Origin of the sequence: Leptolyngbya sp. KIOST-1 (genome assembly GCF_000763385.1) — a bacterium.
Taxonomy (GTDB): Bacteria; Cyanobacteriota; Cyanobacteriia; order Phormidesmidales; family Phormidesmidaceae; genus Nodosilinea.
The window spans coordinates 623,961-1,546,706 of the sequence record NZ_JQFA01000002.1 but is presented as its reverse complement, the minus strand read 5'-3'; the positions used below and the strand labels follow the sequence as shown (position 1 = coordinate 1,546,706).

At 60.0% G+C, this 922,746-nt stretch carries 793 protein-coding genes, 4 tRNA genes, 17 pseudogenes and 6 riboswitches (2 of these 820 running past the window's edge); of the genes and pseudogenes, 426 read left to right on the top strand and 388 right to left on the bottom strand.

Features of this window, described 5'->3' with window-relative positions:
• Window positions 1-174, top strand: the 3' portion of a protein-coding gene (locus tag NF78_RS06805; RefSeq protein WP_035985451.1) for a divergent PAP2 family protein. 282 nt of this gene lie to the left of the window's left edge; the window shows 174 of its 456 coding nt (coding positions 283-456); its start codon lies off the left edge, out of view; its stop codon occupies window positions 172-174.
• A gap of 7 nt (window positions 175-181) precedes the next feature.
• Here the strand turns inward: NF78_RS06805 and NF78_RS06800 are convergent, their stop codons facing one another.
• From NF78_RS06800 to NF78_RS06780, 5 genes are all read right to left on the bottom strand, one after another.
• Complete coding sequence (locus tag NF78_RS06800) at window positions 182-979, bottom strand: hypothetical protein (protein WP_156119679.1); 798 nt, start codon at window positions 977-979, stop codon at window positions 182-184.
• A gap of 390 nt (window positions 980-1,369) precedes the next feature.
• On the bottom strand, window positions 1,370-1,702 hold the full coding sequence (locus NF78_RS06795; protein ID WP_035985450.1) for an MgPME-cyclase complex family protein: 333 nt from the start codon (window positions 1,700-1,702) through the stop codon (window positions 1,370-1,372).
• A 44-nt stretch (window positions 1,703-1,746) separates the two neighbouring features.
• The gene (locus NF78_RS06790; RefSeq protein WP_035985448.1) at window positions 1,747-2,463 is read right to left on the bottom strand and encodes a pyridoxine 5'-phosphate synthase; all 717 of its coding nucleotides are present in this window, start codon (window positions 2,461-2,463) and stop codon (window positions 1,747-1,749) included.
• A gap of 106 nt (window positions 2,464-2,569) precedes the next feature.
• Window positions 2,570-3,232, bottom strand: coding sequence for a hypothetical protein (locus NF78_RS06785; RefSeq protein ID WP_156119678.1), 663 nt, complete (start codon window positions 3,230-3,232; stop codon window positions 2,570-2,572).
• A 420-nt stretch (window positions 3,233-3,652) separates the two neighbouring features.
• Complete coding sequence (locus NF78_RS06780; protein ID WP_052049914.1) at window positions 3,653-4,471, bottom strand: DUF6816 family protein; 819 nt, start codon at window positions 4,469-4,471, stop codon at window positions 3,653-3,655.
• 728 nt (window positions 4,472-5,199) lie between these two features.
• Between NF78_RS06780 and NF78_RS06775 the strand changes: the two genes are divergently transcribed.
• Window positions 5,200-6,096, top strand: coding sequence for a pentapeptide repeat-containing protein (locus NF78_RS06775; protein WP_081972534.1), 897 nt, complete (start codon window positions 5,200-5,202; stop codon window positions 6,094-6,096).
• Window positions 6,097-6,265: 169 nt separating this feature from the next.
• Here the strand turns inward: NF78_RS06775 and NF78_RS06770 are convergent, their stop codons facing one another.
• The gene (locus NF78_RS06770; protein WP_156119677.1) at window positions 6,266-8,146 is read right to left on the bottom strand and encodes an alpha/beta hydrolase; all 1,881 of its coding nucleotides are present in this window, start codon (window positions 8,144-8,146) and stop codon (window positions 6,266-6,268) included.
• 213 nt (window positions 8,147-8,359) lie between these two features.
• Between NF78_RS06770 and NF78_RS06765 the strand changes: the two genes are divergently transcribed.
• The gene (locus NF78_RS06765) at window positions 8,360-8,851 is read left to right on the top strand and encodes a TIGR00725 family protein (protein ID WP_035988943.1); all 492 of its coding nucleotides are present in this window, start codon (window positions 8,360-8,362) and stop codon (window positions 8,849-8,851) included.
• A 130-nt stretch (window positions 8,852-8,981) separates the two neighbouring features.
• Complete coding sequence (locus NF78_RS06760; protein WP_035985446.1) at window positions 8,982-9,257, top strand: hypothetical protein; 276 nt, start codon at window positions 8,982-8,984, stop codon at window positions 9,255-9,257.
• A 66-nt stretch (window positions 9,258-9,323) separates the two neighbouring features.
• On the opposite strand, the gene NF78_RS06755 is transcribed toward NF78_RS06760, so the two are convergent.
• Window positions 9,324-10,598 carry a cyclic nucleotide-binding domain-containing protein gene (locus NF78_RS06755; RefSeq protein ID WP_035985444.1) on the bottom strand — a complete coding sequence of 425 codons (1,275 nt, stop codon included), beginning with the start codon at window positions 10,596-10,598 and terminating at the stop codon, window positions 9,324-9,326.
• Window positions 10,599-10,696: 98 nt separating this feature from the next.
• Between NF78_RS06755 and NF78_RS06750 the strand changes: the two genes are divergently transcribed.
• Entirely contained in the window at window positions 10,697-11,248 is a 552-nt protein-coding gene (locus tag NF78_RS06750) for a hypothetical protein (protein WP_035985442.1), read from the top strand.
• A gap of 186 nt (window positions 11,249-11,434) precedes the next feature.
• Here NF78_RS06750 and NF78_RS06745 read toward each other — a convergent pair whose 3' ends face one another.
• The 7 genes from NF78_RS06745 to pdhA form a co-directional block, all read right to left on the bottom strand.
• Complete coding sequence (locus NF78_RS06745) at window positions 11,435-13,783, bottom strand: caspase family protein (RefSeq protein WP_081972532.1); 2,349 nt, start codon at window positions 13,781-13,783, stop codon at window positions 11,435-11,437.
• Window positions 13,784-13,816: 33 nt separating this feature from the next.
• Window positions 13,817-14,998 (bottom strand): sulfate adenylyltransferase, encoded by a 1,182-nt coding sequence (gene sat / locus NF78_RS06740; RefSeq protein WP_035985439.1) that lies wholly within the window; start codon window positions 14,996-14,998, stop codon window positions 13,817-13,819.
• A 204-nt stretch (window positions 14,999-15,202) separates the two neighbouring features.
• Entirely contained in the window at window positions 15,203-15,574 is a 372-nt protein-coding gene (locus NF78_RS06735) for a hypothetical protein (RefSeq protein WP_035985438.1), read from the bottom strand.
• Between the two features lie 11 nt (window positions 15,575-15,585).
• Window positions 15,586-16,557, bottom strand: coding sequence for a protein translocase subunit SecF (gene secF, locus NF78_RS06730; protein ID WP_035985437.1), 972 nt, complete (start codon window positions 16,555-16,557; stop codon window positions 15,586-15,588).
• 8 nt (window positions 16,558-16,565) lie between these two features.
• On the bottom strand, window positions 16,566-17,966 hold the full coding sequence (gene secD / locus NF78_RS06725; RefSeq protein ID WP_318655450.1) for a protein translocase subunit SecD: 1,401 nt from the start codon (window positions 17,964-17,966) through the stop codon (window positions 16,566-16,568).
• Window positions 17,967-18,119: 153 nt separating this feature from the next.
• A complete protein-coding gene (locus NF78_RS06720) occupies window positions 18,120-19,103 on the bottom strand; it encodes an alpha-ketoacid dehydrogenase subunit beta (protein ID WP_035985436.1) in 984 nt (327 codons plus the stop codon).
• 206 nt (window positions 19,104-19,309) lie between these two features.
• Window positions 19,310-20,338: a pyruvate dehydrogenase (acetyl-transferring) E1 component subunit alpha gene (gene pdhA, locus NF78_RS06715; RefSeq protein ID WP_035985435.1), complete on the bottom strand. Its 1,029-nt coding sequence runs from the start codon at window positions 20,336-20,338 to the stop codon at window positions 19,310-19,312.
• A gap of 617 nt (window positions 20,339-20,955) precedes the next feature.
• Here pdhA and NF78_RS06710 point away from each other — a divergent pair.
• The 6 genes from NF78_RS06710 (at window position 20,956) to NF78_RS06685 (ending at window position 28,686) form a co-directional block, all read left to right on the top strand.
• On the top strand, window positions 20,956-23,448 hold the full coding sequence (locus tag NF78_RS06710) for an IMS domain-containing protein (RefSeq protein WP_035985434.1): 2,493 nt from the start codon (window positions 20,956-20,958) through the stop codon (window positions 23,446-23,448).
• A 203-nt stretch (window positions 23,449-23,651) separates the two neighbouring features.
• A complete protein-coding gene (locus NF78_RS06705; RefSeq protein WP_035985433.1) occupies window positions 23,652-24,257 on the top strand; it encodes a DUF3038 domain-containing protein in 606 nt (201 codons plus the stop codon).
• Window positions 24,254-25,660 carry a DUF4335 domain-containing protein gene (locus tag NF78_RS06700; protein WP_035985432.1) on the top strand — a complete coding sequence of 469 codons (1,407 nt, stop codon included), beginning with the start codon at window positions 24,254-24,256 and terminating at the stop codon, window positions 25,658-25,660. The genes NF78_RS06705 and NF78_RS06700 overlap by 4 nt, the downstream gene beginning before the upstream one ends.
• A 79-nt stretch (window positions 25,661-25,739) precedes the next feature.
• Window positions 25,740-26,792, top strand: a complete 1,053-nt coding sequence (locus NF78_RS06695) for an OmpA family protein (protein ID WP_156119676.1) — start codon at window positions 25,740-25,742, stop codon at window positions 26,790-26,792.
• 3 nt (window positions 26,793-26,795) lie between these two features.
• Complete coding sequence (gene fmt / locus NF78_RS06690) at window positions 26,796-27,797, top strand: methionyl-tRNA formyltransferase (protein ID WP_035985430.1); 1,002 nt, start codon at window positions 26,796-26,798, stop codon at window positions 27,795-27,797.
• A gap of 73 nt (window positions 27,798-27,870) precedes the next feature.
• A complete protein-coding gene (locus NF78_RS06685; RefSeq protein ID WP_035985429.1) occupies window positions 27,871-28,686 on the top strand; it encodes a queuosine precursor transporter in 816 nt (271 codons plus the stop codon).
• Window positions 28,687-28,836: 150 nt separating this feature from the next.
• On the opposite strand, the gene NF78_RS06680 is transcribed toward NF78_RS06685, so the two are convergent.
• The 4 genes from NF78_RS06680 to NF78_RS06665 form a co-directional block, all read right to left on the bottom strand.
• Entirely contained in the window at window positions 28,837-30,789 is a 1,953-nt protein-coding gene (locus tag NF78_RS06680; protein WP_052049910.1) for a CHASE2 domain-containing protein, read from the bottom strand.
• Window positions 30,790-30,964: 175 nt separating this feature from the next.
• A complete protein-coding gene (locus NF78_RS28085) occupies window positions 30,965-32,068 on the bottom strand; it encodes a hypothetical protein (protein WP_225885241.1) in 1,104 nt (367 codons plus the stop codon).
• A gap of 166 nt (window positions 32,069-32,234) precedes the next feature.
• Complete coding sequence (locus tag NF78_RS06670; protein WP_035985428.1) at window positions 32,235-32,540, bottom strand: hypothetical protein; 306 nt, start codon at window positions 32,538-32,540, stop codon at window positions 32,235-32,237.
• Entirely contained in the window at window positions 32,537-33,940 is a 1,404-nt protein-coding gene (locus NF78_RS06665) for an NAD(P)/FAD-dependent oxidoreductase (protein WP_156119675.1), read from the bottom strand. The genes NF78_RS06670 and NF78_RS06665 overlap by 4 nt, the downstream gene beginning before the upstream one ends.
• A gap of 365 nt (window positions 33,941-34,305) precedes the next feature.
• Here NF78_RS06665 and NF78_RS06660 point away from each other — a divergent pair, with 365 nt between their 5' ends.
• Window positions 34,306-36,117: an aspartate kinase gene (locus NF78_RS06660; protein ID WP_035985427.1), complete on the top strand. Its 1,812-nt coding sequence runs from the start codon at window positions 34,306-34,308 to the stop codon at window positions 36,115-36,117.
• Window positions 36,118-36,707: 590 nt separating this feature from the next.
• Here the strand turns inward: NF78_RS06660 and NF78_RS06655 are convergent.
• On the bottom strand, window positions 36,708-37,049 hold the full coding sequence (locus NF78_RS06655) for a DUF1815 family protein (RefSeq protein ID WP_035985426.1): 342 nt from the start codon (window positions 37,047-37,049) through the stop codon (window positions 36,708-36,710).
• A gap of 616 nt (window positions 37,050-37,665) precedes the next feature.
• Window positions 37,666-39,498: an ABC transporter ATP-binding protein/permease gene (locus NF78_RS06650; RefSeq protein ID WP_035988928.1), complete on the bottom strand. Its 1,833-nt coding sequence runs from the start codon at window positions 39,496-39,498 to the stop codon at window positions 37,666-37,668.
• Between the two features lie 232 nt (window positions 39,499-39,730).
• On the opposite strand from NF78_RS06650, the gene NF78_RS06645 reads away from it, so the two are divergent.
• Window positions 39,731-40,630 carry a transglutaminase family protein gene (locus tag NF78_RS06645; RefSeq protein WP_035985425.1) on the top strand — a complete coding sequence of 300 codons (900 nt, stop codon included), beginning with the start codon at window positions 39,731-39,733 and terminating at the stop codon, window positions 40,628-40,630.
• Here NF78_RS06645 and NF78_RS06640 read toward each other — a convergent pair.
• Window positions 40,627-41,940, bottom strand: coding sequence for a pentapeptide repeat-containing protein (locus NF78_RS06640; protein ID WP_035985424.1), 1,314 nt, complete (start codon window positions 41,938-41,940; stop codon window positions 40,627-40,629). The genes NF78_RS06645 and NF78_RS06640 overlap by 4 nt on opposite strands.
• A gap of 288 nt (window positions 41,941-42,228) precedes the next feature.
• Between NF78_RS06640 and NF78_RS06635 the strand changes: the two genes are divergently transcribed.
• Entirely contained in the window at window positions 42,229-43,710 is a 1,482-nt protein-coding gene (locus NF78_RS06635) for a site-2 protease family protein (RefSeq protein WP_035985423.1), read from the top strand.
• Window positions 43,711-43,713: 3 nt separating this feature from the next.
• Here NF78_RS06635 and NF78_RS06630 read toward each other — a convergent pair whose 3' ends face one another.
• Window positions 43,714-44,637, bottom strand: a complete 924-nt coding sequence (locus NF78_RS06630; protein ID WP_035985421.1) for an isopenicillin N synthase family dioxygenase — start codon at window positions 44,635-44,637, stop codon at window positions 43,714-43,716.
• Between the two features lie 177 nt (window positions 44,638-44,814).
• Here NF78_RS06630 and NF78_RS06625 point away from each other — a divergent pair, with 177 nt between their 5' ends.
• Window positions 44,815-45,588 (top strand): peptidylprolyl isomerase, encoded by a 774-nt coding sequence (locus NF78_RS06625; RefSeq protein ID WP_035985419.1) that lies wholly within the window; start codon window positions 44,815-44,817, stop codon window positions 45,586-45,588.
• Between the two features lie 172 nt (window positions 45,589-45,760).
• Here NF78_RS06625 and NF78_RS06620 read toward each other — a convergent pair whose 3' ends face one another.
• Window positions 45,761-46,114 carry a resolvase gene (locus NF78_RS06620; protein WP_225885240.1) on the bottom strand — a complete coding sequence of 118 codons (354 nt, stop codon included), beginning with the start codon at window positions 46,112-46,114 and terminating at the stop codon, window positions 45,761-45,763.
• Between the two features lie 382 nt (window positions 46,115-46,496).
• Between NF78_RS06620 and smc the strand changes: the two genes are divergently transcribed.
• The 5 genes from smc to NF78_RS06595 all read left to right on the top strand — a co-directional run bounded on the left by smc (window position 46,497) and on the right by NF78_RS06595 (window position 55,014).
• Window positions 46,497-50,225 (top strand): chromosome segregation protein SMC, encoded by a 3,729-nt coding sequence (gene smc, locus NF78_RS06615; protein WP_035985417.1) that lies wholly within the window; start codon window positions 46,497-46,499, stop codon window positions 50,223-50,225.
• Between the two features lie 149 nt (window positions 50,226-50,374).
• Window positions 50,375-51,010 carry an OB-fold-containig protein gene (locus tag NF78_RS06610; RefSeq protein ID WP_035985416.1) on the top strand — a complete coding sequence of 212 codons (636 nt, stop codon included), beginning with the start codon at window positions 50,375-50,377 and terminating at the stop codon, window positions 51,008-51,010.
• Window positions 51,011-51,143: 133 nt separating this feature from the next.
• The gene (locus NF78_RS06605) at window positions 51,144-52,517 is read left to right on the top strand and encodes a flotillin family protein (protein WP_081972530.1); all 1,374 of its coding nucleotides are present in this window, start codon (window positions 51,144-51,146) and stop codon (window positions 52,515-52,517) included.
• 99 nt (window positions 52,518-52,616) lie between these two features.
• Window positions 52,617-53,906 (top strand): flotillin family protein, encoded by a 1,290-nt coding sequence (locus NF78_RS06600; RefSeq protein WP_052049904.1) that lies wholly within the window; start codon window positions 52,617-52,619, stop codon window positions 53,904-53,906.
• Between the two features lie 184 nt (window positions 53,907-54,090).
• Window positions 54,091-55,014 carry a PRC-barrel domain-containing protein gene (locus NF78_RS06595; protein ID WP_035985415.1) on the top strand — a complete coding sequence of 308 codons (924 nt, stop codon included), beginning with the start codon at window positions 54,091-54,093 and terminating at the stop codon, window positions 55,012-55,014.
• A gap of 27 nt (window positions 55,015-55,041) precedes the next feature.
• Here NF78_RS06595 and NF78_RS06590 read toward each other — a convergent pair whose 3' ends face one another.
• The 4 genes from NF78_RS06590 to bchD (NF78_RS06575) all read right to left on the bottom strand — a co-directional run bounded on the left by NF78_RS06590 (window position 55,042) and on the right by bchD (NF78_RS06575) (window position 61,352).
• Window positions 55,042-56,061 (bottom strand): TIGR00341 family protein, encoded by a 1,020-nt coding sequence (locus NF78_RS06590; RefSeq protein WP_263970557.1) that lies wholly within the window; start codon window positions 56,059-56,061, stop codon window positions 55,042-55,044.
• A 220-nt stretch (window positions 56,062-56,281) separates the two neighbouring features.
• Window positions 56,282-57,274, bottom strand: a complete 993-nt coding sequence (locus tag NF78_RS06585) for a pentapeptide repeat-containing protein (RefSeq protein ID WP_035985413.1) — start codon at window positions 57,272-57,274, stop codon at window positions 56,282-56,284.
• 13 nt (window positions 57,275-57,287) lie between these two features.
• Window positions 57,288-59,126, bottom strand: a complete 1,839-nt coding sequence (locus tag NF78_RS06580; RefSeq protein ID WP_035985412.1) for an adenylate/guanylate cyclase domain-containing protein — start codon at window positions 59,124-59,126, stop codon at window positions 57,288-57,290.
• A 183-nt stretch (window positions 59,127-59,309) separates the two neighbouring features.
• Window positions 59,310-61,352: a magnesium chelatase ATPase subunit D gene (gene bchD, locus NF78_RS06575; RefSeq protein WP_035985411.1), complete on the bottom strand. Its 2,043-nt coding sequence runs from the start codon at window positions 61,350-61,352 to the stop codon at window positions 59,310-59,312.
• Between the two features lie 330 nt (window positions 61,353-61,682).
• Between bchD (NF78_RS06575) and NF78_RS28080 the strand changes: the two genes are divergently transcribed.
• The 4 genes from NF78_RS28080 to NF78_RS06555 all read left to right on the top strand — a co-directional run bounded on the left by NF78_RS28080 (window position 61,683) and on the right by NF78_RS06555 (window position 68,198).
• Window positions 61,683-62,291: a hypothetical protein gene (locus tag NF78_RS28080; RefSeq protein ID WP_052049902.1), complete on the top strand. Its 609-nt coding sequence runs from the start codon at window positions 61,683-61,685 to the stop codon at window positions 62,289-62,291.
• 245 nt (window positions 62,292-62,536) lie between these two features.
• Window positions 62,537-62,935 carry a gamma-glutamylcyclotransferase gene (locus NF78_RS06565; RefSeq protein WP_035985410.1) on the top strand — a complete coding sequence of 133 codons (399 nt, stop codon included), beginning with the start codon at window positions 62,537-62,539 and terminating at the stop codon, window positions 62,933-62,935.
• Between the two features lie 373 nt (window positions 62,936-63,308).
• Window positions 63,309-66,047, top strand: coding sequence for a PAS domain S-box protein (locus NF78_RS28075; protein ID WP_052049900.1), 2,739 nt, complete (start codon window positions 63,309-63,311; stop codon window positions 66,045-66,047).
• A gap of 21 nt (window positions 66,048-66,068) precedes the next feature.
• Complete coding sequence (locus NF78_RS06555) at window positions 66,069-68,198, top strand: putative bifunctional diguanylate cyclase/phosphodiesterase (RefSeq protein WP_035985409.1); 2,130 nt, start codon at window positions 66,069-66,071, stop codon at window positions 68,196-68,198.
• A 4-nt stretch (window positions 68,199-68,202) separates the two neighbouring features.
• On the opposite strand, the gene selD is transcribed toward NF78_RS06555, so the two are convergent.
• Window positions 68,203-69,174: a selenide, water dikinase SelD gene (gene selD, locus NF78_RS32300; protein WP_263970556.1), complete on the bottom strand. Its 972-nt coding sequence runs from the start codon at window positions 69,172-69,174 to the stop codon at window positions 68,203-68,205.
• Entirely contained in the window at window positions 69,132-70,478 is a 1,347-nt protein-coding gene (locus tag NF78_RS32295; protein WP_225885239.1) for an FAD-dependent oxidoreductase, read from the bottom strand. The genes selD and NF78_RS32295 overlap by 43 nt, the downstream gene beginning before the upstream one ends.
• Before the next feature lie 144 nt (window positions 70,479-70,622).
• On the opposite strand from NF78_RS32295, the gene NF78_RS28065 reads away from it, so the two are divergent.
• Window positions 70,623-71,339 (top strand): PRC-barrel domain-containing protein, encoded by a 717-nt coding sequence (locus NF78_RS28065; protein ID WP_052049898.1) that lies wholly within the window; start codon window positions 70,623-70,625, stop codon window positions 71,337-71,339.
• 41 nt (window positions 71,340-71,380) lie between these two features.
• Here the strand turns inward: NF78_RS28065 and NF78_RS06535 are convergent, their stop codons facing one another.
• Entirely contained in the window at window positions 71,381-72,511 is a 1,131-nt protein-coding gene (locus NF78_RS06535) for a cob(I)yrinic acid a,c-diamide adenosyltransferase (protein WP_035985407.1), read from the bottom strand.
• Between the two features lie 142 nt (window positions 72,512-72,653).
• Between NF78_RS06535 and fraC the strand changes: the two genes are divergently transcribed.
• Genes fraC through NF78_RS06520 form a run of 3 tightly spaced genes read left to right on the top strand, consistent with a single transcriptional unit; the run spans window position 72,654 to window position 75,072 of the window.
• Window positions 72,654-73,244: a filament integrity protein FraC gene (fraC, locus tag NF78_RS28060; RefSeq protein WP_052049896.1), complete on the top strand. Its 591-nt coding sequence runs from the start codon at window positions 72,654-72,656 to the stop codon at window positions 73,242-73,244.
• Window positions 73,238-74,260: a DUF5357 family protein gene (locus NF78_RS06525; protein ID WP_035985405.1), complete on the top strand. Its 1,023-nt coding sequence runs from the start codon at window positions 73,238-73,240 to the stop codon at window positions 74,258-74,260. The genes fraC and NF78_RS06525 overlap by 7 nt, the downstream gene beginning before the upstream one ends.
• A 32-nt stretch (window positions 74,261-74,292) precedes the next feature.
• Complete coding sequence (locus NF78_RS06520; RefSeq protein ID WP_035988906.1) at window positions 74,293-75,072, top strand: ABC transporter permease; 780 nt, start codon at window positions 74,293-74,295, stop codon at window positions 75,070-75,072.
• A gap of 88 nt (window positions 75,073-75,160) precedes the next feature.
• Here NF78_RS06520 and NF78_RS06515 read toward each other — a convergent pair whose 3' ends face one another.
• The 5 genes from NF78_RS06515 to NF78_RS06495 all read right to left on the bottom strand — a co-directional run bounded on the left by NF78_RS06515 (window position 75,161) and on the right by NF78_RS06495 (window position 79,397).
• Window positions 75,161-75,751: an HdeD family acid-resistance protein gene (locus tag NF78_RS06515; RefSeq protein WP_052050618.1), complete on the bottom strand. Its 591-nt coding sequence runs from the start codon at window positions 75,749-75,751 to the stop codon at window positions 75,161-75,163.
• A 234-nt stretch (window positions 75,752-75,985) separates the two neighbouring features.
• Window positions 75,986-77,053, bottom strand: a complete 1,068-nt coding sequence (locus NF78_RS06510) for a succinylglutamate desuccinylase/aspartoacylase family protein (RefSeq protein WP_035985404.1) — start codon at window positions 77,051-77,053, stop codon at window positions 75,986-75,988.
• Window positions 77,054-77,159: 106 nt separating this feature from the next.
• Window positions 77,160-77,963, bottom strand: a complete 804-nt coding sequence (locus NF78_RS06505; RefSeq protein WP_035985403.1) for a cyanophycinase — start codon at window positions 77,961-77,963, stop codon at window positions 77,160-77,162.
• A 394-nt stretch (window positions 77,964-78,357) separates the two neighbouring features.
• The gene (locus NF78_RS06500; protein ID WP_035985402.1) at window positions 78,358-78,852 is read right to left on the bottom strand and encodes a DUF1269 domain-containing protein; all 495 of its coding nucleotides are present in this window, start codon (window positions 78,850-78,852) and stop codon (window positions 78,358-78,360) included.
• A gap of 161 nt (window positions 78,853-79,013) precedes the next feature.
• Window positions 79,014-79,397, bottom strand: coding sequence for a response regulator (locus NF78_RS06495; protein ID WP_035988900.1), 384 nt, complete (start codon window positions 79,395-79,397; stop codon window positions 79,014-79,016).
• A 265-nt stretch (window positions 79,398-79,662) separates the two neighbouring features.
• On the opposite strand from NF78_RS06495, the gene NF78_RS06490 reads away from it, so the two are divergent.
• Window positions 79,663-80,028, top strand: coding sequence for a Lin0512 family protein (locus NF78_RS06490; RefSeq protein ID WP_035985401.1), 366 nt, complete (start codon window positions 79,663-79,665; stop codon window positions 80,026-80,028).
• 71 nt (window positions 80,029-80,099) lie between these two features.
• Here NF78_RS06490 and NF78_RS06485 read toward each other — a convergent pair whose 3' ends face one another.
• Complete coding sequence (locus NF78_RS06485; RefSeq protein ID WP_197064778.1) at window positions 80,100-81,161, bottom strand: potassium channel family protein; 1,062 nt, start codon at window positions 81,159-81,161, stop codon at window positions 80,100-80,102.
• 281 nt (window positions 81,162-81,442) lie between these two features.
• Here NF78_RS06485 and NF78_RS06480 point away from each other — a divergent pair, with 281 nt between their 5' ends.
• The 3 genes from NF78_RS06480 (at window position 81,443) to NF78_RS28055 (ending at window position 85,833) form a co-directional block, all read left to right on the top strand.
• Entirely contained in the window at window positions 81,443-83,527 is a 2,085-nt protein-coding gene (locus NF78_RS06480) for a M3 family metallopeptidase (RefSeq protein ID WP_035988895.1), read from the top strand.
• Window positions 83,528-83,872: 345 nt separating this feature from the next.
• Window positions 83,873-84,820 (top strand): DUF2382 domain-containing protein, encoded by a 948-nt coding sequence (locus NF78_RS06475; RefSeq protein WP_035985400.1) that lies wholly within the window; start codon window positions 83,873-83,875, stop codon window positions 84,818-84,820.
• A gap of 161 nt (window positions 84,821-84,981) precedes the next feature.
• Window positions 84,982-85,833 carry a DUF2382 domain-containing protein gene (locus tag NF78_RS28055; RefSeq protein WP_197064777.1) on the top strand — a complete coding sequence of 284 codons (852 nt, stop codon included), beginning with the start codon at window positions 84,982-84,984 and terminating at the stop codon, window positions 85,831-85,833.
• Window positions 85,834-85,854: 21 nt separating this feature from the next.
• Here the strand turns inward: NF78_RS28055 and pth are convergent, their stop codons facing one another.
• From pth to psbH, 3 genes are all read right to left on the bottom strand, one after another.
• Window positions 85,855-86,481 (bottom strand): aminoacyl-tRNA hydrolase, encoded by a 627-nt coding sequence (gene pth / locus NF78_RS06465; protein WP_035985399.1) that lies wholly within the window; start codon window positions 86,479-86,481, stop codon window positions 85,855-85,857.
• A gap of 23 nt (window positions 86,482-86,504) precedes the next feature.
• Window positions 86,505-86,906, bottom strand: a complete 402-nt coding sequence (locus tag NF78_RS32895; RefSeq protein ID WP_081972528.1) for a TatA/E family twin arginine-targeting protein translocase — start codon at window positions 86,904-86,906, stop codon at window positions 86,505-86,507.
• Window positions 86,907-87,090: 184 nt separating this feature from the next.
• Window positions 87,091-87,294 (bottom strand): photosystem II reaction center phosphoprotein PsbH, encoded by a 204-nt coding sequence (gene psbH / locus NF78_RS06455; RefSeq protein ID WP_035988885.1) that lies wholly within the window; start codon window positions 87,292-87,294, stop codon window positions 87,091-87,093.
• A 74-nt stretch (window positions 87,295-87,368) separates the two neighbouring features.
• On the opposite strand from psbH, the gene psbN reads away from it, so the two are divergent.
• The 5 genes from psbN to NF78_RS06430 all read left to right on the top strand — a co-directional run bounded on the left by psbN (window position 87,369) and on the right by NF78_RS06430 (window position 92,472).
• Window positions 87,369-87,500 carry a photosystem II reaction center protein PsbN gene (gene psbN / locus NF78_RS06450; protein WP_035988882.1) on the top strand — a complete coding sequence of 44 codons (132 nt, stop codon included), beginning with the start codon at window positions 87,369-87,371 and terminating at the stop codon, window positions 87,498-87,500.
• Between the two features lie 454 nt (window positions 87,501-87,954).
• The gene (gene rpsP / locus NF78_RS06445) at window positions 87,955-88,233 is read left to right on the top strand and encodes a 30S ribosomal protein S16 (RefSeq protein WP_035985398.1); all 279 of its coding nucleotides are present in this window, start codon (window positions 87,955-87,957) and stop codon (window positions 88,231-88,233) included.
• A gap of 33 nt (window positions 88,234-88,266) precedes the next feature.
• Window positions 88,267-88,611, top strand: coding sequence for a KH domain-containing protein (locus tag NF78_RS06440; protein WP_035985397.1), 345 nt, complete (start codon window positions 88,267-88,269; stop codon window positions 88,609-88,611).
• 42 nt (window positions 88,612-88,653) lie between these two features.
• Window positions 88,654-89,631 carry a PhoH family protein gene (locus tag NF78_RS06435; RefSeq protein WP_035985396.1) on the top strand — a complete coding sequence of 326 codons (978 nt, stop codon included), beginning with the start codon at window positions 88,654-88,656 and terminating at the stop codon, window positions 89,629-89,631.
• Between the two features lie 129 nt (window positions 89,632-89,760).
• Complete coding sequence (locus NF78_RS06430; RefSeq protein WP_035985395.1) at window positions 89,761-92,472, top strand: MGH1-like glycoside hydrolase domain-containing protein; 2,712 nt, start codon at window positions 89,761-89,763, stop codon at window positions 92,470-92,472.
• A gap of 244 nt (window positions 92,473-92,716) precedes the next feature.
• On the opposite strand, the gene NF78_RS06425 is transcribed toward NF78_RS06430, so the two are convergent.
• The gene (locus tag NF78_RS06425) at window positions 92,717-93,583 is read right to left on the bottom strand and encodes a 6-carboxytetrahydropterin synthase (protein ID WP_035985394.1); all 867 of its coding nucleotides are present in this window, start codon (window positions 93,581-93,583) and stop codon (window positions 92,717-92,719) included.
• 266 nt (window positions 93,584-93,849) lie between these two features.
• Window positions 93,850-93,930, top strand: a riboswitch (Glutamine riboswitch).
• Window positions 93,931-93,975: 45 nt separating this feature from the next.
• Here NF78_RS06425 and NF78_RS06415 point away from each other — a divergent pair.
• A complete protein-coding gene (locus NF78_RS06415) occupies window positions 93,976-94,392 on the top strand; it encodes a DUF4278 domain-containing protein (RefSeq protein ID WP_072015992.1) in 417 nt (138 codons plus the stop codon).
• A gap of 254 nt (window positions 94,393-94,646) precedes the next feature.
• Here the strand turns inward: NF78_RS06415 and ybaK are convergent, their stop codons facing one another.
• Window positions 94,647-95,135 (bottom strand): Cys-tRNA(Pro) deacylase, encoded by a 489-nt coding sequence (gene ybaK, locus NF78_RS06410; protein ID WP_035985390.1) that lies wholly within the window; start codon window positions 95,133-95,135, stop codon window positions 94,647-94,649.
• A 113-nt stretch (window positions 95,136-95,248) separates the two neighbouring features.
• Window positions 95,249-97,420 (bottom strand): glutamine synthetase III, encoded by a 2,172-nt coding sequence (locus tag NF78_RS06405; RefSeq protein ID WP_035985389.1) that lies wholly within the window; start codon window positions 97,418-97,420, stop codon window positions 95,249-95,251.
• A gap of 795 nt (window positions 97,421-98,215) precedes the next feature.
• Here NF78_RS06405 and asnS point away from each other — a divergent pair.
• Genes asnS through NF78_RS28050 form a run of 4 tightly spaced genes read left to right on the top strand, consistent with a single transcriptional unit; the run spans window position 98,216 to window position 101,263 of the window.
• Window positions 98,216-99,601: an asparagine--tRNA ligase gene (gene asnS / locus NF78_RS06400; protein ID WP_035985388.1), complete on the top strand. Its 1,386-nt coding sequence runs from the start codon at window positions 98,216-98,218 to the stop codon at window positions 99,599-99,601.
• A gap of 9 nt (window positions 99,602-99,610) precedes the next feature.
• Window positions 99,611-99,889 carry a hypothetical protein gene (locus NF78_RS06395; protein WP_035985387.1) on the top strand — a complete coding sequence of 93 codons (279 nt, stop codon included), beginning with the start codon at window positions 99,611-99,613 and terminating at the stop codon, window positions 99,887-99,889.
• Window positions 99,886-100,071, top strand: coding sequence for a putative toxin-antitoxin system toxin component, PIN family (locus NF78_RS33420; RefSeq protein WP_072015991.1), 186 nt, complete (start codon window positions 99,886-99,888; stop codon window positions 100,069-100,071). The genes NF78_RS06395 and NF78_RS33420 overlap by 4 nt, the downstream gene beginning before the upstream one ends.
• Before the next feature lie 52 nt (window positions 100,072-100,123).
• Window positions 100,124-101,263 (top strand): iron uptake porin, encoded by a 1,140-nt coding sequence (locus tag NF78_RS28050; protein WP_081972527.1) that lies wholly within the window; start codon window positions 100,124-100,126, stop codon window positions 101,261-101,263.
• Here NF78_RS28050 and NF78_RS32890 read toward each other — a convergent pair.
• Window positions 101,252-101,392, bottom strand: coding sequence for a hypothetical protein (locus tag NF78_RS32890; protein ID WP_156119961.1), 141 nt, complete (start codon window positions 101,390-101,392; stop codon window positions 101,252-101,254). The genes NF78_RS28050 and NF78_RS32890 overlap by 12 nt on opposite strands.
• 86 nt (window positions 101,393-101,478) lie before the next feature.
• Here NF78_RS32890 and NF78_RS33415 point away from each other — a divergent pair.
• Window positions 101,479-101,760: pseudogene (locus NF78_RS33415) on the top strand (putative toxin-antitoxin system toxin component, PIN family); the annotation flags it as partial.
• Between the two features lie 143 nt (window positions 101,761-101,903).
• Here NF78_RS33415 and NF78_RS06385 read toward each other — a convergent pair.
• Entirely contained in the window at window positions 101,904-103,208 is a 1,305-nt protein-coding gene (locus NF78_RS06385) for a recombinase family protein (RefSeq protein WP_035985385.1), read from the bottom strand.
• Between the two features lie 383 nt (window positions 103,209-103,591).
• Between NF78_RS06385 and rnz the strand changes: the two genes are divergently transcribed.
• A complete protein-coding gene (rnz, locus tag NF78_RS06380; protein ID WP_035985383.1) occupies window positions 103,592-104,554 on the top strand; it encodes a ribonuclease Z in 963 nt (320 codons plus the stop codon).
• Window positions 104,555-104,560: 6 nt separating this feature from the next.
• Here the strand turns inward: rnz and NF78_RS06375 are convergent, their stop codons facing one another.
• Window positions 104,561-105,019 carry a hypothetical protein gene (locus NF78_RS06375; protein ID WP_035985382.1) on the bottom strand — a complete coding sequence of 153 codons (459 nt, stop codon included), beginning with the start codon at window positions 105,017-105,019 and terminating at the stop codon, window positions 104,561-104,563.
• A 446-nt stretch (window positions 105,020-105,465) separates the two neighbouring features.
• On the opposite strand from NF78_RS06375, the gene NF78_RS06370 reads away from it, so the two are divergent.
• On the top strand, window positions 105,466-106,221 hold the full coding sequence (locus NF78_RS06370; protein ID WP_035985380.1) for a HEAT repeat domain-containing protein: 756 nt from the start codon (window positions 105,466-105,468) through the stop codon (window positions 106,219-106,221).
• A 235-nt stretch (window positions 106,222-106,456) separates the two neighbouring features.
• On the opposite strand, the gene NF78_RS06365 is transcribed toward NF78_RS06370, so the two are convergent.
• The 4 genes from NF78_RS06365 to NF78_RS06350 form a co-directional block, all read right to left on the bottom strand.
• Window positions 106,457-107,623 carry an LptF/LptG family permease gene (locus tag NF78_RS06365; RefSeq protein ID WP_318655449.1) on the bottom strand — a complete coding sequence of 389 codons (1,167 nt, stop codon included), beginning with the start codon at window positions 107,621-107,623 and terminating at the stop codon, window positions 106,457-106,459.
• Window positions 107,624-107,660: 37 nt separating this feature from the next.
• Window positions 107,661-108,389 (bottom strand): LPS export ABC transporter ATP-binding protein, encoded by a 729-nt coding sequence (gene lptB / locus NF78_RS06360; RefSeq protein WP_035985378.1) that lies wholly within the window; start codon window positions 108,387-108,389, stop codon window positions 107,661-107,663.
• Window positions 108,390-108,578: 189 nt separating this feature from the next.
• The gene (locus NF78_RS06355) at window positions 108,579-109,826 is read right to left on the bottom strand and encodes a glycosyltransferase family 4 protein (RefSeq protein ID WP_052049891.1); all 1,248 of its coding nucleotides are present in this window, start codon (window positions 109,824-109,826) and stop codon (window positions 108,579-108,581) included.
• Between the two features lie 337 nt (window positions 109,827-110,163).
• Window positions 110,164-110,667 carry an LptA/OstA family protein gene (locus NF78_RS06350; protein WP_052049889.1) on the bottom strand — a complete coding sequence of 168 codons (504 nt, stop codon included), beginning with the start codon at window positions 110,665-110,667 and terminating at the stop codon, window positions 110,164-110,166.
• Between the two features lie 165 nt (window positions 110,668-110,832).
• Between NF78_RS06350 and NF78_RS06345 the strand changes: the two genes are divergently transcribed.
• Together NF78_RS06345 and NF78_RS06340 are read left to right on the top strand one after the other, a co-directional pair.
• On the top strand, window positions 110,833-111,882 hold the full coding sequence (locus tag NF78_RS06345; RefSeq protein WP_035985377.1) for a threonine aldolase family protein: 1,050 nt from the start codon (window positions 110,833-110,835) through the stop codon (window positions 111,880-111,882).
• Between the two features lie 236 nt (window positions 111,883-112,118).
• Window positions 112,119-113,123 carry an NAD(P)-dependent alcohol dehydrogenase gene (locus tag NF78_RS06340; protein WP_035985375.1) on the top strand — a complete coding sequence of 335 codons (1,005 nt, stop codon included), beginning with the start codon at window positions 112,119-112,121 and terminating at the stop codon, window positions 113,121-113,123.
• Window positions 113,124-113,135: 12 nt separating this feature from the next.
• Here the strand turns inward: NF78_RS06340 and NF78_RS06335 are convergent, their stop codons facing one another.
• Window positions 113,136-113,657 carry a plasmid pRiA4b ORF-3 family protein gene (locus NF78_RS06335; protein WP_035985373.1) on the bottom strand — a complete coding sequence of 174 codons (522 nt, stop codon included), beginning with the start codon at window positions 113,655-113,657 and terminating at the stop codon, window positions 113,136-113,138.
• A gap of 148 nt (window positions 113,658-113,805) precedes the next feature.
• Window positions 113,806-114,147 (bottom strand): hypothetical protein, encoded by a 342-nt coding sequence (locus tag NF78_RS06330; RefSeq protein WP_035988867.1) that lies wholly within the window; start codon window positions 114,145-114,147, stop codon window positions 113,806-113,808.
• A gap of 73 nt (window positions 114,148-114,220) precedes the next feature.
• Here NF78_RS06330 and NF78_RS06325 point away from each other — a divergent pair, with 73 nt between their 5' ends.
• Window positions 114,221-114,811, top strand: a complete 591-nt coding sequence (locus NF78_RS06325; protein WP_035985371.1) for a chromophore lyase CpcT/CpeT — start codon at window positions 114,221-114,223, stop codon at window positions 114,809-114,811.
• A gap of 41 nt (window positions 114,812-114,852) precedes the next feature.
• On the opposite strand, the gene NF78_RS06320 is transcribed toward NF78_RS06325, so the two are convergent.
• A complete protein-coding gene (locus NF78_RS06320; RefSeq protein ID WP_035985369.1) occupies window positions 114,853-115,353 on the bottom strand; it encodes a toxin PIN in 501 nt (166 codons plus the stop codon).
• Window positions 115,346-115,600 (bottom strand): UPF0175 family protein, encoded by a 255-nt coding sequence (locus NF78_RS06315; protein WP_035985367.1) that lies wholly within the window; start codon window positions 115,598-115,600, stop codon window positions 115,346-115,348. The genes NF78_RS06320 and NF78_RS06315 overlap by 8 nt, the downstream gene beginning before the upstream one ends.
• Window positions 115,601-115,911: 311 nt before the next feature.
• Between NF78_RS06315 and leuS the strand changes: the two genes are divergently transcribed.
• From leuS to NF78_RS06225, 19 genes are all read left to right on the top strand, one after another.
• Window positions 115,912-118,560 (top strand): leucine--tRNA ligase, encoded by a 2,649-nt coding sequence (gene leuS / locus NF78_RS06310; protein WP_035985365.1) that lies wholly within the window; start codon window positions 115,912-115,914, stop codon window positions 118,558-118,560.
• 153 nt (window positions 118,561-118,713) lie between these two features.
• Window positions 118,714-119,577: an ABC transporter permease gene (locus NF78_RS06305; RefSeq protein ID WP_052049888.1), complete on the top strand. Its 864-nt coding sequence runs from the start codon at window positions 118,714-118,716 to the stop codon at window positions 119,575-119,577.
• Window positions 119,578-119,616: 39 nt separating this feature from the next.
• On the top strand, window positions 119,617-120,117 hold the full coding sequence (locus NF78_RS06300) for a DUF4351 domain-containing protein (RefSeq protein ID WP_081972526.1): 501 nt from the start codon (window positions 119,617-119,619) through the stop codon (window positions 120,115-120,117).
• Window positions 120,118-120,302: 185 nt separating this feature from the next.
• Window positions 120,303-121,580, top strand: coding sequence for an ABC transporter ATP-binding protein (locus NF78_RS06295; protein WP_035985364.1), 1,278 nt, complete (start codon window positions 120,303-120,305; stop codon window positions 121,578-121,580).
• 21 nt (window positions 121,581-121,601) lie between these two features.
• Complete coding sequence (locus NF78_RS29125; protein WP_072015990.1) at window positions 121,602-122,468, top strand: class I SAM-dependent methyltransferase; 867 nt, start codon at window positions 121,602-121,604, stop codon at window positions 122,466-122,468.
• A complete protein-coding gene (locus tag NF78_RS29120) occupies window positions 122,458-123,186 on the top strand; it encodes a class I SAM-dependent methyltransferase (protein WP_072015989.1) in 729 nt (242 codons plus the stop codon). The genes NF78_RS29125 and NF78_RS29120 overlap by 11 nt, the downstream gene beginning before the upstream one ends.
• A complete protein-coding gene (locus NF78_RS06285; protein ID WP_072015988.1) occupies window positions 123,183-124,196 on the top strand; it encodes a glycosyltransferase in 1,014 nt (337 codons plus the stop codon). The genes NF78_RS29120 and NF78_RS06285 overlap by 4 nt, the downstream gene beginning before the upstream one ends.
• Before the next feature lie 17 nt (window positions 124,197-124,213).
• Window positions 124,214-125,113 carry a class I SAM-dependent methyltransferase gene (locus tag NF78_RS06280; RefSeq protein WP_052049886.1) on the top strand — a complete coding sequence of 300 codons (900 nt, stop codon included), beginning with the start codon at window positions 124,214-124,216 and terminating at the stop codon, window positions 125,111-125,113.
• Between the two features lie 112 nt (window positions 125,114-125,225).
• Window positions 125,226-125,693, top strand: a complete 468-nt coding sequence (locus NF78_RS06275; protein WP_035985358.1) for a cupin domain-containing protein — start codon at window positions 125,226-125,228, stop codon at window positions 125,691-125,693.
• 6 nt (window positions 125,694-125,699) lie between these two features.
• Window positions 125,700-126,815, top strand: coding sequence for a DegT/DnrJ/EryC1/StrS family aminotransferase (locus tag NF78_RS06270; RefSeq protein WP_035985356.1), 1,116 nt, complete (start codon window positions 125,700-125,702; stop codon window positions 126,813-126,815).
• On the top strand, window positions 126,812-127,582 hold the full coding sequence (locus NF78_RS06265) for a class I SAM-dependent DNA methyltransferase (RefSeq protein WP_035985355.1): 771 nt from the start codon (window positions 126,812-126,814) through the stop codon (window positions 127,580-127,582). The genes NF78_RS06270 and NF78_RS06265 overlap by 4 nt, the downstream gene beginning before the upstream one ends.
• Window positions 127,579-128,826, top strand: coding sequence for a glycosyltransferase family 4 protein (locus NF78_RS06260; protein ID WP_035985354.1), 1,248 nt, complete (start codon window positions 127,579-127,581; stop codon window positions 128,824-128,826). The genes NF78_RS06265 and NF78_RS06260 overlap by 4 nt, the downstream gene beginning before the upstream one ends.
• Before the next feature lie 7 nt (window positions 128,827-128,833).
• Window positions 128,834-129,739 (top strand): glycosyltransferase family 2 protein, encoded by a 906-nt coding sequence (locus NF78_RS06255; RefSeq protein ID WP_035985353.1) that lies wholly within the window; start codon window positions 128,834-128,836, stop codon window positions 129,737-129,739.
• A gap of 10 nt (window positions 129,740-129,749) precedes the next feature.
• Window positions 129,750-130,670, top strand: a complete 921-nt coding sequence (locus tag NF78_RS06250) for a glycosyltransferase family 2 protein (RefSeq protein WP_035985352.1) — start codon at window positions 129,750-129,752, stop codon at window positions 130,668-130,670.
• A gap of 548 nt (window positions 130,671-131,218) precedes the next feature.
• Entirely contained in the window at window positions 131,219-133,630 is a 2,412-nt protein-coding gene (locus NF78_RS06245; RefSeq protein WP_197064775.1) for a hypothetical protein, read from the top strand.
• Between the two features lie 99 nt (window positions 133,631-133,729).
• Window positions 133,730-134,314 carry a DUF11 domain-containing protein gene (locus NF78_RS06240; protein ID WP_035985350.1) on the top strand — a complete coding sequence of 195 codons (585 nt, stop codon included), beginning with the start codon at window positions 133,730-133,732 and terminating at the stop codon, window positions 134,312-134,314.
• A 253-nt stretch (window positions 134,315-134,567) separates the two neighbouring features.
• Window positions 134,568-137,015 (top strand): DUF11 domain-containing protein, encoded by a 2,448-nt coding sequence (locus NF78_RS32280; RefSeq protein ID WP_225885238.1) that lies wholly within the window; start codon window positions 134,568-134,570, stop codon window positions 137,013-137,015.
• A complete protein-coding gene (locus NF78_RS06230; protein ID WP_052049883.1) occupies window positions 137,012-140,629 on the top strand; it encodes an invasin domain 3-containing protein in 3,618 nt (1,205 codons plus the stop codon). Before NF78_RS32280 ends, NF78_RS06230 begins: the two co-directional genes overlap by 4 nt.
• 96 nt (window positions 140,630-140,725) lie before the next feature.
• Complete coding sequence (locus NF78_RS06225; RefSeq protein WP_081972524.1) at window positions 140,726-142,843, top strand: choice-of-anchor L domain-containing protein; 2,118 nt, start codon at window positions 140,726-140,728, stop codon at window positions 142,841-142,843.
• 10 nt (window positions 142,844-142,853) lie between these two features.
• On the opposite strand, the gene NF78_RS06220 is transcribed toward NF78_RS06225, so the two are convergent.
• From NF78_RS06220 to NF78_RS06205, 4 genes are all read right to left on the bottom strand, one after another.
• The gene (locus NF78_RS06220; protein WP_035985348.1) at window positions 142,854-143,393 is read right to left on the bottom strand and encodes a type 1 glutamine amidotransferase domain-containing protein; all 540 of its coding nucleotides are present in this window, start codon (window positions 143,391-143,393) and stop codon (window positions 142,854-142,856) included.
• 88 nt (window positions 143,394-143,481) lie between these two features.
• Window positions 143,482-143,763, bottom strand: coding sequence for a hypothetical protein (locus NF78_RS06215; protein ID WP_052049882.1), 282 nt, complete (start codon window positions 143,761-143,763; stop codon window positions 143,482-143,484).
• A gap of 50 nt (window positions 143,764-143,813) precedes the next feature.
• Window positions 143,814-146,066: a heavy metal translocating P-type ATPase gene (locus tag NF78_RS06210; RefSeq protein ID WP_035988846.1), complete on the bottom strand. Its 2,253-nt coding sequence runs from the start codon at window positions 146,064-146,066 to the stop codon at window positions 143,814-143,816.
• Between the two features lie 28 nt (window positions 146,067-146,094).
• On the bottom strand, window positions 146,095-146,289 hold the full coding sequence (locus tag NF78_RS06205; protein ID WP_035985347.1) for a heavy-metal-associated domain-containing protein: 195 nt from the start codon (window positions 146,287-146,289) through the stop codon (window positions 146,095-146,097).
• Window positions 146,290-146,623: 334 nt separating this feature from the next.
• Here NF78_RS06205 and NF78_RS06200 point away from each other — a divergent pair, with 334 nt between their 5' ends.
• Entirely contained in the window at window positions 146,624-149,098 is a 2,475-nt protein-coding gene (locus NF78_RS06200; RefSeq protein ID WP_035985346.1) for a phosphoketolase, read from the top strand.
• Window positions 149,099-149,317: 219 nt separating this feature from the next.
• Here NF78_RS06200 and NF78_RS06195 read toward each other — a convergent pair whose 3' ends face one another.
• From NF78_RS06195 to NF78_RS06170, 7 genes are all read right to left on the bottom strand, one after another.
• Window positions 149,318-149,566: a hypothetical protein gene (locus NF78_RS06195; protein WP_035985345.1), complete on the bottom strand. Its 249-nt coding sequence runs from the start codon at window positions 149,564-149,566 to the stop codon at window positions 149,318-149,320.
• Window positions 149,567-149,879: 313 nt separating this feature from the next.
• On the bottom strand, window positions 149,880-150,158 hold the full coding sequence (locus NF78_RS29115; RefSeq protein ID WP_225885237.1) for a DUF5615 family PIN-like protein: 279 nt from the start codon (window positions 150,156-150,158) through the stop codon (window positions 149,880-149,882).
• Entirely contained in the window at window positions 150,124-151,350 is a 1,227-nt protein-coding gene (locus NF78_RS06190; protein WP_052049880.1) for a hypothetical protein, read from the bottom strand. Before NF78_RS06190 ends, NF78_RS29115 begins: the two co-directional genes overlap by 35 nt.
• A 552-nt stretch (window positions 151,351-151,902) precedes the next feature.
• Window positions 151,903-152,169, bottom strand: coding sequence for an HNH endonuclease (locus NF78_RS33410; protein WP_412768520.1), 267 nt, complete (start codon window positions 152,167-152,169; stop codon window positions 151,903-151,905).
• Window positions 152,170-152,379: a hypothetical protein gene (locus NF78_RS06180; RefSeq protein WP_035985344.1), complete on the bottom strand. Its 210-nt coding sequence runs from the start codon at window positions 152,377-152,379 to the stop codon at window positions 152,170-152,172.
• Window positions 152,380-152,519: 140 nt separating this feature from the next.
• Entirely contained in the window at window positions 152,520-152,765 is a 246-nt protein-coding gene (locus NF78_RS06175; protein ID WP_035985343.1) for a UPF0175 family protein, read from the bottom strand.
• 80 nt (window positions 152,766-152,845) lie between these two features.
• Window positions 152,846-155,455 carry a trans-splicing intein-formed DNA polymerase III subunit alpha N-terminal partner DnaE-N gene (locus NF78_RS06170; protein WP_035985342.1) on the bottom strand — a complete coding sequence of 870 codons (2,610 nt, stop codon included), beginning with the start codon at window positions 155,453-155,455 and terminating at the stop codon, window positions 152,846-152,848.
• Between the two features lie 282 nt (window positions 155,456-155,737).
• Here NF78_RS06170 and NF78_RS06165 point away from each other — a divergent pair, with 282 nt between their 5' ends.
• Window positions 155,738-156,775 (top strand): hypothetical protein, encoded by a 1,038-nt coding sequence (locus NF78_RS06165; protein WP_035985341.1) that lies wholly within the window; start codon window positions 155,738-155,740, stop codon window positions 156,773-156,775.
• A 32-nt stretch (window positions 156,776-156,807) separates the two neighbouring features.
• On the opposite strand, the gene NF78_RS06160 is transcribed toward NF78_RS06165, so the two are convergent.
• Window positions 156,808-158,094, bottom strand: a complete 1,287-nt coding sequence (locus NF78_RS06160; RefSeq protein ID WP_035985340.1) for an HD domain-containing protein — start codon at window positions 158,092-158,094, stop codon at window positions 156,808-156,810.
• Window positions 158,095-158,136: 42 nt separating this feature from the next.
• Window positions 158,137-159,381 carry a carboxyl-terminal processing protease CtpA gene (gene ctpA, locus NF78_RS06155; RefSeq protein WP_035985339.1) on the bottom strand — a complete coding sequence of 415 codons (1,245 nt, stop codon included), beginning with the start codon at window positions 159,379-159,381 and terminating at the stop codon, window positions 158,137-158,139.
• A gap of 508 nt (window positions 159,382-159,889) precedes the next feature.
• Between ctpA and petB the strand changes: the two genes are divergently transcribed.
• From petB to NF78_RS06105, 10 genes are all read left to right on the top strand, one after another.
• A complete protein-coding gene (gene petB / locus NF78_RS06150; RefSeq protein WP_035985337.1) occupies window positions 159,890-160,558 on the top strand; it encodes a cytochrome b6 in 669 nt (222 codons plus the stop codon).
• Between the two features lie 139 nt (window positions 160,559-160,697).
• On the top strand, window positions 160,698-161,180 hold the full coding sequence (petD, locus tag NF78_RS06145) for a cytochrome b6-f complex subunit IV (protein ID WP_035985335.1): 483 nt from the start codon (window positions 160,698-160,700) through the stop codon (window positions 161,178-161,180).
• A 146-nt stretch (window positions 161,181-161,326) separates the two neighbouring features.
• Window positions 161,327-161,782 carry an ATP-binding protein gene (locus NF78_RS06140; RefSeq protein ID WP_035985334.1) on the top strand — a complete coding sequence of 152 codons (456 nt, stop codon included), beginning with the start codon at window positions 161,327-161,329 and terminating at the stop codon, window positions 161,780-161,782.
• Window positions 161,783-161,857: 75 nt separating this feature from the next.
• Window positions 161,858-163,099: a glycosyltransferase gene (locus NF78_RS06135; protein WP_081972523.1), complete on the top strand. Its 1,242-nt coding sequence runs from the start codon at window positions 161,858-161,860 to the stop codon at window positions 163,097-163,099.
• An 89-nt stretch (window positions 163,100-163,188) separates the two neighbouring features.
• Entirely contained in the window at window positions 163,189-163,584 is a 396-nt protein-coding gene (locus NF78_RS06130; RefSeq protein ID WP_035985333.1) for a hypothetical protein, read from the top strand.
• A 103-nt stretch (window positions 163,585-163,687) separates the two neighbouring features.
• Window positions 163,688-164,254: a peptide deformylase gene (gene def, locus NF78_RS06125; protein ID WP_035985332.1), complete on the top strand. Its 567-nt coding sequence runs from the start codon at window positions 163,688-163,690 to the stop codon at window positions 164,252-164,254.
• An 88-nt stretch (window positions 164,255-164,342) separates the two neighbouring features.
• On the top strand, window positions 164,343-164,540 hold the full coding sequence (locus NF78_RS06120) for a hypothetical protein (protein ID WP_035985331.1): 198 nt from the start codon (window positions 164,343-164,345) through the stop codon (window positions 164,538-164,540).
• A 129-nt stretch (window positions 164,541-164,669) separates the two neighbouring features.
• Window positions 164,670-165,557, top strand: coding sequence for a M23 family metallopeptidase (locus NF78_RS06115; RefSeq protein WP_035985330.1), 888 nt, complete (start codon window positions 164,670-164,672; stop codon window positions 165,555-165,557).
• A 45-nt stretch (window positions 165,558-165,602) separates the two neighbouring features.
• Window positions 165,603-166,424, top strand: a complete 822-nt coding sequence (locus NF78_RS06110) for a peroxiredoxin-like family protein (RefSeq protein ID WP_052049878.1) — start codon at window positions 165,603-165,605, stop codon at window positions 166,422-166,424.
• Window positions 166,411-166,803: a DUF1622 domain-containing protein gene (locus NF78_RS06105; protein ID WP_035985329.1), complete on the top strand. Its 393-nt coding sequence runs from the start codon at window positions 166,411-166,413 to the stop codon at window positions 166,801-166,803. Before NF78_RS06110 ends, NF78_RS06105 begins: the two co-directional genes overlap by 14 nt.
• 12 nt (window positions 166,804-166,815) lie before the next feature.
• Here NF78_RS06105 and NF78_RS06100 read toward each other — a convergent pair whose 3' ends face one another.
• On the bottom strand, window positions 166,816-168,150 hold the full coding sequence (locus tag NF78_RS06100; protein WP_035985328.1) for a hemolysin family protein: 1,335 nt from the start codon (window positions 168,148-168,150) through the stop codon (window positions 166,816-166,818).
• A gap of 282 nt (window positions 168,151-168,432) precedes the next feature.
• Here NF78_RS06100 and ureE point away from each other — a divergent pair, with 282 nt between their 5' ends.
• The 5 genes from ureE to NF78_RS06075 all read left to right on the top strand — a co-directional run bounded on the left by ureE (window position 168,433) and on the right by NF78_RS06075 (window position 172,406).
• Complete coding sequence (ureE, locus tag NF78_RS06095) at window positions 168,433-168,912, top strand: urease accessory protein UreE (RefSeq protein WP_035985327.1); 480 nt, start codon at window positions 168,433-168,435, stop codon at window positions 168,910-168,912.
• The gene (locus NF78_RS06090; protein WP_035985326.1) at window positions 168,899-169,609 is read left to right on the top strand and encodes an urease accessory protein UreF; all 711 of its coding nucleotides are present in this window, start codon (window positions 168,899-168,901) and stop codon (window positions 169,607-169,609) included. Before ureE ends, NF78_RS06090 begins: the two co-directional genes overlap by 14 nt.
• A 60-nt stretch (window positions 169,610-169,669) precedes the next feature.
• Entirely contained in the window at window positions 169,670-170,236 is a 567-nt protein-coding gene (locus NF78_RS06085) for a DUF3124 domain-containing protein (RefSeq protein WP_035985325.1), read from the top strand.
• Between the two features lie 246 nt (window positions 170,237-170,482).
• Complete coding sequence (gene ltaE / locus NF78_RS06080) at window positions 170,483-171,547, top strand: low-specificity L-threonine aldolase (RefSeq protein ID WP_035985324.1); 1,065 nt, start codon at window positions 170,483-170,485, stop codon at window positions 171,545-171,547.
• A gap of 238 nt (window positions 171,548-171,785) precedes the next feature.
• Window positions 171,786-172,406 (top strand): precorrin-8X methylmutase, encoded by a 621-nt coding sequence (locus NF78_RS06075; protein ID WP_035985323.1) that lies wholly within the window; start codon window positions 171,786-171,788, stop codon window positions 172,404-172,406.
• Between the two features lie 111 nt (window positions 172,407-172,517).
• Here the strand turns inward: NF78_RS06075 and NF78_RS06070 are convergent, their stop codons facing one another.
• Window positions 172,518-173,072 (bottom strand): pentapeptide repeat-containing protein, encoded by a 555-nt coding sequence (locus NF78_RS06070; protein WP_052049876.1) that lies wholly within the window; start codon window positions 173,070-173,072, stop codon window positions 172,518-172,520.
• Window positions 173,073-173,148: 76 nt separating this feature from the next.
• Window positions 173,149-173,814, bottom strand: a complete 666-nt coding sequence (locus NF78_RS06065) for a hypothetical protein (protein WP_052049875.1) — start codon at window positions 173,812-173,814, stop codon at window positions 173,149-173,151.
• Window positions 173,815-174,060: 246 nt separating this feature from the next.
• On the opposite strand from NF78_RS06065, the gene NF78_RS06060 reads away from it, so the two are divergent.
• Together NF78_RS06060 and NF78_RS06055 are read left to right on the top strand one after the other, a co-directional pair.
• Window positions 174,061-175,560, top strand: coding sequence for a cryptochrome/photolyase family protein (locus NF78_RS06060; protein WP_035985322.1), 1,500 nt, complete (start codon window positions 174,061-174,063; stop codon window positions 175,558-175,560).
• A gap of 351 nt (window positions 175,561-175,911) precedes the next feature.
• On the top strand, window positions 175,912-176,367 hold the full coding sequence (locus NF78_RS06055) for a hypothetical protein (protein ID WP_035985321.1): 456 nt from the start codon (window positions 175,912-175,914) through the stop codon (window positions 176,365-176,367).
• A 90-nt stretch (window positions 176,368-176,457) separates the two neighbouring features.
• Here NF78_RS06055 and NF78_RS06050 read toward each other — a convergent pair whose 3' ends face one another.
• From NF78_RS06050 to NF78_RS06035, 4 genes are all read right to left on the bottom strand, one after another.
• Window positions 176,458-176,913, bottom strand: a complete 456-nt coding sequence (locus tag NF78_RS06050) for a Fur family transcriptional regulator (RefSeq protein ID WP_035985320.1) — start codon at window positions 176,911-176,913, stop codon at window positions 176,458-176,460.
• A gap of 115 nt (window positions 176,914-177,028) precedes the next feature.
• Window positions 177,029-177,757 (bottom strand): 16S rRNA (uracil(1498)-N(3))-methyltransferase, encoded by a 729-nt coding sequence (locus NF78_RS06045; protein ID WP_035985319.1) that lies wholly within the window; start codon window positions 177,755-177,757, stop codon window positions 177,029-177,031.
• A gap of 442 nt (window positions 177,758-178,199) precedes the next feature.
• Window positions 178,200-178,931, bottom strand: a complete 732-nt coding sequence (locus NF78_RS06040) for a 2-phosphosulfolactate phosphatase family protein (protein WP_035985318.1) — start codon at window positions 178,929-178,931, stop codon at window positions 178,200-178,202.
• Between the two features lie 187 nt (window positions 178,932-179,118).
• On the bottom strand, window positions 179,119-180,417 hold the full coding sequence (locus NF78_RS06035) for a DUF4912 domain-containing protein (RefSeq protein WP_035985317.1): 1,299 nt from the start codon (window positions 180,415-180,417) through the stop codon (window positions 179,119-179,121).
• Between the two features lie 535 nt (window positions 180,418-180,952).
• Here NF78_RS06035 and NF78_RS06030 point away from each other — a divergent pair.
• On the top strand, window positions 180,953-181,726 hold the full coding sequence (locus NF78_RS06030; RefSeq protein WP_052049873.1) for a DUF2993 domain-containing protein: 774 nt from the start codon (window positions 180,953-180,955) through the stop codon (window positions 181,724-181,726).
• A 212-nt stretch (window positions 181,727-181,938) separates the two neighbouring features.
• On the opposite strand, the gene NF78_RS06025 is transcribed toward NF78_RS06030, so the two are convergent.
• Both NF78_RS06025 and NF78_RS06020 read right to left on the bottom strand, forming a co-directional pair.
• On the bottom strand, window positions 181,939-183,330 hold the full coding sequence (locus tag NF78_RS06025) for a Rieske 2Fe-2S domain-containing protein (RefSeq protein WP_197064772.1): 1,392 nt from the start codon (window positions 183,328-183,330) through the stop codon (window positions 181,939-181,941).
• Between the two features lie 502 nt (window positions 183,331-183,832).
• Entirely contained in the window at window positions 183,833-184,813 is a 981-nt protein-coding gene (locus tag NF78_RS06020; RefSeq protein WP_263970555.1) for an SDR family oxidoreductase, read from the bottom strand.
• A gap of 59 nt (window positions 184,814-184,872) precedes the next feature.
• Between NF78_RS06020 and NF78_RS06015 the strand changes: the two genes are divergently transcribed.
• Window positions 184,873-185,625 (top strand): fatty acid desaturase, encoded by a 753-nt coding sequence (locus NF78_RS06015; RefSeq protein ID WP_081972522.1) that lies wholly within the window; start codon window positions 184,873-184,875, stop codon window positions 185,623-185,625.
• A 97-nt stretch (window positions 185,626-185,722) separates the two neighbouring features.
• Window positions 185,723-186,238 (top strand): DUF1499 domain-containing protein, encoded by a 516-nt coding sequence (locus tag NF78_RS06010; RefSeq protein WP_156119674.1) that lies wholly within the window; start codon window positions 185,723-185,725, stop codon window positions 186,236-186,238.
• Between the two features lie 118 nt (window positions 186,239-186,356).
• On the opposite strand, the gene NF78_RS06005 is transcribed toward NF78_RS06010, so the two are convergent.
• Together NF78_RS06005 and NF78_RS06000 are read right to left on the bottom strand one after the other, a co-directional pair.
• Window positions 186,357-187,799 (bottom strand): cyclic 2,3-diphosphoglycerate synthase, encoded by a 1,443-nt coding sequence (locus NF78_RS06005; RefSeq protein WP_197064771.1) that lies wholly within the window; start codon window positions 187,797-187,799, stop codon window positions 186,357-186,359.
• A 56-nt stretch (window positions 187,800-187,855) separates the two neighbouring features.
• Window positions 187,856-189,496, bottom strand: a complete 1,641-nt coding sequence (locus tag NF78_RS06000; protein ID WP_035985313.1) for a cation:proton antiporter — start codon at window positions 189,494-189,496, stop codon at window positions 187,856-187,858.
• 86 nt (window positions 189,497-189,582) lie between these two features.
• Window positions 189,583-189,654: riboswitch (Fluoride riboswitch) on the bottom strand.
• Between NF78_RS06000 and NF78_RS32885 the strand changes: the two genes are divergently transcribed.
• Together NF78_RS32885 and NF78_RS05990 are read left to right on the top strand one after the other, a co-directional pair.
• Window positions 189,631-189,864: a hypothetical protein gene (locus NF78_RS32885; RefSeq protein ID WP_035985312.1), complete on the top strand. Its 234-nt coding sequence runs from the start codon at window positions 189,631-189,633 to the stop codon at window positions 189,862-189,864. It overlaps the preceding riboswitch by 24 nt.
• A 21-nt stretch (window positions 189,865-189,885) precedes the next feature.
• Complete coding sequence (locus NF78_RS05990) at window positions 189,886-190,665, top strand: TetR family transcriptional regulator (RefSeq protein ID WP_035985311.1); 780 nt, start codon at window positions 189,886-189,888, stop codon at window positions 190,663-190,665.
• A 124-nt stretch (window positions 190,666-190,789) separates the two neighbouring features.
• Here NF78_RS05990 and NF78_RS05985 read toward each other — a convergent pair whose 3' ends face one another.
• Window positions 190,790-192,253, bottom strand: coding sequence for an NYN domain-containing protein (locus NF78_RS05985; RefSeq protein WP_156119673.1), 1,464 nt, complete (start codon window positions 192,251-192,253; stop codon window positions 190,790-190,792).
• A 535-nt stretch (window positions 192,254-192,788) separates the two neighbouring features.
• Between NF78_RS05985 and NF78_RS05975 the strand changes: the two genes are divergently transcribed.
• Window positions 192,789-193,472 (top strand): class I SAM-dependent methyltransferase, encoded by a 684-nt coding sequence (locus tag NF78_RS05975; protein ID WP_052049871.1) that lies wholly within the window; start codon window positions 192,789-192,791, stop codon window positions 193,470-193,472.
• An 11-nt stretch (window positions 193,473-193,483) separates the two neighbouring features.
• Complete coding sequence (locus tag NF78_RS30905; RefSeq protein WP_156119672.1) at window positions 193,484-193,720, top strand: hypothetical protein; 237 nt, start codon at window positions 193,484-193,486, stop codon at window positions 193,718-193,720.
• On the opposite strand, the gene NF78_RS05970 is transcribed toward NF78_RS30905, so the two are convergent.
• From NF78_RS05970 to NF78_RS05950, 5 genes are all read right to left on the bottom strand, one after another.
• Complete coding sequence (locus NF78_RS05970) at window positions 193,717-194,259, bottom strand: GNAT family N-acetyltransferase (RefSeq protein WP_035985308.1); 543 nt, start codon at window positions 194,257-194,259, stop codon at window positions 193,717-193,719. The genes NF78_RS30905 and NF78_RS05970 overlap by 4 nt on opposite strands.
• An 87-nt stretch (window positions 194,260-194,346) precedes the next feature.
• Entirely contained in the window at window positions 194,347-195,087 is a 741-nt protein-coding gene (locus tag NF78_RS05965) for a CPBP family intramembrane glutamic endopeptidase (RefSeq protein WP_035985307.1), read from the bottom strand.
• Between the two features lie 142 nt (window positions 195,088-195,229).
• Window positions 195,230-195,937 carry a cytochrome b/b6 domain-containing protein gene (locus tag NF78_RS05960; protein WP_035985306.1) on the bottom strand — a complete coding sequence of 236 codons (708 nt, stop codon included), beginning with the start codon at window positions 195,935-195,937 and terminating at the stop codon, window positions 195,230-195,232.
• Between the two features lie 158 nt (window positions 195,938-196,095).
• Window positions 196,096-197,058, bottom strand: a complete 963-nt coding sequence (locus NF78_RS05955) for an Acg family FMN-binding oxidoreductase (RefSeq protein WP_035985305.1) — start codon at window positions 197,056-197,058, stop codon at window positions 196,096-196,098.
• 29 nt (window positions 197,059-197,087) lie between these two features.
• A complete protein-coding gene (locus tag NF78_RS05950; RefSeq protein WP_035985304.1) occupies window positions 197,088-197,879 on the bottom strand; it encodes a DUF6920 family protein in 792 nt (263 codons plus the stop codon).
• A 525-nt stretch (window positions 197,880-198,404) separates the two neighbouring features.
• Between NF78_RS05950 and NF78_RS05945 the strand changes: the two genes are divergently transcribed.
• The 7 genes from NF78_RS05945 (at window position 198,405) to NF78_RS05915 (ending at window position 204,830) form a co-directional block, all read left to right on the top strand.
• Window positions 198,405-200,147 carry a diflavin flavoprotein gene (locus NF78_RS05945; protein ID WP_035985302.1) on the top strand — a complete coding sequence of 581 codons (1,743 nt, stop codon included), beginning with the start codon at window positions 198,405-198,407 and terminating at the stop codon, window positions 200,145-200,147.
• Window positions 200,148-200,575: 428 nt separating this feature from the next.
• The gene (locus tag NF78_RS05940) at window positions 200,576-201,097 is read left to right on the top strand and encodes a phosphate-starvation-inducible PsiE family protein (RefSeq protein ID WP_035985300.1); all 522 of its coding nucleotides are present in this window, start codon (window positions 200,576-200,578) and stop codon (window positions 201,095-201,097) included.
• A 45-nt stretch (window positions 201,098-201,142) separates the two neighbouring features.
• Window positions 201,143-202,864, top strand: coding sequence for a flavin reductase (locus NF78_RS05935; protein ID WP_035985298.1), 1,722 nt, complete (start codon window positions 201,143-201,145; stop codon window positions 202,862-202,864).
• A gap of 98 nt (window positions 202,865-202,962) precedes the next feature.
• Complete coding sequence (locus NF78_RS05930; RefSeq protein ID WP_072016130.1) at window positions 202,963-203,181, top strand: hypothetical protein; 219 nt, start codon at window positions 202,963-202,965, stop codon at window positions 203,179-203,181.
• Between the two features lie 203 nt (window positions 203,182-203,384).
• Window positions 203,385-203,786, top strand: a complete 402-nt coding sequence (locus NF78_RS05925) for a GNAT family N-acetyltransferase (RefSeq protein WP_081972521.1) — start codon at window positions 203,385-203,387, stop codon at window positions 203,784-203,786.
• Window positions 203,776-204,177 carry a VOC family protein gene (locus tag NF78_RS05920; protein WP_035985295.1) on the top strand — a complete coding sequence of 134 codons (402 nt, stop codon included), beginning with the start codon at window positions 203,776-203,778 and terminating at the stop codon, window positions 204,175-204,177. The genes NF78_RS05925 and NF78_RS05920 overlap by 11 nt, the downstream gene beginning before the upstream one ends.
• Window positions 204,178-204,323: 146 nt before the next feature.
• Window positions 204,324-204,830 (top strand): DUF1579 domain-containing protein, encoded by a 507-nt coding sequence (locus NF78_RS05915; RefSeq protein WP_052049870.1) that lies wholly within the window; start codon window positions 204,324-204,326, stop codon window positions 204,828-204,830.
• Between the two features lie 71 nt (window positions 204,831-204,901).
• Here the strand turns inward: NF78_RS05915 and hypE are convergent, their stop codons facing one another.
• The 19 genes from hypE to NF78_RS05825 all read right to left on the bottom strand — a co-directional run bounded on the left by hypE (window position 204,902) and on the right by NF78_RS05825 (window position 223,168).
• A complete protein-coding gene (gene hypE / locus NF78_RS05910; protein ID WP_035985294.1) occupies window positions 204,902-205,921 on the bottom strand; it encodes a hydrogenase expression/formation protein HypE in 1,020 nt (339 codons plus the stop codon).
• A gap of 41 nt (window positions 205,922-205,962) precedes the next feature.
• Window positions 205,963-206,739 carry an MBL fold metallo-hydrolase gene (locus tag NF78_RS05905; protein ID WP_318655448.1) on the bottom strand — a complete coding sequence of 259 codons (777 nt, stop codon included), beginning with the start codon at window positions 206,737-206,739 and terminating at the stop codon, window positions 205,963-205,965.
• A 206-nt stretch (window positions 206,740-206,945) separates the two neighbouring features.
• Entirely contained in the window at window positions 206,946-208,079 is a 1,134-nt protein-coding gene (hypD, locus tag NF78_RS05900; RefSeq protein WP_263970554.1) for a hydrogenase formation protein HypD, read from the bottom strand.
• 22 nt (window positions 208,080-208,101) lie between these two features.
• Window positions 208,102-211,830, bottom strand: coding sequence for a pyruvate:ferredoxin (flavodoxin) oxidoreductase (gene nifJ / locus NF78_RS05895; RefSeq protein WP_035985292.1), 3,729 nt, complete (start codon window positions 211,828-211,830; stop codon window positions 208,102-208,104).
• Between the two features lie 272 nt (window positions 211,831-212,102).
• The gene (locus NF78_RS05890; protein ID WP_035985291.1) at window positions 212,103-212,486 is read right to left on the bottom strand and encodes a type II toxin-antitoxin system VapC family toxin; all 384 of its coding nucleotides are present in this window, start codon (window positions 212,484-212,486) and stop codon (window positions 212,103-212,105) included.
• Complete coding sequence (locus NF78_RS30325; RefSeq protein ID WP_035985290.1) at window positions 212,483-212,719, bottom strand: type II toxin-antitoxin system Phd/YefM family antitoxin; 237 nt, start codon at window positions 212,717-212,719, stop codon at window positions 212,483-212,485. Before NF78_RS30325 ends, NF78_RS05890 begins: the two co-directional genes overlap by 4 nt.
• Before the next feature lie 57 nt (window positions 212,720-212,776).
• Window positions 212,777-213,268 carry a hypothetical protein gene (locus tag NF78_RS05880; RefSeq protein WP_035988817.1) on the bottom strand — a complete coding sequence of 164 codons (492 nt, stop codon included), beginning with the start codon at window positions 213,266-213,268 and terminating at the stop codon, window positions 212,777-212,779.
• Window positions 213,269-213,409: 141 nt separating this feature from the next.
• Window positions 213,410-214,126: a hypothetical protein gene (locus tag NF78_RS05875; RefSeq protein ID WP_156119671.1), complete on the bottom strand. Its 717-nt coding sequence runs from the start codon at window positions 214,124-214,126 to the stop codon at window positions 213,410-213,412.
• Window positions 214,127-214,153: 27 nt separating this feature from the next.
• Complete coding sequence (locus NF78_RS29100) at window positions 214,154-214,549, bottom strand: type II toxin-antitoxin system Phd/YefM family antitoxin (protein ID WP_197064770.1); 396 nt, start codon at window positions 214,547-214,549, stop codon at window positions 214,154-214,156.
• Between the two features lie 454 nt (window positions 214,550-215,003).
• On the bottom strand, window positions 215,004-215,249 hold the full coding sequence (locus tag NF78_RS05870) for a HypC/HybG/HupF family hydrogenase formation chaperone (RefSeq protein ID WP_035985288.1): 246 nt from the start codon (window positions 215,247-215,249) through the stop codon (window positions 215,004-215,006).
• 3 nt (window positions 215,250-215,252) lie between these two features.
• On the bottom strand, window positions 215,253-217,559 hold the full coding sequence (hypF, locus tag NF78_RS05865; protein ID WP_035985287.1) for a carbamoyltransferase HypF: 2,307 nt from the start codon (window positions 217,557-217,559) through the stop codon (window positions 215,253-215,255).
• A gap of 12 nt (window positions 217,560-217,571) precedes the next feature.
• Complete coding sequence (gene hypB / locus NF78_RS05860; protein WP_035985286.1) at window positions 217,572-218,333, bottom strand: hydrogenase nickel incorporation protein HypB; 762 nt, start codon at window positions 218,331-218,333, stop codon at window positions 217,572-217,574.
• Window position 218,334: 1 nt separating this feature from the next.
• A complete protein-coding gene (gene hypA / locus NF78_RS05855; protein WP_035985285.1) occupies window positions 218,335-218,676 on the bottom strand; it encodes a hydrogenase maturation nickel metallochaperone HypA in 342 nt (113 codons plus the stop codon).
• The gene (locus NF78_RS05850; RefSeq protein ID WP_035985284.1) at window positions 218,658-219,188 is read right to left on the bottom strand and encodes a hydrogenase maturation protease; all 531 of its coding nucleotides are present in this window, start codon (window positions 219,186-219,188) and stop codon (window positions 218,658-218,660) included. The genes hypA and NF78_RS05850 overlap by 19 nt, the downstream gene beginning before the upstream one ends.
• 111 nt (window positions 219,189-219,299) lie before the next feature.
• A complete protein-coding gene (locus NF78_RS05845; RefSeq protein WP_035985283.1) occupies window positions 219,300-220,754 on the bottom strand; it encodes a Ni/Fe hydrogenase subunit alpha in 1,455 nt (484 codons plus the stop codon).
• Window positions 220,715-221,266 (bottom strand): CBS domain-containing protein, encoded by a 552-nt coding sequence (locus NF78_RS05840; RefSeq protein WP_052050613.1) that lies wholly within the window; start codon window positions 221,264-221,266, stop codon window positions 220,715-220,717. The genes NF78_RS05845 and NF78_RS05840 overlap by 40 nt, the downstream gene beginning before the upstream one ends.
• Window positions 221,267-221,397: 131 nt before the next feature.
• Window positions 221,398-221,937 (bottom strand): oxidoreductase, encoded by a 540-nt coding sequence (locus tag NF78_RS05835; RefSeq protein ID WP_035985282.1) that lies wholly within the window; start codon window positions 221,935-221,937, stop codon window positions 221,398-221,400.
• A gap of 29 nt (window positions 221,938-221,966) precedes the next feature.
• The gene (hoxU, locus tag NF78_RS05830) at window positions 221,967-222,698 is read right to left on the bottom strand and encodes a bidirectional hydrogenase complex protein HoxU (RefSeq protein ID WP_035985281.1); all 732 of its coding nucleotides are present in this window, start codon (window positions 222,696-222,698) and stop codon (window positions 221,967-221,969) included.
• Between the two features lie 2 nt (window positions 222,699-222,700).
• Window positions 222,701-223,168: an Hsp20/alpha crystallin family protein gene (locus NF78_RS05825; protein ID WP_035985280.1), complete on the bottom strand. Its 468-nt coding sequence runs from the start codon at window positions 223,166-223,168 to the stop codon at window positions 222,701-222,703.
• A 264-nt stretch (window positions 223,169-223,432) separates the two neighbouring features.
• On the opposite strand from NF78_RS05825, the gene NF78_RS05820 reads away from it, so the two are divergent.
• The 4 genes from NF78_RS05820 to NF78_RS05805 are packed head-to-tail and all read left to right on the top strand — an operon-like array spanning window position 223,433 to window position 226,659.
• Complete coding sequence (locus NF78_RS05820) at window positions 223,433-223,981, top strand: universal stress protein (RefSeq protein ID WP_035985279.1); 549 nt, start codon at window positions 223,433-223,435, stop codon at window positions 223,979-223,981.
• A gap of 25 nt (window positions 223,982-224,006) precedes the next feature.
• Window positions 224,007-224,531 (top strand): universal stress protein, encoded by a 525-nt coding sequence (locus tag NF78_RS05815; RefSeq protein WP_035985277.1) that lies wholly within the window; start codon window positions 224,007-224,009, stop codon window positions 224,529-224,531.
• Entirely contained in the window at window positions 224,528-225,037 is a 510-nt protein-coding gene (gene hoxE / locus NF78_RS05810; RefSeq protein ID WP_035985275.1) for a bidirectional hydrogenase complex protein HoxE, read from the top strand. The genes NF78_RS05815 and hoxE overlap by 4 nt, the downstream gene beginning before the upstream one ends.
• Entirely contained in the window at window positions 225,034-226,659 is a 1,626-nt protein-coding gene (locus NF78_RS05805) for a NuoF family protein (RefSeq protein WP_035985273.1), read from the top strand. The genes hoxE and NF78_RS05805 overlap by 4 nt, the downstream gene beginning before the upstream one ends.
• A gap of 169 nt (window positions 226,660-226,828) precedes the next feature.
• Here the strand turns inward: NF78_RS05805 and NF78_RS30900 are convergent, their stop codons facing one another.
• From NF78_RS30900 to NF78_RS28045, 4 genes are all read right to left on the bottom strand, one after another.
• On the bottom strand, window positions 226,829-227,020 hold the full coding sequence (locus tag NF78_RS30900; protein WP_035985271.1) for a hypothetical protein: 192 nt from the start codon (window positions 227,018-227,020) through the stop codon (window positions 226,829-226,831).
• Between the two features lie 109 nt (window positions 227,021-227,129).
• Window positions 227,130-227,297 carry a hypothetical protein gene (locus tag NF78_RS31785; RefSeq protein ID WP_197064769.1) on the bottom strand — a complete coding sequence of 56 codons (168 nt, stop codon included), beginning with the start codon at window positions 227,295-227,297 and terminating at the stop codon, window positions 227,130-227,132.
• 275 nt (window positions 227,298-227,572) lie between these two features.
• Complete coding sequence (locus NF78_RS05795; protein WP_035985270.1) at window positions 227,573-227,947, bottom strand: response regulator; 375 nt, start codon at window positions 227,945-227,947, stop codon at window positions 227,573-227,575.
• 13 nt (window positions 227,948-227,960) lie between these two features.
• Entirely contained in the window at window positions 227,961-231,497 is a 3,537-nt protein-coding gene (locus NF78_RS28045) for a PAS domain S-box protein (protein ID WP_052049866.1), read from the bottom strand.
• 108 nt (window positions 231,498-231,605) lie between these two features.
• Between NF78_RS28045 and NF78_RS05785 the strand changes: the two genes are divergently transcribed.
• Complete coding sequence (locus NF78_RS05785) at window positions 231,606-231,995, top strand: hypothetical protein (RefSeq protein WP_035988811.1); 390 nt, start codon at window positions 231,606-231,608, stop codon at window positions 231,993-231,995.
• 43 nt (window positions 231,996-232,038) lie between these two features.
• On the opposite strand, the gene NF78_RS05780 is transcribed toward NF78_RS05785, so the two are convergent.
• From NF78_RS05780 to NF78_RS05755, 6 genes are all read right to left on the bottom strand, one after another.
• Window positions 232,039-233,847 carry a response regulator gene (locus NF78_RS05780; protein ID WP_035985269.1) on the bottom strand — a complete coding sequence of 603 codons (1,809 nt, stop codon included), beginning with the start codon at window positions 233,845-233,847 and terminating at the stop codon, window positions 232,039-232,041.
• 173 nt (window positions 233,848-234,020) lie between these two features.
• The gene (locus NF78_RS28040; RefSeq protein WP_052049860.1) at window positions 234,021-238,661 is read right to left on the bottom strand and encodes a PAS domain S-box protein; all 4,641 of its coding nucleotides are present in this window, start codon (window positions 238,659-238,661) and stop codon (window positions 234,021-234,023) included.
• Window positions 238,662-239,490: 829 nt separating this feature from the next.
• The gene (gene psbU, locus NF78_RS05770) at window positions 239,491-239,913 is read right to left on the bottom strand and encodes a photosystem II complex extrinsic protein PsbU (RefSeq protein ID WP_035985268.1); all 423 of its coding nucleotides are present in this window, start codon (window positions 239,911-239,913) and stop codon (window positions 239,491-239,493) included.
• A 75-nt stretch (window positions 239,914-239,988) separates the two neighbouring features.
• A complete protein-coding gene (gene psbU, locus NF78_RS05765) occupies window positions 239,989-240,375 on the bottom strand; it encodes a photosystem II complex extrinsic protein PsbU (RefSeq protein ID WP_072015985.1) in 387 nt (128 codons plus the stop codon).
• 189 nt (window positions 240,376-240,564) lie between these two features.
• Window positions 240,565-240,777: a hypothetical protein gene (locus NF78_RS05760; RefSeq protein ID WP_035985266.1), complete on the bottom strand. Its 213-nt coding sequence runs from the start codon at window positions 240,775-240,777 to the stop codon at window positions 240,565-240,567.
• 352 nt (window positions 240,778-241,129) lie between these two features.
• Window positions 241,130-241,576 carry a hypothetical protein gene (locus NF78_RS05755; protein ID WP_035985265.1) on the bottom strand — a complete coding sequence of 149 codons (447 nt, stop codon included), beginning with the start codon at window positions 241,574-241,576 and terminating at the stop codon, window positions 241,130-241,132.
• 936 nt (window positions 241,577-242,512) lie between these two features.
• Here NF78_RS05755 and NF78_RS05750 point away from each other — a divergent pair.
• The 5 genes from NF78_RS05750 to NF78_RS05740 all read left to right on the top strand — a co-directional run bounded on the left by NF78_RS05750 (window position 242,513) and on the right by NF78_RS05740 (window position 248,781).
• On the top strand, window positions 242,513-242,764 hold the full coding sequence (locus NF78_RS05750; RefSeq protein WP_035985264.1) for a DUF1816 domain-containing protein: 252 nt from the start codon (window positions 242,513-242,515) through the stop codon (window positions 242,762-242,764).
• A 122-nt stretch (window positions 242,765-242,886) separates the two neighbouring features.
• The gene (locus NF78_RS29095; RefSeq protein ID WP_156119670.1) at window positions 242,887-243,129 is read left to right on the top strand and encodes a HetP family heterocyst commitment protein; all 243 of its coding nucleotides are present in this window, start codon (window positions 242,887-242,889) and stop codon (window positions 243,127-243,129) included.
• A gap of 89 nt (window positions 243,130-243,218) precedes the next feature.
• A complete protein-coding gene (locus tag NF78_RS05745; RefSeq protein WP_156119669.1) occupies window positions 243,219-243,818 on the top strand; it encodes a hypothetical protein in 600 nt (199 codons plus the stop codon).
• A gap of 290 nt (window positions 243,819-244,108) precedes the next feature.
• The gene (locus tag NF78_RS29090) at window positions 244,109-245,686 is read left to right on the top strand and encodes a GMC family oxidoreductase (protein ID WP_072015984.1); all 1,578 of its coding nucleotides are present in this window, start codon (window positions 244,109-244,111) and stop codon (window positions 245,684-245,686) included.
• Between the two features lie 104 nt (window positions 245,687-245,790).
• The gene (locus NF78_RS05740) at window positions 245,791-248,781 is read left to right on the top strand and encodes a cation-translocating P-type ATPase (RefSeq protein WP_052049859.1); all 2,991 of its coding nucleotides are present in this window, start codon (window positions 245,791-245,793) and stop codon (window positions 248,779-248,781) included.
• A 122-nt stretch (window positions 248,782-248,903) separates the two neighbouring features.
• Here NF78_RS05740 and NF78_RS05735 read toward each other — a convergent pair whose 3' ends face one another.
• The 8 genes and pseudogenes from NF78_RS05735 to NF78_RS32880 all read right to left on the bottom strand — a co-directional run bounded on the left by NF78_RS05735 (window position 248,904) and on the right by NF78_RS32880 (window position 259,900).
• Window positions 248,904-250,529, bottom strand: coding sequence for a ShlB/FhaC/HecB family hemolysin secretion/activation protein (locus tag NF78_RS05735; protein WP_052049857.1), 1,626 nt, complete (start codon window positions 250,527-250,529; stop codon window positions 248,904-248,906).
• A 201-nt stretch (window positions 250,530-250,730) separates the two neighbouring features.
• Window positions 250,731-253,100, bottom strand: a complete 2,370-nt coding sequence (locus NF78_RS05730) for a CHAT domain-containing protein (RefSeq protein ID WP_052049855.1) — start codon at window positions 253,098-253,100, stop codon at window positions 250,731-250,733.
• Window positions 253,101-254,076: 976 nt separating this feature from the next.
• Entirely contained in the window at window positions 254,077-254,949 is an 873-nt protein-coding gene (locus NF78_RS30895; RefSeq protein WP_156119668.1) for a hypothetical protein, read from the bottom strand.
• 209 nt (window positions 254,950-255,158) lie between these two features.
• On the bottom strand, window positions 255,159-256,049 hold the full coding sequence (locus tag NF78_RS05725; RefSeq protein WP_081972520.1) for a PAS domain-containing protein: 891 nt from the start codon (window positions 256,047-256,049) through the stop codon (window positions 255,159-255,161).
• 8 nt (window positions 256,050-256,057) lie between these two features.
• A pseudogene (locus tag NF78_RS05720) lies at window positions 256,058-256,537 on the bottom strand (IS66 family transposase); the annotation flags it as partial.
• 37 nt (window positions 256,538-256,574) lie between these two features.
• The gene (locus tag NF78_RS05715) at window positions 256,575-257,663 is read right to left on the bottom strand and encodes an IS481 family transposase (RefSeq protein ID WP_035985262.1); all 1,089 of its coding nucleotides are present in this window, start codon (window positions 257,661-257,663) and stop codon (window positions 256,575-256,577) included.
• 10 nt (window positions 257,664-257,673) lie between these two features.
• Complete coding sequence (gene tnpC / locus NF78_RS29085; RefSeq protein ID WP_197064767.1) at window positions 257,674-259,476, bottom strand: IS66 family transposase; 1,803 nt, start codon at window positions 259,474-259,476, stop codon at window positions 257,674-257,676.
• Between the two features lie 121 nt (window positions 259,477-259,597).
• The gene (locus NF78_RS32880; protein ID WP_318655480.1) at window positions 259,598-259,900 is read right to left on the bottom strand and encodes a DUF6444 domain-containing protein; all 303 of its coding nucleotides are present in this window, start codon (window positions 259,898-259,900) and stop codon (window positions 259,598-259,600) included.
• A 310-nt stretch (window positions 259,901-260,210) separates the two neighbouring features.
• Between NF78_RS32880 and NF78_RS05695 the strand changes: the two are divergent.
• Window positions 260,211-261,277, top strand: a pseudogene (locus NF78_RS05695) (ISKra4 family transposase).
• Here the strand turns inward: NF78_RS05695 and NF78_RS30885 are convergent.
• The 9 genes from NF78_RS30885 to NF78_RS05650 form a co-directional block, all read right to left on the bottom strand.
• Entirely contained in the window at window positions 261,249-261,482 is a 234-nt protein-coding gene (locus NF78_RS30885; RefSeq protein ID WP_156119666.1) for a hypothetical protein, read from the bottom strand. The pseudogene NF78_RS05695 and the gene NF78_RS30885 overlap by 29 nt on opposite strands.
• 172 nt (window positions 261,483-261,654) lie before the next feature.
• Window positions 261,655-262,887, bottom strand: coding sequence for a PAS domain S-box protein (locus NF78_RS32875; RefSeq protein ID WP_263970553.1), 1,233 nt, complete (start codon window positions 262,885-262,887; stop codon window positions 261,655-261,657).
• A 260-nt stretch (window positions 262,888-263,147) separates the two neighbouring features.
• Complete coding sequence (gene glsA / locus NF78_RS05680; protein WP_225885236.1) at window positions 263,148-264,170, bottom strand: glutaminase A; 1,023 nt, start codon at window positions 264,168-264,170, stop codon at window positions 263,148-263,150.
• A 26-nt stretch (window positions 264,171-264,196) separates the two neighbouring features.
• Window positions 264,197-264,955: a MinD/ParA family protein gene (locus NF78_RS05675; protein ID WP_035985258.1), complete on the bottom strand. Its 759-nt coding sequence runs from the start codon at window positions 264,953-264,955 to the stop codon at window positions 264,197-264,199.
• Between the two features lie 512 nt (window positions 264,956-265,467).
• A complete protein-coding gene (locus NF78_RS05670; protein WP_081972517.1) occupies window positions 265,468-268,431 on the bottom strand; it encodes a filamentous hemagglutinin N-terminal domain-containing protein in 2,964 nt (987 codons plus the stop codon).
• A 198-nt stretch (window positions 268,432-268,629) separates the two neighbouring features.
• On the bottom strand, window positions 268,630-269,361 hold the full coding sequence (locus NF78_RS05665) for a DUF928 domain-containing protein (protein ID WP_081972516.1): 732 nt from the start codon (window positions 269,359-269,361) through the stop codon (window positions 268,630-268,632).
• A 94-nt stretch (window positions 269,362-269,455) separates the two neighbouring features.
• Window positions 269,456-271,768: a CHASE2 domain-containing protein gene (locus tag NF78_RS05660; protein ID WP_035985256.1), complete on the bottom strand. Its 2,313-nt coding sequence runs from the start codon at window positions 271,766-271,768 to the stop codon at window positions 269,456-269,458.
• Between the two features lie 4 nt (window positions 271,769-271,772).
• Complete coding sequence (locus tag NF78_RS05655; RefSeq protein WP_052049851.1) at window positions 271,773-272,903, bottom strand: DUF1822 family protein; 1,131 nt, start codon at window positions 272,901-272,903, stop codon at window positions 271,773-271,775.
• A 19-nt stretch (window positions 272,904-272,922) separates the two neighbouring features.
• On the bottom strand, window positions 272,923-274,095 hold the full coding sequence (locus NF78_RS05650) for a sigma-70 family RNA polymerase sigma factor (protein WP_035985255.1): 1,173 nt from the start codon (window positions 274,093-274,095) through the stop codon (window positions 272,923-272,925).
• 681 nt (window positions 274,096-274,776) lie between these two features.
• On the opposite strand from NF78_RS05650, the gene NF78_RS05645 reads away from it, so the two are divergent.
• The 3 genes from NF78_RS05645 (at window position 274,777) to NF78_RS05635 (ending at window position 278,833) form a co-directional block, all read left to right on the top strand.
• Complete coding sequence (locus NF78_RS05645; RefSeq protein ID WP_035988786.1) at window positions 274,777-276,465, top strand: phosphatidic acid phosphatase; 1,689 nt, start codon at window positions 274,777-274,779, stop codon at window positions 276,463-276,465.
• A gap of 169 nt (window positions 276,466-276,634) precedes the next feature.
• Complete coding sequence (locus tag NF78_RS05640; protein ID WP_052049849.1) at window positions 276,635-277,777, top strand: HAMP domain-containing protein; 1,143 nt, start codon at window positions 276,635-276,637, stop codon at window positions 277,775-277,777.
• Between the two features lie 63 nt (window positions 277,778-277,840).
• Complete coding sequence (locus NF78_RS05635) at window positions 277,841-278,833, top strand: alpha/beta hydrolase family protein (protein ID WP_035985254.1); 993 nt, start codon at window positions 277,841-277,843, stop codon at window positions 278,831-278,833.
• A gap of 62 nt (window positions 278,834-278,895) precedes the next feature.
• Here NF78_RS05635 and NF78_RS05630 read toward each other — a convergent pair whose 3' ends face one another.
• From NF78_RS05630 to NF78_RS05610, 4 genes are all read right to left on the bottom strand, one after another.
• Window positions 278,896-279,504 carry a DUF4126 domain-containing protein gene (locus tag NF78_RS05630; protein WP_052049848.1) on the bottom strand — a complete coding sequence of 203 codons (609 nt, stop codon included), beginning with the start codon at window positions 279,502-279,504 and terminating at the stop codon, window positions 278,896-278,898.
• Between the two features lie 109 nt (window positions 279,505-279,613).
• Window positions 279,614-280,381 (bottom strand): SDR family NAD(P)-dependent oxidoreductase, encoded by a 768-nt coding sequence (locus tag NF78_RS05625; protein ID WP_035985253.1) that lies wholly within the window; start codon window positions 280,379-280,381, stop codon window positions 279,614-279,616.
• 90 nt (window positions 280,382-280,471) lie between these two features.
• The gene (locus NF78_RS05620) at window positions 280,472-281,965 is read right to left on the bottom strand and encodes a 1-acyl-sn-glycerol-3-phosphate acyltransferase (protein ID WP_156119665.1); all 1,494 of its coding nucleotides are present in this window, start codon (window positions 281,963-281,965) and stop codon (window positions 280,472-280,474) included.
• Between the two features lie 834 nt (window positions 281,966-282,799).
• Window positions 282,800-283,705 (bottom strand): CPBP family intramembrane glutamic endopeptidase, encoded by a 906-nt coding sequence (locus tag NF78_RS05610; protein ID WP_035988780.1) that lies wholly within the window; start codon window positions 283,703-283,705, stop codon window positions 282,800-282,802.
• Between the two features lie 351 nt (window positions 283,706-284,056).
• On the opposite strand from NF78_RS05610, the gene NF78_RS05605 reads away from it, so the two are divergent.
• From NF78_RS05605 to NF78_RS05590, 4 genes are all read left to right on the top strand, one after another.
• Window positions 284,057-285,322 (top strand): adenylate/guanylate cyclase domain-containing protein, encoded by a 1,266-nt coding sequence (locus tag NF78_RS05605; protein WP_035985251.1) that lies wholly within the window; start codon window positions 284,057-284,059, stop codon window positions 285,320-285,322.
• Between the two features lie 124 nt (window positions 285,323-285,446).
• Entirely contained in the window at window positions 285,447-287,582 is a 2,136-nt protein-coding gene (glyS, locus tag NF78_RS05600) for a glycine--tRNA ligase subunit beta (RefSeq protein WP_035985250.1), read from the top strand.
• 7 nt (window positions 287,583-287,589) lie between these two features.
• The gene (murD, locus tag NF78_RS05595) at window positions 287,590-288,933 is read left to right on the top strand and encodes a UDP-N-acetylmuramoyl-L-alanine--D-glutamate ligase (RefSeq protein ID WP_035985249.1); all 1,344 of its coding nucleotides are present in this window, start codon (window positions 287,590-287,592) and stop codon (window positions 288,931-288,933) included.
• A gap of 676 nt (window positions 288,934-289,609) precedes the next feature.
• On the top strand, window positions 289,610-290,416 hold the full coding sequence (locus NF78_RS05590) for a hypothetical protein (protein ID WP_156119664.1): 807 nt from the start codon (window positions 289,610-289,612) through the stop codon (window positions 290,414-290,416).
• A gap of 70 nt (window positions 290,417-290,486) precedes the next feature.
• On the opposite strand, the gene NF78_RS05585 is transcribed toward NF78_RS05590, so the two are convergent.
• Together NF78_RS05585 and NF78_RS05580 are read right to left on the bottom strand one after the other, a co-directional pair.
• The gene (locus NF78_RS05585; RefSeq protein WP_035985248.1) at window positions 290,487-290,987 is read right to left on the bottom strand and encodes a DUF427 domain-containing protein; all 501 of its coding nucleotides are present in this window, start codon (window positions 290,985-290,987) and stop codon (window positions 290,487-290,489) included.
• Between the two features lie 190 nt (window positions 290,988-291,177).
• Window positions 291,178-293,145 carry a caspase family protein gene (locus tag NF78_RS05580; protein WP_072015980.1) on the bottom strand — a complete coding sequence of 656 codons (1,968 nt, stop codon included), beginning with the start codon at window positions 293,143-293,145 and terminating at the stop codon, window positions 291,178-291,180.
• A gap of 191 nt (window positions 293,146-293,336) precedes the next feature.
• Between NF78_RS05580 and NF78_RS05575 the strand changes: the two genes are divergently transcribed.
• From NF78_RS05575 to NF78_RS05565, 3 genes are all read left to right on the top strand, one after another.
• Complete coding sequence (locus tag NF78_RS05575) at window positions 293,337-293,774, top strand: hypothetical protein (RefSeq protein WP_072016127.1); 438 nt, start codon at window positions 293,337-293,339, stop codon at window positions 293,772-293,774.
• A 209-nt stretch (window positions 293,775-293,983) separates the two neighbouring features.
• Window positions 293,984-294,157 (top strand): 50S ribosomal protein L32, encoded by a 174-nt coding sequence (rpmF, locus tag NF78_RS05570; RefSeq protein ID WP_035985246.1) that lies wholly within the window; start codon window positions 293,984-293,986, stop codon window positions 294,155-294,157.
• A 292-nt stretch (window positions 294,158-294,449) separates the two neighbouring features.
• Window positions 294,450-294,803: a DUF4870 domain-containing protein gene (locus NF78_RS05565; protein ID WP_035985245.1), complete on the top strand. Its 354-nt coding sequence runs from the start codon at window positions 294,450-294,452 to the stop codon at window positions 294,801-294,803.
• Between the two features lie 4 nt (window positions 294,804-294,807).
• Here the strand turns inward: NF78_RS05565 and NF78_RS28035 are convergent, their stop codons facing one another.
• Window positions 294,808-296,691 carry a hypothetical protein gene (locus tag NF78_RS28035; protein ID WP_156119663.1) on the bottom strand — a complete coding sequence of 628 codons (1,884 nt, stop codon included), beginning with the start codon at window positions 296,689-296,691 and terminating at the stop codon, window positions 294,808-294,810.
• A gap of 145 nt (window positions 296,692-296,836) precedes the next feature.
• Between NF78_RS28035 and NF78_RS05555 the strand changes: the two genes are divergently transcribed.
• On the top strand, window positions 296,837-297,544 hold the full coding sequence (locus NF78_RS05555) for a hypothetical protein (protein ID WP_156119662.1): 708 nt from the start codon (window positions 296,837-296,839) through the stop codon (window positions 297,542-297,544).
• Between the two features lie 19 nt (window positions 297,545-297,563).
• Here the strand turns inward: NF78_RS05555 and trxA are convergent, their stop codons facing one another.
• The 4 genes from trxA to NF78_RS05540 all read right to left on the bottom strand — a co-directional run bounded on the left by trxA (window position 297,564) and on the right by NF78_RS05540 (window position 299,058).
• A complete protein-coding gene (gene trxA / locus NF78_RS05550) occupies window positions 297,564-297,920 on the bottom strand; it encodes a thioredoxin (RefSeq protein WP_263970552.1) in 357 nt (118 codons plus the stop codon).
• A gap of 89 nt (window positions 297,921-298,009) precedes the next feature.
• A complete protein-coding gene (locus tag NF78_RS05545) occupies window positions 298,010-298,396 on the bottom strand; it encodes an alr0857 family protein (RefSeq protein ID WP_035985242.1) in 387 nt (128 codons plus the stop codon).
• A 6-nt stretch (window positions 298,397-298,402) separates the two neighbouring features.
• Window positions 298,403-298,627: a hypothetical protein gene (locus tag NF78_RS31780; protein ID WP_197064766.1), complete on the bottom strand. Its 225-nt coding sequence runs from the start codon at window positions 298,625-298,627 to the stop codon at window positions 298,403-298,405.
• A gap of 86 nt (window positions 298,628-298,713) precedes the next feature.
• The gene (locus NF78_RS05540; RefSeq protein WP_035985241.1) at window positions 298,714-299,058 is read right to left on the bottom strand and encodes a hypothetical protein; all 345 of its coding nucleotides are present in this window, start codon (window positions 299,056-299,058) and stop codon (window positions 298,714-298,716) included.
• A gap of 305 nt (window positions 299,059-299,363) precedes the next feature.
• Here NF78_RS05540 and NF78_RS05535 point away from each other — a divergent pair, with 305 nt between their 5' ends.
• The 5 genes from NF78_RS05535 (at window position 299,364) to NF78_RS33405 (ending at window position 301,990) form a co-directional block, all read left to right on the top strand.
• Window positions 299,364-299,687 (top strand): hypothetical protein, encoded by a 324-nt coding sequence (locus NF78_RS05535; protein WP_035985240.1) that lies wholly within the window; start codon window positions 299,364-299,366, stop codon window positions 299,685-299,687.
• Between the two features lie 239 nt (window positions 299,688-299,926).
• Window positions 299,927-300,364 (top strand): secondary thiamine-phosphate synthase enzyme YjbQ, encoded by a 438-nt coding sequence (locus NF78_RS05530; protein WP_035985239.1) that lies wholly within the window; start codon window positions 299,927-299,929, stop codon window positions 300,362-300,364.
• 1 nt (window position 300,365) lies between these two features.
• Window positions 300,366-301,319, top strand: a complete 954-nt coding sequence (gene era / locus NF78_RS05525; RefSeq protein ID WP_035985238.1) for a GTPase Era — start codon at window positions 300,366-300,368, stop codon at window positions 301,317-301,319.
• 52 nt (window positions 301,320-301,371) lie between these two features.
• Complete coding sequence (locus NF78_RS05520) at window positions 301,372-301,782, top strand: hypothetical protein (protein WP_035985237.1); 411 nt, start codon at window positions 301,372-301,374, stop codon at window positions 301,780-301,782.
• Window positions 301,775-301,990, top strand: coding sequence for an HNH endonuclease signature motif containing protein (locus NF78_RS33405; protein ID WP_072015979.1), 216 nt, complete (start codon window positions 301,775-301,777; stop codon window positions 301,988-301,990). Before NF78_RS05520 ends, NF78_RS33405 begins: the two co-directional genes overlap by 8 nt.
• Before the next feature lie 120 nt (window positions 301,991-302,110).
• On the opposite strand, the gene NF78_RS05515 is transcribed toward NF78_RS33405, so the two are convergent.
• The 4 genes from NF78_RS05515 to NF78_RS32870 form a co-directional block, all read right to left on the bottom strand.
• The gene (locus tag NF78_RS05515) at window positions 302,111-303,244 is read right to left on the bottom strand and encodes an ISAs1 family transposase (protein WP_035985235.1); all 1,134 of its coding nucleotides are present in this window, start codon (window positions 303,242-303,244) and stop codon (window positions 302,111-302,113) included.
• 197 nt (window positions 303,245-303,441) lie between these two features.
• Window positions 303,442-303,840 (bottom strand): PPC domain-containing DNA-binding protein, encoded by a 399-nt coding sequence (locus NF78_RS05510; protein ID WP_035985234.1) that lies wholly within the window; start codon window positions 303,838-303,840, stop codon window positions 303,442-303,444.
• 88 nt (window positions 303,841-303,928) lie between these two features.
• Window positions 303,929-305,605 (bottom strand): MBL fold metallo-hydrolase, encoded by a 1,677-nt coding sequence (locus tag NF78_RS05505; RefSeq protein WP_035985233.1) that lies wholly within the window; start codon window positions 305,603-305,605, stop codon window positions 303,929-303,931.
• A 95-nt stretch (window positions 305,606-305,700) separates the two neighbouring features.
• Window positions 305,701-305,823 (bottom strand): hypothetical protein, encoded by a 123-nt coding sequence (locus tag NF78_RS32870; RefSeq protein WP_035988776.1) that lies wholly within the window; start codon window positions 305,821-305,823, stop codon window positions 305,701-305,703.
• 48 nt (window positions 305,824-305,871) lie between these two features.
• On the opposite strand from NF78_RS32870, the gene NF78_RS05495 reads away from it, so the two are divergent.
• The 6 genes from NF78_RS05495 (at window position 305,872) to NF78_RS05470 (ending at window position 314,049) form a co-directional block, all read left to right on the top strand.
• Window positions 305,872-306,525, top strand: coding sequence for a DNA-3-methyladenine glycosylase (locus NF78_RS05495; protein ID WP_081972694.1), 654 nt, complete (start codon window positions 305,872-305,874; stop codon window positions 306,523-306,525).
• 175 nt (window positions 306,526-306,700) lie between these two features.
• Window positions 306,701-308,335: an alpha-D-glucose phosphate-specific phosphoglucomutase gene (locus NF78_RS05490; protein ID WP_035985232.1), complete on the top strand. Its 1,635-nt coding sequence runs from the start codon at window positions 306,701-306,703 to the stop codon at window positions 308,333-308,335.
• 312 nt (window positions 308,336-308,647) lie between these two features.
• Window positions 308,648-309,265: a hypothetical protein gene (locus NF78_RS05485; protein ID WP_156119660.1), complete on the top strand. Its 618-nt coding sequence runs from the start codon at window positions 308,648-308,650 to the stop codon at window positions 309,263-309,265.
• A 209-nt stretch (window positions 309,266-309,474) separates the two neighbouring features.
• Window positions 309,475-312,000 (top strand): glycogen/starch/alpha-glucan phosphorylase, encoded by a 2,526-nt coding sequence (locus NF78_RS05480; RefSeq protein WP_035985230.1) that lies wholly within the window; start codon window positions 309,475-309,477, stop codon window positions 311,998-312,000.
• Window positions 312,001-312,111: 111 nt separating this feature from the next.
• Entirely contained in the window at window positions 312,112-312,750 is a 639-nt protein-coding gene (locus tag NF78_RS05475) for a histidine phosphatase family protein (protein WP_035985229.1), read from the top strand.
• Window positions 312,751-312,846: 96 nt separating this feature from the next.
• Window positions 312,847-314,049 (top strand): acetate/propionate family kinase, encoded by a 1,203-nt coding sequence (locus NF78_RS05470; protein ID WP_035985227.1) that lies wholly within the window; start codon window positions 312,847-312,849, stop codon window positions 314,047-314,049.
• A gap of 422 nt (window positions 314,050-314,471) precedes the next feature.
• Here NF78_RS05470 and queC read toward each other — a convergent pair whose 3' ends face one another.
• Together queC and mgtE are read right to left on the bottom strand one after the other, a co-directional pair.
• Window positions 314,472-315,149 carry a 7-cyano-7-deazaguanine synthase QueC gene (gene queC / locus NF78_RS05465; protein ID WP_035985225.1) on the bottom strand — a complete coding sequence of 226 codons (678 nt, stop codon included), beginning with the start codon at window positions 315,147-315,149 and terminating at the stop codon, window positions 314,472-314,474.
• Between the two features lie 165 nt (window positions 315,150-315,314).
• Complete coding sequence (gene mgtE, locus NF78_RS05460; RefSeq protein WP_035985223.1) at window positions 315,315-316,661, bottom strand: magnesium transporter; 1,347 nt, start codon at window positions 316,659-316,661, stop codon at window positions 315,315-315,317.
• 425 nt (window positions 316,662-317,086) lie between these two features.
• On the opposite strand from mgtE, the gene NF78_RS05455 reads away from it, so the two are divergent.
• Window positions 317,087-319,843, top strand: coding sequence for a cation-translocating P-type ATPase (locus NF78_RS05455; RefSeq protein WP_225885235.1), 2,757 nt, complete (start codon window positions 317,087-317,089; stop codon window positions 319,841-319,843).
• Between the two features lie 13 nt (window positions 319,844-319,856).
• Here NF78_RS05455 and NF78_RS05450 read toward each other — a convergent pair whose 3' ends face one another.
• Window positions 319,857-321,752, bottom strand: a complete 1,896-nt coding sequence (locus NF78_RS05450; RefSeq protein ID WP_035985221.1) for a GTPase family protein — start codon at window positions 321,750-321,752, stop codon at window positions 319,857-319,859.
• Window positions 321,753-321,918: 166 nt separating this feature from the next.
• Complete coding sequence (locus NF78_RS05445) at window positions 321,919-322,788, bottom strand: class I SAM-dependent methyltransferase (protein ID WP_035985220.1); 870 nt, start codon at window positions 322,786-322,788, stop codon at window positions 321,919-321,921.
• Window positions 322,789-322,950: 162 nt separating this feature from the next.
• Between NF78_RS05445 and NF78_RS05440 the strand changes: the two genes are divergently transcribed.
• Complete coding sequence (locus NF78_RS05440) at window positions 322,951-323,451, top strand: GNAT family N-acetyltransferase (RefSeq protein ID WP_035985218.1); 501 nt, start codon at window positions 322,951-322,953, stop codon at window positions 323,449-323,451.
• Window positions 323,452-323,722: 271 nt separating this feature from the next.
• On the opposite strand, the gene ruvC is transcribed toward NF78_RS05440, so the two are convergent.
• The 4 genes from ruvC to NF78_RS05420 form a co-directional block, all read right to left on the bottom strand.
• Window positions 323,723-324,223 carry a crossover junction endodeoxyribonuclease RuvC gene (gene ruvC, locus NF78_RS05435; RefSeq protein ID WP_035985217.1) on the bottom strand — a complete coding sequence of 167 codons (501 nt, stop codon included), beginning with the start codon at window positions 324,221-324,223 and terminating at the stop codon, window positions 323,723-323,725.
• An 8-nt stretch (window positions 324,224-324,231) separates the two neighbouring features.
• Entirely contained in the window at window positions 324,232-325,338 is a 1,107-nt protein-coding gene (gene bchI / locus NF78_RS05430) for a magnesium chelatase ATPase subunit I (protein WP_035985215.1), read from the bottom strand.
• Between the two features lie 125 nt (window positions 325,339-325,463).
• Window positions 325,464-325,784 (bottom strand): hypothetical protein, encoded by a 321-nt coding sequence (locus NF78_RS05425; protein WP_052049839.1) that lies wholly within the window; start codon window positions 325,782-325,784, stop codon window positions 325,464-325,466.
• Entirely contained in the window at window positions 325,766-326,821 is a 1,056-nt protein-coding gene (locus tag NF78_RS05420; RefSeq protein WP_035985213.1) for a ParM/StbA family protein, read from the bottom strand. The genes NF78_RS05425 and NF78_RS05420 overlap by 19 nt, the downstream gene beginning before the upstream one ends.
• A 531-nt stretch (window positions 326,822-327,352) precedes the next feature.
• Here NF78_RS05420 and NF78_RS05415 point away from each other — a divergent pair.
• The 7 genes from NF78_RS05415 (at window position 327,353) to NF78_RS05385 (ending at window position 334,712) form a co-directional block, all read left to right on the top strand.
• On the top strand, window positions 327,353-328,642 hold the full coding sequence (locus NF78_RS05415; protein WP_035985212.1) for a glucose-1-phosphate adenylyltransferase: 1,290 nt from the start codon (window positions 327,353-327,355) through the stop codon (window positions 328,640-328,642).
• A 13-nt stretch (window positions 328,643-328,655) separates the two neighbouring features.
• Window positions 328,656-329,195, top strand: a complete 540-nt coding sequence (locus NF78_RS05410; RefSeq protein WP_225885234.1) for an AAA family ATPase — start codon at window positions 328,656-328,658, stop codon at window positions 329,193-329,195.
• 76 nt (window positions 329,196-329,271) lie between these two features.
• Window positions 329,272-330,996: a peptide ABC transporter substrate-binding protein gene (locus NF78_RS05405; RefSeq protein ID WP_035985210.1), complete on the top strand. Its 1,725-nt coding sequence runs from the start codon at window positions 329,272-329,274 to the stop codon at window positions 330,994-330,996.
• 169 nt (window positions 330,997-331,165) lie between these two features.
• The gene (locus NF78_RS05400) at window positions 331,166-331,453 is read left to right on the top strand and encodes an MSMEG_0570 family nitrogen starvation response protein (RefSeq protein WP_035985209.1); all 288 of its coding nucleotides are present in this window, start codon (window positions 331,166-331,168) and stop codon (window positions 331,451-331,453) included.
• An 87-nt stretch (window positions 331,454-331,540) separates the two neighbouring features.
• Window positions 331,541-331,614: transfer RNA gene (locus NF78_RS05395), tRNA-Asp, on the top strand.
• Window positions 331,615-331,944: 330 nt separating this feature from the next.
• Window positions 331,945-333,843, top strand: a complete 1,899-nt coding sequence (ftsH, locus tag NF78_RS05390; protein ID WP_035985208.1) for an ATP-dependent zinc metalloprotease FtsH — start codon at window positions 331,945-331,947, stop codon at window positions 333,841-333,843.
• Between the two features lie 35 nt (window positions 333,844-333,878).
• Complete coding sequence (locus NF78_RS05385) at window positions 333,879-334,712, top strand: Nif3-like dinuclear metal center hexameric protein (protein WP_263970551.1); 834 nt, start codon at window positions 333,879-333,881, stop codon at window positions 334,710-334,712.
• 23 nt (window positions 334,713-334,735) lie between these two features.
• Here the strand turns inward: NF78_RS05385 and NF78_RS05380 are convergent, their stop codons facing one another.
• A complete protein-coding gene (locus tag NF78_RS05380; RefSeq protein WP_225885233.1) occupies window positions 334,736-336,217 on the bottom strand; it encodes an alpha-amylase in 1,482 nt (493 codons plus the stop codon).
• Window positions 336,218-336,519: 302 nt separating this feature from the next.
• On the opposite strand from NF78_RS05380, the gene NF78_RS31775 reads away from it, so the two are divergent.
• Together NF78_RS31775 and NF78_RS05375 are read left to right on the top strand one after the other, a co-directional pair.
• On the top strand, window positions 336,520-336,687 hold the full coding sequence (locus NF78_RS31775) for a hypothetical protein (RefSeq protein WP_197064765.1): 168 nt from the start codon (window positions 336,520-336,522) through the stop codon (window positions 336,685-336,687).
• Window positions 336,688-336,932: 245 nt separating this feature from the next.
• Complete coding sequence (locus NF78_RS05375) at window positions 336,933-338,600, top strand: transglutaminase-like domain-containing protein (RefSeq protein WP_263970550.1); 1,668 nt, start codon at window positions 336,933-336,935, stop codon at window positions 338,598-338,600.
• Window positions 338,601-338,710: 110 nt separating this feature from the next.
• On the opposite strand, the gene NF78_RS05370 is transcribed toward NF78_RS05375, so the two are convergent.
• From NF78_RS05370 to NF78_RS32865, 9 genes are all read right to left on the bottom strand, one after another.
• Window positions 338,711-339,523 (bottom strand): tetratricopeptide repeat protein, encoded by an 813-nt coding sequence (locus NF78_RS05370; RefSeq protein ID WP_072016126.1) that lies wholly within the window; start codon window positions 339,521-339,523, stop codon window positions 338,711-338,713.
• Window positions 339,524-339,716: 193 nt separating this feature from the next.
• Window positions 339,717-341,219 (bottom strand): glycogen synthase GlgA, encoded by a 1,503-nt coding sequence (glgA, locus tag NF78_RS05365; protein ID WP_318655447.1) that lies wholly within the window; start codon window positions 341,217-341,219, stop codon window positions 339,717-339,719.
• Between the two features lie 243 nt (window positions 341,220-341,462).
• Window positions 341,463-341,939 (bottom strand): hypothetical protein, encoded by a 477-nt coding sequence (locus tag NF78_RS05360; protein WP_035985206.1) that lies wholly within the window; start codon window positions 341,937-341,939, stop codon window positions 341,463-341,465.
• A 144-nt stretch (window positions 341,940-342,083) separates the two neighbouring features.
• Complete coding sequence (locus tag NF78_RS05355; RefSeq protein ID WP_035985205.1) at window positions 342,084-342,326, bottom strand: DUF6761 family protein; 243 nt, start codon at window positions 342,324-342,326, stop codon at window positions 342,084-342,086.
• A 157-nt stretch (window positions 342,327-342,483) separates the two neighbouring features.
• On the bottom strand, window positions 342,484-343,707 hold the full coding sequence (gene hpsP, locus NF78_RS05350; protein ID WP_052049835.1) for a hormogonium polysaccharide biosynthesis glycosyltransferase HpsP: 1,224 nt from the start codon (window positions 343,705-343,707) through the stop codon (window positions 342,484-342,486).
• Between the two features lie 106 nt (window positions 343,708-343,813).
• Window positions 343,814-345,004 (bottom strand): hormogonium polysaccharide biosynthesis glycosyltransferase HpsO, encoded by a 1,191-nt coding sequence (hpsO, locus tag NF78_RS05345; RefSeq protein ID WP_035985204.1) that lies wholly within the window; start codon window positions 345,002-345,004, stop codon window positions 343,814-343,816.
• 322 nt (window positions 345,005-345,326) lie between these two features.
• Complete coding sequence (locus NF78_RS05340) at window positions 345,327-345,584, bottom strand: DUF3253 domain-containing protein (protein ID WP_035985203.1); 258 nt, start codon at window positions 345,582-345,584, stop codon at window positions 345,327-345,329.
• Window positions 345,585-345,586: 2 nt separating this feature from the next.
• Window positions 345,587-346,447, bottom strand: coding sequence for an alpha/beta fold hydrolase (locus NF78_RS05335; protein ID WP_035985202.1), 861 nt, complete (start codon window positions 346,445-346,447; stop codon window positions 345,587-345,589).
• Between the two features lie 248 nt (window positions 346,448-346,695).
• Window positions 346,696-347,379, bottom strand: a complete 684-nt coding sequence (locus NF78_RS32865; RefSeq protein ID WP_035985201.1) for a hypothetical protein — start codon at window positions 347,377-347,379, stop codon at window positions 346,696-346,698.
• Here NF78_RS32865 and NF78_RS05325 point away from each other — a divergent pair.
• Together NF78_RS05325 and NF78_RS05320 are read left to right on the top strand one after the other, a co-directional pair.
• The gene (locus NF78_RS05325) at window positions 347,368-347,970 is read left to right on the top strand and encodes an ISAs1 family transposase (RefSeq protein WP_052049833.1); all 603 of its coding nucleotides are present in this window, start codon (window positions 347,368-347,370) and stop codon (window positions 347,968-347,970) included. The genes NF78_RS32865 and NF78_RS05325 overlap by 12 nt on opposite strands.
• Window positions 347,971-348,353: 383 nt before the next feature.
• On the top strand, window positions 348,354-349,181 hold the full coding sequence (locus NF78_RS05320) for a hypothetical protein (RefSeq protein ID WP_035985200.1): 828 nt from the start codon (window positions 348,354-348,356) through the stop codon (window positions 349,179-349,181).
• Between the two features lie 9 nt (window positions 349,182-349,190).
• Here NF78_RS05320 and NF78_RS05315 read toward each other — a convergent pair whose 3' ends face one another.
• Together NF78_RS05315 and NF78_RS05310 are read right to left on the bottom strand one after the other, a co-directional pair.
• Window positions 349,191-349,685 (bottom strand): SixA phosphatase family protein, encoded by a 495-nt coding sequence (locus NF78_RS05315; RefSeq protein WP_035985199.1) that lies wholly within the window; start codon window positions 349,683-349,685, stop codon window positions 349,191-349,193.
• Between the two features lie 128 nt (window positions 349,686-349,813).
• Window positions 349,814-351,982, bottom strand: a complete 2,169-nt coding sequence (locus NF78_RS05310; RefSeq protein ID WP_035985198.1) for a Tex family protein — start codon at window positions 351,980-351,982, stop codon at window positions 349,814-349,816.
• A 99-nt stretch (window positions 351,983-352,081) separates the two neighbouring features.
• Here NF78_RS05310 and NF78_RS05305 point away from each other — a divergent pair, with 99 nt between their 5' ends.
• Both NF78_RS05305 and NF78_RS05300 read left to right on the top strand, forming a co-directional pair.
• Window positions 352,082-352,648, top strand: a complete 567-nt coding sequence (locus tag NF78_RS05305; RefSeq protein WP_035985197.1) for a 2'-5' RNA ligase family protein — start codon at window positions 352,082-352,084, stop codon at window positions 352,646-352,648.
• Between the two features lie 98 nt (window positions 352,649-352,746).
• Window positions 352,747-352,821, top strand: a riboswitch (Glutamine riboswitch).
• Window positions 352,822-352,864: 43 nt separating this feature from the next.
• Window positions 352,865-353,332 (top strand): DUF4278 domain-containing protein, encoded by a 468-nt coding sequence (locus tag NF78_RS05300; RefSeq protein ID WP_035985196.1) that lies wholly within the window; start codon window positions 352,865-352,867, stop codon window positions 353,330-353,332.
• A gap of 114 nt (window positions 353,333-353,446) precedes the next feature.
• Here NF78_RS05300 and NF78_RS32860 read toward each other — a convergent pair whose 3' ends face one another.
• From NF78_RS32860 to NF78_RS05285, 3 genes are all read right to left on the bottom strand, one after another.
• On the bottom strand, window positions 353,447-355,147 hold the full coding sequence (locus NF78_RS32860) for a hypothetical protein (RefSeq protein ID WP_035985195.1): 1,701 nt from the start codon (window positions 355,145-355,147) through the stop codon (window positions 353,447-353,449).
• 99 nt (window positions 355,148-355,246) lie between these two features.
• Window positions 355,247-355,738, bottom strand: coding sequence for a pentapeptide repeat-containing protein (locus NF78_RS05290; protein WP_035985194.1), 492 nt, complete (start codon window positions 355,736-355,738; stop codon window positions 355,247-355,249).
• A 278-nt stretch (window positions 355,739-356,016) separates the two neighbouring features.
• On the bottom strand, window positions 356,017-356,832 hold the full coding sequence (locus NF78_RS05285; protein ID WP_035985193.1) for an arylamine N-acetyltransferase family protein: 816 nt from the start codon (window positions 356,830-356,832) through the stop codon (window positions 356,017-356,019).
• Window positions 356,833-356,998: 166 nt separating this feature from the next.
• On the opposite strand from NF78_RS05285, the gene cysS reads away from it, so the two are divergent.
• Window positions 356,999-358,474 carry a cysteine--tRNA ligase gene (cysS, locus tag NF78_RS05280; protein ID WP_035985192.1) on the top strand — a complete coding sequence of 492 codons (1,476 nt, stop codon included), beginning with the start codon at window positions 356,999-357,001 and terminating at the stop codon, window positions 358,472-358,474.
• Here the strand turns inward: cysS and NF78_RS28030 are convergent.
• Window positions 358,471-360,000 (bottom strand): hypothetical protein, encoded by a 1,530-nt coding sequence (locus tag NF78_RS28030; protein WP_156119658.1) that lies wholly within the window; start codon window positions 359,998-360,000, stop codon window positions 358,471-358,473. The two genes, cysS and NF78_RS28030, sit on opposite strands and share 4 nt — an antisense overlap.
• Window positions 360,001-360,069: 69 nt before the next feature.
• Window positions 360,070-360,498: a DUF1622 domain-containing protein gene (locus NF78_RS05270; RefSeq protein ID WP_052049828.1), complete on the bottom strand. Its 429-nt coding sequence runs from the start codon at window positions 360,496-360,498 to the stop codon at window positions 360,070-360,072.
• A 113-nt stretch (window positions 360,499-360,611) separates the two neighbouring features.
• Between NF78_RS05270 and NF78_RS05265 the strand changes: the two genes are divergently transcribed.
• Window positions 360,612-362,018, top strand: coding sequence for a cobyrinate a,c-diamide synthase (locus tag NF78_RS05265; RefSeq protein ID WP_035985191.1), 1,407 nt, complete (start codon window positions 360,612-360,614; stop codon window positions 362,016-362,018).
• Between the two features lie 96 nt (window positions 362,019-362,114).
• Here NF78_RS05265 and NF78_RS30875 read toward each other — a convergent pair whose 3' ends face one another.
• Window positions 362,115-362,288 carry a hypothetical protein gene (locus tag NF78_RS30875; protein WP_156119657.1) on the bottom strand — a complete coding sequence of 58 codons (174 nt, stop codon included), beginning with the start codon at window positions 362,286-362,288 and terminating at the stop codon, window positions 362,115-362,117.
• Window positions 362,289-362,452: 164 nt separating this feature from the next.
• Entirely contained in the window at window positions 362,453-363,112 is a 660-nt protein-coding gene (locus tag NF78_RS05260) for a hypothetical protein (protein WP_156119656.1), read from the bottom strand.
• A 475-nt stretch (window positions 363,113-363,587) separates the two neighbouring features.
• Between NF78_RS05260 and petG the strand changes: the two genes are divergently transcribed.
• Window positions 363,588-363,701 carry a cytochrome b6-f complex subunit V gene (gene petG / locus NF78_RS05255; protein ID WP_035985189.1) on the top strand — a complete coding sequence of 38 codons (114 nt, stop codon included), beginning with the start codon at window positions 363,588-363,590 and terminating at the stop codon, window positions 363,699-363,701.
• On the opposite strand, the gene NF78_RS05250 is transcribed toward petG, so the two are convergent.
• Window positions 363,691-364,953, bottom strand: a complete 1,263-nt coding sequence (locus tag NF78_RS05250) for an FGGY-family carbohydrate kinase (protein WP_318655446.1) — start codon at window positions 364,951-364,953, stop codon at window positions 363,691-363,693. The genes petG and NF78_RS05250 overlap by 11 nt on opposite strands.
• 41 nt (window positions 364,954-364,994) lie before the next feature.
• The gene (gene apcB, locus NF78_RS05245) at window positions 364,995-365,504 is read right to left on the bottom strand and encodes an allophycocyanin subunit beta (protein WP_035985188.1); all 510 of its coding nucleotides are present in this window, start codon (window positions 365,502-365,504) and stop codon (window positions 364,995-364,997) included.
• Window positions 365,505-365,981: 477 nt separating this feature from the next.
• On the opposite strand from apcB, the gene glnA reads away from it, so the two are divergent.
• Together glnA and map are read left to right on the top strand one after the other, a co-directional pair.
• Window positions 365,982-367,400 carry a type I glutamate--ammonia ligase gene (gene glnA, locus NF78_RS05240; protein WP_035985187.1) on the top strand — a complete coding sequence of 473 codons (1,419 nt, stop codon included), beginning with the start codon at window positions 365,982-365,984 and terminating at the stop codon, window positions 367,398-367,400.
• A gap of 233 nt (window positions 367,401-367,633) precedes the next feature.
• Complete coding sequence (gene map / locus NF78_RS05235) at window positions 367,634-368,488, top strand: type I methionyl aminopeptidase (RefSeq protein ID WP_035985185.1); 855 nt, start codon at window positions 367,634-367,636, stop codon at window positions 368,486-368,488.
• A 183-nt stretch (window positions 368,489-368,671) separates the two neighbouring features.
• Here map and NF78_RS05230 read toward each other — a convergent pair whose 3' ends face one another.
• The 3 genes from NF78_RS05230 to NF78_RS05220 form a co-directional block, all read right to left on the bottom strand.
• Window positions 368,672-369,673, bottom strand: a complete 1,002-nt coding sequence (locus NF78_RS05230) for an energy transducer TonB (protein WP_156119655.1) — start codon at window positions 369,671-369,673, stop codon at window positions 368,672-368,674.
• A gap of 102 nt (window positions 369,674-369,775) precedes the next feature.
• Window positions 369,776-370,687, bottom strand: a complete 912-nt coding sequence (locus NF78_RS05225) for a hypothetical protein (RefSeq protein ID WP_156119654.1) — start codon at window positions 370,685-370,687, stop codon at window positions 369,776-369,778.
• 132 nt (window positions 370,688-370,819) lie between these two features.
• Entirely contained in the window at window positions 370,820-371,740 is a 921-nt protein-coding gene (locus NF78_RS05220) for a PstS family phosphate ABC transporter substrate-binding protein (protein WP_072015978.1), read from the bottom strand.
• A gap of 480 nt (window positions 371,741-372,220) precedes the next feature.
• On the opposite strand from NF78_RS05220, the gene pstC reads away from it, so the two are divergent.
• Window positions 372,221-373,366, top strand: a complete 1,146-nt coding sequence (pstC, locus tag NF78_RS05215; RefSeq protein WP_035985180.1) for a phosphate ABC transporter permease subunit PstC — start codon at window positions 372,221-372,223, stop codon at window positions 373,364-373,366.
• Entirely contained in the window at window positions 373,366-374,349 is a 984-nt protein-coding gene (gene pstA, locus NF78_RS05210) for a phosphate ABC transporter permease PstA (protein WP_035985178.1), read from the top strand. Before pstC ends, pstA begins: the two co-directional genes overlap by 1 nt.
• Window positions 374,350-374,758: 409 nt before the next feature.
• Here pstA and fba read toward each other — a convergent pair whose 3' ends face one another.
• Entirely contained in the window at window positions 374,759-375,838 is a 1,080-nt protein-coding gene (gene fba / locus NF78_RS05205; RefSeq protein WP_035985176.1) for a class II fructose-bisphosphate aldolase, read from the bottom strand.
• A gap of 242 nt (window positions 375,839-376,080) precedes the next feature.
• Window positions 376,081-376,152, bottom strand: a tRNA-Lys gene (locus NF78_RS05200).
• Between the two features lie 186 nt (window positions 376,153-376,338).
• On the opposite strand from NF78_RS05200, the gene NF78_RS05195 reads away from it, so the two are divergent.
• A complete protein-coding gene (locus tag NF78_RS05195; RefSeq protein WP_035985174.1) occupies window positions 376,339-376,845 on the top strand; it encodes a hypothetical protein in 507 nt (168 codons plus the stop codon).
• 171 nt (window positions 376,846-377,016) lie between these two features.
• Window positions 377,017-377,997 carry a porphobilinogen synthase gene (gene hemB, locus NF78_RS05190; RefSeq protein WP_035985172.1) on the top strand — a complete coding sequence of 327 codons (981 nt, stop codon included), beginning with the start codon at window positions 377,017-377,019 and terminating at the stop codon, window positions 377,995-377,997.
• Window positions 377,998-378,052: 55 nt separating this feature from the next.
• Here the strand turns inward: hemB (NF78_RS05190) and NF78_RS05185 are convergent, their stop codons facing one another.
• Window positions 378,053-378,595: a Uma2 family endonuclease gene (locus tag NF78_RS05185; protein ID WP_035985170.1), complete on the bottom strand. Its 543-nt coding sequence runs from the start codon at window positions 378,593-378,595 to the stop codon at window positions 378,053-378,055.
• A gap of 107 nt (window positions 378,596-378,702) precedes the next feature.
• Here NF78_RS05185 and surE point away from each other — a divergent pair, with 107 nt between their 5' ends.
• Window positions 378,703-379,386 carry a 5'/3'-nucleotidase SurE gene (gene surE, locus NF78_RS05180; RefSeq protein WP_035985168.1) on the top strand — a complete coding sequence of 228 codons (684 nt, stop codon included), beginning with the start codon at window positions 378,703-378,705 and terminating at the stop codon, window positions 379,384-379,386.
• On the opposite strand, the gene NF78_RS05175 is transcribed toward surE, so the two are convergent.
• The 6 genes from NF78_RS05175 to NF78_RS05155 form a co-directional block, all read right to left on the bottom strand.
• Window positions 379,327-380,160: an endonuclease/exonuclease/phosphatase family protein gene (locus tag NF78_RS05175; protein WP_156119653.1), complete on the bottom strand. Its 834-nt coding sequence runs from the start codon at window positions 380,158-380,160 to the stop codon at window positions 379,327-379,329. The two genes, surE and NF78_RS05175, sit on opposite strands and share 60 nt — an antisense overlap.
• 366 nt (window positions 380,161-380,526) lie before the next feature.
• The gene (locus NF78_RS05170) at window positions 380,527-381,273 is read right to left on the bottom strand and encodes a phosphonate ABC transporter ATP-binding protein (protein ID WP_035985166.1); all 747 of its coding nucleotides are present in this window, start codon (window positions 381,271-381,273) and stop codon (window positions 380,527-380,529) included.
• Window positions 381,270-382,220 (bottom strand): putative selenate ABC transporter substrate-binding protein, encoded by a 951-nt coding sequence (locus NF78_RS05165; RefSeq protein ID WP_035985165.1) that lies wholly within the window; start codon window positions 382,218-382,220, stop codon window positions 381,270-381,272. The genes NF78_RS05170 and NF78_RS05165 overlap by 4 nt, the downstream gene beginning before the upstream one ends.
• A 115-nt stretch (window positions 382,221-382,335) precedes the next feature.
• Complete coding sequence (locus tag NF78_RS05160) at window positions 382,336-382,863, bottom strand: tetratricopeptide repeat protein (RefSeq protein ID WP_035985164.1); 528 nt, start codon at window positions 382,861-382,863, stop codon at window positions 382,336-382,338.
• A gap of 28 nt (window positions 382,864-382,891) precedes the next feature.
• Entirely contained in the window at window positions 382,892-383,248 is a 357-nt protein-coding gene (locus NF78_RS29070) for a type II toxin-antitoxin system PemK/MazF family toxin (protein ID WP_072015977.1), read from the bottom strand.
• Window positions 383,226-383,468 (bottom strand): hypothetical protein, encoded by a 243-nt coding sequence (locus NF78_RS05155; protein ID WP_035985163.1) that lies wholly within the window; start codon window positions 383,466-383,468, stop codon window positions 383,226-383,228. Before NF78_RS05155 ends, NF78_RS29070 begins: the two co-directional genes overlap by 23 nt.
• A 249-nt stretch (window positions 383,469-383,717) precedes the next feature.
• On the opposite strand from NF78_RS05155, the gene pruA reads away from it, so the two are divergent.
• The 3 genes from pruA (at window position 383,718) to NF78_RS05140 (ending at window position 387,918) form a co-directional block, all read left to right on the top strand.
• Complete coding sequence (pruA, locus tag NF78_RS05150) at window positions 383,718-386,717, top strand: L-glutamate gamma-semialdehyde dehydrogenase (RefSeq protein WP_052049826.1); 3,000 nt, start codon at window positions 383,718-383,720, stop codon at window positions 386,715-386,717.
• A gap of 131 nt (window positions 386,718-386,848) precedes the next feature.
• Window positions 386,849-387,373 (top strand): peptidylprolyl isomerase, encoded by a 525-nt coding sequence (locus tag NF78_RS05145; RefSeq protein ID WP_035985162.1) that lies wholly within the window; start codon window positions 386,849-386,851, stop codon window positions 387,371-387,373.
• A 74-nt stretch (window positions 387,374-387,447) separates the two neighbouring features.
• Window positions 387,448-387,918 carry a DUF29 domain-containing protein gene (locus NF78_RS05140; RefSeq protein WP_225885232.1) on the top strand — a complete coding sequence of 157 codons (471 nt, stop codon included), beginning with the start codon at window positions 387,448-387,450 and terminating at the stop codon, window positions 387,916-387,918.
• Between the two features lie 10 nt (window positions 387,919-387,928).
• Here NF78_RS05140 and NF78_RS05135 read toward each other — a convergent pair whose 3' ends face one another.
• Entirely contained in the window at window positions 387,929-388,738 is an 810-nt protein-coding gene (locus NF78_RS05135) for a hypothetical protein (RefSeq protein WP_052049825.1), read from the bottom strand.
• Between the two features lie 190 nt (window positions 388,739-388,928).
• Here NF78_RS05135 and NF78_RS05130 point away from each other — a divergent pair, with 190 nt between their 5' ends.
• The 3 genes from NF78_RS05130 to NF78_RS05120 all read left to right on the top strand — a co-directional run bounded on the left by NF78_RS05130 (window position 388,929) and on the right by NF78_RS05120 (window position 393,167).
• Window positions 388,929-391,502 (top strand): O-antigen ligase family protein, encoded by a 2,574-nt coding sequence (locus NF78_RS05130; protein WP_081972514.1) that lies wholly within the window; start codon window positions 388,929-388,931, stop codon window positions 391,500-391,502.
• Window positions 391,503-391,594: 92 nt separating this feature from the next.
• On the top strand, window positions 391,595-392,140 hold the full coding sequence (locus tag NF78_RS05125; protein WP_035985160.1) for a type IV pilin-like G/H family protein: 546 nt from the start codon (window positions 391,595-391,597) through the stop codon (window positions 392,138-392,140).
• A gap of 145 nt (window positions 392,141-392,285) precedes the next feature.
• Window positions 392,286-393,167, top strand: coding sequence for an inositol monophosphatase family protein (locus tag NF78_RS05120; RefSeq protein WP_035985158.1), 882 nt, complete (start codon window positions 392,286-392,288; stop codon window positions 393,165-393,167).
• Here NF78_RS05120 and NF78_RS05115 read toward each other — a convergent pair whose 3' ends face one another.
• The 3 genes from NF78_RS05115 to NF78_RS05105 all read right to left on the bottom strand — a co-directional run bounded on the left by NF78_RS05115 (window position 393,168) and on the right by NF78_RS05105 (window position 399,308).
• Window positions 393,168-397,109, bottom strand: coding sequence for a hypothetical protein (locus NF78_RS05115; RefSeq protein ID WP_035985157.1), 3,942 nt, complete (start codon window positions 397,107-397,109; stop codon window positions 393,168-393,170). It lies immediately after the preceding gene.
• Between the two features lie 126 nt (window positions 397,110-397,235).
• The gene (gene hpsN / locus NF78_RS05110; protein ID WP_035985156.1) at window positions 397,236-398,201 is read right to left on the bottom strand and encodes a hormogonium polysaccharide biosynthesis glycosyltransferase HpsN; all 966 of its coding nucleotides are present in this window, start codon (window positions 398,199-398,201) and stop codon (window positions 397,236-397,238) included.
• A 189-nt stretch (window positions 398,202-398,390) separates the two neighbouring features.
• A complete protein-coding gene (locus NF78_RS05105; RefSeq protein ID WP_035985154.1) occupies window positions 398,391-399,308 on the bottom strand; it encodes an NAD(+) kinase in 918 nt (305 codons plus the stop codon).
• Window positions 399,309-399,610: 302 nt separating this feature from the next.
• On the opposite strand from NF78_RS05105, the gene NF78_RS05100 reads away from it, so the two are divergent.
• The 3 genes from NF78_RS05100 to NF78_RS05090 all read left to right on the top strand — a co-directional run bounded on the left by NF78_RS05100 (window position 399,611) and on the right by NF78_RS05090 (window position 403,483).
• Entirely contained in the window at window positions 399,611-399,871 is a 261-nt protein-coding gene (locus NF78_RS05100; RefSeq protein WP_035985153.1) for a DUF3146 family protein, read from the top strand.
• A 289-nt stretch (window positions 399,872-400,160) separates the two neighbouring features.
• Window positions 400,161-401,288 carry a polysaccharide biosynthesis/export family protein gene (locus NF78_RS05095; RefSeq protein WP_225885231.1) on the top strand — a complete coding sequence of 376 codons (1,128 nt, stop codon included), beginning with the start codon at window positions 400,161-400,163 and terminating at the stop codon, window positions 401,286-401,288.
• An 11-nt stretch (window positions 401,289-401,299) separates the two neighbouring features.
• Window positions 401,300-403,483 (top strand): GumC family protein, encoded by a 2,184-nt coding sequence (locus NF78_RS05090; RefSeq protein ID WP_035985152.1) that lies wholly within the window; start codon window positions 401,300-401,302, stop codon window positions 403,481-403,483.
• Window positions 403,484-403,627: 144 nt separating this feature from the next.
• On the opposite strand, the gene NF78_RS05085 is transcribed toward NF78_RS05090, so the two are convergent.
• On the bottom strand, window positions 403,628-404,494 hold the full coding sequence (locus NF78_RS05085) for a GDSL-type esterase/lipase family protein (RefSeq protein ID WP_052049823.1): 867 nt from the start codon (window positions 404,492-404,494) through the stop codon (window positions 403,628-403,630).
• A gap of 166 nt (window positions 404,495-404,660) precedes the next feature.
• Window positions 404,661-405,752, bottom strand: a complete 1,092-nt coding sequence (gene ychF, locus NF78_RS05080) for a redox-regulated ATPase YchF (protein WP_035985151.1) — start codon at window positions 405,750-405,752, stop codon at window positions 404,661-404,663.
• 142 nt (window positions 405,753-405,894) lie between these two features.
• Between ychF and NF78_RS05075 the strand changes: the two genes are divergently transcribed.
• Window positions 405,895-406,512, top strand: a complete 618-nt coding sequence (locus NF78_RS05075) for a hypothetical protein (protein WP_035985150.1) — start codon at window positions 405,895-405,897, stop codon at window positions 406,510-406,512.
• A gap of 92 nt (window positions 406,513-406,604) precedes the next feature.
• Complete coding sequence (locus NF78_RS05070) at window positions 406,605-407,234, top strand: thylakoid membrane photosystem I accumulation factor (protein WP_197064764.1); 630 nt, start codon at window positions 406,605-406,607, stop codon at window positions 407,232-407,234.
• Window positions 407,235-407,390: 156 nt separating this feature from the next.
• Here NF78_RS05070 and NF78_RS05065 read toward each other — a convergent pair whose 3' ends face one another.
• The 3 genes from NF78_RS05065 to NF78_RS05055 all read right to left on the bottom strand — a co-directional run bounded on the left by NF78_RS05065 (window position 407,391) and on the right by NF78_RS05055 (window position 410,788).
• Window positions 407,391-408,203: a class I SAM-dependent methyltransferase gene (locus tag NF78_RS05065; RefSeq protein WP_035985149.1), complete on the bottom strand. Its 813-nt coding sequence runs from the start codon at window positions 408,201-408,203 to the stop codon at window positions 407,391-407,393.
• 221 nt (window positions 408,204-408,424) lie between these two features.
• Entirely contained in the window at window positions 408,425-409,234 is an 810-nt protein-coding gene (locus NF78_RS05060) for an inositol monophosphatase family protein (RefSeq protein WP_035985148.1), read from the bottom strand.
• 99 nt (window positions 409,235-409,333) lie between these two features.
• Window positions 409,334-410,788, bottom strand: coding sequence for a BCD family MFS transporter (locus tag NF78_RS05055; RefSeq protein ID WP_035985147.1), 1,455 nt, complete (start codon window positions 410,786-410,788; stop codon window positions 409,334-409,336).
• A gap of 326 nt (window positions 410,789-411,114) precedes the next feature.
• On the opposite strand from NF78_RS05055, the gene NF78_RS05050 reads away from it, so the two are divergent.
• Window positions 411,115-411,972: a hypothetical protein gene (locus NF78_RS05050; protein ID WP_035985146.1), complete on the top strand. Its 858-nt coding sequence runs from the start codon at window positions 411,115-411,117 to the stop codon at window positions 411,970-411,972.
• 309 nt (window positions 411,973-412,281) lie between these two features.
• Here NF78_RS05050 and pstB read toward each other — a convergent pair whose 3' ends face one another.
• Window positions 412,282-413,085 carry a phosphate ABC transporter ATP-binding protein PstB gene (gene pstB, locus NF78_RS05045; protein WP_035985145.1) on the bottom strand — a complete coding sequence of 268 codons (804 nt, stop codon included), beginning with the start codon at window positions 413,083-413,085 and terminating at the stop codon, window positions 412,282-412,284.
• Window positions 413,086-413,603: 518 nt separating this feature from the next.
• Between pstB and NF78_RS28025 the strand changes: the two genes are divergently transcribed.
• Entirely contained in the window at window positions 413,604-415,667 is a 2,064-nt protein-coding gene (locus tag NF78_RS28025; protein WP_052049819.1) for a diguanylate cyclase domain-containing protein, read from the top strand.
• Between the two features lie 53 nt (window positions 415,668-415,720).
• On the opposite strand, the gene NF78_RS05035 is transcribed toward NF78_RS28025, so the two are convergent.
• On the bottom strand, window positions 415,721-416,272 hold the full coding sequence (locus NF78_RS05035; protein ID WP_035985144.1) for a peroxiredoxin: 552 nt from the start codon (window positions 416,270-416,272) through the stop codon (window positions 415,721-415,723).
• Between the two features lie 90 nt (window positions 416,273-416,362).
• On the opposite strand from NF78_RS05035, the gene NF78_RS05030 reads away from it, so the two are divergent.
• The 6 genes from NF78_RS05030 (at window position 416,363) to NF78_RS05010 (ending at window position 423,549) form a co-directional block, all read left to right on the top strand.
• Window positions 416,363-417,340: an aldo/keto reductase gene (locus NF78_RS05030; RefSeq protein ID WP_081972512.1), complete on the top strand. Its 978-nt coding sequence runs from the start codon at window positions 416,363-416,365 to the stop codon at window positions 417,338-417,340.
• Between the two features lie 390 nt (window positions 417,341-417,730).
• Window positions 417,731-417,916 (top strand): hypothetical protein, encoded by a 186-nt coding sequence (locus NF78_RS32855; RefSeq protein WP_263970549.1) that lies wholly within the window; start codon window positions 417,731-417,733, stop codon window positions 417,914-417,916.
• Window positions 417,917-418,060: 144 nt separating this feature from the next.
• Window positions 418,061-418,366: a hypothetical protein gene (locus tag NF78_RS32850; RefSeq protein ID WP_263970548.1), complete on the top strand. Its 306-nt coding sequence runs from the start codon at window positions 418,061-418,063 to the stop codon at window positions 418,364-418,366.
• 747 nt (window positions 418,367-419,113) lie between these two features.
• A riboswitch (cyclic di-AMP (ydaO/yuaA leader) is annotated at window positions 419,114-419,261 on the top strand.
• 97 nt (window positions 419,262-419,358) lie between these two features.
• On the top strand, window positions 419,359-419,937 hold the full coding sequence (locus NF78_RS05020; protein ID WP_225885230.1) for a universal stress protein: 579 nt from the start codon (window positions 419,359-419,361) through the stop codon (window positions 419,935-419,937).
• 31 nt (window positions 419,938-419,968) lie between these two features.
• Window positions 419,969-420,493: a universal stress protein gene (locus tag NF78_RS05015; protein ID WP_035985143.1), complete on the top strand. Its 525-nt coding sequence runs from the start codon at window positions 419,969-419,971 to the stop codon at window positions 420,491-420,493.
• Window positions 420,494-420,596: 103 nt separating this feature from the next.
• Window positions 420,597-420,781: riboswitch (cyclic di-AMP (ydaO/yuaA leader) on the top strand.
• Window positions 420,782-421,047: 266 nt separating this feature from the next.
• Complete coding sequence (locus NF78_RS05010; protein ID WP_035985142.1) at window positions 421,048-423,549, top strand: cation:proton antiporter; 2,502 nt, start codon at window positions 421,048-421,050, stop codon at window positions 423,547-423,549.
• 27 nt (window positions 423,550-423,576) lie between these two features.
• Here the strand turns inward: NF78_RS05010 and NF78_RS05005 are convergent, their stop codons facing one another.
• Window positions 423,577-424,179, bottom strand: coding sequence for a hypothetical protein (locus tag NF78_RS05005; RefSeq protein ID WP_156119652.1), 603 nt, complete (start codon window positions 424,177-424,179; stop codon window positions 423,577-423,579).
• On the opposite strand from NF78_RS05005, the gene NF78_RS05000 reads away from it, so the two are divergent.
• Window positions 424,178-425,185, top strand: a complete 1,008-nt coding sequence (locus tag NF78_RS05000; protein ID WP_035985141.1) for an aspartate carbamoyltransferase catalytic subunit — start codon at window positions 424,178-424,180, stop codon at window positions 425,183-425,185. The genes NF78_RS05005 and NF78_RS05000 overlap by 2 nt on opposite strands.
• A gap of 71 nt (window positions 425,186-425,256) precedes the next feature.
• Here the strand turns inward: NF78_RS05000 and NF78_RS04995 are convergent, their stop codons facing one another.
• Window positions 425,257-426,012, bottom strand: coding sequence for a YdcF family protein (locus NF78_RS04995; RefSeq protein ID WP_035985140.1), 756 nt, complete (start codon window positions 426,010-426,012; stop codon window positions 425,257-425,259).
• A 212-nt stretch (window positions 426,013-426,224) separates the two neighbouring features.
• Between NF78_RS04995 and NF78_RS04990 the strand changes: the two genes are divergently transcribed.
• On the top strand, window positions 426,225-426,698 hold the full coding sequence (locus NF78_RS04990) for a molybdenum cofactor biosynthesis protein MoaE (RefSeq protein ID WP_035985139.1): 474 nt from the start codon (window positions 426,225-426,227) through the stop codon (window positions 426,696-426,698).
• A 32-nt stretch (window positions 426,699-426,730) separates the two neighbouring features.
• Here the strand turns inward: NF78_RS04990 and NF78_RS04985 are convergent, their stop codons facing one another.
• Complete coding sequence (locus tag NF78_RS04985; RefSeq protein WP_035985138.1) at window positions 426,731-427,048, bottom strand: type II toxin-antitoxin system RelE/ParE family toxin; 318 nt, start codon at window positions 427,046-427,048, stop codon at window positions 426,731-426,733.
• Entirely contained in the window at window positions 427,041-427,313 is a 273-nt protein-coding gene (locus NF78_RS04980) for a type II toxin-antitoxin system ParD family antitoxin (RefSeq protein WP_035985137.1), read from the bottom strand. Before NF78_RS04980 ends, NF78_RS04985 begins: the two co-directional genes overlap by 8 nt.
• 147 nt (window positions 427,314-427,460) lie before the next feature.
• Between NF78_RS04980 and NF78_RS29065 the strand changes: the two genes are divergently transcribed.
• Window positions 427,461-429,416 (top strand): COR domain-containing protein, encoded by a 1,956-nt coding sequence (locus NF78_RS29065; RefSeq protein ID WP_072015976.1) that lies wholly within the window; start codon window positions 427,461-427,463, stop codon window positions 429,414-429,416.
• Window positions 429,417-429,567: 151 nt separating this feature from the next.
• Here NF78_RS29065 and NF78_RS29060 read toward each other — a convergent pair whose 3' ends face one another.
• Window positions 429,568-429,885, bottom strand: a complete 318-nt coding sequence (locus NF78_RS29060) for a BrnT family toxin (protein WP_072015963.1) — start codon at window positions 429,883-429,885, stop codon at window positions 429,568-429,570.
• A gap of 90 nt (window positions 429,886-429,975) precedes the next feature.
• Between NF78_RS29060 and NF78_RS32240 the strand changes: the two genes are divergently transcribed.
• The 3 genes from NF78_RS32240 to NF78_RS04965 all read left to right on the top strand — a co-directional run bounded on the left by NF78_RS32240 (window position 429,976) and on the right by NF78_RS04965 (window position 432,902).
• Window positions 429,976-431,124 carry a transposase gene (locus tag NF78_RS32240; RefSeq protein WP_225885223.1) on the top strand — a complete coding sequence of 383 codons (1,149 nt, stop codon included), beginning with the start codon at window positions 429,976-429,978 and terminating at the stop codon, window positions 431,122-431,124.
• A gap of 48 nt (window positions 431,125-431,172) precedes the next feature.
• Window positions 431,173-431,448, top strand: a complete 276-nt coding sequence (locus tag NF78_RS30865; protein ID WP_156119651.1) for a hypothetical protein — start codon at window positions 431,173-431,175, stop codon at window positions 431,446-431,448.
• 284 nt (window positions 431,449-431,732) lie between these two features.
• Window positions 431,733-432,902: a hypothetical protein gene (locus NF78_RS04965; protein WP_197064763.1), complete on the top strand. Its 1,170-nt coding sequence runs from the start codon at window positions 431,733-431,735 to the stop codon at window positions 432,900-432,902.
• Window positions 432,903-433,085: 183 nt separating this feature from the next.
• On the opposite strand, the gene NF78_RS29050 is transcribed toward NF78_RS04965, so the two are convergent.
• From NF78_RS29050 to NF78_RS04940, 4 genes are all read right to left on the bottom strand, one after another.
• Entirely contained in the window at window positions 433,086-438,506 is a 5,421-nt protein-coding gene (locus tag NF78_RS29050; protein WP_072015974.1) for a PAS domain S-box protein, read from the bottom strand.
• 519 nt (window positions 438,507-439,025) lie between these two features.
• Complete coding sequence (locus NF78_RS04950) at window positions 439,026-440,645, bottom strand: 2-isopropylmalate synthase (protein WP_035985134.1); 1,620 nt, start codon at window positions 440,643-440,645, stop codon at window positions 439,026-439,028.
• Between the two features lie 200 nt (window positions 440,646-440,845).
• On the bottom strand, window positions 440,846-442,183 hold the full coding sequence (locus NF78_RS04945; RefSeq protein WP_035985133.1) for an SLC13 family permease: 1,338 nt from the start codon (window positions 442,181-442,183) through the stop codon (window positions 440,846-440,848).
• 107 nt (window positions 442,184-442,290) lie between these two features.
• Window positions 442,291-442,442, bottom strand: a riboswitch (cyclic di-AMP (ydaO/yuaA leader).
• Between the two features lie 219 nt (window positions 442,443-442,661).
• Window positions 442,662-444,086, bottom strand: a complete 1,425-nt coding sequence (locus tag NF78_RS04940) for an MFS transporter (RefSeq protein ID WP_035985132.1) — start codon at window positions 444,084-444,086, stop codon at window positions 442,662-442,664.
• 236 nt (window positions 444,087-444,322) lie between these two features.
• On the opposite strand from NF78_RS04940, the gene NF78_RS04935 reads away from it, so the two are divergent.
• Entirely contained in the window at window positions 444,323-444,847 is a 525-nt protein-coding gene (locus tag NF78_RS04935; RefSeq protein WP_035985131.1) for a phosphoribosyltransferase, read from the top strand.
• On the opposite strand, the gene NF78_RS28015 is transcribed toward NF78_RS04935, so the two are convergent.
• The 7 genes from NF78_RS28015 to NF78_RS04900 form a co-directional block, all read right to left on the bottom strand.
• On the bottom strand, window positions 444,819-446,000 hold the full coding sequence (locus tag NF78_RS28015) for a tetratricopeptide repeat protein (protein ID WP_052049812.1): 1,182 nt from the start codon (window positions 445,998-446,000) through the stop codon (window positions 444,819-444,821). The two genes, NF78_RS04935 and NF78_RS28015, sit on opposite strands and share 29 nt — an antisense overlap.
• A gap of 151 nt (window positions 446,001-446,151) precedes the next feature.
• Window positions 446,152-446,814, bottom strand: a complete 663-nt coding sequence (locus NF78_RS28010) for a hypothetical protein (RefSeq protein WP_052049810.1) — start codon at window positions 446,812-446,814, stop codon at window positions 446,152-446,154.
• Window positions 446,815-446,916: 102 nt separating this feature from the next.
• On the bottom strand, window positions 446,917-448,554 hold the full coding sequence (locus NF78_RS04920; protein ID WP_035985129.1) for a CHAT domain-containing protein: 1,638 nt from the start codon (window positions 448,552-448,554) through the stop codon (window positions 446,917-446,919).
• 53 nt (window positions 448,555-448,607) lie between these two features.
• On the bottom strand, window positions 448,608-450,926 hold the full coding sequence (locus NF78_RS04915) for a protein phosphatase 2C domain-containing protein (RefSeq protein WP_035985128.1): 2,319 nt from the start codon (window positions 450,924-450,926) through the stop codon (window positions 448,608-448,610).
• A gap of 341 nt (window positions 450,927-451,267) precedes the next feature.
• Window positions 451,268-451,615 (bottom strand): NAD(P)H-quinone oxidoreductase subunit M, encoded by a 348-nt coding sequence (locus tag NF78_RS04910; RefSeq protein ID WP_035985127.1) that lies wholly within the window; start codon window positions 451,613-451,615, stop codon window positions 451,268-451,270.
• Window positions 451,616-451,731: 116 nt separating this feature from the next.
• The gene (gene gloB / locus NF78_RS04905) at window positions 451,732-452,505 is read right to left on the bottom strand and encodes a hydroxyacylglutathione hydrolase (protein ID WP_035985126.1); all 774 of its coding nucleotides are present in this window, start codon (window positions 452,503-452,505) and stop codon (window positions 451,732-451,734) included.
• 91 nt (window positions 452,506-452,596) lie between these two features.
• Entirely contained in the window at window positions 452,597-452,776 is a 180-nt protein-coding gene (locus tag NF78_RS04900) for a hypothetical protein (protein WP_035985125.1), read from the bottom strand.
• Between NF78_RS04900 and NF78_RS04895 the strand changes: the two genes are divergently transcribed.
• The 6 genes from NF78_RS04895 to NF78_RS04870 all read left to right on the top strand — a co-directional run bounded on the left by NF78_RS04895 (window position 452,775) and on the right by NF78_RS04870 (window position 460,526).
• A complete protein-coding gene (locus NF78_RS04895; RefSeq protein ID WP_035985123.1) occupies window positions 452,775-452,981 on the top strand; it encodes a hypothetical protein in 207 nt (68 codons plus the stop codon). The two genes, NF78_RS04900 and NF78_RS04895, sit on opposite strands and share 2 nt — an antisense overlap.
• A gap of 375 nt (window positions 452,982-453,356) precedes the next feature.
• Window positions 453,357-454,418: a potassium channel family protein gene (locus NF78_RS04890; protein WP_035985122.1), complete on the top strand. Its 1,062-nt coding sequence runs from the start codon at window positions 453,357-453,359 to the stop codon at window positions 454,416-454,418.
• Window positions 454,419-454,787: 369 nt separating this feature from the next.
• The gene (locus NF78_RS04885) at window positions 454,788-455,231 is read left to right on the top strand and encodes a response regulator (RefSeq protein WP_035985120.1); all 444 of its coding nucleotides are present in this window, start codon (window positions 454,788-454,790) and stop codon (window positions 455,229-455,231) included.
• Between the two features lie 606 nt (window positions 455,232-455,837).
• A complete protein-coding gene (locus NF78_RS04880; RefSeq protein WP_035985119.1) occupies window positions 455,838-458,156 on the top strand; it encodes a sensor histidine kinase in 2,319 nt (772 codons plus the stop codon).
• Window positions 458,110-458,556 (top strand): response regulator, encoded by a 447-nt coding sequence (locus NF78_RS04875; RefSeq protein WP_035985118.1) that lies wholly within the window; start codon window positions 458,110-458,112, stop codon window positions 458,554-458,556. The genes NF78_RS04880 and NF78_RS04875 overlap by 47 nt, the downstream gene beginning before the upstream one ends.
• Window positions 458,517-460,526, top strand: coding sequence for a hybrid sensor histidine kinase/response regulator (locus NF78_RS04870; RefSeq protein ID WP_052049808.1), 2,010 nt, complete (start codon window positions 458,517-458,519; stop codon window positions 460,524-460,526). The genes NF78_RS04875 and NF78_RS04870 overlap by 40 nt, the downstream gene beginning before the upstream one ends.
• Window positions 460,527-460,592: 66 nt before the next feature.
• Here NF78_RS04870 and NF78_RS04865 read toward each other — a convergent pair whose 3' ends face one another.
• The 6 genes from NF78_RS04865 to NF78_RS04840 form a co-directional block, all read right to left on the bottom strand.
• Complete coding sequence (locus NF78_RS04865) at window positions 460,593-461,165, bottom strand: Uma2 family endonuclease (RefSeq protein WP_035985117.1); 573 nt, start codon at window positions 461,163-461,165, stop codon at window positions 460,593-460,595.
• 48 nt (window positions 461,166-461,213) lie between these two features.
• Window positions 461,214-464,096 (bottom strand): isoleucine--tRNA ligase, encoded by a 2,883-nt coding sequence (ileS, locus tag NF78_RS04860; RefSeq protein ID WP_035985116.1) that lies wholly within the window; start codon window positions 464,094-464,096, stop codon window positions 461,214-461,216.
• Between the two features lie 138 nt (window positions 464,097-464,234).
• Window positions 464,235-465,269, bottom strand: coding sequence for a Ycf66 family protein (locus NF78_RS28005; RefSeq protein ID WP_052049806.1), 1,035 nt, complete (start codon window positions 465,267-465,269; stop codon window positions 464,235-464,237).
• Between the two features lie 166 nt (window positions 465,270-465,435).
• The gene (locus tag NF78_RS04850; protein ID WP_035985115.1) at window positions 465,436-466,461 is read right to left on the bottom strand and encodes an anti-sigma factor antagonist; all 1,026 of its coding nucleotides are present in this window, start codon (window positions 466,459-466,461) and stop codon (window positions 465,436-465,438) included.
• 223 nt (window positions 466,462-466,684) lie between these two features.
• Window positions 466,685-469,366, bottom strand: a complete 2,682-nt coding sequence (gene acnA, locus NF78_RS04845) for an aconitate hydratase AcnA (RefSeq protein ID WP_035985114.1) — start codon at window positions 469,364-469,366, stop codon at window positions 466,685-466,687.
• A gap of 106 nt (window positions 469,367-469,472) precedes the next feature.
• Window positions 469,473-470,417: a J domain-containing protein gene (locus NF78_RS04840; protein WP_035985113.1), complete on the bottom strand. Its 945-nt coding sequence runs from the start codon at window positions 470,415-470,417 to the stop codon at window positions 469,473-469,475.
• A gap of 412 nt (window positions 470,418-470,829) precedes the next feature.
• Here NF78_RS04840 and NF78_RS32845 point away from each other — a divergent pair, with 412 nt between their 5' ends.
• From NF78_RS32845 to NF78_RS04825, 3 genes are all read left to right on the top strand, one after another.
• Window positions 470,830-470,979 carry an SHOCT domain-containing protein gene (locus NF78_RS32845; RefSeq protein WP_263970547.1) on the top strand — a complete coding sequence of 50 codons (150 nt, stop codon included), beginning with the start codon at window positions 470,830-470,832 and terminating at the stop codon, window positions 470,977-470,979.
• A 42-nt stretch (window positions 470,980-471,021) separates the two neighbouring features.
• Complete coding sequence (locus NF78_RS04830) at window positions 471,022-471,552, top strand: ComEA family DNA-binding protein (RefSeq protein WP_263970546.1); 531 nt, start codon at window positions 471,022-471,024, stop codon at window positions 471,550-471,552.
• 371 nt (window positions 471,553-471,923) lie between these two features.
• On the top strand, window positions 471,924-474,323 hold the full coding sequence (locus NF78_RS04825) for a phosphoketolase (RefSeq protein ID WP_035985112.1): 2,400 nt from the start codon (window positions 471,924-471,926) through the stop codon (window positions 474,321-474,323).
• 243 nt (window positions 474,324-474,566) lie between these two features.
• Here the strand turns inward: NF78_RS04825 and NF78_RS04820 are convergent, their stop codons facing one another.
• The 3 genes from NF78_RS04820 to NF78_RS04810 are packed head-to-tail and all read right to left on the bottom strand — an operon-like array spanning window position 474,567 to window position 479,209.
• Window positions 474,567-475,703, bottom strand: coding sequence for a CO2 hydration protein (locus NF78_RS04820; protein WP_035985111.1), 1,137 nt, complete (start codon window positions 475,701-475,703; stop codon window positions 474,567-474,569).
• Entirely contained in the window at window positions 475,700-477,364 is a 1,665-nt protein-coding gene (locus tag NF78_RS04815) for an NADH-quinone oxidoreductase subunit M (RefSeq protein ID WP_035985110.1), read from the bottom strand. The genes NF78_RS04820 and NF78_RS04815 overlap by 4 nt, the downstream gene beginning before the upstream one ends.
• Window positions 477,365-477,373: 9 nt before the next feature.
• A complete protein-coding gene (locus NF78_RS04810; protein ID WP_035985108.1) occupies window positions 477,374-479,209 on the bottom strand; it encodes an NAD(P)H-quinone oxidoreductase subunit F in 1,836 nt (611 codons plus the stop codon).
• Between the two features lie 847 nt (window positions 479,210-480,056).
• On the opposite strand from NF78_RS04810, the gene NF78_RS04805 reads away from it, so the two are divergent.
• From NF78_RS04805 to NF78_RS04780, 6 genes are all read left to right on the top strand, one after another.
• Window positions 480,057-480,365, top strand: coding sequence for a carbon dioxide-concentrating mechanism protein CcmK (locus NF78_RS04805; RefSeq protein ID WP_035985107.1), 309 nt, complete (start codon window positions 480,057-480,059; stop codon window positions 480,363-480,365).
• Window positions 480,366-480,519: 154 nt separating this feature from the next.
• On the top strand, window positions 480,520-480,858 hold the full coding sequence (locus tag NF78_RS04800; RefSeq protein ID WP_017296879.1) for a carbon dioxide-concentrating mechanism protein CcmK: 339 nt from the start codon (window positions 480,520-480,522) through the stop codon (window positions 480,856-480,858).
• A 6-nt stretch (window positions 480,859-480,864) separates the two neighbouring features.
• Entirely contained in the window at window positions 480,865-481,167 is a 303-nt protein-coding gene (locus NF78_RS04795; protein WP_035985106.1) for a EutN/CcmL family microcompartment protein, read from the top strand.
• 155 nt (window positions 481,168-481,322) lie between these two features.
• Window positions 481,323-483,281 (top strand): ribulose bisphosphate carboxylase small subunit, encoded by a 1,959-nt coding sequence (locus NF78_RS04790; RefSeq protein WP_035985105.1) that lies wholly within the window; start codon window positions 481,323-481,325, stop codon window positions 483,279-483,281.
• Window positions 483,282-483,311: 30 nt separating this feature from the next.
• Window positions 483,312-483,959 (top strand): hypothetical protein, encoded by a 648-nt coding sequence (locus NF78_RS04785; RefSeq protein ID WP_035985104.1) that lies wholly within the window; start codon window positions 483,312-483,314, stop codon window positions 483,957-483,959.
• 36 nt (window positions 483,960-483,995) lie between these two features.
• On the top strand, window positions 483,996-484,865 hold the full coding sequence (locus NF78_RS04780) for a BMC domain-containing protein (RefSeq protein WP_072015973.1): 870 nt from the start codon (window positions 483,996-483,998) through the stop codon (window positions 484,863-484,865).
• Between the two features lie 82 nt (window positions 484,866-484,947).
• Here NF78_RS04780 and miaA read toward each other — a convergent pair whose 3' ends face one another.
• Window positions 484,948-485,940, bottom strand: coding sequence for a tRNA (adenosine(37)-N6)-dimethylallyltransferase MiaA (miaA, locus tag NF78_RS04775; protein WP_081972508.1), 993 nt, complete (start codon window positions 485,938-485,940; stop codon window positions 484,948-484,950).
• Window positions 485,941-486,065: 125 nt separating this feature from the next.
• On the opposite strand from miaA, the gene gyrB reads away from it, so the two are divergent.
• Window positions 486,066-488,006, top strand: a complete 1,941-nt coding sequence (gyrB, locus tag NF78_RS04770) for a DNA topoisomerase (ATP-hydrolyzing) subunit B (protein ID WP_035985103.1) — start codon at window positions 486,066-486,068, stop codon at window positions 488,004-488,006.
• Window positions 488,007-488,012: 6 nt separating this feature from the next.
• Here the strand turns inward: gyrB and NF78_RS29045 are convergent, their stop codons facing one another.
• Entirely contained in the window at window positions 488,013-488,738 is a 726-nt protein-coding gene (locus NF78_RS29045; protein WP_081972507.1) for a GDSL-type esterase/lipase family protein, read from the bottom strand.
• A gap of 107 nt (window positions 488,739-488,845) precedes the next feature.
• The gene (locus tag NF78_RS04760; RefSeq protein WP_035985102.1) at window positions 488,846-489,667 is read right to left on the bottom strand and encodes an acyl-CoA desaturase; all 822 of its coding nucleotides are present in this window, start codon (window positions 489,665-489,667) and stop codon (window positions 488,846-488,848) included.
• A 141-nt stretch (window positions 489,668-489,808) separates the two neighbouring features.
• Here NF78_RS04760 and NF78_RS04755 point away from each other — a divergent pair, with 141 nt between their 5' ends.
• Window positions 489,809-491,017, top strand: a complete 1,209-nt coding sequence (locus tag NF78_RS04755) for an aminotransferase class I/II-fold pyridoxal phosphate-dependent enzyme (protein WP_035985101.1) — start codon at window positions 489,809-489,811, stop codon at window positions 491,015-491,017.
• Between the two features lie 117 nt (window positions 491,018-491,134).
• Here NF78_RS04755 and NF78_RS04750 read toward each other — a convergent pair whose 3' ends face one another.
• From NF78_RS04750 to NF78_RS04740, 3 genes are read right to left on the bottom strand one after another with little or no spacing between them, the layout of a single operon-like run.
• Window positions 491,135-491,617: a photosystem I reaction center subunit XI gene (locus NF78_RS04750; protein ID WP_035985100.1), complete on the bottom strand. Its 483-nt coding sequence runs from the start codon at window positions 491,615-491,617 to the stop codon at window positions 491,135-491,137.
• A gap of 48 nt (window positions 491,618-491,665) precedes the next feature.
• Window positions 491,666-491,791 carry a photosystem I reaction center subunit IX gene (gene psaJ, locus NF78_RS04745; RefSeq protein WP_035985099.1) on the bottom strand — a complete coding sequence of 42 codons (126 nt, stop codon included), beginning with the start codon at window positions 491,789-491,791 and terminating at the stop codon, window positions 491,666-491,668.
• A 50-nt stretch (window positions 491,792-491,841) separates the two neighbouring features.
• Window positions 491,842-492,342, bottom strand: a complete 501-nt coding sequence (locus NF78_RS04740) for a photosystem I reaction center subunit III (protein WP_035985098.1) — start codon at window positions 492,340-492,342, stop codon at window positions 491,842-491,844.
• A 195-nt stretch (window positions 492,343-492,537) separates the two neighbouring features.
• Here NF78_RS04740 and tsaD point away from each other — a divergent pair, with 195 nt between their 5' ends.
• The 3 genes from tsaD (at window position 492,538) to NF78_RS04725 (ending at window position 494,541) form a co-directional block, all read left to right on the top strand.
• On the top strand, window positions 492,538-493,641 hold the full coding sequence (tsaD, locus tag NF78_RS04735) for a tRNA (adenosine(37)-N6)-threonylcarbamoyltransferase complex transferase subunit TsaD (protein ID WP_052049804.1): 1,104 nt from the start codon (window positions 492,538-492,540) through the stop codon (window positions 493,639-493,641).
• 76 nt (window positions 493,642-493,717) lie between these two features.
• Window positions 493,718-494,119 (top strand): hypothetical protein, encoded by a 402-nt coding sequence (locus NF78_RS04730; RefSeq protein ID WP_156119650.1) that lies wholly within the window; start codon window positions 493,718-493,720, stop codon window positions 494,117-494,119.
• Between the two features lie 80 nt (window positions 494,120-494,199).
• Window positions 494,200-494,541 carry a metal-sensing transcriptional repressor gene (locus NF78_RS04725; RefSeq protein ID WP_072015972.1) on the top strand — a complete coding sequence of 114 codons (342 nt, stop codon included), beginning with the start codon at window positions 494,200-494,202 and terminating at the stop codon, window positions 494,539-494,541.
• 31 nt (window positions 494,542-494,572) lie between these two features.
• On the opposite strand, the gene NF78_RS04720 is transcribed toward NF78_RS04725, so the two are convergent.
• The gene (locus NF78_RS04720) at window positions 494,573-494,986 is read right to left on the bottom strand and encodes a hypothetical protein (RefSeq protein WP_225885228.1); all 414 of its coding nucleotides are present in this window, start codon (window positions 494,984-494,986) and stop codon (window positions 494,573-494,575) included.
• A gap of 393 nt (window positions 494,987-495,379) precedes the next feature.
• Between NF78_RS04720 and acs the strand changes: the two genes are divergently transcribed.
• The 3 genes from acs to NF78_RS04700 all read left to right on the top strand — a co-directional run bounded on the left by acs (window position 495,380) and on the right by NF78_RS04700 (window position 499,522).
• Window positions 495,380-497,344 carry an acetate--CoA ligase gene (gene acs, locus NF78_RS04715; protein WP_035985095.1) on the top strand — a complete coding sequence of 655 codons (1,965 nt, stop codon included), beginning with the start codon at window positions 495,380-495,382 and terminating at the stop codon, window positions 497,342-497,344.
• Between the two features lie 919 nt (window positions 497,345-498,263).
• A complete protein-coding gene (locus NF78_RS04705; RefSeq protein ID WP_035985093.1) occupies window positions 498,264-498,644 on the top strand; it encodes an AbrB family transcriptional regulator in 381 nt (126 codons plus the stop codon).
• A gap of 74 nt (window positions 498,645-498,718) precedes the next feature.
• Entirely contained in the window at window positions 498,719-499,522 is an 804-nt protein-coding gene (locus NF78_RS04700) for a CPBP family intramembrane glutamic endopeptidase (RefSeq protein WP_052049800.1), read from the top strand.
• On the opposite strand, the gene NF78_RS04695 is transcribed toward NF78_RS04700, so the two are convergent.
• Together NF78_RS04695 and NF78_RS04690 are read right to left on the bottom strand one after the other, a co-directional pair.
• Window positions 499,450-500,769: a bifunctional cobalt-precorrin-7 (C(5))-methyltransferase/cobalt-precorrin-6B (C(15))-methyltransferase gene (locus tag NF78_RS04695; RefSeq protein ID WP_052049798.1), complete on the bottom strand. Its 1,320-nt coding sequence runs from the start codon at window positions 500,767-500,769 to the stop codon at window positions 499,450-499,452. The two genes, NF78_RS04700 and NF78_RS04695, sit on opposite strands and share 73 nt — an antisense overlap.
• Window positions 500,766-501,383 (bottom strand): precorrin-8X methylmutase, encoded by a 618-nt coding sequence (locus tag NF78_RS04690; protein ID WP_035985092.1) that lies wholly within the window; start codon window positions 501,381-501,383, stop codon window positions 500,766-500,768. Before NF78_RS04690 ends, NF78_RS04695 begins: the two co-directional genes overlap by 4 nt.
• Window positions 501,384-501,537: 154 nt before the next feature.
• Between NF78_RS04690 and holA the strand changes: the two genes are divergently transcribed.
• The 6 genes from holA to NF78_RS04660 all read left to right on the top strand — a co-directional run bounded on the left by holA (window position 501,538) and on the right by NF78_RS04660 (window position 507,625).
• Complete coding sequence (gene holA, locus NF78_RS04685) at window positions 501,538-502,530, top strand: DNA polymerase III subunit delta (protein ID WP_035985091.1); 993 nt, start codon at window positions 501,538-501,540, stop codon at window positions 502,528-502,530.
• A 238-nt stretch (window positions 502,531-502,768) separates the two neighbouring features.
• Window positions 502,769-503,296, top strand: a complete 528-nt coding sequence (locus tag NF78_RS04680; RefSeq protein ID WP_052049796.1) for a DUF4168 domain-containing protein — start codon at window positions 502,769-502,771, stop codon at window positions 503,294-503,296.
• On the top strand, window positions 503,296-504,330 hold the full coding sequence (gene obgE, locus NF78_RS04675) for a GTPase ObgE (RefSeq protein WP_035985090.1): 1,035 nt from the start codon (window positions 503,296-503,298) through the stop codon (window positions 504,328-504,330). Before NF78_RS04680 ends, obgE begins: the two co-directional genes overlap by 1 nt.
• Before the next feature lie 132 nt (window positions 504,331-504,462).
• Window positions 504,463-505,911 (top strand): GAF domain-containing sensor histidine kinase, encoded by a 1,449-nt coding sequence (locus tag NF78_RS04670; RefSeq protein ID WP_052049794.1) that lies wholly within the window; start codon window positions 504,463-504,465, stop codon window positions 505,909-505,911.
• Window positions 505,912-506,246: 335 nt separating this feature from the next.
• The gene (locus NF78_RS04665; protein WP_035985089.1) at window positions 506,247-506,996 is read left to right on the top strand and encodes a response regulator transcription factor; all 750 of its coding nucleotides are present in this window, start codon (window positions 506,247-506,249) and stop codon (window positions 506,994-506,996) included.
• A gap of 59 nt (window positions 506,997-507,055) precedes the next feature.
• Window positions 507,056-507,625, top strand: coding sequence for an FKBP-type peptidyl-prolyl cis-trans isomerase (locus NF78_RS04660; RefSeq protein WP_035985088.1), 570 nt, complete (start codon window positions 507,056-507,058; stop codon window positions 507,623-507,625).
• Window positions 507,626-507,771: 146 nt separating this feature from the next.
• Here the strand turns inward: NF78_RS04660 and NF78_RS04655 are convergent, their stop codons facing one another.
• Together NF78_RS04655 and NF78_RS04650 are read right to left on the bottom strand one after the other, a co-directional pair.
• A complete protein-coding gene (locus NF78_RS04655; RefSeq protein WP_035985087.1) occupies window positions 507,772-509,010 on the bottom strand; it encodes an RNA polymerase sigma factor in 1,239 nt (412 codons plus the stop codon).
• A 212-nt stretch (window positions 509,011-509,222) separates the two neighbouring features.
• A tRNA-Arg gene (locus tag NF78_RS04650) sits at window positions 509,223-509,295 on the bottom strand.
• A 340-nt stretch (window positions 509,296-509,635) separates the two neighbouring features.
• Here NF78_RS04650 and cobO point away from each other — a divergent pair.
• From cobO to NF78_RS04635, 3 genes are all read left to right on the top strand, one after another.
• Window positions 509,636-510,310 carry a cob(I)yrinic acid a,c-diamide adenosyltransferase gene (gene cobO / locus NF78_RS04645; RefSeq protein ID WP_035985086.1) on the top strand — a complete coding sequence of 225 codons (675 nt, stop codon included), beginning with the start codon at window positions 509,636-509,638 and terminating at the stop codon, window positions 510,308-510,310.
• A complete protein-coding gene (locus NF78_RS04640; RefSeq protein WP_263970545.1) occupies window positions 510,300-511,211 on the top strand; it encodes an oxygenase MpaB family protein in 912 nt (303 codons plus the stop codon). Before cobO ends, NF78_RS04640 begins: the two co-directional genes overlap by 11 nt.
• 73 nt (window positions 511,212-511,284) lie before the next feature.
• Window positions 511,285-511,881, top strand: coding sequence for a hypothetical protein (locus NF78_RS04635; RefSeq protein ID WP_035985083.1), 597 nt, complete (start codon window positions 511,285-511,287; stop codon window positions 511,879-511,881).
• 87 nt (window positions 511,882-511,968) lie between these two features.
• On the opposite strand, the gene NF78_RS04630 is transcribed toward NF78_RS04635, so the two are convergent.
• Window positions 511,969-512,541, bottom strand: coding sequence for a Rieske 2Fe-2S domain-containing protein (locus tag NF78_RS04630; RefSeq protein WP_035985082.1), 573 nt, complete (start codon window positions 512,539-512,541; stop codon window positions 511,969-511,971).
• 281 nt (window positions 512,542-512,822) lie between these two features.
• Here NF78_RS04630 and uraH point away from each other — a divergent pair, with 281 nt between their 5' ends.
• Complete coding sequence (gene uraH, locus NF78_RS04625; RefSeq protein ID WP_035985081.1) at window positions 512,823-513,182, top strand: hydroxyisourate hydrolase; 360 nt, start codon at window positions 512,823-512,825, stop codon at window positions 513,180-513,182.
• Here uraH and NF78_RS04620 read toward each other — a convergent pair.
• The 3 genes from NF78_RS04620 to NF78_RS04610 form a co-directional block, all read right to left on the bottom strand.
• Window positions 513,179-514,213, bottom strand: coding sequence for a diguanylate cyclase (locus NF78_RS04620; protein ID WP_052049792.1), 1,035 nt, complete (start codon window positions 514,211-514,213; stop codon window positions 513,179-513,181). The genes uraH and NF78_RS04620 overlap by 4 nt on opposite strands.
• The gene (locus tag NF78_RS04615) at window positions 514,203-515,660 is read right to left on the bottom strand and encodes an ATPase domain-containing protein (RefSeq protein WP_035985079.1); all 1,458 of its coding nucleotides are present in this window, start codon (window positions 515,658-515,660) and stop codon (window positions 514,203-514,205) included. Before NF78_RS04615 ends, NF78_RS04620 begins: the two co-directional genes overlap by 11 nt.
• 156 nt (window positions 515,661-515,816) lie before the next feature.
• A complete protein-coding gene (locus tag NF78_RS04610) occupies window positions 515,817-517,160 on the bottom strand; it encodes a ribulose bisphosphate carboxylase small subunit (RefSeq protein WP_035985077.1) in 1,344 nt (447 codons plus the stop codon).
• On the opposite strand from NF78_RS04610, the gene NF78_RS32840 reads away from it, so the two are divergent.
• Window positions 517,159-517,281 (top strand): hypothetical protein, encoded by a 123-nt coding sequence (locus NF78_RS32840; RefSeq protein ID WP_263970544.1) that lies wholly within the window; start codon window positions 517,159-517,161, stop codon window positions 517,279-517,281. The two genes, NF78_RS04610 and NF78_RS32840, sit on opposite strands and share 2 nt — an antisense overlap.
• Before the next feature lie 19 nt (window positions 517,282-517,300).
• On the opposite strand, the gene NF78_RS04605 is transcribed toward NF78_RS32840, so the two are convergent.
• A complete protein-coding gene (locus NF78_RS04605; protein WP_035988703.1) occupies window positions 517,301-518,053 on the bottom strand; it encodes a dienelactone hydrolase family protein in 753 nt (250 codons plus the stop codon).
• Between the two features lie 289 nt (window positions 518,054-518,342).
• Between NF78_RS04605 and NF78_RS04600 the strand changes: the two genes are divergently transcribed.
• From NF78_RS04600 to NF78_RS04585, 4 genes are all read left to right on the top strand, one after another.
• Complete coding sequence (locus NF78_RS04600; protein ID WP_035988701.1) at window positions 518,343-519,329, top strand: GntR family transcriptional regulator; 987 nt, start codon at window positions 518,343-518,345, stop codon at window positions 519,327-519,329.
• Window positions 519,330-519,388: 59 nt separating this feature from the next.
• Complete coding sequence (locus tag NF78_RS04595) at window positions 519,389-519,922, top strand: HPP family protein (RefSeq protein ID WP_035985076.1); 534 nt, start codon at window positions 519,389-519,391, stop codon at window positions 519,920-519,922.
• A gap of 140 nt (window positions 519,923-520,062) precedes the next feature.
• Window positions 520,063-521,346 carry a DUF389 domain-containing protein gene (locus NF78_RS04590; RefSeq protein WP_035985075.1) on the top strand — a complete coding sequence of 428 codons (1,284 nt, stop codon included), beginning with the start codon at window positions 520,063-520,065 and terminating at the stop codon, window positions 521,344-521,346.
• A 297-nt stretch (window positions 521,347-521,643) separates the two neighbouring features.
• On the top strand, window positions 521,644-522,528 hold the full coding sequence (locus NF78_RS04585) for a hypothetical protein (protein ID WP_052050600.1): 885 nt from the start codon (window positions 521,644-521,646) through the stop codon (window positions 522,526-522,528).
• Window positions 522,529-522,650: 122 nt separating this feature from the next.
• Here the strand turns inward: NF78_RS04585 and NF78_RS04580 are convergent, their stop codons facing one another.
• Both NF78_RS04580 and dnaG read right to left on the bottom strand, forming a co-directional pair.
• Window positions 522,651-523,874: an FAD-dependent monooxygenase gene (locus NF78_RS04580; protein ID WP_035985074.1), complete on the bottom strand. Its 1,224-nt coding sequence runs from the start codon at window positions 523,872-523,874 to the stop codon at window positions 522,651-522,653.
• Window positions 523,875-524,258: 384 nt separating this feature from the next.
• The gene (gene dnaG, locus NF78_RS04575) at window positions 524,259-526,202 is read right to left on the bottom strand and encodes a DNA primase (RefSeq protein WP_035985073.1); all 1,944 of its coding nucleotides are present in this window, start codon (window positions 526,200-526,202) and stop codon (window positions 524,259-524,261) included.
• A 1,074-nt stretch (window positions 526,203-527,276) separates the two neighbouring features.
• On the opposite strand from dnaG, the gene NF78_RS04570 reads away from it, so the two are divergent.
• Window positions 527,277-527,573, top strand: a complete 297-nt coding sequence (locus NF78_RS04570) for a hypothetical protein (protein WP_035985072.1) — start codon at window positions 527,277-527,279, stop codon at window positions 527,571-527,573.
• A 68-nt stretch (window positions 527,574-527,641) separates the two neighbouring features.
• Here the strand turns inward: NF78_RS04570 and NF78_RS04565 are convergent, their stop codons facing one another.
• Complete coding sequence (locus NF78_RS04565) at window positions 527,642-528,478, bottom strand: NAD-dependent epimerase/dehydratase family protein (protein ID WP_081972506.1); 837 nt, start codon at window positions 528,476-528,478, stop codon at window positions 527,642-527,644.
• Window positions 528,479-528,528: 50 nt separating this feature from the next.
• Here NF78_RS04565 and NF78_RS30860 point away from each other — a divergent pair, with 50 nt between their 5' ends.
• The 9 genes from NF78_RS30860 to NF78_RS04535 all read left to right on the top strand — a co-directional run bounded on the left by NF78_RS30860 (window position 528,529) and on the right by NF78_RS04535 (window position 536,098).
• Window positions 528,529-528,858 (top strand): hypothetical protein, encoded by a 330-nt coding sequence (locus tag NF78_RS30860; RefSeq protein ID WP_035985071.1) that lies wholly within the window; start codon window positions 528,529-528,531, stop codon window positions 528,856-528,858.
• A gap of 564 nt (window positions 528,859-529,422) precedes the next feature.
• The gene (locus NF78_RS04555; protein ID WP_072015970.1) at window positions 529,423-529,851 is read left to right on the top strand and encodes a putative toxin-antitoxin system toxin component, PIN family; all 429 of its coding nucleotides are present in this window, start codon (window positions 529,423-529,425) and stop codon (window positions 529,849-529,851) included.
• Window positions 529,848-530,093, top strand: coding sequence for a CopG family transcriptional regulator (locus tag NF78_RS04550; RefSeq protein WP_035985070.1), 246 nt, complete (start codon window positions 529,848-529,850; stop codon window positions 530,091-530,093). Before NF78_RS04555 ends, NF78_RS04550 begins: the two co-directional genes overlap by 4 nt.
• A gap of 447 nt (window positions 530,094-530,540) precedes the next feature.
• The gene (locus NF78_RS29030) at window positions 530,541-531,662 is read left to right on the top strand and encodes a helicase HerA domain-containing protein (RefSeq protein ID WP_197064762.1); all 1,122 of its coding nucleotides are present in this window, start codon (window positions 530,541-530,543) and stop codon (window positions 531,660-531,662) included.
• 27 nt (window positions 531,663-531,689) lie between these two features.
• A complete protein-coding gene (locus NF78_RS29025) occupies window positions 531,690-531,914 on the top strand; it encodes a DUF433 domain-containing protein (protein WP_072016120.1) in 225 nt (74 codons plus the stop codon).
• Entirely contained in the window at window positions 531,911-532,252 is a 342-nt protein-coding gene (locus NF78_RS29020; protein ID WP_072015968.1) for a DUF5615 family PIN-like protein, read from the top strand. Before NF78_RS29025 ends, NF78_RS29020 begins: the two co-directional genes overlap by 4 nt.
• A gap of 287 nt (window positions 532,253-532,539) precedes the next feature.
• Window positions 532,540-534,552: a pentapeptide repeat-containing protein gene (locus NF78_RS29015; protein WP_072015967.1), complete on the top strand. Its 2,013-nt coding sequence runs from the start codon at window positions 532,540-532,542 to the stop codon at window positions 534,550-534,552.
• 184 nt (window positions 534,553-534,736) lie between these two features.
• On the top strand, window positions 534,737-535,606 hold the full coding sequence (locus NF78_RS30855) for a hypothetical protein (protein WP_156119649.1): 870 nt from the start codon (window positions 534,737-534,739) through the stop codon (window positions 535,604-535,606).
• A gap of 240 nt (window positions 535,607-535,846) precedes the next feature.
• Window positions 535,847-536,098 carry a hypothetical protein gene (locus NF78_RS04535; protein ID WP_052049786.1) on the top strand — a complete coding sequence of 84 codons (252 nt, stop codon included), beginning with the start codon at window positions 535,847-535,849 and terminating at the stop codon, window positions 536,096-536,098.
• Between the two features lie 26 nt (window positions 536,099-536,124).
• Here the strand turns inward: NF78_RS04535 and rplI are convergent, their stop codons facing one another.
• Entirely contained in the window at window positions 536,125-536,583 is a 459-nt protein-coding gene (gene rplI / locus NF78_RS04530; RefSeq protein ID WP_035985069.1) for a 50S ribosomal protein L9, read from the bottom strand.
• A 106-nt stretch (window positions 536,584-536,689) separates the two neighbouring features.
• Here rplI and NF78_RS04525 point away from each other — a divergent pair, with 106 nt between their 5' ends.
• Entirely contained in the window at window positions 536,690-536,926 is a 237-nt protein-coding gene (locus NF78_RS04525) for a lipopolysaccharide assembly protein LapA domain-containing protein (protein ID WP_035985068.1), read from the top strand.
• A gap of 51 nt (window positions 536,927-536,977) precedes the next feature.
• On the opposite strand, the gene ctpC is transcribed toward NF78_RS04525, so the two are convergent.
• Window positions 536,978-538,276: a carboxyl-terminal processing protease CtpC gene (gene ctpC, locus NF78_RS04520; protein WP_035985067.1), complete on the bottom strand. Its 1,299-nt coding sequence runs from the start codon at window positions 538,274-538,276 to the stop codon at window positions 536,978-536,980.
• A 343-nt stretch (window positions 538,277-538,619) separates the two neighbouring features.
• Here ctpC and nblR point away from each other — a divergent pair, with 343 nt between their 5' ends.
• Both nblR and NF78_RS04510 read left to right on the top strand, forming a co-directional pair.
• Window positions 538,620-539,315 carry a response regulator transcription factor NblR gene (gene nblR, locus NF78_RS04515; RefSeq protein ID WP_035985066.1) on the top strand — a complete coding sequence of 232 codons (696 nt, stop codon included), beginning with the start codon at window positions 538,620-538,622 and terminating at the stop codon, window positions 539,313-539,315.
• Between the two features lie 158 nt (window positions 539,316-539,473).
• Window positions 539,474-540,061 (top strand): DUF192 domain-containing protein, encoded by a 588-nt coding sequence (locus tag NF78_RS04510; RefSeq protein ID WP_225885227.1) that lies wholly within the window; start codon window positions 539,474-539,476, stop codon window positions 540,059-540,061.
• Window positions 540,062-540,090: 29 nt separating this feature from the next.
• On the opposite strand, the gene NF78_RS04505 is transcribed toward NF78_RS04510, so the two are convergent.
• The 5 genes from NF78_RS04505 to NF78_RS30840 all read right to left on the bottom strand — a co-directional run bounded on the left by NF78_RS04505 (window position 540,091) and on the right by NF78_RS30840 (window position 546,206).
• The gene (locus tag NF78_RS04505) at window positions 540,091-541,401 is read right to left on the bottom strand and encodes an ATP-dependent DNA helicase (protein ID WP_035985065.1); all 1,311 of its coding nucleotides are present in this window, start codon (window positions 541,399-541,401) and stop codon (window positions 540,091-540,093) included.
• Window positions 541,402-541,487: 86 nt separating this feature from the next.
• On the bottom strand, window positions 541,488-542,096 hold the full coding sequence (locus tag NF78_RS04500; protein ID WP_035985064.1) for a hypothetical protein: 609 nt from the start codon (window positions 542,094-542,096) through the stop codon (window positions 541,488-541,490).
• Between the two features lie 201 nt (window positions 542,097-542,297).
• Window positions 542,298-542,444: a hypothetical protein gene (locus NF78_RS30850; RefSeq protein WP_156119648.1), complete on the bottom strand. Its 147-nt coding sequence runs from the start codon at window positions 542,442-542,444 to the stop codon at window positions 542,298-542,300.
• 23 nt (window positions 542,445-542,467) lie between these two features.
• A complete protein-coding gene (locus NF78_RS04495; protein ID WP_035985063.1) occupies window positions 542,468-543,673 on the bottom strand; it encodes a 4-hydroxy-3-methylbut-2-enyl diphosphate reductase in 1,206 nt (401 codons plus the stop codon).
• 667 nt (window positions 543,674-544,340) lie between these two features.
• Window positions 544,341-546,206: a hypothetical protein gene (locus tag NF78_RS30840; RefSeq protein ID WP_156119646.1), complete on the bottom strand. Its 1,866-nt coding sequence runs from the start codon at window positions 546,204-546,206 to the stop codon at window positions 544,341-544,343.
• Between the two features lie 1,869 nt (window positions 546,207-548,075).
• On the opposite strand from NF78_RS30840, the gene NF78_RS32225 reads away from it, so the two are divergent.
• Both NF78_RS32225 and NF78_RS04485 read left to right on the top strand, forming a co-directional pair.
• Window positions 548,076-548,369, top strand: coding sequence for a hypothetical protein (locus tag NF78_RS32225; RefSeq protein ID WP_156119645.1), 294 nt, complete (start codon window positions 548,076-548,078; stop codon window positions 548,367-548,369).
• Between the two features lie 245 nt (window positions 548,370-548,614).
• Complete coding sequence (locus NF78_RS04485; RefSeq protein ID WP_035985058.1) at window positions 548,615-548,962, top strand: hypothetical protein; 348 nt, start codon at window positions 548,615-548,617, stop codon at window positions 548,960-548,962.
• Between the two features lie 491 nt (window positions 548,963-549,453).
• Here NF78_RS04485 and NF78_RS04480 read toward each other — a convergent pair whose 3' ends face one another.
• The gene (locus tag NF78_RS04480) at window positions 549,454-551,364 is read right to left on the bottom strand and encodes an acetate--CoA ligase family protein (protein WP_035985056.1); all 1,911 of its coding nucleotides are present in this window, start codon (window positions 551,362-551,364) and stop codon (window positions 549,454-549,456) included.
• A 258-nt stretch (window positions 551,365-551,622) separates the two neighbouring features.
• On the opposite strand from NF78_RS04480, the gene NF78_RS04475 reads away from it, so the two are divergent.
• Entirely contained in the window at window positions 551,623-552,057 is a 435-nt protein-coding gene (locus NF78_RS04475; protein WP_156119644.1) for a hypothetical protein, read from the top strand.
• A gap of 222 nt (window positions 552,058-552,279) precedes the next feature.
• On the opposite strand, the gene NF78_RS32220 is transcribed toward NF78_RS04475, so the two are convergent.
• Window positions 552,280-552,690: an ISAs1 family transposase gene (locus NF78_RS32220; RefSeq protein ID WP_263970628.1), complete on the bottom strand. Its 411-nt coding sequence runs from the start codon at window positions 552,688-552,690 to the stop codon at window positions 552,280-552,282.
• A gap of 17 nt (window positions 552,691-552,707) precedes the next feature.
• Here NF78_RS32220 and NF78_RS04465 point away from each other — a divergent pair, with 17 nt between their 5' ends.
• On the top strand, window positions 552,708-553,049 hold the full coding sequence (locus NF78_RS04465; protein WP_052049740.1) for a DMT family transporter: 342 nt from the start codon (window positions 552,708-552,710) through the stop codon (window positions 553,047-553,049).
• Here NF78_RS04465 and NF78_RS32835 read toward each other — a convergent pair.
• Window positions 553,046-553,180, bottom strand: a complete 135-nt coding sequence (locus NF78_RS32835; RefSeq protein WP_263970540.1) for a hypothetical protein — start codon at window positions 553,178-553,180, stop codon at window positions 553,046-553,048. The two genes, NF78_RS04465 and NF78_RS32835, sit on opposite strands and share 4 nt — an antisense overlap.
• Window positions 553,181-553,300: 120 nt before the next feature.
• On the opposite strand from NF78_RS32835, the gene NF78_RS04460 reads away from it, so the two are divergent.
• Entirely contained in the window at window positions 553,301-553,861 is a 561-nt protein-coding gene (locus NF78_RS04460; RefSeq protein ID WP_081972505.1) for an arsenic resistance protein, read from the top strand.
• Here the strand turns inward: NF78_RS04460 and NF78_RS04455 are convergent.
• Complete coding sequence (locus NF78_RS04455) at window positions 553,769-554,782, bottom strand: zinc-binding alcohol dehydrogenase family protein (protein ID WP_035985055.1); 1,014 nt, start codon at window positions 554,780-554,782, stop codon at window positions 553,769-553,771. The two genes, NF78_RS04460 and NF78_RS04455, sit on opposite strands and share 93 nt — an antisense overlap.
• 523 nt (window positions 554,783-555,305) lie before the next feature.
• Between NF78_RS04455 and NF78_RS04450 the strand changes: the two genes are divergently transcribed.
• The gene (locus NF78_RS04450; RefSeq protein WP_035985054.1) at window positions 555,306-556,562 is read left to right on the top strand and encodes an S-layer homology domain-containing protein; all 1,257 of its coding nucleotides are present in this window, start codon (window positions 555,306-555,308) and stop codon (window positions 556,560-556,562) included.
• Between the two features lie 212 nt (window positions 556,563-556,774).
• Here the strand turns inward: NF78_RS04450 and NF78_RS04445 are convergent, their stop codons facing one another.
• Together NF78_RS04445 and NF78_RS04440 are read right to left on the bottom strand one after the other, a co-directional pair.
• A complete protein-coding gene (locus tag NF78_RS04445; protein ID WP_035985053.1) occupies window positions 556,775-557,578 on the bottom strand; it encodes an ABC transporter permease in 804 nt (267 codons plus the stop codon).
• On the bottom strand, window positions 557,578-558,240 hold the full coding sequence (locus NF78_RS04440; protein WP_225885226.1) for an ATP-binding cassette domain-containing protein: 663 nt from the start codon (window positions 558,238-558,240) through the stop codon (window positions 557,578-557,580). Before NF78_RS04440 ends, NF78_RS04445 begins: the two co-directional genes overlap by 1 nt.
• A gap of 112 nt (window positions 558,241-558,352) precedes the next feature.
• Here NF78_RS04440 and NF78_RS04435 point away from each other — a divergent pair, with 112 nt between their 5' ends.
• Window positions 558,353-559,252, top strand: coding sequence for a DMT family transporter (locus NF78_RS04435; protein ID WP_035985051.1), 900 nt, complete (start codon window positions 558,353-558,355; stop codon window positions 559,250-559,252).
• Here NF78_RS04435 and lnt read toward each other — a convergent pair.
• The 3 genes from lnt to NF78_RS04420 all read right to left on the bottom strand — a co-directional run bounded on the left by lnt (window position 559,249) and on the right by NF78_RS04420 (window position 563,225).
• Window positions 559,249-560,856, bottom strand: coding sequence for an apolipoprotein N-acyltransferase (lnt, locus tag NF78_RS04430; RefSeq protein WP_052049783.1), 1,608 nt, complete (start codon window positions 560,854-560,856; stop codon window positions 559,249-559,251). The two genes, NF78_RS04435 and lnt, sit on opposite strands and share 4 nt — an antisense overlap.
• Window positions 560,857-561,302: 446 nt before the next feature.
• Window positions 561,303-562,019, bottom strand: coding sequence for a heme oxygenase (biliverdin-producing) (locus NF78_RS04425; protein ID WP_035985050.1), 717 nt, complete (start codon window positions 562,017-562,019; stop codon window positions 561,303-561,305).
• Window positions 562,020-562,370: 351 nt separating this feature from the next.
• The gene (locus NF78_RS04420) at window positions 562,371-563,225 is read right to left on the bottom strand and encodes a universal stress protein (RefSeq protein ID WP_035985049.1); all 855 of its coding nucleotides are present in this window, start codon (window positions 563,223-563,225) and stop codon (window positions 562,371-562,373) included.
• 238 nt (window positions 563,226-563,463) lie between these two features.
• On the opposite strand from NF78_RS04420, the gene NF78_RS04415 reads away from it, so the two are divergent.
• Complete coding sequence (locus NF78_RS04415) at window positions 563,464-563,883, top strand: acyl-CoA thioesterase (RefSeq protein ID WP_052049781.1); 420 nt, start codon at window positions 563,464-563,466, stop codon at window positions 563,881-563,883.
• 165 nt (window positions 563,884-564,048) lie between these two features.
• Window positions 564,049-564,555, top strand: coding sequence for a pentapeptide repeat-containing protein (locus tag NF78_RS04410; protein ID WP_052050599.1), 507 nt, complete (start codon window positions 564,049-564,051; stop codon window positions 564,553-564,555).
• 518 nt (window positions 564,556-565,073) lie between these two features.
• On the opposite strand, the gene NF78_RS04400 is transcribed toward NF78_RS04410, so the two are convergent.
• Window positions 565,074-566,693: a B12-binding domain-containing radical SAM protein gene (locus NF78_RS04400; protein ID WP_035985046.1), complete on the bottom strand. Its 1,620-nt coding sequence runs from the start codon at window positions 566,691-566,693 to the stop codon at window positions 565,074-565,076.
• A 431-nt stretch (window positions 566,694-567,124) separates the two neighbouring features.
• Between NF78_RS04400 and NF78_RS27995 the strand changes: the two genes are divergently transcribed.
• Entirely contained in the window at window positions 567,125-568,084 is a 960-nt protein-coding gene (locus NF78_RS27995; RefSeq protein ID WP_081972504.1) for a tetratricopeptide repeat protein, read from the top strand.
• 267 nt (window positions 568,085-568,351) lie between these two features.
• Here the strand turns inward: NF78_RS27995 and NF78_RS04380 are convergent, their stop codons facing one another.
• The gene (locus NF78_RS04380; RefSeq protein ID WP_035985041.1) at window positions 568,352-569,365 is read right to left on the bottom strand and encodes a type I glyceraldehyde-3-phosphate dehydrogenase; all 1,014 of its coding nucleotides are present in this window, start codon (window positions 569,363-569,365) and stop codon (window positions 568,352-568,354) included.
• 565 nt (window positions 569,366-569,930) lie between these two features.
• Here NF78_RS04380 and murC point away from each other — a divergent pair.
• Together murC and murB are read left to right on the top strand one after the other, a co-directional pair.
• Window positions 569,931-571,475: a UDP-N-acetylmuramate--L-alanine ligase gene (gene murC, locus NF78_RS04375; RefSeq protein ID WP_035985040.1), complete on the top strand. Its 1,545-nt coding sequence runs from the start codon at window positions 569,931-569,933 to the stop codon at window positions 571,473-571,475.
• 59 nt (window positions 571,476-571,534) lie between these two features.
• The gene (gene murB, locus NF78_RS04370) at window positions 571,535-572,446 is read left to right on the top strand and encodes a UDP-N-acetylmuramate dehydrogenase (protein ID WP_035985039.1); all 912 of its coding nucleotides are present in this window, start codon (window positions 571,535-571,537) and stop codon (window positions 572,444-572,446) included.
• 39 nt (window positions 572,447-572,485) lie between these two features.
• Here murB and NF78_RS04365 read toward each other — a convergent pair whose 3' ends face one another.
• The 3 genes from NF78_RS04365 to NF78_RS04355 all read right to left on the bottom strand — a co-directional run bounded on the left by NF78_RS04365 (window position 572,486) and on the right by NF78_RS04355 (window position 574,618).
• Window positions 572,486-573,667 (bottom strand): NAD(P)/FAD-dependent oxidoreductase, encoded by a 1,182-nt coding sequence (locus NF78_RS04365; RefSeq protein WP_035985038.1) that lies wholly within the window; start codon window positions 573,665-573,667, stop codon window positions 572,486-572,488.
• 100 nt (window positions 573,668-573,767) lie between these two features.
• On the bottom strand, window positions 573,768-574,424 hold the full coding sequence (locus NF78_RS04360) for an HAS-barrel domain-containing protein (protein WP_035985037.1): 657 nt from the start codon (window positions 574,422-574,424) through the stop codon (window positions 573,768-573,770).
• A 2-nt stretch (window positions 574,425-574,426) separates the two neighbouring features.
• Window positions 574,427-574,618 carry an NAD(P)H dehydrogenase subunit NdhS gene (locus NF78_RS04355; protein WP_035985036.1) on the bottom strand — a complete coding sequence of 64 codons (192 nt, stop codon included), beginning with the start codon at window positions 574,616-574,618 and terminating at the stop codon, window positions 574,427-574,429.
• Window positions 574,619-574,944: 326 nt separating this feature from the next.
• Here NF78_RS04355 and NF78_RS04350 point away from each other — a divergent pair, with 326 nt between their 5' ends.
• The 3 genes from NF78_RS04350 to NF78_RS04340 all read left to right on the top strand — a co-directional run bounded on the left by NF78_RS04350 (window position 574,945) and on the right by NF78_RS04340 (window position 577,475).
• The gene (locus NF78_RS04350) at window positions 574,945-575,442 is read left to right on the top strand and encodes a DUF4168 domain-containing protein (RefSeq protein WP_081972503.1); all 498 of its coding nucleotides are present in this window, start codon (window positions 574,945-574,947) and stop codon (window positions 575,440-575,442) included.
• A gap of 114 nt (window positions 575,443-575,556) precedes the next feature.
• A complete protein-coding gene (locus NF78_RS04345; RefSeq protein ID WP_081972502.1) occupies window positions 575,557-576,150 on the top strand; it encodes a CAP domain-containing protein in 594 nt (197 codons plus the stop codon).
• Window positions 576,151-576,440: 290 nt separating this feature from the next.
• Window positions 576,441-577,475, top strand: coding sequence for a hypothetical protein (locus NF78_RS04340; protein ID WP_052049777.1), 1,035 nt, complete (start codon window positions 576,441-576,443; stop codon window positions 577,473-577,475).
• Between the two features lie 20 nt (window positions 577,476-577,495).
• Here the strand turns inward: NF78_RS04340 and NF78_RS04335 are convergent, their stop codons facing one another.
• Window positions 577,496-578,185 (bottom strand): DUF4079 domain-containing protein, encoded by a 690-nt coding sequence (locus NF78_RS04335; RefSeq protein ID WP_035985034.1) that lies wholly within the window; start codon window positions 578,183-578,185, stop codon window positions 577,496-577,498.
• 147 nt (window positions 578,186-578,332) lie between these two features.
• The gene (locus NF78_RS04330) at window positions 578,333-579,100 is read right to left on the bottom strand and encodes a hypothetical protein (protein WP_035985033.1); all 768 of its coding nucleotides are present in this window, start codon (window positions 579,098-579,100) and stop codon (window positions 578,333-578,335) included.
• 333 nt (window positions 579,101-579,433) lie between these two features.
• Here NF78_RS04330 and NF78_RS04325 point away from each other — a divergent pair, with 333 nt between their 5' ends.
• Complete coding sequence (locus NF78_RS04325; protein ID WP_035985032.1) at window positions 579,434-580,120, top strand: glutathione binding-like protein; 687 nt, start codon at window positions 579,434-579,436, stop codon at window positions 580,118-580,120.
• Between the two features lie 92 nt (window positions 580,121-580,212).
• On the opposite strand, the gene NF78_RS04320 is transcribed toward NF78_RS04325, so the two are convergent.
• From NF78_RS04320 to NF78_RS04305, 4 genes are all read right to left on the bottom strand, one after another.
• On the bottom strand, window positions 580,213-580,818 hold the full coding sequence (locus NF78_RS04320; protein WP_035985031.1) for a TetR/AcrR family transcriptional regulator: 606 nt from the start codon (window positions 580,816-580,818) through the stop codon (window positions 580,213-580,215).
• Between the two features lie 321 nt (window positions 580,819-581,139).
• Window positions 581,140-581,709 carry a DUF4168 domain-containing protein gene (locus NF78_RS04315; protein WP_081972501.1) on the bottom strand — a complete coding sequence of 190 codons (570 nt, stop codon included), beginning with the start codon at window positions 581,707-581,709 and terminating at the stop codon, window positions 581,140-581,142.
• Between the two features lie 48 nt (window positions 581,710-581,757).
• A complete protein-coding gene (gene fghA, locus NF78_RS04310) occupies window positions 581,758-582,609 on the bottom strand; it encodes an S-formylglutathione hydrolase (protein ID WP_035985027.1) in 852 nt (283 codons plus the stop codon).
• A gap of 175 nt (window positions 582,610-582,784) precedes the next feature.
• Window positions 582,785-583,894, bottom strand: a complete 1,110-nt coding sequence (locus NF78_RS04305) for an S-(hydroxymethyl)glutathione dehydrogenase/class III alcohol dehydrogenase (RefSeq protein WP_035985025.1) — start codon at window positions 583,892-583,894, stop codon at window positions 582,785-582,787.
• Between the two features lie 226 nt (window positions 583,895-584,120).
• On the opposite strand from NF78_RS04305, the gene NF78_RS04300 reads away from it, so the two are divergent.
• Together NF78_RS04300 and NF78_RS04295 are read left to right on the top strand one after the other, a co-directional pair.
• Window positions 584,121-584,693 (top strand): Tfp pilus assembly protein FimT/FimU, encoded by a 573-nt coding sequence (locus tag NF78_RS04300; protein ID WP_156119643.1) that lies wholly within the window; start codon window positions 584,121-584,123, stop codon window positions 584,691-584,693.
• 71 nt (window positions 584,694-584,764) lie between these two features.
• Window positions 584,765-584,956 (top strand): hypothetical protein, encoded by a 192-nt coding sequence (locus NF78_RS04295; protein WP_035985022.1) that lies wholly within the window; start codon window positions 584,765-584,767, stop codon window positions 584,954-584,956.
• Between the two features lie 145 nt (window positions 584,957-585,101).
• Here NF78_RS04295 and fcl read toward each other — a convergent pair whose 3' ends face one another.
• Window positions 585,102-586,055, bottom strand: a complete 954-nt coding sequence (gene fcl, locus NF78_RS04290) for a GDP-L-fucose synthase (protein ID WP_035985021.1) — start codon at window positions 586,053-586,055, stop codon at window positions 585,102-585,104.
• Between the two features lie 168 nt (window positions 586,056-586,223).
• On the opposite strand from fcl, the gene NF78_RS04285 reads away from it, so the two are divergent.
• From NF78_RS04285 to arsJ, 4 genes are all read left to right on the top strand, one after another.
• Window positions 586,224-590,060 carry a hydantoinase B/oxoprolinase family protein gene (locus NF78_RS04285; protein ID WP_035985020.1) on the top strand — a complete coding sequence of 1,279 codons (3,837 nt, stop codon included), beginning with the start codon at window positions 586,224-586,226 and terminating at the stop codon, window positions 590,058-590,060.
• Window positions 590,050-590,562: a DUF4870 domain-containing protein gene (locus NF78_RS04280; protein ID WP_035985019.1), complete on the top strand. Its 513-nt coding sequence runs from the start codon at window positions 590,050-590,052 to the stop codon at window positions 590,560-590,562. The genes NF78_RS04285 and NF78_RS04280 overlap by 11 nt, the downstream gene beginning before the upstream one ends.
• A 143-nt stretch (window positions 590,563-590,705) precedes the next feature.
• Entirely contained in the window at window positions 590,706-591,713 is a 1,008-nt protein-coding gene (locus NF78_RS04275) for an ArsJ-associated glyceraldehyde-3-phosphate dehydrogenase (RefSeq protein WP_035985018.1), read from the top strand.
• Between the two features lie 133 nt (window positions 591,714-591,846).
• On the top strand, window positions 591,847-593,103 hold the full coding sequence (gene arsJ, locus NF78_RS04270; RefSeq protein ID WP_035985017.1) for an organoarsenical effux MFS transporter ArsJ: 1,257 nt from the start codon (window positions 591,847-591,849) through the stop codon (window positions 593,101-593,103).
• Between the two features lie 6 nt (window positions 593,104-593,109).
• Here the strand turns inward: arsJ and NF78_RS33400 are convergent, their stop codons facing one another.
• Window positions 593,110-593,199, bottom strand: a complete 90-nt coding sequence (locus NF78_RS33400) for a type II toxin-antitoxin system YoeB family toxin (RefSeq protein ID WP_072015966.1) — start codon at window positions 593,197-593,199, stop codon at window positions 593,110-593,112.
• Between the two features lie 99 nt (window positions 593,200-593,298).
• Between NF78_RS33400 and NF78_RS32830 the strand changes: the two genes are divergently transcribed.
• Window positions 593,299-593,430 (top strand): hypothetical protein, encoded by a 132-nt coding sequence (locus NF78_RS32830; protein ID WP_255534659.1) that lies wholly within the window; start codon window positions 593,299-593,301, stop codon window positions 593,428-593,430.
• Here the strand turns inward: NF78_RS32830 and NF78_RS04265 are convergent.
• From NF78_RS04265 to NF78_RS04255, 3 genes are all read right to left on the bottom strand, one after another.
• Entirely contained in the window at window positions 593,427-594,299 is an 873-nt protein-coding gene (locus NF78_RS04265) for a phosphatidate cytidylyltransferase (RefSeq protein ID WP_035985016.1), read from the bottom strand. The genes NF78_RS32830 and NF78_RS04265 overlap by 4 nt on opposite strands.
• A 189-nt stretch (window positions 594,300-594,488) precedes the next feature.
• Window positions 594,489-596,177, bottom strand: a complete 1,689-nt coding sequence (locus tag NF78_RS04260; protein WP_035985015.1) for an ATP-dependent DNA ligase — start codon at window positions 596,175-596,177, stop codon at window positions 594,489-594,491.
• A 36-nt stretch (window positions 596,178-596,213) separates the two neighbouring features.
• On the bottom strand, window positions 596,214-597,251 hold the full coding sequence (locus NF78_RS04255) for a succinylglutamate desuccinylase/aspartoacylase family protein (protein WP_263970543.1): 1,038 nt from the start codon (window positions 597,249-597,251) through the stop codon (window positions 596,214-596,216).
• A 216-nt stretch (window positions 597,252-597,467) separates the two neighbouring features.
• Here NF78_RS04255 and NF78_RS30825 point away from each other — a divergent pair, with 216 nt between their 5' ends.
• The gene (locus NF78_RS30825; RefSeq protein WP_156119641.1) at window positions 597,468-597,638 is read left to right on the top strand and encodes a hypothetical protein; all 171 of its coding nucleotides are present in this window, start codon (window positions 597,468-597,470) and stop codon (window positions 597,636-597,638) included.
• Here the strand turns inward: NF78_RS30825 and NF78_RS32210 are convergent.
• Window positions 597,585-598,196 (bottom strand): annotated as a pseudogene (locus NF78_RS32210) (IS1 family transposase); the annotation flags it as partial. The gene NF78_RS30825 and the pseudogene NF78_RS32210 overlap by 54 nt on opposite strands.
• A 371-nt stretch (window positions 598,197-598,567) precedes the next feature.
• Between NF78_RS32210 and NF78_RS33395 the strand changes: the two are divergent.
• The 15 genes and pseudogenes from NF78_RS33395 (at window position 598,568) to NF78_RS04175 (ending at window position 615,815) form a co-directional block, all read left to right on the top strand.
• Entirely contained in the window at window positions 598,568-598,690 is a 123-nt protein-coding gene (locus NF78_RS33395; protein WP_412768519.1) for a sulfite exporter TauE/SafE family protein, read from the top strand.
• Window positions 598,687-599,049, top strand: a pseudogene (locus NF78_RS32205) (sulfite exporter TauE/SafE family protein). Before NF78_RS33395 ends, NF78_RS32205 begins: the two are co-directional and overlap by 4 nt.
• A gap of 221 nt (window positions 599,050-599,270) precedes the next feature.
• Entirely contained in the window at window positions 599,271-600,689 is a 1,419-nt protein-coding gene (locus tag NF78_RS04240) for a sensor histidine kinase (RefSeq protein ID WP_035985013.1), read from the top strand.
• A complete protein-coding gene (locus NF78_RS04235) occupies window positions 600,686-601,354 on the top strand; it encodes a response regulator transcription factor (RefSeq protein ID WP_035985011.1) in 669 nt (222 codons plus the stop codon). The genes NF78_RS04240 and NF78_RS04235 overlap by 4 nt, the downstream gene beginning before the upstream one ends.
• A 560-nt stretch (window positions 601,355-601,914) precedes the next feature.
• Complete coding sequence (locus tag NF78_RS04230; RefSeq protein WP_052049768.1) at window positions 601,915-603,225, top strand: glycosyltransferase family protein; 1,311 nt, start codon at window positions 601,915-601,917, stop codon at window positions 603,223-603,225.
• 19 nt (window positions 603,226-603,244) lie between these two features.
• Window positions 603,245-604,483 carry a glycosyltransferase family 4 protein gene (locus NF78_RS04225; protein WP_035985010.1) on the top strand — a complete coding sequence of 413 codons (1,239 nt, stop codon included), beginning with the start codon at window positions 603,245-603,247 and terminating at the stop codon, window positions 604,481-604,483.
• Entirely contained in the window at window positions 604,480-605,658 is a 1,179-nt protein-coding gene (locus NF78_RS04220) for a glycosyltransferase family 4 protein (RefSeq protein WP_035985009.1), read from the top strand. Before NF78_RS04225 ends, NF78_RS04220 begins: the two co-directional genes overlap by 4 nt.
• Window positions 605,659-605,802: 144 nt before the next feature.
• Window positions 605,803-607,671 carry an ABC transporter ATP-binding protein gene (locus NF78_RS04215; RefSeq protein WP_035985008.1) on the top strand — a complete coding sequence of 623 codons (1,869 nt, stop codon included), beginning with the start codon at window positions 605,803-605,805 and terminating at the stop codon, window positions 607,669-607,671.
• Window positions 607,655-609,001 carry a phosphotransferase gene (locus tag NF78_RS04210; RefSeq protein ID WP_035985007.1) on the top strand — a complete coding sequence of 449 codons (1,347 nt, stop codon included), beginning with the start codon at window positions 607,655-607,657 and terminating at the stop codon, window positions 608,999-609,001. Before NF78_RS04215 ends, NF78_RS04210 begins: the two co-directional genes overlap by 17 nt.
• A gap of 91 nt (window positions 609,002-609,092) precedes the next feature.
• Window positions 609,093-610,070: a phosphotransferase family protein gene (locus NF78_RS04205; protein ID WP_035985006.1), complete on the top strand. Its 978-nt coding sequence runs from the start codon at window positions 609,093-609,095 to the stop codon at window positions 610,068-610,070.
• Between the two features lie 179 nt (window positions 610,071-610,249).
• On the top strand, window positions 610,250-611,695 hold the full coding sequence (locus NF78_RS04200; protein ID WP_156119639.1) for an iron uptake porin: 1,446 nt from the start codon (window positions 610,250-610,252) through the stop codon (window positions 611,693-611,695).
• A 194-nt stretch (window positions 611,696-611,889) separates the two neighbouring features.
• Window positions 611,890-612,450 (top strand): DUF5666 domain-containing protein, encoded by a 561-nt coding sequence (locus tag NF78_RS32825; RefSeq protein ID WP_072015965.1) that lies wholly within the window; start codon window positions 611,890-611,892, stop codon window positions 612,448-612,450.
• Window positions 612,451-612,471: 21 nt separating this feature from the next.
• The gene (gene rppA / locus NF78_RS04185) at window positions 612,472-613,149 is read left to right on the top strand and encodes a two-component system response regulator RppA (RefSeq protein WP_035985004.1); all 678 of its coding nucleotides are present in this window, start codon (window positions 612,472-612,474) and stop codon (window positions 613,147-613,149) included.
• Between the two features lie 3 nt (window positions 613,150-613,152).
• Complete coding sequence (locus NF78_RS04180; RefSeq protein ID WP_052049764.1) at window positions 613,153-614,658, top strand: sensor histidine kinase; 1,506 nt, start codon at window positions 613,153-613,155, stop codon at window positions 614,656-614,658.
• A 50-nt stretch (window positions 614,659-614,708) separates the two neighbouring features.
• Entirely contained in the window at window positions 614,709-615,815 is a 1,107-nt protein-coding gene (locus NF78_RS04175; protein ID WP_263970542.1) for a cation diffusion facilitator family transporter, read from the top strand.
• A gap of 76 nt (window positions 615,816-615,891) precedes the next feature.
• On the opposite strand, the gene NF78_RS04170 is transcribed toward NF78_RS04175, so the two are convergent.
• Entirely contained in the window at window positions 615,892-616,095 is a 204-nt protein-coding gene (locus NF78_RS04170; protein WP_035985002.1) for an inorganic diphosphatase, read from the bottom strand.
• Window positions 616,080-616,424: pseudogene (locus NF78_RS30810) on the bottom strand (IS1 family transposase); the annotation flags it as partial. The gene NF78_RS04170 and the pseudogene NF78_RS30810, both read right to left, overlap by 16 nt.
• Window positions 616,425-616,487: 63 nt before the next feature.
• Here NF78_RS30810 and NF78_RS32190 point away from each other — a divergent pair.
• Together NF78_RS32190 and NF78_RS04165 are read left to right on the top strand one after the other, a co-directional pair.
• Window positions 616,488-616,754: pseudogene (locus tag NF78_RS32190) on the top strand (transposase); the annotation flags it as partial.
• Entirely contained in the window at window positions 616,728-617,270 is a 543-nt protein-coding gene (locus NF78_RS04165; protein ID WP_052050579.1) for an NADPH-dependent FMN reductase, read from the top strand. The pseudogene NF78_RS32190 and the gene NF78_RS04165, both read left to right, overlap by 27 nt.
• Window positions 617,271-617,335: 65 nt before the next feature.
• Here the strand turns inward: NF78_RS04165 and NF78_RS04160 are convergent, their stop codons facing one another.
• From NF78_RS04160 to NF78_RS04150, 3 genes are all read right to left on the bottom strand, one after another.
• Window positions 617,336-617,665, bottom strand: a complete 330-nt coding sequence (locus tag NF78_RS04160) for a hypothetical protein (RefSeq protein ID WP_035985001.1) — start codon at window positions 617,663-617,665, stop codon at window positions 617,336-617,338.
• 62 nt (window positions 617,666-617,727) lie between these two features.
• A complete protein-coding gene (locus NF78_RS04155) occupies window positions 617,728-618,192 on the bottom strand; it encodes an inorganic diphosphatase (protein ID WP_035988662.1) in 465 nt (154 codons plus the stop codon).
• Between the two features lie 79 nt (window positions 618,193-618,271).
• A complete protein-coding gene (locus NF78_RS04150) occupies window positions 618,272-619,072 on the bottom strand; it encodes a hypothetical protein (RefSeq protein ID WP_035985000.1) in 801 nt (266 codons plus the stop codon).
• A gap of 88 nt (window positions 619,073-619,160) precedes the next feature.
• Between NF78_RS04150 and NF78_RS04145 the strand changes: the two genes are divergently transcribed.
• The 3 genes and pseudogenes from NF78_RS04145 to NF78_RS04130 all read left to right on the top strand — a co-directional run bounded on the left by NF78_RS04145 (window position 619,161) and on the right by NF78_RS04130 (window position 622,114).
• A complete protein-coding gene (locus tag NF78_RS04145; protein ID WP_035984999.1) occupies window positions 619,161-620,495 on the top strand; it encodes a hemolysin family protein in 1,335 nt (444 codons plus the stop codon).
• Window positions 620,496-620,604: 109 nt separating this feature from the next.
• Window positions 620,605-620,796: a hypothetical protein gene (locus NF78_RS30805; protein ID WP_156119638.1), complete on the top strand. Its 192-nt coding sequence runs from the start codon at window positions 620,605-620,607 to the stop codon at window positions 620,794-620,796.
• Window positions 620,797-621,056: 260 nt separating this feature from the next.
• A pseudogene (locus NF78_RS04130) lies at window positions 621,057-622,114 on the top strand (ISKra4 family transposase).
• Between the two features lie 113 nt (window positions 622,115-622,227).
• Here NF78_RS04130 and NF78_RS04125 read toward each other — a convergent pair.
• Window positions 622,228-623,202, bottom strand: a complete 975-nt coding sequence (locus NF78_RS04125; RefSeq protein ID WP_052049762.1) for an IS1634 family transposase — start codon at window positions 623,200-623,202, stop codon at window positions 622,228-622,230.
• A gap of 97 nt (window positions 623,203-623,299) precedes the next feature.
• Between NF78_RS04125 and NF78_RS32820 the strand changes: the two genes are divergently transcribed.
• On the top strand, window positions 623,300-623,656 hold the full coding sequence (locus NF78_RS32820) for a hypothetical protein (protein ID WP_035987242.1): 357 nt from the start codon (window positions 623,300-623,302) through the stop codon (window positions 623,654-623,656).
• Here NF78_RS32820 and NF78_RS04120 read toward each other — a convergent pair.
• On the bottom strand, window positions 623,548-624,366 hold the full coding sequence (locus NF78_RS04120) for a DNA gyrase subunit A (protein WP_035984996.1): 819 nt from the start codon (window positions 624,364-624,366) through the stop codon (window positions 623,548-623,550). The two genes, NF78_RS32820 and NF78_RS04120, sit on opposite strands and share 109 nt — an antisense overlap.
• Before the next feature lie 221 nt (window positions 624,367-624,587).
• Window positions 624,588-626,039: an IS1634 family transposase gene (locus tag NF78_RS04115; RefSeq protein WP_072015964.1), complete on the bottom strand. Its 1,452-nt coding sequence runs from the start codon at window positions 626,037-626,039 to the stop codon at window positions 624,588-624,590.
• A 125-nt stretch (window positions 626,040-626,164) separates the two neighbouring features.
• On the opposite strand from NF78_RS04115, the gene NF78_RS04110 reads away from it, so the two are divergent.
• Window positions 626,165-626,728 carry a hypothetical protein gene (locus NF78_RS04110; protein ID WP_225885225.1) on the top strand — a complete coding sequence of 188 codons (564 nt, stop codon included), beginning with the start codon at window positions 626,165-626,167 and terminating at the stop codon, window positions 626,726-626,728.
• 109 nt (window positions 626,729-626,837) lie between these two features.
• Here NF78_RS04110 and NF78_RS04105 read toward each other — a convergent pair whose 3' ends face one another.
• Together NF78_RS04105 and NF78_RS04100 are read right to left on the bottom strand one after the other, a co-directional pair.
• The gene (locus NF78_RS04105) at window positions 626,838-627,737 is read right to left on the bottom strand and encodes a transposase (RefSeq protein WP_225885224.1); all 900 of its coding nucleotides are present in this window, start codon (window positions 627,735-627,737) and stop codon (window positions 626,838-626,840) included.
• 391 nt (window positions 627,738-628,128) lie between these two features.
• Entirely contained in the window at window positions 628,129-628,722 is a 594-nt protein-coding gene (locus NF78_RS04100) for a Uma2 family endonuclease (RefSeq protein ID WP_035984995.1), read from the bottom strand.
• A 14-nt stretch (window positions 628,723-628,736) separates the two neighbouring features.
• Here NF78_RS04100 and NF78_RS04095 point away from each other — a divergent pair, with 14 nt between their 5' ends.
• Both NF78_RS04095 and NF78_RS04090 read left to right on the top strand, forming a co-directional pair.
• Window positions 628,737-629,162, top strand: a complete 426-nt coding sequence (locus tag NF78_RS04095) for a methyltransferase (protein WP_052049757.1) — start codon at window positions 628,737-628,739, stop codon at window positions 629,160-629,162.
• Window positions 629,163-629,290: 128 nt separating this feature from the next.
• On the top strand, window positions 629,291-629,788 hold the full coding sequence (locus tag NF78_RS04090; RefSeq protein ID WP_225885192.1) for an FAD-dependent oxidoreductase: 498 nt from the start codon (window positions 629,291-629,293) through the stop codon (window positions 629,786-629,788).
• 65 nt (window positions 629,789-629,853) lie between these two features.
• On the opposite strand, the pseudogene NF78_RS32185 reads toward NF78_RS04090, so the two are convergent.
• Both NF78_RS32185 and NF78_RS32180 read right to left on the bottom strand, forming a co-directional pair.
• Window positions 629,854-630,345, bottom strand: a pseudogene (locus NF78_RS32185) (NADPH-dependent FMN reductase); the annotation flags it as partial.
• Window positions 630,346-630,369: 24 nt separating this feature from the next.
• A pseudogene (locus tag NF78_RS32180) lies at window positions 630,370-630,636 on the bottom strand (transposase); the annotation flags it as partial.
• A 145-nt stretch (window positions 630,637-630,781) separates the two neighbouring features.
• Between NF78_RS32180 and xth the strand changes: the two are divergent.
• From xth to NF78_RS04055, 6 genes are all read left to right on the top strand, one after another.
• Window positions 630,782-631,570 carry an exodeoxyribonuclease III gene (gene xth / locus NF78_RS04080; protein ID WP_035984994.1) on the top strand — a complete coding sequence of 263 codons (789 nt, stop codon included), beginning with the start codon at window positions 630,782-630,784 and terminating at the stop codon, window positions 631,568-631,570.
• Window positions 631,571-631,785: 215 nt separating this feature from the next.
• Entirely contained in the window at window positions 631,786-635,079 is a 3,294-nt protein-coding gene (locus NF78_RS04075) for a DEAD/DEAH box helicase (protein WP_035984993.1), read from the top strand.
• A 728-nt stretch (window positions 635,080-635,807) separates the two neighbouring features.
• A complete protein-coding gene (locus tag NF78_RS04070) occupies window positions 635,808-636,242 on the top strand; it encodes a ferritin-like domain-containing protein (protein ID WP_035984992.1) in 435 nt (144 codons plus the stop codon).
• On the top strand, window positions 636,242-637,279 hold the full coding sequence (locus tag NF78_RS04065; RefSeq protein ID WP_052049755.1) for a FecCD family ABC transporter permease: 1,038 nt from the start codon (window positions 636,242-636,244) through the stop codon (window positions 637,277-637,279). Before NF78_RS04070 ends, NF78_RS04065 begins: the two co-directional genes overlap by 1 nt.
• 1 nt (window position 637,280) lies before the next feature.
• Window positions 637,281-638,096 (top strand): ABC transporter ATP-binding protein, encoded by an 816-nt coding sequence (locus NF78_RS04060; protein ID WP_035984991.1) that lies wholly within the window; start codon window positions 637,281-637,283, stop codon window positions 638,094-638,096.
• A gap of 559 nt (window positions 638,097-638,655) precedes the next feature.
• A complete protein-coding gene (locus NF78_RS04055; protein ID WP_197064759.1) occupies window positions 638,656-641,010 on the top strand; it encodes a TonB-dependent hemoglobin/transferrin/lactoferrin family receptor in 2,355 nt (784 codons plus the stop codon).
• Between the two features lie 29 nt (window positions 641,011-641,039).
• Here the strand turns inward: NF78_RS04055 and NF78_RS04050 are convergent, their stop codons facing one another.
• Both NF78_RS04050 and NF78_RS28980 read right to left on the bottom strand, forming a co-directional pair.
• Window positions 641,040-641,279 (bottom strand): CopG family antitoxin, encoded by a 240-nt coding sequence (locus NF78_RS04050; RefSeq protein WP_035984990.1) that lies wholly within the window; start codon window positions 641,277-641,279, stop codon window positions 641,040-641,042.
• On the bottom strand, window positions 641,276-641,593 hold the full coding sequence (locus NF78_RS28980) for a BrnT family toxin (RefSeq protein ID WP_072015963.1): 318 nt from the start codon (window positions 641,591-641,593) through the stop codon (window positions 641,276-641,278). The genes NF78_RS04050 and NF78_RS28980 overlap by 4 nt, the downstream gene beginning before the upstream one ends.
• A gap of 90 nt (window positions 641,594-641,683) precedes the next feature.
• Here NF78_RS28980 and NF78_RS32175 point away from each other — a divergent pair, with 90 nt between their 5' ends.
• From NF78_RS32175 to NF78_RS04010, 9 genes are all read left to right on the top strand, one after another.
• Complete coding sequence (locus NF78_RS32175; protein WP_225885223.1) at window positions 641,684-642,832, top strand: transposase; 1,149 nt, start codon at window positions 641,684-641,686, stop codon at window positions 642,830-642,832.
• Between the two features lie 173 nt (window positions 642,833-643,005).
• On the top strand, window positions 643,006-643,848 hold the full coding sequence (locus NF78_RS04040) for an ABC transporter substrate-binding protein (RefSeq protein WP_035984988.1): 843 nt from the start codon (window positions 643,006-643,008) through the stop codon (window positions 643,846-643,848).
• 271 nt (window positions 643,849-644,119) lie between these two features.
• Complete coding sequence (locus tag NF78_RS04035; RefSeq protein ID WP_035984987.1) at window positions 644,120-644,695, top strand: DUF2808 domain-containing protein; 576 nt, start codon at window positions 644,120-644,122, stop codon at window positions 644,693-644,695.
• Between the two features lie 57 nt (window positions 644,696-644,752).
• Entirely contained in the window at window positions 644,753-644,890 is a 138-nt protein-coding gene (gene rpmH / locus NF78_RS28975; RefSeq protein WP_072015962.1) for a 50S ribosomal protein L34, read from the top strand.
• Window positions 644,891-644,990: 100 nt separating this feature from the next.
• Complete coding sequence (gene rnpA, locus NF78_RS04030) at window positions 644,991-645,368, top strand: ribonuclease P protein component (RefSeq protein ID WP_035984986.1); 378 nt, start codon at window positions 644,991-644,993, stop codon at window positions 645,366-645,368.
• Complete coding sequence (locus tag NF78_RS04025) at window positions 645,355-645,750, top strand: PH domain-containing protein (RefSeq protein ID WP_035984985.1); 396 nt, start codon at window positions 645,355-645,357, stop codon at window positions 645,748-645,750. The genes rnpA and NF78_RS04025 overlap by 14 nt, the downstream gene beginning before the upstream one ends.
• A gap of 107 nt (window positions 645,751-645,857) precedes the next feature.
• The gene (gene yidC, locus NF78_RS04020) at window positions 645,858-647,003 is read left to right on the top strand and encodes a membrane protein insertase YidC (RefSeq protein ID WP_035984984.1); all 1,146 of its coding nucleotides are present in this window, start codon (window positions 645,858-645,860) and stop codon (window positions 647,001-647,003) included.
• Between the two features lie 3 nt (window positions 647,004-647,006).
• Complete coding sequence (locus tag NF78_RS04015) at window positions 647,007-647,507, top strand: protein jag (protein WP_035984983.1); 501 nt, start codon at window positions 647,007-647,009, stop codon at window positions 647,505-647,507.
• A gap of 64 nt (window positions 647,508-647,571) precedes the next feature.
• Window positions 647,572-648,081 (top strand): YceD family protein, encoded by a 510-nt coding sequence (locus NF78_RS04010; RefSeq protein WP_035984982.1) that lies wholly within the window; start codon window positions 647,572-647,574, stop codon window positions 648,079-648,081.
• Window positions 648,082-648,220: 139 nt separating this feature from the next.
• Here the strand turns inward: NF78_RS04010 and NF78_RS31760 are convergent, their stop codons facing one another.
• From NF78_RS31760 to NF78_RS03995, 4 genes are all read right to left on the bottom strand, one after another.
• Window positions 648,221-648,409, bottom strand: a complete 189-nt coding sequence (locus NF78_RS31760; RefSeq protein WP_035984981.1) for an ATP-binding protein — start codon at window positions 648,407-648,409, stop codon at window positions 648,221-648,223.
• On the bottom strand, window positions 648,372-648,530 hold the full coding sequence (locus NF78_RS33390) for a PAS domain-containing protein (RefSeq protein WP_197064758.1): 159 nt from the start codon (window positions 648,528-648,530) through the stop codon (window positions 648,372-648,374). The genes NF78_RS31760 and NF78_RS33390 overlap by 38 nt, the downstream gene beginning before the upstream one ends.
• A 226-nt stretch (window positions 648,531-648,756) precedes the next feature.
• The gene (locus NF78_RS04000; RefSeq protein ID WP_035988649.1) at window positions 648,757-648,948 is read right to left on the bottom strand and encodes a hypothetical protein; all 192 of its coding nucleotides are present in this window, start codon (window positions 648,946-648,948) and stop codon (window positions 648,757-648,759) included.
• Window positions 648,949-649,547: 599 nt separating this feature from the next.
• On the bottom strand, window positions 649,548-651,287 hold the full coding sequence (locus tag NF78_RS03995; protein ID WP_035984980.1) for a glycoside hydrolase family 15 protein: 1,740 nt from the start codon (window positions 651,285-651,287) through the stop codon (window positions 649,548-649,550).
• Window positions 651,288-651,583: 296 nt separating this feature from the next.
• Between NF78_RS03995 and NF78_RS03990 the strand changes: the two genes are divergently transcribed.
• From NF78_RS03990 to NF78_RS03980, 3 genes are all read left to right on the top strand, one after another.
• Window positions 651,584-651,778, top strand: a complete 195-nt coding sequence (locus tag NF78_RS03990; protein ID WP_035984979.1) for a DUF2795 domain-containing protein — start codon at window positions 651,584-651,586, stop codon at window positions 651,776-651,778.
• A gap of 309 nt (window positions 651,779-652,087) precedes the next feature.
• Entirely contained in the window at window positions 652,088-653,734 is a 1,647-nt protein-coding gene (locus NF78_RS03985; RefSeq protein WP_035984978.1) for a RecQ family ATP-dependent DNA helicase, read from the top strand.
• A gap of 203 nt (window positions 653,735-653,937) precedes the next feature.
• Window positions 653,938-655,710, top strand: a complete 1,773-nt coding sequence (locus NF78_RS03980) for an ABC transporter ATP-binding protein (RefSeq protein ID WP_035984976.1) — start codon at window positions 653,938-653,940, stop codon at window positions 655,708-655,710.
• A 2-nt stretch (window positions 655,711-655,712) separates the two neighbouring features.
• On the opposite strand, the gene NF78_RS03975 is transcribed toward NF78_RS03980, so the two are convergent.
• Complete coding sequence (locus NF78_RS03975) at window positions 655,713-656,201, bottom strand: orange carotenoid protein N-terminal domain-containing protein (RefSeq protein ID WP_035984975.1); 489 nt, start codon at window positions 656,199-656,201, stop codon at window positions 655,713-655,715.
• Window positions 656,202-656,465: 264 nt separating this feature from the next.
• Between NF78_RS03975 and NF78_RS03970 the strand changes: the two genes are divergently transcribed.
• Window positions 656,466-657,161, top strand: coding sequence for a phosphatase PAP2 family protein (locus tag NF78_RS03970; protein ID WP_035984974.1), 696 nt, complete (start codon window positions 656,466-656,468; stop codon window positions 657,159-657,161).
• Between the two features lie 221 nt (window positions 657,162-657,382).
• Here the strand turns inward: NF78_RS03970 and groL are convergent, their stop codons facing one another.
• The 3 genes from groL to speE all read right to left on the bottom strand — a co-directional run bounded on the left by groL (window position 657,383) and on the right by speE (window position 661,436).
• The gene (groL, locus tag NF78_RS03965) at window positions 657,383-659,065 is read right to left on the bottom strand and encodes a chaperonin GroEL (RefSeq protein ID WP_035984973.1); all 1,683 of its coding nucleotides are present in this window, start codon (window positions 659,063-659,065) and stop codon (window positions 657,383-657,385) included.
• 188 nt (window positions 659,066-659,253) lie between these two features.
• On the bottom strand, window positions 659,254-660,120 hold the full coding sequence (locus tag NF78_RS03960) for a Tab2 family RNA-binding protein (RefSeq protein WP_035988647.1): 867 nt from the start codon (window positions 660,118-660,120) through the stop codon (window positions 659,254-659,256).
• A gap of 32 nt (window positions 660,121-660,152) precedes the next feature.
• Complete coding sequence (gene speE / locus NF78_RS03955; RefSeq protein WP_035984972.1) at window positions 660,153-661,436, bottom strand: polyamine aminopropyltransferase; 1,284 nt, start codon at window positions 661,434-661,436, stop codon at window positions 660,153-660,155.
• Between the two features lie 265 nt (window positions 661,437-661,701).
• On the opposite strand from speE, the gene NF78_RS03950 reads away from it, so the two are divergent.
• On the top strand, window positions 661,702-662,961 hold the full coding sequence (locus tag NF78_RS03950) for a glycosyltransferase family 4 protein (protein ID WP_052049751.1): 1,260 nt from the start codon (window positions 661,702-661,704) through the stop codon (window positions 662,959-662,961).
• Between the two features lie 28 nt (window positions 662,962-662,989).
• Here the strand turns inward: NF78_RS03950 and NF78_RS03945 are convergent, their stop codons facing one another.
• Together NF78_RS03945 and NF78_RS03940 are read right to left on the bottom strand one after the other, a co-directional pair.
• A complete protein-coding gene (locus NF78_RS03945; RefSeq protein WP_035984971.1) occupies window positions 662,990-663,232 on the bottom strand; it encodes a 2Fe-2S iron-sulfur cluster-binding protein in 243 nt (80 codons plus the stop codon).
• Between the two features lie 18 nt (window positions 663,233-663,250).
• A complete protein-coding gene (locus NF78_RS03940) occupies window positions 663,251-663,526 on the bottom strand; it encodes a DUF2470 domain-containing protein (RefSeq protein WP_035984970.1) in 276 nt (91 codons plus the stop codon).
• Between the two features lie 49 nt (window positions 663,527-663,575).
• Between NF78_RS03940 and NF78_RS03935 the strand changes: the two genes are divergently transcribed.
• From NF78_RS03935 to NF78_RS03925, 3 genes are read left to right on the top strand one after another with little or no spacing between them, the layout of a single operon-like run.
• Window positions 663,576-664,004, top strand: a complete 429-nt coding sequence (locus NF78_RS03935; protein WP_035984969.1) for a hypothetical protein — start codon at window positions 663,576-663,578, stop codon at window positions 664,002-664,004.
• A 44-nt stretch (window positions 664,005-664,048) separates the two neighbouring features.
• Window positions 664,049-664,159: a photosystem I reaction center subunit VIII gene (gene psaI / locus NF78_RS03930; RefSeq protein WP_035984968.1), complete on the top strand. Its 111-nt coding sequence runs from the start codon at window positions 664,049-664,051 to the stop codon at window positions 664,157-664,159.
• Window positions 664,160-664,184: 25 nt separating this feature from the next.
• Window positions 664,185-665,657: a glycosyltransferase gene (locus NF78_RS03925; RefSeq protein WP_263970541.1), complete on the top strand. Its 1,473-nt coding sequence runs from the start codon at window positions 664,185-664,187 to the stop codon at window positions 665,655-665,657.
• 115 nt (window positions 665,658-665,772) lie between these two features.
• On the opposite strand, the gene NF78_RS03920 is transcribed toward NF78_RS03925, so the two are convergent.
• Window positions 665,773-666,705 carry a tetratricopeptide repeat protein gene (locus NF78_RS03920; RefSeq protein ID WP_225885222.1) on the bottom strand — a complete coding sequence of 311 codons (933 nt, stop codon included), beginning with the start codon at window positions 666,703-666,705 and terminating at the stop codon, window positions 665,773-665,775.
• A 378-nt stretch (window positions 666,706-667,083) separates the two neighbouring features.
• On the opposite strand from NF78_RS03920, the gene NF78_RS30795 reads away from it, so the two are divergent.
• Together NF78_RS30795 and NF78_RS03910 are read left to right on the top strand one after the other, a co-directional pair.
• Window positions 667,084-667,683 (top strand): helix-turn-helix transcriptional regulator, encoded by a 600-nt coding sequence (locus NF78_RS30795; protein WP_197064757.1) that lies wholly within the window; start codon window positions 667,084-667,086, stop codon window positions 667,681-667,683.
• 115 nt (window positions 667,684-667,798) lie between these two features.
• Entirely contained in the window at window positions 667,799-668,578 is a 780-nt protein-coding gene (locus NF78_RS03910) for a photosystem II S4 domain protein (protein WP_035988639.1), read from the top strand.
• Window positions 668,579-668,630: 52 nt separating this feature from the next.
• On the opposite strand, the gene NF78_RS03905 is transcribed toward NF78_RS03910, so the two are convergent.
• The 10 genes from NF78_RS03905 to mdh all read right to left on the bottom strand — a co-directional run bounded on the left by NF78_RS03905 (window position 668,631) and on the right by mdh (window position 683,647).
• Complete coding sequence (locus tag NF78_RS03905; RefSeq protein ID WP_035984966.1) at window positions 668,631-669,968, bottom strand: UDP-glucose dehydrogenase family protein; 1,338 nt, start codon at window positions 669,966-669,968, stop codon at window positions 668,631-668,633.
• Window positions 669,969-671,108 (bottom strand): NAD-dependent epimerase/dehydratase family protein, encoded by a 1,140-nt coding sequence (locus NF78_RS03900; protein WP_035984965.1) that lies wholly within the window; start codon window positions 671,106-671,108, stop codon window positions 669,969-669,971.
• Window positions 671,109-671,263: 155 nt separating this feature from the next.
• The gene (locus NF78_RS03895) at window positions 671,264-672,574 is read right to left on the bottom strand and encodes an NAD(P)H-dependent oxidoreductase (protein WP_035984964.1); all 1,311 of its coding nucleotides are present in this window, start codon (window positions 672,572-672,574) and stop codon (window positions 671,264-671,266) included.
• 14 nt (window positions 672,575-672,588) lie between these two features.
• A complete protein-coding gene (gene rfbC / locus NF78_RS03890) occupies window positions 672,589-673,131 on the bottom strand; it encodes a dTDP-4-dehydrorhamnose 3,5-epimerase (RefSeq protein WP_035984963.1) in 543 nt (180 codons plus the stop codon).
• A gap of 87 nt (window positions 673,132-673,218) precedes the next feature.
• Window positions 673,219-673,992, bottom strand: coding sequence for a glucose-1-phosphate cytidylyltransferase (rfbF, locus tag NF78_RS03885; RefSeq protein ID WP_035984962.1), 774 nt, complete (start codon window positions 673,990-673,992; stop codon window positions 673,219-673,221).
• Between the two features lie 1,433 nt (window positions 673,993-675,425).
• Window positions 675,426-676,484, bottom strand: a complete 1,059-nt coding sequence (locus NF78_RS03880) for a glycosyltransferase family 61 protein (protein ID WP_035984961.1) — start codon at window positions 676,482-676,484, stop codon at window positions 675,426-675,428.
• Between the two features lie 553 nt (window positions 676,485-677,037).
• On the bottom strand, window positions 677,038-677,349 hold the full coding sequence (locus tag NF78_RS33385; protein WP_072015961.1) for a transposase: 312 nt from the start codon (window positions 677,347-677,349) through the stop codon (window positions 677,038-677,040).
• 251 nt (window positions 677,350-677,600) lie between these two features.
• Complete coding sequence (locus NF78_RS03865) at window positions 677,601-679,001, bottom strand: MATE family efflux transporter (RefSeq protein ID WP_052049747.1); 1,401 nt, start codon at window positions 678,999-679,001, stop codon at window positions 677,601-677,603.
• A 217-nt stretch (window positions 679,002-679,218) separates the two neighbouring features.
• Window positions 679,219-682,434 carry a valine--tRNA ligase gene (locus NF78_RS03860; protein ID WP_035984958.1) on the bottom strand — a complete coding sequence of 1,072 codons (3,216 nt, stop codon included), beginning with the start codon at window positions 682,432-682,434 and terminating at the stop codon, window positions 679,219-679,221.
• A gap of 244 nt (window positions 682,435-682,678) precedes the next feature.
• Window positions 682,679-683,647: a malate dehydrogenase gene (mdh, locus tag NF78_RS03855; RefSeq protein WP_035984957.1), complete on the bottom strand. Its 969-nt coding sequence runs from the start codon at window positions 683,645-683,647 to the stop codon at window positions 682,679-682,681.
• A gap of 386 nt (window positions 683,648-684,033) precedes the next feature.
• Between mdh and NF78_RS03850 the strand changes: the two genes are divergently transcribed.
• Window positions 684,034-685,395: an EAL domain-containing protein gene (locus tag NF78_RS03850; protein ID WP_052049745.1), complete on the top strand. Its 1,362-nt coding sequence runs from the start codon at window positions 684,034-684,036 to the stop codon at window positions 685,393-685,395.
• 13 nt (window positions 685,396-685,408) lie between these two features.
• On the opposite strand, the gene NF78_RS03845 is transcribed toward NF78_RS03850, so the two are convergent.
• Both NF78_RS03845 and NF78_RS03840 read right to left on the bottom strand, forming a co-directional pair.
• Window positions 685,409-685,921, bottom strand: a complete 513-nt coding sequence (locus tag NF78_RS03845) for a host attachment protein (RefSeq protein ID WP_035984956.1) — start codon at window positions 685,919-685,921, stop codon at window positions 685,409-685,411.
• 325 nt (window positions 685,922-686,246) lie between these two features.
• Complete coding sequence (locus tag NF78_RS03840) at window positions 686,247-687,572, bottom strand: PhoH family protein (protein WP_035984955.1); 1,326 nt, start codon at window positions 687,570-687,572, stop codon at window positions 686,247-686,249.
• 355 nt (window positions 687,573-687,927) lie between these two features.
• Between NF78_RS03840 and NF78_RS03835 the strand changes: the two genes are divergently transcribed.
• The 3 genes from NF78_RS03835 (at window position 687,928) to NF78_RS03825 (ending at window position 691,481) form a co-directional block, all read left to right on the top strand.
• Complete coding sequence (locus tag NF78_RS03835) at window positions 687,928-689,742, top strand: proline--tRNA ligase (RefSeq protein ID WP_035984954.1); 1,815 nt, start codon at window positions 687,928-687,930, stop codon at window positions 689,740-689,742.
• Between the two features lie 156 nt (window positions 689,743-689,898).
• Complete coding sequence (locus NF78_RS03830) at window positions 689,899-690,735, top strand: DUF2993 domain-containing protein (RefSeq protein ID WP_052049744.1); 837 nt, start codon at window positions 689,899-689,901, stop codon at window positions 690,733-690,735.
• Window positions 690,736-690,764: 29 nt separating this feature from the next.
• Window positions 690,765-691,481 carry a GerMN domain-containing protein gene (locus NF78_RS03825; RefSeq protein ID WP_052049742.1) on the top strand — a complete coding sequence of 239 codons (717 nt, stop codon included), beginning with the start codon at window positions 690,765-690,767 and terminating at the stop codon, window positions 691,479-691,481.
• A gap of 76 nt (window positions 691,482-691,557) precedes the next feature.
• Here NF78_RS03825 and NF78_RS32170 read toward each other — a convergent pair whose 3' ends face one another.
• Window positions 691,558-691,968 carry an ISAs1 family transposase gene (locus NF78_RS32170; protein ID WP_263970628.1) on the bottom strand — a complete coding sequence of 137 codons (411 nt, stop codon included), beginning with the start codon at window positions 691,966-691,968 and terminating at the stop codon, window positions 691,558-691,560.
• A gap of 17 nt (window positions 691,969-691,985) precedes the next feature.
• Here NF78_RS32170 and NF78_RS03815 point away from each other — a divergent pair, with 17 nt between their 5' ends.
• Window positions 691,986-692,327, top strand: a complete 342-nt coding sequence (locus NF78_RS03815; protein ID WP_052049740.1) for a DMT family transporter — start codon at window positions 691,986-691,988, stop codon at window positions 692,325-692,327.
• Here the strand turns inward: NF78_RS03815 and NF78_RS32810 are convergent.
• On the bottom strand, window positions 692,324-692,458 hold the full coding sequence (locus NF78_RS32810) for a hypothetical protein (RefSeq protein ID WP_263970540.1): 135 nt from the start codon (window positions 692,456-692,458) through the stop codon (window positions 692,324-692,326). The genes NF78_RS03815 and NF78_RS32810 overlap by 4 nt on opposite strands.
• A 120-nt stretch (window positions 692,459-692,578) precedes the next feature.
• On the opposite strand from NF78_RS32810, the gene NF78_RS03810 reads away from it, so the two are divergent.
• The 6 genes from NF78_RS03810 to NF78_RS03790 all read left to right on the top strand — a co-directional run bounded on the left by NF78_RS03810 (window position 692,579) and on the right by NF78_RS03790 (window position 696,932).
• Complete coding sequence (locus NF78_RS03810; protein WP_035984951.1) at window positions 692,579-692,941, top strand: arsenic resistance protein; 363 nt, start codon at window positions 692,579-692,581, stop codon at window positions 692,939-692,941.
• A gap of 135 nt (window positions 692,942-693,076) precedes the next feature.
• Window positions 693,077-693,709 carry a hypothetical protein gene (locus NF78_RS03805; protein ID WP_035984950.1) on the top strand — a complete coding sequence of 211 codons (633 nt, stop codon included), beginning with the start codon at window positions 693,077-693,079 and terminating at the stop codon, window positions 693,707-693,709.
• Window positions 693,710-693,739: 30 nt separating this feature from the next.
• Complete coding sequence (locus NF78_RS03800; protein ID WP_035984949.1) at window positions 693,740-694,234, top strand: 3'-5' exonuclease; 495 nt, start codon at window positions 693,740-693,742, stop codon at window positions 694,232-694,234.
• Between the two features lie 212 nt (window positions 694,235-694,446).
• Window positions 694,447-694,635, top strand: a complete 189-nt coding sequence (gene rpmG, locus NF78_RS28965) for a 50S ribosomal protein L33 (RefSeq protein ID WP_072015960.1) — start codon at window positions 694,447-694,449, stop codon at window positions 694,633-694,635.
• Window positions 694,636-694,644: 9 nt separating this feature from the next.
• Complete coding sequence (rpsR, locus tag NF78_RS03795; protein WP_017298240.1) at window positions 694,645-694,860, top strand: 30S ribosomal protein S18; 216 nt, start codon at window positions 694,645-694,647, stop codon at window positions 694,858-694,860.
• Between the two features lie 35 nt (window positions 694,861-694,895).
• The gene (locus NF78_RS03790) at window positions 694,896-696,932 is read left to right on the top strand and encodes a ribonuclease catalytic domain-containing protein (protein ID WP_035984948.1); all 2,037 of its coding nucleotides are present in this window, start codon (window positions 694,896-694,898) and stop codon (window positions 696,930-696,932) included.
• Here the strand turns inward: NF78_RS03790 and NF78_RS03785 are convergent.
• Window positions 696,919-698,424 carry an MFS transporter gene (locus tag NF78_RS03785; protein WP_072015959.1) on the bottom strand — a complete coding sequence of 502 codons (1,506 nt, stop codon included), beginning with the start codon at window positions 698,422-698,424 and terminating at the stop codon, window positions 696,919-696,921. The two genes, NF78_RS03790 and NF78_RS03785, sit on opposite strands and share 14 nt — an antisense overlap.
• Before the next feature lie 150 nt (window positions 698,425-698,574).
• On the opposite strand from NF78_RS03785, the gene NF78_RS03780 reads away from it, so the two are divergent.
• Window positions 698,575-699,603, top strand: a complete 1,029-nt coding sequence (locus tag NF78_RS03780) for an aromatic ring-hydroxylating oxygenase subunit alpha (RefSeq protein ID WP_035984947.1) — start codon at window positions 698,575-698,577, stop codon at window positions 699,601-699,603.
• Window positions 699,604-699,731: 128 nt separating this feature from the next.
• Here NF78_RS03780 and grxD read toward each other — a convergent pair whose 3' ends face one another.
• The 3 genes from grxD to NF78_RS03765 form a co-directional block, all read right to left on the bottom strand.
• A complete protein-coding gene (grxD, locus tag NF78_RS03775) occupies window positions 699,732-700,055 on the bottom strand; it encodes a Grx4 family monothiol glutaredoxin (RefSeq protein WP_035984946.1) in 324 nt (107 codons plus the stop codon).
• 115 nt (window positions 700,056-700,170) lie between these two features.
• Window positions 700,171-700,437: a BolA family protein gene (locus tag NF78_RS03770; protein ID WP_035984945.1), complete on the bottom strand. Its 267-nt coding sequence runs from the start codon at window positions 700,435-700,437 to the stop codon at window positions 700,171-700,173.
• A gap of 139 nt (window positions 700,438-700,576) precedes the next feature.
• Window positions 700,577-701,161, bottom strand: coding sequence for a hypothetical protein (locus NF78_RS03765; RefSeq protein WP_035984944.1), 585 nt, complete (start codon window positions 701,159-701,161; stop codon window positions 700,577-700,579).
• A gap of 184 nt (window positions 701,162-701,345) precedes the next feature.
• Here NF78_RS03765 and NF78_RS03760 point away from each other — a divergent pair, with 184 nt between their 5' ends.
• Complete coding sequence (locus NF78_RS03760) at window positions 701,346-703,451, top strand: S8 family serine peptidase (RefSeq protein ID WP_035984943.1); 2,106 nt, start codon at window positions 701,346-701,348, stop codon at window positions 703,449-703,451.
• Window positions 703,452-703,650: 199 nt separating this feature from the next.
• On the opposite strand, the gene NF78_RS03755 is transcribed toward NF78_RS03760, so the two are convergent.
• The 3 genes from NF78_RS03755 to gatA form a co-directional block, all read right to left on the bottom strand.
• Window positions 703,651-704,265 carry an exopolysaccharide biosynthesis protein gene (locus NF78_RS03755; RefSeq protein ID WP_035984942.1) on the bottom strand — a complete coding sequence of 205 codons (615 nt, stop codon included), beginning with the start codon at window positions 704,263-704,265 and terminating at the stop codon, window positions 703,651-703,653.
• Between the two features lie 143 nt (window positions 704,266-704,408).
• Window positions 704,409-705,326 (bottom strand): alpha/beta hydrolase, encoded by a 918-nt coding sequence (locus NF78_RS03750; protein ID WP_225885221.1) that lies wholly within the window; start codon window positions 705,324-705,326, stop codon window positions 704,409-704,411.
• Between the two features lie 233 nt (window positions 705,327-705,559).
• On the bottom strand, window positions 705,560-707,005 hold the full coding sequence (gene gatA, locus NF78_RS03745; protein ID WP_035984941.1) for an Asp-tRNA(Asn)/Glu-tRNA(Gln) amidotransferase subunit GatA: 1,446 nt from the start codon (window positions 707,003-707,005) through the stop codon (window positions 705,560-705,562).
• 354 nt (window positions 707,006-707,359) lie between these two features.
• Here gatA and NF78_RS03740 point away from each other — a divergent pair, with 354 nt between their 5' ends.
• On the top strand, window positions 707,360-709,000 hold the full coding sequence (locus NF78_RS03740) for a flavin monoamine oxidase family protein (RefSeq protein ID WP_081972496.1): 1,641 nt from the start codon (window positions 707,360-707,362) through the stop codon (window positions 708,998-709,000).
• Between the two features lie 239 nt (window positions 709,001-709,239).
• Here NF78_RS03740 and NF78_RS03735 read toward each other — a convergent pair whose 3' ends face one another.
• On the bottom strand, window positions 709,240-709,965 hold the full coding sequence (locus NF78_RS03735) for a Bax inhibitor-1 family protein (protein ID WP_035984940.1): 726 nt from the start codon (window positions 709,963-709,965) through the stop codon (window positions 709,240-709,242).
• Between the two features lie 272 nt (window positions 709,966-710,237).
• On the opposite strand from NF78_RS03735, the gene NF78_RS03730 reads away from it, so the two are divergent.
• Window positions 710,238-710,795: a hypothetical protein gene (locus tag NF78_RS03730; RefSeq protein WP_156119633.1), complete on the top strand. Its 558-nt coding sequence runs from the start codon at window positions 710,238-710,240 to the stop codon at window positions 710,793-710,795.
• A 199-nt stretch (window positions 710,796-710,994) separates the two neighbouring features.
• Here NF78_RS03730 and NF78_RS03725 read toward each other — a convergent pair whose 3' ends face one another.
• Together NF78_RS03725 and NF78_RS03720 are read right to left on the bottom strand one after the other, a co-directional pair.
• The gene (locus tag NF78_RS03725; RefSeq protein ID WP_035984938.1) at window positions 710,995-712,584 is read right to left on the bottom strand and encodes a glucose-6-phosphate isomerase; all 1,590 of its coding nucleotides are present in this window, start codon (window positions 712,582-712,584) and stop codon (window positions 710,995-710,997) included.
• Window positions 712,585-712,750: 166 nt separating this feature from the next.
• Window positions 712,751-713,119, bottom strand: coding sequence for a cyclic nucleotide-binding domain-containing protein (locus NF78_RS03720; RefSeq protein WP_035984937.1), 369 nt, complete (start codon window positions 713,117-713,119; stop codon window positions 712,751-712,753).
• 211 nt (window positions 713,120-713,330) lie between these two features.
• On the opposite strand from NF78_RS03720, the gene mscL reads away from it, so the two are divergent.
• Window positions 713,331-713,753 (top strand): large conductance mechanosensitive channel protein MscL, encoded by a 423-nt coding sequence (gene mscL / locus NF78_RS03715; protein ID WP_035984936.1) that lies wholly within the window; start codon window positions 713,331-713,333, stop codon window positions 713,751-713,753.
• Window positions 713,754-713,864: 111 nt separating this feature from the next.
• Window positions 713,865-714,071, top strand: a complete 207-nt coding sequence (locus NF78_RS03710) for a DUF2949 domain-containing protein (RefSeq protein ID WP_035984934.1) — start codon at window positions 713,865-713,867, stop codon at window positions 714,069-714,071.
• Between the two features lie 327 nt (window positions 714,072-714,398).
• Here the strand turns inward: NF78_RS03710 and NF78_RS03705 are convergent, their stop codons facing one another.
• Complete coding sequence (locus NF78_RS03705; RefSeq protein WP_035988622.1) at window positions 714,399-715,142, bottom strand: metal ABC transporter ATP-binding protein; 744 nt, start codon at window positions 715,140-715,142, stop codon at window positions 714,399-714,401.
• A 110-nt stretch (window positions 715,143-715,252) separates the two neighbouring features.
• Between NF78_RS03705 and NF78_RS03700 the strand changes: the two genes are divergently transcribed.
• Together NF78_RS03700 and NF78_RS03695 are read left to right on the top strand one after the other, a co-directional pair.
• Window positions 715,253-716,353, top strand: coding sequence for a metal ABC transporter solute-binding protein, Zn/Mn family (locus NF78_RS03700; RefSeq protein WP_035984933.1), 1,101 nt, complete (start codon window positions 715,253-715,255; stop codon window positions 716,351-716,353).
• A 235-nt stretch (window positions 716,354-716,588) separates the two neighbouring features.
• Window positions 716,589-717,116, top strand: a complete 528-nt coding sequence (locus NF78_RS03695) for a universal stress protein (RefSeq protein ID WP_035984931.1) — start codon at window positions 716,589-716,591, stop codon at window positions 717,114-717,116.
• 5 nt (window positions 717,117-717,121) lie between these two features.
• Here the strand turns inward: NF78_RS03695 and NF78_RS03690 are convergent, their stop codons facing one another.
• The 3 genes from NF78_RS03690 to NF78_RS03680 form a co-directional block, all read right to left on the bottom strand.
• Window positions 717,122-717,418: an HNH endonuclease gene (locus tag NF78_RS03690; RefSeq protein ID WP_225885220.1), complete on the bottom strand. Its 297-nt coding sequence runs from the start codon at window positions 717,416-717,418 to the stop codon at window positions 717,122-717,124.
• Window positions 717,419-717,581: 163 nt separating this feature from the next.
• Complete coding sequence (rpsD, locus tag NF78_RS03685) at window positions 717,582-718,190, bottom strand: 30S ribosomal protein S4 (RefSeq protein ID WP_035984929.1); 609 nt, start codon at window positions 718,188-718,190, stop codon at window positions 717,582-717,584.
• A gap of 160 nt (window positions 718,191-718,350) precedes the next feature.
• Complete coding sequence (locus NF78_RS03680) at window positions 718,351-719,121, bottom strand: amino acid ABC transporter ATP-binding protein (protein ID WP_035984928.1); 771 nt, start codon at window positions 719,119-719,121, stop codon at window positions 718,351-718,353.
• Window positions 719,122-719,414: 293 nt separating this feature from the next.
• Here NF78_RS03680 and NF78_RS03675 point away from each other — a divergent pair, with 293 nt between their 5' ends.
• The gene (locus NF78_RS03675) at window positions 719,415-720,974 is read left to right on the top strand and encodes an ABC transporter permease subunit (protein ID WP_052049737.1); all 1,560 of its coding nucleotides are present in this window, start codon (window positions 719,415-719,417) and stop codon (window positions 720,972-720,974) included.
• A gap of 176 nt (window positions 720,975-721,150) precedes the next feature.
• Here NF78_RS03675 and NF78_RS03670 read toward each other — a convergent pair whose 3' ends face one another.
• Together NF78_RS03670 and NF78_RS03665 are read right to left on the bottom strand one after the other, a co-directional pair.
• Window positions 721,151-721,342 carry a hypothetical protein gene (locus NF78_RS03670; protein WP_035984926.1) on the bottom strand — a complete coding sequence of 64 codons (192 nt, stop codon included), beginning with the start codon at window positions 721,340-721,342 and terminating at the stop codon, window positions 721,151-721,153.
• Window positions 721,343-721,464: 122 nt separating this feature from the next.
• Entirely contained in the window at window positions 721,465-722,691 is a 1,227-nt protein-coding gene (locus NF78_RS03665) for a response regulator transcription factor (protein ID WP_035984925.1), read from the bottom strand.
• A 356-nt stretch (window positions 722,692-723,047) separates the two neighbouring features.
• On the opposite strand from NF78_RS03665, the gene NF78_RS33380 reads away from it, so the two are divergent.
• The 10 genes and pseudogenes from NF78_RS33380 to tnpC (NF78_RS33375) form a co-directional block, all read left to right on the top strand.
• Window positions 723,048-723,446, top strand: a complete 399-nt coding sequence (locus NF78_RS33380) for an alpha/beta hydrolase (RefSeq protein WP_081972495.1) — start codon at window positions 723,048-723,050, stop codon at window positions 723,444-723,446.
• 61 nt (window positions 723,447-723,507) lie between these two features.
• Complete coding sequence (locus NF78_RS03660) at window positions 723,508-723,855, top strand: hypothetical protein (protein WP_035984924.1); 348 nt, start codon at window positions 723,508-723,510, stop codon at window positions 723,853-723,855.
• Window positions 723,849-724,094, top strand: a complete 246-nt coding sequence (locus NF78_RS03655; protein WP_156119632.1) for a hypothetical protein — start codon at window positions 723,849-723,851, stop codon at window positions 724,092-724,094. The genes NF78_RS03660 and NF78_RS03655 overlap by 7 nt, the downstream gene beginning before the upstream one ends.
• Before the next feature lie 9 nt (window positions 724,095-724,103).
• Window positions 724,104-724,385 (top strand): hypothetical protein, encoded by a 282-nt coding sequence (locus NF78_RS03650; RefSeq protein WP_035984922.1) that lies wholly within the window; start codon window positions 724,104-724,106, stop codon window positions 724,383-724,385.
• A 328-nt stretch (window positions 724,386-724,713) separates the two neighbouring features.
• Window positions 724,714-725,976, top strand: coding sequence for an efflux RND transporter periplasmic adaptor subunit (locus NF78_RS03645; RefSeq protein WP_035984921.1), 1,263 nt, complete (start codon window positions 724,714-724,716; stop codon window positions 725,974-725,976).
• Between the two features lie 9 nt (window positions 725,977-725,985).
• Window positions 725,986-729,330, top strand: coding sequence for an efflux RND transporter permease subunit (locus NF78_RS03640; protein WP_081972494.1), 3,345 nt, complete (start codon window positions 725,986-725,988; stop codon window positions 729,328-729,330).
• 82 nt (window positions 729,331-729,412) lie between these two features.
• Window positions 729,413-729,658, top strand: a complete 246-nt coding sequence (locus NF78_RS03635) for a hypothetical protein (RefSeq protein ID WP_035984920.1) — start codon at window positions 729,413-729,415, stop codon at window positions 729,656-729,658.
• Window positions 729,659-729,702: 44 nt separating this feature from the next.
• A complete protein-coding gene (locus NF78_RS03630) occupies window positions 729,703-731,736 on the top strand; it encodes a cation:proton antiporter (protein WP_052049733.1) in 2,034 nt (677 codons plus the stop codon).
• A gap of 95 nt (window positions 731,737-731,831) precedes the next feature.
• On the top strand, window positions 731,832-731,981 hold the full coding sequence (locus NF78_RS30785) for a hypothetical protein (RefSeq protein ID WP_156119631.1): 150 nt from the start codon (window positions 731,832-731,834) through the stop codon (window positions 731,979-731,981).
• Between the two features lie 35 nt (window positions 731,982-732,016).
• Window positions 732,017-733,063: pseudogene (gene tnpC, locus NF78_RS33375) on the top strand (IS66 family transposase); the annotation flags it as partial.
• Here tnpC (NF78_RS33375) and NF78_RS27985 read toward each other — a convergent pair.
• Window positions 733,021-733,467: pseudogene (locus NF78_RS27985) on the bottom strand (adenylyltransferase/cytidyltransferase family protein); the annotation flags it as partial. The pseudogenes tnpC (NF78_RS33375) and NF78_RS27985 sit on opposite strands and share 43 nt — an antisense overlap.
• A gap of 153 nt (window positions 733,468-733,620) precedes the next feature.
• Here NF78_RS27985 and NF78_RS28940 point away from each other — a divergent pair.
• Both NF78_RS28940 and NF78_RS27980 read left to right on the top strand, forming a co-directional pair.
• Entirely contained in the window at window positions 733,621-733,791 is a 171-nt protein-coding gene (locus tag NF78_RS28940; protein WP_081972493.1) for a protein adenylyltransferase SelO family protein, read from the top strand.
• A 168-nt stretch (window positions 733,792-733,959) separates the two neighbouring features.
• The gene (locus NF78_RS27980; RefSeq protein WP_052049730.1) at window positions 733,960-734,655 is read left to right on the top strand and encodes a potassium channel family protein; all 696 of its coding nucleotides are present in this window, start codon (window positions 733,960-733,962) and stop codon (window positions 734,653-734,655) included.
• A 317-nt stretch (window positions 734,656-734,972) separates the two neighbouring features.
• Here NF78_RS27980 and NF78_RS03610 read toward each other — a convergent pair whose 3' ends face one another.
• Window positions 734,973-739,952 (bottom strand): translocation/assembly module TamB domain-containing protein, encoded by a 4,980-nt coding sequence (locus NF78_RS03610; protein ID WP_035984918.1) that lies wholly within the window; start codon window positions 739,950-739,952, stop codon window positions 734,973-734,975.
• Window positions 739,953-740,293: 341 nt separating this feature from the next.
• Between NF78_RS03610 and tsaB the strand changes: the two genes are divergently transcribed.
• The 3 genes from tsaB (at window position 740,294) to NF78_RS03595 (ending at window position 744,194) form a co-directional block, all read left to right on the top strand.
• Window positions 740,294-740,947 carry a tRNA (adenosine(37)-N6)-threonylcarbamoyltransferase complex dimerization subunit type 1 TsaB gene (gene tsaB, locus NF78_RS03605; RefSeq protein ID WP_035984917.1) on the top strand — a complete coding sequence of 218 codons (654 nt, stop codon included), beginning with the start codon at window positions 740,294-740,296 and terminating at the stop codon, window positions 740,945-740,947.
• 152 nt (window positions 740,948-741,099) lie between these two features.
• Window positions 741,100-742,773 carry a response regulator gene (locus tag NF78_RS03600; RefSeq protein ID WP_035984916.1) on the top strand — a complete coding sequence of 558 codons (1,674 nt, stop codon included), beginning with the start codon at window positions 741,100-741,102 and terminating at the stop codon, window positions 742,771-742,773.
• A complete protein-coding gene (locus NF78_RS03595) occupies window positions 742,770-744,194 on the top strand; it encodes an ATP-binding protein (RefSeq protein ID WP_035984915.1) in 1,425 nt (474 codons plus the stop codon). Before NF78_RS03600 ends, NF78_RS03595 begins: the two co-directional genes overlap by 4 nt.
• 98 nt (window positions 744,195-744,292) lie before the next feature.
• Here NF78_RS03595 and NF78_RS03590 read toward each other — a convergent pair whose 3' ends face one another.
• The 5 genes from NF78_RS03590 to NF78_RS03565 all read right to left on the bottom strand — a co-directional run bounded on the left by NF78_RS03590 (window position 744,293) and on the right by NF78_RS03565 (window position 749,676).
• Window positions 744,293-745,363, bottom strand: coding sequence for a 3-deoxy-7-phosphoheptulonate synthase (locus NF78_RS03590; protein WP_035984913.1), 1,071 nt, complete (start codon window positions 745,361-745,363; stop codon window positions 744,293-744,295).
• Window positions 745,364-745,465: 102 nt separating this feature from the next.
• A complete protein-coding gene (locus NF78_RS03585) occupies window positions 745,466-745,951 on the bottom strand; it encodes a GNAT family N-acetyltransferase (protein WP_035984912.1) in 486 nt (161 codons plus the stop codon).
• 365 nt (window positions 745,952-746,316) lie between these two features.
• Window positions 746,317-747,429: a signal peptidase I gene (gene lepB / locus NF78_RS03575; protein ID WP_052049728.1), complete on the bottom strand. Its 1,113-nt coding sequence runs from the start codon at window positions 747,427-747,429 to the stop codon at window positions 746,317-746,319.
• A gap of 12 nt (window positions 747,430-747,441) precedes the next feature.
• A complete protein-coding gene (locus NF78_RS03570) occupies window positions 747,442-748,233 on the bottom strand; it encodes a type 1 glutamine amidotransferase (RefSeq protein WP_035984909.1) in 792 nt (263 codons plus the stop codon).
• Window positions 748,234-748,359: 126 nt separating this feature from the next.
• Window positions 748,360-749,676 carry a Mur ligase family protein gene (locus NF78_RS03565; RefSeq protein WP_035984908.1) on the bottom strand — a complete coding sequence of 439 codons (1,317 nt, stop codon included), beginning with the start codon at window positions 749,674-749,676 and terminating at the stop codon, window positions 748,360-748,362.
• Window positions 749,677-749,770: 94 nt separating this feature from the next.
• On the opposite strand from NF78_RS03565, the gene NF78_RS03560 reads away from it, so the two are divergent.
• The 4 genes from NF78_RS03560 to NF78_RS03545 all read left to right on the top strand — a co-directional run bounded on the left by NF78_RS03560 (window position 749,771) and on the right by NF78_RS03545 (window position 753,983).
• Window positions 749,771-750,559, top strand: coding sequence for a cobalt-precorrin-6A reductase (locus NF78_RS03560; protein WP_035984907.1), 789 nt, complete (start codon window positions 749,771-749,773; stop codon window positions 750,557-750,559).
• A 398-nt stretch (window positions 750,560-750,957) separates the two neighbouring features.
• Complete coding sequence (locus tag NF78_RS03555) at window positions 750,958-752,394, top strand: PP2C family protein-serine/threonine phosphatase (RefSeq protein ID WP_225885219.1); 1,437 nt, start codon at window positions 750,958-750,960, stop codon at window positions 752,392-752,394.
• 190 nt (window positions 752,395-752,584) lie between these two features.
• On the top strand, window positions 752,585-753,175 hold the full coding sequence (locus NF78_RS03550) for a DUF2808 domain-containing protein (protein WP_052049726.1): 591 nt from the start codon (window positions 752,585-752,587) through the stop codon (window positions 753,173-753,175).
• Window positions 753,176-753,653: 478 nt separating this feature from the next.
• Entirely contained in the window at window positions 753,654-753,983 is a 330-nt protein-coding gene (locus tag NF78_RS03545) for a hypothetical protein (RefSeq protein ID WP_035984905.1), read from the top strand.
• 119 nt (window positions 753,984-754,102) lie between these two features.
• Here the strand turns inward: NF78_RS03545 and NF78_RS03540 are convergent, their stop codons facing one another.
• Complete coding sequence (locus NF78_RS03540) at window positions 754,103-757,852, bottom strand: WD40 repeat domain-containing protein (RefSeq protein ID WP_035984904.1); 3,750 nt, start codon at window positions 757,850-757,852, stop codon at window positions 754,103-754,105.
• Between the two features lie 666 nt (window positions 757,853-758,518).
• Between NF78_RS03540 and NF78_RS03535 the strand changes: the two genes are divergently transcribed.
• The 3 genes from NF78_RS03535 (at window position 758,519) to NF78_RS03525 (ending at window position 760,502) form a co-directional block, all read left to right on the top strand.
• A complete protein-coding gene (locus NF78_RS03535) occupies window positions 758,519-759,439 on the top strand; it encodes an ATP-binding cassette domain-containing protein (RefSeq protein WP_035988610.1) in 921 nt (306 codons plus the stop codon).
• The gene (locus tag NF78_RS03530) at window positions 759,436-760,215 is read left to right on the top strand and encodes an ABC transporter permease (protein ID WP_035984903.1); all 780 of its coding nucleotides are present in this window, start codon (window positions 759,436-759,438) and stop codon (window positions 760,213-760,215) included. Before NF78_RS03535 ends, NF78_RS03530 begins: the two co-directional genes overlap by 4 nt.
• Window positions 760,216-760,298: 83 nt before the next feature.
• Window positions 760,299-760,502, top strand: a complete 204-nt coding sequence (locus NF78_RS03525) for a hypothetical protein (protein ID WP_035984902.1) — start codon at window positions 760,299-760,301, stop codon at window positions 760,500-760,502.
• A 94-nt stretch (window positions 760,503-760,596) separates the two neighbouring features.
• On the opposite strand, the gene NF78_RS33370 is transcribed toward NF78_RS03525, so the two are convergent.
• The 8 genes and pseudogenes from NF78_RS33370 to NF78_RS03490 all read right to left on the bottom strand — a co-directional run bounded on the left by NF78_RS33370 (window position 760,597) and on the right by NF78_RS03490 (window position 768,540).
• Window positions 760,597-761,451, bottom strand: a complete 855-nt coding sequence (locus tag NF78_RS33370) for a thiazole synthase (RefSeq protein WP_263970626.1) — start codon at window positions 761,449-761,451, stop codon at window positions 760,597-760,599.
• 111 nt (window positions 761,452-761,562) lie between these two features.
• Window positions 761,563-762,582: pseudogene (gene thiO / locus NF78_RS33365) on the bottom strand (glycine oxidase ThiO); the annotation flags it as partial.
• Window positions 762,583-762,671: 89 nt separating this feature from the next.
• The gene (locus tag NF78_RS03515) at window positions 762,672-763,172 is read right to left on the bottom strand and encodes a hypothetical protein (protein ID WP_035984900.1); all 501 of its coding nucleotides are present in this window, start codon (window positions 763,170-763,172) and stop codon (window positions 762,672-762,674) included.
• Window positions 763,173-763,365: 193 nt separating this feature from the next.
• Window positions 763,366-763,926, bottom strand: coding sequence for a hypothetical protein (locus NF78_RS03510; protein ID WP_035984899.1), 561 nt, complete (start codon window positions 763,924-763,926; stop codon window positions 763,366-763,368).
• A 446-nt stretch (window positions 763,927-764,372) separates the two neighbouring features.
• Entirely contained in the window at window positions 764,373-764,999 is a 627-nt protein-coding gene (locus NF78_RS03505; protein ID WP_035984898.1) for a CatB-related O-acetyltransferase, read from the bottom strand.
• A 21-nt stretch (window positions 765,000-765,020) separates the two neighbouring features.
• The gene (locus tag NF78_RS03500) at window positions 765,021-765,614 is read right to left on the bottom strand and encodes a 5-formyltetrahydrofolate cyclo-ligase (RefSeq protein ID WP_225885218.1); all 594 of its coding nucleotides are present in this window, start codon (window positions 765,612-765,614) and stop codon (window positions 765,021-765,023) included.
• Window positions 765,615-765,654: 40 nt separating this feature from the next.
• Window positions 765,655-767,844 (bottom strand): pentapeptide repeat-containing protein, encoded by a 2,190-nt coding sequence (locus NF78_RS03495; RefSeq protein WP_225885217.1) that lies wholly within the window; start codon window positions 767,842-767,844, stop codon window positions 765,655-765,657.
• A gap of 6 nt (window positions 767,845-767,850) precedes the next feature.
• The gene (locus NF78_RS03490; RefSeq protein ID WP_081972491.1) at window positions 767,851-768,540 is read right to left on the bottom strand and encodes a M23 family metallopeptidase; all 690 of its coding nucleotides are present in this window, start codon (window positions 768,538-768,540) and stop codon (window positions 767,851-767,853) included.
• Window positions 768,541-768,625: 85 nt separating this feature from the next.
• Between NF78_RS03490 and NF78_RS32800 the strand changes: the two genes are divergently transcribed.
• The gene (locus NF78_RS32800) at window positions 768,626-768,754 is read left to right on the top strand and encodes a hypothetical protein (protein WP_263970539.1); all 129 of its coding nucleotides are present in this window, start codon (window positions 768,626-768,628) and stop codon (window positions 768,752-768,754) included.
• A 134-nt stretch (window positions 768,755-768,888) separates the two neighbouring features.
• On the opposite strand, the gene NF78_RS03485 is transcribed toward NF78_RS32800, so the two are convergent.
• On the bottom strand, window positions 768,889-769,236 hold the full coding sequence (locus NF78_RS03485; protein WP_035984897.1) for a hypothetical protein: 348 nt from the start codon (window positions 769,234-769,236) through the stop codon (window positions 768,889-768,891).
• Between the two features lie 91 nt (window positions 769,237-769,327).
• Window positions 769,328-769,849 (bottom strand): Hsp20/alpha crystallin family protein, encoded by a 522-nt coding sequence (locus NF78_RS03480; RefSeq protein WP_156119629.1) that lies wholly within the window; start codon window positions 769,847-769,849, stop codon window positions 769,328-769,330.
• A 138-nt stretch (window positions 769,850-769,987) separates the two neighbouring features.
• Between NF78_RS03480 and dinB the strand changes: the two genes are divergently transcribed.
• The 5 genes from dinB to NF78_RS03455 all read left to right on the top strand — a co-directional run bounded on the left by dinB (window position 769,988) and on the right by NF78_RS03455 (window position 775,218).
• Window positions 769,988-771,082 carry a DNA polymerase IV gene (gene dinB, locus NF78_RS03475; RefSeq protein ID WP_035984895.1) on the top strand — a complete coding sequence of 365 codons (1,095 nt, stop codon included), beginning with the start codon at window positions 769,988-769,990 and terminating at the stop codon, window positions 771,080-771,082.
• A gap of 132 nt (window positions 771,083-771,214) precedes the next feature.
• Window positions 771,215-772,894: an alpha/beta hydrolase gene (locus tag NF78_RS03470; protein ID WP_052049724.1), complete on the top strand. Its 1,680-nt coding sequence runs from the start codon at window positions 771,215-771,217 to the stop codon at window positions 772,892-772,894.
• Window positions 772,895-772,922: 28 nt separating this feature from the next.
• Window positions 772,923-773,918 (top strand): aldo/keto reductase, encoded by a 996-nt coding sequence (locus tag NF78_RS03465; protein WP_052049722.1) that lies wholly within the window; start codon window positions 772,923-772,925, stop codon window positions 773,916-773,918.
• 296 nt (window positions 773,919-774,214) lie between these two features.
• Window positions 774,215-774,379 carry a DUF1328 domain-containing protein gene (locus tag NF78_RS28935; protein WP_035984893.1) on the top strand — a complete coding sequence of 55 codons (165 nt, stop codon included), beginning with the start codon at window positions 774,215-774,217 and terminating at the stop codon, window positions 774,377-774,379.
• Between the two features lie 296 nt (window positions 774,380-774,675).
• Window positions 774,676-775,218 carry a hypothetical protein gene (locus NF78_RS03455; RefSeq protein WP_052049720.1) on the top strand — a complete coding sequence of 181 codons (543 nt, stop codon included), beginning with the start codon at window positions 774,676-774,678 and terminating at the stop codon, window positions 775,216-775,218.
• Here the strand turns inward: NF78_RS03455 and ligA are convergent.
• Together ligA and NF78_RS03445 are read right to left on the bottom strand one after the other, a co-directional pair.
• Complete coding sequence (ligA, locus tag NF78_RS03450; protein ID WP_035984891.1) at window positions 775,215-777,338, bottom strand: NAD-dependent DNA ligase LigA; 2,124 nt, start codon at window positions 777,336-777,338, stop codon at window positions 775,215-775,217. The two genes, NF78_RS03455 and ligA, sit on opposite strands and share 4 nt — an antisense overlap.
• A gap of 493 nt (window positions 777,339-777,831) precedes the next feature.
• Complete coding sequence (locus tag NF78_RS03445) at window positions 777,832-779,070, bottom strand: SidA/IucD/PvdA family monooxygenase (protein ID WP_035984890.1); 1,239 nt, start codon at window positions 779,068-779,070, stop codon at window positions 777,832-777,834.
• Window positions 779,071-779,266: 196 nt separating this feature from the next.
• On the opposite strand from NF78_RS03445, the gene NF78_RS03440 reads away from it, so the two are divergent.
• The 3 genes from NF78_RS03440 to NF78_RS03430 all read left to right on the top strand — a co-directional run bounded on the left by NF78_RS03440 (window position 779,267) and on the right by NF78_RS03430 (window position 782,500).
• On the top strand, window positions 779,267-780,184 hold the full coding sequence (locus tag NF78_RS03440; RefSeq protein ID WP_052049717.1) for an alpha/beta fold hydrolase: 918 nt from the start codon (window positions 779,267-779,269) through the stop codon (window positions 780,182-780,184).
• Window positions 780,185-780,318: 134 nt separating this feature from the next.
• Complete coding sequence (locus NF78_RS03435) at window positions 780,319-781,293, top strand: CobW family GTP-binding protein (protein ID WP_035984888.1); 975 nt, start codon at window positions 780,319-780,321, stop codon at window positions 781,291-781,293.
• Window positions 781,294-781,441: 148 nt separating this feature from the next.
• The gene (locus NF78_RS03430; protein ID WP_035984887.1) at window positions 781,442-782,500 is read left to right on the top strand and encodes a WD40 repeat domain-containing protein; all 1,059 of its coding nucleotides are present in this window, start codon (window positions 781,442-781,444) and stop codon (window positions 782,498-782,500) included.
• A 195-nt stretch (window positions 782,501-782,695) separates the two neighbouring features.
• Here NF78_RS03430 and NF78_RS03425 read toward each other — a convergent pair whose 3' ends face one another.
• The gene (locus tag NF78_RS03425; protein WP_035984885.1) at window positions 782,696-783,322 is read right to left on the bottom strand and encodes a hypothetical protein; all 627 of its coding nucleotides are present in this window, start codon (window positions 783,320-783,322) and stop codon (window positions 782,696-782,698) included.
• 188 nt (window positions 783,323-783,510) lie between these two features.
• Window positions 783,511-783,939 (bottom strand): Fur family transcriptional regulator, encoded by a 429-nt coding sequence (locus tag NF78_RS03420; protein ID WP_081972490.1) that lies wholly within the window; start codon window positions 783,937-783,939, stop codon window positions 783,511-783,513.
• A gap of 54 nt (window positions 783,940-783,993) precedes the next feature.
• Here NF78_RS03420 and hemB (NF78_RS03415) point away from each other — a divergent pair, with 54 nt between their 5' ends.
• The 3 genes from hemB (NF78_RS03415) to NF78_RS03405 all read left to right on the top strand — a co-directional run bounded on the left by hemB (NF78_RS03415) (window position 783,994) and on the right by NF78_RS03405 (window position 787,214).
• Entirely contained in the window at window positions 783,994-785,049 is a 1,056-nt protein-coding gene (hemB, locus tag NF78_RS03415) for a porphobilinogen synthase (RefSeq protein ID WP_035984883.1), read from the top strand.
• 270 nt (window positions 785,050-785,319) lie between these two features.
• Window positions 785,320-786,438: a metal ABC transporter solute-binding protein, Zn/Mn family gene (locus NF78_RS03410; protein WP_263970538.1), complete on the top strand. Its 1,119-nt coding sequence runs from the start codon at window positions 785,320-785,322 to the stop codon at window positions 786,436-786,438.
• A gap of 11 nt (window positions 786,439-786,449) precedes the next feature.
• Window positions 786,450-787,214, top strand: a complete 765-nt coding sequence (locus NF78_RS03405) for a metal ABC transporter ATP-binding protein (RefSeq protein ID WP_035988593.1) — start codon at window positions 786,450-786,452, stop codon at window positions 787,212-787,214.
• Window positions 787,215-787,257: 43 nt separating this feature from the next.
• On the opposite strand, the gene NF78_RS03400 is transcribed toward NF78_RS03405, so the two are convergent.
• Window positions 787,258-787,608 carry a four helix bundle protein gene (locus NF78_RS03400; protein ID WP_263970537.1) on the bottom strand — a complete coding sequence of 117 codons (351 nt, stop codon included), beginning with the start codon at window positions 787,606-787,608 and terminating at the stop codon, window positions 787,258-787,260.
• A gap of 165 nt (window positions 787,609-787,773) precedes the next feature.
• On the opposite strand from NF78_RS03400, the gene NF78_RS03395 reads away from it, so the two are divergent.
• The 8 genes and pseudogenes from NF78_RS03395 to NF78_RS03360 all read left to right on the top strand — a co-directional run bounded on the left by NF78_RS03395 (window position 787,774) and on the right by NF78_RS03360 (window position 795,369).
• Window positions 787,774-788,604 (top strand): metal ABC transporter permease, encoded by an 831-nt coding sequence (locus NF78_RS03395; RefSeq protein ID WP_035984879.1) that lies wholly within the window; start codon window positions 787,774-787,776, stop codon window positions 788,602-788,604.
• A gap of 169 nt (window positions 788,605-788,773) precedes the next feature.
• The gene (gene folE, locus NF78_RS03390) at window positions 788,774-789,424 is read left to right on the top strand and encodes a GTP cyclohydrolase I FolE (protein WP_035984878.1); all 651 of its coding nucleotides are present in this window, start codon (window positions 788,774-788,776) and stop codon (window positions 789,422-789,424) included.
• A gap of 39 nt (window positions 789,425-789,463) precedes the next feature.
• Entirely contained in the window at window positions 789,464-790,378 is a 915-nt protein-coding gene (locus NF78_RS03385) for a GTP-binding protein (RefSeq protein WP_225885216.1), read from the top strand.
• Window positions 790,375-791,187 (top strand): metallophosphoesterase family protein, encoded by an 813-nt coding sequence (locus NF78_RS03380; RefSeq protein ID WP_035984876.1) that lies wholly within the window; start codon window positions 790,375-790,377, stop codon window positions 791,185-791,187. The genes NF78_RS03385 and NF78_RS03380 overlap by 4 nt, the downstream gene beginning before the upstream one ends.
• A gap of 40 nt (window positions 791,188-791,227) precedes the next feature.
• Window positions 791,228-792,172 carry a metallophosphoesterase family protein gene (locus NF78_RS03375; protein WP_263970536.1) on the top strand — a complete coding sequence of 315 codons (945 nt, stop codon included), beginning with the start codon at window positions 791,228-791,230 and terminating at the stop codon, window positions 792,170-792,172.
• Window positions 792,173-792,174: 2 nt separating this feature from the next.
• Window positions 792,175-792,966: a class I SAM-dependent methyltransferase gene (locus NF78_RS03370; RefSeq protein WP_263970535.1), complete on the top strand. Its 792-nt coding sequence runs from the start codon at window positions 792,175-792,177 to the stop codon at window positions 792,964-792,966.
• Window positions 792,967-793,126: 160 nt separating this feature from the next.
• Window positions 793,127-794,143, top strand: coding sequence for a CobW family GTP-binding protein (locus tag NF78_RS03365; RefSeq protein ID WP_035988589.1), 1,017 nt, complete (start codon window positions 793,127-793,129; stop codon window positions 794,141-794,143).
• 147 nt (window positions 794,144-794,290) lie between these two features.
• Window positions 794,291-795,369: pseudogene (locus tag NF78_RS03360) on the top strand (CobW family GTP-binding protein).
• 48 nt (window positions 795,370-795,417) lie between these two features.
• Here the strand turns inward: NF78_RS03360 and NF78_RS30780 are convergent.
• The 4 genes and pseudogenes from NF78_RS30780 to NF78_RS03335 all read right to left on the bottom strand — a co-directional run bounded on the left by NF78_RS30780 (window position 795,418) and on the right by NF78_RS03335 (window position 799,851).
• Window positions 795,418-796,523 (bottom strand): annotated as a pseudogene (locus NF78_RS30780) (ISAzo13-like element transposase-related protein).
• Window positions 796,524-796,857: 334 nt separating this feature from the next.
• A complete protein-coding gene (gene ltrA, locus NF78_RS03345; protein ID WP_052049715.1) occupies window positions 796,858-798,087 on the bottom strand; it encodes a group II intron reverse transcriptase/maturase in 1,230 nt (409 codons plus the stop codon).
• 336 nt (window positions 798,088-798,423) lie between these two features.
• On the bottom strand, window positions 798,424-798,843 hold the full coding sequence (locus NF78_RS33205; protein ID WP_035984872.1) for a PLP-dependent transferase: 420 nt from the start codon (window positions 798,841-798,843) through the stop codon (window positions 798,424-798,426).
• A 507-nt stretch (window positions 798,844-799,350) separates the two neighbouring features.
• Window positions 799,351-799,851, bottom strand: a complete 501-nt coding sequence (locus NF78_RS03335) for a ribulose bisphosphate carboxylase small subunit (protein WP_052049713.1) — start codon at window positions 799,849-799,851, stop codon at window positions 799,351-799,353.
• A gap of 158 nt (window positions 799,852-800,009) precedes the next feature.
• On the opposite strand from NF78_RS03335, the gene NF78_RS03330 reads away from it, so the two are divergent.
• Window positions 800,010-801,497 (top strand): protein adenylyltransferase SelO family protein, encoded by a 1,488-nt coding sequence (locus NF78_RS03330; protein WP_263970534.1) that lies wholly within the window; start codon window positions 800,010-800,012, stop codon window positions 801,495-801,497.
• 183 nt (window positions 801,498-801,680) lie between these two features.
• Window positions 801,681-803,324 carry a DUF3987 domain-containing protein gene (locus NF78_RS03325; protein WP_225885215.1) on the top strand — a complete coding sequence of 548 codons (1,644 nt, stop codon included), beginning with the start codon at window positions 801,681-801,683 and terminating at the stop codon, window positions 803,322-803,324.
• A gap of 474 nt (window positions 803,325-803,798) precedes the next feature.
• Here the strand turns inward: NF78_RS03325 and NF78_RS03320 are convergent, their stop codons facing one another.
• From NF78_RS03320 to NF78_RS03310, 3 genes are all read right to left on the bottom strand, one after another.
• Complete coding sequence (locus NF78_RS03320; RefSeq protein ID WP_035984870.1) at window positions 803,799-807,014, bottom strand: UvrD-helicase domain-containing protein; 3,216 nt, start codon at window positions 807,012-807,014, stop codon at window positions 803,799-803,801.
• Window positions 807,001-809,880, bottom strand: a complete 2,880-nt coding sequence (locus tag NF78_RS03315) for a PD-(D/E)XK nuclease family protein (RefSeq protein ID WP_052049710.1) — start codon at window positions 809,878-809,880, stop codon at window positions 807,001-807,003. Before NF78_RS03315 ends, NF78_RS03320 begins: the two co-directional genes overlap by 14 nt.
• A 342-nt stretch (window positions 809,881-810,222) precedes the next feature.
• Window positions 810,223-811,320, bottom strand: a complete 1,098-nt coding sequence (locus NF78_RS03310) for a precorrin-8X methylmutase (RefSeq protein ID WP_035984869.1) — start codon at window positions 811,318-811,320, stop codon at window positions 810,223-810,225.
• Window positions 811,321-811,758: 438 nt separating this feature from the next.
• Here NF78_RS03310 and NF78_RS03305 point away from each other — a divergent pair, with 438 nt between their 5' ends.
• Both NF78_RS03305 and NF78_RS03300 read left to right on the top strand, forming a co-directional pair.
• Window positions 811,759-813,693: a heavy metal translocating P-type ATPase gene (locus tag NF78_RS03305; protein ID WP_225885214.1), complete on the top strand. Its 1,935-nt coding sequence runs from the start codon at window positions 811,759-811,761 to the stop codon at window positions 813,691-813,693.
• Window positions 813,694-813,864: 171 nt separating this feature from the next.
• Complete coding sequence (locus tag NF78_RS03300) at window positions 813,865-814,077, top strand: hypothetical protein (protein ID WP_035984866.1); 213 nt, start codon at window positions 813,865-813,867, stop codon at window positions 814,075-814,077.
• A gap of 326 nt (window positions 814,078-814,403) precedes the next feature.
• On the opposite strand, the gene NF78_RS03295 is transcribed toward NF78_RS03300, so the two are convergent.
• Window positions 814,404-814,877: a TspO/MBR family protein gene (locus NF78_RS03295; RefSeq protein ID WP_035984865.1), complete on the bottom strand. Its 474-nt coding sequence runs from the start codon at window positions 814,875-814,877 to the stop codon at window positions 814,404-814,406.
• A 65-nt stretch (window positions 814,878-814,942) separates the two neighbouring features.
• Window positions 814,943-815,902 (bottom strand): aldo/keto reductase family protein, encoded by a 960-nt coding sequence (locus NF78_RS03290; RefSeq protein WP_035984864.1) that lies wholly within the window; start codon window positions 815,900-815,902, stop codon window positions 814,943-814,945.
• Between the two features lie 594 nt (window positions 815,903-816,496).
• On the opposite strand from NF78_RS03290, the gene NF78_RS30775 reads away from it, so the two are divergent.
• Window positions 816,497-816,910, top strand: coding sequence for a hypothetical protein (locus NF78_RS30775; RefSeq protein WP_156119628.1), 414 nt, complete (start codon window positions 816,497-816,499; stop codon window positions 816,908-816,910).
• A gap of 98 nt (window positions 816,911-817,008) precedes the next feature.
• Here NF78_RS30775 and NF78_RS03285 read toward each other — a convergent pair whose 3' ends face one another.
• Window positions 817,009-818,808 (bottom strand): ABC transporter ATP-binding protein, encoded by a 1,800-nt coding sequence (locus tag NF78_RS03285; RefSeq protein ID WP_035984863.1) that lies wholly within the window; start codon window positions 818,806-818,808, stop codon window positions 817,009-817,011.
• 581 nt (window positions 818,809-819,389) lie between these two features.
• On the opposite strand from NF78_RS03285, the gene NF78_RS03280 reads away from it, so the two are divergent.
• Complete coding sequence (locus NF78_RS03280) at window positions 819,390-824,669, top strand: PAS domain S-box protein (protein ID WP_035984862.1); 5,280 nt, start codon at window positions 819,390-819,392, stop codon at window positions 824,667-824,669.
• 23 nt (window positions 824,670-824,692) lie between these two features.
• On the opposite strand, the gene NF78_RS03275 is transcribed toward NF78_RS03280, so the two are convergent.
• Window positions 824,693-825,682, bottom strand: a complete 990-nt coding sequence (locus NF78_RS03275) for an SDR family NAD(P)-dependent oxidoreductase (RefSeq protein WP_035984861.1) — start codon at window positions 825,680-825,682, stop codon at window positions 824,693-824,695.
• 83 nt (window positions 825,683-825,765) lie between these two features.
• Between NF78_RS03275 and NF78_RS03270 the strand changes: the two genes are divergently transcribed.
• The 6 genes from NF78_RS03270 (at window position 825,766) to NF78_RS03240 (ending at window position 833,440) form a co-directional block, all read left to right on the top strand.
• Entirely contained in the window at window positions 825,766-826,506 is a 741-nt protein-coding gene (locus NF78_RS03270) for an SOS response-associated peptidase (RefSeq protein ID WP_035984860.1), read from the top strand.
• 446 nt (window positions 826,507-826,952) lie between these two features.
• Window positions 826,953-828,464, top strand: coding sequence for a FecR family protein (locus NF78_RS28920; RefSeq protein WP_225885213.1), 1,512 nt, complete (start codon window positions 826,953-826,955; stop codon window positions 828,462-828,464).
• A gap of 137 nt (window positions 828,465-828,601) precedes the next feature.
• Entirely contained in the window at window positions 828,602-829,786 is a 1,185-nt protein-coding gene (locus tag NF78_RS03255) for a M20 family metallopeptidase (RefSeq protein ID WP_035984857.1), read from the top strand.
• A gap of 85 nt (window positions 829,787-829,871) precedes the next feature.
• Complete coding sequence (locus NF78_RS03250) at window positions 829,872-831,248, top strand: leucyl aminopeptidase family protein (RefSeq protein ID WP_035984856.1); 1,377 nt, start codon at window positions 829,872-829,874, stop codon at window positions 831,246-831,248.
• 433 nt (window positions 831,249-831,681) lie between these two features.
• Window positions 831,682-831,870 carry a hypothetical protein gene (locus tag NF78_RS03245; RefSeq protein ID WP_035984855.1) on the top strand — a complete coding sequence of 63 codons (189 nt, stop codon included), beginning with the start codon at window positions 831,682-831,684 and terminating at the stop codon, window positions 831,868-831,870.
• A 283-nt stretch (window positions 831,871-832,153) separates the two neighbouring features.
• A complete protein-coding gene (locus NF78_RS03240; RefSeq protein ID WP_072015954.1) occupies window positions 832,154-833,440 on the top strand; it encodes a glycosyltransferase family 4 protein in 1,287 nt (428 codons plus the stop codon).
• Window positions 833,441-833,447: 7 nt separating this feature from the next.
• On the opposite strand, the gene NF78_RS03235 is transcribed toward NF78_RS03240, so the two are convergent.
• Window positions 833,448-833,669: a hypothetical protein gene (locus NF78_RS03235; protein WP_035984854.1), complete on the bottom strand. Its 222-nt coding sequence runs from the start codon at window positions 833,667-833,669 to the stop codon at window positions 833,448-833,450.
• Window positions 833,670-834,468: 799 nt separating this feature from the next.
• Between NF78_RS03235 and NF78_RS03230 the strand changes: the two genes are divergently transcribed.
• From NF78_RS03230 to NF78_RS03215, 4 genes are all read left to right on the top strand, one after another.
• Entirely contained in the window at window positions 834,469-835,350 is an 882-nt protein-coding gene (locus tag NF78_RS03230) for a ParA family protein (protein WP_412768528.1), read from the top strand.
• A complete protein-coding gene (locus NF78_RS03225) occupies window positions 835,350-836,030 on the top strand; it encodes a Rho termination factor N-terminal domain-containing protein (RefSeq protein ID WP_035984852.1) in 681 nt (226 codons plus the stop codon). The genes NF78_RS03230 and NF78_RS03225 overlap by 1 nt, the downstream gene beginning before the upstream one ends.
• A 135-nt stretch (window positions 836,031-836,165) precedes the next feature.
• On the top strand, window positions 836,166-837,473 hold the full coding sequence (locus NF78_RS03220) for an AAA family ATPase (protein WP_052049707.1): 1,308 nt from the start codon (window positions 836,166-836,168) through the stop codon (window positions 837,471-837,473).
• Complete coding sequence (locus NF78_RS03215) at window positions 837,470-840,253, top strand: ATP-binding protein (protein WP_035984851.1); 2,784 nt, start codon at window positions 837,470-837,472, stop codon at window positions 840,251-840,253. The genes NF78_RS03220 and NF78_RS03215 overlap by 4 nt, the downstream gene beginning before the upstream one ends.
• Window positions 840,254-840,451: 198 nt before the next feature.
• On the opposite strand, the gene cysC is transcribed toward NF78_RS03215, so the two are convergent.
• The 3 genes from cysC to NF78_RS03200 form a co-directional block, all read right to left on the bottom strand.
• Window positions 840,452-841,003, bottom strand: coding sequence for an adenylyl-sulfate kinase (cysC, locus tag NF78_RS03210; protein ID WP_035984850.1), 552 nt, complete (start codon window positions 841,001-841,003; stop codon window positions 840,452-840,454).
• A gap of 171 nt (window positions 841,004-841,174) precedes the next feature.
• On the bottom strand, window positions 841,175-842,149 hold the full coding sequence (locus tag NF78_RS03205; protein ID WP_081972486.1) for a YihY/virulence factor BrkB family protein: 975 nt from the start codon (window positions 842,147-842,149) through the stop codon (window positions 841,175-841,177).
• A 525-nt stretch (window positions 842,150-842,674) separates the two neighbouring features.
• The gene (locus NF78_RS03200) at window positions 842,675-842,902 is read right to left on the bottom strand and encodes a hypothetical protein (protein WP_035984849.1); all 228 of its coding nucleotides are present in this window, start codon (window positions 842,900-842,902) and stop codon (window positions 842,675-842,677) included.
• 188 nt (window positions 842,903-843,090) lie between these two features.
• On the opposite strand from NF78_RS03200, the gene NF78_RS30770 reads away from it, so the two are divergent.
• Both NF78_RS30770 and NF78_RS03195 read left to right on the top strand, forming a co-directional pair.
• Window positions 843,091-843,387, top strand: a complete 297-nt coding sequence (locus NF78_RS30770; protein WP_156119627.1) for a hypothetical protein — start codon at window positions 843,091-843,093, stop codon at window positions 843,385-843,387.
• 46 nt (window positions 843,388-843,433) lie between these two features.
• Entirely contained in the window at window positions 843,434-844,135 is a 702-nt protein-coding gene (locus NF78_RS03195) for a hypothetical protein (protein WP_197064753.1), read from the top strand.
• 365 nt (window positions 844,136-844,500) lie between these two features.
• Here the strand turns inward: NF78_RS03195 and NF78_RS03190 are convergent, their stop codons facing one another.
• Complete coding sequence (locus NF78_RS03190) at window positions 844,501-846,429, bottom strand: ABC-F family ATP-binding cassette domain-containing protein (RefSeq protein ID WP_035988570.1); 1,929 nt, start codon at window positions 846,427-846,429, stop codon at window positions 844,501-844,503.
• Window positions 846,430-846,471: 42 nt separating this feature from the next.
• Between NF78_RS03190 and NF78_RS33360 the strand changes: the two genes are divergently transcribed.
• Together NF78_RS33360 and NF78_RS27975 are read left to right on the top strand one after the other, a co-directional pair.
• Window positions 846,472-846,783 (top strand): DUF4258 domain-containing protein, encoded by a 312-nt coding sequence (locus NF78_RS33360; RefSeq protein WP_081972485.1) that lies wholly within the window; start codon window positions 846,472-846,474, stop codon window positions 846,781-846,783.
• Entirely contained in the window at window positions 846,780-847,097 is a 318-nt protein-coding gene (locus NF78_RS27975; RefSeq protein WP_052049705.1) for a DUF2283 domain-containing protein, read from the top strand. The genes NF78_RS33360 and NF78_RS27975 overlap by 4 nt, the downstream gene beginning before the upstream one ends.
• 6 nt (window positions 847,098-847,103) lie before the next feature.
• Here NF78_RS27975 and NF78_RS03180 read toward each other — a convergent pair whose 3' ends face one another.
• The 3 genes from NF78_RS03180 to NF78_RS03170 form a co-directional block, all read right to left on the bottom strand.
• Window positions 847,104-847,775: a methyltransferase family protein gene (locus tag NF78_RS03180; protein ID WP_035988567.1), complete on the bottom strand. Its 672-nt coding sequence runs from the start codon at window positions 847,773-847,775 to the stop codon at window positions 847,104-847,106.
• 144 nt (window positions 847,776-847,919) lie between these two features.
• Complete coding sequence (locus NF78_RS03175) at window positions 847,920-849,005, bottom strand: response regulator (RefSeq protein WP_035984847.1); 1,086 nt, start codon at window positions 849,003-849,005, stop codon at window positions 847,920-847,922.
• 388 nt (window positions 849,006-849,393) lie between these two features.
• Window positions 849,394-852,528 carry an ATP-binding protein gene (locus tag NF78_RS03170; RefSeq protein ID WP_052049703.1) on the bottom strand — a complete coding sequence of 1,045 codons (3,135 nt, stop codon included), beginning with the start codon at window positions 852,526-852,528 and terminating at the stop codon, window positions 849,394-849,396.
• Between the two features lie 866 nt (window positions 852,529-853,394).
• On the opposite strand from NF78_RS03170, the pseudogene pflB reads away from it, so the two are divergent.
• The 8 genes and pseudogenes from pflB to NF78_RS03130 form a co-directional block, all read left to right on the top strand.
• Window positions 853,395-855,602 (top strand): annotated as a pseudogene (pflB, locus tag NF78_RS03165) (formate C-acetyltransferase); the annotation flags it as partial.
• Window positions 855,603-855,790: 188 nt separating this feature from the next.
• Window positions 855,791-856,537 (top strand): pyruvate formate-lyase-activating protein, encoded by a 747-nt coding sequence (gene pflA, locus NF78_RS03160; protein ID WP_035984845.1) that lies wholly within the window; start codon window positions 855,791-855,793, stop codon window positions 856,535-856,537.
• Between the two features lie 32 nt (window positions 856,538-856,569).
• Window positions 856,570-856,977 (top strand): OsmC family protein, encoded by a 408-nt coding sequence (locus NF78_RS03155; RefSeq protein ID WP_035984844.1) that lies wholly within the window; start codon window positions 856,570-856,572, stop codon window positions 856,975-856,977.
• 205 nt (window positions 856,978-857,182) lie between these two features.
• Window positions 857,183-859,825, top strand: coding sequence for a bifunctional acetaldehyde-CoA/alcohol dehydrogenase (gene adhE, locus NF78_RS03150; protein WP_035984843.1), 2,643 nt, complete (start codon window positions 857,183-857,185; stop codon window positions 859,823-859,825).
• Window positions 859,826-859,923: 98 nt separating this feature from the next.
• Window positions 859,924-860,148: a hypothetical protein gene (locus NF78_RS03145; RefSeq protein WP_035984842.1), complete on the top strand. Its 225-nt coding sequence runs from the start codon at window positions 859,924-859,926 to the stop codon at window positions 860,146-860,148.
• A 4-nt stretch (window positions 860,149-860,152) separates the two neighbouring features.
• A complete protein-coding gene (locus NF78_RS03140; protein WP_035984841.1) occupies window positions 860,153-860,365 on the top strand; it encodes a type II toxin-antitoxin system VapB family antitoxin in 213 nt (70 codons plus the stop codon).
• Entirely contained in the window at window positions 860,352-860,750 is a 399-nt protein-coding gene (locus NF78_RS03135) for a PIN domain nuclease (protein ID WP_035984840.1), read from the top strand. Before NF78_RS03140 ends, NF78_RS03135 begins: the two co-directional genes overlap by 14 nt.
• 103 nt (window positions 860,751-860,853) lie before the next feature.
• On the top strand, window positions 860,854-863,553 hold the full coding sequence (locus NF78_RS03130) for a bifunctional acetate--CoA ligase family protein/GNAT family N-acetyltransferase (RefSeq protein WP_035988563.1): 2,700 nt from the start codon (window positions 860,854-860,856) through the stop codon (window positions 863,551-863,553).
• Between the two features lie 177 nt (window positions 863,554-863,730).
• Here the strand turns inward: NF78_RS03130 and NF78_RS03125 are convergent, their stop codons facing one another.
• Together NF78_RS03125 and NF78_RS03120 are read right to left on the bottom strand one after the other, a co-directional pair.
• Entirely contained in the window at window positions 863,731-863,952 is a 222-nt protein-coding gene (locus NF78_RS03125) for a hypothetical protein (protein ID WP_035984839.1), read from the bottom strand.
• A 292-nt stretch (window positions 863,953-864,244) separates the two neighbouring features.
• Window positions 864,245-864,550 (bottom strand): hypothetical protein, encoded by a 306-nt coding sequence (locus tag NF78_RS03120; protein ID WP_035984837.1) that lies wholly within the window; start codon window positions 864,548-864,550, stop codon window positions 864,245-864,247.
• A gap of 486 nt (window positions 864,551-865,036) precedes the next feature.
• Between NF78_RS03120 and fusA the strand changes: the two genes are divergently transcribed.
• Entirely contained in the window at window positions 865,037-867,130 is a 2,094-nt protein-coding gene (gene fusA / locus NF78_RS03115) for an elongation factor G (RefSeq protein ID WP_035984836.1), read from the top strand.
• 557 nt (window positions 867,131-867,687) lie between these two features.
• Here the strand turns inward: fusA and NF78_RS03110 are convergent.
• Window positions 867,688-868,689 (bottom strand): protochlorophyllide reductase, encoded by a 1,002-nt coding sequence (locus NF78_RS03110; protein WP_035984835.1) that lies wholly within the window; start codon window positions 868,687-868,689, stop codon window positions 867,688-867,690.
• 196 nt (window positions 868,690-868,885) lie between these two features.
• Window positions 868,886-870,349, bottom strand: a complete 1,464-nt coding sequence (locus tag NF78_RS03105; protein ID WP_052049702.1) for a phosphoglucomutase/phosphomannomutase family protein — start codon at window positions 870,347-870,349, stop codon at window positions 868,886-868,888.
• A 293-nt stretch (window positions 870,350-870,642) separates the two neighbouring features.
• Between NF78_RS03105 and NF78_RS03100 the strand changes: the two genes are divergently transcribed.
• Both NF78_RS03100 and NF78_RS03095 read left to right on the top strand, forming a co-directional pair.
• Window positions 870,643-870,716, top strand: a tRNA-Pro gene (locus NF78_RS03100).
• A gap of 141 nt (window positions 870,717-870,857) precedes the next feature.
• Entirely contained in the window at window positions 870,858-872,012 is a 1,155-nt protein-coding gene (locus tag NF78_RS03095) for a tyrosine-type recombinase/integrase (protein WP_035984834.1), read from the top strand.
• Window positions 872,013-872,022: 10 nt separating this feature from the next.
• On the opposite strand, the gene NF78_RS03090 is transcribed toward NF78_RS03095, so the two are convergent.
• Window positions 872,023-872,658, bottom strand: a complete 636-nt coding sequence (locus NF78_RS03090; protein ID WP_035984833.1) for an XRE family transcriptional regulator — start codon at window positions 872,656-872,658, stop codon at window positions 872,023-872,025.
• A 101-nt stretch (window positions 872,659-872,759) separates the two neighbouring features.
• Between NF78_RS03090 and NF78_RS33355 the strand changes: the two genes are divergently transcribed.
• The 3 genes from NF78_RS33355 to NF78_RS03080 all read left to right on the top strand — a co-directional run bounded on the left by NF78_RS33355 (window position 872,760) and on the right by NF78_RS03080 (window position 875,957).
• Window positions 872,760-873,083 carry a helix-turn-helix domain-containing protein gene (locus NF78_RS33355; protein WP_072015953.1) on the top strand — a complete coding sequence of 108 codons (324 nt, stop codon included), beginning with the start codon at window positions 872,760-872,762 and terminating at the stop codon, window positions 873,081-873,083.
• Window positions 872,965-873,234, top strand: coding sequence for a helix-turn-helix transcriptional regulator (locus tag NF78_RS03085; protein ID WP_035984832.1), 270 nt, complete (start codon window positions 872,965-872,967; stop codon window positions 873,232-873,234). Before NF78_RS33355 ends, NF78_RS03085 begins: the two co-directional genes overlap by 119 nt.
• 329 nt (window positions 873,235-873,563) lie before the next feature.
• On the top strand, window positions 873,564-875,957 hold the full coding sequence (locus NF78_RS03080; RefSeq protein WP_225885212.1) for a DUF3987 domain-containing protein: 2,394 nt from the start codon (window positions 873,564-873,566) through the stop codon (window positions 875,955-875,957).
• A gap of 162 nt (window positions 875,958-876,119) precedes the next feature.
• Here NF78_RS03080 and NF78_RS03075 read toward each other — a convergent pair whose 3' ends face one another.
• The 3 genes from NF78_RS03075 to NF78_RS03065 are packed head-to-tail and all read right to left on the bottom strand — an operon-like array spanning window position 876,120 to window position 877,193.
• Entirely contained in the window at window positions 876,120-876,428 is a 309-nt protein-coding gene (locus NF78_RS03075) for a type II toxin-antitoxin system RelE/ParE family toxin (RefSeq protein WP_035984831.1), read from the bottom strand.
• Window positions 876,428-876,694, bottom strand: coding sequence for a type II toxin-antitoxin system ParD family antitoxin (locus NF78_RS03070; RefSeq protein WP_035984830.1), 267 nt, complete (start codon window positions 876,692-876,694; stop codon window positions 876,428-876,430). Before NF78_RS03070 ends, NF78_RS03075 begins: the two co-directional genes overlap by 1 nt.
• Window positions 876,695-876,710: 16 nt before the next feature.
• Window positions 876,711-877,193: a hypothetical protein gene (locus NF78_RS03065; RefSeq protein WP_035984829.1), complete on the bottom strand. Its 483-nt coding sequence runs from the start codon at window positions 877,191-877,193 to the stop codon at window positions 876,711-876,713.
• Window positions 877,194-877,376: 183 nt separating this feature from the next.
• Between NF78_RS03065 and NF78_RS03060 the strand changes: the two genes are divergently transcribed.
• A complete protein-coding gene (locus NF78_RS03060; protein WP_035984828.1) occupies window positions 877,377-879,158 on the top strand; it encodes an ATP-binding protein in 1,782 nt (593 codons plus the stop codon).
• 57 nt (window positions 879,159-879,215) lie between these two features.
• Window positions 879,216-880,553 carry an IS1634 family transposase gene (locus tag NF78_RS03055; protein ID WP_072015952.1) on the top strand — a complete coding sequence of 446 codons (1,338 nt, stop codon included), beginning with the start codon at window positions 879,216-879,218 and terminating at the stop codon, window positions 880,551-880,553.
• A gap of 36 nt (window positions 880,554-880,589) precedes the next feature.
• Here the strand turns inward: NF78_RS03055 and NF78_RS03050 are convergent, their stop codons facing one another.
• Window positions 880,590-880,952 carry a hypothetical protein gene (locus NF78_RS03050; protein WP_035984827.1) on the bottom strand — a complete coding sequence of 121 codons (363 nt, stop codon included), beginning with the start codon at window positions 880,950-880,952 and terminating at the stop codon, window positions 880,590-880,592.
• 250 nt (window positions 880,953-881,202) lie between these two features.
• Between NF78_RS03050 and NF78_RS03045 the strand changes: the two genes are divergently transcribed.
• Window positions 881,203-883,671 (top strand): hypothetical protein, encoded by a 2,469-nt coding sequence (locus NF78_RS03045; protein WP_156119625.1) that lies wholly within the window; start codon window positions 881,203-881,205, stop codon window positions 883,669-883,671.
• Window positions 883,672-883,699: 28 nt separating this feature from the next.
• Here the strand turns inward: NF78_RS03045 and NF78_RS30760 are convergent, their stop codons facing one another.
• From NF78_RS30760 to NF78_RS32795, 3 genes are all read right to left on the bottom strand, one after another.
• Window positions 883,700-883,972 (bottom strand): hypothetical protein, encoded by a 273-nt coding sequence (locus NF78_RS30760; protein ID WP_156119624.1) that lies wholly within the window; start codon window positions 883,970-883,972, stop codon window positions 883,700-883,702.
• Window positions 883,973-884,135: 163 nt separating this feature from the next.
• Window positions 884,136-884,738 (bottom strand): ParA family protein, encoded by a 603-nt coding sequence (locus NF78_RS03035; RefSeq protein ID WP_081972484.1) that lies wholly within the window; start codon window positions 884,736-884,738, stop codon window positions 884,136-884,138.
• A gap of 88 nt (window positions 884,739-884,826) precedes the next feature.
• A complete protein-coding gene (locus NF78_RS32795; RefSeq protein ID WP_081972483.1) occupies window positions 884,827-885,936 on the bottom strand; it encodes a TPM domain-containing protein in 1,110 nt (369 codons plus the stop codon).
• Between the two features lie 120 nt (window positions 885,937-886,056).
• Between NF78_RS32795 and NF78_RS33350 the strand changes: the two are divergent.
• Window positions 886,057-886,185, top strand: a pseudogene (locus NF78_RS33350) (peptide chain release factor-like protein); the annotation flags it as partial.
• A gap of 485 nt (window positions 886,186-886,670) precedes the next feature.
• Here the strand turns inward: NF78_RS33350 and NF78_RS03020 are convergent.
• Complete coding sequence (locus NF78_RS03020) at window positions 886,671-894,251, bottom strand: SpvB/TcaC N-terminal domain-containing protein (RefSeq protein ID WP_156119623.1); 7,581 nt, start codon at window positions 894,249-894,251, stop codon at window positions 886,671-886,673.
• A 644-nt stretch (window positions 894,252-894,895) separates the two neighbouring features.
• Here NF78_RS03020 and bchH point away from each other — a divergent pair.
• Entirely contained in the window at window positions 894,896-898,711 is a 3,816-nt protein-coding gene (bchH, locus tag NF78_RS03015; protein WP_035988553.1) for a magnesium chelatase subunit H, read from the top strand.
• 2 nt (window positions 898,712-898,713) lie between these two features.
• Window positions 898,714-900,786: a magnesium chelatase ATPase subunit D gene (gene bchD / locus NF78_RS03010; RefSeq protein ID WP_035984823.1), complete on the top strand. Its 2,073-nt coding sequence runs from the start codon at window positions 898,714-898,716 to the stop codon at window positions 900,784-900,786.
• Between the two features lie 37 nt (window positions 900,787-900,823).
• Here bchD (NF78_RS03010) and NF78_RS32135 read toward each other — a convergent pair whose 3' ends face one another.
• A complete protein-coding gene (locus tag NF78_RS32135; RefSeq protein WP_035984822.1) occupies window positions 900,824-901,804 on the bottom strand; it encodes a hypothetical protein in 981 nt (326 codons plus the stop codon).
• A gap of 239 nt (window positions 901,805-902,043) precedes the next feature.
• Between NF78_RS32135 and NF78_RS03000 the strand changes: the two genes are divergently transcribed.
• The 3 genes from NF78_RS03000 (at window position 902,044) to NF78_RS02990 (ending at window position 904,950) form a co-directional block, all read left to right on the top strand.
• A complete protein-coding gene (locus NF78_RS03000; protein WP_035984821.1) occupies window positions 902,044-902,652 on the top strand; it encodes a flavin reductase in 609 nt (202 codons plus the stop codon).
• Window positions 902,649-903,830 carry a M20 family metallopeptidase gene (locus tag NF78_RS02995; RefSeq protein WP_035984820.1) on the top strand — a complete coding sequence of 394 codons (1,182 nt, stop codon included), beginning with the start codon at window positions 902,649-902,651 and terminating at the stop codon, window positions 903,828-903,830. Before NF78_RS03000 ends, NF78_RS02995 begins: the two co-directional genes overlap by 4 nt.
• A 106-nt stretch (window positions 903,831-903,936) precedes the next feature.
• A complete protein-coding gene (locus NF78_RS02990; RefSeq protein ID WP_035984819.1) occupies window positions 903,937-904,950 on the top strand; it encodes a hypothetical protein in 1,014 nt (337 codons plus the stop codon).
• Between the two features lie 225 nt (window positions 904,951-905,175).
• Here the strand turns inward: NF78_RS02990 and NF78_RS02980 are convergent, their stop codons facing one another.
• Entirely contained in the window at window positions 905,176-905,835 is a 660-nt protein-coding gene (locus NF78_RS02980; RefSeq protein ID WP_035984817.1) for a Uma2 family endonuclease, read from the bottom strand.
• 93 nt (window positions 905,836-905,928) lie between these two features.
• A complete protein-coding gene (locus NF78_RS30755) occupies window positions 905,929-906,237 on the bottom strand; it encodes a hypothetical protein (RefSeq protein ID WP_156119622.1) in 309 nt (102 codons plus the stop codon).
• Between the two features lie 312 nt (window positions 906,238-906,549).
• Between NF78_RS30755 and NF78_RS27965 the strand changes: the two genes are divergently transcribed.
• On the top strand, window positions 906,550-906,879 hold the full coding sequence (locus NF78_RS27965) for an Arm DNA-binding domain-containing protein (RefSeq protein ID WP_052049696.1): 330 nt from the start codon (window positions 906,550-906,552) through the stop codon (window positions 906,877-906,879).
• Window positions 906,880-906,907: 28 nt separating this feature from the next.
• Here NF78_RS27965 and NF78_RS28900 read toward each other — a convergent pair whose 3' ends face one another.
• Together NF78_RS28900 and NF78_RS02970 are read right to left on the bottom strand one after the other, a co-directional pair.
• Window positions 906,908-907,084, bottom strand: coding sequence for a transposase (locus tag NF78_RS28900; protein ID WP_081972482.1), 177 nt, complete (start codon window positions 907,082-907,084; stop codon window positions 906,908-906,910).
• A 48-nt stretch (window positions 907,085-907,132) separates the two neighbouring features.
• Window positions 907,133-908,431, bottom strand: coding sequence for a response regulator transcription factor (locus NF78_RS02970; RefSeq protein ID WP_072015951.1), 1,299 nt, complete (start codon window positions 908,429-908,431; stop codon window positions 907,133-907,135).
• 98 nt (window positions 908,432-908,529) lie between these two features.
• Here NF78_RS02970 and NF78_RS02965 point away from each other — a divergent pair, with 98 nt between their 5' ends.
• From NF78_RS02965 to NF78_RS02910, 12 genes are all read left to right on the top strand, one after another.
• The gene (locus NF78_RS02965; RefSeq protein WP_197064750.1) at window positions 908,530-909,048 is read left to right on the top strand and encodes a hypothetical protein; all 519 of its coding nucleotides are present in this window, start codon (window positions 908,530-908,532) and stop codon (window positions 909,046-909,048) included.
• Window positions 909,049-909,093: 45 nt separating this feature from the next.
• Window positions 909,094-909,861 carry a 7-alpha-hydroxysteroid dehydrogenase gene (gene hdhA, locus NF78_RS02960; protein WP_035984816.1) on the top strand — a complete coding sequence of 256 codons (768 nt, stop codon included), beginning with the start codon at window positions 909,094-909,096 and terminating at the stop codon, window positions 909,859-909,861.
• Between the two features lie 178 nt (window positions 909,862-910,039).
• Window positions 910,040-910,831, top strand: coding sequence for an SDR family oxidoreductase (locus tag NF78_RS02955; protein ID WP_035984814.1), 792 nt, complete (start codon window positions 910,040-910,042; stop codon window positions 910,829-910,831).
• Window positions 910,832-910,952: 121 nt separating this feature from the next.
• Complete coding sequence (locus NF78_RS30265; RefSeq protein ID WP_156119620.1) at window positions 910,953-912,932, top strand: alginate export family protein; 1,980 nt, start codon at window positions 910,953-910,955, stop codon at window positions 912,930-912,932.
• A 32-nt stretch (window positions 912,933-912,964) separates the two neighbouring features.
• Window positions 912,965-913,558, top strand: coding sequence for a hypothetical protein (locus NF78_RS02945; protein ID WP_035984812.1), 594 nt, complete (start codon window positions 912,965-912,967; stop codon window positions 913,556-913,558).
• 12 nt (window positions 913,559-913,570) lie between these two features.
• Window positions 913,571-913,852, top strand: a complete 282-nt coding sequence (locus NF78_RS02940; RefSeq protein WP_156119619.1) for a hypothetical protein — start codon at window positions 913,571-913,573, stop codon at window positions 913,850-913,852.
• A gap of 12 nt (window positions 913,853-913,864) precedes the next feature.
• A complete protein-coding gene (locus tag NF78_RS02935) occupies window positions 913,865-914,878 on the top strand; it encodes a phosphoribulokinase (protein WP_052049691.1) in 1,014 nt (337 codons plus the stop codon).
• The gene (locus NF78_RS31745; protein ID WP_035984808.1) at window positions 914,865-915,518 is read left to right on the top strand and encodes a hypothetical protein; all 654 of its coding nucleotides are present in this window, start codon (window positions 914,865-914,867) and stop codon (window positions 915,516-915,518) included. Before NF78_RS02935 ends, NF78_RS31745 begins: the two co-directional genes overlap by 14 nt.
• The gene (locus tag NF78_RS02925) at window positions 915,518-918,475 is read left to right on the top strand and encodes a CAAX amino protease (RefSeq protein ID WP_035984806.1); all 2,958 of its coding nucleotides are present in this window, start codon (window positions 915,518-915,520) and stop codon (window positions 918,473-918,475) included. Before NF78_RS31745 ends, NF78_RS02925 begins: the two co-directional genes overlap by 1 nt.
• A 278-nt stretch (window positions 918,476-918,753) precedes the next feature.
• Entirely contained in the window at window positions 918,754-920,772 is a 2,019-nt protein-coding gene (locus NF78_RS02920) for a S16 family serine protease (RefSeq protein ID WP_197064749.1), read from the top strand.
• A 70-nt stretch (window positions 920,773-920,842) separates the two neighbouring features.
• Window positions 920,843-921,928: an AI-2E family transporter gene (locus NF78_RS02915; RefSeq protein WP_035984802.1), complete on the top strand. Its 1,086-nt coding sequence runs from the start codon at window positions 920,843-920,845 to the stop codon at window positions 921,926-921,928.
• An 86-nt stretch (window positions 921,929-922,014) separates the two neighbouring features.
• A protein-coding gene (locus tag NF78_RS02910; RefSeq protein WP_072015950.1) for an alpha/beta hydrolase crosses the window boundary here: on the top strand, window positions 922,015-922,746 show its beginning. Its footprint extends 1,785 nt past the window's final position; the window shows 732 of its 2,517 coding nt (coding positions 1-732); the start codon lies at window positions 922,015-922,017; its stop codon lies beyond the right edge, outside the window.

Here is a 922,746-nt window from a genome sequence, read left to right as displayed (position 1 = left end):
GCGGCGGGAAAGCAGGCCAAGGTGCTCAACCAGATTATTGACGAGCTGTTTCAGGAAAAGCCCGAGCTGCGCGAAGACCGCCTCAAGGAACTGCTGGGCCACACTCCCTTTCAGGTAATTGCCGGGTCCATTTTGGGCGTCATGATCTCCTACCTGGCGGCTCCGGCCTACTAAAGCATTGCTAGGGAGCGGTGATCGCCACCGCCGGGGTGAGCATCACCACATCCTGGCTGTCGACGATGAAGCCGGGGATATTCAGGCTGGTGAGGACCGTCAGGGTGGAGGCGGCCCCGTCCACATCAGGGCTGTGGGCAATGAGCAGGTAGGAGCGCTGGCGATGAACCGCCAATCCCACTGCCTGGCCGATCTGGCGCTGAATCGCGATCGCAGATTCAGGCTGGTACTGGTAATCAACCAGCACCGCAAAGCCCGCACCCAGGGGCTGGGGGGCATAGGCTCTGGGCGCGGGCTGCGGGGTGGCGGTGCCGCTGGGGGCTGTACCCGTAGCAGGGGTCGTCGTGCCGCTGGCGGGAGGGTCGTTAGCGGCGGGGGTGCCATTAGGGGCGGGGGTGTCGTTGCGGGGGGGAGCGGGCTGAGCTACGGTCGTGGCTGGACGGGCGACAAAGGCCTGAAACCCTTCTACCTCAGTCATGTACTGGGCCCAGGCGTTAGCGTTCTCCAGGTTGGTGAACCCGCCAGCCCGCACCACCGTATCGTTCAGATAGTCGCAAACCAGTACCGTGCTGTTGGAGGGTAGCAGGTCTTGAACCCGCGTGCGTTCGGTTTCGGTATTGCTGCGCACCAGCAGCAGGAACTCGTTGGCCGCCGGGGGCGGACAGGGCGGGAACTGAGCCTGGGCGGATTGCCACAACCCGGCCAGCGGCACCAGCAGCAGGCCCAGCCCAATGGCTCGCGATCGCGACAACACCGCCCGACCCAACGCTACCCGTCCGCTGCTCCGTCCCAAACCTTTGATCATTGCTTTCTTTTATACCTGCCAAAGTCTGCCAGCGATTCTAGCCTAAACCCACCGTCGCAGTGCAGGGATTCCAGGTTTTGATCCCATTTGGGGCTGGGGCCGAGGGCAAGCTATCGCCAACGCTTGCCCCGTAGATGAAGGGCGACGACGGGTCAGTCAGGGTTTGGGCTCACGGTTTCGGGTTCACGGTTGACCTTGAACTGCAGACCTAAAACCATGAACCCTAGGGGCTGTCATCAATTAGCTGCCAAACACCCAAAAATTAAGCGTTACAGCCCCTAGCCTGTCGTTTGGGTCGGGCGTGGCAAAGCTTGATATATCGAGCTTTTGACCACAGTTGATGACACGCCCTAAGGCGACGGCTCCCGTCACTATCAAGTTGACTGAGCCCTAGGAGGCTACGGGCTCCAGAGACGCCAGGGGATCGGGGATGGCGGCGGAGGGAGCCTCAAACTCACCCGTGCCTACGTACTCGAACCGCAGCTTCAGCCAGGTGATGAACTGTTTGCTGGTCGAAACCAGGGCCACGGCGGGCTGGGGGCAGGCGGCCTTGACGCTGGCCAGCTCTGGGGCGTCCAAAAAGGCAGGGGACTTGACCAGCCAGAAATCGACCGACTGCTCCTGCTCCTGGTAGTAGCGGTGGCGTTCTTTGAGGACTTCCTCCAGGGGTTCCTCTTCCAGCAGGAATTTTTGGCTGGCGACGGCGTAGTAGTAGGTGGTCATTACAAAGGTCTCCTTGTGGGATAGATAGGGTGGAAGGGGATGGGTTATCCCTGAATTAGAGCTTTCATCTCGCGGACGGCGCGCTCAAGGCCGACCAAAACGGCGCGGCTGATGATGCTGTGGCCGATGTTGAGCTCTTCCATGCCGGGGATGCGCGCCACCGGCGTGGTGTTCCAGTAGGTGAGGCCGTGGCCAGCGTTGACCCTGAGCCCCAAATTCAGGGCCTGGGCGGTGCCCTGGGCCAGAATGGTGAGTTCCTGGGCGCGATCGCCCTCCCGCTGGGCTTCGGCGTAGGGACCGGTGTGCAGTTCGATGAACTGCGCCCCCGCCACCGCCGAGGCTTCGATCTGATCCGCTGCCGCGTCAATAAACAGACTCACCGGAATGTCGGCCCCCTGGAGGGTGCTGACAACGGCTTTCATGCGATCGAGCTGCCCGGCTACGTCCAGCCCGCCCTCGGTGGTGACCTCCTCGCGCCGCTCGGGCACCAGGGTGACGTAGTCGGGGCGAACGTCGAGGGCGATGGCCACCATCTCGTCGGTGGCAGCCATCTCCAGATTCAAATGGGTGCGCACGGTCTGCCGCAGCAGCCGCACATCCCGGTCTTGCATGTGCCGGCGGTCTTCGCGCAGGTGCACGGTAATGCCGTCGGCCCCCGCGAGTTCGGCCAGCACGGCGGCGGCCACCGGGTCGGGTTCCACCGTGCGGCGGGCCTGGCGAATGGTGGCAACGTGGTCGATGTTGACTCCCAGAGTAGGCAAGCGATCGCTCCCAATTGGCTACAGAAATCTACAGCCTACGATCCTAACCCATTGTGTTGGTCTGGTGGCCGAGGGCAGGGGCCGATGGCTAAAAAGCTTAACGCGGCTACCGTGCCGAGTTCCCAACGGTCACGGCCCTGACTGAGTCGATCTGGGACCGTTCAGGCGATCGCGGCTCTATCGCTGCGGGCTGGGCCGCTGCCCTGGTAGGCTGCGCTGGCAACAGCGGGTCGGAGCCAAGTACCAGCGGACAGGAGCCGGGCACCAGCCGAATGGCGATATCGGCCGCTGCAAAGGTCAGCCTGCGATCGCTCTGGACAATGTTCACCGGCATCGAGGTCATGCCGTGGCACTGGTTGGGCAGCGTATAGGTCGCCGTCAGGGTGTACTGACCAGGGGGCAGATCAAAAAAGCAGTAGTGGCCGTCGCCGCCGCTCCAGGTCTGGTCGGGGCGGACTAGCGCCAGGGCGTGCTCCAGGCGATCGAGCAGCAGCTGGGCCGTGGCCAGGGGCGCCAGGGTCTGGTTCCAGCGCTCGATCAGGTCGCTGTAGTGGGCCTGGAGGGCCGGACGGTGGGCGATCGCGGCGACGAGAAGCGCCATCAAACCTTCGACAAACGCCGCCGGAGCCGCCGTAATTCGCACCACCGCCTGGGGCATAACGTCGCCCGTAGCGGCATTGGTTACGGTGCCTGCGATCGCCACACGGCAGGGTTTGGCCGCACTGGACCGGAACTGATTCGGAGCTTGAGTAAAGAGGGGGCCGGACATGGGGAGATCTCCCGGTGAACAGTAGGGGGGCATAAAGACGACTGAGCAACCCGGAGCCATGCCACCGGGTCCGGGCACCGGCCCAGGGGTCGCCGCCGTTGTAGGGAAGGCTTTGGCTCGACTTAAAACTCAGCGCTGAGAATGCAGCGGCAGGACAACAGACAGCCGCAGCAGGGACAAAAGGAACGGTTCTATGCGGTCACCTGAAGGGGCTGCGCTTCACCAAGCAGAAACGCCCAGGCTGACGCATGGTGTGGCGAAGGCAATTGCCGGATAATTTCGTCAAATACGCTGTGTCAGAGAGGCTGTGCCAGAGGCGCTAGCCTGAATCCACCGGTTTCTAACCGGTGTTCTACCGCCATGCTACTGCGAAATGGGTGTGGGTTAAAGAACCATTAAATTAAGTTTGCTATAGGTTTGCTAACTGAGCGGTTGCCCCTCCGGTGGCCTGGCCGATGTCAGGTCCACAGGGGCTAGCTCTAGCTGGTAACGGTAGAGGGCGACGGGGCGATTTTGGGCCTTGGGAAAGTCGGGATCCTGGGGCGACAGGTAAACGGCGGTCACCTGGTCGGCCACCCGGCGATCGCCCAGCCGCCCATAGGCCGTCGTCGTCTCGACCTCATTGAAGAAGGGGATGGCCCCACCCCGAAACACCTGCTGAAACCGCTCGACGGTAATAAACCGATCGGCGGCAGTTTCCACGGCGCGGGCCGTCACCGTGGATTCGAGCTGCCGGTTGCCGCTCAGCAGGGTGAGCTGCCGGTTGGGATTGTTCGCGTCCACCCTGACAGACTGAACCACCCCATCCCCCAGATAGGCGCGGGCCAGACTCAGTCCGTTAAAGGCGCGATCGGCCACGGTTTGGGGTAGACCCAAGCGGGCGGGAATCAACCGCCGGGGCCTGGATACAGTGGAGACAAACCGTACCGGACAGGTGATCGGTTGCCCCAGCCGATCGCGGTTGCCCTCAAAACCTGGGGTAACCAGCTCAGGGGCCAGGGGGGCGACCAGATCCACCAGGGTGCTGGTCAGCTGCCAGTCGCCCCGTAGCCAGTCGGGGTAGACCAGATCCCCCCGAGCGGCGGCCAGGGTCGGTTTTTGGTTCCAGTCGGGAAAACTGGCCAGACGATCCGCGACTGGCCCCGCCTGGGCCTCTCCACTGCACAGGAGCCACACCGTTAGCAGCAGGGTCAGCCAAAACAGGCGGCGACGGAGGAGCAGAATCAGCGATCGGGGCATAGTCAACGGTGAGGTGGTGAGTTACAAATTACGGCGGGGACTAAGTTTTGGCCCCGGGCCTGAACTGGGAAGCTTAAAGACTGGCATCCATTAGCTGCTAAACGCTCAAGAATCAAGGGTTAGAGCCCCTAGCCTGTCCTTTGGGTTGAGGGTGGCAGGGCTTGGTATGCCGGGCTTTTGATCACAGTTGATGACATGCCCTAAGGCCGGATAAACCCAAGATAAACCCATCTAAGGGTAGACGTGGAGTTCTGCCAGCGCAAGAACTCCAGATCCCGAGCTAAACCTGGAGATAACCCCACTGCCCTGCCCCTGAACCGGCCATTTGGCCTAAAACGCTGGTCACTGGCAGCGGGCCTCAGTTAGGCTTAATGCTGAGCTACTGTCCGAGGGTGGGGACCTACAGCCGCCCGCCTTGGATACAGCCGCCCGGATACCCTCTGCTGGTTTGGATGAGTTCCCCTGCGGCTGGTCGCAGGATTGCTGTAGAAGGTAGGTCCACTGGGGCCTTGGGATCGCAGCTCAAGGCCCCAGTGGACCTGGTACAGTTGATGGACTCAGGGACTGCATCTGTACTTTCCCGCAGCTAGGCTTTTGGTTATCCTAGAGCATTTGGCAGCGTGGCGCCTTGGTCTGGTTAAACTCGGTGTTCTGCCCATTTTGACCTATCAGACCGCCTGGATCACCGCCTATTGACCCTCATTCATCGTCACTGTTGAGGAACCTCTTTGGACACCTCCCCCTCCAATGCCCAGCCCCTGGATCCGCCTGCGGAAATGACTGCAGCGGAACTGTTAGAGCGCTATGCCGCCGGGGAGCGAGACTTTCGCGGTATACAGCTAATCGGAGCCGACCTTAGCCATCAAAACCTCAGCGGCGCTAACTTTCGGCAGTCCAACCTGCAAAACACTAACTTCTCTGGGTCTACCCTGGTGGGGGTCAATTTTCGCGAGGCCAAGCTCACTGACGCCGACTTCCGGCAGGCGACACTGATTCTGGCCAACCTGATTGGGGCCGATCTGGCCGATGCTTGCTTAGTCGACGCCGATCTGAGCGAGGCCGGTATGCGTAGCGCCAATCTGGTGCGCGCCGACTTGAGTCGGGCTACCCTGCGCGAAACCAACCTCAACGAGGCCGTGCTCGACCACGCCACCCTGCGGGGGGCGACCCTGAGCGAAGCCAGCCTCAGTCGAGGTCGACTGTTGGCCGCCGACCTGGAGGGGGCCAATCTGGAGCACGCCAACCTGACCAGCGCCCTGATGAACCGGGCCGTTTTCAAAAACGCCATTTTGGTCGCGGCGGTGTTGACCGGGGCCACCCTGGAGGGGGCCAATTTTCAAGAGGCTGACCTGAGCCGGGCCAAACTGTCCAGCACCAACCTGGTCAACGTCAATCTATCCCAGGCCAATCTGCGCGGGGCGAACCTGAGCTGGAGTTCCCTGCGCGGGGCCAACCTCCGCGGCGCTACCCTGTACCGCACTCGCCTGAGCTGGTCCAACCTGAGCGGTGCCGACCTCACCGATGCGGTCATGATCAACGCCAAGCTTGACTACACCAACCTGCGGCGCACCGATGTGCAGGGAACCATTATGCCCGACGGGTTTACGATGAGCGCTCAAGATTAGGCGCTGTCATCCACTAGTCTTGGTGGACAGAAATATAACAACCCTTGGTGTGGGTGTCGAGTGCAGGGTGTCAGGTGTCAGGAATGGTTGGTCAACTTATGCCGCAGATTACTAGCCTCGGTTAATCTTCAATGGCCTCAGCACCAGCTGACAACATGCCCTAGCGCCGCTACTGCGGAGCCGTTGCGGGTTGGGCTGGTTGCCTAGCCTGCATGGGCGACGTGGTCTCCAGAAAGGGCCAGTAGACCGCCGTGAGCGAGGGGGGGGTGTGGCGCAGGTAGGCCACCATCTGCCGCTGGAGTATCTGAAGCTGGTCCTGAATGGCGATCGCCTCCAGGTGCAGCAGGGAGGGCAGATAGCTGATCAGCCTTTCCTGGCGGGGAAGCCCGGTCTGGCGCAGCCGGGGCCAGGTGGCCAGGGTCTCGGGCACCGTCTGGCTCAGGCGCAGCGGTAGGGCCGCGGTGGAAAAGGTGTGGGCAATGGCCGGATCCAGGGCTGGGGCATAGGTATCGGCATCGGCAGTCTGCTGCATAACAAAGCTGAGGCTGAGGCCCTGCAGAAAAATCCGCAGGGGGGCGGTGGTGACGTCGGGCAGCGACGGCATAAACGGAATGTGGCCCAGGTCGGCATTGAGATTGTTGGGATCGCCCACGCTCAGGTGGGAGCCGCCGACAACGGTGACCAGGTGCTTACTGGCGGGCAGCTGCATAAAGGGGCGCAGCTGCTGGCTGGCCATGGGGGTGACGCTGTCGTGGGTACCGGCGATCACCAGGGTGGGCACTCGCACCCGACTCAGCCCCGCCTCGCCAAAAAGAAGACCCGTCAGGGGGTTGGCCACGATCAGCTGGGTGATGCGATGGTCGCGCAGGTTGGCGTACTTGACGGGGAGATCGAGGGCGGCGCACTGGAGCCAGTCCGCCGGGGAGACATTGACGGGGTTGAGGGTCAGGCAGTAGGACTCCAGCGATCGCAGATCGAGGGCGGCCCCCGCCAGGGCCAAACCCGTGTAGCCCCCCAGGGAATGGCCAATAAATGCCACCTGCTCGGTGTTGAGGCGGTGGCGCAGGCTGTAGGAGTAGAGGTTGATTTTCTCTAGGCGATCGAGCACAAAGCTGATGTCCTGGGGGCGATCGAGAAACTCGGAGGCGGGCAGAATGCGGCTCTGAACAGCGGTGTCAGACAGCCCCTCCGGGGGCAGGGACAGCAGGGCGGCTACGTTGCTGCCGGGGTGCTCCACTGCGACTACGGTCAGACCGTGGGAGGCCAGGTGCTCGGCCAGGTAGGCAAAAAAGCGGCGATCGGCGCCAAAGCCGTGGGAGATCACCACCAGCGGACCGTGACTTTCCTGGCTCCAGTAGATGTCGATGGGAATACTGCGATCGCGGCTGTGGTCGCGCAGCAGCAGCTCCCACCGCTCCACCTGGGCCGACCCGGTAGAGAAAGGATCGGCCCCCAGTAGGGGGGCTGGCTCTGCGGCCTCAGCGGCGGGATCCTTTCGCAGCACTCGGCTGAGCGCCTTGCTCTCCATCTGAGCCAGCCGAAACTGGGAGGCCAGGGTAATCAGGGTGCCGACATTGATCTCCAGGCTGTCCTGGGGCATGGCCCGTAAAATGCTCAGCAGGGTCAACCCCGACTCCGACTTCGACACCTGCTCCAGGGTGACCCGCAGGTCGTCCGTGGCCAGGTTGGGCGCGATCGCCCGCAGGGTATCCAGCAGCTGCGCGCCGCCGGGCGTGTGCAGAATTTCGTCTAAAATCACCTGGCCCACTTCCGGCTCCAGGGTGATTTCGCCCTCCAAAACCTGGCGCAGGCTGGCGTTGAGCAGGGGGCGATACAGCCGCAGGGATTGGGGGACATCCCCGGTGGTGGCAAAGGTCTGCAGGTCATCCAGGCTGACCGTTTGCGACAGCCGACCCAGGCGCACCGTCACTGACTCAGCCGCCAGCCCCGGAGCACTGAGACTTAGGCTCCCGGCTAGCAGACCACCCGCTATCAGTAGCCGCCCGCCCCAGCGCCCCAGCGCAGAACGGCAACGACTTAGGCATAACATGTTGGATTGCACGGCAAAAGACACAAACGCAGGAGCAGCGGGCTGAAGCAGGTAGCGGCCAGGCGTGACGATGGAGTGACGACGAGGTTGGCAAGAATGGGTTTACCGTACCCAAATTTTCGCTGTGGTTAACTTAATCTAAACGACAGCACCCCGCGACGGCAGGAATTGATCGTCAAGTTTTTTTGCGAGGGCAGCACGGGGTGTGACCTCATGGCACGAACTGTAATCGGCATTATGGGGCCAGGGGCTGGGGCCACCCCTCTCCAGCTGGAGATAGCCTACGCCCTGGGCCATGCCATGGCCTCTACCGGATGGGTGGTGCTAACCGGCGGACGTGCCGCAGGCGTGATGGAGGCCGCCTGCCGGGGGGCTCAGGCGGCCGGGGGGCTGACCATCGGTATCCTGCCCTCGGCGGACGGTGCTGACATGTCAGCCGCTGTTGATATTGCTATCGTCACCGGGCTGGGGAATGGGCGCAATGTGGTGAACGTGCTATCGAGCCAGGTGGTGGTGGCCTGCGGCCTGGGACCGGGAACCGCCGCCGAAATTGCCCTGGCCCTCAAGGTCCAGCGTCCGGTCATTCTGATGGCTATGCCGGCTGAGGCCAGCGCCCTGTGGCAAAGTTTGGCGACAGGGCCGATCGCGATCGCGCCTACCGTGCAAGCGGCCATCGCCCAAATCCAGCAGTGGCTCCATTCCTAAATAGCATCGGTTCCTAAATAGCAAACAACTTCCCTGCCCCTGTCAATAGCCGTTCCCCAGCCGTAGGTGAACAATGGCCGAAAACTTTTTTTAGGGTAAGGTAAGAGCAAGGCCCTCACCCACTGACGCCATGACAGATGACAAACCGTCTTCTAAGGAAGACTTCCTCTTTCCCCGCAGCAAGTACTGGGGTGAGTTTACGCCGCAACGACTAGCCTTTAACGCCAACCTGCAGGAGTTCGCCCAGCGCGTTTCGTTTGTGTGCAACCTGGAAACCGGCGGCAAAATGTCAGCCAACGATGCCTACGACGAAATCAAGCGGCTGTGGAAAGACCTGAAAAAGTCGAAGGCCAATTTGATTGACGCCGAGCCACCGGAACTCCCCCCCAACGAGCCCCCAGCCTAGGGCTTGGCAAGGCTTGATACACCGGGCTTTTAGCCACAATGGATCACACCACCTAACCTGCCGCCCCTAAAAGGCCGACGAGGCCAGGTAAAAGCTGACCAGGAAGCCAGCAATGGTTGAGAAGGTGACCGAGCCGCCGCCCATCTCGTAGGCTTCGGGCATCATGGTGCTGGCAATCATGGCCAGGATGGCTCCTCCGGCGATCGCCTGGGCCACCGCCAGCATCCAGTCGGTGGCGACATTGACCATCAGCCCTCCCCCCATGGCGGCCAGCCCGCTCAGCAGCACCGCACCGCCCCACAGGGCCAGAATCCGCTGAGGCGGGGTGCCGGCCTGGCGCATCCCAATCGAGCTAGACATCGCCTCAGGAATATTCGAGATAAACACTGCCATCAAAAACGATGTGCCCGGATGGCCAATGCCGGTGTGAAAGCCAATCACCAACGCCTCTGGAATGTTGTCGATCAGGGTGCCGACCAGAATCGCCAGGGGGGCAGAGCTTTGGGCCAGCTCTTTAAACTGCTGCTCGGAGATGGGAATATCGACTTCGACACTGTCGAGTACCCGCCGCCGCCAGTGATCATCGTCGACGGGGGTAGGCTTGGCGGTGGACTGAGTGGTTTCGCGCAGCCGTCGGGCCAGAATGCGGCTCAGCCCGCTGGAGAGCTGGGGGGCGTAGGTGAGCATGGCGTCAAAGTCGCTTTTGTCCAGCTCGTACAGCTCCATGGCTGTTTTGGCCCGCACAGTGGCCGATCGCTCTTCGCCGGTCAGCAGCGCCATCTCGCCAAATATTTCCCCGGCCCCCAGGGCCGCCAGCCGCTGCGGCCCCTTAAAGATTTCGGCCTCGCCCTCCACGATCAAAAACATGGAGTCGCCGGGGGCACCCTCCAGACAGAGCACGGTGCCCGGCTCTACCTGGAGGGGTTTGAGCAGTGGAATAATCGCCTGCATTTCTGCCGGTGAAAGGCTGTGGAGAATCTCGATATGGCCGATGCGATCGAGCACTTCCGAGGCTTCGTCCTGGCGGTGGTGGTAAAGAAAGCGCCGCGATGACGACGGGTGACGAATGAAGCCCCCCCGGTTGTCGATGTAGGTGACGATGACGCTAAACAGGGTGCCGCCCAGGGCAAACCCCACCACCAGTGGCCAAAAACCGCTGCTCTGAAAGGCGGGCAGGGTGATGTCGTAGGCAACCGCCGAGAGCAGGGTGCCGCTGCCAAAGGCCATAATGGCCGCCGTCAGCGATCGCGCCGGTCGCCAGACAATTCCTAAAATTGCTCCTAGGAGCAGACTGGAGGCACCCAACAACCCTTGAAGTAGCGCAGCAAAGGGAACGCTCATACCGACCATGACAGGGCATTATGACCAGGTTACTGCACAATGTTCCGCTTCCTGGCAAACTAGAGCCTAGGATGTTACAGGTCAATGGTCTGTCTGCTATGAACCCACCGACCCAGCGCCGTCGTCGATCTGCCCCCCAAAAGCGCCTGCGCCCTCCGGGCCAGACGGCTACCCGTCGCCCCTTTTTCGGGCTGTGGCTGGTGTGTGGACTTCTCTATGCCTCTGCGGGCCTGATTTTGACGGCCCTGGCTGGTCCCTGGGTGTGGCTGGTAGCGGCCCTTGGCACTGTAATTCAGGGCATTACCCTCGCCGGGCCCCAGGCGCTGCAGCGGTTTCGCTGGTTGACGGCCAACCTGCTGGTGCTGGGCAGCATTGTCGGTGCCGGTGCTTTGGCCGCGGCGCTGTCTATCGCCCTCAACCATCTGGGTACCGACGACCTCGATGAACTCGCCCTCGGTCGGGCCGTGGCGGAGGTGGTGCTCTACAGCCTGCTGGCGGTGGGGTTGGCGGTGCTGTGCAGCCTGACTACGGCGGCCCTGGGCGATCGCCTGCTGCGCCGCAACCGGGGCAGCAGAACCAGCCTGCTTCTCGTCCTCACTACTCTGCTGGGCATTGGCGTCGGTGGCGGCATTGGGCTACTGCTCGTTTAGACCCGGCGGGAGCAGATTCTAGATTGCAGCCCCACTGTGCCGCAACTCTAGGGGCGGTCATCAAATAGCTGCTAAACGCTTATAAAACAAGGGTTGCAGCCCCTAGCCTGTCGTTTGGGTCGGGCTTGGCAAGGCTTGATGGACCGGGCTTTTGGCCACACTTTTGGCCACAACTGATGAGCCGCCCTAGGCAATGTCGTAGCGGAAGCTCAGGGTAGCCCAGCGATCGTGGCGCAGGGCGTAGTAGTCGGTGGGGGCGGATCGATCGTTGGACTCAGCCTCGCCGTTCAGGTCTTGCAGCAGCGCCTGAGCCAGGGGCAAGGCCTGGGCTACGGGGCGAAACCCGGTGGCCAGAGACGGTGGATTGTTACCCAACACTGCTAGACACCGCTCCAGGGGCCGCGTACTGAGCACGATGTGGGACTCGACCCAGACAGCGGCTCCCGGCATGGCCCAACCGCCCCCGTCGGTGGGAAAGGTGACCATTTCACCAGGGGCCAGGGGGGTGGCGGCGGGGGGCACCTCGGCCCCGTCGTCGTTGGTCCCTTCGGGCAGCGAGATCAGGGCGGTGCAGTCGCCCCGGCTGTCAAAGCTAATCCAGAGCAGGTGCAGGGGACGGGGTGAGGTATTGACCAACCGGTAACCAATTCGGCCATCGCGGGGCAGCATCAGGGGGTCGGTGACCGCTGCCTTTTGGGCCTGGCGAATGATCAGGGGCCAGGTTGCTGTAGGGCTGCGATCGGTGGTCTGCACCAGCAGTGGCCTGGGCTTGGGCTGCACGACTTCCAGCACCGCAGCGGCCCCCACCTGGGATGCGGCGTGGTTTTCGGTCAGCCGCACCAGCTTGAGGGCCAGCAGGGTCTTCAGGTAGGGGGTGAGTCGGTTGACGGCGGTTTTGACCGCTTCCTCGCGGGGCAGCATGGTGCCCGGCAGCAGGGTGCGGTTGGGCGCAAACAGCCCGTAACTGCTCTCGGCGGGGCGTTCTCCCCCCTGGGTGGCTCCCCGAGCATCGCCGCCCGTTCCGGGTAGAGTCTCTGCTCCCCCCGGCAGAGCGGCGGTCAGGGTGGAGGTTGGCCCAATCGGCAGTCGGCCAAACAGGCAGTCGGCGGCCTTGTCCCCCGCGACTACCGACGAAACCAGCGGAATCCCGGCCAGTGCGCTGGTGGCATCAACCCGCTCGACCCGCTTGAGCTGGCTGTCGAGGGCCACGATCAGATCGATGGTCTGGGGTAGCTGTCGCACCTGCTCAAAAATGGGATGACGGGTCAGGGCTGCGGGCAGAGGGGCTTGGCCCTCCACAGGCTTCACCAACGCCTTCAGCCCGCTGCGCGACTCCAGCCCCAGGGTCACCGTTTGCCCTGGGGCCGTCTCGACCCCCAGTCGGGAGCCGGGCTGGAGGTAGCGCAGCACCTGGGGCGGTACGCCCCCCAGCCACACCATCAGGGGGCGGTTTTCGTTGCTGGGCAGCAGAACCCCCGCCGCCGGAGGCAGCTGAGGGGGCAGACCGTAGGTCACCGGGCCCGTGCGGGACGGCAGGCGATCGCTCAGGTAGGGGCGCTGGTCGGCTCCGACCCATCGCTGCATCTGCTGCCCGGCGCGCTGCATCAAAACTTGGCTGCTGGGATCGGGGTCGGTTTCCCACAGGCTCTGGGTCAGGGCGTAGGTAAAGATTCCGGCGCTAAAGCCATCCCACTGGCTCTCCAGGGCCAGCCGCCCCACCTGGGCCGCCCGCAGCACCAGCCCCGGCCAGGGGGCGGTCAGGTCGAGGGAGGGGGCTGCCGCCGCCGGCAGCCGCCCCGCAGGGACGGTGGGGCGCGACCGGACCCGGGAATTTCCCCAGCGCAGGTAGCCCGCGTCCTGACTGCCCGCGTCGATCACCGTGGTCAGGTTGGCGGTGGCCAGGGGGGCCAGCCGAGCGATAATCTCGGCCTCCAGCAGGTCGCCCAGGGCCGGGTTGGCTTCGCTGGGCAGACGACTGTCCACGGTGACCCAGGCGGCCTGTAGCCTCCCAGGGGGCGACTGGTCTAGGGCTGCGATCGTGCCCCGGCTGGCCCCGTCACTGTTGGCCCCGTCACCGTTGGCCACGCCAGGATCCGCCGCCCTATCGGTTTCGAGCCCTGACACCTGCACCAGGCTGCCATAGCCGCTAAAGTGCAGCAGCACCACATCGTCGGCCCGGGCCTGCTGCACCAGATGCTCATCCAGGGCGGTCAAAATGCCGTCCCGGGTGGCGTCCTGATTGGTCAGGGTGAGCACATCACCAGGCTGAAACCCAAAGCGGTGTACCAGCAGCTGGCGCTGAAGCTCGACATCGGTGACACAGCCTCTGAGGGCGATGTCCTGGGCGACACCGGGGTCGAGGGCGCGATCGGGATAGGCGTTAATGCCAATCAGCAGGGCCAGCTTGCGACGGGCGGGCTTGGCCAGGGCCTGCTGGTACTGGCTGGAGCTGGTCAGCAGTGCGGTGCCGCCTAGCCCCAGAGCCCCCAGGGCCAGACCTGCCTGCTGCAAAAACGCCCGTCGTTTCAGTGTCACGAGTTGATCGCATCCTCGTTGGTAGCGTTGACCTTAGCCGATGGCCTCGGGAACCCGCATGGCCTTGGCCAGCTCCGCCGCCACTTCGGGTCGAGAAAACTCCGGCGGGGGTAGCTCGCCTCGACGCAGCATCTCCCGAACTTTGGTGCCCGAGAGGTGAATCCGCTCGTCTTTGGTGCTAGGGCTGGTTTTAGAGGTGGCCATGCCCCCGGTGCGGGTGCAGTAAAAGGCGTGCTCAAACTTCATGGGCACAATGCCCAACTCCGTGGGTTCAAACTCATCGAAGATGTGTTGAGCGTCGTAGGTGCCGTAGTAGTCGCCCACCCCAGCGTGGTCACGGCCCACAATAAAGTGGGTGCAGCCATAGTTCTTGCGGATCAGCGCGTGGAATATCGCTTCCCTAGGCCCAGCGTACCGCATTGCGGAAGGATTGATCGCAAGAATTACCCGGTCCTGCGGGAAGTAGTGCTCGACCATGATCTCGTAGCAGCGCATGCGCACGTCGGCGGGAATGTCGTCGGATTTGGTCGCCCCCACCAGCGGGTGCAAAAACAGGCCGTCTACGGTCTCCAGGGCGCACTTCTGAATGTATTCGTGGGCGCGGTGGATGGGGTTGCGGGTCTGAAAGCCAACCACGGTCTTCCAGTTGCGATCGCGGAACATGGCCCGCGAAGCGGCCGGGTCAATCTGGTAGGTGGGGAACAGGGGATGGGGATCGCGCTGCAGCAGCCACACCGGACCGGCCAGGTTCACTGCGCCCTGGTCGTAGACCACCTTGACGCCGGGGTGCTGTTCGTCGTCGGTGCGGTAGACGTTCAGGGCTTCGCGGGTTTTGTCGTAGGTATACTTTTCCTCCAGCTCCAGGACGCCCACAAAGCGTCCGCTGGGGTCATCCAGACGCACCAGGCTGCCCTCCTTCAGAGGGGCGGCGATCGCCTCACTGACCGACAGCGTCACCGGAATTGCCCAGGGCAGGCCGCTGGCCAAGCGCATGTCGGTCACCACCGGGTCGTAGTCAGCCTTGTGCATAAAGCCGCTCAGGGGGCTGAACCCACCGATGGCAATCATCACCAGGTCAGAAAAGGCGCGCTCGTCCAGGCTCACCCGTGGTAGGGCATCGGCCTGGCTGAGGAACTGAGCGCTTTGGTCGGGTGTGGCCAGGCGATTGACCAGGGTGCCGCCGTGGGGGGCAATTCCGTCTGTTTGTAAAGTCATTGAGATACCGCTGCCTTCTGCTGTTGATGTAACGGGGACGCTGTGGCCCTGGGCCAGTCCCCACCGGGCCAGAACAACTCCGGTTTCCCACCGGGGAATCGGGGTTATTCGCCTTGTTCTATGAAATTACATCTTGGTAACAATGTCACCTGAATCGCGCCCCGCGATCGCATCCAGACCGGCAAACCTGGACCAGATCTGGGCTCAGCCGCGGTGGATCTGTCGCCAGAGGGGGTGCGACGGGCCCTGGGCGGCGATGCGATCGCGCAGTTGCTCCAGCCGCTGACGCTCGGCCAAGGTCATGCCCCACAGCAGGTAGCGACTTTCGGCGATTAGCAGCGCCACGGTCAGTCCCACGCACAGCCCCAGCCCCACCGCTGCCGGACGGTTGTAGGCCAGGCCCAGCCGCACCGTAGCCCAGGTAAAGTGCTGCCGCAGCTGCAGAATCTCGGGGCGCAGGCTCCAGAGGCTCAGGGGGGCCACCGTCAGCCACAGCAGGCCGCTGACGATCCACCAGCGGCGCAGCACGATCGCCCGCAGACGCTCTAGCGGTTCAGGATAGGTGGGGCTACCCATAACGCCGTCTCCTAGGCCTGGGTCTCGGGCTGGGGGGCGGCGTCATCGGGCTCGCCGCTGTAGGCCTGGCCGGTGCGCTCTCGCCACAGGGCCAGCAGCGAACTGGCCACAAAGATACTGGAGTAAGACCCCGCTACAAACCCCAGGATCAGGGCCAGGGCAAAGTATTTCAGGGTCTGACCGCCAAAGATAAAAATGGCCAGCAACGGCAGGATTGTCGTCAGGGAGGTGTTGATGGAGCGAGTCAGGGTCTGGTTGACGGCGCTGTCGACCACGTCGTTGATGTGGCTGCCGGGGTTGAGCTTGAGATTTTCGCGCACGCGATCGTAGATTACCACCGTGTCGTTGACCGAGAAGCCCACAATCGTCAGCAGCGAGACAATAAACAGGCTGTCGACCTCAATCCCCAGCAGCAGGCCCAGCAGGGCAAATACCCCGCAGGTGATAATGACATCGTGGGCCAGGGCCAGAATGGCCAAGATCGCGTAGTCCAGCTTAAACCGCAGGCTGAGGTAGGCCACTATGCCCGCAAAGGACACCAGCAGCGCCAGCAGGCCCGACACCAGCAGCTGTTGACCAATTACCGGCCCTACCGTATCGATCTGGGTCGAGCTGTTGTCAAAGGGGCCAATCGCCTCGTCGAGGGCGGCTTGCAGGGCGGTGCGCTCGTCCACATCCAGGTTGCGGCTGCGGACCGAGAGTACCTGCTGCTCGTCGCCCAGCACCTGCAGACTGCTGGAGTCAAGCCCCTGCTGCCCCAGCACCTGCCGCACCTGGCCCAGATCGATCCCATCGGTGCAGGTGTCGGTGACGGCACAGGCGCGAGTGAGCTGCAGGCGGGTGCCGCCAGCAAAGTCGAGCCCTGGGCGCAGGGGAGCCCCAAACTGCTGCCACGAGATCGCCATGGCCACCAGACTGGCCAGCACCAGAGCCCCCGAAATGGCCCACCAGAGACCGCGCTGCTGAATAATGTTGAGCTTCATAGGCACTCCTAGGGGCGAACGGGGTTGGGGCGAGCGGGGTCTAGACCGGGGCAAAAGAGGCTGGGCCGCCGAAACTGGGGCAGGCTAATGGCTAAAAACATCAGGGTGCGGGTGCAGGTCAGGGCGGTGAACATGCTAATCAGTACCCCGATCCCCAGGGTGAGGGCAAAGCCTCTGACCAGGCCGGCGCCAAAGTAAAACAAAGCCAGGCAGGAGATCAGCGTGGTGACGTTGCCGTCCAAAATACTTGAGAATGCTCGGAAAAAGCCCGATTCGACGGAGCGATAGAGGGTTTTGTCCGACCGTAGCTCCTCCCGGGTGCGCTCAAAGATCAGCACGTTGGCATCCACCGCCATGCCAATGCTGAGAATGAACCCGGCGATGCCCGGCAGGGTCAGGGTGACCCCCAGCAGGTTAAAAGCGGCCCAGGTCAGCAGGGCGTAGACAATCAGCGCGATATTGGCCAGCAGGCCGGGCAGTCGGTAGTAGACCGCCATGAACACCAGCACCAGCACCAGGCCCGCTAGACCGGCGTAGAGGCTGCGCTGAATGCTATCGCGGCCCAGGGTGGGGCCAACGGTGCGGTTTTCCACCACTTCCACCGGCAGGGGCAGAGCCCCGCCCCGCAGCTGAATGGCCAGCTCGTTGGCCGACTGGGCGTTGAAGCTGCCCGAGATCTCGGCCCCGCCCCCGGTGATCCCGGTCTCGGCGTACTGAACGTTGACCTGGGGGGCGCTGAGCAGGCGATTGTCCAGGAAGATGCCGATGCCTCGCCCCGTCCCGGCGATCGCCCGGGTGATCTCGGCAAATTCGTTGCCGCCCTCGTTGTTGAAGCGGATGGAGACCACCCAGCGACCGGCGCTGTCGGTACCCGCGATCGCGTCGGTCAACTGGTCGCCGCCCAGAGTGCTGGGCTCAAACAGATCGGCAATGGCGGCTTCGCTACCGGCAATGTCGGCCTGCAGGCGATCGATGCGGGTTTGGGTCTCAGGCTCAATGGCCAATCCCTGGGGCAGCGCGGCCTGGAGGGCGGCCAGCTCTCCCAGGTGGCCCTGCAGGATCTGATTTTCAATCTGGAGCTGTTGCTCGGTACCCGCTCGCTGGGCGCGAAACTCCAGCTGAGCCGTGCCGCCCAGCACCCGCTCGGCCTGCTGGGGATCGCTGACGCCGGGCAACTGCACCAGTAGCTGGTTGTTGCCCACCACCTGCACCACTGCCTCCGACACCCCCAGGCCGTTGACTCGGCCTTCGACGACGCTTTTCACCGTCTCCAGGTCCCGTTCGGTAATCGTGGGGTGAGCCTCTGTCGGCAGCACCTGAATGGTGAGCTGGGAGCCGCCGCGCAGATCTAGCCCCAGACGGGTGGGGAGTTGGGTGATGATCACCACCGCGGCGATGGTGAGTGCCAAAATAACCCCTAGCCAAGCTCGATATTTTGCCATTGCGGTTGCTGCGGTGTGGGTGCGGGCGGGGATCGGGATCCCTGGAAACATCCCTGGGAAAGTGAATAGGGATGGCTGTCCGTGGACAGCGGGAGCAGGGGGGCAATGCCCACCCTACGGCTAAACCTTGAGGGCGACCATGTTTTCGACGGCGGCCTCGATCTGTTTGGGCTGCACGATGGTCAGTGTCTCTAGCTTACCGTTGTAGGGGGTGGGAATGTCCTGGGAGGACAGGCGCACGACCGGGGCATCGAGCTCGTCAAAGTAGCGATCGTTAATTGAGGCAATGATTTCAGCGCCGATGCCGCCAGTTTTCATGCACTCCTCCACAATAATCACCCGGTGGGTCTTTTGGATGGAGGGGCCGATGGTGTCGAAGTCGAGGGGCTTGAGGGAGATTAAATCGATCACCTCCGGGTCGATGCCTTTTTTCTCCAGTCCCTTCACCGCCTGCATGACGTGGTGGCGCATGCGCGAGTAGGTCAGAATCGTGACATCCTTACCGGGCCGCACGATCTCGGCTTTGTCGAGGGGGACGATGTACTCGTGGTTGGGCAGGTCTTCCTTGAGGTTGTAGAGCAGCACGTGCTCAAAGAACAGCACCGGGTTGTCATCGCGGATGGCGGCCTTGAGCAATCCCTTGGCGTTGTAGGGGGTGGAGCAGGCGACAATTTTGAGCCCCGGCACCGCCTGGAAGTAGGCCTCCAGCCGCTGGGAGTGCTCGGCCCCCAGTTGGCGACCCACTCCACCGGGGCCGCGAATCACCATGGGAATTTTGAAGTTGCCGCCGCTGGTATAGCGCAGCATGCCCGCGTTGTTGGCAATTTGATTGAAGGCCAGCAGCAAAAAGCCCATGTTCATGCCCTCGATGATCGGGCGCAGGCCGGTCATCGCCGCCCCTACGGCCATACCGGTGAAGCTGTTCTCGGCGATCGGGGTGTCGAGCACGCGCAGCTCACCGTACTTGTCGTAGAGGTCCTTGGTGACCTTGTAGGAGCCGCCGTAGACGCCCACGTCTTCGCCCAGCACAAAGACGGTGTTGTCGCGGCCCATCTCTTCGTCGATGGCCTCGCGGAGAGCGTTGAATAGGAGGGTTTCTGCCATGGGTGAATGTTAGGGGGTGAATGGGTGGATGGGTAGGCGGGTGGATGGGTGGGGGTAGGGTGCAATCGCGGCTAGCTACCCTGGGCAACTCTCAGATCAACGTCGTGCCGCAATGCACCGTCCAGGCCACATCGGTAGCTACAGGGTGGGCACTGCCCACCAAGTCAACAGGCTGACTTTCTAGGGATTGCTCTGGTCGGGCTCGATCAATCCTCAGCGAAGATGTACTTGTAGAGATCGTCGGGGCTGGGTTCAGGGCTGTCCTCGGCGAAGGTGAGGGCGTCGTCGATGCGGGTCTGGATGCGATCGCGCACTTCCTTCAAAGCCCCCTCGTCGGCCAGGTTGTGCTCCAGCAGGTAGGCCTCGAACCGCTTGATTGGGTCGCGGGCCAGCCAGGTCTCTTTCTCGGCCTTGGAGCGCAGCTCGTCGGGGTCCGCCAGGGAGTGGCCTCGGAAGCGGTAGGTGAGGCATTCGATCAGGGTGGGGCCTTCGCCGGCCCGGGCCCGGGCGATCGCCTCCTGAGCCACGGCCCGCACGGCCATCACGTCCATGCCGTCTACCTCAACGCCGGGCATGCCAAACACCGAGGCTTTTTTGTAGATCTCCGGCTGGGAGGTGGCCCGCTCGTGGGCCATGCCGATCGCCCACTTGTTGTTTTCCACCACAAATAAAATCGGCAGCTTCCACAGGGCCGCCATATTCAGGCACTCGAAGAACTGGCCGTTGTTGCTGGTGCCATCGCCAAAGAAGCAGGCGGTCACCTGGTCGGCGCTGGCGTCGCCGAGGGCGTCGCGGCGGTAGCGGGACTGGAACGCCGCCCCCAGGGCCACGGGAATGCCTTCGCCGATGAAGGCAAAGCCCCCCAGCAGGTTATGCTCGCTGGAAAACAGGTGCATGGACCCGCCCCGGCCCTTGCTGCAGCCGGTCTCTTTGCCAAACAGCTCGGCCATTACGTTTTTGGCGGGCACCCCGGAGCTGAGGGCGTGAACGTGATCCCGGTAGGTGCTGCACACGTAGTCGTCGGCGCGCAGGGACTTGATCACACCGCTAGAAACCGCTTCCTGACCGTTGTAGAGGTGCACAAACCCGAACATTTTGCCCCGATAGTACATCTCGGCGCACTTGTCTTCGAAGTAGCGCCCCAGGACCATATCTTCGTAGAGCACCAGCCCGTCTTCTGGGGAGATCTGGGCCGGTGGAGCCTGAAATTGGGGTAATGTCCGTTCTTGAACCATGGGTGTGCTGGGTCCTACGCCGCGATGTCCAACATTTGACTATACCGAAAAGTATCCCCCCTGGGCAGAGGCCAGGCCAAGATACGCTCTCCATCATACCGAGTGGGCCAACCCGGCAACGGTGTCTGGCGCTGCAGGAGGCCGCATCGTGCTGGGCTGCAAGGGGCTGAATTGGGCACCATCGAGGCTGGCCCAGTGGGCACGGCTGAATAACCCATCAGAATCTTTCACTTAATCTTTAATTTAGTTAGTTCACTAAATGAGTTCACCAAATGGTTTACCGGCGGGGCCACGGTCCAGGACGACGGCGGCAGACGTGTGTTATAAACTTCACTTTTGCTCTGATTTTGAGGTAAACGCGATAGGGTGTAGCTATTTCGCCAGCCCACCTCGGGTCCCTGGCGAAAGACTGAAGGGTTGGGCCAGCAGAGATGCCTGCTGGGCTAAGCGGTCTGGGGGCCGGGCCGATGGGCAAAACCGGGGGGAACCGTTGGCTAACCGAGGAGGAAAACTGGAATTTGGCTGCTGGGGGCGGTCAAAGATCGGCGGCTTGAGCAGTCCGTAATAAATCTTTTTGGATACTATTTCGAGTGAATTCGCTGTTGGGGACGTGAGCTGTGCAAATTCCGTTAGACTACTACCGAATTCTGGGGTTGCCGATCCAGGCGACTGCCGACCAGCTAGCCCAGGCCCACCGCGATCGCGGCCTGCAGCTACCCCGCCGCGAATTTTCGGCTACCGCTATCGAGGCCCGCAAGCAGCTCATTGACGAGGCCTACGCCGTCTTGTCCGACCGCGATCGCCGCCGCGACTACGACAGCAAGTTTCTCGCCAGCGCCTACACCGTCGATATGGCCCCCGAGCCCCTGCCCCAGGGACGCACAGCCGGGCTGGAGGTGAGCGCTGACGTGGGGGAGGCCGCACTCAGATCGCTGGCCACCGAGCCCGGCGGCAGCGAAGCCCAGAGTTCCAAAATCGAAATTGAATCGGACCAGCTGGTGGGAGCGCTGCTGCTGCTGCTGGAACTGGGGGAATACGAGCAGGTGCTGCAGCTGGGTCAGCCCCAGCTCAGCAACCCCTACGCCAACGGCGGCATGGCTACTCCACCCCCCGCCCAGGACGATGTCGTGCTCTCCCTGGCCCTGGCCTGTCTGGAGCTGGGCCGGGAGCAGTGGCAGCAGCGCCAGTACGAAATTGCGGCGGAATCTTTGCAGACGGGCCACGAGCTGCTGGCCCGGGGCAATCACTTCCCCGCCATTCGGGCCGAAATTCAGACCGAGCTGTACAAGCTGCGCCCTTACCGGATTCTGGAGCTGCTGGCCCGCCCCCTTGACCAGACCCGCGAGCGCCGTCAGGGGCTCAAGCTGCTCAAGGCCATGCTCGAAGACCGGGGCGGCATTGAGGGCAGCGATGACGATCTCTCCGGGCTGGCGATCGACGACTTTCTGCGCTTTATTCAGCAGCTGCGCGACTACCTCACCGCCTCTGAGCAGCAGGAGCTGTTTGAGCACGAAGCCCGCCGCCCGTCCCCGGTGGCCACCTACCTAACTGTCTATGCCCTGCTGGCTCGGGGCTTTGCCCGGCATCAGCCCGCCCTGGTGCGGCGGGCCAAGCAGCTGCTGCTGCGGCTGGGCAGCCAGCAGGATGTCCACCTGGAGCAGGCGGTCTGCGCCCTGCTGCTGGGCCAGACTGAGGAGGCCAACCGCGCCCTGGAACTGAGCCAGGAGTATGAACCCCTGGCCTACATTCGTGAGCACTCCCGCCAGTCGCCCGACCTGCTGCCGGGGCTATGTCTGTACGCGGAGCGCTGGCTCAAGGATGAGCTGTTTCCCCACTTCCGCGACTTCAAGGATCAGGACGCGACGCTCAAGGACTACTTCGCCGACGCCCAGGTGCAGGCCTACCTGGAGACGATGCCCACCGGACCCGGTCCGGCGGAACCGCACCTATCCCAGCCCGGGGCACCGGGGCTGGGGGGGCAGTTTTCGGGGGCGGCACCGGGGCAGGCTAACCCATTCCCAAGCGCCCCTCAGTTCCCCACCATTGAGGGGTCGCTGCCCATCGGTGCGCCCTCTATGCCGGCCCCGCCGGCTCGCCGCAGTGCGCCACCTCCAGACCGCTACGATGGCGGCTACGGCGGCAGCGGTTACAGCAGCCCTGGCAGCCCTAGCAACAATGGCAACGGCACCTACCCACCCGCTGCTCCTGCGGCCCCCAGTCGCCCTCGCCGCGATCGCCCCCCTCGTCCCCAGGCCGGGACCGATCGGGCTGAACCCGCTGACGCCAGGGCGGCTGGATTCGAGCTGCCGGGCGAGGACGACCTGTCGGTGGCCGAGCGGGTCGCCCAGCTCTCTCCCGAGGGCCGCATGACGGCGGCGGACAGTCGCGAGGCTGCCAGTCCTCCCCCCAATCCCCCGCGCCGAACCACGATCGCGGCGGTCGATACAGCCCTGGCTCCTGGTCAGGCCCTGTCGCCAGCGATGGCGGCCGGATCGCGCGATCGCCGCTCTAGCTCTACCCCGCGCTGGGGACGGCTGGCCCTGGTGGGGGCGGCGGGCATTGTTGGCATCGGCATTTTGGGCTTTGGCACCATGCGGGCGCTGGGGTGGGTCACCTCAGCCTTCAGCGGCCCCAGAATCTCGGGGCAGCCCCTGGCCATTCGGGTGGATCAGCCGGCCTTTGAAATCCCCGAAGCGCCACCGGCCCCGGCTGAGATCGGCGTTAACGATATGGCGGCCCGGGTCATCAATGAGTGGCTGGCGACCAAACGAGCCGCGCTGGGCAAAGACTACCAGGGCGATCGCCTCGACGACATTCTGCTGGAGCCGGTGCTCACCCAGTGGGCTCGCCGCGCCGATGCCGCCGCCGCCGAGAACTGGTACTGGGAGTATGAGCATACCGTTGAGGTGGAGTCGGTCAGCCCCGATGACCCCACCGCCGACGAACTCCAGGCGATCGCTCGGGTTTCTGAAAGGGCTCGGTTGTTTGAGTACGGCGTCGAAAATGTCGGTGCGGCCTACGACGACACCCTGCGAATGCAGTACGACCTGGTGCGCCAGGATGGCCGGTGGTTTGTCAGAGGCATGACCAAGCTAGCCGACGCCAATTAGGGAACTTGTCGGGTAGAGACCCATCAAAAAGAGAGCGGGGCAGATGGATAGTCAATGCTGGCTGACCAGCAGAATGAACCACCTGGATGCCCCCGGCCAATGCCATCTGCCCCCAGCGAAGCCCGAGGTTCGGCAATTTCTCCGGACGGACGGGGCCCAACTGTGTTTTGATAGAATGCTGTTTGTATTAATTCCAGAGCTGAATGCCAGTCAACAGTCCGCCCGTTTCCCCGCCGCCCCTGGTGCTCGACACCCTGAGCAACCCGGGGCTGCCCAACGATGAGTGCCCCCGTCGGGCGCGCATTCACCTCGATTTGCTGCTGCTGGCGATCGAGGCCCTCGACCTGGGTGGGGGCGAGGCGATGCTAGCCATCTCTCGGGAGCTGGCTCTGGAGGGCCTGGTGAAGGGCCGGGTACACCTTTGGCTGCTGCGGGGTACCAACCCCATGCGCCGCTACAGCCAGCGCCGTCCCCTCCAGATTGAAGAGGCCAAAGCCCTGGTAATCATTATTTGCACCCTGACGCGGCGGCTGACGGTGCTGGTGAGGCAGCTGTTGGTAGGCTATCAGCAGCTGAACGACAAGCAGCTCTCACCCCAGCACCACTTTCGCCTCGCCGACTACCTGAGCCGCTTTCGCAGCCACTTTCGAGCCCGCATGAACCCCCGTCGGGCTGGGGTAATTGCCTACAGCACCGACGAAAAACTCGATCAGCTGGCGATTCAGCTGTTGCAGCAACTGCTGCTGTGCTCGGGGGTGCTTGGCCCCCAGCGGCTCTGGAGTAGCCTGTTTGACGGAGAAGTATCATGACCGTTCAACGGCAGTACACCCTGCCCCACTGCAACCTGGTTTTAGAGGGGCTGAGCGCCGACGCCAACGACCCGCTCTCGCCTCTGGCGGTGCTGATGAATGCGGAATGTCATCTGCCTGGCGCCAGCGACGCCACCCTGACCGGGGGGCGCGAGTTCCTGGACAGCCTGGTGGCGGCGGTCAGTCGCTACGGTCAGCAGTTGCTCAGCGGCGTGCCCAGTCCTGCCCCGGCCGGGCCGGGGCAGCCCACGGTAGAGGTAAAGCCCGGCGAAGGGGGCTATCACCATCTGCTGGTGCATCAGCAGCCCCTGGGCGAACCGCTCAGCGACATCAACGCTCAGCCGCCCCTGGATGTCAAACTGACCACGGTGCAGTTCTACGACCTGATGGAAGCGGTCGATCAGCTGCTGGCCGATACCCAAACCCTGCCTGACCTCACAGCCCAGTTTCAGGCGGTGTCGCGGCGGTTGGTGCAGCCCACCGAGCCCATCGCCCAGCGGGCCGCGCCAGCTGCCCTGGGTGCAGCGGTGCTGGCCGCCGCCGGGTTGGCCCTGTTCTTTGTACCCCCGCCCGAGTTTGAACCCACTCGGCCCGAGTCCGAGTCATCTGCCCCGGCAGAGTCGGGCACCAACCCCCTGGAAACGGCTCCCGGCGCTGGGGTAGAACCGGTAGTTGACACCACTGAGTCCGCTGCCGCTGGGGTCGACCTGGAGCGTCTGGAGGCGGCTCCGGCCATTACCGATGCCGCTACCCTGGCCCTGCTGCGCTCAGATCTGGCCCGTCGCCTGGAAGAGAACTGGACCGATGCCCCCCGCCCCAGCGGCGATCTGGCCTACCGGGTGATGGTTTCCGAGGATGGCGATATTCTGGGCTACAAGTACGACAGTGACCTGGCCCTGGCCGAGGTTGACAACACCCCCCTGCCGCAGCTCACCTTTGTCCCCGTCGATGGGGCCGAGCCGGTGCGGGAGCGGGTGGCCCAGTTCATCGCCACGTTTACCCCCGCTGGGCAGGTCTTGGTGGAGCCGACCAGTGCCCCAACGGCGGCCCCAGCCGGAACCTCCACCGGGGCTACGGCGGCGACTCTGCCCCCCCTGGAAAACAAAATCGCCGACGGCGATCGCATTCGCGCCCTCAACGGCACCCTCTACGACGACATTCTGGCCGAGCTAGGCCCCCTGTCGGCCAGTGAAGACCTGCGGTTTCGGGTGCGGCTGACCGATGCGGGCGAGGTGGTGGGCTACGAGCCGATCAACGCCGCCGCTGGCCTGCTGGCGCGGGAGACCCCGCTGCCGGGCCTGGTGACAGCTCCCGAGGGCGATCGCAATCAGGCCGACTTTCAGGTAGTGTTCACTCAGGGCGGCGTGTTACAGGTCAGCCCGTGGGATGGCTGGCCCCAGTGAGGCCAGCCCAGTTCCAGGGTCGTCCCAATTCCCGTTTGGACTCAGCGCCGCTAGCCCATGTCTTGAGCCCAGAGATGCTATGGCTGACGCTCCCGATCTGCCACCGCCAACAACCGATTCACCCCCGGCGGGTGGCTCTGGCCCCGTTCCCCCAGCGCCAGTCGCCCCGGCTGCCGTTGTCTCTCCCCCCAAGCCGCGCTCTGGCCTGGGGGCCAGTCTCCACGCTCTGTGGACGCTGGTGGTGCGGCTACTCCTGCTGGGGGTTGGCGTCAGTGCTGGCTGGTTGGCTGGTATGGCAGTGGCCCAGTTTTTCCCGGCCCGCAACCCAGAACCGCCGCTGACGGAGGTGGTCCTGCGCCAGGGCAGCCAGACCCGGCAGAAGCTACAGCGATTGCCCCAGTGGTGGCGAGGGGAGGACGCCGTGGGGTTATCGACCCCGGTGGGGACGGCGGCCCCAGAACCTCTGATCGAAGCTCCTGCGGCCGCCCCTACCGAGCCCGATGCGCCGGGGACGGCTGCGAACGGCCTGGGCCAGGACCTAGCCAGCCTGCGCCAGGATCTGGCCAGCCTCGAAACCCGTCTGGGGGAACTGGAAACCAGCCTGGACCTTCCGTCTACTGGCAGCCTCAGCGAGCGCCTGGAGCGCCTCGACCAGCGCCTTGGGGAGGAGGACGAGACGGCTGAGGCGGAAACCCCTGCGGCCGCTAGCCAGCCCCCGGTGGTGGAGGCGTCGCCCCCGACCGCGGCGGTGCCCTACCAGGAGCCGCAGTTTCCGCTGGTGCGCGATCGCATTGTCCTGCCCAGTGCCCTGCTGTTTGAGCCCGGCAGCAGCATTCTCACCCCCGCCGGACAGCAGCTGCTCGACACCATTGCGCCCGACCTGCGCCGCTACGGCGTCGCTACCCTGCTGGTGGGCAGCCACACCGATAGCACCGCCGCCCCTGAGGCCACCAGCCAGCTCACCCTACAGCAGTCGCTGGCGGTGCAGCAGTATCTGGCCCCTCAGCTGGAGGGCAGCGGCAGCCGCTGGGTGGCGGTGGGCTACGGCAGCACCCGCCCCCTGGTCACCGCCGCAGGCGCTAACCCGTCGCGCAATCAGCGCGTTGAAATTGGCATTGTGCCCGGCAGATAACCTATGCGCCTTGTGTTTTTTGGTACGCCTCAGTTTGCGGTGCCCAGCCTCCAGCGGCTGCTGGCCGAGCCAGGGTTTGAGGTGGCCGCCGTGGTCACCCAGCCCGATCGCCGCCGGGGGCGCGGCAGCCGGGTCGAGCCCTCCCCAGTCAAGCAGGCGGCGGTCGACTGCCCGGTGTTCCAGCCCCTTCGGATCAAAAAAGACGAAGCTACCCTCACCGCCTTGGAGGCGATTCAGGCCGATGCCTTTGTGGTGGTGGCCTACGGCCAGCTGCTCTCGGCCCGCATTCTGAATATGCCCCGACTGGGCTGTATCAACGGCCACGGGTCGCTGCTGCCCGCCTACCGGGGGGCAGCCCCCATTCAGTGGTGCATCGTCAACGGCGATCGCGCCACCGGCATGACCACCATGCAGATGAACCTGGGCATGGATACCGGTGACATGCTGCTCAAGTCGCACCTACCCATCGGTCTGCTGGACACCGCTGCAGAGGTGGCGATCGCGCTGTCTCTGCAGTGCGCCGACCTACTGGTAGAGACCCTGCACGGGCTGCAGGCCGGTACCCTCCGTCCAGAACCCCAGGACGACGCCCTGGCTACCCACGCGCCCCTGATTCAAAAAGAAGATTTTGAGCTGGACTGGGGCAAAGCGGCGATCGCGCTCCACAACCAGGTGCGCGGCTTTTTCCCCAACGGCGTCACGACCTTTCGAGGTCAGCCGCTCAAGGTCATGGCCACAGCGCCCCTGGGAGAATCCTACTGGACAGAGCTGCCTCCTGATCTCGTCGCCCTGCGGCCGGCCGCCGATGCCCTGGCGGCTGACGCCGCCCAGCCAGGTGCTCCTCCCGGCACCCTGGTGGGCTGGCTCAAGGGCCAGGGGCCGGTGGTGCAAACAGGCGATGGGCTGCTGCTGCTGCGTCAGGTCAAGCCCAGCGGTAAACCGGCCCAGTCGGGGGCCGATTTCGTCAACGGCAGCCGTCTGCAGATTGGGGAATTGCTGGGCTAAATCGCGGAGTCGCAAAATCAGTTGGTAAGCTGGGGAAGATTCGTCAATCTTTCTTTAGAGAGAATCTCCAGCGATGAAAGCAGAGCCTTTAACGACGGTGGCCTCTGGCCAGGTGCCAGAGTATTTGCAAAATCGGCGCGAAACAGTGTTTTTGGTGCTTTCTGGACTATTTCTTGGCACCCTGGGCATGCTGAACATTCTCAGCATCAGCCGCTTTGTCAATGTGTTTACCTGGGGCGACTTTGCCGTCACAGTAGCGGTGGGAGTGCTGCCCTACCCGCTCACCTTTCTCTGCACCGACTTGATCTCAGAACTCTACGGCAAGGAACGGGCCAATCAGGTGGTGTGGGTAGGGCTATTGCTCAATGTCTGGGTGCTCTTTATCGTCTGGCTGGGGGGCCTGCTGCCTGGCTTTGAACCCACTGACCCCGCTACGGGCGCACTGGTCCGCGATGCCGCAGGACGCCTGCCGGTATTCTTTGAAATTCGCAACCTCACCTTTGGTGCCGTAGGGGCCTCCATGGCGGCCTACCTGACGGCCCAGTTTGTCGATGTCTACCTGTTTCACTTTTGGAAAGACCTGACGAACGGCAAGCACCTGTGGCTGCGCAACAACGGCTCTACCCTGGTTAGCCAACTCGTCGATACGACAGCTGTGGTGCTCATCACCCATTTTATTGCCGGGGCATTGCCCATTGAAGCGGGGCAGGAACTCTGGCCGCAACTGATTCGGTTTATCGGTTACGGCTATGTGTTTAAGCTGGTGGCGGCCCTGCTCGACACCGGGCCGTTTTACCTCTGCGTGTTTTGGCTGTCGAGCTATCTGGGTCTAGAGTCCCCTGTCCCAAAGCCTAAACGCCCTCGCCTGGGCAGTCGGGGGCAGAGTTGAGCGATGAAGGGGATTGCCGATACCTTTTGCCAATACCTATAGCGGTGACTATTTTGTCTTCGGCCTTGAGCGATTTGGCGGGTTGTTCGGCAAACCTTTGCCGCCAAAATTGCCTGCCCTGGCAAAATCTGGTGGCGGGTGGCGATCGCGCTATCCCGCCGTTTGGGAACGAGTGGGAACGGTGATGGCCTTGGGCTGGCTGAGGTGCTGGACCAGATCCGTTTGCACCTGGTGGTAGAGCTCATTGCTTTCGCCCTTGAGGGCGATCACGCCGTACACCTGCACCGCCTCCTGCTCGCGTCCGGCCAGAACGTGGGTGCCGTGGTCTACGGTGACAATATGGTCTTTGACCAGATCGTAGCAGGGCTGGGTAATCAAAATATCCGTGCCGATTAGCTTGGTCAGCCCCTCGATGCGGCTGGCGACATTGACAGTGTCGCCAATGGCGGTGTACTCCAGCCGCTGCACCGACCCCACGTTCCCCACTACCAGTTCGCCGTAGCTGATGCCGATGCCGTTGAACAGGGGCGGTAGCCCCTGGGCTTCTAGACGGACCCGCAGCGCCGCCAGGGCCCTACGCATGGCCAGGGCAGCGGAAACGGCCCCCAGGGCATCCTGCTCTGGCCCCAGGGATTTGGGTGCGCCAAACTCGGCCATTACCGCGTCGCCAATGAACTTGTCGATGGTGCCCCGGTATTTCAGAATGGCATCCACCATCTCGTTGAGGTAGGTGTTGAGCAGGCTGACGGTCTCTTCGGCCCCGAGCTGGTAGGAAATGCGGCTAAAGCCGCGAATGTCCGAAAATAGCACCGCCGCCTGAAACCGCTGGCCTACGGTGAGGCTGGTGAAGTCTTCGGGCTGGTTGAGAATCTCCTGGGCCACCGACGGGGCGACGTAGCGCTCCAGGGTGCGGCGCAGGCGCTGTTCCTCCAGTCGGTTGCTGACGGCCCCGGTGGCGATGTAGGTGATGCCGCCCATGCCCAGGCAGGCGACGGGAATGGCCACCGGCATCAGGCGATCGCGGTGCACCATCAGCAGGTAAGCCAGGGCGCCCCAGGCGGCGATCGCCGCCAAAAAGCCCGCCAGCCTGGGAACCGGCTGGGTCAGTCGATAGCCCAGCCCCAGCCCGATCGCACCGATGGCGATCGCCGTCAGCAGTCCCTGGGCGACCGGATTGGGCAGGGCCGCACCGAGGGTTCTGTCCTCCATCAGCCCGGCCAGGGCATGGGCATGAATTTCAACCCCCGGCATTCGGTTGTCGATGGGGGTGCGTTTGCGGTCCTGAAACGACTCGGCCATCGGGCCAATCAGTACAATCTTGCCTTCAAACTGGTCGGCAACCAGGGGCCAGTTGATGGGGTCAAGCACCTGCACAAACGACACCACCGGAAACGTTCCCGCCGGGCCGTAGAAAAAGAGGTCCTGACCGGGGCGCACTGGGGGGGGATAGTCAGCGGCGGCCAAGGTCGCCCTGGCCAGGGAGGGCAGGGTATCGCCAAAGCCGTGGGTCTCTCGCAGGGTGGCGATGCCGCGATCGGGAAAGGCGCGGTACTTACCGTCCACATCGGCTTCCAGGTTGATCAACCCCACCTGGGCCGGGCTGCTGTAGATCGGCTCCAGCAGACTGGTAAACAGGCCAAAGTCACTGCTCGACACATCGTAGGCGGCGGCCAGGGCGACGCGATCGCCCCAGCGGGCCAGGGTGGCCTCCAGGGCAGCATCGTCGTCGGGGCCGTAGCCGCTGGGGTCCACCAGCAGCACATCCAGGGAAACCGCCTTCGCCCCAGCGGCCATCAGCTGCTCGATCGCCTGGGCGTAGGCCTGCCGTCGCCAGGGCCAGATCGCCAGCGGGGCCAAGAAGGGGTAGCGCTGGGGATCGGCTCGGTACAGGGCGCCCTGGGTGAGCGAGTATTCGTCAATGCCCAGGATCACGATTTCGTCGGGCGCAGGCACCGGCCCCCGCAGCCGCAGCAAAAACGACTGGGCCTGCCCCTCAATCAGCGCGATCCACGGATGCTGGGAAGCCAGGGCGATCGCCCCAAACACGGCCCAGCTCACCATCAGCCCGTGCCCCAGCTGAAACAGGCGGCGGTAGGATCTCACGGCATCTCTCTCCTGGCGTCATAGCCCATCCTAGGGCCTGTCCTGCATTCTGGCTAAAACCCGGTTACCATCAGGGGTGCCATGCCCGACCCAGATGTCAGGCTAGGGGCTGTAACCGTTAATGCTTGGGCCTGCAAAGGCCAGTTGATGCCAGCCCCTAGAACGATGGCAGCCCCTAGAACGGGAAGGGAAAGCGAATTGGTGGACTGGGAATCTGTGGCATCCAGTAGAGGGGCAAGGGCACCCCAGGGAACAGCTGCTCAAAGGAGCGCCGCAGATTGGCCATCCCCGGTATTTCCAGCGCAAAGCCCCGGATTAACGGACCTTCCAGGAGTTGAATAAAATCCTCTGGCGACAGGGAAAGAATCACGGCCTGGTTGTCCTCAGCCCGGATAATCACCTGCTGGCCCTCGGCGATCGTCAGGGCGTCCGCCTCTGTAAAGGGGACGGTTTCTCCCTCCCCACTGCCCATCGGGAGTTCGGTTGTTGGGTCCATGTCGTTGGGCAGTGACGTATCTTGCTTGAGCCTCAGCTGAGCTGCCACTAGCTGCCCCTGGGGAGGGTTCCCTGTGGCGGGGCCGGTCGGTGGAACAAAGGGATCAGGCGTCGGCTCAAAGCCGGGACCCTCCGGTGCCGGGGAAGTAGGATCGCTGCCCGGACCAGGGGTGGCGGGCGACTCCATGGGGTTGATGAAGGGCACTACCGGGTCGGTGCGAGGCACCACCGGGTCCAGGGATGGATCGAGGGGATTAAAATCGTCGGCCCTTGGGTCAACGGTGACTGGGTTGGGGTTGCGCTCGACCACCACCTCGCCTTCAAACACCTGAATGATGGTTTCCCCAGCCTCTGTCACTTCAAGGGTATAGATCGTGCCGCGCACCCCGGCCACGGTGGAGGTGGAGCAGCCGTTGAGGGTGCCGTTGACCAGCAGCGTGCCCCGGTCGAGTTGGGCACACTGACCCACCACCAAACTGGAGTTATGGGCCAGGCGAGCAACCGCCCCAGTGCTAAATCGCAGCGAGGTGCGGGCAGCCCGAGTTCTCACCTGCTGCCGCTGCTGAGCCACGCTATTGACCTGGGCTGTGCGGTTCTGAATATAGACCTGGTTGCTGTCTAGAATTTCGGTGACGGTGGCGGCAGCGTTGGTCTGCGCCGCGGCCCTAGAGCCCGGCGTAGCCAGCAGCAGGCTGACCGCCAGGGTTGTCCCCATCAGCCCTACAAATCGTCGCCAACGGTTGATAGACCTAAACTGGAACCCCTGTAGCCAAGAAGACGCCATCATAACTCCCACTGACTGGCCTGTTAGGATCTATACACAGGCAGCATCCCCAATTCAGCAGAAATTGCGAAACTTTATCAGTAATTGATGGCCCGAGATCGGCGTGGGGCGACTGAGCAAATTGTCTTTTCCCTTAGGTGGAAACCCACTCGCCCCCAGCGGAGGGCTAGCTAAACACGTCGGGTTGGTCATTGTCGTGCACTCGGCCCAAGTGGGGCAGGGCAGCCGCCACCGCCTCCGGTGAATCAAAAATCCTTTGGAGCAGATCGTAGGCGTCCAGCGGCTGCCCTGTTTGGGTGGAAATCTGGTGGGCGTAGTAGCGCACCTGGGCCATAATCCGGGGCTCAGCCTGACGCAGGTACATGCACAGACAGGCCCGTGCCTGGGCCTCTGGATCGCGCCCTAGGAAGAAGGCCATCGCCGCCAGCAGATGGCTTTCATAGTCGGGCAGCGCTTGGGGGTTGGGGGTCATAACGGATCGCCCGCCGCCGTCACCTCGACTTTCTCAATCACCTTCTCGGTAATCAGTCTGGAGCCCTGCTTGCGGGTCAGGTAGTTGGCCCCCCACTGGGTCATCACCATCAGCTTGTTGTCAAATTCAATCAGGTAAAAGATGTGCACAAACAGCCACACAAACCAGGCCGGAAAGCCGGTGAGCTTGGCCCAGGGCAGATTGACCACAGCGGCGTGGCGACCAATCACCGCCAGGCTGCCGGTGTCTTTGTACTCAAAGGGAGGCAGAGGTTCGTTTTGGAGTCGCTTTTGAATCAGCCGGGCTACGTACTTGCCCTCCTGCATGGCCACGGGGGCAACGCCGGGCAGGGGGCGATCCCCCTGGTGGGCAAAGTGGGCCAGATCGCCCACGACAAAAATGTTGGGGTGGGTGGGCAGGCTGAGGTCGTTGCTAACGATGACGCGGCCCGAGCGATCGCGCTCTGCTCCGGTGCGATCGGCCAGCAGACCCCCCATGCCGGGGTCGCGCACCCCGGCCGCCCACAACACCGTGCCCGCCTGTAGGGTGTGAATCTGATCGCCCTGCCGCAGGGTAATCTCATGGCCCTGAATATCGGTCACCAGGGACTGAGTCAACACCTCAACCCCCAGTTTCTCCAGGTCGGCTTGGGCGCGGGCCGACAACTCCGGCGGAAAGGGTGGCAGCACCCGATCCATCCCTTCGATCAACAGAACGCGGCTGGCGGTGGTGTCAATGTGCCGAAAGTCGTTGCGCAGGGTGTGGTAGGCCAGCTCCGCCAGGGACCCGGCCAGTTCCACTCCGGTGGGGCCACCGCCAACAATCACGAAGGTGAGCAGGCTCTGCTTGAGGGCAGGGTCACTGGTATTTTCTGCCTTTTCAAAGGCCGCAAAAATGCGCCGACGCATTTCTAACGCGTCCTCCACGGTTTTGAGGCCGGGGGCAACATCGGCCCAGTCGTCGCGGCCAAAGTAGAAGTGGCTCATGCCCGTGGCCACAATCAGGCTGTCGTAGGGAATGGTGCGGCCATCCTTGAGGTTCACCCGCTGCTGCTCGGGGTCGATATCGACCACTTCACCCATCAGCACCCGGGTATTCTTTTGGGCGCTCAGTACGCCGCGCAGGGGAGAGGCGATATCCCCAGGGGAGAGTCCGCCCATTGCCACCTGGTACAGCAGCGGCTGAAACAGGTGAAAGTTGCGCTTGTCGATCAGGGTTACTTCTACATCGGCCCGCCCCAGATGCTGAGCTGCATAGAGGCCGCCAAAGCCACCTCCAATAATGACCACCTGGGGCTTGCCAGGGGTAACCGGCGGCACTTCAAGGGTGGAACCCGGGTCTTCAAGAACCACGTTGGAAGCCATAGCGGTGGAGTCGAGGGGACGTTGGACGGTCTGCATGACAATACTGGGGAGGCGGGTTGTTACTTTTCGTTATAAAACACAATACCGCTAAATACTGTGTTCTATGCTATATCCCTTCAACCCGGCTATGGCTTGACCAAGATTGGGTCAAGCTGCTCCTGGGGGTGTTGAAGGCAGGGGCCGGGCTGGTAGAGTGAAAGATTAGGTTTTGGTACCCGCTGTAGCCCTTCCCTGCGATCAAACCGCTGTAGGTGTTGCGCTGGAGCAGTGCTGGAGTGGTGGTATAAGACTAAAATTTGGAGAGCTCTACTCCAAGTCCCGCTTCCTGAAAACCAGGGTGGCCAGGCCACCATACCGTCGGGAAGGACCTGACCCTCGCAGGGAGGCAAACGATAGTAACTATGGCGCTGATTGTACAGAAATATGGGGGCACCTCCGTAGGCACCGTGGAGCGGATTCAGGCGGTCGCCCAGCGGGTGAAGGCGACGGTAGAGGCGGGCAACTCGGTGGTGGTGGTGGTGTCGGCCATGGGCAAGACCACCGACGGCCTGGTCAAGCTGGCCGCCGACATCACCAGCCAGCCCAGCCGCCGCGAGATGGATATGCTGCTATCAACCGGCGAGCAGGTCTCGATTGCGCTGCTGACCATGGCCCTGCACGCCCAGGGGCAGGAGGCGATCTCGCTGACCGGGGCTCAGGTGGGCATTGTCACCGAGGCCGAGCACACCCGCGCCCGGATTCTGAAGATCAAAACCGATCGCCTACAGCGCCACCTCAGCGAAGGCAAAGTGATTGTGGTGGCGGGGTTTCAGGGCATTAGTCAGACCTCTGATCTTGAAATTACTACCCTGGGTCGGGGCGGCTCTGACACGTCGGCGGTGGCCCTGGCAGCGGCCCTGTCGGCAGAAAAGTGCGAAATCTATACTGATGTGCCCGGCATTCTGACTACTGATCCCCGCCTGGTGCCCGAGGCCCAGCTGATGGAGGAGATCACCAGCGACGAAATGCTGGAGCTGGCCAGCCTGGGCGCGAAAGTGCTGCACCCCCGAGCGGTGGAGATTGCCCGCAACTACGGTGTCACTCTGGTGGTGCGATCGAGCTGGACCGATGAACCGGGCACCCGCGTGATTTCGCCCCGACCCCAGCCGCGCCCGCTGGAAGGGCTGGAGCTGGCCCAGCCGGTAGACGCCGTTGAGTTTGACACCGACCAGGCCAAGGTGGCGCTGCTGCGCATTCCCGATCGCCCCGGCATTGCCGCCCGCCTGTTTGGAGAACTGGCTACCCAATCGCTCAACGTTGACTTAATCATTCAATCCATCCACGAGGGCAACACCAACGACATCGCCTTCACCATGGTGAAGGCCAATCTGACCAAGGCCGAGGCGGTGGCCGAGGCGATTGGCCCGGCCCTGCGCAGCAACCCCACCGACACCACCCAGGCTGAGGTGATGGTCGACCAGCGAATGGCCAAAATCAGCATTGCTGGGGCGGGTATGATTGGCCGACCGGGGGTGGCCGCCAAGATGTTTTCGTCCCTGGCGGCGGCGGGCATCAATATTCAGCTGATCTCTACCTCGGAGGTGAAGGTGAGCTGCACCATTGATGTCGATGACTGCGATCGCGCCATTGCCGTCCTGTGCGAGGCCTTTGAGGTCACCTCATCGCCTGTGCCCCAGGGCAACTCGCCCCAGGCCACTGCCCCGGCCCCCGAGGTGCGGGGGGCGGCCCTCGATATCAAGCAGGCCCGCGTGGCCATCCGCCACGTGCCCGATCGCCCCGGGATGGCGGCCAAGATCTTTCAGCTGCTGGCCACCCACGGCGTCAGCGTTGACATGATCATCCAGTCCCAGCGCTGTCGTCTGGTCAATGGCCAGGCCACCCGCGACATTGCCTTTACCGTGGCCCAGGCCGATGCCCAAACCGCCAAGGCTCTAGTCGAGGCGGCCGCCGCCGACCTGGGCTTTGGGGATGTGGCGGTGGATGAGGCGATCGCCAAGGTCAGCGTGGTGGGCACCGGTATGATCTACGCCCCCGGTGTGGCCGCCCGCATGTTCAAGGCGCTGTCGGAACAGGGCATTAACCTGCAGATGATCGCTACGTCCGAGATCAAAATTAGCTGCGTGGTGGCCGAGGCCGAGGGCGTTACGGCCCTGCGGGCGGTGCACAACGCCTTTGGGCTGGCCGGACTAGAGCGCACGGTAGTACCGGCTTAGGCCTGGTACTGGGCTGACCTGGCGATCGTAAACCCCACTGACCTACCTGTTTAGCGTGACCCTCTTTAGCGCAATGGGAGCGTAATGGGTTTTGTCGCTGGGTGGAGCGGAGCGTAACCCAGCAGCAGTCAGCCAGGTTGGATTCTGCTAGAGCGTCGGTACAGTACTTGGTTTGCAGCGAGGCTAGGGGTATGCGAGCCACAACTGCGGCGCTAAGCCCAAGGTGCTACTGGGGCCATGTCGCTGGTCCCAGACCCCCGTCGACCAGGGGCGTTCCGCCGCCCTGGACCCGACGGAAAGGAGCGATCGATCATCGGTTTAAACCTTTGTGCTGCCAAGGAATCGGTAGGGCTCTGTAGACCCTGCGGTGGCAGACTCTGCGGTGGCAAATTGGAGATCGCAGCCATACTGAACCGGTGCTCTAGCGTGCTACCCAACCGACAAATTCAGGCCTGACAGAGGATTAAGGCTATAAACCGAAAAAACACCGACAGTTGCCAGCGGTGCGTGTTTCCCCTCAGGGGGGAAGGTGGTGTTTGTGGTGGTGATTGTGAAACTGTGGGCTCTGGCGGTCTATGGTTGCCGCAGAGCTAGACCTTAGCCGTTGCGGTTTCTTGCCCAAGGGGCTGAATGCGGAACTTGACCAGGTTGGCCAACTCCTGCAGCTGGTGAATGGCTTCAGCCCCCTCCAGCTTCATCAGTTCGCGATCGTCGCGCATTTCGGTCCAGGTGATGCCGTAGTCGGACACCAAAAAGCGAATCAGGTGATCGTCGCCCAGGCTAACCATGAAAGATGCGCTGTTAAGCTGACCACCGCAGGTATAGCAGGATGCCAGATAGCCCATGCCCTCAAGCACTGTGGCCAGTGCCTGAAGGTTCATGACCAGATCCCTAACAAATTGACGGTGCTGCTCGGCTAAGCGGACAAACATAACGACACTCCTCGTTACCCATAGAGATTGTAGCCTAAAAATTAATTAATTCTTAAGATGCAGGCTAAGGTGCTTATTTTCTGCTTTTCTGACCTGTTCATCTTAACGATCCACGTTGAAATGTGCCCTTTTCCCTAAGGTAAATTGTGGGTTAGTTGGACCGCTACTGGTTCGTGTTTACCCCAACTGTATACAGGTCAAGCATTCTGTAAAATGTGAAAAGTTGAGAATTTGTGCGTTCTAACGTGAAGTTGACCTGCAAGGTCTGGTTTTGCGATCGAGCGATGTCGGTGAGGACAGGCAGCCCAACGACCCATTCACCTCGACCCAGGGTAAGCAGTAAGCTGGGGGCAATCCGTAGCTGTCACCACTAAATGCCCAGTTTCAGGGGTGAATGTTACCCAACCTTAAAAAAAGGTTGGCATTGCTTGCCTGTAATCCCGCTGGAAGAAACTGAACCCTCCCAGTGTAACAAGTCAACGTTGACACCCCCTAGGGGCTGTTATCAATCGACTTTTGAAAGCCCTAAAATCAACGGTTGCAGCCCCTAGGGGGTGTTTTTGTGCGGGCGTGGCAAGGCTTGAGGTATGGCGATAGCCAGATTTGATGACACGCCCTAGGCATCGACTGGAGCGGGGGCGAGGGTTTTTAGGTTCCAGGTGTGGTCTTCACCGAGTTCGAGCGTGATCTGGTGGTAGTCGTAGAGCGACTCGCGGTGTCCCACGCTGACAAAGGTGGTGCCGGTATGGCGCAGATGATCGTAGAGTTTGGCCTCGTTGGCCAGATCCAGCGCGCTGGTGGCCTCATCGAGAATGGCAAAGTCGGGTTGATTGATCAGAATGCGGGCAAAGGTGAGGCGCTGCTGTTCCCCCAGCGACAGCACATCCCCCCACTCTTCGATGGCGTCAAAGCCGCCAAAGCGATCGGCTAAATCAGCCAGGTTCACCGTTTCCAGGGCGGTTTGTAGGGCGACATCGTCTACCTCCTGGTGGGGGTGAGGGTAGAGCAGCTGATCCCGCAGGGAGCCGAGAATCATGTAGGGCTTTTGGGGGAGGAACAAAATGTGGTCGAGGTCGGGGCGGTGGATGGTGCCGCTGCCGGAGTGCCACAGGCCCGCGATCGCCCTTAGCAGCGAACTTTTACCGCAGCCGCTCGGCCCCACGATCAGCAGTCCGCTATGGTTGGGCACCTGCATGGAAAGGTTCTCAACCAGGGTGCGCTGGTAGTTCGGGGTTTGCAGCGTAAAGTTCTCCAGCGCCAGGGTGTCGGCGGTGGCAATGGCGATCGTGGGGCGATCGAGCGGCGCTGCGGGAATGGCGGTTTTGGCGGAGGCGGAGGCGGTAGTCCCCGCGTCGGCGAGTTCGGCTGGGTCTAGGGCGGTAGTCTCGCTATCGGCGGGCTCGGCTGGGGCGGAGCTGGCTGGGGGGGCGGACTCGATCTCGCCGTGGTTGAGTGCTTCGGCAAAGCCGTAGAGGCGGTCAATTCCGGCCCCAAAGGAGGTCAGCTCTGAGAACCGGGCCACCACCACGTTGAGCGAAAAGAACACCCGCACAAACGCCCCCTGGGCCTCGGAGACTTTGCCTACCTCCAAATCGCCCGCAAACACGGCGGGGGCGACCACGATCGCGGGCAGCACAAAGGGAATGAACTCGTAGGCGTTGGTCAAAACGCCGAGGTTGAGTTCCCAGAGGATCAGCCGCTTGAAGTTCTCAAAGGCCTCCAGGAACCGGTGGTTGACCTGGCCGGCCTCCTGGGTTTCGCCCCGGTAAAAGGCGATCGCCTCGGCATGTTCGCGAATGCGCACAAGGCTGAAGCGAAAGTTGGCCTCCCGCTTCAGCTGCTCAAAGTTGAGCCGCACCAGGGGCTGACCGAACACCAGCACCGTGACCAGGGTACCTACCACGGCGTAGAGCACCAGAAAGCCCACCAGGGACCGGGAAATGCCCCACAGCACGCTGCTAAAGGCGATCACCTGGAGCACGGAGCTGACCACCACCAGCAGCAACGCCAGGGACTGCTGGGTAAAGTTCTTGACGTCTTCGGCGATACGCTGGTCGGGGTTGTCGATGTCGGGCTGAAACTGCTGGATGTTGTAAAAGGCGCGATCGCGGAAGTAGTCACCCACAAACCGCCCGGTCAGCCAGCGCCGCCACTCCAGCCCCAGGCGCTTTTGCAGGTAGTCGTAGCCCGCCAGCAGCGGCGCGTAGGCCACCAGCACCCCAATGAACACCAGCACCGTCTCCCAGAATCGGGCTTCATCCTTGGCCGAGAGAGCCGAGATCAGCACGCCGCGCTTGTTGTTGAGCACCACACTGAGGCCGGTATAGCCCAGCAAAAACACCGCTGTCAGCAGCAGCAGGCCCCCCGCTTTCCACTTTTCGTCGCCAAACCAGTAGGACTTCGCGATCGCCCAAAACCGCCTGAACCCCGTCAGATTAAATCGTTCCATGTTAAATCGTTCCATGCCGTCCCTGCGTCTCCTGCTGTGCCATGGGTGCTGGGGAGATCTTACAAAAGTTAACCCTTTTGTGGCCGCCGAGACCGGAGCCGGAGGCTCAAACCCAGCCTTTCGGTATAAATCCTGTTCCCCTGACAGCTCTACCCCGCCAAACCCCAGACCTTAAAGCCCAGGTCCAAAAACCGTAGTAAAAAGAAGGCAGCCCCCGTTCTAGGCTCCCCTCATGTCCGTCATCTACGAAGTTGAGCACATCACCCGCTACCGCTACGCCAAGCCGGTCACCTTTGGCCCCCACAAGGCCATGTTTCTGCCCCGGGGCAACTACAGCGGCCGGCTGCTGGGTTACTCCTTAGACATCAACGTGCCCGCCGATGTTCACTGGGTCAGCGATACCTTGTCGAACAACGTGGCGGTGATCGAAGTCAAGGAACCGGCCCAGGAACTGTGCGTGACCTGCCGGTTTCGGGGAGAACACTTCGGCACCCGCAGCATCGAAGACTTTCCCCTCGACCCCAGGGCCGACGAGGTGCCGGTGCAGTACACCCCCGACGAATGGACCGACCTGGCGGTCTACATGCGGCCCCACGCCGAAGACCCCGACGGCTCGGTGGCCGCCTGGGCCAAGCGGTTTGTCAAGGGCGATCAGGACGTCACCAGCGACGTGCTGAGCCGGATCATGAACACCATTCGCGACACCTTTACCTACCGCAGTCGAGAGGAGGAAGGCACCCAGCCCCCCGGCGAAACCCTGCGGCTGCAGTCGGGTACCTGCCGCGACTACGCCTGGCTGATGATCGAAACCCTGCGGCGGCTGGGGTTTGCCTGTCGGTTTGTGTCGGGCTACCTCTACGATTCAGCCCTGGACGGCGGCGATGTGGGCATGACCGGCTCGGGGGCGACCCACGCCTGGCTTCAGGTGTACCTGCCGGGGGCTGGCTGGCTGGTGTACGACCCCACCAACCGCATCACCGAGGGGTTTGATTTGATTGCGGTAGCGATCGCGCGGCACCCCGGCCAGGCCATTCCCCTGGCGGGGTCGTGGTTTGGCGACGCCGATGACTACCTGGGTATGGAGGTTGCCGTGGCGGTCCGCAAACTGGGCACCATTCCCGAGTTTGACTAGCGCCCCAGCAGGTTGGGAATATCCCCACAGCCACCGGGGATCGTAGCCCGCGTGGCCTCGCCGCCCCAGGCGCAGACGTAGCGGCGCTGCTCCTCAGAAAGGCGGTAGACACCGCTCAGGTTGGCCCCCTCGACTACGGCCCCCGTATTTACCCCCGAAGTGTAGTCAGGGGAACCCGTGCGGGTGCGGGGGGTGGCTGTGTCCACACTGCCGTAGAACAGCCGCGCCTCCATCAGGTCGGCCCCAGACAGATTGGCCTGATACAGAATGGCCCTGGCAAAGTTGGTCCGCACCAGATCGGCCCGGCGCAGGTCGGCCCGAATCAGGTTGGTTTCGCTCAGGTCGGCCCAGCGCAGGTCGGTGCCGGATAGGTCGACGGCGGCCAGCATCGCGCCAAGGTCGATCACGCGGGTGCCGTGGAGGCGGTCCTCCTCGTAGCCGCCGCGACCGTCTAGAATGGCGCGGCCGAGGCGATTGTCGCGGCGCAGGGGGGTGAGCAGCTTGGATCGCGACAGAAACCGAATCACCTTGGCTTTGCCGCCCGCATCGACGCTGCTCAGGATGGCGGCGGTACGGGCCTCGGCAATAATTCGCTCCTGGGGCCAGTCTTCCAGCAGCCCTTCTTCATCTAACACCAGCTCGGAAATGCCCTGGAAAAAGGCATCGATGGTCTGCTGTTGGGTGATCAGGTTTTGCTGGCGGGTCAGATCGCGGGAGATCACGTACTGCCGCCAGGCCACGAACAGGGCCAAAAAAGCGATGAAAATCTGCCCGATCGCCCCCATGAAATCCCCCAGGGCCCCGAGGATGTCCCACCGCAGAGTCAGCCCCCAGGCGAGCAGGGCACGGTTGAACCCGGTGATATTCATCAGGCCAAGGCCGCCGATCAACACGCCGGGAATGGCGATCAGCAGCGACTGCTGCCGGGGTGACAGTTCCCCCAGCACCTCCTGAAAAAAGGGCCACATGAGCCGCAGGGAGACCACCGTAGCCACCAGCGATCCGGCCAGGGTGAGCCAAAAACTGCCGGTGACGAGCCCTAGCCCAATGACGGCAATCGCCACCAGGGTAACCGCGCTGGCCGAGGTGACGGCGGCATCGACCACAACAGGACTGACGTTGGTGGGGTCCGAGGGGTCGAGGTCGAGCCGTTGGGAAAAGCCCTCCGATGAGCTGGTGCCGAGGGGTAAATCCGGCAACCGTTGAGAGGCCAGCGCGCCGGTTCCAGGAGCGGCACCGTTGCTCACATCGGGCGATGGAGGTGGAATTGACGGCTGGGGCTGAACGGGGTCCGGAGGCGGGGAAGTCATAGCGGGGGACGGCTAGCGAGAATGGGCGCCAACCCTTGAAGTTGCGGGGGCAAAGCTCTGGCGTTTGGATCTGGCTTTATTTAAGCACCTTAATCCTGTTCCTACCGACCTGGGAAAAGGTTTATTGCCGTCGTCATTTTGAAAATAGCTTTAAAGACAGACCTGAACCTGCCCTTAGCGGCTCCAATCGTTACCCCTGGCTAGTCGCGGCTGGCCCATCGACGGTAGACTGATGGGGATTTTGTCCGCCTTTCGGGGTGGGTTGAGGAGGTTAGCAACGGCGGCACTATGGTGATTACTGGGTTAATTTTGCTGGCCGCGATCGCCATTCTGGTCTGGGGCTACCGTCGCGCCCAGCCCTACGGCCGCGTGGGGATCTTAGCCTGGCTCCAGTCGGTGGTGCTGATGGCCCCCTGGCTGCTGTTTTTTGGGCTGTTTGCCCTGGGCGTCTACGTCAATTTGGCCGGGGTGTTGCTGCTGCTGCTGGGCTCGACCGGGCTGTACATCTACCTGGGGCGGCGGCTGCGCGCCCTGGGCCAGGACATGCTCTCTACCCAGCGCCCGCTGGCCGCCACGGCAGAATCCGCAGCGGCCAATACCGAGGCTCCACCCACCACTGATCAACCCAGCGCCGCCCCCGGCGATACCGACACCGCCATTCCCATCCCCGCCGAGGACCTGGCCCAGATCGAGGGCATTTTTGGCCTCGACACTTACTTTCGCACCGAGACTATTCCCTACGACCAGGGGGCGATTTTTCGCGGCAACCTGCGGGGCGAACCGGCGGCTACCCAGGCCCAACTGGCCCAATCGCTGGCGGACCGACTGGGCGATCGCTACCGTCTGTTCCTGGTCGAAAACCTGGAGCAAAAGCCCACCGTCGTTGTGCTGCCCGCCAGCACCGACCCGGCCCAAACGACCCCGGCTCAGTGGGCACTGGCGGGGGTACTGGCGATCGCCACCCTCTTCACCGGTTTGGAAGCCGGGGCCATTTTGCAGGGCTTCGACCTGATGCAGGACGCCGCTCGCTGGCGGGCGGCCCTGCCCTTTTTGGTGGCGCTGCTGGCGATCCTCCTCACCCATGAAGCCGGGCACTGGGTCAGCGCCCGCCGCTACAACATTCGGCTCAGCCCCCCTTTCCTGATCCCCGCCTGGCAGATCGGGGCCTTTGGCAGCCTTACCCGGTTCGAGTCGCTGCTGCCCAACCGCAGCGTACTGTTCGACATCGCGCTGGCCGGCCCCGCCGCTGGGGGCCTGATCTCCTTAGCCATGCTGATGGGCGGGCTGCTGCTGTCCCACCCCGGCAGCGCCTTTCAAATTCCCTCCGGCTTCTTTCAGGGGTCGGTGCTGATCGGTGCCCTGGCGCGGGTAGTGCTGGGTTCGGCCCTGCAAGCCCCGCTGGTCGATATTCATCCGCTAACTATCATGGGCTGGCTGGGGCTGGTGATTACCGCCCTCAACCTCATGCCTGCAGGACAGCTCGACGGGGGGCGCATGGTGCAGGCCATCTACGGGCGGCGCACCCTGAACCGCACCACCCTCTTTACCCTGGTAGTTCTGGCCCTGGTGGCCCTGGCCAACCCGCTGGCCCTCTACTGGGCCGGGGTGATCCTCATTTTGCAGCGCACCCCAGAGCGCCCCTGCCTCAACGATATTTCTGAGCCCAACGATGCCCGTGCTGCCCTGGGGCTGTTGGCGCTGTTTCTGGCGCTTACGGTGCTGCTACCCCTTACCCCCAGTCTGGCCGGTCGCCTCGGTATCGGCGTGTAGGCTCTACTTCACCTGAATTTCCTCCAGCCGCTGGGCCAGGTAGGCGGCGGCGGTAATTGGCGGAAACTGGGGCACACCGCCCGTGCGCCGAATCAGGCTGTCGATTGGGGTCAAATCGACCTCCGGACGGGGATGGACAAAAAACGGCATGGACAGCCGCGCCTGTTGACTCGACCGTGGGTTGACCACCCGGTGGGTGGTGCTCCTGAACAGGCCATTGGTCAGATTTTGCAGCATGTCGCCCGTATCGACCACAATCTGGCCGGGGTGGGTCTGAACCGGCAACCACTCCCCCTGCTGGGTCAGAATTTCCAGGCCAGGGGCGGTGGCTTCACAGAGCAAGGTGATTAGGTTGATATCTTCGTGGGGCGCGGCCCGCAGGCTGCCGGGCGGAGTCGCCCCCACCGCCGGGTAGTGGGCCAACCGCAGTACGGTATTGCCCCCGGTGGCCATCGACACCAGCCAGTCCTGAGGCTGCCCCAGGTATTCGGCACAGGCCCCCAGCAGTACCTCGGCGCAGGCCATCAGCTGCTGGTAGAGCCGCGTCATGACCGGGCGAAAGGAGGGTACTTCCTGGGGCCAGGGCGTATCAGTGCCGTTCAGGTTGTGGAAATTGATGTGCCAAAACTCTTTCAGGTCGGGAACGGTGTAGCCCTTGGCCTGCTCACTACCCAGGCTCGAAAATCCCCCCTGGCCCTGGCGTTGGGGGAACGTGTACTGGGCTTTGGCGGATTCGGGCAGGGCAAATACCTCCGCCGCCACCTGGTAGGCTCGCCGCACCACCTCGGGCGAGATCGGATGTGGTTCGAGGATGAAAAACCCTACGGCTTCCAGGGCCTCCCCCAGGGTGGCGATCGCCCGCTGCCGCGCTACTGTAGTACTGAGCAAATCGGGATAAGACACCACGGGAATAGTGGGCCGGGTCATGGCGTTGACCTTGGGGAGACTAAATAGAGTTGGATGGATTGTAGCAGCCTCGTCAACCCTCGCCGTCCTCGGTGTATAGCCTTGCGATGGGTCATGGCCTAACTGTGCTGGCGATGGCGATAACCCCGACATAATGCGATAAGGTGGGCTAAATACTGTGTTTTGCCGCCAAGTTTTGTGACGCCGCCTTCAACCCCTGACCTTAGTCTGGCCCTGCACGCGGGTTCCCAGACTGTAGCCGCTGCCGATGTTGTCCCGCTGCTGCGCCGCTATGGTCTCCTTCCTAACCTGCTCAAAGAACTTGTGATTGATCAAGCTGTGGCTGCGGTCACCCTCACCCCCGAGCAAACCAGCCAGGCTGTGGAGCAGTTTTTGCAGGTCAACCAGATCTCCACCCCGGAGCAGTACCAGAGTTTTTTGGCTCAGCGGGGGCTGAGTGAAGCGGATCTGGCCTTTTTGGCAGAGCGCGCCCAAAAACTGCAGCAGCACAAGCTCGATACCTGGGAGCCCAAGGTCGAATCCTACTTTTTGCAGCGCAAGAGCAACCTTGACCGGGTCCTGTATTCCCTGATTCGCACCCACGAGGCTGGCTTGGCCCAGGAAATTTTCTTCCGCATTCAGGACGATGGTCAGCCTTTTGCCGACCTGGCCCGCCAGTACTCCGAAGGGCAGGAAGCCCAAACCGGTGGGTTGATTGGTCCCGTCGAACTGTCGGTGCCGCATCCGGCTCTGGCTCGCCTGCTTTCCATCAGCCAGCCCGGTCAGCTCTGGCCCCCTACCCGGGTGGGGGAATGGTTCGTGGTGGTGCGACTGGAGAAGTTTTTGCCCGCCCGCCTCAACGAGGCCACTCGCCAGCGCCTGATGGATGAACTGTTTAACACCTGGCTGCTGGAGCAGGTGCAGGCGGCTGTTCAGGCTAATTGTGCTCAGCCCGATTCAAGCAGTCTGTAGGGGCGCACCCAAAAGGCGTGACCTCTGGCCTGTGACCCCCAAAAACTGGTGTTCCAGGGTAAGACCAAATCCTGCATGGCAACTCCAGATCGGTTAGGGCGCATGCGATGGGTCCCTGGGATTGGCCTTTTGAAAATTAGGGTTTTGAAACTCAAATGCGGTGTAGAGCAACTCAGTCCCCGGTCAGCCGGTTCAAATAGCGCTCGATCAGCAAAATGGCTACGATGTCGTCAATAGGGCGGGGAATTTTGCGTAGCGACTGGGGTACCAGGCCGGCCAGGCCCGTCGGGGGATACATCTGCCAGTAGCGATCGCGGGCCTCCAGGGTAGTGTACCGCTCGTCCACCAACATGATTCGCGGTGGGTCAGGCAGCTGGCTGAGGGTATCTTTCCAGCCCTTAGAGGCGGTCTGGTCACCCAGCACAATCATAGAGACCGGGAACTGCTGTCGCAGACGGGTAATCTCATCGATTACGGCCTCGACACCGACCACCTGCTGGTAGCAGAGCATACGGTCTAGTCCCATAATAGCCAGACCGCATTTTTGGCGTCCCGGATCAAAGCCCAAAATCACCGGCTGAGAGAGAGGTGGTGGAACAGGCTGGCTCACGGGGGCAGGGGGTGAAGTTCCCCTCTATTGTGCCATCCTGGTCTGACTTGCTCGGCCCCTGCCTGGCGATCGCCCCAGAACTACACCTAAAGAAATGACCCCACCGGCAGAACGGCATCTGGACAGGTAGCGTACAAACGGAGGGAATTGCACTAAACTTATGCGGCAGTAGCCCCAGGCAACCGCGTGGACCCTAAAATACGGCGAGTTCTCAGTCCACAGAGACAGTCTGCAGAGAAAGTGGTCAAACCCTTTTTGTCATAGTACACTTGTTTTAAGCCCAAGGTAACGCTGGCCAGTGCACATTAAGCGCGTCGAGTTATCCCATTTTAAGTCGTTTGGAGGAACGACCCAGGTGCCACTGCTGCCTGGGTTTACGGTCATTTCTGGCCCCAACGGCTCAGGGAAGTCGAACATTCTAGATGCGCTGTTGTTTGGCCTGGGGCTGGCCAGCTCGAAGGGCATGCGGGCCGATCGCCTGCCCGATCTGGTCAACCAGAACCAGATGAGTCGCCGCGCCACCTCAGAGGCCAGCGTCACCGTCACCTTTGACCTCAGCGATGTACCCGCCGAGCTGCTGATGGAGGGTGGAGACGACGAGGCCCCCCGTGCCCTCAACGGCCATGCCGCCAGCGGCGGTTCCACAAATGGCCATTCCACTAATGACCAAAATGGCAACGGCCAAAACGGCCATGGTTATGCCCCCGTCCTGGCTATTTCCGAAGCGGAGGAGCCTGGGGGCAACCTGGTGCCGCTGCCGGTTGGCCGCGAGTGGAGCGTGACCCGCAGGCTGCGGGTGACCAGCCAGGGCACCTACACCTCGAACTACTACATCAACGGCGAGCCCTGCACCCTCAACCAACTCCACGAGCAGCTGCAGCGCTTCCATGTCTACCCCGAGGGCTACAACGTGGTGCTCCAGGGGGATGTCACCAGCATTATTTCGATGAACTCCCGCGAACGCCGGGAGATCATCGATGAGCTGGCCGGGGTGGCCGCCTTCGATCGCAAAATTGACCAGGCCCGGGGCAAGCTCGAGGCCGTGCGCGACCACGAGGAGCGCTTTCGGATTGTGGAGCGCGAGCTGCAGGCCCAGCTGGAGCGCCTGGCCCAGGACCGGCAGAAGGCCGAAAAGTACCAGCGCCTGAAGGAAACCTTTCAGACCAAGAGCCAGTGGGAGTCGGTGCTGCTGTGGCAGAGCCAGCAGCGGGCGATCGCGGCGCTGCACCAGACCCTCGAGCAGGGCGAGGCCCAGTCCACCGCCCTGGCGGCGGCGATCGCCCAGGGGCAGGGGGCGATCGCTGCTCTGGAGACTGAGCTAGCCGCCCTCAACGCCCGCATTCGGGCCATGGGCGAGGACGAGCACCTGGCTCTCCAGGCCCAGGTGGCCACCCACGAGGCCGAGCTGCGCCAGCTCCAGCGCCAGGAGCAGGAAAACCGGACCGCCGCCCACCAGGCTGCTGCCCAGCGCCGCGATACCGAAATTGCCCAGCAGCAGCAGCAGCGTGAACTGGAGCAGGTGGGCCAGGCGATCGAAGCCCTCACCACGGGCGATCTGGTCGCCCTCACCGAGGCCAAAGACCAGGTGCAGCAGGCTCTGGAGGAGCGCCGCCAGGCCACCCTGGCGATCGCCTCTGCCTCCCAGACCAGCATTCAGCAGCAAAGCCAGCTCCGCCAGGCGATCGAAACCCTGCGCAGCGCCATCGACCCCCAGCGCACCGAGCAGATTCGCCTGCAGGAGCGGCTGCGCCAGCTGGAGCAGCAGATCGAAGCGCTCACCGAGCAGCGCCACAGCCTGGCCGGCGACGCCGAAGACGCTGGGGACGCTGACCTGACCGCCCAGCTTGCCGCCGCCGAGGCCACCGTTCAGGACACCGCCGCCAGGATCGCCGCCGCCGAAGCCGAGCTGGCGGTGCAGCGGGACACCCAGACCCGCCTGCAAAAAGAGCAGCGCGACAAACAGCGGGAACTCGACAAGCTGGAGGCCCAAACCCAGGCCATGCAGGAGAGCCAGGGCACCCACGCCACCAAACTGCTGCTGGAGAGCGGCATGGCGGGCATCAGCGGCCTGGTGGCCCAGCTGGGCAAGGTCGACCCCAAGTACCAGCTGGCCCTCGAAATTGCCGCCGGAGCGCGACTGGGCTACCTGGTGGTCGAGGATGACCGGGTGGCGGCCCAGGGTATTCAGCTGCTGAAGCAGCGGCGGGCCGGGCGCGCCACCTTTCTGCCGCTGAACAAAATTCGCGCCCCCCGGTTTACCCCCGTACCCGATTGGAAGCGCCCCGACGGGTTTCTCGACTACGCCGTGAACTTGATCGACTGCGAGCCGCGCTATCGCGACATTTTTGGCTACACCTTTGGCAGCACGGTGGTGTTTGACACGCTGGCCTCGGCCCGGCAGTACCTGGGCGACTACCGCATCGTCACCCTGGAGGGGGAAATTCTCGAAACCAGCGGGGCCATGACCGGGGGCAACGTATCATCGCGCTCGGGCAGTCTGCACTTTGGCACCGTAGAGCCCGCCGAATCGAGTGAGGCCCAGGCCCTGCGCCAGCGGCTGGGTGATATTGAGGTGATGCTGGAGCGCGGCGATCGCGACCTCAGAACCACCTCCGCCACTCTGCAGACCCTCTCCCAATCGCTGATTGCCCAGCGCCAGCAGTACCGCGAGCTACAGCTGGCGGGCGAACAACAACAGAATCAGCAGCAGCAGCAGGCCCAGCGCCGCGCCAGCCTCGAAGCCCAGCTCAGCCAGCATCAGCAGGAGCTGAGCAGCACCCAAGCTCGCCTGCAGGAGCTGGCCGCATCGCTGCCGGTCCAGGAAGCGGAGATTGCCCGCCAGCAGCAGACCCTCAGCGAACTGGAGCAGTCGGCGGCTCACAGCGAGTGGCAGCAGGCCCAGGCCGCCGTGGGGCAGCTGGAGGCCCAGCTCAGCGATCGCCAGCAGGCGCTCCAGGCCGCCGAGCGTCGCCTGCAAGAGCTGCACACCCAGCGCCAGCAGCTCGATTTGGCGCTTAACCAGGCCCAGCAAACCCTGGCCAGTCTGGCCCAGCAGCAGGGCGATCGCGAAGGGCAGCTCACCCAGATCCAGCAGCAGCAAGCTGCGCTAAATGGCGAAATTGCCCAGCTGCGCCAGCAAATGGCCGCCCTGGACCAAACCCTGGCCGCTGAAAAAGCCGCCCGCGACGAGCTAGAGCAGCGCCTACGCACCCAGCGCACCCAGACCCAGCAGCAGGAGTGGGAGCGCCAAAAGCTGCTCGAAACCCAGCAGGAGCGCCGCCAGCAGCTGACCGAAGCCCAGGAATTGCTGGCCACCCAGGCGGCGGAGCTGCCCGACCCGCTGCCCGAGATACCGCCCGAAACCGACTTAGAAGAGCTGCACAAAGAGCTGCGATCGCTCCAGCGCCGGATGGAGGCCATGGAGCCGGTCAACATGCTGGCCCTCGAAGAGTACAACCGCACCGAGGAGCGCCTGGGGGAACTCACCCACAAGCTCACCACCCTCGAAGAAGAGCGCACCGAACTGCTACTGCGGATCGAAACCTTCACCACCCTGCGGCGTCAGGCCTTCACCGAGGCCTACAACGCCGTCAACGAAAACTTTCAGGCCATCTTTGCCGAACTCTCCGACGGCGACGGCCACCTCCAACTCGAAGATCCCGAAGACCCCTTCAACGGCGGCCTGAATCTGGTCGCCCACCCCAAGGGCAAACCTGTGCGGCGACTGGCCTCGATGTCCGGGGGCGAAAAATCTCTCACCGCCCTGGGGTTCATCTTTGCCCTGCAGCGCTACCGGCCCTCCCCCTTCTACGCCTTTGACGAGGTGGACATGTTCCTCGACGGGGCCAACGTCGAGCGCCTCTCCCGCATGATCAAGCGCCAGGCCGAGTTGGCCCAGTTCATTGTGGTCAGCCTGCGCCGCCCCATGATCGAGTCGGCCCAGCGCACCATCGGCGTCACCCAGGCGCGGGGAGCCTACACCCAGGTGCTCGGCATCGATCTGGAGGCCCAGAGCGCCACCCTGTAAGCGCTGCTCCAGCTTGCGCAAGATCCCGCATCCCCCCAGGGGCAGACTCTAATTAAGGACAGTGAAGAAAACGGGCGTCTACTGCCGTCCCAGGAGTACCCTGGCAACGGGAGCCAACGCTGGGCTCCTGCTGCGAGGTGTCTAAAGCCATGCTGGTCTACGGAATTTGCTTTGTTGTGGGCGGGATTTTTGTCTTTCTCGCTGCCGTGGGCGGGCTCGATGGCGTAGACCTGGCGGGCGATTTCGACGGCGACGTTGATGTTGCCATCGACAGCGACGGTGACGGCACCCTGGACGATATCGATTTTGGCACCCACCTGGGCGAAACCTTTGCCGTCCTGCGATCGCGCTGGTGGCTGCCCCTGCTCAGCCTGCGCTTCTGGACCTTTGCCCTCTGCTTCTTTGGCCTCACCGGCCTGCTGCTGAACCGGGTACAGCCCGATCTGGCCCCCTGGCTGATTGCCCTGGTGGCCCTGGGGATGGGGCTCTTTTGCGGTTTGCTGGCGGCGCTGGTGCTGCGATCGCTCGCCCGCCAGTCCGTCAGCAGCCTGATTCGCCCCGAATCGCTGACGGGTCAGATCGCCACGGTAGAAATTCCCTTTGATCTCCACAGCCGGGGCAAAGTTAGCCTCAGCTTGGGGGGATCAATAGTCAGCTTTTTTGCCATCACCCAGGAAGACCGCGAGTTTCGTGCCGGTGAAACGGTGCTGGTGGTGGGGATGGAGCACGGCAAGCTGTGGGTGGCAGCGGCGGAGGGGATGGAGGGGTGCGGGGTGGATGGGTAGGCGGGTAGGCGGGTGAATGGGTAGGCGGGTGGATGGGTGGATGGGTAGGCGGGTGGATGGGTAGGGGCAGACGGTGTCTGCCCTGGCGAGGGAGTGGCGACAAGGATTTTGGCACACCAAGGAGCGCATAGGTATGGCAGCAAGGATGAATCAGACCGAAACGGTTGCCCTGGCGGAGGTTATGCCCCCCGCCCCAGCGATCGCTCAGACGGGCGGGCAGGCCCTGGGGGGCGGGGCGATCGCCGTGCTGATCTTTGCCGTTTTGATCACGATCTGGGGGGTCAATGCCCTCGTGCAGATCTGCGACCCCAACAAGATTTTGATTATCTCGGGGCGCAGGTACCGCCGCGCCGACGGCCAGACCATGGGCTATCGGGTGATCTACGGCGGGCGCACGTTTCGCATTCCAATTCTGGAAACGGTCAAAACGATGGATTTGACCACCATGCCGGTGCCGATTGAGGTCACCAACGCCTACTCCAAGGGCGGCACACCGCTAGATATTCAGGCGATCGCCAATGTGAAAATCGCCCGCGATGAAACCCTGGTCGGCAATGCGATCGAGCGCTTTCTGGGCCGGGGCCGCGACGAAATTTCGCGGGTCGCCCGCGAAACCCTGGAGGGCAACCTGCGCGGCGTAGTGGCCACCCTCACCCCCGAGCAGCTGAACGAAGACCGGCTGGAGTTTGCCGAGCGCATTGCCAGCGATGTCCGCAACGACCTGGTCAAACTGGGCCTCCAGCTCGATACCCTAAAAATTCAAAGCGTGGCCGATCGGGTGGACTACCTCAACTCCATCGGGCGGCGGCAGATCGCCACGGTGGTCAAGGATGCTGAAATTGCCGAGTCCAACGCCGTGGCCGAGGCCGAGCAGATCGAAGCCGACAGTACCCGCCAGGCCGAGGTGGCCCAAACCCAGGCCCGCACCGTAATTCAAGAAAAAGAAAACGAGCTGCGCCGGATCACCGCCGAGGTGGAAAAGCAGGCCCGCATCGAAGAGGAGCGCACCCAGGCCGCCGCCGAAGAGGCCCGCGCCCGCGCCCAGCGAGAGCTGCAGGCCATTCGCGCCAACCTGGAGCAGGCCCGCCTGGAAGTCGAAAAAGTGCTGCCTGCCCGCGCCCAGCAGCGGGCCCAGGAGTTTCAGGCCCGCGGCGCCGCCGCCACCCTGGAAGAAAACGCCAAAGCCTCCGCCCAGGCCAGCCAGATGCTGGTCAAAGTCTGGCAAGACACCGGGGTCAACGCCTCGGAGCTGTTTCTGGTGCAGCAGCTGGAAATGGTGCTACAGGAGGCGGGCCGCATTCCCAACCGCCTGCACCTGGACAAGGTGAACGTGATCGACAACGGCGACGGCAAGGCGATCGCCTCCCTGCTCAGCGCCTACCCCGAAATGGTGAAGCAGTTCCTGCGCCAGTCCGAAGCCATCCTCGGCATTCCCCTCGCCGCCAGCCCCATCCCCCCCGAACAACCCCCCACCCCCCTCAATCTCCCTAAAACCGACGCCCCCTAGGCATCCATCCACCCATTTGAGTTTGAGGCAGGGCAAACACCGTTTGCCCCTACCCCTCCACCCCTCCACCCCTCACCCCTTCACCCCACCGGAGCACCCATGAGCCTCATCTTCACCCTCCTGGTCGTCATGTTCGGGGCCACCGGCAGCCTGCTGCTCGTCATCAAAAACCTCTACTACATCTGCCAGCCCAGCGAGGTGCTGATCTTTGCGGGCGATCGCCGCGCCGTCAGCGACGGTCGCCGGGTGGGCTACCGGTTGGTCAAGGGCGGAAGCAGCATTCGCAAGCCCCTGCTGGAAAAGACCTTCCGCATGGAGCTTACTAACATGATCATCGAGCTGAAGGTGGCCAGCGCCTACTCCAAGGGCGGCATCCCCCTCAATGTCGATGGCGTGGCCAATATCAAGATCGCGGGGGAAGAACCGGCGATTCACAATGCGATCGAGCGACTGCTGGGCAAAAGCCGCGAGGAGATCGAAAAAATTGCCCGAGAAACCCTCGAAGGCAACCTGCGCGGGGTGCTCGCCACCCTCACCCCCGAACAGGTGAACGAGGACAAGATGGCCTTTGTGCGCAACCTGCTGGACGAGGCCGACGATGACCTGGCCCAGCTCGGCCTGATTCTCGACAACCTGCAGATTCAAAACATCTCCGACGATGTCGGCTATCTCAACTCCATCGGGCGTAAACAACGGGCCGACCTGCTGCGCGACGCCCGCATCGCCGAAGCCGAAGCCAAGGCCCAGTCGGCTCTCCAGGCCGCCGAAAATCTCAAGCGCACCTCCCTGCGCCAGATCGAGGCCAAAATTGCCACCACCCGCGCCGATGCCGATCGCCGCCTGCAAAATGCCCTCAGCCAGCGCCAGGCCGCCATTTCCGAGGCCGAGTCTGAAATTGCCGCCGAAGTGGCCCGTACCGAGGCCGAACTAGCTGTCCAGCGCGAGCGCCGCAACCAGGTCGAGCAGCAGCTCCAGGCCGATGTGATCGCCCCCGCTGTAGCCGCCTGCCAGCAGGCCCAGGCCCGCGCCAAGGGGGAGGCCGCCACCATCGTCGAAGACGGTCGCGCCCGGGCCGAGGGCATCCGCGAACTGGCCACTACCTGGCAGGCCGCCGGGGACCACGCCCGGGAAATTTTCCTGTTTCAAAAGCTGGAGGGGCTGCTGGAAAACCTGGTCAACACCGTGCCCGAGGTGTCCGTAGACAGCATGACCGTGATCGATTCAGGCGGGGGCAGCAGCGCCACCAAGCTGGCCAGCTTTATGCAGCAACTCAAGCAGACCACCGGGTTAGACCTCAGCCAAACGGCGCAGACCCTGCTCCACAGCCATCCCGCCGTCGTTCCCCCTCCCTCTGTCAATGGGCATCTCGAGGGGGCAGAAGAGAGCTAGTCCTGTCCGCCAACGCCTGCGGACCCCTGGTCTGGTAGTTCGGTCTTCCCTCCTGTAGAATTAGACGATTCTAGTTAAGATAGCTATTCAGGCGCGGGGTTGATTGTCCTGTGGCAGGGCGGTTCATCTCAAAGTCTGGCCCCTATCAGCGATCTGTTGTCTCGGCTTTCGAGATGGATTAAACATGACCTTAGACAAGTATCGTCTCCGCTCCGACTTCCTGGGTACCCAGGTAATCACCCGCAACTCTGGTCAGCGCCTGGGGATTGTCAGTCAGGTGTGGGTGGATGTTGACCAGCGCGAAGTCGTGGCCATTGGCCTGCGGGAAAATATTATGTCTGGGCTGGTGTCGAGCACCCAGCAGGTCATGGCCCTGACCAACATTCGCCAAATCGGCGACGTGATTCTGGTGGACGACGAGGCCGCGCTAGATGATGAAATGAGCGTTGCCGCCTACAGCACCCTGGTCAACTGCGAGGTAATCACCGAAACCGGTGAACCCCTGGGCCGAGTGCGGGGCTTTAAGTTTGACGTCACCAACGGTCGCATCGAAACCATTGTGATCGCCTCCTTTGGCCTGCCCCAAATTCCCGACCAGGTGATCAGCACCTACGAACTCTCCATTGACGAGGTGGTTAGCAGCGGTCCCGATCGCCTGATTGTCTTTGAAGGGGCCGAAGAAAAAATGGTGCAGCTCAGCGTGGGGCTGCTAGAGCGCCTGGGCATTGGCGGCGCGCCCTGGGATCGCAACGACGACAGCGAATACATTATGCCGGTGTCCACCGCCAACCAGCTGCCCTCGGGGGTACAGGTGCCCGCCGAGTTTAGCAAGGCTCGCCCGGCCACCGCTGAAGAACGCTGGAGCGACGACGACTGGGGCGAACCCGAGCGGATTGAGGAACCGCTCCGAGCCCAGCAGCCCGCCGAGCGCTACCAGGCCGCTACCCTGGACGACCAGAACGACTATAAGGCCTTCGACGCCGATTTTCAGGAGGTCACCGAAGATGTCTGGACGGAGGAAGACGGGGGCGAGCCCTACGAGCCCAAACCCCTCAACATTCCTCAGAAGAAGAAAGTGACCGAGTACGAAGAAGAGCTGGACTACTGAGCCCAGGACCCTTGCCAATACTCCAGGTTACGGCGCTCCATCCTCCTCTGGCGCCGGAGCACTGGTAATGGCTTCTATTTGGCTGACCAGAAAGGTGAGCCGGTAGGGACGCCCCAGTTCTCGTGCCAAAAACTGCTCCAACAGTTCTACCTGGTTGGGGAATAGGGGCTCTGCGGCCCGTACGGTGAGGGAGATTTCGGGTGGGCTACTCAGCCAGTTGACCTCCATATCCACTAGAGTGAGGCGTTGAAAGGTGACGGTGCGATCCAGCAGGGCGGCTCTGACGCTGGCCTCCAGCTGATTTTGCCGCAGCAGCTGCACGGTACTGGCCCCCAGGGGAATAATCAGCAGCGTGGTGAAGATGAGCGTAATGCCCAGGGGCCGCCGGGCCCGCCGCACCATGGAGTAGCCAAACAGAATAAACGCCACCATGCAGGCCAGGGTAATGCCAAACAGGTTGGTCAGGTAGAGTAGCAAAGCGCCGAGACTGAGGGCCAGATTGCCCTGACCCAGCCACAGCCCCACCACGCAGATAGGGGGCATCAGGGCGACTGCGATCGCCGTTCCCGCCACCGTGCTGGAGAGCTTTGGTTCCACCTTGGCAACTCCGGCCAGGGCTCCGGCGGTGATCGCAATGCCCAGGTCGAGCAGGGTGGGCTGGGTACGGGCCATCACTTCACTGCCAAACTGGGCTACCCCCGTCATCACCCCCAGCAGGGCCGAGATGGCAACCGCCAGGAGCGAGCCGGTCACCAGGGCCACAATGCTGGCCCGAATCAGGGGGCGATCGGCCTCCAGAATGCCAAAAGCCGCCCCCCGAATGGGCAGCATCAGTGGGGCAATCAGCATCGCCCCAATAATTACGGCAGCGGAGTTGGCAATTAGCCCCAGGGTGGCGATAATGCAAGACCCGATCACCAGGACGAGGTAGTGCCAGCTGAGCTGAGACTCCACCAGCAGGTCCTGGCGCAGACGGGTTAAATCTCCCGCTGCCGCCGATCGCCGGATGGGAGACAGGACGCTCTCCAGCCAGGCTGCGATCGCCAAAAAAGTTTCCCATAGCCAGGTCTGAACCCCTAGCCAGGCTCTGTAACTCCCCTGCCCCAGCCGCTGAACCAACCGCAACCATTTGGATTGATTAAACGTCAAGACCCAGCCCTCACTCCAGCAGCGCGATGTCACCGACGTCACCCATCCCAGTCGGGATTTAGCCCGGTGGCACCCACGGTCTATCCATCATCGCTCTATTTTCGGGAAAACAATGTCTCTATTCGTGAACCGTGCCGTCGGGCATGGTGGTGCCGCTCCAGACGACATTGGTTAGGGTGGTGCTGCTGATCTCGGCCCGCTCCAGAATGGCTTCGCTGAGGTTGGCATCGGTGAGGTCCGCGCGACCCAGGTAGGTTTCCACCAGCATCGCCTTCGTCAAAATCGAGCGGCGCAGGCTGACCCGAGCCAGGTCGGCCCGGCTGAAGCGCGAGTTGGCCAGGTCGCAGTCCTCCATCTGAGCCAGGGCCAGCACGGCTTCCGTAAAGTCGGCTCCCCTGGCATTGGCCTGGTTGAGATTGGCCTGAGTGAGGTTGCTGCGGGGGAAACGGCAGTGGGTGAGGTCGGTGGCTTCCAGGCAGCTCTGGCTCAGATCGACATCGCTGAGGTTGGCGTTGCACAGCAGCGCCCCCTGCAGGTTGGCTCCCTTCAGGTTGGCATCGCGCAGCACGGCCTCGCTGAGGTTGGCCCCCCTGAGATCGACATTGGCCAGGTCCGCCCCGGACAGGTTGGTACCCCGCAGGTCAGCCAGGCGCAGTTTAGCCCCCCGCAGGTTGGTGGCATACTTGCGGTTTTCCTGGCGCAGGTTTGCCCCGCGCAGACAGGCTCCGGTCAGATTGGCCCCGCTCAGATCGGCATTGCGCAGGTCAGCCCCGGTCAGGTTGGCGTCGAGCAGGTCGGCCAGGGTCATGTCGGCGCTGCGCAGGTCGGCCCCCTGCAGGCTGGCTCCGTGCAGGTTGGCATCGCGCAGCATCGCCGCCGACAGATCGGCCTGGTTGAGGTTAGCCCCACCCAGGCGCGCTTTGGATAGGTTAGCCTGGCGAAACCGCACCCGAGTCAGAAAGGCCAGCATCAGGTTGGCGCTTTCCAAATCGGCCTGCACCAGGTTGGCCCCAATCAGATCGGCCCCAGCCAGATCGATGCCAACCAGGGTCTTACCTTTGAAGTCCATCTCGCCGCGGGCATAGGCATCGAGTAGTTCACGGGCGTTCATATTGATCGGGGGCTCAGGCGGAGGAACGGGCGGAGGATGGAGCGACGGCAACAGCAGGACGATCGCCCAGGCTGGCCACCTCGCGATCTTTGGTGGCGGGACAGGGTGGTTCAGGAACCTCTAACTCCGCCACGACCAGGGGCTCTAGCGCTGCATTGGGGTCCTGGGGATAGTAGGCCCGCATGGCCTGGGTAATGGCGCTGGCCACCTGGCCGCCATCGCCAGCGCGGCCCAGACAGTGGCCAATAATGGATAGCTTACTGTCTAAGTCGGCGTAGGTGGGGCAATATTCAAAGGTTTGCTGCAGCAGGTCGTTGAGGGTGCGGTGGTTGAGGCTGGACCAGTCCTGGGAGGTGTAGCCAAAGGGTCCATAGAGGCAGGAATACAGCAGAATTTTGGCTCGCAGCGGGTTGGCGTACTGCAGAATGTCACTGCGGAGGTCAAACAGGGAGGAGCGATCGCGCCGGGGGCCGCCGCTGTCCTGGCCTGCACTCAGGGGGTTGGACAGGGTGCCGTGGAGAGTGGTCAGATCGGCGGGCTGCTCAGCCCCCGCCAGGGTGGTCAGAGTGGTGTGCCCGCCCTCGGCACCGCCGGAGGGGCCAGAGGGCTCGGCCGCCAGCGCCGTCGATTCGACCAGGGCCGTGGCACCGGCTGTGCTCCCAAGCTGACTTTGGTACAGCGTCTGAAAGGTCAGGACAATCTGGTTGGCCAACCGCGTGTACTGCTGGCGTCGGTTCAGGTGCTTGACGATGCGGCTGAGTCGATAGCGCAGGTCCTGGGGCTGGGGAGCCACAACGAGTACCTGCTGAATCAGCGCGGGCAGATAAATTTGGTTGAGCAGGTTGGGGTCGTTTTCCCAGCTCCCGTGGCAGAGGCAATAGAGCAGCTTGCGCAGGCGCAGGGCGGCGGGGCTCTGGTCAAACTGGTCGGCCAGGGTCTGGCAGCGCTCTTCCAGCGATCGCACCGTCAGCTGCGTCAGCTCAGTTTCGCCCAGCTCGCGGGTTTGAACCAGCGATCGCGCGTACCAGGGCTGGAGCTGCTTCAAAATCGCCTCCGTCACCTCTGTATAGAGGTCCTGGCGGTTGAGGCCGGCCACCACCCGGCCCAGCTGATCCTCCAGGGCGGCCAGAGTGGAGTGGCGATCGCGCAGCGACAGCAGCAGTGCCCTGAGGTCAAACTGCTCCAGCACCTTGGGGTCGTTTTCCCAGGCCTGCTGGTAGGTGGCAAAGATCAGCTTTTTGATCCGCAGGCTGTGGGGGTGGGTGCTGAGGGCGCGTAGGGCATTGGCCAGCAGCGCCTCGGTGGTCATGGGCAGGGTGCAGGTGTTGTCGTCCGAGCCCTGCGGGCTGGAGCCGGTGTCCTCCGCCTGTAGGGCCAGCTGGTAGGCGGGTACCGGTTCCTCAATATTTTTGAGATGGAGCGGGCCCAGAAAGGTGGCGTGGAGAGTGAGGCGGGCCTTGACCACGTCGTAAATGGTGCGCGACACACACAGACCGCGGGGCTTGGCGTAGGTTTGCAGGCGGGCCGTGATATTCACCCCATTGCCCATCACGTCCTGCTCGCTGACCAGAATGTCGCCCAGGTGAATGCCAATGCGGTGATCCAGGTACTCCTCAGGCCCCAGCCCTGCGGCCAGATCCACCAGCTGCCGCTGCATCTCCAGGCCGCAGGACACGGCTTCAACCGCGCTTAAAAAATAGATCAGCAGACCGTCTCCCGTGGACTTGAGCACGGTACCGCCAAACTCCCGGCAGGTATCGCCAATTAGCGTCAGGTCGCGGTCAATCAGGCGAAGGGTGCGCTCCTCATCCACCGACATCCGGGTGCTAAAGCCCACGGCGTCAGTAATCATGATGGCAGCTAGCAGACGTTGCCCCTGGGATAACGATGACACTCGACGTTCCATGGCGACTCGCAATGGTGCACAGCAGGATGGGTCAGGTCTGGGGCAGGGGCAACCCCGAGACGCTTACACTTAACATATTGCCCGTATAGACCCTGCAATGCGCTAAATAGAGGCCAGAAGCCGAACGGTTTACCCAGTCTTCATATCGGCGATCGCCCCCCGGGCCATCGCGGCGATCGCCTGGTCGGTGGCCTTGGGCAACTGGTAGTAGCGGCCCCCGGCGGTCTTGGCCAACTCTTTACCAAACCCGGTGGAGACAAACTTGCGTTCGGTATCAATAATCAGCAGCTGATAGCCCACGCCGCGAATGCGCCCGGCAATCTCTAGCAGCTCCTGCTTGATGTCGGGCTTGGGGGCGTCGGGCTCTGGGGGTTCCCCCAGCGATCGGGCCAGGGGCACGTTGCCGCGACCATCGGTAATCGCCACGATCACCACGCTGCCCACGTCCCCCGACTGCTGGGCATTGACCCCCACCCGCACCGCCTGGGTGAGGCCGTGGGCCAGGGGCGACCCGCCGCCGCAGGCCATGCGCTCCAGCCGTCGTCGGGCCATAGCAATGGAGCGGGTCGGCGGCAGCAGCACCTCGGCCTGTTCCCCCCGAAAGGGAATCAGGGCCACCTGGTCACGGTTTTGGTAAGCCTCGGTAAGCAGCTCCAGGACGGCTCCCTTGGCGCTCTGCATGCGGTTGAGGGCCATCGACCCCGAGGCATCGACCACAAAAATAATCAGGGACCCGGCCTTGCGGGCCAGGCGCTTGGCGCGAATATCCCCCTGCTCCACCACCACCTTGCGGTTGGGCTCCCGCTCGCGGCGAGCCCGCTGGTAGGGGGCGGCGGCCCGCAGGGTGGCATCCACGGCAATTCGGCGCACCGGCCCCTGGGGCATAAAGGGCTTGATATAGCGGCCCCGCTCCTCGGAAAAAATCAGGTTGGCATTGCCCGATTTGCCCTGGCGGCCCACGGTCTGGGCAAACAGCAGCATCGACGGGTCAATGATCACCCCCTCGGGGTCGAAGACAAACTCCTCTGGAATGCTAGGGGGGCTGTCGTCCTCCTCGGGGGAGTCGTCCTCGTCCGGATCGTCGGCATCCTGGTCCTCGGAGTTGTCCTGGGGTTCCTGCTGGTCGGGATCGGAGGGCGGTGGCGGCGGCGGTGGCGGTTCCTCAGGCAGATCCTGGGGCAGCAGGGACCGGGGCACAATTACCAGTTCTACCGCCACGCGCAGATCGTCGGCGGTGACCTCAGCCCGGCCCTCCAGGGCGGCGTGGGCCTTGGCGACTCGCACCGCAAACAGCTCGGCCCGGTGGCCCTGAATGCCCCCCCGCAGCGCCTCGGTCACCAGGTACTGAATCTGCTCCCGGCTGATGGTGACTTCCTTCAGCCATTCCCGCGCCAGAATGATTTGGGTTCTGAGGGCGTCGATTTCGTAGGCGTAGGCGGCCAGCACCGCCTGGGGATCGTTGGCAAACTGGGTCGACTGATCGACCGCCGCCACCCGGTTCGCCAGGGACATGGACCCGTCGGCGGAGAGGGCGATCGCAATGCGATCGAGCAGGTGCTGGCGCAGCGGCCCTGCCTCGGGGTTGTAGGTGGCGATCAGCAGGGGTTCGCAGGGGTGCTGAAAGCTCAGCCCCTCGCGTTCGATCTGGTTGCGACGGGCGGTGAGGGCCGCCAGCAGCAGGTTGGCCACCTGGTCGTCGAGCAGGTTGATGTCGTCGACATAGAGCACACCCCGGTTCGACTCGGCCAGCAGCCCCGGCTGAAACACGCTCTCCCCCGCCTGGATCGAGCGGGCCACATCAACCGAACCCAGCAGCCGGTCTTCGGTAATTCCCAGCGGAATTTGCACAAAGGGGGCAGGGACGACACGGGTGGGCAGGTCGGCCGGAGCGGGAGAGGTGCCGAAGCGATCGCGGGTCTGGTCGTCCCACAGCTGGGGGCTCATGGGGTCAGCGTTGCAGCAGGATCCTTCCACCACCTCAATCGGGGGCAGCAGCTGGTGCAGCGCCCGGGCCATTACCGACTTGGCCGTGCCGCGCCGACCGGCGATGGCCACCCCTCCCAGGCTGGGGTCAACCGCCGCCAGCAGCAGGGCCATTTTTATCGCCCCCTGCTCGACCACCGCCGCCAGGGGAAACACAACCGGAATTGGGGAATCTACTGTAGCCGTCATGGCGCAGGCAACGTACTCAACGTGGGCAATGGTTCAGTCTTTCACCATATCAGGAATTGCCAAACCCTACCCCTGTCTCGCCTTGGCTATGCCTAAACCAGCCCTTCTGGGGGGCGGTAGCCTACCCGCAGGGCCGCCGAGTTTTGTTGCATTGTGTTGCAAACCTCCAAAAGCCTCCGTATTTTCCCTGGCTCAGGCTGCCCTGGGCCAACCAAACCTCCGTTATTTCAACGTTGGGAAAGGAGCGGCCATCCCCCATGCTGTTGAGTAAACCTACTGTTGCCGGGATTTCCTGGCCAAGGCCCCACCCACCCGACTTTTTTCTGCCCTATGAGCGTTTCCCCCAGCCTCGATTCCCTGGCCGCTTTGGTCACTGCGCCGACCTCGGCTATGGCCTGCAAACTGTTGTTTGATCGCGATCTCTACACCCCCTGTCACATTCGGGTGCCCGACGCCGACCATCGCCTGTCAGCCCTCTATGTCGATAACCAGTTCTATAGCTTTCTCAAGATTGTGCCAGAGGCCCATAAGGCGCTAGATGTGGTCATGCGCCTGGGCAAGCGCGACCATACGGCAGCGATTACGCTGACCCGCCGGGGCTACGCCGTGTGGGCCCACGAACCGGGGGCTCGCTACGCCCCACCCACCCGCAAGCCAGGCTACGGCATTCGCCCGGTCTTTGGGCCGCAACCCTGCCTCATGGTAGCCGACGCAAATGCGTACCAAACCTGCCGCCTACAGGTGCCCGATATCAACAAGCCCTTGATGGCGCTGACCTACAACAACCGCTACTACAGCTTCTTCAAACAGGACACCGATGCGGCCAAGGTGCTAGATATCGCCGCTAAGCTGGCCCGCCGAGGGGACGAAACGCTGTTGGTCATTGAATCGTCTACCTTCACCCTCGCCCTTCTCGAAACCAATGGCCGCCTCATCTAGGGGCTATCCTCAAGTAGCCTCTCCTACCCAGCATCCATAGTCACAGTCCCTAGCGGGTTTCCCCAGCTGATTGTGATGGGTTCAGCGGGGCACCGCTGATATCACGGGGGAGCTAGAGTTGATGGCAGGCTCAAGGGGCCGAGCGGGATGACTGTATACAAAAAAGTGTGTCGGGGGCAGCGCGATCCTCTAAGGTTGTAAGTTGGACACCTTGTTGCGCTATCCCCGGCACTGGAACGCTTGCCATGACTGACTCTACTGGAACGGTTACCGTCTTTATCTGCGGCTCGGCCCTGCGCGGTCAGCCCGATAACCAAAACCTGCAGGATGCTGAATTTAAGGGAGCGGCGGCAACCGCGCCCCTCTATCGCCTGCACGCCGTCAAGGATGGCTGGCATCCTGGCATCTATGAGGTCGAAGCCGGTGGAATTGCCATTCCGGGAGAGCTATACGCCATGACCCAGGAACAGTACGCCTACCTGAAAGACAACGAGCCCCCCCACATGTATCCCCACGAGGTGAAGCTGGCCGACGGCGGCACGGCGATCGCCTTTCTGTACCCCAAAGCGCTGATTGACGAGCACAGCTGGCCCGATATTTCCGCCTACGGTGGCTGGGCCGCCTATAAAGCGGCGACGGCATAGACGGGTGTAAAAAGAGTGATGTCCGCTCGGTTCACCCAGTCCATCGAGCTTAGTTTTTGATTCATATCCGGCCAGTGAAATACCGCTGGCCGGACATTTTTTGGGGAAATTTAGGATCGGGTAACAGCCCTATCTGAGGGGGGCTGTAGAAGATTTTCCTTTAGATAGTGTGGACTATTGTTAATTTGACCCCAGAGAAAAATAGCTTTTTATCTTCTCGGGAATTTTTCCCCCAGGACTCGTTAGATTTAAGGAACGATCGCTGTTGTTATTCGCTGGCAGGAGCCCGGCTCTGAATCCCGGGCGGTGCGGCCGGTTGCTCTACTGACCTCTGGGCAAAACATCTGTTGAGCGGTGACTCAAGGAGATAACAATGGCCGAAACAGCAGGTGTAGATCGGTTGTCGCCCTTAATTTTGCTGGCGGATGACAGTGTTGATACGCAGGACCTGGTGACGGTGTTGCTGCAGGGGCAGGGGTATACCGTTGAGGGAGTAACCGATGGCGTGGCGGCCCTGGAGTCTATTCGTCGTCGCCGTCCTGACCTGATTTTGACGGATGTGATGATGCCGCGCCTGGATGGGGTGGAACTGCTGCGATCGCTGCGGGCCGATGCCCAAACCCGTGAGTTGCCAATTATCTTGCTGTCGGCCAGGAGTGGGGAAGACGCTCGGATTGAGGGGCTGGCCGCCGGGGCCGATGCCTACCTGACTAAGCCCTTTTCCCCCCGAGAGCTGCTGGTGCGGATTGAAACCTGCCTCAAGCTGGCCCAGATTCGGCGCGAGTCGGCTCAGCGGGAGTATCATCTCCGTACCCTGGCCGAAGCGGCCCAGCAGGCAGCCGAAGCCGCCGCCGCCCGGCTTACCCGAATTTTAGAGAGTATGGGGGATGCCTTTATCGCCCTCGATCGCGACTGGCGCATCACCTATCAAAATGCCGCCAGCGAGCAGATCAACGGCCAGCCGCGATCGGCGGTATTGGGCCACACCTGCTGGCAGGTGTGGCCTGGGCTGGTGGGCTCTGAGCTGGAAGTGCTCTATCGTCGGGCCATGGCGCAGCAGCGGGCGATGGGCCTCGAGCACCACTACGTTGAGCCTCCCCACCACGACCTCTGGCTGGAGGTGCAGGCCTATCCCACCCCCGAGGGGCTGAACATTTTCTATCGGGACATCACCGAGAGAAAACGCCTGGAGGCCGAGCGCAAACAGATTGAAGCCAGTCTGCAAGACCAGCGGGTGCAGCTACAGCAGCAACTGGCTGAAATTGAAACCATCTATCAGTCGGCCCCCATTGGTCTCAATGTGCTCGATCGCGAACTGCGCTTTGTGCGCGTCAATGAGCGGCTGGCTGAAATCAATGGTCTGTCGGTGGAGGCCCACCTGGGCCGTACGGTGCAGGAGCTCCTACCCGATTTGGCGGCCCAGGCCGAGGCCACCCTGCGGCCAATTCTAGAGACTGGTGAGCCGCTGCTAAACATTGAAATCAGCGGCGAAACCCCGGCTCAGCCTGGGGTGCAGCGCACCTGGGTAGAAAGCTTTTGGCCCCTTAAAGACGGCGATCGCGTGATTGGCATTAGCACCGTCTGTCAGGAGATCACCGAGCGCAAACGAATGGAGGCTGAGCGTCAGCAGGCCCTGCAGGCGCTGCACCAAGCGAAAGCCGAACTGGAACAGCGGGTGGCCGAACGCACGGCGGACTTGCAACAGATGAACGCCGACCTGCGCCAGCGCAAATCCGTTCTGCGCAGCTTTTTCAACAGCGCCGCCATGCCCATGGGAATTGTCGAGCTGCACGACAACGACATTCTGCACATCTCTGACAATTGGGCCGCCGCCGATTTTTTAGGCACCACGCCCACGGCAATGGAAAATCGGTTTGCCAGCGAGCTGGGCGTTTCTGCCGCCACGATTCAGCACTGGATGACCTATTACCGGGAGGCCGAGCGCACCCAGACTCCGGCGCGGTTTGAGTACTGCCACGGGAGGGTTGAAGGTGCTCGCTGGCTGTCAGGGAGTGTATGTCCGATTGCCAACAGCCCCAGTGGGTATCCGCGATTTTCCTACATTATCGAAGATATCACCGAGCGCAAGCAGGCCGAGGCTACACTGGCCCACCGCGAAGAACAGCTGCGGCTGACCTTCGAATTTACCCACATCGGTACCTGGGACTGGGATGTGGGGCAGAACCGGGTGGCCTGGAACGACAATCACTTTAAGTTGCTGGGCCTGGAGGCCAGCACCACAGAGGATACCTATCAGCGCTGGCGTTGTGCCGTTCACCCCGACGATCTGGAGCGGGTGGAGCAGGCCCTGCAAACGGCCCTGCACCAGCACACCGACTACGAAGCCGAATACCGGGTGATCCTTGGCGATGGCACGGTGCGGTGGTTGTTGGGTAAAGGCCGCGGCCTCTACGACTCCGACCAAAACCCGGTGCGCATGCTGGGGGTAATTATCGACATTAGCGATCGCAAGGAGTCTCAGGAAAAGTTGCGGGCCTCCTTGAAAGAAAAAGAGCTGCTGCTCAAAGAAATTTACCATCGAGTCAAAAATAACTTGCAGGTCATCCATAGCCTGCTCAATCTCCAGTCGCGCAACGTGGCTGACGCGGCGGCACTCTCGGTCTTGCGAGATAGCCAAAGTCGCGTCAAAGCGATGGCCCTGGTGCACGAAAAGCTCTACAAGTCCCAGGACCTGACCCGCATTGATCTGGCGGCCTATGTTCAAAGGTTGGCCTACAGCCTGCTGGAAACCTACCAGTGTGACAAAAACCGCATCCAGATCCACCTGGACATTGCCCCCTGCCATCTCGATATCGAAACCGCCCTGCCCTGCGGGTTGATGCTGACCGAACTGATTTCCAATTCCTTTAAGTACGCCTTTCCCCAAGGGCGAACCGGGGAGGTGGCCATTGTCTCTCGTCTCAGCCCTGACGGCCAGGTCACGATTCGACTGGAGGATAACGGAGTTGGTCTCCCGGAGGAGATGGATCTTCAGCAGGTTTCGTCGTTGGGACTCAGCCTGGTGCGAAATTTGACTCAGCAAATTGGGGGTCGGGTCGAAATTATGCCTCAATCGGTTGGGACGGGGTTTCAAATCAGTTTTCCAACCTGAATATCGTCGCTAACTAAAACCATGGAGAGAAAAGTAATTTTAGTCGTAGAAGATGAAGTGGTGATTGCGATGGACTTGCAGGCCACCCTCATCGAACTGGGCTACGAAGTCCCTGCAATTGTCACCTCTGGGGAGGCGGCAATTGCAGCGGCCCTGGACCTGGGCCCCGATCTGGTGCTGATGGATATTTGCCTCAGCGATGGGGTGGATGGGATTGCCGCCGCTGCCCAAATTACCCAGGCTTTAGACATTCCGGTTATCTATCTCACCGCCTACGCCGACGACGATACCCTCGCCCGCGCCAGTCTCACGACCCCCTTTGGCTATATTCTCAAGCCCTTTGAAGCCCGGGAGTTGCGCGCCAATATCGAAATCGCCTTTTACAAACACCGGTTTGAGCAAACCCTCAAAGAAAACCGCCAGTGGCTGCTGGCCGTGCTCAACAGCATCAGTGAGGGGGTGGCCGCCAGCGACGCCAGCGGCCTGATTAAATTTATGAATCCGGTGGCTGAAGCGATGACCGGCTGGGCCCAGGCCGAAGCCATTGGCCGATCGCCGGCCGAAGTGTTTCAATTGGTCGACGAGGTGACGCGCACCCTGATCGAAAATCCGCTGCTGCGATCGCTGCGGGAGCACAACACCGTGTACCTGCCTGACAATGTGCTGCTGCTGACCCGCGCCGGCTATGAAACCCCGGTCGCAGATAGTGCCGCTCCGATTTACAACAATCGCGGCCAAACCGAAGGGGCGGTGATGGTCCTGCGCGACAGCACCAACCAGCGCCGCATGGAGGCCCAGCTTGAGCACAATGCTCTGCACGATACCCTGACCCAGCTGCCCAACCGGGCGCTGTTTCTGGATCGGCTACAGCAGGCGGTCGATCGCCAGGCGCGATCGCCGGAGTTTGGCTTTGTGGTCATGCTGGTGGATCTCGATCGCTTCAAAGTTATCAACGACACCCTGGGGCACCTGGTGGGCGATCAGCTCCTGGTGGAGGTAGCGCCGCGGCTGAAAGCGAGTTTGCGGTCCGTTGATACGGTCGCCCGCCTGGGGGGGGACGAGTTTGCGATTTTGCTGGACGGTGTGACCGATGTCACGACCGCCTGCTACAGTGCCGAACGGATTATTAATGAGCTCAAAAAGCCCTTCGCCATCAACGGTCACGACCTCTTTATCAGCGCCAGTGTCGGCATCGTCCTGAGTTCGATTCCCTACGGGGGCACGGTTGATCTCCTGCGCGATGCCGACATTGCCATGTACCAAGCCAAGCGCCAAGGCCAGGGTAGCTACCGGGTGTTCAATGCCGATATGCACCACCAGGCCCAAGTGCTGATGCGGCGCGAGCAGGCCCTGACCCAGGCGATCGCCCACAACCAACTGCGGGTTCACTACCAGCCTATTGTCTGGCTGGACACCCAGGCGGTGGCCAGTCTGGAGGCCCTGGTCCGCTGGCAGAAACCGGGGGAAGGGCTACTCTCTCCCGATCAGTTCATTCCCCTGGCAGAGGATATTGGGGTGATTACCCATATCGATCAGTGGGTCTTGCGCCAGGCCTGCCAACAGCTCCAGACCTGGCAGCAGATGGGAACGGGAGGCTGGGGTATGGCAGATGGCGGCATCGTTAGGGATGCTCACAGCACCGAGCCAAGCCCCACCATAGCCATCAACGTCAACCTGTCGAGCAATCACTTTGCCAAGAACAATCTGGTCAAAATCTTTGCGGGCATTTTGCAGGACACGGGGCTGGAAGGCCACTACTTAAAACTCGAGATTACCGAAAGCGTATTTATTGAAAATGCAAAAGAAGCGGCCGCGATGCTGGCGGAGCTGAAGCGGCTCAACGTGCAGATTTGCCTGGACGATTTTGGCACCGGCTACTCATCGCTTAGCTACCTGCATCAGTTTCCGATAGACATGGTCAAAATCGATCGCTCCTTTATTAAGGGCATCGCCACCGACACCGAAAAACTGGAGATTGTGCGCGCCATTATCAATCTGTGCCACACCCTGGGCATGGCCGTGACCGCCGAAGGCATTGAAACCCCTCGGCAGCGCGATATTTTGCTGGAGCTGGGCTGTGAGTACGGCCAGGGCTACCTGTTTGCCCAGCCTCTCGACGGCGCAACGATTACCCAAGCCCTACAGCGTTGAGGGGCTACGCCTGCTTCAGGGTCAACGGCCAGGGCCCCCCGGCGGCGGTAACCTCCCCGACGATCGCCGCCTGATCGTACCCCTGTCGCTGCAACGCTGCCAGGCAGCTCTGGCCCTGGCGGGCGGGTACGGCGGCCAGCAACCCCCCGGCAGTTTGGGGATCGAATAGCAACGGGTAGAGGGGATGCCTGATGCCAACGGGGTCGATGAACTCAGCGGCCTGGAGGTTTTGGGGCTGAAGGGTGCTGATTATCCCTGCTGCTAGGGTGTTGGCGGCACCGGCTAGCACGGGCAGTGTGTCGAGATTGATGGTAGCGGTGACCCCGGAGGCCCGCACCATTTCCAGCAGGTGCCCGGCCAGGCCAAAGCCGGTGACGTCGGTGCAGGCGGTGGCCCCGTGGGCGCGAACGATCTCGGCGGCGGCCCGGTTGGGGGTGAGCATGGAGGCGATCGCCGCCTCGATCCACCGCCCCTTGGCTTTGCCCTGCATGTCGGCGGCAAACAGGGTGCCGGTGCCCAGGGGCTGGGTCAAAATCAGCCTGTCTCCCGGCTGCATGCCGCCCTTGCGCAGCAGTTGGGTGGGCTCGGCTACCCCGTTGCAGGCAAAGCCCAGGGCCAGCTGCGGCCCAACCACCGTGTGGCCGCCCACCAGGGGAGTGCCGCTGGCGAGGAGTCCTTTGTGGGTGCCGGCCAGAATCTGGTACAGCATCTCGGCCTGTTTGACCGGGGTGGCGTAGGGAATTTGCACCGTCGCCAGTACCGTGTAGGGAGTCGCGCCCATGGCGTACAGGTCGCTGAGGCAGTGCTTGAGGCAGATCTGAGCAAACACAAACGGGTCATCGACCAGGGCGGTGAAATAGTCTACGGTGTGCACCATCACCTGACCGGGGGGGACAGTGACCACGGCGGCATCGTCGGGGGCATCCAGGCCAATCAGCACGGCTTCATGGGGTAGCTCGGGAAACTCTTGCCGCACCCGGCGCAGGGCCTCGGACAGGGCGGTACTGCCGACTTTTGAGCCGCAGCCGGCGCAGGGGGGGGAGGGGGAGGGGGGGAAGATGAGGAAGATGAGGGGGGTGGGGAAGATGAGGAGGACATCTGGCCGATGGGGAGATCGCGGAAGCGGGCCATGAATTTGCGATCGATGTGGTCTTTCCAGCGGTGGGCCAGGGGGGACTTGATTGAAAAGGGGCCGCGATCGGCGATCGCATTGCCGTTGCCGGTTTCGATCAGGCTGAGGAACTGTCGCTGGGGCCGAAAGGGTTTCAGCGGCTGGCCCTGGATGTAGCGGCGCAGGTTGTCAGCCAGGGGTGGCCCCTGGCGCACGGCAAATACTCCGGCTTTGGGGCGGGGGTGATTCACCATGGTGGCCACATCGCCCGCGGCAAACACATTGGGGTGGGAGAGGGTTTGTAGGGTGTCGCCCACCTGAATGAAGCCTTTGTCGGTGAGGGAGAGGCCCGAGGCTTGCAGCCAGGGGGGGGCGGCGGCGCTGGTCACCCAGAAGAGGCGATCGCAGCCCACCGTCAGTCCCGAAGATCCCTGCACCAGGCGTTGTCCAGTGGATTCGTCTAGCGATACTGCGACCACGGCTTCATTGAGGTGAAGGTGAATGCCGCGCGACCTGAGCACCTGCTCCAGGCGCTGGCGGGTCCAGTGGTTGCGCTCAGCCGCCAGCTCCTCGCCCCGGTGAAACAGGTGCAGGGTGAGATTGTCGGGCGATTCACCGCGATCGCTCAGCAGCCCCACCAGCCGCTCGTGCAGGGCAATGGTCAGCTCCACACCGCCCACGCCGCCGCCCACAACCCCAAGCGTGAGGGGGGGTTGAGGATTGGCTTTGACCGCTTCCACAATGTGCTGCCACTGGCGCAGCAGCTCGGGTACGGGCTTGGCGGCAATGGCGTAGTCAGCGGCTCCGGGGACCGTCAGTGTGGCTGGGGTACTGCCCGTGTCGATCGACAGCACATCGTAGGCGAGGGGCGGATGGTTAGCGCACAGCACCCGCTGGCGGGGCAGGTCGAGCCCCACGGCGCGATCGACTACCAGACGGCACTGGGCAAAGCGGGTCAGAGGACGCAGGTCAATGTGGGCCTCATCAAAGCTGTAGCGTCCGGCCACGTAGCTGGGCAGCATGCCCGAGTAGGGCGTATCCACCAGGTCGCTGAGCAGCGTCAGCCGCACCCCCGGCAGGGGCGCCATGCCCCACCGCCGCAGCACCAGGGCGTGGGTGTGGCCGCCGCCCACCAGCACCACATCGGTTGTAATCGATTCAGTCTGCATCACGGCCTGTAGCTGTCTATTTGAGTGTGCTCCATTGGACTAATGTATGCCTGCTGAGGCCAGACTTGCCTGCCGCTTGAGCGATGGAGGCGAAAAACTGGCTCGATAAGCTAGTTATTTAACGATGAACTTAAGGAGGCTTACATGCCTTTACATCGACTTGAAGATTACTATCCTGACTATCGCGAAACCCTGGCGGATGGGCAAATGGATAGAATTGGCTCCTACTCAGTCTACGCGCAGGGTGAAGATAAGGTGGGCTCTGCTAAAGACTTGCTGGTCGATGACTCCGGTCGTTTTCGCTACTTAGTTGTGGATACCGGACCCTGGATCTTTGGTAAGACTGTGCTGCTGCCCATTGGTTTGGCCCGCTTTGACTATGATCAAAATCGTGTCTATGTGGATGATTTGACCAAATCACAGGTTGAACATCTGCCCAAATATGATGACGATATGGTGGTGGACGAGCACCACGAAGCACAAGTCAGGAAAGTCTACCAACCCATTGCTCAGGGTCGCTCCAACCGTCAATTTTTAGGCCAAAATTACGGCTCTAAAGATCGACCTGACGAAACGGCGGGCGACCTGCGCCGCATGCCGCCCCTCGGTAATACTGGGTCAACGAGCGCCGATGAGGGCGATCTGCGACGAATAGGGCCTCTGGCAGGGAGCGATCGCCTCACCGTAAGTTCCACCATGGAAGATCGCCAGACAGCTATTCACCACCACGACTTGCCCCGGCACAGCCCCAGCCTCTACGACCAGGAGATGGGCTACTACGGCCTCAGCGATGAAGATAACCACGGCCTGTTGCGATCCTACGAGGAGCGGCTGATCGCGCGTCGTTACCAGCAAGATTAGCCCGGTCTGGGATAGCTTGAGTAATGCCGCAGGCTATGGGGTCAAAAGTCAACGCCGCGCTTGAGGTCGATGCCTTTTTCGGCGTAGTGCTTATGGTTAAACACTTCGGAGTGAGTGCTGGCCAGTCCAAAGTAGGCGGGGGGATTTTTGCAGCGCCCGGTAATAATCACCTCGGTGCCGCGGGGTTTACGCAGCAGCGCCTGAACAATCGGTTCTTCGGGCAGAAGCTCCAGGTCTACGGTAGGGTTGAGTTCGTCAAGAATGATGGTTTTGTAGAGGCCGGAGGCGATCGCGGTTCTAGCAATTTCCCAGCCCCGCTCGGCCTCGACGTAGTCGATCTCCTGCTGCTGGCCCCGCCAGACGATCGCGTCCCGGCCGCAGCGCTGGTGGTCAACCAGGTTGGGGTAGATCTTGCGCAGGGCCGCGATCGCCGCGTCTTCGGTGTAGCCATTGCCCCCTTTGAGCCACTGGATGATCAGCACCCGGTGGGAGAGGTCTTGGCTGATGCCACGACCGATCGCCTGGAGCGCCTTGCCCAGGGCACTGGTCGATTTGCCCTTGCCCGAGCCGGTGTAGATCTCGATGCCCTCGATGCCCTCGATGCCTTCGGGTTTGGGCTGGGGTTTCATCTCGGAGTGCAGGTTGGCCACATCCAGCAGGGGCTGGGGGGCACCGCGTCCGGTGGCGATAATCTCCAGGTGGTCGGGCTTGTGGCGCAGGGTGCGGGCCACTTCATCAATATCGAGCAGGCCCAGGTCGAGCACCGGGTTGATTTCGTCCAGCACCACCACCGAATACAGGCCCGAGGCGATCGCGCCCTTAGCCACATCCCAGCCCCGCTGGGCCTCCTGCTTGTCGAACTTGGTGATGTCGTCGGGCCCAAAAAACTCGGCCCGCCCGGTGCGCACCTGGTCGATCAGGTGGGGAAAGCCCCGCTGCAGGGCCTCAATCGCGGCATCTTCGTCGTAGGTGCGGCCCGGCCCCTTGAGAAACCGCAGCAGCAGCACCCGACTCTCCAAGAAATTCTGAATGCCCAGGCCAATCGATCGCAGCACCACCCCCAGCGCCACCTGGGATTTGCCCTTGCCCTCGCCGTCGTAGACGTGAATTTGCCCCGTCAGCCGCTCGTTGCCCTGCTGAGCGGTGCGTATGCCAATGCCGGTTCTAACCATGGGTGTTGCGTATTGCGTAGTTTGCGTATTGCGTAGTTATAGGAGGGGCCGCTACAAGATCTTAGCGAAAGCTGGGTCGAGGTTATACCCTTGATAGTGCACCAGGAAACTCTTGCTATACCCTGGGGTTTGCCGCCCGCCTATGCCCCTCAACGATCTACTGTCCGAACTTGGCATCGTGCCGCTGCGGGCGATCGCCTTTCAGAGCCTGCTGCTGATGGTGGCGATCGTGCTCGAAGCTATGGTACTGCGCCAGCAGCTGCGGTTGGGCTACCGTCCCAGTATGCAGTACGCCGCCACCCTCAACCTGCTGGCCACCAGCCTGGGCTGGGTGGCGTTTTTGGCGATCGAGGCGGTGCTGCCCCTGGCCCTGCGCAGCCAGGTGATCAGCTACGTACTGTTTAACCGCTTTTACAGCAACAGCTGGCGCGAATCGCTGCCGGTGGTGGTGGTGATGGTGGCGATCGCCGCGTTTTTTATCACCTACTGGATCAAGCTCCAGGGTCTGGTGTGGCTGCTGCAGCTGCTGGGCCAGGCCCCGGTGGAGACCACTCCAGAGGCGATCGAAGACAACCGTCGCCAGCGCTACGAGCGGGCGCGGCGGGCTCAGGTGGAAGATCAGCTGGGCAACTCGCCTCAGGCTCTGGCAGTATTGCAGGCTAACGCCGCCAGCTTCACCGCCATTCTGGTGCTGTTGCTGCTGGTCAATCGGACTGGGGTGGTGGGATGGTAATTGGACTGCTGACCTTTGTGCGTCAGACGATTAAGGAACTGATCGATCTGCTGACGCCGCCGCGCTACTTCTCCTGGCAGACCGTCATCTACCTCAGCCTGTTCTCGTGGCTGACGTCGCTGCTGGCGCGCCTGGTGGCCGCCACCGCCTTTACCGTGGGTCTGCTGGCCACGATCAGCTGGATCTGCCTGGCGATCGGGGTGGGCTGGGCGCTGGAGGCCAACAGGGCTCGGTTCTTTGGCATTCCCATTGCCCCCTGGGTATCGGGGGCGATTCTGTGTCTGTTTCTGTTTGGCTCATGGGGGGGGCGCTGGCTCCAGCTTGCTCTGGTCCTCTGGCCCCTGGTGTCCTTTGCGGTGATTGCGGTGCCGCAGCTGGTGAGCTGGGACCTGTCGCTCAAAAAACCGCCCCCCGTCGTGCGGCAGCAGCTGGTTCTGCTGTTCTGCCTCAGCCTGCTGTTTAGCAGCTGGTTTCAGTTTTACTTCCGCATCCAGAGCTGGGTGCGCGACTACCCCAGCCTGGTGGCCGACAGCGTGGAAAACAGCGCCTTTGTCTACCGTCTGCCGGGCCAGACCATCGCCCTGCCGGCCGGGGTCAACCATTTAACTATCGCTGAAGAGACCCTGCGCGAACAGGTCGACAACAAGCCCTGGCCTTCGGTAGAGCGCTGGCTGCTCAACCTTGAGGGGCAGCGGCAGCTGATGCGGCAGCGGGTCAGCAACTCCATAGGCAATAGCACCGCCCTCGAAGATTCGCTCTGGCAGCTCGATTTTCAGCCCCTGTCGAACGGCAACGGCTACACCCTCAAGCTGTGGGCGATCTGGCTGGGACCGGCCGCCAGCCCCAGCGGCTACTACCTCGAAAAGACCTGCCAGCTCATGCCGGTCAACCGGGGCGGCCTGCTGCCGGAAAATGCGTCCCCCGGCTACAGCACTACCCCGTGGGCTAGCCTCACCTGCGATCTGCAAACACCGCGACAGGCTGGGCACCCTAGGGGCATAGGAGCCAGAGGTTAGGGTTGTAAGCAATGATTGGGAGCGTTAACGCCATGGTGCTTTCTCGGGTGGGGGTGATTGCCCGCACGGTGTTTTTGGAGGTGATTCGCGATCGCATTCTGTACCTGGTCGCGCTATTCGCCCTGGTGATGGTGATTGCGCGGGTGCTGCTGCCCGATATTTCTGCCGGAGCCGAAAACAAGATCCTGCTGGACCTGGGGCTGGCCGCCATCCACCTGCTGAGCGTGATCGTGGCCGTGTTTGTCGGTACCGGCCTGATCAACAAAGAGATCGAAAAACGCACGGTGCTGGTGCTGATTGCCAAGCCCGTCAGCCGGGCCGAATTTATTGTCGGCAAGCACCTGGGGCTGACGGCGGTGCTGGCCGTGCTGATTGCCGCCCTGGGGCTGATTTTTGTGCTGCTGCTGGGGGCCAGTGGCGTGCCCTTTGACCTGGGCAGCATCGGGCTGGCCCTGCTGTTTATGGTTCTGGAGGCGGCCCTGCTGGTGGCGGTGGCGATCGCCTTTGGGGTGTTTACCAGCTCGCTGCTGGCCACCCTGCTCACCTTTGCGGTCTACCTGATGGGCCACCTCAGCCAGGATATGGTGGCCTTTGGGGAACTGAGCGACAACCCGGCGGTGCAGCGCCTCACCAATACCCTCTACCTGGTACTGCCCGACCTGGAGCGCCTCAACCTACGCAATGCCGCCGCCTACGGCCTGGATCTGCTGCCCACTGCCCCCGACCTGGGCAGCCACGCCCTCTACGGCCTGCTGTACACCGCGCTGCTGCTGGCGGTCGCGGTGCTGATTTTTTCGCGCCGTCAGTTTTAGGACGGGTCGTCAGGTGTGGCCAAAAGCCCGGTAGGGACATTGCACTGCAATGTCCCTACCAATGGGGTTAGCCAGTTAGGGTACGAGACTAGACATCGGTTACTGAGGTGTCGGTCACGGGCATGTCGTCACTGAGCTTGCGGGCGGCCAGGGCTGCCGCCAGCAAGCTAACGCCAGTCAGCAACAGGCTGATGCCCACGTACAGCCCAATCAGCCAGAGGGCGCTGACCGGCCAGCGGTTGAGCACCATAATGCCAAGGATGAGGGTAACTACCCCGTTGAGCACCACCAGCCACGACATGCTGCGGCCTACCTTTTGGACAAATCCCATGATGATGGTGTAGACCCCTTCGACGATAAATAAAATGCCAAAGGCCAGGGTGAGGGCGAGCAGGGCCGCCGCCAGATTGAACAGAATGTACAGGCCGGAGATGGCGTAGAGCAGGCCCACGATCAGGTTTAGCCAAAAGCCGCGCACGGGGTGCGATCGAAAGGACTGAATCACCATCAAAATGCCGCTGATCAGGGCGATCCAGCCCATCATGGCGGTGAAGAAGGCCGAGGCCACCATGGGCGAAACGATCGCCAAAATGCCGAGCACAATCAGGCCAATGCTGAGAAAAATGACCCAGCCGGTGGCTTTTTTGATCTCTTCGCTGGACAAAATATTGGTTGTCATCATCGTTTCCTCGCAGAGGGGGGGTAAGCGGTTTGAAAAGTAGCAAGGGTGAATGAAACGACTGTAAAAATTCTAGGCGGTAGCCCTAGGCCGTGAAATTAATAGATGTAAACGGTGCCCGTCCTAGTATTAGCGGGCTGAAGTATGACAATCCTTGCTGTGGGTGTCAGGTGTCAGGAATGGTTGGCCAAATTACGCCGCAGAGTACTAGCCCCCTTGCCAGGGGATTCGCCCCTATTCCGCTGTCCCCTGGCTGTAGAGAATCTGCGCCACCCGCGAGCCGGGTTCGCAGACGGCGTCACGGGCCACCACGGCCACCTCGCCCGTGACGCCAGCCCGGTACTCGGCCACCACATCGCCAAAGGCGTTGCGCTGCCGGGCAATGGGTTGGTCAGGAACCACGCGATCGCGCAGGTCCACCAGCATCTCCAGAAACCCGCCCGTGGTGGCGCGAATGGTCTCCAGGGCGTCGCCCACCACCGTACCCACCTCGGCGGCGGTGCGCCCCAGGGGGCCATCGACCAGGCCGTAGTGTTTGAGCAGGTTGAGGCTGCCCTCCACCGCTCCGGCGATTTTGGCTGGGTTAAACCGTCGGGGGCCGCCAATTTCCACCGTCAGGGCCGGAATGCCCGCCTCCACCAGGGCCGTTTCGAGGGTGCCAGCCAGGCCGGGGTCGTTCTGCATCTGCTCCGCCGGAAACAGCTCGGCCATCTGGCGCACCGTGGGCTGGCGCAGGTCGGCAAACAAAAACAGAGTAAAGTCGCTGCCGGTGGTGACGGTGTGGTAGTCGATCACCATCTCTACATTGGGCGTCAGCAGGCGGTTCCACAGCAGCCCGGCGTGGCGAATAGCGGTATTCATGCCGGCTTCATCCCCCGGCCATACCCGGTTCATGTCCACCTGGGAGCCGCCGCCCTGGGCGGTCAGCCAGTGCGATCGCGTATACTCCACCGCCGGGCGCGACACCCCTAGCACCGCCACCACGCTGCCCGCCATCGCCCCTGGTTCGAGCTGGGCCATCACCCGCTGCACCGCATCGATGCCGCTCACCTCGTCGCCATGGATGCCCGCCACCAGCCCCACGCAGGGGCCGGGGCGGGTGCCCGCCGCCACCAGCACCGGCACGTGCCAGTGCTGGCCCGTGCCCATCTCTACCCCCTGAAAAAAGAAGCGGTGGCAATGGCCAGGAGCCAGGTCGCCCACCCCCAGGTGACTGATCACCGGCACCCCCTGGAGAATATCGCCGGTATAAACAGTCTTGGCCGTATCGGGAATGGCCCCTGGGTTGATCAGCGTCGTCATGGTAATGTGCGGCTTGGGTTGGACATTAGCGCCAGATTACACCAGCCCCAGCGGGACTTAAAGTGCCGGGCTAACCCAACCGCGCCAGGGGCACGATGACCTATTGTTACACCATCGGCGTATGGGTCTTGAGGTTAAAGCGGTAGCCCTGGGGCAAAATGTGCAGTTTGACCCCGCACAGGGCGATCGGCTCGTCCTTGAGCAAACCCTCCAGGTTGTTGTGGGTGGCGGTGGTTTCATCGACCACGGTGATGCTGCCTGCCCCCACCACCTCAAACTCATCGCCCGTGACAATGATGGCCGTGTTTTCGTCGATGCCCAGGCCAATCACGGCGGGCTGCAGCACCAGCGCCGCCAGCAGCCGCCCCAGCCGTCCCCGCTGGGCAAAGTGCTGGTCCACCACAATACCGGGCAAAAAGCCCATCCCCGGTCCCATCTCCACCGCATCGACGCTGGGGTTCGACACCGAGGACCCACCGACGATCATCTCGTCGGGCATCATCGCCGCCCCGGCGCTGGTGCCGCCAATCACCGCCCCCTCCCGGTGGCGTCGGTGAATGGCCTCGTCCAGGGGGGTACCTTTGATGCAGTCGACAATCCGCGACTGGTCGCCCCCCGTGAAGAAAATGCCGGTGGCTGCTTCCACTTTTTCCAGGTTGTCGCCCCGTTCAGAGTCTTCGCGGCGCTCGGTGTGGACCACATCCACGCGCTTGGCCCCCAGCCGCTCAAACACGCGAATGTACTCGTCGCCCACTTCACCGGGCAGGCTGGTGGCGGCGGTCATCACCGCAATGTGGGAATCGACCCCGCCAGCGGCGCGGACGAATTCCCGCAGAACCAGACAGTCGCCCTCTTTGTCTTCTGCGCCGCCGATGATCACAAGCGAGCCAGGTTGTTGTTCAGTACCCATGGTGGTGACTCCTTAAGGTGTCTGTTGCTAAAGGTGTCTGTTGCTACAGAATCCCAGCATCCCAGATCCACCAGCGAGTCGTGCTATATCCAGCGGCTGAGACCTGAGGGCAAATGTTGACATGGGTCAGTGCCAGCGCCCGTCCAACCGGGATGGCGTCTCATTTCAGGCCGCTAGTCCAGCGCAGCGGGTTGGGCAGAGCATCTTGCAGGCGCATGCAACTTTGGGAGGGCGCGATCGCACCCTCCCAAAGCCCTACTATTAGCTGGACCGCCGTCACCATTGCCGCGCTTGTGCCGTAGGCTGTCATCAATTAGCCTTTGAAAGGCCAAGCACCAAACCAGCAGCACCAGAGTCCATTGGGAGCTAAAGGCTTGGCCCAGGCTGACACGTCCTACAGCTCAGCGCCGAAATCTTCGCGCAGCTTAGCCTCCTGCTCAGTACTCAGGTTCGACTGGATCAGCTCACCCATCTCGTCAGGGGCAAAGGCTTCACTCACCTTATCTACAGTCACCTGGCCGGTAAGTAAAAATAGGGCGGAGGTGCCTTCGGTGACCTTGTCGCGCAGACTTTTGATAAAGTCGTCATTGATGCCGTAGTCGGTAAAGGAGCCCGACAAGGCTCCTGCCGCAGCACCGACAATCATGCCAAACAGCGGTACCAGGAAAATCAGGCCAAAGAGCATGCCCCAAAAGGCACCGCCCAGGGCACCCACACCAACTGTGCTGACGGCCTGGTTGGTCTTGGGCTTGCTGCGACCCACCGGCCAAGACACCACGGCGGCATCCAGCACCTTGATCACCTCCTGCTTTTGCAGATCGCCCAGCTTGGCCAGGGCCTTTTCGGCTCCTTCAGGGTTGTTGAACTTCCACACCGTTAACGTAGACATAGCATTCTCCTAAGTAGCATTTTTTGAGAAAAAGCGAAGCCAGCATCGGACTTCAGTCGGCGTTCAAAACAGTTATCTGACAGCCAATACACCATCAGCAAAGCCCCGCCCAAACCCAACCTTGAGCCTAAATTCGCTTTAGCCATCGCTGGCAATCGAATTCAGGCATGCCATGATTGGATCAGTCGAGAAACTTGGCAAGACAGCGTAGATGGGTTGAACGGCTTGCCAATCGCCCCACAAAAGCCCATCTGATTAAACTCTTTTAGGGTGAACCAGTTAGCCTTTGAGCTTAGCAACAGGATGGGCACGGCCTGATGAACGGCGTACTGTTTTAGCTGCTCCACTAAAATCAAAACATCGTCTTCAATCGCCGACGCATCGAGCAAGATAACGTCAGGGCGGTGGATTCCGCAGAGCTTTAGAGCCTCTCGAATCGAGCTAGATAGCGTGACATTCCAGTCGCCAAGTTCACCCAGACAGCCGCTCAAAATATCCCGCAAACCCGGCTCAAACTCAATCAGGAGAATAGATTTTCCAGGCATTAACATACCCTTTCAATTCTTCTGAAGAACCCTTCGCCTCAAACCAAGCCAGAATTGGAATACAGAATTCCTGCGACGGCCACAGTACCAAAGTAAAAGAACAGTATAGGAAACTGATAGGAAGACCTGAGCCAGCTTTCTATCCCCGGCGCAAGCACTCAAAGCTTGATATGCTCGTAGCGGCGAGCTCAGGGTAGCCCACTCGGTCCTTACTTCTGGCGCTCATGTCTGGCTTCCAACCAAAGCACACCAAGAGGGATGTACTGTGGCTCACAAGCGGCTGATTATTGAAATGGGGATGGGCGTTGACCAGCACGGGCAGGAGCCCACGGTGGCCGCCGCCCGCGCGGTACGCAATGCGATCGCCCACAATGCCCTGCCCGGCGTCTGGGAAGTAGCCGGGCTTAGCCACCCCAACGAAATGATCGTCGAGGTACAGGTTGCCGTCCCCTTTCCCGACCAGGTGCGACAGGAGGAGGTGCTGGCGGTGCTGCCCTTTGGCCAAAAAACTCTGGTACTCAAAGAGGGCGGCATGGTAGTGGCCGGACGCGCCATCCCTGAGCTAGACGACAGGAACGACGACATGTACGTGGCGATCGCCGCCGTTACGGTCTTGATTCCCAGCGAGTGAGGGAGTGAGGGGTGGATGGGTGGATGGGTGAGGGGTAAGAAAATATTATCCACCCCCTACCCATCCACTCCCTACCTCACCCTCGCCCCCCGATACCGCATCTCCCGCTTCAGCGCGCTCTGCTGGGCAAAGCTGGGCATATCCCCCTGATGGCCCATCAAAATAATCGAGTCGCCCTGGGCCAGGTAGGTGGCCCGACTGGGATGAATCACCACCTCCCCATCGCCCCGCCGCAGCGCGACGGTGATAAAGGAACCCTGGCCCTTGAGTTCAATGTCGCCAATGGTGCCGCCGATCAGCGGGGAATTAGCTCCGATCACCAGCTCGTTGAGCTGAATGTCCAGTTCCGCCAGAAACTCGTTTAGCCCCTGGTGACCGTCGGTTTGCGACAAAAAGTCTACCGCCGAAGGGTGGGAGATCAGGTGGGCCATCCGCAGGGCGCTGATGCTGGCGGGCAGCACCACATGGTCGGCCCCGGCCAGGCGTAGTTTTTTCTCGGTGGTAGGCATTTCGCCCCGGGCCAAAATCATCAAACTGGGGTTCATCTCCCTGGCTGTCAGGGTAATGAACACATTGGCGGCGTCGTTGGGCAGCACCGTAGCCAGGGATTTAGCCCGGTGAATGCCCACCGCTTCCAGGGCAGTTTCATCGGTGGCGTCGCCCTGGTGGATGAGGTAGCCCTGCGCTTGAGCCAGAGCTACCCGTTCGGCATCGCTGTCGAGAATGATGAACGCCTCGCGGCTGTCCTTTAGCCTGTGGGCCACCAGCTGACCAATGCGGCCAAAGCCGCAGATAATGACATGGTCTTCCAGTTGTTCAATTTCCTTGCTCATACGTTTAAGGTTGAGGGCACGATGAATCTCCCCTTCGGTAATCATCTGCACGAAGCCCGATACGGTGTAGGCCACCGACAGCGCCCCGGCAATAATGACAAAAATGGTAAACACCTTCAGGGTTGGCGAACTGAGGGGCTTAACTTCGCCATAGCCCACCCCAAATATCGTGATTACCACCATGTAGATGGCATCGAGAAAATTCCAGCCAGCCACCATGTAGCCGACCACCGCCGCCACCACCGTCAGCGAGAAAAAAACAATCCCGGTGACAATTCGCCGAAACGAGCTTTTCAGCATCCCCTCCTCAAGACAGCGTCAGGTCAGGCTCAGGCCACCCTAGAGATACAGATCAGTTTTCAAATAAAGGCTATGGTAATTGACAGCTAACTATTTAAAGGGTGCGGCACATAGCAAATCTCGGCTCAAATCTCGCCGATGGGATACGCTATAATGTGAACTCATAACGACTACGCTTTTAAATCTCCTTATGCTTCAGCAGCCTGGCCGAGATCCCCTGGCATCCCTCGGGCTGGCGATGGCTTTAGATCTTGTCCCTCACCACGATTGATGACCCGACCATGACAGCTACTACAGTGCAAAACCCCCTCCTGATCGGTGCTGGCTTACCACCTTTCGAGAGTATTGAGACGGCCCACATTGTGCCTGGCATTACCGCTCTGCTCAATGACCTCGCCGTTGCCCTGGAGGCCCTGGAGGCCGACGTCCCCCCCACCTGGTCAGGGCTCGTTGAGCCCCTCACCGGTATCGAGGAGCGCCTCGGCTGGAGTTGGGGCATTGTTGGCCATCTGATGGGAGTCAAAAACAGTCCTGAGCTGCGGGCCGCCTACGAAGAGGTGCAGCCCGCCCTGGTGCAGTTCGCCACCCGCCTGGGCCAGAGCAAGCCCATCTACGAAGCCTTTAAGCAGCTGCGCGCCAGTGACCAGTGGACCAGCTTTGAACCCGCCCAACAGCGGATTGTGGAGTCCTCTATCCGTGAGGCCGAGCTGTCGGGGGTTGGCCTGGAAGGGGCAGACAAAGAGCGGTTCAACGAGATTCAGCAGGCTCTGGCCGAGCTGACCACCCGGTTTGGCAACAACGTGCTCGATGCCACCAAGGCGTTTAGCCTCACCCTCACCACCCCTGAGGAGATCGACGGCCTGCCCCCCAGCCTGCTGGCCTTAGCTGCCCAGCTCGCGCGGGAGGCCGGTGAAGAAGGAGCCACCGCCGCTGCCGGTCCCTGGCGCATCACCCTTGACTACCCCAGCTTTGGGCCATTTATGCAGCACAGCCGCCGCCGGGACCTGCGAGAGCAGCTTTATCGCGCCTTTGTCACCCGCGCCTCCGAGGGTGATCTCGACAACAGCCCCAACATCGAAAAGATTCTGGAGCTGCGCCACGAAATGGCCAATCTGCTGGGCTACGCCACTTACGCCGATCTGAGCCTGGCCCGCAAGATGGCCCCCTCAGTGGAGTCGATCGACAAGCTGATGGATGAGTTGCGCGTCGCCAGCTACGACACCGCCGTCAAAGAACTAGAGGAGCTGAAGGCGTTCGCTGCCGCCAAGGGCGCCGCCGAAGCCGACAACCTCACCCACTGGGATACGGCTTTTTGGGCCGAGCGCATCCGCGAAGAGAAGTACGGCCTTAACGACGAAGAGCTCCGCCCCTATTTCCCGCTGCCCCAGGTGCTGGACGGCCTGTTTGCCCTGGCCCACCGCATTTTCGATGTCACCATTGCCCCTGCCGACGGCGAAGCCCCGGTGTGGCATCCCGACGTGCGCTACTTTCAGGTGCTCAACGGCAGCGGTGACCCCATCGCCCACTTCTACCTCGACCCCTACAGCCGCCCGGCCGAGAAGCGCGGCGGGGCCTGGATGGATGACTGCATCAACCGGGGCAAACTCAACGGGCAGGTGCGGCTGCCGGTGGCCTACCTGGTGTGCAACCAGGCCCCCCCGGTGGACGGCAGGCCCAGCCTGATGACCTTCCGCGATGTGGAAACCCTGTTCCACGAGTTTGGCCACGGACTCCAGCACATGCTGACGAAGGTGGACTACACCGGGGCAGCGGGCATCAACAATGTGGAGTGGGATGCGGTGGAGCTGCCCAGCCAGTTTATGGAGAACTGGTGCTACCACCGCAATACCCTGCTCACCCTGGCTCGCCACGTGGAAACCGGCGAGCCCCTGCCCGAAGACCTCTACCAGAAAATTGTTGCGGCTCGCACCTTTATGACCGGCAGCGCCATTCTGCGCCAGGTGCGCTTTGGCTGGACCGACATTGAACTGCACCACCGCTACCGCCCCGGCAGCGGCGAGACGGTGATGGAGGTTAGCCAACGCATCGCTGAGCAGTCCTCGATTCTCAAGCCACTGCCCGAGGATGCTTTTCTGTGCGCCTTCACCCACATCTTTGCGGGCGGCTACGCGGCGGGCTACTACAGCTACTTCTGGGCTGAGGTATTGAGCGCCGACGCCTTTGCCGCCTTTGAGGAAGCAGGGCTAGACAACGACCAGGCGATCGCCGCTACGGGTCACCGCTTCCGCGATACGGTGCTGGCCCTGGGGGGCAGCCGTCACCCCATGGAAGTGTTCAAGGCCTTCCGCGGGCGCGAACCCAGTACCCAGGCCCTGCTGCGCCATCGTGGACTGGTAGCAGCTTAGGCCGTCAGGATTGAGAGCTGAACCAATGGGCTTTTGGCTGTCAGGTCGCCTCTAGAGGTGACGTCTGACCCAAAGGCCCATTTTTGTTTGCCGCTCTATGGGCTACCCTGCGATCGCAGGGCAAAATTTTATTTTGTTATTCTTAATATCTTTTTTTCAGTTTGAAAGAATTGGTAGTTAGAAGGAAAAATGCGATCGCAGTTGTTAGCAAAACTTAAACGTTTGCTTCGATCAAGATTGCTGAAAAGCTATACCTATCGAGGTTGTCGCTGCCTTTCCATTGGACGATGAGGCTTCAGGCTGGCCCCTTTATTCTGTAAAGAGACGAATTAAAGGAGGCTTTTTATGCCTTTGCATCGACTTAAAGACTATTATCCTGACTATCGCGACACCTTAGCCGATGGCCAGCTGGGTGATATCGATTCCTACTCTATCTACACCCAGGGCGATGATCGAGTCGGTACCGTTAAAGATTTACTGGTGGACGATTCGGGTCGCTTCCGCTACGTAGTGGTAGACACAGGCCCCTGGATCTTTGGTAAGAACGTTTTGCTTCCCATTGGTCTGGCCAACTTCGACTACGGTAAAACCCGCATTTACGTCAACGGCCTGTCGAAAACTCAGATCGAAAATCTGCCTGAGTACAACGACAGCACTGTGGTCGACGACCGCTACGAAGATCAGGTACGCAGCCAGTACCGGCCGATCGCCCAGGGACGTTCCAACCGTCAGTTTTTGGGCAATAACTACGCCACCCCTAATGACGCCAACCGCATGGGCGCTTTAGACGCCGACAACCAGTCCATGCGTCCCCTGGAAAGCAACGCTGCGGGTCAACGTACAGCCCGGACCAAGGCCAACCTTTATGATTACGATCGCGAACCTGGCTATTACGGCCTGAGCGATCAGGACAACCAAGGCCCCCTGCGTCTGTACGAAGAGCGCTTGATCACTCGCCGCAACCACAATAAAGTGGGCGAAGTGCGAGTTGGTAAGCAGGTCAGAACCGAAACCGCTGAAGTGTCTGAGCCGGTCAGCAAAGAGCGTGTTGTCATCGAACGGCACGATGTGAAAGGTCAGCCCGCCGCTGCAACCGATCACGCCTTTGAAAACCAGGAAGTAGCCCGCATGGACGTCTACGAGGATGAGGTCAGCGTCGATAAGCAGGCCTTTGTCCGCGAAGAAGTCAACGTCCGCAAGGAAACGGATCAAGAAACCGTTCGACTGCGCGACCAGGTACGCCGCGAAGAACTCAACATCGACACCGACGGTAACCCCAAAGTGAAGCGGTAAGAGTGAATCGATCGGGCTATCGCTGACTAGGGGCAGTAGACCTGCCCCTGGTGGATACCCTAAGTTCTGTGGGGCATTGCGTTAGCTTTGCCCCCAGCTTTGCAGTTCTGCCTATGGAGCTGTCAATTGAATTTTCTGCTTTGTATTCGTTGCACAAACCCATGCCTGAACATCAGTTGATCAATGGTTCTGTATTCGATCGCTCCGGCTATCTGATTGGCCATGTGACTAGGGTTGATCCCCTGCCCCAGGGCAATTTTTCTCTGGCCGTTTGTCCAACGGATAGGGGTCGGGCTGGGTCTGAAATGTCAATCACCAATAGCCAGATCAAAAGTATTGATGCCGAGCGCAAGATTGTCACCGTAGAGCTTGACTACCCCGGCCATTCCCAGCAGCGCCCCTTAGACACAAACCCTTCAGATACCAATAAAACCGTCCACCTGGTTGAAGAACGCCTAGTGGTCAATCGCCGACGAGTGAAAGTTGGTGAGGTGAGCGTGCGCCGAGTGGTTGAAACCGAAGTGGTAGAGGTGCCGATCCGGCGAGAAAAGCTGGTGGTTGAAACCGTCGGCAGTGGCACACCCCCCGTCGAAGTTAAGCTAGGCGAACCCCGCGTCCTGGGCAATGCCTTTGCCTCCGACCGTAGCCTCGACAACAGCATAGACTCCAGGGCCGATGCCCTCACGGCGAGCGGTAATCTGACCACCATCCGCGATGCGATCAGTTTTTTAGAGTCGGCGACGACCCTGGACAATCACTGCGAAAAAATCAGAGTCTATATTTCTTTGAATCAGGAAACCGGCCTCAAGGCCACCGTGCACCAGTTTGAATCGTCTGAGATGGCCATTCAGGTGCTACTGGGGTTAGAAACGACTCTGTTGAGGCAGTGCAGCAGCGTACGGCTGGAGCTGTTCCTGCGGGACGATTCGATGCTGACACCTTACCGCGACCAGCTGGCTCGGTACGGGCAACCTGCTCCTGCCGAAGCCCGGCCACTGTCCGTTGAGCGGTAGTTCAGCCCTATCAACCGTCGCTCAAGAACCGTCGCTTAAGTCGAGGGGATTGTAGAGGCTCATGGCCTTCTCAACGCCGTCGGTAAGCGCTTTCTCCAGGGCACGGAGGCTGGTATCCACCACGGCATCCATAGTGGCGCGCTCAACTTTGGAAAAGTTGCCCAGCACGTGGGACACCACGCCTTTGTCACTTTCGCCAGCCCGGGTGGCGGCCCCAATCCCGACCCGCAGACGAGGAAAGTCCTGGGTGCCCAGATGGGCGATCGCGGACTTCATGCCATTGTGCCCACCGGCAGACCCCGACAGCCGCAGCCGCAGCCGCCCCACCGGCAGGTCCATATCATCGTAGACCACCAGCACCTGCGCTGGAGACAGCTTGAGCCAGTCCATCGCCGCCCGAATCGACTGCCCGGAGCGATTCATGTAGGTAAGGGGCTTGAGCAGGTACACCTTCTCCCGACTGGGGCCAAACCCCGTGCCGTACTCAGCCTGAAACCGACGCTCCTGCTTGAGGGACACGGCCCAGAGCTTGGATAGGCGATCGACGACCTCAAAGCCAATGTTGTGGCGAGTGCCGGCGTACTTGTCGCCTGGGTTGCCCAGCCCCACAATCAGGCAGGGCAACGGAGAAGATGGTGCTTCAGCCATAGCTCAGTGATGTCCAGATCGCCCTAGGCTGGAGAGTCGTTTTCGGATGCCTCGGCAGCCGTCTCGGCACCGCTGGCGTCACCAACCTCGACGGGGGCCGGGGGAGAGGCTTCGGATCCAGGAATGTCTGCCGTGGAGGTTTCCATAGCAGCGGCAGGCTGGACCTCAGCGGCGGGTTCTGGCGGGGTTAGCACCTTTTGTGAGTCGGGTTCCAGCGTGGCTTTCATAGGCGCGGCGACGGCCTTCTCGATCTGCTGGGCTTCTTTCTTGAACTCCTCCTCAAACTCCCGCGAGGCATCCTGGAAGCCCTTGATGGCTTTGCCCAGGCTGCGACCAATTTCGGGCAGCTTTTTGGGTCCAAACACCAGCAGGGCCAGCACCAGAATCAGCGCCATCTCTGGCAAACCCACACCAAAAACGTTCATAGGCCAACCCCCACGGGCAATGTGTGTGAACTACGGCTGTGCAAGATCATGCTGTGCATCAAACGGCAAAAGAGGCCGGGTAGTCAAGGGTCTACACCAGCCTCAGACAGATAAAGTCGGACGATGAAATCCAAATTTGGCAGGAGGTTAGAGCCCGACCACTACAGCCAGGCCCGCTAAATCCCTAGAGACCTACACTGCGCCAGTCAACATCGAAGCTTTCCAGCACGATGGAAGAATTGTAAAGCTGCAAGATGATCAGCAAAAACACGAAGAACAGACCGATGAAAACCGCCATCAGAGGGGTGGTGCCCCAGCCGGGAGCCACCTTGCCGTACTCAGAGTTGAGGGGCTTCAACACGTCTCCTAACCAAGTCCGCTGTGCCATGAATCCTTCCACAATCAACACTTTATAGTTCGTAATATTATAGGATGGAGTGGTTTCTTATTCTCATAAATCCCATGGAACCTGCAACAGTTCTTATTATTTCTGTGGCAACGGTGCTAATTGCCGTCACTGGTTACTCAGTTTACATGTCCTTTGGGCCGCCCTCCAAGCAGCTGGCCGATCCCTTTGACGACCACGAAGACTAGGGGCTGTCATCAATTAGCTGCCAAACACCCAAAAATTAAGGGTTGCAGCCCCCAGTCTGTCTTTGGGGTCGGGCGTGGCAAAGCTTGATATACCAAGCGTTTAGCCACAACTGATGACACGCCCTCGGGTGAGCGCTGAGGCGCAGCTTGCCAATGTCCGGTTCCGGCGATTGGGACTGATGGGCTAGCCCATGCCACCAAGTCCTGACCTGGTTGTTGGGGCGGGCGTGGCCGGGTTCTGAACCATGGGGTTTCAGCTGGGATTGATGACACGCGCTCAGGCTATGCCCCCGGTTGCCGCCCCCGGCCAGCCAAAAACGGCGAAGAGTGGCCCGAGCGATTGATTCTGTAGGTTTCTAGTGCTAGGATTAGAAACCTGTGGATTTCATTTGGCTGTTTCGCTATCATCCATTTGGGAAACCTTTCACCCCTACGATTGTTGCTCTAAATTCCTATGATTAAGCTCCGACTCAAGCGTTTCGGCAAGAAGCGGGAAGTTAGCTACCGCATCGTCGCCATCAACAGCGATGCTCGCCGCGACGGGCGGCCCCTGGAAGAGGTTGGCTTCTACAACCCCCGCACCGATGAAACCCGGCTGGATGTTCCTGCCATCACCCGGCGTTTGGAGCAGGGAGCTCAGCCCACCAAAACCGTGCGGCACCTTCTGGAAAAAGCCAACCTGCTTGAGCGGCCCAAGACCCCAGCCCAGGTCGCAGCTAAGCCTGAAGCCTAGGTCACCCGTTGTCTTTAAGCCCCCACCCCCACCATGGATAGGCCCGACTTCCCAGGACTGGTTCGGTTTTTGGTAGAGCCTTTTCTAGACTCGCCTGATTCCCTGCGGATAGACTGTGAAGAGAACGCCGCCCAGGCCAAAGTGTGGATTCGCATCGCTTTCAGTGGCGATGAGCGAGGTAAGGTCTTTGGCCGTGGTGGACGCAATATCCAGGCTATTCGCACTATTGTGCGGGCTACGGCTTCGTTGTCCGGGTGGTCGGCCTACGTCGATGTCTACGGGGCCTCGGAGCAGGACAATGGCTCCGATCGCCGGTCTCGCAGCCCTTCACCGCGATCGCACAGCAAGCCCAGGCCCCAGCTGCGTCCCAAAACCTAGGCTGGGCTGCCCCGGCCTGAACTGTTCTGGCACCTGGTTTAGATGTCCTCACCCCTACAAATTGAATTGTCCAGCCCGGAGGGTGCTCTGGCCCTGGCTGGTTATCGGGACGAAAACCTCAAACTCCTGGCCAATCAGACTGGAGCCTCTCTAGTCCTGCGCGGCCAGGAGTTGTTCGTTTCGGGCACAGAAAACGGAATCGCCCTGGCCCAGCGGCTGGTGCGAGCCCTCGAACCCCTGTGGAGTCAGGGGCAGTCGGTGACCAGTGCCGACATCATGACCGCCCGTCAGGCGCTCGACACCGATCGCGTCGACGAACTCCAGGCTATTCACCAGGACGTTGTGGCCCGTACTCGTCGGGGCGAGGTAATCCGGGCCAAAACTTTTCGCCAAAAGCGCTACGTCAAGGCGCTGCGGAAAAGCGACATGGTGTTTTGCGTGGGGCCAGCGGGTACCGGCAAAACCTTTCTGGCTACCCTGGTAGGGGTACAGGCCCTGCTCAACAACGAGTTTGAGCGGCTGATTCTCACCCGTCCCGCGGTGGAAGCGGGGGAACGACTGGGCTTTTTGCCCGGCGATTTGCAGCAGAAGGTCAACCCCTACCTGCGCCCCCTCTACGACGCCCTCCACGAACTGGTGGACCCCGAAAAAATCGCCAACCTGATGGAGCGGGGCATTATTGAAGTGGCTCCGCTGGCCTACATGCGGGGCCGTACTCTCAACAACGCCTTTGTGATCATGGACGAGGCCCAGAACACCACCCCGGGGCAGATGAAGATGGTGCTGACCCGGCTGGGCTTTAAGTCGCGCATGGTGGTGACGGGCGACATCACCCAGACGGATTTGCCCAGCGACCAGACGTCGGGCCTGGCGATCGCCCAGACTATTTTGAGCGGGGTGGATGGCATTGCCTTTTGCCAGCTCAACCAGGCCGACGTGGTGCGACATCCGCTGGTGCAGCGAATTGTGGCGGCCTACGAAACCTATGAAGCCAAGCCCAGGCGCGGCACCAGGCCCTAGCGGTTTAACCCTCCCTGGGCAGATATATCCCGCCAGCGGCTTCGGTAGGATATGTCCGTCAGAGGAACCGAGTATAGACGATTAGCTCACGCTACCCCCTCTGGCTGTAGAACTATCAGAGGTAACAGGATGACGGCGGAAGCGCAACGTATGGCAGCCGATCGCGATCGCACATCCTACTGGCGGCGCTGGGGCCCCTACCTGAGTGAGCGCCAGTGGGGCACCGTGCGCGAGGACTACAGCCCCGATGGATCCGCCTGGGATTACTTTCCCCATGACCACGCCCGCTCCCGGGCCTACCGCTGGGGCGAAGATGGCCTCGGCGGCATCTCCGACAACCACCAGCGGCTGTGCTTTGCGATCGCCCTGTGGAACGGCAAAGATCCAATCCTGAAAGAGCGCGTCTTTGGCCTCAGCGGCCCCGAGGGCAACCACGGCGAAGACCCCAAGGACTACTACTTTTACCTGGACAACACCCCCTCCCACGCCCACATGCGGTACCTCTACAAGTACCCCCAGCGGGCGTTTCCCTACGACCAGGTGCGGCAGGAGAACCAAAACCGGGACTACTACGCCCCCGAGTTTGAGCTGCTGGAAACCGGCATTTTTGATCAGAACGAATACTTTGACGTGTTCGTGGACTACGCCAAGGCTACCGATGAGGATATTTTGGTCCAAATTCGGGTAGTGAACCGGGCCGACCACGGGGCGGAGTTGCACCTGCTGCCCACCCTGTGGTTTCGCAACACCTGGAGCTGGTTTGAGGACGTTCCCAAGCCCCACCTGAAGCGCATTGACAATGTCGGCGGGGCTGCCGCCGTGGAGGCCTCCCACCCGGAACTGGGGCAGCGCTGGCTCTACTGCCAGGGGGCCGAAACCCTGCTATTCACCGAAAACGAGACCAACAAACAGCGGCTGTTTGTGGTCGAAAACCCCAGCCCCTACGTCAAAGACGGCATCAACGACTACATCGTCCAGGGTCGCCAGGACGCCGTGAACCCGGCCCAGGCGGGCACGAAGGTGTCGCCCCACTACCACTGCCGCCTGGGGGCGGGGGAGCAGTGGGTGGTGCGGCTACGGCTGAGCGACCAGGGACCCCAGGCCTGCCCGGAGCCCTTCGGCCAGAATTTTGATGGCATCCTGCACCAGCGCTACGTGGAGGCCAACGAATTCTACGACCAGCTGCTGCCGGGGCGCTGCTCGGAGGATGCCCGCAATGTGCAGCGCCAGGCCTTTGCCGGGCTGCTGTGGACCAAGCAGTTTTACCACTATGTGATCGAGGACTGGCTGAAGGGCGACCCCACCCAGCCCGCGCCCCATCGGCCCAACCCGCGCAACGAGGAGTGGCCCCACCTCTACAACGACGACATTATCTCCATGCCCGACAAGTGGGAGTTTCCCTGGTACGCGGTGTGGGATTCGGCCTTCCACGTGGTGCCCCTGGCGCTGATCGACCCTGACTTTGCCAAGCGCCAGATGGATGTGTTTACCCGGGAGTGGTACCTGCACCCCAACGGCCAGATGCCCGCCTACGAGTGGCACTTCAGCGATGTCAACCCGCCGGTGCACGCCTGGGGCACCTGGCAGGTGTACCAGATCGAAAAGGCGGTGCACGGCCAGGGCGATCGCCTGTTTCTGGAGCGGGTGTTCCAAAAGCTGCTGCTGAACTTTACCTGGTGGGTGAACCGCCGCGACAACAACGGCAACAACATTTTCCAGGGCGGCTTTTTGGGCCTCGACAACATCGGCATTTTTGATCGCAGTTCTGAATTACCCACGGGGGGCTACCTGGAGCAGTCCGACGGCACCAGCTGGATGGCCATGTACTGCCTCAATATGCTGGAGATGGCCCTGGAGCTAGCTGAGACCAACCCCGCCTACGAGGACATTGCCAGCAAGTTCTTCGAGCACTTCCTCCACATTGCCGATGCCATGAACCACATGGGCGATGGCGATGTGCATCTGTGGGACGAGCAGGACCAGTTTTTCTACGACGTGCTGCATACCCCCGACGACCAGCGCCACCCCATGCGGGTGCGCTCCATGGTGGGGCTGATCCCGCTGTACGCTACGGCGGTGCTCAAGGCCGAAACCTTTGAGCGCTTCCCCGACTTCACCCGCCGGTTCCAGTGGTTTGTCAAAAACCGCCCGGCGCTCCAGGAGAATATCGGCTCCCTCACCGCCAAGGGCAAGGAGGGGGCAACCCTGCTGGCCATCGTTAGCCCCGATCGCCTGCGGGCCATCCTCCAGCGCATGCTGGACGAGGGGGAATTTTTAAGCGACTACGGGGTGCGATCGCTCTCCCGCGCCCACGCTGATCACCCCTACACCTTTGACGTCAACGGCGAAACCCACAAAGTGGGCTACGAGGCCGCCGAATCTGCCAGCAATATGTTTGGCGGCAACAGCAACTGGCGCGGCCCGGTGTGGTTCCCGGTCAATTACCTGCTGATCGACTCGCTGCGGATTTTCCACGACTTTTTGGGCGACGGCTTCACCGTGGAGTTTCCCTCTGGGTCTGGCCAGCGGTGCGACCTCAACACCGTGGCCGATGAGCTGTCCCAACGGCTGATCACCATCTTCCTGCGCAACGAGGCGGGCAACCGGGCCGTCCACGGCGGCTACCGCACGTTCCAGGCGGATCCCCACTGGCGCGACCTGATTTTGTTCTACGAATACTTCAACGGCGACAACGGCGCGGGGGTGGGGGCCAACCACCAGACCGGCTGGACGGGCCTGGTGGCGGCGCTGATTTACCAGTGCACCCAGATGGCCGAGGCCAAGCGCAGCCAGGGTCAGTGTTCTGTGGTGTCGCCGGAGCGCGATCTGGTGTCGAGGTAGGATATTGGGCGTTGCTGAATCAAGGCATGAACCCTTAGCGGCAAAAGTCCTTTCACCGCCCCCTAAATCCCCCAATGCTGGGGGATTTTGAGACTGTTCGGTTCCCCCTAGCCTTGGGGGGATTAGGGGGGCAAATTATCCCGGCAAGCAGCAACGCCGGATAGTTTAGGCCTGGGAATGAGCCATCTGGGCTGAGATTCGGAGGGTGGGCATTGTCCACCCTCCGGCTGTGTTGGGAGGAGGGCTAAACCGTGGCGAACTGGGGGGTTGCCACGGTTCCTGCTGCTTGCTGGGGCACGGCGGCGTAGACTTCGGCAGAGTTGTTGGGGCTTTCGATCAGCTTCACCTTGTGCAGGCGGGCCCCGAGGGCTGCGATCGGGCCCTGCAGCAGGTCGCGAATGTGGACGGCGATGTTTTCGGCGGTGGGCACCACCTCGGCAAAGTAGGGAATGTCTTTATTGAGGAAGGTGTGGTCGAAGGGCTCGACCACGTGCTCGTCAATGGCGGCCTGGAGGGCAGCCAGATCCACCAGCATGCCGGTGCGCGGGTCGATCTGGCCCTGGACGGTGACTTCGAGGTGGTAGTTGTGGCCGTGGCCGTGGGGGCGGGCGCATTTGCCGTAGATTTCGCAGTTTTCTTCGTAGCTGAGCCGGGGCGAGGCCAGCCGGTGGGCGGCGCTGAAGTGGGTGCTGACGGTGAGAAAAGCTTCCATGGCGTTACCTGAGTAGTCGGACCAGAGTTCGGGATGCTCGAAAAGCTGAATGTTGACGATGGGCAGGTGGGGGGCGAGGCGGTCCCAGATCACCTTGGCCAGGTATTCGGTGGTGGGTAGGGTTTGCTCAAATTCGGGCCAGACATCGTTGAGGTAGGCGAAGTCGAGCTGGCTGGTGACTTCTTGTTTGATCACGTGCTTGACGTCGGACAGGTTGAGCACCATGCCGTACTCATCCAGGTCGCCCTCCATGGAGACGTAGAGGACGTAGTTGTGTCCGTGACCCGGGGCATTGGTGCAGGGGCCAAACCGCTGAACGTTTTCTGCTGGGCTGAGTTCATTCAGCCAGTAGCGGTGGCTGGCCGAAAACTGCGCCCGGCGATTGATGATGCATTTCATAGAAGGGGTGACCCCGCAAGCGGCTAACGGTTGTTAAGCGGTTGTTACATATTCAGCATAGTGTAATTTGCTGACCTTTGGCGGGGGCTAAATGTAAAGCCCGAGAGCTGACTACGTAAAGAATTGCAGCCCTGCGATCGCCCTTGCCTGCGCTTCAAACCCCCGCCCAGCCAGCTCTTTCCAGGGATAGATATTGATTGCCAATCGATTGCCATGACTTGTTGACATCGAAAGCATTTAGTAAAATTGAATACAGAAAGTACGTTGACGTTCATCTGAGGCCAGTTGGAAAGTTTTCCACCCGCCCTAGACGGAAGTAAGGAGATGGTCTCCTGAAGGAACGCGCCCTGCTTATGCAGTTTGTTAAATCCTTTGTCAACAGGAGGCGTGACATGAAACTTTGCTATCGCGGCGTAGATTACGATTACAACCCGCCTTCGCTGGAAGTGCGTGAGAGTGAGCTCACCGGCCACTACCGGGGGCGTCCCCTGAGATTTTCCTACGTCAGGCATTTGCCTGTAACTCAGCCCATCGGCAACTACACCTACCGCGGGGTGAGCTACAGCACCAACTGCCACGGCCAAATCCAGCCCCCTGTCGCTGTACCTCAACGGCAGCCTGTGTTTCAGGCCGGGCACGGAACAGCCAGCAGAGGGTTACAGGCCCGGCGGCACCTGCTGCGGGAAGCCGCAGAAGCCCATCGCGTCAATATTCAGCGATCGATTCAGCATCGCATCGAGGTGGCGCGGATCCAGGGGAATGACCAGCTTTTGCGGCAGCTTGAGGACGAGCTGCATCAGACGGCCTAAGAGCCAGCGCTCAGGCCATAGCCATCGCTTTGTGCTGTAGCTGGAGCAGTAAGGGGCATCCCTGAGGGGGTGCCCTTTTTTTGTGGATGGGTTGGCGGGTAGGCGGGTGGGCGGATTGATGGGTGGATGGGTGGGCGGGTGAATGTATTGGCAGTTCGTCATCCCTTGCCACTTGGTCTAAAAGCTGGCTCTTGGAGCGGCGATGTACCACTTCGCTAATAGCCCTACACCATTGGAAGCTGGGTAAGAGGCTGTTAGGGACTATATCGGGCAATCGCTCCTACCTGCCCCTCGGTGGCCGTCAGATAGTCCTGGGGGGTGAGCCACAGCATTAGCCCGCGTTTGCCAGCGGAGACAGCGACGGTGTCGAAGGTGAGGATCGACTCATCCATGTAGACGGGGTAGGCTTTTTTGGTGCCCAGGGCGGTGACGCCGCCGCGAATGTAGCCGGTGAGGGGCTGTACTTCTTTGAGGGGAACGGTTTCGGTTTTGCGATCGCCTGCCAATGCCGCCAGGGCTTTGAGATCCAGCTGGGCATTGCCGGGGATAACGGCGAGGCAGACCCCGGTGCGATCGCCCCTGGCCACCAGGGTCTTAAACACCTGCTCCGGCGGCAGGCCCAGTTTCTCGGCGGTACTCTCCGCCGCCAGGTCATCAGGATCCACCTCGTACTCCAGCAGCTCGTAGGGCAGCTTGAGGCGATCCAGCAGGCGGGCGGCGTTGGTCTTAACGGGTTTGCTCACGGAATAACGGCAAAAAGGGTTCACGGTGCAGGGTACCAGGTACAAGGGTATGCCTGATACCCGATACCCGATACCCAAACCCTTAAACCCCTTCCAAAGCTTGCCTTACCGCCCTACTTGATAAACAGCATCTCCTGGTAGGTGGGCAGGGGCCAGAGGTCGTCAGCCACTTCGCCCTCCAGGGCGTCAGCGTACTCGCGCACCTGATCCATCAGGGGACGCAGGGTCTGGGCACAGAACTGCATGTGCTCCTCCACCGACATGAAGTGCTTGGTCATCATGTCTTCCAAGTTACTCACCGAGGCCATCATTGACTTGGTGAGGTCGGCAATCTTGACCACGCTCTCGTTGCTAAACTCAATCCCCATGCCGCTGAGGCTGGTCATGGTTTGGGTCAGCTCGCCCATGTAGCGCATAGCGGCGGGGTAGATGATGGTCTTGGCCATGCTGACGACCAGCTTGGCCTCCACCTCGATGTGCTGGATGTACTGCTCGGAGTAGGCCTCAAAGCGGCTGCCCAATTCCACCGGGCTGAGCACCTTTTCTTTAACGAACAGGTCCTCGATGTACTGCTCCCGCAGCACGGGCAGGGCGTCGGCGGTGGTGCGCAGGTTGGCCAACCCGCGCTCGTTGACGGCCATCTCGTGCCACTCGGTGGAGTAGCCGTTGCCGTTAAACACCACCTTGCCGTGGTCGCGGATGATGTCCCGCAGCACGTCGTGGATGGCCACGTTCAGCTCGAGGCCTGCCCCCAGCTTGGCCTCGAGCTGGTCGGCCACCCAGTCGAGGGAGTCGGCCAGGATGGTGTTCATGGCCACCAGCGGCCCGGCCACCGACTGGCCCGAGCCCACCGCGCGGAACTCAAAGCGGTTGCCGGTGAAGGCGAAGGGGGAGGTGCGGTTGCGATCGCCCGCGTCCTTGGTAAATTTCGGTAGAGTATCGACCCCCAAATCCATCTCGCCCTTGGCCAGACAGCCCTTCACCTCGCCGCTGGCGATCTGGTCAAATACATCCTGGAGCTGGCTGCCTAAGTAGATCGAAATGATCGCCGGGGGAGCTTCGTTGGCCCCCAGGCGGTGGTCATTGCTGGCGCTGGCAATCACCGCCCGCAGCAGCGGCCCGTACTTGTGGACGCCGCGAATCACCGCGCCGCAGAACACCAGGAACTGGGCGTTTTCGTGGGGGGTGTCGCCGGGGTCGAGCAGGTTGCCCTGGGTGCTGTTGCTCACCGACCAGTTGACGTGCTTGCCGGAGCCGTTGATGCCCGCAAAGGGCTTTTCGTGCAGCAGGCAGAGAAAGCCGTGCTTTTTGGCGGTGTTGCGCAGCACGGTCATGATCAGCTGCTGGTGGTCGCTGGCCACGTTGGCGGCCTCAAAGAAGGGGGCAATTTCAAACTGGCCAGGGGCCACTTCGTTGTGGCGGGTTTTGGCCGGAATGCCCAGGCGATAGAGCTTTTCCTCCACATCCTGCATGAACACCTGCACCCGCTCGGGGATGGCCCCAAAGTAGTGGTCATCAAACTGCTGACCCTTGGCCGGGAATTTGCCAAACAGGGTGCGGCCCGCCAGCAGCAGGTCGGGGCGCACGGTGGCAAAGCTGGCATCGACCAGGAAGTATTCCTGCTCAGCGCCGCAGCTGGAGTTGACCGGAGCCACCTCGGTGTGGCCCAGCAGCTTGAGCACGCGGGTAGCAGCCTTGCTCATGGCGGCGTTGGAGCGCAGCAGCGGGGTTTTTTTGTCCAGGGCTTCACCAGTCCAGGAGACAAACACGGTAGGAATGCAGAGGGTGACGCCGTTTTCGGTCTCCATCACAAAGGCGGGGCTGGTCACATCCCAGGCGGTATAGCCCCGGGCCTCAAAAGTGGAGCGAATGCCGCCGTTGGGGAAGCTGGAACCATCGGGCTCCCCCTGCACCAGCACCTTGCCGGAGAATTCTGAAATCACCGATCCATCGCTCTGCACCGAGATAAAGCCGTCGTGCTTTTCGGCGGTGGCGTTGGTCAGTGGGTAGAACATGTGGGAGTAGTAGAGCGCCCCCTTAGAAATCGCCCAGTCTTTCATCGCTACCGCTACCACGTCGGCTACCGACATATCGAGGGGTGCGCCAGTGGTAATCGTTTTTTGCAGCGACTTGAACACCGACTTGGGCAGGCACTCCTGCATTTTACTGAGGCTAAAGACATCCTTCGCCCACAGATCTTCTAGCCGCCCTGGGGTGCTGACGGGTACCTTGGGGCGACAAGCAATACTGGCAATAGCTTGGGCGCGCAACTCATTTCCACTCATAGGGGTCTCCTAACGATTGACTTGTAATATGGTCGTGGGATGTAGCATTTGGCCAATCCGAGCAGGCCCATCTCCTGCACAGACTGCTATAAAAAGCAAATGGTCAGCCCGCTGAAATTGTCGCAACGAGGCGAATCTGTCACCCCTTGGGTGACGTCTAACGCTTTCGTGCCAGGGCGATCGCCTTTGCCATTTGCACTAGGAAAGCCTGAGAGGTCTATCCATTAGACATCTTTGAAAAACCGCACTGCAGCACCAGAAACTGGCAACCCCTTGACGGGAAATTTCTGACTACAGTGCGTATCGTCCTAGCGGTCTAAAAAACCTCCCAGACAAACATCAAAACCTCATCATTGGCTGGAGTAGACGTCCCCCTAGCCGAGATCAAATTCTTTGAGGACTCGCTGGCGGGACTGCCTTAACCAAATTCTGACGGGCAAAGCCTCAGCCTCTACACTCAGCAATTAAATAGACAAAAAGGCAAAAACTTACGCTATTTAAAAGCTGCACCGTCGCCGATTCAGTAGCAAAGACACACCACAACACCCCTGGGTTCAGGCAACGACCAAGTTCAGAACCCAAGCAAAATTTGCACTCTGGATATTAAAGGTAAAGATAAGTGACTTTTGTAGCCGTCAATACCTTTGTTAATTAATTCAGCGCACTGAAGGCTCCGTAACAGAGGCGGGTTCTACCTCGCTGTCGCGGTTTTGCTGGGGTTGAGCCCCCTTTCGGAACCGCTGTGGGTCAGAATAGATCACAGTTCATGTACACCACTACAGATCCAGCACGACTATGCCGCGCATTCGAGACATTCTGCACAGCAGCGAACCGGGCCAGACCACCACTATCCAGGGCTGGGTGCGCACCAAGCGTGAGGCCAAGGGCATCACCTTTGTGGAAGTGAACGATGGCTCGTCGATGGCGGGGCTACAGGTGGTGCTGAATGCCGACCTGGCGGGTTACGACACCGTGGTCAAAGACCTCACCACCGGCTCCTCGGTGGAGATCGGTGGCCAGTTGGTAGAATCCCCCGGCAAGGGGCAGCGGGTGGAATTGCAGGGGCAGAGCATTACCGTTTTTGGCACCGCCGATGGCGAAACCTATCCGCTGCAAAAAAAGCGCCACTCCTTTGAGTATTTGCGGACGCTGGGGCACCTCAGGTCGCGCACCAACACCCTGGGGGCCGTGTTTCGCGTGCGCAACGCCTGCGCCCAGGCGATTCACCAGTTCTTTCGCGATCGCAACTTTCTCTGGATCCACACCCCCATCATCACCGCCAGCGACTGCGAGGGGGCCGGGGAAATGTTTGCCGTCACTGGGCTCGATTTGCTCAATCCGCCCAAAACCAAAGACGGCGCCGTGGACTACAGCCAGGATTTCTTTGGCAAACGCGCCTACCTCACCGTCAGCGGCCAGCTGGAAGCCGAGATCATGGCCATGGCCTTCAGCAACGTGTACACCTTTGGCCCCACCTTCCGGGCCGAAAACTCCAACACCTCCCGCCACCTGGCCGAGTTCTGGATGGTAGAGCCGGAGATGGCCTTCTGCGACCTGACCGGAAATATGGATCTGGCTGAAGACTTCCTCAAGTACATCTTTAGCTCAGTGCTAAACGAGTGCCCCGAGGACATGGAGTTTTTCAACCAGCGCATCGACGATTCGGTGCTGGCCACCGCCGACAACATTATCAACAACACCTTCGAGCGCATCACCTACACTGAGGCGGTGAAGCTGCTGGAGAAGGCCGATCGCACCTTTGAGTTCCCGGTCGAGTGGGGCATCGACCTCCAGTCAGAGCACGAGCGCTACCTGGCGGAGGAACTGTTCAAAAAGCCCACCATCGTCACCGACTACCCCACCGGCATCAAAGCCTTCTATATGCGCCTCAACGACGGCGGCGAAACCGTGGCGGCCATGGACGTGCTGGCCCCTAAGGTAGGCGAGATCATCGGCGGCTCCCAGCGGGAGGAGCGCCTGGACGTGCTGGAGCGTCGTATCCAGGAGGCGGGGCTACCCATCGAAGACTACTGGTGGTACCTGGACCTGCGCCGCTACGGCACCGTGCCCCACGCCGGCTTTGGCCTCGGCTTCGAGCGGCTGGTGCAGTTTATGACCGGCATGGGCAACATCCGCGATGTCATCCCCTTCCCCCGCACCCCCGACAGCATCGAGTTTTAGGAGAGTCCCATGCGTGATGTGACTATTGTTATTGTGACGGATGACAGGCGGCTGGAAATCCCGCCTGAGGTACAGGCACAGCTGCACCCAGGCGACGAATACATGATCTGGGCCACAGACGACGCCATCACGTTCAAGAAAATTCAGAAGCCGCTCCGGTTTGATGAACTGCAAGAAAGGATTGATGCCCTAGAGCCAGACCCTGATGCCATGAGCCTAGAAGAAATTAGCGCTCTGGTAAAAGAGGTGCGACGGCAGATGAAATCAGAGACATCCGCTGCCGAATGAGGGTGATCATTGACACCAATGTTTGGGTATCAGGCTTGCTCTGGAAAGGTGCACCTAACCAAATTCTACAAAAAGTTCGTCAGGGGATGCTTCAAGCTTTGGTCACGCCATCCCTTCTGAATGAAGTTGCCAGAACACTGGGAGCATGTCACCTTTGTAACCCAATGGCTCCATTGAGATAAGCACAACGATGGGCCAGCACCTGGGGAACATTGTCCTCATTCCACTGGGCCCCTGAGCGCTACCCTGATTGCCCAATCGGGCATTGACCCCGAAGATTTGGCTGCCATCCGCCGCCTACAGCAAGAGTTCCAAGCCGAATTGGCCACCCTGCGCGGTCGTGTCGATGCTCTGGAAGCCGAAACCGCGACCCTGCGGGCTCAGCAGTTCTCGACTACCACCAAACTGCGCGGTGAGGCGGTATTCAACTTAATCACGCCCTTTGACACCCTGGCTCCCGAAACCAGCACCAGTGTTGCCTCTCGGGCTCGTCTGAACTTTGACACGAGTTTTTCCGGTCGCGATCGCCTGCGCATTCGTCTACAGGCCGGGGATGGTAACGCTATCACGGGTGGCCCCGGCAACCCTCTGGGCGGTCTAGCTACCGCTGCTGGCGGTGGCTTTAACGTCGATGTCACCACCTTCGCCTACAGCTTTCCCCTCGGCAACCGCATCAATGCTACTGTTTCTGCGCGAGGCAACGCTGGCAGGGACTGGGTAAACCCCGCTACCCGCCCCTTCGATGGCCCTTCCGTGGCCAACGCGGGTCGCGTTCAGTTCTATGACACCTTTGGCAGCACGTCTAACGGTGCTGGCGTTGGCCTGAACATCGCCTTCACCGACAACCTGATTCTGGACTTGGGCTACACCGCTTCGAATCCTGGCGGTGCTACCAACCCTGCCGTTGGTATTGCCGCTGCCCGAAACCAGAGCTACATCGCTCAGCTTAATCTGGTCAACGCTGGAATTCTCAATTTAGCGGCGGCCTATCTGCACAGTGATGGTGCGGCCGCTGGCTTTGCGGTTCCCACCGCCACCGATACCTTTGCAGGGCTGGTGAACCTCAACTTTGGCGGGTTCTTTATCGCTGGCCACGGGGCGTTTACCTCGTTCACCGGGGGAGACGACTTTAGCTGGACGGCGGGTCTCGGGATCAACAACTTCCTGGTGGAAGGCGCAAGATTTGGCGTGTACGGTGGTCAACTACCCACTGCCAGTCGTCCGCAATGTGCTGATTCCAGAGTCGCTGCCCGCCCTGGTGCTGGGCCTCACCCTGATGGTGATCAGCCTGATTGGCAACTCAGCCATGGCGGGGGTAGTCGGCGGCGGCGGGCTGGGCGATCTGGCCATTCGCTACGGCTTTCAGCGCTTTGATACGCGGGTGATGCTGTTCACCGTGGTGATTTCTAGAGTCTGCATGTCAGCCGGATCGCTCTCCTCGTAGAGCAATTGAGCGATTGCTGCGAGATGAGTTTTGAGTTGGGTGGCTTTCTCAGGGGTCATCAGTTAGGCCTTTAGGTCAACACTTGCATCCTCACCTGTTTCAGCCGACCTTGCAAACCTGACATGCTCCCAGAACACTTGCCTATCCAAAGCTACAGAGCAAGCTACAGGAGTTACAGGAGACCCCCGACAGCCTCCAAATAACAGTGCAGGAATTAGCTCAACCCTGTGTTCCAGTGCGATTGGTTGAGCCTAGCATTAGGGATTTAGAAGACTTGATGGTGCTAGAAGCTGCGGTTGGAGGAGATGCCGCAGGAATCGTAACTGGCGATCGCGATTTGCTGGCTTTAGGCGAATTCTCAGGTATTCCTATCCTATCGCCTCACGATTTCCTTCACACTTATTTTTCTCAGGAAGACGAGATTTAACAACCTAAGCAAACGACTAAACATTTAATACTGAATCCGCTTTGGCTACCTCCGGTTGGACTGGGCAAACACCGTTTTCCCCTACGCAGGTCACTTGTTTGAAATTGGGGTTATGCGACTCGGATTTGGTGTAAATCATCCTATCAAAATACTAGGACTAGCTCTACTCGCCAATCGTCGCGATCGCGCACGATCTGGATGTCGCGGAGAAATTCGCGGAAGAAGAAGCGCCGCTCCGCCTCCGACAGGTCGAGCCAGAACTGAGGAATCGACACCGACTGGGAAAGTTCTTGCAGGTTGACCGGGGGCAGCTGGGCCAGCTGCTGGTGCAGGGTAGCGATTTCGCCGCGCAGCTTGTAGCGGCGCAGGGCGGCGGTCTCGGCATCCAAAACGCCCGAGTCTTCCAGAGCCGGGAGCTGGGCCAGCACCGCTTCTTTGGCGGCGATTGCGGCCTGCAACCGGGTACCGGGGGCGGGCGCTCCGGGTGGAATGTTGGCCGTGAATTGGGCCACGGCCTGGGGCAGCACCCGGCAGATCTCCGCCACGATGCGGTGCAGTGCCTCGTCGTAGGGGATGGCTTTGCAGCGGGGGGTTTGGGGGCAGCCGCTGGGCCTCAGGTAGAGGTAGGTTTTGGCCTGGCCCCTGGGGGTGCTTTTGGGAGCGGTTTTAGAGATGGTCAAGGGCTGTCCGCAGTTCTGGCAGGTGACGAGGCCCGCCAGCGATCGCGCCGCTCCCGCCGTCCTTGGTGGCAGCGGTCGGTTGCGTCGCAGCAGGCGATCGATCTGGGCCGCCTCCTCGCGGCTGACGATGGCGGCGTGGGTGTCCCGCAGCACGGTGCCATCCTGGTATTGCAGATCGCCCCGGTAGGTCGGGTGGGTGAGCCAGCGCCGCCCGGTCGAGGCCGAAATGCGTTTGCCAAAGCGAGTTTCAACGAACCGCACCGCCCCTCGCAGGGAGCCGTAGAGCAAAAACTCGTTGACAAAGGCGGTGACCACTGGCGCGGTGGCGCGATCGATCAGGTACTTGCCCTGGCCCCGGCGGTAGCCGTAGGGAGGTTTGCCGGGGGGCGGCAGGGCTTGTAAGCGACTGCGGGCATGGCCCTCGCGCAGGCGGCGGCGGCGCTGTTCACTGGCCAGGTTCGCCCCCTGCACTAGGCTGGCTACATCCACTGCGCCCCCCGCCAGGGAGATTACCTCAGCTCCGGTGGACTCCAGGGCCTCAATCCAGGCGCTGACCTCCTCGGGATCGTTACCCAGGGTGGCGAGGTCCTGCACTAAAACCAGATCGGCGGGGGTGGTGTGCAGGTCGGCCAGCAGGCGATCGCGCCCTGGCCGATACCCCGGTGTGGGCACCGCCCCATCGCTATACACCTGCTCGGCCAGCTCATTTAAGCGGCCTGGGTCTGGGGCATCCCCAGCCGTCTGATAGCAGTAGGCAACGACCCGCACGGCCTAAACCGCTTGCTGAAGGGCATTGTGCAGGGCCAGGGCAGCGACCAGCCCTAACCCAGCGGTCAGTAGCGCTAGCCAATGGGGTGTCTGTGCCATACTCCTATCCTGCGCTGTTGTTTGAAGCGTTTGCCACTGTCAATCGGGCTGTGTTGATAATACTCCCTGGGTCGAAACTCGACCTGGGCAAAGGCCATTACCCCTGGGGCGTGGCAAGATAGGTGAGTGGAAAAGGTTTCAGGTTTTAGGTTTTAGGTGTCTGGTTTTAGGTGTCTGGTATTCGGTTTCAGGTTTGCCCTGCACCCGACACCCGATACCCAACACTCGATACTCAACACCCGATACCCGCCCCCTTCCCCCAATATCCTCTAGAGGCCGTTCCGTTGCAAATTACATTTTTGGGTACCAGTTCTGGCGTGCCAACCCGCGCCCGCAATGTGTCGAGTGTGGCCCTGCGGCTGCCCCAGCGGGCCGAGGTGTGGCTGTTTGACTGCGGCGAGGGCACCCAGCACCAGTTTTTGCGCAGCGAATTTAAGTCGAGCCAAATTCGCCGCATTTTTATTACCCACATGCACGGCGACCACATCTTTGGGCTGATGGGGCTGCTGGCCAGCTGTGGACTGGCGGGCAACCGGCAGCAGCGCATCGATATCTACGGCCCCAAGCCCCTCAACGACTACCTCCAGGCCAGCCGCCGCTATTCCCAAACCCACTTCACGCTGCCGATCAAAATCCACGCCGTTGAGCCGGGGCTAGTGTTTGAGGACGACGAGTTTCGGGTGTATTGTGACCTGCTGGAGCACCGGGTGCCCGCCTACGGCTACCGGATTGAGGAGCGCGATCGCCCCGGCCACTTTGATGTCAAACGGGCCCAGGCCCTGGGCATTGCCCCCGGCCCCGTCTACGGCGAGCTGAAACAGGGTAAGCGGGTGACCCTGCCCAATGGGCGCACGGTAAACGGGGCCGACCTCTGCGGGCCAGACCTGGTGGGCCGCAAGCTGGTCTACTGTACCGATACTATCTATTGCGATCGCGCCGTAGCCCTCGCCACCAGCGCCGACGTGCTGATTCACGAGGCCACCTTCTCCCACCGGGACGCCGATCTGGCCTACCAGCGGCTGCACTCTACCTCCACCATGGCGGCCCAGGTGGCCCTGGCGGCCCAGGCCAAGCAGCTGATCATGACCCACTTCAGCCCCCGCTATGCCCCCGGCAATGACATTCAGCTGCCGGATCTGCTGGCTGAGGCGCGGGCCATTTTCCCCAACACGGCTATGGCCCACGACTTTATGATCTACGACATTCCCCGTCAGGACGAGAAGGTGCTGGCTTCGTCGTCGGCCTAGGGATTGTCAGCCATTGGGATAGGATTCTGTCGATTCCGACGTCGACCACTCGTTGCCCTCGGTCAAACGCTGCCGCAGGTCGCTCAGGTGCTGCCGGTTGTCCACGGCGGTGCGGGGCATGGGCATGTCGGTATTGGGCCAGCTCATCAGGTCGCTGCAGGGGCAGGGGTAGTTCATCGGTCCTGCGATCGGGATGGCCAGGGGCATGTCGCAGCGGGCGCAGGGGGTGACTTCCCAGGCGGGCGACAGCATCGCCGCGATGCTCTGGGAGGTGCCCTCCAGGTAGCAGTCCTGCCCGCCTGTCACCATGATTCTGTGCCAGCAGTCTTCAAAGGACTTGCTGTAGTCACCGTTTTGGTAGATCGGTTCAGGTAAGCACTGGCCCCGATTTTCGGCCAGCACCACGGGCTTGCCCAACTGAAACCAGTGAGCCAAAAAGTTTCTAATTTGGGCCTGGGATGCCATCGCTGCCACACTCCTGGATAGGTCGTCAATCTGAATTTGGGTCGGCTGGGTTAGAGATCTTGCCGAGCGGTGGTGAACGGCCAAAGCTCCATTCGTCCGCCCTTCCGCAGTTCGCCCCGCCCGGGGATCGGATTTCCTCGCAATGCTCCCATCCTAACGATTGCCCGGATGGGCCGAGGGAATCTACCAATATTCTTCGGAAAGTTTGAGGCCGTTGTTATCCCTCGGGTGGGGGTATTTCGGCCAACAGGAGAGGGATAATACCCCCTGACAGGCACCTTGGGCTGTTGCTTCAGTCCTGCGGCAGGATACTTCAGGGTGACACTCAGGGCCGGAATCAGTCGCCCTCAGGCGCGGTGACGGAGGGCTAATGTATCGCTTAACGAAAGTTTGCAGAGGCCCGCTGCGATCGCAAAAAGTGCGGCACAACCAGATAAAGTAGCCCTATGTATGACGACGATCTCTCCACCCTAACCCCCGACCTGGAGTTTGCCGATCCCCTCGATGCCCTTGGTCCCGTAGACGAGGAACAGGCCCCCCAGTACGACCCCGAAGCCATGCTGCCGCTGCTGACGGCGGCAGATCCGCAGCAGCGGATGCTGGCGGCGCGGGCCTTTTGTGAGGTAGAAGATAGCCGGGCGGTAACTCCGCTGCTGGGGCTGCTTGGCGATCGCTGTCCTCTGGTGCGGGTCAGCGCTGCCTATGCCCTGGGGCGCAACCCCCACCCATCGGCGGTCGAGCCCATAATTGCCCAGCTGGCCTCAGACTGGAATGGCTACGTGCGCAAGGGACTGGTGTGGGCCCTGGGCAACGCCCACGACAGGCGATCGCTGCTGCCTTTAATCGAGGCTCTGCGCACCGATATTTCCGCCGTACGGCTGTGGGCCGCCAGCGCCCTGGCCCAGATGTCCCAGGTCAGCTACGAATCGGTGATTGCCGCTATCCCCCCGCTAATCGAGGGCCTGCGCCGCGACCCGGTGCCAGCGGTGCGCAGCAACTGCGCCTGGGCCGTGGGCCAGCTCTGCCGCGAACTGCCCTCCAATGTGGTCTACCACACCGCGATCGATGCTCTGATCGAAAGCTTTGCCGAAGAAGATGACCTGGGGGTGCGGGAAGACGCCCGCACCGCCCTGCTCAAAGTGGGCGACACCCGCGGCCTGCAAACTATCGAAGAAATTGAGCAGGACGGCTTTTTCTTCTAAATCTCCTGTGGGTGGAATAGGGTTTGTGGTGTACGGGGAGTTGCTGATTGCCGGGATGATTTGCCCCCCTAGCCCCCCAATGCTGGGGGGAACCGAACCGTCTCAAGGTCCCCCAGAATTGGGGGATTAGGGGGCGGTGAAAGGACTTTTGCCGCTAAAGATTCATGCCTTAATTCAGCAACGCTGGTGTACGGTTCAGGCCCCACCGTGAACCGTATACCGTGCACCTTATACCCTACTTAGACACCCGAAACAGCAGGTAAAGCCCGATCGACATCCCGAGCAAAGTCGGCAGCCAGGCCGACAGAAACGGCGACAGCACGCCCACTTCACCCATGGCATTGGTAATAAACGACAGCAGGTAGTAGCCAAAGATGATCACAATGCTGATGCCAAAGCTGGTGGCGCGGCTGGTGCGCTGGGGCAGCACCCCAATCGAGGCGCCCACCAGGCCAAACACCACGCACACAAAGGGCAGGGCATACTTCTGCTGAATCCGAATTTGCCAGCGGCGGATCATCCTTTCGTCGCCGCTCTGGCGCACCAGGGCCAGTTGTTCTGTGGCCTCAGCGATGTTCATCTCGGTGTCGTTTTTGGTGCGGCCCGCCAGGTCCAGCGGCGTTCGGGGCAGCTGGAGTTCCTGGGTTTCAAAGGTGATGATGTTGCGGAAGGAGCCGTCTGGGGCCACTACGTAAATGGTGCCGTTGTTAAAGGTCCAGGTGTTTTTTTCGATTTCCCACTGAGCCGACTCGGCGCTGACCACCTGGTTCAGCCCCTCCTGGGAGAAGTCAAGAATTGTGAGTCCGTGCATGGTGGTGCCGTCAAAGCGGCGGGCGTAGAACTGACGCCTGAGTTCCTGGGCATTGGCGTCGTCGCGGGCGGGCTGAAACTCCTGGTAGAAAATATTGCGCTCCTGAAAGGGGGGGCGCTCCGACTTGAGCGCCTGCTCAAGGGTGATGGCAGCCCGGTAGTTAGCCGCCGGCGTAATCAGCTCGTTAAACAAAAAGGTAAGGCCCGTCACCAGCAGGCTCAGCACCACCGCCGGGGCAATAATGCGGCGAATGCTCACCCCTACCCCGCGCAGGGCAATCAGCTCACTGTCGCTGGAGAAGCGACTGTAGGTCATCATCGTGGCCAGCAGCGTGGACATGGGGAAGGCCAGCACGATGAACTCGGGCAGCTTGAGCACAAAAATCTGCACCGCCAGGGTGATCGCCAGGCCCGACTCGGTGATCCGGCGGATCAGCTCGAACAGCGCCCCAATCGAAATCCCAATCGAGGAAAAAGCGCCCACCCCAAACAAAAAAGGCATGGTCAGCTCTTTGGCGATGTAGCGATCCATCACCGTCAGCAGTGATGCCCCAGGGCGGGAACGGGGAGGATTGTAGGGAGCGGTGGTCATAGCAATTGGGGTAGGTGGGGAGTTAGCCCCAGGATAGCTAGATAGCGAAATCTTTGCCGAGGTAGTGCTCGCGCACCAGGGGGTTGCTGGAGAGGTCGGCGGCGCTGCCGGAGGCCAGAATTTGGCCGTCGCTCATGATGTAGGCGCGATCGATAATGCGGAGGGTTTCGCGCACGTTGTGGTCGGTAATCAAAATGCCCATGTCGCGATCGCGCAGTTTGCCCACGATTTCCTGAATCTCAGACACGGCGATCGGATCCACCCCGGCAAAGGGTTCGTCCAAAAACAAAAATCGGGGCCCCTCCGGCCCCGAGGCCAGGGACCGGGCCAGCTCGGTGCGCCGGCGCTCTCCCCCCGACACCTGAATGCCGAGGGTGTTGGCCACCTTCTCCAGCCGAAATTCCTTCAAGAGGTCGCGCAGGCGATCGCCGTACTCCTCCGGCGGCACCCGCGTCTGCTGCATCACCAGCAAAATGTTGTCGGCTACCGACAGGTTGCGAAAAATGCTGGGCTCCTGGGCCAGGTAGCCAATCCCCAGCCGCGCCCGCTGGTGCATGGGCAGGTCGGTGATGTCGATCTGGTCGAGGCAGACTTTGCCGCTGTCGGGTCGCTCCAACCCGGTGGCCATATAAAAGGTCGTTGTCTTGCCTGCTCCGTTTGGCCCCAGCAGACCCACAATCTCCCCCTGGGCCACGGAGAGACTGACTCGGTTGACGACCTGGCGCTTGCCGTAGGTCTTTTGAACATTGTCGAGTACGATTTTCAAGGGCGCGCCTGGGCCTTAGGGTAGATTGAGCTGCGTAAATTGTATCAAAGCTCCTCCCTACTCTAGGAGCGCTCAGCCATCGGCTGCCGATGCCCCAAGCAGCAACGGTTATAGCCCACAGCCTTTTCGCGGATCCGGGCGTGGCAAGGCCGATGGCAGCGGGATTATAGCCAGAATAGATGACCTGCCCTAGCCCAATGCGCTTTCCACAAAAAGCCGGGCCAGGTGGGCGGCTTCGTGGTCGATGTTGTGCTGCTGCGCGACTTTCGCCATACCGGCTTTGCCCATGGTTTCTAGCGCTGCCGCTGGGGTGTCCAGGGCGGCCCGCATCGCCTCCACCAGCGACTCCACCGAACCGGGCACCACCAGCCAGCCGTTGACGCCAGTCTCCACCAGTTCGGGAATGCCGGCAATGGAGGTGGTGATCACGGGTCTCCCCAGGGCCAGGGCCTCCATGATCACCACCGGCAGACCTTCAGCGAAACTGGGCAACACCAGCGCCTGGGCCTTGAGCAGCTGGGCTTTGACCTCCTGGCTAGCGGCCCAGCCGGTGATTGAAACACAGTCCTGCAGGTGGTAGCTGGCCAACAGGGCTTCGACCTGCGATCGCATTTCGCCATCGCCCACCAGCGTCACCGTAAACCGGTAGCCCGCCTCTACAAGCTGCCTGACCGCTTCCAACAGCAACAGGTGGCCCTTTTGCCCGCTGAGTCGCCCCACACAGACCAGGTGGCGCTGCTCTGGGATGGGCGTAAACGCCTGGGCCAGAAAGGTTTGGTCGAGCCCGCAATGTACCACATGCACCTTGGGCCAGTCCTCCAGGGCTGTCCAGCGGTACAGCTGACTCTTGCCAAAGGAGCTAATTGCCACCACAAAGCTGGCCCGCCTGATTTTTTCGCCCAGGGAGATGGCCCTTACCTTGTCAAACTCTTCGGGTCCGTGCACGGTAAAGCTATAGGGTGGCCCCCCCAGGGCCTGGCAGAGCATTGCGACGGTGGTTGGGTTGGTGCCAAAGTGGGCGTGCACATGGTCGATGCGGGCCGCCTCAAACCAGGCCAGCAGTACGCAGGCTTCGGCCAGGTAGGCCAGGTGATACAGCGGCCCCGACTCGTCCTTCAGGCCGAGCTGAAAGGCCAGGCCAAGGGCAGCCACAAACGCCACTGGGTGCTGCAGCACCACCCGAGCAATGGTCAGGAGCAGCTCAGACCAGGGACGGTCCAAAACGATTTGAGTTTTTTCTAGCTCCTTGATGTCGTCGGGGTCTACCAGTTCGTCGGCGCAGGAGCGAATCGAAAACCTGTCTACCGTTAGCCCCTGGGCCTCCAGGGCACCGATCTCACGGCGAATGAAGCTATGGCTGACCTTGGGGTACTGATTGACCAGATAGGCGACTTTTGGAGGTGTCTGGGCAGCTACATCCGGTTGAGCGATCGACATTATCTATATCCTGATCTGATAGGGCTTAACAATAAAAAACTGAACAAACAAGGTACCCAAATTCGTTGCTTAAAGCGGTGATTTAAGGACCACAGACTACGCCTCACCCATGACAAAGCTGTCCAGCCATAGTCCGTTCACTAGACCCAACCGCAAACAGTGCTGGGTAAGTTTGATGGGTGCTTCAAATATGCTTTCAATATAAATGTGGAAACCTTGACCTCCTTGCTGGGCGGTGAGGCACCAGAAAACTTTAATCGTTTTGAGGGTATTTATAGGGACGCGGTAAACTCTGTCCCCTGTCGTGCCAACCCTGTTAAGCTGCCGCTGACTGCGGTTAAGGACCAACCGGACTGACGTCGAGTACCGTGGGGGGACGAGGGGTGGGGGGACGACCGGCTTCTCCGCCGCCCTGAACAGAACTGGGCGCGGCCGGGGGCAGGGTGTAAACAGCTTCCACCTGGGTGTTGGGGCGAGGGGTAGCGATGAAGCGATCTTCGTCTACCAGGTAGGTGACGACCTCAGCCCGCAGCGTATTGCCCTCCTGGTTGACGATCACATTGCCGCTGAGGACGATGCGCTGCTCGTTGCTGAAGTAGTCGGCCTGGGCAGAGGTGGCGGTGATCCGCCGGGCGGGGTAATCGATCTGGACATTGCCCCGGGCGGTGATGATGCCCGTGGCGGCGTTCGCCTCCTGAATATCCGATCGCAGCGTAATGGTGCCGCCGTCCTGGGCTTGGGCTGGCGCACTCCCCAGCGGAGCCAAGCTGCCACCGTCGAGGGCTACCAATACCCCCACCGCTGCCGCCGTCAACCAACCCCAGCGCAACCCGTCCGCCATAGCCCAATCCCTAATCCCGTTGTGGTCTCACGCTTCTCTAGTTTCCCAATCTTACTCCATCCCCCTGTCGTCACCCTTGACCCTGGCCCACTGATACGTTCTGTCCACCCCATCCCCTCGCTCACTCAGGCTATCCTCAAAACACCGCTACCTCGACTGCCCCCCATGATTACCGCCCCACCGCCCACCCGCTCGATCCAGTTTGCCAGCGACAACTACTCGGGCATCTGCCCCGAAGCGCTGGACTATTTGCTGACCGCCAACGCCGGCGATGTGCCCGCCTACGGTGAAGACGAATGGACTCAGAGAGCTACCGACAAATTTCGAGACATTTTTGAAATCGACTGCGAAGTCTTTTTTGTCTTCAACGGCACGGCGGCTAACTCGCTGACCCTGGCCTCGCTCTGTCAGTCGTACCACAGCGTCATTTGCCACGAGCTGGCTCACGTCGAAACCGATGAGTGCGGCGCGCCCGAGTTCGCCAGCAACGGTTCCAAGCTGCTGCTGGCCCAGGGCAGAAACGGCAAGCTCGACCCGGCCCATGTGGAGCAGCTAATTACCAAGCGCACCGACATCCACTACCCCAAGCCCAAGGTGATCAGCCTCACCCAGGCCACGGAAGTGGGCACCCTCTACACAGTCGATGAGCTGGTCGCTATCACCGCGCGGGCCCGCCACTACGGGCTCAGGGTGCACATGGATGGAGCCCGCTTTGCCAATGCCCTGGTGGCCTCGGGCAAAACCCCAGCGGAACTCACCTGGCGGGCGGGCATCGATGTGCTGTGCTGCTGCGGCACCAAAAACGGCATGGGCATCGGCGAGGCGATTCTGTTCTTTGACAAGGCGCTGGCCGAGGACTTTGCCTACCGCTGCAAGCAGGCGGGGCAGCTGTGCTCCAAAATGCGGTTTATCTCGGCCCCGTGGCTGGGGCTGCTAGAGACCGGAGCCTGGCTGCGCAACGCCGAGCACGCCAACCGGATGGCCGCCTACCTGGAGCAGCAGCTGCGGGACGTTCCTGAGATTAAGCTGCTGTTTCCGCGCCAGGCCAATGGGGTGTTCGTGCAGATGCCCCAGCCGCTAATCGACGAACTGTACCGCCGGGGCTGGAAGTTCTACACCTTCATTGGCACCGACGGGGCCCGGCTGATGTGCGCCTGGAATACGACTGTTGCGGCGATCGATGCCCTGATGGCGGACATTCGCGATGCGGTTTGAGCCTTAGCTGACAGCGTTGACGAATACTGAATTCATCTGGGTTCCCAGCAATTTGATGAAGGGCAAACAACCGTTTGCCCCTACGGGTGGGCCCGTTGGGTATCGGGGATATGGAAGTTAGATTCGGTAGCTAGGGGGCAATCGATATCTCTGCTACATCGGCGATCGCGGTGATAGTGCCAATATCTTGACGCGCTGCTATACAAGCTGCGCCTTCAAGAACTCCTGGAAACCCTATGCAAATCAATGCTCTCGCTGCGCTGGAACCCGGTGCCCCCCTACAGCCTTTTAGTTTTGCCGCACCACCGCTTAAACCCTTCGACTGCGCCATTAAAGTGCTGGCCTGCGGCATCTGCCACTCTGACCTACACATGATCCACGACGACTGGGGCCAATCGCGCTACCCGCTGGTGCCAGGCCACGAGGTGATCGGAACGGTGGTTGAGGTTGGTTCCCAGGTTACTCACATGCAGAAGGGCGATCGCGTCGGGGTGGGCTGGCAGCAGGCCGCCTGCATGCACTGCCTGGACTGTTTGCGGGGTGACCACAACCTCTGCGATCGGGCCGAAGGGCTGATCGTCAGCGGCTACGGCGGCTTTGCCGACCACATGGTGGTGGATTCGCGCTTTGCCTTTACCCTGCCCGCGGGCCTGTCTACAGAGTCCACCGGGCCCATTCTGTGCGGCGGCATCACCGTCTACGCCGGGCTGCGCAACGGGGGCATGACCTCCGGTCAGGAGGTCGGGGTGATTGGCATCGGCGGGCTGGGCCACCTGGCGGTGCAGTTTGCCAGCCGTCTGGGCAACCGGGTGACGGTGTTTACCACCTCCGCCGACAAAGCCGAGTTTGCCACCCAGCTCGGCGCCCACGCGGCTATCCTGGTGCCCCCCGGCGGTTCCCCGCCCCTGCCTGTCAATAAGCTCAATCTCATCCTCAACACCGCCAACCAGGCCCTCGACTGGCTGGGCTACCTGAACTACCTCGACTCCAACGGCACCTTTGTGTTCGTGGGCATTCCCCCCGAACCGCTGACGATTCCGGTGGGGCCCTTGACCGGCAAACAGCGCCGCATCATGGGCTCGGAGATTGGCAGTCCGGCCACGATTACAGAAATGCTCCAGGTGGTGGAAAAATTCGGCATTCAGCCCCTGGTGGAGACGTTTTCTTTAGACCAGGCCAATGAAGCCCTGCAGCGGGTGAAGGACAACAAGGTCCGCTACCGGGCAGTGCTGACAATGTGAACCCACAGCGCCCTACAGATCCTGTAATCGCTGGTTGGCGGCGGTCAAATCAAAGTATTCGGGGTCAAAGTCGTAGCCGACTTTTTGCCAGAGGGCATCGACTTCGTCGGGGTCGCCGCTGTCGCTGAGGCGATCGAGCAGGTCGACGTAGTCCCACACCCCCTGGCAAAATTCGGGTGGGCACTGGTACTCGCCAGCCGTGCAGCGGGGTACAGAATCTTGAGCAGCGCCAATCGATTCGAGGGTGACCTTATGCAGCCAGCCCTGGGCCGGGGCATAGGTGTAGATCAGGCGATCGCCCGGTTCGCTCAGCAGGGTAGCGAGGGTTCTTTCCTCCCCACTTTTCAAAACCTGTCCCTGCCCCTTAATGACGTAATCAGATTCCCCTGACCACCCCATTGCGGCGGACAGCACCCGGTGCAGCGCCTCCAGCGAGGCATCGCTTTGAAGGCAAACCTGCCGCCAGATCGGCGGGTCGCTGTCGAGCAGTTCGACATGCAGGCAAAATGTTTCAACGGTGGGGTGAGTGGTCATCGCAAGGGTTCTATGGGGCAAGGGTTCTGTGGGGTGCTCGGTTAGGGTCGAATTTTGACGTTGCCTGACCTGATAATCGTGGCTTTAGGTGAAGGTTCGTGGCCATTCAAGATTGAATGTAGGGGAAACGCGATGCGTCGTCCCAGGGTCATTTCCCAGTTTCAGCGTCAACCTGGTAGTTTGCGCCTGGCCAGATCTCGTTGATCTCATCGGCCTGGTGGTGGGCCGCAAAGCGCTCCCAGACAATGCCGTTGACATCTTCATCCATTGAGAATGCCTCGGCCTCGTCATCTTCCCAGCCCAGGTGGCGCAGCTGCCCCGGCGGCACTTCGGCGGTCTGACGAATCGAAAGGTTGAGACAGTCGGTACGCCAAAGGGCATAAATTCCCTCAATTACCAGATCGGGATGGCAGCCCAAACGAGCCGAATAATCGGCCACGGAGGCGGCAATATCCGCCGTAGATAGAGCGATATGGAGTTTCTTGGCCACGGCATTTCCCAAAAGTCGGCACTGCCAAACCTGTAAACTAGAACCTTATCACGACGCTTTCTACAACCCATCCATGACCCACGCTACCGATACTCGCACTCTGGCCCGCTGGATGGCGGCAGACTTTAGCAATCAGCAGCAGGCCTTCGACAACCCGCCTCTATTTGCCCACATTCGCGTCTGTATGCGCCCCCTGGCTCCTGAAATTCTCGGCGGCACCGGCTTTTATATTGAGCAGGCTTACGATTTTCAGCTCAATCAGCCCTACCGGGCTCGCGGCATGAAACTCAGCGCCCAAGGCGACCACATTTTGATCGAGAACTACATGGTCAAGGATGGTGAGGCGTTCTACGGAGCGTCCCGCGATCGCGATCGGCTGGCCAAGCTCACCGCCGACCACTTCGAGAAAACCCCCGGCTGCAACATGATCGTCCACTGGACGGGTCACAGCTTTAAAGGGGCGGTGGAACCCGGCAACGCCTGTATAGTGACCCGCAACGGCAAGCTCACCTATTTAGATAGCGAGTTTGAGATCGACGCCGACCAGTTCATCAGCTGGGATCGGGGCCGGGACCCGGAGACGAACGAGCACCTGTGGGGATCGCTAGCGGGGCCGTTTATGTTTAAGCGCAAGGCCAGCTTTGCCGACGAAGTGGCGGAGTGATGGCTTGAGGCGATGTTCAAGATACCAACTGCGTTACGGGGTTAGTCAAGTTCGCCTGCTTGAGCGAGGGCAAAGTTAATCACGGTTTGACTGAGGCGAATATTGCGGTTGAGCATATTGCCTATGGCAGTGCGAACAGATAAGGAAGAGTCTTTTTTCTTAGCTTTCAGCAGAATGCCCACGGCACCGGTCAAATTTAAACCGCTTAAACGGGCCATTCGTCTGCCAACGGGTTCATCAATACAAACGGTGGGGATGGTTTGGTCGAGGGCAAACTGGATGACTGAGGCTTCGCCCAGATCCAAGGAATTCAGCAGATAGGGTGAGACCTGCTGGGGAAAAATCTGTTTTTCGAGCCAGGTGGCACGCTCAAATTCGTGAACAGCAAACTGATTGGTTCCGCCTTTCAACACTTCCTGACAGACTTCGAGCGGAACAAAGACCTGCTCGTACAGAGAGGCGAGTCGGCTCAAATCTCCCCAGGCTGCGACGAGCGCAATCAGAGGAGATGTGTTGATCACAATCTGAGTTGTCTCAGGCATTGGCCATATCCGAGAGCAGTTCGTCTTCGGAAAGGTCGATTATGGGAACACCGTAGTCGCCTAGCTTTAACAGGAAGGTAACTCGGTCAACTCCCAACAGTGAAGCAGCCATGCCAGAGGAGAGCCGTTTCAACTCAAAAAGCTTGACGGCCATAGCCCATTTAGCTTCCTGCTCAAATTGCTCACGGGTGTGGCCTAGGGCATCAGGGAAAGATTCTGGGTAGTCGATAGTAAGTTGTAGAGACATTGGGTTTTCTTCTCGTCGCGCGCTAGTAGAGCTAAATAAAACCTGCTCTAGTGCTAGGTTCTACTCCATTTCACACTGCATGCGTCTAAATTTCAGCACAGCACAGCCAAAAGACTCTCTAAATGTAAAGCCTTAACGCCCCCATCGGTCGGTTCATAACCTCGCTCAAGTCTAAAAGCGAGGTTATGCCTGTGGAAAAACTTAAGATCCTGAGCTGGATGTGGTGTAAGGGATGTCTACTTGCTTCCCCGCCGCCTATGCCGTCTATGATGGGGAACATCGCAACAGTGCAGCAGTAGGAGCCAGGGACGGTGGAGTCCAAATACAACCCCGCAGAGATCGAGAAAAAGTGGCAGCAGGTGTGGGCCGAGCAGGGGCTAGACCAAGCCATCGAGAACCCCGACCAGCCCAAGTTCTACGCGCTGTCGATGTTTCCGTACCCGTCGGGGAACCTGCATATGGGCCACGTGCGCAACTACACCATCACCGATGTAGTGGCGCGGGTGCGGCGCATGCAGGGCTACCGGGTGCTGCACCCGATGGGCTGGGATGCCTTTGGCTTGCCCGCCGAGAATGCGGCGATCGATCGCGGCGTTCACCCCGCCCAATGGACCTACCAGAATATTGACCAGATGCGATCGCAGCTGCAAGAGCTGGGCCTTTCCTACGACTGGGAGCGCGAAGTGGCCACCTGCGCCCCCGACTACTACCGCTGGACCCAGTGGATATTCATTCAAATGCTGAAGATGGGGCTGGCCTACCAGAAAGAGGCGGCGGTGAACTGGGACCCGGTGGACCAAACCGTGCTGGCCAACGAACAGGTGGACAGCGAGGGGAAATCCTGGCGATCGGGTGCTTTGGTGGAGAAGAAGCTGCTGCGCCAGTGGTTCCTCAAGATCACCGACTACGCCGAGGAACTGTTACAGGACCTGGACAAGCTGCCGGGGTGGCCGGAGCGGGTACGCACCATGCAGGCCAACTGGATCGGTAAGTCCACAGGCGCTCAAGTCGTGTTTAAAACCGAGGCCGGCGACGCGCTGCCGGTGTTCACCACCCGGCCCGACACCCTGTGGGGGGCCACCTTTATGGTGCTGTCGCCGGAGCACCCCCTGGTAGACAAATTAACCGCTCCCGATCGCGTGGCTGCCGTAGACGACTACCGCAAGGCCGCCGCCGCCAAAAGCGAGATCGATCGCACCGCCGAGGACCGCGAGAAAACTGGGGTGTGGACGGGCAGCTACGCGGTTAACCCCGTAAACGGCGAGAAAATCCCCGTCTGGATTGCCGACTATGTGCTGATGGGCTACGGCACCGGGGCAATCATGGCGGTACCTGCCCACGACCAGCGGGATTTTGAGTTTGCCCGCAAGTTTAATCTGCCGGTGAAGGTGGTGGTGCAGCCCGAGGGGGAGACTCTGGATGGCGACACCATGACCGCCGCCTGGGCGGGAGAAGGGGTGATGGTGAACTCCGGGCCGCTGGACGGCACCCCCGCTGGCAAGGGTGAAGGGCAGAGTGTCGCCGCTGCTATCCAGTGGCTAGAGGCAAACGGCAAAGGCCAGGGCGAGGCCAACTATCGCCTGCGGGACTGGCTGATCTCCCGCCAGCGCTACTGGGGGGTGCCCATTCCAGTGGTGCACTGCCCCGAGTGCGGCATTGTGCCCGTGCCCGACGAGCAGCTGCCGGTCACCCTGCCCGAGGATGTGGAGTTTTCGGGCCGGGGAGCCTCGCCCCTGGCCCAGCTGGAGCATTGGGTGAATGTGCCCTGTCCGACGTGCGATCGCCCCGCCCGGCGCGAGACCGACACCATGGATACCTTCATCGACTCGTCCTGGTACTTTTTGCGCTACACCGATGCCCGCAACCCGGAGTCGGCCTTTGCCACCGCCCAGGCCAACGGCTGGATGCCCGTGGATCAGTACGTGGGCGGTATTGAGCACGCCATTCTGCACCTGCTGTACTCGCGGTTTATTACTAAGGTATTGCGCGATCGCGGTCTGCTCTCCTGCGATGAGCCCTTCCAGCGGCTACTGACCCAGGGCATGGTGCAAAACACCACCTACAAGAACCCCAAAACGGGTAAGTACGTTGCCCCTGAAAATGTGGCCGACCCGGACAACCCAGTGGACCCCGACACCGGCGATGCCCTGGAGGTGTTCTACGAAAAGATGTCGAAGTCGAAGTACAACGGCGTGGACCCTAAGGCGGTACTGGCCAAGTACGGGGCCGACACCGCCCGCATGTTCATTCTTTTCAAGGCACCGCCTGAGAAAGACCTGGAGTGGGATGACGCCGACGTGGAGGGCCAGTTCCGCTTCTTGAACCGGGTCTGGCGGCTGGTCACCGAATACCTCACCACCCAAGACCCCACATCCCAGGAGACTCCTGTAAGGGCGCACAGCAGTGCGCCCCAACCCCTCACGACCCAAGCGCCCCAACCCTCTAGCGCGCCCCAACCAGACCTCTCTAAGGACGAAAAAAACCTGCGCCGCGCCATCCACACCGCCATTCAGGCGATCACCGAGGACATCGACGGCGACTACCAGTTCAACACCGCCGTCTCCGAGCTGATGAAGCTGAGCAATGCCCTGACCGACTCCCCCGCTAAGGAATCTCCCGTATACACCGAGGGAGTGCGCGCCCTGGTGCAGCTCCTGGCCCCCTTTGCCCCCCACCTGGCCGACGAACTTTGGCACCAGTTGGGGCACACCGAATCAGTCCACTGTGCTCCCTGGCCCGTATTCGACCCCAGTGCCCTGGTGGTGGACGAAATCACCCTGGTGATTCAAATCATGGGCAAAACGCGCGGCACTGTGGAGGTGCCCGCTGACTCTGACAAGGCGGCGCTGGAGCGCTACGCTCGCGAGTCGGAGGCTGCCCAGCGCTACCTGGAGGGCAAGGAGATCAAAAAGGTAATTGTGGTGCCCGGCAAGCTGGTCAACTTTGTGGTGGCCGGATAGCCCGCCAGGGTGGGTGAATCAGGAATCCCGTAGGGGCGTAGCAGGCTACGCCCCTACAGCTCGGGGGTATTCATTTGGGATTTTGTATCGGGTGTTCAGCTGATCGACTTTGGGCTTAGGATGGGCACCTTGGCCATAGAGTAACCTGTGCCTATGCCCCGCCTAAAACGCCCCCGCCGCCCCGCCCCCGCCGCCCCGCCCGAGCTAATTATCGAGGCGGGGCGCACCGAAGCCCAGTACTTTCGCGACCTGTGGCGCTACCGCGAGCTGTTTTACTTCCTCGCCTGGCGCGATATTCTGGTGCGCTACAAACAGACCGCGATCGGGGTGGCCTGGGCGCTAATTCGCCCCTTTTTGACCATGGTGGTGTTTACGGTGGTGTTTGGCCGTTTGGCCAACCTGCCCAGCGAGGGGGGTGCGCCTTACCCCATTCTCGTATTTTCGGCGATGCTGCCCTGGCAGTTTTTTTCCAATGCCCTCAGCGAGTGCAGCAACAGCCTGATCACCAACGCCAATTTGATCTCTAAGGTGTACTTTCCCCGGTTGGTGGTGCCCACCAGCGCTGTGATCGTCAGCTTTGTGGATTTTTTGATCTCGGGCCTGATTCTGCTGGGGCTGATGGCGTGGTACCAGGCGGTGCCCTCCTGGCGAGTGGTGACGCTGCCGCTGTTTGTGGCGATCGCGTTTGCTGCCGCCATGGGCGCTGGCCTGTGGCTCGCTGCCCTTAACGTGCAGTACCGCGACTTTCGCTACGTGGTGCCGTTTCTGGTGCAGTTTGGCCTCTACATTTCGCCGGTGGGCTTTAGCAGCGCCATCATTCCCGATCGCTGGCGGCTACTGTATTCCCTCAATCCTATGGTGGGGGTGATCGACGGCTTTCGCTGGGCGATCATCGGTGGCGATGTGGCGCTGTACTGGCCTGGGTTCTTGCTGTCGCTGCTGCTGGTGGGGGTGCTGCTGGTTACAGGGATTCTTTACTTCCGCCGCATGGAGCGCACCTTTGCCGACGTGATTTGAGGTGAGGGTAGGGATGCGATCGCGTGAGAACGCCCCGCCCTGGCCCTGCTCCAGCTGATTGTGCTGCCCAGTGCCGCGACGGCCCAGGCGGCACGAAGTTTGCTGCGCACCGTCAAATCCCAGGGAGAAGAGGCGTTTCAGCTAATGCTCAATCTGGTGGAAGCTATACTGATCAATAAATTCCCGCAGTTGACAACTCAGGAGATTCTGGCGATGTTAGACATCAAAACGGCTGACATCCGACAAACCCGCTTCTACCAGGAAGTGTTTGAAGAAGGTCGCCAGGAAGGTCTTCAAGAAGGTCGCCAGGAAAGCCTTCGAGAAGGTCGCCAGGAGGCAGAGGCTACGCTGTTAATTCGGTTTTTGACTCGGCGGCTGGGGCTTTTATCGGAGGTACAGGTGGCCCAAATACGGGCATTGCCTCTGGCACAGCTCGATGCGCTGTCGGAAGTTTTGTTTGATTTAGCTGACCTGAGCGCTTTGGAGGCCTGGCTACAAACTCACCCAACAGAGGCCGATGCGACTGAGGAGGAAGCTTAAGACGTCCGGCGGATTAGGGCGTCTTAAACTTCCTCTGACTTGAACCGCCGCCCTGCCCCACCGAAGCACTCGCGTGTGGTGGGTAACTAAGTGTGAGGACATGCAACTTTCATAAAGCCAGGGGGCACAATGAGCACAATGGCGGATGCAACCGCTGAGTGAACTGCCCCCGTTCCACTGCCCCCATGTCTGACACAGTTATCCAGGTCGAAAATCTCGGCAAGAAGTATGTCCTTGGCCACCAGCAGCAGGGCAACTCGCGCTATGTGGCCCTGCGTGATGTGCTGGCCGATGGCGCGAGAGCGCTGGGTCGTCGACTGCGCCACCCCCTTAAGCCCCAGGCTGGCCCCCGGCAGGACGAGTTTTGGGCGCTGAAGGATGTTTCCTTTGAGGTGAAGCAGGGGGAAGTGGTGGGCATTATTGGCCGCAATGGGGCGGGCAAATCGACGCTGCTGAAGGTGCTGAGCCGCATTACGGAGCCAACCACGGGGCGGGTGCGCCTGCGGGGCCGGGTGGCGAGTTTGCTGGAGGTGGGCACGGGCTTTCACCCCGAACTGACCGGGCGGGAGAACATCTTTCTCAACGGCGCAATTTTGGGCATGAGCCGGACCGAAATCAACCGCAAGTTCGATGAGATTGTTGATTTTGCAGAGGTTGAGCGGTTTTTAGATACGCCCGTAAAGCGCTACAGCAGTGGCATGTATGTGCGACTGGCGTTTGCTGTAGCCGCTCATATGGAACCAGAAATTTTAGTCGTAGATGAAGTATTAGCAGTAGGAGATTCTTCTTTTCAAAAAAAATGCTTAGGCCGAATGGAAACCGTCAGCAAAGAAGGAAGAACGGTCCTATTTGTCAGCCACAATATGGCAACCGTTCAGAACCTTTGCAGTGAGTCGCTGCTTCTAGAAAGTGGAGCAATCATCGAGAAGGGAAAATCTTGTGAGGTCATTGGCTCGTACCTAAAGAAACAGACTAGTACCTTTAAAAATAGCGGAAAGATACTAATAGATGGAAAAAATCGTCGCTTGATATCTTCCATAAAGACAAAAAACTCAAATGGTGATATCGTCAACGAGTTTATGATGGGAGATAAATTCCATTTGGAGATTGATCTTGAACCAACTAAACTCAAAACTCTTTCAGTATCGAATTTGGTGGCAGGTTTATCCGTTGAAAGCATGGAAGGGATTAAAATATTTGGGTTTCATTCGGAAATGACGGGATCAAAGCTGCTTCAAAGAAATGAGCAATGTAGTTGCCTGATACATTGTTTTATCGATGAAATTCCTTTGCTGCCTGGAAAATATTGGATAACTGTAAGCATAACAAGAGGCGTAACTGAATATTTGGATAGACTTGAGCGGATATTAGAGTTTTCTATTGTTGAATCAGATGTATATGGAAAAGGTTTCTTGGTTTCAAGAGACTATGGGCTTGTTTATATCAAGGGAAGCTGGGAATAATTTAGATAATGTTTTGGAAAAATGGCCTTTAAGTACAATTCAGGACAATTAATATACTTCAGAGAGAGTCATGGGAGAAAATTCTTTAGACGCACTCAGGACTATTTAAGTGGGGTAACTGTTGCACGACAGTCAATTAATGAAAGTCTAATAGATTTCGTTCGAGAAATTGATGGAAATATTGTTGAGATAGGAGGCTCTCAAAATCTGGAAGAATACATGAAAAGCGGAAAATACGTGCTTTTGGATCTCATAAACACCGAAAGTAATGATGTGACCGCAAATGCTGAAAAACTTCCATTCGCATCAAACAGCATGTCTGGATTTGTATGCATTTCAGTATTGGAGCATACTCCTAATCCACAAAAGGTTATTAATGAAATATGGAGATGCTTACGTCCAGGTGGAAAAGCCTTTATATCAGTACCTTGGATGTTTGAAGCGCACATGGAGCCTTATGACTTTTTTAGGTTCTCTCCATTCTTGATGAAAAAATGGTTGAGCGATTTTGATTTGGTGGATATCCAGCTTGTTAACGGTTATCTAGGCCTGTTAGCTCATTATCTCCAAAAAAAACCTCTGACGCGATTCACTATAGGATTATGGTCTTTTTGGCTTGATCAATTAGCACCAAACAAGGCTGCATGGACTACCCAGATAAATATATGGGTCAGCAAAGAAAAAGATCTGTTGAACGAAGCAAGCGACGATGATTCTGGTGATTGGATTCAGCATCTCCGTTGCCCCAGCTGCGTAATCCTTAAAGGAGGAGAACTGTTTGAAAAGGGAAGCTGCAAGATTTGCAAAGATTGTGGAAGCAGATATCCTGTGATCAATCATAAAAAAATAGTGTTCGCAACTGGAGATTTGAACAATCATGACCAATAAAGAGGCTTCTTTCAAAGGGTGGCATTATTCTGAACAGGGCGACTATCATAAGAACTTAGATCTTAATTGGTCTTACGCCCCAACTTATCTTCAAAAAGTTAAGCTAGTCCGAGTTTTTTTGAACTCGTTAGAATCGTCTAGCAAAATTCTTGATGTTGGATGTGGTGAAGGGGTATTTGTAGAAGAATATGCCCAAAGAGGCTTCGATATTCAAGGATTAGACTTGAACTATGAGAGCGAGTTTGTCAAGCGAGGAAATCTTCTCGAATTACCATACCCAGATTCATGTTTTGATGCCGTCATGCTGTTAGACGTCTTTGAGCATATTGCATATAAAGACCAGAGCCAGGCACTTTTAGAAATTCGTAGAGTTTTAAAACCTGATGGTTTATTTTTTGTTGCTATCCCCAACCTTGCACATTTGAATTCCCGAATCACCTTTACTTTTTTGGGCCAATTAGATCGAACTGATAATGAACTAGATCATATAGGCGAAAGGCCGTTTTTTGAAAATAGGATTCTTCTTGAAGAAGCTGGTTTTGCAATCTCCAAATGTATAGGTGTTACGTTCACGCTTCCTCTAGTATATCGAAAGCTAATATGTAAAAGAGCCCGACAATTTAGATGGCTGCATGACTTACTTGAGCCTTTAGCTAGAAAGTTGCCAAATCTGGCCATGTTTAATTTTTTTACCTGTAGAAAAACCGAAAATTCATGAGCAAAGTCTGTGAAAACGTACCAAAGTTTTTAAGTGTGGTTATACCCACTTATCGTCGAGGGACGCTTTTGCTAGAAGCCCTTGAAAGCATTATTAATCAAGGCTCAAAGCATGAATTTGAAGTTTTGGTTTTAGACAATGCTTGTGACAAAGCTTTGGAAAATGAGATCAGAAAACTCAACAAAGCTAATCATGCTCAAGTCTTATATTTTCCTGTTGAAGAATTAGGGTTGCATAATGGCCGTAATCAAGGAGCAATTAAAGCTAGAGGGGAAATTGTTATTTTTATCGACGATGATATAATTGCTCCACCAGATTGGTTAAAAGCTATTTGTGCTCCATTTGTTAATCCTAAAGTGGGCGCTGTAGGGGGCAAAACAATTCCCCAGTGGGATGCTCCACCGCCCGACTGGCTGAAGCAAGTACCAGACGACTACTTTAGCCTGCTCGACTTAGGCAATGTTTCCCGTGAAATGCAGTGGCCAGAAACACCCTACGGTTGCAATATGGCCTTTCGCCGCGAATTAGTGCTTACCCTGGGCGGCTTCCCGCCCGACGGCGTAGGTGGCGGCTGGATTGAGTGGCAGCGCGGTGATGGTGAAACTGGATTTGCCAAGCGCGTCTATGATGAGGGCTACAAAATTGTCTACAGCCCAGAGGCGTGGCTTTACCACCGCATTCCGGCCAAACGCCAAACCTTAGAGTTTGTTCGGCGTCGAGCGATCAAGGGAGCTATCAGCAGTGCCTACAGTGAAATTAAATATTTTCTGCCTAGTAAACTGCTGCTGCCGATTCAAGTTGCCAAGCATGTCCTAAAGGCTCTATCGGCAGGGGTAAAGCGGCTCTTTGCTTCCTTTAGAGGAGTTGAGCACTGGCTACAATACGACATTCAATGGTTTCACCATTTAATCTCGGCTCTGTATAAAATGCGCATTTTGCTTGATCCCAACTTGAGAAAGTGGGTTCACAAGGAACACTATTGGGCAGATGCATCCTCAAAGACAAATTAACCGCAGTCAATCAAGTCATGAGCTTAAAAGAGTCCATAGAATTTTGGGTGCCGCCAAGTTTGATTGCACTGGGCAAGTTGGCGGTAGGCAAAACGCCTCAACAAAAAATCGACCGCTACTTGAGCGGCGATCGCACTCCCTGGTCGCCTGGCTACGAACCCTACAAGCAGCAGACTATTCAAGAGGTTTTGCAAAATCAGAGTTTGCTTGAGATCTTTGACCAAGGCCAGTCCCTGCCCAGTGGCTATGGGCTTTATTTGGACGAGCGTTGCGTAGAGTATCCATGGCTTTTTTCAAAATTGCCCGATGTGGCCCAGTACGTTTTAGATGCTGGTTCTGTGCTGAACTATGAGTATCTGCTTGATCACCCCTATTTTGCCAATAAGCGATTGCACATTGCCACGCTGGCTCCTGAGTACAGGTGCTTTTGGGAAAAGGGCATTTCTTACTTTTTTGAGGATTTGAGAGAATTGCCTATTAGAGGTGAGTTCTATGACGCTATTGTTTGCCTATCTACCTTGGAGCATGTGGGATTAGACAATACACAATATGCTCAAAGTGAACGCTATAGCGAAAATCAATCAAACGACTATAGGTTAGCCGTTAAAGAACTTAGCCGCATTCTAAAGCCCGGTGGATCGTTGTTCCTCAGTGTTCCATTTGGGAAATATCAGAACTTTGGTGATTTTCAACAGTTCGATGCGGCTTTACTGGCTGATGCGATCGCGGCCTTTGGCCCCGCCCAGGCCATTGAGAAAACTTACTTCAAGTACTCTGCCGACGGTTGGCAAGTGGCCACAGAGGCCGACTGTGCTGATTGCAAGTATGTTCATTCCGATGAATGGTTTGGAAAAGCCAAACCCAGCGATGGAGCCGCAGCGGCACGGGCGGTCGCCTGTGTTCATATCCTGCGTTAAATTCCCATCTGTTGATTTAGTTAAACAGGCTACGCGATCGCCGCCATCCTGGGCAGACTAGAACCAGCAGTTCACCCTGCCTACCGTCCTTTTACCCAAAGGCCCTACCCCCATGCCATCGTTCCCCACCGTCACCGCCGTTCAGTCTCCCGTGCAGCAGATCGTCCACAACAGCGAAATGCTGGCGCTGATTCTCTCCCACCGCTTTGCCGAGCCCGGCATTCACTTCTTTACCCCCAACGAGCTTTCCCAGCAGCTCGCCTACATGAAGTACGACGCGGGTAAAACCATTCCCGCCCACGTGCACAACCCCGTGCACCGCGACGTGTTTCACACCCAGGAGGTGCTGTTCATCAAGAAGGGCAAGCTGCGGGTCGATTTCTATAGCCAGGAGCAGGAATACCTGGAGAGCCGAGTGCTGGAAGCGGGCGACGTGATTTTGTTGATCACCGGTGGCCACGGCTTTGAGGTGGTCGAAGACCTGGAGATGGTCGAGGTCAAGCAAGGCCCCTACATGGGCGATCAGGACAAAACCCGATTTTCTGGGATATCGTCTAGCCAGGCCACCATTACGGGCTAGGCAGCTATGGCGTTTATTCCGGTCAACGAGCCCGCCCTGGGCGGCAACGAAAAAAAGTACCTGCTGGAATGCCTCGAAACCGGCTGGATTTCCTCCGAAGGCCCCTTTGTCGATCGCTTTGAGACCGAGTTTGCCCAGCGGGTGGGTCGTCAGCACGGCGTAGCGGTGGCCAACGGCTCTGCCGCCCTGGATGTGGCGGTGGCCGCCCTCGGCCTGGGTCCAGGCGACGAGGTGATTTTGCCCACGTTTACGATTATTTCCTGCGTGGCGGCGATCGTGCGGGCGGGGGCCAAACCCGTCGTCGTCGATGCCGACCCGATTACCTGGAATATGGATGTAGGCCAGATTGAGGCCTGCATTACCCCCCAGACCAAAGCAATTATGGTGGTGCACATCTACGGGCTGCCCGTAGACATGGAGCCGCTGCTGGCGATCGTCCAGCGCCATCATCTAGCCATCATTGAAGACGCCGCCGAAATGCACGGCCAGACCTACCGGGGGCAGCCCTGCGGCAGCTTTGGCGACATCAGCACCTTTAGCTTTTACGCCAACAAGCACATCACCACGGGCGAAGGCGGCATGGTGCTCACCGACGATGCAGAGCTAGCGGAACGCTGCCGATCGCTGAGGAACCTCTGTTTTCAGCCCCAGCGGCGCTTTGTCCACGAGGAGCTGGGCTGGAACTTTCGCCTGGGCAACCTGCAAGCGGCCCTGGGGGTAGCCCAGCTAGAGCAGCTTGACGGCTTTATTGCCCGCAAACGCGCGATCGGTCGGCGCTACACCGAGGGCCTTGGGAATGTGCCGGGGTTGCAGCTCCCCCTGCCCGCCACCGACTACGCCGAGAATGTCTACTGGGTCTACGGCCTGGTGCTCGACGACGGGGTACCCTTCGATGCCGCTGAGGCCATGCAGCGGCTAAAGGCCAAGGGCATTGGCACGCGGCCCTTCTTCTGGCCCATGCACGAGCAGCCCGTGTTCCACAAAATGGGCCTATTTGAGGGTGAAAAGCACCCGGTAGCCGAGCGCATTGCCCGGCGAGGGTTCTACCTGCCCAGCGGGCTGGCCCTCACCGACGGGCAGATCGACCAGGCGATCGCCGCCGTGCAGGAGGTGATGGTGTGAGCGTGTTCAATGCCTATGCCCAGTACTACGACCTGCTCTATCAGGACAAAGACTACGCCCAAGAGGCCGACTTTATTCACCAATTGCTCAAGACCCACGCCCCGGCGGCTCAGCATTTGCTGGAGCTGGGCAGCGGCACCGGTCGCCACGCCGAATATTTAGCTGAACGGGGCTACCAGGTCACCGGGGTCGAGCGTAGCGAAGAAATGCTATCCCGCTGTGGCGAACGGCAGGCCGCACAATCGAGCCAGATTGCTCAGCGGCTCAAATTTCTCCAGGGCGATCTGCGGCAGGTGCGGCTAGAGCAAACCTTTGACTGCGTACTGTCGCTGTTTCACGTGATTAGCTACCAGACCAACAACGCCGATTTGGCGGCGGCCTTTGACACCGTAACCCAGCACCTCAAGCCGGGGGGCATATTTATATTTGATGTGTGGTACGGGCCTGCGGTGCTGCACGACCAGCCCCAGGTGCGAGTCAAGCGCCTGCAAAACGAGACCCTGGCCATTACCCGCATTGCCGAGCCAGTGCTGCACCCCAACGACAACATTGTGGATGTGAACTATCAGGTTTTGCTTCAGCAGTTGGGCACCGACACCTGGCAAGAGCTGCGCGAACTGCACCGCATGCGCTATCTGTTTAAGCCCGAGCTGGAGCTGCTGCTCCACCAGGCGGGGATGGATCTAGTGACCTGCGGCGAATGGATGAGCGATCGCCCCCCGAGCCTCGATACCTGGGGTGTCTACTTCGTTGCCGTGAAGTCATGAAGGTCGCGATTCCAGTTTCTTCAGCGTTTCCCTCTGCCGGGGGCGGTTACACCTTTGAGTCAGAGATTGTGGCAGCGCTGCTCGACCTGGCCCCGACCATAGGCCATCAGATCACCATCTTTAGCGGAGCCGAGGGCCAGGGACAGGCGACACCCCACCCCAATCTCACCATCCTCCATCCGCCCAGCCAGCTTATACCGGCAGGACTGCGGCGGGGGCTAGATCTGGCCTACAGCAGCGGATCGCCTAAGTTGGCCAACCAGGCCGATAAGGTTCAGGCTGCCTTTGTGCGGCGCTTTGTTTTGCAAAACCATTTTGACTTGTGCTGGGCGCTGGCCCCCGCTGCGCTGATCCAGTGCCCCACCCGGCAGGTTCCCTACGCCCTGACGATTTGGGATTTGCAGCACCGTTTGCAGCCCTACTTTCCCGAGGTGAGCCAGGGGCGCGAGTGGGGCAAGCGGGAGCGGTTTTACCAAATTAATCTGCCTCGGGCTACGTATATCATTACTGGCACCGAGCGTGGCAAATTTGAAATCGAGCGCTTCTACCAGATCGCCCCGGAGCGGATTCAGGTGATTCCGTTCCCGACACCGCGACTGGCGGAGGCGATCGCCAATTCCCCAGCTCCAAAAGAAGACTTTTTGGCCCGGCACGGTCTACCCAGCCGCTACTTCTTTTACCCGGCCCAGTTCTGGCCCCACAAAAACCATTCCACCCTGCTCCAGGCGTTCAAACTCCTGGTGGAGCAGCACGGGGATGTGGCCCTGGTACTCACCGGCTCGGACAAGGGCAATGCAGGCTATATTCGGCAGCTCATTCACGATTTGAATCTGGCTGACAGGATACACATCCTCGGGTTTGTCTCAAAAGAAGACCTGGCCTGCCTCTACAAGCACGCTTTGGGGCTGGTGTTTCCCACCCACTTTGGCCCCGATAACCTGCCGCCGTTGGAGGCGTTTTCGCTGGGCTGCCCGGTAATTGCCTCCGATGTGCCAGGGGCGACGGAACAGCTGGGGGATGCGGCGATCCTGGTCGATCCGCGCGATGCAGCCCAGTTGGCCCTGGCGATGAAATCGCTCTGCGAAGACGAGACCCTGCGCCAGGAGCTAATTCAAAGGGGCCTGACGCGGTCGAAAAGCTGGCAGCCTGGGGACTACGCGAAGCGGCTAATTGCGCTTTTAGATGAGTTTGAGAGCATTCGCCACTGCTGGCCAAACAGCACCAGTCACCCTGGTAATACCTAGTGTTCTTATGGATGACAAGGCCTACGTTCTAATTCCGGTGCACAACCGCAGGGCAATTACCCTGGGCTGCTTACAGACGCTCGATCGCAACGGCGACCTGGCCCGCCACCGGATAGTAGTGATCGATGACGGCTCTACCGATGGCACCGGGGCGGCGATCGCCGCCAGCTTCCCTACGGTGACGGTGCTGGCGGGCGACGGCAACCTGTGGTGGACGGGCGCAATGCGGTTGGGCATGGAGTACGCGATCGCCCAGGGAGCCACCTACCTAATCTGGCTCAACGACGACTGCCGCCTGGCCCCCGGTACCCTTGACGGGCTGGTGCAGTTTTGCGCCGAGCACCCCACCGCCATCGTCGGTGCCCAGGGGTTTGAGCAGGACGATCGCGATCGCCTCTCCTTTGGCGGCAAGCGCAAGACCTGGCAGGGCTACCGCTTTCTCACCCTACCCCCCGGCCAGACGGTGCCCTGCGACCTGCTCAGCGGCAACTTAGTCTGCATGCCCAGGGCGGTAGTGGATGCGATCGGCTACCCCGATCCGCACACTGGCCCCCACTACGGCGGCGACTCCCTGTACCTGCTGCGGGCTCAGAAGGCCGGGTTTCAGCTATTTGTCGATAGCCGCTACTCTGTCACCAACCACGCCGCCGAGTCGCGCCTGTGCCCCAGCGACTGGCTGATGACCCCCGGCGACCCCTGGCAACTGGTGCGGCTGGTCTTTAACCCCTACTCGGGGCTAAGCTGGCGGCTGTGGTGGCGGCTCAACTGGATGGCCTATGGCCCCTGGGGAGTCGTGATGTTTCTAAAAAAATATCTTTCCCTCCTGCCGCTGACCCTGCTGCGGCTGTTGCCCGTCGCCACCCGGCAGCGGCTGTTTCGCCCCGGCCAACTATCCTCCAACCAGCCCACCTGAGAAACGATCTATGGCTGAGACACCCACCCTGAGCGTGGTCATCACCTGCTACCGCGAGGGCGACCTGTTGTTAGAGGCCGTAGAAAGCGTGCGGCGGCAGACCCAGCCGTTCCTGGAAATTGTGATTGTCAATGACGCCTCCCCGGACGATCGCACCAACCAGGTCTGCCGCCAGCTAGAGCAAGATCCCGACATCCGCCTGGTATGGCAGCCCGTCAACGGCGGTCCCTCCGTCGCTCGCAATGCCGGATTCGCCGCCGCCCAGGGCGAGATTCTGGTACCGCTCGATGCCGACGACCTGCTGCCTCCAGATGCCCTCCACCACATTCAGCAGGCCTTTTTGGATCATCCCGATGCCGGGTTTATCTACGGCGGCTACCTGTGCCAGCGCTACCCCGACGATCCTCGCCTGGTGAAGGCCACGCCCATTTCGCTGCATTCCCTGCTGCGGGCCAGGCGATTTTCCCTCAGCACCAACTGGACGCTGATTGGTACTGCGCCCCTGCGCAAGTCGCTGTGGGAGGCGGTGGGCCACAGCGACCCCGGGCTGGGGGCCGAAGACCTGCACGATTTAGAATTTTGGGTGCGGGCCATGGCGCTGCCCTGCGGCTTCTACGGCATCCCAGCGGTGATTTACATCTGGCGAAAATACCTGGGCAGCAACAGCCGCAAAGTCAGTCCCATGTCCTGGTACCGCTTGGCCCAAAAGCATTTTGATGTGTACTGCCAGAACGGCCTGGAGTACCGGGCCAACGAACTGCTGCTGCTGGGCAGCAAGTGGATGAACTGGCCAGAGGAGATTCGCCGCCATCGCCGGGCCCTGCTGGCCTGCATCGGCAGGGGCCAATTTCAGGTTTCATCCCTGGTGGCCCTGGCTATCCCGGCCTTTTTGTTTCAGCCCTTGGCGCGACTGGCCAAGCGGTTGCGCTAGAGCAGCGATCGCCTGCCCCAGCCCAGACGAACCAGTCTAGACGGAAAGGAGTGAACGAGCATCGGTTTTAACCTCTGGTCTGTCCAGTGAGGGGTGGGCCATTGTAGTCGCTGTGATTGCAAACCTAAGCAGTTAGCAATACCGTACTGGCGGTCTAGGGCGTGTCATCAAGTGAAGCATCTCGGTCTTTCACGAGAATTGGGATGCTTCGCTACCCGCCGTTGCGTTCAGGATGACAACGGGGGATCCACCCGGAGGTTCAATGGCAAAAATATCGGTCATTTGTAGAGTCTGGAGATGCTTGATGGAATCAAAACAAAGTAATTTTTGCTCAATTCCAATTTCTTTAAGTGAGATCCCTGATGCCTTCCGTATTTACACTTATGCACTCCTGCAGGCATTCTAGTTGAAACTACTGTCCACATGAATGCTACATTTCATCGTTAAGCTGGTTCGTTGAGTTGCGCATAAAAGCAACGTGAAATTATTCCAACCATCACGAGATCAGCTTAATGACATCGCCTAATTCCTATCCAAAACCTCGTGGCTTGACCGGCCGCCCGTTGTTAGTAACGCTGCTGGTGGTCGGTAGCACCCTGCAGATTTTGGGACCAGTGCTGGCTCAGGTGGCGGCAGGCACGGCCATTCGCAACACCGCCACCGCTACCTATGAAGACCCATCCGCCCCTGGGGTACAAATTGATGCCACCTCGAACACGGTAGAAGTTGTAGTGGCTGAAGTGGGCGGTGTCACCGTCACTGGAGATGCGGTGCAGAACCTGTCCAACCCCGGTGGCCAAATTTTGCCCAATGATCAACTGGCCTATGATTTCGAGGTCACCAACGTTGGTAACTTCGACACCAACTTCCACCTTCCTGCTACTGCGACAGTGACCGGGGCCGCTACCGCCGGAGGCATTTTAGTCTCGCTGGACGGAGGCACAACATTTGTGCCGCTGGCGGATGTTTCGACCAATGGTGTTTTGAACACTCCTACCCCAGCAGGGGGCTCTATTCTGGTGCGGGTTCCGGTCACTGTAAATGCCAATGCCCCTTCTGGGGCTGAGATTAGCGTGCGGCTGGGTGACACTGCGGCTGGCCCCGATGGCAGTACCCAAAACCAGCCTGACGATCAAGATGGCCCCCAGGCCAACGAGGTGCGCACCACCGGCGGCAGTCCGGTCAACGGTCAGCGAGAGGCCCAGGGTATTCTATCAATTCAGGTGGGTAGCCAGCCCCAGGCCTTCGCTACCCTGCTCAAGAGCCGCATCAACACGGCCTTAAACAATCCCAATGATCTAACCGATGTGGTACTGACCTATGGATTGTCCCTGCGGGTGGAGGGATCTGCTCCGGTGGGCAGTCCTGGCTTTGTGGCGGCGGCCTTAGCGGGTCAATCCATTACCGTTAACGGCACCGCGGGCAACTACATTCTCGTGTCAGATGCGATTCCTGCCGGTACTGTGTTGACTGGCACGCCCTCGGCCCCAGCCGGGTGGCAGGTCGTTTACACCACGGCTCCCACCACCACCTTTGCCAATGCAGCCGCCTGGACCACGATAGCGCCAGGGGATCTGAGCATTGTCACCCGCATCGGCTTTGTACGCAATACCGCTGTAGAGCCCACCATAGCCGCTGGCACCACCGTAACCGGCTTTACCTTCCAGGTTGTCACCTCCGGGGTTGACCCGGTGGCTGGGCAGAGTATTGAAAACCTGGGTCAGGTGTTTGGTGCCACCGCTGGCAACCCGAACCGGTTAGTCTACGACGAATCGGGCGACCAAAACCCCAACAACCTCAACGATGATGGCACCCCTGGCCCTGGCATCACCAGCGGGGTGGCCAACAGCGCCATTCAGGGAGTAGACCCCAACAGCGGTGACAACAACCCCGCCACCGACAACCAGGGGATTGGTCCTGGGGGTGAGGTGAATGTCTTTGTGTTGCTGCCCCCTGGGGCTCTGTTGCATGGCCCCCAGGGGCAGCCCGCTGCGGTTGGCCCCACTAGCAATAACGATGACTTCACCAACCAGGCTATTCCTGGCAACGTCACCCCTGCCCCCGGTGCAGGCCTGGCGGCCCCGGTGACCATTAGCTTTACCAATACTGTGCAAAACCCTGGCACAGCGCCGATTACCAACATTCTGCTGGTACCGAGGGATTTGGCAGCGGTTGCCGGGATTGACAATACTGATTTGCCTAACGGCACGGTTGTAGAAATTGTGTACAACGGCATTCGCGCCCCCTACACCTACAACCAGGGCACCGGCACCTTTACCTTTACCGGCGGGGCGGGTACCGACACCGTGCGCATTAACAGCCTACCGGCAGGCACCTCCGTCAACTACACCGTGAATGTGACGCTGCCCGCTGGCACAGGTCTGTCTACGGAAAACAACCAGGGCGGCTATCCGGTACCCGTCGTGGCCTTCTCCGATACGGGTATCGTTAATGGTCTTCCCGACGCTGGGGAAGCCCAAAACCTGACCATTAACCGCTCCTATGTGGGCTATCTGCGCCTGTCAAAAGAGGTGCGAATTCTGAACGCCAATGGCACAGAAATTCAGGGCTTTACCGATAGTCCCAACCCCGCCAACATCGTACCGGGCAACATTCTGGAATACCGCATTGTTTACAACAACATTTCTGAGGCGTCTACCGGTAGCGGCAACGTCACGCTAAATGCCAACAACGTGGTGATTACTGAGGACGGTACCACGGGTGATTTGACGGATCCCACTGATACTGGCAACACCTGGGCGCTGGAAGCCAATGGGGTAATCATCACCAGCAATGTCCAGGGGATGGCCACGGCCACCCAGGGGCCAATTATGTTCGCCAATGGTGGCGATCGCTCTGGGCCAACCCAAGCGACCGATGTCATTCGCTACGTAAACACTGTGGGCGTGGTGCAGCCCCAAGCCGATGGTAGCTTCACTTTCCGTCGCCGCATTAACTAGGTCAGGGGTGGGGAGGCCTCCGCGCAGGCCTCTCCTCCGGCTTGACCGGTTCGTATCACTCCGTCCCGTGGTTTTACAAATTTGCAGAGGTCAAACAACATGAAACGTCTATCTAAGTTCGTTGGTCTGGGAGCTGCCGCGGCGCTGTTAACCGTGGCTGTACCCTTGCTGAGCGGTACCCCCGTCTGGGCCAGCCTGCAACAGGCCAGCCAGTCGGTAATCGAGAGTTTGCAGCGTCAACCGGCGATTCAGCTGGAGTTGGCCGCCGCGAAGCAGGTGCTTGAAACCGATGCCCAGGGGCAGACCAAGGAAACCTGGCAAACCCTCAGCGGTGAAAAGGCTGTGGTGCAGCCCGGCGATCGGTTGCGCTACAACCTGTCGGGGGAAAATACCAGCGATCGCAGCCTCAAGAACCTGGTGGTAACCCAGCCGGTTCCCCCCCAAACCATCTATGTTTTGGGGTCTGCCCTGGTGGGTAACAACGGCGGGGCCGCCATCACCTACAGCATCGACAATGGCGAGACCTTTGTGGATGCGCCCATGGTAGAAGTCACCCAGCCCAACGGCGATATTGTGCTAGAACCAGCTCCGGCAGAGGCTTATACCCACATTCGCTGGAACTTTGGCGATCAGGTACAGCCGGAGGCTGTGCTGTCCGCTGCCTACGATGTGACGGTGCGCTAATGCCCCATATCCTTCACCCGGCGCCCGACTGATCGCGCTGGGTGGAGGTAAACCAACCGGGGCGATCGCCCCGGCGACCCCAGAACTAGAGCCAATTTTTCCTTGCCGTGCAGACGAGTTGACCGTGAGCCCTTCTGAATGGCGCTGCGCGCCCGTGCCCATTTGCCCCAGGGCAGGGGTTACCGCCAGCCGTGGGTGGATTTACCCCACCTGGGGCGTTTGCCTCCCATACCCTTCCAATCGTGCTTCGGTGATGTCCTTCGTCCTGCCATTCCGTTCTCAGCCCCCCGCCCATCCCAGGCGACTGTGGCCCCTCGCTACCACACTGCTGCTGGGGGGGCTAACCTGGGCCACACCGGCCTGGAGCCAAACTCAACTGTCTGCGGCCCAGCTTCAGTGTGTGGCCCCAGGGGAAGCCGGCCTAACCTTGCGCAACCGTGCCGACTACAGCCACAACACCCTCCGTCGGCAGGCGAACACCACCTACGATCTGACCCCTGACCTGTTCGGGGGGCAAACCACCTCGGTGATCGGCCAAATCACCAACAGCGGCGCTTTGGCCTTAATCCCCCAGGCCCCACGGGACGACAAAGGCAACCTGGTGCATGGGTTGGGCCAAATCACCACGGCCCTACAGGCCGAGTTACTGTCCTGGGGCTGGAGTGAGGCGGAGGCCAGCCGGGGCAGTTTAGCGGCGGTAAGGGCCTATGCCCTGCTGCCCGATGCAGCACCGCTCCAGCAGATACTGGCCGCGACCCGGCAAGCCCTGGCTACGGCTGTACCGACCCGAGCCGCCCAAATCAATGGGCTGGGGGCAGACCCAACCCACGCATTAACCCTGGCCCTGCTTGGCCTGCGCCCCTCGACCATGCTCGGCTTGGGCATTCCTGCCGCCGAGGCGGCCCTGGCCGCTGCGGCCGCTGCTGGCGTGGTGCAAACGACGGCCATCGGCACCTCCTGGGCAGAGCTGAGTACTGCCGCCTACAATGCTGCGATCGCCGCCATTCCACCCTATGGGAATCTCCTCAGCCAGGCTCAAGACAGTCTGGCGGCTGACCGTCGCCGCATTCTGTCCGGGCAGCAGACCAGCCTCAACCCTGGAGATGTCGTGCGTTTTAGCTTTGAGTTGCGGAATATCGGTCGCGCCCCGGTCCAGGTGCAATCGCCCACCGCAGCCGAAATTCAACAATCCGGGCTGGTGGGACCAGGCACTGTGGCGGCCATTCGGCTTGGCGGGGTGGAAACGGCCACTACTGTCACCCTGGCCCCCAACCAACCGGTGACCCTGCAGATCGATGTGCAGGTTAGTCGTCTGCCGACCGCCGCCGCTCCCCTGGCGATCGTCCTGAGCAGCACCTGTGGCGACAGCAGCCAGCAAGCCCTTACCCTCCTACCCCCCATCCAGGCTGATGGGTTGGTTGACCCCCTCGGACGCATTACCGGTTGTGCCGGAGAACTCTTGCCCGACTACCGGGGCTTTAGCATGGGCGTCTACTTCGCCGCCAGCGCCCTGGGGGAATTGGGGTCGTTAGTCCCCCTTACGGCCACAGAGCTGCCCGATAACCCCAACAATGCGATCGCCGCAGGATTGCCCCCCAATACCCAGAACAGTAATCCATTTTTTCTAAGTCAAAGCGACCAGGGGGGGTATAACTTTCTGCTCGACCCCAGCCGCGGGCAGCTGGATCTGGGCACCACTTACATTCTGGTGATCAATCCCCCGGCCAACAGTACCTACCGCCAGCGACGGATTCGGCTGGTCGTTGGTGAACGGACAGGCGATACCTTTGCCTACACAGCCACTTCCCTCGATGGTTTGCCAATCAGCGCTACCGATAACCTGACCACCGTGGCTGGCACCATCACCATCAACGATGCCGCCCAGGTGGGGCTGGTGCTGGCGGTGCTGAATGTAGGGGCCAGTGTCTGCGATGCCCAGTCCATTCAAATTGTCAAAACCGGCGATCGGGTGGCGGCAGAACCAGGGGATACGGTGCTCTATCGCCTGCAAATTCGAAATTTGGCCAGCACTCCCGTCAGCAATTTGGCCATCACCGACACGCTGCCCCTGGGCTTTAGCCTGGTGGCGGATTCGGGCCGAGCCGCCCTAGGCAATGCCCCAGTTCCCCTGACCACCACGCCCAACGGTCGAACCATCACCTTTCAACCGGAGGTGACCCTGGAACAGGGGCAGGGGTTGACGGTAGTCTATGCCGCCCAGCTCACCCCAGAGGCTCTGCGGGGGAATGGCCTCAACTCAGCCATGGTCTCGGGGCTTCGTAGCGACAATGGCCAGGTGGTGCGAGACGGTCCCGCCCTGCACCGCCTGCGGGTTCAGCCCGGCATTGTGACCGATACCGGCACCATTGTGGGCCGCGTCTTTGTGGATAGCAACTTTGACGGTGAGCAGCAGTCCGGTGAGCCGGGGATTCCCAACGCTGTCGTTTTCTTAGACGACGGTACCCGGATCACCACCGACGAAACCGGGCTGTTCTCGGTGGCCAATGTGCTGCCCGGCTACCGGGTCGGCACCCTGGATCTGACCAGCATACCGGGGTATACCCTGGCCCCCAACCAGGTTTTCATCGAGCACAACACCGATTCGCGGCGGGTGCAGTTGTCCCCTGGGGGCCTGGTGCGCATGAACTTTGGCGTTATGCCGCTGGTTCCAGCGGACGCCCCGGCGGAGGCAGCAGAATGAGCATTCAGCAACCGTCCCGGTTGGGACTGGGTAAAGGATTGGCGGGGCTGACGGTCGCCGCCCTGATCCAGCTACCGGTGGCTGGGGCGGAGCTACCGCCGATGGCAGAAGCTGAACAACGGCCTGCTGCTCAGGGGGCGATCGCCCAGCCCGAGGCGGCCTCCTTCCCCGCCCCCCACCCCGAGCAAACAACCGATCTAACCAGTATTTCGCCTGCCCCGACGGCAGAGTCCCCCGCGATCGCCCCTGTACCCCTGAGCATTCTGTCTCCCGCGATGGACGCTGTGGTCGATACCCCAGCGGTGAGCGTGACCCTGCAATTTCCGGTGGATAGCCAGGTGCGCCTGGTGGTGAATGGCGAGGCTGTCGATCCGACCCAAATTGGTCGTACCGAAACCGACCACGCCCAGGGGATGGTCACCCAAACCTGGTACGCCGTTACCCTGCGGGCGGGGCAAAACACGATCGCGGCTGAGGGCACCTGGCAGGGTAACCCCTTACCCCCGGCCCAGGTGACGGTGGCTGTGCGGGGCCTGCCCACCGCCCTGGCCCTGGAAACCGTTGAGGCCCGCATTCCCGCCGATGGTCGCTCGACGGCCACGGTGCGGGGGCGACTCTTGGATGCCCAGGGCAATCCCGCCAACCAAAGGGCGGTGGTCACCCTGGAGGCCAGTGCTGGCACCTTTGTGGGAGTGGACCACAACCCTGATCGGCCAGGGTTTCAGGTGGAAACCCTGGATGGTGAGTTTACGGCCACCCTCCAGGCGGGACTGCGGGCCGAGGTCGTCACCCTGCGGGCTACCACGGCGGATTTAGAAGCCTTTACCCAAATCGGGTTTGAGACGGCCCTGCGGCCTAGCTTGCTGAGTGGGTCCGTGGACCTGCGGCTGGGGGCTCGGGGTACCGACTATTTCGGTAGCTTCCGCGATTTCTTGCCCCCCGATGGCGACAATAGCCTGGGGCTAGACGGTGGTGCGGCGGTCTTTGGCACAGGCCGCCTGGGGGACTGGCTGGTGACCGGGGCCTACAACAGTCGCCGCCCGCTCAACCAGGACTGTACTGGCACAGCCTCGCTATTTCGGGCCACCCAGGCCTGCGATCGCACCTACCCAGTCTATGGTGACGAGTCCACCAGCGAGGTGATGACTCCCTCCATTGACAGTCTCTACCTCAGGTTCGAGCGCACCTCCCCGGTGGAGGGGGCCGGTAGTGACCACCTGATGTGGGGCGACTACACCACCACCGACTTTGCTACCCAGTCCCAGTTGTTCACAGCCACCACCCGGCAGCTGCACGGCCTCCAGGGTAATTACAACCTGGGCAACCTCCAGATCAGCGGCTTCTACGGCAACAACATTGACGGGTTCCAGCGCGATACCCTGGCCCCGGATGGCACCAGCGGGTTTTACTTTTTGTCTCGCCGACTGCTGATTGCCGGCAGTGAGAATGTCTTTTTAGAGCTAGAGGAATTGAACCGCCCCGGCACGGTGCTGGAGCGTGAACCCCTGCGTCGGGGGCTGGACTACGACATCGACTACGACCGGGGCAGTCTGCTGTTTCGCCAGCCCGTTCTGCGCACCGACATTGACGACGAAGGGCGTACCCTGGTGCGCCGAATTGTGGTCACCTACCAGTACGAGAGTGACGACAGCGCCAATATCTACGGGGGGCGGCTGCGCTACCACCTATCCCGGCAGGTGAACCGGGAAAGCTGGCTGGGGGCCACCTACCTGCAAGAAAATATGGGCGATCGCCAGTTTGCGCTCTACGGGGCCGATGCCCTGATCTCCTTCGGGAGCGATGGCCAACTGATCGCCGAATATGCCCGCTCCAGCCATCACTCGGCCTTTGCTGGTCCCGTCAGCGGCTCCGCCTACCGATTAGAGGCCCAGAGCACCCTGTTTTCAGGGGTGAGAGGTCGGGCCTACTGGCGCACCACCGATCCAGGCTTTGCCAACAATGCCACCACCAGTTTTGTCCCTGGCCAAACCCGCTATGGGGCCGAACTCCAGGCCCAGGTTTTCCCCACCACCCAGCTGCGGTTGCAGTATGACCACGAAGACAACTTTGGCACAGCTCCTCGCCCCCTCAGCACCCTGGAAGATCTACTCAATCCGGGGTCGGAAGCCATACCGGGCAGCCCAGTCAACAATTCCCTCACCACCCTGACGGCGGGGGTGCAACAGCAGATTGGCGACGCCACCCTGGCGTTCGATTGGATTCACCGCAACCGAGAAGATCGGATCGCGCCCAATGCCCTCAGCGCCACCTCTAACCAACTGCGATCGCGCCTCACCCTGCCCATCTCCAACACCCTATCCCTGCGGGCCCAAAACGAAACCACCCTCTCCAGCACCACAGACCCCCTCTACCCCGACCGCACCCTGGTGGGGCTGGACTGGCTGGTGCATCCCGGCATTACCCTCAGCTTCAATCAGCAGTTTATTTCGGGGGGCCAGTTTGAACCCCAGGCCATCACCAGCCTCGATCTGAATGGTGAATACCAGTTTGGCCCCGACACAACCCTGAGCAGTCGGGTGTCTCTGATCAACGCCCAGGCCCTGGCCGGTGCCATCGGCCTCAGCCAGGGGATTACCCTGGCCCCCGGTCTGCGCGCCACCCTCAGCTACGAGCATATTTTTGGTAACAGCTTCGGCACCACCGCCGCCGGTAGCCAGTTTGCCCAGCCCTTTGCCGTGGGCCAGAGTGCTGCCGGGCTGGGGTTAGCGGCGGGGCACAATTTCAGTGTGGGCATCGATTACACGGGCAACCCCGACTTTCAGGCCAACGCCCAGTTGCAGCATCGGACCTCCTCGGCGGGGTCAAACACAGTGTTCACGGCTTCAGCCCTGGGTCGCCTAACCCCCTCCCTCACCGCCCTGGCCAACGTTCAGCGGGCTAGCGCCTCCAACCAGGGCCTGGAAGCCCTGGGGACCAGCACTAATCTGCGGCTGGGGCTGGCCTACCGCGACCCCGATAACGATCGCTGGAATGCCCTGCTGCGCTACGAATATCGTCGCAACCCGGCCCTGGTGCCCGAAAGCATTTTGTTTGGGCGCGGCACCGGTTCAGAGGATCACGTCCTGGCGCTGGAGGCAATTTATTCTCCCAGCTGGCAGTGGGAATTCTATGGCAAGCTCGCCCTGCGCCACAGCACCGCCTACCTGGCGGACGATTTCATCAGCACCAGCACCGTGGGGTTAGCCCAGGTGCGCGCCACCCACCGCTTTGACTACCAGTGGGATGTCTCCGCTGGTGCCCGCTGGCTCACCCAGCCCTCCGCAGGGTATAGCGAGATGGCCCTCAACCTGGAGGCGGGCTACCACCTGTCGCCCAACCTGCGCCTGGCCGCAGGCTACACCTTTGGCAGCATGAGCGATCGCGACTTTAGCCAATCTCGCTCGGCCAGTGGCCCCTACCTGGGCATCAGCCTCAAACTCGACAACAACCTGTTCAGAGACTTTGGGTTTGCCTCTACCCCACCGCCACAGTCCCTAGCCCAGCCCCAACCCGCAGAGCCTCATTTGCCCACCGCTGGTGATACCGGGGTAACCCCTGGGGCGACATCAGAGGTTGCATTCCCACCCGAGAGTTCAAACGGCGGCATCCGATAGTCTCCACCCAAGGGCGCAGATCGCAGCCAGACCAGACAAAATCGCTATTTTTGCAACGTTTAGAGCACTGCCTCAGAGGAATGGTTGAATCAACCTATGTCTCCTAGCCCGAACCCATCAGTGAACCCCATGCCCCCCGTTTTCCCAATCGAGAGACGCCGAATCAGTCGGTTTCTGGTGCGGATGTTCATCGGCTGCTGCCTAGCCCTTTTGAGCCTGGCTATTTTCCCTCAAATTGCTTTGGCAAACTTGACGATCGGTGCGACAAGCCCGACCCAGGCCGATCTCAAGGCGGCCTTAGAAGGGAATGGGGCGGTCTCCAATGTCACGGTGAATGCTAGCAGTATTACGATTCTTCCGGCGGCTACATCCGGTCAGGCGCGCCTCTTTTCCAATGGCACCACTGTATCCGGTCGAGGACCTGTCATTGGAATTGAAAACGGGATTGCCCTGGTTACCGGAACCGCGAGCAGCGCAGTTGGACCCAATACATCGTTTTCCAGAACCACAGGCACAACGACGGTCCGGAATGATTCAGACTTGGCTACGGTTGACAATGGAGCCCAATACGACACCATTGGACTGGAGTTTCAGGTGGTTCCTGCTGGCAATTTCATGGCGGTAAACTTTGTGTTTGCTTCAGAGGAGTACAACGAGTTTGTCTGTACGATTTTTAACGATGCCATGGGGATTTTTGTCAGCGGTCCTGGCATCACCGGCAAAGCCAATATCGCCAGGGTTGGCGACAGTCTAATTCCCATTGCCGTCAACCAAATTAACCGTGGAGTTGTGGGCAGCTATGCGGTATCAAATCCCGCGCAATCGGCCCCCTGCGATTTGGGAAATTCTGCTTTTTATGTCAATAACGTGGACCCGGCTTCCTCTGAAGGTCCTATTTCTGCTAACAATACGTCGAACACAACAACTCAAACGAACTTTACCCATACCCAGTATGACGGCTTTACCATACCCCTTACAGCGCAGTTGGCCGTAACCCCTGGGGCCACTTATACCGTCAAGGTAATCGTGGCTGACATTGGCGATCGCCAGTGGGACAGTGCCGTTTTTCTAGATGGCCTGGTTAGCTACAATCTCGATTTGGGGGATGCTCCAAATAGCTATGGCACAAGCGTTGTTGATCGAAGCATCCCTCTGCCTGGACCTGCCCGCCACAGTACTGGCCAGGCGATTTACCTGGGGTCAATTCCCCCCGATGCAGAAAATACGGTGACCCCAGCGATCGCTCCCAATCCCGCTATCCACGATGACAACACCGGCACTGACGACGAGGATGCCTTCGCGGGGGATTGGCTGATTACCCCAGGCATCACCACTTATAGTCTGCCGGGTATTCCAGTCCACAATGGCACTGGCGTTCCGGCTACCCTGATGGGCTGGATTGACTTTAACAAAAATGGCAGTTTCCTCGACCCTGGGGAATTGGCCGGGGCCGTGGTCGCCGCAGGACAAACCACCGCAACCCTCACGTGGTCAGGCTTTACCGCCCCCACAGAAGGTACGGCCTACGCCCGATTCCGGATTACCACCGATACCCGGCTGATCAATAACCCTTCGCCCCTGGGTTTGGCCTTAAACGGAGAAGTGGAGGATTACCGGGTTCTGTTTGGCACGTTTCCGCAGCTGTCCCTGGTAAAACGCATTACAGCGATTAACCAGGAGCCGATCAACCCCAATGACGGGACACTGCTCAACACTGTGATCAATTCAGGCGATGGTGCCCTCTGGCCCAGTAATGCCCTGGTGGGTGCCACGGAAGGAGGCCTGGTCAAACCCGGTGACGAGCTGGAATACACGGTTTACTTTCTCTCCAGCGGCACTGGGCCGATTACCAATGTGAGCATCTGTGACCTGATTCCGGCCCACACTCGGTTTGTGCCCCAGGCCTACAATGGCCAAACCCCCCTGGATAGCGGCGGCCTCAGCGGCACCGATGTGGGCATTGCCCTGGCCTTTAGGGGAGATACAGTTCCCACCGCACCTACAGTGTTTCTCACCAATGCCCAGGATGGCGATCGCGGTCAGTTTTACCCCGCTGGGGCCAACCTCCCGGCCTCCTGCGTGGGGGCGAATACCAATGGAGCCGTAGTGGTCAATGTGGTCAGCAGTCCAAATACTCTCCCCCCCGCCACGGCTCCCGGCACCCCACCCAATACCTTTGGCTTTGTCCGTTTTCGGGCTCGGGTCGTCGGGTAACGTGGTGGCCCTACTCGCAGAACTCCTCCACCATTTTGCGGTTGAAGGCGGGTAAATCCTTGGGGTTGCGGCTGGTGACCAGCCCCTGGTCAACCACCACCTCCTGGTCGACCCAGGTTGCGCCCGCGTTGCTGAGGTCAGTTTTGAGCGAGGGCCAGGAGGTGACGGTGCGCCCCTTGACCACATCGGCTTCCACCAGGGTCCAGGGGCCGTGGCAGATGGCGGCGACGGGCTTGCTGTCGGCAAAAAACGCTTTGATAAACTGAATGGCCTGATCGTTCATTCGCAGCTGGTCTGGGTTGATCACGCCGCCCGGCAGCACCAGAGCGTCGTAGTCACTGGCGTTGACCTGATCGAGGGTGCAATCGACGGGAACGGTATCGCCTTTGTCGTAGTGGTTCCAGCCCTGAATGGTGTCTCCTTCCGGGGCCACGACATGGACCTGGGCACCGGCCTTTTCGAGGGCCTGTTTCGGCTCCGTCAACTCCACCTGCTCAAACCCGTCGGTGGCAAGAATCGCCACTTTGCGATTGTTAAGTTCTTGGGCCATGCTATTTCTCCTTGACTTACCTTCAGCTTAGGTAGCCAGGATCGGACCAGCGTCTAGCCGGGGGCGGAGTTCAGGCCGACCCGTCCGCCTATGCCCCACTGTCGCTGGGGTCGAGGTCACCATCCTTGCTCACCTGCCGGGACTGCGGTTTGCTGAACAGGAACCACCACAGTTCGAGGCCGATCAGTCCCAGGCCAGCCCCGGTTACGGCCAGCTTTGACCACAGGGGCTGTTCGATCCGCTGAAACTGACTGGTGGGCTGGGCCATATCAGTGCTACCATGCCCCATCTGGGCTGGAGTGCCGACGGCGAGGCTGAGGAGCAGCCCCAGGCTGGCCAGACTGGTGAGGATAAGGGGTTTGAGTCTCATGGGGGGAGTTCCTGAAGGATGGTCGCAGACTGGCCCTGGCGAGCCAATGGCTATCCCGGCAGCCGGGGGCGAAACTTTTGCAGGCGCAGGGCATTGGTCACCACCGACACCGAGCTAAAGGCCATGGCGGCCCCGGCGATGATCGGGTTGAGCAGCCAGCCGAAGATGGGGTAGAGCACCCCAGCGGCGATGGGAATCCCGGCGACGTTGTAGATAAAGGCAAAGAACAGGTTCTGGCGAATGTTCTGCATGGTGGCGCGGGAGAGCTGAATGGCGGTGACAATGCCGTGCAGGTCGCCGGCGATCAGGGTGATGTCGCTGGCCGCGATCGCCACGTCAGTCCCGGTGCCGATCGCCATCCCCACATCCGCTTGGGCCAGGGCGGGGGCATCGTTGATGCCGTCGCCCACCATGGCCACCACGTTGCCCTCTCGCTGGAGTTCGGCCACCTGGGCCGCTTTCTGGTCAGGGCGCACTTCGGCAAACAGGCGGTTAATTCCCACCTCGCGGGCGATCACCTCAGCGGTGCGGCGGTTGTCGCCGGTCAGCATCACCACCTCCAGGCCCATCCGCTGCAGGGTGGCAATGGCCTGGGCTGAGGAGGGCTTGACCGCATCGGCGATCGCCAGCAGGGCTTCTACCTGGCCATCGACGGCCAGCCAGACCACGGTGCGGCCCAGGGACTCCAGCCGGTCCCAGTCCGACTTCAGGCGATCGGTGGCGATGCCCAGTTCCGCCATCCAGCGGTGGGTGCCAATCTGCACCCGCTGCCCCGCCACATTCCCCTGCACGCCGCTGCCCGCCACGGCTTCAAAGCCTTGGGAATCGTCTAGGGTCACCCCCTGGGCCTGGGCGTACTGCACCACCGCTTCGGCCAGGGGATGCTCAGAGTTGCGCTCTAGCGTTCCCGCCAGTCTCAGCAGGTGCAGCTCGGTGGCGGTGCCGTTGACGGTGACATAGTCGGTTACGGTGGGTCTGCCCTGGGTAATGGTGCCGGTCTTATCCAGCACAATAGTTTGAATTTTGTGGGCCATCTCCAGGCTGTCGGCCCCTTTGATCAAAATGCCGTTCTCAGCCCCTTTGCCGGTGCCCACCATGATCGAGGTCGGCGTCGCCAGCCCCAGCGCGCAGGGGCAGGCCAAAATCAACACCCCCACGGTGGTAATCAGCGCCATACTGACATTGCCCATGACGTTGTACCAGACCACAAAGGTGAGAATCGCCACGGCCATCACGGCGGGCACAAACCAGCTGGTCACCCGGTCGGCCAGCTGCTGAATGGGAGCCTTTGAGCCCTGGGCCTGCTGCACCAGCTTGACGATCTGGGCCAGAAACGTGTCTTTGCCGACGCGGGTGGCGCGAAACTTGAAGCTGCCCGTCTTATTCAGGGTGGCCCCGACTACCTCATCGCCGACGGTCTTCTGCACGGGCAGGCTTTCCCCGGTTACCATCGCTTCGTCGAGGGTGGAGGCCCCCTCCACAATTTCGCCATCGACCGGAATTTTTTCCCCAGGGCGCACCAGCACCACGTCGCCGACCACAACGTCGGCAATGGGGACATCCAGCTCCTGCCCGTTGCGGATGACCCGCGCGGTTTTGGCCTGGAGGCCGATCAGCTTGCGAATGGCCTCGGAGGTCTGCCCCTTGGCCCGGTTTTCGAGCAGGTTGCCCAGCAAAATCAGGGCAATGATGATAGCGGTAATCTCAAAGTAGACATCCGGGCTGAGGCCCTGGTCCAGAAACCACTGGGGATTGAGGGTCGGGAATAGGGAGTAGAGAAAAGCCGTGCCGGTGCCGACGGCCACCAGGGTATCCATTGTGGCGGAGCGCCGCTTGAAGGCTTTCCAGGCGTTGATAAAAAAGCCGCTGCCCGCCCACACCATGACCGGCAGAGTCAGCACCAGCTGCACCCAGGGGTGGTGCAACCAGGCCGGAATAAAGGGCATGGGAATCCCCGTCATCATCGGCAGCCCGCCGATCATCAGCACGCCGCCGATCGCCAGGCTAAACACCACCTTGCGAGTGAGTTCGCGGTGGCGGATCTCTCGCTGCCGCCGCTCCGCGTCGTCCTCGGCGGCCAGGGGGTCGTCGCCGATCGGCTGTGCGCCGTAGCCAGCGTCATCCACCGCCCGCTGAATTTTGGTCAGGTTGGTCTGCTGCGGGTTGTAGGTGACCGCCGCCTGCTCAGCGCCAAAGTTCACGCTGCACTGGTCCACGCCGGGCACCGCGCGAATGGCCGACTCTATATTGCTGGCGCAGGCGGCGCAGCTCATGCCCTGCAGCTTTAGCGTTTGGGTTTTCATGGTCATGCCTGAATGGGGGGCTGGGCGCTCAGGCCACGGTGTAGCCAGCATCGGTCACGGCCTGCTTGACCGCCGCGTCGGAGGCGGTGGTGGTGACGTCCACCTGCTTGGTCTTGGGGTCGGCGCTGACCTGGGCGGCCCCATCGATCGCCTGAATGGCTTTGGTGACGGTATCAACACAGGCGGAGCAGGCCAGGTCGGGCACGGTGAGTTGAAGGGTCATGGGTAAATCTCTGAATCTGTACTGGTGACTTCATCTTGAAGCCTCCAGTGAGCTAGAGGGTCAAGGGCCGAACGGTATCGTTTTGGGTCATTTTGTGACGGGTTGTGAATGGCCGCCGCCCCGTATGCACCGACGGACGGCCCTCGGCGGCTAAATCTGCCTGGGCCCAACTCTACCCAGCAGCAGAGGAAATTTGGCCACAACACTGTCATCGGTAGGAGGAAAGGCACCCCGTAGCTCTGTAGCCTGTGAGCAACGGCGTCGGCCTGGCGCGGGGATAGCTTCTCGTCTTGGGCCACCGCCTGACCCTGTAGCCGACCGAGGAGCCTTCGCCATGATTGCCGCCACGCCCACCCAGCAACAGCCCCTGAGTGCCGAGCAGCTCCAGCATCTGCACGCCTACTGGTGCGCGGCGAACTACCTCTCGGTGGGGCAGATCTACCTGCTCGACAATCCGCTGCTGCGCGAACCGCTCAAGCTAGAGCACATCAAGCCTCGCCTGCTGGGCCACTGGGGCACCACGCCGGGCCTGAACTTTATCTACGCCCACCTGAACCGGGTGATCAAGGCCCAGGATCTGAACATGATCTACATCGCTGGGCCGGGGCACGGCGGGCCGGGCATGGTAGCCAACACCTATCTAGAAGGCACCTACAGTGAGCTGTACCCCAACATTTCCCAGGATGCCGAGGGGATGAAAAAACTGTTCAAGCAGTTTTCGTTTCCCGGCGGCATTCCCAGCCACGCTGCCCCCGAAACCCCCGGCTCGATTCACGAGGGGGGCGAGCTGGGCTATGCCCTGGTGCACGCCTACGGGGCCGCCTTCGACAACCCCGACCTGATTGTGGCCTGCGTGGTGGGCGACGGCGAGGCCGAAACCGGGCCGCTGGCCACCAGCTGGCACTCGAACAAGTTTCTCAACCCGGCCCGAGATGGGGCGGTGCTGCCGATTTTGCACCTGAATGGCTACAAGATTGCCAACCCCACGGTGCTGGCCCGGCTGCCCCAGGAGCAGTTGGAAAGCCTGTTTGTGGGCTACGGCTACCGGCCCTACTTTGTGGAGGGCTCTGAGCCGGAGGCGATGCACCAGCTAATGGCGAGCACCCTGGATGCGGCGATCGCCGACATTAAGCAAATTCAGCGCGAGGCCCAGGTACACGGGTTTCAGCAGCGGCCCCTTTACCCAATGATCATTCTGCGATCGCCCAAGGGCTGGACCGGGCCAGAGTCGGTGGACGGCAAAAAGACTGAGGACTACTGGCGCTCGCACCAGGTGCCCTTTTCTGAAATGGCCAGCAATCCCGACCACATTGGGCTGCTGGAGCGCTGGATGAAGAGCTACAAGCCCGAGGAGCGCTTTGACGAGGACGGGCGGCTGGTGCCCGAACTGGCCGAGCTGGCCCCGACGGGCGATCGCCGGATGGGGGCCAATCCCCACGCCAACGGCGGCCTGCTGCTGCGTGACCTGCGTATGCCAGATTTTCGCGACTACGCCGTTGAGGTAAACAACCCCGGCACCGAGATGACCGAGTCGACCCGCGTGCTGGGCCAGTTTTTGCGCGACGTGATGCAGCGCAACCTGGACAGCCGCAACTTTCGGGTGATGAGCCCCGACGAGAACAATTCCAACCGGCTGAACGCGCTGCTGGAGGTCACCGATCGCGTCTCCACCGCCGAAATTTTGCCCACCGACGACCACGTTGCCCCCACAGGCCGAGTGATGGAGGTGTTGAGCGAGCACATGTGCCAGGGCTGGCTGGAGGGCTACCTGCTCACCGGTCGCCACGGCTTTTTCTCGTGTTACGAGGCGTTTATTCACATTGTCGATTCGATGTTTAACCAGCATGCCAAGTGGCTGGAAACCTGTATCGATATTCCCTGGCGCAGGCCGATCGCCTCGCTTAACTACCTGCTCACCTCCCACGTATGGCGGCAGGACCACAACGGCTTTAGCCACCAGGACCCCGGCTTTATCGATGTAGTTACCAACAAAAAGGCGAAGGTGGTGCGGGTGTACCTGCCCCCCGACGCCAACACGCTGCTCTCGGTGGCCGACCACTGCCTGCGCAGCCGTCAGTACGTCAACGTGATCATCGCCGGGAAACAGCCCGAGTTGCAGTGGCTCGACATGGAGACCGCCATTCAGCACTGCACCGCTGGGGTCGGCATCTGGGAGTGGGCCAGCAACGACAGGGGCGGCGAACCCGATGTGGTGATGGCCTGCGCAGGCGACGTGCCTACCCTGGAAACCCTGGCGGCGGTAGACTTTTTGCGATCGCAGTTTGCCGATCTTAAAATTCGGGTGGTGAACGTGGTCGATTTGATGACCCTGCAACCCCAGAGCGAGCATCCCCACGGCCTCTCCGACTGGGACTTCGATGCCATCTTCACCGCCGACAAGCCCGTCATCTTCGCCTTCCATGGATACCCCTGGCTGATTCACCGGCTTACCTACCGTCGCACTAACCACCCCAACTTCCACGTGCGCGGCTACAAAGAAGAGGGCACCACCACCACCCCCTTCGACATGGTGGTGCTGAACGAACTCGACCGCTTTAATCTGGCCCGCGACGTGATCGATCGCGTGCCCAAGCTGCGAAAAGTGGGAGCCTACGTCAAACAGGCTATCCGCGACAAGCTGATCGAGCACAAGCACTTTGTCACCACCCACGGCAAAGATCTGGCCGAAGTCGAGGACTGGACCTGGCAGTACTACAACGGCGATCGTTCTAGGGAAGATACTGGGGAAAGCGATCGCGATACTCCGGCCCAAAAAGGCGCTGAAGGCACAGCCCAATCCCGCAATTGAGTCAAACGATATGGCTTGCCGTCTTTGCTCTGACGGATCCGATTTTGATGTCTGTTTGTGATGTCTGTGGTGGTGCTGGCCTTCTCCATTCTGCTGGTGCGCTTTGCCATCAAAGTCTTTTGCCGCACCAAGCAGGCTCCCCTAGAAGCATGGTCAGGCTAAAAAGACTTCTGACCTATCGGCTCGGCCATCTCCCGGCTGAGCCGATAGGTCTGCGTTCTACTCCGCCATAAGCACCTTAGTCAAAACCACCATCCACTGGCCGGGCTGGTCGGTGGGGATGGGGTCGCTCCAATCGTTGGGATCGGCATAGCCAAAGGCGTGGAGGATTTTGATGGTGCGGTCTATGCCTACGCGGCTGCCGTAGAGTAGGTGGCGCAGGCGCTCGGGATAGGGCTGCGGTTTGCCAGCGGCAGACGGCGGCAAATTGGACGCCCCAGCGGCGTCAGGTTCGAGATATTCAAACATGGGTTCTGTTTTCCTTGTGTTGTTTGCAGAAAACAGAACACGAAAACCCCAGCCACCCGCTGAGGTGCAAATTGGGGTGGCTAGGGTACGATCTGCCTAGCCTCGCAATCTGCGCGGTAGATTTGCGGGGTCAGCTGTTCGTAGGTGGTGCAAACACCTGCGGACAGCGCCAAGGTCTTCGAGTTCTGCAGAATCACTGTCCGAATGAACGGCTTAACGTAAGAGAATAGTGGTACAGACGCTCCCCGTCAACCGTAGAGCAGTTGTAGGATAGACACTGCCCACCATTGCCTTGAACTCATTCAATCTGAAACTATATGGAGCTGCTAATTTCAACAATCATTGCTCCTTGGCGCAGTTGTTCAAGCGCATCGGGTAAAGTAATCATCAGCAATTGGCGCAAGTTTCGATTCGTTACATTCCCGCAGGTTAGCCATAAAATTTGAGGTGATGTGCCTAATCGACAAACTAAATCGATGAAGTCACTATCTTTGGTCAAAACCACCGCACTTTTAGTCAAAAATATCAATATCTTTTGCGCGGCGCAGATACCTGACCTACTTGCTAAAACTCCAAGTCTGATGAACTTCATCCCCAGCATCACCAAAACGGCTGAGGCGACTGGGATCAATCAATGGCTGATAAACCTCAGGATTTAAGACTTCCTCTGCTGCACCCCGCATAGCTTCTAGCAGTTGATCAGTCCATTCCATCCAATCACTGATGGCGACAGAAATAATTCTTCCTGGCAAATCCAAATACTCGTAAGGCAATCCTGCTTCTCGCAACTTTGCTTGAAACTTATCTCGAAAAGCTCTTGAGGTTTCAGTTCCATCAAGCCAACTAAGCTTGATACTAAGTTGGCCATCTGGCCAGATGGTAATGGGTGAACACTTACTAATCGCCAAGCACTTCGGATTGAGTGAGGGTTTCTGGCCTGTTCCAAATTCGATCTTATTAAATTTGCTTGCCCTGCAAAAATCCAAAACCTTTTGAATAGCAGAAGCCTTTTCATCTTCAAAATTTTCAATAAGATATTTGACAAAATCCGCCTCTGTCCAGGTTAGACGGTGAGCAGATTTTGGAGGTATACCGTTGTTTTTGGCAATTTGAGCGGCAGAGGTTTGGCCTATTATACGAGGAATGTGTGTGCTAAATTCTCCACCGCTGTAACGTCGTAATTCAAGGGCAAGAACCTCTGTAGGACTCATTCGTTCATTCAGGAATTCAACGATGCGTTGTAATTCAGGAGGAATACGATCAGCTACAAAAATGAGCCGTACATCACCAGCACGGAGTTTTCTGTGAGCTTCTTGCCAGAACTCTTCCTCAGATCCATCAAAACTACTGCCTTTTAGAAAATCGGCTAGTAGAGTTTCAGGAGTTTCACCTCTGTCTGTTGCGGTCTGGTAGAAAAGATCCTTGAGAGTTTCACCAGGCCAGTAAACTGTAGCGTTGGCAGCGTAGTCCATCATTTGACCCACGACTTCTCGGCGCAACCGAGTATCACTCTGACGTTTAATCTCTACAAGTGTTGGGGTCGCATCTTGGTCTATAAAGAGGTGATCTAAAGACCAGCGATCTTTCCCCCCTTCTGAACCGGGAATCCCCGCTTCCCGCTTTATCAATAACCAACGACGGGGTGACTTAGGATTTACTTGATCACCTGCTAGCAAATCTACATGCGCCTCTAACAGCGCCTGGAAGTCATCTTCCCTGCTATATTTGGTCAGTTCCATACGGGTCAATGCCTGACCATGCTGGATGTAGATGGCTTCACTCATAATCGCCTTGCCTTGGAAGGAATTGGTGGACTAATGACCACATTCAAATCTTTCCCATATTTTGGCAAGAACACCACAAGGTACTGGTCTCTTAATCGGTGACGACCCTCCAAAGCCCTTGTTCAGCAATGGTTTGAGGTGATTCAATCTAAAATCAAGCAGCTACTGTAGGTTGGGTGGAGCACAGCGGAACCCAACTCCCCTGTTAGTTTTCCTACCCAATAACCTACCCTAAGCGCATCAATTCCTCTACCCATCCATGCGCTACCGCCGCGCCCAAACCCCAGGGGCCACCTAACTTCTTTACCGTCGCCATCTCCAATCGGCAACCCCTATTCCGTGGCGACGAAACCGTAGCCCTACTCTGCAAAGCCCTGCGTCAAACAATGCCCGTTGTCAAGCACCTCAAGGCGGCGGATGACGACCCAACAATTCCTCTTCTGCCCGAATGGCCATCATCATGGGGCGATTTAAATCGAGTACTTGTACTGTTGCCCGACCTATGGCTGTTAACCCAATCACTTGCGTACCCTTCCAAACAAAATGCTCTTTCTAAGTCTGCTGGCGAGGGTTGAAAATCGTAACAACCTCACCTGTTTCCGGGGCCTCAACCCGCTGCCGCGCACCCTTCCGAAGGGAACAAGAAACACAAGCAAGTGCTAAGTTTCTCTCTGCCGTTTCTCCATCTGCCACTGTAGGAATCACATGATCAATGTGAAAAGTAGCCACTTGGCCCAGTTGTGATATTCCACAATATTCGCAACGATCACTAGCTCGTTGAATAACGAATCGGCGTAAAGATGCTGGAACTGTTGTCATTTAGGCTTGCTTCATCACCCGCGTTGCCCGTAAATGCAACAAAGACAAGAACTCTGCCAACTCAACCAATCCTTCTGCTTCTTTTTTTTCGGGGGGGGAAAGCTCCTGCCCTTGATCTTGTCGATCTAGAAGTAATTGCAGGCGATCTTGAAGAGCCTGCGGTAGCTGAAATTGGGTCAGCTCTATTGGAATTTCGACGACTTCAACCATGAGTTAAGCATCTCTCAAAACGATCTTAAAAAATCTGCACCTTAACAATTCAAACGAAAACCACAAAGCTCGTTTACTTTAGAAGTCTAACTGACCACTAGTAAAAAATCTTGCAATGGTAAAGTGTCACCTCTAAAAAATCACAGCAGATCTAACGACTGTAGAGTTTTAATATCTGCTTCTAAATCCTCCACATCGTAGTTGATAAACAGCCCACATTTCGCCAATTCATGCTGAAACTCGATAACAGTCAACCCAGTCCAAGCACGAGCTTTACCACTGCTTATCTTTTGCTGCTTGTACAGCATGACAGCAATTTCTACTTTCAGTTCGTCTTCAGTCATGTGAGCTGACTGAACAATGTCATCAGGAATCGTGACGCTCATAGTTCAAGCAAAGAAAACGACCCTACCTTGGTTTAAGGATAGGTGATCTACGCACAGGTTGGCAGTGGTTGTCGAATTCCTTAAGCTGCTGACTGGACGCACCGTAGCACCTTTGGCCAGGGGGCTTCGACCTGCTTCAACTCTAGCCCGCGCTGGAAGATTTCGTCGATCGCCAGCATCTCCCCGGTCTCGGTCATAAACTGGTGGTCGGCGGTGGCGCGGATTGTGGTGCCGTCGTCGAGGTAGTATTCAAACACTTCTTGCTGGCCGCGATCGTGCCACTGGGCCACAGGTTGGGTGTACACATAGCCGTGCTCATCGACGCTGAACACATGGCAGGGAATGCGTTTGGCGACAATTTCGCCGATGGTGAGGGGGCCGTACTCCAGCGTCAGCAGTTTCGTGTCGGCGCTGAGGCAGTATTCGGCGAACTTTACCATCTGGTCCCAGAGTTCTTCGGCTACCTTTTTGGCGACGCCCTTCTGGGTTGCGCCATTGACGAAGTTCTCCTGGTGCTTGAGCATTTCCGACATCTTCTTTTTACCCATGGCCCGCCGCAGCAGGTCGGCCTGGCCCAGGGAGTAGCCGCCCATGTCCTGGGCGATTTTCATGATCTGCTCCTGGTAGACCATGATGCCGTAGGTTTCACTGAGGATGGGCTTGAGGATTTCGTCGGCGAAGTCGATTTTTTCGCGCCCGTGCTTGCGGTTGATGAATTTGGGGATCAGCCCCGCATCCAGGGGGCCGGGACGGTAGAGGGCCAGCACCGAGGAAATGTCTTCGAGGCCGGAGGGCTTGAGGTCGCGGACGATCTGGCGCATGCCGGAGGATTCCAGCTGGAAGACACCGCCCAGGTCGCCCTTCTCCAGCAGTTTGAAGGTGGCGGGGTCGTCCATGGGCAGGTTGTCGGGGTCGATTTTGGTGCCGTGGTTGGCCTCGATCAGCTCCAGGGTTTTCTGGATCATGGTCAGGTTGCGCAGGCCCAAAAAGTCCATCTTCAGCAGGCCCAGGGCTTCCACGTCTTCCATGTAGTACTGGGTGATCACCTGGCCGTCGTTGTTGCGCTGGAGGGGGACGATTTCATCCAGCGGGTCTTTGGAGATCACTACCCCGGCGGCGTGCATGCCGAAGGTTTTGTTGGTGCCCTCGATGCGCAGGGCCATATTGATCCACCGCTGAGTTTGGGGGTCGTTGTCGTACTTTTCTTTGAACTCCGGGGCGGGGGTGTCGTCGGAGATCATCACCTTGAGCTTGGTGGGCTTGCCCCGGGCGACGGGGATCAGCTTCGCCATCCGGTCGGACTCAGCGTAGGGGATATCCAGCACCCGGGCCACGTCTTTGAGCACCGCCTTGGAGGTCATGCGGTTGAAGGTGATGATCTGGGCGACGCGCTCTTCGCCGTAGCGGCGGGTGACGTATTTGATCACCTCGTCGCGGCGATCGATACAGAAGTCGGTATCAATATCCGGCATCGACTTGCGCTCGGGGTTGAGGAAGCGCTCGAACAGCAGGCCGTGGTGGATGGGGTCGATGTTGGTGATGCCCATGGCGTAGGCCACCAGGGACCCCGCCGCCGAGCCGCGACCGGGGCCGACGGGGATGTTGTTGTCGCGGGCAAAGCGGATGTAGTCCCACACCACCAGAAAGTAGGTGGGGAATCCCATCTGGATCATCATCTCGATTTCGTACTCGAGGCGATCGCGATACTCTTCCTCAATCTCCCCATAGCTGGCCGCCTTCATCCTTGCCACCAGCCCCTCGCGGGCCACGTGGGCCATATACTCGGGCGCGCCGTCAAACCCTTCGGGAATGGGGAAGTCGGGAATGCGGGGCTGGCCCAGGATGCCGGTGTACTCTTCGACCTTTTCGGCCACCTCCAGGGTGTTGGCGATCGCCTCTTCGATCACCTCCGGCTCAATATGATCGCGGAATAGCTGCCGCATTTCGTCGGCAGATTTGACGTACTCGGTGCCGCTGTAGCGCAGCCGCTTGTCTTCGGTCAGCAGCTTGCCCGTCTGAATGCAGAGCAGGGCGTCGTGGGCCTCCACATCGTTGCAGGAGATGTAGTGGCTGTCGTTGGTGCAGATGACTTTGATGTCCAGCTCGCGGGCAATTTTGAGGATTTCCACATTCACCACCCGGTCTTCGGGGGAGCCGTGATCCTGGATCTCCAGGTAGTAATCTTCGCCGAACAGGTCTTTGTACCACTGGGCCACCTTGCGGGCCACGTCGGGCCGCTTTTGCAGAATCGCCTGGGGCACTTCGCCACCGAGGCAGGCGCTGGTGACGATCAGCCCCTCGTGGTACTGCTCTAGCAGGTCTTTGTTGATGCAGGGGCGCGAAAAAATGCCCTTGCCCTGCACCCCCTGGAGGTGAGAGATGGTGGTGAGCTTCACCAGGTTTTTGTAGCCCTGGGTATTTTTGGCCAGCACCACCTGGTGGTAGCGGGGGCGGCGCTGCTGCTGGGAAATGTCGCCGTTGATGATGTACATCTCGTTGCCGATAATCGGCTTCACCCCGGCCCCTTTGCACACCTTGATCAGCTCGATTGCACCGTACATCACCCCGTGGTCGGTGAGAGCGATCGCGGGCATCTCCAGTTCCTTGGCCCGCTCCACCAGTTGCGGCAGCTGGCTGGCCCCGTCGAGCAGGCTGTAGGCACTGTGGATGTGGAGACCAACAAAGGACATGGCGCGGCGGCTCTACTAATACAAGTTTACTGGCTGAAGCAGGCCGGGCGCTAGATACCCCAAACGCCCAAGCTGCCCCTAAGGGTAACGGATCTGCTGCTCTACATCTAGCGATTTTTCGAGAAAGATAGAAATTGATGCCGCCATATGTGGTGCCAGCCCAGGGTTGGCGAAGGGCAAATGCCGCCATCGCCCCTGGTTGCCATCGCGTCCCGGCTGACGGAACACCTGTATAGTGGGCTTCCGCGTATTGTAGACAAGTCTTGAGTTGGGCCCTGCGCCATGCCAACCCTCAACCGTCAGCATCAGAAATACTGGCTCACTCTGCTGCTGTTGGCAGTTGCCGGTCTGATCCTGCACCTCAGCGTCTGGTCTACGCCCGCCCACGAGCTGCGGGATGAAGACATCTACTACATCTGGCTGGAGGGAAAACGGATTGTGGCGGGAGAAAACCCCTACGCCAGGGTTTTGGTGGGGGACATGCGGGCCAACGACAAGTACGCCACCTATTTCCCCCTCACCTACCTGTTTTCGGCCTTGGTTCAACGGCTGGGAATAGCTGGATTTTCGGGTTGGCTGTATCTGTGGCGGCCCCTGTCGCTGGGCTTTCACCTGGGCCTCGTGGCGCTGACGCTGCGATATTTTTTCCAGCGCAGTCTGTGGGTTTTCGGTTTTGTCGCCGCCGCCATTCTCCTGCTGGGTCGCTGGAGTCTTTACGTCGCGCGGGTTCACCAGCTTGAGTTTGCGGCCATCTTCTTTTTGGTGGTGTCGCTGGTTTGGCTGCGGGCAGCAACCGGGCGATCGCTGCTGGCGTTCAGCGTTTCGCTTGGTATCAAGCAAGTGGCCATCTTTTTGCTGCCCCTGTATCTCATCCACCTCTGGACAGGCGGAAATCAGGGCAAACGCACCCGAGCGATGCTGTACGGGCTTTGTGTAATTCTCAGCGTTCCAGTGCTGACCTCGCTGCCGTTCCTGGTGTGGAATGCCGAAGGATTTGCGAAATCCATTCTGTTTTCCGCCACCCGGCTGGGCAGTTCCCACATTGAGGCGGCCCCGTCCCTGGACGTCTTTTGGTCTCAAACCTGGCCCTGGTTGATTGGTCTCCGGGCCAAACTGCCGATGCTGGGGCTGATGGGGCTGACTTACCTCAGCTTTTGGCGAGAAAAGATCGGGATTTTGACCGCCGCTGCGGTGGTGATGCTGGTGTTTCTCTACTTCAACTCGGTCCTGTTTTTGCAGTATTTTCTGTGGCCCCTGAGCCTAAGCCTGCTGGCGTTGGTGGAACAGGTTCCCCCGCATCTGCCCCAACGCCAGCCGTAGGGGGCAGCCGTCCTGACCATCTGGCCGTACCGCTACTCCACCGTGACGCCATTTTTGGTGCTGTAGGCGGCCCAGGTTTCCCAGAGCCAGGGGAGAATGTCGCGGGGGTAGAGCAGCCAGGTGCGCTCGAACGGTTGGCTGAGGGTCTGCACCAGCGGCGATCGCTCCTTGATATCGACAAAGGTGTTGTCGCTGTGCAGGCAAATGCCTTCGTTGTAAGTGGTGTAGCCCCGGCTCCAGGTGCGGCGCAGACCGCTGTAGTGCTCGCCCCTGTAGCCCTGCTGCGCCAGATGGTGACGGACGATAGCCAGCAGATCCTGCTGCTGATCCGCCGACAGCCGGGTGACTTCCAGGGTTTTGAGCAGGTCACGATCGAGAAAGCGGCGGCACAGGTCGGCCAGCAGCGGGTCGGGGCTGTGCCGCCACCGCTGCAGGTGGTAGGTAAACACAATGTCGTCCCCGGCCAGGTAGGTGTCGAGGGACAGGGGGCGATCGGGGGCCAGCAGCCAGGCGGTCACGGTGGGGTCGGCCTCGAGTTTGCCCGCGTGCAGGTCGGCCCGGGCGCGCTCGAAGGCGCGCTCCAGCAGCCAGGTGACGGCAATATTTTTGGGGTGGTTATACACCTGCACGTACATAAAGTGGCGCACCACCAGGTAGTGCTCGATCGCAGACAGCCCCTTGTGGGCCACCACCAGCCGACCGCTGCCGGGCTCAAACCGCAGCGCCATCAGAATGCGATCGAGGTCGAGCTGGCCGTAGCTGGCCCCGGTAAAGTAGCTGTCCCGCAGCAGGTAGTCGAGGCGATCGCAGTCGAGCTGGCTGCTCACCAGCTGCCACACCAGGGCGACCGGGTGCGCGTGGGTGTAGACCTGATCCACCGCCGCCGCCAGCCCCGCCGAGTGCGCCTCCAGAGCATTGTGAATCTCCGGCAGCTCGCTCACCATACGGCGGGTCCAGTGCTCGTGGTGGAGGCCAAACACCTCTTCGGCGGTGTGACTGAAGGGGCCATGGCCGATGTCGTGGAGCAGGGCCGCCACCAGCACCGTGGCCCGGTAGGGGGCCAGTTCGGGGTAGCGACGCTGGATCTGGTCAAAGGCACGTCGGGCGATCGCCATCACCCCCAGGGAGTGGGTAAAGCGCGAGCTTTCGGCGCCGTGAAAGGTGAGGCTGGCCGGACCGAGCTGGCGAATTCGCCGCAGCCGCTGAAAGGCCGGCGTGTCGATCAGCTGGGTCAGCAGGGCTTCGTCGGGATCGCTGGCGTGCAGGGTAATCGCGCCGTGGAGGGGGTCGTGGTACGAGCGGCTGGCCTTGGGCTGCACGGCGTTAGCGGGGTTTAAGGTATACGGAGCGGGGAAACGGCGTCAGGAGGCATTGGCCACGACTGTAGCGGCCTGGCTGAGCAGTTCCAGGGCGGCCTGGTACTGGGGGTCGGCCTCGGTGGCGACGGTGTCGCGGTTGAGGGGGACACTGGCTACCATGCGATCGGGGGTAATGCCCAGCTTGTTGATGTCGTGGTGGGCCGGGGTTTCGTACTTGGCCACGGTCACCGCCAGCCCCGCCCCATCGGACAGGTCAAACAGCGACTGAATCAGCCCCTTGCCAAAGGTGGTGCTGCCCACCAGGGTAGCGCGGCCATTGTCCTGGAGGGCCCCGGCCAGAATTTCGCTGGCGCTGGCGGTGCCCTCATTGACCAGTACCGCCAGGGGCGCATCGGTAATCGCCTGGCCAAAGGCCTCAAAGCTGTCCAAAATGCCCTGCCGGTTAACGGTGTAGACAATGGTGCCTTTGGGCAGCCACAGGCGGGCGATTTCGATGCCGGCCTGGAGCAGCCCGCCGGGGTTGTTGCGCAGGTCCAGCAGGTACCCATCCGCCCCCTGGTCGGCCAAATCGCGGATGGCTGCCGTCAGCTTTTGGACGGCGTTGCCGTTAAACTGGCTCAGCCGCAGATAGCCCACCCGCTGGCCGTTGGGGGTAGTTTTGAGCGCCGCCACCACCGGGTTGAGGGTGATCACGTCGCGGGTGAGGGACACCTGGCGGGGGGTAGATTCGTCGGGGTGGCGCAGCTGGAGGGTCACCGTTGTACCCTGCAACCCCCGCATGCGGGCGGCGGCCTCGTCCAGGCTCAGATCGGTGGTGGCCGTGCCGTCAATTTCGAGGACCACATCCTGGGGCTGAATGCCTGCCTGCTCCGCCGGAGATCCTTCGATCGGGGCAATCACCCGCAGCCAGCCGGGTTGTTCGTCCTTGGCAATCTGCAGCCCTACCCCGGTCAGCTCGCCAGCGGTGCTGGTCTGGAGGCTGCGGTACTGGTCGGGGGGCAGCAGCCGCGTGTAGGGGTCCTCCAGCCCGGCCAGCATGTCCTGAATCACCTGGTAGGTATCGTCCCGGTTGCTCAGCGATCGCTCCAGGGCTCTCTGACGGGTAAACCACCAGTTCTGGTGGTTAAAGGTCTCATCCACGTAGGCCCGGTTGACAATGCGCCACACCTCCGCTACCAGGTTTTGCTCGTTGGTGAGGGCCATCGCTGGCTGGGCCGACCATCCGCCGAGCGCCAGGCCAACCAGACAGAGGCAGAGAATACTGAGGCGAAATAGAGATCTGATCATAGAGACAGGGCAGAGGCAGGCGTGAGGAAGACGGGTTGGTAGGGCGTTGGGCGGCTGGCGCTGGGGGCGCGATCGCAGCGGGGAGAGGGCATCTGGAACGAGGCGTGGGCGGCCATAGCGACGATCCTAACCGGCTGCCCAGCGTTAGCTTCCCACCAGTTTACCGTGACTACTTCTGTAGTCGGTATATGTGCTTCGCCAAGGCCAAGGCCGCGCTCAGGCAAGGCCAAACATCCCACCACCGCAGAGCGCAGTCCCGGGCCCAGGCCTCGACTTAGGTTGTAACGAAATGTTTCAGGGCGATCGGATCTTCTCATTTGGCAATTCAAGCCGTTAGGGCGGATTTTTTGCCCAAAAGAACCCAATTTTATGCCGCCTTTGGCTCGGCGAAGGCCGCGGGACGCTCCCCAGGGCTTAGAATTTATAGCTAGGGAATTTAGCGTTGCCATTACGGCTATGTTACATTTTTCATTGACGGCATTTTTAGATATATAGAGTTACCCGCTTCATGTTTACCAAGCAAGTTACCGACTCTAAGGCCTACCAGTGGTTTAACGAGCGGCTAGAGATTCAGGCTCTGGCCGACGATATCTCCAGCAAGTACGTGCCCCCCCACGTCAATATCTTCTATTGCCTGGGCGGCATTACGCTAACCTGCTTCCTGATCCAGTTCGCCACTGGATTTGCGATGACCTTCTACTACAAGCCCACGGTCACTGAAGCCTTCAGTTCCGTGCAGTACCTGATGACTGATGTCAACTTCGGCTGGCTGATTCGCTCCATCCACCGCTGGTCCGCCAGCATGATGGTGCTGATGATGATTCTCCACGTGTTTCGGGTTTACCTCACCGGCGGCTTCAAGAAGCCCCGCGAGCTGACCTGGGTCACCGGTGTGGTGCTGGCCGTGATCACCGTTACCTTTGGCGTTACCGGCTATTCCCTGCCCTGGGACCAGGTGGGCTACTGGGCGGTGAAGATTGTGTCTGGGGTGCCCGGTGCTATCCCTGTGGTTGGCACCACCGTGGTTGAGCTAATGCGCGGTGGCGAGGCCGTGGGCCAAGCTACCCTGACTCGCTTCTACAGCCTGCACACCTTCGTTCTGCCCTGGGCGATCGCGGTGTTCATGCTGCTCCACTTCCTGATGATTCGCAAGCAGGGTATTTCTGGCCCCCTCTAAGGGTTTGAGGTTGGTCAAAACTCGGTAGAGCGGGTCTCGTAGGGGCATGACGTTTGGTTTCGGCTATACAGATTGCCCAACCCGAATGATTTAGACTTTGGGCCTGGCCCAACTGGCTGTAACAGGAGAAGTTTGTTCGATGGCGACCATTAAAAAGCCGGATCTCAGCGATCCCAAGTTAAGAGAAATGCTCAAGCAGGGTATGGGCCACAACTACTACGGCGAACCCGCCTGGCCCAACGACCTGCTCTATATCTTCCCCGTGGTGATTCTGGGCACCATTGCCTGCTGCGTGGCGTTGGCAGTGCTGGACCCCGCCCTGGTTGGCGAACCCGCCGATCCCTTTGCCACTCCCCTGGAAATTCTGCCGGAGTGGTACCTGTATCCCACTTTTCAAATTCTGCGGATTGTGCCCAACAAGCTGCTGGGTATCGGCGCGATGACCGCCATTCCCCTGGGACTGATGCTGGTTCCCTTTATTGAGAGCGTCAATAAGTTCCAGAACCCGTTCCGCCGTCCGGTCGCAACCACCCTGTTTTTGCTGGGTACGGCCGTAACCCTGTGGCTGGGTATTGGGGCCACTTTCCCCATTCAAGAGTCCCTGACCCTGGGTCTTTTCTAAGTCGGTGACTTGAATCGGTTAGGCAAGGCCTGCGTAGAACTGTATCGTTTTACGCAGGCCTTTTTGCGAAGGTGGTACTCTTTGGTTAAGCTGGGTAACGGGTAGTAGGCGTTGGCACAGGGCATTGATACAGGAGTAGGCAGGCAATGGCAAGGAAAGTTTCCAGGCAGGCCCCTACGCAGGCGCACCTGCAGGTGGCCAGTCAGCTCGATGTGATTACCCAGGTGCAGCGCTGGTTTCGCGACACCTGTCGGTCCCTGGAGGGTGAGTCGGCCTGGGTTGGCAGCCACTGCGATCGCCTGGCCCTGGCCCTCACCGAAGGCTTCACCAACGCGGTCCGCCACGCCCACGCCCATCTGCCCCCCGAAACCGGCATCGACATTGACCTGGCCCTCGACACCGACCAGGTGGAAATTCGCATCTGGGACTACGGCGACCCCTTTAACCCGGAGCTGCTGCCCGAACCCCAGCCGGGGGAACTACTAGAGAGCGGCTACGGCTGGTTTTTGCTGCGCCGCCTGGCCGACAAGGTCACCTACTACCGCTCCCAGGACGGGCGCAACTGTCTATCGATCGTGAAGTATGGCACCTGCCCCACCTAAGGCGAACGGGTTTTGATCCCGACAGAGGACAAATGGGTAGCCTAGGGTAGACCTGCCGTTTAATCACCGCCTGCGATGGTTTTGGGGATCCCTGATTTGCCTGCCGCCAATCCGCTGGCTCTTGCTGAGACTGAAGCTGGGGCCTGGCGGGCTACCGCTGTTGATGCCGCCGCCGTAGAGGAGTCGACTCAACCCGGCGGGGCAGTCGCCTTTGTCTTCATTGAAATTTTTTCCTGCGAGGGGGGCATTCAGTCCTACGTCAAAGACCTCTTCAGGGCGTATCTGAGTCAGCCCGACCCCGGCCCAGCCGAGGTCTTTCTGCTGCGGGACGGAGGCGAGGTGGACAACCCCTACGACCTGCCGCCGCTGCGGTTTCACTATCTGAAGTCGGCCACCCCCGCCCTGAACCGAGCCCGGCTGGCGGTAGCCCTGCTGATCGCGCTGGTTCGCCGCCGCCCGAGTCGGGTGGTCTGTGGCCACCTGCTGCTGCTGCCCCTGGTTGCTCCCCTCTGCCGCTGGCTCAACCTGCCCTACACGGTTGTTACCTACGGTAAGGAGGTGTGGGAGCCGCTGCCGCCTCGCCAGCAGCAGGCCCTGCGCCAGGCCGATCAGATCTGGGCGATTAGCCGCTACAGCCGCGATCGCGCCTGTGCGGCTAACGGTCTTGACCCCGCCCGCGTGCATCTGGTTCCCTGCGCCGTCGATGGCGAAGTATTTTGCCTCGGAGCCGCCGATCCGGCCCTGGTCGAGGCCTACGGCCTGAGCGGGTGTCGGGTGCTGATGACGGTGGCCCGGCTGTGGTCCGGGGACATTTACAAAGGTGTCGATGTCACGATTCGGGCCTTGCCCACCCTGGCGGCGGCCGTGCCCAACCTGAAATATCTGGTGATTGGCCGCGGCGACGACCAGCCCCGGCTGGCGGCGCTGGCCGAGGAGCTGGGGGTGAGCGATCGCGTTGTCTTTGCCGGGTTTGTGCCCACCGAGGCGCTGGTGGCCCACTATCGCCTCGCCGATGCCTACGTGATGCCATCCCAGGAGGGGTTTGGCATTGTCTATCTGGAGGCGATGGCCTGCGGCGTGTCGGTCCTCTCGGGGGATGCCGATGGGTCTGCGGACCCCCTGCAGGACGGTCGCCTGGGCTGGCGGGTGCCCCACCGCGATCCGGCCGCTGTGTCCGCCGCCTGCCTGGAAATGCTGGGCGGGCAGGACCGCCGCTGCGAGGGACCGTGGCTGCGCCAGGAGACCCTGGCCGCCTTTAGCCCCGCCGCCCTGGCCCAGGGCCTGCACCGCGCTTTGGCAGCCAATCGAGTAGCGTAACTCGCCCCGGTCCCAGCGCTACAATAGAGGTCACAGCGCTAAGCGGAACGACGGTCCGTTGTAGCCTTTGCCCCACGGAGAACGCCCCTGTGAACCAACATAACTTCCAACAAATTCGGGTGAATTTGCCGGGTTTGGGCTGCTGGCTCACCCTGATTGGCGTGGTCTGGCTGCTGGGAGCGGTGGGCCTGGGCTGGCTGGTCAAGTCGCTGGCGGTGCTGGTGGTACTGCTGCTGGCCGCCCCGGTGCTGGGCTTTGTGGGGCTGCGGTTCTGGCTGCGCCGCAACCTGGTGCAGGGGGCTTGCCCGGTGTGCTCGACGGGGCTGACCGGCATCAAAGGGGCCGAAACCCGCTGTCTCAACTGCGGTACCCCGCTGCACACTGAGGCCGACGGGTTCTCCCGGGTGAGCGAAGCAGGCACTATCGATGTGGCGGCGGTAGATATCACGGTTGAGAGCAAGCCCGTTTTGCCCGATGGCGATTGACCTGTCCCGGGCGGGGTGGGGTTAACCGCTATGTCGTCGTGAGTCTGTGTTGTTAAGATGGGTATAGCAAACCTGCCCATCAATACCCCTGGAACGCATCGCTATGCCCGCCGCCATTCAAGTCGAGAAAACCAAGCTCAAGCAGCCGCCTCTGGAGATTCACACCCTGGGCGATCGCGTGCTGCGCCAGCCCGCCAAGCGCGTGGCCAAGGTCGACGACGAGATTCGGATGCTGGTGCGGGAGATGCTGCAAACCATGTACAGCGCCGATGGCATTGGCCTGGCCGCGCCCCAGGTGGCGGTCAACAAGCAGCTGCTGGTGGTCGATATTGACCCCGAAAACGCCGCTGCGCCCCCGATGGTGCTGATCAACCCGCAAATCATTAAGGTCTCCAAGGACCTGGCCACGGGGCAGGAGGGCTGCCTCAGCATTCCCGGCGTTTACCTCGATGTGGTGCGCCCCGCCGCCCTGGAGGTCTCCTACAAAGACGAGAACGGCCGGCCCCAAAAGCTTCAGGCTAACGATCTGCTGGCCCGCTGCATTCTCCACGAGATGGACCACCTTACCGGGGTGCTGTTTGTCGATCGGGTTGAAAACGCCCTGGCCCTCAATCAGGAACTCCAAAAGAACGGCTTCTACGCCAAAGATGTGCAGCCGCTAAACGCCTGACCCGGCTGCTCCCCTGACTTGGGGCAAGACCCGTGCTAAGCTGCCCGGGTGATGCCCCCTGCCCCGTAGACGTTTAGGAGACGTTTCTGTGACTCCCAAAAGTGGCCTGTTGCTAGCTGGTTCCTGCATTGCTGCGATCGCAGCGGTCGGGTCTATTTTTGAGCTGTCCTCCGGCAGCCCCGACTGGGGCACGGGGCCAACAACGGCGGTGCTGGGCCTGTGCCTGCCCCTGGTCGGGGTGCTGTTCTATGCGGCGGTCAAAGACGCCAAGGCCAACCAGGAGTAGTTCTCAGCCACCGTGGATAAATCTTGGCGAGGGGAATCCTCAGCGCCGTTCCAGCGTCTACTATAGAGACCACGCTGATGCTGATAGAGACCACGCTGAAGACCGAGACTACCCATCGAGGACAGAGCAATGGAGCCAAATCGAGAGAGCCACGGGCTGACCCGGCGATCGCTGCTGGTGGCAGCCGCTGGGGGAACCGCGATCGTGCTGCTGGGGCGGCCAGCTCAGGCCTACGATGTCATTCTCAACCCCGATGCCCCCTCCCTGGGCGATACCATTTCGGTGATTGCGGTGCCGCGCACCTCAGACTCAGCCCAGCCCAAGATCACCGTCAACGACCGGCTGGAGTATCCCACCTTTCCCATCAGCGGCAATCGGTTTCGGGCCCTGGTGCCCACCAGCCCCCTCGATCCCCCAGGGCGCATGGTGGTTCGCGTGATTGGCACGGGCGAGACGCGCAACCTGGCCTTGGGCCTGAAAAACCGCAACTTCCCCACCCAGCGGATTACCCTGTCGCCCGGTCGCAGCAACCTGGGCACCCAGCACGAGTTTGACCGGGTCGCCGCCTTCAAAAACCTGGTCACCCCCGAACGCCACTGGAACGGTGTGATGCAGCGCCCCAACTCGGGCCGCACCACCACCCAGTACGGGGTCCGGCGCTACTACAACGGCGTGTTCGCCCAGGACTACTACCACCGGGGCCTCGACTACGGGGCCCCCACGGGCTCCCCGGTGACCTCACCCGCCGCCGGACGGATTGGCCTGGTGGGACGGGTGGCGGATGGATTTGAGCTGCACGGCAACACCATCGGCATCGACCACGGTCAGGGGGTGCTCAGCATCATGCTGCACCTCAGCCGCATCGATGTGAATGAGGGTGATTTTGTCCGGCCTGGGCAGGTGATTGGGGCGGTGGGCAACACCGGGGCCTCCTCGGGGCCGCACCTGCATTGGGGCCTGTACGTCCACGGCATTTGCGTAGACCCCGCCCCCTGGATGGCCAGGGGGTTTGAGTAACCCCTGCCCACCCTGCTCCCATCGGCTTTGGTCAGAAATCCCCTGATGAACACCTACGCAATTTTGGCCCACACCCAGCGGCAGCGGGTGAGCGACGGAGAGACAGCGCCCCTGCTGGCGGGCTGTGAGAGGGCGGCTCAAACCCTGGTGCTGGTGTGGCCCCAGCTGGGGGACTTTGACAGCATGGAATACGCCTGGTGGCTCCAGCGCGAGGCTGAAACCCTGGGCCAGCAAAATATTGCGCTGCGGGCGGTGGGCATCGGCGATCGCGCCTCGGGCCAGCAGTTCTGCGACTACACGGGCTTCGCGCCGGAGCACCTGTTTGTGGATGAAACCGCGGCCCTGCACCAAGAGCTGGGGCTTTACCAGGGGCTGACCCTCAACCCCCCTGGCTTGAACCCGGGGCAGGCAGCCTGGCTAAACCTGATGCTGATGTGTGCGGGGATCGCCAGCCCCGGCACCCTGCGGGAGGTGCTGCGGGGGTATACGGGCGATCGCCGCGCCCCGCAGCTAATCGGTGACGACGAGGTGGTGAAGGCCGGACCACTGCCGCCATTGACGGGCAAAGCCTTTAATCTGGTCGGCGGCAGCGGGTTTCAGCGGCCCATCGAACTGGCCACCCTGCGTCTGCGCAACATGACCGAGGTGCTGAGCCACTGGCGCACCTACGTGCCCAATGCCGCCTACCTGACCCAGCGCGGCGGGACGTTTTTGTTTGATGGCGACGGCCAGCTGCGCTACGAACACCGCGATCGCGGCATTCTCGGCTTTGCCGCCACCATGGCCAACCCGCTGGCATTTTTGGCCCAGCCTGCCCCGCCGCCAACTCCACCCAGGGCCGCTGGGGTCAGCGATGGCGTGGCTTGAGCCCCTAGAAACCCTGCTGGAAAACATTGCCCTGGGGGTCAGGTTTTGCCTGGAGGCCATTTCGGTGCTGTGCGTGGTGGTGGGGCTGCTCAAAACCGGCCGTCTAGCCCTGCACCTGCGGCGTCAGCGACCGGGGCAGCCGCTGCCTTTCAACCAGGTGCGGCTCAAATTTGGCACCTGGCTGACGCTGGCCCTGGAATTTCAGCTCGGGGCCGATATTCTTTCGACTACCATCGCTCCCACCACCGAAGACCTGATTCGGCTGGCAGTGATTGCCTTAATTCGCACCTTCCTGAATTATTTTCTGGACAAAGAAATAGAGGCGGAGCAGCGCACCGGGCGGGAGCAGCACCAGTACGACCCCGACAGCCGTCGCTAACTCCAGCGCTGACTACTCAGGCACCCGATCGGGGGAGGGTGAGCGCAGCGGCAGATTCTCCAGCAGCACCTTGTCTACCCGGCGGCCGTCCATATCTACGACCTCGAAGCGTAACCCCTCCCACTCAAAAAAGTCGCCTGTGGTGGGGATGCGGCCCATATGCCGAATAATGAAGCCCGCCAGGGTTTGGTAGTTGTCTTCGTCGTCGGTCAGCTGCTCGCGGTTGAGCAGCGCTTTGAGGTCATCGACCGGCAGCAGACCGTCGAGCAGCCAGGAGCCGTCCTCCCGCTGGGTGACCATGGGGTCGTTGGCATCCTCCAGGGAGGGCAGTTCGCCGACGATGGCTTCGACCACGTCGTTGAGGGTGACCAGCCCCTCCACCCCGCCGTACTCGTCGAGCACCATGGCAAAGTGGGTGCTTGACGACTTAAACAGCTCCAGCACCTTGAGCACGTAGGTGCTCTCAGCCACAAACAGGGGGGGCTGCAGCAGGCTCAGCAGGGTGATGGGTTCGTGGGTCTGGCTCAGATAGTTGGGCAGCAGCGCCTTCAGCGACACCACCCCCACGCAGTCGTCAATGCTGCCATTGCAGACGGGAAAGTGGGAGTGGGCGCTCTGCATCACCAGTTCGCTATGCTCGGCAAAGGAGGCATCGACGTTGAGCCACTCAATGTCGGTGCGGGGGGTCATGATCGAGCGAATGGGGCGATCGCCCAGCTGCAGCACCCGCCCCATCATCTCTTGCTCTGCCACCTCAAAGGTGCCAGCGGCGGTGCCCTGGTCGATCAGCAGACGCAGCTCTTCCTCGGTAATGGCGGCTTCGGGCCGCTCCTTGAGCCCCATCAGGTTGACCAGAAAACTGGTTGAAGCTCCCAGCAGGGCCACCAGGGGAGCCGCTAGCCAGGATAGCCGCTGCATGGGCAGGGCCGCCTGACGAGCGATGGCTTCTGGGTAGCTGAGGGCAATGCGTTTGGGCACCAGTTCCCCGATTACCAGCGAAAGGTAGGTGATCAGCCCCACCACTGTGCCCAGGCTCACCACATCGCTGTAGGGGGCAAGGGCAGGCACCTGGTCCAGCCGCTGGCGCAGGGAGTTGGCTACGGTGGCTCCCCCCAGGGCACCGCTGAGAATGCCGATCAGCGTAATGCCGATCTGCACCGTCGATAGGAAGTCATTGGGGTTGTTGGCCAACTTGAGGGCCAGCCGCGCCTTGACGTTCCCCCGCCTGGCCTGCTGCTCCAGGCGGGCTTTGCGGGCCGACACCAGGGCGATTTCTGACCCTGAGAACACCCCATTGGCAAAAATCAACAGCAGAATCAGCGCACTTTCGAGGGCAAGGTCAGACATAGGTAGGGGGCAACGAGGGTAAGAGTGTTCCAGCTAAAACTTATTCAGGGTTTGGTGGCAACAGGCCCAGCGGGCCGAATTGGCGACCTCAAAGGGGACGTTTATTTAGATGGAATACTCTAAGGCAGCGCCCGAGGGCAATAGCAAAACGGCGTGAGTCTGAGTTTGCGACCTGCGGGCAGCCGCCGATCGCTATGGCAAGTTTATCTGTATGTATTGAACGGCATATCGGCCAGCTATGGTAAAAGGAATAAACGGTTTACCCCTCGACGGTTCTAGCTAGTGCTGACCCTGACCCGTGTGCTGCCCCCCAATGCTGCCGCTGCTGTGGTGACAACGCTGTCCCTGACGGCGGGCGATCGCGCCAAGTCCAGGCACCGCTTTACCGCCGACGATGGCACGCCCCTCTACCTCACCCTGGCGCGGGGAACGGTGCTGCGTGGGGGGGATTTGCTGGCGGGCGATGGCGACCCTGCCGGGCTGATTCGGGTGGTGGCCAAGCCAGAGCCGGTGCTGCTGGTCACCGCGGCCTCCAGCTTTGATCTGCTGCGGGCCGCCTACCACCTGGGCAATCGCCACGTGTCTTTGGAACTGGCCCCCGATGGCCTCAAGCTGGAGCCCGATCCGGTGCTGGAAGCCATGCTGGCGCAGCTGGGCGGGCTGGCGATCGCTCCGGCTACCCTGCCCTTTGAACCCGAAGCTGGAGCCTACCGCTCAGGTATGCACAGCCCCATTCACAGCCACAGCCATGACCACAACTAGTGCCCAGGCGCTGCTGCGGCTGCTGCAGCTGACCAGCCCCGCCCTGCCGGTGGGGGCCTACAGCTATTCCGAAGGGCTAGAAACCCTGGTTGAGCAGAGCACTGTCACCACTCCAGCCACCCTCGCCCACTGGCTGGAGCAGGAGCTGACCTACGGCCTGGTGACCCTCGATGCTGCTGCCGTGGGGCTGGTACATCGGGCGGCGCTGAAGGCTGCCTGGGCCAGTCAGGAGGAGGTGCCCACCGAGCCCTTGGCTTCCCTCAACCAGCAGCTCTCGGCCCTGCGCGACAGCGAGGAGAGCCGTCAGCAGAGCTGGGCCATGGGTCGCGCCCTGGTACGAATGGCCACCCACCTGCACCCCGAACTCAAGCCCTGGTTTAGCGCGGTGGGCAACCCCTGCAACCTTGCTGTCGCCTTTGCTCTGCTGGCCGTCCGCTGGGAGATCGACCCGCGACAGGCGGTGCTGGGCTACCTGCACAGCTGGACCGCCAATTTGATCACCAGCGCTGTTAAGCTGATTCCCCTGGGGCAGACGGTGGGCCAGCAGATCCTGCTGGAGCTGTATCCGGTGCTGGAGGAAACCTGCGATCGCGCCCTCGCCACCGAATCGCTCGACGAGATCTACCTCAGCAGCTGGGGCACCTCGCTGGCCACCATACAGCACGAGGCCCTCTACACCCGGCTGTTTCGCAGCTGAAGGAAAGCGCTACAGTTGGCTTGACCCGTTCTGCTGCCCTAACCGCTCAGAGGTGATCCGATGGCGAGTCTGAAGAAGGTGACGCTGCTGGGCGTAGCACTGGGAATGCTGTCGGCCTGCGCGGCTCAGGCTCCGACCAATAGCCCTGCCCCCAACCTCTCAACGCAGCAGCAGTTTGCAGGCCGCCCCGGTGTGACGGTGCTGGCCGCCGATGCCCTGGCGGCGGCGGTGCAAGGGCAAACCCTCTACGTGCCGGTCTACACCGAAATTTTTGATGCTGACCAGAACCGCACCTTTCAGCTCACCGTTACCCTCAGCCTGCGCAACACCGATCGCGACCAGCCGATCGCAATTACCGCCCTCGACTACTACAATTCTGGGGGCGATCGGGTTGTCGCCTACCTCGACCAGCCGATTCAGCTAGGTCCGCTGGCCTCCACGGAGGTCGTCATCGACCGTGGCAATGTCAGCGGCGGCGTGGGAGCCAACTTTATCGTCGAGTGGCAGTCGGCCGCCCCCGTCAGCGATCCGGTGATCGAAGCGGTGATGATTAGCTCCGCCTCCCAGCAGGGCATGTCCTTCGTCAGCCCCGCTCGCGTGATTGAATTATTGCCGCCAGAAGACTAAGCGTTAGCCCCGCCCGCAGCGGCATGTTACCGCCTGGACACAGCAATCGCGGCCTGAACATACGATGCGATCGCCCCGCAACAGCCAATCATGAACTAGATATAGTAAATCATCGAGGGGATACGGCTCGCGATTCCCCCCCTTCATCCTCACCCGGCAAAAACCTGCCCTGCCTCTACACCCTCACCCACTCACCTACCCGCCCACCCACCCACTCATCTACCCCACCACCCACCACCCTCCCCAATGGCCACCATCCACCCCTCCACCGACTTTCGCTCCGACACCGTCACCTGGCCCACCCCCGCCATGCAGGAGGCCATGGCTACCGCCGAATTGGGCGATGACGTCTACGGCGAAGACCCCACCGTCAACGAATTGGAAACCCTGGCCGCCCATCTGCTGGGTAAGGAGGCAGGGCTGTTCGTTTCCAGCGGCACCCAGGGCAACCTGATTGCCGCCCTAACCCACGCCCAGCGCGGCGACGAGGCCATTCTGGGGGAAGATGCCCACACCTTTTGCTGGGAGGCCGGGGGCATTGCCGTGCTGGGCGGCATCACCCCTCGCCCGCTGCCCACCGACAACCGGGGCCGCATGGCCCTAGAGGCGATCAAAGCCGCGATTCGCGTGGACAACCCCCACCTGCCCCAAAGCCGCCTGATTTTGCTCGAAAACAGCTCCGGCGGTAACAACGGCGCGGCGATCGCCCCCGACTATTTTGAATCCATCAGCACCCTGGCCCAGGCGCATCACCTCAGCGTTCATCTAGACGGGGCGCGACTGTTCAACGCCACCACGGCCCTCGGGGTAGACCCCACCGCCATTACCGCCCACGTCGACTCGGTGAGCGTGTGCCTGAGCAAAGGACTGTGCGCCCCGGTGGGGTCGGTGCTGGTGGGCAGCCAGGCCTTCATTCACCGGGCTCGCCGCCACCGCAAGCTGCTCGGCGGCGGCATGCGCCAGGCGGGAGTGCTGGCGGCGGCGGGCATTCTCGCCCTCAAAACCATGACCCAGCGCCTCCAGACCGACCACGACAATGCCCAGGCCCTGGCCCAGGGGTTAGCCACCATTCCCGGTATTGAGATTGACCCGGCGGCGGTCGAAACCAATATGGTGTTTTTTGAGCTGGCCCAGGACGTAGCGATCTCTCCCGAGCACCTGATCAAGACCCTACGCGCTGACTATGGTTTGTATATAGGCGGCTACGGCCACCGCACCCTGCGAGCCGTCACCCACTACTGGATTGAGCCGACCCAGGTCGAGCGGTTGGTTGAGGCGATTCGTACGGTCCTGGCGGCAGTCGGGGAGTAGGGGGTGGATGAGTGGATGGGTGGATGGGTAGGCGGGTAGCGGGTAGGTGGGTAGTGAGTAGTGACAATTTTGAATTTTGAATTACTCTATCTCCACCTTCCTCACTCCCTCATTGTCCTCACCCCCTCACCTGCCTCACCCCCTCACCGTCCTCACCCCTTCCCCACTCTACCCATTGCGCTGCTACCCAGACCTGGCTAAACTTAGCCCAGCAATCTGACCCATTTCCCCGTCTGCTATGGAATGGCATGTGACCGATGCCCACAGCCTCCGCATCATTGATGCCGAAATTGGCGATCACAGCTTCTCGCCCTCGGAGTACGAAATTGTTCGCCGGGTAATTTACGCCACGGCAGACTTTGATTTCAAGGACCACATTCACTTTTCTGACCAGGCTCTGCAGTCGGGGGCGGCGGCCCTGGCCGCCCGCACGACCCTGATTGTGGACGTGCCGATGGTGCAGGTGGGCATTACCCCCTGCATTCAGCAGACCTTTGCCAACCCCGTCTACTGCAGCATGGATGCCCTGACTCGGCCCCAGAAGGGCAAGAGCCAGGCCGCCTGGGGGGTAGAAACCCTGGCCCAGCGCTATCCCGAGGGCATTTTTGTGATCGGGGCGTCGGAGGCGGCCCTGGCCACCCTGGTCGATTTAATTGACGCCGAAAAGGTGCGCCCGGCCCTGGTGGTGGCCACCCCCGCCGGATTTATCGACAGCGCGGTGATCAAAGACCGCCTCCAGGATGCCATGGTGCCCCACGTCCGTATCAATGGCCGCAAAGGCAGTGCCGTAGTGGCGGCGGCCATTGTCAACGGACTGGTGGATCTGGCCTGGCAGGCCTACGGCAAGGAAAATGCCTAGTACTGCCTGGCAGAAATATGGCCACCGTTGCTGAGAGTGTCAGGTGTCAGGTGTCAGGTGTCAGGTGTCAGGAATGGTTGGCTGACTTATGCCTCGGGGTACTAGTAGGGTCTAGCAGTCGCGGTTCTCGATGCTGCCGTCGGGCATGGTGGTATTGCAAAAGCGCACCATGCTGCGGTTGACGCCGCGCAGGTTGGCCCCCTTCAGGTTGGCCCCTTCCAGGTTGGCGGTGCCCAGGGTGACGCTGAGCATGACTGCGCCGCTGAGATCGGCATTGGAGAGATTGGCCTCAGCCAGGTTGGCCTGGGTCATTTCCGCATTGCTCAGGTTGGCTCCCGAGAGGTTGGCGTTGGGCAGGTTGGCCCCGTTCAACTGAGCCCCGGCCAGGGTCGCGCCACTCAGGTTGGCCCCTTCCATGTCGGTGAGCATGAGATTGGCCCGACTGAGGTCAGCGCCCGCCAGGTTGGCTCCGGTGAGCACAGCAATTTTGAGGTTGGCCCCGGCCAGGTCAGTGTCGCTGAGCTCGGCGTCGTTGAGAATGCACACCTGGCACTTTTTGGTGTCGAGCAGCTTTTGCACATCGTCGGGAATCGCGGCTTCGGCAGTGGCAAAGCCAACCCCCCAGAACATCAGCGCGAGGGTCAGCATGGCCAGTAGGCGTTTCATAGTCTGCAAAAATCCTGTAGGCGGGTCTTGGCTATTCTCCCACTCAATGGGGTAAGCCGAGTAGCCCTTCGGGCGGCTAAGGCTCCAGGTGCCAGGTTGTCTGCCCTAGCCAGAACTGTTCCGGCTGCGGGTTGCGGCGGCAGGGGGGCCAGTGGCTGAGGTCACTGACACTGAGGGTGGGGGCGGGCATGGGCAGATCCTGGGCCAGGCAGAGGTGGGCGATCGCCCCTGCAAACTCAGCGCCATGGCCGCTGGCTGCCGCTACGCCGTGGGCCAGTTCGTGGGCCACCAGCCCCGGCCAGTCGGCGGGCACAATGCGACCGGGGTCCACCATCAGGGTGATGGGCCTGCGATCGCAGCAAAACCCATCTACCCCCGCCTGGGGAGCAATGGGGGCGGCAAAAATTTGGACCTCGGGCCGCTGGGATGCCTCAAAGCAGGCCAGCAGATCGCTCAAAATGGCGTTGAGCTGCCGGTTGACGGCGTGAATGTGGTGGCCAATCCAGTCCAGGGCTGCCCCCGGTGGGTCGGCGATGTGGTCGAGGCTGATCCAGCCGGGCTGTACGGCCAGTTCCCGCAGCAGGCCCAGATACCGGGTCGCCCGCAGCCCAGGGTCGTCCCCTGGGGTGGGAGCCTGCTGCCAGTAGGTGGCCGAAGGTAGCGCCGATGGTTCAGCCGGGGAAAGGCCGCGATTTTGGAGCGGATCCTCGTTTTGAGTTGGTTCCCGTTTCTGGGATGCCATAGGCTATACGTGGTGCGGGTTTTGGGTCTATGGAGTTAGCGGCTGGGGTAGTCGTAGGGCTGGCCTCTGCTCTGGCCATCACTCCGGGCAATTTTTCCCACAATCCTCCCATAGGATCGGACGTCAGGGTTGCGGGGCCTGCCTGCATCGACCGCTATCCCCACTCGTCGCTCACCTACGTAACAATAAAACAGGCGTAACCATAAAACAGGCTACAGACCAGCGGACAGCGCGGGGAAAACGGCAATGACGATTGGGGTTTGGGTACTCGGCAATCAGCTTTGGTCAGACCAGGCGGCCCTGGCCAGCTGCGAGGGCCAGCGAGGGCCAGTGCTTTTGGTCGAGTCGCTGACCTTTGCCCAGGAGCGCTGGTACCACCGGCAAAAGCTGGTGCTGGTATGGTCGGCCATGCGCCACTTTGCCGACGCGCTAAAGGATGCTGGGTGGCCGGTTACCTACGCGATCGCCGACGACACCGAAACCGCCCTGCGCGACTGGCTCAAAGCCGAAGGCATCACTGAGCTGCGGATCATGGAGCCGGTGGACCATCCCTTCATCACCTGGCTGAAGGGGCTAGATCTGCCCTGTGAGCTGACGATTCTCGACAACAATCTCTTTCTTTGGAGCACCGACGACTTCAAAGCCTGGGCCAGCAAGCGTAAGAGCCTGCTGATGGAGAGCTTTTACCGGGAGGGGCGCAAGCGCTTTGACGTGCTGATGGAGGGCGATCAGCCCGTCGGCGGTCAGTGGAACTTCGACAAAGACAACCGCAAGCCGCCCAAGGGTAAGCTCGACACGCCAGAGCCCCACTGGTTTGAGCCCGACGCCACCACCCTGGCGGTGATCGACAAGGTGGAAACCCTGGAGCTACCCACCTTTGGCCAGGCCACCCCGTTTCGCTGGGCCGTCACCCGTGAGCAGGCCCTGGCGGTGCTGGATATGTTCATCGCCGATCGACTGGAAACCTTTGGCCCCTACCAGGATGCGATGGTCGCCGGCGAGGAAACCATGTGGCACGCGCTGCTGTCCCCCTACCTGAACCTGGGCCTGCTGCACCCGCTGGAGGTGATCGAGCGGGTAGAGGCCGCCTTTGCCGATCGCGATCTGCCCCTCAACAGCGTGGAGGGCTTTATTCGCCAGGTGATGGGCTGGCGCGAATACATGCGCGGTCTCTATAGCCACTTTGAGGCCGACTACGGCGATCGCAACTGGTTTGACCATCGGCAGCCCCTGCCCGAGTTTTTCTGGACGGGCGAGACTGAGATGAACTGCCTGCACCAGGTGATCGACCAGATTCAGCGCACGGGCTACGCCCACCACATTCAGCGGCTAATGATTCTGAGCAACTTTTCGCTAATTGCCGGATTCCTGCCCCAGGCAGTTGAGAACTGGTTTCACGCCGCCTTCATCGACGCCTACGACTGGGTGATGCAGACCAACGTGATTGGTATGGGTCTGTTTGCCGACGGCGGCCTATTGGCCTCCAAACCCTACGCCTCGTCGGCCAACTACGTGAACAAAATGAGTGACTACTGCAAGGGCTGCCGCTACAACCCCAAAGAGCGCAGTGGGGAGAACGCCTGCCCGTTCAATTTCTTCTACTGGGATTTTTTGCACCGCCACCGCGAAAAACTCCAGACCCAGGGCCGCATGAGCTTTATTTTGAAAAATTTGGACCGGATGACGCCCGAGGACCTGGAGGCCATTCAGCAGCAGGCGCAGGCGTGGCACGCCGCTCACCCATGATTTCACTTAAACACCGCTATCAGAAGCATCTGGTGTTTCAATTATCCGTAGGGTGGGTTAGGCGGCTACTTCAACCTTGCTACTCTCCCATTTGCCCTGCCCCGCCGTAACCCACCGCCCACCCGTCGCGACTATTCAGCAGGTTGTGTTTTGTGACGGTTTGCAGGGGCGATCGCGGCCCCCCATCCCAGAAAGTTAGAATTTGAGTGCGAAAATTCCCCAGGGTTTCCCTCTGCACCCTCGCTAAAAGAGGTGATGGACGGAGCTTCTACAGGAGCATCTGGGGCAATCAACGCTGACCAAGACCCGCCTCACCGCAGCGGGCAACGCCGTAACATTCAACTAAACACCATGGTTCAAACCGCACCCCAAGCCTCCGCCAACGCCCTACCTGCCGACAGCTATGTGGTGATCGGGCGAGCCACCTGCTACCTGCGCCAGGAGGGAGAGGTGGTCGAGCTGCAAATTCTGGAGCCTATTCCCTCGGCCTACCTGCAGTCGGTGCTCCAGGGCGTACCCACCTCCTATAGCGCCATTTGCGGCACCACCATGGCCCAGGCTCTGGCGATGGATCTGGGCGAAATCGCCGCTGCTCCGGCCCAGCCCTGCGCCGACTACGAAGAGCGAATTTTGGCCGCCGCCCGCACCTACCAGTCGCGCCCAGAGGCGGCCAACCTGGTCCCCCTGGGCACTATCCACCGGGAGCTAAACTACACCACCGAGAAAAAGCGGGTGCTCAACAGCCAGCGCAAGATTTCCAAAAACGACAACGTGAAGCAGCACAAGTACACCCACGAAGTGTTGTAGCTGGGGTTACGGTTCACGGTACAAGGTTTACGGTGCACGGTTTAAGGTTAAGCACAGGCCGTGCACCGTGCACCGTGGACCGTAAACCCCTTAAATCGGCACGATCGATCGCTGGCAGGTGGGGCAGATGCCGTGGATCAGCAGCTGGCAGTCGAGGATGTGGTAGCCCGAGCGATCGGCGGTTTTGGCCCCCACCTTGAGCACCGAGTCGTTTTTGAACTCGATAGTTTTGTTGCACCGCACGCAGATCAGGTGGTGGTGGTGGTGAGGGGCGGGCTGGTTGATTTCGTAGCGCTTTTGGCCCTCGGCCAGCTCCAGCTCGCGCAAGATGCCCATGCGCGCCATCAGCTTGAGGTTGCGGTAAATGGTGGAAAGGCTGATTGGCTCACCTTCCTTCTCGAGCAGCTCACACAGGTCCTCAGCGCTGAGGTGGGTGCTTTCAGGCAAATTCTGAAAGGTTTTGAGCATGGTCTCACGCTGGGGAGTCATGCGCCAGCCGCGCTCGTTGAGTTCGGCTTTGAGGGCTGATGGAGTGTAAGCTGCCATGGCCTATTTTTTCCCCCGATAGATTTCAATAACTCATCCTTAATGAGAATACTAACGAACTTTTGAAGACATTTGCAATAATTTTTTGTTATTGAGAATGACTCCGAAGACTGGTTTAGATGTCTTTAAATTTCGCTGGAGAATTACCTGGGGCACGAGCGGCAGATACCAGCGCCAGCGCCGCCAGGGGAGCCGTTACTGCCCGCAGAACATAGGGCCCTAGCGAAACCGGCTGAAACCCCGCCGCGATCGCCCCTTCTACCTCAGCCGCTGTCCAACCGCCCTCTGGCCCAACGGCGATCGCGGCAGCAACGGCGGGATCGCTGGCCTGGGCTACCGTCAGCAGGTGGGGTGCCTCGCCCCGCGCCACGCAGATCCATCGGTAGCCCTCGGGGGGGCGCTGCACGTAGTCCCGCCAGGGCAGGGGAGGCAAAATTTGGGGCCGCAGCAGCCGTTCGCTCTGCTCGGTGGCCTCGGTGGCGATCCGCTGCCAGCGCTCCAGCTTTTTGGGGTTGGGCTGGTGCAGGGTGCGATCGCTGATCACCGGCTGAAGCGTGGTCACCCCCAGTTCGGTGGTCTGGCGCACCACCTCGTCAAAGCCGCCGCCCTTGGGCAGCGCGATCGCCAGGGTAATGGGAGCCAGCAGGGTGGGCATAGCGGTGGCCATGGGCGCGATCGCCGCCCAGTCAGACTCAGTAGTCAGGCTGGCTACCCACTGCTGCCCCCGGCCGTCGAGGGCCACAAACTGCTGCCCCGGCCCCAGCCGCAGCACCCGGTACAGGTAGTGCTGTTGACTGGGGTGCAGGCGCAGGCGGTCTGCCACCACCTGATCGGGCTCAACCATCAATCGCTGCACAGTTCTTTCCCCATGGACCCGTCGTGCTCCTATTAACCCTACACCCCTGCCATGGTCATCCCACGCGGTGCAACCCCGCTCAAAACTAAGGCCCCCAGCCCGAAAGCTGGAGGCCTTAGTTTTTTAGAGGTTTCAGTATAGTACGTACCCTATAGGAGCGCTGCGGCCCATGGGTCTACCATAGAGGAACCTGTGTGAAGAAGAAATAAGCCGTCTGTGAAGCTTCTTCCAAATTTTTTCGGTATTTACCTAGCAGTCTGCCGCGGTTAAGAAGGCAGGTCCGTAGGATTTCAGGGGCAGGGGTTGAGGGGCACGGCAGACGTTAACCGCAGACCTGACACCCGATACCCCTGGCCGTGCTGCATGCGCCATGGTCAGCCTGACTAAGCATCAGGGGTTATCCTGAACGCACCGCTGCCAGGGCAGGCCGCTATAGGGCCAGCACCCCCACCTCGCGCTGGCGCGGCACCACATTGAGCACATCGAGTTGGGCGCAGTATTGCAGGTCGGCTTCGTTGTCGAGGCGCAGCAGGCGCTGGCCGTGGCTGGCATAGTGCATCAGGTCCAGCAGCTGGTCCTGCCACTGTAGGTAGAGGCTGACGGCGGCGATCGCGGCGTCGTTGCCCGCCAGGTCTTTGAAGGTTTGCCCTGTTGCCACAATCACCCCGTGGATGATCGCGCCGGCGCAGACGGTGTCCTCCAGAGAGTAGGTGCCCTCCCAGCCGGAGCCCACCAGCCATACGGTGGCTGGATTTTGGCTGAGCAAAAACTCAACCACAGCCTGGCGGGTGGTGAGGGCGGCGGTAATCACCGTAGGGGCATGCTCGATGCGCTTGAGGCAGCGGGTGCCGTTGGTGGTGCTCATAAACAGCCGCTTGCCCCCCGAAAAGTCGGGGGAGTGGTCGAGGGGGGAGTTGCCCAGGTCGCAGCCCTCGACCTTGCCGCCACCCCGCTCGCCCGCCCGTAGCCGCTTGTCGGCGGGCCAGGTTTCGCTGACGCTGAGCAGGCTTTCAATGTCGCTAAAGACTTGAATGGCTTCGGCCCCTGCCGCCAGGGCCGCCGCCATTGTGGTGGTGGCCCGCAGAACATCAATGGCGATCGCGCAGTCAGGACTGCCCTGGTCAGGAACTTCTTCGGGAGTGTGGAAGAGGAATAGCTTCACGGGTTAAGAGTTTGTTTAGGACTTAATGGTCGGCAGTGGGGCTTGCCAAGTTTAGCCAGATTGGACTGACCGCAGTTGGCTTACCAACACCTCATTCTATGCGGGGAGTTACCCTATTTCTGCAAAAAAAAGGAGTACCCGTGGGTACCCCTTTTCCTGTGATTCTGCCGTTAAGCAAGCGGGCAGCCTAGGGCAGCCACTCCAACACCGCTTCGTCTTTGGTGTTGGTGCGGCGCGAGGGGGTAGCGCGATCGAAGGTCATGTGGATGGCGCGAGTCTGCTCGCCATCCGCCGCCACCGCCATAATCGGATAGTCGATGTTGCCGTCCTGGAAGGACATCTGGAACCGGAAGGTGCCGTCGGAGTTGAGCTTGATTGGCTTGCCGCCGATGGTCACCGTGGCGTCGGGTTCGGTGGCCCCGTAGACAATCAGCTCGGCGTCGGCCACCAGCCAGAACTTGCGAGGCCGGATCGGTGGAGCCGACGCCGAGAAGCCCGCCCCCGACATGGTCAGCCCCGATACATTGAGGCCAATCCCAGACATCGTCGGCACCCCAACCTCGGCCCCGGGCACTGCCCACAGCCCAGCCCCCGAGGGGAAGACGTAGGAGCTGACGGCCTTTTCGGGAGCCATCGACGCGGGCACGTGCTGCATGGAGCCAAACAGCGACCCGGCCACCCGCTGGGCCTCCGCCGACTCGGTCATGGCAAAGATGCTGTCGTAGATGGCGTTGGTGCTCTCGGCGGCCCGCTGGCTGGGATGCTTGAGGGTCATCAAGGTCTTGCCGCGCAGGTCAGCCTGCCATTCGACGGTCATGAAGTGGTCTTCGACCCAGTCGGAGGGGTAGACCGGGGGAATGTGGACGGGCAGCGATCGCGCCAGCACCAGCCAGCGACCGTCGTTGCAGAGGTAGCCAATTTCGGCCACATAGTCGCGATCGCTGACCGGGATGGGCAGGTACCATTCGCGCGCCATTTCGTCGCACTCGTACTGCTGCAGGCTGTGGGGAGCCTGGGAGTAAAAGTCAATATCGGTGACATCGTAGAAGCGCAGGGCCAGGCGCGAACCGCCCTGCCGTCGCAGTTCGTCTTTGTGGGTGTTGGGGATGTCCCAGTAGGCGTAGGCCCACTGAGGATCGCGGGGCATCAGCACGATGCGGCTTTCGCCGTAGCCGCTGGGCAGGTCGGCCAGGCCGTCATCCACCGAGGCCAGCACCTCCACGGAAGGGGCGGGGGGGGCGCTGGGCATGCTGGGGGCCGATGCTGGTTCCGAAGCGGCACCGGCCATGGCGGGAACAGGAGCCGCCGGGACCGGTGCTGTTGGAGCTGGAGTCGCCGCCGCCCCACGCTGGGCATCGATCGTCTGAATTGCCTCGATCAACTCGGTCTTGCGCATACGGCTGTAGCGAGATACCTCGTACTCACTAGCCACCTTGCGGAGCTGCCGCAGGGTCATATCTTCCAGGGGGGGACGGGGTGATGACATAGAACACTCTCCTCAATAAAAGACCACGACGACAGCAGATGTAAGCACGGCGGCCCCAGGTAGAGGAACGACGTCAGGACCATAACAGCCGGTCACCGCCGGAGCGATCCCACACCCTTGACCCTGCCCACCCGATCGAAACCTCTGGTTCTAGGCATAACCTCCAGGCCTGAGGTCCAGGTGGGGATCAACCGCTGACCTGTAGGATGCCAAAAACAATCGCTGGGATCAAGCCCCTGACAAGGCTTTTCCAGCTTCTCCAGCGAGAAAACAGGGGTTTGGGGATCGCAATGTCATAGATTCATGACATTGCGATCCCCGTGAGCATTATTGCGTCACAGCTTTTTAATATTTGAGGGATTGCGTCAGGCATTCCCGGGCCGAGGTCGCGATCGCACTCCCCCTGGGCTCGATTCAATGGGGGCGTCCCCTGCTAGAGTTTGGGGGTGGAACCGTGCGATCGCCCCCCGCTGGAGCAGACTGAGGGGCTTATTGCTGATTGCCGTGTCTGTACCCTGTCGTCCTGCGCCCCCTAATGAGTTCTGATCCCGCTGCTACCCCCAATGCCAATGGTGCGACTCCCAAAGGCAGTCGCATTATCAGCCGCCTGCTGCCCCCGGCCATTCGCCTTTGGCTGCACACGCAGCTCGACCACATTGAAGGGCTGGAGTTTGCGATTGATGGCAAGGATCGACAAATTTTGGGGGGCTACCTGCCGAAGGTGACCGTGGCCGCACATCAGGCGGTTTATCAGGGGCTGCACGTCAGCCAGGTGGCCGTCAGCGCGGCGGATATTCGCGTCAACCTGCCCCAGGTGCTGCGTGGCAAGGCGCTGCGCCTGCTCCAGCCCTTTCCCGTGGACGGGCAGGTGACAGTGCTGGCTGCCGATCTGCGGGCCTCCCTGGGGTCGCCGCTGCTGGGTCAGGGGTTGCGGGACGTGCTAAAACAGCTGCTGGCCGGGGCAGTTTCCCCCCAGCAAGTGCCCCTCGATCGCTGGCTGGAGGGCGAGGCTGTCGCCGACGTCGATATTGCCCTGGCCACCGATCGCCTGACCCTGCGCTGGGCAGGGCATCGGGCCGGCCAGGACAGCCTTAAACTGACCACCGCCCTGGCCATCCAGGAGGGGCGCTGGCTACATCTGCGTCGGCCCGTAGCCACGGTGACGACCGCCCCAGGAGACACCTCGCCCCCCATTGCCCTTGACGATATGGCCTTCGATCTGGGGCCAGAGGTCGATATTCGCCAGCTGGCCGTCACCCCCGCCGGCATTGACCTGGTGGGGATGGTGCGGGTGATTCCCGCCGATTAGTGCTTTGACCTGGTCCAGGGGGCGGTGTAGGGCCACGGGTTTAGGCGGGCCGGGGGGCGCACCCCAGTCCGTCGAAGTCCGGCGCGGTTTGGTTGGTAGAATTCATCCCGACTTCGAATTCCATACCCCTTCCAGTGGGGCAAACCTGTAGAAGTAAACGGTTGTTTACCCCTACAGGCCAGGAGCGAATTAACGTAGCCTTTTAGGAATCTTTAGCTTTTACCCAAAACGTTACGGGGTGCCAGTTCCTGCCCTTTATAAAATTTTTGTTCTAGGCTGCCCAGCCAAAGCCAGCAGGCAAAAGCAGCCAGAGGAATGGCCGTAAGAAGACCAGCTACTAAGGGCGTCAGTTCTCCTCCCAACACCGTGAGAGTCGGCACAGCTGACCAGGCAACCGCGCTGACTATAAGCGTGCCTTTACGGACAGTCTGAACTCTTTTCAGCGCAGGAGCGCAACTGCCGCAATGCTTTGTGTGGGAGTTATAGCGATCTAGTAGAGCATCTTTGGGCAACTCGCGGCTTAGAGCTTGTCCTGGGAATGGATCTGCTTTGTAGTCGCTGACCCATTTACGAAACTGAAGAACATATTGATCCGCTTGGGTCGGCAAGTAACAGGCCTGAGCATAGGGTTTATCCCCGATTTTCTCCAGTTCTCGTTCCTGAATATGCAGGAAAATTTGATCGTCTTCCAGCACTCGGTTATTACCAATGTGGCTCCACCAACGAGGCGTCCGCTTAATCACGAAGCTAGGCAGCTTCGAGGAAAATTTAAAAGGAAAACGGGCAAAGAGACGACATTCTCCCTTCCTCATTGGAACGGCATAAACTACAGTCATCGTTCGGCCAAACTGTTTGGATGTCAGGTCGTGATACATCAGCGATGGTGCCACAAATGTAGTGTATTGAGTGCCTAGTTTCCCTTTACGTGGGCCCTCCGGCCATAGACCTTGAAACCCTTGCTTGGAGGATTCTGTCACCTCCATTTCCATCGGGGCCGCATTGTCACGATTGCCTATGGTTTTGTGATGGGTGTAGGGGATGTGGCTAGCATCAAGGACGTTTTCTAGCAGAGTAAGAGCATCGTAAGGCAAATCGCGAAAAGTATTCAGTATGACCCAACCGTCGGGTTGATCTGCTACCGGACCAATAATTGGGACCTCCACTTTTGGAGCATGCTCAGCTTTCCCTGGATAAACAAATAAAAGCCCCTGTTTTGCTGAAGTAGGGAGTGCAACAGCACAGGAACGGTTGGATAGTTGAGCCTGCACATCGTCTGATGCCTGGGGTATTTGTTCACAACTCCCACTGCCAGAAAATGCCCAGCCGTGATACGGGCATTCTAGAAGGCCTGCTTCATTTACTCTTCCCTCAGACAACGGAGCCAGTCGATGGGGGCATTTGTCCTCAAAGACTCTCCAACTGGACTGGTTTGGGTCCCACCAAATTACAAGTCCACGGTCTAACAGGGTAAAGCGACTGGGACGAGACTTGTCCAGGTCTTCAAGGTACGCAACTGGATACCAGGCTTCAGCAACATCAAACCGTTCGGGATCCGGTCCACCCGCCGGTAAAACCTTGGATTCTCGCTCTGTTGAAGAGGCCATCGGTACTTGGGTAGCCGTCATAGTGATCCCTGCAGAGTTGGCGACACCCTTCTATTATGTTACAAAACTTTGCAAACTGCCGTTAGCCTTCTCTCCAGAGGAACCAAGGTAAGAGTGTTCCAGCTAAATACTGATCCAGGGTTTTACGCCAACAGGTCCAGCGGGCCGAGTTTGCGACCTCAAAGGGGACGTTTATTTAGATGGAATACTCTAAGACTTTCGTCTTACCATTCTTTTTCACGGCTATGAGTGGCTCTGCATGCTGGATATTGCCTAATTGATCACCTTGCTTTCTGTTGCCATTTAGGGACGCCGAAAGCCCTACTGCTGGGGCTCAAAGACCAGAGGCTAGCCCAGGCGCCATCTGGCCCCCAGGGGTGGAGTTGTTAGGCTTCTGGAAAGCCCTGCCCCAAGTGTTTTCAACCAGCCTGCGTCTCGCAGAATGGGGGTGAACTTGGGCAGAATCTCTGGACGCTGCGGCTTCCTTTGGGGGGTGTGCCCCCTATTCTTCATAGATCATTCTGCGGCTCATCCCGCCATCTACCGTAAATGTTTGCCCGGTAATAAAGCCTGCCCGGTCTGAAAGGAGGAAGGCAACCATCTCGGCAATGTCCTGGACCTTGCCGACTCGTCCAACCGGATGCTGTTCGTGGTCTATGGGGTTTAGGTTCGTCTGTTGAGGAGGATGCTTGTAGGCGCTGGTGTCAATCCATCCGGGGCTAATGCAGTTGACGCGGATAGCTGGGCCTAAGCTCACGGCCAGGGCATGGGTGAGCCCCACCACACCGCCTTTGGAGGCTCCATAGGCTTCAGAGTGTGGCTCAGACTGAAATGCTCGGACAGAGGAAATGTTGACGATCGCGCCCCTGGTAGGCCGCAGGTGGGGTACGGCATGCTTGGCCATCAGGAAGCATCCCGTCAGGTTGGTGCCGATCCAGCGATTCCAGTCGGCCAGCGACAGTTCCTCCACCGGGCCGCTGTAGGGGTTGGCAATGCCAGCATTGTTGATCAGGCTGTGGACCTGGCCGAACTGCTCCATGGCGGCCTGTACATAGTGCGCTACCTCGCTCTCCTGGGAGACATCACAGCGCACAAAGATCAAAGCATCTTGGAATTTGGCCAGTTTCTCTTGGGCGGCATGGCCAGTGGCTTCATTCAAGTCGGCTATGGCGACCCGCCAGCCGATGGTAAGCAGATGCTCAGCGATGCCAAGGCCAATGCCCTGCGCCCCACCCGTAACCAGGGCAACGGGCCGTTGTTCTAATTGCACCATGGGTTTGTTCTCTGACCGATACACACCTGACAGCTTACTAAGCCAGTCAAAGGGTTGCAGGAACGTCTGAACGGTTGATGTCGGCGTGCCGGAAAGGAATAGTTTCTGAGCCTGATACCACGAAAGATAGAAGTTTATGCCAAGTCCGCGCCAGGACGTTACATTACTTAATACGACACTGTTGCCAATAGTTGAGGAGATGTCACGCACAGGCATTTGCTCCGCTGACACCAGGTTTAAAGTCCCTCCCATTGGAAGTCTGATTAGATATGTTCGGTCTTTTGCCCGCACCTCACTTCAAAAGCTTTAGTTACTCTCAGTGGAGTCTATGCTGTGCTGGCTTGATTGGCTTGATGTGGCTTGTCAGTCTGGTGGCTACCTTTGCCTTCTTTGATGCCCAAATTCCTTTGGTGTTCTGGCTCTGGGCAATTCTGATCAGAACCTTTTTGCACACTGGTTTGTTCATTGTTGCCCATGAGGCCATTCACAGAAATATTTCTAGCTTGCCTGGGGTTAATGACGCCTTTGGCTATGTAACCTCATGGTTGTATGCGCTATTGCCCTATCGACTCCTGGCTAAGCACCACCGATTTCACCATCGATTTCCCGCTACTGAGTATGACCCCGACTACTGTGATCCAGGAAGGAGCGGGTTCTGGTCCTGGTATGTCAAATTTATGAAAACCTACCAGTCAGGCAGGCAAATTTGGGTGTCGTTGGCTGGATTTGCAATCGTCTTCTGCGGTTTTTTGCTTTGTCAGATTCCCCTGATGAACGTAATTCTGTTTTGGATTTTACCCATAGTGCTTAGCTCGTTGCAGTTATTCACTTTTGGCATCTTCCTTCCCCATCGGCAAGCCGACAGCGGCTCGTCATGTGGCCCCCCCACTAGAAGCATTAATTTGCCAGCTTTCTGGTCATTTATCACTTGCTACCATTTTGGGTACCACCGAGAGCATCATCTAAATCCTCATTTGCCCTGGTATCAGTTGCCTCAGGTTTATGGAAATGGCGAAGTCTGACCTTTGACGTAGGATTTGACCCTGTCAAAACTATCGTGGCTGCCCCCTCTGCCCCTGATTGACCTATGGTGAGGTTGTACGTCGTCAAAGAATTCCCATGGCTTCAATCATTGCCTCCCTTCTAGCGATCGCCCTATGGGCTGTCCCCATTGGGTCGGCGTCCGCGATCGCAGCGCCGACCTCTCAGTTCCTAGGGGCGATTCCGGGTCTATCTGAGCTATTCGCAGGCCAGGTACCAGATCTCGGTGTACAGGAGGGCAAGCTATCTGCCTGCCCTGCAACGCCTAACTGTGTTGTCAGCCAGGGAGCTGACCCAGATCATGCAATTGCGGCGATTGCCTATACAGGTAGTCGAGAGGACGCTCGGAATCTGCTGATTAAAGTGCTGGGAGTTGTGCCTCGTACTGAAATTGTGGCGCAGCAAGAGGACTACATCCGCGTAAAATCCACCAGCCGCATAATGGGGTTTGTGGACGATACGGAGTTCTATTTGCCGGAGGATGAGCCAGTCATCCATATTCGAGCTGCAGCCCGCTTAGGAGAATCTGACTTGGGGGTGAATAGGCGGCGGTTGGAGCAGATCCGTTTTGCCCTGCAAGACTTAGGCATGTAGGGGGCGTAGCCAGCGATCGCTGCCATCCCCCAGCGCATAACACCCCCCTCAGACGGCTAGGTGGCGGTGTATGGCCCTACCTTTGCTTTGCTGGTTCTGGCGCGGTTCATAGCCATCGCTATATCCAAAAGTTACACGCCTGAGCCTGAGTTCTGGTTGCCAGGGAAAGGTTGGCTAAGAAGCTATGTAGATCGTCACTCAAAGGAGTCGTTGTGTCCTCCGCAAACTCGTAGCGGGCCCGGAGAATGGGCTTGTTCACTTCAATCAGGGCTGTTAGGTCAATGGGAGTAGCTGAGACCACTACATCGGCTGGGGTGGCATTGATAGTGTGCTGTAGGGCCGCAAGTTGACCAGTAGAGTACCCCATTGCCGGCAGAACTGACTCGATGTGAGGGTACTGAGCATAGACCTCAGCGATTTGGGGGGCTGCATAGGGACGAGGATCTACTAGATGTCCGGCGTGAGCTTTTGTTGCCGCTACGCAGCCCGCACCATAGGCCATGCCGCCGTGGGTTGTGGTAGGGCCATCCTCAATGACCAGTACATCTAGTCCAGCCAGATTGAGAGGATTGCCAATCGCCTCCAGGTTCTCCAGCTGAATAGGCGATTTGGCCCGAACAGTTTTGGCTTTGGGATTAACCTTTTTAGCCATAGCTTCGACTTGTTGAATGTCAGTCGCTGAAGCGGCATCCACTTTGGCGACCACTACGATGTCAGCCATCCGCAACACGGCTTCGCCGGGGTGGTGGCTTGTCTCGTGCCCTGCCCTTAAGGGATCAACCAGAACTAAATGCAAATCAGGACGAAGGAAAGGAAAATCATTATTCCCGCCGTCCCACACAATGATGTCTGCTGCTTTTTCCGCAAGTTCTACAATTCGAGCGTAGTCTACCCCTGCAAAGACTGCATTTCCCATGGCAATGTGGGGTTCATACTCTTCCCGCTCTTCGACCGTACATTGAGCGGCCTGGAGGTCGGCCAGGGTAACAAACTGCTGTACGGCTTGCTTTTCGAGATCGCCGTAGGGCATAGGATGGCGAATCACCGCTACTTTCAAGCCCTTTTGGCGCAATTGCTTGGCAATCCATCGGGTAGTTTGGGACTTGCCGCATCCAGTACGCACGGCAGACACCGCAATGACTGGAACCTTTGCCTTGAGCATCGTTTGCCTTGGTCCCAACAGTACAAAGTTGGCCCCTGTCGCTAAAGCCCTCGATGCCAGATGCATCACCTGGGCATGGGGAATATCGCTGTAGGCAAAGACCACCTCGTCAACGTTGTGGGCATCACAAAGCTGCTCCAACTCACTTTCCTCAACAATAGGAATACCGGTGGGGTAGAGCGGCCCCGCTAGGGAGGGGGGATAGCGCCGTCCTGCAATTCCTGATATTTGGGCGGCTGTAAAGGCCACAACCTCCTGCTGAGGGTTGTCGCGATAGACCAGATTGAAATTGTGAAAGTCGCGCCTGGCTGCTCCCATAATTACAACCTTGGGACGGGAAGATTGAGTCTGCATAAAACTCACCCTCGATGAAGAATTAGCCACTGACTTGATCTGCATGGCCCAATGAATCAATTATCCAATTCTGTGGGCTGGATCAGTGGATTTTTTGGGGATCAAGCCTTTCCTCCCTGGGCGGGTGGGGTGTCTACGGTAATCACCGGAATCGGGCTCATCTCGAGTACAGCCTGAGACACCGAGCCCAGCAGTACCTCCTCCCAGGGAAGATGCCCCCGCTTGCCAATCACCACATCCGTCACCTGTCGTGCCTCCGCCGTGCGTACAATCACTTCGGGGACGGCCCCGGAGGCGGTTATCCACTCAAAGCGAATGTCGGCCAGGAGCTTCTGGGCGTTTTGCTGCAAAGCAACGCTGTCATCGCGATCGCCTTCGTTATCGACATAGAGCACAATCACCTCCCCACTGCTGCGTCGGGCCAGGTCAGCTGCCTTCAGCAGCACGGGCGTAGATAGCGGTGAGGCATCCACCGCCGCCAGAAAGACGGGTCGCCCCACTACTCCCACCTTGGTCGGATCGACCTCCCCCCGCTCCAGCAGCTTGGGGGCAAAGGCCTGGGTGGCCCAGGCTCCGATGGGGGCGGTCGTCAGAATGGAGAGGGCCGCGATCGCCAGAATCACCTCCCCACCCTCGATGCCCGCCGCCAGGGGCAGGGCCCCGATCGCCGCCTGCACCGTGGCCTTGGCCATATTTCCCGGCAGCAAAAAGACTTTTTCTTTCCAGGTCCAGTTGCTGCCCGCCGTTGCCAGGTACCAGCCCAGGCCCCGGCCCACCACCAGGCCTACCGTCAGCAGCAGTAGCCCCGGCAGTAGCACATCACCCAAAACCTCCAGCTGAAGGGTGGCCCCCAGCAGCACAAACAGCACGATTTCTGCCACCGTCCACAGCCCGTCAAAGCCGCTGCGGAGCACCCGTGCCAGGGGCGCATCGAGTTCAATCAGAAAGAACCCCATCGCCATCACCGCCAGATAGCCGGAGTAGTAGGGAAATACCTGGGTAAAAATCACCAGAAAAAGGGCCACACAGGCGGTGATGATCAAGTCTTGCGCCGCAGTACGGGTCCAGTTTTGCTGCACCAGCACCAACACCAGCAGCCGGGCGGCCCCCAGCCCCAACCCCAACCCCAGCCCCACCTCCAGTACCACCTGAACCGGCAGCAGTTGCAGCGGCGACAGGGTGATCCCCCCCGGCAGCACCACGGTCTCGGCCCCGCCCTGCACCAAACCGTTGAGCAGCAGCGCAAACACCAGCAGCAGCAGCACATCCGACAGGGCACTGCCGGTCAAAATCGCGTCGGGGATACCCTTGGCCACCCCCCAGCCCAGACTCTTCAGCCGCAGCATGCCCGGCACAATCACCGCCGGAGACTCTGCCCCCACCACGCAGCCCAGCAGCAGCCCGGTGAGAACGTCAAAATCGAAGAGGACCATGGCGGCGATCGCCACCACCACCGCCTCCATCGCAGCCGGCAAAAACCCCAGCCGCAGGGCCACCGTGCCCTGCTGGGCCAGCTTCTCGCGGTCCAGCCCCAGCCCCGCCTTCATCAAGATAATCATCACCGCCACCAGCCGCAGGTCGTCCGCCGCCCCCAGTACCTCGGGGCCCAGCCGGTTACCCAACTGAGGGCCAAGGGCAATGCCGATCAAAATCATGCCAATCAGCGGCGGTGCCCCCAACCGGCGGGCCAGCTGACCTGCAAAAAAGCCCATCAGCAAAATCCACAGGGCACTGGCTAACATAACTTCCGCTCTCCTTGGGTGAACCAACACCAGCACCAGAGAGCAGGGCAAAAAACAACAAAACCCCCACCCCCTAGCCACCAGCTAGACCAGTAGGAGCCATCAGCGTCGGTGTTCAGCACTCAGCGGTTAGGGTGAGCTCCATCACCCTCGCTTTTCTTATACCATCCCTCGGCCAGGTTAGGGCGCTGCCCTACCAACACCTGCATCGGCCACTCGGCCACCGCTGTTTTTGTCGATCGGGCGGCGGGTCAGCCTGCTTTTGTCCTGGGCGGGGCGAACTGGCCCGGCTGGCCCTGGCCATGATCAGCATTGCCGCCATTGATCTGCTGATTTTAGACGAGCCCTCCAACTGGTACATACTATGAATACTCAACGGTATTTTGTCCATGTCCACCCGCGATCGCATTCTGGCCGCTGCCCGCCAGCTCGCCCAAACCCAGCCCCCCCAAGACATTAGCCTGACGGCGGTGGCCCAGGCGGCGGGGGTGAGCTGGCCCACGGTGCGGCGCTACCTGGGCAATAAGCAGCAGCTCCAGGCTTTTCTGGCCCAGGAAAGCCCCCAGGTCGATCAGCCCCTCGACACCCGCAGCCGCATTCTGGCCTCGGCCCAGCGAGTGTTTGCCCAGCAGGGCTATGCGGGGGCGACCCTGGATGCGATCGCCGCCGATGCGGGCCTGACCAAGGGAGCCGTCTACTGGCACTTTGCCAGCAAAATCGACCTGTTTATTGCCCTGCTGCGCCAGCACCGGGAAAGCCCCCTGCACGTTACCCCCGAGCAGGTGCAGCAGTTGTTTGCCCAACTGGGACCAGCGGCGGCGATCAAAACCCTGGTGACTCAACAACTGGAGTACGCCCAGGCCCACCCCGACTGGTGCCGCCTGGCCATGGAGTTCTACATCCAGAGCCGCCAGGCCGATGTGCAGCAGGTGTTTCAAGACATGGACTACCAGGGCGAACTTACTGGGTTGATTACGATCCTGCGCCAGCTCCAGGATCAGGGCTGGCTCAACGCCAGCGTCGATGCCCAAATGCTGGAAACTTACTGGAGCGCCCTGGTGAATGGCCTGATTTTGAACTACATCATCGACCCGGAGACCGTCGATCTGACCGCCGAGGCGGAGGCAATTACTCAACTGCTTTGGCAGGGGCTCAAACCAATTGAGTAATTGCTACTGTCTTTTCTATTGGTGCATTGCTTCGCTAATGCACCCTACAGTGATCTACTGTGGCAGGAGTTCAAATTTGATCAAAAGGACTGCAAGGAGAGATGAAATTATTTTCTCAGGGCTTCTAACCTACACAAACCACTGCTACCTGCCAATTTTTCCCCTGTTTTTGAATGCGAAGAGAACTGCATTTGGCAAAAAACTTGGGTAAGCCTTTTGGCTCTCCAATCCGCTTGAGCACCTTGCTGAGGGGTTCTCCATGCACCTTAGCAAACTGAGTACCAATCACAGGAAGACTGATCTGGCTGCTCGACTGCCCGGAAGACAAACTCCAAAGTAGCTTGACCAGAGCCTGCTCGAGGGATTGAGCATCGGTAATCTTTTGGGCAGTCGCACGCTGGGCATTCTGCGAATTGCCAAGAGTAGTAGAACCCTGCTCTGGGGCAACGGTTATCAACCTAACTTCCGTCTGTACACCATCTGGCAAGGGCAACAGCTCAAAACCTGGATGGGCTGTGAGAAACTGCGTCAAAGTTTTGTAGTCAGAATTGGCTTTAAGCGCTTGATTAACTGAAATTTGGTTGCGATCGCGAAAAAGCTTGCCCAGGTGGCCAATGGTGATGGGCTGATCAGGGTTCGCTTGCTGCTCCTGCATAATCAGGATTTTCAGCCAACTCCTCATTTGCGCAAGCGTAGGGGCTTTTACCGCCTCAGGCTTGGGTACACCCTCATCTTCATGGTTACTGGTCTCTGCAACGGAGGTTTCTGGCGTTAGGGCTGTGTCGGGAGCCTGGGGTGCTTCCTGGGGCAAGTGAACAACCTGAGTTTTCTGGTGAGCAACATCAAAAATAGAAAAACTATTGTGGTGCTGGCTGACCCGATAGGGCAGAACGCCTAAGTTTAGAAGCGTGTGGCTTAAGTGCTGCAAGTCAGTATCTGTAGAGCAAATAAAGACTTCACGAATAGATGGATTCCACAAAGATATTACAGAGGCGTCTAAAGACATTTTAATGTCGGCACTGTTCTTGCCAGAGGGAACATGCACCATCTGATATCCGCGTCGATGAAATTCTTTATCGCGCCCACCCAGCCTGCGCCAATTGCCAAAGGCTAGTCGGTGGCGAATCGGATGCTGGCCTAACGTTTGCAAGTAGTTTTCCAGATCTTCCGTCAGGTTAATGTTTTCAGCATCCACCAGTAAAAGGCCTGAGGGTTCAGATTTGATAAAATTTCTGCTGTCTCTCTCTCCAGAATCAGCGTCAACCCTCTGGCTGAAGCGTGCTTCAACTATCCCTCTCACTCGCTCTAGAAACTGGCCATGAGCCTTAGACTGCCGAAAAGTAGGAATAAAGAGTTTTTCTAGAATATGATCAACAGCCTTGAGCAAGCGCGGGGCATCAGTTTGATGTTGAAGCAGCGCGTTGATTTTGGCTAGCTGCATCTCTGGAGAAGCAGTCTCTAACCAGCGTCGGCAGGCTTCTGTCAGAAGGTTCGGGTTTTGCCGTTGTGCTGTAACCAGCAGGGCGCACAACAGTCGGCTAATCTCGTCACATAAATCCAGGGTTGATGACTCAAGGGAAAAAGACATGCTTACGAGCTGAGAAAATCAATATTTGGTAATACCCAACAGAGGACAGCCTTTCCCGACGTCCTCAGGTACGGCTTCCTCCCCTTAAGTTGCCCAGCAATCACCCTTCCGGATTATTCTTCGCTCAACAACTTGTGGGGGTGGTTAACCCCGAGGCCCAGCAAGGGGGGTATCGAACTGGACAGGCGGCTGCAATGGTGACTATGACCATATAAGAAAATTTTCTGCAAAAGCAGGCTTACCATCCCCTCTTGGGAGGGGATGGGGTGGGTCAGCCAGAAATTGTTTGCCAAAGACCGCTCAAGCCCTTTCGTGCCTCTACCCCGAATGGTTGTCCCCTCCCCCCCTACGCTCTGAGCGAGGTGCATCCAGGGCAACTTTTTGGTGCAAGGGCTTGCCAAGACCAAATTTTATGGTTAACATACTGGCCAGTAGGCACATTAAAGAACAGATCACTTGTTCCTCAGGCAGACCATTCCCAGATTGCTAAACCTACTAGCTAGTCAGTATCACTAATTTAAAGGAGATAACCGTCATGGGTTTCTATTCCAATGTGTTGATGCCGTGGTTCATGGATCGCAGCATGGCCAACCCCGCCTTTGTGCCCCATCGTCAGGCGGTGCTGGCGGGGGTTTCGGGGGAGGTCCTGGAGATCGGCTTTGGCAGCGGCACCAACCTGCCCTACTACCCCGAGTCGGTGACCCGGCTCACCACCGTCGATGTGAATCCGGGGTTGAATGCGATCGCCCAGCGCCGCCTCTCCGCCTCGCCCCTCACCGTCGAAAACTGGGTGCTCAACGGCGAGTGCCTGCCCATGGCCGAGGCCAGCTTTGACTACGTGGCCAGCACCTACACCCTGTGCAGCATCGCCCGCATCCACGAGGCGCTGGCGGAGATCTACCGGGTGCTGAAGCCGGGGGGCAAGTTTGTGTTTTTGGAGCATGGCCTCAGCGATCGCCCCGGTGTTCAGCGCTGGCAGCATCGCCTCACCCCCCTGAACAAAGCCCTGGCCGACGGCTGCCACCAAAACCGCAACATTCAGCAGCTGGTGGAGGCCCACTTTGACCACGTGGCCCTGGAGCGCTTTGGCGATGACGCGATGGGGTTCCTGGGCCAGATCTACTACAAGGGCACCGCTACTAAGGCCGCCTCAGTCCATTTTTCAACCTTGCATACTAGCCAGCAGGTATCTAAAACTCTGGCTGCTCAAATTCACTAGGAGTGATGACAATGACCTCTCATGCTTCAGTTCCACCCCATGCCCTGGTGCGGGGGTGCTACGCCCTGCAAATTGCTCTGGCCCTGGTGGCGATCGCCGTTCTGGGGGCGGTACGACCCGGCCCCTCGGCACCGGCCTCTTCGCCCCAGCAATACCCTGCGCCCACGCTGACGGTTGAGACCTGCGATGCCCCTGCGTTTGGGGAGCCTGCGGTTCAGCCCTCTCAGCCTTTGCGTTTGACCTGTTAATCTCCTTGAGATTTCAGCAACGACAGTAGCCAGTGATCGTAGAAGTGGCCTTCGTGGTAAAAATAGTCTCGCAGGATGCCTTCCCGCTGGAAGTTGAGCTTTTCCAGCAGCTTTACCGAGGCCGTGTTTTCGGGATACACCAGGGCTTCCACCCGATTTAAGACCATGTCTGTAAATCCATAGCTGAGCATCGTTTTCAGGGCTTCACCCATATATCCCTGCCCCCAGGCCGTTGGGGCGAGGTCGTAGCCGATCTCGGCGCGGCGGTTGCGCTGGTCCCACTTGTGGAAGCCGCAGGTGCCGATGGGTTGGCCGTCGGCTTTGCTGACCAGCACCCAGCGGGTGTAGGTGTCGTCGGTGGGCTGCACAAAGAAATCCACAATGCCCTGGGCCTCTTCCCGGCTGGCAAGGGGCGCTTGATCCAGCAGGTAGCGGTTCACCGCCGGGTCAGAAAAGTGGCGAAAGACAAAGTCCACATCGGCCTGGGCCAGGGGGCGAAGGTGCAGCCGTGGGGTTTCAAGGGGCGCAAAGGCATGCATTGTCTCACCTCAAAGGGGGTTGGAATCTCGGCAGCGGTAATGGGGTGAACCGTTGCAGGTCTACCCATGGAAACTTTTGTATGGGGCTTAGGACAGGAGCAACAGCACCCCATGAACCACCAGGTGGGCGATCATTGCAGCTTCTAGGCCGTAGCGCCAGAAGAGCCACCCCGCCACCAGCGCAAAGAGCGAGTTTTGGACCAGCAGAAAACCCACCAGGGTGGAGGTGAGGGGCAGGCCCAGGGCGATCGCGTAGGGCAGGTGGGCGGCGGCAAACAGTAGAGCAGAGAGCCCAACGGCGATCGCCACCCACTGCCCCTGGGGGCTACCCTGCCGCCGCTGCCCAAAGCGCCAGCCCAGCCACACCAGCAGCGTCATTACTCCCCAGCGGATGATCAGTTCTTCGGTAATGCCGCCGTAGAGAAATCGCACCAGCGGCGGCGGCGGCGCAGCCTCCCCGTAGGCGGCGGGCAGCAGCGGGCGGGCCAGCAGGGCAATGGCGGCTAGCAGTCCCCCGCTGACGACCCCACCCACCACGCCGGGGAGGATTTGGGGACGCAGGGCCTGGGGCAGCGATCGCCCCGACACCAGGGCCTCTGCTGCCGGTGCGGCCAGCGCCACTGAAGGAGCTAGGCGCACCCCAATCAGCACCGCGATCGACAGGAGAATCGTGGGCTGCACCAGCATCAGCAGCCGAACCAGGGTGGCGGGGGGTGCCCCCTCGGGGAGCGAGGGGAGCGGCAGCAGCAGCAGGGACATCACCCCGGCCATACCCGCCAGCCACAGCACTCCAAACAACCGCAGTCTCGCGTTTTTGGTTTCAATCATGGCCTTGTCCTCGACGGCCTTCTAATACCGAATCCTATTGGAAAACACCCGCCTTGTAGGGGCGTAGCATGTTACGCCCCTACAGGATTTCTGACGATGAATCGGGGCTTACTAAGGCGGATTCAGTATAAACTGCCCTGCGTTAACCCTTGAGCATGGAAATCAGCCAGGCCGCCAGGATGGTGCCCAAAAGCGTCACCTCCAAACCGATCAGAGCGGAGCGCGACTGCCACCAGCCCAGCCAGGGCCGGGGCCAGTGGCGCTGCCACCAATCGCGGGCCTGCTGGGGCCAGCGGGTCGGGCTGTCCTGGGGCCGGTAGCGCCACTGCACTATGGACAGCAGCAGGGGCGGGCCGCCCACCCTGACGCTGAGCAGCAGGTGAAGGGCGATCGCCGCCACCATTACCCCCCAGGACACCAGATGGGCGTAGTACCAGCTGTGGGTCAGTTCGCCCTGGGGGAGCCAGGTTTCGTCCATCATCTTGCCGCTGAAGAGGGCAAAGGCCAGGGCAAACAGGGCCAGGGTGTTGGCGCCCCGATGCAGCGTGTACCACCAGAGGGGCTGCCCCGGCTGGGCGAGCTGTGCCAGGGAGTTGGCCTGCACCAAGCGCCGTTGGCCAGGACGGCAGGCGTAGACCACAAAGACCGGAAAGATCAGCAGGGTCCACAGGCCAAAGGTGCCGTGGATGCCCTCAATCGCCGGGAAGTTGGGCAGTGGCACCGTTCCCCAGCGGCCATCGTAGGTGTTGTAGGTCCAGAATGCGGTCAGGATGGCGGCGATCAAAAATAGTCCCGTCAAGCCGTGCAAACAGCGCAGGAGAAAGGGTTGGTACGGCGGTGTTGAGCCCATGGAAGTCGGTGGATTGGGTCGTAGTCAACTATGGTATCAATGTCGCCAGGTCGCTGTCGGGCAAGAGCTTGACCGGTGGGCTGTAATTTTGGCCCGACCAATGCCTCGGGGGGAACTGGCAATTTGATGCTGCCGGGTAAACCCTGGGCTAGGCGTGTTTATACCAGCACCGCTTCCAGGGGGCGTCGGGGCGATCGCGGCATCGCTGGCCCCCGCCCAAACCGCACCACCAGGTCGGGTCGTTCCGCACCTAGCCCCAGCGCTTTGGCAAACTCTGGCCGCAGGGCCGCTTCCTCCACCGGCTGATTCAAGAACGCATTGCGAACGCCCAGCGCCGTCGCTTGCAGGGCAAAGCGCTCGTAGGCGCGGCCCACCTCCACCCAGTGGGCCGGGTCGCTGGGTGCAGATACAAATACCGCCACCCCCGCCGAGCTGCGCAGCTGGCGGACACACTTGTCATTCTCCGATCGGGGCTGTAGCACCAGGGGTAACACCAACTGCCCCAACCAGCGGGGCAGCGACGGATTCCCCGATGCGGCACTGTACAGGCCATCCCCCCTGCGCTCGGCCTCCGTTTTGTTGAAGCGAATCCAGGCCGTCAGCTCTTGCACAAAGGCAGGGTTTTTGAGCTGGGCGGTGTTGCCCAGCACTACGAAATCCTCTACCAGCTTCAGCTCTGCCGAACCGCTTAGCATCACCACCCTCACTCCCTCCCCCGTACCCGCCGCCGTCAGCAGCTGCAATTCCTCTGGGGTGAGGGGCTGGCCGTCGTACTCGGTGCGGCTGCACTGGCGGTGGGGAATGGCCTCAAACAATGGAGTGGACTCTGGTTCGCAGGGGGCAAAGGTCAGGTGTATGGCTCCTGCCCCAGCGCTATCAAACTGCACCTGTCCCACCAAACCGTTGGCTCTGGCAGCGTGCAAGATATTCTCCGCTGCGCAGCCCAGGGACACGTAGAGGTGGTGATCGTCAGGATCAACCACCGGGCAGCGACGCGAAAGGTCGGGCAGGATGGTGATGCTCTGGTCATTCACCCGAAACTGCCAACACTGGGTGTTGTGGCTGGAGGCGGCCAGGGCGCCGTAGGGCACCAAGTCTTTGAGGAGGCGGGTATGGTCCATAGGAATGCCTCGGCTAGGGAGAAGGCTGGTTAGCGGTAGCAGGCACGGTCGATGGTGCAGCGAAAAAATTCGCCCTCGGGCTCAAAGCGATCGCAAAGCGTCCCCTGGGGGGAATCGCTGCCGAAAAACCACCCGGCTCGAATTTGGGTAGGAATGGTGTAGCCGTCGAAGCTGCCGGTTGCTGCGGCAATCACGCTAAAGGTGTCGTAGCGGTAGCCTTTCCCATCGGGGTTACCCCAGCGCCGCAGGGATACCTGCTGAATGGCCCCCCGCTCGTCCAGAGTGAGGGTGAGGTGGGCGGGTTCGTCAAAGGCGGTGAACTCCGCCTGAAGCTGGAAATCATTCAGGGCTGTCCAGTGAATCGCTGGGTCGCAGAGTACCGAGGGTAGCCACACCGCTTCCCCCTGGATGCGGCCTGCCCCCGATCGCGCCACATCCTCGCCCCTGGCCTGCACCACCGGCAGCAGCCCCAGCAGTTTCCAGCGCATGGCGCCCTCGCCATCCACCAGGCGATCGCTCCCGACGATCGGCAGCCCCTGCATCCAGGTGGTGGCCCGCCAGATCATGCCCCGCTGCCAGCGGATTACCTCTTCGCCGGTAAAGCGGTGCCACTGGTCACCCAGCTTGAGGGTGCCGTGCATGTGCAACCGCACCGCCGAGGCCAGGGGCGTAGCCGGGGCAATGGCCCAGCCCAGGTAGCGGCGGGCCAGGGGGGGAAGAGACGTGAGGGTAGTCGGGTCAAAGGTCTCCGGTGCAGGAACAGTGGGCGGCTCCCAGAGGTCTGCCAGGGAAACGGGTTTGGTCGCCAGGGGTTGGGGCATGGCACCCTCCTGAACGCAGGCTGTAGCGATCGCCTTGAGTAGGATTACTTATGATTGTAGGGCGATCGCCCCTTCAAGGCCCGGCGATGATTCAAAACTTAAAGGCACCCCAGCCGCTTCAGTCCCCCATCTTCAGCCAGGGCTGGGGTGCTTTACCGGACCGATGCTTAGATGCCTAAAGGAGGTGATCAATCACCGCCGTGGCCCCAGCATTAACAGCCTCTGATCTTAAATGCTGGGGCAGGTCATCAATTTTGACCCAAACTTGTCTCCATCGGCCTGGCCCCGCTGACCAAAACACAGGCTGGGGCTGCGACCCTTGGTGCTTGAGCGTTTCGAGGTCTAACTAATGCCAGCTCCAGAACCCTTGAGATAACTCAATATATTTACTCGACAAATACTATTTAAGCGTAGCTATACAAATTTATAATCATTGGCTTTTGGGATTGACATTTTACAAATCTTGCTGGATGAGCAACCATTGAGTAGTCCAAGCCCTGACTTCAACGAGGATAGAGATAACCCATGGTTGCCCTCACAGATTTGCGCCAGGATTGTTTGCCAGCGGGTCGTTTGAGTGTTCAGGTCGCGGCCTTTGCTGCCGATTCCACGGTGCTGCGCTGTCTCGACTGGGATCGCGATCGCTTTGACATTGAGTTTGAGTTGCAAAACGGCACCACCTACAACTCGTTCATAATTCGCGGCGAGCGGACGGCCCTGGTCGATACAGTCCACGCCAAATTTCGCGACCTGTACCTGGCCGCCCTGCGGCAGGCGGTGGACCTGAGCACGATCGACTACCTGATCGTCAACCACACTGAGCCCGACCACAGCGGTCTGGTGGCGGATCTGCTGGCCCTGGCTCCCCGGATTACGGTGGTGGGCTCCAAGGTGGCGATTCAGTTTTTGCAGAGTCAGATCCACCGGCCCTTTGCGGCCCAGGTGGTGAAGAGCGGCGATCGCCTCGATCTGGGCGGTGGTCACGACCTGGCCTTTGTCAGTGCCCCCAATCTGCACTGGCCCGACACCATCTTCACCTACGACAGCGGCACCCAGGTACTCTACACCTGCGATGTGTTGGGCATGCACTACTGCGACGACAGCCTCTACGACGAGCAGCCCGCCCTGCTGGAGGCCGACTTTCAGCTCTACTACACCTGTCTGATGGCTCCCAACGCCCGCTCGGTCTTGGCAGCGCTGCGCCGGATTGAGCCCCTGACCATTGCCCAGGTGGCCACCGGTCACGGACCGCTGCTGCAGCACCATCTGGCGCAGTGGCGCGATCGCTACCGCACCTGGAGCGAGGCCCAGGCCGAAACCACCCCCTTTGTCGCCCTGTTCTACGCCGGGGACTATGGCCACAGTGATCGTCTGGGGCAGGCGATCGCCCAGGGGGTGCTCAAAACGGGTCTGGCAGTGGAACTGGTGGACTGGCTCGAAACCGATATCGCCACCGTGCGCGAGTTGGTCACCAGCGCCGCTGGTTTGGTGGTGGGCATGCCGTCCCAGGACCGTCCGGATCTGGCGCCCCTGCTGAGCACTCTGCTGGCCGCGGCCCACCCCGGTCAGTCCATTGGCCTGTTTGAAACCGGCGGTGGTCAGGATGAACCGATCTTTCCCCTCCGCAACCGCTGTCGAGATCTGGGCCTCAGCCTCGCCTTCGCCCCCATTGTCGTCAAGGGGGTGCCCACGGCGGCCATCGATAAGCTGTGCGAGGAGGCAGGCACCGACCTGGGCCAGGAAATTGAGCGCAGGGCGACCCCAGGACACCGCCATCGCCCCGCCGTCGGCCCGGAGGCTGGTCTGGATCAGGCCCTGGGGCGGCTCAGCACCGGGCTCTACGTTTTGACCACTCAGCGGGGGGACGTCAGCGGTGCCATGCTGGCCTCCTGGGTGGTGCAGACCGGCACCCAACCGCCGGGACTGGCCCTGGCGGTGGCAAAGGATCGGGCGATCGAATCGCTGCTGCACTGGGGCGATACCTTTGTGCTCAACGTGCTGGAGGAGGGGCGGGGCCAGCGGTTGATCAAACACTTTTTGAAACGGTTTCCACCGGGGGGCGATCGCTTTGCGGGCGTGGCCACCTGCCCCGCCACCAATGGCTCGCCCATTCTGGCCGAAGCCCTGGCCTACCTGGAATGCACCGTTACCCATCGCCTGGAGGCCCACGACCACTGGATTGTCTGCGCCACGGTTGGCACGGGCCGGGTGGCCAAGCCCCAGGGCCTGACGGCGGTGCACCACCGCAACAGCAGCAGCCACTACTAAAGCGACGGTACAGAACCCCGGATGCTGAGCGAGTGCAACGTCAACACTAAAGTTAGGGCTTTCGTAGGTTGGGTGGAACGCAGTGAAACCCAACAGCAGCCAGCCTTGTTGCGTTCTGCGATCGCCCCACCCATCCTACAAATTTAAGCAACTGTAGGGTGGGCATTGCCCACCCCTAAACCGGGATATGCCAGGGGCATTGCAGTACGGGACATCGCAATGTAATGCCCCCACAAACCAGTTACTTACGCTACGGAAAATAGGGCTTTCCCAACTAAGTTCCCCCTGGCTAACCCCCGTCGGAATGGGCAAACACCATTTGCCCCTACACCAGGTTCCGGTTTGAAATTGGGACTTTGCCATACGAATTTGACGCCAAACCACCATCAACGGTTTTTACTCGATTGTTATTTATTGAGGCCCTCCCGATGAAAACTCTCTCTGGTACCTCCTCCCGCTGGCTCAACAGCAATTTGGTGGTCCGCCTGCTCGAAGCCGTTCAGGATTTGATCGTGATTTCCCTCTGTATGGGGCTGTTTAGTTTCATGGTGATGCAGCTGCGGGAGATGTTCCTCTCGCTGCTGCCGCCGCTGAATTTTCCCGAGGTCACCGCCGATATTCTGTTTCTACTGATTTTGGTGGAATTGTTTCGGCTGTTGATTATCTACCTTCAGGAACACCGGGTTTCGATTGGGGTGGCGGTGGAGGTCTCGATTGTGTCTGTATTGCGGGAAATCATTGTCCGGGGCGTACTGGAAACCCCCTGGGTGCAGGTGGTGGCCAGCTGTCTCTTTTTGCTGGTGCTGGGGGCGTTGCTGGTAATCCGGGCCTGGATTCCACCCACCTTCGACGGCATCGATCCCGAACAGGCGGTGTCCCGCCGCCACCGGCTCCGCTTTGCCCAGGACTTACCGCCGCTGACCACCGCCCCAGCGGAAATGGACGATTGACGATAAGTGCGGCCAGTTCAAGTACCCCAATAGCGGTTTATACCTATGACATCTTCTTCTCCGACGACTCCCGTTTCTCTCCCCACGGCGGCGCGGCCCCGCGATGTGCAGGTGGCCGAGCTGGGTGCTGGCGCCTGGGTGCTGCGATCGCGCACCTGGGACCGGCTCAAGTTCGAGGTCGAGTACAGCCGCCAGCGCGGCACCACCGCCAACGCCTACCTGATCCGGGGCGATCGCAGCGCCCTGATCGACCCGCCGGGGGAATCGTTCACGGCAATTTTCCTGGCCGCGCTCCAGCAGCACATCGACCTCAGCGCGCTCGACTACATCGTGCTGGGCCATATCAATGCCAACCGACTGGCCACCCTGCGGCGGCTGCAGGCCCTCGCCCCCCAGGCCCAGATCCTCTGCTCGCGGCCCGCCGCCCGCTGGCTGCAGGGCACAGATCTGGGCCAGCTCACTCTCCATCCCGTGCGATCGGGGGATGATCTGGACTTGGGGCAGGAACACCGGCTGCGGTTTCTGGCGGTACCTACCCCGCGCTGGCCCGACGGACTATGCACCTACGACGCCGCCGACCAGGTGCTCTATAGCGACAAGCTATTTGGCGCCCATCTCTGCGCCGATGCCCTGTGGGATGAGCAGTGGCGGCAGCTAGAGGCCGATCGCAGCCACTACTTCGACTGTCTGCACCGCTCCCAGACCCGGCAGGTGGCCACCGCCCTGGAGCAGTTTCAGCCCCTGGCCCTGAAAACCATTGCTCCCGGCCACGGCCCCCTGGTGCGCTACAGCCTCAGCCGGATCATGCAGGACTACCGCCAGTGGTGCCAGCAGCAGGGGGGCCAGTCGCCGCGGGTGGCCCTGCTCTATGCCTCGGCCTACGGCAGCACGGCTGAGCTGGCGGCGGCGATCGCCCAGGGGCTGACCGACGCCGGAGTGGCGGTGGAGCTAGTCAACTGTGAGCAGAGCGATCCCGCCGCCCTGATCGACAGCCTGGCCCGCTGCGACGGTGTAATTTTGGGATCGCCCACCCTGGGAGGGCATGCCCCCGTGCAGATGCAGACGGCCCTGGGGCTGGTGCTGGAAACCCTGCCCAAAACGAAGCCGGTGGGGGTGTTTGGCTCCTACGGCTGGAGTGGTGAGGCGATCGACTGGCTGGTCCAGAAGCTGCGGGACGCTAACTTTACCTTTGGGTTTGAGCCGCTGCGGGTGCGCTTTAGCCCCGATGCTGATGCCATCGAGGCCTGCCACAGCGCCGCCGCTCAGTTTGTCCAGCGGTTGCGCAAGCGCCAGCAGCGCCAGGCCCGCAAACCGACCCTGGGGGAGGCCCAGGGCGATCGCACCCAGCAGGCCCAGGGCCACATTGTTGGCGCTCTCTGCGTCGTCACCATCCCTGGCCAGGGCCGCCCCAGGGGCGTGCTGACGGCCTCGGTTACCCAGGCTAGCTTCCATCCCCCCGGGCTGATGCTGGCGCTGCCCCAGGGGAGTTTCGGCCCCCTCAGCCCCGGCACGCCCTTTGGGCTCAATATTCTTCAGGAGGGGCGATCGGTGCGTCGCCACTTCTCGACCCAGCGGTTTACCACCGCTGCCTTTGATCACCTGCCCTTTAGCCTGGCCGAAAACGGCTGTGCCCGCCTGGACGACGCCCTGGCCTGTTTGCAGTGCACGGTTTTGGAGAGCATGCCCCTGGGCGATCGCACCCTGATTTACGCCACCGTAGAGCGGGGCGAACTGCTGACGGACGGAGTTCCTGCCCTGGGGGCGTAACCTCCCTTCTGAACCTGACCGTGAACCCCGGACCCTTGCCTGCGGGTCCGGGCCCTGAACCGGAGCTCACCAACCTGTCCCTTACCGATCCTGTCGCCATGCCCAAACTTCACCCCACCCCTCAGGAAGGCTGGGCGGTCCATGTGTACGATCGCGATCGCCACCTGCTGTTTACCCTCGACCCATCCCACGGCTGGATGCTGCTGTTGGGCGGCGTGCTGGGCTTTACGATCGCCGTTGCGGGGTATCTTCCCCCAGCGACCGCCCCCGATGTGTCCCTCCCCAGTCCGGCTGTTGCCCCGCTGCAGCTCGACTAGGGGGCGAGAGCAGAAAATCCAGCCACGGCCCTGTCGCTGAGCGCTGGCAGGGCCTACAGCAGAGGTTTGGGGCGACTTCGCGATCGCCTGAAATAGCGCCTTTAAATAGCCCTTTAAAGATTTATTTCGTTTGCCGACAAAATAGTACAAAAGAACTAAATTGGTTGCACGGTCAGCTGATGTTGAGACAGCCGGTGACAACCATGCCTGAGTCAAGCGACCTTGCCCTGCGGCCCGCCATCCTGGCCGATGTCGGCCTCCTGCGCCACTGGGATGAACAACCTCATGTGAACGCTGCCGACCCCAACGACGACTGGGGCTGGGAGGTGGAGCTAGGTCGCACCCCGGCCTGGCGCGAACAGTTCATTGCGGAGTTGAAGGGGCGTCCCATTGGTTTCCTTCAAATTATTGACCCTGCCCAGGAAGACAGCCACTACTGGGGCGAAGTACCTGCCCATTTGCGGGCGATCGACATCTGGATTGGCGAACCCACTGAGTTGGGCAAAGGCTATGGCACCACGATGATGAAGCTGGCCCTGGGCCACTCCCATTGGTTCGACGTAACCCATGTACTCAAGGAGCAAGGAGACCGTTATGCAAGTTAATCCTTACCTGATGTTTGATGGTCAGTGCGAAGCCGCCTTCAGGTTCTACCACCAGGTTTTAGGTGGAGACCTGGGGGACATGATGACCTTTGCCGGTTCCCCGGCCGAGGGCGAAGTGCCCTCCGAATTTGCCGACAAAATTATGCATACCCAGCTGACTCTGGGCGATTGGGCGATCATGGGGTCTGACTGCCCCCCTGGGCAGTACGAAGCGCCCAAAGGTTTCTCCGTTTCTCTGCAAATTTCGGACCCGGATAAGGCTGAGCACATTTTTCAAGCCCTGGCCGAGGGCGGCACCATTCAAATGCCCCTGGAAAAAACCTTCTGGGCGCAGCGGTTTGGCATGGTGGTCGATAGGTTTGGCATTCCCTGGATGATCAACTGCGAATAGAGTTCAGGCCCATAGAGTCAAACAAGAAGCAGGCGGGCTCTGTCCCCATCCTTGGCGATTCTCACCCCAAGGAGAAGGGCCGCATCAAGCGACGAGGGGCAGGGCTCAGTCCTCCAATCAAAAGCGATATCTTAAGGAGAATTCCTATGACAACAACAGAGGCAAAATCGACTCCGTCTATAGAACAGCCCCAACAAGAGCACCAGTGGCTGCAACAACTCCTCGGCGAGTGGACCTACGAGATTGAAGGCATGGTAGAGCCCGGTCAGCCCCTGGAAAAGTCAACTGGAACCGAGAGTGTGAAATCTGTCGGGAACCTCTGGATAGTCGCCGAGGGCCAGGGCGAAATGTGTGGCACTTTAGCCACTACCGTCATGACCCTCGGCTACGACCCCCAAAAGCAGCGCTTTGTCGGTACCTGGATGGGGTCGATGATGACCCACCTCTGGGTCTACGACGGCCAACTCGACGCTGCTGAGCGGGCACTTACGCTGCATTCTGAAGGTCCGTCCATGGCTCAGGAGGGTCAAATGGCCCAGTACAGAGACGTCATCGAATTTGAGGGTCGCGATCATCGGCTGCTGACCTCCTTTTGCCTGGGCGATGACGGCCATTGGCAGCAGTTTATGACGGCCCATTACCGCCGCAAATGACTGATCCCAGACCCGACGCACAGAACCCCATGAGAAAGTCGCTATCCTCTTGGCCCTGGCCCTATCAGCGGTTAACAGATGCGCGGCAGCTGTTCGCCGCTGAGAAAATCGAGCAGGCGCTGGGTGCCGAGGGGGCTTTGGAGGATTACCTGGCCGGGTCGCCCATCGGTGACGGTGCCAATGATTTGAGCGGCGGGATCGTGCTGGCGCAGACAGGCGATCGCGGCGGCGGCGGCGGTGGGGGGGACAAAGGCCACAAACCGACCCTCATTGGCGACGTACAGCGGATCGAGCCCTAGCAGTTCGCAGGCGGCCTCCACCTGGGGGGGCACGGCGATCGCCGCTGAGTCTAGCTGAATCGCCAGATGGGTGGCCAGGGCCAGCTCGTTCAGACCGCTGGCGAGGCCGCCCCGGGTGAGGTCGCGCAGGCAGTGGACGGGTACCTGGCGGCAGAGGTCGAGGGCCGCGATCGCCACCGGGGCCGAGTCGCTCTCGATTTTGGTTTCAAAGGCGAACCCGGCTCGGGCCGACAAGATTGCCACGCCGTGACGGCCCAGATCGCCGCTGAGCAGGACTACATCCCCTGGTTGTATGGCCCTGGGGCCGATGGCGCTATCCGGCTCGCAGGTGCCGATGCCCGCCGTGTTGATAAACAGTCCGTCGCCCTTGCCGCGATCGACGACCTTGGTGTCCCCCGTTGCGATCCGCACCTGGGCCTGCTCGGCGGCAACTCGAATGGACTGCACCACGCGCCACAGGGTCTCCATCGGTAGCCCCTCCTCCAGAATGAAGCTAAGGCTGAGATAGCGGGGGGTAGCCCCGGCCATCGCCAGGTCGTTGACGGTGCCGTAGACCGCCAGCGACCCAATATCGCCGCCGGGGAAAAACAGCGGCGTCACCACGTAGGAGTCGGTGGTAAACGCCAGGCGATCGCTGAATAGCTCCAGGCAGGCGGCATCGTGGCACCAGGCCACCTCCGGCTGAAACGCCGCCACAAACATCGTCTCGATCAGCTGGTGCATGAGCCGCCCGCCGCCGCCGTGGGCCAGCAGCACCTGGGGGTACTGGTCAAGGGGGATGGGACAGTTCAACGCAGGCTTGCTCCAAGGGAATGCTTGTCCAGCGGGCTCGATCAGGCGGATTGCGATCGCGCTCTCCAGCCCAGTCGGCCGCGCTGCTCATTGGCCGGTACAGCTTCCATCATGGTTTGCGAATCCGGCAACTTGAGAGCAGCCATAAACTGGATGAAGTCCTCCCGACGCTTGTTGGCAAATCGGGGATTCCACCGTTTTTCTTCCCCAATGGTGGAAACCGTTTGGCCCCAATAGTCGTGGGCAGGATAGACCAGCGTGTCCTCGGGCAAGGTAAACAGACGCTGGGTGACGCGATCATAGAGGGTTCCCGCATCCCCGCCCCGCAAGTCAGTGCGGCCGCAGCCCCGAATCAGCAGGGCATCGCCGGTTAAGACATGGGTGTCATTTATCCGATAAGCCATATGGCTGTCGGTATGCCCACAGGTTTCGATCGCGCAAATTTGGATGTCGCCCACCCTGAGGATCTCTCCGTCGCGGATCCGGCGATCGGCGTAGGCGGCAGGGGCATGGTCAGGCACAACGCCTTCGCACTCAGTCAGCTCGCGCAGCTTGCCCGTGCCGGAGGTGTGGTCGCCGTGGGTATGGGTTTCCAGGCAAAATTGCAAGCTCAACCCCAGTTCATTGAGTAGCCTAAAGTCCCGTTCGACCTGTTCCAGAACTGGATCGATCAGAGCCGCCGTTTTTGTCTCTCCATCGGCTACCAGGTAGGTGTATGAGCAGGTGACGGGGTCAAAGAGTTGACGAAACAGCAGGGTTTCAGTGCCTTTGCCAATGTATAGCCAGGTATCTGGATCAAAAAGTTGACGAAACAGCATGGCTTTCAGCTCCTGGTTGGATTTTTCTTTAGGGCTAGAACTGAAGAGATTTGACGCGTAGTTTGCTAAGCAAAAGGTGACAGGTTGGTGGGGTGCAAGGTGTACGGTAAACGGTTCACGGCCGTTCTCGAGCCGTACACCTTGCACCTTTGGGCCATCTCCAGAATTCAGCGTCATCTTTAGGGTAAAAAACAAAGGTGAGGAACTTATGACGCCGGGCGGTAGCGATAGTAGGCCGCACAGGCTCCTTCGGTGGAAACCATCGGGGCTCCGAGGGGGTGTTCCGGGCGGCAGCGGGTGCCAAAGGCGGGGCAGTCGGGGGGCTTTTTCAGCCCCTGCAAGACCAGGCCGCTGATGCAGGGGGTCTCTGGGGCCGCCCCGGCCCCGGCCTGCAGCCGATCGCCAAACCGCACCTGGGCATCCAGCTCCCGGTAGGCCTCCCGCAGGCCCAGCCCGCTCTGGGGCAGAGTGCCCAGCCCCCGCCACCCCCGCGGCACCATCTGAAAGACCTGCGCCATCAGCTGCTGGGCCGCCCGGTTTCCCGGCTCGGTGACCGATCGCGCGTATTGATTTTCGACCTCGGCCCGACCGGCTTCGAGCTGCCGCAGACAGCGATAAACCCCCTGCAAAATATCGACGGGTTCAAAGCCAGTGACCACGGTGGGAACCCCGTATCTGGCGGCGATCGCCCCGTACGGCCCATAGCCCATCACCGTACACACATGGCCCGCCGCCAAAAACCCCTGCACCCGGCAGTCGGGCGCAGCCAGAATCGCCTCCATGGCCGGGGGCACCAGCACGTGGGCCATCAGCACCGAAAAGTTGTCGATTTGCTGCTGCGTCGCCCGGTGGACGGCCATCGCCGTGGCGGGGGCGGTGGTCTCAAAGCCGACGGCAAAGAACACCACCTGGCGATCGCGGTGGCGGCGGGCCAGGGCCAGGGCATCCAGGGGCGAATAGACCAGCCGCACATCGCCCCCCTGGGCCTTGACACTGAGCAAATCGGTGGCGGTGCCCGGCACCCGTACCATGTCGCCGTAGGTGCAAAACACAATGTCGGACTGGGCGGCCAGGGTCAGCGCCTGGTCGATCAGGGCGGCATCGGTGACGCAGACCGGGCAGCCGGGGCCGTGGATCAGGGTGACGGCGGCGGGCAGCAGCTGGTCGAGGCCGTACTTGACGATGGTGTGGGTCTGGCCGCCGCAGATCTCCATCAAGGTCCAGGGCTGGGTGACGAGGGCGGCGATCGCCGCCACGTAGTCTTGAACCAGGCCCTGATCGCGATACTCGCTGATGTACTTCATGGTGTCTAACCGGCGGAGAGGGTAGAGCTTATGCAAAGTTATCCTGCCCGGAGGTTCCTCACCGTCTCACCTCACCATCCCCCCCCTCATCCATCTCCGCTAGCGCCTTATACAGCCGCCACCGCGTCTGCACATCCTGCTGGGCCTGCTGAAGTAGGGTTTTTGCCGCCGCTGGATCGCTGTGGGTCAGGAGTTTGAATCGATTTTCGGCATACATCGACGGCTCCATCGGCACGGTGGGCGGGCGGCTGTCGAGGCGGAGGGGGTTGAGCCCGGCGGCGCGGCGGCGGGGATCGTAGCGGTAGAGCAGCCAGCGCCCCGCTTCGACGATCGCCTTTTGGTGGTGCATGGCCGTGGCCATATCGATGCCGTGGGCAATGCAGTGGGCGTAGGCAATGATCAGGGCCGGGCCCTCGTAGGCTTCAGCTTCGAGAAAGGCCTTGAGGGTGTGCTCGTCGCGAGCACCCAGGGCGACGCTGGCCACGTAGGCAGAGCCGTAGGCCATGGCCATCAGCCCCAGATCTTTTTTCGCGGTGGTTTTGCCAGCGGCGGCAAACTTGGCAACGGCGGCTCTGGGGGTGGCTTTAGACTGTTGGCCGCCTGTGTTGGAGTAGACTTCGGTATCCAAAACCAGGATGTTGACGTTGCGATCGCTGGCCAGCACATGGTCTAGCCCGCCGTAGCCAATGTCGTAGGCCCAGCCGTCGCCGCCCACCATCCACACGCTTTTTTTCACCAGGGTGTCAGCCAGGGAGAGCAGCCGCTGAACCTGGGCCTTGAGGGGGGCCGCAAGGGGATCCTGCGCGGCCTCGGTGAGCAGGGTTTTGAGCTGGGCGACTCGCTCTCGCTGCTCCCCAATCTCGGCTTCGTCGGTCTGCGGGGCCTGGAGAATGGGCTGGGCCAGGGTCGGTAGGGCCGACAGCCTAAAGTTGTCGGCAACAGCAATAGATCGCAACAGATCGGCGGCAGCGTCGGCCTGCTGGTCGATGGCAACCCGGCAGCCCAGACCAAATTCAGCGTTGTCTTCAAACAGCGAGTTTGACCAGGCCGGACCGCGTCCCTCAGCATTATGGTTCCAGGGGGTAGTGGGCAGGTTGCCGCCGTAGATCGAGGAGCAGCCGGTGGCATTGGCCACCAGCAGGCGATCGCCAAACAACTGCGTCAGCAATTTTAGATAGGGGGTTTCGCCACAGCCCGCACAGGCTCCCGAAAACTCAAACAGTGGCTCCTGCATCTGCTGCTGGCTGATTTTGTGCAGGTTGAGCGAGGTTCGATCTGGGTTAGGCAGCTGTAGGAAAAAGTTCCAGTTGGGTTTCTCCTGCTGCCGCAGGTCGATGGTTTGTTCAAAGGGTGTGGGATCGGAGCCGAGAGCTGTTTCTACTTCAGGCGGTGCAGTCGGTGAGATGGCTTGATAGACCGGCGTCATGTTGATCGCCTTGCGGTGGGGCGCAGATTTGGTTTTGGCGGGGCACACATCCACACAGATGCCGCAGCCGGTGCAGTCTTCGGCGGCCACCTGAATCGTATACCGCTGGCCGGGCCACTCCCGGGCGGCGGTGTGCTTGAAGCCTGCGGGAGCCTCGGCCAACTGCTCTGGCCCATACACCTTGCTGCGAATGGCAGCGTGGGGGCAGACCATGACGCATTTGCCGCACTGCACGCACACCTGCGGGTCCCACACGGGAATGGCCTGGGCAAGGTTGCGTTTTTCCCACTGGGCGGTGCCGGTGGGGTAGGTGCCGTCGCAGGGCAGGGCGCTGACCGGGAGCGCGTCGCCCTGGCGCTGGATCATGGGGCCGAGCACCGTTTGCACAAAGGCGGGGGCGCGATCGGAGACGGCGGGTTTGAGGGGTGGAATGGTCGCAGACTGAGAGACAGCGGGTAGCGGAATCTCATACAGGTGTTGCAGAGTCTGATCTACTGCTTTCAGGTTCATGGCGACGATCGCCGCTCCCTTCTGGGCATAGGTTTTGCGAATCGACTGCTGGATGGCCGCGATGCCCTCCGCCTGGGGCAAAATCTCCGCCAGGGCAAAGAAGCAGGTCTGCATCACCGTATTGATGCGGTTGCCCATGCCCGCCGCTCTGGCTACCTGGTAGGCGTTAATGGCGTAGACCTTCAGCCGCTTTTGCAGAATCTGAGCCTGAATCCGTTCGGGGAACTGCTGCCAGGTTTCCTCCGGAGCGTAGGGCGAGTTGACCAGGAAGGTGGCCCCCGCGATCGCAGGCCCTAAAATATCGAGCTGATCGAGCAGCACCCACTGGTGACAGGCCACCAGGTTGGCCCGGTCGATCAGGTAGGGGGCCCGGATGGGATCGGGGCCAAACCGCAAGTGCGAGGTGGTGACTGAACCCGACTTTTTGGAGTCGTACACGAAGTAGCCCTGGGCGTAGTTTGGGGTGGCCTCACCGATGATTTTGATCGTGTTTTTGTTGGCCCCCACGGTGCCGTCTGCCCCCAGCCCGTAGAAGACGGCCCGCACGGTCTGCGCCGACTCAATCGAGAAGCTGGGGTGGTAGGGCAGGCTGGTGTGGCTGACATCGTCCTGGATGCCGAGGGTGAAGTGGTGCTGGGGAGCAGGTTCGTCGGAATGCAATTCATCGAGCCGCAGATGGTCGAAAACCGCTTTGACCATGGCCGGGGTAAACTCCTTGGACCCCAGGCCATAGCGCCCGCCCACCACCGCCGGAAAGCCGTTGTCGATGGTGGCAAACCGCTGCTCCAGCAGGGCGGTGAGCACATCCAGGTAGAGCGGTTCGCCGACACTGCCGGGCTCCTTGGTGCGATCGAGGACGGCGATCGCCTGCACTGTCTTTGGCAGGGCCGCAACCAAGCGCTGAGCGTCAAAGGGACGATAGAGCCGCACCTGGATCAGACCGACGTTTTCCCCCTGGGCGTTCAGGGCCGCCACCGTGGCCTGGGCCGTTTCACAGCCAGACCCCATCAGCACCACCACCCGCTCGGCCCTGGGGCTGCCGGAATATTCAAAGGGGCGATAGAGGCGGCCCGTCAGCCGGGCAAAGCGATCCATCACCTGGGCAATGATGTCGGGGCAGTGCTGGTAATAGGGATTCACAGTTTCCCGCGCCTGGAAAAACACGTCGGGATTTTGGGCCGTACCGCGAAGGACCGGGTGGTCGGGGCTCAGGGCCCGCTGGCGATGCTGGGCAATCAGGTCGTCATCGATCAGCGATCGCAGCACAGCCTCAGGCAACAGCGCAATTTTTTGGATCTCGTGGGAGGTGCGAAAGCCATCGAAAAAGTGCAAGAAGGGGATGCGGCTGGCCAGGGTAGCGGCGGTGGCGATCGCGGCTAGATCCTGTGCCTCCTGCACCGAGGCCGAGCACAGCAGCCCAACCCCCGTGCCCCGGGCCGCCATCACATCGCTGTGGTCGCCAAAAATCGACAGGGCCTGGGCCGCCAGCGATCGCGCCGCCACGTGGATTACGCAGGGGGTGAGTTCACCGGCCATCCTGTACAGGTTGGGCAGCATCAACAGCAGCCCCTGGGACGCCGTAAACGTGGTGGCGATCGCCCCAGTTTGCAGCGCCCCGTGGACGGTTCCAGCCACGCCACCTTCGCTCTGCATGGTCACAATGGCGGGCACCGTGCCCCACAGGTTGGGTTGGCCACTGGCGGCCCAGGTATCGGCCCATTCCCCCATGGGCGAGGCCGGGGTAATGGGGTACAGGGCAACCACTTCGCTGAGGGCGTAGGCCACTCGGGCAACGGCTTCGTTGCCATCGAGGGTGGCGGTGGTGGTCTGGGGCAAAGCTGAGACGGTCATGGCGGAAGTCCTCACGCAGCGATCGCTGACCTCTGAGCTTCAGCCTATCGAGACACTTTGAGGAAGTTGTGAAGGCTTAGGGGTGCGTGAGCGATCGCCCTCGGCTCTCCATGACCGTATGTTCAAAGCGCTTGAATCAGGTGTCAGGCAACCAACCTCTTGGCTATGACTCTGTAAAACTCAACGGCTCAAATCAGCGGCGGCAGACAACTTCAGACTCAGCACGAGCGGCTTTCAACTGTCCGCTGCATTTGAATTTTTGGGCTGCGCTGCTACATGACGCTGACTGAGTAGGCACGAACTGCTGTATCCACCGTCGCAATTGTTAGACCATTTTGTAAGGCTTGACAGATCAGCATTCTGTCAAATGGATCGCGATGTAATGGTGGCAACTTAGCCAATTGAATTACACTACTTTCGTCAAGAGCAAGGCTAGCAATTTGATGAAGATTGCGCTGTTTCGGTAAATACATTTCGGGATGCTCTGGCAGAGGTAACTTGCCCAACTGATACTTGACAATTGCTTCCCAGACTGAAACTGTACTCAGATAAACCTCGTTGTCTGAATCGCGAATTGCATCCCGAACATCTGTTGACAACTGAGTATCGCCACTGATGAACCATAGAAAGATGTGAGTATCTAACAGAATCCTCATTTGCCCTCGAATGCGCTGAGAAGGTCTTCCGGCAAAGGAGTATCGAAATCATCTGGAACAATAAACTCGCCTGCACACAAACCAAATGGGCGTAATTGCTTACTACTAGCAATAGGTCTAAGTTCAGCAATAGGTTTGTCAGATCTAACAATGACAAGAGTTTCACCTGCCTCTACCTGATCAAGGTACTTCAAGGGATCACGTTGAATTTCATCAATAGTTACATTCAGCATCAGCCTACCTCGGTGCAAATTGAATGAGCAAACAAGTCTCCAAAACCTATAAACAGTTCAAAGGCTCTCTAGGTAAAGAGTCTTGATTTGAAAAGCAACTTTTCTAGCTTGGATTAGTGGAATGGGATAGCCAACTGTGTTGTACCCTCTATTGGGAACACTTCTCTTCTGAAGAGTTTTCTGTAACTCCCAAACTAGCGCTCTCAGCTTTCCTGGTTTGAAAACAAGAATTTCTTGCTCTGGTATTAGGACGATCCAGTAATCCGCCTGAGAACTCCACCCCCACCCTGGAATCATCTCTTTGTCGTTCGAGATAGTTTCAAAGAAGAGATTACCTGTCCGTTTAGCTGCAAGGTCAAACTTATACTCAATCGTGATGACTGATCCATCTGATCGAGTAACAATTCTGTCTATCCCTGCTTGCTGATACTTCATCTCCCCAGAGACATCAAGTACTTTGTAGACAGGATGTAACCATTGGTCTAAGAAGGTTTCTCCTTCTTGTCCAACCTTGCGCTGAGTTTCAAAATCGTATGGTTTAGTTTGCATAGATTTGAGGGATATAGAGTTGGACACCATCACTACCTTCTCGTCGGATTGGAATGCCAGCCCATCGTGACACCCAATTCACCAATGCCCGTAAAGAACTCGCTCTGCGAGGGTTTGTGGTTCCTCCACAATCACCGAAACTCACCATAAAATCACCTCTTGAATTAATTCCTTAGTGAGTTCTTGGTCATCACGAGTTGTTTTCTCAATAATCATTTGAATCGGGTAAAACCCTAGCAATGCTTCTGCAAGAAGACGTTCACGAGTTTCCTGATCATCGCTCTGAGCAATCCTTTTACCTCGATCTGTCAAGATGTAAATGCTTGAAGACTTATTCTCGACTGCACCTCGACTGGCAAGACCAATCTCCATCACAGGTCGTCCAAGATAATCTCCTCTCCTAGCCAAATCTTTTTCTTTTTTGGCACCACTACCGAAAGCAACACCTAAAGATTTAGATGTGTTGGTTCCACCATGAATCAGCTCAACAGTCTTAATGTATTTCTGTGGATCACCGATTTGAGGGATATAAATGGGCTGTTGCTCGCCTCTACGCAAGTCTTGATCTAGAGCAGTTTCCCAATCAATTAAGTGAGAGACCTGTTGAAACTCATAAAACCTGATTTCTTTTCTCGGAACGTCAACGGCATAGACAAGCTGGAAAGTTCTTCCCCTGAGTTCATAAACTAATTCCGAAACACCAGGCTTGACACCACAACATGCCCCTTCAACTTCGCCAGTCTGCTTGAGAACTTCTAGAATAGGCGCAAGTTCCTGCTCTACTGCCAGATCACAGAATGTACTTCTGTCAGAAAGTATCGTCTTAATTTGAGAATCAAAATACGTAAACTTGAACACTTCAATTAACTTCTCATGCTGCAATATCTAGACCTGAATCTCAGAAGGAACAAACAAAACTTTATCTGCATCACCAATCAGTGGTAATGAAAGGTAATGCGTGAAGCGAGGCGATACAAACGCCACAACCCGCCTTTTATGAAATGTCAGATAGATACAATCTGTTCCACCCAAAAGCCTCTCCCAGGATTCGGTTAGCTGATCACGAAACTCAGTGAGAGGAATCTCTTCACTGTTCTGAATACTAGGCTCTCCCTCTTCTGAATTGAGAGCATCAATATCTTGAAGTGGAAGCAAAAAGGCTGCAACTTCACCATAGTGAGTACATACAATCCGCAGGTTACCCGACTGAACTTGCCGCCTAAGTTTTGGCAGCTTGACCCTTAATTCGGACATCGGGATTTGCTTAAAACTTTTGTTCATGTTTACTTGCCCTTCCCTACACCTGATAATGGCAAATCATTTTGAAACTGTCAATAGCGTCTTACGTTTTTCACATTTTAGCCTAAGATGGACAACTAGCAAGGGTTGTAGGGTCTCTTGCTTTGCGTAGAATAGGCGGTTTGCGCTAAATGGGTGCTGCGTGCCAACCGAGAATACTCAGGTTGCTGCCCTCACCGATAGCCTAAGCAGCCCAACAATTTATTGGACTGATCTAATCTGCCTATATACCCACTGTAGGGTAGATAGGCAGACTGTCTGCCATATAATCACCTGTACAGGGTAGATAGGCAGCGCGTAATCTGCATAATAGCCCTCTCAGGGGTAAATAGGCGGCAAAAAACTGTATATCTTCCGACTGTTGCTCCAGCTGACCATAGCTAGGGAAGCGCATTGTGCCATAGCTGCTCATCTAGAAGGTCACGCCAACGGCCCCCTACTCTCCGCCCGCCTTCTCCCCCATCTGCATTTGCTCCAGGTAATGCAAAGTCTGCTCGGCCTCGTGCAGATCGAGCTGGCTGATGGCAAAGCCGACGTGCACCACCACATAATCTCCCACCTCCGCCTGCGGCACATAGGCCAAGCTCACCTCCTTCACCACACCGCCAAAGCTAACTCGACCCGTCCGATCCAGGTCGTCTCCGGCGGTACTGAGAATTTGTCCGGGAATGGCAAGGCACATGGGTTAACTCCGGTTGTGGGAAAGGTGGCGTAGCGCTGCGATCGCCTGCCCCACCGCCAGGCCGCCATCGTTCGGGGGCACTCGCTGGTGCCAGTGGGGCACAAAGCCGCGATCGCGCAAGTGTTGAATAGTTTGCTCACTGAGCATGCGGTTCTGAAAGCACCCGCCCGTGAGCACGACCTGCTCCAGGCCAGCCCGCTGGGCGATCGCCCCCACCATCTCCACCAGTGTGCGATGGAACCTGGCTGCAATAACACGGGTCGCCACCCCGGCCTGCCGATCGCAGACCACCGCCCGCACCATCGGTCGCCAGTCGATCACGGCGGGATGGGTGACCGAGACCGCAAACGGGTAGCCTTTCGGCGTCGAGCATTCGGCGGCTAACCCCTCCAGGGCGATCGCAGCCTGGCCCTCAAAGCTCACGCTCTGGGGCAGGCCGAGCAGGGCCGCCACGCCGTCGAATAGCCGCCCCATGCTAGAGGTCATGGGGCTGTTGACGTCCGCAGCAAACATTTGCCGCAGCACCGCTCGCTGCGGCGCTGAAAAGGCCTGTATGGGGGCTAAGTCAGTCATAACAAAGGCCTGGTCGCCGTAGCAGCCGTAGAGCAGCGCGATCGCACTGCGCCGGGGTTCTCGACTACAGCGATCGCCCCCCGGCAGGGCAAAAGGCCGCAGGTGGGCCAGCCGCTCAAACCCTGATTCGGTAATCTGCAAAAATTCGCCGCCCCAGATCGTCTGGTTGGGGCCGTAGCCTGCACCATCCCAGGCCACGGCGAGCACGGGGGCGGCCAGGTGATGCTCGGCCATCGCCGCCAACCCGTGGGCATAGTGGTGCTGCACCGGAATCAACGGTATCTGCCACCGCTGGGCCAGCGTCTGCCCCAGGCGAGTGGAGCCGTAGTCGGGGTGCAGGTCGCAGGCAATGGCCGTCGGTTGGCAGCGGTAGAGGGCCAGCCAGTCGGCCACGGTGTGCTCCAGTCTTGCGATCGCCTGGGGGGTCTCCAGGTCGCCAATGTGCTGGCTGAGCACCACCTGGGTGCCCAGAGACAGGGCGATCGCACTCTTGAGGTGGGCACCGAGGGCAAGAATGCGCAGGTCTGCGTCCACACCGGGGGGCAGGGGAATGGCTTGGGGGGCGTAGCCACGGGCATGGCGCAGAATTTGGGGCTGCCCCTGCACAATCTGCACCACGGAGTCATCCACGGGCCGCTGGATGGGGCGGTTGTGGACTAAAAAGCCGTCGGCGATCGCGCCCAGCTGCCGGTGGGCCTCTGGGCTGTCGGTACACAGCGGCTCACCCGATCGGTTGCCGCTGGTGGCCACCACTGGCGAGCCGTACTCTCGCAGCAGCAGGTGGTGCAGGGGCGTGGTGGGCAGCATTACCCCCAGGTGGGTGGTGTGGGGCGCGATCGCCGCCGCCAGTGCCGTCGGGCCAGGTCGCTTGGGCACCAGCACAATTGGGGCCTGGGAGGCGGTCAGCAGGTGGGCGGCGGTTTCAGCAACCTCGCAGTCGCGGCGCACCTGGGCCAGGGTTGCATACATCAGGGCCAGGGGTTTGTCCGGGCGCTGCTTGCGCTGGCGGAGGCGCTCCACCGCCGCGTCGTTCTGGGCATCTACCAGCAGCTGAAAGCCGCCCAACCCCTTGAGGGCGACAATGTGCCCCTGGCGCAGGGCCGCGATCGCCTGCTCTAGCGGTGCCGATGGCTGTTCCGCCGTTGGCCAAAACGCCAGCTCGGGGCCGCAGCGGGGGCAGGCATTGGGCTGGGCATGGAAGCGGCGATCGCCCGGATGGCTGTACTCGGCGGCGCAGGTCGAGCACAGCTCAAAGCCAGCCATGGTGGTGCGGGGGCGATCGTAGGGCAGGGCGGTGATAATGCTGAAGCGGGGGCCGCAGTGGGTGCAGCTGGTGAAGGGATAGCGGTAGCGGCGGTTGTGCGGGTTGAAAATATCCTGCAAACAGGCGGGACAAGTGGCTAGATCTGGCAGAATCTGGGCGGTAGCAGCACCCTCCACCGGGTCAGAGGGCCAGATTTCAAACCGATCAAATCCTTGCAGGGGGAGGGATTGTTGCGTCAAGGTTTGAATAGCGGCGGGCGGGGGGATTTCCTGCTGGAGCCGTCTCGAAAACTGTTGCAGAGCGCTCTTGGAGCCTTCAATATCAATCACCACGCCCTGGGGCGTATTCTTGACGCCGCCCCTTAACCCTAGGGCGATCGCCAGTTGGTACACAAATGGACGAAACCCCACCCCCTGCACGGTGCCCTGCACGGTTAAGGCCATGCGCTGCTGAATGGGATGGGTCGTGGCCATGGACGGTGTACCTCACGCCATGGCCTTGTCGCGGCACTGAAAAATGGCCTGCCCCAGGTAGGCATAGAAGCTGGCCAGCCCGGCCCCGGTGATGGCCGATAGCTCGAAGATCAACGCCTGGGGGGCAATCAGGTGCAGGTAGTGCAGCGCCTCTGCGCGGTTAAACCCCACCACTTCGGCCAGGTCAATTTTGCTGAGGATGACCGCATGGGCAGACTTGAAGGCGGTGGGGTATTTCAGCGGTTTGTCTTCGCCCTCTGTGACCGACATCAGCACCAGGCGCAGGTCTTCCCCCAGGTCAAAGGCGGCGGGGCAGACCAGGTTGCCCACGTTTTCAATGATCAGCAGATCGAGCTGATCCAAATCCAACTGCTCAGCCGCCTGGGCCACGCTGTCGGCCTCCAGATGGCACAGCTCGCCAGTGTTGATCTGCACCACCGGTACCCCCGTTTGGCGCAGCCGCTGGGCATCGCGATCGCTGGCCAGGTCGCCCACTATCACCCCCGCCCGCAGCGGTGTCAGGTGAGGGTGCAGGGGCTCGGTTCCGACAATCAGGGCGCGATCGCGCAACAGGCGCTGCACCAGGGTGGTTTTGCCCGCCCCCGGCGACGCCAGCATATTGATCGCCAGCAGGTGACGAAAGAGGGCTCGGTTGCGCTGGGCCAGGCGATCGTTCTGGCTCAGCAGGTTTTGGTGAAGCTGCAACACCTGGGTGGGGGTCTTAGCCAGGGACGGGACCTCTAGGTCGCGCTGACATCCACAGTTTCCACACATGTCACGACACCTCCAGCGATGCGAGTTCTAGGGTTTGGCCCTGGCGAATGTCGGTGCTGAGGCCGTGACAGTCAGGACATTCATAGATCCAGTCGGCGGGCTGAAATTCCCGCTGGCAGAGGGAACAGTAGCATCGGACTGGAATCGATGTAAGCCTCAGCTCGGCCCCTGCCGCCGCAGTGCCCGCACTGACCACCCCAAAGGCAAAGGCCAGGGCGGCGGGCATGACCCCTGACTGCTGACCGACATGCAGTTCTAGGGCGTGGATTTTGCTGGCCCCCTGGGCGGCGGCCTGATCCAGGGCGATCGCCAGCGCCGCCTGCATCAAGCCGACTTCATGCATGGTGCCAGCGGAGTACAGGTGGGCCGCCGATAGGTGGTCAAAAACTGCTCAATGGTTCGCAGAGCGCTATCGACTCCGTGCTTTGCCGTCTTCGAAAAGGCTCCACCCAGGTCGCAGCACTCCGTGGGAATTTGCAGCAGCCAGGCCTGGGGATGGCGACCGTAGATCCACTGGGTAAGGGCCACCAGCGCCGCTGGATCACAGACATGGTCAAGGGCAGGGATGGTGCCGTGGTTCAGGGCCGCCGGGGTGGCGATAATGGGCTCCAGGCAAGGGGCTGAGGCTCCGCATTTGCCCCAGGCATCGACAAAGATCACGTACTCCGCTGCCCCCATCTCGACAACAAGTTCTGGCAGCAGCTGTGGCACCGAGAGGGCTTTGACCGACGGCACCTGCCATGCCGAAACGGTCTGGGCCACCTGGGGGCCAACGCCGTCATCCCCGCGCAGGGGGTTGCCGTAGCCAATAATTAGAAAAGCGTAGGGATCGGTCGCATTGGGGGCGGGAGTCATGGCATTGAGGGGTGGGGAGTGAAGGGTGAAGGGTGAAGGGTGGGGCTTCCCTTTGACCATAGGTCCTAGGGTTGAGGATCTTGTGAGGATTGGGGCAGGGGAGATCGGGGGTCAGCGGTAGCGTTCATGGAGCACTTCGCCCTGGGCACTGACTAGCTGTAGGTGCAGGGGCATTTGCCCGGTGGCGTGGGTCGAGCAGCTGAGGCAGGGGTCAAAGGCGCGAATGCCCGCCTCGATCCGGTTGAGCAGGGGTTCGGGGATTTCTGGCCCGTGGATGTAGTGGCGGGCGATCTGGGCTACGGTGCGGTTCATGGCCAGGTTGTTGTGGCCGGTGGCGATGATCAGATTGACCTGGGTGAGCAGGCCGTTTTGATCAATTTGGTAGTGGTGGAAGAGGGTGCCGCGAGGGGCTTCGCTCACGCCCACTGCCTCTCGCTGGTTGACATCGGCCCGTGCCCGCAGGCGATCGCTCTGCAAATCCGGGTCCTCCAAGGCCACTTCAAGGCGCTCAATGCAGGCCAAAATCTCAATCAGCCGGGCGTAGTGGTAGAAAAACGAGCTATTGACGGTGCCGTTAACGGTGCCGTACTGGCGAAACAGGCGCAGCTCGGCCTCGGCCAGGGGGGTGCCGATGCGATCGCAGATATTCAGCCGCGCCAGGGGCCCCACCCGATACAGCCCGCTCTCCAGCCGACATTGCCCGGCCTGGTCGGGATAGCCCAGGGGCTTGTAGTAGGGCGATTTGAGGTATGAGTCGGGCTGCACAACCTCGCCCAGGAAGGTCTGGTAGTCGCTTGCATCGAGGTGATCGGCAATGATGTTGCCGCCGCTGTCGACCACGCGCAGCTGCCCGTCGTAGTGCTCCCAGGTGCCGTCGGGCGACACCAACCCCATAAACAAGCTGGGGAAGTTGCCAAAGATGTGGGCCTCCTGCCGCAGGTCCTCTAGCTGCTGCTTAAACCGCTCCAGGGTAGTGAGGATGGTGGTTTTGGCGGCGGGGAGGCGATCGCGAATATCGGCCTTGGCGTCCTCTGACAGCCCCGATCGCACGCCACCGGGCACCGCCCAGGCGGGATGCACCTTGCGCCCGCCCAAATGCTCGATCACCGTCTGGCCAAACTGGCGCAGGCAAATGCCGCCCCGGGCCAGTTCGGGCTCGGCGGCCATCAGGCCAAACAGGTTGCGCTGGGCCGGGTCGCTCTCCCAACCCAGCAGCAGGTCGGGGCTGCTGAGGTGAAAGAAGCTGAGGGCGTGGGACTGGATGATTTGCCCCAGGTTCATCAGGCGGCGCAGCTTCTCGGCGGCGGGGGGAATCTGCACGGCCAGCAGGCGATCGCCCGCCTTGGCCGAGGCCAGCAGATGGCTGACCGGGCAAATGCCGCAGATACGGGCGGTAATGGCGGGCATTTCCCAAAAGGGTCGCCCCTCGCAGAATTTCTCAAATCCGCGAAACTCGGTGACGTGAAACCGGGCGTCGCTCACCTCTCCGCGATCGTCGAGGTAGATGGAGATTTTGGCGTGCCCCTCTATACGGCTGACGGGGTCAATGACGATTCGCTGGGCCATAGGGGCGACATCTCCTCGTAGATTTGCCAGGCAAGGTCGCACTCTTGGTCGATCTCCTCGTCCTCATCCTCAAGGATGCGGGCCTGTTGCAGGGCCACCTGAATGCGGCGAGCCAGCTCATCGCGGGAGGGCGCGCCGGGATGCCCTTTGCACAAAATATCGGTGACCGAGACGATGCCCAACAGTTCGCCCTGGTCAATCACCGGAGCGCGATGAATGCCCGCCTCGGCCAGGATTTGGGCTACCGCCTGGACGGGGGCCTGGGGATGTACTTGAATGCAGGGCTGGCCCATGACGTCGTGGACGCGCACAAAGTCTGGATTTTCCCCTGGGGCAATCACCTTAAAGACAATATCTTTTTCGGTGACAATGCCGTAGGGCATGGTGTCAGTTTTTTCGACGATCAGCGATCGCACCCGTTTGGCCCGCATCAGCAAGATGGCATTCTGCACCGTGGCAGAACTGCGAATGACGACCACGGGTTTGGTCATAATATCTTTAGCGGTTAGCATAGTAGCCCTCCCTGCTTAGTGCGTGCTGACGATCTGAGTTCCGGTGGCTAAGTTCTTTTTAGATCAACAGTTTGAGGAACTTGTGGGGAAATCAGGCGGATTGCTTTTCACCGACGACTGACCAGAAATCCCTAGCCAAAGCGAATTAATTCGGCCCCCGATAGCGCCGGGCGATCGCCCTGCAGCAGCGGCTTTAAAACCGCTCTGATCCGCTCAGCATTGGGTGGGCAACCCGGTAAATAGCAATCCACAGGCACCACGGTGTGAACGGGCATGACCGTATCGAGTAAGGGGGGGACCAAATCCCCACCGGGGATTTGTGCGCCGTCGGCGGTTTCCAGGTAGGCGCGGGTGAGCACGGGGTCGGCCCGGCCCAGGGGGTTGCGCAGGGCGGGGACATTGCCCGTGATGGCGCAGTCGCCAAAGGAGATCAAGCACTGGGTGCGATCGCGCACCTGGCGAATCAGACTGAGGTGATCCCGATTGGCGATTGCCCCTTCCACCAGGGCCACATCCACCCCGGGGGGGTAGGTCTTGACGTCGGCCAGGGGGCTATAGACGAGATCAACTTGCTGGGCCAGATCAAACAGCCACTCGTCTAGGTCCAGAAACGACATGTGGCAGCCCGAGCAACCGCTGAGCCAAACCGTGGCGAGTTGGATGCGAGTCATGGCACCTCCTGGGGCGGGACTATGGCGGTTTAGCTGGGCTGGGTCGCACCCCGGGTGAGGCGATCGCGGCGGGCACTGGCGATGAAACTGAGGCGATCGCGATCGCGCTCCATTTCCCCCGCCGTGGAGCCCCGGTAAAACAGGGCTCCGGTGGGGCAGGCCTGGACGCACTTGCCGCAGGCGGTGCAGCTGGTCGCCTCCCCCCAGGGCTGGTTGAGATCGCTGACCAGGCGCGAGTGGCGACCGCGCCCCGCCATATCCCAGGTGTGCACCCCCTCCAGTTCGTCGCAGGCTCGAATGCAGCGCGTGCAGAGCACACAGCGATTGTGGTCGAGCCCAAACCGGGGGTGGGAAATATCCACCGGGCGATCGGGAAACTGGTAGGCCAGGGATACATGGTCGATCCCCAGCGCTACCGCCAGGTCTTGCAGCTCGCAGTGGCCGTTGGCGACACAGACCGCGCAGATGTGGTTCCCCTCGGCCAGCAGGAGTTCCACAATCGTGCGGCGGTAGCGCTGGAGGCGATCGCCGTGGGTCTGCACCACCATGCCCTCCGCTGCCACCGTGACGCAGGCGGGCAGCAGGTTGCCCTGCCCCTCCACCTCCACCAAACAGAGGCGACAGGCCCCCACCGAAGAAATCCCGTCCAGGTGGCAGAGGGTGGGGATGGTGATCCCCGCCTCTTTGGCCACCTCCAGCAGGGTTTCCCCCTGGCGAGCACTGACCAACCGACGGTCAATGGTGAGGGTGTGGACGGGCATGATCAGGCCACTTTGACCTTGGTGGCCTTCTCTTTTTGCTCCTTCGCCTTAGGCAGCGTCAGATTCAAAATGCCGTCCTTATACTCAGCGGCCACATGGTCGCGCTGAATTTGGCTTGGCAGCGGCACATAGCGCTCGAACTTGCCATAGTAGAACTCAGAGCGGAGGGTGTTGTCCTCCTCCGATTTAGTTTCAGACTTGCGTTCGCCGGTAATCAAAACGGCCTGGTCTGTCACTTCAATGTCCAAATCCTCGGCGCTCATGCCCGGCACTTCCAGCTTCAGATGAAACTCAGTCTCCGTTTCATCGATTTCGGCTGACGGCACAAACACGGTGCCATCCATGCTGCGACCAAACTCAGGCACAAACCGTTCGAGGAGGGTCTCCATTTCTTTTTTGAGCGTATCAACTTCGCCAAAGGGCTCCCAGTGTTTCAGGTCACGGAAGGGTCGCCAACGGATAAGTGTCATCCTTCTACCTCCGGATCGTTCTATTCAGAATGACATTCCCACCTATGGGAACGCTCTACTTTTAACGTAGGCCAATAACTTGAGGAAATTATGAGGAAAAAGGTTGACCAGAACCCCGTGTTGCAAAGCTTCACCAGGGCCTAACCCTCATAAGTTCCTCAAACTTTTGATCTAGATCTACAGGTGGAGATGAACCGTTCAAGCGAGCGGGTTGGGAAATAGTGTGCGGCCTTTACACTCCCCGCACCTCCGGAGGATGCCCCCATGTTTAATCACATTTTGGTTGCGATCGATGCTTCAGACGCTAGCCAACGAGCCTTTGACACCGCGCTCGATCTGGCCCAGACAATGCAGGCCGAACTCACTCTGGTGCATGCCCTCGATCGCTCCGATCCAGAGAGCCCTAGTCAGCCTTCCATCGCCGTGGATAGTTATTCCATGGAACTGGATCGACTACTGATCCAGGACTACGACTACCGGTGGTCGGAGTTTATTAAGCACTACGACGCACTGCTGGAGCAAAAACAGGCCGCGGCGGCGGCGGTCGGTGTGCAGGCCCGTTATCTTCAGCCCAATGGCCGGGCTGGCCTGGCGATTTGCACCATCGCTCAGGACGCCCAGGTGGATTTAATTGTCATCGGCAGTCGCAGTCGCCGCGGGCTGAGTGAAATGCTGCTGGGCAGTGTCAGCAACTACGTCGTCCACCATTCCCCCTGTCCGGTAATGGTCATTCATCCTGGGCCCCAGCGCGACTCCAATCCCCTGGGCGATCGCTCAGACCCGGTGGTGCTGCCCTGTTTTAGTTTCTGCTGAGGCTTAACTAAAGGAGAAAAGGATTATGTTCAGCAAAATTTTGGTGGGGCTTGACCAGGGCGATACCTGTGCCCACCTATTTCAAAAGGCCGTGACCTTAGCCCAGACCACGGGCGCAGGGCTGATGCTGCTCAGTGTTTTGGAGCCGGACAACGACGGCAGCTTTGCAACGCCAGCGTACTACGGGTACCCGCTGCCCCTGGGGGTAGACAGCAGCATCTGGCTAGATCTCTATCGGGAAGCCGAAGCCAAAGGCATAGAGCGGCTGCGCCGCTTCACTGACGAATCTACCGCAGTCGGCGTACCCACCGAGTTCACCCAAATGAATGGTAGTCCAGGGCGAGCGATCTGTACCCTGGCTGGCACCTGGGGGGCCGATTTGATCGTGGTCGGCAGCCATGGGCGGAAGGGGCTCAGCGAACTGTTTCTCGGCAGTGTCAGCAACTACGTGATCCACCACGCGCCGTGCTCGGTGCTGGTGGTCGATGCCCAAACGCTGGCGGCGACGGCCCCAGAACCCGCCAGTTTTGCGACGGCCCAGGGACAATGACTCGAGCCTCGGCGAGCCGTGCAAGTACCCCAGGCCCCCGCCAGCGGCAGCTAGAGGCCGCGATGAAGCGCCACCAGTATCGCCCGGATGCCCTGATTGAGGTGCTGCATACGGCCCAGGAGTTGTTTGGCTATTTAGCGCCCGAGCAGCTCCTGCACGTTGCCCACCGCCTGCGGCTCCCCCCCAGCCAGGTCTACGGCGTGGCCACCTTCTATCACGTTTTCTCCCTGGAGCCCAAGGGGGTGCATACCTGCGTGGTCTGTATGGGGACAGCCTGCTTTATCAATGGAGCCGCGCAGTTACTCAGCACCCTGGAGCAAGCCACCCAACTTCAGGCCGGAGAAACCTCCTGCGATCGCCAGTTTTCCCTCAGCACCGCCCGCTGTCTGGGGGCCTGCGGCATTGCTCCAGCGGTGGTATTCGACGACCAGCTCGAAGGTCACCAGACCCCGGCTACCGTCCGCGATCGCCTCCACACCTGCCTCTCGGGCACCCCCCAGCCATGACGCCAGACCAGCACCAGTCCCCAACCCCCAAACCCTACCGCATCCGCTGCTGCACCGTCGGCGGCTGCCGCTCCGCCAACGCCCTGGCCGTCAAAGCCCAGCTCCAAACCGCCGTCACCGCCGCCGGACTGGACGACCAGATCACCGTCACCGGCGTCGGCTGCCTCGGCCTGTGCAGCCAGGCCCCCCTCGTCCAACTCGATCCCTCCGGCCACTTCTTTACCCATGTCACCCCCGCCCACACCACCCCCATCCTCACCACCCTACTCAATCCCCCCACCCCTCCACCCTCCCACCCCTCCACCCTCCCACCCCTCCACCCCTCCACCCTCCCACCCCTCCACCCCTCCACCCTCCCCTTCTTCACCCGCCAGCACCGCATCGTGCTGGAAAACAGCGGCCTAATCGACCCCGAGCGGATCGAAGACTACCTCGCCGTCGGGGGCTACGAGGCCCTGCACCGCTGCCTGCGGGACCTGGAACCGGAGGCCGTGATCGACACCATCACCCGCAGCGGTCTGCGGGGGCGGGGGGGCGCTGGCTACCCCACCGGGCTGAAGTGGGCCACCGTAGCCAAAATGCCGCCGGGCCAAAAGTATGTGGTGTGCAACGCCGACGAGGGCGATCCGGGGGCTTATATGGATCGCAGCGTGCTGGAGAGCGACCCCCATCGGGTGCTGGAGGGCATGGCGATCGCCGCCTACGCCGTGGGGGCCAACCAGGGCTACATCTACGTGCGGGGAGAATATCCCCTGGCCATTGCCCACCTCCAGACCGCCCTGGGGCAGGCCAAGCGCCACGGGGTGCTGGGCAGCCAGATCTTCGACTCCCCCTTCGACTTTCGGGTGGATCTGCGCATCGGGGCGGGGGCCTTTGTCTGCGGCGAAGAAACCGCCCTGATTGCCTCCATCGAAGGGAAGCGGGGCCTGCCGCGCCCCCGCCCGCCCTACCCAGCGGAGTCGGGGCTATGGAGCTGCCCCACCCTGATCAACAATGTCGAAACCTTCGCCAACATTGCCCCGATTATCCGCCACGGGGCCGACTGGTTCGCCGCCATCGGCACAGGCCTCAGCCGGGGCACCAAGGTCTTTTCGCTCACGGGCAAGGTGCAGAATGCAGGGCTGATCGAAGTGCCGATGGGGATTACCCTGCGAGAAATCGTTGAAGACATGGGCCAGGGGGCCCCGGACGGTGCCCGGGTCAAGGCCGTGCAAACCGGCGGGCCGTCGGGGGGCTGCATTCCCGCCGAGGCGTTTGATACCCCAGTGGATTATGAATCGCTACAAGCCCTCGGCTCCATCATGGGCTCCGGCGGCATGATTGTGATCGACGAACACACCTCCATGGTGGATGTGGCGCAGTTTTTCATGGAGTTTTGCATGGAGGAGTCCTGCGGCAAGTGCGTTCCCTGCCGGGCCGGGACCGTTCAGCTCTATCAACTCCTGACCAAGTTTAAAGACCACCGCGCCACCCACCGTGATCTCGCCCAGCTCGAAACCCTCTGCGACATGGTCAAGCACACCAGCCTCTGCGGCCTCGGCCAAACCGCTCCCAATCCGGTGCTGAGCACTCTCCGCTACTTTCAGGATGAGTATTTAGCTGCGATCGCCAAGCCGGGTTAAACCGCCCGTAGGGACAAGCTCAGCGTCAAAGCAAAAAATAGGGTTCCCGTAGGTTGGGTGGAACGAAGGGTCACCCAACGGCAGTCGGCCCTGTTGGGTTCTGCTAGCGCGCCCCCAACCTACAAGCTCAGGCTTGGCAGAGCACCAGGCTGTCCTGAACCGAAGCCTCTCAGGGCGAGTGTTGCCCAGAATGATCCTCGGGCACATCGCCGCTAAAGGGCTGCACCCCCGTTTTGGGGTAGTCGTCGTGGCTGGGGCTAAACAGACGGCCCGCCGCCGCGGCGATCGCCTCAAACGCCTGGGGCCAGGCCCGCAGCATGGTTTTAATCCTGACGGATAAACTTTTTTGAGGTGTAGTCATGACCCAACTCCTAACAATGGCTTGATTGGCTTGACGTTGCAGTTGATAGATCGCTCACGGTGCGGCCCTCTGCCACGGGCTGTAGGCGTTGCCAGGCAGGCCCCAAGCGTCAGGTTTTATAGTCGAGCTGCCAGCAGCGCTCTAACGCCTGAACTTTGTAATCTCGTCTGAATTTGAACGGGTTAAAACAAACCGGCTTCTCCTGCACAAACAGGGGCTGGTTCAGGTAAGCTGCCGCGATTTGCCAACGATCAAACCCTGGTTTTCTGGCGTTCATGGCTATGCCCTCCTAGCAAAAGAGCATCCCCGTCGATGAGGCTTTCCCCCACATCTCTTAAGGTATCGAGAGAGTATGAGGATGTTATGAAGGTGATGGGTACTGATCAACAAAAGCGGGATCAGGTTGGCTGGGGTGGTGGCATCCATTCCTGGGCGGGGCCGAGGGGGAGGCGGGTGGCGGGTGGCGGGTGGCGGGTGTCAGGAATGATGGGCTGACTGATGCCGTTAAGTATTAGAGCCCAGAGTTTGGGGGCAGAGAGCGGCGGAAAAGCGTCAGGACCACCCCAAAAAACCGGAGATCTGGCTGGCCAGCGTCATGGGGTCGAAGGGTTTCGTGATCACCCCCTGGGCCCCGAGGGCATACAGCTGTCGCCGGTCGGCGGCTTGGGCCTTTGCGGTCATGAAAATAACTGGAATCGTTTGGGTCTGGGACGACTCCTGGAGCAACTTCAGGGTTGCCACCCCATCGCGTTCCGGCATCATCACATCTAGCAGAATGGCATCGGGGTGTTCTGAGGTGGCGATGGCAATCCCTTCCTCCCCCGACTGGGCGGTCAGGAGTTCCCATCCGGCCTCCATCATCAGCCCCACTTCGGTAATCCGGTGGATATCGACTTCGTCATCGATCAGTAAGATTCGTCTCCCCATCCGTTCGCCTCCGCTATTGAACATCGGGCAGCGTGAAGAAAATTGTGCTGCCCTGGCCCAGGGTGCTTTCGGCCCAAATTGTGCCGCCGTGGCGCTGCACAATGTTTTTGCAAATCGCCAGCCCCAACCCGGTGCCCCCCAGTTGGCGCGAGTCGGAGGCATCGACCTGCTGAAAGCGATTAAAGATGGTGTCTAGCTTGTCGGTGGGAATGCCCCGCCCCTGATCGTTGACCCACACCAAAATGTCGTGCTCCCGCTTGGTCGCGCCAATGCTGACGGTGGTTTGGGCCGGGGAAAACTTGATGGCATTGCTGAGCAAATTGGTGAAGACCTGGATGATGTGGTCAGCATCGACCCAAACGGTGACCGGCGTGGGCTCCAGGGTCAGCTGAATGGCTCTGGCAGCCGCCATCGACTGCATGGCCTGCACGGCTTGTAAAATCAGGTCCGCCAGGGGGCAGGTCTGTAGGGTCATGGTGACTCGGCCCGACTCAATGCGCTCCAGATCCAGCACGTCATTGATCAGGCGGGTCAGCCGCTGGGTGTTTTTGAGTGCAATCTCCAGGAATTCTTGCGCTTGGGGCGGCATGGTGCCCAGCTTTTGGCTGGCCAGCAGTACCAGGGAGCCATGAATTGAGGTCAGGGGCGTGCGCAGTTCGTGCCCGACGACGGAGACAAATTCGTCTTTCATCCGCTCGGCGGCCTTGCGATCGCTGATGTCGTTCGTCAGCCCAAAGAAGCCCTTGACCTTACCCTGGCCGTCAATCTCGGGAATGTAGGTGGTCAGCAGGCAGCGAGCGTTGCCATCGGGGGTGGTGACGTCGGCTTCAAAGCTCACCCGCTGGCCCGCCAGCGCCGCTTCAATGTGGGGTTTGGCCTGGCGGTAGTAGTCCTCCCCGATCACCGCCGCCACGGACCGCCCCTGCAGATCGTCGAGGGGGCGTTGGTACCAGTCGGCGTAGGTCTGGTTGTTGAACAGGTAGCGCTGCTGCCGATCGACATAGCAAATCAGCACCGGCAGGGCGTTGGTAATCAACCGCAGTTGCTCTTCCCGCTGCCGCAGCGTAGTTTCGGCGCGGCGCTGGTCGGTGACGTCTTTGAGAATGACGGTGAACAGCAGACCAGCCTTGGTTTGAAGCTTGGAAATTGAGGCCTCTGCCGGAAAGGTTTCGCCGCTCTTGCGTCGCCCCAGCACGTCTCGACTGCGGCGGGCCATCTGTCGGGGGGGCTCTGGGGTGTCCGCAAACCGTTGAATATACTGCCGATGGATCTGCTGAAAGGCCTCCGGCAGCAACACATCCAGCGGCTGGTGGTGCACCTCCCTGAGGGGATAGCCAAAGATTTTCTCGGCGCCCTGGTTGTAGATCACAATGCGCTGCTGGCTGTCGATGGAGATGATCGCCTCGTCGGCGTTGTCGAGGATGCCGACCAGGCGTTGCTGGCTCTCCCGCAGGGCCTCCTCGGTCTGGATGCGATCGCCAATTTCCTGCCGCAACCGCTGATTAGTCTGCATCAGTTGCCTAGAGCGCTGCTCGACCTGGGTTTCCAGGTTGCCCAGGAGCTGGGCCTGGGCGATCGCCACCCCCATGTGGTTGGCCAACTGCTGCAACAGCTCGATTTCAAAGGCCTGCCACTGCCGGGGGCGATCGCACTGGATCACCATCAGCCACCCCCAGAGTTGCTCACCGGCATAGATCGCAATTTCAATTCCGGCCTGGGCCCCCCACTGCTGCAAAAAGGTTGAGCTTGGCAGCGAGCCGGTGCCCGCCCCCAGATCGTTACAGACTGCTACCGCCGCCGCCGCATCGGCCCCGGCCTGTAGCCCGGCGACCCGCTGGTGGAGGGCAGAGGCGGCGGTTGGTTCCCGCCGGGAGTCCTGAATCACCTGGCTGGCTGGCCCAGGGCCAAACTGGATGATGAAGACGCGATCGCAGTCGAGCAGCTGCCGCACCTCCGTCGCCGCCGTGTGCAGAATTTCGCCGATCGCCAGCGATTCGCGAATGCGGCGGGTAATGTCGCTCAGCCGCTGGGCCTGCTGAAACTGCCGGGCCAGGGTTTGCTCGATCTGCCGCTGCTCTGTGATATCAATGCCCGTGCCGATCACGTATTCCACCGCGCCGGTCCCATCGGTCAACACCGTGTGGGACCAGCTAATCAGCTTGCGGCTACCGTCTTTGCAGAGCCAGTGATTCTCAAAGTGGCTCGGGGCCTGGGCCTGCTTGATCTGGTGGAAAACCGCCAGCACGGCAGCCCTTTCCGGCGGCGGAATCAGAATATCCCAGATTTCCTGCTGGGGGAGGTCTGCGGCGGTGTAGCCCGACAGCTGTTCGCAGGCGTGGTTGAAACGGACCACCTTGCCGTTGCGATCGAGCACCACCACCAGCGCGCCCACCGTATCCAGCACAGCGGCAATGAAGTTGCGCTCCTGCCTCAGCGCCTCGTCGGTTTGGATCAGCTGGGCCGCCTGCACGCCAAAGCGTTCCTCCAGGGAACGGTAGGCTTTTTGGACCACCCGCTCCAGGCGCTGGCGCTCAGCCATTTCGGCCTTCAGGGTTTGATTGGTCGCCTGCAGCTGCTGATTGGCCTGGCGCAGCTCAGCCGTCTGGGCCTCATTCACCTGCTGGAGCTGTTCAATGTCCGTCAGCATCTCAATCGGGTCAAACAGTTGCAGCAGACTCGTCTGGGTGACAATCCCGGCCAGGCCCCCGGCCTCATTGGCCACCACCAAACGGCGGGTCAGCCGCTGCTGCATGGCCTGATGGGCCGCCCAGAGGGTATCCTGCGGGCGTACCAAAAACAGGGGGGTACTCATGACGGTCTGGGCCAGGGTTTTGGCCAGGGACAGCCCCAGGGTGCGAAATTGCACGATGTCCCGTTCGGTCACGATCCCGATCGGCACGTCGGTGCGCAGGCCGCCGTGCCGTCTGGCCTCGGTGATGACGATGCAGCTTACCCGGTGTTGGGTCATCTGGCGCGCCAGGGTCAGCAGGTTGGCCGCCGCCGTCGCCTGCACAACTGGTTGGACCATGACTTCGCCGACGCGCCTGAGCTTGAGAAAGTTAAGCGGTTGGAGCGCCCGTCGGATGCTGGATTGGGTCACCAGCCCCAGCAGTTCCCCCCGGTCATTGACGATGGGCAACTGCCGAATGTGATGCTGCCTCAGGATCGCCAGCACGGCAAAAACGTCCTGCACCTCAGAACGCTGGCGCGTGATCAAAGGCTGGGTCATCACCTCGGCCACGGTGACGGCGTTGAGGTTGGCTTCTTCGGCCACCAGGCGCACCACGTCGCGCTCGGTAAAGATTCCCAGGGGCTGATGGTCCTGGACAATCAGCGCACAGCTCACGCCGGTTCTGGTCACATTGGGTCGGGCCTCAGAGGGCATGGCCTCCAGCCCGATCGCCCCCAGGTCACAGCCCTGACCCGAGACCTGGCTCATCTGCTCAATCACAGCCTCCACCGGCAAATCTGGCGCCACCAGGAGGGGCCGGGTGTCCAAAACTTGCTCAATACTCAAACTGTGAAAGCCCTGGGAGTAGGTTGTGGTCATATTAAGTGAACCCTGGGGATTGAGCCGCAGATGTCCCTCACTACTCCCTCATATTCTTTGCCTAAGATGGGGCCTGAGATGGGCACCATAACAACCGGGAACAGCGCCATGGAATTTCTCTACTGCTTTGCTAACACTAGCCTGACGCAGAGGGTCCTCGACTATTTGCTAAGACAAATGAAGTCCCAGGTGGATGCCGTGACCGTGATTTTTTTAAATGATCGCTGGGTTGTACAGCTAAAGCTTAATCGAGATCTAGAGACTAAACTCCGGGCCAATTGCTGTTCCTTTTTAAACGAATACGGCAGTCCCTATCAGCCGAAAACCCCCGTCGCGCTAGCCCTCCACGACCTCAAGGCGGGCTGGTCCCCCACCCAGGTGATGAAACGTCACCACATATCCATCGTGTCCCACGGCCAGCCTCAGCCAAACGAGTTAGATGCTTTTCAGGAGTCCTTTGTCGCGGGGCTGGGATACTGTCCGCCAAGCCTGATGTGACCCTTTTTCCCCTTATTTATAGACATTAATAAAGGTTGAACCATTACTGGAGTCGATGCAAAATTCGCCGGGGTAACTCCGTTGCCAGGGCGGATTTTGACACAAAGTCATCGGCCCCAACGGCAAAGGCCTTTTGCAGGGTCTGGGCATCTTCGTGCACCGTCAAAAATAAAATGGGCAGCTGTCGCCACCGATCATCGGCGCGCAGGACCTGGCACAATTCCAGACCGTTGAGCGTTGGCATTTCCACATCCAGCACCAGCAGCTGGGGCTGGACGCGCTCCAGGGTGTCCCACAGCTGGGCCGGATCCGTCAGGGTCGTCAGCTCCATCCCCCAGGGCGATAGAATAGATTGCAGCAGATCTAACACCTGCACATCGTCGTCCAGGGCCACCAGGGCGATCGCGGTGCTGTCTACCCGCAGGGCCTGCTGCACCGTTTCCAGCACGTGGCGCGGGGACACCGATGGGGGCAACAGCCGGTCGGCCCCCTGCTGCACCCAGCGCAGCCGCTGCTGAAAGTCCTGACTGTCGGTCACAATCAGCACGGCAATGCGATCGCCCTGGTGGCCGATCGCCTCCAGCAGATTCCTGGCGCTGTCCCCATCGGTCTCAGTCAGCCAGAGCACGACTACCGCCGGCGGTTCCGTCTGGAGCATGGCCTGGGCCTGAGCCAGGGTAGCCGCTGTTCTGCTGCGGATACCTAGGGCGATCGCTTCAGCCGCCAGGCTCTCACTAAACCCCGGGCTGGCCCCGACGATCCACAGCTGGGGCGGACTGGTGGGCGTCCCGGTTGGAGGCCCGGGGCTGGGCTCCTGGGCCAAATTCTGCCGCAGACGCCCCACCAGCTGAACCATTTGAGTCGCCTGGCGGTCGTCCAGAGGAGCAGTTCGCTGCAGCATTTGCTCCAGCTGCCGCGCCATCTGTGACCCTTCCTTAAAGCCATAGCAGCCCAGGGAACCCGCTAACTTGTGGGCCTGGGAGCAGCCCGCCTGGCGCAAGTCGGAGCTCAGCTGCCCCCCCTCCACCGCCGCCGCCGCCGATTCTAAAACGCTCAACCGTTCGTCCAGCGTACCCCGGTGGGTCTCCCACACCTGAGCCAGCGACGCTTGCATCTCCGCCGGGGTGGGTTGCCGCAGCGCTGCCCCTGGGGAGGGTGTCTCGGAGGGCACTTCGGGCTCCAGCGGGTGGAGCCGGTACCCCACCCCATAGACCGTTTCAATCAGGTTTTTGGGGGCTCCCCCCGCCCTGAGTTTCTGCCGCAGCCCCTTAATATGGGTTCTAACCGCATCCCCACTGGGTGGGTCCTCAAAGGACCAGATGTCTTCAATAATGGCGTCGAGGCTGAAGACCTGGGTCGGGTGACGCAGAAAAAGCTCCAGCAGCGCATACTCCTTGGGCGTGGTGTGGAGCAGATGGTCGTCGTAGAACACCTCAAAGGTGCTGGGATTTAAGCTCAGACTCCCCCAGCGCAGGGCGGGCGCAGCCTGGTGACTGTCCCGCCGCAGGAGGGCTCTAATCCGAGCGCACAGCTCGCCAAAGTCGAAGGGTTTGACCATGTAGTCGTCGGCCCCGGCATCCAGGGCCTGCACCTTATCCGCGCTGCGATCGCGGGCCGTAAGCATCAAAATCGGTGCCTTAATCCCCTGCTGGCGAAATTGCTGGCACAGGGAGATGCCCTCGGCATCGGGTAGCGACCGATCCAGGACAATCAGATCGTAGGGAAAGAGCGCTAAAAACTCCCGCGCCGTTTCGCCATCGGTGGCCGTATCAACGGCATAGCGCTGCGCGATCAGGGTCTCCGCCAGGGCTTCCAGCAGCGTTTCGTCATCGTCAACCAGCAGTATGCGCATGACCTAACCACTGTAATATCGACCTAGGCTTCAAATCAGCATAAACCCGATGCACCGCCCTGGACTGTCTTTGGACACTGGTGGGGGACGTGTTCCCCTATCCCCCTCGGCGATGCTAAACCCCACTGGCATACCGCCGATTCTCCAGGTAGCGCCCTTTAAACTCAGGGTCATCAACTCGCCTCCGGGCGGACTGCCTGGACTCGACTCAGCGCGATCGCCACCTGGTGCAGCAGTGTTTCGGCATCAAAGGGCTTGTCAATAAAGGAGGTGGCCCCCAGGGCTAGAGCTTGGGCTTGGTAGGTGGGAATGCCGCTGAGGGCAATGATCGGAACCTGGGTGTCGAGGGTGCGCAGGCTTTCGATCAGGGTTAAGCCGTCGAGGATAGGCATCGTGATGTCGGTCACCACCAGCTGAATGTCGCCCTGGTGCTGGCGGTACAGATCGAGGGCGGCGGCCCCGTTTTTAGCCAGCAGGGGGCGGTAGTGGTGGCTTTCCAGCAGCGATCGCAGCATCTGGCGCACCGTTGCTTCGTCTTCTACCACCAAAACCCATGCCCCCCGGTTGTCTGAGGTCGGCAGCGAGGCGGGCTCCGGCGGCTCCTGGGCTACCGCCTGGTCGACCATCTGGGGGAAATAGACCTTAAATTGGCTGCCCCGCCCGACCTCGCTCACCACCTGCAAAAACCCCTGATGCGCTTTCACCAGGCCGCGCACGGTGGCCAACCCCAGGCCGGTGCCCTGCCCGGGGGCTTTGGTGGTAAAAAATGGGTCAAACATCCGTTCCTGCACCGCCGGGACAATGCCCGTGCCGGTATCTGCCACGGTGATGACGGCATAGGGGCCCTCCCGGGCATCCAGGTTTTGGGCCGCCATCGCCGCGTCCACCACCACCGTTTCAGCCGCGATAGTCAATGTCCCGCCCTCAGCCATGGCGTCGCGGGCATTGATGCCCAGGTTCAGCAGAATCTGGTGCAGGTGGGTGGGGTCGGCCAGAATCCTTCCCAGGGCGGGCTCAGATGCCTCGGCAGCGGGCAAATTGAACCGCAGGGCGATCGCCTCGGGCAAACTCTGCCGCAGGATTTCAATTTCTTCTTGCAGCAGCGCCGCCAGATCCACAGCGGTGCGCTCTCCCTCGCTGGCGCGGGTCACCGTCAACACTTGTTTGACCAGGCTGGCCCCACGTTTGGCGCTGCTTTCTAGCAGTTTCAATTGCTCTAAGCCTTTGGCATCCAACCCTTTTTGGGTCAGCCGGAGAATCTGCGCCACCGTCAAAATCGGCGTCAGCACGTTGTTGAGGTCGTGGGCAATGCCCGCCGCCAGGGTACCGAGGCTTTCCAGCCGCTGGGCCTGATAAAACTGGGCCTCCAGCCGTTTTCGGTCGGTAATGTCGGTGGAAATGCCGCAGATGGCGTAGGGGGTGCCCGTTTCATCGCAGAGGGGAAACTTGACGGTGATGTAGCTATGGAGGCCGTCGGCCAGCGGGGCGGTATCTTCGATTTGCAGGAGTTGCCCCGTCGCTAAAATGGTTTGGTTACTGGCGGCAAAACGGTCGGCGGTCTCCTCGGGCCACACCTCGTGGAGGGTTTTGCCCACCAGGTGGTCGGGGGTAGTGGCGAGCTGGTCGGCATAGCTGCGATTGGCCAGCAGATGCCGGCTTTGAGGATCGATCACATAGATGATCGCCGGGGAATGATCCAGAATGGCCTGGAGCCGCTGTTCACTGTCTCGCAGGGCCTGCTCGGCCTGTTTGCGCTCCGTAATATCCTCGTAGGTGAGGACGTAGCCCACAATCTCATCGGTGGCGGATTTGAGCGTCGCTGCTCGGGCTGAAATCCAGCGAGTTGCCCGCTGGGGTGTGAGCAACCGAAACTCGGCCTGCTCCACTCGCTGATCCTCCAGATAGGCTTCCCAGGCCGCTAAGACCCAGCCGCGATCCTCGGGATGAACAGCCCGCAGCCACCCGTTGCCCAGCGAATTTTCCAGACTCAGGCCCGCCATCTGCTGCCAGGCCGCGTTGGCGTACAGGCAGATGCCGTCGGCGTTGGTTTGCAAAATTCCGACTGGGGCTGCGGCACTGAGGGTGCGGAACCGTGCTTCACTCTCCTGCAGCACGGTCTGCATCCGGGCCCGCTGGGCCAATTCCTGCCGGATTTGGGCATAGAGTTCGGCTTGCTGAATGGCAATACCCACCTGGGTGCTCAGCCGTTTGAGGATAGTGATTTCGGCGGCCTGCCAGAGGCAGGGAGCGGCGCAGTGGTGGGCAATCAGCAGTCCCCACAGGCCATTGCCCTGCAAAATGGGTACCGCCAGGCTGGCCCGCACCTGAAATTGCGCCAACAGCTCAACGTAGCAGGGTTCCAGGCCAGCCTGGTGGATGTCGTTGAGGACCGACACGTGCCCCTGGCGGTAGGGTTCGATCAAGCGGTCCGCAAAGCAGGGGTCAACGATGGTGGTGGCTAGAATGGCGGGCCACCCGTCGCCGACGGATTCCATAATCACGTCGCCCTGCCAGTCGGGTCGAAAGCGGAAGATGATCACGCGATCGCACTTCAGCCACTCCCTCACCCGATCCACGGTGCTGTGCAGCACCTGATTTAGCTCGAGGGACTGGCGAATCTCCTGGGCAATGTCGGCCAGCAGCTGCTCCTGGCAAACCTGCTGCTGGAGGGCAAGTTCGGCGGCCTTGCGATCGCTGATGTCGATCGACACGCCAAACCACTGCATTCCCTGGTCGCTGTCCAGGGGAATGGCCCGAGCCAGATGCCAGCGATATTCCCCATCGGCGCGGCGCAGACGGTATTCGGCTTCGTAGGGCGTGCCCGTTTGCACCGATTCCTGCCAGCGGCGATCAATGCGGCTGGCATCGTCGGGATGGATGACCATTGGCCAGCCAAAATCTAAGAGCTGATCGGGCGACAGCCCGGTGTAGTCGCACAATTGAGGGCTGATGTAGGTGTGCCCCTGGGTATCGGCGTGCCACACCAGCTGGGGGGCGAGTTCTACTAACTGGCGATAGCGTTTTTCGCTCTGGTACAGAGCCGCTTCGGTATGCTTGCGATCGCTAATCTCCAGCGCCATCCCCACCATCTGCACCAGGCGATCTAACTCGTCGTAGACCCCCTGGCCTCTGACCAGTAGCCAGTGCACACTGCCATCCGGGTGAATGACTCGGTATTCTACTTCGCCCAACTCATGGCCTTCTAGGGTCCGCTGGAGAGCCTCACTGGTCCAGGCCAAATCGTCGGGGTGAATGCGATCGCGCCACGCCTGCATACTGGGGCTGACTTCCCCAGGACGATAGCCCAATAGCTCAAACAGGCGATCGTTCCAGGTCAATTGTTCCGACCCACAGTCCCAGCTCCAAGCTCCCGCCTGGACACCGGAAAGCGTCAGTCGCAGCAGGTTTTTCTGTTCCAGCAGGGCCACTTCGGCTCGCTGACGTTCGATCAGGTCTGCCGCCTGACGGGCCAGTAAATCTAAAAACCGCAGATCGCGTTCGGTCGGCTGGTGGGGGTGGTGCCAGTGGGTCGAGATCATGCCGATGGCATTGCCCAGCCGACTAATCAACGGCGTAGACTGGGCCGAGCGATAGCCCGCCTCGCGGTGCAGGCATAGGGAGCCATCGGGGTCGGCACTGGCGGGGACATCAAACCTGGCCAGAATGCGTTGCCCTGTGGCCAGTGCCCTGCCGCAAGGCGTGCCAGATTTAGCGCTGACGCGGGCGAAGTGCTCGGTCATGGTGCGATCGAAGCCCACCGTGGCCAGCAGAGTTAGCTCTTGAGTCACTGGGTTCAGAATTTGCAGCGTGCCTCCATCGGCCCCCATCAACCGGAGGGCTGCGTTCAGAATCTCGTCATAGAGCGCCTGCAAGTCGCCATTGGACACAAACCGAGTGCTCAGGGAACGCAGCATTTCCAGCACGTCCAGGTCTGCGGCCATCTCCGCCGTTCGGGCTGCCACCCGCGTCTCAAGTTCATCCCGCGCCGCCTGGAGTTCTTGATTGCGCTGCTGCAGCTCGGTCTGGGTAAAATGCAGTTTCTCCAGGGCTGTCCTCAGCTCCTCGTTGAGGGCTTTCAGCTCAGCCATCGGCAAGCTTCCGGCAGCCCCCTCCGGAGCAGCAAATACCGCTTCGCCATAGAGCGGGTTCAGCCGATAGCCCTGGCGATGTACGGTTTTAATAAAGTCCTCGGGGGCACCAGCCGCCTTCAGCTTTTTACGCACCTCCTTCACGTGGGTGCGAATCGCCTCATCGCTCGGATTTTCCAAAGCATTCCAGCCCTGCTCTAGAATGACCCGGGCATTCAAAATATTGGGAGCATGGCGGAGCAGCACCTCCAGCAGGGTATATTCCTTTGGCGTCAGGTTGAGCAAAGCGCTGCCGTAGCTCACCTGCAACCGGCTGGGGTCCAAAGATAACGCCCCCCATTGCAGAACCGGCAGTGCTTTCAACGCGCCCCGACGCAGCAGCGTTTGTAGCCGAGCCAGCAGTTCCTCTGCGTCAAAAGGTTTGGTCACATAATCGTCGGCCCCGGCATTGAGGGCAACCGCCTTGGCATGGGCTTCCACATCCTGACCGGTCAATAGCAAAATTGGCGTTTGCATCCCCCGGGTGCGCAGCTGCTGGCAGAGGCTCAACCCATCTATGCCTGGCAGACCAATATCCAGCACCATCAGGTCATAGCTGTAGACCTCGGCCATTTCCAGGCCCTCCAGACCATCCTTCGCGATGTCCACCGCATAGTGGTGACTGACCAATAGGGCTTCTATGGCCTGGGCGACGGTGGCCTCGTCTTCAACAACCAGAACTTTCATAGTGTGCCCCTTGGACGGTGGAAAATCATTCCGGGAGCCAGGAGTTGCGAGAGTTTTAACCCACAACGGTAAAATCAGACCTTTACAAATTCCTATGCCCTACTCCATACGCATTGGCTAATCCTTATCTCGCTGTGACTCTGGATTTTAATTACTATTATCGCCCTTCACAACTTCCTCATGAATCCCCTGTCATAATTCTAGAAAAACAAGAAAAGTGTTGTTTTGTCCTGGGAATTTCAAGAATCAGGAAAAACTATTGGGTCTAAATAACTTCATTATTAAGTGTCATAGGATTAGGAAAAGGCTTGATGAGCTGTCGTCAATTAGCTGCCAAGGCCCAAAAATTAAGGTTTACAGCCCCTAGCCTGGCTTTGGGGTTGGGCGTGGCAAAGCTTGATATGCCCAGCTTTTTACCCAATTGATGACCCGCCCTAATCCTTTCTCCCGTTGGCGTTGCCAACATTACAGCCACCAGGATAGACGCGGTGGACAGGGCCAGGTTTTTGATGCCCTGGTTCAAGAAAATTGGTGAGCTTCACCCTTGACTAACGTCTAGGCTGGCGTTTTCACGGGTTTAGTTTATTTAGAATTATGTTCTACGGCTATCCACCCTGAATAGGGCAGCGGGCGCTTTCCCCTAGGCGCTGGCATCAATGGCGATGAACGATCCCTCCACTCATCCCAATCGCTTATCTGGGTCTACGGCTAATTCTAAAGCCTGGCTGAATACCCCCGGTTTGTAGGAGCGTAGCATGTTACGCTCCTACCGGTTTCCTGGTTGTGCATCGGGGTTTACAAATTGGATTTTGGCTGAGCGCGCTCTGCTCTATTTGTAAATGCCTGGGTTGATGCGATCGCCCCCTTCGGTCAGCGCAGACTCAGCGGGGGTGACGACAAAATTCTTCAGATTGGCCTTCAGTACAGCTTGCTCAGACTCGCTCAGGCCAGGAATGTTGAGCACCTCCTCAACACTCTCAAAGGGAGCATGCTGGATGATTTTGCGAGCCAGGGTGGGGTACAGGCCAGGATACCGCCGGAAGGCCATGACATTGGAGTTGTTCAGGTCTACCTTGGCACCAATTTTCCCCAGGTTTTCATCAATGGGGTTTTGCAGGCGTTCAGTCGCCGGGTTGCTTGCTGTCCCAGCGCCACGAAAGAGCCCCTTAGCCAGAACCGGGGAGGCGGTCCCGAGCCAGATCGACAGCCCTAGGACCAGGCAGAGAAACACAGTCAAAAGACGTTTCAGCATGGCTCATCTCCTTTGCTAAGCAAGGGTATTGAACTGCCCCAGGGTAGAGGATAGCTTTGGGGGCAGTGCGAGTCACTAATGGGCAGATTGATTGATGCGGGGGGGCATCCGCTTCTCGATCGGCACCGCTGGGGCGGTGACTGCAAAGGATTGCAGGTTGGCCTCCAGCAGGACCTTTTGGGTGTCCGTCAGGTCAGGAATAGAGAGGACATCGTCTACAGCCTGGTAGGGGCCGTGGGTGAGAATGGCGGAGGCCAGACCGGGGTAGAACCCAGGGCAGTCGGTGAAGGCCATCAGATTGGCGTTGTTCAAGTCAATGCCTCCCTCGGGGACGGCACAGAGGCCAATGTCGTCAATCTTGGGGATGGGGGCGGCGATCGCCCCGGCCCCTCCCACCAGGGTCAGCACCGTCAGCATGACTACACAGCAGCCGAGTACCAATCCTATGACAATCTGTTTCATCGCTAAGTACCTTTCGTTGGTGGGCAGGAAGGGACCGCCAGGAGCCTAGTAGCCAGTCAAGTTAAATGTGACGGGTTAACAGGGTGGACGGTCTACGGTAAGCGGTTTAAGGCGAACCTTGTACCGCTTACCGTGAACCGTGAACCCAAAGCCACATCTCCCGCTGGCTTTGGGGTTAAGCCCTGGCCATCAGGCGTGCTGCCGTTTTTTGCTCGGGAAGGCCAGGCGCAGAGCCCACAGGCTCAGGGCTGCTGCGATCGCCAACCCCACCCACGAACCCCAGAAGGGCAGCGTCACCGTGCCTACCTGCACCGTCCACTGGCCCAGCAGGCGAGCCAGATGCAGCAGCGCCACCAGCGCAAAAATAGCCGCTGAAATGAGCAGATAGTATTTGCTTCTCATGGTAAATTCCTCTCGTTTATAGCAACAGACGGGTGGAGCCAAAGAAGAATCAGCGTTAAGGTTTTCACCCTTACTTTGATCCTGTTCAAAATCCAGCTGCATTGGCAGCAAACCGACAACAAAATTAAGGCATTGTTAGGTTTGTTTGACTTCCCGTGGGGCATGAATTTAGGAGGCGTTGCTGAATGCCGGTATGACATGCCCCCCCAGCCCCCCAATTCTGGGAGGAGTCGAAATCTCAAACTCCCCCAGATTTGGGGGAGTTAGGGGGCAATGAAAGGACGTCAAGTTTACAGATTCATTACTCAATTTAGCAACGCCTTTAGGACAAGCTTTTCCCCCTGCCCAGAGGTCAGCTCCCAGCTGGGTAACCCTGAGCGAGCAGCGAGTGGTACCGTCCCTCCCGCAGCCATTGAAACGACACAATGTTTAGCACAATGCCGACGAGAAACAGAAAGCTCATTAGCGCAATCTGATACCAGGCGATCGGCTGCACCAACAGATCCGCCACCAGGTGAGCACCGTTGAGGATTGAGAACAAAACCGTCACCCCAAAATGGAGCCTGCGGAGCGGGCGACTCCGGTTCAAGGTCACCGCCAGCATAGCCATCAGCGGCACCATGAAGAACATCAGCATCAGCCACAAAATCCAGCCGATGGGTTCCGTGCCATCGGCCCCTTCCAGGGCAATACTCTGGTTATGGAATAGGGGCATCAGACCCAGCTGGGTATGAAACAGGGTGCCCAGGAGAAAGACGGTCCAAAGGGAGAAGATCTTGGCTTGGTAGCTTGTTTTCATAGCAGGCCCTACTCTGATTAGATGAGTTTGAAGTCACCTATTTAGTCGTCTTGCTCCAGGGTAAAAAAGATCTCTGTGGAAGCTGTGAGGATAAAAAAGTTAATAGCTTCCCTAAGCTCATGTGGCCCGGCTGCGTAAAAATCATTGAATCATCCATCGGGTGAGGAGGGGTGGGCATTTTAGCCATAGTTTCCGGAGCAATGGGGCTCACGTTTGCGAACATTACGAGGTCATTCCGCTGTCGTGTTTGCACAACGCGTTCACCTTCAACCTGTTGTCCTGACCTGCTTGCACGCTTCAACCCCAATTCTCAGACTCATGACGCTTCTCGATGCTCATACCCTTGCCCCCCAGGCTAATGCGATAACGACACCCTGGGGGGTCCCTGCTCGACGCGCAGAACCATGGGGTGCATCCCACTTCTGTCATCCTGAGCGGAACGGAGTGTAGCGAAGGATCTCAGTCCTTGCGCAAGATCGAGATTCTTCACTTCGCTATCGCTACGTTCAGAATGACATTTGCAAAACTGGGATGCGCCGGAACCATGCGGCGCACAGTCGTTACCTTGGCGGCTTGGTTTTGACCTTCTCCAACCGGGCGAAGGCGGTCACCTGGCCGGAGCCATGGGTGCAACAAGGTCACCGTGCCCATGTCGAATGCTGTTGATGTCAACCCCTTTCCCAGCGGCCAGGCCTCAGTCCTACGATTGGCCTATGAGGTTCATGGCCTAAGTCACGGTTGGATTAGTTATCCGTAATTCAGGATCCTCATTTCCCTCCTTCAATGTGAAGTAGCCTAGGTTGCTTTAATACGCAGGATCACTCACGACTTCCTCACGGAAAGGGATTAAGAATATCTATAAGGGTGTTGCGGTTATAGTCTAGGGCTCATTTTGGATCCGCTGTACCTTCTTGACTAGAGTGTTATCTGAACCAAATGGTAAAACAACTTTCCCTCCATCTTACCCAGATTGGCAAGGGTGACTGGGGAATAGCAATAGTCACCAGCGAGCCCCAGTGCAGCTACTATTTTGGCCACTTTGCCACTATTCAAGAAGCCGAGGTTAGGGTGCTTGGCTTCGTAGACAATTTACTTGAAGCAGGGTTTACACGCTTCATTCAATCGATTATCAAGCAGTGTTACCTGATCCAACTTACTGTGCAGAAGCTGAAACCGCTGAGTTTGTAGCCTTAGCCCAAGGGCTAGAACTGCCTGATCCACCTGAAACCGTTAATCAGAGCTAGGAGGATAGCCTTGACGATATTCCTTCAATAAATAAAATTCATATCTTTTCGGTTTGGAGAATTTTTATGTCGCGGTACACCTCTATTTCTACTATTTCCCCGGCTAGGTTTGCAACCGCCAACCGGGACATGAGTGCCGAGCAGCTTGACCAGATAGTAACAGCGATCGTAGAGGGCAAGTATTCTTGGGCTTGCGTTTTGATTTTGCGCTGTGCGGGCTATAACCCTGCCGACTACATGCCCTACCGTACCTACAAGCGGCTAGTTAAAGAAAACCGTACTCAACCTGCCAATGCTCAAAATGGATAGTTGCTTTTATTTGTCTAAATCTATGATTGTGTAGGTTTTTAGCCAAGGCTCCGAATTTCTAATCTTAATTTTAATTAATTTGAAATACTATGAAACGCAGAAAGTTTTTAGCTGCTTCTTTGGCTGCTGCTACCTTTACGGTGGCAAGTACTTCAGGGCGTTCTCAAGTGAAGAGCGCATCAAAGCAGGCTAGGTCAAAGTATAGATCTAGAAAGCTTTTAAATAAAAGTTCTATGGGTAACTTGAGCCAGGAAGTTCTTGATACTTTAAAAGCAACAACAACTGCCCTGATTGGCTACGAGTCAATAGAAATTAGTCGTTATGAATCCTTCTTTAAGTGGCACGCAGAAAATTGTCCTGGATATAAAGAGTTATATGAAAAATTTACGGCAAGCGTGAAGCGCAAAGTGGATAAACAAGGGGGACGTAGTTTTGTAGAAATGGATAGAGGGGAGAGATTGAAAATTATTGATCAACATAAATTCCTGTCAGTGGCCCAACTTCCAGGGAAATTAGGCGTTCTGACAGCTACGCTTTTCAGGCGGAATGAAATGTTGTACGAAAGTTATTTATTCAAGGAGATATTGGCACTTTTTGCCCGAACCCATGCACTTACAATAGTTGGGTATGATCAGTGGATAGGCGTTCCTAGAGGTTTGGAAACCTATAAAAATGAGATGCCTATATAGACGGCAATCTGGTTGACTTCACTTTTGGTGCTCCGGATCGGTCAGGCTGTGTGCTTTGTTTAACTAGATAAGGGAATTTTGCGTAAAGAAAATTGTAGATCTTAGCATAGGGCTGTTATTGATGTGAATACCTAAGGCATTTTAAGGGTAGGAGATTTACTCAAAAGTAGCGTTAACCCCCTATGGATGTTTCTGATAGGCAGAACATGGCTAAAATTTTAAGCGCTTAAAATTATGAACTAGAGTCATAACAAGGAAACAAGAAATTTATTTTTATTTGGCTGAAATATATGAAGCAAAAGAAAGTGGCTGTTGTGGGTTCTGGAATTGTCGGTGCGACACTGGCTTACCACTTGGTCCAAAAAGGATTCTATGTTGAAGTGTTTGAAAGAGGGCCCGAATATTCTTATCCTCATTCAGAACAGTTCAAAGAAGAATTTGAGTATCTTTATAAAAACCCAGGATACTCATTGCCTGAGGACGTTAACAACATTATTGTTGCGGGAGATTATCAACATCCCCTGAACGGAGATTTCTATGCAGTTGTCGGTGGTAGTTCGACTCGGTGGTCAGGGATCGCGCTAAGAATGATCCCTAGCGACTTTAAAACGAAGAGTCTTTATGGATATGGAGATGACTGGCCTATTAGTTATGAAGCAATAGAGCCTTATTATTGTAGGGCTGAGTCCTTTATTGGGGTTTCTGGAACTGATGAAGATAACCCCTTCGCCCCGCCAAGATCTCAGTCTTACCCTATGCCTCCCTTTGAATTGAGCTATGATGACTTGATATTGGCGGAGAGACTCAAAGATGCAGGCATGGTGCTGCATTCTACTCCTCAAGCAAGAACTCGTGTCCAATATGGAGATCGCCAGGCTTGTGATAATAACGGCCCCTGTTGGGTATGCCCAATAGGCGCTCGTTACTCCCCAAATTATCATCTTCAAAAAGCAGTTTTAACCGGATCTTGTCGAGTTGTATCAGGTGTTACCGTGCGACGCATCGTTGCAGATGCTTCTGGGCGGGCAACTGGGATTGTCTACCAAGACAACGAAAGTTCAACAGAGCAGGAACATGCAGCCGATATTGTCATTGTGGCTGCGAATGCAATTGAGTCTGCTCGCCTACTGCTTCTTTCTAAAAATGAACGTCATCCCAATGGAATTGGAAATCACTCTGGTCAGTTAGGGAAAAACCTAACCTTCCACCATGGCTGGTTAGGTAACGTCCGCTATAAGGAGAAGTTTTACCCTTCGCGTTTTGGCGGGTGGACTGGTCAATCTCATCAATTTATGAATCCCCCTAGTCGGGGAAGACATGGGGGAACGAAGATAGAATTTCCATTTGTGAATGAACCTCCAAATATTATTGGAGCAACTTGGAATGAGTGCAACACAGGTGAAGATGTAATTGCCTCTATGGAAGAGAGTAGGCACTGGGTTCCTATTCGTTTTCATTCTGAGGCGTCAGTGGGATCTGAGAAATTTGTTGCTCTTTCAGAGGAGAAGGATCGTTTTGGTGATCCGTTTGCTAAAGCACATTACAGTTTGAATGAGTTTGATCATGAAACCTATGCTTTTGTTAGAGAAATTCTAGACAAGATGGTGTCTGCAACCCATGCTGATGAGGTGAGCTTTTCCTCAGTGGAAGGGGTCCATTCCATAGCTCATCACCATGGCACCTGCCGTATGGGCGACTCGCCGAATACAAGTGTAGTTGACAGTTATGGTCAGGTCCACGGCATATCCAATCTGTTTTTGGCTGGTGGCAGTACTTTTGTCGGTTCTGCTACCGTAAACCCAACCTTGACTATGGTCGCATTAGGTATTAGAACCTCCGACTATATTATTGAGAAATTTAAGTCTTAGCTCGACCTCTTTATCTAACCGAGCGGCACGGCAGAGTAACTCGGTCTAGGTGTGGGAGACGGTGCAAAGGACTTTGCCGGTCAAACTTAGGGTTAACCCGATTTATGGCTCCAACCCACCGCCCCCTCTGGACCCTGCCCCCGGAGGAGGTCTACTCTGCCCTCGACACTGAGGTCACCGGGCTAAGCGATCTTGAAGCCCAGCGTCGCCTCGATCGCTTTGGCCCCAACGAGCTACCTGAGCCTGCCCATCGCCCGCTGTGGTTGCGCTTTAGTGATCAGCTCACCCACTTCATGGCGCTGTTGCTTTGGGTGGCGGGGGGGCTGGCCTTTATCTCCCACACCCCGGCCCTGGGCTGGGCCATCTGGGCGGTGATCTGGGTAAATGCGGCCTTCAGCTTTTGGCAGGAGTTTCGGGCCGAGCAGGCTCTGGCGGCCCTGAAGAATGTGTTGCCCAGCCAGGTGCGGGTGCTGCGCGGGGGAGAACTGGTGCCAATGGCTGCCCGGCAAGTGGTGCGGGGCGATGTGGTGCAGCTAGAGGAGGGCGATCGCATTCCCGCCGATGCCCGGCTGGTCAGTGCCGAGGGCCTCTACCTGGATGTGTCAGTACTCACTGGCGAGTCGCTGCCCGTGGCCCGCAACCCTCACCCCGTGCGCCAGCGTGAAACCCTGCCCCTGCGCAGCGGCCAGCCCCTCCATCGCCGGGGCGAACAGCCCCAGCACGAGCGAGCTAACCCCGCCGAAATTAGCAACCTGGTGCTGGCGGGGGCTACGGTGGCGGCGGGCCGGGGCACCGCCGTGGTCTACGCCACCGGCACCCACACCGAGTTTGGCCGGGTGGCCCACCTGACTACGGACGTGGGGCGCGAACCCAGCACTCTGGAGATGCAGGTCAGCCACATTGTGCGGGTAAATACGGCGATCGCCGTCGCCATGGGCCTGCTGGTGTTCGCCCTCACCGCCCTGCTGGTGGGTATGGATCTGACCGAGAGCTTTGTCTTTGCCATTGGCATCATCGTCGCCCTGGTGCCCGAGGGGCTGCTGCCCACCGTCACCCTGTCGCTGGCCATTGGAGTGCAGCGCATGGTGCGGCGCAATGCCCTGGTGCGCAGGCTCTCGGCGGTAGAAACCCTGAGCGCCGTCAATGTCATCTGCACCGACAAAACCGGCACCCTGACCAAAAACGAAATGACCGTGCGCTACCTGTGGCTGCCCGCCCACCGAGACTCGAACGGCCCCGATCCATCAGATCCAACTGACGCACAACCAGGTCTACCTCCTGGGCACATTCGCGTCACCGGGGCGGGCTACGACCCCACCGTGGGCCGGGTGCACCTGTCCACCGACTCGCCGCTGACCTGGGCCCTGCACCTGCTGCTGACCGGGGCCGCCCTCTGCTCCAACGCCCGCCTGCGCCACCTCACCGCCCCCAGCCGCTGGCAGGAGATTGGCGACCCCACCGAGGCGGCCCTGGTGGTGGTCGCCGCCAAGGCCGGTCTCAACGTCGAAGACCTCCAGAAACGCTACCCCCGCCAGCGGGAAATTCCCTTTGACTCGCGCCGCCGCATGATGACCGTGGTGCTCAACGGCTGGGCCGACCTCTGGCCCGGCACTCTCCCCCAGGGCTACTCCCAGGTGGCCTTTACCAAGGGCGCGCCCCTGGAGGTGGTGCGCCACTGCCAGTATCTATTGCGAGATGGTGCCGTGGAGGTTCTGGGCCACGGCGACTGGGAGCAGGTGGTGGCAGCCAACGACCACTTGGCCCGCCTGGGCTTTCGGGTGCTGGGGCTGGCCGCCCGGCCCGGCGATCGCCTCCAGGCTATGAAAGCTCAGGATTTAGAACAAGACCTGACCTTTATCGGCCTGGTGGCGATGTTTGACCCACCCCGGCCCGAGGTGCCCGAGGCGATCGCCCAGTGTCACCGGGCGGGCATTCGGGTCACTATGGTCACGGGCGATTACGGGCTCACCGCCGAGGCGATCGCCCAGCAGATTGGCCTGGTCGATGCCCCGGCCACCAGCCATGAACCTATCCGGGTGATCACCGGTGAAACCCTGGGTCACCTCTCCGACGCCCAGCTCCAGCAGATCGTGAAATACCGATCGCGCCTGGTGTTTGCCCGCATGTCGCCCGAGCACAAGCTGCGTCTGGTGGAGGCCTACAAGGCCACCGGGGCCGTGGTGGCGGTGACCGGCGACGGCGTCAACGACGCTCCGGCCCTGCGATCGGCCCACATCGGCATTGCCATGGGGCTCAACGGTACCGATGTGGCCCGCGAGGCCGCCGACATGGTGCTCACCGACGACAACTTTGCCACCATCGTCAGCGCGATCGAGGAGGGCCGCACCACCTACCAAAACATCCGCAAGTTCATCACCTATATCCTGGCCTCCAACGTGCCCGAGCTACTGCCCTTTTTAGCGATGGTGGCTCTCAAAATACCGCCAGCCCTGGTGATTATGCAGATTCTGGCGATTGACCTGGGCACCGATATGGTGCCCGCCCTGGCCCTGGGGGCCGAGGTGCCGGAAGCAGGCACCATGGCAATGCCCCCCCGCGCCAAGGCCCAACCGCTGATGGATGGCGGCCTGCTGCTGCGGGCCTACGGCTGGCTAGGCATCCTGGAGGGCCTGCTGGGTATGGCCGCTTTTGGCTGGGTGTGGCACAGCCACGGGTTTGACCTGCCCGCCCTTCAGGCCGTCACCCCCGCCCTCCAGGCCGATAGTGCTACGGCCCCGGTGGTGGCCATCTATATGCAGGCCACCACCCTCACCCTGGCGGCGATCGTCGCCTGCCAGAGCGGCAATGTGTTCGCCTGCCGCTCTGAAACGGTGTCCGTCTGGCGGCTGGGCTGGTGGTCTAACCCGCTGATCTGGCTGGGTCTGGGGGTGGAGTGGGGCTTGATTGCCGCGATAATCACCCTGCCGCCGCTACAGCGCATTTTTTCGACGGCACCGCTCACCCCTGGGCAGTGGGCAGTACTGCTGCTGTGTCCGCCTCTGGTGCTCGGCCTGGAGGAGCTGCGCAAACGCTATAGACGTGGTGGCTACGATTGGCCCGCTGCTGAGCCAGGGCCGCCATCTCCTGGCGCTTAGCCCCATTGGCTCACAGCTCAGAGCACCCCAATTGCCATTGGCTCAGCCATCGTTGCAGGTCAACGATGGGTTCTCATTGGGTGTAGTCAGCTCTGGTTGGACGATGACAAGCAGAGGTTGACTCAGAAGGGCGTATATCGAACTGAAAAATAGACACTGCTCCCCTGGAAAACGTTCCTACCTTCAGCCAGGGGTATCAGGGGAAGGCCCAGATCGACTCGCGTGGAGAGGCGATCGCCCTGCTGCCACAGCAGGCCCAGTCCAGTACCCACCAACGTGTTGGGGCCAGAGGACAGACCTGGGGTCACATTCCAGGCTACCCCAGCATCCAGAAATGGAACGATCTGTAGGGTGGCATCTAGATCTGGAACGCGGGCGATGGGCGATCGCAGTTCTGCCGAGAGCAGCACGCCGCTGTCGCGCAACAGCACATCTCGCCCGTAGCCGCGCACGCTCAGGGCACCGCCCAGACCAAATTTCTCGGGCGATAGCAGATCATTGCTGGCCAGTTGGGTGTCGCCCCGCAGCAGCAGCAGGGTATCGGGGCCAAAGCGCTGTAGCCACTGGCCCTGACCGCGCCAGGCCAGAAAGCGGCTATCGGGGCCAGTCGGGTTGCGGGTGGCACTCAGCCAATCTAGGCCCAGGCTAAATTGGGATCGAAAGGCCAGCACGTGGCTTTGGCTGCGCTGGGTCCACTGCTGGGAAAAGCGCAGAGCCGTGACTCGGGTGATGCCCTCGCTGTCGGCCCCTGGGGAGAGGGGAAAGGGGCCAATGTCGTCCAGACCTAGGCGGGTTTGGCTTTGCTGATGGCCCAGGGTGAGGCCCAGGGTGAGGTCTTCGGTGGGGGTTTCGATCAGAGTATGGCGGTAGCCCAGGTCGTAGTAAACACTGCTGGAGGAAATGTCGAGCACCTGGAAATTGGGATCGATCACCCGACTGCTGGAGTAGCCCGCCCTCACCCGCAGGGCATCGTTGTTTGGGCTCACGGGCAGGGTATAACTGAGGTCAACGCCGTTGCTGCCATCGGTGTTTTCGTAGGTCAGGGTGATGCGATCGCCCAGGCCCGAAAGATTGCCCTCACTCAGCAGCACTCGGCGCTGCTCGGCTCCCACACTGGCAGCCCCGTAGTTATCCAGACTCAGATCAAGGGCCAACGAGTCGGCTTCGGCCAGGTTGACCACCAGTACGCTGAGGTTCGCTCTACTGCCGGCCTGCAAGTCAGCCACCACCGTTTCAATCAGGGGATTGAGCTGGAGGCGCTGCAACCCCGCCAGCAGCCGATCGACGTTGAGGGGCGGGGTGCTGGCCTGGCCCAGGCGACTGCGGACGTAGGCCGGGCTGAGGCGATTTAAGCCAGTGACTACGATGTCTTCCAGTTCCCCTTCGATCGCCTGAATGATGACCTGATCGCCCACCAGGGTCTGGGGCGGCAGAATCGCGCCCGAGGTCACGTAGCCCGCCGCAACGTAGCGTTCGGTAATGGCGTTGCGCAGTTCCAGCAGTTCCCTAAAACTGACCTGGCGGTTGAGGTAGGGGGCCACCAGGTCAGCCAAATTGGCTGGGGAAAAGACGGTGCTGCCCGTAATCTCGACAGTGCTGACGAAAAAGGTGGCCTCTGTCCCGTCTGTTCCGTCTAGGGGGGCCTCTGGCAGCGCCGGATCAGCCGGGGGCAGAAGTTCCTCCGGTGGGGGCAGGGGTGGCAGCGGCTGATCGGGCAGGGGCGGTTCTGGAATCGGCTGGCGGGGCAACGGACTCGCCTGGGATAAGCGCTGGGGGGCCGGAGCGGGCGATCGGGAATCAACGATTTTTGCCCTGGCCGGGGAAAGGGTTGCCAGGATAAGGAAAATAGCTGAGCAGGCAGGAACCAGGCCAACCCAACCCAAACGGGGCTGCAATCGAGTCAACGCAGATTTTTAGAGCAGCTGTGTAGTGGCGGTCACATTATAGGCCTACAGCCAATTTCCCACCAGCACATAGGCCGACCAGTAGATGGGATGGCGGTAGTCGGGATGCTGTAGCAACGCTAGTTGAGCCTGGCGCAGCGCCTCGGCTTTGGTGGTGCCGGGCTGGGCCAGGGCCTGATAGAACTGGCGAATAAAATACGCCCCGGAAGCGTCGTCTAAATTCCACAGGGAAGCCAGGGTGCTGCGGGCCCCCGCCTGGAGCGAAAGACCCGCCAGACCCAGGGCGGCACGATTGCCCCCGGTGGCTGTCTCACAGGCGCTGAGCACCAGCAGTTCAATGGGTTCCACCCGGATCTGATCCCCAGCGCTGAGCAGGAGGCTCAGCTCATCCACCGGAATCGGGCGATCCCAGGCCAGAATGAAGGTGTCTTGCAGGTTTGAGCTGTACTGGGCGTGGGTGGCCAGGTGCACAATGGGCAGCTCAGTCTGGGCGATCTTCTGGGTCAGGGCAGTGGTGGTGAACCGCTCGTCAAACAGTACCCGGCTGTCGAGTAGCGCCTGAATGGTTTGAATTTCGTCCTTCACGTTGGTGAGGGCGCTAAAGCCATGGCGGGCCTCGGTTAACCCTGCCAGAAGGGCCGCCATCCGGGTGGCCTGCAACGGGCGGGGGCCGAGGAGTTGGAGACCGGGGGAGAGGGCGATCGCATAGTCTTCCACCAAATACCGCTCCCCGTCGTACAGCGCCGCCATAGAGGTATTCCGCAGGGCTCCATCCAGCACAAAGACCAGGGTTTGGGGGTGGGTTTCGGCCAGGGCGGCTTGCATCGGCGCAATCAGCCAGCGGTAGAGCTGCTGCCCCAGGGCTCTGCCCTCGGGGGCAGTGAACCGCCGTTCTAGATTTTGTCGCCAGTCCGTCAGAGTCTGCTCCAGCTCTGCCTGGGGCACTGGGCTGGTGTACTGCCGCAGGGGCTGCCCTGGCAGACTGGCAATGATCTCCAGCCGATCCGGCAGAATAATTGGGTAAATGACGCCGGTGGTGGACTGACTCACCGCCTCCAGGGCGACCTGCTGACCTTCCAGGCAGGCAGTTCTAAAGAAGTTGTTGAGTTCGGCAATCTGCAAGGCTTCGATGACTGAGCGGGCTTCGGCTAGGCTGTCGGAAGGGAGAGATGGGGAGGTGGGGGGATGGGGAGGTGGGGAAGAGGGTAGACCCGCTTGGGATTCGGGTTGTAGCAGCAGATCGACTAGCTCGCGGTAGACGGGCTCGACGCTGTCGCGAAAGGAAAACTGTAGGTCATCGCTCACGGCGACCAGATCCTGCTTGAGGGACTGGAGGGTGGTGAAGGCGGCCCGGTAGGCGGGCAGGGCGGCGGCTCGTTGGCCCTGCTGGTTGAGCAGGCGACCCATCTGCCACTGCCACTGGTAGGCGATATCGGCGGCATTGAGGGATCGCGCCAGGGTCAGGGCTTGCTCGGTGAGCTGCTGTGCCTCGCGCCACTGTTGGGAGACCTCGTAGGCGTGACCCAGGTAGCCTCTGGCATAGGCTTCGGCGCGGGTATCCTGCAAAGCCATGCTCTGTTGAATCGCATGGGCCAGCAGTTGAGCCGCCGTTTCAATCTCGGTAGGTGTTTTGAGCTGGAGCAGGCTTTGGGCAGCGTTGATATAGGCGTAGATCTGGCCGCGCCCTGGGGGCATTTCGGCTAGTTCCCCCGGCAGGGTGGCTGCCAGCGGTTGAGCGGCTTCAGGGTCGTGCTGGGCTAACAGGCTGAGTCGGTTCAGGCGGGCTTTGAGGCGAATGTCGGCGGCCTGGGACTGTTCGGCTTGCTGGTAGAGGGCGATCGCCCCCAGCCAATCTCCCCGCCCCTGGGCCGTGTTGGCCAGTCCTAACAAAATCGCCCCTGTGGCTAAGCCCTCCCGCTGCGCCAGTTCCAAGGCCGTCTGCAAATGAGATTGCGCCAATTCCAGGTCGCCCAGCAGGCGATAGGTTTGCCCCAGCCGCTGATAGCCCAGCACCTGCACGGGGCGCGACTGCTGCGGCAAACGCTGCTCCAGGGTAGCCAGGGTGCGCCGCGCGGGCTGGTAATACCCCAAAGACTGCTGGGCCTGTACCTGGTTCAAGAGCGCGTTGACGTAGCGGCTTTCATCGCCGGTTTGTCGGTACAGCTTGGCGGCGGTTTGCCAAGTCTCCAGGGCGGCCTGGGTCTGCCCTCGAGCAAATTGCAGGCCACCGAGGGTGTTGTGCACCTGGGCGCTCACGGCCAGCTTTTGAGCCGAGTCGGGGGCGGTGGCGAGGAGGTTTAAGCTGCGGGTGATGGCGCGATCAGCGGCGTCCCACTGGCTGAGCTGCTGGTACGCCAGGGTGAGATAGCTGAGGGCCAGGGCTTGGTTGAGCGGTTGGTTGGAGGTCGCGGCCACGGCCTCTTCCCAGGCGGCTGCGGCTGCGCTGAAGCGCTGGGCGGTGTAGGCTTGGCGGCCTTGGCCTAGAAAATCCTCTGGCGAATGGATAGCAGCAGTGACTAAAGCCGCCTTAGTCGTTTCTCTAGAAAAAACAACGCTATGGCTTACTGGCAGCGCACTGGCGAGGAGTACCCCCAAAAGCAGACAGACGCAGAGCCGAGACAGTTGAAACCAGTGAGAATGAACCCTCTGAACCATAGGTAGCCGCTTGGAGAAAAGATGTATCTTGAAAAGTGTAACCGCTATCACTGCTATGAAAATGCCATGATAGCCATTCAGCAGTTCAGTTATCTTTCACTCACTTGGTTAAACAGATAAGATAGAGCTAGAGACTGTGAATTTTAGCGTTGAGATTACAAGTGTATAAAGTTTACGGCCACTGCTGACTGATTTGGCTTTCAAAAGCTGTGGATGAATGACGATGGCCTGTCTAGAATAAACTTAGGAGTAGGCAAAAGCTATCTCTGAGAAAACGCCATTAGGCCATTAGAAAGAGAAGTTTTATTAAATCATAAAGGTGCAACTAGTGCTTGTCTGGAATAAGACTGCCTTAGAAGGTAAAAGATATTATGTAGCCGTTTTTTGATGGATCAGCAGAGAAAAATCATTAATTCATTCATTTAGGCTAATTCATTGAGTCACTCATTTTTTGGCAATATCTAATCAAAAAAATACAACTTATAAGGCGAAAGGCAATGGACTCATAGATAAGTAATCTAAGAAGTCATCAGGTGCGAAGCGAAGCAGTTCCCGAATAGCAACTGCCTTATAGGAATTGCTTCACTTCACTTGCAATGACAGTGGTGTTTAAGCTTTTCACTTATAGATCCAGTAAACATAGACCAGCAAAGCTGACCTTTCCCTAAGGTCAGCTTTGCTAAATGTTTTTGGATGACCAACACAGCTAAAAACAAAGTGCAATTTAAAGCACTTCTTATTCGTATTCTTCTTTTCTGAAATGATGAGTGCCTATATTAAGCGAACCATACCTTCCCTGAAGCTGGTAAATTTTAATTCCCTTGTCTGGCGGAACCGTGACGCTCGTTCCAGTTTTTTTTGCCATTGAGAAGGTTTCACTTGTTGAGCTTTTCCATACAGAAGTATTTGTCACAGTAAACTTGGCAGAAGCACTAGGCCCAATGTTTGCTGCAACTCCAAAGTTCTTCTGCAATTCCAATGAAAGCGATGATGATTCTTCAAAGCCTTTAGAATCTGTCCTCGATACCCCTGACTCATAGCTAAATGAATGGTCAATTGCGAAACTTGTTTCATTCTTTTTGGAGGCTACTAACTCATAACGATCCTCGGGCAAAGCCGGAAAGCTTATCTCGAACTTACCCCAAGAATCAGCAGGCCGATTACCTCTGTCATGCTTTGCTCCCAGCAGTCTCTTGGATGTATGTGCATCCCACCAACGGTCAGTCCATCTTTCGGATCTTATTCCTACATTTGAGAGATCCGCTTCGCCAAAGATTGAAAATAAGGCCCAGTCTTGATCCCGAGGTATTACATTGAAATGAGTGAGTTTCAACTCCTGATATCTGTCTCCATTCTTGATTTTTGGCTTGTCAGTGTTCATGTCAAAGTAATGATCTGGATAGCGAACTGCCTCAAGGCACACAATGTTGTTTTGAATGTGGTGAAGTATGAATTTAGTCCATATAGCATCAACTAAATTACTTCTGGGACAGCCGTTAATTCTTCCTTCTTTAGAGTTGTGGGCATCAACATAATTGCCCGGATTCCGTAAGGATTGTATGACAACAACTGCTCCATTCAATGATTTCAATGTTTGATTTATAGACATGGTAGGCACCTAGAGTAGTTTTGGTGTTTCGGTCAAGAGTGAACGTGGAATTACTGACTAGATCAGTTGAACGAGCTAAGATCATCACTGGAGAAATTGGCAGTGAAAGTATCAGTGACTGTATTGCGTCTTGATTTGCTCCAGTGATAATACAGACGAGCCTCGTGCTCAAAAAGATATACGGATGATTCGGGATTAATATGCAGTCTTTAACCCCAAAATTCCTCCAAATTAATCGCTGTTACCTCCTGCTGCACTTCCTGAAAGTAGCTGCTGGCGGTCAGGGTCGCGACTTCTTCGGCGCGTTTCTGGTGGTCGATTTCAATTTGCAGTTCCTTGAGCTGTTGCCGGAGTTGATCTTCGCGTCGTTTTCGTTCGGTAATGTCCTGCACAATGCCCTCGTAGTAGAGTGCATTGTCATTGTCGTCTCTCACCACGCGGGCATCCACTTGAGTCCAGATAATGCTGCCGTCTTTGCAGTAGCAGCGGTACTCAAAGTCTTTGACAACGCCATGCTGCTCGATCGCAGCGATAAACTCAGCCCGCCGCTCAGCATCCACATAGAGCTGGTCTGAAATATTGGTAATGCTCTTGATCATTTCACCGGGCGAGTCATAGCCGTAGATTCTGGCCAGGGCCGGGTTGACCTTGATAAAGTGGCCTGCTGGGGACGACTGAAAAATGCCTTCCACGGCATTTTCAAAAATGCTGCGGTAGTTGTCTTCGGCAATGCGTAGGGCAATTTCCGCCCGTTTCTGCTCGGTGATGTTGCGAATGATCATCAGCACTTCGTCTGCGCCCGTTGTGACCATGCGCACTTCTTCGTATTGCAACTGTCCGTCGATATTGAGCTGTTGCTCATAGACCTGCATCAGGCCGGTGTCTAAGGTCCTTTGGATATGTTGCATCCGCCGCTGGGCTTCTGCGGGCGGCAGAGAATCATAAACGGTAGTATTCACCCCAAAATGATCGCCTTGATAGAGCGCAAACCGATGGCGGCCTTGTATGTCCAGGTAAGTCCCATCTCGGCTGGCCCGAATGAGTAAATCGGGAATGGCATCCATCAAAGCCTGGTTATCTGCTTCGTAAGCGTCCCTCATCGAACTTTCTAAGCTAGAGAGAGAGGCTGACCATGAGCCTCCAGAGAGTCCTCCTGCTCGGGCTCAAATTGAGGAAGTAAAGATGGCGCGGGCCGGTTCAACCGAGCGGCGGCACAGGTTTGACTGAGGAAGGCCAAGACATTGCGATGCTGAGCCTTCAAGGAGGTGACCACCGTCAGCATGCGCGAGACAAACTGACTTCCTCCATGAGACTGGGAGCCAAAACTGGTGCGCCGCCAGATCACCGCTGGACGCAACGCCCGCTCAGCAGCATTGTTGGTCGGCTCCACCCCTGGGGTCTGCACAAACGTCCAAAGGGCGGGTTCTACCTGTAAGAGTTGCTGGCAGGTGCGGATGGTTTTAGCTAGCGGCGTCTTTTCGGCGATGGCGATAGGCAGGGCTGTCGCCGCAACGAGTTCAGCCTTAAAGCCAGCCCGCAAGGGTTTGACGAACTCGATAAAGTCGGAGCGTACCAAGGTGCCATCACGTGTAATAGTTTAGACTTCATCTGACAGTTGGGACATATCAGACACGTAGAAGGCTGTCAGATCGTGTTTGATTTTTATCCTTCTCTTCTGCGTGTTGGTCAAGCTGTTTTGCTTTGGCTAGATGCAAGCTGTCTATCCAGGTCTGCATCGGGGTCTTGCCGTAGCAATAGCGTCCTGAGTGCGGTCGCTCCTGATTATAAAACTCAAGCCACTCATCGACATCGCTCTGGAGTTCCTCGATACTGTGATAAACCTTTTTGCGGAACGCCACCTGGTAGAACTCTTCGAGGATCGTGCGGTGAAATCGCTCACAGATGCCATTGGTCTGCGGTGATTTGGCTTTGGTACGGCTGTGGTCAATGTCCTCAATCGCTAAATACAGCTGGTATTCGTGGTGGGCCACGTTGCCACAGTATTCGGTTCCCCGGTCGGTGAGGATGCGCAACAGGCGTACGTCATGGGCCTCAAAGAAGGGAATCACTCGGTCATTGAGCACGTCAGCGGCGACCAGTGCCGTCTTGCGGTCATAGAGTTTGACGGTGGCTACTCGGGTATAGGTATCAATGAAGGTCTGCTGGTAGATGCGCCCCACGCCCTTGAGATGGCCCACATAGAACGTGTCCTGAGCCCCAAGATAGCCCGGGTGGTGGGTTTCGATTTCGCCATGGGCCTCTTTCTCCTCCTTGGCTTTCTCCAGTGCCTTCACCTGGGCCTCGGTGAGAATCAGGTTTTCCTGGGCCGCTTTGGCTTCCAGCGCTTTAAGGCGTTTGGCGAAGGTTTGCAGGTCATGGCGCAGCCAGATCGAGCGCACCCCACCGGGCGAGACGAACAGGCCACGCTTTTTCATCTCATTGGACACGCGAATCTGACCGTAGGCCGGTTGCTCGATCGCAAACGCCACCACCGCCTCTTCAATGGCCGCCTCGACCCGGTTCTTCACGCAGGGCTTGCGACGATCAATCTCTTGCAAGGCCAATTCACCACCGCTTTCGTACAATTCCTGGTAGCGGTAGAAGGTGTCGCGCGAGACGCCCATGACTTTGCAGGCTTGGGACACATTGCCTAAGGTCTTAGCCAGGTTGAGCAAGCCCAGTTTGTTCTTGACAATCTTCTCTTGCGTATTCATTGTGACACTCCTAAGTCAGTACAAGTTTACATGGAGTGTCAGATAAAGTCTTGACTATTACAGCCTGTAGCTGCTGCCACGATCGCCCTCGCCCCGGCCCCACCAGCACCCCGTGGCGGGGGCTGAACAAGAAGGCGAGGGCAAACAGGGCCGACACCACCAGCACAATGGCCGGGCCCGAGGACAGGTTGACGTAGTAGCTCAGGTACATGCCGCTGACGCTGGAAAACACGCCAATCCCCGCTCCCAGCACCATCACCTGGTGCAGGCGCGGCACCAGCAGGTAGGCCGTCGCCCCCGGTGCAATCAGCAGCGACAGCACCAGAATCACCCCCACCACCTTCATGCTGGCCACCACCGTCAGGGCAATCAGCACCATCAGCCCGGCGTTGAGCATTCCGGTAGGCAGGCCGCCCGCCTGGGCCCCAAGGGGGTCAAAACTGTAGAACAGCAGCTCTTTGTAGAGCAGGAAAACCGTCACCAGCACCAGGGCGGCAATGATGGCCGTATCGCGCACATCGCCAGGGGTTACACCCAAAATGTTGCCAAACAGAAACTGACTTCCTCCATGAGACTGGGAGCCAAAACTGGTGCGCCGCCAGATCACCGCTGGACGCAACGCCCGCTCAGCAGCATTGTTGGTCGGCTCCACCCCTGGGGTCTGCACAAACGTCCAAAGGGCGGGTTCTACCTGTAAGAGTTGCTGGCAGGTGCGGATGGTTTTAGCTAGCGGCGTCTTTTCGGCGATGGCGATAGGCAGGGCTGTCGCCGCAACGAGTTCAGCCTTAAAGCCAGCCCGCAAGGGTTTGACGAACTCGATAAAGTCGGAGCGTACCAAGGTGCCATCACGCACCCGGTGCCACCAGCGAAATAATCGCCGCTGCCGCCTCAGCAGCGCCTCGCCAATCTCACGCGAGACGCCGCTACGGTCTGCCATGGCGGTGAAGTCTCGCTTCAGATGCGCCCAGCACACCTGCCATCGGGTCACCTCAATCCACCGGTAGGCGCTGTAGCGGTCAGAGGTGACAATTCCTGAAAACTCTTCACCAATCAGGGCTTTAGCAGTCGCCTGTGACCGACTGAGCACCACCTCGAAAAAACTCACCAGCGGCGTCACCAGCACCCATAGCCAGCCTTTAGTGCGCTGGGGATTTCCCCCGTCTCGATTGCCTTGGGGGTAACTGGTTTCATCACTATGCATCACGGGTTGGCTCTGCACGTAGGCCTTGGCCTCCTCCACCGCCGGACTCACCGCGTCACTGATTTCTTGCCGCAAACGCCCGATGCCACCACGAGAGAGGCGCACCCCGAAGAGGTCGTCCATCACCGCACACACCTGCCGATAGCTCAGCCGGTACCCCCCACTCAGCAAGGCCACCATCGCCGTCAGTCGTTCACCATAGCCCAGGGCAGAGACCCCCGACGGCAGCTCGGCGCGGGTTACCGTGTCGCAGCACGGGCACCTCAGGCCATGCAATCGATACTCCACCACCTCGGGTTTAACCGGTGGCACTTCTATCACTTGATGGCGGTGAGGATGAGAATCGTGGCCTGATAAGCTAGCTCCACAGGCGTCGCAGGCCGGGGGAATCACCTCATGGACGGCTCGACAATCTTCGGCGGGATATAGTTTTCGAGCTTCGCGAGGAGCAGTTTTCCCGCTCTGCTCTCGCGGGGCTTTCTTGCCTTTCCCTTTGGCTTTAACACCTTTGCCAAAGCCATCCGTTGACGGTGGTTTTGATGAATTCTGTGAATTCTGATTGACTTTCTCTTCCAACGCCATCAGCCGCTCACTCAGAACCCGCACTAACATTTGGATGCTAGCGGGGGTCGCTTCCCAGTCGGCCCTCGGAACTCGGATTCCAGCTATCTCGATCTCGTCGCTCATCGCTTCACCTTACCGGGACTCCTAGCCCAAAATCCCTAAGCCTTCGTTAAATTCCTGGGACATGGCGGTGAGGATGAGAATCGTGGCCTGATAAGCTAGCTCCACAGGCGTCGCAGGCCGGGGGAATCACCTCATGGACGGCTCGACAATCTTCGGCGGGATATAGTTTTCGAGCTTCGCGAGGAGCAGTTTTCCCGCTCTGCTCTCGCGGGGCTTTCTTGCCTTTCCCTTTGGCTTTAACACCTTTGCCAAAGCCATCCGTTGACGGTGGTTTTGATGAATTCTGTGAATTCTGATTGACTTTCTCTTCCAACGCCATCAGCCGCTCACTCAGAACCCGCACTAACATTTGGATGCTAGCGGGGGTCGCTTCCCAGTCGGCCCTCGGAACTCGGATTCCAGCTATCTCGATCTCGTCGCTCATCGCTTCACCTTACCGGGACTCCTAGCCCAAAATCCCTAAGCCTTCGTTAAATTCCTGGGACGGTTACTCTGCTTCACTTCTGCCCAGGGCTACTTCAGCTCGTTTTTGCTGGTTTCTATCCCGCACAATCACCAGCACTTCAATTTGATTGAGGGGAATCAACCGGGAGCATGTCAGGTTTGCAAGGTCGGCTGAAACAGGTGAGGATGCAAGTGTTGACCTAAAGGCCTAACTGATGACCCCTGAGAAAGCCACCCAACTCAAAACTCATCTCGCAGCAATCGCTCAATTGCTCTACGAGGAGAGCGATCCGGCTGACATGCAGACTCTAGAGGGCATTGAGATGACCGTGCGTGAGCAAATTCAGGCGCATGTCAGCCCAGAACTCGGCCATTTTTTATCCGCACGGTTAGCGGCACAGCAGCCGGACGCACACGACAGTTGAAAAGTACCTTGGGCCAGTTGAGCGTCACTACTCGTCAAGCGGAACGGCTTGCGGTGCCTGCCCATCGCCAGTTAAGCCCTCATTTAGAAAACTGTTGCCTGCGTGTGAGTGCAAATGTTTCTTACGAACAAGCCGCCCAAGATGTCGCCTATTTGACGGGCATCCGGGTTCCAGCCAAGACTCAGCAGCGCTTGGTGCATCAGCAGACATTCCCTCACCCAAAGGCTAATGAGGCCTTGAACGAACTCAGTGTAGATGGCGGCAAAGTGCGTATCCGAACCCCGCTGGGAGAGATTTGCCAGTGAAGAGACTACAAAGCCATCGCCACCGAAGGCGGAACCGTAGCGGCTTATCACGAGAATGCCGTCCTCATTGATTGGGCGAACCAGCAACCCTTAGCGTCCCCCATAACCTGTTTAGGGGATGGCCATGACGGCATTTGGAATATCGTGGCCCAGATTAAAACTCCAGAGGAGCGCCGAGAAATTCTCGACTGGTACCATCTGGTTGAAAACCTTCATAACGTGGGCGGGTCGCTCAAACGACTCCATCAAGCCGAAGCGTTCCTGTGGCAGGGCAAGGTCGATGAAACCCTAGCCCTCTTTGGACCCTTGAGCAAAAAGCAGGCCCAGGCCTTTTGTAATTACCTCCGCAAGCATCGCCACCGCATTGTCAATTATGACTATTATCAACGCGAGCAAATCTGCTCGATTGGCTCAGGGGCGGTTGAATCGGCTATCAAGCAAATCAGCCGCAGAGTCAAAATCTCAGGGGCCCAGTGGAATGAGGACAATGTTCCCCAGGTGCTGGCCCATCGTTGTGCTTATCTCAATGGAGCCATTGGGTTACAAAGGTGACATGCTCCCGAATCAACCGAGCCTCTTCGTAGTGGATCTGCCCTTCGACTTCAAGCTCGTATTCATAGACTTGGAGTTGCCCGCTTTCTAAGGCCCGATGAACGTAGGTCATGCGCTCGGCGGCTTTGTCATAGGGCATGACATCAAAGATGCTAATGCCGATTTTGAGGCGGTTGGCGTTTAGAACTTTGGTCGTAGACCCCATGCTGAACCCGGTGCACCGTCCATTTCGATCAATACGCATCAATAGGTCAGGAATTGCACTAATGATTGCTTGATTAGTCCGCTGAGACTGTAGCAATGCTGCCTCGACAGTCGCCACAGGACGGTTCATCATGATCTGAAACAAGCGCGCCAGATACCGTTTCACAGCGAAGTCAGCCCCAGAACTCGTCTAAGTTAATCACCGACACCTCCTGTTGCACTTCCTGGAAATATCTGCTGGCGGTCAGGGTCGCAACTTCTTCGGCTCGTTTCTGATGGTCGATTTCAATTTGTAATTCCTTCAGCTGTTGCCGGAGCTGATCCTCACGTCTTTTACGTTCGGTAATATCCTGCACGATGCCTTCGTAGTAGAGGGCTTCACCATTGCTGTCTCTAACCAGGCGGGCATCAATCTGCGTCCAGATAATGCTGCCGCCTTTGCAGTAGCAGCGGTACTCAAAGTCTTTGACGGTGCCATACCGTTCGATCGCCGCAACAAATTCAGCCCGCCGTTCAGCATCCACATAGAGCTGGTCTGAGATATTGGTAATGCTCTCGATCATTTCGCGGGGCGAGTCATAGCCGTAGATTTTGGCCAGGGCCGGATTGACGTTGATGAAGTAACCCTTGGGGGAAGATTGAAAGATCCCTTCCACGGCGTTTTCAAAGATGCTGCGGTAGTTTTCTTCGGCAATGCGGAGGGCGGCTTCGGCCCTTTCGCGCTCGGCGATGACGTTTGCCACTTGCTGAAAGCCTCGGGCGAGCTGGCCCAGTTCATCGGGGCGATTGGCGATGGGGTCGAGGTCTGCGGTTTGAAAGTCACCCTTTTCCAAGGCCGCCGCCGCCTGGGTGACATGGTTCACCTCAATGAGGTAGTCGTGCATTTTTTGGTTCATGGTGGCCAGCTCATCCAGGGCCAGGCGCAGCTCTAACTGGTTGATCACCTGCTTGGACAAGACCCTCAGAGCGTCTTGTTGCTCGGGCGTGAGCTGGCGAGTGACGCGATCGATGACGCAGATGGTGCCCAGGGGGTAGCCGTCGGGGGTGACCAGGGGTGCCCCGGCATAAAACCGAATGTGGGGATCGTTGGTGACCAGGGGGTTGTCGGCAAAGCGCTCGTCCTGCAGGGCATTGGGAATAATTAACAAATCTTCTGGCTCCAGCAGGGCGTGGGCACAAAACCCAAGTTCTCGAGTGGTTTCGCTAGCACCGAGTCCGCACTTGGCTTTAAACCAGTGGCGGGTGGCGTCTACAAAGGTAATTAACGCGATGGGGCTTTCGCAAATTTGGGAGGCCAGGGTGGTGAAGTCGTCAAAGGCCTGCTCTGCCCCCGTATCTAAGATTTGATAGCGGTGCAACGCGTCGAGTCGAGCCTGTTCATTGGCCGGAAGTGCCGCAACCTTCATAGAAAATCCTTGGAAATCTTTAAAGAATCTGAGTCAGATTGGGGCACATCCCAATTTGGAGAAAAAAGCTATCTGTCATTTTGTAGCTTGGTTCCCACAGGATACGCCGTGCTAGTGCAGCCATGCCCGAAGGGCTACAGATTCTCGCTCTACTGCTGTAGATGGAGATGCCTTAACGGGTTTTTCTGAGGGAGCTGCTACGCGAACGGCATGTCAGCAAAGTGTTTTTGCAAAATTGAGATGTACTTGTCAATTGAGCCTTACCAATCGTCAATGTTGTTGCCGCCTGCAATCCACTCGGTCAGGTCTTTGTCTGGTGTCGCGGCATTAAACAGATGCAGGCCAAAGTCTCGGGAAAGGTCTTCGCAGACTTTTAGCCCCCGCAGGCTGTTGCCCTTGGCGTCTAACAGCGGTGAGAAGGTGCCGATGCCGAGCTGTCTGGGCACCAGGGCGGTAATGCCGCCGCCCACGCCGCTTTTGGCGGGCATGCCCACTCGGTAAGTCCACTCTCCGGAGCCGTCATACATGCCACAGGTCAGCATGACGCTAATTACATCCTGGACATACTGCTCCTGGATGGCCCGCTCCTGGGTGATGGGGTTGATGCCCCCATTGGCCAGCGTCGCTGCCATTAAGGCCAAATCGCGAGCATTGACCATAATCGAACATTGCTGAAAGTACAAATCCAGAGTTTCATCAATGTTGTCGCTTACCATGCCAAAGTTACGCATCAGGTAGGCCATGGCCCGGTTGCGGAAGCCGGTGGCCTTTTCGGACAAAAACACCGGCACGTTAATGTCTAGCTCTCGGCCGGTATAGCGTTTGAACATATCCAGCACCCGCTTCAGGCGTTCGGTGCCGTTACTACCCTTGATTAAGTCAGCGGTGGCGATCGCCCCCGCATTCACCATCGGGTTGTAGGGTCGGTTGGTCACTTCATCCAGCACAATCGAGTTGAAGGCCTCTCCGGTCGGCTCGACGCTCACCTTGCTGTTGACGTACTCCCGGCCATGATCTTCCAGGGCCAGCCCAAAGATAAACGCTTTTGAAATGGACTGAATGGTAAACAGCTGGTCGCAGTGGCCAACGTCAAAAGTCTGGCCAGCGGTGGTGACCACACAAATGCCAAACCACTCCGGTTGGGCCAGGGTTAGTTCGGGGATATAGTCGGCGATCGCTCCCTGATCAAGCAACTGATACCGCTGGTGCAGTTCGCTTAAATAATTGCGAAAGGGCGACGTAACCGCTGTGATGGAGTTAGCCAGGGACTTCAGATCTCCCATGTTTGACCCGGTATTTGACATCACGCCTAAACCTCCGCAATCTGCTGAGCCACGTTCCGAAACTCCTGGCTAATTGGATGATTTGGGTACCTGACGCAAAACACCCCTTCGCTGGCCAGCTGCACAATTTCTTCTGATAGAGGAAACACCCCCGCTACGGTTTCGTGAAAGGTCTCCTCCACTTTCTGTCGCAGGGCGTCTAAGTTGAGGCTGCTGGAAGCCTTATTAATCGCCAGCATCATTTTCCGCACCTTGAGCTGTCGGGCCACATCGGCGGTGACCGCCGTACCCTGGTAGTCCTGCTTATCGGGCCGCAAAATCAGCAGCAGCACATGGGAAATCGCAATGGATAGAAACGTTTCCTTGGACAGGCCAGGATGGGTATCAATAAACAAATAGTCGAGCTGTAGAGCTTTTACCAGGCTGCGAAAGCCATCGTTCATCAGCCTGACATCGTAACCGTCGTTCAAAATCCGGGCGATGTCGTCGGCCTTAACGCTGGCGGGTACCAAAAAGAGCTGACCGTTCCCGGTAACGTCTACGTTAGCGCTGACGTCGTAGGCCGTCGCTTCAATCGGGCATTCACCCCAGAGGTAGTGATTGAGCGCCTTTTGGGTTTGCTCCGGTTCCAGGCAAAACAGATTGTGAATGCCGGGGGAGGGCAGGTCGGTATCAACTACACCTACCCGATAGCCCTGGGCCGCGACGGTCGTCGCCAGGTTGGCCGTGAAGTTTGACTTCCCCGTGCCCCCTCGATAGGAGTGGACTGAAACTACCTTTGGCATGGCAAAAACAAATGAAACAACGGTGGTAGAAAGGTCGAAGGCGAATGTGATGTTGGGGTTGAAGGCGCGATCGCCTTTTAGGCCGGCCTTTGACCAGTCAAAGAGCCAGCGGCCTCCCAGAAGGCAATGGCTTGCCCCAAGGGACAATACGAATTAATGGAATATACGGCTGACGGGGAGGGGATATGCAGCGTTCAGCGGTGACGGTTAAAAAAACGAGCCTTTGTACCACATCCGAACGGATAACCTCTTTCGGAGTTGACCTATAGCGTCATAGCGTATCTTAATCTGCTGAATGAGGTATGAGATGTTCGTTACCAAATTCCCCAACTCTAAGGAGAATAGTCTTCGGTCATCTCCCTTCCCAGGGGGGCCAGGGGAGCCAACCTCGTGCCTCAAAAGATTGAGATACGACTATTTTATTGATTACAGCCAGGAGCCACCTTCTCCCTGGACCTGCGATGAGGTAACTCCGGGACTGAAAACTTTCGCCTGATCACCGCCGTTCGCCCTCATTCACCCGCACAATTTACTCTGGACGCAAAATAGTCCGGCGCTGCGGTGGCATTGGCCAAGAGCGTCACCGTGCCATCCTCGGCCCTTGTCCAGCTTTGGGCTTCAACGATGGGGGCAGTAGGCTCAGGAGCAGAGGCCGCAGGCGATGGCTCCGCGCCGTCCTCCGTTAGCGGAATGGGGGCCAAATCTTGCCAAATCGTATCGGCGCTGAGGGGATCGGTGGGGTTGGTGGGCAGGCCGCCGCGTCCGGTGACCACAAAGCTGCCCGCTTGCGCCCCCTGGGCGCGACAGCCCTGGGCCAGGGCGGTAGGGGCCGTCTCCGTAGGCAGCGTTACCTCATCCTGGGCAATATCGGGGGTCAGTTCAGTGATGGTGACGGTGCCGCTGTTGCCAAAACGGGAGCTGGCGGTGATGTCGCTGAGGGGGGTATCCAGCACATCGGGGCGAAACTCAATGCCCAGCAGACTGCGGGCGGTAATCGTGACGCTGCCGCCGTCTCCCTCGAAGGCATTGGCGCGAATGTCGCTGTTTTCGATGGGTACGGCTACGATAAAGCCCGTGGGCAGGTTGAGAACAATGTTGCCGCCGTTGCCCCCGGCCCCGGCTGTCCCGGCTTCGGTGGAAATCAGGCTGCCGTTTCTGAGCAGGAGCAGGTCACGGAGATTAAACGATAGGTTGCCGCCATCACCACTCTCGGAACTGGCGGTGATGCGGCTGCTATCCAGCGTTAGCCGATTGGCAGTAAGGGTAATGTTGCCGCCTCCATCGGAGGTGGTGGTTGCGGTCAGGCGGCCATTGCTAGCGAGACGAATCACATCAGCGGTAATGGCAAGGTTTCCGGCAGCCCCGGAGCCAAAGCTGCCAACGGTGACCTCAGCAGTGTCTTGCACCGTTAGCGTATCCGCATTAATCGTGATGGCTCCCCCCGCTCCGCTGGCGGGAATAGACTCAATCTCTCCGGTATTGAAGGAAACCAAAACTTCAGCGCCCGAATTGGCAAAAATACCGCTGATGCTATCGGCGTCTTCGCTAGCAGCGCCTGAGACGAGTACAGTTTGGGCGTCGATAGCAATGGCACCCCCTGCCCCGTCATTCAGGGTGGCGCTGGTAATTTGTCCGCCGTCCCGCAGGGTTAGGTTGGGGGTGGTGATTTGCACACTGCCTGCGGGGGCGTCGGTAAAGGTTCTGGAGCGAACCGTGCTAGACAACAGGCTTGCGCCTAGGGTTTGACTGCCAATAATATCCACCGTTTCGGTGGCGGTAATGGTGACGTTGCCCGCCGGGCCACCCACCGGAATGATGCCAGCCACAGTTCTCACCCCTGAGTCGGCAAACATCAAGGCCCCATCCAGCAGTGCGAGACGCCCGGTGGTAATTTGAATATCCCCTGCGGCCCCGCTGCCCCCCAGGGAAATTGTGGTGATTTGGGTTGGGAAGATGTAGGGCTCGACGCCGCTGCCTTGCAGGGTCACCGACTCTGTGGCGTTGATTACGAGATTGCCCGAATCTTGATCGCTTTGGGTGCCGACGGCAATGGCCCCGTTACCAGCGATGGTGAGGCGGCCTGTATTGATAGTGATGTTGCCCCCGCTACCAGCGGGAATGCCGCCGGTCGTGAGTCCACTGGGGGTGCCTTCGAGGGTGAGCACAGGGATTCCCGACACTCGGCTGCCTCCCAGCAGCCCTGACCCCCTGAGGCTGAAAGATTCGGTTGCTGTAATGGCAATATCGCCGCTGTCGCCTGTGCCAAAGGACTCCGTTGAGACTAAAACGCCTTCATCGATCAGGATGCTTCGGGCAGTCAGAGAAATGTCTCCGGTTCGCCCGGTGGCTACCGTGGTGGTAGCAATGCCGCCAATCTGGCGATCGCTAATCTGCCTGGCCCCCAAAAAGATGGTGAACTCTACCAGCTTGTAGTTTGCGATCGCAGTCCCCACAAGCTCAATCTCATCTGCCGTAACCTCAACACTGCTGCCCGCCCCACTGCCTGAAGTTGCAGCCCCAATGTAAGAGCTACCCAACAGCCGAACCTGATCCGCAACAATGCGAACCCCCCGGCCATCCTCATCGCCCAGAGTGTCAGAAATCAGGGCCGACTGGTCTGTCAGGGTGACCGCTCGGCCCTGAAGTTCAATGGCCCCCCCAGTTATGCCGCTGGCGTTTAAAACCGACCGATTCGAGAGTTGAATGTCGCCATAGCCGCTCACCCCGTCGAAGCCCACCTCAAACCCTGACCCATCTGGGGTGAGACTCAGTTCACTGGCTTCCCTCACCGCTCCAATGTCAATGCGCCCACCGGGGGCCGTCAGTTGCGCTCCCATCAAGGCAACATTGCCGCCAATCAGCGACAGGGACTGCCCTTCGGCTACGGCCACCCCCCCTGGGGCCAGGCTGCCCTGCCCTACAACCCGGATATCCCCTGGCCCATTGCCCAGGCGCAGGCCAATGGGCGCACTCACCGTCAGCAGCGGCGGCACCTCAGGGCTGGCAATACCGTAGACAAACCCGTTGTCAAACCGCAGGCCTTCCCCTGTGCTGGCAAAAAAAGAGCCGCCAATGGCCAACCGAGCATTGGGGCCAAACACGATGCCCGCCGGATTAATCAGGAACACATTGGCGCTGCCCCCCGCCTGAATCGTTCCCTGGAGATCCGAAAGCGTTCCCCCGGTGACGCGACTGATGATGTTGGCGAAGCTGTCCCCGTTGGCAAAGACAACGGTATCGCCCAACGGCACCGAAAACTGGTCGAAGCTGTGGAAAAGATTGCCCCCCCGAGCCGCCCCGCCCGTGATCGTATAGGTCGTGCCACCCAGGGTAACGGCGTTGACAGCCGAGCTTTCCGACTGCAACGTCCCATCTGGCACCACCTGAGCCTGCACTCTCTCAGAGAACCAGCCCGTCCCCAGCATCACAACCGTTCCAGCCAGCAGCCTAGCGATCGGGTTCCAACCGTTCATCATCGCCCCATCTCCCCACTTTTTATATCTATCTCTCGATGAAGCTCCAAAATGCTGCCTTTGGCCCCCCTACCTCCCCGATACCGGGGGGACTGGACTTCAAAGTTCCCCAGAATTGTGGGATTTAGGGGGCTATCGAGAGCAGGTGCTTGATTCTGAAGATTTATGCATAAGCGGCAGCTTCCCTACCCCTGTCCCAGGTCACTCCAATCCCCCGCTCACCAGCACAGCAGGCGACAAATCAGCCAGTCCAGCTTGCCGAAGCAGAGCATCCAACGCTGCGAAATAGTCGGCATTGTCGGGGTCAGCCCGATGGAGCGCCAGGGTTAGAGCCAGCGCTTCGTGCCAGATTCCTGCGGCGACATACTGTCTGGATAGATTGAACTGTTGCTGGGGGGTGAGGGTTTGACCTGATTCAGTCACTACCGTATCAGCCACCCGCGTCACCGTGCCAAACACCGAAACAGAGGCCGACGGACGCGCTGCATCACAGTAGATTGAAAACGTCCAGGAGTAGGTTTCGCCAGCATTCAGCCCAGCGCCTTCGGGGTTGACGGGCAGGGTGAGAATGCCCGAGGGGGCATCGACGGAGACTTGCTTGCGGAAGATATAGTTATCGTCCTTATCCTGCACCACCAGTTCCAGGGCAGTATCGGTGGTGAGGGGCTGCGGAACGTAAAAAAAGAAGTCTGGGGTGGGGCTACTGGTCTGACTCCACACGCGGCCATCTACCACGGGCACCAGCGCCGTCAAATCCTGATAGGCCATGCAGTCGCCGCGAGAGGCACCGCCCCGCTGGCGGCCGGTGGGTGCGCCCTGGTCGGGCGGGGTGGGCAGCGCCTGGGTCACGGGCACCAGGGGCCACCCGAGGGCAACGGCTAACCCCAGCAGGACGGCGGCGGACAGGGGCGATCGCATCACAGCACCTCTCATGGTCAAGCTCCTAGGAATTTGTCCTCAAAGTATGGTGGACGGAGCCCAGAGATTGTTAAACTTGTAACCTTTTGCTCATCAAGGCCTGCTCGGTCTAGCGCAGCCGGACCTGGATGAAAAAGGCGCTGCCGTTCAGGGTCAGCAGGGTGGGCAGCAGGGGAAGCCAACCGCCCGTAAGCAGCACGGCCCAGGCGACTGTGCCTAGGGCGAGGGTCGCCAGCACACAGGCCAGGGCCAATCGGGCCGATTGCCACCGCCAGGCCAGCAGACTCCCGGCGATCGCCCCCAGGGCAATGCACAGCGCTTCGGCCCACTGGGGCCAGACCCAGATCAGGGGCCGCCCATCCTCCACGGCGCTGATCAGTTGGCTAATCATCTGGGCCTGCATGAACACGCCCGCCGTGCGGGTCTGGCCCTGGGCACCGTAGGGGGTTGACCAGTAGTCGCCGCCGCTGGGGGCGGTGACGCCGATGAGGATAATGCGATCGCGCAGCCGCTCCAGATTCACCTGCCCATTCAAAAGCTGCTGGAGAGTAACCGTCGCCGCGATCTGGTCGGGAGCCGCCAGGGCGCGGTAGTTGAGCAATAGCTGGTTGCCGCCGTTGTCGATCCGTTGCAGCCCACCCGTACGCTGGTTGAGCCGGGGAAACACCACATCGCCAATGTGCAAATTGCCCTGGGCTGTGAAGCCGGGCGATAGTCCAGCCTGGTTGAGGTAGTGAATGGCCACCAAGGCTGCAAACCCATAGGACGACTGACAGGGCGAAACCGGATCGGGGGTCAGCGTTAGCAGCTGCCGCCTGACCAGGCCGTCAGATTCTTCAACAAAGTCGCTGAAGCCGACCTGGGCGAGGGGTAGCTCTGGCGGCGGACTGATGCCGACCGAGCCTGCGATCGCATCCCGGCTTTTGCACAGCCCCACCAGATTGGGCTGCTCCAGCGCTGCCACCAGGGCCGGGTCGCTGGCCGGAAAGTCACGGTACAGGTCAAGGCCAACGATTCGGGGCTCACTGTTGGCCAGGATGGTCAGAGCCTGGTGCAGGGTCGCATCGGCCACCGAACCCCGTCGATTTGGGGCGGTTTGAGATTGAATGTCGTTTTCATCCACCGTCACCACCACCAGGCGAGGGTCAGGGGTCTCGGCTGGGCGCGATCGCATTAAGGCGTCGTAGGCCCACAGTTCGGCAGGTTGCAGAAGGCCGACCCAGCGCAGGGCTAAAACCGTGGCGGTGAGGGCCAGGGTTCTCCATACAGTTCGACGCTGGGCGGGTTTTAGTGGAGGCCGCGTCATCGGAGCGGGCTTCACGGGCTGACCCGCTAGCTGGGGCCAGGTGGGGGGCACCTCCGCCGGATTTTGCACAATCACCGGCAGCCAGGCGGCGCAGCTGCCCAGCTCACTCAGCCCATGGAGCTTTTCGCGGGCTTCGCGCACGGCGCTGTAGAGCGGTGTGCCCTGGGCGAATGCGGCTAGAAACCCTTTGAGGAATTGGTGGGCGATCGCATCGGGTACCGGCTCCCGCATCACAATGGTTTGGGGCAGGTGCAGATCGGCCAGATCCCAGGCCAGCCCCAGCCCGTCGCAGGAGTTCAAAATCGCTAGCTGTAAGCCATTAGTGATGGTGCGTTGCAGGGCGTATTTGAGCTGCTCAATGGTCAGTGATTCAGTGGGGTTGACCTGGAGACGGCCCTTTCCCTGGCTGCTGCTGTGTCCCGCAAAAAATAAGATGTCCCACTTGGACTCCCAGAGCTGCTGCTGCAATTCCCTCAGGGTTGGCTGGGCCAGCAGCGTCACCTGGGCAGCGGGGAGCTGGCTGAGAATCTGGCGATCCGTCTCGATGTCTATGCCGGTGTCGTTGCCCAGCACGGCTAGAATTCTGACCGTTCCCGTGGCGTTGGCCTGGGTTTGCTTGAGGGCGCGGCGATAGTCGGGCAGGCTGAGGGAAAGCTCCGCCTGGGGGTAGTCGTCAAACAGCTGCCACAGCCGCCAGGGAAACCGCAGCACTGCTTTGGCGTGGGCCGTGAGCATGACCTGAAGGGGGGCATGGGCTGACAGGTGCGTGCGCAGGCGGCGCTCGATGGGGGCAAAAGTGGCCGCCATCAACCACTGGTTCAAGTCGGTGCAGAGGCTGGTGCAGAGGGTGGCGAATTCTTGATGCGACACATTGGTGAGCGCCCCCGCCTCAAACTCAAAGGGCGATGCCGCCCGTCGCCAGCGGCTTTGGCTGCCGTAGATAGCCTCGTAGAGCTGCTGCCAGCGCTGGTACTGGGCCGCTAGCTGGGGCATCGGCGGCAAGCTGCCGACAAACTGCATGGGTGGCTGCTCATTCTCCCAAAGCTGGGCGGTGACGCTGGCAAAGCCGGTGTGCCATTCGCCCTGGCCCAGATTGAGCAACAGGCGCTGTTCCATCGCATTAGCTGACGAAGTCCTCCTGCACGATAGCATCTGCCAGCTGAATGCTCACCCGAAACCGCTGCCCCGGCGGACAGCGAAAACTGGGTAGCTGAATAACGTTATCGTGCTCCCCTGCCTGTACTGTTTGCAAGGGCTCTGCGGTTTCTGGCAGTTCCAGGGTCAGGGTGACGCCCGCGGGCAGCAGGTCGACATCGGTGGGAAAGAGCTGCACGCTGATGCTGCGGCGATCGTCTTCGGTGGGGGTCACCCGCAGGCCCAGCACCAGGAAACAGCCGGGGGGGCTGAGCCAGATGGCCTTGCCCCGACTGACCGCACTGCGGATGCCAGTGGAGCGAAAGCCCAGGGCTGGCGTGCTGGGCAGCAGCGAGGCCAGCGATCGCCAGCCCGGTTCTACCCAGTCCCTCAGCCAGCCGCTCAGATCCACCGGTCCCCGGCCCTGCTGCCGCTGCCGGAGCTGCCGCCGCCAGTGGTCATCGCTGAGCAGCGCCCCCCACTGCTCAAAGGGAATTTCCAGCCTCGGTTCCACGGCCTGGGCCAGCCGATCGGCCAGGCGCTCGGCCTGGGCCTCGGGTAGGGCAGGCAACTCCGGCAGAGAAATAGTTTGGGGTTGCTCGAGCCGCTGGGCCACCCAGAAGACCGAAAAGTCTTGGATCAGGTCGGCGGCGTTCAGGCTGTAGGTGCGATCGCGCGGATCATACCGTCCCTGGGCCTTCACCTGGGTATAGGTGCCATAGCCCCACAGCACCAGCCGCTGCTCGTCCACATCCACCTGGGCCGCCACGTAGTAGTCCGCCGTCCAACCGGGAATATCGACCCACTCCTGGGGCACCGTCAGCGAACTGGCATCAATCGCCTCACTCAGCATCACTACTAGGCGGCGATCGCCCAACGTCAGAGCCAGCCCATCCACCCACTGCCAGAGATCAACCGCATCGGCGGCGGGCCAGGGGTGAATGGTTTGATCACCCTCGTCCTGCACCCAGGCTTGCAGCGCCGCCAACCCTAGCTGATGCAGATAGACGCGCCAGCGGGCCGCCGGGTCGGCGATCGCCTCACCCTGCTGCCACAGCGCCAGATCGGGCGGCATCGCCAGCACGGGCTGCACCGGATTGTCAAACACCACGCTCATCGAGATCCTCTGCTGTGCTCTAATGCTGTTTTTGATAATGGCGCTGTAACCACTCGTGAATCGCGTCGCTCATACTGGCTAATACGGCAGAATTCAGGGAAATATGCAGCGTTTTCTGACTCCACTGGGCCACATTGGCCAGGAGCTGTTGGCGCACCCGGTTCAGCCGCCGCGATACCTGATACTGCTGAATGTCGAGCTGCTGGGCGATCGCCGTTTGGGTCAGTTGCTCCTGGTAGTAAAACCGCAGCAGGGTTTGATCGGCTGGGGTGAGCGCCGCGATCGCCTCCCCCAGCACCGCCTCCAGCTGCTGCACCCGCCGCCGCTGTTCGGCGTAGGCCTCCGCCGCCAATAGCCGAGCCATCGGCAGGTCGTCGCCGCTCAAACTGTCTAGGGGCGCTGGCGCGATCACGTCAAACTGGGGCTGATCTAGCGATGTCACCTTCGGCACCAGGTGAGACCGGGCCGCTTGCACAATCGGCTGAAGTTTGGCCACCAGATCCTCACCCTCCAGCCGGGCAGGTATAGGACTGAGCTGAACCCGCAGTCGGTTGTAGCGCGCCGCCATCTGTACCAGCTGGTCGGGGGTTGGCGGCGGTAGCGCCCGCACCGATCGCTGCGGATCGAGCCGACAAACCGCTTTGAAACACTGCCAGAGCAGAATGGTCGCTTCTATCTGGGCAATCCCGGCGGCCTCCAGCGATCGCCGAATCTGCACCCGGCTTAGCCGCCGCAGCAGGCCCCAATCGCTGCAAACATTGGCAGCCTGCTGCTGCCGCATCTGGTCGCGAACCACGTTACCGAATGCGGTCTGGGCGTAGGCCCTCAAATCGCTGCCATAGTCAGGGCGGTAGCGCTTGAGAATGCTGGGCGTGTGGGCGATCGCCGTTTGAAACCCATCGGCCAGCGTCCACTGATCGCTGCCAAACCGCTGGGTGATCCGTTGGGTGGCCCAAAAACAGGGTTCCTGGAGATAGGCCTGGAGATGGGCCTCCGCCTGGGGGTGGGTCGGCCAGCATTTGTGCCAGTACAGCGCCCAAAACCCCTCCGATTGGGCAGCCGCGTCAGCCTGGGTCAAGCGGTCTTCCATGGCCTTTTTCAGCCGCCGATCGCTGATCCAACTATCAAAGCGATCGTCCGCGAACCGAATAAACGTTGAAAACAGGTCGATTATCGTATTGCGCAGCTGCATTGCCAAAATCGCCAGATTCAGTCATGGGGGCAGACATGCCTTCAAAATTTGGCTAGAAAGCGTCTGACCCGTGTCAAAAAATAGTCAAATCTCACTTCTCTAAACGCTCGATTTAACGCTTTATTTTTTATCTAAAACCCCACCCAACCAAAACGTTCCTGCCCATCGTTAACCACAAGCGTCATTGAGTCAAGCCGCCGAGGGGGATATTTCACTGGAATCGGCAACTTGGTTGCGATCGCGATCAACTGGCCAAAAACGCCTCGTCTTTAGTTGTCTGAATGACTTGTTGAATTGATGGGAAAAGGCCTGGTTTAAAGGGGGTGTAGCTCCCAGCGACAAAGAGTACCCGCAGGGGTACTGTGGTTTGGCCCTGCGCCCTGTTTACCTTAGGTCTATTGCAACGGCTGCAACCCAACCCCCTAATGCTCTAAGCGATAGCTGGCGGGTCTCCGTTGCCCCAGTGGTGCTTTGCCGGTTAAGGGACGATGGCCCACAGATTTTGCCATCGGTTTTCAGTTAGCCCCCTCCTGCCCTATGGACTCTAGGACGATGGTCAAGTTTTTGCAGCGGTTATTTGCCCCAGAAGGGCCGACGATCCTGGCTCTGCCTGGGGCCAAGGCCAACGCCCTCCAGTCTGAGGTTGGCGATTCAATAGCCCATTCACTAAGGAACATTCCCATGGTTGATTATCAGTGCAATTCTTTGCCCCAGCGCGACTACGAAGCTCGCCGCACCGAGGCAGCGGCCCTGCGCGACCAAAAGCGTGACGATGCCGCCAATGACTTTAGCGTCACCCCAGCCCCCATCAACGGCGACGAAGATCGCTTTAAGCACATTGGGTTTCCAGGCTTTGCCTCGTTCACCAAAAGCCTGGCCCACAACCCCAACGGTCTGGTTGACCCAGGTTCGTGGCAATCCCTGCTCGATGCGCTGCAAGTCGGTACCCAGGAAGCCCTTGAGCAGGTGCAGCTGGGGGGCGGCAAGCGCAAGCTGGTCAACCCGCTGAATGCGTTCTCCTTTCAGCAGATCGGCAATGACTCGAACGGGGCTCGCATGGCGGCGGCCCCTACCTTTGCCAGCCGCAGCACCGCCATCGACATGGTGGAGCGCTACTGGATGGCCCTCTGCCGCGATGTGCCCTTTGACCAGTACGCCAACAGCAGCCTGATTCAAGCCGCCTGCGACGATCTCAACGCCCTGGGCTTTGTCGATCAGTTTGGCTTTGTCTGCACGCCCCAAACGCTTTTTCGTGGTCCCTATGCGGGCTGCGCCGTTGGCCCCCACGTGTCGCAGTTTTTACTGCAGGACTTTAACTTTGGCAACCAGCCGATTCGTCAGCAGCAGCGCTACCCGCGCCCCGGCCTCGACTACATGACTGACATCGAGACCTGGAACCGGGTCAATAACGGCGATATTGACCCCAGCGGCACCGATTTGGTCGATGGCACCCGCTACATTACCACCCTGCGGGATGCGGGGCAGTGGGTACACATCGACCTGCCCCACCAGGCCGGGTTGTGGGCCACACTCATGCTGCTTGGCCAGAAGGCCGCCCTTTCCGAGGCGATTCCCTACGGTAGAGCCATTACCACCGCCGACGGCTTTGGTAGCCTGGGCGGGCCAGACATCAGCATTCAGGCCGGGCTGGCGGGGGTCTATGCCCTCAAGCACGCCTGGTTCCAGAAGTGGTGTGTGTACCGTCGCCTGCGGCCCGAGGTCTACGCCCAGCGCCTGGAACTGTTCCGGCGGGGCGTGCTGGGTGGCCATACTGAGAACCCCTGCGACAATGAGAAGTTTAACGACTTCTTTGGCGAGGGGGCCGATGTGTGGCGGCGTACCCAGGTGCTCGATCGCATCTATGAGCACAACCGCCAGCAAAATATTGCCCACAGCCGGGGCAAAGGCGAGGGCAACTGGCTGCTGCCCATGGGCTTCCCCGAAGGATCGCCCACCCACCCGGCCTACCCCGGCGGTCACTCGGCCTTTGTGGCGGCGGCGGCGACGGTGGCCAAGGCCTACTTTGCCGATGGCCCCTTCCCCAACCCCAAGGTACCGGTGGATGGCGGCTCCAAGCTGGCCGAGTACCACCGCAAGGGCGAGGAACTCACCATCCACGGTGAGCTGAACAAGCTGATCGCCAACGTGACGCTGTTCCGCGATGGGGCTGGGATGCACTGGCGTACCGATGGCACGACCTCGGGGCCCAATGCGGGCTGCGATCGCCCCGGCACGGGCATCGAAACCGGCGGCAACCTGCTGGGTGAACGGCTGGCCATCAGCATGCTGCGCGACACCCGCCGCACCTACCGCGAGGCCGTGGGCACCTTTGCGTTCCAGAGCATTACTGGCCACCCGGTGCGGTTCTAAAGCCGGACCCTGGTAGGGCCCTTTACCCGATGAGCGTTCAAGGGATTGAACGCCCATCGGGTTTCTTTGCGGCTGGGTGCGACCATTGGTAACCAGGCATTCACCTCTCTCTCAGTTTGCGTTAAGGCAGGACAGTTACCCTGGCAGCTGTAGGGTCATCATTGGTGCCATGAAAGCTTTGTCTCACCAGCTGAAAACGACGCTCCGTCTGTTTCAATCGCCCCTGTCGCAGCGCATCATTGCGGGTATGTTTGTCAGTCTGGTGGTGATTGAAGCGATTTTGCTAGTGCCCTCGGTGCAGCGCCGCCGGGCTGAACTGCTCGATCAGATCGAAGATGTTTCAATCGGCAAGGTGCGCTGGATTGTCACCACCTACCCCACCGCCGACGGTGAAGAACTGGCGGCGCACCTCCAGCAGTTGCAGCGTGACCCGATGCTCCAGGGCATTTTGGGCGGCACTGTGTACGATGCCGCAGGCAATCTGGTGGCAACCTTTGGGGAACCGCCCCAGTTGACCACGGCCAATGCGCGCCAGGACCGCCGCCAGCTTTTTACTACCGCCGCAGGCCGCCGCTACGACATCGCCTGGACGACGGCGGGCATCGGTGAAGGCATGCTGAGCGAGCTGAACGATAACCACTGGATCGTGCTGCGCCACAATGCCGACGCCACCCAGCGGGCGTTAATGTTCTACATGCTGAGAATTGCGGGGCTGGTGCTGCTGATTGCCGCCTTCATCACCCTGGTGATGCTGCTGTTGCTCAGTCGGCTGCTGATCACTCCAATTCTGACGCTGCGTCAGGATCTGAGCCTGGCAGGAGAAACCGTGGCCCGCGACGACAGTGCCCCAAAATTTGCCTCGCTGCGCTACCGGCGGCGGGATGAGCTGGGGGAGGTGATCGCCACATTTCATCAAATGTATGGGCAGATCTGTGCGGAAATTGGCGATCGCAAGCGGGCCGAATCCACCCTGCGCCACCATAACCGGTCAATGCAGCAGTACATTGAACAGGTGGACAAAGTCACCGCCGCCGCCACCGCCGTAGATGCAGGCACCTTTGTTCCCGACCAACTGGATGCCGTGGCCCAGCGCAACGATGAACTGGGTCAGCTGGCCCGCATGTTTCAGCACATGGCCGCCAGCGTTGAACGTCGCGAAACCCAGCTAAAGCAGCAGTTGAAAGAGCTGACCATCGAGATCGACCAGGGAAAGTTGCAAAAGCAGGTGGCCCAGATCACCGAAAGCGACTACTTCCAGGAACTCCAATCGGAGCTAAAGCATTTGCAGGTCGATGAATTCTGGCAGTCTTGAGCCCAGAAAAACCCGGTTTCTCGCCCCTGCATTCCCTACTGACCTTTGGAGAGGTTTCACCCCATGACTGTACGAGCAATGTTTCGCGCGGCCATTGTCGATGGCCCACCGCCCCCCTACAACACCCTGCATCTAAAGGTGTTTTACCCGGCCCAACCCTCCGGTAGCACTCAGGAAACCAACCTGGGCGTGGTGCCCGCTGCGGCAGAAAAAGCCCCTTTCCCGGTGGTGATTTTGTTCAACGGCATCAACTGTGGGCCAGAGCTCTACCGGTGGCTGGCAGTTGCCCTGGCGGAGCGGGGGCTGGTGGTGGTGACCTTTGCCTGGGTGGCCGAGAACCTGCCGGGCATGGTGGCCCTCACCCCAGGGGTAGACCTGGCCATGCTGATGCCCGATCGCTACGGCCAGGGCCCAACGGCATCGGCGTTGCCAGCGCTGCTCAAGGAGCTAGAGCAATTAAATACCGATGGCGTTCTGGCCGGTTTACTGAATCTAGACCGGGTCATTTTGGGTGGCCACTCCGCCGGGGGCCGAGTGGCGATCGAAAGCGCCAGCCCCACCTTCTTTGCCCCGGTGCGAGCCGCCTTTGCCTATGGAGCCCACACCGCTGCGGTAATGCAGCTGGGCTACCCAGCAGGCCAAATTTTGCCGCTGCCCGACCGGCTGCCGCTATTGCTGATGGCCGGCACCCAGGATGGCGTGATTGCCAACAGCAGCGATCGCTACGGCCTCACCTGGGAGCGGGCCACCACCCCGGTGGAGCGCACCTTCCACGAAGCCCTTAGCGGCGGCAGAGACGATAGCTATTTACTGCTACTAGAAGGGGCCAACCACTTTTCCTTCGTAGACCCTTTCGATTCCACCACGGGCCGAGCCTTTTTGGATTTTCCGGCAACTCAGCCCGATGCGGCCCTGCGGGAGTTGATGGCGGAGGCAATCGGGCTGTTTGTGGCGGCCCACGGGGGAGATTCTGATCCTCAGACCGGCGCCCGCCAGGCGCTGGTGCAGCGGCTGAAATCGCCCCAGCCGCTGATCGCTCGCTTTGAGTACAAGTAGTTGAACCCGTTCAGCGATCCCCCGGCTGGGCTGACAGGGCAGGGGACTATTCCACCGGTTGTTTACTCTGCCTCTGTGTCTGGAGTCGCCTTCTTGCTGCGGTAAAAGGCTTTGATGGCAAAGCGCACCAGCAGAATGAAGAATGCCAGCACCACCACAAACATCACAATCGGGGCTACCAGGGCAAAGATTGAAATGGCGATCGCCCCCACCAGTTCTACCCCGGCCAAAATCAGGTTGGTTGCGCCGCCCGTGGTTGCCGTAGAGACAAAGCGCGTCAGGCCGTTGAGCCCCTTCACCGTGGCGGCGGCCCCGCCCCCGGCCACAACGGCCACACTCCACTGGGCAAAGGGGTCGAGCTGGTTGGTGGCGATCGCCATCAGCAGCGTACCGGCCACCGCCGCCACGGGCAGGGCCACAGTATCGATCGCGTTGTCCAGCCAGGGCACGCTGTAAGCCGCAATCTCAACCACCAGGGCAATGGAAAGGCCAATAAACGCTGAGCTACTGCCCAGCCAGCTGAGGTTGTCGACCAGCTCAAGGTGGCCAAACAGGGCGGCGGCACTGAGCACCCAAAAGGGCACCACCACCCGAAAACCGGCGGCCACCCCCAGGCCCAGCCCCAGGCCAATGCTCTCCAGCAGCTGCCAATCCATCATGCTCGCCTCCATCCCGCTTCCCTCACCGATGCTGTGGGCCAGTCAATCCTTGGCCTAAGAATAGCCCCAGGGCCACCCGGCAACAACCCCAAACTCGCCAGTCTCAAATCCAAAATTGGCCCTACCAGGGCAGCCGGGTGCCATCCCAGCTAAAAAAATTGCCGCTGTCGGCGGGGCCGAGGCCGTCCATCACCGCCATCAGCTGCGCCACCGTGCGCTCTACCGGGAACAGCTTCTCTGGCGGCACCCCCCGCTGAAAGGGCTCTGACAGCCGAGTATCGGTGGTGCCGGGGTGCAGCAGGGCCAGAGTGGTGTTGGGGCTACGGCGAGCGTACTCCAGCGCCGCCGTTTTGATCAGCATATTCAGTGCCGCCTTCGAGGCCCGGTAGCCGTACCAGCCCCCCAGCCGGTTGTCGCCAATGCTGCCCACCCGGGCCGAAATAGCGGCAAAAACGCTGGGCTGATCGTGCTTTAGCAGGGGCAGCAGGTGCTTGGCCAGCAGCACGGCCCCCACCGCATTGGTTTGAAACGATCGCACCAGGTTTTCGCTGCTGATCTGCCGCAGGCTTTTCTCGGGCTGAAAGTCGCCGTCGTGGAGCACCCCAACGCAGTACACCGCCCGGTGCAGCTGCGGCGTCCGGGCCTGAATGGCGGCGATCGCCCCGGCCATAGTCTCCTCCGCCGTCACCTCCATCGGCAGGCAGCGCAGCTGGGGAAATCGCTCCGCCAGCGCCAGCAATTCCCGGGCCGCCTCGGGGCGGCGGTAGGTGCCGTACACTGTCCCAAAGCGATCGTCGCTCAGTAGGTGTTGCACAAAGCCCAGGCCAATGCCTCGACTGGCGCCCACCACCAGGGCAGTTTGGCGCGTCTCTGTGGAAAGGGTAGTCAAGGGGTTCCCCCGGTCAACGACAGCGAATGGTTGGCAATGGCGGCGGATCGTGGCCGAACCGATGGCGGGCAGCCCCAGCATGGGGTTGGATCACGGTGTAACCGTCTCCTCCCCCGCCTCAATCAGATCCTCCAGGGCCGTTTGAATGTCATGGGTGAGCCGAGCGACCGCCGCCTTAGCCGAGCGCCGCGATTGGGCGTAGTCCGACCAGCGATCATTGATGTTGATCGGCTCACCCAGGCGAATCACCGCCTGGCGCGTCCCCAGTTGGGGACGTTTGGGCACCCGTGTCCCCTTTACCCGCTCCACCAGATCAAACAGAATCAGGGTGGTTTCGGCAAAACGCTCAAAGCTGGGCTTATCTCTCACGTAGTGGCCCGACACCGCCACAAAGCTCTCCGCCAGGCGCATGTGCTGCATTTGCAACGTCGCCGCCGCCGCCACCCAGTCGGCCAGGCCGCGATCGAAGGGCGAGAGTTGATCTAGATCGGCAATGTCTTCGCGGTAGATATAGCTCCAGCCCGCCTCTTCCAGGCGACGGCAGCGGGTCACCAGGCTGCCGGTGCTGGGCAGGGCAAAAAACCGTTCCCCCACCGCCAGGGCTCCGTCCAGCAGATGGCTTAACCGCTGGCCCAGATCGGCTGAGGGATCTGGTGTGGCGGCTTCTGGAGAGGCCGGATCTGGAGCCGGGGGAGCGGGAGGCAGCCCATAGAACCGCTGGTAGAACTGCTCCAGGCGGCTCAGCAGGTGCTGGCCCAGCCCCAGCAGGCGGGGGTAGTAGGCCTCGGGGGCGATCGCCGCCGGGTCGCTAAACGACTGCACCGCCAGGCCGCAGTCGGCCTCCAGCTGAGCTAGCAGCCGGTTGAGGGCAGCCCAGTCGGGGCGAGGGTAGATGTAGCGTAGGCCCACCGGCAGCAGCAGCACCTGCTCGGGGCGGCCTGCTTTTTGCAAGTCTTCGACCGCCCAAAAGGCCAGCTGTGCCGTTCCCGGCTCCAGGTCGCTGATCACTTCGCCGTGGCCGTTGGTCGCCCCCTCCGGGGCAATGGTGACGGGCAGCGGGGCGGTCATGATCTGCTCGCGCACCGCCTTGAGCGCCTTGAGGTCGAGCCGACGGCCCCTGTGCACCGGAATACCCCCGATCGCGGCAAAAAACCAACCCAGCCACCGACCGGCCCACAGCGGCATGCCCCGGTCGTACATAAAGAAACTGTGCAGCGGGCGCTGGAGGCGAAAGCCCTGCTGGCGGGCGGCCCGGGGCACCAGTCGTGAAAACAGGTACGACAGGCAGATGGGGTCATCGACCTGGCTGTGGCGAAAGGCCAGCAACAGCCGAATTTTGCCCGCCTGAAACTGGTGAAACCCCTGCGCCAGAACCTCCGGGTTGGTGCAGGTCACCGGCCAAATGCCCGCCGGCAGCCAGGGCCGCAGCCGCAGCCGCAGGATTAGGGGCAGCGCCACATAGCAGGCCTGCACGATCCAGGGCTTGTAGCGGGGAGGAATGAAGCCCAGGGGCGGCTGGGCACGGTTGAGCTTAGGCAAGGGCAAACTCCAGGACGGTAGGCGGCGGTGGGCAGGGTTGTCCATAGCCCACTGTAGGACCTGTCATCCATTCTGGCCAAAGCTTTCTACCGCTGGCCACACCACGTCCGCGCCAAAAAGCAGGAGCGGAGACCGGGCATCGCTGAATGCAGGCCTGATATGTCCCCCCAGCCCCCCAATTCTGGGGGGAGTCGAACTTTCAAAGTCCCCCAGAATTGGGGGACTTAGGGGGCGATGATAAGGATGTCAAGTTTACAGATTCCTTACTCAATCTCAGCAGCGCCCGGCCTGGGATTGGTCCCGCCCAGATCGTCAAAGTCCTCCTCCCAAAGGAGAAGGACCGTGACATGGGACCACACAACCGGGTGATGCATGGCGGCGTTGCGCGACCATGAGCCACCTTTAAAATAAAAGTGTCTGACCCCTGAAAGCCCCCTGGGATCAGACACATTTACCTGTAAGGACGCGTTTTCAAACAGACCAGCTCTCAGGTTCAAATGCCCCCAAGTGAGCCGCCGAACTGACCTGCTGCGTTCTTCAGAATTAAATTTATTCTCTTCGGTTTAAAGCCTGATGGCGTCCAGAGAAATACGGAATCCGGCCAGAATTCTAGCCGGGGCTGGCAGCGTGAAGTTCGGTGGGATTACTCAAGCTATAGCCATCGCCAGAACTGTTAGGACACGATCCATGCTGCTGAAGCGATGGCTATCCGCCATTGCGCCGCCCCAGTTTTTGCCTTCGGAAGAGGCCAATGTCCTAAGCGCAATGGCCATCGCTGTAAGCGTGTTCCGGCTCAAGACTCATCCAGGGTTTAGTGGCAACAGGTCCAACCGGCCGAGTTGGCGCTCCCAAAGGGGACGTTTATTTAAATGGAATACTCTAGGGGCGACCGTCTGGCTCGATTCCCTGACTGATGCCCTGGTTGGCAAAGTAGGGCATCAGCGCCTGGCGATCGGGCCAGTGGTAGACCACGTAGCGCAGCACCCAGGGGGCCGACACCAGCAAGCACACCACTCCCAACCACCAACCCGCCCGAAACTCGGCCAGGGTGTCGATGGCGTTGGCGCTGGGCTGAGTGGCCAAAAACTCAACCCCTGAGGCGATCGCATTGTTGAGGGCGTGGGCCACCATGGGCACCAGCAGCGATCGCGTGCTCAGGTACAGCAGCGACATGACCACCCCAAACACAAATAGCCCGATCAGGTTGGAGTGCAGCACCCCAAACAAAATCGACGTCAGCAAAATGGCCGGTCGCACGCCCCACTTCAGCCCCCAGCGATGCAGCAGCACGCCGCGAAAGATAAACTCTTCGGTGATGGGGGCCACCACCAGCACCGAAAACAGCATCAGCCCGTTGTAGAGGCCGGGTGCCGTGGCTTGGTCAACGGACAGCAGCAGCGACTGGCGCAGGGTCGCCTCGACCAGCCCTGGAGCCACCACCGACAGCCCCAGGTAGGACACCTGAAACGCCCCCAGCGAAAACAAAAACAGGCCCAAAACCAGCCACAGCAACTGCATCCAGGCCAGATGGCGGGGAATTGGCCCCAGCAGAGCCGCCAGCCGCAGGGGCGATCGCCGCGAGGTCAGCAGAATTGCCCCACACAGGCCCACAAAAATCAGGCTGTAGAGAATGGGGGCCAGGATCGGGTCATCCCCCTGTAGGGGCAGCAGTTCCAGCGTGCCCAGGGTGCTAAACACCAGGGCCAGGCCCGCCGAAATCATGAAGAACATCACTACCACCTGCCTGGCCTTGAGGGCCAGAAACGGATTTTCACGCCCTGCCATAGATCCCAACTCTTGTCCCCACTCGCACTGCACATCCCCGGCAATAGCTCCATCCCAGATCAGCTCCCACGCTGGACCTGGCATGACCGCCAAAAACTATGCTACTGATTAATGCGATCGCGCAGTGTTCCCTACGGGGAATCGCCCTGGTTTGTCCCGATTCAATCATGAACGGCTGAGGGAACGCTATAACTGAGGCACGGTGCCCCCCGAGAGAACCGGTAATAACGGCTGCCATGCTGGTGCTGCCTGGGCCACGGGGGCGATCGTAGGGTGTCATCGACAGCGACTGGACTGTGTCTCCGGCCAGCGCGATCGCAAGGGAGACTGTTATCTCTGCTCCAGGGTTCCATGACCAATGCTTCGCCAGATTCAGGCCCATCCTCCGGCGCAGGTTCCGGCGCAAGTTCCGGCGCAAGTTCCGGCGCAATCTTAGTGGCTCCAGTGGCCGATAGCACCCTGGGGCCCCTGGCGGCCCTGCTGGATATGCTGCGGGCGACGGGCTACGAAGTGCGCCAGGCCAGTGGCGAAGACGACACCATTGCCGCCGTCGAGGCCGATCCGCCCGATCTGATTGTGCTGGCGGTTGACCAGTTCGATACCGCCGCCATGCGGCTGTGTCACCGGCTCAAAAAGCGGCCCCAAACCCGCCAGGTGGCCGTAGCCGTGGTCGGCCAGGACCAGGCTCTGGCCCGGCGGCTGCGGGCCTTTGAGTTTGGCGTGGTCGACTACATCGATCAGTCCCTGTGGGTAGAGGAGGTCGCTGCCCGCATCAAAGCTCAGGTAGCCACCCACCGGCTCCAGCGGCGACTGCGCCAGCAAGCCCAGCGGGCGGTCTCGGCGGGCAGCGCCACCAATTTGCTGACCGACCTGCAAAAGGCGCTGCGCCGCCAGGCCCAGCTGCTCAAGGCCCAGAACCAGCAGCTGCAGCAGGAAATGCAGGAGCGCGAGCAGGCCCAGCAGGCGCTCCGCCTGGAGCAGCAAAAGTCTGAACAGCTGTTGCTCAACATCTTGCCGCGGGCTGTGGTGGACAAGCTCAAGCAGCTAGAGGGGTCGCTGGCAGAGCGCTTTGACGATGTCACCATCCTGTTTGCCGACATCGTCAACTTCACTCCTCTGGCGGCCCAGATCAGCCCCCTGGAGCTGGTCAACTGGCTCAACCAAATTTTCTCGGCCTTTGATCGCCTGGCGGAACAGTACCAGCTCGAAAAAATTAAAACCATTGGCGACGCCTACATGGTGGTGGGCGGCCTGCCCCTTCCCCGCCTCGACCACGCCGAAATCGTGATGGAAATGGCCCTGGCCATGCAGGCGGCGGCCGCCCACATCACCCGCAACGACGGCCAGGAGTTTCAGCTCCGCATCGGCATCAACACCGGCCCGGTGGTGGCTGGGGTGATTGGCATTAAAAAGTTTAGCTACGACCTCTGGGGCGATGCCGTGAACATTGCCAGCCGCATGGAGTCCTGCGGAGTGCCGGGCAAGATTCAAATCACTGAGGCCACTTACGATCGCCTTAAACACCGCTACGCCTTCGAAGAGGTGGGCCAGGTGATGGTCAAGGGACATGGCTATTTGACCACCTACCAATACGTCGGCCCAGGGCAAAAAGCTTGATAGACTGGGAAGGCTGAAAATCGTGGCCAGCGGCGGGGATGAAACCCCTAAGCTGGTGAAGGTCGGTTTTCCGCAGCCATGTACAATACCGCCCCCAGGGGCATCCACGACACCACCTACCGCTATGGCGACATTTTTACTGGAAGTTGGCACCGAAGAACTGCCCGCCAGTTTTGTTAGCGATGCCCTCCACCAGTGGCAAACCCGCATTCCAACCGAATTGGCTGAGCTGGCGCTAACCCCAGAGTCGGTGCGGTTCTACGGCACGCCCCGACGGTTGGCCCTGCTGCTAGACGGGCTTCCCCCCCGCCAGCCCGATCGCACCGAAGAGGTCAAAGGCCCCCCGGCCCAGACTGCCTTTAAGGACGGCAAGCCCACCCAGGCGGCCCTCGGTTTCGCCAAATCCAGAGGGGTGGAGGTGACGGACCTGGAGGTGCGCGACACCGACAAAGGGGCCTTTGTCTTTGTCAATCAGGCCATTCCGGGGCGGGCGGCCACCGATATCCTGAGCGAGCTGATTCCCCAGTGGATTTTGAGTCTGGAGGGCAAGCGGTTCATGCGCTGGGGCGATGGTGACCTGCGCTTTCCACGCCCCATTCGCTGGCTGGTGACGCTGTTGGACGGCAACGTGTTGCCAATCAGGTTAGAAAATGGCTCGATGGTGTGCGTGAGCGATCGCCTGTCCCAGGGGCACCGGGTGCTGCACCCGGCCCCGGTAACCCTGCGCCGCGCCCAGGACTACGCCGAAACCCTGCGCCAGGCCAGTGTGGAGATTGACCCCGCCGCCCGCCGCCTCCTGATCGAGCGCCAGGTGGAAGAGGCCGCCAAATCTGTGGGGGCCGTGGCGATGGTGTCTCCGGCGCTGCTGGACGAGGTCACCAACCTGGTGGAGTGGCCAACGGCGGTGGTGGGCCAGTTCGACCCTGAGTTTTTGGAGCTGCCGCCCGAGGTAGCCATCATTGAGATGGAGAGCCACCAGCGCTACTTTCCCCTCAGGCAACCCACCGACGACCTGGCGCTGATGCCCTACTTCGTCACCATCTCCAACGGTGACCCGCGCAAAGACGCCCTCATTGCCGAGGGCAATGCCCGGGTGATTCGCGCTCGCCTGTCCGACGGCAAGTTTTTCTTCGACGCCGATCGCGCCCAGCCCCTCGATGCCTTCGTCGCCAAGCTCGAAACCGTCACCTTTGAAGAACAGCTGGGCTCGATGGCGGCCAAGGTAAAGCGGATCGGTGCGGTGGCCGACCACGTATGCGATCAGCTCAATCTGACTGCCCAGCCCCGGCAGCACATTCGCCGCGCCGCCTACCTGTGCAAGGCCGACCTGGTCACCCAAATGGTGGGCGAGTTCCCGGAACTACAGGGGGTGATGGGGCAAAAATACGCCCTCCACAGCGGCGAACCCGAGGCGGTGGCCACCGCCATTTTTGAGCACTACCTGCCGCGCGGGGCCCAGGACAGCCTGCCCCAGACCCTGGTGGGCCAGGTGGTGGGCATTGCCGATCGCCTCGATACGCTGGTGGGAATTTTTAGCACCGGCCAGCTGCCCACCGGGTCCTCCGACCCCTTTGCCCTCCGGCGGGCCGCCAACGCGGTGCTGAATATCATCTGGGCGGCGGAGCTACCCCTCAACCTGGCCCGGCTGCTCGCTACCATAGTCGGCGACTATGTTCAGGATTCGTCCCTGCAGGTCAAGGCTCCCGAGGCACTGTTGACTCAGCTACAGGAGTTCTTTTTGCAGCGGGTGCAAACGCTGCTCCAGGACGAGATCGGTATTGACTATGACCTGGTGAATGCAGTGCTGAGCGCGCGCGCCCTGGACGATCCCCTGGACGTCAAAGATCGGGCCCTGTTTTTGCAGGCCATGCGCCGCAGCGGTCGCATGGACCGGGTGTACGAAACCGTGAACCGGGCCACCCGCCTGGCCGCCCAGGGCAGCCTCGACACCCAGGTGCTCGACCCCAGCGGCGTGATCGATCCGGCGGTGCTGGAGGCCAAGTCTGAGCAGGCTTTTGTGGCGGCCCTCAATGCCCTGGTGCCCCAGACCCAGGCCGCCCAGGCCAGTCGCAACTACGACCAGCTAGTCGCTGGTCTGGAGCAGGTGGCCCCGGTGGTCAGCGGCTTCTTCGACGGCCCGGACAGCGTGCTGGTGATGGCCGACGAGCCGGCGGTGCGGCAAAATCGACTCAATCTGCTGGGTCTGCTGCGCAACCACGCCCTGGTACTGGGCGACTTTGGGGCGATCGTCAAAGGATAACGCCGCCATGAAAAATGCCCATGTGATTGGTCTGGGGAAGTCGGGGGTGGCGGCGGCGCGGCTGCTGCACCGGGAGGGCTGGCAGGTGGTGCTGAGCGATCGCGGCTCCAGCCGGGACCTGATTAGCCAGCAGGCACGCCTGAGCCAGGACGGCATCACGGTGCTGCTCGACTACAGCTTTGTGCCCGACAGCCGCACCAACCTGCTGGTGGTCAGCCCTGGGGTGCCCTGGGATAGCCCCGCCCTGGTGGCCGCCCGCGACAACGGCCTGGAGGTGATTGGCGAAACCGAGCTGGCCTGGCGCTTTCTCCAGGACCGGCCCTGGGTAGGCATCACCGGCACCAACGGCAAAACCACCACCACAGCCCTCACCGCCGCTATTTTTCAGGCCGCCGGACTAAACGCGATCGCCTGCGGCAACATCGGCTACGCTGCCTGCGAACTGGCCCTGGAGCCCACCGTACCGGACTGGATCATCGCCGAGCTGAGCAGCTACCAGATCGAAGCCTCTGCCACCCTCTCGCCCCAGATTGGCCTCTGGACCACGCTGACCCCCGACCACCTGCAGCGCCATGGCACGGTCACCAACTACGCCCAGATCAAAGCGACCCTGATGCACCGCTCGGAGCTGGCGGTGTTCAACGGCGACGACCCCTACCTGCGCCAGCACTTGCTGGAGGAATTTCCCAACGCCTACTGGACTAGCGTGGGCGGCAGGGGGGGCATTGCACCCCTCAGACCCTGTGCCTACATCGAAGACGGCTGGGTCAAGTTTGAGGCCATTCCAATCGTACGGGTTGACGCGCTGCGGATGGTGGGTGACCACAACCAGCAAAACCTGCTGCTAGCGGTTACCGCCGCCTGCCTGGCGGAGCTGGATGCCGAGGCGATCGCCGCTGGAGTGGCCAACTTCCCCGGTGTGCCTCACCGGCTGGAGCACATCTGCACCTGGCAGGGCATCGACTTCATCAACGACTCCAAGGCCACCAACTACGACGCTGCTGAGGTCGGCTTGCGATCGGTAAAGTCCCCCGCCGTGCTGATCGCAGGCGGCGAGGCCAAGCAGGGGGATGACACCGCCTGGCTGGCCTCTATTCAGGCCCGAGCCGCCACCGTGCTGCTGATTGGCGATGCCGCCCCCCAGTTTGCCCAGCGCCTGGAGGCGATCGGGTACAGCGACTATGAAATCGTTGAGACCATGGATCGGGCTGTGGAGCGAGGGGCGGCGGTGGCGACGTCCCTCAATGCCGCCGTTGTGCTGCTCTCGCCGGCCTGCGCCAGCTTCGATCAGTATCCCAACTTTGAGCAGCGGGGTGAGCACTTTCGCCAGCTCTGCCAGCGATTTCAGTAGGCTACCCCGGTTGTGAACCGTAGTCAGGCTCAGGGTTATCGTAGGCTGGGTGGAGCGGAGTGCAACCCAGCCGTAGTCAGCTTTCAACCCTACTGATGCCGGACTTTGCTCGCTGCCCATGGACAACCGGGACGGCTATTCTCCAGTGAAACTCTCGCTGCCGAAAGGGTGCATTGCGGCCCCAGGGCAGAGTTGACAGGCCTTCGCGCAGGGGGATAGGCCGCGAATGCACCCTACATGGATGGCGTTGAAGGTATAGCGATGGCTATCGCGCTTAGGACATTGGCCTCTTCCAATGGCAAAAACTGGGGTGGCGCAACGGCGTATAGCCATCGCTTCAAGCGCAGCGGTCGTGGCCTAATCCGAAATCCGAATTGGGCAACCCCGATTCATCATCAGGCACCCCATAGGGGCATAGCATGCCATGCCCCTCCGAATCGGGGGTATTCAGCTAGAAGTTGGTATGCCTGTTCTAGCGATGACTAAAAGCGGCTCGATGGTTAGCCCAATACCAGCATTTGTCCCATTAAATTAGGCTAAAACCCAACTATTCAGGTATAAATTGAGGCAGATGGTGCTTTACTCAAGCCCAGTCCTGGCCCAGACCAGGGGGCTGCCATCCTCAAGGTAAGCCTCTACCCTGCATTTAGCTACCTGGCCCAGCCTCTTCAATCCCATGGATAACTCCACTGATTCTGTAGCCCTGCCTTCCTTCGGCACTCCAGCGCCGCCCCCTCCGGAGCCGCGTCTCCCCCGCCGTCCGGTGTCGTTTACCATTGGCGGCGCAGAGAGCAGCTCCACCCCAGACAAAACTCCGCCCAGCCCCGCTGAACCCGCCAAACCAACCGGCACCCCAGCGCCACTGGCCCCCTTTCCGGTTCAGGGGCAGCTCTCCCACCTGCCGCTGCTGCCGCGCCGCAAGCGCCCCAGCTTTAGCCGTCACCGCCACGATGCCAACCCCGCCCTGGCGATCAAAGTGCTGCAAGATGTTCAAATGGCGGTGGAAGCCTGGCACCAGGATCTCAAGCAGACGGTGCAGCGCATCCAGGCGCTCTACATGGAAGGGCCGATTGTCGATGGCTGGCTGGAAACCATAGGAGACTCATCGGGTACCGCGATGGGCCTCGACTCGGCCCTGCTGCGCCACGGTGACCCCCAGGACCTCTCCGGCTATGTCGATCGCCTGTGCCAATCCCTGGACACGCCTGGCCAGCCCGCCGCCCCGGGCACCGATCTGGGCCGTCCGGGCTACCGCCTGTGCAGCCTGGACTCCGACGGTCGAGTACAGCACTTCCCCTGTCCGCCAGAGCAGTTGTCGACCATCAGCCTGGCGATCGCCCGCCACCAGAAGCTGCGCCAGCTGCTCGACCACAAGCGCTTTTTGGAGGCCAAGCTCAAGCGCACGGTGGAGGTGATGACCACCGGCCGCGACACCCTGGGCATTGCCCCCACCTGTAGCTCGGAGCCCGAAGTGGAGGCGTAGGACGGTAAAGAGGTCAAGGGCTAGGGAGGCGATTGAACCGTACACCCTGCACCGTGAACCTTACGCCGTTCTACCACCCCCAGGTGCCCGGATCGCCCTTGAAGGGGCCGACAATATCTGAGGTGATCCAGCCGCCGTAGAAGTCGCCGGGCTGAGACTGCACCCGTTCGTCATCGACGTAGCAGGCCTCCATGCGGCCTGGGTAAACGGCGATGTAGTTGGCGATGCCCTGAAAGGCCTCGGTGGGCTGGGGATAGGACCAGGCCGCCTGTTCGGCCCGGCGATTGCCCACCGCAATGGTGAAATACACCGCTGTGCCCTTCCACTCGCACAGGGTTGAGCGCGGCACCGGCTGAAAATACTGCATCTGCACATCCTCCGGCGGCAGATAGTAGGTGGGCGGATGGCTGGTTTCCAGCACTCGCTTGGCGCGCCGGGAATCGGCAATTACCACGCCGTTAAACAGGATCCGAATACGCCGGGACGAGTCTTCGAGGCGCGGCGGACGGGGGTAGTCCCAGACGGATTCCTGGCCGGGGCCGGGGGCGGTGCGGTTGGGGGGAGAGAACATGGGTGGGGAGTAGGGGGTGAAGGGTGGGGAGTAGGGGGTAGGGCCTAAGACAACAACTCTGGACCTAAACCTGGTTGGATTGGCAACCAATTACCTAAAGCTTAAACGCTCTTCCACCCACCCATCCACCCATCCACCCATCCACCCATCCACCCACCCACCCATCCACCCATCCACCCACCCATCCACCTCACTGCCCCTGCCACTGCTGAATCTCCTGCTGGGCCTGCGCGTAGGCACTGGTACCCTCTGGCACCAGGTCGGCGGCGGCGATCGCTCCGGGGATCTGGCCAGCGGCGGCCCGCGCCCGGGCGATCGCGAGAATATCGCGGCTCCACTGGTCGATGCGATCGCGGGCAATCACCGACTCGGGGTAGTTGGGAGGAATTTGCTGGACGATCTCGATCGCCGTTTGAAACGAGGTGGCCTGGTCGGGCTGAAGCAGGCTCTGGGCCTCCTGCAGCAGGCGGCGGTTGACCTGGCGCTGCTCCCACTGCTGAATGCGGGCCTGGGCCTGGCCCCAGGTTTCACCCTGGTCTTCGGGCACCAGGCGGGCGGCGCTGATGGCCCCACTCAAATCACCGGAGGCAGCTCGCCCCTCGGCCAGATCGACAATCACCCGGCTCCAGCGAGCAATGTCGGCCTGGGCCTGGTCGTAGGCGGGGTCGCCCGCAGGCACCTGCCGGGCCTGCTCAATGGCATCGTTAAACAGCGACGCCGACAGCGGCTCGATCAGCCGTCGAGCCTGATTGAGGGCGGCTTCTCCGGACAGGCTGGCGTTGGCGTAGCCGGTTTCGGCCTGGTTGACCAGGACCTGGTAGTCCACCGGGCGCTCATCCTCGGGGATCTGGTTAAACCAGACCAGCGCCTCGCCATACTGGCGCTGGGCCAGGGCGGTTCTGGCCCGGGCCAGGGCCTCTGCTCCGCTCACCGCCGTACCCGGAAACAGCGGTTCTCCACCCGCCTCTGCCGGTGGGGCGGTGTTTTCCCCAGTCGCCGGGGCATCGCCAGGTGCTGGGGCGGGGGCGACATCAGAGGTCGTTGCCTGCTGTCCTAAAAAGCTTTCGTGGTTGCGCCAGAGCACTCCCAGCAGCAGCACTGCGGCAGCAGCTGCCAACCCCAGCCGGCCCCAGGGCACCCTGTCGTTGGCGTTTACAGCTGGGGGGGGCGGCGGATAGCTCGGCAACTCGCCCGGCGGCAGTAGCCCTGGTTCCGGCGGCTCGACGATGGGCCACTGGCCCGAGGACTGATCCCCTGGCGCTTCCGGCGACGGATTGGGGGTGACAATGACCTCGGGCCCTCGCTCGGGAGGCCGCTCCGGTTCGGGGGCGGGCAGGAGCGGCTCCGCCTCGGGCAGTTCGGGCGCGATCGCAGGCTCGGGCGGCACGCCGACGGGCATTTGCCCCACCAGGCTGGGCGGAACCAGCATGGCGTACTGCTGGCCGGGGGGCAGCACCGCCACCGGATTTTGCACCGGACGCCAGTGGTGCTGGCACAGCTCCGGCACGCGATCGCGCAGGTAGTCGACCAGCTGCGCCAGGGTGAGGCAGCCGTGGAACCGCATGCCCTCAATCAGGGCTTCGGTAAACAGGCCGTGGCGCACCGCCAGGGTTTCCTGGGAGAACTGGTCGGGCTGGCAGGAGAGCACCAGGGGAATGCCCAGATCTTCGGCCAGGGACATCGTTTGAGCGCCCAACCCCTGACCGTCGGGGTCCACCGCCAGGGCACTCTGGGGCCGGTTCATATCCAGCATGACAATGGACTGGCGCTGCCCGCCCTGGGCCAGGCGCTGGAGCAGGGTTTCTACCAAAAAGCCAGTTTGCTCAATCTGGTTGGGGTCGGCATCGATGGGCAGCAGGTAGTCCTGCCCCTGCCACCGCACCCCGTAGCCGCTGAAGAAGAACCACACGGTATCTTCTGGACCAGCGCGATCGCAGCTCTGGGCCAGCCGCTGCAGCAGCACCTCGCGGGTGGGGGCAGCGGCCCCCTGGTAAACCATAGGTGAAATATCCGTCAGCAGCGAGCAGTACTCGGCAGGCAGCCCCACCTCGTTGACCAAAAAGTCCCGCAGTTCGAGGGCGTCGAACTGGGCATACATGAGCGGTTGAAGCGATTGATACTGATTGATGCCAACGATCACGGGCCAGTGGCTTGCCATGCCTTTTGGGTGCCTCCAGAGGGCTTGGGTAGGGATAAAATTCACCTGCCATAGTAGCGCTTGCTCGGCCAAACGGAAGACTGAGCCAGCGATCGCCGCCCACAACAAATCTTTATTGACGATTGAGCCCTCTATCGCTACAGTTAAGGCACTTTTTGGGCATCCTGCGGGGATGTGTGGAGCAGCAGGCCATGACCTTTTTTCTGTGGAAGACCGGACGCGATCGCCAGCCTAAGCTAGCCGCCCTCAGTACCCGCATTGCCCTGGCGACGCTGCTGGGCCTGGGAGGAGTAGCCCTGCCGACGCTAGTCACCCCTCCCGCCGCCGAGGCCTACACATCGCGGGTGAATATCTTTTTGGTGCGGGAGCAGGGCGAAAGCTTTGACACCCTGGTGCGGCGCTCCGAAATTGTGGCTCGGGCCGCCGTTCAGCGCAGCTTTGACGCCGACGTGCTGATGACCGATGTGATCGTCACCATCATTGGCGACAACCAGGGCGTTGCCGTCCCCATTCTGACGGTGCCCGTCAGCCGCAGCGAGTGGCAGCTGCGGCCCGACGTCACCCAGTGGGCCAACTATTTTGAAGCGGCGAGACGCCTGATCGACGACCAGGTAGTGGAGTCCTTCTAGGAGCTGTCATCAAGGGGCTGCTAAACGCTTGAGGATCTCATAGAGTTACAACCCCTTGCCTGTCTTTTGGGTCGGACGTGGCAAGGCTTGATGTACCGGGCTTTTGGCCAAAATTGATGACGCGCCCTAAACCTCTCTCAATTTAGATTGCGCCGGTCGCCGTATTGGCCTATAGTTGAAAGGTTGTGAAGTCTTAAGTAATTTCTGTCATGGCGGTTCCCAAGAAGAAAACCTCCAAGCAAAAGCGCGATCAGCGCCGCGCCACCTGGAAGCGCACCGCAGCGCTACAGGCTCAAAAAGCAATGTCCCTGGGCAAGTCCGTGCTAACTGGGCGGTCCACCAGCTTTGTCTACCCCAACGATGAAGAGGACGACGAGGAGTAACGTTGTCGCTGGTGCTCCTTATTCACAGTTGACTGTTCACGGATAAAGAGACTTCGTCAACGACTTCCTAGGGGCAAGTTGCCCTTAGTCTCTTGTTTTGAGAGACTGCGCTCCCTGAGCCAAAGCTAAGGGAGCGTATTTGTTTGTAGTACTACATTTTGTAAGCAGAGTAGAGCCTTTTTCCGGTGGCTTGAGTTAGCTTGGCGGCAGTTAGAGCCGTTGCCCGCCCAGTAAAGCCGTTTCGAGGTCAGGCTGGGGCAATGGCCCCTGTTCGTTTACTTCTGCCACTACCATGAACCAGCTCGACTCCAACCCAGAATCACGCATGTGGGCTATGCTGGCCCACCTCAGCGCCCTGTCCGGCTTTGTGATTCCCTTCGGCAATATTCTTGGTCCCCTGATCATTTGGCTGATGAAGCGCGATGAGATGTCCTTTGTGGCCGATCAGGGCAAAGAAGCGCTCAACTTCAATATCTCGATGACCATCTACATGCTGGTGTCGGGGGTCTTGATCTTTGTGCTGATCGGGATTGCGCTCGTTTTTGTGCTGGCCATAGTCTGGCTGGTGCTGCTGATCCTGGCGGCGATTAAGGCCAACGAAGGGGTGGTCTATCGCTACCCCCTGACCCTCCGGCTGGTGAAGTAGAGCCCTAAATAAAAGGGCGAACTTCAGGGGCCAGAGGCGATCGCGGGGCCGGTTGGGGCTGATCGATCCGGGGCAGTTCTACGGGCTTTTGGGCCTCGGGAACCTCGGGTGAGGCCGCTTCTGGCCCTGGGGCTGAATCGGGCGAGGCCAGCGATCGCGGCTCGTCCAAATACGGTGTCGCTGTATCGCCTGGCTCCTCCCCGTCCGAAGCCGATGGCAATTCCTGAACGCGATCGGGGCTTTCCAACAGGTCGGGAACCGCAGGTGCTGAAGGCTGGGGCGGGGCAGCCTGACCGCGCCACTGCTTGAAGCGATCCATCAACCCTTTAGCCGGGGGCTCTGGGCTGGGGGCCAGCGGCTCTGGGGCAGAGGGGGCCGGGAGCACAGGCTCGGGCCGCACCTCGGGCTGGGGTGACAATGGCGACATCGGTTCAGCTAAAGGTGTGGTGTCCTCCGCTGAATTCTCTACCGCATCTTCGGTGGTGTCGGGAGTGACAGGGGCAGGTGCTTCCTCGGGGCGATTGCCTGCGTCTACCTCGGGTAAAACCACCTCTGGAACAGCGTCATCCTCTACCTCCTTGCCTGCCGATGGGAACCCATCATCCTGGGCACTCTCAGTATCTGGGAGTGCCTCAATTGGGAGGTCATTCCCTTCGGCCGGCGCTGATTCTGGGAAGGGTTCGGGGCTGAGGACGCGATCGGGCTGTGTGTCCTCAGGGGATAGATCGGGGTCGGGGGCCGCCAGTTCGGGGGCGGGAACTGGTTCGGGCCTCAGGGCATCGGGCTCGGGCAGATCTGGTTTAGGGGCTGGTTCGGGCAGCACTGCGCCAGGTTCAGCGGGCTCCGGTTCGGGCTCAGCTGGGGCGGTAGTCGCGGGTTCTGGGGCGGGCGGGGCCGGGGGAATGTAGGTGGGGTCGATAATGCCGGCCACCTGTTTCAGGCTCAACTCCCCGCGCACCAGCTGCGACAGCGCATCGTCGCCGCCGGGCTGGTAGTCGATAATGCGTACCGTGTTGTTGAAGCGGTTGTCGATGGGGTTGCCGTTTTCATCGATCAGCTCGAGCTGTACCCAGTTTCGCCCCGGCTTAAACCCCTTCAGCCAGATCGGCTGCCACTGGTCGAACACAAAGCTCTGGTCGTTGACGGTGCAGCGAACCCGCCAGTCGTGCAGGTCGTCGTTGGCTTCGGCCTGGGCGCTCATGTGCAGGGGCGCGTTGGTGAGATAAAAATCGAGCATAATCGGCTCGGCCCCGTAGGTGCCCTGGGGGCGGCTGTAGCTCAGCAGCGGCGCTTTGGCGTTGAGTTCGTTTTGGGGGGTGGGGGCGACCACGTGGAAGGTGCGCTGGTCGAAGGCGCCCTGGTTTTTGAAGCTTTCGTGCCAGGGCCGCGAGGCGAACACGCGCAGGGTGTGGGTTCCCGGCGACAGATCGGTAAAGGTAATCGGCTCCGAGAGATCGTAGACGGCCCGGTAGGGCTCGTTGTCCAGAAACAGATGCAGATGAGGCCCCAGCCCGTAGGTGTCGTCTTTAAATAGTGGCAACCCGCGCACCTGGAGCCGGACCGTGGCGCTGGTATCGCTGAGGACTTCACCAGGCCGGGGGCTGAGAATGCGTACCTGGGGCGTGTAGGCGTCGATGATTTGCTTCAGAGACTCCAGGGTTTCGGGGGGAGAGACTTCGGCCATCTGCCCGGTGAGGCGGTTGGGCTGGGGGGTTGGCTCGGAAATCAGCTCGGTGGGCTGAACGGGTTTGGCGCAGCTGGCCAGGCTCAGGGTGAAGAGTGCGATCGCGCCCAAAACCACTATCTGAGGCGCAACCCGGGCCACCATCTGGGCCGCACCTCGCCGCCCCAGTCTGACCCTGCGGATGAACCCCTGTATCGTGCCCATGCTGCTGTTCTCTACGTCGTTGCACCTATTACCATAGGCCACTTTAGGGTCTTTACAGCAATCGCCACACAGGATTTTGCTAGCCTGGGAGAGCTGAGCTACACTGGCTCGACGACCCTCATAAACCCCCAGGGAGTTGGTTGAGATGCGAACAAAACAGGCTGTTGTACTGGCGCTCTCGCTCGTGGTTGGGCTCTCGGCGGGAGCCGCCGCCGCCGCCGCCTTTTACTGGCACCGGGCCACGGCGCTGCCCACCTGGTACAGCACCAGCGGCGCCGAGACGGTGGCGGTCGATGTGGGCAGCAGCGGTAACCTGCTCCAGAATAAGCTGGCCAGTGGTCAGGGGGTGCGCTACGGCAGCGACAACCGGGTGGAAATTTCGCTGACCGAGGCAGAGCTGACCCGGCTGCTGGCCGAGGGAATCGCCCAGACGCCCAGGGTGGCCCAGTTTTTACCGGCAGCCGATAGCCTCAGCGCTACGATTCGCGGCGATCGCGTCGCTGGCGGCATTGTGGTCAACCCGGCGGAGCTGCCCACCCAGGCGCTGCCAGCCCAGGCCAGACAGGCCCTAGATACCGCGTTCAGCACGGTGCCCATGCTGGGCGATCGCCCCCTCTACATCGGCATCGAGGGCAGCCCCAGGGTGACCAACGGTCGCCTGGTGCTGGGCAATGATACCCGCGTTCAGATCGGTCGGGTCAACCTTTCGATTGCCGATGTGGCCCGCCTCACCGGCCTCGACCCCGCCCAGCTTACCGAGCAGATCAACCTCGCCCTCCCCCAGGCCGGGCTAACCCTCGATGGCCTGGAGTTCGTCAATGGCGAAGCGGTGCTGCGCGGGGTCACCCAGTAGCCCGACATCAGTGCCGTCCCTAGGCTGCCGAGTTGGCGGTCACCAGCGCCTCTAGCCTCGCTACCAGGTCATCCTTGGCGACGACGCCTTCTATGGTGTCCACCCGTTCGCCCTTCTGAAAGAAAATCAGGGTGGGGATGGCCATCACGTGGTACTGGAGGGCCAGGGCATCTTCTTCATCAACGTTGAGCTTAGCGACCTTGGCCCGTCCAGCAAAGGTTTCGGCCAGCTCTTCGACGATGGGATTCATGATCCGGCAGGGGCCACACCAGGCGGCCCAAAAATCTACCAGCACCGGCACATCGCTTTGCACCACCTCCGCCTCAAAGTTGTCAGCAGTCAGGGTGAGGTAAGTTGCATCGTCAGCCATGGTCAATCGCTCCTTATTAATGACACGCCCTAAACCGGCACTTATGTCCTACGGTACTGCATAGCCTGGGCATTGGGATTACGGTTAGCCCAACCTTAGCGCCCCTGGGAGCAGGGGGCCGCGGCCCAGGTGAGGCTGCGCTGCCACAGGGCAACGAGCTGTTGCTCCAGGGCATCGCCCAGTTCGGCCACCAAAATCCCCTCGGCGCTGGTGGCATTCTCCGCCAGCCAGGTGCCTCGCAGGGTGACTTCGAGCCAGTCGGTGTCGCAGGGGGCAATGTCAATCGCGCCCTGGGCAAGGGTTTTTAGCGTCGCCACCTCGGGCAGGTCGGCGGGCAGGGCAAAGGCCCCATAGCCAGGCTGCACCACCAGGGGCTGTCCGGCCCGCAGGGCCACAATACTGCGCTGGGCTACCATCGCTTCTACGGTGAGATCTAACTGTTCAACCAATAAATCGGCATCGGAATAGGTCAACTTCAACATGAGCTCTCATGCCTTGAATACTTGTGAGTTGGTTTCGGCGCTTAAGTTCTGCTGTGTCGAGGCGGCAGCGGCCCGCCGGGCTCGGGCGGTGGCCCACGGGCAGAGGAGATGGCGATTACAGGCCATGCCGTGGGCAAATACCGACACGAACCTCTGGCGCTCGGGGCCAACGGCGGCGGCAATGGTGCTGCAAATCCAAACCTGGAGCCTGAGCCAAACGGCAGGGGCCACAGAGGGCCCTTCCCAGGCGATGAGCCCCGAGGGGCTAAACCCCAAGGAACTAAACCCCAAGGAACTAAACCAGTTGGGAGGTTAGGTTAATGCTGAGACACAAAATGCTGAGGGCGGAGATACCGCTGAGGGATGCGATCGCCAATGCAATCGCTAATGGCATCGCCCTGGTCCAGGTATCCCCACCACCTGGGGGATGGCGTGAACCCTGGGAACTGACTGTCCCACTGGCGATCGCCCCCGAGGGCCATCCCTGGGAATAGATCTGTCCTGTGGAAACCGCCCAGGGCCGCCCCACCGATGGGGTGGATCAGGCCGCCAATGCGGTCGCTCAAGTAACCATCGAACTCCGCCGCCATGCCTAGCTGGCCAGCATCGCCCGTGGTGGCGGCGATTTCAAAGGCGGTGCCAGTAGACAAAGTGCTTAGCATGGCAGAGTTCCTCAAGCGTAAAACAACAAGGCTTAGGAAGGCAGTGAGAGCAGCCGCTGGCTCAAGCGCCTCGGACTCAGACTATTGAGGCCGGACCGCTGAGACTTGACGGATACGCTCGAATAACGTTAATACTACACGTGTAATACAATTGTGTCTAGCAATTGTGTCCAGTCTGTCTGAGCTGTCAGGTCGTCACGGTCGCAGCAGCGGCGTGAAACCCTACTGGTTAGTGACTCAGGCTGATGGTTTGTGACTGACTCTGGCAAAAAAAAACTGTGTTCTTTTTGGAGGTGTGCCCGCCGATGCCAACCCTAACCCGCGTATCGACGACTGAAATGGAAGTCACCAGCATTCGCCTGGAGCGATCGCTGAAGGAAAAACTCAAGGCCCTGGCGGGGGATCGCGGGTATCAGGCGTTGATTCGCGACATTCTCTGGCAGTACGTGGAGCAGGGGACTGGGGCAAGCCCCGTTCAAATTCAGTCCGACGACATCTGCGCCAGCTTTGGCGCGGTGGCGGAGCGCGATCAGGTGTGCGCCCTGACCGGCTCCCCCATTCTGGCCAACGCGCCGATGCGGCTGGGGCTGACCACCCAGGGACGGTTGGTGCCGCTGTGTATGGAGTGAGCTGAGGGCGGGTCACCAGTTTTGGTCACCAACCCTTTACCTTCGAGCCGTGCCATGGCCGCCTGAAATAGCAGTCCAGGGGCTGCGATCGCTGTCCCTGAGAACATCGGCGATACTGGAGGACAGCTCCTGGCCCAACCACGCAGCCCTCCTCCTTCAGGTATAGAAACGTCAGCTAATTTTCCCTAGGGCGAATAAGTCTGACACAATAGAGAGCGGTCTATTTTAATAATTTACCGATGACACCCAACACCGCCACCACTCGCCATCACCAGCAGGTGCTTACCCTGCGATCGCGGGGCAAATCCCTCCAGCGGTTTACCGCTGAAGTCAACGAAGTGGTGCGCGCCTCTGGCGTTGAGACCGGTCTGTGCACGGTGTTTTTGCGCCACACCTCCGCCAGCCTGATCATCCAGGAAAACGCTGACCCGGATGTGCTGGTGGACCTGGAGAACTTTCTGGCCCAGCTGGTGCCCGAGGGCAACCACTACGTGCACAGCACCGAGGGCCCCGACGACATGCCCGCCCACATCCGCACGGTGCTGACCCACACCAGCGAAACCATCCCGGTGACGAACGGGCGGCTGGCCCTGGGCACCTGGCAGGGCATTTACCTCTGGGAACACCGGGCGCGGGGGGCAGCCCGTGAGGTCGTGGTCCACGTCATGGGCTACTAGCATGACCGACACCTTTGACCCGGTTGGCTACAGCGCCATTCCCACCCCGCCGGAGGGGTTTAAGTCCGGGTTTGTGGGGATTGTGGGCCGCCCCAACGTGGGCAAATCGACCCTGATGAACGCCCTGGTGGGCCAGAAGGTGGCGATTACCTCCCCCACCGCCCAGACCACCCGCAACCGCCTGCGCGGCATTTTGACTAACGACCAGGCGCAGATTATTTTTGTCGATACCCCCGGCATCCACAAGCCCCACCACGAGTTGGGCAAGATTTTGGTCAAAAACGCCCGCATGGCGATCGACTCAGTCGATGCCACCCTGTTTGTGGTCGATGGCAGCGCCGAGGCGGGGCGGGGCGACCAGTTTGTGGCCGAGCTGCTCGCCCACAGCAGCGGCCCGGTGATTTTGGGCATGAACAAAGTGGACCAGCAGCCGGAGGATCCGGAGGCGATCGCCCCCCTCGACGCCAGCTACCAGACCCTGGCCGATGCCCACGGCTGGCCCCTGGTCAAGTTCTCGGCCCTGCACGAAACCAGCCTCGACACCCTGCTGGCAACCCTGATCGACCAGCTCGACCCCGGCCCCTACTACTACCCGCCCGATCTGGTCACCGACCAGCCCGAGCGCTTCATCATGGGCGAACTGATCCGCGAGCAAATTTTGCTGAATACGCGGGAGGAGGTGCCCCACTCGGTGGCGATCGCCGTGGACCGAGTGGAGGAAGACACCAACATCACCCGCATTCTCGCCACTATCCACGTCGAGCGCGAGTCGCAAAAGGGCATTTTGATCGGCAAAAAGGGCAGCATGCTGAAGACCATCGGCTCCGACGCCCGCCAGCAAATTCAAAAGCTGGTCATGGGCCAGGTCTACCTGGAGCTATTCGTCAAAGTCGTACCCAAATGGCGACAGTCCCGCAGCCGCCTCGAAGACTTTGGCTACCGGGTCGAGGAGTAGAATCAAAAGCCAAAGAGCCCGCAAGAGATTCTAAACTAGCTCTAGTGATCCTATGACTCAAATCACTCTCGATCTCTCCCCAGAATTGGAAGCACAGCTTCGGACAGAAGCCGCTAAGCAGGGGCTTGATCCGCAGCGCTATATCTTAGAAACCTTGCATACTCGGCTAGCGGCCAACAAGGCTACAGCTACCCAGTTGCCCACAGAAAAAGCTGACTTACTCCAGCAAATCAATCTCGGCCTCTCCGCTGATATGTGGGACGAGTACTATGCCCTCATTGACAAGCGCCAGACCGAGACCTTAACCGCCGATGAGCACCATCGACTAATTGAGATCTCAGACCAGATCGAAGCTCTCAACGTCGATCGCATTCAAGCCCTAGTGCAGCTCGCTGCATTACGGCAGCAATCCTTAGAGAATGTCATGGACGATCTAGGTATCAAGCCTGTTGTTTATGGCTAAACCTTCGTTGAGTTCGCAGCAGAAACGAGCTGTTACCCAACGGGCTTCTGGGTGCTGTGAGTACTGTCTTTGCCAAGCCAAATATTCTCCAGACCCCTTTTCCATTGAGCACATCATTCCTCAATCCAAGGGCGGCAGCGACGATTTGGAGAATTTAGCGTTGCCAGGGCTGCAACAACCGCAAGTATGTGCAGACCGAAGCCTATGACCCTGTGACAGGCTGTATGGCTCCGCTCTACAATCCGCGCCAGCACCAGTGGCGAGAACACTTTGTTTGGAGCCAGGATTTTACCCTCATGCTGGGTATCACACTAGGGCAAACGCATACTCAGGAGGAGAGTAGCCGAATTAGGTAGTCATTATCCCATCCTGCTTGCAAGCGTTTAGCCTTGATACCCCCTTTGGCAAAAGTGTCCTGACGCAGCAGATTGAGGGCGATGTGACGGACGACGGCCAGATTAGCGGGGGCGTGGTCTTTACGAATTCGAGAGGCATCTTCGTGGAAGGCGACATCGAGCACCCAGTGGAGCTGGTTTTCAATACCCCAGTGGCTGCGCACCCCTTGGGCAAAGCGTTGGACATCGCCGTCAAAACTAACGAGATAGTAGCGCTGCTCAATGGTCGGGGGTTGACCGAGGATACGGCGTTCAGCCTCCACGAGGCCAACGCGTTTTAAGCCAACCCAGCGCTCAGCGTTGATGAGGTGCTCGACCCCATCGAGCAACCAGTGGCGGCGGATGTCGATGCGCCCGTGCCCAGGGGTGATGGTCTGATGAAACTCGTGGGAGATGTCCTTAAAGTCCTGCTGCCGCGCCCAGGTAAACACCTGCTCGACATCCTCGTGAATGTTGCCCTGATTGCCTTTAAGGCTCAAGATGTAGTCGCCACGGCCTTCGATAATCTGGTGAGCAATGGCGGTTTGAGTGCCCATGGCATCAATGGTGACTAGGCATCCCTGGAGGTCCAGAACCTTCAGAAGCTCTGGAATCGCAGTGATCTCGTTGGATTTCTCATCCACCTTGACCTGGGCTAGTACCAACCGCTGCTCATTGGCCCAAGCACTCACCATATGGATGGCTCCCTTGCCGCCCCCTCGGTCATAGGAGTGGCGCAATGTCTTGCCGTCAATGGCTATCTGTTCGCTTGAGCCGAGGTGGGCGACGGCCTTGACCCACGCGACAAAGCAACTCTGAAAGGCGGCGGAGTCTAAGGCTGCAAACAATCGGGCGATGGTGTCGTGGGAGGGAATTCCGTGGGGTAGGCTCAGAAAACCGCGCAGCCAAGCTTCTTTGGCACGGCCATAGGCCGCAATATCTACCCAGCTATCGGCTCCACAGATCACCGCACAAAGCGTGAGCCCGATGATATCGAGCAATCGATGCTCAACCAAGTGGCTACAGCGAGGGTCGTCTAATGACTGAAAATGCTCGATTAACGGCGATAGGGGCTGGGCAGAACACATAACTCACTTCCTAGAAATGAGTCTTAATATTCTCATCTCGAGTATGCGTTTGCCCTAGGTATCACACCCATTGGCAGAGCAACCGTAGACAAATTGGGGTTTAATCGGGAAGGCGTTGTCAATCTTCGCAGGGTTTTAGCGGCAATTGGCAAGCATCCGCCCTGAGAACTTGGCAAAGCTGAAAAGCCGAACCGGATTCAAGGCAATGGATCAACGACTAGTTCCAGGTAGCCGGTGACTGGATCTAGCTGGCGGTGCAGGCGCAGGTGGGGCAGGTTGGCCACGGCAATTTCCGCCGTCGTGCGAATCAAGCAGCCCGGCATGATGTGGCCCCCGTAGACTCGGCCCTGGGCATCGGCCACAGACCCGTGCAGGTGCGTGCCGTGCCGCGACAGCGTACCGCTGAGGGAAACTAGCTCCAGTGGCCCAGCGATCGCCCTTGCCTCCGACTCTGCCGCGAACCGCAGCGATGCCTGGGTCAAACTACCCAAGCCCATAAGAATCACACCCGCCTCTAGCGCCTGGGTCTGGGCAAACGCCTGTAATTCTTGCTTGAGATCCTGGCCAGGGGCGACACGCAGGCAGTAAGTTTCCATGCTGAAGATGAGGTGGGTTAGGTTGGCAGGTGTTGTTTTGATGCTACATCTACCCATCTATCCATCCACTCACCCACCCATCCACCCCTTACGCCGACGCCTCATCATCCGCGGGCCGAACCGGGCGGGCCTCAAAGGCTGGACAAACCCCCTCCGGGCTGACCTGAAGCCCGGAGAGGGGTGAGTCGGCGCTGCGGCAGCGGCCTTCGCGCTGGTAGCGGCAGGTTTGGCAGCTGGGCGATTGCCAGGGGGCGTCGCTACTGGAAACGGTGCGCATCAGATCGCGCTGGGTGAGGCCTTTGATCACCAGTTCGCTGCCCTGCCAGCGGGCCTGTACCAGGCCAGTGTCGGCCAGGGCGGCCCAGCGGGGGTCGGTGGTGAGGGCCTCCGGCAGCAGCAGCAGCACGCTGTCGTCAACCTCGGTGATTTCGCCTTCAAAGATCGGTTCGGGGGCGGCGGGCTGAATGAAGCGATCGCCGATAGGAAACTCCACCTCGTTGCCGGCGGAGGGCAGGTGAAGCTGGTAGCGGGTTTGCAGTTCTTCCAGGCCTGCCAGGTCGGCCAGGTAGGTAGGTTTGCCGTGGACAAAGGCCACGTGCTGGGGCCTGAGGTTGTGGATCAGCTGGGTGGTGCCGACGCGATCGCTGTGGGTGGTGAGCTGGTAGGTGTCAATCTGCACCCGCTCCGACTCTAGCTCTGGCACCAGGCTTTGCAGCCAGCCCAGGGTAGGGCTGGGGTCGGGGCTAGTGGCCAGCAGGGTATCGGCCATCACGGTGGCAAAGGAATCGGGCAGCAGCACCGTCCAGGGTTGGGGTGAGATGCGGCAATGGTCGCTGAGGTCAGCCTCCCGGTGGGCAATCAGAATGCAGGGACCTTCCCCGTCGGGGCAGCCGTCTTCCCCCAGCCGCCGCACGCGGGGCAAAATCCGCTCGTCCCAAAACAGCGGCTGGTGGCGGGCAAAGTTTTGCACGCTGCTGGGAAAGGACGGCATCAGCTCTAGGTACAGGTCGCAGCCCGCCGCTACGGTTTCATCCACCCAGACCGTGATGTCCTGCCCGGTGAACTGGTGGTGGCTACGCAGCAGCATCACCAGTTCCTGGCCAATGCCCAGGGTGGGCGTGGGCAGGAGCACCGATCGCCCCCGCTGCACCAGGCTATAAAGGGTGCTGGCCAGCAAATTTTCCTGCTGGCGGCGGTGGGGGTGGCGGGCGGTACCGGCGCTGCCCTCAATGATCAGCACGTCGGGCTTGAGGCTTCGCAGCGCCTCCAGGGGCAGGCCATCCACCAGCCGCGAGTTGGACATAAAAAAATCGCCCGTAAAAAACACCGTGTAGGGGCGCTGGGGCGAATGGTAGGTAAACAGGGCGCAAGCGGCCCCCGGCAGGTGGCCCGCTGGCCAGATCTGCACCGTCAGGTCATCGGCCAGGCTGATGGGGGTTTGCCAGGGCAGCGCCTGGCACAGATGGGGGGGCACGGTTTGGCCCAGCCAGTTGAGCGGCAGCAGCTGGGCCGTGACTTCGCTGCCGTAGATGGGTACCTGGGGAAACCGCTGGCTAAAGTCCCAAATGCCGCGAGCGTGGTCGCTGTGGGCGTGGCTGCAAAAGAGCAGATCGGCGGTTTCGATGCGGGATCTGGCCGCCTCCAGGGTCGTCAGGTCGCGCAGCCCACAGTCCAGCACAATGCGCCGGGGCCCCATGCGCAACTCCAGGCACAGCCCTTCTTGGCCGTGACCCGCACCAAACGGAAAGCAGACCAGATTACTCACGGAATGGCAAACACCCTAAGCAGCGGCTACCCTGAGCAGCGGCAAAACCTGAGGCCGATGGACTGGGCCAGTGGCTGAGCAAACGCTCACCGTGCCTAGTGGGCTGAACCATTGCCATGGTAGTTGTCGGTGTCGTAGAAGCCGTTTTTGGTGCCAAAAAATAGGCTGGCCACAACAAACAATCCGGTCAGGATAGCGAGGATGAGTTTGATATCCATAGGAACAGTCGCGATGATAGGTAGGTCGATGTGATCGGAGCCTTGGTTTTGAGTCATCTTAACAAGCCTGCCCCAGGGGGCAATGTAAAGCTTTGTAACCAGCCTGAACCTGTTGCCCCGACCTGGCTGGCGCGATCGTCTTTGGAGGTGGCTCCCGACCTGCTGGGCTGTCGGCTGGTGCGGCGCTGGGCCGACGGTCGTCAGCTTGTCGCCACCATTGTCGAAACCGAGGCCTATACCGAGGGTGACCCCGCCTGCCACGCCTACCGCCGCGAAACGCCCCGCAATCGGGTCATGTTTGGTCCCCCCGGCTTTAGCTATGTGTACCTGATCTACGGCATGTACCACTGCTTCAATGTGGTGACGGATGGCGATCGCATCCCCAGCGCCGTCCTCATTCGCGCCGTCGAACTCGACGCGATTCCCCCCTGGTTAGCGGGCTACCGAACGGAGAAACCCATCCGCTGGGGGGCTGGCCCCGGCAAGCTGTGCCAGCTCTTAGAGATCGATCGCAGCCTTACCGACCTGCCCCTGACCCCGGCTAGCGGCCTGTGGCTGGGGCATCGCGAGCCTGACTGGCAGCGGCGGCTCGATGTGGGAGATATCGCCTTCACTCAAACTACCCGCATTGGCCTTACCCAGGGGGCTGACCTGCCCTGGCGCTGGTACGTCAGCGAGTCTAAAGCGGTTTCGAAGCGGTGACGTCTGAGCCTGGCTATCGGGGTTGCCTGGGGGCTACCGATGGCCGATTTGACTGCCTCCCTTAATCAAGTCTTACGATTTCTCCCCTAAGTTAGAGAGGGATTTATCCTCGGGGGTTAGCCAGGGATTTATCCTGAGGTTGCACCTGGTTGACCTGAGAGCAAATTGTAATCCTATGAGTATTCAAACCCGTTCTACGCAGTCCTACAGTGACCAAAAGCCCGGCACCTCGGGGTTACGCAAAAAAGTTAAGGTTTTTCAGCAGCCCAACTACCTAGAAAACTTCGTTCAGTCGATTTTTGACAGTCTGGAGGGCTACCAAAATCAGACCCTGGTGGTGGGCGGTGACGGCCGCTACTACAACCGCGAAGCCATTCAAACTATTCTCAAAATGGCGGCGGCCAACGGCTTTGGCCGGGTGCTGGTGGGCCAGGGCGGCATTCTCTCCACCCCGGCAGCCTCTTGCGTGATTCGCAAAAATAAGGCCTTTGGCGGCATCATTCTCTCGGCCAGCCACAACCCCGGCGGCCCCGACGAAGACTTCGGCATTAAGTACAACACCGGCAACGGCGGCCCCGCCCCGGAGGGCATCACCGACGCCATCTACGATCGCAGCAAGAGCATCACCGAATACAAGATTCTTGACGCCTCAGACATCGACCTCGATCGCGTCGCCACCCACAGCCTGGGCCACACCACCGTCGAGGTGATCGACTCGGTCAGCGACTATGGGGCGCTGATGGAAACCCTGTTTGACTTTGGCCAGATCAAGCAGCTGCTCTCCGGCGGCAACTTCCGCTTCTGCATGGACTCGCTGCACGCCGTGACTGGCCCCTACGCCAAGGCCCTGTTTGAGCGCAGGCTGAATGCTCCGGCGGGCACCGTGGTCAACGGCGAACCCCTGGAGGACTTTGGCGGCGGCCACCCCGACCCCAACCTGGTCTACGCCCACGACCTGGTGGAAACCATGTTTGGCGACAATGCGCCCGACTTTGGCGCTGCTTCGGACGGGGACGGCGATCGCAACATGATCTTGGGCAACAATTTCTTTGTCACCCCCAGTGACAGCCTGGCGATTCTGGCTGCCAACGCAACCCTGGTGCCGGGCTACCGCAATGGTCTGACGGGGATCGCCCGCTCGATGCCCACTAGCCAGGCCCCCGATCGCGTGGCCGAAAAGCTGGGCATCGACTGCTTTGAGACCCCCACCGGCTGGAAGTTCTTTGGTAACCTGCTGGACGCAGGTAAGGCCACCCTCTGCGGCGAAGAGAGCTTTGGTACCGGCTCTAACCACATCCGCGAAAAAGATGGGCTGTGGGCGGTGCTGTTCTGGCTGAATATTCTGGCGGTGAAGGGCCAATCCGTTGAGGAAATCGTCAAAGAACACTGGGGCACCTACGGGCGCAACTACTACTCGCGCCACGACTACGAGGGGGTGGCGAGCGATCGCGCCAACACCCTGATGGACAATCTGCGCCAGGGGCTAAGCTCGATGCCCGGCAAGACCTTCGGCCCCTACACCGTTGACTACGCCGACGACTTTGCCTACACCGACCCGGTGGACGGCAGTGTGGCCAAAAACCAGGGCGTGCGAATTGGCTTTACCGACGGCTCGCGGATTGTCTTTCGCCTGTCGGGCACCGGTACCTCGGGCGCGACCCTGCGGCTGTACGTCGAGCGCTACGAGCCCGACCCCGCCAAGCACAACCAGGACACTCAAGCCGCCCTGGCGGATTTAATCGCATTGGCTGACGAGATTGCCCAGATTAAAACCCTCACCGGGCGCGATCAGCCCACGGTGATCACCTAAGGCTTCAGACCTCCGAGGTTTTTAAAACCTCGGAGGTCTAGCTAGGCTCAAGGCTACTCATTCAACATAGGGGTTGTTAGGTTTATCGCAAAATCTTGGCCCCAGAGACCAGGTGCCTAATTGTCTGTATGACAGGGCTCACAGGTTTGTCCAGCAGCCGGTCCCTCACCCATGAGATGGTGAGAGTTGGTTTTGTGGTTACGCATCACGCTATGGGCTCAGGAGGCAAGGGTATGCTATTGGCAGGGCAGGTGGGCAGAGTCGCCACCGACGGTATCGTCCCTGGTCCAACGTTGCGTCAACGACATCCCTATGAATTTTTCTGCCCTTAACCGTCCTCTATTTTTGGCCGCCAACTATCCCCCTCACAGGGCCTGGAAGTTTTGTTCCCTCTGGGTTGGCCTGACGGTTTTAGGCTGTGGACTGGCCATGATTAGCATCCCCGCTGAGCCAACCCGAATCACACCCTATGTTGTGGGAGCCGCAGTCGGTCTCTTGCAGGGGTCAATGCTGCGTTTGGGGGCTTCGGGGACCGTGCGATGGACCCTGGCCACGATGTTAGGGGTAGTGCTGAGCAGCATGGTGCGGCCTTACATTGCCTTTCACAGTAGCTTAATCATGGGTGGAGCTGTAGGGGGCGTGATAGTCGGTGGTATTCAGGGGCTGGTCTTTTATACCCAGATTCCTGGTATGGCCTGGTGGGTTTTAGTTCAAGTCATTAGCGGTGCGGTTAGCTGGGGGCTGGGCTGGTCTATTTTGAGTTCTGTTACCCGAGCGATCGGCCACACAACCACTGGGTTAATTTTGGCGGGCTCGGTTGCGATCGCCATGATGTGGGGTATTTCTGCCACCATGACAGCTATGGTGATGTATCGGTTGTTGGCTCTCCGCCATGGTCGCCGTACGCCATTGCCACCCCCTGAATTGTGATGGGTCCGGGCGTTGCTGCTGTCTCCGTCGATCCGATGGGCGAGGGCTACCTTTCCAGACCTCCGAGGTTTTCAAAACCTCGGAGGTCTGTTTGAACGTTAAGCCTTTCCGGGTCTAAACCCGTTCATAACCTATTTCCTTTACAGTGGCGACAAAAGGCATCGCAGATTACGCCCTTCGCCCATTCTGACTCTGTTCAGGAGCCCCCCATGACTACAATCCCCATCGGTTGCCCCACGGTCGATATCGAGGACGATCGCACTGGCCTGAGTGTAGACACCCTGCGCCGAGCCCTGGCCGATAACCTGTTTTACCTCCAGGGCAAGTGGCCCCAGGTGGCGAGCCAAAACGACTTTTACCTGGCCCTGGCCTATACGGTGCGCGATCGCATGATGCAGCGCTGGCTCAGCTCCATTCGCACCTACCTCAAGCCCGAGGTGCGGGTGGTGACCTACCTGTCGGCTGAGTTTTTGCTGGGGCCGCACCTGGGCCGCAACCTGCTCAATTTGGGCATTACCGAGCCGGTCAGACAGGCGATCGCAGAGTCAGGCCTCAACTTTGACGAGCTGATTGCGCAGGAAGAAGAACCGGGCCTGGGCAACGGCGGGCTGGGTCGCCTCGCCGCCTGCTACATGGAGTCGCTGGCCAGCCTGCAAATTCCCGCCATTGGCTACGGCATTCGCTACGAGTTCGGCATTTTTGATCAAGATATTCGCGACGGCTGGCAGGTCGAAATCACCGACAAGTGGCTCCAGTACGGCAACCCCTGGGAAATTCCCCACCCCGAATCGGCAGTCACGGTGGGGTTTGACGGCCGCAGCGAAGGCTACACCGACTCCGATGGCCGCTACCGCAAGCGCTGGATTCCTGGCAAGCAGGTGAAGGGCATCCCCTACGATACGCCGATTCCGGGCTACCGGGTCAACACCATCAACACCCTGCGCCTGTGGAAAGCTGAGGCGATCGAATCGTTCAACTTTCAGTCGTTCAACGTGGGCGACTACTACGGCGCCGTCGATAGCAAAGTCACCTCCGAGAATATTTCCAAGGTGCTTTACCCCAACGACGAGCAGCTCGAAGGCAAACAACTGCGCCTGGAGCAGCAGTTTTTCTTTGTCTCCTGCGCCCTGCAGGACATGATTCGCATTCACCTGGCCTCGGGCCGCCAGCTCGACAGCTTCCACGAGAAGTTTGCCGCCCAGCTCAACGACACCCACCCCGCCGTCGGTGTCGCCGAGCTAATGCGCCTGCTGGTCGACGAGCACGGCATCGACTGGGATAAGGCCTGGCACATCACCCAGCACACCTTTGCTTTCACCAATCACACCCTGCTGCCCGAGGCGCTGGAGAAGTGGCCAATTTCGCTGTTTGGCGGCCTGCTGCCCCGCCACCTGGAAATTATTTTTGAACTCAACCAGCGGTTTATGGATCAGGTGCGGGTGCAGTACCTGAACGACCCCGCCAAGCTGGCCAGTCTGTCGCTAATTGACGAAGCCGGGGAGCGCTACGTGCGGATGGCCAACCTGGCCAGCCTGGGCAGCTACGCCATCAACGGCGTGGCCGCTCTGCACAGTGAACTGGTCAAGCAGACCATTCTCAAAGACTTCCACGAGCTGTTTCCCAGCAAAATTCGCAATGTTACCAATGGGGTTACCCCCCGCCGCTGGATTGCCCTAGCTAACCCTCGCCTGGCCTCCCTCTATACCGAAAAGCTGGGCGACGGTTGGCTACAGAATATGGATCAGCTGCGGCAGCTAGAAGGCTACGCCGACGACCCCGGCTTTCGGCAGTACTGGCGACAGATCAAGCGCGACATCAAGCAAAACCTGGCCAGCTACATTCACCGCCGCACCGGCATCGCCGTCAGCCCCGACTCGCTGTTTGACATTCAGGTCAAGCGCATCCACGAGTACAAGCGCCAGCACCTCAACGTACTCCACATCATCACCCTCTACGAGCGGCTCAAGCAAAACCCCGCTCTGGATATCACCCCCCGCACCTTTATCTTTGGCGGCAAGGCGGCCCCCGGCTACCACATGGCCAAGCTGATGATTAAGTTCATCACCGCCGTTGGCGACGTGGTCAACCACGACAGCGCCATCGGCGATCGCCTCAAGGTCGTCTTTTTGCCCGACTACAACGTCACCTTTGGCCAGCGGGTGTACCCCGCCGCCGACCTGTCCGAGCAAATTTCCACCGCTGGTAAAGAAGCCTCTGGCACCGGCAACATGAAATTTTCGATGAATGGTGCCCTCACCATCGGCACCCTTGACGGGGCCAACGTCGAAATTCGCCAGCAGGTGGGCGACGAAAACTTCTTTCTGTTTGGCCTCACCACTGAAGAGGTGATGGCCCTCAAAGCCAGCGGTTACAACCCCTGGGACTACTACAGCAGCAACCCCCAGCTCAAGGAAGTGATCGACCTGGTCAACTGCGGCTTCTTTGCCCAGGGCCATCCCGAGCTGTTTAAGCCCCTCACCGACAACCTGCTTTATAGCGACCCCTACCTGCTGCTGGCCGACTACCAAGCCTACATCGACGCCCAGGACCAGGTCGGCATCGCCTACCAGGACCAGGAAAACTGGTCGCGCATGTCGATTCTCAACGCCCTGCGCATGGGTAAGTTTTCGAGCGATCGCTCCATCCGCGACTACTGCACCGACATCTGGAAAGTGTCCCCCGTGCCGGTAGAGATATTAGAGTATGACCAGGCGCAGGCGGGGTTGAATGTGTAGGCGGGTAGGCGGGTTAGTCCAAGCTCAAACTCAGGCCCACTCTCCCACGCTCCCACTCCCCGACCCATCCACTCTCCTACCCTCCCACTCCCCCACCCATCCACTCTCCCCATGTCCCTCCACCTCTACTTCCTCCGCCACGGCGAAACCGAATCGAGCCAGACTGGCACCTACTGTGGCTTTACTGACGTAAACCTGACCGAGGCTGGCACGGCGATGGCCCAGGCCTTTGCCGACAAGTACCAGCGCCTGGAGTGGCAGGCGGTCTACGCCAGCCCGCTGAAGCGCACCGTGGCTACGGCGACGCCCCTCTGTCAGGCGATTGGCCAGACCATGCAGCTGCGCGATGGACTCAAGGAAATGTTCTTTGGCGAGTGGGAAGAAAAAACCCACGAGTACGTGCACGAGCACTACAACGACGACTACATTCGCTGGCTGACCGAACCCGCCTGGAACCCACCAACCGGTGGTGAAACCGGGGTACAGGTGGCCAGCCGCGCTTCGCTGGTAGTGGCCGAAATTGAGGCCAACCACACAGAAGGCAATGTGCTGATTGTGTCCCACAAGACAACGATTCGGCTGATTCTCTGTAACCTGTTGGGCATCGATAGCGGTCGGTACCGCGATCGCATTCACCTGCCCGTCGCCTCGGTGAGCCTGGTCTGCTTCGACCGCCACGGTCCCATGCTGGTCAAGCACGGCGATCGCTCCCACTTGCCAGAGGAGCTAGATTCAAGGCCGGGAACGTAGGGAATTGGGGTGCCAATTTTGGAGGTTAGATTTTGGATTTTGGGCGACTGGTGGATCACACGGTGGGACGATGATGGCCGAGGGACGTAGGGTGCCATGAAAATTCTCGTGCTCAATGCCGGGTCGAGCAGCCACAAAAGCTGTCTGTTTGACCTCAGCCAGGGGGACGTGGGCGCGGTACCCCAGCCCCTCTGGCGCGCCGCCCTCGACTGGACCCACCAGCCGGGCAAGGTGGAACTCTCCGCCAGCGGTGGGGGCGAAACCATTCAGCAGGTGCTGCCCATTACCGACAAAGCCAAGGGCCTAAAGGCGATGGTAAATACGTTGGTGGATGGGCCAACCCAGGTGCTTGAGGGTCTTGCCGCCATCGATGTCGTGGGCCACCGGGTGGTGCACGGCGGGCGCGAGTACATCGACAGCGTACGCATAGACGATCGGGTTAAAGCGGCCATCGAACGGTTGATTCCCCTGGCCCCGGCCCACAACCCAGCGAATTTGCAGGGCATTGAGGCCCTGGAGGACATTTTGGGTGACCGGCCCCAGGTGGCGGTGTTCGATACCGCTTTCCACGCCCGCATGCCCGAGGCCGCCGCCACCTACCCCGGCCCCCACGCCTGGGTCGAGCAGGGTATTCGCCGCTACGGTTTCCACGGCATTAGCCACCAGTACGTGGCCCAGCGGACCGCCGATATGATGAACTGCGATCTGGCTGAACTGAAAATTCTCACCTGCCACCTGGGCAACGGCTGCTCCCTGGCGGCGGTGAAGGGTGGCATTAGCGTGGATACTACGATGGGCTTTACGCCCCTGGATGGGCTGATGATGGGTAGCCGCTCGGGCAGCGTTGATCCCGGCATTTTGATTTACCTGATGCGTCAGGAGGGCTACAGCGCCGACCAACTCGATCGCTTGCTGAACAAAGAGTCTGGCCTGCAAGGGCTGTCGGGCCAATCCAATGACATGCGATCGGTGGTTGAGGCGATGGAGGGGGGCAACCCCCAGGCCCAGCTCGCCTTTGATACCTTTATTCACCGCCTGCGCCGCGAAATGGGCGGCATGGTCGCCAGCCTGGGCGGGCTGGATGCGGTGGTGTTTACCGCTGGCATTGGCGAAAATAGCCCTCTGGTGTGGCAGCAGGCCTGCGCGCCCTTTGAGTTTCTGGGGCTGCGACTGCGGTCAGACCTGACTCGCTCCAAGGAGGACCAGGATATTGCCAGTGATAATTCCAGGGTGCGATCGCTGGTGATCCACACCCAGGAAGAATGGGCGATCGCCCAGGCCTGCCTGGCCCTCCTTTAGCGCCTTGAGGCAGTAACCGCAGTTCGGGATAACGCTGTCCCCTCCTTTGGAGGGGTGCCCGGAGGGCGGGGTGAGTCAAAACTGCTCCAGCGAGTAAGCCACTGGATACGGCGAGTGCCTTCGCTAGATCGTCGGTACAGTATTTGTTTTGCCGCGAGGCTAGGGGCATGCGAGCCACAACTGCGGCGGTAAGCCCAGGGTGCTACTGGGGCCATGTCGCTGGCCCCAGACCCCCCTCGACCAGGGGCGTTCCGCCGCCCTGGACCCGACGGAAAGGAGCGATCGATCATCGGTTTAAACCTTTGTTCTGCCAAGGAATCGGTAGGGCTCTGTAGACCCTGTGGTGGCAGATTCGAGATCGCAGCCATACTGAACCGATGCTCTAGCCCTGATGATCCATCAGCCCTTTCGATCGCCTGGCGCTAAAGCTGCACTCCGGTCGCCAGCTCCGAGTAGCCCGCGTCGATCAGGGCGCGATCGCGTATTCGGCAGGAGTCACAGCGGCCGCAGGGCGTAGGCCCACCCTGGTAGCAGGACCAGGTGGCGGCGATTGGCACCCCCAGCGCCACGGCGCGACGCACAATGTCCACCTTGGAGTCCATCACCAGCGGCGCCACCAGTTGGGGGGCATGGCCCTCCAGTCCCGCCTTGGAGGAGAGCTGCGCCAGCTGCTGAAAAGCCGCCAGATACTCGGGCCGACAGTCGGGATAGCCGGAATAATCCACCGCATTGATGCCCAGGTACACCGCGACCGCCCCCTTGGCCTCAGCCAGGGCCAGGGCCAGGGCAATGAACACCGTGTTGCGCCCCGGCACGTAGGTGGAGGGAATCCCCGACTCAAGGCCGTCCTGGGGTAGCTGCTGGGTCAAGTCAGTGAGGGATGACGCTCCCCACTGGGCCAGGTTGACGTCGATAAAGTGGTGATCCGCGATCGCCAAATGCTCCGCCACCGCCTTGGCCGCCTCCAGTTCTCGCTGGTGCCGCTGGCCGTAGTTGAACGACAGCGCCACCAGGTCATAACCATCGGCGATCGCCTGGGCAGCAGCGGTAGCCGAGTCCAGTCCGCCAGACAGTAAGACGATTGCAGTTGGGTGAGACATGGGCGTTTGGGGTGGAGGCTTAAGGTATGAGGTTTAAGGCTTAAGGGTAGGGCCTTGGGCTCTGGGGGGATGCGGCAAGCGGTGTACGGTTTGCGGCTTTACCGTGCACCGTGCACCTCGTACCGTATAACCGATACCTTGTACCTGACCCCCGACACCTAACACCTAAATCCCCAAAATCGTGCGAGCCACATTGAGATAGATCAGCACCCCAATCACATCCACTGCCGTGGTAATGAAAGGAGCCGACATCAGGGCTGGGTCAAACTTGAGGGCCTTAAACAAAAACGGCAGTGCCGACCCGGCAAAAGAAGCCAGCACCGAGATGCCCACCAGGCTGATGCCCACCGATAGCGCTACCCCCAGGTTGCGATCGGGCAGGTAGGCCCAGATGGTCACCAGCACGCCCATCATCAGCCCCAGCAGCAGCCCCGCCAGGGCCTCTCGCCAGACAATTCTGACCATTTGCGACGATCGCACTTCGTCGGTGTTTAGGCCTCGAATCACGACCGTAGAGGACTGGGCGCCGACATTGCCGCCAGTATCGATTAGCAGCGGAATGAAGGCGGCCAGCACAATCACCTGCTCTAGCAGCGCCTCCTGCCCCTGAATTACCGCAATGGTGCCGGTGTTGGTGAGCAGCAGCACCAAGAGCCACACCACTCGCTTGCGCGCTACGGTGAATAGCCCGGTCTCAAAATAGCTGTCGCCAATGCTCTGAACGCCGCCAGCGGTGTAAATGTCTTCGGTAACCTCGGCTTCGATCACATCCATCAGGTCGTCAATGGTGACGATGCCGACCAGGCGTTGTTCGCGGTCGACCACGGGCAGGGCCAGAAAGTCGTAGCGCTGAATCATCCGCGCCGCTTCTTCCTGGTCGGTGTCGGTTTGCACATAGATGATGTCCCGCTGCATCAAGTCCTGCAGGGTACGCTCCGGTTGGGCCACCACCAGGTCGCGCAGGGAGAGGGCCCCGATCAGGTGCCGGGAATTGTCGAGCACGTAGAGGGTGTAGATGGTTTCGGAGGTTTCGGCCAGGTGGCGAATGCGATCGAGGGCCTGCTCGACGGTGAAGGTCTCGCGCAGGGCGACAAACTCGGAGGTCATGATCCGTCCGGCGCTGTCGGGGGGGTAGCCCAGCAGTCGGGCGGTGGCCTCGCGCTCGGCGGGGCTGAGCTGGAGGGTGAGTCGCCGCACCACCTTGGCGGGCAACTCGTCGAACAGGCGGGCGCGATCGTCGGGGGACATGCGATCGATGATGTCCAGCACCTCAGGATTCTTAAAATCCTCCAGCAGCGACTGCTGCACCCGCCCCGGCAGATACTCGTATACCTCGATCGCCTCGTCCTTGGGCAGCAGGCGAAAAGCCACCGCCTGGAGGGTCACGGGCAACTCGTCGATGGCGTCAGCCACGTCGGCGGACTGCATCGGCTTCAGCAGAGCCTGGGCCGCGTCAAAGCGCCCTGCCTCCAGCAGCGCTTGCAGTTCCTCTTGAGCGGCCTCATGGATCATGGCTTTTCCTGGGGTTCAGAGCCGGTAGTTTGACGCTACGGCCCGGTAGCTAGGATAGCCCAGGTTGGCCTACTTCTGCGGCTGTATCCCAGTTGCCTCAGGGACAACAGGGTGGGGGCGGCGACGGTTAATTCTGGTGTAGAAGCGGCCAAAGCCACGACTTTACCCTTTAGCGTAGAATTACGCGCCTGTTTGAGCGTCTGGCCCTGGCCACTGGGTTTAGCCTGCCTCTTTCCTTGGGCGGACGTCGTGCTTTAGAGATGGGTCTAAGGTTATAGGTTGGCCCTTCCCTGACGGCAGAGGTGCGGGGTCAGGCCCAGTGGCCCAGGACTACAGGGCCCCACCCTATTCCCGCCACGCGAACTTGGCCCAACTGCCCAGGCCCAACTGCCCATGCCCAACTGCCCATGACGGAGGATACAGCTGTGGCTCAACAGCTTTCGACACCCAAATCCAACGATCGCTCCACCCTGATCTGGCACCAGGTCGAGGGTCGGGAGATCACCCAGCAGCTGGGGGTTGACCCCGAAACCGGGCTCTCGACCCAGGAGGCCCAGGCGCGGCTGGAGCGCTACGGGGCCAACGAACTGAAGGGCAAAAAGGGCAAGCATCCAATTGTTTTGTTTTTGCTGCAGTTCAATCAGCCGTTGCTCTACATTCTGCTGATTGCCGGGTTGATCAAGGCGCTGCTGGGCTCCTGGGTGAATGCCGGGGTGATCTGGGGAGTGACGGTGATCAACGCCATCATCGGCTTTGTGCAGGAGTCAAAGGCCGAAAGCGCGATCGCGGCCCTGGCCTCCTCGGTCACCACCGACGCCATGGTGCGCCGCGACGGTCAGCAGGTGCAGGTGTCGTCGCGGGATCTGGTGCCCGGCGACATCGTGCTGCTGGCCTCCGGCGACAAGGTACCCGCCGACCTGCGCCTGCTGCGGGGGCGCACCCTGCAAATCAACGAGTCGGGCCTGACCGGCGAGTCGGTGGCGGTGGAAAAGCAGCCCCACCTGAAGTCCCTGGCCGCCGATACGCCCCTGGCCGAGCGCCACAATATGGCCTACGCGGGCAGCTTCGTCACCTTTGGCCAGGGCGAAGGCATTGTGGTCGAAACTGGGCTCAGCACCGAAACTGGGCGCATCTCCAAGCTGATGGAGGAGAGCACCACCCTGGTGACCCCCCTGACCCGCAAGTTCGACCGCTTCAGTAAGACTCTGCTCTACGTGATTTTAGGGGTGGCGGCCCTGACCTTTGCGGTGGGCATGGCCTGGGGCAATTCGCCATTGCAAATGTTTGAGGCGGCGGTGGCCCTGGCGGTGAGCGCCATTCCCGAGGGGCTGCCCGCCGTGGTCACCATCACCCTGGCGATCGGGGTGTCGCGGATGGCCCGCCGCAACGCCATTGTGCGTAAGCTGCCCGCGGTCGAAACCCTGGGCAGCGCTACGGTGATTTGCTCGGACAAAACCGGCACCCTGACCGAAAACCAGATGACGGTGCAGAGCATCTACGCGGGCGATCGCCACTACGACCTCACCGGGGAGGGCTACACCCCCCACGGCGAACTGCGCGACGGCGAGGACAACCCGGTGCCTCCCGAGGCGATGGCCGCCCCCCTGCGCCAGTGCCTGATTGTGGGTATGCTGTGCAATGACTCGGAGCTGGAGCACAGCGACCACCGCTGGGGCGTGGTGGGCGACCCCACCGAGGGAGCGCTGCTGGTAGCCGCCCGCAAAGCTGGGTTTGAGCGCACCGAACTCAACCACAGCTACCCCCGCATCGACAGCATCCCCTTCGAGTCTGAGTTTCAGTACATGGCTACCCTGCACCAGCAGGATACTGCGGGGCAGTGGTTGCTGGCCAAGGGGTCGGTGGAGGCGCTGGTGGCCCGCTGCGATCGCCTCCTCACCACCGAGGCCCAGGCCGTGCCCCTCGACGACGGGGGCCGGGACCACATTCTGCTGCAGGCCGAACGGATGGCCTCGCGGGGGCTGCGGGTGCTGTGCTTTGCCGCCAAAGCCTTTCACGGCCACCACATCGACCACGACGACCTCAAATCGGGGATGGTCTTCCTGGGCCTCCAGGGCATGATTGACCCGCCCCGGGCCGAAGCGACCAGGGCGGTGGAGGCCTGCAAGACGGCGGGCATCGAGGTGAAGATGATCACGGGCGACCACAAGGTGACGGCGGCGGCGATCGCCGATCGCATGGGCCTCAGCTCCACCGATGAGGTGATTGCCTACACCGGCCAGGAGCTGGCCAAATTCGAGCAGTCCGACCTCACCAACTCGGTGCAGAATGGCTCGGTGTTTGCCCGCGTCGCCCCGGAGCAAAAGCTGCGCCTGGTGGAGGCGCTACAGTCGAAGGGCCACATCGTGGCGATGACCGGCGACGGCGTCAACGATGCCCCCGCTCTGAAGCAGGCCGACATCGGCATCGCCATGGGCAAGAGCGGCACCGAGGTGGCCAAAGAAGCCGCCGACATGATCCTCACCGACGACAACTTTGCCTCCATCGAGGCGGCGGTGGAGGAAGGGCGCAACGTGTTTGGCAACCTGATGAAGGCGATCGCCTTTATCCTGCCGGTCAACGGCGGCGAGTCGATGACCATTCTGCTCAGCGTGCTGATCGGGCGCGGCGACGTGCTGCCGATTCTCTCGCTCCAGGTGCTGTGGCTGAACATGGTCAACTCCATCGCCATGACCGTGCCCCTGGCCTTCGAGCCCAAGTCCCACACCCTGATGAACCGCCCGCCCCGAAACCCCAACGAGCCGCTGCTCTCCAGGAACCTGCTCAAGCGCATCGCCTTGATCTCCGTGTTCAACTGGATTTTGATCTTCGGCATGTTTGAGTGGGTGCGTCGCACCACGGGCGACATTCCCCTGGCCCGCACCATGGCGATTCAGGCCCTGGTGGCGGGGCGGATTATCTACCTGCTCAGCATCAGCCAGTTCTGGGCCTCGGTGGCCGCCCGCATGCGCGGGCGCAAGGTGCCCCTGGGGGATGTCTCGGCGATCGGCTACGGCATTCTGGTGGCGGTTGTTTTCCAGGTCATCTTCAGCCAGGTGGGCGTGATGAACTTCCTGTTCTCCACCGCCCCCCTAAACCTCAACCAGTGGCTGATCTGCATCGGGGTGTCGCTGCCGATGATTGTGGTGGCGCTAATCGCCAACCGCCTGAACCCCCAGAACTAGCCCCGCGAAACGATTAGCGGTGGCGGTACTGTTCCAGGTAGTGCTCAATGCGGGGCCGGGTGTCGGCGATGGAAAGCTCCTGGCTCCAGTATTCGACCATGGCGTGGCCAAAGGCCCAGGCGGCGCGATCGGGCTGCTCGTTGTGCTCCAGCAGCAGCGGCCACAGGGCCAGCAGGTCGAGCTGAACCTGGGCGGGAGCCACCACCTTAAACAGGTCGTAGGCGAGCTGGAGCTTGCCCAGCACCACAGGCAGCTGCTCCACCGGAATCTGCTCGGCCAGCAGGTAGGCCAGGGCCGGGGAGCCGGTGGTGAGGGTGGCCAGAAACTTGAGCACCGGACTTTTGAGAAAGGCGGTCACCCCCTGGGTGGTGCTCATCTGCAGGCGGTAGCGATCGATCAGGCGGGCGGATGCTGTGATCTTGGTTTCGCGATCGCGCAAGAATCGGGCCAACCGCAGCTCTTTGGCCGGGTCGATCAGCTCAACTAAGGCGGTGGACAGGGCAGCGGCATTCCATCCGGGGCGATCGCCAGCGCGGGTGACCAGGGGCAGAATCCGGTTGCACAGGTCCCCCAGCTGCTCCTGCCGGTAGCGGGTGGCCTCGCGAATGGACAGTTCCTTGGGGCGACTGCCCCACTGCCAGTCGTAGGGGGGCTGCCACTCCCGCAGGGGCCGCAGCCGATCTACCTGCGTCAGGGCCGTAATGGCGGGCAGATCGGGCACCTCTTCGCGCATGTCGCGCAGCAGATCGGCATCCATTTGCAGGGCCGGGTCGAGGGCGGGAGTGACCAGCAGCAGCAGGTCGGCCTCGCGGGCGCAGTCGAGCAGCTGGTCGCGGTAGTCAGCGCGATCCACCTGCTCGTAGCCGGGAGAATCCCACAGGGTGAGGATTTCCTCCCCGTCGCCCTGCCAGCGGTAGGTGCTGATGCTATCGGTGCTGGGCAGCACATCCACCTCGGCCAGCTCGGCGTCGAACAGGGTGTTGATCACGCTGCTCTTGCCTGCCCCGGTGCGCCCCACCAGCAGAATGTTGACGGGCTTAGTGGCCACGGCCTCCACCGACTCCGCCTGATCCAAAATCTCGCGCAGGGTCTGGGTTTGGGCGGTGGGCAAAGGCTTGACCGGGCTGGGCATGCCGGGTAGCTCCCCGCTGTAGAGCGCCACCGACTGGCGGTACAGGTTCCGCAGGGTGGCCTCCCGCAGCAGGGCGTTCAGGTTGCCCAAAAGCTGCTGGTTGGCCAGGTTATTCGTCGGTTCGCTCAGGGCGCGGGCGGCGGCGGCGGCGGGGTTGATCAACCACTGCGCCCAGTTCCACGCCTGCCAAAGCTTGCGGGCCGAGGGTTCCACCCGGCGATAGACCTCGTAGCCCTGCACCGCCTGGCCCACGGTGACCTGGCCCAGCACTGGGGTCAGGGTCTCAATCCAGCGATCGACATCGTCCACGGTGCCCCGCAGCAGTCCGTAGGCATCGGGCAGGTAAATGTTCAGCAGCGGATACTTTACGCTGGGGTGGTATGCCTGGGCCACCGCCGTCACCACATCGCGGCAGCGCTCCCAGAACGGGTTCCAGTCTTCCCAAACCGGGGGGTCTTCCTGGGCGGCAACAAGAATTTCTTCCAGGGCGGCAGCGGCAGATTTGCCATTGGGTATGCCCACAGGCGCTTCTGCCTCGGTCACCTCATCCAACTCCTGCTGAGCCTGCTCAAGAGCCTCTTCCACCTGCTTGAACACGGGCTTAGTCCAGCGGGCCAGCAGCCCCCGCCACAGCACCAGCATGAGGATGATCACGCCCCAGATCCAGTTCAATCCCCAGGCGTGAATTTGCACCGCCGCTGCGGTCATCAGGAAGCCGACGATTGCCACCAGAGGCAGCGCCAGCACCGCCCACTGCCAGGGTTGAAGTCTTACCATAGCCGACCCTCTACGCTCCACGCCTCTAGTGTACGCAGAAGGGGTTTTGGTTTACGGATCTGCAGTTCACGGTTCACGGTTCACGGTTTATGGTTTACGGTTTCGGGTAGCAAGCTAATCCCTAACACCTAACACCTAACACCTGACACCTAACACCCACACCCCCCTAGGCAGGCTGTGCCAGCGGCAAGCCGTCCTCCACTCGGTCTCCTTCGTCCCTGGTCAGTCGCTCACCGACCGGCAGCGGCTTGCGGCCATAACTCAGTTGGTTGAGCCAGAATACATCCTCGGTACGGACCCGCTCAAACCCGGCATAGCCTAACCAGGCATCCAGATTGCCCTGGCCGTAGTCGCGGATGAAGGGTTCCTCAAAAATGGTGCTGAGCCAGTCGGTGGTTCGCAGGGTGCGCTGGTTACCGTCGAGCACCAGCATTTGCCCGCCGGGGGTCAGCAGCCGAAAGGCCTCGGAGAGAATGGTTTTAGACACTGCCGGGGGCGTTTCGTGGAACAGCAGCGTGGCACACACCACATCAAAGGATGCGGCGGGTAGCCCGGTGGCCATGGCGTTACCGTGGCGAAAGGTCACATCCACCGCCGCCGCTTGGGCCTTGTAGTCGGCCATCACCAGCATCTGAGGCGACAGATCGAGGCCGATCACCTCTGCATTGGGAAACTTGCGCTTCAGCATTAGCGTGGTGGTGCCCGTGCCGCAGCCCAGGTCTAACATCCGCCGAGGCTCACCTTTGACGGCCTTGACCAGGCTCTCGCGCACCCAAGTTTCGCCGGGGGGCAGCACGTACTGAGTAATGGGGTCGTAGGTGAGGGCGGCATCCACATTTAGGTAGCCATTTTTGATGCCGTGGAAGTTGCTGACCTTGTAGTAGTTGGGGTACACCACCTGGGGGTTGGTGAACTGGGCGACGCCGGCCTCCCAGTCGATGCTGTCCCGCAGGCGCAACAGGGCGTCGCGATCGACCAGGTGCGAGAAGATCGGGGCCAGAAATTGCTCAAACAGGGTTTTAGACTGGGGTGCCATGGGGAATACCAATGCCGAGCAAACTCATCTCAGCCTAACAAGTTCGTTTCTCTCTGGCCAGGAAAAAAGTAGGATGATTCAGGTGTCCTCACATCGCACTATTCACATCGCACTATTCATATCGCACTATTCATATCGCACCGATCGCACCGCTGGAGGGGCATGGCCGCTGAGCAATCCTTTGCGCTACCGGGTTATCGCCTGCGGGTAGGCTCAACCCTCGATCGCGCCACCGTGGTCAAATTCATGGAGCGCACCTACCGCGAGCTTGACCCCCACCAGTCGGTAGGGCATCTTGCTGATACCGTCGATCGCTATCTCAGCCGCAATACACCCCTCTGGTGGATCGACGAAGCCAGAGCCGATCATACCGCTGGCCCAGTAGCGGGGCTCTGGCTGGGGCAGGCAACCGACCAGCGCAGCGGAACCTTGCACCCCTACGTGCTGCTGCTGTACGTGACCAGGGACCACCGGCGGCGCGGCATCGCCACCGCCCTGCTGGAGGTGGCCGAAGCCTGGGCACAGCAGCAGGGGCACAGGCAGATTAGCCTCCAGGTGTTTAGCCACAACCAGGCCGCCCAGGCGCTCTACACCCGCCTGGGCTACCAGAGCGAAGCGGTGCTGATGAAGAAAGAACTGCCCCAGGAGCTGGCCGGATACTAAATCTGAATCGCATCGCCCCGATTCTATCCCTATCGCCAGAACCGTTGGGACAGGACCGATTCCCCTGAAGCGATGGTTAGACGCCATTGCAACGCCCCAGTTCTCAACTGAAGTTGAGGTCAATATTCCAAGCGCCATGGCCATCCCTAACAAATAGGGGGCGTAGGGGGACAGGCGCAGCTAGGTCAGAGGATTTACAGTGTTTTTCAGATCGAGGGTAGCCAGGGCAGATTTAACCCAAAACCTCCCCAGCCCAACCGCCAAAGGCTGCTCAGCGCTGATACCACCCTGTCAGCGCTAAGGCCAGCGCGTCCGCCGCGTCATCGGGCCTAGGAACACGGTCTAAGCCCAGTTCGCGGGCCACGGCCTGCTGCACATCGGCCTTGTCGGCGTTGCCGTAGCCGGTGAGGGCCTGCTTCACCTGAGCCGGGGTAAATTCTACGTAGGGCAGGCTGTGCTGAGCCAGCACCAGCATCACAACCCCCCGCGCCTGAGCCACCAGGATGGTGTTGGCCATGCGGTAAAAGAAAAATTTTTCAATCACCACCTGGTCGGGTTTGTACTGTTCAAACAGGCTGTGCAGGTCGGTGTAGATAGTGCAGAGGCGATCGCCCACCGGCGTCTTGGCCGGGGTTTCAATCACGCCAAAATCGACCACTGCGGCCTCGGCGTGGGTGCCCGAAGCTGGGGGGGCAGAGAGATCGGCCCCGTCGATGACCCCAAATCCCAGAATGGCGAGCCCTGGGTCAAGCCCGAGAATGCGCTGACCCACAGGAATGCCTACCGCGCCCCCACGGGCTGGCGACCGTTGACCGCCGCGTCGTCGGGGTCGGCCAGGCCGAAGACTTTGCAGAACACTTTTTCCACCTTGTAGCCCGAGTCGATGCTCTCCAGGGGGTCTTTGCGCAGGCGGTGGCGCAGGCAGAGCACAATCACCCGCTTGATATCGTCCAGGGTGACTGCGGTGCGGCCTTCGTAGGCGGCGATCGCCTTGGCAGCCCGGTTGGTAACGATGTCGCCCCGCAGCCCGTCCACATCCAGCTCGGCGCAGACTTCAGAAATGCGGACGCGATCGTCGTAGTCGAGGGTGACTGAAGGCAGGCGCTTTTGGGCCTCGACTAGCTTGGCCTGGAGCGCTTCCTGCTCGGCCTGGTGCTGGGCCAGGTAGGTGGCGGGGTCAGCGTCAAACTCCGATCGCTGCTCCACAATCTGCACCCGTAGCTCGGGGTCGCGCACGGTACGAATCTCGGCGTGCATGCCAAAGCGATCGAGCAGCTGGGGCCGCAGTTCCCCTTCCTCAGGGTTACCGGAGCCCACCAGCACAAACTGGGCCGGGTGGCGAATGGAAATGCCTTCGCGCTCTACGGTGTTCCAGCCCGAGGCGGCGGAGTCGAGCAGCACGTCAACGAGGTGGTCGTCGAGCAGGTTGACCTCATCGACGTAAAGAATGCCGCGATTGGCCTTGGCCAGCAGGCCCGGTTCAAAGGCTTTGACCCCTTCAGACAGGGCTTTTTCGATGTCAATGGTGCCGCAGACCCGGTCTTCGGTGGCCCCCAGGGGCAGATCGACCATGGGCACTTTTTTGAGCGCCACGGGCAGGTCGTCGGTGCCGCGCTCGGCCCACACGTCGCGGTCCTGGGGCGAACGACTGAAGGGGTCGTCGGCGACAACCTCGATCTCGGGCAGCAGGTCGGCCAGGGCGCGAATGGTGGTGGATTTGCCGGTGCCGCGATCGCCCATAATCATCACCCCGCCAATTTTGGGGTCGATGACGTTGAGCAGCAGAGCCAGCTTCATATCGTCCTGGCCGATCACGGCGGTGAAGGGAAATACCGCGCGGCGGGCGGGGGCAAAGGTGGCCGAAGAGGTCGCAACAGTAGAATTCACAGGCGTTTCAAAGATGACGGCAAAAATTTTAGAATGAATTCCATTGTGCCATAGGCCGTGTCATCCAGGCTGGCCAAAAACCGACCTGCCGTGGGTTCCCCAAGACAGGGAAACCCACGGCAGAATCACAGCGCCAGCAGCTGATCCAGGGCGTCCAGCGCCTCACATTTGGGGGCGGGGAGCGGCGATCGCCGCTCGGGGGCAGGCAGAGTCCCGCCGTAGCGCTGGGGAGAGCTTTCACGGGCGACAAACCCTTCCCCTAGGTCGGCGGGGCGACCGTAGAGATAGTCATCGCAGTAGCGGCGGAACACGGCTTCTACGGCGGCGCGGGCGTTCTTGAGGCCCCACTCGGCGGCAATGCGATCGGCTTTTTCAAGCACATCCTGGCTGAGGCGAACTTTGTTGTCCTGGCGGGTTGTACCGGACTTTACTTGGTGGTCATACATAGCTGGGTATCCCCGGTCATTAAGAACAAGCCGCGAACATTGGCAAACTGAGGGTCGCCCATGACGGCGAACAGGTCGTGCCCCTGGAGGCGATCGGCGATCAGGTGCGAACCGCCGCCGGTCACCAAAAAGCGCGTCACCCTGGGCATGTAGGGGGTGTACTGGGCCTTTACGGTCTGAAAAATGCCCTTGAACCACGGGTCGAGATACTCGTCGAGCCAGTCGGCCCAGGCCAGACCGGTGTCGGCGTAGGCGTGGTCAAAGCGGAAGCCATCCATGACGATGCAGGGGTCGGCGCTGCTGCCCAGATGGTCGGTGAGGCGGTGGTCAAAGCTGATGGCGGTGGCCAGTTCGTAGGTGCCGCCACGATCCATGATGTTCTCGTCGATGACTTCGCCGTCGGCATCCACCAGGCGGGTGAGCCAGGTGCCGCCGCCGATGTCGACCACAATGGTGTAGCCCTGGCTGGGGACAATCCCCTGGGCCTTGGCGTAGTGGTAAGCGCCCATGCCCTCGCGGTCCACCTCGACCGATTCCACATTGACCCGAAACGCCACGTCGTTGCGGACAAACTCGTGGAGGCCGAGCAGCTGGGCCTGAATGTCTTCACCGTTGCGGGCCGGGTCGGGGGTAGAAACGTGGAGATTGAGGCTGTAGTCGGCCACTTCGCCAGCCAAAGGCTCAAGGCAGGCGTAGAGGTGCAGCTTGGCCAGCTCCACCTTGTTTTCAATCACGGTTTGCTGCTGGCGGCGGTACTTGTAAGCCTGGGCCCCAAAGTGGAAACGCCGACCATCGGGCAGCTCGATCAGCGGGGAAGCCTCGGAGAAGCTAACGGCGTCGCGCCCCTGGGGCAGCTGGTAGCGCACCGAGCGAATGGCCTTGGGATGACCGCTGCCGGTGAAGAATTTGAGGTCGTAGTTGCCGGCATCGAGGGCCAGCACTGGGGTAGTGCTAGGCGTTTGGGTGCCGCGAGCCTTGGCCGAAGACCGGGTCGCACCAGCGGCGGAACGGCTGCGGGGGGCGGTAGTCGTGGTCATAGGAAACTCTCGTGGGGTGTCAGGACAGCGGGGCTTTGGGTTACCGTTTTGAAAGGTGTCGCAATGGATATCGGCACTCGCGCGATTGGGAACGGTTGTACCCATAAGTACGCATGAACCAATACTAATGCACCTGTACTGTTCTGGCAAGGGTAGGGCTGAACTCATTAGCCCGCTTGTCTGGAAGCTGCTCTCAACGGCTGCTGGTGGCTCAAAAATCCTGGCGATCAGTCAGTCCTGGGAATGGGCTGGGCTATGGTTGAAACGGGCGATCGCAAGGCCGAAAAGCTACCGCTGGTTCGACCCTGCCACCGCCTGGCCCGATGCTCCCCCACTCGACCTCCACAGCCAGCGAACCAGGGTTAAGCCCAGCCTATGGGACTGATCAAAAAACGCTATCGTGTTGCAGGTCACATTCCGTCACAATCTTTTCTGATCCCCCTTGTCAAGCGGTACCCTCGGGCTCACACTGTAAATGTGAAACAGAGTGGTGTAAACAGGCCAGTTTGTGGGGCTTATCGAGGGAAACTTGTGAAATCAGTTCTGGCTATCATCTTAGGTGGCGGTGCCGGCACCCGCCTTTATCCTTTAACTAAATTTCGCGCTAAGCCAGCGGTTTCTCTGGCAGGCAAATACCGGTTAATTGACATTCCCGTTAGCAACTGCATCAACTCAGATATCAACAAAATTTACGTCCTGACCCAGTTCAACTCCGCTTCGTTGAACCGGCACATCAGCCGTGCGTACCAGTTTTCGCAGTTTACCGAAGGCTTTGTGGAGGTGCTGGCGGCTCAGCAAACCCCCGAGAGCCCCAGTTGGTTCCAGGGCACCGCCGACGCTGTCCGTAAGTACCTGTGGCTGTTCGACTCCTGGAATGTAGAGGACTTCATCATCCTGTCCGGGGATCACCTCTACCGCATGGACTACAGCCTGTTTGTGCAGCGCCACCGGGCCACCAATGCCGACATTACCCTGTCCGTTGTGCCGATTGGTTACAAGCAGGCCTCCGACTTCGGCCTGATGAAGGTCGATGGCACCGGGCGCGTGGTTGACTTTAGCGAAAAGCCCAAGGGCGAGGCCCTGGATCAGATGAAGGTCGATACCACCTCCCTCGGCCTCAGCCCGGAGCAGGCGGAAGAAAAACCGTTTATTGCCTCCATGGGCATCTACGTGTTCAAAAAGCAGGTTTTGATCGATCTGCTGCGCAAGAACCTCGACCAGACCGACTTCGGCAAAGAGATCATCCCGGCCTCCTCGCGCGACTACAACGTGCAGGCCTACCTATTCGACGGCTACTGGGAAGACATTGGGACCATCGAAGCTTTCTACGATGCCAACCTGGCCCTGACCCAGCAGCCTCACCCCGACTTCAGCTTCTACCATGAGGACGCGCCCATCTACACCCGCGCCCGCTACCTGCCGCCCAACAAACTGCAGGACTGTCACATCACCCAGTCCAGCATTACCGAGGGCTGCATTCTCAAGAACTGTCGCGTTCACCACTCAGTGGTTGGCCTGCGCCAGCGCATCAATGCCGACTGCCTGGTCGAAGACTCGCTGCTGATGGGAGCCGACTACTACGAGCCGCTCTCCGAGAGCAGCCAGCACCTGACCCGGGGCAAAATTCCGATGGGAATTGGCGAGGGCTCGGTCATTCGCCGCGCCATCATCGACAAAAATGCCCGCATTGGCCGCAACGTGCAGATCGTCAACAAAGAAAACGTGCAGGAGGCCGAGCGCGAAGATCTGGGCTTCTACATTCGCAGCGGCATCGTGGTCGTGCTGAAGAATGCGGTGATTCCCGACGGCATGATCATCTAGTCTCAGAGCTGCGGTGACGCACAATCAAGCCCCTGTGCCCCTGTTGATGCTGGTGGGTATTCCCGGCAGCGGTAAATCGACCTGGGCCAGGGGTTTTGTTTTGGCTCAGCCGCGCTACACAATTGTTTCCACCGACAGCCTGCGGGGCAAACTCTACGGCGATGAAGCTGTGCAGGGCGACTGGGCGGTGATTTGGCGCGGGGTGATGGCCCAATGGCAGCAGGGGGTTGCGGCGATCCAGCGTGGTGAGCTGAATGGGGTAATCTACGATGCCACCAACGCGCGGCGGCGGCATCGGCGAGCAGCGATCGCCGCCGCCCGCCAGATCGGTTTTGCTCCCATCACCCTAGTCTGGTTTGATGTGCCTTTGAGCCTGGCTCTGGAGCGCAACCGGGGGCGATTGCGCCAGGTTCCCGCCGAGATCATCGCCACCATGCACCGCCAGCTCCAAGGCGCCCCCCCCTCCGTCGCTGAGGGGGGCGATCGAGTTTTGAGGTTGCAGCCGGATTCGTATCCTCCATCACTCTTTTCCCCCTCCGACCCGCTACGCTAATGCCTGGGGATCGCGGAGCGGGCCAGTGTTTACCGCGCCAGACTCCAACCCCATCACCCCTTAACTTAACCTGCCGATGAACGCTCGCGCTGTCGCTGCCGCTGGTCTATGTCTGCTGTTGTTTACCGGGTGCCAATCGGGCCAGAACTCGCCCCAGGCAGAGGCCGGAGTCGAGGCCCCCGCCACCGCCGACACCCTGCGGCTGCTCTACTGGCAGGCTCCCACCATTCTCAATCCTCACTTTTCGAGCGGGTTCAAGGACTCAGAGGCCAGCCGCATTACCCTGGAACCCCTGGCCAGCTTTGACGCTGACGGCAACATGGTGCTGTTCCTGGCCGCCGAAGAACCCACCCTCGACAACGGGGGCGTCTCCGCCGACGGCACCTCCGTCACCTGGAAGCTCAAAGAGGGCATCACCTGGTCAGACGGCACCCCCTTCACCGCCCAGGATGTGGCCTTTACCTACGAGTTCATCGTCAACCCCGAAGTCGCCACAGTCAACGCGGGCACCTACGAACTGGTGGAAAGCGTCGAGGCCCTGGACGACACCACCGTCCAGATCACCTTCAAAGAGCCCAACCCGGCCTGGTACCTGGTGTTTACCGGCACCGAAGGCATGGTGCTACCGCAGCACATGTTTGCCGACTACAACGGTGCCAACGGGCGCGAGGCCCCCGCCAACACCATGCCCGTGGGCACCGGCCCCTACCGGGTCACCAGCTTTACCCCCGGCGATGTGATTATCTACGAGGCCAACCCCAACTACCGCGATGCCGACCAGCTCGCCTTTAGCCGGGTCGAACTCAAGGGCGGGGGCGATGCCACCTCGGCGGCCCGGGCGGTGCTGCAAACGGGCGATGTGGACTACGCCAACAACCTCCAGGTCGAGGCCGCCATTCTCAACCAGCTCGAGGCCGCCGGGCAGGGGCAAGTTGTCGCCAACTTTGGCTCCCTGGTGGAGCGAATTATTTTCAATTTCACCGACCCCAACCAGGCCACCGCCGCCGGTGAAACCTCCAGCGTGGAGTTTCCCCACCCCATGTTCAGCGATCGCATGGTGCGTCAGGCGATCAACCTGGCCATCGATCGCGACACCATTGCCACCCAGCTCTACGGCCCCACCGGCCAGCCCACCACCAACTTCCTGGTCGCCCCCGGACCCTTTGCCTCCGAAAACACCAGCTACGACTACGACCCCGAGGCCGCCGCCGAGCTGCTCGACGCAGCGGGCTGGGTGGACAGCAACAACAACGGCACCCGCGACAAAGACGGCCAGGAGATGCGTATCGTCTTTCAAACCTCGGTGAACCCGGTGCGCCAAAAAACCCAGGAAATCGTCAAGCAGAGCCTGGAGCAAATTGGCATCGGCGTAGAGCTAAAAAGTATCGATGCCAGTGTCTTCTTTTCCAGCGACCCGGCCAGCCGCGATACCCTCGATCGCTTTTCGGCGGATCTGCAAATGTTTGCCACCGGCAACACCAACCCCGACCCCGGCAGCTACCTCCAGACCTACACCTGCGACGAGATTGCCCAAAAGGCCAACAACTGGTCAAAAAGCAACTACGCCCGCTACTGCAACCCCGCGTTCGACGCCCTCTGGCAGCAGGCTGCCGCCACCCTGGACCCCGAAGATCGTCAGAGTCTCTTTATCCAGATGAACGACCTGCTGATTAACGAAGCGGCGGTTATGCCGATCGTGCACCGCGCCGACGTCTCCGGCGTCAGCAACCGCCTCACCGGTATCAGCCTCACCCCCTGGGATTTGAGCACCTGGAATATCGCCGACTGGCAGCGCCCCTAGAGGGGTGGATGGGTGGATGAGTCGATGGATTAAAACCGCTGACCACCTATGTGACCGCCCATCCCTGCCGCTTAAAATTCGTCGCGCCCTCCTTACCCATCCACCCCCTACCCATCCACTCCCTTTCCCATTCACCCACCTACCCGCCTACCTAACAACTTCCCCTCCTATGCCCGAAATTCGCTTCCAAATCCAGTGGCCCGACGGCAGCCAGGACACCTGCTACTCCCCCTCCCTGGTGGTCAAAGACTACTTTGTTCCAGCTACCGCCTATCCCCTGCCCGACTTTGTGGCGCGATCGCGCACCGCCCTGACCATTGCCAGCGATCGCGTGCAGGCCAAGTACGGCATGCCCTGCGGTCTGGCCCTGGGGCAGCTGCGCCAGATCGAGGCCACCGCCAGCCGCTACGATCACCTGCCCAGCCCCACAGTGACGGTGCTCCAGTTTCTGGAATAAGCGGGGATCAAAGAATTTTCCAAAATTCCTTGTTAACGGTTTGACAAAAGCCCCCCCAGGGCGCAATATAGAGATCGCCCAATCCATGGGCCTGTAGTTCAACTGGTTAGAGCACCGCCCTGTCACGGCGGAAGTTGCGGGTTCGAATCCCGTCAGGCCCGTTTTAGTCATATATCTGCCGCAACTTCACCGTTGCGGCTATGGGCAAGGCCCAGGCTGCGCCTACGAATCCCGTCAGGCCCGTTTTAGTCATATATCCGCCGCAACTTCACCGTTGCGGCTATGGGCAAGGCCCAGGCTGCGCCTATGAATCTCGTCAGGCCCGTTATAACTAAACAGTGATGCGGTGTGAACGCACATTCACACCGCATCACTGTTTTTAAGTCAAGGCGGGGCGGTCATTTCAGGAGCGGGGGGTTAGACTAAGGAAAAGCCCATCCGGTATCTGGGGATACTAGCCCTGGGCAAAGTGTCGCAGAGTTAAACCGTCTATGTCCCTACGTCTTCCTGGTCAGCAAAAGTCCGCGCGCGCTGGTGCCGCCGCCACTGGTTTCATTACCCTGGGCTGGGTCTTACTGCAAAGCCTGATGCCGCTGCCCCCCGCCCTGGCCCAGGCCGAGTCCGAAGGGCTCTCCTACGGAGAATTTTTGGAGAGAATTGAGCAGGGGCAGGTGCAGCAGGTTGACCTGGACGAGACTCGGGGCATTGCCTACGTGCGCCTGGAGGGCGACCCCGCAGACGCCGATCCCCAGCAGGTGGTTTTGTTCTCGGGGGAGCGCAATGCCGAGCTGATTCGCCGCTTGCGGGCCAACGACGTCGATGTCGAAATTCGCGATACCGCTGGCAACGGGGCGCTGGCCTGGCTGGCGACCAACTCCCTGCTGGCGCTGATTTTGATCTTTGGTCTGCTGATGCTGCTGCGGCGATCGGCCTCGGGGGCGGGCAACGCCATGAGCTTTGGCAAGTCGAAGGCCCGCTTTCAGATGGAGGCCAAGACCGGCGTAGTGTTTGACGATGTGGCGGGCATTGAAGAGGCCAAGGAAGAGCTGCAAGAGGTGGTCTCTTTTCTGAAAAGCCCGGAGAAATTCACCGCCATCGGCGCGCGCATTCCCAAGGGGGTGCTGCTGATTGGTCAGCCCGGTACGGGTAAAACGCTGCTGGCCAAGGCGATCGCGGGCGAGGCCGCCGTGCCCTTCTTCAGCATTTCGGGCTCGGAGTTTGTGGAAATGTTTGTGGGCGTCGGCGCATCCCGGGTGCGAGACCTGTTCCGCAAGGCCAAGGAAAACGCCCCCTGCATCGTCTTTATCGATGAAATTGACGCGGTGGGTCGCCAGCGGGGCGCGGGCATCGGCGGTGGCAACGACGAGCGCGAGCAGACCCTCAACCAGCTGCTCACCGAAATGGACGGCTTTGAGGGCAACAGCGGCATCATCGTGATTGCGGCCACCAACCGGGTCGATGTGCTCGATATGGCGCTGCTGCGTCCAGGCCGCTTTGACCGTCAGGTGGTGGTCGATCTACCCACCTACAAGGGGCGGCTCTCGATCCTGGAGGTTCACGCCCGCAGCAAGAAAATTGAACCCGAGGTGTCCCTGGCGGCTGTAGCCCGCCGCACCCCCGGCTTTTCGGGGGCGGAGCTGGCCAACCTGCTCAACGAGGCCGCCATTCTCACCGCCCGCCGCCGCAAGGAAGCCATGGGCATGGTTGAGATCGAAGACGCGATCGATCGCATCACCATTGGCCTCAGCCTCACCCCCCTGCTGGACAGCAGCCGCAAGCGCATGACCGCTTACCACGAGGTGGGCCACGCCCTGCTCACCACCCTGCTCACCCACTCCGACGAGCTGAACAAGGTCACCATTATTCCGCGATCGGGTGGTGTCGAAGGCTTTACCCAGTCGCTGCCCAACGAAGACATCATCGACAGCGGCCTCTACACCCGCAATTGGCTGATCGATCGCATTACCGTAGCCCTGGGGGGCTTTGCCGCCGAGGCCGAGGTCTTTGGCGACGACGAGACCACCACCGGAGCCAGCGGCGACATTCAGCAGGTGAGCAACCTGGCCCGCCAGATGGTGACCCTCTACGGTATGTCTGAGCTGGGTCCCGTCGCTTTGGAAAGCATGGACAACCAGGTATTTTTGGGCCGCAACCTGATGCCTCGCAACGAGGTTTCTGAAGAGATGGCTAGCAAGATCGACGCCCAGGTACGCAACATTGCCCTGTCCTGCCTCGATCGCGCCCGGACCATTCTGCGGGAAAATCGGGTCTTGATGGATCACCTGGTGGATGTGCTGCTGGAGCGCGAAACCGTTGACGGTGAGGAGTTTCGCCAGATTGTCAGCCAGTACATCCAGATTCCCCAGAAGTTTCTGGTCAAGGCCAGCTAGGCAGAGCACCGGAGCAAGGGAAGGTTCTCCCCTGGATGTGGCGTAGGTACGTGGGTATGGCCCTGGCGATCGCAGATCTAATCTCCAAACTCGAGGCCTGGGCCGATCCGGCCTGGCAGGAAAGCTGGGACAACTGTGGCTGGCAGGTGCAGCCAGGGGTGCTCGACGCCCAGGCCAATGTGCTGGTGTGCCTCACCCCTACCCGGTTAGTGATGGCCGAAGCCCTTGAGTTGAGGCAACAGGGCATTGTCGTCAACCTGATTCTGGCCCACCACCCGCTGATCTTTAGCCCCCTCAAGGCGGTGGTGCCGGGCGACCCGGTGGGGGATATGGTGCAGCAGGCAATTTCCCACGGCATTGGCATTTACACCGCTCACACCAACTTTGACCAGGTGCAGGATGGCACCGCTGACCGGCTGGCTCAAATGCTCCAGCTGCAAAACCCTGAGCCCGTCGTGGCGACCCAGTCTGGGTTAGGCTACGGACGGGTGGGCGATCTCAGCCCCAGTCTGAGTCTAGAGGGCCTGCTGGACCTGATTCAGACCCAGCTCTCGCCGCCGCGACTGATCTACTCCCCAGCGGCGGACCTGGGCCAAACCATCCACCGGGTGGCGGTGCTGGGGGGCAGCGGGGCCAGCTTTTTAGCGGATGTGGCCAGGAGCGGAGCGCAGGCCTACCTGACCTCCGACTGCAAGTTCCACCAGTTTCAGGAGGGGCGCGATCGCGGGCTGGTGCTGATCGATGCCGGTCACTACGCGACCGAGCGCCCCGCCTGCGCTCGCCTGGTCGAGATTGTGCAGCGCTGGGGTGCTCCGTGGGCGCAGCTCAGCGATCGCGACGAAGACTTTCGCCAGTTCTGGGGCCAGTGAGTCCTGACCTGGTGCGCGAACGGCTACCGGGCCAGTTTCGCCTCCCCGTGAATGGCCAGGGCGGTGATCGCCGGCAGGGTAGCGGTAAATTGCCCGGCTCGGTTGACCCGAACAACCTCAGCGTCGTTGGTGCAGGTCTTGCCACCGTCCGCTAAGCCGCCCTGCACCACGTTGCAGTAGCGGCCTTGGGGCAGCTGGGTTTGAAAGGTGTGGGTCAGCGGCTGGGCCTCGCGGTTGATGGCCACAAAGCCCCGATTGCCGCGACCAAAGGCGATCTGGTTGGCGCTGTTACTCCACCAGTCGGTGACGGTGGCCACGGGCTCGGTGGCGTTGCGAAAGCCCACCATGCCCACAATGGCGGGCCAGCGGTGCTCACACACCCAGGCGTTAAAACAGCTGGATTCCGCCCCCTGGTACACGGGGCGAGTGCGGCCAGCGGCATCGGCGGGTGGCCCCTGCTCGGAGTCGTCGAAGGCAAAGCTCGACATCACCTGGGGTTTGCCGTAGGGAAAGGCCAGCATGAACACATTGGCCAGGGCGTAGAGGTCGCCGTTTTTGTAGGTGAGGTAGTCGCCGCCGCCGCCGTGGCCCCGCTGTTTGTCGTGGTTGTCGGTAAACACGACCGCCTGGGCCGAGGGGGCCAGGCCCCAGCTTTCGCCCAGGGTTTCCAGGTTGGCCAGGGTTTGACCCTCCAGCCCCAAAAAGGCCATGCCCAGAAACTGGCCGTACTTAAAGTCGATCACCTGACCGCTGCCGTAGTAGTCCTGCTTGCGGATCGCCTCGGTGCCGGGGTCGATCACCTCCTGGTAGATGTATAAATCGGTTTCGGGATGGCGATCGCGCAGCTGCGCCACAATTTCCCCCAGCTCTTGGCTGCGAATATGCTTGGCGGCATCAATGCGAAAACCCGCCACACCCATCTCCACCAGCTCGCCCATGTAGTCGACCAGCGTAGTCTGGACCCTGGCCGAGCCGGTGTTGAGGTCGGCCAACCCCACCAGCTCGCACTGGGTGACATTTTCGGCGTTGCCGTAGTCGCTCACCTGCTGGTGACAGTCGTTGAAGTCGGCGGCGCTATAGAGGCCGGGATAGTCGTACTTGGTAAACCGGGTGCCCGCACTGCCCACGCCGCTCTCAAACCCCGCCATGTGGTTGATCACCGCGTCGGCGTAGATGGCGACTCCCGCCCCCCGGCAGCGATCGATCATGTCCTGCAGCTCGGCGCGGCTGCCGCTGCGGCTTTCGAGCTGATAGCTGATGGGCTGGTACCGCTGCCACCAGGGATAGCCATAGTCGGGCAGCACAATGTGCTCCTGGGGTGGGGAAATTTGCACGGCCCGGTAGCCGTTGGGGCCCAGAAACGTTTCACATTCGGTAGCAATGTCGGCCCAGGTCCACTCAAACAGGTGAACCAGGGTCGTGGGGGCGGGGGAGGAGGCCGGCGCCTCAATCCCCGAGGGATTCAACGATTGGACCGGGAACAGGGGGAGCGGATTTGACACCATAACCAGGCCTATTAACCCGCTGGCAGAGAGAGCACCCAGGACGATTTTCCACATAGAGATTTCCGGCAAAATCCGGATAAAAATCAACAAATTTGGGCCAGTGACCTGGCCACAGTCATGGCTATCATGCACCTTTGAACCGTAAAAATAACCACGCAGTATGGGTTCGCCAACTGGGCTCAACGAATCTTGTCAAAAGCTAAGGTGGACCGTCTCAAACGGGGGGGGGAGCCGCACCTCCGGGGCAATCTTGGTCTGGCTGAGCTAGATTTTAGATAGTTCTCTTCACGCTCGTAGCCCCTATGTTTTTACCCTTTTGCGTTCCCCCCTCCGCCGAATCTCGCCGCCAGTACCAGCGCTACAAGCTGGAGATGATGAAATCCTGGCGTGACGCCCTAGAAACCCGCCTGGCTGCCCTCAATGCTGCCATCAGCACCGTTGAGCAGCAGATCAGCCAGGACGTTGAGTAGCGTGAGGAGGTGAAGGGGTGAAGAAGGTCAAAAAGATAAGGTCTGCTTTGACCTCGGTCATCCTCTATGGTCCCCACCTCTTCACTCCCCACCTCCCCATCCCCCACGGCCAAAAACCGCAGGATTTTAAGCCTGGGCTAGGCAAATTACACTTTTTGCCGCTGCATTCCCCTAGGATATGACCTTAGCGGGTGGATGTCCTTGTCGCCTGCCCGATGTCTTTGCTCTGGGTTACTCGGCCGGCTATGCCTGAATCTTTTCTCTCCATGTCTTCGGCTACCCCCTCAGTGGGGACCGTTCCGCTGATTCAGCCGATTGGGGTCAAGGCGCTCTACGGCTTGGCGCTCCAGGGCGACCGGCTGCTGGCGGTAGACCCGTTTCGCGGCTATCTGCTGCGCCTCGACCCCCAGACCGACCAGATTCAAATTCTCAATTCTCACCAGGCTGAGGCCTTCTATGGTGTCACCGGCATTGCCTGCTGGCAGGATCAGCTGTGGTTTTGTCGCGACCACACAGTGTACACCACTGGCCTCGACACTATTCAGCCAGCCCCGGTGCTCACCCTGCCCTACTCCGCTGACGGGGTTGCCGTGTGGGAAAACACGCTCTACGTCAGCTGCAAAAAGGGGGGCTGTATCTTTGTCTGCGATCGCAACTCTGGGCAGCGCATCACCCAGTTTTCGGCCCCCGGCATTGGCATTGAAAATATCTCGGTCTGGGACGACTACCTGTGGGTCTGCGATCAGATCGAGCAAACGGTGTACTGCCTCGATCGCGCCACGGGCGAGCTGGTGGTCAAAATGCTCACCCCCTTCGCCACCCCCACCGGGATTGCGGTGCCGCCCCACACGGCCCCCGAGAGCGGCACCCTCTGGGTGGCCTACACCAACGAAGAACCCTACGTGCGGGAAGACCCCAACGGCGCAGAGCCCTACGTGCTGACCTTTCGCGATCGCACCCTGATTCACCCCCTCACCTACCGCTGGGACAAAGCGGCCAACTACTGCCGCACCAACGGCTATCTGGTCGAAATGACCTACGTCGAAGAAATTGACACCCTCGAAGACGCCATTCCCCTCGAAAATGTGGAGTGGCGGATCGCCTTTCCCACCAGCACCGATCGCCAGCGGGTGAAGTCGGTCGAACCGGTGGGACTCCCTTTCACAGAGCTACAGCAGAACGGCGAACGCCTGGCCAGTTTCAGGTTTGACCGAATCGACCCCAACCAGCGCCACCTGTTTGGCTGGAAAGCCCTGGTGGAGGTCTACGGCATTAAATACCAGCTCACCCCGCGGCAGGTCGAATCGGCCCCGACCCTCCCTCCCGAGTATGGCCCCCGCTACCTGATCGACGACGACGAGCTGGCCATGGACACCTCGGTGATTCAGGCGGCGGCCCGCGACAGCGTGGGCAGCGAAACCAACCTGCTGCGCCGGGTGCTCAGTATTCGCAACTACGTCTACGACAAGCTCTCCTACGCCGTCACCCCCGCCATTGACCCTCCGGACGTGGTGCTGACGCGGGGGCGGGGCTCCTGCGGCGAATATGTGGGCCTGCTGCTGGCCCTGATGCGCCTCAACGGCATTGCCTGCCGCACCGTGGGCCGCTACAAGTGCCCCGCCCACGCCGACCAGCCCGGCCTCTACCTGGAGCCCGACTTTAACCACGTGTGGATTGAGTTTTACATTCCGGGCTTTGGCTGGGTGCCTATGGAGTCCAACCCCGATGATGTGCAGGAGGGTGGCCCCTACCCCACCCGCTTTTTCATGGGGCTGCCCTGGTGGCATGTGGAAATGGGCAAGGACATTTCCTTTGAAAAGCTGATCTACCCCCAGGATAACCCCGAAGTGCGCCTGGGCGACTTGGCGGTCAACCACATGCGGTTCAAAATCCTGGGCGAACTGGCCCCCTAGAGCACCCGGCAGGGCAAACGGCGGCAAGGCCCCTGGCCAGGCTACGCCAACGCCCCTACCAGGTATCAGTTTCGAATCGGGGTTTTGTGACGCGGATTTGGTATCAGGCGTCAGGATTCGACCAGTTGCTGAAATTTGGGATGGTCGCGGATGCCGTCAAAGTGGGCATCAATTTGCACCATCACTTTATAGACGTAGGGGCTGAGCACAAAGGTGCGGTAGAGGTTTTTGAGCGCCTGCTCAACGTTGCCCATCATGGCGTAGGTGCGGGCTTTGCCGTACCAGGCGTTGGGGTTTTGAGCCTGGTGACGGAGGGAAGTCTCAAAGCTGGCGATCGCATCGCTGTAGCGCCCCATTTGAATCAGAATGGTACCCCGCTGATTCCAAATGTAGTGGGCGTTGGGGCGGTGGTCCAACGCCACCTGCAGCACCCGCAGCGCGTCGTCGTAGCGGTGCAGCCCGCACAGGGCGACCCCCTGGTTGTAGCGGGCGCGGTGGTCCTGGGGGTTGAGCTTGAGGCTGTGCTCAAAGCTGCTGACGGCCTCCTGGTAGCGGTGGAGCTGATTTTGGGCGGTGCCCAGGTTGTACCAGGCCTTGTTGTCCCCAGGGCTGAGCTTGACGGCCCGCTTCAGGTGGGTGACCGCTTCTTCAAAATTGCTGAGCCGGGCCAGGGCGTGCCCCTTGCCGTGCCAGGCGAGGCCGTAGGTCGGGCAGTAGGCAATGGCCCGGTTAAAGCTTTCAATCGACGCTTCAAACCGCTTCAGGGCCGCCAGGCAAAACCCGTGCAGGGTCCACACCTCATGGTCATCGGGGTTGAGGGTAAGGGCCGCCTCAAACCGCGCCAGGGCTTCGCTGTGGCGACCGATCGCGTAGAGGGCATCCCCCTGGCCCCGGAGTAGCTTGGCGCGAGTGAGTTGAGACAAGGCGACGTCAGGGCTGGCAGACATAGAAACAATCAGCAGCGGGAGGGCAGAGGCTGGTCGACCTTTCCCATCGTGCCCATTTTGGTGGTGGCGATCCCAGCGGTGGGGCAGGGCGGGGACAAAAACCACCGTCGGTCAGCGTCACTACCGACAGCAGCTAACCACCCCAACAGAGCAATACAGGTAGCGTACGCTACTTGTGGCGTATGTACTCATACAAATCGATGTAGGCCTGTCCCGGATGGTTCCAGGAGAAGTCGTACTGCATTCCCTGCTGGGCAATCTGCTTGAACACCTCGGGAGCCTGCTCCCAAACGTCAAAGGCGCGGTTCATAGCCGACTCCAGGGCCACATTGTCGCTCTGGAAGAAGACAAAGCCATTGCGCTCCTCTGGGTCGTGCAGAGTGTCGTAATCCCAGTCAAACACCGTGTTGACCAGGCCGCCGACGCCCCGCACAATCGGCACCGTGCCGTATTTGAGGCCAATCATCTGGGTCAGACCGCAGGGCTCAAAGTTGCTCGGCACCACAATCATATCGGCTCCGGCATAGATCAGATGGGCCAACTCCTCATTAAAGCTCAGCTCCAGGTGCACGTCGGGGTTGTCGTTGAGGAAGATCTTTTCGTGCCAGAACCAGTCGTTGATGCCCTTTTCGGTGGCCGAGCCCAGCAGCACAAACTGCGCCCCCCGCGCCAGGGCGTAGTAGATGGCGTGGTGGACCAGGTGCACCCCTTTTTGATCGTCCAACCGGCCGATGAAGGCGACTACGGGCTTGTCGCTCTGGCGCAGCAGCAGGCGATCGCGCAGTTCTTTCTTATTCAGCGCCTTGTCCTCAAAGGTGGTGAGGCTGTAGTGGTGCGGAATGTAGCGATCGCACTCCGGGTTCCACACCTCGTAGTCGATACCGTTGAGAATGCCCGAAAACTTGTGCTGGTTGACGTGCAGCGTGTGGCCCAGGCCAAAGCCCTCGTTGCCGTGCTGGGCCTCAATGGCGTGGTAAGGCGATACCGTGTTGACGTGGTTGGCGTAGGTGATCCCCCCCTTCATAAAGTTGATCGAAAAGGGGTTGAAATTGTCACGCAGGCGATCGTACTGGAAGTAGTACTCCGGTCGGTTGAGGCCGGTAGCCTGCAAAATCTCGGTGCCGCCAAAGCCCTGGTGCTTGAAGTTGTGGATGGTATACAGCGTGCGCTGAAACTCCATGCCGTTGTATTTGTAGATCTCAAACAGCATGGCCGGAATCAGCCCCGTCTGCCAGTCGTGGCAGTGGATCACGTCGGGGCGCTTGTTGCTGCGCAGCAAAAACTCCATCGCCGCTTTGCTAAAGAAGGCAAACCGCATTGGGTCGTCACCGCAGCCGTAGTAGCAGCCCCGATGGAAAAACATCTCCCAGGACTTGGGCTCAATAAAGAAGCACAGCCGCCCGTGTACCCAGCCGCAGAACACATCGCAGCGAATATCGGTGCCAAACCAGGGCACTACCAGGTCACGGTAGGCATCGTGCAGACCCCAGATGTGGTCGTAGCGCATGCAGTCGTACTTGGGCAAGACGATCTCGACGCAGTGCCCCCGGTTTTCCAACTCGCGGCTCAGGCCGTAGACCACATCCCCCAGCCCCCCAGCCTTGATGACAGGGGCACATTCCGAGGCAATCTGCACGATGTACATGGCGTCTCCCCGTTCATAAAAGTTCATTTTAATGCCCCTATTCAATCAGGATGTTGGGGCAGAGGCAAGGGGCGGAGGGGGGAGATGGGGGAGGTAGGTGGATGGGTAGACGGGTGGATGGGTCGGTGGGTAGGCGGGTGGATGGGTGAGACGTGTAGAAGATTTCTGCATCCCTAGGGGATTACGTTCGCAACGCCTGTTTAAGAGATATGCAGGGACGGACTCATCCACGCATCTACTCACCCACTCACCCACGCATCCACTCACCCCTCACTCCTCCCCCGCTCTGTCGTCAGCCTTCAGCTGCTCCAGGGCCTGCCAGCGGGTTTCGAGTTCTTCGCGTTCCTGTTTGAGGCTGCGTTCCAGTTCTTGGATTTCGTCGCGGCGGGCGGCGGTTTCGAGGGCGCGGCGATCGACTTCCTGGCTTTTGAGGGTGAGGGATTGCCGCCATCGTTCGGCCCGCTCAATTTCCTGCTCCAGGGCTTCGGGGGTAACACCGTAGGTCAGGTAGTGCTCTACCAGGTCCAGCACCCAGGGGGTGGCATCTTGCACAGTCACAATCTGGTTGAGGTTATCCAGTTCGACCAGCACCAGGTTGCCCTCCTGAAAAGCCAGCAGGCGCGTCGTTTCCACAATGCGTTCGGTCGACAGGGGTACCCACGTCGATTCAGAGGTCTGTTCGGCCAGCAGCAAGAGTTCTGCACCGCCCAGAAATGCCTTTTTTTGGACCTTGGCCAGGTACTGCATGAGCTGTCGAGCCTATACCCTATGGCACGAGTATACCCGGTGAACTCTAGATTATGAGCCTTGCCGCCCTGGCCCCGCCTCGGCGATAGGCCCAGGTCACTGCCGCACAAAAAAACCGCTGAATCTAGGCAGCGGCATCGATCGTCAATAAATTTCGGGTTCGGCCTGGGGAATGGCGAAGTTGGACGGATCGTTGAGATAGCGAATGGTGTCTTCTTCGAGGCGGTGAATCCAGTAGGGTTCGAGGGCGTCGGAGTGGCGAAGGGCGGCCAGGTACCCTTCAAGGTAGAGGCGCAGATCGCTGGTGCGATAGCCTCGATTCCACTGGTCGACGAAGGCGTCGGTGATCCGCTGGTAGTACCGAATCGCTTTGGCATCCTGAAGCATGGGAGGTTGACCTGTAACGCTGGGTGGCTGGGGGAAGATCTCGCTCTAGGTTTAAATTTTCCACCAAGGGGTGAAAAACTTAATCGGTTTCTTAACGTTCCTTTATAGGTCTCTTTATACCCTTTTTCCTGATCCCCTGAAAGTGTGGTTTATGACACTATCCAGCCATGGACTCCCCAGGGGGAATCGAGCTGGCTGGCGGCTGAGAAAGCACGGTCCCGTAGGCGGCCAGGGTCCGGTGAGCGATCGCGTCCCAGTCATAACTAGTTTGAGCATATACCTGGGCCTGCTGCCCCCGCAGCTGTCGCTGGGCAGAAGTTTGCAAGGCTTCCGCCAGGGATTGAGCCACACTCTCGACGCTCAGGTCGCACACCCAGCCGCTGCCGCTAGCAACGATGTCGGGCCAGAGGTAAACCCCCTTCGACACCACGACGGGGACCCCTGCGGCCATCGCCTCCGCCACGGCAATGCCAAAGTTCTCGTAGTAGGAGGGCAGCACAAACAGGTCGGCGGTTTGCAGCAGGGCGGCTTTGGTGGGGCCGGTGACAAAGCCGGTCAGCGAGGTGCGATCGCCCAGGGGAGAGGCCCGAATGCGATCGCCGACCGCAGCCTCATAGTCGGGGTCCTGGGGATTGCCGCCCGCCAACACCAGGTGAAAGTCTATCCCCTGGGCCATGACCCGCTCCAGGGCCGGCAGCAGCAGGTCCAGCCCCTTCTTGGGATCCAGGCGGGAGAGGTAGAGCACCAAGGGACGTCGGAGAGGAATGCCCAACTGCGCCAGTATCCTCTGGCGCTCCTCGTCGGATAGCGCCGGGGGCGGTGTTACCCCCAGGGGAATCACCCAGGACGGCGGCTGCGTTCCAAACCGATGGGACACCTCCGCTTCAATCGGGCTGGTAAAGTGCAGCGCCGCCGCCCCGGCCAGATTGGGCGCTTCCAGCAGGCGACCGTAGATCTGCTTGAGTCGCTTTTTTTTCTGCAAGTCAGCCGGGTCGAGGGTGCCCAGGGGCCGCAGCACGTAGGGCAAGCCCTGCCACCGGGCCACGGTCGCCGCTGCCGTACTCAGCGGCGAAAACAGCGCGTGAATGTGGGCCAGATCGTACTCGTGGCCGTGCCGATACAGCCAGCTCAACAACCCCACCGAAAATTTATACCGCCGCCAGGGCGAGCAGGGGAAATAGCGCACCGTGTAGTTGTCTTCTGCCACGGGCACCCCGAGGGGAACCGCCAGCGGCGGCTGCCCGGCGTCGCCGTTGGCATTGGTAGTGAGGATGGTGACCTCGGCTCCCGCCGCCGCCAGACCATGGGCAAACCCCCGCACCATCTGGCTGGGGCCGCCGTAGATGAGGGAGATGGAGGGGATGATTTGGAGGACGCGCATGGGGGAGGGGTGAGGGGATGGGGGGATGGGGGGATGGGGGGATGGGGGGATGGGGGGATGGGTGAAGGGGAGTTAAATGGCCTCACCTCCTCACTTCCTCACCTCCTCACCTCCTCACCTCTCCCACACCGATCTCGCCATAAAACTCCAGCAGCTGCTTCGCCAGCGCTCGGTTGGTGTAGTAGCTCATGGCGCGGTGGTAGCCGCTCTCGGCGATCGCCTGTCGGCGGTCGGGGTTTTCCATCAGCAGGCGTAGGTGCTCGGCGAGGGCGGGGACGTTGCCTTCGGGGAACACCAGGCCGGCCTGGGCGATGACGTTGGGAATTTCGCCGGAGTCGGAGCCGATGACGGGGACGGCGCAGGCCATTGCTTCGATCAGCACGTGGCCGAATTGTTCTTTCCAGCCGGTGGCGGTGAGGGTTTTGAACTGGTCGGTGGTTTCAGAGGGTAGCACCAGGGTGTGCATGAGGTTGATGTAGTGGGGCACCTGGTCGTGGGGAATGCCGGTGACCCAGCGCAGGCGATCGCCGATGCCCGCCGCCTCAGCCCTGGTTTGGATGCGATCGCGCAGCTCGCCTCGGCCTACCAGCAGCCACACCCAGCGCTGGGGCAGATCGCCCAGAGTGGCCAGGGCGTTGCAGAGGGTGAGCAGCCCTTTTTCTTCGACAAAGCGACCGCAGTAGCCCACCACAAAGGCCTCGCTGGGCATATCGAGGGATGCCGCCAACTCCGGCTGGGGCTGGGGCCGAAACAGGGTTTCGTCCACCCCAAGCTGGGGCATGACCCGGTAGGGGGCACAGTAGCCCCGCTGGCGCAAAATATCGGCCCCATCCTGGTTGCCCACCACCAGCCCGTGGGTGTGGCGCAGGTTGTAGGCCTCCAGAGCAGAGATGGGAAACTTGAGGCGGTAGGGCAAATTCCACCAGGTGAAAAAGACATTTTTGGCCCCCAGCCCCAGCCAACGATTGAGGGTGATGGTCTGGGCGTAGGCCAGCGCCCTGGATCCCTGCTCCACCTGGATGATCTGGGGCCGGAACTGGCGCAGCAATTGCACCAGGTCGGGGCCAAAGGTGAGCAAGCCCTGGTTGTTCTGGCTCAGGTTGCCGAGGGGCTGCACCCGAAAGTTCCCCTCCTGAAGCGGCTCTGATACAATCAGCCGATTTTGCACTCCACCGGGTTGCCAGCGGCGGGGCACCCCCACCACTACCTCAAGATTGGGGGAGAGCTGAGCCAGGGCGCGCAGCTTTTCGCGGTTGAGGTCAACGATATAGGTATGGCTGAGGACAAGCACGCGCATGGTAAGCGGCACTCCGGGGGAGGGGGCAAGTTTAGGATGCCCAGGGGACGATCCGGGTCAGCCAGGTAACGTAAGTTAGATTTTAGGGCGTTGCTGAATGCAAGTATGATATGCCCCCCAATTCTGGGGGGAGTCGAAATCTCAAAGTCCCCCAGAATTGGGGGATTTAAGGGGGCGATGAAAGGCTGTTAAGTTTACAGATTCATTACTCAATTCAGCAATGCTCAAGTTTTTGACTGTAGCAGGGGGCCATGTCCCCAGCGCAAGGGCCATCGCTATAAGAGGTAAGAGAATCTGTAGTGGTGGTCGTTGGTGGGAGGGCTTAGCACTTTTTGGGCTGGCCGTAGCGCACTGGGCCTCTGGCGGTTTGGGGGTCAACGATTTGCCCCCGCTGAGTCACAACGACGCGCCCCTCCTCTGCCAGGGCCTGCCCAACTTCCCGAACTGCGGGCATCAGGCTGCGCCAGTCGTTGGCGCGCAGGGCACGGGCGACCTCGGAGGGGCAGATGGTTTTGTCGGGGCCACGCTGGGCGATCAGGTCCAGCAGGGTCGCCCGGATGTGCTCCGCCGCCAGGGTCATGGTTAGTGGGTCAAAAAGTCGCGCATCAGGGCGTTGACCTGCTGGGGGCGTTCTTGCTGCACCCAGTGGCTGCAATGGGGAATGTAGTGCAGCTGCAGATCGCGGACGTAGGCGTCGGTGCCGAAGCTGAGTTCTTTGCCCAGGGCGGCATCGTCTTCGCCCCAGATCATCAGGGTGGGGACGTCGAGTACGCCCCAGGACTGTTGCAACTGGCCGCTGAGCACAGCCGCCCGGTAGTAGTTGAGCATAGCGGTGAGGGCACCGGGTTTGGCGGCGGCGGTTTTGTAGGCATGCAGGTCGGCATCGCTAAAGACGGTCTTGTCGATCGCCATCCCCCGCAGGGCCTGCTCAATTAGCCAGTAGTCGCCCGCTTGCAGCAGCAGTTCGGGCAGCAGCGGCAGCTGAAAGAGGCCAATATAGGAGCTTTTGAGCAGTTGCTGGGGGGTACGCAACCCCTCGGCAAATTTGGCTGGGTGGGGAATGTTCAGGGTGATCAGCGACTGGAGTCGTTTGGGGTAGGCGTAGGCAAAGGCCCAGGCGATCGCGCCGCCCCAGTCGTGGCCCACCAGCACCATGCGATCGTAGCCCAGGGCATCCATTGACCCCCGGACATCTTCAACCAGGACATCCAGGCGGTAGGCCTCAACGCCGTCGGGTTTGTCGCTGTCGTTGTAGCCGCGCAGGTCGAGGGCAACGCAGGTATAGCGGTCGGCGAAGGCGTTGAGCTGGTGCCGCCAGGAGTACCAGAATTCTGGAAAGCCATGCAGAAACACGATCAGCGGCCCCTGGCCCTGGCTGACGTAGTGCAGGCGGACGCCGTTGGTGGTCAAGAAACCGTGCTGTGGGCTGACCGCTGTCGCCATGACATCTCTAAGCTCACTCTGTTTCCTTACCTATAGTGCGGCCCTGGGGATAGGGCAAACGCATACTCGAGATGAGAATATTAAGACTCATTTCTAGGAAGTGAGTTATGTGTTCTGCCCAGCCCCTATCGCCGTTAATCGAGCATTTTCAAAGCGATTAAGGCCATTTCTGGGTGACAACCCTGGAAATTACCTAAGGCCCCGCTAGAGCAATCCAGCGGGGCTTTTGTCTTGGATGGGAGAACGGGTTAGAGGGATTGGGTCAGCTCCAGGGCCTGGTCGAGGGCGGCGGTGGCTGTCTCGCGGTTTGAGTCGCCAAACCAGCCTCGGGCCGCGTCGGTCAGGGTAGCGATCGCCCCCCGCACCCCCCCTCGCCGGGCAGCGGCTGGGGGGCCATAGCTCTGGGCGATCGCAATGAAGGCCTGGGCCCGGTAGGTTTGGTCGCCGATGGACTCGGCCACCTGCAAGGCCAGGTCGAGCTGCCGCTGCTGGGCAAATTCACGCGCGATCGCGGGCCGCAGCCACTCAACGGGCTGGGCCGCGATCGCCTGGTCGGCCTGCCCTGCCCTGGCTTGGGCGATAGCCAGCTCAGAATCAAAGCCCTCTAAACCATTCGCCTGCACAATCTGCCAGGCCTGGTCGGGCTGCCCCGCCTCCAGATAGCCCAGGGCCACCTCGGCAAAAATGCCCTGCACCTGCTCAGCCTGCACCAGCGCCCAGGCCTGGTCGGGCTGCTGGTTGGCCAGGTGGTACCGGGTAATTTCCACCAGGGCGGTATTGCGGCGGCTGCCGCTGGCCTGCGCCAGGGCTACCGCAGCGGCTAGATCCCCGGCCTCGGCCTGGGCGATCGCCATCTGCTGAAAGGCTAGCTCTCGCTCTATCCCCGGCTGGATGGCCTGGACAATGGGGCCATTGATGCCATGGGCACTCAAACCGCCATTGCTCACCAGATTATCGAAGGCGGTGGCGACTACATCTTGAGCCTTAAAGGCAATCAGGGCAACATTCACGAGGATGTCGAGCAGGTGTTTACCTGGGCGCGGCAGCAGGACTTTAAGGACATCTCCCACGAGTTTCATCAGACCATCACCCCTGGGCACGGGCGCATCGACATCCGCCGCCACTGGTTGCTCGATGGGGTCGAGCACCTCATCAACGCTGAGCGCTGGGTTGGCTTAAAACGCGTTGGCCTCGTGGAGGCTGAACGCCGTATCCTCGGTCAACCCCCGACCATTGAGCAGCGCTACTATCTCGTTAGTTTTGACGGCGATGTCCAACGCTTTGCCCAAGGGGTGCGCAGCCACTGGGGTATTGAAAACCAGCTCCACTGGGTGCTCGATGTCGCCTTCCACGAAGATGCCTCTCGAATTCGTAAAGACCACGCCCCCGCTAATCTGGCCGTCGTCCGTCACATCGCCCTCAATCTGCTGCGTCAGGACGCTTTTGCCAAAGGGGGTATCAAGGCTAAACGCTTGCAAGCAGGATGGGATAATGACTACCTAATTCGGCTACTCTCCTCCTGAGTATGCGTTTGCCCTAGCCCTGGGGACCAGGACGGAATGCACCCTGGGGAATATATCCAACGGCCCGAGCCCAGACGTCAGGTAAACGTGAAGATTTAATTTTATTTTCATCAAAATAAACCGGACTTTCGCCGTTAGGCCCTGTAAAGAGTAGAAAGCAACAAGCTTCAAAGGGATTGTTGGCGGTCTTGAATCAGGCTGTTTGGGGACGCCATCCCGGCAATTTGCATCAATCGTCAGCCCCACAGAGCTCTGGCCAGGTTGTCAGAACGGTAGCGGTACGGATCTGCCCAATGGCCCTAGCAGGGCTGGCGATCGCCGTTCCATGCCGCAACGACCCTTGGGAGTTGCCCCTCGTCACGTTCCTTGCACTGGTTCCTGAAATGAATTCACTAGATGACCTCACGCTGATGCAGTGGTTTGTCTCGGGGGATGCCACCCTGGAGGCCAATCAGTCACTGCGAATTCAGCCCGCCAGCAATTTGCGCCAGCTGTTTACCCGCCGGGGCCTACTGTTGGCCACCGCCTACGATGCGGCAATGCCACCGCGTATAGAGGTGCGCCCCGGTACCGACTACACGGAGGTGCTGCACCAGATTCTGATCGACCATCACTTTATCCCCACGGGAGCGGGAAAGCACCGCCAAGTTTTGGACTATGCCCACTATCCTATTCCGGAGGGCTACCGCATTGTCTACGGGCAGGCTCGCCAACTGTGGAAGCTGTGGTGGTCCCACGCCAGCCGATTGCGCGATCGCCACCTGCAGCTGGACCTGTTTGTGCTGGTCCAACATCAGTGGTACCCGGTGCGTGAAATTGCCCTCAACAGCGGCACCCTGTACATTGAGACGCTGCGGGGGGAAACCGTGCACCACGGCGATGACATGATGGTCTGGCTTGAAAAAGAGGAGGCTGAAGAGGTTGAAAAAACCCAATTTTGGGCTCCACCCCCGGTAGCGAAACCAGCTTCAGCCACCCCGGTACCGATTCAGCACTCGTCTTTGCCTCCCGCTGCGCCGCCTTCATTTGCTCCCGTGAGCGCTGTCCCCCAGGCCTCGGTGGATGCATCACTGGCCCCGATTGTTTACACAGTGGATGGCAAGATCTACGTCCAGACTGCTGTAGGGTTGGTTATCGTCGAAGGCGACAACCTCAAAGCCTACAAGTTGGCGCCCCGCTCTGTTGCGGTAGGGGCACGCCAGCGTGGCTAAACCACGCCACTAAACAAATAGACGAGGGGGCAGCAACCACAGCAGCGTGCCGCGACCGTACTCGACCTGGGCCCAGGCGGACACCTCAAACTCCAGACAGGCCATGGCGGCAGTGGGCATCGTCGCCGCACCACCCCCCATGAAGTAGGAAATGGCGTCGGACCAGGTGGGCTGGTGGCCGACCAGCATGGCGGACCTGTAGTGGTTTGGCAGCCGATGAATCACCCCCAGCACCTGCTCGATCGAGGCTTCGTAGAGCTCGTCGGTGACCTCCTGGGGACAGCGCCAGCCGCCGGCCTCGGTGGCGAGTTCCAGGGTGGTGCGAGCCCGCACCGCCGACGAGGTGATAGCAAAATCGGGGACTTTACCCGCCGCCGCCAGCAGTTTGCCCATGGTTTTGGCGGCGGTAATACCCCGCTCGGCCACGGGGCGATCGCGATCCCGGCCAGAGCCGGCACTCCAGTCTGATTTACCGTGACGAAAGAGAATCAGGTGTTTGGTCATAGGGGGGCTGAATCGGTGCTCTGGCAATGCCCAGGCGTTGCCCTGGGACAATTTTCCTTGCCTACCTTAGGAGATTGCTCCGGTGAAAATCAATGCTACCGATAAATTTTCCGTGATATGCCTACCCATCAGGATGCCGCCCGCATGGAGAGGCCGATGCGCTTGAGCTTGGGGTCGACCTCCAGCACCCGCACCGTTACCACCTGGCCCACCTTGACAATGTCGTTGGGGTCGCTGACGAAGCGATCGGCCATCTGCGAAATGTGCACCAGCCCGTCCTGGTGAACCCCGATATCGACAAAGGCCCCAAAGTTGGTGACGTTGGTGACGCTGCCCTCCAGGGTCATTCCCGGCTTCAGGTCGGTGATGTCGTTGATGCCCTCCTGAAAGCGGGCGTAGGTAAACTGCTGGCGGGGGTCCCGACCGGGTTTCTCCAGCTCCTGCAAAATGTCGCGCAGGGTGAGTTCGCCGGCGGTGGCGGTGGTGTATTTCTGAATGTCGAGGCGCTGGAGCCGGTTGGCCGCCTGGGGAAGCTGGGTGACCGGTATGGCCAGGTCGGCGGCGATCGCATCGACGATGCCGTAGCTCTCCGGGTGCACTGCCGTGTTGTCCAGCGGGTTTTTGCCGTTGCGAATGCGCAAAAAACCCGCCGCCTGTTCGAAGGCCTTCGGCCCCAGTTTCTTCACCTTGAGCAGGTCGCGCCGCGACTGAAAGGCTCCGTTGCTGTTGCGAAATTCGACGATATTGTTGGCCACCGCCGGAGTTAGCCCCGACACGTAGGTGAGCAGCTCACGGGAGGCCATGTTCAGATCTACCCCCACGTAGTTAACGCAGCTCTCGATGGTCTCGTCGAGCTTTTGCCGCAGCCGCTTTTGGTCGACATCGTGCTGGTACTGGCCCACACCAATGGACTTGGGGTCAATTTTCACCAGCTCCGCCAGCGGGTCCTGCAGGCGACGGGCAATGCTAATCGCCCCTCGCACCGTCACATCCAGGTCGGGGAACTCTGCCGCCGCCACCTCACTGGCCGAGTAGATCGAGGCCCCCGACTCATTCACGAACACCTTTACGGGCGGGTTCGACAGGGTTTTGAGCACCTCCCCCACAAAGGCGTCGGTCTCGCGGCTGGCGGTGCCGTTGCCGATCGCGATCAGCTCGATGTGGTGCTTGCGAATCAGCCCGGCCAGGGTTTCGGCGGCCTGCTGCCGCTGCCGGGCCGACTGGTGCGGAAACACCGTCTGGTATTCCAAAAATTTGCCGGTGCCATCTACCGCGGCCACCTTGCAGCCGGTGCGAAAGCCCGGGTCTACCCCCAGGGTGGGCTTCATCCCCGCCGGGGGCGATAGCAGCAAATTCTTGAGGTTGGCCTCAAAGGTCTGAATCGACACCTCATCGGCCCAGGCTTTTTTCTCCGTCATCACCTCGCTGGTCAACGAGGGCTTCATCAGACGGCTGTAGGCGTCCTGGATCAGGGTGCGGTAGAACTGGCGAACCTCGGGCACCGGGGTTTTGATCAGCCGCTTTTCGAGGTGGTGCAAAATGGGCTCTGGCTCGACCTCCAGCCCCACTTTGAGAATGCCCTCTCGCTCGCCCCGCAGGAGCGCTAGCAGGTTGTGGGAGGCGATCGCCCGCCCGGTCGCCCGGTAGGCCCGGTACATTTCGTACTTGGTGGTGCCCTCGGGGTGGTCTTTTTTGATGCTGGCGGTGAACTGGCCCTGCTGGAGCAGGCGATCGCGCACGTACCGCCGCAGTTCGGCCCGCTCCGCCACCTGTTCCGCCAAAATATCCGCCGCCCCCTGGAGGGCATCACTGACCGACATAACCCCCTGGTCTGGCTTCACAAACGCCTGCGCGGCCTGACTCAGATTTGCCTTGCGGCCCGACAGGTTTAACGCCTCAATCTGCTGGGCCAGGGGTTCCAGGCCCTTTTCCTTGGCCATGGTGGCGCGGGTGCGGCGCTTTGGTCGGTAGGGCAGGTAGAGATCCTCCAGCTCGGTCTTTTGCTGGCAGGCCAGAATTTTGGCCCTGAGGTCGGCGGTCAGCTTACCCTGGGCGTCGATCTCCGTCAGCACCGTCTGCCGTCGATCCTCCAGTTCGGTCAAGTACTGGTGGCGTTCGGCAATCTGCCGCAGCTGCACTTCGTCCAGGTTGCCGGTGCGCTCCTTGCGGTAGCGGGCCACAAAGGGCACCGTGGCCCCTTCGGCAAACAGGTCCAGGCTGGCCTCGATCTGGGCGGGGCGCAGCTCTAGCTCGGCAGCGATGGTCCGGGCAATAGTCGTCTGGGCAGTGGTCGTCATAGAAGGCTGATCTACTCTCCGTTCTCCTGCCAGAATAGGAGAAAATCCTCAACTGATGTCACGCCCCAGAACCTGAAACCTGCATTGATAACGTGCCCCATGGCTAAGGCTACCGCCGATCGCTTCTTTGTTGCTCTACTGCCGCCCCAGCCATTGCAGGCGGAGATTACAACCATCAAGCAGGAGATCTGGCAGCGCTTTGGTAGCCAAGCCGCCCTCAGGTCGCCGCCCCACATCACTCTGCAGCCGCCTTTTTTGTGGCCCCAAGGCGACGTGACCAGGCTAGAGCAGCACCTGAACGCCTTTGCCCAAACCCAGTTTGCCATTCCGGTTCAGCTCAGGGGCTATAGCGCCTTTGTCCCTCGGGTGGTCTATATCGATGTGGTACAGACGCCGGAACTGATGGCGGTACAGCCCGCGATCGCCGCCCATCTAGAAGCAACCTGCGGCATTGTAGACCGGGTCGGCAAAACCCGCCCGTTTACTCCCCACCTCACCGTTGGCTTTCGAGACCTCAGCCCGGCTGCCTTTCGCCAAGCCTGGGCCGAGTTTGAGTCGCGCCCCTTTGAGGCTGAATTCCTGACCCAGACCCTCACGCTGCTGCGCCACGATGGCCGCGTGTGGGAAATTTTCTCTGGGTTTCCCCTCCAGCCCTCAACCGCTTGACCCAAGGGGAATACGAGATTGTGTAGAAGCCTATACAGAATAGGAATTCCCTTGACATTGCCTCAAACCGTAGCTTACTATACAGAAGTAATCAGAAATTCGTTCATCTCACTTTTCTCCAGTGAAAAAAGTGAGACGGAAGTAGGGGTTAATAGCCCCCGAAGGAACGCGCCCCAATGTTCTGATCAAGCCCTTGATCTTTTTGGAGGCGACCCCATGAAACTTACCTATCGCGGTGTTAGCTACGACTACACCCCCCCCACCGTAGAGTCCAACGTTACCGATGACGCTGGCAAATTCCGTGGCGTAGACATTCGGTTTCGCACCGTCAAAAAAGCGCCGGTCCAAAAACCCACCCTGGACATGGTCTATCGCGGTGTGGCTTACCAGTCCGGTACCCCTGAGATGGCTCCCGTGGCCGAAGCAGCCCCTGTGGTCGAAATCGCTTCCGTAGAGACTCCCGCCCCCGCTGCCGCCGCCACCCTCAATGCCGAAGATCGCGCCCGTATGCGCATGATCAACCGCCATCGCTCCGTGAAGCAGCGCCAGCAGTCAATGCTGGGCCGCCTGGCCACCGAAGCAGGACTGCCTGAAGATGCGGCCAAGTACTGGAACCACATCCAGGGCAAGGTCCACCCCAGCTTCTGGGCCACCTACAGCCGTAGCGGTGGCGCGGCTAGCTAACCGCTGCTATCGCTGGCAAGCGATTAAGGCCATTTCTGGGTGACAACCCTGGAAATTACCTAAGGCCCCGCTAGAGCAATCCAGCGGGGCTTTTGTCTTGGATGGGAGAACGGGTTAGAGGGATTGGGTCAGCTCCAGGGCCTGGTCGAGGGCGGCGGTGGCTGTCTCGCGGTTTGAGTCGCCAAACCAGCCTCGGGCCGCGTCGGTCAGGGTAGCGATCGCCCCCCGCACCCCCCCTCGCCGGGCAGCGGCTGGGGGGCCATAGCTCTGGGCGATCGCAATGAAGGCCTGGGCCCGGTAGGTTTGGTCGCCGATGGACTCGGCCACCTGCAAGGCCAGGTCGAGCTGCCGCTGCTGGGCAAATTCACGCGCGATCGCGGGCCGCAGCCACTCAACGGGCTGGGCCGCGATCGCCTGGTCGGCCTGCCCTGCCCTGGCTTGGGCGATAGCCAGCTCAGAATCAAAGCCCTCTAAACCATTCGCCTGCACAATCTGCCAGGCCTGGTCGGGCTGCCCCGCCTCCAGATAGCCCAGGGCCACCTCGGCAAAAATGCCCTGCACCTGCTCAGCCTGCACCAGCGCCCAGGCCTGGTCGGGCTGCTGGTTGGCCAGGTGGTACCGGGTAATTTCCACCAGGGCGGTATTGCGGCGGCTGCCGCTGGCCTGCGCCAGGGCTACCGCAGCGGCTAGATCCCCGGCCTCGGCCTGGGCGATCGCCATCTGCTGAAAGGCTAGCTCTCGCTCTATCCCCGGCTGGATGGCCTGGACAATGGGGCGAGCCTGCTCCAGATCCCCCAGGCGGGCGTAGGCCGCGGCCACCCGGCCCAGGGCATCGCCCCGGCTGTAGCCGGTATCCTCAGGCAGGGCCTGGGCGGCGGTGAGGGTGGTGGCCAAAATGGCCTCCGCCTGGGGCCTTTGACCTAGCTCGGCCCACAGCAGGGCGGCATCGATGGCATAAATGGTCGGATCGAGGGCATAGGGCTGGGCCGGGAGCGCCTCAATTTGCGGCAGGGTCTGGTCGAGAACCGCGATCGCCTCCGTCCCGGCGTCAATGGCCGCCAGTTCCCTGGCCATCCGCAACCGGGCCAGAATTTGCATCGAAGCGCTCCCCTCCGACGCCCCCAGGGTATTGGTGCTCTCCAGGGCCGCATCCAGCACCTGGCGCGCCAGGTGACTGTGCCCTGCCCCGCGCAGTCGTTCCGCTATGGCCACCAGGGTCAGCGATCGGTAGTCCGTATCCGCTACGGGTATGGTCTGGGCCTGGGCGATCGCCTGGTCGAGTAGCTCAGCCGCCCGCCGCCCCCGCCCTGCCCCCGCCAGGTGCCCCGCCAGGTCCGCCAGGGCAATGGGGTCCCCCAGAGATCGGCCCAGCTCTAGCGCCAGGTCGAGGTGCCCCGCCTCGGCGTATTCGCGGGCCCGGTTCAGCAACGACTCCGTGGGCGAGGTGGCGCTGCTGCTACAGCCGGTATCTGCCTGGCGCTGGGCCGTGGCAATGGCTTCGGCCAGCAGCGTTTGGCCCTGGCGCTCTTGCCCAATCAGCAGGTAGCTCCCCGCTACCTTAGCCAGCGGATTAGCCTGAAAGCACTGAAAAACCATGGCCTGGGTCGATTCCAGGGCCTGATTGGCTACGGTGTTCCATCGCTGGGTATGGTTTAAGGCCGCGTATTCAAAGGCGATATCGGCCAACAGGGTGGCCCTGACATCGGCGGTCTCAATGGTTTGGGCCTGGGCGGGGGAGATAACTATGGCTCCCAGGGCGATCGCTGCCAGGGGAACGGCCAGACAGGGCGAAGGAAAGACCGTACTGTTGACCATGGGGTAGCTCGCAGGGCTGGGTGGGGTTGGTGGTACCCCTGACGCAGGAACCGTGAGCTAGGTTTCGCTGACTAGGTTTCGCTGACTAGGTTTCGCTGATTAGGGGCAGTAGAGGGTGTCGCGGGTGTTGCGCCCGGTCACCGGGTTGGTGCCCTCGGCTACGGCACAGAGCATCTTGTTCACCTTGGGGTCGAGCAGGACGTCGGTAAAGTCGGCCCCGGTAATGGTGGCCTCGCGGAAGTCGGTGCCAAAGGCGTAGGCCCCCTCCAGAATGGCGTCGGTGAGGTTGGCCTGAAAGAACCGGGCTCCGTCGAGGGTGGCGCCGGTCATATCGGCCCCGGTCATGTCGGCGCGGGCCAGGGTGGTATCGAACAGGCGCACGCCGCGCAGGTTGGTGTGGCTCATGTCGGCGTCGGCCATGTCGGCGCGGGTGTAGTCGTTGCCGCGCAGGTCCTGGTTTGACCAGTCAGACTTTCTCAGGTTTTGGCGATCGTAGCTGGTGGCCGCAGCCGGGCTGACCCAGCTAACGCAAAGGGTTAGCACCATCAGCGTGGCTACCAACATTCGGCACAGGCTGGATCGACTGACCATGGCTCCTAAGTACGCTCAAATCCTACATCTTTGAGTCTACAGGTTGAGCTGGGGCAAACCAAGGCCTCCAGCGGTTAGGTCTTGGGGCTTTTCCAGGCGAGGGTAGCGGAATGCTAAGCCTAGACCAGTCTGTAAAGTATACAATCTGGCCCTCATCCCCCAACCCCTTCTCACCAAGGGAGAAGGGGAGCTAGATTCAGAACCCCTCTCCCCTCGGGAGAGGGGCAGGGGTGAGGGTACAAGGTCACAGCTATGGACAGTTATTTCCACGGAGTACCTTAGGCGGCAAACAAGTGGCTAAAATCGCTGTTTTCGGGCAGGTTAAGCTTAAACACCTCACTCAGCACCGTTTCTAGCTCGGCGGCATTGGCAAGACGGCGTTTTTCGGTGGTTCCCGCCAGAGAATGGGTGGTGAGTTCGCTATTGCGCAGGCCGTAGCGGCGTTCGCCATCGACCCGAGCCGCAATCAGGGTGTTGACAAACAGCGAGGTGGGGTGGGTGGACACATGCCAGTTGCTCACCCCGTAGTCGCAGGGATACTGGGGTTGCAGGTCAAACTGGTACAGCGGTTTCCAGGTTTCGGCCAGCTGCACCTGAAGCGTATACAGCCCCTCGGTCTCGACCAGCCGAAAGCGCTCGTGGGGGGTCTCCTGCACCAGGTTGGGCACCAGCCGCAGTGGCGCGGTCAGGGTCAGCCCGCCAAAGCCCACGTCGGCGATGTGGGGTTCGCCCGCAATCTCCACCAGCAGCACCATATGACTGCGGGGAGTAACGGTGTCGGGGGGCAGGTTCCACAGCACCCTGGCCCCCAGCCCGGTGAACCTGAACCCCAGGGTGGTGAGCACCGCCTGCAGCAGTCCGTTTTGCTCAAAGCAGTAGCCACCGCGCCCGCTATACACCAGCTTTTGCACCAGCGCGGGCAGATCGAGGGGCACAGGCTGACCCAGAAACGAGCTGAGGTTTTCGAAGGCGATCGCCTGGGGATGGTGCCAGTGAATGCCCTGCAATGTGGCCAGGGTAGGGGTGCGATCGCCGCTATAGCCAATGCGCTGACAGTAGGCGTCCAGCTCAGCCGCCGCAAGGGGAGTAGCCACAGAATGTTGGTCTCAATATTGGTCTTAACAACAGACTCTCTAGTCTAATCGGTATGGCCGGGAAGGGGGGGCTTCGGGGGCCATTGCGCCAGCGGCCGTTTCGGTGTTGGATTGTTCTGATAACGTCTTTTTGTAATGGGCACCCGTGCCGTTGCCCGCCCCTGCCATGAGCGTCGTTCTCTACAACACCCTGTCTCGCCAGAAAGAACCCCTCGAAACCCTGGAGCCGGGCCGGGTGAAGATGTACTGCTGCGGTGTGACGGTGTACGACTACTCCCACCTGGGCCACGCCCGCTGCTACGTGGCCTGGGACACCGTGCGGCGCTACCTGCTGTGGCGGGGCTACGCCGTCCACTACGTGCAAAACTTCACCGACATCGACGACAAAATTCTCAACCGGGCCAAGACTGAAAACTCCACCATGCAGACGGTAGCCGAGCGCTACACCGCCGCCTATCTCGAAGATATTGCCCGCCTGAATGTGATGGAGGCCGACGAGTACACCTACGCCACTAAAACCCTGGACGGCATTCAGCGATTGATCGGCGAACTGGAAACCAAGGGCTACGCCTACCCCGCCAACGGCGATGTGTACTATGCCGTCCGTAAGTTCGAGGGCTACGGCAAACTCTCAGGCCGCAAGCTCGACGACATGCAGGCCGGGGCCAGCGGCCGGGTAGCGGCGGAGGACTCGATCAAGCAGGACCCCTTCGACTTTGCCCTGTGGAAAGGGGCAAAAGAGGGCGAACCCTTCTGGGAGTCCCCCTGGGGGCCGGGCCGACCGGGCTGGCACATCGAGTGCTCGGCCATGATCCGCGATCGCCTGGGGGACACCATTGATATTCATATGGGCGGCGGCGACCTGGTATTTCCCCACCACGAAAACGAAATTGCCCAGTCGGAGGCCGCCACAGGCCACCCCCTCTCCCGCTACTGGATGCACAACGGCATGGTGAACGTGGGCGGTGAGAAGATGTCCAAGTCCCTCGGCAACTTCACCACCATCCGCGACCTGCTAGATGCCCCCAACGGCCCCGACCCCATGGCGGTGCGGCTGTTTTTGCTCCAGGGCAGCTACCGCAAGCCGGTAGATTTTACCGACGAGGCGATCGCCGCCGCCCAAACGAGCTGGGGTACTCTCCAGGACGGGCTGCGGTTTGGCTACCAGTTTGGGGCCAGGCTGGGCTGGGCCGATGTGGAAGATGGGGCCTTTGGCGATCCGGCGGCCATGCGGATTGACCGGGAGAGCGAACCCGTCCGGGCCTTCCAGACCGCCATGGATGACGACTTCAACACCGCTGGCGGGCTGGCGGTGCTGTTTGACCTGGCCAAGGACCTGCGCCGGACGGGCAATGTGATTACCCACACGGGCGAGGCCGATCGCGACAGTGCCACCCTGCGCCAGCAGTGGCAAACCCTGGTCTGCCTGGCCCAGGTGCTGGGGTTAGAGGCCCAGCCAGAGAGCGGGGAGGCTACTGAATCTGGGCTCTCCGATGGCGAGATTGAAGCGCTGCTGACCCAGCGGCGGGAGGCCAGGGCAGCGAAGAACTTTGCCGAGGGCGATCGCATCCGCGACCAACTCCAGGCCGCAGGCATCACCCTGATCGACAAGCCCGGCGGCGTCACCGAGTGGCACCGCTAGGGTAACCACTGGCGACCCAGGGCCACAAAGAACTCCCGGTGCTGGCGAAACAGGGTGTAGCCGTAGACGGCGATGATGGCCAGCAGACAGAGGTGGGCCAGGGTGCCGTAGGTGCCAATGATGTCGCCGGGAGTCCAGCCGTGGGCATTGATGAGCTGGTTCATATCGCCGTGGTCGGCCTCGCCCCATAGACTGCCAAAGGGAATCGAGGCTTTGCCCCTGGGCACCTGCTGCCACAGCCACAGTTGGCCCCAGAAGCAAAAAGCTGCCCCTACCACTACCGGGAAACGGTAAAAATCCCAGCGGAAATACTCGGGCAGGGGAAAGTAAAAACTCACCATCAGCAGGGCCGACAGGTAAATTTCGCCGCCCACGCCGCCGAAGGAGAGCAGCATGTCGAAGGTGTTGGCGGAAATCAGCCAGGTCATCATGAATTGGAGGATCGCCAGCCCCACCGCCAGCCCCATGGGCCAGCGCTTGCCCTCCCGCCGCCCCGCCCAGTAGAGCAGGCCCAAGAGAACTAGAATGCCGACGTAAACAAACAGCGATCGCCGCGGGTCCACACTGGTCCAGCCGATGGGCAGCGGAATCGCTCGCCGTCCCGCCAGCCAGGCCACGGTGGCGTGACCAAACTCATGGATCCAGATTTTGATCCCCCACAGCAGCCCATTGACGATGGGCATGGCGTTCATCACCATGCCCAGCAGCAGCAGCAGCGGGAAGATCAGCCCGTTGCTGTAGGGGTTGTCGAAGGCCAGAAGGTCGGTGTCGTCTCGGGCAGCCAGGGGAGCCGGGCGGGACCGGGTAGAGGGGCGCGATCGCCGGACTGCCGGTTCCCAATTCCAATCTTCCCCAAGCTTCCCTAGGACCGCTGGTGGGGGCTCCATTGCCGGGGGAGTTTCCAGGTGGGTTTTTAGAGTGGTAAAGGCCCACTTGAGGGGCTCCAGGGCGGCGCGATGGTCCGAGACCGGCCCCAAAGGGCCATCGCCCCGCCGCAGCAACTCCGCCCGCCGCTTGAAGTACACCGCTTCCACCTGGTCCAGGTCTGCCCCCTGGGGCAGACCCAGTTCCCCGTAGGCCCGCACCACCGCCGGGGGCAGGGCGGGCTCGGCCCCCAGGTCCGCCGCCGACCAGGGCCGTTCTGGGGCGGGTTCGGCGGCGGGTGCCTCTGGTTCTGGGGTTGCGGGTTTGGTGGGTACGGGCTCGGGCGATGGGGCCAGATCTGCGGCCAGAGACAGCAGGGCAATTTCCTCGCTCCAGGCGGGTTGGGCAAAGCCAATCTGTTCCCCGTAGAGCTGGAGAATACCCAGGGTGGGCACCTGCAATCGTTCAATCGCCCGGCGCACGTAGGCCACGGTAGCCGGTTGGGCCGGGGCCGGGCTGGCGGTAAACCACAGCCGCAGGCAGTAGCTCTCCCGCTCCCCCCGCACCGTAATCCCCTTGGTTTTTAACGAGCTGTTGAGCAGGGCGACGATGGCCGCCACATCTCCATCCCTAGCCTGCTCCAGTAGTGAGGGTGACGTCATCGGCATTCTGGTGGTAATCGGCGTTGTCCTCCAGGGTACCCAGACCACCCGCCTAAGGAATGCCAGCCCCTAGGAACTGGCGATCGCGGCTTCAGGTGCAACTTCCTTGCCGTTATTGTCGAGGGCCAGGGACTCGTCGAACGCCTGACTGTTGCGAATTGCGCGCTCCAGCAACAGGTTCAGCGCCGTCCGCACGGCAATGATCATTACCAGCCGGGCAATCTCTTCCCACTGGCTCGACAGCATCGTTTTGAGAATACTGGCTCCGACTAGAAAACTCAGCCCCAGCGAGAAGGCATAGCCCATAGCCAGACGACTGCGCTGAAAAGCGGTGGTGGTTTGCGGCCTGAACAGTGACGATCGCAGAAAAATTACCAGAGCCCGAACAATACCCACCGAGATCACAAAGATCGCCAGCAGTTGGCAGGTGCTGATCAAAATTCCGCTCAAGGCCCACACCAGGTCGGCCAGGTTGGTGCCCAGTAGTTGTATGTCCATAGTCTAAATTCTAGAGGCATTCCTCCAGGCACAGCAAAACTCGGCCAGGGCGTTGAGCGGCTGCGGTCAAGCTAAGATCGCTCTAGGGCGTGCCATCGCGATTGGGAGCAAGGATGTTGTCTGGGGGTTTAGTCATTGCAGGCGAGCGCAGCGGCGTGGGCAAAACCACCGTTACCCTGGCCCTGCTGGCCGCCCTGGCGCAGAAATCGGAGCGGGTGCAGTCGTTCAAGGTGGGGCCAGACTACATCGACCCCATGTTTCACCGCCAGGCGACGGGCCGCCCCTGCTACAATCTCGACCCCATTCTCACCTCAGAGACCTACGTGCAGCAGTGCTTTGCCCACCGCTGCCGCGATGCCGAGTTTGCCCTGGTCGAAGGAGTCATGGGCCTGTTTGACGGTGCGTCAGGGCGATCGGATGTGGCCAGCACTGCCCACGTGGCCCGGCTACTGAACCTGCCCGTGCTGCTGGTGGTGGACTGCGGGCGACTGTCGCGATCGGTGCTGGCGATTATCCACGGCTACCGCACCCTGGATCCTCGGGTGCAGATCGCCGGGGTAGTGCTGAATCGGGTGGGCAGCGATCGCCACCTCGACCTGCTCACCGAGGCGATCGCCAGCCTGGATATCCCCATTCTGGGGGTGCTGCGGCGCCAGGATGCGATCGCCCTGCCCGACCGTCACCTCGGCCTCGTTCCCACCGCCGAACTGCCCCAGTTGCCCGACATTCTCGATCGCCTCGCCACCCTCGGCCACACCAGCTTCACCTGGACTGCCCTCATCCCCCTCCTCACCCTTCACCCCTCCCCCTCATCCCCCTCATCTCCCTCATCCCCCCCCCACCTCATCTCCTCATCTCCCCCCACCCCCAAGCCCCGCCTCGCGATCGCCCAGGACGCTGCCTTCAGCTTCTACTACCCCGACAACCTGGACATTCTCACCGCCCTGGGAGCCGAACTGGTGCCCTGGAGCCCGCTACAGGAGGAGCACCCGCCCGCCGATATCGATGGCCTGTACTTTGGCGGTGGGTTTCCTGAGATGTTCGCCGCGGCACTGGCGGCCAACCAAGGGCTGCGAACCCAGCTAAAAGTGCTCCTGCAGGCAGGATTGCCCGCCTACGCCGAGTGCGGCGGGCTGATGTACCTGGCCACCACCCTGATCGACTTGGACGATCGGCCCTGGCCTATGGTGGGGCTGTTGCCGACCACCGTGCGGATGCAATCACGGCTTACCCTGGGCTACCGCAGGGCGAAGGTTCAGCGGCCCAGCGTTTTGTTGGCCGAGGGGCAAACGGTGTGGGGGCACGAGTTTCATCGGTCTCAGACCGACCGGTTGCCAGACTGCCCGGTTTACCAACTCCAGCGCTACGGAGCTGAGCAACCCCACGGGGCCGAGGGCTGGAGTTTGCATCGGGTGCAGGCCTCGTACCTGCACCTGCACTGGGGCGGCTGCCCGGAGGTGGCCCAGGCGCTGGTGACGGCTTGCTCCCGATACCGCCAGAACCGGGAGCAAGCGGCATAAAAACAGCCCCTTCCCCGCCTGGAGAAGAGGCCGCTGACTCGCACTTACCGAATTGCGCGTGACCGATCGCGGTCGACTGCGTCCTAGCTGAAAACCTTACAGGTAGGCCTGGCCCAGCATGGTAGACGCGGTGATGTGGCGCTGGGTTGTCCAGCGATCGTCGCTGGCTGCCTCAGACCCCTGCAGACCGGGTACATAGCCACCGCCCAGAGCCTGGCTCAGCTGCACCAACTGTTCAGAATTCCAGGGTTTGCTGATTTGACGCTTCATAATGCCTCCTTTTCCTTACATAAGCATGGTAACAAAACTGTATTTCCGTATACCAAATACAATGTTTATGCTTTGCATGAGAAGGTTTGATGCATTATCTATCCAGGGAGTGAGGCGGCCCAATTCTGCGTCAACGCCACCCCATTTCCCTGGGCCTGAATTGACTAATCCCCAAAGCCAGAAATGACGGTTTTGGCCGATTCAATCGCTTCAGAAAGAAGAGTGGCGTGCTCGGTTAGGGACGCCGTACCAGCGGCGGGGTCGGCGGTATCGAGGGCCGCTGTATCTTTAGAGAGCAGCGCGATCGCGCCAGAAACCTCTTCAAAAGCTTTTTGCAACTCGTCAAATTTGGTGCCCAGTTGAGCATCAATCGCCTCTTTGAGCTGGGCGGGAGCCCCCTCCAGGGTTGACTTGAATGTAGACGTATCGGCCACCAGGGCATCAAAAGCCGTCGAAGCGGTATCTAGCGCAGTCTTGGAGCTTTCAATTTTTGGATCGAGGGCGGTGGCGCTGGTGGCGGTGGGGGCCGCTGCCGCCTTAGCTAGCTGCTTAGTCAGGTCTTTAGTTACTGACTTAAGCGGCTTTACAGCTTCAGAAAACGAATCTTCCAGGACATCTGAATAGTCGTCTAACACCGTTTCCACAAAATCCTGGGCCGCCTTAGTCATTTTGAGATCCATGGTTTCGCTCACGGTGCCCTTCGGCGCCGCCAGGGCCTGAGACGAGGCCCCAGGTCCGCCCCAACAGACTAGGGTGATGACCAAAACCCCAGCCGCTACCCCTGCGAGGATCCGACCAGTGAGTTGATGCAAATGAGTCAGCATAAACCTGTTCCTAATAACCCTAAAGAACTGTGAACTGTGAGCCGCCAATTAAACGCCACTGCAACGTTTGGCGTCGATGTTACGCAGATGTTACGCAAAAGCTATCTGCAGCAACCGCATAACCAAAACAACCTGGAAAACAGCAAATCCACCTGACCAAAACCCTGAAGTCCTTGCCCTCCCCTCTGACCACAATGCAAACAATTATGGGGAGCAAAACACAGCCTTAGACTCAGGAATTGTGCAGCGGTGTTTCTGTATACAGTCCACAAGCAATTTACACAATCGCCCTGAATTTTTCAATAAGCACACAAAAATCAAAAGACTCTCTCAAGATTTTTGCCCCCTGGCAGGTCCCTATCGTCTTGCACCCCTGGGTAAGCTCAAGTCATCTAGACGGGCTGCAAGCCGCTGCTGGACCCTGATTAGTGCTATGGTATGACCTATATATTCGTCGAAATTTAGGAGTTTAGCTGTGGTTGAGCCGTTGCTGAGTGGCATTGTTCTCGGGTTGATTCCGGTTACCCTAGCTGGGCTGTTTGTGGCTGCCTATATGCAGTATCGCCGGGGCAACCAGTTCAATCTGTAGTAGGTAGACCCAGCGCCAAATAGGCACTGCCCACCGCCGCCTCAACCGAGGCGGCGGTTTTGATTGGTACCGGCATCAGCCCGGCCCGCAGCTGTCCCCAGGTCTCGTTGGCAGCACCGCCTCCAGCGGTATAGATCTGCCGCAGTGGCGAGGCTCCCAGCTCAGCCAGCAGGGTGTAGCCCCGCCGCTCGATGCGGGCCATGCCCAGCAGCAGACCGTGCAAAAATTCGGCATCATCCTCGGGGCGAGGGGTAAGACGGGGGGGGAGATTGGGATCGTTGGTGGGGAATCGCTCTCCCGGTTGGGACAGGGGGTAATAGTCGAGGGTCGTGGGCACCGCAGGGTCGATCTGCTGGCTCAGGGTCGCTAGCGCATCTCGATCGAAGAAGGTTTCGAGCACGGCACCGCCAGTATTGGACGCACCGCCCACCAGCCAGAGGTGGCCCAGGCGGTGGCTGTAGATGCCGTACTCTGCTGCATCGATGCGGCGATCGCTGAGCAGCTTGATCACCAGGGTCGAGCCCAGCGAGGTCACGCCATCGCCAGGGGCACTGGCCCCACTGGCGAGAAAGGCCGCAATGCTGTCGGTGGTTCCGGCCACCACCTGGCAATGGGGCGACAGTCCAAACCGCTGGGTGATCGCGGCTGTCACCGGCCCCACCCGCTCCCCCGGAGCCACCACCCGAGGCAGCACAGCACTCCAGGGCTGCCGCAGCATGTCTGGCGGATAGCCTTGGTTGCCCACGTCATAGCCGAGCTTGAGGCTATTGTGGTAGTCGCTCAGGCCCCACTGACCGTGGATCTGGGCGCTGAGCCAGTCGGCCTGGTGCAGCAGGTAAGCCGCTTGCGACCAGAGATCGGCGGACAGGCTCTGGTGCCACCAGATCAGCTTGGCCAGGCTGGAGGTAGCGCTGGCGGCGGGGCTGTTGGGAGCGATCGCCTTCAGCGTAGCCAGGCTTTCGGGGCAGGGGTGGTTGTAGAGCAGCGGCGGGGTCAGAGCGGCTCCGCTGCGATCGCACAACACCACCGTTCCCGAAGTGCCGTCGATGGCGATTTTTCCGATCTGGGGGGCGATCGCCCCCGGCAGAGCCCCCAGCAGCTCAAACAGCGCCTGTCGCCAGCCCTCAGGGGCGGGTTGAGCGGGGTAGGGTTGTCGCTCCTGCCAACAAAGATGCCGCTGCGGATCGACCACAGCGGCACGCACCCCAGAGGTGCCAAAGTCTAGGCCCAAGGCTAGGGGCAGGTGAGTCACAGCCCAGTGGGCACTACGGATCGCCTCATCCTCAGCCTGGCTTAAATGCTAATTTCACTCAGGGAGCGAGTCATGTAGTCGAAGGGATAGTCCACGACGGAAGGGTCGGTAACGCCGGCCTCCTGCGCCTTGGCCTTCACAATATCCTTCATGATGTTGATGCCGATGACCGTGGGGGCAATGGGCACTCCGAGGGAGTTGTAGGTCTCGCGCAGCCCGGTCAGCACCCGCTCGTCGAGCACATCGGGGTTGCCCGCCACCAGGGCGTAGCTGCCGTAGCGCAGGTAGTAGTCCATGTCGCGCAGGCAGGCGGCATAGCGGCGGGTGGTGTAGGCATTGCCGCCGGGACGAATCAGCTCGGGCACCTGGGCAAACAGCGTAACGCCCGCCTCTTTGACAATGCCCGCCGCGTTGGCGCTGATTACCGCCGCTGCCTTAATGCGATCGAGGCCGCTGTCAAAGTAAGACTTAATCGAGTCGAGGGCGTTGCTATCGAGGTAGCGTCCGGTGTTGTCGTAGGTCCTGATCAGCGTGGTGACAGCGTCCCGCATAGATGGTTTCTCCCAACTCTCACTTGGCAAACAGCATTTTAATAAACGGTTGCAGGCGTGGTGCGCCCACCCCTGGCCAGAGGCTTCAGACTCTACAGCAGCCAGGTTTTATCCTCGAAAGAGTTTACCACGGGGGCTTGGCCCCTGAAGGAGAAGCGCCGCTGGAGCCTCAGCTTTATGAGTGAATTGTTACAAAACAACATGGTCTGTCATGGAGCTTTTGTTGGCTTTCCCTGACAAAAAGTAGTGGCGGATACAAAATCGGCCAACCCCTCTCCCTAGGATGATTCAGATGAGTTGATGCCTGTGAAACCCGCAGCGTCGGTATGCCCGTGTCGATAAACATGGGTATTGCTTGTCTAGTGACGATCTGGGCCATCGCAGTGGGACAAACCAGTTAGTGCTAGGGCATCATCAGCGACGTGTTAAATCGGTTCTCCCGAAGTTTGAACGCTAAACGAGGCTAAGGAGTAGTTCATGGCAACCCCAGCAGACATCCTGAAACGCATTGAGGATGAAGGCATTGAGTTAATCGACCTGAAATTTATTGACATGCCGGGCATCTGGCAGCACCTCACCGTGCACAAGAGCCAGATCGATGAGAGTAGCTTCAGCGATGGGGTGGCCTTCGACGGCTCCAGCATTCGCGGCTGGAAGGCCATCAACGAGTCGGACATGATGATGGTGCCCGACCCCGACACCGCCTGGATCGATCCCTTCATGGCGGAGCCGACCCTGAGCCTGATCTGCACCATTAAGGAGCCTCGCACGGGCGAACTGTACTCCCGCTGCCCGCGCGCGATCGCGACCAAAGCCATTGAGTACCTCAAGTCCACCGGCATTGGCGACACCGCTTTCTTTGGCCCCGAGGCTGAGTTCTTCATCTTCGACGACGTGCGCTTCGACCAGAACGAGCACTCGGCCTACTACTACGTCGACAGTGTCGAGGGTCGCTGGAACACCGGCAAAGAAGAAGTGGGCGGCAACCTGGGCTACAAGCCCCGCTACAAGGAGGGCTACTTCCCCGTCGCCCCCACCGACACCTCCCAGGACATGCGCAGCGAAATGCTGCTGACCATGGCCCGCCTAGGGGTCCCGATCGAGAAGCACCACCACGAGGTGGCCACCGGCGGCCAGTGCGAACTGGGCATCCGCTTCGGTGAGCTGATCCAGGCCGCTGACTGGCTGATGATCTATAAGTACTGCATCAAGAACGTCGCCAAGAAGTACGGCAAGACCGTCACCTTCATGCCCAAGCCCCTGTTCAACGACAACGGCTCCGGCATGCACACCCACCAATCGATCTGGAATGGCGGCCAGCCCACCTTTGCGGGCGATCGCTACGCCGGTCTGAGCCAGACCGCCCTGTGGTACATCGGCGGCATCCTCAAGCATGCCCCCGCCCTGCTGGCGCTGACCAACCCCACCACCAACTCCTACAAGCGTCTGGTGCCCGGCTTTGAAGCGCCGGTGAACCTGGCCTACTCCCAGGGCAACCGCTCCGCCTCGGTGCGCATTCCCCTCTCTGGCGACAACCCCAAGGCCAAGCGCCTGGAGTTCCGCTGCCCCGATGCCACCTCCAACCCCTACCTGGCCTTTGCCGCCATGCTCTGCGCCGGTATCGACGGCATCAAGAACCAGATCGACCCCGGCGACCCGCTGGATGTGGACATCTATGACCTCAGCCCCGAGGAACTGGCCAAGATTCCCTCTACCCCCGGGTCTCTGCTGGATGCCCTCAAGGCCCTGGAAGCCGACCACAGCTTCCTGACCAGCACCGGCGTGTTCACCGAAGACTTCATCAGCAACTGGATCGAGTACAAACTCGACAACGAAGTCAACCCCATGCGTCTGCGGCCCCACCCCTACGAGCTGGCTCTCTACTACGACTGCTAGAGGTAGGAAGCTTGATGGGTTGGGCTGATTTCTGCCTGAGGCAGCGATCGCCTGAATAGGCCATCAACAAAGAGGCTGGGGATCATTCCCTGGCCTCTTTGCTATGTTGACCAGATTTTTTAGTTGGGCCTGATAAGTCAGGGGAGCTGGCTTGGTACCAGGGCAAGCTTGGTTGCCCCAGAGCGATTACACTGGTGAAGGGGCGCAGACCCAGATCCCGTTGCAAAGCAGCTATGAACTTTTTGACAAATTTAATTCCCGGTCGGGCCGAGACGGCCACCCTCCCCAAGCGCAGCCGCCGGGTGCGCGGCATAGAGCTAAAGAGTGAGGCCGAGCTAGAAATTATGCGCGGGGCGGCCCGCATTGTGGCCACGGTGCTAAAGGAGATTGAGGCGCTGGTGCAGCCGGGGATGACCACCGCCGATCTCGATGCCTACGCCGAAAAGCGCATTCGCGAAATGGGGGCCACCCCCAGCTTCAAGGGCTACCACGGCTTCCCGGCCTCAATCTGCGCCTGCATCAATGACCAGGTAGTCCACGGGATTCCCAGCAAGCGCCAGACCATTCGCCGGGGCGACCTGCTCAAGGTAGATACAGGGGCCTACTACAACGGCTTCCACGGTGACTCGTGCATCACCATTGCGGTGGGCGAGGTGTCTGCGGTGGCCAAACAGCTAATGACGGCGGCCGAGGCAGCGCTCTACGCTGGCATTGCCCAGGTGAAGCCGGGGAATACGCTGCTGGATATCGCTGGGGCGATCGAAGACTGCGTCGCCAGCTACGGCTTTGCCGTGGTGGAAGACTTCACCGGCCACGGCGTGGGCCGCAACCTGCACGAGGCCCCCTCGGTATTCAACGTCCGCACCCGCCAGCTGCCCAACGTGAAGCTGCGGCCCGGGATGACCCTGGCGATCGAACCGATTCTGAACGCCGGGTCGAAGCAGACCCGCACGCTGAAGGACCAGTGGACGGTGGTGACGGTGGATCGCAGCCTGTCGGCCCAGTTTGAGCACACGGTGCTGGTCAGCGAGACGGGGTACGAGATTCTGACCGATCGCGCCCAGGTGCCGGTAGCGCTGGCTTCCTAGTATTGGCGGGCAGAAATATAACCACCCTTGCTGTGGGTATTGGGTGTCGGGTGCCAGGTGTCAGGCATGGTTGGCCAACTTATGCCGCAGAGTACTAGGGAAATTGAGGCGTTGCTGGATTCAAGCATGAACTTGAGTAAGGGCAAACGGCCGTTTGCCCCTATGAGAACGCCATCCAGTCCACTAAGTGCCGGTGGCACCAGCCTCCTGCGCCACGTTTTCGATCCTGAGGCAGTCGCTCTGCCCGGCGAGTTCGGTGGCGATAGTGACGGTGAAGGCTCTGGCCTCGCTGGCGCTGGGAAATTGATGGCTGGCAACGGCCTGTAGCGCGCGATCGTCCACCACGCCGTAGCCTGAGCTGCGCAGCACCACGGGCTGGCTGCGGACGGTGCCACTGGGGCTAACCAGTACCCCGGCTTGCACAGGGCCAGGGGGTTCTGAGAGGCAGGCGCGTTGAACAACGGTCACCGCCAAGTCCTCGGGGGCGGGGGCGGGGGTGAGGTCGCTCAGCCCGGTTTCGGTGCGGATGGTCTGTTGCCACTGGCTCAGGTTTTGCTCGTAGGCAGCGGTGGTGGTGGCCTCAGCGGTGTAGGTGACCCGCTGGAGAATAGCGGCCCTCAGCTGCTCGATTCGCTCGGGGGATAGGCTAAGTCCGGCAACATAGGCTCGCAGGCGCTCCCCCAAATCACCTTCAAACAGTGGCTGGCTGGCGGATGGGGCAGATGGGGGAGCCGGGGGGGTGGCAGGAGTGGCAGAGGGCGGGCTGTCCGCCGAAGTACTGGGCGGAACCGCACCATTAGCGCGAGGCGTAGACTGCGTAGTACCCCCGCGGGGCCGAGCGGCGGCAGGGGAGGCCTGGGCTGGTCTTACCGGCGTACTTGGCCTGGTGGGCTGGGGCTGTACTGGCGTGGCGGCTGTACCTACCGTGGCTGGCGCTACGGCTGGGGCTAAAGGGGGCGGAGCGGCCTCGGTGTCAGGGGTGCCTGCCGGAGGTACGCGGGTGATGGCCACGCTATCCTGCTCGGGGTCGGGCGGCGGAATCACGACGTCGGACGACGAACCCGAGGGCAGCATCAGCACCAGGCCGTGGAGGGCCAGCGAGGCCAGCAGCATGGGAGCCAGCAGCTGCCGTAGGGGCCGGGACGGCTTGGAGGCAGTAAAGCGATTGCGGGGAGGAGAGGTCATGCTGGGGGTAGTCATGCTGGCGTAACAGAGCTTTTACTAGCTTACAGGGGAAGAATTTGATTGTTAGGGGAAGGGGCGCGATCGCCTAATAGTCATCCGTGCTTAGCCAACCCTGGGGTCAGTGTTCCAAATGATCACTAGGCCGGTACTGGCAGGGTTACCCACGCCAACTCCAGCCACCGAAATAAAGAGTACAGGCTGGCCCCCCTTCAAGACTTGAAATAGCGTTCGGCCACAGTAGCCCCCCGGCACTTCACTGACCTGAAACTCGGGGGCAGGAAACGTCCGAGGAATATCCTGGCGCTCAATGAACTCAATGTTGCGGGTGAGGAAGCGAACATCGATTGCACCGGGCCGCAGGGCAAAGCGATCGGCGTTGATCTCAGTAAAAAAGCACTGCTGCTCCGCTGCCGACCAATCCTTGATGCCCTGGCGCGTGAGAAACGCCACGCTGGGAAACGACGTGGCCGTAGAGTCAAAGTCGCTATCGCCTGCGCCCCGGGTCAGGCGAGAAAAAATCGCGGTCACCTCCTCGTCCTGCACAAATGCCGCGGGCTGTTCTGGCGGGGCCTCAAAGGCGGCCTCTGTGAACGGTGCAGCCTCAGCCGGGGCCGGGGCTGCTGCCGGGGTGATGGGATACACCTCCGGAATCACCGGCTGGGTTGGGGCCGTCGGGGCTTGGGCCTGGGTGGGCGGCGGGGCCGCCTCCGGGGGTGGGGCGGCGAGGGGTTCGGGTTCGGGCTCGGGCTCAGGGGCGGCGAGGCTACTGATACTCAGCAGGTCGACAAACTCCTCCTCGCTCGCCGCTTCTTCTACCTCCGGCGCTGGGCTAGAGGGCAGCGGTGCCAACAACAGCAGCCCATGGGCCAGCACCGACAGGCCAAATAGCGGTGCCAACAACCGCTTGAGCTGGGCCCAGCCCTTGAGGCGGCGCGGCTTTGGCGGCGGTGGGGGCCAATCCGGCTGGGGGGCTGGCAATTTTACGGATTCCCCGAGGGTCATGGGCGTAGTCATCGTCGTGGCAGTGTTTTGTGAAATTTGGGGTCTAAGGACTAGCTACCGCAAAGCCCCTGGGAATGAGCTGGCTTCCCAAGGGCTAAAAGTAGGAGTGCGAAGCGATCGCACTCCTAGAAAGCAGCCTGACCTCTAGAGGCCAGCGCGAATGGCGGTGTAGCGCTCGGAGGGCAGGGCCACATAGCCAGTCTCAGGCACCAGTTCTTCGGCGTTGTCAAGCATGAACTCGACGAAGGCACGAACCTGGGGGTTGTTCTCAAAGCTGCTCTTCTTCACGTAGAAGTAGATGGTTCGAGACAGGGGAGTGTAGGTGCCATCTAGCAGGGTTGCTTCGCTAGGCCGCACACCGTTGACCGCCACAGAGCGGAGGGTGTCGCGGTTTTCTTCGTAGTAAGCGTAGCCAAAGTAGCCGAGGGCGTTGACATCGCGGGCTACGCCGAGCACCAGGATGTTGTCGTCTTCGCTGGCGGTGAAGTCGGCCCGGCTAGAGGCGGCTTCACCAACAATGTAGGTGGTGAAATAGTCGAAGGTGCCGGAGTCAGTGCCGGGGCCAAACAGGTTCAAAGGCGCGTTGGGCCAGCTGGGGTCAATCTGGTTCCAGCGAGTGATGCGGCCTTCGGCAGCGGGTTCCCAAATTTGCTTCAGCTGCTCAACGGTGAGGCTAGTGGCCCAGGTATTGTTGGGGTTGATCACCACAGTCAGAGCGTCGAAGGCGATGGGCACTTCCATGTACTCGATGCCAGCAGCTCTACAAGCTTCGACCTCGGATTCGCGGATCGTACGAGAGGCTCCGGTGATGTCTAGCTCGTCATTGCAAAACTTGCGGAAGCCACCGCCGGTACCTGACACCCCTACGGTGACCTGGGTGCCACGGCTTGCGGCCATAAATTCTTCGGCCATCACTTCAGAGATGGGAAAAACGGTGCTGGAACCATCAACCGTTATGGAGCTGCCACTCTGGGAAAAGGCGCTGGGTGCCGCTACTCCAGCGGCGATGGCGGCAGTAACTACCCCGGCTAGCGCATAGCGATTAAATTTTTGTCGGCTCAACATACAACACTCTCCGTGGCGTTCTAAAGAGATTCAAATTCGCCATTCATGAGCGTAGAGTACAAAGCCTAAGACGGGTTGATAGGATAAATAAGCGATGGCTTAGCGAAGATTAAGAAAAGATTAGCTAGACCTTGAAAATTAACTACGTCCATAGATCAGTCGATATTGACAAAAAATATGAATGTATGTGCTTGCCCTTGGGGGAGGTCTTTCGGCATGTGGAGTGGCGATAGAGCCTGATCGTCTCTTGATTTTGTGGGATTTAGATGACATGCTGAGTCAATTCAAAAAGGCTGATATTGAGTTCGAGAGCGAGCGCTCAGGGGCAAAATTAAGGCCTGATTAATAGGAAGTTAAGGCGTAGCCGTTCCTGTTTTAAGGGGTAACTAAAAATTTCAATTTTGGTGAGCAGAATGGGCGATCGCGGTTTAGCGTACTAGATATATCTTTTATTGCCCCCTGCTCTGGGGGATTTTTCCAATGTCAGCCGAGTCTTTATCTCCGGTCGATGGGTCTCCGCCTCGAAAAGATGACCTGTGGCGACCCAACCGCGATCGCAGCCGTCGGGTCGAAGCAATTGTCCGCGCTGTTTGTTTTGTCTTTGCCGCCATCTCCATCGTCACCACGGCGGGCATTGTGATGACGCTGATTTTTGAAACCGTGGCTTTTTTTGCAGACCCGTTCTTTCGCCAAGACCTTTGGGTCGAGCAACTGCCCAACCTGCTGCCCAATGTCTCCGAGACTGAATTACAAAGCCTGGGCGATCAAATTCAGGCGGCAGATCCGAAGGTGGTGTTTGACCAGGCTGAGGCCTTGGGAGTCCCGCCCCCTAGCCAGGCGGCGGGAGCGTTCCACGCCCTACGGCGGTTCTTCACTGACAACCGCTGGACGCCGCTGTTCAATGACGGCGGCTTTGGTATTTTTGTGCTGGTCAGCGCCACTCTGCTGACCAGCACCATTGCCATGACGGTGGCTATTCCCCTGGGGCTGCTGATCGCAATTTTCTTAAGTGAATACGCCGCCCCGCGGGTGCGCCAGGTGCTCAAGCCCATATTAGAACTACTGGCGGGGGTGCCCTCGGTGGTGTTTGGCTACTTTGCTCTGCTGGCGGTGACGCCCTTTTTGCAGGGGTTAATCCCAACTTTGCAGGGGTTTAACGCCCTCAGCGCGGGCATGGTGCTGGGGGTGAGCATCCTGCCCCTGGTGGCGTCGCTGAGCGAAGATGCTATCAGCGCCGTGCCCGAAGAGCTGCGCCAGGGCGCGTTTGCCATGGGAGCGACTAAGCGCGAGACCATTCAAGCCGTGATCCTACCAGCGGCGCTCTCAGGCATTGTGGCATCGGTTATTTTAGCGACCTCGCGGGCGGTGGGCGAAACCATGATCGTCAGCTTAGCGGCGGGGCAGAGTCCTCAGTTCATCGACGGCAATTTCAATTTCATCAACCCCTTTGTGCCGGTGATGACCATGACCGCCTTCATTGTGCAGGTCAGCCTGGGCGACACGCCCCACGGCACCCTGCCCTACAAAACTATTTTTGCCGTGGGCATGATGCTTTTTCTCATGACTCTAGCCTTGAACATTGTCAGCTACTGGTTTGTGCGTCGCTTTCGGGAGAAGTATGATTAATGGCCACCTCACCGTCTGAGTTTGTCACCCCGCCCCCGGTGGTGTTGGAATCGCAGGAATTTGCGGGCAACTTGCCCCGACGCTACGCTACCGATCGCCTGTTTCAGATTGCCGCCTGGGTGGCAACGGCGATCGCCATTGCTGTGCTGGGCTGGCTGTTGTACGACGTACTCAACCAGGGCTGGGGCCGCCTTGACTGGCAGTTCTTCACCAGCTTTCCCTCTCGAAAGCCCGAAAATGCAGGCATTGTGGGAGCGCTGGCGGGCACCTTTTGGGTCATGATTATTGTTGCCTTGGTGGCTTTTCCGGTGGGGGTGGGGGCAGGGCTGTATCTGGAAGAATTTTCTGACGACACTTGGTTTACCCGCCTGATCGAAATCAACATCAGCAACCTGGCCGGGGTGCCATCCATTATTTACGGACTGCTGGGGCTAGCGGCTTTTGTGCGGCTGCTGGAGCCAATTACCGGCGGGCGCTCCGTGCTAGCGGGGGCGCTTACCCTAGCGCTGCTGGTGCTGCCAATTATTATTGTCGCCACCCGCGAGGCGCTGCGGGCTGTACCCGAGGGGATGCGCCTGGCGGGGCTGGCTATGGGCGGTAGCCGCTGGCAGGTGGTATGGGACCACGTGCTGCCCGCCGCCCTGCCCGGCATTCTCACCGGAGTGATTTTGGCCCTGTCGCGGGCGATCGGCGAGACGGCACCGCTGATCGCGATCGGGGCACTCACCTTTGTGCCCTTTACCCCTGGCTGCACCGAAGGGTTTCCGTTCTTCAACCCTTTCGACCTGGCCCGCTGCCCAATGAATGTAGTGCAAAGTCCGTTTACGGTGCTGCCAATTCAGATCTTCAACTGGGTTAGCCGCCCTCAGAAAGCATTCCACGAGAACGCTGCCGCCGCCATTATTGTGCTGATGACAGTGCTGATACTAATGAACAGCGTCGCGATCGTCCTACGCAGCCGGTTACGACAGCGGCGATCGTAGGCAACGCGGCGTTGCTGAATGCAGGTGTAATATGTCCCCCCAACCCCCCAATTCTGAGGGGATCGAAATCTCAAAGTCCCCCAGAATTGGGGGACTTTGGGGGCGATGCAAGGATGTTAACCAGAACCCCAGCGGCTGCTCCGTGAACCCCTGGCTTTTTATATCGATGGCCATTTGCGCATAGGACATTGGCCTCCTCTGGTGATGCATTGCGGCTGATCGAGGCGATCGGAGTGGTGCCGAACAGGGGGTGGCCGCGAATGCAACCTACGATCATTAAGGCGCTATACCTGGTCAATCTAAAAAAGCAGCGCTTCTTTAGAGCCTGACAGGATCCAAGAAGCACTGCTCTAGGGGATTGGCCTACATTCCCTGGGGAACTTGGCCTAATTCAGCCAGTGATTTGCAATTAAACCGCAGCAGCCTTGGCGGTCTTGGCGTCGAGTTCGCCCTTGGCGTACTTAACGGCGTAGACCTCGATGGGCTGTTGCTTGATCTTGCTGGCGTTGCCGGCGGTGCCGAAGGCGTCGTAGCGCTCAGCACAGACCTCGGTCATGTACTTCATCGAGGGCTTCATGAAGTGGCGAGGATCGAAGTTGGAGGGATCCTTTGCGGCGGCTTCACGAATGGCGGCGGTGATAGCCAGACGGTTATCGGTGTCGATGTTGACCTTGCGCACACCGCTCTTGATGCCCTTCTGAATTTCTTCGATGGGCACACCGTAGGTCTCAGGAATTTGACCACCGTACTGGTTGATCATGTCGAGCCACTTCTGGGGCACCGAAGAGGAGCCGTGCATGACCAGGTGGGTGTTGGGCAGGCGGCGGTTGATTTCTTCAATCCGGCTGATGGCCAGAATTTCGCCCGTGGGTTTGCGGGTAAACTTGTACGCGCCGTGGCTGGTGCCAATGGCAACGGCCAGAGCGTCAACCTGAGTCGCTTCAACAAACTGCACTGCTTCGTCGGGGTCGGTCAGCAGCTGGTCGTGGCTGAGGGTGCCCTCAAAACCGTGGCCATCTTCCGCTTCGCCAGCGCCGGTTTCGAGGGAACCGAGGCAGCCCAGTTCACCCTCAACGCTACAGCCAATGGAGTGAGCTACTTTCACCACTTCCCTGGTGACAGCGACGTTGTAGTCAAAGCTAGCGGGGGTCTTGGCGTCAGCTTCCAGGGAGCCGTCCATCATGACGCTGGTAAAGCCATTACGCAGAGCGGAGTAGCAGGTGGCCGGGGAGTTGCCGTGGTCCTGGTGCATGACCACGGGAATGTGGGGGTAGGTTTCAACCGCAGCGAGCACCAGGTGACGCAGGAAGTTCTCGCCAGCGTAGGAGCGAGCACCGCGAGATGCTTGCAGAATCACGGGGCTATCGGTTTCATCCGCAGCCTTCATGATGGCTAGAATCTGCTCCAGGTTGTTTACGTTGTAAGCCGGGATGCCATAGCCGTTCTCAGCGGCGTGGTCCAGCAGTAGCCTCAGTGAGACAAGCGCCATAAAATTCCTCCTAGTGTGTTCTCGCCGTTAGGCCTTCGAGTCGTTTAAGTAGGTAGCCTTACTCATCAATCTTAGGATAGATCGATGATGTATGACGAAATGTTTGCACAATCTAAAGTCAAGCTTAAAAGACCTCCCCACCCAGCCGGGGTGTGGTCACCCCGCCACTCTGCCCCATCATAAAACACTGTGGGACCCGACCGCGAGTTCTACGTCTCGAGGTGTAGTCAGTACTAAAAAAATGGGTCGCCTGGGATTCGAACCCAGGACCAATCGGTTAAAAGCCGAGTGCTCTACCGCTGAGCTAGCGACCCACATTTGGTAACGTACTCAACCACTGAGCACGATTAGCAATCGTAGCACAGAGTTTGCGCTTAACAGCACAAACACAAATTTAATCTGCCAAATAAATAGTTTATGAAGGGGCGATTGCGGTGATCGGTGGTCGGGAACCTTGCTGAGAATCCCATCCCTGTAGATTTATACCGAGTCCCATTCCTATGCACCCACCGTCCAACTCGTCTGAGCAGGCCGCATCCCCCGCTACCAAAGCCCTGGAGCGGCTGCTAGAGCAGATGAATCCCACCATTGCCCGGTCCTTTAATGAGGAGCAGCGCGAGGCCCTCCAGGTGGCTATGGCCACGACCCTTTGGCAAAAGCATCCCGTCGACATTCGACTGTCCATCCCGCTGCTGCTCCAGCGGTACTACGTGGTGGTGGTCGCTGGTCCAGAAAAACGATCCAGGGAGCGGCGTCAGCAGGACAAGTCCTGCCAGTCGGTGTCGATACCGGGGCAAATGGCGATGATGATAGCCCTCACGGCCCTGGGAATCGGCGCTCTGACAGTGCTGATGCGCCTGACCCAGACCCCTACTCAGGTCAGTCAACCGCGACCGATCAGTCCGGCTGCCATTCCGTTTTTAAGCGATCGCCGGGCCTGCGAACAGAGCAACCGCACCTGGGAAAATGGCGAATGCCTCGACTTTAAGCACGACCCTACCTTTTAGGGCCCACCTTGTAGGGGACTCTGCAATTCTCCCCCTGGCCAGAGCGAGGGGATGCCGCCCGCCAAGCCAGGGGTTAGACGTTACGGAACGTAACCAAGCAGTTGTTTTCGTTCCAAAATGAAGCTTTAGTTTAATGAAGCTTCATTTTTAAGAAACCCCTCACCCCCGGCTATGTTTCCTACCCATCGCCCTCGCCGTCTGCGCCAGCACCCGCAACTTCGCCGCATGGTGCAAGAAACCCTGGTCACCCAGGCCGATCTGATCTACCCGCTGTTCGCGGTGCCGGGCGAAGGCTTCGCTAAGGAAGTCTCGTCAATGCCGGGGGTCTACCAGCTCTCGGTGGACAAAATTGTGGAGGAAGCTAAGGAGGTTCACGACCTGGGTATTCCCGCCATTATTTTGTTTGGCATTCCCGCCGACAAGGACACCGACGCCACCGGAGCCTGGCACGACTGCGGCATTGTGCAGCAGGCTACCACGGCGGTCAAAGAGGCGGTGCCCGACCTGGTGGTAATTGTCGATACCTGCCTGTGTGAGTACACCTCCCACGGCCACTGCGGTTACCTGGAGGTAGGCGACCTCAGCGGGCGCGTGCTCAACGACCCCACCCTCGAGCTGCTGAAGAAAACCGCCGTGGCCCAGGCTAAGGCCGGGGCCGACATCATTGCCCCCTCGGGCATGATGGATGGTTTTGTGCAGGCGATTCGGGCCGGGTTAGACGAGCACGGCTTTGAGGACACGCCGATTCTCTCCTACGCGGCCAAGTACGCCTCGGCCTACTACGGCCCGTTCCGCGATGCAGCAGAGAGTGCGCCCCAGTTCGGCGATCGCCGCACCTACCAGATGGACCCGGCCAACGGCACCGAAGCGCTCAAAGAAATTGAGCTGGATATTGCCGAGGGGGCCGACATGCTGATGGTGAAGCCCGCCCTGGCCTACATGGACATCATCTGGCGGGTGAAGCAGGCCACCAACCTGCCGGTGGCCGCCTACAACGTGTCGGGCGAATACTCCATGGTCAAGGCCGCCGCCCTCAACGGCTGGGTCGATGAGCAAAAGGTGGTGATGGAAACCATGACCAGCTTCAAGCGCTCTGGGGCCGACCTGATTTTGACTTACCACGCCAAAGATGTCGCCCGCTGGATTGGGTAGGGGATGGTATGAGATCCCAGGGTTTTCCAAAAACCCTGGGATCTGAATTAGCAGATTACTCAAACACCAGCGGCCACAGGTCAGCGATCGCAACTTCCCAGCCCGGCAGCAGATCAGGAATGGTAAGTGTGTCGCCGTCGCCGAGGGCGACACACTCCTGCTCCAGCCGGTAAACCTCCACCTGGCGGCTCTCGGGATTGATCAAAATGCCGACCTGGGTGCCCAGGGCCAGAAAATCCTGAATTTTGTCGCGCAGTTTAGCGATGCTATCGGTTGGCGATTTAACCTCCACCATCAGGTCTGGGGCCAGTTCGGCAAAGGATCGCGGGCTCCGGCGCAGCCGCTCGGCCCTGACAAAAGAGACATCCGGGGCACGGGTGTCAGAATTGGGCAGCACAAACCCCGCACTGGAGCCGGTGACCCGACCCAGCTGGCGGGGCCGCACCCAGTTGCCCAAAACCCTGGATAGTTCAGTAGAAACTTCGTCGGCCTCATAGCCGGATGGACTCATAACGCTGACCTCGCCATCCACCAACTCCATGCGGTAGTCGGGATAGTCGGCCTGTAGCTTGGCCAATTCGCGGACCGTCAATCCCATGATCTGCCCCTCCCGTCCCAGTCCTTTGAGTCTATTCTAGGGGTCGCCAGCGCCTGGGAGGAGTTTACGCCTTATGCTGCAAGCAGAGAATTTTTGCCAATCTATCCATGACCTTCATTCTCACCAACGATGACGGCATCGATGCCCCCGGCATTGCGGCTCTGCGGGAGGCGCTGACGGGCCATTCCACCTGGGTAGTGGCTCCCGATCGCCATCTGTCGGGCTGTAGCCACCAGATGAACCGGGGTGGGCCGATCGCCATTGCCCAGCGGGAGGAACAGGCCTTTGCCATTGGCGGTACCCCAGCCGACTGCGCCCGGGTCGGGGTCAGCCACCTGTGCCCCGATGCCACCTGGGTACTCTCTGGCATCAACGCCGGGGGCAACATGGGGGCCGATATTCATGTGTCGGGCACCGTTGCCGCTGTGCGAGAGGCGGCCCTGCTGCGGGTGCCGGGCATCGCCATCTCCCACTACATTCAGAACCGCCGCCCGGTAGACTGGGCGCTGGCCAGCCGCCTGACGGCCCAGGTGCTGGAGACCCTGATGGCCGAGGCGCTACCTCCCGGCTGTTTTTGGAATGTGAATTTGCCCCACTTGCAGCCTGGCGACCCTGACCCGGAGCTGGTGTTTTGCACTACCTGTACCCAGCCGCTGCCCACTGAATTCAAGGTAGAGCAGGGTCACTTCTACTATGTGGGCAACTACGGTCAGCGCCGCCACGACCCCGATTCAGACGTAGCGGTCTGCTTTGGCGGCAACATCGCGATCACAAAAATCTGCCTCTGGTAAATCCACCCCAACCCCAAAGTGATCGGAGAGGCCGCGCAGATCGTCCAGACGGTGGGGCCAGGCAAAGGACTGGTGAAAGTACGTCGCTACCTCTGAACTGATGCAGATGTGGTCAATGTTGGAGTGCTGCCCGTTGATAAGCTGGTGCACCGGGTCGTTTTCTCCAGCGGTACAGCAAACCAATCCCACACTGTCTAGCGCCTGACGCAGGGCCTGTTTGTTGCGGCGTGACCCGTAGTAGTGCAGGGCATTCAGGTCCTGATTGAAATCTCCGGCAACCGTGAGGATGGCCTCTGGGTAGGTGGTCCGCAGCCGTTGCCAGTCGGTCTGCTGGGTGGACAGGGCGGCGGCAAAGGCCTGCCCTTGGGCGGCAGGGTGCGATTGCCAGCTACTCCCCAGCCAGGGCAGCACGGTGCCATACACCACCCACTGCTGCCCACTGGCCAGGGTGAGCAGGGCGGCGGCGGTACGGGCTTCATCGGTGGTGGCCAGGGGCACCAGTTCGCCCGCCCTGGCCCAGATTTGTACCCAGCGCTCGTCCTCTTCGCTGGGCCGGTCGGGCCGGCTGCTGGCCACCGACGCGTGGGTTTCCCCAGGGGTAATGCCCAGATGGGTTTCTGTCAAAATCCAAATGTCGGCATCGATGCGGCTGAACCATTGGCGCTGGCGTTCAGCCTGTACCGATTGGGGGAGCGCACGCTCAAGATTCCAGGTGGCGATTTTCATTCTGGGCCGGTAGACGGGTGAAACAGAGAAAAACTCTGTAACAGACATCACTTAACCTCAGGAACCTGGCTTTTGAATATATTCTTTAATACAAAATTGCTACCTGTCGGCACCTGTCGGCCTTCCCGGGGCCTTTGGCCAAACTTGATGCCATGCTGTAGAGCATCGGTACAGTATTTGTGTTGCAGCGAGGCCGGGGCATGCGAGCCACAACTGCGGCAGTAAGCTCAAGGTGCTACTGGGGCCAGCGACATGGCCCCAGACCCCCGTCGACCAGGGACGTTCCGCCGTCCTGGACCCGACGGAAAGGAGTGATCGATCATCGGTTTCAACCTTTGTTCTGCCAAGGAATCGGTAGGGAGCTGTAGACCCTGCGGTGGCAGATTAGAGATCTCAGCCATACTGACCGGTGCCCTAAAGGTGGTAAAGGCTGGCCAGCATAGCGTCGCTGACCTGGGTGGATGGGGTATCGAAGAGAACCTCCCCCTGGCGCAGGCCGATGATGCGATCGCAGTACTTCACCGCAAACTCGACTTCGTGCAGGCTGATCACCAGGGTTTTGCCGGTAGTTTCGTTCAGCTGGCGCAGCAGGTCCATCAGGGCGCGCGATCGCTCCGGGTCCACGCTGGAAATCGGCTCATCGGCGAGGATGGCGGCGGGGTCTTGCACCAGCACCCGCGCCAGGGCCACCCGCTGTTGCTGTCCGCCCGAGAGGCGATCGGTGCGGGCGTAGAGCTTATCGACAATGCCCACCTGGGCCAAAGCCTGAGCTGCCGTGGGCACCGCCTGGGGCCACACCAGCGACCACAGCGCCCTGGGCAGCGGCCAGCGGCCCAGGTGCCCGGCATTGACGTTGTGGACCACCGCCAGGTTGCCCACCAGGTGGTGCTGCTGGTAGACCGTGCCCACCAGCCGCTGAATCCGCCGTCGCTTTCTGGCGCTCAGGCGGCTGACGTCCTGCCCCAGAATTGTGACGCGGCCTGTGGTGGGCACCTGGCTGCCGTTGAGCAGGCTCAGCAGGGTGCTTTTGCCCGCGCCGCTGGGGCCGATCAGCGCCACTCGCTCACCGGGGGCGATCGCCAGGCTGCAATCGCTCAGGGCCGTTACCGCCCCAAAGCGACAGCTCACCCCCTCCAGCTGAAACACGGGCGATGGGCTCACTGAATTTTGCCGATCTTGCGGCCTACGGCTTCGATCTCGGCGTAGTTTTCGTTGGTGGTGACGATGAAGCGCTCGGCCCCAAACAGGTCGAGAATCTCCTTGTGCTCGGGCACCGCCGGGTCGAGGGCCAGTAGCGCCGCCTGCACCCGCTCCGAGAACCCCTCGCCGTAGCGCTCGTCGACCTCGGGGCTGATTACCCAGTGGTAGTTGAAGTAGGGCGGAGTGCGCCAGATTTGCACCACCTTGTCGGTGTCGACGGCCCCGGCGGCCAGGCGATCGAGCCACACCTGCTCGTTCAGCACGCCCACCTCGTAGGTGCCTGCCTCCACCAGCTTGAGAATGGCGTCGTGGTTGCCCGAAAAGCCCACCTCGCCGCGAAAGTCGTTCTCCACATCGACCCCGGCCTGCTCCAGGTAGGCCTGGGGCATCAGCCGCCCGGAGGTAGACGACTCACTGCCAAAGGTAAAGGTGCGGCCCTTGAGCTGGGCCAGGTCGCTGATGTCTTGAATTTCTTCGATGCCGCTGTTGGCGTTGGCGATGAAGATGCTGTGGAACTGTTCGTCGATGTCGCGCTGGGCGATCGCCTCGGCCCCCGGCAGCTGCAAGCGCGCCTGCACCCCGGTCAGCGCCCCAAACCACACCAAATCCAGATCGCCCACCCGAAAGGCGGTGACGGCGGCGGCATAGTCGGTTACGGGCTTGTACTCCACCGGCACGCCCAGCTCGGCCTCCAGGTAGTCAGCCAGCTTGGTGTAGAGCCGCTGAAGCAGCTCCGGGTCCTGATCGGGAATCGCCCCGGCGGTGAGGGGAATGGTGCTGGTGGTCGCTTCCCCTCCGGTGCCTGCCTCTGAACCCTGCTCTGGGGCTGAGGTGCCACAGGCCCCCAGGGGCAGCAGCAGCAAAAGGCTCGACACCCCCACAATCCATGAACGGCGAACGCTCACCATGGTGATTAATTAACATCTAAAACAGCAGCTTTAGATCATACGGTTGGATCCTGCCCAAAGCAATCCCATCCCTGAGGATGGCGCAGATCCGGCTATCAGCTTTTGGCAGGTGCAGTTAGCTCAGCCAGAGCAAGCCGCCCAGAATCAGGGCCACCCCGACCAGGGCGGCCCACAAAAACCCGTTGTCCTTGCGGTTGATCTCGCTGGGGTCAATGGTTGGTTCTTCGGGCTTGGGCCTCGGCCGAGAGGTCGTTTTAGTTCCCGCATAGCCAGCCTGGCCCAGGCTTTGCGCCCCCTCAGTGGACAGCTTGTCTAGATCGGGAATTTCTGTCATCCAGTTAGTGGGGCGCTGGAGCTGCGGGGCCTGCAAAATGTAGAGCAGGTTTTTGCCCTGCTTGCGAGTTTCCAGGTCGGGATGGCGGGTCAGAGCCTGACAGAGGGCGATCGCATCGCTCTGCCGCCCCACCGCGCTGTAGGCATTCACTAGCCAGGTTTGAATTTCGCCCCCCAGGGGGGTCGTGGCCTTGGCCAGGTCGAGGGCGGCTTCGAAGCATTCCACCGCCTCGCGGTAGTTGCCCCGCTCAAAGGCGGTTTGGCCGCTGGCGTACTGGGTTTTGGCGCGATCGCGGGTATCGTCGGTCATGGGGCACTAAAAATTTAATGGGCAGAGACTAGATGGCGAAAAGACGGCACAGCCGCTCGGCTATATCTGCTTGGGCTGTTTCTGATAGCGCGCCCAATTCTCGCAAAATGAGCGAAGTACGAGCCGTCATTAAGTAATGAAGTCGTAAAGCAGATGGCTGACGCAGCCCACTGCCGACAAATTCAGGATGGGATGCATCGAAAATGATGTCAGTTGCCAATGGATTTTCTGGAAGGCGGCTAGTAACAAACGCCAGCAAAACCTGCTGATAAGGGCCTATAGCATGGGTTACACAAACAGCTGGTCTTACCTTAGTGGCCGATAAATCATCAAACGGAAAGGGCACTAAAACAACTTTTCCCCTAGGACTCGAAGGGCTTGCCATCACTCACACTATAAATATCTTCCTCAGAATCATAGAGAAAACTGAAGGCAGGATTTTGAGCAGCGGACTGTAGCCACGCATTCTCCTCTATGTCAGTGCTCTCCTCAACTAAAACAATTACCCTCACCTGAGCATTTTTGAGAGCAGGGTCTAACTGAAACTCAGGCCAGGTTAAACGACCGTTAGCTGCAACCGTTGCCGGTAGCTCGTAAGCTTTCATAGGATTTGGTGGGTGAGCTTTTCAAGGTTAATTTTAGGGTAGCCCAAGGGCCTGACGTTTACCTCGTGTTTACTTTACGCCCAGAGTTAGCGATTGGGTTCGTCGACGAGCCCCCTGTGGAAGTGGCAATGCTCTAAATCATAGGCCGCTCAAGCCTTACTCCTGGGCGAGAAAAGTATCATGACGCGCTGACCCTACAGCGCTTTTTTTCGCTCAAGATAGGAGATAGGGAATAAGGAGACATATACCGTGGTAGCCCCAGCCATTCAGCCCCAGACCGACTCGCACCCCTACGAAACCAAGACCCTCGCGATCGCCACCGCCCTGCTGGCCGCCACCCGCGAGAAAAAGAATCTTTTTGCCCAAATGCGCGACCAGATGCGCTGGGACGACAAGATCATGGACTTCGCCATGGCCAACCCCGGCCTCAAGGTGCAGCTGTTTCGCTTCATCGATGCCCTGCCCGCCCTGCGCAGCAAGCCCGAAATCGCCCGCCACCTGCAGGAGTACCTGTCTGCTGACGAGGTAGAGCTGCCCAATGTGCTGAAGGGACTGCTCAACTTTACCGACCCCGACTCGGCCCCCGGCAAGCTGGCCGCTACCACTGTCGCCCCCGCCGTGGAAACCCTGGCCTACCGCTACATCTCTGGCGAAAAGATGGACCAGGCGATCAAGGCGATCGAGCGCATGCGCAAAGACAGGCTCACCTTCACCATGGATTTGCTGGGGGAAGCGGTAATCACCGAGGCTGAGGCCGAGGCCTACCTGCAGCGCTACCTGGATTTGATGGAGCAGCTGTCGGCGGCGGCAAAGGGTTGGAAGACTGTCGATGCGATCGATGTGGCCGACGGCAAGGAACTGGCCAAGGTGCAGGTTTCCGTCAAGCTGACCGCCTTCTACTCCCAGTTTGACCCGCTGGATGCCGAGGGTAGCCGTGCCAAAGTCAGTGAGCACATCCGCACCCTGCTGCGCCGCGCCCAGGACCTCGGCGTCGCCGTGCACTTCGACATGGAGCAGTACCGCTACAAAGCCCTCACCCTGGCGATTCTCAAAGACATTTTGATGGAGGCCGAGTTTCGCCAGCGCGACGACCTGGGCGTCACCCTGCAAGCGTATTTGCAGGACAGCTATAGCGACCTGAAGGATCTGGTGCTGTGGGCAAAGAATCGGGGCACCCCGATCACCGTTCGCCTGGTCAAAGGGGCCTACTGGGATCAAGAAACTATTACCGCGCGGCAAAACGACTGGCCCAGCCCCGTCTACAGCGAGAAGGTTTCCACCGATGCCAACTTTGAGCGCATGACCCGGCTGCTGCTGGAGAACCACCAGTATCTCTATGCGGCGATCGGCAGTCACAATGTCAGGTCGCAGGCCCACGCGATGGCGATCGCCGAAGCGCTGAATATCCCCAAGCGCAATATTGAGCTACAGGTGCTCTACGGTATGGCCGACAAGCTAGCCAAAACCCTGGCCGACAAAGGCTACCGAGTGCGGGTCTACACTCCCTTTGGGGAACTCATCCCCGGCATGTCATACCTGATTCGTCGTCTGCTCGAAAACACCGCCAACAGCTCCTTCCTGCGCCAAAACCAGGAGGATGTGCCGGTCGAAACCCTGCTGGCGGCCCCGGAGCTTGCCCCAACGGATATGGCCGGGGCCGAGGTCAAAGACTACTCAGTACCCTTTCCCAACGCGCCGGATACCGACTTTGCTGTAGCTACCAAGCGCTCCGAAGCCGCCGAAGCGCTCAAAACAGTTCATGCCCAACTCGGCCAGCGCTATAACCCGATCATCAACGGTACTGCGGTCGATACCGAGGCCACGGCCGATTCGGTAAACCCCTCGAAGCCAGCGGAACTGGTCGGTAAGCTGGGGCTGGCCAGTCAGGATCAGGCTGATAGTGCGATCGCCGCCGCCAAAGCCGCCTTCCCCGCCTGGGCCGCTACCCCAGCCAAAGAGCGGGGAGCGATCCTCCGCCGCGCCGCCGAGCTGATGGAAGAGCGCCGCCACGAGCTGAACGCCTGGATGGTGTACGAGGTGGGCAAACCGCTGGGTCAGGCCGACCCCGAAGTCTCCGAGGCGATCGACTTCTGCCGCTACTACGCCGATGAAATGGAGCGGCTCGACGCCGGGTACGCCTACGACTACCCCGGCGAGACCAACCGCTACCGCTACTTCCCCTGCGGCATTGCGGTGGTGATTTCACCCTGGAACTTCCCGCTGGCGATCGCCACGGGCATGACCGTCGCCGCCCTGGTCACGGGCAACTGCACCATCCTCAAACCCGCTGAAAATTCCGCCGTAATCGCCGCTAAAATTGCCGAAATTTTGATCGAGGCGGGCATGCCCCCCGGCGTGTTTCAGTACCTGCCCGCCCGGGGTTCTACCGTGGGGTCACACCTGGTCAACCATCCCGACGTGCACCTGATTGCCTTTACTGGCTCCCGCGAGGTGGGCTGCCGCATCTACGCCGAGGCGGCCCAGTGGCGACCCGGCCAGCGCCACCTCAAGCGCGTGATCGCCGAGATGGGCGGCAAAAACGCCATCATCATCGACGAAAGCGCCGATCTAGATCAGGCGGTGCAGGGGGTCGTCTACTCCGCCTTCGGCTACAGCGGCCAGAAATGCTCGGCCTGCTCTCGCGTTGTGGTAGTGGCCTCGGTGTACGACACCTTTGTGCGCCGCCTGATCGAAGCCACCTGCTCCCTCAACGTGGGCGAAGCGGTCAAGGCCAGCACCAAGGTTGGCCCCGTAATCGACGCCAATGCCCAGGCCAAAATTAAGGAGTACATCGAAAAAGGCAAGGCCGAAGCCACCCTGGCCCTGGAAATGCCTGCCCCCGAAACGGGCTACTTCGTCGGCCCGACGGTGTTTACCGATGTGCCACCCAATGCGGTCATTGCCCAGGAGGAGATCTTTGGCCCAGTACTGGCGGTGATCAAGGCTAAGGATTTTGATGAAGCCTTGCACATCGCCAACGATACCGACTATGGGCTAACGGGTGGCCTCTACTCCCGCACCCCCTCCCACATTGAGCGGGTGCAAAACGAGTTTGCCGTGGGCAACCTCTACATCAACCGGGGGATCACGGGGGCGATCGTCTCGCGCCAGCCCTTCGGTGGTTTCAAAATGTCGGGCGTTGGCTCTAAGGCAGGCGGCCCCGACTACCTGCTGCAATTTCTAGAGCCCCGCCACGTGAGCGAAAACGTTCAGCGCCAGGGCTTTGCCCCGATCGAGGGGGTAGATTAGCCTCCGGGCCTAGACCCCTGGGTTCTCTAAGAACCCAGGGGTCTTTTGCCACACCAGGGATGTGTTCACCAGAGCGAAACTGTGGGTTAATGGCAGAGGTTAACCCCATGTCCTGCACGAGAGATCGATTTATGGCTGAAGCAACCAATCCCAGAGTCTTTTTCGACATCACCATTGGCGGCACCCCTGTGGGACGCATCGTGATGGAGCTGCGGGCCGATGTCGCCCCCAAAACCGCCGAAAACTTCCGCGCCCTGTGCACGGGCGAGAAAGGCATGGGCACCTCCGGGGTGCCGCTGCATTTCAAAGGCTCTAGCTTTCACCGCATCATCCCCGAGTTTATGTGCCAGGGGGGTGACTTTACCCGCGGCAACGGTACCGGCGGCGAGTCGATTTACGGCATGAAATTTGCCGACGAAAACTTTACCCTCAAGCACACTACCCCCGGTTTGCTGAGCATGGCCAATGCTGGCCCCAACACCAACGGGTCGCAGTTCTTTTTGACTACAGTGGCCACCCCCTGGCTCGACGGCAAGCATGTGGTGTTTGGCAGCGTAGTCGAAGGGATGGATGTGGTCAGCGCCATGGAGCAGGTGGGCAGCCGCAGCGGCCAGACCTCAGAACCCGTGGTGATTGCCGACTGCGGCCAGCTGTAGGTTCTACATGATCTAGCCCTTAGCAGGTGACCTTGGGCTATCGTAGGTTCAAGTCATTTGCTGAGGGCATAGTAGTGGTTGCTGAAAATCAATCCGCCAGAAACTTGACTCAGCCCCGGTCTCTCTATGAGGCTGACTTCTATGCCTGGACGTTAGCACAGGCTCATCTGCTTCAAACTCAGCAGTGGTCTGCCCTAGATATTGCAAATTTAGTCGAGGAAATTGAGTCTTTGGGTCGGCAGCAGCGCCAGGAGCTAAGAAATCGACTGGGGGTTTTGCTAGGCCATCTGCTGAAGTGGGAATTTCAGCCTGAGCGCCGTTCCAAGAGTTGGGTCGCGACGGTGCGGGAACAGCGACGAGAAATCATTAACCTGTTGGCAGAAAGTCCCACTCTCAAGCCTTACCTAACCGAAGCCATTGCCGCTGGCTTTCAGTCAGGGCTTGATCTTGTCGTGCGAGAAACGTCGCTAACCTACAACGACTTACCCGTCAGTTGTAGCTACACAGCCCAGCAAATCTTGTCGTCAGACTATTTACCCGAGTGATGGCCCTGGCTTAATCGTCGGGCGGAAACTGAATGCTGATTTCGCCAGCTTCGTTAATGAAGACGCTGCCGCCGAGAGCGTTGATGCGATCAATCGCCCGTTGCCGAGTGCCATCGTCAAAGGCGTTGGCCAGCACACTGGCCCAGGCATTCACCTGGGCCTGCTTGCTCAGTGGGTTATTGGCCAAAAAGTCGGCGGTACGCTGGGAGTTTTCAATGGTGAGGGGGGCGTCTGGATGGTTTGACTGGCGCGCCCAGTCGGCGGCGGTTTGGTAAGATTTCTGCGCAGCCTGACCATCGCCCAGGTACAGCAATTCGTCTACGCCACGATAGCGCCAGATATAAAATGCATCCTCGGGCAGGTTGGGGTTGAGTCGTTCCAGCCCCTGGGCAATGAGCGCCACGCTCTGCTCCGGTTTGGCGGCAAAGTTACTTGTACTGCCCGACAGAAACAGGTAAAACATCCGGTAGTAAGGGTCATTGGGAATGATCACCCGGAAGAATTCTGGACTCAGGTTGTAGCCGGTTACAGCCCGCGCTTCGTCGTCACCAAAGTACTGCAAGAACTGTAGAAAAAACCAGTTGGCGACCAGGTTGTCGAACCCAAAGGTGGGCATTTTCTGCGCGACCGCCAGGGTGGCGGCGGTGGCTTCCTCCTGGCGCTCAAGGCTCTGGCTGGTGGCGCTGCGGTCTTGGATGGTGGCCAGGCGCTGCCGCTGGAGTGGCAGCAGACTCAACAGGAGGGCCATCGGCGCCAGCCACACCAGCAGGTGCCTGACCTGGGGCCTGGAACGATGGGGATTGCTCACAGATAGCGGCATTGGGGTCAGGGATAAGCGTAAGAAACCTGTAGAGCAGGTCTGAGAGTTGGGGGCGGTTCTAGAATAAGTCTACCCACCCCTGCCGCGATCGCCGTCAGGGCGTCAGGCAACCCCAAACAACTCCGCTGCAAAGCCCCTGGTCGTCAGGGTTTTCTGCAGACTTTGCTCTACCCTATCGGCATCTCTGGCCATGACTCAACCCTCTATTGCACAACCGACTGTGACCCAAGCCCTCAGGGAGCACTGGTTGGGTGCTCTGGGGGGAGGGGTGGTGGTGGCGATGACGTGGCTACCCCACAGCTACCTGCGAATGGTGAGCTGGCCCTGGGTGCTGCTGTGGCAGGCGGGGTTTTTGGCGATCGCCCTCTGGCTAATCCAGCAGCTGCGGCAGCTGGAGCGTCCCTTTCGCCCCCTGGGCCACGGTCTGGATTGGGCGGTGGCGGCCACGGGCATCGGTCTGATCCTCTGCAGTCTGATCAGCGACTTTAGGGTTTTAGCCCTGTGGAATGTAGTGCTGGTCTCCTTCTACGCTTTTGCGCTCTATGGCCTGGCGAATTGGATCAGGCAAGCTCCGGCTATGCCATCCACCCTAGCGGCTGCGATCGCGGCCACCTTCTTAGGCACCGCCGTGATCTCGCTGGCGCTGTGGCGACCGGGGGCCGAGTCAGCCATCAGCCCAGCCCCTGACAACGAGTTTTATCAAGCCCTGCGCAATGCTATGCCCTTTGGCCACCACAACTTTGTTGGCGGCTACTTTGCCCTGGGGTTGCCCCTGGTGGTGGCCTGCGCGGGGGTATTGAAGGGTTGGCTGCGGTGGTTGGCGGTGGCCGCCACGGTTTTAACTGGGGCGGCGCTTTACGTCAGCGGGTCGCGGGGTGCTCTGCTGGGGGGTTTGGTATGGCTGGTGGTGGCTGGCGTTACCTTCATCCTGGGATCTACGACTAAAGGAAAGTTAGCGCCAATGGCTGTGGGGGGGCTGGGGTTACCACTGGTCCTGATTGTGGCCATCAGCAACCCCCGCGTGCGCAGTTTGCTAAGCGGTCTCAATTTTGCCAACCCCTCGGGTTTTGTGGTGCAGGATGGGCCGCTGCTCGATCGCTACTTTATGGCCCAACTGGCGGGCAATATTTTGCGCGATCGCCCCCTATTTGGTGTTGGTCCAGGGGTGATGAGCCGTGTTTCCAACCTCTACCGCCCCATCGAGGTGGGGCTGGGGCTGGATCATTCCCAGCAGCTGCACAGCACGCCATCCCAGATTTTGGGCGAACTGGGGCTGGTGGGGTTGATCGTCTATGGGTTATGGATAGTGCTAATTGCCAGGCTGTGGCTGCGCCTGCACCGCGCCACCTCAGACCGCACCCAGCGATGGCTGCTCTACGGGGTCAGCGGGAGCTTTTTGGCCTACGGGGTCTCCAGCCTGACCGACTGGCAGCTGGAAAACATTGGCCTGTCTATGGCCCTGGTGGCGCTGCTGGGGCTGTTGCTACACCTGGCCGATCGCTCGGATTTACCCTCGCCCGCACCTGTGGGTACCTCTACCCGCCGCTACCTCAGCCTGGGGGTGTTGGCCTGGTTGGTGGTCGCTGGCTACCTGTGGCTGGTGGCCGACCTGGGCTTCTGGCACGGCGATCGCGCTCTACACCAGGCCCGCCAGGGAGACGTAGCGGCCTCGTTGCAGCACCTGGGCTCAGCCGCCGCCCTGGTTCCGTGGGATCCCACCTACCACGCCCTGGCCGGGCAGGACATCTACGGGCTGTTGCCCCTGGTTCCCCCAGCTGAACAGGCGGCGGCGCGCCAGGATATTTTGGGGCATTTTGCGGCGGCGGCGGCGATCGCCCCCAACGATGCCTGGTTTAACTACAACCTGGCCGCCCTCCTGCTGCCGCAGGATTCTACTGCCGCTGAGGGTTACAGCCGCCGCGCTGTGCAGCTGCTACCCAGAAATACCAGCTTGAGCCGCTACCTCCTGGGCCAGGCTCTGCTAGCTCAGGGGCAACCCGAAGCGGCCGTGACCGCCTTCAGCCTCGAAGGCGTGGCTCAGCCCAGGTTTCTAACCCTGCCTCTGTGGCGACAGGCTCCCCTCGCCCCCCTCCAATCCGCCGTCCTGGATCAGGCGCTGGCCCACCATCAGGCCGTGCTGGAGGCTACCTCGCCAGCCACGCCAGGGTACGGCACCCTCTACGACCAAACGGCCCTGGTGCGGTGGTGGTATCAGCGGCCCATCCTGATCGCAGAGTCGGGTGAGCTGCGACCGATCACCCAGGCGCTGCTGGCTACCGACGAAAGCCCCGCCGCTGCCCTGGAGATTGTCAATCAGGCGCTGGACCAGTCGCCCCAGGATCAGGCCCTGCTGCTGCTGCGGGCCTGGCTACAACCCGCGGACTTTGCCCAGAGCTATTTCGCCCAGAGCCCTCTGGCCCCGGCAGAGCAAGCCCAACTGGCTGAGTCTCTGGCCGAATACCGCGATCTGCGATCGTGGTTGACCGCCTTTGGGACCCCCGCCCCCCGCACCGGGCGCAGCCTCTTGGGCCTCACCTACCGCAACCGCTATGCCCAAGGCATCAACTTCATTGCGCCCCTGGAGGAGGTTGACCAGTGGGTCATACCGGAGTTGTTGGGCCTGTTTGCAGAGTTCCCCAGAGAATTTGTCGCTCTGGATCAAACCGTAGAAACCTTGCAAGCAGAGCAACTTAATCTACCTAGTGCCGTCAACAATCGCTTTGAAATTGTTCCTGCGTCTGTGCCAGCCAAAAAACTTTTTTGAACGGGTGTGATCGCTAGCCGAGAGCAAGTGGGTAGGTTAGACCTAGGCGCAAACAACACCTCTACCGCCTACCCTCAAGGAGACATACACCTATGAAAGCATCTCTCAAAGCCAACCTGCTGAAGCACCTGATCGCCAAAAAAGAAGAAGGCGGCTTCACCCTGATTGAACTGCTGGTTGTTATCATCATCATCGGTATTCTGGCGGCTATCGCTCTGCCTTCTTTCCTCAACCAGGCCAACAAAGCCCGTCAGTCGGAAGCTAAAACCTACGTTGGTTCTATGAACCGCGGTCAGCAAGCCTACCGCCTGGAGAACCCCACTTTCGCCCCTGGTTTCGTAGAACTGGCCATTGGTATTCCTTCCGTTACCACCTACTACAACTACTCCATTCCTGCTGGCCAATCCGGTGCCTTTGGCGCTCTGGCTTTTGCTGATAGAATTGACACCGCTCTGAAGAGCTATGTCGGCGCTACTCAGCTATCTTCCGGTAGCGCAACGGTAGAAGCCACTACCATCGCCATCATGTGTGAATCGAATGCTGCAAATACTGCTGCTGATGCTGGTGCTGTGACTGGCTTTAGCGCTACTGCTAGCCAAAACAACCCCGTTTGTGCCGCTAACTGGAAGAAAATGTAGGTTGTTAGCTAACGCTTAACCTACTTTTTTGAATCATCAATAAGGGGCCGCTAATGAGTAATTAGCGGCCCCTTTTTTATAGTGCTTCTTATTCGAGTGAGGGTAGTGGCGTACAGTAGGAGTGCTCTTGCTCAACCCGGTCCCTATGCTGCCCTCCACTACCCCGCGTCAAATTCTGGCGGCTCTGCTGCCCTATCTCAAAACCGCTGGGGCCTACGCCCAGCAAATTCAGGCCCAGATTGTGGCTCAGCCCGACAAAGACGGCAAGGGCGATAATTTTTTTGCCTCCGCCCTCAGCGACGCCGACCTGTCGATTCAAACCATGATGGAGGTGGTGCTGCTGGGGCTCTTTCCCCAGGTGCGTTTCTATGGGGAGGAGTACGCCCAGACTTACAACACCAAGTACTTTCGAGCGATCGATCTGGGGCCAGCGGGCGACTACCTGATCACCCTCGACCCCATCGACGGCACTCAGTTTTACCTGGACGGGCATTCCAACTACCAGATAATTCTGGGCATTCTCAATGCCGATGAGTACGAGGCGGCGATCGCCATTACCCCCAGCCAAAACCTCTACTACTACAGCCTGCGGGGGGAGGGCACTTTTCAGGGCAGCCTGGAGGAATCTCTGGAGAACTGTCGTCGCATTAAGGTTGAGAGCCCCAGTCCGGCGGTATGTCTGGGCTGGCAAATGGGGGCGGTGGTGCCGCACATCAGCGATCGCTACCGGGTCATCCACACCAAAACCGACTACTCTCCCGAGGCGCAAATTCCTAATTTCAATGGGCTGCTGAGCGGGGATCTGTGTGGGGCGGTGCTGGCCCGAGGTCAGTTTATCGACGGCGCGGCCCTGGCCTTTATGGCTCAGGAGATGGGCTACATCGTCACCACCTTCGCGGGCGAGTTGCCGCCGCCGCTGCACACCTGCACCGACTATCTGCGCCCTGGCATGGTGATTGGGGCAACGGCGTCGATCCACCGAGACTTGCTGGAGGCGGTGGCAGCGGCGGGGGTAGTGGGATCTTAGCTACTGCCAGCCGTCCAGATCCTGGCTCCAGGTCTGGGTGAGCTGAAGCCACTGGTCGCGGCGACGCTCGACATCGGCGGCAACCCAGATCAGGGCAATGCCAACGACGATACCTACCACCCACTTGACGAAGGGGAAGGCGGCATTGAGCAGCACCAGTTGGTTGAGGGCGTTGAGGGCAAAGACCAGTGTGCCCACGTACAGCGGGGCGCGCATCCGCAGCAGCAACCCAGCGGCGATCGCCACTAACGCCACCGAGCCCACGGGCAGCCCCGCCCACCGTTCAACCACCAGGGCGGTAAACAGAACCAGGGCCAGGGCGATCAGCCGCAGCCAGTGGCGCTGCTCTTTCTGGGGCGGCAGCGCCAGGGTTGGGTCCACCTGGGCAATGTAGAGCAGCGCCAGCCCCAGGGGCAGCACCCAGGCCAGGGCGTCGTCGATGGCACGGGCGGTGAGCCAGACCCAGCTGGCCCAGATGATACAAACAGCGGACAGGTAGGAAATCTGGATTTTGCCGCTGTGCCAGGCCAGCCAGCCGTAAAACCCCGCCAGCACCCAGAGGGTGGGAATGTGGTCGAACCCGCCGGTCAGGAGCGCGATCGCCAGGGGGACCCCCACCGCCATCGCCCGCCAGGGGCGCTGGGGCCAGCCCCAGGTGGCCCAGGGCAGCCAGTACACCGGCACGGCTACGGCACAGGCCACCACGCCCCACCAGTTGTCGAGGACACTCAGGGCGGGCAAGAGCGATCGCCCCAGGGCAAACCAGCCCACCAGCTCGACCAGCCCAGCATAGACCCAGGCGTGCTGAGCTGATGCAGCCGTCCCCAATCGCCCCTGACTGAGGGCGTAGAGGAGGAGCATGGCTGCGATTCCCAGCCCCAGCCACCCCAGCGTTGCCTGGCCAAAGCCCATGCCAATGCCGCCGCCTAGCATCAACAGGCTGCCGATCAGCCAGTGCAGGTGCGCGGCCCAGATTAGCTCTGTCTGGGGTAGGCCCAGGGTGCGATCGAGCTGCCCTGCCGCCAATCGGTACACGACCATGATCAGCGTCGCTACTCCGGCCAGCACCAGCAGCGCATCCGCTGCTTCGCCGCCCGCGCCCTGGAGCATCTGGTAAATCACCAGTTCGTACCAGCCCACGGACAGTAGCGCCAGCGCCAGCCACCGCGCCAGGGGAGCCTGGGTACGTCGCCCCACCTCCAGGGTGAGCAGGGCGGCGGCCACCACCAGCCAGCCCGTCCAGGCCGTCGCCGTGTAGGCTCGCAGGGCCAGGGCCAACCCGGCGTAGGTGAGCGTCAGGGTATGGAGGGGGGCGGCCAGGGTGTGGCGCGATCGCCCGGTGGTGGCGGCCAGGCCCAGGGCGATCGCCCCCAGGCCCAGAGTTGGCAGCGCCAGGGCGACCGGAGTCGGGTGATGGAAGACCAGCAGCCCCGCCACCAGCAGTTCTACCCCCCAGCCCGCCAGATAGACCGTCAGGGAACGCAGAGTTCCCCAGTAGCGCAGCCCCAGGGCCACCAGGAAGGCGACGAGGACCACGATGATGAGAGGCCTAGGCTGGCGCAGGTCCAGGTAGTAGAGGGCAATGGCCACCGTGGACAGGACCAGCACGCTGACGGCGAGGAGGTGGCCCCAGCGATCGCAGGCCAGCCGGTACAGCGTTGTTAGAGCAGGCGCATCGTCCGCCGCCGCTGTCGGGCTAGCCCGTTTGGGGGCCGTGTTTGGAAGAGCGAGCCAGCGCCAGATTCCCCACAGCCCGGCGGTCAGCCCGACGGTGACCAATCCCCAGTCGGCCAGATGACGGGGGAAGCCTGGCAGCCAGTCCTCCAGACTGCTGTAGATCCAGCCCAGGGCAAAGGCCACCGCCAAAAACGCCACCCCAGGTCGCCGGTAGACAGTGCTGTTGGCCCCGGTGAGCAGGGTGGCCGTACCCAGCCCCACCAGGCGCGTCCAGGGTAAGCCCAGGCTAAAGGGCAGGGCGAGGCCCGTCGTCAGTACGCTGGCGGGGTGGCGGCCAATCAGCGCCAGCCCCACCGGAATCACCAGCCCCACCCAGCTCCGCTCAGAGCCAAAACCGTTGTCAACCAGGTGTCCCCACAGCAGGGCGTAGGTCATCGCCGACAGCCCCACGCCGTAGAGCCAGGCGCTGCTGCCCCACAGCCCGGGCAGCGCTCTACTGAGCAGCAGCGCCACCGTTGCCAGCCCGACAATGACCATCAGCCAGCCTTGGAGGGGTAGCCCCGGCCAGGCGTTACCGATGGCTACCAGGGTACTCACCACCCCCAGGCCGTAGGCGGCGACAATACGCCAGCGAGTTGGCGATCGCCGCAGGGCCACCACCAGGGCCGTGACGGTAGAGGCGATCAGGTTGACCACCAGCACCGGCCCACTGGCCAGACTGATCAGGGTCAACATTGCGTTGCTGCCGAAGGCAATGCCGTCGCTAAAGCGGCTTAACTGGGGCTGTCGTCGCCGCTGGTAGCCGTCTGCCACCAGCACCATGCCCACCACGTAGGGAAACAGCGAAATGCCCAGCAAGGTCCACGGGTTTTCCCCAGTTCTGGCCCAGCTTGCCAGGGGAGATGTCAGGGTCTGTCGCAGGGCCGGGGGCAGCCGTTCCCAGCCAACGAAAGCCAGCTGGACCGCAATGCCGTAGGCAATTAGCAAGTCGCGCCGCTGGCCCAGCTTACCCAGAGCCTGAATCCGCAGGGCCAGCCCCAGCAAGCTGATGCCGATCGCCTGGAGGGGCCAGTCGGCGATTGCCAGCAGCCAGCCCCACCACAGCAGCCCCCGCCCCCCGGCAATGCCCCACCGGGTGGGGCGATCGCCCCCGGCAGCTAGGGCGTCAGGCTCCTCTGGGGTTTCTGCGGGGCGTGGTTTTGGCACCAGTCGCCGCTGGCCCAGCCACACCCAGGTGGCGCCGTAAAGCCCAAAGGCCAGCCCAAACTGGCCCAGCTGCTCTGCTCCCACAGCCGTCAGCCCCCGCGCCAGCAGCAGCCCCAGGGCTGTGGTGATGGCAATGGTGGGCCAGCGCAGTCCTGGGGCCAGCCCCCGCCGTCGCTGATCGTAGACCGTAGCGGCGGCACTGCCCAAGACCCCGGCATACACCGCCGGGATGGGCACAGCTCCCCAGGCCCAGCCAAGGTGCAGGTAGGCCAGCCCCAGGGCATTGACCTGCTCCACGGCGGTGCTGCTCTGCTGGCGCAGCACCTGGAGCGCGGCCAGGGTGAGGAGGATGAGGGCGATTGCCCCCACCAGCATTCCACCCCCGCGCCACACCCCCAGCCCATCCAGGGCCCAAAAGTTCAGCGGCACCAGCAGCAGAGTGATCATTTGCAGGGTTTTGGCGGTGAGCTGCAAATTGGGGCGGCGGCCACACCACCGTCCCACCGCCCAAAACACCAGCGTGTAGGTCAGCAGAACTAAATACTGGCCAATCGCCCCAAACCGCTCCCACTGGGTGGCCGCCAGCACCGCCGACGACAGTACTACTAGAAACACCCCCAGCCCCAGCAGCCACACCACGCTCAGCTCGCTCATCAAACGGCTGAGCCACAGTGCCGTAGGAGAGGGCGTACTGGGCCGTGGCGGAGTGGTCGTTCGGCCCCGCTCAGGGCGCGAGGGGGGGCGCGAGGGGCCCGACCTTTGACGGCGCGGGGCTGGTTCAGCGGGGGCAAAGTCAGTGATTGGGGCCTGGCCCGCGATCGCAGCGTCAGCCGGGTTTTCAAAGGGATTGATCGCATCGGCCAGGCCCGGGGCTGGCGCGACCGCCGGATTTGGCACGGGTGGCAGATCTGAGCTGAGATGGGTCAGCGCGAGATCGCGCACCTGCTGGTCAGTTAGCAATCCCAGGCGCAACCAGGTATCTAGCCCTTCGAGCAGCCCCGGCTGTTCGGGCGACAGATCTAGCTGTAATCGAATCGTGGGGTCGCGATCGTCAGCCATGGTCTGCCTTCAGAGACGGTTTTTAGAATTATGGTCGCTGGCAGAGCTGGCCGATTCGTGCGTCTGAGATTCTTAACTTCGTGGGGTCAGGGCAGGCTCAGGCCGCAGCGGCTGCATCAAATGGGTCTACTCTACATGAGGGTAAATGCGCCCGCGCTGGCCCAGCGTCGTGAGCAGGGTATAGACGGTGTAAAGCCACCCCGCCACAAAAAATAGCCCCCGACTGAGCACCTTGAGCGGGTGGCCGTCCTTGTTGCAGGGCGGATGCCCCAGTACGTGGCAGTCGAACAGGCGAGCGTAGAGGCGCAGGTTTTGCCCCAGGGTGAGGTTTTTGAGGGCCAGCAAAAAGTGGTTGTGGTAAAAGTTCATCTGGTAATTGAGCGATCGCGTGCTGATGTCGTGGCAGCCGCCGGTCTCCTCCCCCAGGTGCACCAGATGGGCCTCGGGGTTGTACCAGATGATGTAGCCCGTGGCGCGAATGTGCAGGCAAAAGTCAGACTCTTCGCGCACCGCGCTGCCGTAAAAACGCTCGTCAAACCGCAGCCCGTGCTTGTCAAACAGCTCGCGCCGAAAGGACATATTGCAGCCCCGCGCCGTCAGCACCCGCTGGGGCTGGGTGGTATGCACCAGGTCCAGGTGGTACCAGGCCACACCGGGGTCCATCGCCTCGGGCGGCAGGTAGTCAATTTTGAGCTCTTTCTGCTCCGCCAGCTTCATGCGGTCGAACACCCGCCCCGCCACCGCCCCCACCTCGGGCCGTTCCAGAAAGGTGCGGGCGTGGGCGTAGAGGTAGCCGGGGGGCAGTACCACGTCATCGTCGATGAACAGAACGATGTCGGAGCGCGATCGCTCGATGCCCAGGTTTCGCGCCGCTGGCAGGCTGGCCCAGGGCACCGAGTACCGGGTAATCTTGCCAGCCTCCGCCCAGGCCTCCAGCTGGCGCTGCGTCTCAGCCTCATGCGTCTGGGTCTGGTCCACCACAATCACCTGGTAGGCCGGGTAGTCCTGGGCCAGTACGCTGGCAACGGTGTCACACAGCACCGCCTCCCGCTGGTAGGTGGGAACAATCACGGCAATGGTGGGCCAATCCATGGCGATCGGGGGTGAAGGGCTGACAGCAGTATGCCCACCGAGGGATAACGACTAAGCTACAACTTGCCTGGTTGGTAGGACTTTAGCCACGACCACCACAGAATTAAAGTGACTTCTGAAAACCTTTCTCCCCAATGGTGGGCACTGCCCACCCTACAGGGACTCATCCACCCATCCACCCCCAAACCCCTAGGGCAGCTCCACCGAGGTCGGCTTGGCAATGTGGGGCAGTCCCCAGCCCAGCTTCTCCCGCAGTACGGTGAAGAACTCCGGCGACCGGAGGCGAATAAACCGGGCCGGATAGGGGGCACGGCAGGTGCTGACCCGGTCTTTGGGCATGACGTAGCAGCCGGCGTTGCCGTCTACGATTAGCACCAGCTTGTCGGGGTTGGCGGAGTGGATGGTGACCTGCTCGCGATCGGGGAACACCAGCCCCCGCGAGGCCAGGGAGTGGGGGCAGATGGGAATTAGCTGGGTCACCGAGACCCCCGGAGCAATCACTGGCCCCCCCGCCGACAGCGAATAGGCCGTAGAGCCCGTCGGCGTAGACACAATAATGCCGTCGGCGGCAATATCGACCGGGGCGTGGCAGCCGATCGCCACCTCAAAGTGGCACATGCTGGTGAGTGGCTCCCGGTGGAGCACCATTTCATTCAGGCAGAGCGCTTCCCACACCAGGTCAGAGCCGTGCAGCAGCCGCACCGCCAGCATGCCCCGCTCTTCAACTTCGTAGTCGCCCGCCAGCACCTGATCCATCGCCTGGGGTAGCTGATTCATATAGGCCTCGGTCAAAAAGCCCATGTGGCCCGTGTTCACCGTCAGCAGCGGTACGCCGATGGGAGCCAGCTGACGAAAGGCCGACAGCACCGTGCCGTCGCCCCCCAGCACCACCGCAAAGCTCATGTCCGCGTCAAAGTGGGGCGGTACTAGACTGTCGAGGGGCGTGTGGCAAACGGGGCGATCGGGCTGGGAGTAGCCCAAAATGCCGCCCATGCCGGTGGCCAAGCTGACGGTATAACCCAGGCGGGCCAGCTTTTCCTCCCATTCGAGAGCGGCCTGACAGGCCACGGGCTTAACGTCGTTATAGATAATGCCAACCTTGGGCACAGGCAGGGTCCAACCTTACAATCGGTGAAAATGCGGTAAACAAAACGTGCCCTACACCCGACAGGATGCCGAACACGCCGCTGGGGATCGGAGTTTACCTTCTCCCTAGGCTACCGTTTTTTCGTCTAGGGTTAAACAGCACCGCCTCGAAATTGCCCCGTTCACCCCGGCATTTCGCCCCCTGGGGCGTATCGCTGCCCACAACTTTCGGGTAGACCAAGGCCTAGGCTACGGTTATCTTACCTGTGAGGGCCATTTCCGACTCCCTCTTGCCCACCGTCCATTGTGTGTTGCCTACCGCTGTGACCCGTCGCCCCTCTGAAACCACCGCCTACGTTCGCATTACCCACCAGTCGTGGAGTCAGGGCCGCATCGAAGGAGAGGTGCGGGCCAGCACCTACGAGTGGCAGTTCCAGTGGCGCTTTCGCCAGGGCCAGCTGCGGGTGGAACCCTCCCTGGGGCGGGCGCTGATCTGTGAACCCCTCAGCCGGTTCCTGGAGCGCTGTGACTACCAGCTCGAACCCGGCGGCGATTACTCGTTCACCATTCGGGCCAAGCTGTGACGGATTGTCCTAACCAGGCCGGTGGCTGACCCACGCCTACCTGAGATTTTCAGATTGCTAAGTTTTTCGCAATCTCGGTGGCTCTGTCCCATTGCCGGATCTGTCCCGTTGCCGGAAAAATGGGGCAATATGGGTGGGTTACCTGGAGCAGGAAACACCTGCCGCTGAGGCTATGGTTTTGAGTGGTTTAAATGCTGACTGGGGGGCTGGCTGGGACGATGCGCGAAGCGTACGGGAACCGACTCGGAACGAGTATCCCTGCGGGAATCGCGGCCTGGGCTGGGTCTGGATGGGAAGCACCGCTCGTCGGCTGGGGCTGGTCCTTTGCGTCGCCGGGCTCTGGCCAGCCATGGCCTGGGCCCAGGATACCCTGCCCCTGACAACGCCCCAGACCCCGCCTCCCGCCCTGCCCCGGCCCGGCCCTCTGCCACTGGAAGCCGATACCCCGGACCCCCTGGCCGGGTTTGACAGCTACCGCCTGGGTCCGGGGGACAGTATTTTTGTGGGGGTCCAGCGGTTTCCCGATCTGAGTTTTCCGGCCACCCTCGATATTCAGGGCAATGTGGTGGTGCCCCTGGCGGGCACCCTCAACCTCAGCGGGCTGACCCTCAACCAGGCCCGCGATACGCTGTACCGGGTCTACGATCAGTACGTGGTCAACCCGGATGTGTCGCTGATTTTGACCGCCCAGCGCCCGGTGGAAGTCACCGTGGTGGGGGAGGTGCCGCGCCCTGGGCTGTACCCGCTGCAATCGCCCCAGCTGTCGGTGGCGCTGCTGACGGCGGGGGGAGCTACCACCCTGGCCGACCTGCGCCTGGTGCAGGTCGATCGCCCCCTGGTGGACGGCTCACAGCTGTCGCGCCGGGTCGATCTGTTTACCCCGCTGCGGCAGGGGCAACCCATTCCCCAGGTGCAGCTCCAGGACGGCGATGTGATCACCGTGCCCCGCCTGGCCCCGGAGGACGCGGAGAGCTACGATCGCGACCTGGTGGCCACCTCTACCCTGGCCCGGCCCGAAATCACCGTGCGGGTGCTCAACCGCGCCTCGGGGGCCAGGGGGCTGGAGGCGCGCTTCGGTGCGATCAACCTGCGCAACGGCAGCCGCTTTTTGGACGCTCTGGCGGTGGCGGGGGTCAACCCCGATGTGGCTGCCTACAACCGGATTGCGGTGCTGCGGTTTAACCCCGAAACCGGCACCGCCGACACGATTGTGGTGGATGCGGCGGCGGCGGTCAGCGGCGACTTGAGCCAGAACATTCCGCTCCAGGAAAACGACATTCTGGTGGTCGATCGCAACCTGCTGGCGCGGGTGAGCTACGCCCTGAACACCTTTACCCAACCCTTTCGCGATGTGCTGGGCTTTTTGCTCTTTTTCGACTCGCTGACCAACGCGGCGGATTCGTTATTTAGGCCCTAGGGAAAACGACGATGGTTTCTCCGTTTATCAAGCGCTATCTGCTGGCCCTCGATCGCTACAAGTGGCCCAGCCTGGCGACGCTGCTGGGGGTGCTGGGGATTTCGTCGGTGGTGGCAATGCAGCCGCCCCCGCCCCCCCAGTACCGGGCCGAGGGGGTGCTGGTGCAAAATGCCCCGGTGGTGGCCCTGACCACCACCGGCACCGAGGTGCAGCAGCGGGGCCAGGGCATTATCTCGGAGCAGTTTTTGCTGGCCGATGTCTTGCTCCAGCAGGTGTCCCAGGAGCTGGAGCGGCGGGGCATGCCCCTGGCACCGGAGACCCTGCGCGATCGCGCCACGGTCCGGCTGGAGGGGGTGGAGGGCGACGACGCCCAGGTGCAGCGGGTGACGGTGGTCCTGCGCGGGCCCGAGGAGGAGCAGACCCAGCTGGCCCTCAGCCTGATGTTTGAGGCGATGGTCGAACTCAGCCGGGTGACCAACCGGGCGCGGCTGCGGGCCATCGTCACCGCCTTAGACGAACGGCTGCCGGCGGTGGAGGCCGACCTGCGGGCCGCCGAGCAGGCCCTGGAGGCCTACGATCGCACCGAGGGGCCAGCGATTCAGGCGGCCCTCGACGGCAGTTTGTTGGGGGCCATCTCTGGGGGGCAGCAGCAGCAGCGCCAGAACCAGATTGCCCTGGCCGGGCTGGACTCCCAGATTCAAAGCCTGGAGCAGCGGCTGGGGCTGTCGCCGGGGCAGGCTTTTACGGCCTCGGCCCTGAGCGCAGATCCGATCATTGCCCAGCTGCGATCGCAGATCTTAGAGACCGAGACCCAGCTCCAGCTGCTGTCCCCCACCCTGCGCGACTCCCACCCCACCATGCAGGATCTGCGCCAGAACCTGAGCGCCTATAGCCGACTGTTGGCGGAGCGCGCCCAGGAGGTGGTGGGCGGCCAGGACCTGGCGGCGCTGCCCAGCGTCAGCGAAGTGCGCCAAAACAGCACCCTCGATCCGGCCCGCGCCGCCCTGGCCAACCAGCTGGTCACCCTGAGTGCTGAGCGGGCGGCTCTGGACAGCCAGCAGCAGGCGCTCAGCCAGGCCGACGGGCAGCTGCGCCAGCAGTACGCCAGCCTGCCCAACAAGCAGCTGGAGCGCGATCGCCTGGCCCAGCGGGTCGCCCTCAACCAGGCCCTCTACGACCAGATTCAGGCCAAGCGCATCGATGCCGAAGCCGCCGAGGCCGAGACCGTCAGCAGCCTGACCGTGGCCGAGCCGCCCACCGTGGTGGCCCAGGTGGAGGCCCCCCCCAACCCCGTCGCCGTGATGGCCGTGGGCGGGCTGCTGGGCATTGTCGCCGCCGGGGCCGTCGCCTTTCTGCTCGACCTGCTCGACAGCACCGCCCGCACCGCCGAAGACCTCCAGGGCATTCTGGCCGACCAGGATGTGCCGGTGCTGGGGCTGGTGCCCGCCCTGGCGGCCACCTCGGCCCAGGGTTGGCCCGTGCTCTACCAGCCCCACACCCCCGACCTGGAGATCTACGAGCGCCTGCGCAGCAGCCTGCGGCGGGCGGGCAGCCTGTCGGAAGCGGCTGCGCCCCCCCGGGTGGTGCTGGTGGTCAGCAGCCGGACGGGCGAGGGCAAAACCACCACCGCCTTTAATTTGGCCATCGCCGCCGCCCGGGCCGGTCGCCGCACCCTGGTGGTCGAGGCCGACCTGCGCCAGCCCTCCTGCGGCCAGCGGCTGGGGGTGACCGCCAACCCAGAGGCGATCGCCGAACCACTGCACTACTACGCGGGCCGCTACCAGGAACCCATTCAGCTGGCCCCCTGGGTCGAAAACCTCTACCTGGCCCCCAGCCCCGGCCCCCAGCCCCACCCGGCAGCGGTCCTGGAATCGAGCGAAATGGGGCAGTTTTTGGCCGATGCCCGCTCCCGCTTTGACTTGGTGCTGATCGACGCGCCGCCCCTGGGCCGCAGCAACGATGCCCTGCTGCTGGGCAGCGTCAGCGACGGCCTGCTGCTGGTCACCCGCCCCGGCGTCACCGACAAAGCGGTGCTGGAGGCGCTGCTAGAACAGCTGCTGGAAAACGAAGCTTTGCCGGTGCTGGGGGCGATCGTCAACGCCGCCGACAGCGCCGCTGCCTCTCTGGCAACCACGGCTCCGGGCGCTGCACCCATCCCTCAGGCACCGCCGCTGATTCGCTCCATCGACTTTTAGGGTGCTGTCATTGGATTGACCTCTGATACCACACCCCGCTCGACTACCCCCGATGCCCTGACGGTGCAGCGCGGCTGACACAAGCGATCGGGTTGTGACCCGGTGGGGGGTGCAGCTGCGTAGGCAGAGCCGCGCCCTTGGCGTCTAGGGTTGAAACTCGGTTTCGTTGATTAGGGCTAGGGCTGTGCGCCACACCATGTAGCCGTTCTGGTTAAGGTGCAGCCCATCGGTGGTGAGGTCGGCCCGCAGGTAGCCGTCGCCGTTGACAAACAGCGGGTACAGATCGAGAAAATCGACGCCGGTTTCAATGGCGACGGCCTTAAGCTGGCTGTTGACGGTACGAATTTGATCGGGTGGAATGGTCAGCAGGCGATCGCGCCCCTCCCAGGTGGCTGCCTCGCCGCCGTGGGGCAAAATTGACTGCACCACCACCCGCGCCTGGGGGTGGGTCTGGCGCAGGTAGTTGATCATCCGGCGCACGTTGTAGACCAGGTCTGCCTCCGAACCGCCCCAGATCAAGTCGTTGATGCCCACCATGATGAACAGGGCTTCGGGATCGGTCTGGTCGAGCAGGTAGAGGCGATCGCGCAGCCCCCCCGAGCTTTCGCCCGAAATCGCCTGGTTGATCCAGGTTTTGCGGCCTGGCAGCATGTTGGCCGGAAACCAGAGGGTCAGTGAGTCCCCCAGCAGTATGTTTTGTCGCGGCGCATCGATGGCTACCACCGCCTCCGCCTCCGCCGCCAGCAGCGCCACCCACTGCTCGTAGTCGAGGTTGTGGCGTGGTCCCAGGCTGGGCTCAAACGGGGCCACCGGGACGTAGGGATCGGCGGCAAAGGCGTTGGCCTGGGACAGCACCGCATCGCCACCCTGGCCCAGCTGCCGCAGCATGACCACGATGGTAATAAACAGCAGCCCGTTCATCACCAGCGACAGCAGTGCCCAGGGCGGTACCCCCTGCAGCTGGTGCAGCGCTGAGCGCAGCCGAGGATGGGTTTGAAGCGGTGATGCCACGGCGGTAGTCCTACAAACCTGGAGCGAGGAACGCTGTGCTCCTGATGGGTCAAATTGTAGATAGATTTTCCCCAAGGAACCACTATTACAGCGAGGTTGTTTGCATACTGTGACGATGCGCCTGGCCGATGCTGCCGGCGCGATCGCCCCAGCGATTTCCCACAGGCTACACGTTAAACCGAAACAGCATCACATCGCCCTCCTGCACCACGTATTCTTTACCTTCGCTGCGCACCTGGCCCTTGTCCTTGGCCGTAGCCATCGAACCCGCCGCCACCAGGTCGTTATAGGCCACGGTTTCGGCCCGAATAAAGCCCCGCTCAAAGTCGGTGTGAATCACCCCGGCGGCCTGGGGGGCCACCATGCCCGCCTTGATGGTCCAGGCGCGGGTTTCCTTCGGGCCGGTGGTGAAGTAGGTCCGCAGGCCCAGCAGCTCGTAGGTGGCGCGAATCAGGGTCTTGAGGCCGCCCTCCTCTACCCCCAGGGCTTCGAGAAAATCTTTGCGCTCGGCGTCGTCTAGCTCCACCAGCTCCGACTCCACCTGGGCTGAAATTACCACCACCTGAGCGTCCTCTGCCGCCGCCAGGGCGCGCACCTGATCGACCCAGGGGTTGCCGCTGGCCAGGTCGTCCTCAGAGACATTGGTGGCGTAGATGACGGGCTTTCGGGTAAGCAGCCCCAGGGGCTTGATGATCGCCTCGGCCTCCTCGTCTAGCTCCACCTGGCGGGCGGTCTTGCCCTCGTTGAGCACCGGCAGAATTTTTTCGAGGATTGCCAGCTCGGCCTGGGCCTCTTTGTCGGCGCGGGCCAGCTTGCGAACCCGGTCGACCCGGCGCTCCAGCTGGGCCAGGTCGGCCAGGGCCAGCTCCAGGTTGATCACCTCGATGTCCCGCGCCGGATCGACCGACCCGGAGACGTGGATGATGTCGTCGTCATCGAAGCAGCGCACCACGTGGACGATCGCATCGACTTCGCGAATGTTGGCCAAAAACTGGTTGCCCAGCCCCTCGCCCTGGCTGGCCCCCTGCACCAGGCCCGCAATGTCGACAAACTCGACCCGAGCCGGTACCACCTCAGCGGAGCTGGAGAGATCGGCCAGTACCTGGAGGCGGCCATCGGGCACCGCCACCACCCCGACGTTGGGTTCGATGGTGCAAAAGGGGAAGTTGGCGGCCTGGGCCTTGGCGTTGGCCACCACGGCGTTGAACAGGGTTGATTTGCCAACGTTGGGAAGCCCAACAATGCCAGCTCGTAACATGGGGTAACTCTAGATTTAGATCAGGTATTTGCCGCTAGCGGCAAATACCTATCTAGCATAGGAGAGGATGCGACCATTGCGGAGGGGTTGCTATACCCTTGAAGCTAAACGGCATCGGTGGATTGAGCGGAAGGGTGGCGCTATGGCTAACAAGGGATCGAAGGGGTGGCAAGGCAGCGCCCTGGCGGTGGTGGCAGTGGTGGCGGTGCTGGGGCTCACCGGCTGCAATACCCTGGGGCTGTCGCGATCGCCCCGCAACAACGGCGACATGGGCAATCAGTTTGTCGATCGCGGCTTTCGGGGCGACATGCTGGTCAGCCGCATGAAGCCCGTGCGCCTGCGCCTGCAAAACGGCTGGCAGGCCGCCCCAACCGGCACCCTGCACCCCAACGCCGAACTGGAGGCCTACAATCCTGACCAGAACCTGTTTTTGGTGGTGCTGGGCGAAAGTCGGGCCGCCGTTAGCCCCGGCAACCTGGAGGAGCAGGCCAGCAACTACCTGCAAATTCTCAAGGGGGGCTTTAACCAGGTGATTGCCAACCAGGCCCGCACCGGAGTCGATCGCGTCAGCGGCTTTCCAGCGGTGCAGTACGAGGTGCGCGGCGACGTGTCCCAGCGCCCGGTGGCCTACCTGCACACCACCGTTGAAATGGGCGAAGAATACTACCAGGTGGTGGTGTGGACCCCCGACGACCTGCGGATGGCTAACGCCGACGCCATGCGATCGGTAATCCAGGAATTTCGTGCCGCCCAGCAGTAAGCATGGCCATTCTGTGGCCTAATAGAGTCTGGGGTGGGTGGCTACCCAAGGGCAGGCCCCACTCCAGACTCTCGACCAAGGACGTTACCGCCATGCTGCGCTGGCTTTCAACCCTGCTTTTCCCGACCATCCCTCTGCCAACCTCTCGTCTATTTACTTCCAGGGTGCGCCTGGGCGGGTGGCTTGGGGTGGTCTTCCTCAGCCTGACGCTGTGGCTGAGCCTGGGGGGGCAGCCCACCGCCCTGGCGGGGCTCACCGACGACAACTACGACGGCAACATCTTTGCCCTCTACGCGGGCAATGGGTCGCTGGTGCCCCCCAAGGTGAGCCTGGAGCAGTCGCTCAGGTACGGAAAACCCGCGATCGCGGTAATCTACGTCGATGACAGCAGCGACTGCAAGAAATTTTCGTCGGTGATTTCCCAGCTCCAGGCCCCCTACGGGCGAGTGGCCAACTTTGTCCCGGTCATGGCCGACGCGATTCCGGTCAAGGCCAGCTACGAGCCCAACGAACCGGGCTACTACTTCCGCAATGCCGTGCCCCAAACCCTGGTATTCAACGCCCAGGGCGACCTGATGTTTAACGAGGTCGGGATTGTCTCCTACGAGGCGATCGATGACGTGATGCGCGAAATGTTTGACCTGCTGCCCCGCAGCGAGTCGGTCGAACTGCGCCGTCGCCCCATCAACGAGGTGAATACCGAACTGGTACCCGAGTCGTAGAGCGTGTCAACAATGCTACTAATTAGGCTGTCGTACGGTGCATAACGTTAAGTTGAGGCCCTGCTAACGCGCAGCAATGCATCGCGAGGAAGCTAAACACTAGGGTTTTCGTAGGCTGGGTGGCGCGGAGCGTAACCAGCAGGGAACTTACCCCCGTCATTCCCTGTAAGCCATCGTCAGCAAAAACTGGTTTTCCATCGCGGCGGTTCCGTCCGTGGCCCGGTTGTAGCGGCTAAACACCGCCCGCAGGTCGTCGCGCAGGTGTTCCTGCGCCGCCGTGGCTGAGCCCTGGGAGGCGCGAATGGCAGGTCCAAAGTAGGTCAAAAACACCTCGGTGGCGTGGTCTACCGACCGGAAATACAGCACCGAGGTGCGCTGTTCGCTGGCGATGGCATGGCAGCCCTCCCCCAGCAGCGCCTCCAGGCCCTGCTCGGTACCCCAGCGCAGGGGCGAGCTGAGGCCGGGGGGCGGGGGCCGATACCGGGCCAGGGCGCTGAAAAAGTCAAAGCTCCAGCCCTGGGGCATGGGAGAGGCAAGGCCAATTTTGCCCCCGGGGCGACAGACCCGCAGCAGTTCTCGGGCGGCCTGCTCCTGGTCGGGGGCAAACTGTACCCCATACACCGACAGCACAAAGTCGAAGCTGGCCTCGGCAAAGGGCAGCGCCTGGGCATCGGCAAGGTCAAAGTCGATCTCAAACCCCTCGGCGGCGGCCCGCTGCCTAGCCCGCTCGATCAGGGCGGGCACGTAGTCAATGCCGGTCATCTCGCAGTAGCGGCGGGCGGCGACCAGGGCGGCGGTGCCGCTGCCGCAGGCCACATCCAGGCCGCGATCGCAGGGATGGGGGTCCACCGCCTCGCAGAGAGCGATCGCCATGGACGTATTCTGGCGGGCAATCTCGTGGAAGTTGCCCGTGGCCCAGGTCTCCTGCTGGTGAGCCGTAATTGTCTGGTAGTCAATCCCAGCGCTCATCGGTTTTCTCCTCGCTCAACGGCGCGACAGGCTGCCCCCAGCACGGCCCACATCGCTCCGCTGAGTCGATCCGCTGTCGGGAAGACCATAGCACCCCTGGCCCTGGCCTGTCTTGAAAGAAATTGAACTGGCGACCCTCTCGGCCCCTAGGCACCTTGCTGCTGCGGTACCTGCAACCCGCTCAGTTCCACGGCGGCGGATCACTAGCCGCATTCACCGCCTCACCGAACCACGACCTCCACCAGGGGTCGAAAGGTTTCCGTTAGCTTTGCCTGGGCCACGGCCAGGGTGGGGTAGGGGCGGCGGCTGTAGTCCTGGCCCACCGCCAGGGGAAAGGGGGCGGTATCGTCCAGGGGCACCCAGGTGGCCCCGGCGGCCTGCACAATCGCCCACACCGCCGCCACGTCCCAGATCTTGGGCGTCGCCTCCACGGCCCCCACCGCCCAGCCCGCCCCCACCAGCAGCAGGTTGTAGGCGGCGGAGCCCAGCATGCGAATTTTGCAGGGAAAGGGCTTTTCCAGCACCGCCGTGCTGCGGGCGCAGAGGCTGAAGAACTGGGTCTTGTCGGGGGCCGCCTGGCTGGTGTGGATAGGCCGACCGTTGCAGAAGGCACCACTGGGCATATCCAGCCCACTTGCCCCCGGCCAGTAGCCGTAGAAAGACTGCCCCAGGGGCGGCATCGCCACGTAGCCAAATACCGGCGTGCCCCGGTACAGCAACCCCAGGGAAATGCCCCACACCGGAATGCCTCGGGTGAAGTTGGTGGTGCCATCGATGGGGTCGATGATCCAGCACCAGTCGGCGGCGGGGAAGATGTGCTCCACCTCTTCGCTGAGCACGCCGTGGTCGGGGAAGGCCTCACGGATAGCGGCCCGCAGGGTGTCGTCAGACCAGCGATCGCACCTTGTCACCAAACTTCCATCCGCCTTCAGATCGGCCTGCACCTGGCCAAATTCCGCCATCAGCCGTTCGCCCACGGTGGCCGTGGTGGCCTCGGCAAAGGCCAGTACCTCGTTCCAAAAGCTCTGCATCTCAGTCCTCAAAGACGGTTTCAGGTCAGCCGTAAACCCGAAACCCGAAACCCAAAACCCAAAATCCCACTAAGCCGTCATCTTTACCGTACCAGACCCCTAATCCATATCGCTTTCCAACGCCGCCGTGATCGCCGCCCTGGCATTGGCCTGAAATTCCTGAATGTTGACTCGGCGCAGCAGCACCACCGCCACCACCATGCCCACTGCTTGTAGCATAAACACCAGCCCGTAGGCCATAAACGCCTGGGATGGGGGCACCTCGCCGCTGTGAAACAGGCCCAGCATGCCCCGGCCCAGATCGAGAACGCCGCCCCCCATCACCGTTGCGCCGCCCCGGGCGATCGCCTGGGCCAGCCCCCAGGCCCCAATAAACGTGCCCGCTGTCTCCGCCACGGTCAGGTCCAGCATCAGCACGATCGCCCCCAGGGTGAGCACCCCCGAGGCAATGCCAAAGCAAAACACCGCCCCCAGCAGCACGGGCGGTGCCCCGGTCAGCCCCGAGAGGGTGATGCCCAGCAGGCTGATCGCCGCCCAGCCGCAGCCGATGGTGACGGTGCGCTTTTTGCCGATGCGGGGCACCACCAGCATGCCGGTGACGATGATGCCCAGCAGCGTGCCCAGGCCAAAGGCGGCGTTGAGCTGGGTGGTTTCGGCAATGGTCATGCCAAACACCTCGCCGCCGTAGGGTTCGAGAATGGCATCCTGCATGAACAGGCTGAGGCTGAGCACCAGCAAAAAACCAAAGAACAGCCGGGTCTGGCGGCTGGCGGTGAGAATGCCCAGGGCCTGGGGCAGAGTGATGTTGTCTTCGCGGCCCGCCACCATGGAGCGCTGCGATCGCCGCGAGTACTTGCGCTCAATGCCCAGGGTGCTAAAGATCGACAGGGCAATTACCACCGCCGGGGCCACCACAAACAACCGGTTCACCGATCGCTGCACCTGCTCGATCGGCGCATCGAGGTCGATGGGCCGCAGCACAATCGAGACAATAATTACCCCGGTGATAATGCCCACCATCAGCATGGCCCAGCCGATGCCCACCAGGCGCGATCGCGAGTCTTCATCCGACACATCCACCAGCAGGGCCGTAAAGGGGGTCGAAGTGGCACTCAGGGCCAGGCCGTAGACCGCAAACAGCAGCGCCAGCAGCCCCACCCAGGGGTACACCGCTGGCCCCCAGCCAGAGGCCGCCATCGCCTCTCCCAGCCGCCACACCACCTGCACCGCCACAAAAGAGGTAATCGCCACAGTGGTGATGCCGATCCAGATGTAGCCGCTGCGGTGGTAGCCCAGCAGCGGCCTGGAGTCAGACATCTGGCCAAACCACACCCGCGCCGGGGCCATAAACTGGTGCACCGCAATCGTGCCCGCCGCGATCAGGGCTGGCACCTGGAGTTCCTCAATCATGATCCGATTGAGCACCCCCAGGGTGAGCAGCGACATAATCCCCAGGCCCATGTTAAACACCCCCAGGCGCAGCATGGTAGGAATGCCGAGACTGGGCTTAGCCGAGGCCTCCGCAGCCGAGGGTGAGATATCTGGGCTCGTCATAGGTCAATGGAAAATGCGTCAGAGGATAGTACTACCTTAGACCCAAACACCGCAGAAATTGCTGGAGTACAGGCCTTCCCAACCGATTGTTGCAGCCCTCGATCGCCAACGGATTGCCGCCGGGAGGTCGGCAGACGACCTGTTCGGTGGCCCAACACCGCATTAGACCAAACCTCGCCCTAGACTATCCCCCTCCCCCCCATTGGGATTGAAAAACAGTTCTCCCCCGTGGTTTTCTGAAAGGCCGGTAGGCATGTTTGGCGTTCTGCCCCTATGACCCAAGTGCCTGACTGTCGTTGTTATGTTGGCCCCTATTTCCAAAACCCATGAAAAATTCAATACTGCGGACAGCCCTCGCTATGGCCCTGCCCCTGCTAGTGCTGGCCTGCGACACGCCCCCGCAAACCACGGTGACTGAAGATACTGCCGCCCCCGAGGCCACCGCCGAAGGGGGCACCCTGGAGATGTTTGCCAATGCCGAAGAGCGGCCTCAGGCCGGATTTACCTCCGGCGACGGCTGGGAACTGAGCTTTGATCACCTCTACGTCAACTTTTCTGAGCTGCGGGCCTTCCAGACTGAGCCACCCTACGACTACACGTCGCTCAGCCCAATTGAAAACCCGGTGGCTGAGGTCAGCTTCGCCCCCCAGTCCGTCGACCTGGTGACGGGCAACGAAGACGACCCGACGGTGTTTCTAGACGCCCAGAGTGATGTCCCCGAGGGCCACTACAACGCCATTTCCTACTACATCACCCCGGCCACCGACGGTCCCGGTGAGGGCTACAGCATCGTTATCATCGGCACCGCCGAGCGCGATGGCGAAACCATTGATTTTGTGCTCAACCTCGAACAAGAGCTGAACTACTACTGCGGCGAGTTCATCGGCGACGAGCGCCGGGGCATCTTAACCGCCGGCGACGAGGCCTCCCTGGAAGCGACCCTGCACCTCGATCACCTGTTTGGCGAAGGGTCTAGACCTGCCGACGACCCCCTCAACCAGTCGGCCTTTGGCTTTGACCCCCTGGCGGCCCTCGCCACCGATGGCCGCGTTGAAGCCGATATGGCCCTGCTGCAATCGGAGTTATCGCCGGAGGACTTCGCGCGCCTGGAGTCGAGCCTGGTTGAACTGGGCCATGCAGGCGAAGGCCACTGTTTTGAGGCTAACTCAGGGCAGACTAGCTAGGACCGCCCGGCAGGCGGGGAGCTACCTTTTGGGGGTGTCAGGTGTCGGGTGTTGGGTGTCGGGCATCCGGAATGATGGGCTGACTGATGGCATCAAGCACCAGGTCAACGGCCCGCCAGGTAGCTTTAGTGTGTTTGGGAAAGGGGTTTCAGGCTGATCCTTGAGCCTGAAACCCTGCCCTTTTGACGGGCAAAAAATAACCCAGGCTGGGCCTGGGCTGTCGAGTGTAAGACCTTGCTTTGGAGCATGCCAGCGCCAGCTGAGGAAGAGCGGGCTGGGCGCTGGAGGCAGGGCTCCTGGGGATTGACCCTAACCGAAACGGCCCGAGACGTAGTCGCGGGTGAACTGTTCGCGGGGGGAGTTGAAGATGGTTTCGGTGCGATCAAACTCGACCAGGTAGCCCACCTTGCCGCCTTTGGGTGTGGGTTCAGCATTGTAGAAGGCGGTGCGGTCAGACACCCGCGAGGCCTGCTGCATGTTGTGGGTCACAATGATAATTGTGTAGTCTTCCTTCAGCTGCTTCATGGTTTCCTCGATCTTGATGGTCGAGATCGGGTCGAGGGCCGAGCAGGGTTCGTCCATCAGAACCACGTCGGGCTGAACGGCGATCGCCCGGGCAATGCAGAGGCGCTGCTGCTGCCCCCCTGACAGCGAGAGGCCACTCTGCTTGAGCTTATCTTTGACCTCATCCCACAGGGCCGCCTTGCGGAGGGAGGTCTCTACCAGCTCGTCCATATCGCCCCTGAAGCCATTGATGCGGGCACCCCAGGCAATATTTTCGTAGATTGACTTGGGGAAGGGGTTGGGCTTTTGAAACACCATGCCAATCTTGCGGCGCAGCTCTACAGCATCCACCCGGTCGGAGTAGATATCCTCCCCGTGGAAGCTGATTTTGCCTTCGACCCGGCAGGAGGGAATCAGATCGTTCATGCGGTTGAAGCAGCGCAGAACCGTGCTCTTGCCACAGCCAGAGGGGCCAATAAAAGCCACAATTTCGTTGCGGGGAATTTCTAGATAAACGTCGCGAACAGCTAGATTGGACCCGTAGTAGACCTGAAGGCTTTCCGCCTTGAGGGCTATGTCAGTGGAAGGGGGAGCATAGGTGTTGGACATCTTGGCACCAGGGTCGCGCTAAAGTCTGAACAAGAACTCACTCCATACTATTGCAGCCTGCGGCGAGTTTAGGGTTAAGGCGAGACTAAGGGGCAGGGGGAACTTTAGCTCTAGTCCTTAACGGCAACAGGCATCCCATCATTCCTGATACCTGCCCCCCAATACCTGACACCTGCACCCCCCAAAAACGGTACTTCCCCATCTGCCAGCCCGGACTAGAACCCCAAAAAGTCACCCACAGCTGCTTTAAATCACCGGACTGGTCTTTTGGCGATAGGGAAACGGCTGCTTGAGATCACGGGCTGTGGCCCGGCTCGGCTCTTAGGATAGGCTCATAGCCCAGGTTCTGGGATGACCCTGACCCAGGTGGCACAGCAATTGGTTCGGGCTGGTCTGGGCGATTTATTCTAGAGAGGTAGGGTGTTTTGCTGAATTTAATATTGCCACTCAATCCAGTGCCAAAACTCCCTTTATACCGTCCCTTGAGCCGTTTGCTTAGGCCTTTTTCCCTCAGCACGGTGCTGACTGCGGTATTTGTCCTGCAAATTAGCTGTGCGATCGGGCTGCTGGGCTTTTTGAGCTTTTATTTGGGCAACTGGGCCGTGGCGCTGCTGAGCGTGGTGGCGATCGGCAGTTCCGTGGTGGTAGGCCTGGCGGTAGTCAACCGGGTGCTTCAGCCCATTGCCCAGCTGCGCCAGGCCATTCAGGCGACGGCCCAGGGCAACTGGCAAACCCCCCTGCCGGTCGAAAGCCTTGACGAACTGGGTCAGCTGGCGCGAGCTTTCAACACGATGGCGACTAAGCTCCAGGAGTCTTTCGCCGAGCTGGAACACCTCAACCAGGAAATGCAGCGCAGTGAGCGGCGCTGGCGGCAGTTTTTAGATGGCATTCCCCTGGGTATTGCGGTGTACGATCGCGAGGGCAGCATGGTCTTTGCCAGTCAGCAGGCCCGGGTGTTGCTCTGCCTTGAGGACATGCCCTCGGTGCCGTCGCTGAGCCTCGAGGACACCTGTATTGCCTACCGGGCCAGTACGGGGCGGCGCTACCCCACGGAGGATCTGCCCATTACCCAGGCGCTACAGGGGCAGCCTGGCTGGGCCGACGATCTGGAGTTGCGCCCCGGCAATCACCCAATTCCGATCGAAATGGCCACCACCCCCATTTTTGATCAGGCGGGGCGGGTGGAGTACGCGATCGCGGCCTTTCAAGACATCACCACCCGCAAACAGGCCCAAACCCTGCTGGCCGACTACAGCCAGACCCTGGAGCGCCAGGTGGCCGATCGCACGGCTGCCCTGCGCCAGGCCGAGGCCACCCAGCGAATCATTCTAGAGGCTATTCCTGACCTGCTGGTGCGCTTTTCGGGCGATGGCATCTGTCTGGACGTGATGAATGCCGGAGCGGTGGATCTGCTCGCGGAGCCCCGGGAGCAGATCGGCAAAGCCATGACCGAGGTGCTGCCTGCCGCTATGGCTGCCGAACGCATGCACTACATACGCCTGGCGCTCCAGACGGGCCAGCCCCAGATCTACGAGTACAGTTTTCAGACCGCCCAGGGCTGGCGCTACGAAGAGGCCCGCATTGTCAGCAGTGGCCCGAACCAGGTGCTGGCGATCGTGCGCGACATCACCGAGCGCAAGCAGGCCGAAACCGAAATTGCCCGCCAGCGACAGTTTTTACAAAACGTCATTGACAGCATTCCCAGCATCATAGTGGTCAAGGACCGCGACGACCGGGTGCAGATGGCCAACCGGGCCAGTGCCGCCCTGCACGGCATCACGCCCAGCGATATGGTGGGCAAGTTTGACACCGACTTCAATCCCAACATTTCTGGGTTCGAGGCCAGCCAGCAGCGCCGTATTCATCAGCAGGTGATCGCCACCCAGATGCCCTACCAGGGGGAGCAAGAAATTATCGATCGCTCCGGCACCCGTCGCTGGTACCAGGTGGCGATTAGCCCCTTTCAGGACGCCAGTGGCACCGTCAACGGCGTGATCACCAACTGCATCGACATCACCGATCGCAAGGGCATGGAAACCGCGCTCAAGAGCGCCAACGAAAAGCTAGAGCGTCTGGCCACCCTCGACGGCCTGACCCAGATTCCCAACCGCCGCCGCTTTGACGAATACCTGGAGCAGGAGTGGCAGCGGCTGGTGCGCGAACAGCAGCCCCTGTCGCTGATTATGTTCGATGTGGACTACTTCAAGCCCTACAACGACTGCCTGGGCCACCAGGAAGGGGATGAAGCCCTGATTGCCATTGCCGCCGCCGCCACCCGCGCCGTTAAACGCGCCGCCGACCTGCTGGCCCGCTACGGCGGTGAAGAGTTTGCGGTGGTGCTGCCCAACACCCGCCGCACGGGCGCGGAAATGGTGGCCAGGGCCCTGCAGCAGGAAATTGCTAATCTGAAGCTGGCCCACCCCCAGTCACCCATCAGTGACTACCTCACCATCAGTATTGGCATCGCCAGCGTAGTGCCCACCGTCGACCAGTCGCCCGAAGACCTGATTGCCGCTGCCGATGCCGCCCTATACCAGGCTAAGCGCAGGGGGCGCGATCGCTACTGGATTCGCCTGATTTAATTCCGGCCAGGAACGATGCCAGGGGTAGCTCGAAAGTAAGGAGATGGTACTCCCTAGGCCGCCTGCTGCAATCGGTCCAACTCGGCCAGCACCTCCCGGCTGTGGATCACCGGCTGCACCCCCAAAAAGCGCGCCTGCATGGTGCCATCGGGGCCAATGATGTAGGTGTGCCGCAGGGACATCGCCCCCAGCCACGACCCGTAGGCTTTGCTCACCGCCCCCCTGGGGTCCGACAGCAGCGGAAACTCTAGCCCCTCAGCGTCACAAAACTCGGCGTGGGACTCAACACTGTCGGCGCTGATGCCAATAATTTGAGCGTTACGGGCCTGGTACTCAGCTATATCGCGCTCAAACCGCTGGGCCTCGATGGTGCAGCCGGAGGTAAAGTCACGAGGGTAAAAGTAGAGCACCACCCACTGGCCACGAAGGTCCGCCAGAGCAATTTCTCCATCGCCGCTGTTGGTTGGCAGCGTGAAGTCCGGGGCCGGTTCACCCAGGGGAACCTGTGCCCCGCCCAGAGCCAGGGCCGGTAGGGGCACAATTAGCCAGCTCAGGCACACCAGGCAAAACCCCAGGGCGGCTTGCAAAAGTTGGCGGCGGGTCATGGCAGGTTCTTCCTTGGGGATGATTCTGAAAACTCTTTACCAAAGTTTACAATATAGGGTGTACCCTTCGCTGTCGTCGGAGCCCTTCCCATGTCCCCCATCGCCAATCTGCAAACCGTTACCCTTGGCCCGGATGGTCTGGTTGTACCGGCGCTGGGCGTAGGCACCTGGGCCTGGGGCGACTCGCTCTTTTGGGACTACGGCAAGGCCTACAGCGACAGTGATTTACATGCTGCCTTTGCCGCTGCGCTGGATGCTGGCCTGACGCTGTTTGACACCGCCGAGATTTATGGCTTTGGCCAGTCAGAAAAATTAATTGGCCGCTTCATGCAGCAGCGCCCCCAGCAGGTGACCCAGAACGCTGTGGTAGCTACCAAATACTTCCCGCTGCCGTGGCGGTTTTCCAAGCAATCCGTGGCCGATGCCCTGTCCGCCAGCCTCGATCGCCTTCAGGTGGCCTCGGTGGCGCTCTACCAGGTGCACTGGCCCCTCGACTTTTTGCTCAGCCAGAAGGATCTGATGCTGGCCCTGGGGGCGGAGGTTAAGCGGGGCCGGATTGGGGCTGTGGGGGTGAGCAACTACTCGGCCCAGCAAATGCGCGACGCCCATCGTTCCCTGGCCGAACAGGGGGTGCCCCTGGCGGCCAACCAGGTACAGTACTCGCTGCTCAACCGCAAGCCCGAGACCAATGGCATCATCGCCACAGCGCGGGAGTTGGGGGTCACCATTCTGGCCTACAGCCCCCTGGCCCAGGGGTTGCTGACCGGAAAATACACCCCAGAGTCCAATCTCAAGCCCGCCGGAGCGCGCTGGCTTGACCCCCGCTTTAGCCAAGGCGGACTGACCAAGCTGATGCCGGTGATCCAGGCGCTTCAGGAGATTGGCGAGCGGCGGGAGCGCACCCCGGCCCAGGTAGCCCTCAACTGGTTGGTGTGCCAAGGCAATGTGCTGCCCATTCCCGGTGCCAAAAATGCCCGCCAGGCCGCCCAGAATGCCGGGGCTTTGGGTTGGGAACTCAGCTCCGACGAAAAAGCTCGGCTCTCCCAACTTACCCAGGCTTACTGTTAGATAACCTGGGCAAGAATCTGTCTTTGGATATGTAGCTCCGACAGCAGTTTGGAGTGGGAAACAACTGCGATCGCGCTAATAAAGGGTGTGTTGTGCCAACAGGCCAGTGCATCCCTTAGGCTGGCCTTGGTTCACCCTGCAAAGTGATGACGTTCCAATTTTGAAGACCAATTAAAACTGTTACTAGCAGATCAAAACAAGGAGCCCCTAGGGGAGCTTTATGCCAGACGAATAAATAAAGCAAAAGCACCTATGTCGGCGGATAGATTGGGTTAATCGACTACATTACCAATCCTTTTTTCCGGCGTGGGCCGGGCAATCTGGGCATTGGCTGGCTGCTGTTGGCCAGTCTGCGTCGGGTGCTGCTGGTTTTTTTTGCTAGGTACTTTTGTGGCCATTCAAGTAGGCTTTTGGATTGGCCTGTCGCCCCGCGCCATGACCGCCATAAACCCGCTGGTGCAGCTCTTTCGTCCGGTGTCTCCGGTGGCCTGGTTGCCCATTGCCCTGGCCACTTTTAACCTGGCCAATCCATCGGCTATTTTTGTTATTTTATCACCTCCCTGTGGCCGACGGTGATCAATACGGCTTTGGAAGTGGCCAGTGTGCCAAAGACTATTTAGACGTGGCGCGGGTGTTAGAAATGCCCCGCTGGCGGCAGATAGTGAAAATTATTTGGCCCGCTAGTTTGCCCTACATTCCATCAGGTGTAGGTTGGGTGAAATGGAGTGGAACCCAACGCTAGGGCTGGTTGTGTTGGGTTCTGCTAGCGCTGATGCTGTTGGCAAAATCAACAATCTGCAAAGTACGCTTGAAAAAGTTGCCCCGAAAAGCCCCACCGCCCTCCCTGTGGCCGACGGTGATCAATACGGCTTTGGAAGTGGCCAGTGTGCCAAAGACTATTTAGACGTGGCGCGGGTGTTAGAAATGCCCCGCTGGCGGCAGATAGTGAAAATTATTTGGCCCGCTAGTTTGCCCTACATTCCATCAGGTGTAGGTTGGGTGAAATGGAGTGGAACCCAACGCTAGGGCTGGTTGTGTTGGGTTCTGCTAGCGCTGATGCTGTTGGCAAAATCAACAATCTGCAAAGTACGCTTGAAAAAGTTGCCCCGAAAAGCCCCCCCAGCCCCCAATCCTGGGGGGGCGGAAGGTCAAAGTCCCCCAAAGTTGGGGGATTCAGGGGGCCAACGCCGAGCAATTCCGTAAAGAAACAATTCGCCAACAGCGTCTGCTATTGCGCCGCCCAACCTGTGCAGGGGAAACTGATAATTGCATGCGCCAAGTAGAAATTCCTATTGACAAGTGGGATGGGTCAGCGATCGCATGACACACCAAAATCCTATCGGATAGTACGGAGCAGCCAGGCTTGCCAGCCCCCGCCAGACAGGATGCTTCGAACTACCAAAACCCTGAGTGCTAGGAATAGGGATCAAGGAAATAGGGGCTTTTAAGGTCGCTAAACCCTTTTGCATCGGTTCAGAAGGAGGGGCTGTCGTCGAGGTCAGTGTTCTAAAATCCTTCTCAAGGATGATGCTTGGCCGTTAAGATAAATCTTTTAATAGTAAATAAGTACAGGTCTTATTGAGGGCTAAATCCAGAGCAATGTATTTCCTTTTGTCAGTGGATTTAGGGTCAATTGAAGAGCTTAATTATTTCAACGATTTGGAATCCAGAAATGGTTATATAACGTAATCTTCCGCTTGACGCTTTTTGTTTTCCGGATTTAAAATTGAGAGAATCGAACAAGTCAGCCTAATCTAACCACGCAGCCTCTAATCGCTTTACAAGCCTTTACGCTGCTAGAGCGGGGGAACCGTTAAAGGGGCGTATTTCCGAGTTCTTAAACCCTATAGAGGGTAATCGGAAAAGGGCATCTCTCAGCCCTAGCCCGTCAGCTAACCTCGTCGGCATTGAGGGAGACTGAATCTCACCATTTACGCCCATGCGTTGGTTGTTTCAGTGTCCTAAGTCGTGTTGCCACGGCTTGTTCGCTGTTTATAACTAGGCTCCAGGAGGGTCTCATGCAGCTCAAATCTCGCGCCCCTGCCCCGGTAAGGCAGCGTCATTCGATCGCCCCTCAGGGCTCCCCCGAGGCCGCGATCAAGCCTATGGTTGTGCGGTTAGAGGCGGCTCTGGGTCGCCGCGATCTGGCTAAGGACATTGTGCTGCTGCTGCGGCCAAAACCGCCGGTTAAAGACCCCAACAGCATAGACGAGCAAACGATCAACTTTGTGGTGGGATACAGTGGTTCGGCCCACAGTCAGGCCGCCCTCGACCTGGCCCTGTGCGCGGCTCACCAAACCCGTTTGGCCAGGCCCAACCCGGTGCAGGTGCATGTGGTTTACGTGGTCGATAAAACGCGCCCCAAAACCATCGCCAATGCCGATCGCATTCTCTGGCAGGCCCGCTGCCTGGCCAGCGAGTGGCGCGGCTCGCTCAACGCCCACCTGCGGGTGGGCCAGGTGGCGACCGAGCTCAGCCAGGTGGCCAAAGAGATTGGGGCTGAGGTGCTGCTGGTGGGTTGCCACACAGCCAAGCACCCCCTGGTAAAGCAGCTCGATCCTCAAACCCCCTGCTCGGTGCTGGGGCTGCCCAAGTAAGAGAATTGGCATCTTTTTTGGAGTGAGCCCAGTGAACTATCACACCATCCTGGTGGCCCTCGATCGCACGGCGGCCTCCGACCGCGTCTTTGACTACGCCCTGGGACTGGCTGAGGCCTCCCAGGGACAGCTGCGCCTGGTCCACAGCCTGCCGGTCAAACCCTACGAAAACCTGGGGAAGATGATCGATGCTGGGGTGGGCCTGCGCAGCTCCAGCCAGGTGCAGCACGACGAAGACGCCGCCCAACTCCAACAGTTACAGGAGGCCCGCACCTGGCTGGAGCGGTTGCGCAACGAGGCGTTAAGACACAACATTCCGACCGATTTTGTCTGCGAAGTAGCTGACCCAGGCGCTCTAATCTGCCAGCTTGCCACAGCCTGGGGAGCCGACGTGGTCGTGGTGGGCCACAGCGGCAAGCGGGGCTTAAAAAAGCTCATTCTAGGTAGCGTGAGTGACCACGTGGCCAACCATGCCCCCTGCCCTACCGTTGTGGTGCCCAACGACAGCAGTCTGGAGGTTGAGGTGTTGCAGCCAAAGCTTCAGGGGTCTGTTTAGCGGACGTGGTAAGTGGGGATAGCGGAGGTGTGGGGGTCGCGATGATCTACATCTGCGGATAGATTGAGCGCAATTGAAATCCGGTGCTATAAAAATTGGAGAACAATTAGAACAGCCTAATCCAGGGCGTCGGGGGTCGCGATCGCGGCCCCCGTTGCTCTAGAACGGGGGAACCAACTCACGGGGCCAATCCTGACGGGTCAAAGGCGTCACCCTTTGACCACCACCCAGGAAGGACAGCTCTCAGTCCTAGCCCGTCAGCTAACCTCGTCGGCGTTGAGAGGAAACTGCAATTCAGCCTTCCTTAAGGAAGCACAGAATTGATCAGTGTCCTTGGTTGGTACACAGCGATACGGTTTCGTATCGACCTGGAACTCTGGAGCATACGCCATGGAAACGTCCTAGCGCCAAATTTCGGTGGCTCTCGGTGGCACCTATCGAGATTGAGTGGCACTGGGCCAAGGCGATCGCCTTGGCCCAGTGCCGTAACGGCCACGGTTCACAAACCTTCCTTCTAATTGCCCATCCTTTATCTATTCCTAAGGACGCTCTCTATGGACTCAATTTTAGGGATGCCCCTGCCCGTAGAAGACCCAATTTTGATCTTCGGCCTCTGTATGGTGGTGATTCTGGCCACGCCGCTGATCTTTGAGCGCTTCAAGCTGCCCGGGCTAATTGGCCCGATTGTGGCCGGGGTGGTGCTGGGCAGCAGCGTGCTGAACGTGCTGGAGCGGGGCCAGGCGATCGAGCTGTTGGGCAATGTGGGCCTGCTCTACATCATGTTTTTGTCGGGGCTGGAGATCAACATGAACCAGTTCCGCAGAAACCGCGATCGCAGCTTTGCGTTTGGCGTCATCACCTTCACCATTCCGCAGCTGGCGGGCACGCTGATCTTCCACTACCTGCTGGGTTTCGACTGGATCGCGGCGATTCTAATTGCCAGCATGTTTGCCTCCCACACCCTGGTGCCCTACCCGATCATCAGCCGCCTGGGCATCATGAAAAACGACGCGGTGGTGACCACCGTGGGCGGCACCATTCTCACCGACACCGTGGCCCTGCTGGTGCTGGTGGTGGTGGCCCGCGCCTTTGAGGGGGAGCTGACCACCATGTTTTGGGTCTCCCTGGCCCTGGCCATGGTGATCTACGTGGCGGCGGTGATCTACCTACTGCCGCCCTTGGCCCGCTGGTTCTTTCGCAACGTGGAGGACGGCGGCAAGAGCGAGTTTGTGTTTGTACTGGCGGTGGTCTTTATCGGCGCGTTTCTGGCCCGGGCCGTGGGGACGGAGGCGATTTTGGGTGCCTTTCTGGTGGGGCTGACCCTGAACCGGCTGATTCCCGAGCGCAGCCGCCTGATGACCCGGATTCAGTTCTTTGGCGACGCCTTTATCATTCCCTTCTTTCTAATTTTCATTGGCCTGCTGGTGGATGTGTCGGTGCTGTTCAGCAGCCTCACCGCCTGGGTGGTGATGATCTCGATGCTGGCCACCAACGTGATCACCAAGTTCATCGCCGCTGGTGTCACCCGGCGGATCTACAACTACACCGCCGCCGAGGGCTGGGTGATGTTTGGCCTCTCCACCTGCGAGGCCGCCGCCACCCTGGCCGCCACCCTGGTGGGCTACGAGCTGGGCATCATTGGCGACGATGTGCTCAACGGCGTGGTGCTGATGATTTTTGCCACCTGCATTCTCGGCCCCTCGGTGGTGGATCGCTTTGGTCGCCAGGTGGCCCGTGAGCAGGACGAGCAGCAGTACGAACCGCGCCAGGCCCCCCAGCGGGTGCTGGTGCCCCTGGCCAACCCCGCCACCAGCGAAGCCCTGATCAATGTGGCGGCCCTGCTGCGGGATGGTAAGTCGGAGGAGGCCATCTATCCCCTGTCGGTGATTGCTGAGGAAACCGAGGCCGAGGACACCGACAACAGTGTGGTGGCCGCCGAGCGGCTGCTGGCCCACGCCGTGGTGCACGGGGTGGAGTTGGATCTGCCCGTCAACCCTGTGACGCGGGTGGCCCGTAACCCCGCCTCCGGCATTGTGGAAGCGGCCACCGAGCGCCGCATTAGTGACATTGTGATTGGCTGGAACGGCACCCGCTCGGCCCGGCAGCGCATCTTTGGTTCCGTCATTGACCAGATGCTGGAGCAGGCCCCGCAGCAGGTGTGGGTGTGCAAGTTTGACCACGGGGTGAGCACCTTCCAGCGGCTGGTGGTGCTGCTGCCCGCCATGATCGACCACAACCCCGGCTTCTACGAGGCGGTGCGATCGCTCAAACACCTGGCCGCCCAGCTTGGGGCCGACCTGCAGGGGTATGTGGTGGGCGACACCGCCGAGGCCTATCGCCAGCACTTTGCCGCGGTGCCCATCGAAACCAGCAGCGGGTTCACCGAGGTGCCCGACTGGACCGGGGCGATCGCCCACCTGAAGGGAGCCCCCAGCGACAAGGACCTGGTGGTGCTGGTCAGCGCCCGCGAGGGCACCGTGGCCTACGATCGCACCCTGGAGCGGCTGCCCCAGCGCCTGGCCGACCTGCGGCTCAGCTTTATGGTGCTCTACCCCTCCGAGCGCGGGGCCCACTACTTTGGCGCGGCCCAGCCCCTGGCCCTGGAGACCCTGCTCAGCCCCGAGCGGGTGCTGCTCGACCTCACCACCACCACCTACGAGGAGACCGTGGATACCCTGCTCAGCCAGGTGATCGATCGCGACGACCCGCGGCATAGCAGCTTGCTCAAGGCCCTGGCCTTCGACGATGTGGGCTACGCCAGCGAGGTGCTGCCGGGGGTGATCATCTCCCACGCCCGCGTGCCCAAACTCAAGGGCCCACGCCTGTGTCTGGGGGTGCATCGGCGGGGGATTCAACGCGATCGCAGCGATCGGCCCGTCCACGTGGTAGTGCTGCTGCTGACCTCGGCCCAGGGCACCACCCAGGATCACCTGGCCCAGCTGGCCGACGTGGCCCAGTACTTTAGCCGGGGCGACCTGCTGGAGAAACTGATGGCCTTTACCACGGTGGATCAGCTCCAGGGCTGGCTTGAGCAGCAGGCTCTGGTCAGAACTTGAGGTCACAGCGCCCGTTGCAGCTACCCGCTATAGCACCAGGGGGTTGCCCCGGTTTGTAAACGTCACCGACTCAAGTTGCCAGTCGGGCTGGTTGAGGAGTGTCTCGCGCAGACTGCCCAGCAGCGCCTTCTGCTCACATATGGAAAGCGAATTCAGCACCCGGCGCGAGTTGCGGGCCACCCGCAGGTCGATGGTGACGGTTTTGGTCGAGGGATCAAAATGGGTGCGGTAGCCCGCAAGGGCCAGTTCTGGAATGGTCTGCTCCGCCATAATCCAGGCGACGGTGGTCTCCATGCTCTGGGGGCGGGGCACCAGAACGGGCTCTGGCTGGTAGTATTCGCAGCGATTGTCGAGGGTGTAGAGGTCCACGGCCACGGGGTCGGCGGGGACCACCAGTCGTCTGGCCCTGGCCTGCACCAGGCGGCTGGCGCTGAGCAGCGCCTCCGCCGGGCCAGGGGCCACAGATTGAAATGGGGTGGCGATCGCATTGTCTGCCGCTGCCCCAGCGCGACTCCCCAACAACCCCAGCAGCGCCAGACCCATGGCCCCAACCAGGCCAAACCGTAGTCCTGTAGCCCGCCACCAGGTATGGTGGGGACGGTACTGAACGGGGTTGAGACAACGGGTCATGGTAAGCGCTTCCTGGAATCGACGACACGTGCTGTCACTGGCCGATTTTACGGCGGCGGAGCTAGAGACGGTGATGGAGACGGCAGTGAGCTTCTGGCAGGTGCTGTCGCGCCGTACCCGTAAGGTACCCGCGCTCCAGGGGCTGGTGGTCACCAACATGTTCTTTGAGCCCTCCACCCGCACCCGCAGCAGCTTTGAACTGGCCGCCAAGCGGCTGTCGGCAGATGTGCTCAATTTTGCCCCCGGCACCTCATCGCTGACCAAAGGTGAGACCATTCTAGACACCGCCAAGACCTACCTGGCCATGGGCACCAACCTGATGGTAATTCGCCACCAGGAGTCGGGGGTACCGGGGGCGATCGCCGCCGAGATGGACCGCCTCCGCACGGGAGTCGGTGTGCTCAACGGCGGCGATGGGCTACATGCCCACCCCTCCCAGGCCCTGCTCGATCTATTCACGCTGGGGCTAACTCTAAATCCGGATCAACCCACCGCTGGACTGCTGGCAGGCAAAAAAATTGCCCTGGTGGGCGACATTCTCCACTCCCGCGTGGCCCGCTCCAACCTGTGGTGCCTCACCGCCTGCGGGGCCGAGGTGCACCTGGCCGCTCCCCCCACCCTGCTGCCCCCCGGCTTTGCCGACGCCTTCACGACCCAGTCGCCCATCGACATTCCCCGCGCCATCGTCCAGCACAGCACCCTGGCCCCCGCCTTGGAGGGAGCCGACTTTGTCATGACCCTGCGCCTGCAAAAGGAGCGCATGACCCAGCACCTGCTGCCCAGCCTGCGCGAGTACCACCAGGGCTTTGGCATCACCCGCGATCGCCTGCGTCCCTGCCAGCCCACGGTCAAAGTGCTGCACCCCGGCCCCGTCAACCGCGGCGTCGAGATCAGCTCCGACGTCATGGACGACCCAGATTTGAGCCTGATCGGCGACCAGGTCACCAGCGGCGTCGCCGTGCGGATGGCGCTGTTGTATTTGATTGGGGTGGGGGTGAAGGGGTGAAGGGGTGGAGGGGTGGAGGGGTGGAGGGCACTCTCCCACTCATCCACTCTCCCACCCATCCACTCTCCTCCTCACCCCCGCACCGCAAACCCCGGCTCCTCGGTTTCGCGGGCAAAATAGCGGCCCATTATGCCGTAGCCGATCAGGCCGGCCCATTCGCGCAGCACCAGAAACCGACGGTTGCGGTCATCTATGCCGTTGGGTACGGGGCTGGGGTGGGGCGTGACTTCAAACCCCAGGCTGCGGAAGGTGAGCAGCGATCGCGCCATATGGGGTGGGTCGGTGACCAAAATCAGTCGCCTGACGCCCGGTTGCAGTAGTGCAGCGGTAAACAGAGCGTTTTCATTGGTGGTGGCCGAGCAGGGTTCGCCGTCAATCGCCGCCGCCGGTACCCCGGCGGCCTCCAGCATTTGGCCAATTTCGATCGCATCGCCGCGCCCGCTGGCAAAAATCAGGGGCGCTCGCTGCTGCTGCCAGAGCTCAGCGGCCACCTGCACCCGGCCGGGGCGAAATTCGCCGCCACGACCCAAAATGACGATCGCATCGGCGGGTTGGCCGCTGTCGCGGGGAATCAGCCGCGCCAAACTCTCACCTCCCAAGGCAACTCCCAGGGGAGAGAGACCCAGACCATACAACAACAGCAGCAATATCCCCGCCAGGCTAATTCGGCGTTTCCACCGCCGAGGGCGCACAACCCACGGGGCAGCAATCATCACCGCCAGCACAGGCAGCACGATACTCGGTTGCATGAGCAGATTGAGCAGTCGCCAGAGCGATCGCGTCAGGTCGCCCGCCGATGTAATTTGGCAGGCCGATAGATCAACCACGGTATACCTCCGACTCGACTGAGACCTTAACAGCAGGGCCACCCTATAATGCAAGGCATTGGCGGCAGGGGATGTCGGCTGCAACACGGGCCAAGCTCCAGCCTTCCCCAGCCTGGGTGATAGGGGTGGGTACCCGCAGGCGTAACCGACCACTACGGTAGACGACGTTTTGTTAAGTCGGTGCCGCCTCAGTCGTTTTTCATGGCTTCTTTATGCAGCTTGCTACTTCTAGATCCTCTGTAGAAAGCACCGCCGACAGCCTGCGGATCACGTTTGCCCCCCTCTCGGTGGAGGCGGTCTACGCCCTGGCCGATGACTCCGCCAATGGGGCCGTGGTGGTGATGAGCGGCATGGTGCGCAACAACAGCGAGGGCAAGGCGGTGGTGGCGCTGGAGTATCAGGCCTACGAACCGATGGCCCTGGAGGTGTTTCGGCAGATTGCCGCCCAGATTCGCGTCACCTGGGCCGAGGCCACCCGCGTGGTGATCCACCACCGCACCGGCAAGCTGGCGGTGGGGGAGATCAGCGTGCTGGTGGCGGTGGGCTGCCCCCACCGGGCGGAGGCGTTTGCGGCCTGTCAGTATGCGATCGACACCCTCAAACACAACGCCCCGATTTGGAAGAAGGAACACTGGGCGGATGGCTCGACCAGTTGGGTAAGCATTGGCGCTTGTGAGCAGGAATAATGTGCTGTCTATCTCTAGAAGTGGCCTTACACCTAGGTATCTCGATCGAGCAGGGTTTGGATATCTTGGGCACCGTAGAGCACCCTAACAATTTCAATGCTATCGGCTTGACGGCGGTAGAAAATCAGATATCGCTTGAAGCCTTTAATATGCCACTTTCGCAAGTTTTTCAGCCGTTCTTTGGTACTGGGGTAAGCACTTCCTATGCTAGGTGTACGGGCTAGAGCCGCAAAGGTTTGGCGAGCGGCGTCAAAGAACTCTAGGGCTTTGCCATAGTCTCTCTCCGCCAGATACCCAAAATGCTCTCTCAGATCCAGGCGGGCTGGCTCTGAGACAATTATCCTAAGCATCGCGCTGGCTCTGATGGCTTTCAATCAGGTCGAGCCGCTCTTGCTCCCACCAGTTGTCGGTGGCTTCGATGCCTTCGCCTCGATCTAGGCTGTCTAGTCCTTCGATCAGGAGGCTATCCAGGGACTCTTTGGCCTGTCGCCGTCGCTGGTCTAGCTGCACCAGGGCCAGGAAGTAGTCATCGGCGGAGGCGTAGCCGCTTTGGGCGACTTGCTCGTCCACAAAGGCTTTGAGGTTGTCGGGCAGAGAGATGGTGATGTGACTCACGGCAGAGGTTCCTCAAGGGGCTAAGGGCTGTCTATGTCAGGGCTTGTGAGAGCGAGCGACAGGAGGCTGCATTCATTTTAGGCCCTTCGCTAGATTTGCCAGGGTAAGAGGCTATAACAGAGGCAGCAAAAAAGCGGGTGAGAGAATATGGCGCGCGACGAAGCCTACCAGGAAGCAGAACGGCAGATTGAGGCAGCCCGTCAAGAGGGAGCGATAGAACTTGATCTTAGCGGACTGGGATTAACGGCATTACCGGAGGCGATCGCGGCTCTCACCCAATTGCAATACCTTGATCTCTCTAGAAATCAATTAATAGAACTACCAGACTCTCTTGTCACACTTGAAAAGCTCCATAGCCTTTATATTTCACGCAATGAATTAGACAAGCTACCAGAAGTTCTCTTTGATTTACCAAGCTTGAAAACTATTTTTGCCTTTGAAAATAATTTAACAGCCTTGCCTTCAAAAATAGCTAATCTTAGCCAGCTAAGCACTCTCGGATTGAACCATAATAAATTGACCGATCTTCCCGAATCTTTTTCCCAGTTAAAAAAACTGGAGCATTTAGCAATTGGCAATAACGAGTTTTGCTTATTGCCAGACTCATTAACGAAAATGAATAACATTAAGCGCCTTTATATCCAAGGCAATAGCACTAAAGATATATCTCTTGGGCTAAGTAATCTAACAAGTTTAGAGACACTTAATATCAGCGATTTGGGTCTTATGCAAATTCCTGATGCAATAGCTCGAATATCTTCCTTGGAATTTCTTTTCGTAGACAATAACCACGTAAAAGATCTGCCACTCTACTTTCATGAATTTGAGAATCTAAAAGATATATCTCTCGACAATAATCCTCTCAATCCTGATGTTGCGGCAGCAGCAAATCAAGGTTCAGCTGCTATTCAGCAATATCTAAGAGCAAGATCAAATGGAGAGACACTGCTGAATGAAGCGAAACTGATTTTAGTAGGTGAGGGTGAGGTTGGTAAGAGTTGCTTGTTGGGAGCATTGCGGGGAGATGAATGGGTTGATGGTCGTCCCACAACCCATGGTATTGAGATCAAGTCTGTAGTTGTCACGGCTCCCGATAATGCAACAGGAATTACCCTCAACGGTTGGGACTTTGGAGGGCAGCGGGTCTATCGTCCTACCCATCAGCTATTTTTTAGCTCATCAGCAGTCTATCTAGTGGTATGGAAGCCACGGGAAGGGCCACAGCAAGGGTTTGTCAAAGAGTGGATTACGCTGATCAAACATCGAGAGTCAGATGCCAAAGTGCTGGTAGTAGCTACCCACGGTGGCCCCGGCCAGCGCCAGCCCGATATTGATCGGCAAGAATTGATCGACCTGTTTGGCAGCGATACTGTTGTCGGCTTCTTTCATGTCAATAGCAAACCCCATCCTGAAACTCAGGTTTGCACTGGCATTGCCGAACTGCGAGAGGCGATTGCCAATGTTGCTGCCACTTTACCCGGCATGGGTCGCCTTGTGCCCACTAAATGGCAGCAGATTCGCGAACTGCTCGAAGCATCTGGCAAAACCCACATGCCCTATGCAGACGTGCTTGCTCTTTGCGAAGAGCACGGGCTAGAGGGCTTTGCTGCCGAGCTGTTTGTGCGTGTATCCCATACCCTCGGCTATTTCATCCACTACGACTACGACGAAATTCTAAAAGACATCGTCATCCTCCAGCCCGACTGGTTGGCCAAAGCCATCAGCTATGTTCTCGATGATGAAACCACCCGCCAGCGTTATGGGCTAGTTGAGTTTGACCATCTCAGTCACCTGTGGATCCATCCCCCCTTTGTTGGCGAAACCGGCTATCCCAAAGAACTCCACCCCATTTTTCTGCGGCTGATGGAGCGCTTTGATCTTTCCTACAAAGTCGTCCTCGACCCTGCGAATCCAGAAGCTAACACCACCAGCCTGATTGCCCAACTCGTGCCCGACCAGCGCCCAGAGCAGCTACCCAACTGGGGCGAACAGCCGGAAGGAGGAGACAGACAGCAGGTGCAAATTTGCCGCATTATGGACGATCGCGGCTGGTTGACTGACAAAAGTTGGCTGAAAGCTGTTGAACAGCTCGTGACGCGGTAGTTTCAGGGATCTGAGGAGAGAGAGGGGAGCCAGCGTTCTAAGCTTAGTTTGAAGTAGTCAACCACTCCTTCCTCAAGCCGAATTGTGATTTGTTTCTTCAGCTTTTTCGTGTAAGGATTTTCAACTGATGCCGAAAAATCGTACTCATCCCTCATGGCATAAAACTCCAGTACTGTCGTTCTTCTCTGCTGGTAGCCCTTCGGGCCGAAATAACCCGAATCACCTCATCGTTTCGTCTATAGACATGGCATACCAACAGCAGTCGAGAGGCTTCACTCATTCCCAAGATTAGGTACCGATCTTCATCGAATGAGTTGTCAGGGTCGAAGATCACGCGAGCGCTTTCGTCGTAAAAAACCGTGACAGCTTCATCAAAGCTAATCCCATGCTTCGCAACGTTGGCCCTGGTTGACTGACAAAAGTTGGCTGAAAGCTGTTGAACAGCTCGTGACGCGGTAGTTTCAGGGATCTGAGGAGAGAGAGGGGAGCCAGCGTTCTAAGCTTAGATACCACTCAAAACCATGAACGCTGTGAAAAAAACTCCCCCCTCTACAATGCCTTGAACGCCTGGCTAGGTCAATCGGTGCCCTGGGCGCATCGGGGCCATCTGACGACCTGCCTATGGATGGTGGTGGCCTTGCTCCAGCGTGGAGAGGTCAACCTGACGCGCTGGCTGCCCTACGTGCCGTGTCGAGGGGTGCAGGCGCAAAGTAAACAACGACGACTCAGCCGCTGGCTGCACAATAGCCGTCTGAACGTCCATCGTCTGTACAAGCCCTTGATTCAGGGGGCCTTAGCCCACTGGGATGAGGACTGTTTGTACCTGAGTTTGGACACCTCGCTGTTTTGGGATGAGTATTGCTTGATCCGCCTGGCGGTGGTGCATCGAGGTCGGGCGTTGCCCGTGGTCTGGCGGGTGCTCCGGCACCGCAGCGCGTCCGTTGCCTTCGATGAGTACCAGGAGATGCTTCAACAGGCCGCCCATCGCTTGCCGTCGGGGGTGAAGGTGGTCGTGTTGGCCGACCGGGGCTTCATTCACACCGAGGCCATGAGCGCGATGACGACTGAACTCGGCTGGCACTACCGTGTCCGCATCAAGCGCAATACCTGGATTTGGCGGGCCGGTCACGGGTGGAGCCAATTGAAGGACGTTCATCTTCAGCGGGGGGAGGCGCTCTGTTGGCATACTGTTAAGCTCCACAAAGGGGAGTGGTATGGCCCGGTGCACCTCGCCTTTGGCTATAACAGCGTCAATGGTGAGTTCTGGGCCATCGTCAGCGATGAACCCACCAACCTGCACACCTTCGAGGAATACGGCTTGCGCTTCGACATTGAGGAAGCGTTTCTCGATGACCAATCCAACGGTTGGAATCTCCAGAAATCAGAGATTCGCGACCTCTGCGCCCTCTCTCGGCTTTGGTTCCTCTTGGCTGTCGCTACCCTCTATGTCACCGCCCAAGGCCTCGAAGTAGTCGCCGCTGGCAAACGTCGCTGGGTTGACCCCCATTGGTTTCGCGGCAATAGCTACTTCCGCATTGGGTGGGATTGGCTGAAAGCCGCATTAGAGAATGGGTGGCCACTCATCCGTCATGTCTGTTTTACCCATAACCGTGATCCTGAACCCGCTATGGCCTCCCGAAAACAGCACGAGCAACGCACCTATCGAATCGAGTTCAAAATACACACGTACTGCTATGCCGCCGATTAGTTTTGTCAGTCAACCAGCGATCGCGGTCAGAGCGCCAACGCCGAAGGCTTGTTCTATCAGCTCATCGTGCGCCTGCATAAATACTCCCTGGGCCGCAACAACTACAACGACAGCATCCACTGGCAGCGGGGCCTCATGCTCGACAACGACTACAACGGTCGCGCCCTGCTAGAGCACATCGGCAACGATGTCAAATTCTCGATGACCAATCCAACGGTTGGAATCTCCAGAAATCAGAGATTCGCGACCTCTGCGCCCTCTCTCGGCTTTGGTTCCTCTTGGCTGTCGCTACCCTCTATGTCACCGCCCAAGGCCTCGAAGTAGTCGCCGCTGGCAAACGTCGCTGGGTTGACCCCCATTGGTTTCGCGGCAATAGCTACTTCCGCATTGGGTGGGATTGGCTGAAAGCCGCATTAGAGAATGGGTGGCCACTCATCCGTCATGTCTGTTTTACCCATAACCGTGATCCTGAACCCGCTATGGCCTCCCGAAAACAGCACGAGCAACGCACCTATCGAATCGAGTTCAAAATACACACGTACTGCTATGCCGCCGATTAGTTTTGTCAGTCAACCAGCGATCGCGGTCAGAGCGCCAACGCCGAAGGCTTGTTCTATCAGCTCATCGTGCGCCTGCATAAATACTCCCTGGGCCGCAACAACTACAACGACAGCATCCACTGGCAGCGGGGCCTCATGCTCGACAACGACTACAACGGTCGCGCCCTGCTAGAGCACATCGGCAACGATGTCAAAATCACCGTCCGCGCCGCCTATCCAGAACGGTTTCTCTCCTACCTCACCGAAGAAGTTAAATGGCTGGTGGAGAGCTTTTGGGAAGGGCTGAACTGCAACATCATGGTGCCTTGCATTGCTCCCTGTGGCATGGAAGCCCCCGGACATGGGCTATTCGAGGTGCAAAAACTGATTGAAAGCAAAAAGAAAAATCGCCCAGAGTTTCCCTGTACGGTTTCGGGTTGCGACGAGTGGCAAAACATCGATCAGCTGCTAAATAATGCTGTGACTACTCCTGCCCCGTCTCAAGACCTTGGCCTAGAACAATTCCGCACGGTTGTTAAAGACGAGCTAAAAGTAATTCGTAGAGATTTGGTAACGCTCGATCATCGAGCGCAGCAACGGCATCAAGCGTTGTCGAAAGATCAGCAAGCCATCATGAGCCAAATCGATCAGCAGTTTGCCTACCTCATGCAAATGCTCACCGATGAAGCTAAGGATGGCCCCCGATTGTTCAGCTTCAAGCCCGTTGACCCTGGGTTCTTTGATCGCCCCAAATGGATCAGCGAGAAATTTCAGCTCACCCTCTGGTGTGAACATTCGCGCAAACCTCTGCCTGTACTTAATGGAGGTAGTCAGCAGGGCGTTTATGAACTCGAACTCAACCGCGAATGGTTTACCAAAGCGGTGCCCTACTTCAAACTCGTCACCGGCACCCTGAGCCTGGTCTTACCCGTCGCCGCCTCAACCACCCAGTTCATGCTGGATGACGCTACCTACAAGGGCATCCAAGAAGAGCTGGATCTTGGGCAAAAAAGCCTGGAGTTTGGCATCAAAAGCAGCAATATGGCCATCGATTGGCAGACCAAACGCGATGGCGCTGAGTTTGAGCAGGGTGAAGCTATTCGCGCCCAAGGGGCCATGCTCCGAGAACTCCATACCCTGCTCCAAGACAAAGACCCCGGTTTTGGCGGTCTAGTGCGAGTCCAGAACAAGCGACGAGAGTTTCTGTGGGTTCACGCAGATTTTGTTGGCGAATATTAAATTGAGCCGATATACAACAACCTAGAAAGGAAACCTAACTCACCATCAACAGCTCGAGGCATGTAATACCTCTCCATCAAAAAGGAGCATGAAGAGGACGGCTCCTTGGGACAGTATTGGAGCCCGTGATTAAGCGGAAAACCGGGCTGACCGACTGCTTGATACTGTTCGGGATGGCGAAAACTAGCGGGAAGGAAGGAGTCGAGCGATCGCATGCACCAGCTTTTCTGGCTCGATGGGTTTGGAGATGTGCTGTTGGAAGCCTGCGGCCAGCACCTGCTGTTGGTTGGTGTCGCCAGCATAGGCAGTGAGGGCGATCGCCGGAATTTGTCCCCCGTCTTCAGGGGCTAACTCTCTAACCTGCCGAATTAGCATGTAGCCATCCATTTCCGGCATGCCTACATCACTCAACAGAAGGTCGGGTTTGGCCCGGGGTAGCAAAAGCAGGGCTTCGTGGGCAGATGCTGCGGTGATGACCTGTGCTCCCTGCTGTTCTAGGATAAATACCACCAGCTCCCGGGTGTCGGGTTCATCATCCACCACCAGAATTTTGATGGCGCTGAGATCGAGGGACCGCTGGGGCGATGTGCCTAAGGCCACGCTTCGCGAACGCTCGTCCCGGTTAGGGGGTGACAGCGCCGGTAAGAGGGGGAGCCGAATGGTGAAAGTGGCCCCCTGCCCCTCCCCTGAGCTGTTGGCGCTCACGGTTCCCCCATGCAGTTCCACCAGGTGGCGCACGATCGCAAGCCCCAACCCCAGGCCGCCAAACTTGCGGGTAGTTGTGCCATCGGCCTGGCGGAAGTAGTCAAACATGTAGGGCAAAAAGTCAGGTGAAATCCCCTGGCCTGTGTCGGTAACGGTAATCTGAGCAAAGGAGTCAACTCGTTCCAGTTGAATATCGACCTGCCCGCCTTCGGGGGTGAACTTAACCGCATTGGAGAGCAGATTCCAGACTACCTGCTGCAATCGAGTGGAATCGCCCCACACCATGACGTCTGAAGTTTGGCTTTCGGCGTTTGGAGGGCTCTCGTTTTTTAAGCCAAAATCCAAAATCGTAAATTGCAAATTGATCGCCTTGGCCTCTGCCGCCAGCTGTACCGTTTCCATTGCGCCCCGAATTTTGTTGGCCAGGTTAACCGGGGCCACATTGAGATTTAGCTTGCCGCGCAAAATTCGCGATACATCCAGCAGGTCTTCAATCAGCTCTGATTGCAGCTTGGCATTGCGTTGGATAGTGGTGAGCGCGTGGGAGGTCTTAGCGGCATCCAGTTTGCCGCCCAGCAACAGGGTAGACCAACCGAGGATGGGGTTGAGGGGCGACCTGAGTTCGTGGGACAGCACCGCCAAAAACTCGTCCTTGATGCGGTTGGCCTGTTCGGCGTCTTCCCGGGCCGACTGCTCCCGCTTTAGCAGGTGCTCTCGCTCCACTTCTGCCTGCTTGCGATCGGTAATGTCCAGCAATGTGCCGAAGAAATCAACCGTGCGGCGGCACTCTCCCTCCCCTTCAAACTGGGCTTGTCCTTTGGCTAACACCCACCGTTCGGTGCCGTCATTCCACACAATGCGATATTCAATCTCGTAGGTTCCGGTGGACTGAGGGTCAATCGCCGCGCTCACCGCCGCCGCTACCCGATCGCGGTCGCCTGGGTGCATTCGTTCCAGGACCTGGGGCAGGGGAATCATCACCGCGTCTTTTGGCTCTCCCCAAATCTCCCCCATCCGCTCGTCCATTTCAACCAGTTCGGTATCGAGATGCAGCCGCCACCCGCCCAGTTTGGCCACCTGGATGGCAATGCGGGCCCACTCCTCGCTTTCGCGCAGATCCTGTTCTGCCCGTTTGCGATCGCTGATGTCGTTGAAAAGAACGGCCACCTTGTGCTCGTGCGGTTCACCCATCCGAAACGCGTAAACATCGTAAAATCGCCCTAGTTCCTGGGCTGTGTTTTCAAACCGTTTCGGAATTCCCGTCAGGGCAACTTCACCATAACTTTCATACCAGTAGGCCTCCATGTTGGGGGCGAATTCTCGCATCGTTTTGCCAATCACATCCTTCAACCCGGTCTGTCTCTCCAGGGCTGCATTGGCTTCTAAGAAGCGGTAGTCAAAGGCCTTTCCAGCGGCATCAAATAAAACTTCAATAATGCAAAAGCCTTCATCAATGGAATCGAACAGCGAGCGATATTTTGCCTCTGACTCGCGCAGTGCTTCTTTAATGTCCACCTCATCCTGAATGTCGGTGCAGGTGCCTACCCATTTTGTAATGGCGCCAGTTGCATCTTTGACGGGAACACCCCGTACCAACTGCCAGCGCCATTCCCCGGTGCGGTGGCGAAAGCGATGTTTTATGTCCACCGGTTCGCCCGATTCAATACAATTCCGCCAGTCCCGGACGGTATTGGGCAGATCCTCAGGATGGGTCACTTGTTGCCAGTTCCAGCCGTAAAGCTGCTCTGGCGAAAGTCCCACGTAGTCTGCCCACTGCTCACTCATGTAGTCCACCTGACCGTCGGGGGTTGCGGTCCAAATCAGCTGCGGGACGGTAGCGGTGACGGTGCGAAACCGCGCCTCACTTTCCCGCAGGGCAGCTTCGGCACGGGCCCGTTCTAGCCGTGGAAAAATGCGGTTTGAGATTTCTTCAATCAGCTCAATTTCATCATCTCGCCAGGTACGGGGTTGCGAGTGGCAGATGGCGATGTAATGGGTCCACCGACCATTTTGGTGAAACGGAACGGTGACGAAGGAATACATTTCCAGTGCCGCGTAGCTGGCGGCATCGGTGCGCGGGTCAGTTTGCGTATTGCAGACTGCAACGGTCTCTCCCGCTCGGCTGGCCCGCTCAAACTCTTTGCTCAGGTATTGAGAAAGGCAAAACGTGCCTACGGTACTGGGCACCTCTGGACTGCTCCAGCCGTGGTGAACGGTTATGCGATCGTGAGCTTCATCGACATCGGTGAAATTGCAGGTCGTAATCTGCAAAAAGGCACCGATTTTTGCCCCAACCGTTTGCATGATTTCATTCGCAGTTGAAAACCGCGAGAAGTCTTTCTCAATCTCAGTCAGAAAGGCTCCGTGGGCTTCGCGCCGTTTGCGTTGGGTGATATCTTTAAAAACCACAGAAACGCGTCGGCTCTGCTCATCACCCACTTTAAACACGTAGAAGTCGTACCATTTCTGGTCTGGCTTGGCATATTGCTCCAACCGTTCGCTCCGCCCCGTTCGGGCAACACGACCAAAGCTTTCATACCAGTCGGCATCATAGTTGGGGGCAATTTTCCTCAACCGTTGTCCGGTAAAATCCTGCCCAACCATCCGGGCCGCCGCTGAATTTGCCTCCAGGTACAAAATATCAATGGGGCGGTCGTTTTCGTCGAAAATTACATCTGCCAGAAAGTACCCTTCGTCCAGAGACTCAAACAACCCCCGATATTTAGCTTCCGATGCCCGTAGTTCGGCTTCAGCCCGGGCCCGTTCAACGGCGGCCCAGGTGTGCTCAGCCACTTCTTCTACCAGGGCTATTTCGTCCGCTGTCCAACGTCGTGGGGTGGAGGAATGGACGGCCAGTCCGGCCATAAACTCACCCTGCTTGACCAGGGGAACGCCAATGTAGGCGGCAATCTGAATGGCAGCGTAAGCCGATCGTTGCGCCGCAGATAAATCAGGATCGCTCATCACCTCCGTTGCGGCGGCGGTATGACCCCTGCGGTACGTCGCCAGCAATTCCGTACTAAAAGACTCAATTGGGTAGCCTCCCCGCAGCGACTCTGCGCCGTTGACGTAATCCTGTGCCACCACATAGTCCGCACCCTGGACCTCGAAGTACGCGACCCGATTGGCGTTTAAATGTTCGCCCAGAACCCGACTGGCCGTTGCCTGAATGTCGATCGCATCGGTTAACGGACGCAGCGTATCGTTGAGGGTGACCAGGAAGGCATCGCGCTCGCCACTGCGACGAATGATCTCCTCGGCCCGTTTGATTTCAGAAAGGTCATAAAAGTAACAGACCACCCCATAGCTGCCATCGAGCAAGGTGATGCGATAGAGCTGCCAATCGTAGGACTGAATTTCTGCAATATCCGTGCGGTATTCAACTGTCGGCGGTAAGTGGTAAGGCTCACCCGTAATCAGCGTGTGGCGGAAGCGCTCAATCGCTTCGGTGGCAAAGGGTTCCTGCCAGATGCTCCGCAGTGCCTCAGCGAGGTTGCGTCCAATTAAGGGCTGCAGATTAAACGTGGCGATCGCGGCTTGGTTGGCCTGTCGGACCCGGAACTCGGCGTCGATCATGTACACGCCAAACGGGGCATCTCCCACCAAAGCCGAAAACATTTCATGATTCTGCCGGAGGGCAACTTCGACCCGAATTCGCTCCAGTTTGGTCCAAACCCGATTGGCCAGTTCGCGCATTAACGCAACTTCATGGCTGCTCCAGGGGTAAGGCGTTTGATGGTAGATACCCAGCGAATATTTCCACTCATGATCCCGCGTCAGCGGCACACTGATAAACGAACCAATGTTGAGGCTTGTAAATCGCTCTGCCTCAGCAATGCGCGAGTCTGTTTTAATGTCTTGAACAATGATGGACTGTCCAAGTCGGGCCGTTTGGAAAAATTCTCCGGTAACAAATTCCGGTAGATGATAACGACCTACTAAGCTGGGGATGTCATCTCGGTGCCAGTTGTGAACGATTGTTGCTAACTTGCCGCTCTCCCCAACTTCAATTAAGGCACAGGTTGAAACGTGCAGATAACGATTCAACTGTTCGCCAACGGCCTGAATAATGTCTTCAACCCGGTTTGCCTCCGCCAGATTCTGCGTGACGTTCGCCAGCAATTCCGCGCCCATCTCTGACTGTTTGCGCTCGGTGATATCTAAAACAATCGCGACCACCGATTGGGGCTTGCCATCGCGATCGCAGACCGCATAAACACTGTTGTTGACCCAGACAATCGAGCCATTCTTGCGAATGTAGCGTTTCTCAATCTCAAACGGCGTGCCATCCGCCAGCATTCGCATAAACAGTTCGACATTGCGGGGCAGGTCTTCGGGATGGGTAATATCCTGCATCCGCCGCTGATACAGTTCATCGGCTGAGTAGCCGGTAATGTCGCAATACTTCTGATTGACCAGGGTCAGCCTGCCCTCCAAATTCACACAGGCGACGCCGGTCACGGCCTGGTTAACAATGGCCTGATACCGACCTTCCGACTCCCGTAATTTTTCCTCAGCTTGTTTCCCGCTGGCTTGAATCTGCCGACGTTCGGTGATGTCCCGCGAAACGCACAGCAGTCGCTCAACCTGGCCCCCTGCGTTGCGAATGGGGCTAATTTTGTTGTTCCACCACTTGGGTTCACCGGTCAGGGTTGGCCAGTAGCCGTCCAGGGAACACACCTCCCCTGCAGCCGCCCGGGCGATCGCATCCCTGGCGCTCTGCCGCTCTGCCTCCGGCCAAAACTCGATCCAGGAGGCGTTGAGAAAGGGAGAGAAATCCTCAATGCCTACCAGTGCCTGTCCGCCCCGATTCATGAACAGAAGGCGTCCGTCTAAATCCAGCACCTTGATGCAGTCATCACTACTATCCAGGATTTGCAGCGTCTGGATGTCCAACATTAGACCAGGTGGCTGGACTGAGCCAGCGTCATCTGCTGCGACCGGACTACTGGCGCTGTTGCTGACCTGAGTACGAACCTGAGCGGAAGGCTGGCCGAATGACGTAGAGTGACGGGTAGGCTCAGCCATAGGATCTTCATTCCAAATGCATTTGCAAACAAAGCGTTACCGGCCACCCCCATCGAGGACAGCAGGGGTAACGCCAGCTTCACAGCCCTGGATAGAGGCCAGGCTCGCCCATGCCCCAGCGGTTGATGCTCGTGGGTAAATCCCCTGATTTTGCCGTCAACTTCGCCCGTGAAAAACCCAAAGGCGGCCGGACTGTTTGCAAAGGTTGTGGTAACGGTAAGTGGCCAACTGGTTCAGAGTTGCGTGTAGCGCTGATCGCGGACATGAAGCACAAAGACGGCAATTTGTCCAAACATAGTATGGGAAATAGCGCCCACTCATCCCTCCAAGGGGATAGAAGCCAGCCGCGAAAGGTTTACCGTTACTGGCTGTGCCCAGAATCCTGCGGTGCTATAGGGATGCTGTTACCGCATCGCGCTGGGGATGGATCGCCTTTTCCCCCTGCAGGCTGGCGTACAGCCGGTTGAGGGCGTGCAGGTAGGCGTGGGCGGAGGCCACCACGATGTCGGTATTGGCGGCGTGGCCGGAGTAGACCCGGTCCTCGTGGCGAATGCGGATGGTGACTTCGCCCAGGGCGTCAATACCCGCCGTCACCGACTGCACCGAGAACTCGATCAGCTGGTTGGGGATGTCCACCACCCGGTTGATTGCCTTGTACACCGCGTCCACCGGCCCAGTGCCGATCGCCGCATCCATCAGCTCCTGGCCGTCGGGGGTGCGCAGGGTGACGGTGGCGGTGGGCTTGGCGCTGTCGCCGCAGGACACCTGCACCAGCTCCAGGTGGAAGTGCTCCGGGGCCTGCTGGGTCTCGTCGTTGACGATGGACTCGATGTCCCAGTCGGTGATTTCTTTCTTCTTGTCGGCCAGCTCCTTGAAGCGCAGGAAGGCACGGTTGAGGGCCTGGTCGTCTAGCTCGTAGCCCAGCTCGCCCAGGCGGGTGCGAAAGGCGTTGCGGCCCGAGTGCTTGCCCAGCACGATCTGGTTGTCGGTGAGGCCGATGGAGGTGGCGTCCATGATCTCGTAGGTGAGCTTGTTTTTGAGCACGCCATCCTGGTGGATACCCGACTCGTGGGCAAAGGCGTTGGCCCCCACGATCGCCTTGTTGGGCTGCACAAACATGCCGGTCAGGTTGGAGACCAGCCGCGAGGTCTTGTAGATCTGGCGGGTGTCGATGGCGGTCAGGGGAGCCTCGGAGTCGGCGGGGCGACCGAGGAAGGGGTTGTAGAAGCTGCGGCGCACGTGCATGGCCATCACCAGCTCCTCCAGGGCGGCGTTGCCCGCCCGCTCGCCGATGCCGTTGATGGTGCACTCCAGCTGGCGCGCCCCGGCCTTCACCGCCTCCAGGAAGTTGGCCACCGCCAGGCCCAGGTCGTTGTGGCCGTGGACGGAGATCACCGCCTGGTCGATATTCGGGACGTTTGCCTTGATGCCGCGAATCAGATCGCCAAACTCGGTGGGGGTGAGGTAGCCCACGGTGTCAGGAATGTTGACGGTGGTAGCCCCGGCGGCGATCGCCGCCTCCAGCACCTGGTACAAAAACTCAGGGTCAGAGCGGCCCGCATCCTCGGGGGAAAACTCCACATCGTCGGTGAAGGTCTTGGCGTAGGCCACCATCTCCGGGGCGATCGCCAGCACCTCGTCGCGGCCCTTACGCAGCTTGTACTGCATGTGGATATCCGAGGTGGCAATGAAGGTGTGGATCCGGCCACGGGCGGCGGGCTTGATCGCCTCCCCGGCCCGCTCAATGTCGCCCTTGGTGGCGCGGGCCAGGCCGCAGATGGTGGGGCCAGTTTCAGTGCCCACCTCGCGGGCGATCTTCTGCACCGCCTCAAAGTCGCCGGGGCTGGCAAAGGGGAACCCCGCCTCAATGATGTCCACGCCCAGGCGGGAAAGCTGCCGCGCGATCGCCAGTTTCTCTTCGACATTGAGGGTAGCCCCTGGCGACTGTTCGCCATCGCGCAGGGTGGTGTCGAAAATGAGAATGCGATCGGGGCTGGGCGGGTTGCTCATAGGGACTCCCACAGACGAGATAACGAGGGTGCTAGATCGAGAGTAGAGCCTTTTGCGGGAGATGACCACCGCAGAGCGATCACCGCCGCCCAGGCCCCAGGAACGGTAGCTATCCTTACCATTCTACCCAACCCAAGTCGGATTCGCTACGACTTAGCCCAGGGATTTCAGCGATCGATGACAGGGGTGGCCCAGCCCGTCTACAGCAGAAACCGGACGGCCATGTAGACACTGATCACCACCAGCTGAAGCCCCATCAGCGGTAGGCCGTAGCTCAGAAACAGGCGGAAGGAGATCGGCTTGCCGTGCTGCTCGGCAATGCCCGCCGCCACAATGTTGGACGATGCCCCCACCAGCGTGCCGTTGCCCCCCAGGGTGGCCCCAAACATCATGGCCGCGAACAGGGGCAAAATCTCCGGCGGAATTTGTCCGGCGAAGTCGGGGGACAGCAGCTCTGGCCCGGCCAGGTTCACGTTGACCAGGTATTCCTTCAGCAGGGGCACCATAGCCACCACCAGGGGAATATTGGGAATCAGGCTGGAGAGAACGCCCGTGATCACCAGCAACAGCATCGACCCCAGGGCAATGTTTTGACCGATCGCCACCCCCAGGAGCCCCGAGGCGGCGCTGATCACCCCGGTCTCCTGCAGACCGCCAATCAGCACGAATACGCTCATGAAAAAGATCAGAGTGCTCCAGTCCACGTCCCGCAGAATGTTGTGGACGGTGTCGATGCCGCTGTGGTGGGTGAGCAGCAGGCACAGCGCCGCCCCCAGCAGGGCGATCGCCGCGGGCGAAATGGGTACCGGCAGGCTCTCGCCCACCACAAACAGCCCCAGCACCAGGGCCGCGATCGCGCCGCCCAGGGCCAGCATGCGGGGGTGGTTGACCACCGGGTGGGGCAGGTGGTCGAGATCATCCAGCTTCCGGTTCCAGGTGTTGGGAAAGAGCACCGGCAGCATGACGACGATGGTGGCGATCGCCACCACGCCCCCCAGGCTCAGCTTCAGCAGGTAGTCCAGAAAGCTCATGTTGATTGAGCTGCCGACGATAAAGGTAGCCGGGTCGCCGACGATGGTGAGCAGGCCAGCGCTGTTGGCCACAAACACCATCAAAATCAGCAGCGGCACAAAGTTGAGGTTCAGCTCCGCCGCCATCGGCGGAATCAGCGGGGCCAGCAGCATCACCGTGGTGGCGTTGGGCAGCATGGCGCAGATCGGGGTCGTAATCGCCACAATTCCCAGCAGCAGGCGCTTGCCCTCGCCCTTTGCCATAATCACCATCTGAGTTGCCAGGTACTCAAAGATTTTGGTGGGCTCAAAGGCCCGCACCATCACCATGACGCCAAAGAACAGCGCCAGCGTGGCGTGGCTGCGGCCAATGTAGGCGATCGCCTGATCCAGCGTCAGCACGTGCATAAAAATCAGCAGCATTGCCCCCAGAAAGGCGGCAACGGTCAGATGCAGACGTTCGGTAGCAATCAGGGCCAGTACCCCAAAAAAGACCACCGACGCGGTGATCCCAGACCAGGTTTCCATCGCCTGTCTCCTGTGTGGTGCTAAACAAATTCCCTGCGATGAGGGGTCTCACCGAGGGGTTAACGATCGTAGGAGAACTACGGGTAGCGCTAGAAAATGCTTCCAGTACGTTCTCTCCCAAGGCCGACGGAGTTAGCTGACGGGCGAGGGGTGAGAGATCCCCTTCTCTAGCGATATGATTCGCCCTGAGATAAGCCCCAAAAAGTGGTTCCTCCGCTTCGGCAGGCCGGGGCCATACCGAATTAGGCAGCGTAGCAAGCTGTATTGCATGCAGAATTGGATGCACGCAAATCTAGCATATTTTTCCCTCGCCTACCACAGGGCTAACGGGCGCGATCGCCAGGCTGGCCTGCGTTCGGTTATCCCAGGACCACAGACCCGTCCCCCGAGGACCGGCCCCAATCCGCCCATCATTCCCGACACCTGACACCCGATACCCGACATCCCACCAACGGCAGCACCACCGCTGCCAAGCGGCCTACCCTGCCGCCCCATCCGAATCCTGCTGCCGCTGACGTTCGGCCAGCTGCAGCAACATTTCTTCGTGCATTTGCCGGGTAATGGGGTAAAACCGGGCCAGCGCGATCGCCCCCAGCAGCAGCACCATGGGCACTGGGCCAATGAAAATGCGAATCGCCATCAGGGCGCTGTCGGGCTGCTGGGCGGCCTCGCTGACGAACCCCGAAAACTGCAGCGCCAGGCTGACCAAAAACAGCCCCAGGGCCAGGCCCACCTTTTGCAGCAGCGTCATAAAGGCGTAGAAGACCCCCTCCCGGCGCTGGCCGGTTTTCAGCTCGTCCAGCTCAATCACGTCGGGCAGCATGGCCCAGGGCACCACGTAGGCGGTGGCCACCCCAAAGCTAATCACAATGCACAGCAGGTAGAGAAACGCCACCTGCCCCGGCTGCACAAAAAACAGCGCAATCTGGGCAATCACCCAGGTGCCGATGCCAATGTAGAACACCTCCTGCTTGCCCAGGCGACGGCTGAGTTGGTTGACCAGCACCATCATCACAATGGCCGTCCCCTGCACCAGCAGCGCTGCCAAAAAGTACGAATCCAGTCCCATCCAGAAGGTGGCGTAGAAGGGAATAATGCTGGCGGTCATCTGCAGGGCCAGCCAGGCAAACAGGTAAATACCCACCACAAACAAAAAAGCCCGGTTGGCAAACACCACCTTGATCTGAGCGACAAACGAGAGGGGAACCTCGTCGGTGGCGGCGGGCTGGAGCGCGTTGCGCTGCACCGCGTAGGGGTAGGTACCCCACACACACCACAGCAGGGGCAGCACCGCCAGCACGGCACAGATTCCCCCCAGCACCAGGTACTGCTGGCCCAGATCCTCGATCGTCTGGGTAATCACCAGGCCCAGGCCGAGGGCAAAAATGGCTCCAAACAGGGATGAGGCCAGCCGAAAGGCGGTCAGTTCGGTGCGCTCGTCATAGTCTTTGGTGAGTTCGGCGGTGAGGGTAGCGTAGGGTAGATTGATGACGGTGTAGAACATTTGAAACAGCAGCGACACCACCGCGTAGTAGCCAAACCGGGCGGCTTCGCTCTCCAGCGGCGGCACAACCCACATGAGAAAAAAACTGAGGCCAAAGGGCAGCGCTCCCACGACCATCCAGGGATAGCGGCGGCCCCAGCGGGTGCGGGTTTTGTCGCTCAGGTAGCCAATGAACGGGTCATTCACCGCATCCCAGATCCGTCCAATCGCCAGCACCGAACCCGCCGCTACCGGGCTCAGCCCCGCCGCCGTGGTCAAAAAGATCAGGTACGAAAAGGCCAGCAGGTTGGCCGTCATGCCCGGCCCAATGTCGCCAGCCCCAAACGCCAGCTTGCCCAATAGCGAAAACGGTCTGGGGGCGGAGTGGCTGGCGCTGCTCGACGAAAGGTTAGAAGCCATGGGTCGGGTGCTCGTAAATTGGAGATCTCAGCGGTGGGGAAGGCGATCGCGGCTGAATAACAATTCAAACAGCGTCCTCAGTGTATTATTTCCCCATTGCAAAACGCCCTACACCGAGTCCAGCTTAGGAACTGTAGCGCTTCTCTGGACAAAACTCTAGAGCCCAACGCTAGGGCAGGGGCTGGGCAGACGCAGGACGGCACGTTACACGCTAGGGCGAGGGCCTGGGAGAAGGGATGGCTGATTTCTACGTAAGCTGGGACGACTACCACCGCGACATCGAAAAGCTGGCCGTCGCGATCTATACGTCGGGCTGGGAGTTCAACCAGATTGTCTGCCTGGCCAAGGGCGGACTGCGCATCGGCGATACCCTCTGCCGCCTGTTCGATGTGCCGCTGGCGATTCTGTCCACGGCCTCCTACGGCGGGGCCGACGGGCGCACCCGTGGGGCAATTACCTTTTCCCGCGATCTGAGCATGACCACCCCCAGCCTGGGCAGCCAGGTGCTCGTCGTCGACGACCTGGTCGATTCGGGCTACAGCCTGAAAAAATCCATGGACTGGCTGCGCCACAAGTACGGCTTCTACATTGAGGATCTGCGGACGGCGGTGCTATGGTACAAGGCCGAATCCATTGTCAAGCCCGACTACCACGTGGTCTACCTGCCCGACAACCCCTGGATTCACCAGCCCTTTGAGCGCTACGAAACCATGACCCCGGCCGAACTGGCGGCTACTTATCAGCCGGAGCCGGCTTCCTGAGCGGGGTCGGCTGGGTCGGAGCCAGCTGCACCGGAGCGGCCGAGGCCTCCGGTGGCCCGTAGAGCCGCTGGTAGCCCCAGTAGCCCGCCAGCAGCGTAACCAGGGTGAGGGAGGCAATGCTTCCGGCGCGACACAGCCCCTGGATCGCCCTGGAGGCTCGCAATGCCGTCAGGTAGTCGCCGCGCTGGTAGGCCTGGCGCAGGTTCATGGCGCAGGCCAGGGCGGGAATGCCCAGGGGCGGAAAAATCACGAAGGCCGTGAGCAGCACCCGGTGCCATCGGGCCGGGGGACAGGGCTGGCCGTGGAAGAGCTTGTAGTGGCCCCGCCACTCCACCACGGGCTGATCCTGCACCTGCCCGGTCAGCTCAAAGCCCTGCACCTCCTCCAGCTGCCACTTGATGATCAGGGTGCGAATCTGGTCAGGCAGGGTGAAGTAGTTGATACCGACTCCCACCGGGCGATGCACCTGAATCCGCAGGCCGTCGTCCTGGTATTGGGCGACGACGGTAATTTGTCGCAGGTCCAGCTCCGACTGCAGTCGCTGGGAAATGGCGCGATCGCGGTGGGCCTGGTGCAGATGGTGCAGCTTGAGCCGCGCCTGGTCGAGGTTGAGGTCGTTGCAGAGGGCCAGTTCCCAGTTGTGGGCGGCGGCGACGGGCTGGCCCAGCTGTTCGTAGGCGTAGCCCCGGTGCAGGTAGGCCTCTGCCAGGTTGGGGTTGGCGTCAATGGCGGCGTCAAAGTCGTTTAGGGCCAGGGCGTAGTGCTGCCGACGAAAGTGCAGCAGGCCCCGGTTGTAGTGAATCAGGGGATGGCCCGGCTGGTGAATCAGCGCCTGCTGCCAGTCGGCCAGGGCTAGCTCCTCCTGGCCCTGGTGGCAGTGCAGCAGGCCACGGTTGCCGTAGGCGCGCACGCTGGTGGGGTCGAGGGCGATCGCAGCACTGTAGTGTTCCAGCGCCGCCACCGTATCCCCCGTCTGCCAGTGGGCCTTACCTAGCTCGATGTGGATCTCTGCTGGAGCAGGATAGTGGCCGAGGGCCTGGGGCAACACCGTCAACGCCGCATCGACATCGCCCTTGCGAAGGTGGGTGAGAGCTTGCCGGTAGCGATAGCGGGCCTGCTGTCGACGTAACCAGGGGGTGAAGTAGAGTCCCATGAGTATCCAGAAGTGTCCTGAGGAGGCGTAACCATCCCCATGATTCCCTGGGAATCTTGCCTTGTTAGTGAAGCATTACGAGATCGTAACGGGTCGCCCAGTTTTTTAGCGCAATTTGGTTTATTGTCGCCATTCACCGACCCATTACCATCTACCCATCGGCTGAGTCAGCGGCGCCATCGTCAGGGCTTTCCCCTTCGGCCGCCGCCTTCAGGGCCACCGATGCAATGGTCAGGGTCAGTCGCGCCTGCTCCAACTCCGACAGCGAGTCCCAGGCCCTGGCCGGAATGGCGCGCAGATTGAGCTCTAAAATTTCGCCCCGTCCGTCGCGCAGGGAATAGGCCAGGGGGCGAGCCAGCACGCCCAGATCATCCGGGTTCCAGCCGGGCAAAATATCGTTGGCGCACTGCACCAGCTGATCGATCAGCGGCTGCCCGCTGCGGGCTAGGGCCGTAGCGGCGGTGGCCAGGCGCTGCAAAAGCTCACCCGGCAGCCGCCCCTCAAAGGGACGCAGCTGGCTCAGCACCGAGGTCGGTGCGGTCGGACTGGAGAGATCAGCGGCCTGGGTGGCGTTCATCTGGGTGGCGATTTGGGCCGACAGGATTTGCCAACCCGCCGCGATCGCAGTGCTAAAGTCGTCCTCCGCCAGGGCCTCAAACTCGGCCTCCAGGTTGGCCAGATAGCCCTCTGCCTCGGGATCCAGCGGCTGCCAGGGATAGGCCGGCTCAGGGCTGAGAATGGTGGTAAGCAAATCGTGTTCGGCGGCCATGGCGGGCTCAGAAGCAGAGTTGGGGTTTTGGGAGGGCTGGGTCATAGCGTTATCTACAGATGCACGAGATGGTAACGGTACCTGATGACAGTGGATACAGCGCCCCGCCAGAGGATTCCGTACAGCGGGAGCATTTTTGTGATTTTACTAGCAGGGTGGGATCGATTTGGGGCTACCCTCCAGGGTAAATTCCATCAGCTCCCCCTCGGGGCTGCCGAACCGAATCGCCGCCCCCAACGCCAGCGGCACCTCGCCCCGGTGGACGTGGTGCCAGCCCTGCTGGTCAAAGTAGTACGACCCGTAGCGTGACATATCGCGCAGGTAGTAGTAGGTCTCCTGCACCCCATTGTTAAACTGGGTGCGGCAAAAAATTTCGGCATGCTGCCCCGAAACCCAGGGCTCCAAAATTACCAGGTCGTTGTCCGGCAGCCGCCCCACCCGCAGGTAGCCATCGTAGAGCCGCCACAGGCGGGTAGGTGCATTCAAACAGCGCAGCACCACCGACTGGGCGGCCGGCATTTCCTGCCCCGGCAGCTGAGTCACCGCCAGCCCCACTTCGCGCAGCAGGTGCCCCTCAAACTGGGGGTGCTGGTAGAGCACCGGCAGCGTCCAGGCCGTATGGTTGAAGCGGTAGGCGGTGAGCAAGTGCTGGCGGGCCAGCGCCACGGCCTGGGCCACGGGCTGTCGCTCGGCCAGCCCCCGGGCCAGCACCTGAATAAAGCTCAGCGCCTCGTGGTCGGCAATGGAGTCGCGCATGGCCAGCACCGCCGGTACGCCGTGGTGCAGCAGCACCTCGGCCAAACTGCTGCGCGAAATCACCCGCTGCTGCTTGAGGTCGGGCTGTGCCCCCCAACAGGTGTTAAACACCGCCAGGCGAATACCGTTGCGGGCCAGCCCCTGGGCCAGTTCAGTGCCGCTCAGGTTGCTTCCCTGGCGCAAAAACAATAGCCCCCCGTCGGGGGCGGGTACCCCATGCCCGGCGTAGAAGAAGACATTGAAGTAGCCGGTCTCCAGCGCGTTGAGCAGGGTTTTGGTATCGGGCTCGACCAGGGTTTGCACCTGGCAGACCACCAGATTAGCGCCCTGGTAGCTGAGCCGAGAGGCGCTCAGCTCCAGGAGCTGCTTGAGGGCTTCGGCCTCCTGGGGCAGCTGCAAAACATCTTTGGCGTTCTGCTCCATGCCGGGTTCGTCCTGTCCCAGCACCAGCAGAATTCGCAAGGAGGTTTCCAGTTCAGCGGCTGGCAGCGGTTCTACGGTGCTGGCGGTGCGGCTGAACAGCACCTGGGGCCCCAGGGAGAGGGCCGGGCAACCGGGCTGGGGCTGCATAATTTCCCAGGGTAGGCTAATCAGCTCGGGGGGGCGCACCTCGAGCCGCAGCTGAAGCGGTCGATTTTGGCCAATGGCCATACCCAGGCTGCGCTCCAGAGTTTGGCGAATGGGCCCGTCAAACAGCCATTCCCAGAGGCTGACCCCCAGACCCTGCATCAGTCGTCCGGTTTTGCTGCCGGTTTCCGCTGACGGAGCCACCCGGTCGAGCAGATCGTCGAGGTGAAACTCCGGCACGTAGGCCGATGGCACGTGGGGTACCTGGGGCAGTCCCCGCAGCGAAAAAAACTGTTGCCAGCTCTCCCAAAGCTGGGCCATCTGGCTGTCCCACAGGCGATCGTGGTGGGCGTAACCGCCGGGGAACGGGCTTTCTAAGACCCAGATGGCATAGTGATTGGACTCGACCTGGGTAAGGCGATCGATGGCAAGGCAAAGGGTAAGGGTGTCGGACGACAGCATAGGCGGGCCGAAATAACCAGGGCCAAACGTTGGATGGAGGCGTGGAGGACTGGTCAGGGCTGGCAGCGCCCTGACTGAGCCGGGGTAACCAACTCCAGGAAGGCCGCTGTTCTATAGAGGTGGCGGACCTCTACCCAGCCTTCATCCCCTGGGGCCAGAAGTTGCTGGCTCAGATCGAGGGGGGGGGCCGGGGCCGTGGGCTGGGTGGTCTCCTGGGGTTGCTGGTCCAGGGATACCCCTGAAGGAATAGAGCAGACCTGCACCCTGACCCAATCGACATTGTCAGCGGTAGTTTGGCGACTGACAACCCTGAGAACACTGCCTGTCGCCACGAGGGCCGGGGCTGATCCAGCCGTTGTGGGCTGCACCGATGGGACTGGCTGCGGCCTTAGTCGCAGTCGCCCGTCCCCGATTTCGGGCAGGTTGGGGTCGGGGCTAGAGGCCTGCTGTGACTGCCAGTAGGACCCCAGGGGCACCTCAAGGGTGGCGGCCAGGGCCATCTCTGGCAGCGGCTGCCCCGCCAGGGCCGCCAGGGGCCAGGGCCGCTGTAGGGGCCGCAGGGCTACGGGAACAGCCGGACGCCGACCAAAAAACAGACCCACCGCACCCAATACCGCCAGGACCACGGCCATTCCCCCCAAAAAGGCTCCCCAGGCCACCCTTGAGCGCCGGAGGGCCGGGCTGGCGGCGGTTCGACCGGCCGGTGCCACCACGTGGGTGGTGGGCCGGGTCGTTGGGTGGGACGCGTCAGGTTCCAGGTCGTTAGGTTCGGCCTGGGTTTGTCGCAGCGGGCCAGGGTTAAGGGTTACCGCAGCCCCCGGTTGGGGAATAAATCGCATCAGCCCTACGGTGACGTTGTCGTGGCCGTTGAGCCGATTGGCCTGCTGAATGAGGGCTGAAACCGCCGGGCCGAGGGAACCTGGCTGCTGATTCAACGGGCCAACCAGATGGGGGGCCAGGGCTTCCACTCGGTCGTAGTCGCTGAGGCCATCGGAGCAGAGCAACAGTACAGCTTTGTCGTCGAGCAGCAAATGCTGCACGGTGGGGTAGAGCAAGTCAGAGTTGCTGATGCCCAGGGCCTGAATCAGCGCCCCGCCGCTGGGTAGCTGCACGGCCTCGGAGTAGAGGGCGTAGCCCAGCTGGGCTTCCCGCGAGGCGACATCGTCATCGACGGTAATCTGGTAGCAGGTGTGGGGGCTAATGCGGTAAGCCCGACTATCGCCGATGTGGGCAATCGAAACGTAGGGGAAATGGACCAGGGCCACGACGACCGTGGTGCCCATACGGGCCCGAGCAGAGCGCTGTTCGTCGTTGTTGCGGGCGGAGATGGCATCGTTGGCTAGAATCAGGGCCTGGCGCAGGCGTTCGGCGATCGCGCTGGGAGACAGGTGGGGCTGCTGAGTCAGTGGCTCCAGCTCCTGCTGGAGCAGTTTGATCGCGGTTTGCGACGCCACATTGCCCTGTTCGTGGCCGCCAATGCCATCGCACACCAGCAGCAGGGGTGGGGGATTGGGGCTCGCTGTGCGTCCGGAGAGGCGCTGCTGGCGGGCCTCTTTTTCGGGATAGCAGGCATCTTCGTTGCGATCGCGGGTTGGTCCCTGATCGGTATCCGCCGCCCAATCTACGGCCACCAACAGCTCCCGCCCGAGGGTTTGAATCGCCCCCTCCAGTTCCGCCAGCAGATCCTTGGCCGCGCTCAGTTGACCATCTTTGAGGCTCTTCACCAGCCATCCCAGGTAGGGCCGGACGGAGGGCTGAGCGGTTTTGACCAGGGATTGCCACCCCGCGGCCAACTCGGCCAGGGGAGGGTGGGCGGCGTCAGGCGTCAAGGTGGTCAGGCGCAGCAGCGCTCCATCGACCCGCAGCTCGTCGACCCGCAGCAGGGTCGAGGCCACCCGCTCCGTGGCCAACTGGGGCCACAGCTGGGCCAGCTGCCGCAGCCAGTTCAGCTGCTGCAGGGCCGTTCCCTGCACCCAGGCCTGGGACAGGGAGGGCAATAGCGCCGCCTCAACTTGACCCTGGGGGGCTTGCCCGCTGTCGCCCTGAACGGTCTGCGCAATGCGCACGCTGATTGGCGCCATATCGAGCAGCAGGACCGCTGCGGTGAGCCCGGTTTGTTCGGGGATCAGGTAGGCGTAGGGCCTGGGCATGTGCTGACCCAGGGCAAACAGCTTCAAATAGTTAAGGACCGAGGCTGGAATCTGCTCCAGCGGAGGAACGGGGTGGTCGGGCCGGGTATCTAACCAGATGGAGTGGGCTGTGGGGGGCGAAGTTGTCCCATCGCTCCAGACCAAAAACCGACCGGCGACCAGATCGCCAGGACGAGCTTTTTGAGGACCATCGCTGATCGCCAGCACAAATCGGTATAGCAAGGGAGTCTGGCAAACCTTGCAGTGGCTGGCAGGGGGGGCCGAAACCGACCGACAGGATGGATTAGAGCACTGGATCACGATCCTCTAAGGGCAGGTAAACAGCTGGTTGTCTCCGGTCGTCTGCGGGGTCTCTATGGTCTCTATACGTGGTTTCTCGAGTACCTGAGTTTAAAGGGTAAGCCCCCCAATCATGAACAACTAAGAGACGTTAACCCCTGCCCAGCCACAGTCTCGCTGCCATGTCGGTCCGCCACACCCAACTGTAGACATCTGCCTGTAGTTTAAGCAGACTTGATCATTCAGCGGCCATACGCAGGGAAGGAGGCTACTGGCGCTTGATTCTAGCCTGCCGATTCTTCGGCTTCAACCCGTGGCAGTCCCATGCTGTAGTTGAGGGCGCGGCTTTTGAGGTTGTAGCTGATTGCCCCCTGAAGCAGCAGCTGACGGATAAACCCCTCCAGATCAGAGCCAATCCGGCGCAGGTTGTAATCGGTTAAATCTTCTCCGGCGGCGGCATCGACCAGGCGGTCAAACTCGGCATAGACGGCCTTGAGGGCATCTTCTGACCAGTTGAATTCGTTGTCGGGATCGATGTCGAGGGTGAGTTTGTCGTCGCTGGGCACCAGTTCGTTGTTGGCAACAACAGCGGTATAGATGTGGATATGCCGGGTAGTTGATTTGAGCATCATAGCCAGGTTTTGCCCCTTGTATAGTCGTTCTGGGTGGTTTCCCCCCAGGCTGGCCCAGAGTGGCGTTGCTTCTGTGATTGTATAGCACCGCCCTAACGCAGGTCTGAAACAGGAGCTTAAAACAGGTCTTTTTTGCCTCGTAGTCGGGCAAAGGTTTGCACCTCTGAGCTGCTGCCCGTGGCCTGCTGAAGGGCCGGGGTGTCCCACCGCAAAAAGGGGTTAGTCTGTTTTTCTAGGCCCAAATCCGTGGGCACGGTGGGCTGGTCTTGGGCCCGGGCAGTTTGGACCTGCTCCAGGCGATCGCGCAGCGCCCCATTGCTCCCATCCACGGTGATGGCAAACCTGAGGTTGTTGAGGGTGTATTCGTGGGCGCACCAGACGCGGGTGGTGTCGGGCAGCCGCCGCAGCTTGTCCAGGGACTCGACCATTTGCCCGGGAGTGCCCTCAAACAGGCGACCACAGCCGCCCGCAAACAGGGTATCGCCGCAGAACAGTTCCCCCCAGTCGGCGGGGGCCACCGGGGGAAAGTAGTAGGCGATGTGGGCCCGAGTGTGGCCGGGCACAAAGAATACTCTGGCCGACCGTTCGCCAAAGTGAACTTCGTCGCCCTCCCGCAGGAAATGGGTCTGCCCCGGTATTCGGCCCCGATCCTCGACTCCACCGTAGACCTGGACCCCAGGGAAGCGCTCCAGCAGCTGCTGGTTGCCGCCGACGTGATCGCTGTGGTGGTGAGTGTTGAAAATGGCAGTCAGGTCTGCGTCCAGACGCTCCAGTAGCCGGAGCACCGGCTGGGCATCGCCGGGATCGACTACCGCCGCCCGGGCATTGCCCACGTCGTGAAGGACAAAGATATAGTTATCGCGAAAAGCCTCTACCCGATGGATCTCCATGGTGATCTCCCTGACTGAACTCGTTTGCCGTAATGGCTCTTTCCGTAAGTTTGCTGTGGCAAGCCTGCCTTAGCTGAGCTTTAATACAAATTTACTGAATCTTCACCGACTGCCCGGCCGTAATCCTTAGGAATTGGGCATGCTGAGGGAAGGTAAAAGTGTAGCTCTCGCTACAAAAACTCCGCGCCAAAGCGCCGCCGTTTAAGCCTGCTGCCGTTTGGTATGGCAAAGCATCTATCGTCGTCACTCCTGCCTTAAGGATTTCAGTCATGGTGTCATCCCCTCCCCAAAACCCCGCCTTAAATATTCAAGCCCTGGTCAACACGGCCATGGCCCAGGGCGTTTTAAGCCGCCGGGATCACCTGCTCCTGTCGACCGCCATGCTGAGCAACCCAGCCCTCTCCCCCAGCGATCGCCAGCATATCAACCAGGTGTTCGACAGCATTCGGACCGGACGAGTGCGCCTGGCCGACTGATTAATTGACTGATACAGGCCTCCAGGATAGGGACTCCGCGCTCTGGTTACCCCAGGGCGCTTTTTGCGACGGTATCGGTTTACTCCTACAATTTAAAGCAGCGGCGACTCACCGTGGGCGATCCTGTCCGTGGGTGATACTGTCCGTGGGTGATACTGTCCGTGGGTGATACTGTACGGTCGGAGTCCGGCTCTCTCCCAAAACTCGGTTGCTGAGGCGTTGGGGACCAAGTTTTAGGGCGTGTCATCAATTGTGGCAAAATGCCCGGTATATCAAGCTTTGCCACGCCCTACCCAAACGACAGGCTAGGGGCTGTAACCCTTGATTTTTGAGCGTTTAGCAGCTAGTTGATGACAGTCCCTAGGGGTTACACCTGTGCGTCAAAAACGACCTCGCTACGGCGAAACCGTCGTTGAAGAGAACTATCGCCGCACTCGGCTACACCTAATTTGTGGCGCGATCGCCCTGGCTGGAGTGGTGTTCACAGGGGTGCTGTGGTATCGCCTGGTGGAGGGCTGGAGCTGGCTGGACGCCACCTACATGGCGGTGATCACCCTCTCGACTGTAGGATTTGGGGAGATCAATCCGCTCAGCCCCCGGGGACGACTATTTACTATCCTGCTGATCATGATGGGGGTAGGCGTGATCGCCTATATCCTCAACAGCCTCACCGATGCCATTGTGCAGGGGCACTTTCAGGCCGGGTTTCGGTTGCTCAAACGGCGCAGACGGATGGAATCGCTACAGGGACACTACATTATCTGCGGGTTTGGGCGGACCGGTCGGCAGGTGGCGACAGAGTTTGCCGCTGAAGCGATTTCCTTTGTGGTAGTTGACTCCGACAGTACGGCAATTCAGGCCGCCCAACAGCTCCGGTACGTCACTCTAGAGGGGGACGCCACCCAGGATCAGCTGCTGCTACTGGCGGGGGTGGAGCGGGCTCGGTGTCTGGTGGCGGCCTTACCCTCCGACGCTGAAAATCTCTACATCGTGCTTTCAGCCAAAACCCTGTCGCCTGGAATTCGCACCATCGCCCGCGCCAGCAGCGAAGAGGCTATGCTCAAGTTGCAGCGAGGGGGAGCCGATGTGGTGGTGTCGCCCTACATCACCGGCGGCAAGCGGATGGCGGCGGCGGCGGTGCGGCCCCAGGTGGTGGATTTTTTGGACGGCATTCTGGCAGGGGCCGAGCGTTCGGTCTACGTGGAAGAGTTTTTGCTGCTGCCCGAAAGCTGCCCAATTGTTGGTAAAACCCTGGCCGAAGCCCAGCTCGGCCGCCAGTCGGGGGCGCTCATTCTGGCCATTCGCCGGGCCGACAACACGCTGATTTTTAGCCCCTCTGCCGATACCCGCCTCTACCCCAACGATATGGTGATCACCATGGGCAACGCCGATCAGCTGCGGTTGCTCAACCAAATTTTGAGCCCCATTGAACGCTAGACCCAGCAGACCGATGGACTGACAAATTGATTGCCTGATGACGATCAACATCGCACTGCTGCGCGGCACTGGCATCGCTAGAAAAGACTGAATCTTACAACTTTCCGCACAATGGGCCGTTTCTGGCTATTTGTCGCTAGCGTTCAGTATTGAGGTTCTACGGAAGGCCCACCCAGCGCTGTAGTCGGGTCCGTTGTGGGCTTGGCATTGTGTAAATCAGCCCTAAGGGGGTGTCACCAATTGTGGCCAAAAGCACGGTATATCAAGCCTTGTCATGCCCGCCCCAAACGACAGGCTGGGGGCTCTAATCCTTAATTTTTGGGTGTTTAGCAGCTAATTGAAGACTCCCCCTAGACTTGGCCATTCCCTATGCAAGATCAAGCGCTGGAACGAGAACGCGTCATTTTGGTCATTGACCCCAATCGCGATCACGCGCACGTGATGCAGCAGGTGCTGACCCAGCGGGCAGGCCGCGATCGCTTTGAGATTTTGATGGATGGGGAGGCTGCAATCGACTACCTGCTGCAGCGGGGCGAGTATGCCCAGGCACCCCGTCCAGATTTAGTCCTGCTCGATCTCGATTTGCCGGGCGATGGTCACCAGATACTCACCACCATCAAAACTACGCCCCATCTCAAGCGGATTCCGGTGATTGTGTTTTCAGAGTCTGAGCGGGCCGAAGATGTCCTGCGGACCTACACCAGTCAGGGCAACTGCTATGTGGTGAAGGCGGCTGACCTGGGGCAACTGTCCCACACGGTGCAACAGATCGAGGCGTTTTGGCTTGAGATTGTAACGCTGCCGTTGAGGTAAACCTTGCTCGGTTGAATACGTTTGGTAAACAAACGAAAACTATTGATTAGTCTTGCCAAAAGTAACACCTACTTCTGGGCTGGATTGAAACCTAAATTCACCTGAATAGTAAACTTCCCATTTTTTTAACAACCTTGCTCTAGAGGTTCAAATCAACTGAGATATGCTGGCAGGTGGAGTCGTTTAGAGTCACTTCAGGTTGCGGTAGTCTCATTTTTGCGATTGATTGAACAATAGTTAGGGCTTTGGTTATCTACTATCCCTGGCCCTGTCTATGCCTCACCTACCATCGTAAAATTTCTCCCCAGCTCAACGATTAGGTGTTCAGGTCTGCCTCAGCACGTGGGGTTCAAGCTCAGGAGAATTAAGGTGTCGGGTGGTGGCGCTTGGTCCAAATGCGTCAAAGGCCACCGATGTTCTTGGACTCATGGAATGGGATGTGAGGCCTAAAAGGCTTCGTTGATTTGAAGAAAATCAGGACTCCATCTGACGAATGAGCGTGAAAAGAAAGCTCATCCGAAGGCTTTGCATGTTTTTTGTCCCGCACGTTAGGTCACGACTCAACCCCACTCAACGTCTGCAAATTTTGCCAGGAGAGCGATCGCTATGTCCCTTCGAAATCTGAACCCTGACACCCAGTTCCAGAGTCTCAAACAGCCCGAAATCCACACTCTGACTCAGGTGCAGCCCCACGGGGTGTTGCTGGTGCTGCGGGAGGCTGACCTGTCGGTGGTGCAGGCCAGCCGCAACACCCGGGAAGCCTTTGGGCTGGCAGCGGAGGAGGTGCTGGGTCAGACCCTTGACGACCTGCTGGACACCTACCAGGTGGACCAGGTGCGGGTCGGGCTGCGTCACGAAAACCTGGACATCATCAACCCCACCAAGGTGTGGGTGCGCCGCCGGGGTGACGACTACGGGGTCTACGACGCCATTTTCCACCGCACTGGGGACGGCTTTTTGGTGCTGGAACTGGAGCCCGCCCTGACCACCGAAACCATTCCCTTCCTCAGCTTTTACCACCTGGCCCGGGCCTCCATTGGCCAACTGGAGGCCGGGTCCGCCAGTCTGGCCAACTTCTGCCGCATCATTGTCCGTGAGGTGCGCCAGGTGACCGGCTTCGACCGGGTGATGCTCTACAAGTTTGACGACGACGGCCACGGCGAGGTGCTGGCGGAAGAAAAACTCGACGACATGGAGTCGTACCTGGGGCTGCACTTCCCCGAGTCGGACGTGCCCCAGCCCGCCCGCAAGATGTTTCTCTCCAACTGGATTCGGGTGATCCCCAACGCCAGCGCCGAGCCCGTGGACCTGGTGCCCGCAATCAACCCTGTTACCCAGCGGGGCACCGACCTGGTGATGTCGATTTTGCGGCAGCCCTACCGCTGCCACACCGAGTATCTGCACCACATGGGGGTGGGGGCCTCGCTGACCATTTCGCTGATGAAGGACCAGAAGCTGTGGGGGCTAATTGCCTGCCACCACAAGACGCCCAAGTATGTGCCCTACGAACTGCGCAAGGCCTGTGAATTTCTGGGCCGGGTGATCTTTGCAGAAATTTCCACCCTGGAGGAGGAGGCCGACCAGAGCTACCGGCTGAAGCTGGCGGCGGTGCAGTCGGCCCTGATCGACCAGATGGCGCGGGAGGACTATTTCATCGATGGCCTGGTGCGCCACGACCCTAACCTGCTGGACCTGGTGGGGGCCCAGGGGGCGGCGATCTGCTTTGGCGGCCAGTGGACCACCCTGGGCCAGACCCCGCCGGAGGAGGAGCTGAACTACCTGGTGCAGTGGCTGGCCAATTCGGCTAACCAGGCGGACCAGGATGTGGTGGTGACCAATGCCCTGCCCCTGGACTACACCGAGGCCCAGCGGTTTAAGGATGTGGCCAGCGGGCTGCTGGCGATTCCGATCTCCAAGCGCAGCTATGTGCTGTGGTTCCGGCCGGAGGTGATTCAGACGGTGAACTGGGGCGGCAACCCCAACGAGGCCTACACCCTGGTGGGCGAGGGCGAGGCCCAGTGGCTGTGCCCGCGCCAGTCCTTTGAGCTGTGGAAGGAGACCGTGAGTCTGCGATCGCTGCCCTGGCAGGCGGTGGAGGTGAAGGCGGCCCTGGAACTGCGCAAGGCGATCGTCAACATTGTGCTGCGCCAGGCGGAGGAACTGGCCCTGCTGGCCAATGACCTGGAGCGGTCCAACGCCGAGCTGAAGAAGTTTGCCTACGTGGCCTCCCACGACCTGCAGGAACCCCTCAACCAGGTGGCCAACTTTGTGCAACTGCTGGAGATGCGCTACGACGCCAAGCTCGACGAGGACGGCAAGGAGTTCATTGGCTTTGCCGTGGAGGGGGTGAGCCTGATGCAAACCCTGATCGACGATGTGCTGGCCTACAGTAAGGTGGACCTCCAGGGCATTGAGTGGCAGCTCACCGATGTGCAGCAGGCGCTGGATCAGGCCCTGGGCAACCTGCGCGGCCGGGTGGCGGAGACTGGCGCGGTGATCACCGCCGACCCCCTGCCCACCATCGTGGCCGATGGCACCCAGTTGATGCAGCTGTTCCAAAACCTGGTGGGCAATGCCATCAAGTTTGGCAAGCCTCAGGAGACGCCGCACATCCATATTGGGGTGCAGCGCCAGGAGGAGCACTGGCTGTTCTCGGTGGCGGACAATGGCATTGGCTTTGACCCGCAGTTTGCCGAGCGGATCTTTGTGATCTTCCAGCGGCTGCACACCCGCGATGAGTACGCCGGGTCGGGCATGGGGTTGGCCATTTGCAAAAAAATTGTCGAGTGCCACCGGGGTCGCATCTGGGTAGAATCCCTGCCCGACCGGGGCGCCACCTTCTATTTCACTATCCCCGTTGAAGGACGCGATCGCTACCATGGCAACGGACGCAAGGCCCAAAACTATCTTTTTAGTCGAGGATAACCGGGGCGACATTCGCCTGATCCAGGAGGCCCTCAAGAGCACCGCCGCCCCGTGCGAGATTGTCATCGCCCGGGACGGCATGGAGGCGATGGCCTACCTGCAGCGCCAGGGGGAGTTTGCCGCGGCCACTCCCCCGGACCTGATTTTGCTCGATCTAAACCTGCCCAAGAAGGATGGGCGGGAGGTATTGGCGGAGATCAAAGCCGACGACGCCCTCAAGCACATCCCGATCATTGTGTTGACCACCTCGCGCAATGAGGAGGACATTTGCAAGAGCTACGATCTGCACGTCAATTGCTACATTTCAAAATCGCGGAATTTGGCCCAGCTATTCAAAATAGTGCAAGGAATTGAGGCATTTTGGCTAGAAACGGCGACGCTGCCCTCGCCTCTCCCCTGAACCCGGCGGCGGTGCGCGTACTGTTAATTGAGGACAACCTGGCGGAGGCCCGGTTTTTACAGGAGGTGTTGAAGGGAGCGCCCCGCTGCCGCTTTCAGCTCAGCCACGCCCAGCGGTTGGGGGAGGCGATCGCCCAGCTGGGGGAGGGCGCCTTTGATGTGGCCCTGCTGGACCTCACCCTGCCCGACAGCAGCGGCCTCGATTCCCTCGATCTACTGCTCAGCCAGGCCCCCAGCCTGCCGGTGGTGGTGCTGACCAATACCAACGACGATGACCTGGCGGTGGCTGCCGTGCGCCACGGGGCCCAGGACTACCTGATGAAGCGATCGCTGCAACAGGAGGTGCTGGTGCGATCGCTGTTCTATGCGATCGAGCGGCAGCGGGCCGACGCCGCCCTGCGGGAGGCCAACGAGATTTTAGAAGACCGGGTGCGGGCCCGCACCGCCGAACTAGAGGCGACTAACCGCCACCTGCGCCAGGAGATCGAACAGCGCCAGCGCATCCAGGAACGCCTCACCCTGGCCCAGAACGCCGCCAGTATCGGCACCTTTGAGTGGTGGGTTGGGGGGCCGGAGACGGCGGGTGGGGTTGATCTGATGAGTCGCTTCAGCGCCAACTGGCCCTGGCCAATCCACAGCGACGACCGGGAACGGGTCCACCAGGAACTGCGGCGGGCCCTGCAACAGGGGCAGGGGCTCAACACCGAATTTCGCATTTTAGTGGGGGATCGGGTGCACTGGCTGACGATCAACAGCAGCCTGATCTGCGATCTGGAGACCCACAGCGAGGGGCTGCTGGGCATCCACATGGACATTACCGACAAAAAACAGCTGGAGGCTCAGTTTTTGCGATCGCAGCGGCTGGAGAGCCTGGGCACCCTGGCCAGCGGCATTGCCCATGACCTCAACAATATCCTGACGCCGATCTTGCTGGTGGTGCAGCTGTTGCCCCTGAAGCTGCGCCCCATGGACCCCTGGCTCCAGGGCAAGCTGAATATTCTCGAGGCCAGCGCCCAGCGGGGGGCCGACCTGGTCAAACAAATTCTGGCCTTTACCCGGGGGGTGGAGGGCAAGCGCTTCGCCCTCCAGGTCCATCACCTGCTGGCGGACATTCGCCAACTGGTACAGCAAACCCTGCCCAAGTCCGTGGAGGTCTCCACGGAGGTAGCCAAGGATCTCTGGCCGGTGTGGGGCGATCCCACCCAACTGCACCAGGTGTTTATGAACCTCTGTGTCAATGCCCGCGATGCTATGCCCGAGGGCGGGGTGTTGCGGATTGCGGCGGCCAATGTCACCCTGGATGCGGCGGCGGCCCAGCGCTATCTCCAGGCCCAGCCGGGGGGGTATGTGGTGGTAACCGTGGCCGATACCGGCACTGGCATGGCGCCGGAGGTGCTCAACCGCATTTTTGACCCCTTCTTCACCACCAAATCCCTGGGGCAGGGCACCGGCCTGGGGCTGTCGGCGGTGCTGGGCATTGTCCATAGCCACGGTGGCTTTATCGATGTGCAAAGCCAGGTGGGGCAGGGTAGCCGGTTTCAGGTCTATCTGCCCGCCACCCTGGCCACCAACCCCGATGATCCCCCGGCCCCGGTGCAGATCGATGGCCGCCAGACTACGGTGCTGGTGGTGGACGATGAGCCGGCGGTCTGCGAGACGGTGCGCATGGTGCTGGAACTGCACAACTACCGGGTGTTGGTGGCGGCTGGGGGCCAGGCCGCGATCGCCCTGCTGACCCAGCACCCCACCCCCATCCACACGGTGCTGATGGATCTGATGATGCCCACCATGGACGGACTGACGGCGATTCCCCTGCTGAAGGCCATTAACCCCAACCTGCGGGCGATCGCCATGAGCGGTCTCAACTCCACCGATGCCGTGGCCCGGGCCGAACAGCAGGGTTTCGAGGGGTTTCTGCCCAAGCCCTTCAACCCCCAAGAACTGCTGGAACAGATTCAGCTAGGCCACTAACCCCAGCCTCCCTTCTCGCCAGTCAGGGGGATTGCCAGATCGGCATGCAGCTTTTGCCCATCCTGCCTACACCGTCACCATGGCCTTGGCCGTCAGCGCCCAGGCGGAGAAAGTGGGGGAGATCACCGGTTCATCGCCGGTAAATAGGGTTTGCCGGTAAGCCCCGTCTACCATGGCCAGCACCGTCACCTGCCCCTGCTGGGGGTCCACAATCCAGTATTCAGGAATGCCGCGCCACTCGTACTGATTGCGCTTCTCCAGGTAGTCGCGCCGGGCGTTCTCGGCCCCAGGGCTGACCACTTCCACCACCAGCAGCGGCGGGGCCATCTCTAGGGTTACCGCCGCTTGCCCGAGGTCCCGCAGTTGGGCTGGGTGTTCTGGCCGTAGGACTGTGAGGTCAGGGTATCGATTTTTAGGCTGCCCTGGCATAGCTAACGCCAGCCCCTGGGGACAAACTTGCTCGGCACTGACTAGAGCTTTGAATGCATCGTAAAGCTTGAGGGCGCAGCGCAAGTTGTCGTAGGACTCAGGCGGCACTTCGCACAGCTCTCCACTAGTCAGTTCGTAGTAGCCCTCTAGGCCATCGGTATAGGCCAGAAAGTCGGCGAAGGTCTGAAGTTTGGGCTTGGCTTGGGTCATGGCAATGGCACAGCCTCGTCATCAACAGGGGAATCAAAAACCCGACGGTCAGAACGTCCCAGCCAGGGCTTCCACGCAACGATCGCAGATAGTCGGATCTTCACTACTCTCCCCCACGTGGGTGGAGTAGTTCCAGCACCGGTCGCACTTCTGCCCCTCGGCATCCACCACACCAATGCCCAGGGCATCAGACTCGCTGCGGCACTTCACCTCGGCCAGGGGCGCGGGATCCTCCAGCACCTCCACCTGAGACACCAAAAACAGGTAGCGCAGTTCATCGACATGGTTGGCCCCAGGGGCTACCGCATCAACGGGATTCATCGCCGCCAGGGTCGCCCGCAGATCTGGGTCTGCCAGGTAGATCAACGCCTTAGCCTCCAGGGAAGAACCAATGTCCTTGGCGGTGCGGGCCTGTTCGAGGACTTTGTTCACCTCCTGGCGTACGGTGCGGATCTGGCTCCAGGTGGTGGCCAGATCGGGCTGGCGGTACTGGTCGTCAAGCTGCACCCAGCCCGCCTGGAACACCGACTGGTGGGGGGTGGGGTAGGGCAGGTTTTGCCAGATGTCCTCGGCCATGTGGGAGAGCACCGGGGCGATCGCCCGGGCCAGGGCTTCGATGGCGATCGCCAGCACCGTCTGACAACTGCGCCGCCGCTGGGAATCCGCCGCACTGATGTACAGCCGGTCCTTGGCAATATCCAGATAGAAGTTCGACAGGTCCACGGCGCAGAAATTCTGCACCGTCTGGAAGAACCGGAAGAACTGGTAGGTCTCGAAGGCGTCGGTGATGTCGGCGAACACCTCGGTCATGCGGTGGAGCATGTAGCGGTCCAGCTCGGGCAGCTGGTCGTAGGGCACGGCGTCCTGGGCGGGGTCAAAGTCGTGCAGGTTACCCAGCAAAAACCGCGCCGTGTTGCGAATCTTGCGGTACACATCGGCCATCTGCTTGAGGATGTTGCCGCCCAATGGCACATCGGAGGAGTAGTCCACGGAGGACACCCACAGGCGCAGCACATCGGCCCCGTAGGGGGGCTCGGTCTTCTGGTTCTTGCCGCCGTTGATGACGATGTAGGGGTCCACCACGTTGCCCAGGGACTTGCTCATCTTGCGGCCCTGCTCATCGAGGGTGAAGCCGTGGGTGAGCACGGTTTTGTAGGGGGCGTGGCCGTTTACCGCCACGCTGGTCAGCAGGCTACTCTGGAACCAGCCCCGGTGCTGGTCGGAGCCCTCCAGGTACAGGTCCACCGGGTAGGCCAGTTCACCCCGCCGCTGGGCCACCGCCGCCCAGGAGGAGCCCGAGTCAAACCACACGTCCATGGTGTCGGTGCCCTTGCGGTAGGTGCGGCCATTGTTGCGGTACTGCTCGGGCAGCAGATCGGCCTCGGGCAGCTCCCACCAGGCATCGGAGCCTTTTTCGGCAAACAGGGCCTTGATGTGGGCCAGGGTCTCCTCGTTCAGCAGCGGTTCGCCGGTCTCGGTGTCGTAGAACACGGGGATCGGCATGCCCCAGGTGCGCTGGCGGGAGATGCACCAGTCGGAGCGATCGCCCACCATGGCCGTGATCCGGTTTTCCCCCGTGCCGGGAATCCACTGCACTGACTGGATGGCCTTCAGCGCTTCGTCCCGGAAACCTTCCACCGAGGCAAACCACTGCTCCGTGGCCCGGTAGATGGTGGGCTGCTTGGTGCGCCAGTCGTAGGGGTACTTGTGGACGTAGGGTTTGTGCTTGAGCAGGGAACCGGCTTTCTCTAGCGCCTCGATCACCGCCGGGTTAGCGTCCTTCAGCACGTTCAGCCCCTCAAAGGGACCGGCCTCCTCGGTCATGTCGCCCTTTTCGTCCACGGGGCAGAGCACCGGCAGGCCGTAGCGCTGGCCCACCTTGAAGTCTTCGTCGCCGTGGCCCGGGGCGGTGTGCACCAGGCCGGTGCCCGACTCGGTGGTGACGTAGTCGCCGCCGATCACAATCGGGCTCTCGCGGTCAAACAGGGGGTGGCGGTAGGTGGACTGCTCCAGGGCTGCGCCTTTGATCTCCGCCTTCGCCGTCAGTTCAGAACCCAGGACCTGGGCCATGCGATCGCACACATCTTTCGCAATGATAAGGTACTTAAACGGGGTCCCCGCAGCCACCTCCACCACGGCGTAGGTCAACTCGGCATTGACCGCCACCGCCAGGTTAGCCGGAATCGTCCAGGGGGTCGTGGTCCAGATCGCCACCCCTAACTCGCCCAGGTAGGGTGCCAGGGCACCCTTCGCCTCGGGCGACGCGCTCACCATCGGGAAGGCGGCGTAAATGCTGGGGGAGGTGTGGCCCTCGGGGTACTCCAGTTCCGCCTCGGCCAGGGCCGTCTGGGACGACGGGCTCCAGTGGACGGACTTGAGGCCCCGGTAGATGTAGCCCTTCAGGTACATCTGCCCAAACACCTCGATCTGGGCGGCTTCGTACTCGGGTTTGAGGGTCAGGTAGGGGTGGTCCCAGTCGCCCCAGACGCCGTAGCGCTTGAAGCTCTCCCGCTGGCGATCGACCGCCTTGAGGGCAAAATCCCGAGCTTTGTAGCGGAGCTTTAGGGGGGTGAGGTTGGCCCGCGCCTCGGCGTCCATCCCCTGGAGCACCTTCAGCTCGATCGGCAGGCCGTGGCAGTCCCAACCGGGCACGTAGCGCACCTTGCGGCCCTGGAGCAGTTGGTACTTGTTGATCGTGTCCTTCAAAATTTTGTTCAGGGCATGGCCAATGTGCAGGTCGCCGTTGGCGTAGGGCGGCCCGTCGTGCAGCACAAAGACATCGCCGGGGTTTTCCGTCGACAGGGTTTCGTAAATTTTGTTCTCGGCCCAAAAGGCTTGAATCTCAGGCTCGCGCTTGGGAGCGTTGGCCCGCATGTCAAAGCGGGTCTGGGGCAGCAGAACGGTGTCTTTGTAGCTTTTGGTGTCTGTCACAGCCTGAGTCGACTAAGGGTGAAGGGTTGCTCGCGCCATTATCGCAGATTTGCTCCTGAGCTGGCTCAGGAATCGAGCCTGGGGAGCTATCTCTGAGCTATCTCTATAGATTAGGTCAGGTTGAAGGCATTTGTAGGGTCAATCTAGATCGGCCCAGTTTGTGTCGTCGGCCCAATTGGTTTCATCACTGACTGGCGGGGGGGCAGGGTCACTGTCGGCCTGAGCCTCTGAACTGGCCGTAGGGGTTGCCTCTGAGCCGGATGGAGTCGCTGGAGAATCCGCCTCCTCGCCGCGATCGCGTCTCTCGATGGCTTCGGGGTCGATCGCTTCCGTGTCGATAATCGTTACCCCCAAGGGCAGATCTGGAGCGGGCTCTGGGGGCGACTGGGGCGATGGGGTGGCCTGGGCCACCTTCTTTTTGGCCAGCGGTGAGGGGCGGGGGGGAATGTCAATTACCGCTCGCTTGGGTTTGGGCGTCTGCCTGGCTTTGACCACATCTCCCAGCCAGGCCTTGAGCCCTGCCAGCCTGGCTGCAAGGGTAGTCGGCTTTTGCCGGGGGGAAGGCGGCGTAGCTTTGGGTTGGGCAGACCCTGGAGGGGCCGAGGGCCGCGGCGATCGCGGTGCCCGGACGGGGGGGACTGCCGCTACCACAGCGGGCTCAGTCCCCGGAGAACCGGTGGCGGGGGTAGCCCGGCGATCGCTGGGCGTCAGCTCATCGACAAACTCGTAGTCCACATCCTTGAGGGAGGACACCCGAATTTCGCTGACGGCGATCGCCGGGTCGCCTGGCGATCGCTCAGGCTCTGGTGTGGGCAACCAGCGGCCCAGAGGGGTTGTCCTCAGCCCATTTAAAACCGACTGCTTGAGCTGCCGACCAAAGGCAGGCCAGGCATCCGCCGTGAGGGGCGTTTGCAGGTCCAGGGGGGTGCGCTTGCGCCGCAGGGTTAGGGTTTGCCAGCCCAGCCAGCCCAGCAGCACAACGCTGGCCAGGTGGCCCAGCAGCTCGGTCGGGGAGGTTTGCACAGCGCTAAACCACAGCACCAGACCGTAAAATGCCCCCACCCCACTCCAAAAAAAATCGTGGCGGCGGTGCACTTCCGGAAAGAAAAAGGCGGCTCCGTACAGGGCAAGGCTGCCCAGCCACACCGCGATCGCCAGAACCTGAACCCACATACCGCTCGGTGTACCCGCTGTTTCAACACCACTACTCTATCGCGGTTGATCAGGCGCGGTTAGACAAGCTCAGCCCATTATTCGAATAGAGGCTCTTGCCATCACCCCCAGGCGGTGCATCGCTGCGCGAATGCACCCTCCGGGAACTGCCCTCTACTGACAGGCCTTAGGCAGCCCCGGCCTTCTTGGAGAACAGCACCAGGATGGTCTTAACAATTAGCTGAATATCGTAGGCCAGGCTCCAGTTCTTCTGGTAGTCCAGGTCCATCCGAATCACGTCCTCAAACTTCTTCACCGTCGAGCGACCGTTCACCTGCCATTCGCCGGTCATGCCGGGCTTCACGTCCAGGCGCTGCCACTCGGGCACCTTGTACTGCTCAATTTCATCGGGCGTGGGGGGGCGGGTGCCCACCAGGCTCATGTCGCCCCGCAGCACGTTCCAGAACTGGGGCAGTTCATCCAGGCTGGTGCGGCGCAGAAAGCGACCGACCTTAGTGATGCGAGGGTCGTTTTCGTTCTTAAACAGCGGCCCTTCCAACTCGTTTTCAACCTGGGCCTTGAGCGCTTCGGCATCGGTCACCATGGAGCGAAACTTCCAGATGTGAAAACGCTTGCCCATCCAGGAGCACCGCACCTGCTTAAAGAGGATGGGGCCGCCGTCCTCCAGCTTGATGGCCAGCACAATCGGCACCGCCAGCACCGCGGTAATTACCAGACCCACCAGGGCCCCGAGAATGTCCAGGGCACGCTTGCCCCTGGAGGTCACCGACGGGTGCGCCGTCAGCGCCACAAACCGCATCTCGGGCTTGGGGGCCGGAGCCTCCGCTTCCCCTGGTGCCGCCTCAAAGGTGAACAGTTGCTCCAGGTCGGTGAGGGCCAGCACCATGCGCACCTGTTCCTGCACCCCCCGCAGCACCATCTCAATGTTTTTGCCTTTGCAAGTGCGGTAGCAAATGACCAGGGCACCCAACCCGCTGCTGTCGATAAACTCAGTTTGGCTGAGGTCGATGATGATGGACTCGGGCACCGACTGGCTGAGGCAGTGGCGCTTGACCTGTTGCTCAAACTCCACCGCCTCTACGACGGTCAGGGTAGACGGCACGCTGACGACACAGGCCGTACTCAGATCCGCATCGGCAGACGGCTGGGCTGCGACTTGTGGATCTTGATCTGGGGCGATGGATGAGGTCATACCGACATCCCTAAATAGTGGTTGGCAACAATGAGATCGGGTTGGTCACTGTCAGAGTTCCCCCGACAATGACCAAACTATAAGAGTCACTCTCCCGGGTTGCCCTGCCCCTGGCCCCAACTTCAAGGAGTCTTAATCACTCGTTGATGAGTTGGTTAGGAGAATCTGCGCATTCCTACCCTTGACGCAAAGAGACCGGGGCGGTTCCAGACCGCCCCTGGGCTCAAGCGGCCAACAACTGCCGCAGCACATAGGGCAAAATGCCGCCGTGGCGGAAGTACTCCACTTCGTCCAGGGTGTCGATGCGGCAGAGCAGGGGCACCGTAGTGGTGTCACCCGTCGCCCGATGGATCACCAGATCGACCCCCATGCCCGGTTGAATGCCGCCGCTGAGGCCTGTGAGGTCGAAGGTTTCGCTCCCGTCGAGGTGCAGTATGCCCCGGTGCATGCCATCTCTAAATTGCAGGGGCAGCACCCCCATGCCCACCAGGTTGGAGCGATGGATGCGCTCAAAGCTCTCGGCCACGACTGCTTTGACCCCCAGGAGCCGGGTGCCTTTGGCGGCCCAGTCCCGGGATGAGCCGGTGCCGTACTCTTTGCCCGCAATCACCACCAGGGGGGTGCCGCTGGCCTGGTACTTCATCGCTGCATCATAAATGGACATCGTTGTGCCGTCAGGCATGTACCGGGTGACGCCGCCGGAGGAACCGGGCACCATCTCGTTTTTGAGGCGAATGTTGGCGAAGGTGCCGCGCATCATCACTTCGTGGTTGCCCCGGCGAGAGCCGTAGGAGTTGAAGTCGGCGGCGGTGACGTGGTTGCCCACCAGATAGCTACCGGCGGGGCTGTCGGTTTTGATCGCCCCGGCGGGGGAGATGTGGTCGGTGGTGATGCTGTCGCCCAAAATGGCCAGGGGGCGCGCCCCGAAAATATCGGCAAAGGCCTGACCGTTGACGCTGGGGGGCATACCGGCAAAGTAGGGCGGGTTTTGCACGTAGGTGCTGTCGCCGCTCCAGGCGTAGGTCTTGCTGTCTTCGGTGGAGATTTTTTGCCAGTCGGCGGTGCCGGTAAACACATTGCCATAACGGCTGCGGAACATCTCTGGGGTCAGCGCCTCAGCCATAACCGCCTGAATTTCGGCGCTGGTGGGCCAGATGTCTTTCAGGTAGACGGGTTTGCCGTCGGCACCCTGGCCAATGGGGTCGGTCTTGAGGTCGATGGCCAGGTTACCTGCGATCGCGTAAGCCACTACCAGGGGCGGCGAGGCCAGGTAGTTGGCCTTGGTGTGGGGGCTGACCCGGCCCTCGAAGTTGCGGTTGCCAGAGAGCACGGCTCCCACCACCAGGTCGTTGTCGTCGATAGCGCTGGCAATGGCGGCGGGCAGCGGCCCCGAGTTGCCGATGCAGGTGGTGCAGCCGTAGCCCACCAGGTTAAAGCCCAGGGCATCCAGGTCTGTTTGAAGTCCGGCCTTTTCGAGGTAGTCACTCACCACCTGGCTGCCGGGGGCCAGGGAGGTCTTTACCCAGGGTTTGACGGAGAGGCCCTTTTCCCGAGCTTTGCGGGCCACCAGGCCAGCCCCAATCATCACCGAGGGATTGGAGGTATTGGTGCAGCTGGTGATGGCGGCGATCACCACGTCCCCGTCGGTGAGGCGGTAGTCGGTGCCAGCGACCGGGACCGATCGCTTCTCGCTAAAGTCTTTGCCGCTGAAGGCGGGGAAGTCACTGGCCTTAAACTGGCTAGCCAGAGCCGCCAGGGTAACTCGATCCTGGGGGCGCTTGGGCCCAGCCAGGGAGGGCTCCACGGTGGCCAGATCCAGCGCCAGGGTGTCGGTGAAGACGGGGTCGGGGGTACTGGCTTCGCGCCACAGCCCCTGGGCTTTGGCGTAGGCTTCCACCAGGGCCACCCGCTCCGGGTCACGGCCTGAAAACTCCAGGTAGCGAATGGTTTCGCCGTCGATGGGGAAAAACCCGCAGGTGGCCCCGTACTCGGGGGCCATGTTGGCAATGGTGGCGCGATCGGCCAGGGTGAGGTGGTCGAGCCCGTCGCCGTAGAACTCCACAAACTTACCGACCACGCCCTTGACCCGCAGCATCTGCACCACGGTCAGCACCAGGTCGGTGGCAGTGGCCCCTTCGGGGAGCTGCCCGGTGAGCTTGAAGCCCACCACCTCGGGAATTAGCATGGAGATCGGCTGGCCCAGCATGGCGGCCTCCGCCTCAATGCCGCCCACGCCCCAGCCCAGCACCGAGAGGCCGTTGATCATGGTGGTGTGGCTGTCGGTGCCCACCAGGGTGTCGGGGTAGGCAATGGTTTCACCGTTCTCGTCCTTGGTCCACACCACCTGGGCCAGGTACTCCAGGTTGACCTGGTGGCAAATGCCGGTGCCCGGTGGCACTACCCGGAAGTTGTCGAAGGCGCTCTGGCCCCAGCGCAAGAAGGCGTAGCGCTCAAAGTTGCGCTGAAACTCTTTCTCCACGTTTTCGCCAAAGGCGTCGGCGCTGCCGAAGGCGTCCACCATCACCGAGTGGTCAATGACCAGATCTACGGGTGACAGGGGGTTAATTTTGTCGGGGTCGCCGCCCAGGTTGACCATCGCGTCGCGCATGGCGGCTAAGTCCACTACGGCGGGCACTCCGGTGAAGTCCTGCATCAGCACGCGGGCGGGGCGGTAGGCGATCTCCCGCGAGGAGGACTGGGTTTGCAGCCACTCGGCCACCGCCTGCACATCAGCCGCCGTCACCGATCGCCCGTCTTCGTGGCGTAGCAGGTTCTCCAGCAGCACCTTGAGGCTAAAGGGCAGGCGGCTGACGTCCCCTAGGGCGGCGGCAGCGGTGGGCAAGCTGTAGAAGGTGTAGGTGGTGCTGCCTACGGTGAGGTGGGTTTTGGCGTTAAAGCTGTTCACAGGGCTGGAACTCTCCGAGTCGCGACGGGGATCATGGTTAGCGTTGCGATCTTATTACATTCGCCACCCCGCTGTGCTGTAAGCTGTGTTGCCAATCGAGCCTCGGCTAACGACTTGTGCCCCTGGAAAACAGACTGCCAAACAGCGATCGCTTTTCCGGCGGAGGGGTCGTCGCTGTCTCGGCCCGGCGAGGCTGGGTCTCGCTCATCGAAATCTTGAGCTGCTGAGCATACTTTAGCGCTACAGCATTGTTGGGGTTGAGGCGCAGGGCCTGCTTGAAGTGCACCTTGGCCATCCCGGTCAGCTGACTGAGCAGGTAGGCCTGCCCGATCAGGCAGTGGTAGCTGCTGTTCTGCGGATCGATTTTGAGGGCGTCTTTCAGCTCTTGAATGGCCGCCTGAATGTTTTTGCCCTTGAGGTATTCCTGGGCGCGGCTGTAGTGGCGCTCGGCGTACATCAGCCCTGAGGTCGATTTGCCGTCGGAGGGGGGATCGGCTGGCAGCGGCGCGGGCGACCGGGGTATGGAGGCGGTGGACATCAGCCCGGTACGCTTTTCGCGAATCACCGGAGCCCCCATTTTGCGGCGCAGGTAGACCAGGTTGAGCTCGCTGAGCTGCTGGGTAAAGCGTTCAAAATTGGCGACGGTTTCATACTGGCGATCGCACAGTCGATCGACCGCCTGCTCGTAGAACACGTCCACCTCGGCCTCAGGTATCGCCAGCAGTTGTTTGCTCTGCTCTGCGGTGGGGTTGAGGGGCTGATCACGGCTCAGGCGGCGTACCTTAAAGCGCAACGTGGCCAGCACCTCGTTGCGGCCCTTGTCCTGCTTCAGGCGCTGGTAGGCGGGGTTGACCAGCTTCGGCAACACCTGACCAGCAAACTGCTGCAGCTCTGGGGTCGCATTGATTAAGGCGTCGGGATGGAGCTGCTTGGCTACGGCCCGGTAGCGCTTGAGAATGCGGCGTTCATCGGCAGCCACAGATACCCCCAGCAGAGCGTAGGGGTCGGTAAAGCGGTTTAGCCATTCAGGGGAGAAGGCGGCGTGGGGCATCCAGGAACGCGTTTTGGGGAGTTATCTGTATCTTTACGGATTCATGCTAACCCTGAACTCAAATCTAGAGAGGAATGTCGTTTCTTTACGTCAGGCTTATACTGGTTTCACAAGTTTGGTTCCAAATTGGGGCAAGCTTTACGGTCTACGGGCTTCCCAGGTGGCAGAGTACATGGTAGCGCAGCGTTCCCGTCGAACAGCCGTGATCCTAGCTTGGGCCGGGGTTTTCACCCCGTTGTCAGGGGTTCATAAGTTTTACGTAGGTCAGCCTTTCTGGGGCGTACTTTATCTGACTATTGAGCTTATTCCCTTTATTTCCTTGATTCCTAAGGTGGCGTGTGCTGTTGAGGGGGTGGTGTTGCTTTCTCAGTCGTCTGATGATTTTGCTCAACGTTGGAACGGTAACCTTACTGTGACTAAGGGTAGTTCCACTCTCGACCCTTCCCAGATCGACGCCCTGGGCAAAGCTCTGCGGGAGCTGGATACCCTGCGCCAGGAGGGGCTGATCTCGGAGCTTGAGTTTGAGCAAAAGCGTCGTCAGCTGCTCGACCAGGTCGCCTAGGATGTCAGATATGACACGACCCCGATCCCGGCAGAACAAGCAGTGCTGAAGCGTTGGCAGAGCCTGAGGGCGCAGCTGGCTCCCCTGGCCAGTCGGCTGGGCCAGGATCCGGCCTATCGGCTGCGGTCTTACCAGGAGGTCGAGCAGGCCGCCCGCCTGGGCTTTACCGTCGATGTCAACCGAGCCACCGTGGATGACTGGCTGCGGCTGCCGGGGCTCTCGATTCGCCAGGCCCAGGGGCTGGTGCGCCTGCGCCAGGCGGGGGTGCAGTTCCACTGCGTGGAGGATGTGGCCGCTGCCCTGGGGGTCAGCCCTGCCCACCTGCGCCCCCTCGCTCCGGTGCTGTCCTTCTGCTACTACGATGAGCTTGGCGACGGGGCACCCTGCCTCAGCCTCAACCAGGTGACGGTGCAGCAGCTGTGCGGGGTGCCGGGAATGTCGCCCACGCTGGCCCAGGCGGTGGTGCAGGAGCGATCGCGCCGCGGCCCTTACCAGGATCTGGCCGACTTGCAGCGCCGCCTGGGGCTCACCCCCGATCTGGTTCAGACCCTCATGTATTTTCTGCGCCCTTAGTAGGCGGTGCAGCCAACCTGAAACAGATGTAGCAATGCTGACAAAAAAAAATAGCTTAAGCCTGTTTTTATAGGGTTGCCTGGGCAGTTTTTTAGACCAGGTGTTGGTCAGGCAATGGTCAGGTATTGGGTTGATTCTATGCAGCCATTTGTCCTCTTGGCGGTTAGAAACAAAACGATAAAAAGCGATCGCCCCTTAGGCTTCAGGGCTTGACCCAAGGGCGTTGTAGCCAGCGACAGAAACCCTAATCAAATCTTAATTTCACTGAGGTATTGCTAGACCATAGAAAATGCCTTAAAACATCAACTGAAGTCCGAAAACATCGTTTTTGATTCCTTAAGAAAACAAGTAATTTTGATGGAATTAGCGCCATGGTAGTAGCTTCCCCTCCCCCGACCAAATCCCTTACCGACGAAGAACTGCGTAAACTCCATGCCTACTGGCGAGCCTGCAACTATCTCGCCGTCGGTATGATTTACCTGCGCAGCAACCCCCTGCTGAAGGAACCCCTCCGGGCCGAGCACGTCAAGTACCGGCTGCTGGGCCACTGGGGCGCTTCGCCAGCCCTCAGCTTTACCTATATCCACTGCAACCGCCTGATTAAAAAGTACGACCTGGACATGATCTTTGTGGCCGGCCCGGGCCATGGTGCCCCAGGAGTGCTGGGGCCTGTGTTCCTAGAAGGAACCTACTCAGAGATTTATCCCGACAAGAGCCTGGATGAGGACGGCATGCGCCGCTTCTTCAAGCAGTTCTCCTTCCCTGGTCACATCGGCAGCCACGTCACACCTGAAACGCCAGGCTCTATCCATGAGGGGGGGGAACTGGGCTACAGCATTTCCCACGCCTACGGAGCCGCACTCGACAATCCCGACCTGATCGTGACCTGCGTGGCGGGGGACGGCGAAGCTGAAACCGGCCCCCTGGCTACGGCCTGGCACTCCAACAAGTTCATCAACCCGGCCCGCGATGGGGCGGTGCTGCCCATTCTCAACCTGAACGGCTACAAGATCGCCAACCCCAGCATTCTGTCGCGGGTTTCCCACGAGGAGCTGGACTGCCTGTTTAGGGGCTACGGCTACACCCCCTACTTTGTCGAAGGCAGCGACCCCGCCGAGATGCACCAGAAAATGGCGGCGGTGATGGAAGAATGCGTCCTCAAAATCAAAGAGATTCAGCGCGACGCCCGCATCAACGGCAACCTGGAGCGTCCCCGCTGGCCGATGATTGTGCTACGTACCCCCAAGGGCTGGACTGGGCCTAAGGAGGTGGATGGCCACAAGGTGGAGGGGTTCTGGCGATCGCACCAGGTGCCCATGGGCGGCATGCACAGCAACCCCGAACACCTGCGCCTGCTGGAAGAGTGGATGCGTAGCTACGGCCCGGAGGAACTGTTTGACGAGAACGGTACGCTGATCCCTGAGCTGAGGGATCTGGCCCCAGTCGGCCCCCGCCGCATGAGCGCCAACCTCCACGCCAACGGCGGTATGCTGCGCAAGGCCCTGAAGCTGCCCGACTTTCGCGAGTACGCTATTGATGTGCCCAAACCCGCCAGCGTGGAGTTTGAGAACACCAAGGCCCTGGGCATTTTCATGCGCGACGTGATGCGCGACAACCCGACTAACTTCCGCCTGATGGGGCCTGACGAAACTGCGTCAAACCGCCTGCATCCGGTCTACGCAGTTACGAAAAAGGCCTGGATGGCCGACTTTTTGCCCGAGGACCTGGACGGCGGCGAGCTGTCCCGCGATGGGCGAGTGATGGAGATGCTGAGCGAACACACTCTCCAGGGTTGGCTGGAAGGTTATTTGCTGACCGGCCGCCACGGTTTCTTCCACACCTATGAAGCCTTTGCCCACGTGGTTAGCTCGATGTTTAACCAGCATGCCAAGTGGCTGGACATCTGCAAAAACCACGTGCCCTGGCGGCGATCGGTGTCATCGCTCAACATTCTGCTGTCGTCGCTGGTGTGGCGGCAGGACCACAACGGCTTCAGCCACCAGGATCCCGGCTACATCGACCTGGTTACCAACAAAAGTCCCGGCGTAGTGCGGCTTTATTTCCCTCCCGATGCCAACTGTCTGCTGTCGGTGGCCGACCACTGCTTCCGCAGCGTGGACTACATCAACGTGATCGTCTCTGACAAACAGAGCCACCTCCAGTACCTGAATATGGAACAGGCGATCCAACACTGCACCAAGGGCATCGGCATCTGGAACTGGGCTAGCAACGATGACTGTGGCACCGAGCCCGATGTGCCCGATGTGGTGATGGCCTGCTGTGGCGACATTGTCACCAAAGAGTCGCTGGCGGCTACGGCCATTTTGCGCGAAGAGTTTCCCTACCTGAAGGTGCGTTTCATCAACGTGGTTGATCTATTTACCCTGATCTCCCATGGGGAGCACCCCCACGGCCTGAGCAATCGCGACTTTGATTCCCTGTTTACCCCCGACAAGCCGATCATCTTTAACTTCCACGGCTACCCCTGGCTAATTCACAAGCTGGTGTACCGCCGCTCGAATCAGGAGCGGATTCACGTGCGGGGCTACAAGGAGCAGGGCAACATCAACACGCCGCTGGAGCTGGCCATCAACAACGAGATCGATCGCTTTAACCTGGTGATCGATGTGATCGATCGGGTGCCCAAACTGGGGTCCGCGGCCGCCCACGTCAAGGAAAAAATGAAGAACAAAATCATCGAGTGCCTCGACTACGCCCATACCCAGGGCAAAGACCAGGATGAGATCACCCACTGGAAGTGGCCCTACTGATCTTGAGTGGGCCCGGTACCGGAACCGTCAGCGGTAGCTGATGACAGCCTCTGATCACTGGGCCCAGACCAAGGTAAGCGACCGAGAGCGACCTGGCCAAGCCGGGTCGCTCTCGGTCTGAATGAGTTATGACTGGAGCGAAACAGGCCCGAGGCCGATCGCACAAGGGTTTGGCCCCCCGCCCTGAACCGTGAGGCCATCGTGGGACGGCCATCGTGGGATAGCCTTACTGGCTGTCCCCGGTTAGAGCTGCACAATATCCAGCCGCGAGGTGGCCAGGCGATCCATCCATCCGGCCAAAAACTGGTGGTTGGTGGCCTGCTCGGTGGGGTCAGGGGTGTCGGCGGGGTGGGGAAGCAGCCCCTGGAGCGAGGCGCTGGTTACGCAAAACATGGATTTTTGAAAGCTCTGGCAGATCTTCACCCGCACATCGTCAAGGCCGCGCCCCTGGGCCTGATAGAACGCTGTCAGATAGTCGGGCAGGAAGTGGCGCATGTCCTGCATCAGCAGCGTGGGAGGAATACCCGCACCGCCGATGGGCAGGGGGTCAGCGTAAAGCGCACCGTAGTCGAAGCGACCCTGATCGACCGAGATCTGGTTGGCCTGGGCGTTGTAGGAAACCGTGCCCAAAAACGGCGTGCCCCGGAAAAATACCGCTTCGACGTAGGGCACCGCCACGTCCATCAGAAAGGTCAGCCCCGCTGACTTGGGCAGCAGGTCATAGCGGCTGCCGCCGATCTCGACGCTGTAGGTGATGGGGTTGGCGGCGGCGGCGACCAGGCCGGCTTTGATAAACGCCACCACCTCAGGAATTGTGGTCACTTGGCCGGCATCGTAGGCATCGGACAGGTCGATGAACAGGTCGCTCATGACCCGCCAAAACTGGCCCAGGGCGCTGTAGTAGGCGAGCTGGCGCACCTGCTCGGGCAGAAAGTCAGAGAACAGCCGGTGGAGGCCCCCTATAACGGGGTTCGATTTGGTTTTAGCCGCGATCGCCGCCTGGCACCGCTGCAAAAAGTCGTCGCTGTCCAGGTAGGCGTCCATCTGGCCGCCGCCGTGCCAGAGCATGGTTTTCATGCAGTACTCGGCGTACTCAAAGTTGATGCGATCGTGCCACCAGTGGCGCAGCAGCTTTGGCAGGGTCACCTCGCCGTTAAAGTACTTAAAAAACGGAAACAGCACCAAAAACTGGTGATCGGCAATGTAGATCAGGTTTTTGGAGTAGGCGTCGAGCACGACCCCATAGCTCTTGAGAATGCCGACCACTTCCAGCACGTTGGTGTCAGAGTCGGGCAGCAGGGCCTCTGCCCCCAGCAGCTTTTGAATGAACGACTCAAGGGGGTGGGTGGCAGCGGTGGCGAGGGGTAGGGTTCTGGTCATGGCAATAGGACCTCGGCGCTAGGGTCGGCAAGGACAGGAGCAACCAGACTCGATCGGTCCCAATGGGGAGCGACTAAGCTGGTATTGGCCCCAGTGGCGGCTGGAGTGGCGGCTGGAGTGGCGGCTAGAGTGGCGGGTAGGGTGGCGGGGGTAAACGGAGTTTTCTCCACCACAAACCCCTGGTAGGGCTGGTGCAGCACCAGGGTGGTGTGCTCACTCCAGCGGGCCAGCCAGTTGGGCTGCAGCCCAAAGGTCACAATCAGGGCTGCCAGAGCCAGGGCAGGGGCGCGATCGCGCCAGCCCACCCGGGGCAGTTCGGGGTCTAGCTGGGGGGTAGGGCTCGGTGGGGCGATCGCCAGGCGGCCAAAAAAGGCCCGGTTGACCAGCAGCAAAAAGTACACCGCCGTCAGCCCTGAGCCCACCATGCACAGCAGGGTTTGGGTGGGGAAGATCAAAAAGCTGCCACGAAACACCAAAAATTCAGAAATAAAGCCCACCATACCGGGAATGCCAGCGCTGGCCATCACCCCCAGGATCATCATCGATCCCACAAAGGGCAGACCCCGCTCGGGGTTGAGCAGGCCGCGCAGCACCGTCAGGTCACGGGTGCCCGTGGTTTTGTACACCACCCCCACTAGCAAAAACAGCAGCGCCGAGATCAGCCCGTGGCTGATCATTTGAAACACGGTGGCCACAATGCTCACCGGGGTTGAGGCCGCCGCCGCCAGCAGCACGTAGCCCATGTGGCCGATCGAGCTGTAGGCGACCATCTTTTTCATGTCGGTCTGGGCGATCGCCGCCAGCGATCCGTACAGCACGCTCACCACCGCCCAGGTGGCCATCCAGGGAGCCAGCGCCATCCAGGCGTCGGGCAGCAGACCCAGCCCAAACCGCACCACGCCGTAGGTCCCCAACTTCAGCAGCACCCCCGCCAGCAGCACCGACACCGGAGTCGAAGCCTCGACGTGGGCATCGGGCAGCCAGGTGTGGAAGGGGAACAGGGGCACCTTAATGCCAAAGCCCACCAGCAGTGCCACCAGCAAAGTCACCTGCTGGGCCAGGGGCAGGGCGGCGGCCAGACCGCTGTCGTAGTCGAAGCTGGTGTTGCCCGACAGCCACACCAGGCCCAAAAACGCCCCCAGAATCAGTACCCCCGACAGGGCGGTGTAGATCAAAAACTTGGTGGCGGCATAGCCCCGCCGCGCCCCGCCCCAAATGGCGATCAGCAGGTACAGCGGAATCAGCTCCAGCTCGTAGAAGATAAAAAACAGCAGCAGGTTGGCGGCCAAAAACGCCCCGGCTACCGCGCTGTTAATCACCAGCAGGAGCACGTAGTAGAGCCGCACCCGGTGCAGCGTCGGGTCGGTAATGTAAATAGCCACCAGCCCCAGCAGGCTGTTCACCGCCAGCAGCGGCAGCGACAGACCGTCGAGTCCGAGCCGGTAGCTCAGGCCCAGGGGCTCAACCCAGGGCAGCAGCTCCTCAAACTGGAAGCCCGGCGTCGTCAGCTCAAACTGGGTCGCCAGCAGCCCCACCCAGCCCAGCGTCAAGACCAGGGCTACTCCACTGATCAGTTTGGCGGTTTTAGACTCAAGTTTGCTGGGCCACAGGCACAGCACCAGCGCCCCTACTAGCGGAATTAAAATCAGCGTGCTCAGCATGGCCAATCGTTACCAAAGCGTCCAGGTCATGAAAATTCCCAGTAGCCCTACCCCAGTGACAATGGTCAACAGGTAGAGCTGAGACTGGCCGGAGGCACTGTACTTGAGTCCCTCCCCGCCAAACAGAGAGGCCAGCCCCACCCCGTTCACCAGCCCGTCGACCACGTACTGGTCAAACCAGCTGCTCAACCGGGCCAGACCGGCCACCGCCGCCACTACCGTCTTGTCGTAGAGCCGCTCGGTGTAGAAATCGTAGGCCAGCAGGTCCTGGGCAATGCGCAGGGGGCGATTCAGCGATCGCGCCAGGGACTTAGACAGCGATACTCTGGCCCCGACGGCCACCCCCAACCAGCCCGACGCCAGCACCAGGGCGGCAATCGGCGGGTTGATGTATTCCCAGGGGGGCAGCAGCGCCAGCTGGCCCATAATCACGGGCACCAACAGCGTGACCACAGTCAGCGCCACCATCGGCACCGCCATCGGCCAGGGCACCTCCGGGGCGCGGCGAGTCTTGGGCTGAACATTGCCCAAAAAGACCAGGCGAAACACCCGCGTCAGGTTGAGGGCCGTCAGGGCATTGACCACAATAAACACGCCTGCCAGCAGGGGATAGTCCCGGCTGAGAAAATCGGCCCCCATCCGGAGGCCCCAAAAGCAGCCCAGGGGCAACACGCCCACCATGCCCAGCCCACCCACCACGTAGGCCAACGTGGTGGCCGGCATCTTTTTCCCCAGCCCCCCCAGCTCGGTCAGGTTCTGGCAGTTAGTGGTGGTGATAATTGACCCCACCGCCATAAAGATCAGCGCCTTGGCCACCGCGTGGGTGAGCAGCAGGGTAAACGCCACCCCGGGCCACTCGGTGCCGACCGCGATAAACACCAGCCCCAGGTAGGCGCTGGTGGAGTAGGAAAAGGTCCGCTTGAGATCCACCTGGGCCAGCGCCACCAGGGACGCTCCCACCGCCGTCACCGTACCCAGCGCTACCAAGGTGCCCAGGGCCACGGGCGACAGCACGACAATCGGCTGTAGCCGAATCAGCACGTAGGCCCCGCAGGTAACCACCACCGAATTCCTCAAAATAGAGGCGGGGTTAGGGCCTTCCATCGCCTCGTCGAGCCACAGGTGCAGCGGAAACTGAGCGCATTTGCCAATCGGTCCGGCGATCAGCGCTAGCCCCAGCAGGGTAGCCATAGTGGGTGAAAGCCCCTCCACCTTGACCCATTCGTACAGATCGTTAAAGTTGAGGCTGCCCGCCAGCGCCGCCAGGGCCACCACCCCCATCAGCAGCAGCACATCGCCAATGCGCTTGGTGAGAAAGGCATCCCGAGCCGCCGTGACCACCAGGGGCTGGGCATACCAGAAGCCAACCAGCAAGTAGGTCGACAGCGTCAGCATCTCCAGCAGCGAGTAGGAGACAAACAGCGACCCGCTCAGCACCAGCCCGCTCATGGCAGCTTCAAAGAAGCCCATCAGGGAATAGAACCGAGCCAAGGCCCAATCTTTTTCTAAGTAGCCCAGCGCAAACACCTGGGCCAGCAGGCTCAGGCCGGTAATCAGCTCTAGAGCCCCCAGGTTGAGCACCGAGATGTCCAGCGCCAGGGTTAGGTGCAGATCGGCAAAGTCAAACCACGGCAGCAGCAGCTCCTGCGAGCCTTGATTCCAAATCGCCCGAAAGGCGAGCAGCCCGTGACCAAACGCCAGCAGGGTCATGGCGATATTGAGGTACACCGCGGGCCGGGGGCCAGTGCGGCGCACCAACCCCGTTGACCAGGGCAACGACAGCAGCGCCCCAAGCAGGCCGTAAATCGGCAGGAGCCAGCTGGTCTCGACAAAAAACTGGGTCATTCCGACGCTCTCTGACAACACCTCATCCTTGTACTCGATGCACGAGATCTAGACCTTTGTGCTAGCGCTAGCTTTGCGCTAACCCCTACACCAGAGCCATTCTCTTGGCTCTTACTGCTGTGGGGTTGTGCTGCGGCCTGTGGACTAGCCCCGGCAAAAGCCGCCGTCATCCAGCCCGGGAGCAACACAAGTCCCAGAATCGTCTCGGCGCGATCGCCCCAAAAGTCAGGCCCCGCAACAGGCTAGTTGTGGTGGCAACAAAAACTCTCTGCTCAAAACCCCTGCCCAGAACAATCTGAGCAGATGCCCTCGAACGACAGTTCTACGACCCAGACCTAAGTCCTCTCGGCTTGACCAGCACCAAAATGGGGGTAAACCAGCCTCCAGTTCCCTTGGGACAGCGCTTTGTCTGATATTCTACCTGATTCCCCCTCGGCCTCCTGTCTATGGAGCAAGAGTTATGGCCCCAATTGAAGAAAAGGCTTAAAGCCGACGCTTAAAAAGCTAGAGTGGGCTGCCGGAGCCGATCGGCCTTGGGCTATCTAGCCTGGTTGTGAGTCATCACTCTCATCTGAGTGAGGATAGATTACGACAAAAAAAGCTTTGCATCATAAGCTTTAATAATATTCAACATTAGCAACAATCATTGGGGCTTATATTGCAAAAGTGACTACGGACACCTATGCTTAATCTGTCATCAAGAATTTTGGGCAATCCGGCGTTTTTTGCTTCCCAAAGGCGATTCCCGTTTTTTTATTTTCGGGATCTGTTTTTCGTGCCCAAAAGAACCTGGTGAAACGGGCCAGGTAAGACCAGGGTTGTCCAACTATATAAGGAGATTGCGGCTATGCCAATTGCTGTTGGAATGATTGAAACGCTCGGCTTCCCGGCGGTGGTGGAAGCGGCTGACGCGATGGTAAAAGCAGCCCGGGTCACCCTGGTGGGCTACGAGAAAATCGGCAGCGGGCGGGTAACGGTTATCGTGCGCGGCGATGTGTCTGAGGTTCAAGCCTCGGTGTCAGCAGGGATCGAGTCTGCCAAGCGGGTCAACGGTGGCGAAGTGCTCTCTACCCACATCATTGCTCGCCCCCACGAAAACCTGGAGTTTGTGCTGCCCATTCGCTACACCGAGGCCGTAGAACAGTTCAGAACCTAGGCCTAAAGAGTCCTGATTGGACTCCAGGTTCGTTGGTGTGAAAAGTATTTTGGCTAGTCCCAGTGTATTAGCATTCATCGGCGGATCTGAATCGGCGTTCGGTTAAGCGTTTCTATCTCTCAAAACAAAGTCTGAAAACAAAGGATACAAAAGAATGGCAATTGCTGTTGGCATGGTTGAAACGTTGGGCTTCCCCGCTGTGGTGGAAGCGGCTGACGCGATGGTAAAAGCCGCTCGGGTCACCCTGGTGGGCTACGAAAAAATTGGTAGCGGGCGCGTTACGGTAATTATCCGTGGCGATGTGTCTGAGGTTCAGGCGTCGGTTGCTGCGGGCATTGAGAACGTGAAGCGGGTCAACGGCGGGCAGGTGCTGTCCACCCACATCATTGCTCGCCCCCACGAAAACCTGGAGTTCGTGCTGCCTATTCGCTATACCGAGGCGGTTGAGCAGTTTAGAGAGAGCGTCAGCGGCATTCGCCCCTACGGCAGATAAGTCGCTATGCTCTTGGCTAAGGTTCGCGGCACGGTGGTCAGCACCTGCAAAGAGCCCAGCTTGAGTGGGGTTAAGTTTTTGCTGGTGCAACTTATTAGCGAAGCTGGCGACTTGCTGCCCGACTATACCGTTGCCGCCGATGTGGTGGGGGCCGGGCCTGGCGAATGGGTGTTGATCACCCAGGGTAGTGGGGCCCGCCAACACCAGGGCTACGAAGGTCGACCGGTGGATGCAGCCGTCATTGCTATTGTTGATACCGTCAGTCTCGACAGCGGCAATCTCTACAACAAGCGGGACGATTTTAGTTAGCTTTACCCAGGGATTTGTCCTGGGCGTGGGCTATGGTGACTCGGTGGTGCTGAAGGTTGGTTGGTCTGACCCTCTGGCCGCCTTGATTGAACAGCTGGAGGCAAGCAACTCAGGCTGTTTGATCGCTCAAGGGTTCTTTTGGAGGATGTGTAGCAATGGCGATCCGCACACCAGCGGCATCCCCGACTCAGGCGGCAGCTGTGGGGCAGGTGTCGGGGGCACTTGCTCCCCGAATACACCCTTTGGCTCAGGTGCACGGGCAGGTCATGGTAGATTCGGGGGCCACTCTGGCGGCTGGGGTAACGGTGCAGGCCGACCCCAGCGCTGTGGTGCGCCTCGGTGCCGCCAGCACATTGCAGGAGGGTACGACCATCTATGGTCGTACCCAGGGGCGAGTGCTGGGGGACGATCGCCAGGCCTACGCAGTCTGGGTAGGCGATCGCGCCTTCTTAGGCTACAAAGCCCTGGTCCAGAGCCCCGTCTACATCGGTGCCGACTGCTTTATTGGCTTTCGTTCCACGCTCTACAATGCCCGTCTGGGGGCTGGCTGTATCGTGATGATGCACGCCCTGGTGCAGGATGTCGCAGTGCCTCCGGGTAAGCTGGTGCCTTCCGGTTCGGTCATTACTCAGCAGCACCAAGCTGACAGGTTGCCCGACGTCGGCCCGACGGATCGAGCCTTGGTCAATGAGCTTTCCCAAACGTCGGGTGTTGTATCCCCGACCCCCTGGCGCGAGCCCCCCAGCTCCGCGTCCTCCGACCGCACAGCAGACTCAATCGCACGTGATGGATTTGGCACTATGACTTCTCAACTGCTACCCCCCGACGTTGTCCAGCGGGCCCGTCAGTATCTGGCCCAGGGCTTGACTATTGGTACCGAGCACGCCGACTCTCGCCGCTATCGCAGCGGCGTCTGGCAAACCTGTAGCCCGATTCAGTCCACCCGAGAGTCTGAGGTGTTGGCGGCCCTGGAAGCTTGCCTTTCTGAGCACTCTGGTGAGTACGTTCGCATGTTTGGCATTGACCCCAGGGCCAAGCAGCGGGTGGCTCCGATCACCATTCAACGGGCCGATGGCAAGCCAGTGGCGGTGGGCGGAGGCGTTACGGTGTCATCTCCATCCAGCAATGGGGCCTATCGCCCGGCACCATCTGCCTCCGCTGGTCCCCTTTCCCCTGAGGTGGTGCAGCAGGTGCGCCAGTATCTCAGCCAGGGTTACCGCATTGGTACCGAGCACGCCGATGCTCGCCGCTACCGCAGCAATGTTTGGCAAACCTGCACCCCCATCCAGTCCTCACGGGAGGGTGAGGTGTTTGCAGACCTAGAGCGCTGCCTGGCCGAGCACGCTGGCGAGTACGTGCGCCTGTTTGGCATTGATCCTCGGGCCAAAAGTCGGGTTGCTCCGATCACCATTCAGCGCCCCGATGGCAAACCCGTAGCGGGGGGTGGGTCCTCCACGGGCGGTTCCTCTGGCTCCACCTATGCGGCGTCCAGCAGCAACGGTGGCTCTGCCCAGGCGTCGGGTGATGTGGCTCAGCAGGTGCGTCAGTGGCTTAACCAGGGCTATCACATCGGGGCCGAGCACGCCGATGCCCGCCGCTACAAGAGCAATGTGTGGCAGTCCTGCACCCCCATTACCAGCACCCGCGATGGCGATGTGATGGCGGCGATCAACACCTGTATGTCCGAGCATCCCAACGAGTACGTGCGAGTGTTTGGCATTGACCCTAAAGCCAAGCGTCGGGTTTCGGCTGTGACCGTGCAGCGGCCTGGTGCCAAGGGGGCGGCCCCGGCACCCTCCTACTCAGCGCCGGCTGCTCGCCCCTCGGGGGGCAATGGCTCTGCGCCCATGGGCGGACTCTCTCAGGATCTGGTGCAGCAGGTGAACCAGCTGATCAATCAGGGCTACCGGCTCAGTCTGGAGCATGCCGATGTGCGCCGCTACCGCAGCGGGGCCTGGCAGACGGCTGGAGCCCTGGAGGGCAGCCGCACCTCTGACGTACTTGCGGCTTTGGAGTCTCAGCTGCGCCACCACTCGGGCGAATATGTGCGGCTGATTGGCATTGACCCTAGGGTGAAGAAGCGAGTGCTCGAAGCGACGATTCAGCGTCCCTGACCCTGCTAGGTTCTTCTGAGGCAAAGATCTTTGACCGTGGCAGTACCCGCCCAGGCTAGCAATCTGTCTACCAGTTACCACACCCAGGGGCATGTGGATGTGGCACCGGGGGTGGCGGTGGCTCCCGGGGTCTTGCTGGGGGCGGCTCCGGGCTGTCGTTTGGTGATTGCCGCCGGGGTTTGTTTGGGGGCTGATGTGGTGGTGCAGGCCTCTCAGGGTGACCTGGTGCTGGAGCCGGGGGTAAGTCTGGGCAGCGGCGTGCTGGTGGTCGGCCACGGCTCCATCGGACAGCACACCTGCATTGGCGCCAACAGCACCCTGCTCAATCCCTGCCTGGGGCCAGCTCAAGTTGTCGCTCCGGGCTCTCTGGTGGGCGATCCCAGCCAGACTCAGGAGCAGCAGTCTGCTGCGGGGAATGAGGGAAACGGCGGCGGACAGGGGCAATTGCGCCCCTGGGAGGTGATGGAAAGTTCTAACCATGGCACCGGGGCTACCCAAAGCGGTCCGAACCCAGGCGAAAACGCCCAAAATGGCCATAGCTCAAATGGCCATGCTGCCAGTGGCCATGCCCTCACCGGCTCCTCAATCTACGGCAAGGCCCAGGTCAACCGTCTGCTGGCAACCCTGTTTCCCCACCGTCAGGCTTTGAATGGCGCTACCCCAGAGGACAGGCCGTAGAATGGAGAGGCAGACATCCCTGTGCAGAGGCACCCTATGCAACCCGACGGCAAACTAGCCTCGCCCCTTGAGCTCAAGTCCGGCACGCCCAAGCGGCTGACCCTGGCGACGCCCGCCCCCAGGTCAACGGCAGCTCAGCGGCGTGATACCTATCGGGGGGCTGCCCTGGGTATGGTGTCCACCGAGAGTTTTCCAGCCGTGGTCGGTACCGCTGACGCCATGCTCAAAGCCGCCAATGTGCTGTTGGTGGGCTACGAAAAGACTGGCGGGGGCCACTGCACCGCCATCGTGCGTGGCGGTGTTGCCGATGTCCGGATGGCGGTAGAGGCCGGGGTTGAAACGGCCCAGGAGTTTGGTCAGTTTGTCTCCTCGAGCCTGATTCCGCGCCCTTTGCCCAACCTGGAGGCGGTCCTTCCCATCTGCGCCCGCTGGGATGAGCTGCGCAGCGAGGCCGGAGGCAAACTGGGCAGTCAGGCCATTGGGCTGCTCGAAACGCGAGGTTTCCCGGCCATGGTGGGAGCCGCCGACGCCATGACCAAGAGCGCCGATGTGCAGCTCATGTCCCATGAAGCCATTGGCGAAGGCCTCTGCACAATTTTGATTCGCGGATCGCTGCCCAACGTGGCGATCGCCATTGAAGCCGGCATGCACGAAGCCGAGCGCATCGGCGAACTTCACGCCGTTATGGTCATCCCGCGCCCCCTCGACGATCTGGTCGAATCGCTGCCGGTAATGGAGCAGGAGCAGGAGCAGCCCGAACCCCTGCGGATTCCCCTCAATCTGGAGGTCAAGCAAGAGGTTGCCGAAGCCGAGCCAGTGCTGCTTGAAGCCGCCGCTACAGAGGTCGAACCCATTGCCCTGGAACTGACCGTGGAGGAGCGCGAGCTGGCTGACGAAGAGTTATAGGGCAATGGGAATTGGGTGAGTGGATGAGTGGATGAGGACGAATTTTTACCCACCCATCTTCAGCACCCACCCACCCTCTCACCTACCCCACCTGTCCCTCCCACTCCTTCAACACTTTCCAAACCTGATCCACCAGATCCTCCGCCTCGGCATCAAACCACTGCACCGCTGCCCGGTTGCGAAACCAGGTGCGTTGGCGCTTGGCAAATTGGCGGGTGTGCTGCACGATTTCGGCCTGGGCAGTGGCCAGGGAGCTATCTCCTTGCAGGTAGCGCAGCATTTCGGCGTAGCCCAGAGTTTGCAGCAGCGGCAGGTCGGGGCCGTAGGTTTGGCTCAGCTCGGTGACTTCGGCCACGAACCCGGCGTCAACCATGGCTTGGGTCCGCTGGGCGATGCGGCGCTCTAGAGCCACAGCCTCGCAGTCCAGGCCCAGGTACAGCACCGGATAGTCAGGGGGGGCTTCCCCCTGGAGGGCAGACATCGGCTGCCCGGTGACGTAGCAGACCTCCAGGGCGCGTGCAGTGCGCACCGGGTCGTGGGGATGAATGCGCTGTGCCGCCGCCGGGTCCAGCGCCTGGAGCAGAGCGTAGCAGTGGGACTGACCCAGGTCATTTAACTGCTGGCGCAGGGCCGGCTGGGGGGCCACAGGCGGAATCCGCAGCCCTTTGATCACAGCATCAATATAGAGTCCGGTGCCCCCGACCAGCAGCGGCATCGCTTCGCCCTGGACATGCAGGGTGTGAATGAGCGCCTGGGCCTGGGCCTGGTACTGGGCCAGGGTCAAAGTTTCGGTGGGGGCGCAGATATCAATTAAATAGTGGGGGACTTGTTCGCGATCGCGGGCGGAAGGTTTTGCGGTGCCAATATCAAACTCTCGGTATACTTGTCGGGAGTCGGCGCTGAGAATGACGCCCCCGTGATTTTCAGCCAGCAGGCGCTGGGCGAGGGCCAGGGCCAGGGATGACTTGCCCGTAGCGGTGGCTCCGCCAATCACCAGCAGGAATGGTACTATTGAACTGATATTGGCTTGGGGTTGGAGCGGTGATTTTAGCTGAGAAAAAAATGTTGATTGCATCCCTGCTCCATTCTTCGCCTGAAGCCGCTCTAGAATCCGCTGTGGCGGCTTTGTGCTATAATTTTCTAGTGTTTTAGTCTACTGGGTAGCCGGATGGCCTTAGGCCCATTTTTGGAGCGTACAACATGACAACCAACTACGGTGCTGAGCAGATTCAGGTTCTGGAGGGGCTTGAGCCTGTTCGTAAACGTCCAGGCATGTACATCGGCAGCACTGGGCCCCGTGGTCTCCATCACCTAGTGTACGAGGTTGTCGACAACTCGGTGGATGAAGCCCTGGCGGGCCACTGCGACAGCATCGATATTTCTCTCAACGCCGACGGCTCGGTCAGCGTCACCGACAACGGACGCGGCATTCCCACCGACATTCACCCCCGCACGGGCAAGTCTGCCCTTGAAACGGTGATGACCGTGCTCCACGCCGGGGGCAAGTTTGGCGGCGGCGGCTACAAGGTCTCCGGCGGTCTCCACGGCGTCGGCATCTCCGTGGTCAACGCCCTGTCGGAGTGGGTCGAGGTCACCGTGTGGCGCGAGGGCAAAGAGCACCTGCAGCGGTTTGAGCGCGGCATTCCCGTCGGCGATCTGCGGGTTGAGAAAATCGCCGAAAAGCGCCAGGGCACCTCGGTGACGTTTTTGCCCGACACCCAGATCTTTCACACCGGCATTGAGTTCGACTACGACACCCTGGCCAGCCGTGTGCGGGAGCTGGCCTACCTGAATGCGGGCATTCGGGTCGTGTTTACCGACTATCGGCTGGAGCTGATCAAGTCCGGCGAGCCCAGGGTCTCAACCTATTTCTACGAAGGCGGCATCAAGGAGTACGTCCAGTACATCAACAGCGACAAGCAGCCCATCCACGACGAGATTATCTACATCTCCTCCGAGCGCGACGGGGTGCAGGTGGAGGCGGCGCTCCAGTGGTGCGTCGACGCCTACTCCGACAATCTGCTGGGCTTCGCCAACAACATTCGCACCATCGACGGCGGCACCCACCTGGAGGGGCTGAAGGCGGTGCTGACCCGCACCCTCAACACCATCAGCCGCAAGCGCAACAAACGCAAAGAGGCCGAGTCCAACCTGGCGGGGGAAAACATCCGCGAGGGACTGACGGCGATTATCTCGGTGAAGGTGCCCGACCCCGAATTTGAGGGCCAAACCAAGACCAAGCTGGGCAACACTGAGGTGCGCGGCATCGTCGATTCTTTGGTGGGCGAGGCGCTGACGGAGTACCTCGACTTTCACCCCAACGTGGCCGATGCCATTCTGGAAAAGGCGATTCAGTCGTTTAATGCTGCCGAGGCAGCCCGGCGAGCGCGGGACCTGGTGCGGCGCAAGTCGGTGCTGGAGTCGTCCACGCTGCCCGGCAAGCTGGCCGACTGCAGCAGCCGTGACCCTGGCGAGTCTGAGATCTTCATTGTGGAAGGGGACTCGGCGGGCGGTAGCGCCAAGCAGGGGCGCGATCGCCGTTTCCAGGCCATTCTGCCCCTGCGGGGCAAGATCCTCAACATCGAGAAGACCGACGACTCCAAGATTTATAAAAACACCGAGATCCAGGCGCTGATCACCGCTCTGGGCATGGGTATCAAGGGCGAAGAGTTCGACTCGTCCCAGCTGCGCTACCACCGCATCTGTCTGATGACCGACGCCGACGTGGACGGGGCCCACATTCGCACCCTGCTGCTCACCTTCTTTTACCGCTACCAGCGGGACCTGGTGGACCAGGGCTATGTGTACATCGCCTGCCCCCCCCTCTACAAGGTGGAGCGGGGCCGCAACCACTGGTACTGCTACAACGAGCGCGAGCTGCAAAACCTGATCACCAACGAGTTTCCGGCCAACGCCAACTACACGGTGCAGCGGTTTAAGGGTCTCGGCGAAATGATGCCCCAGCAGCTGTGGGAGACCACCATGGACCCTGCCACCCGAACCATGAAGCGAGTGGAGATCGAGGATGCCGCCGAGGCCGATCGCATCTTTACGATTCTGATGGGCGATCGCGTGGCTCCCCGCCGCGAGTTCATCGAAACCTACGGTCCTCGCATGAAGCTGGAAGACCTCGACATCTAGCCGCCGCTAGTTGGGTTGCCAGTCGGACAGGCTGGTCGGCCAGGTGGCCTGCTCTAGCAGTGGCTCCAGCCCCTCGGCCACCCGGTCGGCCAGGATCCGGTGGCCAGCCTGGTTGGGGTGAATGCGGTCGTACAGGTAGCGGGTGTCGTTGAGCCCTTCCAGCACGCCAGGGATGAGATGGGCCTGGGTCTCGTTGGCGACTCGCTGGTACAGGGCTTCGTAGTCGCCGTTGAAGGGGTAGACATTCATCCCCAAGATCACCACGATTGCCCCCTGCTGCTGGAGCTGGGTGACAATGTCGCGCAGATTTTCCTCGGTTTGGGCGATCGGCACCTGGCGCAGGTAGTCGTTGCCACCCAGGCCCACCATAACCAGCCAGGGATTGGCCGGGATCACCTCTTGCGGCAATCGATTTAAAGCCGTTCCGGTGGTGTCGCCCCCCCGGCCCAAATTGACAATGGGAAGGTCCAGGGTCTGGCTGAGCTGGTTGGGATAGGCGGCCTCGGGCCCCACCCCCGCCCCCGCCGTAATACTGTCACCAAAGGCAACAATTTGCTCTCCGGTGCCGCGATTCAGGTTGCTGACCTCGAGGCTAGGGGCACTGCTCGGCTGGGTGACGATGGGCTGATCGACGGGGGGAGTCGCAACCGGGCCCTGGGGGCGATCGCACCCAGCTAAAACCAGCAGTCCAATTCCTGCACCCACAGACCAGGCGGTTATTTTTTCTCTCATGGACAGGACTTAGCAGGGACAAAAAAATAGGACACCATGCCGTGACGGTGTCCTCAAGCGATGGGCGATCGCACAGGCGATCGCTACGGATAGCCCTGGCCCAGTCGCTAGCTGTCGGCGGTACCAACCAGTTTTACCTTTTTGGCCAGCCCTACCGCCTCTAGAAAACGGATGGTCATCCAGGTGATGTCAATCTCCCACCAGTTCAGGCCGTGGCGCGCCGAGTACTGGTAGGCGTGGTGGTTGTTGTGCCAGCCCTCACCGTAGGTCAGCACGGCCACCCACCAGCAGTTGGTCGATTTGTCGTCGGTTTCAAAGCTGCGGTAGCCAAACTTGTGGGTGGCGCTGTTGACCAACCAGGTGCAGTGGTAAACTGCCACCAGCCGCACAAACACACCCCAGAGCACGAAGGGCCAACCGCCCAGAAGGTACAGGACTACTCCCAACGCAATTTGCAGCGGCAGAAAGAACCGCTCGCAGAACAGGTAGAACGGATCGTCCTTAATATCGCGAATGAATCGAGAGACCTCGTCTTTGGCCGGCACGTCTCGCAGCATCCAGCCCATATGACTCCACCAGAAGCCTTTGTTGGAGTCGTGATGGTCCAGACTTTTGTCGGAGTAAGCGTGGTGATGGCGATGCAGACCCACCCACATGATGGGGCCGTGCTGACAGGCCAGGGTACCGCAAAAGACGAAGAAATACTCTAGCCACTTGGGCACCGTGAAGCTGCGGTGGGAGACCAGGCGGTGCCAGCCCAGGGTGATGCCGAGGCAGCCCGTAAACCAGTGCAGCAGCAGTGCCACACCGATCGCCGCCCAGGAGAAATTGCTGGGCAAAAAGGCCAACGCAGCCATGCTGTGGACAGCGATCATAAATAGGAGGGTGACCCAATCGCGGGACAAACGCTCAGTAGTTACAGCAGTCATGCAGAAATCTCAGAAATTGGACAGAGGCTCGAACAAGACCTTTAGATAAGAATTTTGCTCAAGCGGAGTAAATATGGGGGAGAATAATTACCCCTGTTTCTTAACGGAAAAATTTAACCATTGCAACAATCAAACCCAAAAATGCCGCCAGAATCTGTACTTCTTCCGATTTTTTATGGAATTGACGCCCAGGTCAAGCAGAACCTGGAGCGGGTACTGGCGGCATTCAGGCGGCACCGGGTAGGGAGCCACCACTTCAGTAGTGTATCGGGCTACGGTCACGACGACATCGGCCGAGATACCTTCGATCGCGTGTTTGCCGACGTTATGGGAGCAGAGGCGGCGCTGGCGCGATCGCAGTTTGTCTCTGGCACCCACGCGATCGCCTGTGCCCTGTACGGCGTGCTGCGCCCTGGCGATGAAATGCTGGCGGTAGCAGGTACCCCCTACGACACCCTGGAGGAAGTGATTGGTATTCGAAGCGCAGGCCAGGGGTCCTTAGCTGAGTTTGGGGTGTCCTATCGAGAGTTACCGCTGAGCCCCACCCACGGAATCGACTGGACGGCCCTGGCTAACGCAGTCAGACCCAATACCCGACTGGTCCATATCCAGCGATCCTGCGGCTACAGTTGGCGCTCAACCCTCACCATAGCCGAAATCGAAAAAATCGTGCGATCGGTCAAGGCCCAGAAACCCGACGTGGTCTGTTTTGTCGACAACTGCTACGGCGAATTTTTAGAAGACCGTGAGCCCACCGCCGTCGGGGCCGACCTAATCGCCGGTTCCCTGATCAAAAACCCCGGCGGCACAATTGCCCCTACGGGGGGGTACGTAGCGGGTCGCGCGGATCTGGTGGCCGCCGCCGCCTGCCGCCTCACTGCCCCCGGCATTGGGGCCAGCGGCGGGTCCAGCCTGAACCAAAACCGCCTGCTGTACCAGGGCCTGTTTTTGGCTCCTCAAATGGTGGGCGAGGCCATGAAGGGCAACTACCTGCTGGCGGCTACCTTTGAGGCCCTGGGCTATCCCGTCAACCCCGCGCCCACTGTCCCCCAGCGCGATGTCATCCAGGCCATTCGCCTGGGCTCGTCGGCAAAACTGATCGCCTTCTGTAAGGCGGTGCAGGCCCATTCCCCCATCGATGCCTACGTAGAACCGGTGCCCGCCGCCATGCCCGGCTACGACAGCCAACTGGTGATGGCCGGGGGCACCTTTATCGACGGCAGCACCTCAGAACTCTCCGCCGATGGCCCCCTGCGGGAACCCTACACCGTCTATTGCCAGGGCGGCACCCACTGGACCCATGTGGCGCTGGCGGTAGAGGCCGCTGTCGAGGCGATCGGAGTGCTGTAGAACGGAGTGCTGTAGAACGGAGCGCTGTAGAAAAGCGCTGGGGGCAATGGATTGTGGTCCATTGCCCCCAGCGCTTTCAAAGCAAAGGGTTATTGCGTCAGACTTATTGCGTCAGACTTAGCTGTGGCCGCCGCTGACCAGGGTGGTCAAAATTGGCATGTTGGCCGCCAGCAGGTAGGCAAAGGTAGCTCCACCAATGCCACCAATTAGAAAGCCGCCCGCAAACTCGCTCCAGCCCTCGTTGGTTTCCAGGGTGGCGGGGGGAGTGAAGGGGGTGGTGGTTTTGGTGACCGAGGTGTTGACGCCAGCGCCGGAATACAGCGATAGGCAGGCGGTCAGGATGACAATCAGACCGGCGGCGCTGAGTAGACCGGCCAGACCGGGAATCTCAGAGTCGCGCAGGGGACCGAGCAGGGCAAAGGGGCCGTAGAGGAAATAGCCGTGGGCCATGCCAATCTCAAGGCCGCGGCGCTGGGGCGAGAGACCAGCCCGGTAGGCAGGCAGGTTGCCAATGAAGGCCTTGGAAAACGCAGAGGAATTGATCGGCGTTTCTAAATTGCCAATCTGAGGATCCCCAGCGGGCTGAATAGCTTCTGTCATAGGGGGTTTCTCCAACTCAAATAAGGTCACAGCAACTGTTGTCACGCCCTAGGGGTGCAGCAGCAAATCGGGAAAGAAGCGGTTGAACTCAATCAAAATACCGGCGGTAACCACCATCCACACCGTGGCCAGCACGGGGGCAGAGGACAGATACCGAAGCAGATTGTTGTCCATGACTAATTAGTTCTCCTGGATCGTGTAGTTTGGGCAGGTAGAGAGGCTACCTAGCGAGGAGATACGGTGATCTCATCGTCTTTGGCGAACATGGCACCGCTGGCAATATCTTTGAAGGCGGTCAGGGGCCAGGCAAACCCAGTCAACATACACTTGATGGCCAGGGGCACATCGATGATGATCTCTTTGTCTTCGGGGTTCTTTTGACCGCGGACCGTAATCAGGTAGGCCCGACCTACCCAGCCAATCCAACCTGCAATATATAGAAACAGCAGGCTAGGAATCAGGAACTCACCAGCGTGGGCCAGATCGCCATCTACCACCAGGTGGGGCAGGCCGTCGCTGCCGCACAGCAGCGTGGAGCTGCCGTAAAAGTCAAAGCGAGCCTTTGCCGAAGGGGTTTTGGCATCGGCAGCCCGCTTTAGAAAGGCTTCGTTTTGGCCACAGGGGGTCAGCCCTGCCACGTTGTCGCCAGCCAGGCTAGCGGAGGCCGGGGGAGCAAACCCGAACCAGAGAAACACTACAAGCGCTACAGCAAAAAACCGTCGCATAAACCGTTCCTTTTAAGTACCTAAGAAACTGGGGCGATTTGAACGTAAAGTTAAGTTTTTTGAACGAAAATTCACCCAACTTGGTCGCCATAATACCCCGCAGCCGAACCCCCGTAAAGCTAAGATCGGTGGGGTGTTTACATCTCTACAAATTCTGGCTGGGCTGACTTTACGTTCTTCTGCGGCGGCAACTCCATGGCGACAATTCTGGCTCTAGAGACAAGCTGTGATGAGACGGCGGTGGCGGTGGTTCGCGATCGCACCGTTTTGAGCACCGTCGTCGCTTCCCAAATCGACATTCACCAGCCCTACGGCGGCATTGTGCCCGAGGTGGCCTCGCGGTACCACGTCGCCACCCTGGGCGAGGGCCTACGCGTGGCCCTGGAGCAGGCTGGGCTGGGTTGGGCCGAGATCGACGCCGTGGCAGCCACCTGTGCGCCGGGCCTGGTGGGGGCGCTGCTGGTGGGGCTGACCGCCGGTAAAACTCTGGCCATGGTGCACCAAAAGCCTTTTCTGGGGGTCCACCACCTGGAGGGGCACATCTACGCCAACTACCTGGCCAGCCCCGATCTCCAGCCGCCCTACCTGTGCCTGCTGGTCTCCGGTGGCCACACCAGCTTGATCTACGTCAAAGCCTGTGGTCAGTACCAGACCCTGGGGCAAACCCGTGACGATGCGGCAGGGGAAGCCTTTGACAAAGTGGCCCGCCTGCTGGGGTTGGGCTACCCCGGTGGCCCGGCGATCGACAAGCTGGCGAAACTCGGGAACCCTAACGCCTTTGCCCTGCCGGAAGGAAACATTTCGCTCCCCGAAGGGGGCTTTCACCCCTATGACTCCAGCTTTAGCGGCCTTAAAACAGCGGTGCTGCGGCTGGTGGAAAAGCTCAACGCCGATGGGGTAGAGCCGCTGCCCATCGCTGACCTGGCCGCCAGCTTTCAGGCTACCGTAGCCCGTAGCCTGACCCGGCGGGTGGTGGCCTGTGCCCAGGCCTACGGCCTGACCACCGTGGCGGTGGGGGGCGGGGTGGCGGCCAATAGCGGTCTGCGCCAGCAGCTTCAGCAAGCGGCTGCAACCCACGGCCTGCGGGTGATTTTTCCGCCCCTCAGTCTGTGTACCGACAATGCCGCCATGATCGGCTGCGCTGCCGCCGACCACTTCAACCATGGGCACGAATCGAGCCTGGCGTTGGGAGCGCAGTCGCGGCTCGATCTGGCCCGGGTGATGGGCCTCTACGATCGCAGCTCAGGCGACCTCAACCCTGCCGGCCCAGACCAGGGGCTTGGCGCTACACTGGGATAGCAACTGGGATAGCAACAGCCCAATCGGCTGTGGTGCTGCCGTTGTCAACTTCAGTTTCAGCTTTTGGATGCGCTCTATGGTTCAACTCCACCCATGGCGACGCTGGCCCCAGGTTTTGGGGCTCGGCGGTGTGGCGTTAGGGGCGCTACTGTTTGGCTGTAGCCCCCAACCCCAGGTTAGTAATCCGGAGGTGAGCTACGAAGGTCAGCTGGCCCAGCACCTCACCACCACCGGTGGCGTGATGTACGGGGCCTACTGGTGCCCCCACTGTGCCGACCAACTGGCAATGTTCCAGGCGTCGGTGGATCGGGTGCCCTACGTGGAATGTGCCGCCGATGGCAACAACCCCCAACCTGAACTCTGCAAACAGAGAGGCATTCGGGGCTACCCCACCTGGGAAATTGGCGGTCAGCTGTATCCAGGGGTGCGATCGCTGGACGAGTTGGCCAATCTATCGGGCTTTTCGCCTCCTCCCTAGGGCTTTTGCGCTCCGGTCCCGCCCGTCCTCTATACCGTCGTTCGATTTCTGCTCCAGTCTCTTTAGCCGCTGTACAGCCGTTGCATAACCCTAGCTCCCATCCCCACCTGCACGAGGTCGACCTCCCCGCCGACGGCAGTGCTCATCCCCATGTGCACGACCCCGAATCGCTGCGGCGCATCATCAACCGTTTGGCCCGCATTGAGGGCCACATTCGCGGCATTAAAACAATGGTTCAAGAGAGCCGCCCCTGCCCGGATGTGCTGGTACAGATAGCGGCGGTGCGCGGTGCCCTCGATCGCGTCGCCCGGATCATCTTGGACGAGCACCTGACCGAGTGCATCGGCCGCGCTGCGGTAGACGGCAACATCGAAGAAGAAATTGCTGAGCTAAAGGCCGCCCTCGATCGCTTTTTGCCCTAGGGGCTGTCATCAATACCACATCCCTGGGGGACTAAGCGGCGACAAAGCGTTCGTGCTCGCGCAGCAGGCGGCGCTCAAACTGGCGTACCCAGTGACAAAAGCGATCGCTCTCCTGGGCGGTAGCAAAGGTCAACGGCTGCCGCATCAGCAATGCAATGTATTCGTCTTTGGTGCGTACCACAACGGCGGTCTGCTGTTCTAGCTCAATGCAAATATAGGAAAAGCCCTCTAGCTTCAGCGACGACATCAGCAGTGACTTTAGTCCCAGCGCCTGAAACACGAGCTGCACCCAGCTTGTGCTCTCGTTATCGGTGGTGATGAAATACTCCTGGGGCAGGCCGCTAAAGTCAAAGATGGCGACGCCGACAATGTTTTCCAACATGGCGTCCTGGGCGGAGAGCGCAGATCCGGGCTGAGCCGGTATAGATGCCTTGGCCGTAGTCATAGACCCATACAGGTGAGACAGAATGCTGAGCGGAACAGGCTGAGGACAACGTCCACCTGTGGAGGAACCCCGACAGGCTTAGCATACCCGGCTGCCAGGGGGAAATCATATTTACGCGATCCAGTCTAAGCAGTTTGATGTGCTATTTGCTACTTTTCTCGGGGAATGTCGTTACGGTCTGGGCTCAAAGCGCTGGCGGAGTGATCCGAAGCGGGCGTTTGAGGCCGGGCTGGGGTCTTTTTCTGGCCTCACCTTCCGCCTCAAAAACCATTAAGGAACTCGTAGGCGCTGTGCAAAGGGTCACTAAAAATCGTATGGTTTTTCCAGGAGATTGCCTTTCCAGAGCGGCCTTCGTCTAACCTTATTTGTGTTCCTAGCGACTCAGCATTGTCTATGGCTTCCCCCACCATTGAATCGGTTCTGCACGAAACTCGCCTGTTTCCCCCCGCCGACGAGTTTGCTCAAAACGCGTCGATTACGAGTCTGGAGGAGTATCGCGCCTTAGCCGAACGGGCAGCGGCTGACCCGGCCAAGTTTTGGGCCGATTTGGCCAGTCAGGAACTGCACTGGTTTAAACCGTGGGATACGGTGCTGGACTGGCAGCCGCCCTTTGCAAAGTGGTTTGTGGGCGGCAAGATCAACATTTCCTATAACTGCTTAGACCGCCACCTGACCACCTGGCGGCGCAACAAAGCCGCCCTGATCTGGGAGGGGGAACCAGGGGACAGCCGCACCCTAACCTATGCCCAGCTGCACCGGGAGGTGTGTCAGGTGGCCAATGTGCTGAAGGGGCTGGGGGTACAGAAGGGCGATCGCGTCGGCATCTACATGCCGATGGTGCCCGAGGCGGCGATCGCCATGCTGGCCTGCGCCCGCATCGGTGCCCCCCACACCGTCATCTTTGGTGGGTTTAGCGCCGAAGCGCTTAAAGATCGCCTCAACGACGCCGAGGCCAAGGTGGTGATCACCGCCGATGGCGGCTTTCGCAAGGACAAGGTGGTGCCGTTAAAGGCCGCCGTCGACCAGGCCCTGGAGGGCGGCGTGCCCAGCGTGTCGAGCGTACTGGTGGTGCAGCGCACCAAAGAAGACATCGCCATGGTGGAGGGACGCGACCACTGGTGGCACGAGCTTCAGGCTACCGCGTCGGCGGTGTGTCCGCCGGAGGAGATGGATGCCGAAGACCTGCTGTTCATTCTCTACACCAGCGGCACCACGGGCAAGCCTAAAGGGGTAGTGCACACCACCGGTGGCTACAACCTCTATACCCACATGACCTTTAAGTGGGCTTTCGATGTTAAAGATACCGATGTCTACTGGTGCACCGCCGATGTCGGCTGGATCACCGGCCATAGCTATATTGTCTACGGCCCGCTGTCGAATGGGGCCACCACGGTGATGTACGAGGGGGTGCCCCGGCCCAGCAACCCTGGCTGCTTCTGGGACGTGATTGAAAAGTATGGGGTAACCATTTTCTATACCGCCCCCACCGCCATTCGCGCCTTTATTAAAATGGGCGACGCCCTACCGAAGGCGCGCGATCTGTCGTCGCTGCGGCTGCTGGGTACAGTGGGCGAACCGATCAACCCCGAGGCCTGGATGTGGTATCACCAGGTGATCGGCGGCGAGCGCTGTCCCATCGTCGACACCTGGTGGCAAACCGAGACCGGCGGGTTTATGATTACGCCGCTGCCGGGGGCGATCGCCACCAAGCCCGGTTCCGCCACCCTGCCCTTCCCCGGCATCCTCGCCGATGTGGTGGATTTGGATGGCCACCCCGTGGCCCCCGGCGAGGGCGGCTACCTGGTGATCAAGCACCCCTGGCCCAGCATGATGCGCACGGTCTACGGTGACGACGATCGCTTTCGACGCACCTACTGGGAGCACATTGCCCCCGTGGAGGGTCAGTACCTCTACTTTGCCGGCGACGGGGCCCGTAAAGACGACGATGGCTACTTCTGGGTGATGGGCCGGGTGGACGATGTGATCAACGTGTCGGGTCATCGCCTGGGCACCATGGAGGTGGAAAGCGCCCTGGTGTCGCATCCGGCGGTGGCCGAGGCCGCCGTGGTGGGCCGCAAAGACGAGATCAAGGGCGAAGACATTTTTGCTTTTGTCATTCTAGAGGGCCAGTATAGCCCCAGCGATGAGCTGAAGCAGCAACTGAAGCAGCATGTGGTGAATGAGATTGGGGCGATCGCCCGGCCCGGCGAAATTCAGTTTGCCGATGCCCTGCCCAAAACGCGATCGGGCAAGATCATTCGCCGCTTCTTGCGGAATTTGGCCAGCGGTGAAGCGATCGCAGGCGATGCGTCCACGATGGAAGACCAGAGCGTACTTGACCAGCTGCGGCAGGGCTGAGGTCTGCCCGAAAACCTGCCGCCGCCACCTCGAAATTTCAGGTCCAGGGGGCGGCTAACCAAGCAGACCCCACATTCCTCTGGTTAGTTGAGTTGGGTCTAAGTCCGTTGGCTCCTAACCAATCAGGGGGACTTTTGTCCCCCAGCTGGTTTAAATTGCGATGGTAAGGAGCCGATGCGTTCATCGGCTTCCTTCTATACTCTGCATGTCTTTTTTTTTGAGCCCCAAAGGCAAGATAGCAACTTAGTCAAGGGGCAGACTTGCTTTTGCGGTTACAGGTGAGCTTGATGCTCAAAATACCTGGACTTAAACCCTTGATTGAGCTGTCTAAGCGCGATCGACACCGTCAGCTTCGACTGAAAAATATATACCTTGAGGCATAGGTCAAAGTGGCTGAAATGGAGTACGAATTTCCACGCGCACCGTGGAGCTAGGAGGCCTCCAACCCTCGTACCTAATGGGCCAAACACTTTTTGTATAACCGCAATCAGATCCGGCAATGATGGTTGCGGGGGAGCAGGGCTAGCCCATTCCGGTAGGAACTGGCGAAAAACTGCCCGAGGTATGCCGTTGTCGGGAGTTGGGGTGCCGAGAGCAAGTTGACTGGAACCGGAGACAGCGCTTTTCATGTCAGCAAAATATGAATCTGGCAGAGGCAGTGGCTAAAGGTGCGCTTTTCTGAGGTCATCAAGACCTGGGCTTGAAATAGGGGAGTAGAGGTAATGCTTAAAAGCGGCCTAAATCACGGTTTTCCAGATGACAACGTTTGATACTTTGACTATAATTGATTGTGCCAGCGGGCATTTTTATTTGCTATTATTCATCTGCTATTACTCTGCGGTCGTCAACTCTATTGGAAGGGCGGCCCCAATTTTTTAGCACCTAGCTTTACGTCTTACCACAAGGATTTTCCCTGAAGATGGCAGAAAAACCCACCCCTATTACCGGCAAAGCCCTGCTCCAGAAGGTTAAGGATCTCTCGGACCTAACCAAGCGCGAAACGGCCAAGGAATGCGGCTACTACACCCTCACGAAAGACAACCAGGTGCGGGTCAATCTGTCCGGCTTTTACGATGCTCTGCTTGAGGCCAAGGGCATCAATCTCGATCCTGAGAGTAGCAAAGATGGCCGGGGTCGTGAGCCGACCTATCGCGTCAGTGTTCACAGGAATGGCCAAATTGTGATTGGCGCTACCTACACTCAAGAAATGGGACTCAAGTCGGGGGATGAGTTTGAAATTAAGCTGGGCTATAAACATATTCAGCTGAAGCAGATCGATGCCGACTCGGACGAAGAGTAGTACTCCCTTACCATGATGAATTTGTCGGTAACTGGGGTGGCGATCGCCCATCTGGCGGTTTTTTTTTAACCTGGATGGCCCTGGGCATTCCGGCAAGCTTGCTAGTGGCCCGGATTGGTCGGGTGCCGCTCGCCTACCCGGTGGCCCCCCAGCACAAGCTGCCCCTGCTGCTGCCGCTCTACCTGGTGGCTCCGGCAGCGGTGGAGGTACACCGTCGCCTGGAGGCGGCCACCTGGAGGGACTACGGTATTGTCTGGAGTCCCTCTTTTGGCTGGCTGGGTGTGGTCGGCTTTGCGATCGCGGCGGGGGGTGTTGTAGCCCTGGTGGCATTGCAGCTAGGCCTGGGCTGGCGCAAGTGGCGATCCCTGGCTCTGCCCCCTAACCCTGACGGAGCCGTTGAGGCTCCCCCCGACGGGGCTGTGGCGGCTGGGCCTGCGCCGGGGGTAGTGCTGCTGGCGGTGCTGCCCCTGGCTCTATTTGTGGGCTGGATCGAAGAACTGGTCTTTCGGGGGGTGCTGGTGAACGGCCTCGGGCAGGCCCTGCCCCTCGGGCTGATGGCGATTGCGGTCAGCCTATTTTTTGCGGTCTCTCACCTGGTCTGGGATGGCCCCGCCGGAGCGCCTCAGCTGCCGGGACTGGCGGTGATGGGGGCGGTGCTGCTGCTGGCTCGCTGGGTGGCGGGGGGCAGCCTGGGATTGGCCTGGGGGCTGCATGCCGGGTGGGTGTTTGCGATCGCTGCCATCGATGCCCTGGCCCTGGTGCAGCCCGGCAAAGAAAGCCCCGTTTGGCTGGTGGGGCTGCCCGATCAGCCGCTGACGGGGGTGCTGCCGCTGGCGCTGCTGGGGTTGACCGGGGCCGGGCTGTGGCTGTTTGGCTGAGTTAGGGTGATCAGGGTGATCGGGGTCAGTGGCTGCCAGCGGGTCAGGGAGCCCACCCGAACGCCGTGCTGCACCTGAATTTGGCGGAGCTGAACCGCCCAGGGACGCGCGCCTGGGGTAGCGCCATCGACCCACCCCAGCACCGTGCCCGTATGCTCCAGGGTAGCCAGAGCCAGGACCATGCGCCCCTGGGGCCGGAGACGATGGGCACACAGCTCCAGAATGTTGCCCAGGTGACCGCCGCTGCCGCCGATGAAAACGCGATCGGGGTCGGGGAGGGCGGCCAGGGACTCGGGGGCAGCGCCATAGATGGGGTGGAGGTTGGGGCCACCCAGCCGGTTCTGGTTTTGCTGAATCAGACGGTGGCCAGCGGCGGTTTTTTCGATCGCGTAGACCTGGGCCGCGGGGCAGAGCCGACTGATCTCGACGCTGACCGAGCCCGTACCCGCGCCGACATCCCAGATCACCTGCCCGGGTCTGGGGTCGAGGTCGGCCAGCACCTGAATGCGAACGTCGCGCTTGGTGATCAGGCCGGGGCGATCGCCAAAGGTGGCAAAGGCGCGATCGGGGAGGCCAATCAGCGGCAGGTTGGCTGGGTCAAATTCTGCTTCCGGCTGCCGCTGCAGCACCACCACGTTGAGGCTGGCAAAGGGTGCGGCAGCGAGGTCCCCCAGCCTCAGTTCGCGCACTCGCTCGCCGTCGCCGCCCAGGTTTTCGCCCACCCACAGCCGGTAGGTGTGGGGTAACTCCAGCCCCAGGACCAGCTGCCCCAGGGCGGCCGGGGTGTGGGCGGGGTCGGTCAGCACCGCAATCAACTCGTCGCCGCGGCGCAGGGCGGCGGTCAACGCGTCGGTCGAGCGGCCGTGGGCGCTGACCAGCGTGGCCTCCTGCCAGGGCAGCTTGAGACGGCTAAAGGCCAGCTGCACCGCGCTCAGGTGGGGGTGAAAGGTGAGACTTTCGGGGGGCAGGTGCTCCAGCAGCAGTCGCCCCAGGCCAAAAAAGAGCGGATCGCCCGAGGCCAGCACCACGGCCACCCCGGACGGGTCGCTCTCCAGCCAGCCGCGGAGCCGCTCGAGGGTAACCTTGAGGTCGCTGAGGGGCCAGCGCTCGGCCCCACTTTCGGCGAAGTAGCTCAGGTGGCGGGGGCTGCCCACCAGCACCGTCGCCTGGTCAATCAGCGCCAGGCCGCTTGCAGCCAGCCCGGCTCGGCCGTCCAGCCCCACCCCAACCACCTGAATCGGGGTCATGGCTGCTGCTCCCAGGCCAGCACCAGCAGGGCATTGAGAATAGCGGCGGCCACCGCCGAGCCTCCCTTGCGCCCCTCGACGCGAATCTGCTGCACGGCGGTCTGGGCCAGCCGCTGCTTTGACGCCTCGACGGCCACAAACCCCACCGGAGCGCCGATCACCAGCGCTGGCTGGACCTGACCTGCCTCAATGCGATCGCACAGCGCCAGCAGGGCCGTGGGGGCATTGCCAATCACCACCAGGGCATTGGGGGATTGCTCCAGGCACCGCAGCAGCCCTGTCTCGGTGCGGGTGCGCCCGGTCTCCGCTGGCTCGCCCACCGTCACCGCCGTCAGCAGCGGATTTTGAAACGTGCGCTCCACCAGGCCGACCACTCCCTGGCGCACCATCGTCACATCCACCACAATCGGACCACCGCCACGGAGATGCTCCAGGGCCGCCGCGATCGCCCCCTCGCCAAACATCACTAATTCTTTAAAGTCAAAATCAGCGGTGCTGTGGATCACCCGCCGCACCACCGCGTACTCCGCCGGGGTAAAGCTGTGAGCGCCAAACTCCCGATCTATCAACCCAAAGCTTTCCTCTAAAATGGGGCTCTGCACCAGCTTTGCCATAGAACCAACTGCCCCGTCCCTAGAACTGCTCCCTTTGGAGGCTTTTATCATCCCACAAGGCCTCGCAGGCCAAAGAATGCAAAATTCAAAACTCTGATTTAATTCTTGCATTTTCCACTCTCCCACCCTCCCACTCTCCCACCCCCTCACCCCCATGCCCGCCTACTACTTCTGGGGCGACGACGACTTTGCCCTCCAACAGGCTGTCCAGGACCTGCGCCAGCGCACCCTTGACGACGCCTGGGCCAGCTTTAATTACGACGTCATTGCTACCGATGCGGCCAATGGCCCGACCCAGGCGCTGAACCAGGCCATGACCCCTCCCTTTGGCCAGGGGCAGCGGCTGGTGTGGCTGCAAAACACCAGCCTGGGCCAGCGCTGCCCAGAGTCCACCCTGGCCGAGTTTGAGCGCACCCTGCCCCAGTTACCCGATACCGCCGTGCTGCTGCTGACCAGCCTGGCCAAGCCCGACGGACGAGCCAAGTTCACAAAACTTTTCAAGACCTGGGGGGAGATCCGCGAGTTCGCCACCATTCCCCCCTGGAAGACCGATCAGATTCGCCAGCAGGTGGTGACCGTGGCCCAGGCGCGCCAGCTGCCCCTGGAGCCCGCTACCCTTGACCTGCTGGCCGAAGCGGTGGGCAGCGACACTCGCCAGCTGCACCTGGAGCTAGAGAAACTGGCACTCTACTGGGGCGCTAACCCACAGCCCATTCCGCCGGCGGTGGTCGCAGAGCTGGTGACGGTCTCCACCCAGACCAGCCTGAAGCTGGCCCAGGCGCTCAAGCAGGGGGATACCCCTACCGCCCTGACCCTGGTCAATGACCTGCTCGATCGCAACGAGCCCGCCCTGCGGATAGTGGCTACCTTGGTCAGCCAATTTCGGCTGTGGCTGTGGCTGAAGGTGCTGATCCAGGCTGGGGTGCAGAGCGATGCCGAGGTGGCCGCCGCCGCTGAGGTGGCCAACCCCAAGCGGATCTACTTTTTGAAGCAGGAGGTGCGATCGCTAAGTTTGGCCCAATTGCAACGCAGCCTGCCTTTGCTACTAGAATTAGAGTCTGACTTGAAGCAAGGTCGAGATGAACGCGCTACCCTACACACAAAAGTTATAGAACTCTGCCAGAGAGTGCCGTCTGGGGGTGCCTGACTTGACAATTCTGGAACTAGCGCGGGTGCAACCCCGTCTGGGCAGGGAGATTGAGAGAACCACATCGGGGCGGCACCTAACAAATCGCAAGTCGCAGAGGATTCAGAACAACAACTATTTGGGCCAATGTCTGAGCAAAGGTCTGGGCGAGGGCCCAAGGGAATGCTGAAGTACCGGAGCGCGGTCGTTGGAGCACAGAAATATTCTGGTTAATGCCAGTACAGGAGAAACACCCATAATGATTCACCGTTTTATTCATCCTTTATCGTTCGCCCGACTGGGCCGCAACGCTGCGATCGCGGCGGCTGTGGCCAGCCTCAGTCTGCTGGCGGCTCCCGGTGTGCAGCTACCTACCCCGGAAGCCAGCCTTACCCTGGGGGCGGTTTCAGCCCAGGAGAGTTTTTCCCAGGAGGCGGTGATGAGCTACGCCGCGTCAGTACTGGAAATGGACGCCCCCCGCAACGAGGCCCTGAACCAGATCAGAACCCTGCTGACCGGCACCGGGCAGGACCTCAGCAGCATCGACATGAGCTGCACCGGCACCGCCAACCTGAATCAGCTGCCCCGGAACCTGCGCTCCAGCGTCCGCACCATTGTGGTCAACTACTGCAATCGGGCCAGCGACATCGTCGAGGCCAACGGGCTCACGGTGCGGCAGTTTAACGCCATCACCGCCGCCCATCCCAGGGATGCGGCCCTGGCGGAGCAAATTCGGGCGGCGATGATTGAGCTTCAGCAGCAGTCCGCTAACGGCAACACCCAGTAATGCAGTTTATCGATCAAGCTGAGGTCGAAGTGGTCGCCGGCGACGGTGGCGATGGCGTAGTGGCCTTTCGGCGCGAGAAGTACGTGCCCGCGGGAGGGCCCGCGGGGGGCAACGGCGGCCCCGGCGGTTCGGTGTACCTCCGGGCTACCCCCCAGCTGCAAACGCTGCTCGACTTCCGCTACGCCCACCGGTTCAAGGCCACCAATGGCCAGCGCGGTGGCCCCAAAAACATGACCGGGGCCGCCGGGGCCGATCTGTACCTGGAGGTGCCCTGCGGCACAGCGGTATACGACGTTGCCACCGACGAGCTGCTGGGGGACCTGGTTACCGCCGACCAGGTGCTCTGCGTGGCCCAGGGGGGCAAGGGGGGGCTGGGCAACCGCCACTTCCTGAGCAATCGCAACCGCGCCCCCGAGCACGCTCTGCCCGGTTTGCCCGGTGAAGTGCGGCAGCTGCGCCTGGAGCTGAAGCTGCTGGCGGAGGTGGGCATTGTGGGATTGCCCAACGCTGGTAAGTCCACCCTGATTTCGGCCCTGTCGGCGGCCCGGCCTAAAATTGCCGACTACCCGTTTACCACCCTGGTGCCCAACCTGGGGGTGGTGCGTCGGCCCACGGGGGACGGCACCGTCTTTGCCGACATCCCCGGGCTGATCGAGGGAGCGCACCAGGGGCTGGGGCTGGGCCACGAGTTTTTGCGCCACATTGAGCGCACCCGGCTGCTGCTGCACGTGGTCGATGCCACCGCCGAGCACCCGCTCGACAATTTTCACACCATTCAGCAGGAGCTGGCGGCCTATGGTCGCGACCTCAGCGATCGCCCCCAGGTGCTGGCCCTCAACAAGGTTGATGCCCTCACCCCGGAGGCCCTGGGCGATTTAGTCAGTGAGTTTGAGCGCCTGGTGGTGGGGCCAGTCTTCGGCATTTCGGCGGTAGCCGGCACCGGGCTGGGGCCTATGCTACAGCAGGTTTGGACCCTGCTCGACAAGGCCACCGCTGAGGCGGCCCTGCCGGACTTGCCCCAGGCTCAAATCTGATTCCTTCATCTGAGCATGAACGGAGCGTGAAATAGTGGTAAATAAATATACCGTTTGCCCCCGCTGTCGTTAGGTGGGCATGGCTCTTGGGGCACCTTAAAGCTGTGTTTCAGCAAGAGTTAGGCGTTGGCCATGGGCGTTTCTGTGTTTCCGGTGCGGTCTGAGGGAGACGCTGGCAAGGAGACTGGAGCTGTCGCTTCAGAATGTGTAGACCTGTCTTCAGACGATGCCGCTGCCGGGCTGTCGGCTGGGGGAAACGCCCCGTCGGTCTGGTCCACCCGTGCGCTCAGTGGCCTTTCCCAGGCTGAAAGGCAGCAGCGGCGCAGCCAGGCGATCGCGGCCCTGGGGCTGCCCCACCCCGGTAGCGTTCCCGCCTGGGAAGAAGCGGCGCAAATGGCCGCCCGCTATCTGGGTCTGCCCCTGGTGATCGTTACCGTGGCAGACGAGACCACCGAGTACCTGTACGCCGCCTTTGGTCTGTCCTGCCTGGGGGTGGGCAATCCGCTGTCGCTGCAGCGACAGCTGCCCCTCAGCGGTGGGCTGGGGGTTCACATCCTCGATCGCGAACAGCCGCTGGTGGTACCCGACACGGCCCAAGCTCCCGGCTTTGCCCAGAGTGAGTTGGTCAGCAGCTACGGTATTCGAGCCTACTGTGGCGTCCCCCTGGTCACCAGCGAGGGACTCTGTCTGGGCACCCTGGCGGCCATGGACCTGTGCCCCAGACAGTTCAGCGAACCAGAGCTGGGATTTTTAGCGATGGCGGCTCGATGGGGCATGAGCGAGTTTGAGCGCCACCAGGCGTCAGTCCTAGCCCGGTCCAGCACCGGGCCACTGTCTTTGGATAACATCATGGATCGGGTGCGCCTGAACCTGATCAGCCAGCTCACCCAGGATCTCCGCAGTCCGCTGACGACGGTGCTGGGCATGAGCACGATGCTGAACCGCGAGATCTACGGGCCGCTCACTCCCAAACAGCGGGAGTATACCGATATCGTGCACCGCAGCAGCCAGACGCTGATTGCCCTGGTTGACGAGCTGAGCGCCCTCAGCCCGGTGGCGGTTGAGGGCGCCGAGCTAGCGCCGACAACCGTCGATATTGAGGCTCTGGGGCAGCAGGTGATGGCAACCCTGACGCCGCTGGCAGAAAAGCGCACTCAGACCCTCAGCCTGACCGTAGAGCCGGGCGAAAACCACTGGGTTTTGGATCAGCGCCTGGTAAAGCAGATTTTGTATTACCTGATGGCAGGTATTTTGCCGGTGGCTGGGGACGACAGCACCCTGCGCCTTCACGCCTGCCGTCGAGGGCAGGATCTGGCCCTAGGTCTGTGGCTTTCTAATCCCTGGCTGGGGGAGGGGCTGCCGCCGGAGGTGGTGGCCATTCTCCAGACTCCCCTGGTAAGGTTGAGTGCGGCTGAAATTCCCCGTTCGCTGCTGGGGCTGCTGCTGAGCCAGCAGCTGGTCCAGCGCCACGGCGGTCGGATCAGCGTTCAGGACTACGCGGACAGCAGCAGTCGGCTGATGGTGCTGCTGCCCAATCTAGACGCCGCTGTGGCCCGTCCCTCAGCCCGCAGTGACTCTTAGGGCAGGGCCTCAATTGTGGTCAAACGTGGTCAAACGTGGTCAAACGCTCGGTGTATCCAGCTTTGCCACGCCCGATCCAAGCACGAGGAGGTATAACCATCGGTGCTTGGGGTACCAGAGGCTGATTGATGTCCGCCCGTAGGGGGGGATGAAATTTACGTAAGCTTAACCAGAACTCGATGTTGTCTTAAGCTCAGTCCGACACCATGGCGGAATGGTGCAGACGCCCAGGCATTGCCTTGGGCCGCGAATTAGGGGCAGGTCGATGTGCCGCCGGGGCGATCGCCAGCGTTGGGTAGTCTGCCCACGTCGTTAATTGAGCTTTTGGCCCCGTTGTGCAAAATCCAAAGCTTGCCCTACCTCCGCTGCCGGGGGCGCAGGGGCAAATTTTGATCATTGATGACGAAGACCTGATTCGTGAAACCGTAGCCCTGGCGCTGAATGAGCAGGGCTACCAGGTGGTGGCGGCCGAGTCGGGCCAGCGGGCGCTGGAGCTGATTTTTCCGAACCCTGGGGAAGGAAAGGTTGGCCTGAAGCTGGATCTGGCGATCGTCGATCTGATGCTGCCAGGGGTCAACGGACTCGACATCTGTCGTCTGATCCGTCACCACAACCTGGACATTCCCATTCTGATTTTGAGCGCCAAGGGCGCCGAGATGGATCGGGTGGTGGGGCTGGAGGTGGGGGCCGACGACTATCTCCCCAAGCCCTTTGGTATGCGGGAGCTGATAGCCCGCTGTCGGGCCCTGCTGCGGCGACAGCGGTGGTCTGCGACAAAGCCCGATCGCGCCATTCTGAACTACAAAGATATCGTTCTTTACACCAACGAATTTAGGGTGACGGTGGCGGGGCAGGAGGTCAGCCTGTCGCCCAAAGAATTTCGAATTTTGGAGCTGTTCATTCAGAGCCCCAACCGAGTGTGGTCCCGTGAGGAGCTGATTCAGTCGATCTGGGGGACGGATTTTGTCGGCGATCGCAAAACCGTAGATGTCCACATTCGCTGGCTGCGAGAAAAAATTGAGGTGGATCCGGCCCATCCCCAGTACGTGACCACCCTGCGAGGGTTTGGCTATCGGTTTGGGTGAGGCGGCGGGGGATTGCTATATGATCGGGGGAAAGACAACGCTTGGATGGGAGGCAGATTGTGCGAGAGATTTTGATCAGCTTGGGGGTTTTGGTGGCCTGCTGCCTGGTGCTGGTAGTGGCTCAGTTGACGGGGGCTCGGCCCGAGGCGATCGCCGCCAGCCTGAACCGAGCCGGGGTGGCCGCCGAGGCCACCCAAATAGCGGAGCCGGTCGCTCAAATTGCCCAGGCCGCTGCCGATTTAGCCCCCAATAGCTCCACCACTGAGGTCACCGCCATGTCCGAAGAAACCCTGACCACCACCGATTCTGGCCTCCAGTACGTCGACGTTGTGGAAGGCACCGGGGCCATGCCCCAGGCCGGTCAGCGGGTGACGGTGCACTACACTGGCACCCTGGAGGACGGCACCAAGTTCGACAGTTCCCGCGATCGCGGTCGTCCCTTTACCTTTCAAATTGGCGTCGGCCAGGTGATTAAGGGCTGGGATGAAGGGGTTGGCACCATGCGCGTCGGCGGTCAGCGCAAGCTGGTGATTCCGGCTGAGCTGGGCTACGGCAGTCGTGGCGCTGGCGGCGTGATTCCTCCCAACGCCACGCTGCTCTTTGACGTGGAGCTGCTGCGGATCGGCTAAGGGTCTGAAGCGGGTCATCGTCAGTGATGGCAGCCCCTAGCTTAGTTCCCGTAGGTTGGGTGAAGCGGAACGTAACCCAACGGCAGTCAGCCCTGTTAGGTTCTGCTAGCCCGCCACCCAACCGACAAACTTAGGCTTGGCAGCCCCTAGCCTAGCTCGCGCAGGCGACTCTCTAAAAATCGCCGTTCAGGGGCCTGCCGCACCAGGGCCAGGGCCTGCTGATAGGCGGCCCTGGCCTCGTTAGTTTTGCCCAGCTGTCGGCACAGGTCGGCGCGGGCAGCGTGGGCCAGGTGATACCCGGCCAGATCCCCCTGGGCCAGAATCTCATCCAGCAGGTTGAGACCGACCTGGGGCCCATCGCGCATGGCCACGGCCACCGCCCGATTTAGCGCCACGAGGGGGGAGGGGGCGATCTGGGCGAGCAGGCTGTACAGGGCCACAATTTGATTCCAGTTGGTGGCGGCTGGGCTAGGAGCCCCGGCATGGACGGCGGCGATCGCCGCCTGAATAGCGTAGGGACCCACCCGCTGCAACACCAGGGCCTGCCGCACCAGCCTGCGGCCCTCGGCGATCTGCCCCTGGTTCCACAGGCTGCGGTCCTGGTCGGCCAGCAAAACCAAATCCCCGGTGGCGGAGGTGCGGGCCTGTCGCCGCGACTCCTGGAGCAACATCAGCGCCAGCAGTCCCATCACCTCGGGTTCGTCGGGCAGCAGTTCCAGCACCAGTCGCCCCAGGCGAATGGCTTCGCCGGAGAGGTCGGCGCGGGTCAGCGCGGGGCCCGAGGAGGCCGCATAGCCCTCGTTAAACACCAGGTAAATCACCTGCAACACCGTATCGAGGCGGTCGGGCAAATCGGCGATCGCCGGCACCTGGTAGGGAATGCCCGCCGTTCGAATTTTGGCCTTAGCCCGCACGATGCGCTGGGCCAGGGTGGGCGGGGCAATCAAAAAGGCACTGGCAATTTCCTCAGTTTTCAAGCCGCAGACCTCCCGCAGGGTGAGGGCGACCTGGGCCTCCTGGGCCAGGGCGGGGTGACAGCAGGTGAAGATTAACCGCAGGCGATCGTCCTCCACCTCTTCGTCATTGGCTATCGTCCCAGGCGTCTCCAGCGGCTGAGCCAACTGGGCCAGGGAGGCGTCGAAGCGGGCCCGCCGCCGCAGGGCATCGATCCCCCGAAACCGACCCACCGACACCAGCCACGCCCGCGGATTGGCCGGAGTGCCATCCCGAGGCCACTGCTTTAGCGCCACGGCAAAGGCCTCGTGCAGGGCCTCCTCCGCCAGATCAAAGTCGCCCAGCAGACGAATTAGAGTGGCAAAAACGCGCCGCGACTCGGAGCGATAGATAGCATCAACCTGCTTCTGAATCGGGGTCGGCTCACCCATAATTGTGCTCCCGGCACCAAAGCCGTTCTCGCGCCCAGCTTGCTGTAGTTTGATTGTACTGGTTTTCGGCAACAGCCGGGTGGGTCCAACAGGGGCCGCGATCGCCGCGACCTGCTCTGGCCCAGGGCCACTACTTTCGGAATAGTGACAAGTAATTCCGGAACGTACACCGGACGTTCAAACAGGAGGCGAACCCTCGCTGGCCTAAGAAACGAGCATGGCAGGATTCGAACCTGCGACACCTAGAACCGGAATCTAGTGCTCTATCCACTGAGCTACATGCCCTTAAGCTGCATCATTCTAGCACCTGACAGAGGTGTTGGTGCGGCGGATACTGGAATCAGGCTTCTATATCGATGGCGATGCGCTTAGGACATTGGCCTCTTCCAAAAGCAAAAAACTGGGGCGGCGCAATGGCGTATAGCCATCGCTTCAGGAGCATGGGCGATCTCCTAACGGTTCTGGCGATGGCTATATCGCTAGCTTCATTTCCCCCGAACGCGATAGGGTTACCCTGCGGACAATTCGGGATTGGGTCTAACCTCGGGGGGCTAAGATGTGGGGGTACTGCGATCGGTTCATCGCCCTCGATACGCTTGTTTTTTACAATCTGACCTAACCGCCCATGGCCCAACCTCCTGACTCCGCCGAAACCCTCGATGCCGCTGCCGCTGTCCTCACCCAGGCGGCCGAAAGCGCCAGCTCTGACGATCAGTACCGCCGTAAGATGCAGCGGCGGCAGGAGGTACAGCAGCAGCGGATTGCCGATCGCACCGTGGAGAAGGGGCTGGTGATTGTCCACACGGGGCAGGGCAAGGGCAAGACCACCGCCGCCCTGGGCATGGTGCTGCGCTCCCTGGGCCACGGCTACCGGGTGGCGATTGTGCAGTTCATCAAGGGGGCGTGGGAACCGGCGGAGAAAGCCGTGCTGGAGCGATTTGGCGATCAGCTCAGCTTCCACGCCATGGGCGAAGGCTTTACCTGGGATACCCAGGATCGCGATCGCGATACCCGCACCGCCCAGGCGGCCTGGGACACTGCTCTCAGCTATCTTCGCAACCCCGAGGTCAAAACCCTGCTGCTTGACGAGGTCAATATTGCCCTCAAGCACGGCTTTCTGTCGGCGGAGCAGGTGCTGGCCGGACTGGCCGAAAAGCCGGAAATGACCCACGTAATTTTGACCGGGCGGGGTGCCCCCCAGGCGCTGATCGATCGCGCCGACCTGGTCACCGAAATGACCTTGGTCAAGCACCCCTTCCGCGAGCAGGGGGTCAAAGCCCAACCTGGCATTGAATACTAACCCCACCCACCTACCCACCTACCCCTCCACCCACCCCACTCCCTCCATGGATCGCCACGCCACCCTGCGCCGCATCCAGCGCCTTGATCCCGAACGCGACCACCAGGCGATCTGCCACCTGCTGGCCGGGTACGAGTTTCCGTGGGATGTCACCCGTGCCCTGGAGGTGGCCCTGCTGCGCACCTTTTGCATCCCCAGCGTGTCGCGCTTGCTGGACCAAACCGGGGAGTTTCGCTACCACGCCCAGAAGCGCTATGACGACACGGGCATTGTGGTGTCGGAGGTGCTCAAGCACGGCTACGACAGCCCGCGGGGTGCGGCATTTATCGAGCGCATGAACGCGATTCATCGCCACTACGCCATCGCCAATGCCGACTTCCTGTACGTGCTTTCAACCTTTGTCTATGAGCCGATTCGCTGGGTCGATCGCTTTGGCTGGCGGCCCTTCTGCGAACAGGAGCGGCTGGCTTGCTACGCCTTCTGGCGGGCAATTGGCGATCGCATGGGCATTCAGGACATTCCGCCTACCTACGCGGCCTTTGAGCAGTTCAATCGCGAGTTTGAAGCTCAGCACTTTGCCTACACCCCCAGCAACCAGCGGGTCGCCGATGCCACCCGACGCCTGCTGCTGAGCTGGTTCCCCGCGGCCACTCGGCCGCTGGTGGACTGGGGCCTGCCCTGCCTGCTTGACCCGCCCCTGCTGCAGGCCCTGGGCTGGCAGCCGACGCCAACGGCTGTGCAGCGGGTTGCCGCCACGGCCCTCAAGGCCCGCAGCCGTCTGCTGCGCCGCCTGCCGCCCCGCACTACCCCGGACTTTTTTGTCGATCAGTCCATCCGCAGCTACCCGGAGGGCTACACCGTGGCCGACATTGGCCCCGACGGGCTGCGATCGCGGCTGTAGAAAAACCTGGCCAACCGCTACATCTGGAGTTTTACCCTATCATGGGAGGCCACAGCCGCTACGGATAGATGTTATGGCCTCAGACTACCAGCCCTCGCTGCTCTCCGAAACCGACCTGCGGGCGGCGGATCTGTCCTGGGCTTACAACCGCCCCAGCGGGTCGGCCATACTGGCGGAGGAACTCCAGGGCTGGAAGCAGCGGGTGGCCCAGTTTCAGACGGCGGTGCGCTCGGGTCCCGCGATCGCCCAGGGAACCCTGTTTGATTTAGTCAACGATTCTCCGGCGGAAACCCTCGACCCCTTTGCCCTGCCGCCTCAAAATGCGGAGTTTTGGCGGGGGCAGTTCCAGGAGTCGGGCGTGCCCGCCCTCTACTTTGTCGTCGACCACGGGGCGGATCTGCTGCTGTACGTGGGCGAAACGGTGAAGTCCAACCAGCGCTGGAAGGGTGTCCACGACTGCAAGCGCTACATTCTCAGCTACATCGAGGCCCACCGGACCCACGGGCTGCCGGTGGCGGTGAACATTGGGTTTTGGCCCTACGCCGAGCGCGATCGCAGGGCTCGCCAGGCCCTGGAACTGGAGCTGATTCAGCGCTGGCGATCGCCCTTCAACAAAGAGAACTGGGCGATCTGGAGCACCCCCTTTGTCGGCGGCAAGCTAGAGTCCTAGGGGCTGTCATCAGCTGCCCCGACTGTCTGGCCGCCCACCTGGGCGGCTACCTTCAACAACCACTGATGATGGTTTAGACCTCAACGGTCATAGCCCCTGGCGCGGCTCGACGGAGGGAGCGCGATCGACCAGACCGATCCGATTCTGCCGAACCACCACCGTTGCCAGGGGCAGGGGTTCCTCTGCCGGCCCCGCCAGCACTCGACCTTCGCTGTCAAACTGGGAATCGTGGCAGGGGCAGACAAACCGATTTTGGTCGGCCTGCCAGTCTACGGTGCAGCCCCAGTGGGTGCAGATGGGGCGAATGCCGTAGGACGCGATCGTTGGCCCGGTCTGGATCACCAGGTAGGTCGTTTGGTTGTCGGGCAATCCCCGCACGGGAACGGGCTGGCCAGGGGTCGCGGTCGGCAACAGGGCATCGACGGCGATCGGCTCGCCGGTTTCGTCAATCGCCTGGGACCCCGGCAGGTAGTCGGTGCAGCGCGAGTTCTGTGGAAACATCGAGCACAGCAGTTCCAGCTTGGGTTCGGCGCTGGCGACTGTCCGGGGCCGCAGCAGGCCCACGGCGATCGCCCCCAGGCTGCCGCCAGCCGCATACCTGAGGAGCCGCCGCCGCGACCAGGCCGCGGCGGCAAAACTTGAATTGGGGGGTCTGGTCATAGGCTTCTCGCCGCAGGTTTCCCCGCAGGCGTCTAGGTGCGTCACGGTCAGCCTAACGAATTGGACCTGGGGTGGCACTATAAACTTTGCGCCCTCAGGCTTTGCGCCTTTAGACTGTGCGCCCTCAGGCGGTGGAACCCTGCGCTTGGCGCTCAGCCCCGGCGGGGGCTGAGGATCCTTCCGAAGGGAGAATGCGGGGGTGATTTCTGGCTATCGGGCCCAATTAAATAGGGTCTTACTATATGCTTTGACTGTACGTATATCAGAAATTCACCACTCCAATGGGCCGACTTACCACCCACGTTCTTGACACAGCTTTGGGTAAACCCGCCGCTGCGCTGCGGCTCACAGTCTGGGCCATTAACAACGAAGCCGACATCAAAACGGCGCTCAAAACCGTCGAAACCAATGCCGACGGCCGCACCGATGAACCTCTGCTAGAGGGCGACGAACTCCACCGCGGCACCTACGAAATCACCTTCGATGTGGCGGCCTACTTTGCCCAGACCGGGGCGGCCCTCTCGGAGCCCCCGTTTTTAGACCAAATTCCAATTCGCTTTACGGTGGCCGACCCCAGCGGCAACTTTCACGTGCCGCTGCTGATGTCGCCCTGGTCCTACAGCACCTACCGGGGCAGCTAGGTCTGCCCCTGGTTGAGGGGAGAGGAATGGCCCAGGGCGGGGGCCACGACGGCGCGATCGCGGCCCGCGGCCTTGGCCTGGTATAGGGCAGCATCGGCGGCTCGCAGCAGGTCTTCGGGCTGTAGGGGCTCAGCGGGCACAATGGCGGACACCCCAAAGCTGAGGCTGACGCAGGCGCTGGTGGGAGACTGGCGGTGGGGAATGGCCCGTGCCTGCAGGGTGCGGCGCAGGCGATCGAGAATGGAGGCCACCCCTTCGTGGTCGGTGTTGGGCAGCACCAGGGCAAACTCTTCCCCGCCGTAGCGGGCGGCCATATCCGCGGGGCGACGCACCACGGTATCGAGCACCCCTGCCACCGCCCGCAGGCACTGGTCGCCCGCCAGGTGGCCGTAGGTGTCGTTGTAGGCCTTGAAGTGATCGACATCGCAGAGCACCACCGTCAGGGGGGTCTGCCCGCGGCGGCCCAGCTTCCACTCGTAGGCCAGCTTCTCGTCAAAGGCGCGCCGGTTGGCAATGCCGGTCAGGCCGTCCTGGGTGGCCAGCGCTTTCAACATCTGGTTGTCCACCAGCAGCTGTTGCTCCAGCAGCTGCTCCTGGGCCAGGAGCGCGTTCAGCTTGAGCGCCTGCTGCCGGGTGCGCAGCAGCGACTCTACCCGCAGCAGCAGCTCGGTCTGGTCGATGGGCATGGTGATCACATCGTCCACCTGCTCCCGCTGGGCAACGGTGAGCAGGGGCAGGTGCGATCGCTTCAGCAGCAGCAGAAAGGGCAAAAAAACCGGGTTGGCCGCCGCCCGCTGAGCCGCGATTTGGTGGGCAAACCGGCCCCAAAACAAACTGTCGAAAATGCACAGATCAAAGGCATGGCCCCAGTGCACCTCGGCGGGGTCCTCCTGCAGCTGGTAAAACCGACCCAGCAGCCCCGCCAGCAGCTGGCGATTTTGACTGTGCTCTACCCCCAGCAGAATTCGGTGGGGGCAGTGGAGATCTGGGCTGGGTGCAGTGAGTGAACCGGGGCGATCGTCAGGACTCATGGTCGTGGGGCTGAATAAATTCGGGAACACCGCTTAAGATGCCCCGCAGCTGAGTCAGGGGCCGCCCCACCTTGATACCGTAGCGCGAAATTTCAAACTCCCGTAAAGTCTTTTCGAAATCGCTGAGGCGCTTCTTCAAAACGCCGATCGCCCGCCGCATTTGGCCCCGAATTTCCAGGTACCGCAGAAACACGATGTTGTCGGCCAGGTAGGAGACGCCCAGCTCCGTCGCCTTAAAATCGCCGGTTATAGACTCAACTTCGTTGGTCAGCAGGGTGGTTATCCCCCGCGCCTTGAGGTACTGGCAAAGCCCGTGAATGTTGCGAATCAGGTCCTCGGTTTGAAAGGAGAGCTTATAGCCCAGCACGCTGTCGATCATGATGATCCGGGTGTTGGCCTTTTCCACCTCCAGGCGCACCTGGTTGGCAAACTCGTCGGGGGAATACAGCAGGGGGTCAACCTTGACCACCGCCAGGGTGCCCCGTTCTACCATGGCCCGCACCGGAATGTTGATGCCCTCGCAGCGGTTCAGCAGGGTATCCACCGACTCCTCGAACAGGTAGACCACCGAGCGATCGCCCCGCCCCGCCGCCTCTTTAATAAACTGCAGGCCCAGGGTGGTTTTGCCCACGCCGCTGGGGCCAGAAATGATGGTGACGGTGCCGCTTTCCAGCCCGCCGTTGAGCAACTCGTCAATCTCGGGAATACCGGCGGGGCACAGGTGGGGGACGCTCGCCGGGGCAGTCTCCTCGTTAACCACCAGCTGCGGAAATACGACCAGACCGCGATCGCCGATGCGGAGGGCATGGCGACCCTTGCGAAACGAACTGCCCCGCAGCTTAGTCACCTCCAGGTACCGTCCCTGGTCCTGCAAGTGCAGGGTCAAAATGCCGTCGCTGATAAACTGCAGGTCCTCATCGGGGGCCTCCTGGCTGCCCTCGGAGGTAAACAGCACCGTGGCCCCAGCCCCAATTAAAAACCGCAGAAACCCTACCGCCTGCTGGCGAAACTGGTAGGCATCGGTGGAGAGGTAGCGCAGCTGGGTCATGGAGTCGACAAACACCCGCTTGGGCTGGAGGGCGTTGACCCGCTCGACAATCCGCTCCGTCAGCGGGGTCTGCTCCACCTGGGCCGCCGCAAAAATGTCGTAGCCCTGATTTTTCACAAAAAACTCGGCATCGGGGCTGAGGTCTAAGACCTCCACCGCATCGACCGGAAAGCCCGAAGCCGCGCCGTTGCGCCGCAGCTGGTCATGCGACTCCCCCAGGCTGATCAACAGCCGGGGGGCACCGTCCTCCAAGTCACTGGTGAGAAAATGCCACCCCAAGGTGGTTTTGCCACAGCCCGGCCCACCGCGGGCCAAGTAAGCCTGCCCCGGCGGCAACCCTCCGCCTAAAACCTCATCAAGACCTTCGATTCCTGATGAAAGGCGATAATTTTCGTGCATCCTGCTCGCGTCTACCTATATCTCAAAGGAGCAGCCCCACCTGGACCATGCCTGGCCAATCCCTGACCCAGGAGGAACTCTAGCTCTCCATGGTGCCATCAAAATCCTTCAGCTAGACGAATGTAAATGATCGCAACTAAAAACGGTGGAGCAATACTATCGTCCCGGCCGCTGGATGATCTGCTCCATTACCCGCTGCTTGGTGTTGGGGTCAATGCCGATCAGCCGCACGTAGTCCTGGGCGTAGTCGCCCAGGCAGCGCTCCAGGGCGGCGGTGGCGGCGGCGGCATTCTGACTGGGCAGGGCGGGGCCACTCTGCCAGGCATTGGTCTGGAACCGCCGCCTGTCCACATGCTCAATGCCGAGGCGGTAGCCCTGGGAGAGGATGGTGTTGATCTGCTGGTGTAGTTCGGGTGGGAGGGTGGATGGGTGGGAGGGTGGATGGGTGGATGGGTGGGTAGGTGGGGGAGGGGAAGAAGGGGGGGTGGGGGGAGTTTGGCTTTCGGATTTTAGATTTTGGTCGTCATTGAGGCGGTTGCCGTCGTCGGGGCGGTGGCCATTTTCAGTGGGGTAGGCCCGGTAGAAGGGACCGGCATCTGAGCTGGGGGAAGGGCCGCCCTGGCTGAGGACGCGGTTGTACTCGTTGGCGAGGCGCATGTCGTTGACGCGGCGCTGCTCGCCCACCAGGCGATCGCCCACCTCAATCAAATGCGCCAGGCGAAAGTCGGGCTTGCGGAAGCTGGGCGGCGTGGTGGTGTTGACCACGCTGCGGGAGACGTTTTCGAGGCCGACAGAATAAATAAAGTCGCGGATTTGCTCGTTGTAGATCTGGGCGCGCACGGCCCCAAAGAAGTCGATCGCCTGGTTGGGAAAGGTATCCACCAGCGCGTCGATATCGGACTGGGAGAGGCCGTCGGGGGCAAAGATGCCGCCCACAATGCCGATGCGATCGCTGCGGTCGGGCTCCCAGTAAAACTTCTCCATCCGGCCATCGCGAATCAGCGGTGCGTAGAGGGTGGAGAGATCGTTGCCGGTGAGAATAATCGGCACCCGCTGAATTTTGTTTTCGTCGTAGCTGCCGGGGAGCTGAACATTGGTGGGGTTGTCGGCAATGTTCATCAGGGTGTTGTTGACCAGCTGGGTGTTGACGGTGTACTGGGTCAGCGCGTCAAAGCGGCCCGCCCCGGCGTCAATGTCGTTGATCATCAGCACCGCCATTTTGCCGCGCACCCGCACCAGCTCGGCGGCCTCGCGGTAGCGCAGCCGAATCAGCCGGGCCGGGTCGCCCGCATCGGGGCTTTCCAGCTCACCGCCCGAGATATGGACGACCTCGATGCCCATGCGCTCGTACACCAGCTCGCACTGGAAGGTTTTGCCCTCCCCCTTGCGGCCGTGCACCCCCAAAATCAGCGGAATTTTCACCTGGGGTAGCTTCAGGTAGTTTTTGGTGATGTGCACCGCCAGCTTGTCGAGGAACCGGGGAGAGAGGTAATAGGCCATGGGGTCTGGGGCAGTAGGGGGGGACGGCGGCGGCGGCGATCGCTCTGCCGCCGCCGTCAGAAAAAGTATCGGCTTTTACATTATCTCGCAGCGTGGTCGAGGCAATGGTTCAAAAGACTGAAGCCGACCATAAGCGATCGCTATGCGTGAGCGGCGGGCAGCGTGGCCTTAAACAATTCCAGCACCTGGGCCCAGGCGTCGCGGGCGGCCTCCGGGTTGTAGCTGTAGCGCTGGTCGCAGAAAAAGCCGTGGCTGGCCTCGGGGTAGCGAAAAATTTTGTGGGGCACGCCGTGCTCCTTCAGGGCCGCCTCGATCTGGTCCACCTCCTGGGCTGGAATCAGCGCATCCTGGTCGCCAAAGAAGCCGTAGAGGGTACCTGCGATCTCCGGGGTGCGGCTGAGGGTGGGCTCACCGCCGCCGGGGGTCAGGGTGGCAATGCCTGCGCCGTAGAACGAGGCGGTGGCTTTTACATCCGGCAGGGTGGCGGCCAGGTAGGCGACGTGGCCGCCAAAGCAAAAGCCGATGCAGCCGACCCCGTCAGGGATCACGTTGGCCTGGCTGTAGAGGTAGGCGATCGCCCCCCGCACATCGGCCAGCAGTTGCGCCGCCGTTGTCCCCTGCTTGTACTGGCGGCCCAGGGCCAGGTCCTCCTCGCCGTAGCCCACCTCAAAGCCGGGGGCCTGGCGGTGGTAGATGTGGGGGGCGATCGCCACGTAGCCCGCCCCGGCAATGCGCTCGGTCACTTCGCGAATGTGGCTGTTGACGCCAAACACTTCCTGGATCACCACCACGGCCCCAAACCGACCGGGGCGCGAGGGGGCGGCTAGGTAGGCCAAGATTTCGGTGTCACCGCTAGGGATGGTAAGGGTTTCGGTCCGGACTAGAGAGGTCATGGCAGGGTTGCCCATTGTCGTCACGTTTACTTTAAACCTCAGGTGCCGGGGCTGGCGATCGTCCGGCCAGCGGCCCCCAATCCAGATGAGGGGATCTACAATTGTCGAGAATCAGAATTGCCGGCTCAAAATTGCCCAATCAATTGTCAAAAATCATTGCGGCAGCGGCAGCGGTCGGTCCGAACCCGGCGACTTTTCTAAAATTCGTCCTAAATTAGCAGTATGGCCGGTGTATCTAGTCTGAGTTTGTTGAAATTGGGCTGTCTGGCGACAGCCGGGAGGTAGTTTGGTGGTGCAGTTTCACATCCAGCCCGACAGCGAGATTCCGGCGTCGACTCAGCTCTACGACCAGATCTGGTTTGCGATCGCCTCGCGGCAGTATCCCCCCGGCTACCGGCTGCCCAGCACCCGTCAGCTGGCCATGCACACGGGGCTACACCGCAACACCATCAGCAAAGTCTACCGCCAGCTAGAAGATGCCGGGGTGGTCGAGGCCATGCCCGGCTCGGGGATCTACGTGCGCGAGCAAAACAGCACCGAGAGCGCCCGCCCCCAGACCCTGCTCTGGGCCGAGTTTCCCCAGGCCCGGGACGTGGTAGAAACCGGGCTGGACGAGTTGCTGCGCCAGGGCTGCTCCCTCAACCAGGCGCGGGAATTGTTTCTGGCCGAAATCGACTGGCGCTTGCGCTGTAGTGCCCGGGTGCTGGTGACGGCTCCCGCCCAGGACATCGGGGCGGGGCAGCTGATGGTGCGCGAGCTGGAGAGTGCGCTGCACATTCCGGTGCAGCTGGTTCCGCTCGAAGAACTCGACACCATTCTGGCCCAGACCCGATCGGGCACGGTGGTCACCAGCCGCTACTTCATCAGCGAAGCCGAGGCGATCGCCGCGCCCAAGTCGGTGCGGGTGATTCCAGTCGATATCTACGACTACAAAAAAGAACTGGGTCTGCTCAAGGATTTGCCCAAGGGCACCTGCCTGGGCATGGTCAGCGTCAGCACTGGCATTTTGCGAGCGGCGGAGGTGATCAGCTACAGCCTGCGGGGCGACGAGATTTTGCTGATGTCGGCCCAAACCGACGACACCTACAAGCTCAACGCCGTCATCCACAGCGCCCAGACCATTGTGGTGTTTGACGAGGCCAGCCTGCCCACGGTCAAGGAGGCGATCGCCGAAGCCCGCGAAGACCTGATTCGGCCCCCCAAGCTGGTGGTCTGCGACAACTACATCGGCGAAAAGTCGATCAACCTGCTCAAGCGCGAACTGGGCCTGGATTGATCGATGGGCCCGGTCGATTGGCCGAGGCCAGATAACGCTGCATCGCCTGGAATAACCCCATGAGCCACGATCGCAAAAGCCTGAAGCCGCTCAGAGGGGCCAATCGTGCCCTGCGCCGTCGGCTAAACCTGAAGGGCGAATTTGCCCTGGCGATCGCCCCTACGGCGGTGGTTTTGGCGGTTTTGGCCCTGGTCGAGGCGCTCAGCCAGCAGCGACTGCTGTTTGCCTCCCTGGCCTCCAGCGCTTTTTTGATCTACCTCGACCCGCAGCACGGTACCAACTCGGTGCGCACGCTGCTGATTGCACAGCTGATGGCGGCAGGCCTGGGCTTTATCACCTACACCACCGTGGGTTCGGGCTACCTGTCGGGTGGGCTGGCCATGGTGATCACCATCGTGCTGATGATTGTGCTGGATGTGGTGCATCCGCCTGCGGTGGCCACCTCCCTGAGCTTTGCCCTGCGCAGCGGCAACGAAAGTAATCTGGTGCTGTTTGGCCTGGCGGTGGGCATAACCGCCACCCTGGTCATGCTCGAAAAGCTCTCCCTTTGGGTGCTGGCCCGCCACAGCCCTCAGACCACCGCTGACCGCTAACCAAAACCCGAAACCCGAAACCCAAACCCCACTCCCCCCCTTCGACGTAGCACCCCACTGGCCCTTCAGGCGATGCCAAAATTGCCGACCCTTCCCAGGATAGAGAACGTGACCGAACACGTTCTATCCCAGGGTCTGCCATGCGCCAACTGCTGATTCAAGTGCCCTGCGGCTGTGGCAAAACCGTGCTGCGAAAGGCCCAGGACTGCCGGGCCACCAATCTGGCCCAGTGGCAGACCACCGGCGATACACCCCACGAGGTGCTGCTGGTGCATGTGTCCAATCAGCGGGTAGAGGCGCTGCTGGAGGCGCTGCAGGATTTGCCTGAGCTCAGGGTCACCCTGATGCCGAGCGGGGTCATGGCCCTGCACCCCCCGGCGAATCAGGCGGCGGAGCAGGTCACCCAGGTGGAGGAGCGCAGCCCAATCGAGATTTTTCTGGCCGGGCTGCAGAGCGTGGGCTCCTGGAAGGGGTTCTTGAGCTATGCCGCGATCGCAGGCGTGGTCGTCTGGATTGGGCTATTTACCACCACCAGCTACCTGCTGGTGGCCGCCATGCTGATCGCCCCCTTTGCCGGACCCGCCATGAACGCGGCGATCGCCTCTGCCCGGGGCGATCGTCAACTGCTGGGTCGCAGCGTGCTGCGCTACTTCACCGCCCTGCTGGTCACAATTGGGGTGGCGGCTCTGCTCAGCCTGGTGTTTCAGCAGGACATTGCCACCTCGCTGATGATTGACAACAGCCAGATTTCGGCGGTGGCGGTGCTGCTGCCGTTGGCGGCGGGGGCGGCGGGGGCGGTCAACCTGGTGCAGTCGGAGCGCAGCAGCCTGGTGTCGGGCACAGCCACCGGCATGCTGGTGGCCGCCTCGCTGGCTCCCCCGGCGGGCATCGTCGGTATGGCCATGGCCATTGGTCGCTGGGATATGGTGGTCAATGGGGTGTTTTTGCTGCTGCTGCAGCTCAGCGGCATTAACCTGTCGGCGGCGATCGTCTTTCGCACCTTTGGACTGTCCACCCAGGGGGCGCGCTACCGGCGGGGCCAGCCGGGGGTGTTTCCGGTAGCGCTGGGGGCAAGCGCGATCGCCCTAGTGGCCCTGCTCACCTGGCAGCTGTCGGACTCGCCCAATCTACAGCGCTCTAGCCGCGCCCAGCGGGCCAATGCCGAGGTCCAGACTGTGGTTGAACGGTTCCCCGAGGTTGAGCTGGTGGAGTCAACGGTGCGTTTCACCCGCTCCGATATCGCTGACCAGAACACCCTTTTATCGGAAATCTACGTGCAGCGCCAGCCCAACGCAGACGATGCCGAGGCAACCATCCAGGCGGCGTTGACCGAGGCAATTCAGGCTCATTTGCTCGACCAGGGGTTTGACGTTACCCCCCTAGTCCAGGTTACGGTGCTTGACGCGCCCGCCGCCGCCAACTAACTCCGCAACCATCCCAGAAAAATAGCGATGGCCATTGCGCCGGAATCTCCGGCATTTTTCGCTGCAAAAAACCTGAATTTTCTATCTATGGGCGGACTTAGCTCTTGTCACTTTGGCAGACGACTAAGCCCTCCCCAGGAGACTATAACTTGAGGTGAATAACACATCGACAAAAAGATGGCGAGTCGAAACTATCGCTGTTGAAATACGCCGATCGCTTCGCTAGAGAGTTCCCGACTGAAAGTGTTCAGCGCAGCGTTTCAGCGGTAGTTAATGTTGAATTTGGAGGAAATTGTTATGGCTCGGCTAACCGACAGAGAAACCAACACCGATCGCAAGGTGTTCGGTAGCCCGTCTAGAAAGCGGCGGCTGTTCCAAAGCACGCTGGCTTTCGGCCTGATCGCCGGACTGATCGGTGCCTGTGGCGAAGGCGCGCAGCTAGGGGGTACCCCCGGCGATGATTCTGCGGTCGTAGAAGCGGAGGACGTCGCTGAAAATACTGAGGCCTACATCGGTCAAACCGTCACCATTCGCAGTGAGCCGATTGACCAGGTCGACAACTATTCGTTCACCGTCAGCGATCAGCGTTTCTTTGGCAACGACCCGATTCTGGTCATCAATGCTTCGGGCGAACCCCTGCTCCTACCCGAAGGCAATGCTCCAGTACAGGTGACGGGGGAAGTTCGCAATTTTGTCCGGGCCGATGTGGAGCGTGAATTTAACTTTGCCCTGGACCCCAATCTTTACCAGGATTACGAAAATCAGCCCACCATCATTGCTCAGTCCATTGCGCTGGCTCCCGAACCAGGGGAAATTTCCGACAACCCTGAGCGCTACTACGGTCAAACCCTAGCCGTCACTGGCGAAGTGGACGAGCTGCAAACCGAATCGGCGTTCACCCTGGAAGAGGGCCGCCTGCTTGGAGGCGAGAACCTCCTGGTCCTGTACGTTTCCCCTCGAGAAGGCAGTGATCAACCCCAGGCCAGAACTCCGCTCCCCGCTCTCCAGGAGAATGAAGAGGTTGCGGTGACGGGAGTACTGCGCCCGTTCATCGTGGCTGAGTTTGAGCGCGACTACGATCTCGGTTGGGATCTGCAGTTTCGGGAGCGCATAGAGGCCGAGTACACGAACCGGCCGGTGCTGGTTGCTACCGATATCTATCCCTCCCTGATCCCTGAGTAAGGTCAGTTTGCTCTTGGTGGATAAGCCATCAGAGGCCAGGGGGCGGTAGCCCCTAGCCCAGTAAAAGGCCGTGGTCCTGAGCTATGCCGTAGCCAGGACCACGGCCTTTGGGCATCTCTCAACTACACCTCCAGGCGTACCGAGGTGATGCCCTGGCGCAGGGGCTGCTGCTGCTGTGTCCACACCTGCTGCACCAGTGGGCCGACCAGGGGCGAAGCAGTGCTCAGACCCTGGCGCAACCAGCTAAAGCGGCGCAGCATCTCGCCCCGGCTGGCTTCGTGGGCCTGAAGCTGCTGGGCCTGAATAATTTCGGGTTCGCGCTCCACCTGAATGCGCTCCAGGGCGCGATCGATCGCCTTCCTGGTCGCCTCCGTAGTTGCTTCCCCGGTCGAGTCGTTCGCTCGCTGGAGCACGGGCACCAGGTGATTGGCGGCAACAATGGCGTCGCGCAGGGCCAGGTTGATGCCCTGGGCCCGCACGGGGGACATGGGGTGAGCGGCATCGCCCAGCAGCAGCAGGCCGGGGTGGTGCCAGCGATCGCAGCGGCCCACCATCACCGAGAGCCGCATGGGCGCGGTAATCGCTTCCCCCACGCGGCGAAAATGCTCCGCCAGATCTGGTGGCACCAGGGCGGCAAAGGTGTTGCCCCAGTCCTTTTGCTCGGTTGGCTCCTCCGGCGCAACGGCCCAGGCCAGGTGCAATTTGTCGGGCTCGGCCCCGTGGAACAGGCTGAAGATGCGTCCGCCTTTGACCACGGTGCAAAAGCGATTGTCGGCTGCGTAGCCCGTCGGTGCGGGCAGTTTGAACCACAGCACGTCAATGCTTTTGGGCTGGGTTTCCAGGGTGAGTCCGGCCCGTTGGCGAAGGGCTGAGGCGCGGCCGTCGGCGCCAATTACCAGGTCAGTCTCCACTGTTCGGCCATCGCTGAGTAGAACTCCCGTGACGCGCTGATCGTTCCAGAGCAGGTCTTTTATCGCGGTACCAGGCATCCACTCAAACCCCGGCTGAGCCTGGGCGGCCTGGACCAGGGCGGCTAACAGGGGCGGTTGGGAGACCAGGGTGCAGGGGCGGTCTGCCCCAAGGGGCTCGTCGGCCCGGAAGAGGCGGCGATCGCTGAGCCAGAATTCCCAGGCGCTCAGGGGCCGGTGGGGCACTGTCTCTAGCAGAGCGTCCAGCCCCATCTGGTGTAGGGCGTCGAGGCCGCTGGGCATCAGCCCTTCGCCGCGAAACTGGCGCTGGAAGTCGCGGGCGGCTTCGATCAGGGTGACGGGGATGCCGCGCTGGGCCAGCATGAGGGCCAGGGTGGCCCCGGTGGGGCCAGCGCCTGCGATCGCAACTCTGGGCATGGATCAAGGAGAACTTTGGGTAAGCTTTTGTTCAGAATAACGTCGGCAGCGAGCCGTAGGGTGGGCAGTGCCCACCATCAACTTGGGCCAAACCAAAGGCGATCGCGGCGCACAATCGAGGGCAAAGCCAGATCTACCGCTGGGGCCATTTCGCTGGCCCCAGACCCCCGTCGACAAGGACGTTCCGTCGTCCTTGACCTCACGGAAAGGACTGATCGATCATCGGTTTAAACCTCTGTTCTGCACATTGGGCGGTTGGTCGTCATGGACTCTGCGGGCTTGCCTGTTGTGTTCCTCCCGTAGGGGCAAACAGCGTTTGCTCTTGCCCGACCACATGCCTCAATCGAGCTCTCCAAAATCTAAAATCGTAAATTCAAAATCGCCCTACCGATCGAGGGAGTCGTACTGTTCGCCTACCCAGGGCATGGTGGCCAGGTCTTCGAAGGTGACCTGGCGGTCTTTTTCGAGCGCTTCGATGCGGCGCTTTTCGGCGTAGATCTGGCGCTGGTACTCGGCAAACTGCTCGGGGGCACTGGTGCAGTCGGTCTTTTCCCAGAGGGCGAGAAAGTGGCGGTAGCGCTTTTCGCAGAGGTTTTTTTCCATGCAGGCGGCGGCGGCGCGGATGATCAGGGGAGCGCGCAGCAGGTCACGTCGGGTCTTTTCGCTCAGGTGTAGCAGGGCTTGCAGGGGAGTGCTGGCGAGACCGGAATCGGCCAGGTGGTTGCGCAGCAGGCTGGCCAGGTCGACGCGGGTGCCTTCGGTTTCGGCCAGCAGCCGCTGCATCTGCCGCCACAGGGCGCGGTGGTGGGAGTAGCTGAACTGCAAGTCGCGGTCTTCGAGCACCTGGCGGATCTCGTCGCGGTGGTCGGCGGCGTGCAGAAAAATACGCAGCAGCGAGGCTTCGGCCTGCTCCAGGGAACTGGCGCTGGAGGTGGGGCTGGGGGCCGATCGCGGCGGAGCCTCTGAGGAAGTGGTGCGGCGCTGGCGGCGCACCTGGGTGACCAGGTTTTCGGCCAGCAGCGGCACCAGGCGGCTGTCACCGTTGCTGAAGATTTCGGCGCAGTAGCGCACGTAGTGGGTGCGGGTGTCGGCGTTAGCGATGTCGCTGAGCAGCTTGACCACCGCCTGGCTGGTCTGCTGAAACTGGTCGGCCTGGCGCAGATCTTTGCCGCTGATCAAGTTGTGGATTTGCCAGTCGATCCACAGTGGGGCGGCGTCGATCAGGGCGCGGTAGTCGGCGGAGCTGTGCTGCCGCAAAAACTCGTCCGGGTCTTTGCCGTCGGGAATGTTCAGCACCCGCAGCTGCACGTCGCCCCGGTAGGCCATCTCCTCCACTTCGCCGATCGCCCGCTGGGCCGCCTTCACTCCGGCGGCATCGGCGTCAAAGTTGAGCAAAATCTGCTTGGATTCGGTGTAGCGCAGCAGCTGGCGCACCTGGGCCGCATTCAGGGCCGTGCCCAGGGCGGCGACGGCGTTCTCCAGCCCGGCGGCGTGGAGGGCAATCACGTCGAAGTAGCCTTCGACAACAATGGCGCGGTCGTCCTTGGCGATCGCGGCCCGGGCCAGGTCCAGCCCATAGAGGGTCTTGCCCTTGTCGAACAGATCGGTGTCGGGGGAGTTGAGGTACTTGGGCTTTTCGTCCCCCAGGGCGCGGCCACCAAAACCAATCACCCGGCTCTGGATGTCGCGGATGGGAATCATCAGGCGATCGCGGAAGCGGTCGTAGTAGCCATCGCCCTTCTGTCGGGGCACGATCAGCCCCGCCTTTTCCACCAGCTCCACCGGGTAGTGCTTTTGCTCCACCAGGTAGCCGTAGAGGGTCTGCCAGCCCCCCGGCGCAAACCCCAGCTGAAACTGCTGGATGGTGTGGTCCTTCAGCCCCCGCTCGTAGAGGTAGGCCAGAGCCGCTGCCCCGTCCATCTGCATCAGGGCATGCTCGTAGAACCGGGCGGTGACTGCCAAAATTTCGTAGAGCTGCTCCCGCAGGGTGAGCTGCCGCTGGAGTTCCTGGCGCTTGGCGGGCTCCAGGGTGGTCACCGGCACCTGGTAGCGCTGGGCCAGATCCAGCACCACATCGGCGAAGGAGCGTTTGTTTAGCTCCATCAAAAACTTAAAGGCGTTGCCCCCCGCCCCACAGGAAAAGCAGTAGTAAAACTGCTTGCCGGGGCTGACGCTGAAACTGGGCGACTTGTCCTCGTGGAAGGGGCATAAGCCGACGAAATCCTTACCCTGCTTTTTCAGCACCACGTGCTGGGAGACCACATCGACAATATCGGCGCGATCGCGTACCGCTTCAATCGTATCGGGGTGGAGACGGGGGGTATCCATAGCGCTGGAGCAGGGCAGGGGCCAGGGTCAGCCCACTATATCTAGGTGGCTTGATTGTAGCGGATCGAGGCAGGGGCGGTGGCCAGGCGGTCGCAGAGGAGTGCAGGAGGGCCGTTTTCTCTCAGCCTCACGCGGAGCGCAGGACGAGGAAAAATCAATGCAGACACTGGTACAACCGCTCCCCGCCAACCGTAGGACAAACCTGGACAAGGAGACCAGTTTCCATCGGCGAAAACAAATCTGTAGCTTGGTGTATGACGGCAATCGGGTGCTTATACTGGAAATTTCTACCTAAGATCCCATATTCGGCGTTTAGGCAGAAATTTTTCCACCTAAGATCCGTTTAAGGGTGTTTGGGTAGACAGGTTTCCACCTAAGATCCTGTATGTGGGTATTAGGCAGAAAATTTCCCTCTAAGTAAGAGTTAGCCCCCCACGATCTGGTGTTGTTCACTCTTCTGCTGGGTGTGCGAATCGCCCCCCACTTGCGAAGGTTGAGTAGCGAAAGATGGGGGTCAGAGTTGAAGGACTCAAGAGGTTATTTGTTAGTAGGAAAGGTTGGTTGTTTTCAGGTTATTTGTGAGCCTTAAATGTCCCAGGAGGTGTGGGGGCGATTTCGCCGAGAGACCCCGGTTTTGTTCACTTGTAGTTGGGTGTGGCGATCGCCCCCCTCATTGCAAAGGTTAAGTTCTTCGAGTTCTTGGTCAGAGTGAGAGGTCTCAAAAGGCTGTGGTGGTGAGGTGAAGGGGTAGTTCTGATAGGCTTGGGTTAGAGTTGGAGGACTCAGGAGGTGAGGGGGGGCGATCGCCGAGAGGCTGGGGTCTACTCAAACCCTGGAACATCGCGCAGGGCTAACACTTCGTTGGTGCGGACGAGCGAGAGATCTTGGTGCTGAGTCGGAGGTTATCTGTCGCCGCACAACTTCACCGTTAGACCCTCAAGATAAAGGAGCTTTTCCCCTGACTCTACTTTCTTGACTAACAGGAGGCTCAATGATATCCTTGCTTGCCACTACAAGATAGTCACGCGATAATTTGCTAAAAGAATCCTGTTCTAGCCGAAGAGCCAAACAGCAATGCAAATTTCTCAAGCCGAATCCCGAATCCTCAAGAAAGTAATTCGTGCTTGGATTGAATCGGAATACAGCGATCTAGAAAAGCTTAATTGCCTCAAGCAAAACATTGATGATTGTGCCTGGAAGTTCGCTAAACGACTTAATTTTGAGATTGGACGGGCGGTGTCGCTTGACTTTATTTTTACAACAATTACAGAGACAATCTTAATCCTTTACCCAGAATATGATGCTAAAGAGCGCAATCGTCAGCGCCTATCAAGCCATAACGGAGGCAATCTAGTACAGTGTCAAAGCTAAACATTAGGGTTCCCGTAGGTTTGACAGAGCACTAGTGATGGCGAGTTCCGCAACTTACGGATCACGGTTTAGGGGCTGCGGTTCAAGACTGCCGTGAACCCACACCCCCGATTGACCCGCCCTTTGTAGTACTCTCTGTACCAGGCAACAAATTTTTCAATTCCTGTGGTCAGGGGGGTGTTGGGCGCAAATCCCACTTCCGCCATCAAGTCGCTGACATCGGCATAGGTAGAGGGCACATCCCCCGGCTGCATTGGGCAGAGAACGGTTTTTGCTGGCTTTTCCAGGGCCGACTCAATGATTTCAATAAAGCGCAGCAGTTCCACCGGCTGGTGGTTGCCAATATTGTAGATTTTGTAGGGAGCCTGGCTGCCATCGTCACCCTGGGCACCAGCCACGGGAATATGCTCCATCACCCGTACGACCCCTTCTACGACGTCGTCTACGTAGGTGAAGTCGCGCCTCATGTGCCCCTGATTGAACACCTGAATGGGGCGATCGGCCAGAATGGCTTCCACAAACTTGAAGTAGGCCATGTCGGGCCGTCCCCAGGGACCGTACACGGTGAAAAACCGCAGCCCGGTGGTGGGAATTTGGTACAGGCTGCTGTAGGCGTGGGCCATCAGCTCATTGGCTTTTTTGGTGGCGGCATACAGCGACACCGGGTAGTCGACGCGATCGTCCACGGCAAAGGGCACTTTGCGATTGGCCCCATAGACTGAGCTTGAGGACGCAAACACCAGGTGATCGACCCCCATCAGGCGACACCCTTCTAAAACATTCAGAAATCCAGACAGGTTGCTGTCGGAGTAGGCAAAGGGGTTTTCGAGGGAGTAGCGCACCCCGGCCTGGGCCGCCAGGTGAACCACGTACTGAAAGCGATGGTTACGAAACAGAGCGAGCATGCGATCGCACCGCTGGCGGCGGGCTCAGCCTCAGCCTGCTCCAGCCCCTGGTGTTTCTGGCCCTGTGCGGCCTCACCCTCGGCCCCATCCAGACCTGGAGTATTGGCCGATTGATAGGAAATCGGGGACAGACCAACCTCACGCGAAACTCCTGCTACCCCGCCCTGGCCCTGTGGATCTTCGGCCTCTCCACCGCCGCCTTTACGGCCCTGGCTACGGTTTCGGTGGCGCTGTTCTACTGGAACATTCTGGCCTACCCCCTGCTGCTGCCGTTACTGAGCGATCGCTTTTATCGCCAGTGCATAGCGCCGGTGCGGAGGGGCCAACTGGCGATCGCCCAGGGGCTGGGGCTATTTGTGGCAGCGGCTTTGGTGACCTAACGTAGCAGTCTCCCTTCAAAAGCTGATGTTGATGCTGTTCACATCGCAGCCGCAACAATTCACGAGATGGATTATCTGCTCACATGGAACTGTAAGCACATAGCTAATGCTCAAATTCAGAGGAAGTTAGCAGAGATTAGTCTTGACTCTGGATATGAATTGCCGATTCTTTGTACACCCTATGAACTGCTGGGAGTTTGATTATGTATCAAGATGCAATCGTAGAAGAAATTCACCGAATTCGCGAAGAGTATTCCCGATCATTCAACCATAACTTAAAGGCACTTTTCGCAGATCTGCAAAAGCAACAGGCTGAGGGTGGCAGAAAAGTTGTGAATTTGTCGAGAAGGCGTGGTCTAACAACACGTTGGAGCGGGCGGACGAGAGATCTTGGCGAGGATACAAAGGATACTAGCCGCCGCTCAACTTAGCCGTTATGCCGACTATTCTGTGGCGGGGGCAATCCAAGAAAGATGCCTTTAGGTATAAAAAACCACCTCGGCAGGGATCTGGGTAGGCGGTAACATTGGTAGGTTACCAATAAACGCCTCGGTGCTGCCACCAATGTCCATCCCCCAAATTGTGATCGACACCAATGTCGTTGTTGCTGGGCTACGTTCTAGAAACGGGAGTGCTTTTCGTCTATTAGGGTTGGTTGGCAGCGAGCGGTTTAAGATCAATCTTTCTGTACCGCTAGTTCTAGAGTATGAAGAGGTTTTATTGCGGGAACTGCCAAATCTAGCCATTAATGACTCAGATGTACAGGATTTCTTAGATTTTCACTGCGCTGTTGCGACCCATCACCAGATTTTCTTCCTTTGGCGGCCTTTCTTACCTGATCCAAAAGATGACATGGTACTGGAACTAGCGGTTAAGGCGGGGTGTGATAGCGTAGTGACATACAATATCCGCGATTTTGCAGGCATTGAGCGATTTGGGGTTAGCGCCGTTACCCCGGCCAGTTTCCTGGAGTCTATTGGAGGACTGTCATGAGCACGTTAAGCATCCAGCTACCCGACTCCTTATATAAAAGCTTGCAGAGCCTTGCAGCGCAGGACGGGGTTTCGCTTGATCAGTTTATCGCCCTGGCAGTTGCCGAGAAAATTTCAGCATTAACGACTGAAGGGTATTTGCAGGAGCGCGCAAGCCGGGGTGATCGAGCAAAATATGAGGCTGTGTTAGCCAAAGTTGCTGATGTTGAGCCAGAGTTGCATGACCAGTTGCCGCCAGCATAACAACCCGCTTGCACCCGACCGCCAAGAGGTTATTCCCTTGGATCGAGAGGTTATCTGCGGCGGGTAAAGCGGAACGTTATGTCGCCTTCAGTTATCGGTAAGGCGGTAGCTTCGGCTCAATGTCCTTTGATGCTGCAGGCAGGGCAATCAGCATTCCAAGAAGCCCAATAATCAGGGCTTGTAAGGAAATATTTTGTATTTAAATGGGCGATCGGACAGGCAAGGGCTGACAATCCTAGTGAGTTATGGGCAAACTGGATATACAGCGTTTCTTGATCCCGTGAGGTACAGCACAATCCCTGAAATCCTTGCCATATAGGGATCTCAGATTTGAATCTGTACCTCATCCATCCGGGAACCGCTGTAAGACCGCTGATTACGCAAGAGGCATGCTGAATGATCATCCTACATGATGGAACTGGTGGGGACTTGTCCCACGTTCAAGCGATGGCAAGCATAGAGGAAGGGTTTGCACTGTTTGATTATGTCCGGATTGATCAGGGTGAAATGGCATGGATTGGTCAAATCCTTGAACCAAACCGCAACATTTCAATTGTCAATAGCAGCAGGCTTGACCCAACAATTTTACATGGTCTAAGGCTGATGCAAGAGCATCCGGAGGTTCAATCTGTAGAATCTGTTCAGGTTTTTGAAATTGGCATCCTCGGTCAATACGATGGTCGCCAATTGCTGACTCCTCGCCTTCGCCCTTTGCCTGGAGCAGTTGTAAGCAGATTAAATATTGAAGACACCAGCAGAGTGATTGGAATTCCTCAAAGATTTGATCGCGAAGATGGCAGTTCTAATGTTGTGGGCGAGCTTCTTAATGCAGCAGGTGTTCCTTTATGCATTGATGCTCTCAAGTTTAACTATCACATTATGGTTTCTGGGGGAACAGGATCAGGCAAATCTAATGTCTCGGCAAACCTTGTAGAACAAGCTCTCTTTGGTATTTCCTCAACAGCTTATCTTAGATACTTTGAGGTTAGGCACGGATTGGAGCTTGAGGAACCTTACATATTTTTTGATGGAACGCTGGTATATGAGTGGCTTGTAGCTACACAGGAAGGTGTAGATCTTTATGAAAGCCTATTCGCCAGTGGCAAGCAATGCATCGGAGTTATGAAAAATATTAAGGCAAATGTGGTCTTTTCAACCTTCGCCCGTGCCTTAAGAACAGGAGAACTCTTTATCATAGAAACGCTTTACGATCACTTTTCAAATAGCAATGCTCCTAACAGAAATCAGGGCGAGAGTTCCAGGGGAACATTATCTTCCTTTCTGAACGGCGCTGCAACTCGCGTTTTAAGAGGTATTTTCAAGCCTAGAAATAAAGTATTTGGTTTTGAAGTACATGAAGACCATCTAGAAAATATGCTTCGCATTATGACTGCTGACTGTCAGATGAATCACGCTGGGCACGAAATACCATTTTTGCTTAATCGTGTAGATGAAGAGGTTCGTAGAAACTTTAATTCAAGAATTTTACAAGACCGCATAGCGTTACGGATGGCAACTCAAAGTGAGGAGTTGTTTTTTGAGGAAATGAATGAGCGGACTTTTCGATAGATGCTGATTTTATGGAGGCTTCTTCAAATGTCAAAACTACTTGAACGAATTACAGTAAATCCCAAGCAATGTGGTGGTCGTCCCTGTATTCGTGGGATGAGAATTCGAGTGTCTGATGTTCTGGATTTATTCGCAGCAGGCTTAAGTGCTGATGAGATTTTAGAAGACTTGCCAGATTTAGAAATGGATGATATACGAGCCTCTTTAACATATGCAGCACGTAAATTGAACCATCCTATATTGGTGGCATGACAACTATTTGGATCGATGCACATCTGTCTCCGGCAATAGCAATCTGGATCACAAATACTTTTGGGGTTACAGCGTTGGCATTACGGGATCTTGGTCTGCGAGATGCAGAAGACCCTGAAATCTTTGAGGCTGCAAAGGCTCAAGGAGTAATTTTCATGACGAAAGATAGTGATTTCGTAGATTTAGTTGAGCGATGGGGATCACCACCACAAATCATCTGGTTGACTTGCGGCAATACCTCAAATGCGAAGCTAAGGGAGATATTGAGTTCAGTTCTACCAAAAACACTAGAGTTGCTACGTTCTGGTGAAAAATTAGTAGAGATTAGTGGGGATTAGCACGGCGGCATAACAACCCCAATGCACCCGACCGATGAAAGGTTGTCTGTGAGCGTTCGAAGATATTTGCGGCGGGTGATTGGGAACGTTATGCGGCTCTAGTTCTTGGCTTGGGCTGTTCCACCAAAACCTAGTAAACATGGTAATACTGTTAAAATCGCTATCAATGATCCTAATAATTTAGAGTTAATGAGGCCTCAAAAACACCTAGACTGTTTGCATTTGAAGTTTATATGTACACTTTCTTAATCCACTAACAAGAAGACAATTTTCTGGGGTAAGCAAAGTTGGCTCACGAAGAACATCTATCTCAGCTTTCAAAGGGAACTGACAGTTGGAACCTTTGGAGAAAAGAAAATTGGTCTGTCAAGCCAGATCTTAGCAATGCAAATCTTAGTAGGATTAATCTCCAAGGCGCTTTTCTCTCCGAAAGCGATCTTCGAAACGTGAATTTTAGTGGAGCTAACTTAAGTGGTGCAAACATCAACCGAGCGGTTCTTGATGAAGCCGTTCTTGATAATGCTAATCTACATCGTGCTAGTTTAAGTGGTATTAATTTGCAGTCAACTGTTTTTGGCAACGCAAATTTAGAGGAAGCTATACTTAGTTGTTCTAATTTGGCAAATGTCGATCTGAGTCGGGTAAGGTTAAGAGGAGCCGATCTTCAAGGTGCTGAACTTAGCCAAGCTAACTTAAGCAAAGTTGATTTAATTTGTAGTAATTTAAGTTCAGCTAAGCTTGAACATGCTCACCTCAATGAAGCTATTATTATTGCTTCAAATCTTCACAAAGCTGATCTCAGAAACGCTAATTTATGTGGGGCCAACTTAAAGCATTCAGATTTAAGTGGAGCATTCTTGCATAAAACTCAAATTGACTTGTCAACCTATTTAGAACAGAAGTGGCTTTTTGTTTGGAAAATTGTTAATGAGGGGGCAAAAGTCAAACAATTATGCGGACTAGATCTTAGAGGAGTAAACCTTAGCAAATCAGATCTCAGTCATGTTGATTTAAGCGGATCTAATCTTAGTGAAGCTAATCTCAGTGGGGTAAATTTTAGAGGTGCAAAATTACATAAAACAAACTTACACAGTGCTGACTTAAATGGAGCAAACTTACTCGAAACAGATCTAAGAGAGGCTAATCTAAGATCTGCTCAACTTAGCAACGCAGATCTTTCAGGGTGGGATATCAGTGGAAACTTATTAACGGTTGATATTAAAGGAGCAGATCTTTCGAGAGCATGTCTTTCAGAAGCATATTTGTTTAGGGCAAAGCTTTTTAGAGCTAATTTAAGGGAAGCCGATCTGCGTCAAGCCTATCTTGGAGAAGCCAATCTTGTAAGAGCAGATTTATCTAAGGCATGTTTAGAACAAGCTAACTTAACTCGCGTACAAGCAGTAGAAGCTAATTTTAGTGAGGCAAGATTTACTGGCGCATGTTTAGAAGATTGGAGCATCAATCAGGAGACTAAATTAGATGGAGTGGTTTGCGACTACGTATATAAGAAGGGTGGTCAAAAGGAACGCCGTCCTAGAAGTGGTAAGTTTGCTGCCGGGGAATTTACAGCCTTATTTCAAAAAGCAATAGAGACACTTGATCTCATTTTTATTGATGGAATTGACTGGCAGGCTTTCCTTCAATCTTTTCAAGAATTAAGGAAAAAATACGGCGAGAAGATATCTATTCAGGCGGTTGAAAAGAAATCAGGCGATGCTTTTATTATCCGATTAGAAGTTGCACCTGAAATCAATAAGTTAGCTCTTGAGGAAGAACACAAGGAGTTATATACGAAACTTTCATTAATGCAAGAAAGAATTAACCTTCAGGATGAGCAATTAACTTTTTACCGTGAGCAAATAGCGCATGAGCGACAAAAAAGTTCAGAGTTTCCACCTATAATCCAGGTACTAGCTGAAAACCAGAAAGAATCCTTGGAGGTAATAAAGACAATGGCTCAGAAAGAAAACTCTAGAATTATTAATACAGGTGGTGGAAACTACATTGAGTCCAATTCTGGAACTTATGTTGAGGGCGACTTCATTAATATGAGTCAAGACTTGGCTCAAGCAGCATCTCAAATTCAGGACTTAATCGAACAGCTACAAAAGCAAGGCGTAACGGTCGATGTCGCACAAGAGAACGTGGCTAATGAGATAGCAACTGTGGCTAAAAAAGATCCAACAATGAAGGATAAGTTGCTGAAATGGGGGCAGTCATTGGGAAGTGCAACAGTAAGCGATGTTGTTAAAGGGGCTGTTAAGCTTGCTATTCGCTCAGCAGGTATTCCGTTACCCTAAATTAGCTATCTAAGTACGCCGCATAACAACCCTGGTGCAGCGGATTGATCAAAATTGCTTGTTGTGTTGTAAAGATGTCGGCAACCGCTGACCAGGAACGTTATACCGACTAACCTGGCAAAAACAAGTTGCTCCAACCTAGGCTTGCGTTTTCACGCTTACTCTCACCTCAGTTAATTCTTTAATGAAACAATCACGCAAGCAACTACTAGAGCAGTTTTCACACATGGCAGAGGATGGTGCATTTGGTGATGAGATTAAAGCATCACAAGCTGAATACGCCTCTTTGCCTAAAGGTATTGCAATTTTCTTAAAGGTGATCCATGATTATCGCCAAAAAACCATAGAGAATCAGGAGTTTGCTGAAATCCGAGAAATGTTTCTCAAGCTAATCATAATTGTATATCGAGAAGCCAAGCGAGTTGATTCTGATATTGCTCTTAGCATAATAAACAGCTTCATTGATGATTATCCTGGCGTACAAGAGTCTTGTTTATTGCCAAAATGGTGTTCTTTAAGTAATGCTTGCTTAGCATTTCGTGAAGTTGCAAAATCAGAAAACAAGTTATTGGTCTGGCAGCAAGCTTGTAAACAATTTCAAGCCTATAATGAATTTCTTAATGGTTTACTTCCTTATTTGATCATTTTATGGCGTACAGCAAACTCGAAATTAGTTAATATATCTGTATTTTCTGTCGCATATTCAAACAAAATAAATCAGTTTAAGGATCTCACGAGTGGAGATGATGGTGCATTCTATCTAATCTTTCGTTTAGCACAACCGAAGCTGCGAAATGCAATAGCGCATGAAACCATATGGCTTGATTCTAATGCAAATAAAGTAAGGTATGTCGATGGAAAGCCACCTGTCGAACATGAAATAGATCTTGTGAACTTTATGGCATTGTGTTCAATCGGATCACATTTGGTTCAGACATACTTAGCGGCTCTAGCTGTCATAGTCGTCATGGAGAATGGTACACAAGAGGCTCAGTCGTTACTGCCACAAGATTTAATTGATTTATTTAGCTTTGTTCCGACGAGTGCGGTATAACAATTCCAATGCACCGGAACAAAGTAAACTGATCAGTGAACTGAAAAGAATATTGGTGTCCGGTGATTGGAACCGTTAGCTGTTAAGTTACAGGCACGTCCCATCAAAAACCCTAAGCGCCTTCATCTTGCCTACGATCGCACCATCCTCCCACCCCAGCAGCATCACCCTCTACTGCCAAATCTGGGACGACTACGAGACCCTGCTAGCCAGCCGTCGCGACGATGTCGTCTCGCCTCCTTGACGGAACTGGAGGTGTATCAACTGCTGGCGGTGCCAGAGGTGTGGATCTATTGCCAGGAGCAGCTCAATATCTATGGCCTCACCGAGTCGGGCTACGGCGATCGCCCCACCAGCCCGACCTTTCCTACTGCGAAGGGCAAAGCATTGCCGCCCCAGTATGTCGAGCGGGCCTGGGCACCGGGGTCTAGGGTAGCCCTACAAGATAGCAAAAGGCTGTCCCCCACGTTCAGGGAACAGCCTGCCCAATAGCGCTAGTACAGTTACTCGTCCGCTGGCTATTCGGCAATTACCCGCAGGTTGACCGTAGCGGTGACTTCGGGGTGCAGCTTCACCTCGGCCTGGTACTCGCCCAGCTTGTTGATGTCGGGCACCGAAATATCCCGGCGATCGACCTCTTTGCCCGACAGCGACTTGATCACGTCGGCCACATCGGCGGCGGTGACCGTACCAAAGATGGCCTCATTTTCGCCCACGGGCTTCTCAATCGTGAACATACCAATGGTGGACAGCGCCGTCTTGGTGGCTTCGGCCTCCTGCTTAATTTCCAGCAGCCGCTGCTTCTGCGCCTCGCGCCGACGCTCCACCTGCTTCAGCACACCGGGGGTGGTGCGCACCGCCTTCCCGTTAGGGATAAGATAATTACGTGCGTAGCCGGGGGCTACCTCCACCAGGTCGCCGTTATAGCCCAGCTTGCGAACATCTTCCGTCAGAACTACCTGTACCCGTTTTGCCATGATTCTTCTCGTATAGCCCAGTTGACTATACTACCCAACGCCCCCGTGTCTTGGCAACCCTTACCCTCGACAACCCGCTGTTTCTCGCCTCTGGCAGGCCCTGCCCATGATTAGACTCGTCTTTGCTCTGGTGCCCGCCCTTTGGGTGGTCGCGATCGCCGTCATCGCCGTCCAAAATGCCACCCCGGTCTCCATTCAGCTGCTCAATCTGCAGTCGATTGCCATTCCCTTTGGGGTGCTGCTGGCCTTCTGTGCGGCGGCGGGTATGGTGACCGCTGCCCTGGTGTTGCTGGTGCTGGGGGGCAATCCGCTCCGGTCTGGACGCAAACGGTCTGAGCCGTAGCCCAGACCGTTTACGTTGAGTCGTCAGCTCCGCGAGGGGTTTTTGGTGCGGTCAGTTGGCCGGTGCGGTGGTCACATTTTCTCGGCTGCGGGCCTCGCGAATTTCGGTACTCAACGCCTGCAGCGCCTGGGCAAACTGAGGGTCGGCCTCGGTTCCGATCGATTCACGGTTGGTTGAGAGCTGTTCCTGCTGCTCTTCCGTCAGCTCCACCGAGATGTCGGGGCTGATGCCGTTTTTGTTGATATCGGTGCCGTTGGGGGTGAGGTACCTGGCCACGGTAATGGCGACCCCAGAGCCATCGCCCAGGCTGCGCACCGACTGCACCAACCCTTTACCAAAGGTGCGGGTGCCCACCAGCACAGCCCGCTCGTTGTCGCGCAGCGCCCCCGACAAAATTTCGCTGGCGCTGGCCGAGCCGCCATCCACCAGCACCACCAGAGGCTTGTTGGTGAGGGAGCGGCTGTTGGCGGTTTCTTCGTCGACCACCCCCTGGCGATTGACGGTGGAGACAATCACGCCGTTGTCCAGCCACATGCGGGCAATGTCGATGCTGGAGTACAGCAAGCCGCCGGGGTTAGAGCGCAAGTCGAGGATGTAGCCTGTCACCCCCTGGCCCTCAAGGCTCTTGATGGCGTCGGCCATCTCGGTGGCGGCATTGGCGCTGAACTGGGTAAGCCGAATGTAGCCTACCGGCCCCTCTGGGCCAGTCTGCACGTTGTAGCGCACCGGGTGAATCTCAATGCGGGCCCGAGTGATCGGCACCTCTAGCTCCTGCTCGCCCCGGCGAATGGTGAGTGTCACCGAGGACCCCACCGGGCCACGAATGCGGCTGACGGCGTCATTGAGCTCCATGCCCTCGGTCGACTCGCCGTCGATGGCCAAAATCACGTCCTGGGAGCGAATACCTGCATCAAAAGCCGGGGTATCTTCGATCGGGGCGACGACCACGATGTCCTTGGTTTCGTCGTCCTGGGAAATTTGAATACCGACCCCGGTCAGCTCGCCGGAGGTGTCGATCTGCATGCTGCGGAACTCTTCTGGATTCATGAAGCGGGTGTAGGGATCCTCCAGCTTCTCCAGCATCTCGCGGATTGCCCCGTGGGCTTCCTCCTGACTGCTGTAGTTTCGACCCAGGTACTCGGTGCGCACCGCATCCCAGTCCACCTGGTTAAAGGTGGCATCGACGAAGTTTCGGTCAATCAGCTGCCAAACTTGATCAATTAGTTCCTTGGGGCTCTCTTCAAAGAAAGCTTTGCTCTGGGACAGGTGAATCCCGGCGCCGGTTACGGTTACCGCAGCCACAGCGACGGCGGTTGCACCCAGGATCAGTCCGCGCTTTGCAAGTGTCATGTGATATAGGTTCTAGCAGCAAATTACGCTCAATCTAGCACAACAAACTGAGATGCAAAGGGAAGTTTTTGTGAGGGATCGCAGCTCTGTTAATAACCGTAACAATAGACACTCAGCACCTCTGTCCCAGGCGACAACAGGTGTTCGCAAAACTGTGGCCAGGCATACAATGGTTAACCTCTGTCGGTACATCCGGAGCGCACCGGGGCGCAGGTGAAAGCCATTTAAGTGCCGTTGAGGGGAAGGTGCCACGCTATAATCGCCTTACTTTGTCGAGCTGCTCGGCAGACCTCAACCTCTGCGAACCGCTGCACGAATCGCTTTAGGACGCTGAGACACCGCCATGGGCACAAGCACTACCGACAGAGGTACGCACATTTTATTGATCGGCACTAACGAAGGCCAGACTCGCCAGATGGAGTTTGACCTGCGGGAGGCTGGCTACCATCCGGTGGTGGCCAGTAGTGCCAAGGTAGGCATGGCCATGGCCACCGAAAGCCCCCCGGCCCTGATTGTGGTCGATCGCCTGTTGGGCGGTGAGTCGGGGCTGGCCCTGTGCCAGACTCTGCGCAGCCAGGGCATCAAAGCTCCCATTGTGCTGTTGATGGCCAAGGAGAGCCTCGAGGACCGGGTCGCCTGCCTGGAGTGCGGGGCCGACGACTACTTTCTCAAGCCCTACCGGGCCGAGGCGTTCTTAAAAATGGTGCAGCTCTACCTGCAAGCCAGCCCCGGCGAAACTGAAAATCTCCGCTTTGGCGACCTGACCCTCGATATCGAAAACCGCCATGCCCTGCGGGGCGATCGCCTGATCGAGCTGACCATGAAGGAGTTTGAGCTGCTCAAGTACCTGATGGAGCACCCCCGCGAGGTGCTGCCCCGCGAGCAAATTCTTGAAAATGTGTGGGGCTACGACTTTGTCGGCGAGTCGAACGTGATTGAGGTGTACGTGCGCTACCTGCGGCTCAAGATCGACGGCGAAGACGACAAGCGGCTGATTCAGACCGTGCGGGGGGTGGGGTACGTGCTGCGGGAGAGTTAGGGAGTGGGTGGGTAGGTGAGTGGGTGAGTAGATGGGTGGGTAGACGGGTGAGTGGGTGGACGGGGGTGGGCCGACATCGATTGGGTGAGCGACTAGAATAATATCGCCCTGGTTGGGTGTCCCCGTCGGTTACCCGGTTCTTTTTGGTTCTGGTTGCTATGGCCTATTGTGTTGCTGGTTTGGTGTCCCCAGGGCGGTCTGCCCGCTTTCGCTCTGGGGTGGTGTGGAGCCTGGTGCTGAGCGCCCTGGTGCTGGGGGCTGGCTGTGCCCCCGCGCCTTCCCCAACGACACCCTCCGCCCCTGCCGACAATGCCCCCTCGGCCCCCGTTCCTACCGAAGCTCCCATGGCGGATCCCCGCAGTCAGCAGCTGGCCGTGACCGCCGTGACCACCCTGGGGGGCGAAGAGATTTTTTTGGAAGTGGCGGCCACCCCCCAGCAGCAAGCCCTGGGGCTAATGTTCCGCGACGCGCTGCCGGACGATCGCGGCATGCTGTTTCCGATGGCGCGCCCCCGCCCGGTTAGCTTCTGGATGAAAAATGTGCCGGTGCCGCTGGATATGGTGTTTATCTACCAGGGGCAGATTGTGGGGCTGGCGGAGGCTCCCCCCTGCACCGCCGACCCCTGCCCCACCTATGGCCCCGGCAATCAGCTGGTGGATCATGTGATTGAGCTGCGGGGCGGGCGGGCTGCCGAACTGGGGCTGGCGGAGGGAGATGAGGTGGTGATTCGAGAGCTGAGTGAGTAGGAACTCAGACCCCGTTACTGGTACCAAACCTACTGGTACAGAAACAGGCGCTTGGCGGCGCGGGTAAAGGCCACGTAGCAGAGCTGGTTGCGCTCGATCACGTTGCGGTTGGCCGACATTGAGGGCACATCCACAAACACATCCTGAAAGGTGGACCCCTGGCTTTTGTGGATGGTGAGGCTGTAGGCGTAGTCCATCATGTGGAAGCGCTGCTGCAGGTCCCAAAATTCCATCCAGCGCTTTTCTTTAGCCAAAAAGTCGAGCCTGGCTTTGAACTCGGCTTGACCCGACTCGTGCAGCACCCGCAGGGTTTTGAAATCTCCCGCCTCGGTTTCCACCTCCAGAATCCACAGGGGCCACTCGCCCTCGCGCCCCCGGGCGATGTGCAGCACCTCGCATTCGCCGGAGGTGGGCAGCACAAGGGTCTCTTCTTCAAGGCAGGGGTTGACGGCGATCAGTCGCTCACCGGGCACAAACCGTAGGGCATTGGAGCCGTAAATGGCTTTGCGAATGAGCTGGTTAAGCTGGGTGACGCGGCGGTTGGTGTAGGCCAGGGCTCGCACCTGGTCGGGGTTGCGCTGGTAGGCGGGGCTGGTGAAGGCGCGAATGAGCAGGTCGTGCCAGGCGCGGCGGGGCAGCACAAAGCAGCCCTCGGTGTTGTCGGCGTTGGTGTCATTGGTGAAGTGGGGCAGGCGATCGCGCTCTAGATTCCGCCGCAGGTCTTCGGCGATGACGCCGATCGCGCCGCCGTAGCGCACCACCTCGGTCAGCTCAGATTTATGGATGATCTGGCGGAAGCAGGCCGACTCGGGCTCGTTCACCGGGGGCAGCTGGGCCGGGTCGCCCACAAACAGGATCTGGGTGCCCCGATACAGGTTCGACACCGCGTTGACCAGCAGCTCCCACAGCTCCTGATTGATCATTGAGCACTCATCGACAATCACCAGGCGGTAGCGATCGATCTGGCTGGCCTGCTGGCGATCGATGGCAAACACCTGTTTGCCGCTCTCTTCGTCGATTACGGGGCGCAGGCCGAGCAGCTTGCAGCAGGTCATAGCGTCAATGTCGAGCCGCCACTGGGCCGCCATCGCCGCCAGTACCTTGGTGGCTTTGTTGCTAAAGGCGCTGAGCACGATGGGGCGATCGTCGCCGCGATCGCGCAGCCCATTCACAAACACCTGCAGCAGCGTCGTTTTGCCCGTACCCGCGTAGCCCGTCAGCAGGTACAGCTTCTCGGTACCCTGCACAAAGGCATCGAGGGCCGCCAGGGCCGCCTGCTGTTCGGCGGTCAGAGCCAGGCCGGTGCCCGAGGCTGTGGATGTCGGCTGAGGTAGGGCCATAGATGCGGAACAGGTGTTCTATCCCAGAGTAGCCTGATTCCCTGCCCTCAGCCGTCCGTAAAGCGACGCAGCCTGGGGTTGGGCCTTTAGGGGCAGTTAGTCGGCGTCACGTTGCTGCCCACTCCATTGGCACCGGTGCGGGCAATCCAACCCGTGCCGGCGTTGAAGATGCTTACCTGCATCCATCGGCGGCCGTCGGCGGCGGTCTGCTGTGTGGGTGGGTTGGTGCTGGCCCTGACCAGATCATTCTGGTTGTAGCCCGCTATCGTGGCAGACCCCGTGGACGGACCAGATCTGACCACCAGGGCTGTATTCGCCCTGAAGCAGGCCCCGGTGGGCGGTGGGGGGGTGGTGCCGCAGGGGCCGAGATTGGCAGCGTTGAGCCAGCCCACGGGCTGGATGGGAGAAAGGGTGCCGCCGCCCAAAAAGACCTGCGCCCGCCCGGTGGTGACGGCCCCGGTCAGGGTGACTTGCGTACCCGCTGCCAGCGTGCCAATGCGGTTGGCAACCGGGCCGAGGGTGGAGTTGTCGAACACCTCAGCGGTCTGGTTGAGCTGACGACAGCCGCGAATCAGGGCCGGGTTTTCGGTCAGGGGGCGAGTGTCCTGGGCCAGTACTGGGGCGATCGCCCCAGTACTGGCCGCCAGCACCGCCACGGTGCCCAAGGACAGGGATCGCAGAGTTCGAGATCGCATAGAGACTCCTAAAACTAAGGCTTGCTAAGAGTTTGACCATGCTTGGAACGACCCGGCTATCCTACCACCCTTAAAAATTGCCCCGGCCCCAGCCGTAACGAAGCTTACCGAAGCGCCAGAGCCAGCCGCATTATCAAGCCTTGCCACGCCCGACCCAACAGACAGGCTAGGGGCTGCAACGGTTGACTGCAGGGCAAGAGGCTAATTGATGACAGCCCCTGAAGCCTCCGCCAGAATGTCGGCCAGAATGACCTTATCCACCTGCCCCTGGGCAACCTGCATTACATAGTAATGGGCCTGGGCGACTCCAATGGGTCGGGCTTTGCCCATTGCATCATTGCATTCCATCTCAGAGCCAGCCCTAGACGGGGCTAAACCACCGCCGCCGCCTTGATCGCAAAGATGCGCTCAATGGTGTCTTCGACGGAGCGATCGGGGGTGGATGCGCCGGAGGTGACGCCCACGGTAATGGGGCCATCGGGCAGCCAGTTTTCAGTCACCGTCAGGTCGCCGTGGAGCGGCTTGTGCTCGATGCGGTTGCCGGGGCCGATGCGGGTGGCCCCGTCGATGTGGTAAGAGGGAATCTGGCGCTCGATCGCAATTTCCTGCAGGTGGGTGGTATTGGACGAGTTGTAGCCGCCGATCACCACCATCAGATCGAGTTTTTCGTCCACCAGCTCAAACATGGCGTCCTGGCGCTCCTGGGTGGCGTCGCAGATGGTGTTGAAGCTGAGGAAGTGGTCGTTGAGGGCCTGGGGACCGTACTTTTTCAGCATGGTGTGCTCAAAGAGTTTGCCGATCTGCTCGGTTTCGCCCTTGAGCATGGTGGTCTGGTTGGCGATGCCGATGTGGTCCAGGTCGCGATCGGGGTCAAACCCAGCGGAGCAGGCTTTGCCAAACTTGGCCATAAACTCGGCCTTGCCGCCGCCAGTGAGAATGTAGTCGGCCACGTACTGGGCCTGCTCCAGGTTCAGCACCACCAGGTACTTGCCCGCAAAGGAGCTGGTGGCCACGGTTTCCTCATGGTTGTACTTGCCGTGGATGATTGAGGTGTGATCCCGTTTTTTGTGCTTTTCCACGGTGTTCCACACCTTGGACACCCAGGGGCAGGTGGTATCGACAATGGTGCAGCCCTTGTCGTTGAGCAGCTGCATTTCCTGCACGCTGGCCCCAAAGGCGGGCAAAATCACCACATCCCCCTGACCCACCACGGAGAAATTCTTTTCGCCATCGATCACTTCGATGAACTCCACCGCCATCTCCTTGAGGCGCTGGTTGACGCTGGGGTTGTGGATGATTTCGTTGGTGATCCAGATGCGCTCGGTGGGGAAGTGCTGGCGGGTTTCGTAGGCCATGGCCACGGCCCGCTCCACCCCCCAGCAAAAGCCGAAGGACTGGGCCAGCTTGATGGTGACGTTGCCCCGGGTGAGGGTGTAGCTGCGATCGCGAATTTCTTGAATTAGGCCGCTGTTGTACTCGGTCTGCATCTGCCCGGCCACCGCGTCTCCGTGGCCAAACCCCTGGCGAAAGTACTTGTCGGAGTGGTTGAGAGATCGCTTAAAAGCCTTAGTGTCCATCGAATCCTCAGCGAGTTGCGGCATGATTATAGGATAGCGGGTTGTGGGTAGGGGATTGACGCGCGATCGCCTTGCAAATTTCAATGCCCCCTACCCTGCCCGTCCAATGCCTGACGCCCAGTAGTGGTGAGTCGTTCTTGATGAACCAAAATACTTCATCCATTTCTTTCCCAAATTTTGAAGTGGAACAAGGAAGCCAATGCTGCCCTCGCCAATAGACCATTGGCCAACCGTTTCAAAATCAGGTAGTTGATCGAGGATATTTCCTATGCCTGAAGAACTTGTTCCCATCCTTCGGGTTGAGAACGCCCGTGAAACGGCGAATTGGGCAACGAAAGATTTGACCAACACACACCATCAGTACAGGTTGTATCTACGGGGCCAAAGCCCATGGTCTGACCAGGCGATCGCGCACAACCCGCCACACTTCATCTGAGTGGGAGAGCAGTAACCGACTCCGAAAAGTCAAAGAGTTTGTATGGCCTGACCACCGGATCAGCTAAAAGGTTTTCCTCTCTAGACAGGAAGAGGTATTTGTTTCCCCATTCAATGGGGATAGCCATTTCCTCACCTGCCTCAAACCATCAACCCAATGATCCAATGCTGAGATTGCCTTGGCTATTTTTCGAGGTGCCCATTCCTGCGTCAGCCAACCCGTATCTCTGACCTACCAACGCATTCGAAACGACAAATTAAACGTATTGCTGGTTGTAGTCAATGGATTGCCGGAAGGGTCAGTGCCATAGTTAAACTGCTGATTTGCCCACGAAAATTGTAGATTAGGATTAATGCGACCTAGCCTAAAGGTAACATCGGCTAGCACGCCCAATACGGGTTCGCTGGTGTTATTGCTGAAAGGTGCCCAAAATCCAGTAAGGGCGACGTTATCCCCTATTCGGATTGAAGTGTCTAACACTGTGCGAGTAGGTTGGGAATTTGGCAGAAGATTGCCAAAGGTCTGAGCTGCCCCTAAGGACACTGAACCACTTGTCCAGCGAGCCCGGGCAAAAACGTTGCTGCTACCAGCGCCACGCTGTTCAATATCGCCTATTGTGGTGTCTTGATCGATGGCCCAGTTAAAGCCGGTTCCTACTGTCAAGCTATTTTCACTAGATAAAGCAAGTTTTTGGTTGACTTCTCCCCACAGATTGCTATAGCGATCATAGTTGGGATTAATTACCCCTATCGCTCCAGTGCGATAGAAAAAACCACCATCAGTATACCCCTGATAGTCAAGCCCCCCGTAGGTCTGAATGGAAGGCCCCATGATGGTGCCAGCGTAGTACCGAAAACTATTATAGGTGCCAGTATTGTTGCCACTAAAGCTGAGATGGGGATAGTAGCGAATGCGTTCGGTTTGCTCCACGCTAACTTGATTAAGTGCCTCCTGCCGGTATAGGGTGATGTAATTTTGGGTGTAGACATTGTCAATTACATTGATATCAAAGACCTGGCTATTCACAATTGACGTAAGCGTAGCGGCCTCTCTGCCTCCGCCCTCTCCGCCTGCCGCTAACATGACTTCCCTCTCCCCCAAAGGCCGGAGTCCTATGGTTTGTCTAAGGTCTCTTTCTGTTACTGGAGATAGGCCTAGCCATATAGAGTTAAAGTGCGCTCGGGCTTCATCCTGGGGGGCTTCCGCAGAGTTGCTCGGTGTCGTGGCATGACCTGCCCCAGCGTGATAAAGCGTGAGGCTGGCTAACGGCAATCGGGTGTTATTAGCAGCAGTAAATAATCTGAGGTTAACGGCTGGGTTTGCAGGTTCTTCAGTGGCCGAAACTACCACCTGCCTCTCTGGCAAGACTAAGGCTAAGGCCGCCAGTGCGATATTTAGTATCGGTTGATCTGGGTCTAAGATCACTACTGGGCCTCGGATGGTTCGAGCCAATGCAGCTTCTCTTGCATTGGCTTGGACGGTTTGGTTAACTGTGGTGTAACCTAACGCAGGTATGGTAGAAAAGATTTCCTCCCGTTGAATTTCGATGCTGTTAGCAGCATCGAAATTGGGTAAGACGCCAATATTAGGTATGCGTAAGTCAACCCCAATCTGCTGTACGTCAGTGCCTCGCTGAAAACCAGGGGCCTGAATAGCCGCTAAAGTTTCAGGCAGAACAACATCACCAAAGTTAGAGGTTTGCTCAAACCGAGTAGGAAGTCGAGTTGAGGGCTCAATACTGGATTCGTCTGTTACAAGGCCAGGAGTATAGGTACAAATATCGCCAACTTTTGGGTCAAGGCAGGAACCTGTAAGACTAAACTGAACATCCTGGCTGAGGAGAGTCAAGGGTTCCCCAATACTTATTGTCAGTCGTCTTTCTTGCGGTAAGTTACGGATGTACAAGACCTGTTGACGTTGGGTAAGGGTTGTTCTATTGTCTGGACCAGAACTGCTCTCAACAGTTTGATTTAGATTGACTAGGCCGTTATAGTTTAGGTTGGTACTACGCTCGTTGCCAAAACTTACTCCTGTACTGATTTGAGCCTGAGTTCCATAGTCTAGAGCAGTCTGGTCAAAGGGAATTGTGGTAACCACTGGTGATAGAACGCCAGGTGGAATATACACAGTGGTAGGGGCATTAGCGTTAGGTAATTCTCCTTCATCCTGTCCAGAGAAATTTAGAAGAGGTTCGTGGTCCTCATCCACTGATTCCGCTGAGGGCGGTTTCTGAGGTTCAGTCGAGCTGACAGAAAACACCGGTCTTGACACAGTGCTCGGTGTTGGGAAAGCTTGCCCGGGCACCCCTGCTGTGGGTTGATTAAGATCAGGGAATGTTCCCTCATCCTGATTGGAACCCTCGAGTTGGAACCTGTTACTGGTAGCTGTTGCTGATGATGAAGGTAGCTCTTGGGATGCAGAGGCGCTAGGGGTAAATGTGGGTCTCGCCACAGCGCTCGGTGCCGAGGGCGACGAAACTGGCAAAAGGTCGCGGGCAGTTGTGCTGAAATTCTCATTGTTTTTTGTCCCAGGGGGCGCTGGAACTGGTAAATCCGGGGACGTGAATTGGGCCTGAGGTGTTGTTTCAGCATCCTGCGAAACGACTGGGACTTTGTCTAGAGGTAGGGGCAAACCGTCTCCATCGGGCAGTACGCTTCTGTCCCTAGTGGATTGAGCCTCAACTGGATGCAAGGGTTCAGGGGCGGCAACTGGCGAGGAGGACTGCTGCGATCGCTCCTCCTGGGGCGGAGGTAAAGCCTCAAAGCTTGGATCTGGAGATTGAGGGACAGGTGACCTTGTTGAGGTAGCTGAAGTTATACGGTCTGCTGCTGATTCTGTTTGATTTAGGGCTGGGGCTGGAGTGGGGATGTCAGGCGACGCCTCTAGGTTCTGTGGTGCAGTCGGTATTGCTGCGGCTGGCACCGGATCTGCGGGCAGAGTTTGTGAGATTGAGGGTTTGCGAGCTAGCTCTGTTGCAAAGGCTGGTTCGCTAGAGGACTCCGGCACCGGATCTGTAGAACTTTCAGGGCTAGGGTTGAGTTCGGAGGCGTGGGGCAGAGACTGGTCGGGGAGCGCATCAGCTAAAGATTCTGCACCGTCTTCGGTAGTTTGACTCTGAGCCCAAGCTGAACTGGAGAGTGCCGCTAGCCACAGTCCTGTCTCTAAAGCCAGTAGTAAGTGGCTCAGCGGTTGATTATGCTCCTGCAGCTGTGATGTCTTTTGTTGGCAAACAATTTTTGTCAGCATAGGGTAACAACACTCCGGACAGCTATTGATAACCAACGATGAAATGCGGACTTTAAATCTTTCGCACAGTGATTTATGCAACGAGAAATCAATGATTTCAGCGCTTGCTCAGAACAGCGCCCGGACAGGGAATCAGGGACTATTGCCTAGGAGATTTTTCGCCCCGACCCTCCGTACGGCTTGCTAATTTGGCTTTAGCAGATGCTTCCTCACCAGCGCAGCAAATAGACTCTGACTAAAAGTCGATTGGGCAATCATCGGTATACCTTGGACAGAACTGGAGATTTTGACAGGGTGCCAATGGAGTGACCTTTGCCCCGAATGGGCATACTCTGTTGGCTTTCTTACTATGACCATAGCGGGGGAATTAGCTAAGGACTCTAATCCGAAATCCTGTCTAGGTACCCTCAATTCTCAGGGCGAATGACAGTTTGCCCCTACAGATGAACCTGTAGGAAACTGGGGGCATGGGATTCGGATTCCATATGATTATCCATTTCATTCCGCTGCCTAGGATTCAGGGCCGTTTTGGAAAAACTTTCAGCATAAACAGCTAATTCCGCAAAGGTTTGATTGTTTTATACATCAGGTACCCCGCTCTTTGAACTCAACGATTCTGACATTTTTTGTCTGTCCATAAATTCTCTTGACAAAGATATATGGTGCCAGATTTTCCACATCAGCAGAATAAGGTATTCCCCCTAAAAGCCTTGCCAGGCAATGGTTTTAGCTTTAGGCTCAAGGGTACAATTTTCGGCTAGCTGTCTTGGCATTCTTTATTTTCTGAATAAAAAATTCAGTGTTTTCCCTTGGCGTCTGTGTTCTTTGGCACTCGATAAACTGGATGCTATTACCGCATTGAAGCCAGTATCCTTCTTGACTGTTAAGAAAGTTCCTGTCCTGTTGTGCGAAAAAATAATTTGCACTACATTCAAATTTATTGAAGGGGCAGCTACCGCAGTTGAAGCTTTTTATTTCTGTGGCACGCCAGTTCAGCTTCTATTCATCTCCTGAACTTTGGGTGCGCTTCAGTTGCGTGTGATGGCAGAATTTTACTGTTGTCACTCATTGCGATGAATTGTAATGAGTGGATCTATATTTTGACTGCAAATTTAACCGTGTTAAAGGGTGGCTGAATTGCAAGTAGCGCTGCTTGTAATCTTTTGCCGTTCACGGAGTTTGCTGTTAACGCAGTTTTGCGGTCTAGATCTGCTCTTGATAGAGCGATTGTTGTCTTTTCTTCAAAAAGAGGATTTGTCATGAAGAATATTAAGCTTTGGGGCTCGTTGGTGACGGCTGCTGTGGTCACAGGTATGGCAGGTGCTGCCTCGGCCCAGGAGGTATCTACCACCGCGGGTTTTCAGTTAGGTGTTTTTGGGGGGGTGACCGGTATGACGGTTTCCTCGGCGGTTAGCGATACTAACGCCTACAGCTCAGGCGTGGTCAATAGTGGTGGTGTTTTTACAGAAGCTATCGCCTCTACGATCGACCTGAGTGACTTAGCCGGTAAGCCTTTCTTCACCGAATTTGGTACCAACGTGAATCCCTTGTTTGGTGGCACTGTGTTTATAGCCTTCCCCGATGGTCCTGGAGTTATAATTCCTTAGCCATTGAGGCCAGGATTGACCTCAGGGGTAACAAGATTGAATTTCAGGTTCGAACCATATCAAGCGTGTTAAACCTCTGAGGCAGAACTGGGTTATTTCGTATACGAAACATCGGCTTTCTGATCATCGCCATTGATGCTCAGAAAGCCTTTTGTTTAAGGCTTTTTTAACCTGCAAACGGCTCTTGCCCATTTTTACGACCTGTTAACTCTGGCCGTGAGGACGACGATCCATACTGCTGAAGCAGTTGCACAAAAGTCCTTCAAGGCGTTGCTGAATGCAGGTATGGTATGCCCCCCAGCCCCCCAATTATGGGGGGAGTCGAACTCTCAAAGTCCCGCAGAGTTGGGGAATTTAAGGGGCGATGAAAGGATGACAAGTTTACAGATTCATTACTCAATTCAGCCACGACTCATTCTACTCGTCGTGGCTTTGCAATCTGGTAGCCGCAGCACGCCCTACAGCACCGTTCAAGTTAGACCGCCGACTGCTCAGGCCAGAATCGTGCCAATTTCCTTCAGGTAAACGCGGCTGAAGGGTTCGCCACCGCCTAGGCGGTATTGCTCAATCAGCCCCTCGCGGCGAATGGAGATGTTGTCGCCCTCTCGCACCACGACCGTGGCGTGGGGCAATACATCGCGGGTGAGCAGGGTCTCGGTTTCGGTGGGGTTGTCCAGCACCACCATGTCGCTGCCGGAGTAGAACATGCCCTCCTGCTCAAACAGGTCGCCGCGATACTCTGCAATCAGCAGATCGAGTCGGGGATTGCGCAGCAGGTTACGCACATTGACGTTGTAGTTCGAGTTCAGAACTTTTTCGGAGCGGTTGATCAGCACGCCCTCGCGGCACACCGCGCCGATCACCCAGTTGGGGTACTGCAGCAGCACGTGGTCGATCAGCTCCTGCAGGTCGCGCAGGGAGACCCGGTTGAAGGTCATGATCGGGATGCGGGGGCTGACTTCGGCGGGGAAGAAGGTTTCCAGAATGGGGGAGGTGACATCGACGCGATCGCCCACCGACGGGTTGAGGTGCATCGAGATGCCGGGCGCTGAGTTGATTTCCAGAATGCCAAAACTGCTGTCTTTCCACGATCGGGTCAGGTCGCGGGCAATCACGTCGATGCCCAGACAGGTCAGCCGGAAGTGTTGGGCAATGTCCTGGGCCAGGATTACATTGTCGGGGTGAATGGTGGGCGTGGCATCAATGCTGACCCCACCGGCGGAGAGGTTGGCCACCTTGCGCAGGTAGACGGTGCGGCCTGACTCCAGCACGCTGTCGAGGGTATACCCCTGGGCGTTCAGGTACATCTCCATGGCGTCATCGATTTTGATTTTGCCCAGGGGCGACGTGGGAGTGTCACTGCGGGCTACATCCCGATTGGCGTCGCGGATCAGTTCACTCACCGTCGCTTGTCCGTCCCCGGAGACCGAGGCGGGCTGGCGCTCCATCGCCGCTACAAACCGACCGTTGACGCACAAAATCCGGAAGTCGGAGCCGGTGATGCTCTGCTCGACAATGATGCGCACCGACTGATCCTCTGGGATAGTGGCCAGGGCGCGATCGAAGGCGGCTTCCAGCTCCTCGTCGTCGCGCACGTCGGAGGTGACCCCTTCGCCCTTGTGCCCCGACACCGGCTTCACCGCGATCGGATAGCCAACCCGGTCGGCGGCGGCGAGGGCTTCACTGCGGCTGGCGACAATTTCGCCCCTGGGCACCGGAAAGCCCAGGGTGCTGAGCAGAGACTTACAGTCGTCCTTGCGGGTGGTGAAGTCGGAGTCCAGGTGGCTGTCGGTATCGAAGGTGGTGGCGACGCCGCGCACCAGCTTTTTGCCGTAGCCGTACTGCATCAGCCCCTCATCCCACAGGTAGAAGGTGGGGATGCCCTTTTCGTGGGCAGTACGCAGAAGTGCGTAGACGGTGGGGCCACCGTAGACCGACTGCCGAAACAGCTGCTGAAAGACGTCAATCTGGTCTTCAATATAGAAGGTCTGGTCCTGAGTGATGGCCTCGAACCAGTCCCACACCGCAAACACCACCGATCGCGTCGTGCGACCGTGCAGGGCCTCGATGGCCAGGCGGCAGCGATCGCCCCGGTGGGTGACGCTCCACTGGTGCAGGTGCAGGCCCACATCCAGCCGGTTGACCTCGGCCGCCACCTGGGCAAACAGGTGGGCGTAGGAGTCGTAGGAGCGTTCCTGGAGGTGGGGGTAGCGATCGCCCACTACCTCTACGTAGGCCTCGATCGGCAGCGGCTCGACGTTGCCCGTCAGGGCAAAGTCGAACACAAAAGCCGCTGTGTTCAGGTAGGGATTGCTGCCCTCACAAAATCGACTGTTGTAGATGTCAAACGCATCGGTTTTACGAGCGTTTACGCGCGATACCGGCAGCTGATCGAGAACCACAGACTCCTTCCTCCAGGGCAAATACCCTTTAAGCTAACCAGAGATGTCTGCGCCTCGCATGTACCAACAGCCATATACCGTGAGCAGGAAAAACCCGCCCCGCCTGAGCCGATTGGGGTTGTGCCGAGGCTATACCTGCCGTCGCCAGTTCCACGGCAATTCCTACGAGATGTGTAGACAAAGCCCCGAGGAATCACGCCAGCGGCTAAAAAAGATCTGTTCCACTGCGTGAGGATCGTTTGCGTGAGGATCGTTACTGTGACGTCGTTTTTGCCCGCCAAATGGCTATTGGGAGGATGTGGGCTGGGTCTGGCGGCCTGGCTGTGGAGTGGATCTGTGGCCCTGGCGGCCCCCTGCACCGTGAACTGTAAGTCGGGCCAGATTCAGTTTACGCCGGGCGATCGCATCACCATTCAGGTGGTCAATGTGGGCAGCCGCCCCCTCAGCCTGGAGCAACCGCCCCTGCTCGGCCCTCGCGTCCTGTTTACCGGCAACACGATCGAAACCCAGGTAGGCTGGACAGCCCAGCCCAACCCCTCGGTATTTTTCTGGTCCCAGGAGCGGCTGCCCGTGCGGGCGCGCCTGCACCGCCCCGGCCCCACCACCCTGCGGGTCGAGGTGTTTGACGCCCCCAGCGAACCCAGCGATCGCAGCGTCACCATCGAAGCCGATGGCCGCGTTTCGGTTAAATAGCTGTATTAGGGGGCCGCAGCGGGGCTGAATTGAAGCGTAGGGGCAAACGGCCGTTTGCCCCTACGAGAGGCGTTGAGCGATAGCTTCACAGATGTATTCACCCACCCCCTCCCCTACCCATCCACTCGCCCACCCGCCTACCCATCCACTCGCCCACCCGCCTACCCATCCACTCGCCCACCCGCCTACCCACCCACTCCCCCCCCTAGGGCAAACGCATACTCAGGAGGAGAGTAGCCGAATTAGGTAGTCATTATCCCATCCTGCTTGCAAGCGTTTAGCCTTGATACCCCCTTTGGCAAAAGCGTCCTGACGCAGCAGATTGAGGGCGATGTGACGGACGACGGCCAGATTAGCGGGGGCGTGGTCTTTACGAATTCGAGAGGCATCTTCGTGGAAGGCGACATCGAGCACCCAGTGGAGCTGGTTTTCAATACCCCAGTGGCTGCGCACCCCTTGGGCAAAGCGTTGGACATCGCCGTCAAAACTAACGAGATAGTAGCGCTGCTCAATGGTCGGGGGTTGACCGAGGATACGGCGTTCAGCCTCCACGAGGCCAACGCGTTTTAAGCCAACCCAGCGCTCAGCGTTGATGAGGTGCTCGACCCCATCGAGCAACCAGTGGCGGCGGATGAAAGCGGTATGGGGCAGTGGCGATCGCCTTTTACCAGGACCTGTTTGCCTTCCTCTGCCTGCTGCTGGTCACCCCCCTGGCCAGCCTGGCCCTGACACCCCAGGACCTGGGCCTGCTGCTGGTGCTGGGGGTGCTGTGTACCGCCGTCGCCCACACATTATTTATTGAGAGTTTGGCGGTGCTGCGAGCCCAGACCGCTAGCGTGATCAGCGGCCTGGAGCCGGTCTACGGCATTGCCCTGGCGGCCCTGCTGCTGGGGGAAGTGCCCGTCCCCCGCACCCTGGTCGGCGGCGCGATTATTTTGGGCACCACCCTCTGGGCCAGCCTGCCCGACAAGAGCCTGGAGGCCCCGCCCTAGGTCTGGGCCGCAAAGTCGTGGATAAAGGTCCGCTGGGCGACTACGCCAAGGGCCCCGGCGTGGACGCTCTGCACCGTGGCGATCGCCGCCTCAGCGCTGTAGCCCAGCCGCACCAGACAGGCCGCCACCACCGTCCCCGTACAGTCGACTGACTTCTGCTGCAGAGTAATAACCGTTAGGACAGGATACTGCTCAATATATCAATTTTTATTGATGTATACTGGCCCTAGAATCATTAGCTTCAAACCTCTATGTCCACCAGACAGCCTGCCGCTGCCCCAGTCGCCGGGGGACAGCTCAACATTTTCGAGCGCTACCTCACCCTGTGGGTGCTGCTGTGCATTGCGGCTGGCATTGCCCTGGGGCGGCTGCTGCCCGGGGTGGCGATCGCCCTGGATGCCATGAGCATCTACCAGGTGTCGGTACCGATCGCCATCTGTCTCTTTTTCATGATGTACCCGATCATGGTGAAGATCGACTTTGCCCAGGCCAAGCGGGCGGCCCAAACCCCCCGGCCCGTGCTACTCACCCTGGCGGTGAACTGGCTGATCAAACCCTTCACTATGGTGCTGTTTGCCCAGGTCTTTCTGGGCGGGCTGTTTCGGCCCCTGCTGGCGGGCACCGAGATTCTGCGCGGCGGCGAGATTGCCCTGGCCGATTCGTACATTGCCGGGACCATTCTGCTGGGCATTGCCCCCTGCACCGCTCCCCCCCCTCCCCTACCCCCACCCCGCCAGCACCAGCTTCCCAATCGTCCGCCCCGACTCGATCTGGGCGTGGGCCTGGCGCAGGTTGGCGGCGTTGATGGGTGACAGGGTTTGCCCCAGGGTGGTGCGGATCGCGTTGGCATTGATCAGCGCCGCCACCTCGCCGAGCAGGTGGCCCTGGTCGGCCATATCGGTGGTCTGGTACATGGATCGGGTGAACATAAACTCCCAGGCAAAGGTGGCGCTCTTGTTTTTGAGCAAATTCAGATCGAGGGGGTCGGTATTGCCGACGATGCCGACGATCTTGCCCTGGGGCCGAATCAGCTCCGCCATCACCCCCCAGTAGGCGTCGGTGTTGTTGAAGTTGGCGATGAAATCGACCTCGCGGTGGCCGAGTTGGGCCATCTCCTCGATCAGCGCATCGCTGTAGTCCACGCTGTGGTCGGCCCCCATCTGCCGTACCCAGGCCTGGGACTGGGGCCGGGAGGCGGTGGCGATGACCACCAGTCCCGCCAGTTTAGCCAGCTGAATGGCGATCGACCCCACTCCCCCGGCTCCGCCGAGGATGAGAATCGACTGGCCGCGATTGCCCCCGGCCCGATGGATGCCAAGGCGGGTAAACAGGGCCTCCCAGGCGGTGATGGTGGTCAGCGGCAGCGCGGCGGCCTCGGCAAAGGAGAGGTTGGGCATGGTACCCACAATCCGCTCGTCCACCAGCTGAAACTCAGCATTGGAGCCGGGGCGGGTGATGTCGCCCGCGTAGTAGACGGCATCGCCGGGCTGAAAGCGGGTGACGGCATCGCCCACGGCTTTGACGACACCAGCGGCGTCGTAACCCAGCACCCTGGGGCTGTCCTCCAGCTTGTCTTTGGGGGCTCGCACCTTGGTGTCGACGGGGTTGACCGCAACGGCCTCGACCCGCACCAGCAGATCTCGCCCCGTGGGGGTGGGGGTTGGCAGGTCGGTGTCAAACAGCGATCGCGGGTCGCTGATGGGCAAATACTGGGTAAGGGCAACGGCTTTCATGGGGAATCGATCGCTGGGTGAACGGGAGACAGGCGCGGCAGGACGCATCTCGGTGTGACTCAGTGTAAGGGGTGAGGGCCATCTCCTGCCTGGGGCGGGGGGCAAGGCCTACCTGTTGGTACAGGTGCTTCTGTCTGGGCCATCACTAGACTGGTGAGACCAGGGCTGCCAGGGGCAGGGAGATCCAGAGGGCGATGGCGGTATCTCCCCAGGCTGATTTCCGCCAGCTTTTGGGGTCCAGGCCCGACAGTGGGGAACCGTACCCTGGTGCCATTGGTCTGGTGACTAAAGGCACAACCAAAATTCAAAAGGTTCCCGCCCATTTTTTGAGTGCCAGGTCGATAAAACGTCTGATTTTATTGATCTGGATCAAAAGTGCGGCAGAACAAGGTCAGGCTCTACGTCGACCGTCTTTACCGCCTCTGGCTTGTTCTGGGGCTGGTTTGCAGCGGTCGGCAATATCCCTCCACTGATATCCTCACTCAATTTTATTTGACATATTTTGTTAAGGAAGGTTACTGACATGAGCACGGTCCTGAATTATTCCGTGAGAACGGCAGCCCTGGCAAGTCTGGGAGCGGTGGCGGTGGTCACCCTGCCCCTGCCCGCCCAGGCCCAAACCACCCAATTTAACGACGTGGGCTCCAACTACTGGGCCCGCCCCTTCATTGAAAACCTGGCCAGTGAGGAGATCATCGCCGGGTTCCCCGACGGCACTTTTCGACCCGACCAGCCGGTGACCCGCGCCCAGTTTGCGGCCATTGTGCGCAACGCCTTTCAGCAGCCCCTCGATCGCACCGCCCCCCGCTTCACCGATGTGCCCAACAACTACTGGGCCAGCGCCGCGATCGCCGACGCCTACAGCCAGGGGTTTCTCTCCGGCTACCCCAACGGCGCGTTTCAGCCCGAAACCCAGATTCCTCGGGTGCAGGTGTTGGTGGCCCTAGCCAATGGCCTGGGCTACAACCCCAGTGGCTCGGTGAATGAGGTGCTGGGCGTCTACCGCGATCGCGGCCAGATTCCTGAGTATGGCCAGGGCCCCGTCGCCGCTGCCACCCAAAACCGCCTGGTGGTCAACTACCCCAACATCGATGTGCTCGGCCCCCAGCGCACCGCCACCCGCGCCGATGTGGCCGCCTTTATCTACCAGGCCCTGGTGGCCCAGGGCCGCATGCCCGCCCTGCAGGCCGGACTGAGCGCCAGTAACTACATCGTGGGCAACGCCCCTGGGGCCGGGGCTGGTTCTGGGCCTACGAGCAGTTCGCCGCGCCTGGTGCCCAACGGCACCCGTCTGAATGTGCGCTATCCCAACGCCGATGTGGACATTGTGGTGGCCCCAGGGCAGACCGTGGCCACCAGCCTGCAGATTGCTGAGCCTGTTCGCAACAGCCAGAACCAGGTGCTGATTCCCGAGGGCAGCACTGTCCAAGGCCGCATTGTGCCGGTGGAGATTCGCGGCGCTCAGGTGACGGCGGCCCGGTTCGTCGCCGATGCCCTCAACATCAACGGGCGCACCTACACCATCAACGCCGAATCGAGCCCGATCGCGGCCACCAGCAGCGTCAACAACACTACCCTGCAGGGGGCGTTGATTACCGGCGCGGCTGAGTCCATTCTGGCCACCATTACCGGCAATCGCGGCCTCGGCAGCATTGTGGGCGAGATTATTACCGGCGAGAACCAGCCCACCTCGACCAGTGCCGTTGTCGTCATTCGCCCCAGCGATCTGGATTTGATCGTGCGATCGGAATTTACGGTCGATGCGATCGCCAACAACTGAGGCATGAGCGTGGAAAGCCTAAACGGCTATTCCACCAGGCCCTAAACACTCCCTGGATGACGGGGTTCCTGTGCAGGCGGGAACCCCGTTTTTCGTAAACAATTCACGCTATAGCCGTAGCCAGTCTGGTTAGGACAGCTTCCCTAAAAACGTTCAAACGTTTCTCAGATTTTTGCATGTCTCAATCGAATTAACCATGGCTATAAAGCCCATTACCGGCTGGCTTTCTCCAGATAGTCGAGCCGCAGCTGATGGTCGGGGCTGAGCAACCGACGGTAGGCCAGCAACACCACGCCAAAAAGGCCCAGGGCCGCTCCGGCGGCAATCATAAACAGAATCACAATCTGGTAGCGCACGGCATCGATGGGGTCGGCCCCGGCCAGAATTTGCCCGGTCATCATACCCGGCAGGCTAACCAGCCCCATCACCATCATCGAGTTAATGGTGGGAATCATGCCGACGCGAATGGCGTTGCGCACCTGGCCGTGGGCGGCTTCCCAGCGGGTGGCCCCCAGCGCCAGCAGGGTTTCGACCTGATCGCGCTGGCCAATCAGCCCTTCCATGAAGCGGTCCAGCCCCAGGGAAATGCCGTTGAGGGTGTTGCCCAGCACCATGCCCAGCATGGGAATCAGGTACTGCGGGTCGTACCAGGGCTGCACCCGGATAATGCCCACCATGGCAAAGCCCGTCACCAGGGCCGAAGCCCCCAGCACCGACAGCAAACTGTTCCAGTAGATGCCCACAAAGCGGCGCTGGGTGCGGTTGACCGCAGCAACTCCCGCGATCGCGGTCATCACCAGGGCGATCGCCAGAATGATCAGGGCGTTGTCCTGGGTGAACAGCCACTCCAGCACAAAGCCAATCAGCAGCAGCTGCACCACCATCCGCAGGGTGCCGATCAGCAGGGACTGAGCTAACCCCAGCCGCAGCACCGCCGACAGCGCCACATTCACCAGAATCAGCAGGGCCGACAGGGCCAGCTGCCCGTAGCCAATGACAATGTAATTGTTTTCCATCAGGCAAATTCCGCTAGGTTGAGCTGCCGGTGCGTCACCCGGTGAACTTGCTCGGTGTCGTGGCTGGTGAGCAGGCAGGCCCGGTGGGGGTGCCGGAGCCAGTCGTGCAGGAGGGCTTCGACCCTGGCGGTGGTGGCGGCATCGAGGGAGGCGGTGGGCTCATCGAGCAAGAGCACCTGGGGGTTGAGCTGCAAGGCCCGCAGCAGCGCCAAGATTTGCACCTCGCCCCCCGACAGCCGCCCCCCCTGCAACTTCAAAAACTCTGGGCCACGACCCAACTGGGTCAGCCAGGTGTGGATCGTCGCCGGGTCAAACTGGTGCTGGCTATGGCCCCCTAACTCAAACACCTGCATCAGGTTGTCCTGCACGGTGCCCTCCAGGGCGTTTTGCCCCCCGTTCTCAAGGGCAACCGCCCGCTGAGGCAGGTACATGACCCGGCGGCGGTAGGCGGGCACCCCCCACTCCCTTGGGGTTTTGCCCTCAAACCTCACCTCCCCCCGCTGCGGTGGGTCGAGCAGCACCAGGTTGCGCATGAGCAGGGTTTTGCCTGCCCCCGAGGGAGCCACCAGGCCAACGCAGTCCCCCGTTGCCAGCTCAAAGCTCACCCCGCGCCACAGCCAGCGATCGCCCACCTGGCGGCCCAGGTTCTCGACAGACAGCAACGCTCGGCCAGTCTCCATGCATCACCCAAAATCACCCATGTTTGCCGCGCGGGGTCGTTGAGCCCACCAACCTCTCTACAATACACAGCAGGCGATACCAGAGGAACCAGCCGTGGCCCCCACTTCAAACCAGCGACAGGCGACCGCGATTGGGTTTTCGGCAGTGCTGCTGTGGGCCACCCTGGCCCTGCTGACCGACCTCAGCGGTACGGTACCGCCGTTTCAGCTCACAGCCATGGCCTTTACGATCGCCTTTGCCATTGGCATCGCTGCCTGGGTCCAGGCCGGGGGGCCGGTGCTGCGCCACCTGCGGCTGCCCTGGCGGGTTTGGGCTCTCGGCATTGTGGGGCTGTTTGGCTACCACTTTTTCTACTTCCTGGCCCTGCGCCACGCCCCGGCGGTGGAGGCCAGCCTGATTGCCTACCTGTGGCCGCTGCTGATCGTGTTTTTCTCGGCCCTGCTGCCGGGGGAGCGGCTGCGGTGGTTTCACGGGGCTGGGGCGATCGCAGGCTTTCTGGGGGCGGGGCTGCTGGTCACCCGGGGTCAGGGGTTTAGCTTTGAGGCCCAGTACAGCACCGGATACCTGGCGGCGCTGGTCTGTGCCCTCACCTGGTCGGGCTACTCCCTTCTCTCCCGCCGGTTTGGCACCATTCCCACCAATGCCGTAGGGGGCTTTTGCGGCGCCACCGCCGCGCTGGCCTGGGTCTGCCACGGGCTGTTTGAAACGACGGTGATGCCTGCGGGGTGGGAGTGGCTGGCGATTTTGGGGCTGGGGCTGGGGCCGGTGGGTCTGGCCTTTTTTACCTGGGACTACGGGGTGAAGCACGGCAATATTCGCGTGCTGGGGGCGCTGTCCTACGCGGCCCCGCTGCTCTCGACCCTGCTGCTGATCGCCGCTGGCCGGGCCGAGGCCACCTGGACGGTGGGTCTGGCCTGCGGGTTAATCGTGGGCGGTGCGGTGCTGGCTACCCTTGATTTCTTCCGGGCTGGAATGACGAACAACCCAAGCTAAAGGGGCGAATGCCGATCGCCCCACCAGCCCCAGCCCAGGGCCAGCCCCAGCAGCAGCGGCGTCAGCCAGTCACCCCAGCGCACGTAGGGGGTGAGGGTTTGGCGGCGCTCTAGCTCGGCCCGGTGCACGAGGTAGGTCTGCGGCTCCCTCAGCCAAAGGGTGCGGCCGTGGTTGTCGACCAGGCCCGAGAGGCCGGTATTGGTGACGCGGATCGCCCAGCGATCGCTCTCCACCGCCCGCAGCACATCGAGGCCGTGGTGCTGCTGCATCATCCACACCGGGTAGGGGTCGTTGTTGGAGGCGGTCACGATAAATTCGCCCCCCGCCTGGGTCTGACGGCGGAACAGGCGGCTGTAGGCCGACTCGTAGCAGATGCCCACCGTGGCCCTCCCGACTGAGGTGGCAAACTGCTGCCTGGGCTGCCCCGGCACCAGGTAGCTGTCCAGCGGCGAGAGGCGGCTGATCAGGCGGCCCAGCAGCGCCTCAAAGGGAATGTACTCCCCCAGGGGCACCAGCTGCACTTTGTCGTAGCGTCCGTGGTACTGGCCATCGGCGCGCAGTTCCAAAATGCTCTGGGTATACTGCTGCCGGCCGTTCCCCGCCACGGGGGCAAAGGTGCCCAGCCACAGCGGCACCCCCGCCTCGCCTACGGTTTGCAGCATAGCCGCCATCTGGGGCGAATTGGGGTTCCATAGCTGCGGCAGCGCCCCTTCCGGCGTCACCACCGCCGCCACCCCCTGGGCAACCAGGGATTGGTAACCCTCGGTATAGCCCTCCAGCGCTTGCCTTATTCCCTGGGGCGTCAGCTTTTCCCGGGTGGGTACGTTGCCCTGCACCAGGCCCAGGCTGAGGGATTGGCCGGGGGGGATAGGGGCGGTTTGGGCGTAGAGCAGGGCGCCCAGTAGGTGACCTGCGAGGATGAGGGTGAGGGCGAGGGGGAGGGTGGGTGAGTGGATGGGTGGGTGAGTGGGTGGGTGGGTAGGGTGAAGCTTGGGGGTGGGGAGGGCGTAGGCGAGCAGGCCATTGGTGGCGACGAGGAGGGCGGAGAGAATCTGCGGCCCCGACAGGCGGGTGAGGTGAAGAATCCACAGGTTGCTGGGGCTCTGGGTGAGGCTGAGGGGTGACCAGTCGAGGGGGCTGTAGTTGCGCAGAGCTTCCAGGGCACACCAGAGGGCTGTCCCGGCCAGCACCAGCCAGAGCGATCGCCCCGGCCAACGTCTGGACAGCCAGGCCACCGTCCCACCCCACACCGCAATACAGACCGAGCCCCAGAGCACAATGAAAATCCAGGCCGAAAGGGCGATCGCCACACTGTTCAACCACGGCACCCCCATCCACATCAACGGGTGCAGATGCGTAATCCAGGCCAGCGAAATGCCGTAGTAAACCAGCCCCCACAGTAGCCCATAGGCCGCCGCCAGCGCGATCGCCGGGGTCGTCCGCACCACCCTCCACAGCGGCACCAGCCCCACCCAGGCCAGCGGCCACAGACTCCAGGGCGGCAGCGCGATCGCCATCAAGCACCCGCTGAGGATGACCCAACTAGCCTGCCCCCAGCTCCAGCCGTGGATAAGTTTTTGCAACTTGGTCGCCGCTGCTTTCATGCACCCCAATCTAGCTAAGTCGCTTACCCTACCAGGGTAGTGCTTTGACAGTTTCCCTGCCCAAGTGGTGGGCAGTGTCCACTACGGTGCTCCGCTTTAGCCTAACCAGAGGCATCAACTAGCCAATTGGCAATACAGAAGTTTAAACCGATGGCAGGTCAATCCTTTCCGTTGGGTCCAGGGCGGCGGCACGGCCCTGGTCGAGGGGGGCTGGGGGCCAATCGAAACGCCCCCAGCAGTAGATCTGGCTTTTACCCATCGCTCAATGCTGACTCCGCAGGTTATCGCTTAGGCAAATTACCCCAGCGGTGCATCCCTGCGCGTTGGCGAAGCCTCGCCTGAGCGTTATGCACCCTGCGGTCCAAAACAAATTGAGGAAGCGACCTGCGGTCGCTTCCTCAACACGGTAATCGAATATAGGAACCTGAGCTGTAGCCTCAGCGAACCTACTCGGCGGTGGCCAGCTCGGTGCTGCCCCGACGGCGGCGGCTGGTCAGCGTATTGAACAGCATCTGACCGATCGCCTTAATCAGGTTCCCCTCCAGTTCCTTGAACATCTCCATGTTCAACCCAAAGGCATCGTTGGCCTCTTCCACAATGCTGGCCACCATGGCCTCATCCACCGGGGCCGCATCCATCGACTCCCGGTACTTCGCCTTAAACGCCTTCTCGTCAGAAATTTCGGGGAACTCGTAGAACGCCGTGCCCTCACCCTCGGAGAGGTTCATCGCCCGCTGGGCAATCCCCTTGAGAATTTGTCCCCCCGACAGGTCGCCAATGTAGCGGGTGTAGGAGTGGCTGACCAGCAGCTCGGGCTGGGTATTGGCTACCTCACGAATGCGATCGACATAGCGCTGACCACCGGGGGTCATGGCAATTTCGTTTGCCCAGTTGGGACCGTAGTAATAGGCCAGGTCAGATTCCAAAGAGGCCTTGCGGTGTAGCTCAGGGAAGTAGACTTTGGAGACAACAGGGTGATCTTTGTGGCGCTCCAGCTCTTCTTCCATTGCTGCGTAGGCGTAATAAAAATTGGCCACCAGCTTGCGGTAAGAGTTCTTCTCAACCACGCCCCGCAAAAAGCAGCGTACAAAGCCCATGTTTTCGGCCATGGTGTGGGCTTTCTTGGTGCCTTCGCGCAGCTCGGTGGATAGGTTACTGCTCATGCTGACTGTCTCGCTCTAGGGTGAATTTAAACGGTGAAATTTAAGCAGAGTTTTGGTTAGCCAACTCAGGCCAGCTTGGCCCTAAACCTGAGAGAGCCTTAACTTGCCATTACAACGGCCACATTTGTTTAAGTTAGACCGATTTGTCGACCGTTTCTATTACGAATTTTTACAAGCTGTTACCAAAACTCTGTTTTTCTAAGGAAACAATTGCGCCGCCCATGGGCTTAGGGCTGTCATCAATTCTGGCCAAAGCCTTTTATAGCAGCGTTGCCGCGCCAGCGCTCAAAAACAGGCCAGGGCTGTGACCCTTAATGCTTGGACTAGTCAGAGGCCAGGTGACGACAGCCCCTAGCCCGCCATCCGGGTGAGCAGCACCGGGCAGGGGGCATACACCCGTACGAAGTCGGTCAGCGACTCGCCCAGCACCTTGTCTAAATCGGGTAAACCCTTAGCAATGGTAGGACGGCGATCGGGCGACCCCAGGATGATCAAATCCATGTTGCGCTCTTCGGCCAGCTGGCAGATGCGGCGGCCGGGCTTGCCCTCGGGGGCGGCAAGCTTGTAGTCGATGCCGTAGCGCTTCACCTCGGCCAGGGCATTGGTCAAAATCGGGTCCTGGCTGGGGTCGGTGCTGGCGACGTCAAAGGGCTTGGTCTTGAGGCTCGACACCGTGTGTACCAGCGTAATCTCGCTGCCCTTGACATCGCGCAGCAGCGAAATGGCAATGTTCAGCCCCTCCCGAGCGGAGTCCGACTTGTCCATCGCCACCATCACCCGCTTGATCGGGCGAATGCTGTAGAGGTCGTCTTTAACCAGCAGCATGGGCCGCGACGACAGCTGAAATACGTACTGGCTGACTGAATTCTCAAGAATCGCCTTCAGCCCCTGCAACCCCCGCGACCCCATGATGATCAAGTCGGCATCGACTTCATCGGCCACCTGAATCACCACATCCTTGGGGTCGCCCTCCCGCAGCACCGCATTTACCCGACCGGGATCGAGGTTGAGATTGGTAATGGCTGTAGCCAGAGTGCGACCCCCGGCTTCCCAGCGCTCGGCCATGGTCTCGGCGGACACCTGAGAGGGCACCACGTGCAGCACCGTGACCGAAGCCCGCTGCACCAGGGGAATGTCCATCAGCGCCTTCATCATGGCTTCGGTGTTACCAGTGCCAGAGTCGGCCAAAAGAATTTTTTCTATCATGATGTCCTCGTAGGGTTGCGCTCGACGGCAAGGGGCTCAACTGCACGGCTGAAACCGCAACGGTGATTGCAGGATTCCAACTCATGCTGCATGTGACCGGCTCAGACCATCGGATCAACGGGATATAAACGTGAGTTAAGGTGTTCTCAATCATCATAGGCACTGGTTTTGGGCCTATTTTGGCGCAATTCATAATTTGTAGTAGAGTCTGTCCTCAGTCGGGCCGATACGTGGATTAATGGAACCTTCTCGCTGGTATGAGCACCGGGTTGTGGTGCAGCCCCACCACACGGACTACGCCGGGATTGTCTGGCACGGCACCTACATCGCCTGGATGGAGGAAGCGCGGGTCAACTATCTGGCCCAGTGCGGGCTGACCTTTGCCGACTGGGTCAAAGCCGGGGTGGACCTGCCCGTGGTCGATTTGGGGCTCAAGTACCGGCGATCGCTCGCCCTGGGCGACACCGCCCTGGTTAGAGCCCGTCTGGAGCCCGCCAGAGGCGTGCGCTTTCTGTGGTTCTACGACATTCAAAACGCTGCCACTCAGGAAACCTGCCTTGAGGGCAGCGTGACCCTGGCCCCAGTGGATGTCAAAACCCGGCGGGTGCTGCGCCGCCTGCCAGATTCCCTGCGAACTGCCCTAGCCACTATGCTTTGATGCCATCATTTTTCTGCACTTCCCCTCGCAGCTTGGCTCCAAAACTTGGTTCCAAAACTTGGCTTAAAACTTTGTAGGATGAGCAAGGCGGGCCAACTGCAATCTAGCGCGATGGTTGGCTGGGTACGCTTTGGCCCCCTTGCCCCTTTTACGGTTGCCCCAGCTATGTTCTTCACTCTCCCCCAAGCCCTCGCTGTCGTCTGTACGCTGGTGATCGCGATTGCCGGGTGGCTCGGCATTGCTCCCGCCGCCTACGCCCAGGACAACACAGTGGACTACACCCTCACCGACCTCAGCTTCCGCGACTTTTCCGGTAAGCAGCTCTCGGGCACCTCCTTTGCGGCGGCAGAAATGCGGGAGGCCAATTTTAGAAAAGCCAACCTGAGCAAAACTATTCTGACCAAGGCCTCATTTTTGCGGGCCAACCTATCGTTTGCAGACCTGTCGCGCACCTTTGCCGATCGCGTCATTTTCGACGGGGCTGACCTCTCCAATGCCATTTTTACCGAGGCCCTGCTCACCAGCAGCAGCTTTAGCGAGGCCAACATCACTGGGGCCGACTTTTCGGGGGCGATTATCGATCGCTTCCAGGTGGCTCAGATGTGTAAGTACGCCGATGGGGTGAATGAAGTGACTGGGATCTCGACCAGAGACAGCCTGGGGTGTCGGTAAAGCAGGAATATGACCAACAAGACTTCCAGTTCCTCAGCGTCGTCGCCCAGCCCCAGCTCTGGAGCAACCGACTCACTGTGGCAGCCCTCCTGGCTGCACTGGCCTTGCCAGAGCGCTGTCCCAGGTTTTGCCACAGACACCTAGTTCTTAACTTAAGCGCCCTGGCCAAGCTAACACCTGCGACATTGAGTCGAAAGGCCCAGCTCCGCTACCAGCTCGACCCCGGCGGATCCCAGCGGAGAGAGCTAGAGCATCGGTACAGTATTTGTGTTTCAGCGAGGTTGGGGCACGCGAGCCACAACTGCGGTGCTAAGCCCAAGATGCTACTGGGGCCATGTCGCTGGCCCCAGACCCCCGTCGACCAGGGGCGTTCCGCCGCCCTGGACCCGACGGAAAGGAGGGATCGATCATCGGTTTAAACCTCTGTTCTGCCAAGGAATCATTAAAGCTCTGTAGACCCCGCGGTGGCAGATTCGAGATCCCAGCCATACTGAACCGGTGCTCTAGGCTCCTCGCTGTCACACTGCCACCGCCTCCACCCCCGCTGCCTCAAAATGCTTTTGTAGGGTGGCTTTGGGCAGTGGTCCCAGCAGATGGTCCCAGGGCAGCGGCTGGGACAGATCCCAGTCCTCGTGGACGTAGTATTCCAGCGGTGGAATTTGCCCCTGAAAATCTTTGAAGGCGCGGCGGTAGCTGCCCAGGGAGTCGCCGTAGTGGCGCACCCGTTCGAGCAGGGGGGCAAGGCGGCGATCGCCCCGCGAAATCAAGGCCTGGATCACCGACCAGTTGTAGCTCTCGGGCCGAAAGTCAATGCCCTTGGGGCGCAGGTGCTTTTGCAGGTACTTGAGCCGTTTTTCAGCCTCTGGATTTACCCCGCGCCACTGGAAGGGGGTGTGAGCCTTGGGCACAAAGGTGCTGCATCCCAGGGTCAGGCGCAGGCCGGGGGCTGCCTTTTTGAGCCGCAGCATCAGGGCCACGGTTTGTTCCAGGTCGGCCATGGTTTCCCCCGGCACCCCCGCCATGCCGTAGAGTTTCATGGCGCTGAGGCCCCCGGCTTTGGCGTTGACGGCGGCATGCTCAATGTCGTCGGTTTCGAGTTTTTTGTTGACAATCTGGCGCACCCGCTCCGATCCGCTCTCGATCGCGATCGTGATCGAGCGACTGTCGTGGCGGGTGAGGGTTTCGGCCAGCTTTGGGGTGACGGTGTTGGTGCGCACCGAGGCCAGGCTGAGGCGCACGTCGTCGAACTGGGGTTTGTTCAAATAGTCCAGCAAGGTTTCAAACTCGGGGTGCTGGGTCACCGACGCCCCCAGCAGCCCCAGCCGATTGGTCACCGCCAGCCCGCGCTCAATGGCGGGTAGTAGCGACTCCTCCAGGCTGGCGGTGCGAAACGGCAGCGTCAGGTAGCTGGCCAGGCAGAAGCGGCACATCTCGGGGCAGCTGCGCACCACCTCGACCATGAAAATGTTCTCCCAGGCGGCGTGGGGGGTGACCACCGTCGAGGCCGAGAGCACGTTGCCCCGGTAGGTCTGCTTTTGCACGGTGGCGGGAATGTCGGTCTCCAGGGGCGCGATCGCCCTGATGCCACCGGTCGGCCCATCGTAGGTAACGCTGTATAGCGACGGGATATAAAGGCCCGGCACCTTCGTCAGATGTCGCAGGGTTTCAGCACGGGAGGCAGACTTTAGCTCAACTAGGGCGTCAAAGAAATCATCCAGCAGCGTCTCGCCGTCCCCCAGCAAAATCACATCGAAAAAGTTGGCAAAGGGCTCAGGATTGGCGGTGAGTACCGGGCCGCCGCCAAAGACCAGGGGGTGGGTGTCGCTGCGATCCTGGGCAAAGATCGGAATGTCTAGGGTTTCCAGCTGGGTGAGCAGGTTGGCGTAGTCTAGCTCCCAGGACAGCGAAAACCCCAGGACATCAATCGTCGCGGGCAGCGGCTCGTGGCCATCGGTAAACAGCCGGCTGACGCTGACGTCGGCCCGGCGGGCCAGGGTCGCCCAAACCACCTGGTAGCCCAGGCTGGTAATGCCCACGGTGTACTGGTTGGGAAAGGCGAACACCACCGCCAGCGCCTCGTCGTGGGGCGCGGCGGGTTCAAACAACAGCGTTTCGTCGGAGAGGGGGAGGGGAGCCAAGGGATAGCGCTATAACTGAGCAGCTTCTCCAGTGTAATCAGTGCCAGTGTAATCAGTGCCAGCGCCATCGGTGCCAGCCCAATCAGTAGATATAGCCTTCCTCCAGGGCAAGGGCTTGGGTAGCCGCCATCGGGGGTCTGTAGAATTACAGGCCAGACCAGCTGGCTTTATAAAGACGAGGATCTGAGTCGCGTCAACTTGACAAAATTTTGCTCCAGCCGCCGGTTTGGCAACCGCTTTGCTCACCCAAACCCGAAGTCTATCAGTTGATTTGCGCAGGAGGTGAGGTCTTGCCCAGACAATATGTCGTAAAAGCACGGTGTTGACCTGACGAGCATAAATCTACGATTAAGTCAGCGCGATCTACCTGGCAATCTCACCGTGATGACAACCCTTTAGATGCATCCGCAGCGACACTGCGGTTTCGGCCTATGACTTCCCCAACTTCTCCCATGCGCCCCACCTACATCCTGGCCGACGAGGCCACCGTGCGAATTCCGCGCGACCCTTCCCTACTGGCTCAGGCCGAGCGCATTGCCCAGGGTTACCACCAGTGCCAGGCGGCAGAGGCATCCCAGTGGCTCAAGCAGGGCATGGCCCATCTGCGCCAGGGGCAGTACACCCCTGCGCTGGCCCTGTTGCAGCAGGCGCTCCAGGGGTATCGCAACCTGGGCGATCGGGAGCGCCAGGCCAGGGTGCTGCTCACCCTGGCCCACCTCTACTACCGAGTGGCCGACTACCTGTGGGCGGCAGACTACGGGCGGCAGTGCCTGCGGGTGGCCCACGACCTCGGCGACCAGTCCCTGATGCAGCAGACCCTGGGCCACCTGGGCAACAGCTACCGCCACCTGGGCAACCTGCAGCGGGCCCTGGAGTACATGGGCCAGAGCCTGACGATGGCCAAAAAAATAGGCGATCGCCCCGGTGAAATGCGATCGCTCAACAACCTGGCTATGGTCTACCGGGCCAAGGGGCTCACCCGTCAGGCCGCCACTCTCTACGAAGCCAGCCTGATGCTGGCGACTACCCTGGGCGATCGCAACACTAAGCTACAGATTTTGCAAAACCTGGGCAACACCTACCTCACCCTGCAGGAGTACGCCCAGGCCATCGACTGCTACGAGCAGTTTTTAACCCTGCATGAAAACGGGGAAGGGGCTGTGGACAACCGCACCACCCGCCGCATTCTCACCCAGCTCACCCTGGCCAGCCTGGCCAGGGGAGATCACAACCGGGCGATCGTGCATCTCCAGCATCACCTGTCGATCGCCTGCGCCCTGGGCGACACCAAAGGTGCAGCCAGCCTGATCGACGATCTCAAGCGCAGCTACGTGGCGCTGAGCGAAGCGCGGGTGGCGGTTCTGCGGCCAGAGCTGACCTCCATGGGATAGGCGCGACCTATAGCGATGGCCATTGCGCTTAGGACATTGGGCTCTTCCAACGGCGAAAACTGGGGCGGCGCAATGGCGTATAGCCATCGCTTCGGGGCATGGGTCATGTTCTAACGGTTCTGGCGATGGCTATACCAGGAAAAATTTCGCTGGAAACCACAAAAAGAGGGGCCGCAGTACCTGCGGCCCCTCTTTTTGTGATGGATGTCATCGGTCAATGGCAGGGGCGGCGGGGGCGCAGGCTGGCCCCGCCGCTGCCGAATTGGCCTACTGCCACTTGGCAGCCACCAGTTCAGCCAGGTCAACCACGCGCTGGCTGTAGCCCCACTCGTTGTCGTACCAGGCCACCACTTTCACCATGTCGCCGCCCATCACCATCGTCAGGCTGGAGTCAACGATGGAGGACTCGTCGGTCTTGCGGTAGTCGATGGACACCAGCGGCAGGTCGCTGTAGGCCAGGATGCCCTTCATCGCCCCCTCAGAGGCCGTCTTGAGCACCTGATTCACCTGGTCGGCGATCGCAGGCTTTTCCACTTGAACCACCAAGTCAACCACCGACACGTTGGGGGTGGGCACCCGCAGGGCGATCCCGTTCAGCTTGCCCTCCATTTCAGGAATGACCAGCGCCACAGCCTTGGCTGCCCCAGTGGTGGTGGGCACAATGTTCAGCGCAGCGGCACGGGCCCGACGCAGGTCGCGGTGGCTGGCGTCGAGCAGGCGCTGGTCGCCGGTGTAGCTGTGGGTGGTGGTCATCGTGCCCTTGACGATGCCAAAGTTGTCGTTGAGCACCTTGACTACCGGCGCCAGACAGTTGGTGGTGCAGCTGGCGTTGCTCACCACGTTGTGCTTGTCGTGGCTATAACTTTCGTGGTTGACCCCCATCACGTAGGTGCCAATGCCGCCACCCTTACCAGGAGCCGTGATCAGCACTTTCTTGGCCCCGGCTTCGATGTGGCGAGAGGCACCCTCTTCGCTGACGAACACGCCAGTGGACTCAATCACCAGGTCGATGTCCCACGCTCCCCAGGGAAGATTGTTGGGGTTGCGGTCGGAATAGCACTTAATCGTCTTGCCGTTAACAATTAGAGTGTCTTCTCCGGCACTGATGTCAGCATCGAGACGCCCCAGCATGGAGTCGTACTTCAACAGGTGGGAATTAGTCTTGGGATCAGACGTATCATTGATAGCTACCACCTCGAGCTGGCTGTTTTCGCGCGTCAACCAGCAGCGCAGAAAATTACGACCGATGCGGCCAAAACCATTAATTGCTACTCTAACCACTGCGTTTAACCCTCTGTTGTAGTCGACTAGGTATCTATTCTTAGACGAAACTATAATATCGCAAAGCATGATCCACTTTATAGGGGCCAAGCATTGAACTGAATCTATGCGTCCTTCAAATAAAAAGGGCACCCTTCTATGGCACCCTGGTCAGGCGTGGTGGGCGTTACCCCGGCAGCAATCGACCAGTACCCCTTTGGGATCAGGCGAAGCGAACCGTAGGGAAGAATTGGCATAAGCATTTCTACTCCGTTTGTTTGGGTCTCATAGAAAATTGATATGCGGCTCTTACTGTCTATATATATTTAGTTTTTTCGACGGCTGCGTTTCGGCAGTTTTGTTGTGGAAAGGCGCTGAGCCTGCCAGCGGGTAAACCCCTTTGCTGACAAGCCCCTAGCTCCTGTCCAAAGGAAAACCAATCCACAGACTCAGGCTAGCTTTGCCGCAGGCAACAGGGACTGCGGCTGGGGAAGCAAGCTAGTGCCGATGTTTAGGCCAATTCAGCAATTCTTGCTATGATTACGCCTGACACTTGGTGTGGTGTGGTGTTCTAAGGAGTGTAACGATGCCGATTACCGTAGATTTTACCGGCAGACCCTTTCATTTTATTGGGATAGGGGGCATTGGCATGTCGGCGCTGGCTTACATCTTGACCAAACGCAACCTGCCAGTATCCGGGTCTGATCTCCGTCTCAGCCACATAACCCGTCGCCTACAAGAGGCCGGAGCCCACATCTTTTGGCAGCAAGAGGCCGCCAATCTCAGCTACTTCCTCAGTGCCAACCAGCCTCCCCTGCCGAGCACCGTCACCGCGAGCACCGCTGGGGTGGCCCGGGCGCTAAAAGCCGCCCCTGCCGTCTTGGCTTCAGACGCAACGCCGCAGGTGGTTTGTTCCACGGCGATTGACACCCGCAACCCTGAGTACCAGGCCGCCCTAGAGCTTGGTTGCCCAATCTTGCACCGCTCCGATCTGCTGGCCGCGCTGATCCAAGAATACAGCAGTATTGCGGTGGCCGGAACCCACGGCAAAACCACCACCAGCAGCATGATTGGCCACCTGCTGCTCAACGCCAATCTCGATCCCACTATTGTGGTCGGCGGTGAGGTGTCGAGCTGGGGCGGCAATGCTCGCCTCGGCCAGGGTCCCTACCTGGTGGCCGAGGCCGACGAGTCCGACGGTACCCTGGCCAAGCTCACGGCCAGCATTGGCGTGGTTACCAATATTGAGCTCGACCACACCGATCACTACCAGGACCTGGCTCAGGTGGTGGCGACGTTCCAGACCTTCCAGCGTCAGTGTGGGCTGCTGGTGGCCAGTGCTGACTGTGCTGTGGTCGGCACCAGCCTGAACCCGGATGTCACCTACAGTCTGGACCCTGCCACTGGCGCAACCTACTATGTCACTGAGGTCCAGTTTGGCGCCGATGGCACCTCCGCTCTGGTCTGGGAGGAGGGGCAGCCCCTGGGTCGCCTGCACCTGCGGGTGTTGGGTTGCCACAACCTCAGCAATGCCCTGGCTTCGGTAGCAGTTGGTCGGCACCTGGGGATCGCCTTCGCCGACATTGTCGACAGTCTGGAAGATTTCTGCGGAGCCCGTCGCCGCTTTGAGCACCGAGGCAGCTACAACGGCATTCAATTTTTCGACGACTACGCCCACCACCCCAGTGAAATTCGGGCAACGCTGGCGGCGGCTCGCCTCAAGGCCGATCAATCCCTTGCCACCCTGGCCGACGGCCGCCATAGCTACGAGGGACGTCGGGTGGTGGCGGTGTTTCAGCCCCACCGTTTCAGCCGCACCGCCGCTCTGCTCAACGATTTTACCGAGGCCTTTGGCGATGCTGACCAGGTGATTATGGCCGACATCTACAGCGCTGGTGAGAGCAATACGTTTGGGGTTTCGGGGCGTCAGCTGGCGGATGCGGTTGCCCACTCGCACCCCCGCGTGCTTTACGGTCACACCCTGGACGATATTCAGGCGGCTCTGGCCCACAGCCTGCGCCCGGGTGACCTGGTGCTGTTTATGGGGGCGGGCAACCTCAATCAGATTATTCCTCAGGTAATGGCTTACTATGCTGAGGCAGAGGTGCCTTCGCTTCAGGAGGCCTGTTGAGCAGCGGCACCCCCCACCCATTTGACTAACATGGGGGACAACCGTTGAGCACTGGGGACATGAACCAAACCCTTGGGGTTGCACCAAACCTGGCTTGCCTGAAACCACAGGTACCGCTACAGCCGCTGACGACCTTTCGGGTGGGAGGACCGGCTGAATGGCTGGCTATGCCGCGCCACCGGGGTGAGTGTCACCAGGTTCTGGACTGGGCGATCGCCGCCGGTATTCCGATCACGCCCCTGGGGGCAGGGTCAAATCTGCTGATCAGCGATCGTGGCATCGCCGGCCTGGTCCTTTGCACCCGTCGCTGGCGCAGCACCCGGTTCGACGGAGCCGGGTGCGTCACCGTGGCTGCTGGCGAACCCCTGCCCACCCTGGCCTGGAAAGCTGCCAAGCGCGGTCTGCGCGGTCTGGAGTGGGCGGTGGGCATTCCGGGTACCGTGGGCGGGGCCGTAGTGATGAATGCCGGCGCCCACGGCGGCTGTACCGCCGATGTGCTGAGGTCGGCAACCGTTCTCGATCCTGTCGGCGGCCTGCGATCGCTGACCCCCGCCGATCTGGACTTTCAGTACCGCACCTCTAACCTGCAGGGGGGGCAGCAGGTGGTGCTGGAGGCCACCTTTCAACTGGAGCCGGGGCACGATCCGGCGGCGGTAGTCGCCGACACCCTGGCAGGGCTGAACCAGCGGCGGGCCACTCAGCCCTACGACCTACCCAACTGCGGCAGCGTGTTTCGCAACCCCTACCCCCACACGGCGGGGTCGCTGATTGAGCAAAGCGGACTGAAGGGCTACCGGATTGGCAATGCTCAGGTGTCTGAGCGCCACGCCAACTTCATTGTCAACCTGGGCGGAGCCACTGCCGTGGATATTCGCCAGCTCATCCGCCATATTCAGGCCGAGGTGGTGGATCGCTGGGCCGTTCAACTCTCTCCGGAGGTCAAGTTTGTGGGCGAATTTCCTGCCCTCTAGGGGCTGTCATCAATTAGCTGCTAAATCCCCAAAACCAGGCTAGGTGGGTTCGCTAAAGCGATCGATCGCCATCGCCGCGATCGCCGGGTCGGCTTCCCCCACCACCGCCTGGGCAAACCGCTGGGCCACGGGCGGCAGGTAGACAAAGGGAGCGCTAAATCCGGCCATCAGGTGCAGCCCCTCGATGCCGGGCAGGGGGCCGACCAGGGGCAGCCCGTCGCGGCTAAAGCTAACCCGGCAGGAGCGCCAGGTGCCGGGCACCTCGGCCAGTGCCGGCAGCTGGGCCGCGATCGCCCCCCGCAGTTGGTCCTCGCTGGTCACCGCATCCAGGTCCGCCTCCAGACTGGTCAGGGTACGGCTAATCTGGCCTAGGCAGAGGTGGCCATCTCGAAACTGAATCGCCCCGCTGTCGAGGATAGGGGGCGTCATCTCGTGACCGGGTTCATCCCACTGGGCGTCGGTGTCGGGGCGGCTGGCCTTGGCCTCCAGGGCAAAGCGCTCGGTCTGGGCGGGCATGATCAGGGCTCGTAGGGTGAGATCCACGGGCGGCGTTTCGATCACTTCGGCGTAGGTGTAGTAGAGCGGCACGGTGAGCTTGGCCTGGCGCAGCAGGGCTCGACTAAAGGCCCCAGCGGCCACCAACACCTGCCTGGCGGGGTAAGCCTGCTCGGTGGTCAAAATTCCGGTCACGCGATCGTTGATCCGCACCAGATTCACCCCAGAGGTCACAATCTGGGTGCCGCCTAAGCGCCGAAATGCCTGATTGTAAGCATTCACCAGGGCTACCGGCGAGGCATGCCCGTGGCGAACGGTGAAAGCCCCCGCGATCGCATCCTGATTCAGCAGCGGCTCCAGCGCTTTGGCCTCGGCGGTAGACACAAACCGGGGCGGCGTTGCGTACTTGGCGTAGGGCTCTGCGGCAGCGTCTGGATCCTCACCTGCCGCCAGGGTGAGCACCAGGTCTAGTTCCCGAAACTGGGTGTCGTCGTCCAGCTCGTCACTGAGCTGGCGGTGCTTGGCAATGCCCTCCTGGCAAAGCTGCCGGGTGAGCGCGGTGGTGCCTGACCAGTAGGGGATGCCGCCGTAGCTGTAGCGGGTGGCGTTACCCGGCTCTAGGGCGCGGTCCAGCAGCAGCACCGAGAGCCCGCACCGGGCCAGTTCGTAGCTGACCGCCGCCCCCACCAGGCCGTTGCCGACCACAATCCAGTCAAAGGTTTGCATAGGTGACTCTGGTTTAGGCGGGAAGAAGAACGGGGATTTTGGAGTTTGGGTGATGGGTATAGGGTTGGCGGTTTAGGGTTCTGCCTGACACCTGCCACCCTCAGGCGTAGACCTGGCCCAAAATGATGCGAAGGCGATCGTAGTCATCTTTGAGAAACACGCTCAGGGTGCGGCCTGCTTCTACCAGCCAGGGGCGATCGAGCTTACGCAGCTGGTAGCCCTGGCGCAGCACCGCTGCCACCAGGCTGTCCACCGGGGCACCGCCCATGGCCAGCAGCGTTCTTAAAAAGTCGAGCTGCTCGGTAAACTCGATTACCGCTTCGGGGGGACAGCGGTACACGGCCTGGTGCACCTGGGGCGGCCGCGGTGGCAGGTGCTGAAACAGCGGCCCCAGGGGTTGACCGGCCAGGTCAGGGGCGCGAAACCCCACGATCGCCGCCTTGAATTCGGTCTTGAGCATGGCAAAAATCTGGGGCTGCTGCTGACGCAGATCGTCGAGGGATAGCCCCAGGGCCCGGGCCCGGTGCACCGAGTCGATGGGGCTGGTGGTGGCGTGATACACCACGCCGTATACCGTATTACCCGACTCTTCGTCCACGGCGGTAACCCAGCTGCCAAAGGGGGGCATCGCTGAAAAGGCCAGCGCCTCCGGCTCCAGACACTGGGCCAAAAATTCGCTGGTCGCCGTCTCGATCACTTCGGCAATGTGGTCGGGCTGCCGCGCCTGGGCCGCTGTCTGGGGCAGGGGTAGCCGCATGGTTACTTGCCTCGCCGCTTGCCGGTGCTCACGGGCTCCAGTTCTGACATGTTGAAGGTGACGAGTTTGTCCCAGTTGCCGCCCTCGAACAGCACGGCCACTTTGCCATCGGTAATGCGCTGCACCAGGCCCTGAAAACCGTAGTAGGTATCGTTGACGTTAACGACCGTAACCGGAGCCCCTGGAAAAATCATGGTCACTAATGGTTGTGGTTGTGATTTGCCCCTTTAGTTTAAGGCATAGTTACCCTTCCCCACCCAGGCCGGGCCTCCAGGCCGCTGGTCTTGCGGCAACGGAGCTAAAATCTTCAGCATTCCAAACGAAAAAGATTGAGAAATCTCAGGCATAACGGTTGGTCAAAGGGCTATAAGTTCGCGCCATCGTCACATCATCGCCATACGGTCGTCATATGGCAGCCATGATCGCCCCATAGGGTGTCAACCCATGGGCGCTGTTCCCAGTGCCTGCCGTAGACTTCCGCAGCGAAGTTTGCGGCTGATGATATGCGAGGACAATCGCTATGCAACCGTCAACCGTTTTAAACAGTTTGCTGGCCGCCACCCTCCTGCTAGGTGTTCCAGCCGCGGCGATCGCCCAGGGGCAGGAGGCTCCCGCCCCTGCCCAGGCCGAACAGCCCACCCAGGTTGAAGTGTCTGAGGGCCAGATCGATCGCTTTGTCAGCGCCTATCAATCCATTCAGGCCATTCAGGAGGCGGTACAGGCCGAGCTGGTCGCCGCCGTTGAGGCCGAGGGGCTGACCGTCGATGACTACAACGCGATCGCCGAGTCGCAGCAGTCGCCCGAAACCGCGGCCGAAGTTCCCGCCGAGCAGGCTGAGCAGTTTGCCGCCGCCGCTGCCCAGGTCACCACCCTGCGGCAGGGAGCCCGCGAGGAAATGCAGGCCGCGATCGCGGCTGAAGAGATGACGATTGAAGAGTTTGAGCAAATCTTGACCCAGGCTCAGCAGGACCCGGCCCTGCAACAGGCCATCGTGGAGCGCCTCAGAAGCGGCAGCTAGCGAGGCTACTCCTGACTCGATCGCTCAAACCCTCCCAAAGCCCTGGAGATGCCCTGGTGCGACGACCTCGTCCCCAGGCTATTTCCAGGGCTAATTCACGTCAAACTACCGCCCATGCCTATTCCAAAGTATTTTGCCCATCCTTGGGCGGACAGGGCGCTGCCAGTCGCCGGGTTGATAGCGATCGCCCTGGCCCTGGTCGGGTGCAAACCCGCCGATCTAGAGCAACTGGTGGAGCGCATTCCCCCGGTCACCCGCATCGGGCGGGAGCCGCCCACCGCGCCAGATGCCGCCGGGGCACAGTCATCGGCGACGGTCGATATGGAGACCCTGGTGTACGAGCGCATCAACGAGATTCGCCAGCGGTCAGGGCTCGCCCCCCTACAGCCCAACGGACCGTTGGCTGAGGTGGCCCGCCAGTACAGCCAGCGGATGGCCGACGAAAACTTTTTTAGCCACGTCAGCCCCGCCGGGGATGGGCCAGCCCAACGGGTGTCAGCGGCCAATATTTCCTACGCAATGGTGGGGGAAAACCTGTTCACCAGCACCAATGCCCCTGACCCCGCTCCCCTGGCGGTGCAGGGCTGGATGGATAGCCCCGGCCACCGGGAAAACATCCTGCGATCGGGCTTTACCGAAACGGGGGTGGGGGTGTGGCAGCGGGACAATACTTACTACTTCACCCAGCTGTTTATGCGTCCCCTCTAGGGGCTGTCATCAATTAGCGGCTAAACGCTTGAAAATTGAGGGTTACAGCCCCTAGCCTGTCTTTTAGCTCGGGCGTGGCAAGGCTCAATAGGCCAGGCTTTTGGCCCCAATGGATAACACGCCCTGGGGGCTCTCATCCATCAACCGATTGATGCCCCCAGCATTGAGGGGTTGGCCCCCAACCTCGCCCAACCTTGCAAAACTGATTGGGGCGCGATCGCCCCCTAGGGCCAACAGTCGTGGGAGAATAAACTGCCTGTGCGTGTGGTGACAACGGTATGACGGCGGCAATGCCCTATTCCTCTGAGGCGATCGAGTCAGCGATGCAGGCGGGAGAGCTGGCCTTTACCCTGCCTGACCCCAACGACGAGAAGATTTCTGACTACGAGTTTAATCAGCAGATGGAAGCCGCCTGGCAGGTGTGCGATCGCTTTGATCTGCAAACCGACATCTGGCGAGGGCGGATTTTGCGGACGGTGCGCGATCGCGAAAAGCGCGGCGGCGATGGACGCGGCACCGGCTTTCTCAACTGGCTCAAAGACCGCGAAATCACCAAAAGCCATGCCTACAACCTGATCGAACTGGCCGAAAGCGCCGACCAGCTGCTCGACGCGGGCATGCTCACCCCCCAAGAGGTCAACCAGTTCAGCAAGCGCGCCTTTGTGGAAACGGCCAAGTCGGCCCCCGAAGTGCAGCAGTTGGTCAGCGACTCGGCCCGCAAGGGCGATCATATTACCCGCCGCGAGGTGCGTCAGGTGGCCAACGAGTGGGCCGCCATGACCTCTGAGCTAATCCCCGAAACCCTGCGGGAAAAAGCCGCCAACAACACCATCCCCACCCGCTACATCGCCCCTCTGGTAAAGGAGATGGAGAAACTGCCCCCCATTCACCAGAGCACCCTCAAAACCGAGGTCGAGCTAAACCCCGACCTGGATACCCTGAAACAGGTCACCGCCGAAGCCCGCTACCTGTCAAAGTACCTGGCCTCCGCCAACCAGGTCCAGTTGCTCGAAGCCAGCGGCATTGACCTCGAACTTGCCCTAGAGGAGGCCCTGCGGGTGGGCTGCCTCAACTCCGCCGCCGATATGGTGGCCCAAGCCGCCCAGATCGAGCAAACCGCCGTCAAACTCTACACCGCCTGGAAACGCCTCAACCAGCTGGCCGAGCGGGTCTTTGTGGACAGCGGCGAAAGTACTCCCAACCTGCGCGCCCTGCTCACCGCCCTTGGCCCGGTCACCAGCGAAACGGTGCAGGTGCGCCTGGGCGAAATCGACAGCGTCACCGCCCAGACCATTCGCTGGCAGCTGATGGTGGAGGAGGATTAGACAGGTCCAGGGTCGCCCCCTCAGCAGGTCCGGTTTTCAAAATCGCACTGGAAGATAAACGGCTCCTGCCAGTGCAGCGGAATTTCCAGCAGGTCGCGCACGCCGGTAATGCCCTGACTAATGAACAGCAGCACCGCCACCGTATTGAGCACCGCGTGGGCCACTCGCCAGCGCTTGGACTTGTAGATTTCGGGCAGGGTGGCGAGGGCAAAAATCATCAGCATGGCCGCCGCCATCCCCAGGTAGAAGTGGGACACATACCACTCAAACCCACGCCGCCACACCCCCGGCTGCATGCCCAACAGCCACAGTCCGGTGCCGGTCAGAGTCGCCATCACGCCCCGCCATAGGGGCGTTCTCGCTTTGTACAGCGCCACCAGCGTCGCCAGGGTCAGACCAAACATCGCCACCACAAAGATGCCGCGAAACGGGTCTTCGCTCCAGGCATTTTCCCGGGCGATGGTTTTGAAAATGGGGTGGGCCAGCCCCAGCAGCACTAGCCCTACCACAGCCCCAGATAGCCACTGCCCGACCCGCACATGCTCTTTGCCCACTACCGGTGAAATCGTGGTTTTGGCGTTGTCAACAAGGGCCAGCCGCCGCTGGCGGGTCTGCACGGCAAAGTAAACGGCGATGCCGATCAGCGGCATCACGATGGTAACGGCCAGAAACGGATGTAGCAGTCTCAGCAGATCGGGAGTGTCTAGCATCGGAAGTCCTCTGAGCAAACGCGCTGGGGGCAGAGTTTTCCTTTACTTTAGGCCACCAGCCCAGTTCACGCCGTGATCCGCTTAACAGTTATGGCGTTCAGCAAGCGCAGTCGGGTGACCGTTGCTGAATCTACAGTAGCGATCGCCCTAGGTCCAGAGATTAAAGCGAGATAAGTGTTGCTCCAGCGCCCTGGGCAGATGCTTGGCAATGTCGCCTTTGGTCTTAAAGGTGAGTCGGTTTTGGGCGGGCAGGTCAAAGGGATACTGCCCAATGATGTCCGATCGCTCCATTTGAGTCAGCAAAATCTGCTCCGCTGGCTTGGCCTGCAGCGCGTAGCCCATCTCCACGCACACATGGGGACTGGGCACCAGCAGGGTAGTGTTGCCCGCCACCGAGGTGATGGGGGTACCGTCGGCCACAAACAGCAGCGACTTGCGAATTTTGCGGGTCAGGGCGCTGTTCAGCCGGGCCGGGCCGTCGCTGAGGCGGTTGGACACCTCCAGGGTGAGGGGCACCCGCGATGTTTTGTTCAAACTTTCGACGGCATCGGTCAGCGCCTGGTGCAGCATCTGCGCCGACTCACCGTATTCCTGCTGGTAGCAGAAGTAGATGATGGGCTCCAGGTGGGCCATTACCTCCAGCTTGGTGAAGTAGATCTCGTGGCTGATTAGATCGATATTGGCGATCCCATAGCCGCCACTGCCCTCAATGTAAAACTCTACCGTTTCGCCATCCAGGTAGCGCTGAAACCAGGCGGACTGCTTTACATCGGCGCTGTCGTCAAGAAAATCAGCCCGCAGCGCCGACTTCAACAGGCTATTTTTGCTCAGCCGCAGGTCATGGGGGCGCTTTTCCAGATCCCGCACCGGCTCGTAGGCTTCGAGATACCAGGCTTTGAGAGCAATAATGGCCATAAAAAGTCATCCTCTGAGGCTGAAGGTGGCCTGTTTGGGCCAGGCTATAGGGCACGGGGCTAAAATTATCGCTTGATTCTAAGCCCAGATTGCAATTTCCAAAGGACCAAAATCGAAAGAAATGTTGTGTTCCCCTATGCAAGCTCTAGCAGTCTGCGCGAGAACGCTACAGGGCAACGAATGAAGACCGGTACCATGGCCATTTGCATAGACTAACCTTTAGCATAACGCTTAATAGGTCAAATGTACTATGATTGCGGATTCACAAGGTCAGCAGACTCGGTTAGGCTAATTTGCATTGCCCCTGCGCTCTGGCTTTAAGGATAGATCTCCATGATTGACCTGTACTACTGGACAACCCCCAACGGCCACAAGATCACCATTTTTTTCGAGGAGGCCGACGTGGACTACACCATCAAGCCCATTCACATCGGCAAAGGGGAGCAGTTTAACCCCGATTTTCTGGCGATCGCGCCCAACAACCGCATTCCCGCCATTGTTGACCACGAGCCCGCCGATGGCGGGGAACCCCTGGGCCTGTTTGAGTCGGGGGCTATTTTGCAGTACCTGGCGGAGAAAACCGGGCAGTTTTTGCCTCAGGGGGTGCGCGATCGCGCCAACGTCATGCAGTGGCTGTTCTGGCAGATGGGCGGGCTGGGGCCAATGCTGGGCCAAAACCACCACTTCGGCACCTACGCCCCCGAAAAAATCCCCTACGCCATCAACCGCTACGTCAAAGAAACCGAGCGTCTCTACGGCGTACTCGACACCCAGCTGGAGGGTAAAGACTTCATCGCTGGCGACTACTCCATTGCTGACATGGCCTGCTATCCGTGGATTGTGCCCTACGAAACCCAGCAGCAGAATTTGGCCGACTTCCCCAATCTAAAACGCTGGTTTGAGGCCATCCAGAGCCGCCCGGCGGTGCAGCGAGCCTACGACATCGCCCAAACCATCAGCTCAGAGTCGACCATGACCGAGGAGGCCAAGAAGATTCTGTTTGGCCAGGGCAGACGGTAAGCGAGGGTGGTGTGGGTGAGTCGGTGACTTGGGTGAGTGGGGGCTGAGTATAGCCAGCACCTACCCATCCACACACCTACCCACCCACTCCCCTAGGCCAGCACCCCGTTCAGGAAAATATCCGTCAAACATTCCGCCAGGTCTTTCATCGACTGGGGCGAGGCAGCTTCGTCCCCGAGGGTGTCCTGGCTGAAACCGGCGACGGTAAACATGCCCAAAAACACCCGCGCCACCATACGGGCGTTCATGGGACGGTAGACGCCGCGATCCATGGCGGTTTGAAAGAAGGCCTCGGCCACGTCGATCATCTTGCCGATCACTTCGGTTTGAATCTGCTCCCGCAGTTCGGGGTGAAACTGCGCCTCCATGAAGCACACCCGCATCAGGGCCGAATTTTTTTGCAGATTCAGCATCCGCCGCTGCATCACCTGGCCAATTGCCTTGTAGCTGGCCATTTCGCTCAGTTCGGTGAGCAGGTCGGTGAGAATTTCGACCCAGCCCTGGCTGGCTACCGCGACCAGAATGGCTTTCTTGTTTTCAAAGTGGCGAAACAGCGTGCCCTCCGCCACCCCCGCTACCTGGGCCAGTTCGCGCGTGGTGGTAGCGCCGTACCCCCGCTTGGCAAACAGCTTGAGCGCCGCCTGCAAAATCTTAGTTTCGGTATCGACTTCAGCGGCGGCTTTGAAGAAAGGCACCATGATTGTAGCCCCGTAGAGGTGAGCGCAAGTGCGCTCTTGACGCTCATTGTGACGCCATAATCCCAGGCCCTGGGAGCACGTTCACATAACCTCATAAAACCTGAGATAACTACTCTTAAGCACAGAGCTTGTCATCAATTGTGGCTAAACGACCGATGCTCTCAAGCCCAGCCACGCCCGCCCCAAATGACAGGCTAGGGGCTGTAACCCTTGCTTTCTGAGCGTTTGGCGGCTAACCAATGACAGTTCCAGGAGAAGGTTACCAATCAAGTTTGCTCTGCCCCCCAGGATTTGGGGGGCAGAGCAACGCCGAAGGGTCCATTATTCAGCCGGGGCGGCTGGTTCTGACTTCGCCAGGGTTTGCTGGACAATTTCATCGCTGATCTTTCGCTTCAGCTCGGGATTGTCGGCGGACTGCTCCAGGATGGTATTGAAGGTGGCGATCGCCATACCATCGGCTTCAATAGCTTTTTCCATATCGGCTTCGGTACTCTGGCGAATGGCGATAATGCGGTCTACGGCGGCCTTAAACTGCTTGTTTTCTTTTTTCGAAATCTTGGCTTTTTCGGCGACCTTCGCAATGTCCTCGGGGCTGTCCGCACCGCTGGGGATCTGGGTTTCGGCGATCGCATTGAAGCGCTCAATGCTCAGCCCTTCCTCCTCAACCGCCGCCGCCATCTCCTGCTCGGCCCGCAGGCGCAGGAGCTGCACAGCTTGATAGACCTTAGCAAAGAGGGGAATGTCACTCTCACTGATCGTGGCTGGGGCGACATCAGCTACTTCAACCGGGGCCTCTTGGGCCAACAGCGGGGCGGCAGGGCTAGCCCAGGCCGGTCCTGGGATCAGCCACGCCAGCATTACGAGTAGGGCAGCAGCACAATATCTCACCATAGCGGAGTCTCCTGATTACGCGAGTCAGCCTAAAAAGTTTTCCCTAGCCTAGCCTGTTGTTAGCACTTCGGCATGGTGGCGCAGGTGATCGGCCATAAACGATGCCATAAAAAAGTAGCCGTGATCGTACCCTGGCTGCATGCGTAAATGTAGGGGTTGCCCAGCCTCCTTGCAGGCCGCCTCAAACACCTCGGGCAACAGCTGGTTCTGGGCCAAAAACGGGTCGGCATCGCCCTGGTCGATCAAAATTGTGCGATCGGGTCGGGCGTAGTCCTTCACTAGCGCTGTGGCGTCGTAGCCTTTCCAGGCGATCCGGTCGGTGCCCAAATAGCCGGAAAACGCCTTTTGGCCCCAGGGGCACTGGGATGGGGCTGCGATCGGCGCAAAGGCCGAGATCGACTTGAACCGGTCTGGGTTACGCAGCCCACACACCAGCGCCCCGTGGCCCCCCATCGAGTGGCCAAAAATACCCATGCGATCGCGCCGCACCGAAAATTCCTGGGCAATCAGTTCTGGCAGTTCCTGCACCACATAGCTGTACATGCGGTAGTGGGTGCTCCAGGGCGACTCCGTGGCATCCACATAAAACCCCGCCCCGGTGCCAAAGTCCCAGGCGTCGGCTTCGTCGGGCACTCTTTCCCCGCGGGGGCTGGTGTCTGGAGCCACCAGCATCAGCCCGTGCTCGGCGGCGTAGCGTTGGGCCCCGGACTTGCTGGTGAAATTGTCCTCGGTACAGGTCAGCCCCGACAGGTAAAACAGCACCGGCACCGGGCCAGCCTGGGCCTGGGGCGGCACATACACCGCGAAGCGCATGTCACAACTACAGGTGGCCGACGGGTGGCTGTAGTAGCCCACGGTGCCGCCGAAGCAGGTGTGTTGGTTGTGGAGGGTTAGGGGCATGGGGGTGATGGGGTGGATGGGTGGGCGGGCGGATGGGTGAAGGGGTGTTTGGGTTTCGGGTTTCAGGTTTTGGGTTTCGGGTTTTGGGTTTCGGGTTTTGGTAGGCTGTGCGCCATGTGCCGTGAACCGATACCTGACACCTAATACCCGATACCTGGCACCTGATACCCCCCCCCTAAAATGTCACGACGCTGCGGATGCTTTCGCCTTTGTGCATGAGGTCGAAGGCGGTGTTGATCTCATCGAGGGGCATGACGTGGGTGATCAGGTCGTCGATGTTGATCTTGTCGTCCATGTACCAGTCGACAATTTTGGGCACGTCGGTGCGGCCCCTGGCTCCGCCAAAGGCGGTGCCCTTCCACTCGCGCCCGGTGACGAGCTGAAAGGGGCGGGTGCTGATTTCTTCGCCAGCGGCGGCGACACCAACAATTACGCTTACCCCCCAGCCTTTGTGGCAGCACTCCAGGGCCTGGCGCATGAGCTTGACATTGCCGACGCATTCAAAGCTGTAGTCGGCGCCGCCGCCGGTTAGCTCTACCAGGTAGGGCACCAGGTCGCCTTCGACTTCCTTGGGGTTGACGAAGTGGGTCATGCCAAATTTTTCGGCCAGGGCTTTTTTGCTGGGGTTGATATCGACGCCGATGATTTTGTTGGCCCCTACCAGGCGGCAGCCCTGGATGACGTTGAGGCCAATGCCGCCGAGGCCAAACACCACCACGTTGGCCCCGGGCTCCACCTTGGCGGTGTTAATTACTGCGCCGATGCCGGTGGTGACGCCACAGCCGATGTAGCAGACCTTTTCAAAGGGGGCATCGGGACGAATTTTGGCCAGGGCAATCTCGGGCACCACGGTGTAGTTCGAAAACGTGGAGGTGCCCATGTAGTGAAACAGGGGCTCGCCGCCCAGGGAAAAGCGGCTGGTGCCATCGGGCATCAGGCCCCGCCCCTGGGTAAGGCGGATGGCCTGGCAGAGGTTGGTCTTAAAGCTGAGGCAGTACTCGCACTGGCGGCACTCGGGCACGTAGAGCGGAATCACGTGGTCGCCAGGTTTGAGGCTGGTGACGCCGGGGCCGACTTCGGCTACCACTCCGGCCCCCTCGTGGCCCAACACCGCCGGAAACAGGCCCTCCGGGTCTTTGCCCGAGAGGGTATAGGCATCGGTGTGGCAGATGCCGGTGGCTTTGATTTCGACCAGTACCTCACCCTCGCGGGGGCCTTCGAGCTGAACGGTTTCGACGGTGAGGGGTTGGCCTGGGCCATGGGCAACGGCAGCTCTTACATCCACGGGCGAAGTCTCCTTTGAGCGTTGAAATAGTGGTACTGGCTGGGGTCTAAGGCCAAATCCTGCTGGGTTACCCCTACTAGGTCAGCTTACCGACTTTGCGCTCCTTAAACCATCTGTCAGCTTTCCCAGACATGTTCCGGCACAATGGCCGATGTTGTCCGATCGCTCAGCTGCGCCCCCCGTCCGCTGGGCACTTTGACCCTATCAGGCTTTGTGCATCTATCTTATGAATACATCTTTGCGACGGTTCTCCAAACCGTCTGGCGGGCCACCTCCGGTGGCTGGGTTTACGCTTACCGAGGGGTTGATTGTAGCGGTAATCGTGGGGCTACTTTTGGCGATCGCGGCTCCCTCTCTATGGGGATTCTGGCAGCAGCACAAGATCAACGTAGCCCGGGACATGGTCTACCAGGCCCTGCGCCTCACCCAGGCCGATGCCATGCAGCAGCGCCATGACCGCCGCTTTAGCCTGCGCGAACGCAACGGCCGGATTGAGTGGGCAAACCATCCCGAGGCTGTGCCCGCCAGTCGGGTTACGGTCTGGCAGCCTTTAACCGATGGTGTTGTACTGGCGGATATTGACAACACCCTGACCAGAAGCGGCGGTGTCTACTACACCCGGTTCGACATGTACGGCAACCTGAAATCAAAAGCCATTGGGGAACAGGGCACCATCACCATGACCATTTCTGGGAAGCGGGACACCCATCGATGCGTCGTGGTTTCGACTGTGCTGGGCGCTCTGCGTAAGGGTAGAGGACAGCCCAGGGCCAACGGCAACGATCGCTTTTGCTACTGACGATCCGACAACCCATCGGGGACAAAACCGAGTTTAATGGGTTAGCACCATGAGTGGTTTTGAGGACGGCAATGGTAGACCGAAATGAGGGCTGGTATATCGTGCAGGGGGAAGACGGCACGTGCCAGGTGCTCTCCGCCGAGAACATCAGTCGAGAACGCCTTCAGGCTCAGCGCCCGATGTGGGGCCCCTACGCCACCCAGGACGAAGCGATCGCCCGCCGCGTTGGGCTGATTCGCAGCGGCAAGTGTAACCCCGCCTGAGGGTTAGGCCGCCGACCCGTTCCGCCCTGGTCAGGACTATCGAGTTAAGAGTGTTCCAGCTAAATACTCATCCAGGGTTTAATGGCACCGGCCCAACGGGCCGAGTTGGCGACCTTAAAGGGGACGTTTATTTAGATGGAATACTCTAAGCCGCTTCGCGCCCCCGCAGCGAATCGTAGCTCTGCAAGAACCAGGCGTAGGTCTGCTCAATACCGGTCTTGAGGTCGGTTTTGGCCTGCCAGCCCGCCGCGTTGAGCCGCGATACATCCAGCAGCTTGCGGGGGGTGCCGTCGGGCTTGGTGGTGTCAAACACCAGTTCGCCCTCGTAGCCCACCACGGCCTTCATGGTCAGGGCCAGCTCTCGGATCGACACCTCTTGCCCGGTGCCCACGTTGACGAAGTCAACCTCGTTGTAGGTGTTCATCAAAAACACCAGGGCATCGGCCAGGTCATCGACGTAAAGAAATTCCCGCAGGGGGGTGCCGGTACCCCACACAGTAACAGTAGGATCACCCTTCACCTTGGCCTCGTGAAACTTGCGCATCAGGGCGGGCAGCACGTGGGAGTTGGCCAGGTCGAAGTTGTCGTTGAGGCCGTAGAGGTTGGTGGGCATGGCCGAGATAAAGTTGACCCCGTACTGGCGGCAGTAGTTTTCGCAGAGTTTGAGGCCAGCGATCTTGGCGATCGCGTAGGGTTCATTAGTCTGCTCTAAAAAACCGGTTAGCAGGTACTCCTCCTTCATCGGCTGGGGGCACAGCTTGGGGTAAATGCAGGAAGACCCCAGAAACAGCAGCTTTTTCGCCCCGTGGCGGTAGGCGCTGTGGATGATGTTGGCCTCGATCATCAAATTGTCGTAGAGAAACTCGGCCCGATAGGTGTTGTTGGCCTGAATGCCGCCCACCCTGGCCGCCGCGAGAAAGACATAGTCCGGCTTCTCAGTGGCGAAAAACTCATCCACCGCCGCCTGGTTACGCAGATCTAGCTCTTGACTGGAGCGCAGCAGTAAATTTTCATAGCCCTGGGCGCGAAGCGTTCTGACCAGAGCGCTCCCGACCAGACCGCGGGAGCCGGCAACATAGATCTTAGAGTGAGTATCCATAAAAGTTTGTTGAGATAGCAATTACACAAGCACTTATGTAGATGGCTGCACCCCACTGGCATGAGTCTGACACTGGCCCTGGGCAATGGCAACGGGCTGCTCCTAGAGTTTAGCCGTAGTTCACAATGGGCCTAAGGCTACTCTCATGTTTCCCCATCCCTTGACGCTATGATCCCATCTTGTCTCCCTGGCCCGCGCTGGCAGTTCTGGATCGATCGCGGCGGCACCTTTACCGACATCGTCGCCCGCCGCCCCGATGGGCAGATCCTGCTCCACAAGCTGCTGTCAGAGAACCCCGATCGCTACAGCGATGCCCCCCTCCAGGGCATCCGCGACCTGCTGGGGCTGGGACCAGAGGAGGTGATTTCCGCCGAGGCGATCGAGGCGGTGAAGATGGGCACGACAGTGGCCACCAATGCGCTGCTGGAGCGCCAGGGCGATCGCGTCCTGCTGCTCACTACCAAAGGATTTCGCGATGCCCTCCGCATCGGCTATCAGAACCGCCCCGACATCTTTGCTCGCCACATTGAACTCCCCACAATGCTCTACGAACGGGTAGTGGAGGTGAACGAACGGTTCAGCGCCCAGGGGGAGGTGCTGATACCCTTGCATCCTGAGGAAGAAGAACGGCTGATTCAGGAACTCCAGCGAGCCTATGATGCTGGAATTCGTGCCTCTGCCGTTGTGCTCATGCACAGCTATCGCTACCCCGCCCACGAACTGCGCCTGGGGGAACTGGCCCGCCAGGTGGGCTTCACCCAAATCTCCCTCTCCCACCAGGTCAGCCCCCTGATCAAACTGGTCAGCCGAGGCGATACCACGGTGGTGGATGCCTACCTATCGCCCATTCTCAGGCGCTATGTAGAACGGGTCGCAGCGCAATTAATGCCTTCATCTGAGGCACAGCCAGCTGTGCCTCAGATGAAGCTGATGTTCATGCAGTCCAACGGCGGCCTCACCGATGCGGCGCTGTTCCAGGGCAAAGACAGCATTCTCTCTGGCCCCGCCGGGGGCGTCGTTGGCGCGGTGCAGACCAGCCGCCAGGCCGGGTACGATCGCATGATCGGCTTCGACATGGGTGGCACCTCCACCGATGTGTCCCACTACCGGGGCGAGTACGAGCGCACCTTTGAAACCGAGGTGGCCGGGGTGCGGCTGCGAGCGCCGATGATGGCGATCCACACCGTGGCGGCGGGGGGCGGCTCGATTGTCAGCTTTGACGGCAGCCGCTACCGGGTGGGGCCCGAGTCGGCGGGGGCCTACCCGGGGCCGGCCTGCTACCGCCACGGCGGCCCCCTGGCGGTGACCGACTGCAATGTGATGGTGGGCAAGCTCCAGCCGGAGTTTTTCCCCCAGGTGTTTGGGCCGGGGGGCGATCTGTCCCTGGATGGGGCGGTGGTGCGCGAGAAATTCGCGGCCCTGGCGGGGGAGATTCAGGCGGCCACGGGGGATGTGCGCCGCCCGGAGCAGGTGGCGGCTGGGTTCCTGGCGATCGCAGTAGAGAAAATGGCCAACGCGATCAAAAAAATCTCCGTGCAGCGGGGCTACGACCTGTCGGACTACGTGCTGTGCAGCTTTGGCGGGGCCGGGGGCCAGCACGCCTGTTTAATTGCCGATGCCCTGGGCATGACGGAGGTGTTTCTACACCCCTACGCCGGGGTGCTGTCGGCCTACGGCATGGGGCTGGCGGATGTCAGGTCGCTGAATGAGCGATCGGTGGAGCTGCCCCTGGAGGAAGGTACGCTGCCTGAGCTCCAGCGGGTGGTGGAGGCTTTGATTAGCAAGGGATTGGATGAACTGAGTCAGCAGGGGTTTGAAATTCAAAATTCAAGGTCTCCGGCAGACCCACCCCTGCCCCTCCCGGTCGGGGACGAGCCAAAATCCAAAATCCAAAATCCAAAATCGCCAGAGGTGTTGCCCCGGTTGCTGCTGAAGTACGAAGGAACGGATTCGGCGCTGGCGGTGGATTTTGCTGGGGTGGAGGCGATGCGATCGCAGTTCACCGCCCTGCACCGCCAGCGCTACGGCTTTGCCCAGGAGGGTAAGCGCCTGATCGTCGATACGGCAGCGGTGGAGGTGATCGGCCACACCCACAGCCCCGAGGAGCCAGAGATCGATAGGGCTCGCACCACTCCGCTGGTGCCCAAAGCCACCGTCCCGGTCTACACCGCCGAGGCATGGCACAAGACGCCGGTTTACCACCGCGATGATTTGTGTCCGGGGGATGCGATCGCAGGCCCCGCCCTGATCATCGAAGCCACCGGTACCAACGTCATCGAACCGGGTTGGAACGCAAAGCTAACCACCAAAGGCCATTTGATATTGAAGAAAGATGCTTCACGGACGGGTTCCGTGGGTTTCGCCAGCGGGGAAATTCTGGACCGTGGCTCTGTGGAATTTAGCTCAACCCACGCTACCACCCCCCCACCCCCTACCCCCCACCCCCTACCCCCCACTCCCGATCCCGTCCTGCTCGAAATCTTCAACAACCTCTTCCGCGCCGTAGCCGAGGAAATGGGGATCGCGCTACAAAACACCAGCTACTCGGTGAACATCAAAGAGCGACTGGACTTCTCCTGCGCGGTGTTTGACCAGCACGGGCAACTCGTCGCTAACGCCCCCCACATTCCAGTCCACCTGGGCTCGATGGGGGAAAGCGTGCGGAGTTTGATTGAGGCTAGGGGAGATCGCCTCAAACCCGGCGACGTGTACCTGCAAAACAACCCCTACAACGGCGGCACCCACCTGCCCGATATCACGGTAATCACCCCCGTCTTTTTGGCAAAGACCCATCCACCCATCCACCCATCCACCCGCCCACTCTTCTACGTCGCCTCCCGCGGCCACCATGCCGACATCGGTGGCATTACCCCAGGTTCCATGCCCTCCAACAGCACCAGCATTGAGGAAGAGGGGGTGTTGCTCGACAATGTTCAACTGGTGGATCGAGGGCGCTTTTTAGAGGCTGAACTGCTGGAAATTCTGACTGCCCCACCCTACCCGGTGAGGAATCCAGCCCAGAATATCGCTGACTTGCAGGCGCAGATTGCGGCCAACGAGAAAGGAGCGCAGGAGTTGCAAAAGCTGGTGAATCACTACGGCCTCGACACCGTGCAGACCTATATGCAGCATGTGCAGGACAACGCCGAGGAATGCGTGCGGCGGGTAATCGATCGCCTCCAGGACGGCCAGTTTACCTACCCCATGGACGACGGTAGCCAGATTGCGGTGCAGGTCACGGTCAACCGCCAGACCCGCAGCGCCCGGATTGACTTCGCGGGCACCTCGCCCCAGCGGCCCAGCAACTTCAACGCCCCGGCGGCGGTGTGCAAAGCGGCGGTGCTCTATGTATTTCGTACCCTGGTGGATGACAACATTCCCCTCAATGCGGGCTGTCTGAAGCCGCTGGAGATTGTCATCCCCGAGGGCTCGATGCTGAACCCGCAGTATCCGGCGGCGGTGGTGGCGGGCAATGTGGAGGTGTCCCAGGCGGTGACCGATGCGCTGTACGGGGCCTTGGGGGCGATCGCGGCCTCCCAGGGCACCATGAACAACCTCACCTTCGGCAATGACCACCACCAGTACTACGAAACCATCTGCGGCGGCTCCGGTGCTGGCCCCGGCTTCCCCGGCACCGATGCGGTTCACACCCACATGACCAACTCGCGACTGACCGACCCGGAGGTGCTGGAGTGGCGCTTCCCGGTGCTGCTCAGGGAATTCGCTATTCGCCAGGGCAGCGGTGGGGCAGGGGAGTTTGCGGGCGGCAACGGCATTGTCCGCACCATCGAGTTTCGCGAACCGATGACGGCGGCGATTCTCTCCAACCACCGCCAGGTGCCGCTCTTTGGGTTGGCCGGGGGCGAGCCAGGGCAGGTGGGCGAAAACCGGGTGATCCGTGCCGATGGCCGGGTGGCGGTGCTGCCGGGGCAGGCGACCGTGGCGGTGGAACCGGGGGACTGCATTCAGATTGCCACACCGGGCGGCGGCGGCTATGGAGGCTGAGCGGCCCGTATCGCTGAGGCATCGACGACTGGGGGCCTGGTGCCATTTTTTGCCGTTGGGGGCGATCGCCCTCACTCGCCACCTGGTCGCGGGCAGCACCCAGGCCAACTTTGCCCTCGACAGCTTCTGGACCACGGGTGCAGACGTTGCCCTTGCCACCTGGCTCAGTCCCTATCTAGAACTGGTGGTTGGTCTGGGGATCTGGCTTTTGCTGGGGCGGGGCCACGGCTTTGTGCGCTACCACCTGGAGCAGGTGTTGAGGTTTCAGGTAACGTCTGTGGCGCTGTCTACCCTGGCCATTGGCCTGATCGCAGGAACCTTTTACTGGATGGACGCGGCCTACCAGAACGCCGACCATGTAGGAGGTTGGATAGTTTTGGGATTGCTGATCGCGCTTTCGCCCCTGGTGCTGGGGTTGCGGGTGCTGTGTATGTTGGTGGTCGGCATCGAAGCCTACCGAGGAGTCCGCAGCTATTACCCCGTCTACTGGCCCTGGCGGTAGGTGGCCCCAGCCCGACCCAATGTAGTCTGCACAACTTGACACATCAACTTTTTTTGAAACAATGGAAGCATCAACTTTTTTTGAAATGAGGCTGGTTGCGCCGTGGCCAGCTTCATTTTGCCTGTGCTAGAGAGGATGCCGTAATGGTTAGAGTTGCTGTCAACGGGTTTGGTCGCATTGGGCGGCTGGTACTGCGGGCCGGGTGGGCCTTCCCCGAACTGGAGTTTGTCCACATCAACGAGGTCAAGGGCGGGGCCGAAACCGCCGCCCACCTGCTCACCTTCGACTCGGTTCACGGACGCTGGAACCACGACGTAGAGGCTGTGGGCAGCGAAAAGCTTACCATTGACGGCGCTCCCCTCAGCGTCAGCAGCCACGCCTCCCCCGGCGAGGTGCCCTGGGCCGACTACGGCGTGGAGCTGGTGCTGGAGTGCTCTGGTAAGTTTCGCACCCCGGAAACCCTGGCCCCCTACTACGATCGCGGCGTCAAAAAAGTCATCGTCGCCGCCCCGGTGAAAGAAGGGGCGCTGAATGTGGTCTATGGCATCAACGACCACCTCTATAATCCGGCAGAGCACCACCTGCTCACCGCCGCTTCTTGCACTACAAACTGCCTGGCCCCGGTGGTTAAGGTCATCCACGAAGGGTTGGGCATTCGCCACGGGGTGATCACCACCATCCACGACCACACCAATACCCAAACAATTGTGGATGCCCCCCACAAAGACCTGCGCCGCGCCAGAGCCACAGGGATGTCGCTGATTCCCACCAGCACGGGGTCGGCCACCGCCATTACCCTGATCTACCCCGAACTCAAGGGCAAGCTGAATGGTCTAGCGGTTCGGGTGCCTCTATTGAACGCATCGCTAACCGACTGCGTATTTGAGGTCGATCGCCCCACCACCGTCGAAGAAGTTAACCAGCTACTCAAAGCCGCCGCCGATGGCCCGCTCCACGGCATTCTCGGCTACGAAACCCGGCCCCTGGTGTCGGTGGATTACAAAGACGACCCGCGCTCTTCAATTATCGACGCTCTCTCCACCATGGTCGTGGATGAGACCCAGGTGAAGATTCTCGCCTGGTATGACAACGAGTGGGGCTACTCCTGCCGTATGGCCGAGCTGGCCCGCAAGGTGGCGCAGAGTCTTTGAACGTCTTTCCTCTGGGGTAAATTCTGGACAGCATATTGTCGTTGGTGGGCAATGCCCACCCTACAGCTAGCCTCACCTACCCATCCACTCATCCACCCATCCACCCGCCTACCCATCCACCCCATCCTTCCCCATGTCCTCCTCCACCTTCAAACCCGAGAGCCTGCGCAACTACGCGATCATCACCGCCGCCTACTGGGGCTTCACCATCACCGATGGGGCATTGCGGATGCTGGTGCTGCTGCACTTCCACGTGCTGGGCTACACCCCGTTCGAGATCGCCATGCTGTTTCTCTTCTACGAAGTGTTCGGCGTGGTGACGAATTTTCTGGGCGGCTGGATTGGCTCCCAGATTGGCATTCGGCAGACCCTCTACGGCGGCATCGCCCTACAGGTCTTCGCCCTGGGGATGCTGAGCTTTTTGAACCCGGACTGGGCGGTGCCGGTGCAGGTGGGCTATGTGATGGTGGCTCAGGCGTTTTCGGGGATCGCCAAAGATCTGACCAAGATGAGTTCGAAGAGCGCCATTCGCCTGGTGGTGCCCAAGGAGGCCGAGTCGAGACTGTTTAAGTGGGTGGCGGTGCTGACCGGGTCAAAGAATGCGCTGAAGGGGGTGGGCTTTTTCGTCGGGGCGGCGCTGCTGGAGTGGGTGGGCTTTCGGTCGGCGCTGCTGATTCAGGCGGCGGTGCTGGTGGTGATTTTGCTGTCGGGGGCGCTGCTGCCGGCGGGCATGGGCAAAATCGGCAAGAAGGTGCAGTTCCGGGAGCTGTTCTCTAAGAGCAAGGAGATCAACATTCTCTCGGCGGCGCGGTTCTTTTTGTTCGGTTCGCGGGACGTGTGGTTTGTGGTGGCGCTGCCGGTGTTTCTGTACGAGGTGCTGGGCTGGACCTTTATGCAGGTGGGCACCTACATGGCCATCTGGGTGATTGGCTACGGCATTGTGCAGTTTTTGGCTCCGCAATTGCTGCGTAAGGATCGCACGGGCAAGGTGGTGCCCCGGGCTAAAACCATTCTGTTTTGGACATCCCTGCTCACCGCGATTCCGGCTTTGATTGCCATCGCTCTGATGTCGGGGCTGCGGGGCGACATTGCGGTGACGGGGGGGCTGGTGGTATTTGGCGTAGTGTTTGCCTTTAACTCGGCGGTGCACTCGTACCTGGTGCTGGCCTACACCGAAGATAAGGATGTGTCGCTGAATGTAGGCTTTTACTACATGGCCAATTCGGGCGGGCGGCTGCTGGGCACGATTACTTCAGGCTTGTTTTACCAGTGGTTTGGGCTGGTGGGCTGCCTGTGGGTGTCGAGCCTGTTTGTGCTGGCGGCGGCGCTGATTACGACCAAGCTGCCGGATCCCAAAAGTTCAGGTACGGTAGGGGCTGAAGCCATTTAGGACGATTTAATAGGGATAGCGGCAGGCCAAAATGCGAGCCTGGTCTTCGCGGACTTCGTAAACCAAACAATGCTCCTGGGTGATGCGCCTCGACACAAATGAGCGCTCATCCCAAAGATTTGTAAGGGGGGAGAGCCCCGGGAATTTAATTTACTAAACTGTAATTATAGCTACAGTTTTTTCGAGGAAATTGGTATGGAGAACAAGTCTGCCAGTGAGCGACGTCAGGTGATCGGTGAACTGCGCCATCAGCTGCGGTTTGCGCAGCCCCAGGAGCGCGATCGCATTCGTCAGGAGCTAAACTTCTGGGAAATGCGGGGTCGCTAGCCCGCTGGCAGCAGGGGCAGCAGCAGGGTGACAAAGAAGAACACCAGCGCGCCCGTAAATACATAGCTGTCGGTGCGGTCTAAAATGCCGCCGTGGCCGGGGATGAGAGCGCCAGAGTCTTTCACCCCGGCATCGCGTTTCATCAGCGATTCGGTCAGGTCGCCCAGCAGGCTGGAGGTGCCGACCATCAAGCCCAGGGCTGCGCCCGTGGCAGGCCAGAGGGGCCACTGGAGCCAGTAGCTGCCCGCCAGGGCCACCACCGTGCTGCCCAGCATGCCAAAGGCCGCCCCCTCGACGGTTTTCTTGGGGCTGATGTTAGACAGGGGCGTGCGGCCAATCATTTTTCCGGCGGTGTAAGCGCCAATGTCGGAGGCCCAGATGCAGGCAAAGGCCAGCAGGGTGACGACGAGTCCGTAGGGCAAGGCTTCTAGGGCTGGGGGCCAGGTCTCGGGCCAGTAGCCGCCCAGGGGCAGGGGAGTGGCGGTGTCGCCCAGGTCGCGCAGGCGCACCCAAAAGCTGGGCAGGTAGCCGCCGTAGAAGAGCCCCAAAATAGACGCCGCCACATCGGCAATGGTGGCCACCTGGGGCTGAAACAGCAGGTAAAAGCAGATAAACGTGCCGCTGATCGGCAGCAGGGCATCGGCCAGGGATGGCGACAGGTGAGCCGTAATCAACAGCAGCTGGCTCACCACGAGGGTAGTCTTGGCTGCCGGTAAAATGCCCTTGGCTTTGACCAGGGCAAAAATTTCCAGCTGGCCCAAACAGATCAAAATGCCAAAACCCAGGGTAAAGTACCAGCCCCCAAGCCCAATCATGGCCAGGGCCACCGCGATCGCAACGATTCCGCTAATGATTCGAGGCCAGGGCATAGGCGAGGATGAAGAGGGAGGATGGGGGGAGACTTGGGGCATAAAACCCCTGCGCTAGGGGCGATCGCGCAGCTTATTACACTGTGCCACATTACCCCGCGAGCACCGCAGCAACCTAAAGCTTACTAAATTGTGGGGGATTGACACCGACAGGCTGTGGGCGCGGCCCCACGCCGCTGGCGCGATCCGTCATTGAAACGCCGACAGAAGCTCCCTGGCCGCCTCCAGGGTATCGGCTTCGGCGGCGGGCTTGTCTTTGCGCCAGCGCAGAATGCGGGGAAAGCGCACCGATATGCCCGACTTGTGGCGAGTGGATTCTGCAATGCCCTCAAAGCAAATCTCAAACACGTGAATTGGCTCCACCGATCGCACCGGCCCAAACCGCTCGGTGGTGTGGCGGCGAATCCACCTGTCCAGCGCGTCAATTTCGGCGTTGTCCAGCCCGCTGTAGGCTTTGGCAAAGGGCACCAGCGTCTCCCCCTGCCAGAGGGCAAAGGTGTAGTCGGTGAACAGGTTGGCCCGCTTGCCGCTGCCCGCCTGGGCGTAGATCAGCACCGCATCGAGGCTCATGGGGTCCACCTTGTACTTCCACCAGTAGCCACGCTTGCGGCCCACCAGGTAGGGGCTGTCGATCGCCTTCACCACCAGCCCTTCTGCTCCCTGCTGGCGGGCGTTTTGGCGCAGCGCCGCCAGTGCGGCAAAGGAATCGAACTCAAGCGGCACGGACTGGTGCAGGTTGGGGGCGGTGTGTACCTTCAGCAGGGTGGAGAGAGACTGGGTGCGATCGCCCCAGGGCTTTTCACGAATGTCGATGCCGCCGTACTCCAGCAAGTCGTAGGCGATAAAGTGCACCGGATTTGCCGCCATCACCTTTTGACTCACTTTCTTGCGGCCCAGGCGCTTTTGCAGGTGGTTAAATGACAGGGGCCGACCGTCCTGCCAGCAGAGAATTTCCCCATCCATCACGATGCCGTTGGGAAAGGTGGCCATCATGGCCTCCACCTCCGGAAACTGGGCGGTGACCAGGTCTTCGCCCCGCGACCAGACAAACACCTGGTCGTCTCGCTTGATCACCTGGGCACGAATGCCGTCCCATTTCCACTCGGCCCGCCAGCGCTCAACCTCCTCGCTCTGAAATTTTTCCTCGTCCAGGGAGGTGGCCAAAAAGAACGGGTAGGGCTGGCTGGGGGCATTCTGCGTCGCCTCCTCGCTGGTCAGGCTGGTGTAAAACTCGGCGGTGGGGCTAAAGTCGCCCATCAACCGGTGGGTCAGTACCGCCTCGGCAATGCCCGTGGCGGTCGCGAGCCCCTTGATCACCAGCTTGACCGAAGCCCCCACCCGAAACGCTCCGGTGAGAATCTTGTTGAGCACAAAGATCTCGGTGCTGTCCAGCGCGGCCCACCAGGAGACAATCAGATCGCGCCGCTCTGCGTCGGTCTCCATCGCCCTGAACATTGGAATAATCTCCTCCATCCACTGGTGCAGGGGAATGGGATTGGAGGAATGGGTTTGGGCATTGCCATCAGCCTTGGTAGGGGCAAACGGCCGATTGCCCTTCCGGGAAACGCCGCTCTGGGCGACGGACTGACCGGCTAAATCCACGTCGCGCAGCAGCAGGGTGATCACCTCCGCCGAGTCGCCCACCTGGGCATAGCAGTCTTTGAACAGCCACTCGGGAATGTCGGAAATTTGCAGAAACACATCCCGCAGCACCCGCGAGGTCACCGTGCGGCGGCGAGTTTTGCCCAGCAGCAGGTACAGCGCCCACACTTTGTCGGCGGGGTCAGCGTCCTGAAAGTAGGCCTGCAGCGATCGCACCTTTTCATTGGTCGAGGTGGTCGCGTCTATATCCTGAAAAAGCTGGGTGAATCGCTGCATGGATGGGGGCAATGGGCACGCTTCGCTTTGCTCATCCTACTGTTCCTGCTCAGTCTCTGCCGTCACGCTGGCGATATGGACCAGCGCATCGCCCTGGTTGACCAGCGGGTTTTGACCGTGGCCAATCACGATGCCCGCCCTGGGGCTGCGCACCTGCACCGGCTTGTCGCCAAAGGTATCGCTGATAAAACCCAGGGGCTGGCGCTGTTTGACCGGGTCGCCCAGGGACACCGACCGGTGCCAGATGCCGCCGCGAGAGGCGCGCACCCAGCGAGTTTCCCTCACTTCCAGGGTGGCCGGGGGGGCGGTGGCCGGGGGGGCATACATGCCCAGGTAGGCCATCGCCCGGTAGATGCCATCGACCCCGGTTTGAATGGCGGCTTCGTCGAACCGCAGCGCTTCGCCCGCTTCGTAGAGCAGGGTGGGAATATGTCGCCGGGCGGCGGCCTGACGCAGGGAACCGTCGCGGTGGGAGGCGTGAATGATCACCGGTGCCCCAAAGGCCCTGGCAAACTCGTTGGTGGCCGGGTCGTCCAGGTCGGCCCGCACCTGGGGCAAATTGACCCGGTGAATCGCCGCCGTGTGCAGGTCGATGCCGTGGGTACACTGGCTGACCACCTCCCGCATAAACAGGGCCGCCAGACGACTGGCCATCGACCCCCGCGCCGAGCCCGGAAAGGACCGGTTCAGGTCGCGGCGATCGGGCAGGTAGCGGGACTGCTCCAGCAGGCCAAAGATATTCACCACCGGCACCGCAATCACCGAGCCGCGCAGGCGACTGGGCTTTAGCCCCTTTGCCACCCGCCGTATGATATCGACCCCGTTCAGCTCGTCGCCGTGGATGGCAGCACTCAGCCACAGGCGCGGCCCCGGCTGTTTGCCGCAGATCACCGTCACCGGCAGCGACATCATGGTGCCGGTGGTAAGGCGGGCGATCGGCAAGTCCAGCCGCACGCGCTTGCCCCGGGGGATGGTTTCGCCCCCGATGGTGAGTGGTGAAAGGGGAAGCGCCGCCGAGGCCGTCAGGTTGGCCGCCCCCATGCGCCGCAGCGATTCCGGTGTCGGTTTGCCCAAGGCAACCTCCAAACACGACCTCCCCAGACGAAGGCTCAGTGTGCCGCCACTATAGCCAATCCTGGGGGGATGAGCCAATCCTGGGGGGGGATAGGCCGAAAAAACTGTCGGGGTATCGGGGAATTCAGATCATTGCCTGGTCGGCCTTGACAGAACGCCACAAAACTTATTAGATTGAAGCCATAACGAGTACGTATAAGCGGCTAGGAGGTGGCTATGGTGAAATTTGTGGGGATGGCCGGCAGTTTGCGGCCCAATTCGTACAGTCAGTTAGCCCTGGGGCTGGCGGGCGATCGCCTGCGCGCCCTGGGGGCCGAGGTCGGCACTGGTCTGCTAAGAGGAGATACATTGAAACCCTCTCATGCAGAGGACTTCTTGAGTAGATAGCGGACGATGCCAAAGACCGATCGCCATAGCCGGAGTCGTCCGTTTGCCGAGACCCCAATGGGGCTTGACCCAGTTGTGGAGGAGCCGCTGGACATCTAAGGCCCGCTGCAATCCGGCTTGGGTTTTGGCATAGAGGTTTTGACGCCGACGATAGGCGCTGCATCGTCGCCTCAGTGCTGCATTATGAGCCTCGTTATGATTGGCATGCACCTCAGCCAGTGGGCTAAGCGCAGTGTAAGGATGCTCTGGCCTCACCCAGACAACCGGCCGCAGACCTTGAGACCCTTTGATTTTCATGGCGACTTCAAGTCCATGCCGCCAGACTTTTCGGGTGCGATACTGACTGGGACGCTCCCGCAGGGCCAAATAGACGCTAGCTAAGTCCCATAACGCCTTGGCATAGCGATGTTCTCCGTCAGTAAACCAGCGAATGAACGAGCAGGCTTTGGCCCACTACCAGGCCTGTTGGGTCCCCCGCTGAAACAGCAGTTCGTCCTTATGCCCCGCTATCGTGGACACCCAGTAGCGGCTTCGGCGTTCAATAAAGTGAATCGTCCATCGGAACGTACAACAAGGCGCTTCCGCAGTAGATTTTAGAAGAATCGGGATGGCGGGATTCGAACCCACGGCCCCTTCGTCCCGAACGAAGTTCAGAAAATCTTCTAATCCCTTCTGTCTCTTGATTATAGCGGTTCTCAATAAACCGTCCTACCAATTTCCTACCTCAATCTGCCCACAGGCATGCCTGTCCATAGGCTAGCTGTTCAAGCACCAATTTCCTGTAGCGGATCAGTGCTCGTGAGAGCGGCAAGACCACCACTAACGCACTTGTCAACGGACAAGCTATCAAAAGCCACCCAGCCAGTCAGGGTGTTAACCTCAGAAATGCTTTCTAGCGCTGCAACGCCGGTTTGCTCGGCCTCTTGCTCATGGCCACTCTACGATTTCTGGGTAGCGTTGGATACTGCCTGGGCATGTGCGGGCCAATTACAGTTGCCTTCTCGCAGTCTCAGTCTGTGGTTGCTGGCAGCAGGTTGGCTTTAATCTACTGAGCAACCTGGGGCGGCTGATCAGCTGTACCCTGATCGGCCTCATGATTGGGGCACTGGGGTCGGTGCTGGTGGCCAGTGGACACATGGCGAGCCTCGGCAGCCCGTTGCGGCAAAGCGTTGCCCTAGTCACCAGGCTGCTGCTGATCTGGTTTGGGCTAGCGTAAATTAGCCCAAACCAGGTTCCCAGGGTTCCTTTTCTCAACCCCATGGCCCTGGCGGGCTGGCACAATCGCCTCAGTCGAGCCATTCAGGCGCTGTCCCTCAACCCCCAACAGTGGACGCCGCTGCTTTTGGGATTGGCCTGGGGATTGATGCCCTGCGGATTTGGGGCAAAACTCCTATGCTATGACCTGTTTTGACCCAAAGGGAACCCAGCACTGTGGTGAGCAAACCTACAGCACGCTGGTGTTGGCAGTTCAGGCCGGGAAAGCTCTGGCTGACACGCTAACGGGCGATTGTTAAGGCAGGCCCTGGCCGAGTTGGGCGGCGGTAACGGCATTGGGCTATGGATAGAATAGATACCCTGTCCAGCCTCGTTCTTCAGGCCAGGCCCCAGAAATGCCCCCCGGCCCATTGTTCAATGCATTTCCTGAGCAGTACGCGATCGCGAATCTTGACCTGGCTGACGGCCCTGATCTGTCTGGCGACGGCGGGGTCGATTTTGGCAGCGCGGCAAATTTTGCTGTTGCAGATCGACGACAGCATCGACAGCGCCCTGGCGCAGGAAATTGAGGAATTTCAGCGCTTGCTCAACGGCTTTAACCCCACCACGGGGGAGCCCTTTGGCGACGATGTGGGGGCGGCGTTTGACGTATTTTTGGCCCGCAGCGTGCCCGAGGACGATGAATATTTTCTGGCGCTGCTGGACGGCGAGATCTATGCCACCAGCCCGATCGCCCTGCCGGAGGCGCTGCAATTTGACGACAGTGCGATCGCCCGCTGGTCTGCCCTGAGCCAGGTGCAGCAGGGCCAGCTGAAAACCCCCATGGAGACGCTGGCCTACAAGGTCTACCCGATTGAGACGGCTTCGGCGAGCAAGGGGGTATTTGTGGTGGCCTTCTCGCTGACCAACCGCCGCCAGGAGCTCAGGCAGATTTTGCTGATTATGTCGGCGGTGATGGGCTGCGCGTTTCTGCTGGCGCTGATGGCCGCCTGGTTGGTGATTGGGCAGGTGCTTGCGCCCCTGGAGTTGCTGACGGAAACCGCCCGGTCGATTAAATCGGCAGACGACGAGCTAGACCAGCGGATTCCGGTGCGGGGCACCCGGGAAATTGCGGCGCTGACCGACACCTTCAACGACATGCTCAGCCGTCTGCGGGCCTCGTTTGCCAGCCAGCGCAATTTCATCAACGACGCCAGCCACGAGCTGCAAACGCCGATTACGGTGATCCAGGGCCATCTGGAACTGTTGGGTAAGGAGCAGGGCGATCGCCCCAAAACCCTCTGGCTGATGCAGGACGAGCTAAAGCGCATGAGCCGCCTGGTGAAGGATCTGCTGCTGCTGGCTCGGGCGGAGCGCCCCGACTTTCTCGATCTGACCATGGTGCAGGTGGATGAGCTGATGGAGACCATCTACGCCAAAGCCCAGGCCATTGCCCCCCGTCAGTGGCATCTGGCCCAGGTGGCTAAGGTGCGGATTGTGGGCGATCGCGATCGCCTCACCCAGGCGGTGATGAACCTCACCCAAAACGCCGTGGAACACACCCAGCCCGAGGACACCATTGAAATTGGCTCGCGCCTGGTCAACCAGCAGATCCACCTCTGGGTTCACAACAGCGGCTCCACCGTCAGCCCCGCCGACCAGGCCCGCATTTTTCAGCGGTTTGCCCGCGCCCCCGCCAGCCGTCGCTCGGAGGGGGCAGGGCTGGGGCTGGCGATCGTGCAGGCCATAGCCAATGCCCACGGTGGCACAGTCGCCCTTGCCAGCAGCCCTGGCAAGGGCACTATATTTACCCTTGTGCTTCCCCTAGAGCCCCCCCAAGACAGCGCCCAGCCATGAGCAAGATTTTGATCGTTGAGGACGAGCCTCGGATCGCCTCGTTTTTGAGCAAGGGGTTGGAAGCCAGCGGGTTCAGCACCCTGGCGGTAGACAGCGGGCAGAGCGCCATTTACCTGGCCAACAGCGACGACTTTGATCTGCTGATTCTTGACCTGGGGCTGCCCGACCAGGACGGGCTGTCGGTGCTGGAGCACATTCGCGGCCAGGGGGAGACGATTCCGGTCATTATTTTGACGGTGTACGACGACCTGCGCCACAAGCTGCAAGGGCTGAACGGTGGGGCCGACGACTACGTTACCAAACCCTTTCAGCTAGAAGAATTGATTGCGCGCATTCAGGTGCAGCTGCGCAAAAAAGCCCAGGCCAGCAAACCCGCCCAACTCACCCTAGAGGTGGGGGACATTGTGCTCGATCTGCGCCAGCGGCAGGTGCGCAAAGCGGGCCAATTGATCGAGCTTTCGACCCGCGAATTTACGCTGCTGGAATTGTTTATGCGACGCCACCAGGAGGCCATTAGCCGCGCCGAACTGCTCAGCGAGGTCTGGGGCTATGACTACGATGAATCCTCCAATGTGGTCGATGTCTACGTCGGGTATCTGCGGAAGAAATTGGGGGCACGGGCAATTGAAACCGTGCGCGGCTTTGGCTACCGCTTCAGATTATAAGAGTGTTCTTAGGAATCGGAACGAGTCCCTGGGGCTACCGTCAGTAGTTTTAGGAAAGCCTATTTTTGGCGGAAAGTTGCCTGACCTGGGTAGCTTCTGGTTGCTTCTGACGGCGTTTGCTTGCGAAAAGCCGCTAGCTGCCAAGGTTTAGAAATAGCTGTTCAAATCGGCAAAATCTATCTCTCGATAGAAGAGTTTTGCGGATTTTCCTGTACGCGCAAAAACAAACTGAGGAGTTGTTTTACTGCTCTGACTGATGGATATATCCATGGCTTTATAAGAGTTTTCTTAGGATTTCTTAGGGTTGTCTAATGGATGTTTTAAGGGTTTTGATTTAAGTTTTAACTACTTCTTAACCTGTTTTGAGGGTCAAGAGCTGGTGTGATTGAGTCCATCTGTTTTGGATGTCTGTAGACGCATTGGATTTGCTCTGATTCCGGCTCATTGGTGTGTTGCTAAAGCGGTTGCAAGCTGATATCTGGAATCGGATTTCGATAGCTCCAACTATGTCTACATCTATCTGTCCACACCCCTAATTGCCCCATCTGGAATTGTGAGTCATGGTGAACGATAGTTTTCGATCGCGACCGTATGCCCCCCACAAGGGGCGATCGCACCACCGCGCGGCCCCCGCCGCTGGGCTGCGGGTGGCCATCTATTCCCACGACACTATGGGCATGGGCCACAAGCGCCGCAACCTGCTGATTGCTCAGAGTTTGGTGCGCCAGGTGCCCCACTGTTCGGTGCTGCTAATCACCGGCATGGTAGAAGGAAATGCTGAGAATCTGCCCCCCGGCGTTGACTACTTGGCTCTGCCCGCCTGGCACAAAACCACCGAGGGCGAGTACCGACCTCGACGGCTCGATCTTTCCCAGCAAGAGCTGGCGCAGCTGCGGGGCCAGATCATTCGCGCTGCGCTGGACAATTTCAACCCCGATGTGTTTTTGGTAGACAACGTGCCTCGGGGGGCGCTGCGGGAGCTGGACGGGGTGCTGGAGTTTTTGAAAAAGCAACCCCAGACCCGCTGCGTGCTGGGGCTGCGCGACATTCTAGACGACCCGGCGGTGGTGCGCCGCCAGTGGCGCAAGGCGGGCAACGAAACGGCGGTGCGCCGCTACTTTGACGCCATCTGGATCTACGGCGACCCGGCGGTGTACGACCCGGTGGCGGCCTACCGCTGGCCCGCCGACATTGCCGCCAAGGTGCGCTACGTGGGCTACCTCGACGGTCGGCAACGGCTGACGGCCAGCCCCCCGCTGGCGTTGGCGAAGCCCCGACCGGGGAGAATCGCCCCCGCCCCCGACCGTCCCTTGGCTCTGTGCCTGGTAGGGGGTGGCCAGGATGGGACGGCGGTGGCCACGGCTTTTGCCCAGGCGACCCTGCCCGAGGGCTGGCAGGGGGTGCTGGTGGCTGGGCCGCTGATGCCCCAAACCTCGCGACAGCAGGTGCACCGATACGCGGCCTCTCGACCAGAACTGACGGTGCTCGACTACTGCCCGGAGCCGACCTGGCTGTTGAACCGGGCGGCGGCGGTGGTGGCCATGGGCGGCTACAACACCACCTGCGAGGTGCTGGCCTTTGGCACCCGAGCGCTGATTGTGCCGCGCGTCAAACCCCGGCGCGAGCAGTGGATTCGGGCTGAGCGCCTGCGCCAGATGGGGCTGGTAGACCTGCTGCATCCCGACCACATCGGCCCCGCCGTCCTCACCCAGTGGTTGGCGGGGGGGCGGCCGCCTGAGGTCATGGGCCGGGGGAGCGATCGCCCTGGACGCATCGATCTGCTCGGCCTTGAGCGCCTGCCCCACCTGCTGGCCGAGGTGGTAGCCGAGCCCAGATCTGGGGGGCGATCGCCCCTAGCCGCCGCCGTTTAATCCCTAACTCAAACGAGCCATGCGAGTTGCCTACATCCTCAAGCGCTATCCCCGATTTTCTGAGACCTTTGTGGTGTCAGAGATTTTGGCCCACGAAGCCGCCGGGTTAGACATCGCCATCTATGCCCTCCGCCCCCCGCTGGACAGCCACTTTCAAGACATCATCGCGCGGGTAAAAGCGCCCGTGACTTACCTGACCACCAAAGATCTGCGGGGCAGCAAGTTTTGGCAACTGCTGCAAGAGGCGGCGGCGGTGCTGCCCGGCTTTTGGGCCAAGTTGCCCCAGGCCCAGGGGGAGGATTCGCAGGATCTATGTCAGGCGATCGCCCTATCCATGTCTGCTCAGTCCCAGGGCATTACCCATTTCCACGCCCACTTTGGCACCTCGGCCACTTCGGTGGCGCGGCTGGCCAGCCTGTTCAGCGGCATTCCCTACAGCTTTACGGCCCACGCCAAAGATATCTACCACCAGGAGGTGCAGCCGGAGGACATGGCCCGCAAGCTGGCCGATGCCAAAGGTGTGGTCACCGTCAGCGACTACAACCTGCAATTTCTTCAGGCGCAGTATGGCCCGGCGGCGGCGCGAGTGCAGCGGGTCTACAATGGCATTGACCTGAGCCAGTTTGCTTACCAACCGCCCCAAAATCGGCCTGCCAAAATTGTGGCGGTGGGTCGCCTGGTGGAAAAGAAAGGCTTTGGTGATTTAATCGCCGCCTGCGAACTGCTGGCCCAGGGGCAAGTTGATTTTCACTGCCAAATCGTCGGCCATGGTGAGTTGGCGGAGGATCTCCAGCAGCAAATCGACGCAGCGGGTTTACAGCCCTGGGTGGAACTGGTGGGGCCACGCCCCCAGACCGAGCTGAGGGCGATCGTGCAGGGAGCGGCGGTGCTGGCGGCCCCCTGCGTGGTAGGCCGCGACGGCAACCAGGACGGCCTGCCCACGGTGCTGCTAGAGGCCATGGCCCTGGGCACCCCCTGCGTTGCCACCGATGTGACGGGCATTCCCGAAGTGCTGCGCCACGGCGAAACCGGCCTTCAGGTGCCCCAGCACAACCCGGTGACCCTGGCCGCCGCCCTGGGCCACCTGTTGCGAGACAGCGCCCTGCGGGTGACTCTCGCCGCCGCCGCCCGCCGCCAGATCGAGGCCAACTTCGACATTCACCGCAACGCCGCCCAGCTGCGGCAGTTGTTTCAGCCCCAGGTGCGGCCAGTCTCCCAGCCCTTAGTCCAACCTGCAATCCAGGAGGTGCGCCCATGAAGATTGCCTACGTCTGCGCCGATCGCGGCGTCCCGGTCTTTGGCTGCAAAGGCTGCTCGATTCATGTGCAGGAGGTGGTGCGCGCCCTGGTCAACCAGGGCCACCAGGTGACCCTCTTTGCTGCCCGCCTGGGAGGCGAGGCCCCCACCGACCTGGCGCAGGTGCCCGTCCACCGCCTGCCCAAGGTGCCCCAGCACGACCCGGTGCAGCGAGAACAGGCGGAAATGGCTGCGAACCTCGACCTGCGCTTTGCCCTGGAAACCGCTGGGCCCTTTGACCTAGTGTACGAACGCTACTCCCTGTGGAGCGTGAGCGGCATGGAGTACGGGCGCGATCGCACCATCCCCAGCATCCTCGAAGTCAACGCCCCCCTGCTCCAAGAGCAGGCCCAATACCGCCAGCTGATCCACACTGAGCAGGCCCAGCGCATGGCCCAGCGGGTCTTTGCCACCGCCACTGCCCTGGTCGCCGTCTCTGAGGATGTGGCCACCTACCTGGGCACCTTTCCCCAAGCCGAGGGCCGCGTCCACGTCATCCCCAACGGCGTCAACGTCGATCGATTCCACCCCACCCCGCCCTCTCAGAACGGGCGCACGGCGGTGCGCCCCTACACCATCGGCTTCCTCGGCACCATGAAAACCTGGCACGGTCTGCCCATTCTCGCCGAGGCATTCACCCAGCTCCACCGCCACTGCCCCCAGGCTCGCCTCTCGATGATTGGCGACGGCCCCGCCCGCCCCGCCATGGAGCAAACTCTAAAGGAGCGGGGCCTGGGGGCAGCGGTGACCTGGCACGGGCGGGTTTCTCCCCAGCAAATCCCCAGGTTGCTGGCGGCGGTAGATGTGGCGGTCGCCCCCTATCCCCAGCTGGAAAACTTTTACTTTTCACCGCTGAAGGTCTACGAGTACATGGCGGCGGGGCTGCCCGTGGTGGCCAGCGATCTGGGCCAGCTGCGGCAGATTATTCGCCCCGGTATCGACGGTCTGCTCTGCCCGCCGGGGGATGCCGCCGCCCTGGCCGATCGCCTACGACAGCTAGAGGCTCAGCCCCGCCTGCGACAGCGCCTGGGCCGAGCGGCCCGCCAGACGGTGGTGGAACACCACAGCTGGGATCGGCGGGTCAGGGAGATTTTGGCGGTGGCCCAGCGAGATAGTGTTCAGCGAGCGGTGGGCTAATGGGGCGATTACAGGTTTGACCCACCCCGCCCTTCGGGCACCCCTCCCAAGGAGGGGACAGCGGCATCCCCAACCGAGGTTCCGTAAGGTTCATCCACTCATCCACCCCCTGCCCCCCACCCATCCACTCCCTCACATTCCCCCATGGCACGACCCCAAAAACTCACCGAAATCGCCCCCGGTCTGTGGCAGATTGTGCGCCGCTTCTGGCCCTACATTCGTCAGCAGTGGGGGCTGGTGCTGGGCGGGCTGACGGCGCTGCTGGCCCAGGTGGGGCTGCGGCTGCTGGAGCCCTGGCCGCTGAAGTTTGTGTTTGACGAGGTGATCACCTCGACGCCCAACCGGGGGCAGTCGGGGGTGCCCTGGGTCGATGCCCTGTCGCCCACGGCATTGCTGTGGGGCAGTGCGATCGCCCTGGTGGCCTTCACCGGGCTGCGCGCCCTGGCCGACTATTGCAGCACTGTGGGCTTTGCCCTGGTGGGCAACCGGGTGCTGACCCAGGTGCGCAACGACCTGTACCAGCACCTGCAAAATCTGTCGTTGAGCTTTCACAACCAGGCCCGCAGCGGCGACCTCACCATTCGGGTGATCAGCGATGTGGGCCTGCTCAAGGATGTGGTGGTGACGGCTTTTTTGCCGATGGTGGGCAACACGCTGATCTTGATCGGCATGGTGGGGCTGATGCTGTGGCTGCACCTGGAACTCACCCTGCTGGCGCTGGCCACGATTCCGCTGTTTTCGCTGACGACGGTGCGCCTCAGCCGCCGCATCAAAGAAGTCTCGCGCAAGCAGCGTCGGCAGGAAGGGGCGATGGCCTCCACCGCCGCCGAGGCCATAGGGGCGATCAAGGTAGTGAAAACCCTGTCACTGGAAAAAATCTTTGCCCAGACTTTTTCGGGCCACAGCCAGAAAACCCTCAGGGACGGGGTGAAGGCCAAGCGTCTGGCAGCCCAGCTGGAGCGATCGGTGGATTTGATCATTGCCCTGGCCACAGCCCTGGTGCTGGGGCGCGGGGCGCACCTGGTCACCCACGGCAGCCTGACGCCGGGAGATTTACTGGTGTTCATGGCCTATTTGAAGAACGCCTTTAAGCCCGTGCGCGACTTCGCCAAGTACACCGGGCGGCTGGCCAAGGCCACGGCGGCGGGGGAGCGCATCCTCGACCTGCTGGATCAGGTGCCAGAGATTGTCGATCGCCCCGATGCCCGCCCGGCCCCCAGCTTTGGCGGTCGGGTGACGTTTCGGCAGGTGCAGTTTGCCTACGAGCCAGGCCACCCGATTCTCAAAGACATCAGCTTTGAGGCGTTGCGAGGGCAATCGCTGGCGATTGTGGGGCCGTCGGGCAGCGGCAAATCGACCCTGGCCAGCCTGCTGCTGCGCCTCTACGAACCCAGCGCTGGGCAGGTGTTGATCGACGGGGTGGATATTCGCGAGTACCAAGCGGAGTCGCTGCGATCGCAGATCAGCGTCGTCCTGCAAGACAGTCTGCTGTTTGCCGCCAGCGTGCGCGACAACATCGCCTACGGCAACCCCCAGGCCAGCGACGACGATATTCTGGTGGCAGCGCAACTGGCCAACGCCCACGACTTTATTTTGCGGTTGCCCGAGGGCTACGACACGGTGTTGGGGGAGCGGGGGGTGACCCTCTCTGGCGGGCAGCGCCAGCGGATTGCCATCGCCCGCGCCGCCGTGCGCCACTCGCCCATTCTGGTGCTGGATGAGCCGACCACGGGCCTCGACAGGGACAACGAGCGCACCGTGATCGAGGCCCTGGGGCAGGTGGCCCAGGGCTGTACCACGCTGATCATCACCCACGATCTGGCCCTGGCCGCCACCGCCGATCGCCTCATCTATATAGAGCAGGGCGAAATTTTGGAGAGCGGCACCCACGCCGAGCTGTTGGCCCAGGGTGGCCCCTACGCCGCCCTCTACCAGCTTCAGGTGGCCCGTCGCAAACTGGCTGACCAGGAATCATTCCCGCCCCAGGGAGGTGCCTATGCTGTGCGCCGCTGATCTGGCCCTGGTGGAGCGCGATCGCCAGCTGCCCGGCCTGGCCACCCTGCTGGATGACGACGCCATGCTGGCCCGGCTGCGATCGGCGGGGTATGCGGCGGCGGCGATCGCCAGCACCTACCTGCGCTACAAGCCCCACACCAACTGCCTGGTGGCCTACACCGTGACCAGTCCGGGGCAGCATCAGCCCTGCTGCCTCTACGGCAAGGCCTATCCCCTGGATCGGGTCGAAAAGCTGGCCAAGTACCAGCGGATGGGTCAACGAGCAAGGGACAGTCATCTGCCGCCAATGGTGGTGGATGCGCTGGGGCTGGCAATTGCGCCCTTTCCCCTCGATCGCGAACTGCGATCGGTGGCCCAATTGCTCAACTCTGCGACCCGGCCCAAAGTGTGCCGCAAGCTGTTGGCCCTGGAGCCGGATGAGGCGATCGCAGGCGAAATCAGCCTGACAACCCTCAACTACAAGCCCGAGCGCCGCTATGTGGGCGGGCTCAACGTGGGGGCCGATCCATCCCAGCGCTGGGTGGTTAAAGCCTACACCCAGGACGACTACGACACCGCCCGCCGCAACAGCCGCGACATCTGCTCTGGCGAAGTGCTAGCGGTCGCGCCCCTGCTGGGCCGCAGCCACCGCTACCAGATGCTGGCCTTCCCCTGGGTGGAGGGTCAACCCCTGGAGACGGCCATGCAGGGCGATATTTCCACCGTTCACAGCACTCTGCAGCGGGTCGGGGTGGCCCTGGGCGAACTGCACCAGCAGCGGCTCAAGCGCCTGCAACCGATGAGCTGCGCCGCCGAAGCCCTGGATGTAATGGAGTTGGTCAGCGACCTGTGCTATCTGCAACCCAGCCTGGCGGGCCGGTTCAAATCCCTTAGCCGCGCCATTGCCGAGGGGCTGGTTCACCTGCCTCAGCAGTGGCACTCCACCCACGGCGATTTCAAGCCCGACCAGGTGCTGGTCAAGGGCGATCGCATCACCCTGCTCGACTTCGACCGCGCCGCCCGCGCCCACCCCGCCCGCGACCTGGGCTCGTTTTTGGCCCAGCTCGACTACCAGCACCTGGGGGGCTGCCTGGACGACCCACGCCGCCGCGCCGCCGCCGCTGGCCTGCTCCAGGGCTACGCCACCCAGGGCACCGCCCCCGATCCCGATACCCTGCGGCTCTACACGGCTCTGCACCTGTTTAAGCTTTTGCCCGAACCCTTCCGCTACCGTGCCCCCGACTGGCCTACGCGCATGGAAAAGCTGCTGCACCGGATTGAGGGGATTTTGCAGCGGGAGGAGGTGGGTGGGCGGTGTGAGGGGTGGGGAGTGGGGAGTGGGGAGTAGATGGGTGGGAGGGTGGATGAGTTTTGAATTTTGAGTTTTGAGTTTTGAGTTTGCGCTTTCTGTCTTCTGCCTTCTGCTTTTTGCCTTCCCCATGTCCCCAACTCCCCACACTCTCCTCTGTGACCCGGCGCTGGCGTTTTTGGCTCCGGCGCTTACCCCGGCCTGGGTGGGGTCTCGGCTGGGGGAGGTGTTGGGGCGATCGCTCTCCCTCCGGGCCATCCGTCCCCTGCGCCACAAGCTGGGGCGGCGGTGTTTGATTGCCTACGACATTGAGCTGGCGGGGGAGGTGGTGACGGTGGTGGGGAAGGTGCGATCGCGGGGGTTGGATCACCACAGCTATGAGCTGCAACGCAAGCTTTGGCACCACGGGTTTGAGGACGCCAGCGCCGACGGGGTTTCGGTGCCGGAGCCGCTGGGGGTGATGCCGGAGCTGCACCTGTGGTTGCAGCGGTGGGTGCCAGGGCGGGTGGCGACGGAATTGCTGCCGCAGGATGTGGGGCTGGCGGAACGGATTGCGGGGGCGATCGCCAAGCTGCACCGGGCAAACATTCCTGCCCGCAAGTGCCACACCCCTGCCGATGAAATTCGCATTTTGCAAGAGCGGCTGCCCCGCGTGGCCCAGATCCACCCCCAGTGGCAGGAGCGGATTGAGCACGTTCTCCAGGCCAGCGCCGCCCTGGCCAAGACCCTGCCCCAGGCCGCCACCACTGGCATTCATCGCGACTTTTACCCCGACCAGGTGCTGGTCAGCGGCGATCGCCTCTACCTGCTGGATCTTGACCTCTACTGCCAGGGCGACCCGGCGCTAGATATCGGCAACTTTGTTGCCCACCTGAGCGAGCAAAGCCTGCGTCGGTTTGGCCATCCAGATGCCTTTACCCAGCAAGAAACCGCCCTAGTGGAGGCATTCTGCAAACTGGACAGTCAGGTCAGCCGGGGGGCGATCGCCACCTACAAAACCCTTACCCTGGTGCGCCACATCTACATCAGCACCCAGCACCCCCACCGCCGCGCCACCACGGCCCCGCTGCTTTCCCTCTGCGAAGCCCGCCTGGCTCAAGGGCCGTAGCCCCCCAGCCAAGCCGTTTCCCCAGGCCCACAGGCGGAGGGACTGCGGCCACAACTCCCAGGGAATCCACTCCCTGGCTCATGGTGAACGCCTGCTTGAGCAGGCTGGGATAACCCGCCCTGGGGCGGGCGAGTTTGCCGTGGGCATTTTCTCCTTTGCTATCGATTCGAGAACCTGCCATGAACGCCCTTTGGCCCATCGCTTTATCGACCACCCTGCTCCCCGGCCTGGCCACCATGGATGCGGTGGCCTCGCCTGCGCCTCGGGTGACAGATCTGGCCCCGACCACCCTCACCCAACCGCAGCAGCAGCAGGTAGACTCCCTGCGCCAGCGCTACCGCTGCCCCCCGGACAACAGCGATGCCCTAGCTCAATTGGCAGCCCTGCGCCAGTGCCTTAGCGACGGCTCGGCCTCGGCAGCCGATTTGCAGTATGTCCAGCAGCTCTATGTAGAACTAGCTGCCGAGCAAGGGCAGCTTCAGAGCCGAGTCAGTGCCGTGGCTGCTGACTTTCAAACCCTGGCAGAACAACAGTTTTCTACCACCGCCCGCCTGGAGGGGGAGGCCGTCTTTGCCCTACTGGCCGCCAGCGGTGCCGGACGGGCTGACGACCCGGATGACCCCATCGACAGCAACCTCGCCTTTGGCTATCGGGCCAGGCTCAACGTGGTCGCCAGCTTCACGGGTGACGACCAGTTGCGGCTCAGGCTCCAGGCCCGCGACATTGCCGAACTGGAAGACGCCACCGGCACTCAAATGGCCAACCTGGGCTTTGATGGTGGCCCCGGCGAAACCCTGGAACTGTCTCGGCTGGAGTACGAAACACCCCTCACCGACAATTTAGAGGTGCTGTTTCAAATTACCGGCGGCGGCCTGGGGGATTTTGTGCCAGCGGTGAACCCGCTGTTTAGCGGCAGCGGCGATGGTTCGATCTCGACCTTTGGCCGCGAAAACCCGATTCGGCGGCTGGGCGGTGCCCCCGGTCTGGGCCTCAGCTATGACCTGACCGACTGGGCCAACCTGTCGGCGGCGGTGCTCACCCCCGACGCCTACGAGACGGATGTGGGCTTGTTTGAGGAGCAATTCAGCGCGATCGCCCAGCTCACCCTGCGCCCCAGCGACACCACCGGCCTAGCTTTTACCTACGTGCGCACCTACAACAGTTTGGGCACCGGCACCGGCAGCGAACTGGGCGAAGACCCCTTCGACGGCGACTCCGACGCGGTGGCAACCCATGCGATCGGGGCCGAAGTTGCCTGGGATCTGTCTTCCCAGCTCACCCTCTCAGGGCGGGTGGGTTACCTGTGGGCCACCGCCCAAGACCTGGACAACCAGCCCACCGCCGAGCTGTTCACCTGGGCCGCCAGCCTGGGGCTGCGAGACCTGGGCACCGAGGGCAGCCTGGGGGGGCTAATTGTCGGTACCCCGCCCCGCGTGCTCAGCAATGCCTTTGATGCCGATGCGATCGACCCCAACGCCGCCCTGCACTTAGAAGCCTTCTACCGCTGGCCAGTTAACGAATACCTCGCCCTCACCCCCAGCCTGATTGTGGTGATCAACCCCGAGCATGACAGCGACAACCCCACCCTCTACATCGGCACCATCCGCGCCACCTTCACGTTTTAGCTAATCCCCATAAGGGGCGGGCAGGCAAAGATCAGCGTATCAGCCCAGACAATCGCTGGCTGGGTCGATTACTAAACCATCATCAAAGATCGCCCAGCCGTCTCCGCTGATCAAGCTGTCATTTTTTAGTCATGGTTGGTTTATAGACTGCAAATGTTCCCTGGTTGACTTGGATCATTTCCTGGAGGCAGATGATGATAAATCGCATTGTGATAGGTGCCCTAGTGGCCGGTGGGATTGGGGCCGCTCTGGTACTGCCCAATCTCAGCCATGCCCAAACCACCCACACCGGTACCGTTGAAAAAGTGTGGGAAGATGGCTTTCGACTCAATACGGGCGATCGCACCCTCCGGGTCGATGCCTGGACTGTCTACGGCGACAGCACCGCCAGCCATATTTCGGTGGGCGATGAAGTGACCATCACAGGCGAATTTGAAGGTCGCGAGTTTGATGCCTCGACTATTGCGGGAACCGACTCTGGCTCTACTGCCCCCGCAGCCACATCAGCCCCGTCTGAAGCCGCAGCAGCAGGGGCTACCCCTCGCCCGGCTGCCAACACCGTCAGCGGTACCGTTGAGCGCGTGTGGGAAGATGGCTTTCAGCTCAATACAGGCGATCGCACCCTGCGGGTCGATACCTGGGATGTCTACGGTGACAACACGGCCAGTTACATTTCGGTGGGCGATCGCATCACCATGACCGGTGAATTCGAGAACGGCGAATTCGACGCCTCCACCGTTCGGCCCAATCCATAACCCTGGCTGGATCTCTCGCCCATGCGCATCCTGCTGGCCGAAGACGACCCCGCACAACTGGAACCCCTGCAGGCGGCGTTGACCCGCGCTGGCCATGTGGTTGATGCGGTTGAAGATGGCACCACTGCCCGCTGGCTAATGGGTGAAAAAGACTACGACCTGCTCATTTTCGACTGGATGCTGCCGGGAGAAGACGGCATTTCCCTGTGCCAGCATTACCGCCTGGCGGGCAAGGCAGCCCCCGTTCTGATGCTGACGGCCAAAGACACCACCGCCGATAAGGTCATGGGATTAGACGCCGGGGCCGATGACTACCTGGTGAAGCCCATAGATGTGGCAGAACTGCTGGCGCGAGTGCGTGCCCTACGACGGCGATCGCCCCTCTGGTGCGGCGATGTACTGCAAGTGGCTGACCTGGTGCTATACCTGGATACGATGCGAGTAGAGCGGGGCGATCATAGCCTCAAGCTCTCCAGTCGCGACTTTCAACTGCTGGAATATCTGCTGCGTCATCCCCGCCAAGTGCTCACCCACGACCAAATTGAGCAAGCCCTCTGGGAATGGGGCTCAGAACCAGAGAGCAACGCCGTCACCGCGCGCGTCAAACGACTGCGGCAGCGACTGCGCAGTTTGGAAACCGACACCTGGATTGAAACGGTCTACGGTGTCGGCTATCGTCTTGACCCTCCTGAGTCCTGAGCGATGGCAAACCTGGCCCAACGCCTGTTTCAGCCCTGGCAAAGCCTGCCGATTCGAGTGCGGGGAGCGGTGATTATTGTCATCCCAGTCAGCTGTATGTTTACGGCACTGTCGGCCTTTGCCTGGCTTAAGGCCAGCTTAGCCGAAGACGAAACCTGGATCCAACACACCCAAACCGTACGGCTCGAAACCAAATACCTGGTTAAGGCCTTAGTCGACGCTGAAACCGGCGTGCGCGGCTATGGCCTGACCCGGCAGGAGGAGTTTTTGGAGCCCTACCGCTGGGCTCAAAGCGAAATTCCCAGTTCCCTGAACCGCCTCGAAAGTCTGGTCAGCGACAACTCGGCCCAGGTCGAACGGGTGCAGGACATTCGCCAACTGGTGGAAGAAAACCTGGCCATTTTTCAGCAGAAATTGACCCTCAAGCAGGAACCCCAGCTGATTCCAGCGGAGCCCAGCACCCTGGTGCCCGCCACCACGCTCTACACCTGGCTGGAGGAGGGCAAAGAGACCATGGACGCCGCTCGCGACGCCATCGACCGCTTCATGGCGGAAGAAGACGCGCTGCTGGCCCAGCGGATTCAGCACCGTGATCGCTACCAGCAAGTGGCCTGGTTGGCCCTGTGCTTGCTGGTGGTGATGGGTACTCTGGCCGCCTATTTCGCCATCCACCTGCTCCACCAGCTAGAGCGAGAACTGGCTGACCGAGAAGCACATCTCAAGGCCACTAACCAGCGTCTAGAAAATGCCTGCAGCCAGCTTCAGCGGTTTACCGCCAACGCCTCCCACGAACTCCGCGCCCCTCTAGCTGCGGTGCTGAGCAATGCCCAGGTCGGTCTGATGGCCATAGATGAGGTTGACTTGGAGGATCCTGAACCCGATCTCCAATTCAACGACATCCGTCCACGTCTGGAAAACATCGTGAGTCTGACCAAAACCATGAGCACCCTGGTCAGTGAACTGCTGTTTTTGGCCCGCTATGAGGGATTGCTGGCTCCAGAAAACCTACAAACGGTCGATCTGAGCGATCTGGCGGCTCAGCTGGTCAGCGATTGGCAGAGCGAGGCCCAAGCCCACAACCTCCAACTCTCCTCGCAGTTGCCCGCTACCGCCGTCATGGTAAAAGCCGACGCCAATTTACTGCGTCAGGCGATCGCTAACCTCCTCAGCAACGCCTGTCGGTATACGCCCGCTGGAGGACACATTCAGCTTCGTTTACAGCAGCAGGAACACCAGGCCGTGATCGAGGTGCAGGACAACGGTGTCGGCATTCCCAACGAGTCGCTGCCGATGATTTTTGAACGGTTTTACCGGGTGGATTCAAAACGAACCAAAGCCTCTGGCGGGCTAGGCCTGGGGCTAGCCATCGTCCAACAAATTGTGCAGGCCCACCGAGGTCAGGTTGAGGTGACCAGCAGACTGGAAGAGGGATCAACATTTTCTATTTTCCTGAACTCGTTAGAGGAAACTCAGGAAATAGCGCTACGTGATTGCAAGATTCACATCTAGTTCATGACCCTAGAACAAGGCACTCCGTCAAACCACCTTAGCCCTGGTAATTGAACGACATCGTTGCCAACTTAACGGAGGAATTGGCGGCCCTGGCTGCTGCAGCTGATGTTCATCTCAGATGTCAACCTCCCAACCCAATAAGCTTTGGCCTGATTACAATGCACCACAGCTTCTGGCTAAGCCGAGCGTGCCCCTACAATGAGTTGAGCGTGTGTGAGAAGACAAGCATGGCTGGTGGTACATCCAAAAATTCAATCTATGCCGCATTGGGAGCCAACATCGCTATTGGTATTGCCAAGTTTGTCGGTGCTGCCATTAGCGGCAGCTCGGCCATGCTGTCAGAGGGTATCCACTCGGTGGTCGATTCCGTCAATGAGCTGCTGCTACTCTATGGCCTCAAGCAAAGCGAAGCGCCCCCAAGCGAGCAATTTCCTCTAGGTCGCGGGCAAGAACTATATTTTTGGTCGCTGATGGTTGCGGTGCTGATTTTTGCCCTGGGGGGTGGCGTGTCGATGTATGAGGGGTGGCACAGCTTTCAACACCCTGAGGTTGGCAACTATGCCTTGGTCAGCTATGTCGTGCTGGCCGCCGCTGCCCTGTTTGAAAGTTTAGCCCTAGCCGTATCTATTCGGGAGTTTAACAAAAACTATCCCCGCAAAGCTGAGGTTAGTTTATGGCAAGCCATTCGCGAGAGTAAAGATCCCAGCGCATTTATTGTCATTGTGGAAGATGCTGCTGCGCTGGTCGGGCTTGCCATTGCCTTTGGTGGAATTGTGCTCACCCAGATGTTCGACAATGCTCTCTATGACGGCGTTGCTTCCATCCTGATTGGGCTATTGCTCATCGTAGTCGCCACGCTGTTGGTCATCGAAACGAAGAGTCTACTGATGGGGGAAAGCGCTTCTATCGCGGTGCGAGACAGCATCAAAACCCTCGTCAAGGCTGACCAGGCTGTCTCTGATATGGGGCCACCGATTACCCTGCACCTAGGCCCTCGGGATATCATGCTGGCGATGAATATTGAATTTTGCGATCATCTCTCTGCCGATGAGATTGAAACAGCGGTATGCCGTATCGAGCAGAGCATTCGCGCCACCCATCAAGACGTGAAACGCATCTTTATTGAAGCTGCCTCTCTGGATGGAGTTGACTAAAAAATTAAGTGTGGAGCTGGTGCGATTGCCTAGTATTTGTAGGGCTAGGCGATCGCACCCTTCCCGAAACTAACCCCTACTGCGCCCGGTAGCTATCAATGGCCTGACGCACCATCGCCTGGGCCTCCCTCGCGTCGCCAAAGCCGCGCAGCTCGATCACATCGCTACCCTGGGGCAGGCGCTTGTAGACCGCAAAAAACTCCTCCATCCGCTCCAACTCCATGGCGGGCATATCGCTGATGTCGCGAATATGGCACTGGTCTGTTAAGAGGAGATACATTGAAACCCTCTCAGGCAGAGAAGTTCCTGGGTGGATAGCAAGCGACTACACAAGCCGATCGCCATGGCCGGAGTCGTCCGTTTGCCCAGTCCCCAGTGTGGCCTGACCCAGTTGTGGAGGATCCGCTGAACATCCAAGGTTCGTTGCAATCCATCACGAGTCTTAGCATAGAGGTTTTGACGCCGACGATAAGCGCTGCATCGCCGCCTCAGGGCGGCATTGTGAGCCTCGTTATGGTTGGCATGCACCTCGACTAGCGGGCTAACCGCGGTGTAGGGATGCTCGGGTCTCACCCACACGACCCGCCTGAGACCTTGAGTCCCTTGAAGTGACCCCCGATTTTCGGACACAAGGCTAAGAGCAGTATCCTTGTTCCACAGGAGGGGGCAACTATGAGCGCAAACCGACGACAGTACACAGCTGAATTTAAGGCCAAAGTGGTGTTGCAAATGCTAATGGGAGAGAAAACGTCAGCCGAGATTTGCCGAAGCCACAAACTCCATTCCAGCGTGCTTAATCGCTGGCGAAAGGAATTTTTAGATCACGCGACCACGATATTTGAGGCCGATTCAGGCCATGAGGCTGACCAACAACGGATTGCCGAGCTGGAGCGATTGGTGGGCCAATTGACGATGAAATTAGAGATTGCAAAAAAAGCCTCGCAGTCCTTCAATCAACTGGCCCAGCGAGGCCACAATGCTATCTTTGCTGATGCCCTGGAGTACGACTTTGGCCTGCTCGATCGCATGTACAAAGAGCACGAGCCTGGTCAGGTTCCAGTCAAAATGGAGGAACTGGCTGAGCACATTCGTAGCGCCGATGGGTTTGTGGTGGTAACGGGCGAATACAACCACTCTGTTCAGCCGGGGCTGAGCAATTTGATGGATCACTTTCTGGAAGAGTACTACTTTCGCCCGGCGGGGATTGTGTCGTACTCGGTGGGGGGATTTGGCGGGGTGCGGGCCGCTGTGCACCTGCGGGTGATGCTGGGGGAGATGGGTATGCCCACCATTTCGTCGATGTTTGCGATCTCAAAGATTACCGAGGCGATCGACGCCGATGGCAAGGCCCAGGATGAGTCATTGATCAAACGCCTGGGTTCCTTTTTAGACGAGCTGGAGTGGTACGAAGAGGCCCTCAAGCGGCAGCGCGACGAAAAGGGAAGGCCCTTTTAGACAACTTGCGAGAGGGATGGTTTTCGACTCGAACCCTTCCAAAGAGGGAGGGTAGCTCTAAATTCCTACGGAATCATGAAAATTGTGGGCAATGAGAAGGTTGCGCCCAGGCTGGCCGAGCAGAGGTAGTGAATGTTGGGAGCAGCGGCGATCGCCCCTTGCAGCGCGGCCATTAGCACCCCGTGCTCGGCCCCGTAATACACGGCATCGGTGCCCAGGTCGGTGGGTAAAAACTGCACCACCCGACCGTAGTCCCCGTCGGAGAGCTGCACTTTGTCAAAGTGGCAAATGTGCGGCCCGATCTGGGGCCACAGCCCCAGGCCCTTAAAAATATCGGCTGAGGTCAGTGAAAAGGCGTAGGCCCGCTGCCGGGAAGCGGCCCCCGCGTTTTTCACGACTTGTTGGCTTTGGCAGTAAGGACAATCCATCATGCTGAAGTAGTTACACTACAGTCATTCTACCTATCAACGCCTAGCAGACCAGTGCCGCGAATATCGCTGTAGGTGGGGTCGATACTGGGGGCGGGCACCGCCACAATTTTGTCGTCTACCTCGCCGCCGTCGATCATCCGCAAAATGCCCACGGGCCGCACCAAAATAATGCTGCCCGGCGTAATCGGCACGCGGGTGTAGACCAGCACATCGAGGGGGTCACCATCGCCCCCCGCCGACTGCGAAATCGAGCCATAGTTGGCAGGGTACTGTACCGGCATCGACTGAAAGCGATCGACAATCACATGGCCGGTGGTGGCGTCAATTTCATACTTGGTAAAGCTGCCCGCCGGAATCTCGATCGCCGCAAAGATTTCCTCCGGGTAGTTCTCCGACTGGGGATAGTCAAAGGGATGCACCCACTGGGCGATCGCCGCCCCCGCCGAGGCCAGGGTAAACAGAGCTGCTAGCACCGTTGTTTTTAGTTTCATCGTTCACTCCGCTTGTCAATATTAGCCATAGACCAAGCTGAGTAAACCACAGTGGGGCTATAGCCCCGTTAAGCCACCATTAACGGGATATTAACGACTGGGCCGGGGCGGCGGCGGGCAACAGATCTTGCAGGTCGGGGTGGTGGCGATACTGCGCCACCAGATTCGGGGCGTCCCCCCGGCGCACCGCGTCGCGCACCGCCTGCCACTGGCGGTGACGCACCAACACCTTCGCCGCCAGCAGCGGCACCCCCAAAATGCGGGAGAGCAAAATCCGGTGCTTGCCGTCGTTGTTGCGGATGATCTCGCCCTGGCGGCCAATATTCACCAAAAAGTGGGTATAGGGCAGGGTGAGCTGCCGGGCCTGGCTGGGGTCGGCGTAGTAGCCCTCGGTTTTGAGCCGATCGTAGAGCCGGTCGAGGTAGTCGCAGCGGGCCACCACGTCGGCGGGGGTGTGGCAGCGGTTGCCCCAGGCGGGCCGTCCCTGGGCAATTTTGCGGTAGGCGCTCTGGATATAGTCGATGTCTTGCCAGGCTTTGCCCTGCTGGTAGCGATCGCACAGCACCCGCCACAGGTGGTAGTCCTCAAAGGATTGCACCGCCTGGTCCCAGTCGCCATCGAGCACCAGGCCCGCGTGCCAGCGCCGCCGCAGGCTAGAGAACCGCCCCAGAGGGCCAGTGTCGAGCCAGGGAAGGGCGATCGGCCCGCTCCAACGCCGCTGCATGGCGGTGATCTGCGCCGGGGGAATGGAGATGATCTTGAAGGGGTCGGCATCGGTGTAGCGATGGGGGGCCGCTCGCCTCAGCCAGGGCAGCAGCCCGCGCCGGGTGGCCACGGTGGCATCTTTGATCCAAACCTGGCGTTTGCCCCGCAAGCCCATCCAGCCCTCCCGTGGGTATCTATATATTTCGACCCCAGGGGTGCGCTAATGTTTCTGAACATGACACATTTTCTTCCCCAGCGCCCCTATGTCCTCGATCGCCCTTGAGATTGCGTTGATTTTGCTGCTGATTGTGGCCAATGGGCTGTTCTCGGGTTCTGAGATTGCGGTGGTCTCGGCCCGCAAGGTGCGCCTGGAGCAGCGGCTGGAGCAGGGCGATCGCAGAGCCCGCGAGGCGCTGCGGCTGGTCAATGCCCCCAACAACTTTTTGGCGACGGTGCAGATCGGCATCACGCTGATCGGTATTCTCAGCGGTGCCGTCGGCGGGGCCACCGTCGCCCAGCGCCTGCGCCCCTTTTTCGATCAGGTTCCAGCCCTGCAACCCTACAGCGAAGGCCTCAGCGTCGCCCTGGTGGTGTCGGCCATCACCTACCTGTCCCTGGTGATTGGCGAACTGGTACCCAAGCGCATCGCCCTCAACAATCCCGAAAAGCTGGCCTGTCTGGTGGCGTCGCCCATGCGCACCCTGGCGCGGGTGACCGCTCCCCTGGTGCACCTGCTGGGGGTCTCCACCGATGCCCTGCTCAAGCTGCTGGGCATTCAGGCCGCCAACGAGCCCGACATCACCGAGGAAGAGATCCGGGTGCTGATTCGCCAGGGGGCCGAATCGGGGATGTTTGAGGAGGCTGAGCAGGAGATGGTGGAGCGGGTGTTTCGCCTGGGCGATCGCCCCCTGCGCGCCATCATGACCCCTCGCACCGAGATCACCTGGCTCAATACCGAGACGCCCCTGGCCGACAATCTGAAAAAAGTCAGCGACAGCCATCACTCGCGCTTTCCGGTGGGCCGGGGCAGCCTCGACGACTGCCTCGGCGTGGTGCGCGGTAGCCACCTGCTAGCGGCTCACCTGGCCGGGCAACCCATTGATCTAGAGGCCATGGCCCAGCCCCCCCTCTACCTCTCTGAGACGATTCGAGCCCTGAAGGTGATCGAGCAATTTAAGCAAACCGGCGTCCACATTGCCCTGGTCACCGATGAGTATGGTGGCATTGAGGGAGTGGTCACCCTCAACGACCTGATGGAGGCGATCGTCGGGGACCTGCCCTCCCTCGAAGATCAAGAAGAACCCCAGATCATCCAGCGAGACGACGGCACCTGGCTGCTGGATGGCGCCCTGGACATCCACGAATTCAAGGACCATTTCGATCAGAAAAAACTGCCCGACGAGGCGACCGGCAACTTCCACACCCTGGGGGGGTTCGTGGTTTACACCCTGGGCCACATACCCCAATCGGGTGACTCCTTTGAGGCGGGCGGGCTGCGGTTTGAGGTGATGGATATGGACGGCCCCCGGGTGGACAAGGTGTTGGTCACTCCTCTGCCGCCTGCTTCGTCACCCCCCACGGCCTCACCCTATCGCTAGGGGACAGCTCCGCAGGCGGTCTGATGACGCTCCGGCGATGGAGCATTGCAGCGGCTTTTAAGGCGGATAACCATCCCAGCAACAGCAATAGGTGTCGCAGATGGTTCCCATGGCTCCAGCGCAGTGCCGCAGCCACCGCATCAGAGGCGGCCAGGTGATCGGCCATCAGGTGAAGCATCTGGGGCAGAAAGTAGCCAAAGGTAAACAGGCGCTCAACCAGGATCAGCCCCACCGCCCCAAGCCACCAGCGGCGGAGTCGGCCTCGCTGAGCCCAGGCTACAAACCCGTTGGCCAGGGTTAGCAACGTTAGCGGCACTGTGGTCACATAGACCCAAAAGCGCAGACCCGTATTCGTGGCCCGGGCCGCTTCGGCCTGCCACTGATAGCTCCCATCAGGCAGCCTCACCAACCTTTGACCGGACTCACCACCGGGGCAATCACCGGGCTGGGGGATCGGTTGTCGCGGGTGCATCCCAGTTATGCAATGAGTACTAATGCTTATCCTCATGAGACGGCATCAGCGCTACGGTGAGAGCATCGTGTTCTTCACCGCTCAGCCCTATGGATGAATGCAAACAAGCCCGGCTCAAGGCGCTCACCGACGAGTTAGCGGCCTTGCTATACGAGGAGACTGACCCCGAAGCAGTGAAGACTCTGGAGGGCATCGAAACCGCCATCCGTGGTCATTTGCTGGAGCATGTAGGGCCAGCCCTCGGCCATTTTTTATCCGCACAAGCAGCGGCACAACCCGGGGGCGACAGCGAAACGTCACCAGCATCATTGGCCGATTAAGCCTCAGTGAGCAGCAGGGGCATCGGCTCGGTCTCAAAGCCCGCACCCAATGGAGTCCTCACCTAGAGCGGTGTTGCTTGCTGCTGAGTGCTAACGAGGCCTACGCGCATGCCGCCGAGGATATTACCGTGCTCACCGGGATAGCGGTCTCCAAGAGCACTCAGCAGCGCTTGGTGCACCGCCAGGAGTTTCCAGATGAGCAAGTCGATGGCGGAGTCAAAGAGATGAGCCTCGATGGGGGTAAGGTGCGCTTACGACCCCCTAAAGGCCAACCGAGTGAGTGGCGTGACTACAAGGCGGTCAACCTTCACCAGGGCTGCGTTGCCGCATTCTTCAAGGCCAATGATGCGCTGGTGGCCTGGGTGAACCAGCAACCGTTAGCGTCACCGCTGGTGTGCTTGGGCGATGGCCACGACGGGATTTGGAACCTGGTTGCCCAGATCGAGCCGTCGGTGCAGCGGCTTGAGATTCTAGACTGGTACCATCTCATGGAGAATCTGGGCAAGGTCGGTGGCTCACAGCAGCGGTTGGACGCTGTAGAGGCGTGACTCTGGCGCGGAGATGTCGAGGCCGCAGTGCGGCAGTTTGAGGGTTGGTCCCATGAGCGAGTGGACCGATTTATCGCGTATTTGAGCAAACATCGGCACCGTATCGTCAACTATGCCTACTACCACGCTGAGGGCATCTCTGTGGGCTCGGGCGAGATCGAGTCAACCGTCAAACAAATTGGGCGGCGCATCAAGATTTCAGGGGCTCAGTGGGCCGAAGACAATGTGCAACAAGTCCTGCGACACCGATGCGCCTATCTGAATCGTTGCTTCTCATGATGAGTCTTGCAAGACTGGGATGCACCCAGTCACTCTTTTGTGTCTCTGACTGATGAACGCTTTTGCTGCGCCATAACCGGGCTGGGAACCGACATTCCGCAGGTTGACAGGAGTTAATTTAGGAGATAGTACCGGCAGGCCGGGAAGCCCATAAGGCGAACGATTTTGTTGCGTTCTTCTGAGAGGTTGCTGACCTGCTGAGAAGAGCCGATAGAGACCAAGTGAATGGCCTGAAACTTCTGCAAAATCCAGCGAAAGGTCGGATTGCGAGTGGGGCGCTGCTTTTGGTCGAGCACCGTGTCATCGGCTTGGGCGAGCTGCGCTCTGAGTTTGCGCTGGCCAAGACTGTAGACCAGCAGCGTCAAGGCCATGACGAGGGCGAGGGCCTCAACCCGCTGCGGTTTTTTGACAAAGACACTGCTGGTGAAGAAGAGGGGGTCTTTGAGAAAGCGAAAGCCGCGCTCAACGTGCTGCTGAGCTTTGTACTCTTGCAGCAGGCGCTGGGCCGGGTAGGTGTCGTCATCCAGGACGTTGGTAGCCAGAATGAAGCGACGATAGCGCTGTTGGCACTGGGCCTCATACTCAGCGGTGCGTTCCAGGGTCGCCTGCCATTGATAGCCTAACGTCGGTGAGTCTGAGGGTTGAGAGCGCTTGGGCCGACCGGGGGGACGCTTAGCAGCGACCGAGACCAGCGCCACCTGAGTCAGGGTGTAGCCGGTGAGGGAGTCTTGAAAGCGCAGGAGTGCATCCATGGCATCGGGCTTACAGGCAAACACCTGGCTACAGAGTTGGCGCAACGACCGTTGCAGCCCCTTTTCCTGCTTTTCGAGGGGTTTGAGCCAATCCTCTGACTCGCGTCGGTGCGGGCTTTCCACCAGAATCCAGCGCTGTTCCACCCCAGCGTAGCGCTGCCGTTGTTCCCACAGCCGATAGCCGTCGAGGTCACAGGGCCTCTCGCTCAGCGAATCGGGGGCGCTATCCACCAGGGTTTGAGCCGCTTTGAGGGTTTGTGGCACTCGGCTCAACCAGGGCAAACTCCCCACCTGCTGGAGGTTGGGTTCACTGTAGAACGCCGCATCGGCCACCATCAAAGCGGGCGTCTGCCACTGCTAGATCTGACCGTAGAAACAGTCAAAGCTCTGCCGGTTTGGGATCAGTTTAGATAGCATCGGGCTAGATAAATAGATGGTAGAAGGCGTATCCATACCACCGCGTCCCGGCTACACCCTGCCGGTGTTTGCCTGTGCCGGGGCGATCGCCGCCCTGCGGCACCTGCTCAACCCAGGCGATCGCCCCCACTCATCCATTGGCCAGCGGGCAGGGGACACCAGTGACCCGGCCTTTCTGCGCAATTGGGACTTTCGCTCGGCCTCGGCGGATGTGGCCGAGTCGGCGGGCAAAATGCTCTATGCCGACTACGTGGAGTCGGGCACCTACCCCGTGATCATGGCCAACAAGTTTGGCGGCGTGATTTTCCACGAAGCCTGCGGCCACCTGCTGGGCATCCCCCGCGAGGCGCGGGAGCCCTCGGCGATCTGGTAGGCCCGCAGGGCGTAGGTGACGCCGCGATCGCTGAAGAACAGCAGGTAGTCGTGGGTGTAGCAGGTGATGAAGTGCTGCACGCCATCGTCTTCCTTCATTTTGGCCCCGGCCTTGCCCCGAGTGGCGCGGCTCTGGGCCTCAAAGGTGGCCACGGGCATGCGTTTGATATAGCCCTGGTCGGTGACCAGAATCACCACCTGCTCGTTGGCGATCAGCGAAATGTCGGTGAGCTCCGCATCGTCCATTTCGATCACGGTGCGACGGGGGTCGTCGTGCCGGGCCTTGAGCTCGCCCAGCTCGGTGGTGATGATGTCGAGAATGCGCTCGCGTCGGGCCAAGATGTCTTGCAGGTCGGCGATCTGGGCCACCAGCTCCTCATGCTCTCTCTGGATCTTGTCGGCCTCCAGGGCGGTGAGGCGGCGCAGCTGCATTTGCAGAATGGCGTCGGCCTGGAGTTCGGAAAGGCCGTAGGTGTCCATCAGCTCCTGCTTGGCGGCGGGGGTGTCGGCGGCTCCGCGAATCAGGGCGATGATGGCGTCGAGGTTGGCCAGGGCAATCAGGTAGCCCTGGAGAATGTGGTCACGCTCCTGGGCCTTGCGCAGCTCGTACTGGGTGCGGCGGGTAATGGTCTCTTCGCGAAACTCGAGAAACACCTCAAGCATGCGCTTGAGGCCGAGCAGCTGTGGTTCGCCGTTGACCAGGGCCAGCATGTTCGATGGCCTAGAGTTATGTCATCAACTGTGGCCAAAAGCCCGGTATATCAAGCCTTGCCACGCCCGACCCAAAAGACAGGCTAGGGGCTATAACCCTTGATTTGAGCGTTTAGCAGCTAATTGATGATAGCCCTAGGATTTGGCCATCCGAAGGTTAGCTCTGATCATTATCCTATTGATTGGAGAAGGCGTACTGCCAGATGTTAAGGAATGTAGTGTTAGCGGCGCAGGTGGTGGAGGCGACCGTTCTTGATCTGCACTACGGGGTGGTTGGAGATTCGCACCAGATGCTCGTCGTGGGTGGTGACGATGACGGTAATGCCAATGGAGTTAAGCTTTTTCAGGATTTTGATCACCTGCAGGGAGTTGTCGGCGTCCAGGTTGCCCGTGGGTTCGTCGGCCAGCAGTAGGGGTGGGGTGTTGACCACGGCGCGAGCGATACTCACGCGCTGCTGTTCGCCGCCGGACAGCTCATCGGGGAAGCACTGGGCCTTGCCCTGCAAACCCACCATTTTGAGCGTAGGCCAGAGGCGACGGTGAATTTCTTTGCGGCTAAACCCCTGGGCCCAGAGTACGAAGGCTACGCGCTTGGGCCGACCGGGGGGACGCTTAGCAGCGACCGAGACCAGCGCCACCTGAGTCAGGGTGTAGCCGGTGAGGGAGTCTTGAAAGCGCAGGAGTGCATCCCTGGCATCGGGCTTACAGGCAAACACCTGGCTACAGAGTTGGCGCAACGACCGTTGCAGCCCCTTTTCCTGCTTTTCGAGGGGTTTGAGCCAATCCTCTGACTCGCGTCGGTGCGGGCTTTCCACCAGAATCCAGCGCTGTTCCACCCCAGCGTAGCGCTGCCGTTGTTCCCACAGCCGATAGCCGTCGAGGTCACAGGGCCTCTCGCTCAGCGAATCGGGGGCGCTATCCACCAGGGTTTGAGCCGCTTTGAGGGTTTGTGGCACTCGGCTCAACCAGGGCAAACTCCCCACCTGCTGGAGGTTGGGTTCACTGTAGAACGCCGCATCGGCCACCATCAAAGCGGGCGTCTGCCACTGCTCGGCAAAGGCTCGCATCAGCCCTGCAAAGGTTTGGCTATCGGTCTCATTGCCACTGCCGACCTTGAACCACACCGGTACACCGCCGTCGGCACTACAGATCAAGTTGACCAAAAACTGTTTCAACTCGGGCCGGTGGTCTCGCGAATAGCCCCGACAGATCTCAATCGCTTGAGGGGCTTCAGCCTCTGATGCGCCTTCAGCCCTAGCTACGGTGGGATACTCCCCATCGAGAGCAAAGGAGGTCGAGTCTAGATGGCACTGGGAGACATTCACCCCAAAGCGGCGTGCCGCCTGCATCGCCACGTTGAGGAAAAATAGCGTCGTCCCGTACTCAAACAGCTGATCTAGCACGCGGCCCAGACGGTCATCGTTCAGGTGCGCTGCTGTAATACCGGCGCCCAGCAGGTGCTCGACCGGTTTGCCCTCAAAAAACTCGCTAAACAGGTACAGCGGCGCGCTGACAAACCCCAATCCATTGAGTATCATCGCTTTCACCACTTGCCCTGGGCTGATGTGGTTCAACGGATGGGGCGGTAGAAGCTCGTCGGTTAGCTCGACCAGCCCGATCTCATCGACTAAGGCGGCCACTAATCCTAAGTGATCTAGATTCTCTATCTCCAAGACGCGATCCCATGGCTTGCCCTGAGCTTACCTCAGCCCCGCCAAATATTCTTTTTGTCAACCTGCGGAATGTCGGTGGGAAGTATTGATTTCGTAGTTCCAAGCAATCAGTGAGAGCAAGCTCTATGGCCAGCCACCAGCTCAACTCGCTTGAACTCAGCCAACGGTTCAAGAAACCACTGATGATCTCCAGTCGTCAAATGAATTGGAATGGCATTTTGGTGGAGCAGTGTCAAAGTCCTGCTTCAACCTATGAGGTAGAACTCCCAGCCCTTTCAGACCACTGGCTAAGCTTACACCTAGGGAATCCTACTCATATAATTCAAAAACGGGACGATCGACAGCATGAATCGATCCTTCAGGAAGGGGACAATCTCTTTATTCCAGCTGGACAGCCAAGCTACTGGTGTCAAGATAAAAGTGGTATCACCTGCTCTCCACTATTCATTTGCTTAAAACCAGAACTGATTCAACAGGTTGCTGAAGCCTCTGATATGGATTCAAGCCGGTTCGAGTTCATACATTGTTTTGGTCAGCAAGATCTTCAACTTCACCAGATTGGCATGCTGATATTGGCTGAGTTGCGATCGCATGGGATGATGGGGAAACTTTATGTCGAATCACTCACTCAAATTTTAGTGATTCATTTACTGCGGAACTATTCAAACCTAACGAAACCGACTGGTTGACTGACAAAACTAATCGGCGACATAGCAGTACGTGTGTATTTTGAATTCGATTCGATAGGTGCGTTGCTCATGCTGTTTCCGAGACGCCATGGCGGGTTCGGGATCGCGGTTATGGGTGAAACGAACCTGACGAATGAGCCGCCAACTGTTTTCTAAGGCCGCCTTTGGTGCGTTGCTCATGCTGTTTCCGAGACGCCATGGCGGGTTCGGGATCGCGGTTATGGGTGAAACGAACCTGACGAATGAGCCGCCAACTGTTTTCTAAGGCCGCCTTCACCCAATCCCACCCAATGCGAAAGTAACTATTGCCGCGAAACCAATGAGGGTCGACCCAGCGACGTTGGCCAGCAGCAACGACCTCGACACCTTGGGCCGTGACATAGAGGGTAGCGATGGCCAAGAGGAACCAGAGCCGCGAGAGGGCGCAGAGGTCGCGAATTTCGGATTTCTGGAGATTCCAACCGTTGGATTGGTCATCGAGGAACGCCTCCTCAATGTCGAAGCGCAACCCGTATTCCTCGAAGGTATGGAGGCCGGTAGGTTCGTCGCTGACGATGGCCCAAAACTCGCCATTGATGCTGTTATAGCCAAAGGCAATATGCACGGGGCCGTACCACTCCCCTTTGTGGAGCTTAACGGTGTGCCAACAGAGCGCCTCTCCCCGCTGAAGGTGAATGTCCTTCAATTGGCACCACCCGTGACCGGCCCGCCAAATCCAGGTGTTGCGCTTGATCCGGATCCGGTAATGCCAGTCTAATTGAGTCGTGATAGCGGTCATAGCCTCGGTGTGAATGAAGCCCCGGTCAGCCAGTACGACCACTTTCACCCCCTGGGGCAATCGATTGGCGGCTTGATGGAGCATTTCCTGATACTCGCTGAAGGCAACCGAGGCACTGCGGTGCCGGAGCACCCGCCAGACCACAGGCAATGCTCGGCCTCGATGCACCACCGACAGGCGGATTAAGCAATACTCATCCCAAAACAGCGAGGTGTCCAAACTCAGGTACAAACAGTCCTCACCCCAATCGGCTAACGCCGCCTGGATCAACGGTTGGTACAAGCGGTGGACGTTCAGACGACTATTGTGTAACCAGCGGCTCAAACGGCGTTGTTTGCTTTGCGCCTGCACCCCTCGACACGGCACATAGGGTAACCACCGCGTCAGGCTGACCTCTCCTCGTTGGAGCAGGGCCACCACCATCCAGAGGCAGGTCGTCAAATGGGCTCGATGTGCCCAAGGCACTGATTGACCCAGCCAGGCGTTCAAGGCATTGTAGAGAGGGGAGTTTTTTTCACAGCGTTTACGCTTTTGAGTGGTATCTAAGCTTAGAACGCTGACTCCCCCTTGACCTCTTCAATCTCCGAAACCACCGCTTAGCAGGCCTCTCCGTCGCCTAAATTCAACTTTTGTCAGTCAACCAGAGTTTGGCCATAAACTCCCGGGCGTTACCCAGGGAGCAGCCCGTAATCCGGGCAATCTCGGCGGCCCCTTGATAGCCCCCAGCGGTGAGGGCAAACAGCTGCAGCTGCCCCCGCTGATAGAGCCACACCTCGGGCACCTGGTAGGCGGCGTAATCTTCGACGGCGGTGTAGGAGGTGATGTCGATCTCGATCACTAGATCGGGGGGAGGCTCAGCGTCCCACCGGATGCGGTCTTTGCCCACCGCCGCCGCCCAGTTGTCGATGTAAAAGCAGTAGTCTGGCTCGATCCCGCTGGTCTCAGGCAGCTCCATGGTGATTGGGGTGAAAGCTTCGTAATTGCGCCCGACGCTGTCCAGCAGAGCTTTGACAATGTCGGCAAGCAGGCTGGCCTCCCGACCGTGGCGGGGCATGGGGCTCATGAGCAAAATCTCGCCGCTACGGTATTTGACCCGAGGGATAGAGCTATTCCCCCGGCTGTGACAGAGGGTCTGGTAGTCCTGCCAGGTGCCCGGCATACGCACCACCGTGCCCGGCGGTAGCTGGATGGTGTCGCGGGAAATAACGGCGTACATGGGTAGACCCCCTGGTGGTCTGGGGACTGCTCTTTCTGCCCCTGCTGGTGGCCCGTCCGATTTTGGTTGTCGGGCTGGCGATCGCCAATCGCGGCTCTCTAGCGCTGCCCCAGCCTATTGCCCTGGGGCTGGGGTTGGCGCTGCTAATTCCGGCCCTCTACACCCTCTGGTCAGTGGCACGCTACTTTGGCATTCCCCGCGCCATTGGCGGCGACCACTTTCGATCGCACTACCGGACCATGCCGCTGGTACAGCAGGGAGCCTTTGCCTGGAGCGGCAATGCCATGTATGTCTTTGCCTTTCTGGGCCTGTGGGCGATCGCTCTGTTGATCGGGTCTCAGGCGGCCCTGGCGGTGGCCCTGTTTCAACACGCCTACGTCTGGGTGCACTTCTACTGCACAGAAGCCCCGGATATGGACCTGTTGTATGGTCAGGATTAGGCATTGCCCACCGTTGGGGAAACTCCTTTCAACCGCCGATCCGAACCTCGCCATTGCCCTGGCTAGCCTTGATTTCTGATAGATCATGGGGCCAGAATAGATCTATAGCCACGGTGAACCCTGCCCCTATGACCGCTACCACTCCTCACTTTCGCTCTCCGGTCTCCGCCGATCGCCCGGCGGATCTACGCTCTGAACTGGCGGTCGATGTGGCCATTGTCGGCGGCGGCATTGTGGGGCTGACTCTGGCGGCAACGCTGGCCCCCAGCGGCCTGCAGGTGGCGGTGATCGAAGCCCAAACGGCGGCGGGGGCCGCTTCCCGGCAGCGGGCCTACGCCTTTTCACTGACCTCAGCCGATATTTTTAAGGGCCTGGGGCTGTGGCCCCAGATCGGGCCGCACATTTGCCACTTTGACAAAGTGCAGCTCTCCGACGGGGACTACGGTCGGGTGGTGCAGTTTTTACCCACCGACCTGGGCACCGATGCCGTGTATTACGGGGCCGAGCACGGGGTGCTAATGGCCGCGCTGCAAGGGGCGATCGCCGCTGCTCCCAACATTCACTACCTCTGCTCGGCCAGCCTGGGCGCAACCTTCTCATTGCCCACAATTTTCATGATTCCGTAGGAATTTAGAGCTACCCTCCCTCTTTGGAAGGGTTCGAGTCGAAAACCATCCCTCTCGCAAGTTGTCTAAAAGGGCCTTCCCTTTTCGTCGCGCTGCCGCTTGAGGGCCTCTTCGTACCACTCCAGCTCGTCTAAAAAGGAACCCAGGCGTTTGATCAATGACTCATCCTGGGCCTTGCCATCGGCGTCGATCGCCTCGGTAATCTTTGAGATCGCAAACATCGACGAAATGGTGGGCATACCCATCTCCCCCAGCATCACCCGCAGGTGCACAGCGGCCCGCACCCCGCCAAATCCCCCCACCGAGTACGACACAATCCCCGCCGGGCGAAAGTAGTACTCTTCCAGAAAGTGATCCATCAAATTGCTCAGCCCCGGCTGAACAGAGTGGTTGTATTCGCCCGTTACCACCACAAACCCATCGGCGCTACGAATGTGCTCAGCCAGTTCCTCCATTTTGACTGGAACCTGACCAGGCTCGTGCTCTTTGTACATGCGATCGAGCAGGCCAAAGTCGTACTCCAGGGCATCAGCAAAGATAGCATTGTGGCCTCGCTGGGCCAGTTGATTGAAGGACTGCGAGGCTTTTTTTGCAATCTCTAATTTCATCGTCAATTGGCCCACCAATCGCTCCAGCTCGGCAATCCGTTGTTGGTCAGCCTCATGGCCTGAATCGGCCTCAAATATCGTGGTCGCGTGATCTAAAAATTCCTTTCGCCAGCGATTAAGCACGCTGGAATGGAGTTTGTGGCTTCGGCAAATCTCGGCTGACGTTTTCTCTCCCATTAGCATTTGCAACACCACTTTGGCCTTAAATTCAGCTGTGTACTGTCGTCGGTTTGCGCTCATAGTTGCCCCCTCCTGTGGAACAAGGATACTGCTCTTAGCCTTGTGTCCGAAAATCGGGGGTCACTTCAACCCCTTCCCTAACCCCAACGCACCAAATCCCTTTAAGCTAAACCATTGTGACCTCTCGTTTCATTCCCAACTCTCCATGAAAATTGCCACCTGGAATGTCAACTCCATTCGATCGCGCCTTGACCACGCGACCCAGTGGCTGCAAACCAACCCCGTGGACGTGCTGTGCCTGCAAGAGACCAAGGTGGTGAATGAGACGTTTCCGACCGCAGCGTTTTCGGAGCTGGGCTACACCGCCTACATCTACGGTCAAAAGTCCTACAATGGCGTGGCGCTGCTGAGCCAGCAGCCGTTGGAGAACGTGCAGTATGGCTTTGCCGCAGTTCTGGGGGCAGAGCGGGTGGGCGATCTGGATGATCAAAAGCGGGTGATTGCCGGGCTGTGGGGCGACATTTATATTGTGAATCTCTACGTGCCCAACGGCAGTTCTATCGGCAGCGAGAAGTACGAGTACAAGCTGCGCTGGCTGGCTTGTCTGAAGGAATACCTGGCGGCCCTGCTGGAAACCTACCCCAACCTCAACGTCTGCGGCGACTTCAACATTGCCCTCGAGGATAAAGACATCTACAACCCCGAGGGCAAAGACAAGCACATCATGTCGTCTCCGGTGGAGCGGGAGGCGCTGCGGGATGTACTGACCGTGGGGTTAAAGGATGGCTTTCGGTTGTTTACCGACGAGGGCGGCCACTTTAGCTGGTGGGACTACCGGGCGGCCTCCTTTCGGCGGAACATGGGCTGGCGCATTGACCACCACTACCTGTCGGCAGCCCTCGGCGATCGCGCCTTGGGCTGCACCATCGACCTCGAACCCCGCCGCTGGGAAAAACCCAGCGACCACACCCCAGTGATCATGGAATATGCCTAAAGGTTCAGGAGACGGCCCGTCAGCGCTAACTTGAAGGAGTAAGATAGGCACATTAAGCAGGTTTTCTGCGCACCGGGAGTAGCCCAAGGGCTTTGAGGTAGGGCTCATCCGCCGGACATGGACGAGCGTTTTGTCCCCGCCGGGCGGGTAATCGGTTCCCACCCGCCTGCCCCCAACCCATTTTGATCGTTGAGCGAGTCGTAGATATAGGGCTAATGGCAATACTACACGTCAGTTGGGTTCCCCAGGCGCAGCAGTTTTTTCTCTGGGCTGAAGCCTGGCAGCCGCTGCCAGCGGAGGGTTTAGCCCCGTGGGAGGGACTGCATCTCCACCCCTACGCCCTGGGGCAAACCGACCTGGCGCAGGTATTGAGCGGTATGCAAAAACAGCTGGTGGGGCGCGGGGCCGCAGCGACTGGGGGGCTGTTTCCAGAGGCGCTGACGGAAGCTGCGATCGCGGCGGGGAAAGGCGCAACCAAGGCAGTCGGCGGCAGTCGGCGATCGCGGTCGGGCAAGTCGAATGCTCGAAGGGACTCTGCCCCCACCTGGGGGGAGCTGGCCCTACCGCTTCCGGCTCGATTGCTGGACACCGCCCTGGCGCCGGTACACTCCGCCAAATTAGATATCCCAATGCAGGCGGCCCCCGATGGCAATACCGTCCTCCATCCCTGGCGAGTGCAGGGGTGGCAGCTCGGAATTGCCGATTTTCTGCCCATTCTGCTGGCTCTGCCCCTGGGGCAGCACACCCTGACTGGCCCTGGCGAAATTGGGGCCGACCTGCGCTACTGGGGCCACATTGCCCGCTGGGGGCTCAATCTGCTGGCCCGAGGCAAGTTTCTCCCCGACCTGGAGCTGACCAGCCAGACCCTGGCCGCAGGCTGGCACCCCCTCCTCGACAGTGCCTCCGACCAGGAGCGGCTGCGCCACTTTGCCCAGGTCATGCCGCCGATTGGCCGTACCCATCTGCCGGCGGAAGCTAAAGGAGCGCTGCCGCTGGCCTGTGGTTTTCCCCTCCTGGATCCACAACCGCTGCTGCTGCAGTTTTTGACCGCCCTGGTTGACCACCAGGTGCGCCAGTCGGCCCAGGCCCAACCCCTCAATGGTCTAGCCAACCTGGGTAAAGAGTTGCCCCTCCAGCCCTGGCTCCAGGCCCTCAGCCAGCCGGTTGGTACCCTGGAGGCCGCCGCCGCCGCCGCCGCCCGTCTGCAGGAAGCGTTGACCACCTGGACCACGCCGCTGCAAACCCTGGCCGAAGACCCAGCCCGCCAGTTTCGCCTGCGGCTGGTGCTTTCCCCTCCCGCCACGCTCGACCAGCCCTGGCAGCTGCACTACCAGATCCAGTCTGCGGCCACCCCCGACTGGCGACTGGGGGCTGATCTGGTCTGGCAGCACCCGGTGGCCGAGCTGCACCACCAGGGCGTTGTCCTCAAAGCGCCCCAGGAAACGCTGCTGGGGGCCCTGGGCCGAGCCGCCCGCCTCTACGACCCGATTCGCGAAAGCCTCCGCCAGCAGCACCCCACCCACTGCGACCTCGACCCGATCCAGGCCTATCAGTTCATCAAAGCGACCGCCTGGCAGCTCCAGGACAACGGCGTGGAGGTCGAGTTACCGCCTGGGCTAGCCCAGGCCGCCGATGATGGCTCTGGTCGCTTGGGTCTGAAGGTCCACGCCGAGGTGCCCCCCCAGAAGCAGCGTCAGCGCCTGGGCCTCAAGAGCCTGCTCAACTTTCGCTGGGAGCTGTCGATCGCTGACGAAACCCTCTCCGCCGACGAGTTCGAGCAGCTGATCAACCAGGGCTCACCGCTGGTGGAAATCAACGGTCGCTGGGTCGAGCTGAAGCCCCAGGACGTAAAGGCGGCCCGGCAGTTTTTGGCCGGGCAGAAGACCGCCACGCCCCTGTCGGTGGAGGACGCCCTGCGGATCAGCACGGGCGACACCCAGCTGATCGACCGGCTGCCGGTGGTCAGCTTCGAGGCCACCGGAGCGCTGCAAACCCTGATCGAAACCCTCACCACCGGCAACCAGACCCTGGAGGAGATGGAGGCCCCTAGCGGCTTTAAAGGGACGTTGCGCCCCTACCAGGCGCGGGGGGTATCCTGGCTAGCCTTTTTGGAACAGTGGGGCCTGGGGGCCTGCCTGGCGGACGACATGGGTCTGGGCAAGACCATTCAGCTGATCGCCTTCTTGCTCTACCTGCAGGACAACGGCTGGCTGGAAACCCCGGTGCTGCTGGTGTGCCCTACCTCGGTGCTGGGCAACTGGGAGAAGGAGGTGAAGCGGTTTGCGCCCAAGCTCAAGGTGCTGGTGCACCACGGCGATCGCCGCCCCAAGGGGGCCAATTTTGCCAAGGCTGTGCAGGATAAGCACCTGGTGATTACCAGCTACGCCCTGATCTACCGCGACCTGAAGCCGCTGCAGTCGGTCAACTGGCAGTGCCTGGTGCTGGACGAAGCCCAGAACATCAAGAACGCCGACGCCAAACAGTCGAAGGCGGCCCGCCAAATCGAGGCCCAGTTTCGCGTGGCGCTGACCGGCACCCCGGTAGAAAACCGCCTGGGGGAACTTTGGTCGATCATGGACTTTCTCAACCCCGGCTACCTGGGGCCGAAAAACTTCTTCCAGCGCCGCTTTGCCACCCCGATTGAGCGCTATGGCGATACGGCGTCCTTGCGGGCGCTCAAGGGGCTGGTGCAGCCGTTTATTCTGCGCCGCCTCAAGACCGATCGCAGCATCATCCAGGATCTGCCCGACAAGCAGGAGATGAGCGTCTACTGCGGCCTTTCGGCAGAACAGGCCAACCTCTACCAGCAGACCGTCGATGCCGCGCTCGAAACCCTCGACGAGGCCACGGGCGTCCAGCGCAAGGGGCAGATCCTGGCCCTGCTGACCAAGCTGAAGCAGATCTGCAACCACCCGGCCCAGTTTCTCCAGGAGCCCAGCCTGGGGCTGAAGGGGCGATCGGGCAAGCTCCAGCGGCTCGACGAAATGCTGGAGGAAGTCATCGCCGAGGACGATCGCGCCCTGATTTTCACCCAGTTTGCCGAGTGGGGCAAGCTGCTGAAGCGGCACCTGCAATCCTACCTGGGCCAGGAGGCGCTGTTTCTCTACGGCAGCACCACCAAAAACCAGCGGGAGGCCATGGTCGATCGCTTCCAGAACGACCCCGCCGCCCCGCGCCTGTTCATTCTCTCGCTGAAGGCCGGGGGGGTGGGCCTCAACCTCACCCGCGCCAACCACGTCTTCCACTACGATCGCTGGTGGAACCCGGCGATCGAAAACCAGGCCACCGACCGCGCCTTTCGCATCGGCCAGACCCGCAATGTGCAGGTGCATAAGTTCGTCACCACCGGCACCCTGGAGGAGCGCATCCACGAGATGATTGAAAGCAAAAAGGTGCTCTCCGAGCAGGTGGTGAGCGCGGGCGAGGGCTGGCTGACCGAGTTTGACACCGACCAGCTGCGCAACCTGCTGCTGCTCGATCGCAACGCCATCATCGACGACGACGAGTAAAACGGGGCAAGGCGGTGAGGCGTTGCTGAACACAGGTATGAATCAAAAATTCAACGCCTCTCGTACGAGATAACCTACCCCACCCCTACCCCTTCCGGTCGGGGACAGGTAGCTAGCTTTTGCAGGAAATCTCTTAACCCGAATTTAGGTTATCCTACACAATCGGCAGCAAGTTTCATTAAGACGCTCGGAATTCTGCCTGTCTGGGGCAGGGGTGCGATCGCCCCAACTTCACCACTTAACACCAATCGTCCCTGCCGCTGACCCGGTACCCCCAACGCTGAAAATCGTAGGGTGCATCCGCGCAGCGATGCACCATTTTCCTGGCAATAGCCTTGGCAATGGTGCATCGCACAACCCCGATTTAAGACCGGAGACCACCGTAGGGGCAAACGGCGTTTGCCCACCCCAGTCGAGGGCATTCAGACGACCCAAGGGGAGCCGATATCAAGCCATCGTTGTCCTCTCTTGTCGCTGCCCCATAACCCACGAAGCCCATTCCTTGTGGGAAAAACAACCGCTTCTCTTGACAATGAGTCCTGAATCAGGCTCAATGCTTATTGATATAGTTTGTCAACAAAGGTCATGGACATCACCCTGCGGCGGGTGGCATTGGGATGTCAGAGGAGACAAGGATAGGGCTTTGGGCCGTCGATGGGTTTCCGCAGAGCGCCATTTTTGGTAAACCAGGGGTTTCAGTTTCACTTTGACAGGGAAGGACTTAAGCGATGCGGAATCTCGATACGGCGGCGACAACGGAGTTGCTGAACCAGATTATGGAATTTGAGCTGGCGGGGGTGGTGCGCTACACCCACTATTCCCTGATGGTGACGGGGCCGTACCGGATCCCGATTGTGGATTTTTTCAAGGCCCAGGCGGCGGAGTCGCTGCTGCACGCCCAGGAGGCGGGGGAGATCATTACCGGGTTGGAGGGGCACCCCAGCCAGCGCATTGCCCCGATCGAAGAGACCCACCGCCACGGCGTGCGCGACCTGTTGAAGGAGAGTCTCAACCACGAGCAAAAGGCCCTGGCTATGTACAAGCAGCTGTTGGACCTGGTGGAGAACGCCAGCATTTACCTGGAAGAATACGCCCGCACCAAGATTGGCCAGGAGGAGCTGCACAACCTGGAAATCAAGAAAATGCTGCGGGACTTTAGCTAATGGTGACCCTGACTCGACCCCCCAAACCTCCAGTTCGCCCCCGGCGATCGCCCTATCGCACGCCCCTGGCCCTGGGGCTGCTGCTGCTGGGGCTGGCCCTGGTGGTGGGCCTCTCCCTCACCCAGGGCTCGGTAGCGATGAGCGGGCCGGAGCTGTGGGCGGCGCTGCTGCGCCAGGGCAATGCCACCCACCAGGTAATCCTGTGGGATCTGCGGCTGCCCCGGCTGGTGGCGGCGCTGCTGGTGGGGGCGTCGCTGGGGGTGTCGGGGGCGCTGCTCCAGGGCATGCTGCGCAACGGGTTGGCCAGCCCGTTTCTGCTGGGGATTTCCTCCGGGGCGGGGCTGGTGGTGGTGCTGGTGGTCACCCTGGGCCTGTGGCAGGTGTGGGTGCCCCTGGGGGCCTGGCTGGGGGCGATCGCCACTACGGCCCTGGTTTACCTGCTGGCCTGTAGCCGGGGCGGACTGTCCATCGAGCGGTTGATTCTCGGCGGGGTGGCCTTTAGCTCGTTCTTTGGGGCGATCCAGTCGCTGCTGCTGCTGATGGCGCGGGACGGGCGGATTCAGGCGGCGCTGAACTGGCTGATCGGCAGCTTCAACGGGCGCGGCTGGGCGGAGGTGCGGCTGGTGGGGCCTGCGATGGCGGTGGCGCTGGTGGTGGGTTGCCTGCTGGCCCGCCAGGTCAACCTGCTGAATTTGGGGGACGACCTGGCGGTGGGGCTGGGCACGTCCCTGGTGCGATCGCGCCTTTTAATCGGCGCTGCCGCCACCTTCCTGGCCGCCGGGGCCGCCAGCATTGCCGGGCTGGTGGGCTTTGTGGGGCTGATTGTGCCCCACGGGGTACGGCTGCTGGTGGGCACCGACTACCGGCTGGTGCTGCCCTTTTCCGCCCTGGGCGGGGCCCTGGTGCTGGCGGCGGCGGACCTGGCGGCCCGCGCTGGCCCGGTGGAACTGCCCGTGGGCGTGGTGACGGCCTTTTTGGGGGCACCTGTGTTCATCTGGCTGCTGTACCGCCGCAGTGCGATCGCAGGAGGACGCTGAGATGCCCCTAGAATCTCGAAACCTATCCGGCGGCTACGGCCAGAGCCCCATCGTGCAGCAGGTCAGCCTGGCGGTGGAGCCGGGGGAATGGCTCTGCCTGGTGGGAGCCAACGGCTCGGGCAAATCCACGCTGCTGCGGCTGCTCAGCCGGGTGCTCAAGCCCCAGGGGGGCCGAGTGATTCTGTCGGGGCGCGACATTCATGCCCTGTCACCTACGGTGGTGGCCCAACGGCTGGCCCTGCTGCCCCAGCAGCAAACCCTGCCCGAGGGGCTGACAGTGCAGCAGTTGGTCAGCCTGGGGCGATCGCCCCACCAACCCTGGTGGCAGTGGGATCTCGATGCCGAGGGCCAGCACCAGGTGGCCCAGGCGCTGGCCTGGACGGAGATTGAGCAATATCGCGATCGCCCCGTCACCGAACTCTCCGGCGGCGAACGCCAGCGGGCCTTTTTGGCCCTGGCCCTGGCCCAAAACCCCCAGGTGCTGCTGCTGGATGAGCCGACCACATTTTTGGACATCCACTACCAGCTCCAGCTCTTGGAACTGCTGAAGCGGCTGAACCGGAAGCGATCGCTCTCCATCATCACGGTGCTCCACGACATTAACTTGGCGGCGCGGTACTGCGATCGCATGGCCATGCTGCGCCAGGGGAAACTCTGGGCGATCGGCCCGCCCGCCCAGGTGCTCACCGCCGACAACCTGCGGGCAGTGTTCCAGGTAGAGGTGGAAATTTTCGCCACCCCCTTCGGCCAGCAAGTGTTTCCGATCGCCGCCAGCTCTGAAGATCGCAACGTTCAACTGGTAGCAACCCATGAATAGCCCAAGCCCACCATCCCCTCCTGGGAGGGGTGCCCGCAGGGCGGGGTGGGTCACGGGGACTAGGCCAACCCACCCCTGCCCCTCCCAGGAGGGGATGCAGATGCCGCCAAAGAAACCGGTTTTCTACCGCTTCTAGCGCTAATCCCTCGACTACCGCCCATAAACCCGGTTTCTGACCCACTAAGTTTCCCTTACAACCCATAACCTTCGATTTCCACTGAGGAGTGTAGACATGCTTAAGCAATTTTTATTGAGAATTTTTCTTGTTTGCAGCACACCGCTGTTGCTCGTTCTGCTCTGGGACGTGGCCCATGCAAACCCAGCAAATCCTAAAACTTCGGCTGAGCTCAATGAAGAATCTGGATTGCCTGATAACGATCAGTCCCATCAAGCAATTTCTAGCTCAGGCGAGAATGAGGCGGTCTCATCCCAAATCCCGCTCGACTACCCCCAATTCCCTGACGGTGCATTGCGGCTGACAGAGGCGATCGGGTCACAACCAGGTGGGGTCGTAGCCGCTAATGCACCCTACGGGTTGGCGTTGGAGGAATCGGGGTCGGTGAATCCGGATTCGGTACCCGGTAAAGCACCTAACCGCGATCGCCCCCAGTCCGCTCCGCCACTGCTCTCAGAAATCGAACCCCTCACCACGACCAGCGCCGCCCTACTCCCCACCCCCCACCCCCTACTCCCCACCCCCCACCCCCTACCCCCCACCCATCCCTCCCTCGCCCAAACCCCCGACGACCTCCCCGTCGAATTCGCCCCCAGCGGCACCCTCCGCATCACCGTCACCGGCACCCGCACCCCTCGCGCCGTGGAAGACCTGCCCGCCACCGTCACCGTGTTCGAGCTGGAAGACTTCGAGTTCTACCAGATTCAGGGCCTCGAAGACCTGCTGCGCTACGAGCCGGGGGTATCGGCGGCGGGGGCGCTCCAGCGCTACGGCACCCAGGACGTCAACATTCGCGGCATCGAGGGCAACCGCATCCTGTTTCAGCTCGACGGCATCCGCCTGCCCGACCAGTTCTCCTTCGGCAATGCGCCGCCGCGGGGCTTTCGGGTGGGGCGGGGCGACTACGTAGACTTCAACACCCTCCAGGCGGTGGAAGTGCTGCGCGGCCCTGCCTCCACCCTCTACGGCAGCGACGCCCTGGGCGGGGTAATCAGCTTCCGCTCCCTGCGGCCCAGCGACCTGCTGGGGCCAGACGACACCTTTGGCGGCGACGTATTCACCACCTACAGCAGCGCCGTGGGCGGGCTGGAGTCGGCGGCCCGCATCGCCCTGGCCAACGAGGAACTGGAGAGCGTGTTTGTGCTCAGCCGCCGCGACGGGCGCGAACTGAGCAACTTTGCCCCGCCTGAGTTCACTGACAGCATTGATGTGGGCGACACCAACTTCTACGGCAATATTGTCTACTTCCCCACCGAGGTCAGCGACCTCAGCCTGATCTTTGAGGACATCAACCGCCGTACCGCCTACGTGCTGGCCCCGGGTAACGTGGACCCCCTGGCCCTCAGCTCCAGCGGCGAAAATCGCATCGATCGCACCCGCCTCAGCCTCACCTACGAGTTCGACGACCCGGATAGCCAGTCGTTCTTTCAATTTGCCCGGGGGCAGATCTTCTACCAGGCGGCCAACACCACCGAGATCGTTCAGGAGGTGCGCCCCACAGGGGCCGGGCCAGGGTTCGCCGGGTCACCAGTGCGCCGCGACAGCAACAACCAGTTCATCACCAATAGCTACGGCGGCGACGTGCAGTTTCGCAGCGACTTTACCACCGGCAGCGTCGATCACCGCCTTACCTACGGGGTAGACGTGTCCCAGACCTTTAACTCCCGGCCGCGCGATCGCACCCAGACCAACCTGCGCACCGGGGCCGTCACCAACGTCTTTGGCACCGGGGCCGACCAGATCTTCCCGATCAAAGACTTTGCCGACGCCAACACCCTGCGCTTGGGGTTCTACGTGCAGGATGAGATTGCGATCGGGCCGCTGAATGTGATCGCTGGCCTGCGCTTCGACCACTACGACCTGCAAACCATCGACGACGGCATCTTCCGGGGCGAAACGGTAGATCTGACCGCCTCGGCCCTCTCCCCCCGCCTGGCGCTGCTCTACGAGGCCACCCCCGAAATTTCGTTCTACGGCCAGTACGCCCGTGGCTTCAGGGCCCCCCTCTACAGCGAGATCACGGGCGGCTTCACCAACCTGGCCGGGGCCTTCTTTAAGTACGAAACCCTCTCCAACCCCAACCTCCAGCCCGAGTCCAGCAACGGTTTTGAAATCGGCGTGCGGGCTAACTACCCCCAGTGGAATGCTCGCCTCACTGGCTTTTACAACACCTACGACAACTTCATCGCCACAGAACAATTGGTCGGCACCCGCTGCCTGATCGTCGCCCCCGTCTGCCCACCGACCCAGAGAGTCAGCCAGTTCCAGTCCATCAACATCGGCAGCGCCCGCATCTACGGCGTGGAGTTTGGCGGCGAATATCGCTTTAGCCCCAACCCCGATGGCTTTAGCCTGCTAGCCAGCCTCGCCTTCGCCCAGGGCGATGACACCACCACCAACCGCCCCCTCACCACCATCGACCCCTTCAGCGCCGTCGCGGGCCTGCGCTACCAGGCCCCCGAAAACCGCTGGCGCGCCGAGCTAATCGGCACCTTCGCCGGTCGCGCCCGCGTGCCCGAGGGCAACCCCAACTTCGTGCCCGACGCCTACTTCCTGCTGGATGCGATCGGTGCCTACAACATCACCCCCGCCCTGGGCATCAACCTCGGCATCTATAACCTGTTGAATACCGAGTATTACAAATGGGCCGAGGTGCGCGATCGCCCCAACAACGAAGCCATTTCCCAGTTCAGCCAGGCCGGCACCAATGTGCGCTTGGGGGTGAGTTATCGGTTTTAGACAGGGGTGTTGGGCATGCGGTTCACGGTTCACGGTTCACGGTTCACGGCGTGTTCCTTACTCGTCCACTCCAAAGACAGCTTGCGCTGAGCCCGCACACAATCCTGGAGGTACAGATTGATCAGACTTTGATAGGGAATCCCAACGTCCTCAGCCAGGTCTTTGAAGTAGTCAACCACTCCTTCCTCAAGCCGAATTGTGATTTGTTTCTTCAGCTTTTTCGTGTAAGGATTTTCAACTGATGCCGAAAAATCGTACTCATCCCTCATGGCATAAAACTCCAGTACTGTCGTTCTTCTCTGCTGGTAGCCCTTCGGGCCGAAATAACCCGAATCACCTCATCGTTTCGTCTATAGACATGGCATACCAACAGCAGTCGAGAGGCTTCACTCATTCCCAAGATTAGGTACCGATCTTCATCGAATGAGTTGTCAGGGTCGAAGATCACGCGAGCGCTTTCGTCGTAAAAAACCGTGACAGCTTCATCAAAGCTAATCCCATGCTTCGCAACGTTGGCCCTGGTTGACTGACAAAAGTTGGCTGAAAGCTGTTGAACAGCTCGTGACGCGGTAGTTTCAGGGATCTGAGGAGAGAGAGGGGAGCCAGCGTTCTAAGCTTAGATACCACTCAAAACCATGAACGCTGTGAAAAAAACTCCCCCCTCTACAATGCCTTGAACGCCTGGCTAGGTCAATCGGTGCCCTGGGCGCATCGGGGCCATCTGACGACCTGCCTATGGATGGTGGTGGCCTTGCTCCAGCGTGGAGAGGTCAACCTGACGCGCTGGCTGCCCTACGTGCCGTGTCGAGGGGTGCAGGCGCAAAGTAAACAACGACGACTCAGCCGCTGGCTGCACAATAGCCGTCTGAACGTCCATCGTCTGTACAAGCCCTTGATTCAGGGGGCCTTAGCCCACTGGGATGAGGACTGTTTGTACCTGAGTTTGGACACCTCGCTGTTTTGGGATGAGTATTGCTTGATCCGCCTGGCGGTGGTGCATCGAGGTCGGGCGTTGCCCGTGGTCTGGCGGGTGCTCCGGCACCGCAGCGCGTCCGTTGCCTTCGATGAGTACCAGGAGATGCTTCAACAGGCCGCCCATCGCTTGCCGTCGGGGGTGAAGGTGGTCGTGTTGGCCGACCGGGGCTTCATTCACACCGAGGCCATGAGCGCGATGACGACTGAACTCGGCTGGCACTACCGTGTCCGCATCAAGCGCAATACCTGGATTTGGCGGGCCGGTCACGGGTGGAGCCAATTGAAGGACGTTCATCTTCAGCGGGGGGAGGCGCTCTGTTGGCATACTGTTAAGCTCCACAAAGGGGAGTGGTATGGCCCGGTGCACCTCGCCTTTGGCTATAACAGCGTCAATGGTGAGTTCTGGGCCATCGTCAGCGATGAACCCACCAACCTGCACACCTTCGAGGAATACGGCTTGCGCTTCGACATTGAGGAAGCGTTTCTCGATGACCAATCCAACGGTTGGAATCTCCAGAAATCAGAGATTCGCGACCTCTGCGCCCTCTCTCGGCTTTGGTTCCTCTTGGCTGTCGCTACCCTCTATGTCACCGCCCAAGGCCTCGAAGTAGTCGCCGCTGGCAAACGTCGCTGGGTTGACCCCCATTGGTTTCGCGGCAATAGCTACTTCCGCATTGGGTGGGATTGGCTGAAAGCCGCATTAGAGAATGGGTGGCCACTCATCCGTCATGTCTGTTTTACCCATAACCGTGATCCTGAACCCGCTATGGCCTCCCGAAAACAGCACGAGCAACGCACCTATCGAATCGAGTTCAAAATACACACGTACTGCTATGCCGCCGATTAGTTTTGTCAGTCAACCAGACGTTGGCCTCTGCCTTGCGCTCATTCCACTCAAAGTCTAGCTCACCCATACCGACAGTATAACTACAACGTAATTGTCAGTCCGCCAGCCAACCTCCAAAAACCGACCCTAACAACAATTTATCCCTCACCCATCCACCCCCCACCCATCCACCCATGAAACTCCCCCTCCTCCCTATCATCCTCCTCTCCCTCACCGCCTGTAGCGGCCAGGACTCTCCCTCAGCACCCGGTGCAACCGAGACCACCGAAACCCGCATCGTCGCCCTCACCTCTCTCACTGCTGACCTGGTGCAAACCCTGGATGCCGATGCCCTGGTAGGTATTCCTGGCAACGCCCTACTGCGGGACGACGATCGCTTTGCCGATCTACCCACCGTCAGCGAAGGCCGCACCGAGTCCGACCTGGAGCAGATCGTCGCCCTAGAACCCACCCTGGTAATCGGTGCGGCGGGGTTCCACGATCGCACCCTCCAGCGCCTGGCCGACCTCGGCACCCCCACCCTCACCACCGAAGTGAACAGCTGGGCCGACCTGCGGGAACTGACCGCATCCCTGGCCGACACCCTGGAGACCGACCCCCAACCCCTGCTGGCCCGCTACGACGCCTGCCTGGCCCAGGCCCCCGACGCCAGCCCCACCACCCTGGTGCTGGTCAGCCGCCAGCCCCTGCTCACCCCCAACCAAACCAGCTGGGCCGGAGACTTCCTCACCCAGTTCAATATTGAGAATGTCGCCGCCGACCTCCAGGGCGACAGCCCCTTCGCGGGCTACATCACCCTGCCCGAGGAAAAGGTGCTGGCTGCCAACCCCGACGTCCTGCTGGTGGTCGACGCCGGCGAAAATCTGCTACATCAACTCAAAGGCGAACCCTTCTGGGACCAGATCAAAGCCACCCAGCAAAATCAGGTCCACAGCTTCGACTACTTTGGCCTGGTCAACCCCGGCAGCATCGCCAGCATCGAGCGCACCTGCAACCAACTAGCAACCCTCTTCTAGCCACTCCCCACCCATCCACCCTCCCACCCGCCTAACCCTCCCACCCGCCTAACCCACCCACCCTCCCAGGACCGGGTAAGCAAAGTGATAGGATCATCTACGGCAAATCTAGGGCATTCCTTTGCCTGTTCCAGGCGCTTGCCCTGAGATCCCGGTTGCCGCACTGGCACAGGTAGTCTTACCCCACGGCGAGAAGCAGCCTATTCTGGTGGGTGGCCTGCGATGGTTGCCTCGCGCTACCCGGCCAGACAGTTTTCCTTGGAGGTACACCATGACATCCCTCAAACAATCCCTCAAATACTTAGCCCTGGGGCTAGCCGCTGTGGCCGCTGCCGTTGGTATCAGCACGGCGATGCCTCAGCCGACCCAGGCCCAGAGCGGGCTGACCATCTTTGGCGGAGTCGATGCCGAATATCGGCTGCCCTACTTCATCGACTTCAACACCCCCCACAGCACCAACACCCGCTTCTACCTCAACATTCAGCGCACCAAGCTCCCCCGTGAAGTCATCTCTCTCGAAATTGACTATCCCGAAGCATTTAACGAAATTGGCGGTCGCATTGACCCCAATGCCATTGAGCTGCGAACCGGCGACTGGCGGGGTCGGGATGTCATTCCCCTTAAGGTCGTAGACCTGATCGAAGATGAAAACCGGATCGAACTCATTCCTGAAGAGCCCATTCCAGCCAACACTGGCCTGGTGGTGGTGATGTCTAACGTGCGGAACCCCCGCCGCTTTGGCTATCACTACTTCAACCTGCGGGTGATGTTCCAGGGCGATGTAATCAACCAATACATGGGCACCTGGCCGATGGAAATTGCATCTGAAACCAATCGGCGTTTTTAACCGCCAGCTGGTGCTACTATAGAAGACTGTGACTTTTTATCAGCAACAGGCAACGTCATGAGTAAGCGCACCCTAGAGGGCACCAACCGCAAGCAGAAGCGAACTTCCGGGTTCCGCGCTCGTATGCGCTCCCACACCGGTCAAAATGTAATCAAGGCTCGTCGCCGTAAGGGACGGGCTAAACTTGCTGTCTAAGTTTGCTTCAGGGTAAACCTAGACTAGGCCGTGGATGTAAGCATTTCTGGCCCTGGGGCTATTTAAGCTCCAGGGCTGCTGCTGTAGATGGGGAAAGACGGTGCTGTCCAAACCGAATCGACTGCGGCGATCGCGGGATTTTTCCCAGGTCTACCGCCAGGGTAGAAAAGCGGTGTCTGCCCACCTGATTGTGCGGGTCTGGGCCTTCTCCCGCCGCCCAGAGGACCATCCCGGTAAGGCCGCTGGCCCCTGCATCGGCATTGTGGTCAGTCAAAAAGTGCACAAACGCGCCGTGGTGCGCAACCGCCTCAAGCGCCGAGTACGCGCCGCCGTCAGGCTCCTGCTGCCCCAGCTGGACCCCAACCTTTGGATTGTGATCAACCTCAGGCCCGAGGCGGTACAGTGCGAATATGTCGAATTTTTGCGAGAATTAGAGCAGTTGTTCACCAAGCTAGAGGTTATCCATGGGCATTCGTGAGGATGTGTACTACGAGGGCGGCCCCCACATTGGCGATTTAATTGTCAACCTGCTGCTGGGGTTCACCATCATTTGTCTTCCCCTCACGGTTGGGGCCATTACCCGTGCCCTGTGGCTGCGCTACCGCATCACCAACCGCCGCATTTCTGTCACTGGCGGCTGGATGGGGCGCGATCGCACCGACCTCATCTACAACGAAATTAGTAAAATCGTTACGGTGCCGCGGGGCATTGGCCTCTGGGGCGATATGGTGGTCACCCTCAAGGACGGCAGCCGTCTGGAACTGCGCTCTATGCCTCGTTTCCGCGAGATCTACGACTATATAAATGAGCGCATCTCACCCTCGGCCAAGGCCGTCAGCGGTGCCGCCGGTGAAGTTTAAATCTACGGCAATCCGCCATCAAACGGGCGGCTTGCCTCCCCGACTATGGGGTAGATTAGGTAACTGAGCAGTTAACGTCGTATCCCTGTAGCAGGGTTCAGGTGCCCATGGATTTTGGAATTGGATTTCTGACCAACAACATCATGCTGCCGATCCTAGATTTTTTCTACGGAATCGTGCCCAGCTATGGGTTGGCCATTGTGGCCCTCACCCTGGTGATTCGCTTTGCGCTGTACCCGCTCAACGCCGGGTCTATTCGCAACATGCGGCGGATGAAGGTGGCCCAACCCCTGATGCAAAAGCGGGTTAAAGAGATTCAGGAACGCTACAAAGACAACCCCACCAAACTCCAGGAGGAGATGAGCGGAGTCTACAAAGAGTTTGGCAATCCGCTGGCCGGCTGCTTCCCGGTGCTGCTGCAAATGCCGATTCTCTTTGCCCTGTTTGCCACTCTGCGGGGGTCGCCCTTCGCCGACATCAACTACGACGTCAACGTCCAGGTTTTCCCTCAGGAAAAAATTGAACAGATTCAGCCCCAGGTGTTTAGCACCCCGCCCAAGGCGATCTACGTGTCCGACGGGTCGCACTTCCCCATTTCGGCGGTGGTGCCCGGCGGCAACAAACTGGTGGTTGGTGAAAAAACCGACGTGCGCCTCCAGACCGCTGATGGGGAAACCATTCAATCCCTGGTCACCCAGTACAACGACGACATTGACAGCTTCCAGCCCCGATGGGAAGTCACCAAGGGCAGCGATGTAATTACCGTCGATGAGGCGGGCCACATTACGGCCCTTGCTCCTGGCGAAGCTACGGTGCGGGTGCAGGCCCCCGGTCTGGCCGCCAACAAAGGGTTCCTGTTTATTAAAGCCCTGGGCCGGATTGGGGTGACCGGCGAAGACGGCGCCATCCACTGGGACATCTTGATCATGATCCTGGGCTTTGGGGCTAGCCTCTACCTCAACCAGGTGCTCTCCGGACAGGGGTCCACCTCCAGCGACAACCCCCAGCAGGCGGCGGTGAACAAGTTCACCCCGATCATTTTCTCCGGCATGTTCCTGTTCTTCCCGCTGCCAGCCGGGGTGCTGATGTACATGCTGATTGCCAACATCTTCCAGACCATTCAAACCTTCATTCTGTCGCGGGAGCCACTGCCGGAAAACCTGCAAAAGATCGTCGATGCCGAAACCAAGGCCGAGGACGACCGCAAGACCCTGCCCTTTGAACCAGGGCGCACCAAGAAAAAGAAGGCCTAGCCTATGGTTACCGATGCCGCCACCGCCGGAGTGAACTGGTTGACCAGTCTGCTAACCATGCAAGGGCTGACCTCCACGGTCAGCGCCCACCTGGTCGAAGACGAGTCGGGAGAAAGCTGTTGGCTCACCATTGCGGCAGAACCCCTGTCGCCAGAGCAGGTGCAGGCGCTGATTGGCGAGGGCGGCTCGGTTCTCGACTCGATTCAATACCTGGCCAATACTACCTTGAACCTGGGCAAAGGCCAGGACGAGCAGCAAGCCTACACTATTGAACTGGCCGGCTATCGAGCTAAGCGCCTGGAGGAACTCAAGACGATGGCGGCCGAGGCCGCCGAGCGGGTGCTGGCCAGCGGTGAAGAGTACGAAATGCAGGGACTCTCCTCCGCTGAGCGGCGGCAGATGCACCACTTCCTGGCGGCCCACGAGGGGTTAGCCACCTTTAGCCGGGGACGCGAGCCCGATCGCCGTCTGGTCGTTTGTCTGGCGGGTGAGGCGGCCGAGTAGATCACTGCCTGCCATCTCTGGGACAGCGTGAGTCGTGGCAGCTACGAACCGGGAGGTATGAACAATGGAGCGAGTATATATCCCTCACCTGTTGCAGCGGCCTGAGAAAACCCTCACCGTTGAGCTAGACACCCACCTGGGCGATCTGGAAACCCTGACCCCGGTGCGGGGTGAGCTGACGATTGTCCACCAGGGCACCTACCTGGAGGTAAAGGCCAGGGCCGATACGATTGTCACCCTGACCTGCGATCGCTGTCTGCAGGCCTACAACCACCGGGTGGCGATCGCCCCCAAGGAGCTGATCTGGCTGGAAGCCGACCCCGACCCCGCCACCCTACCCCTGGAGCGGGAGGTGAGCGTAGACGATCTGGTGGAAACCCTTCCCCCTAACGGGCACTTTGTCCCCGAAACTTGGATTTACGAACAAATTTGCCTGGCCCTGCCCCAGCCGCAGATCTGCGACGAAGACTGCGAAGGCATTGACCTCAGCGCCACGGCGGCGGCCAACCCGGTTGACCGCCGCTGGGCGGCTTTGGCCCAGCTCCAGCAGCAGCTTCAGCCACCGGAGGCCTAGGGCTTGCCATCAATTGGCAGCTAATTGATGACAGCCCCTAGTACTGAGGCTCTTTCTAATGATCCCCTGGATCACCTAAACCGACCCCGAAATTGCCCATTGGGGGGCTCCATTAACCAAGATGAGCTAGCAGCAGCGGTTATTCAGCCCCCCGTTGCTCGCTGCCCCGCAAAGGCAATACAACCCGCGCGGTGGTACTGGCCTCAGCGGTGGGCTCAAGGGCAAACTCTCCCCCATGGGCGACCACAATCCGCTTGCCGATCGCCACCCCCAGACCATTGCCCCCCGGCTTAGTGGTGAAGAAAGGCTGCCCCAGCCTGGCCAGCACGGGTCGCCGTCGTTGTGAATGACGGTAGTTGATTGGCCTTGGGGTTGGCTTCGAGAATGCGATCGCCCAGCGGGTCAATTCCAAAGATGGCGTCGTTAGAATACTCAAAAATTTTGCGCAACCGCTGCTCACTGTCACGCAGATTCAGGTCTGCGCTTCAGTGTTCCTTAGGGCCTGACCGCGGCTGCTCCGGCATGGGCGGCATTTCAACCGTCGAGGTGGTGCTTTACGCCGATCGCTGAACTTTATAACCTCGACGTGTATTACATCACCAAAACAACCGGTGCGACCCACGACTGAATCCATGGGTCACACCGGTTGCCAGAGATCTTAACAATAGGTGGTGATCAGGACTGACGCTGGTTACGGTTGTAAATCATGAGTTCCGTCAGCGTGACTATTCCATCACCGTTTAAGTCGGCGGCGACGTCATTAAGATGGGTTTGTCCCATTCCTGGGGATGCCCCAGCCAGCGCTGCCGAAGCCAGCATCAGAGTTGACAGCACCAGCGTTGCACCAGAAAGCAGATAGCGTTTCATAGGGTTCTCCTTGGCAAAGTGATTAGCTTTGCGTCTTTCGGGTTTACGGTTTCTATAGTGCGCCGCCCCCCTGAGGGACAAATAAATGTAGCGTAGGATACGCTTAATGTTCGCTGAAAAAGCGATTAAAGTGGCCTGTTCACCCAGAACCAACATTCTCCGTTAGGGGTCTGTCATCAATTAGGTTCTAGGTTGGGTGGCGCGCTAGCAGAACCCAACAAGGCTGACTGCCGTTGGGTTACTGCAATCGTTGTAAGATATCCCCGGTTTAGGATCTGCCAAGCGTTGCCTAAGGGCACTCCACCTCCCGCCTACGCATCCCGGTGCAAATGGCTCTGGTTTAGGCTAAGTTGCATCGGTTCTAGGCTCGATCCCTCACCCTACAATGTGGGGCTGTAGGAGCAACATCACCACTCCCACAATCACAAAGGAAAGCGTCACCCACAGCAGCGTCAGGTTGAATTGCATACTGTTTCCTTAATTGTTTTTCTATCTTGGTCTAACCCACTAAAAAGCATAACGTCACCTCTCTGTGGGTTTAGGCTGAGGTGACACGGCTTGGCTGAGGAGCAGTGGCGGGTGAATGACTGGGGCTACTGTTAGGCAATAGAGCCCAGGTCTTCCAGGGCGGCTTTGAGATCGATCGCGGCCCCAATAAAGGCGGCATGGACAAAGGTTTGGGGAAAGTTGCCCAGCATAGCTCCGGTTGTTGGATCGGCTTCTTCGGCAAACAGCCCCAGATCGTTGGCAAAGGTCAGCGCAGCATCCATAATCGCCCTGGCTCGCTGTAGATCCCGCCGCATGATCCAGTACTGCGCCACCCACAGGGTGCCGGCCAAAAAGGCCCCTTCCCGCTGCGAATCAAAGGTTTTGAGGTGACGGCGGTAGAGGTGTCCGGTGGCGTAGTCGCGCTCTAGCGCCCCCATGGTCGCCACCATGGCAGGGGTGTCGGCCCCGGTGTAGCCCCACACCGGAAACAGGGCAGCGGTGACGTCAACGTCTTCTTCCCCAGCCGCGACGGCGTAGGCCCCCTCTGCGGTGAGGCAGTGCTGGGCTACAAACGCTCGGATACCCTGTTCAGCAGCGCGCCAGCGGCGGGCTTGGGCGGTGTTTTCAGCAATATTGGCAATGTATTTCAGGCCGCAGGCCGCCACCACTTTGCTGGAGGTGTACTGGTGTTTTTCCTGCTCTTCCCAGATGCCGTGGTCGGGTTCGTGCCAATGGTCACACAAAAAGTCGGCAATTTCGGCCACCAGCGACCAGTGCTCGCGGGTGTCAAAGCGGTTGTAGATCAGTTTAGCGGCCAGCAGCACGTTGCCGTAGGCGTCGAGCTGGAGCTGGTCTTTGGCCACATTACCAACGATTGCCGGGGCGCTGTGGCGATACCCCACCAGGTCGAGGGGCGTTTCAGCACAGGGCGATTCGCCATCCAGAGTCGAAAACGGCATCAGCGGCTGGTGGTCAGAATCGCGATCGTAGCCGCAAATGAAGTCGAGGAAGCGGCGCTCGTCGGTGCCGTCGCTGCCCGCTCGGGTGAGGGCGCTGACAATCATGCCCGCATCGCGCAGCCAGACGTAGCGGTAGTCGTAGTTGCGCTGACCGCCCATCACCTCGGGCAGCGAGGTGGTGGGGGCGGCAACAATGCCGCCGTTGTCCTCAAAGGTGAGCAGGCGCAGGGCTCGAATCGACTCGGCCACCTGCCGTTCGTAGGGGCCGTGGTAGGTGGCGTGGGCGGCGATGTCGCGCCAGTGCTCCAGAGTGATCTGAAGCCAGCCCTTGAGATGAAGGTCAGTGAGATTGCTCAGGGGAGCATTGAGCAATAGGCACCAGCCAGTTTCCCCCTGGGGAATGGTGCAGCGGATTTCGGCTCCGCTGACGGTGAGGGGATGGGAGGTATAGACATAGTGCTGCCCGTCGATGTGAAGGCCCTGGCCCTGGGGCTGAAGCTGGGGCGATCGCCGGGCGTAGTCCGGGGCCGGGACCAGGGTAACGGTCATATCGGTGGGGGCAGCGGAAAATTGGCGGCAAAGGCCCTGGGGGGTGTCCGCACCCATCGGCATCCAGTCGGTGATGACCAGCTCTCCTGCGGGGGTGGCGAGGGTGGTTTCTAGAATGCCGCTGTCCTCCAGGTAGCGCCGTCCAGCCGCCGTCGCGTTGGGCAGCCGGACGCTCCAGTCACCGCCCCGGTCGGGGTCGAGCAGAGCGGCCAGCAGCGACGGATAGTCGAAGCGGACAGGGCAGTACCAGACCACCGCCCCGGTGTGGGTGACCAGGGCTGCGGTGCGGCGATCGCCAATCATGGCCAAGTCTCGAATTGCAGGAAACTTAGATTCCCCCATTGTGTTTCTGTGTATTTCTAGTTAAGTTTTATGACTCCAGCCTAGAGGTCTTCCCTTCACCTTTTCCTCCGGCCAAAGACATATTCCCTTTGCGGCGGCTCGCGACAGTTCATTTGCCCTACATCAGCCTTACATCAGCCCTACATCAAAGGATGCGGCCGCTTAGGCTGAGATTGTACCTTTGGCAGGAGGGAGTCTGAGCCAGCCATTCTGTACCTTGAAAACACCCATACCAGCAACAACTACCAGCAACAACACCAGTCAAAACAGTCCCAAAAATTGACAAGGAGATTACCGTGGCAACCGTTAACCCCATCCAGGTTCAAAAGTTTTTAAAGGGAATGGACTATCCGGCCAGCAAGCAGGATGTCGTTGACCATGCGAAAAAACAGGGTGCCGACGAAAACGTCTGCTCGACCCTGGAAAGGATGTCTGATCAGGAGTTTGAAACCCCCGCCGATGTCAGCAAAGCGATCGGCGAGATCGATTAAGTTAGGTCAGCGAAGCCAGCGTGTGATCCCCCCTAACCCCCTTAATAAGGGGTTCATAGTGAGGCTTAGTTCGCCAAATCCTGGGGGGATCTGAAATTCGGCTAATGGGCATTTTATATAGCGGTGGCCATTGCGCTTAGGACATTGGCCTCATCCAAAGGCAAAAACTGGGGCGGCGCAATGGCGTATAGCCATCGATTCAGGGGCTTGGGTCATGTCCTAATGGTCCTGGCGATGGCTATACATCAAAAAGCTGCACTCAAAGCAATTTTCAAAGCTCAATAAAAACCACAATTTTTACCAATACCTATGGCCCAGCGACCCGAATCGGTGACCAGGGAACACATTGTTCAGACGGCAAAAACCAGGCTGGGCTATGACTCTTTAAGGGCAGGACAGGAGGACGCGATCGCGGCTCTGCTCAAGGGGCACGATGTACTGGCCGTGATGCCCACTGGGTCGGGCAAGTCGGCGATCTATCAGCTGGCCGGAGCGCTGATTCCAGGGGCAACGGTGGTGATTTCGCCGCTGCTGGCCCTGCAGCAGGACCAGGTCGAGGCGATCGCCGAGCAGCAGGTGGGCGAGGCCGCAGCAGTCAACTCTACGGTGACGGTTGCCGAGCGCAAAGCTGCCTTTGAGTCGCTGGCTGATGACGAGCTGGAGTTTATTTTCTTGGCCCCAGAGCAGTTCAACAACCCAGAGACCCTGGAGCAATTGCAGGCGGCCAGACCGTCGCTTTTTGTCATCGACGAGGCCCATTGCATCAGCGAGTGGGGCCACGACTTTCGCCCCGACTACCTGCGGCTGGGGGCCGTGATCGACAGCCTGGGGCATCCTCGGGTGCTGGCGTTAACGGCGACGGCGGCCCCGACGGTGCGCGAAGAAATTGTCAAACACCTGAACATGCGCGATTTTGCCGTGGTCGTGCAGGGGTTTGATCGGCCCAATATCTGGCTGGAGGTGCGGCGCTTTGAGGATGAGGCCGAAAAAGAAGCCGCCCTGATCGACCAGGTGGTGCGGGCAAAGAAACCGGGCATTGTCTACGCCGCCACTCGCAAGCAGACGGAGGCGATCGCAGCGGCGCTGGAGGAGCGGGGCGTGAAAGCGATCGCCTACCACGCGGGCCTGAAAACCAGCGATCGCGAGGCGGCCCAAGCCGACTTTATGGCCGACCAAGCGGAGGTGATCGTTGCCACCACCGCCTTTGGCATGGGTATCGACAAGCCCAACGTGCGCTTTGTCATCCACCACACCATCAGCGAATCGGTTGATGCCTACTACCAGGAGATTGGCCGGGCCGGGCGCGATGACGAAAAGGCGTTTGCGCTGCTGTTCTACTGTCCTGACGATCTCAACATTCGCCGCTTCCTAGCCAGCAGCGGCCAGATCGACCGGGAGCAAGTGGAGCAGGTGGCCAAGGTCATTCAGGCGCAGCGCGAACCCCTGGACCGCCGGGACTTGAAGGAGCAAACCGGTCTCTCCCAGGCAAAGGTGGCCACCGCCCTCAACCACCTGGAAGCGGTAGGGCTGGCCGAAATTCTGCCCACTGGGGAGGCGGTGGCCAGTGACCAGGCCCCCAGTGCCAATGCAGCGGCAGCGGCGGCAATTGAGGCCCAGGAACGGTATCAGGCCTACGGGCGATCGCGGCTGGAGATGATGCGCGGCTACGCCGAACTGCGCGACTGTCGCCGCGAATATTTGCTCAACTACTTTGGCGAAAAGCGCGATCAACCCTGCGGCTTTTGTGACAACTGCAAAGCGGGCCTCGTGGTGGACGACGATGGGGTTGAGCAGCCCTTTGCCATGAACAGTCAGGTGGTTCACCCCACCTGGGGCGAAGGCATGGTGATGCGCTACGAAGGCGACAAAATAGTGATCCTATTTGACCAGGTGGGCTACAAAACCCTCGATGTTGAGCTTGCCCTGGAGCAGCAGCTGCTAAAGCCCATGAGCTAAGGCGTCTTCTGGAAAAGAAAACACCGGCGTAGGATGGGCCAAGCTTGCGTGCCCATCGACCAATAACCCCAAAGGGCAAAGGGCAAAGAACTTTGTCCTTCCTTCCTCCATTTAATACCGATTCCGATTTCCATACCCCCGATTCTTTATTCCCCAGCAGCGCACCTATAATCCAAGCAGCGATGGCTTAACAGGTACCTGCTATGACCCCGACCCTAGCCCAAGCTGCGCCTGCGGAACCCAAGCCAAAGCTCTCCACCCTCGGCCGATTTTTGCGTTACTTTGTCCCCTATCGTCAGGAGTTGCCCCTGGCGCTGCTGCTGGTGGCCATTGGCGCGGCTACCCAGGCGATCGGGCCGTTGCTGATTGGCTGGTCGATTGACAACCTGATTCTGCCGGGCAATCTGCCCGGGCTGCTGCGCATGCTGGTGGCCCTGACCGCCATTTACATCGTGGGGCTCTGGGCCATTCGCGGCCAGATTTTACGCATGGGCTCCATTGTGCAAAAGCTGCTGGGGCAGCTGCGGCAGGACATTTTCGACAAAGTGCAGAGCCTGCCAGTGAGCTTTTTCGATCGCAGCGAGGCCGGCGATCTGATGAGCCGCCTGCTCAACGATGTGAATACGGTAAATCAGGCCTTTGGCCTCACCATTCCCCAGGTGCTGGGCCAGACCTTCAGCCTGGTGGGCATTATTATCGCGATGGTGTCGATCAACCTGCAGCTGGGCCTGCTGAGCAACCTGGTAGTGCCGCTAATGATCTTTACCACCGGGTTTTTCTCCCGCTGGGCCAGACGCCGCTTTCGGGTCACTCGGCAGACCATTGGCGACCTGTCCGCCAAGCTCGAAGAGGACATCGGCAGCGTGAAGGAGGCCCAGGCCTTCAACCGTACCCAGCTCAACATTGAAGAGTTTGACAGCCTCAACGCCGCCAACCGCCGCGCCAACGTGCAGGCGGTGGCGGTAACAGCCGCTTTTTTGCCCTCCATCGACTTTCTGAACACCCTGGCCACCGCCGGGGTAATGGCCTACGGCGGCTACCTGGCGGTGACGGGGGTAATGACGGTGGGCACGGTAACGGCTTTTTTGCTGTACGTGCAGCAATTCTTTCGCCCGATCCAGATTCTCAGCCAGTTCTACACCCAGGCCCAGTCGGCGCTGGCCGGCCTGGACCGAATTTTTTTGCTGCTGGATGAACCCGCTACCCTCCAGGACGCCCCCGACGCCACAGATATGCCGCCGATTCGAGGGGAGGTGCGCTTCGAGTCGGTAGGGTTTGGCTACACGCCCAACCAGCGGGTGCTGAAGCAGGTTAACCTCTGCGCCCAGCCGGGGCAGATGGTCGCCCTGGTGGGGCCAACCGGGGCAGGCAAAAGCACGATCATCAACCTGATCATGCGGTTCTATGACGTGTCGGAGGGGGCGGTCAAAATTGACGGCCTTGACCTGCGCCGGGTCACCCAGGCCAGCCTGCGTCGCCAGATTGGCATCGTGCTGCAGGACAACCTGCTGTTCAGCGGCACCGTGGCCGAAAACATTGCCTTTGGGGCACCCCAGGCTACCCAGGCCGAGATCGAGGTGGCGGCCCAGACCGCCAATGCCCATGAGTTTATTACCTCGCTACCCCAGGGCTACAGCACCCGCCTGGGGGAACGGGGGGCTCCCCTCAGCCAGGGGCAGCGGCAGCTGGTGAGCATTGCTCGAGCGGTGCTGATCGACCCGCGCATTCTGGTGCTGGATGAGGCCACCAGCAGCATCGATACCCGCACCGAAGGGCTGGTGCAGGACGCGATCGCAGCCCTGCTCCAAAACCGCACCAGCTTTGTAATTGCCCACCGACTCAGCACCGTCACCCAGGCTGACCAGGTGCTGGTGATTCAGCAGGGGGCCATCGTCGAGCGGGGTACCCACGCCGAACTGATGGCCCAATCGGGCATCTATGCCAACCTCTACGCCCTGCAGCTAGGCAACGACTGACGTTACACAGCGGAGCCGCTGGCCGGACCGCTGCCCATGCCTTCGACGGCGTTGCGCAGGAGGGTGATCTGCCCCTCAAAGTCCATCGTCTCCAGGGCGGCCAGTAGGTCCTGGCCCTGGTTGGTCAGCTCGTAGTCGTCCGGCATGGGGATGATATCGCCACTGTCCATGCCCTGGGCCAGGAAGTACCAGAAGGCCAGCTTGGTGTTGGCACTGAGGGAACCGTACTCGCGGCCAATCTGGTTGGACTGGTCGCTGCGGGCGATCGCGCGCATGATCTCCAGCTGCTGCTGCTGATCTTGCTCCTTCACCTGGTTGTAGAGGCCGGTGGCAATTTCGGGAGACGCCGACCCTGGGGCGGCGGGGGTGACTGAGTCGCCCATCTGCTCATAGATGAACCACAGAAGCGCCAGCTGCTCGTCGACATCCAGGCCTTTGAAGACCTTAAGGGCCTGGTCGGGGTTGTTGACGGCGGCGGTGTAATTAGTCATAAAAAATCCTTTGGCTACGGTTGGGCAGCGGGCAGCGGAATACGCCTTTTGGCGGGCGATCGCTGCCTGGGCTGACTATTTGCAACGTAGGTTAATATTTGCCCGCCTCCATCTGTCCATAGCAGGAATCGCAGCTCATCTCTGAGTGGGACGGGGTCGAAATCGGCTGAAATGGACTGTTTTTGACCCTAAAGGGGGTTCAAATTGATCCTTTACCTGGATTACGGTAGCGTGAATAAATCCCCCAAGGGAACAGACCCACCCATGAAACGGATCAACGTGCGCGATCGCTTCAAATCTTTTTTTGGCTATCTCAAAACCCTGCTAACGCGCCACTACCGATCGCTGCTGCTGTTGTTGCTAGGGGTGTATCTGCCCTTCCAATTTTTTGGCGAACTGGCGGAGGTGGTCTGGAAAAACCAGGGCGGGTTCCCGTGGGACGAGCCTATTCTGCTCACCATTCGCACCATGGCCACGCCCCAAATCGATACCGTTGCCATCGCTTTGACCCAGCTGGGGGTGGCGGGTGGGGTACTGCCAGCGACGATCATCATTTCCCTGCTTCTGTGGCAGAGGCGGCAGTGGCGATCGCTCGCCTACTTTCTCACGACCCTGGTTGGTACCGCTATCCTCAACCTCACCGCCAAGCTGCTGCTGCGCCGGGTCCGCCCCAGCCTGTGGGAGTCACCCGCTCCTGAATACGACTTTAGCTTTCCCAGCGGCCACGCCATGGCCAGTATGGCCTTTGTCGCCGCCCTGGTAATTTTGCTGTGGGGCAGCCGCTGGAACTGGGTGGTGGTGGGACTGGGCAGCCTGTTTGTGCTGGTCATCGGCTGGACTCGCCTCTACCTGGGCGTCCACTACCCCAGCGACATCATCGCCGGCTGGCTGGCCTCGATCGCCTGGGCTGTAGGCGTATCCCTGGTGCTCAAGCCCCAGCTGATCAGGGTAGATCGCTAACATGACCAAAGCCACCCCCCGAGGAAGATGGCTTTGGCTCGTTGCTTAGAACGTAGGTGGGATCTTGGCTGGGACTCTGACTATACAAAATTCGATTGAATAAACCCTGAATCCTAACCAGGAACCCCCTAGGGGCGTAGCAGGCTACGCCCCTACAAAGTGGGTGGACTCAACCAGGATTCGGTATTAGCCAGGGCTCCCGGCCGTGGGGCAATGGCAGGCTACATCATGCCCATGCCACCCATGCCGCCCATGCCGCCCATGCCGCCCATGCCACCCATGCCACCCATGCCGCCCATGCCGGGGTCGCCAGCGGGGGCAGGAGGCTCAGGAATTTCGGCCACCAGCGCTTCGGTGGTGAGCACCATGCCCGCGATCGAGGCGGCGTCCTGGAGGGCCGAGCGCACCACCTTGGCCGGGTCAATGATGCCTGCCTGGATCAGGTCCTGGTAATCGCCGGACAGGGCGTTGTAGCCCATGGGGAAGTCCATCGCCTTCACCTTTTCGACAATCACCGAGCCTTCCTGGCCCGCATTGTCGGCAATCTGGCGCAGGGGCGCTTCCACCGCCCGCATCACGATATCAACCCCGATCGCCTCTTCGGTGCTGAGGTTGGCCTTGACCGCCGCCAGCCTGGGCGCCAGGTGCAGCAGGGTGGCCCCGCCACCGGGGACAATGCCTTCTTCGACGGCTGCTTTGGTGGCGCTGAGGGCGTCGTCAATGCGCAGCTTGCGGTCTTTGAGTTCAGTTTCGGTGGCGGCCCCGACCTTGATCACGGCCACGCCCCCGGCCAGCTTAGCCAGCCGCTCGGAGAGCTTTTCTTTGTCGTAGTCGGAGTCGGTGCGCTCCAGCTCCTGGCGGATCTGGGCGATGCGCTTGTCGATGTCGGCCTTGTTGCCCGCCTCGGAGACCAGGGTGGTGGTGTCCTTGGTGAGGGTGACCTTGGTGGCGGTACCCAGCATCGACAGGTCGGCGGTATCCAGGCTGAGGCCGACTTCTTCAGAAATCACCTGCCCGCCGGTGAGCACGGCGATGTCCTGGAGCATGGCCTTGCGGCGATCGCCAAAGCTGGGTGCTTTGATAGCAGCCACATTCAGCACGCCCCGGGCCTTGTTCACCACCAGGGTGGCCAGGGCCTCGCCCTCAATGTCTTCGGCGATGATCAGCAGGGGGGCACCCTCGCGGGCCACCCGCTCCAGCACCGACACCAGGTCTTGAATCGAGCCGATTTTCTTGTCGGTGATCAGCACGCGGGCATTGTCCAGTTCGGTCACCATCCGCTCCTGGTCGGTGACGAAGTAGGGGGAAATGTAGCCGCGATCGAACTGCATCCCCTCAACCACATCCAGCTCGGTGTAGAGCGACTTGGACTCTTCAACGGTGATCACGCCATCCTTGGTCACTTTGTCCATGGCTTCGGCAATCATGCGGCCGATCTCTTCGTCGCTGCCAGCGGACACGGTGGCCACCTGGGCAATAGTGGCGTTGCCTTCGACAGGCTTGGCCACGGCGGCAATTTCGCTAACCAGGGCGGTCACGGCTTTTTCAATTCCGCGCCTGAGGCTGACGGGGTTGGTGCCGGCGGCCACATTCTTTAGCCCCTCTTTGACCATGGCCTGGGCCAGTACGGTGGCGGTGGTGGTGCCATCGCCCGCCAGGTCTTTAGTCTTCGAGGCGACCTCCTGCATGAGGCGGGCACCCAGGTTCTCGAAGGGATCTTCCAGATCGATCTCTTTGGCGATGGTGATGCCGTCGTTGACGATCTGGGGGGCGCCGTACTTCTTCTCAAGCACGACATTGCGCCCCCTGGGGCCAAGGGTAATTTTAACGGCGTCGGCTAGGGCGTTGACGCCTTTTTCGAGGGCCTGCCGCGACGCCTCATCAAAGGAAACTCGTTTTGCCATGTCCTGTCTTTCAGCTCTCCAGAGACAAACTTAGCACTCACTGCGTTCGAGTGCTAACCCAGCTAGATTACCGCTGTCCGGGGCGGGGGGTAAGTCGCAATAACCGATCCTCGAAAATGGAGGCGGAGGAGAGCTAATCATTTTGGATTGGGGATTTTGGAGTTGAGATTGGGGTTTTCTCCCTGGGGTCAGGGCTCCTGCTGCAGGAGCCAGAGTCCGGTGGTGGTCATGCCCGAATCGTCGGGGCGCACTAGCAAAAAGTGAAGCCCCTGGCTCTGCTGCTTGCGCTGCTCAAACCGCTGACCCGCTTGGGATACCTCGGCATCCTCAAAGGTGGTGAACACCCAGCGATCGCACAGTCCAGCCTCCAGAATCAGCCCGTCGGGGTTGCCCCGGATGTAGCTCAGCCAGGCGGGCGTCTGGGCCTGAATCCACCGGGCCAGGGCCATCGCCTGCCGCCCCGCATCCACTACGACCCCAGGAATAGGGGTGGTGCTGGCCAGCCCCAGACGCGAGGGCAGCCGCGGCGCGGGCAGGTGGCGCAGGGGAATCGGTTCGTGGGGCAGGGTTTGCTCGAAGTCGTAGGCCGACAGGGCCGTAAAGCCCCAGCGGCTTGGGGACGGTGCCCCGCTCGAAGCGCCCCAGAGACTTTCGGGCAGGGGCAGCGGTGGCGGCGACTCGATGTGCAGCGGGTGGTAGGGCACGGGGATGGCGTTGGGCTGGCTGGGGTACCACTTGGCCCGCTGCTGCAGCCACTGGTGCAGGGCGGGGGTACGGCGGGTGGGTTCTACCGCAATGCCCAGCGGTTCACAGGCGACGCTCAGCAGCGACAAGGCCTGGGGCCGAAACACCTGCAGGGTATCGGGGGCGGTGCCCGCTTTGGCGAGGGCCTGGGCGATCTGGGCCGTCACCCAGGCCTTGTCGATCGCCCCCTGGGGGGCCGTAGCGCCGTAGCTAAAGGCAAAGTCCTCGCTGCACAGCAGCAGTTCCCACAGCGGGTCGCCGCTGTCGCTGACCAGGGGTGGACGGTGCAGATCGGCCTGCCAGGCGGGCATAGCCATACCTCCTTTAATGTGGTTGGCGGGCCCTATCGCTTCAGCATGGTCTGCACAAAGGTGGGCAGCGCAAAGGCGGCCTGGTGCATACCCACGTTGTAGTACTGCAACCCGTGCTCGGCGGCAAAGCCGGCCGACTTCGCCGCATCCAGGCCCTGCAGGGGGTGAGCGGCACCCTTGGTAGCGTAGTTAAAGCTCCACATGCCCGTGGGGTAGGTGGGGATAAACGCCAGGTAGCAGAACACCTGCTCGTCGCCAAAGATGCCCTTGAGACAGTGGTGAATATCCACAAAGGCCCGCTGGTTAAACCGGGGCGACTCGCTCTGGGCCGCGATCGCGCCGCCGGGCTTGAGAATCCGATACACCTGCTTGTAGAACTCGGTACTAAACAGCCCCTCCGACGGCCCCACCGGGTCCGAGGAGTCGATCACGATCAGGTCGTAGCTGGTATCGGGGGCATTGGCCACAAAGGCGATGCCGTCCTCGATGCGGAGGTCGAGTTTGGGGTCGTCGAGGGCACCGGATAGCGAGGGCAAAAATTCCTTGGAAGCCCGCACCACCGCTTCGTCGATTTCGACCATGGTGACAGACTCCACCTGGGGGTGGCGCAAAATTTCGCGCACGCTGCCGCCGTCGCCGCCGCCAATCACCAGCACGTTTTTAAAGCTGGGGTTGAGCAGCATCGGCACGTGGATGATCATCTCGTGGTAGGCGTTTTCGTCTTTTTCGCTGCACATCACCATGTTGTCGATGGTGAGCATTTTGCCGTAGGCGAAGGTGTCAAAGATCTCCACGGTCTGGTACGGCGACTTCTCGCGAAACACGCGATCGCCCTTGTGGCGAATCGACAGGGCGATGTCGTCGTTTTTGTCGGTAAACCAGACGCTGCGGCTCTGCTTGGGGGTGATCAGCCTGTTGGTGACCTCGTCGCGCAGTTCCCCCAGGTCAATGTCAACACGCTCCAGCAGCTCGAGCTGGCCCCGGTTCATCTCCAGGGCCGAGCCGTAGTCGGCCTTAAACGCCAGCTTGAGCTTGTCAAAGGAGATCCAGGGGTTGACCGTGTCGCCGCAGGTGAACAGATCCACCGCCGCGTAGCGGTACTCGGGCCAGGTGTGAATGGCCAGGTGGCTTTCCTGAATCACCACCACCCCCGACACACCAAAGGGCGAAAAGTGGTGAAACACCGAGCTAATCACCGTGGCCCCGGCATCGGCGGCCGCCCCCACCATGCTGCTCTCAATCAGCGGCACATCGTTGAGAATGTCCGACGAGCAGCCGAAGAACTCCACCAAAATATGTCGTCCGAGCGAATTCATGTGCCGATACCCCCTTAGAGTTGGCCCAAATCAAAGATCGATAACTGTATCACTGTTTAGAGTCTATTGGCCCGGCGGATCTGAGCCCGTGGCCTTAGGCATCTTGTAATGGTTTAGATGCTCGGCGTCCGGTTTGGATGTAGGCCAGATCACATCTGCTGGCCAGAGGCCCATCGCCCCTGCCGTTGCAAAGGGGCAGCACCTGGGCACCCTAGGGGGAGTCGCTGAGAGGGTTGGGCTGGCCACAGCCCAACCCTTATTCATGATGAAAATTGCCTACGCCACCACCTACGATGTGCGCGATCGCGCCGCCTGGCCCCGCCGCCACCTGGGCCTCTACGGGGCCGGGCAAAAAATCGCCGAGCTGCTCCAGAGCGCCGGGGCCGAACTGGCCTTTTTGGGCCCGCTGCGCCAGCCCAAAGTGCCGATTACCCGGCTCAAGTGGCTGTACTACCAGCGCCTGGGCCAAAGCTACTACAGCCCGGTCGAGCCCTGGGTCTCGCCCCGCTACGCCCGCCAGATCGAGACCAAACTGGCCCGGTCTGGGGCCGACCTGCTGCTCTGCCCCGAGAACGCCATTCCCCTGGCGCGGGTGAATACTGACCTGCCCACGGTGCTGTGGACCGATGCCCTGCTGGGCAGTCTGGTCGATTTTTACCCCCACCTCACCAACCTCTGTGCCGAAACCCGGCGACGGCTGCACGCGGTGGAGCAGGGGGCGATCGATCGCTGCGATCGCGTCATTCTCACCTCCGAGTGGGCGGCTCAGTCGGCGATGGCGCTCTACAAACTCCCCGCCGATAAGCTGCGGATTATTCCCCGCGGGGCCAGCCGCGCCCAGGACCTCCGCCAACCGGAGGTCGAGGCCCTGATCGACCAGCGCCCTCCCGGCCCCTGTCGGCTGCTGTTTTTGGGAGTCGATTGGCACCGCAAGGGCGGCCCGCTGGCCCTGGAGGTGGCCGAAACCCTCAACCGGCAGGGCCTCGAAACCGAACTCTGGGTGGTGGGCTGCCAGCCCCAGACCAGGGGCGACTTGCCCCCGTTTGTGAAGCCCTACGGCTTTATCGATCGCGCCAATCCGGCGGGCGAAGCCCACTTTTCCCGCCTGCTCAACCAGGCCCATTTTCTGATCTTTCCCACCAAAGCCGACACCTTTGGCATCGCCATCAGCGAGGCCAACGCCGCCGGGGTGCCCTGCGTAGCCGCCGCCGTAGGGGGCATTCCCACGGTGCTGCGGGCTGGGGTCAATGGCCAGGCGTTTGCCCCAGGGGCCAGCGCCCAGGCCTATGCCCAGTACCTTGCCACCGCTATGGCCGACCCCGCCGGGTATCGAGAGCTGGCCCTGGCGGCCTGGCGGCACTACCGCCAGCACCTGAGCTGGGAGGCGGCCCAGCAGCAGGTCTGGGGCGACCTGCAGGCCCTGGTGACTGGGCCCGATCGCGCCCCCCAGCCCACGCGGCCGAGGGCACATCCCCTCGCTGAGCTCAATCCGCTACCCGGGCTCAAGCAGGGGTTCTGGCCCTAACGACCTGCGATCGCTGGACCTGCGGTCTTCACCAGGTGGGATCTACGTACAGGTTAATCACCAGCGTCTGCTGCCCCGGCGGCACCGCTGAAATGCAGGCGCAGATCGGGTCCGTCTGCCCCTCTAGCTCCACCTCGCAGGCGTGGCACGACCCCATCAGGCAGCCGGTGGGAATGCTCACCCCGGCGCGATCGGCGACCGCCAGCAGCGGTTCCCCCACCTCGGCGTCAACGGTGACCCCATCGGGCAAAAAATGAATTGAAACGCTCATGGCTGTGGTGTGGATGGCTTAGACCTGGGCCTGCTTGAGCATGGCAACCAGGGTGTGGTGGGCGTCTTCGGCCCCCTCCAGGGTGTGGTCAAAGGGTACCCGCACGGGGGTCTGCGCCCCGTCCACGGTAACGGCCAGGGTCATGCCCTCGGCGTCGATCGCTTCCATGGTGGCGGCGGTGGCGGCGGGCTGGTTGCCGTAGGCGGTGGCGTAGAACAGCACTGCTTCGGCGTGGTCTTTGTTCATGTGCTTGCAAATGCGATCGCTGACCGCAGGGGTAATTGGCTCAGCCATAAAAAATCCCGTAGACTACTTCAACATTGGCCATCTGTTACATGCTGCTATGATACCGCCCCTGCCCCCCTCCTCAGAGCACCCCTGGCCGACGGGCCACGTCTTTCAGAGCCCCGGGGCACACCTCACCTACCGGGTGGTCGGCCCCTGCTGCCGTCTGTTCGACCGCGAGCAGCTGCCCTGGCCCTGCTGCCGTCTCCAGTGGCGGGGCAAAGAGCCCAGCTGGCGGCGGATTGGCAAACGGCTGGTGCCCGATATGGCCACCCGCAAATTCCCGTCCTACTGCGTCGAGATTGTGGGTCAGGGCTACGGAGCGCAGTCCTTTGTCACCACCCTATTCACAGCCAAACTCGATCGCGCTACCCAGGCCTGGTGGCATACCCGGCTCCACCAGGAGGATATCGAGTCCGTGGCCAGCCCCGGACTGAGTGAGAAAGTTTGTAACGAAATAGACATAAAGATCGCCCATTCGCAGTAGTCTTATGCTCATGCTGTGATGTTTCTATTGAGGTAAGAAAACCTATGCCAGCTGCCTTTTTACCCTCCATCCTGGTTCCTCTGGTGGGCATCGTGTTTCCCGCTGCGGCCATGGCCTTCCTATTCCTTTACATTGAGCGGGAAGACGCCGCCTAAGACCTGATTAGATACCGAGACATTCGTGCTCCAAGCCCCTTTTTCTGATTTGCTTGAGGCCCCCAAGCAAGACTTCAAGCAAGATATTCGGGCCTATTTTGACCGCATTGCTCCCGAGCTAGACCGCTGGAGTAGCCGCAACCGCTACTACTACAGCGATCTGGCTCGGCTTCATCAGTTTTTGATTCCGCCTGGCAGTCGCGTGCTCGAGATCGGCTGCGGCACTGGCGACCTGCTGCAGGCCACGCTCCCAGCGGTGGGGGTGGGGTTAGACTTTGCGCCTGCGGTGGTCGCGATCGCCTGCCAAAAATACCCTCACCTCAGCTTCTACAGCCTCGATGCCGAAACCCTGGAACCTGACCAGATGGCCCCGGAGCACCGTCAGTTCGACTACATCCTGCTGTCTGGGGTGCTGGGCTACCTGAGCGATATCCAGGCCGTGCTGCAGCGGTTGCAGCCCTTCTGCCAGCCCCATACCCGCCTCATCCTCACCTTCCACAGCCACCTCTGGGAGCCCTTGCTGGGGCTGGCCGAGCGGGTGGGGCAGCGGCGGCCCCAGCCCCCTCAAAACTGGCTCAGCACCGACGATGTCGCCAATCTGCTGACGGTCACCGGCTACCGACCGCTCAAGCGGGGCAGTCGGTTTCTGTGGCCCAAATTTGTGCCGGGGATAGCGGGGTTTGTCAACCGCTACCTGGCCCCCCTGCCCCTGCTAAAGCACCTGTGCCTGACCACCTTCATCGTCGCTCGACCCCAGGCGGTACCGACTCAGGAGCGACCCACCTGCTCGGTGATCATTCCCGCCCGCAATGAGGCCGGAAACATTGCCGCCGCCGTGGCTCGCCTGCCTCAGCTGGGCCAGCACACTGAGGTTATCTTTGTCGAAGGTCACTCCCGCGATCGCACCTGGGAAACCATCCAGGAACTGGTGCAGATCTACCAGGGGCCATTCACCCTCAAGGCCTTTCAGCAGACGGGCCGGGGCAAGGCCGATGCCGTCCGCCTGGGGTTCGATCAGGCCAGGGGCGATATCCTGCTGATTCTCGACGCCGACCTGACCGTTCCCCCCGAAGATTTGCCCCACTTTGTCGAGGTGCTGGCCGCTGGCCACGGCGAATTTGCCAACGGTTCGCGGCTGGTCTATCCCCGCTCCAAAACCGCCATGCCCTGGCTGAACACGGTGGCCAACAAGATCTTTGCGCTGCTGTTTTCGTTCCTGCTGGAGCAGCCCCTCAAAGACACCCTCTGCGGCACCAAGGTGCTGTGGCGATGCGACTACCAGCGCCTGGCCGCTGGCCGCAGCTACTTCGGCGACTTCGACCCCTTTGGCGATTTTGATCTGCTGTTTGGGGCGGCCAAGCTCAACCTGCACATTGTGGAGGTACCCATTCGCTATCGGCCGCGCACCTACGGCAGCTCCAACATTGCCCACGTCAGGGAGGGGCTGATTTTGCTGCGCATGTGCCTCTACGCCTCGCGCAAGCTCAAGTTCTGGTAGTCCTTGTGGGGGCTGATGCTTGAGAAGGATCTGATCTCTGATCAAGGATCTGATCTCTGATCAACGCGATCGCCCCTCAGATCCACCAATAAATCCACCGTTGCCTGCCCCCCGACTAGCTCCCCGGCAGCTGCCCCAGGTGGCTTTGGGCCCTGGCCGCCCAGGTCGGGTTACCCCCAGTGATGTAGAGGTTTTTGGCGTATTCCAGCACCGTGCGGGCTTCCTCAAATCGCTCCAGCTGTATAAACGCCAGCCCGGCGCTGTAGTAGGCATCGGCGTAGCTGCCGTTGATCTGGGTGGCGGCGCGAAAGGAGTCGAGCGCCGCTTCGGTCTGGCCCTGGTTGAACCGGGCGATGCCCAGGTTGTAGTGGGCCTGGGCGTAGCGGGGGTTCAGGGCGAGGGCCTGCTGCAGCACCGCCTCCGCTGCCGCATTTTGCTCCGTTTGCAGGTAAATAATGCCCCGCTGCAAAAATGACTCCGGGGCGCGGGGGCTGAACTGCCCGGCTTTTTCCAGGGCGGCCAGCGCCTCCGGAAACCGCCCCTGGGATTGGTACACCAGGCCGAGATTGTAGTGAGCGTTGCCCAGGGTGGGTTCGATCGCGATCGCCCGCTGCAGGTAGGCCTCGGCCTGATCGAGGTTGTTGCCCTCAATCAACGCGCCGCCCAGGTTGGCGTAGGCCAGGGCAAACTGAGGGTCGGCCCGGATGGCGGCCCAGAACGCCGAGGCAGCATCCTGCAGGTGGCCCTTCTGGCGGAGGGCCAGGCCGATGTTGTAGTGGGCGGCGGCGAGGCCGGGGTCCAGGGCAGCGGCCTGCTGAAACTGAATCAGGGCACCGTCAATATCGCCCCGCTGAATCAGCGCCAGCCCCTGGTTGAGAGCGGCCTCCGCTTCCGCCCCATTGACAGTTGGGGAAGGCGCGGTTTGGGCATAGCCGGGCCCCAGGGGCAGCGGAGCGCCCAGGAGGGGAAGCGCGATCGCCACGGCGACCAGACTCCTGTGGACATGCCGCATCTGAATTCGCAAAAGCTGTCGGTTGACCCGTGTCATGGCGGATAGCAATGCTCTTAGGCCGAGAGAACGCCCATAACGATATAGATAAGCGCCATTTTTTTCAACCGGGGGTTGCTGAATTGGGCTGGAGGCTCGCACCGGTAAACCTATCTCGGTTCGCCCCCGCTGAGCTGGCTCAGCCGGGGCGCAATGACCGGCAGCGCAGAGGAATTTTGTCAGCACGGCTGCCGCAGTTTCAGCAAACCAGTTGGCAAACTGTCCCAACCTTCTGGAGATTGCCCCCTTGGGCTTGAGGTTCTCTTTACCGCAAGTTCACAGGCAAGCCGATTTCACAGGCTCCCCCTTTATAAGCTGTGTTTCCGGATGACTCCCCTAACTCTGTTGTGTCTTAAACCAGGTAGCCCCATGGTCACTATGAGTTCATCCACTATCGCTTCAACTGTTGATTTTTCTGTCCCGCATAATGCCCATGAGACCCCAAATCAACCCCTGCTCAGCGCCGTACTCGAAGGCTTTGTCGACGGCATTTTGGTGCTGGCTGAGGATGGCCGCTGTGTGCACAGTAACCAGAAGGGCAAAACCCTTTGCCGCGATCTGAGCGACCCCAAGCGCCCCGGCGATCTGCCCACCTGCCTTAAAACGATGAGTAAGCACCTGTTAGAAAGTCGGGAGCTCTACCCCGAAACCCTGCTGGTTCTGACCCAGGAGTTTACGTCCCGCTCTGGGCACCAAATTCGCGCCCGCGTGCAGTGGCTGGATTGTCCGGCGACTCCCGGTTCTTACCTGCTGGTTTCCCTCGAAAATAAAACCCGCCTGGCCCAATCCTCAGCCCTGCTGGAGGCAGTGCAGTACAACCTCACTCCCCGAGAGCAGGCCGTGTGGGTGCTGCGGCGGGCCAACCGCAGCTATGAGGAAATTGCCAAGGAGCTTTACATCACCATCAACACCGTCAAACGGCATCTCAAGAGTATCTACGCCAAGCGGAAGGACGTAACCGAAGCCCTGGCCAACTGAGCCCCCGAGGAACCGATGCCACAGGTGACCTGACTAAGTAAGCTAAAGTCAGACATAGCCCCCTTGGCCTTGATTCGCGTCAGGTTGTGGGGGATTGCCCTTCAACCTACTGCCCATGCCGCCCAAGGACGACCTGACCAACGCTGCTGCAAATCGCGATCGCCTGGCCCGGATCTCAGATCAGGCCGATCAGGCGATCAAGACCTGGGAGACTGTCTTCACCGACTTTTTGTCGCCACCGGAGCAGATCGAGGCCCAGGCGATGCTCGAGCGGCTGACGGACGTCCACAGCGTGGCCTGGGGTGGCTATCCCCAGGCTGAACGCCAGCGGTTGGCAATCGCCCGCACCGACATTCCCCTCGACCCCAGTCAAATTCCCCTGTCGCTGCTAACTATCGACGGCAACTTCATGTTCGACCCGGCCAACCACGGCGACTTTTTGGGGGCGCTGCTGAGCACGGGCCTGGAGCGAAGCAAGGTGGGCGACATCATTGTGCTCGGTGAGCGGGGTGCCCAGGCGATCGCGGTGCCGGAGTTGGCCGACTTTCTCACCCAATCCCTCACCCAGGTGCGATCGGTGCCGGTCAAAACTCAGCCCCTGGGGTGGGAGCAACTGCGGGTGCGCCCGCCCCAAAAGAAAGACCTCACCACCGTCGAAGCTTCCCTGCGCCTCGATGCGATCGCCTCCGCTGGGTTTGGCATGTCCCGGAGCAAAATGGCCGACTTGATCAGCAGCGGCGACGTGCGGGTGAACTGGAACCCCGTAAGTCAGCCCAGTCACACCCTGAATTCGGGAGATCTGGTTGCCATTCGCGGCAAAGGCCGACTCGAAATCGGCGATATTGCCGTCACCAAAAAAGAACGGTACCGGATCAACCTGACCCGGTACCAGTAACCCCGTGCTTAGAGAAGTGGTGTCGAGGATTATTCAGCAACACCGCTTATAACTACAGGCCGATGCCCTCGTAGCGGGCAAAGGCTCCCTTCTCGAGCATACGACGACCGTCGATGACCAGGGGAGGATTGGCTACCCCCTGAAGCAACTCAGGCAGCGCCTTGAAGTCAGCCCACCGGGTGAGCAGCAGCACAACATCCACATCCTGAACGGTTTCGGCCAGGCTGTTGCAGTACTGAATGGGCTGGTTTTCAAAGATCTTCTGGGCTTCGTGGGTAGCTACAGGGTCAAAGGCTTTCACCTTAGCTGACCCCGCCAGCAACTCCTGAACAATAGGAATGGCTGGGGACTCGCGCATGTCGTCGGTACCCGGTTTAAAGGCCAGGCCCAAAACAGCCACGCGCACCGCATCCAGGTTAGGGAAGTGCTTGTAAAGCCGGGTCATGACCTGCTTGTACTGCACAGCGTTGACGTCAATGACAGCGTTGAGCAACTGCATGGGCAGGCCTTTCTTGGCACCGTAGGCATTGAGAGCCTTCACGTCCTTGGGGAAACAGCTACCGCCAAAGCCGCAGCCCGCCTCAATGTAGGTGGTGAAGGTGGGGACAATGCGCTCACCGCTGGGCAAAATTGGCGTCAGTCGCTTGTCGAGGTGCACCCCCTTCGTGACTTCCGTAACATCAACCCCACCGATGGCTGAGCAGAGGTTGCCGATTTCGTTGGCGAACGAAATCATGGTTGCCAGCAGCGAGTTGGCCGTGTACTTGATCATCTCGGCGGTTTTGCAGTTGGTTTCGAGCTGATCTACCCCCTCAAAGACGTTGTATAGCTCCCGCAGGGCCGCCAGACTGCGCTCGTCAATGCCGCCCAACACGATGCGATCGGGGTTCATGAAGTCGGGGATAGCCTCACCTTCCTTCAAAAACTCGGGGTTCATGCCAACGCCAAAGTCAGCCCCCGCCTTTTTGCCCGAAGCCTCTTCCAAAATGGAGAGCACCACTTCGTCGGTGGTACCGGGTACCACGGTGCTCTTTACGACAACTACGTGGTATTCGGCTTTATCCTTGAGCACTTCGCCAATTTGACGAGCCACAGTCTTGATGAAAGTGAGGTCAATCTCGTCGCCGCGGAACGGTGTGCCCACAGCAATCAGTGAGATTTGAGACTCCATCACGGCCGTTCGCAGATCGGTGGTGGCCTTGAGGCGAGTCCCCACGTTGGCCTTCAGCATATCCTCCAGGCCAGCTTCATAGATGGGCGGAATGCCCTGGTTAATCTGGTCAACCTTAGCCTGATCAATGTCTACACAGACCACGCTGTGGCCCTTCTCCGCCAGGCAGGTACCTGACACCAGGCCAACATAACCTGTACCAACGACAGATACTTTCATTTATGCGTCCTCCGCTTCGCGATTGCCCGAATACCAAACCATGGTGCGCTTTAGCCCCTCGTCGATGGTGATGCTGGGGTCGTAGCCCAGGTGATCACGAGCTTTGTCAATGATGGGGCAGCGACGGTTGGGGTTGTCCACCAGGTAATCCTGGTCAGCGCTGGTTTGGCGCACTACCTTGCCGCTGTAGTTAAACAGGTCACGGGCAATATCTGCCACCCGATCGGCCAGGTTGGCCATGGAGATCTCAGGGGTTTCAACGCCGATGTTGTAGGCTTCGCCGGGGTGACCCTTGACCAGAATTTTGTAGTAGCCCACGATCGCATCGGCAATGTAGCAGAAGGTGCGGGTGGGGGCACCGTCAGAGAGCATGACAATGTCGCGATCGCTAAAGATATCGCGGGCGAAGTCGGGCAGCACTCGGCGATCGGTAATTTTCAGCCCAGGCCCATAGTTGTTAAACGGACGCGCTGTCTTAATGGGCAGATCGTGCTGAAGCGCAAAGTTGACGCAGAGGGTTTCACCATAGCGCTTCGACTCGTCGTAGCAGGCCCGAGGCCCAGTGCAGGACACATTGCCACGATAGGTTTCAGGGGTGGGAATGTTTTCAGGGGTAGGATCGCCGTAGATTTCGCTGGTGGAGTAAAACAAGAATCCCTCTACGGGGATTCCCTTGGCCTTTTGCTGGAGGCAATACTCCAGCAGAAAGCGCAGTCCGTTGACGTTCGCATCCATCGTTTCAATCGGGTACTTGCGATAAAACGTGGGCGAAGCAATGGAGGCCGCGTGGATAATGAACTGAAAATCACCAATGGTTTCGGGTAGAGGATTGGTAATATCGTGCTTAACCAATTCCAGATTGGGATTGTCAGCCAGGTTGGTCAACCATTCGGGTACACCCCGAATGTAGTTGTCGTAAATGGTCAGGTGAATAGGCTTAGCCGTTGAATTCACCTTGTTCCAGTGCAGAACCGACTGCACCAGGTAGTAGCCTAAGAAGCCAGCACCACCAGTAATTAAAAGATTTTTGCCCGACAGAGTGGCAAATTCTTCCGATAGGTTTTTACAGATATAGGTTAAATCAGCTTGAACGACATCATCTGCCGTATTCAATGAAGCTAAGCTCGGTGCTTGAACCATTACAGTTTCCTTATACAAATTAGAGATGAAAGAGGCCAGCGGGAGGTTACCAGGGCACCTTTGTCAGGGGCCCTAGCCCAGCAACCTGAAAACATAACCATAGATAAACCCTCTCTTAAAAGGGAAATGGCTACAGCGATGCAGCAGCTAAGGGGCTATACCGCTGCTACTACCTGGGACTTAGAAAAATAAGCATTTTGCTCTGCCCGCAGACGATGGGCCACACTGTCGGCAGGGATCTCGACATCGTCATAGGTCAACACCTGGTCTTTGGTGACGGGGCGCTTCAGACGACAGCCCTCCACCAGACCCATGGGTAGCAAATTGTCTCTATTCACGACATCGGCATTTTCACACTGGCCGTAGGTGTGGTAGCCCCCCAAGCCATCAAGGGTTTGGCCTGCCTGCAGGTCGATTTTGGCCGTAGTAATTACATCGACTACGGGTTCACCCAGCGGGGCAATGATGACATCGTTGAACAGGGCCACCCGGGCTGCGGAGAGAGGCACTTCAAACACGGTCAGGTGGTAGGGAACGTAGAAGCTATAGAGTGGGCCTTCTCCAAGCTTGCCGTAATTGAGGTAGTGGGCTTGGGTCGGTTCATTGCAGGTTGCGTAAACAAAGACGCCAGGGCTGGGCTTGGGACCGACTACGTAGTCAACGATACCGCCCAGAGACTTGAGCTGCTCTACATCGTAGAGGTCGAGCATGTCGTCCACATGACCGGTGGAGTGGTAGCCCAACATGCCGCGTTGGGCCACTTTCATGCCGGTCGCGTTAGCGACAATGGCCTGTTCAAAGGAAATTTTGGTTCCGTCGGCAAAACTGGTCACCATGTGGGCCGTTTGTCCCCACTGCTTAGCAAAGCCCTCCTGGGTAGTAGGGTTGCGGTAGCGGTCCTGCAGGCCTTTGATGTTGCCGCAGAGTAGGGGATTGAGGCCAATGCTCTTGACAAAGCGATAGAGATTGAGTTGGACACCCGGTTGATCACCGTCGCAGCCGGTAATAATGACCCCAGCTCGATCGGCGTAGACTTTGAGGATGGGACCAACGGTGCCGTCAAGTTCCGCATTCATGAGCACCATGGGTTTTTTGTGCTCAATCGCCGCTAGCGTCACCCTGGCCCCGTATTCCACATGGCCCGTTGCCTCGATCAGTACGTCAATGCTCTCGGATTGGCAAAGCAGCAGCGGATCGTCAGTAACGGCGTACTGACCACGGGCGATCGCGTCTTCCAAATCGCCCACTGAGGAGACCGTCTTGACGTCCTCAACACCGACCTTGTTATAAGCTGCGATCGCGGCATCAACGGTGCGGTTAGCAATGGCAACTAGAACCATGCCGGGGGTGTAGTTGACAATTTGATTGACCACCCCACGCCCCATAAAGCCCGCTCCTAGCAAACCGACGCGTACTGGATTGCCTTCTTCGTGGCGAGCCTTCAGGGCTGTATCGACAATAATCATATAAGTACCCCTTGTTAAGTTGGAATTAGGTCAGGCAGCAGAGACCAGGCCGTATCTTTTTCAGAAATTGTGGTTACAGGCAAGGGCCACTGAATATTTAGAGTCGGATCGTCGTAACGAAGACCTCGCTCACAGCCAGGAGTATAGTACTCGCTAACCATATAAAAAGCTTCTGATTCATCGGTTAGAGCCTGGTATCCGTGGGCAAACATCTCAGGGATATAAAGCCCCAGGCGATTGTCCGCCGACAGTTCTACACCGAAGTGCTCCAAATAGGTTGAGGAATCAGGCCGCATATCTACAACGACATGGTAGTTGGCGCCTCGAATACACCGGAAAAACTTCGCTTCAGCCGCTGGTGGCACCTGGTAGTGTAGTCCCCTGAGGGTTCCCTTAGAAAAGTTTGACGCCATATTGCACTGAACTCCAACGGGCTTCAGACCGTGACTTTCAAATTCTTGAGCACAGTAGGCTCTGGCGAAAAAACCGCGATCGTCCCCCCGCTGATCTAGAGATATGACTAGTACCCCGGGCAGGGGTGTCTTGTTAAAAATCATGCTCACCCTCCAGGCATGGACGTTTAAGTGCCCTATCTCAGCCAAAATATATCCACTACAAACTCATAGAGCAGATATAGGAGTAACTTACCAAACTTTCCAAGGAGCCTTGCCCGCGGCCCAAAGCTCTTCGAGCTTCGTTCTATCGCGCAGCGTGTCCATGGGTTGCCAGAAACCAGCATGTTTAAATGCAGAAAGCTGTCCCATCTGAGCTAATTTAGTCAGAGGCTCCTGCTCCCAAATGGTATCGTCACCCTCGACAAAATCGATCACTTGAGGCTCAACGACGAAGTAGCCACCGTTAATCCAAGCACCATCACCTTCCGGCTTTTCCTGGAAAGTATCAATTTTTGTCTGTCCTTCATGCAGAGCAATGGCACCGAACCGTCCGGGGGGTTGCACTGCCGTTAGCGTCGCTAAAGTATCTTGACTTTTATGAAACTTAATTAGTTCAGTGATGTTTACATCACTGACACCGTCCCCGTAAGTTAAGCAAAAAGACTCTGAACCAATGTGTTCCCGCACTCGCTTTAAACGACCACCCGTCATCGTAGTTTCGCCAGTGTCAATCAGAGTTACTTTCCAGGGCTCAGCATTGCCTGAATGAACGTTCATCTGGTTATAGCGCAGGTCAAAGGTGACATCTGACATGTGCAGGAAGTAATTAGCAAAATATTCCTTAATAACATAGCCCTTATAGCCACAGCAGATGATAAAGTCATTGATGCCATGAGCTGAGTAGGTTTTCATGATATGCCATAGGATAGGCCGATTTCCGACCTCTACCATGGGTTTAGGTCGAATGCTGGTTTCTTCACTTAAACGTGTCCCCAAGCCACCTGCAAATATAACTGCTTTCATAAAACCTCTTAAGAAGTCAAAAATTAACTTTTTAGCCCTTATAAATTCAGCAAATTGAGCATTAACTCTGCTTCCGAAAAAACGGCTAAAACTTGGCCTTGAATGAGTGAGCGACTATCTGATGGTTTAAGGTGGCACCTCCATCCACATTTGATCGGTGTCAAAAATTCTGTACCATCCAAGAAAGTTCAAACTAGGTGCGTAATACTACCGATGATATTACGACATTTCCTGGGCTTAGCTCGGAGACTCGATTTGTGTTAACAGCCTTTTGACAAGATTATGAAGTTGTGTACGTTAGACCTATTGGCGATAGTGTACCGACCCCAATGAATGGTTTCAAGCTTTTTCTAGGCCTGATGCCGGGGTTAGGGCAGCCTGCAGTATGTCAGGCATCACCTTGGGCTAGCTTAGCTTCAAGGTGAAACACCATTGTGAGCGGCAGATGAAGTCAAATTACTCGTCTATGAAAAACCCATAAATATCAGCTAAATCTTTCAGATTCATCAGCCCGTCGCTTGCGGAGGGGAGTTGCCAGAGCTTACCCAGTTTCAGCGCTTGGATCTCGAAGACATTGGAAAGGCCGGGAGTGGCTTCGTGAATCAAGTGGTTTGAGGCGAGGGAAGGCGGAGTTGCGAGTGTAGGCGCTGAGTGAAGAGTACGACGGGGGAGCACAGTACGAGGAGTGTCGGGTATTGTGTAAGATCGCTAAATCTGTCCACTGGTGTTGGGTTTCTATCCCTAAATGAGCCCGAATAGCCTGGCAGATGACTTCGACTTACCAGGGCTGGGGCAACCCGAGCACAATTTGAGCCGGTATAGCCCCAAAACTGCTACAGAGAAAGGCCTAAAGGTTTACCTTGCCGAAAGGGTTGGCATACCACGATCCTCCAGATAGGAACTGTGGGCAGTTCAGCTTGATACCAGGCTGTTGTTTGGGAAGTCCACAATATACGAGTAAGGTTGATAGCCATACCAACTCTCCAACAGGAGGAACTGCCGGCCAAGTATGGAATTTTCCAGCGGTTTTTTAGCGTAGCTAAACGTTTCCCGCCTTTGCGAGGACGACCTACAGCGTAAGCGTCGCGAGGGGGCGGCATCTAAACGCAATCGAGGACGACACAAAACGGATTAGCCCGATGGCTTACTGAGGCCAAAAACGCTAAATCAGTGAAGCTACTGTCGGCCACTGTCATAGGGCGTTTGCTCAGCCAGCGCCAGACTTGATCAGGCATCTGCAGAGTCCAAGGGGCGCAAACGCATCATCATTGCTATGAGCTCCATCACAGCAACCTCCTCAAATCCTCCTCTAAATTCTGATTGCTGCTTTCCTTTTAGGCATAAACAAATATAGTCAAGCCTAGCAATACAATGGAGACTTTACAACTAAAACTCGACCTTGCTCGGTCAACATAATTGTGTCAACACAAGCTTCAATAATTTTCGGCGAGATAGTCTAGAGCCATCTGTATGGTATCACAATCTACTTTGAAGGAGTCTGTTCGGGGTGGCTTTGTGGGATCGGGAGCCTGATCTGAGAAATCTACAGCTTGAAGAAAATTGGGGGTGATTTGTCCCCGAACTGCACACCAACTTCCATTGACGGCCAAAATATTTGATCGGAAGCCGATGTGCATCCAAGCTGGAGACATTAATTCAACCACCCTTACTCCACTGCCATGCGGTGCATTGGGATATAAACCCAAGCGGTTAAACAAAAAGTTTCCCACGGCAGCACCGTTAATGGCAACAACTACCTTAGCATTGCGAGCAATTGCCCATTTTTCTTTGACTGAAAAGTCTTCAAAATAAAGTACTTTAAAGCCTCGCTTCTCCAGGAAAGAAATTACTTCAGCCTCATTTACTAACTTCCGATTTCCACGCCTAGATATAAAAATTTTATCAGCCAATACGTCTGTTGGCGCATCTAGAGAATCACCGAAATCGAAGTCAAAAAGCCTAGCTCTTAAGCTCGGAACTTCGTTTTCTGAAACCGTTGCGATCTCACCTTTTACGTCGTCGTCAGTGACTATTGTAGGAAAGCCAAGCAAATGACAAGACTCTAGCGCCAGGTCAGTCGTTCGTTCTCTCAAAACAATATGCACATCAATTTTCTTTTGGAAATGCTTCTCTAAAGTCTCTCTAATAAGTAGAGAGGAGGTCAGAGTATTGTCAAGAATATGTGCGGGATTGGCATCCGTCTCCAGGCGGGAATCAAAAACAAATTTCCCTGTGTAATCTAGAGTCTTTATTCCCTGAAGAAGCTTTGTCTTTAGCCGATGGGCTTTCCATTTCCAACTGCCATGCTGCCTCGGGCCAGTATTTCCTGTGGCAACTTTGACCTCCACTTGCGTGGGAGGAATATAAATTTCAGGCAGATGGATGCATTCTGACTGGGGATTAAATGTATTCATTAGGCCAGTGGGATGCCCGTACATCATGGTTGGCGGCATCACATGTTCAGGTACATCTACCAAGAAAACTTTTTCCATACTTAGTTATTAACTCTTACTCTAAGATCACAATTATGCGCATGTTCCACAAAACTTGAGCAAGCTGCAGATTCCGGTTTTTATATAATACCAAGATCACTATTGGCACTTCTAAGCATCAGCTATAAATTAATCAGATAGCTACAATAATACCTGAACTCTTAAGTCCTTTTTGACTACGTTCGTTTTAGCCATACATTCATTACTAAATTTTTATCTTTATTGGTTTTAAAGGTAAATATAGTTTTTTGAAAAGTCTTACATCTATATTACATGGGTTTAAAGGGCAGTGCGTGGCCAAATTGCAAGCAAATGGTAAAGTCAGTCCTTGGAATGATGAAATTATACAATGGTTTTATGTATTGTATAATTCCTGCGATTGCTTTAAGGGAACCTCGATTAATTGAGTTTCTTGAGCAGCGGCGTCTCATTTGAGACAGTCGGGTTGCTTCAGAGAGATTCCGTGACATCCCAACAGGCAGGGCTCCCTATCTTGACATTAAAATAGGGTTGAAAGAGCGCATTTAAGTTCATTGCTCGGCTTCAGCCCTGATTATCCTGCCATGTCAACCGATGCTGCCGGTTGGGTTTCGAGAGACACAAGCCGCTTCAGGTTGTGCACCAGCTTTTTCAAACCCAACTGAGTTTGGGCACGCGCTAACCCAATGCTGCGCACGGCCTTGCCTCCCATGCTAGTGACAAAACCCCCGAAGACATGCTCCACTTTAGCGCGGGTTTTGGAGCGCTCTCGGTTGGCCGTTCTCTGTTCCTCAGTCAAGGGGCGATTGCGATACGCCCGCTCATTGATATGCGGCTCAAAGCCTATCACTGACGTGGTTTTTATAGCCGTAGTGGGACGTCCCATTTTTCTTCGTCCATCGGGAGACCACATCTTTCTGCGCGAGCTTATGAGGCCGCTCTTGCCACTCGGCAGGAACCTCACCTTGCTTGAGGGTAATGCTCAGGATAATAACCAGTTCAGGAATCGCTCCCACTCCTTGTGAATCCATTGTGGCACTACTCAATAATTCGCTCCTAATATCTATTGTCACGCTACCGTTTGCCGTGGAGTAGCGCTGTCGATATCAGGCCTTTAGGCCCACTTTACCCATGTTCCTAGGGACTGGGCTTGACCGGACCCGACAGGGGCGGCGATCGCGTCAGTCGGTGAAATCGCAGGATAAAGATCGCCCCGGCGGTGGCTACTCCGGTGGACTGGCCAATCCAGAGTCCTACCCCGCCCAGCCCGAGCACAAACCCCAGCAGGTAGCCCAGCCCAAGGCCCACACCCCAAAATGCCACTGCGCTCAGCACCATTGGAGTGCGGGTATCTTGCAGGCCGTAGAGGGCTCCGGAGGCCACCCGCTGCACCCCGTCACTGAGCTGCACCAGAGCCGCCACCAGCAGCATGGGCATGGCCAGGGCCAGCACCGGTGCATTGGCTGGGTCAGCCAAATCCAAATACAGGCCAATAATCGCCGGGCGAAACAGCAGCAACCCCAGGGTGGCCAGCAGCATGAAGGCTGCGGCGATCGCCATGGCCACGTACCCCGCTCGCCGCACCTGCGCCCGATCCTGCTGGCCCAGGGCCTGCCCCACCCGTGCCGTGGTCGCGTAGGACATGCCCAGGGGCACCATAAAAATCACGTAGATGGTCTGGTATACGGTCTGGTGGGCCGCCAGCACCTCGGGGCCGAGAATGCCCATCAGAATGGTGACTACCCCAAACAGGCCAAACTCCAGGGCGACGGTCATAGCAATCTCCCCCCCCATGGCAGTCATCCGGCCCATCAACCGGGGCTGCACCCGCTGCCAGCTCCGCCAAAATCGGTAGGTCTTAAGCGTTGGGTGGGCCAGAATATACAGCAAAAACAGGCCAAACATTAGCCAGTAGCTCAGGCCACTGGCCAACCCCAGCCCCCCCAGCCCGAGGGCTGGAAACCCCCATTTACCAAAGCCCAGGGCGTAGTTGCCGGCGATGTTAAAGGCCGTCCCCACCAGCACGATGACAATCACCACCTGGGCCTGGGACAGGGCCGAGGCGTAGCTCCGCAGCAGGGTAAAGGCCAAAGCCGGAAACGCTCCCCACAGGATCCACTGGAAGTAGGGGCCAGTCAGGGCGGCAATCGCGGCATCCTGACCCAGCCCCAGCAGCACCCGGTCGAGCTGGCTCAGCACCGCCATCATCGGCAGACTCAGGATCAGGACCAGCCAAAATCCCTGCCGCGTTACCGCCTCAACCTGCCCCTTTTGCCCGGCCCCGTAGGCCTGGGCCACCAGCGGCCCTACCGTCATCACCAACCCCCCTACCACCGCCAGCAGCAGCTGAAAGCTAATTGCCGCCAGCCCTCCGGCGGCCAAAGTTTCCGCCCCCAGCCGCCCCATCATCAGCGTGTCGATAAAGCCCACCGCCGCCTGGGCCACCTGAGCCGCCGATAGCGGTATGGCTAGGGCGAGAAAGGCCTGCACTTCCAGGCCATTCTTAGTTTGGGCAATCGATCTAACCCATGTACGCATCGAAAGATCATGCCCTAAATATGGGACCCCAGCGATCGGGCTACTTACGGCAGCGGCCTTTTGGGCCAGTCCTGTTCTCCCCATTCTGCATTGCGCAAGGCTCACCCTGCCGCCTTTCCAAAGGCATCAAAGGCATTCCAGGGGGGACTTGAGCACCCAACCGAGCTGGACAGCGTTGGGGGTGCAGGTCGTTGCGACTAACCGACGTCGCCTCTACCTACAGCATCGCCAGGCGAGACTTCAGGATCGCCGCCTGGGCCTCGGCCTCGGCCAGGGCATCCCGTGCCCCCTGCACCACCTCGGCGGGGGCTTTGTCCACAAAGCCGGGGTTGCTCAACCGGCCCGAGAGGGACTTGATTTCGGCCTCGACCTTGGTCAGGTCTTTTTCCACCTTGGCCCGCAGGGCGTCCACATCCACCACTCCGGTCAGGGGAATCAGCACCTGTACGGTGCCCGTCACCCCGGCGAACAGCTTTTGGGACGGCTCCGAGGTTTCGTCAGTCGGGGCAGCGGTGCTGCCATTTTCTGCGGGCGGGGCAACAGGGCGCAGGGCTGGGGGCCTGGCTTTTGCAGCGGCGGTGTCGTCGCCAAAGATCTGGCGTCGCCAGGTTTGGTAGGTTTGGGTAAGGCGCTGGCGATCGCCCCCCGTGAGCAGATTCTGCCGCACGAAGTTGACCACCACCCAGAGGCCGACCAGCTCCATCAGGGTGCCAAAAATGGGCGTGGTGTCGACGGCATGGACCAGGGCACCGCCAAACTTGAGCAACACCACCCCGGCAAAAATCCACAGCAGGGTAAAGGCCGGGCGACGAACATCCTCAAAGAACGCGCCCGCAAAGTGCAGGGGCTCTTCAAACAGCGGCAGCATGGTGTGCCAGAAGTCCTGCACCTCGGCCACCACCGGATTGTCGCCCAGCTTCGCCAGGGGGCTGGGGGGCGAGCCCGATTCGGCGGCGTGGGCGGTGGAAACCGGCTGCTTACCGCCCAAAATCACCAGGGTGTCGATCTTGCCCAGGTCTTTGATGTAGTCGGCGGTGGCGTGCAGAATGTGGCGCTCGGTGGCGCTGTCGCTCTCCAGAATGGTTTCGATCCGCAGGCTAGGCTTGATCCCCGCCTCGGCCCGCAGGTTGCGCACGGTGCGCACGGTGTTAAACACCAGGGCAAACTGCTGCTCCAGGTCGTCGTCCACCAGGCCCTCAAAGGGGGTGGGGTAGGGCTGCACGGCGAGAAACTGGTCGTCGCCCACCTGGTTGAGGGTGTGCCACAGCTCCTCGGTGATGTGGGGCATAAACGGGTGCAGCAGCTTGAGAATGCCGTCCAGCACAAAGGCGAGGGTCTGCTGGGCGGCCGTGAACTTGGCCGACCCCTCACCCTGGAGGCGCGGCTTGACCAGCTCGATATACCAGTCGCAGAAATCGCCCCAGACAAACTCGTAGAGTTCCTTGGCGGCCTCGCCCATGCCGTAGGCGTCGAGGTTGTCGCGCACGCTGGCTACCACCCGGTTAAAGCGGGACAAAATCCAGCGATCGGCCAGCTCCAGGCTATCTAGATCGGGCACCCCCAGGCTTAGCGGCGACTGCCCGCCCAGGTTCATCATCACGAAGCGGGAGGCGTTCCACAGCTTGTTGGTGAAGTTGCGGCTGGCTTCCACGGAGGCCGACTCATCGGTGCTGCGATCGTACTCCAGGCGAATGTCCTGGCCCGCCCCGGTGACTTCGCGAATCAGGGTGTAGCGCAGGGCATCGGTGCCGTACTTGTTGATCAGCACCAGCGGGTCGATGCCGTTGTTGGCCGACTTCGACATTTTTTTGTTGTTCTCGTCCCGCACCAGGCCGTGGATGTAGACGGTCTCGAAGGGCATGGTGTCGGTGAAGTGGCCCGCCATCATGGTCATGCGGGCCACCCAGAAAAAGATGATGTCGAAGCCCGTGACCAGGGTGGTGGTGGGGTAGTAGGTCTGAAAGTCCTGGGCTGATTCATCGGGCCAGCCCATGGTGGAGAAGGGCCACAGCCCGGAGGAAAACCAGGTGTCGAGCACGTCGGGGTCGCGGGTCAGGGTCACCCATTCGCCAAACCGCTCGGTGGCCTTGGCTTTGGCTTCCTCTTCTGTCGCGGCCACCACAAAGGGCGTGTCGTCGGTGATTTCGCCGCCGGTCTCGCTCACGGCGTACCAGGCCGGGATCTGGTGACCCCACCACAGCTGGCGCGAGATACACCAGTCCTTCAAATTCACCAGCCAGTCGCGGTACACCTTGGTCCAGCGCTCGGGCACGAACCTGGGCGACCGGCGGTGGTCCAGGTAGTCCAGGGCATTGTCGGCCAGGGGGCGAATTTTCACAAACCACTGGGTGGAGAGCAGCGGCTCGACCGGCACCTTGCCGCGATCGCTGTAGGGCACCGTGTGCCTGTACTCCTCAATTCGCACCAGAAACCCTTCGTCATCGAGCTGACGCACCACCGCGCTGCGGGCCTCGAAGCGATCCAGCCCCTGGAAGTGGGCGGTGTTTTCGTTCATGGTGCCGTCTTTGTTCATGACGGTGATCATGGGCAGGTTGTGGCGCTGGCCCATGGCAAAGTCGTTGGGGTCGTGGGCGGGGGTGACTTTGACACAGCCGGTGCCAAACGCCGCGTCCACGTACTCGTCGGCGATGATCGGAATTTCGCGGTTGACCAGGGGCAAAGTCAGGGTTTTGCCGACCAAGTGCCGGTAGCGATCGTCGTTGGGATTCACCGCCACCGCCGTGTCGCCCAGCATGGTTTCGGGCCGGGTGGTGGCCACTTCCACGTAGCCCGAGCCGTCGGTGAAGGGGTAGCGGAAGTGCCACAGGTGGCCATCAACCTCGCGCTGCTCCACCTCCAGATCCGACACCGCCGACTGGCTGGCGGGGCACCAGTTGACCAGGTAGTTGCCCCGATAGATCAACCCCTCGTCGTAGAGCTGGGTAAAGGCGGTCAGCACCGCGTGGGACAGCCCCTCATCCATGGTGAAGCGCTCGCGGCTCCAGTCTACCGAGACCCCCAGCTTGCGCAGCTGGTTGACGATGGTGCCCCCGGACTCGGCCTTCCAGTCCCAGGCTCGCTCCAGGTAGCGATCGCGCCCCAGCTCCTCTTTGCTGGTGCCTTCGGCCTGCATCTGGCGATCGAGAATAGTGGCCACGGCAATGCTGGCGTGGTCGGTGCCGGGCAGCCAGAGGGTGTTGCGCCCCGCCATCCGCTGGTAGCGCACCAGGGTGTCGATCAGGGCGCTCTCAAAGGCGTGGCCCATGTGCAGGCTGCCGGTCACGTTCGGTGGCGGAATCACCACGCAGAAGGGCGCACCGGGGTGGTCGGGGTCGGCCCTAAAGACCTGGTTTGATTCCCACTGGGTTTGCCACTTGGTCTCAGTTTGAGTGGGGTCGTACTGGGCAGAAAGCGTGGGAATGGAAGCCGTCATCGTAAAACCTGGAGCGTGGAACCGTTCTAACAGACAGTGTACCTATGGATTCTGCCATTTTAATCTCTGTTGAGCAGGGCCCCGCGATCGCCGCAACCATCCCAGTCAGTGCCAGCGCGACCCCCAGTCCAGCAAGAGACGCCAACCCGCTGGGCAGAACGTTGGCGACACTGGCGCAATCAGAATTTTTGGGATGGCTGAACTCAGGTATCAGGAATGGTTGGCCAACGTATGCCGCAGAATACTAGACCTCCAGCAGCGCCAGGGCCCCCTGGAGCTGCTGTTTAACCGAGGCCGCCGATCGCGCCAGGGCTGCTTGCTCATCGGCGGTCAGCGACAGTTCCAGAATCTCTTCCACTCCCCCGCGCCCCAGCCGGCAGGGCACCCCCAGGTAAAGGTCATCCAGGCCGTACTGACCGCTCAGGTGGGCCGCCAGGGGCAAAATGCGCCGCTGGTGGCGCAGTATCGCCTCCACCATGACGCAGGCGGACGAGGCTGGGGCGTAGTAGGCACCGCCCTGCTTCAGCAGCTGCACAATTTCAGCGCCGCCGTTGCGGGTGCGATCGATCAGCTCTGCCAGGCGATCGGCGCTCAGCAGCTCACCCACCGGGATGCCGCCAACGGTGGTGTAGCGGGGCAGGGGCACCATCAAATCGCCGTGGCCGCCCAGCACCATGGCCGACACCTCCTGGGGGGGCACCCCCAGCTCCCAGGCAATGAAGCGCTGAAACCGGGCCGAGTCGAGCACCCCGGCCATGCCCACTACCCGCTGGGGAGGCAGTTCGCTGGCCCGCCAGGCCAGGTAGGCCATCACATCGAGCGGGTTGGTAACCACAATAATGCTGGCCAGCGGCGACACCGCCAGCGCCTGCCGCACCGTCTCGATCACAATCTTGCCGTTGGTCTGGGTGAGGTCGTCGCGGGTCATGCCGGGGCGGCGGGGTAGCCCGGCGGTAATCACCACAAGGTCGGAGTGGGCGGTGTCCTGGTAGTCGTTGGTGCCGACGATGCTGCGGTTGTGGCCCTCGCTGCCCGCCGCCTGGGCCAAATCCAGCGCCACCCCCTGGGGTCGCCCCGCCACAATGTCGATCAGCACCACGTTGGCCAGGTTGTGCTCCAGCAGGCGCTGGGCCAGGGTACTGCCCACGTTGCCCGCCCCCACCACGGTAACCTGGCTGGGGGGGCGATCGACGGCGGCGGGGGAGGCATTCATGGCATTCAAAACACTAGTTAACGCTAGGTATGGACGCTGGACAGCGGTGAGGGCGATCGCAGTACCGCCATCCAGGCAGCAAACCCATCGGCAGCGGCACCGCCCCAGGCCAGCAGGCATCAATCCAATCCCTATCGCCCCCATTAATACCGCCAAGTCCTGAACTAACGGTCTACCTTTGGGAAAACTACAGATCTAAACCGGAAATTGGTCGCCTGGAGCCCTACCGAAGTGATTTGGATCATGGTCAAGGGTGACCCTTAGACGCCCCTTTTCTGACCGGCCAGATTTTTCAAAAATGCTTACTGACACTTCACAAACCTGCCGTAGGTGACCCGAGAAAAATAAGAGATGCTTAAGGCAAAGCCTCTGAAATCGTTCCTGTTATGAAAGATGTCACTCCCCTGACTGCCCCCTCGTCAGGGCCAGGGCTACCCACTGCCGATGCGCTCCCAGCCGACACCGACAGCAGTGCCCTGGTGGCCGACCTGGCGGTGTCGCCAGAGTGCAATATTCGACTCTTTAATGGTGGGGAGACTATTTTTACCGAAGGCAGTGCTCCCGACCGAGCCTATATTATCGAGTCGGGATACGTCGAAATCTTTGTGGGGGCTGGGGCCGACTCGCTGCAGCTCAATGTGCTGGGGCCGGGCGACATTTTTGGCGAAATGGGAATTATCGATGCCTCCCCTCGCTCCGCATCGGCCAAAGCCATTGGCCCCTGTCGCTGCATCGTCCTATCGGCGGCGCTGGTGGCCGAAAGAATTGAATCCTCCTCGCCGATGGTGCGGCTGTTGATTGCCATGTCGCTACACCGCAACCGCGCCTACAACACCTACCTTAAAAGCCTGGCCAGGCCTCAACTCAGTCTGCCCCAGCCCGCTGTCACCGAGAATACCTACGCTAAAAATCAGCAGTACCAGCAGATTTTAGAGGATATCAAGCTGGAGTCGGATCTGCAAAATGCCGTGGGCAACGACGAACTGTTCTTGATGTATCAGCCGCTGCTAGATCTCAACACCCGGAGCATCATTGGGTTTGAGTCGCTGCTGCGGTGGCAATGTCCCCAGCGGGGGCTGATCACCCCCCAGCATTTCATTGCCCTGGCGGAAGAAACCTCGCTGATTTTGCCCATGGGTGACTGGATATTAGAGCATTCCTGTGCCAGCTTGCGGCGGTTTCAAGACCAACTCGATCGCATTGGCCAGAGCCAGACAAACTTTTTTGTCAGCGTCAACATTTCGGTGCGCCAGTTTCAGCAGCCCGACTTTTTTGATCGGCTGATGGCCTGTAGCCAGCGCCACGGGGTCAGCGCCCACCAAATCAAGCTGGAGGTCACTGAGCGGATCTTTTTAGACCTAGATGAAATTGACGCCATTGACTCCATCGGCAAGTGCCGGGCCGCCGGGTTTGAGGTGTCCCTCGACGACTTTGGCACCGGCTACTCCAGCCTCAACTACCTGGAGCGCTGTGAAATTGACTGTCTCAAAATCGACAGGTCGTTTATTCACAAGCTGTGCACCAGCGATCGGGCCAGAATTCTGGTCGGATCAATTATCGATATCGCCCACAAACTGAGCCTGCCTACCGTCGCCGAAGGCATTGAAACCCAGGCCCAGATGGAGGCCCTGCAAGCCATGGGCTGTGCCATTGGCCAGGGCTTTTTGTTTAGCCATCCGCTGCGGTTCAACGAAGCGCTAGCGCTGGTGGGGCAGTCGCTAGCGCCCAATTTTTTGCACCTGGCCTAGCCGGGTTGCTCGGCTAGGCCCGTCTGGAGCGCCCAGCGGCGATCGCCACCTGGCGGGTCGGCAACAGCCCCCGCTGGGCCAGGTACTCCTGCAGCTGACGCGGCGTCAGCTTGCACAGGTCTTTGGCCAGTTCCTGCACCTGCAGCCGCCCGTTTACCCCCGCCAGACAGTCGCGCAACAGGCCTAAAATTTGCGGTTCTGCCACCAGGATCAGAGTGTTGAGGTCGTAGGTCGCCACCAGCGTATCCATCTGCGCCCCGATGGCCTGGGCAAAGCGGCGCTCAAATTCCACCAGATGGTTGCCCCGGTGGTCGTCGTAGCTGTGGCCCCGACTGCCGCTGCCCCGGTTGCGGCCGGTCTTGGTGTTGGCCCACAGGTCCTGGCCCGCCATTTCTATGGCTGGATTGAACAGCTCGCAACGCTCGATCAGGTCTGGACCGGACTCCAACTCGGGGGCATCCAGGGGTTCTAAGGTTAAGAACCGGGCTTTGGCACCATCCACTACGGCGACGAGGAAGCGTGTCATAGGATCTCCGTTGCTATTGGGTTTGGTGGCGATCCTAACAACTCCCTGGGACGCGTTGGGGAGCATATATAAAGGTTAATTTCTATTCAAGAAGAGTTAAAAGAAGCGTGTTCACGGGGGCAGCGTCTGTTTCCGTCAATGCCATTTGGTGTTGATTTGAATAGCGTTTTATGAATGAACGTGAAGGCAATTCAGGGCAAATCTCGAAATGCGTTGCTGAACACGGATGTGAATCAAACAGCAAAGCCTCTGATGGGGCAAACGGCTGTTTGCCCCCACCAAATTCATGCCTCGATTCAGGATGAAAGCGCTTTTCGACAGGGGACTACAGCAACACAGCCGCTCGCTCCGCCAGGCTCGAGCGCTCCCCTTTGGTGAGGGTGATGTGCCCCGCCAGGGCTTCGCCCTTGAAGCGCTCGACCACGTAGGTGAGGCCGTTGCTAGAGGCATCGACGTAGGGATTGTCGATCTGCTCGGGGTCGCCGGTCAGAATGATTTTGGTGCCCTCTCCGGCGCGGGTGAGGATGGTTTTGACCTCGTGGGGGGTGAGGTTCTGAGCCTCGTCCACCACCAAAAACTGCTTCGGAATCGATCGCCCCCGAATGTAGGTCAGGGGCTCGATCTGCAGGAGTCCCTGGTCGATCATCTCTTCGTGGCCGCGCCGCCAGTGCTCGGGTCGACCGCGCATGTCCTGGGTGCCAAAGATCAGGTCAAAGTTATCGTAGAGGGGCTGCATCCAGGGGTTGAGCTTTTCGCGAATATCGCCGGGCAGATAGCCAATGTCGCGGCCCAAAGGCACGATGGGACGGGCAATTAGCAGGCGCGAATAGAGGCGTTCGTCGGCTACCTTCTGCACTCCGGCGGCGATCGCCAGCAGGGTTTTGCCGGTGCCCGCCTTGCCCACCAGGGTCACCATCGAAATCGAGTCCTGCAGCAGCAGCTCAAAGGCGAAGCGCTGCTCCCGGTTGCGGGGCTGCACCCGCGACACCCCAGCGTGGGGCAGTTTGGCCAGGGGTACCAGCTTGCCGGTGCTGCCCTGCACCAGGGCCAGGGCGGTGTGGGTGGGATTGGCCTCATCCACCAGGGTGACGGCCTGGTTGGGGTACAGCGGCACATCGAGCTTCAGGTGGCCGTCGCTAAACAGGTGGCTAATCGACTCGGCGGAGGTCATCACCTCCAGGGTGCCGGTATAGAGCTCGTCAAAATCGACTTTGTCGGTTTCGTAGTCCTGGGCCACCAGTCCCACGGCATCGGCCTTGATCCGCAGGTTGGTGTCTTTGCTGACCAGCACCACCGGCAGGTCGTGGTGGTGCCGGTACTCCATGGCCACAGCCAGAATGGCGTTGTCCCCCTGGTCGCCCTCCAGTTCGGGCGGCAGCTGACGCAGGGTATCGCGGTGGCACAGGGCCACTTTCAGCGTGCCGCCTTTTTCCAGATCGATGCCCTGCACCAGCGAACCCCGCTGACGCAGCTCATCGAGGGTGCGCGACACGTAGCGGGCGTTGCGACCGGTGTCGGCGGTGCCTTTCTTGAAGCGGTCCAGCTCTTCGATAATGGTGATCGGCAGCACCACGTCATTGTCCTCAAACCTGAATATTGCCATCGGATCGTGAAGCAATACGTTGGTATCGAGGACGAATACTTTTTTCATAGATGGGCAACAGTTGAGACGGTAGGCCCGACCTGATGACTCACAAGCCTGCGATCGCAGCGCCAGTCCCCCTGCCGGGCTATGTTCAGGAACGCTCTGGTAGATGCCGGTCCCCTGCCAGTACAACAATTCTGCATGCCCAGGGGCATTGGCTCCAGACCGACCAGCGGTCGCGACCGACTCTAGAATGGCTGTTTAGACACTGTAGCGGATTTCTTTACCATTCCCGAACCCGGCTGCGAACACTGCCCGTAGGCGGACCAGAGGCGATCGCTGGCTCAGGGCTACCCGTCCTCGTTTACTATGGCCTATGAGTCGTTACCATAGAGCCCGATCGATCTTTTCTGGACCCCCCATGCGTCTATCCCAAATGCTGTTTGTCACCCTGCGGGAAGAGCCAGCCGAGGCTGAAATTCCCAGCCACAAGCTGCTGCTGCGGGCGGGCTATATGCGCCGCATTGCCAGCGGGGTCTACGCCTACCTGCCGCTGCTGTGGCGGGTGTTGAACAAAATTTCCGACATTGTGCGCGAGGAAATGAACGCCACTGGAGCCCAGGAGTGCCTGCTGCCCCAGCTCCAGCCCGCCGAGCTGTGGCGGGAGTCGGGCCGGTGGGACACCTACACCAAGGCAGAGGGCATCATGTTCTCCCTGGTCGATCGCCGCCAGCAGGAGGTCAGCCTTGGCCCCACCCACGAGGAGGTGATCACCGCCGTCGCCCGCGACATGATTCGCTCCTACCGGCAGCTGCCCCTGCACCTTTACCAGATTCAGACTAAATTTCGCGATGAGATTCGGCCCCGCTTTGGGCTCCTGCGCGGCCGCGAGTTCATCATGAAGGACGGTTACTCCTTCCACACTGACGAGGCCAGCCTGAAGGAAACGTACCAGGAGATGTACACCGCCTACAGCGCCATTCTGCGCCGCTGCGGGCTGGAGTTTCGGGCCGTAGATGCCGACTCGGGGGCGATCGGCGGCTCGGGCTCGACCGAGTTTATGGTGCTGGCTGAGGCGGGCGAGGACGAGGTGCTCTACACCGAAGACGGCCAGTACGCCGCCAACGTGGAGAAGGCGGTGTCCCACCCGGTCGAGGCGGTGCCCTCCACCTTTAGCACGTTTGAAAAACTCGACACCCCCAACACCCCCACGATCGAGTCGCTGGCCCAGTTCCTCAAATGCTCGCCCACCCAGATCGTCAAGAACGTGCTGTACCAGGCGGTGTTTGACAACGGGAAAACGGTGCTGGTGCTGGTCAGCATTCGCGGCGACCAGGATGTCAATGAGGTGAAGCTTACCAACGAATTGACCAAGCTAGCGGCCAACTACGGCGGCACCGCCGTGATCGCCCTGGAGGTGCCCGACCCGGAGGCCCAGCGCCAGTGGGCCGCCAAGCCCCTGCCTTTAGGCTACATCGCCCCTGACCTGGGCGATGACTATATTGAAGGCGGCAAAGCGGTGGAACCCAAGTTTCTGCGGCTGTGCGATCGCACAGCCAGCGACCTGGAAAACTTTGTCACCGGCTCCAACGAATCGGGCTACCACACCGTGGGCGGCAACTGGGGCCAGGAGTTCACCCGGCCCAACCTCGTGGTGGATGTGCGCAAGGCGGCGGCGGGCGATCGCGCCCTGCACGACCCCGGCCAAACCCTGCAAACGGCGCGAGGCATCGAGATCGGCCATATCTTTCAGCTTGGCACCAAGTACTCCCAGGCCCTAGGGGCCACCTATACCAGCGAGAGCGGGGCCGAGCAGCCCCTGGTGATGGGCTGCTACGGGGTGGGGGTGTCGCGCCTGGCCCAGGCGGCGGTGGAGCAGTCTTACGACAAAAATGGCATTGTCTGGCCGGTGGCGATCGCCCCCTACCAGGCGATCGTGGTGATCCCAAACATGGGCGACGACCTCCAGGTGGAAGCGGCCAAGGCGATCTACAAAGAGCTGCTGGCGGTGGGGGTTGAGGCGCTGCTGGACGATCGCGACGAGCGGGCCGGAGTCAAATTTAAAGACGCCGACCTGATCGGCATTCCCTACCGCATTGTCACCGGACGGGCCCTGGGCGATGGCAAGGTCGAGGTGGTCGAGCGGGCCACCGGCATTGTGCAGGAGGTGGCCCTGGCCGAGGTCGTTGCCCTGGTCAAGGGCTGGATCGACGAAGAACTGCTGGCCAGCCGTTAGGGCGTGTCATCAATTCTGGTTACAATCCATATACTATCAGGGTTGCCACGCCCGACCCAAAAAACCAGGCTAGGGGCTTAACCGCTGATTCTCGGGCCATCAGACGTTAATTAATGACAGCCCCTAGCCAGCCCCTCCCTACGCGAAGGACAGGCCATGGAACTGATCACCATCATTCTCTCGACCCTGCTGGGGGTCGTGGCCACCGGGGGCGTCGTGGTCGACACCCTGGCCGCAGCGGCCCTGCGGGATCAGCTGGCCGGGGCCGAAACTCTCCAGGTGCGGATCGACAATGTGCCCAACTATCAGCTGGCCCGCGGCCGCATCGACCACACCCGGATTGCCGCCCGAGGGGTAGAAACCCGCCAGCTGCCGGGACTGCGGATCAGCTCCATCGACATTGAAGCCGACCCGGTGGCGGTCGATCTGGGGCGGCTGCAGCAGGGCGAGCTGGTGCTGGATGAACCGGCCCAGGCCGCCCTGCGCCTGCGTCTCAAAGACGAGGATTTGAATGCCTTCCTGCAGTCGGCCCTGGTGCAGGGCTGGCTCGGTACGCTGCAATTCAGCCTGCCCGGAGCCGTAGGCAGTCGCGAGCAAAACCGCTACGGCCTGGCCAACCCCTCGCTGGAGTTTCTAGAGGGCGATCGCTTCCGCATTGTGGTTGACCTCCAGGACCGGGTTACCCAGGAAAACACCGCCATCGTTGTTAACCTGGGGCTGACGGCCCTCAACGGCCATCGCTTTGCCCTGGTCGATCCCAGCATTACTGTGGACGGTGAAGAAACTCCGCCCCAGCTGCTGGAGTCCATTGTGCAGGGGGCCCAGGAACGTCTCACCCTGCGGCGTCTGGAGGCCCTCGGCGTGGTGGCCCGCGTGATCAACTTCAAAGTCCGTGACAATGAGTTGGATATTGCTATTTTTGCCAGAATAGAGCCAGACTCACCGCTGTTAACTCGGCAGCCAGCTCCAGCAGCTGTCCCCCCCGCCCCCTAGCCAGGCCGTGGGTGACCTAGGCTAACCCTATGACCCCTGTTTGGTACTTCACCATGCACTATCGAAACAAGCTACGACAAATTCCCCTCGCCGTTGTGGCCGGGGTAGCGACCTTGGTAGTGGCCTCGGGCGGGTCTGTGGCCTGGTTTACCTGGCGGGCGCTCAACCCCGCTCCGCCGGTGGCAGAATTTCCCAGCATCGACATCGAAACTGACCCGCTGCTGGCTCTGCCCGAAGTCTCCGCCCCGGTGACAACGCCCAACACTACCGAGACAGCCCCCAAAGATCCGGTGGCCCAGCCCGCTCCAGCCGAAGTGACTGGCCAGGTCTACTGGCTTAAGGACACGGGCACAGGGTTTGATCTGGTGGCCCAGCCCGTCTCCATTACGGCTGACGCTTCCCCCTCCGAGCAAATTGCCGCCGTCTTTGGCAATCTGCTCTCCAAGTCCGGCGACCCCAGCCAGCAGGCGTTTACCACCATCCCCGCCCAAACCCGGCTGAACGAGGCCTCGGTCGAGGCCGACGGTGTCCACGTCGATCTGTCCAGTGAGTTTGAATCGGGCGGCGGCAGCGCCGCCATGATGGGCCGCCTGGGCCAGGTGATCTACACCGCCACCGCCTTCGATCCCAGCGCCCCCGTCTGGATTTCGGTGGACGGCAAACCGCTGACCCTGCTGGGCGGCGAGGGGCTGGAGGTGAGCCAGCCCATGACCCGCAGCGAATTTAACGAAGGGTTTGAGCTGTAGGGCCGGTCCTCAATCATTCAGGCTCGCTACTTAGGCGCTCTACTCATCCCCATCGGGAGGTAGGGCAAACGCATACTCAGGAGGAGAGTAGCCGAATTAGGTAGTCATTATCCCATCCTGCTTGCAAGCGTTTAGCCTTGATACCCCCTTTGGCAAAAGCGTCCTGACGCAGCAGATTGAGGGCGATGTGACGGACGACGGCCAGATTAGCGGGGGCGTGGTCTTTACGAATTCGAGAGGCATCTTCGTGGAAGGCGACATCGAGCACCCAGTGGAGCTGGTTTTCAATACCCCAGTGGCTGCGCACCCCTTGGGCAAAGCGTTGGACATCGCCGTCAAAACTAACGAGATAGTAGCGCTGCTCAATGGTCGGGGGTTGACCGAGGATACGGCGTTCAGCCTCCACGAGGCCAACGCGTTTTAAGCCAACCCAGCGCTCAGCGTTGATGAGGTGCTCGACCCCATCGAGCAACCAGTGGCGGCGGATGAAAGCGGTATGGGGCAGTGGCGATCGCCTTTTACCAGGACCTGTTTGCCTTCCTCTGCCTGCTGCTGGTCACCCCCCTGGCCAGCCTGGCCCTGACACCCCAGGACCTGGGCCTGCTGCTGGTGCTGGGGGTGCTGTGTACCGCCGTCGCCCACACATTATTTATTGAGAGTTTGGCGGTGCTGCGAGCCCAGACCGCTAGCGTGATCAGCGGCCTGGAGCCGGTCTACGGCATTGCCCTGGCGGCCCTGCTGCTGGGGGAAGTGCCCGTCCCCCGCACCCTGGTCGGCGGCGCGATTATTTTGGGCACCACCCTCTGGGCCAGCCTGCCCGACAAGAGCCTGGAGGCCCCGCCCTAGGTCTGGGCCGCAAAGTCGTGGATAAAGGTCCGCTGGGCGACTACGCCAAGGGCCCCGGCGTGGACGCTCTGCACCGTGGCGATCGCCGCCTCAGCGCTGTAGCCCAGCCGCACCAGACAGGCCGCCACCACCGTCCCCGTACAGTCGACTGACTTCTGCTGCAGAGTAATAACCGTTAGGACAGGATACTGCTCAATATATCAATTTTTATTGATGTATACTGGCCCTAGAATCATTAGCTTCAAACCTCTATGTCCACCAGACAGCCTGCCGCTGCCCCAGTCGCCGGGGGACAGCTCAACATTTTCGAGCGCTACCTCACCCTGTGGGTGCTGCTGTGCATTGCGGCTGGCATTGCCCTGGGGCGGCTGCTGCCCGGGGTGGCGATCGCCCTGGATGCCATGAGCATCTACCAGGTGTCGGTACCGATCGCCATCTGTCTCTTTTTCATGATGTACCCGATCATGGTGAAGATCGACTTTGCCCAGGCCAAGCGGGCGGCCCAAACCCCCCGGCCCGTGCTACTCACCCTGGCGGTGAACTGGCTGATCAAACCCTTCACTATGGTTGAAAATGCTCGATTAACGGCGATAGGGGCTGGGCAGAACACATAACTCACTTCCTAGAAATGAGTCTTAATATTCTCATCTCGAGTATGCGTTTGCCCTACATCGGGAGGAAGATCGGCGTTACCATCTGGGGCGACACGGTCTACAATAAGTACCCATGTTCCATCCCCAGAGCGTCCTATGGATCTGGATTTATTCGGTAAGCCCCCCTGCCGCCTGGGCAAAGTGGTGAAGTCCAACTCCCACTGTGACTATGTGGTGCAGGTTGACGATGCCCAGGATGTCTGCTCACCGCCCTCGCCAGAGGACTGCGGCTTTGGCCAGTTTGTCAGCTTTGACAGCGATCGCCACTGGGCGGTAGGGCTAATTTATAACTCGCAGCTGTTCAACCCGCTGTTTCTAAATACCGGGCCGCGCCTCTCCAGCGAACCCGACCCCTTGTTTACCCCCGACCTAGTGCAGGAGACCCGCACCCTGCTGGGGGTGGTTCTGGTGGGGGCTATGGCATCCACCGAAAGCGGGCGAACCTTTGGCAAGCAGGGCATTCCGCCCGTGGTGGTACCCGCCAACACCTCCGTCTACAAAATGTCGCCGGAGCAGGTGCACGGTTTTCACTGCAACCAGGATGGGCAGACTCAGTTTAGCTACTACAGCCACCTGCTCCGCTCGGGAGGGATGTTCGCCGCTCAGCTGGCCCAGCAGGTGCTGGCCGAACTGGTGGAGAGCGGATTGTTCACCGGAGCCGACCAGAAGGCACTGATGGTGCTGGGCAAAGAGCTGAGCTGGAAGAACACCCTGGGAGCAATTCGATAGGCAAAAAACGCTGCTCTGAAAAATTTTGCCATGACGACCTTCGTTGCCCTCGACTTTGAAACCGCCGATCGCTACCCGGATAGCGCCTGCGCCCTTGGGCTGGTGCGGGTCGAGGCAGGGCAGGTGGTCAAGCGAGTGCACTACCTGATTCGGCCGCCCCGCCGCCGATTTGAGTTCACCCACATCCACGGCATCACCTGGGCCCAGGTGGCCAACCAGCCCAACTTCGCCGAGCACTGGCCTGAGATAGCGGCCGTTCTGGCCGGAGCGGAGTTCTTTGCCGCCCACAACGCCCCCTTCGATCGCGGCGTACTCTACGCCTGCTGCCGCGCCTACGACATCGTGCCGCCAGCCCCCGAGTTTGTCTGTACGGTCAAACTGGCCCGCCAGGCCTGGAACATTCGCCCCACCAAACTGCCCAACGTGTGCGACTACCTGGGCATTCCGCTCAACCATCACGACGCCCTCTCCGACGCCGAGGCCTGCGCTCAGATTGCGATCGCCTCCGCCCAGGCTTCCGCCTAAGCTAAAGAGCAACGGCATAAACCCAGCCTTCCCTGACATGACCGAATCGCGCCGATGGGCTGACCCAACCGCCCAAGCGGGGAAGGCGACGGGGGCGATCGCCTACCGGCCCAGAGCCTGGCTAAATCACAATTGGCGAATTTTGGCCAGCTGTGAAATAATAGAAGGCTGTGTCTTATTTTTTTGCCCGCCCTATTTTCAGGTGAACTGTCATGGCTAAAGGCGTCCGCCTCGTCATTACCCTGGAGTGCACGGAGTGCCGGACTAACCCGGACAAGCGCTCTAACGGTGTATCGCGCTACACCACTCAAAAAAACCGTCGCAACACGACGAACCGCATTGAGCTGAAGAAATTCTGCACTCACTGCAACAAGCACACTGTCCACAAAGAAATTAAGTAGTTATCACCCATGGCCTACTTCCGTCGTCGAGTATCTCCAATCAAGCCCGGAGACCCAATTGACTATAAAGATGTCGATTTGCTCCGCAAGTTCATCACCGAGCGGGGCAAAATTCTGCCTCGCCGCATCACTGGCTTGACCGCTAAGCAACAGCGGGATCTCACCACCGCCATCAAGCGTGCCCGCATTATTGCCCTGCTGCCCTATGTGAATGGGGAAGGCTAGGCTAGGCTAAAGATGGCGATCGCTAGGGTGTTGGCTTGGTTGACAAAGGAACGCTAGTCGAATTTAAGCACCAGGGGCAGCCCCGTTTAGGGGTGGTAGACCGGCCCGAGGGCAAAAAAAACTGGGTGGTTATCGACGAGCGTGGTCAAGCCCACACCCTGCACCCGCGCGACTTCAACTATGAGGCCAGCGGCGGTCCCTATAAACCTGGCGATATCGGCCCCTTTGTCGCCGAGGCTGAGTCGTACATCGATCCGTCCAGCCTTGAAATTGCCTGGGAGTTTTTGAGCGAAGCCGGGGAGTCTGCCGACCCGGCGGCTTTGGCGCAGTTGTTGTTCTCAGACCAAAGCCCCGCGTTTTGCTACGCGGCCCACCGGCTGTTGGCAGAAGACAAAGTTTTTTTTAAGCAGAAGGGCGATCGCTACGAACCCCGCCCTGTGGCCCAGGTCGAGGAACTGCGCCTGCAAATTGAGCGCGAAACCCAGCGCCAGCAGGAGTGGGAGTCGTTTATGACCAAGGCTCGCCAGGGGCTGGCGGGCAAAACCGTGGCCTGGGAAAAAGGCGATCGGCCCCGGCTCGAAACCCTCGAACGTCTGGCCCTCTTTGGCGATGAGTCCAGCCAGCGCACCCAGGCGGCAGAAATTTTGAACGCGCTGGGTGTGGCCCCGACAGCGGCGGGCGCATTTGATACCCTAGTGGCACTGGGACTGTGGAGCATCCACGAAAATCTGGCCCTGCGCCGCAGCCAAGTCCCCAGCCACTTTTCTGAGGAAACCCTTGTCATGGCGCAGCAGCGGCTTCAGTCTCCGCCCCCTGACCCAGACGCTCAGCGGCTAGACCTCACTGACCTCAAGGTCTACACGGTAGACGACGCCAGCACCCAGGAAATCGACGACGGGCTCAGCCTGGAAACCCTGGCCGATGGCAGCCAGCGCCTCTGGGTGCACATCGCTGACCCCACCCGCTGGCTGCTGCCGGGGGACGATCTCGACCTGGAGGCCCGCCGTCGCTGCACCACGGTTTACCTGCCCACCGGCATGATTCCCATGTTTCCGCTGGAGCTGGCCACCGGAGCCATGAGCCTGCTTCAGGGCCAAACCTGCTGCGCCCTCAGCTTTGGCATCACCCTCAGCCCTGAGGGGGACATTCAGGACTACCACATTCACCCCACCCTGATTCGCCCCACCTACCGTCTCACCTACGACGATGTGGACGAAATGCTGGAGCTGGGCATTACCGCCGAGCCGGAGCTGCAGGGGCTGGCCCACTGGGCCAAGGTGCGCGGCCAGTGGCGGCTGACCCAGGGTGCTATCAACATCAACATGCCCGAGTCCAGCATCAAGGTGTCCGGGGCGGGCGACGACATTGTGATCGAGGTGTTCAACGACTCGATGGCGCGGCAAATGGTGGCCGAAATGATGATTCTGGCTGGGGAAGCCGCCGCCCGCTACGGTCAGACCCATGCCCTGGCCATTCCCTTTCGCAGCCAGCCCCAGCCCGAGCTGCCCTCCGACGAAGAGCTGATCTCGCTACCCACGGGCTGGGTGCGCGACTCCGCCATTCGCCGCTGCATGACCCGGAGCGAAGTGGGCGTCACCCCCAGCCGCCACGCCACCCTGGGGCTGGACAGTTACAGCCAGGTGACCTCCCCCATTCGCCGCTACCTCGACCTGGTTACCCACTTTCAGCTCAAGGCCCACCTGCGGGGCGAGCCGCTGCCCTTTTCCTCGACCGAAGTGACCGAACTGGCGATCGGGGCCAGCTCCGCCGCCTACGAGGCCACCCTGGTCGAGCGACAGACCAAGCGCTACTGGGCGCTGGAGTACCTGCGCCGCCACCAGGATCGAGTCTGGGAGGTGATGCTGCTGCGCTGGCTGCGGGAGGACGAGGGGCTAGGGCTAATCATGGTCGAAGACCTGGGGCTGGAGCTGGCGATGCGCTTCAACCGGGCCGTAGCCCTGGGTGAACAGCTCCAGGTGCGGGTCAGCCACGCCAGCCCCCGCCAGGACGTAATTCGCTTTGAAGAGGTGGCCGAAAGCGAGGAGTCGGCGGCGGTGGTCACCGCTGGCTAGGGGCTGGGCACCTGGGCCAAAGCCTCCTACCGTTGAGGAGCGGTGCGATCGGTCGGGGCAGCTGATGCGGCAGGTCACCCCGCTGCCCAGCACTGGTATCCACCCGAAAGACAAAGGTGATCAGCGCCGCCACCCCGCACAGGCCCGCCAGCAGCTCCAGCATCGGAGCCAGCCCCAGGGTCTGCTGCAAAATCGGCAGCCCCAGCGTACCCACTACAGCCCCGGCCTTGGCCACCGCTGCGGCCAGGCCTGCCCCACTGGCCCGAATGGGGGCTGGAAAAACCGCCCCCGAAAGCAAAAAGGTGGTGGCGTTGGGGCCAGCATTCATCAGCAGGTTAAATAGCAAAAAGCCGCCAAACACCAGCCCCAGGGCCGTGGGGCTGCCTGGGGGCAGGCCGGTGGAGGCCGCCAGCAACCCCAGCCCTACCGCCATCCCCAAAAAGCCCGTAATTTGCAGCACGATTGGCCCCAGGGGCTGCACCAGCAGCAGCGCCAGCAAAAAGCCCCCGATCAAAAATAGGTCGACGACAGCCGAGCCCTGGGCTGCAGCCATTGTTTGGGGCATGAGGCCCGCCGCTCCACCAAACGCCAGCGCCCCCAGAATAACTGGGGTAAAAATGCCCACCCCGTAGGTGGCAATATCCTGCAAAAACCACGGCACCGCCGCCAGAATCGTCTGGCGGCGGTAGGCCGGGGCAAAGAGATCGCGGTAGGAGGGGCGAGCGGCGGCGGGGGGCGTGGCTGGGTCGGGCTGGAAGGTTGTGGGGGTACCCAGAAGGGTAGTCGCCGCCGCCGATGCCCTGGCGTAGTCTCCCTTGGCCAGCAGGTAGGCCGGGCTTTCCAGGGGGATCCAGAGCCGCAGCAGGGCCACCGCGATCGCCAGGGCCACCCCGATCGCCGAGATCCAGCGCCAGGCGTAGTGAATCGCCACCAGCTCATCGCCGGGGTAGACCCGGTTGAATGTCTGCATTACCAGCAGCCCGGCGATCGCCCCCACCAGGGCCCCCACCGCCTGAAATGAAAACGCGCCAATGACCAGGCGGTTGCGGTGGCGGCTGGGCACGTTTTCCACGATATAGGCCACGCTGATCGGGTAGTCGGCCCCAATGCCAACCCCCACCAGAAAGCGAAATGCCACCAGGGAGGCCAGGTTCCAGGCCAGGGCGGTGCCAGCGGTCGCCACCACAAACAGCACTACATCCGCCACCAGCATGGGCTGCCGGCCAACCCGATCGGTCAGGGGGCCGAGGGTGAGGGAGCCCACCAGCGAGCCGGCCACCGCCGCCGAAGCCACAGCGCCAACCGCCGCTGGCCCCAGGCTGAAGTCCCGCTGTAAAAAGGGCAGCGCCACCCCGATGATAAAAAAGTCGAACCCATCGAGGGCAATCAGGCTGGCGGCCAGCAGCCACGGCACCACCATGGGGCGGGTAATAGCGGAGCGATCGAGGCGCTGCTGAAAGTCAGCGGGTAAAGCGGAGGCAGGCGCAGGCATGGTGTTGGCGATGGGTTTGGCTTCACCCTAGCAAGCTTTGGCCCCGGCAACTTATGGCGTTAGCAATACTCCCCCCAGGCTGTATTGCTGGCGTCAGACGTGCGGTTTTGCGGTCTGCTATTGCTGACGCAGAGTTCTTTAGGCACGACCATGGCCCATCAGCAGATTTACCCCAGGGGATGCACCTTTACCGAGTCCGATTGGGATGCCCTCTACCCGTTCTGGTATCCGATTGCCTTTAGCCGCGATGTCAGCGATCGGCCTGTCACCGCAACCCTGCTGGACCAGCGACTGGTGATCTGGCGCACCAGCGGCGGCCTATCGGTTGCCAACGATATCTGTCTGCATCGGGGTGTGCCCCTCAGCCTGGGCTGGGTGTCGGGGGATGAGCTGGTGTGTAAGTACCACGGCTTTCACTACTCCGCCGATGGGCAGTGCGTCAAGGTGCCGGCCAACCCCGAGGCCAGTATTCCTAAAAAGCTGTGCCTGAAAACCTACCCGGTGCAAGAGGCCTATGGCCTGATCTGGACCAACCTCAGTGGTGGCAACCTGTACCCCCTGCCCGCCCTGCCCGAGTGGGACGACCCCGAGTATCAGCAAATTTTGCCCCAGGCGGTGGACCTCGAGGCGGCGGCGGGGCGGCAGATAGAGGGCTTTTTAGACGTGGCTCACTTTGCCTGGGTGCACACCGAAACCTTTGGCGACATCAACAATCCGGTGGTGCCCCGCTACGAGGTGGTGGCGACCGAGCACGGGCTGCGGGCGGAATACCTCAGCACCGTGAGCAATTTCCCCAAGGCCATGCAGGACCGGGCACCGGCGGACTTTAAGTGGCTGCGGGTGTTTGAGGTATTTCTGCCCTTTGCGGCGCGGCTCACGGTGCACTTTCCGGGGCAGGGGCGGCTGTGCATTCTAAACGCGGCCAGCCCGGTGTCGGCCCGCAAAACCCGCGTGTTTGTGCCGATTTGCCGCAACTTCGACAAGGATATGCCCCTGGAGCCGGTGTACGAGTTTAACTACCAGGTGTTTGAGGAGGACAAGGAAGTGGTAGAAGCCCAATACCCCGAAGACCTGCCCCTGGATATGGCGGCAGAATCCCACATCGGGGCCGATAAGACGTCTATTACCTACCGCCGGGGGCTGCGATCGCTCGGTCTGGGCGCGATCTACACGGCTTGACCGATGGCAGGAGTTAAACCCAGCCCCTTCAAAAGCTAGGGGCAAACGATCGTTTGCCCCTAGCCAAACCGATACCGCGATTCAGCAACGCCATCTCGGGTCGTATTTACTCCTAATGATGACTCGCCCTAGGATGCCAGGGCGATCTCGACCATTTCCTGAAGCTTGCCGTTCTGGTACAGCTCGATCAGGATGTCGGAGCCGCCGATGAACTCACCGTTGATGTACACCTGGGGAATTGTGGGCCAGTTGGAATACTCTTTGATGCCCTGGCGAATGTCTGGATCGGCCAGCACGTCAACCGTTTCGAAGGGAACGCCCAGCACGTTGAGAATTTGCACCACGTTGTTGGAGAACCCGCACTGGGGCATTAGCTTGTTGCCCTTCATAAACACCATGATGGTGTTGTTTTGAATCAGCTGGTCGAGTTTTTCTTTGGTTGCCGAATCCATGGCGTCGATACCTTTGCAGAATGGGGAACGGTTGAAGAAATCCGGGCCTAGACCTTGTTCAAAAACCAGGCTTTTGCCTGAGTCCAAAGCTTACAGAGTGGTTTTAGCGGGGAACTTAGGCGCTTTGAGCGGCACCTTGAGCAGCCCAGTCGCCTGGAGTGTACGTCTTCAAGGCTAGCGCATGGATGGCTTCGGAGGACATGGCTTCGCGTACGGCCCCGTACACCAGCTGGTGCTGCTGCACCAGGCTGCGCCCCTCAAACTGTGACGACACCACTACCACCTGGTAGTGGTCGCCGCCGCCGGTCAGATCTTGCACCTGCACGTCGGCATCGGGAAGGCCAGCTTTAATCATGGCGCTAACCTGATCGGGAGTAATCATGGCACGGTTTCCTTTTAGGGTAGGTAGCGGGGTACTCAAATTCCCTAAACCCATATTGCCAGGTCAAATGCCCAGTACTTAACCCGGCAGGAATTGAATTTGGCTATGGATGAGCAAGAGAGATGAAGACCCGAACTGCCTACTCGGCGGGGGTGGCAGGAGCGGCGGGGGTGTTGGCGGCGCGCCCGGCGTAGGGCTCATCGACGAAGCCAAGCTCAAACAGCTGCTGATAGGCGCGCTGGCCCAGTTCCCGAGTTGGCTGCTGGCTGCGCAGAATCTCCATCAGCAGGGGCACCGCCTGGTTGGGTTGGTTCTGGGCGCGGTGAACCAGGGCCAGCTGGTAGGAGGCCTGATCCCGCAGCTGAGCTGTTTCCAGAGCTCTTTCGCGATTGCTGCGGTTGATTCGGGTGTCGATGCCGACAAACATCTGGGCCAGCTCCTGGTAGTAGGTCGAGATCTGGTTAAAGCTCTCGCGGGCCTGCCTCAGTTTTTCTTCGGCCAGGGTGTAGTTTTGCTCGGCGATCGCGGCGCTGGCTTCGGTCATCAACTGCTGCCCCGAGGCAATGCTCAGGGAGCTGGAAGCCTGATTGAGCGGACGCACCGGGTCGGCACTGCCCGCCTGAGCCAGCGCTGTTCCAGACAACCCCCCAACCAGGGCTATCGACAATGCCGCAGCGGCCCAACCGCCTAAGGTGTAACGCAAAAAATTAGGAGAAGCGACCATGAACTACAAGGGGGGTGAGGGACAACCGAACAGGAATTTACTGGGGTATCTTATCATCTCAGTATGGTGTAGCACCGATCGGGTGGCCCAGTCAGACAACTGACCCAAGGGAACTACCGTCACGCCATCGCCCGGCCTCAGACCAATTTAGGGGGCAACCGTTCTCGCCGCTGGCCCATTGCCCATGTCCGCCTCCCCTGCCAATCCGCTCGAACCTAGCGGTGGCCCCCGCCCTGCGCTGTGGGGCGAAATTTTGCAGCGCGGTGGCGAAGAACTGCGGCTCGAAAAGGTGCCCACCCGGTTCACAATCCGCCTGGACGACCCCACCGCTCTCCCAGCGCTGCGGCAGCGCCTCAACCCTTTGACCCTGCGGACGGTAGCTGGGGGGGAACTGGTGGAGTGGCAGGTGGCAGCGACCGATCTGGAAAACGACCTGGCCCTGGTTCGTCGCGACCCAGCGGTGCGGTTTGCCAGCCATGTCTATCGCCTGGTCGATAGCCCCCAAACCTGGGTTTACCTGACCGACCAGCTGACGGTGCAGTTCAGCCCCGAGACTGCGGCCGCAACCATTGAGGCGACCCTGGGCAGTCTGGGTCTGGCGATCGAAAAACCGCTGGCGGGTATTTCCAATGCCTGGGTGGTGCGGGTCACGCCTACCGCCGTTGAAAACCCAATTAAACTGGCCAACCACCTGGTCTCCCTGGACGGGGTGCTGGTGGCGGAGCCCAACCTGGCGATCGCCACCGACAGCCTCTACCGCCCCACCGACGATCGCTTCCGGCAGCAGTGGCACCTGTCCCACAGCGGCGGCAACAGCCTGGCGCCGGGGTCCCACATCTCTGCGGAGGCCGCCTGGGATATTACGCGCGGGGCGCGATCGGTGGTGATCGCCGTCAGCGACGATGGCTTTGATCTCAACCACCCCGACCTGCAGGGCACCGGCAAGCTGGTGGCCCCCCTCGATTTGCAGGACAACGACGCTGTGCCGCTGCCCACCCGACCCACCGACAACCACGGCACAGCAGTGGCGGGGCTGGCCATCGGTGAGGAAAACGCCATTGGCATTGTGGGGGTGGCCCCGGGCTGCGCCTTTATGCCCATTCGCACGACGGGCTTTATTGACGATCGCGCGATCGAGCAGATTTTCGACGAGGCGGTGCGGCGGGGGGCGGCGGTGATCGCCTGTAGCTGGTCACCCGCGTCGACCTACTTCCCGCTGACCCTGCGCCAGACCAATGCCCTCACCCGGGCAGCCACCACCGGACGCAATGGCAAGGGCTGCGTGATTGTGTTTTCGGCGGGCAACGCCAACCGCCCGGTCAGCGGCACCATCAACGAAACCCAGTGGCCCCAGACGGTGCTGAGCGGTCCCACCCGGTGGCTCAGCGGCTTTGCCATTCACCCCGATGTAATCGCGGTATCGGCTTCCACCAGCCTCGGCACCAAAGCCGCTTACAGCAACTGGGGTGAGCACATTGCCCTGGCGGCCCCCAGCAACAATGCCCCCCCCAGCATGACCCTGCCCCAGGTGGGGAATGTGGCTACCGGCCCGCCCCTGCGGCAGGCGCTGCCGGGGTTGGGCATGGTCACCAGCGATCGCACCCAGGGAGCGGGCTACTCCAGCGACGACTACACCAATACCTTTGGCGGCACCTCCAGCTCCTGCCCGGTGGTGGCGGGGGTGGCGGGGCTGGTGCTCTCGGTCAATCCCAATCTGACCGCCCGACAGGTGCGCGAAATTCTGCAGGCCACCGCCGACAAAATTGTCGATCGCAACCCCGACCCCCAGCTCGGCCTCCAGTACGGCACCTACAATGCCAGCGGCCATTCCCAGTGGTTTGGCTACGGCAAGGTGAATGCGGCGGCGGCGGTGCGAGAGGCCCAGCGGCGGGCCTTTGCCGGGCGGCAGCTGGGTCGGGTGGTGCAGCAGCAAAACCAGACGCCAGCGGCGATTCCTGACCACCAGCTCGGAGGGGTGGAGAGCGGCGTGGCGATCGCCGCCACGGGCGCGGTTACCGATATTCAGGTAGAGGTCAGGGTTGACCATGGGTTTTTGGGTGACCTCAGCCTGACGCTGATTGCACCCGATGGCAGCAGCGTGTTGCTGCAGGGGCGGACCCTGGGGCGACAGACGGAACTGCGCCAGACCTACAGCCTGGCAACCACTCCAGTCCTAGTGCGGCTGATTGGTCAACCGGCCCAGGGCACCTGGCGGCTGCGGGTTGTAGACAGCGCCCCCGGAGCCACCGGCACCCTGCTGGGCTGGACGCTCACCCTGGGGGTGAACTAGGGGCTGCCATCAATCCCTATCGTTCCTACGCTTCGCGTATAATGCCCCCAATGGCACTCCTGCGCCCCGTCCTGAGGAGACTCAAGAGCGTCCGGACAAGTGGTGTCAACGCTGGAGCGTTGGCACGATAACTGTAAAACCCCAGTTTTGCCAGGGAATCGGTAGGAATCGGTAGACCCTGCGGTGGCAGACTCAAGATCTAGCGCTGTAGCACAAGATCCAGCCCGGCTCTTACCGCCTCGTAGCCAAACAGCAGAATCAGCGAGGTCAGCGTTCCCCCCATCAGGCACAGCACCAGACCCGCCACGCTGATCATTCCGTCGTCGTCGAGCAGGCCAAACCCGGTCACAAAGATACCGATCGCAGGCAGGGTGTTGGTCAGCGGAATGGGCAGCATCATCGAAACCGCCATCAGCGCGATGGCGACGCCAATTACCACCCGCCCTGGGGGACTGGCGCAAATGGGGGTCAGCCGGGGCCGGGAAACGGCCTCCAGCCGCCGCAGCCAGGGGGTGCCGGCCTTGACAAATTTTTGTACCGTCCCCAGGTCAAACTGCTTGTGGCTCCAGCTCTCCGGCAGCCAGGGGCGAGTCCGGCCCACAATCAGCTGCACCGCCAGCAAAAACAGCACAATCCCAAACGGGACGGAGTAGCCGGGGGCAGGCACGGGCAGTGCCGAGGGCAGGGCCAGCAGCACAAACAAAAAGCCAAAGGTGCGCTCGCCAGCCAGGGTCAAGATCTCTTTGAGGCTCACCTGGGTCGTACTGACTTCTTCAAAAAAATAGCGGTTAAGTTCGGTAGAAAGGCGCGCCATAGAAGCAACTATAGGGGAATAAAAATACTGATATTAAAGGGCTTAGCCAGATTTGATGCACGCCCTAACCATAGCAAACCGCGCACCGTCTCTAGCGGTGGGGCGATGGGGGTTCACACCAGCTTTGCAGAGCTGTGTAGTGATTACGGCTTGACTAAGACGTGCTCTTGGAAAAACTGGTGCAGCCGCTGGCCAAATTCGTCGCCAGCCCAGGTGGTCAGGTCGTTGTGGTCGGCATTGGGCACCAGCCAAAGGGCTTTTGGTCCCCCGCTGGCGTGGTACAGCGCTTCACCCATGACCGCTGGCACCGACGCATCGGCCTCGCCGTGGAGATATAGGGCGGGCACCTTCAATCGGCGGACCTTGGCCAGGGAGTCAAACCGCTGGTTGAGCAGCTGACTCACCGGAAACCAGCGGTTGTAGGGGGACAGGGTGGCCATATCGCCCATGGAGGTAAACGACGCCTCCACCACCAGGCCCGCCAGGTGGGGAATGTGGCTGGCCAGCTCAATGGCGATCGCGCCGCCCAGGGAGTGGCCGTAGACCACCAGCTGATGGGGAGCAACTCGTTTTTCATCGCCCAAAAACCGCCAGGCCGCCAGGGCATCTTCGTAGAGGCGCTGCTCGCTAGGGAACGGCCCCGAGCTGAGGCCAAAGCCCCGGTAGTCGATCGCCAGTACAGAAAACCCCAGCGATCGCAGCTGGATCGCCTTGCCCAGATTGCTGGAGACATTGCCAGCATTGCCGTGGAGATACAAAATCGTCAGCGGGTTGCCGCTGTCGGTGGGTAGCCACCAGCCGTGCAGTTTTGCGCCCGGCTCGTCGAGCGGAATCCAGACATCGCTGTAGGCCAGGCCAAAGGACTCCGGAGTCATCTCGATGGTCGAACTGGGCAGGTACATCAGCCGCCGCTGGGCCACCCACAGCCACCCACACAGCGAAAGATAGACAACCCCTGCAACACCCAAAACCCCCACCACAACCTTGATCAGGGCTACGGGTAGGTAGGGGGACAGCGGCGGCAGGTAGTCAAACAGAGGCAGAGTTGTAGCTGTCAGCAACGCCAGGAACACCCAAATGTTTGTCCCTATTATGGGGGATTTGGACAATATTCCCTATGCTCCCCTGTGCCGATTTTTTGGTGACTAAAGGTTTAGTCCCAGCCAATCGGCTCCTCCCACCCTCTTTACCCCTTCACCCCCACGCCGCAGGAAACCGCTCCGCGAACGGGAAGCCGCTATCGTGTCTACCACCCATCCACCCATCCACCCATCCACCCATCCACCCCTTCACCCTACCCCGGCACCCGCCGATGCCACTCCGTCGCCTGTTCGTAGGCGTAGCCCACCTCAAACAGCAGGTCCTCCCGCAGGGCATTGCCGATGAGCTGGAGGCCAATGGGCAGTCCCTGGTCGTCAAAGCCGCAGGGCAGGCTCAGCCCCGGCAACCCGGCCAGGTTCACCGGAATCGTCATCAGGTCGGAGAGGTACATGCTGAGCGGGTCATCCACTTTTTCGCCTGCTTTGAAGGCGGTGGTGGGGGCGGTGGGGCACACCAGCACATCCACCCGGCCAAAGGCGGTTTCAAAGTCCTGCTTGATCAAAGTCCGCACCTTTTGAGCCTTGAGATAGTAAGCGTCGTAGTAGCCTGCCGACAGGGCATAGGTGCCAATCATGATCCGCCGCTTTACCTCGGCCCCAAAGCCCTCGGCGCGGGTCTTGGTGTACATGTCCATCAGGCTGTCGGTGTCCTTGCGGACGCCGTACTTGACACCGTCGTAGCGGGCCAGGTTGGAGGACGCCTCCGAGGGGGCAATGATGTAGTAGGTGGGTAGGCCGTAGGGGAAGCGAGGGCAGGAAATCTCCTGAATCTCCGCCCCCAGATCCTTGAGCTGCTGGATCGCTTTTTCGGTGGCGGCCCGCACGGCGGGGTCAATGCCCTCGGCGGCAAAGGTTTCGGTGATGATGCCCACCCGGCGGCCCTTGAGGTCGGTTTTCAGGCACTGGGTATAGTCGGGAACGCTGACATTCAGGCTGGTGGAGTCGTTAGAGTCGTACCCGGCAATGCCCCCCAGCAAAATCGCAGCATCTTCCACGGTGCGGGTCAGCGGACCGATCTGATCGAGGGAGGAGGCGTAGGCCACCAGGCCAAAGCGCGACACCAAGCCATAGGTGGGCTTCAGCCCCACCACGCCGCAAAAAGAGGCGGGCTGACGAATGGACCCGCCCGTATCGGACCCCAGGGCGACGGCGCACTCTCCAGCCGCCACCGCCGCCGCCGACCCCCCGGAGGACCCACCGGGGACGCGGCTCACATCCCAGGGGTTGCCCGTGATCTGGTAGGCCGAGTTTTCGGTGGAGCTGCCCATCGCAAACTCGTCCAGGTTGGTCTTGCCCAGGGCGATCGCCCCCGCGTCCCGCAGCCGCCCCGTGACGGTGGACTCGTAGGGCGGCACGAAGTTCTCCAAAATCTTGGAGCCGCAGGTGGTGCGGACGCCCTGGGTGCAGAGGTTGTCCTTCAGGGCGATGGGAATACCCGTCAACAGGCCAATGTCTTCTCCGGCGGCAATGCGATCGTCCACCGCCTGCGCCTGGGCCAGGGCCTGCTCGCCAGTGACGGTCAGGTAGCTGTGGATCGTCGGTTCCAGGGCGGCGATCTGGTCGAGGTAGCCCTGGGTGATCTCCACCGCCGATTGCGCTTTGCTAACCAACTGCTGATGCAGGCTACGAATGACTGACATGGCACTCCTTGAGAACGTATCTGGGGGCGGCAACAACGGCACCAATGTACCAGTATAAGGAGTGACGGCATCGCCCAGACATCGCAATTGTCCGCAGGCCAGGTGAAAGGGGACAGGGTGCCAAACGCCATAGGTGACCGTTTGATACTGCAATCGGCTTTAGAAAGCGGCTACAGCTATGGCCCTGAGCGACATCAAAGCCGAGAACCATTTACCTCGACAACGGTGAGAACTCTCAAGGGCAAGGCCCAGCAGCTAGAATAGGGAGCGTCAATTCACCTACATTGCGTCGGTTTGCTGCCTGGGGCCCGCATCTTTCCAGGGTGGGGCAGGCGGTGAAGTCCGGCCTCTTTTATGGCACACACCCGGTTATTTCAGCTTTTGCGACAGGCCGTTGCAAAGGCCTCTTCGGCTGAGGACGACGCTGAACCCTTTAAACCAACTAACCCGGCAGCGGGGGTGACCCTATCGCGGCGGCAGATGCTGCGCTGCTCGGCCCTGGCGGCGGCTCTGGCCATCGATGGCAACCTGCCCCAGGGCGATGCGGGGCGATCGCCCCGCATCGCCATTGTTGGCGGCGGCCTGGCGGGCCTCAATGCCGCCTACACCCTCCAAAAGCTGGGCCTGGCGGCTACGGTCTACGAGGCCAAACCCTACGTGGGCGGGCGCATTCAGTCGCGGGCCGGGCTGGTGATGCCGGGGTTGGTGAATGACCTGGGGGCAGCGTTTATCAACTCCGACCACCGCGACATGCTGGCGCTGGTGGAGGAGCTGGGTCTGGAGCTGTTCGATCGCCGCAGCCTGACCGCCACCCTGCCCTTTCCGGAGGCGGCCTTTTACTTTGAGGGGCGGGCGATCGCCGAGGACGAACTGGTGGCGGCGATGACGCCCCTGGCCCGGCAGATCGGGCGGGATGCGGGCCTGCTGATGGTGGACTTTGACCGCTACGCGCCCCAGTTCGATGCCCTGTCGGTGGCCGACTACCTGGCCCTGCACCGCGACCTGCTGAGCGAGCGGTACGTGGGCTCGCTGCTCTGCGCCACCATTCGCACCGAGTACGGGGTCGAGGCCCACCAGTCGTCGGCGCTGCAGCTGCTCTTTAACCTACCCCAGGTGCGCAACCACCGGGCCGAGCCCTTGGGGGCAGACGAGCTGTTTCTGGTGCAGGGGGGGACGGGGCAAATTCCCCAGGCCCTGGCGGCCCGGCTGCAAACCCCGGTGCAAACGGGCTGGCGGCTGCGATCGCTCCGGTCCCAGGGCCAGGGTTTTTGCCTGGCGTTCAACCGGGGCACCGTGGAGGCCGATTATGTGGTGCTGGCCCTGCCGCTGCCGGCCCTGCGGCGGGTAGATCTGGCGGTGGATCTGCCCTCCACCCTGGGCCAGTTCATTGCCGAGTGTGGCCCAGGCCGCAACGAGAAGATCTTTGCCGGGTTCACCCATCGCCCCTGGCTTCAGCCCCAGGGGTTTACCGGCGGAGCCTGGAGCGACATGGGCTACAGCGGCCTGTGGGACGACACCCAGCGCCAGCGCGACCACCACCAGGGGGTGCTGACCTTCTTTTTGGGCGGCGACGAGCTGGGCGGGGCCGAGGGTCCGGTGACTGAGCGGGGACGGGAGCTGGTGCGGCGCACAGTGCCCTACCTGCGGGAGCTGGCGGCGGCGGCGGGCGATCGCTATGCCCGCACCGCCTGGGCTCAGGACCCAGACTTCGACGGGGCCTACAGCACCTTCCGGCCGGGGCAGTACACCCGGTTCAAGGACTACCTCTACGTGGAGGCGGACGACCCGGCGGTGCGCCAGACGGTGACGGTGGGCAACCTGGCCTTTGCCGGGGAGCAGTTCAGCGATGAGTACTACGGCTACATGAACGGGGCCGCCCAGACCGGGCGACTGGCGGCGGCGGCTATCTATGGGGCGATCGCTTCGCCGCCTGTAACCGGCTCCCATTTGGAACTGGGCCGGCAACCTCACTCACCCGTCCAGGGACTGACTTGAAGTATGAAGGTTGGGGCGGGGCAAACAGCTGTTTGCCCCACCGAGAGGTGTTGCAGGTTTGCTTTAAACCTGAACATCCACACCAGGGATTTCGTGGGGCATTGCAGTGCAATGCCCCTACAAAAAGAACCCACAAAAAGAAAGGCCCTGGAATTTAATCGTTCCAGGGCCTTTGGTATTAAAGGGTCACTTAATTTGGCTCAACCCAGGCCAGGTGTTGCCAACTCAGTTTTGCGCGACTAGTCACGGTTGATGGCGATCAGCAGGCGCAGAATGAACACAAACAGGTTGATGTAGGTGAGGTACATCGACAGGGCCGCCGACAGATACTGCTCGTCTTTGTAGGTGCGGGGCAGGATGAAAAAGTCCACCACCGAAGCGCCGCAGAACACGAGTACGCCCAGGCCAGAGATCGCAATGTCCAGGAACTGAGGAATGGGGCCGCCGAACAGGCTAAAGATAAACTGACCGACCACCGCCAGCAGCACGGCGACAACGCCGATGCCGATGGTTTTGGTCAGGGCAAAGCCGTCTTCCTCAGACAGATTGGAGCCAATCTGGCGGGCGGCAATGAACACCACGCCGCAGGCCAGCGCCGCCGACCCAATGCCCATAATGCCAACCCCGGCGGTGCCCAGGGCCACAGCCAGCAGACCGCTCAGGGTGTAGCCCGTCAGCAGGCTGTAGGTGGCCAGCAGGGGCAGGGCGGTGCCATTGTTGCCCTTGGCTGCGATGTTCATGGCCACAAAGAAGAGCACCAGTTGGGCAATCAGGGCGACCCAAAACGTGGGCATAAAGATGGCCGGATTGCTAGCCATCACACTCAAACCGCCAAAGGAACCCAGGGCGGTTAAGATCAGGCCACCACCAACAAAGGGCAGGGCATTTTTAACAACGTTGGGGCCGACTAGGGACTGCCCCCTGGCCTTGTTAATGGCTTCACGAAAGTTGCTGGTATTACTCAAAGCCCTATCCTCATACGACGAAGTAGATTTGGCAAAATTAGGTAAGTGCCTCAGGCCGGGCGATCGCATGGCCTGCTAAAACAGACCTGAACGCTAGCTTAACCGCTCAGCCCAGGTAAATTTGTTTTCCTTAACTAGAATTTTAGTCAACTTTGTCGGATTGAGCAGGCGGCTTGGGGTGTGGATATCTACCCGTTGGAGAGAAAAAAGATAGGACGACTGGGCCGGGGCAGCTACCAGTACCTGTGATCACACGCACGAGGGTAAGGACGATGGCGATGGACAGAGGCCGAGATAGGGAGGAACGGGCGCGATCGCAGTGGAGCCGCCCTGGGAACCCTCTACCGCGCTGGAGTCAGCGCCTGTTGGGTATGGTCGTTGTGGGCGCACTGCTGGGGGCACCGATGGCCCATGCCCAGGAGAGTCCCCCGGTTCAGTCCGATCGCGTCATTCGCCCCAACCGTCGCGTCATCATTCGCCAGTCGCCGGTGATTATTCGGCAGCCACCGATCATCATCGTGCCCTACCCCCGCCCCAACCCTCAGCAGGAACAGGTCAGAGTTGAGTTCGATGCCCGGGGCCGCGACTGGGGGGCCGTCTACCTGAACAATCGCCTGGTCTACCGCCCCCACAACCACGATCGCCAGAAAACCCTCTACCTGCCCCCCGGCGGCTACCGGCTCGAAATTACCGGCGTGGTCCGCTCCGACGTTTGGGCCAACGGCTACCTCGACCTGGGGCGAGATAGCTCCCGCCTGGTGGTGATCCGCTTTTCCAAGGCCGAGGGGGTAACCGTTTCGGGCAGCCCCTACGTCTGGATCCCAGATTGAGGGGTAGGGGGTAGAGGGTGAGGGGTAGGGGGTAGAGGGTGAGGGGTAAGGGGTCAAGGAAGATACCTACTCCCCACTCCCTACTCCCCACTCCCCACTCCCCACTCCCCACTCCCCACTCCCTACTCCCTACTCCCTACTCCCTACTCCCTACTCCCTACTCCCCACTCCCCACTCCCTACTCCCCACTCCCTACCCCTCACCGCAGCAGCGCAATCTTGATCGCCTCGGGGTGGCCGGGGTTGCCGTGGATCACCAGGCTGCGCTGGTTGGCGTGGAGGTGTCGCGCGATCGCGTAGATGGTCTCGATCTGGTCGGGTGCCCCCGCCCTTGTCGCCAGATCGCTCAGGCTGAGGGGCTGATCGCTCTGGGCCAGGGTGCTGACAATAGCCTGCTGCAGGTCGAGCACCCCAGCGGCGGCCTGTTTGCCCGCCTCCACCCCCGGCTGGTGGTAGGCGTTGATATTCACCAGCGAGGCGTAGAAGCCCACCGCCCGCTCGTAGAGGGCAATTAGGGCCCCAACCGTGTGGGCGTTGACCTCGGGAATGGTGAGGGTAATCGACTGGCGCTGGTTTTCGTAGAGCGCCTTGCGGGTGCCCTGCAAAAAGCCAAACAGAAAGTCGCCGCTGGTGGCACCGGGCTCCATCTCCACCGAGTCTCCGGCCCGGTCCTTCAGCACCTCGATAAAGGTGACAAAGAAGCTGGCCACCCCCTCGCGCAGCTGCTGCACGTAGGCGTGTTGGTCGGTGGAGCCTTTGTTGCCATAGACGGCGATGCCCTGGTAGACCAGGTTGCCATCCAGGTCTTTTTCCTTGCCCAGCGACTCCATCACCAGCTGCTGCAGGTAGCGGCTAAACAGCAGCAGACTGTCCTTGTAGGGCAGCACCACCATGTCCTTTTCGCCCTTGCCGTTGCCCGCGTAGTACCAGGCCAGGGCAATCAGGGCGGCGGGGTTGCGGCGCAGGTCGGGGATGCGGGTGGCGGCGTCCATTTCCTTGGCCCCGCCCAAAATTGAGCGAATGCTGATGCTCTGCAGAGCGGCGGGCAGCAGCCCCACCGCCGACAACTCGGAGGTGCGCCCCCCCACCCAGTCGCGCATGGGGAAGGTGGCCAACCAGCCCTCGCTGAGGGCCTGATTTTCCAGCTTGCTGCCCCGTCCGGTGACGGCCACGGCCTGCTTGGGAAAGTTGAGCCCCCGCTGCTCAAACCGGGTGCGGACTTCGACCATGCCGTTGCGGGTTTCGGCCGTGCCCCCCGACTTAGAGGTGACGATCACCAGGGTGGTGGGCAGCTTGTCTTCGAGGCGAGCCAGCAGGCGATCGATGCCCTCGGGATCGGTGTTGTCGATGAAGTGGATAGCCAGGGGCGGAAAGTCTGGCCCCAGGGCCTGCGCCACAAACTGCGGACCCAGGGCTGAACCGCCGATGCCGATGGAGAGCACGTCGGTGAAGTGCTCTTGCCCCGGGGGGTAAATGCTGCCGGTGCGCACCTGACTGGCAAACTGCTCAATGCTGGTCAGGGTCTCCAGAATGTCCTGCTTCAGCTCGGGGGTAGGGGCCAGGTCGGCATCGCGCAGCCAGTAGTGGCCCACCATGCGGTTTTCGTCGGGGTTGGCGATCGCCCCCGCCTCCAGCGCCGCCATGTCCGCAAAGGCCTTTTCGAAGCGGGGCTGCATGGCCGCTACAAAGGCATCGTCAAAGCCCATGCGGCTAACATCCAGGTAAAAGCCCAGACCCTCATGGTAGTAGAGCCAGTCTTTGTAGCGTTGCCAGAGAGCGGCGGCATCCATCCTGTAACTCCTCGGTCTAAACTGTGTTCACTAACGTTCTGAGGTGCAGTTTAGAATAGGACGGCGACGCCGACAAAAAGGGTGGCTAAACATACCGCCTATCCATCCATGAGCCCAGATTAACCACTTTGCGTTCTGGAGCTATTCTGACCCGCTGCAGCCCTACTCACCCGGCCTTGAAGGCTCGCAGACGGGTTGAGAGGCTGCGAATCACTTCGAGGGCAAATAGCGGGGTTTCCTGCACCAAAAATTTAAAGTGAGCTTCATCGACCAGCGCTAGCCGACAATCGGTTTTGGCCACCGCTGTCGAGGCTCGCACGTGGGGAATTTGCACCAGGGCGCCTTCGCCAAAGACATCTCCCGTAGAAATGGTTTCCACCACGGCTCCTGCCACCCACAGCTCCACGGTGCCCTCCATCACGCCATACATGTAGTTGCCGGGGGTGCCGATCTCAAAAATGGTATCGCCAGCCCCATAGGTCTGATGGTTCGGGGTTGTGGCCAACAGCTCAATGACTTGAATCGGTTCTAGCATGGGTCAGGGGTACAGATCAGGCCGCCGTAATTTTATAGCGCAGCCATGGCCATAAGATTAACGACACCTTAAGCTAATTGCCTCCGAAACTGGCCGCCACTGACCGACGACGATCTCCATCCCGGCTCTTATAAATTTCTTATGGTTGCTGTAATAATGTGTCGCAATGCATGTGTCGCACCGCGACCTATCTATAGAGGAGTATTTATCCATGGCCAACGGTATAGGGGGGCGTCGCGCCCGGGCGCGCAGCTTTTGGGACGACTTTAGAGCCTTTGCGCTCAAGGGGAATGTGGTTGACCTGGCCGTAGCGGTTATTATCGGCGGTGCCTTTGGGGCGATCATCACCTCCCTGGTCGAAGATATTCTGATGCCCGCCATCATTAACCCGCTGCTGGCCGAGGCTGGCACCGACTGGCGCGAGGCGGTGGTTGGCCCTGGCATTCGCCTGGGCAGCTTTTTGGGCACCATTATCGACTTTTTGATCATTGCCCTGGTGCTGTTCCTGATCATTCGCACCTTTGAGCGTTTGAAGCGTAAGGAGGCCGCCGCCGACCCAGAACCCACCATTGAAGAAAAGCTCAACGATACCCTGACTCGTCTCACCGCCTATCTGGAGAGTCGTCCCCGATAGGCCGTCTGGGGTCTCTCTGAGGTGCAGTAGCGGGCTGACCCAAGGGCGGAGACAAAGTCTGCCCAGAGTCGTTATAGTAATCGCTAATCGCTGGTTACCCGCTCTGCCACTATGCCCTCCCAACGTCAAAAACAGCTGATTGAATTTCTCCAGACGGAGTTAGCCGTTTCGTCGGAGGCGATCGCCATGGGGCTGCGAAAAGCCGGACAGACCACCAATCTGTTACCCATGGCCCTGTGGCAGTACGGTCTGGTCACCACCGAACAGCTCAGCCAGATTTTTGACTGGCTGGAGGATGTCGGCCCCGCCGCGCCCTGAGGCCGCCCTGCGCTTACTGCCGTTGGGTTACGCTCCGCTTTACCCAATCTACGGAAAACCTAATTTTTAGCTTTGACGCTGCACTGGGGGCTGTCATCAACCAGCTGCTAATCGCTTAAAAATCAAGGGATACAGCCCCTAGCCTGTCGTTTGAGTTGGGCGTAGCAAAGCCTGATATATAGCGATGGCCATTGCGCTTAGGACATTGGCCTCTTCCAAAGGCAAAAACTGGGGCAAAGGCAAAAACTGGGGCGGTGCAATGGCGTATAACCCTCGCTTTAGGGACATGGGTCATGTCCTAGCGGTTCTTCTAACGGTGCTAATGAGTCAGCAAAAAAAGTCGGTGTAGGCGCTGCGGCTGTGGCTGAGTTGGGGTCCCTGACCGTAGGCTCGCTGAATGTTGTCAAAGGTCATAACGGCGGCGGGGGTGTCGTCGGCAAGCAGGCGGCGGTTGAGCAGCAGCAGGCGATCGTAGCGCTGCAGCGCGTCGCCCCACTCGTGGTTGCACACCATCAGGGTTTTGCCTTCGGCCTGGAGTTCGGCAAAGATGCCCAGCATCAGGGCTTCGGTTTTTTTGTCGATGCCGGTGAAGGGTTCGTCCAAAAGCAGCAGGTCAGCGTTCTGGGCCAGGGCGCGGGCCAGAAATACGCGCTGCTGCTGACCGCCGGAGAGCTGACCGATGGGGCGATCGCACAGGTGCAGCATATCCACCCGCTCCAGGGCTACCGTAACCCGCTGTTTGGCCCGCTGACTGGGTTGGCGAAACCAGCCCGCCAGGGCGGACTGGGCCATCATCGCCACCTGCCCAGCGGTAATCGGGTAGTTCCAGTCGATGCGCGATCGCTGGGGCACGTAGGCGATCAACCGCCGCCGTCGCCGCAGCGGCATTCCCTGAAATAGCACCTGCCCACGGCTGGGCACCAGCCCCAGCATGGCCTGAATCAGGGTGCTTTTGCCTGCTCCGTTGGGGCCAATCAACCCCACCAGTTCCCCCGCCCCTACCGATAGGGAAACATCCTCCAGGGCCGTCACTCCCCGGTAGTTGACAGACAGGTTTTGAACCTCTAGCATGGCACCCATGAAATGATAACCATTATCACTTTCATCATAGTCGAGTTATCCATTTCTGGCTATCTCCAGGCCTGAACGGGGATGAGGATTATTTCTAGGAGGAAGAGGCAATGGTTTTCAATCCAGGGACGGCGACGGTGGTTCGCTGGTCGGGACGCCTGGGCCTGGTGCTGGCCCTCGGTTTAGTCGGCTGCAGCGGTGACGATGTTGCGGTGACATCCCCCGACGATGCCGCCGCTGCTGAGGCTGAAAGTCCGGTGGTGGTGGCGACTACCAGCGTAATCTGCGATTTGACCGAGCAGATTGCAGAGACAACGGTAGCGCTCACCTGTCTGCTCGAGCCCGGCGTCGATCCCCACACCTACCAGGTCCGGCCCTCCGATCGCCAGGCGATTGAGCAGGCCGATCTGATTCTCTACGACGGCTACAACGCAGCGCCCAGCCTGATTGCTGTGGTCGAAAACAGCACCACCGCTGCCGAACGGGTAGCGGTTTTTGAAGTGGCGGTGCCCGATCCGCTTTTGGGGGCAGCCCATGACCACAGTCACGACCACGGCCATGATCACAGCCACGACCACGGTCATGACCATGACCACGACCACGGCCACGACCACGACCATGACCACGGCGCTACGGCGGACGGTGAGCTAGTGCCCGATCCCCACGTCTGGCACAATCCCATCCACAACGCCGCCATGGTGAGCGTCATTGCTGACTCGCTGGCGCAGATCAACCCCGACCAGGCCGATTTCTATGCAGAAAACGCCGATCGCCTGGCCAGCCAGTTCGCCGAAATCGATCGTTGGATTCAGGCCCAGGTGACAACGGTGCCCGCCGACCAGCGACAGTTGGTCACCACCCACGAGGCGTTTAACTACTTTGCCGCTGCCTATGGCTTTGAGGTGAAGGGGGCACTCAGCGGGTTGAGTACTGAGGAAAGGCCCACCCCTGGGGCGATGAGGGCCCTGGTCGATCAGGTGAAGGCCGCCCAGGTGCCCGCCATCTTTGCCGAAGACACCACCAACCCGCAGCTGATCGAATCGGTGGCCAACGATGCCGGGGTGAGCGTAGCCGAGCAGCCGCTGCTCGTCGAAGGTCCAGGGGAGCGGGGCAGCGATGCCGAAACCGTACAGGCCATGCTGGTGGCCAACACCTGCACGATTGTGTCGGCTCTGGGGGGAGAGTGCGATCGCGCCAGTGCCCCCCTGTAGGTTTGCGAGCTGCCGTTGACCCCAGCGCTCAGCCCCCGCAGACCCCGTGCGCCCGTCAGGGTTTAGTCCTTTGAACTGGTACCGTAAGGCATTGTTACGGCTGCGGGGATTGAGCGGTCCGGCTTTCTATAATTGAGGTGTAGCCGAACGCCGCTGGCCTGGCTCCTCCACTGTCTCTAGCGCTGCACTTCCAGAGAGCCTAAAACGCGGGCCTGTATCCAGGAGACAAACCGCCATGTTTAAGAAAATCTTGGTTGCTCTCGATAACTCACCCCATCGCGAAGCCGTGTTTGAAAAAGCGCTGGACCTCGCCCGCGCTACCCAAGCTCAGCTCATGCTCTGCCATGTGCTCTCCGCCTACGAAGATGGCAGCCCCGGCATTCCCATTCGCTCCTACCAGGCCTACTATCCAGTGCTCGAAGACTCCACCTGGCGGCTGTACCAGCAGCGGTGGGAGGAGTTTGAAGCCCAGGGCATTGCCCAACTGCGCCAGGAGCAGGAAATTGCCGCCGCCGCCGGGGTCACCGCTGAATTTACCCAGGTGACCGGGGAACCCGCCGCCATGATCTGCAACGTGGCCGACTCGTGGCAGGCCGACCTGATTATGGTGGGAAGCCACGGTCGGCGGGGCCTCAGCGAACTGCTGCTGGGCAGCGTCAGCAACTACGTCATGCACCGGGCCACCTGCTCAGTGCTGGTGGTGCATCCAACGACTGACGCCGCTAGCACCCCCGCCCCCGCCACGGCCAGCGCCACGGCCTAGGGCCGCTACCGATAGCTCCTGACCCGCTTGTCTAGCTGCTGCTTGCTCACCCAGGCGACAAACCGTTGTAGCCTGGGTTCAGCCTGCAGGCGTTCTAAAGTGTTGAACTCGCGGGCCAGGGTGTGGTTGTCGAACAGGGTATGAATGTGTTTGTGGCAGGGGCGGCACAGCAGCACCGTGTCACTGGTGGGGAGCTTGCGCCTGCGGGTGTACTGGCGGGGCACCAGGTGATGTTCAGTCAGATCGGCCACCGGACGATGGCACAGCTGGCAGGGCATGGGCACTGGCTTGGCTACAGACATGACTCCTCTATTCTGGCCAATTCACCTCTGAGTCGCCAAAATAAATGGTCCCTGGCTGACGGGCCAGGGACCAAAGAATAATCTATTCAGAGTAATGTGTTATGGGCGGTAAGCGAAAAGCCTCATCGGCCAGCAAAACCAAATCCAGTAAGGGCCTGCAGCCTTAGGCCTTACGGGAGTAGTACTCAACCACCAGCAGTTCGTTGATGTTGAGGGCCACCCACTCGCGCTCAATGATGCCGTTGACCTTGGCGGTCAGCTTGGCTTTGTCCAGTTCGAGATGGCTGGGCACGTTGGCCAGACCGGGAAACTCCAGGTTGGCTTCAACCAGTTTCTTGGAGGCATCGCGATCGCGCACGGTGATCACATCACCGGGGCGGCACTGGTAGCTGGGAATTGACACCACCCGACCGTTGACGCAGATGTGGCCGTGGTTGACTACCTGACGGGCCGAGGGAATGGTGGGCCCAAAGCCAAGCCGAAAGACAGTGTTGTCGAGCCGCATTTCGAGCAGCTGTAGGATCACCAGCCCGGTCGAACCACCGGCCCGACGGGCTTTCTTCACGTAGCGCAGCAGCTGCTTCTCGGTCAGGCCGTAGTTGAAGCGCAGCTTTTGCTTTTCTTCGAGCCGCACCGCATATTCAGACTTTTTCTTGCGGTCCTGGCCGTGCTGCCCAGGGGGATAGGCCTTGCGGGGGGATTTGCGGGACAGACCCGGTAGCTCACCCAGGCGGCGTACAACCCGCAGGCGAGCGCCTCTGTATCGCGCCATAAACGTTTACTCTCCGAACATTTTCCAAAGATTCTAATCTTAGCGTTGATGCACGATAAGATCAATGGTTTGTGGGGGGATTTGGGATTTGGGTATCGGGTTTTGGGTTTTGGGCACCCATGCCCCCATGCACCCATCTACTTACCCACTCCCCGACTCCCTAATTCTGGCTCAGGCGGCTGAGAAACGCCCTCAGGCGATCGCTGCGGGGATGGCTAAACACCTCTCCCGGCCTGCCTTCTTCTTCGATGACGCCGTCGTTGAAAAACAGCACCCGGTTGGAGACTTCGCGGGCAAACTGCATTTCGTGGGTGACCACCACCATGGTCATGCCCTCCTCGGCCAGCTGGCGCATCACCCCCAGTACCTCGCCGACGAGTTCGGGGTCAAGGGCGCTGGTGGGCTCGTCAAACAGGATGGCGACGGGCTTCATACAGAGGCTGCGGGCGATCGCCACCCGCTGCTTTTGGCCACCGGAAAGCTGCTCGGGATAGGCCTCGGCGCGATCGCTGAGGCCCACTTTGGCCAGGTAGTGGGCGGCCAGGTCCTGACAGTCGCCGGCCGGAAACTTGAGTACCTTGCGCGGGGCCAGCATCAAATTTTCCAGCACCGTCAGGTGAGGGAACAGGTTGAAGTGCTGAAACACCATGCTCACCTGGCTGCGCAGGTGGTAGAGCGCCTGCCGGGGCAGCTTAGGGGCCGACACGTCCTGCCCCATCACCTCCAGGTGACCCTGGTTGATGGCCTCTAGCCGATTTAGGCAGCGCAGGAAGGTGCTCTTGCCGCAGCCCGACGGGCCAATGATTGACACCACATCGCCCTTAGTAAAGGCGGTGCTAACTCCCTTGAGCACCTCGATGGGACCGTAGCTCTTGTGCAGGTTTTCGCAGGCAATCACCGGGGTGTCGATCGCAGGCAGGGTAGCGGTCATAGAGACTGTGCCAAAAGGGGATAGCTGAATGGCGGATGGACCAAATCCAGCTCAGGTTCTGGAGTTTCTCCAGGTAAACCCCCACCTCTGGACTTGGATGAGATTTCTATATTACAGAGAATCACTGGCCCTTCAGGGGATCTGTATCGTAAAAAACATTTTTGCCGGAGCAGAATTGACTATGGTGCCTCAAACCTGGCGCTGTACCTGGCGCTGTTAAGTAGGGTTTGAGGTCTGCACAGTTTGCTGCCTGAATCGCTTATTCTGTTTGATCATTGAGGTGGTTGCGGCCCATGGTTCCTCGTATCTTGGCTAATCGGTTCTTGGCTAATCGGTGGTGGAAGCGGGTGCTGAGCCTCCTGCTCGGTCTGGTGTTGGGGCTGGGGGCGGCTCAGCTTGCCGGGGTGGCCCAGGCTCCCCCCACGGTGTGGGAGGTGGGCACCGAACCTGCCTTTCCCCCCTTTGAAATGCGGGACGACGCCACTGGTAACCTGACTGGCTTCGATATTGAGCTGATGCAGGCGATCGGTGAGACCGCCGGGCGCGAGGTACGCTTTGTCAGTCTGCCCTTCGACGGCCTGGTGCCCGCCCTGCAGTCCAACACCATCGATGCCGCCATCAGCGGTATGACCATCACCGCCGAACGGGCGCAGACGATTGACTTTTCGCGGCCCTACTTTGAGGCGGGCCTGGCGATCGCGGTCCGGGAGAGCAACGACAGCATCAACTCCCTGGAGGACCTGGCGGGCCAGCGGATTGCCGTTCAGATTGGTACCACCGGAGCGGAGCAGGCGGCCCAGGTGGAGGGTGCAGCCATTAGCACCTTCGACAGTGCCCCCCTGGCCCTGCAGGAGCTGCTGAATGGCCGGGTCGATGCGGTGGTCAACGACCTGCCCGTGACGCTCTACGCCATCAACGAGGCCAATCTGCAGGGGATTAAAATTGTCGGCGAGCTGGTCACCGAGGAGTACTACGGCATCGCCCTGCCGAAAAATTCCCCCGCCCTGGCCGACATCAACACCGCCCTCGACACCCTGCTACAGGACGGCACCTACGCCGAGATCTACCGGCGCTGGTTCTCCGCCGAGCCGCCAGAACTGCCCGCTGTGGCCCCGGCTTTGGCCCAGGCCGGTACCGCCACGGGCCTGGCTTGGGGCCGCCTGTTCCAAAACCTGATCCGGGGGGCGTGGATCACCATTCTGCTGACGGCGTTTTCGTTCTTCTTGGGCCTGATTGGCGGGGCGCTGGTGGCCTTTGCCATGATCTCGCCGATCAAGCCACTGCGCTGGCTCTGCCGCATCTACGTCGATTTCTTTCGCGGCACGCCCATGCTGGTGCAGCTGTTTATGATTTACTTCGGCCTGCCCGCCCTGTTCCAGAATCTGGGCTTTGAGTTCAGCTTTAACCGTATCTTTGCCGCGGTTTTGGCCCTCAGCCTGAATGTGGCGGCCTACCTGGCCGAGATTTTGCGGGGCGGCATTCAGTCGATCGATCGCGGCCAGTGGGAGGCGGGCGAATCCCTGGCCATGAACCCAGTTGAGACCATGCGCTACGTGATCTTTCCCCAGGCCTTTCGGCGCATTTTGCCCCCCCTGGGCAATGAGTTCATCACCCTGATCAAAGACACCAGTTTGGCGGCGGTGATCGGCTTTGAGGAGCTGTTTCGCCAGGGGCAGCTGACGGTGGCCACCACCTACCGTGCCTTTGAGGTGTATCTGGCGGTGGCGATCGTCTACCTGGTGATGACCTCCCTGGCCTCGCTGGTGTTTAAGCGCCTGGAGGTCTACATGGACCCGATCAATCGACCCAAAAAGGCGAAGAAAGACCCGGTCCCCTCGGCGATCGGAGCCTAGCCAGGAGCATCCAACCGGGCTGGGCTATCGTTTCCGTATGTCCCGGCGGGCAACCGCAACGGAGACTTCGACCCACTCGTGGAGCTGCTCCAGGTCGTCAGCCGCCAAACATGGCCCGCGCCGTGACCGGGGCCACCTGGTTCAATCGGTGAACTACGACATCTTTGAACGTCTGGCTACTGTGTCTGCTGTCCAACACTGATCAAAATTTGATACACAAACAGGCGACGCAGCGCAGCCGTTTCCTCCTGCTGCTGGTTGGCTGAGACGTGAAGTTCTGCGGTAACCACTACGCTACTCGCTACCCCGACCAGGATTAATACGATGTTCCTGAGAATGAGGTAGGTGGGAAGACAGCGCTTTTTCATGGGGGAACCTGGAGCAGCAGGCATCGGCTGGAGGGCAGACCTCAGCCAACACACTGGTTTAATTTTATGGGTTTTGAGGCCAGGTATCCAGATTTTTTTTGAAAGCCAAAAAACGAATTCAATCAAAGCGTTTGTGACGGCAATTTTTTGTCAACAACCCACCGAGTTATATCAAAGGTTGTTCCTGTTAGCTTGATCACTTTTCCGTCTGCATCGAAAAGCGGCCCCCCTCGGGCGTTGATGTAGCGAACCTGACCATCGTTGGCCCGAACAATCCGCAGGTTGGCTTCAAAGGCTTCGCCTCGACTGGCCGGGCCATAGATGGCCTCTGCATGGAGTTGTCGGTCATCGGGATGGATCAGGGTTAAGGATTCTTCGTAACTGGGGGTTGGCCCCTCGGGAGAGAGACCGTGGATCAGAAATAACTCCTCAGTCCAGTAGATTTCTCGCGTGTGAAGGTCCACCTCCCAGCAGCCAATTTGCGCGACCCGCTGAGCGGTGCGCAGCATCAATTCTGAACGTCTCAGCTGAGACTCAACCTGTCGGCGGTACTCAATTTCCTGCTGTAGGCGCGCATTGGCCGTCATCAACTCCTGCCAGATGTTGGCGGTAATACCGTCCAACGGCAGTTCTGGCTTGGGTGTTTTACCCTGAGCTGAGCGGACGACAGGGTCGTAGACCGGGTTCAAGCAGTAGCCCTGCCCGTAGTGGGTTTGAATCACATCGTCAGCACCCACCTGTTCTAGCTTGCGGCGAATGCTGCGGATGTGGCTTTTGACCGTTGCGTCACTGGGAATGTCGTCATCTAGGGTCCACAGGCGATCGCCAATTTCGCTGCGGGGAAACATCTGCCGGGGATGGCTCAGAAACAATTCCAGCAGTTGGTACTCTTTCCGATTTAGCTTTAAATCCTGGCCCTGGCAGGTAATTCGCTGGGCGACGGGGTCGAGCAACAGCGGCCCCCAGGTTAACTTGGGGTTGGCGCGACGCCCGCCTCGTCGAGCGAGCGCGCGCAGGTGGGCCAGCAGTTCAGGTACGGGAATGGGTTTGGGGAGACAGGCGTCGGCACCGCTATCTAAGCCCTGGAGGCAAGCTTCGGAAACGGCGGGCTCGATGATCAGTACAATCAGCACCGGATTGCCCGCATCGCGCAAATGCCGGCACAGACTGAGCCCGTCCACCCCAGGTAACTGGGCTTCCAGCAAGACCACGTCATACACAAAGGCTTGCAGCAAATCCCAGGCCTCTTGCCCATCGCTGGCAGCGTCAGTAATCAAATTGTGGTGACACAGCGATTGCTGCAGCTGATGTTGCAAAACGTTATCGGATGAAACCAGCAGAATTTTCATCAACTAATGGGGATGGATTAAAGCAATCCAATGAGAATAGTGTTGATATTACACGAACTTTTTACCTTTTGATGCGATCCTTACTTTCACACAAAATGCCACAGTCTTCTCCCTACAGTCTTTCCCCTACAGTCTTTTTTCTAAAGTAATGCCATGGTTTCGCCTGTTTGGATCTTGTCGGCGCGATTCGGTATCCGGCTATGACGACCTCCCTGCCTGCAATAGAGGCTTCTCAATGATGGTGTGCGTGAGTTCTCTAGCATCAGTTCATCCTGATTTTCAGTGCCCAACGTTGACCCTTTATCAATTCTGAATAGCCCTGGCTTGGATGAGGTGAGTGCCTCTTCTACTGTGTCGTGTCTCGTCAGAGGTTGAGCGTGAGTTTGTTTAGTCGCATTCAGCATCGTTTAGGGTTGGCGGTTGGAATTGAGCTGTCTCTGCTAATCGCTATTCCAGTCAAGGCGGCAGAAACTATCTTTTTTGACTACGGTTTTGTCTCCCGCTCTTTGCCCGTCAAGGCGCTGGAGGCCTTCGCCCAGATGGGGGAAGGCAGCCCAGAACTGAAGTCCTCTTTGGCAACTCTATTCAGACCGGGGCACGGCAAAAATGGGTCATTTTGTTGGCGGCGGGCACCTACGATGAGGATGAGCTATCTCAGAATGGGCCTTTCAACCCTGTCTACAGGCCGTCTATGCGGACTATTTGAGCTGCGATCAGCCGTTTGGTGTGTTTCTGATTACTGCGGTTTCCAATGATGGCATTCTGGAGGCCAGTCAGGACTTCCGGTCAAATCTCTAATTACTACTGCTGACCAAGATGAAATCAATCCTGTTCACCCTATTTCTGCTCGGTTCTATTCTGTCTTTTCTTCCAGCGGCAAGGGCTGAACAACCGGTTCTGGCCCAACAGGAAAGCGCCGAAAATAGTCAAGCGTTGCCCTGGCAACCGTCTTCTCCTATCTCGGGCCGCTACCTGGTAGATTTGCCAGGAACTCCCGTAGAACAAACCGGTACCAGTACCCTGCTGAATCACGAACTGCGCTGGCATATGCGTTCCGTGACGCGGCCAGCGGTGGATGAGATTGATTTGTTTGAGTACTACCTGGTGGCCTATGCCGATATCCCCGGAGGCTACGCTACGAGTTCCCTCAAAAAGAGGTGTTAGAGGCTGCGGCAAGGGCTGTGGTCAGTGACATTCAAGATGAGCAATTGAGCACAACCTTGGCCATTGAAGCCATTGCTTTTCAGGGACTTCCGGCTCGACTGATGACGGCCGAGGGATTAGGGCAATTTTTGGTTGCAACCCTCAGCACTACCGGCGATCGCCTTTACCTGGTGCTGGCCATTGATGACGACCAGGCCAACTTCGAGCATTTTTTCGAGTCTTTCTCTCTTATTCCTTAAATGCCATCCATGAAACCCATTTACAGCCTACTCCTCGCGATCGCGACCCTGCCCACGATCTATTCAGCGGCCCTGGCCGATGAGAGTTTGGGGAATGTCATTCGTGACAGTATCCGTGACGAAATTCGAGATGACATTCGCGACACCGTGCGCCGGGATATTTGCGATCGCAGGGCAGACCGAAACCGCGACCCCGATCTCTGCAACACCCTAGACGATATTGATCAGTTTCGCGATGGTATTCGTCGGGGCAGAAATCGGATAAGAGCGATCGATGCCATTTTTAATTAGCATAGGCTGCCCTGAATTCAAGGTTGTCAATTTCTGGCTGTCTTTAATGATAGGAATTTCATCTCTAATCCCTTCGAAAGATCCCCATTCCATGAATCCACTACACAAATTTTTCACTTTTCCTGGGTATCATTTCTAGCCCTTCAGACATCAGGAGCATACCGGGAAGGCACCTAGAGGCCTAAGACCTTTCTGGACAACCCAAGGCCATAGAACGTTGATTTTTGAAATACTTAGAACATCTTTAACTACCCCAAAAAAACTCTAACTCGGCCTTATAATCTCCAGGGAAATCCTCCCTTTGACAGATGGACTTTTTGGTACGCCCATGGAACTCAGAACACCCCTGCTGAGCCGCCTGTCTCCCCTGCTGATGGGGACAGCGCTATCCCTGTCCGTGCTGGCCACTAGCTGTCGGCCCACGCCCGAAGCCAGTGCCGCTGCGCCGGTTGTACCCGTCGATGTGGAAACCCTCCAGACCGGCACCGTTAAAACCAGCACCGAATTTGTGGGCCAACTCGAAGCTACCCAAATCGCCGAGGTACGGACTGAAACCCAAGGACGAATCGAGCGCATCCTGGTGACTCCGGGACAGGAAGTCGCGGCGGGTCAGTCTCTTCTAGTCCTGCGGCCCGACCAGGCTGAGCCGCAGTTCCAGGGGGCGATCGCTGGAGTAGATGTAGCCATGGGTCAGCGGGATAATGCCCAGAAGTCCCTGGACATCGCCAAAGCCCAGCGAGACACCGTTCAGTCCACCTTAAATTTTGATCGGGCCAACGTGGACCGGGCCCAAAAACTAGTGGCGGCGGGGGGGCTGGCCCAAATTCGTTTGGATGAAGCCCAGTCCAAACTAGAAGCCTCACAAAATCAACTGATTGCCGCCAACAAGCAGGTCGCGGCCGCCGAAGTGGCGGTCCAGCAGGCCGAAGCCCAGATTCGTCAGGCCCAGGCCCAGGCCGATGCCTCCCAGGTCAGTGTTAGCTTCCGCAATGTAGTCGCGCCGGTGGCTGGTGTCCTCGACAATCTGACGGTCAACGTCGGCGATTTCGTCAGCGTTGGTCAGGCCATCACTCGAATTGCCCAGGTCGAGAGTCTATTTTTAAATATTGAGGTGCCGCCAGAACGGGCCAACCAACTCAGAACGGGGCTGACGGTGGAGTTGCTCGATCCCAACAGCAAACAGCAATTGGCGACCGGCAATTTAATCTTTGTTGCCCCTACGGTAAACGCTAGTTCCCAGAGCATTTTAACCCGAGCCCAGTTTCAGAATGTGGAGGGGCGTTTGCGGGATGGTCAGTTTGTGGCGGCGCGCATTATCTGGCAAACTCAACCGGGAATTTTGGTGCCGACCACGGCAATCTCGCGGTTAGGGGGCAAGGATTTCGTGTTTTTGGTGGCCGAGCAACCCAACGAAAACGGCCAGGAATTTGTCACCCTTCAGCCCGTTGACTTAGGGGCGATTCAGGGCGATCGCTACCAGGTGCTGTCGGGTCTCGATCAGGGAGACCGGATTGCTGTATCTAACATTTTGCGGCTCAACGATGGTGTGGCCATTGCGCCCGAGTCCAGTGCGCCCCAGTCAGGACTGTAGGGAGGCAGCATGGCTCTTTTTTCGATCGCCACTAATTTCATCAAGCGCCCCGTCCTGACCACCGTCTGTACCATCGTGATTCTGCTGGTTGGGGCGGTTTGTATTCCACTGTTGCCGATCAACTACCTACCGGATATTTCCCCCACTCAAATTCAGGTGCGGAGTTCCTACACGGGCGCAGACGTGGAAACCGTGGAGAATACCGTCACCACTATTCTCGAGCGCAACATTAACGGAGTGGAGGGCATGGAGTCCATGGCTTCCCAAACCTTTGCCGGGACCAGCAGTATTTCGGTGCTGTTTCCCACCGGGGTGGATAAAAATATCAGCCAGGTGAATGTGCAAAACCGGGTGGCCCAGGCCCTGCCCCAACTGCCCAGCCCGGTGCAGCAACTGGGGGTATCTACCCGAGCGTCATCCAGCAGTATTTTGCTGATTTTAGGCATTTATGCTGAAAACGGCGAGTACGATGACATTTTCATCAGCAACTATGTCGACCTGAACATCACCGATGTGCTCAAGCGGGTGCCCGGGGTGGGGGATGTCTCGGTGTTTGGCCTGAAGCAAAACGCCATGCGCCTCTGGCTCGACCCTCAGAAGCTGACGGCCCGCCAGCTGACGATGCTGGATGTGAGCAATGCGCTGCGATCGCAAAACGTAGTTGTGGGGGCTGGATCGATTGGCCAGGAGCCGGTGCCGGAGGGGCAGAGCTTTGAACTCCCCATTCGCATCCAGGGGCGTCTCGAAAGCGCCGCCGAGTTTGAGAATTTAGTCATCAAAACCCTACCCAACGGCACCCTCGTGCGCCTAAAAGACGTGGGCTATGCGGAGTTAGGGGCTGAAAACTACGTCAGCAACGCCCAGGTCAATGGTCAGCCTGGGGTGGGTATTGCCATTTACCAGCTACCCGGCAGTAATGCCCTCGATGTAGGCGCTAACATCACAGCCGAGATGGAAACCCTGAGCCAGAGTTTTCCGCCGGGGCTCACCTCCTCGATTGTCTATGACACCACCGATTTTATTCGGGTGTCGATTCAGGAGGTCTTCATTACCCTGCTCCAGGCGATCGGCTTGGTGATTCTGGTCATCTTCATCTTTCTGCAAGACTGGCGCACCACCGTCATTCCGGCTGTTGCTATTCCGGTGGCGCTGATAGGCGCGCTGGCCTTTGCCTTTGCGTTTGGCTTCTCCCTCAACAGTCTGACCCTGTTCGGCCTCATTTTGGCTACGGGACTAGTGGTGGACGATGCGATCGTGATTGTGGAGGCGGTGACCACCAAAATCTCGGAGGGCATGACTCCCAAACAGGCCTCTGTCGCTGTGATGGAGGAGATTTCCGGGGCGGTAGTCTCCACCTCCCTGGTGCTGATGGCGGTGTTTATTCCCGTGGCGTTTTTTCCGGGGACGACGGGGCAGTTGTACCAGCAGTTCGCCCTGATTATTGCCTTTTCCGTGGTGGTTTCGACCTTTAACGCCCTCAGCTTTAGCCCGTCGATGGCAGCTATTTTGCTCCGTTCCCAGGCGGAAATGGCCGCCGATGCCGACTCTGGGGGCCCCCTGCGCTGGTTCTTCGACAAGTTTAACCAGGCCTTGGCCTGGATTTCTGCCCAGTACAAAGCTGCGGTCGCCTACCTGATTCGCCTGCGCTACGTGGTGATGGCCGTGTTTGTGGCGGGTCTGGTGGCCACCTACTACATGTTTATGGCTGTGCCGGGGGGCTTTGTGCCCTCGGAGGACCAGGGCATTGTGCTGGGCACGGTGCAGGGCCCGGACGGGGTCTCGGTTAGCTATACCGATCAGGTGATGCGCTTTGTGGAAACCAGCCTGCGGGAAATTCCCGAAGTCGAGTCCTATTTTGTCGCTAGCGGTGCCGGGTTGCAGGGTAGCGGCCCTAACCAGGGTCTCTTTTTTGCCAAACTCACCCACTGGGATGATCGCACCGGCCCCGGGCAGGATGTCAATAGCATTCTCCGACGGCTCAATCAACGGTTTTTCCAAAATCGGCAGGCGCGCATTGTGGCCTTTAACCCGCCCCCCATTCCCGGCTTTAGCGCCACGGGGGAGTCAGAACTGGAGTTGCAGGATCGCAGCGGTGGCCGCTTGACGATGGATGACTTCTTGGGGGCGGCGCAGGATATCCTGACGGCAGCCAACGCAAAGCCTGCCATCAATGGCACGGCTCGTACCCAATTCACCACCGGCACCCCTCAACTCCAGATCGATCTTGATCGCAACCAGCTCGAAGCGCTCGATGTCGATTTCCAGCAGGCGTTGCAAACCATCGGCGCTTCGGTGGGGTCCCAGTATGTCAACGACTTCACCCTTGGCACCCGCAGCTATAAGGTGTTTGTACAGGCCCAAGGCGACTACCGCAACAGCCCCGATGACCTGGAAAATCTATACGTGCGATCGCGCACCGGGCAGATGATCCCCCTGGGCCAACTGGCCACCATCAGCCCCATCACCGGGCCGCAGATTATTCCCCACTTCAATGGCTATCGCTCGATTCGGCTCCAGTTTAGGGAAGCCGAGGGCTACTCTAGCAGCCAGGCGATCGCGGCAATGGATGCAGCGGTTAAAGAGGCCGCGATCCCCGGTCTGGGCAGCGACTGGATTGGTCTGGCCAAGGAGCAACTGGCCGCCGGAAATCTGGGCGCCCTGGTGTTCCTATTCGGCATCATCATGGTGTTCCTTACCCTGGCTGCCCAGTACGAAAGCTACATTGACCCCATCATCATTCTGCTGACGGTGCCGCTGGCCATGCTGGGTGCCTTGGGGTTCATTGCCCTGCGGGGGCTGAACAACGACGTGTATGTGCAGGTGGCCCTGGTGATGCTGATTGGCCTCGCCAGCAAAAACGCCATTCTAATTGTGGAGTTTGCCAACCAGTCCCGGGCCGAGGGGTTGACCCTGGTGCAGTCGGCCCAACGAGCCGCCGAGGAACGGTTCCGCCCGATTTTGATGACGGCAATTTCCTCCCTGGTGGGTTTCTTCCCGCTGGTGATTGCCACCGGGGCCGGGTCTGCCTCCCGCTGGGCGATCGGCAGCGCCCTGTTTGGCGGGCTGCTGGTGGCGACGGTGCTCAGCTTCTTGATTGTGCCGGTGCTCTATGTGGTGATCAAAAGCCTGGCAATGCATTTTCTGGGCTCGAAAACGCCGCCGCCACCCAGCGATGACGACAGCGCTGGCAATGGCTTTAAGGGAGATGATGGCGAGTTTATACCCGAAGCCGGTCTGGTCTATCTAGAACCCGAAACAGGATTGGTCTATCCAGAGCCCGAAACAGGACCGGTCTATCCAGAGGCAGAAAAGCCCGTGCATCAGCCGTTTCAGGAAGGGGAAAATCCGGCTTAAAGCTGTTTATGACTGCTGGTGGGCGGTGCCCACCCTACGGGAGGTTGCTGGTGGGCGGTGCTCACCCTAGGGGAGGTGAATCTTGAACTGGCGCAGAATGTTTTACACCGGTCTGGTGAATACCGTGGTGGGCATTGGCTTGGGGCTAGTGCTCGGCAAGCTGGTGGAGTCTCCCTATACCAGCCCGGCCTATCGCAATCTGGACAGGATTTATATGACCGTGGGTGGGGTGGGCGGCTTTGCCCTCGGCTGGAGCTGGGAGGGCTTGCGCCAGTTGAAGACTAAGCGCGATCTGGAAGAGAGTCAGCGACCGCCAGGGAAATCCTAGTACCGCTACGGGAAATCCAAAAGCAAAATTAAAGGGAAAATCCCATGGAGCATAATCCCCTACTGACCATCCAGGTCGACCTGCTGATTCTGCTGCTGCTCGCCAGTCTGGCCGCCGTCACCTTGACGCGGGTGCAATTCCCCTACACCGTGGGACTGGTTCTGCTGGGCCTACTCCTGGGGGGACTGGCCGACTGGTTTCCTGCCCTGGCGGTACTGAATACCTTCAACCTGTCCCACGATCTGATTTTGTTCGTCTTCGTACCGCCCCTAATTTTTGAGTCGGCTATCAACCTGGACGGTCGCCTGCTGCTGCGGAACTTGCTTCCGGTGCTGGTCTTGGCGGGGCCGGGGTTGCTGATCTCGACGGCGATCGTGGGGGCCATCGTCGCCTGGGGCACCCCCCTTACCCTGGGGCAGGCGCTGCTGTTTGGCAGCTTAATTTCCGCCACCGACCCCGTTGCGGTGATTGCCCTGTTCAAAGAACTGGGGGCTCCGAAGCAGCTTTCCGTGCTAGTGGAAGGCGAAAGCCTGTTCAACGATGCCACCGCCATCGTCACCTTCAATATCATTCTGGCCCTGGTGCTGTCGGGGGCTCCCCTCAGCGGCGATACCCTGGTGCAAGGGGGATTCAGCTTTTTGGTGGCCTTCGCAGGGGGGCTGGTCGTGGGGGCCGTTCTGGGCTTTTTGGGGCAGTTTCCCCTGCGGTGGGCGCGGGAAAATCGACTGGTGCTGTCTACCCTGTCCCTGGTGTTTGCCTACGGCACTTTCCTGCTGGCGGAAGAGGTGTTTGGCGTGTCGGGGGTGATTGCCATCGTCAGCGCGGGGCTGGTGGTGGGCTGGCTGGCCAATAGGTATCTCGACCCCGACGTTAAAGCCTTTGGCAAAGAGTTCTGGGAATACGTGGCATTTCTAGCCAATAGCCTGATCTTTTTGCTGGTAGGCATTACCGCCGCTGGGTTTGATATTGTGTCTCAGCTCACCGAGGCAGGTGCACTGCTGGCAGAACTGGGAGTAGCGGTGCTGGCCATCCTGGTCTCGCGGGCGGTGGTAGTCTTTGGCCTGACCCCTCTGATCAATAGGTTTCAGCCCCACAACCGGGTGAGCTGGCCCTTTCAGGTGGTGAGTTACTGGGGCGGTCTGCGGGGGGCTGTCTGTCTGGCCCTGGCCCTGAGTTTCGATCCCCAGTTTCCTAACCGCGACCTGATGGTGCTGCTCACCCTGGGCGTGGCCCTGTTTACCCTGTTCCTACCGGGCACCACCATCTCCCGCCTGATGCAGGGGCTGGGGCTGGATCAGCCGCCCATTCTAGAGCAGGTGAAGCTGCACCTGGGGCGCATCGTGGCCGACCAGCAAGCCCTTCAGGATCTGGCCGCCATGAAAGCTGGTGCAGACGTCTTGTTTGCCGAGCCGATTGACCAGATGGAAGTGGAGCAGCGACAAACCTTGGAGCAGTCTCAGCAGTCTCTGCGGGAGTTAGCTCAGCGCTTAGATCTGGAGCCCAACCAGGTGAAGCAGCTGGTTGGGTTGATTGCCCTCTCGGCAGAAAAGGCGTTTTATCGCCGGGTCTACGATGCCGGTCTGGTTGCCCCCAACGTGCTGAACCAGATGAACCTGCTGGTGGCCCTCAAATCCGATGCGGTGAAGCGGGGAGCCATGCCGCCAGACCTAAACTATATTGACCCGGTGGAGTTGCGGTTACAAAATCTGCGCTATCGACTGACGGAGCGGTATTTCCCCAATAGTAAGGCTTTGCAAGATATGCGATCGCATCTCCTCACCGCCCAGTATGCCTACCATGCCGTACAACTTTATGCCGCTCAACAGGTTTACCGAGAGATGCAGTACATCGCCACCGCCGCCAAAATCCCCGATGATTTGCTGCAATCCTGTCTGGAGGCCTACCAGCAAAGCCGTACCGAAGCTCTGGCCGAACTGGAACGCATTGCCGCAGAAAATCCTGCGATCGGGCAGATGTTTCTACGCAATACTCTGGAGCAGGTAACCCAAAGAACCCGCGCCAAAGTGGTCAAAGACATGCAAGCAGAAGGGCTGGTGTCAATTCAGAGTGGAGCTTGAAGAAAGAAGTTGCCACTGTTCTGAAGAATCCATCGCTTGATGAATAAATATTTTCTGGTTTACAGTCCCCGCTATTCAATTAAAAGGTAAAACCCATGAAAGTAGAACGTTCTGACCAACAAGACCTGACCCCTGAAGAACAGGCCCATCTGGCTAAGCTCAAACAGTTGGTCGAAGATGCCCTGGCCGATGGCCGGTTGTCTCAGAGTGAACGTAACCGTCCCAGGAATTTAACGAAGGCTTAGGGATTTTGGGCTAGGAGTCCCGGTAAGGTGAAGCGATGAGCGACGAGATCGAGATAGCTGGAATCCGAGTTCCGAGGGCCGACTGGGAAGCGACCCCCGCTAGCATCCAAATGTTAGTGCGGGTTCTGAGTGAGCGGCTGATGGCGTTGGAAGAGAAAGTCAATCAGAATTCACAGAATTCATCAAAACCACCGTCAACGGATGGCTTTGGCAAAGGTGTTAAAGCCAAAGGGAAAGGCAAGAAAGCCCCGCGAGAGCAGAGCGGGAAAACTGCTCCTCGCGAAGCTCGAAAACTATATCCCGCCGAAGATTGTCGAGCCGTCCATGAGGTGATTCCCCCGGCCTGCGACGCCTGTGGAGCTAGCTTATCAGGCCACGATTCTCATCCTCACCGCCATCAAGTGATAGAAGTGCCACCGGTTAAACCCGAGGTGGTGGAGTATCGATTGCATGGCCTGAGGTGCCCGTGCTGCGACACGGTAACCCGCGCCGAGCTGCCGTCGGGGGTCTCTGCCCTGGGCTATGGTGAACGACTGACGGCGATGGTGGCCTTGCTGAGTGGGGGGTACCGGCTGAGCTATCGGCAGGTGTGTGCGGTGATGGACGACCTCTTCGGGGTGCGCCTCTCTCGTGGTGGCATCGGGCGTTTGCGGCAAGAAATCAGTGACGCGGTGAGTCCGGCGGTGGAGGAGGCCAAGGCCTACGTGCAGAGCCAACCCGTGATGCATAGTGATGAAACCAGTTACCCCCAAGGCAATCGAGACGGGGGAAATCCCCAGCGCACTAAAGGCTGGCTATGGGTGCTGGTGACGCCGCTGGTGAGTTTTTTCGAGGTGGTGCTCAGTCGGTCACAGGCGACTGCTAAAGCCCTGATTGGTGAAGAGTTTTCAGGAATTGTCACCTCTGACCGCTACAGCGCCTACCGGTGGATTGAGGTGACCCGATGGCAGGTGTGCTGGGCGCATCTGAAGCGAGACTTCACCGCCATGGCAGACCGTAGCGGCGTCTCGCGTGAGATTGGCGAGGCGCTGCTGAGGCGGCAGCGGCGATTATTTCGCTGGTGGCACCGGGTGCGTGATGGCACCTTGGTACGCTCCGACTTTATCGAGTTCGTCAAACCCTTGCGGGCTGGCTTTAACAGGTCGGCCCCGACCACCAGCGCAAACCTGGCCCCCGGCCAAATTTGCCGCGCCCGCTCCAGGGTGACGACGGTGCGCCGGTGGCTGAGTTCGGGGTGCACCTGCACCCGCTGGGGCGGGGCGTCTAGCTCGTCAATCAGCAGCTCCAGCATGCGAAAGCGATCGCCCAGGTCGGTCTGGTGGGCTTTAAACGGGTTGTTGGCCGTCCACACCGCCACGTGGTCAAACTGGGTGGCCAGCCAGGCCAAAATGGCTGCGTGTCCCCGATGGGGCGGGTCGGCGCTGGTGCCAAACAGGGCAACGTGGAGCCCGGTGGCGCGATCGGTGGAACGTTCCGGTGAGGTCATGGCGGCCATCCTCAGGACTGGGACTGGGGCTGCGGGCCGCGACGGGTGCGCGCCGTCAGCTCGGCTAGGGCATCGGAGAGGGCGACGGGGTAGGCGGCGGGCTGCTCCAGAGAACCCTTCAAGGATCGCTACGAGACCTACTACCGGCAGCGCATGCTGCAGAAGTTGGGATTTGAGCAGCTAGACGCCGATCTGGCCACCGCCCTGGTCAATCAGACGATCGACCTGCTCAGTGCCGTCCAGGTGGGCTACCATCTTTACTTCCTCAATTTGAGCCCGAGCAGGAGGACTCTCTGGAGGCTCATGGTCAGCCTCTCTCTCTAGCTTAGAAAGTTCGATGAGGGACGCTTACGAGTGAACTTCAATCCATCAAATCCTTTATCAACGCCGATCACAAAGTTACGGCAGATGAGTTGCGAACCATTAAAACAACGGTTCGAGCAATGTTGGGAGAGGCAACCGTAGAGTTCAACTGGGAGTAGGAAGTACCTCATGGGCCTGAAGACTACGGTTAAGTCTTTTGCGTCAAAGCTTCTGGCTTTTCAGCGATCGGAATCCAAGTTTGTATGGATTCTGATCGCTGTTTTCATGCTGATTTTGTTTAGCCCTTTTCTGCCAAGTCACGGCTGGGGCAGCTATATTTTCCACCTCTTGTTGTTGTTTGTTATTCTGTCAGGGATTTTGGCCGCCAGCGATGAAAGACAAATTATTCGCCAGATCACATTTATCGGAATTTTTGTGGTTGCCCTTGACTGGATTGGGTTTTTGGCCCATAACTATTTGCCAAAACTTGAACTGTTTATTTTTGCTCTATATGCTCTAGTGATGGGCTTAATCACAGTGGCCATTATTTTGGCCATCCTTAGAAGTCCTCAGGTGACAGCCAATATTATCTGTGGATCCATTGCCGGATATTTGCTCATTGGTCTTTCTGGGGCATTTGTTGCTTTACTTATAGAAACTCTGCATCCGGGTGCTTTTTTGCTGGGTGGTGAACCACTCAGTCGGGAGGGGTTAGCGGATGAGTTGATTTACTACAGCATGGTGAGTCTTTCCACCATTGGTTATGGCGATATCACACCAGTTGCTCCTATGGCTCGTTCTGTATCCCTGGCGGTTGGCCTGACCGGGCAGATTTATCTCACGGTTTTGGTCGCTGTGCTGGTGGGCAAGTTTCTAAAAGACTGATGTATAGCCATCGCCAGAACCGTTAGGACATGACCAATGCCCCTGAAGCGATGGCTATACACCATTGCGCCGCCCAAGTTTTTGCCTTTGGAAGAGGCCAATATCCTGAGCGCAATGGCCATCGCTATGAATTGTTCAAGCTGACTCTGCTTTGGTTACCCTCGGTTGGGCCGGGCAAACGCCGTTTGCCTAGCCTGAGGCCTTACGGTTGTTCGCCCCAGGAAATCAGGGGTAGTCAAGAAAGATTTCATAGGATTCTGTGGGTTTTGCCGCCAGGCATCCAAGATTTTTTAGCGCCGAAGCAGGGAGTACAGCATTTACTCAAAATTTAGCTGGTACTCGACGAAGGCTCGCCCGGCGTTGTTGGCATTGGTCGAGCCGCTTAGGCTCCAGTTCTGATTCAGGCGATAGCGAACGTTGAGCGCCCAGGGCTGACTTTGGTTGAGCACCTGAACCAAACTGGCGGAGAGGTTCTGGGTGATGCCGGCGGTCGCCCCCACCCCAAGCCCCAGGGTGTCTTTGTTGGTGGTGGGCAGCACCGTGGTCGCCACCAGCCGCAGCCGCCGTAGTCCCAGGGACCGCGCGATCGCGTCCTGACTATCCGCCGTCAAGGCTGACAGCAGGTTGGACCCCAAGGCTAAGCCAGGTTCTGCACCCCCCAGACCCGTCAGGTAGCCCCCCGTGACCATTCCCAGGAGCTGGTTTTGGGAGTAGGCATAGCTGCTGGTCAAGCTCAAAGCACTAACGTTATTGATTAGGCGACTGGCTTGGCCCTGCACCCGTGCTTCAATATGCAGCTCGTCGAAGATGGTGGTGCTAGCCAGCGGATCGAAGATGGGTACCTCTGCAGCTCCAGTGGTGGTGTTGAGGGTGTTGATGGCGTACTGCCGCTGTAGCGGTACGTTAGCCGACAGAACCACGTCTAAGTAGGGGTCTAGGCCATTTTCCGGCCTGAATTGAACTTGATTGGTGTGCCCCGGTTCCAGGAAAAACTCTGTGGTAACGGTGTTGAGCCAGCCCTCGGTGAGGTTGATATCGCCGTCGGCAGCTAGCCCTGGAATAGGTCCATTGAGGGCGATATCGCCGTTGAGGCCAAGGGAGAGCAGCGGCAGCACCTTGATCCGAGCCGGCTCGAGGGAAATGCGCAGGTTGTCTAGCTGTATGGCCATGGGAGGGGCCGCTCTGGCCAGGGAGTTTCTCCACGCGCTGAGCCGAGCCTTGTTGTTCAAAACGGCATTGGCCTGGGTGAGCAGCGCCCGCCCCACGGCGACCTGAGTATTTTGCAGGCGCACCTCACCGCCCAGAACCGGAGTCAGCAGGGCCTGGGAGAAGGAGAGGTCGCCGTGGACCTGGCTGCGCACTTCGTTGGCGTAGTTGACGTCAAGATCGGAGAAGGCCAGGCGCAGACCCGGGGCGGCAGGGCCCAGCTGGCCCAGTAGAGGAATCTGTCCGGCCAGGGTGAAGCGACCATCAAACAAGCTGCCGGTCAGCTCGTTGACCTGAATTTGATTGCCCTGGAGCTGGATAGTGCCCGTGAGATTCTCCAACGAAGCTCCCAGCCAGGGGCTGAGAAAGCGGGCGTCATCGAAGTCAACCAGGCCCCACAGGAGGGGCTGTCGCGGGGTGCCCTCCAGCCGCACATCGACGGTGGCATTGCCGCCGCCCCAGGCCAGGGCCGGGGTGAGCAGGTTAACCAGTGCGAAGGCGTCATCTTTGAGGGTGGCCCGCAGGGCGATCTGGTCGCTGGCGGGGCGCACCGTCATAAACGGCAGCGCGTAGGGAATGTGGCCCGCGAAGGTGAGAGGTTCTGGGGCTGAGCCGAGGATGCGGCCATTGACGCTGAGGAGGGCGTTTTGGTACTGGAACCCACTGCTGATTTCGGTGATGGGCTGTTGGTTCACGCTGGCCTCGGCGACATCGAGTTGGCCAGCCAGGGTGGGGTTGGTGTAAGGGCCGGTGAGCTGGGCGCTGAGATTGAGCAGGCCGGTGACGGCAACGGGGCTCTCAAGCAGGGTAGCGGCGGCGGTGAGGGGCAAACCTGCGGCCACCACAGCCAGATTGGACGCTTGGGGGGAGAGATCGCCCACCAGGCTGAGGCGTGTGTCTGCGGCGAGAAACTCGACCGGGTCCAGGGAGAGGGTTTGACCGCGCAGCTGCCCCCGGGCCAAAAACCGATTGTCAAAGTCGTAGCGTCCCCAGGCCCAGTTTTGGCCGGTGAATTCAAAGGCGGCGTCTAGTCCCTCGGTGGCCGAGGCCTTAACCCCCAGGGTGCCAGCCACCTGCCCCTCAAGCTGGTTCAGGGCCGGGAGCAGGGCGGTGGCTCGGGCGTCAATGCGCGCTGCCCGGAGCTGCCTGAGCACCTGGGCCAGCTCGGCCTGCTCCCGCAGGGAGGCCGTGGCGTCCCCCACCGGGGTCACCACCAGGTCGGCAGCCGTTCCCAGCCCCAGGGGAGCCAGCACTCGACCCAGGTCGGCGTAGCTGTAGAGGTTGAGGGCGGCCAGCAGGGCTTGAAAATCGGCTCCAGCGGTGGTGATTTCGGCCTGTCCCTGCCACTGGGGCCACAGTCGGCCGCTGCCAACAATTTGAAACTCGGTGCCGGGGCTGAGCTGAAGCACCCCGCCGGTCAGCAGGGCCAGGCCCTCGCGGTACTGCAACTGGCCGGTGAGGCGATCGCTGTGCATTGGGCCCAGGGCCAGGCGATCGAGGGTAAAGCTGGCCACGGCGGCCGGGTTTAGCCAGTCAGCCAGATCCAGGCTGGCGGTGGCGCTGAGCGTGCCCCCCAGCAGCCCCAGGTCAGGGCGAGGCACAGGCCGCAGCCCCAGAGCGGCTAGATCAAAGTTGCGAATTTCGGTATCCAGGCTGTTGCCGCGCCGCTGGCCGCTGGCCATCCACTCCCCGTTGGCCAGCCGAAAGCTCCTGGGGCGCAGGTCGGGGTCGAGGCGGGCAGAAATTTCTTCAGTCGGCCCACGCAGGGCGATCGTGGCCCCGCCAGTGCGGGAGGCCCGGATCGGTCCCGAGACGCCTGCGGCCAGAGCCACATCGTTGATTCCCACCTGGTGCAGCCCCATAGTGCCCTCCAGTTGAGGATTGTCCAGGCTGCCGCGCAGGGTGCCATTAAAATCTAGACTCCCTCTGGGCTGGAGCCAGGCGGGGCCCCCGAGTAGACCGTAAGCCTCGCCCAACTTGAGATCCCTCAGGCGGGCGGCCAGGTCAAAACGGCCCACCTGGGGCCGCCTGCCCTGGGGCAAAAAGCGAATATTGATGCCGCCAGAGGCGGAGAGGTTGGGGGTGATGGCCTCGGCAATCTCGAGCCGCTGGCCTGTCCAGGCAAAGCGGGTGCGGAGGGAGCCGGGCAGCACCTGGTCGATTTTGGCCAAATTGAGGTTGGCCAGGCTGAGGCCAGCGGGGGCCAGGGGAATGGCGTGGGAGAAGGCGGCCCGCCCCTCGGCGCGGACGCTCTCTGGGGTCAGGGCCAGGAGGGAACCCGAGGCCTGCAGGTCGGTGTCGAGGGTGCCGCGCAGCTGGGGCGAGACCCGGCCCAGGCCCAGGGCGTTGCCGGTCACCTGGGCCTGCCAGTCGCGGCGGTTCAGGTCGGCGATCGCCTCGGCCTGCAGCCTGCCCTCCCCGACTTGAAACACCGTTTCTTGAGCTGAAATCAGGCCATCGGCGTAGCGGATCTCCCCTCGCCCAGGGAAAGTGGATTGGGGCAGTTGCCAGGTTGCTTCGCCCCGCAGATCGGCGTCCTGCAGGTTGGGCACGGTGCCAACAAGCCGGGCTTCGGCCAGCAGGGGCCCCAGCCGCCAGGTATCCGGCAGGGGTAGACCGTAGAGGGCGGCTAGGCCGTCGAGGGGGAGGTCGGTTTGGGCGGTGAGGGTGAGGGCTGGGGGGACGGGCTGGGCGGGAGTGGGGCGGTGGCGATCGGTCCGGGGGCGATCGCCCCGCCGCCGGGCTTCCTGCAGTGCTTGGCGCAGCGCTTTGCCCAGCAGGATGTTTCCCTGGGCGGTCACGGTGCCGCCCGTGGCAGGGCGCAGGGTGGCCTGGTGCAGGGTCGCCCCCTCGAGGTTGGCCCCAAAGCGGGCCGTAAGGCTCTCAAAGCCGAGGCGATCGATCTGCACCTGACCCAGATTGGTCAGTTCTCCCACTACCTGAGGATCCTCCAGCGGCCCGGTGACGGTGGAATTGAGCTGAAACCGCCCTTCGGCCTCGATGGGCAGGGTTTGGGCTAGGGCCTCAACCACTTGATCCAGGCTGACATCGGGGATGGCGATGGCCAGGTCATGGCCCGTTTTGCGATCGATGCGGCCCGCCGCCTTGACCAGAATGGGGCCAAACTTGAGGGAGCTATTCTCCAGGCGTCCGCCCACACCATCGAACACAGCCGTACCGTTGATGTCGTGCAGGGCCGAGGGCAACTTGCTGAGCACAATGTCACCGTTGCGGAGGCGAGCGGTGCCTTTGACGGTGAGCCGGTCGGCGGCATCGGGGCGATACCTGAGGTCGAGGTTGGAGGACAGCAGCCCGTTGCGCAGAAACAGCTGCCCGCCTAGGAGCGGATTGATCGACTCAATTGGCAATTGCTGGGCCTGCACGGCCAGATTGACCTGGCGGGTGTCCAGCTGACCTTCACCGCGCACTTGAAAGGCCCCATTGTTGAGCCGCCCGCCCACTACCAGGGCGACCGTCTGGTTGTCGGGGCCGCTGAAGCGCACCCGCAGGTTGACGTTTTGCAACAGAATCAGGGTGGCGCTGGTGACCCCCTCAGGCAGTTCCACGATGGAGGTACGCGACAGGGGGCCAATCGCCAGCTCGGCATTGCGAATTTGCAGACTGTGCAGCTCGGTTCTAAAAAAGCCTTCCTCTCCCACCGACTGTGGCGGCTCGACCCGCCACTCGCCGTCAAACCCCTGCTTGAGGGAAACCTGCGGTTCGATAAAGATCAGGCTGGGGCGCAGAGTGCGTCTAAACAGCAGCTCCAGCGGGTTGAAGTTGACCTCCAGCGCCCTGGACCGCACCCAGGAAAAGTTGTCTTCGGTGGGGGGCACGATCGATGGTCCCAGCCGCACTCCCGTGGGGCTAAACCGCTCAAACTCGCCCACTTTGATGGGCCGGCCCAGGGCATCGCTGAGGTTGCGCTGCAAAAATGGGGGAATTTCTCGCCGCGCCAGGCTGTATCCCCACCAGCCCAGGGCCCCACCGCCCAGGGCCAGGGCCCCACCCACCAGGGCCAACCGCTTGGGCCAGCGTCGTCTGGGCGGGCTGGTCTGGCCGTCAAAATTGGGGGAAGCTTCGAGAGCCATAGCAACTCAACCGCTGGAAAAATGGCCTGGCACAGCCCTAGGGGCTGTCATCAATTAGCTGCTAACCGCTCCAAAAAACAAGGGTTACAGCCCCTAGCCTGTCGTTTGGGTCGGGCGTGGCAAAGCCTGATGCACCGGGCTTTCGGCCACAATTGATGGACACGCCCTACCGACGCGAATTTAATTAACTTACCGCAAGCATCTACCGATAGAGATAGATTTTAGAAATAGTTGAGAATTTCGAACCCAATACGTCCACCCCAGCTGTGGGCAGCCACCGATCGCAGCTCCTGCCCTCCTGTATCCTTAAGCTTCAGGAATTTGGATACGAACAGAAGGTCATGCTAGGTCTAGCGATTCACACCTGCGGCCCCGCTCTGGGGCTGGCTCTGGGCAATTTTGAGGGCGAGATCCGCCAGCAGACCTGGCCCCTGGGCCGCGATCTTTCAACCCAGCTGCACCCTCTGCTGATCGAGTTTGTCGCTCCCCACCCCTGGTCCGATTTCTCGTTTTTGGCGGTAGCCCAGGGGCCGGGGGGGTTTACGGGCACCCGGATTGGGGTGGTGACGGCGCGCACCCTGGCCCAGCAGCTGGAGATCCCGCTATTTGGGGTGTCGAGTCTGGCGGCGGTGGCCCAGCGCGCCCTCAAGGACCTTTCCAGTCAATCCCAGGGGCCCAGTCAATCCCAGGGGAAGGCTGACGGGGCCATTGCGGTGGAGATGCAGGCTCGGCGGGGGCAGCTATTTACCGCAATTTATCAACCAACGGCCAGCGGCCTAGAGTCAGTCCACGCGGACCAGGTGCTCTCAGCCGAGGATTGGGAAAAGCAGCTGTCTCAGCACCCCCACCCGCTCCATCGAGCGATCGCCGGGGAGGACCTGGCCGAGACAGTGACCCAGGTGCTGGATCTGGCCCACCAGCGCTGGACTGGAGGCGATCGCCCCGACTGGTCAACCGTGCTGCCTTACTACGGTCAGCACCCGGTGGATCGGTAGGCGGTGCTAGAGGGCAACGGCAGCGGGCGGCAACCAAAGTATCCCCCCACGCAGATTTTTCAGGATTGGGCGGCTACACTGGGCCGCAATGCCTGGGGCGACATCGCTGCGCCGTCCAGGGCCAACGCCCACTGCCCCCTCCGGTCTGCACTATGGCCAAACCAATTATTTTTACCGTCGATGACGATCCCGATGTCCTGCAGGCGATCGCCCGCGACCTGCGGCGGCACTACGGCGAACACTACCGCGTCATGCGGGCCAGCTCCGGGGCGACGGCCCTCGTAGCGCTCCAGCAAATTACGCTGCGCGGCGACCCGGTAGCCCTGCTGCTGGTCGATCAGCGCATGCCCGAAATGGGCGGGGTGGAGTTTCTGGAGCAGGCCATAGAGCTGGTGCCCGGAGCCAAGCGCGCGCTGCTCACCGCCTACAGCGACACCGATGCGGCTATCAAAGCCATCAACGAGGTCAGCCTCGACTACTACCTGCTCAAGCCCTGGGACCCGCCGGAGGAGAAGCTGTACCCTGTGGTGGACGACCTGCTGGCCGACTGGCAGGCCCACTTTCATCCGCCCTTTGAGGGCATTCGGGTGGTGGGCGATCGCTGGAACCCCCAGAGCCACGAGATCAAAGACTTTCTGGCCCGCAACCAGATCCCCTACCGCTGGCTCGACGTGGAGCGCAGCGAGGAGGCCCGCACCCTGGCGGGCTGCGGGGCCGATGGTGTGACTAAGGCCCAGCTACCCCTGGTGCTGTTCCCCGAGGGGGACCCCCTGCACCAGCCCAGCACCGCCGAGCTGGCCAGCCGCATTGGCCTGCAAACGGCAGCGGCCAAGCCCTTCTACGACCTGGTGATTGTCGGCGGCGGCCCCGCCGGGCTGGCGGCGGCGGTCTACGGGGCCTCCGAAGGGCTGCACACGGTGCTGATCGAGCGCGAAGCCCCCGGCGGCCAGGCGGGCACCAGCTCCCGGATTGAAAACTACCTGGGCTTTCCGGTGGGGCTGAGTGGCGGCGACCTGGCCCGCCGCGCCGTTACCCAGGCTCGCCGCTTTGGGGTCGAGATTCTGGCTCCCCAGGCGGTACAGAGCCTGCGCGCCGACAGCGACTACCGCCTGCTCACCCTCAGCGACGGCAGTGAAATCAGCGCCCACGCGGTGATTCTGGCCCTGGGGGTGTCCTGGCGGCGGCTCGACACCCCCGGCCTGGAGCGCTTTGCCGGAGCCGGGGTCTACTACGGCGCAGCCCAGGCCGAAGCCCTGGCCTGTGAAGGGGAAGACGTATACCTGATCGGCGGAGCCAATTCGGCGGGCCAGGCGGCGATGAACTTCGCCAAGTACGCCCGGTCGGTGACTATGCTGGTGCGGGGCGACTCGCTGACCCGGAGCATGTCGCAGTACCTGATTGACCAAATTGCGGCCACCCCCAACATCACCGTGGCGACTCACACCAGCGTCATCGAGGCCAAGGGCGGCACCCAGCTGGAGGCGCTGGTGCTGCAAAATGCCGCCACCGGGGCCAGCGAAACCGTGCCCGCCCAGTCGCTGTTCATCTTCATTGGCGCGATTCCCCACACCGACTGGCTGGGGGACCTAGTGCAGCGGGATGGCCGGGGCTACCTACTCACCGGGCCAGATCTGGCCAGTACGGAGGTGCCACCCCACCAGGTGTGGTCCTTAGAGCGATCGCCCTTTTTGCTCGAAACCAGCCTGCCGGGGGTGTTTGCGGTGGGCGACGTGCGCCACGGCTCGATCAAGCGGGTGGCCTCGGGGGTGGGGGAGGGGTCGATCTGCGTGCAGTTCGTGCACCAGTATTTGGGGGCGGTGCGATGAGTACCTCTGCCCTGTGCCTGGAGCATCTGCGGGCGATCGCGCCCTTTAACCATCTGCCTCAGGAACGGCTGGCGTGGGTGTGCGATCGGGCCACCTCCTTCCCCCTGGCCAAGGGCGACTACCTGGTCAAGGAGGGGGACCTCACCACTACCGTCTACGTGATCGCCTCAGGTCGCCTCGCCATTACCCGCCAGAGCGAGGGGGTGGCCATGCCCATCGGCCAGCAGGACGCCCCCGGCCTGATCGGCGAAATTCCGGTGCTCACCGATGAGCCTGCCCCGGTAACACTGCAAGCAATATCGGATTGCCAACTTCACGGGGTAGCCGGGGCCGACTTTCTCACCCTGCTGCACGAGTGCCGCGACTTTGAGCGCCAGGTGTTTCGCCTCATGCAGAAGCGGGTGCGGGGGCTGGAGTCATTTTTGCGCGGGCGCGAGAAAATGGCGGCCCTGGGCACGCTGTCGGCGGGGCTGGCCCACGAGCTGAATAACCCGGCGGCGGCCCTGGTGCGATCGCTCAGCGAGGTGGTGCCCGCCATTCGCGAGCTGGAGAAAATGAACCTGCTCTACGGCCAGCAGCAGCCCGACGCCGCCGATACCCAGCGGTGGCAATCGGTGCGCGACGCGGGCTACGACACCATTCTCAGAGGCGGGGCCGATGCGGTCAGCCTGGGCGATCGCGAAGAGGAACTGCTCGACTGGCTCGAAGACTACGGCGTGGCCGAAGCCTGGAAGCTGGCCGAACCCCTGGCCCTGGCCGGCATCGACATCCCCACCCTGGAAGAGCTGATCGCCCCCTGGCGCGACAACCCCACCCCCCTGCGCGACATGGGCATTCGCTGGCTGGCCCTCTCCTTTGAGATGATGGCGATGATTCAGAGTGGCCGGTCGGGGGCCGAGCGCATCGCCACCCTGGTCAAATCGATGAAGTCCTACAGCTACATGGACCAGGGAGCGCAGCAAATGGTCGATATCCACGCCGGGCTGGAAGATACCCTGCGGCTGTTTGCTTTCAAGCTGAAGCAGGGCATTGCCGTCGAGCGCCACTACGAGACCACGCTGCCCAAGCTCATGGCCCACGGCAGTGAGCTCAACCAGGTGTGGACGAACCTGATCGACAATGCGATCGACGCCATGGGCGACAGGGGCACCCTCACCCTGCGCACCTGCCAGTTTCAGGGCAGCGTTCGGGTGGAAATTATCGACACCGGGCCGGGGATTCCGCCAGCGATTCAGTCGCGCATGTTTGAGCCGTTTTTTACCACCAAGGGGGTGGGCAAAGGCTCAGGCCTGGGCCTCGAAACGGTGCTCCGCATTGTCGAAAACCGCCACCACGGCACCATTGCGGTGGAGTCTGCGCCGGGGCGCACCTGCTTTGCGGTATGCCTGCCCCTGCCAGAAACCGCCGCCATTCAAGCGTGACCCCAGGAGGTAGACCCATTCCGGTGCGCCATTCCGGTGCGCCATTCTGGTGCGCCATTGCGGTGCGCTCGCTGGGGACGACGCCATCTCGACCGAAGTTAACCCAGGGGAGCCGCCTGCAGCGAGGGCTCTACCGCGCTGGCCAGCTTCCGCAGCATGGTGGCAGTGGTCTCGAAGTCCACGCAGGCATCGGTGATGCTCTGGCCGTAGGTGAGCTGCCGCAGGTCGTTGGGGATGGGCTGGTTGCCTGCCTTCAGGTGGCTCTCAATCATCACCCCCAGGATGTGGCGCGAGCCCTCGCGCATCTGAGCGGCGATGTCGTCGAGCACGGCGGTCTGGCGGTTGTGGTCTTTGTTGGCGTTGGCGTGGCTACAATCGATCATCATGCGCGGGTTGAGCTTCAGCTTGGCCATTTCGTCGGCGGCTTTGGCCACGTGCTCACCGCTGAAGTTGGGCCCCCCCTTGCCGCCGCGCAGCACCAGGTGCCCGTCGGGGTTGCCAGTGGTGGTGACAATGCTGGCCAGTCCGCTGTGGTTGATGCCCAAAAAGTGGTGGGGACGGCTGGCGGCCACCATGGCGTTCATGGCGGCCTGCAGGCTGCCGTCGGTGCTGTTTTTGAAGCCGATGGGCATGGAGAGGCCCGAGGCCATTTCGCGGTGGGTCTGGCTTTCGGTGGTGCGCGCGCCGATCGCGGTCCAGGCGATCAGGTCGGCGATGTACTGCGGCGTCACCGGGTCGAGCAGCTCGGTGGCGGCGGGCAACCCCAGCTGAGCCAGATCCAGCAGCAGCTTGCGGGCCAGGCGCAGGCCCGTGTTGATGTCGTAGCTGCCGTCCAGGTGGGGGTCGTTGATCAGCCCCTTCCAGCCGATGTTGGTGCGGGGCTTTTCAAAGTAGACCCGCATGATGATCTCCAGCTGCCCCGACAGCTCGTGGCGCAGGTTGACCAGCTTCTGGCCGTACTCGTAGGCGGCGTCAATGTCGTGCACCGAGCAGGGACCCACGATCACCAGCAGGCGGCGGTCTTCGTTGTAGAGAATGTGGCGGATGCGATCGCGGGCGTCAGCCACCAGCGTTGCCGCCTCCGCCGACATCGGAAACTCGTGGTGCAACAGCGCCGGGCTGACGAGGGGGCGAGTCTCAACAACGTGAAGATCCTGGGTTTGGTGCATTGATAATTGGCCTAGTGTAATGTGGGCTCCACCCCGGAGCCGTGCCTACAAAATGGTAGCGTACCTTACCCACCACCGGGGTTACGGCCCAGGGGCGAGTTCTTAACCAACCGTGACTTCGGTGGGTACTGCCGCCGGAGGGCCGAGGGGCGGCAGCATTTCGATCTCAGCGCTGTTGTAGAGCACCATCGTGGTCGAGGCGTTTTCCTCAAAGCCGATGCGCTTGTAAAAGCCCTGCTGGTGGGTGGTCATCAGGTAGACCCGCTCCACCCGGCTCATGTGGGGGTGGGCCACCAGGGTTTCCACCAGCCTGCGGCCCAGCCCGCCGCCCTGGTAGTCCGGCGAGATCACCACATCCCAAATGGTGGCGCGAAACACGCCGTCGGAGGTGGCGCGGGCAAAGCCAATCAGCTGATGGCCGTCCCAGGCGGTGACGACGGGGTAGCTGTGGGCGATCGCGGTCGCCATCTCGGCCCGGGTGCGGTCTTTAGCCCAGAAGGCCGCCGCCTGAAACAAGTCCACCAGCTGATCGAGATCAGCGGCAGAAAACTGTTCACTGTACTGAAACTGAATAGCACTGCAATCCATCGACAACCTGTTCACATCCCAATCGGGCTAAGGGGTTCAGTGAGAGTTAGCCAAGTCGCAAGCGCCTGCGGAGGGATGGTCTTCCCCTTGCGGGAGCAAACGTCCCAGGGATCGGTGGCCGGTACATGGGGTGACAAAAACGCCACTCTCCACAAATCCCAGGCTTGCGAGAGCATCGTCGAGGGTGCGCCCAGCGCCATGCTCTCTAGACAGAATAAACAGATTTTTTGGATAGCGGTATACCAAAACGGCAATCCTCTTGATATTGCCAACAAGCCCTGACAACGGTATACAGCGAAAGGCAACTGCTCAATGGTTCAGGGCGATCGCACGCAGGAACAGCCGCTTCATCCGGGGCGCTGCAGCTAATTGATGACAGCCCCTAGGGCAGGGGATGCCTGATTTGGATTGGCCAAAGGCTGCACCCGTTGGGGTGGCCAGTAGATTTTGTAGGCATTGCCCACGACGTGGGGCTGCGGCAAAAAGCCCCACACGTGCGAGTCGCGGCTGCGGTTGCGGTTGTCCCCCAGCACAAACAGGTGCCCCTCAGGTACGGTTTCCGGCCCCCACTGGTAGCGAATGGGTTCGCTCAGGAAGGGTTCGATCAGGGGAGTGTCGTCAATCCACACCTGTCCCAGGCGAACGGCGACCCGCTGACCCGGCAGGGCAACCACGCGCTTGACCATGAGATTTTCGAGCTGCCCGGCCTGCTCTGGCGGGGTGCGCTCCGGGTTGGAGAAGACAATAATATCGCCGATAGCAGGGGTATAGTCGACGGGCTGGGGACGGACAAAGATGCGATCGCGCACCTCCAGCGTGGGCAGCATGGACTCGCTGGGCACAATGCACTGCACCACAAACTTTGGCACCACAAAGGGAATAGAGCTGACCGCAAAGCGCGTGACAATGACTGCGGCCAGGAGCAGGGCCAACCACCCCCACTGGCGCCGACGGGCCGGGGCAGCCCGGTAGACCAGGCCGCAGCCCACAGCCCAAATTACCGTCGTCAGCGGCAGCAGGGCGGGGTTGAAGTTGGCCAGGTAGGCGATCAGAATCCCTATCACCAGCAGGGCGGCCCCCATAGCGGCCTGCTGCAAAAACAGATGCCCCAACCCCGGCAGCACCTGGGAAAGAAAGACCGGATACCAGGGATCGCTGGATCGATAGGTCAGGGGGCTGAACTCGTCGAGGGTAACGCCCCGTTTAGCGGCGTGGTGGCTATCCCACAGGTTAAATAGGTACAGGCTCAGCAGGGGCAACAGGGTGAGCAGTCCCCGCAGGGTATTTCCCCCTGGCGCAAAAATGGACCAGAGGATAAAGCCCACAAAGCCGACGTGGGCGATGGCGATGACCAGACCGCGAGCGATCGCGCCGTCGTACATCTGCCCTGCGCCGGGGAGGGCCGCCGACAGGTTGACGGCTAGCCAGGGGCTTGTCTGCGATCGCTGGCCAACCAGCAGCTTGGGAGTTGCCTTCATAAGGGGGCCGCCTTAGCCGTAGCGCTGCACGGCATAGGTGTGGGCCGCCAGTTCTTCGGTATCGGGTAGGGCTGGCAGGGTGATGGTGTCCTCTGGGTAACGGCGGCGCAGGGCCAGGCCGATGAGATAGTCGGCAAAGTGGGGATTTTTGGGCAGGAGTGAGCCGTGCATGTAGCTGCCAAACACGTTTTTGTAGCGTGCCCCCTCGTACTCAGCGGTGGCGTTGTTGCCAAACCCGGCGATGGTCTTGGCCAGGGGTTCAACGCCGTCGCCCAGGTAGGTTTGCCCGGAGTGGTTTTCAAACCCGACCAGGGTTCTGGGAAGGTCGCGGGGATGGGCGTACAGCGTCTGCATGTCAGCGTAGGTGTCAGGGGTAAGCTCGACCACCAGATTGCCAATGCAACGCTGCTTGACATCGGTGCCGGGGGCGCGGGTGTTGACGTTGATGATGCCCAAACCACGGGTCTCGTCACCATTGCCCATTAAAAAGGTATTGCCCATCAGCTGGTAGCCGCCGCACACCCCCAAGAACACGACGCCCGCCTCGGTATCGGCCCGAATGGCGTCGTACTTGAGCTGGTGGAAGTCGTTGACGACGGCGACCTGGTCGGTGTCCTGACCGCCGCCCATGAAGTAGAGATCGGTGGTGCCGGCCTGAGCCACATCCCCCATAGACAGGGCATTGACGGTGCAGTCAATGCCCATCCACTGGCAGCGGCGGCGCAGCACAATCAGGTTGCCGGTGTCGCCGTAGAGGTTGAGGTGGTCGGGGTAGAGGTGGGTGAGGGTGAGGGCGTAGGGCATGGGGTGGAGGGGTAGGCGGGTGGAGGGGTGGGCGGGTGGAGGGGTGGGCGGGTGGAGGGGTGGGCACTGCCCACCATTGTCTAGAACTGTTGTCTAGAACTGTCTGGAACTGCTGTGGGCAAACCCCTAAACAATATCTAGGGTTTTGCCCATGAGCTTGCGGAATTCCAGCATGGCGGTGTAGGTGGGCAGCACAAATACCGTGTCGCCGGGGTCGGCTTTCTCAAAGGATAGATCAATGGCCTGGCGGATCGATTCTGCGGTGGGGATAGGGCCGGGGGGGGTATCGAGGGCGTACTTGAGCCGCACGGCCATGTCCTTGGCGCGGATGCCGGTGCAGAGAATCCAGTCGATCTGGGCCTGGTTGAGCCGCTCCAGTTCGCTGTCCCACAGCCAGGAGACGTCTTTGCCATCGGCGGTGTTGTCGTTGATGGCCAAAATCAGCTTCAGGCCAGCGATGTTTCGCAGTAGCTCCAGGCTGAGGCTAAAGCTGGCCGGGTTTTTGACCAGCAGCAGGCGGTAGTTGACCTGTTTGGGGCCCTGCTGGCGGGTGAGAATTTCGCCGCGGCCAAAGGCGGGCTGGAAGGTCTTGAGTCCAGCGACGGCGGTGGGGCCGTCGATACCAAGCAGGTTGGCGATCGCGATCGCCGTCAGGGCGTTATAGACGTGGAAGAACCCCGGCGAGACGGTTCTGGCCTGGGGGATATCTACAGCACGGCCATTCATCTGGCCCTGGATGGCAAAGTCGGTGGTCAGGTCTTCGTTGATGTGAATGTGAGTGGCTTCCAGGCCCTGGCTGTTGGCCTGGGGCCGATTGAGCTTGCCTTCGTAGGGCAAAAATCGGGCGTACTCCGGGGCCAGCGACATGAAGTAGGTGGCGTTGCCCAATCCCTGGGTCAGGCGGGCCGTGCGGGGATCGTCGCCGTTGACCACCACCGCAGCGTTAGGGCACTGGGCTATGCCGTCGCGAATCAGCTTTTCGGTGCGATCGATTTCGCCGTAGGCGTCGAGCTGGTCGCGGTAGAGATTGGTGACAGCAATAATGCTGGGCCGCAGCAGGGTCGCGATCCGCGGCAGGGTGGCTTCTTCTACCTCCAGCACGGCGTGGGTAAAATCGAGGCGACCCAGGAGGTTGCTCCGCTTGAGCAGCTCCGATAAAATGCCCTGGCTGAGGTTGGCCCCGGCCTTGTTGCGCAGCACCCTGACCCCTGGCACCTGACTGATGATGGCGCTGAGCATGGTCTGGCTGGTGGTTTTGCCGTTGGTGCCGGTGATTGCCACCACAGTGGGAATTTGGCTGATCAGCGCCTCTAGGACAAAGGGAAAGTAGCGCCCCACCAGGTAGCCCGGCAGGGCAGTCCCCGACCCCCGACCCGAGATCCGCAGGGCCAGGGTCAGCAGTTTGGCAAAGGCAACAATGGGGATCAGCAGCAGTTGGGTCATGGCCAGGGGCGGCAGGGGATGAGGGAAAGGGTAGCAGAGAGTGGGGTGGGTGAGTAGGTGGGTGGGAGAGTGGGAGAGTGGGAGAGTAGGCGGGATGGGGGTGCTGTGGATCATTGGGGGGACGGGGGAGGCGGTGCGGTTGGCGACCGCCCTGGCGGCGATGGCGATTCCCTGTCTGGTAACGGTGACGACTGAGGCGGCGCGGCGGGGATACCCAACTAGCCCCTATCTGACGGTATGGGTGGAACGCCTGGATGTGGGCGAACTGGAGGGATTTATCGGTGAGTGGGGGGTAGAGGCGGTGTTGGATGCGTCTCACCCGTTTGCGGTGGAGATTTCCCAGGGGGCGATCGCCGCCGCCCAGGCCCTCAAAATTCCCTACTGGCGCTACGAGCGCCCTGTCCTGGAGCGATCGCCTGCCCCCGACTGGATTCACTCTGTATCAGGGCTAGGGGCCATTCTAACCCCAGAGGTTTTGAGCGGAGAGCGGGTGCTGCTGACCCTCGGCTATCGCTGGCTACAGCATTTTGCTCCCTGGCAGACCCAGGCCACGCTCTTTGCCCGCATCCTGCCCTCGGCGGTGGCTTTAGCGGCGGCCCTGAAGGCTGGGTTCACCCCGGACCGACTGATTGCCCTGCGCCCCCCAATCAGCGCAGCGCTGGAAAAAGCGCTCTGGCAGCAGTGGCAGATTACCCGAGTGATTACAAAAGCCTCTGGTGCCCCCGGTGGCGAAGACGCCAAACGGGCCGTAGCCGAGCAGTTAGGCATTTCCCTCTTTGTCCTCCGTCGGCCCCAGATTGACTATCCAGCGGTCTACCACAGCCAGGAGGAACTTTTGACCCACTGCCAAACCTGGTGGTCCTTCCGTTCAGACCACCCCTGAGCCCCTCTATATACTTAGTAGTTACTGTCCCCCTTGGCCCCCGCTCGCCTCTTCCCACCCTTACGGGCAGGTGCTCCCCATCGACATCTCCGCGTCTACACCCCTCACTCCGGCCGCTCAAAATACCTGAAATCTTCTCCTCCTCTAGAGGTGGTTAAGTCCTGTAGGGAATGTTATTCTTGGCCTTCAATTTGTGCGCTACTATGGGCTATCCCCGGTTGCTGCCGTGGAAAGCACCTCTGCAAAAGTCGCTGTATACCGACAAAAATAGGGTTTTTTTACTTTCACAATTAATCGCCTGTACCAAATTTCCATTTAGCCCCTATATTTAGTTGGTCGTTCCGTTCGCTGAGTTTCACGCAAGCGTTTTGCCCAGGTCGTCCATGCCAGCTTTCCCCATGCCATCCGGGTCCTCCCCCTCCTTTGAGAGCGCTAGTAGCGCTTTGCCCGATACGCCGCCAGTGTTTGCCCTGAAGGAACTGGTGGCTCGGCTGCAGCGCGAGCAGTACAAAATTCAGGACTTGCTCAGCTCGCTGGGGTTTGCCCTGCGCAGCCTCAACAACCTGAACCAGTTCCTGGAACTGATTCCGATGATTGCCAGCCGGGTAACCGATGCCAGCGGCGGGGCCCTGGTGCTGTTTCGGGCTGACGGACAGGTGCGCCTGGAGCGGCTGCACTGCCAGAGCGAAGACCAGTGCCAGGATGTGCGATCGGCCCTGGAGGCCGCCACTCGCCAGGTGACCGCCAGTTTTCAGGCGGCTCCGGAGAGCAGCATGATGTCGATGGCCCGCAATGCCATGCTGGCCCTCGATCGCCAGGTGAACCGCTACCTGGGCAACGACTTTCAGCTGTTTGGTACCGCCATCATTGTGCAAAACGTGGAGCGGGGGCGGCTGTACGTGTTTAGCCGCGATCCCGACTACGCCTGGACCGAAACCCGTCAAAAGCTGGTGCGACTGGTGGCGGACCAGACCTCTGTGGCGATCGAAAACAATGAGCTGACGGCGGCCCTGCGTAAAAAAGAACGTCTGGACCGGGAGCTAGAAATTGGGGCCGAAATTCAGCTGCAGCTACTGCCCCGGGAGTGTCCTGCCATTGAGGGCATGGATCTGGCGGCCCGCTGCAAAACCGCCCATCGGGTGGGCGGCGACTATTACGACTTTATTCCCACCACCTTTGACCAGCTGCGCCAGAGTGACGCGCAGCAGTCGGCCACGGCCCCCTGGAGCTTTGCCATTGGCGATGTGATGGGCAAAGGTGTACCCGCCGGGTTGATTATGACGATGATGCGGGGCATGCTGCGCACGGAGGTGCTCAACGGCCATTCGCCGGCCCGCATTTTGCAGGATTTAAACTTTGTCATGCACAGCGATTTAGAAAGCTCTAATCGCTTTGTTACCCTGTTTTACGCCGAGTACAATCCCAAAACGCGGCGGTTGGCCTACGGCAACGCGGCCCACAACCCGCCCTTGCTGTGGCAGGCCTCCACCAACACGATTACGCGGTTGGATACCCCCGGTATGCTGCTGGGGCTGGACATGAATACCCAGTACTGTGAGGCGGAGGTGCAGCTCCAGCCGGGCGATACGGTGGTGTTTTACACCGATGGCTTTACGGAAGCCGCCAACTCCCGTGGCGATCGCTTTGAAGAAGAAAACCTGGAGCGCGCCCTCCAGTGGGCCTGCCGTAACTGCACCTCGGCGGAGGCCATTTTAGACTACACCTTTGACCTCCTCGATCGCTTCATTGGCGGCGATCGAGGCCATGACGACGACATGACCCTGGTGGTCATGCGGGTGAAGCCCGAACTTCAGCTCAACCTGTTCGATAGCTAGACCTGTTCGATAGCTAGACAAGCGGGCCTTTGAGCCCAAGCCACTGCGCCGCGATCGCTGGGCGACAGCGCTACACTTTAAAGAATGCGAAAGGAAAGGCGAAAGACGTCTCACCCTGGAGCGTTTCGACGGATTCTGGCGGTGGGCATTGTCTGAGTCTGTCGCAGTCCTGTAGTGCGGAGGTCTAGCCATGCCGAAATCACCCCCTTCGCGGTTCACGGGGTCCGTCCTGGTGAGCGCTGTGTTGGCCCTGGGTACGGCGGGCGGACTCTCAGCCCCGCTCCCCGCCGCCGCTATTCAATACTCTGACGGCACTGTCGGGTTTTCCTACCCCCTGCGCCTGAGCGAAAGCTACGCCACCCGCAGTCTGGTCAGCGAGGGCAACGTTACCTATTACCTCACCTTCGACTTTCCTGCCGCTGCCGCCGAACCCCTCGACCGGGTTGTGGTCAGGCTAAATGAAGGCTTTGACTCCATTTTTCGGTATCGCCTCGACGCAACCGAAGCCTTTGCCAATACCCCGGACGGGCGCGTGCTACTTCCCCTTGGCGAAGTGAGCGAAGACCGCGACAACCGGGCAATCACCATTGCCTTCGACCCGCCGGTTGAGCCTGGGGTGCCGGTTACGCTAGCGCTGCGGCCGGTCCGCAATCCGCGCTTTGGCGGGGTATACCTGTTTGGGGCCAGTGCCTACCCGGTGGGCGATACTGTAGAACCCACCTTTATGGGCTATGCCCGGCTGAGCTTCTACGAGCGTGATGGCCGCCATCGCTGGCCTTAAGCAGTGGGTGGGTGGTGACGAGATCTAGGGGCTGTCATCAATTAGCTGCTAAACGCCAAAAATTAAGGGTTACAGCCTCTAGCCTATCGGTTTGATCGGGCGTGGCAAAGCTTGATATATAGCGATGGCCATTGCGCTTAGAACATTGACCTCTTCCAAAGGCAAAAACTGGGGCAGCGCAATGGCGTATAGCCATCGCTTCAGAGGCATTGGTCATGTTCTAATGGTTCTGGCGATGGCTATACCAGGCTTTTAACCACAATTGATGACACGCCCTAGGAATCCGAAGTCTTGTTATACAGCAGGGTTATTGGTAAGGGCAGTGCAGTTAAGACATCTGTTCTAGTTCAGCATTCCAGCAGGTTATTGAGGCAAGTTCTGCAAGGTTGTCGATGAGGCTGTTGATAAAGTGGATCGAACGCATTGCCAGTCTTATCATCCGTGGAAAGGCGGGGCTTTTCCAAAAGGACATCGTGGTATGCAGTCCTTAGTGGATGGATACAACGGACTGGAAATAGATCTGATTTTTTATGATTCAAATCAGATAGTTACAGTGAAGTTTGAGTCTACAAAAGTGTATCGAGTGATAGATGAGGGATACAGACTAAGACAGCTTCAACATCTTCCTTTGCCAATGGCCGAAACAATGTATGTGGTGTCCAACTCAGACATGGTGGAAGAGTTAGTAGACGAGTCTTGCGGTACGGTCGAAAGCGCAAGTGTTATCCACTATCTCGTTGTCACAGATAATGATTGTATTGATGTTATTGTAGGAGCCGATGTTGAACCGCAGCTATCATATAAATGATGTTTAACCGATGGCTCAATGTTGGTTTTTGCTGCAAAAAAAAAGCTGGAGCAGACTATTGAAAACCGCTATAGTGTTGCGAAGATTGCTTACATCCGCTCAGCCGGAACGTTCCTCAACTAATAGCTGACGATCGCCCCCAGGGATTTCAGCATGCGGGTTTCGGTCTCCGATAACCCCGTGGCACCGCGAATATTGACGCCTTCGTAGGGGCGATCGGGCCGCAGGGTCAGCTGGCAAACCCCTGAATCTAGAGCCCAGACGCGAATCTCATCGTCCTGGCTGGCGCTGATCAAGTGAGTGCGGCTGGGGCTGACCGCCACCTGCCAGATGTCCTGGCTGTGGCCCTTGAGCCGGTGGCGACACTGGCTGCTGGCGACCGCCCACACCTCAATCTGCGCGGCCATACTGGTCAGGGCCAGTAGTTCGCCCGTAGGGTTAAGGGCTACCCCCTGTAGCCACTGTTCCGCCGGGTGCCGCCACTGCCCGGCAGGCTGGGCCTGGTCGGGGCCGTGGTGGAGAGCCGCCGCCAGATCCCACCAGCACACCGTGCCGTCGTAGCTGGCGCTGGCCAAGATAGTGCCGTCCACACTCACCGCCAGTCCGTGGATCTGCCCCTGGTGGCCGCTGAGGGTGCCCAGGCTGGTGCGCTGATCTAGCCGCCATAGCCCAATGCTGCCGTCGCGGGACCCGATGGCGATCGCCCGCCCGTCGGGGCTAAAGGCCAGGGCGGTGGCGCTGTCGGGGCAGGCCTCCAGATCCCCAGCGCTGCTGCCCGTGGCAGTGTCCCACAGCGAAACCGTACCCTCCTGGCTGGCGCTGACCAGCCACTGCCCATCGGGGCTAAAGCCGAGCAGCGTGGCCAGGGCCGCCGTGGGCCAGACCCGGCTCTCTGCGCTCACCGCCGACCACAGCCGCAGGGTCTGATCGGTGGCGCTGCTGGCCAACCACCGACCATCGGCGCTGAGGGCCACGGCGCGCACCAGACCACTGTGGCCCGCCAGGGTGCGGGGGCCGCTGGCGTAGGGACTGCCTGGGGCAATCTGCCAGAGCCGCAGGTGGGTGTCGTCGTGGCCGGTCAAAATGGTGCCGCTGGCAGCGTTGGCATCGCCGCCGGGATCGGTGCTGAGGGCCAAACACCCAACCCGATGGGCCTGGCTGAGAAAGCTGCGCCAGCACTGGCCTCGCCGGGCACTCCAGAGCTTGATGGTGTAGTTGCTGCCGGTGACGAAGTAGCGACTGTCGGTGCTAAAGGCCAGGGCCCAGACCGGGGCCCCCAGGGAGGGCAGGGTATAGCAGGCGCGGCGCTCTAGAATATCCCAGACCGAGACGCTGAAGTCCTGGCGGCTGCACACCAGATAGCGTCCGCTGGGGCTGATGGCCAGGGCAGGCAGGGCCTGCACATCGGCGGGCACAATCCAGCAGGGCAACCCAGTATTCAGGTTCCAAATGGTGAGGCAGTGGTCGTCGTAGCCCGCCGCAAAGGGAATCTGGGGGCAGGCGGGGTCGGTGGGGTCGGCCAGAAACCCGGCGGTGCGTATGCTCGCCGTCGATCGCGCCTGAAAGTCTTTGACCAGATTGCGATCGCGCGTGTTCCATAGGCAGGCCCGCTGGTCTTCGCCTCCGCTGACCAGGCCATTGACCCAGGGGTCTGCCCGCTCGCCCCCAGCGCTGTAGGCCAGACTGTGAATTGGGCCATGGTGGGCCTCCAGCTGCCCCTGGCTCATCCCCGAGGCCACTTCCCACAGGCACAGTTGGCCGCTGTCGTCACCGGAGGCCAACTGGCTGCCGTCGGGGCTAAAGGCCAGGGCCCCCACGGCCACCCGGTGGTGGCTGAGCACGTCGGTTTGGTAGGTCGTCCCCACTGGCCACAGCCAGATGTCTCCCGCCTCGGTGCCTACCGCCAGCAGGTCACCCTGGGGGCTAAAGGCCAGCGATCGCACCCCCTGGGACTGGTCTTCGTCAAACATCCACAGCAGTTTGCCCCGCCTCAGGTCCCACAGCAGCAGACGGCCTTCGTGGTCACCTGTGGCCAGGTAGCGGCGCTGGTCGGAGCCAGGCGGGCTAAAGGCGGCGACCGGGTTGCGGCCCAGGGCGGTGGCAAAGGCCGTATCGCTGAACTGAGCCTGGCTAAAGTTGGCTCCCTGCAGGCTCACCCGGCGCAGGTCCCCCTGCCAGATGGCCAGCTGCGCAAAATCGACCCCGCTCAACCCCAGCCCCAGATACTGGCAGAGGTGAATCAGGTTGCTAGCGGCGTAGCCGGGCTGGTTGGCCAACCCAGACAGCGCCCGGAGCAGGCGATCGCCCTTGGCCGTCAGCGCTGCCTCAGTCGGGTACCGCCGCCGGAGTTCGTCCCCCAGGGGCACCAGCATCGCCGCCCGCTGGCGTTCCTGCACCACCTCGCGAGCGGTCATGGTCACCAGGGGAAGCCGCTGCAACCACCCCAGCGATTCAGCCTCCAGCTCGGCCACCAGTTCCTGGTGCAGCCGTTCCAGCACCAGGGTTTGCACCATTGGGCGCAGGCTCAGCACCAGTCCGCCCCCCTCTACGGGCTGGCACCCCACCCAGCCCCGCCCCAACACGGACTGCACCGCGTCATCCTCGGGGGCGGGCTGTAGGGTGGCGATCAGGTCGTCGAGTCCCATCGGTTCCTGGGCCAGGGCCAGTCCGTAGAGAATGGCCCACTCTGCGGCCAAAAGTCGATCCAGCGCCTGGCTAAAGGTGCGCTGTACTACCATCGGCACCACCCGGTCGTGCGCCTGCAGCAGCGATTTGGGCTGCCCCTGGTACAGGTCGCGCACAATCGCTCCTACCCCCCGCAGCACCAGGGGATGGCTGCCGTAGCGATCGATCAGGGCGGTCCAACCGTCTGGGAGAGGGGTCGGGGCCGCGGGGAGTTGCAGCAGGGGGCGAACGGCTTCGGCGGCCAGCTCCCCCAGGGAGCATTCCTGCACCCGGGGCCCCTGTACCTGGGACAGATCGGCTGGCTTTTCCCGGCTGACCCAAACCAGGCAGCTCTGGTGGTGGCGCTCGGCCCCCTGGTGGAACAACCGCTGCAGGGCGTCGGTATTGGCCCGGTAGGTGCCCAGCGGCAGCTGCGGCTCAAACAGCTGATCCATATCGTCGAGAATGAGCAGGATCCGGCGCTGCTCAAGCTGGTCGAGCACCCAGTCGACGGCAGCCAGGGGCGGCAGGGCCACGGGCGGGGCCGGGGCGAGCCAGTGCAGGAGGGCCACAATCACCGCCTCGTCGGTGACGTCGGGGGGGAGCGCCAGGTAGCCGCACCGCTCGACCTGGGGACCGATCGCCGCGGCGATCGCGGCAGCCAGGGTGGTCTTGCCCACCCCCGGCAGACCCCACAGCACCACCGTGCGGCAGCGATCGTCTACTATCCACTGTTGGAACTGGGCCAGTTCGGCCTCGCGCCCGCTGCAGTCAGCCAGGTCAATGCGCGGCGAGTCGCGGACGACTAAGGCCAGAGTCGCGCCCAGAGTCGCGCCCAGAGCCGCTCCCGGAGCCGCTCCCGGAGCCGAGTTAGTCGGGGACGGTAGCGGGGCGTCCTCGGTGGAGGAGGTAGCCATCAGCCCCTGAACAGCCCAGGTGTGCAGCACGTTTTGAATGTTACGCTTGGTGACACGAATACCCCGGCGATCGGTATCTACCAGGTCGGTGAGGAACTGCCAGAGCTTGGGGCCAACGTCTTTTTTGAGGTAGTCTTCGGTATAGCCGACGGCGGGGGTCGCCATCGCCGCATAGGTTTTGTTTTCCCAGGCTCCCTTCAGCACCAACCGTTCTACATCCTTGAGCGGACGGCCCTTTCGCTCTACGGCGACCTGGTTAATGAGTACAGCAATTTCCTCAAAATCCATCGGCTCGGTACTTACAGATGACCCCCAAATGTGGCCTCAGTTTAACCTGAATTTTTCAGAACTCTGCGGAGCCGACCGAAGTCCGATCAGGCTATTACAGCAAAAAAATTCCCTGACCCGAGAGCCAGGGAATGATCAGGGTGCATCTACCAGTTCATATTTCAGGGCCAGGGCGGGGCATCAGGATGGTTTGGGACAGATTTTGCTACAGTGCCTGGGGGAGTGAGTGGGTGGATGGGTAGGTGGGTAGGTGGGTGGATGGGTGGATGGGTGGATGAGACATCGTAAATCCGAATCACATCACGTAACTCCGAATCACATTACTCGGGTTCAAACCAGGAGGCTTGCCTAGGGGCTGTCATCAATTAGCTGCTAAATGCTCACAAATGAAGGGTTACAGCCCCTAGCCTGTCTTGTAGGGCGGGCATGGCAAGGCCTGATATAGCCGCCTTTTAGCCACAAGGGGTGACACGCCCCAGGGGCATAGGCGAAGCCAGGCCAGGAGCGTTACGGCCGGTGCCCAGCCCAATTGAGGATAGCCAAGGCGAATTCAGGAGTAGGGTGGGCAATGCCCACCAGTGCGACTTTCGGCGGAGGGATGATTTTCCTCGCCAGCTGTGGTTCAGTGCGGGGATAACTGTTCAGGGATCACAGGGGGAGAACGCCGTGGGTGATGCGCTGAGTTTAACGGCCTACGATCTATGGAAAACCTACGGCGATGAGGCGGTGGTGCAGGGGATTAGCTTTACCCTGGCACCGGGGGAGATCGTGGGCCTGCTGGGGCCAAATGGGGCGGGCAAAACCACCACCGTGGGCATGCTGTTTGGCACGGTGATTCCCACCAAGGGGTTTGTGCAGTTCGGGCCCTGGCAGCTGCCGGGGCAGGGTCAGCTGGCCCGCGCCCAGATGGGCATCGTCACCCAGGAGGACAACCTCGACCCGGACTTTACGGTTTTCAACAACCTCACCCACTTTGCCCACCACTACCGCATCACCGGCGCGGCGGCGCGGCAGCGGGCGGGGGAACTGCTGGCTCTGGTCAATCTGGAACACCGGGCCGATGCCCAGGTGGATGACCTCTCGGGCGGCATGAAGCGGCGGCTGGTGCTGGCCCGCGCCCTGCTGAACAATCCCCAAGTGGTGTTTCTAGACGAACCTACGACAGGTCTCGACCCCGACGCCCGCCAGGACTTTTGGCGACTGGTGCAACACCTGAAGGCGAACGGCTGCGGCATTCTGCTAACGACCCACTACATGGATGAGGCCCAGCGGCTGTGCGATCGCCTGCTGCTGCTCCAGGCGGGTAAAGTGATCGACGAGGGCACCCCCAGCGACCTGGTGGCCCGCGTAATTGGCCGCGAGGTGGCCGAGGTCGAGGGAGTTGATGCCGAGCCGCTCAAAGCCCTGGCCGATCGCCACGGGGCCTGGTATCGCGCCTTTGGCGGGGGGCACCTGGTCACCCTGCCCGACGATGATCCTGAGGCGGTGTGGGCTCAAATTGAGGCCCACCATCCCAGTCGCCTGCTGCGACGGCCCGCCAACTTAGAAGATGTGTTCTTGCGACTCACCGGGAGCGTGCTGGAATGAAACAAATTACGGCCACCCCGTGGGGGGTGTATTCGGTCTGGTGGCGACACTTTCAGGTGTACCGCAGCACCTGGCTGGTCAACTGCCTGCCGCCGATCTCTGAGCCCATTGTCTACCTGCTGGCCTTTGGCTACGGCCTCACGCCCCTGATTGGCGAGGTGGAATACCTGGGGCAGATGGTGTCCTACTCGCGGTTCTTGGCACCGGGGATGATTGCCATTGGGGTGCTGTTTCAGTCGTTCTTTGAGGGGGCCTACAGCAGCTTCATTCGGCTCAATTTTCAAAAGACCTGGCAGGCGCTGCTGACGGCCCCGCTGAGCTATACCGATGTGTTTTTGGGGGACTGGTTTTGGGCCGCCACCAAGGGGGCGATCGCGGGCATTCTGACCGGTCTGGTGGCGGTAGTCGCCAACCTCTACGACCTCTCCAGCCTGGTGCTGTCGCTGCCGCTGATTTTCCTCGGCAGCCTGCTGTTTGGGGCCTTTGGCCTGCTGGTGGCGGGGGCGGTCAACAAGGTTGACCAGGTGAATGTGCCGATTTTTCTGGTCATCATTCCCATGTTTACCCTCTGCGGTACCTACTTCCCCCGCGACACGCTGCCGCCGCTGCTGGCCCGCTTTGCCAGTTTTCTGCCCCTGGCCGCGCTGGTGGACTTGCTGCGCTGGCCCCTGGGGCTGCCGCCCTGGTGGCCCCTGATGCTGCTGTGGCTCCTGGGCTGGATGGTGGTGATGGCGCGTCTGGCCGCCCTGCGGATCTATCCCCGGTTGTTCAGCTAACGGCCGCTAGTCTTGAGGGTTGGGCAACGAAGCAGGAAGCGGTTACAACAGGTACATAGAAAATTCTCGATGGCTCTGAATCTATGTCGTCACCTGCGTCTCAGCCCGACTGCCCGATCACCGGCCTGGTCAGCCAGTGTATTCAAGCCCGCACGATTACCCAGGCCCAGTACCAGCAGCTAACCGCCCTGGTGCTGGCCGATGGCACCGTCGATGAGAGCGAGCGCAAGCAAGTCAACCGCCTATTTGACGCGATTCAGGTAGGGCGGGTGAGGATTTTGGACTAGCAAAAAGAGGGTGAGGGGATGAGGAAATGGGGGGATGAGGAGGTCAGTTTTCCTCACCGTTCTCATCTCCTCACCATTCTCCTCCTCTTTTTCCTTACTCGGTGATGCGTCCGGTTAGTGGGGAGCTGGCGATCGCTTTTCCCTGCACCGGAATCCGCCCGGCTCGGTAGGCGAGGCGTCCGGCCAGGGTGGCCAGACCCATGGCGCGGCCCATGGCGACGGGGTCGGCGGCTTTGGCGATCGCGGTGTTGATCAGCAGCGCATCGGCTCCCATCTCCATCGCTTCGGCGGCCTCGCTGGGGGTGCCAATGCCCGCATCGACCACCACCGGCACGGTGGCATTTTCAACAATGATTTGAATGTTGGCGGCGTTGCGAATGCCCTGCCCGGAGCCGATCGGTGAGCCCAGGGGCATGACGGTGGCGCAGCCCGCTTCTTCCAGGCGATTGGCCAGCAGCGGGTCGGCGTTGATGTAGGGCAGCACCGCAAAGCCTTCCTTGACCAACTGCTCGGCGGCTTCCAGGGTGCCAATCGGGTCGGGCAGCAGGTACTTGGCGTCGGGGATGACTTCGAGCTTGACGAAGTTGTTGTCCTCCTGGCCCAGCAGCTTGGCCATTTCGCGACCCAGACGAGCGACGCGAATCGCCTCTTCGGCGGTTTTGCAGCCTGCGGTGTTGGGCAGCATCCAGATCTTGGACCAATCCAGGGCTTCGGCCAGTCCCTCGTGGCCGGGGGCATTGGTCTGCACCCGCCGCACCGCCACGGTGACAATGTTGCAGCCGCTGGCGGCAATGCTCTGGCGCATGGTGGCAAAGTCGCTGTACTTGCCGGTGCCGGTCATCAGGCGCGACGCAAAGGTTCGCCCGGCAATGGTTAACGGGGAATCGCCAGGGACAGGAGCCAGATCGGCATTGAGCGCAGGGGCGGGGGCAACATCGGTGAAGGTCATGGCCTGAGGGGGTGAAGAAAGGGTAGAAGGGGTGGAACGCGATGGTGCAGACTCGTGGAATCGTCGCCAGGAGAAGGCTTCCAGGCGCGGGTCCACGGTGCCCATCACCGCCTGGGCCACCAGCTGAGCGGTAATCGGGGCCAGCAAAATGCCGTTGCGGTAATGGCCAGTAGCCAGGGTGAGGTTGGCGGCGGGGCCAGGGCCCAGGATGGGCCACTCATCGGGGGTGGCGGGCCGGTAGCCCCACCAGGTCTCGTCGAGGGTGAAGTCGGCCAGCTGGGGCAGCAGGGCGATCGCATTCCCCAGCAGCTGGTTCACGCCTCTAGCAGTATTGTGGGGCGTAAACCCCACGTCCTGGCTGGTGGCCCCCAGCACAATGCGGCCGTCGCGGCGGGGCACAATGTAAATGTCTTCGCCAAACAGCACCCGCTGTAAGGGCTGGGGTGTGCCAGAACCGGGAGGCACCCGCAGACTGGCCATTTCGCCTTTTTTGGGAAACACCGGCAGGGGCAGCAGCTCGTGGGCCCAGGCCCCGCTGGCCAGCACCACCTGGTCAGCGCTGAAGTCCCCCGCCTTGGCGGTACACACGCGCTCCACCTGGCCCTGGTGCTGCCGCAGGGCGATCGCTCCGGTGCCCTCGTGGATAGTAACGCCCAGGTCGATCGCCGCCTGCCGCAGGGCCTGCACCAGCAGCCGATTGTCGATCTGGCCCTCGTCGGGATACCAGAAGGCCCCCTGCACGGTGTCGCTCAGGCCGGGCTGGTAGTGGCGGAGGGTGGCTGCGCTCAGCCATTCCCCCGAGCAACCCTCGGCAGCCCCCTGGAAAACGGTACGGCGCGGGGCCAAAATGCCGCAGGGCCAGTAGCCCACCGACTGTCCGGTGAGGGCTTCCAGCTTGCTCACCCAGGTGGGGTAGAGGCTAAGGCTGGCCAGGCACAGCTCTTGCATGGGGCCGGGGGGAATGCCTTCGGCCTGGGGGGCCAGCATTCCGGCGGCGGCATGGCTGGCGGCCTGGGCAACGTCGCGGCTGAGCACGGCGACCGTGGCACCCCGCTGTCGTAGCTCCAGCGCGATCGCCAAGCCAATAATGCCGCCGCCCACCACCAGGACGTCGCTTCCCTGATTTGCCATGCCGTTCAACTCAAGTGCTCACTGCCATTTTAGGCTACCTGAGGCGGCGATGGACGCAGACCCAAGCCAAAGGGAGCACCGCTGAACCACTACCACAGGGCCGGAATAGAGTCTAAGTCGGGGTCAGGGGCCGGACGCGGCACCTCTCCCGGCTGCACCAGCCCCGGCTGAATGGGAGCAATATCGCCGCCGGTATTGGGGGGACTGGTATTGGCGGGAAATGTCGTGGCCCCACCCGTGCGGGGAATCACATTGCCAGCGGCGGGGGCGGTGCCTGTCTGGTCGGGGGAGATGACTGCCCGCCCAAAGGGGTCACCGTTGCCGTTGGTCTGGGTGCCAAAGGCGCTATCGCCCGGGGCCGGAATGCCGTTGGTGCCCACCTCGCTCTGGCGCTGCACCAGCCGCCCGGCCTGCTCCAGGGGCACACTGCCCAGGTCGTTCCCTGCCTGCTGCCCCGGCTGCTGAAGCGCTGTATTGCGCTGGCTGGCCAGCTGCGCCCCCTGGGGGCGATCGCGGAAGAGCCGATTCAGCCCACCGGTCAGCATCACCACCATAGCGGCCAGAATACCGCCAATAATAAAGCGATTCATAGCTGTCCTAACCCATACCTTTGTTCTATCATCGCGTAACCTGGCCCAGTTGGCACCGACAACGCTGGTTCTCGCCCGATTCAGTCCCTACCGCAGAGGGTCTGCCCAGTGCCGCTGGGCGGCAAGCCACGTTCAAAGGAAAAGAATGCCTCAGTGCAGCGGGGATCAAGCTTCTTTACTGTCGGACTGCCCCCTAGGCGGGCTGAATGATCACGACGTCCAGCTCCAAATCGTTGTAGTCGTCGAGGGTTTCTTGATCTTCAAAGCCGATCGCGTAGCGGTTGCCGTTGGCGTAGCGGGTGCGCTGGACCCTGACGCCAAACGCGTCGCGCCAGGGGCTATTGACCGTCAGGCGGTTGTCGCCGTCAAAGTAGTAGGTAAAAACGTCGGTTTCCCGGGGTAGCGAAAACCAGCGGGTGGGGTTGTTCGTGGTGATTTCCTGCCGCAGTTCCGACTCCGGGGGCAGCTGATTGATGGGGCGCGGGCCAGCGTTTTCCTGGTAGACCCGCAGCCGCTGGCGAAACAGCGCATCCCCCCCAGAAATGCGATACCACACCTGGTGAGGCGTGGTGCGGTTGGTAGTGTAGATCGAGTAGGCGGTCGCCGATGGCATGGTCACAACTTCGTACTCGCGCACCAGGGCACCCAGGGGGGGAGCCTGCTGGGCGAAAGCCCGCACCCCCAGAGGCAAAGCCCAGAGCAACACTGCCCCAAGGGCCACAACGAAACCGTAGACTATGCCGCGCCGTTTCATGCTCTCAGCCACTGGAAGGATTTGCCCAAAGAATAACGCAGTTTTTTCGGTTCAGAGCGCCGAAACAAGCTTTTTATAGCGGTCCCCAGGCGAGTGAGATATACCCATCGCCAGAACCGCTAGGCCATGACCAATGCCCCTGAAGCGATGGCTATATACGCTTGGAAAATTTGCCCCCAAAGGCCCCCCTGGCCCCCAAGTTTGGGGGTGCCGGAAAGTCAAAGTCCCCCAAGGTTGGGGGGATTTAAGGGGGCTAACGCCGAGCAATTCCTTGAAGACATAATTCGCCAACAGCATCAGCGAAGTGTACCCCAACGGCAGTCGGCCCGGTTGGGTTCTGCTAGCGCGCCACCCAACCTTCAAATTGAAGTTTGAAAGAGCACTAGGGGTTGTAACCCTGAACATTTGGGGGTTTGGCAGCTAATTGATGACAGTCCCTAAGGCTTCTAAACAGCAGATTGCAGGGTCTGGAGGTCAGAGCCGCAGATAGCAGGTAGGTGGCGGGTAATTTTCTCAATATCCCAGTGCCACCACTGGATCGCCAATAGGGCTTCAATGGTGGCCTGATCAAAACGGTAGCGAATGATTTGGGCGGGGTTGCCGCCGACTACAGCGTAGGGAGGTACGTCTTTGGTCACAACGGATTGGGTAGCAACAATGGCTCCGTCGCCCACCTGGACGCCGGGCATGAGCGTTGCACCGTAGCCAATCCAGACGTCGTGGCCGATCGCGGTGTCGCCCTTGTGGGGCCACTCGCTGGGCATGACCGACTCCCAGCCCTGGCAAAACACGGGGAAGGGGTAGTTGGTGAACCAGTCGGTGCGGTGGTTGCCGCCGTTCATGATGAATTTGACATCGGAGGCGATCGCGCAAAATTTGCCGATGATCAACTTATCGCCGATGAAGTCGAAGTGGTAGAGCACGTTGCGCTCAAAGTTTTCGGGGTTTTCGAAATCATCGTAGTAGGTGTAGTCGCCCACAACGATGTTGGGGTTGGTCACAAAGGTCTTGAGAAATGCCGTGCGGGTGACGCCGGGGATCGGGTAGCGGGTGGTGGGGCTGGGGCCGTGCATGGGAAGCCAGGGAGGGAGGGGTTACTTTTCGCCCAGGAAGAGGCCGCTTTCGGAGCAGACGCCGGCCAGGGGTTTGTCCCACACATCGCGGGGTAGGCTGGGCAGGCGGGCGTACTCAAACACAATGCCCACGGTGGGAATGCCGTGCCAGGGCGGCTGACTGAGTAGGCGATCGTAGTAGCCGCCGCCGTAGCCGAGGCGGTAGCCGCGCACGTCGCAGGCGACGGCGGGAACGAGCATGAGATCGACCAGGGAGAGGTCGATCTGGGGCGACCTGGGGTGGGGTTCCACGATGCCGTAGGCTCCCTTGCGCAGGGGCCAGGCGTTCTGGGCCGACCAGTAGTGCCAGGTCAGCTGTTTTTTGTCGACGCAGCGGGGCAGGCCCCAGTGGGGGTGGTGGGCGGTCAGGGGGCTGAGGTCGGGCTCCTGGCGAAAGCTGGTGTAGGCCAGAATCACCCGGCACTGGCGAAAGTAGCTCCAGTTGAGCAGATGGGCGCAGATGCGATCGCTTTTTTGTCGCCACACCTGGGGGGGAATGCTCTGGCGAGCGCTGATCAGTCGGCGGCGCAGATCGGATTTAGCCTGATGGTTGAGATCTGAAGAAGATTGAATCACGAGGGGGAAGTCAACGGTCAATGGATAGCCAACAGCGACGCTAAAAGTAGATCAGGAGATTCAAGCCTGGGATGGTACGCGAGAGCGTCCACAGGAGCAGCGCTGTGTAGAGCAGACCCAGCCCCCATTGATACCACACCAGCGCCGTTATCAGCCCCGGCACGTGCTGGTCTCGTAACCGAATGTCATTAAAGCCAAATTTAAGCCAGTTGTTGAGACTAAAGTCTAGATAATTTAACCAGTTCCAGCGGCGATCGAGCAGCAGGTAGGTGTAGCGATCGCGGAAAAACGGAAACTTGGGAATCACCGGCAGGCGCGCAATCAGCAGCCGGAGCTGACGCATGCTGCCGTCTTCGACAAAGTAGCTCTCCTCCATCAGGTCGTGGTAACGACCCCGCTGAATCACCAGCCCAATCAGCCCGGCGGGCACCGGCACCAGCAGCATAAAGAGAAACCCCAGGGTCAGCAGCGGGTAGTCGGCGGCGCGCAGCAGGGCGTTGAGCCCCAGCCCCAGCAGCAGCCCACCGCCGCCCGCCAGCCACAGCCCCTCCTCAATCGGCGGCAGAATGGGGGGAGCGCGGCGGCGGCGGTAGCGATCGACGATCCAGAACATCAGCGCAAAGGTGGGAATCGCCACCAGCCCGAGGCCAAAGGTGAGGCCAAAGCTGGTGCCGTAGCGGCTCAGCACCACCAGCCCCCCCAGCCACAGCCAGCGCAGCCCCAGGGCCAGCCGCTGGGTGATCGGGTAGGCATCGCGGGCAAAGATGCGATCGCGCACCTTCAAATACGCCGCCAGGTCCACCCCCGGCACGCTCAGCACCCCCTCGGTGCCGATAAAGGTCTGGTTCTGGCGCTGCTCCACCACCGCCGCCGCCTGGGCGGCACTAAAGCCGACCCGCACCAGGGCCGCCACCGAGGCGGTGTTGATGTTGGTACCCAGCAGTCGCTGCTGCCAGGCCTTCAGGCGCAGACGCTCGGCGGTGTAGGCGATGTAGTTGGCGTCGCTGATCTGCTCCAGGCGGCGAAAGTTGCGCTCCAGGTTGCGCAGCAGGGTCTCGTTGCCCGCCAGCTGCGGCACCGAAAACACCCGGCCAATTTTGCCAGGGGTGCCCAAAATTTGCGTTTCCTCCAGGCTAAACTCCAGCCCGGCCACATTCAGGTAGGCCGCAGGCAAAAACAGGGCGTCGCCCAGGTCCATCTCGCGGCCCAGCATGGCGTTGCGGAGGTTGACCGGCTCGCCAAAGCGGGCCTGACGCAGCACCAGCGGCGCATCGAAGCGGGCCTCGGTAAAAAACAGCGCCCTGGCGAAGTAGCTGCGCACAAAAAAAGCCGACCCCAGCCACAGGGTGCGGGCAAAATCGGCCACCCCCTGCCACTGCACCCGGCTGAAGTTCAGATCCCCCGCCAGCACCGCCCGGCTAAAGTTGACATCGGCCTTAAACTCGGCCCCCTGAAAGTTGGCCCCGGCTCGAAACTGGCTCTGGTCGAAGCGGGCCGTCTCAAAAAACAGGCTGCCCTTGGCCTGCACCCCCTGGCGAAAGTCGGCCCCGGACAGGTTGACCGACTGGTTAAAGCGCGCCCCCGTCACCGCCAGCCCCTGCTCAAACACCGCACCGCTGGCCAGCACCCGGCCCAAAAAGAACGTGTCGCCCCCCAGCACCTGCCCTGTAAAGCGGGTCTGGGCCGCCACCAGGGGGGCTTTGAACAGATAGATTTGCTGACTGCTGCCCTGGCCCTGAATTAACAGCGACTGCGACAGCCGACTGAGCTGGAGCAGCCGCTGGCGATCGCGCTTGAGCTGGGCCTGGCCCGCCCCACTCAGCAGCGGCGAGAGGGTGTCGCCGTAGAGGGGTTCGCGCTGGCCCAGCCGCTGCAAATCCAGGTCGCCCTGCACAATGGCGTAGCTCAGGTCGAGGGCTGGCGCGGTGGCGGGTTTTTGCAATCCGCCGCTGAGCAGGCGATAAAAGCTGTCGGCGAGGGGACTGTCGGGGCGCAGGTCAATGGTGTAGTAGCGCAGATCAATCGCCGCTCGCCCCTCCCGCTGCACAGGCGTTGCCAGCCGCTGCCGCAGCAGGTCGAGGGTGAGGAGGGGATGGCTGTCGGCGGCAAAGGCCGGGGCCGGACCGGCGATCGCAATTCCCAGCACCAGCACCAGCGCGACCAGCCAGGCCAGGGCTGGTCCTACGGGGTTGTCTTCCCAGGGCCGGAGCAGGCGATTGGGGGAGGGCACCGCGGCCTACAGGGCGGCCTGCTGGCCAACGTACATGGCGCGCAGCACCAGGGCCGGATCGACCCAGTTGTCCTGGTACTTGAGACCCCAGTGCAGGTGGGGGCCGGTAGTGCGGCCCGTCATGCCCACGCGGCCAATGCGGGCCCCAGCAGGCACGGTCTGCCCTGGCCGCAGCTGAATGCCGCCGTTGCGATCGACGAGGACTTTATTTTGTCCACTGCCCTCCACATGGCCGTGCATGTGGCAGTAGATGTGGGTCCATTCGCCCGACTTGATCGCCAGGGAGGTGCCACAGGCCCCCTGGTCTTCTACCCAGAGCACTTCCCCGGTCCACCAGTTGCGGATGTAGCTGCCATTGGGGGCGGCCAGGTCCAGCCCGTAATGAAAACGAGGGCTACCGCTGTAGGGATCACTGCGGTAGCCAAAGGGGGAGGTGTAGGTTTGAAAATCTTCGACCGGGAAGGAGGCCCGGGTCCAGAGGGCGGCAGCAATGTCCTGGGCAATAGCCGGTGGCAACGAGCGGGGCATCAATAGGGCCACCGCTACCGCCGTCGATACCCCCAGCCCCAGCAGGGCTTTAGGGCGAGGCCAGGACTTGAAAACCCTGGTGAAGGTATGGGCTGCGGTCTTTGCCCAGCGGGCGGTGACCGGCGTTAGAAGAGAAAGCTGTGGCAGGGAGCGAAGTCGACCGATCATGGTGTAAAACGCGATCGTGGGAGCAGCGAACGTCGCCAATTAGCTTATCCCAGTTTTTCAAAGTGGAACGACTTTTTTGCCGGCTTTGCCACCATCTTTAAGCAGAACCTCCAAATCCCATCGCCATCCAACCGAAGCGGCCACCGCCGCCAAAATTTTGGTGGCGGTGGCCGGCGGAGAAGGCCTGAGGGCAGCTCCCCTGGAGCGGCTATGAAGAGGGTGTTGCTGAATGGGGGCATGAATTTGGCTAGGGGCAAACCGCCGCTTGCCCCTGCGTGGGGCGGTGAATGCCTATTCATACCGGTGCATCACCCCGTGCCTGTGCTCGACCCCGGGGAAAAAGGCGGCCTACTGAGCTGAGGCACTGGCCAAAATCTGGGGCAGGCCAATTTCACTGCACACTTCGTAGAAAGCCGTCACTGGCGGGGCCTCAAACAGGTGGGCAATTTTGCCCAGGGTCTGCTGGTAGACGGCGTCGTGGTGGCCGTCCATGTTCTCAATGCTGTCCCACAAAATAATGGCGATGCCGCGATCGCTGCCCGGCTCCTGCAGCAGGTACGCGCCCTTAAAGCCCTCGGTGTAGGTAGAGACCGCCTTTTCGTAGAGCTGGCGGGCCTCGCTAAAACAGCCGGGTTTGAACTCGCCGATGGCCACGTAGGCGTATTTGTGGCGCAAAAAGTCGTCAAAGTCACTCATAAATGGAGTCAGTCCTAGGTTTAGGTATAAACACTAGTGTCGATCAGATGATGACGGACGGCGCTTTTTCTAACCCAGGCTTTAGATTCTGTTACCGATCTTCTAACAGGCGCTGACCGAGGGCTTGGAGCACCTGCCCCAGGCTGTGGCGCAAATGCTGCCAGCCCAGCCTGAGCCGCTGGCCCCAGCCCCTGGCCCTGGGCAGCGTGACGATGATGGCCCCCTGCCGATAGGTCACCTGCACCTGGCGATCGATCACTCGCTCGGGCAGGGGCACGGTCTGCTGAAAGTAGTTGAGGCCAACGCTTTGCAGCAGGGAACCCGGCCAGCGGGAGCCGGGGGAGCCCGACTGGCGCTGGCCCGAGAAGGTGAGCGACCTGTCGCTGGCCCGCACCTGCACCGCCTGGGGCTCGACCCCTGGCAGAAAGGCGGTGACCACCAGGGCAGCGGCGGTGGTTTCAATTTCAATGGAAGGCACCTGTACCCGGCCCGAGGGGGAAACGCCCAAGGGCATAAGGGCCGCGGCGATCGCGTCCATCTGGGCCTGGGCTACCCCCAACCCCCAACCTGAGGCAAAATACGGTTGCTGAGATGACGATTGCCAAACGCCCATAGCCCTAACTCCCTGCTTTCTATACTTAAATCATCGCGGTCAACCCGCCGTTCCACAGGTCGGGAAAGCCCCCTGCCCCGGTGGGGTATAACCGCCATCCCCCTGTTGCCCCAGGCTGTTGTTGCCCCAGGCTGTGCCATGAGAAAGATCCTCCACATCGATATGGATGCGTTCTACGCCTCCGTGGAGCAGCGGGACTTTCCGCAGTACCGGGGCAAGCCCCTGGTGGTGGGCGGGCGGCCCGAGCAGCGGGGGGCGGTGGCTGCCGCCAGCTACGAAGCTCGCCAGTACGGCATTCACTCGGCCATGCCCGCCCGCCTCGCCGTGCAGCGCTGCCCGGCGCTGATCTTTGCCCGGCCCCGCTTCGAGGTCTACAAGCAGGTCTCGGGGCAAATTCGCCAGATTTTTCACCGCTACACCGACCTGGTGGAGCCGCTGTCGCTGGATGAGGCCTACCTGGATGTGACCGTCAACGCCCTGGCGGAACCCTCGGCCCTGGTACTGGCCCGCCAGATCAAGACCGATATTCTCGCTGCCACCCAGCTCACCGCTTCGGCGGGGGTATCGATCAACAAGTTCCTGGCCAAAATGGCCAGCGGCCAGAACAAACCCGACGGGCTAACCCTGATTTTGCCCGAGCAGGCCGAAGCCTTTGTGGCAGCCCTGCCGATCGAAAAGTTCCACGGCATCGGCCAGGTCACCGCCCGCAAAATGCACGGCCTGGGCATTGCCACCGGGGCCGACCTGCGCCAGTGGGCGGAGGCCGATCTGGTACAGCACTTTGGCAAAGTGGGGCGGTTTTACTACCGCGTGGCCCGAGGCAAAGACGATCGCCCCGTCAACCCCAACCGCATTCGCAAATCGATCGGAGCCGAGCAATCGTTCTCCCCCGACCTGACCACCCTGGCCGCCATGGGCGAGGCCCTGGAGCAGGTGGCCAACGACCTGAGCCGCCGCCTGGGAGAGCAGCAGCGCCGGGGCCACACCCTCACCCTCAAGGTCAAGTACGCCAACTACCGGCAGATTACCCGCAGCCGCACCTTTGTGGCGGCGATTGGGGCTGACTCGCCGCTGCTGTCCTGGGCCCAGGACATGCTGTTGGCCCACTGCGATAGTCAAGCACCGGCCCAGAAGGGCCATCCCCGCCAGCCCGTGCGGCTGCTGGGGCTGACCATCTCCAATCTGGAACCCGTCGGGGAGCCCGACTATGTGCAGCTCAGCCTGGAAGTCTAGCGGGTTCCAGCTGGGCTGGCAAAGGCGCTGAACCTGACCCCTGGTGCGAATCCTGACCACCACCGCTTCATAGAATTTCCAGACAGTTCTGGGGGAAAATGCGGGAATACCTAGCTGGCTCTGGGCTGCCCTATGCTCCTTCGCTACCGATCGCTAAGAAAATTTTTTCCCCTGGCTCTGGGAATCGGGGCAGCGCTGGCCACGGCCGGGCCGCTGGGGGCTGCAGAAACCCTGCGGCTTGAGTTTGGCCCCCTGAGCCGCTCGGTCCCGACGGAGTCGTTGGTCACCTTTGCCGAGACCGGCACCGTTGACCGGCAGCTGGCCCCCTTTTTGCGGCGGCTCAGCCCCTCCCAGCGACAGGAGTTGCGCCTGGCTCTGACCAGCAGCCGGGCGGTGTCGGTGGTGCCGATTTCCCAGTGGTTCAACAGCCCCATGGGCGATCGCAGCCTGCTATTTTTGGGCCAGCTGGCCCAGACCGAGGCGGGACTCAACGGCCGCCAGGCGCTACGGGCGGCGATCGTCGCGGCGGCGGCTGAGGACGGCGACATTTCGCCGCTCGATATTGTGCGCCACTTTCCCACCGGCAGCCTGCGGCTGGATGGGGCCCAGGCGATGGCGATCGCCCGCCAGGTGCAGGCCGAGGCGACCGCCACCCGCAGTCTGGTTGCAGCCATCCGCCAGCAGTCGGAGGCCGAGGCCGCCCAGCCCCCGGCGCTCGATCTGGCGGCTCTGCCCGACCTCACTCAGCCCGGTCCCTACGGCAGTCGCCAGGTATCGCTACAGATGACGGACGCCGAGCGGGGCCGCACCTACGCCGCCGACGTGTTTTTGCCCCAAACTCTGACCGCTGGGCCCGGGTCCATTCCGGTTGTTGTGATCTCCCACGGGTTGGGCGACAGCCGCACCAGCTTTTTTGATCTGGCGACCCACGCCGCCTCCCATGGCTTCGCGGTGGCGCTGCCCGAGCATGTGGGCAGCAACTACACCCAGAAGCAGGCCCTGCTCACCGGGCTCGATCGCGAAACCTTTAAGGCCCGCGACTTTTTAGACCGGCCTTTAGATGTCAGTTTTTTGCTCAATGAACTAGAGCGGCTCAATGCCAGCACCTTTGACAATCGGCTGAATGTTGACCGAGTGGCGGTGGTTGGACACTCCTTTGGTGGCTACACGGCGCTAGCGCTGGGGGGCGCCAGCATTGACTTTGAACGGCTGGCTCAGCGCTGCGACCCCGCTGCCAACCTGCTGCTCGACGCCGCTATGGTGCTGGAGTGCCGCGCCCTGGAATTGCGGTCCGACCCGGCGGTGATGGATCGCCTGACCCAGGGCACCAGGGATGATCGCGTTCAGCTGGTGATGGCCTTTGCCACCGTGTCAAACCTGTTTGGCCCTCGGGGGATGGCTCCGGTGGCGGTGCCGGTGATGCTGTTTGGCGGCGATCTGGATCTGGTGGCTCCGGTGGTGCCGCAGCAGGTGGCCGCCTTTAGCTGGCTGCAGGGCCGCGATCGCTACCTGTACCTGGGCGAAAACACCTCCCACAGCCCCGGCATTACCCGGCTGCTCACTCGCTTTTTGTACCTCGACGACGCCCTGGACAAGAGCGTTGACGAGGCTCTGGCCCTGACCCGGGGAGTGAACAAGTCGCTGGTGGTGGCCTTTAGTCAGGTATACCTGGCTGGGCGGGAGGACTACCGGCCCTTTTTACAATCGCACTACGTCGAGGCCGTCAGCGCCGAGCCTTTTCGGCTGCATCGGGTGCGCGAGCTGCCGCCCCCGGCGATCGAACAGCTATCGGGGCTACCCAGCCTGGAATAATGAGAGGTGCTCTTTTTTTAGCCGACCTATGAGTGCCTCGACCGTCCATGCCTCCCTGCCCTTCCCCCTGCCCGAGATGGGCTGCGGCACCTGGGCCTGGGGCAACCAGCTGCTGTGGGGCTACGACCAGCGCATGGATGACGACCTGCAGCAGGTGTTTAACCACTGCCTCAGCCACGGGGTGACGCTGTTCGACAGCGGCGACTCCTACGGCACCGGACAGCTGAACGGGCGGAGCGAAACCCTGCTGGGGCAGTTCGCTGGCCAGTATCAGGGCCCCCACGCCGACCAGCTCTGCCTGGCAACCAAGCTGGCCGCCTACCCCTGGCGGCTGACGCCGGGTTCGGTGGTGAAGGCTGGCGCCGCTTCGGTTCAACGGTTGGGCCGTCCCCTCGACCTGGTGCAGATGCACTGGTCAACGGCCAACTACCTGCCCTGGCAGGAGGCCCCCTTTCTCGACGGGCTGATGGATCTGGTGGAGCAGGGGCAGGCGCGGGCCGTGGGCCTCTCGAACTTTGGCCCCCGCCGCCTGAAGCTGGCCCACCAGCGATTTCAGGCGCGGGGGCTGACCATTGCCACCCTGCAGGTGCAGTACTCGCTGCTGTCCACCTACCCGGTGAGCGAGCTGGGGCTGAAGGATCTCTGCGACGAGCTGGGCATTCGGCTGATTGCCTATAGCCCGCTGGCCCTGGGGCTGCTGACGGGCAAATACGCCGCCCAGGGCCCCTATCCCTCAGGCATTCGAGGCGTGCTCTTTCGTCAGCTGCTGCCCAAAATACAGCCGTTGTTAGATACGCTGGCGGCGATCGCGGCCCAGCGCCAAAAAACCTCGGCCCAGGTGGCGCTCAACTGGTGTCTCTGCAAGGGCACCATTCCCATTCCAGGGGCCAAAACCCTGGACCAGGCAGAGCAAAACACCGGAGCTCTGGGCTGGCGGCTCGATGCCGGTGAAGTGGAGGCGCTGGATCGGGCGGCCCAGGGCAGCGATCGCCAGATGGTGCAAAACATTTTTCAGTCCCGCTAGGGGCCGTCATCAGTTAGCGGCCAAACGCCTAGAAGTCAGGGGTTGCAGCCCCTAGCCTGGCTTTTGGGTCGGGCGTGGCAAAGCGTCCTGTACCGAGCTTTTGGCCACAATTGATGACACGCCCTAGGGGCCGTCATCAAACAGAGATCTAGGGCCTTTATTTCTACCGAAAGCTAGATATCGTTCGCAGTCGTTAGGCAGATGTGCGAATGGATTCAGCTCTTGATAATAATTTTGTCAGGTCGAAAAAGACCTAACTGCTTGAATCATCGCCCTATCTCTCTAGGAGACCCCCCATGTTACGCTACGCGCTGATTTTTCTGGTTGTAGCTTTGATTGCTGCCTTCTTTGGCTTTAGCGGTGTAGCCGCTGGTGCTGCCGGCATTGCTCAAATTTTGTTCTACATTTTCCTGGCCATTTTCGTAATTTCGCTGATCATGAATTTTGTCAAACGGGCCTAGGGTTTTCCGGCCTGCAAGGGTGTGATGACCAAACAGTAAATATTTGAACTAAGAATCCCTCTTTATTTCCGAATAAAGGGGGATTTTTGGTGGATAGGCACAGAAAAAAATATCTCGCGATGGTTAAAGCCAGGCTGGGTCAATAGGACCGTAGGGTTTGGCCCAGCTGGTGCGGCTCTGCATCCTGAGGGCCTACCCCTGCAAGGAGGCTTAGCTTCTGAAACGTTTACCAAAAACCTACGGTTTTAGAGTTTTCTGGTACAAGGGTATAGTCTATAGGTATACAGTGCTTAGCTATGCCAGCCCAGACTCAAACCAGACCCCTTGGCGAACTGTTGCAGCGGGCGGGGTTGCTCTCCTCAGCCCAGCTCCAGGTGGTGCTGCAGGATCAGCAGTGGCAACCGGATTTGAGAATTGGCGACATTCTGGAGTTGCGCGGCTGGGTCAAGCGCGACGCCATTGATTTTTTTGCAGAACAGTGGCCGCAGCTTGTGGCAGGGGGGCGAGACAATCCCATCGGCTATTACTTTCAGCAGGCGGGGCTGCTGGATGCTCACCAGGTAGACGCCCTGCTGCGGGAGCAGGCGCAGGCAGGGCTGAGAATTGGGGCCCTGGCGGTTTTGCGCGGCTGGCTCTCCCAGGAGACCCTGGACTGGTTTCTGCAATCCCTGGCCCCGGAGGAGTCCGCAGCCTCGATCTTTATGAAGCGGAAGCGGTCGGAGGGCGATCGCGTCAGCCCAGCGGGCTCGGCCCAGCCCAGCCCCCCCGGGCCGGTTGCAGCCCCCCCAGCAGAAACCCCAGCCCAGCCCAATTCAGACGATATTTCCTGGGTTAATTAAGCAGTCTGTGGACCTGCCATCGCCACCAGCTCCGCTTCGCTGAGAATGGCGATGCCCAGGGTTTCGGCCTTGGTCAGCTTGGACCCGGCCTTTTCCCCCGCTACCAGATAGTCAGTGGCTTTGCTGACGCTGCTGGTGACCTTGCCCCCGGCGGCTTCGATAATGGCGCTGGCCTCGGGGCGGGTGAGGGTGGGCAGGGTGCCGGTCAGCACGAAGGTTTTGCCCGCCAGGGGACCAGGGGCTAGCTGGGCCTGTTCCTCGGGACTGGCGGCAAGCTGTAGACCCGCTCGCTGGAGGCGATCGATCAGGGTTTGGTTGGCGGGCACCCGAAACCACTGAAACACGGCCTGGGCAATCTCGGGGCCAATGGTGTGGACGGCTTCAATTTCATCGGGGCTGGCGGTCGCCAGGGCCGCCACTGTGGGAAAGTGCTGGGCCAGGGTTTTGGCGTTGACGGTGCCCACGTGGCGAATGCCCAGGGCGTAGAGCACCGAGGCCCAGGGGCGGGTTTTGGAGGCGGCGATCGCGTCCACCAGATTTTGGGCCGACTTCTGCCCCATGCGATCGAGCGGCAGCAGGGCCTCCACCGTCAGCCCGTAGAGGTCGGCCACCGACTGCACCAGCCCCTGCTCCACCAGCTGCTTCACCCACTTTTCGCCCAGCCCCTCAATGTCGAGGGCATCCCGCCTGGCCCAGTGGATAATTGCCCCCTGGACGATCGCCGGGCAGGAGCTATTGATGCAGCGGGTCACGGCCTCATCCTCGGGCTTGACCAGGGCACTGGCGCACTGGGGGCAGTGGGTGGGCATGGTGGCTTTGGTGGCGTGCTCGGGCCGCAGCTCACCCAGCACCCGCACCACTTCGGGGATGATCTCCCCGGCCTTGCGGACAATCACCGTATCCCCCTGGTGAATGTCGAGTTCGGCCAGGCGGTCAGCGTTGTGCAGGGTGGCGCGGGCGACGGTGGTTCCGGCGAGCTGCACCGGGCGCAGCTCGGCCACGGGGGTGACTGCCCCGGTGCGCCCTACCTGAAAGCTGACGGCTTCCAGCAGGGTGGGCACCTCCTCGGCGGGGTACTTGAGCGCCACCGCCCAGCGGGGAAACTTCTGGGTAAAGCCCAATTGCTGCTGCAGGGCAAAATCATTGAGCTTTACCACCACGCCGTCGGTGAGGTACGAGAGCTGGGCTCGTTTAGTGTCCCACTCATTAAAGTAGGCCTGCACCTCGGTTTCAGACTGGCAGAGCTGGCGGTTGGGGTTGACGCGAAAGCCGAGGGTCTGGAGCAGGTCGAGGGCGGCCCATTGGGAGGATGGGGAAGGTGAGGGGGATGGGGAAGGTGGGGTGGACGGGGAAGGTGAGGAGGATGAAGAAGGTGAGGAGGATGAGGGGTGCTCTTTCTCCTTCATCTCCTCATCTCTCAAATGCACGGTGTAGGCGAAAAAATCTAAGCGACGGGCGGCGACAATGCGGGAGTCAAGCTGGCGCAGCGTACCGGCGGCGGCGTTGCGGGGGTTGGCGAAGAGCGCTTCGCCGCGAGCTTCCCGCTCGGCGTTGATCTGCTCAAACACGTCCAGGGGCAGGAAGGCTTCACCGCGCACCTCGACCACCGGGGGCGGGGTGTCGGTGTTCAGCCGCAGGGGGATAGAGCGAATGGTGCGCACGTTGGGGGTGATGTCTTCGCCCGAAACGCCGTCGCCCCGGGTGACGCCGCGTACCAGCACCCCGTTTTCGTAGGTGAGGGCGAGGGCGTTGCCGTCGATTTTGAGTTCGGCGACATACTCAACCTTGCCCACGGTGGGGGCCTGTCTGCGCCAGCGGTCTTCCCAGGCGCGAAACTCGGTCAGGTCAAAGGCGTTTTCCAGGCTATAGAGGGGGATGTTGTGGCGAACGGAGGTGAACTGGGTGGCGGGCTTTTCGCCGACGCGCTGGGTAGGGCTGTCGGGGGTGACGAGGTCGGGGTGGGCGGCTTCGAGGTCTTGCAGCTCGCGGTAGAGGCGATCGTACACCTCGTCGGGCAGGTCGGGGGCATCAAGGACGTAGTAGGCATAGCTGGCGGCCTGCAGCTGTGCTCTGAGGGTTTGCACTCTGGCGATGGTGGTTTCGTCTGCCGCCTGGTTCATGGCTCGGTTCTCTAAAATTGCCCGGTGGCTAGTGTAACGCTGGAATGCGCTCTGCGGTTGGCTTGCGGAGTGCATTCCAGTTTTACAGAGGTCATTGGTTCACGCTGTACCCACCTTAGGGGGGCAGAGGGGATCATCTCGATGTACTTTACCCGACTCAGATCTTGCACCTTGGCTGGAGGGAGGCGAGAAAAGGGCGTGAAACGTATAGACAGCAAGGACCATGACGATGCTTGCCCACGCCCAAGAGCTAATCTACCAACTGTTGGACCGGATGCCGAGTGCCTACCAACGCCAAAGCCTAAAAGCCCTTCTAGAGCTGTTTCTCAAAGCACAAGGAGCACCACTGCCCGAGCATAGTCACCTGAATCCTGCCAGCGCCTTGAGTCGGTTTCTCGCGGTTATAGCTGGTCAGTGCGGCAGGTCATTTAAACCGGGTGGTGCAATTCCCCTGTGTTGAGAAAGACCTTGCAGGCTACGTTTCCGCCCGTTGTCACACTGTGGTTGTGCGAGGCACTCTGATACGCGGTTTGACCAGGGCGGGCACAATGCGATCGCTCGCCAATCGACCCCCAAACAAGTTCCGCGCCACTGGCCCCAGTTGCAGCGCCGCAGCCCCGCCCATGACAAACAGATTGCACCCCGGCCAGCGCAGGTGATGATCTAGAACTGGCAACCCGTCGACAATCTCAGCGGGATAATTCGCCCGCAGGTCGGCCAGCAGGGGCCAGTGCTCCACATTCAGCTGACTGCCGGTGGCCAGCCAGATCCGATCGATTGGCAGGTGGGTGAGGCAGTCGTGCTCGGCTCCGGTGCTACAGTGCACCCGCCAGGCGTCGCCCTTCCACTCCGCCCGCTGCACCTCGCACTGTTCGTAGAAAGTGATCTGGCCCTGGCGCTCCAGCCGTCGCAGGTGCAGGAGCATGGCTGGGGTGACAGAACCGCCGTTGCGGGCCTGCTGAATCATCTGCCAGCGCTGGTGCCAACGGGTTTCGGCATGGAATCCTTTGAGATACTTGGGACCCAGCCAGCCTGGTTCGGCATCGAACAGCTTGGCGTAGAACTGCCGCCGCGCCATCAGGATCACCTGGGCACCGCGGGCCACGGCTCCCGCAGCCAGATGGCCGCTGGTCAGGCCGCTGCCCACAATCAAAATTTGCTCGCCCGCCAGGGAGAGCCCGCGCAGGTCGATCTGGCTGGAGTGCCGTAGCCGATCGCTGGGGTAAGTCTGGGGAATCTGCCGCGCCCAGTCCGGGATCTGGGGTATGCCACCGGCGATCGCCAGCACCACCCGCCGGGCCAAAAGCTGCCGTCCATCCGCCAACCCCAGCCGAAACCGCTGCCGTCCCAACCCCTGACACAACTCCAGATGCTGGACCGTCCCTGCCATCACCCGATGGGTCAAATCCCACCGCTGAATCACCGACTGGCAGAAGTCTCGGAACAGGGAGGTACTGGGCAACGAGTAGGGGGGAAACAGTTCATCGGGCCGCCCCTCGGCGAAGGTGCGCAGGGCAGAAGGGTGGGGGTCGGGGTGGTGGACCGCGGGCGATCGCAGGTGGGGAATCTCAAAGGCCGCAAACTGGTGGTGCCACTGGCACAGCCACTCCCCGGCGGGGTCGATCACCACAAAGCGGTTCCGCAGGGCGGCTTTCTTTTGCAGCAGGTGAGTGACCAGGGTGAGCGCTTGGGGGCCAGCGCCGATGATGGCAATGTCGGTGGAGGGGGGCATGGGGGGTGTGAAGGGGTGGATGGGTGGGAGGGTGGATGGGTGGGAGGGTGGATGGGTGGGAGGGTGGATGGGTATTGGGTTTCGGAATCCCCTCCTGGGAGGGGTAGGGGTGGGTTGGTCTGACGCCTGATATCCGGCACCTAACACCGGCTTACAATGATAATCATTATCGAAATACTTTGGGGGAGGAATTGCTGTGGCTGAGGTGCTGGGTGGGTTGGCGGCTGAGGTGGGGGATGGGATGCGGTATTACGGCTGGCGGTGGCAGGGGCGGGAGGCGTCCATTGCCTACGACGGGCGGGGAGCGGGGCAGACGCTGCTGCTGCTGCCAGCGTTTAGCAGCATTTCAACGCGGGCTGAGTTGGATGGGCTGGCGGTGGAGCTGGCTCGGGGCTACCGGGTGATCACCCTGGATTGGTTGGGGTTTGGGGAGTCGGCGCGACCGGCTTGGCGCAGTCGGCCAGCGATCTACCGGGCGATGCTGAGGGACTTTGTGCAAGATATGGTGCCGGAGGTGGCGGCGATTGTGGCCTGCGGCCACGGTGCGGGCTATGCTCTGGAGCTGGCAGGGTCGGGAGAAGTGGCAGGGTTGCGGGCGATCGCCCTGGTAGCCCCCACCTGGCGCGGCCCCCTACCCACGGCCATGGGGGAATGGCGGCGGATCTACACGGCGCTGCGCTGGCTGGTGTGGTCGCCGCTGCTGGGCCAGGGGCTGTATGCGCTCAATGCCCACCCGGCCTTCCTGCGCTGGATGATGGGCCGCCACGTCTACAGCGAGGCTGCCTTCATTACCCCCGACCTGATGCGGGCCAAGCACCACACGACCCAGGCGAAGGGAGCCCGATTTGCCTCGGCAGCGTTTGTCACGGGTGGGCTCGACCCGGTGCAGCGGCGCACCGACTGGTTGGATTTAGTAGAAGCGACTCCGGTGCCCAAACTAGCGATCGCCGGGCAGCATACCCCACCCAAGTCCAAGGCCGAAATGGAGATGCTAAACGCAATGGCCGAAGTGCAATGGGCCATCGTTCCTGGTTCCCTGGCACCCCATGAAGAATGTCCCAAAGCAGTGCTGGAGAGCCTAATGCCGTTTTTCCAAGAGCATTTGGAGGGATAAGGAAGGTATCGGGTATTGGGCGTCGGGTGTCGGGTATCGGGTATTAGGTCTTCCTGACACCCGGCACCTAATCCCTAACCCCTAACCCCCACTTATAATTTGAAAATGATTATCGTTCATACTGGAGGTCTGCTATGGTTGCTGCTGATACTCTGCATTCGGTTCCGGTTACGGTGCTCACGGGTTATTTAGGTGCGGGCAAGACCACGCTGCTGAACCGCATCCTCACCCATGAGCACGGCAAGAAAGTGGCGGTGATCGTCAACGAGTTTGGTGAGGTGGGCATTGACAACCAACTGGTAATCGACGCCGACGAAGAAATCTTTGAGATGAACAACGGCTGCATTTGCTGCACCGTGCGCGGCGATCTGATCCGCATCATCGGCAACCTGATGAAGCGCCGCGACAAGTTTGACCACCTGGTGATCGAGACCACGGGCCTGGCCGACCCCGCCCCGGTAATTCAAACCTTCTTTGTGGATGACGAGGTGCAGACCCAGGCCAGCCTGGATGCGGTGGTAACTGTTGTGGATGCGGCCCACATTGCTCGGCACTGGGAGGCCGACGAAGCGATCGAGCAGATTGCCTTTGCCGACGTGATTTTGCTCAACAAAATTGACCTGGTGACCGAAGCTGAGCTAACCGCTTTAGAAGAGCGGATTCGCGGCATGAACGCGATCGCCAAAATCTACCGCACCCGTGACGCCCAGGTGGAGATGGATGCCATCCTCGGCGTCAGCGCCTTTGACCTGGGCAATGCCCTCCAGATTGACCCCGAATTTCTCAACGAGACCGCCCACGAACACGACGAAACCGTCGGCTCCATTGCCTTGGTGGAAGCGGGCGAAGTGAACGGCGACAAGCTGAACCAATGGCTGGGGGCACTGTTGCGCGATCGCGGCCCCGACATCTTTCGCATGAAGGGCATCCTCAACATCGCAGGAGAAGACTGCCGCTTCGTCTTCCAGGGTGTACATATGCTGTTTGACGGTCGCCAAGACCGCCCCTGGCGACCTGATGAAACTCGAAAAAATGAGCTGGTGTTTATCGGGCGGAATTTGGAAGAAATGGGGTTGGAGGAGTCGTTTAGGGGGTGTTTGGCGGCGTGAAGGGGTGGATGAGTGGATGGGTGGATGGGTGGATGGGTGGATGGGTGGATGAGTGAAAACCACCTGTTCACTAACACTCGCCCTACCCCAACCCATTCACCCGCGACCCGCCTACCCATCCACCCGCCCACCCATCCACCTTTTTCCCATGCCCAAATCCATCCTCTCCCCCACCTGGCAAACTCTCCTCGCTGACTATGTGACCGCGATCGCATGGCTGCCCGACGGCTGTCGGCTGGTGGCCTGCTCGGCGGCAGGAGAAGTGGTGCTGTTTGACGCCAGGACAGGGAGATCGGTGGCGTTGCAAGCAAAGCAGGGCTTGTCGGTGGATGCGATCGCCGTCTCGGCTGATGGCCAGTTTTTGGCGGCAGGGGGGCAGGATGGCGCTGTGAGAATTTGGTCGATGGCAGGCGATCCGCCGACGCTAGTGACTGAGCTAGAAAATGCTAGGGTGTGGGTGGATTGCTTGCAGTGGCATCCGCACCGACCAGAGCTGGCGGTGGGACTGGGGCGCTATGCCCAGGTATGGGATGCAGCAGGGCAAGCGGTAGTGACGACGCTGAACTTTGAGGCGTCGTCGGTGCTGGACTTGGCCTGGCACCCCAGCGGTGACGCTTTGCTGTTGGCGGGCAACCAGAGCGTGAAGACCTGGCGACGAGGGGCTTGGGATGATGATCCGCTGATTCGAGAAACCGGTGGGGCCAGCGGGGCGATCGCCATCTCCCCCGACGGTCAGTATCTGGCCTCGGGCAATAACGATCGCACCCTGCTGGTGTGGGCCTGGGACAACCCCTACCCCTGGCAAATGCAAGGCTTTTCGGGCAAGGTGCGACAGTTGGCCTGGTCTACGGTCAAGGCCCAGGGAAATGCGCCGTTGCTGGCGTCGGCCAGCGCCGAGGGCGTGGTGGTGTGGGCTAAGGCCGAAGGTGAAGCCGAGGGCTGGACCGCTAACGTGCTGGATTTGCACAATGGGACGGTGCGGGCAATCGCCTTTCAGCCCCAGTCCAAGCTACTGGCCTCCGCCTCCGAGGACGGCTGGGTCTGTCTATGGCAGAACGCCGCCCAGGCCGCCCAAATTCTGGAAGGCGCAGCGGACGGATTTTCAACCCTGGCCTGGTCGCCCCAGGGAAAGCACCTGGCAGCAGGGGGCTGTGGGGGCGAGGTGATGGTGTGGGGGCAGGTGTTGGCGGGGAAGGGATTTGGGTAGATGGGTAGGCGGGTGGATGGGTAGGCGGGTGGATGGGTAGGCGGGTGGATGGGTACGGGGTGGATGGGTGGGCGGGTAGGGGGTAGATGAGTTGGGGATAGGGTAAATGTTGGTGAACAGGTGGTTTTCACTCATCCACCCATCCCCTCATCTACCCATCTACCCATCCACCCATCCACTCACCAAACACCTTCCCTACCTCGCTCCTGCCTCTTCGGCTTCTAGGGTTTGCAGTACGGCCTGGATTTGGGCGGGGGTGTTGCGCTCCTGGAGATTGACCCAGCAGTGGCTCTGAACGGGGTCAGCCATAGCGGCTTGGCCTACAGCAGGGACGGCGGACTTGGGGGTGGCTCCTAAGGCAGAGGGTTGGCGGCTGGCAAACAGAGCGGGATTGGTGGCGGCGGGGCCATTGTTGGGGCCGAGGCGACGGCTGGTGAATACCTGGGGAGTGGGGGGTTGGTTGCGGAGTTGCTGTAGGGCGTTGAGGCAGGCTGGGCAATCGCAGCCGAACAGGGCGACGGCGGCATCGCTCTCGGCAGCGCTAAAGTTGACGTCAAATTCATAGTCGTCGGGCTGGTTTTGGGTTCCCGTTGGGATCGGGATTCCAGTGGCGGAGGCCACTAACGTGTTGCCGTGGAGCGTTCGCAGTGCTGACCCAGGCTCCGCCGACACTCCGCAGGACGCCACCTCAGACCCCGCTGTGGTGCCTGTATAAAGCTGCGGGGATGGGTTTCTGTTGGCCAAGCCCAAAAATCCCATTGCCACAATGGCCCCGGCAATAGCGGGAACGGTCAACAGTTTTAAGAGAATTTTGCCGGTCATTACTCTATTCCTTGCTGGACTCGCAGCTTGTGATGGCGGCTTGTGCTCGAATATTGCCTATGACAGGGATGGGCGTATGAGTGTTCCACAACCGCGCCGCGCCAAAGCGTACCGCAACTGCCTTGAAAAAGCCTATACAAAGTACTTCTACCACCTGAATTTTTCCAGTCAACCCGTCCTGTAGGGGGTCAAGAGCAGCGATCGCAGACGCCGAAGAATTCCAGCGTGTGGTAGTAAATCCGAAATGAGCCAGTGCCCTGGAGCTGCGCCGCCAGTTCCTGCACTGGGCAGGTCTCCACTGGTACCGAAACCCCACACTGCAAGCAGGTGAGGTAGTGGTGGTCGTGCTCCACCGCACTGTAGAGCGTTTCCCCACTCAAAGTCACCCGGTGCTGCACCAGCCCCAACAGTTTGAGGGCATCCAGCGCTCGGTAAACCGTGGCCACCCCGATCGGGCGCTGGGTGCCCATCACTCCATGGAGCGCCTGGGCCGAGAGCGGTTGGGGCTGCTGCCGCAGGGCCGCCAACACAGCCTGCTGCCCAGGGGTCAGACGGGGTGGGGGAGTAGCGGTAGACACCACCGCACCGATTTCTTTGGCAAAAGGGTCGCGATCCATAGCAAGATAGGCTAAGATAACCTGGAATGATAATCATTATCATATTGCAAGGCTATGGTTTTGTCTCCCCCACCGACCCCTACTCCAGAGATTGCAGAGGCTCCAGCCCGGCAGGTTGGGGCGGTTCCCCCAAAACCCCTGGTGCATCGCCCCCGCCGCCTACGCCGGACAGAGGGGCTACGTCGTATGGTGCGCGAAACCCGTTTGACTGTAGATGACTTGATTTACCCCATGTTTGTGATGGAGGGCAGCGGGCAGCGGCAGGAAGTGCCCTCCATGCCTGGGTGCTTCCGCTATTCCCTGGATCTGCTGCTGGAGGAGTTGCAGGAGATCGTGAGGCTAGGCATTGGGGCGATCGCCCTTTTCCCCCTCATCCCCGACGAGCAAAAAGACAACGCCGGTACCGAAAGCTACAACCCTGATGGGCTGATTCCCCAAGCCGTGCGCGCCATCAAGCAGGCCTTCCCGCAACTGCTGGTGATTACCGACATTGCCCTCGACCCCTACAGCAGCATGGGCCACGACGGCATTGTGGAGGATGGCGAAATTCTCAACGACGAAACCGTAGCCGTCCTGGTCAAGCAAGCCCTGGCCCACGCCGAAGCCGGAGCCGACATAGTTGCCCCCTCCGACATGATGGATGGCCGGATTGGGGCCATTCGCCAAGCCCTCGACGCCGAGGGGTGGATCAACGTCGGCATCCTCGCCTACTCGGCCAAGTACGCCTCCGCCTACTACGGCCCCTTCCGCGACGCCCTGGAAAGCGCCCCCAAATTTGGCGACAAAAAGACCTACCAGATGGACCCCGCCAACGCTGCCGAAGCCCTCAAGGAAGTCGATCTCGACATCGCCGAAGGGGCCGACATCGTCATGGTCAAACCCGCCCTCGCGTACCTGGACGTGATCCGCCGCATCCGGCAGCACACCAACTTGCCCATCGCCGCCTACAACGTCAGCGGCGAATACGCCATGGTCAAAGCCACCGCCGCCCAAGGCTGGATCGACGAGCAAGCCGTCGTCCTCGAAACCCTAACCAGCATCAAGCGAGCCGGAGCGGATGTGATTTTGACGTATTTTGCCAGGGATGTGGCGAGAGTTTTGGGTGGATGAGGGGATGAGGGGATGAGGGGATGGGTGGATGAGGGGATGAGGGGATGAGGGGATGAGGGGATGGGTGGATGAGTGCATGAGTCTACGCAATCTACCTACCCCCTACCCGCCTACCCATCTACCCATCCACCCCCTTACCCATCCACCCATCCACCCGCCCACCCCCTTACCCATCCACCCCCTACCCATCCACCCCCTACCCGCCCACCCATCCACCCAACCTAGGAGACCCTCATGCCAACCTTCTTCCCTTTCCGCCGAACAGCCCTATTGTTTGCATCCTCTGTGGCGATCGCCCTGGGGGGCTGCGGCACTGGCCCTACCGAGGTTAGTGAGACCGATGCCCCTGGTGGGGCGGTGGAGGCCACTGACCTGACGGTGATGACGACGATTTTGCCGATCACGCAGTTTACCAATGCGGTGGTGGGCGATCGCGCCGAGGTCATCCCCCTGATGCCGACCAATGTGGACCCCCATGATTTTCAGGCGCGGCCTGCGGATGTGCAGGCGCTGGCCAATGCTGACGTGCTGGTGAAGAATGGCCTGGAGATGGAGTTCTTTTTAGACGACCTGATTGCCAATGCCGAGAACCCGGATCTAGTGATGATCGATTCGAGTGAGGGTATTGCGGTGCTGGCCAATGAAGACCACGGCCACAGCCACGGCCACAGCCATGACCACAGTCATGGCCACAGCCACGACCATGACCACGGCCATGATCATGCCCACGACGATCATGGCCACAGCCACGACCACGCCGAGGCGGGGCACCATCACCACCACCACGGCGAATTCAACCCCCACATCTGGCTCGACCCCAAGCGGGCGATTCAGCAGGTGGAGAACATTCGCGACGGCATGATTGCGGTGGACCCGGAAGGGGAGGAAATTTACACCGCCAACGCGGCAGCCTTCATTGCTGAGCTAGAGGCGCTGGATGCCGAGATTGCGGAAAAACTAGCGCCCTTTACCGGCCAGAGCTTCGTAGTATTCCACGACTTTGCCCCCTACTTCGCCGAGAGCTACGGGCTTGAAACCGAATTTCTGGTGGATGTGCCTGCCATCAACCCCTCCCCCGAGGATGTCAAACGGGTGATGGACACGGTGCAAGCCTCCAACCTGAAGGCCATTATGACGGAACCGTCGGCAGGGGAGGATAGCTTTGCGGCAGTCGCTAACGACCTGGGCGTGGACGTGGGCCTGTTCAACCCGATTGAAGTGGGTGGCCCGGAGGCTGTGCAACCGGAGTACTACCTGAATGCCATGCGCCAAAATGCCGCCAACCTTGTCGCCTCTTTTGAGTCGTTTAACCAGCAGCAGTCGTGGCTGCCGGTATGGCCTACCCAACCCCTAGCGCTGCTGCCCCAGCCCGTGGGCCTGCGGTTTTAGGAGGGGTGCCCTTGAACCCTGACGTTCTGCTGGTAGACGGGCTGACCGTCTACCGCGATACCTACCCCGCCGTGGAGGAGGTGTCCTTTGCCCTGGCCGAGGGCACCGACGCTGCCATCGTTGGCCCCAATGGGGCTGGCAAAAGTACCTTGATCCAGGCCATCCTGGGCATCCTGCCCCGGCGGGCGGGGGATGTGTTTGTGCTGGGACAGTCCCTTAGCCGTCAGGGTCGTTTACCGGCCCAGGTGCGGCAGCAGATTGCCTACCTGCCCCAAAACTTTCTGTTCGACCGCCGCATCCCCATCACCGTCAACGAACTGGTGGCCCTGGGCTGGGATGACCTGGGCCTGAAGCTGCCCTGGGCCAATCGCACCCCCCGCCGCCGCGCCGTTCGCCAGGCCCTCGCCCGAGTCGATGCCCTGCACCTCGGCCCCCAGCCCATCAGCAGCCTCTCCGGCGGTGAAATGAAACGGGCGCTGCTGGCCTACTGCCTGGTGCGCCCCCGCCGCCTGCTCATCCTCGACGAAGCCCCCGCTGGTCTCGACGCCCGCGGCGAATCGGAGTTTTACCAACTCCTCTACCAGCTCAAACAAGACCAGGGCTGGGCCATCCTGCAAATTTCCCACGACCTCGATATGGTTAGGAAGCACTGCGATCGCGTCCTCTGCCTCAACCGCTCTATCCGGTGCCAGGGCACCCCCGATGTGGCCCTAGCCCCGGATAACCTGGCGCTGGTCTACGGGTCGGAGTTTGTCAGGTATCGGCATCGTCATTAGGGGGAGGTGGATGGGTGGATGGGTAGGGGGTGGATGGGTGGGGTTATTTGATGATCCAGTGGGAGGAGTTTTTGATGATATTAACGAGTTGACCCAGGACTTTGTCGTACATGCAGTACAGGTGTCTGCCAGTTTCAGGATCGAGGTATTGGCATTTGACGGCAAATTCTAGCCAGATTTGTGTTTCTGTCGCCTCAGCCTGACAATCGCTGATCTTGGCAATGAAGGCTGCTTCGTATCGTCGCTTTCGCCAAGCCTCTCCCAAATTTGCATAGACCGATCGCGAGGAGCGCCGAATTTGATCGGTCAATGAGTACCGTTCCTCAACCGGAAACTTTTTTGAGACCTCAAAAATTTCCATCGCCGCCTCAAAAGCCGCTTGATAAACCTCCAATTCCCGATATCCCCTAACCAACCCCCTCCCCATCCACCCTTCCCCAAAAAATCACCCCCCCATAATTCCCTTGTTCTCCCACCCCTCCACTAGGGCAGACACCCAGGTCTACCCCTACCCCATCCACCCATCCACCCATCCACCCTCCCACCCATCCACTCCCCCATGCCATCCCTCACCCACACCCTCGAACTCTTCCAACTCCCCTTCATGCAGCGCGCCCTGATGGGCGGCATCCTCACCGGCTTGATGGGGGGGCTCATGGGCAGTTTCACCATCCTGCGGCAGCTGTCGTTTTTTAGTGATGCCCTGGGGCATTCGGCGCTGTTGGGTATCAGTCTGGGGCTGCTGTTGGGCGTAAGTCCGACCTCGGTACTGTTGCCATTTGCGGTGGTGTTCGCCCTGGGGGTGACATATTTGCTAGAGCGCACGCGGCTGTGGACGGATGCGCTGTTGAATATTGTCTACTCGTCGTCCCTGGCGATCGGGGTGATTTTGCTGACCTTTGTGGGGCAGTACCGAGGCGGCATTAACAACATTTTGTTCGGCGACATTTTGGCGGTGCGGCAGAGCAATTTGGTGGTGAGTTCGATTTTGCTGGCGGCCTGCGTGGTCTACGTGGGGCTGACCCTGCGATCGCAAATCCTGCTCACCCTCCACGAACCCTTAGCCTTGGCTCGCGGCATCTCTGCCCCCATCCACCGCACTGTGTTTATTGTCCTGCTAGCGCTGGTGGTGGGTACCTCGATTCAGGCGATCGGTGTGCTGCTGATCAGTGCCTTTGTGGTGATTCCCGCCTGCGCTGCCCGCTTACTCAGCCGCACATTCAGCGGCTACGTGATTCTGTCAGCTTTCCTCGGAGCCCTGGGGGCAGTGCTGGGCATGGTGTTCTCTGCCATGTTTAATCTGCCGTCGGGGCCTGCGATCGTCACCATGCAGCTGGCGATTTTTTTGGTGGCGATCGTGCTGCCTAGGACGAAATTGTCGGCGGTTTAAGGGGGGGGCGAGTCAGGTTAACCCACCCCTGCCCCTCCCAGGAGGGGATTCTGAAACCTGAATAACCCACCCCTGCCCCTCCCAGGAGGGGATTCTGAAACCTGAAACCTGAAACCCCGTTTACCGCTGACCGTTTACCGTTTTTCCACGCAATTAGGAGTCTCATTCCATGACCGCTCAACTTCCTTCCAAGAACATCTCCGCCGACCAGGCGATCGCTGCTCTTTCTACCCAGCCCCAGGCCCGCGTTTCCGATGCCGAAATGCAGCAGGCAGTGCGCACTCTGCTGATTGGCCTGGGGGAAGACCCCGATCGCGAAGGGCTGATCGACACCCCCAAACGGGTGGTTAAGGCCCTCAAATTCCTCACCTCCGGCTACAACCAATCCCTGGATGAATTACTCAACGGCGCTGTTTTCCACGAAAACACCAATGAAATGGTGCTGGTACGCGACATCGACCTGTTTAGCTCCTGCGAACACCACATTTTGCCCATCCTGGGTCGTGCCCACGTGGCCTACATCCCCAACGGCAAGGTGATCGGCCTCTCCAAGGTGGCTCGCATCTGCGAAATGTACGCCCGCCGCCTGCAAGTGCAAGAACGCCTCACCGCCCAGATCGCCGATGCCCTCCAGGGTTTACTGCAACCCCAGGGCGTCGCCGTCGTAGTCGAAGCCACCCACATGTGCATGGTCATGCGCGGCGTCCAAAAGCCCGGCTCATGGACCGTCACCAGCGCCATGAAAGGGGCCTTTGCCGACGACGCCCGCACCCGGCAGGAGTTTATGAGTTTGATTCGGCATACCCCGGCGTTCCATTAAAGGGTGGATGGGTGGATGGGTGGATGAGTGCATGAGTGCATGAGTCTAAGCAATCTACCTACCCCCTACCCATCCACCCTCCCACCCATCCACCCCCTACCCATCCACCCTCCCACCCATCCACCCCCTACCCATCCACCCATCCACCCGCCTACCCATCCACCCTCCCACCCATCCACCCAAATGCCTCACCTCATCGCCATCTCCGGCCCCTCTGGCAGCGGCAAAACCACCTGGATTAGCCAGTTCCTCAAGGATCAGTCCACCCCCCAGTACTATGTGTGCCCGGGGTTGGGGGAGATCTCGGTGGATCTGGCGCGGATGGGCTATCGGTTTCCCTCGGTGCAGGTGGTACCCGAGGCTCAGCTGAAGACTGTTCTGGCGGATCTGCCGGAGCAGGCGACGGTGTACCTGGAATGGGGGTTTCACCTGGATTTGGGCTCGCCGTTTTTGGCGGAGTTGCCCTGGGAGCGGGTGGCGGTGCTGCCCCCTGACCTGGCCGAATCGGACTGGCACGGGTGGAGCGATCGCATCGTGACCGGCAACCCTGTGGCGGCTCCGGCCAATGGCTACTTGCCCGAGATCTGGTGTACGCCGCTGAATGGGCAGGTGTTCGACCCGCCCAGCCTGGAGGCGCTGCTGCTGGAGGTGTCGGGGGGAGCCTATGGCCAGGTGGGGCGCATGAAGGGAATTTTTGAGCTCCCCGATGGGCGCGCCTTCCATGTGGATTTTGTCGAGGGGTTGCCGGGGATGGAGTATACCGAACTGGCCATTCCTCGCTGGCGGTCGGGGCGGCCCGATCGCTTCAGTGGCATTGAGGTGGTGGGCTGGGGGCTGGAGCGAGAGGCGATCGCCCAAACCCTGCTGGACAGCACCCTATCCGACGCCGCCCTGGCCCAGTACCAACAGCATTACCAAGCCCTACATCCCAGTGAGGAGGTCATTTCGGTATGAAACTAGCGGTCATTTCCTGCATCCACGGCAACTATGAAGCCCTCAATGCCGTGCTGTGCGACATCGACGATCAAAAGGCTGAGCAGATTTACTGCCTGGGGGACCTGGTGGGCTATGGCCCCTACCCCAACGCCGTCGTCGAGATGATTCGGTCTTTGGATATCCCCACCTGCCAGGGTTGCTGGGATGAAGACATCGTCGAGGGGCTGAACGCCTGCGAGTGCAGCTACCCCTCCCAACTGGCGGAAAAGCGCGGTCGCCTCGCCCACGAGTGGACCAACCGCGCGATCAACCCCGAGGTGCGCGAGTACCTGGCCAGCCTGCCCATGACCCTACGCCAGGAAAACCTCTGCTTTGTCCACGGTAGCCCCAACAGCCAGCACGAGTATCTGCTGCCCACCATGGATGGCTTCGCCGCCCTGGAGCGAGTCCTGGCCGCTGAGGCCGATGTGCTGTTTTGTGGCCACACCCACGTCCCCTACTTGCGAGAGCTAGAGAATGGCACCCTCTCGGTCAGGGTGCAGCAGCCCGGCCAAGGCGAAACCCAGCGCCAGTTCACCGCCCCCCTCAAACGCATCGTCAACGCCGGTTCCGTCGGCGAACCCCGCCACGGCAGACCCAACGCCACCTACGTCCTCTACGACACCGACACAACCCAGATCACCCTGCGGGAGGTGCCCTACGACTACAAAAAAACCTGCGCCGCCATCCTCGAACAGGGCCTGCCGCCGATCTTCGCCTGGCGACTGGAGCGCGGCATGGAGTTCGCTGAACGGGCGGAGGATGGGGGGCATGTGTGTGAGCGGTAATGGGGTGGATGGGTGGATGGGTGGATGAGGGGATGGGTGGATGAGTCTAAACAACCTACTTCCCCGCCTACCCATCTACCCCTTACCCATCCACCCATCCACCCCTTACCCATCCACCCATCCACCCCTTACCCATCCACCCATCCACCCCTTACCCATCCACCCATCTACCCCTTACCCATCCACCCATCCACCCCTTACCCATCCACCCATCCACAAAATAGGAGTCCAATTCATGCAATGGGCCATTCTTAGCGGCATCGAGGGCAATCTAGCGGCCTACGAGGCGGTGCTAGCAGACATTCGGCGGCAGCGGCAGCCGGTGACGGATCTCTATATTTTGGGGGATCTGGTGGGGTTGCAGGGCGACAGTGAGGCAGTGGTGCGGCGGGTGAGAGAGCCCCAGCCAGGGGAACCTATACCCCAGGTCTGTACGGGCTGGTGGGAGGAGCAGTGCTTTAGCCTGCACGGTTTTCGCGGGCTGCCCGACGCGCCGGAGCTGGTGGAACGTCATGGCTTGGAGGCGGTGAAAGACCTGTGGGAGGCGGTGTCGCGGCAGACGGTGCGGTGGTTGGCGGATCTAGATTTTGGCTTCCATGAGCTGGATTGCCTGCTGATCCACGGCAGCACCGTGGGCTATGGTGATGAGCTGACGCCGGAGACGCCGCCGATTCAACTGTGCGATCGCCTGATCCGCGCCGATGCCAATACGCTGTTCTGCGGGCGATCGGGCCTGGCTTTTGAGTGCTGGGTAGAGCCCGGTGCTCTGCGTTCTACGGTGACCACCCTCGATCAAACCACGCCACCCCAGGAGCAGGGGAAGTCGCCCCGCCGGGTGGTGGGGGTCGGCAATGTGGGTCGCCAGGGAGGTCAACCATCCTACGTGCTCTATAACCCTGGGACAGACCAAGTGCGCTTTAAATATGTTCAGCACAGTTCGGCCAGGGGATTTGGTGCGGCCAGGCCAAAGAATAAACAAGGCTGAACTTGGCGCTCGGTGACTACGGGCTGCCCTCAATGGGCATGGGGCTTGAAAATGCTAGAAAATCTGCAACTTTACCGTTTTATTTCACCATGAAAAGCCCAGAACCGACTATCGTTTTCGATCAAAAACGCGCTGCGTCTTACGACCAACAGTTTGCTGCCCTAGCGCCAATCCGTGAGGCCCTACATCTACAGATCCGCATCATCCTGTCAGAACTTCCCGCCAATGCCAACATTCTCTGTGTGGGAGTTGGCACTGGGGCAGAACTGATTTATCTTGCTGAAGCGTTTCCGCAATGGCGATTTACTGCGGTCGAGCCCGCTGCACCAATGCTCGATATTTGTCGCCGCAAAACCGAAGAGACCGGCATCGCGTCACGCTGTACGTTTCATCAGGGCTATCTGGACTCGCTGCCTGCTACAGATACGTTCCATGCGGCAACCTGTCTTTTGGTGTCCCATTTTCTGGTGCAAATCGATGAGCGCCGCCGCTTCTTTCGGCAAATTGCAACCCGGCTTCAGCCTGGCGGATACTTAGTCAGTGCCGATTTGACGGCTGACATGGCTACTGCAGAGTATCAAAGCCTGCTTGAAGTTTGGCTGCGAATGCTGAGATACGCTGGATTGCCTGCTGCAGAAGCTGACAAATTTCGCACATCTTACGGTCGCGATGTTGCCTTACTGCCACCGGAAAACATTGCAGCAATCATCACTGAGGCGGGCTTTGAGCTGCCAGTCTTGTTTTACCAAAGCCTTTTGGCTCGGGCTTGGTATGCCCATAAGCGCCCTGAGTGAAGGTTGCCAAGTTGAGTTGCAGGGTGGGCAGCGCTCACCATTCGGAAACTATTCTCTAAAAGCATCAGGACAGCTGACCTGACCGCAAGCCAGCTATGGGGGTTGCAGCTCGATTTTGCACTATTATGACAACGATTATCATTCTATGAGTGATGCGGCGATGTCCTCCCTTCCTCAGCCCTCATCAGTGGTAGACCCGGTCATCCCCAAGCGGGGTCTGCCAGTGACGCTGATTACCGGCTTTCTGGGCAGCGGCAAAACTACCCTGCTCAACCACATTCTGACCAACCGCCAGAATCTCAAGGTGGCGGTGCTGGTCAACGAGTTTGGCGACATCAACATCGACAGCCAGATGCTGGTCGCCATGGACGAGACCATGGTGGAACTGAGCAACGGCTGCATCTGCTGCACCATCAACGACGACTTGATCGACGCGGTGTATCGAGTGCTGGAGCTGCCCGAACGCATCGACTACCTGGTGGTGGAAACCACCGGCCTGGCCGACCCCCTGCCGATCATGCTCACCTTTGTGGGCACCGAGCTGAAGCGGCTCACCCACCTGGATTCTGTGATCACCGTTGTCGATGCCGAAACCTTTACCGACGACCACTTCGACAGTGCCGCCGCCACCAGCCAGCTCACCTACGGCGATATCATCCTGCTCAACAAGGCCGACCTCACCCCCGAGGTCAAGCTGACCTGGCTGGAGACCTACATTCAGGGTTTCAAAGACCAAGCTCGGATACTGCGCTGCTCGCTGACCGAGCAGGCCGACCAACTGCCCCTTTCCGCCCTGCTGGATGTGGGACTGGCCCCGGCCCTGCCCCCGGCCATGGTTAGCGCGGCCCAAGAGTCCCCCGACGGACACCTGGGCATTGATGGGTTTATAGCCGTTCCTTTCCGAAGCGATCGCCCCTTCAATGTCGATCGCTTTGAGCACTTTCTCATGGCCCAATTGCCCGCCGCAGTCTTTCGGGCCAAGGGCATTCTCTGGTTCGAGGGCGAAGACCTGCGCCACATCTTTCAGCTCAGCGGCAAACGCTTTGACCTCAGCCCCGAACCCTGGACCGGCCCAACCCAAAACCAATTAGTCTTCATCGGTCGTCAGCTTAACCCTCTCCAGCTGCATCAGCAACTCACCAATTGCCTAACCGGGACTCGCTCCCGCTGTCTGTAAAACAGGGTTTTAGGTATTGGGTGTCAGATAAAGCCTCATACTCGGAACCCGATACCCGAACAACCCACCCCTGCCCCTCCCAGGAGGAGATGCCGAAACCCATCCACCCATCCACTCCCCACCCATCCACTCCCCACCCATCCACCCATGCAACCCAACACCCCCGACACCCGCCTCCCCGTCACCATCATCACCGGCTTTTTAGGCAGCGGCAAAACCACTTTGCTGAACCACATCCTGCAAAACTTCGATGCCTATCGCGTGGCGGTGCTGGTTAACGAGTTTGGCGATATCAATATCGACAGTCAGTTTTTGGTCACCGTTGAGCAAGACATGGTGGAACTCACCAACGGCTGCATCTGCTGCACCATCAACGACGACCTGATGCAGGCGGTGTACCGGGTGCTGGAGAAGCGAGACCGGATCGACTACCTGGTGGTCGAAACCACCGGCGTTGCCGACCCTTTGCCCATCACCCTCACCTTCCTCGGTACCGAACTGCGGGATCTGACTCGGCTAGACTCTATTCTGACCATGATCGACGCCGAAAGCTTTGAGCCAGAGTTGTTCAACAGCCAGGCCGCCATGAGCCAGGTGACCTACGGCGACATTCTGCTGCTGAACAAGACCGACCTGGTGCCCCCCGAACGCCTAGAGACGGTGGAACAATACCTGCGCACCATTCGAGAGGATGCCAAAATCCTCCATAGTCAGCATGGTCAGGTGCCCCTGCCGCTGATCATTGATGTGAAGGCCGGAGACCAGGGGCCTTACCAGGCCGTGGCCCAGGCCGATGCCGAAAAAGCTGCCCATGATCACAATCATGATCATCACCCCGAACCCGAGACCCACGACCACGGGCATCACCATCACGAGGGCTACGACCACCATGGGCATCCCCACGAACACCACCATCACCACTCTGATCATCTAGATAACGATGGCTTTGTGTCCATGGCCTTTCGCGCCGACCAGCCCTTCGCCCTGAAGAAATTTCAGCAGCTGCTTGACTTTCACCTGCCGCCAGAATTGTTTCGCATGAAGGGGATTCTCTGGTTCAAGGAAAGCCCCGTCCGCCACTTTTTCCAGCTCACAGGCAGGCGGTTTCAGCTGAAGACGACCAGTGGACAGGGCCACCGGGCAATCAACTGGTCTGCATTGGCCGCAACCTGGATCGCAAAGCGATGGAGGAAAAGCTGAGGGACTGTATCGCAGAGGGAGATTAGGTGGCAGGTTTCAGGTGCTAAGGAGATAACTAGGAAAGAAATTACCAGCTAAGCGGGACGGATCAGAATGTCGTACTTCGGTAACAGCGGATGTCGTTCCAGTCGCTCTTCAATGCGCTTCATCTCCTTTTTCGTTAACGCAATCCCCTTTTCGTAAGGTGTTGTGTTCAGCCGGATAGTGGGATGGTGGCGTTTCCAAGTCATGCTCTGGGCCCAGGCCAGCATCGTCTCGACATCGGTAAGGCGTGTTCCATTCCAGTGTTGTTCTAAAATCCCCCAACAGCGCTCGATGGGATTGTACTTACTGTGATAAGGCGGAAAGTAAAGCAGTTGCAGCGGCTTACCAATCCGGTCAACCCAGGCTACGAGGCGATTGAGAAACTGGGTTCGCACCCCGCTGCTTTCGGGACCATTATCGACTTTGAGTTGTATGCGAGGCAGCGCCTGCCGGGTGGATGACGGGAGATGCGCCCACCAGTGTTCCAGCACATCGACAATGAAATCACTGGTTTTGTAGGACCGGCCGAATTCGATATAGAGATCCCCTCGGTCCTCATCCACGACGCCACAGGGAATGCACTTGTCCTTGATGCCCATGTCGTGGTCACAAGCCTGAGTATCTCCCCGCGTTTTGCCCCCGCGTGAGGAGTCTCCGAGGCACACCGTCGCCTTGCAGTCGAGGCTCAACCGCACCGCGTTTTGGGTCATGGCCTGTTGGTCTTTGGCCTGTAGATTCTCAAAGATCAAGTCGGTCTCGGGTAGTTTTTTTGGGGTTTGGCTTTGACCACAGGACGTAAGCGATAGCCGAGGCGATTGAGAATGACCGCCATCGTGCTGAGAGCCGGTAACGGCTCCTCAGCCACACCGTGGGCTTGCAGTTGTCTCAGCGCTTCGGGCGCCGTTAAGCGAGTGTAGGCAATCGAGGTGGTAAAACTCGGGTCTTGCTGACTATGGGCTTCGGCAATGCTCACCAGGGTGGCGGCGGCCTCAGGGTAACGCGCTTCCCACTTGCGGGTGCCCCCAAAGCCTGACTGTGCTCCGACACAGACCAGACCACTCCGCTTTTCGGCCAGGCCCAACGCGACCGTTTGGCGACCCCAGCCAAAGATACTTTCAGCTAAACGGGGATGACTGTCACAGTATTTCAGAGCCATCTCAGCTTGAAAGGCGCGGCGGGTCGCTCCCGTTAACGTTGAAGCAGCCAGGCGAAGGTCTTCAACTTGAGAGGGACTGGGACGTACCGGAAGGCAAGGTGAATCGTTTGTCATCGGTGGTCAGTGCTGAAAATGAGCTCTATGCCTACCTTAACGACTTGGTAAATTCTCTGCTAGAGATCTCCTAAGCAGTAGTTCCTCCGCAGTAGTACAAGTGTTTGGTGCTGTGTGATAAAATCTTGGGCACTGCGGAAGAATCGGGATAGGGAGAATCCTCACGAATCCCCCCTCCCACACCACCCATCGTGCGGCTCCGCAATGGGCGGTTCTCAACCTACCTGCTAGACGAAGTAATAGACTTCTCACCGTAACCCTGGGCGTTCATCCAAAGGTCGCGAATCGAGAGCAATCCCTCTTGTGCTAACCACTCATTGGTCATCCCCGTCTGCGTCGCTAAGGACCGCGACAACCGCCAATATCCTTTCCGGCTTAAGCCCGTCGAGAAGGCGTGTCGTCTCGGTGTCCCCAGTTTGAGCAGGTTGCCAATGCGCGTTCTCGGCCTACGCCACTGTTTCCAGTAGCACATCCGGATTCGACGCCTCAGCCACCCATCTAACTCGGGAATTGGCCCGTACAATTGGGAAATTCCAAAGTAGCCCATCCAACCCCGCAGATAGAGGCTAATCCGCTTCAGCCGATACTCCATCGACACTCGCCACCGCCGCGAGGTTAACCCCCGCAAGCGGTACTTGAGGTCCTGGAAGGCTCGCTCAGACCAAACAATGCGGATTCCCTGGAACGTAAATCCTAGGTATTCCAATCGCTCAATCCGTCGAACCCGGCTTTTCTGCGAATTCACCTTCAGTCGTAACACCTGGCTCAGATAGCGAGTCACGCTCGCCATTACTCGCCTGCCGGCTTGGGCTGATTTGACCAAAATGACCACATCGTCCACATAGCGGGTAAAGCGGTGGCCCCGGCGTTCCAACTCTTGGTCGAGGTCATCCAACAGGATGTTGGCGAGCAGCGGCGACAGGGGCGACCCTTGCGGTGTCCCCCACTCTGGGGCCTGTACTACCCCCTCGACCATGACCCCGGCTCGCAGGTATCGGCCTATCAAGGCTAGCAGGGTCTTATCCCGCACTTTGCGGGCGACTCTTGCCATTAGGACATCGTGGTTTACGGTGTCAAAGAACTTTTCCAAGTCCAAATCCACCACCACCCGATAGCCTTCCTTGACGTATGCCTTCACCTGTTTAATCGCGCCGTGGGCACTGCGGTTGGGACGACACCCAAAGCTGAACTCGGAAAACTCCGGCTCAAACAGTGGCGTCAGCACCTGTGAGATGGCTTGCTGGATCACCCGGTCTAGGACTGTTGGAACTCCCAACAGCCGCTCTCCCTTGCCCCCTGGCTTGGGGATGACGACCCGTCGCACCGGAGCAGGGCGGTAGCGTCCATCTCGTAAGGTTTGGCGAATCTCTCCCCAGTGAAGTCGGGCGTAGGCCGCAAAGTCGTCCAGCACCATCCCGTCTATGCCGGGGGCACCTTGATTGGACTTCACTTGCTTCCACGCTCCAGGCCGAAATTGAGATCAATTTAGCCCGAGGCACCGCCGAAGCCCACCAAATTTTGCAGGAAACCTTAACGCCCAGCATTCTCAAGTATGAAGCCCTGCAAAAATGGGACGGACGATTACCTTTGATCACCGGAGAGGGGACGAGTACAGTGATCGAGCTAGAGGATTTAGTGCCGGATAGGGAGTAGGAAGTGTTTGACAATTGAAAATATTCAGATTCCTATAACTAATCTATTTACAACACCCCCCCAAAACGTTCACACGTTCAACGCTCCCACGTTCGCACCTTCTCACCCCCCTACCAAAATCTCCTCAAAGGCCTTAGAAACTCGGGTGTGAAATCGCTTTTGGTGGCGCAGTAAAATCACGGGCTGGGTCATCCGCGATGCGCTTTTCAAACACATCGGTGGTGGGGTTCATGATCCGGGTGTAGATGTTGCCAAACTCTTGCAGGGCAAACAGCCGCGCCCCGTGGTCGGCGTCGTCAAAAGTGTAGGAGGTGGTCTGGTAAATGGGCACAGCGCGGGCGTTGGTGCCGGGGGCGGGTTCCTGGCCAGCGTGGATCTGACCGGCCTCAATGCCTTCGGGGAACAGTTCAGGGTGAGCCGCAATCTGCTCGTCGAGATACTGACGAAAGGCCTCCCGATCTTCCACCAAAGTGGCGTAGTCGAGGTCGTCTGCAATGGGGAGACAAATCGTTTTATCGCCTGCGGTTCCACGCTTCCGTCGTTGCTTGGCCATCGGGTTGGCCTCCTGAGCGCTTTCCCTCTATTTTACTCGACACAAACTCGGGGGGAACTAGACTCCTAGCCTCAAGGACTGCCAAAAGGGCAGACCTCCCCAGATAAGACCGTGAACTGTCGATGCGCAACCGCGTCATTTACCGTATCCCCTGAACCAAAAGGCTTCGTTGTGTTGTGCCAACTCGCCCCAGAAACTCGGCCTTCTATGACGTTTCTGTTCGTCGGCTCGCACCTTTGCCGCTGGCTTCCTCCAGACCCTCCCTCGCGGAAACGCCCTTGCCTTTAGCTAGTGGTTGTCCATCTCTCGGCTCCTATGACTTGCGAGCATTTGGATGGCTGGTTCTCCCACAGGGGACTTTCACCCCATTAGTTCACGCCCATGCTGGGCGTACACACTGCGTTGGTGCGGACGGAACAGAGGTTATCGGTAGGTGTTCGAGGTTACCTACCGCCGCACAACTTCACCGTTAGACCTGCTATGAATACACATTCCCTGCCCGATCGCTCACCCAGGCATTTGAATCACATGCCCAAGCTGTCGTTGCTTTGCCCTGGGGTCAATCCCCAGCAGGCGAACATAGTTGTCGGAGTGCGTTGCTAAAAACTGCTCGATCTGGGCCAAAACCTCAGCTTCTTGGGTCGCCGCCAGGGTAGGGCCACTTTGCCAAGACCCCGCTTTAAATCGGCGCTGGTCAGCATACTCCAAACTCACCCGGTGCCCTAGCTGCCGCACCTGGACTACAGCTTCTGCTCTCAACCGGCCAGCGGTGGGTCTGTGGCCATTGCTGGCCCTACCGTTGCCCACTGGGTGGCCGGGGGTTTGCCACTGGGTCAAGCAGGCCCCATCGTTGGCACAGCGATAGCCCGCCAGCAGCGCCTGGTTGACGGCAACCACATGGTGAGAAAAAGCTTTGTCGCTATCCTTCGCCTCCGGCAATCGATCCGCCGCCTTCTGGGTGGTAATCACCGCTCCCGAGGGCACATAGCGACCCGCCGGAATCTCCACAAGACCGGGGGTAAAGGTAGATAATAAGAGAGTGTTAATAGAATAACAATTTCCCGACAATACGGGCGCTAGCAATAATGTCATACTCATCTAAACCATCTGCTAAGCCTTGCGTAACGACCTTTGACGGGTTTGTGCAATTGGCGGATTATTCCCTGATGGATACTCTAAATGCTGATCCTGATGCCACGGGCGATGGTGATGATCACCGGCCCCGCCAGGTTGTCTCTGGTCATTTCGTACCTGTGACACCCACGCCCCTTGCAGAACCAGAATATGTAACCCATAGCAGCACTTTTTTTAAGGAACTTGGGTTGAGCGATGAGCTGGCGCTGAATGAAAAATTTCGCCATGTATTTTCTGGTGATCTCTCTGCGGCCCATGGGCCGATGCGTCAGGTTGGCTGGGCAACTGGTTATGCCCTGTCGATTTATGGCACCGAATATACTCAACAATGTCCATTCGGTACTGGTAATGGTTATGGCGATGGTCGGGCCATATCTGTGTTTGAAGGAATCATTAATGGCCAGCGTTGGGAAATGCAATTGAAGGGTGGTGGCCCAACGCCCTATTGCCGGGGTGCCGACGGGCGCGCCGTACTCCGTTCAAGTGTGCGTGAGTTTCTAGCGCAAGAATATATGCAGGCGTTAGGTGTGCCCACATCGCGCTCTTTGACCCTGTATGTTTCTAAATCTGAGACCGTCACCCGGCCTTGGTATTCCCAAGATTCCCACTCCATCGACCCTGATATTTTGGTGGACAATCCTGTGGCCATTTCAACTCGCGTTGCACCATCCTTTTTGCGTGTTGGTCAGCTAGAGTTATTCGCCCGCCGGGCTCGCAGTGATGCTCATCCCCGAGCATTAGAAGAGTTGCGCATGATAGTGTCGCATTTAATTGAGCGAGAATACAAAAGCGACATTGATCAAACCCTGAGTTTTGCAGATCAATTGGTTGAGTTAGCTAAGCTATTTCGCCAGCGTCTTACGACCCTGGTGGCCAATTGGCTACGGGTTGGTTACTGTCAGGGTAATTTTAATAGTGACAACTGCGCCGCTGGTGGCTTTACCCTCGACTATGGGCCATTTGGATTTTGTGAAATTTTTGACCCCTGGTTTCAACCCTGGACTGGCGGCGGCAAACACTTTTCATTCTTCAATCAGCCCGTTGCAGCCGAAGCGAATTATCATATGTTTTGGCAATCTGTGAGACCGTTACTTGCAGAAGATGCTGAATCGTTAGAACATTTCGACCAAGTATGCCATGGCTTTGCAGAGGCAATGCAGGGACAAATTCAAACCATGTGGGCGGCCAAACTTGGCTTGCCTGAATTTAACCCAGAGCTATTTAAGGAATTAATGCAGCTAATCACCCAATCAGAGGTAGATTACACCATTTTCTTCCGAGAGTTATCCCATATACCAGACGATATCTCAGTCTTGAAAAAGAGCTTTTATAGTAAAACGTCACAACAACTCGATGAACAATGGCAATCTTGGCTAAAAAGCTGGCGTGACCTGGTGATTAACGCCGGTAATTCGACTGAGATATCAACAAAGATGAAACAGACTAACCCAAAATACGCATGGCGAGAGTGGTTGATTGTCCCTGCCTATCAACAAGCCATGCAGGGTGACTACACCTAGTTCCAACTTATTTTGTGTCAGCTTTCTTGGGCAACGGCCTTCTGCCATTCAACGATGAGGCAATCAGCAGATTGCGCACCCAGTTATTGTGATAGCGGAAACCGTTGAGTTGTTCAAAGGGGCATAAGCAGCCATCCATCGCTGTCCGAGTTTTGCGACAAAATGGATGAAAGTTCCAGAGTAATGCCATGGCTCGACTGGATTGCTCGGCGGAGCCCCATTTCCCGTGGAAATTTTGCATGGCATATAAGGTGCCATGTAGACCAGGATGGGGCGGTAGACGGCTACGTCTACCGGGGCGCAACAGCCGATGGCATGTGGGGGCAATACTTTGCAGCCACCGCCTCCCCTGAGAAGCCCGTTCGACCCCAGCAGCGGCAGGATTATTTCTATCCCAGCCGAACCGGACAGCCTCTGGTAAAGGTGACGCGGGTAGATCGGGGCAACGGCGCGAAGTTTTTTGTGCAGTACCACTGGAACGGGCAGCAGTGGATCAAGGGGTTAACCCCTGAGATTAGAGCCCAGGTGCCGATTTACCGCTACCGGGATGTCCAGAATGCGATCGCTATGGGTCAACCCATCTGGATGGTGGAGGGAGAAGGCTGCGCGGATGCCTTGTGGGGAATTGGCATTCCCGCGACCACTACTTTGGGGGGCTCGAAGAAGTACCGCAGCTATGGCGATTACGCTGAGGATTTGCAAGCGGCCCAGTTGGTGCTGTGCCCAGATCGCGACCAGGTTGGAGTTGCCCATATGGGAGAAGTTGCCCAGGACTTTCCCTCGGCCCAGTGGTGCTACCCCTACCCTGACAGTCTGCGCTGGCAAAACCTGCCGAAGCATGGCGGGCTGGATGTGGTGGATTGGATTCACGATGGGGCCACAGCTGAGCAGATCAGAGCGGCGGTGCAAGACCGGCGGCAGATGGTCAGCGCTACCCAAGGCCCCGAGCGATTGTCGGTGCAGGCCTTGCAAGACCAGATTCGCACCTACCTTGGCACTAGCCCCACCGAACTGGCCCTCGCTGCGCAGGTAGTGCAATGGCACCAGGAGACGGGGCTATCGGCCAGGGATATTGGTAACCTGGTCACTCTGGTGCAGGCGGAGCTGGAGCAAACCGAGGAACGGGATGATCGCCGGGCTGAGATTCACCAGCTGCTGAAAATTGGCGACTACCAGCTGTGTCTGGGGGAGTATCTTCACGCTGATCTGGCGGAACCCTTGGAGCAGATCGCTGACTGGATTGGGGCGACGCCAGCGGCGATGCTGGTGACGCTGCTGCCGGTGGCGGCGTCATTGCTGCGGGTGGGTACAGAGCTGGAAATTGATACTGGGATGGGGTTCTCAGTGCCGCCGATAGTGTTCACGGGACTGGTGGCCCCCTCAGGCAGCAAGAAGAGCCCAATTCAGCGGCAGATTTTGGGGCCGCTCTCACTGCTCCAGGCGGAGGCGGATCAGGAGTATGAGTATGCCGCTTCGGAGTATGAGGTTGATCTGCGCGATTGGGAGCAGACCCGAGCTGAGGAGAGGGGCATTCGCCCCAGGAAGCCGATGCCACGGGAGTATCACACCTCGGATGCGACACGGGAGGCGATCGCCCGCATCCAAGCCCAACAGCCGGAGCGGGGCATTTTGGTAACGCCGGATGAGCTGGCGGGCTTGTTCAAGGGGCAGAACCAGTACCGCAATGGCCGAGGTAATGATAAGGAGTCACTTTATCGCCTGCGGTTCCACGCTTCCGTCGTTGCTTGGCCATCGGGTTGGCCTCCTGAGCGCTTTCCCTCTATTTTACTCGACACAAACTCGGGGGGAACTAGGACTACACGTTAGTTAAAGAGTTGCAAGAAGTTCTGAGCTATCCCTATGATGAGCAATCCCAAGCAGTAGAAGATAAATACTATCGTCTAAAACCCAAGGCGTTTTCTAACGTTGGTGGCGTGTCGCACTATAGCTGTTCGTCTTGATGACGAGGCAGCTTGGGCCGCCGACCAGCGCATGATCGCCAGCCCTGGCAGCACCGCAAATGGGGTGGTGAGACTTGCGCAGACCAATGCCAATACAGACTGTTGCTAGAACACTGACCACCCAGTGGCGCTTGACCAAATTTTGGGAAGCTCAGACTGCACGCACACAGCCTTAGCTCAGAAACTTAGCCCAATCACGCCCTGGTTACAAGTAAGAATTGTTACCGTTGTATGAATCGGGATAACGAGTGTAGGCGAGCATGAAGCGACCTATGGACTGGACTGTGATAGCGATTCGAGGCCAAAAGACTAGCGCTGAATTGGTCAGTCAGTACAACATTTATTCCACACCGATCGTCATTGCATCACCACAAATTTTCTCATAGGGGCAAATTCCGCAGGCGTGGTGGGTGGCTTTGGGAGCAAAATCGGCGCTCATTAGGCGTTCTACCAGGGCATTAGCTTGCTGGTTAACGATTTGTAGGTTAGCGTCATCAAAGGAATACAGGCGATCGTGGCGTAGGTAGGCCAGGTGGGCGTTGGGCTTGCCCGTGGCGCGGCTGTAGGCCCAGAGTTGAAACTGGTGGTGCTCTGGGTGCATGGCCTGGTCAGTCTTGAAATCGAGCACAAAGTCTTCGCCTACCAAATCCACCATGCCGTTGAGGATGAGGCCGCCCACGGTGAGGGAAACGGAGTGTTCCCAGTGGGTCGCGCTGGCTCGATGGGCTTCGTAGACTGGCGATTGGCGGAACACCTGGGCCAGGGTGAGGGCTTCTGCCACTGCCGTGAGCGGCAGGTGGGGGGCATAGGTAGCTAGGGTTTCGGCCTGGTCAAGGCCCAGTTCCAGGGCTTTGTGGGTGAGTTTGCCCAACTCCATCCCCGGGTTGGCGGTGCCGTTGCCACTGGTGTAGCCGGGGTGGCCATCCACATGGCGAAACTTAAACCGCAGGGGGCAGAGGGCGTAGTCGCTGAGGGCGGTGACGGGGAGTTCGGCAAAGCCTGCCCTGGCGGGGTAGAGCATGATCTGCTCGGGCAGGGGCGGCAGGTTGGGGGCCACCGGGGCCACGGGCTGAGCCAGGTGGGGCGCAAAGGGTATAGGTGCTGGGGTAATGAGACCGTCTAGCCCAGGCTGCAACACGTCCAGGCCGCCGCCGGAGGGTTTGGCAGCGGTGAGGATAAGGCGATCGCGAGCCCGAGTCAGGGCCACATAGAGCACCCGCTTGCTTTCCTCGCTGTCGGCGGCTTTTTTGCGCTGCTCCAGCAGAATGTAGAGGGCCGACTTTTGCCGATCGCCCTCCTCATCCTCCAGCTTGAGGGCCACCCCCAGATCCGGGTCGAAGCGCACCAGGGGCGAGTCGGCGGGGGATTGGCGGGCCAGATCGGGCACGATCACCACCGGCCACTCCAGCCCCTTGGAACCGTGGATCGTCATCAGGCTGACGGCATTGCCCCCAGCCAGGGCGGGGCGGGGCACCTCCACCCCGGCGGCCTGCAACCGCTGGAGGCGACGGACAACGGCCAGCACGTCGAAGCTGCCTGCTTCCAGCGATCGCACCAGTTCCCCAAAGCCCTGCCAGTCGGCCAGGCGGCGATCGGCACCGGGAAGGTTGGCGATGACGGCGGTGTAACCCGTCAGGCGATCGCCCAGTTGCAGCAACCGGGTGGGCGCTTCAGTGCGGCGGGCAATCAGCAACTCGCCCAGGGTTCCTCTGGCGCGGCTCAGGTCGAAGTCGGTGCTGGTGCGGAGGTGCTTCCACCAGCCGGTTTTCTCGGGTAGGGTTTGGGCAAAAGTGTAGAGGGTGCGATCGCTCACCGCAAAGAAAGGACTGCGCAGCACCGCCGCCAGGGCCAAACTATCCGTCGGGTCAGCCAAAAACCGCAGCAGCGCCCCGGCATCCTTGGCTTCGCGGGTGGCGAGCAGGTTGCCGCCCCCGGCCTGCAAGATGGGGATGTCGCGAGCGGCGATCGCCTTCCCGTACAGCTCCAGCGGCCCCCAGGTGCGCGACAAAATGGCGATGTCTTTGGGTTGAATCTGCCGCAACTGGCCGCTGGCTTTGTCGTGGACTGGCAATTTGGCCGACAGCATTTCCTCCACCAGGTCGGCAATCTTCTGCGCTTCCACTCGGCGGCAGGCATCGGCATTGGTGTCGATGGCCTTGTCTTTCTGGTGTTCCTCATCCACCGTCACGGTGAAAAGCTGGATCTGTGGGGTGGGCTCCAGGATTTCCTGGCGGTGGGCGGCCAGGGGCTGGTAGAGGTCGGCCAGCACGGGGGCAAATACCTGGTTAATTTGGGCGATCAGGGCCTGGTGGGTGCGGAAGCTGAGGCTGAGTTCGACGGGGTCATTGTTGGGGTGAATGCGGCTCTGCCATGCCTCAAACACCCGCACATCTGCCCGCCGAAAGCTGTAGATAGACTGTTTGACATCGCCGACGATGGTGAGGGTAGCGTTGGCGGTGAGCGTTTTTAGCAGCTGCCCCTGGATGGGGTTGGTGTCTTGAAATTCGTCGATCAGGAAGACCTGCCAGCGCTGGGCGTAATAGTGCTGCACCGCCGGGTCGGCCAGGGCTTGCAGGGCGTGAACTTCCAGGTCGTTGAAGTCCAAAACCCGCTGCTGGTACTTGGCTTTTTGCAGAAAGTCGCGCACCCAGGCAAAGGCTCCGCGCAGGTTGGGCAGCAGGGCATCGGTCTGGTCGTCGTAGGCGTTGGGTTCCAGGGTGATCAATCCGGTTTTGATCGCTTCTTGGGCCAATGTCCTTAGGGTTTTGATGGCATCTTTCACCGCCGCCATAGCCTCTTTGCCGCCCCAGTTCCTTGGGCTACCGACGTTGATTTTCAAGCTGTCGAGCATGTCCAATGCCTGGGCAGCATCGCGTTTTTCAAAGAGGGCGATCGCCTCCAGTGCTGCCAACCGATGCTCCTCCAGTCTGTCGCCGGGGGCGGCGTAGGCTTGCAGGGTGTGCTTGCTGCTCAGCCAGTCCGGGTTTGACAGAAATCTGTCTAATTCCTGGTTTCGTATCTGTTCTACCTGCGGCAACCAATTATCGCGACATTTCTCCAGCGCTTGCTCGGCGGTGAGCGGATCAGCCAGTAACGCCTGCAACACGTCCCGCATCAGCGAGTAGGGAATGCCCAGGTAGAAGTGACTGGGCAGTTGCGCCAGGGCATCGGCAAAGACATCGGCCTGCCAGATGGGGCTTTCCAGCTCATCCTGCACGGCAAAGTCGGGGGGCACGTTGGCGATGTTGGAATGCTCGCGGCAGATGCGGGCGGCCAGGGCGTGGAAGGTGCTGATTTGGGCGGCTTCTAGCTCGGCCAGCAGGTCGGGGCGATCGCCCATGGATGCTGCGATAGTGGAGCGGATGCGCGATCGCAGTTCTGCCGCCGCTTTCTCAGTAAAGGTAACCGCCACAATTTGTAGAGGCGAAAATCCCTGCTGCAAAAAGTACCGATAGCGCTCGGAGAGCATGTGGGTTTTGCCGGTGCCTGCCCCTGCCGTGACCGCCACACTCTTAGGACTGTAGGCGGCGCGTTCTTGCTGTTCAGTCAGTCCCATGGGTCATCTCCTTACGGCTGAGGCGGTCGCCCTGGCGACACAGGGCATCAAAATCGCAGTAGGCGCAGGCTTTGCGCTCGGTGTCGGGCTGCACCGGATAGTGGCCAGCTTCTAAATGGGCTTTGCAGCGCTCAATAGCCTCGGGCAATTCGTGCTGGGGTGCCTTCGACGAGAGCGCGATTTTTGCTCTGCCGCGAATGGAGTAGTAGTAGGCATCGGCAACGGGTTCATCAAACCGGGCTGGGCCAGCGGCCTCCCGGTAGAGCGGGAGCTGGAGGTCAATGCAGGCTTTGCCGGTTTGGTCTTTGATGCCGGTGGGGCGGCTCTTGCCGGTTTTGTAGTCGATCAGCACCAGCCCTACGTCGGTGCGATCGATCCGGTCGATGCGGCCCCGTACTTTCATGCCGTGCCATTCCCCCTCAAAATCGCCTTCTAGCAAAACTGGCTCTGCCCCGGTGGGCAAAAAGCTGGGGTCTTGCAGGGCCAGGGCCAGAACCCGCAGGTGTTCTTCTCGGCGCAGGGTCCAGGCGGGTAGGTTGGGGGGGAGAATATCGCGCTCGGCCTGGGCAAAGGCGGCGTTGAGGGTATCCGAAAAGAAGTCTGGATCGCTCAACGCTTGCTCTGAAGCTTCCTTCCACTCGGCCAGCACCAGTTCCAGCACCCGGTGGTAGAGCTGGCCAATCTGGCTGGGGTCCAGGTCGTCGTTGATTTCCTCTGGGGGGCCAAGCTTCAGCAGCTTTTGGGCAAACCACTTGAACGGGCACTGGCCCAGGTTCCGCAACTGCGACACGCTAAAGGGCCAGTCGCTATAGTCGAAGGGAATGCCGATGACGCCGTCGTACTCGTTGGCGGCATTGCTGCTTTCGCGGCCCTGCTCGATTTCATAGGCGTGGCGGGCGGCCAGGAGCACCGGGTCTTCGGCATCTGGGATTAGGGATGTGTGGCGCAGAACAGTGCGGCGATGCTCTTCGGGACTGGCGATGGCCAAGGGCCGGTCGGAGACCATCGCCCCCATTGGCGGTTCACTGGGTTTTAGCCCCAATTGTGCCAGGTAAGGGCTGGGCAAGAGTTCTTTGCGCCCCTCCAACTGAGGATAGGAAAAGACCACGGCGGTGGTCACCGTTTGCAGCAAAAAGTAGACATTCAGCGCCTCTCGCCGCGCCATTTCGGCGGCGCTGGGCAGCATCACCCCCTGGGGGCGGAGCTGCTGCCGCTCAAAGAAATCCAGCAGCGGGTCATTGCCAATGGGGGCGGGCAGCACGCCCTCGGCCATGCCAATGACGAATATATGGGCATACCTTGCCCCGACTACCGACCGAGGGCTGTGCAGCTCGACTCCACCGCGACCCGGCTGGGCGGGGACAGTCAAGCTATCCAGTAAGTCCCGCAGCTCCTGGCGAAAGTCACCCCAGCTGAGAATTTCCTCTTCAGGTTCGGCCAGTTCCCCCAAAGCACTGCGGAAGGTGTTGAAGGCCAGGCTCTCCCTGGCCCAGCGGGCGCAGCGGCGGCGCAGGTCAAATCGACCCAAAATGCGTTGCCACAGGTCTACCCAGGTATCGCGGCGGCGGGCCTGGTTGATCTGGGCCAGGAGGTCGAGATCCAAGTCGAGGTGCTCTTGAGCCAGGGTTTTCCAGGCGGCAAAGCCCTGGGGATGCTGGCGGCGGGCGGTGGCCCAAAAATCGCGATCAGGGTTGCTGGCCAGGGCGTGGCTGAGGAGCCGCGCTGTGCCCTCGAAGGGAAATTTGGCATCGAGCACGTCCACTAGCAGGTTTAGCCAGGTTCCCAGACGGGTGCTCAGCAGCGGGGTTTGGTAGAGCGCCCGCAGGGGTACGCCGTACTCCCAAGCGATGTCGATCAGCTTGGGGCCATAGGCGACTTCGTCCCTGGCGACAATGGCGATGTCTCGGGCCAGGATGCCGTCGTTGAGCAGAGCTTTGACTTGGGCGAGCGTGCCCCGCACCTCGGCGTCTAAAGTGCTGTAGGCGTAGGCGATCGCAGGGGTCTGGCCCGGTGAAGCGATCCCAGGGTTCTGTTCAGACTTAACGGCTATGTCCTCACCCCCGCTAGAACCCTGGGATCTGTCTCCACAAAAAACTTGGCTGAGTGATTCCCCGATCGCAAAGATCCCAGGGTTCTGCTCAGCTGGAAAGAACCCAGGGTTCTGCCTAGAGTTAGTGGTTGCAGCCTGATCCCTGCTAGAACCCTGGGTTCTGGTCCCCTCGCTAGAACCCAGGGATCTGGGCTCCCCAATGACCTGCCAACCTTGGGCTACTAGCCAATCCACGGATGCCTGGCTGTCGGCAAACAGCGGTGAATCGGCGATCGGCAAAAACAGCACACTTTCCTCAGCGGCCAGAGCGTTGATCCAGGCCAATTCATCGGGGCGGGGCTGAAAGTAGCCGTAGACGAGTACCGGCTGGGGGTTCACCTGGCCCTCGGCAGCCCGCCAGTGGAGGTATGCTCCGTCGATCAACCCTTGTTCATCCAGGGCGGTTTGGTAGGCTCTGGCTACGGCGAAAAGCTGGGCGGTGCGCTCAGAGGCGGCGGTTACTGTCGAGAGATTGGGGCTACTTTGGAGGAGCGATCGCACCCCCGGCAACCAGGCTCTAGCGGTACCCAGCCCATCCACCGGCTGCACAATGTCTTGCACCACCTGGCGAAACAGCCGTTGGGCGGTCAGGTCCGGAGCAATCTTCTTGCCCCCAGGCTCCAGGGCTTTGATCGCCAATCGATGCAGAGGCTCATGGGGTTTGGCCAAGGCCCTAGCCGCCAGCCGCGATGGGGTCACAATTTGGTAGCCAGGCCGCGTTGACCAGTCCAGGGCAGTGGCATAGCTATTGCTGGGGGTTAAAACAAATCTCGCCATGCCAGTTTCTCCATCGTTCCGCCGGTCTGTGGCTATAACCCAGCTATTCAGACGCCGTGCTAGCCACACACCCCATCACTATGAAAGCTAAGTTTTTTAAGTCTTCTTAGCTTGCCCATACCGATCGGGGAAAAGTTCAGGCATTTCATCCAAATCATGACGATACCTTCACCATCCACCGCCCATGGATGCTGACAAGCGCACACTACGCCTCCCTATCTACAGGCGGTTAAGGTTGAAATAGCGGTATTCGGCGGCTTGGCGGAACGATGCCATTGCGTTTCGAGCAAGATAACGGCTTGAAGTAGCGCCTAAAACCCAATACCCGACTCCCCCCCGCTCTTATCCTTTCAAATAACAGTGACAATCGGGCTTCTCGATTAGGGAAGCTGCCAGTCGATTTAGGACCACCGCCGCCAGTAAACCGCCGCCAAGGGATCCCTCCGTGGTGATGTAGGGGACATCGAGCTGCATCAGCCGGCGCTTGGCAGCAGGGGCATGGCTAAAGCCGATGGGCAAGCCAATTACCAGGGCCGGACGCAGGGATTGGTGGGCGATCGCATCGCACAGCCGCATTAGCACCGAGGGGGCATAGCCTACCACCCAAATGCTGCCCTCTCCCCAGGCCTGAAACCACTGGGGCCAGTGGTCATCCTGCCAGAACTGTCGCTCCGCGTCGGCGGCACTGTCCAGATGGGGATTGTCAATCAGCGTCCGCCACTGGCAGCCCAAATGGGTCAGGCGCGCCTGATCCAGGCTGGCGACCACCGCTGGCACATCTCCCACCACCGTGCACCCGGTCGCCAGGGCTTCCCGCGCCGCCTTGATCGCATCCTGGCTAAACCGCACAAAGGCCGCCAACCCCACATCCCCACAGGCCAAAACTAGGTGCGACAACACGTCTACCTCAATTTCTGGTCGTTGGGATAGGTCGGGCAAGAGTCGCCGCAGGGCCTGCTGAAAGTCCTCGGGGTGATCCGCCGCAGCGGCATCTAAGTGCTGCCACAGCGACTCGGTCAGGGCTTGGGCGGTCTGGGTTTCCACCTCCAGCAGGCGCAACTGGGCCAGAGCCTCGGCCTGCATGTCTTGACAGGCGCGATCGCGTCCCAGGATCCCCTCCAGCGCCATTGCCGTCTGCCGCAGGCGAATCAACTGCCGCAGCACCCCCTGGTATTCGCCTTGCAACTGCTCCAGCAGGGGCTCCGTTTGCAGGGAAGGCGAATCCACCTCCAGCATTTGCTTAATGTGGGCCAGCTGAAACCCCTGCTGCTTCAGCGCCACAATCCGCCGCAACCGCTCGACATCAGGCTGGTCATACAGACGATAGTTGCCCTGCGATCGCACCGGCTGAGGCAACAGCCCAATCTGATGGTAGTGCCGCACCATCCGGGGCGTAATGCCATGGCCAACGGTTTGGGTAAGTTGTTTGATGGTGAGCATGGGGGAGTGGGAGGGTGGAGGAGTGGATGAGTGGGAGAGTGGAGGAGTGGAGGAGTGGAGGAGTGGATGAGTGGACGGAGCCAAAATCAGTGAAATAGAAAAACCTAACCGGGAGGGATCAGAATTTTGTGTAAATCCCTGTTTCGAGAACGAAAAATCAAGGGTTCAGCCCTGTCAAGCGTGATTTTCTGAACACTCCCCCTAACCTGCCAACCCACCTACCCACCTACCCGCCTACCCACCTACCCATCCACCCATCCACCCATCCACCCATCCACCCACCTACCCACCTACCCGCCTACCCACCTACCCACCTACCCACCTACCCACCTACCCACCTACCCACCTACCCATCCACCCATCCACCCAATACCCCTTGACCCTAACATCAATGTCAACCTTTACCCTGTAGAGGTTCTGACGTAGGGCTTGACCCCGATGACTTCGACTTTTCCGGGCACAATGCCCAAGGGCCTGCGAATCTGGATGCACACCTACCCTGATGCGGTGGCGGCGGGGGCCTGTGCGCTGCTGGCGCTGGTGGGGTGGCTGGGGTTGCAGGGGGGGCAAGTGGGTCTTGGGGTGGGGCTGTTGCTCACGGGCTACGTCATCGGTGGCTATGCCAGCGCCAAGGAGGGGTTGACCACCCTCTGGCAGGAGCGGGAGCTGGATGTGGATTTGTTGATGATCGTGGCGGCGCTGGGGGCGGCGGCGCTGGGGCTGTGGCAGCGGCAGTACTACCTGCTGGTGGATGGGGCGGTGCTGATTTTGATTTTTGCGGTCAGTGGAGCCTTGGAGACGATCGCCCTGCACCGCACCGAGCGCAATATTCGCAGCTTGATGCAGTTGGCCCCGGACACAGCTCGTAAGCTGGTTGGGGGCCAGGAGCGGCTCGTCGCTACGGAAACGTTGGGGGTGGGCGATCGCATTTTGATCAAGCCCGGCGACCTGATCCCCACCGATGGCCTGGTGCAGGGGGGCAGTAGCACCGTCAACCAGGCTCCAATCACGGGCGAGTCGATTCCGGTGGAAAAGGGGGTGGGCGACGAGGTCTTTGCGGGCACCATCAATGGCCATGGCGCGCTCACCGTGGCATTGCACAAACCCCCAGCCAGCAGCCTGATTCAGCGCGTGATTCGCTTGGTGGAGCAGGCCAAGACCAGCCAGCCCCCCTCCCAACAATTTTTAGAACAGTTTGAGCGGGGCTATGCCCGCCTCATTGTGGGGGCGGGGCTGTTGCTGGCCCTGCTGCCGCCGCTCCTGCTGGGGTGGACCTGGGAAACCACGATTTATCGGGCGCTGATTTTTCTGGTGGTGGCCTCGCCCTGCGCCCTGATGGCTTCGATTATGCCCACCCTGCTGTCGGGCATCGCCCGAGGGGCACGGCAGGGGATTCTGTTCAAGGATGGGGCTCAGTTGGAAACCATCGGGCGGGTGCGGGCGATCGCCTTCGACAAAACCGGCACCCTCACCACCGGGGTGCTCACCGTCAGCGACCTGGTCCCGGCCCCCACCGTTGAGGCTGAGCAGGTGCTGCAAGTGGCGGCCTCCGTAGAAGCCTACTCAGAACACCCCGCCGCCGAAGCGATTGTGGCCACCGCTCACCAGCGGGGCATTCTCACCCAGCCTGTCTCCTCGGTGCAGGCTGAGGCGGGCCAGGGTATCCACGGCCAGGTCGAGGGTGTGCCCGTGCAGGTGGGCAAGCTGGCTTACGTTAGTGCTGGCCTGGCTACCCCTGTAGATCCCGTCCTGCTCCAGGCCAGCCAACGGCTGGAGGGCGAAGGCAAAAGCGTCATTTGGGTACGGCGGCAGGACCAAATCCTCGGGCTCCTGGCGGTGGCGGATCGGGTTCGCCCCCAGGCGGCTCAGCTTTTGCAGAACCTCAGGCAAAGGGGCATTCCGACCACGGTGATGCTGACCGGTGACAACGCCGCCACCGCTGAGACCATTGCCCTGGGGGTGGGGGTGAGTGAGGTCTACGCCAACCTCCTGCCCGAAGATAAAGTAGACGTGGTTAAGCGCCTGCAGCAGCAGTACCACACGGTAGCCATGGTCGGCGATGGCATCAACGACGCCCCGGCCCTGGCCCAGGCGTCGGTGGGTATTGCCATGGGGGGCGCTGGCACAGATGTGGCGCTGGAAACGGCGGACATTGTGTTGATGGGCGATCGCCTCGACCAGCTGGAGCAGGCGATTGTGATTGGGCAAAAATCCCAGCGCATTATTCGCCAAAACATCGCCCTGGCCCTGACCTCTGTTGCCCTGCTAATGGTGGCCAATTTTCTGGGCGAACTCACCTTACCCGCTGGGGTTATTGGCCATGAAGGATCGACCCTGCTGGTGACGCTGAACGGCCTGCGATTGCTGAGGTGAAGGTCACTTGTTACTGAAGTCAGGGATAGGGCTTTAGAGGCGATCTCTCAGGGAGGGCATATTAATCTTCCCCGCTGTGGGAGGGGCGATCGCGTTCCAGGTCTGACCCAAAGATAGGTTTCAGCTGGGCCAGGCTGCCGCATCCTGGGAATAAATCAAAACGATATCGGCATGCGGATTTTATTTACCCTAGGGCTGTTGTTCTGTCTGTTGTTGACGGGGTGCGAGGTGTTTACCCCCGACACCAGTCGGGCGCTGTCGCAGACGCGGCAAATTGACGAAATGCACAAACAAACCGAACAGCTGCAACGCCAGGCCGATGCCCTGGAGCGTCTGGTTGACCAGGTTGCCCCTGCCCAGACGACCGCCCCGCGCGTCCCGTAGGGGGACCATGCAGCCATATTCCAACGCCTCTTGTAGGAGCAAACGACCGAGTGCCCTTACAAGCAGTCATGCCTCCATTCAACAACGCCTCATTTAGACTGCAGAAATAGAGCAACCCTTGCTGGGGGTGTCAGGTATCAGGTGTCAGGTGTCAGGAACAATTGACTGATTTCTGCCGCAGATACTAGTACTTGACCAACCTGATTGTGACAGGCTCCAACCGTCTAACGGTGCAGGGTACACGGTGTACGGTTTAAGGACTGCCGTGAACCGTACACCGTGCACCGTGAGCCCCACCAACCTGTCATCTTTGGCTTGGCAGACTACTAGCCTGCATCGGGGTTTAGCTCGATCATTTGTCCGGTGGTGTAGGTGCCAATGGGGCTCCAGATGGCGTAGGGCACCAGCAGCAGCGTCGCCAGTCCCGAGCTGGGCAGCACTGTCAGCGCCAGCACAAAGCCCAAAAGTACCCCAATGCCGCCCAGCACGGTGCCCACCTTGAGGCTTCTGAGCCGCAGGGTAAGGGGAATGTAGGCCACGGTGATCAGCTCCACCAGCAGGTAGAAGCCCATTAGCAGCCAGGTTTTGGGGCTACCGGGTTCGGCCTGCCAGACCAGGGTGGCCGAGATGGCGCCACAGGCAAAAATCACCGTCCAGATGACGGGAATGGCGGGTTCAAAGAACAGCCAGCGGGGGCGATCGAGCCGCAGCCCCCAGGAGACATCGCGGGGCCGAATCAGGCTGCCCCCCAGGGCCACCAAAAAGGTGACGCCGCCAATGATCATCCAGCTGTTGAACATTGCTCTACTCCCAAAACGCTCAGCCGTGGGCGGTACAGGCTCCGCCAATACAGGTTCGCACCCGATTACCGGGCCGCCATCTGGTGTTGGGCTGGCCCCAGCACCATGTCGATTTCGCGCAGCATGGCATCGTCGAGGGGGATGCCCGAAGCGGCGGCATTGTCGGCCACCTGGTCGGGGCGACTGGCCCCCACGATCGCGGCGCTCACCCTGGGGTCGCGCAAGATCCAGGCCAGGGCCAGCTGCGCCATCGAAATGTTGAGCTGGTCGGCCAAAGGCTGCAGATTTTGGACGGCGCTGAGCACGCGATCGCTCCTGATGTCCTGCATAAAGCCGTTCATTTTGTCGTTGGCGGCACGGGAGTCGGCGGGGGGCGCGGCCCCGGGCTTGTACTTGCCGGTCAGCACCCCCTGGGCCAGGGGCGACCAGACGATCTGGCCAATGCCGTGGTCGGCGCAGAGGGGAAACACCTCGGCCTCGGGCTGCCGCCACAGCATGGAATACTGGGGCTGGCTGGAGACAAACTTGGCCACATTGGGCAGCTCAAGCGCCGCTCGAATCTGGGTCGGGCTCCACTCGCTGAAGCCGATGTAGCGCACCTTGCCCTGCTGCACCACGTCGGTGAGGGCCGCCATGGTTTCCTCCAAGGGGGTGTTGCTGTCGTAGCGGTGGCACTGGTAGAGGTCCACGTAGTCGGTATTCAGGCGCTGGAGGGAGGCGTCGATCTGCTTATGGATCTGCGCCGCCGATAGGCCCTGGTCCTCCGGCGACATGGGAAAAAACACCTTGGTGGCCAGCACGTAGGAGCTGCGATCGATGTCCCGCAGCACCTCCCCCAGGAACGACTCGGCGGCACCGCGCCCGTAGACATTGGCGGTGTCGATGAAGTTGATGCCAACATCGAGCGCCGTGTGGACGCAGGCTTCGGCCTGCTGCCGCTCGACCCCGCCGCCATAGGTGAGCCAGGAGCCCAGGGCAATTTCTGAAACGGTCAGGTCGCTGTCGCCAAGCTGTCGATATTTCATAATCAATCCCTACTACCTACTGCAAAAAGTCATACCGCACAGCTGCTGCCCAGGGCGGGAATGTTGCCCCTTGGCCTGTATGGATTGATCACAACCTAATCAATTCGACTTCTACTCCACATCGGCCTCCAGGGGCAACTGTGCCAGTGCACGGCTGACCTTAATTTCTGGCCTCGTTAAGGTTAGTACGACACTTAAAGCTATCGCCGACGCCCTGAAGGTTAGGACGGTTTCATCGGTGACTGGCGACGACTATACGCCAGATTGCAGTCCCAATCTAGCAATTGACAATCAATACTGTCCCAAGCGAACTGGCCAACGCTATGGGAGGACCTTTGCTACGCCTCATCTCCTGCAAAGGGAAGAGAGGATTGCAGCCTAATCTGTCCCCAAGAGGGGACTCATCGGTAGCCCCATTGCTCCACGCTATGACTAAGGAGTATTGACAGGCCGCACTGAAGTGTCAGCGACAAAATCGCAATCGGGGAGATCGCAATCGGGTGGAGTAAGCGACCCAGGCTGGGCTAACCAATCCCTTTCTCCAGACGTAGATTTAGCCGTTAGAACCCAGTTTTGATGAACTAAGCAAGCCCCATGAAAGCCCAACAGACGTTTTCCTATTCCGCTCATTTGACAGGATATTTTGACAATCAAAGCTCTCACGAGAACCTTCTGGTTCAGGTCCCTGTCCGAGGCACCGCAGAAACACAGGTTCAGTCGCCCACCCCAGACAGTGGCCCCGGCGGACTATTCACGGCCCTGGGTTTATCGGCCTTTGCGCTAGCTTTTCTCATGATCAGGCGTCTCCAGAAGTCCGAAAAAGCTAGAAATGGCTTAGGTAGTATGCCTAATTTTCGCTATTCAACGCCTTGCTCAAAGTGCCGCTTCTTCAACAAAAATCCCTATATTAAATGCACTGTTCATCCCAAGATAGCCAGTAAAATAGACGCAAAAGACTGCCTGGATTTTTGGCCTGTCGATCAAGATGAGTTTCATAAAAAATGGTAAGACTCTTCTGGCTGTGAGGCCGCAGCAACCGTCTGCTCAGGGGTTCATTTGCTTAGGTTGATGCACAGATCGATCGCGAGCAGCGTTTAGAAATGGTTTCAGGTTCTGGTCTTCAGCCCCTGGCCTAGGGCGGGGGACGAGCCCACCTGAGACTCCAGAATGACGCCGTAGAGGGGGCTGGTGGCCATCAGCTGTTCGTGGGTGCCCTGGGCCACCAGGCGACCCCTGTCCATCAGCAAAATGCGATCGGCGGTGCGGACGGTACTGATCCGCTGGGCGACCACAAAGGCGGTGCAGGTGCGGCGGCGCATCAGGTCATCCAGGGCGGCCTGAATTTGGGCGGCGGTTTGGGCATCGACAGCGGAGGTGCTGTCGTCGAGAATCAAAATGTTGTAGTCGGTGAGCAGGGTGCGGGCGATCGCAATCCGCTGCTTTTGCCCCCCGGACAGGCCCACGCCGCGCTCGCCGACCACGGTGTCGTAGCCCTCCGGCAAGCCCATCACAAAGTCGTGGATCTGAGCCGCTTTGGCCGCCTCCACCACCTGGTCCAGACTGGCCTCGGATTTGGCGTAGGTGATGTTGGAGAAAATGGTGCCGGAGAACAGGGTGGTCTCCTGAAATACGGTGCTGATGCGCGATCGCAGGCTTTCCAGGGTAAAGTCGCGCACGTCGCGGCCATCGATGCGGATGGACCCGGCGGTGACATCGTAAAAGCGGGGGATCAGGTTGGTGACGGTGCTTTTGCCCGAGCCGGTCATGCCCAGAATGGCGATCAGCTCGTTGGGTTTGGTCTCAAAGGAGATATCGCACAGGGCGGGCGTGGTGGCCCCAGGGTAGCGAAAGGAGACGTTTTCAAAGGTGACGCGGCCGCCGCAGGTGGTGAAGGGCACGGCGCTGGGGCGATCGCGGATCTCAACGGGGGCGTCGAGCACCTCGTAGACCCGCTCCGCCGAGGAGGCCGCCTGGGCGATCGCCGGGGCGGCAAAGCCAATCAGCAAAATCGGCTGCAAAATCAGCAGCAGGTAGGTGTTAAACGCCACCAGCTGCCCCACCGAAAACTGACCGTCGATCACCGCCACGCCGCCGTACCCCACCACCGCCACGATCACCAGGTTGCTGACCAGAAAGATAAAGGGAAAGGTGTTGCGAATTGCCAGGATGGTCTTCATGTTGGCGGCCACCAGGCCACGGTTGAGCTGGGTGTAGCGATCGCGCTCCACCTCCTCCCGCACAAAGGCCTTGACCACCCGCACCCCAATCAAGTTCTCCTGCAAAACGGCGTTCAGGTCGCTGAGCTGCTCCTGCACCTGGCGAAACAGCAGGTTGTTGCGGCTGAAGAATCGCGCCATCAGCCACCCCGCTAGGGGCACCACCAGCAGGCTGATCAGCGCCAGCCGCCAGTTCATCACCAGCAGAATGACCGCGATCGCCGCCAGAGTAACCACGCCGCTAATCACCTGCACCAGGCTGGTGCTGAGAAACGTGCGCACCTGCTCAGTATCGCTGGTGACGCGGGTGAGCAACTGCGAGGTCTGGGCCTGGTCGTGGTAGCTAAAGCTGAGGATTTGTATTTTGCTAAAAATGCGGTTGCGCAGGTCGTAGACCACGCTCTGGGACATGGCCTCGGCGCAGAAGCTCTGGCCAAAGTTGAACAGCCCCCGGGCCAGGGCCGCAATCAGCAGCCCCACGCCGCTCTGGAGCACCACGGTCAGGTTGTTTTGGGCAATGCCATCGTCAATCGCCCAGCGAAACAGCTGCGGCGTCACCGCGTAGGCCGCCACCAGCAGCAGCGCGCTGACCAGTGCCCCCAGGGTCAGCCAGGGGTAGCGCCACAGACTGCCCAGCACCCGCTGCAGCTGCCGCAGCGACGACGTTTCCTGAGACTGAGACTGCGCCACGGGCCTGCTCCTGCTGTGCCTGCACTACTGCTGGTCGGGTGATGGTCGGGATGGGTAATTGTCGGGATTATAGATCCCGTCGGGGCAACCCGTGCCAGGTCAACGTTTGGAAGCTGCTAAGTCTCCCCAAAAAGTGCTCAGGCTACGGCGGGTCGGCGGTTTAATTATCTCTCCCTGGGCAGATTCCCGTTTCTGCAATTGCCATAAGAATTGGTGAGTATAATTACCACTTCCGTTTGCCAGGGGCGAGAAGAGCGGGATTGGGTCAGCTTTTGCGATCGGGCATTTGAGGATTAAAACCGATGAAGTTCGGACGTCCCATTGCCCCATATTGCTGAACGGCCCCCTGCAACCCAGGTCCCAGGGTTATGGACGACCAGACGAGGCGATAGTTTTAATTCAATTCAAGCGGGCCAATCGGGTCAATCCAATCGGGCTATGCCAGTAGCGACCCTAGGTTAAGGAACAAAGGACAGGGCAGCGGCTGGGGCTGCCCTTTAGCTGGGAAAAACCTCAAAACCTAGGAAGACGTCATGTCAACGGTAAGCGGGTGGATTACAGCAGGGGGAGGAGCACAGTAGATGAGGCAGCAGGCGACTGACCAGTTGTTTGCCGGGGGCGGTGAAATGGGGGCGCTGCTGCGCACCTACGATTGGTCAAAAACGCCCTTTGGCCCGCCTGAGCAGTGGCCCCAGAGCCTGCGATCGGCGTTGAGCATTTGCCTGCACTCCCGCTTTCCCATGGCCATCTACTGGGGGCCAGAGGGCCTGCTGCTCTACAACGATGCCTGGCGACCAATCGTGGGCGACAAGCACCCCTGGTCGGTGGGGCGGCCCGCCCAGGAGGTCTGGCCCGAAATTTGGGCTGAGATTGGGCCGGAGTTTGCCCATGTCCTGGCCACCGGGGAGGGCATTTTCCACAGCGACGAGCTGCTGGCCATGCATCGGTACGGCTACACCGAAGAGTGTTTCTTCGACTACACCTTCAACCCTATTCAGGGGGAAAGTGGCCGGGTGGAAGGGATTCTCAATGTGGTGAGCGAGACCACCTACCGGGTGCTGAGCGATCGCCGCGCCCAGCTGCTGCGGGAACTGGCCTCCAAAACCGCCCGGGCCAAAACCCTGGAAGAAGCCTGCGCGCTGACCACCGAGATTCTGGGTTCAGGTCGGGCTGACGTTCCCCTGGCGCTACTCTACGGGGTAAATGCAGAGGGAGTGGCCTCTCTCTGTCCGCCAGCGGAGGCGGTCGCGGCAAACCAGGCTCCGGCCCAGGTCAGCCTCAACGCTGGGGATGCCCCCGGCGGCTGGCCGATCGCCGCCGTCACCCAGTCTGCCCAGCCGCAAACCTTGGAGGATCTGCCCGATCGCTTTGGGGATCTGCCCGGTAGCCCCTGGCCCGAGCCCCCCCAGCAGGCGATGGTGCTGCCGGTGGTGGTGCCGGGGCAAGCCCAGGCGGCGGCGGTACTGGTGGCGGTGGCCAGTCCTCGCCGTCGACTAGATGACAACTACCGCGATTTCTTCAAGCAGATCGCGGCCCAGTTGGCCCTGTCGATCGCCAATGCCCGCGCCTACGAGGAGGAGCGGCGACGGGCGGAGCAACTGGCCGAGATCGATCGCGCCAAGACGGTCTTTTTCTCCAACGTCAGCCACGAGTTTCGCACCCCCCTGGCCCTGATGTTGGGGCCGGTGGAAGACGCCCTACAGCACACCCAGGACCCCGACCAGCGCGATCGCCTGGCGATGGTGCAGCGCAACGCCCTGCGGTTGCAAAAGCTGGTCAACACCCTGCTGGATTTTTCTCGCCTGGAGGCGGGGCGGATTGAGGCTGTCTACGAACCCACCGACCTGTCCCGGCTGACCACCGACCTGGCCGGGGTGTTCCGCGCCGCGATCGAGCAGGCCGGACTGCGGCTGGGGGTCGACTGCCCGCCCCTGCCCGAACCCGTCTACGTCGATCGGGAGATGTGGGAAAAAATTGTCCTCAACCTGCTCTCCAATGCGTTTAAGTTCACCTTTGAGGGCGCGATCGAGGTGGCCCTGCGCCCCACAACTGAGCAGAACCAGGTTCGGCTGGAGGTGAGCGACACCGGCATCGGCATTCCCGCCCAGGAACTGCCCCACATCTTTGAGCGATTTCATCGGGTGCCGGGGGCCAGGGGCCGCACCCACGAAGGCTCGGGGATAGGCCTGTCTTTGGTACAGGAGTTGGTCACCCTGCACGGCGGCCACATGGAGGTCACCAGCGCGGTGGGGCAGGGCACCCGGTTTGCGGTTACGCTGCCCCTGGGGTTGGCTCACCTGCCCGGCGATCGCATCGGCACTCCCCGCACCCAGGCCTCCACCGCGATCGGCCCCACCCCCTACCTGGAGGAAGCGATCACCTGGCTCCCGGCTCCCAACCCGCCCGCCCCGGCCCCAACCGCCCTCGCCCTACCCCGCCTGCTGCTGGCCGACGACAACGGCGACATGCTCGACTACGTCTCGCGGCTACTGGGCCCGCAGTACCAGGTCGAAACCGTGCGGCACGGTCAGGCGGCGCTGGCAGCGATTCGACGGCAGCCCCCGGACCTGGTACTCAGCGACGTGATGATGCCGGAACTGGACGGGTTTGAGCTGCTGCGTCAGCTGCGGGCCGACCCCCAAACCCAGGAACTGCCGATTATTTTGCTGTCGGCGCGGGCCGGGGAGGCGGCGCGGCTGGAAGGCCTGGCGGCGGGAGCCGACGACTACTTGACCAAACCGTTTTCGGCCCGCGAACTGCTGGCGCGGGTGGAGGCCACCCTGAAGCTGGCCCAGATGCGGCAGGAGGCCAAGGCCGTGCTACAGCGCAGCGAGGAGCGCTATCGCACCCTGTTCGAGGCGATGGAAGAGGGCTTTGGTATCTGCGAAATGCTGTTCGATGCCAGCGGTGCACCGATTGACTACCGCTTTTTGGAAATCAACCCGGCCTTTGAAATCCTCAGCGGCATACCGCAGATGGCAGGCAAAACAGCGAAAGAACTGGTCCCCGACCTGGAAGACATCTGGGTTGAGACCTATAGTCGCATGCTGGCAACTGGCGAACCCTGCCGGTTTGAGCATGCCTCGGTGCCCCTGGGCCGCTGGTTTAGCGTCAGCGCCTTTGCGCTCAAAGACCCTCAGAATCGCAGGTTTGCGATTTTGTTTACTGATATTACCGATCGCCGCAGAGCGGAGCGCGAGCGGGAGCGGTTTTTGGCAGTGGGTTCAGACCTACAGGTGATCAGCGGCAGCGACGGCTACTTCAAGTGGGTCAGCCCCACCCTGGAGCGACTGCTGGGTTGGACTCCTGAGGAGATGACCGCCCGTCCCTGGGTTGAATTTATCCACCCCGACGACCTTGACAGGACCCTGAAACAAGATGCCAACCTGTTTCGAGTCAGCCAGGACCTCCTCTCCTTTGAAAATCGCTACCGCCACAAAGACGGTTCCTACCGCTGGTTTCTCTGGAACGCTCAGCCCTACCCAACCGAGCAGCTAATTTATGCCGCTGCCATTGACATCACGGACCTCAAGCGCACTGAGTCTAACCTGCGCGAGAGTGAGACTCGCTTTCGGCAAATGACCGATGCAGCCCCCATGATGGTCTGGCTGGCAGAACCTGACCAGCGCTGTATTTACTTCAACCAGTCGTGGCTGGCCTTTACGGGCCGAACCCTGGAGCAGGAGACTGGCCTGGGCTGGACCGAAGGCATCCACCCCGATGATGCTGAATTCTGCCTGGGCATCTACACCCATGCTTTTAACGCCCGCACCCCATTTCAAATGGAGTACCGGCTCCGCCACGCCAGCGGTGAGTATCGCTGGGTTTTTGATGTGGGCGAACCTCGCTTTTCATCCGACGGTAGCTTTTTGGGCTACATCGGATCGTGTTTTGATATTCACAATCGCAAGCAGGCTGAAGAAACCCTGCGGCAGCGCGAAACCGAACTGCGGCTGGTGACCAACGCCGTGCCCGCCCTGATTGCCTTTGTCGATGCCGAGCAGCGCTACCGCTTCAACAACCAGGGCTACGAAAACTGGTTTGGCCAGTCCGCCGCCGAAATCTACGGCAAACCCCTCTGGGAGGTGATGGGACAGGAGGCTTACGAACGGGTTCGCCCCTACGTGGAGCAGGTGCTGGCCGGGCAGCAGGTAACCTTTGAGCGCTCCGTCGAGTTTCAAAACGGCCGCATTCGCTACCTGACCGCCACCTACGTGCCCCGATTCAGTGACCAGGGCCGGGTAGAAGGGTTTGTGGCGCTAATCACCGACCTCAGCGATCGCAAGCAGGCTGAAATCGCCCTCAGCCAGAGCGAGGAGCGCTACCGCTACCTGGTCGAGTCGATTCCCCAGCTGGTGTGGACGGCCAACCCCGAGGGAATGATTGTCGACACCAACCAGCGCTGGCTGAGCTTCACCGGGCTCAGCCTTGAGCAGGTCCAAGCTGAGGGTTGGCAGACGGTGGTGTACCCCGAGGATGTGCCTACCCTGGCCCAGAACTGGGCGATCGCCCAGCAGCAGGGCACCAACTACCAGGCCGAGGGCCGCATGCGCCGGGCCGATGGGGTCTACCGCTGGCACCTGCACCAGGCGGTACCCATGAAAGACCCTGAGGGACGGGTGCTCAAGTGGTTTGGCACCGCCACCGATATCGAAGACCAAAAACAGCTCGAACAGCAGCGCAGCCAGCTCCTGCGCCAGGAACGGGCCGCTCGCGCCGCCGCTGAAGCCGCCAGCCGCACCAAAGATGAGTTTTTGGCGGTGGTCTCCCACGAACTCAGGTCGCCGCTGAACCCAATTTTGGGCTGGGCTACCCTGCTGCAAACCGGCACCCTGAGCGACGCCAAAACCAGGCAGGCCCTGGCAGTGATCGAGCGCAACGCCAGACTGCAAACCGAGCTGATCGACGACCTGCTCGACGTGTCGCGGATGCTGCGGGGCAAGCTTGAGATCAACGCCACTGCGGTCAACCTGGCGGCCACCATTCGCGCCGCTGTCGAAACCGTGCGGCTGGCGGCGGAGGCCAAGTCAATCGCCCTTGACGTTCACCTGGATAACTCTTCTGGCCTGGTTTCAGGGGATTCCACGCGCCTCCAGCAGGTGGTGTGGAATCTGCTGTCCAACGCAGTGAAGTTTACCCCGACCGGCGGACAGGTGACGGTGGGGTTGGCCAGGGCTGACGACAACCAGGCTGTGATCACCGTCTCTGACACCGGCAAGGGCATTGCGCAAGATTTTTTGCCCCTCATGTTTGACTACTTTCGCCAGGCCGACAGCGCCACCACCCGGCAGTTTGGCGGGCTGGGCCTGGGGCTTGCGATCGTGCGGCACCTGGTCGAACTGCACGGCGGCACCATTTGCGCCGACAGCCCCGGCGAAGGCCAGGGGGCGACCTTTACCGTCACCCTGCCGACTCTGGCTCGCCAGCCCGATGCCGACCCCGGCCCCGGCCCCCCTGAATGCGGACTCAACCTGAGCGGCACCCGCCTTTTGGTGGTCGACGACGAAGCCGACACCCGCAATTTCATCGTCTTCCTGCTGGAGCAGGCCGGAGCTACTGTGGTCTCGGCCGCCTCCGCCGATGCCGCTTTGGCGGCTCTCAAGCAGTCGCCGCCCCAGGTGCTGATCAGCGATGTTGGCATGCCCGAGGTGGACGGCTACATGCTGATGCGGCAGATTCGGGCGCTACCCCCAGACCAGGGCGGCCAGGTACCGGCGATCGCCCTCACCGCCTACGCCCGCGAGACCGATCAGGAGCAGGCCCTGACCGCCGGGTTTCAGCGGCACATCCCCAAGCCGGTGCAGCCCGCCGCGCTGGTTCAGGCGCTGGTGGAGTTGCTCCAGGCCGGTCACCCCGTTTGAACCCCGTCCCAGCAGTCCGCCGATCAAGCCTTGGGGGAGCCCAGGGGGCCCAGCAGCAAAAACGGCCAGGGCAGCTCCAGATCGGGTACCCAGTCGGCGTAGGGTTGCAGCCCCGGCACCGCCGCAGGCAGCACAAACCGCAGCGATCGCAGCGATGCGGGCCGCTGCCCGTCGGCGTCTACCACCCCGTACTCGCGGGCCAGTTCGGCCACAATCTGCACCTGCCCGCTGCGGCGCAAAACCTCAGGATCGGCCGCCAGGGCAGCGATCGCGCGGCCGGTCAGCAGGGGCGTCTCCCAGTTGTACTGGGCCTGGATGGAGTCGGCGGCGCTGCCTCCGGCGGTGCCGCCCAGGCCCATCTCGGCGGCAAACTGAGTCATCAGTTCGGTACCGACAATGCCCGGCCAGATCGACAGCGAGGTGACCCGGTGTTTTTTCAGCTCCACGGCCATGTCGGCGGCCATGCGATCGCAGGCGGCCTTGCCCACGCCATAGGGCACTCCAAAAATGTACGACAGCCCGCCCCAGGACGACAGCGTGCAGATTAGCCCCCGCCGCCGGGGCACCATCAGGCGTGCGCCGTAGACACTGGCGACGTAGTGGCTGCGCAGCCCCACGCTGTTGCAGGCGTCCCAAAAGTCGGGCTCTGACTCCCAAAAGGGTTTACCGTAGGCCGCTTTGAGGGCTGATACCCCGGCGTAGGCGTTGTTGACCAGCAGATCCAGCCGCCCGGCCTGCTCGCTGTCAATGCGCTCAAATAGGGCCTGCACCTGGGCGTCGTCGCCGTGGTCAACCGGCACCGGCAGGGCCACTCCCCCCGCCTCGGTGACCGCCGCCGCAGTTTCCTCCAGCGACCCCACCCCCTCCGCCGTGGCCGCTGTGGTGCGCCCCGTCAGGTAAACGGTGGCCCCGGCTTCCCCCAGGCCAATGGCTATTCCTTTTCCCAGGCCCCGAGTTGCTCCGGTGACCAGGGCCACGGTGCCCCTTAGTGGTTGCTCTAGCTGGTTTCTCAAGGTGAACTCCCAGGTGGGTTTTGGGTGTGGTTGCTACACTTTGATGGTAAAGGGATAGTCAGGGGCTGTGGAGAGAAAAGCCGATGTGTGGACGGTTTAGCCTGATTCAAACGGGGGAAGACCTGGCGGCGGCCTTTCACCTCAAGACTGTTCCCCCCCTTGCGCCCCGCTACAATATAGCCCCAACCCAGCCCGTAGCCACCCTGCTGGCCACCCCAGAGCAGCCAGAGCCCCAGGTGACTATTTTGCAGTGGGGCCTGGTTCCGAGCTGGGCTAAAGATCCGGCGATCGGCAGTCGGCTGATCAATGCTCGGGCCGAAACCGTGGCAGAAAAGCCCTCCTTTCGGGCGGCGTTTAAGCGGCGGCGGTGCCTGGTGCTGGCCGATGGCTTTTATGAGTGGCAGCAGCCCCAGGGACAAAGTACCGCCAAGGGCAAGCGCCAGCCCAAGCGACCCCACTACATTTTTCTGACGGATCACCGGCCCTTCGCCTTTGCCGGCCTCTGGGAGCACTGGAGCGACCCCATTGGCGGCGGCGAATTGCAAACTTGTACCATCTTAACCACCGAGCCCAATTCTCTAATGGAGCCGATTCACAACCGCATGCCGGTCATTTTATACCCGGAAGACTACGCGGCCTGGGTAGACCCCGACTATTCCCAACCCCACAATCTTCAGGCCATGCTGCGGCCCCACGATGCTGACACCATGGCTCGTCACCCGGTTTCGACAGTGGTCAACAGCCCCCAGCACGACTCACCCGCCTGCATCGAACCGCTCTCTGCCCCCGCCAGCAGCGCCTTTCAGGGCGAGCTATCGGTCTGAACCACCCCGCCCCTGCCGACCTGGGCTAGCACCGTTCAAGGCAGCCAACCTCTCTGCCCAAATCAGCTCAGCTTAGCCAACCCGACTCAGACCTACGGAACTGCTCGGCGGGTTCGGTGTAAATATTTACATACAACTACTGAGCAGTATGAATGTGAAGATGAAGTAAAATGTTTCTTGTTAACTTTATGACATTCTTACGGATCTGTTATTACGACATTGGTAGATCTACGCAGGTTCCCTGTGGGCTGCCGATTGGGGTGTGTTGCTAATGGTCTCCATGCATCCTGTTTGCTTCGCTGCGATCGCCCGTTGCGACGGCCCCAGCGACCAGGGCTGAGAACCTAAAAAGCTGTTACTGCGGTTGTGTCATGCTGAACATCGGCAAACTCGTCCGACTAGGTCCACGTCACCTTGCCCCCCAGGTGACCGGGCTAGTTTCCCTCGTGGCGCTGGTTCTGGTCGGGTTGCCCGCCCAGGCGAGTGTGACCCTAACTCGGGCCGATGTGGAGGCACTGCGCAACCGCGTTGAGTTTATTCCCCGCGGTCGCCAGCCCAGGTCGGCCAGAATGTCAGATTTTCTGGCTGTTGGCGATGCCCTGCGGACCGCCGCCGCCTCCCAGGCCGACCTGCGCTTCAACGATGGGTCCCTGGCCCGAGTGGGTGAGCGAGCCACCTTTCGCTTTGTCCCCAACACCCGCAACTTCCGGCTCAACAACGGCACCGTGCTGCTGTTGATTCCCCCTGGGCGCGGCCGCACCACTATCCAGACCCCCAGCGCCGTTACCGGCATTCAGGGCTCGGCAGTGGTCGTGCGCTACGTTCCAGAAAACGACCTGACCGTTGTCATGGCCCTCACCAACAACCCTAGCGGGCCCATGACCATTACTGCCAGTGGCTGCGCCGACACCGCAGTCTGTGCCGCTACCGAATACTCCCTCTACGGCGGGCAGATGGCCCTGATTCAGAACAATCAGGTGCAGGTGGTCGAGTTCGACCTGCCCATGTTCTACCAGACCAGTCCCCTGGTGGAAGGGCTGGAGTTGGATAACCCCGACGCCGAATCTCCCCTGGGTCCAGTCCTGGAACAGGTGCGGGAAGAAACCCTGGAAGCGCTGCAAGACCAGACCCCCTTCACTGATGCCGTCATCCTGGATCCCTCCCTCATTGGCCTAGACAGCAGTGCCAACGTTGCGGCGGAGCCCTGGCTCCTCTCCCCAGCCAGCTCTGGCGTTTCCCCTGTCTCTACTTTGAGGGGAGTGCTCACTCCCGGCGAGGGTCTGGGTACCACCGCCCCCATCAATCCAGTCGGATCGCAGCCGGTTCAGCCCCCGGTGTCGGGTGGTAGTAACCCTGCGCCAGCCACTCCGAACCCTGGGAATCCAGCTAATCCGAACCCTGGAAATCCAGCTAATCCGAACCCTGGTGGCCCGGCCAACCCGAATCCTGGTGGCCCAGCCAACCCGAATCCTGGTGGTCCGGCTAACCCGAATCCTGGTGGTCCAGCTAATCCAAACCCTGGTGGCCCGGCTAACCCGAATCCTGGTGGTCCAGCCAACCCGAATCCTGGTGGCCCGGCTAACCCGAATCCTGGTGGCCCAGCCAACCCGAATCCTGGTGGCCCGGCTAACCCGAATCCTGGTGGCCCAGCCAACCCGAATCCTGGTGGCCCGGCTAACCCGAATCCTGGTGGTCCAGCTAATCCAAACCCTGGTGGCCCGGCTAACCCGAATCCTGGTGGCCCAGCCAACCCGAATCCTGGTGGTCCAGCCAACCCGAATCCTGGTGGTCCAGCTAATCCAAACCCTGGTGGCCCAGCTAATCCAAACCCTGGTGGCCCAGCCAACCCTGGCGGTCCTGGTAATACCAACCCGCCGTCTAGTGGTGATGTACCGGGTAACCCTCCCGCCTCGCCTCCTCCGATTGAGCCCCCACCGTTTATTCCGCCCGACAAGTAGGGACAGGCCGATCTGGGTTAGCATTTGCGTAAATAGTCCGAGCCAGGGGACGGCTGGCCGAGCAGGTTGGTGTGGTGTTATACATCAATCGTGGTCTACTTTAGGCTAGACATGGCCACTACCCCCACTGCTAACCCATGCTGAGTCAGATCCGATCGATTGTTGAGGCGATATCCCCCCGGTTAATCGAAATTCGCCGTCACCTGCACAGCCACCCTGAACTCAGCGGCCAGGAGTACAAAACGGCGGCCTACGTAGCTGGGGTGCTGTCGTCTTGCGGCCTGCGGGTGCAGGAGCTGGTGGGCAAAACCGGGGTAGTGGCTGAGCTACCTGGGGGGCGCGACGACAGGATTTTGGCCATTCGAGCCGATATGGACGGACTGCCCATTGCCGAGCGGGTAGAGTTGCCCTTTGCCTCTAATCAGACGGGCATTATGCATGCCTGTGGCCACGACGTACACACCACCGTGGGGCTGGGTACGGCTATGGTGCTGGCCCAGCTGAGCCTGCCCCTGCCGGGCACCACGCGGTTTTTGTTTCAGCCAGCGGAGGAAACCGCCCAGGGGGCCCGCTGGATGATTGAAGACGGCGTGATGACCGGGGTATCAGCGGTGCTGGGGCTGCACGCCTACCCCTCGGTGCCTGCCCGCGCTATTGGCATTCGCTACGGGGCCCTGACCGCCGCCGCCGATGACTTAGAAATTGTGATCGTGGGGGAGTCCGGTCATGGAGCCCGGCCCCACGAGGCGATCGATGCGATCTGGATTGCCTCCCAGGTGGTTGCGACCCTACAGCAGGCTATCAGCCGCACCCAAAACCCGCTGCACCCAATTGTGCTCACCATTGGGCAAATTCAGGGCGGGCGCGCCCCCAACGTGATTGCCGATACGGTAAAGCTGCTGGGCACCGTGCGATCGCTCCATCCCGACACCCGCAACCACCTGCCCCAGTGGATCGAGTCGGTTGTGGCGGGGGTCTGCCAGCCCTATGGGGCCAAGTATGAAATCCACTACCGTCGGGGGGTGCCCTCGGTGCTCAACGACCCCACCCTGACCGAACTCACTGCCCGCTGCGCCAGCGAAGCTCTGGGCAATGAGTACCTGCACATCATTCATGAACCTTCCCTGGGGGCCGAGGACTTCTCGCTGTATCTGGAGCACGCGCCGGGCACCATGTTTCGCCTGGGGGTGGGCTTTACCGATCGCCCCGTCAACTACCCGCTGCACCACCCTAAGTTTGAGGTGGATGAGTCGGCGATCGCCGCCGGAGTGCTGACCATGGCCTACGCCAGCTACCGCTACTGGCAGCTGCCCAAACCCTGAGCCAGAAGCTGTTAGTTTGGGCTTACCCCCGGACCAAAACTCCGATAGACTGATTGACTTGGGTGCCACTCCCGGAGGATAACCGTTGTCAACGCCGAACCCCACACCAGTTCCCATTTACCTGGTAAACCAGACTGACCTCGCCAAAGACCACGCCGATAGCCAACCCTGGGCCCAGGCCACCGGGTTCAAGGCCGACCCCAACGCCGTTTGCCTGGTACCGGGTACCGATGGGAGCATCGCCAAAGTGCTGGTCGGCAAGCCCGACCCCGTCGACACCTGGGCCCTGGGCCATTTGCCCAAGGCGCTGCCGCCCCACACTTACACCCTAGCGGACGAGTGGCCCGCCGACCTGGCCACCAGGCTCTGGCTGGGCTGGAGCCTGGGTCGCTATAGCTTTGCTCAGTACAAGCGTCAGGCCACCCCGCCCCTGGCCGACCTGGTGCCTCCAGCGGGGGCGGATGCAGCCTACGTGCACACCACCGTTGCTGCGATTACCCTGGTTCGGGATCTGATCACCACCCCAGCTGGCGACATGGGGCCAGAACAGCTGGCGGCGGCGGCTCAAACCCTCTGCGATCGCCACAACGCCAACCTCAGCATCACGGTCGGCGACGATCTGCTGACCCAAAACTACCCCCTGATCCACGCCGTTGGCCGTGCCTACACCCAGGCCCCCCGCCTGCTCGACATCACCTGGGGTGATCCCGGCGCGCCAAAGGTAACGCTGGTGGGCAAAGGCGTCTGCTTCGACACGGGCGGGCTTGATATCAAGCCCGCTACGGGTATGAAGCTGATGAAAAAAGACATGGGCGGTGCCGCCAACGCGCTGGGCCTGGCCGAAATGATCATGGGCCTGCAGCTGCCCGTGCGACTCCGGGTGCTGATCCCCGCTGTAGAAAACAGCATTGCCGGCAATGCGCTTCACCCCCTGGATGTGGTGCCCTCGCGCCGGGGGCTCACCGTCGAGGTGGGCAACACCGACGCCGAAGGCCGCCTGGTGCTAGCCGATGCCCTCTGGGAAGCCGTTTGCGAAGAACCCGGCCCCCAGCTCGTGATCGACTTTGCCACCCTCACCGGGGCTGCCCGCGTTGCTCTGGGCACCGAGCTACCGGCCTGCTTTAGCAACCAGCCCGAACTGGCCCAGGCTCTACTGACCTGTGGGTTGGCCGTAGACGACCCCCTGTGGCAGCTGCCCCTGCACCAGCCCTACCGAAACATGCTCGATAGCTCTGTCGCCGACCTCTCGAATATCTCTAACAGTTCCTTTGGGGGGGCCATTACCGCTGCCTTGTTCTTGCAGGAGTTTGTTCGCCCGGAGGTGCCCTGGGTGCACCTCGACCTGATGGCCTGGAACGTCCGCACCCTACCCGGTCGCCCGGAGGGCGGTGAGGCAATGGGGATCCGGGCCGTGTTTGAGCTCATTCGGCAGCAGGTAGTCAGGGGTACGGCTCAACCCTAAGCCCAAAGCGCGGGGGGCTGTGGGTAGCCTGGGCTTCTAGCCCGGAGTACTTTCCCTCCGCAGCACGGTCATTTCTGCGGTGTCAGTCGCTATTGTGCTTGAAGGCCGATCCTCAGCCACTGACACCACAGTGAGATCTGCCTGTCATCTGGATTCGGACAGCTGTAGCGATCGCTAGAACCCGCAGGAGAGACCTGTAACTGGCAGAAAAACCATGTGAGAAAGCGGTGTCAAGGGATAGTGTGTGGACGCAACGGACTTTGCGGGAGTCGTTGGTACCGCAATATTCATTGAATGTTTACTTCAAATTAAAGATATTGTAAAGTGATTGCTGTTGGCTAACCTTCATCCTTCAGCAGTGGTCATCTGCTCTGTGGCTTCTGACTCTAATAATCGGAAGTCAGAAGTCCGATATAACCACGATTTGATTTGAATGCCCCAGTTCACCACTGTAGTAACTAAAACGCTCTCGATCTGGCCCCAGGGCAAGTTATCAATTCTGGCCAAAAACGTTTTACTACCAGCGGTGCCAGCCCAAAGTCAAGTTGGGCTAAAGACCTTGACCGCTGTTTTTGGGATGCTCAAAGGCGTTTTAATGACAGACCTTGAAAAGTATCAATAGGCATACTGCAACTTCAGGGGTCTATCTAAAGGTACATGGAATATTTTTAAGCCTTGTATACTATGAAACACGGTAGGCCGTATTCTTAGCCATACCTTTTTGCTTTGGAGCTTGGTCTGATCAACAAAACGTTTTTCTGATTTATCTTTTACGCACACCAACTTTCTCAAGATGCTGCTAGTCTGTAGTCTGCTACCAACCAAAATGTTGTGTAGTTGACCCTCTAAAGTTGATGTGAGTAGTAGCATTAAGTCCTCTGTAGCACTCGTGCATCATTGCCCCCATGAATTCTACAAAACAGTTGAGAATACTATATTCCACAGGTCCGGTAGATGCTACAAGCGTTTACATGCACTGGGTTCTCGGGCAGGACGATCCGGCTCATTTTGCAATTACCTATGCACAGCACTTCTATGAACTTGCCAGTAGGTTGAAAGCAAAAACCTGGCTAATTTCGGCAAGGGACAAAAAAGGTCTCGTAAAAGATGAAGACTTTAGAATTGAGTTTAGATCTCTGAAGCACCATTATAGAAATAGCATCGCGTACTTTGCCGGGCAGTTTTGGTCGGGTCTAAGGCTAATTTTTTCAACTCTTCTGTTCAAAGCCGACATCTTGATCGTTACCCAGGACAGAACGTTCTTTTTCCTCCTGGGCATTCTCCCTCTGCTTGGCGTCAAGATTGTTCCCACCATTCACTGCACTCTTTGGCCCAAGTACAAACAACCAACTACCGTTCAGCGAATTATTCAGAAACTTAATGGCTGGTTTTTTCGGTACGGTTGCGAAGAAATTTGTGTGGTTTCTGACGATATCAGAGATCAGATTATTAAGATAACCGACGGCAAAAGTCGTCCCATCCGAACGTTCGTTCCTACCTATAGGGAAGACTTTCTCAAAGATATAAAAGTCCAAAAGTATCGTAGCGAAGCTGAAGCGTTTAGTATTTTGTATGCCGGCAGGGTGGAAGCGAGTAAGGGTGTTTATCTGCTTCTTGAAGTCGCGAAAAAGTTTATAGCTATCAAACCTAACTGTATTTTTAACGTTTGCGGTACGGGTGGTGAAGTTGAAAATCTCAAGGCGGCCGCACTGAAAGCTGGTATCGCAAAGCAGTTTGTCGTGCATGGTCACTGCAAGCGAGAGCAGCTCCGCAAAATGTACGAAACATCTCACGTTGTAGTGGTGCCCACCACAAAAGACTTTGTTGAAGGATTCAACAAGGTTGTGGCTGAGGGCGTAATCGTAGGCAGGCCAATTGTCACTTCTGGTGTTTGTCCAGCGCTCTCTATGGTTAAAAGTGCTGCAGTGGAAGTTCCTCCCGACGATGTAGAAGAATACTTAAAGGCTATTTTGAAGCTGGCGACAGATAAAGACTTTTATGAGCTAAAGCAAAGAAATGCTATGGCTCTCAGAAAGCAGTTTTTCTCGTATTCCAGGAGTTGGCAAGCCCAGGTAGAAAGTGTTGTCCAAAAGATTTGTAGAAAAACTCCGGACATTAACACCTACAAACGGGAAGTTGTTCATCGCACTCCGGTGGTCGCTGAGTCCGAACCGGTTTTGCCCCGCAAGTGAGCGTTAGCTAAAACTCTAGCTGGTCGCGGTAAAGCCCCTTGATCAGGTTGTCAAGCTGCTCGTCGGGGCAGCAGTCAATCAGAATATAGAACGCTTCTAGGAGCTTGGCGGCGCTGTCGCCCATCAGGGGGCTCAATCCCCACACGTCCTGCACCCAATCCTGCGGGTCGGTGGCGTCAAAGATCATCCGCTCCAGCAGCTGCTTGGCCTCGGTTTTGGAAATAGACATGACGTTGGTAGGGAGTAACTGACCTGGCTCATCTTATCGCACTGGGCTATTGAAGTGGGATTACCGATGTGATAGAAATTTTCACTTTCTGGGTACGTTAAGTCAGTGAAGTTGGCACCCGTTTAGAATCAAGCATTTAATGATGTGGGATAGCTGCCTTAGCTGACCACACTCAACTAGGATGCCCTAGCAATACACGGATGTAGTAGAGAACCCTCGCCCTTAATGAGAGGGTAAGGGTTCTTTGCATGGATATGAAACTTCCATGAATTCCATCCAAACTATACGGTTGTAGCTAAGCCTCTTCAGTACGACTAGAGTAAAGCCACTCAGAAAGCCCATGAGCCTAGAGCAAACGCTACAGTTCCTTCCTACTGATGCCTCTGAGGCGATTGTAGAACTCAAGTTTTCTCAGCCATTTCTTAAGGCATTGGGGTTTGAGGACTTAGAAATGGTTCCTCAATTCCCGGTCGGGAATCGTGCTGTTGACCACGCTGTTCGCAAAAATACAGGCGAAGACATTTTTCTGGAAAGCCTTAGGAGCCCTCATCTCTATATGGAGGTTAAGGGAAGATCGGAAAATTTAGGGGACCAGTCCCATCCCAATTATTGCCGAGCAGCCCTACAACTTAAGCATTATTTACTAGATTCAGCCTCCAAATCTGTTAAGTGGGGATTATTAACTAATTCACTTCACGTGCAGTTATTCCGAAAGCACGGTAAGGTGGTACACCCTGTAACACCATGTCTGCCCCTAGATGGGGACGTTAAACGTATAGTTAAAGATCTCAAACAACGTTTGGAAACTCCTAGCCGAGCATTAACGATAGCGGTTTATAACAACAAAGGTGGCGTTGGCAAAACTACCACAACTTTGAATTTGGCAGCTACACTGGCTTTACTCAAAAAGCGAGTGCTTATTGTTGATTTTGATCCAAATCAAAGCGATTTAGGCGATGCCCTTAATCTGCGACCATTGAAAGGCAAAGTTCTAGATATTCTTAAAAATAAAGAATCTAATATTGGAGACATTATAACTCCCTATAAGTTTGAGCACCCAAAACTTACGGAGCCTTTGGGCTTTGACATAATTTTGGCAGACGAGGACTTAATTGGCGACGTAGACGAAGCAAAATTAAAACAGCAGGTCAAGCTTCATGCTTTGCGCCGAGCATTAGAATCTGTTCAAAGTAAATATGATTATGTTCTTATTGATGCGCCACCTAACTGGCGAGTGTTTGCTCAGAAAGCTATATATGCCGCAGATGTTGTTTTAATACCTGCCAGGCACGATAACTTGCATTCTCTCCAAAATGCGGGGATGGCCATCACTCGGTTTATTCCTGAAATGCAAGCGGAAAGGCAACGTTTTGGAGATGCCGGTCCAACGGCACTGCCCATATTCATGAACAATGCTTTTAGAGTGTCTGATGCTCAACTCCAACTTATGCATCAAGCTGTTGCCAAAATCATTAAAGAGGGCAAAGCTAATGCCAATAAGTTTGATTTGACACCCTACTTCTACCCAAAGTTCCGCAAAGGCCACAAAGATCTGCGAATGATTACTATTCCCTATATGGCCTATATATCTAGGGCTGACTTTATGCATATGCCAGCGGCGTTTGCTTTCAAGCCCGCTCGAGAGCAATATCTAAACCTTGTGAAGGAGTATTTTCTCTAATGAGTCGCTCAGACATTGGCAATTTAATGTGTTTGCCCTTTGATGAAATCGAACCGGGTGAACCCACTGAAGCCCACGAGTATTTGATTCAGTTTGCGGCGAGTCAGCTAGGGTCAGAAGGCCGTAACTGGGTTCCATTAGTCGTTAAAGAAATAGCCCCCGATCAGTACCAGGTGATTGGCAATGCATTTATCTATGCCGTCGCGGCTGAGGCTGGATTAAGCGAAGTCTGGTGTGTTATTGCTGACGATAAGCCCGAGACAGTGAGCATTACCAGGGCTTTGGCTCAAGAAATCCCACCTAAAACTAACCTTTCTACCGCTAGTCGAGAGGAAATATCTGCGGCGATCGCCTACCTAACTAGCCAAATAGACAGTCCTCTTAAGGGCATAAATCAGGCCTCACTGATAGCTCGGTTAGACGATGCCCCCCGTCGATACTGGAAAAACTTACAACCGATCACTAAGCTGGGCTGTCGCATCACCGCTGGCAAAAAGCTTAAAGCCCTGGAGCAGCTTTTTTACCTAACTCCAGAACCGATGCCTGAGGTCATAACCGATCGCGCCCTACTGGAATCACTCAACACGCAACAGCTTAAGGCGATGGCCAAAAAACGCGATATTGAAGGGCTTTCCAAGCTGAAGAAAGCCGATTTAGTGAATCTGTTGGCCGCTGCCTGAGGCTTGGGGCTTAGGCAAAGTCAGCGATTTAGCAAGATGGGGGCTGTGAAATCGTATCCTGGCCTCGGTGTTGGTTTCTCCGCGCCGTCGGTGCGATACCCTGAAGGCAACCCTACGGCCATAGCCCAATAGCCCATGCTGGATCTACAGCAGTTTTACGATGCCTGCGACCCCACCCAGCCGCTGCGGGGCAAGCGCTACTACATTGATTTTTCGACCGTGCGCGGTGGCGACATTGTGCAGGAGCTGGAGCGCAAGATCGCCCGTCTGGCCCGCAATCGACCCACCACGCAGCTATTTACCGGCCACATTGGCTGTGGCAAATCGACGGAGCTGTTTCGCCTGCAGGATCGGCTGGCCCAGCGCAGCTATGAGGTGGTCTACTTTGAGTCAGACCGCGATTTGGAGATGGCCGATGTAGAAATTTCGGACATTTTGCTCAGCATTGCCCACAACATTAGCGAACACCTCGACCGGATTGGCATTGTCACCAGGCCCACCTACCTGCAAAGTCTGTTTCAGAACCTGGCCAACACTCTGCGGACGCCGATGGAGATTTCCGACGTGAGTTTTTCGGCGGGCATTGCCAGCATTACCGCCTCGGCCAAGCAGAGCCCCGACATGCGCAGCCAGCTGCGCCAGTACCTGGAGCCGCGCACCCGCAGCATCATTACCGCCATTAACGACGAACTGCTGACTCCGGCCAACGATCGCCTCCAGCAGCAGGGTAAAAACCGTCTGGTGGTGATCATGGACAACCTCGATCGCATCGACAGCACCCTGCGGTCCCAGGGGCGGCTGCAGTCGGAGTACATTTTTGTCGATCGCGGGGAGCAGCTGAGGCAGCTCGACTGCCACCTGGTCTACACCATTCCGCTGGAGCTGATGTTTTCCAACGATCTGGTGCGGTTGTCAAATCGGTTTGGCACCAATCCCCTGGTGCTGCCCATGGTGCCCGTGCGCGATCGCAGCGGCAGTTCCGACGATGCCGGCATGGCCCTGCTGCGGCAGATGGTGCTGATTCGCGCCTTTCCCGACCTCAATGTGAACCAGCGCATCGATGCGGTGGGCGAGGTCTTCGACGAAATGGCCACCCTCGATCGCCTCTGTCAGGTCAGCGGCGGCCACATGCGCAACCTGATTCGGCTGCTGGATGGCTGCCTGCGTAAGCAGGACCCGCCCTTTTTGCGCGCCACCCTGGAGGCGGTGATTCGCAACGAGCGCGACAGCCTGATGGGCCTGGTCAGCGAGCAGGAGTGGGATCTGCTCCTGCAAGCGGTCTCTCGTCAGGATGTGCAGGGCGATGAGGACTACAACATTCTGGTGCGCAGCCTGTTTTTGTACGAGTACCGCGACAACCAGGGGCGCTGGTTTGGCCTCAATCCGCTGCTGGCCGAAACCGATCGCTACCGCAGCTGGCAGGCCCAGCAACCCCGGCCGTGAGCAGCACCAGCCCGGGCAGCGCCAGCCCCACCGAGATTTTGGCCCACAACCAGGCTGCCCTGGCGGAGCTTCAGCGGGCTATCACCCTGCGGCCCAACCGCTTTTCGCTGGTGCTGGTGCGGTGCAACTACTCGCGCCTGCGGCGACTGGTGGTGGACCACCTGTACACAGTCGCCCCGGTGGTCGAGCGATCGCTGCCCGAGCAGATTGTCACCCTGCTGCAGGCGCTGACCGCCGAGCCCCTGGGCAATCCCTCCTTTGCCCTGATGGTGACCGGGCTGGACCAGGTGCAAAACCTGGCCGCCGTGTTTAAAGCGGCCAACCTCGGCCGCAACGCCTTTCCCCAGGCGCTGCCCTTTCCGGTGGTGCTGTGGGTCAGCGATCGCACCCTGGCCAGCCTCACCCGCCACGCCCCCGACTTCAAGAGCTTTGCCGCCGCCCCCATTCCCTTCGAGTATCCGCCGGGGGAACTGATTCACTCCCTGCACGTCAACGCCAACGATCTGTTTGCCACCATGCTGGCCCTGGGGGATGACAGCCCCCACCACAGGGAGGCCTCCAACTATAGCCAGGGGTCGGCCCTGCGCACCGAACTGGAGTTTGCCCTGGCCGATATTGCCCAAACCCAGGCCAGCCTTGACGGCGAACTCAAGGCCAGCCTAGACTTTCTCAAGGGCCGCGACGCCTTGAGCCGCAGCGACCTGGACGTGGCCCGCTACCACTTTGAGCAAAGCCTGACCTACTGGCAAAAAGCGACCCACGCCCCCCCACCGTCCCATCCCCTCACCCCCTCACCCCCCACCCCCCGCCAAAAACAGGCCGTCCTGCTGTTCTACCTGGGGGTGACCTGCCGCAGTCAGGCGGTGCTGCAGCGGGTCGTGTACGATCGCATGCTGCACAAGGCCGAGGGCCACTTTTCGGCCTGTCTGCGCATTTTTCGCCACCTGGAGCAGTCGGAGTTGGTGGGTAAGTTTATCCATGCCCTGGCGGAGGTGCAGCAAAAGCTGGGGGCCTGGGCCGCCCTGGCCCGCACCGCCGAGGAGGGGCTGACCCTGCACCGCCAGGACCCCATTCGCCTGGCCCGCAACCACGGCTACCTGGCGGAGGTGGCCCTGGCCCGGGGCGATGCCACCACCGCCCAAACCCAGGCGGAGCGGGCCCTGCAAATTCTGGCGATCGCGGGGGCTGTCCACGGCGATGCCGCCCTGTCCGAGGTCATTCCCGAGTCGTTGACCCCGACGTTGCCCTCGGCGTTGACAGCCGCCAACACCGACCTGGCGGTGGCCAACCAGTACCAGCGGGGCTGGTACTTCTATCTGCTGGGGCGCGTACACATAGCCCAGGACGAGCCTCAGCGGGCGATCGCCCTGCTCGAAGACGCCGCTACCCACACCGATCCCAACAGCGATCTGCCCCTCTACCGCAGCATTCTGCAAACTCTGCAACAGCAGTATTACCAACAAAAAGACTACCGGGCGGCCTTTGGCGTCACGCTTAAACTGCGCCGGGTCGATACCCAGTTTCGGCTGCGGGCCTTCATTGGAGCGGGCGAAATTCAGCCCCAGGCCTACTCCCCGGCCATACCAGCGCCATCGCCCCAGGCTACAATGGCGACCGAAATTCAGGCCTCCGGTCGCCTGGTGGATGTTGAAACCCTCACCTACCGCCTGGAGCAGGCCCGCTATCCGCTGATTGTCATCCATGGCCCTTCGGGGGTGGGCAAAAGCTCCATTCTCTACGCTGGACTAATGCCCGCCCTCGACCGATCGTTCCCGGAGGGGCGATCGACCCTAGCCGTGCTGGTCAGGGGCTACCGCGACTGGCCCGACGAGGTCAACCAGGCCCTGGCCCGCGCCCTACAGCAGCAGAGCGAGGCCGATGGCGACGGCATTCCCCCGGCTGCCCCCATCGGCCCCAATGACTTGATCGCGCGCCTTAAAGCCCTCACCGAGCGTAGCTATCGCCAGATTGTGCTGATTTTTGACCAGTTTGAGGAGTTTTTTGTCGAGGCCGGGGAGCTATTTCAGCGGCGAGACTTTTACGCCTTTTTAATTGACTGTCTCAATGCCCCCTATCTGAAGGTGGTGCTGGCCCTGCGGGAGGACTATCTCCACTACTTGCTCGAAATTGAGCGCGGCTTTGACCTCGACATCCTCAACAACGACATTCTCAGTCGCGACTACCGCTACTACCTGGGCAACTTCAGAGCCACCGACGCCAAGTTTCTAATTCGTCGCCTCACCGACGACGCCCACTTCTACCTCGAAACCGCCCTGATCGATCGCCTGGTGGCCGACCTGGCCGACGCCATTGGTGAGGTGCGCCCGATCGAGCTACAGGTGGTGGGCGCGCAGCTCCAGCGCCAGGCAATCACCACCCTGGCCGCCTATCTAGCCCTGGGCAACCACCCCAAAGAAACCCTGGTGCAAAACTTCCTGGGCACCGTCGTCCACGACTGCGGCCCTGAAAACGCTGGCCTGGCCCAACTGGTGCTCTACCTGCTGACCGACATCGATCGCGAGGGCCGCCCCTACCGCCCCCAAAAAAGCCGCGAAGACCTGGAGGAAGAACTCGACCTGCGCGGGGCCGACTACCGGGAAGACCAGATGGACCTGGTGCTTTACATTCTGGTGGGGTCGGGCCTGGTGTTTTTGCTACCCGACATCCCCATCGATCGCTATCAGCTGGTACATGACTACCTGGTTAGCTACGCCCGCCGCGAGGCCCCCGCCCACCTGTTTGGGAAACATGCCCGACGGCGGGGGGAAGCGGGGGGGTAGGACGTGTCATCATCGTATAACCCGGATTCATCGCCCCCTTGTATCTTAGGAGCCAGGACAGGGAAGTTGGATTGCGAAATATTTCGCTAGCAGTATCAGGATGCAGTATCAGGATGGGGGGGCTGGGGGGGCATAACATACCTGCATTCAGCGACGCCCACTGCTCTATATTAGATGCGCCCTCTTTAGATGCGCCCTCTAGGCTACCGCTGCCGCTGCCAGGTAACCCATTGCTTCGAGCTTGGCGATGACCTGGGCCACGCTATCCTCAACGCTTTGCTGGTCAGTGTGGCAGTGCACCTCCGGGTTGAGGGGAGGCTCGTAGGGGTCGTCAATGCCGGTGAACTGCTTGATTTCGCCAGCCCTGGCTTTTTTGTAGAGGCCTTTGACGTCGCGGTCTTCGCACACGGCCAGGGGGGCATCGACAAAGACTTCAACAAAATCGTCGATGCGATCGCGCACCTGATCCCGCGCCTCCCGATAGGGGGAAATCGCCGATACCAGCACCACCACGCCGTTGCGGGTCAGCAGGTGAGAGACAAAGCCAATCCGGCGAATGTTCTCATCCCGGTCCTCTTTACTAAAGCCCAGGCCTTTGGTCAGGTTGGTGCGCACGATGTCGCCGTCGAGCACCTCCAGCTGGCAGCCCCGCTGACGCAGTTCGGCCTCCAGAGCCCGAGCAATGGTCGATTTACCCGACCCGCTCAGCCCTGTAAACCAGATTGTTACCCCACGCTGCGCTGTAGCCATGCCATCAACTCCGTATCTGCTCTATAAATTAAACCACGGAGGGCGTGTCATCCATTCTGGTGACCACCCTTGTCCCCTCGGCGGGGCAACACCCATCCCCCACCAGGCCAGGGGCCGTAACCTCTGATTTTGGGGGTATCCATTGGTCAAATGACAACTGGACAACTGCCCCTACCGGCTCCCTACTTTGGCCGCCAGCTTTTTGTGACCCTTGCGGCTGCCAAACAGATGGGCGTAGACATAGGTCAGCTCGCCGCCCAGAAAGAAAATTTGGCTGGTGAGGTAAATCCACAGCATCAGCACCATCACCCCGCCCACCACGCCGTAGGAGCGAAACTGGCTGCCCAGGCTAATTACGCTATTGCTGATCAGCTGCTGCAAAATCAGCCACAGCACAGCGGTAAACAGCGCCCCCAGCCACACATCGCGCCAGCCCACGCGGGTGCTGGGCAGGGTTTTGTAGAGCACCATGACCACCAGGGTGAGCGTGACAAAGGAAACGCCCACCCGCAGCCACGACAGCAGCTGCACCTGGTCAATGCCGATCACCACTACCCACTGATGGACCCCTTCCAGAATTTTGGTAACGGTATCGATCGCAATATTGGAGATTAGCGACACAAAGATAAGGCTGGTGGCCCCCATCACCAGCAAAAACGCCAGAAACCGCCGCCACAAAAAGATAAACGCCACTTCCCCCACCCCGTCGAAGCGGTGGTGGCGAGGCTTGGTGTGCCAAATTTTGTCGAAAGAGCGGCTGAGCGCTCCAAAGAAGCCGCTGGAGGTAAACAGCAGAATGCCAAAGCCCACGATGCTGGCGCTGGTGCTGCCGGTGTGAAACTGAATCAGCGTCGTCTGCACAATGGGGAAGGCGTCAGGCGGTAGGGTCTCCTGGGCAAAGTTGAGCACGGCATTGTAGGCGACCGTGTTGGGGCCAATCAGGAAGCCAACCACGCTCAGCGATACCAGAATCATCGGAAACATGGAAAACAGGGCGTAGTAGGCCAGAGCAGCCCCCATTTCCAGGCAGTCATCCTGCTGCCATTTGATCAGGGTGCGGCCAATCAGCTTGGTCCATGCCGACTGCCCCACTCGATATTTGAAGAAATCGAGCATAGCCCCGTTGTTAATCCAGTGGTGTGCCATTGCCCATGCGCGTCGCCAATGCCCAAACCGCACCAATTGTTTCCTCATTCTATCGACCCTGTTTGCTCCCTAGTGTGCTTTGCCAGCAACCTACATTGGCATAAAACACAAAAAGTAGAGCACCAGAAGACAAAATTGGCTCGTACTGGGGCGATCGCCCCCTCTAGATTCAATATAGCGAGGGCCGTTGCGCTAGCGCTGGCACAACGGCCTAGCGCCTCCCCCACACTTACCCCTTGTCCCACTACCCTGCCGTTATCGGCAAACATTTAGGCCAGTTTTAGCCCCCGCTTTCCCCCGCTAGGCCGCAGGGCCCTCCGGTATGGAGAGAGCGGAGGTGCAGGTTCACGGCACGATGGGCTGACAAGGGGTACACCCAGGGCCAGTCCGTCGGCCTGAGGTTGCGCTGGGGCCGCATCAATCCGCGCACTCCGGCAGCAATACGTGGAGCGTCTCAACTCTCGTAGAGGGCTTCATCCTCCAACCGGATGCACCCCGCTCAGGCCCATCGGTGCGTTGGGAGCTTTAGTTGACGGAAACTCGGACGCTCACGTCTTCCCGCTTTGTAACCGGGGCGACGAACTGGGGCGCAATGGGCTGCATGGGGGCGAGGGTAACCTCAGTGGTGTCAGTGGTCTGGGCGACTTCAGCAGCGTCCATTTGGTCACAAATGGCCTTGGAGAGGGCGATCGCCGCGTAGGTGCCCCCCAGATAGAGGACAATATCAAAGGCCCCAAAATAGAGATGGAACAAGGCACCAACCCTCCCAACGGCTAACGTTACTGCCGATACTACCCCATCTACCAGCCGGGTCCAAGGAACGCAAGTTCTACTGCGGTTCAAAAGCCCTTCAGTCCTTCGACAATTCTGTGCTGGTGGGCTGGACCCACCCTACGGCCCTGTCAAACTATTTGCCTAGGCGGGAAACACTTCAGGTATTTATGCGTCATTATCGCGCTGCATTTGGCCTGGACAACTGGAGCAAAAAAGCTGATCGCGCCGCTCTGGGGGGCAAAACAAGGGAACTTTTCTATCTACCATACGGCGCGTTTTGCGCACGAGAAATCTACAACTATCAACCGATAGGCTACGTAAAATTCATCGTTAAGTTAAGTAAAAGCGGCAAAACCCGGACTGAATTGATTTTGATGGGCACTCCACCACTCTGGGGTGAGAAGAAATCAAATTTAGAACTGGGTTTCCTTGGAGGTATAAATTTGCCGCCAGCACTCAAGTGAGATGACCACGAAAGGAGACGTAATGAAACGCTTTATTTTAGGTTCTTTGTCTGCCACTTTGGCCCTGGCCGCTGGGACGGCTGTCCAGGCTCAAGAAACCTTCCAACCTGAGGCCAATGGCTCTCGAAACGGCATTGCCAGCCGGTTTGAATACCGCAGCAACAGCCTGACCCGAGGGATTCTTTCTCCCACCGACAGAGGGCCTAACAACCGCGCTGTTCCGCTTGCGGATATGGCTGAGTTCGATGCCTACGGTGCCGAAAACCGCGCCTCGGGCGAGCGCACTGCCCAGCCTCAAGATACCAGCCTGCCTGGGGTAGTAGCGCCCAACGACGCCGGCCCTGAGAACCGGGCTTTCCCCGATCAGGAACCCACTCAGCAGCAGCCTACCCAGCAGCAGCAGCGTCCCACCCAACAACAGGGTCAGGATACCAACCTGCCTGGGGTAGTGGCACCCAACGATGCCGGGCCTGAGAACCGGGCTTTCCCCGATCAGGAACCCACCCAGCAGCAGCCTACCCAGCAGCAGCCGATGATGAACCAGCCGGGCCAGGATACGACTCTGCCTGGGATAGTGGCTCCCAATGACCAAGGGCCTGGCAATCGCGTTGTCCCCGGTCAGGGTACTCAGCAACAGCCGATGCAGCAGCAGCCAATGATGAACCAGCCGGGTCAGGATACGACTCTGCCTGGGGTAGTAGCGCCCAATGACCAAGGCCCTGGCAACCGTGCCGTTCCCGGCCAATAGTTGACCTCTCTAATCTGGGGAGCGATCGCTACTCAACCCAACTGCCACGCTAAGATCAGGGTTCCCGTCGGCTGGGTAGCGTGGGGCAGAACGCAGCCATGCTGCTGGGTTTGCTCCTTCAGGGGAACTTCCCCAGACGGCAAAAGCGACGGCAATCTGCCGTCGCTTTTGCCGTTGTAGCGGCTGGGCAAGACTGTCGATACTGAAGCTGTCTTGGATAGCCCAGTCAGGTTGGGCAATCACCGCACAGGCGCTGGCTGGGCCTCGCCTGTGCTCCTAAGCAAGTCTCTCGTTTGGAATCGGGGTTATGGGATTCGGATTTGGCATAAACCTTGGGCAGCACCCCAACCGCCTGAAACCGTAAGCTACTCCATCCGTTCGGCGAGTTCCAGCCAGCGCTCGGTGGAGGTGTCGATGGTGGTGGTGAGTTCGCCCAGGCGCTCAGACAGCTTGGCGACCTCAGCGTAGTCGCTGGGCGGGTTGCCGTAGAGCTGTTTCTCCAGCGCTTCTTTTTCAGCTTCCAGGGCAGGAATTTGGGCCTCTAGCTGCTCGTATTCGCGCTTTTCTTTGTAGGAAAGCTTTTTGGGTTTGGCCTCAGCGGTTGCATCGGGCTTGGCTGCCGGCTGGGTTGATGCAGCAGAGGTTTTACTGGCAGCCAGCGGTTCGGTTTCTCTTTCGGCGGCTAAATCGGCTTTTTTGTAGTCTAAATACACCGAGTAGTTGCCGGGATACTGGCGCAGAATGCCGTCGCCCTCAAAGGCAAAGATGGTGTTGACGGTGCGATCGAGAAAGTAGCGATCGTGGGAGACCACAATCACGCAGCCGTTGAACTCCTCCAGGTACTCCTCCAGCACGCCCAGGGTCTGTACGTCGAGGTCGTTGGTGGGCTCGTCGAGAATCAGCAGGTTGGGGGCCGACAGCAGCACCCGCAGCAAAAACAGCCGCCGCCGCTCGCCGCCGGAGAGCTTTTCGAGCGGGGCGTACTGCTGGTTGGAGGTAAACAAAAACCGCTCCAGCATTTGCGAGGCGGTAATCACGCTGCCGTCTGCCGTAGTCACCAGTTCGGCGGTTTCCTTCAGGTACTCGATCACCCGCTGGCTGGGGTTGGCAAACAGGTCCTCGGAGTGCTGGTCGAAGTAGCCCACGTGGATGGTCGTGCCGATGTCGACGGTGCCGCTATCGGGCTCCAGCCGTCCGGTGATCACGTTCATCAGGGTCGATTTGCCGACGCCGTTGGGGCCGATGATGCCGATGCGATCGTCCGGGGCAAAGGCGTAGGTGAAGTCTTTGAACAAAACCCGGTCTTCGTAGCATTTGGAGACATCCTCCAGCTCGATCACCTTTTTGCCGATGCGGCGACCGGCAGTGGAAATGTCCACCCGGCCCAGGGTCTGCTTAAATTCCTTGGCCTGCATGTCGCCGATGCGATCGATGCGGGCCTTTTGCTTGGTGCTGCGGGCCTTAGGGCCGCGCTTCAGCCATTCCAACTCGCGGCGCAGCACCCCGGCGTGTTTCTTTTGCGAACTTGCCTCCGCGGCCTCGGCCAGGGCCTTTTTCTCCAGGTAGTAGGCGTAGTTGCCCGCGTAGCTGTAGAGGTCGCCGCGATCGATCTCCAGAATGCGGTTGGTCACCTGGTCCAGAAAATAGCGATCGTGGGTGATCAGCAGCAGTGCGCCGCGGAAACCTGCCAGGTAGCTCTGGAGCCACTCCACCGATTCGGCATCCAGGTGGTTGGTGGGCTCGTCCATCAGCAGGGCGTCGGGGTCGGCCAGCAGGGCAGCGGCGATCGCCACCCGCTTTCGGTATCCCCCCGACAGATCGCCCACTTTGGCGTCAAAGTCGTCAATGCCCAGCTTGCTGAGAATCACCTTGGCGTTGGTCTCCAGATCCCAGGCGTCAGCCGCAGCAATTTTCTCGGTTACTGCCGAGAGGCGAGCCATCAGCGCATCGGCATTGCCCGTGCCCTGGGCCAGGTGGTGGGAGAGGTCTTCGTACTCGCGAATCAGCGCCATCTGCTCGCCCGCATCGGCAAACACCTGCTCCAGTACGGTGCGATCGGCCTCAAAGTCGGGCTGCTGGGGCAGGTAGACCACCTTGGCCCCAGGGTTGACCCAAAACTCGCCGCCGTCGAAGGGCTCTAGCCCCGCAATCATCTTCAGCAGGGTCGATTTGCCGGAGCCGTTGGTGCCAATCAGCCCCACCTTGTCGCCCTCATCCAGGCTAAAGCTGGCATCGCGGAGAATTTCTTTGATGCCAAAGTCTTTGGTAGCGGAGCGCAGAGTAAACAGAGTCATGGGCAGCCGGGTCATGAACCCTTAGATCATAGACCCTAGGGTATGCTGGCGGGGAAGTCGGCAGTTGTGCATTCCCACCTAGCCCTAATGGCTAATGACAAAATCTCCTACAGCTTGAGCCACCATGCTCAGCTGAGACTAGCTGAGCGCAAAATTGAATGGGCTTGGGTTACTCTTACACTTGCAGAGCCAGCTCTGACTGAGCCCCACCCAGAAGACCCCACCTGCCAATGTGCTTATCGGGCAATACCAGAGGCCGACAGGCGGGTCTTGAAGGTTGTTTACAATAGGACTACCGATCCCTGGCATATAGTGACGATCCACTTCGACAGGCGAATGCGTGGCAGGCTATGAATATTGAATACGATCCCGACGTTGATGCTCTTTACCTCCGCTTAGCTGAGGGTGAAATTGTCGAGTCTGACTCAATAGCCCCCGATGTGATATACGACTATGATGCCGATGAGCGGGTGGTTGGAGTTGAGCTTTTGAGAGTAAGCGCTAATCTGCCAGAGCTAGCTATCAAGGCTTTCCCGTTTCGGAACCTGGAGCAGCAGGTGGAATTTATGCGCTTTTTAGAGGCGATCGCCGATGCCGACCTGCAGGCCAAGCTCGCTTTCGCCAGACAAATTTTGCAAAACCAGCAGGCTTTGCTGCAAAGCGCCTAAGGTCGATTAATCTTCCAACTGCGGTTGCGCAGTGGAAGATACCTGAGCACCAGCGCCAACGCCTCCGAACAACCGTGGCAACAGCAGCCCCGATCGCGCCCTGTAGTCGGCAAACTCTGGATAGCGCGAGAGCGACTCGTCCTTTTTGCGCATGTTGGGCACAAATACCAGGGCTGCCACCAACCCCACAATGGCAAAGGGCAGCCAGTGCATCGCCAGCAGGGCAAAGGAGAGATAGATCAAAATCTCGCCCAGGTAGTTGGTATTGCGGCAGCGGGCAAAGAACCCTTCGGTAATCAGCCCCGGCTGGTACTTGAGGGTGAAGTACTTCTGGGCATCGCTGGCATAGTGCAGAAAAACCCCCAGAATGTTGAGGGCGATCGCTCCGGCCACCAGCGGCAGCGGCGGCTCTACCCCCCGACTGATCAGCAAAAAGGGTGCTACCCAGTACAGGCCAATAAACCCAAAGGTAAAAACAGCGGCTCCCAGGGCGATGGGCTGCTCCCACTGCTTATCGGGGTACAGCCGATCTTTCAGCAGCCACAGTAGGCCGTAGGTGCTGTGGAGCGCCAGGTAGACCCACGGCCCCAGACCAAAATTCTGGTAGGCCACCATCAAAGCCGCGACGTAGATGGCGGTAGTGCCCTTGTGGAGGTTGATAACGTGCTTGACTCGCATGGCCATGTCCTAGGGAGCACTCACTATCGTAGCGGCGAAGTCAAGCCGTGGCTAGAATCGAAAACCCAGGGTGGAGGCACGCTATCCTGACTATGCCGTCGTGCTAGAGACGGCAATAGCGGATCAGGCCCTGCGAGGCTTAGTTCAGTTGGGCAGGGCAACTCGCACGATGGTCTGCTTGCCAGGAATACTCTCAATCAGCACTTCCCCCCCTTGTAGTTCGACCAGTCGCTGAGCGATAGTGAGGCCGAGACCGGTGCCCGTCGTCTCTGCTTCGGGTTCAAACTGAAGGTAAGCCCCCAGGTGCGCAATCTGGTCTGGGGTCATCCCCTGGCCATAGTCAATAATGTAAAACGTCGTGACTCCATCGCTGTGGGAACCAAACACCTTGACTGGGGTACCTGCGGCAGAAAACTTAAAGGCATTGTCGATCAGCTCCTCGCAGACCTTGCGCAGCTGTACTTCAGACATGGGGGCCGAGATCGGTTCCAGGGAGATCTCCAGGTCATCGTCGCGCAGGTAGTCGGCGGCGACGAGTTGGGCCATCTCGGTAATCACCTGATCGGCACTGTCGGTGTGCTGCCGCTGAAAGGTATCGGCCGCCCTTGAACTGGCGCTGAGCCGCTCTAGTTTGGCAAACAGCATGACGTTCTGGGTTAGGCGGGTGGTGCGCTGGGCGTTGCGGTGAATAGCCTTGGCCAGGGTAACCACTTCCTCCGTTGCCATGGAGTCGGCCTGCTCGATCAGCGTCGTTGCCAGGCTGAGAATCTCCCGCATGGGAGCACCTAGCTCCCGGGGCAGGGATGTACTGATGCTGCTTCGCAGGGCATTGAGCCGCTGCTGAGTTTCTTCTTTGACCGCCCCCTGGGCCTCCAGGCGAGTGCGGATCATTCGCAGCAGGTCGTCGTGGGTGAAGGGCTTGGTGAGGTAGTCGTCAGCACCCAGGTCCATGCCGCTGCGAAAGTCGTTGCGCTCAGCCTTGGCCGTCAGAAACACAAAGGGCAGGGTGGCCAGGTCAGGATTTTGGCGCACCTGCTGTAGCACGCCAAAGCCATCGAGCACCGGCATCATCACATCGCAAATCACCATATCAGGCTGGAATTCGTAAATTTGGCGGAGCCCCTCTTCCCCGTTGGTGGCGCTGTCGACAATAAAGTCTTCGGCATTGAGAATATCGATGATGCTGTCGCGCACCCCAGTTTCATCTTCGATCACCAAAATTTTAGCCATCAGTCACTCCACTTCATTAGGGATACTTAAGGGATATTTGCTAGGGGCAAGACAATGTAAACGTAGCGCCTACGCTCACCTCGTTAACACCGGAAAATTGCCTATCGTGGGTCAGGCAATCGGCCCTTTGCCAAGCAAGGTTTTCAGCCGGAGCGTTTTGCCCCCCGCGGCGGCAGGGGTACCGAGCGGGCGGTGGCGGGGTGGGGCATTGAGACGTCAGACTGTTTGGGTGAGACGGGGTCCTGGGTCCAGGGCGTGAAGCGGGTTGGCAACAGCTCGCCCGGCCAGCGCCAGACAGCGGGGGGGTAGTCTTTAAAAGAGTACCCAGGCCGTTGGGGGAGTCGATAAATTGACGCCAAAGTTAGCGGTCTGAAAGCCCCAGGGCGATCTATCCCCAGGGCAAGACCGTCTCGGTGTCATCCGGCCCTGCATCCGGGCGATGGGAGTCATTCCAGGGCATCAGCGGCAGGACAACCGTGAAGGTGGTGCCCTTGCCCACCTCGCTAGTAAACGAAATTTGCCCGTGGTGAGCTTCGGCGGCCCGCTTGGCAATCACCAACCCCAGGCCCGTGCCCGAGATATTGCCCACGTTTTTGGCCCGATGAAAGGCACTGAACAATTGGTCATGGTCGGTAGCGGGAATGCCAATGCCGCGATCGCGCACCTGCATCACAATCTGCTCACCCCCACAGGTCAGGGTAAACGAAACGGGCGTCAGTTCAGGGGAGTATTTGATCGCGTTGGAGAGCAAATTGAGCAAAATATGCCGCAGCAGCTTCTCATCGGCCAGCACCTGAAACAGTTCCCCAACGGCGACAAACTCGATGGGGCTGGCGCTGGCGGTTTGGGCTAGTTGCACTTCCTCCACCAGGTCGCGGCAAACCTGTTGCACATCAATGGGGGCCAGGGTGCAATCTAGCTTATCCGAGTCGGCTTTGCCCACCGTGAGCACATCGTTGAGCAGGCCAATCACGTGGTGCACTGAGGTTTGAATGCGCTGAAGCACCGACTGCTGCTTTTCGGGAGTGAACTTGTGGCTGTAGCGCTCCAGGGTTTCGGCCGAGGCCAGAATAGTGGTCAGGGGGGTGCGGAACTCGTGGGACGCCATTGAGATAAAGCGAGTTTTGAGATCGTTGAGTTCTTTTTCGCGGGTTAGTGCCTTACGAATGTCGACCTCAATTTGCTTGCGCTCGGTAATGTCGCGGGTGATCCCCCGATAGCCCATAAATTCCCCCTCGGGCGTGAAAATGGGGGAACCGCTAATTTCTAGAATGACGGCCTCACCGCTGGGGCGCAGGCAGGTGGCTTCAATCTGGGTGAAGGGCTGGCGTTGCCCCATCAGGAGGTCCAGAATGGTGTTAAACCGCACCGCTTCATCGGCGGCCATAAAGTCGGTAAAGCGATGGCCCAGAATATCATCGGCTGGGCAGTCCAGGATTTCGGTGGCGCGGGGGTTGATGTAGCTAAAGTAAAACCGTTGGTCGATTTCCCACACCCAGTCGTTGGTTTGTTCGACCAGGCTACGAAATTTGACTTCGCTCGCTTTCAGCGCCGCTTTGGCCTGCTCGCGATCGCTAATATCCAGCCCGACAAATACCGCCGCGCTGCCCTGATCGTACTTTTGGGCCACCAGGAGCCAGTGACTGGTCGCGCCGTGGATAGAAACCTGCATCTCCCGGCTGGTCAGGTTTTCACAACCCGCCAGAAACTCCCGTGCAAAGGAGCAGAAGGGTGACATGGCATTTAAAAATCCCAGCGGCTGACCAATGAAGTCAGCGGGGCTGAGGTTGAAGTAGGCGGCCAAACGGTGGTTACAGCCCAGGTACAGGCCCTCCCCACTGACCCAGGACACCATGGCCGGTACGGCATTCAGCACCGCCTGGAGCTGCTGATTCAGCTGGGCCAGGTTTTTTTCGGTCTTGCGGCGCTGGTCCACCTCCTGACGCAGCTGTTCGGCCACCTGCCGCAGGGAAACCGTCCGCTCCTCCACCCGCTGTTCGAGCTGGTCGTTGAGCTGTTGCAGGTGGACTTCGTACTGTTTGCGGGCCTCTAGATCCTCCTGCAGCTGTCGGTACAACTCCGATTGGTGAATGGCAATGGCCACCGATCGCGCCAGTTGCTCAACCAGACGTACTTCCCAATCGCGCCAGCGGCGAGCTGCGCCACACTGGTTGATGACCAGCAGGCCCCAGAGCTTGTGGTGGCAGACGATGGGAACCACCAGGTTAGCCCTGATCTGGAGGGCTGTGAGCATCGCACTGTGGCACGGCTTGAACCCCGCCTGCTGAACGTTTTCTACCACTTGAACATGCCCAGCCTTGTAGACCTCAGCCCAGAGCGTTTCAAAGCAGGTGTCTTCAATGGTCCGCCCCAGCAGCGACTGCCACGGGGGCACCACCGCTTCTACAACTATGGTGCCGCGAGAGGTCGTTTCGAACCGATAGACCAGCGCGCGATCGGCCTGGAGGAGCTGCCGCACCTCCCTCACTGTGGTGGCGAGAATTTCTTGGGCATCCAGGGATTCATGGATGCGCTGGGTGAGCGTGGTCAGCAGGCGATCGCACTTGGCTTGCTCCTCAAGCTGTTCGGTGCGACCCTGCACCAAGCGCTCCAGCTCTGAGCTGTGGCTTTTCCACAGCTCAACCTGCTCGTTATCCGACTGTTTTAAGGTTTGCCAGAGGTGGCTAAACGAGGCCTGCCAGCCTCGCAGATCGGGACCGTAGAGCAGGTCGGTCTGGCGCACAATCCCCAACGGCTGCTCTGCCTCGCCCACTACAATCAGGCAGGGCAAACAGCGCTGGCTCATCTCCTGGTAGGCCAGCCAGAGCGAGTCGTCGGGGCGCAGGCGAAACGCTACATCGCGCATCATTGCCTGCACTGGCAGGTGCGCTAGATCCAGCTGACGAGCCTTAAACCGCAGCACATCTTGCCGCAGCACCTGCCCCAGCAGGGTGCCGTCTTGGGGTTCAACCACCGTGACACAGCTGAGCTGATAGTCCACCAACAGGCTGGCAACGGCAAGGGCTGAATCGGTTGGGTGGACGGTGACGAGATCGGTGGTCATGCGGGACTGCGCCCGCTGCAGTTTGAGCACGTGGGGCGGCAGCAGCACCTGCTGCAGGGAGGTCGTCGTAATCAGACGTACCGGCTGCCCATCGCCGTCAACCACGGGCAGATGATCAATTTGCCGCTGGCGCATCAGATCCACAACCTCAAGGGGTTTGAGGGTGTCATCTATTGATATCACCGTCGACACGTCGGGCGTCGTCTCACCGACGGGGGTAGTCAGATCCAAACCGCTGATCATCAGCCGAACCGCGTCGCGGTCTGTGGCCACCCCCACCAACCGCTGCTCGTCTACGACCAAAACGCAGCGGTGGCCTGGAATTGAGCTGTCTCCCAGATTAGCTATCACCTCCACCAGGGAGGTGGTTGGGGGGACTGTTACTGGTGCTGTGCCTAAAAGCCAAAGCGCCCCTGACCTATGGCTGGGGTCAAAATCTGCGGTTTGAACTTGGGCCATAGCTGTTGACCGCCGAGAGTGAAGAGCGCTGACAGAGGGAGAGAATGCAAACCCGCTGTGTCTATAAGTTGAGGCGACAGGGGTTGAGGCGACAGGGCCGGGGAGCCTGACGTTTGACCTACTAGCAACATACCCATTTCCAAGGCGAAAGACACTTGCGATCGCCCAGACTCAGCCTAATCCCCTAAAAAATCACCGCCGTCACACGCCCGCTCAGAAACTTCTCCCCTGACCCACTGCCGTCGCCTCTAGTTGGAAGCGCAGGCCGGCCCTGAGGCCCAGTCAGCTCTAAACCCTGGCTCCAGCCGTTATTGTTACAAAGTAATTAAAACCTGAGAATTAAATCTTTAAAGGAGAGGTTTTGACTCAGGAATTGCCCATAAGTTTAAGTTTTTCCCACAAAACTCTAGCGCCAAAAAATAGTCTACTAAGATCAGGGGTGAAGCGTTCAATAACATCTCACATCAGGCCGATTGGCATTGTTTCGGCACAGAGGCCAGATACAAAAGAAACTAAAACGTTGCTAAAACCAGGTCCAAATCGTCGGCCAAAACCGTTAATAGATTGACCTCAATAGGATAGCCTCAATGGCTGCTGCTCCTTAAATTACAAGCATAGACGCCCATCAGAGCTACGTTCAGGGGTTCTCCACAGGCCAACTTTTTCAGCCTAGGGCTGTACTCTCCATTCTTTGCGCTTGTTGGCCCTATATCGCTTAAACCATTGAGAGTTTCAATGGCTCGACAGAATTAAATTTTCAACCAGGAGGAAGAATAATGGTTGTCAGAAATTTATCCATACCGCAAAAAAGTAGCGCTGATAACGTTACTGATTCTAATTATGTAAGCTCAGGTACTAACAGCGATTTTGGGCCAGGCGCTTGGCAATCTGCGATCGATGTGCGTGATTTTATTCAGCGCCACTACACCCCCTACCGCGGGGATGGCACCTTCCTCGCCGCCGCCACCGATCGCACCACGGCCCTCTGGAACAAGGTCAAAGACCTGATGGCGATCGAGCGCGAAAAGGGCGTGATCGATGCCGATACCGCTGTGCCCTCGGGCATCACCAGCCACGCCCCCGGCTACATTGACGCCGACCTGGAGCAGATCGTCGGTTTGCAGACTGACCAGCCCCTGAAGCGGGCCATCATGCCCTTTGGCGGCATTCGCGTGGTGGAGGGAGCGCTGAACGCCTACGGCTACGAGCTAGATGCTGGGACTAAAGAAACCTTCACTCGCTACCGCAAGACCCACAACGACGGCGTGTTCGACGTCTACACCGCCGAGATGCGCCGCTGCCGCAAGTCGGGCATCATCACCGGCTTGCCCGATGCCTACGGGCGGGGGCGAATCATCGGTGACTACCGGCGGGTGGCGCTGTACGGCTGCGATCGCCTGATCGCCGACAAGCAGGCCCAAAAGACCAGCCTGGAGCTAGACACCCTGGATGAGGCCACCATTCGCCTGCGGGAAGAAATCTCTGAGCAGATCAAAGCCCTGCAAGAGCTGAAGGAACTGGGCACCGCCTACGGCCTCGACCTGGCCCGCCCCGCCGCCACCGCCCAGGAAGCGGTGCAGTGGCTCTACATGGGCTACCTGGGGGCGGTCAAAGAGCAGAACGGGGCGGCCATGTCCTTGGGCCGGGTGTCCACCTTCCTCGACATCTACTTCGAGCGGGATCTGGCGGCTGGGCGGCTCACCGAGGCCGAGGCCCAGGAGATTATCGACCACTTTGTGATGAAGCTGCGCCTGGTGCGGTTCCTGCGCACCCCCGACTACAACCAGTTGTTCAGCGGCGACCCCACCTGGGTGACCGAGTGCATCGGCGGCGTGGGCGTAGACGGTCGGCCCCTGGTGACCAAGACCAGCTTTAGGATGCTGCACACCCTGATCAACCTCGGCCCCGCCCCCGAGCCCAACCTGACGGTGCTGTGGTCCGAGCGGCTACCCGAGGCCTTCAAGCGCTACTGCGCCGAAGTGTCGATCCAGACCAGCTCCATCCAGTACGAAAACGACGACCTGATGCGGCCCTACTGGGGCGACGACTACGGCATCGCCTGCTGCGTCTCCGCCATGCGCATCGGCAAGCAGATGCAGTTCTTTGGGGCCCGGGTGAACATGGCTAAGTGCCTGCTCTACGCCATCAACGGCGGCAAAGACGAGCACTCCGGCGACCAGATCGCCCCGGCCTACGCCCCGATTACCGCCGACGTGCTCGACTACGCCGAGGTGTGGCCCCGCTTTGTGCAGATGATGGCCTGGCTAGCGAAGACCTACGCCAACACCATGAACGTCATCCACTACATGCACGATAAGTACTGCTACGAGCGGCTGGAGATGGCCCTCCACGATCGCGACGTGCTGCGTACTATGGCCTACGGTATGGCGGGCCTGTCGGTGGTGGCCGATAGCCTCTCGGCGATCCAGCACGCTCGGGTGCGGGTGGTGCGCGATGAGCGGGGCCTGGCGGTGGACTACATCGTCGATGGCGACTTCCCGAAATACGGCAACAACGACGACCGGGTAGACAGCATTGCGGTCCAACTCGTCCAGACCTTCATGGCCGAGCTGCGCAAGCACTCCACCTACCGCAACGCCGTGCCGACCCAGTCCATCCTCACCATCACCTCCAACGTGGTCTATGGCAAGAAGACCGGCAATACTCCCGACGGTCGTCGTGACGGCGAGCCCTTTGCCCCCGGGGCCAACCCCATGCACGGGCGCGACAGCAATGGGGCCGTGGCCTCCCTGGCCTCGGTGGCCAAGCTGCCCTACGCCGACGCCCAGGACGGGATCTCGAACACGTTTTCGATTGTGCCGGGGGCGCTGGGCCGGACGGAGGGCGATCGCATCAGCAACCTGGCCGCCCTGCTCGACGGCTACGTGCGCGACGGCGGCTTCCACCTCAACGTCAACGTGTTTAACCGCGAGACGCTGCTCGATGCCATGGACCACCCGGAGTTGTACCCGCAGCTCACCATTCGGGTCTCGGGCTACGCGGTGAACTTCATCAAACTCACCCGAGAACAGCAGCTCGATGTGATCAACCGCACCTTCCACGAACGCTGCTAACCCCCTAGCCCCTCTCAGCCCTCGCCGAGAGGGGCTTACTACTGGGGGCCAGAAACCGGGTTTCTCTCTCATCTCTACCCTATTCACCGTACGGGCACCCAAAAAAATCGGTTTCTCCCTCACATCTCCCACCCATCCACCGTACGGGCGCACAGCAGTGCGCCCCTACCCATCCACCCATCCACCCCATGTCCCCCTCTGTCCCCACCCGCACCCAAACGGGTCGCATCCACTCCCTCGAAACCTGCGGCACCGTCGATGGTCCCGGCATTCGCTTCGTGGTCTTCACCCAGGGCTGCCCTCTACGCTGCCTCTACTGCCACAACCCCGACTGCCAGGAGATCCACGGCGGCACGGTGATGACGGTGGACGAGATCATGGCGCAGATTGACCACACTAAAACCTACCTGCGCAAAGGCGGTGTCACCGTCAGCGGCGGTGAGCCGTTGATGCAGCCCGAATTTGTCGCCGCAATTTTTCGTCGTTGCCACGAGATGGGGCTCCACACGGCCCTGGATACCTCGGGCTACGTCCACATCGAAGCGGCGGAACCCGTATTGGACAATACCGATTTAGTTTTATTAGATATCAAATCTTACAATGCGGATTTGTTCCATAAAGTGACTAGTGTTTCTATCGAACCGACGCTGAACTTCGCCCGTTATTTAGCAGAGATTAATAAGCCCACCTGGATACGGTTTGTGTTAGTTCCTGGCCTCACTGATCCTGAAGAAAATGTGGTGGGTTTAGCCAAATTTGTGGGCACCCTAGATAATGTGGAAAGGGTAGAAGTACTGCCCTTTCACAAAATGGGAGAATACAAATGGCAGCAACTTGGACTTCCCTACACGCTGGGCAACACACAGCCACCGACACCCGCACTGGTTGAGCACGTCATTCAGATATTTCGAAGTCAGGGCTTAACCGCTGTTTAAGATTTTTCCTCTGCTCCCCTCAGGAGGCTTCTATGGACGTTCACGTAACTTACCAAGACGGTGTCAAGTTTCAAGCCAGTTGCCGAGGGCACACCATCCTGAGCGATCAACCCTTAAATAACTACGGTCAAGATCAGGGAATGACTCCCCCAGAGTGGTTTCTGGCCTCCCTGGGAGCCTGTGTTGGATTTTACGCAGTGAAATATCTTGAAGCTCGCCATCTAGCCACCAGTGGACTGGATATTGCTGTCACCGCCGACAAGACTACCGATCCCCTGCGCATCGACCATATCCACATTCAAGTTAAGACTTCGGTTCCTCTGGAGTCGCGCCATCAAAAAGGACTAGAACGAGCCGTGGATGCTTGCATTATTCACAATACCCTCACCCACCCGCCAACGATGACAACGGAGATTCTCATGCCTGCGATCGCGGGGTGAGTTGTGATGTAAATGATTGTCTGTAATAGGAAGTCTCGCGATCGTGCATTGCAGCTTTGGCAAAAGCTTTCGGTGGTTTCACTATGATGGGTCAACTGTATAAGCGAAGCCGCGCTTTAGCGCTATGCACCCTAACGTAGGATTTGTTTGAATTTTGCTTTTTGAATTTTGAAGTTCCATCGACCGCCCATCCCAGGAGGACATAATGTCCGTAACCAATCTGACCGAACTCGAAACCCTGATTCAACAGGTCAAAGCTGCCCAGGCGCAGTACGCCACCTTCACCCAAGAACAGGTCGATCGCATCTTTCGTGCCGCCGCTATGGCCGCCAACAACGAGCGCATTCCCCTGGCCAAAATGGCCGTGGCCGAAACCGGTATGGGCGTAGTTGAAGACAAGGTAATCAAAAATCACTTTGCTTCTGAATACATCTACAACAAGTACAAGCAGGAAAAGACCTGCGGCACCCTCGAAAAAGACGAGGGCTTTGGCATTGAAAAAATTGCTGAACCGGTGGGGATTCTGGCGGGTGTCGTGCCCACCACCAACCCCACCTCCACGGCTATCTTCAAGGCGTTGATCGCCCTCAAAACCCGCAACGCCATCATTTTTTCCCCCCACCCTAGGGCCAAGCAGTGCAGCATCGCCGCTGCCAAAATTGTGCGCGATGCCGCCGAAGCCGCCGGGGCCCCCGCCGGGCTGATCGGCTGGATTGACGAACCCACCGTGGACCTCTCCCAGTCGCTGATGCAGCACCCCGACATCAAGCTGATTTTGGCCACGGGCGGCCCTGGCATGGTGAAGGCGGCCTACTCCTCCGGCAACCCCTCCCTGGGGGTGGGGGCGGGCAACACCCCGGCGGTGATCGACGCCAGCGCCGACCTGCCCATGGCGGTCAGCTCGATTCTGCTCAGCAAAACCTTCGACAACGGCATGATCTGCGCCTCCGAGCAGTCGGTGGTGGTGGTGGATAGCATCTACGAGCAGGCCAAGGCCGAGTTTGAAACTCGCGGGGCTTACGTGATGAGCCCTGAGGAAACTGCTGCGGTGCGGCAGATCATCCTCAAGGACGGTCGGCTGAATGCGGGCATTGTGGGGCAGTCGGTGGAGGCGATCGCTGCCCTGGCGGGCATCACCGTCCCTGTGGGGGCCAAGGTGCTGATGGGCGAAGTGGAAGCCGTGGGCACCGACGAACCCTTCTCCTACGAGAAGCTGTGCCCGATCCTGGGCTTCTACCGGGCCAAGGATTTCGCGGCGGCGGTGGAGACGGCGGCGGCGCTGATTCGCTTTGGCGGCATGGGCCACACCTCGGTGCTCTACACCGACCCCGCCAACCGCGACGACATCGCCTACTTTGAGAACGCCCTGCAAACGGCCCGGGTGCTGATCAACACGCCCTCGTCCCAGGGGGCGATCGGTGACCTGTACAACTTCAAGCTTGACCCCTCGCTGACCCTGGGCTGCGGCACCTGGGGCGGCAACTCGGTGTCTGAGAACGTCGGCCCCCACCACCTGCTGAACATCAAGACCGTCACCCAGCGGCGGGAAAACATGCTGTGGTTCCGGGTGCCGCCCAAGATCTACTTCAAGTCGGGCTGTCTGCCGGTGGCCCTACGGGAACTGGCGGGCAAGCAGCGGGCCTTTTTGATTACCGACAAACCGCTGTTTGACCTGGGCATGCTGCAGCCCATCACCCAGGTGCTCGACGAGGTGGGGGTGGCCTGGGATGTGTTCCACGATGTGGAGCCCGACCCCACCCTGAGCAATGTCAATCAAGGTCTTGCCCAGCTGCGCAAGTTTGAGCCCGACGTGCTGATCGCCGTGGGCGGCGGCTCGCCCATGGATGCGGCCAAGGTAATGTGGCTGATGTACGAGCAGCCCCAGATCGAGTTTGAGGGGCTGGCGATGCGGTTTATGGACATCCGCAAGCGAGTGTACGAGCTGCCCGCCCTGGGCCAGAAGGCGCAGCTGATCTGCGTGCCCACCACCTCGGGCACCGGCTCGGAGGTGACCCCCTTTGCGGTGGTGACCGACGATCGCGTCGGCATCAAGTACCCCCTGGCGGACTATGCGCTAACGCCCAATGTGGCGATCGTGGACCCAGCCCTGACCCTGCACATGCCCCGCAGCCTGACGGCCTTTGGCGGCATCGACGCGCTCACCCACGCCCTGGAGTCCTACGTATCGATTATGGCCAGCGACTTTACCGACGGGCTGGCGCTGCAAGCGATCAAGCTGCTGATGGAGTACCTGCCTCGGGCCTACAAAAACGGTGCGGCAGACCCCGAGGCGCGGGAAAAAGTGCACTACGCCGCCACGATCGCGGGTATGGCCTTTGCCAATGCCTTCCTGGGGGTGTGCCACTCGCTGGCCCACAAGCTGGGGTCTACCTTCCACGTGCCCCACGGTCTGGCCAACGCGCTGATGATCAGCCACGTGATCCGCTACAACGCCACCGATGCGCCCTTCAAGCAGGCGATCTTCCCGCAGTACCGCTACCCCAATGCCAAGCACCGCTACGCCCAGATTGCCGATCACCTGGGCCTGGGCGGCACCACCGACGACGAGAAGGTGATGCGGCTGGTGGATGCGATCGAGGAGCTGAAGCGCCAGGTGGAAATCCCGCTGACCATTCGCGAAACCCTGAATGCGCCGGAGCAGGATTTCTACGACCACCTGGAGCTGATGTCGGAGCAGGCCTTCGATGACCAGTGCACTGGGGCCAACCCCCGCTACCCGCTGATCCGCGATATGAAGGAGCTGTACACCCTGGCCTACGGCGGCTGCCGGGTGGATGCCAGCCTGTACCACCAGCCGGACATGGCCCCTGAGTTGACCCTAGTGTAACCCTCACCCCAACCCCTCTCCCCAGGGAGAGGGGAGCCGTAGGGGGAAAAGAACTGATAATAGGCAAAGTATGTATTGAATGGTTTAGCGAGGTAGGGATGACTGAGTTGCTGGAGAAAGCGATCGCACAAGTTAAAAATCTACCTGCTGAGGAACAGGATGCGATCGCAGCCATAATTTTGGCAGAACTTGAGGATGAACAGGTATGGAAAGCTCAATTTGAGTCTACAACGGACGATCAATGGGATCGCATGGCTAAGATGGCCCGACAGAAAATTACAGCCGGTGAACTCAAGTCATTGAATGATGTTTCCAATAGGTAAGTCGATGCAAATTACCCTCGATCTTGACGATAATTTGATCAACGAAGCTCTGAGACTAACCAACCTGAGCACCCAAGAAGAGTTGCTGAATCTGGCCTTGCAAGAGCTGGTCAAGTCGCGGCAGAAGAAAAATTTGCTTGAACTGGCGGGGAAGATTCAGTTTTCGCCAGACTTTGACCACAAAGCTCTGCGTGAAATGGGCCATGCTGCTGATTGACACATCGGTTTGGGTGAATGTCTTGCGCGATCGCAGTGGCCAGCTTCGCCACCAGCTTGAAGAACTGATAGCAGAACGCCGAATTTTACTGACTCGATTCACTCAGCTTGAGCTGCTTCAGGGCAGTCTTAACGAGCAAGAATGGACCACCCTTTCAACATACCTGGAATCGCAAGATTACCTTGAGCTAAAGCCTTCTTCTTGGCAAGAAGCCGCCCGAATTTATTACGATCTGCGTCGCCAGGGACTTACCGTCCGCAGTCCAATTGACTGCTGCATTGCCCAGGCGGCCCTAGAAAACAACTTGCTCCTGATTCACTGCGATCGCGACTTTCAAACCATTGCGCAAGTTCGTTCTCTTCAGCATTTGCGCTTTCAGCCTTGAACGCACAGAATACAGACTCCTACTTCCCCTACAAGTGGGATCCAAAAAACAAATCACCAATCCGAAATTGGCCAACCATACCTGCCCCTCTGAGGACTTAACCATGCTGACCTACCCCGATCCGGTGATGGATGTTTGGAAAACCGGAAGTCATCCCCTCGATCCGATCTTTTCGCCCCGCTCTGTCGCCGTCGTGGGAGCCACGGAGCGCCCCGGCAGTGTCGGTCGCACGGTGTTGTGGAACCTGATCAGCCATCCCTTTGGCGGCACCGTCTATCCCATCAACCCCAAGCGGCACAATGTGCTGGGCATTCAGGCATACGATCGCCTCTCCGCCCTGCCCGAAGCCCCCGATCTGGCCATCATCGCCATCCCCGCCCCTGGCGTGCCCGCCGTAGTGCAGGAGTGCGTCGATGTCGGAGTGAAGGGGGCGATCATTCTTTCGGCAGGTTTCAAGGAAATTGGGGTCGAGGGCATTGAGCTAGAGCGGCAGATTCAGGCGATCGCCGACGGCCACCTGCGGTTGATTGGCCCCAACTGCCTGGGCATTCAAAACCCCCTCACCGGGCTCAACGCCACCTTTGCCAGCCAGATGGCCCGCCGGGGCAACGTGGGCTTCATCAGTCAGAGCGGGGCCCTGTGTACCTCCATCCTCGACTGGAGCCTGCGGGAGAATGTGGGCTTTAGCGCCTTTATTTCCCTGGGCTCGATGCTGGATGTGGGCTGGGGCGACCTGATCGACTACCTGGGCGACGACCCCCACACCCACAGCATCGTGATTTACATGGAGTCGATCGGCGATGCCCGGGCGTTCCTCTCAGCGGCGCGGGAGGTAGCCCTAAGCAAGCCAATCATCGTAATTAAGGCCGGTCGCACCGAGGCGGCGGCCCAGGCGGCGGCCTCCCACACCGGGTCGCTCACCGGCAGCGACGCGGTGCTGGATGCCGCCTTTCGCCGCTGCGGCGTGCTGCGGGTGGATCACATCGAAGACCTGTTCGACGCCGCCGAGGTGCTGGCCAAGCAGCCCCGCCCCCGGGGGCCGCGCCTGAGCATTATCACCAATGCGGGCGGGCCGGGGGTGCTGGCCACCGACGCCCTGATCCGGGCTGGCGGCAGCCTGGCGGAGGTGTCTGCCGACAGCCTGGAGGCCCTGAACGGGGCTCTGCCCACCCACTGGAGCCACGGCAACCCCATCGACATTCTGGGGGATGCCGAACCCGATCGCTTTGCCCAGGCCCTTGGCACCACCCTGGCCGATCCCGGCTCCGATGGCTGTCTGCTGGTGCTCACCCCCCAGGCCATGACCGACCCCACCGCTACCGCCCAGGCGGTGGTGGACACCTGGCGGGCCAGAGGCAATGCCCAACCCTTGTTGGCCAGCTGGATGGGCGGGGCCGAGGTGGACGAAGGGGAGACCATCCTCAACCAGGCGGGCATTCCCACCTACCGCTACCCCGACCAGGGGGCGCGGCTGTTTGGCCTGCTTTGGCGGCACAGCTACGCCCTCAAGGCCCTCTACGAAACCCCCGCCCTCACCCTCAACCACGGGGTGGACCGGGCGGCGGTGGCCAATCTTTTGCAAACCGCCCAGGTCCGGGGTGAGAACCTGCTCACCGAGGCCGACTCTAAGGCGCTGCTGGCGGCCTACGGTATTCCGGTGGTGGAAACCCGAATTGCCAGCACCGTGGAGGAGGCGATCGCCGCCGCCGATGCCATCGGCTACCCCGTGGTGCTCAAGCTCTACTCTCGCACCCTCACCCACAAGACCGACGTGGGCGGGGTACAGCTCAACCTGGACAGCGACCACGCCGTGCGCCGCGCCTTTGACCGCATCGCCACCAGCGTGGCTGAAAAGGCCGGGGCCGAGCACTTCCAGGGCGTCACCGTGCAGCCGATGATCCGGGTCGATGGCTACGAACTCATCCTGGGCAGCAGCCAGGACCCGCAGTTTGGCCCGGTGCTGCTGTTTGGCACTGGCGGCCAACTGGTGGAGGTGTTTCAGGATAGCGCGATCGCCCTGCCGCCCCTGACCAGCACCCTAGCCCGCCGCCTGATGGAGCAGACCCGGATTTACCACGCCCTCCAGGGGGTGCGCGGGCGGGCGGCGGTGGACCTCGACGCCCTGGAACAGATCCTGGTGCGCTTTAGCCAGCTGGTGGCGGAGCAGCCTGATATCGCTTCCATCGACATCAACCCGCTGCTGGCCTCCCCCAATGGCCTGCTTGCCCTGGATGCCCGGGTGATCCTGCGCGACCCCGCCACCCCGTCACCCCGCCTTGCCATCCGCCCCTACCCCACCCAGTACACCTGGCCCTGGCGGGACGGCATCACCATCCGCCCTATCCGCCCCGAGGACGAGCCGCTGATCATCGCCTTCCACCGGGGGGTGTCGGAGCACAGCGCCTACCTGCGCTACTTCCACGCCATGAAGGAGAGCGCCCGCATCTCCCACGATCGCCTGGCCCGCATCTGTTTCAACGACTACGATCGCGAGATTGCCCTGGTGGCGGAAGTCAGCGATCCTGACCCCACCATTCTGGGGGTGTGCCGCCTGACCAAAAAGCACGGCTTGCCCGAGGCGGAGTTTGCCATGCTGGTGGCCGACGCCCACCAGGGTCAGGGGTTTGGCACCGAGCTGCTGAACCGCCTGATCGAAGTGGCCCGCACCGAAGGGCTAAAGCGCCTCAGCGGCGAAGTTTTGGCCGAAAACAACGGCATGCGACACCTCTGTAGACGACTGGGCTTTGAGCTCAGGCCCACGACAGAACCCGGCATTGTCTCGGCCAGCCTGGACCTGGACTGACTCGTTGGGGTGTGAGCTTTTGAATTTCGCAACTTCACAGTCTATGAGTAGACTGGCCAGCCAAAGTGGTCGGTCAGCAGGGCTCACGGTTTACGGTTCACGGCGGCCCTTGTACCGTGTACCCTGCACCGTAAACCGTAAACAACCGTCTTCCATCATAGTCAGATTGCCTGAGCCCTAGTGCAACTCCTCGTCGCTGCGCTCCCGCAAGGCCTCTTGGCTGTGCTCACTATGCTGGCGCTGGTGGGCCATCGCCTGCCGGGCTTTTTCATCCACGGTCGGGGCCGAAGGCTGGTGCAGCTCTTCTTCACTGCGCTCGCGCAGGGTGTCCTGGCTGTGGTCACTGTGCTGGCGCTGTTGGGCCAGGCGTTCGCGAGCCTGGTTGTCCTGGTTAGTCATAGCGACTACTCCCGGCTGGTTTTCGACAAAATGCTGAATTTTAAACAGCAGCAGAGACGGTCCCCGCTGCCTTCATTATCCGAGGCAAATCCAGAATAGTGTTGCCATCGATACGATTTTTAGTCTTCTTCCTCAAAAAGTTGGTCTCACAGGTCTCAGGAGACGGTGGGGAAGGTTTTGTGGGGATTAGCCCTCGCGGCTGTCCGGTAGGTAGGGGAGCAAGCCTGACGGGCAGACAGGTCCCTGGCTGGACCAGCGGTTTGAGCATTCTCGATCAAATAGACAGCCCAGCCTAGGGTACAGAGGCCGTAGCCACAGGGGTTTCGCTGCCCACCGACCGAATCACCAGCGTATTAAACAGACTGATATCGGTGCCCTCCGGTACCGACAGGTCGAAGGCACCGCTGATCTGTGGCAGCGGCCCCAAAGCAATGGAGCGCTTGGCCATATTTCCGTTAATGGTCAAAAATGCTTCCAGCCGGTCGCCCTCAGCGGCGGTGACAAAATCTCTGAGCGATAGCGTAATGCTGCTGCCCACAATCGCCGCCCCCACGTAGCCACTAGCGGTAGAGCCCTCGGTGCCGACGACGCTGCCCATGCTTCTGAATCTCCCGGTAAGGTGTAGGAATGGGTGGTTTGCAAAGCCACGGCCACCATTGTAAAAAGAATTGGCGCTTTGACCACTGCACCAGCCTGCCCACAGCGAGGGTATGACCGGCTTAGCGAGGACAGGCTTCGCCTACGGGACAGGCCCAGACCGGTGGGTCTTAGCCCTGCGCGATCGCTGTGAGCGAATGATGGGTTTTCCTCACCCATTCATGCCCCGATGGCGGCTATCCTTGGAAAAGAACCTAGTAATGACTCTCCCCCCTTTCACGGATGTGTCAGGGGGTTTTACAATAGTTCATATTAGGTGTTGTTGCCGCGGCCTCAGCTCAGACTCCCCGTCATGGTCTCGTGCCAGTCATGGTGTCGTGATAGAGTTTTCTGTTGTCAAGGCTACCAACGACAACCCAGACCCCGTCTGAGTAACCCATGAAGATGGTCACCAGCGGCCCATCGCCCAGAACCCGGAGAAGCAGTTATGGCTAAAGACATCACCCGTTATCGCAATATTGGCATCTTCGCCCACGTAGACGCGGGCAAGACTACCACCACCGAGCGCATCCTGGCCCTCACCGGCCGTATCCACAAGATTGGTGAGGTGCACGACGGTGCCGCCACCACCGACTTTATGGAGCAGGAGCAAGAACGGGGGATCACGATTCAGTCGGCGGCCACCTCCTGCTTCTGGAAAGAGCACCAGCTCAACATCATCGACACCCCCGGCCACGTCGATTTCACCATTGAGGTGTACCGCTCTCTCAAGGTGCTTGACGGCGGCATCGGTGTCTTCTGCGGTTCCGGTGGTGTGGAGCCCCAGTCCGAGACCAACTGGCGCTACGCCAACGACTCCAAGGTGTCTCGCGTCATCTACGTCAACAAGCTCGACCGCATCGGGGCCGACTTCTTCCGCGTGGTGAAGCAGGTGGAAACCGTGCTGGCGGCCAAGCCCCTGGTGATGGTGCTGCCCATCGGCACCGAGAACGACTTCGTCGGCGTCGTGGACCTGCTCACCCGCAAGGCCTGGGTGTGGGACGACTCCGGCAAGCCCGAGAACTACGAGATCAAGGATGTCCCTGCGGACATGGTGGATCAGGTGGAAGAGTACCGCGAAGCCCTGATTGAGCTGGCTGTTGAGCAAGACGAAGAGGCCCTGGAGAAGTACCTGGAGGGCGAAGAACTCACCATCGACGAGATCAAGGCCTGCATCCGCAAGGGCACCCGCGAACTGGCCTTCTTCCCCACCTACTGCGGTTCCTCCTTCAAAAACAAAGGGGTGCAGCTGGTGTTGGATGCGGTGGTGGACTACCTGCCCAGCCCCACCGAAGTGCCGCCCCAGCCGGAGATCGACCTGGAGGGCAACCCCACCGGCAGCTTTGCCTACGTGGATCCCGAGAAGCCCCTGCGGGCCCTGGCGTTCAAGATCATGGACGATCGCTTTGGTGCCCTGACCTTCACCCGCGTCTACTCGGGTCAGCTGAAGAAAGGCGACACTATCCTCGACACCGCCACCGGCAAGACCGAGCGGATCAGCCGGATTGTGGAGATGCACGCCAACGATCGCGAAGAGGTGGAGTCGGCCCAGGCCGGCGACATTGTGGCGCTGATCGGCATGAAAAACGTGCAGACCGGCCACACCCTCTGCGACCCCAAAGAACCCGCAACCCTGGAGCCCATGGTCTTCCCCGACCCGGTGATCTCCATTGCGGTGTCGCCCAAGAAAAAGGGCGACAACGAGAAAATGGGGATGGCGATCAGCAAGATGGTAGCCGAAGACCCCTCCTTCCAGGTTGAAACCGACGAGGAGAGCGGCGAAGTCATCCTCAAGGGCATGGGCGAACTCCACCTCGATATCAAAGTCGACATTCTCAAGCGCACCCACGGCGTGGAAGTGGAAGTGGGCAAGCCCCAAGTGGCCTACCGCGAATCGATCACCAAGGTGCTGCAAGACGGTTACACCCACAAGAAGCAGTCCGGTGGTTCCGGTCAGTACGCCAAGATCGACTACGTGATCGAGCCGGGCGAAACCGGCACTGGCTTCCAGTTTGAGTCGAAGGTGACCGGCGGCAATGTGCCCCGGGAATTCTGGCCCGCTGTGCAGAAGGGCTTTGAGACCAGTATCGACAAGGGGCCGCTGGCGGGCTACCCCGTGGTCGACCTCAAGGTCACCCTCACCGACGGTGGCTTCCACGCGGTGGACTCCTCGGCGATCGCCTTTGAAATCGCCGCCAAGGCCGCCTACCGCCAGTCGCTGCCCAAGGCTGGCCCCCAGCTGCTGGAGCCGATCATGAAGGTGGACGTGTTCACCCCCGACGACTACATGGGCGACGTGATCGGCGACCTCAACCGCCGCCGCGGCATGATCAAGTCCCAGGATCCCGGTGCCACGGGCGTTCGCGTCAAGGCCGACGTGCCCCTGAGCGAAATGTTCGGCTACATCGGCGATCTGCGCACCATGACCTCCGGTCGCGGCCAGTTCTCCATGGAGTTCTCCCACTACGCCCCCTGCCCTAGCAACGTGGCCGAGGAAGTGATCAAGGAAGCCAAGGAGCGCCAGGCTGCCGCTGCCAAGTAGGCCGCCCAATCCACCGTAGGGGTGCAGCTTGCTGCACCCCTACTACCTTGTTGGATAGTAGAACGCCCCGGCCAGAGTCTGGCTGGGGCGTTTTGTGTGGGGTGTAGAGAGAAACCGGGTTTCTACCGCAACCTCAGTTGGAGATACTCCGGTCCCCTCCCTCGGAGGGGTGCCCGGAGGGCGGAGTGGGTCAAACCCATGGCAAAATCCGAGCCTCTTGATGCGGTCAGTTGCCTCTCTGGCATAGACGCCCCCCCCCTGCCCCTCCCAGGAGAGGAACACCCCTGCCCCTCCCGGGAGGCTACTAAGTACACACATCTCGTCAACCGCTCCAGTTAGTGGATTTGGCCCCCCTAACCCCCGAAATCGGGGGGAATCGAACTTCAAAGTCCCCCAGAATTGGGGGATTTAAGGGGGCCAAAGCGTGGGAAATGAGGTCAAACAGAACTTGTGTGTATGTAGTAGCCCAGGAGGGGAGCACCCCTACCCCTGCTAAGAGGGGACGGTTGACCTGCTTCGCCAAGAACTTCCCTGATTCCGAACTGAGGCTACCGCCGCTAAACCGAACCAGCGGTGGCGGGGACGCTGCGGGCGGTCTCGTCGTCGAGGCCCACCAGCTTGGCGCTGAGATCCCACAGCTTGCGGGCCTTAGCATCGTCCTGGGCCTCGTTAGAAACCTCCTGGGCAAAGGAGCGGCGACCGGGCTTCTGGCGGTTGCCCCAGCTCCAGTACATGCCCGATTCCTTCAGCTCTGGATCGGTGACGGTATCGGCCACGCGCTCGCCCGCTAGCTGCTGGGTGACATAGCCGCCGGTAACGTTCTTTTGGAACCAGGGGAAAATGGTCTGGAACGCCTTGAAGTGGTTGCGGAACAGGGGGGTATCGGCCACGCAGCCGGGGTACAGCGAGCTAAAGGTGATGCCGGTTTCGTCGTGGTAGCGGCGGTGTAGCTCGCGCATGGTGAGCACGTTGCAGAGCTTGCTGTCTTTGTAAGCCTTGCCCGACTTGAACTTCTTATTGTTGATCATCGAGATCGGGGCTTTGAACCCGGCCTCAAACCCTTCCAGGTTGCCCAGATCTGGGGGTGCGGGAATGGGGATCTTGCCGCCCAGCTCTTTGGGGTTGGCGGTGACGGTGCCGAGGATAATCAGGCGCTTGTCGCTGGCCGGGGAGGCCTTGAGGTCATCCAGCAGCAGGTTGCACAGCAGGAAGTGGCCCAGGTGGTTGGTGGCCACGCTAATTTCGTAGCCGTCTTCGCTGTACATGGGCTCTTTGAGCAGGGGGTAGTAGACGGCGGCATTGCACACCAGGGCATCCAGGCTGCGCCCCGTGGCCCGAAAGTCGCTGACGAACTGGCGCACGCTGGCCAGGGAAGCCAGGTCGAGACGAATGATGCTGTAGCGATCGGGCATCCCAATGTCCTGGGCGGCCTGCTTGGTCTTATCTACGTTGCGGCAGGCCATGATGACGTGCCAACCGCGATCGGCCAGCGCCTTGGCGGCGTTTAGCCCCACCCCAGACGAGGCCCCGGTAACGATGACTGTTTTCTGCTGTTCCATGACAATCCAAAGACTGAAAAATCGCTTGTAATTTTCCAGTGTTAAGGATTACGCGGGCAGTGATGCAGAGTCTTAATGTTTTTTGAGGTGCTGTTACATGGGGTTTAAGGTGTCAGGTGTTAGGTGTCGGGTGTTAGGTGTCGGGCAAAACCCAGTACGCCATACCCGGCACCCAGTAACCGACACCCGATGCCCCTTATCCAAACGAACTCGCCCAGTCCTTGGCCCAGTGCAGATGCTTATGCACCTCCTCCAGGGTCTTAGCTTCGCTGTAGAGTCGCAGTACGGGTTCGGTGCCGCTAAAGCGAATCAGGAGCCAGCTGTCGTCAGCGAGGGTGAGCTTGTAGCCGTCGATGTCGAGGATGTGGGTCACGGCCTTGCCCGCGACCTCGTGGGGTGGGGTGGTGGCGAGGGTGTCCAGTAGCTTGGCCTGGACCTCCATGCTGGCCAGGGGCAGGTCGATGCGATCGTACTCGGAGAAGTAGCCGGTTTTCTCCTGCAGGCTGCGGTAGTAGGCGCTGAGGTCGAGGCCCGAGGCCACAACAGCCTCCAGGACGTAGAGAGCCGACATCAGGGCGTCGCGCTCGGGGATGTGGTGGCCGTAGCCGATGCCACCGGACTCTTCGCCACCCAGGAGCACCTGGGACTCCTGCATGCGATCGGCAATGTACTTGTAGCCCACGGCGGTCTGGTATAGGTCCAGGCCATTGAGCTGGGCCACCGCCGGAATCAGGTTGGAACCGCTGATGGTTTTGACAATTTCGCCGCTGTAGCCCCGCCGCGACTTGAGGTGGTCAATCAGGATAGGAATGAGGATTTGGGAGCTGAGGAAGCTGCCCTGGCCATCGACGGCGGCGATGCGATCGCTGTCCCCGTCAAATACCAGGCCCACCTTCACGCTGTCTTTGGCGGGGTACTCCTTAACGGTCTCCAGCATTTCCCCCAGATACTTGGGCAGTGGCTCGGGCGGGTTGCCGCCAAACAGCGGGTCCGCGCTGCTGTGCAGTTCGTGAACGCTGGCCTCGCCCAGCAGCCGGGACAGCCCCCCCGACGCAGAACCATACATGACATCGGCAAAGACCGTCAGCTTGCCGCTAGAGATCGCCTTTTGAATGGCCGCCACATCAACCTCGGCCTGGAGGGCGGCGCAGTAGTCGGGCCAGGGATCGAAGGTCTCCAGGCTGCCGCGAGGGCCCAGGGGCGCAGGGGGATTGGGCAGCAGGGCCTCGACCTGCTGCGTCACCTCGGGGGAGACAGACCCCCCAAACGCGCCTTTGATCTTGAGCCCGGAGTAGGCAGGAGGGTTGTGGCTGGCGGTGATCACAATGGCCCCCAGCAGATTTTGGTGCTTGGCGGCGTAGCTAAAGGCCGGGGTGGGGGCGTAGTCCTGGGAGAGCAGCACGTCGAAGCCCTGGGCCGCGATCGCCTCGGCGGCGGTACGGGCAAACTCGGCCGCTAAAAAGCGGCGATCGTAGCCGACAGCAACCGTGCGACTCCCGGTTTCGGCCCCAAAGCACTGATGGAGTACGTGGGCTGATATTGCCGCCACCTGAGCTACCCGCTCAAAGGTGAAGTCAGCGGCAATGATGCCGCGCCAGCCATCGGTACCAAATTTGATTGGCTTTGGGGTTGCAGAAATTGGGCCAGAGGGTGCTGCCATAGCAGAATCCAAACGATAGGGCAGTTTCTTTTTGAGTTTACCCGCTTACTTTGGCGGCGGCACGATTGCAGCTACCTTGCCATTGACAAATCACACAGTCGCCAGACTTTGCCCAAAAATCTTGAAATGTTGGCCAGTTGTCCTGATTTGCCCTCAGCCTTTCTGCAAAGGCAATATATCCCGCTGGCCAAGAGTTTCAATCGCAGTGGTTGCGGTGAGGCTTACCTCTGCTTCTCGCCGGGGCAATTTTTGCCAGCAGGGGGTAGGGTCGTGCTAACCTAGTTGAGTAAAAACGGGATGTAGCGCAGCTTGGTAGCGCACTTCGTTCGGGACGAAGGGGCCGTGGGTTCGAATCCCGCCATCCCGATTCTTCTAAAACCTACTGCGGAAGCGCCTTGTAGCCGACGCATCAACCTTTTGATGACCCTAACATATTGTCAATAGGGGAGTGAGGTTGGCTACTTTTGGACGCTTTTGGACGTCTGAGTGGTAGGAAATTGGTAGGAAGATGACTACTATGCAACCCCCCGTAGCGGCACGCCCGACGCTGAGCCGCGACCTAGATAGGAGCCTTGTCAAGGTAGAAAGCGATAAAGGCAGGCTGAGATTACGCTTTACCTATGGAGGCACACGCCATTACATAGCCGTTGGCTTGCCTGATTCCCGAGTTAATCGCATCGTGGCCCAGCAGAAGGCGACTCAGATCGAACTGGATATTGCCTCCGGCAACTTTGATGAGACCCTAAAGAAGTACAAGCCACCCAAAGCTGCCGCTAAAAAGCGCGAGGCAACCACCGTGACTGGGCTATTTGAGAAATTCACAGCGGTTCAGACCAAAGCCAAAGACTTGCAGGTGGGCAGTCTGTGCCGATATGGAGCTACGCAGCGACATTTAGACGCATTTTTCTCAACTAAGCCAGCAGACACTGTGGATGAGGCCAGTGCCGCCGCTTTTGCCGAGTACTTGCGAAAGCGAGTGGTTGAACGAACGGCCAAAGACTACCTAACCCTAGTTAAGTCCTGTTGGAACTGGGCTGAACAGACACTCGGACAAAACCCCTGGGCATCCGTTCTAGAGAGGGTGAAACCAGCCCCTAAGCAGAAGGTTAAGCCATTTACATTGGCTGAGGTTCAAGCTATCTTGGCGGCGTTTAGAACGGATCGCTACTACCAGCACTACGCCGACTTCGTGACGTTCCTATTCGGTACAGGCTGTCGTTTTGGGGAAGCTGTAGCCCTAAAATGGAAGCATATAGCCGATGACTACTCAACGGTATGGATTGGTGAATCTGTTTCTAGAGGCGTCCGTAAGACCACCAAAACGGGGAAGGATCGAACGATAACCCTTACCCCCACGGTGGCAGAGATGCTATCTGCTAGAAAACCTACTAACGTGGATCCTGAAGCATCAGTTTTTCCATCGCCGAAGGGAAAGCTCCTCAACGACCATACCTTCCGTCGCCGAGCCTGGACAAAAATCTTGACCCGGCTCGAAATTACCTACCGGAAGCCTTACTCTACCCGCCATACTGCCATCAGCCATGCTCTGGCGAATGGCGCAAATCCTCTAGCGGTAGCAGAGCAAACAGGTCACGATCCTCAAATTTTGTTCAAACACTATGCCTCCGTCATTCAGAAGTCTGCTGTGATGGTGGAATTTTAAAGCGCTAGCTTTATAGCTTGTGTCCGGCCCAAACTACCCTGCCCATGATGCTTAGGCCATTCGACTTGCTAGACAGGTCTAAGGAAAAAGCTTCGTAGGCAGGGTTATCACTTAGCACCCGGAAGTTATTTTCGGGGATGTACTGCAAGCGCTTAATTAAAATTCGCTCATTTAGCTTAAACAGGAAAAGGCCATGGTCGATGGCTGCTAACTCCCTAACGCTGGTATCTACTAGTACTAGGTCTCCGAGAGCCAGGGTAGGCTCCATGCTTTCATCTTGAACTTGGGTGAGGAGTAAATGGTCATAAGACTTTGGGAACTCAGACTTTAGCCAGTCCGTCTGGAAAGCTAGCGAATCCTTATAGATATACTCTTTGGATTCTCCTTCTCTCAAGCTGCTGCAACTAGGCTGACCGCCAGCAAGCCATTCTACGCTGACGTTTGCCGTGCGTGCTATGGCAAGCAGTGCGGGTCGGGTAGGTTCGCTTTGGCCGTTGAGGTATTGACGCAAAACTGTGTCAGAGAATCCACAACTTCGTGCAAATCCTCGAATGCTATTCTCTCCTACAGCTTGCTTTAATCGCTGTGGGAAACTGTTTGAGTCGGCTAATGCTGCCTGCCCCTCATCAGAAGGCGTGTTATTCATCGTAAGTCCAGGGATTACTATTGCAAATCATAACGCTTGACATGCGCGTTATTAATTGTTAGCTTCATCGATATACAAATTGATGGAGCTTTGTTGATCTTATGCACGTAGAGGACATTAAGGCAGCTCTTCGTAAGCAAGGTTGGACGTTGGCCGGTATTGCTAAGGAACTCGGTGTGGGGCCTTCTGCCATCTCCCATGCCCTGACGAGGCAGCGGTCTCGCAGGGTTGAAAAAGTGATCGCGGCCAAGCTCGGCCTGTCTCCTCGGGAGATCTGGCCTCAACGTTACAAAGGAGGGGCAACCCATGAATCAGTTTGTCAGCAAGCAGGAAGCGTTACAGTACCTCAATCTCAGCAGCACTACCTTAAAAAAATACAGATTGCAGGGCCTGTTAATCGAGGGCATTCATTGGGTTCGCATTAATAGCCGCTGTACCCGCTACAACTTGGAGCTCATCAAAGATTGGCTCCAAAACCGCCATGACCCAGTGGCCCATCAGCGAGCTATCGAAGTCTATCAGGCCAGTTTGTTGAGTAACCAGCGAAAAGTTCCTCAGCGGTCTAATCGTCGATAACCTTAGGGGCATCAAGCCACCTTAGTATCTCGATAGTCCATCAAGTGTGTGATGAAGAGCTAGGCTTAGCATCTCATTCTTGAGGCTTATGAAAAAACACCCTAACTACAACGCAGTAAGGGTGTCGGACTTTCTTTGTTTATTTTCTGAGCCAGGCTAATCAATATCCTGATGCAGTTTTGCCGAACCGCCCAGGTCATTAACCTGCTGATAGAAGTGGTGTCTTCAACTATAGCAAAGACATCGAAAATGTCCACCCTGGGCACAGCTAACGGTTAAAAACAGCCGGTTGATTGTGGTGGCCTGGCTCCTAAACTCAGGAGCTAACCATGGCACAGTACATTTACTCGGGGCGATCGCACCCCTGTCCAATCTGTGGACGCACCAAAGACCAAGACTGCCGCTGGAATGAGGAAGTGGTGTTCTGCCATACCCATGTAGACCAGGATGGGGCGGTAGACGGCTACGTCTACCGGGGCGCAACAGCCGATGGCATGTGGGGGCAATACTTTGCAGCCACCGCCTCCCCTGAGAAGCCCGTTCGACCCCAGCAGCGGCAGGATTATTTCTATCCCAGCCGAACCGGACAGCCTCTGGTAAAGGTGACGCGGGTAGATCGGGGCAACGGCGCGAAGTTTTTTGTGCAGTACCACTGGAACGGGCAGCAGTGGATCAAGGGGTTAACCCCTGAGATTAGAGCCCAGGTGCCGATTTACCGCTACCGGGATGTCCAGAATGCGATCGCTATGGGTCAACCCATCTGGATGGTGGAGGGAGAAGGCTGCGCGGATGCCTTGTGGGGAATTGGCATTCCCGCGACCACTACTTTGGGGGGCTCGAAGAAGTACCGCAGCTATGGCGATTACGCTGAGGATTTGCAAGCGGCCCAGTTGGTGCTGTGCCCAGATCGCGACCAGGTTGGAGTTGCCCATATGGGAGAAGTTGCCCAGGACTTTCCCTCGGCCCAGTGGTGCTACCCCTACCCTGACAGTCTGCGCTGGCAAAACCTGCCGAAGCATGGCGGGCTGGATGTGGTGGATTGGATTCACGATGGGGCCACAGCTGAGCAGATCAGAGCGGCGGTGCAAGACCGGCGGCAGATGGTCAGCGCTACCCAAGGCCCCGAGCGATTGTCGGTGCAGGCCTTGCAAGACCAGATTCGCACCTACCTTGGCACTAGCCCCACCGAACTGGCCCTCGCTGCGCAGGTAGTGCAATGGCACCAGGAGACGGGGCTATCGGCCAGGGATATTGGTAACCTGGTCACTCTGGTGCAGGCGGAGCTGGAGCAAACCGAGGAACGGGATGATCGCCGGGCTGAGATTCACCAGCTGCTGAAAATTGGCGACTACCAGCTGTGTCTGGGGGAGTATCTTCACGCTGATCTGGCGGAACCCTTGGAGCAGATCGCTGACTGGATTGGGGCGACGCCAGCGGCGATGCTGGTGACGCTGCTGCCGGTGGCGGCGTCATTGCTGCGGGTGGGTACAGAGCTGGAAATTGATACTGGGATGGGGTTCTCAGTGCCGCCGATAGTGTTCACGGGACTGGTGGCCCCCTCAGGCAGCAAGAAGAGCCCAATTCAGCGGCAGATTTTGGGGCCGCTCTCACTGCTCCAGGCGGAGGCGGATCAGGAGTATGAGTATGCCGCTTCGGAGTATGAGGTTGATCTGCGCGATTGGGAGCAGACCCGAGCTGAGGAGAGGGGCATTCGCCCCAGGAAGCCGATGCCACGGGAGTATCACACCTCGGATGCGACACGGGAGGCGATCGCCCGCATCCAAGCCCAACAGCCGGAGCGGGGCATTTTGGTAACGCCGGATGAGCTGGCGGGCTTGTTCAAGGGGCAGAACCAGTACCGCAATGGCCGAGGTAATGATAAGGAGTCACTGCTGACGGCCTTTGATGGCTCGGGGCTGAAGGTGGATCGGGCCAGTGGTTTGCGCATTAGCCTGCCGCGCACCAGCCTGAGCCTGACAGGAACGATTCAGCCCGATATTCTGCGGGAGATGATGGGAGATTGCTCAGATGCCAGTGGCCAGTGGGCCAGATTTTTGTGGTGTCTACTACCGCTGAAGCCTGCACCGTTTCCCCGGCGGACGGTGCGCTATGACGTATCAGAGCGGCTCTATGGCCTCTACCAGCAGTTGGATGGGTTGACGGCTCAGTGCTACCGGCTCAGCCCTGAGTCCAAGGTGCTATTTGCGGATTGGTATGACCAGTTGGATCAGCTGCGGGTGATGGAGACCCACCCAGGCTTGCAGGCGGTCTATTCCAAGATGCAGGGCTACACGGGGCGGCTGGCACTGATTTTGCACTGCCTGAATGCGGTAGTGGAGGGGCGTTTGCCGACCCATGCGGTGGATGCGGGCCAGATGCAGGCGGCGATTAAGCTGGGGCGTTGGTTTATTGGCCAAGTGAAGCTGCTCTATGCGGACGGGAATACGGTGGATGGGGCGCTGGAGCCGGTCTATACGAAGCTGATACAGCTCTCGCGGGTGCGGGGCTGGCTGCGGGCGAAGGATGTGCGGAATTATGAGCGCAGTTTACGGAAGGCGGGGGTGGAGGTGATTCGTGCTCATTTTTTAGAGCTGGAGGCGATGGGGTATGGGGAAACCCAGGGGATGGGGAATCGGCTGCGGTGGCGGGCAACGGTAGACGCGGTAGACAGATTTGAGGGAACGGTAGACGGGGTGTCTACCGCTGAAAGTATTGATGGATAACGGTTATAGCGAAACGGTAGACAAGTAGACAGGGTTTGCCAATGGAGAATTGCTAGGAAAGTGTCTACCGTCTACCGAAATGGCTGAAGGGCTTATAGGCAAAAGCTTTTGCCCGGTAGACAGAGCGTCTACCGGGCGTCTACCGTGTCTACCGAAAATCGATTACTCTTCGTCGTCTGTGAACAAGCTCGTCAGGTCGCGGTAGCCACTGATGACTCGCAAGATGTCTACTCTAGCTTCTGTTGTGGTGTAGAGAATGAGGTAGCTCTCCATTGAGAGGCTGCGCAGCTCTGGGAGGATTTTGTCGCGTGGCCGACCCAGATTAGGGAATTGGGTGACTCTGGCGAATTTGGCATCGAGCTTTGAGAGGAAGCGCTCGGCCTGCTGGAGCCCACTCTGACCGGCTATGTAGTCTGCAATAGCCTTGATGTCTTGAATGGCAGGCTGGGTTAGGTAAAATTGGAGGGCCATTATTCAGCGGAGGCGTGGCGAGACCGCAGGTTTTCTCGAATTTGGGCCATAGCGGTGGGGCCTTCAACGAGTTCGCCGCGCTGGGCTGCTTCCCAGCCGACCTGGGCATCTTTCTGGAGTTCGGGGAGTCGCCCCTGATAGATGTCGTCTTGCTGGTCGAGTAGGTGGATGCCTGCTGTGATGACATCTAAGGCAGATTGGTATTTACCAGCAGCAATCTGGCGCTGGATAAGTTGCTCTAGTTCAGGCGGCAGGACAATTTGCATCGGGACGACACCAGTCTCAACTTTTTTGAGTTATGTCTCCCATTTTAAGGTCTCCCTCAACGCCTAGGTTACGACCAACCACCTGCTCTGCGGATCCATGGCTGCTTACTTGTTCAATATTGCCGATTTCTGCACTGCCCTTGATTCGCACCGTATCCAACACAACTTGAATAGACGGGGATTGAGCCTGGATTTGCTGAATCAGCTCTTGCAACTGAGCCGCAAACCCCTGATCTTCCTCCATCTGGCTGACCAGTTCGCCCTCCAGCACCTGGATATTCTGCTCCGTGGGCTTTTCCTCAGCTCGTTTCAGCAGACCAGATGTGCCCGCCGATTGGAGTTTGTTCTGTACCGTTTTGCGAACCAACTGAACGGTCTCGCCACTTTTTTCAATGGCCGCCTCACCAATCTTCTCACCAATCTTTTCGCTAGCCTTCTCCAGCACCTTGGGCAAAACGATGGTAGTCACGACACCAGCCAACACAGAAAAGGGTTCCATAGACTTCTCCTTATGGGTGAGCTTCAGGTACAGCCTCTACGATCGTCCGTTCAGAGGGGCGCTATCTTTTATTCTATGAGCGGACTGAGTCATCACCTCACTGACCTTTGTCGGGCCAAGTATAATTCGCCACAAAGGTTCGGCTACCCTCCTTCTTTTCCGTGCTTCTATTGAACGCAAGCCATGAGCAATCGCCCAGAACCCCAAAATCCACAACAGCATGTCTTCGAAAATGTCAAAGTCGAGGGTAACCTCACGACGGGCGATATTCATCAAACTATTAATGTTCAAGAAGTCCCGTCTCACAAGCCCGAAATCACCCTTCAGTGGATGCGGCAGAATTTTGAGGAAGTGAAGGCAAATGCTGGAGCACGTTACACACCAGAGATTCATGTTGATCTACCCGAGGCATGGGTTTTTGAGGGACTGGGTAGAACCGATACCTTCTTTGATCGCATTCAGAGCCTATACGGTCAGTTATATCGCAGCAGCAATAAAGCAAAATCTAATAACACCTTACATCAAAGATTTCCAGCTATCGCTCAAAGCCTCGAAGCGTTGCAGCAGCCAATTGCTGCCCTGATTACTGCCTTGCAGCAGATTGAAAGGGATAGTCTCTTAGAGATCGATTTCCAACACATTGCCGAACTTGCTGCACATGCACAGACTGAAGAACACAACTTCTACACCACAACCCGGGATGCAGAATCTTCCTCAAAAACTGATACTTCACAAGCAGTTCAGCAGACTGAACCAGCTTCCCGGCCTGACAAAGAAATCATTGGAGGTGTACGCCACAATGTTTCTCAGCTTTTAGATGCCGTACGAGAAATCGCTGAGCTTGTCATTAGCGCAAGTGCTGAAACGGCTAACAAAAAAGCACTTTTAGTATTGGGGGAAGCGGGTACAGGCAAGACGCATCTCTTCTGTGATGTGGCCAAACGCCGTCTGGAGCAGGAACTCCCCACCATCATCTTGCTAGGCCAGCATTTTAACCAGAGCGAACCTTGGACTCAGATTTTGCAGCGATTGCAGCTGCCCTTTCGCGATCGTGATGAGTTTCTCACCGCTTTAGAAACAGCCGCTCAAGTCCGTGGAAAACGAGCCCTGATCTTGATTGATGCACTCAACGAAGGAGACGGTAAACATCTCTGGCGCAATGAACTGCCAGGAATACTCAGGGTCTTAGAAAACTATCCACGGATTGGACTAGCGGTTAGCTGCCGAACCTCGTATGAGCGAATTGTTATCCCTCAAGGTCTGATTCCTGAATCAATGACGCAGATCAATCATCGAGGATTTGCTGACCATGAATACATCGCTACAAAAACCTTCTTCAACCACTATGGGATTGAACGCCCCAAAATTCCTCTATTAGTACCGGAGTTTTCCAATCCTCTATTCCTGAAAATCTTCTGTCAGGGGTTAGCAAAACGAAAACTCACTCATATTCCTAAAGGACTCAAAGGCGTTACAGCAATTTTCAACTTCTTCATTGATGCGGTTCATGACACCCTATGGTGTCGGCTTGACTATGACCCCTCAGCAAACTTGGCTCAGCAAGCTGTCAATCTAATTGCTCGACGTATGGCAGAAACAGGTCAGCCCTGGGTTGAGCGAGCAGATGCCAGTACCATTGTGAATAGTCTTCTTCCTGGAAGGAGCTATCAACAGTCCCTTTTTTCCAATCTTTTGAGTGAGGGCTTACTGAGCGAAGATTTAGTTTACCTGTCTGCCAAATCCGAGGGTAGCGATATTCAGAAGACTGATATTGTCAAGTTTCCCTATGAACGGTTCAGCGACCATTTGATTGTCCGATATCTGCTCGATACTCATTTGGATACAAGCAATTCTGCGATTTCTTTCACCCCAACACAGCCACTGGGTAATTTAGTAACTGATGTATCCCAGGCGTGGAGAAATAGTGGCTGGATTGAAGCATTGAGCCGACATTCCGCAGGTTGACAAAAAGAATATTTGGCGGGGCTGAGGTAAGCTCAGGGCAAGCCATGGGATCGCGTCTTGGAGATAGAGAATCTAGATCACTTAGGATTAGTGGCCGCCTTAGTCGATGAGATCGGGCTGGTCGAGCTAACCGACGAGCTTCTACCGCCCCATCCGTTGAACCACATCAGCCCAGGGCAAGTGGTGAAAGCGATGATACTCAATGGATTGGGGTTTGTCAGCGCGCCGCTGTACCTGTTTAGCGAGTTTTTTGAGGGCAAACCGGTCGAGCACCTGCTGGGCGCCGGTATTACAGCAGCGCACCTGAACGATGACCGTCTGGGCCGCGTGCTAGATCAGCTGTTTGAGTACGGGACGACGCTATTTTTCCTCAACGTGGCGATGCAGGCGGCACGCCGCTTTGGGGTGAATGTCTCCCAGTGCCATCTAGACTCGACCTCCTTTGCTCTCGATGGGGAGTATCCCACCGTAGCTAGGGCTGAAGGCGCATCAGAGGCTGAAGCCCCTCAAGCGATTGAGATCTGTCGGGGCTATTCGCGAGACCACCGGCCCGAGTTGAAACAGTTTTTGGTCAACTTGATCTGTAGTGCCGACGGCGGTGTACCGGTGTGGTTCAAGGTCGGCAGTGGCAATGAGACCGATAGCCAAACCTTTGCAGGGCTGATGCGAGCCTTTGCCGAGCAGTGGCAGACGCCCGCTTTGATGGTGGCCGATGCGGCGTTCTACAGTGAACCCAACCTCCAGCAGGTGGGGAGTTTGCCCTGGTTGAGCCGAGTGCCACAAACCCTCAAAGCGGCTCAAACCCTGGTGGATAGCGCCCCCGATTCGCTGAGCGAGAGGCCCTGTGACCTCGACGGCTATCGGCTGTGGGAACAACGGCAGCGCTACGCTGGGGTGGAACAGCGCTGGATTCTGGTGGAAAGCCCGCACCGACGCGAGTCAGAGGATTGGCTCAAACCCCTCGAAAAGCAGGAAAAGGGGCTGCAACGGTCGTTGCGCCAACTCTGTAGCCAGGTGTTTGCCTGTAAGCCCGATGCCAGGGATGCACTCCTGCGCTTTCAAGACTCCCTCACCGGCTACACCCTGACTCAGGTGGCGCTGGTCTCGGTCGCTGCTAAGCGTCCCCCCGGTCGGCCCAAGCGCTCTCAACCCTCAGACTCACCGACGTTAGGCTATCAATGGCAGGCGACCCTGGAACGCACCGCTGAGTATGAGGCCCAGTGCCAACAGCGCTATCGTCGCTTCATTCTGGCTACCAACGTCCTGGATGACGACACCTACCCCCTGGAGCAGTATGAAGACGCCATTCAGGCGTTTAGACGGGCTTTGGTGGTGCAACCCTACGCGCTGATTAACCAGCGGCTGCTGTTGGAGTGCACGGCACAGCTGAGCTAATCAGCGAAAACAGGGTGGGCAGAGGTTGCCAGTTGCCTATTCAACGGTCAACTCATGGATATTCCACAGGGCACCGCCCAGGGCCGTATACTGCACGTTCTGGACCCGGTTGCGCACGGCGGTAAGCGACAGGTTGTTAATTAAATAGGTAAAGGGCAGGTATTCCTGGGTCAGCTGCTGGGTTTCTTTGTACAGCTCAAAGCGCCGATCTTCGTCAATTTCCTGGGCCGCTTCAATGTAGAGGTCGGCGATACGGCGCTCCCAGTCGGCGGCCTCCCAGCCCTCCAGGGGATCCTGGCCAGGACCAGCGTTCTGGTTAAAGGCGTGAAGCGCCCCATCCAGCAGCCAAACATTGGCCCCACCATTGGGTTCGGTGCCGCCAGTTAGGCCCAACACCATAGCTTCCCACTCCAGGCTGTCGGTGAGGCGATCGACCAGGGCATTGAAGGCCAGGGGCTGAAAGTCTACCTGAATGCCCAGCTGGGACAGGTCGTTTCTAATTTGGGAGCCAATTGACTCACGGATTCGGTTGCCGGCGTTGGTGATCAGGGCCTCTCAGAAGAACGCAACAAAATCGTTCGCCTTATGGGCTTCCCGGCCTGCCGGTACTATCTCCTAAATTAACTCCTGTCAACCTGCGGAATGTCGGTTGAGTGTACAAATTCCAGAGCGAACAGGATTGGAGTTAGTGGAACTGGTGCCTTCCATAAAATCCTGGGATATTGCGCAAAGTGCTTTCCTTCAAAGTCTCATCTGGCGAGATCCGACAAAGATAATTGAAGCAACCAAGGATTACCTTAATGAGGTTTACATCGAAGGGGATTGCGTCGAAGAAGTTTATGACTTAATGCTGACTATCGCGGCTGAGCCAGATCACCCCTTTAATGCCAAGTTTCTACATCAACATTTGCTTAAATTAGATCTGTCAGACCGTGATATGGTTTGGTCTATTTATCTGGCTCAAAACTACGATCAGGAAGGAGCTATTGATCGTCTACTGGAATGGGCGTGGAATGCGGAGAAATCCCATATCTTAGATGATGCAATTGAGCTCTGCGCGATCGCATTGACTTGGTTTCTAAGTACTTCTCACCGCTATGTACGTGATCGTGCAACAAAGGCATTGGTATCAATACTCTACCCAAGACCGCATATTCTACTCAAGTTAATCGAACACTTTGCAAAAGTCAATGATCTCTATGTGACAGAACGACCTTGTGCAGTCTCTTATGGTGTTTCCATGATGAGCGATAGCCCTAAAACTATTGGAGAACTAGCGAGTAAAGTTTATAAATGGATATTCTCTGATGGGAAGCCTCCTGTACATATTTTGCTGCGAGATTATGCACTTGGTGTAATTGAAACAGCCAATTATAGAGGGGCTTTGCCACCAGAGATAGACATTGAGAATGCCCGGCCACCCTATCAAACTGATTGGCTAACTAATATTCCCTCAGAAGACGAACTCAAAGCCAGTGGAAAGTTATTTGCTAGCAGCAGAGATTTTGCTGGCGGAGGACGTACTGCTATAGAATTTTCCGTTATGGGATTTGGAGATTTTACCAGATATGTTATTGGCACTAATTTCAGCTTCTTTCCTTGGTCATCTTGTAGGCTGCATGAACAAGGAAAGTTTCAAATTATATCAGAAAGAAAACGTAAGGCTGAGGAATTCATCAATTCATTGACTGATCGCCAAAGGCAGACATGGCAAAGGTATAAAACTGTCCAGTCTAACGTTGAGCTGTTGAAGCGCTTAGGGAAGGAAGAGCAGATACAAAAGATAGGTCGAGCATTTTCTGAAGATGAATTAAACGAACTCTCTGCTCACGAAAAAGCTAGATTTCTGAAGATGCTGGGGAGAAGTAAGCAAGACATATTCAGGGATTTTGTTATCCCTCATGAAAATGATCCGCAGGGACGCGAATTTGATTTTGATCTATCAACTGCTCAGCGTTGGATTTTTCAACGAGTATTTGAATTAGGCTGGATAGAAGAAAAGTTTGATTGGTTTGATCGTCATATCAATCGAAATGGCTCTGGGCGTCACGCAAATAAAGCCGAAAGAGTTGGCAAGAAATATCAATGGATTGCCTATCATGAGTTTCTTGCATACGTAGCTGATAATTTTGAGTTTGTTGGAGATGATTTGTACGATTCGCAACACAAGTATCGAGGCTCCTGGCAGATATCTATACGCGATATTGATCCTTCATTGCTCTTACGTCGAGTTCCTGATGAATACGACTTTAACAATACGATCACTTGGTGGCAGCCAGTTGAATATGTATTTTCGGAGTCAGACGAGAAAGAAAAAGTGAATTGGATAACTCAAGTAGAAGATTGTCCTAATCCTATCCAATTTCTTGAGATTGAAAATCCAATAGACCATAGCATCTGGCTAACTCTTGAGGGCCATTATAGATGGAGAGAGAAAGAATCTGTTGAAGAAGATCCCTACGTGAGGGTGAAGCGGAATATATGGTTTCAGGTTAGAAGCTATATTGCCCATAAAAATGATTCAGAAGAATTAATGGGCTGGCTTCAAAAACAAAACTTTATGGGGAGACGAATGCCTGAATCAGAACGAATAAATGAGGTTTATATTGGAGAATTTCCTTGGGCATCTGCCTACAAGCAATACAGGAATGAAGAGGAGGAATGGGTAGTAAGAGACGGTCATCTACCCGCTCCAGTAGTAATAACAGGGGCTGGCTACACCTGCGAAAATGGCACGCATGATTGCTCTATTGATGAGACTATCTCAGCGCTTCTTCCATCTTCGTGGCTAATACAAAACATGGGACTTCGCTGGTCTGCGGGCAAGTTTCGCTATGTTGACTCAAATAACGAGCTCACTGCTTTTGATCCTTCAATTGATGAGCCTGGCCCAAGTGTCCTACTGATTTCAAAGGAAAAGTTAACCAGCTTTTTAATAGAAAATGACCTAGTACTTTTTTGGACAATTCTAGCAGAACGCCTTCTTGTACGCAGCTCTGAGTGGACAGGGAGTGTAGAAATGTCAGGGGTCTATTCCTTTCAAAATGGGATCTTAGCGGGTGGGCCACTCAAGGCTTGGCAAAGATTGTCATCTGGTGAAAAACGTTTGTTGGAGTAGGTTTTATGACGTCTTCAGATTCTAGGATTTATCCTTTCAACCGCTTCTGCATTGTCTCCAGCTTCCTCAAATCCGCCGCCCGCTTCCGCCGCTGGTAGCGCTCCTTCGCAGCCCCATTCACCGCCTGCATCGCCTTCGGGTGCTCCGCCAGGTAAAGGTAGGCCGCCTCAAACCACACCTCCTTGGTGATCTTCTCATCCATGCAAAGGTGGCGCAGGGCCTTATCAATCTCTTCTTCCAACCGGGTCGTCGTCCGCACTAGCTGCGGTAACTCCGCCTCATCACCTTGGCTAACAGACATACTGACGTCAACACCCGTAGACTCGCTAGAGTCACTATATCCCGACCCATTGCCCCCTACTGCCACCTGTTGAGGAGACTTCACAGGTAACTCTGCCCCCAACCCATCCGCACGGGGCGGCACACTCGGGCGCTGCCGCTGCATCAACCGTTCCAGCGCATCCTCAGCCATTTTCTCGCCCCTGTTCTAACGCCTCAATCACCCTATGCAGCGGAAATTCCAGCTCCGTGTACCCAATCTCTGACAGCCGCCGCCCCTGCCGAATCGCCTGCTTGTAGCGCTCACTCTCCACAATTGAGGGCAGCACCGGGATTGAGCCTGCTACCTGCTGCATGGCCGCTATGGCCTCGCGGCTATCCGTTGCCTGAGACCGACCAAACCACTTATCTCGAAACGGCAGCACCCCCAGCACCCGGCCTGTAAACGCCCGGATTCGCCGTAATTCCTCCAGTAGCTCCAAACTACGCAGCAGCGAATTTACCCCTTTGGTCGAAGCTTCTGCGGGAATCAGCACCCAGTCAGAAGCCCCCACCACCGACAAACAGATCTGGGTGCGCTGAGGCGGCGAGTCGATGATACAAACGTCAAACAACTCCCCCACCGCCTCAAGGCTGTGATGCAAAGCCAAGGCCCCCATCCCGATGGTGGCCAAGTATTCCTGGGCTTTGTGCAGCCCCTCATCAGCTGGGATCAAAAACAGATTGGCCGCTGCCAGCGGATAGATCCCATCGGCTGTTTCCACCTGGCCCTTCAGCACCTCTAACAGGGTAGGTTCACTCGCTTGAACCTAGTTCCAACTTATTTTGTGTCAGCTTTCTTGGGCAACGGCCTTCTGCCATTCAACGATGAGGCAATCAGCAGATTGCGCACCCAGTTATTGTGATAGCGAGGCCCTGGCCCACCGCACCGCCGCCGCAGCCCCCCTGGAATACGCCATGATCCAGAACAACCTGGGCATTGCCTACTGGAGCCTGGCCCAGCACCAGCAGCCCATGGTTTTGCTCGAACGGGCGATCGCCGCCTACCGGGCAGCACTCCAGTACCGCACCGCCCCCGCCGCCCCCGCCGGCTGTGCCGCCACTGCCAACAACCTGGGCACCGCCTACTGGGACCTGGCCCAGCAGGTAGAAGCCTCCGGTAAACGGCAGCCCCTTGTTGCCAAAGACGAGGCCGATCCTGCCGACAGCGAGGGCCAAGCCTCCGAAAAGCAGGAGGACCGCCGCCTGAACGCCCTGCAGCAGGCCGCAGTGGCGCGGGCGGTATCGCTGTAGCCGCTTGAGGGCCAACCCTCCCGCAAATAGGCCGACTCCGCCCGCCGCCAGGCCGCCGCCAATTGCAACCTGGGGCGACACCCATTCGGTTAGTTCGGGAGGCAGGTAGGCCAGCACCGGGTTGACCGCTGGCGGACTGCTGGGGTCAAACTTCTGGACAATTTGGTTGACGCCGATCAGCGTGCCCTGGCCAATATTGCCCTGCCTGAACTGGGGCAGCATGGCGTCGTCTACGATGGCCTGGGCGACCCGGTCGTAGCTGCGATCGTAGCCCATGCCCAGCTCGATGCGGACCTGGCGATCGCCGGGGGCCACCAGCAGCAAAATGCCGTCGTTGCGTCCGGCATCGCCAATCCCCCAGGTATTGAACAGGTTGGTGGCAAAGGGTTCGAGGGCGGCATCGCCCGTGCCGTAGTCGTAGATCGAGTTTACCGTCAGCAGCACCGCGTGGACTCCAGTGCGACGGCGAAACTGGTCTAGCTGAGCCCTGGCCAAGCTCTTTTCGCCGTCGCTGAGCACCTGGCCATAGTCGTTGACATAGGCATCTAAAAAAGCAGGATAAGCCGCCTGGGCTGGACCCGCGAGCGCAAGCAGCAACAGGGCGATCGCGCTCACTAGCCCCAGTAGCCAATAGCGCGATCGCCCTGGCCCCACTCTCCAAAGCGATCGGTCAGTGACAGACTTGATCCACATACCAGGATACTCAGCGAACGACTGGTTCAAGCATTCCCCAGCCAGCGCAGTCTGCCTCCCGGCTCGGTTCCTTTCCGCTGGGGATGGGGCTATGGTGGAGATAGATGCCCGCTGTCTCCCATGCTGCAAATCACGCCCCGCACCGCTATTCCCCTCAGCGAAATCGAGCTGAGCGCCGTTCGCTCCCAGGGGGCGGGGGGCCAAAACGTGAACAAGGTGGCCACCGCCATTCACCTGCGCTTTGACATTCGGCAATGCCCTCAAACGCCAGACCATGCTTCCTCAGGTAGAGGGCTTTATCCGCCATTTCTGCGGTTTCGCTCATGTACGGCATCACAAAATCCGGACGCAGTTGATAGGCCTCCTTCGTCCTCGGCAGCAAAATCCGTCGGGTCTTAATCTGCTGGCGGGAGGACTCGACCCATCCGTGAAAGCGATAACCGGCCTCAATGCCTTCGGGGAACAGTTCAGGGTGAGCCGCAATCTGCTCGTCGAGATACTGACGAAAGGCCTCCCGATCTTCCACCAAAGTGGCGTAGTCGAGGTCGTCTGCAATGGGGAGACAAATCGTTTTATCGCCTGCGGTTCCACGCTTCCGTCGTTGCTTGGCCATCGGGTTGGCCTCCTGAGCGCTTTCCCTCTATTTTACTCGACACAAACTCGGGGGGAACTAGACTCAGTCATGACTACCACTCTTTATATTGGAATAGCTATTTGAATAGACCTCTGGAGTCTCAATTGGTGTTTGATTCTTGTTTCATTGTTTCTGTCCCAACATACTCACCAATTTCAAACCCTAACTTGGGTGAGGCTAGAATGCCCAAGCGAATACTTTGCTCTAAGAAATAAGCTTTGAGCTGATGGGATGAAAACAAATGTAGTTTTGGAATAATATTTCTCCAAAATATATTTTTGGATCCCCACTGCATTGCAAAACCCATATACTGATTTAGTCCCAACGTTCTATGAGCCCATCCTGTAAAGTTTGGCAACTCTAATAGATTCCACCCAGCATTCACTATTCGATCAGGGATAAAACCACCTTTTGACATAGCAAGTCTTTGAGGAATCAGCCAATGATGAAGAGTCGCGCCAACTCCCTCTGAACCACCTGCTCTTGCACTCCAGTATAAAGATCTCGTAGTAGGATAAGAGGCTCTACCCAAGAAAAATCCCCTAAATCCAAAGGCAGCAGATTGTGATGCCCTAGCACCAGCATTGGCAGCTGCTCCCAGACTTGCAGTTCCTAATGTTATTGCCGTTTCAAAAGCTGTTTCAGGTGTCCATAGCGAAGCACAAAATCCAAATATCCAGCCTGTGCTTAATTTGAGCTTGCCTGGAAAACCACCTTGTTTCTCACCCTCTAAAACTAGATCTGACCAAAATTGAGCTGCCTCAAAACCTGCCTTAGTTCCAGGCAAATATGAACCTAATGGATTCTCCTCTACATCAGCTATTTCAGGAACTGTATCCTTTATTTCAGCTATTCCTGAAGTGCTTTCAGTTTGTCCTAAAGTTTCTGGTTTATCAAAATCCCCTAGATGCATTGTTATTGATAGACGACCTCCGGGAGTGATCTCAAATCCCTCTTTTCTGGCAAATTCAGCAGTGGCAGGGTCAATTGGTGTAGTGCCTCCAGGATCTACTAACGTAAGTGGTTTATTTTGAGCGTATAAGAAAAGATTTATGCCATCTAAAGTGCCAGCCGGATCTGTCGTGATCCATCGCTTCAACCAGGGCGCATAATACCTTGCTCCGTGATAATACAACCCACTTTCATCATCCCGTTCCTTCCCCGTAAACCGATACCGTTTCCAGCGAAAACTGCCAAAACTGGTCTCCCCGTAGGGCGTAAATTCTTCCCGATTAATTAACCCGCCAGTCTCATCCATCACCACCTGGCTACTGCCCAAATGATCCCCCAGGTGATACTGCACCGCCGGGGTCGTATTCCGTTCATCCAACGGTTTCCCCACCCGCACCAGGGCAATGCGCGACTGGTCATCCATTACATGCAGCGTATTGTTCTCTTGCCGTTGACCTCCCGTGATCTGGTAATGCAGCTCAAATACCCCATCCACATACACCGTCACCTCATAGCGATTTGCCCCCTTCCACACCAGCTTCTTCACCCGCTGGCCGCTGGCGTCATACAGGTAAAGGGCTATCACCGATGGTTCCGCCGTCCCGGCCTGGGTGCGAAAACTCCGTAGCCGGTCGTTGTGATCCCACTCAAATTGACGAGACTGATTTTCTCGAATCAGATTCCCATTCGCATCAAAGAAATGGGTCTGGCTAACGATCGGCGACTGCGCCCCATTCACCCGACTATCCACCACATGGGTCAGTTGGTTCCCCAGCGGGTCGTCCCACTGCCCATTCACATAGTTTCGCCACGCCGCGTCCCAATCCACCGGCGATAGCTCACCCATGCCAAACTGCCGCTTCCAGGCTCCATGCCCCGTCCAGTGGCGCATCTCCACCATGTTCCCCGCTGGGTCATAGGCATATTCTTCGGTGTATTCACAGGTCAGGTTCGGGGCATTATTCTGATTCGGCGTTGGCGGCGACGACGGATAAAATCCCGATCCACAGTCTCCATTGTCTTGCCACTGGGTAGCCACATCGGCCCACGGTCGGGGTTGGGGCATCTGCTGACACTCCCGCCCCGTCGCTGAAATCAACCGATACAGCGGGTCATAGGTAAAGTCGCGATTCAGGGCATTTGGCCCTAAGGGCATATCATGCACCCCACTCCCCGGTGTGCGGTCTCGAATTCGCAGGATGTTGCCCGCTAGGTCATAGTCATAGCCCAAGTCTTGAATCGCCGTCCCCTTGGGTTGATAGGTCAACGAATCACCACCGGAATGCTCAAAGGGGCTGGTTAGCAACCGCACCAAGCGAAACGTCTGCGGATCATAGGCATAGCGGGTCATCACCCCATTGCCATAGGCAATCAGCACCCGCTGCCCCTTGGCGTTGTAGGCCATCCGCTCCACATAGGGCTGGTCATCCAGCGTCACCCGTTCCAACGCCCCGGCCCGGTTATAGTCTGGCTTCAGCACCTGGCGATGCCGTTCAACATCCTGCGGGTACTGCATCGCCTTCACCCGGTTCAGGGCATCGTAGGTCGCTGACGTGCAAAATTCTTGGGCATCCAGCAGTCGGGCTGCCTCATTAGCCGGGGTGCTCCCTGGCGGTTGCCAGTCCACCCGATAGGCTTGATTAGCCCAATCCACAGAAGCATGATTCAACACATCCAGGATGGGCCGATCCTGAATCACCCGGCGCACCTTCTCCAGCCCGTTGCCCTTAAAGTCGTAGGATTCAAACCTTAGCAATCCTGCTTCGTCATAGTGCTGGTAAAGCTTGCCGCGCAAGTTCGCTGCTTTCGCCTGATCAACCGTTAAGTTAGCCTCCGGGCTGTCGCCATACACCAGATGCTCCCGCAGACTGAGAGGCTGACCTCCACCATCCCTGGCCCACAGATCCGTAGGTCGGTTTAGGGCATCATAGGCTTGCAGAATCAACGCGCCCTTACTATCCCGCCGTTCAATTTCATTCCCCGCCGCATTCAGCACCGTGCGACGAACCCCCGCATCTATACTGATCACCCGCAGCGGATTGTTCGCCAGGTCATAGACATACCGGAACGCTTCTCGCCCCAGGGCATCGGTTACCGTCAGCAGATTGCCGCGAATGTCATAGGCCGATCGGGTGCGATATTCCTCAATTACTGGCAGCGGCTCATTTGAGTTAGGCCGTTTCGCCCGGTTACGCTCCACTGCCTCCACCGTGCGACCCAAGCCATCGATCACGATGCTGCTGGGAGTATTCCAGTGATGCTCGTAGGCTGGGGCCGTCTGGGCGTGGGTGCGTCCGGCATTGTCGTTGGCATCGTAGGTATACGCTTCCCAGGGCGTGGGGCTAAAGTTCTCAGGCGTTGCCAAATCAGCCGGGATGCCATAGATCACCCGTTGCTCCGACCCATCCGGGTTCACCGTGCGAATCACCTGCCCCCGTGGGTCATAAAACATCGTCACCTTCTGCTCCAATTCCCGATCCACCGGCGGGGCATACTCCCATCCTGTGGAGAAAAACGGCTCGTATTTCTCCACTACCCGGCCTTTGTTGTCGTAGATCTGCCAGCCACTCACCACCACATTGGGCTTGGCCGCATCCAGATTCTCAATGCCCACCACAGCCGCCCCAAAGCCAGCCGCCTGATCCGCAGGCAGGACGCTTTCACCGCCCCCAAACACCGCATCGCCAAACCGCACCGTTTCCCCCTGGGTGCGCGTCTGGAGCAGCCGCCCAAAGCCATCGGAATAGTCACGGGACTCGATGGTTTCATCCCGTTTGGGTAGAGGAATGTTGGTCTCCGTATCGTGGTGGATATGCCGCATCGTGCGGACAAAAATCGGCTCACGGTTACCTGGCGGACTCTTTTCAAAGGCCAGAAAGTCATAGTCCAGCCGGGTACTGGGTCGGGTTTGATCCCCCTCATGGTTGCCCTTGCCCTTCACCCAGGTCTCCGTCAGAAGTCCCAAAGGCGAGAACTTAAATTCCGTCACATTGCCATTGGGGTCGATCACCCGCTCCGGCTGCAAGACGCGATAGTTGTATTTGGCTTCTGTTTCTAGCTCAACCGGATCTTTTACCTTCTCTGGCAAGAGCTGGTAGGGACTGTCATAGGTGATGGTCGTCTCATGTCCCAGCGGGTCGCGGGTCGCTGTCACCAGTCCCCGTCCCTGTCCAAAGCGTTGGAAGTCATACTGCCGCTGTTCCGTAGCCACAAAGTACCCTTCGCCGACACCATCCACTCCCAGGCGATAGCGATAGCCTGCCCGTGTTACTAACCTTTGGAATCTGTCAGGATAGTCAGTCGTCCAGACTGGGATCTCATCCGTCAGGTAGATCGGCCTTCCGGTGGTATCGGGGAGCGTAGTTCCGGTAGGATACGCCTCATCCAAAATGGCCTCGGTCAACACCAGACTCTCAGACCGCACCAACGCACCAAACTGTTCAATGCAACCTTCATCGCATCCCAAAAACGCCTCGCCGTCATAGAAATTCAGGGTTTGACCGATCAACTTCAGCGTCGGATTTGTTTTAATTGCCGATAGTGTTCGACCGGCAGTTTCCTTGAACTCATAGGTCGTGGTTTTCGCCACGCGATCATGAATATAGACCCCAACAGCCTCAGGCTCGACATAGACAGTCTCAGTGCGCGTGGCTAGATAGGGGTTGTCTCCGGTCGTGGGCCGATCCTCCAGCCTGTGCCAGCCTCTCGGACAGGCCATCTGAATCTGACGGCGGGGCTGACCGTAGGTGTCATAGTCCTCCGTAAAGCTGAACTGGGTCATCGGTTCCTCTCCCCGTTCCCACTGGGTGGTCCGCTGAGCCAGGGTATGGGGGAAGAAGATTGGTCGCTGTTCCCCATTGTCTGCACCAGGGGACGACTCCTCCCGGACAGAATGGAGCGACTCCGTCACTGTATAAGGACGATCCTGCCGTGGTGATCCATCCAGGGCATATAGCTCCGTGCGTAACATCCGCCCCCGCAACGTCCGGATGGCATCCCGTTGGTGTCGGCGGTGGTCTCGAATGGGTTGGCGTGAAGCCCTGGCATTTGGCAATAGGTCAGGCAACAGAGGCGCATCACCCGCCCAATATTCATCCCGGTAGTCCACCTCGTCCCAATCTCCAAATTCCTCTCCCACCGGGCCGAGATGGAACCAGGTTCGGGTTTCTAAAGGAGGTGAAAACGATTTTGTCTTCCAGTCCTCCAACCATGCTTGTCGATCTTGAGGCTTGATATGGGGGGGCGTAATCATAGCCACTGGATCCGTATCGAAAAACCGCAGGCGATTAAGGGACTCCCGTTCCGCCTCCCGCTGGGGATCGAACTCAAATCGAATTGTGCCAGCAGCCCGGCGCTCTGCCTCCCGTGCCTCTGCCTCCCTTTGAGATACAGACAACCGGTCATTGGGTGATACATCGGCGAACAATTCGGCGCTAATGTAATCCTCAAATACCTCAGTGTCCCGCTGATCGACTCGACCAAAGCCCCGAAACTCTCGCTCGGCTCCATCCCAGTAGCCATGGTGGTAGCGATACTCCGTCGTCAGCTTCCCTTTCGAGATCTCATCAATCACCTCCACCTTGGCCACCGTCAGTACCGGAAACGGTAGGGGAGTCTTCCAGGGTTGTCGCTGTTGCTCATCTTCCAGATAAAACTTGGTCGAAGGTTGGTACTCCACCTTCGTCACCGCCCCCATGTGGTTGTCCATCTGGTGCAGCAGATAGGGCTTCACTCCCCCCGTAAAATCCAGAAAATAGAGATGGTTGCGGCCATACTGCTGCAAATCCGCACTCCACAGCACTCCAGCAACACCCGTGCCCAACAAATCCACCAGCCGCACCGCATCCATATCCGTGACAGAGGGGGTGCCCTTAATGGCGATCGGGCCGCTCCAACCATTGCCACTCTGGTTAATCCACAGGATTACCTGGTTGTTATCCACATACACCAGATCCGCCAACCCGTCCCCATCCACATCACCAATCAAAATCCGGCGCGGGTCGTAACCATAGTGGAAGCGGGGACTGTTACGCATCGACATCCGCTTCCCCCAGATGCCATAGCCCAGGTTGGGCCAGTACTCGATATTGCCGTCATAAACCAGCACGATATCCTGCAGGCCATCCCCACTCATGTCCCCCCACTTCACTCTGGGGTCTGAGAAATTGATATTGGACAAGCCCTCGATACTTCCCCTAGTGGTCTCCCCCCAGCCCTCCTGCGGGTCGTTAAAGAAACACTCCAGCCAACTGCCCGAGCGGATGGCATCCGTCACCCCATCCCCAGTCAGATCGACCAACTGCACCGCCGGGTCTTCCAGATTGAAACTGGGAGCCATTCGGTAGGGCTGAAACGACTTGCGATCCCACAGTCCACCAAATTGGAGGGGAAAGTAGCCCGATAATCCGGGTCGCGTCACTAATAGGTCAATGCGGCCATCGCCATTGGCGTCGATCAGTTGCACCCCCTGATCCGCCAGTTGTAGTCCGGCTGGGGCTTCCTTCATCGACCTGGGCAGGTCAAATCGACCATTACCCAGATTGCGCCAGTAGCGCACCGTGCCGTTTATCTCCAGAATGGCCGGCAGGCCGTTGCCAAACAGATCAGCCAGTTCCAGTTCCGGATTGCCCAGGGAGCGAGCCGGTAAATTGCGCCCTTCGACAGGGAAGAAATCTTGGCCTTGTGGTTCAAACCGGCTGTAATCAAATTCCAGCGGCGGCAGATCTTCCGTAGTATCACCATCATGACCAGAAACCTTGACCTGGCTCAGCAGCGACACCCCATTCAGTGGCAGCAGGGCCTCCAGGTTGCCCAGATCCGTTCGCTGATCCAAATAAACGAACTGGTAGGTGCGGGTTAGCCGCTCCTGATCGGCGTGGGTACGAATTTTGATGCGCTGACAGCGCCTGCGAGTGCGAATTTCAAATCCCGATCGATAGTCCGAGAAGGGATCGGGCCGGTCTTCATACTCAAAGGTAACCGATACCAGAAACTCAGGATTGTCCCGATCTCCATAATCGGCATAACGGATTTGTTTCAAATAAAGCTGGTCCCAGTGATGGGGGTCGTCTGTGCCAGTGTCTCCCTCATAGTTGTAGACAATCACATTGCCAAACGGGTCGCGGGTCTGGGTCAGCGACCAGGAGAAAATATGGCTGCGATCTCCTGGGTTAGCAATGACCGCCGGATCCACCCAGGTGTTATCGGCATTGACAGGCAGTTCCGCTGTGCCGTAATGGCTGACCAGTCCATCCTTACTGCGCACCTCCCAGTAGTCCTGCACCGGGCCATTTGGCAGGTGAACAATGTGATGGTGCTGAATGCGAGCAAATAAGCCTTCCGTACGGGGACGATAGGTGACGGATACCGATCGACGCCTATCCGTCTCGAAATGCTCTTCCTTTACTGGGACCAAATCCTCAGCCCCTGAAAGGATAAACACATCCCGATCGTCGTCATACCGGGGAATCCCCTTCGAGGTCTTGCGGCTGACACCGGGGATGCTCAGGCCCCAGCCCAGTCCGAAGTCTCCATTGCCATTGCCGGTGCTGTAGACCAGGTTCAGTTCCGGTTGAAAGCCGTTGCGACCGGGAGGGATGGCGATTGGTACGGTGAAATTGCCGGTGCCGGTAAATAAGTCGGGCGAGAAGGTTTCGCCGATGCCGTGTAGCGCTCCGCCACCCTTAGGGAGCGAGATGACTTGGCTGGAGGTGCCAGATTTGTTGCTCATAAAGCCCCCCACCAGCACCCCTCGGCATCGCCAACCAAGGTGGCTACTGGGCGGCTAAGATACCTTTGGCCAGTGCTGATAGACGAACAATAGCCCAAGCCGTGTGTATCGACTTGGTAATTAGTGGTGTCTTGATCTGCCATACACCCCTCCTACTTGAAGAGAGGCTTCACGTGAAGCGATCGTTAATTGGCTAAATTAAATAGAAATACGGTGAGTAATCTCACCTAATTCAGCCTACCTCCAGGGCCAGACCGCCCAGTATTTTCGTGACCGTTCTCTATGCTTCTTGAACCTTGTTTACAGAATGGCTTGCCGACTCTTGTCACCCATTATGGGCAACTACCGCTATCCCAGGTGCGATCGCAGCCGGACATTTTTCGATCCGGATCTGCCCCAGCCAGACTCATCACCGCTCCGCCATCTCGGCAAATTTTTGTGCTCGCTACAAAAGCAGGCTGGCTCTCTAGAACTAAGATCAAGTAAGACGGCAGCAGCTTAACGCAAGCCATGGTTCTGTCACAGAATCTAGGAGCCAGGAGATAGTCACCACCGCACTTCTAGCTTCTCTCTCCTAGATACCAAGCCCTGCCGCTTAAGCGGATACTCAGACGGCAACCATGGAGTCTATTCAGGGGCAGGGTATGCAACGCATCGTCTTGATTGCTGGGTTTGAGTCCTTCAACGCCGACCTCTACCGGCAGGCGGCCCAGCTGGCCCAGACCCGCTGCCCTGAGCTAGAGATTCGAGTATTTAGCGATCGCGACCTCACCCCCCATGCCGATGAGGTAGAAGCCGCTCTCCAAGTTGCTGATGTCGTCTTTTGCAGCCTGATCTTTGACTACGACCAGGTGATGTGGCTACGGGAGCGCATGCAAACCATCCCCATTCGACTGGTGTTTGAGTCAGCTCTGGAGCTGATGAGCCTGACCCGGCTGGGGAAATTTGTGATTGGCGACCAGCCCAAGGGTATGCCCAAGCCAATCAAATTTATTCTCAGCAAGTTCAGCAGTGGTCGTGAAGAAGACAAGCTAGCGGGCTACCTGAGCTTTCTCAAGACCGGCCCCAAGCTGCTCAAGTTTGTGCCGGTCCAAAAGGTGCAGGACCTGCGCCACTGGCTGATCATCTACGGCTACTGGAACGCGGGCGGCAGCGACAATGTGGCGGCGCTGTTCTGGTTTTTGGCTGAAACCTACCTGGGCCTCGCCGTGGGCGACATTCCGCCGCCGCTGGAAACGCCGAACCTGGGCCTGCTGCACCCCGATCACCCCGACTACTTTGAGTCGCCCTGGCAGTACCTCGACTGGTACCGCCAGGCCCATCCCGAGGCCCAGGGCTGGCCGGTGGTGGGGCTATTGCTCTACCGCAAACATGTGATCACCCACCAGCCCTATATTCCCCAGCTGATTCGCCAGTTTGAGCAGGCCGAGCTGGTGCCGCTGCCGATTTTTATCAATGGGGTGGAGGGCCATGTGGCCGTGCGCGACCTGCTCACCACCGCCTACGAAACCGCCCAGCGGCAGGGGGGGCAGCGCGATACCCTCTCTCTCTCGCCCGAAGCCGCCGAGGTGGATGCGATCGTCTCGACCCTGGGGTTTCCCCTGGTGGGTGGGCCAGCGGGCTCCATGGAGGCGGGGCGGCAGGTGGAGGTGGCCAAGCGCATCCTCAGCGCCAAGAATGTGCCCTACATCGTCGCGGCCCCGCTGCTGATTCAAGACATTCACTCCTGGACGCGCCAGGGCATTGGCGGTTTGCAGAGTGTGGTGCTCTACGCCCTGCCGGAGCTGGATGGGGCGATCGACCCGGTACCTCTGGGCGGGCTGGTGGGCGACAACATTTATCTGATTCCCGAACGGGTGCAGCGGTTAACCGGGCGGCTGAAGCGATGGATTGCCCTGGGGCACAAGCCCCGGGCAGAGCGCAAGATCGCCATCATTCTCTACGGCTTTCCCCCCGGCTATGGGGCCACGGGCACGGCGGCGCTGCTCAACGTGCCGAAGTCGCTGCTGGCTCTGTTGCAGGCGCTCAAGGCCCAGGGCTATACCGTGGGGGACTTGCCAGCGGAGGGCGAAACGCTGATTGAGTGGGTAAAGGCGGCGGATGAGGCGATTCCCGGTTTTCAGAACCCCAGCGCTAAGATCCCCGGTTTCTTGAGAGAAACCGGGGATCTAGATGCCCCGCAACCCGCCACGGTTTCGCTGCGGCAGCTGGAGAAATGGCTGACCTATGTGCAGCGCGATCGCATGACTCGCCAGTGGGGTGCCCTCGAAAAAGCCGACCTCAAAACCTTTGACCAGCAATGCCTGCTCGGCGGCGTGCAGCTCGGCAATGTGTGGATTGGCGTGCAGCCGCCCCTGGGGATTGCTGGCGACCCGATGCGGCTGATGTTTGAGCGCGACCTCACCCCCCACCCCCAGTACGCCGCTTTTTATAAGTGGCTGCAAAACGAGTTTGAGGCCGATGCGGTGGTGCACTTTGGCATGCACGGCACCGTGGAGTGGCTGCCCGGCTCGCCCCTGGGCAATACCGGCTACTCCTGGCCCGACATTTTGCTGGGCGATCTGCCTCACCTCTATATCTACGCTGCCAACAACCCCAGCGAGTCAATGCTGGCCAAACGGCGGGGCTACGGCGTGCTGATTTCCCACAATGTGCCGCCCTACGGTCGGGCCGGGCTCTACAAAGAGCTGCTGGCCCTGCGGGAGCTAGTTGCCGAATATCGCGAAGACCCCGCCAAAAACTATGCCCTCAAAGAGGCCATTCTCAAGAAGCTGTTTGACACCGGCCTCGACGCCGACTGCCCCTTTCCTGAGGCCAAAAAACTCGGCATTGAGTTCACCCCCGAGACGGTAAATTTGTTCAGCGCCGCCGTCTTCAACCGCTACCTGGTCACCCTCTACGACTACCTGCAAGTGCTGGAAAACCGCCTCTTCTCCAGCGGTCTCCACATCCTCGGCCAGCCCCCCACCGCCGAAGAATTGCACAGCTACCTCGCCGCCTACTTCGGCGACGAGTTGCCCCCAGACCTGCTCCAAGCCATGAGCCAACTGACCTCAGCCTCTAGAAGCCAGGAGCTAGACGCCAAAATCCAAACGCTAAAATCCAAAATCTCCCCCGAAACCTGGCCCCAGCTCGACGCCAAAATTCAACAGGGCCTCGACATCGGTACCCTGCTGGCCCAAACCACCGACGAGCTGACCAACCTGCTGCGGGGGCTCAACGGCGAATACATTCCCCCGGCCCCCGGCGGCGACCTACTGCGCGATGGCCCTGGGGTGCTGCCCACGGGGCGCAACATCCACGCCCTCGACCCCTACCGCATGCCCTCCCCGGCGGCCTACCTGCGCGGTCGGGAGATTGCCCAAAAGATTTTGGCCCAGCACCAGCAGGAAACCGGCACCTACCCCGAAACCGTAGCGGTGATGCTGTGGGGGCTGGATGCGATCAAGACCCGGGGCGAGTCGATCGCCATGGTGCTGGAGCTGGTGGGGGCCGAGCCGGTGAAGGAGGGCACGGGGCGGATTGTGCGCTACGAGCTGCGGCCCCTGGCGGAGCTGGGGCACCCCCGGGTGGATGTGCTGGGGAATTTGTCGGGGATTTTTCGCGACAGCTTTGTCAATATCATCGAGCTGCTGGATGACCTGTTTCAGCGGGCGGCGGCGGCGGATGAGCCCGAAGAGCAAAATTTCATTCGCAAACACGCCCTGGCTCTGCAAGCCCAGGGGGTAGACAATGCCAGCGCTCGCCTGTTCTCCAACCCGGCGGGGGATTTTGGCTCGCTGGTGAACGATCGCGTCACCGATGCCAACTGGGAATCGGGCGATGAGCTAGGAGATACCTGGCGCGATCGCAACACCTTCAGCTACGGTCGCCAGGACAAAGGCCAGGCCCGCCCCGAAATTTTGCACACCCTGCTGAAGAGCACGGAGCGGGTGGTGCAACAGATCGACTCGGTGGAGTATGGCCTCACCGACATCCAGGAGTACTACGCCAACACCGGGGGCCTGAAGCGGGCTGCCGAAATGCAGCGGGGTCAAGCCGTCACCGCCAGCTTTGTGGAAAGCTTCTCCAACGACACCACCCCCCGCAAGCTGGAAGACCTGCTGCGGATGGAGTATCGCACCAAGCTGCTGAACCCGAAATGGGCCGACGCCATGGCCAACCAGGGCTCCGGCGGGGCCTACGAAATTTCGCAACGGATGACGGCGCTGATGGGCTGGGCCGGCACCGCCAACTTCAAAGACCCCTGGGTTTACGACCAGGCCGCCGCCACCTACGCCCTCGATGCCGCCATGGCCGAAAAACTGCGCCAGGCCAACCCCGAAGCCTTTCGCAACCTGGTCGGGCGCATGCTAGAGGCCCACGGGCGCGGCTTTTGGCAGCCCGAGGCCGACCAGCTCGACCAGCTGCGCCAGCTCTACGACCTCACCGACGCCGACCTGGAAGGGGTGAAGGGGTAGCCATGGTCGCTGCTGCCCCCCGCACGGACACCTTTCCCCTGGCGGCCATTGTTGGCCAAGATGCGATTAAATCGGCCCTGCTGCTGCTGGCCGTCGATCCCGGCCTGGGCGGCGTCATCATCGCCGGGAGGCGCGGCACCGCCAAATCCGTCATGGCTCGCGCCCTCCACGCCCTGCTGCCCCCGATTGAAGTGGTGCAAGGCTCCCGCTGGAACGCCGACCCCACCAACCCCGACGACTGGGAGGATAGAGGAGGAATTAGGAGTCAGGAGTTAGGAGCCAGCCCCAAAGCTCGCCCACCCTCCCACCCATCTACCCCCTCACTCCCCACTCCCCCGTTCCCCACCCGCCTCATCCCCACTCCCTTCATCCAAGTTCCCCTCGGTGTCACCGAAGATCGCCTGCTGGGCTCGGTGGATGTCACCCAGTCGATCAAGCGGGGCGAGCCGGTGTTTCAGCCGGGGCTGCTGGCGGAGGCCCACCGGGGGGTGCTCTACGTAGATGAGATCAACCTGCTGGATGACCACATTACCAACCTGCTGCTGACGATTTTGGCCCAGGGGTATAACCGCATTGAGCGCGAGGGCATTAGCATTCAGCATCCCTGCCGCCCGCTGTTTATCGCCACCTACAACCCGGCGGAGGGCGATCTGCGATCGCACCTGATCGACCGCTTTGCGATCGCCCTCTCCGCCGACCAGCCCCTGGCTCTGGCGGAGCGGGTCGAAGCAGTGGAGCGGGCCACCCAGTACAGCACCTCTCCCCAGGCGTTTTTAGCCCAGTACACCTCCTCTCTGGTGGATCTCAAGGCCCAGATTGCCCTGGCGCGGGCCTGGTTGCCCCAGGTGCAGGTGCAGCCCGAGCAGATTGCCTACCTGGTGGATGAGGCGATGCGGGCGCAGGTGGAGGGGCACCGGGCCGAGCTGTTTGCCCTACGGGTAGCCAAGGCCCAGGCCGCTCTCCAGGGCCGCCTGAGGGTGGAGGCCGAAGACCTGCATCGAGCGGTGGAACTGGTGATTGTGCCTCGGGCCACGGTCGTTGCCCTGCCCCCCGAACCGCCGCCCGATCTCCCGCCCGCCCCCCCCAAAGACAATCCAGACTCTGACCAGGAACCCGAAGCCGAGACCCCGGAACCCCTCGAGGGGGGCAGCATCCCCGAGGAGTTTGTGTTTAGCCCTGAAGGGGTGGTGCTCGACCCCTCGGTGCTCTACTTTGCGCAGCTAGCCCATCGCCGCCACGGCAAAGCCGGGGGCCGGGGAGTCATTTTCTCCCAGGAGCGGGGCCGCTACGTCAAACCGATGTTTCCCCAGGGGCCGGTTCAACGGGTGGCGATCGATGCCACCCTGCGAGCGGCGGCCCCCCACCAGACGTTTCGACGACAGCGCTATGCCCAGGCACACCCCGATCAGCCGGGTCAACCCCGCCGCATTTTTGTCGAAGCCGATGACGTTCGCGTCAAGCGGCTGGCCCGCAAGGCCGGGGCCTTGATTATCTTTGTGGTGGATGCCTCGGGGTCGATGGCCCTCAACCGCATGCAGGCCGCCAAGGGGGCCGTGCTGCAACTGCTGGGGGAAGCCTACCGCAGCCGCGATCACATTGCCCTGATTGTCTTTCGCGGCGAACAGGCGGAGGTGCTGCTGCCCCCCACCCGCTCCATTACCGCTGCCCGTCGTCGCCTTGATCGCCTGCCCTGTGGCGGCGGCTCGCCCCTCGCCCACGGGCTGGCGCAGGCGGTGCGTCTGGGCGAAAACGCCCGCAAGTCGAAAGATATTGGCCAGGTAGTGATCGTCTTGATCACCGACGGTAAGGCCAATGTGCCCCTGGCCCATTCCCTGGGGCAACCTGACCTGGGCCTGGAGGCCACCCCGATCAAGACTGAACTGATCCAGATTGCTGCCGCCATCCGCAGCCTGGATCTACAGCTGCTGGTGATCGACACCGAAAATAAGTTCATCTCCTCTGGCTTTGCCCAGGAGCTGGCCGAGCAGGCCGGGGGCCACTACTACTATCTGCCGAAGGCGACGGAGGGGGCGATCGCCACCATGACTCGCAGCGCAATCCACGCCGTTCTGTAGAAAGACCTCCGAGGTTTGAAACCTCGGAGGTCTTTGGCTATTCTGCAACGTCCTTGCTTACTTGCCAGGCGGTCTGCCCCCCCAGCTTGCCCGCCTTGGTAAAAACCCAGGTGCCGCGCCGAAACGAGTCCTGGCCCTTGGGGCAGGTGGGGTGTACGCCAATTAGCTGGTGAATCTCCTCGCTGGCTAAAATCCAACCGCTGGCACAGGCCTGCTCTAGCACCTCCATATACCAGAGCGGGTTAACCGGGGGCTGCGGTCTGGCCTGCAGGGTTTCGCTGAGGCGGTCGAGGGCGGCTGAGATCGCCTCTAGGGCCTGCTGGTGGCCCCCACCCAGCTCAACCGTTGGGGGATCCGCCGCTGGGTGTAGTGCTGCAGGCGGGGAGGCCCGTGGGGGTTCCAGTTCTGGGGTGGCGAGGGGCGTCAACCAGGGATCGCCCAAAGGCGCGGCAGGGGGCTCCGACGAGGCAGCCGGGGGCGCGGCGACCGACGTGGCTCCAGGGCTTGGCTCAGCCGGGCCGGGCTTGGGGCTGAGCGCAAATTCGTGTTTTAGCAGCCACAGGCGGTTAAGCTCATTGGCCCAGTTATAGAGGTAATTCGCTGAGGCTGAATCGCCCTTGGCCACGAACTGGGCAGCCACCTGTTGCAGGTAGTGGACTAAGCCTGGGCCGATGAGCGCCTCGTGGGCCGCTAGCAGATCCCCCTCCGCGCCCTCAGGGCAGTCTAGAAGGGCTTTGACGAACTCTAGATAGGCCTGGGACTGGTCATCCTCTGGGGCGAGGGGCACGGTCTGGGCCACAAACAGGTGGTGAATTTGTCCCGCCAGATTGTGGAGAAACTTGGCTTCCTGGGCATTGCCCTGGCGAACCAGTTGGGTGGCCACCTGTTCCATGACTTGCACCAATTCTGGGGTGACCAGCCCTTCATTTTGGCGCAGCAAAATCCATTCCTCTCCACTGGGGCAGGCCAGCAGTTGTTCGATCAGGCTGATGTAGCTCCGCAGGCGTTGTGAGTTCATAGGGGAATAGCTCCATCGCGTTAGAGCGCTATCTTTAGCCTCCTGCGAATCTGAGGCAGGGGCGATCAGCCGTCATGAAGTGTAATGCTCGATCGAGGCGATCCCGTCGCAGTGATCTCCAAGAGTCATCGCCCCGTTAAATGTTGTTGGCGATCGCAGCCATCTCCCACGAGAGTTTGTAGCCTAGATAACAGGAGGCTTCTCACCGATCGCACCTCAGCGGCGGGAGCTGTTGCACTATGCCTCAAGCCATCCCCCCCACCCTAATTTCCCTAGATCTTAGCCAACCCCTCTGGGAGCGGGTCTTTACCGTTGCCCCGCTGGTGGTGATCGGAACTCAGGAAGCCGATGGTACCTATGACCTCGCTCCCAAACACATGGCCATGCCCCTGGGCTGGGGTCACTACTTTGGCTTTGTCTGCACGCCGCGCCACCACACTTACCAAAATATTCAGCGCACAGGGGTGTTCACCGTCAGCTTCCCCCAGCCGCACCAGATTTTGGCGACTAGCCTAGCCGCTGCCCCCCGCTGCGACGATGACCACAAACCTTCTCTGGCAGCTCTACCCACGGTCAAAGCCCAGGGGGTGGAGGGGGTCTTTCTACAAGATGCCTACCTCTGCCTAGCCTGTGCTCTCGATCGCATTGTCGATGGGTTTGACGAAAACAGCCTGATTGCGGGCAAAATTCTCGCCGCCCAGGTGGATGAAGCCGCTCTGCGCCTCTCCGCCCGGGATGATCAAGACCTGCTGCGCCAGGCTCCTTTGCTGGCCTATCTGTCGCCGGGGCGCTTTGCCACCCTTGACCACAGCCAGGCGTTCCCATTCCACGAGGGATTTCAGCGATGACTACTCTGCAAATCCCCACCCTGGCTACGTCGCGACTGTTGGACTATCTCCACCGCCGCCGGGGCGAGATGCAGACCCTGCTCGAAACCCTGGTGCAAATCGAAACCCCCTCCACTGTGCCCGCTGCCCAAGTCCCGATGCTGACCGTGCTGGCGCAAGAACTGCGGCGGCGGCAGTTCCGGGTGCGATCGCTCTCCGGTCGCAACACTGGGGGGCATTTGTTTGCGATCGCCCCTCGCACCCCCCAACAGCCCGCCCAGCTCCTGATCGGCCACTGCGACACCGTCTGGCCTGTTGGCACCCTGGCCCACATGCCCCTCACCATCAGCCAGGGCAAACTCTACGGCCCCGGCAGCTATGACATGAAGGCGGGCCTGGTGATCCTGCTGTTTGCGTTGGATGCGGTGCAGGCCCTGGGCGGCGACTGGCCCATCGCCCCAGCGGTGGTAATTAACTCCGACGAAGAAATCGGCAGTGGTGAATCTACCCAGCTGATTCGGCGGCTGGCGCAGGTGTGCGATCGCGCCCTCATCTTCGAGCCCTCCCTCGGTCCCCAAGGACACCTCAAAACCGCCCGCAAAGGCGTGGGCCGCTTTACCGTCACCGTCTTTGGCCAGGCCGCCCATGCTGGCCTCGATCCCGACAAGGGGGCCAGCGCCATTCTGGAACTCTCCCACGTCATCCAGCAGCTCTTTGCCCTCAACGACCCCGACCGAGGCATCACCGTCAACGTCGGCACTATCGATGGCGGCCTGCGCCCCAACGTCGTCGCCCCCCAAAGTCGCGCCGTGGTGGATGTGCGGGTGCTGCACGGGGCGGATGTTCCTACCCTGGAAGCCGCTATTCATGGCCTGCAACCCACCACCCCCGGCACCCGCTTAGAGATTTCCGGCCGCATTGGTCGTCCCCCCATGGAAGCCACCCCCGGCAATCAGCACCTCTGGCAGTTGGCCCAAACCGTCGCCGCCGACCTGGGCCTTGACCTCGCCCAAGAAACTGCTGGCGGCGGCTCCGACGGCAACACCACCAGTCTCTACACCCCCACCCTCGACGGCCTCGGCGCGGTGGGCGACGGTGCCCACGCCCCCGGCGAATTTGTCTACCTCGACTCCTTGATCGAACGCGCCGCCCTCACTGCCAAACTCCTTATTGCCGCACCCGTCAACCCCAAAACCTGAATTTTGAATTTTTCTCCATCCACTGCCGATCGACCGTTTGGGCAGACCTGTATGTCTGCCCACCCCCCTCGCCCACCCATCGACCCCCTTCACCCTCCCACTCCCCATGCCTCCCCGCTACTTTCTCTCCACCCTCACCCGCATTGCCGACTTCGACCGCCATCCCTTTGACGTGCAGCCCCTGCCCAAGGCCGACTGGGCCACCGGTGATTACGTAGTCGGTAAGGTGCAAACGCTCAAAGGCCCCCTGGCCCAGGTAGAACTGGCGACGGGGCGCATGGCCCACCAGATGGAGGGAGACTTGGTAATCGGGGCCTTTGGCATCCGCAAAGCTACCCTGGAGGCGGTGGGCGATTGGCAGTCGATTCAAGCCGACGGGTTGATGCAGAACCTGACCCTGGCGGGGCTGTTTGGCCGCCTGACCTCCGCTTCTTACCTGCTGCCGCAGTTACCCACCCTGAGTTACGAAGGCCATGTGGTGCGCCAGGGGCAAAAGGTGCAGATGCAGGATTTTGTCCCAAAGATTGCCCCCGTTCCCTACAGCCGACCGACCATTTTGATCATTGGCACGTCGATGTCGGCGGGTAAGACCACAACGGCACGGGTGATGATTCACTTGCTGAAACAGCTGGATTTGAAGGTGGTGGGTGCCAAGCTCACCGGGGCCGGGCGCTACCGCGACATTCTGGCGATGGCGGATGCAGGGTGCGATCGCATCTTTGACTTTGTCGATGTCGGTCTCCCCTCCTCCATCGCTCCACCGGAGGACTTTCGCGCCTCGTTGCAGACTCTGCTGTCGCTGATCGAGGCGGAACAGCCCGATGTAGTGGTGGCCGAGGCCGGTGCCTCGCCCCACGAGCCCTACAATGGGGCGATCGCCATGGCGGCTCTGGCCCAGCAGGTGATATTCACCGTACTTTGCGCCTCTGACCCCTATGCGGTGGTGGGGGTGAGTCAGAGCTTTGGTATTCAGCCCGATGTGGTGACTGGCGTGGCCACTAGCACCACGGCTGGCGTTGAGTTGGTCGAAAAGCTCACTGGGGTGGTGGCCCTCAATTTGGCCGAAGGCGCCGCTCAGGAGAAGCTTCTGGCTCTGTTGAAGGCCGTATTGGGCCTGTAAATTAAGACGTGAGAATTCTGTGGATGAGAGCTTTTCCCACGTAAACATCATCAGGGGCAAGGGGAGTCTTTGTGGTGGTGCAGTCGCTGTCGAATCGCCGCCAGGATTTGCCCCGATTGCTGTTGATTATGTCGGCGGTGATGGTCTGTGCGTTTATGGTGGACAGGATTGCGTCATTCATCAGCTGTGAAGACGTTGTGAATCGAATAGGATAGTAACCCCCAACTATTCTTCCAACTCGCTAGGGTCGATACCCAGTTCCCGCAGTTTTTCCATAGCCCGATCTAATTTGCGTTGGGTCTGGTTCCGCTCCTGGTACAGCTCCTCAGGGTCTTTGAAGCGCTCCCCATTGGGATAGAACAGCGCCAGTCCATCCTCAAACATGTCAAATGTGACCCCTAGCGTCGGGGATCTCCAGGGCAAATTGAGGCGGGTGAGTAGCACCAGCCGTTCATCTAGGGCCTGTCGCGTCAGTCCCCAAAACTCAAAATTGTCGGGGTCGTAAAAGAACATTTCCAGCACCCCATACCGGTCATAAAACGCCTGCTTCTGAGAAATCTCAGTGGCTGAGTTACTGGGAGAGATAATCTCAAAAACCACCTGGGGCGGGATGTTGTCCTCTTTCCACTGCTTGTAGCTGCCACGGTCAACATCTGGACGCCCCAACACCACCATGGCATCGGGGGCCTGGCAGGGAACGGGAGGAGCATCCACCTGAACCGGATACCAGAGCAAATCCCCTGCGACAAAAGCCGTTTGGCCTTGTAAGAGGTTTCTCAGATTGCTGACCAACCGCACAATCCAACGGTATTGCTTCGTGTTATCAGCCATGGGCTGACCATCGGAGTCGGGATAGAGATCCGTGGTTACCGTTGCTTGAGTCATGGTCAGGTGGCCCCATCATCGTATGGCTAGCGAACAAGGTGCTGGGTTCTTTGAGCTACCTCTCGTCTGAGTTGTTGAAGCACTCGATCGTACTCAGGCGGCATTGACGCTTGATGAACGGGTTCCGCTAAGACCTCTAACAACTGAACCATGACCTCCAAGCTTGTTCTGAGGCAGATGCTCAATCAGGGAAATCGCTCGTTGTCGAATATCCATAGAAGACATTACGAAAGGTTTTAAGCAAGCTTGCGTCAATTGTAGCAGTGGGCAGGTGTGGCGCAGCTTGAAGGCAGTTGGACAAGCCCCTATCTGGGAGGTGATCGTCAGCACACGAGAGATGCGGTCGTAGGAATTCTTAACCATGTCCAAATCGGGGTAAGTTTGGGGTAACGCTAAATTCATGGCCTTGAAACCCTTGCTATACATGAAGTGATTCACAGCTTCCCAAGCTGAATGTCGTGGGTTCGAGTCCGATCACCCGCTTATCAGCGTTTCAGCCTCAAACGCTTTGCCAGAAAGGGGTTCAGCCATCAAGGTGTTGATTACTTTTTGGCAAAGTGGCCGTTACGTGGGTCACTTTGGGGCAGTTTAGGGGTAAAAACTGGTACGAAATTGGTATAAACCTCCGGGCACGAAAAGCGGATTGATGGGGTCTTGGATAACCGTAGGTAACGGCAAGGGTGCAGGCGATGTACTTTACCCCCACTCCGAACTATGGCTAAAGGACAAGTTAAAGTCGAAGTTTATTCCGAGCGCTTGCGATTGCGGTGGAGCTACCGGAGCCAGCGCTACTGCCTGTCGGTTGGTTTGCCAGATAGCATCATCAACCGCAGGGTCGCAACGCAAAAGGCCCAGCAGATCGAGTTAGACATGCTGAGTGGCAATTTTGACCCCACGTTGCAAAAATACAAGCCTGAGGATCCGCTGCCAATGGTTGTAGCTGGGTCTGAGACATCTCAGTTGCACTCAACTCTTGGATATCTATCCCCAGTGCAGTTTGAATACAACTACTGGCTCTCTCTAGAGGGCGTGAAGGCAGCTTAAAGTACCTGTCCACTTTCTTGAGTCAAGCTCACTTGCGCAGCGCACTTTCGGTCAAGCCCATCTCTTGAGCCACCTGGCTGACCGGTTTACACGATTGGCCCACGATGCGAACAGCTTCTGCTTTTTGCTCATCTGTAAATGTCCTTCGCGGTTTTTGAGTCATTTGAACATTCTCCTTCGTTGTCGCCTCTTCGGGAATGTCCACTTTTTCGAGGTAAGGTCAGGGTTGTGCTGGGCGGTATAGACGGACAGGTTAAGCATGGCTCCGGTCAGGCAATCGCGATCGCCCACCATCACCCCCTGGCCTCAGCTGCCCAGACGGCACATCAGACAGAGCATGGAAATCCCCATTGAAGATCCAACGGGTGACATCAAAGGTGGTGCCGGTGAGCTTAACCATCGTTCCATTGGCATCGAACAACGGCCCCCCGCGAGCATTGATGTAGCGCACCTCTCCATCACTGGCTCGAACGATGCGTAGGTTAGCTTCAAACGCCTCCCCCCTCATTGCCGGGACGCGGATCGCGTCCTCATGGAGCTGGAGATCCTCGGGGTGAATCATAGTCAGCACTTCCTCATGGTTGGGCGCGGGTCGATTGGGCTCCAGGCCGTGGATCAAGAACAATTCCTCGGTCCAATAGGTGATTCGCGTCTGCAAATCCACCTCCCAAGATCCGATTTGGGCAACCTGTTGAGCGGTGCGAAGCATTTCTTCTGAACGCCGCAGTTGGGCTTCAATCTGCTTGCGTTGCTCAATTTCTTGCTGGAGACGGGCATTCGCCGCCATCAATTCTTGCCAGAGATTGGCCGTAATGCTATCCATCATCATTTCTGGCAGGGGTGGCCCCCCTTTTGGCGGTTTAGTATCTGGGGCGTAGGCGGGGTTCAGGCAGTACCCCTGGCCGTAGTGAGTTTGAATCAAATCTTCGGCCCCACCAGCCTGTTCTAGTTTGCGACGCAGACTGCGGATATGGCTTTTGATTGTGGCGTCGCTGGGCATCTCCTCATCCAACGTCCACAGGCGATCGCCAATTTCGCTGCGGGGAAACATCTGCCGGGGGTGCCCTAGCAGCAGTTCCAGCACTTGGTACTCTTTGCGATTGAGCTTGACCTCCTTACCCTGGCAAGTAACCCGGCAGGCAGTGGGGTCGAGCAGCAGCGGCCCCCAGGAGAGTTTTGGATTGGCCCGGCGCATGCCCCGTCGCGTCAGGGCTTGCAGATGAATCAGCAGGTCTGGGGCTTGAAGCGGTTTCGCCAAACAGGCATCGGCACCATTTGCTAAGCCCTGTAGGCACGTTGCGGCATTCCCGGCCTCAACGATCAGCAGAATCAGGACTGGGTTACCGACATCCCGCAGACGGCGGCACAGGGATACCCCATCTACCTGGGGCAACATCGCCTCTAGCAAAACGACATCGTACAGGAATGCGCGCAGCAAGCCCCAGGCGTCTTCCCCATCGGTGGCGGCATCGACGATTAAACCCTGGCGAGATAACTCTCGACGTAGCTGAGTCTGTAACGTTTTATCCGCAGAAACGAGCAAAATTTTCATAGCTTAACGATTCAGATCGGAAAGTCAGCTGGGATAATTCTCAAGATTACACGAACTTTTCACTTTTCAATGTCATGATTGCTTCAAAAGTTTTCTGAATGGCTCACGCGCCATTAAAAGACATGGTTTTCGCTTTAAATAGTGCCAGTGACGTAATTAAAAAAGATGCCTTAATCAGCGGCATTTCTAATGCCCTTATCAATGGCATTATTGGCTGGTTTATGTTTCGAGGTAAAGACACCTTGCCCCTCACGGTCGATACCATATCGGCCCATGAGAAAACGGTTTTCTCGACTGGGGTGATGACGGCATTTATTCTGTCGGTAATTTTGGGTGCGATCGCCTTCTCTACCTTTGGTAAAAAAGCCCGATCTCTCCATCTAGCATCCCCAGAACTATTAGATCGTCCCTTTTTCTTCTTCGGTGTGAGAACGATTTTGTTCTATTCTCTGTTTGCGTTTGGCACAGCAGCTTTAGCTGCTCTGTTTGTGCAGAAGTTTGCTGGAACGATTTTGGTTACACCGTTGGTTGGGGCCATTTTGTTAGGAGCGATCGCAGGGATTGCCGCCTGGTTCATTAACACAGCGGTGATGAAAGCCATGCTGCGTCCTGAGTAGGTCTTGCAGATTTTAAGTAATGAGATTCAAGGAGATTTTGTCAATATGACTATTCTGGATGGGTTTAAGCTGGATGGCCAAGTGGCCATCGTGACCGGTGGTGGGGCCGGGATTGGTCGCGGCATTGCCGAAATGTTTGCCCAGGCTGGGGCAGCGGTTGTGGTCAGTGACTTGAAAGAAGAAACCGCCGCAGCGGTGGCCGATCGCATCACTGCCAGCGGTGGCAAGGCCCTGGCAGTGGCCTGCGATGTCACCAATGACGAGGCGCTGGCAAATTTGGTCAACGTCGCCATCTCTACCTTCGGCAAAATCACCATTCTGGTCAACAATGCCGGAGGTGGTGGCCCTAAGCCCTTTGATATGTCGATGGATACGTTTATTTGGGCCTACAAACTCAATGTGTTTTCGGTGTTTCACCTGTGCCAACTCTGTGTTCCCCATATGGAAGCGGCAGGGGGTGGAGCCATTTTGAATATCTCCTCTATGGCGGGAGACAACAAGAACAAAAACATGGCCTCCTACAGTTCCTCAAAGGCGGCAGAAAGCCACCTGACCCGTAACATTGCCTTTGATTTGGGGCCAAAGGGGATTCGGGTAAATGCGATCGCCCCTGGTGCGATCAAAACCGATGCCCTGGCTACGGTGCTGACCCCCGATATCGAAAAAGCCATGCTTAAGCACACTCCCCTATCTCGATTGGGTGAGCCCAACGACATTGCCTATGCGGCTCTATTCCTCTGTTCCCCAGCCTCTAGTTGGGTGAGCGGGCAGGTGCTCACCATCAGCGGTGGCGGCGTGCAAGAGCTGGATTAGAACCCGATCTTGCCGTCATAACCTTCCCCGTAGGGTGGGCACTGCCCACCGTCCCATCTTGTATTAACTGTGCGCCTTGCTGTTGCTTGCACGCACAACGGTTTGTGGTGGGCAATGCCCACCCTACAACTTCTGGTTTCTATTCAGAAATTTTGACCCATCATTTGGAGAACAAACCATGGCACTCGATATTTTTTCCCTCAAAAACTACGTTGTGATTGTTACTGGAGCCGGTGGCGCGATCGGCGGGGCCACCGCTGAAGTGTTGGCCGAGGCCGGAGCCAAGGTCGTGTTGTCTGACCTAAATGGGGATGCCGCCCAGGCTAAAGCTGACGAAATTACCCAGGCCACCGGGCAAGAAACCCTGGCAATCAAAACTGACGTCACCGACGAAGCCCAGTTGCAAGACTTGGTGGATGCCACCCTGAACAAGTTCGGCAAAATCACCGCGCTGATCAACAACGTCGGCTGGGGCGAATACACCCCCCTCTGGGGCGTCAGCACCGACTACATGGTGAAGTCCTACATTCTCAACACCGTCAGCAGCTACAACCTGACGAAGCTGTGTATGCCCCACCTCAAAAAAGAGCCCAACGCCTCGGTGACGTTCTCGGGCTCCATGGTTGGCATTACCCCGTCGCCAGAATTTATTGCCTACAGCAATGCCAAGGCCGCCCTAGTCAACATGGTGCGCAGCATGGCGGCGATGAGCGGGCCAGAGGTGCGCTGCAACACCATCGTCATCGGCTCGGTCGATAACGGGGCCGCCACCCTAGATGCGGGCTACGACGAAGCCATGCTAAAGCGCCTGGCCGATGCCTTTGTGATGAAACGCCGGGGCATGCCTCGCGACATTGCCCACGCCTTCAACTACCTGGTTTCCCCTGCGGCTAGCTGGGTGACGGGGATTGAACTGCGCGTCGATGGCGGCGGTTCCTACAAGAGCAAAATGCCGACCAGCGACGACTAAGCCAAGTTTCCTGACTGCCCTCACCCCAACCCCTCTCCCTTGAGGAGAGGGGCCTTGAGCTGCCAGAATGCGTAGTCCCATGAATCAATGTTGGTATGACTATCTAGGAAAATTTGGTGAAATGCCCTGTTCTTGTTCGGTGCGGCTTGCTCTGGGGCTAGCGGCGATGGGTTGGATCTCAATGCCCTCGGCCTTCGCGCTGCCAACCGTGGACGTGGGGGGCACAGCGGCGGACCTCACGCCATTCTTAGAGCAACCCCAAAACCTACAACCCCAATCCTCAAACCACCACCCTGTAGGGGTGCGGTCTCCTCGCCCCGCCGCACCAGAAATCACCCATCAGGGCGTTAGCTTCACCGCCGATCTACCTGCCCCAGAATCAGCGGAAGCCCTCCCTTTAATCGACGAAACCCAACCCCTGCCCGATCCCCTGAGCATCGTCGATCCCAATGTAGGGCTACGGATTCCGCCTCAATTTGGGGAAGGGTTGCCCATAGAGCAGGTATTTATCTACCTCCGCAACCCAACGGGAGACCCGGCCCAAGATGAGGCGTTGCAGCAACAGCTGGCCGATACCTTCGGCATTCGGGCGGGGGGAAGCTTTAGCTCCCTCTTTGCCGACCAGGGGTTGAACCAGGTGCAGCGGTTGCCTTTCGTGGAGTCAGCAGAATATCGCCTGTACGAGTCAAACCGCCCCAGTACGGTAATCCTAGCTCTGCTGGTGACGCTCCAGCTAGAACCAGCGGAAGCCTCGCCCCCACCACCTACCGGCATAGCAGTGAGCGGCAGCTTGGCGGATTTCCCGACGATCTATCAGAGCGATCGCAGCCTGGTCAAAATCATCTTTAACGGAGGGCTGGGCATTTTCAGCGACACCAACCCCTGGTTTGGTCGTGCCGACAATTTTGTCTCTGGCTCTTACCAGCCTACCGGAACCGTTACCTGGGGCGAGTTTTACCTGGAACCGGGGCTGGCGGGCATTACCCGACTGGGAGACTGGCCCTTCTATGTCTACGGCGCAGGCTCTTATACCCTGTCCGGAACCGTGCAGCCCGACATTTTCCGCACTGATGGCCGATTTTATGGAGCGGTAGAAGATCTCTACGGTGGTTTCCTGGTGGCGGCACCCGGAAGCCCCGTAGCCTTTAACCTGTCGGCGGGGCGACAGATTTTTCAGCTCAATCAGGGTTTTTTGTTTTCCCAGTTCAGCGGGTCTGCCAATGCCCTGGATCGAGGGGCCAGCTACTCAAACCCCCGTACCGCCTACGATATGACCGTCCTGGCCAACCTGCGGTGGGGCGACTTTCGCTGGCAAGGGTTCTTTCTAGACTCTGACGAGCTGCCCGTGGCCGATACCGGTACCCAGTACCTAGGCACCAGCCTGAACTACAACAACAACCAGGGTCTAGAGGCCGTGTTGTCCTACATCACCGTGCCCCAGTCCAACCGCGCCTACCTGCTCCCGAATGGCGATCGCTTTACCCGTGAAGGCTTGCAGGTGATCAACCCCCGCCTGCGGCAATCTACCCTCTTTGGCGTACCGGGGCTGTGGGCCGAAGGGGAATATGCCTACCAATTCAGCAGTCAGCAAGCCATGGCCGCCCAGGGGGGCTACTTCTGGCTGGGCTACACCGCCGAAACGGTGCCCTGGCGGCCTAGCCTCAGCTATCGGTTCGCTGGGTTTAGCGGCGACAACCCCAACACCGTCACCTATGAACGGTTTGACCCCCTCCAGGCGGGAGGCCTATCGGACTGGCTACAGGGCATCAGTCTGGGCAAGCTCTACAACAACTCCAACAGTTTCTCCCACCGAGTCACCCTCAGCGCCCAACCGAGTCAAGACCTCTCGATTTCGCTGGATTACTACTACCGCTTCGCCGATGAGCTGAACAATCTGGGCGGTAACCCGGCCCTGTCTACCCTGAACTCTCGCTATATCGGTCAGGAATTTTTGCTGACGACTCGCTATTTTCTGTCCCAAAATTTCATGCTCCAGGGGGTAGGTGCGATCGCATTTCCAGGCTCCGCCGTTCGCCAGGCGGCCAATAACGACACCAGCCCCTGGGTCACCCTGCAACTCTCGCTGTTTATGTTCTTCTAGCCCTGACTCCCATCAGGAGGGTATTGCTAACCATGAAACTGAACCTGATCGTGCCAATTCTATGCCTACTGGGCGGTAGCCTGCTTGCCCCTACCCAAGCCGCCGCAGAGCCGCCCTCTCTAGCCCAGGCGGCTGTAGAAGACAGGGGTCAAACCTTGCCCTGGCAACTGGTCAGCTCAACCGCAGGAAAATACGTTGTGGACTTGCCGGGAGCGCCTGTCGAGCAAGCCAGTACCAGCTCATTGCTAGAGCGAGATCTCCAGTGGCAGATGAGTTCGGTAACCATTCCCGCCGTGGATGATGAGGATTTATTCGAGTATTACCTGGTGGCCTACGCCGATGTGCCCCGCAGTTTGCGCTATGGGTTTTCCCAAAAAGACCTGCTAGACGCCGCCACCACCAGCGTTGTGAATGATATTCAGGACGAACAGTTAAACGCCTCCCTGGTCATCGAAGCAGTGGCGTTTCAGGGGCTGCCCGCTCGGTTACTCACCGCTCAGGGGCTGGGGCAGTATTTTGTCGCCACCCTCAGTCTGACGGGCGATCGCTTTTACCTGCTGCTGGCGATCGATGACGATCAGGCTAATTTTGAGCACTTTTTCAACTCGTTGAGCTTAGTTCCTTAGTAGGAAACCGTTATGAAACTCTTAGTTGGTTTAGGTTTAGCTGTTCTTCCCCTACCGTTTATGGGGTCTATCGCCCTGGCCAATGAAAGCCTGGGCCATGTGATTCGCGACAGCATCCGCGACGAAATTCGAGACGATATTCGCGACAGCGTTCGGCGTGATTTGTGTCGGCGGCGGGAAGAGCGCGATCGCAACCCTGATCTCTGTAATACCCTCGAAGACATCGATCAACTGCGCGATGGCATTCGCCGGGGTACCAATGGGATACGAGTCATTGATGCAATTTTAAATTAGGATTTTCTGTCCATGCTAGACCTCTGCAATCCCAATGCTTCCACCATTCGAGAAGCCTTAAAACAGCTTAAGTTTCCTATCATCGTTGGCGTTGCGGGCGATAGTGGCAGCGGCAAGACTACCTTCAGCAATGGCATTCGTCGGTTAATTGGCAGCGATCTAGTGTCCACCATTTGCACCGACGGATATCATAAAGAAAATCGTGAACAGCGTCAGAAAAGCGGTCGTCTTCCCCTAGATCCAGAGGCCAATTATTTAGATTTACTGGCTCAAAATCTGGCAGATTTAAAACAGGGAAAATCTATCGAAGTTCCCATCTATAACCACGGGACGGGCCAATTTGATCCGCCGGAGGTCTTGTCACCCACTCCAATTGTAGTGGTGGAGGGTTTGCATGTGCTGTACCCCCAATTCCTGCCATTTTTAGATTTCAGTCTCTATGTCGATCCTGACCGAGACGTGAAGTGGGACTGGAAGTGGGAGCGGGATGTGAAAAAAAGGGGTCACAAAGCCGAAGCCTTAGAGCAGGAAATGCTGCAACGGGAAGCCGCCTTTGTGCGGTGGATCGATGCTCAAAAAATCGATGCCAATGTGGTGGTTCAAGTAGGTCGTAGCCAACTAGAGAATCTATTGCCCACCCGCTTTGCCGATACCCAGACCACCAAGGGCTACCGGGTTAACCTCATCCTTGAACCCACCCCTACGCCCCTACCCAGTCTGTCAATCCCCTTAGACTTGGCCGCCATGCTGGAACTAGACAAACCAGCCTTTTTGCTGGCGGCGGTGCCCTTTCGCTATTGGGGACGGACGGCGATCGCGGTTCATATTGACGGCAACCTTGCCCCCCAGACCATCAGCGAATTGGAGCAATACATTGTCGGTTGTACGGGTATTCCGCTGCAAGAGGCTGTGCCCCAGGAAAGCTATGAAAAGGTCTCTGCCACATCCTTTGCTCAACTGTTAATCGCCTGGCGCTTTTTAGCTCAGGTGCAGCAAACCCTTGGTGCAGAACATGGTATCCACTGAATTTTGGCCGCTGGTTAAGGGAGCCATGACCTTTAACGCTGAATCGTTTCAAGTCATGGCCGATTTACCCAACGCCAATCACATTGCCATTCTGGTGCTGCTGCTGGTCGGGTTTTCTCAGGCGGTGGGCCAGGGTTTGATTTTGTTCGTCAATCGAGTTAAACCCGTACGCTTTGCGCTCAGCCTTTGCCTGGGAGCAATTTTGTTTGTCTTCAGCTACGGGTTTTGGATCGTTAGCACCTTTTGGGTCAGTCGTTTTCTCTTTCAGCAGGCTCTTGATTTCCCCACGGTATACCACACCGTGGGGCTAGCCACTGCGCCGCAGCTGTTGAGTTTTTTGATTGCTTTGCCCTATTTCGGTGTGCCGATCCAGATTTTGCTGGCTCTATGGACATTGCTGGTCTTTGTCCAGGGATTTAGCGTAGCCACGGGTTTTGGCCTCTGGCAGGCGTTTATCTGTGGTTTGTTGGGCTGGGTATTCCTACAAATTTTGCAGCGCACCATTGGACGACCCATCGGAGCCTTGGGGAGTTGGCTATCGAACACCACCGCAGGTACCCATCTGGTGACCGATCTACAGGGTATAGAAACCTTATTAGAAACTGGCCTCCAAAGTGATGCCAACTATCAGGGCAAATGATGTCTTCTCTATCATCTCGCCGTTTTGAGAAAGTTTTGCTGCTAGCCCTGGGGGGCTTTTTGCTGGCGCTGCTGCTGCCGTTGCTGGTGCCCCTCGTGCAGGCCGCCTTCGCCGCCATGACGGTCACAGCAAAGCTCATCGCCAACCTGGTGGGGATGGGGTTAATTGCCCTACTGGTGACAATTTTGCTGATGCCGCTTGAAACCCTGGGCTGGTGGGCGGGCTGGTATGGCGATCCCATTCAAGCCACCGCTGAAAATTTGGGTTCATTCCAAGGGCAGATGACGAGTGATATGACCGTTTCTCATTACGTTGTGTATCTAGATGGCATTGGTCAGTCCACCTTTGACTACCTGCCGGATGTAGAGCAATTTTTAGATGAGTTAGCCCAGGTGTTGCCCGATGATATTCAAATTATTCGAGGCCTGATGCCCTACTCCCCCATGAATCGCCCTCTGACCAGTCAGGAGCGTCCCTTTGCCTGGTTCTGGAACTGGGTGAATCGGCTCAAATCTAGCCAGCGGGGCAGCATGCTGGCCTTTTTGGTCAATCTGCGCAACGTCTTTGTCGTCTGGGTTTCGGCGGATCAGCGCTACGGCCCGATCTATAACCGGGGCACGGCACAAGTCATCTACAACAGCCTGATCAACCACGGTTACCAGCCTGGCAGTGGGGTGCCCATTACCCTGATCGGGTTTAGCGGGGGCGGTCAAATCTCTATGGGTGCCGTTCCTTACCTAAAAGAGGCCCTGCCCGCTCCCATTGATCTGATTTCCATTGCTGGGGTCTTTAGCGGCAACAACAACATTCTCAAGCTGGAGCACATCTACCATCTGGTGGGCGACCAAGACAAAATCGAACGGCTCGGCCCGATCTTTTTCCCAAATCGCTGGAAACTGCTGGCGCTGTCCTACTGGAACCGCAGCAAACGCCTGGGCAAAGTTAGCCTCATCAACCTCGGGCCGGTTGGCCATGAAGTCCCTGGCGGGGTGATGGATCCTGAGCGGGTGCTGCCCGATGGCCGGACGGCGTTGCAGCAGACCATCCAGTGGGTGGCGGATATTCTTCAGGGCACGGCTCCCCTTAAAGAATTGCAACCAACTCCCATGCTGAGCAATCTAGAGCGTTACCGACAGGCCCCCTTCAATCGGTCAGAGTGCTACCCCGTGCGTGCGGCGTTGCCCGTGGAGCGCTACCGTCCCATAGCCCCTTGGATGGGTCGGCTGCTGCTGCCTCAGCCCGATCAGCGTCAGCCCCAGACCGTTCCTTTTGAAATTCACCACGCCCCCGAAAAATACGCCCATCTCATCGGTACCGTGGTCAGTCTGGGCTGGAGTGAGGATGCCAACGTGCAGGCCTATGTGCAGCAGGTGACGAAAGATGTCCACTTTAGCCCCCAGGCCACCTATAAAAGCCAGCAGGGAGGAGTCTACCCGACCCGCCTCAACCACTGGCGACGGGTCAATCCCCTCGAATCCCTTGCAGGGGCGCATCCCGACGACGATGTGATCGTCGCGCTGCCTGATCCGGTGCGGGTAGAACCCTCTGCCAGCGCTCCCCTGTCTTCCCATTACCCGCTTACCCTGCGCATTGCCCACGAACCCATTCAAATCACCGGGTTGTACTACGGTCTGGTGAAGTTTCGAGGGCCTGTGGATGGGGCAGGGATCGATCCCGAACGATCGCTAGCGGATGATCCTGAGCAGTTTTACGTCGTTCATTTCAATAAAGCTAGCGGCCAATTTGATGGCATCCAAGAAAAGGTCTGGTTGCCTCAGGTGGTGGCCGATGATAACGGTACGTATCCCTTTACCAATGCGGGGATTGAGCAGTCGCCTTTGAACGAAACGGGCTGGTACATCTATGGCGCGATGGGTAGTGATGCCCTTGGCGAGGCAGATCAGTTTGTGGTGCGGGCGATCGCGCCTCGTGCCCTGTTCCAACTCCAGCCTGATCAGGAGATCGTCGGGCGCAAAGCGGTCAAAACCTATCTAAAGCAAACCGCCTGGAGCCAGTTGGCGGAGCAAAAGGGCCAGATTAGCTCGGTGCCGTTGACGTATCGATCCAAAGCCCAAGGCGATCATGCCTCTTCCTGGGAAAAGGGCACCCGCGCCCTTTTAGTTCACGTTTACGGCGGCATTGGCGGCAACCAGACTGAACCCGCCGCTCAGGGGCCGGTTTACTTTGGACATTTCTCCTTTGGCGTGGCCACGGTCGTGCAGGAGCCGCTTACCGACGAGTTGCGGTTTGACATCGTCTATCACCAAATCTATACCCACAACCCGGATGGGCTGACCGCTGGAACGATGCACTGGTCGCGCTACATGGGCGATCGCCAGTTTGGCTGGATTGGCCTGCGCCCTGTGGCCGATACGCTGATTAACTTCGCCCCCTTTACCCGCGATTATCCGGTGACCGCAGGTCAGGAGGCATCGCCCCTGGATGTCTTGATTCGCCAGCTAGAGGTGATGGCCGCTCGCTATCGCATTGGCGACGGTAGTGGCGGCACCTACGTCGGCCCGGCCAATAATTGTGCCCAGGACTCTAACCAGAGTCTCTATGCGGCGTTGCAATCTATGGCCAGGTCTGTGGGTGCCAATCCCGATCGCTCCCAGGCCGACATCAACGCCTGGATGCGACAGCACCCGGACGTCGCCAGAGATCTCCAGCAATTGGAGCAATTGGGCAAAGATTTACGGCATCACCTCATGCCCTGGGGCAGTGCCCGCGCCGACTGGGCCACCGAAGCCGCCTCTCTGGGCAGCACATTGGAAGACGATCCCCTGAAAACCCTGGGGCGAGGGCTGGTGAGCTGGCGCACCGTGCTGCCTCGGGTAGCTAGCAACAGCATTACCGAATGTTTCCTGCGGGCCGGGGCCACCGCCTGGATGCTCCGCACGAATCAGCTCGGTGGGGATAACCCCGAGATAGAGCCCCTGCCTCCTCTCGCGTTTTGAGGTTTGGTTTTCGTTCAGGAATAACGATATGTATACTCGATTCTTTTTGATCCCATGCTAATGACTCAAGCGATTACGAATTCGTTGACTGGTGTGAGGGCTGATCCAGCATTTGATATCGATGAAGTGCAGCGGGTATGGGCATGAGCAAGGCGAAAATCTCTAATCTCACACGTCCAAGTCTAGGCATACCTTCGGCTTTGATGGCGATCGCACCTGCCCTCATCGGTTTAACACCCCAATTGGCGCAGGCCCATCAGCAGGCAGCAACGGTTGAGGTGCCCCTTACAGGAACCTGTGGCATGGCGGGGATGCCCCTACAAAGCTCGATGTTTGGGCTATCCAACCTGTTCTGCCAGCGGCGAGAGGTCACCGCTGATGTGCTGGTTTTCCGCAGCACGACTCCCCCTTCGGGTGCCATCAAACCCACCACCATCACCATGGAACCTGGGCGGGGAGCCCTCCTGGGCATTAGCTTTTTTGAATCACAGTTGGATGTTGCGGGAGAGCAGTGGCGTTCCTCCGCCTGGACGGCGATTACCAACAGCAGCCTACTGCTGGGCGAAGATTTGAATCAGTACAGCTTCGCCTTCGATGCCGAAGGCAATATTGATGGTCCCAGCGCTGGGGGGCTATTTACGTCCTCTACTCTGGCGCTGATTCTTGGAGACTCCCTCAAATCAGAAGTCACCATGACGGGCACCATTAACCCGGATGGCTCCATTGGGCCGGTGGGAGGCATTCCCCTCAAGGTGCAGGCGGCCCACGAGCAAAGTAAACGGCGGGTGGTAATTCCGGCGGGACAACTCACGCCGCAACTGCGAGACTTGGAAACAGAACTGGGAATTAAGGTGCAGGAAGCCGCTGATGTGTATCAGGCTTACGAGCTGTTGACAGGTAAACCCTTGCCATTGCCGATGGGTTTTGCTGACGTTTCGCCCCAGATGTCAACGGCGGGGGTCCAGGCCATTCAAGCCCTGATTGAGGATATCCATGCCCAGTACCAGTCAGAGCGCAGTGCATTCACGGTCGCGTCCATTCCCGCAGACCTGAAGCCCATTGATCAGGCGGCTCGGGATAGCTTTACGACATCCCGTCGAGCCGTTGACCAGGGGAATTTGCCCTCAGCCTACTCAATCGGCAGAACCGCCCTGGTTCAGATGCGCCTGGTGCAAAATCTGGTGAATACCCAAACCGCCCTGGCGGAGTTTGACGATCGCCCATGGGATGTTTCTGTGCTTACCAAGAATTGGCATCCCCTGATCCAGGAGACAGAGTCCCTGTTACAGAGCCTGGAAACCGCCGAAATCAAGACCCCCAATGATGCAATTACGGCCAGTCGGGCCTTTGGCCATTTGATTGTGATCATCGGTTTAAGCGAGCTTGCCCAGAAAGAAGTAGAAGTCCTCAAAACCACTGAGGCGGCGCGGGATCCGGAGAGTGAGGCGTACCGGCGAGCCCTGTTCTATCTGGCCATTGCCCCCACCCTGGCCGCCCAGCAACTTAACGAGGCCCAGGACGCCCTGCAATTGAGAGGTATCAGTGCCGGTCTGCCCCTGGAAAAGCGAGAACTGGCTGGCTTTATCAACACCCTGAATACGGCTTCCGTTGCCGGGGTTAAAGCCTTTGAATCACTGACAATTCAACCCCTGGCCGCATCAGGCGCGGGAGCCTTTGAACTGGTCGCGGAGGACTTTAAGTCGAAAGATGTCAATTACTTTCTGGCCCTGGCGGTGCTGGATGCCCGAGACCGAGTTGTTGAAGCCATGGAGAACAAGGAAAATGCGGGATTGGCAAGGTTGGGAGCATCCCAGATGTCCTATCTGCTCTCCAGTGTTTTGATCAGTCAGTACTATTCCCTGGGGGCCTCCTTTGACCCGAAGCTGGAGCCCTTTGGTATTCGCTCTGCCGTTGAATTTGATAACCCCCGCGCCCTGATTAACATGCTCGACTTGGCCGAGGTCAGCGCTCGTGGCAATATTGCCATGGCCCAGACAGCGGGAAACGACCTGACCCAGCAGATTTTGATGTACGAACAGGCCAAATTTCTGCGGGAAGGCACCCCGGCAGATAAGATTAGTGGCCTGACGAAATTCTGGAACGCCAGCCTGGAGGCCCGATTGATGACCATCTTGGCCGGGGAGTTCCGGCTTGAACGGCGGCCCTTCCGTCACTTCTGGCTAGCCCCTGCGATCGCTGGCGGCTTAATCGCGGCAGCCGTGTTATTGGGATGGCGGTTCCGGGATCGCTTCTCCCCCATACCGCCCCCAAATGGCCCAGACAATAACAAAGCGTGATAGTAGGAGGCGACAGTGCCAATAGGGGGCTCAATATCAACTATTTCAACCATAACGCTGAGGCTCAGGAATGGCTGCATCTTTAGAAAAACGTGGCATTGTGACTCTGTTGCTGGGCCTTGCCAGTCTGGTACTGGTGGTGGCGGGGTTGAGGGCCGTTTCAGATTTGATGAGCCCTATTTTGTTGTCCCTGTTTGTAGCGATGATCACCAGTCCTCTGATGCAGTGGCTCAAGGCACGAGGGGTACCCAGTTGGCTGGCCTATACTCTGGTGCTGTTGGGGGTCATTGCCGTGGGTCTGGTGCTAATTCTTTTTCTAGCCGCATCCCTAGCCCAGCTCTCTGCTGAGCTGCCCACCTATCGAAACCTGATTGACCAACAGCTTACCGAGTTAGTCCAATGGCTCGACGGCAAGGGCATCCAGGCCCAGGATATTAAGGAGTTAGAGTGGTTTCAGCCAGGGCGCATTTTACAAGCCCTGCTCTACTTCATTTCGGCACTGCTGGGTACGGTTTCAAATGTCGGATTTACGCTGCTAATTTTCATTTACATGTTGGCCAGCGCTCCCAACTTCTCCAGCCGCCTGCGCTACGGACTCGCCACCGATCCGCCAATGCTGGCCCGATTTCGCCACTTCTCTAGCAGCATCAGTACCTACCTATTGATTAAAAGCTGGCTAGGAGCCTTGACCGCCCTTTTGCAAATTCTTCTGATGGGCTTTTTGGGTATAAATTTTGCGGTTTTGTGGGGCGTTTTTTCCTTCCTGTTTAACTTTATTCCCAATGTTGGGTTTTACATTTCCTTAATTCCTCCCCTGTTGATTGCGTTACTCACCTTAGGGTGGGCCAAGGCCATCATCTTTGCCGTGGGCTACACCTTAATTAACAATTTTTTCGACATTGCCATTGCCCCCCGCTACCTGGGTAAAGGACTTGATCTTTCCACCATTGTTACCTTTCTCGCCGTAGTCTTTTGGGCCTGGATTTTAGGCCCCATCGGCGCATTCTTGGCCCTACCGTTGACAGTGATGGTAAAAACTTTGTTGCTAGAGCCATTCCCCGAAACCCAGCTTTTAGCTCAACTGATGGGATCTGGGTCTCCGGGCGATCCCCTCGTCCCTCCAACTGTTGAGAGTGAGGATGTTGTAGCGGGATAATTTGCGTTTGAAGTTCTCAAGCCAACCCTCAACGTTTCAGAGTTGCTGTTCCTACCTAGCTGTTTCTATCTATCCCTGACTTACCCATGGCCCGTACCTCCCGATTCCGCCGCTTTCTGCAAACCAGTCTGGCCGCGACCCTAGCCTTGGGCGGTGTGCTGCTCGATGCGATTCAACCCTGTCCTAGCCATGGTGCCGAAGATATTCGCATCACCACCACCGGGCCACTGGTGTTGAGGGTTTCGGTAGATGACCTAGCTACCTTTGCAGAAACGGGAGAAATCACCCCAGGTCTAAGGCTCTATACCGCCCTGCTGAACGATGCCCTCTTAGGTCAGTTGCAGACGGGGCTCTCCTTCAAACTGCCCCTGGATGTGGTCACGGTGGATAACGTGGCCTACTCCCCCCTGGGTCGAGATGTGCTGTTTAACCTGGGCAAGGTTGTGCAGACCACACCGGGGCAAAATGGGCAAATTGCCCTGCGGGCAGCGGTGATTAACGCGGCGGCCAACGCCGACTCTGAGGGATGGACTCTGATCGATGCCCTGCGTGCTTTTCCGGCCCAGTCCATTCACATTGACCTGATGGATCTGCTGGCCCTACGGCGAGAGCTGGCCCTGTACTTCAGCTACAACCGGGCCGCCAATGCAGCTATCCAGGCCCAATCGGCGGCGGAAGCCCTTACCCAAACGAATCTGGATGTGGCCGAATTGCCCGACCTTAGCCAGCCCGGCCCCTACGCCTTCCAGAAAGACACGATCACCGTCACCAACCCCGCCACGCGACAAACCGCCGAGGGGCTGACCGTCAACTACGAT

Bases quoted from the DNA above. Each gene is read 5' to 3' on its own strand.
- NF78_RS31775 (WP_197064765.1), top strand. From the start codon at position 336,520: ATGTTTTTACCCTTTTGCGTTCCCCCCTCCGCCGAATCTCGCCGCCAG.
- NF78_RS06090 (WP_035985326.1), top strand. From the start codon at position 168,899: ATGACCACAACTAGTGCCCAGGCGCTGCTGCGGCTGCTGCAGCTGACC.
- NF78_RS04350 (WP_081972503.1), top strand. From the start codon at position 574,945: ATGCAACCGTCAACCGTTTTAAACAGTTTGCTGGCCGCCACCCTCCTG.
- psaJ (WP_035985099.1), bottom strand. From the start codon at position 491,791: ATGGACAACAATCTGCTTCGGTATCTGTCCTCTGCCCCCGTGCTGGCC.
- hypA (WP_035985285.1), bottom strand. From the start codon at position 218,676: ATGCATGAAGTCGGCTTGATGCAGGCGGCGCTGGCGATCGCCCTGGAT.
- NF78_RS06065 (WP_052049875.1), bottom strand. From the start codon at position 173,814: ATGGCATCCCAGAAACGGGAACCAACTCAAAACGAGGATCCGCTCCAA.
- NF78_RS05175 (WP_156119653.1), bottom strand. From the start codon at position 380,160: ATGTCTGTTACAGAGTTTTTCTCTGTTTCACCCGTCTACCGGCCCAGA.
- NF78_RS05315 (WP_035985199.1), bottom strand. From the start codon at position 349,685: ATGACCAAACACCTGATTCTCTTTCGTCACGGTAAATCAGACTGGAGT.
- NF78_RS30825 (WP_156119641.1), top strand. From the start codon at position 597,468: ATGGTGAAATTTGTGGGGATGGCCGGCAGTTTGCGGCCCAATTCGTAC.
- NF78_RS03680 (WP_035984928.1), bottom strand. From the start codon at position 719,121: ATGACCGCTACCCTGCCTGCGATCGACACCCCGGTGATTGCCTGCGAA.
- NF78_RS05990 (WP_035985311.1), top strand. From the start codon at position 189,886: ATGTCCACCCGCGATCGCATTCTGGCCGCTGCCCGCCAGCTCGCCCAA.
- apcB (WP_035985188.1), bottom strand. From the start codon at position 365,504: ATGCGGGACGCTGTCACCACGCTGATCAGGACCTACGACAACACCGGA.
- NF78_RS05725 (WP_081972520.1), bottom strand. From the start codon at position 256,049: ATGAGGGACGCTTACGAAGCAGATAACCAGGCTTTGATGGATGCCATT.
- NF78_RS06750 (WP_035985442.1), top strand. From the start codon at position 10,697: ATGAACCCACCGACCCAGCGCCGTCGTCGATCTGCCCCCCAAAAGCGC.
- NF78_RS04610 (WP_035985077.1), bottom strand. From the start codon at position 517,160: ATGGCCTATTACCTCTCTCCCCGGTTCCTCGACAAGCTGGCGGTGCAC.
- NF78_RS03140 (WP_035984841.1), top strand. From the start codon at position 860,153: ATGCAAATTACCCTCGATCTTGACGATAATTTGATCAACGAAGCTCTG.
- NF78_RS05020 (WP_225885230.1), top strand. From the start codon at position 419,359: ATGCAGCTCAAATCTCGCGCCCCTGCCCCGGTAAGGCAGCGTCATTCG.
- NF78_RS06250 (WP_035985352.1), top strand. From the start codon at position 129,750: ATGGCTGAGACACCCACCCTGAGCGTGGTCATCACCTGCTACCGCGAG.
- NF78_RS06365 (WP_318655449.1), bottom strand. From the start codon at position 107,623: ATGACCACCGCTCCCTACAATCCTCCCCGTTCCCGCCCTGGGGCATCA.
- mgtE (WP_035985223.1), bottom strand. From the start codon at position 316,661: ATGATCCATGAGGCCGCTCAAGAGGAACTGCAAGCGCTGCTGGAGGCA.
- NF78_RS05655 (WP_052049851.1), bottom strand. From the start codon at position 272,903: ATGAGCGTGGTGTTTGACAATCCGGTGCAGCCCGTGCTGGCGATGCCG.
- NF78_RS32875 (WP_263970553.1), bottom strand. From the start codon at position 262,887: ATGAAGGTTGCGGCACTTCCGGCCAATGAACAGGCTCGACTCGACGCG.
- NF78_RS06045 (WP_035985319.1), bottom strand. From the start codon at position 177,757: ATGGTTGAGCCCGATCAGGTGGTGGCAGACCGCCTGCGCCTGCACCCC.
- NF78_RS05950 (WP_035985304.1), bottom strand. From the start codon at position 197,879: ATGCCCCAACCCCTGGCGACCAAACCCGTTTCCCTGGCAGACCTCTGG.
- NF78_RS05450 (WP_035985221.1), bottom strand. From the start codon at position 321,752: ATGGTAAGACTTCAACCCTGGCAGTGGGCGGTGCTGGCGCTGCCTCTG.
- NF78_RS06670 (WP_035985428.1), bottom strand. From the start codon at position 32,540: ATGACCCCCAACCCCCAAGCGCTGCCCGACTATGAAAGCCATCTGCTG.
- NF78_RS02980 (WP_035984817.1), bottom strand. From the start codon at position 905,835: ATGACTCAAGCAACGGTAACCACGGATCTCTATCCCGACTCCGATGGT.
- NF78_RS04230 (WP_052049768.1), top strand. From the start codon at position 601,915: ATGGTGAACGATAGTTTTCGATCGCGACCGTATGCCCCCCACAAGGGG.
- NF78_RS03365 (WP_035988589.1), top strand. From the start codon at position 793,127: ATGTCCTCCCTTCCTCAGCCCTCATCAGTGGTAGACCCGGTCATCCCC.
- NF78_RS04015 (WP_035984983.1), top strand. From the start codon at position 647,007: ATGGTTACCGATGCCGCCACCGCCGGAGTGAACTGGTTGACCAGTCTG.
- NF78_RS03825 (WP_052049742.1), top strand. From the start codon at position 690,765: ATGACCCCTGTTTGGTACTTCACCATGCACTATCGAAACAAGCTACGA.
- NF78_RS03540 (WP_035984904.1), bottom strand. From the start codon at position 757,852: ATGGATTTTGAGGAAATTGCTGTACTCATTAACCAGGTCGCCGTAGAG.
- NF78_RS28015 (WP_052049812.1), bottom strand. From the start codon at position 446,000: ATGGGACTCTACTTCACCCCCTGGTTACGTCGACAGCAGGCCCGCTAT.
- NF78_RS33385 (WP_072015961.1), bottom strand. From the start codon at position 677,349: ATGGGACGTCCCACTACGGCTATAAAAACCACGTCAGTGATAGGCTTT.
- NF78_RS03830 (WP_052049744.1), top strand. From the start codon at position 689,899: ATGGAACTGATCACCATCATTCTCTCGACCCTGCTGGGGGTCGTGGCC.
- NF78_RS04335 (WP_035985034.1), bottom strand. From the start codon at position 578,185: ATGCTAGACACTCCCGATCTGCTGAGACTGCTACATCCGTTTCTGGCC.
- NF78_RS33355 (WP_072015953.1), top strand. From the start codon at position 872,760: ATGCACGTAGAGGACATTAAGGCAGCTCTTCGTAAGCAAGGTTGGACG.
- NF78_RS06480 (WP_035988895.1), top strand. From the start codon at position 81,443: ATGACAGCTACTACAGTGCAAAACCCCCTCCTGATCGGTGCTGGCTTA.
- NF78_RS05520 (WP_035985237.1), top strand. From the start codon at position 301,372: ATGACTCAAATCACTCTCGATCTCTCCCCAGAATTGGAAGCACAGCTT.
- NF78_RS03380 (WP_035984876.1), top strand. From the start codon at position 790,375: ATGAAACTAGCGGTCATTTCCTGCATCCACGGCAACTATGAAGCCCTC.
- gatA (WP_035984941.1), bottom strand. From the start codon at position 707,005: ATGTCAGTCATTCGTAGCCTGCATCAGCAGTTGGTTAGCAAAGCGCAA.
- NF78_RS04100 (WP_035984995.1), bottom strand. From the start codon at position 628,722: ATGTACGCCGTTATTTCCCGCGACACCATCCAGCTACCGCCGGGCACG.
- rplI (WP_035985069.1), bottom strand. From the start codon at position 536,583: ATGGCAAAACGGGTACAGGTAGTTCTGACGGAAGATGTTCGCAAGCTG.
- NF78_RS05805 (WP_035985273.1), top strand. From the start codon at position 225,034: ATGACGCCAGACCAGCACCAGTCCCCAACCCCCAAACCCTACCGCATC.
- hpsP (WP_052049835.1), bottom strand. From the start codon at position 343,707: ATGCGCGTCCTCCAAATCATCCCCTCCATCTCCCTCATCTACGGCGGC.
- bchD (WP_035985411.1), bottom strand. From the start codon at position 61,352: ATGACGGCTACAGTAGATTCCCCAATTCCGGTTGTGTTTCCCCTGGCG.
- NF78_RS28035 (WP_156119663.1), bottom strand. From the start codon at position 296,691: ATGGGCACGATACAGGGGTTCATCCGCAGGGTCAGACTGGGGCGGCGA.
- NF78_RS03120 (WP_035984837.1), bottom strand. From the start codon at position 864,550: ATGGGCAGCGTCGTCGGCACCGAGGGCTCTACCGCTAGTGGCTACGTG.
- NF78_RS04225 (WP_035985010.1), top strand. From the start codon at position 603,245: ATGCGAGTTGCCTACATCCTCAAGCGCTATCCCCGATTTTCTGAGACC.
- NF78_RS04460 (WP_081972505.1), top strand. From the start codon at position 553,301: ATGTCCACCAGACAGCCTGCCGCTGCCCCAGTCGCCGGGGGACAGCTC.
- NF78_RS06210 (WP_035988846.1), bottom strand. From the start codon at position 146,066: ATGAAAACCCAAACGCTAAAGCTGCAGGGCATGAGCTGCGCCGCCTGC.
- NF78_RS04165 (WP_052050579.1), top strand. From the start codon at position 616,728: ATGAAATTAGAGATTGCAAAAAAAGCCTCGCAGTCCTTCAATCAACTG.
- NF78_RS32850 (WP_263970548.1), top strand. From the start codon at position 418,061: ATGGAGTGGAACCCAACGCTAGGGCTGGTTGTGTTGGGTTCTGCTAGC.
- map (WP_035985185.1), top strand. From the start codon at position 367,634: ATGAACTTTTTGACAAATTTAATTCCCGGTCGGGCCGAGACGGCCACC.
- NF78_RS03280 (WP_035984862.1), top strand. From the start codon at position 819,390: ATGAGGCAGCAGGCGACTGACCAGTTGTTTGCCGGGGGCGGTGAAATG.
- NF78_RS27995 (WP_081972504.1), top strand. From the start codon at position 567,125: ATGACTTCCCCAACTTCTCCCATGCGCCCCACCTACATCCTGGCCGAC.
- NF78_RS05825 (WP_035985280.1), bottom strand. From the start codon at position 223,168: ATGACACTTATCCGTTGGCGACCCTTCCGTGACCTGAAACACTGGGAG.
- NF78_RS04580 (WP_035985074.1), bottom strand. From the start codon at position 523,874: ATGCCCAGAGTTGCGATCGCAGGCGCTGGCCCCACCGGGGCCACCCTG.
- NF78_RS04570 (WP_035985072.1), top strand. From the start codon at position 527,277: ATGCAAATTTCTCAAGCCGAATCCCGAATCCTCAAGAAAGTAATTCGT.
- NF78_RS05325 (WP_052049833.1), top strand. From the start codon at position 347,368: ATGGGCACTCAAACCGCCATTGCTCACCAGATTATCGAAGGCGGTGGC.
- NF78_RS33420 (WP_072015991.1), top strand. From the start codon at position 99,886: ATGAGGGTGATCATTGACACCAATGTTTGGGTATCAGGCTTGCTCTGG.
- NF78_RS05635 (WP_035985254.1), top strand. From the start codon at position 277,841: ATGACTGTACGAGCAATGTTTCGCGCGGCCATTGTCGATGGCCCACCG.
- NF78_RS04935 (WP_035985131.1), top strand. From the start codon at position 444,323: ATGGCTGATTTCTACGTAAGCTGGGACGACTACCACCGCGACATCGAA.
- NF78_RS04035 (WP_035984987.1), top strand. From the start codon at position 644,120: ATGACATCCCTCAAACAATCCCTCAAATACTTAGCCCTGGGGCTAGCC.
- NF78_RS03905 (WP_035984966.1), bottom strand. From the start codon at position 669,968: ATGAAAGTATCTGTCGTTGGTACAGGTTATGTTGGCCTGGTGTCAGGT.
- rpmF (WP_035985246.1), top strand. From the start codon at position 293,984: ATGGCGGTTCCCAAGAAGAAAACCTCCAAGCAAAAGCGCGATCAGCGC.
- NF78_RS32135 (WP_035984822.1), bottom strand. From the start codon at position 901,804: ATGAACTCACAACGCCTGCGGAGCTACATCAGCCTGATCGAACAACTG.
- NF78_RS04060 (WP_035984991.1), top strand. From the start codon at position 637,281: ATGCCCCTAGAATCTCGAAACCTATCCGGCGGCTACGGCCAGAGCCCC.
- rfbC (WP_035984963.1), bottom strand. From the start codon at position 673,131: ATGATTTTTAACAAGACACCCCTGCCCGGGGTACTAGTCATATCTCTA.
- NF78_RS03020 (WP_156119623.1), bottom strand. From the start codon at position 894,251: ATGAGCAACAAATCTGGCACCTCCAGCCAAGTCATCTCGCTCCCTAAG.
- NF78_RS03225 (WP_035984852.1), top strand. From the start codon at position 835,350: ATGAGTCGCTCAGACATTGGCAATTTAATGTGTTTGCCCTTTGATGAA.
- NF78_RS02945 (WP_035984812.1), top strand. From the start codon at position 912,965: ATGAAACTGAACCTGATCGTGCCAATTCTATGCCTACTGGGCGGTAGC.
- NF78_RS05035 (WP_035985144.1), bottom strand. From the start codon at position 416,272: ATGACCCGCCGCCAACTTTTGCAAGCCGCCCTGGGGTTTTGCCTGGTG.
- fghA (WP_035985027.1), bottom strand. From the start codon at position 582,609: ATGCCCCTAACCCTCCACAACCAACACACCTGCTTCGGCGGCACCGTG.
- psbU (WP_035985268.1), bottom strand. From the start codon at position 239,913: ATGCTGAAACGTCTTTTGACTGTGTTTCTCTGCCTGGTCCTAGGGCTG.
- NF78_RS06060 (WP_035985322.1), top strand. From the start codon at position 174,061: ATGACGATTGGGGTTTGGGTACTCGGCAATCAGCTTTGGTCAGACCAG.
- NF78_RS04810 (WP_035985108.1), bottom strand. From the start codon at position 479,209: ATGACCCAGTTTTTTGTCGAGACCAGCTGGCTCCTGCCGATTTACGGC.
- NF78_RS05640 (WP_052049849.1), top strand. From the start codon at position 276,635: ATGAAAGCTTTGTCTCACCAGCTGAAAACGACGCTCCGTCTGTTTCAA.
- era (WP_035985238.1), top strand. From the start codon at position 300,366: ATGACCGACACCTTTGACCCGGTTGGCTACAGCGCCATTCCCACCCCG.
- NF78_RS02925 (WP_035984806.1), top strand. From the start codon at position 915,518: ATGTCTTCTCTATCATCTCGCCGTTTTGAGAAAGTTTTGCTGCTAGCC.
- rfbF (WP_035984962.1), bottom strand. From the start codon at position 673,992: ATGAAAGCAGTTATATTTGCAGGTGGCTTGGGGACACGTTTAAGTGAA.
- NF78_RS03205 (WP_081972486.1), bottom strand. From the start codon at position 842,149: ATGGCACACCACTGGATTAACAACGGGGCTATGCTCGATTTCTTCAAA.
- NF78_RS05470 (WP_035985227.1), top strand. From the start codon at position 312,847: ATGAAAATTCTCGTGCTCAATGCCGGGTCGAGCAGCCACAAAAGCTGT.
- hypB (WP_035985286.1), bottom strand. From the start codon at position 218,333: ATGTGTGGAAACTGTGGATGTCAGCGCGACCTAGAGGTCCCGTCCCTG.
- tsaD (WP_052049804.1), top strand. From the start codon at position 492,538: ATGGCGACAATTCTGGCTCTAGAGACAAGCTGTGATGAGACGGCGGTG.
- NF78_RS05300 (WP_035985196.1), top strand. From the start codon at position 352,865: ATGAAACTTACCTATCGCGGTGTTAGCTACGACTACACCCCCCCCACC.
- NF78_RS04455 (WP_035985055.1), bottom strand. From the start codon at position 554,782: ATGAAAGCCGTTGCCCTTACCCAGTATTTGCCCATCAGCGACCCGCGA.
- NF78_RS04155 (WP_035988662.1), bottom strand. From the start codon at position 618,192: ATGAAACTAAAAACAACGGTGCTAGCAGCTCTGTTTACCCTGGCCTCG.
- NF78_RS32840 (WP_263970544.1), top strand. From the start codon at position 517,159: ATGGGGTCTGGGGCAGTAGGGGGGGACGGCGGCGGCGGCGATCGCTCT.
- NF78_RS04880 (WP_035985119.1), top strand. From the start codon at position 455,838: ATGTCCCTTCGAAATCTGAACCCTGACACCCAGTTCCAGAGTCTCAAA.
- petD (WP_035985335.1), top strand. From the start codon at position 160,698: ATGGCGACCATTAAAAAGCCGGATCTCAGCGATCCCAAGTTAAGAGAA.
- NF78_RS30885 (WP_156119666.1), bottom strand. From the start codon at position 261,482: ATGGGGTCTACGACCAAAGTTCTAAACGCCAACCGCCTCAAAATCGGC.
- fusA (WP_035984836.1), top strand. From the start codon at position 865,037: ATGGCTAAAGACATCACCCGTTATCGCAATATTGGCATCTTCGCCCAC.
- NF78_RS04565 (WP_081972506.1), bottom strand. From the start codon at position 528,478: ATGCTCGCTCTGTTTCGTAACCATCGCTTTCAGTACGTGGTTCACCTG.
- NF78_RS06755 (WP_035985444.1), bottom strand. From the start codon at position 10,598: ATGAGCGTTCCCTTTGCTGCGCTACTTCAAGGGTTGTTGGGTGCCTCC.
- NF78_RS04950 (WP_035985134.1), bottom strand. From the start codon at position 440,645: ATGAGCAACCCGCCCAGCCCCGATCGCATTCTCATTTTCGACACCACC.
- NF78_RS06295 (WP_035985364.1), top strand. From the start codon at position 120,303: ATGTCTGACACAGTTATCCAGGTCGAAAATCTCGGCAAGAAGTATGTC.
- NF78_RS05785 (WP_035988811.1), top strand. From the start codon at position 231,606: ATGGAATTTCTCTACTGCTTTGCTAACACTAGCCTGACGCAGAGGGTC.
- hpsN (WP_035985156.1), bottom strand. From the start codon at position 398,201: ATGGATTGGCCCACCATTGCCGTGATTGTTCCCACCTACCAGCGGGAG.
- NF78_RS05065 (WP_035985149.1), bottom strand. From the start codon at position 408,203: ATGAGCGCTGGGATTGACTACCAGACAATTACGGCTCACCAGCAGGAG.
- NF78_RS06600 (WP_052049904.1), top strand. From the start codon at position 52,617: ATGAGCCTCATCTTCACCCTCCTGGTCGTCATGTTCGGGGCCACCGGC.
- NF78_RS06800 (WP_156119679.1), bottom strand. From the start codon at position 979: ATGATCAAAGGTTTGGGACGGAGCAGCGGACGGGTAGCGTTGGGTCGG.
- pstA (WP_035985178.1), top strand. From the start codon at position 373,366: ATGGCCACCTCACCGTCTGAGTTTGTCACCCCGCCCCCGGTGGTGTTG.
- NF78_RS06230 (WP_052049883.1), top strand. From the start codon at position 137,012: ATGAGCATTCAGCAACCGTCCCGGTTGGGACTGGGTAAAGGATTGGCG.
- acs (WP_035985095.1), top strand. From the start codon at position 495,380: ATGGCTTCCCCCACCATTGAATCGGTTCTGCACGAAACTCGCCTGTTT.
- NF78_RS03755 (WP_035984942.1), bottom strand. From the start codon at position 704,265: ATGGCGCGCCTTTCTACCGAACTTAACCGCTATTTTTTTGAAGAAGTC.
- NF78_RS05795 (WP_035985270.1), bottom strand. From the start codon at position 227,947: ATGGGGAGACGAATCTTACTGATCGATGACGAAGTCGATATCCACCGG.
- NF78_RS04420 (WP_035985049.1), bottom strand. From the start codon at position 563,225: ATGATAGAAAAAATTCTTTTGGCCGACTCTGGCACTGGTAACACCGAA.
- NF78_RS06630 (WP_035985421.1), bottom strand. From the start codon at position 44,637: ATGACCCGGCCCACTATTCCCGTGGTGTCTTATCCCGATTTGCTCAGT.
- NF78_RS04000 (WP_035988649.1), bottom strand. From the start codon at position 648,948: ATGAAACGCTATCTGCTTTCTGGTGCAACGCTGGTGCTGTCAACTCTG.
- NF78_RS04825 (WP_035985112.1), top strand. From the start codon at position 471,924: ATGGTAGTAGCTTCCCCTCCCCCGACCAAATCCCTTACCGACGAAGAA.
- NF78_RS05585 (WP_035985248.1), bottom strand. From the start codon at position 290,987: ATGTTCTCTCCCCCCAACCGCACCGCCCCCGGCCCCGGCCAGGAATCC.
- NF78_RS32795 (WP_081972483.1), bottom strand. From the start codon at position 885,936: ATGTGGATCAAGTCTGTCACTGACCGATCGCTTTGGAGAGTGGGGCCA.
- NF78_RS03470 (WP_052049724.1), top strand. From the start codon at position 771,215: ATGCTCCTTCGCTACCGATCGCTAAGAAAATTTTTTCCCCTGGCTCTG.
- uraH (WP_035985081.1), top strand. From the start codon at position 512,823: ATGGGCCGACTTACCACCCACGTTCTTGACACAGCTTTGGGTAAACCC.
- NF78_RS28045 (WP_052049866.1), bottom strand. From the start codon at position 231,497: ATGACCACAACCTACTCCCAGGGCTTTCACAGTTTGAGTATTGAGCAA.
- NF78_RS03315 (WP_052049710.1), bottom strand. From the start codon at position 809,880: ATGGCGAGATTTGTTTTAACCCCCAGCAATAGCTATGCCACTGCCCTG.
- NF78_RS03065 (WP_035984829.1), bottom strand. From the start codon at position 877,193: ATGGAACCCTTTTCTGTGTTGGCTGGTGTCGTGACTACCATCGTTTTG.
- NF78_RS03590 (WP_035984913.1), bottom strand. From the start codon at position 745,363: ATGCACCAAACCCAGGATCTTCACGTTGTTGAGACTCGCCCCCTCGTC.
- NF78_RS06495 (WP_035988900.1), bottom strand. From the start codon at position 79,397: ATGCCTGGAAAATCTATTCTCCTGATTGAGTTTGAGCCGGGTTTGCGG.
- NF78_RS04595 (WP_035985076.1), top strand. From the start codon at position 519,389: ATGAGCCACGATCGCAAAAGCCTGAAGCCGCTCAGAGGGGCCAATCGT.
- NF78_RS04780 (WP_072015973.1), top strand. From the start codon at position 483,996: ATGCAACCCGACGGCAAACTAGCCTCGCCCCTTGAGCTCAAGTCCGGC.
- NF78_RS06200 (WP_035985346.1), top strand. From the start codon at position 146,624: ATGATTGCCGCCACGCCCACCCAGCAACAGCCCCTGAGTGCCGAGCAG.
- NF78_RS32890 (WP_156119961.1), bottom strand. From the start codon at position 101,392: ATGACCCCTGAGAAAGCCACCCAACTCAAAACTCATCTCGCAGCAATC.
- def (WP_035985332.1), top strand. From the start codon at position 163,688: ATGCCCGCCGCCATTCAAGTCGAGAAAACCAAGCTCAAGCAGCCGCCT.
- NF78_RS04755 (WP_035985101.1), top strand. From the start codon at position 489,809: ATGCCGCCAGAATCTGTACTTCTTCCGATTTTTTATGGAATTGACGCC.
- NF78_RS04740 (WP_035985098.1), bottom strand. From the start codon at position 492,342: ATGCGACGGTTTTTTGCTGTAGCGCTTGTAGTGTTTCTCTGGTTCGGG.
- NF78_RS03170 (WP_052049703.1), bottom strand. From the start codon at position 852,528: ATGGCCCAAGTTCAAACCGCAGATTTTGACCCCAGCCATAGGTCAGGG.
- NF78_RS03700 (WP_035984933.1), top strand. From the start codon at position 715,253: ATGGTTTTCAATCCAGGGACGGCGACGGTGGTTCGCTGGTCGGGACGC.
- NF78_RS32820 (WP_035987242.1), top strand. From the start codon at position 623,300: ATGGTAGAAGGCGTATCCATACCACCGCGTCCCGGCTACACCCTGCCG.
- NF78_RS04425 (WP_035985050.1), bottom strand. From the start codon at position 562,019: ATGAGCAGTAACCTATCCACCGAGCTGCGCGAAGGCACCAAGAAAGCC.
- NF78_RS29095 (WP_156119670.1), top strand. From the start codon at position 242,887: ATGTCGCGGTACACCTCTATTTCTACTATTTCCCCGGCTAGGTTTGCA.
- NF78_RS05420 (WP_035985213.1), bottom strand. From the start codon at position 326,821: ATGACCACGACTACCGCCCCCCGCAGCCGTTCCGCCGCTGGTGCGACC.
- NF78_RS03255 (WP_035984857.1), top strand. From the start codon at position 828,602: ATGCTGAGTCAGATCCGATCGATTGTTGAGGCGATATCCCCCCGGTTA.
- NF78_RS05850 (WP_035985284.1), bottom strand. From the start codon at position 219,188: ATGACTCCCGCCCCCAATGCGACCGATCCCTACGCTTTTCTAATTATT.
- NF78_RS02955 (WP_035984814.1), top strand. From the start codon at position 910,040: ATGGCACTCGATATTTTTTCCCTCAAAAACTACGTTGTGATTGTTACT.
- NF78_RS32295 (WP_225885239.1), bottom strand. From the start codon at position 70,478: ATGCAGACTGAATCGATTACAACCGATGTGGTGCTGGTGGGCGGCGGC.
- NF78_RS05355 (WP_035985205.1), bottom strand. From the start codon at position 342,326: ATGCTTCAGGATGCCAAAGCGATTCGGTACTACCAGCGGATCACCGAC.
- NF78_RS03395 (WP_035984879.1), top strand. From the start codon at position 787,774: ATGCCATCCCTCACCCACACCCTCGAACTCTTCCAACTCCCCTTCATG.
- NF78_RS06275 (WP_035985358.1), top strand. From the start codon at position 125,226: ATGCCATCGTTCCCCACCGTCACCGCCGTTCAGTCTCCCGTGCAGCAG.
- NF78_RS04235 (WP_035985011.1), top strand. From the start codon at position 600,686: ATGAGCAAGATTTTGATCGTTGAGGACGAGCCTCGGATCGCCTCGTTT.
- NF78_RS05665 (WP_081972516.1), bottom strand. From the start codon at position 269,361: ATGAGAGGTGCTGTGATGCGATCGCCCCTGTCCGCCGCCGTCCTGCTG.
- NF78_RS05960 (WP_035985306.1), bottom strand. From the start codon at position 195,937: ATGGGCTCAACACCGCCGTACCAACCCTTTCTCCTGCGCTGTTTGCAC.
- NF78_RS06305 (WP_052049888.1), top strand. From the start codon at position 118,714: ATGCCCCGCCTAAAACGCCCCCGCCGCCCCGCCCCCGCCGCCCCGCCC.
- NF78_RS04690 (WP_035985092.1), bottom strand. From the start codon at position 501,383: ATGGCAAAGCTGGTGCAGAGCCCCATTTTAGAGGAAAGCTTTGGGTTG.
- NF78_RS03770 (WP_035984945.1), bottom strand. From the start codon at position 700,437: ATGATTACTCCCGATCAGGTTAGCGCCATGATTAAAGCTGGCCTTCCC.
- NF78_RS03670 (WP_035984926.1), bottom strand. From the start codon at position 721,342: ATGAAAAAGCGCTGTCTTCCCACCTACCTCATTCTCAGGAACATCGTA.
- NF78_RS03485 (WP_035984897.1), bottom strand. From the start codon at position 769,236: ATGAGTGACTTTGACGACTTTTTGCGCCACAAATACGCCTACGTGGCC.
- NF78_RS04025 (WP_035984985.1), top strand. From the start codon at position 645,355: ATGGGCATTCGTGAGGATGTGTACTACGAGGGCGGCCCCCACATTGGC.
- NF78_RS06105 (WP_035985329.1), top strand. From the start codon at position 166,411: ATGGCGTGGCTTGAGCCCCTAGAAACCCTGCTGGAAAACATTGCCCTG.
- NF78_RS06100 (WP_035985328.1), bottom strand. From the start codon at position 168,150: ATGTCTGACCTTGCCCTCGAAAGTGCGCTGATTCTGCTGTTGATTTTT.
- NF78_RS05940 (WP_035985300.1), top strand. From the start codon at position 200,576: ATGAAAACTCTCTCTGGTACCTCCTCCCGCTGGCTCAACAGCAATTTG.
- NF78_RS06055 (WP_035985321.1), top strand. From the start codon at position 175,912: ATGGTTCAAACCGCACCCCAAGCCTCCGCCAACGCCCTACCTGCCGAC.
- psbU (WP_072015985.1), bottom strand. From the start codon at position 240,375: ATGAAACAGATTGTCATAGGATTGGTACTCGGCTGCTGTGTAGTCATG.
- NF78_RS05385 (WP_263970551.1), top strand. From the start codon at position 333,879: ATGTGGCGTAGGTACGTGGGTATGGCCCTGGCGATCGCAGATCTAATC.
- psbH (WP_035988885.1), bottom strand. From the start codon at position 87,294: ATGGCACAGCGGACTTGGTTAGGAGACGTGTTGAAGCCCCTCAACTCT.
- NF78_RS04790 (WP_035985105.1), top strand. From the start codon at position 481,323: ATGGCGATCCGCACACCAGCGGCATCCCCGACTCAGGCGGCAGCTGTG.
- NF78_RS04450 (WP_035985054.1), top strand. From the start codon at position 555,306: ATGAGCACGGTCCTGAATTATTCCGTGAGAACGGCAGCCCTGGCAAGT.
- NF78_RS05820 (WP_035985279.1), top strand. From the start codon at position 223,433: ATGTTTAATCACATTTTGGTTGCGATCGATGCTTCAGACGCTAGCCAA.
- NF78_RS06475 (WP_035985400.1), top strand. From the start codon at position 83,873: ATGCCTTTGCATCGACTTAAAGACTATTATCCTGACTATCGCGACACC.
- NF78_RS05375 (WP_263970550.1), top strand. From the start codon at position 336,933: ATGCCTGAATCTTTTCTCTCCATGTCTTCGGCTACCCCCTCAGTGGGG.
- NF78_RS04215 (WP_035985008.1), top strand. From the start codon at position 605,803: ATGGCACGACCCCAAAAACTCACCGAAATCGCCCCCGGTCTGTGGCAG.
- NF78_RS03505 (WP_035984898.1), bottom strand. From the start codon at position 764,999: ATGCACGGCCCCAGCCCCACCACCCGCTACCCGATCCCCGGCGTCACC.
- NF78_RS30265 (WP_156119620.1), top strand. From the start codon at position 910,953: ATGCCCTGTTCTTGTTCGGTGCGGCTTGCTCTGGGGCTAGCGGCGATG.
- NF78_RS05135 (WP_052049825.1), bottom strand. From the start codon at position 388,738: ATGCCGCTATCTGTGAGCAATCCCCATCGTTCCAGGCCCCAGGTCAGG.
- NF78_RS30875 (WP_156119657.1), bottom strand. From the start codon at position 362,288: ATGAAGCGTCAAATCAGCAAACCCTGGAATTCTGAACAGTTGGTGCAG.
- rpmH (WP_072015962.1), top strand. From the start codon at position 644,753: ATGAGTAAGCGCACCCTAGAGGGCACCAACCGCAAGCAGAAGCGAACT.
- NF78_RS03695 (WP_035984931.1), top strand. From the start codon at position 716,589: ATGTTTAAGAAAATCTTGGTTGCTCTCGATAACTCACCCCATCGCGAA.
- NF78_RS05405 (WP_035985210.1), top strand. From the start codon at position 329,272: ATGAACGCTCGCGCTGTCGCTGCCGCTGGTCTATGTCTGCTGTTGTTT.
- cysC (WP_035984850.1), bottom strand. From the start codon at position 841,003: ATGGCTACAGCGCAGCGTGGGGTAACAATCTGGTTTACAGGGCTGAGC.
- pflA (WP_035984845.1), top strand. From the start codon at position 855,791: ATGTCCCCCTCTGTCCCCACCCGCACCCAAACGGGTCGCATCCACTCC.
- NF78_RS03840 (WP_035984955.1), bottom strand. From the start codon at position 687,572: ATGAAAAAAGTATTCGTCCTCGATACCAACGTATTGCTTCACGATCCG.
- NF78_RS04875 (WP_035985118.1), top strand. From the start codon at position 458,110: ATGGCAACGGACGCAAGGCCCAAAACTATCTTTTTAGTCGAGGATAAC.
- NF78_RS03305 (WP_225885214.1), top strand. From the start codon at position 811,759: ATGACTTCGACTTTTCCGGGCACAATGCCCAAGGGCCTGCGAATCTGG.
- NF78_RS29090 (WP_072015984.1), top strand. From the start codon at position 244,109: ATGAAGCAAAAGAAAGTGGCTGTTGTGGGTTCTGGAATTGTCGGTGCG.
- NF78_RS03645 (WP_035984921.1), top strand. From the start codon at position 724,714: ATGGAACTCAGAACACCCCTGCTGAGCCGCCTGTCTCCCCTGCTGATG.
- NF78_RS04895 (WP_035985123.1), top strand. From the start codon at position 452,775: ATGGTGTCATCCCCTCCCCAAAACCCCGCCTTAAATATTCAAGCCCTG.
- NF78_RS06005 (WP_197064771.1), bottom strand. From the start codon at position 187,799: ATGCAGATCAAGTCAGTGGCTAATTCTTCATCGAGGGTGAGTTTTATG.
- NF78_RS03445 (WP_035984890.1), bottom strand. From the start codon at position 779,070: ATGCCCCCCTCCACCGACATTGCCATCATCGGCGCTGGCCCCCAAGCG.
- NF78_RS06655 (WP_035985426.1), bottom strand. From the start codon at position 37,049: ATGTTTGTCCGCTTAGCCGAGCAGCACCGTCAATTTGTTAGGGATCTG.
- NF78_RS32860 (WP_035985195.1), bottom strand. From the start codon at position 355,147: ATGGTCAACAGTACGGTCTTTCCTTCGCCCTGTCTGGCCGTTCCCCTG.
- NF78_RS03175 (WP_035984847.1), bottom strand. From the start codon at position 849,005: ATGGCTAAAATTTTGGTGATCGAAGATGAAACTGGGGTGCGCGACAGC.
- NF78_RS29120 (WP_072015989.1), top strand. From the start codon at position 122,458: ATGACCAATAAAGAGGCTTCTTTCAAAGGGTGGCATTATTCTGAACAG.
- surE (WP_035985168.1), top strand. From the start codon at position 378,703: ATGACCTTCATTCTCACCAACGATGACGGCATCGATGCCCCCGGCATT.
- ligA (WP_035984891.1), bottom strand. From the start codon at position 777,338: ATGAACCAGGCGGCAGACGAAACCACCATCGCCAGAGTGCAAACCCTC.
- NF78_RS03310 (WP_035984869.1), bottom strand. From the start codon at position 811,320: ATGCTCACCATCAAACAACTTACCCAAACCGTTGGCCATGGCATTACG.
- asnS (WP_035985388.1), top strand. From the start codon at position 98,216: ATGCCGCGCATTCGAGACATTCTGCACAGCAGCGAACCGGGCCAGACC.
- NF78_RS05575 (WP_072016127.1), top strand. From the start codon at position 293,337: ATGACCTTTTTTCTGTGGAAGACCGGACGCGATCGCCAGCCTAAGCTA.
- NF78_RS06285 (WP_072015988.1), top strand. From the start codon at position 123,183: ATGAGCAAAGTCTGTGAAAACGTACCAAAGTTTTTAAGTGTGGTTATA.
- NF78_RS29070 (WP_072015977.1), bottom strand. From the start codon at position 383,248: ATGGCAAGCCCTTCGAGTCCTAGGGGAAAAGTTGTTTTAGTGCCCTTT.
- NF78_RS03235 (WP_035984854.1), bottom strand. From the start codon at position 833,669: ATGTCTATTTCCAAAACCGAGGCCAAGCAGCTGCTGGAGCGGATGATC.
- NF78_RS03295 (WP_035984865.1), bottom strand. From the start codon at position 814,877: ATGTTCAACAGCTGGATGATCATTGGCGGCGTCACCTTTTTGGTGGCC.
- NF78_RS05935 (WP_035985298.1), top strand. From the start codon at position 201,143: ATGACATCTTCTTCTCCGACGACTCCCGTTTCTCTCCCCACGGCGGCG.
- NF78_RS04170 (WP_035985002.1), bottom strand. From the start codon at position 616,095: ATGTATCTCCTCTTAACAGACCAGTGCCATATTCGCGACATCAGCGAT.
- NF78_RS05090 (WP_035985152.1), top strand. From the start codon at position 401,300: ATGGTTTCTCCGTTTATCAAGCGCTATCTGCTGGCCCTCGATCGCTAC.
- NF78_RS05145 (WP_035985162.1), top strand. From the start codon at position 386,849: ATGGCTGAAGCAACCAATCCCAGAGTCTTTTTCGACATCACCATTGGC.
- NF78_RS03985 (WP_035984978.1), top strand. From the start codon at position 652,088: ATGGCCCAGCGACCCGAATCGGTGACCAGGGAACACATTGTTCAGACG.
- NF78_RS30775 (WP_156119628.1), top strand. From the start codon at position 816,497: ATGAAAGCCCAACAGACGTTTTCCTATTCCGCTCATTTGACAGGATAT.
- petB (WP_035985337.1), top strand. From the start codon at position 159,890: ATGTTTACCAAGCAAGTTACCGACTCTAAGGCCTACCAGTGGTTTAAC.
- NF78_RS03550 (WP_052049726.1), top strand. From the start codon at position 752,585: ATGCCGAAATCACCCCCTTCGCGGTTCACGGGGTCCGTCCTGGTGAGC.
- NF78_RS05815 (WP_035985277.1), top strand. From the start codon at position 224,007: ATGTTCAGCAAAATTTTGGTGGGGCTTGACCAGGGCGATACCTGTGCC.
- NF78_RS04145 (WP_035984999.1), top strand. From the start codon at position 619,161: ATGTCCTCGATCGCCCTTGAGATTGCGTTGATTTTGCTGCTGATTGTG.
- NF78_RS06780 (WP_052049914.1), bottom strand. From the start codon at position 4,471: ATGCCCCGATCGCTGATTCTGCTCCTCCGTCGCCGCCTGTTTTGGCTG.
- NF78_RS05915 (WP_052049870.1), top strand. From the start codon at position 204,324: ATGACAACAACAGAGGCAAAATCGACTCCGTCTATAGAACAGCCCCAA.
- NF78_RS03220 (WP_052049707.1), top strand. From the start codon at position 836,166: ATGCTGGATCTACAGCAGTTTTACGATGCCTGCGACCCCACCCAGCCG.
- NF78_RS03270 (WP_035984860.1), top strand. From the start codon at position 825,766: ATGTGTGGACGGTTTAGCCTGATTCAAACGGGGGAAGACCTGGCGGCG.
- tsaB (WP_035984917.1), top strand. From the start codon at position 740,294: ATGCTAGGTCTAGCGATTCACACCTGCGGCCCCGCTCTGGGGCTGGCT.
- NF78_RS04605 (WP_035988703.1), bottom strand. From the start codon at position 518,053: ATGACCTCTCTAGTCCGGACCGAAACCCTTACCATCCCTAGCGGTGAC.
- NF78_RS28075 (WP_052049900.1), top strand. From the start codon at position 63,309: ATGGCCGAAACAGCAGGTGTAGATCGGTTGTCGCCCTTAATTTTGCTG.
- NF78_RS06195 (WP_035985345.1), bottom strand. From the start codon at position 149,566: ATGTTTGAATATCTCGAACCTGACGCCGCTGGGGCGTCCAATTTGCCG.
- mscL (WP_035984936.1), top strand. From the start codon at position 713,331: ATGGCCAACGGTATAGGGGGGCGTCGCGCCCGGGCGCGCAGCTTTTGG.
- NF78_RS05115 (WP_035985157.1), bottom strand. From the start codon at position 397,109: ATGGCTGACGATCGCGACCCCACGATTCGATTACAGCTAGATCTGTCG.
- miaA (WP_081972508.1), bottom strand. From the start codon at position 485,940: ATGCAATCAACATTTTTTTCTCAGCTAAAATCACCGCTCCAACCCCAA.
- NF78_RS04615 (WP_035985079.1), bottom strand. From the start codon at position 515,660: ATGCACGAAAATTATCGCCTTTCATCAGGAATCGAAGGTCTTGATGAG.
- NF78_RS04990 (WP_035985139.1), top strand. From the start codon at position 426,225: ATGCAGCTTGCTACTTCTAGATCCTCTGTAGAAAGCACCGCCGACAGC.
- NF78_RS06645 (WP_035985425.1), top strand. From the start codon at position 39,731: ATGTCCGTCATCTACGAAGTTGAGCACATCACCCGCTACCGCTACGCC.
- NF78_RS03865 (WP_052049747.1), bottom strand. From the start codon at position 679,001: ATGCGTACATGGGTTAGATCGATTGCCCAAACTAAGAATGGCCTGGAA.
- NF78_RS30755 (WP_156119622.1), bottom strand. From the start codon at position 906,237: ATGAATTTAGCGTTACCCCAAACTTACCCCGATTTGGACATGGTTAAG.
- NF78_RS04585 (WP_052050600.1), top strand. From the start codon at position 521,644: ATGGCTCGGCTAACCGACAGAGAAACCAACACCGATCGCAAGGTGTTC.
- NF78_RS06440 (WP_035985397.1), top strand. From the start codon at position 88,267: ATGGATAGGCCCGACTTCCCAGGACTGGTTCGGTTTTTGGTAGAGCCT.
- NF78_RS06030 (WP_052049873.1), top strand. From the start codon at position 180,953: ATGAGTTCTGATCCCGCTGCTACCCCCAATGCCAATGGTGCGACTCCC.
- NF78_RS03690 (WP_225885220.1), bottom strand. From the start codon at position 717,418: ATGTCTGTAGCCAAGCCAGTGCCCATGCCCTGCCAGCTGTGCCATCGT.
- NF78_RS03610 (WP_035984918.1), bottom strand. From the start codon at position 739,952: ATGGCTCTCGAAGCTTCCCCCAATTTTGACGGCCAGACCAGCCCGCCC.
- NF78_RS04590 (WP_035985075.1), top strand. From the start codon at position 520,063: ATGCGCCAACTGCTGATTCAAGTGCCCTGCGGCTGTGGCAAAACCGTG.
- NF78_RS06225 (WP_081972524.1), top strand. From the start codon at position 140,726: ATGTCTCCTAGCCCGAACCCATCAGTGAACCCCATGCCCCCCGTTTTC.
- NF78_RS04445 (WP_035985053.1), bottom strand. From the start codon at position 557,578: ATGGAAAACAATTACATTGTCATTGGCTACGGGCAGCTGGCCCTGTCG.
- NF78_RS04750 (WP_035985100.1), bottom strand. From the start codon at position 491,617: ATGACAGAAGCTATTCAGCCCGCTGGGGATCCTCAGATTGGCAATTTA.
- NF78_RS05925 (WP_081972521.1), top strand. From the start codon at position 203,385: ATGCCTGAGTCAAGCGACCTTGCCCTGCGGCCCGCCATCCTGGCCGAT.
- NF78_RS03145 (WP_035984842.1), top strand. From the start codon at position 859,924: ATGACTGAGTTGCTGGAGAAAGCGATCGCACAAGTTAAAAATCTACCT.
- NF78_RS04670 (WP_052049794.1), top strand. From the start codon at position 504,463: ATGGGCGTTTCTGTGTTTCCGGTGCGGTCTGAGGGAGACGCTGGCAAG.
- NF78_RS04695 (WP_052049798.1), bottom strand. From the start codon at position 500,769: ATGACCCCGATTCAGGTGGTTGGGGTGGGGCTGGACGGCCGAGCCGGG.
- glgA (WP_318655447.1), bottom strand. From the start codon at position 341,219: ATGAACTTTTATGAACGGGGAGACGCCATGTACATCGTGCAGATTGCC.
- NF78_RS04900 (WP_035985125.1), bottom strand. From the start codon at position 452,776: ATGACTGAAATCCTTAAGGCAGGAGTGACGACGATAGATGCTTTGCCA.
- NF78_RS06525 (WP_035985405.1), top strand. From the start codon at position 73,238: ATGGTAATTGGACTGCTGACCTTTGTGCGTCAGACGATTAAGGAACTG.
- NF78_RS03545 (WP_035984905.1), top strand. From the start codon at position 753,654: ATGCAGTCCTTAGTGGATGGATACAACGGACTGGAAATAGATCTGATT.
- NF78_RS04945 (WP_035985133.1), bottom strand. From the start codon at position 442,183: ATGGAAACCTGGTCTGGGATCACCGCGTCGGTGGTCTTTTTTGGGGTA.
- NF78_RS05605 (WP_035985251.1), top strand. From the start codon at position 284,057: ATGACCAATGCTTCGCCAGATTCAGGCCCATCCTCCGGCGCAGGTTCC.
- NF78_RS03375 (WP_263970536.1), top strand. From the start codon at position 791,228: ATGAGTCTAAACAACCTACTTCCCCGCCTACCCATCTACCCCTTACCC.
- NF78_RS03805 (WP_035984950.1), top strand. From the start codon at position 693,077: ATGGATCTGGATTTATTCGGTAAGCCCCCCTGCCGCCTGGGCAAAGTG.
- pth (WP_035985399.1), bottom strand. From the start codon at position 86,481: ATGGCTGAAGCACCATCTTCTCCGTTGCCCTGCCTGATTGTGGGGCTG.
- NF78_RS05220 (WP_072015978.1), bottom strand. From the start codon at position 371,740: ATGTTGAGCCGACAAAAATTTAATCGCTATGCGCTAGCCGGGGTAGTT.
- gloB (WP_035985126.1), bottom strand. From the start codon at position 452,505: ATGGAGATCCATCGGGTAGAGGCTTTTCGCGATAACTATATCTTTGTC.
- NF78_RS03850 (WP_052049745.1), top strand. From the start codon at position 684,034: ATGAAAGATGTCACTCCCCTGACTGCCCCCTCGTCAGGGCCAGGGCTA.
- murB (WP_035985039.1), top strand. From the start codon at position 571,535: ATGAACCAAACCCTTGGGGTTGCACCAAACCTGGCTTGCCTGAAACCA.
- pstB (WP_035985145.1), bottom strand. From the start codon at position 413,085: ATGTCCAACACCTATGCTCCCCCTTCCACTGACATAGCCCTCAAGGCG.
- NF78_RS04200 (WP_156119639.1), top strand. From the start codon at position 610,250: ATGAACGCCCTTTGGCCCATCGCTTTATCGACCACCCTGCTCCCCGGC.
- NF78_RS03050 (WP_035984827.1), bottom strand. From the start codon at position 880,952: ATGGTGTTGGGCCTAACTGGCGGCACCGAACCCAATGGTGGGGCCAAT.
- dnaG (WP_035985073.1), bottom strand. From the start codon at position 526,202: ATGGATACCCCCCGTCTCCACCCCGATACGATTGAAGCGGTACGCGAT.
- NF78_RS04760 (WP_035985102.1), bottom strand. From the start codon at position 489,667: ATGACTGCTGTAACTACTGAGCGTTTGTCCCGCGATTGGGTCACCCTC.
- NF78_RS03425 (WP_035984885.1), bottom strand. From the start codon at position 783,322: ATGACCGGCAAAATTCTCTTAAAACTGTTGACCGTTCCCGCTATTGCC.
- NF78_RS33360 (WP_081972485.1), top strand. From the start codon at position 846,472: ATGCTGGCGGGGAAGTCGGCAGTTGTGCATTCCCACCTAGCCCTAATG.
- NF78_RS03570 (WP_035984909.1), bottom strand. From the start codon at position 748,233: ATGCCCTACGCCCTCACCCTCACCCACCTCTACCCCGACCACCTCAAC.
- NF78_RS04635 (WP_035985083.1), top strand. From the start codon at position 511,285: ATGGCCTCAGACTACCAGCCCTCGCTGCTCTCCGAAACCGACCTGCGG.
- NF78_RS05675 (WP_035985258.1), bottom strand. From the start codon at position 264,955: ATGCCAAAGGTAGTTTCAGTCCACTCCTATCGAGGGGGCACGGGGAAG.
- NF78_RS05530 (WP_035985239.1), top strand. From the start codon at position 299,927: ATGACACCCAACACCGCCACCACTCGCCATCACCAGCAGGTGCTTACC.
- NF78_RS03190 (WP_035988570.1), bottom strand. From the start codon at position 846,429: ATGACTCTGTTTACTCTGCGCTCCGCTACCAAAGACTTTGGCATCAAA.
- NF78_RS05755 (WP_035985265.1), bottom strand. From the start codon at position 241,576: ATGAAAACAAGCTACCAAGCCAAGATCTTCTCCCTTTGGACCGTCTTT.
- NF78_RS06025 (WP_197064772.1), bottom strand. From the start codon at position 183,330: ATGGCCTCTTCAACAGAGCGAGAATCCAAGGTTTTACCGGCGGGTGGA.
- NF78_RS05265 (WP_035985191.1), top strand. From the start codon at position 360,612: ATGTTGTCTGGGGGTTTAGTCATTGCAGGCGAGCGCAGCGGCGTGGGC.
- NF78_RS04730 (WP_156119650.1), top strand. From the start codon at position 493,718: ATGGTTCAACTCCACCCATGGCGACGCTGGCCCCAGGTTTTGGGGCTC.
- NF78_RS03995 (WP_035984980.1), bottom strand. From the start codon at position 651,287: ATGGGGGAATCTAAGTTTCCTGCAATTCGAGACTTGGCCATGATTGGC.
- NF78_RS06110 (WP_052049878.1), top strand. From the start codon at position 165,603: ATGAACACCTACGCAATTTTGGCCCACACCCAGCGGCAGCGGGTGAGC.
- NF78_RS03980 (WP_035984976.1), top strand. From the start codon at position 653,938: ATGACCCCGACCCTAGCCCAAGCTGCGCCTGCGGAACCCAAGCCAAAG.
- NF78_RS04885 (WP_035985120.1), top strand. From the start codon at position 454,788: ATGCAAGATCAAGCGCTGGAACGAGAACGCGTCATTTTGGTCATTGAC.
- NF78_RS03895 (WP_035984964.1), bottom strand. From the start codon at position 672,574: ATGATTATTGTCGATACAGCCCTGAAGGCTCGCCACGAAGAAGGCAAT.
- NF78_RS06620 (WP_225885240.1), bottom strand. From the start codon at position 46,114: ATGGGACTAGACCGTATGCTCTGCTACCAGCAGGTGGTCGGTGTCGAG.
- NF78_RS06395 (WP_035985387.1), top strand. From the start codon at position 99,611: ATGCGTGATGTGACTATTGTTATTGTGACGGATGACAGGCGGCTGGAA.
- NF78_RS03555 (WP_225885219.1), top strand. From the start codon at position 750,958: ATGCCATCCGGGTCCTCCCCCTCCTTTGAGAGCGCTAGTAGCGCTTTG.
- NF78_RS03125 (WP_035984839.1), bottom strand. From the start codon at position 863,952: ATGACTAACCAGGACAACCAGGCTCGCGAACGCCTGGCCCAACAGCGC.
- NF78_RS05335 (WP_035985202.1), bottom strand. From the start codon at position 346,447: ATGGCGACAGCGGTCAGCCCACAGCACGGTTTCTTGACCACCAACGGC.
- NF78_RS05380 (WP_225885233.1), bottom strand. From the start codon at position 336,217: ATGGTGTCAAATCCGCTCCCCCTGTTCCCGGTCCAATCGTTGAATCCC.
- NF78_RS28030 (WP_156119658.1), bottom strand. From the start codon at position 360,000: ATGACGTCACCCTCACTACTGGAGCAGGCTAGGGATGGAGATGTGGCG.
- NF78_RS04210 (WP_035985007.1), top strand. From the start codon at position 607,655: ATGCTGTGCGCCGCTGATCTGGCCCTGGTGGAGCGCGATCGCCAGCTG.
- NF78_RS03060 (WP_035984828.1), top strand. From the start codon at position 877,377: ATGAGCAATCGCCCAGAACCCCAAAATCCACAACAGCATGTCTTCGAA.
- NF78_RS04820 (WP_035985111.1), bottom strand. From the start codon at position 475,703: ATGACCAGAACCCTACCCCTCGCCACCGCTGCCACCCACCCCCTTGAG.
- tnpC (WP_197064767.1), bottom strand. From the start codon at position 259,476: ATGTTAGTGCGGGTTCTGAGTGAGCGGCTGATGGCGTTGGAAGAGAAA.
- NF78_RS02935 (WP_052049691.1), top strand. From the start codon at position 913,865: ATGCTAGACCTCTGCAATCCCAATGCTTCCACCATTCGAGAAGCCTTA.
- NF78_RS04120 (WP_035984996.1), bottom strand. From the start codon at position 624,366: ATGCTGGCCCTGGTCAACGGCGAACCACAGCTGCTCGGCCTCAAGCGC.
- NF78_RS03585 (WP_035984912.1), bottom strand. From the start codon at position 745,951: ATGGATTGCAGTGCTATTCAGTTTCAGTACAGTGAACAGTTTTCTGCC.
- NF78_RS06720 (WP_035985436.1), bottom strand. From the start codon at position 19,103: ATGGCAGAAACCCTCCTATTCAACGCTCTCCGCGAGGCCATCGACGAA.
- NF78_RS32880 (WP_318655480.1), bottom strand. From the start codon at position 259,900: ATGTTAGTGCGGGTTCTGAGTGAGCGGCTGATGGCGTTGGAAGAGAAA.
- NF78_RS04065 (WP_052049755.1), top strand. From the start codon at position 636,242: ATGGTGACCCTGACTCGACCCCCCAAACCTCCAGTTCGCCCCCGGCGA.
- secF (WP_035985437.1), bottom strand. From the start codon at position 16,557: ATGAAGCTCAACATTATTCAGCAGCGCGGTCTCTGGTGGGCCATTTCG.
- NF78_RS05715 (WP_035985262.1), bottom strand. From the start codon at position 257,663: ATGAATACGCAAGAGAAGATTGTCAAGAACAAACTGGGCTTGCTCAAC.
- NF78_RS04110 (WP_225885225.1), top strand. From the start codon at position 626,165: ATGGCCAGCCACCAGCTCAACTCGCTTGAACTCAGCCAACGGTTCAAG.
- NF78_RS28065 (WP_052049898.1), top strand. From the start codon at position 70,623: ATGCCTTTACATCGACTTGAAGATTACTATCCTGACTATCGCGAAACC.
- NF78_RS06405 (WP_035985389.1), bottom strand. From the start codon at position 97,420: ATGAGTGGAAATGAGTTGCGCGCCCAAGCTATTGCCAGTATTGCTTGT.
- NF78_RS05270 (WP_052049828.1), bottom strand. From the start codon at position 360,498: ATGGACATACAACTACTGGGCACCAACCTGGCCGACCTGGTGTGGGCC.
- NF78_RS06085 (WP_035985325.1), top strand. From the start codon at position 169,670: ATGGCGAGTCTGAAGAAGGTGACGCTGCTGGGCGTAGCACTGGGAATG.
- NF78_RS05750 (WP_035985264.1), top strand. From the start codon at position 242,513: ATGGTAAAACAACTTTCCCTCCATCTTACCCAGATTGGCAAGGGTGAC.
- NF78_RS03970 (WP_035984974.1), top strand. From the start codon at position 656,466: ATGAAACGGATCAACGTGCGCGATCGCTTCAAATCTTTTTTTGGCTAT.
- fmt (WP_035985430.1), top strand. From the start codon at position 26,796: ATGCGCCTTGTGTTTTTTGGTACGCCTCAGTTTGCGGTGCCCAGCCTC.
- NF78_RS06770 (WP_156119677.1), bottom strand. From the start codon at position 8,146: ATGTTATGCCTAAGTCGTTGCCGTTCTGCGCTGGGGCGCTGGGGCGGG.
- murD (WP_035985249.1), top strand. From the start codon at position 287,590: ATGAAAAATGCCCATGTGATTGGTCTGGGGAAGTCGGGGGTGGCGGCG.
- NF78_RS03760 (WP_035984943.1), top strand. From the start codon at position 701,346: ATGTCCGCCTCCCCTGCCAATCCGCTCGAACCTAGCGGTGGCCCCCGC.
- NF78_RS04840 (WP_035985113.1), bottom strand. From the start codon at position 470,417: ATGCCCCACGCCGCCTTCTCCCCTGAATGGCTAAACCGCTTTACCGAC.
- NF78_RS03595 (WP_035984915.1), top strand. From the start codon at position 742,770: ATGAGTACCTCTGCCCTGTGCCTGGAGCATCTGCGGGCGATCGCGCCC.
- ftsH (WP_035985208.1), top strand. From the start codon at position 331,945: ATGTCCCTACGTCTTCCTGGTCAGCAAAAGTCCGCGCGCGCTGGTGCC.
- NF78_RS03940 (WP_035984970.1), bottom strand. From the start codon at position 663,526: ATGGCTGAGCCAATTACCCCTGCGGTCAGCGATCGCATTTGCAAGCAC.
- NF78_RS06140 (WP_035985334.1), top strand. From the start codon at position 161,327: ATGGCAAGGAAAGTTTCCAGGCAGGCCCCTACGCAGGCGCACCTGCAG.
- NF78_RS06015 (WP_081972522.1), top strand. From the start codon at position 184,873: ATGTTCGGTCTTTTGCCCGCACCTCACTTCAAAAGCTTTAGTTACTCT.
- NF78_RS04485 (WP_035985058.1), top strand. From the start codon at position 548,615: ATGAAGAATATTAAGCTTTGGGGCTCGTTGGTGACGGCTGCTGTGGTC.
- NF78_RS05905 (WP_318655448.1), bottom strand. From the start codon at position 206,739: ATGCTGTTTCGTCAACTTTTTGATCCAGATACCTGGCTATACATTGGC.
- NF78_RS05870 (WP_035985288.1), bottom strand. From the start codon at position 215,249: ATGTGCCTTGCCATTCCCGGACAAATTCTCAGTACCGCCGGAGACGAC.
- NF78_RS06175 (WP_035985343.1), bottom strand. From the start codon at position 152,765: ATGAGCGTCACGATTCCTGATGACATTGTTCAGTCAGCTCACATGACT.
- NF78_RS05545 (WP_035985242.1), bottom strand. From the start codon at position 298,396: ATGTTGAAGTTGACCTATTCCGATGCCGATTTATTGGTTGAACAGTTA.
- NF78_RS05290 (WP_035985194.1), bottom strand. From the start codon at position 355,738: ATGGTCAGTCGATCCAGCCTGTGCCGAATGTTGGTAGCCACGCTGATG.
- NF78_RS05165 (WP_035985165.1), bottom strand. From the start codon at position 382,220: ATGGTGAGCGTTCGCCGTTCATGGATTGTGGGGGTGTCGAGCCTTTTG.
- NF78_RS05780 (WP_035985269.1), bottom strand. From the start codon at position 233,847: ATGCGCATACTGCTGGTTGACGATGACGAAACGCTGCTGGAAGCCCTG.
- rpsD (WP_035984929.1), bottom strand. From the start codon at position 718,190: ATGGCGCGATACAGAGGCGCTCGCCTGCGGGTTGTACGCCGCCTGGGT.
- NF78_RS06115 (WP_035985330.1), top strand. From the start codon at position 164,670: ATGGAGCCAAATCGAGAGAGCCACGGGCTGACCCGGCGATCGCTGCTG.
- NF78_RS05515 (WP_035985235.1), bottom strand. From the start codon at position 303,244: ATGTGTTCTGCCCAGCCCCTATCGCCGTTAATCGAGCATTTTCAGTCA.
- rpsR (WP_017298240.1), top strand. From the start codon at position 694,645: ATGGCCTACTTCCGTCGTCGAGTATCTCCAATCAAGCCCGGAGACCCA.
- NF78_RS28935 (WP_035984893.1), top strand. From the start codon at position 774,215: ATGTTACGCTACGCGCTGATTTTTCTGGTTGTAGCTTTGATTGCTGCC.
- NF78_RS03710 (WP_035984934.1), top strand. From the start codon at position 713,865: ATGCCCTCCCAACGTCAAAAACAGCTGATTGAATTTCTCCAGACGGAG.
- NF78_RS06785 (WP_156119678.1), bottom strand. From the start codon at position 3,232: ATGTCCGGCCCCCTCTTTACTCAAGCTCCGAATCAGTTCCGGTCCAGT.
- NF78_RS04355 (WP_035985036.1), bottom strand. From the start codon at position 574,618: ATGATTTTTCCAGGGGCTCCGGTTACGGTCGTTAACGTCAACGATACC.
- NF78_RS29050 (WP_072015974.1), bottom strand. From the start codon at position 438,506: ATGTTGGACATCCAGACGCTGCAAATCCTGGATAGTAGTGATGACTGC.
- NF78_RS30895 (WP_156119668.1), bottom strand. From the start codon at position 254,949: ATGTCTATAAATCAAACATTGAAATCATTGAATGGAGCAGTTGTTGTC.
- NF78_RS05975 (WP_052049871.1), top strand. From the start codon at position 192,789: ATGGGTTTCTATTCCAATGTGTTGATGCCGTGGTTCATGGATCGCAGC.
- NF78_RS05565 (WP_035985245.1), top strand. From the start codon at position 294,450: ATGAACCAGCTCGACTCCAACCCAGAATCACGCATGTGGGCTATGCTG.
- NF78_RS05120 (WP_035985158.1), top strand. From the start codon at position 392,286: ATGCTGCCCTCCACTACCCCGCGTCAAATTCTGGCGGCTCTGCTGCCC.
- NF78_RS05985 (WP_156119673.1), bottom strand. From the start codon at position 192,253: ATGTCTTTTTCCCTTGAGTCATCAACCCTGGATTTATGTGACGAGATT.
- NF78_RS03910 (WP_035988639.1), top strand. From the start codon at position 667,799: ATGCCGCCCAAGGACGACCTGACCAACGCTGCTGCAAATCGCGATCGC.
- NF78_RS04365 (WP_035985038.1), bottom strand. From the start codon at position 573,667: ATGCAAACCTTTGACTGGATTGTGGTCGGCAACGGCCTGGTGGGGGCG.
- NF78_RS04325 (WP_035985032.1), top strand. From the start codon at position 579,434: ATGATTGACCTGTACTACTGGACAACCCCCAACGGCCACAAGATCACC.
- NF78_RS06705 (WP_035985433.1), top strand. From the start codon at position 23,652: ATGCCAGTCAACAGTCCGCCCGTTTCCCCGCCGCCCCTGGTGCTCGAC.
- NF78_RS04050 (WP_035984990.1), bottom strand. From the start codon at position 641,279: ATGAGGGATGAGTACGATTTTTCGGCATCAGTTGAAAATCCTTACACG.
- speE (WP_035984972.1), bottom strand. From the start codon at position 661,436: ATGAATTCGCTCGGACGACATATTTTGGTGGAGTTCTTCGGCTGCTCG.
- NF78_RS03950 (WP_052049751.1), top strand. From the start codon at position 661,702: ATGAAAATTGCCTACGCCACCACCTACGATGTGCGCGATCGCGCCGCC.
- NF78_RS06485 (WP_197064778.1), bottom strand. From the start codon at position 81,161: ATGCTGAAAAGCTCGTTTCGGCGAATTGTCACCGGGATTGTTTTTTTC.
- NF78_RS05965 (WP_035985307.1), bottom strand. From the start codon at position 195,087: ATGATTGAAACCAAAAACGCGAGACTGCGGTTGTTTGGAGTGCTGTGG.
- NF78_RS06795 (WP_035985450.1), bottom strand. From the start codon at position 1,702: ATGACCACCTACTACTACGCCGTCGCCAGCCAAAAATTCCTGCTGGAA.
- NF78_RS03785 (WP_072015959.1), bottom strand. From the start codon at position 698,424: ATGCCTGCGCCTGCCTCCGCTTTACCCGCTGACTTTCAGCAGCGCCTC.
- NF78_RS03510 (WP_035984899.1), bottom strand. From the start codon at position 763,926: ATGAAACGGCGCGGCATAGTCTACGGTTTCGTTGTGGCCCTTGGGGCA.
- NF78_RS04125 (WP_052049762.1), bottom strand. From the start codon at position 623,202: ATGGTGGCCGATGCGGCGTTCTACAGTGAACCCAACCTCCAGCAGGTG.
- NF78_RS05070 (WP_197064764.1), top strand. From the start codon at position 406,605: ATGCTGCGCTGGCTTTCAACCCTGCTTTTCCCGACCATCCCTCTGCCA.
- sat (WP_035985439.1), bottom strand. From the start codon at position 14,998: ATGACTTTACAAACAGACGGAATTGCCCCCCACGGCGGCACCCTGGTC.
- NF78_RS03650 (WP_035984922.1), top strand. From the start codon at position 724,104: ATGAAACCCATTTACAGCCTACTCCTCGCGATCGCGACCCTGCCCACG.
- NF78_RS06035 (WP_035985317.1), bottom strand. From the start codon at position 180,417: ATGTCATCACCCCGTCCCCCCCTGGAAGATATGACCCTGCGGCAGCTC.
- NF78_RS06415 (WP_072015992.1), top strand. From the start codon at position 93,976: ATGAAACTTTGCTATCGCGGCGTAGATTACGATTACAACCCGCCTTCG.
- NF78_RS06260 (WP_035985354.1), top strand. From the start codon at position 127,579: ATGAAGGTCGCGATTCCAGTTTCTTCAGCGTTTCCCTCTGCCGGGGGC.
- NF78_RS04985 (WP_035985138.1), bottom strand. From the start codon at position 427,048: ATGCTTAGGATAATTGTCTCAGAGCCAGCCCGCCTGGATCTGAGAGAG.
- NF78_RS29125 (WP_072015990.1), top strand. From the start codon at position 121,602: ATGGCCTTTAAGTACAATTCAGGACAATTAATATACTTCAGAGAGAGT.
- NF78_RS03860 (WP_035984958.1), bottom strand. From the start codon at position 682,434: ATGACGGCTTCCATTCCCACGCTTTCTGCCCAGTACGACCCCACTCAA.
- glyS (WP_035985250.1), top strand. From the start codon at position 285,447: ATGGCGACATTTTTACTGGAAGTTGGCACCGAAGAACTGCCCGCCAGT.
- NF78_RS04240 (WP_035985013.1), top strand. From the start codon at position 599,271: ATGCATTTCCTGAGCAGTACGCGATCGCGAATCTTGACCTGGCTGACG.
- NF78_RS30905 (WP_156119672.1), top strand. From the start codon at position 193,484: ATGACCTCTCATGCTTCAGTTCCACCCCATGCCCTGGTGCGGGGGTGC.
- NF78_RS06135 (WP_081972523.1), top strand. From the start codon at position 161,858: ATGGTTTTGGGGATCCCTGATTTGCCTGCCGCCAATCCGCTGGCTCTT.
- NF78_RS05540 (WP_035985241.1), bottom strand. From the start codon at position 299,058: ATGCTAAGCACTTTGTCTACTGGCACCGCCTTTGAAATCGCCGCCACC.
- obgE (WP_035985090.1), top strand. From the start codon at position 503,296: ATGCAGTTTATCGATCAAGCTGAGGTCGAAGTGGTCGCCGGCGACGGT.
- murC (WP_035985040.1), top strand. From the start codon at position 569,931: ATGCCGATTACCGTAGATTTTACCGGCAGACCCTTTCATTTTATTGGG.
- NF78_RS28005 (WP_052049806.1), bottom strand. From the start codon at position 465,269: ATGTGGGTTCAGGTTCTGGCGATCGCGGTGTGGCTGGGCAGCCTTGCC.
- NF78_RS05060 (WP_035985148.1), bottom strand. From the start codon at position 409,234: ATGCAGAGCTTTTGGAACGAGGTACTGGCCTTTGCCGAGGCCACCACG.
- NF78_RS02970 (WP_072015951.1), bottom strand. From the start codon at position 908,431: ATGAAAATTTTGCTCGTTTCTGCGGATAAAACGTTACAGACTCAGCTA.
- NF78_RS27980 (WP_052049730.1), top strand. From the start codon at position 733,960: ATGGGCCTGAAGACTACGGTTAAGTCTTTTGCGTCAAAGCTTCTGGCT.
- NF78_RS30805 (WP_156119638.1), top strand. From the start codon at position 620,605: ATGGCTCCAGCGCAGTGCCGCAGCCACCGCATCAGAGGCGGCCAGGTG.
- xth (WP_035984994.1), top strand. From the start codon at position 630,782: ATGAAAATTGCCACCTGGAATGTCAACTCCATTCGATCGCGCCTTGAC.
- NF78_RS03960 (WP_035988647.1), bottom strand. From the start codon at position 660,120: ATGCCCGCCTGGCAGGCCGATCTGCACCGTCCACCCCTGGTCAGCGAC.
- NF78_RS05050 (WP_035985146.1), top strand. From the start codon at position 411,115: ATGAAAAATTCAATACTGCGGACAGCCCTCGCTATGGCCCTGCCCCTG.
- NF78_RS05610 (WP_035988780.1), bottom strand. From the start codon at position 283,705: ATGGCAGGGCGTGAAAATCCGTTTCTGGCCCTCAAGGCCAGGCAGGTG.
- NF78_RS04265 (WP_035985016.1), bottom strand. From the start codon at position 594,299: ATGCCCTGGCCTCGAATCATTAGCGGAATCGTTGCGATCGCGGTGGCC.
- NF78_RS03560 (WP_035984907.1), top strand. From the start codon at position 749,771: ATGGGGGTGCTGTGGATCATTGGGGGGACGGGGGAGGCGGTGCGGTTG.
- NF78_RS04220 (WP_035985009.1), top strand. From the start codon at position 604,480: ATGAAGATTGCCTACGTCTGCGCCGATCGCGGCGTCCCGGTCTTTGGC.
- NF78_RS04340 (WP_052049777.1), top strand. From the start codon at position 576,441: ATGCCCTATTCCTCTGAGGCGATCGAGTCAGCGATGCAGGCGGGAGAG.
- NF78_RS30770 (WP_156119627.1), top strand. From the start codon at position 843,091: ATGCGTCATTATCGCGCTGCATTTGGCCTGGACAACTGGAGCAAAAAA.
- NF78_RS04415 (WP_052049781.1), top strand. From the start codon at position 563,464: ATGGAACCTTCTCGCTGGTATGAGCACCGGGTTGTGGTGCAGCCCCAC.
- NF78_RS03705 (WP_035988622.1), bottom strand. From the start codon at position 715,142: ATGCTAGAGGTTCAAAACCTGTCTGTCAACTACCGGGGAGTGACGGCC.
- NF78_RS05920 (WP_035985295.1), top strand. From the start codon at position 203,776: ATGCAAGTTAATCCTTACCTGATGTTTGATGGTCAGTGCGAAGCCGCC.
- NF78_RS04360 (WP_035985037.1), bottom strand. From the start codon at position 574,424: ATGCGGCTACCCCTGCCCCAGACAGCGGCCCAGGCGCGGCAGCCCGAC.
- NF78_RS05130 (WP_081972514.1), top strand. From the start codon at position 388,929: ATGACTCAACCCTCTATTGCACAACCGACTGTGACCCAAGCCCTCAGG.
- NF78_RS03330 (WP_263970534.1), top strand. From the start codon at position 800,010: ATGGATACTCTAAATGCTGATCCTGATGCCACGGGCGATGGTGATGAT.
- NF78_RS05005 (WP_156119652.1), bottom strand. From the start codon at position 424,179: ATGACCCGTTGTCTCAACCCCGTTCAGTACCGTCCCCACCATACCTGG.
- NF78_RS04920 (WP_035985129.1), bottom strand. From the start codon at position 448,554: ATGCTGTCGTCCGACACCCTTACCCTTTGCCTTGCCATCGATCGCCTT.
- NF78_RS04555 (WP_072015970.1), top strand. From the start codon at position 529,423: ATGTCCATCCCCCAAATTGTGATCGACACCAATGTCGTTGTTGCTGGG.
- NF78_RS05510 (WP_035985234.1), bottom strand. From the start codon at position 303,840: ATGGAAACTTACTGCCTGCGTGTCGCCCCTGGCCAGGATCTCAAGCAA.
- NF78_RS04815 (WP_035985110.1), bottom strand. From the start codon at position 477,364: ATGCTGAGCACGCTGATTTTAATTCCGCTAGTAGGGGCGCTGGTGCTG.
- NF78_RS06555 (WP_035985409.1), top strand. From the start codon at position 66,069: ATGGAGAGAAAAGTAATTTTAGTCGTAGAAGATGAAGTGGTGATTGCG.
- NF78_RS03665 (WP_035984925.1), bottom strand. From the start codon at position 722,691: ATGAAAATTCTGCTGGTTTCATCCGATAACGTTTTGCAACATCAGCTG.
- NF78_RS06430 (WP_035985395.1), top strand. From the start codon at position 89,761: ATGACGGCGGAAGCGCAACGTATGGCAGCCGATCGCGATCGCACATCC.
- NF78_RS04720 (WP_225885228.1), bottom strand. From the start codon at position 494,986: ATGACTACGGCCAAGGCATCTATACCGGCTCAGCCCGGATCTGCGCTC.
- NF78_RS33370 (WP_263970626.1), bottom strand. From the start codon at position 761,451: ATGACCTTCACCGATGTTGCCCCCGCCCCTGCGCTCAATGCCGATCTG.
- NF78_RS03630 (WP_052049733.1), top strand. From the start codon at position 729,703: ATGGAGCATAATCCCCTACTGACCATCCAGGTCGACCTGCTGATTCTG.
- NF78_RS06320 (WP_035985369.1), bottom strand. From the start codon at position 115,353: ATGCCTGAGACAACTCAGATTGTGATCAACACATCTCCTCTGATTGCG.
- mdh (WP_035984957.1), bottom strand. From the start codon at position 683,647: ATGAATGCCTCCCCCGCCGCCGTCGATCGCCCCCCCAGCCAGGTTACC.
- NF78_RS03490 (WP_081972491.1), bottom strand. From the start codon at position 768,540: ATGATCGGTCGACTTCGCTCCCTGCCACAGCTTTCTCTTCTAACGCCG.
- NF78_RS29065 (WP_072015976.1), top strand. From the start codon at position 427,461: ATGGCGCGCGACGAAGCCTACCAGGAAGCAGAACGGCAGATTGAGGCA.
- NF78_RS05670 (WP_081972517.1), bottom strand. From the start codon at position 268,431: ATGATGAACGGTTGGAACCCGATCGCTAGGCTGCTGGCTGGAACGGTT.
- NF78_RS04010 (WP_035984982.1), top strand. From the start codon at position 647,572: ATGGAGCGAGTATATATCCCTCACCTGTTGCAGCGGCCTGAGAAAACC.
- NF78_RS04205 (WP_035985006.1), top strand. From the start codon at position 609,093: ATGTCCCCAACTCCCCACACTCTCCTCTGTGACCCGGCGCTGGCGTTT.
- lepB (WP_052049728.1), bottom strand. From the start codon at position 747,429: ATGAAGGCAACTCCCAAGCTGCTGGTTGGCCAGCGATCGCAGACAAGC.
- NF78_RS03420 (WP_081972490.1), bottom strand. From the start codon at position 783,939: ATGGATCGCGACCCTTTTGCCAAAGAAATCGGTGCGGTGGTGTCTACC.
- NF78_RS06010 (WP_156119674.1), top strand. From the start codon at position 185,723: ATGGCTTCAATCATTGCCTCCCTTCTAGCGATCGCCCTATGGGCTGTC.
- NF78_RS03765 (WP_035984944.1), bottom strand. From the start codon at position 701,161: ATGGTCGCTTCTCCTAATTTTTTGCGTTACACCTTAGGCGGTTGGGCC.
- NF78_RS03090 (WP_035984833.1), bottom strand. From the start codon at position 872,658: ATGAATAACACGCCTTCTGATGAGGGGCAGGCAGCATTAGCCGACTCA.
- NF78_RS05160 (WP_035985164.1), bottom strand. From the start codon at position 382,863: ATGACCGACGATACCCGCGATCGCGCCAAAACCCAGTACGCCAGCGGC.
- NF78_RS02990 (WP_035984819.1), top strand. From the start codon at position 903,937: ATGCCTCCCCGCTACTTTCTCTCCACCCTCACCCGCATTGCCGACTTC.
- NF78_RS30900 (WP_035985271.1), bottom strand. From the start codon at position 227,020: ATGACTACACCTCAAAAAAGTTTATCCGTCAGGATTAAAACCATGCTG.
- NF78_RS02995 (WP_035984820.1), top strand. From the start codon at position 902,649: ATGACTACTCTGCAAATCCCCACCCTGGCTACGTCGCGACTGTTGGAC.
- NF78_RS05480 (WP_035985230.1), top strand. From the start codon at position 309,475: ATGACTACAATCCCCATCGGTTGCCCCACGGTCGATATCGAGGACGAT.
- hemB (WP_035985172.1), top strand. From the start codon at position 377,017: ATGTTTCCTACCCATCGCCCTCGCCGTCTGCGCCAGCACCCGCAACTT.
- adhE (WP_035984843.1), top strand. From the start codon at position 857,183: ATGTCCGTAACCAATCTGACCGAACTCGAAACCCTGATTCAACAGGTC.
- NF78_RS04525 (WP_035985068.1), top strand. From the start codon at position 536,690: ATGATTAGACTCGTCTTTGCTCTGGTGCCCGCCCTTTGGGTGGTCGCG.
- NF78_RS05185 (WP_035985170.1), bottom strand. From the start codon at position 378,595: ATGGGATTGACGGTCCGCGAATTGGCCAAGCTACAGGCCGACTATCCC.
- NF78_RS04500 (WP_035985064.1), bottom strand. From the start codon at position 542,096: ATGCGATCTCGAACTCTGCGATCCCTGTCCTTGGGCACCGTGGCGGTG.
- NF78_RS05645 (WP_035988786.1), top strand. From the start codon at position 274,777: ATGGTTGATTATCAGTGCAATTCTTTGCCCCAGCGCGACTACGAAGCT.
- NF78_RS05970 (WP_035985308.1), bottom strand. From the start codon at position 194,259: ATGCATGCCTTTGCGCCCCTTGAAACCCCACGGCTGCACCTTCGCCCC.
- NF78_RS05095 (WP_225885231.1), top strand. From the start codon at position 400,161: ATGGGAAGCACCGCTCGTCGGCTGGGGCTGGTCCTTTGCGTCGCCGGG.
- NF78_RS32830 (WP_255534659.1), top strand. From the start codon at position 593,299: ATGGAGAACAAGTCTGCCAGTGAGCGACGTCAGGTGATCGGTGAACTG.
- NF78_RS05195 (WP_035985174.1), top strand. From the start codon at position 376,339: ATGCACCCACCGTCCAACTCGTCTGAGCAGGCCGCATCCCCCGCTACC.
- NF78_RS06580 (WP_035985412.1), bottom strand. From the start codon at position 59,126: ATGATTACTGACGCCGTGGGCTTTAGCACCCGGATGTCGGTGGATGAG.
- NF78_RS06610 (WP_035985416.1), top strand. From the start codon at position 50,375: ATGCTGGTCTACGGAATTTGCTTTGTTGTGGGCGGGATTTTTGTCTTT.
- NF78_RS06240 (WP_035985350.1), top strand. From the start codon at position 133,730: ATGAAACGTCTATCTAAGTTCGTTGGTCTGGGAGCTGCCGCGGCGCTG.
- NF78_RS04865 (WP_035985117.1), bottom strand. From the start codon at position 461,165: ATGACCCAAGCCAAGCCCAAACTTCAGACCTTCGCCGACTTTCTGGCC.
- rpsP (WP_035985398.1), top strand. From the start codon at position 87,955: ATGATTAAGCTCCGACTCAAGCGTTTCGGCAAGAAGCGGGAAGTTAGC.
- NF78_RS32895 (WP_081972528.1), bottom strand. From the start codon at position 86,906: ATGAACGTTTTTGGTGTGGGTTTGCCAGAGATGGCGCTGATTCTGGTG.
- NF78_RS06660 (WP_035985427.1), top strand. From the start codon at position 34,306: ATGGCGCTGATTGTACAGAAATATGGGGGCACCTCCGTAGGCACCGTG.
- NF78_RS03780 (WP_035984947.1), top strand. From the start codon at position 698,575: ATGGCCCATCAGCAGATTTACCCCAGGGGATGCACCTTTACCGAGTCC.
- NF78_RS03600 (WP_035984916.1), top strand. From the start codon at position 741,100: ATGGCCAAACCAATTATTTTTACCGTCGATGACGATCCCGATGTCCTG.
- folE (WP_035984878.1), top strand. From the start codon at position 788,774: ATGACCGCTCAACTTCCTTCCAAGAACATCTCCGCCGACCAGGCGATC.
- hemB (WP_035984883.1), top strand. From the start codon at position 783,994: ATGGTTTTGTCTCCCCCACCGACCCCTACTCCAGAGATTGCAGAGGCT.
- NF78_RS05445 (WP_035985220.1), bottom strand. From the start codon at position 322,788: ATGGCACCCCAGTCTAAAACCCTGTTTGAGCAATTTCTGGCCCCGATC.
- NF78_RS03525 (WP_035984902.1), top strand. From the start codon at position 760,299: ATGTCGTCACCTGCGTCTCAGCCCGACTGCCCGATCACCGGCCTGGTC.
- rppA (WP_035985004.1), top strand. From the start codon at position 612,472: ATGCGCATCCTGCTGGCCGAAGACGACCCCGCACAACTGGAACCCCTG.
- NF78_RS05230 (WP_156119655.1), bottom strand. From the start codon at position 369,673: ATGACCTCTCCTCCCCGCAATCGCTTTACTGCCTCCAAGCCGTCCCGG.
- NF78_RS06375 (WP_035985382.1), bottom strand. From the start codon at position 105,019: ATGGCATCCCAGGCCCAAATTAGAAACTTTTTGGCTCACTGGTTTCAG.
- NF78_RS03240 (WP_072015954.1), top strand. From the start codon at position 832,154: ATGAATTCTACAAAACAGTTGAGAATACTATATTCCACAGGTCCGGTA.
- NF78_RS05055 (WP_035985147.1), bottom strand. From the start codon at position 410,788: ATGACGAGCCCAGATATCTCACCCTCGGCTGCGGAGGCCTCGGCTAAG.
- bchD (WP_035984823.1), top strand. From the start codon at position 898,714: ATGGTCGCTGCTGCCCCCCGCACGGACACCTTTCCCCTGGCGGCCATT.
- NF78_RS05845 (WP_035985283.1), bottom strand. From the start codon at position 220,754: ATGGCCCAGCGAATCGTCATTGACCCCGTCAGCCGTATAGAGGGGCAC.
- NF78_RS06215 (WP_052049882.1), bottom strand. From the start codon at position 143,763: ATGAGACTCAAACCCCTTATCCTCACCAGTCTGGCCAGCCTGGGGCTG.
- NF78_RS04070 (WP_035984992.1), top strand. From the start codon at position 635,808: ATGCGGAATCTCGATACGGCGGCGACAACGGAGTTGCTGAACCAGATT.
- NF78_RS31785 (WP_197064769.1), bottom strand. From the start codon at position 227,297: ATGAACGCCAGAAAACCAGGGTTTGATCGTTGGCAAATCGCGGCAGCT.
- NF78_RS06515 (WP_052050618.1), bottom strand. From the start codon at position 75,751: ATGACAACCAATATTTTGTCCAGCGAAGAGATCAAAAAAGCCACCGGC.
- NF78_RS04295 (WP_035985022.1), top strand. From the start codon at position 584,765: ATGGTAGACCGAAATGAGGGCTGGTATATCGTGCAGGGGGAAGACGGC.
- NF78_RS06220 (WP_035985348.1), bottom strand. From the start codon at position 143,393: ATGGCCCAAGAACTTAACAATCGCAAAGTGGCGATTCTTGCCACCGAC.
- NF78_RS03810 (WP_035984951.1), top strand. From the start codon at position 692,579: ATGTCCACCAGACAGCCTGCCGCTGCCCCAGTCGCCGGGGGACAGCTC.
- NF78_RS03725 (WP_035984938.1), bottom strand. From the start codon at position 712,584: ATGGATGCCGCCGCTCTCTGGCAACGCTACAAAGACTGGCTCTACTAC.
- NF78_RS03320 (WP_035984870.1), bottom strand. From the start codon at position 807,014: ATGGGACTGACTGAACAGCAAGAACGCGCCGCCTACAGTCCTAAGAGT.
- NF78_RS06635 (WP_035985423.1), top strand. From the start codon at position 42,229: ATGGTGATTACTGGGTTAATTTTGCTGGCCGCGATCGCCATTCTGGTC.
- ltaE (WP_035985324.1), top strand. From the start codon at position 170,483: ATGGCCACCATCCACCCCTCCACCGACTTTCGCTCCGACACCGTCACC.
- cobO (WP_035985086.1), top strand. From the start codon at position 509,636: ATGGCCCAACCTCCTGACTCCGCCGAAACCCTCGATGCCGCTGCCGCT.
- NF78_RS33395 (WP_412768519.1), top strand. From the start codon at position 598,568: ATGGCCACTCTACGATTTCTGGGTAGCGTTGGATACTGCCTGGGCATG.
- NF78_RS05360 (WP_035985206.1), bottom strand. From the start codon at position 341,939: ATGCAGTACCTGGCCAAGGTCCAAAAAAAGGCATTTCTGGGCGGTGCA.
- NF78_RS05260 (WP_156119656.1), bottom strand. From the start codon at position 363,112: ATGCTGACTCATTTGCATCAACTCACTGGTCGGATCCTCGCAGGGGTA.
- NF78_RS06070 (WP_052049876.1), bottom strand. From the start codon at position 173,072: ATGAAACGCCTACTGGCCATGCTGACCCTCGCGCTGATGTTCTGGGGG.
- NF78_RS03110 (WP_035984835.1), bottom strand. From the start codon at position 868,689: ATGGAACAGCAGAAAACAGTCATCGTTACCGGGGCCTCGTCTGGGGTG.
- NF78_RS04510 (WP_225885227.1), top strand. From the start codon at position 539,474: ATGGCCTATTGTGTTGCTGGTTTGGTGTCCCCAGGGCGGTCTGCCCGC.
- NF78_RS05075 (WP_035985150.1), top strand. From the start codon at position 405,895: ATGGCTAACAAGGGATCGAAGGGGTGGCAAGGCAGCGCCCTGGCGGTG.
- NF78_RS05890 (WP_035985291.1), bottom strand. From the start codon at position 212,486: ATGAGGATTCTGTTAGATACTCACATCTTTCTATGGTTCATCAGTGGC.
- NF78_RS05955 (WP_035985305.1), bottom strand. From the start codon at position 197,058: ATGGACCATACCCGCCTCCTCAAAGACTTGGTGCCCTACGGCGCCCTG.
- psbN (WP_035988882.1), top strand. From the start codon at position 87,369: ATGGAACCTGCAACAGTTCTTATTATTTCTGTGGCAACGGTGCTAATT.
- NF78_RS03740 (WP_081972496.1), top strand. From the start codon at position 707,360: ATGGCACACACCCGGTTATTTCAGCTTTTGCGACAGGCCGTTGCAAAG.
- NF78_RS06665 (WP_156119675.1), bottom strand. From the start codon at position 33,940: ATGCAGACCGTCCAACGTCCCCTCGACTCCACCGCTATGGCTTCCAAC.
- NF78_RS05225 (WP_156119654.1), bottom strand. From the start codon at position 370,687: ATGACTACGCCCATGACCCTCGGGGAATCCGTAAAATTGCCAGCCCCC.
- NF78_RS05400 (WP_035985209.1), top strand. From the start codon at position 331,166: ATGCCCGAAATTCGCTTCCAAATCCAGTGGCCCGACGGCAGCCAGGAC.
- NF78_RS05425 (WP_052049839.1), bottom strand. From the start codon at position 325,784: ATGTATGACCACCAAGTAAAGTCCGGTACAACCCGCCAGGACAACAAA.
- NF78_RS29025 (WP_072016120.1), top strand. From the start codon at position 531,690: ATGTCAAAACTACTTGAACGAATTACAGTAAATCCCAAGCAATGTGGT.
- NF78_RS04805 (WP_035985107.1), top strand. From the start codon at position 480,057: ATGCCAATTGCTGTTGGAATGATTGAAACGCTCGGCTTCCCGGCGGTG.
- NF78_RS27975 (WP_052049705.1), top strand. From the start codon at position 846,780: ATGAATATTGAATACGATCCCGACGTTGATGCTCTTTACCTCCGCTTA.
- NF78_RS04700 (WP_052049800.1), top strand. From the start codon at position 498,719: ATGGCCCTGGGCATTCCGGCAAGCTTGCTAGTGGCCCGGATTGGTCGG.
- NF78_RS03900 (WP_035984965.1), bottom strand. From the start codon at position 671,108: ATGGTTCAAGCACCGAGCTTAGCTTCATTGAATACGGCAGATGATGTC.
- NF78_RS06335 (WP_035985373.1), bottom strand. From the start codon at position 113,657: ATGACCACTCACCCCACCGTTGAAACATTTTGCCTGCATGTCGAACTG.
- NF78_RS29045 (WP_081972507.1), bottom strand. From the start codon at position 488,738: ATGAGAGAAAAAATAACCGCCTGGTCTGTGGGTGCAGGAATTGGACTG.
- cysS (WP_035985192.1), top strand. From the start codon at position 356,999: ATGAGCGTCGTTCTCTACAACACCCTGTCTCGCCAGAAAGAACCCCTC.
- NF78_RS05590 (WP_156119664.1), top strand. From the start codon at position 289,610: ATGGATAACTCCACTGATTCTGTAGCCCTGCCTTCCTTCGGCACTCCA.
- NF78_RS04620 (WP_052049792.1), bottom strand. From the start codon at position 514,213: ATGAGTCCTGACGATCGCCCCGGTTCACTCACTGCACCCAGCCCAGAT.
- groL (WP_035984973.1), bottom strand. From the start codon at position 659,065: ATGGCAAAACGAGTTTCCTTTGATGAGGCGTCGCGGCAGGCCCTCGAA.
- rpmG (WP_072015960.1), top strand. From the start codon at position 694,447: ATGGCTAAAGGCGTCCGCCTCGTCATTACCCTGGAGTGCACGGAGTGC.
- NF78_RS06075 (WP_035985323.1), top strand. From the start codon at position 171,786: ATGGAATGGCATGTGACCGATGCCCACAGCCTCCGCATCATTGATGCC.
- NF78_RS04150 (WP_035985000.1), bottom strand. From the start codon at position 619,072: ATGGGCTTGCGGGGCAAACGCCAGGTTTGGATCAAAGATGCCACCGTG.
- NF78_RS06585 (WP_035985413.1), bottom strand. From the start codon at position 57,274: ATGAACGCCCGTGAACTACTCGATGCCTATGCCCGCGGCGAGATGGAC.
- NF78_RS06565 (WP_035985410.1), top strand. From the start codon at position 62,537: ATGACTGACTCTACTGGAACGGTTACCGTCTTTATCTGCGGCTCGGCC.
- NF78_RS04300 (WP_156119643.1), top strand. From the start codon at position 584,121: ATGAATACATCTTTGCGACGGTTCTCCAAACCGTCTGGCGGGCCACCT.
- NF78_RS06595 (WP_035985415.1), top strand. From the start codon at position 54,091: ATGACCTTAGACAAGTATCGTCTCCGCTCCGACTTCCTGGGTACCCAG.
- NF78_RS28055 (WP_197064777.1), top strand. From the start codon at position 84,982: ATGCCTGAACATCAGTTGATCAATGGTTCTGTATTCGATCGCTCCGGC.
- NF78_RS04410 (WP_052050599.1), top strand. From the start codon at position 564,049: ATGTTCTTCACTCTCCCCCAAGCCCTCGCTGTCGTCTGTACGCTGGTG.
- NF78_RS06325 (WP_035985371.1), top strand. From the start codon at position 114,221: ATGACCCACGCTACCGATACTCGCACTCTGGCCCGCTGGATGGCGGCA.
- NF78_RS04655 (WP_035985087.1), bottom strand. From the start codon at position 509,010: ATGGGTGAGCCGACCCCGATTCAGAAGCAGGTTGATGCTATCTATCGC.
- NF78_RS32825 (WP_072015965.1), top strand. From the start codon at position 611,890: ATGATAAATCGCATTGTGATAGGTGCCCTAGTGGCCGGTGGGATTGGG.
- NF78_RS04705 (WP_035985093.1), top strand. From the start codon at position 498,264: ATGGCAGAAAAACCCACCCCTATTACCGGCAAAGCCCTGCTCCAGAAG.
- NF78_RS03000 (WP_035984821.1), top strand. From the start codon at position 902,044: ATGCCTCAAGCCATCCCCCCCACCCTAATTTCCCTAGATCTTAGCCAA.
- NF78_RS06535 (WP_035985407.1), bottom strand. From the start codon at position 72,511: ATGGTTAGAACCGGCATTGGCATACGCACCGCTCAGCAGGGCAACGAG.
- NF78_RS05650 (WP_035985255.1), bottom strand. From the start codon at position 274,095: ATGCAGCTGCGCAATACGATAATCGACCTGTTTTCAACGTTTATTCGG.
- glnA (WP_035985187.1), top strand. From the start codon at position 365,982: ATGGCAACCCCAGCAGACATCCTGAAACGCATTGAGGATGAAGGCATT.
- NF78_RS03730 (WP_156119633.1), top strand. From the start codon at position 710,238: ATGGCGATGGACAGAGGCCGAGATAGGGAGGAACGGGCGCGATCGCAG.
- NF78_RS04795 (WP_035985106.1), top strand. From the start codon at position 480,865: ATGCTCTTGGCTAAGGTTCGCGGCACGGTGGTCAGCACCTGCAAAGAG.
- NF78_RS05580 (WP_072015980.1), bottom strand. From the start codon at position 293,145: ATGGCAAGCCACTGGCCCGTGATCGTTGGCATCAATCAGTATCAATCG.
- nblR (WP_035985066.1), top strand. From the start codon at position 538,620: ATGGGCACAAGCACTACCGACAGAGGTACGCACATTTTATTGATCGGC.
- NF78_RS06370 (WP_035985380.1), top strand. From the start codon at position 105,466: ATGTATGACGACGATCTCTCCACCCTAACCCCCGACCTGGAGTTTGCC.
- NF78_RS03935 (WP_035984969.1), top strand. From the start codon at position 663,576: ATGATACCGCCCCTGCCCCCCTCCTCAGAGCACCCCTGGCCGACGGGC.
- NF78_RS03455 (WP_052049720.1), top strand. From the start codon at position 774,676: ATGCCAGCCCAGACTCAAACCAGACCCCTTGGCGAACTGTTGCAGCGG.
- NF78_RS32280 (WP_225885238.1), top strand. From the start codon at position 134,568: ATGTCCTTCGTCCTGCCATTCCGTTCTCAGCCCCCCGCCCATCCCAGG.
- NF78_RS03800 (WP_035984949.1), top strand. From the start codon at position 693,740: ATGACGACCTTCGTTGCCCTCGACTTTGAAACCGCCGATCGCTACCCG.
- NF78_RS05475 (WP_035985229.1), top strand. From the start codon at position 312,112: ATGTCCCTCCACCTCTACTTCCTCCGCCACGGCGAAACCGAATCGAGC.
- NF78_RS04910 (WP_035985127.1), bottom strand. From the start codon at position 451,615: ATGATGCTCAAATCAACTACCCGGCATATCCACATCTATACCGCTGTT.
- NF78_RS28085 (WP_225885241.1), bottom strand. From the start codon at position 32,068: ATGGCGTCTTCTTGGCTACAGGGGTTCCAGTTTAGGTCTATCAACCGT.
- NF78_RS03080 (WP_225885212.1), top strand. From the start codon at position 873,564: ATGGCACAGTACATTTACTCGGGGCGATCGCACCCCTGTCCAATCTGT.
- NF78_RS03070 (WP_035984830.1), bottom strand. From the start codon at position 876,694: ATGCAAATTGTCCTGCCGCCTGAACTAGAGCAACTTATCCAGCGCCAG.
- NF78_RS03465 (WP_052049722.1), top strand. From the start codon at position 772,923: ATGAGTGCCTCGACCGTCCATGCCTCCCTGCCCTTCCCCCTGCCCGAG.
- NF78_RS05125 (WP_035985160.1), top strand. From the start codon at position 391,595: ATGAAAGCATCTCTCAAAGCCAACCTGCTGAAGCACCTGATCGCCAAA.
- NF78_RS05630 (WP_052049848.1), bottom strand. From the start codon at position 279,504: ATGGAGGCGAGCATGATGGATTGGCAGCTGCTGGAGAGCATTGGCCTG.
- NF78_RS04320 (WP_035985031.1), bottom strand. From the start codon at position 580,818: ATGGTGCCTTTCTTCAAAGCCGCCGCTGAAGTCGATACCGAAACTAAG.
- NF78_RS06050 (WP_035985320.1), bottom strand. From the start codon at position 176,913: ATGGCAGCTTACACTCCATCAGCCCTCAAAGCCGAACTCAACGAGCGC.
- NF78_RS05535 (WP_035985240.1), top strand. From the start codon at position 299,364: ATGCCAACCCTAACCCGCGTATCGACGACTGAAATGGAAGTCACCAGC.
- ctpA (WP_035985339.1), bottom strand. From the start codon at position 159,381: ATGATCAGATCTCTATTTCGCCTCAGTATTCTCTGCCTCTGTCTGGTT.
- NF78_RS03435 (WP_035984888.1), top strand. From the start codon at position 780,319: ATGGTTGCTGCTGATACTCTGCATTCGGTTCCGGTTACGGTGCTCACG.
- NF78_RS06280 (WP_052049886.1), top strand. From the start codon at position 124,214: ATGAGCTTAAAAGAGTCCATAGAATTTTGGGTGCCGCCAAGTTTGATT.
- NF78_RS27965 (WP_052049696.1), top strand. From the start codon at position 906,550: ATGGCTAAAGGACAAGTTAAAGTCGAAGTTTATTCCGAGCGCTTGCGA.
- NF78_RS05490 (WP_035985232.1), top strand. From the start codon at position 306,701: ATGAGTATTCAAACCCGTTCTACGCAGTCCTACAGTGACCAAAAGCCC.
- NF78_RS04680 (WP_052049796.1), top strand. From the start codon at position 502,769: ATGATTCACCGTTTTATTCATCCTTTATCGTTCGCCCGACTGGGCCGC.
- dinB (WP_035984895.1), top strand. From the start codon at position 769,988: ATGAGAAAGATCCTCCACATCGATATGGATGCGTTCTACGCCTCCGTG.
- NF78_RS02965 (WP_197064750.1), top strand. From the start codon at position 908,530: ATGGCTCACGCGCCATTAAAAGACATGGTTTTCGCTTTAAATAGTGCC.
- NF78_RS06255 (WP_035985353.1), top strand. From the start codon at position 128,834: ATGGATGACAAGGCCTACGTTCTAATTCCGGTGCACAACCGCAGGGCA.
- arsJ (WP_035985017.1), top strand. From the start codon at position 591,847: ATGTCCTCCTCCACCTTCAAACCCGAGAGCCTGCGCAACTACGCGATC.
- hpsO (WP_035985204.1), bottom strand. From the start codon at position 345,004: ATGCGCGTGCTTGTCCTCAGCCATACCTATATCGTTGACCTCAACCGC.
- NF78_RS06315 (WP_035985367.1), bottom strand. From the start codon at position 115,600: ATGTCTCTACAACTTACTATCGACTACCCAGAATCTTTCCCTGATGCC.
- NF78_RS06765 (WP_035988943.1), top strand. From the start codon at position 8,360: ATGGCACGAACTGTAATCGGCATTATGGGGCCAGGGGCTGGGGCCACC.
- hypF (WP_035985287.1), bottom strand. From the start codon at position 217,559: ATGGCCACGACCCATCCCATTCAGCAGCGCATGGCCTTAACCGTGCAG.
- NF78_RS04630 (WP_035985082.1), bottom strand. From the start codon at position 512,541: ATGACCAGACCCCCCAATTCAAGTTTTGCCGCCGCGGCCTGGTCGCGG.
- NF78_RS03720 (WP_035984937.1), bottom strand. From the start codon at position 713,119: ATGCTAGAACCGATTCAAGTCATTGAGCTGTTGGCCACAACCCCGAAC.
- NF78_RS04075 (WP_035984993.1), top strand. From the start codon at position 631,786: ATGGCAATACTACACGTCAGTTGGGTTCCCCAGGCGCAGCAGTTTTTT.
- nifJ (WP_035985292.1), bottom strand. From the start codon at position 211,830: ATGACCGTCTCAGCTTTGCCCCAGACCACCACCGCCACCCTCGATGGC.
- grxD (WP_035984946.1), bottom strand. From the start codon at position 700,055: ATGGATTCGGCAACCAAAGAAAAACTCGACCAGCTGATTCAAAACAAC.
- NF78_RS28040 (WP_052049860.1), bottom strand. From the start codon at position 238,661: ATGAAAGTTCTGGTTGTTGAAGACGAGGCCACCGTCGCCCAGGCCATA.
- NF78_RS05305 (WP_035985197.1), top strand. From the start codon at position 352,082: ATGGCTAAGGCTACCGCCGATCGCTTCTTTGTTGCTCTACTGCCGCCC.
- NF78_RS31745 (WP_035984808.1), top strand. From the start codon at position 914,865: ATGGTATCCACTGAATTTTGGCCGCTGGTTAAGGGAGCCATGACCTTT.
- NF78_RS04180 (WP_052049764.1), top strand. From the start codon at position 613,153: ATGGCAAACCTGGCCCAACGCCTGTTTCAGCCCTGGCAAAGCCTGCCG.
- ychF (WP_035985151.1), bottom strand. From the start codon at position 405,752: ATGTTACGAGCTGGCATTGTTGGGCTTCCCAACGTTGGCAAATCAACC.
- NF78_RS28080 (WP_052049902.1), top strand. From the start codon at position 61,683: ATGAGCGTTTCCCCCAGCCTCGATTCCCTGGCCGCTTTGGTCACTGCG.
- NF78_RS06350 (WP_052049889.1), bottom strand. From the start codon at position 110,667: ATGGCGGACGGGTTGCGCTGGGGTTGGTTGACGGCGGCAGCGGTGGGG.
- pstC (WP_035985180.1), top strand. From the start codon at position 372,221: ATGTCAGCCGAGTCTTTATCTCCGGTCGATGGGTCTCCGCCTCGAAAA.
- NF78_RS03300 (WP_035984866.1), top strand. From the start codon at position 813,865: ATGCGGATTTTATTTACCCTAGGGCTGTTGTTCTGTCTGTTGTTGACG.
- hoxE (WP_035985275.1), top strand. From the start codon at position 224,528: ATGACTCGAGCCTCGGCGAGCCGTGCAAGTACCCCAGGCCCCCGCCAG.
- NF78_RS06760 (WP_035985446.1), top strand. From the start codon at position 8,982: ATGACAGATGACAAACCGTCTTCTAAGGAAGACTTCCTCTTTCCCCGC.
- NF78_RS32225 (WP_156119645.1), top strand. From the start codon at position 548,076: ATGGTTTTAGCTTTAGGCTCAAGGGTACAATTTTCGGCTAGCTGTCTT.
- NF78_RS33405 (WP_072015979.1), top strand. From the start codon at position 301,775: ATGGCTAAACCTTCGTTGAGTTCGCAGCAGAAACGAGCTGTTACCCAA.
- NF78_RS04260 (WP_035985015.1), bottom strand. From the start codon at position 596,177: ATGCAGCGATTCACCCAGCTTTTTCAGGATATAGACGCGACCACCTCG.
- NF78_RS03845 (WP_035984956.1), bottom strand. From the start codon at position 685,921: ATGACACGCTTCCTCGTCGCCGTAGTGGATGGTGCCAAAGCCCGGTTC.
- NF78_RS06510 (WP_035985404.1), bottom strand. From the start codon at position 77,053: ATGACGACGCTGATCAACCCAGGGGCCATTCCCGATACGGCCAAGACT.
- bchH (WP_035988553.1), top strand. From the start codon at position 894,896: ATGCAACGCATCGTCTTGATTGCTGGGTTTGAGTCCTTCAACGCCGAC.
- NF78_RS06695 (WP_156119676.1), top strand. From the start codon at position 25,740: ATGGCTGACGCTCCCGATCTGCCACCGCCAACAACCGATTCACCCCCG.
- NF78_RS29030 (WP_197064762.1), top strand. From the start codon at position 530,541: ATGGCAAGCATAGAGGAAGGGTTTGCACTGTTTGATTATGTCCGGATT.
- NF78_RS05440 (WP_035985218.1), top strand. From the start codon at position 322,951: ATGGCCGCTGAGCAATCCTTTGCGCTACCGGGTTATCGCCTGCGGGTA.
- ctpC (WP_035985067.1), bottom strand. From the start codon at position 538,276: ATGACACTTGCAAAGCGCGGACTGATCCTGGGTGCAACCGCCGTCGCT.
- NF78_RS03945 (WP_035984971.1), bottom strand. From the start codon at position 663,232: ATGAGCGTTTCAATTCATTTTTTGCCCGATGGGGTCACCGTTGACGCC.
- NF78_RS04495 (WP_035985063.1), bottom strand. From the start codon at position 543,673: ATGGACACTAAGGCTTTTAAGCGATCTCTCAACCACTCCGACAAGTAC.
- NF78_RS03085 (WP_035984832.1), top strand. From the start codon at position 872,965: ATGAATCAGTTTGTCAGCAAGCAGGAAGCGTTACAGTACCTCAATCTC.
- NF78_RS05155 (WP_035985163.1), bottom strand. From the start codon at position 383,468: ATGAAAGCTTACGAGCTACCGGCAACGGTTGCAGCTAACGGTCGTTTA.
- NF78_RS06735 (WP_035985438.1), bottom strand. From the start codon at position 15,574: ATGGGTAGCCCCACCTATCCTGAACCGCTAGAGCGTCTGCGGGCGATC.
- NF78_RS33410 (WP_412768520.1), bottom strand. From the start codon at position 152,169: ATGACAACAGTTCCAGCATCTTTACGCCGATTCGTTATTCAACGAGCT.
- NF78_RS05840 (WP_052050613.1), bottom strand. From the start codon at position 221,266: ATGCTAACCGCTAAAGATATTATGACCAAACCCGTGGTCGTCATTCGC.
- fraC (WP_052049896.1), top strand. From the start codon at position 72,654: ATGCCCCTCAACGATCTACTGTCCGAACTTGGCATCGTGCCGCTGCGG.
- NF78_RS30850 (WP_156119648.1), bottom strand. From the start codon at position 542,444: ATGGAATGCAATGATGCAATGGGCAAAGCCCGACCCATTGGAGTCGCC.
- NF78_RS06270 (WP_035985356.1), top strand. From the start codon at position 125,700: ATGGCGTTTATTCCGGTCAACGAGCCCGCCCTGGGCGGCAACGAAAAA.
- yidC (WP_035984984.1), top strand. From the start codon at position 645,858: ATGGATTTTGGAATTGGATTTCTGACCAACAACATCATGCTGCCGATC.
- hdhA (WP_035984816.1), top strand. From the start codon at position 909,094: ATGACTATTCTGGATGGGTTTAAGCTGGATGGCCAAGTGGCCATCGTG.
- NF78_RS03675 (WP_052049737.1), top strand. From the start codon at position 719,415: ATGGTTCCTCGTATCTTGGCTAATCGGTTCTTGGCTAATCGGTGGTGG.
- NF78_RS05485 (WP_156119660.1), top strand. From the start codon at position 308,648: ATGAATTTTTCTGCCCTTAACCGTCCTCTATTTTTGGCCGCCAACTAT.
- NF78_RS03290 (WP_035984864.1), bottom strand. From the start codon at position 815,902: ATGAAATATCGACAGCTTGGCGACAGCGACCTGACCGTTTCAGAAATT.
- NF78_RS06640 (WP_035985424.1), bottom strand. From the start codon at position 41,940: ATGACTTCCCCGCCTCCGGACCCCGTTCAGCCCCAGCCGTCAATTCCA.
- NF78_RS30795 (WP_197064757.1), top strand. From the start codon at position 667,084: ATGAGTTCATCCACTATCGCTTCAACTGTTGATTTTTCTGTCCCGCAT.
- NF78_RS03325 (WP_225885215.1), top strand. From the start codon at position 801,681: ATGCCATGGCTCGACTGGATTGCTCGGCGGAGCCCCATTTCCCGTGGA.
- NF78_RS03920 (WP_225885222.1), bottom strand. From the start codon at position 666,705: ATGACACGGGTCAACCGACAGCTTTTGCGAATTCAGATGCGGCATGTC.
- NF78_RS32870 (WP_035988776.1), bottom strand. From the start codon at position 305,823: ATGGATATCAAACTCATCCTCGCTATCCTGACCGGATTGTTTGTTGTG.
- NF78_RS04315 (WP_081972501.1), bottom strand. From the start codon at position 581,709: ATGGTGAGATATTGTGCTGCTGCCCTACTCGTAATGCTGGCGTGGCTG.
- NF78_RS06520 (WP_035988906.1), top strand. From the start codon at position 74,293: ATGGTGCTTTCTCGGGTGGGGGTGATTGCCCGCACGGTGTTTTTGGAG.
- NF78_RS03565 (WP_035984908.1), bottom strand. From the start codon at position 749,676: ATGACCCAACTGCTGCTGATCCCCATTGTTGCCTTTGCCAAACTGCTG.
- NF78_RS28940 (WP_081972493.1), top strand. From the start codon at position 733,621: ATGCTGCAGAAGTTGGGATTTGAGCAGCTAGACGCCGATCTGGCCACC.
- NF78_RS03530 (WP_035984903.1), top strand. From the start codon at position 759,436: ATGAAACAAATTACGGCCACCCCGTGGGGGGTGTATTCGGTCTGGTGG.
- NF78_RS05010 (WP_035985142.1), top strand. From the start codon at position 421,048: ATGGACTCAATTTTAGGGATGCCCCTGCCCGTAGAAGACCCAATTTTG.
- NF78_RS04040 (WP_035984988.1), top strand. From the start codon at position 643,006: ATGAAACTCCCCCTCCTCCCTATCATCCTCCTCTCCCTCACCGCCTGT.
- NF78_RS30855 (WP_156119649.1), top strand. From the start codon at position 534,737: ATGAAACAATCACGCAAGCAACTACTAGAGCAGTTTTCACACATGGCA.
- NF78_RS03430 (WP_035984887.1), top strand. From the start codon at position 781,442: ATGCCCAAATCCATCCTCTCCCCCACCTGGCAAACTCTCCTCGCTGAC.
- NF78_RS06345 (WP_035985377.1), top strand. From the start codon at position 110,833: ATGATTACCGCCCCACCGCCCACCCGCTCGATCCAGTTTGCCAGCGAC.
- NF78_RS30760 (WP_156119624.1), bottom strand. From the start codon at position 883,972: ATGTCTGTTAGCCAAGGTGATGAGGCGGAGTTACCGCAGCTAGTGCGG.
- NF78_RS03835 (WP_035984954.1), top strand. From the start codon at position 687,928: ATGCGTCTATCCCAAATGCTGTTTGTCACCCTGCGGGAAGAGCCAGCC.
- NF78_RS33205 (WP_035984872.1), bottom strand. From the start codon at position 798,843: ATGGCCAAGCAACGACGGAAGCGTGGAACCGCAGGCGATAAAACGATT.
- NF78_RS04330 (WP_035985033.1), bottom strand. From the start codon at position 579,100: ATGGCCATTATTGCTCTCAAAGCCTGGTATCTCGAAGCCTACGAGCCG.
- NF78_RS04505 (WP_035985065.1), bottom strand. From the start codon at position 541,401: ATGGCCCTACCTCAGCCGACATCCACAGCCTCGGGCACCGGCCTGGCT.
- NF78_RS29020 (WP_072015968.1), top strand. From the start codon at position 531,911: ATGACAACTATTTGGATCGATGCACATCTGTCTCCGGCAATAGCAATC.
- NF78_RS03660 (WP_035984924.1), top strand. From the start codon at position 723,508: ATGAAATCAATCCTGTTCACCCTATTTCTGCTCGGTTCTATTCTGTCT.
- NF78_RS29115 (WP_225885237.1), bottom strand. From the start codon at position 150,158: ATGAAGTTCATCAGACTTGGAGTTTTAGCAAGTAGGTCAGGTATCTGC.
- NF78_RS06500 (WP_035985402.1), bottom strand. From the start codon at position 78,852: ATGTCTACGTTAACGGTGTGGAAGTTCAACAACCCTGAAGGAGCCGAA.
- NF78_RS04550 (WP_035985070.1), top strand. From the start codon at position 529,848: ATGAGCACGTTAAGCATCCAGCTACCCGACTCCTTATATAAAAGCTTG.
- NF78_RS03155 (WP_035984844.1), top strand. From the start codon at position 856,570: ATGGACGTTCACGTAACTTACCAAGACGGTGTCAAGTTTCAAGCCAGT.
- NF78_RS02940 (WP_156119619.1), top strand. From the start codon at position 913,571: ATGAAACTCTTAGTTGGTTTAGGTTTAGCTGTTCTTCCCCTACCGTTT.
- NF78_RS06180 (WP_035985344.1), bottom strand. From the start codon at position 152,379: ATGGTTGAAGTCGTCGAAATTCCAATAGAGCTGACCCAATTTCAGCTA.
- NF78_RS05740 (WP_052049859.1), top strand. From the start codon at position 245,791: ATGGCTCCAACCCACCGCCCCCTCTGGACCCTGCCCCCGGAGGAGGTC.
- NF78_RS05555 (WP_156119662.1), top strand. From the start codon at position 296,837: ATGCGAACAAAACAGGCTGTTGTACTGGCGCTCTCGCTCGTGGTTGGG.
- NF78_RS03515 (WP_035984900.1), bottom strand. From the start codon at position 763,172: ATGAATCGCTTTATTATTGGCGGTATTCTGGCCGCTATGGTGGTGATG.
- fba (WP_035985176.1), bottom strand. From the start codon at position 375,838: ATGGCGCTTGTCTCACTGAGGCTACTGCTGGACCACGCCGCTGAGAAC.
- NF78_RS04280 (WP_035985019.1), top strand. From the start codon at position 590,050: ATGGAGGCTGAGCGGCCCGTATCGCTGAGGCATCGACGACTGGGGGCC.
- NF78_RS30325 (WP_035985290.1), bottom strand. From the start codon at position 212,719: ATGCTGAATGTAACTATTGATGAAATTCAACGTGATCCCTTGAAGTAC.
- fcl (WP_035985021.1), bottom strand. From the start codon at position 586,055: ATGGATACTCACTCTAAGATCTATGTTGCCGGCTCCCGCGGTCTGGTC.
- NF78_RS04850 (WP_035985115.1), bottom strand. From the start codon at position 466,461: ATGACCTCATCCATCGCCCCAGATCAAGATCCACAAGTCGCAGCCCAG.
- NF78_RS06685 (WP_035985429.1), top strand. From the start codon at position 27,871: ATGAAAGCAGAGCCTTTAACGACGGTGGCCTCTGGCCAGGTGCCAGAG.
- queC (WP_035985225.1), bottom strand. From the start codon at position 315,149: ATGTCTCACCCAACTGCAATCGTCTTACTGTCTGGCGGACTGGACTCG.
- NF78_RS03075 (WP_035984831.1), bottom strand. From the start codon at position 876,428: ATGGCCCTCCAATTTTACCTAACCCAGCCTGCCATTCAAGACATCAAG.
- NF78_RS05310 (WP_035985198.1), bottom strand. From the start codon at position 351,982: ATGACGACCACTGCCCAGACGACTATTGCCCGGACCATCGCTGCCGAG.
- NF78_RS06355 (WP_052049891.1), bottom strand. From the start codon at position 109,826: ATGTCGATCGCTCAACCGGATGTAGCTGCCCAGACACCTCCAAAAGTC.
- NF78_RS06340 (WP_035985375.1), top strand. From the start codon at position 112,119: ATGCAAATCAATGCTCTCGCTGCGCTGGAACCCGGTGCCCCCCTACAG.
- lnt (WP_052049783.1), bottom strand. From the start codon at position 560,856: ATGAAAGCAGCGGCGACCAAGTTGCAAAAACTTATCCACGGCTGGAGC.
- NF78_RS06000 (WP_035985313.1), bottom strand. From the start codon at position 189,496: ATGTTAGCCAGTGCCCTGTGGATTTTGCTGATGGGCTTTTTTGCAGGT.
- NF78_RS05930 (WP_072016130.1), top strand. From the start codon at position 202,963: ATGCCCAAACTTCACCCCACCCCTCAGGAAGGCTGGGCGGTCCATGTG.
- NF78_RS28010 (WP_052049810.1), bottom strand. From the start codon at position 446,814: ATGACCCAGCCCTCCCAAAACCCCAACTCTGCTTCTGAGCCCGCCATG.
- NF78_RS04090 (WP_225885192.1), top strand. From the start codon at position 629,291: ATGACCGCTACCACTCCTCACTTTCGCTCTCCGGTCTCCGCCGATCGC.
- NF78_RS06700 (WP_035985432.1), top strand. From the start codon at position 24,254: ATGACCGTTCAACGGCAGTACACCCTGCCCCACTGCAACCTGGTTTTA.
- NF78_RS03130 (WP_035988563.1), top strand. From the start codon at position 860,854: ATGCTGACCTACCCCGATCCGGTGATGGATGTTTGGAAAACCGGAAGT.
- NF78_RS03135 (WP_035984840.1), top strand. From the start codon at position 860,352: ATGCTGCTGATTGACACATCGGTTTGGGTGAATGTCTTGCGCGATCGC.
- NF78_RS03640 (WP_081972494.1), top strand. From the start codon at position 725,986: ATGGCTCTTTTTTCGATCGCCACTAATTTCATCAAGCGCCCCGTCCTG.
- NF78_RS30785 (WP_156119631.1), top strand. From the start codon at position 731,832: ATGAAAGTAGAACGTTCTGACCAACAAGACCTGACCCCTGAAGAACAG.
- NF78_RS03245 (WP_035984855.1), top strand. From the start codon at position 831,682: ATGCCCCAGTTCACCACTGTAGTAACTAAAACGCTCTCGATCTGGCCC.
- NF78_RS03180 (WP_035988567.1), bottom strand. From the start codon at position 847,775: ATGCGAGTCAAGCACGTTATCAACCTCCACAAGGGCACTACCGCCATC.
- NF78_RS05030 (WP_081972512.1), top strand. From the start codon at position 416,363: ATGTCCCCCATCGCCAATCTGCAAACCGTTACCCTTGGCCCGGATGGT.
- NF78_RS03975 (WP_035984975.1), bottom strand. From the start codon at position 656,201: ATGACTAATTACACCGCCGCCGTCAACAACCCCGACCAGGCCCTTAAG.
- hoxU (WP_035985281.1), bottom strand. From the start codon at position 222,698: ATGCCCGTCCACACCCTCACCATTGACCGTCGGTTGGTCAGTGCTCGC.
- NF78_RS05620 (WP_156119665.1), bottom strand. From the start codon at position 281,965: ATGGACAACCCTGCCCACCGCCGCCTACCGTCCTGGAGTTTGCCCTTG.
- NF78_RS06505 (WP_035985403.1), bottom strand. From the start codon at position 77,963: ATGGGTACTGAACAACAACCTGGCTCGCTTGTGATCATCGGCGGCGCA.
- NF78_RS06205 (WP_035985347.1), bottom strand. From the start codon at position 146,289: ATGACCCTTCAACTCACCGTGCCCGACCTGGCCTGCTCCGCCTGTGTT.
- psaI (WP_035984968.1), top strand. From the start codon at position 664,049: ATGCCAGCTGCCTTTTTACCCTCCATCCTGGTTCCTCTGGTGGGCATC.
- NF78_RS05760 (WP_035985266.1), bottom strand. From the start codon at position 240,777: ATGAGAAGCAAATACTATCTGCTCATTTCAGCGGCTATTTTTGCGCTG.
- NF78_RS04940 (WP_035985132.1), bottom strand. From the start codon at position 444,086: ATGGCTTCTAACCTTTCGTCGAGCAGCGCCAGCCACTCCGCCCCCAGA.
- NF78_RS06165 (WP_035985341.1), top strand. From the start codon at position 155,738: ATGCCAACCCTCAACCGTCAGCATCAGAAATACTGGCTCACTCTGCTG.
- NF78_RS05945 (WP_035985302.1), top strand. From the start codon at position 198,405: ATGGTTGCCCTCACAGATTTGCGCCAGGATTGTTTGCCAGCGGGTCGT.
- NF78_RS29100 (WP_197064770.1), bottom strand. From the start codon at position 214,549: ATGAACAAAAGTTTTAAGCAAATCCCGATGTCCGAATTAAGGGTCAAG.
- NF78_RS06605 (WP_081972530.1), top strand. From the start codon at position 51,144: ATGGCAGCAAGGATGAATCAGACCGAAACGGTTGCCCTGGCGGAGGTT.
- NF78_RS06650 (WP_035988928.1), bottom strand. From the start codon at position 39,498: ATGGAACGATTTAATCTGACGGGGTTCAGGCGGTTTTGGGCGATCGCG.
- holA (WP_035985091.1), top strand. From the start codon at position 501,538: ATGCCCGCCTACTACTTCTGGGGCGACGACGACTTTGCCCTCCAACAG.
- NF78_RS04275 (WP_035985018.1), top strand. From the start codon at position 590,706: ATGGTTAGAGTTGCTGTCAACGGGTTTGGTCGCATTGGGCGGCTGGTA.
- NF78_RS06435 (WP_035985396.1), top strand. From the start codon at position 88,654: ATGTCCTCACCCCTACAAATTGAATTGTCCAGCCCGGAGGGTGCTCTG.
- glsA (WP_225885236.1), bottom strand. From the start codon at position 264,170: ATGGGAGATCTGAAGTCCCTGGCTAACTCCATCACAGCGGTTACGTCG.
- NF78_RS04800 (WP_017296879.1), top strand. From the start codon at position 480,520: ATGGCAATTGCTGTTGGCATGGTTGAAACGTTGGGCTTCCCCGCTGTG.
- NF78_RS04345 (WP_081972502.1), top strand. From the start codon at position 575,557: ATGCCTATTCCAAAGTATTTTGCCCATCCTTGGGCGGACAGGGCGCTG.
- NF78_RS02915 (WP_035984802.1), top strand. From the start codon at position 920,843: ATGGCTGCATCTTTAGAAAAACGTGGCATTGTGACTCTGTTGCTGGGC.
- gyrB (WP_035985103.1), top strand. From the start codon at position 486,066: ATGACAACCAACTACGGTGCTGAGCAGATTCAGGTTCTGGAGGGGCTT.
- NF78_RS05320 (WP_035985200.1), top strand. From the start codon at position 348,354: ATGAATTCACTAGATGACCTCACGCTGATGCAGTGGTTTGTCTCGGGG.
- NF78_RS05660 (WP_035985256.1), bottom strand. From the start codon at position 271,768: ATGGAACAGCGCCTGTTGCTCAATCTGGGCCAGGGCGAATGGCACACC.
- NF78_RS05835 (WP_035985282.1), bottom strand. From the start codon at position 221,937: ATGACTCGCATCCAACTCGCCACGGTTTGGCTCAGCGGTTGCTCGGGC.
- NF78_RS03385 (WP_225885216.1), top strand. From the start codon at position 789,464: ATGAGTCTAAGCAATCTACCTACCCCCTACCCATCCACCCTCCCACCC.
- NF78_RS04285 (WP_035985020.1), top strand. From the start codon at position 586,224: ATGATCCCATCTTGTCTCCCTGGCCCGCGCTGGCAGTTCTGGATCGAT.
- NF78_RS03480 (WP_156119629.1), bottom strand. From the start codon at position 769,849: ATGGGCGTTTGGCAATCGTCATCTCAGCAACCGTATTTTGCCTCAGGT.
- NF78_RS03095 (WP_035984834.1), top strand. From the start codon at position 870,858: ATGACTACTATGCAACCCCCCGTAGCGGCACGCCCGACGCTGAGCCGC.
- NF78_RS03105 (WP_052049702.1), bottom strand. From the start codon at position 870,349: ATGGCAGCACCCTCTGGCCCAATTTCTGCAACCCCAAAGCCAATCAAA.
- NF78_RS05000 (WP_035985141.1), top strand. From the start codon at position 424,178: ATGGTAAGCGCTTCCTGGAATCGACGACACGTGCTGTCACTGGCCGAT.
- NF78_RS06170 (WP_035985342.1), bottom strand. From the start codon at position 155,455: ATGTCCTTTGTTGGTCTCCACATCCACAGTGCCTACAGCCTGCTCGAC.
- NF78_RS06190 (WP_052049880.1), bottom strand. From the start codon at position 151,350: ATGAGTGAAGCCATCTACATCCAGCATGGTCAGGCATTGACCCGTATG.
- NF78_RS06425 (WP_035985394.1), bottom strand. From the start codon at position 93,583: ATGAAATGCATCATCAATCGCCGGGCGCAGTTTTCGGCCAGCCACCGC.
- NF78_RS05880 (WP_035988817.1), bottom strand. From the start codon at position 213,268: ATGCAAACTAAACCATACGATTTTGAAACTCAGCGCAAGGTTGGACAA.
- NF78_RS03880 (WP_035984961.1), bottom strand. From the start codon at position 676,484: ATGGAAAAAGTTTTCTTGGTAGATGTACCTGAACATGTGATGCCGCCA.
- NF78_RS05745 (WP_156119669.1), top strand. From the start codon at position 243,219: ATGAAACGCAGAAAGTTTTTAGCTGCTTCTTTGGCTGCTGCTACCTTT.
- NF78_RS05340 (WP_035985203.1), bottom strand. From the start codon at position 345,584: ATGACCCTGGCGGCGGAGCACATCCGGGCGACCCTGCTGGACCTGATC.
- pdhA (WP_035985435.1), bottom strand. From the start codon at position 20,338: ATGGTTCAAGAACGGACATTACCCCAATTTCAGGCTCCACCGGCCCAG.